The organism is Hydrogenophaga sp. L99 (assembly GCF_058731905.1).
Map to the genome: position 1 here is coordinate 1,165,925 of NZ_CM178972.1, position 896,658 is coordinate 2,062,582.

Here is an 896,658-nt window from a genome sequence, read left to right on the forward strand (position 1 = left end):
CGTCCACGCACTCGATGTTGATGAGCGTGGAGTCCATGTCAAACGCGATGAGCTTGAAGTCGCTCAATTTCAGTGGCGGGGTGAAGCCTTGCAGGACGAGGCCGGGGGCGAATTCGGTGGTGGTGGTCATGGTCGTTTGGCGCTCAGGCCATTTCGGGTTTTTTGATGGGTTGGCCCAGGCTGCGCAGCACATCGCGCACCAATTGCACGCGGTCTTTCACCTCGGGCAAGGCGCGCTCGATGCGCAGCTTTTCGTTGCCCGCCAGTTTGATATGGCGGTTCTTCTGGATCAGTTCGATGATGCGCATGGGCTCCACCGGCGGGTTGGCTTTGAAGGTGATGTTCGTCACGCCGGGCGCGGCGTCCACCTTGATCACGCCGTAGGGCGCGCTCAGCACGCGCAGGCGGTGCACGTCAATCAGCGTTTGCGCCTGCGGAGGTAGTTTGCCAAAGCGGTCCACGATTTCTTCCAGCAGCGCGTCCACCTGGTCGGCGGTTTTGGCGGTGGCCAGCTTTTTGTAAAAACTCAGGCGCAGGTGCACGTCGCCGCAGTAGTCGCTGGGCAGCAGGGCAGGGGCGTGCAGGTTGATGTCGGTGGTGACGCTGAGCGGGCTCAGCAGGTCGGGCTCGCGCCCGGCTTTGAGGCTGGCCACGGCCTCGTTCAGCATCTCGTTGTAGAGCTGAAAGCCCACCTCCAGCATGTTGCCGCTCTGGTTTTCGCCCAGCACCTCGCCGGCGCCGCGAATCTCCAGGTCGTGCATGGCCAGGTAGAAGCCGCTGCCGAGTTCTTCCATCTGCTGGATCGCATCCAACCGCTGCGCGGCCTGCTTGGTCAGGCCCTCAATGTCGGGCACCATGAGGTAGGCGTAGGCCTGGTGGTGGCTGCGGCCCACGCGGCCGCGCAGCTGGTGCAGCTGGGCCAGGCCAAACTTGTCGGCCCGGCTCATGACGATGGTGTTGGCCGTGGGCACGTCGATGCCGGTTTCGATGATGGTTGAACACAGCAGCAGGTTGTAGCGCTGCGCCACAAAGTCGCGCATCACGCGCTCCAGATCGCGCTCGGGCATCTGGCCGTGGGCGATGGCAATGCGCGCTTCCGGCAAGATTTCTTCCAGCTTCTGCTTGCGGTTCTCGATCGTGTCGACCTCGTTGTGCAAGAAGTACACCTGCCCGCCGCGCTTGAGCTCGCGCAGCACCGCTTCGCGGATCACGCCGTTGTTTTCGCTGCGCACAAAGGTCTTGATGGCCAAGCGGCGCTGCGGCGCAGTGGCGATGACCGACAGATCGCGCAGGCCTTCCAGCGCCATGCCCAGCGTGCGCGGGATGGGCGTGGCGGTGAGCGTGAGCACGTCCACCTCGGCGCGCAGGGCTTTCATCTGCTCCTTGTGGCGCACGCCAAAGCGGTGTTCTTCGTCAATGATGAGCAGGCCCAGATTGTGAAACTTGGTCGATTCGCTCAGCAGCTTGTGTGTGCCCACGACGATGTCCACCGTGCCGTCGGCAATGCCCTTGATGGCTGCGGTGATCTCTTTGCCCGAGCGAAAGCGCGACACCTCGGCCACCTTCACCGGCCATTTGGCGAAGCGGTCTACCAGCGTCTGGTAATGTTGCTCGGCCAAGAGCGTGGTGGGCGCCAGAAACGCCACCTGCCGCCCGCCGGTGACGGCCACAAATGCGGCGCGCAGCGCCACCTCGGTCTTGCCAAAGCCCACATCGCCACACACCAGCCGGTCCATGGGGCGCGGGCTGATCATGTCCTGTATGACGGCGTGGATCGCGCCGCGCTGGTCGGCGGTTTCTTCAAAGCCGAAGTCGTTGGCAAAAATTTCGTAGTCTTGTGCCGAGAAGCGGAACGCATGGCCCTGGCGCGCCGCGCGGCGGGCGTAAATGTTGAGCAGTTCGGCGGCGGCGTCGCGCACCTGCTCGGCGGCTTTGCGTTTGGCCTTGTCCCACTGGCCGCTGCCCAGGCGGTGCAGCGGTGCTTCGTCGGCGCTCACGCCGGTGTAGCGGCCAATCAGTTGCAGCTGGCTTACTGGCACATAGAGCACGGCTTTGTCGGCGTATTCCAGGTGCAAAAATTCCATCAGCGCGGGCGAGCCGTCGGGGTTTTTCTCGCCCATGTCCATCTCGACCAGGCCGCGGTAGCGGCCAATGCCGTGGGCGTTGTGCACCACCGGGTCGCCTACGTTGAGCTCGCTCAGGTCCTTGATGAGCGCGTCCACATCGCTGACCTGCTCCTGCTTTTTGCGCCGGCGCGTGGTGGGGCCGGCGGCAAACAGCTCGGTTTCAGTGACTAAGTCGATGCCTTGTTCGAGCGAGCAAAAGCCGACCGTGAGAGCCGCCGTGGCGATGCCCATCTTTTCGTCGCTGGCCTGAAATTCAGCGAGCGAGTCGAACCCGGGCGGGTTGACGCCGCTGGCGCGCAAAAAGTCCAGCAGGCTTTCGCGCCGGCCATCGCTCTCGGCCAGCAACAGCACGCGGTGCGCGGTGTTGCGGATGTGGCCTTGCAGCCGTGAGAGCGGGTCTTCGGCCCCGCGCACCACCGACAAGTCGCCCAGCTTCTGCGCGAAGGCGTTGTCGGCCACGTCTTGCAGCGCTGGCCGCAGGGCCAGTTGCGCGTGCGCGTTGGCCTCGGTATAGAACCGTTCGGCCGACAGAAACAGGCTCTCGGGCGGTAGCGCCGGGCGCTCGGGGTCGCCCTTGACGAGGCGGTAGCGGTCTTGCGTGTCTTGCCAGAAACGCTGGAACGCGGGCTCCAGGTCGCCGTGCAGCACCACGGTGGCCGCTTCACCCAGGTAATCGAACACGGTGGCTGTATCTTCAAAAAACAGCGGCAGGTAGTACTCAATACCGGCGGTGGCCACACCGTTGCCCATGTCTTTGTAGATGCGGCTCTTGGTCGGGTCGCCGTCCAGCAGCTCGCGCCAGCGGCTGCGAAATTTGGCGCGGGCCGCGTCGTCCATCGGAAATTCACGCCCGGGCAGCAGCCGCACCTCGGGCACCGGGTACAGGCTGCGCTGGCTGTCCGGGTCAAAAGTGCGGATGCTGTCGATCTCGTCGTCAAACAAGTCCACCCGGTACGGCACCAGCGAGCCCATGGGGAACAGGTCGATCAAGCCGCCGCGCACGGCATATTCGCCCGGGCTCACCACCTGCGTCACATGCTGGTAGCCCGCCAGCGTGAGCTGGCCTTTGAGCTTGGCTTCGTCCAGTTTTTGCCTGACCTTGAAGTGAAAGGTGTAGCCGGCCAGAAAAGCTGGCGGCGCCAGCCGGTACAGCGCGGTCGTGGCGGGCACCAGCACCACGTCGGCACCGGTTTCCTTGTCATGCTGTGAAATACGCCACAGCGTGGCCAGGCGCTCTGAAATCAGGTCCTGGTGCGGCGAAAAGCTGTCGTAGGGCAGCGTTTCCCAGTCGGGGAACAGCGCGCAGCGCAAGGCGGGCGCAAAAAACGCCATTTCCTCAATCAGCCGCTGGGCATCGGTGGCATCGGCGGTGACGATGGCGGTGAGCCGCCCGGCGGCTTTTTCGCGCGTGGCGATCTGGGCCAGCAACAAGGCGTCGGCCGAGCCGCTGGGGCGTGGCAGGGTGAAGCGTTTGCCGGGGTTGAGTTTGGGAAGATCCATGGGGGGCTCGGTGGCGGTGCCAGACATGACAAACACCCCCAGCCAGCGAAGGCGGGGGGTGAAGAGCACTTGATTTTAGAATGCACGCACCGCCATGCCCGACGCCAGCACCCAATCCCCCCAAACCAACGCGCCCCGCTGCTTTGCCTTGCTGCCCTGTGCCGGCTCAGGCGCGCGCGCGGGCACCGCCACGCCCAAGCAATACCAGCCGTTGGCAGGCTTGCCGCTGGTGCTGCACACGCTGGCAGCCTTGCAGGCGGTGCCTCGTGTGGCGGGCTGCATGGTGGTGGTGGCACCGGGCGACCGGTTTTTGAGCCTGGACCACCCCGACGTGCAGGTGCTGCCCTGCGGCGCCAGCAGCCGCGCGGGCAGTGTCTTCAACGGTTTGCAGGCGCTGCTGGCGCAGGGCGCAGCGCCCGACGACTGGGTGCTGGTGCACGACGCCGCGCGTTGCCTGGTGACACCGCAGCAAGTGAACGCCTTGCTCGACGCATGCTGGGACGACCCGGTGGGCGGCCTGCTGGCGCTCAAGTTGCCCGACACACTGAAGGTGGAGGCCAACGGGCGCGTGGCCGCTACGGTGGACCGTTCGGACAAATGGCTGGCCCAGACCCCGCAGATGTTCCGTGTGGGTGCCTTGCACGCAGCCTTGGCTGCCACCGAAGCGCAGGGCTTCGCGGGCGTGACTGACGAAGCCAGTGCCATGGAAATGGCCGGTCAACACCCCATGCTGGTAGCGGGCAGCGCCCAAAATTTCAAAGTCACTTACCCGGAAGACTTTGCCCTGGCCGAGGCCATTTTGAAAAGCCGCTCATGAACGCTCCAGCATTTCCTTTTCGTATCGGTGAGGGGTGGGACGTGCACGCCCTGGTGCCCGGGCGCCCACTCATCATCGGTGGCGTGCATATTGCGCACAGCATGGGTCTGCTCGGCCATTCCGATGCCGACGTGCTGCTGCATGCCATCACCGACGCACTGCTGGGCGCCGCAGGCCTGGGTGATATTGGGCGCCATTTTCCGGACACCGACGAGCGCTTCAAGGGCGCCGATTCGAGCGTGCTGCTCGCCGAGGCGGCACGGCGCGTTCGCGCGGTCGGGTTTGACATTGGCAACGTGGACAGCACCGTGATCGCCCAGGCGCCCAAGCTGGCGCCCCACATCGGCGCCATGTGTGAAAGCATTGCCCGCACGCTCGGTGTGGCGGTGGTGCAGGTCAATGTGAAGGCCAAAACCGCTGAAAAGCTCGGTCCGGTAGGGCAGGGCCTGTCCATTGAAGCCCGGGCGGCGGTGTTGCTCAGGGTAGTGGCTGGCGGCTGACGGCGGCGCGCACCGCTCAGGCAGCCGCTTTCACCAGTTTCATGTGAGCCGCCAGACCGCCGGTGCTGCTGTTGGCCAGCGCAAAACGCCCGCCCATGCGGGCAATGGCGCGGTCCACAATGGCCAGTCCAAGGCCCGTGCCCGTGGCCGATGTGCGCGACACGTCGCCGCGGAAGAAGGGTTGCGTCAGTTGTTCCAGCATCTCGGGCGCCACGCCCTGGCCGTGGTCGCGCAGCTTGACGAGCACAAAGTCGTCTTTCGCCTTGGCGGCGATTTCGACTCGGGCGATGCCGGTCTCCGGGTCTTTGCCGTAGCGCTGGGCGTTCTCCAGCAGGTTGGAAAACACGCGCTGCAGCTCCACTGCGTCGCCCATCACGATGGTGTCCGGTGGAATGTTCACGCTGACCCGTGTGTTGGCGTCCGAGCCCAGCGCAAACACCGCTGCGTCCACCACCTGGTTCAGGCTGACCTCCTGGGGCTGTAGGTGGTCGGGGCGGGCGTAGTCCAGAAACTTGTCGATGATGGCGTTGACCTGCTCAATGTCAGCGGCCATGTGCTCGCGTGCCTGCGGGTCGGCCACACTCAGCTCGGTTTCGAGCCGCAGGCGCGCCAAAGGGGTGCGCAAATCGTGCGAAATGCCGGCAAGCATGAGGGCGCGGTCTTGCTCGATCTTGCTCAGGCGCTGGGCCATGCGGTTGAAGCCGATGTTCACCTCGCGTATCTCGCTGGTTGCCACGGCCTCGTTGAGCTGGCTGGCGTTGAAGTCGCCTTCGCGCACACGGCTGGCCGCAAAGGAGAGCTTTTTCAGGGGGTGGTTGATCAGCCGCGCGATCAGTGCTGCACCGGCGAGCGACAGCAGCGCGGCCGTGCCCAGCCAGATCAGCCAGGTGGTGCCCGCCACCGGGCCAATGCGCGAGGGATCGGTCAACAGCCAGTAGGGGTCGCCGTCAATCGTGAAGCCAATCCAGAGACCCGGCGTGCCGTTCACTTCGCGGGCCACCACCGTGTCAGTGCCCAGCCGCAGCCTCAACCGCTCGCTCACGTTGCGGCTCAGTGAGTCCACGTCGTACAAGCGGTAGGTGTCGCTGGGTTCCCGCGGTGCAATGCGCAAACCCTCTTCGTCGGCCAGGGTCTTGACCAGCGAGACACGGGCAATCGAGTCAGAGTGCACCAGCGCCGCACGGCTCAGGTTGACCAACGAGGCCAGCTGCTGCGCGCTTTGCAATGCACGCGGTTCGTATTCGAGGGCACGAAACGTCTGAAGCCACGCGATGATGCAGCCAACCAGCAGCACGGCCAGAAAGAAAAAGGTTCGCCAGAAGAGGCTCATGCCCCGCCGTGGACGGATCTCCAGCGGCGCAGGCGCGGTTTCCAGCGCTGTGGGTTGGGTTTCAAACGGAACGCGCGATTCGTCGGACATCAGTTGTTTCCGTCCGGCACAAACACGTAACCCACACCCCAAACCGTTTGCAGGTAGCGCGGTGAGGCGGCGTCTTCCTCGATGAGTTTGCGCAGGCGCGACACCTGTACGTCCAGGCTGCGGTCAAACGGCTCGAATTCGCGTCCGCGCGCCAGTTGCGCCAGCTTCTCGCGCGAAAGCGGCTGGCGGGGGTGGCGCACCAGGGCCTTGAGCATGGCGAATTCGCCGGTGGTCAGGGGCAGGTCCACGCCGTCTTTGCGCAGGGTGCGCAGGCTCAGGTCAAATTCAAACGGGCCAAACTTCACCACCTCCTGGTCTTGCGACGGCGCGCCCGGCACCTCGGTGGGGGGGCGGCGGCGCAGCACCGCGTGGATGCGCGCCAGCAGCTCCCGCGGGTTGAAGGGTTTGCCCAGGTAGTCGTCGGCGCCCACTTCCAGGCCCACGATGCGGTCCACGTCCTCGCTCTTGGCGGTGAGCATGATGATGGGTGTGCGGTCCCCGTTGGCGCGCAGCCGCCGGCAGATGGACAGCCCGTCTTCGCCGGGCATCATCAGGTCGAGCACGATCAGGTCCACGGTGTCGCGTTGCAGCACCCGGTTCAGGGCCTTGCCGTCTTCCGCCAGCATCACCTCGAAACCTTCCTGCATCAGGTAACGGCGCAAGAGGTCGCGAATACGAACATCGTCATCGACGACCAGAACCTTGTTGGGACGGGCATTGGTTTGTGACATGGCAACAACTCCGAAAATGTAACAAACGCGATTGTGGCAGCGCCAAGTGCTTGTCAGCACACGTTTTTTATTTTCCTGACACGCTGTTACAGATGTTGCCACCTGGTGCCTGCCACTTCACAGAGCACACATCACACAATGGGTGAAACATGCATACTTGAGCACACCATGAAGCTGAACCTGACGGGCGGAATTTTGTTTTTGATGCTGGGAACAGCGGCTGCTGGCCCGACGGACGACCACAAGCTGCGCGATCCGCTGGAGGCGGCCGCAGTGGTGATGCCCATTTCCATTGACGGCAACGAGTCGCGCACCTTGCACCTGCGAGACGCGCTGCGTCAGCCCTTTGACAGCGTGGACGATCCCTTCAAGCCTTACCGGCTTTCCGCCGAAGAGCGCCAGCGCATGCGCGAACAACTCCGCAGCCAGTCCTCTCACGCCAACCACAAAAAATAGTCCATGACCCTGACACACCGTTCCATTGCTTTCTTTCCTGTCCAGCGTTCGTTGCTTGTGCTGACCTTGCTGGGCGCGTCAGCCTTGGCCCAGGCACAAACCAGCGCAGTGCCACCACCGGCCAATGTGGTGCAGCTCTCGGCCAGCGGTTTCAAGGAAGTTCAGCAGGACTGGCTTTCGATGAGCCTGAACACGACCAAAGAAGGCCCCGACGCAGGCACCGTGCAAAACCAGCTCAAGGTGGCACTGGATGCGGCACTGGCGGTGGCCAAGTCGGCGGCGGTGCCCCAGCAGCTGGAAGTGCGCACCGGGCAGTTCAGCTTGTATCCCCGCTACAGCAGCAGCGGCAAGATCAATGGCTGGCAAGGCAGCACCGAGTTGGTCCTGGAAGGCCGTGATTTCGCCCGCATCAGCGCCACCGCCGGCAAGATCCAGTCCCTGACCATGGGCAACGTGGGGTTCAGTTTGTCGCGCGAGGCGCAACAGGCGCTGGAATCCGACGTGCAGGCCATGGCCATCGAGCGTTTTCAGCGGCGTGCCACTGAGATTGCCAAAGGCTTTGGATTCACCGCTTACTCGCTGCGGGAAATCGCCGTCAGTTCAGCCGACCAGGGCGGCGGTTATGTGCGCCCGCGGGTGATGGCGATGGAGGCCAAGGCCGCCATGTCAGACGCTCCCATTGCGGTGGAAGCCGGCAAAAGCATGGTCAATGTGACCGTGTCCGGCAGCATCCAACTGCGCTGACCTGTCCAATGCCGCGCCTGCCAGCAGGGCGCCCGCGCAGGACAAAAGCAAAAGGCCCGCATTGCGGGCCTTTTGCATGGCGAACCCCAGCGCAGTCAATTACTGCGCGACCCAGCCGCCATCCATGTTCCAGGCCACGCCGCGCACATTGGCTGCGGCAGGTGAGCAGAAAAATACGGCCAGCTCGCCCAGTTCTTCCGGTGTGGTGAACTGCATGGAAGGCTCTTTTTCGCCCAGCAGCACCTTTTTGGCGTCGTCGTTCGACGCGCCCAGCGCGGCCGCTTTGGCGTCCACCTGTTTTTGAACCAGGGGCGTCAGCACCCAGCCAGGGCAAATGGCATTGCAGGTGACGCCCGAGGTGGCGTTTTCCAGCGCTGTGACTTTGGTCAGACCGACCACGCCGTGCTTGGCCGCCACGTAGGCCGATTTCTCCGCCGAGCCCACCAGTCCGTGCACCGAGGCCACATTGATGATGCGTCCCCAGTTGGCTGCCTGCATGGCGGGCAGTGCCAAGCGCGTGGCATGAAAGGCGCTGGTGAGGTTGATGGCGATGATGGCGTCCCAGCGCGCCACGGGAAAGTCTTCAATGCGCGCCACGTGTTGAATGCCGGCGTTGTTCACCAAGATGTCCACCTGGCCAAACTCGGCTGCGGCAAAGGCCATCATGGCCTCAATTTCCTCGGGCTTGCTCATGTCAGCACCGTGGTAAGCCACCTTGGCGCCCAGGGCGGCGATCTCGGACTTGGGGCCTTCCACGTCGCCAAAACCATTCAGAACAATGTTGGCACCCTGGCGCGCCAGCGCCTTGGCAATGCCCAGTCCAATTCCGCTGGTCGATCCGGTGACGAGGGCCGTTTTGTTCGAAAGCATGGCGGGAACTCCAGTTCAATTACGATAGGTTGAAAGACAGTCGAAGCATTATCACGGAGCCCGGGGAAGGATCGATCCATGCAGCAACCTACACGCCATTTTCTGCCCGTCAGCGGCCCCGCCGCGTGCAGCGGTGGCCCCCGCCGCATGGCCTATTGGGACTGGCCAGCGCTGCCTGCGGCAGACCGCCGCCGTGTGGTCATTTGTGTGCACGGGCTCTCGCGCCAGGGACGCGACTTCGACGCACTGGCGCAGGCGCTGCAGCCGCACACCCGGGTGCTGGCCGTGGACGTGGCCGGTCGGGGTGAAAGCGACTGGCTGGCCGATCCCATGGCCTACCAGGTGGGTACTTACGCCGCTGACCTGGCTGCCTTGGTGCTCAAGCTCCGGGCTGAGCAGCCTGAGACGGTGATTGACTGGGTGGGCACCAGCATGGGCGGGCTGATTGGCATGGCGTTGGCGGCGCAGCCAGCGCTGGGTTTGCGTCGGCTGGTGCTGAACGACGTGGGCCCCGTCATCCAGTGGGAAGCGCTGCAGCGCATCGGTGCTTACCTTGGGCTCAATCCATCGTTTGCAACCGAGCAGGAAGCGGTGGACTACTTGGCCTCCATTTCCCCCGGTTTTGGACCGCACACGCCGGCGCAGTGGCTGGCGCTATCGCGTCCCATGCTGCGCGAGCGACACAGCCGTTGGTGGCTGCATTACGACCCGGCCATCGCCGTGCCGTTCAAGGCGCTGGTGGGCATGGCCGATGAAGCCGCTGCTCGGCAAGCCGTGCGCGACGGCGAAGCCGCGCTTTGGGAGCTTTACGATGCCATCTCGGCACGCACCCTGTTGTTGCGTGGTGCCGAATCGGATCTGCTCACCCGGGATACCGCAGCCCAGATGGCCAGCCGGGGGCCGCGCGCACGCTGTATTGAATTCGCCCACGTGGGCCATGCCCCAACACTCGTGGCCCTCGACCAGATCGCCGCCGTTCAAGAATTTTTGGAGGCGCCCTGACCGGCTGCCTTGTGACCGTCCATGAAGCGTTCTTCTGCCTCTCCACCGCCTGACGCGGTGCCACTGCCCTCAGCGCCCTCGGGCCACGCCGTGATGCCCTCGGCCATCGTGGCCGCTACCTCGGACAGCTTGCCGCACCAGGCGCAAGCGTTGTCCCGTGCGCGGGCCTTTGCCGAGCCCTTGCTGGCTTCCGAGCAGCTCGATACGGGCGAAAACATCTTGGCGCACGCCGATGCCGTGGCCGCGATCCTGAATGACATTGGCGGTTCTGAAGCCATGCAGGCAGCTTCCTATCTGGTCTACGCCTGCCAGCACCTGAACCGCCCACAAGAAGTGATTGCCAAGGCCTTTGGTGACAACTTTGCGGCCCTGGCGGTTGAAACCACCAAGCTGGTCCAGTTGCAGCGCCAGGCCAGGGTGAAAACCGCCCAGGTGCAAGCCAAGAAAGAAGAGGAACGACAGGCGGCACAAGACCAGGCGCTGCCTCTCGTGTCGCCTGGCAAAACCCCGGTGTCCGAGCTGGCGGCCAGCCAGACGGAAAACGTGCGCAAGATGCTGCTGGCTTTCTCGCGCGACCTGCGCGTGGTCATGTTGCGCCTGGCCTCCCGGCTCCAAACGCTGCGTTACTTTGCCGCGAGCAAAGGCGACCCGGGCGAGGCCATGGCCAGCGAGTCGTTGCATGTGTTCGCGCCGCTGGCCAATCGACTGGGCATTTGGCAGATCAAGTGGGAAATGGAAGACCTGGCCTTCCGTTTTCTGGAACCCCAAACCTACAAGCAGGTTGCCCGCCTGCTGGACGAAAAGCGTGCCGAGCGCGAAACGCACGTCGAGCAGGTGCGCCTGCAACTGGAGCAAGACTTGCTGCAGCAAGGCGTCACAGCATCCGTGCAGGGGCGGCCCAAACACATTTACAGCATCGTGAAGAAGATGCGGGGCAAGTCGCTCGATTTTGACCAGGTGTTTGACATTCGCGCCCTGCGCGTGGTGGTGCCGCAGGTGGACGACTGCTACGCGGTACTGGCCTTGGTCCACGCCCAGTTCACGCCAGTTACGGAGGAGTTTGACGACTACATCGCCAAGCCGAAACCCAATGGCTACCAGTCGCTGCACACCGTGGTGCGCGACGACCAGGGCCGGGCGTTTGAGATCCAGATTCGCACCCAGGCCATGCACGACCATGCCGAACACGGTGTGGCCGCCCACTGGGCCTACAAAGAGGCGGGCTCCAAGGGCTACGCTGGCGTGTCGGCCAGCTCCGAATACGACGCCAAAATTGCGGTGCTGCGCCAGCTGCTGGCCTGGGAGCGCGACCTGAGCGGCACCGGGCAGGGTTTGTTTGATGACCGCATCTACGTCCTCACGCCCGACGCCGCGATCGTCGAGCTACCCCAGGGCGCCACCGCGGTGGACTTTGCTTACACCGTGCACACCAGCCTTGGCCACCGCTGCCGGGGCGCCCGGGTTGACGGCGCTATGGTCACGCTGAACACGCCGTTGCAAAACGGGCAGACCGTGGAGATCACGGCAGCGAAAGAGGGCGGCCCTTCGCGCGACTGGCTCAACGCCGATCTTGGCTACCTGGTCAGCCACAGGGCCAAAAGCAAGGTGCGTGCCTGGTTCAACGCGCAGGCCATGGAGGAAACCGTCGCCCGTGGACGCGAGGCCGTGGAAAAGCTGTTGCAGCGCGAGGGCAAAACCGCGCTGAAGCTGGACGATCTTGCCGTCTCCATGGGGCTCACATCGGCTCAGGAGCTGTTTGAGCAAGTCGGCAAAGACGAGCTGTCTGTGCGCGCCATCGAGACCCATCTGCGCCCAGCCGAACCCGCCGCGGCATTGGAAGAGGTGCCTCCCTGGCTGAAGAAGCCGCGCAAACAGCCCAGCCGCTCACCCGGTGGTGTGCTGGTGGTGGGGGTGGACTCGCTCATGACGCAATTGGCCAAGTGCTGCAAGCCGGCACCACCCGACGACATCGGCGGCTTCGTGACGCGAGGCAAAGGGGTCAGTATTCACCGCGCCGATTGCACCGATTTCGCGCACTTGCAGCGCAAATCGCCTGACCGAGTGATCGACGTGCAATGGGGCGGATCTGGCAGCACCAGCCGTGGTGAGGGCGCTTATTACCCGGTTGATGTCGCGGTAGAAGCGCTGGACCGTCAAGGCCTGCTGCGCGACATTTCCGATGTGTTTGCCCGCGAAAAAATGAACGTGATTGGTGTGCAGACCCAATCGGTCAAGGGGATCGCCTGGATGACCTTCACCATTGAAGTGGCAGACGCGCGCCAAGTGGCTCGGGCCATGTCGGTGGTGGGCGACGTGCCTGGCGTTCGGGTGGTTCGGCGCAAATGAAGTTGCCGTCTTGAGAAGACGATCGAAACACTGCTATAATTTGAGACTTCGAACGGTTTGTAGGCGCGTAGCTCAGCTGGTTAGAGCACCACCTTGACATGGTGGGGGTCGTTGGTTCGAGTCCAATCGCGCCTACCAAAATGCCCTTGTAATTCATTGAGTTACAAGGGCATTTTGCTTTCTGGGGTTTGGCTAAATCCCCGGTGCTGTTTTTTCACGCGCGATCTGACGTTGTACAGCGCTGAGTGCATGGCCAGCCGGCCCGTTCTCCGGCATCGGGAAAACCCATGAAGCGGTTGTCAGCTTCGGTTTTTAGAATGTGCCGTATCCTTTGCCCCGTCGACGGGCTCTGAACCGTCCCATTCTGAAAGATTTTTCGTGCAAAAAAACAAGGCCGAGGCCGGCTCTTCTCCTGCAGGCGTGGTGCGGGTGATCAAAAAATACCCGAACCGCCGTCTGTACGACACCGACACCTCGTCCTACATCACCTTGGCCGAGGTCAAGTCGTTGGTCATGGACAACGAGCTCTTTGTGGTGCGCGATGCCAAGACCAACGATGACCTGACGCGCAGCATCCTGTTGCAGATCATTCTGGAAGAGGAAACCGCAGGCGTGCCGATCTTTACCGAGCAGGTGTTGGCCAACATCATTCGCTTCTATGGTCATGCCATGCAAGACTTCATGGGGGCGTATCTGGAGAAAAACGTCCAGATATTCATGGACCTGCAGCACAAGATGACCGAGCAGTCCAGCGGCTTGAACCCGGAAGCCTGGAAGCAGTTCATGAATGTGCAGTCGCCCATGATGCAGGGGATGATGGGTACTTACATGGAGCAGTCGCGCACCGCTTTCACGCAAATGCAGGAGCAGATGCAAAAGAACAGCGAACAAATGATGGCTGCCCTGGGTTTGAAGCGGTAGATGGCCGCTGCGCCCTGGCGGCGTGTGCGGTTGCGGGCAGTCTGAGACAATTGGTCCATGAATGAAACTGTTGCCACACCGGGCGCTGCCGCGCCGAAAGTCGGTTTTGTCAGTCTGGGCTGCCCCAAAGCGCTGACCGACTCCGAACTCATCCTGACCCAGCTGAGCGCTGAGGGCTATCAAACCTCCAAAACGTTTGCCGGCGCCGATCTGGTGATCGTCAACACGTGTGGCTTCATTGACGATGCTGTCCGCGAAAGTCTGGACACCATTGGCGAGGCCCTGGCCGAAAATGGCAAGGTGATCGTGACGGGTTGTCTGGGTGCCCGCACCGGCGACGACGGCGATAACCTGGTGCGCAAAATGCACCCCAGTGTGTTGGCCGTCACGGGTCCGCACGCCACGCACGAGGTCATGACGGCGGTGCACCTGCACCTGCCCAAGCCGCATGATCCGTTTGTGGACCTGGTTCCGGCCCAGGGTATCAAGCTGACGCCGCGCCACTACGCCTATTTGAAGATCAGCGAGGGCTGTAACCACCGCTGCACTTTTTGCATCATCCCGTCCATGCGGGGTGATTTGGTGAGTCGGCCCGTTGGCGATGTGCTGACCGAGGCGCGCAAGCTCTTTGAAGCGGGCGTCAAAGAGTTGCTGGTGGTCAGTCAGGACACGTCTGCTTATGGCGTGGACATGCAATACCGCACCGGTTTTTGGGATGGAAAACCGGTCAAAACGCGCATGCTGGACTTGGTGCGTTCCCTGGGCGAGTTGGCCAAGGGCTATGGTGCCTGGGTGCGCTTGCATTACGTGTATCCCTACCCGCATGTGGACGAGATCATTCCGCTCATGGCGGAAGGTTTGTGCCTGCCGTATCTGGATGTGCCCTTGCAACACAGCCACCCCGATGTGCTCAAGCGCATGAAGCGGCCGGCCAGTGGCGAGAAGAACCTGGAGCGCATTGCACGTTGGCGGGAGTTGTGTCCTGAAATCGTGGTTCGCAGCACGTTCATCGCGGGTTTTCCCGGCGAGACCGAGGCGGAGTTTCAACACCTGCTTGATTTTGTGCAGGAGGCGCAGATTGACCGTGCAGGCTGCTTCGCTTTCTCTCCGGTACAGGGGGCTGCCGCCAATGCCTTGGACAACCCGGTTCCCAGCGAAGTCCGTGAAGAGCGCCGAGCACGTTTCATGGCGGTGGCAGAAGCGGTTTCGGCGGAAAAATTGCGTCAGCGCGTGGGCGCGACCATGCAAGTGCTGGTTGATTCGGCCCCAGGTCTGGGTAAAAAAGGTGGCGTGGGCCGCAGTTATGCCGATGCCCCTGAAATTGACGGCCTGGTGCGTTTGCTGCCGCCAGAGAAAATCAGCAAGACGCTGAAAGTAGGGGAGTTCACCAAGGCGCGCATCGTGGCTGCCGAGGGCCATGATCTGCTGGCGGTACCGTTCTGATTGGGGGCTTTGCGCGCTTCACCGGTGTTCTGATGGCTGGCCGTCAGGACACCGCCCTTTATGACGTTTTGCCTTCGACGAGGCAGCCTGATGTCAGGGTCGCTCAGGTTGCTTCATGCCGTTTTCCCAAAGAAAAAGGGCTTGCCAACACGTGTCAGCAAGCCCTCAAATCTTTGGTGCCCAAGAGAGGACTCGAACCTCCACGCCTCTCAGCGCTAGTACCTGAAACTAGTGCGTCTACCAATTCCGCCACCTGGGCATCTCAGGAAGTTTTGAATTATACGGTGATTTTTCCTGTTTTCGAAAGGGTGCTGCAGATTTGGGTGCTTGCACACGTCGCTACACGCTTATTGAGCATTCAGGTTGTTTCGCGAGTGCAAAAGAAAAAGGCTTGCCAACTTTTACGTCGGCAAGCCTTTATGATTGTGGTGCCCAAGAGAGGACTCGAACCTCCACGCCTCTCGGCGCTAGTACCTGAAACTAGTGCGTCTACCAATTTCGCCACCTGGGCATCTCAGGAAACCATTAGTATAGCATTTAAATATTTCCAAAAAAATAGTGAACGAAAAGAACAGCCTGTTGGCCGAATTTGAAGGTGTGGTTTCTGGGCATCGCGATGGACACGGTTTCGTTGTCCGAGACGATGGGCAGGCCGACATCTACCTTCCCTCCAACGAAATGCGTGCCGTCCTGCACAAGGACCGCGTCAAGGCGCGCATCGTGCGCCTTGATCGCAAGGGCCGCCCCGAGGGTCGAGTGACCGAGATTGTTGAACGCTCTAACTCTCCCATCATCGGCCGTCTGTTGCAAGAAAGCGGCGTCTGGCTGGTGGCGCCTGAAGACAAGCGTTACGGCCAGGACGTTTTGATCCCAAAAGGGGCGATTGGCTCTGCCCATGCTGGTCAGGTCGTCGTGGTCGAACTGACCGAACCACCCGCGCTCTATGGGCAGCCGGTGGGTCGCGTGAAAGAAGTGCTCGGTGACATCGACGACCCGGGCATGGAAATTGAAATCGCGGTGCGCAAATACGACGTGCCCCATGAGTTTTCCGACGCCGCGCTCGCCCAGGCGCGCAGCTTGCCCGACCACGTGCGTGCTGCGGATCACTTGCACCGTGTTGATTTGCGCGACGTGCCCCTGGTGACCATCGACGGCGAGGATGCGCGCGACTTTGACGATGCTGTGTACTGCGAACCGGCCAAAGTGGGGCGTGGCAAAGGATGGCGTTTGCTGGTGGCGATTGCGGATGTGAGCCATTACGTGGAAACCGGGTCGGCGATCGACGTGGACGCCTACGACCGTGCCACTTCCGTTTACTTCCCGCGCCGCGTGATTCCCATGCTGCCCGAGAAGCTGTCCAATGGTTTGTGTTCATTGAACCCGGGCGTTGAGCGGCTTTGCATGGTGTGCGACATGCTGGTGAACGCCAAAGGTGAAATCCACGCGTACCAGTTTTATCCGGCTGTGATGTTCAGTCATGCCCGGTTCACCTACACCGAGGTGGCCGCTATTTTGCAAAACACCCGGGGGCCGGAGGCGGCTCAGCGCAAGGCGCTGGTGCCGTACCTGGTGAATCTGCACGATGTCTACCGTGCCTTGTTGGTGGCGCGCCAGGTGCGTGGTGCGGTGGACTTCGAAACGGTGGAAACCCAGATCGTGTGTGACGATTCGGGCCGCATTGAAAAGATCATCCCGCGCACCCGCAACGATGCCCACAAGCTGATTGAAGAAGCCATGCTGGCGGCCAACGTGTGTTCGGCCGACTTCATTGGCGAGGGCAAGCACACCGGACTCTTCCGGGTGCACGAAGGTCCCACGCCCGAGAAGCAGGACATTCTGCGCAACTATCTCAAGGCGATGGGTGTAACGCAGACCATCAGCGACAACCCGCACCCGTCGGAGTTTCAGAAGATCGCGAGTGCCACCAAAGACCGCCCCGAGTCTCAGCAGATTCACACCATGTTGCTGCGTTCCATGCAGCAGGCCATCTACACGCCGCTCAACCAGGGCCACTTTGGCTTGGCCTTTGACGCCTACACCCACTTCACCAGCCCGATCCGGCGCTATCCTGACTTGTTGGTGCACCGCGTCATCAAGGCCATCTTGGCGGGCAAGCGCTACCAGTTGCCGGTGTTGCCGACCCCGGGTGAGGCGCATGCCAAATTGAGCAAGCGCCTGGCCAGCCGTGTCAAGCCGCCGGTGGCGGGCGAGCCGGTGAAAAAGCCTTCGGTCGATACGCTGGCGTGGCAAGCAGCCGGGTTGCATTGCAGCGCAAACGAACGCCGTGCAGACGAGGCCAGCCGTGATGTGGAAGCCTGGCTCAAGTGCAAATACATGCGCGAGCATCTGGGCGAAGAGTTCAGTGGCGTGGTGACGTCGGTGACGAGCTTCGGCCTGTTTGTCACGCTGGACGCGATGTATGTCGAAGGCTTGGTGCACATCACCGAGCTCGGTGGTGAGTACTTCCGGTTCGACGAAGCGCGCCAGGAGTTGCGTGGGGAACGCACCGGTATCCGCTATGCACTGGGTTCGCGGGTGCAGGTGCAGGTCAGCCGCGTGGATTTGGATGGGCGCCGTATCGACTTCAGATTGGTCACCGACAACGACGACGTGGTGTTGCGTGCCCTGCGCGACAAGACCGGACAGTCCGACGCGGGCGAGCCGGGTGCCGGCCGCTCAAGCAAGCCCCGCCGTGGTGGCAACAACGAATCTACTGCGCCAGGGCGAACAGGTGCCGCCAAATTGCCTCCCGCCTTGGAGGTGAAAGCTTCGGTGCGCAAAGCGGCAGGCAAAAAAGCGGAACGCAGCGGCTCCCGGTCGGCGTCTGGCAAGCCCCGCAAGAGCCGCCGCTAGATGTGCCCGGCGAGAAGCATGGAAAGCGTCACCATACCGCCTCGCAAGCGCCGCATTTCCAAGGACGACAAGGCGGCCGGAGCACCCAGCGCATCCGTGGGGCTTGATCCACCGGCTGCGGCACCGCGCCGCAAAAAGACCCAAGCGCTCACCGAGCGCCCGCTGCGCATAGGGGTGTCGGCACGCCTGCTGTATCAGGTGCCGTCGGAGCTCGGTTTTCGCAACAAAAGCTTGCAATACATCGAGCAATCCTTGGCCCACTGGATCATGGAACATGGCGCCGTCGCGTTCATGGTGCCCGCCGTCGCACACGACAGCAAACACGCGGCGCGACACCTCAAGGTAGACCATGTGGTGCAGGAGCTGGATGCACTGGTGCTTCAAGGCGGTGCGGATGTGGCGCCGCAGACCTACGGCGAGACGCCGATTGACCCGCGCTGGCAGGGCGACGTGGTGCGCGACCGATACGAACTGAGCCTGCTGCGCGCCTTTCTCGCGCAAAAAAAGCCCGTGCTGGGCGTGTGCCGTGGGGCGCAGTTGCTGAATGTGGCGTTTGGTGGCACCTTGTACCAGGACATCGCGACCCAGTGCCTCGCAGCGCATCCGCATGTGGACACCGAGCTGTACGATCAGTTGGAGCACGATGTGACGTTTCTGCAAGGCAGCGCACTGACGGCGTTGTACCCCACCTCGTCGCAGTTGCGCGTTACCAGCATCCACCACCAGGCGGTTGCTGTCTTGGGAAAAGGTGTGGAGGTAGAAGCCGTTTCCACGCTGGATGGGCTGGTGGAAGCCATACGCTGGACCGGTGATGCCTATGCACGGGGCGTGCAATGGCACCCGGAGTTTCACCACGACCGACATGCGCTGGCCGACAGTTCGCCCATCATGCTGGACTTTCTTCAGGCTTCGCGGGCCGCGGCCCTGGAGCGTTTGGCCGCAGGGCTGGAGCCCGATCCCCGGGTGCCCCGGGCACCCTTGCTGCTGGTGGGGGCCTAAATACCCGTTTTCTGCCCTGAAGCGCACCCTCTAAACTCGGGGTGGTCTGTTCGCTGGCGCGCTCAAGCGCCAGATGTCCTTTTTTGAATCCCCACAGGAACCTGCATGCGCGTTGTTTTTTTCCTGCTCGATACCTTCTTTTTTTTCCTGGTCGCGGCGGCGCTGTTGCGTGCCTGGATGAACCACCATCGCATCCACATGTCGGCCCAGCCGGGTCGTCTGGTGATTGCTGTGACCGATTGGCTGGTCGCGCCAGTGCGCCGTATTCTGCCGCGCAGCCTGGCACAAAGCCGCATGGACTGGGGCAGCCTGATGGCTGCGGTGCTGTTTGCCCTGGCTTACGGCGGCTTGTGGTTGATGCTGGCCGCCACACTCACGCCGGTAGAGGCTTCGCCAGCCGCGATGCTGCTGGCCATTCCCACCCTGGCGATCAAACTTCTGCTGCGCACCTTGCTGCAGGGTCTGATGATGCTCTTGCTGGCCTACGCCGTGTTGTCGTGGGTGCAGCCGCACTCGCCGGTGCTGGGCACTTTGGACCGTCTTTGTGCGCCCGTGCTGCGGCCGGTGCGCCGCATCGTGCCCACGGTGGGCGGGGTGGACCTGTCCGTGCTGGTGTTGATCATCGTCATGCAGGTCGGCTTGATGTTGCTCGGCTGAGCCAGATACCCAAGCCCATAAGGCTCGCAAACGCTTGCCCGGCCTGAGCGAACAGATGGCGGTTACCCGATCGGGTGCACCCGGTCAGCCAGCCGGCTGGCTGTGAGTGTCTTTATGACGCCCCCTTCAGCGCCCAAAAAATCTGTGGCCACAGGCCATTGGTCCGCCAGCCAGCCGTGCTGAAACACCGCGTGGGCCAGTCGCTCGTGCTGTTGCTCGGGTGTCAATCCGGGCTGTGCCAGGGCACTGCCCAGCATACCTGCGAGCACATCACCCGTGCCGGCAGTGGCCAGCCCTGCGTTGCCCGTGGGGTTGATCCGCGGAATCTGCTTCGGCGCGGTGATGACGGTGCCTGAGCCTTTGAGCACGCACACGGCGTTGAAGCGCTCGCTCAGGGTCTGGGCTGCAGTCAGGCGGTCCGCCATCACGTCCGCGGTGCTGCAGCACAGCAGCCGTGCAGCTTCCAGTGGGTGTGGTGTGAGGACGGTGGACCAGCCTCGATCACTGCGTTCGCTCAGCAGCGCCTGAAGCGTTGTGTCGTTGGCGACGGCATTCAATGCATCAGCATCGAGCACGAGGGTGTGGGCGCCAGAAAGAATATGGGGCAATACCGTGGCCACGGATGACCCACCGCCGCACCCGCAAACCACAGACGCATGGGTCAGCAAGGGGCTGTCCAGCAGCGTCTTGACGTTGCGAAACATCAACTCGGGACTCGAAGGGTCCCAACGCACGGCGTTTGTTGCCGCGGGCGGGTGGGCTTCCAGCAGTCCCACATACACGCGGCCGGCACCTGCGTGCAGGGCCGCGCGAGCAGCCAATACGGCGGCTCCGGTCATGCCCGATCCGTGGGCTGCAATGTCTTGTCCGCCCACGACCACCACGTCACCGAAGCTCCCTTTGTGGCTTGCGTGCGATCGTTTTGACTGGAGTCGCGCAGGGTCTGCCCAGCCGTTGAGACGTGCGCAAGGTGGGTGGTGATCCGATGACGTGACCTGCAAATCATCAAACCAGACCCGACCAGCAGCATCCCGTCCATCGGCGGTGAACAGGCCGGGTTTTAGCGCGAGCAGCGCCAGCGTGTGGCGGCTGCCAGCCGCTCCCAGGACTGCACGGCTCAATGGCATCCAGGTGCCGGTGTCGGCGTTCAGGCCGCTGGGGACATCCACGCAGAGCACTGTTTTTGGGGTGCCGCGCAAAAGCTCTACCCATCGCTCAGCCAGTCCCTCGGGCGCCCGTGAAAGACCGATGCCGAATACCGCGTCAATCGCGAGGTCGTAATCTTCGGGCGGATGCGCGGCAAAGCACACGCCAGCGGCTTGCGCCTGGCGCAGGGCTTGTGCGGCGTCTGGAGGTAGCGATCGGTCTTTGGAGGATGGGCCAGCCCAGTGGGTGACCACCACCCGTGTCGAGCTGCCGCTCGACCGCGCCCATTGGTGCAGGTGGGTTGCCGCAATCAAGCCGTCGCCACCGTTGTTGCCCGGTCCGCAGGCGACCCAGATGCAGCGGGCGTGGGGTTCCAGTGCGCACGCCAGCCGCGCCACGGCCAAGCCCGCGCGGGCCATCAACTGGTGCGGAGGCAGGCGCGCGGCTACCTGTAGCTCCATAGCCCGGGTGGCCTCAACGCTGTAAAGCGCGTCGGTGCAGGCCGCGTTAACCGGTCGCATGTGCGTAACTGAGCCTGTGATCAGGCCGCCGGAATACGCAGCACCTGGCCAGGGTAAATCTTGTCGGGGTGGGTCAACATGGGCTTGTTGGCCTCAAAAATCTGAGGGTATTTGTTGGGCGTGCCGTAAAAGGCTTTGCTGATCTTGGACAAGTTGTCGCCCTTGACCACGGTGTACATCTGCGACTCGGGTTCTGGGGTGGCCACGGTCATCAAGTCGTTGACCTGGGTGACGCTGGCGACGTTGCCGCAGCACAGCACCACTTTTTCACGCGTGGCCTGATCGGGCGCGATGCCGGCTACCGTGACCGTTGCGCTGGCGGGGTCAAAGCCAACGTCGAGCGCCTCGATCTTCAACCCCATGCTGTTGATGTACGTGGCGATGGCCTGGGCGGCCGTCTGGCCTAGCGCGGCAATCTGCTCTGGGCTGGGCGCCGTGGCGGCGGGTGCAGCGGCCTCCGCTTTGCCAATGCCGAAGAGTTTTTCGCCGGCTTCCTTGATAAAACTGAACATGCCCATGGTGTTGCTCCTTGTGTTGGCTGTGGAAATTGAAGAAACACATCGTGCTGCCTGACGCGACCCCGGTCAAGCCGGTGTGTGTCATTTCGCGCCCATCATGTGCCTTGTGTGTTCACTGCTGCGCAGTCCGCCATGCGCATGAGGGCATTTCACCACGGGCCAACACTCGCGCGTACCCTTTGCGGTGGGCTGGTTGCGTCAAAGCCCGAAGCGTGCGGGGCTGTAGTCCGCCCCATCTATGTCGGGCTTCGTGCCACGTATTTGGTCGGCCAAGATACGCGCGCTGCCGCAGGCCATGGACCATCCGCTGTTGCCGTGCCCCAGGTTGACCCATACGCCGGGCAGTTGGGTCGGCCCCAGCACGGGGAGTCCGTCGGGCACACAGGCTTGCGCGCCATGCCATTCTTGCGCGCTGCCGCGGGTGTCTGCCATGCGGGCGGCGCCTGGGTACCAATCGGACAGCACTTGGTAAAGGCGTTTCAATTCGCTGGCCGACTTGGCTCCAGCAGAACGCCCAAATTGTTGGCCACCACAAACCCGGACCCGTTGACCCAGTCTCGAAATGGATATCTGTTGGTGTGCATCCAGCACCGCTGACAGGGGCGCGTCCAAGGGTTCGCGAACCGCTGCACTGACCGAGTGTCCAAACACAGGCAGCATAGGCAGTCGCAGACCCAGTGGCCGCAACAGGGCAGCGCCCGCCGCGCCGGCGCACAAAACGGCTCCGTCGAAGTGCACGGTTTCGCTGTTGCCAGCCCCGGTCTGGGTCGGCGATAGGGTCAGCTTGACACCCATTGCCTGGCCGGGCTCCACAGCCACGCGGTCAAGAGTGGCTCCAAACTCAAACTCGCACCCCAGCTTTTGCGCTTCGGTCTTCAGCTGCAGCGCAAACTGGCGGCAATTGGCCGAAGCCTCTCCTGTGATCTCCAGCGCGGCATGCAGAGCGGTGCCGGCATTCAGTGCTGGCTCACGCAGGCGGGCTTCATCGGCAGAGAGCACCCGGCCTTTCCAGCCCATGTCGGCCATGACTCTCAGGGGTTCCTGTGCGTTTGCCTGGTCTTGTTCTGTGCGCCAGAGCACGAGCATGCCGTCGGTCCTGTCGTAATCCAGTTGCAAGGCGCCGGTCAAAGTTTGGAGGCGTTCGTGGCTGTAGTGGGTCAACCGAAGAACACCCTGCAGCAGCTTCGTGTGGCGCTCGGCTTTGCCGGCGCGCAGCCATTGCCAAAGCCAAGGCCATTCCTTGCCGCGCGGCCAACTGCCCAGCTGCAGGGCGCTGCCGGGGTTTGCCCAGGGCATCAGAGCGCCCAGACCGCGGCCATTTACTCCCCCAAACGCATTCCAGCCGGGCGCCAGCAGGCTGCCGCTGGCGAAACTGCTTTCTTCGGCGGCGGTGTTGCGCCGCTCAAACACGGTCACCTCGTGCCCGTCCAGCGCCAGTTCATAGGCTGTAGTGATGCCCACAATGCCCGATCCAACGACGGCGAGCTTCAAGAGGATCTCCCGCTGGCTTGGGCGCATGGCGCGGTGAAGGCTGAAATGGCGCTGTGGGTGCGCTGCGAGCAGTTGCGGGGCATGAAGGTCGCTGAAACGTCCTCCAGCGCACGGAAGCGGGCGCCGGAGTGGGTGTTGATGGGTAGTTTCCCGTGCGGCTGCTATAATCGATTGGCTGTGCGGCGGGCTGCCTCACCACGGATGTGGTCGGGGGCCTTAAAAGCAGCAAAGCCAATCGCAAACCAGCCCAACCGGGTGTTGCCTTGGAAGTGAAAGCGCACAAGCGCTGCGCAACCAGGTGATCGGGGCTGGATTTTAGTCTTAACCTCTGGAAAGAAATCTTATGTCTATCTCCATGCGCGAAATGCTGGAAGCCGGTGTCCACTTCGGTCACCAAACCCGCTTCTGGAACCCCAAGATGGCTCCGTACATCTTCGGTCACCGCAACAAAATCCACATCGTCAACCTCGAAAAGACGTTGCCGTTGTTTGAAGATGCCGCCAAGTTTGTGCGTCAGCTGACCGCCAACCGCGGCACCATCCTGATGGTGGGTACCAAGCGCCAGTCGCGCGACATCGTGGCGCAAGAAGCCCGTCGTGCTGGTGTGCCGTTTGTGGATCAGCGTTGGCTCGGCGGCATGCTGACCAACTTCAAGACGGTCAAGACCTCGATCAAGCGTCTGAAAGAGATGCAGGCTCAAAAAGAGGCCGGTCTGGACAGCATGTCCAAAAAAGAGCAGCTGACCTTCTCCCGTGAGATGGAAAAGCTGGAAAAAGACATCGGTGGCATTCAGGACATGGCTGCACTGCCCGATGCCATTTTTGTGATCGACGTTGGTTTCCACAAAATCGCCGTGCTCGAAGCCCAAAAGCTGGGTATCCCGCTGGTTGGCGTGGTGGACACCAACCACTCGCCCGTGGGCATCGACTACGTCATCCCTGGCAACGACGACTCGGCCCGTGCCGTGGCGCTCTACGCCCGTGGCATTGCTGACGCCATCCTTGAAGGTCGCAACAGCGCTGTGAATGACCTCGTGAAAACCGTGGTGGCTGAAGGCAACGACGAGTTCGTGGAAGTCAAGGAAGACGCAGCCGCCTGATTGCTGCTCTTTCGAGAAAGAGGGGCTCATGGGCCCCTTTTTCACAAGTCAACTGGATCAATTGAATGATGTGTGCCGCCTGCTGAGGCGGTGCGATCAACGGAGAACTGAAAAATGGCAATTACTGCAAGCATGGTCGCTGAACTGCGTGCCAAGACCGACGCGCCGATGATGGAGTGCAAAAAAGCGCTGACCGAAGCCGACGGCGACATGGCGAAGGCCGAAGAGTTGTTGCGTGTCAAGCTGGGCACCAAGGCTGGCAAGGCCGCTAGCCGCGTGACGGCTGAAGGTGTGGTCACCAGCTTCATCGAAGGCACCACGGGTGCCATGGTGGAAGTCAATTGCGAAACCGACTTTGTGACCAAGAACGACAGCTTCCTGGCATTGGCAAACGCTGCGGCAAAGCTGGTGGCTGAGCACAATCCTGCCGATCTGACCGCCTTGGGCGAACTGCCCTACAGCCAGGACGGTTTCGGCCCCACCCTGGAAGAAGTGCGCAAGGGCCTGATTGGCAAGATTGGCGAGAACATGAGCTTCCGCCGTTTCAAGCGCTACAGCGGTGCGGGCAAAGTGGCTGGCTACTTGCACGGCACCCGCATTGGCGTGCTGGTCGAGTTTGACGGCGAAGAAGTGCCTGCCAAAGATACGGCGATGCACATCGCCGCCATGAAGCCCGTGGCGCTGACCAGCGCAGACGTGCCTGCCGAGTACATCGAGCGCGAGCGCTCGGTGGCCACGGCCAAGGCCGACGAAGCCAACAAAGAGCTGGTGGCGGCGGGCAAGCCCGCCCAGAGCGACGAAATCGTGGCCAAGCGCATCGATGGCGCGGTACAAAAGTACCTCAAGGAAGTTTCCTTGTTCAACCAGCCTTTCGTGAAAAACGACAAGCAGACCGTTGAGCAGATGCTCAAGGCAGCCGGCACCACGGTGAAGGGTTTCACTCTGTATGTGGTGGGTGAGGGCATTGAGAAAAAAGTGGACGATTTCGCCGCTGAAGTTGCAGCCCAGGTGGCAGCAGCCAAAGGCGCCTGACTCCCGACGGGGCTTGCCCGTGCCCCTGCTGAGAAGATACAACGGGCCGCAAGGCCCGTTCTCTTGTGGGGTGCAGGCTTTCAGCCTTGGTCCACATGGCGCCAGTGCCGAACGGTGCTTGCTTCGCTACACTTATCGGCTGAACGTTTTATTTTTGCCTTCGAGAAAGTTGTTTCATGCCTGCCTATAAACGGATCCTGCTGAAGTTGTCGGGCGAAGCCCTGATGGGCGACGACGCCTTTGGTATCAACCGGGCCACCATCGTTCGCATGGTGGAAGAAATCGCTGAAGTCACCCGCCTCGGTGTTCAGGTGGCCATCGTGATCGGTGGCGGCAACATTTTTCGTGGTGTGGCGGGCGGCTCGGTCGGTATGGACCGTGCCACGGCCGATTACATGGGCATGTTGGCCACGGTGATGAACTCTCTGGCCTTGGCCGACACCATGGACAAAGCGGGTCTGGTGGCGCGTGTGATGTCCGCCATTTCTATTGAACAGGTGGTGGAGCCTTATGTCCGCCCCAAGGCCTTGCAGTATCTGGAAGAAGGCAAGGTTGTGGTGTTTGCGGCAGGGACCGGCAACCCGTTTTTCACCACCGACACGGCTGCCGCCCTGCGCGGTGCCGAAATTGGTGCGGAAATTGTGCTGAAGGCCACCAAGGTGGACGGTGTTTACAGCGCCGATCCCAACAAAGACCCGCTGGCGACACGCTACGCCAGCCTTTCTTTTGACGAAGCCATGTCCAAAAACTTGCAGGTGATGGACGCCACAGCGTTCGCGCTGTGCCGCGACCAGAAGCTGCCCGTGAAAGTGTTCTCGATCTTCAAGCCGGGCGCTTTGCGCAATGTGGTGCTGGGTGGGGACGAAGGCACGCTGGTTCACGTTTGATGCCCTGCAGGCATCGCCAATTCAAGACGCAGTGAGGAGTATTCATGAGTACCGCCGAAATTCGCCAGACCGCTGAGCACAAGATGCAGCAGTCGCTGGAAGCGCTGAAAAACAGCCTGTCCAGAGTCCGTACCGGACGACCCAACCCGCAGCTGCTCGACACGGTGCACGTCGACTACTACGGTTCCATGTTGCCGCTGTCCCAGGTGGCCAACTTGTCGCTGTTGGACGCGCGCACCATTGGCGTGGCCCCGTGGGAGAAGAGCATGGGCGCGAAGATTGAAAAGGCGATTCGGGAGTCTGACCTGGGTCTGAACCCCTCCAGCCAGGGAGACATGATTCGCGTACCTATGCCGCCCATGACCGAAGAGCGCCGCAAGGAATTGACCAAGGTGGTGCGTACCGACGGCGAAGCGGCCAAGATCGCCATTCGCAATTTGCGCCGCGACGCGAACGAGTCGGTCAAGAAGCTGGTCAAAGACAAGCTCGCATCGGAAGACGACGAGCGCCGTTCGCAGGACGATGTGCAGAAGCTCACCGACCGCATGATCAACGAGGTCGACCGGTTGGTGGCCGCCAAAGAGCAGGACATCATGGAGGTCTGAGACCCCCGGTTTTTTCCATCAACACCCGCACGTCGACCACACCATCCCTTCATGGCTGAACCCTTTTTGCCTCTTTGCCCGCCGCCCACCGGGATGCCGCACCATGTGGCGGTGGTCATGGACGGCAATGGGCGGTGGGCGCAAAAACGTTGGCTGCCCCGTGCCGCAGGCCACAAGCATGGCGTGGAGGCTTTGCGCAAGACGGTGCAGGCGTGTATCGAGCGCGGCATTCCCGTGCTGACGGTGTTCGCGTTTTCGTCGGAAAACTGGAAGCGACCTGCGGAAGAGGTGACCGGCCTGATGGAGCTGTTGGTCATGGCGCTCTCGCGCGAGGTACCCAGCTTGAAGAAGCACGGTGTCCGGCTGTATTTTCCCGGCGACCGCAGCCAGCTTTCCGTGCGTGTCGTGCAAGGTCTGGAAGCGGCCGAGGCTGACACGGCGGACAACAACCGTCTGGCGCTCAATGTGTGTTTCAACTACGGTGGCCGCTGGGACGTGGTGCAGGCTGCCCGCCGGCTGGCCCAAGCCGGGCGCGAAATTACCGAGCAGAGCATGTCTGAGGTCACTGCGCTGTCCCATGTGGGCGATCCTGACCTGTTGATCCGCACCGGGGGTGAGTTGCGCATCAGCAACTTCCTCCTCTGGCAGTCTGCGTACACCGAGCTGTATTTCACCGACTGCCTTTGGCCCGAATTTGATGCAGCCGAGCTGGACAAGGCATTGACCGATTTCGCAGGCCGCCAGCGCCGCTTTGGGCAGACGGCCGAACAAAGCGCCGCGGTGGCAGCACCGGAGCAGCGGCATGCTTAAGCAGCGCGTCATCACCGCGCTGCTGCTCCTGGCGGTCTTGCTGCCCGCTTTGTTTTATGACGCCATTGAGCCTTTTGCCCTGTTGGCTTTGCTGATGATCGTGGCCGCCGGCTGGGAATGGGCCCGGCTGAACGGTTGCCGCTCTGCCAAGGCTGTGTCGCTGGGGGTTGGATTGGGTCTCGCGCTGGCCGCTTTTTGGGTTGCCGGCGGGCTGGCCGTGTCGTGGCGCCCGTTGTGGTTGGCGGTAGGTGGGCTCTGGACCGTGCTGGCGTTGGTCATGCTGAGGCGTGGTGTGCCCGGCTGGGGGCGCTGGCCTGTTGCGCTGAGGCTCTGGATTGGTCTTTTCCTGCTGGCCTGTGCTTGGCTTGCGCTGGTGCAGGCGCGCCTGATCGGGCTCGAATTTTTGCTCTCCGTGCTCGTGCTGGTCTGGATGGCCGACATTGCCGCCTACTTCGGCGGCAAAGCGATGGGACGTCGCAAACTGGCGCCCACCATCAGCCCCGGCAAAAGCTGGGAGGGTGCGGTGAGCGGTGTGCTCGGTGTGTTTTTGCTGGCAGCTGGCTGGCTCTACGCCGATGCCCAGGGGCTGGGTGATAGCGGCAGTCTGTACGCGCTGCTCTGGGCCAATGGCACCTGGCTGGCGGCGCTCGCCTTGTTGTTTTTGGTGGCCATGGGTGTGGTGGGCGATCTGGTGGAGTCTTTGGTCAAGCGCAGTGCGGGGGTTAAAGACTCCAGTCAACTGCTGCCCGGCCATGGGGGCGTGCTGGACCGTGTGGATGCCTTGTTGCCCGTGTTGCCGCTGGCCATGATGCTGGCAACGCTCTGAGCGGCTGAGCGTCCTTCGCTCATGCCCGCTCGCCATTTCCAGACCCACTTGCTCGGCCTTGCCAATGCGCGCCTTGACCAGGTGTGCTTGGAGGCGTTGCTCAGGCCCGCCCGAAAATTTTTCTACCTCTGATGCCATGACCACCATGCAATTTGTCACCATTTTGGGCTCAACCGGTTCGATAGGAACCAGCACGCTCGACGTGCTGGCTCGCCACCCGGAACGCTACAAGGTGTTTGCGCTGACGGCGGCCACGCAGGTGGAGCTCTTGCTGGCGCAATGCCAGCAGTTTTCGCCCCGATTCGCTGTGATGACCAGCGCCGACCATGCCCAGCAACTTGAGCGCCGCGTGCGCGAGCTCGGCCTGGCCGTTGAGGTTTTGGCTGGGCCACAGGCGTTGTGCGACGTCAGCACCGATGCGGCGGTGGATGCCGTGATGGGTGCGATCGTGGGTGCTGCGGGCCTGGCGCCCTGCCTGGCTGCGGCCCGCGCGGGCAAAAAGCTGATGCTGGCCAACAAGGAGGCGCTGGTGGTGGGCGGCGATCTGTTCATGGACGCTGTTCGCACCGGCGGCGCCACCCTGCTGCCCATTGACAGCGAGCATTCGGCCATTTTCCAGTCGTTGCCGGAAGACCCGACGGCATGGGCTCGCCGTGTGCAGAAGATTGTGCTGACGGCCTCGGGCGGGCCGTTTCGCACACGCGATCCAGCCACGCTGGCCGCGGTGACCCCCGCGGAAGCCTGCGCCCACCCGAACTGGGTCATGGGCCGCAAAATTTCCGTGGACTCCGCGACCATGATGAACAAGGCGCTGGAGGTGATCGAGGCGCGTTACCTGTTCGGCCTGGCACCCGCACAAATTGAGGTGGTGATCCATCCGCAAAGCGTGATCCATTCGATGGTGCAGTACACCGATTCGTCCGTGGTCGCGCAACTGGGCACACCCGACATGCGCGTGCCCATTGCTTACGGGCTTTCATGGCCGGAACGCATGGCCTCGGGTGCGGCCTCCTTGGATTTTTCCAATCTGGCTGCGCTGACCTTCGAAAAACCCGATAAGGAGCGCTTCCCGGGTCTTCAACTCGCCTGGGATGCCTTGGCCGGGCCCACAGGCACCACGGCGGTGCTGAACGCAGCCAATGAAGTCGCGGTGGCGGCTTTTCTTGATGGTCGTTTGCGTTTCGACCAGATCCACACGGTTAACCATGCAACTTTGCAGGCCGTGGTGCCCTCCAAACCGCAGTCGCTGGACGACTTGCTGGCCATTGATGCCGAGGCCCGGTCGAGGGCCGGCTTGATGGTGCAGCAGCTTCCCGCTTGATTCGACGCAGGGCTTAACCCCACTGCGCTCGGTCTGTTCCCCGTTCATCTGGTCATTGAGGTCTCATGCTCACTCTGGTCGCTTTTGTTCTCGCCTTGGGTTTGCTGATCGCTGTTCACGAGTATGGCCATTACCGCGTGGCGGTGGCCTGCGGCGTCAAGGTCTTGCGCTTCTCCATCGGCTTTGGAAAGCCCTTGTTGACCTGGCGCCGCAAAGGCAGCCCCACCGAGTTTGTGTTGTGCGCGTTGCCCTTGGGCGGCTATGTGCGCATGCTGGACGAGCGCGAAGCCCCGGTGGACCCGGCTGAAAAGCACCTCGCGTTCAACACCCAGCCGCTGCGCTCCCGGGCGGCCATTGTGGCCGCTGGTCCGGCGGCTAATCTCTTGCTGGCGGTCGCTCTATACGCACTGGTGAACTGGACGGGTGTTGAAGAGCCCAAACCAGTGTTGGCCAGCCCCGCAGCGTCTTCTCTGGCCGAGCGCGCAGGCTTGGTGGGCGGCGAGTGGGTGTCGCAAGCGGCTGCGGCAGACGCCGAGCCCACGCCGGTTGCTTCTTTTGAAGACTTGCGCTGGCGCCTGACGCAGGCCGCACTGTCGGGTGACAACATGACCCTATGGGTGGCGGGCGAAGAGGGCGGTAGCGCCCGGCCCGTGACCCTGGCGCTGAGCGAGATGGATGTGCGTGAAGCCGATGCGAGTCTGTTCCAGCGCATTGGCATCCTCGGGCCGTGGACCGCCCCCGTGGTGGGCGACGTGATGGAGGGGGGGGCCGCTGCCGCCGCCGGGTTGCGATCGGGCGATGTTGTTCAAAGCGTTGATGGCCTGCCCGTCAGTGATGGTCAGCGCTTGCGCGGCCTCATCCGTGCGGCTGTAGGCCCTGCGGGCCAAGGCATTGAGCAGCAGTGGGTGGTGGATCGCAACGGCCAGCGTCAGGCGTTGTTGGTGAAACCCGTTCCCGAGCAACAGGCGGGCGCCTGGGTTGGGCGGGTGGGTGCGTACATCGGTGCAGCGCCCGCCATGACCACCGTGCGGTTTGGCGTGCTGGACGGGTTCACCCAGGGCGTGGTTCGCACGGCCGAGGTGTCATGGCTCACGCTCAAAATGATGGGGCGCATGGTGATTGGCGAAGCGTCGATCAAAAACCTCAGCGGTCCGTTGACGATTGCCGACTACGCGGGCAAATCGGCCAGCCTTGGTATCACTTCTTACCTGCTGTTTCTCGCGCTGATCAGCGTCAGTCTGGGGGTGCTCAACCTGCTGCCGCTACCGGTCTTGGACGGTGGACACCTGATGTATTATCTTTGGGAAGGTCTCACTGGCCGCAGCGTGTCCGACGTCTGGATGGAGCGGCTGCAGCGCGGGGGTGTCGTGATCCTGATGGCGATGATGGCCATTGCCTTGTTCAATGATGTGGCCCGTTTGGCTGGCTGAACTCTTCTTTTCATGAAAAATAAAATTTTCGGTCTGCGTGGCCTGACGCTCTCAGCGCTCGCGGCTTCGTTGTTGACGGCCTTGCCCGCTTGGGCCGTTGAGCCTTTCACGTTGCGCGACATCCGTGTGGAGGGGTTGCAGCGCGTGGAGCCTGGCACCGTGTTCGCTTCGCTGCCGTTTCGCATTGGTGAGCAGTACAACGACGACAAGGGTTCCACGGCGATCCGCTCGCTCTTCGGCCTCGGTTTGTTCAGCGACGTGCGGCTGCAGGTCAACGGCGACGTGTTGGTGGTGATCGTCGAAGAGCGCCCGACCGTGGCCGACGTGAGTTTCACCGGCATCAAAGAGTTTGATGCCGAGGTGCTGAAGAAAGCGCTGCGCGACGTCGGCCTGACCGAAGGGCGCCCATTTGACAAGGCATTGGCCGACCGCGCAGAGCAAGAACTCAAGCGGCAGTACATCAACCGCAGCATGTACGCCGCGCAGGTGGTCACCACCGTGACGCCGGGTGAGCGCAACCGCATCAACCTCAATTTCAACGTGATCGAAGGCGACGTGGCCAAGATCAAGGACATACGCATTGTGGGCAGCCAGGCGTTTCCAGAGTCCATGCTGCGTGGCCTGTTTGACCTGGATACCGGTGGCTGGTTGAGCTGGTACACCAAGTCCGACCGCTACTCGCGTGCCAAGCTCAACGCCGACTTGGAAAACCTGCGCTCTTATTACCTCACCCGCGGTTTTCTGGAATTCCGGATCGATTCCACCCAGGTAGCCATTGCGCCTGGCAAGGACGATATGGCCATCACCATCAACATCACAGAGGGCAACCGGTACGTGGTGTCTTCGGTGGAGCTGGAAGGTGAATACCTGGGCAAGGAAAACGAGTTCAAGACCCTGGTGAGACTGCGCGCGGGTGAGCCCTACAACGTGGAAGACGTGTCGCGCACGGTGAAAGCGTTCACCGATTATTTTGGTGCTTTTGGCTATGCTTTTGCCCAAGTGGAAGCCACGCCCGAGATTGACCGCGTCAACAACCGCGTGGCGTTTGTCTTGCGCGCACAGCCCGCGCGGCGTGTGTACGTGCGGCGCATCAACGTAGAAGGCAACAACCGCACCCGGGACGAAGTGATTCGTCGGGAGTTTCGCCAGCTGGAATCGGCTTGGTACGACAGCGACCGCATCCGCCTGTCGCGTGACCGGGTGGACCGCCTGGGCTACTTTACCGAAGTCGGCATCGACACGCAGCAGGTACCGGGTGTCCCTGATCAGGTGGACCTGACCATCTCGGTGGTTGAGAAGCCCACGGGTAACCTGACACTGGGTGCTGGTTATTCCCAGGCGGACAAGCTCTCCTTGGTGGCCGGTATCAAACAGGAAAACGTGTTTGGCACTGGTAACTACCTGGGCCTGGACCTGAACACCAGCGAGTTCAATCGCCAGTTCGTGCTGAGCACCACCAACCCGTATTTCACGCCCGACGGCATTTCACGCACCTTTGACCTGTACTACAAAACCACAACGCCGTACACCGAGCAGGGCGGTGACTACCGCCTCGTCACGCCCGGCGTGAGCGTGCGTTTTGGTGTGCCGTTCACCGAACAGGACACGGTGTTTTTTGGCGTAGGTGCCGAGCAGACGCGCATTGAGTCCGGTACCGGACTGCCAGAGGCCTACCAGGATTACGCCAATACATTCGGCTCAAGCAGTACGTCGGTGCCGCTAACCATCGGCTGGGCGCGTGACGGCCGAGACAGTGCCCTGGTACCCAGCGAAGGTCGGTTGCAGCGCCTGAACACCGAGCTGGGTGTGGCGGGTGATACCCGTTACATCAAGGCCAGTTACCAGTTTCAACAATACATTCCGCTGAGCAAGCAGTACACGCTGGCCTTCAACACCGAACTGGGCTATGGCAAGGGCCTGGGCGGTCGCGACTACCCGGTGTTCAAGAACTTCTTTGGTGGCGGCCTGGGTTCGGTGCGGGGCTTCGAGCAGGGCACGCTGGGTCCGACTTCCAAGATAATCGATTCGGATGAGCTGGTGAATATTGGTGGCAACCGCAATGTGGTGCTCAACGCCGAGTTCATTACGCCGTTCCCCGGGGCTGGCAACGACCGCACCCTGCGCCTGTTTGGCTTCATGGACGTGGGCAATGTGTATGGCCCTGGCGAAAAATTGTCGGCCTCCGACTTGCGGGCGTCCGTTGGCGTGGGTCTGAGCTGGATCTCGCCCATCGGTCCCCTGCGCTTCGCTTATGCGAGCCCTATTCGCAAGCAGCCACAAGATAAAATTCAAAAATTCCAGTTTCAAATCGGAACCTCCTTTTAATGAAGACCCTTTCTCGCATGTTCAACCGCCACGTCCTCCTCGCAGCCGCTTTTGGTCTGGCCACCGCGGCCGCTATGGCCCAGGATTTCAGGGTCGGTTTCGTGAACACCGACCGTATTTTTCGCGAAGCCAATTTGGCGAAAGCGGCGCAAACCAAGCTGGAACAAGAGTTCTCGCGCCGGGAGAAAGAAATCCAGACGCTGGCATCTCAGCTCAAGAGCGCTTCGGAAAAGTTTGAGCGGGAGGCACCGACGCTGGCTGAAGCCCAGCGCGTGATCCGCCAGCGCCAGTTGGTGGAACAAGACCGCGACTTCCAGCGCAAGCAGCGCGAGTTTCAGGAAGACCTGAACCTGCGCAAAAACGAAGAACTGCAAGGCGTTCTGGAGCGTGCCAACCGCGTGATCAAGCAAGTGGCCGAGGCCGAAAAATACGACCTGGTGATCCAGGAAGCGGTCTACATCAACCCCAAGCACGACATCACCGACAAGGTGCTGAGCGGCTTGAACGGCGCCAAGTAAAGAGCGGGGCTGGGCGTGTCCAGGCCATTGGGCGCCATTGTTGATGCCCTGGGCGGCACGCTGCATGGCCCACGCGACGCGGTGGTTGACCGGCTGGCGCCGCTCGCCACCGCGAGACCCACCGACCTGGCCTTCATTGCCCAGGCCCGCTACGCCAGCCAGTTGCAAACCACGCAGGCTGGGGCATTAATCGTGGCTGCCGACTTGCAGGACGCCGCCTTGCAGCGCGGCGCTTGCATCGTCACCGAAAACCCTTACCTGTATTTTGCCCGCCTCACCCAGTGGTGGCGCAGCGAACACGACGAGCGCGCGACGCCGGTGATCGACCCCTTGGCCAGCTTGCACCCCACGGCGCAGGTGGCCGACGGCGTGGACATAGGTCCTTTCGCGGTGGTGGCTGCTGGTGCGCGTATCGCCCGCGGTGCGCGCATTGGTGCCCATACGGTGGTGGCTGCTGGCGCTTCGATTGGTACCGATTCGCGCCTGTACCCGCGGGTCAGCGTGGGCGAACGGTGCGTGGTGGGCGCACGTTGTGTGTTGCATCCTGGCGTGGTGATCGGTGCCGACGGCTTTGGTTTTGCCCAGCATCAGGGCGAGTGGATCAAGATCGAACAGCTGGGTGCCGTGCGCATTGGAGACGATGTGGAGATCGGCGCCAACACGTGCATTGACCGCGGTGCGCTCGACGATACGGTGATCGAAAACGGTGTGAAGCTGGACAACCTGATTCAGATTGGACACAACGTACACATCGGTGCCCACACCGCCATGGCTGGCAATGCGGGCGTGGCCGGCAGCGCCACCATCGGCGCGCACTGCACCGTGGGCGGCGGTGCGGTGGTGCTGGGTCACCTGTCGCTGGTCGACGGCGTGCACGTGTCGGCTGCATCGGTGGTGACACGCTCAATCAACAAGCCTGGCCATTACACCGGCATGTTTCCCATCGACGACAATGCGGCCTGGGAAAAAAACGCCGCCTCACTCAAACAACTCAACCGCCTGCGCGAACGTCTCAAAGCCGTCGAGCAGGCTCTTGCACAAGCACAGAAAAGCACACCCACACCATGATGGACATTCACCAGATTCTCAAGCAACTGCCGCACCGCTACCCGTTTATCCTGGTGGACCGTGTGCTTGAACTCGACAAGGGTAAAAGCATCAAGGCCTTGAAGAATGTCACCATCAACGAGCCGTTTTTTGGTGGACATTTCCCGCACCGTCCGGTGATGCCTGGCGTGCTGATGCTGGAAGCCATGGCGCAAGCCGCTGCGCTGCTGGCCTTTGACACCGTGGGTGTGACGCCCGACGACAAGACGGTGTATTACTTTGCTGGCATCGATGGTGCGCGTTTCAAGCGTCCGGTCGAGCCAGGCGACCAGCTGGTCATGGACGTGACGCTGGACCGCATGAAAGCCGGCATCTTCAAGTTCAAAGGCATCACCCGCGTGGGCGCCGATGTGGCTTGCGAAGCCGAGCTGATGTGCACCATGCGCACCATCGCCTGAACCCGCGGATCAGCTGTTTATGGGAACGATTCACGCCACCGCCCTGGTGGACCCGGCCGCCGAACTGGACACGTCGGTGTCGGTGGGGCCGTACACGGTCATTGGCCCGCACGTGAAGGTGGGTGCGGGCACGACCATCGGCGCGCACTGCGTGATCGAGGGCCACACCACCATCGGGCGGGACAACCGCATTTTCCAGTTCAACTCGCTGGGCGCGATACCGCAAGACAAAAAGTACGCGGGTGAACCCTGTGAGCTGGTCATTGGCGACCGCAACACCATTCGCGAGTTTTGCACCTTCAACATTGGCTCGCCGAGCGACCGGGCGCTCACCCAGGTAGGCAACGACAACTGGATCATGGCTTACGTGCACTTGGCGCACGATTGCGTCGTGGGCAACCACACCATCTTTGCCAACAACTCACAGCTGGCCGGGCACGTGGTGGTGGACGACTGGGTGATTCTGGGCGGTTTCACGGTGGTGCATCAGTTTGTGCGTGTGGGTGCCCATGCCATGACCGCCATGTGTTCATTGCTGTTTGCCGACCTGCCGCCGTTTGTGATGTGCCAAGGCCAGCCCGCTCAGGCCCGTTCGATGAACTTTGAAGGTTTGCGCCGCCGCGGTTTTTCGCCCGAGCGCATTTCGGCCGTGAAAGCCATGCACAAGGCGCTGTACCGCGACGACCTCACGCTGGCGCTGGCGATGGAACGCATCGCAGGCCTGACCGACAAGAGCCCCGAGGCAGCCCCCGACGTGGCCATGATGCTCGACTTCTTGGGCCAGGTGGCTCCCCAGCGCGGCATTGTTCGTTGAACCCATGACACAACCCAGGCGTTTTGCGCTGGTCGCCGGCGAAACGTCTGGCGATCTGCTGGCGGGCTTGTTGCTCAATGGCTTGCGCCAGCGATGGCCCGATCTGCAGGCCGCAGGCATTGGCGGGTCGCGCATGATCGAGCAAGGCTTTGATGCGTGGTGGCCCAGTGAAAAACTCGCCGTGCGTGGTTACGTGGAGGTGCTGCGGCACTACCGCGAAATTGTTGGCATCCGCGAGCAGTTGAAGCAGCGCCTGCTGGGCGCCGACCGTCCCGATGTGTTCATCGGTGTCGATGCACCCGATTTCAACCTGGACCTGGAAGCAGCGCTCAAGGCCCGCGGCATTCTCACGGTGCATTTCGTGTGCCCGTCCGTCTGGGCCTGGCGGCCCGAGCGCATTGAAAAGATTCGCCGCAGCGCCGACCACGTGCTCTGCATTTTCCCTTTTGAACCCGAGTTGCTGGCGCGCCACGGCATAGACGCGACGTACGTGGGGCACCCGCTGGCCGATGTGATTCCCATGGCGCCCGATCGGGCGGCGGCGCGCGCCGCGCTCGGCCTGTCCGATGAAGACACCGTGGTGGCCATTCTTCCGGGCAGCCGCGCTTCCGAAGTTCAGTACCTGGTACAGGTGTTTTTTGCAGCGGCGGCCCAGATGCTTCGCCAGCGCCCCACGTTGCGGTTTGTGGTGCCAGCGGTGCCAGCCTTGCGCGAAAAAATTGAGGCGGCAGCGCGTTTGGCCGGGCTGGGGGCGCACCTTAGCGTGGTGCCTGGGCAGTCGCACACGGTGCTGGCGGCTAGTGATGTGACGCTGATTGCCAGTGGCACGGCCACGCTGGAAGCGGCGCTCTTCAAGCGCCCCATGGTGATTGCTTACAACATGAACTGGTTGAGCTGGCAAATCATGCGGCGCAAGCAGCTGCAGCCCTGGGTGGGCTTGCCCAATATCTTGTGCAACGACTTCGTGGTGCCTGAGTTCCTGCAGGACGCAGCCACGCCACAGGCGTTGGCGCAGGCGGTGCTGGCCTGGCTGGATGCGCCTGAGAGAATAGCGGCCTTGCAGCAGCGCTTTACCGCGCTTCACCAAACCCTGCGCCAAAACACTGCCCGACGGGCCACCGATGCGATCGAAAAAGTTCTTGAGGGCTGAGCAAGCCCCCCTGGCGTGGGATGTCCCGGGCTTGCTGGCTGGCGTAGATGAAGCTGGGCGGGGGCCACTGGCCGGCCCGGTGGTGGCCGCGGCGGTGATCCTCGACGACCTGGCGCCGATCAAAGGGCTGGCCGATTCCAAAAAGCTCACGCCGGCGCGGCGCGAACGGCTGTACGACGAAATCCGGGCCAAGGCCTTGTGCTGCAGCATTGCCCAGGCCTCGGTAGAAGAAATCGACCGCCTCAACATCTTGCAGGCCACCATGCTGGCCATGCAGCGCGCAGTGCAGGGCCTACGGCTGAAACCCCACAAGGTGCTGGTGGACGGCAACCGTCTGCCTGCTTTTGACATGCTGGCCGAGGCTATTGTGTCGGGTGACGCGCTGGTGCCTGCCATTTCAGCCGCGTCCATTCTCGCCAAAGTCACGCGCGACCGCCTGCTGGTCGAGCTGCACCAGCAGCATCCCGTCTATGGCTTTGACCGCCACAAAGGCTATGGCACGGCGCAACACATGCAAGCCTTGCAGGCCCACGGCGCGCTGGACATTCACCGCCGCTCTTTTGCACCTGTCGCGCGTGCGCTGGCCGCAGCCCGCCAGGCAGCGCCGGCGGTGGGCGAGACAACGGTGCCCGCAGAGCCCCCAAACCCATGAACACACCCAGCCCCATCACCTCCCGCGACAACCCGTTGCTCAAGCGTTTGCGTTTGCTGGCGCACGACTCCACGGCCTACCGCAAGCAGGGCCAGGTCTGGCTCGAAGGCGACCACCTGTGCCGCGCGCTGCTGGCGCGTGGGCAGCGCCCCGAGCTCGCGGTGTTCACCGAGGCATTTTGGTTGCAAGCCCCGCACGATCTGCGGGACGCAGCCGACAAAATTGTGACCATTCCAGCTGCTCTGATGGCCGGCATCAGTGCGCTGGAATCACCTGCGGGCGTGGGCTTTGTGTGGAATTTGCCAGCCAATGCGGGTCTGCTGCCAGGTGAGTCTGCCGTGGTGCTGGACCGTTTGCAGGACGCGGGCAACGTGGGATCCATCTTGCGCAGTGCCGCTGCGTTTGGCTTTCGGCAGGTGCTGGCTTTGAAGGGTACCGCCGCACTCTGGTCGCCCAAGGTGTTGCGTGCGGGCATGGGCGCGCACTTTGCCCTGGACCTGGTGGAAGGCCTGTCGGTCGCCGACCTCGCCGGTCTGGCTGTGCCATTGGTGGGCACCAGTTCGCACCAGGGCGACTGGCTGCACCAGGCCCGGCTGCCTTGGCCTTGTGGCTGGGTGTTGGGCCATGAAGGGCAGGGCGTCAGTGCGGAGCTGGCTGCCATGGCCAGCCAGTCGGTGCGTATCGCGCAGCCGGGTGGCGAAGAGTCGCTCAACGTGGCCGCCGCCGCTGCCATTTGCTTGCACGCCAGTGCGGTATCTTGCGCCGAGGCTGTAGGTTGATGTTGCTCGTGGGTTGCAGCGGCACAGACCGAAGTGCAAAACGCACCGAAACGGGGCCGATCGGCTAAAAATGACCGGAACGGCTCCTGTTCCCGGTAAGGCGGTCAAGCCCTTGCGGCTATAATCCCGGGGTTTACCCGCAAACGGCGCAGCCCCGCGTCCGCCCGGGCTTCCTGCCCAGGTTCACCGTCCCGTTCGATGCGTTTTGGCTTGCCTGAAACGCGGCGAAATGGCGCGATTCCTCCCCCGGTTGCGCGCCTTGAAAGGCGCGAGTGAGCCTCAAAAATCATTTGGAGAAAACCGTGCTTCCCGTCCACCCGAAAGCCCTTCTCGCGCTCGCCGACGGCACGGTCTTTACAGGCATTTCCATTGGCGCAACTGGTCAGACCACGGGCGAGGTGGTGTTCAACACCTCACTCACCGGCTACCAGGAAATCCTCACCGATCCCAGCTACTGCCAGCAGATCGTCACGCTCACGTACCCGCACATCGGCAACACCGGTGTCAACCGTGAAGACGTGGAGGCCAACCGCGTCCATGCAGCTGGCCTGATCATCAAAGACCTGCCCCTGCTGGCATCCAACTTCCGCAGCGTTGAGACCCTGTCCCAGTACCTGGAGCGTGAGGGCACCGTGGCCATCGCCGAACTGGACACCCGCGCCCTGACGCGCCGCTTGCGCACCCATGGCGCGCAAAACGGCTGCATCGTCGCTTTGCCGGCTGGTGTGGCCCTGACCGATGCCCACCGTGAGCAGGCCGTGGCAGCAGCCCGGGCTGCCTCCAGCATGGCCGGCAAAGACCTCGCCAAGGTGGTCTCAGTCACCGAGCCCTACGCCTGGACGCAGACCGAATGGCAGCTGGGCTTTGGCTATGGTGAACAAATCGCGCCGAAATTCCACGTCGTCGCCTACGACTTCGGCGTCAAGCACAACATCTTGCGCATGTTGGCCCAGCGCGGTTGCAAGATCACGGTGGTGCCCGCACAGACGCCTGCCGCCGACGTGTTCAAGCTCAAGCCCAATGGTGTTTTTCTGTCCAACGGCCCGGGCGACCCGGAGCCGTGCGACTACGCCATTGCCGCCGCGCGCGAGATCATTGAAAGCGGTGTGCCCACCTTTGGCATCTGCCTGGGTCACCAGATCATGGCTCTGGCCAGTGGCGCCAAAACCTTCAAAATGAAGTTTGGCCACCATGGCGCCAACCACCCGGTGAAAGACCTGGACAGTGGCCGCGTCAGCATCACCAGCCAAAACCACGGTTTTGCGGTGGACGAGAAGAACCTGCCCTCCAACCTGCGCGCCACCCACGTGAGCCTGTTTGACGGCACCTTGCAGGGCTTGGCCCGTACCGACAAACCGGCTTTTTGCTTCCAGGGCCACCCCGAAGCATCGCCCGGCCCACACGATATCGGTTACCTGTTCGACCGTTTCATCGGTTTGATGCAGGCACCCACCGCGGCCTGATGCCGCTCACCACTTTTTGACAGGCTGTTCATGAAGCTCTTCAGTTTTCCGGTCTTTGCTGTTGAGAAGGCGATTGCCAAACGCATGCTGACGCTGGAGACGCCGCACAAAGAGTGGTTTGCCCAGCGCTGGGCTCAAAAGCCTTACCGCAAAGCCTTTGTCGAAAACAAGGCCATGCCGCTGGTGACGATGCTGGCCAAAGGAAAAAGCTGGGACGACGCCACCTTCAACGAAGAGCTCAGCGCCTGGGATGCGTTGTTTTACCCCGCCGAAGTGGAAGTCTTGCGACCCATGATCGAAGGCGACGGCCTGCTGCAGCTGATGCAGAAAAACGTCCCAGCCGAGCGCATACAGGCGCTGCTGACCCAACTGGAAACCCAGCGGCAGGCCTGACCGGTCTGCGCGCAACGATAGAAGCGAAACATGCCCAAAAGAACAGACATCCAGACCGTCCTCATCATCGGTGCCGGCCCGATCATCATTGGCCAGGCCTGTGAGTTCGACTACTCCGGCGTGCAGGCCTGCAAGGCGCTGCGCGAAGAGGGCTACCGGGTGGTGCTGATCAACAGCAACCCGGCCACGATCATGACCGACCCGGCCACGGCCGATGTGACCTACATCGAGCCCATCACCTGGCAGACGGTGGAGAAGATCATCGCCAAGGAGCGTCCGCTCACCCCCGGCGGCTTTGCGATTTTGCCGACCATGGGCGGCCAGACCGCGCTGAACTGCGCGCTGGACCTGTGGCACAACGGCGTGCTGAAAAAGTACGACGTCGAGTTGATTGGCGCCACGCCAGAAGCCATCGACAAGGCCGAAGACCGCCTGAAGTTCAAGGACGCCATGACCAAGATCGGTCTGGGCTCAGCGCGTTCAGGCATCGCCCACACGCTGGAAGAAGCCTGGGGCGTGCAGAAGACGGTGGGCTTCCCGGTGGTGATTCGCCCCAGCTTCACGCTGGGCGGCACCGGAGGCGGCATCGCCTACAACCCGGAAGAGTTCGAGACCATCTGCAAGCGTGGCATCGAAGCCTCGCCCACCAACGAGCTGCTGATTGAGGAATCGCTGCTCGGTTGGAAAGAGTACGAGATGGAAGTGGTGCGCGACAAGGCGGACAACTGCATCATCATCTGCTCGATCGAAAACCTGGACCCGATGGGCGTGCACACCGGCGACTCGATCACCGTGGCCCCGGCCCAGACGCTGACCGACAAGGAATACCAGATCCTGCGCAACGCCTCGCTGGCCGTGCTGCGCGAGATCGGCGTGGACACCGGCGGCTCCAACGTGCAGTTCTCCATCAACCCGGCCGACGGCCGTATGGTGGTGATTGAGATGAACCCGCGCGTGTCGCGCTCAAGCGCGCTGGCCTCCAAGGCCACCGGCTTCCCCATCGCCAAGGTGGCGGCCAAACTGGCCGTGGGCTACACGCTAGACGAGCTGCGCAACGAGATCACCGGTGGCGCCACCCCGGCGTCGTTCGAGCCGAGCATCGACTACGTGGTGACCAAGATTCCGCGTTTTGCTTTTGAGAAGTTCCCCACCGCCGACAGCCGCCTGACCACGCAGATGAAGAGTGTGGGCGAGGTGATGGCGATGGGCCGCACGTTCCAGGAAAGCTTCCAGAAAGCCTTGCGTGGCCTGGAAGTGGGCGTAGACGGCATGAACGAAAAAACCCAGGACCGCGAAACCTTGGAGCGCGAGCTGGGTGAGCCCGGCCCCGAGCGCATCTGGTACGTGGGCGATGCTTTCGCGGCCGGCTGGTCCATGGAGGAGGTGCACCAGTTCACCAAGATCGACCCGTGGTTCCTGGTGCAGATCGAAGAGATCGTGAAGATCGAGCTGCAACTGGAGCAGACCAGCCTGGAGGCGCTGGACGCCGACACGCTGCGTGGCCTGAAGAAAAAAGGCTTCTCGGATCGCCGCCTCGCCAAGCTGCTCAAGACCACCGACGCCGCCGTGCGCGAGCGCCGCATCGCTCAAAACATCCGCCCGGTTTACAAGCGCGTGGACACCTGCGCGGCCGAGTTCGCCACCGACACCGCCTACCTGTATTCCACCTATGAAGGCCATGGCGACGGCGAGTGCGAGGCCGAGCCGACCAACAACAAGAAGATCATGGTGCTGGGTGGTGGCCCCAACCGCATCGGCCAGGGTATCGAGTTCGACTACTGCTGCGTGCACGCCGCACTGGCCATGCGCGAAGACGGGTACGAGACCATCATGGTCAACTGCAACCCGGAAACCGTGTCCACCGACTACGACACCAGCGACCGCCTGTATTTTGAGCCGCTGACGCTGGAAGACGTGCTGGAGATCGTGGACAAGGAAAAACCACTGGGCGTGATCGTCCAGTACGGTGGCCAGACGCCTCTGAAGCTTGCACTGGGCCTGGAGGCTGCGGGCGTGCCCATCATCGGCACCAGCCCTGACATGATCGACGCGGCCGAAGACCGTGAGCGCTTCCAGAAGCTGCTGCACGAACTGGGCCTGCGCCAACCGCCCAACGCCACCGCCCGCACCGAGCCCGAAGCGCTGGAAAAAGCCGCCGCGCTGGGATACCCGTTGGTGGTCCGCCCAAGCTATGTGCTGGGTGGCCGCGCCATGGAAATCGTGCACGAGCAGCGCGACCTGGAGCGCTACATGCGCGAAGCTGTGAAGGTGAGCCACGACTCGCCAGTGCTGCTGGACCGTTTTTTGAACGATGCGATCGAGTGCGATGTGGACGCCATCCGCGACCACACCGGCCGTGTGTTCATTGGCGGCGTCATGGAGCACATTGAGCAGGCAGGCGTACACAGCGGCGACTCGGCCTGTTCGCTGCCGCCTTATTATTTGTCCAAAGAGACGGTGGACGAACTCAAGCGCCAGACAGCGGCCATGGCCGAAGGCCTGAATGTGGTGGGCTTGATGAACGTGCAGTTCGCCATCCAGGAAACGGATGCCAACGGTGAAAAGAAAGACGTGATCTTTGTGCTGGAGGTGAACCCACGCGCTTCGCGCACGGTGCCTTTTGTTTCTAAAGCCACCGGTATTCAGCTGGCCAAGGTGGCCGCGCGCTGCATGGCGGGTCAGTCGCTGGACGACCAGGGCATTGGTGCCGAGGTCACGCCGCCTTATTTCAGCGTGAAAGAGGCCGTTTTCCCCTTCGTCAAGTTCCCGGGTGTGGACACCATCCTCGGCCCCGAGATGAAGTCGACCGGCGAGGTGATGGGCGTGGGCAAGACCTTTGGCGAAGCGTTCGTGAAGAGCCAGCTCGGCGCCGGCACCAAGCTGCCCACCAGCGGCAAGGTGTTCCTGACGGTGAAAAACAACGACAAGCCCCGTGCCGTGGAGATTGCGCGCGAACTGGTGGCCATGGGCTTTGACCTGGTGGCCACACGGGGCACGGCGGCTGCCATCAGCGCCGCTGGCGTGCCGGTGCAAACCGTGAACAAGGTGACCGAAGGCCGCCCGCACATCGTGGACATGATCAAGAACGGTGACATTGCGCTGGTGATCAACACGGTGGAAGAACGCCGCAACGCGATCGCCGATTCGCGCCAGATCCGCACCTCGTCGCTGCTGGCCCGAGTGACCACCTTCACCACCATCGCAGGCGCTGAAGCGGCGGTGGAAGGTATGAAGTACATCGACAGCCTTGGCGTTATTTCGGTGCAAGAAATGCACGCGCAACTGGCGGCCTGATTGCCGAGCGCGGTCCTGCTCGTGTCATGCGGGCACTGGCGCTTTACAGCGTTGGTGCCCGTTTTCATTTTTGACTTCAATTGCGCCGCCGCCCGGATAGACCCCATTTCTTTCGCGGCATAATCATGCGCACATGAACACCGCCGAGCGGCAACGCCCGGCGGTTTGCTTTTGGAGAATCACACACATGTCCACCATCCCCATCACCAAGCGCGGCGCCGAAAAACTCAAGGACGAGCTGCACCGCCTGAAAACCGTTGACCGCCCCTGGGTGATCAACGCGATTGCCGAGGCGCGTGCCCAGGGTGATCTGAGCGAAAACGCCGAATACGATGCGGCCAAAGACCGCCAGGGCTTTATTGAAGGCCGCATTGCCGAGATTGAGGGCAAGCTCTCGGCAGCCCAGATCATCGATCCACTGACGGTGGATGCGGGCGGGCGCATCGTGTTTGGCGCCACGGTGGAGCTGGAAGACGAAGACAGCGGTGCAGCGGTGACTTACCAGATCGTTGGCGAAGACGAGGCTGACCTGAAGCTGGGTCTGGTCAACATCAGCAGCCCCATTGCGCGTGCGCTGATCGGCAAAGAAGAGGGCGACACCGCCGAGGTGCAGGCCCCCGGTGGGACCCGACGCTACGAAATCGTGGCGGTGCGTTACGCGTGACGGGCCTGTGATGCAGCGACTGGCGGTGTTCTTGGCGGCCCTCTGGTGGGGCGGTATCTCAGGCCTGAGCTTTGTGGCCGTGCCCACGTTGTTTGCCAAGCTCGGTGCGCCGGTTGCGGGCCCTGTCGCGGCCCATCTGTTTTCGCTGCAGTGCTGGGCAGGGTTGGGCATCGGGCTGGCCTTGCTGCTGGTCTTGCGGCGCGCGCGGGCTGCGGGCCAGTTCCCCTTGGCGGGAGAGGTGGTGGACCCGGAGCGCCTGGCGCAAATGCAGCGCGTGCTGGGCACCATGGGCTTTGTGCTGGCCGCGATGCTGCTGGCCATGTTGCAGGAATTTGGCGTGGCGCAGAAAATCGTCACCGCTCGCGCCACCGGCGGCAACCTCCAGCTGTGGCACGGGGTGGGCACCTTGATGGTGCTTGGGCAATGGCTGTGTGCTGCGGCCGTGCTCTGGCGCTTGTCAAGATCACGCTAATCGACCGCGCGTCGGCGCGAAGTGTCGGGTCCAGGGCGGCCGTAGAACCGGCTTGTCGGGCCGCCAGCACCGCCCCCTGGGCGTCGACGCAGCAGGCGGCGCGCAGAGTTACACCCGCTCTGCCGATTCCAGCGTATTCACCATCAACATGGTGATGGTCATGGGCCCTACACCGCCGGGTACCGGGGTGATGTAGCCCGCCACTTCCTTGACGCCGGCAAAGTCCACGTCCCCGCAGAGCTTGCCCTCGTCGTTGCGGTTCATGCCGACATCGATCACCACCGCGCCGGGTTTGACCATGTCGGCGGTGAGCACGTTGCGCTTGCCCACCGCAGCCACGATCACATCGGCCTGCAACGTCATGGTCTTCAGGTCTTTGGTGGCGCTGTGGCAAACGGTGACCGTGGCGTTTTTTTGCAGCAGCATGAGTGCCATGGGTTTGCCCACGATGTTGCTGCGGCCGATCACCACCGCGTGTTTGCCCTTGAGGTCGTAGCCGATGCTTTCCAGCATCTTCATGCAGCCATAAGGCGTGCAGGGCCAGAAGCCGGGCAGGCCGGCCATGAGTGCGCCGGCGCTGGCGATGTGAAAGCCATCCACGTCCTTGGCTGGGTCAATGGCTTCGATCACTTTCTGCGCATCGATATGGGCTGGCAGCGGCAACTGCACCAGAATGCCGTGGATGGTGGCGTCTTGGTTCAAGGCGTCCACGCGACCGAGCAGTTCGGCCTCGGTCATGCTCGCGGGCCAGGTTTCCAGCACCGAGTGCATGCCCGTGTCTTCACAGGCTTTCACCTTGTTGCGCACATACACTTGGGAGGCTTGGTTGTCGCCGACCAGAATCACGGCCAGGCCGGGCGTGATGCCCTTGGCTTTGAGGGCGGTGACGCGTGCAGCGACATCTGCGCGGAGTTGGCGGGAGAGGGCGTTGCCGTCAATCAGTTGGGCGGTCATGGCACTTGTGTCGTGAGGTTGAAACGGAAACGCCCGCCGGGGTGGGCGGGCGTCGGTTTGGGGTCAGCGGGGTCAGGCCTTGGCAGGCGTTTGTCCGAGCGCGATCTTGAGCAGGTCGGCCACGGTGTTGGCCCCCAGCTTTTCCATGATGTTGGCGCGGTGCGCCTCGACCGTCTTGATGCTGATGCCGAGGTCGTCGGCGATCTGCTTATTCAGCCGGCCGGCAACGATGCGCTCCAGCACCTGGGCTTCGCGGCTGGTCAGTTTGGACAGCAGCGCGTCGCGGCTGGCAGCCTGCTGGTAAGTGGAGAACGCTTCTTTGGCGCGCTCCAGCATGCGCTCGACCAACGCCACCAATTGCTCTTCTTTGAAGGGTTTCTGGATAAAGTCCAGCGCACCTTTTTTCATGGATTCCACCGCCATGGGCACGTCGCCATGGCCGGTAATGAACACGATGGGCAGCGGGGACTGGCGCTCAATCAGACGGTCTTGCAACTCCATGCCGGTCATGCCGCCCATGCGGATATCGGCAATCAGGCAGGCCACTTCGCGAGCGTCGTATCGGCTCAGGAAGGCTTCCGCCGACTCGAAGCAACGCACCCGGTAGTCTTTGCCTTCCAGCAACCATTGCAAGGAATCGCGCACCGCTTCGTCGTCATCGACCACATAGACGGTGCCTTTTTTGGGGATCAAACTCATCTCGCTCTTTCTATGTCCGTCAACGACTGTGCGGTGGTGCTGTCTGTTGTGCCTTCGGCGCGCAGTCGGGAGACAACGGGGATCCAGAAGCTGAAGCAGCAGCCCACCACCTCGGCGCCATTGTAGATGTTCTGAACTTGTATCCTTCCATGGTGCGACTCCACGATGCTTCGGCACAGCTTGAGGCCGATGCCCATGCCCTCGCTCTTGGTGCTGTAGAACGCCTCGTAGATGCGTTCGATCATTTCGTCCGGCACGCCGCTGCCCGAGTCGCGGACCGCAAACTCCACCACATCCTGGTCCTCCTGGCGCTTGGGGCCAACGCGCAGTTCCACATGCCGCTGACCAGGCAGGCGGCCCGCTTGAGCGATGGCTTCGCCCGCGTTCTTCAGCAGGTTGATCAGCACCTGTTCAATCAGGATTGGGTCCACCAGCAGGCTGGGCAAGCGGGCTGCCACGTAGGGCGTCAGGCGCACTTGCTGGCGGCGCAGCTCGATGTCGGCCAGCTCAATGGCGTTGCTCACCATGAGCGACACGTCGGACAGCGTGGGGTTGGGTTCGCTGCGCTTCACGAACGCGCGGATGCGCTGGATGATCTGCCCGGCGCGCTGGGCCTGACGTGCGGTTTTTTCTAGCGCGCCAAGCAGTTCGTCTTGCGTGATGCGGTCTTCTTGCACGCGCGAAATCATGCCGTTGCAGTAGTTGCTGATGGCGGTCAGCGGTTGGTTGAGCTCGTGTGCCATGCTGGACGCCATTTCACCCATGGTGATGAGGCGGCTGGCGGTTTGTGCGCGTTCGGCCTGGCGCGACGCCTGCTCTTCGGCGTTGCGCCGCGGCGTGATGTCGCTGGCAATCACCATCTGGGCCAGCCGTCCGTCCACCCAGGTCAGATAACGGGTTCGCACTTCCAGCCAGCGGTCGAGTTCTTCCACAAAAACTTCGGCGTTTTCGGCCCCTGCTTCGGTCAGGGTATCGGTCGGCATGCCTGCAAACGCATCCACCGCATCGCCGTTGTCCGGGCTGGGCGTGGGCTGGTTGCCGGCCAGGTCCACCAGATGTCGGTGGCCCTGGCCCCGGGTGCCAAACCACAAGCGGTACATCTTGTTGGCAAACAGCATTTCGTCGCTGCCCAGCGGCGCTACTGACACCGCCGAATCCAGACTTTCCAGCACGGTGGTGAAGCGCTCGTAAGACGCCGACAGCTCTTCGCGGATGCGTTTGGGCTCGGTGATGTCCGTCATCGAGGTCATCCAGCCGGTCTGGTGTCCCTTGGGGTCGATCAGCGGTGACACATACATGCGGGCGTCAAAAATGCTGCCGTCTCGGCGCTGCACCCGGACCTCAAAACCACCCGGTGTTGAGCGCCCGCTGAGCTCGTCCTCCAGCCGGGCGGTGAGTTGGTCGTGGTCGTCGTCGGGCCAATAGGGGAAGGGTGCAGTGCGGCCCACCAGCTCGCCCTCGGTCCAGCCGGTCATGGAGCAAAAGGCCGGGTTCACGTAGGTGATGCGGCCCTGGATGTCCAGCGCGCGCATGCCGGTGAGCATGGAGTTTTCCATGGCGCGGCGGAAATTGGTTTCGGCCACCAGCGCTTGCTGTGCCTGCACGCGCCTGCGCGTGTGGCGCCAGGTTCCCAGCAACATCCAGACGGTGAGCGCACTCAGGGCGCCGATGACCCAGAAGAAACCGCTGCCCACAATGTCTTGCGAGGTCCGGTAGCCCTGGGCCTTCAAGATCAGGCCGTTGCCCACCGGAGACACGGCCACCTCATGTTCCAGCGGCTGTGCCGACCAGGGCAGCAAGCGCAGCACCGTGTTGGGTGATTGCAGGCTGCCCGCCAGCACGCGACCTCGGTCGTCGAGCAGGGCCACCGCGTAGCGCGCCATCACCTCGGGTGGAATGCCAAAGCGCATCAGACCGTCGACCGAATACTCGCCCATGACCGTGCCGGCAAACCGCCCTTGTTCGGACAGTGGGACCTGCAGCATCAGGGTGGCGTGGCGAGGGTCTTCGCCCAGCGGGCGCGAATAGATGGGCTGGCGCAGGTCGCGGGCCAGGTCAAACGAGCCATCGGTTTCGTTGGGTGCCAGGGTGCTGCCTGGCAAGCGCACCAGTTGGGGCGGTGCGCTGGGTGAAGCGTAGCTGGCCAGCACGTTGCGCCGGCCATCCACCCAGGTGATGGCCAACAGCTCAGGGAACTGGCTGATCAGCGACTCGACCTGGAATTCAAATTCTTCGTTCGCAATTTCCTTGTTGTCCACCTCGCGGGCCAGGCGCATCAGCTGTTCCTGGCGTTCCAGCAGGCGCAGGCGCAGGCGCTGCTGGGCGTACTCCACGTCGCGTGTCACCGCCTCCTGTTCGCGTTCCAGTTCTTCAAAGCGCAGGTAGGTGATGGCCACCACGATGGCGGAGAGAAACAGCAGCACCGACAGCAGCGGCGCCAGCGTGGCGAAACGGTCTTGCCGCGAGGGTGGGAGCTTGCGCCACCAGCGCTTCCACCAGTTGGTGGCAGGGCTCTGGGCTGGGGCAGTGGGTGGGGTGCTGGGCAATGGAATCATCTCGGTCGAAGTCTACGTGAGACCTCTCCTGTCACGGCCGCGGTTTGAAGAAATGCGGTCGATTCATGCGTTGTTTCGCGCTCACTTAAATTTCACTATATAGAAAATGAAAGCACATATTGAAATTTAAAAGAAGCTGTGGGAAAATTCGTGACACTGCGGAATGACCGCCGTAAGCTTTGTGCAAACCAACAGGAGACAAACATATGTCAGCGACCGACGCTCTCAATGGCCGTGGTGCCGGGGATGTGGATTCCCAGGAAACCCGTGAATGGATGGAGGCGCTGGCCGCCGTGATTGAGCGGGAGGGGCCGGAGCGGGCCCACTTCCTGCTGGAGCAACTGCTGGAAGAAGCGCGCCAGAACAGCATCGATTTGCCTTTCTCGGCCAACACCGGTTACGTCAACACGATCGAAACCAACGAAGAAGAGCGTTGCCCCGGCAACATTGAAATTGAAGAGCGTCTGCGCGCCTACATGCGCTGGAACGCCATGGCGATGGTCGTGAAGGCCAACCGCCACAACCCCGAAGACGGCGGCGATCTGGGCGGGCACATTGGTTCGTTTGCTTCCCTGGCCCACATGTTTGGTGCTGGTTTCAACCATTTCTGGCACGCTGAAAACGAAAACCACGGTGGCGACTGCCTCTACATCCAGGGCCACGTGTCGCCCGGCGTGTATGCCCGCGCTTACCTCGAAGGCCGCCTGACCGAAGAGCAGCTGCTCAACTTCCGCCAGGAAGTGGACGGCAAGGGCCTGTCGAGCTATCCGCATCCCAAGCTGATGCCTGAGTTCTGGCAGTTCCCCACGGTGTCCATGGGCCTGGGCCCGCTGATGGCGATCTACCAGGCGCGCTTCCTGAAATACCTGCACGCCCGGGGCATTGCCAACACCGAGAACCGCAAGGTCTGGGTGTTTTGCGGTGACGGCGAAATGGACGAGGTCGAGTCGCTGGGCGCCATCAGCCTGGCCGCTCGCGAAAACCTCGACAACCTGATCTTCGTGGTGAACTGCAACCTGCAGCGCCTGGACGGCCCAGTGCGCGGCAACGGCAAGATCATCCAGGAACTTGAAGGCGAGTTCCGTGGCTCCGGCTGGAACGTCATCAAGCTGCTGTGGGGCAGCGGCTGGGACCCGCTGCTGGCCCGCGACAAAGACGGCGCCCTGCGCAAGATCATGATGGAGACGCTGGACGGCGACTACCAGTCGTTCAAGGCCAATGATGGCGCCTATGTGCGCAAGCACTTCTTCGGCCGCGATCCCAAGGCGCTCGAGATGGTGGCGCACCTGAGTGACGACGACATCTGGAACCTCAAGCGCGGTGGTCACGATCCACAAAAGGTGTACGCCGCTTACCACAAGGCCGTGAACCACAAGGGCCAGCCCACCGTGCTGCTCATCAAGACCGTGAAGGGTTTTGGCATGGGCAAGTCGGGCGAGGGCAAGAACAACGTGCACCAGACCAAGAAGCTGACCGACGAAGACATCAAGATCTTCCGCGACCGCTTCAACCTGCCGATTCCGGACAGCGAGTTGCCCAACCTGCCGTTCTACAAACCGGCCGATGACACGCCCGAAATGCAGTACCTGCATGCGCGGCGCAAGGCACTGGGTGGCTACCTGCCGCACCGCCGCACCAAGGCCGATGAGAGTTTCACCGTGCCGTCGATCGATACCTTCAAGAGCGTGATGGAGCCCACCGCCGAAGGCCGCGAAATCAGCACCACCCAGGCCTATGTGCGCTTCCTCACCCAGCTGCTGCGCGACCAGGCCCTGGGCCCGCGCGTGGTGCCCATCCTGGTGGACGAGGCCCGCACCTTCGGCATGGAAGGCCTGTTCCGCCAGATCGGCATTTACAACCCCGCAGGCCAGCAGTACACCCCGGTCGACAAAGACCAGGTCATGTACTACAAGGAAGACAAGGCCGGTCAGATCCTGCAGGAAGGCATCAACGAAGCCGGCGGCATGAGCAGCTGGATTGCAGCAGCCACGAGCTACAGCACCAGCAACCGCATCATGGTGCCGTTCTACGTGTACTACTCGATGTTTGGTTTCCAGCGCATCGGCGACCTGGCCTGGGCTGCGGGCGACATGCAGGCTCGGGGCTTCCTGCTGGGCGGCACCTCCGGACGCACCACGCTCAACGGCGAAGGCCTGCAGCACGAAGACGGCCACAGCCACATCCTGGCCGGCACCATTCCGAACTGCATCAGCTACGACCCGACCTTCGCGCACGAAGTCGGCGTGATTCTGCACCACGGCTTGAAGCGCATGGTGGAGAAGCAAGACAACGTCTTCTACTACCTGACGCTGCTGAACGAAAACTACGCCATGCCCGGCCTCACGCCCGGCACCGAAGAGCAGATCATCAAAGGCATGTACCTTTGCAAGCCTGGTGCGGCTGGCGACACGCGTGTGCAACTGCTGGGCTCCGGCACCATCCTGCGCGAGTCGATCGCTGCCCAGGACTTGCTGGCGCAAGACTGGGGCGTGCAGGCTGACGTGTGGAGCTGCCCGAGCTTCAACGAGCTGACCCGCGACGGCCAGGACGCTGAGCGCTTCAACCTGCTGCACCCCACCGAAGCACCGCGTGTGCCCTTCGTGACGCAGCAACTGCAGCCGCACGCGGGCCCGGTCGTGGCCTCCACCGACTACATGAAGAACTACGCCGAGCAGATCCGTTCGTTCATTCCCAAGGGCCGCACCTACAAAGTGCTGGGCACCGACGGTTTTGGCCGCAGCGACTTCCGCAGCAAGCTGCGCGAGCACTTCGAGATCAACCGCCATTACATCGTGGTGGCGGCGCTCAAGGCGCTGAGCGAGGAGGGCACCGTGCCAGTGGCCAAGGTGGCTGAAGCGATTGCCAAGTACGGTATCAAGACCGACAAAGTGAATCCCTTGTACGCATGACGCTGGCCCAACCCCGCAGCGCCTGTGGCGCTACCCCCTCAAGGGGGCGAAACCAGCCGTCTGGCCAAGCCAGCCCGGCGGTTTCCCGGACGGTAGACAGCGGCTTCGGCGCATTGAACATCTGATTGGAGACAGATATGGCATTGATAGAAGTACAAGTCCCGGACATCGGCGACTTTGATGAGGTGGTGGTGATTGAACTGATGGTCAAGGTGGGCGACACGGTCAAGGCCGAGCAGTCCCTGATCACGGTCGAGTCCGACAAAGCCTCGATGGAAATTCCCTGCTCGACGGCAGGTGTGGTCAAAGAACTGCGCGTTGCCATTGGCGACAAGGTCAAGCAAGGCTCGGTGGTCCTGGTGGTGGAGGCTGCGGGTGACGCAGCCGCCCCGGCTCCAGCGCCAGCCCCTGCCCCGGCGGCTGCACCCGTGGCCGCTGCGGTGGCTCCGGTGGCTGTTGCCGCACCAGTTGCTTCGGGTCCTGTCCAGGTGATGGTGCCCGACATTGGCGACTTCAAGGACGTCGCTGTCATTGAGGTCATGGTCAAGCCGGGCGACACCATCAAGCTGGAGCAAAGCCTGATCACGGTCGAGTCCGACAAGGCGTCCATGGAGATCCCTTCATCGCACGCTGGTGTGTTGAAGGAGCTCAAAGTCAAGGTGGGTGACACCGTCAACATCGGCGATTTGCTGGCGATTTTGGAAGGTACCGTTGGTGCTGCGTCACCGGCGCCTGTGGCCGCCGCACCCGCAGCGTCCCCGGCTGCTTCGGCCGCCGCTGCCGTGGCTGCTCCTGCAGCGGCCACAGCGGCCACAGCGTCCGCAGTGGCTGCGCCAGCGCACAACCCCACGGCCACACCGGCACTGGGTCTGCCCCACGCCTCGCCGTCGGTGCGCAAGTTCGCCCGCGAACTCGGCGTGCCGCTGGCCGAAGTGCCTGGCAAAGGCCCCAAGGGTCGCATCACGCTGGACGACGTGCAGGGCTTCACCAAGTCGGTGATGGCGGGCGCGGTGCAAACCGCCGCCCAGAAGGCCAAGGCGCCAGCCGCAACTGGCGGTGGTGGTTCCGAGCTCGGCTTGATCCCCTGGCCCAAGGTGGACTTCGCGAAGTTCGGCCCCATCGAGCGCAAGGAGATGGGCCGCATCAAGAAGATCAGCGGCGCCAACCTGCTTCGCAACGCGGTCATGATCCCGGCCGTCACCAACTTTGATGACGCCGATATCACCGACCTCGAAGCCTTCCGCGTTTCCACCAACAAGGAGAACGAGAAGAGCGGCGTCAAGGTCACCATGCTGGCGTTCCTGATCAAGGCCTGCGTGGCCGCGCTCAAGAAGTTTCCTGAATTCAACAGCTCCATCGACGGCGACGCGCTGGTCTACAAGCAGTACTGGCACATTGGCTTTGCGGCCGACACACCCAACGGCCTGATGGTCCCAGTCATCAAGGACGCCGACAAAAAAGGCGTGCTACAGATCAGCCAGGAAATGGGCGAACTCGCCAAGAAGGCGCGCGACGGCAAGCTGAGCCCGGCCGAAATGAGCGGTGCCACCTTCACCATCTCTTCGCTCGGCGGCATCGGTGGCCGGTACTTCACGCCCATCATCAACGCACCCGAAGTCGCCATTCTCGGCGTCTGCAAGAGCAACATGGAACCGGTGTGGGACGGCAAGCAGTTCGTGCCGCGCCTGATGCTGCCTCTCAGCCTGACCTGGGACCACCGCGTGATTGACGGCGCCGCTGCGGCCCGCTTCAACGCCTATCTTGGCCAGATCCTCGGCGACTTCCGCCGGGTGCTGCTGTAAGGAGCCGACGATGGCAATGATTGACATTCAGGTTCCCGACATTGGCGACTTCGACGAGGTCGCGGTCATCGAGTTGCTGGTCAAGCCCGGCGACACCGTCAAGGTCGAGCAGTCGCTCATCACTGTGGAGTCTGACAAAGCCTCCATGGAGATTCCCTCGTCGCACGCCGGCGTGGTGAAAGAACTCAAGGTGGCCATGGGCGACAAAGTCAAGCAAGGCTCGGTGGTGCTGGTGCTGGAAGGCGAGGGCGCTGCCAGCGCTCCTGCCGCGCCAGCCGCAGCGCCAGCGGCCGCTTCACCTGCTCCCGTTGCTGCCCCTGCCGCAGCACCGGTCGTGGCTACTGCTGCTGCCAGCTTCGGTGGCAGCGTCGACATCGAATGCGACCTGCTCGTGCTCGGCGCCGGCCCCGGTGGCTATTCCGCCGCCTTCCGCGCGGCCGATCTCGGTCTCAAGGTCGTGTTGGTCGAGCGCTACGCCCAACTCGGCGGCGTGTGCCTGAACGTGGGTTGCATCCCGTCCAAGGCGCTGCTGCACGTGGCGGCCGTGATGGACGAAGTCACCCACATGGCCGACCTCGGTGTGGACTTCGGCGCTCCGGTGGTCAACATCGACAAGCTGCGTGGTCACAAGGAAAAGGTCATCAACAAGCTCACCGGCGGCCTGGCCGCCATGGCCAAGATGCGCAAGGTCACCACCGTGCGCGGTTACGGCGCGTTTGTCGGTGCGAACCATGTGGAAGTGGAAGAAACCACCGGCACGTCGCAAGAGAAGACCGGCAAAAAACAAGTGATCGCGTTCAAGAAATGCATCATCGCCGCCGGCTCGCAGGCGGTGCGCCTGCCCTTCATGCCCGATGATCCGCGCGTGGTCGACAGCACCGGCGCACTGGCGCTCAAGGAAGTGCCCAAGCGCATGCTGATCCTGGGTGGCGGCATCATCGGCCTGGAAATGGGCACGGTCTACAGCACGCTGGGCGCGCGCCTCGATGTGGTGGAAATGATGGACGGCCTGATGCAGGGCGCCGACCGCGATCTGGTCAAGATCTGGCAGAAGATGAACGCCAAGCGCTTCGACAACATTATGCTCAAGACCAAGACGGTGGGCGCTCGCGCCTTGCCGGAAGGCATTGAGGTGACGTTTGAAAGCGCCGAACCCGGCGGCACGGCGCCAGCGCCACAGGTGTACGACCTGGTGCTGCAGGCCGTGGGCCGCACGCCCAACGGCAAAAAGATCGCCGCCGACAAGGCGGGCGTGGCCGTGACCGACCGTGGCTTCATCAACGTCGACATCCAGATGCGCACCAACGTGCCGCACATCTTCGCCATCGGCGACATCGTGGGCCAGCCCATGCTGGCGCACAAGGCGGTGCACGAGGCGCACGTGGCGGCCGAGGTCATTGCCGGTGAACTGCAGGGCAACAAGGAGCTGGCCGCGGCCGCCTTCAACGCCCGCGTGATTCCCAGCGTGGCCTACACCGACCCCGAGGTGGCCTGGGTCGGCCTCACCGAAGACCAGGCCAAGGCCCAAGGCATCAAGGTCAAGAAGGGCCTGTTCCCTTGGACGGCCTCGGGCCGCGCCATTGCCAACGGCCGCGACGAAGGCGTGACCAAGCTGCTGTTCGACGATTCACCCGAGGCCCACGGCCACGGCAAGATCCTGGGCGGCGGCATGGTCGGCACCCACGCGGGCGACATGATAGGCGAGATCGCGCTGGCCATCGAGATGGGCGCCGACGCGGTGGACATCGGCAAGACCATCCACCCGCACCCCACGCTGGGCGAGAGCATCGGTATGGCGGCGGAGGTGGCTCACGGGACTTGTACCGACTTGCCGCCCGCGAAGAAGTAATCGGTTTCAGCACTATCGGAAAAAAAGGGCCCGAACCGTTGCCGGTTCGGGCCCTTTTTTGACGTTCACAGACGCTACACCAGCGGGCTCCTAGCCGTTTGTGCACCTCATTCAAATCACTCCTGGTGGATATGCGTCCATATCGACCTCACCCTGACTGAGTTGAGCCGTTTCTTTTGTGCGCGTGCTCTGACCTCTTGCCCTCAGCGGTGGCTGCATGTCAGGCAGGCAACAAAAAACCGGGCATGCCCGGTTGCTTGTGTGCCGTACTGCGATCCTTGGCGGGATCAGCGCCTTGTGGCTTGTGCGGTTTCCGCGTTCATGGGCAAGGGAACCCGGCGAGCACCGTTGAAACGGGTTTGCCAATAAGCAATGCGCATGTCTTCAACCCGCACATGTGAGCCCGCGCGCGGGGAATGAATGAATTTTCCGTCTCCCACATAGATGCCCACATGGCTGAAGGCCCGCTTCATGGTGTTGAAGAACACCAAGTCGCCCGGTTTCAGCTCGCTTCGGTCAATTTCCTGGGTGCTTGCGGCCTGCTCGGCAGCTCGGCGTGGCAGCACTTTGCCCACGGATTGCTCAAACACCGCCCGCACAAATCCGCTGCAATCAAAACCTGTTTCAGCGCTGTTGCCACCGTATTTGTAGGGTACGCCCAGGAACCCCATCGCGTTCACGACCAAACTGGAGGCACGCTCGCCAACCGATTCCCGAGCCTGCTGGATTTGACTACCCAGGCGGCTCATCAGACCTTTTTCAGCGAGCAAGGTATCCATGTCGTCAAACGCTGCATCGGCTGGCGCAGCATGGGATGCCGCGCTGCAACTCAGTAAAACTACAAGGATCCAACTTTTCATACTTTTAGGTTATCGGTGTTTTTCAGGCAAGTCAAGCGCGAAAAGGCTCGCAACATGTTGATTTGCATGACATTTGCCGCAAGTTACCTTGCGTTTTCACGGTCGAGCGTGCAGGGTAGCGGGGGTTGAGGGCTGTTCGCACTGTCTCAGCGCCGTGCTGGTTGGGTGTGGCCGGTTGCTTGTCTGTAGTTGGCCGCTGTCGGCACGCAGGTGTGGCGAACTGCGAAAATCAACGTTGTTTCGTTTGATTTGAAGAAAGACTGCCATGCTGCTCGATGTCACAGATTCCCAGCTCGTGCTGGTTGATTACCAGTCCCGCTTGATGCCCGCGATTTTCGAGGGGCCCCAAGTTCTGGCCAACGCGGTGCGACTTGCCCGCATGGCGCAGTTGCTGGACGTGCCGGTATGGGGCACCGAGCAAAACCCGGAGAAACTCGGTCCCAACCCGCCGGAGTTGCGCGGCCTGTGCCAGAGGACCTTGTCCAAAATGCACTTCAGCGCGGTGTCCGACGGTTTGGTCGACTGGCTTCGACCACCCGCGCGCCCAGCGGGCGGCAACGCACGCAGCTTGCCCAAGCATCTGCAAAAGCCCTCGGCACCCATGCCTGAGCGGGCGACCATTGTGTTGGCGGGTTGCGAAGCCCATGTCTGCCTGCTGCAAACGGCGCTCGAACTGATTGAGCAGGAACTCGATGTGTGGGTTGTCACCGACGCCTGCAGTTCCCGCACCGAGCGCAACCGCGATGCCGCGTTTGACCGCTTGGCCGGGGCGGGCGCCGAGCTGGTCACCACCGAAATGGTGGCTTTTGAATGGCTGCGGGCCGCGGACAACCCCGTGTTTCGAGACGTGCATGCGCTGATCAAGTAAGCCTGCCGTGAGGGAGGGCCAGCGGGACGTAGGGAGCGTGCCGCTGGGCGGCCTTGATGAAGCAAGTTGGTTTGTGCCACCTTGTTTGTTTTGGCGGCGCCGGCCCAGAGCGGTTCCATGTGTTTCGCGCAGACCGAAACAGTGGGCTGTCAGACTCTCGCAAGTCTGAACTCCATAATTATGAATTCAGTTTGAGCCGCCGGGGATCTTCCGGGTGGCCCACGTCAGCTGCCGCAAAAACCACCCCACGCAGGAGACTCCTATGAGCAATCCCCAAGGCTATGCCGAATTCCACCGCCGCTCGATTGAGGACCGCGACGCTTTTTGGGCCGAGCAGGCGCAGCTGGTGGACTGGCGCAAACCGTTTGACCGGGTTTGCAACTACGACAATCCGCCCTTCGCGCGCTGGTTTGAAGGCGGATTGACCAACCTGTGTCACAACGCCGTGGACCGGCACCTGAAAGACCGGGCCGACCAGAACGCGCTTATCTTTGTCTCCACCGAAACCGATGTGGAAAAGATCTACAGCTTCCGTGAACTGCACGCTGAGGTGCAGCGCATGGCGGCGATCCTTATGGACCAAGGCGTGAAGAAGGGCGACCGCGTCCTGATTTACATGCCCATGATTCCCGAAGCCGCTTTCGCCATGCTCGCCTGCGTGCGCATTGGCGCCATTCACTCGGTGGTGTTTGGTGGCTTCGCCAGCCATTCTCTGGCCAGCCGCATTGAAGATGCTTCGCCGGTTGCCATCGTCAGCGCTGACGCTGGCTCTCGCGGTGGCAAGGTGGTGGAATACAAACCGCTGCTGGACGAAGCCATCAAACTGTCTGCTCACAAGCCATCCAAGGTCGTGATGGTTAACCGCGGCCTGGCGGCATTCGCAGCGGTGGAGGGCCGTGATGTGGACTACAGCGCTGCGCGCGCCCAACACATGGACACCGTGGTGCCTTGCGAGTGGGTGGACGCCACGCACCCCAGCTACACGCTCTACACCAGCGGCACCACCGGCAAGCCCAAGGGCGTTCAGCGCGACACCGGTGGCTACACCGTGGCACTGGCCGCTTCCATGAAGCACATCTACATGGGCGAACCCGGTGAAACCTACTTTTCTACCAGCGACATTGGCTGGGTGGTGGGGCACAGCTACATCATCTACGGCCCGTTGATCGGTGGCATGGCCACCATCATGTACGAAGGTCTGCCCATTCGGCCAGATGCTGGCATCTGGTGGGAGCTGGTTGAAAAATACAAGGTCACGGTCATGTTCAGTGCACCCACAGCCGTGCGTGTGCTCAAGAAATACGATTCTTCGTTCATCAAAAAATACGATCTGTCCAGCCTCAAGGCATTGTTCCTGGCGGGCGAGCCGCTGGACGAAACCACCGCCAAGTGGATTTCTGACGAGCTGGGCAAGCCCATCGTCGACAACTACTGGCAGACCGAAACCGGCTGGCCCATCCTGGCTATCTGCAATGGCGTGGAGAAAGCCGACAGCAAGTTCGGCTCACCAGGCAAAGCGGTGTACGGCTACGACGTCAAGCTGCTGGACGACCAGACCGGCGAAGAGCTCAAGGGCGGCAACAAAAAAGGGGTGGTCGCCGTTGAAGGTCCATTGCCACCGGGCTGCATGCAGACCATCTGGGGCGACGATGCACGGTTCGTCAAGACCTACTGGTCTAGCGTGCCGGGGAAGGTGGTTTACAGCACCTTTGACTGGGGCATTCGCGACGAAGACGGTTATTACTTCATCTTGGGCCGCACCGACGACGTGATCAACGTGGCCGGTCACCGCTTGGGCACCCGGGAGATTGAGGAAAGCATTTCCAGCCACCCACGCATCGCCGAGGTGGCGGTGGTGGGCGTGGCTGACCAGCTCAAGGGCCAGGTTGCGATGGCTTTTGCCGTTGTGAAAGACGCCTCATCGTTGACCGACGAGGCTTCCCGCCTGAAGCTGGAGGGCGAGGTCATGAAGCTGGTGGACGAGCAACTGGGCGCTGTGGCGCGACCAGCTCGCGTGCGCTTCGTCAGCGTGTTGCCCAAGACCCGCAGCGGCAAACTGCTGCGCCGGGCCATTCAGGCCGTGTGCGAGGGCCGCGACGCAGGCGACCTGACCACCATGGACGACCCGGCCGCGCTGCAGCAAATCAAGGATTTGCTGGTCTGAAAGCGCTGGGAGGTTCGGCGGCGCCGCGCCCTTTGGTCGGGCGGTGACTGCCGAACCCCTTGCGGTTTGCGTTGGGTCAATAGTTGTGTGTTCGAGGCGTGGTTTGAAGCCCGACAAAAACCCGTGGGCATCGTCAGCTTTTGTAAGTATGATTCATGCTTATATAGACAAAAGTGATGCCCGCCATGGAACAAATGATCGAATCCGATGCAAACGTGGAAAAGGTTCGTGTGTTCGAGTTGGCCGCCGAGTTGTTCGGTGTGCTGGCTACGCCCATGCGCCTGCGCATCCTGAGCGCGTTGTGTGACAAGGAAAAATCGGTGTCGCAGCTGCTGCAAGAAATCGACACCACACAGCCGAACCTGTCGCAGCACCTGAACCTTTTGTACCGGGCGGGCGTGCTGGCCAAGCGCAAAGACGGCACCCAGGTGATTTACCGGGTTCAAAGCGAAAAGGCCGTGACGCTGTGCCGCACGGTGTGCACCCAGATCGCCATTGAGATGGACGAGCCCAGTACCGTGCCTGCCTCTGAGCGCTTGTCGCCCCGCGTCGTTTCCTGAGCAACTGAGCCGCTGCCGGCCCACCCGCGCAGTGGCGTCGCATTCTCGTCTGGCGCCCTGGTGATCGGGCGCTCCGGTCCTGCGCCTCGCAGCAATGGTTGTTGCCAGACCTGAAGGTCGCTGACACCAGGCTGTCGCTTGGCGACCGTGCAACACATTCCACCCGATTCACATCCCGCTTTGCGCACGGGGCTGGTTTTTTACATCAGACCCGGCCAAGGTGGCACAATCTTGGTTTGCAGTCAGGTCCTTCCACAGCCACTGTCGCATCCGCCAATCGGTTCAGCCGTGTCGCGGAAGGTTTTTTTTACCAGCTAATGTTTCCTGTAGGGAAACGGAGGTCAGCGGATTTATGAGCGATTCCCAAGCAAACGGGGGCAACGTCTATGTTGCCTACAAAGGCAACTCGTACCTTTTCGGCGGCAACGCGCCGTATGTGGAAGAGATGTACGAAAACTATCTGGACAACCCGGGTAGCGTGTCCGAAACCTGGCGGGCGTATTTCGACGCCTTGCAGCACGTGCCAGCCGTCGACGGCAGCGATGCCCGCGATGTGCCCCACCTGCCCGTCATCAATGCATTTGCCGAGCGTGCCAAACAAGGCGGTACCAAGGTTGTCATCGCCGCTGGTGCCGACTCCGATTTGGGTCGCAAGCGCGTGGCTGTACAGCAGCTCATTGCGGCTTACCGCAACGTCGGCGCCCGCTGGGCCGACCTGGATCCGCTCAAGCGCACCGAGCGCGACCACATTCCCGAACTCGATCCAGCGTTTTACGGTTTCACCGACGCCGATTTCGAAACCGTGTTCAACACCAGCAACACGTTTTTCGGCAAGGAAGTCATGTCCTTGCGGGACTTGCTGAATGCACTGCGCGAAACCTACTGCAGCAGCATTGGCGCCGAGTACATGTACATCAGCGACCAGGCGCAAAAACGCTGGTGGCAGGAAAAGCTGGAATCGATCCGCAGCAAGCCGGCCTTCAACGCCGACAAGAAAAAGCACATCCTCGACCGCCTGACCGCAGCCGAGGGGCTTGAGCGCTTCCTGCACACCAAATACGTGGGCCAGAAACGCTTTTCGCTGGAAGGTGGCGAGAGCTTCATTGCCGCCATGGACGAGCTGATTCAGCTCGCAGGCAGCCAGGGCGTTCAGGAAATCGTGATCGGCATGGCCCACCGTGGTCGCTTGAACGTGCTGGTCAACACCTTGGGCAAGATGCCCAAAGATTTGTTTGCTGAATTCGATCACACGGCGCCTGAAGACCTGCCGGCTGGTGATGTGAAGTACCACCAGGGTTTCAGCTCTGACGTGTCCACGCCTGGCGGCCCGGTGCATTTGTCGTTGGCATTCAACCCTTCGCACCTGGAAATTGTGAACCCGGTGGTGGAGGGTTCGGTGCGCGCGCGTATGGACCGCCGCGAAGACCCGCATGGCAAACAAGTGCTGCCCGTGCTGGTGCATGGCGACGCTGCTTTTGCCGGCCAGGGTGTCAACCAGGAAACGCTGGCGCTGGCCCAGACCCGCGGTTACTCCACCGGCGGCACGGTGCACCTGATCATCAACAACCAGATCGGTTTCACCACCTCCGACCCGCGCGACCTGCGTTCCACGCTGTATTGCACCGATATCGTCAAGGGTGTTGAGTCGCCCGTGCTGCACGTCAACGGTGACGACCCAGAGGCTGTGGTGCTGGCCACCCAGCTGGCTCTGGAATACCGCATGACGTTCCGCAAGGACGTGGTGCTCGACATCATCTGCTTCCGCAAACTCGGCCACAACGAGCAGGACACTCCGAGCCTGACCCAGCCGCTGATGTACCGCAAGATCGCGGCACATCCCGGTACCCGCAAGCTCTACGCCGACAAACTCTCTGCGCAGGGTCTGGGTGACACCTTGGGCGATGATATGTCCAAGTCGTACCGTGCTGCGCTGGATGCCGGTCGCCACACGGTAGACCCGGTGCTGACCAACTTCAAGAGCAAGTTTGCGGTCGACTGGTCGCCCTTCCTAGGCAAAAAGTGGACCGATGCGGGCGACACGGCCATTCCGATGGCGGAGTGGAAGCGTTTGGCCGACCGCCTGACCACCATCCCAGAAAGCGTGACCCCGCACCAGTTGGTGAAGAAGGTCTACGCCGACCGCGCGGCCATGGGCCGTGGCGACATTCCGGTGGACTGGGGCATGGGCGAACACATGGCGTTTGCTTCCCTGGTGGCCAGCGGCTTCCCGGTGCGCCTGTCGGGCGAAGACTGCGGCCGCGGTACCTTCACGCACCGCCATGCGGTGATTCACGACCAGAACCGTGAAAAGTGGGACACCGGCACCTACACGCCGCTAGAAAATGTGGCAGACAACCAGGCTCCCTTTGTCGTGATCGACTCCATCCTGTCTGAAGAGGCTGTGCTGGGTTTTGAATACGGCTATGCGTCGAACGACCCGAACACCCTGGTGATCTGGGAAGCGCAGTTCGGCGATTTCGCCAACGGCGCCCAGGTGGTGATCGACCAGTTCATTGCGTCTGGCGAAGTGAAGTGGGGCCGTGTGAACGGCATCACGCTGATGCTGCCGCACGGCTACGAAGGCCAGGGCCCAGAGCACAGCTCGGCGCGCCTGGAGCGCTTCATGCAGCTGGCGGCTGACACCAACATGCAGATCGTGCAGCCCACCACGGCCAGCCAGATCTTCCACATCTTGCGCCGCCAGATGGTGCGCAACCTGCGCAAGCCGTTGGTGATCTTCACGCCCAAGTCGCTGCTGCGCAACAAGGACGCGACCTCGCCTCTGAGCGAGTTCACCAAAGGCATTTTCCAGACGGTCATTCCGGAAAACAACGCTGCCGTGGTGAAGGGCGCCGACAAGGTCAAGCGCATCATCTGCTGCTCGGGCAAGGTGTACTACGACCTGGTGAAGAAGCGCGAAGAGAAGGGCGCTGACGATGTGGCCATCATCCGTGTCGAGCAGCTCTACCCGTTTCCGCACAAGGTGTTTGGTGCGGAGGTGCGCAAGTACCCGAACGCCACCGACATTGTCTGGTGCCAGGACGAGCCGCAAAACCAGGGTGCCTGGTTCTTTGTGCAGCACTACATCCACGAGAACATGCTGGACGGACAGAAGCTCGGTTACGCCGGTCGCGCTGCCTCCGCTTCGCCTGCCGTGGGCTATGCGCACCTGCACCAAGAGCAGCAAAAGACCCTGATTGAGGCCGCTTTCGCCAAGCTCAAGGGCTTCATCCTCACCAAGTAACCGACGGTGGTCGTTGAGACGCGGGCGCCTGGCCAATATGCCGGTGCCCAGCGCCTCTCAACGCCGAACACCCAACGCAAAGAACAGGTAATTCAAATGGCAATCGTAGAAGTCAAAGTTCCTCAGCTCTCTGAGTCCGTGGCCGAAGCCACCCTGCTGCAGTGGAAAAAGAAGGTGGGTGACGCTGTCACCGCCGATGAAACCCTGATTGAAATCGAGACCGACAAGGTCGTTCTGGAGTGTCCAGCACCTTCCAGCGGCGTGCTGGTCGAAATTTTGCAAGGCGACGGTGCCACCGTGGCCGCCGAGCAGCTGATCGCCCGTATCGACACCGCCGCCGTTGCTGGCGCTACAGCACCTGCGGCGGCTGCGCCCGCTGCCGTGGCTCCCGCCCCCGTGGCCGCTGCCCCTGCCGCGGCCGCTGTGGCTGCATCGCAGTCCAAAGCTGGCGTGGCCATGCCCGCCGCTGCCAAGCTGATGGCCGACGGTGGCATGGCCCCCGGCTCGGTGGCTGGCACCGGCAAAGACGGGCGCGTGACCAAGGGCGATGTGTTGGCCGCTGCGGCCGCACCCAAGCCCGCGGCAGCCGCTCCCGTTGCCATTCCCACCGGCGCCCCTACCAAGGTGCTGCCGCAGGTGGCGACCGTGGCCCCCGATCTGGGCGACCGCCCAGAAGAGCGCGTGCCGATGACGCGTCTGCGTGCCCGCGTAGCCGAGCGTTTGCTGCAGTCGCAGTCGACCAACGCCATCCTGACCACGTTCAACGAAATCAACATGGCGCCGGTCATGGAGATGCGCAAGCGCATGCAGGAGCGTTTCGAAAAGGAACACGGCGTGAAGCTGGGTTTCATGAGCTTTTTCGTGAAGGCGGCGGTGCATGCGCTGAAGAAGTTCCCGGTGCTCAACGCGTCGGTGGACGGCAACGACATCGTGTACCACGGCTATTTCGACATCGGCATTGCGGTGGGCTCGCCCCGCGGCTTGGTGGTGCCCATCTTGCGCAACGCCGACCAGATGAGCTTTGCCGACATTGAGAAGAAGATTGCCGAATTTGGCCAGAAAGCCAAAGAAGGCAAGCTGAGCATGGACGACATGACCGGTGGCACTTTCTCCATTTCCAACGGCGGCACCTTCGGCTCCATGATGTCGACCCCCATCATCAACCCGCCCCAGTCGGCCATTCTGGGCGTGCATGCCACGAAAGACCGCGCCATGGTGGAAAATGGCCAGGTCGTGGTGCGCCCCATGAACTACTTCGCCATGTCCTACGACCACCGCATCATCGATGGCCGCGAAGCCGTGCTGGGTCTGGTGGCGATGAAAGAAGCGCTGGAAGACCCTGCGCGCCTGTTGTTCGACATCTGAACGCACGGGGGCTCACACCATGTCACTGGCAGACGAACTGTTGAAGCTGGAGCAGCTGCGTGAGCGCGGCAGCTTGACGACAGAAGAGTTCGAACGGGCAAAGGCCCGGCTGCTGGGGACTGGTGTGGATCCCATGGTGTCGCCCAAGCTGGCGCAGTCGCTCAACAGCCTGCGTCGATCGAGCACGGACAAATGGATCGCTGGTGTGTGCGGTGGCGTGGCCGCCGCCACCGGTGTCGACGCCTGGATCTGGCGCCTGCTGCTGGCCGTGCTGTTTTTCGCGGGAGGTATGGGCCTGGTGCTCTACATCCTGCTCTGGATTTTTGTGCCCGCCGAGTAAGGCAGGCAGCAACCCGAGAGTTTCAACATGTCTCAATCTTTTGATGTGATCGTCATCGGTGGCGGTCCTGGCGGCTATATCGCCGCCATCCGCGCAGCCCAGCTGGGCTTCAAGGTCGCCTGTATCGACGAGTGGAAGAATGCCGCTGGCGGCCCCGCACTGGGTGGCACCTGCACCAACGTGGGTTGCATTCCTTCCAAGGCGCTGCTGCAGTCCAGCGAACACTTTGACCACGCCAACCACCACTTTGCCGAACACGGCATCAGCACCGGTACGGTGAAGATGGATGTGTCCAAAATGGTCGGCCGCAAAGACGCGGTGGTGAAACAGAACAACGACGGCATCCAGTACCTGTTGAAGAAGAACAAAGTGACGTTTTTCCACGGCCGCGGCTCGTTCGTGAAGGCGGTCGAAGGTGGCTACGAGATTCAGGTGACGGGCGCCAAAGAAGAGTTGCTGACCGGCAAGCAGATCGTTGTGGCCACAGGCTCCAACGCGCGTGCGCTGGCTGGCGTGCCGTTTGACGAGGAAACCGTGCTGTCCAACGACGGCGCTCTGCGCCTTGGCGCGGTGCCCAAAAAGCTGGTGCTCATTGGCTCCGGCGTCATCGGCCTTGAAATGGGTTCGGTCTGGCGCCGTCTGGGTTCGGACGTCACCATTCTTGAAGGCCTGCCCACGTTCCTGGGCGCGGTGGACGAGCAGATTGCCAAGGAGGCCAAGAAGGCGTTTGACAAGCAGGGCCTGAAGATCGAACTCGGCGCGAAAGTGGGCGACATCAAGACCACCAAGAAGGGCGTGAGCGTGGCCTATACCAACGCCAAGGGCGAAGCCCTGTCGCTGGATGCCGACAAGCTGATCGTGTCCATTGGCCGGGTGCCCAACACCATCGGTTTGAACGCTGAGGGCGTGGGCCTGCAACTGGACGAGCGCGGCGCGATCATGGTCGATGCCGACTGCAAAACCAGCTTGCCCGGCGTGTGGGCGGTGGGCGACGTGGTGCGTGGCCCCATGTTGGCGCACAAGGCAGAAGAAGAGGGCGTGGCGGTGGCTGAGCGCATCGCCGGCCAGCACGGGCACGTCAACTTCAACACCATTCCCTGGGTCATTTACACCAGCCCCGAAATTGCGTGGGTGGGCCGTACCGAGCAGCAACTCAAAGCCGATGGCGTGGCCTACAAGGCGGGCACCTTCCCGTTCCTCGCCAACGGCCGGGCGCGCGCGCTGGGCGACACGACTGGCATGGTCAAGTTCCTGGCCGATGCGACCACGGACGAAATTCTGGGTGTGCACATCGTCGGTCCCATGGCTTCTGAGCTGATTGCCGAGGCTGTGGTGGCGATGGAGTTCAAAGCCAGCGCCGAAGACATCGCCCGTATCTGCCACGCACACCCCTCGCTGTCGGAAGCGACCAAGGAAGCTGCGCTGGCGGTGGACAAGCGCACGCTGAATTTCTGATCCGTGCCGCGCTTCGGCGCGGCCAGCGGCCACCGCCTGCTTGGCGGCAAACCCTGCGGCCCGGTGAAACCGGTACCGCGGGGTTTTTGCTTGTGTGGCATGCTTCCCCGAAACACCATGTGAACAGGTTGATATGTCCGTCAAGGCCACTTATGAGGCCGCGCTCAAGGAGCGCGGATACGCCACCGATCCGGCCCAGCAGCGCGCCATTGATGCGCTGGAGCGGTGCGCCACCGAATGGACGAACTACAAGCAAAAGCGTTCGAATGCGCTGAAAAAAATGTTCGTCAAGCCTGAGATCCCGCGTGGGGTCTACATGTTTGGTGGGGTGGGGCGGGGCAAAAGCTTTTTGATGGATTGCTTTTTCAATGCGGTGCCCATCAAGCGCAAAACCCGGCTGCACTTTCACGAGTTCATGCGCGAAGTGCACCGCGAACTGCGCGAGCTGCAGGGCACGGTGAACCCGCTGGACGAGCTGGGCCTGCGCATGGCCAAGCGCTACAAGCTGATCTGCTTTGACGAATTTCACGTGGCGGACGTGACCGACGCCATGATCTTGCACCGCTTGTTGGACGCGCTGTTCAAGGCGGGAGTGGGTTTTGTGACCACCTCCAACTTTCATCCCGATGGGCTCTACCCCAACGGCCTGCACCGCGACCGGATCTTGCCTGCCATTGAACTGCTCAAGCAGAAGCTGGAGGTGATCAATGTCGACAACGGCACCGACTACCGCCAGCAAACGCTGGCCCTCATCGACCTCTATCACACCCCGCTCGGTCCGCAGGCCGATGCGGCCATGGAAAAGAGCTTTGTGCAGCTGGCGGAAATGGGTGACCAGGACCCGGTGATGCACATCGAGTCGCGGCAGATCCGTGCTGTGCGCCGCGCGGGTGGCGTGATCTGGTTTGACTTTCGCACGCTGTGCGGTGGGCCACGATCGCAAAACGATTACCTCGAAATCGCCACCCAGTTTCACACGGTGTTGCTGTCGAATGTGCCGCAAATGCAGGTGCGCCAGGCGTCCGAAGCGCGGCGTTTCACCTGGCTCATTGACGTGCTGTACGACCGCCGTGTGAAGCTGGTGATGTCGGCTGCTGTGGCGCCAGAGTTGCTTTACGTCGAGGGTCCCATGTCCCATGAGTTCCCACGCACGGTATCCCGATTGGGTGAGATGCAGTCTGCCGAATTTCTGGCCTTGGAACACCGCACGGTCGATACCGGGCTGACCTGAGCCGCGCGAGGCTGCTCGGCCACGACAGCTTCCAGGGTGGGTCAGGTCAAGTCAGGGGATCGACTTTGACGATGGTGAGCGACAGGTTGTCGCCCATGCCCTTGGAGCGTGAGCGCGCCTTTTGAATCAGGAACTCGCAGGCCTCTCGGGGCGACAACATGGCAATGGTGCTGGCGAGTTCTTCGGGTGTGAAGTAGTGCCACACGCCGTCGCTGCACGACATGATCGCGTCGCCCGGGATCAGTTGGGGCACCACATGGATGTCCACGGGCGGGTCGTTGTCGGTGCCCAGGCAGCCCATCAGAATGTTTGAATGGGGGTGGTCCAAGGCGTCCTCTTCGCTGATCTCACCTTGGTTGACCAGGGTTTGAACGTACGAATGGTCCATGGTGCGGAACACCATTTTCCCGTTGCGGAAGTGGTAGATGCGGGAGTCGCCTGCGTGCACCCAGTGGCTGTCACCGCCTGGGTTGATGAGAAAGGCCGCGATGGTGCTGTGTGGCTCTTGTTCGGCTGAAACCGCCGTGAGCTTGATCACCAGGTGCGACTCTTCAACGATTTGACGCAACAGCGCCGAGGCATCGTCGGTGTCAGGGTCGTACCGTTCAAACAACTGGCGGGCCGTGAGCATCACCTGGTCTGACGCTTTGCGCCCCCCGCTGCGCCCGCCCATGCCATCGGCCACCACCGCGAGCAGGCAGCCTGTGTGGCGCGGGTGGTGAAGCAAGCAGACCTGGTCTTGCTGGTAGTCGCGATCGCCGCGGTGAATGCCGGTCGATGCCTGGATGCGGTAGCCTTTTGACATAGCAGGGTTTTGCAGTAGTGAGGTGAGCGCCCCAACCCTGCCGGAGGCAAGGTGTGCCGTCGTTCTGGGGGAGTTCCGCCGAGCGACTTGAGCAGCGTGCAAACAATGAATCTGATGGTAACCACTAAAGCCTACAGGCCCCGCCATCTATGATCAAAACTTTCATGAACGCCCCACCGCGGCTCGTTCCTTGGTTGGGTGTGTCATATGGCCCGCTGAAGGGTGGTGTGGCAAGCGCTGCGGAGGTTGTTTGACGGCTCTGGAATTGGACGTGGTGGCCGCATTTGCCGAGGGTGGGCCGCTCGCGCGCAGCACGGATGGCCTGCGCCCGCGCCCGGCCCAGCTGGACATGGCCTCTGCCGTGGCCCGCACGGTGGATGCCAGGGACTGCCTGGTGGTGGAAGCGGGCACAGGGGTGGGCAAAACGTTTGCCTATCTGGTGCCGGTGTTGCTGAGTGGCCGGCGGGCGCTGTTGTCCACCGCCACCCAGGCGCTGCAAGACCAACTTTTTTCACGCGACATACCCGCCGTGAGTCGGGCGCTGGGCGTGCCGGTGCGGGCGGCCTTGCTCAAGGGCCGCTCCAGCTATGTGTGTGTGCAGCGCCTGGAGCAGGCGAGAAGCGGTGCGCGCGTGGGCTTGCGAGACCCGGCGCTGACCGCGGGCCTGGAGCAGGTGCAGCGTTGGGCCATGGCATCGGTCAGTGGTGATCTGGCCGAGCTTCCCGGCCTGGACGAGGCCTCGCCCCTACGCGGGCTGATCAGTTCCACCCGCGACAACTGTCTGGGCGGCGCGTGCCCCCGGCTGGCGCAATGCCATGTGAACCGGGCACGCCACGAAGCGCTGCAAGCCGACTGGGTGGTGATCAACCACCCCCTGTTTTTTGCCGATCAGGAGGTGCAAGAGGCGGGGCGGGACAGCTTGTTGCCCCGCGCCGAGGTGGTGGTTTTTGACGAGGCGCACCAGTTGAACGATGCCGGCGTTCAGTTTTTGGGTCAGTCTGTGGGCTCCAGCCTGCTGCGCGACCTCGCCCGCGAAGTGTCGAGCCTGGGGCAGCAATGGGCGCGCGGCATGCGTCCCTGGAGCCACCTGGCGTTTGAGCTGGAGCACGCAGCCCGGCAGGTGTCCCCGTTGCTGCACGCTGCGCCGGGCGGTGGGCGGCGCAGCCGGTGGCAGCAACAAGTGCCCGAGGGGCTGGACGCGAGCGGCTGGCGCCTGGCGGTGGCTGGCGTTGCCGGCTCCCTGTCCGCTGTGCAACACGCGCTGGCGCAAACCTGTGACGCCGCGGCCGAGTTGGTCCACCTGCACCAGCGGGTGTTGCGAACACAGGCCATGTGGGCCCGGCTCACGCAGTCCCCAGCCGCTGATGCGCCGCAAGACGGGCTGGTTCGCTGGCTGGAGTGGGGTGGCGGGCAGGCTCCTGCCGTGGCTTGGCGCTTGGTGGCGGCGCCGGTGGACAGCGCCGGGTTTTTTGGTGAGTTGCTCGGCGATGCGGCCGAGGGGCGCAGCTGGGTGTTCACCTCAGCCACGCTGGGGCACGACGACGCCCTGAGCTGGTTCACCCAACGCCTCGGCCTGGACGCACTCCCCCGTGTGCGCACCCTGCGCGTTCCCAGTCCCTTTGACCACTCAGCCCAGGCTGCGCTGTACATACCCCATGGGTTGCCCGAGCCAGCCGACGCCGCCCACACGCCGGTGCTGGCTCAGGCGGTGGCGCGCTGGGCTTCGGTATTGGGTGGGCGCACGCTGGTGCTGACCACCACCCTGAGAGCGGCCCACCGCATGACCGAGCATCTCCAAATGCTGGTGGCCGAGGGGCGGTGTGCGCCGATGTCGGTGTTGGGTCAGGGGCACATGTCCAAACGGACGCTGCTGGCCCGCTTTCGCGCCGCCGGAAACATCCAGACCGGGGCCCCCGGTTCGATCTTGGTGGCCTCGGCCTCGTTCTGGGAGGGCGTGGACCTGGCCGGCGATGTGTTGCAGTTGCTGGTGATCGACAAGCTGCCGTTTCCGCCGCCCGACGATCCCTTGATCGAAGCCCGCGCGCGCCAGCTGGAAGCGGTGGGGCAGCGTGCGTTTGCTGGCTGCTACTTGCCTGAAGCCGCCATGGCGCTCAAGCAGGGCGCTGGCCGGTTGATTCGTTCAGAGACCGACCGGGGCGTGCTGGTCATTGCAGACCGTCGCCTGGTCACGCGGTCTTACGGAAGCGCGCTGTTGGCCGCCTTGCCGCCCATGCTGCGGCTGGTGGACGAGGCCGACATGGTGTCGGCATTGAACACGCTGGCGCTGAAGGTGCAAGGTGTGCCGTCACAGGGCTGATTGCCCGTTGGGCCGTGCTTACCAGAGCTTCCACCAGGGATCGTTCGAGCCCTTGAAACCCTTGCTCAGGTATTCGCTGTTGGGGTAGCTGGCCAGCATGACCCGCCGGGCGTCGTCTCGCAGTTGTGTCATGCCAAGGGCGTCGTAAGACTGGACCAAGATGTACAGGGCCTCTTCAAGCGCCGGTGCGTCGGTGTAGTCCACCAGCGCGGTCTGGGCGCGGCCAATGGCGGCCAAGTGGGCGCCTCGGGTGTGGTAGTAACGGGCCACATGCACCTCGTACTGAGCCAGCGAGTTGACGATGTAGGTCATGCGCGAGCGCGCGTCAGGGGTGTAGCGCGAATCGGGGAAGCGTGTCACCAGGTCGCGGAAGGCTTCAAACGACTCTTTGGCCGCCTTCTGATCGCGTTCAGAAAGATCCTGGCGCGACAGCGATCCAAACAGACCCAGGTTGTCGTTGAAGCTGGCCAGCCCCTTCAAGTACAAAGCGTAGTCAAGTGCTGGGCTGGACGGGTGCAGCCGCATGAAGCGGTCGATGGCGGCAAGCGCCTGTGCGGGCTCGCCCGCTTTGTAGTGCGTGTGGGCTTTGTCCAGCTGTGCTTGCTGTGCCAAAGGCGTGCCGGCCGCACGGCCTTCCAGCTTTTCGTACAGCGTGATGGCTTTCTCAAAGTTGCCGGCATCCCGCTCGTCGCGCGCTTCGGTGTACAGCTTGTTGGGGCTCCAGCCGGCGGTTTCGTCCACCGTCTTGCCGCCGGCGCAGCCAGCGAGCACCAGGGCAGCGCCCATCCAACACAGTGACACAGCAGATAATCTGGACAGAAGCATCACTCGCATACCTTTACAACGGAACAACCAGGTTTTGGCCACTGAAATTATATCGACGGGGGTGTTACCGCCCACGCAGGCACCCGATGATGCGCTGGATGGCGCCTCTGCGGCCGAAGAAGGGCTGGCAGAAGCCGAAATTCGCCTGTGCGAGGTGCCCACCGACATGCACGGCTGGCGCATTGACCGTGCGTTGGCCCGCCTGATCCCCGAATTCTCGCGCTCTTACCTGCAGCAGCTCATGGCCGACGGCGCCGTGCAGCTGCGCGGCGCGGCGCTGCGCAAGCAGGCCGCCCGCATCGCAGCGGGTGACCAGCTGCAGGTGGAGTTGCGTCCCACGCAGCAGGCAATGGCGTTTGTCCCGCAGGCCATGGCGCTGGACGTGGTGTTTGAGGACGCTGATCTGCTGGTGATCAACAAACCGGCTGGGCTGGTGGTGCACCCCGCCGCAGGCAACTGGAGCGGCACACTGCTCAATGGCTTGCTCGCTCACCACGCTGGCGCAGCCAGCTTGCCGCGCGCTGGCATCGTCCACCGGCTGGACAAAGACACCTCGGGCCTGATGCTGGTGGGCAAAAGCCGCCAGGCGGTTGAAGCGCTGGTGCGGGCCATCGCCGCGCGCGAGGTCAACCGGCAATACCTGGCGATGGGGCACGGGCGTTGGACCGGGGCGGTGGAGCAGGGGGTCGATCAGCCCATCGGGCGCGACATCCGAAACCGCCTGCGCATGGCCGTGGTGTTGCAGGATGGCACCTCCGGCAAGCCAGCCCAGACCACGTTCACATGGCTGGAGGGTTCTGACCAGGTCTGCCTGGTGGCCTGCAAGCTGCACACCGGCCGCACCCACCAGATTCGCGTGCACATGGCTTGGCTGGGGCACCCCTTGGTTGGCGACACGCTGTATGGCGGCCGGGTCTTATGGGGCATGGGCCGTCAGGCGCTGCACGCCACCCGCTTGCGTCTGAAGCATCCCACAGGCGGGCAAGCGCTTGATTTTCAGTCCGCACCACCAGCCGATTTCATGGATGCACTGGAGCAAAGTGGCCTCCGGTACAATCTCGCATCGCTGGGTTGATACCAAATACACCTGTTTGCAGGTTTTGGTGAGGTGCATGACACTGCAGCACCTCCTTTCCCCAGCTTCCTGATGCTTTTCAGCGCTTTGGATGACACAAGCCTGCTGATCCTTGCTGCAGTCCGATGTTCGGATGCCTGTCCCGGCCTACCCCTCCTTGACGGGCTCGCCACGATGGGTTGTTGTTGCATGGTGTTTGACCCCGCCCCAGCCGCAAGCCGGCTTTAAACAGATACACACGATGAATACCGCGGATGCCAAGCGCGTCCTAGAGACCGCATTGATCTGCGCGCCCCAACCGCTGACGGTGCGGGAACTGGGCGTGCTGTTCGAGATGGAAGTGTCCTCCGACACGCTCAAATCCTTGTTGGCCGACCTTCAGCTTGAATGGACGGGGCGCGGTGTCGAGCTGGTGCAGGTGGCCAGTGGCTGGCGGTTTCAGAGCCGCCCCGAATTGCGCCCCTACCTTGACCGGTTGCACCCCGAAAAGCCACCCAAGTACACCCGGGCCACCATGGAAACGCTGGCCATCATTGCTTACCGTCAGCCGGTGACCCGTGGCGACATGGAAGACATTCGCGGTGTGACCATCAACTCGTTGATCCTCAAGCAGCTGGAAGACCGGGGCTGGGTCGAGGTGATCGGTCACCGCGAAACGGTGGGTCGCCCCGCCTTGTTCGCTACCACCCGCCAGTTTCTGGACGATCTGGGCCTGGCTTCCCTCGACCAACTGCCGCCCCTGGACGGCAGCGAAGTGCAGGAGTCGGCGCTTGACCGGCTGGACTTCGAATCGCTTGCCTCCAGCCTTCAGCCCGATGCAGCCGACCTCCCGGTTGATGCCTTGGCTGATGTGGGGCCCGCTGCGCCCACACCACCCGATGCAGGCGCTGCTGATGCGGCCCCTGGCAACCTTTTCTCCGCCCCCGTATCCGACCCACTGCTGTTGGAACCCTCCACACAGGAACACCATGAACCCGGCACAAAACTCCAACAATCCGCCTGACGCCACGCCAGATACCGCGCCCGAGGCTTCGGCTGTGGTGGGCGCGTCCGCTGCCGCTCCGCAACCGGATGCCTCCAAACCCGCAACCCCCCAGCGCTCTGCGCAGCCTGAGGCGCTGCAGTTCGACGACGTCGTGAGTGGTGCGTTTGATGCCGAGCAAGAGCTGGATCTACCCGTGCCCACCAAGCGGGTGCTTGCGCCGCAAGCCGAGTCGCCCAAGCTGCACAAGGTGTTGGCACAAGCTGGTATGGGGTCGCGTCTTGAAATGGAGCAGCTCATCCTGGAAGGCCGCATTTCGGTCAACGGCGAGCCTGCCCACGTAGGCCAGCGCATCCAGCTGGGCGATGTGATCCGTGTCAATGGCAAGCAGGTTCGGGTGCGCATGACGCCGCCGCCGCCGCGCGTGCTGGCCTACCACAAGCCCGCGGGTGAAGTGGTGTCGCATGACGACCCACAAAACCGCCCATCCGTGTTTCGCCGCCTGCCGCGGCTCTACCAGAGCAAGTGGCAGTCGGTGGGCCGGCTGGACCTGAACACCGAAGGCTTGCTGCTGTTGACCGACTCCGGCGAGTTGGCCAACCGCCTGATGCATCCGCGATTTGGTCTGCAGCGCGAATACGCCGTGCGCGTGCTGGGTGCTTTGTCCAACGAAGAAAAGCAGCGCCTGCTCGATGGCGTGCGGCTCGATGACGGCATGGCCCAGTTCGCCAGCATTGAAGACGGTGGTGGCGAAGGGGCCAATTGCTGGTACCGCGTGACCATTGGCGAAGGCCGCAACCGTGAGGTGCGCCGCATGTTTGAGGCGGTGGGCCATGCGGTCAGCCGCCTCATCCGCATCCGCTACGGCGCCATGATGCTGCCGCGCGGCCTCAAGCGTGGTGTGTGGGTGGAGCTGGACCAGCAAGATATTGACCGGCTCACGAAAGCCGCCGGCATGCCCGCCCCGGGTGCAGCTGCCGAGCGGCAAGCCCGCCCCGGCGGTCGCCAGCCGGCCGCTCGCGGCAAGCAGGCGCCCAAGACCGGTGGCCGCAACTACGGCAACCCGGCGGGCAGCCGTGGTGAAGCCCCCGCAGTGCGGCGCAGCAGCATGTTTGCCATGCCCACCAGCAACGCCAACGCACCCAAGGGCCGAGGCGGCAAGGGGCCAGGCGGCGGCTCATCGCAGCCTGATCCGATGAAAACGTCCTTTGGCTACATCGGTCAGGACGCGCTGCAGCGCCGGCGCGAGGAAGAGTCCAGCCGCCCAGCGGGTGGGCGCCGCCGGGGCGGTAGCGGTGGCGGTTCGGGTGGTGGGCGCTCTGGCAGCCGCTGACCCGGCCTCGGTGGGCACGGTATGCGGTGATTTGCGCAGCCCGTAGCCCAACCCTTGCCCCATGAATTTTATGTGGGCAATGTAGAATCATGGGCTTTGCGACTTAGCGCAAAACACCCTCATTTATTTGTCAATTCAAGGAAAAACATGGCCATCGAACGCACCCTCTCCATCATCAAGCCCGACGCTGTTGCCAAAAACGTCATTGGCCAGATCTACGCCCGCTTCGAAGCTGCTGGCCTGAAGGTTGTGGCTGCTCGCATGGCCCATCTGTCGCGCGGCGAAGCCGAAGCGTTCTACGGCGTGCACAAAGAGCGTCCTTTCTTCAAGGACCTGGTGGACTTCATGATCTCCGGTCCCGTGATGATCCAGGCCCTCGAAGGCGAAGGCGCCATTGCCAAAAACCGCGACCTGATGGGCGCTACCGACCCGAAGAAAGCCGCTGCCGGCACCATCCGCGCTGATTTCGCTGACAGCATCGATGCCAACGCCGTGCACGGTTCCGACGCGGCTGAGACGGCCGCTGCCGAAATCGCGTTCTTCTTCGCTGGCATGAACGTTTACTCGCGTTGAACATGGTCAGCACGCTCCACGTTGTGTCGCTGTCCGCCCAGCGGGTGTCGGCCAGCAGGGGGCGTGTGAGCGCCACGTTGCTCACATGACGGCCAATCTGCTCGATTTCGATCTGGAAGGCTTGGCCGTCTTTTGCGAACAGCTGGGCGAAAAGCGGTTTCGTGCCGTTCAGCTGTTTCGCTGGATTCATCAAAAGGGGGCGTCCCGTTTCGACGAGATGACCGACCTCGCGCGCAGCCTGCGCGAGAAGCTCCCCTCCGTGTGCCACATCACCGATCTGCCTGTGCTCTCACGGCAGGATTCCGCGGATGGCACCATCAAGTGGCTGTTTGACGTGGGCGGCGGTAACGCTGTTGAAACCGTCTTTATCCCCGAAGAAGACCGCGGCACCCTGTGCATTTCATCCCAGGCCGGCTGTGCTGTGGGATGCCGTTTTTGTTCCACGGGTCACCAAGGTTTTTCGCGCAACCTCACCACCGGTGAGATCGTGGCGCAACTGTGGCACGCTGAGCATTTTTTGCGCAAGCACCTGGGCAAAACCGAGCGTGTCATCACCAACGTGGTGATGATGGGTATGGGCGAGCCTTTACAAAACTACAGTGCCCTGGTGCCCGCTCTGCGCATGATGCTGGACGACCACGGCTACGGCTTGTCGCGCCGGCGCGTGACGGTGTCCACCTCGGGCGTTGTGCCCATGATGGACCGGCTGGCCAAAGATTGCCCGGTGGCTTTGGCTGTGTCTCTGCACGCGCCCAACGATGCACTGCGCGATTCTCTGGTGCCGCTGAACCGCAAATACCCCATTGCCGAATTGCTGGACGCCTGTTTGCGCTACCTGCCGGCCGCACCGCGCGATTTCATCACGTTCGAATACTGCATGCTCGATGGCGTCAACGACCAGCCCGAGCACGCGCAGCAGCTGTTGGCTCTTGTCAAAGGCCATGGTGTACGCGGTGTGCCTTGCAAAATCAACTTGATTCCCTTCAACCCGTTTCCGGATTCCGGTCTCAAGTGCTCACCTCGTGCCGTGGTGCTGCGATTTGGGCAGATCCTGAATGAAGGCGGTCTGGTGACGACGGTGCGCAAAACGCGCGGCGACGACATTGATGCCGCTTGCGGGCAGTTGGCGGGTGATGTCCTGGACCGCACCAACGCAGCGCAGCGACTGGCCCAGCGGCGCACAGCCGCCGAGCAGCCCATTCGGTTCCATCCTTCAGCACGAGAAAGACAGACATGACACAAGCGATTCGCCCTGGGTCACGGACGCCGAACGGCTTCAGGCTGGATGGCGCTTTGCGCCGCGCGCTGACCTGGCTGTTGCTTCTGATACCACTGGCATGGGTGCAGTTGTCGCTAACCGGTTGCGCGGGTGGCGTGGGTGCCGCGACCGCTACCGCTGAGCCGGTCACCGATTTTGACGAGCCCGATGCCCGCAAGCGGGCACGGCTGCGCCTGGAGTTGGCCTCGGGTTATTTTGAGCAGGGCCAGACCACCGTGGCCCTGGATGAAATCAAGCAGTCGCTGGCCGCCGATCCGACCTATGGACCAGCCTTTGTATTGCGTGGGCTGGTGTACATGCGCCTGAATGACAACCGCCTGGCCGAAGAGAGTTTTCAGCGGGCACTGCAAATCAACCCCCGCGACCCGGATGCCCTGCACAACTACGGCTGGTTCTCATGTCAGTTGGGTCGCAACGCGCAAGCGGTTGAGCTTTTCACGCGTGCGCTGGCCAGCCCGGTTTACGCCGGCCAAGCCAAAACGTACATGGCTAAAGGGATTTGCCAGACCCGCATGGGGCAATACCCAGAGGCCGAAGGCAGTTTTGCGCGCTCGTACGAGCTGGATGCCGGCAACCCGATCACCGGTTACAACCTGGCTTCCTTGTTGTTTCGCCGCGGTGACGACTCTCGGGCCCAGTTTTACATTCGGCGATTGAACAATTCTGATCTCGCCAATGCCGAAACGCTTTGGCTGGGTATCAAGGTGGAGCGCCGGCTCGGCAACACCGAAGCCATGCAGCAGTTGGCTCAGCAGTTGAGCCGCCGCTACCCGCAGTCGCGGGAGTGGACTTTTTACCAGCGTGGGGCGTTCGATGAGTGATTGGTCAGCACAAGGTGCGACGGTACCTGATACGGCGAACAGCGACGCGCCCCGTCCGGTGCTGCTGCGCCAGGCCAGGGAGGCCGCAGGGCTGCACATTGCGGCGCTGGCTGCCGCCTTGAAGGTTCCGGTCAAGAAACTGGAAGCGCTGGAAGCAGGGCGCTACGGTGAATTGCCGGACATGGTTTTTGCGCGCGCGTTGGCCTCCAGCGCCTGCCGACAACTCAAAGTGGACCCAGCGCCCATTCTTGAGCAAATTCCCGCTGGGGTGACTCCCCAGCTGGGTGACTCAGGCATGGCCATCAACACGCCTTTTAAGGCGGCTTCTGGTGGAGCACCAGCCAACCCGGTGGGGTGGCTTTCGCGCCCCGCGGTGCTGGCCGCCATTGCGCTGATGCTCGGCGCGCTCGTGTTGGTATTTTTGCCCGATATGGCCACGGTTTCGGAGCCTGAAGCGAGTGCTCCCTTGGGCGACGCGGCACCCAGCCCATCGATGGCGCCCGTTTTTTCTGAACCCGTACAGGGTGCAACCCCTGACACGGCTTCGCAGGACCAGCCTGCGGCGCCTGCCGAGGCAGGCGGTACCGGGGTTGCCCTGGCCCCTGCGCTGTTGTCAGGATTGCCCGCGGGTACGCCGTCGGTGGCGGCACAGACCACCCTTTCTGCAACTGCCGCAGCTGAAGCGGCCGACGCCAGCAAATTGCTGATGATTCGCGCCACCGGGGATTCCTGGGTGGAAGTGACAAACGGCACCGGCGTTGTCGTGATACAGCGCATGCTCAAGTCGGGCGACGTAGTGGATTTTTCCGCAGCGCCGCCTTACGCGGTGGTGGTTGGTCGGGTGGACAACGCCGAGGTGGTGGTGCGCGGACGCGCATTTGACACCACGTCTTTCTCCCGCAATGGCGTGGCCCGCTTTGAGGTGAAATGACCATGGAACCTGTCGAACGCCTAGGTCTGGCTACCGCAGCCCCGCTTGAAAGTGCGGAGGCGCGGCCCATTCCCCTGAGCCGTGTGCTGCAGCGCAACACCCGTCCGGGTGTGGTGTCCTGGGGCGACCGGCGCGTGACCGTGGGCGGTGGTGCCCCGGTGCGGGTGCAGTCCATGACCAACACCGACACCGCCGATGCGGTGGGTACCGCCATCCAGGTGAAAGAACTGGCCCTGGCCGGCTCTGAGCTGGTGCGGATCACGGTCAACAACGACGAAGCGGCCAAGGCCGTGCCTTATATCCGCGAGCAGCTCGACCGCATGGGTGTGGACGTGCCCCTGATCGGCGACTTCCATTACAACGGTCACCGCTTGCTGAGCGATCACCCGGCTTGTGCCGAGGCGCTGTCCAAGTACCGCATCAACCCGGGCAATGTCGGTCGCGGCGACAAGGGCGATCGCCAGTTTGGCCAGATGGTGGAAATTGCCGCACGGTACGACAAAGCGATTCGCATTGGGGTGAACTGGGGTAGCCTGGACCAAGACCTGCTCGCCCGCCTGATGGACGTGAACGCCAAACGCAGCCAGCCGTGGGATGCCCGTCAGGTGATGTACGAGGCCTTGATCACCTCGGCGCTCGATTCAGCGAAAAAGGCCGAAGCCATCGGCCTCAGCGGCAACAACATCACGCTGTCATGCAAGGTCAGCAGCGTGCAAGACCTGATTGCGGTTTACCAAGAGCTGGCGCAGCGCTGCGACTATCCGCTGCACCTCGGTCTGACCGAAGCTGGCATGGGCACCAAAGGGGCTGTGGCGTCGGCTGCCGCCTTGTCGGTGCTGCTGCAGCAGGGCATTGGCGACACCATTCGCGTGTCGCTCACGCCGCAGCCGGGCGAGTCGCGCACCCAAGAGGTGGTGATTGCGCTGGAAATTTTGCAGGCGCTCGGTATGCGTGCCTTTGTGCCCAGTGTGACGGCGTGCCCCGGTTGCGGTCGCACCACCAGCACCACCTTTCAGGAGTTGGCGAAGCAAATTGACGACTTTTTGCGCGGCTCCATGCCGGTCTGGCGCGCGCGCTACCCAGGCGTGGAAAATCTCAAGCTCGCGGTGATGGGATGCATCGTCAACGGACCCGGCGAGAGCAAGCACGCGGACATTGGCATCAGCCTGCCCGGCACCGGCGAGGCGCCCGCCGCCCCGGTCTATATTGACGGTGAAAAGGCGCTGACGCTGCGCGGTGACCGCATCGCGCACGAGTTTCAGCAAATTGTCGAAAACTACATTGAAAAACGGTACGGCTCCGCAGCCTGACTGAACGGACCTTGAAGGTCCAGCAAGCCGCTCAGCGGCCCGCGCCAGCAAGGCGCCGTGCCTCAAACGCAAGAATATCCATGGCAGAAAAACTGACCGCCGTCAAAGGCATGAACGACATTGCACCCCCGGCGTCCGCGCACTGGGAGTGGCTGGAAGACACGTTGCGCGCGCTGATGCGCCGCTATGGCTACCGCAACCTGCGCACACCGATCGTGGAGCCCACGGCGCTGTTTGTTCGCGGCTTGGGTGAGGTGACCGATATCGTCGAAAAGGAGATGTACTCCTTTGAGGATCGTCTGAACGGCGAACAACTCACCTTGCGGCCTGAAAACACCGCCGGCGTGGTGCGCGCTGTGGTGGAGGCGTCCATGCTGTACGACGGTGGCAAGCGCTTGTATTACATGGGCCCCATGTTTCGCCATGAGCGCCCGCAGCGGGGGCGCTACCGCCAGTTTCACCAGTTTGGCGCTGAGGCCCTCGGTTTTGCCGGGCCCGATGTGGACGCCGAGCTGATCGTGCTGGCCTGCGACCTTTGGGCCGAGCTGGGCTTGACCGGCATCGAGCTGGAAATCAACAGCCTGGGCCAGCCAGTTGAGCGCATGGCCCACCGCCAGGCGCTCATTGCCTACCTGGAAGGCCATGCCGACCAGTTGGATGAAGACGCCAAGCGCCGTCTGCACAGCAACCCCTTGCGCATCCTGGACACCAAAAATCCAGCCATGCAAGACTTGGTCAATGCCGCGCCACGGCTGATGGACCACCTGGGTGCCGAGTCGCTCGATCATTTCAACCGCCTGCGCGGTTTGCTGGATGCTCACGGCATTGCCTACTGCATCAATCCTCGCCTGGTGCGTGGCATGGATTACTACAACCTGTCAGTGTTCGAGTTCGTGACCACCCAGCTCGGTTCGCAGGGCACGGTGTGCGCGGGTGGGCGCTACGACGGCCTGTTTGAACAAATTGGTGGCAAAGCCGCGCCGGCGGTTGGCTGGGCACTGGGCATGGAGCGCATTCTGGAATTGCTCAAAGAGCAGGGCCTTTTGCCGGCACAACCCACGCCAGATGCCTACGCTGTGGTGCCCGATGCCGCCAGCGTGCCGCAGGTGATGCCGGTGCTGCGTGCGCTGCGCCAGGCTGGTGTGTCGGTGCAGATGCACGCTGGCGGTGCCGAGGGCATGGGGAGCATGAAATCGCAGTTCAAGAAGGCCGACGCCAGTGGCGCCCGCTTTGCCTTGATCTTTGGTGCGGACGAATTGCAGCAGGGCATGGTGGCCGTGAAACCGTTGCGGGGCCCTAGGCCCGGTGAGCCCGGTACCGATCTGCCAGCCCAGACCATGCAGCCACTGGCCGACGTGGCGCAGTGGGCAGACGGCCTGCGCGGCGCTTGACCGAAATCACCTGCTGCTGGCAGCCGCCTACAATCCCCTGTTATTCACCGACAAGCACCCATGGCCAAACACCTCGACCTCGAAGAGCAGGAACAACTCGACCAGATCAAACACTTCTGGGCACAGTACGGCAACCTCATCACCTGGGTGCTGATCGCCGTGTTTGGCTCGATGGCAGCCTGGAATGGTTGGAACTACTGGCAGCGCAGCCAGGCCACCAAGGCGGCCGCACTCTACGACGAAATAGAGCGCGCGGCACTGGCCAGCGATGCCGATCGCATGGAACGCGCGCTGTCTGACATGAAAGACAAGTTCGGCGGAACCACCTTCGCAGCACAGGGCGGGTTGCTGGCCGGCAAGACACTGTTTGACGCGGGCAAGACCGACGGCGCGCGCGCTGCGCTGTCCTGGGTGGCCGAGAGCGCTCCAGATGACGCTTACAAAGCCGTGGCCCGCTTGCGTCTGGTGGGGTTGGACATCGAGGCCAAATCTTTCGATCAGGCCCTGAAGACCCTGGAAGCACCGGTGCCGAAGTCGTTTGAGCCGTTGGTGGCCGACCGCCGGGGCGACGTGTTCATGGCCCAAGGCAAAACGGAAGAGGCCAAGACGCAGTACCAAGCGGCTTGGCGCGGTCTGAGCGATCGTGCGGAATACCGCCGGCTGGTGGAGGTCAAACTGGCCTCGCTGGGCGTACCTGTGACCAGCCTCGCCGACACGGCAGAGGTGGCACGGTGAGCGCGTTGCTTGGGGTGCGTGGGCGGCTGAGCCGTTCGGCATGGGTTGTTTCCGGTGCCGTGATCGCGTTGGCGCTCACGGCGTGCTCGTCCAGCCCAGAGAAACCCCAGCCTGCCCAGCTTGCGCCAGTCGCCGCTCTCATGGGCACCTCCTTGGCCTGGTCTTCCCAGGTGGGTGCGTCGCACGCCATGCTGGCGCCCAGCGCTGTGGCCGGACGGGTGTTCGCTGCGGGCGGTTCCGGCACGGTGGTGGCGTTGGACGCCGCGACTGGCCAGGACGTATGGCGTTTGAATCTGGCCCAGCCGATTGCTGCAGGCGTGGGTTCAGACGGTGATTTGGCCGCGGTGATCACGCAAGGCAACGACCTTGTGACCATCCGCGACGGTAAAGAAGTTTGGCGCGTGCGCCTGCCTGCACGCTCGTTTACAGCCCCGCTGGTGGCTGGTAAGCGCGTGTTCGTGTTGACCGCAGACCGCACGGTGCGGGCCTTTGACGGCGAAACGGGGGCCCGGCTGTGGGTTCAGTCGCGCCCTGCCGAGCCGCTGGTGCTGAGCCAGAGCGGAGCCCTGATTGCCGTGGGTGATACCTTGGTGGCTGGTTTGGCCGGCCGCCTGGCCGGATTGAATCCGCTCAACGGTTCGATCCGTTGGGACGTCCCGGTAGCCACGTCGCGCGGTACCAACGAGGTCGAGCGTCTGGTCGATGTGGTTGGCCCTGTCAGCCGGGTGGGCAACAGTGTTTGCGCCCGTGCCTATTCGGCCGCGGTCGCTTGTGTTGATGCAGGTCGTGGCACCGTAGCTTGGGCGCGGCCCGCACAAGGCACCACGGGCTTGCATGGAGACGACCGCTTGGTCTTCGGCACCGAGGCCGATGGACGTGTGCAAGCCTGGCAGCGCACCAGCGGCGGGAGCGGCTGGCTAGTGGACCGCCTGAAATACCGTGGCCTCACCGCACCGCTGGCGGTTGGCCGCGTGGTGGCAGTGGGGGACAGTCTGGGTCTGGTGCACTTGCTGTCGCGCGAAGACGGTTCCGAAATGACCCGCATGACCGCCGATGGCTCCGCCATTTTGGTGGCGCCAGTGCTCGCGGGTGACGCCTTGGTGGTGCAGACGCGCAATGGCGGTGTCTTCGCCTGGCGTCCCCAATAACGATTTGATGACCGTGTGCATGTTGCACATGGTGTCCTGAACGAAAGCTTTTTCCGTGAAACCCGTCATCGCTCTGGTGGGACGCCCCAATGTGGGCAAGTCCACCCTGTTTAACCGCCTGACGAGTTCACGCGACGCCATCGTGGCCGACTTTGCCGGCCTGACCCGTGACCGCCACTATGGCAACGGGCGCATGGGCGCGAGTGAGTACATCGTCATCGACACCGGTGGCTTTGAGCCCGACGCGAGCGAGGGCATCTACCGTGAAATGGCCAAGCAGACCCGGCAGGCTGTGGCCGAGTCGGATGTGGTCATTTTTGTGGTGGACGCACGGGCTGGCATCAGCGCTCAGGACCACGAGATTGCGCAGTACCTGCGTCGCCTCGGCAAGCCCACGGTGCTGGTGGCCAACAAAGCCGAAGGCATGACCCAGGGCCTGCAGCTCGTGGAGTTCTTTGAGCTGGGCCTGGGCGAAGTCATGCCCGTGTCGGGCGCGCATGGACAGGGCATCCGTTCCATGCTGGACAAAGCGCTGGAAAGTATCCCGGGGTTTTCGCTGGAAGGTGAAGACGAAGAACCTGTCGATCCGACCGTTATCCGTCTGGCGGTGGCAGGGCGCCCCAACGTGGGCAAGTCCACCCTCATCAATGCCTGGCTTGGGGAAGAGCGGCTGGTGGCGTTTGACATGCCGGGCACGACACGAGACGCCATCTCTGTGCCGTTTGAGCGCAATGGACAAAAGTTTGAGTTGATCGACACAGCGGGTATCCGCCGCAAGGGCCGGGTGTTCGAAGCCATCGAAAAGTTCTCCGTGGTCAAAACGCTCCAGGCGATCGAAAACGCCCACGTGGTTTTGCTGTTGCTGGATGCCACGCAGGGTGTGACCGACCAGGATGCCCACATCGCCGGTTTCATTCTGGAGAGCGGCCGAGCGGTGGTCATCGCCATCAACAAATGGGATGCGGTGGACGCTTACCAGCGCGAACAAGTCGAGCGCCAAATTGAAACCCGCCTGGCTTTTCTCAAGTTTGCCTCGCTGCACTTGATTTCGGCACAGAAGCGGCAAGGCCTTGCGCCGGTGTGGAAGTCGATTGGCCTGGCACACGCTTCAGCCATGCGCAAAATGTCCACGCCGGTGTTGACGCGCCTGTTGCTGGAAGCGGTGGCGTTTCAGGCGCCCCAGCGCGGCGGCATGTTCCGGCCCAAGCTGCGCTACGCGCACCAAGGCGGCATGAACCCACCGGTAATCGTGATTCATGGCAATTCCCTGGAGCATGTGCCCGAGTCCTACAAGCGGTTTCTCGAAGGGCGTTTTCGCAAAGCGTTCGACCTCGTGGGCACGCCGTTGCGCATCGAATTCAAAACCTCGACCAATCCCTTCAAGGACTGAGGTGTGAAAAGGGTTGTGGGTTCTGCTGTTGCCCAGTGTGGTAAGGTGGAACCCTTATCAACTTCATTTGAACACGGAACATATCGTGAGCAATAACAAAGGCCAACTCTTGCAAGATCCCTTCCTGAACCAGCTTCGCCGGGAACACGTTCCTGTTTCGATCTACCTGGTCAACGGCATCAAGCTTCAGGGTCAGATTGAATCTTTTGACCAGTACGTGGTGCTGTTGCGCAACACCGTGACCCAGATGGTGTACAAGCACGCCATCTCCACGATCGTGCCTGGCCGCCCTGTGCAGTTTTCTGCCGCCGCTCCGGACGAGCCTGCGGCCACCTGAATCGGTCCCTGATGTCGCCAGACCTCGTGCTGCGTACAGTGGCGGTCAAACGCCGCCACTGCATCCAGCTTGACTGATTTGAATTCCTCCCCCTCGAATTCTGCTGCGCCCTCGGTTATTTTGGTGGGCGTTGACTTCGGCCTTCCCCACTTTGACGGAGAGCTCGAAGAGCTGGGACTGTTGGCTCAAACGGCGGGTTACACCGTCGCCGATCGTGTCAGCTGCAAACGCCGGGCGCCCGATCCAGCGCTGTTCGTGGGTTCGGGCAAGGCCGATGAAATCAAATTGCTGGCGCAGGCCACGGGTGCATCCGAAGTCCTGTTCGACCAGGCGTTGAGCCCGGCGCAGCAACGCAACCTTGAGCGGCACTTGGGCATTCCGGTGAACGACCGCACGCTGCTCATTCTCGAGATTTTTGCCCAGCGTGCCCGCAGCCATGAAGGAAAACTGCAGGTTGAACTGGCCCGTTTGCAGTACCTCTCTACCCGTCTCGTGCGCCGCTGGTCTCACCTGGAGCGCCAGAGCGGTGGTATCGGTATGCGTGGTGGCCCAGGTGAAAAACAGATTGAGTTGGACCGCCGATTGATCAGTGAAGCCATCAAGCGCACCAAAGAGCGCTTGGGCAAGGTGAAAAAACAGCGCGCCACCCAGCGCCGACAACGCGAACGCCGTGACGCGTTCAACATCTCTCTGGTGGGCTACACCAACGCTGGAAAGTCGTCGCTCTTCAACGGGTTGGTGAAGGCGCGCGCCTATGCGGCAGACCAGTTGTTTGCCACGCTGGATACGACGACGCGCCAGCTCTACCTGGGCGAGGCGGAGCGCTCGGTGTCATTGTCTGACACGGTGGGTTTCATTCGCGACCTGCCACACGGGTTGGTGGATGCGTTTGCGGCCACGCTCCAAGAAGCCGTCGATGCCGACCTGTTGCTGCACGTGGTGGATGCGTCAAACCCTGCACATCCTGAGCAAATTGCCTCGGTGATGGGCGTGCTGAAAGACATCGGTGCAGACCACATCCCGCAAATTCTGGTGTTCAACAAACTGGATGCGATGGATCCTGCAACGATTCCGTCGGCTTTGGTGGATTTGATGGAACTGGACGGACAGTCGGTGCCTCGTATCTATGTGAGCGCTCGCAGTGGGCAGGGTCTCGCCGAATTGCGCGGCATGCTTGCCGAGCGGGTGCTGACCCAGGCCGTTGACATGTACCCGGATGTTCAAGGGTCGTTGGACGGTACCGAAAATACGCTGCCCTGATTGGGCACAATGTGGTGGTTTTGTTTCGTATAAAAGTTGGTAACACATGGACGTGAACCTGAATAATTCTTCTCGCGATTTGCGCAACACCGGTAGCCTGCTGGGTTCTGGTCGCGGGGCAGTGCGCGCGTTGCTCGGCATGTTCAATTTGAACGATCCTCGCTGGGGCCGTGGAGACGGTGACGGCGGTGCCCCAAAGGAGCCTGAAGCGGGTCGTGAAGACGAAGGGCGTCAACCGCCCCGCGAACAACGACCGCCCAAGGCACAGGGCCCCAACCAAGGGCCACCAGACCTGGACGAGCTGTGGCGTGACTTCAACCGCAAGCTCGGCGGCCTGCTGGGCGGCAAGGGCGGTGGCGGTGGCTCTGGTGGCGGCGGCATGCCCGGTTTTAACCCCAGCCCCAAGAGCACAGGCATCGGCGTTGGCTTGGTTGCAGGTGTTGCTGCGCTGGTGTGGTTGGGCACGGGTTTCTTCATCGTGCAAGAAGGTCAGCAGGCTGTCATCACCCAGTTCGGCAAGTACCACAGCTCGGTGGGTGCGGGTTTTAACTGGCGTTTGCCGTTTCCGATCCAGCGCCATGAGACGGTTTTTGTCACCCAGATCCGCTCGGTTGACGTTGGGCGGGACACGGTGTTGCCGGCGACGGGCCTGCGCGATTCGGCCATGCTGACGATTGATCAAAACATTGTCGAGATCAAGTTTGCCGTGCAATACCGATTGAACGATGCCCGTGCATTTCTGTTCGAGAGTCGTGACCCGGACGCGTCGGTGGTGAAAGCCGCCGAAACCGCGGTTCGCGAAGTGATCGGCAAGATGAAAATGGACGCGGCGCTGGCTGAGGAGCGCGACCAGATTGCGCCTCGCGTTCGGGTGTTGATGCAGACCATTCTTGACCGCTACAAGGTGGGTATTGAGGTGGTGGGTATCAACCTCCAGCAGGGCGGTGTGCGCCCACCCGAGCAAGTGCAGGCTTCGTTCGACGATGTACTCAAGGCCGGGCAAGAGCGCGAGCGAGCCAAGAATGAAGCCGAGGCCTACGCCAATGACGTGGTGCCACGGGCTCGTGGTGCTGCATCGCGATTGACGGAAGAAGCCGAAGGCTACCGTGCCCGCATCGTGGCGCAGGCAGAAGGTGATTCGCAACGTTTCCGCTCGGTGCTGGCCGAGTACCAGAAAGCACCACAGGTGACCCGCGAGCGCATGTACACGGACGCCATGCAGGAAATCTATTCCAACGTCACCAAGGTGTTGGTGGATACCAAGGCCGGCTCCAACTTGCTGTATTTGCCTTTGGACAAGATCATGCAAATGACCGCCCAGACGGCACAACCCGGCGCAGCCGCACCGACGTCGTCCGTTCCGCTGACGACCAGCCCGGCACCGGCTCCTAGCACCAACGCTGCGCGCTCGCGTGAGCGTGAAAGTCGCTGAGTCAAGACGTTAACCCAAGCGACAAGAGAGCAATCAACATGAATAAACTGGGTTTTTTCATCACGTCTGTGCTGGTGGCCTTGGCCATCGCCAGTTCCATGCTGTTTGTTGTGGATCAGCGCCAATTTGGCGTGGTCTTTCAACTCGGGCAAATCAAGCAGGTTGTGACCGAGCCAGGGCTCAACTTCAAGCTGCCGCCACCGTTTCAAAACGTGTCGTACATCGACAAGCGTCTGCTGACGCTGGAAAGCACCGACACCGAGCCATCCCTGACGGCCGAAAAGCAGCGCGTTGTGATCGACTGGTATGTGCGTTGGCGCATCAGCGACCCTCAGGCTTACATCCGCAACGTCGGTATCAACGAAAGTGCAGGCGCTTTGCAACTTAACCGGGTGGTGCGCAACTCGTTCCAGGAAGAAGTCAACAAGCGCACCTTGAACGAACTGCTTTCGACCCGTCGGGAGCAACTCATGGACGACGTGAAGCGAGAGGTGCTGAACGCCGTGAGTAGCCCGGACAAGCCTTGGGGCATGGACGTGGTCGATGTGCGCATCACGCGAGTCGATTACGCTGAAAGCATCACGGCATCCGTCTACCAGCGGATGGAAGCCGAGCGCAAGCGGGTGGCCAACGAACTGCGTTCGACCGGTTTTGCTGAAGGTGAAAAAATCCGTGCTGATGCCGACCGCCAGCGCGAAGTGATCGTGTCCGAGGCTTATCGTGCGGCCCAGCTCATCAAGGGTGAAGGCGACGCCAAAGCTGCGGCGTCTTTTTCGGATGCCTTTGGCCGCGACCCTGCGTTTGCCCAGTTTTACCGCAGTCTGGAAGCCTACAAGTCCAGCTTTGCCGGCAAGTCGGACGTGATGGTCATCGATCCGTCATCTGAATTCTTCAAGGGCATGCGCGGTAGCAACCTGGCCCGCTGATGACCTGGCCACCGTCAGAGACACTCTGGCTGGCGGTGGCGGTGGCGCTGGTGCTCATTTTTGAAGGGTTGCTTCCTTTGGTGGCTCCGTCGGTCTGGCGCCGCACGTTCAGTGAAATGCTGAAGCTGCGGGACGGGCAGCTTCGGTTTTTCGGCCTGATGACACTCGGCGGTGGCTTGCTGCTGTGGTGGTCGCTGGGCTGACCTGCTCCTCAAACACCGAGGCATTTCTGCCTCAATTTCGTGATTTGCCATCGTCCGCCCGAGCCGCGCGGGGAAGCGCCTTGCGGGGCCGGTAAAATCACGGTTTTAACAGCTCCTGAAAATGCCCATGTCTGCCTGGGTCCTCCCGGATCACATTGCCGATGTCTTGCCTTCCGAGGCCCGTCACATCGAAGAACTCCGCCGGGGTTTACTGGACACAGCGCGTGGCTACGGCTACGAGCTGGTCATGCCGCCCCTGCTTGAGCACCTCGAATCCCTGCTCACGGGGACCGGTGAAGCGCTCGATTTGCAAACCTTCAAACTGGTTGACCAGTTGTCGGGGCGCACCCTCGGTTTGCGCGCCGACAGTACGCCCCAGGTTGCTCGCATTGATGCGCACTTGCTCAACCGCCAAGGGGTTGCACGGTTGAGCTATTGCGGACCGGTGGTGCACACGCGCATTGAACGTCCGCTTGCCAGCCGCGAACCGTTGCAGTTTGGCGCCGAAATCTATGGCCACGCCGGTCTTGAGGCCGATCTCGAGATCATCGAATTGGCGCAGGCCTGCCTGAGCTCTGCTGGTGTAGGCCGTTTGCAGCTCGACATGGCGGATGTCCGGGTGATTGATGCCGTGTTGTCGCCGGTGCGGCTGAGTGCAGCCAAGGTGCTGCGCATACACGCCGCCCTGGCCGCCAAAGATGTGGCTGAACTGGACGCACTGGCCCGCGATTTGCCCACTGCTGTGCGCCACGATTTGTGCGCGTTGCCGCGTTTGTTTGGTGATTTGTCCGTGCTGGATGAGGCGCGGCAAGTGCTCCAGCCCACAGCCGAGCTGCATGCGGCACTCGACAACTTGCGTTGGCTCGCTTCGCATGCGCAAGGGCTTGACGTGTCCATTGACCTCGCCGATTTGCGGGGATACGCCTATTACACCGGCATGCGTTTCGCCTTGTTTGCCTCGGGCCAGCAAGGACGTGCGGGTCAATCGGTTGAACTCGCCCGTGGCGGGCGCTACGACGAAGTGGGTGCGGTTTTTGGCCGCAAGCGCCCCGCTGTGGGCTTCAGTCTGGACCTGAAAGAGTTGGTCTCGGCGGTGTCCCCCCGTGCCTTGGTCGCTGCAGTTCGCGCGCCTTGGGGTATGGACACCAGCTTGCGGGAGGCCGTTGCTGCCTTGCGCTCGCAGGGGCACACCGTGGTGTGCGTCCTGCCCGGCCACGAACAAGAAGTTGATGAATTTCACTGCGACCGCGAGTTGGTACAAGACCCCGCTCGTGCAAACGCATGGACCGTCCGGAACATTGAAATGGAAACCCGCAAATGATGAAAAGCAGCAACAGCGCCGCCGTACCTGGGCGCAACGTGGTCGTGGTTGGCACCCAATGGGGTGACGAGGGCAAGGGCAAGCTGGTTGACTGGCTGACCGAAACGGCACAAGGCGTTGTGCGCTTTCAAGGCGGGCACAACGCCGGCCACACATTGGTGATCAATGGTGTGAAGACCGCTCTGCACCTGATCCCCAGCGGCATCATGCGGGCTGGCGTCAAGTGCTACATCGGCAACGGTGTGGTGTTGTCGGTGGGCAAGTTGTTCGAAGAAATTGCTGGGCTTGAGAAAGCCGGCGTTGAAGTGCGTTCGCGTTTGCGCGTGAGCGAAGCTTGTCCGTTGATCTTGCCTTTCCACGCCGCCATTGACATCGCGCGCGAAGCGGCGAAAGAAAAGGCTGGAACGGCCAAGATCGGTACCACCGGCCGCGGCATTGGCCCGGCCTACGAAGACAAGATTGCCCGCCGTGCACTGCGTGTGCAAGACCTGAAATACCCTGAGCGTTTTGCCACCAAGTTGCGCGAGTTGCTTGACCTGCACAACCACCTGCTGACCACGCATCTGGGCTCGGCAGGCATGGCGTGGGACGAAAAAATTGCCGCCTACATGAAGGACGGCGAGATCCAGTTTGAGCCGGTTTACGCCGAAGCCATGGCACAGGCCGAGCTGCTCAAACCCATGATTGCTGACGTCTCGCGCGAACTCAATGCGGCTCACCAGGCCGGCGTCAATCTGTTGTTTGAAGGCGCGCAGGGTACCTTGCTCGATATCGACCATGGCACCTACCCGTTCGTCACATCCAGCAACTGTGTAGCGGGCAATGCGGCGGCGGGTGCCGGTGTAGGCCCGGGCCTGTTGCACTATGTCTTGGGCATCACCAAGGCCTATTGCACGCGCGTCGGCGGCGGTCCGTTCCCGACCGAGCTGGAATGGGACAAGGAAGGCACGCCGGGCTGGCACATGTCCACGGTGGGTGCCGAGCGGGGCACCACCACCGGGCGCGCGCGCCGTTGCGGGTGGTTTGACGCCGCTTTGCTCAAGCGCTCCGCGCAAGTCAACGGTCTCACGGGCTTGTGCATCACCAAGCTGGATGTGCTGGATGGCCTGACCGAACTGAAGCTGTGCACGGGTTATGAGCTGGATGGCGAGACCATCGATATCTTGCCCATGGGTGCCGACGACATTGCACGCTGTACCCCCATTTACGAGACCCTGCCGGGCTGGACGGATTCTTCGGTGGGGGTGACGCAGTACGACAAGCTGCCACTCAACGCCCAGCGCTACCTGGACCGCATTCAGGAAACCACGGGTGTGCCCATTCATGTGGTGTCCACCAGTCCCGATCGCGACCACACGATTCTGATTCGCCACCCGTACCACGCCTGATGACCGCTGGCAGCCGTTTCGTGCAGAATTCAAAAACACTATTCCACCCGGAGCTTGCATGCTGACCGAAGACGGAAAACACCTTTACGTTTCCTACGACGAGTACCACAACCTGATTGAGAAGCTGGCGCTGAAGGTGTACCAGTCGGGTTGGGAGTTCGACACCATCTTGTGCCTGGCACGCGGTGGTATGCGTCCAGGCGACATCCTGTCGCGCATTTTTGACAAGCCGCTGGCGATCATGTCCACCAGCTCTTACCGCGCCGAAGCCGGCAAGGTGCAGGGTGAGCTGGACATTGCGCGCTACATCACCACACCCAAGGGCGAAATCGCGGGCAAGGTGTTGCTGGTGGACGACCTCGCGGATTCTGGCCACACGCTCAAAGCGGTGATTGGCTTGTTGAAAAACAACTACGCGCCTATCACCGAGCTGCGCAGTGCCGTGATCTGGACCAAAGAGCTGTCCACCTTCACGCCCGATTATTCGGTCGAGTACCTGCCCACCAATCCGTGGATTCACCAGCCATTCGAGAGCTACGACGCAATGCGTCCAGCGCAATTGCTCGAAAAATGGAAGCTCTGAGCTGAATGAGCGACCTCGCTACGCGCCTGATCCACCATCCTTACCGGCCACCGGAAGGCTTTGAGGCGGTAGCGCCGGGTGTGCACAAGGCCTCCACGGTCATTTTTCCCAATGTGCAAGCGCTGCGCACGCAAGAGTGGAAAGACAAGAGCGGCTACACCTATGGGCTGCATGGCACGCCCACCTCGTTCATTCTCGAGGAACGCATTGCCACGGTGGAGGGGGGACTGTTTTGTGTGTTGGTGCCCAGCGGCCTTTCGGCGGTGGCGCTGGTTGACATGGCTTTTCTGCGTCAGGGTGACGAGCTGCTGATTCCTGACAATGCATACGGTCCCAACAAGGCATTTGCCACTGCGGAGCTGTCTGCCTGGGGCATCACGCACCGCTATTACGACCCGCAAAATCCGGCCGACCTAGCGGCCAAGATCAGCACTGCCACCCGGCTGGTGTGGCTGGAGGCTGCGGGGTCTATCACTCTCGAATACCCCGACCTGCCTGCGCTGGTGGCCGTGGTGAAACAAGCCAACGCAGCGCGTGAGCCCTCAGCCCGTGCTGTGTTGACCGCGCTGGACAACACATGGGGCGCTGGCATTGCGTTCAACGCGTTCGACATGGGTGTTGACGTGTCGATGCAGGCCCTGACCAAATACCCCAGCGGTGGTGCCGACGTGCTGATGGGCTCCGTCGTGACACGCGACGAAACTCTGCACCAGCAGGTACTGATGACGCACATGCGCCTGGGCCTGGGCGTGAGTGGCAACGATGTGGAACTGGTGCTGCGCGGCCTGAGCACCATGGCGCTGCGTTACGCCGCGCAAGATACCGCCACGCGTGAGCTGGCCAGCTGGATGCAGGGACAACCCGGCGTGGCGCAGGTGTTGCACCCGGCTTTGTCAGGTTCGCCCGGCCATGCGGTTTGGCAGCGTGACGCCGAGGCCGCCGCTTGCTTGTTCAGTGTGGTGTTTGAACCCGGCATTGCCCAGCGCCAGATTGACGCCTTTTGCGACAGCCTCAAGCTGTTCAAGCTCGGCTGGAGTTGGGCCGGCCCCATCAGCCTGTGTGCGCCTTATGATGTGCCAGCCATCCGCACCACGCGATGGCCGCATGCCGGCGGTCTGGTACGCTTTGCGGTCGGCCTGGAGGCTGTGGACGACTTGCGAGCCGATCTGGCCCAAGCCCTGCCGGCCCTGTTTGCCTGACCGGTTGCGCCATTTCGTTGCGCCATTTATTTCCTGACCCTCACCCCTTAACTACCGACCAGAAAGACTGCTTTGGCTACTCCCAATTACGGATACGAAAAACGCCAGCGTGAACTCGCGAAAAAGAAGAAGAAAGAAGAGAAGCTGAAGGCCAAGGCCGCTGGCAAGCCTTACATCGATCCCGATACGCCCGAAGGCCAGGGCGCAGATGACGCCGGTGCTGCAGATTCAACGCCGGCAGCCGGCGAGGGGTCTGCCAACCCTGCGTGACGCCAAGTGTGAGCGCCCCTGCTTCGGTACGGGCGCTCAGTGTTCAGCGGCTTCTGTTTCGCTGGCAATGAGTTGGCTAGCTGCGAAGGCCAGCGCAGCCGCAGAGCGATGGGGCAGCACACAGCGGCTCGCTTGAGCAAACTGGGCGAAATTGCGCGAAATCGACTGCGCGTACATCGGGTCGTAGTGTTGGGTCAGCAACGCCAGCACCACGGCGGGCGTCTGACCCGCTTGCACCTGTTCGATCCAGCCGCCCACCACCGCCTTGCCCCGCAACTCCGTCAGCGCCTCCAGGCGGCGGCAAAAGTGATCGCTGTCGGTCACGAAGAAATCGTAATCTTCCAGCAGCAGCGCCACCCGTTCTGCGTCTGACAGTTGCAGGTCAATGCAAGGGCTTTGGCGCATGGCGTCGATCAGGGCATCGGGTACGCGCACGTTACCCACCTTCTTGCTTTCACTTTCCACGAACACCGGGCGCCCCGGGTCCAACTGGCGCAGCGCGTCCCAGATCAGGCTGTCAAAGCGTTTCTGGCTGGGTTGCTCCACGCCGGGAATGTGGCCCAGCACCGAACTGCGGTGGTTGGCCAGGGCTTCCAGGTCGAGCACCTGAGCACCTTGAGCGGCCAGGGCGTGCAGAAGGCGCGTTTTGCCGCTGCCTGTGGGCCCGCACACCACGCGGTAATGCAGGCGCTGTGCCAGGCGGGGAATGTCGTCTACCAGCGCTGCGCGCCAGGCCTTGTAGCCCCCTTCAATCAGCGTCACCTGAAAGCCAATGGCGCCCAGAATGGTGGCCAGTGCGCCGCTGCGGTTGCCGCCGCGCCAGCAGTACACCAGGGGCTTCCACTGGCGGGGTTTGTCGAGCACATCGCGCTCGATGTGGCCTGCGATGTTGCGCGCCGAGAGCGCTGCGCCGCGTTTTTTGGCCTCAAACGCATTGACCTGCTTGTACATCGTTCCGATGGTGATGCGCTCGGCGTTGTTGAGCGTCGGCCAGTTGATGGCGCCGGGCACGTGGTCAAGGGCGTATTCGTCCTCGGTGCGGGCGTCAATGATGGTGTCGAAATCGGCGAGGCGGGTCAGGGCGTCGCAGGCAGGCAGGGTTTGAACAGGCATGCACGATTATCGTTTGGGCAGCAGCTTGCGCAGTTCGGGCCACACGTTGTCTCGCATGATGGGTTGTGCGGCTTCGTTGGGGTGGATGCGATCGGCCTGGAACAGCTGGGTCGGGTCTTTCAAGTCACCCACCCCTTTCAGAAAAAATGGCACCAAGGCCGCTTTTTCCGTTTGCGCTACGGTCGTGAAGATCTCACGGAATTCCCGGCCGTAGGTGGCCCCATAGTTGGGTGGCATTTCCATGCCCAGCAACAGCACGCGCGCACCCGACTCGCGCGCGATGCGGGCCATGTGGGCCAGGTTGTCGCGCGTCATGTTCAGCGGCAGGCCGCGCAAGGCGTCGTTGCCCCCCAGTTCAATCACCACCACCGCGGGTTTATGTTGTTTCAACAAGGCGGGCAAGCGGGAGCGCCCGCCCGACGTGGTGTCGCCACTGATGCTGGCGTTCACGATCTGGGCGCGCACTTTTTCTTGGCTCAGTTGTTGTTCTAGCAGGGCCACCCAGCCGGTGCCGCGCCTGAGGCCGTATTCGGCGCTGAGCGAATCACCGACCACCAGTACGAGGGGCGCAGTAGGCGTTTTGGCGCCAGCCGCATGTGCCGCTGACTGCGCCAGGGCTGTGCCTGAAAACCCCATTGAGCTGGCCAGCAGGGCCAGCGCGTTAAAGTGACGTCGATTCAACTTGAAAAGTCCTTCCATGCCCGATGTGATGATTGCTGTACAGCACGTGTTCAAGTCGGTGACCGACTCCACGGGATCTTTGACCATTTTGCGCGATATCGATTTCACCCTGAACAAAGGGGAAACCGCCGCCATCGTGGGCGCCTCCGGCTCGGGTAAGAGCACCTTGCTGTCCATCATTGCGGGGTTGGACACGCCCAGCAGCGGCACAGTTCACATCGATGGTGTTGATTTGTTTGCCATGAACGAGGACCAGCGTGCTGCACTGCGCGCCCAGAAGGTCGGGTTTGTGTTTCAGAGCTTTCAGCTGCTGGGCAATTTGACAGCGCTGGAAAATGTGATGCTGCCGCTGGAGCTGGCGGGCCGGCGCGATGCACGGGCTATGGCTGCCGCCATGCTGCAGCGCGTGGGCCTGGGCGAACGGCTGGGCAGCTACCCCAAAGTGCTTTCGGGCGGCGAGCAGCAGCGCGTGGCACTGGCCCGGGCTTTTGTGGTGAAGCCGGCCGTGTTGCTCGCCGACGAACCCACCGGCAGCCTGGACTTTGCCACCGGAGGCAAGATCATGGAGCTGATGTTTGAGCTCAACCGCGAACTGGGCACGACGCTGGTGCTGGTGACGCACGACCGCGCCATTGCGCAGCGCTGCGAGCACTGCATCACCATTGAAGCAGGGCAGGTGGTGGCCGAAGCCGCCATGGACTGAAGCCCGGAACCGGCGGCGTTGGCCGGGCGGCGATAATCTCGTCATGTCCTCACACAAAGTGCTCTTCGGCTTTCACGCCGTGGGCGTGCGTCTCAAAACCGCGCCGAAATCTGTCGTTGAAATTTATTACGAGCCAACGCGGCGCGACATGCGCATGCGCCAGTTTCTGGACCGCGCCCGTGAAGCCGGGGTGCGGCTGATCGAGGCCGACGGTCTGCGCCTCGCCAAACTTGCCGGCAGCCATGGGCACCAAGGCGTGGCCGCGCGTGTGGAAGCGCTGGCGCAGGTGCATTCTCTCGATGAGTTGCTGGAAAAGCTGGAAGCCGAGGGCACGGTGCCGCTGCTGCTGGTGCTGGACGGAATCACCGATCCGCACAACCTGGGTGCCTGTTTGCGCGTGGCCGATGGTGCCGGCGCGCACGCCGTGATTGCGCCCAAAGACCACGCGGCGGGCATCAACGCCACCGTGGCCAAAGTGGCCAGCGGCGCGGCCGAGACCATGCCGTATTTCATGGTGACCAACCTGGCTCGTACCCTGAACGAGCTCAAGGAGCGCAACATCTGGATCATTGGAACCAGCGACGACGCACCGAAGACGCTGTACCAGGTCGATTTGAAAGGCCCAACGGCGCTGGTGCTGGGCGCCGAAGGCGAGGGCATGCGCCAGCTCACCCGCAAGACCTGCGACGAGCTGGTGAGCATCCCCATGCATGGCGCGGTGGAGAGCCTCAACGTGTCGGTGGCCAGCGGGGTGTGCTTGTACGAAGCGCTCCGCCAGCGCACCTGAGCCTTGCATTTATTCCCAGATGACGACCATGAAACATGACCGGGTGCGCATGTTGGCGCTTGCGCTGGCCACCACGCTGCTGGCCGCTTGTACCCAAGAGCAGCAAAACAAGCTGGGCCGAGAAATTCAGAACTGGACTGGTGCGAACGGCGTGCTGGAGGTGTACGCCGGTGACAAACTGGTGCGCCGTTTTCTGAAGATTGACAAGATCAGCACCGCGCTGGGCACCGACGATGGCAAGCCCCGTGCTTACCGATTTGGCTACGGTGTGCTGGACGAAAACCTGAACATGCTGGCAGACCCCGGGGAAAAGAAGGTGTATTTCGAGATCAGCGATTACACCAACGCGGTGTTCTTCGAGAACCCGCGCTGAGCCACGAGCGCTGCACGTTGCAGGGTGTGGTGTGATACCGCCCAGAAACCCATCAAGTGTGGCTCAAACCCAGCCCAGGGCGCCCAGCAGGCCACCGGCACCAATCAGCCACAACAGGTGCATTTTGGTGCGCCACACCAGCAGCGTGACGACAGCGGTGAGCAGCCACAGCCGCCAGTCGCGTGTGGGGTGGTCGTGTGAGCCGGTCAGCAACCAGCCGGTGGCGATCAGCAGCGCAATGACGATAGGTGCCATGCCGGTCTTGAAGGCCCGCACGGCGCGCACCTCGCGGTTGCGGTGTGCCCAGCGTGTGGCGGTGTAGGTCAATACCGAAGACGGCAGCATGATGGCCACCATGGTTACCAGCACGCCCAACAGGGCCAGTGCCCAGGCCACTGCGCCACCGCCTGGGCCACCGCCCGCATTGAGCCCGACGTTCCACCCCAGCAGGGCCACAAACAGCACGTTGGGCCCTGGCGCAGCTTGCGACAAAGCGATGGACGAGCTGAACTGGGCGTCGCTCAGCCAGGCGTTTTGGTGCACCAGGTAGCGGTGCATGTCGGGTGCGGTGGTGATGGCGCCCCCCACAGCCAGCAGCGACAGCGAGGCGAAGTGGCCGAACAGGTCCACCCAGTTGGGCAGTGTGGGCGCCATGCTCATGGGCGGTTTGCCCTGTGGGCAGGCGCCGCGCCCACCACTCGGTAGGCCCACAGACAAGCCCCACCGCCAATGCCCAGCAGCACCCACAGCAAGGGCCAGCGGAGCAGCGCAATGGCCACAAACGTGAGCGCTGCCAACGCGATGCACAGTCCCATGCCCATGGCGTTTTTGTCCAGCGCCCCGATCAGCTTGATGCCGGTGGCGGTGATCAGACCCGCAGCGACGGCGCCCATGCCGCGCAGGGCGTTCTGCGCCACCGCGGTCTCGGCCACGCTGCCGTAAAGGGCAGCAAGCACGAGCACCACGACCAGCGGCGCCGCCAGCATGCCCGCCAGCGCAACCAGCGCGCCCGACAGCCCGAAATAGCGCCCGCCGATCATCAGCGAGAGGTTGACCACATTGGGCCCCGGCATGATCTGGGCCACGGCCCAGTCTTCAATGAACTGCTCGCGCGTCATCCAGCGCTTTTTTTCCACCAGTTCGCGCTGCACCACCGCCAGCACCCCACCAAACCCTTGCAGGGCCAGCCAGGTGAACGACAGGAAGAGGTCTGCCCGCGAAGCCGGTCGGTTTGGCGCTGCGGGTTCGGTGCTGGGCTCGGGTGGCATAGGCGTGGTTATCGGTGGCTGCCAAGCCACGGAGGTGAGCGGATCAGATGCCGGTGGCCAGGAGTTTCTGGACCATGGCTACGGCCAGAGGTTTGGTGACATAGCCCCGGATCACCGGCATCTCGTCAGCCCGCTGGCGGTCCAGCGGGGAGCCGGACGAGGTGAGCATGACCAGCAACACGGTGGGCTTGCCCGCGATCATCGGGGTCGCGCGTTCGGCCACCTCAAAGCCGTCCAGCATGGGCATGTTGATGTCCAGAAAAATGCAGGTGGCTTGATCCAGCGTGTCGGTTTGCAAAAACGTCAGCGCGTCGACCCCGGTTTCAAACACCAGCACCTCGCCTGCAAAGCCCGCCTTGCGGATCATGATCTCGTGGTAGACGTTGTCGGCCTCGTTGTCGTCCACCAGGATGAAGCGTTCAACGGTTTTCATAGGGCGTTCCTTCGGGTGGGGTCGGCTTGCGGGAAAGTGTGAGTGTGAAACAGCTTCCTGCGCCTGTTTCCGAACTGACGGTAACGCCGCCACCGTGCAGTTCGGCGATGCGGCGGCAGATGGACAGACCCAGTCCGGTGCCGGCGTATTGCTTGCGGGTGTGCAGTCTTTTGAACAGGTCGAAGATGCGTTCAAACTGCTCGGCGGGTATGCCAATGCCGTTGTCTGTCACACGCAACGCCAGGAAGCCAGCGGACTCCATGGCGCTGATGTGGACCGCTGGCGGCACGCCTTGGCGTGCGAACTTGAGTGCGTTGGTCACCAGGTTTTGCAGCGCTACGCGCAGCAGTGAGGCATCGCCTTGGACCGTGGGCAGTTCGGCGCAAGTGAGGGTGCCGCCTGAGCGCTCCAGGGCGGCAGACAAGTCGTCCTGCAGCTCGGCGAGCAGGTGGTTCAGATCGATACTGGCTGGGACGATGACCTGCTTTTCAAGCTGGACGAAGTGCAGCAGATCGTCGAGCAGGGTCCGCATGCGTTCCCCGCCGGCGTGCACGAAACCGAGGTGGCGCTGGGCATGGATGGGCAAGTCGCCGGTGTGGTCTTGCACCAGCAGCGATGTGAAGTTGTTGATGGAGTTGATGGGTTCGCGCAGGTCGTGCGAGATCATGTGGATGTAACGCTCTTGCTCCAGCGTTTTTTCCTTCAACATGCCCACCGTCTGTTGCAGTTGCACTTCTTGCTGTTTCAGCGCGTGTATGTCGTGGCCGCGCATCACCACCCCCAACACCTCGCCGGTGGCATTGCGCACAGGCAACAAAGACACCTCGAGGTGCCTGGCGCCGCGTGCGGTGAAGTGGGCGGTGTGCTCATAAAAGACCTCTGTTCCGGCAAATGCTTGCTGGAGCTTGTCCTCAATGAGCGTGCGGTACAGCGCTTCGCCCACCCGCTCGCGCACGGTCTGACCAATGACGGCTTCGCGCGCGCAACCCCAGTAGTCCAGGTAGGTCTGGTTGACGTCCTGGTACACGCCCTGATTGTCGATGTAGGCCATCAGGTCGAGTCCCGAGACGGCCATGGCCATCAGGGCCTGGTTGCGCAGCCGGTTTTCCTCTTCCTCGCGCAAGGCTTCCTGCTGGCGGGCCTTTTCGTGCTCCAGCAGCGTCACCACCAGTCTGGACAGCGCTCGGAGTGCGTCGGCTTGTGGCCCGCTGAGTTGGCGCGCCTGCTGGTCGATGACACACACGGTGCCGAGGGCGAAGCCGTCGTCGGTGACGATCGGTGCGCCGGCATAAAAGCGGATGTCCGGCGTGCCTTGCACCAGCGGGTTGTCGTGGAAGCGCACGTCGCAAGTCGCGTCCTCGACTACCAGCACCTCTTCGGGTGTGAGGATGGCATGCGAGCAAAAAGCCATTTCTCGACCGGTCTGTGTGGCACCCAGGCCGACCCTTGACTTGAACCACTGGCGGTCTTTGTCGATGAGTGAAATCAGTGCCACGGGTGTGCCGCAAATGGAAGAGGCCAGGGCCGTGATGTCGTCAAATGCCTTTTGCGGCAGCGTGTCAAGCACACCGAAACTCACCAGTTTGGCCAGGCGCTCGGTTTCGTTTTCAGGCTGGGGGGCAGATTGCATGGGGTGGCGGTGAGCGTAGGCGGCTGGCTGAAGCAGAGGCGGCCGCCGGCCTTTGCCGCACGGACGGTTGAACCCCCAAAAAGTACATTATCCCGCGCCCGGCTTCCCGGCATCGTTGCGTGCGCCCTGTGACGGTCAGACCGACATGCCGCCTGAGACCTCGATCACGGCGCCGTTGATGTAGCTGGCCTCGTCGCTGGCCAGAAAGGCGTAAACATTGGCGATTTCTTCGGGCTGGCCCAGGCGGCGCAGCGGCACGCGGTGTTCCATCTCGCTGATGACTTTTTCAGGAATGGTGCTGAGGATGGGCGTGGCGATAAAGCCTGGTGCCACCGCGTTCACGCGAACGCCTTTGGGCCCCAGTTCGCGGCTCCAGGTCTTGGTGAAACCAATCACGCCGAACTTCGCGGCGGCGTAGTTGGTCTGGCCAAAGTTGCCATAGATACCCACCACGGACGACGCATTGAGAATGACGCCGCTGCCTTGCGCGGTCATGCAGTCGGCCACGGCCTGAGCGCAGTGGAACACGCCGCGCAGGTTGACATCAATCACCCGGTCAAACTGCTCCAGTGTCATTTTTTGCAGGCGCGCATCTTGGGTAATGCCCGCGTTGTTGACCAGCACGTCCACGCGGTCAAAGCGCTCCAGCACCTGCGCCACCACCGCGTCCACCATGGTGCGCTGTGTCACGTCCATCACAAACCCAACGGCCTGGGCGCCGAGGGCCTCGCACTGCTTCACGGCGTCGTCCACGGCCGTTTGCTTCACGTCGCAGACGATGACGACGGCGCCTTCGCGCGCAAATTTGAGGGCGGTGGCCAGGCCAATGCCCTGTGCTGCGCCGGTGATGAGGCTGATCTTTCCGTCGAGTCGTTTCATGGTGGTTTCCAGTGGAGACAAACTGTTGAAGCCACAGATTGTGCTGGAAAGCCCAGGGGTATCTGGACGGTCGGCTGTCGCATCGGTTTAGTGCCGTGCCGCCCCGACCAGGTGCACCGGGCGCACGCGCACGCCGCGCCCGGTGCCCTAGTTCAAGGCCATGTCAGCGGCCCGGAATCTCGCCCAGCAGCTTTTCGACATGGTTTTTGGCCTGGGTCAGGGAGGCCATGCTGCCGCTCAGGTACATGCGGCCACTGGCGCCGATCATGCTGCACTCGACCAACGTCACGTCGGGTGCAATTTTCTCGGCTTCGTTGGCCATGTGGGCGCCAAACAAAGCCGGGGCCACTTCCATGAGCAAGAGGTTTTGTCCTGGCAGCACCATGCTGGCCTGGCGGGTGCGGTTCATCAGCACGGCGTGCTGATCGGTCACATTTTCCAGAATGTCGCTGTAAAGCAGTTGTGGGCGCAACTGGTCTTCGGCCTTGGCGCCCATCCAGTCAAGGATGACCTGGCCCGCACGCTCCAGGGCTGCGCTGTCGTTGCTGTGCAATTCCAGCACGCCAAACTGCCGCTCGACAGCGAGGATGCCGGGCTCCAGGCTGGGCTCTGCTTTCAGGGCGAGGTCAATCACCCGCTGGATGGACAGCCCGGGGGCAATTTCCACCAGTAGCGAATGGGTGCCTTGCATCGCCACGTAGCCTCGCGCGCCCAAGGGCGAACTCATCCACGACGAAAACTGGCGTTGCAGGTCGGTGAGCGTCAGGTAGACCCGAAGCTCGGCCGCCGGTTTGGCGGGTGCAGCGGCATTTTTGCTTGTGGCCATGCGGCCTCCTTGTGGACGTTCGCGGATCAGTTGCCGTCAAAGGCTTTTTGCACGTCGGCGTGTGGGCGCGGAATGACGTGGCAGGACACCACCTCACCAATGGCGCCAGCGGCTTCTGCACCGGCTTCGGTGGCGGCCTTCACAGCACCCACGTCACCCGAAACGATGATGGCGACCAGGCCGCCGCCGACTTCTTTTTTGCCAACGATGTTGACGTTGGCAGCTTTGACCATGGCGTCGGCCGCCGCGAAAGCAGCAACATAACCTTTGGTTTCGATCATTCCGATGGCTTGTGACATGTGAGTCTCCTTGATGGGTTGAAAAAAGAAAGGGTTAAGGGAAGGGGTGAGGGGAACATCTGCCGCTGCGTCAACGCATCGGCGTAGGGGTGTCGTAGCCGTCGAGCGAAGCGATGATCAGCGCGTCGGCCACCACGCGCGGGTGGGCCGGCGCGAACCACCAGGCCGCTGGTGCGCTGATGGTGATCATCACGCGCTCGCCAATGCCGCAGCCCATGGGGTCGTAGCACACGACGACATCTTTGGGGTAGTCGAGTTGCACCTCCAGCAGGGCGCCGGCGGGCAACTCGGGCAGGCGTTTGCTCGCCACAATGCGGCCAATCACGGTTCCGGTTTTCATGGTGCAGCTCCTCGGTCAATGGTGATGCCGCGCTTGCGCAAGGCTTCTTTGCCCAAGGGGGCCATCACCGCCTTCGGGTTCAATCGCACCTGCTTCACGCCAGGCGCCAGGGTCTTGACCAGCTTTTCGCCAATCACCCCCTTGAGTTCCGGCACGGTCTGGGCAGACTTGTGTACGGGCTCATCGCCATGCGCGTCTGGGCAATCGCAGGCCTTGCCGTCTTTGCACGAGGGGCAGCACGCGGCCGGATCGATGGCGGTGGTGGCGGCCATGGCCGATGCGCCTGTGGCGGCCACGGCCTTCACCGCCGCTTCGTCCACCCGCATGTCAAAGCGCAGCAAACCGGTTTGCGCCGCTTGCAGCAAGGCCGGGCTGGCGGCCAGGCGCTTGAACAGTTCGGTCAGCGCGGTGGCTTGTGCAGCCGTGCCCACACGCAAGGGCACCACCACGCCAGCCGGCGCTGAGGGGGCGTTCGAGGGGGCGTTCGAGGGGGCAGGGGCCGCTGGCGCAGCCGGCTTGGCCGCACCGACTTGTTTCCAGTAAGCGTCTTTGCGGGCAATCAGGCCGTCGCGGATCTGGTACACGTCGGTGCCGTCAAACGTGCCCATCTGACCACCGGGCAGCGGCACACTGACCTTGTAGTTTTGCACCACCGTCTGGCCCAGCACGTTCATGTGCGAATCCGAAAACTTCGGTCCAGCGGGGCTGGCAAAGCGCTCTTTCAAAAACGCGAGGCAGGCCGCGCGACCGCGCAGGACGCGAGCGTCGGGCAGACTCCACACCACGTCGGGCGCAAAGCAGGCCACGATGGCCTCGGCGCTCACGGCCTCATAACCGGCTTCGAAACGCCGCATCAGGGCGGCCACCGCATGGTCGGTAGCGGGCGTGCTCTGTGAAGCGCTCAACGCGGTGCGCAACTGCGCCCGGATCTGCGCACGCAGGGCCTCGGTGCTCATGCGGTACCTCCGGCATCGCGGATCACGGCCTCGGCCACGGCGGCGGCGGCGCGCACATCGGACGCATTGCCCGACAAATACAGGCGACCCGCAGGCCCCATAAAGCGGCAGTCGATCAGCTTCACGTTGGCCGACTTTTCGGCCTCGTTGGCCACCAGCAGCGCGTAGGACGAGGTCGTCATTTCCATGATGTAGAGCGACTCGCCGGGCAGCAGCATGCTGCCGGACTTGCTGCGGTTGATCAGAAACGCGTGGTAGCCGTCCACCCGATCGATCACCTTGGACGCGAGGATCTCAGGCTTGAGCACGTCTTTCTCGCTCACCCCCATGGCTTCGAGCACGGCCGCACCAGCCGACTTGACGGACGAGGAGGACTGGCCGTGGAACTCCAGGTAACCAAACTGGCGCTCGACCACCAGGTTGCCGGGCTTGACGTTGTCGTGCTTCAGCGCGATGTCGGTCAGCCATTCGATGTCCATGCCGGGCGCCACTTCGATCACCATGGCGGCATCGTTGTGGCGCGGCAGAAAACCGCGGGCGGTAGACCCCAGCAGACACATGAGTTGTGGCTGCAAGCGGTCCAGAAAAATGTAGCTGCGCAAAGTGGACATGGCGGTTTCTCAGCGAAGGTGTTCGAGTTCTTCCTGCACGATGCGCAGGACCATGGCCTGGAGCTCAGGCGTGAGGGTGTTGAGCTGGACGGTGGTGGCGGCGGCCGGGGCGGCCACCGGCGTCATGGCGCCGGCCCAGCCACCGGGCAGGGGAAACGCCACGCGTTTCCAGTTCACCAGCAGTTCGGGCCCAACGTTGCAGTCCACCGAGCTTTTGCCCGCGTAGCCGGTGCCGATGGTGAAGGTGTAGGGCAGGCCGGTGTTGGCGCCGGTGCTGTCGTGCACCGTGCTGCCGTTGACGACCACGCGGTAGTAGTCAAGCGCTGCACCCCAGTACACCGCTTGTTCGGGTGACGCCGTATGGATGCCCGAGGTATGACCCGAGCCGCTGTGCTGCAGCATCGACTGGGCGACGCCAATCGCCTGCTTGATGTCGTCCACGACCACGCAGGCCAGGATGGGGGAGAGTTTTTCCCGCAGCAGCGCGTGGCCGGCCTGTGGGTTGGTCACCAAGCACACCAGCGCTTCACAGCCAGTGGGCACCTGCACACCGGCGGCCTGCGCAATCTCGTGCGCGGGGCGGCCCACCACCTTGCCGTTGAACTTGCCGCCGGGAAAAGCGTATTGCTGGATCTGCAAGGCTTCTTGCTCGGTGCAGATGTGAGCGCCCTGGCGCGCCAGGGCTTGCTGCATCTGCGGCGCAATGCTGGCGTGCAGCATCAGCACCGACGGGGCCGAGCAGGGACTGCCGTGATCGAAGTTTTTGGCTGTGACGATGAGCGGTGCAGCGGCGTCCAGGTCGGCACTGGCATCCACATAAATGGGGACGTTGCCGGAACCCACGCCAATGGCGGGGTTGCCCGAGCTGTAGGCAGCGCGCACCATGGGTGTGCCGCCGGTGGCCAGAATCACGTCTGTGCGCGGGTCTCGCATGAGTGCGCTGGTGGCTTCCACCGTGGGGCGCGTCAAAATTTGCAGCGCGTGGGCGGGCCCGCCGGCTTGCTCAATCGCCGCCTGCAGTTCGCGCACCACTTCGGTACAGCAACCCAGCGCCACCGGGTGGGGCGAAATGACCAGTGCGTTGCGGGTCATCAGGCACATGATGGATTTGAAGATGATGGTGGCCACGGGCGAGGTGGAGTTGGACAACCCCACCACCACACCCGCAGGCCGTCCAATCTCGACCAGGCGCAGGGCGTCGTTGCGGCGCACACCGCCCAGGGCCACGTTGTCCCAGGCGCTGGGGGTGAGCGTGCAGGCGAGCTCGTTTTTGGCGATCTTGTCGGCCACTTTGCCGATGCGGCTTTCACGCACCGCCCACTCGGCATAAAACGCGGCACGCGGTAACAACGCGGCGGCCACGGTTTTGGCCACGTGCTTGGCCTCCTCGGGCGTCCAGCCTGCGAGCACGGTGGCGGCCTGGCGGGCACGGCCCAGCAAGTCCCGGGCCTCCTGCAAGGCGGCCAGGTCGTGGTCGGCCAGATCGGTAGAACGGATGGAGCTCATGTTGTGGGATGGCTCGGGTTCAACCGCGCTGGGCCGCTGTGAAAATCACCGGCACCGCGCCGGGCAGGGTCACCTGAAAGAAGGTGGTCACGGCGCTGGCGCCCAGCGTTTTGCACAGCGTCACGTGGTCCTGGCTGACGCCGCGGATGCCCGCCACGGTGCTGGAGAGCACGATGAAGAACGTCAGGCTGCACCCCACCGCGATCTTGGAACCCAGCCCGAGACCGAACCACAGGATGAACAGCGGCGCCAGCGCGATGCGGGGCATCACGTTCATGGCGTTCAGATACGGGTCGAGGAATTTTTCGACATGCGGGAACGCCACGAACAGCAGGCCCACCGCCATGGCTGCGCTGCTGCCCAGGACAAACGAGATCAGGGTGCCCGCCATGGTCCAGCCCATGTCGGTCCAGAGCTTGCCGGTGGCGATGTTGTCCCACAGGAACTTGAGCACCCCGCTCGGTTGGCCCACAAACGTGGGGTTGAGCCAGCCCTTGACGGTGAACCATTCGCCCAGCGCCAGCAGCGCGGCAATGAACACGATGTGGGCTGCGCCCCAGCGCATGGTTTCAGCCTTCATGTTTGCTCCAGCCAGATTCCAGGTGTGACCAGAGCTGTGCATACAGCTCATGGAAGTGCGGGTCTTTTTGCAGCTCGCGGATGGACCGCGGGCGGGGCAGGTCGATGGCGATATCGGCCACGATGCGGCCCGGGCGCGACGTCATGACGACCACCCGGTCGGACACGGCCACCGCTTCCGAGAGGTCGTGTGTGACGAACAGCACCGACTGCTGGTGTTGCTGACACAGCCTCAACAGAAGGTCTTCGAGCTGCAGCTTGGTTTGTGCATCCAGTGCCCCAAAGGGTTCGTCCATCAGCAGCAGCGGCGAGCCCATGGCAAAGGTGCGTGCCAGGGCCACACGCTGGCGCATGCCGTGCGACAGGGCCTTGGGCAAGGTTTTCTCGAACCCGGCCAGCCCCACTTCCTGCAGCATGCTGCGGGCGCGTTCCTCGGCTTGGGCACGCGGCACGCCGCGCACCTCCATGCCAAACATCGCGTTGCCCAGCGCCGTTTTCCAGGGCAGCAGGCTGTCGCGGGCCAGCATGTAGCCCACCTGCGGGTTGCCCTGGCGCGGCGCTTGTCCGCCCACCTGCAGGCCGCCCTTGCCGGTGTGCGGCACCAGGCCAGCAGCCAGGTTCAGCAGCGTGGTTTTGCCACAGCCGCTGGGACCCACCAGCGAAACAAACTCGCCTTGGCGGACGTGCAGCGAGACATCTGAAAGCACCTGGTTGGTGCCATCAAAGCTCAGGTGCACGCCGTCGGCGGCGATGGCCAGGGTCGTAGCGCTCAATTCGGTTGCTCCGCTCATGCAGTCGTTCGGTGGGGCTGTGGGTGGAGCGTTCAGCGCAGTTGCAAGACTTTGCTGGTGTCAAACTTCTTGTCGATCTGCTGGGTGTTGTGCAGGTAGTCAGCCGCGTGCTGCAGTGCCTTGCTGTCCAGCGAGAAGCGCACACCGCTGATCGAATTGCGCAAGGAGGCTTCAATCGCGGCCGCACCGGCGGGACCTTCGATCTTGAAGGTGTCGTTGATCACCTTGAGCACGGCAGCAAAGTTGGCTGGGTTCTGGGCGAAGGCTTCTGCCTCGCGCATGGCTTTGGCAAAGGCGTCGAGCGTGGCGCCTTTCTTTTGCGCAAACTCGCCGCGCACCGTCATTGGCCCTGAGGCGCCGTTGAGGTTGGTGATCGCGTCGGGGCCTTCGCCTTTGCGCGGATCCACGATCACGCGGCACACTTTCATGGCCGCACAAAAGCCGTCCATGGGGGCGAACAGCATGACCGCATCGACCTGTTTGTTGGCGATGGCGGGCAGGGCGGTGTTGGGTGCTCCGACGGGCACGATGGTCACGTCGCTGCCCGTCATGCCAGCGCCTTTGAGCAGGTCGAGCAACTGAAATTCAGCGCCGGAGCCACGGGCTGTCACGCCGATTTTCTTGCCCTTCAGGTCGGCCATCACAGCGGGGTAGCCCTTGGCCGCATTGGGTGTTTCGGTGTGGGCACCGGCCATCAAAAAGAAAATGTTGTCGCGCGCCGCGTTGCCAATGATCTTCAGGTCTGCGCCCTTGTTGGCCGCCTGGATCACCACCTCGGCCGGGCCGAACGCGATGTCGATGTCGCCCGCCATCAGGGTCTGAATGCCGAGTGGGCCCGAGGGAATGGTCTTGAGCTCGCACTTGAGACCGTTCTTCTCGCAATAGCCGTTGGCCGCTGCCACCCGAACAATCATGTTGCCCAGGCCGGGGTAGTCTTGAATGCGCAAGGTTTCGGTTTGCGCCATGGCGCTGGCGCCCAAGCTCAGCGCAACAGCGCCCAGGGTGGCGCGAAGGAATCCAGGTGTTGAAAGGGTCATGTCGTCTCCAATGGGGTGGTAGTGGCTTGATCTGCGTCAAGCTGTGTGAAATGGATTAAATTCCGCAACCTTCCGGCAAATTGTTTCTGATGTGACAATTTAAGGGAAAGCACTCAAAATTACTTTTTAGGCCCTCTGGACAAGCCATGCCCCTGCCGCCTTCCCGCCCTTTGAATTCAAGCCGCTCGCCGGTCGCTGCCCCGGCTTTCAAGGCTGTGGATGCGGATCTGTTCACGAAAGCGTGGGCCGAAAAGTCGGCGCTGACGCCGCGCTCCACCCAGGCTCTGAAAAGCGTGGGCGTGCTTCGGAATTGGACCGAAGGACAGGTGTTGCTGAGCCGGGGGCAATCGACCGCCACGGCGCTGCTGCTCATCAAGGGGCGCCTGCGCGTCAGCGTCACGACCCCTGAAGGTGAGGAGCAATTGCTGCGCTGGATGCTGCCGGGCGAGATATCGGGCTTGAGCTCGGTCTTTGCTGAAACCACCTACCCAGCCGATCTGGTTTCTGCAGGCCCCAGCCAGGTTCTGCATGTGGAGCGGGCGGGAATGGTCGACCTGATCAGCCGGGATGCCGCCGTGGCGGTCGACCTCTTGCGGATTCTGGGTTTGCGGATCAACCAGTTGTTTGACACCTTGGCCGATCAGGGCATGCACAGCCTGCGGCAACGTGTGTGGGCTGCGCTGGAGCGCATTGCCAAGTACAACAGTGTGGCGGTGGCCGATGGGCTGCAGCTGCGGGTGAGTCAGGCCGACTTGGCACAAGCGGCCAATGCGTCGCGCCAGCGCGTCAACCAGCAGCTGCAGCGCTTTCAGGACCAGGGGCTGATCCGCCTGGGCTACCGCAACATCGTTTTGTTGCGGTAATCGGGCCAGCGGCAAAGAGGCACGAGGCCAGTGCGCTGCCCCGCTGGGTTTCAGTCGGCGGGTTGGCTCCGGCGCTCAGCGATGCCCTTGACCAGGGCTCTCAACGGGCCAGCCTGGTTGATGACCAGACCCAGCAACACCGCCGCCGTGCCGGCCCACTGCCAGCGCTGCGGCAGTTCGCCCGAGAACATCCAGGCCGCCCAAAGGCCCACCACCGGGACCAGCAGGGAGAACGGCGTTACCCGGCCAGCCGGGTGCCGTTTCAGCAGCAGCGTCCACAGGCTGTAGGCCAGCAGTGTGGCCAGCCAGGCCAGAAACAGCACCGCCAGCCAGGCGCGTCCATCCATGCCCATGAGCTGGCGCCACACTGTCGACGGGCCGTCGGCCCACGCCGCCAGCGCCAGGAAGGGAACCACCGGGAACAGGCTGCTCCAGACGATAAAGGGAAACGGCTCGTAGTCGGCCACCCGGCTCGCCAGGCGCGCGATCAGGTTGGACACGGCCCACATAAAGGACGCTGAGAGCGTGAGCACGAAACCCGCCAGCGTCATCTGGCCCGCGCCTTCGCCGCTGGCGTTGGCGATCATCAGCAGGCCGGCCAGCGCCACCGCCAGGCCCCACCACTGCGATGGACGAGCGCGCTCGCCGAGCAGCGGCACCGCCAGCAGCAGGGTGAAGAACGCCTGGGTCTGCATCACCACTGAGGCCATGCCCACCGTCATGCCCATGTGGAGACCGAGAAAGAGGAAGCCAAACTGGCCCAGGCCCTGTGCCAGCCCGTAGCCGGCAACGTATTTCCATGGCAGCCGGGGAAACGGCACAAACAGCAAGAAAGGCACGGCGGCCACCGCGAAACGCAAGGCACCCAGCAGCATGGGCCCCACATCTTGCAGGCCGACCTTCATGACCACGAAGTTCAGTCCCCAGATGACCACCACCGCCAGCGCACCGAGCAGGTCGCCGGGCGACAGTTTGGAGGTGTTCAACGACGGGCCTTCACCGGCATCAGTACACAGGCTGGTGCTGTCGCAGGGTAGCCTTCACGTCGGCGCTCAACGCAAATCCTGGGCCGTGTTGGGCGGCCAGTTCACCGCAGCGCTGCTCAAAGGCTTCAATCCCCATGCCGTAGATAAACTGCAGGGCGCCACCGGTCCAGGCGGGGAAACCGATGCCGAAGATGGAGCCGATGTTGCCGTCGTGCACGCTGGTGAGCACGCCCTCAGCCAGGCAACGCGCGGTCTCCACCGCTTGGCGATACAGGAGGCGGTCTTTCACCGTCTGCAAGTCCCAGGCCGCGCCCGGTTGTTCAAACAGGGTTTTCAGCTCGGGCCACAGGTGCTTTTTTTGCCCTGCGGGGTAGTCGTAAAAGCCACCGCCGGCGGCGCGGCCTGCGCGGTTCAGCACTTTCACCATGCGCTCCACCAGCAACTCGCCCGGCGTGGCGGTGTAGGTCTTGCCCTCGGCAGCCAGGTCGGCGCGGGTCTGGTCGAGCACATGCACCGAGAGCGAGAGCGCGGTTTCGTCCAGCACCGCCAGCGGGCCCACCGGCATACCGGCCTGCATGGCGGCGTTTTCAATGACGGCGGCCGGGATGCCTTCGCCCAGCATGGCCGCGCCTTCCATCACAAAGGTGCCAAAGGTGCGGCTGGTGTAGAAGCCGCGCGAGTCGTTCACCACGATCGGCAGCTTGCCCAGCGCCTGCACGTAGTCGTAGGCGCGGGCGATGGTCTCGTCGTCGGTGTCTTTGCCTCGGATGATCTCCACCAGCTTCATCTTGTCCACCGGGCTGAAGAAGTGGATGCCGACGAACTTCTGTGGCTTGGCGCTGGCCTGGGCCAGGCCGGAGATGGGCAGGGTGGACGTGTTGCTGGCGAAGAAGCCACCGTCGGCCAGCATGGGCTCGGCCTCCTGGGTCACTTGGGCTTTCAGCGCGCGGTTTTCAAATACGGCCTCGATGATCAGGTCGCAGCCTGCCAGGTCTTGTGCGCTGTCGGTCGGCTTGATGAGGCTCAGGATGCCTTGCTGCTTCTCGGCGCTCATTTGGCCCTTGTCCACGCGCTTCTGCGTGAGCTTGGCCGTGTAGCCCTTGCCCTTTTCGGCGGCATCAAGGCTCACGTCCTTGAGCACGGTGGCGATGCCTCGGGTCGCTTGCGCATAGGCGATGCCCGAACCCATCATGCCGGCGCCGAGCACGCCCACTTTTTTCGGCTGGTATTTTTCCGTTCGTCCTGAGCCGGTCGAAGGGCCCGGCCTTGACTGTCCGCCCTTGATGGCGTTCAGGTTGAAGAAGAAGGTGTTGATCATGTTCTTGGCCACGGGGCTGACCATCAGCCCGGCCAGGTAGCGGCTCTCGATGCGCATGGCGGTGTCGAAGTCCACCATGGCGCCTTCGACCATGGCGGCCAGCGCCGCTTCGGGGGCGGGGTAGAGGCCCCGGGTCTTTTGCTTCAGCACGGCGGGCGCCACGCTCAACATGCCGGCGATCTTGGGGTTGCTCGGTGTGCCGCCGGGCATTTTGTAGTCCTTGCGGTCCCACACGTGTTGCGCGGCCTCGGGCTTGCCTTGCGCCGCTTCAATGAAGGCGAGCGCGCGCGGCATCAGCTCGTCGGGTGTGGCCACCAGCTCGTGCACCACGCCGATTTTCAAAGCTTCCTCGGGGCCAAACAGCTTGCTTTCCAGCACATAGGGCTGCGCGGCCATGAGGCCCAGCACCCGCGTCATCTTGGTGATGCCGCCGCCGCCGGGAATCAGGCCCAGCGTGATCTCGGGCAGGCCAAACTGCACCTTGGGGCTGTTGACGGCGATGCGGTGGTGGCCCACCAGCGCCACCTCCCAGCCGCCGCCGAGCGCTGCGCCGTTCAGGCAGCTCACCACGGGAACACCCAGGGTTTCAAGGGTCCGAAAGTTGCGTTTGATGCGCTCGATTTCGGTGAACACGCGCGGTCCGTCGGCAGCGGTGGAGCGCATCACGCCCTTCAAGTCGGCGCCAGCAAAAAAGGTGCTCTTGGCCGAGGCCAGCACGATGCCTCTGAGCTGGGCCTTGTCTTTCACCACCTGGGCCGCGACGGCGTCCAGGTCGTCTTGCCACTGCAGGCACATGGTGTTGACCGGCGAGCCCTGTTCATCGAAGGTGATGGTGGCAATGCCGTTGGTGAGTTCGTAGCGGATGGTTTTCGTGATCATGTCAGGGCTCCTGAGATGCCTTGCGAGCGAGGTGTCTGTGAGAGAACGCGGTGGAACCGGCTTTGCCGGGCCTCTGGCGTTGCCCCCTCACAGGGGGTGACACGCGAAGCGTGGCGCGGGGGTGGGTCGTCAGACCCTTTCGACGACTGTGGCGATGCCCATGCCACCGCCCACGCAGAGGGTGGCGAGGCCATAGCGCTTGCCCGTGCGGTGCAGCTCGTCGATCAGCGTGTTCAGGATCATCGCGCCCGTGGCGCCCAGCGGATGCCCCATGGCGATCGCGCCGCCGTTGACGTTGACCTTTTCATGCGACACACCCATCTCCTGCATGAACTTCATGGGCACGGCGGCAAAAGCTTCGTTGACCTCAAACAGGTCGATCTGGTCGATGGTGAGGCCCGCCTTGGCCAGTGCCTTGCGCGCCGCCGGCATGGGGCCGGTGAGCATGATGGTCGGGTCGGCGCCCGAGAGCGCCACGGCCACGATGCGTGCACGCGGCGTAAATCCGTGCGTCTTGCCGGCTGCTTCCGAGCCGATCAGGATGGCCGCTGCGCCGTCCACAATGCCCGACGAGTTGCCGGCATGGTGCACGTGGTGGATCCGCTCCACCTGCGGGTAGCGCTGCAGGGCCACGGCATCAAAACCCATGGCGCCGAGCTGCTCAAAAGCGGCCTTCAGCCCGCCCAGGCCTTCCAGCGTGGTGTGGGGTTTGATGAACTCGTCCTGCGCCAGAATGGTTTGACCCAGCGCGTCCTTCACCGCCACCACCGAGCGGTCAAAGTAACCGGCGGCGCGCGCGGCCGTGGCGCGTTTTTGCGATTCGAGTGCGAAGGCGTCCACATCGGCCCGGGTGAAGCCGCTCAGGGTGGCGATCAAATCCGCGCCAATGCCCTGCGGCACAAACAGCGTGGCGCTGTTGGTTTCGGGGTCTTGCGCCCAGGCGCCGCCGTCGGAGCCAATGGGCACGCGGCTCATGCTTTCCACGCCGCCAGCCACCACCAGGTCTTCCCAACCGCTTTTCACCTTCATGGCGGCCATGTTTACCGCTTCCAGGCCCGAGGCGCAGAACCGGTTGATCTGCACGCCCGAGCAGCGCCAGTCCCAGCCGGCTTTCAGCGCCGCCACCTTGGGCAGCACCGAGCCCTGCTCGCCGATGGGCGAGACCACGCCCATCACCACGTCGTCCACGGCGGCGGTATCCAGGTCGTTGCGGCGTTGCAGCTCGGTCAGCAGGCCGGCCAGCAGGTTGACCGGCTTCACCTCGTGCAGGCTGCCGTCCTTCTTGCCCTTGCCGCGCGGCGTGCGGATCGCATCAAAAACGTAGGCTTCAGTCATGCTGTCTCCTTGGGAACTGTCCCTGTGGCGTCCCTCTGGATGGAACGGACGGAACAGTATAGACTTTTGCCAAGCATTTGCTTTGTAAAAATAAACCCACCCAGTCTGATAGGTGACACCATGATCGACCGCACCCTTTTCAACGCCGACCACGAAGCCTTTCGCGACAGTTTTCGCCGCTTCATGGACAAGGAAATTGCGCCCTTTCACGAGGCTTGGGAAGAGCAGGGCTTTGTGGACCGCGCCGTGTGGAACAAGGCCGGCGAAAACGGCTTTTTGTGCATGACCATGCCCGAAGCCTACGGGGGCTCGGACGCCGACAAGCTGTATTCGGTGGTGCAGATGGAGGAGCTGGCGCGCGCGGGTTTCAGCGGTATCGGCTACGGGCTGCACAGCGAAATTGTGGCGCCGTACATCTTGCACTACGGCACCGAAGCGCAAAAGCAAAAGTACCTGCCGCTGCTGGCCAGCGGCGCCATGGTGGGCGCCATTGCCATGAGCGAGCCTGCCGCTGGCAGCGACCTGCAAGGCGTGAAGTCCACCGCCATCAAGCAGGCCGATGGCAGCTACCTGCTCAACGGCAGCAAAACCTTCATCACCAACGGCTGGCACGCCGACCTGGTGATCGTGGTGGCCAAGACCGACCCGGCTGCGGGCGCCAAGGGCACGAGCTTGTTGCTGATCGAACGCGGCATGCCGGGCTTTGAGAAGGGCAAGCGCCTGAAAAAGCTGGGCATGAAGGCGCAGGACACGTCCGAGCTATTTTTCGATAACGTGCGCGTGCCGGCCGAAAACCTGCTCGGCGCCGAAGGCAAGGGCTTCATTTGCCTTATGGAACAGCTGCCCTGGGAGCGGCTGCAGATCGCCATCGGTGCGGTGTCGGCCGCGCAGGCTGCGATTGACTGGACAGTGACCTATGTGAAAGACCGCAAGGTGTTTGGCCAGACTGTGGCCGCGTTTCAAAACACCCGCTACAAGCTGGCCGAGATGCAGACCGAGGTGCAGGTGGCCCGCGTGTTTGTGGACAAATGCTGCGAACTGGTGGCGGTGGACCAGCTCGACACCGCCACCGCCAGCATGGCCAAGTACTGGTGCAGCGACCTGCAATGCAAGGTGATGGACGAGTGCGTGCAGCTCTTTGGTGGCTACGGCTACATGTGGGAATACCCCATCACACGGGCCTACGCCGACGCGCGGGTGCAACGCATTTACGGCGGCACCAACGAGATCATGAAAGAAGTGATTTCGCGCGGCATGGGTCTGGGCGGCCGGTAACCACCCGCATGGCCCGGTCGCTCAGAGGTTGATGACGGAGGCCAGTGCGATGCCCGCTGGCGCCTCGTAATCCGCGATGACCCAGGCACGGCTCGGGTGGCTGGCGGCTTCTTGCAGCAGCGCGGTCAAAAACCGCATCGATGGTGCGTCGAGTGCGGCAAAGGGCTGGTCGATCAGGGTGAGTGGTGTGCCTGCGGCAAAGGCCGCACTCAGCCACACCTTGCGCTTGCTGCCCGCCGAGAGCATGTACATCGGCTTGTTCAGGTGCGGTTCGAGGGCGAACCCAGTCACCAGGTCTGCCAGTGCCTCGGTGTTGAAGCGGGGGTAGTGGTGGCTCAGGCTGTCCAGGTAGCCCGCAGCGCTGATGGCATCGTGCGCTTCGGTCTGGGGGTCGATCCAGAACACCTGTTGGCGGTAGGCACCGTGCTGCTCGTCCAGCCGGGTGCCGTGGATGCTCAAGGTGCCTGAATCGGGCACCAGATCACCGGCCATCAACCGGATCAGGCTGCTTTTGCCACAACCGTCGTCGCCCCGAACCAGGCTCAGGCCGGGCGGGATGCTGAAGCTGACCGCGTTGAACAGCGGGCGGTTGGGCCATGCAAAACACAGCTGTTCGGCTTTCAAAACGGGCTTGACCAAGGAGGGACGCTCGGTGTTCATGGGGTTGTTCCGTTGGGGTCTGGGGTTGCGCGGGTTCAATAACCAATGCGGTAGCGCAGGCCACGGTGGTTCAGCACCGCGCTGCGTGGCCCGATGGTTTCCAGCACCAGCCCCGGCGCAACTTCTTGCCCCTCTTGCACCACCTTGCCGTTGGCAATGAGCATGCGGTGCGCCGGATTTTGCGAGTAGGTGGAGCCACTCACATTGACCGCTGGCAACGCTGCGCGTGCTTCGGGTGACAGCTCGGCGAAGCTGCGCACCGGCGCAGGTGCTGCGGCGCCTGCTGCGGGAGGCTGCGTGCTGGGGCCGCTGCTGGCGGTTGCAGGGGCTTCGGGTGACGCGCTCGGGGTGCTGGTTGCCGCGCTTTTGGCCTCGGGCAGCGTGGTGAGCGGGGCAGGGGGTGGCGGAGCCAGCAGGGGCAGCACCGCCTCGGGTGGCGCCGCGAGCACGGGCGGTGGTGCGCTGGGTTCGGGGTTGACGGCCGGGGTGGGGTCTGGGGTGGTGGGTGCCTGCTGCTGCGAGGCCGTCGGCATGGCTGCGTGGCTTGCGGCGCCGGCCTCAGAGGGCTGGGCAGGTGCGGGTGGTTGCATCCACCAGGCGGCCAACGCCACAGCCATAGCCGCCAGCGCGAGGACGGCCGCGATGATCCACCCATTTTTGCGACCGCGTGGGGCTGCTTCAGGCGGCACGTTGTGCGTGTGCAGGCCGGGCACGTGGCCGCGCTCCCGTTCGGCGTCGGCGCGTTTGAGTGCGTCAAGAATGTAGGACATCGGCAGGTCTTGGGGATTGGGTCGGTTAGACGCGGGGTGCGAGCGCTCAGTCCAGGCCCAGACGGGGTTCATCGACACCGCTGGCCCGGTTGACCAGCATGAAGGTCATGGGGCCCGCCAGGCCATCGCCATCAACGCCCTGGCTGCGCTGAAACGCGCGGACGCGTGCCGAAAAATCGGTCGACTCAGCAGCGATCTGGCCGGTGGATTGCAGTTGCTCCAGTTGCTGTGCGAGCCAGTCGGCTGCCGGGCCGGTGTTGCCGTTGTTCAAACGGCCTTGCTGGCCCGGTGGTGTGCGCCACAGGGTTGCATAGTCACCGCGCCAGATGTCGGCCAGCGCGGTGAGCGGCACGAGCCAGCGTTCGTTTTCGGTGCGCAGCGTGGCCGTTTCGCTCGTCATGGCCGTCAGCACTGCCCAGCCGTTGCCTTGGCCTGGCAGTCGAAGCAAGAGCGCTGCGGGGCGGTCCATTTGCCGCAGGCCGTGCAGGGTCATGCGGCCGATACGAAAGCATTGCAGTTGTTCGCGTGGCGCGTCTGTGCAAGGCGCGGTTTGGCTGAGTGCCGCGCCCCACAAGGGGCCCATGGCATGCAGGGCGGCCGCTTCGTTGCGCCACAGGGCCGAAAAGGGTAGTGGCCCCGGTGTGGGTTCTGGCGTTGGCGGGGCCGCGACAGGTGGCTCGGGTGGCACGGCCGAGGCGGTGGCTGCAGCGGCCGCCGGTTCGGTCTGCGGTGGAGGGGGCAGCACGGGCGCCGTGGTGGTTGGCACGTTTTGGCTGTCCGGCGTGTGGGGTGCGGGCGCCAGGGTGCTTCCCGTCCACAGCCAGAACAGCGCGGCCGCCGAGGCAGCACCGCCCAAGGCGCCCAGGGCCAGCGTGCCCAGACGTTGGGCCAGCGCCTGGGCCGGTGCAGCTGCAGGCGCGGTTGCCAGCGCTTCGGACTCAAACACCTCGGCGGCGGCCTTGTCGACCACAGCGCGCTCTACCCGGGGCTGTCCGGTGGCGTAGGCGCCGAGCAGGGCGCGGTCGCACAGCAGGTTGATGCGGCGCGGCACGCCGCGCGTGAGCGCATGGATGCGGCGCAGCGCGTCGTCTGAAAACGGCAACGGGCCTTGCAGGCCCGCCACGCCCATGCGGTGCTGGATGTATTGGCGCGATTCGGTTTCGGTGAGCGTGCCCAGGTGAAAGCGGGCAATCACGCGCTGGGCGAGCTGTTCCAGGTCTGGGCGGGCCAGCATCTGGCGCAGCTCAGGCTGGCCAATCAGGATGATCTGCAGCAGCTTGCGTTCGCTGGTTTCCAGGTTGGTCAGCAGACGCAACTGTTCCAGCACGTGGGGGGTGAGGTTTTGCGCCTCGTCGATGATCAAGATGTTGTGCTGCCCGGCCGCGTGGCTGCGCAGCAGGTAGTCGTTCAAAGGGTCCAGGTAGTCTTTGATCGTGGCCGGTCCCACCCCTTCATGCTCCACCGCCACCTGAAACTCGTGGCAAATGGTTTTGAGCAGGTCGCCCACGGTGAGCTTGGGGTTGAAGATGTAGGCGACGTTGCAGTGCTTGGGGAGTTGTTCCAGGAAGCAGCGGCAAATGGTGGTCTTGCCCGCACCAATCTCGCCGCTGAGCAACACAAAGCCGCCGCCGCCTTCAATGCCGTAGAGCAGGTGCGCCAGTGCCTCCCGGTGGCGCTCGCTCATGAAGAGGTAGTGCGGGTCCGGGGCAATGGAGAAGGGGGCCTGCTTGAGGCCAAAATAACCGGCGTACATGCCCTTGAGGATAACGGCGGCGCCGGGGTCGGGCAAATGCGGGTCAAACCGCCCGCCCAACAGAAGATTCACAAAAGGCAGCGCCTGCGCGGCGCGGGCGGCTGCCTTGTAAACAGGTGGGTCAGGCTGCCAGCGCCATGGCTGGCTTGGTGGCGGTCTTTGCTGCTCCGTTCACGGTGCATTCAATGTCGCCGGACAGCTGGCCACCTTCTTCAATCACCACCTTGCCGTAGCGGATCTTGCCGGTCACCTTGCCCGTGGCGTAAATCACCAGTTTCTGGCGCACGGTCAGGTTGCCGTCGAACAAGCCACGAATCTCGGCAATGTCGATTTCGGCCGACCCCTTGAACTCGCCCTGCTGCGAAATCTGAATCACGCGCGAGTCCATGGTGGCCTCCACCATGCCTTCCACCACCAGGGTGTCGCAGTCGGTGATTTCAACGCCCTTGAGCTTGATGTTGGGCCCCACCGTGAGCTTGCTGCCGCCTTCGGGCATGGCGCCGGTGGCGGAGCTGTCTGGGGCCGAGGCCCGTTCGGGTTCGGCAGCCACCGGTGCGGTGGGTGCGACCGTGCCAGCGTTCAGGCCGCCATAACGCTGCGGCGTCACGCTGGCGTTAAGGGGTTTCAGGGATTCGGGTTCTCGTTTGCCAAAGTGCAGTGCCATGCCAGCTCCTTCAAAAAGTGAAGCAGTCATGCTAATGGCCACGTGGCTTACATTCTGGTCTGTACCGTAAGAGGGGTAACGAGATGCACGCTGCGTCTGGTCGCGGGTGTTGCCCTGGCGAGGCCAAAACGAAAAACGGCTGACCGCTTGCGGCCAGCCGTTGAGGGCCGTGGGCCCGTGGGTGCGCCCGTCGCTCAGTTGCGACCGCCGCCTCTGGGGCCGGGAATGATCACTGGCGACTTGCCGCCCATGCCGCCACCCGCACCGGCGCCCGCGCCACGGTTGCCCACCCCGTTCAAGGCACGCTTGCGCAAATCCATGCGCTCCCGGTGCTCGTTGCGAATGCGCTCCCGCTCTTGCTCGCTCGAGGCCAGTCGCAGTCGCTCCATGTACACATTGCTCTCTTCCTGGCTCATCAACTCATGGCCATAAATGCGGTTGTGCTCCTGCAGTTGCAATTGCATTTGCTGTTGGGTGCGCAACTGCTCCTCTGTGAGGTTGCGGTTCATGTCTTGTGCCAAGACGGTTCCCAGCGCGCTCAAGGCCAAAGCGGCCAGGGCGGTTTTGATCGAGGTTCGGTTTTTCATGAAAGTGTCCCTTTGTTTGTTGGAGACCGCGAGCGATGAGCCCATCTGAGCGTGTGCGTGTTGAGCCAAGACGCACTGAATCTGCCGGCGGCCATGGAATAGGTCGTCAGTTCCGTCCACCTGCGCCACCGCCGGAGCCACCAGCCGCGCCGCCGGGTGCGCCCGGGCCTCCGTGCATGATCACCACACCACGCTCTTTGGCGCGAGCGTCCATCTGAATCCGGTGCTCTTCCCGGATGCGTTCGCGCTCCTGGATCGTTTTGGCCAAGCGAATGCGCTCGCGGTAGGCCGCACGCTCAGCATCGGTCATCAGCTCGTGCGCGTAAATGCGGTCCTGATCGCGCATTTGGTCCTGGCCCTGTGTTTTTAGCTGGTCTTGCGTTCGTGTTTGATCTTGTGCGCCCACCATGCCGACACCTGCCAGCGAAACCGTGAGCGCCAGCGCCTTGATCCATACATGCTTTTTCATGACGACTCCTTGATGAGAAATAGAGGTTTTTCCGAGAACCATCCCACGCATTTACCAAGAGCATTGGATACCCCGTGCGGTATTTGCTGGTGACTTATTGTGGTTCGCTGCCTCTGACGAAGATTGATCAAACGCAAGATGCCGGGTAAAGCCTTGGTTGCTTGTGCATCCAGCTGTAACCGGCACCGCTCGCGATGCGCGAGCGCATCCGGACGGCAGGTTGCGGGGGCCTCCTTAACCCTTGGTTTCCTGTGCGGGGGCTAAAACCGTACACTTCCCGGTCACTTTTCACCCGTACCATGAACGCCCCCGTCGACGTCTCCTTTTTTGCGCGCGCTGCCAAGCCGATCACCAGCTACCGCCCTTACTGGGCCAAGCGGTTCGGCGTAGCGCCGTTTTTGCCCATGAGCCGCACCGAAATGGAGCGCCTGGGCTGGGACTCGTGCGACATCATTCTGGTCACCGGCGATGCCTATGTGGACCACCCCAGCTTCGGGATGGCCGTGATTGGCCGGGTGCTCGAAGCGCAAGGGTTCCGGGTCGGCATCATTGCCCAGCCCGACTGGCAAAGCGCCGAGCCCTTCAAGGCGCTGGGCAAGCCCAACCTGTTTTGGGGTGTGACCGCGGGCAACATGGATTCCATGATCAACCGCTACACGGCGGACCGCAAAATTCGCAGCGACGACGCCTACACGCCTGGCGACGTGGGCGGCAAGCGCCCCGACCGCGCGGCCATCGTCTACAGCCAGCGCTGCCGCGAAGCCTACAAGGACGTGCCCATCATTCTGGGCGGCATCGAAGGCAGCTTGCGCCGCATTGCCCACTACGACTACTGGAGCGACAAGGTGCGCCGCAGCATCGTGGTGGACGCGAAATGCGACCTGCTGCTTTACGGCAACGCCGAACGTGCATTGGTGGAAGTGGCGCACCGCATCGCGGCGCGCGAGCCCATTGCCCAGATCACCGACGTGCGCGGCACCGCGTTTGTGCGCCGCCCGAACGACCCCACCGCCGAAGGCTGGATCGAAATAGATTCGACCGACGTGGACATGCCGGGCCGGGTGGAAGACCACCTCAACCCCTATCTGACCACCAGCGAGCAGGCGCAGGCGCAAGGCCAGACGTGCAGTAAGGAAGAGGGCGGCTCAGCAGCAGCCGAAACCAACCCTGCGATCCAGCCGTTGAAATTCATGCCCAACCCGGCGCTGGTCAGCAAGCGCAAGGCACCCGCGCGTGACCGCAGCGTGATTCGTCTGCCCAGCTACGAGCAGGTGAAGAGCGACGCCGTGCTGTACGCCCACGCCAACCGCGTGCTGCACCTGGAAACCAACCCCGGCAATGCCCGCGCGCTGGTGCAGGCCCACGGCGACGGGGCCACGGCCCGTGACGTCTGGATCAACCCGCCCCCCATTCCGCTCACCACGGCGGAAATGGACTACGCGTTCGACCTGCCGTACGCCCGCAGCCCGCACCCCGACTACGCCGACGAGCACGGCAAACACGACGGTGCGACCAAGATCCCGGCCTGGGAAATGATCCGCTTCAGCGTGAACATCATGCGCGGCTGCTTCGGCGGCTGCACCTTCTGCTCCATCACCGAGCACGAAGGCCGCATCATCCAGAGCCGATCGGAAGAATCCATCATCAAAGAGGTGGAAGACATCCGCGACAAGGTTGCAGGCTTCACCGGCGTCATTTCAGATTTGGGCGGCCCCACCGCCAACATGTACCGCCTGGGCTGCAAGAGCCCCGAGATTGAAGCCGCCTGCCGCAAGCCCAGCTGCGTGTATCCCGGCATTTGCTCCAACCTCACGACCGACCACGGCCCGCTGATCAAAATTTACCGCCGCGCGCGGGAGCTGCGCGGCATCAAGAAGATTTTGATCGGTTCCGGCCTGCGCTACGACCTGGCGGTGAAGAGCCCCGAGTACGTGAAAGAGCTGGTGCAGCACCACGTGGGTGGCTACCTCAAGATCGCGCCCGAGCACACCGAAGGCGGGCCGCTGTCCAAGATGATGAAGCCCGGTATTGGCAGCTACGACAAGTTCAAGCAGCTGTTTGAAAAATACAGCGAAGAAGCCGGCAAGAAGCAGTTCCTCATTCCGTACTTCATTGCCGCCCACCCGGGCACCAGCGACGAGGACATGATGAACTTGGCCGTGTGGCTGAAGAAAAACGGTTTCCGTGCCGACCAGGTGCAGACCTTCTACCCCAGCCCCATGGCCACCGCCACCGCCATGTACCACAGCAGCATGAACCCGCTCAAGGGCATCAGCCGCGATCCCGAGCGTGCCGAGCGGGTGGACATTGTGCGTGGCGACAAGCGCCGGCGCCTGCACAAGGCGTTTTTGCGCTACCACGACGCCAACAACTGGCCGCTGCTGCGCGAAGCCCTCAAGGCCATGGGCCGTTCGGACCTGATCGGCAACGGCAAGCACCACCTGATCCCCACCTTCCAGCCACTCACAGACGGCAGCTACCAGAGCGCGCGCCGCAAAAACAGCACGCCGTTGGGCAAAGCCAGCGAGCGGGCTGCGGCGGTGGTCAAGCCCGGCGCAAAACCCGCTCAGCCCCGCAAAGGCCAGATGCTGACCCAGCACACGGGCTTGCCACCTCGGCAAACCGGTGGTGCCACGAAACGCAAACCCGGCTGACCCGGCCGGTCTATTTTCGCAGCCGGCGGCTCAGCGCTGAAACCAGGGCAGCGCCACCCAGGCCAGCAAGGCGGCGGTGTTAAAGATGGCCGTGGCCCAGTACACCGCCCGAAAAGCCTGCTTGCTCGATTTGTGGCGAAGAATCTGGTGGGCAAACCAGGCGCCTGGCCACCCACCTGCCAGTCCCAGCAGGTGCAGGGTGTCTTCCTTGATGCGCCAGGCCCCTTGGCGGGCGGCGTGTTTGTCTTGCCAGTAGGTGTAGAAAGTCATCAGGTTCAGCCCCAATGCCGCGGGCAATACAAACCAGGTGAAACGGCCGGTAAATGCGCCAGCCACCAGCAGCACCAACCACACCAGCATGAGCGCCAACACCGGGCCAACCGGCTGGGCATGGCTTGTCGTTGCTGGCGCGCGCCGGCTTGTGCCGGTCCGTGCTGGGGCGCGGCTGCCCGGTTGGTCTGCCTGTCGCGGCCGGCCGGGGGGGCGGGTGTGGCCCGGGCGCTCGTTGCCGGTCAGCGGACGGACCTGCATGGCCCGTGGGCCTTTGCCGCCCACCTGAATTTCTTCAAAGCCCACTTGCAACCCTTCTGTGGGTACCGGGGCCCCCGAAAAGTCGCGGATGTGGAAGAAGATGTCGGAGGGCGTCTGATCGCTTTTGATGAATCCGAAGCCTTTGGCACCGCTCCACCGAACCACGGTTCCCTGTTTTCTCATGCTGTTTTTCGGTGCTGTTGGCTGATTGGTTGCGAATTATGCCGTTGTTGCAGAAATGGGCAGAGTGGCGCAAAATGCGCCATAAAGGAGTCCATTATGGCCGCGTCATCCCGCCCGTTTGCTTCCGTGAAACTGTCCGTCTCCTTGGTCCAGCAGGCGCGCGAAGCCGCCCAACCACAACGCCGTTCGGTCGCTGGCCAGATCGAATACTGGGCCACGTTGGGGCGCATTGCCGACGAAACCGGGCTGACGGTGCAAGAGGCGCGCGAAGCGATTGCCCTGTACGACGCGCGCCAGCGCGAGGCTGGCACCGCAGACGAATCGCTGGACGCCATTGAGGCGCGCTTTCTGGCGGCCGAAACAAGCGGCCGCCTGGCGCAGGCGGTGCGTGAAACGGTGCTGGCCAACCGCCGCGCATTGCCCGATTCCCGCCGCGCAGCTTGACGCGTGCCAGCCCCGGTTTTCTACTTGCTGGCCGGGCCCAACGGCGCTGGCAAATCCACCCTTTACCGTGCGGCTGTGGCAGAGCGTCTGATCCCCGTTTCAGCGGAATTTGTGAACGCTGACCTGTACGAGGCGGCCCATTTGCAGCACCTGGCAGATCCGCAGGCGCGCTCGTTGCAGGCCCGCGCATGGGCTGACGCTCGGCGGGCCGAGTGTCTGGCCAAAGGGCTTTCGTTCGCCAGCGAAACCGTGTTTTCGCACACCTCCAAGCTCGATTTGATGGCTGCAGCCCGGCGAGCCGGTTTCTCTGTGGTGCTGCTGGTGGTGTGTGTTGACGACCCGCAGCAACTGCTGGGCCGCGTGAGCCGGCGCGTGGAGGAGGGCGGCCACCCGGTACCGCCCGAGCGCATTTTGGGGCGCTACCCGCGCACGGTGCGCCACCTGGGTGTGGCGGTGCGCCGGGCAGATCTGGCGTTGCTGTACGACACATCCCAACCCGCTGGCGATACGTTTCAGCCGCCTCGGCTGGTGGCGCGGTTGCGGGCGGGTGGGGTGGTCTGGCAGGCTGAGCCCCTGCCGGCTTGGGCTCAGCGGGTGCTGTCACCCGATCCCACCCAGCGCTGACGCGGCCCTCAGCCCGCCAAGGTGTGCAGCGGAATGTCTTTTGCTGCAGCCAGCTTGTCGAGCTGTTTGCGGGTTTGGCTGGCCAGGAACGCGGTAATGGCGGCGTGTGTGGCGGGCTGAAACAGCGTGGCCATACCTGTCATCGGTACGCTGGCCGCACTGCACAGTGCTGCTGCAAAGTGCGGTTCCAGTGCGGCCACAGCCACGCGGCCGTCTTTGCAGGGGTACACGCGGTAGCCTGCGTGCGCACCGCCCACGGCACCCTTGGGCTGCGTGAGACCCCAGTGTCGGGGCAGGGCGAGCCAGGCGGCGGCGTCTGACAGTGCCACTTCCTGAAACGAGCCTTTGCCGCTGGTCTTTTGCGCAAGCACGGCCTTGAGCGCGGCCTCGCTGGCCATCAACGCGCCGCCCATGTCGGCAAACAGTGTGGCGGGCAGTTCAAGCCCGGTCACCAGGCCGGCGTCGGCGAGGTAGGTGAGGTCGTGGCCTGGTTCTTCCGCGCGGACACCCGGTGCGCCCACAATGGCCACCACCGACAGCGGCGGGTAGGCCTTGTGCAGCGCCTTCCAGCCCAGACCGAGCTTGACCAAAGCCGAGGGGCGGAACGAGGTGATCAGCAGATCGGTGCGTGCCAGTTCCTTGTGCAGTGCCGCTTGCCCCTTGTCGGTTTTCAAATCGATGCTCAGCACCTTGATGCCACTGTGCATCGTGGCGTAGGCCTGCGGGTTGTATTGCCCCATCGGGTCGCCGCTGGTGCCAGCCGGTGCGCCCTTTGGCCCCGGCGGCTCAGCTTTGAGGCAGGTGGCACCCATGGCTTTGAGCCGCATGAGCGCGGCCGGCCCGGGCAGGTTCAGCGCCAGGCTGAGGACGCGCACGCCGCGCAGCGGTTTGAGGGTTTTGCTGGGAGATTCGACAGAGGATGCCATGGCGGTACCGGTTGACTTTTTCGTCAATGTACCGCCATGTCGTTCCGGTAACCGAACGCAGGCGACAGTTACCTTGCCTGGTCGCTCATTCCCCAAAGTTCAGGGGCAGTCCCACGTAGTTTTCAGCAATCGTGCGCAAGCCTGATTCGGAGTGCATCAGGTAGTCCAGCTCGGCCTGTTGCAGCTTGCCGTTGATGGCACCTTCGCCATCGAAGTTGTGCATGATCGACGTGAACCACCAGGAGAAGCGCTCAGCGCGCCAGATGCGCTTGAGACAGCGCTCGGAATAGTTGTCAATGCCGGCTTCGGTTTTGTCTTGGTAAAACTCGACGAAAGCGCTGGACAGGTACTTCACATCGGTGGCCGCGAGGTTCAGGCCCTTGGCGCCGGTGGGCGGCACGATGTGGCCGGCGTCTCCCGCCAGAAACATGCGGCCAAAGCGCAGCGGCTCGGTCACAAAGCTGCGCAGTGGTGCAATGCTTTTTTCGATGCTTGGGCCGGTCACCAGCTTGGCGGCGGCCTCCGGGTCCAGGCGCAATTTCAGTTCGTTCCAAAATGCCTCGTCGCTCCACTGTTCCACTTTGTCGGTTAGCGGTACCTGCAGGTAATAGCGGCTGCGGGTGGCGCTGCGCTGCGAACACAGGGCAAAGCCGCGCGGGTGGTTCACATAAATCAATTCGTGGTGCACAGGCGGTGTGTCCGACAGCAAGCCGAGCCAGCCAAACGGGTACACCTTTTCGTATTCCTTGATGGCGTTGCGCGGTGCGCTGGCCCGGCAAACGCCGTGAAAGCCATCGCAGCCAGCAATAAAGTCGCAATGCACGGTGTGCGTCTGGCCGTCTTTTTCGTACGTCACGCTCGGCGTTTGGGTGTCGAAATCGTGCACCTGCACATTCGAGGCTTCGTACACCGTGGGCTGGCCGGCGGCGGTGCGCGCGTCCATCAGGTCGCGCGTGACTTCGGTCTGGCCGTACACCATCACCTTTTTGCCGCCGGTGAGCTTTTCAAGATCGATCCGGTGGCGCTCACCGTTGAACAGCATGTCAAATCCGCTGTGTACCAACCCCTCGGTGTGCATGCGCTGGCCCACGCCAGCCTCGTCCAGCAGGTCGATGGCCACCTGTTCCAGCACGCCCGCGCGGATGCGTCCGAGCACGTAGTCGGGGCTCTGGCGCTCGACGATGATGGCGTCGATGCCGGCTTTGTGAAGCAACTGGCCGAGCAGCAGGCCGGAGGGGCCTGCGCCGATGATGGCAACTTGGGTACGCATGAAGAAGGTCTCCTGTGGGGGTGAGCGGTGACGGCTTGCGGCGGTTCAATGGCCACCGGCAGGACGTTGCTGAAATACAAGGTGAAGCTTAAAAACACAGCGGTGGCAACACAAGGCTGCATGTGCCCTATTGCGCGGTGATTGAATGTCTTGTGCGATCATCGCGCGGTATGAGCAATGAACCCAACCAAATCGCGAAGGCCGACTTCATTGAAGGCATGGCCAAAGGCATGGCGGTGCTGGAGAGCTTTGACACCGAACGCCAGCGCCTCAACGCCACCCAGGCGGCAGAGCGCGCCGGCCTGACGCGGGCGGCCGCGCGGCGCCACTTGCTGACGCTGGCCTATCTGGGCTACCTGGACACCGACGGCAGCCATTACTGGTTGTCGGCCAAGGTGTTGCGTTTTTCGGGCAGCTACCTGGCTTCCGCGCGCTTACCGCGGTTGTTGCAGCCCACCCTGAACCGGTTGGCAGCACAGACCCGCGAGTCCTTTTCTGCGGTGGTGCTGGACGGCGACGAGGTGGTGATCGTGGCGCGCAGTGCCTCCATTGGCGGCCAGCGGCTCATGGCCTACGGCCTGCACCTGGGTGCGCGCCTGCCGGTGCACGCCACGTCCACCGGGCGGGTGTTGCTGGCGGCCCAACCCCGGGCAGCGTTCACCGCTTGGCTCAAGGGCCGCGAGCTGCCGCGCCTAACGCCGCTGACCACGGTGGACCACAAGGCGTTCCGCGCCATCGTGGCGCAGGTGCGCACCGACGACTTTTCAATCGCGGGTGAAGAGCATGAGTTGGGCGTGCACGCGCTGGCGGTGCCGCTGCGCAACATGCAGGGCAAAACCGTGGCGGCGCTCAACGTGGTCGCCTCTCCCGAGCGGCTGGAGCCGGCGGTGATGCGCAACGATTTGTTGCCGCTGCTGCTGGACGCAGCACGAGAGCTCAGACCGCTGCTCTGAGGCTGCACATGCAGCGTGAGCTCAGACGCCCAGGTACTGCTCCAGCAGTTCGGGCTTGGCCAGAAGTTCTTCCGAGCTGCCTTCAAACGCCACTTCGCCTTTCACCAGAATCACGTTGCGGTCGGTGATCTGCGTGACGTGTTTCCAGTTTTTGTCCACGATCACACTGCTGATGCCGGACGCGCGGATGACGCCGCAAATGCGCCAGATTTCCCGGGCAATCAGGGGCGCCAGGCCCTCGGTGGCTTCGTCCAGAATGAGTACGTCGGGGTTGGTCATCAGCGCCCGGCCAATGGTGAGCATTTGCTGTTCACCACCGCTGAGTTGCTGGCCGCCGTGGTTCAGGCGCTCGGCCAGGCGCGGGAAGGTGTCCAGCACGCGCTCGTAGGTCCAGTCGCGTTGCCCCTGGGTGCCTGCGCGGGCGGCCATCACCAGGTTTTCACGCACGCTCAGGTTGCCAAAAATGCCACGGCCTTCGGGCACATAGGCCAGGCCCTGGCGGGCAATCTCGAAGGTTGAACCCCCGGTCATGTTCTTGCCCTTGATCTGTACGCTGCCGCCGCTGGGTTTGACGATACCCATGATGGATTTGAGCAGGGTCGTTTTGCCCATGCCGTTGCGGCCCATCAGGCCAATGGTTTGGCCCTGACCGACGGTGAAGTTCACGCCTCGCAAAATGTGGCTGGCGCCGTAGTGGGTGTTCAAGCCGGTGGCTTGAATCAATGCCGTGGTGCTCATGCGTGCTCCTCGCCCAAATAGGCGGCTTGCACAGCGGGGTCTGCACGGACCTGCGCAGGCGTGCCGCTGGCAATCACCTGGCCGTTGACCATCACGGTGAGCTGGTCGGCCAGCGCAAAGACAGCGTCCATGTCGTGTTCCACCAGCATCATGGCGTGGTCTTTTTTGAGTTTTTGCAACAGCGCCACCATGCTTTCGGCTTCGGCCTGGCCCATGCCGGCCAGCGGTTCGTCCAGCAGCAGCACGGTGGGTTCGGTGGCCAAGGTCATGGCAATTTCCAGCTGGCGCTGTTCGCCGTGGCTGATGGTGCCCGCCACCGTGGGGCCGCGGTGGGTGAGGCCGGCGAGCTCCAGGGCGCGTTCGCAGCGCTGGTTCACCGCGCGCAGCTGGTCGGCGCGGCCCAGCCAGCGCAGGGGGTTCCAGGGCGAGTGGCGTTCGCTGGACTGCGCGGCCAGGCGCACGTTGTCCCATACGGTGAAGGGCAGAAAAATGTTGGTCTTCTGGTAGCTGCGGCCCAGGCCAAGACGCGAAATGCGCTCAGGGCTTTGGCCTGCTGTTTCCACGCCATTGAGCGTGATGCGTCCCGACGTGGGGGGCAGGTCGCCCGAGAGCAGGTTGGTCAGGGTCGACTTGCCCGCGCCGTTGGGGCCAATCACCGCGTGGATGCGGTCGCGAAACAGATCTACCGACACGTCGTTGACCGCGGCCAGACCGCCGAAGCGCTTGGTGAGGTGATGGGCTGAGAGCAGCAGTTCGGACATGGCTTCAGTGTTCTTTCTTACCCAGCAGGCGCTCACCCAGACCCAGCAAGCCACGCGGCGCCAGCACCACCACCAGCACAATGAAACCACCCATGAGCAGTTGCCAATGTTTGGTCAGGTCTTTGAAGAAGTGCATGACGTATTCGAACGCAAAGGCGCCCACGATGGCGCCGGCAAAGTTGCCCATGCCGCCCAGAATCACCATCATGATGGCGTGCGCGCTCATGTGAAAACCCATCAGTTCGGGGTTCACGTAGCCCGTTTGTGCGGCCCACAAAAAACCTGCCACGCCGGCCAGCGAGCCCGCCAGCGTGAAGGCCGCCAGCTTGTAGCCAAAGGTGCCGTAGCCCACGGCGCGCATACGGTGTTCGTTCACCCGAATGCCCGAGAGCACCCGGCCAAAAGGCGAGAACAGCAGGCGCCGCAGAAACGCATACACCAGCACCAGCACGGCCAGCGTGAAGTAATAGAAGGTGGTCTTGTTTTCCAGATCGATGCCGGTCCAGCCAAACAGCGTTGCGTCGGGCCGGAAGTTCACGTACAGGCCGTCCGAGCCGCCCAGAGCCTTGTTGTCAAAAAACAGGAAGAACACCATTTGCGCGAACGCCATGGTGACCATGATGAAGTAGATGCCGTGGGTGCGGACCACGAAAAAACCAATGATCAGCGCGGCCAGGCCAGCGCCCAGCGCCGACACAGGCAGCGCCCACCACAGGCTGATGGGCGTGTCGGCAGGCGTCAAGAAGGCCAGTGCATAGCCTGCCAGGCCGAAGTAGGCCGCATGGCCGAGCGAGACCATGCCGGTGACGCCTTGCAGCAAATCGAGGCTCATGGCAAAGATGGCCAGGATCATCATTTGCGAAAGCATTTGCAGATAGAAGTCGCTGCCTTCCACCGGGACAAACGGAAAGGCGGCCAGGGCCAGGGCACCGGTACCCAGCAGCACCTGCACGCTCTTGGGCAGCAATTCGAGGGTGGCTTTGGGGGAGCTCATAGGGTCGTCATCATTGTTTGAACAAGCCTTCGGGCTTGTAGAGCAGCACACCGGCCATCAGCATGTAAACCGCCATGCCGGCAATCTGGGGCACCAGCACCTTGCCAAAGGTGTCCACCAGGCCCACCAGCAAGGCGGCCACCAGGGCGCCGCGCACGGAGCCGATGCCACCGATCACGACCACGACAAAGCACATGATCAGCACCGAGCTGCCCATGCCGGGGTACACGCTGGCGATGGGCGAGGCGATCATGCCGGCGATGGCGGCCAGCGCCACGCCCAGCGCAAACACCACGCCATGGATCAGCCGGATGTTGATGCCCAGCGCTTCGGTCATTTCCCGGTTGAAGGCGCCGGCGCGGATTTTCATGCCCAGGCGGGTTTTGGAAATCAGCAGGTACAGGCCCAGCGCCAAGCCCACGCACACCGCTGAAATCACCAGCCGGTAAATGGGATAAGAAAGGTTTTCGGTCAGAGGAATGGACCAGTTCACCAGCTCAGGCACCTGCACCGCGTGCACGTCGTCGCCCCACAAAATGGAACGCACTTCTTCAAAGATGTAGATCAGACCGAAGGTGAGCAGCACCTGGTCCAAGTGGTCGCGGTGGTAAAAATGTCGAAACAGCAGCCATTCCAGCACCCAGCCCAGCGCCACGGCGATCACCGTGCCCACCAGAATGGCCAGCACCAGGCTGTCAAACTGGGTGGCCAGAAACCAGGCCATGTAGGCGCCCAACATGTAGAAGCTGCCGTGGGCGAGGTTCACCACGCCCATGATCCCGAAAATCAGTGTGAGGCCAGCGGCCAGCATGAACAGCAACAAGCCATATTGCAGGCTGTTGAGCAACTGAATCAGGAAGTTGGCGAAATCCATAAGGGGGCAATGGGCTCGGAAATGGGCAAAACATTCCCGTCAAACAGGCCCTTGCGGGGCCTGTTTGTGGGTGGCTTCTGTGGGTGGGGTGGAGGTTCAGCCCATGCGGCAACCGGTGGCCGGGTCGGCCACGGCTTTGGCCGCAATGCCAAGCACTTTGTTTTCTTTGTTGGATACCTGGCGCAGGTACATGTCCTGAATCGGGTTGTGGGCCTTACTCATGGTCCATTTGCCGCGCGGGCTGTCAATCACCGCGCCTTCCATGGCGGCGTACAGCGCTTTCTTGTTGGACATGTCGCCTTTAACCGCGTTGGCGCCCCTGATCAGCAGCAGACCGGTGTCGTAACCTTGCACCGCGTACACATCGGGCTGCATGCGGAAAGCCTTGGCGTAATCCAGGCGGAACTGCTTGTTGCGCGGTGTGTCCAGCGAGTCGCTGTAGTGCATAGTGGTCAACACGCCGTCGGCGGCTGGGCCGGCGGCTTCCAGCACGCCTTCGGTCAGGAAGCCCGAGCCATACAGCTGAATGTTCTTGCTCAGGCCCGCGGCGTGGAAGTCGCGCATGAACTTGGCTGCGCCACCACCGGCGAAGAAGCAGGCCACGGCGTCGGGCTTGAGCGAGGCGATCTCGGTCAGCAGGGCCTGGAATTCCACGTTGGGGAAGGGCAGGCCGAGTTTCTTGATGATGGTGCCGCCCGCCTCGGTGTAGCTTTTCTCAAACCCCTCATAAGCCTCGTCGCCTGCCGCGTAGTTCCAGGTGATCCACACGGCCTTTTTGTGGCCGCGGTCCACCATGGCTTTGCCCAGGGCCAGCGTAGGCTGTGAGTTGGAGAACGAGGTACGGAACACGTTGGGCGAGCACTGGGCGCGCGTGGCCACATGCACGCCGGCGTTGGGAATCAGGTTGAGCACACCGGTGTCGCGTGCCACCTTGTGAATGCCCATTTGCACGCCCGAATGCACCGTGCCGACCAGCACGTCCACCTTGTCGCGCTGCACCAGTCGGGTGGCGTTTTCAATGCCCTTGGCCGGATTGGATTCATCATCTACCTTGAAGAACTCCACCTCGCGGCCACCCAGTTTGCCGCCTTGTTCGTTCAAGGCCATGCGAAACCCATTTTCAATGGCCACCCCCAGCTGAGCAAAGGTTCCGGTGTAGGGCAACATGAAGCCGACGCGCAGCTTGTCGGACTGTGCACGCACGATTTGGGGCAGCAGCAAGCCGGTGGATGCAGCGCCAATCACGGCGGCGCTGCGGGTAAGAACAAGTCGGCGGGTGGTCATGGTCAGTCTCCTGGTTGGGTTATGGTTCAGCGCATCAATGTAGGCGCGTCGGGCTGCTTTGGGGATAGTGAATTACCCGTACTTGAAGCCTAAAATATTGATGTGTAAATGGCTACTGGTGAGCACTGAATTGGATGGCGATCAGCTCGCAGCCAGTGCAATGGGCAACCACTCCCGGCACCAGGCCACACCCTCGGTCTCCGGTTCCGTGCCTGCCGAAGCATCGTGGAGAAAAATGTCGCCGATGCGAACTGCGCCCAGATCGGTCAAACGCTCGTCAAAACGGCGTCCACCATTGCAAAAGGTCTGGGGGTAAGCGCTGTCACCCAGCGCGATCACGCCATAGCGCACAGCGCCCAGAAAGCGAGGGTGGCTCTCCAGCGAGGCGTACAGCGCCTGGGCGTTGTCGGGCACGTCGCCGGCACCATAAGTGGATGTGCAGATGACATATAGTGCATCTTCGTCAAAGGCGCTGATGTCCAGTCCGTCCATCATCTGCACCTCAATGACATCAACCAGCTCGGCGCAGTCCATCTCAATGGCTTGCGCCACGTATTCGGCGGTGTTGGTCATGGTGCCAACAAGGATTTTGAGTTTGCGAACTTTTTTCATGGATTGACACGCAATATATTGCATGAAGCCATGAATGCCGATGGGTGAAAACCCTTGATTCCCGTTTTGGAGAGTGAACGCTGTACGTAGGTTTCCTCGAACGGAAAGCCACAGTCCTGTTCGGTCGATAGGGGTGTGAGGGGGGGCTTGCGGCCATGACCCGCCACCGAAGGAGATGTGGCGGTACGCCTCGGCGAACAATGGCCTGCCCGGAGGGACTCGAACCCCCGACCTGCTGCTTAGAAGGCAGCTGCTCTATCCGGTTGAGCTACGGGCAGACAAGAACGAAGATCGCGAAGAGACAATGAAAAAAGGCCCACAGAGTGGGCCTTTTTCGTTTTCTATGGTCGGAGCGGCGGGATTCGAACTCGCGACCCTCTGCTCCCAAAGCAGATGCGCTACCAGGCTGCGCTACGCTCCGACTAAGCTTCGAATTATAGACACTTTGGAGGGGTATTTTGTGCCGCTCCTGGTTTTATTCAACGTTTTTTGTATTGGCCCTGTCCGAACAGGGTGTCGCGGGCCTTGTCGTCGGTCAGTGGCTTGCGTGCGTCCGCCAGCACCGCCACGCCGCGCTGCACGGCGGGACGTTCAGCGATCTTGTCGAACCAGTCTTTCAGGTGCGGATAATCGGCCCAGTCGATGCCCTGATTTTGCCAACTGCGCAGCCAGGGAAAAATGGCGATGTCGGCCACAGTGTACTGATTGCCCGAGATAAATTTCTGGGTGATCAACTGCCGGTCCATCACACCGTACAGCCGCTTGGCTTCGTTGGTGTAGCGGTTCACGGCGTACTCAATTTTTTCGGGCGCGTAAATGCGGAAGTGGTGCGCTTGCCCCAGCATGGGACCCAGACCTCCCATCTGAAACATCAGCCATTCCAGGGTTTTAAATTTTGCGCGGTCGGATTTGGGCAGAAGCTTGCCCGTTTTGGATGCGAGGTAAAGCAGGATCGCGCCAGACTCAAACAGGCTGATGGGTTTTCCATCGGGCCCATGAGGGTCGACCAAGGCCGGTATTTTGTTGTTGGGGCTGATCTTCAAAAATTCCGGGCTGAACTGATCGCCCTGACCGATGTTGACGGGGTGAACCTGCCAGTCGCGCCCCAACCGAAAACCACACTCTTCCAGCATGATGTGGACCTTGTGTCCGTTCGGTGTGGGCCAAGAATAGACGTCGATCATGGTTGTACGGCCTTTCGCTGTTGCATCGGATGGATCATTTTCCCAAGATTCCCAGAGTAAAAATACGCCAATGTTTGAACGCCTGAAAGCCGCCATGGGCAACCGCACGAACGGACGTGAGCGCGACGCAGCGTTGGCGCAGTGGGCTCGCGATCGGTCTCTGGACTTTGGCTCGGTTTGGGGTGGCGGTTGGGCCATGTCCGGCCGCTTGCTTGATCGGCCGTTTCGTGCCGAGCGAGCAGCGTCTACGAGGGACTACATCGACGGCATGGCGGTGTTGGCTAAAGCCGATCTCGGGCTTCGCTTTGATGGTTCGGTGGTCGTGATGAACCGTGCGCTCAAACGCGCCCTGGAAGCCCAGGCCAACAGCCTGTATTCGGATGTGACCGATACGGTGCACACCACGGCCAAGGCTTTGCCTGAAGAACTGCGTTGGTTGTCCATGTTTCGCGATGCGGGATGGGCGGGCCCGGAGAACGATTTTTGGCGTCGCTACGCGGTGCTCACCGATGCGCCCGAAATGGCGCGGCATTGGCTTGCTGGCGAGGGTTTGGAGCAGCTGATGAACTGGCCTCCTGATGGTGATGAACACATGCCCGTTGTGTTGATGCTGATGCGCGGCAAAACGTACTTGCGCATGGGAAATGCCGGGCGGGGTCACCATGGCGCCGCCTTGAGCATGCTGACAAGCTTTGAACACCTCAGCCGCCGCGCAGTGGAACTGTTTGGCCGCTAAGGGGTGGGTGTGTTTCAGCAGCCGCGCGTGACCGGCACGTCCACATCGGTCTTCACCACCATGTGCTTGGCCAGTTCCAGTTTGGCTATGGATTGGCGGTGCACTTCGTCCGGGCCGTCTGCCAGGCGCAAGGTGCGCTGGCTCGCGTAGCTGTAGGCCAGCGGGAAGTCGTCGCTCACGCCGCCACCGCCGTGGGCCTGGATGGCCATGTCGATGATGTCGCAGGCCATGTTGGGTGCCACCACTTTGATCATGGCGATTTCCGCCTTGGCCACCTTGTTGCCCACGGTGTCCATCATGTAGGCGGCCTTGAGCGTGAGCAGGCGGGCCATTTCAATTCGGCAGCGTGCGTCGGCAATGCGTTCGTGCCAGACCGACTGGGCCGACACCGGTTTGCCAAAGGCAATGCGTGTGTTTAGGCGCTGGCACATCAGTTCAAGCGCACGCTCGGCAGCGCCGATGGAGCGCATGCAGTGGTGGATGCGTCCGGGGCCCAAGCGGCCTTGGGCAATTTCAAAGCCGCGGCCTTCGCCGAGCAGCAAGTTGCCCACGGGAACGCGCACGTTTTCCAGCAGCACTTCCATGTGGCCATGGGGCGCGTCGTCGTAGCCAAACACCGACAGCGGGCGCACGATGGTGATGCCTTTGCTGTTGGACGGCACGATGATCATGGACTGTTGTGAGTGCCGGGGCGCGTCGGGGTTGGTCTTGCCCATGACGATGTACACCGCGCAGCGTGGGTCGCCGGCGCCGGACGACCACCACTTGCGGCCGTTGATCACGTACTCGTCGCCGTCGCGCTCGATGCGGCACTGGATGTTGGTCGCGTCTGACGAGGCCACTTCGGGCTCGGTCATGAGGAAGGCTGATCGAAACTCACCCTTGAGCAAGGGTTCCAGCCATTGGTCTTTCAGTTCTTCGCTGGCGTAGCGCTCAAAGGTTTCCATATTGCCGGTGTCGGGCGCCGAGCAGTTGAACACCTCGGCAGCAAACGGTACCCGACCCATGATTTCGCACATGGGGGCGTATTCGAGGTTGGACAGTCCTTCGGGTGCGCGCGGGCTTTTGGGCAGGAACAGGTTCCACAAACCAGCGGCGCGGGCTTTGGGCTTGAGCTCTTCAATCAGGGTGGTGGGGATCCATGCATTGCCCTTGGCGCGGTTGGCCGCAATTTCGGCGAAGAAGCGGGCTTCATTCGGGTAGATGTGCTCGTCCATGAAGGCGAGCAGGCGAGCGCGCATGTCCTTGACTTTGTCTGTGTAATCGAAGTTCATCGTGGCTCCTTGGGGGTGGTGATGGGGGTGTGAGGTTTCAAGACGTTTGGGCAAAGCGCCAGGCCAGTTCGGCCATGGGTCGGGCGCCCGCGGCAGACTTCACCGCCTGTGCGCTGGACGCGGTGCCGGTTTCGACCCGCTTGGCAATGCCCTGCAAGATGGCCGCCAGGCGGAACATGTTGTAAGCGAGGTAAAAATTCCAGTCGGCCTTCAACTGCTCGGGCGTGGCGAAGCCGGTGCGCTCGCAATACAGGGCGATGTAGTCGGCCTCGGTGGGAATGCCCAGCGCCTGCACGTCGAGTCCGCCAATGCCGCGAAACAAACCCGGCGGTATGTGCCAGGCCATGCAGTGGTAACTGAAGTCGGCCAGCGGGTGGCCCAGGGTGGACAACTCCCAGTCCAGCACGGCCAGCACGCGCGGCTCGGTGGGGTGGAACATGAGGTTGTCGAGCCTGTAGTCGCCATGCACCACCGACACCAGGGACGCGTCGCGCGCCATGGCCGGAATGTTGTCTGGCAGCCAGGCCATGAGTCGGTCCATCTCGGCAATGGGTTGCGTGACGGACGCCTCGTACTGCTTGCTCCAGCGGCCGATCTGGCGCTCAAAGTAATTGCCCGGCTTGCCGTAGCTTTCCAGCCCGATGGCGATCGGATCCACCGTGTGCAGGGCGGCCATGACGCGGTTCATTTCGTTGTAAATCGCGCCGCGCTGCTCGCGGGTCATGTCGGGCAGGGCTTGGTCCCACATGACCCGGCCATCCACACACTCCATGACGTAAAAGGCGCGACCGATGACAGACTCGTCTTCGCACAGCACGTGCATTTGCGCCACCGGCACGCCCGTGCCGTGCAGTGCGCTCATCACCCGAAATTCCCGCTCGATGGCGTGGGCCGATGGCAAGAGCTTGGCCACCGGGCCAGGCTTGGCGCGCATCACGTAAGACCGCTCAGGCGTGATGAGTTTGTAGGTCGGGTTGGACTGGCCACCTTTGAACATTTCCACCATCAGCGGCCCACTGAAGCTGGGCAGGTGGACTTGCAACCACTGTTGCAGGGCGGCTGTGTCAAAGACGTGCTGGTCTGACACCGGGCGGGTGCCGGTGAAATTTTCCGTATCGCTCATGCGGGAAGCCTCGTGAGAGAAAAAATAGGAGCCCAGACTCCCCGCGCCTGTTCGGCTGCAGCGTTCAGGCGTCGGCTTCGGCGATGCGCATCAGCATCTCGCGGTTGCGCACCACCAGCCCGCCCTGCTCGATGCGGATCGCGTCCTCGCGCTCCATCGACTTGAGTTCCTGGTTGACGCGCTGGCGTGAAGCGCCCAGCAGTTGCGCCAGTTCTTCTTGCGCCAGCTGCAGGCCGATGCGCATTTCGTTGCCGTCCGACAGACACGGCACACCGTAGCTGCGCACCAGGTGCAGCAGCTGTTTGGCCAGCCGGGCGCGCAGGGGCAGGGTGTTCAGGTCTTCCACCAGACCAAACAGGGTGCGGATGCGCCGCGCCTGCAAACGCATCAGCGCTTCGTACAGCTCCACATGCACGCTCAGAATCTTTTGAAAATCGTTGCGGGCCACGCAGAGCAGGGTGGTGGGACCGTGGGCGTAGGCATCGTGCGTGCGCTGGTCGCCGTCGAACATGGCCACATCGCCAAACCACACACCGGGCTCCACATAGGTCAGCGTGATCTGTTTGCCCGAGAGCGAGGTCGAGCTCACGCGCACCGCACCCTTGGCCACTGCCGTCCACTCGGTGGGCGGGTCGCCGCGGGCAACGATCAGGTCGCTGTCTTTGAATCGCTTGACGTAGGCGCATCGGAGTATGTCGTGACGCAGGGAGGGTGAAAGGCTGCTGAACCAGCGACCACTGTTGATCGCCTCGCGTTCTTCCATTGTCAGAATCGGTTCGTCCATGGGCTGTCTTATGAGTGACTGAAAACGGGATGATTGTCGCCACAGAGACCGGGCGACTGCGTGGGTAAAGTAGCCAGGGCTGTCCCGCAAGCGTCCCGTGCGCTGGGCGGGGCGGCCTGTCGCAGCGCTTCAGCGGTAGTTCGCTGGGCGCTTTTCCATGAAGGCCGCAATGCCTTCGCCCGCATTGCCGTGGTGCAGGTTGCGCACGAAGTGGTCGCGCTCATGGCCCAGTTGGGTATGCAGGCTCACGGTGGGCGCGTCGTTCGCCAGCTCTTTGATGCTGGCCAGCGCATTCGGCGCGCGCGCGCTGAGCCGCTCGCACAAAGCCAGGGCATCGCCCAGCGCTTCACCGGTGCCGCTGACCGCATTGATCACGCCCAACTGCTGCAGGCGCTCGGCCGAGATGCGCTCGCCACCCATCAACAACTGCAGCGCGGTGGCCCTTGGCATGGCGCGCATAAGGCTCCAGGTGGCACCGCCGTCTGGGGACAAACCCACGTTGCTGTAGGCCATGACGAACACGCTGTTGTGCGCGGCCACCACCATGTCGCAGGCCAATGCCAGTGAAAAACCTGCCCCTGCGCAAGAGCCTTCCACCGCGGCCACCACCGGCTTGGGAAAGGCGCGGATGGTTTCGATCCAGTTGTGCAGGCCCTCAATGCTTTGCGCCTGCACCTCGGGAGGCTGTTGGCGGTTGGCCATCAGCCGCTGCAGGTTGCCGCCCGCGCAGAAGTGGTTGCCCTCGCCGGTGATGACGACGCTGCGGACCTCGGGGCTGCTCTCTGCCACGTTGAGGGCTTCCACGCCAGCGGCATACAGGTCAGGGCCCAGGGCGTTGCGGTGTTCGGGGTTGCTGATGGTCAACACCATGGTCTGACCATGGCTGTGGCTCTTGAGGCTGGCGGTCAAGGGATACCCTTTCAAAAATTTCGCAGAGGTTGGCTGGGCTCACACCGTGGAACGGGCTGTGCCGGCCGCCGGTGTGCTCCATCCTGGGGTGAAGGCGCGAAGCGCCGCAGGGATCGTTATTCCTCCTCGTGCGTCAGGCTCAAGCCCAGGGCGCCACGGCGGCGCAGCCAGGGCGAGGGGCGGTAGCGCGTGTCGCCGTACACCGTTTGCATATTGAACAGAACTTCCAGCACATTGGTGGGCCCGATGCGATCCCCCATGGCCAGCGGACCCATGGGGTAACCCAGGCCGAGTGTCACCGCCACGTCCAGGTCTGCGGGTGTGCAGATGCCTTGCTGGCACATGTCGGCGGCAATGTTGACGATGGTGGCCACCACGCGCTGCGTGACGAAACCGCCGCTGTCGCGGATCACGCTGACGGCCTTGCCGTCGCGGGCGAAGAGGGCGTGCGCCGCATCGCGCATGTCGGGGCGGGTGGCCGGGTTGGTCGCCAGCACGCGGCGCTTGGTGGCTGCGTCGTCCAGCATCATGTCAATGCCCATCGTGCGGGTCGCGTCCAGCCGCTCCACGGCGGCGAGCGTGGTCACATCCAGACCCAGGGGCGCCACCAAAATCAGCGCTTGGCTGGACGGCGCAGCGCCGGTTTCAATGCTGGCCCCCAGATTTTTCAGCAACTGGTACAGCTCGGCGCGCCGGGCGGCCTTGGGCGACACCCAGACCGGCGGCAGTTCGGCCACCACCGGCGCAGCAGGCTCAGGGGGCACTTGGGCCACACCCGCCTCGTATTTGTAAAAGCCTTCGCCCACCTTTTTGCCCACCACACCACCTGCCAGGCGCTGCGCCGTGATCACGCTGGGGCGGTAACGGGGTTCGTCGTAATACTGTCGGTAGATGGACTCCATCACCGGGTGCGAGACATCCAGCGCCGTCAGGTCCATCAGCTCAAATGGACCGAGCCGAAAGCCCATCTGGTCCTTCAATATGCGGTCAATGGTGGCGAAATCGGCCACGCGTTCGCCCGCGACACGCAAGGCCTCGGTGCCGTAACCGCGCCCCGCGTGATTGACGATAAAGCCCGGGGTGTCTTGTGCCGATACAGGGGTATGCCCAAATTGCCGGGTGTAGTCCGTAAGTTGCTGGCAGACCACATCGCTGGTTTTCAGGCCCGCAATCACCTCTACCACCCGCATCAGGGGAACCGGATTGAAAAAATGGTAACCAGCGAGCTGGCCCGGCCGCTTCAGGGCGGCAGCAATCGACGTCACCGACAGCGACGAGGTGTTGGTGGCGAGCACAGCCGTTGGGCTCACGATGTCTTCGAGTTCCGCAAACAGACGTTGTTTTACGTCAAGTCGCTCCACCACAGCTTCCACCACCAGGTCGCACGAAGCCAGCGCGGCCACCGATTCCGCGATCTGAAGCCTGGCGACATAGGTCCCCACTTGGCTTTCATCGAGCTTGCCTTTGGTCTGCAGCGTTTGCCAGGTGCTTTGCAGCGCCTTCATGGCCGCCTCGGCAGCGCCCGATTGCACATCGAACAACAGCACTTGGCTGCCAGCCTGCGCGGCCATTTGCGCGATGCCCCGGCCCATGGCACCGGTGCCAACTATTCCCACGGTTTTAAAGATGGATTGCATATGAAAGTGTTATTCGGGTTTCGGCCAGAGCAAGCCATGACAAAATGTTCCAACATTGAAAACAAGGATGTCTGACGTGCGCCAGATCTGGGTAGGCTGTATTTTGCTATCAACTGCGGTGAGCAGTGCCGCTGTGACGCTCGGAAGGCACAGTGGCGCGGCTGTCATCGGCCGCCCGTTGGACGTGAGGGTACAGGTCTTGCTGGCACCCGGCGAAGACATTGGCGGTTTGTGTATCGGGTCAGACGTGTTTTACGGCGACGCCCAGGTGCCGGGTAGCCAGGTGCGCAGCACGCCGCAAAAAACAACATCCGAAGCGGAAGGTTTTGTCCGGATCCAGTCTTTTCAGGCCGTGAACGAGCCCATCGTCACCGTGTATGTCAGGGCGGGGTGCAACACGCCATTTACTCGGCGATTCGTTTTGTTGGCGGACCCGATCACCGAACCGGCGGTACAGCCAGCGCCTACACCCGCAACAGACGGCCGGGTCGGAGCCGGTTCCCTCGCTTCACCTGAGCGTTTGCCCTCCGTAAACGCTGCGCTTGCAGGCGGCACTGCCGCAGGTGCTCGTGGTCTCTCAGACGCCGCCCCTGCCACCATTGTTGGCGATCAACAAGCCGTTCGTGCGCCAAGTGCCAGGCCATTGGCCGATGTCCAGTCTGCCCAGCCCGTGGCTCGTCCACCCAGGCCCAAAGCGCCCAGCGTGGTGCGTCGGCCCGTGGCACCCCCGGCAGAAAACACCCCGCGTTTGCAGCTGGAGGCGGTCGATCTGAGTTTGGCGATTGAGCGCGATCCCGTGCTCAAGATGTCCATTTCGCTGTTGAGCGAGCCCACGACATCCGACGAAACCCGAGCCGCTGCCGCGCTGCTCTGGAAGGCCATCAACGCGTCTCCCGAAGAAATCTTGAGCGATGCACAGAAGCTGTCTGTGCTTGAGACCGAGTCAAAAGGCTTGCGCGATGCGGAGAACCAAAGCAAGGCGGCCATTGCCGAGCTGAGCAGCAAACTGGAGGCTGCCAAAGCCGAGCGCTACATGAACTGGCTGGTCTACCTGCTGGGTGCTGCGCTGCTGTTGGCCTTGATGGCATTGGCCGCCCTGTGGCGCCGCCGCGATCAGGCTTCGGGGGCGGACGCTGTCAAGGCTTGGTGGGCTTCTGAAGGCGGAAACAAGGCTGAGAAAGCAGCGTCCAAAGCGGCGCCAGAAGACCTTGATGTTGATCTTGACTTGGATCTTGACCTCGGCCGGGAATCTTCGTTTGGTGCCTACAAGCGCGGAGCTGCTTCTGCCAAGGGTGCTCGCAAGGGGCAAGACAGCTTGTCGCCGCTCGATGAAAGCGCACCGGCACCCTTGAGGGAAGAAAAAGAGAAGCGAGATTTTGCGCCCAGCATGATTGGCGCCTCGCGCTCGGTTGCCACCGAAGAGTTGTTCGACGTCCAGCAGCAGGCTGACTTTTTCGTTTCGCTGGGTGAAGACGAACAGGCCATTCAAGTCTTGCGCAGCCATCTCATCGAGAGCCATGAGCCCAGTGCGTTGGCCTATCTGGATCTGCTCAAGATTTACCACCGTCTTGGACGCAAAGCCGACTACGAGCGTTCACGCGAGGAGTTCAACCACGTATTCAATGCGGGGGCTCCTCCTTTTGACCAGTATTCAGACGAGAGCCTTGGTCTTGAGGCTTACGAGACCGCATTTGGACGTATTCAGGCGCTGTGGCCACAGCCCCGGGTGCTGGATGTCATCGAGCAATCCATCTTCCGGGACCCTAACGATCCCGACTCTGAGGTATTTGACCTTGAGGCCTACCGCGAGCTGTTGCTGTTGCATGCGATGGCCAAGGACATGATCAAGCGCGATGTGGCGGCAGCCCATGCGCCCAACGACTTTCAGCACACGGCTGTTCAGCCGTTGAAGGCCGCTGGAAAACTCATTGCATCTGCTGAGGCCGCAGGGGGGCGCGATACCGAGCCCTTTGACACCGCACCGCCAGCTTCTCCGCGCCTGGGTCTCGATGTTGATTTGAACGATTTGTCAGAGTTTTCAGCATTCGAAGCCTCTTTGCCGGAGGTGTCCGTGCTGGTGGAGCCAACAGCCCAGCCAGAACCGCCACCACGAAGCGCGGGCCGTGAGCCGATGGACAATCTGATTGATTTCGAGATGCTTGACTTCATGACCGATGAGGATGTCAAGCCCGCTCCGAAGCCGTCTGACAAAGCTTGAGGTTGGTTGTGCTTTGACGTCTTGAGCTAACGGACTGATGGGAAAAAGCCGGGCTAGCCCGGCTTTTTTATGCGCGATTTCTGCCAGCTCGATGGCTTGGTATCAGCGTCGAACCTGTAGGGCGCCCGGGTTCACGATGTTGGTGGGTGTGCCCTTGATGTAATTGACCACATTGTCAAAGGCTGAGGCAAAGTAAGCCTCGTAGCTGTCTTGCTCGACATAGCCGATGTGCGGTGTGCAAATGCAGTTTTCCAGGCGCAGCAGCGCGTGCCCTTGAAGAATTGGTTCTGATTCAAATACGTCCACGGCTGCCATGCCGGGGCGCCCGCGGTTCAGCCCAGCCAGCAGCGCCTCGGGTGCAATGAGCTCAGCCCTGGATGTGTTCACCAGCAGCGAGGTGGGCTTCATGCGCGAAAGGTCTTCCAGCGTCACGCAACCAGCACTGCTGTCACCCAGGCGAAGGTGGAGCGAAAGCACATCGGCCGTTTCAAAGAAACCTTCTTTGCTGGTGGCCACATCGTAGCCGTCAGACAGCGCCCGAGCCCGCGATGTTTCGCTGCCCCAGACGATGACCCGCATGCCAAACGCCCGGCCGTAGCCCGCCACCAGAGAACCGATGCGTCCATAGCTCCAGATGCCCAGCGTTTTGCCTTTGAGTGCCATGCCCAGCCCGAAGTTGACGGGCATGGACGCGGCCTTGAGGCCCGACTGCTGCCAGGCACCGTGCTTGAGGTTGGCTGCGTACTGGGGAATGCGGCGCATGGACGCCATGATCAACGCCCAGGTCAGCTCAGCTGTGGACACCGGCGAGCCCACGCCCTCAGCCACCGCAATCCCCCGTTCGGTACAAGCCGCCACGTCCAGGTGCGAGCCGACGCGCCCAGTCTGAGCGATCAGCTTCAAGCGCGGCAATTTTTCAATCAGCTGCCGCGTGACTTGCGTTCTTTCCCGAACCAGCACCAAGACATCTGCATCACGCAAGCGCACAGCCAGTTGACCCACGCCCTTGACCGTGTTGGTGAAAACTTTGGCCGGGTAAGGTTCCAACTTTTCGGCACAACGCAGCTTGCGGACAGCGTCTTGATAATCATCAAGGATCACAATATTCATGGGCTCTATTGTGCCCGCATGCCCAAGTGCGATTGCTGTGCGGTACGCACCTGGTTACCTTGTGAAGTGCGCTCCAACCAGTGCGGCCCTCAGTGCGGTGCTCAAGAAATGTCTACACGGCGAGCGCATCTCCGTCTCGGTCAGTTTGCGGCGCTGTCAATACCCGCCATTGTCTCGGCTATGTCTGCGGTTCACGCCTTGCAACCCCTACTGATAAGGGGTGCATGCACCGGGGATGACTTGTTCAGCATCGCCGGGGTGGGCGTTGGCTTGTCGTTGCGCAGGGCCCTCAGGCGCGCTGACGGCGTGCTTGGTTTTCGAGTGCAGCGAGCCTGTCGAGTTCGGCGCACACATCGTTGATGCGACCGGAGATCACGAGGCGGGCGTCCATTCGGCAACTTGCGCCAGCGTCGGTGTTGCGCACCACACGCACCCGAGATGGCCGGTTCGCCGATGGCGCATGCGGGCTGGTCGGGTCATTTGCCGCTACGGCAGCGGCTGTGGTGGTGTTGCGACCGAGCCAGCCCGCGCGGGTGAACAGTTGCACAACTTTCGGGGCGGTCTTGGCTTGCTTAATCACAGTAGGTGCGGGCAGCCAGCTGTCGATGAGCTGCAGCGGCGCGCGCCAAGTGTTGGTCGTGAAACGGATTCCCATGCGAAACTCCAAAAGGGGTTGAACACAGGCAGGATTGCTAAAGGAATCGCCAACGCAGGGTTGTGCCGTTCAGGCAGTGCAAAAACCGCCTTCCGGACCAAACGCCCGCCACCTGCTGAGGCGACGTGAACCCCTGCGGGTCAGACTTGGAAGCTGTTTCGGATCAGGCCCACGGCCAGTCCTTCAATTTCAAAGGGCTCACCAGGCTCGACCACAATGGTCTTGTAGTCTGGATTTTCAGCGTGCAGCTCAATGAGGTGTTGCCGGCGCATGAAGCGTTTGACGGTTACGTCCTCACCCAGGCGAGCCACCACAATCTGGCCATTCTTGGCTTCTTTGGTGGCCTGTACGGCGAGCAAGTCACCGTCGATGATGCCAACATCGCGCATGGACATGCCCCGCACCTTGAGCAAGTAGTCGGGTGTGCGTTGAAACAGGCTGCGCTCAACGTGGTAGGTCTGGTCCACGTGCTCTTGAGCGAGGATGGGCGAGCCAGCCGCCACACGGCCAATGAGAGGCAGCATCAGCTGGGCGAGGCTGGGGAGCGGCAGTGTAAGCTGGCGTCCCCGTGAGTTGTTGATGGATTGAAGGTCTTCGCTGCGCAGGCGGATGCCGCGCGATGTGCCGCTGACGAGCTCAATCACGCCCTTGCGGGCAAGGGCCTGCAAATGCTCTTCTGCCGCATTGGCCGATTTGAAGCCCAGCTCTGTGGCAATTTCTGCGCGGGTGGGCGGCGCGCCGGTGCGTGCAATGGCTGTCTGGATGAGTTCCAGAATCTGCTGCTGGCGGGCCGTGAGTTTGGGCGGATAGGGCTGGGACTCAAGCATGGGTGACCTTTTGAAGAGCGCTCACGAGGAGGGCAGTCGGCATCTGGCAATGAAGGGATTCGGTACAGCCGCCAAGATCATTTTCAGAGCGACTGTGTTCTTATCCAGTACCTGTATTTTTAATCAGTTTTGGAGTCTTGGCAAGTGGCAATTCATGAAACGCAGGCGCAGGCTGAAAAACGCCTGGTGATTCTGGGCACGGGCGGAACCATTGCTGGGCAGTCTGCCCGGGCGGGGGACAACGTGGGTTACGTGGCCGGCCAGGTGTCAGTGGCCGATCTGGTGGGCGCTGTTCCGTTGTTGCAGGGCTTGCCGCTGGATGTGGAGCAGGTGGCTCAGCTCGACAGCAAGGATATGGGGTTTGCTGTGTGGAAGGCGCTTGCAGCGCGTGTGGCATTTCATCTGGAACGACCCGAGGTGGCGGGCATTGTCATTACCCACGGGACCGACACCATTGAGGAAACCGCCTTTTTTCTGCAGTCGGTCTTGCGGCCCGGCAAGCCGGTGGTGTTGACCTGCGCCATGCGTCCAGCCACGGCCCTGGTGCCCGACGGACCTCAGAATCTGAGCGATGCGGTGGCCGTGGCGCGCCAGGCGGGCGCGTTCGGCGTGGTGGTGGTGTGTGCCGGTCAGGTGCACAGCGCCGTGGACGTGGCCAAGGTCCACACCTACCGCGTGGACGCTTTTGATTCCGGTGACGCCGGCGCGCTGGGCTGCGTGGAAGAGGGCGTACTTAGGCAGTTTCGACCCTGGCCTGCAGCGTGTGAGGCGGGTTTCTTCGATGCATCAGCCCATGCCCGGGTGCAGGCTTGCTCTGCTTTGCCCCGCGTGGTCTTGGTGACGAGCCACGCCGATGACGACGGGCTATTGGTGAAGGCGTTGACCCAGGCTGGCTGCGATGCGGCACAGCCCCTGCGCGGCATCGTGGTCGCCGGCACAGGCAACGGCTCCGTTCATGCATGCCTGGAGTCCGCTTTGGTAGAGGCTGAGGCGCAAGGGGTGCGTGTGGTGCGAACCAGCCGCTGTGCGCGGGGCCGCGTGCTGGCGCACGCTGGACATCGGTTGGCAGCGGTGTCGGGTTTGTCCCCGGTCAAGGCGCGCATTGCCCTGGCTCTGGAACTTTTGGCCGGCGTTCAGGCATAAAAAAACCCGGTGCGAGACCGGGTTTTTCATTGAGGCAAGCGGGCTTATTTGGCCAAGGCCTCAAAGGCACGGGCGGTAATGTCGTCCACCGAACCCATGCCACTGATGGCGCGGTATTTTGGCGCAGCGGCTGCGTCGTTTTGTGCCCACTGGCTGTAGTAATCCACCAGAGGACGGGTTTGCGCACTGTAAACCTCCAGCCGCTTTTTGACCGTTTCTTCCTTGTCGTCTTCGCGCTGGATCAGGGGCTCACCCGTCACGTCGTCCTGGCCTTCCACTTTGGGTGGGTTGAACTTGACGTGGTAGGTGCGGCCGGAGGCTGGGTGCGAGCGGCGACCGCTCATGCGCTCAATGATGGCTTCAAAGGGTACGTCGATTTCCAGCACGTAGTCCAGCTTGACGCCGGCAGCCTTCATGGCGTCGGCCTGGGGAATGGTGCGGGGGAAACCGTCGAACAGGAACCCGTTGGCACAGTCGGCCTGGGCGATGCGCTCTTTGACCAGATTGATGATGAGATCGTCGCTGACCAGTCCACCGGATTCCATGACGCTCTTGGCTTCGAGGCCCAGCGGTGTGCCGGCCTTGACCGCTGCGCGGAGCATGTCGCCAGTGGAGATTTGGGGGATGCCGTATTTTTGGCAAATGAAGGTGGCTTGCGTACCCTTGCCCGCACCCGGAGCGCCCAACAAAATCAGTCTCATCGCATTCCTTTTAAGAGTTTCAATGGGGAGCCGCTTGTCTACTGCGGCAGCCCCCTGGACCGGGGGCCGGGGGCGACCGGGCGAGGATAGCACGGGCTTCCCCGACGCTGGCTTACACGCAATTCGTGCAAAAAATCGCACTTCATTGGTGCTACAACGCGCTTTTTCAGCCGCGCAAAAGCAGCGCGCGCACCCGTTCCAAGTCTTCTGGCGTGTCCACGCCGGGGCCGGGTGCGAGGGTGCTGACATGCACGGCAATGCGCTCGCCATGCCACAGCACGCGCAATTGTTCCAGCGATTCGAGGCTTTCCAATGGGGCCGTTTCGAGCGTTGGAAACTTCCGCAGAAAACCAGCCCGGTAGCCGTAAATACCAATATGCCGCAGTGGCGCCGGTGACGGCAGACCCGCCCCTGGGGCGCCGGCGAGCGAAGCCATGCCGTCGCGCCACCAGGGTATGGGCGCGCGGCTGAAGTAGAGCGCCGTTTGGGCTTTGTCCAGCAGCACTTTCACCACATTGGGGTTCAAAAAATCAGCCATGCTGTCGATGGCATGCGCTGCCGTGCTCATGACGCAGTCTGGCCGGCGCTGCAGCTCGGCCGCTACGGCATTGATCAGATCGGGCTCAATCAAGGGCTCATCGCCTTGCACATTGACCACAACAGCGTCGTCGGCGAGGCCCAGCAGTGCGCAGGCTTCGGCCAGGCGGTCGCTGCCTGACACATGGTCGGTGCGGGTCAGCAGCGCCGGGATGCCGTGCGCTTCGCACACTTGCACGATGCGCACGTCGTCTGCCGCCACGACGCAGTGGCTGGCTTGGCTCATGCGCGCGCGCTGGGCGACGCGCACCACCATGGGTACACCCGCCAGGTCGGCCAGGGGTTTGTTGGGCAGGCGGCTGGACGACATCCGCGCTGGAATCAGAACGGTGAAGCCGGCGCCCTGGGGCAAGGGCTTCATGGGCGCGGTGCGGGTGCCGGTGGCCGCGCAGCTTCTTCCTCGGTGAGCGTGCGGGCCACGTGTTCCAGCAAGATGGGAATGCCATCGCGCACGGGATAGGCGAGGCGGGCGCTGCGCGAGAGCAGTTCCTGTTTGTCGCGGTCGTAAATCAGCGGTCCTTTGGTGACCGGGCAGACCAGCAGTTCGAGCAGTTTGGTGTCCATGGCGGGATGATAGTCCGGCTGCGCACGGTGACGCGTCAGCGGTGGGTTTTGAGGGCGGCCAGGCGCTCGTCTATGGCGGCCAAAAAGGCGGCTTCCGGCGCCAGTTCCAACGGCACGGCCCATACGGCGGCGTGGTCGGTGCCGTTTTCAAGGGCTGCTTGCGCAAAGCACTTCACCGCGTCCTTTTCGGTACACACCATGGGGGTGTTTGGGCTTTTGCACCATGCTGTGTAGGCCGCGGGCTCGGCGTGGTCGGGCAGGGCCACTTCTCGTGCGAGGGTGAGGCCGCGGGTGCGCAGCATGTCAAAAAACACCGAGGGTCGCGCAATGCCCGCCACCGCGGTGATGGCTTGGCCTTGCAGTTGCGCCAGCGCGATGCGTTGTCCGCGAAGCCCCACCGCGTGGTGTGCCAGGCGGCGAACGGCGGTAAAGACCGGGATGCCTGGCACCGATGCGATGTTGGGTGGTGCTGCCCCTTCGCGGTGCTGAAGCAACACCACATCTGGCCGGTAGGCCGCACCGGGTGCTGGAGGCCAGGGCTCGCGCAGCAGTCCTGCGGGCAGCAGCCAGCCGTTGCCGCTGCCACGCTCGTCAAACACGGCAATGGCCATGTCTCGGTGCAAGGCCAGGTGCTGCAGGCCGTCGTCGCACAGCAGCACGTTGACCTGGGGGTGTGCTGCCAGCATTGCCCGCGCGGCGGCGGCCCGTTGGCGTGCCACAAACACCGGAACGCCTGTGGCCCGCTGGATCAGGGCGGGTTCGTCCCCGCTCTCGCTGGCTGGCATGGCCGCTGTCACTTCCAGCACGGCTTCGCTGCTGCGTCCGTAGCCACGTGAGACCACGCCAGGGTGCCAGCCTTGGGCGGTCAGGTGCTGCACCAAGGCGATCACCGTGGGGGTTTTGCCCGCGCCGCCCACCACCACGTTACCCACCACAATGACCGGCACGGGCAGACGCTGTGAAGTGAGGAGGCCCCACGCATAAAAGCGGCTGCGTAAGGCCATGAGCCAACCGTAGACCCAGGCAATAGGCCGCAGCAGCCAGGCTTGCAGCCCGCGCCGCTGGGCGCTGGCCTGCCATCGGGCCTGGCGGCCCGCGGAACCTTCAGGCGGTGTTGCCATGCCGGGCGGTGCCGCGCTCAGGGCTTGGTCCGAGGCGCCTTGCCACCAGACTGCTGGGTGGCAAAGGTGATTTGCACCAGACCGGCGCGCCGGGCCGCATCCATGACGTTGATGACCGATTGGTGGGTGGCTGCTGCGTCGGCGCTGATGATGACCACCACCTCGCGGTCATCCTGACTGGCCATTGCCAGCGCCCGGGTGAGCGTGTCCACACCGCTGCCTTCGAGCACCTCTTTGTTGATCGAGTAGCGGCCATCGCTGCTGATGGCCACGATCACTTCCTTCGGGTTTTCGCGCTGGGCCTGCGCGTCAGCCACGGGCAGGTTGACCTGCAGTTCGGTGAACTTGCTGTACGTGGTGGTGAGCATCAAAAAGATCAGCACCACCAGCAAAATGTCGATGAAGGGGATCAGGTTGATCTCGGGCTCGTCGCGGTTGCCGGGTCTGAAGTTCACCGTAGCACTCCCGAAAAGGCAGGCGAGGCGACCCCGAAAATTTGCCCGCTCATTTGCGCAAGCTCACCAGGTGCCGGGCGAAGCGCTCAGCGGCCAGCTCCATGGAGAGCAGGTAATCGTCAACCCGCGCCCTGAAATAGCGCCAAAAAATCAGGGCGGGAATGGCCACGATCAAACCGAACGCCGTGTTGTACAGCGCGATCGAAATGCCGTGCGCCAACTGCCCCGGGTTACCTCCACCCGGTACCGCACCCATGCCGCCATCACCAGCTTGCGATCCGAAAATTTCAATCATGCCGATGACCGTACCCAGCAGTCCCAGCAAGGGTGCTGCCGAAGCGATGGTGGCGATGGCCCCCAAATAGCGCTGCAACTTGGCGGCGGCTTTGCGGCCTGCGCCTTCCAGGCTGGAGCGCAGGTCGTCTTCGCTGGCGCGGGGGTTGTTGCTGAGCGCACGAAAGCCGCTTGCCAGCACTTCGCCAAGCACCGAGTTCTGCTCCAGCTGGGTGACCACGTCGGGCCCAGGTATGCCGTTGCGGGACACCATGATGGCTTCGTCCAGCAATTTGGGTGGCACGATCTTCGCGGTTTTCAGCGTGATGAAACGCTCAATCACCAGGGCCATTCCCAGCACGGAACAGATGATCAGTGGCCAGATGGGCCAGCCGGCGGCTTGTATGATGGAAAACAAATCGGGGCTCCAGGCAAATGCCGCCATGCGTTGGCGGCCCAAGTGCAATCTTTGGGATTATGGCTCAGTGCCCATCTACCGCAGCCTGCCCCGCGTGCCCTTGATGCACCTCATGCGCAGAACGATTGCCCCGCAGACCTGTGGCGCACAAACCCTTTCGTGCACAGATTCTGTGGATAACTTTGTGAAGAACTTGCCCCCGCTGGGGCGCGAACCCGCGCCCCGCTTCAATTTGGACAGAACGATGAGAAAACAGGCAGCACAAAACGCTGTGAAATCAACGGCTTGGGCACAAGCCAGCAGCCTGGCTCGGGTTGTCGAGCGCAGCCCTAGCGTGGGCGCGGGTTGTGGACAGTTTTCCCTTGGTATCGCCCATGGCTGAAGCATTTTTTGAATCCGAGACAGCGCCTGCAGGCCGGGTGTGGGCGGTTGGTCCGCTGATGCGGGCCATCGCTGACGCGCTGGCAGCCCGTTTCAACCCGGTGGCGGTGCGCGGCGAGATTTCGGGCTTTTCGCGCGCAGCCAGCGGTCATTGCTACTTTTCGCTTAAAGACGAAACTGGGCAGGTGCGTTGCGCCATGTTTCGCCGGGCGGCCGACCAGCTCAGCTTCAGTCCGCGCGACGGTCAGCGGGTGGAAGCCCGCGGCAAGCTGGACGTTTACGGCCCGCGGGGCGATTTGCAACTCATTGTGGACAGCCTGCAGCCGGCCGGGCAAGGTGCGCTGTTTGAGCAGTTTTTGCGCCTTAAGGCACAGCTGGAGAGCGAGGGCCTTTTTGAAGCGGCGCGCAAGCGTGCTTTGCCTGCGCAGCCACACAGCATTGGTGTGGTGACCTCGCTGGGTGCGGCAGCTTTGCGTGACGTGGTCACCGCCTTGCGTCGCAGGGTGCCGCATGTGCCGGTGGTCATTTATCCGGCGGCTGTGCAGGGGCTTCAAGCCCCGGGAGAGCTTTGCGCTGCCTTGAAAACGGCCTACCGCCGACACACCGAAACCGGTGAAAGCGAGGTGCTGTTGCTGGTGCGCGGCGGAGGCTCACTGGAAGACCTGTGGTCGTTCAACGACGAGTCGGTGGTGCGCACCGTGGCGCTGGCGCCCATGCCGGTGGTGTGCGGTGTGGGGCATGAAACCGACTTCACCCTGGCCGACTTTGTGGCCGACCTGCGAGCGCCCACGCCCACCGCGGCGGCCGAGTTGTGTGCGCCTGCGCGCGAACTGCGTCTGGGTGAACTGGCCTACCTGCAGGAGCGCATGAACGAAGCCAGTTATGGCGCCATAGACCAGCGCGCGCAGCAACTGGACCGCCTGGCTCAGCGCATGGGCCGTCCTTCGGCCCGCGTGCATGGCAGCCACCAGCGACTGAGCGCGCTGCAGCACCGTTTGCACAGCGCGCTGCTGCTGGCCAGCCAGCGCCAGCACAGCCGGCTTCAAGCGCTGGAAGGCCTGTTGCCGGTGGCGCTGCAACGCGCGGTGGACCAGCACAGCCGACGGTTGCAGCGCTGTGAAACGTCGCTGGGTCTTCTGGACCCGCGCCTGGTGCTGGAGCGAGGCTACGCCTTCTTGACCGATACCCAGGGCCTTGCCATCACGCGTGCCAGCCAGGCCCGGCCCGGGCAAGCGCTGCGCGCCACCCTGGCTGACGGTGAACTGGGGCTCACCGTTGACCGCTGAAGCGGCGGCTGCAGAAACCCTGATTGTCCAATTAGCTGCGGGCTTGCCTACAATGCGCGGTCGGCACAGTCCGCAGGCGCAGCGCCCGCTGGCTTGACTTCTCCAACACCCACCGAACGAGGAACCCCATGGAACATACCCTGCCCGCATTGCCCTACGCGATTGACGCCCTGGCGCCGCATTACTCCCAGGAAACGCTGGAGTTTCACCACGGCAAGCACCACAACGCCTACGTGGTCAACCTCAACAACCTGCAAAAGGGCACTGAGTTTGAAGGCATGGACCTGGAGTCCATCATCAAGAAGTCCAGCGGTGGCATCTACAACAACTCGGCCCAGATCTGGAACCACACCTTCTTCTGGAGCTGCATGAAGCCCAACGGCGGCGGCGAGCCTTCTGGCGCGCTGGCCGATGCCATCAACGCCAAATTTGGCAGCTACGCAGCGTTCAAAGAAGCCTTCGTCAAGAGCGCCGTGGGCAACTTCGGTTCGGGCTGGACCTGGCTGGTGAAGAAAGCCGACGGTTCGGTGGACATCGTCAACATGGGCGCCGCTGGCACCCCGCTGACCACCGGTGACAAGGCTCTGCTGACCGTGGACGTGTGGGAACACGCCTATTACATCGACTACCGCAACATGCGTCCCAAGTTTGTTGAAACTTTCCTCGACAAACTGGTGAACTGGTCGTTTGCAGAAGCCAACTTCGCCTGACCCCGGTTTTGCTTGCCCGAAAAAAAGGCCCGACGGCAATGCCGTCGGGCCTTTTTTTCGGGTGGATGTTGTCGGGTCGGTTGTCCAAGGTCTAAGCTTGCAGCCTGAATCACATAAAAATTGGATTATTTGCTTTCGCTTCCCGCATTGTGAGATAACGGTTCAAAAAGCGGGCTCAGGGTCAGAGCACTGAAAGCAAAATCTTGGACGATCCTTCGATTCGGCTGGTCCAGCATGCAGACCAGCGGGATGCCTACAACGATATCTGGAGAAACAACATGAGCACCCAGCAACCCACCATCATCTACACGCTGACCGACGAAGCGCCGCTGTTGGCGACCAGTGCCTTTTTGCCGATCATCCGCACGTTCACCGCGCCCGCTGGCATCAACGTCGAGTCCAGCGACATTTCGGTGGCCGCGCGCGTGCTGGCCTCGTTTCCCGAGTACCTGACCGAAGAGCAGCGGGTGCCGGACACCCTGGCCGAACTCGGCAAGCTCACGCTCAAGCCCGAAGCCAACATCATCAAGCTGCCCAACATCAGCGCCTCGGTGGGCCAGTTGGTGGCCGCCATCAAGGAACTGCAAGCCAAGGGTTATGCGCTGCCAGACTACCCAGAGGCGCCCAAGACCGAAGAAGAGAAGGCCATTCGTGCCCGCTACGCCAAGTGCATCGGCAGCTCGGTGAACCCGGTGCTGCGCGAAGGCAACTCTGACCGCCGTGCGCCACGCGCCGTGAAAGAGTTTGCGCGCAAGAACCCACACAGCATGGCCGAGTGGAGCCAGGCCTCGCGTTCACACGTTTCGCACATGCACCACGGCGACTTTTACCATGGCGAAAAGTCGATCACGCTGGACAAAGCCCGCGATGTGAAGATGGAACTGGTGACAAAGAGCGGCCAGACCATCGTGCTCAAACCCAAGGTGAGTCTGCTGGACCGCGAGGTCGTGGACAGCATGTTCATGAGCAAGAAGGCGCTGGAAGAGTTCTACGAAAAAGAGATCGAAGACGCCCGCAAGACCGGTGTCATGTTCTCGCTGCACGTCAAGGCCACGATGATGAAGGTGTCGCACCCCATCGTGTTCGGCCATTGCGTCAAGATCTTTTATAAAGACGCGTTTGCCAAACACGGTGACCTGTTCAAGGAACTGGGTGTCAACGTCAACAACGGCATGGCCGATCTGTACGCCAAGATCGCCACGCTGCCCCAGAGCAAGCAGGACGAGATCAAGCGCGACCTGCATGCCTGCCACGAGCACCGCCCCGAACTGGCTATGGTGGACTCGGCCAAAGGCATCACCAACTTCCATTCGCCCAACGATGTGATCGTGGACGCCTCCATGCCCGCCATGATCCGCAACGGCGGCAAGATGTGGGACGCCAACGGCCGCCTGAAAGACGTGAAGGCCGTGATGCCCGAGTCGACCTTTGCCCGGATTTACCAGGAGATGATCAACTTCTGCAAATGGCACGGCGCTTTCGACCCCAAGACCATGGGCACCGTGCCCAACGTCGGCCTGATGGCTCAGCAAGCCGAAGAATACGGCTCGCACGACAAGACTTTTGAAATCCAAGAAGACGGCGTCGCCAACATCACCGACCTCGCCACCGGCGAGGTGCTGCTGAGCCAGAACGTGGAGAAGGGCGACATCTGGCGCATGTGCCAGGTGAAAGACGCCGCCATCCGCGACTGGGTGAAGCTGGCCGTGAACCGCGCCCGCAACTCCGGTATGCCGGTGGTGTTCTGGCTCGACCAGTACCGCCCACACGAAGCCCAGCTGATCACCAAGGTCAAGATGTACCTGCACGAGCACAACACCGCGGGCCTGGACATCCAGATCATGAGCCAGGTGCGTGCCATGCGTTACACGCTGGAGCGCGTGGTGCGCGGGCTGGACACCATCAGCGCCACCGGCAATATCTTGCGTGACTACTTGACCGACTTGTTCCCCATCATGGAACTGGGTACCTCGGCCAAGATGCTGTCCATCGTGCCGCTGATGGCGGGCGGCGGTATGTACGAAACGGGTGCGGGTGGCTCGGCGCCCAAACACGTACAGCAACTGGTGGAAGAAAACCACCTGCGCTGGGATTCGCTCGGCGAGTTCCTCGCGCTGGCGGTGTCGCTGGAAGACCTCGGCATCAAGACCGGCAACAACTCGGCCAAGATACTGGCCAAGACGCTGGACGCCGCCACCGGGAAATTGTTGGACACCAACAAGAACCCGTCGCCCAAAACCGGGCAGCTGGACAACCGCGGTAGCCAGTTTTACCTGGCCATGTACTGGGCCCAGGCGCTGGCCGAGCAAACCGAAGATGCTGCCCTGGCCGCCAAGTTTGCCCCATTGGCCAAGCAGCTCACCGACAACGAGCAAACCATCGTGGCCGAACTGGCCGCTGTGCAGGGCAAGCCAGTGGACATTGGCGGTTACTACAAGCCCGATTTTGCGAAGCTGGAGGCTGTGATGCGCCCAAGCCCCACGCTGAACGCTGCGCTGCAGGCGCTGCCCGCGTAAAACGGCTCGTTTGTTTGGGCCGAAGCGCTGTCAAAGCACAGCGCCTCGCCCACAAAGGCGATTTGGACGACTTCGGCTGTCCAAATCGCCTTTTTTGCTTCAGGGCGACGGGCCGATCACTTGGGCCGGTTGAAGGGTGCGCCACCCAGCTTGCTGCCGGCCTGTATGCCGCGTTTGGCAAACCAGCCCTGGTTCATTTCCAGCACAAACCGAACCGGCTGGGCCGAGCAGTGCGAGTCCAGGGTCTGTGGTTTCATGTCGGCCAGGTTGACGATGGTGCCGTCGTCGGCCACGAAGGCGGCAGTCAGCGGCAGCAATGTGTTTTTCATCCAGAAACATTGCACGCCCGCTTGCTCAAAGGCAAACAGCATGCCTTCGTTGGTGGGCATCTCCCGGCGGTGCATCAGCCCGATGGCGCGCTGCTCGGGGGTGGCTGCCACCTGGGCGTTGATCAGGTGCATGCCGGCTGACAGCGCCACCCGCGGCAGCTGGGTTTGTGGTTTGTCTTGAGACCAGGCGGGCCAGGCGCTCAGCGCCAACAAGCAAAACAAAGAGGCTAAACGGCGGTTCATGGTGCAGGTGCGTGGGTCATGGGTGTTGCGCATTGTCCGGCATTTGCCGGGGTTCTGGGCAGCCGGGTCTGCACCCGCCGTGTCGTTGACAACAAGACCCAACCCGTTGCAGCGCAAGCACCCAAAAAGCCGCCAGGAAGCCCGCTTCCTCGGCGGTTTTGTTTTGGGTACGCACTTCACAATGGGGTATGAAAAAGGGTGTATCGCTGCGTCTTGAAAGGTGTGTCCAAGGTCGTGCCCCGGGCGGTGCAAGGGTTTCCCTATGCCCGTTGGCCATCGGGGGTGGTCGCACACCGCTAGAATCAATTTCATGGCAACCCAGAACCCCAAAAAACCCGACAACCCGGTGTCACCGCCCAGCGTGGGCAGCGACGATTCGGTGGTACTTGAGCGCCGTACCCAGCGCACCCAACCACCACAAATGTTTCAGGTGGTGCTGCTCAACGACGACTTCACCCCCATGGAGTTTGTTGTCCACGTCATTCAGGAGTTTTTCAGCAAAGACCGCGAAACCGCGACCCAGATCATGTTGAAGATCCACTTGGAAGGCAAAGGCATTTGCGGCGTTTATTCCCGCGATGTGGCCAGTACCAAGGTGGACCAGGTGCTCCAGGCCGCGCGCGGCGCGGGGCATCCGTTGCAGTGTGTGAGCGAGCCCGTTGAATAAAGGCGGAACCACCCCACTTGATGGCGATCCTCTCTGATATCCCGTTTCCCGAACGTCAGCTTTTCAAATCACCCATAGCCCAAAGGACGTGTCCATGATCGCCCAGGAACTTGAAGTCAGCTTGCACATGGCCTTTGTCGAGGCCCGTCAGCAACGACACGAATTCATCACCGTCGAGCACCTGCTGCTGGCCCTGCTCGACAACCCCAGCGCCGCCGAGGTGCTGCGCGCCTGTTCGGCCAATATCGATGACCTGCGCAAATCCCTGACGAATTTCATCAAGGACAACACGCCACAGGTCGCTGGCACGGACGAGGTGGACACCCAGCCCACGCTCGGTTTCCAGCGCGTCATTCAGCGCGCCATCATGCACGTGCAGAGCACGGGCAATGGCAAGAAAGAGGTCACCGGTGCCAACGTGCTGGTGGCAATTTTTGGTGAAAAAGACTCACACGCCGTTTACTACCTGCACCAGCAGGGCGTGACGCGTCTGGATGTGGTCAATTTCATTGCCCATGGCATTCGCAAGAGCGACCCGCCCGAGGCGGCCAAGCCCGGCGAGAGCGCTGCTGAAAACGAAGAGCAGGGCACTGAGGGCAAGTCCAACGAAAAAGCCTCACCGCTGGAGCAGTTCACGCAGAACCTGAACCAGATGGCCAAAGACGGCAAGATCGATCCGCTGATCGGGCGCGAGTACGAGGTCGAGCGCGTGATTCAAATTTTGTGCCGCCGCCGCAAGAACAACCCGCTGCTGGTGGGCGAAGCTGGCGTGGGCAAAACCGCGATTGCCGAGGGTCTGGCCTGGCGCATCACCCAGGGCGATGTGCCTGAGATCTTGGCCGAGTCGCTGGTGTATTCGCTGGACATGGGCGCGCTGCTGGCCGGCACCAAGTACCGCGGTGATTTCGAGCAGCGCCTCAAGGGTGTGCTCAAGTCGCTCAAGGACAAGCCCAATGCGATTTTGTTCATCGACGAGATTCACACCCTGATCGGCGCTGGCGCCGCATCGGGTGGCACGCTGGACGCGTCCAACCTGCTCAAGCCAGCTTTGTCCAGCGGCCAGATGAAGTGCATTGGCGCCACCACCTTCACCGAATACCGCGGTATTTTTGAAAAAGATGCTGCGCTCAGCCGCCGCTTCCAGAAGGTGGATGTGGTCGAGCCCACGGTGGAGCAGACTGTTGACATTCTCAAGGGCCTGAAGTCGCGCTTTGAGGAGCACCATGGCGTGAAGTACGCCCTGGCCGCCTTGCAGGCCGCGGCCGAGCTGAGTGCGAAATACATCAACGACCGCCACCTGCCTGACAAGGCGATTGACGTGATCGACGAGGCGGGCGCAGCCCAGCGCATCTTGCCAGCGTCCAAACGCAAGAAAACCATCAGCAAAACCGAGGTGGAAGAGATCGTGGCGAAAATCGCCCGCATCCCCCCAGCCAACGTGTCCAACGACGACCGCGGCAAGCTGCAGACGCTGGAGCGCGATCTCAAGAGCGTGGTGTTCGGCCAGGACAAAGCGCTGGAGGTGCTGGCGTCCAGCGTCAAGATGGCGCGTTCGGGCCTGGGCAAGAGCGACAAGCCGATCGGCGCCTTCCTGTTCAGCGGCCCCACCGGCGTCGGCAAGACCGAAGCCGCCAAGCAGCTGGCCTACATCATGGGCATCGACCTGATCCGTTTCGACATGTCGGAATACATGGAGCGCCACGCCGTGAGCCGCCTCATCGGTGCGCCTCCCGGCTACGTGGGGTTTGACCAGGGTGGTTTGCTCACCGAAGCCGTGACCAAGAAGCCGCACTGCGTGCTGCTGCTCGACGAGATTGAGAAGGCGCACCCGGACATCTTCAACGTACTGTTGCAAGTGATGGACCACGGCACGCTGACCGATAACAATGGGCGCAAGGCCGACTTCCGCAACGTGATCGTCATCATGACGACCAACGCGGGCGCCGAGACCATGAACAAGGCCACCATTGGCTTCACCAACCCGCGTGAAGCCGGCGACGAAATGGCCGACATCAAACGCCTGTTCACGCCCGAGTTCCGCAACCGCCTGGACGCCATCGTCGGCTTCAAGTCGCTGGACGAAAACGTCATCATGCGGGTGGTGGACAAGTTCTTGCTGCAGCTGGAAGGCCAGCTCACGGAGAAGAAGGTTGAAGTCACCTTCACCGACGCGCTGCGCAAGCACCTGGCCAAGAAGGGCTTCGATCCACTCATGGGCGCACGCCCGATGCAGCGCCTGATCCAGGACACCATTCGCCGGGCCCTGGCCGACGAGCTGCTGTTTGGCCGCCTCACCGACGGTGGCCGTCTCACGGTGGACCTGGAGACCAAGGTGGGCGAAGACGGCAAGGAGACGCAAGAGGTCAAGCTCGACATCCTGCCGCTGCCCAAGAAAGAGGGCAAGGCCAAGCCGGAAGAAGCCACCGCGGGCTGAGCGATGTTCTGACCCCTGGCGTCAAGGCGCCAAGAAAAAGGCCCGGGTGACCGGGCCTTTTTCGTTGCGGTCGCGTTGTTAGCGCTGCGCTCGGGGCTTGGGCGTGTCGCTCAGGGCTGCGCCAGGTAGGCGGCGCGTACCGCTTCAATGCGTTCTCGGTTGGCACCAAAGTCTTCTCGGCCCAGGCGGCTGGCGCTGCGCAACTCCACCATACCCGTGGCGGGGTTGGCCCAAAACTCCATGTCGTCCACAAACTTGAGCCAGCGGGTCTGGGCTTGTGCGTACACGTAGTCGGGCTGCTGGTCCACCACGGTCACGCCTGGTACCGACTGCAGCGCTTTTGACAACGCCGTCAGAGAGGCAACCGCATCGCGGTTTTTCAGCGGCAGCGGCTCAATGCTTGCATACCCTTTTTGCGGGTGTTCCGGATACAGCGCAGCCTGGCTGCTGACGCTGTTGCGGGTGGCAGAGGGCGCTTTCAGGCGGCCGTCCTTCACACCCAGATCGGTCGGCTGGGTACCGCGCAGGGCGCCTCCCTGCGCGGCCAGCAGGCCCACGCCGAGCAGCACAGGCAGGGCAATAGAAAAGAGTTTCATGGGGGTCATGCGCAGTTCAGCGCTTGCCGCCAAACAGGCCGCCCAGCACGCCGCGCACGATCTGGCGCCCAATGCCGCTGGCCACGCTGCGGGCCGCAGTTTTGGCCATGGTCTGCACCAGGCCATCGTATTGGCCACCGCGCGGCCCGGTACGGCCAAACAGGGCTTCGTTCACCATGCCACCGATACCGCCGCCAGTGGCTTCAGGGGCTTGCTGTGGTGCGCCCGGAATGCGGGGTGTCTTCGGGGTGCCGGGCGCCTGTGCCGGCTGCTCTGCGGTGCGCGCCACCACATGGGCCCGCAAGATTTCGTGGGCGCTTTCACGGTCCACAGTGGCTTCGTAGACGCCGGCCACCAGCGAGCCCTGCAGCAAGGCCTGGCGCTGCTGGGTGGTGATGGGGCCGAGCTGGCTGCCCGGTGGCACCACAAACACGCGCTCGGTCTCGCAGGGGCGGCCTTTGGCGTCCAGCAGGCTCACCAGCGCTTCGCCCACCGCCAGTTCGGTGATGGCGGCCTCAATGTCGAGCCCGGCCTTGGGGCGCATAGTCTGCGCGGTGGCTTTTACCGCTTTTTGGTCGCGCGGGGTGAAGGCGCGCAGCGCGTGCTGCACCCGGTTGCCCAGCTGGCCGAGCACGCTGTCGGGGATGTCCAGCGGGTTCTGGGTCACGAAATACACTCCCACGCCTTTGGAGCGCACCAGCCGCACCACCAGTTCGATGCGCTCCACCAGCACCTTGGGCGCTTCGTTGAACAGCAGGTGCGCCTCGTCAAAAAAGAACACCAGTTTGGGCTTCTCAGGGTCACCGATCTCGGGCAGGGTTTCAAACAGCTCCGACAGCATCCACAGCAGAAAGGTGGCGTACAAGCGCGGCGCGTTCAGCAGTTTGTCGGCCGCCAGGATGTTGATCACGCCTTTGCCGTCCACCGTTTGCATGAAGTCCTGGATGTCCAGCATGGGTTCGCCAAAAAACTGGTCGCCCCCTTGTTGCTCCACCTGCATCAGCCCACGCTGGATGGCGCCGATGCTGGCAGCGCTCACGTTGCCGTATTCGGTGGTGAACTGCTTGGCGTTGTCGCCCACATGCTGCAGCATGGCGCGCAGGTCTTTCATGTCCAGCAGCAGCAGGCCGTTGTCGTCGGCAATCTTGAACACCAGGTTGAGCACGCCGGCCTGGGTGTCGTTCAGGTTGAGCATGCGCGCCAGCAGCAGCGGGCCCATGTCGCTCACGGTGGCGCGCACCGGGTGGCCCTGCTCGCCAAACACGTCCCACAGCGTGGTGGGGCAGGCCTGCGAGGCGGGCAGGGTGATGCCGCGCTCTTTCAGCACGGCGCTGAGCTTTTCGCCAAAGCTGCCGCGCTGGCTGATGCCGGTCAGGTCGCCCTTCACGTCGGCCATGAACACCGGCACGCCAATGTTGGAGAACTGCTCAGCCAGCGTTTGCAGGGTGACGGTTTTGCCCGTTCCGGTGGCGCCGGTGATGAGACCGTGGCGGTTGGCCAAGCCGGGCAGCAGTTGGCAGGTGGTGTGGGCGTTCTGGGCAATCAGCATCGGTTCGGCCATGGGGTCAGCTTCTTTCGGGTGTTGACGTTTGGGGGTGGTTGGGTAAATCGTAAAATCGCTGGCTTATTAGATCAAACCCTCAGCAGGCATAAGGAATCTTTCGTGGCCGGACACAGCAAATGGGCAAATATTCAACACCGCAAGGGTCGTCAAGACGAAAAGCGGGGCAAGATCTGGACGCGTGCCATCCGTGAAATCACCGTGGCAGCACGCACCGGTGGCGGCGACCCGGCCATGAACCCCCGTTTGCGGCTGGCCATTGACAAAGCCAAGGCCGCCAACATGCCGGCTGACCGAATCAAGTACAACGTGGACAAGGCCTCGGGCAACCTCGAAGGCCAGGCGCTGGAAGAGATTCGTTACGAGGGTTACGGCATTGGTGGCGCGGCCATCATTGTGGACACCATGACCGACAACAAGGTGCGCACGGTGGCCGAAGTGCGCCACGCCTTCAGCAAATACGGCGGTAACCTGGGCACCGACGGCTCGGTGGCGTTTCAGTTCAAGCACTGCGGCCAGATCATTTTTGCCCCCGGCACTTCGGAAGACAAAGTGATGGAAGTGGCGCTGGAAGCGGGCGCCGAAGACGTGATCACCGACGACGATGGCGCCATCGAGGTGCTGACCGCGTACACCGATTTCGAGGCGGTGAAAAACGCACTGGAGGCGGCGGGCCTGGTGCCTGAGGTGGCTGAAGTGACCATGCGCGCAGAAAACACGATTGAGCTGACCGGCGAAGACGCGGTGCGCATGCAAAAGTTGCTGGACGTGCTGGAAGACCTGGACGATGTGCAGGAAGTTTTTCACAACGCGAGCATTTAATGGCGCTCCCCCCGCGCCGCGCTGCGCGCGTCACCCCCTCAAGGGGGCGCTGCTGGCAGCCCGGCAAAGCCGGTTCTGCGGCAGCCTGGGTGGGCATATTCGCTCCGGCAGGTCTGTTCGGTGCGCTGATTGAATTTGGAGATAGATTTGAAAGTTTTGGTCATTGGCGGCGGTGGTCGCGAGCACGCGCTGGCGTGGAAGCTCAAGCAGTCCGAGGGCGTGAGCCAGGTGTTTGTGGCACCGGGCAACGCCGGCACGGCCCGTGACGCGCAACTGGTCAACCTGCCGATCACCGACAAGGTGGCATTGCGCGAATGGGTTCAGGCCAACGGCGTTGGGTTGACGGTGGTGGGGCCCGAGGCGCCCTTGGCCGCTGGTGTGGTGGACGAGTTTCGCGCGCACGGTCTGGCCATTTTTGGCCCGACCCAACAAGCCGCACAGCTTGAAAGCTCCAAGGCTTTCAGCAAGGCCTTCATGCAGCGCCACGGCATCCCCACGGCCGAGTACCAGGCCTTTACCGACCCGCAGCAGGCGCACGCCTATGTGGACGCCAAGGGTGCGCCCATCGTGGTCAAGGCCGACGGCCTGGCCGCGGGCAAAGGCGTGGTGGTGGCGATGTCGCTGGCCGAGGCGCACGAAGCCATTGACTTCATGCTGCTGGACAACACCCTGGGTGTGGCCCACAACGAAGGCGGCGCGCGGGTGGTCATCGAAGAGTTCCTGGAAGGCGAAGAAGCCAGCTTCATCGTGTTGTGCGACGGCGAGCATGCGCTCGCACTGGCCACCAGCCAGGACCACAAGCGACTGCTGGATGCCGATCAAGGCCCCAACACCGGCGGCATGGGCGCGTATTCGCCGGCCCCGGTGGTCACGCCGGCGGTGCACCAGCGTGCGATGGACGAGGTGATTTTGCCCACGCTGCGCGGTATGGCCGCCGACGGTATTCCGTACACCGGCTTCTTGTACGCGGGCCTCATGATCACGCCCGACGGCCGCGTGAAGACGCTGGAATTCAACTGCCGCATGGGCGACCCCGAAACCCAGCCGATCATGATGCGGCTGCAAAGCAACCTGGCGCAGGTGCTGCTGGCTGCCACCCGCACCGAGCTGGACCGCGTGACCCTGGAATGGGACCCCCGTGTGGCACTGGGCGTGGTGCTGGCTGCGGCCGGTTACCCCATGAACCCCCGCAAGGGCGATGCCGTCACCGGCCTGCCGGCCGACGAAGCCGACCGCATGGTGTTCCATGCCGGCACCGCCGACGGCGCCGGGGCGGTGCTCACCGCCGGCGGCCGCGTGTTGTGCGCCACCGTGTTGGCGCCCACCGTGGCCGATGCGCAGCGCAGCGCGTATGCGCTGATCGACGGCATCCGGTTTGACGGCATGCAGTACCGCCGAGACATCGGTTACCGGGCGCTTTGATCGCTTGGCGCCAACCGCCGCTGCCGGCGCGGCGCCGCAGTACCCAGTACATTCCATTTTTATGAACAACCCGACCCAAGACGTTCGCGACTACCTGACCGATCTGCAGGAGCGCATTACCTCGACCGTGGCCTTGGTCGACGGCGGCCAGTTTCTGGTGGACAAATGGAAGAAACCAGCCGGTGAGACCCTTCAGGGCAGCGGCATCACGCAGATCCTCGAAGACGGTGTGGTGTTTGAGCGCGCTGGCTGCGGTTTTTCGCATGTGAGCGGGCCGCGCCTGCCGCCTTCCGCCACCCAACACCGCCCTGAACTCACCGGCGCACCTTTTGAGGCCATGGGCGTTTCGCTGGTATTTCACCCGCGCAACCCCTACGTGCCCACGGTGCACATGAACGTGCGCATGATCGCGGCCACCCCGGCCGATGGCAAGCCGGTGTGCTGGTTTGGAGGCGGCATGGACCTGACGCCCTATTACGGCTTTGAGGAAGATGCGGTGCACTTCCACACCACCTGCAAAAACGCCCTCGATCCGTTCGGCGTGGACAAATACCCCCGCTTCAAAACCTGGTGCGACGAGTATTTTTACCTCAAGCACCGGGACGAGCAGCGCGGCATTGGCGGCGTGTTTTTTGACGACTTTTCCGAACTGGGGTTTGACGGCAGCTTTGCCATGATGACCTCGGTGGGCGACGCCTTTCTGGATGCCTACCTGCCCATCGTGGATCGCCGCAAAAACATGCCCTACGGCGAGCGCGAGCGCAGCTTTCAGCTGTACCGGCGCGGCCGCTACGTGGAGTTCAACCTGGTCTGGGACCGTGGCACGCATTTCGGCTTGCAGTCCGGTGGGCGCAGCGAATCCATTTTGCTGTCCATGCCGCCCCTGGTGAGCTGGGCTTACAACCGCCAAAGCAAAAAGGGCACGCCCGAAGACCGCCTGTACAAAGAATTCCTGGTTCGCAAGGACTGGGTTTGAACCGCGTGCCAACGGACGCTCTTTCAACCGACGCGTCTTTTGCGGGCGCGCAGCCTGCGCGTGTGGGCGTGTTTGGCGGCGCGTTCGATCCGCCGCACTGGGCGCACCGTGCGCTGGCCGAAGCGGCGCTGAGCCAGCTGGGGCTGGACGTGCTGCATATCTTGCCCACCGGCCAGGCGTGGCACAAATCGCGCGTGCTGACGCCCGCCGAGCACCGGCTGGCCATGTGCGAGCTGGCGTTTGGTGACCTGCCGCGCACCCGCCTGGATGCGCGCGAAGTTCACCGCCGAGGCCCCAGCTACACGGCCGACACCTTGCGTGAGCTGGCGGGCGAATACCCCGGAGCCCAGCTCTTTCTGGTGCTGGGTGCCGACCAGTTGCTGGCCTTCAAAAGCTGGGTGCGTTGGCCCGAGGTGTTGTCCCAAGCCACCTTGGCGGTGGCCAACCGCGCCACCAATATTGGGGCAGACGGTGCGCTGGACCAGGTTCAGGAAATGGACCTCTCCGCCGTTGATTTGCCCTTTGAGCGGTTGCACATGCCGCTCAAAAACATCAGCGCCACAGCCGTGCGCGCCCACGTTGAGCGACCCGTGAGCCGCAGCGGCGCACTCGACGTTCTGGTGCCCGAGGCCGTCGCAGGCTATATTTCACACCATTCCCTTTATCAGAACCATTCATGACCAGCGAAACCACAGCCAAAAAAGACATCCAGAAACTTCAGCGGGCCATCGTCGATGGACTCGAGGACGTCAAGGCCCAGGACATCGTGGTCTTCAACACGGAACAACTCTCGCCCCTGTTTGAGCGCGTGATTGTGGCCAGCGGCACATCCAACCGCCAGACGAAAGCCCTCGCTGCCAGCGTGCGCGATGCGGTGCGCGAAGCCGGCTTTGACAAGCCGCGCATCGAAGGCGAAGAAAACGGCGAATGGATCATCGTGGACTGCGGCGCGGCCGTGGCCCACATCATGCAACCCGTCATCCGCCAGTATTACCGTCTGGAAGAAATTTGGGGCGCTACCCCTGTGCGCCTGAAGCACGGCGCGCCCAAGCCGGCAGTAGCCGAAAAGCCTGCCGCCAAAACCAGCAAGCGCAAAGCCGCCGCGCCGGTGAAAGCCGTTGCCGCCAAAACGGTCGCGCGCTCGGCGGCCAAGTCAGCAGCCAAAACCGCCGCCGCAGCGCCAGCCGCGAAAAACAGCCCGAAGGCAGCGGCCAAGCCAGCCAGCAAGACCGCGGTGAAAACCACGGCAGCCAAGAAAACCACCACCGCCCGCAAGACGGCCACTGGTACGACCGCTCAGCCCAAGGCCACGCTGCAAAAGCTGGTGGTGAACAAGCCCCGCGCCACGGCCAAGCCAGCTGCCAAGGCAGCCCCCAAAGCGGCACCTAAAGCTGCGCCCAAGGCGGCTGCAAAGCCTGCAGCCAAAAGCGCGCCCAAAGCCGCAGCCAAACCGGCCGCCAAGAAAAAGGCATGAAGCTGCTGATCGTCGCAGTCGGGCAACGGGTGCCCGACTGGGCCCAAACCGCCTACGACGATTACGCCAAGCGCTTTCCACCCGAGCTTCGGGTGGAGCTCAAAACGGTGAAGACCGAGCCGCGTGGCTCCAAAACGCTGGACACGCTGCTGGCCGCTGAGCGCGAACGCATTCAGGCGGTGCTGCCGCGTGGCTGCCGCGTGGTGGTGCTGGACGAGCGCGGCACCACGCTCACCACCAAAGCACTGGCGCAACAGCTGCAGCAGTGGCAACTGGACAGCGACGACGTGGCGCTGGTGATTGGCGGCCCCGACGGACTGGAACCCGCTTTCCGGGCGGCCGCACACCAGCGCATCCGCCTCTCAGACCTCACCCTGCCGCACGCCATGGTCCGCGTGCTGTTGATTGAGCAGCTCTACCGAGCCTGGTCGGTTAACGCGAACCACCCCTACCACCGGGAATGAAGCCGGCGAGGGCCTAGTCCCATCGGGCCTGCCGCAGCCGATGGGGCATGCGTTGTCGCCGCTTGCTCTGCTCCCTCCCAACCGAAACACCATGCCTGACTTCATCTACCTGGCTTCTCAAAGCCCGCGCCGCCTGCAGTTGCTGGAGCAATGGGGTGTGCGCTGCGAACTGCTGCTGCCCGACGCTGACGAAGACGTCGAAGCGCTCGAAGCCGTGGCGCCCGGCGAGGCTCCGGCCACCTACGTGCAGCGTGTGACCGGGTTGAAGCTGCAGGCGTCGTTGGCGCGGCTCAAACGCAGGGGGCTGCCGCCTGCGCCGGTGCTGTGTGCCGACACCACGGTGGCGCTGGGGCGGCGCATTTTGGGCAAACCGGCCGACGCCGCTGATGCGTGCCAGATGCTGGCCGACCTCGCCGGGCACCGCCACCGGGTGTTGACAGCGGTGGCCGTGGGCCGACCGGGCGCGCGCGGTGCCAAAAGCTGGGCGGCGCTGTCCACCTCGTGGGTCACTTTCGAGGCACTGAGCGCCGCGCAGATCCGGCGTTATGTGGACTCCGGTGAGCCCATGGGCAAGGCGGGCGCTTATGCCATTCAGGGCCGCGCTGCGCTGTGGGCTAGCCACATCAGCGGCAGTTATTCGGGCATCATGGGCCTGCCTGCACACGAAACCGCGCAGGTGCTGGGCGCTGCGGGCTTGCGCCTGATCTGACGCCGCGGCGCTCTAAAAAAACCAACTGGGACAAACCATTCACATGAGCCAGGACATCCTGATCAATTGGGCGCCACAGGAAACCCGCGTGGCGGTGGTGGAACAGGGGGCGGTGCAAGAAGTCCACCTGGAACGCACGCTGGAGCGAGGCTTGGTCGGCAACATCTACCTGGGCAAAATTTCCCGCGTGCTGCCGGGCATGCAGTCCGCTTTTATTGACATTGGTCTGGACCGCGCCGCCTTCTTGCATGTGGCCGATCTGATGCCCAACATAGCGGCCAAACACGCCGCACCGCGCGAGCGTGCGGCCGGCGGGTCCGTGGCTGAGCCTGCAGCGCCACCAGTTGAGTCTGGCAACGGCAATGCCCGCGTGCTCACGCCCAACCCGGTGCTGCCCATTGAGCGCCAGATCTTTGAAGGCCAGGCGCTGATGGTGCAGGTGCTCAAAGACCCGATCGGCACCAAAGGCGCACGCCTGACCGCACAGATTAGCATTGCCGGGCGCTTGCTGGTGTTTCTGCCGCAAGACACCCACATTGGCGTGTCCCAGAAAATACCGCCGGCCCAGCGCGAAGCGCTGCGCCAACGGCTGGTGCGGCTGACCGCCACGGCCGATGGCACGGCTGCCGGGGGTTTCATTTTGCGCACCAACGCCGAAGATGCCAGCGACGAAGAGCTCATTGAAGACACCGCCTACCTGCGCAAGACCTGGTTGCGCATCAAGGAGGCGGCCACGCGCCAACCGGCAGCCACCCTGCTGCACGAAGACCTCAATCTGATGCAGCGGGTGCTGCGCGATCTGGTGGGCACGCAAACGCAGTCCATTCGCATCGATTCGCGCGAGCAGCACGGTTTGTTGCAGGCTTTTGCCGCCGAATTCATGCCCGACACCGTGCGCAAGCTGCAGCATTACAGCGGCGAGCGCCCCATTTTTGATCTGTACAACGTCGATGAAGACATTGCCCGTGCGCTCAGCCGGCGGGTCGAGTTGAAGTCGGGCGGGTACCTGGTGATTGACCAGACCGAAGCGCTCACCACGGTGGACGTGAATACGGGTGGCTACGTGGGCGCCCGGAACTTCGACGACACCGTGTTTCGCACCAATCTGGAGGCAGCGCAGACGATTGCGCGGCAACTGCGCCTGCGCAACCTGGGCGGCATCGTCATTGTCGACTTTATCGACATGGTGCGCGAAGACCACCGGGACGCGGTGCTGACCGAATTTCGCAAGCAGCTGGCGCGCGACCGCGTCAAAACCATGACGGGTGGTTTCTCTCAGCTCGGCCTGGTGGAAATGACCCGCAAGCGTACCCGCGAGTCGCTGGCCCATATGTTGAGCGAGACATGCCCGGCGTGCAGCGGCAAGGGCGTGGTGAAAACAGCGCGCAGCGTGTGCTACGACGTGTTGCGGGAAATTTTGCGCGAAGCCCGGGCCTTCAATCCACGCGAATTTCGTGTGGTGGCTTCACCCAAAGTGGTGGAGCTGTTTCTGGACGAGGAAAGCCAGCACCTGGCGGGTCTGAGTGATTTCATCGGCAAGCCCATTTCCTTGCAGGCTGAAAGCTCGATGACGCAAGAGCAATACGACATCGTGCTGCTGTAGTGCCCCCCCTGCGCCGCTGCGCGGCTTCCCCCCAAGGGTGGACCACGCTGGTGGCCCGGCTGAGCCGGTTCCACGGCGAGTGCTGAGTGGAGATGCGCGCCGGATGCGTAGGTCCAAGCAGTGTGCTGGGCTGGGCCACGCGCTCCGCACAGCAAACGCGCTTGCGTCACTTATTCCGCAGGCTTTTCCGTGTCATTGGTCGAGAAGCCCTGCGCGTGCAGGCGTGCGTAAAGACCGTCGGCGCGCATCAGTTGCTGGTGGGTGCCTTGTTCGCTGATTTGGCCGTCGGCCAGCACGACCACGCGGTCGGCGTGCTCGATGGTGGACAAGCGGTGCGCAATGACCAGCGTGGTCCGGCCTTTCATCAAACGGGACAGTGCGTCTTGCACCAGACGCTCTGACTCGTTGTCCAGCGCCGAAGTGGCTTCGTCCAGGATCAGGATGGGCGCATCTTTGTAGATGGCCCGGGCAATGGCCAGCCGCTGCCGCTGGCCACCCGAGAGTTCGGCTGCGTTGTGTCCCACGGTGCTGTGTATGCCTTGGGGCAAACGGGCAATCAGGTCGCCCAGATTGGCCGACTGCAGGGCCGCGAGCACGCGGGCTTCGTCGATGGCGTTGTCGGTTGACCCCAGGGCTACGTTGGCGGCCAGGGTGTCGTTGAGCATCACCACGTCCTGGCTGACCATAGCGAACTGCTGGCGCAGGCTGGGCAGGCTCCAGTCGGGCAGGGGCACGCCATCAAGGCGCACCACACCGCTCTGCACTTCGACGAACCGGGGCAACAGGTTGGCCAGCGTGGTCTTGCCCGAACCTGAAGGCCCGACAAAGGCCAGCACCTCGCCCGGCGCAATGCGGAGGTGGATGCCGCGCAGGGCGGTGCGGCTGTCGTCGTCGTCGGCGCCCGGTGTTGCGCCGTCTTTTGCGGGGTAGCGCACCCACACGTCGTCGAGATCAATGGCGCCCAGCGCACGGCCCGCTGTGTGCGTGCCACCGGTTTGCACGGGGGTGTTTTCAATCAGGTCCAGCCCGCGTTCGAGCGCTGTCAGCCCCCGTGTGATGGGCCCGGCGATTTCGGCCAGGTGCCGAATGGGTGCGATCAGCATCAGCATGGCGGTGACAAACGCCACAAAGTTGCCCACCGTCACGCCGGTCTGGCTGCTTTGCCACAGGGCCACCGCGATCACGGCCGACAGCGCCGTGGCGGCCAGCATCTGCGTCAGCGGTGTCATGGCCGCCATGGCCACGGTCGACTTGAGCGCGAGGCGGCGCAGCGCCACGCTCAGGTTGTCAAAGCGCTGGGTCTGGCGTTGCTGGGCACCGTGCAAGCGCACCATGCGGTGGGCGAGTGCGTTTTCTTCGACCACGTAGGCCAGCTCGTCGGTGGCCTGCTGGCTGGCGCGGGTGAGTTTGTAGAGCCGCCGCGAGAGCACCCGCATGATCAAAATCAGACCCGGAAACAGCAGCAGCACGATCAACGTGAGCTTCCAGTTCAGGTACATCAGATACCCGAGCAGGGCGAGCAGTGTGAGGCTGTCCTTGGTCAGGGTCAGCATGGCAGCCACCAGCATGGTCGAACCGGTCTGCACCTCGTAAACCAAGGTGTTTGAAAGCTTGCTGGCACTCTGGCGGGCAAACAGCGTCATTTGCGCTTCATTGAGCTTCACAAACATGGCCCGGCGCATGTTCAGCATGCCCAGGCTGGCGGTGTACGACAGGGCGTACTGCGCCACGAAGCCGGCCAGCCCGCGCACGCCAAACAAACCCAGCAGCGCCACCGGCACCATCCAGAGGTCGATATTGCCCTGGGCAAAGCCGCGGTCCAGCAAGGTTTTGAGCAGGGCCGGGATGAGGGGTTCGGTGAGCGCGCCGATGAGCGTGGCCACCGCCGCCAAGACGATGCCGGTGCGTGCGGAGCGGAAATAGGGCCACAACCGTTTCAACCGCTGCAACACGGTATCGGTCGGGATGGACATGGGCGTGATGGGAATGGAAGTCAACGGATGGCGATCAAAAAATTCGGAGCTTGAGGAACGTTTCGGCCCATCGGGGAATCGGAAATCAGCAGGGTACTGTGGGTGTGGCGTGTCATGGGCAACCGTCTGGCGGTGCGCACATCTTGTCACGGGCCTCTTTTAGGTGTCCGTTATTATCGGTGGCAGTGGCCCAGCCGGTCCCTTATGGGATCTGCACAGGCTTGATCAATACCCCAAAAGGATGCTGGATTTGACCCGATTTGACCTCAGACTTTCGGCCCAACGGCGCACGGTGCTGGGCGCCATGGCGGCCTTGCCCTTGTTCACCTGGCCGCTTCGCGATGCCCGCGCACAGTTTCGAGTGGAAGTCTCTGGCGTGGGTTTGACCCAGTTCCCTTTCTCTGCTGTGAGCTTCCGTGGCAACGACGGAGCCGGCCAAGACATCGCCGCCATCGTGCGCGCCGACTTGGAGCGCAGCGGCCAATTCCGGTTTGTTCCGCCCATCACCGGCGGATTTGACGAGACCTCGCGTCCCGAACTCGCCCCTTGGCGCGACAAGGGCGCCGATTCCTTGCTCACGGGCAGCGTGACGCGACTGGCCGATGGCCGTTTTGATGTGCGCTTCAGGCTCTGGGACGTGGTGCGCGGTCAAGACCTGGGTGGCCTGAGCTACCCGGTGTCCGCGCAAGAGCTGCGGCTGGCCGCACACCGCATCGCCGACCATGTGTACGAAAAGATCACCGGCGAAAAGGGCGTGTTTTCCACCCGCATCGCCTATGTGACCAAAGCTGGGCCGCGCTACAACCTGTGGGTGGCCGATGCAGACGGCGAGAGCGCCCGTGCCGCGCTGACCAGCCCAGAACCCATCATCTCCCCCAGCTGGGCGCCGGGTGGTTCGCAGCTGGCCTATGTGTCGTTTGAAGCGCGCAAGCCCGTGATCTACGCGCACGACGTCGCCTCGGGCAAGCGCCGCCTTTTGGCCAATTTCAAAGGCTCTAACAGCGCGCCCGCCTGGTCACCGGACGGCCGCCAGCTGGTTGCCACCTTGTCGCTCTCGGGCAATGCGCAGGTGTATGCCATGGACGTCAACGGTGGTCAGCCACGCCGCCTGACCCAGACGGCCAGTATCGACACCGAGCCCGTGTTCAGTGCCGACGGAAAGAGCATCTATTTCGTCAGCGATCGCGGCGGCTCACCCCAGATCTACCGCATGGGTGCGCAGGGCGGCAACGCCGAGCGGGTGTCTTTTGCTGGCAACTACAACATCTCGCCCGCACCCAGCCCCGATGGCCGCTGGCTGGCGTTCATCTCCCGCGTCAATGGAGCCTTTCGCCTGCACGTGATGGAGCTCGCCAGCGGCACGGTGACGGCACTGACCGACAGCGCCGCGGACGAAAGCCCCAGCTTTGCGCCCAACAGCCGCATGGTCATTTATGCCACCCGGGACAAAGGCCAGGAGGCGCTGATGACCACCAGTGTCGACGGCCGCATCAAGACCCGGCTGGCCGGCGCGCAGGGGGATATTCGCGAACCTGAATGGGGTCCCTTCTTGCGTTAACCCATGCCGCCATGCGCTGCCGCGCGGCGGCGATCTCGCTTTTCTTTCAAACACCCCAACGACCACCCCAAGAGGACACCCCATGTTGAATGACACACGCACCCCAGCCGAGCCGATGCAGGCCTTTGACGGATCGTTTGCCCGCCCATCGTCCGGTCGCCGCTGGGCCGGTGTCCTGGCCACGGCTCTGGTGGCCACGACCCTGGTTGCCTGTGGCTCCAACGTGAAGCTGGATGACGTGCCGGTGGTTGACCGCAGCGGTACGGACGCCAGCACGTTGGCACAGGCTGGAGGCTCAGCCGGCACGGGTGCCGCCGATCAGCGCGGGGTTTCGGGCGTCGAGGTCGCCGGCGGTGATGTTGCTCAGCCCAACGCCATGGCGCGTACCGTGTATTTCGACTACGACAGCTTCGAGGTGCGCGCCGAATTTGCCGCCACGCTGGAAGCCCACGCCAAATACCTGGCGGCCAACAGCAGCCGCCGAGTGGCCCTGGAAGGGCACACCGACGAACGTGGTGGGCGCGAGTACAACCTCGCACTCGGCCAGAAGCGGGGCGAGGCGGTGCGCCGGGCGCTGTCGCTGCTGGGTGTGAGCGAAGCCCAGATGGAAGCGGTGAGCTTTGGTGAAGAAAAGCCCGCCGTGGTCGGGTTTGATGAAGCCGCCTTCGCCAAGAACCGCCGGGTTGAGCTGACCTACCGTTGAACACCATGCCGACTTCTCTTCGTTCCTTCTCTCCCGCGCTGTCGGCCTTGCTGCTGGGCGCTTCGGCGCTGTGGCCATTGCAGGCTCACGCTCTTTTTGGCGACGATGAAGCCCGCAAAGCCATCATCGATTTGCGTCAGAAGGTAGACGCCAACCGACAGGTGACGGACGCCGCCGCAGCCGAAGCTCGCGAGGGACAGGCGGTCACCCGCCGCAGCCTGCTCGATCTGGCCAACCAGCTCGAACAGTTGCGGGCCGAAATAGCGCGCTTGCGTGGTCAAAACGAACAACTCTCGCGTGAAGTGTCCGAGCTGCAGCGCCAGCAAAAAGACGCGCAGACGGGACTGGACGAACGGTTGCGCCAGGTCGAGCCCCTGCGCATCACCCACGACGGGTTGAGCTTCACCGCAGCCCCTGCCGAAAAGCGCGACTTCGACGCCGCCATGGAAGTGCTTCGCCGTTCCGAATTTGAAGCGGCGGCCACAGCCTACGCAGCATTTTTGCGCCGCTACCCAGACAGCGGCTACACCCCGTCCAGCCTCTACTGGTTGGGCAACGCGCAGTACGCCAGCCGCGCCTACAAAGAGGCCATGGAGAGCCACCGCCGGCTCGTTACCCAGTTTCCAGCCCATATGCGCACGCCAGAAGCCATGCTGGCCATGGCCAACAGCCAGATTGAGCTGAAGGACGTCCGCTCTGCGCGCCGTACCCTGGAAGACTTGGTCAAGACCCACCCCGACTCGGAAGCAGCGGCCGCTGGCCGGGAGCGTCTCGCCCGTCTGCGCTGAGGCCGTTTCAGCGTTTATTGAACGCCCCCGCGCGGGCGGAGCATGGCTGCGTGCTCCTACAATGGCGGCCATGGAAATCGCTGACCTTATAAAACTGCAAACCCTGGTGCTGTGGGCCGCTTTCGCGGTCGCGGTGGCGTTTGGCTTCATTGCGCAACGCACCCATTTCTGCACCATGGGCGCCCTCAGCGACATCGTGAACATGGGCGACTGGACGCGCATGCGCACCTGGGGCATGGCGGTAGGTGTGGCCATGATCGGGTTTCACGCCATGGCCTGGCTGGGCTGGATCGATGCCAAAAGTACCATTTACGCTTCGGGCCGCATCATCTGGCTTTCCGCCCTGGTGGGTGGTGGCCTGTTCGGTTTTGGCATGGTGCTGGCGTCGGGCTGTGGCAGCAAAACCCTGGCGCGCATCGGTGCCGGCAGCCTGAAGTCCCTGGTGGTCTTTTTCGTCATGGGTTTCGCCGCCTTCGCCACCTTGCGCGGCGTGCTGGCCGTGCTGCGCGTCAACACGGTTGACCGCGTGGCTTTTGAAATACCCGCCGGCAGCGCTGTGCCCGCCTGGGTGGCTTCCGGCTTCGGCCTTGACCCGGCCTCCACCGGCATGCTGGTGGCTTTGCTGGTAGGTGGTGCGCTGATCGTGTGGGCTCTGCTTGGCACCGACTTCCGCAATGCCAACAACCTGTTGGCTGGCGGTGGCCTGGGGTTGGTCATTGCGGCCATGTGGTGGGTCAGCGGTCACTTGGGTTTTGTGGCCGAGCACCCTGAAACCCTGGAGGCGGTGTACCTGGCCACCAACACCGGTCGCATGGAGTCGCTGACCTTTACCGCGCCTATGGCCTACACGCTGGACTGGGTGATCTTTTTCAGCGACACCTCCAAAGTCTTGACGTTGGGTGTGGTCACGGTGGTTGGTGTGGTCGTGGGTGCTTTCGTGCAGGCCCAACTGAGCCGCAGCTTTCGCTGGGAAGGCTTTCGCAGCACCGAAGACACCGCACTGCACCTGGTGGGTGCCGTGTGCATGGGCGTGGGTGGCGTCACCGCCATGGGTTGCACGGTGGGGCAGGGCTTGTCGGGTCTGTCCACACTCAGCCTCACCAGCATGATTGCGGTCGCGGGCATCTTTCTTGGGTCCATCGTTGGTTTTCGCTTTCAGATGTGGTTGCTGGAGCGCGAGTGAGCGCGATGCCACAAGCCGAACCGAATCAGCCAGACACCGCCGAGTCCTTTGAGCGCCGCTTCGGTGGCTTGCGTCGCCTGTATGGTGTTGAGGGTGCGCAGCGCATTTTCAATGCGCATGTGGTGGTGGTTGGCATTGGTGGTGTGGGTTCCTGGTCGGTCGAAGCGCTGGCGCGCAGCGGGGTGCGAAGGCTCACCCTGATCGACCTCGATCACGTGTCCGAATCCAACATCAACCGGCAAATTCATGCGCTGGAACCCACGCTGGGGCAATCCAAGGCCGAGGCCATGCGCGAGCGCATCGCGCTGTTTCACCCCACCTGCAGGGTTGACGTGATCGACGACTTCGTCACACCCGACAACTGGCCCGCTTTGCTCCATGCAGCCCTGGGCCCTGGTGTACCCATGCCCTGTGCGCTCATCGATGCCTGCGACCAGGTGCGCGCCAAGACCGCGCTGGCGGCCTGGGCTGCGTCCAATGGGGTGCACTTCGTCACGGTGGGCGCAGCCGGTGGCAAACGCCGGGCGCAGGCGGTGGAGGTGGATGACCTGGCCGACGTCACGCACGACCCTTTGCTGGCGCAGCTGCGCTACCGCTTGCGCAAACAGCACGGCGGCGCGCGCACAGGCCGCATGCGGGTGGCTTGTGTCTTCAGCCGCGAGGCCGTGGCACCACCCGACGCTTCTTGCGCCATTGACAACGTGGACGGCTCGCTCAACTGCCACGGATACGGTTCCGTGGTGAGCGTGACCGCGACCTTCGGCCTGTGCGCAGCGGGTTGGGTTTTGAACACCCTGGCTGCAAAATAAAAAAAGCGCCGATGCCTCTTAAAAGAGGGGTGAAAGTGACGCTATAATTTGAGGCTTCGCGGAACGGTGCAAACTGTTGTGCGGAGCGAAGTGGGACGTTAGCTCAGTTGGTAGAGCAGCGGACTTTTAATCCGTTTGTCGTGGGTTCGACCCCCGCACGTCCCACCAGTCTTTTAGGTTGCAACCACGCTCTGCTGGTTCTCCTACCCAGGTTTTGGGGTCATCCCTTCGGGTTGGCTCTGAAATTGTTGGGACGTTAGCTCAGTTGGTAGAGCAGCGGACTTTTAATCCGTTTGTCGTGGGTTCGACCCCCGCACGTCCCACCACCCAAACAAGCCTTACGGCATGAAAAGCCTGCTACACACCGTGGCAGGTTTTTTTCGCCTGCACGTGGTGAGCGCAGGCGAAAAAAAGCCCCCGGCGGTCGGGGGCTTCGTTGCTGCTGAATCAGCGCTGTGCAGCGCCGATCATGGCTTTGCAGCCATCAGACCACTTTGGCAATGGCCTGGCACACGTAGTCGATGTTCTTGCTGTTAAGCGCTGCCACGCACATGCGGCCGGTGTCTGTGCCATACACGCCGAACTCGCTGCGCAGGCGCACCATCTGGTCTTTGCTCAGGCCTGAGTAGCTGAACATGCCGATCTGGCTGGTGATAAAGCCCATGTCTTGCTTCACGCCGGCGGCCTTCAAGCCGTCCACCAGTTTCTGGCGCATGGCCTTGATGCGCACGCGCATTTCACCCAGTTCCTTTTCCCACAGGGCACGCAACTCCGGATTGTTCAGCACGGCGGCCACCACGGCACCGCCGTGAATGGGTGGGTTGGAGTAATTGGTGCGGATCACGATCTTGAGCTGCGACAGCACGCGCGAAGCTTCCTCTTTGCTTTCGCACAGCACCGACAGTGCGCCCACGCGCTCGCCATACAGGCTGAAGCTTTTGGAGAACGAGGTTGACACAAAGAAGGTGAGGCCAGCCGCCACGAACTTGCCGATCACGGCGCCGTCTTCGGCAATGCCATGGCCAAAGCCCTGGTAGGCCATGTCCAGGAAGGGTGTGAGGCCACGGGCCTTCACCACGGCAATCACCTGGTCCCATTGCTCCTGGGTGATGTCGTAGCCGGTCGGGTTGTGGCAGCAAGCATGCAGCACCACCACGGTACCGGCTTCGGCAGCGTTCAGGCTGGCCAGCATGCCTTCAAAGTTCACGCCGCGTTTTTCAGCGTCGTAATACGCGTAGGTGTCCACCACAAAGCCGGCGTTGATGAACAGCGCGCGGTGGTTTTCCCAGCTCGGATCGCTGATCAGCACCTTGGCATTCGGGCTCAGGCGTTTCAAAAAGTCCGCACCAATCTTCAAGCCGCCGGTGCCGCCAATGGCTTGCACCGTGGCCACCCGGCCCGACTGCACAGGCTCGCTGTCGGCGCCAAACACCAGGCTCTTCACGGCTGCGTCGTAGGCTGCAATGCCGTCAATGGGCAGGTAGCCGCGAGCGCTGGGCGTGGCCATCATGGTTTTTTCGGCAGCCTGCACGCACTGCAGCAAGGGCAGCTTGCCGTTGTCATCAAAATACACGCCCACGCCAAGGTTGACTTTGTTGGGGTTGGTGTCGGCGGCAAACTGTTCGTTCAGACCCAGAATCGGGTCGCGCGGAGCCATTTCAACGGCTGAAAAAAGAGACATGCTGGAAGTTCCTGGGGGGTTGACGTCAAAGACAGCTGCGATTTTACCGGCCGCGCCGTTGCGGTGGCCCGGCCGATGAATGCATTTTTTATGCTGGGAGGCAGCTGTCCGTGTACCGCCACTTCCAGCCCTGCCGGTTGGGGATGTAGGGATCACGTTCTGGCTTTTGGGGGGGCGCAAGGCCGCAATGCCTGGTGGAATGACTTGTAGTCTGCGAGGCGGGATCCCAATGTTCAATGACCAGAGGTCAGGCGCTATGCTTTCACGCTCAACGTTGAGCAGGAAATAGACATGGACCGGGTAGACGCGGTGGTGATTGGCGCTGGTGTGGTGGGGCTGGCAGTGGCCCGTGCGCTGGCGCTGGGCGGGCGCGAGGTGATGGTGCTGGAGCGCGAAGCAGCGGTGGGCACGGGCACGAGTTCGCGCAACAGCGAAGTCATTCACGCGGGCATTTACTACCCCGCCGGTTCGCTCAAGGCCGGGCTGTGTGTGCAGGGGCGCAGCCAGCTGTATGCCTATTGCGCCGAACGCGGTATTGGCCACCGGCGCTGCGGCAAGCTCATCGTGGCCTCCACGCCAAGCCAGCTGGCGGCTCTACCCGCCATCGTGGAAAAGGCCCGTGCCAACGGTGTGAACGACCTGCGCTTGTTGACCAGCGAGGAGGCGAGGGCGATGGAGCCGGCCTTGTCGTGTCTGGGTGCGGTGCATTCACCTTCCACAGGCATTGTGGATAGCCACGCGCTGATGCTGTCTTTGCAGGGCGACCTTGAAAATGCGGGAGGCTTGGTGGCCTTTCATGCGGGGGTTTCGCAGCTGCGCGCCGTGGACCAAGGCATGGAGTTGACCACCCAGGAGGGCACCCGTTTGCTGGCGCGCACGGTGGTGAATGCCGCCGGCTTGAGCGCATGCAACCTGGCGCAGCGCACCCAGGGGTTGGCTACCCGGTATGTGCCCGAGGCCCGTTTTGCCAAAGGCAACTACTTCACGCTCGCGGGACGCTCGCCATTTTCCCAATTGATTTACCCCGCGCCGGAGCCCGACCGGCACCTGGCAGGTTTGGGTGTGCACCTGACCCTTGACCTGGGCGGGCAGGCCAAGTTTGGCCCTGATGTGCAGTGGGTGGATTCACCCGACGACTTGCAGGTGGATCCGGCACGGGGTGAGGCTTTTTATGCCGAGGTGCGCCGGTATTGGCCAGCGCTGCCCGACGGCGCTTTGCAGGCGGGCTATGCCGGCATTCGGCCCAAGATCAGCGGGCCACAAGACCCAGCCGCCGATTTTTTGATTCAGGGACCCGAAACGCACGGCGTGCCGGGCTTGGTCAACCTGCTGGGCATCGAGTCACCCGGGCTGACCAGTTGCCTGGCCATTGCGGACCACGTCGTTGGCCTGTTGTGACCGGGCCCGCTGTGATCAGGCCCGCTGAGCGTGCGCCTTGATGGCCAAGGCCGATTCTTTCACCAGGGCCGGGCCCTTGTAGATGAGGCCGGTGTAGATTTGCACCACGTTGGCACCCGCCTGGATTTTGCTCACGGCGTCTTCCCCGCTCATGATGCCGCCCACCCCGATGATGGGAAAGCTCTTGCCGAGGCAGGCGCGCAAGCGGCGTATCACCTGGTTGCTGGCTTGCAGCACCGGCGCACCCGACAAGCCGCCGGCTTCTTCGGCGTGTGGCATGCCGGCCACGGCTTCGCGGCTCAGTGTGGTGTTGGTGGCAATGACGCCAAACGCGTTGTTCGCTGTGCCATCGCTGGCAGCGCCGTAGCGCATCAGCGTGGCGGCAATCACTTCAATCTGGGCGTCGTCGAGGTCGGGTGCAATTTTCAAGAAAACAGGAATGCGCCGCCCTGACTGTTGGGCCAGTTGCTCACGCCGTTCGGCCACGGCACCCAGCAGCGCGTCCAGTGCCGCGTCGCTTTGCAGGCTGCGCAGGTTTTGGGTGTTGGGGCTGGAAATGTTGACCGTCACATAGTCGGCATGCGGATACACCCCATTCAGACAGGTCAGGTAATCGTCGGTCGCGCGCTCGATGGGCGTGCTGGCGTTTTTGCCAATGTTGAGGCCGAGCAGCATGGCCGGCTTGCCGGACGATTGTGCGTTGCGAAACCGCGCGCGCTGCACGTTCGCCACAAAGGCGCCGAGGCCCTCGTTGTTGAAGCCCAGGCGGTTGATCAGGGCGTGGGCCTTGGGCAGCCGGAACATGCGCGGCTTGGGGTTGCCGGGCTGGCCCTTGGGGGTGACGGTGCCCACCTCGACAAAGCCAAAGCCCATGGCAGCCAGGCCGTCGATGCAGCGGGCGTTTTTGTCCAGACCGGCGGCCAGCCCCACGCGGTTGGGAAACTTCAGGCCCGCCAAGGTCACCGGGTCGTCAACCCGCGTTTCACCGTACAGGCAAGTCAGCGGCGAATGCTGCAGCTTGGCAATCGAATGCAGCGTCAGTTCGTGGGCCGCTTCGGGGTCCATGCCAAAGAGAAAGGGACGGGCGAAGGCGTAGGGCAGAAGGGACATTGGATAATCGACAGGTTATTGTTTACACCGATTGTCTCAAATGACCCAAGACGAACTTAAAACCCTGGTCGGCCAGGCCGCATTGCAGTACGTGACACCCGGCGACATCGTTGGCGTGGGCACGGGCTCCACCGTCAACAAGTTCATTGACGCGCTGGCGACCATGAAAGACCAGATACCGGGTGCGGTGTCCAGCTCGGTGGCGTCTACGGCACGCCTCAAGGCGCTGGGCATTCCGGTGTTTGAGGCCAATGAGGTGGGCGAGTTGTCGGTCTACATCGACGGCGCTGATGAAATTGATGCTCAAGGCTTCATGGTCAAAGGCGGTGGTGCCGCGCTCACCCGCGAAAAGATCGTGGCGGCGCAGTCGCGCCGTTTCGTGTGCATTGCCGACGAAACCAAAATGGTGAAGGCGCTGGGCGCGTTTCCGTTGCCGGTGGAGGTGATCCCCATGGCCACCGCACGGTTGGTGCGCCAGTTTGAAGCGCTGGGCGGCAAAGCCCAGATTCGCTTGAAAGACGGCGCGCCCCTGGTGACCGACAACGGTCAGCACATCTTGGACGTGACGGGTTTGCAGATCACCGACCCGCTGGGTTTTGAGAGCATGGTCAACCAGTGGCCAGGCGTTGTGACGGTGGGTGTGTTTGCCCACCAGCGCGCCCACGTGTGCCTGCTCGGCACGGCCAGCGGTGTGAAAACGCTGACCTTCTGAACCAGGTTCTGAACCAGGTTCTGAACCAGGTTCTGAACCAGGTTCTGAACCAGGTTAAAAACCAGATTTAGAACCGGATGCCTGCCGGGTTGTCGGCGGGTGGCGCCACGGGCACGGGTGCTTCTGATGGCGTTTGGCGGCGGTTGCCGACAGGCGCAGCAGGGGTAGCGCCCGCAGGCTCCGCAGCTTTCACAGCCACCAAGGGGCTGGGTGCTGGGCGGCGGTAGTTGGACGGCAGAACCGACTGCTTGGGGTAGCCCGCCGCGTCCATGAATTGCGTCCATTCGGCGTCTGAATAACCCTTGATCTGCTGGGTTCCGATGGTCAGAAACGGCAGCGATGTCTCGCCGCTGAGCCGCTTCAGGGCCTCGGTGTCTTGTGCGGTGTTGACGGTTTTTTCAACGTAAGGCACACCGCGGCTGTTGAGCAGGTTGCGCCCGCTGTTGCACGGTGCGCAGTCGGCGCTGGTGTACAGCGTGACCGGGTAGCGGCTGCTCACCTGCCGCAGTTCAAACGGCAGCTGTGCGTTGGCGCTGGCCGCTGAATTGGCGGTGGCGCTGCCCACCGGGCGGGCGTTCACATTGGCGGGGGGTGGCTGGTCCGAGTAGGTGATGCGGCCGTCGGGCCCGACGATGCGGTAGACCCCCTGGGCCAACACAGGCGCTGCGGCCAGGCCGATGACGAGTCCAACAACCGCCAGGCGCACCGGCACAGGCAGGCCTTTGGCGGTGGTTGTCGTAGCAAAAGCAACGGTGGTCTTGTTCATGCGGTTCCTATCGGCAGTGTGCGAAACAAATCAAGTCAGGCCATACCCTGGTGGCGCAGCAGCGCGTCGATGCTGGGCTCGCGGCCCCGGAAGGCCTTGAACGAGTCCATGGCCGGGCGGCTGCCACCCGCTTCCAGAATGGCCTGGCGGTAGCGGCGCCCGGTGGCCACGTCCAGCGTGCTGTGGCCATTTGCTTGGGCTGCTTCTTCAAACGCGGCGTAGGCGTCGGCGGACAGCACCTCGGCCCACTTGTAGCTGTAATAGCCGGCCGAATAACCACCTGCAAAGATGTGGCTGAAGGTGTGGGGCGTGCGGCTGTAAGCCGGTGGCTGCAGCACCGCCACTTCGTCGCGCACCTGCTGTTGCAGGGCCAAGATGGCTTCACCGCTGGTGACCGGCTCCGGCTGGCTGTGCAGCAGCATGTCAAACAACGAAAACTCCACCTGGCGCAGCGTTTGCAGGCCGCTCTGGTAATTCTTGGCCGCAAGCATCTTGTCAAACAGCGCACGCGGTAGCGGCTCGCCGGTGTCCACATGGGCGGTCATGTGTTTGAGCACGTCCCATTCCCAGCAAAAGTTTTCCATGAACTGGCTGGGCAGTTCCACCGCGTCCCATTCGACCCCGCTGATGCCCGACACGTCACGCTCGTTGACTTGCGTGAGCATGTGGTGCAGGCCATGGCCGAACTCGTGGAAGAGCGTGATCACGTCGTCGTGGGTGAGCAGTGGCGGCCTCTTGACGCCATCCACCTCGACGCCATCGGCGAAGTTGCATACCAGGTGCGCCACCGGCGTTTGCAATGCGCCGGTGTCCGGGCGCAACCAGCGGGCCCGCACATCGTCCATCCACGCGCCACCGCGCTTGCCGGTGCGTGCTGCGGGGTCCAAATAAAACTGGCCCACCAGCTGTGTGCCTTCGGGCGTGCTGCGTTCAATTCGGTAAAACTCAACGCCCGGGTGCCACACCGGCGCCGTGTCGCGCCGAATCGCCACTTCGAACAGGGTTTCAACAATCTGGAACAGGCCCGCCAGCACCTTGGGTGCAGTGAAATACGGTTTCACTTCCTGCTCGCTGAAAGCGTAGCGCGCTTCCTTCAGCTTTTCGCCAATGTAGGGCCAGTCCCAGGCCTGCGGGTCGGTCAGGCCGAGTTCGCTGGCGGCAAAAGCGCGCAGATCGGCCACGTCCTTGTCGGCATGCGGACGGGCTTTTTGGCCCAGGTCGCGCAAAAAGGCGATCACTTGCTCCGGCGTTTCGGCCATCTTGGGCACCAGCGAGACGTCGGCATAGTGGCGGTGACCGAGCAGCTGAGCTTCCTCAAAGCGCAGGGCGAGCAATTCGCCCATGATGGCGGCGTTGTCAAACTTAACCGCATCGCCTTCGGCCTGGTCGCTGGCACGGGTGGCGTAGGCGCGGTAGAGCTTTTCGCGCAGCGCGCTGCTGTGGGCAAACTGCATCACGGGCAGGTAGCAAGGCATCTTGAGCGTGAGCTTGTGGCCGGTTTTGCCGTCGGCCGTGGCGGCAGCGGCGGTGGCTTGGAGCACATCGTCGGGCACGCCAGCGAGTTCTTCGGTGGGGACGTAAAGGGCGAACGCGTCGGTCGCGTCGAGCGCGTTTTCGCTGAATTTCTGGCCCAGTTCGGCCTGGCGCTCTTGCAGCCAGGCAAAGCGGGCTTTGGCCTCGCCTTGCAGGTCGGCGCCCCCCAACACGAAACCGCGCATGGCATTTTTGTGGGCCTGCGCCTGCTCGGGTGTCAGGCTGGCGGGGTCCATGGCCTTGTATTTGGCGTAGAGGCGCTCATCGGCGCCCATGCGCGTCCCAAACTCGGTGATTCTGGGGAGCACCTCGTTGTAGGCGGCGCGCAGCTCGGGCGTGTCGGCCACGCTGTTGAGGTGGCTCACAGCGCCCCAGGCCCGCGACAGGCGCTCGGCAGGAACGTCCAGCGTCAACGACATTTTCGACCAGTCAGCGGGGAAATCGGCAGCGGTTACCGTTTCAAGCGCGTTGCTGGTGGCTTCCAGCAAGGCGTCGATGGCCGGCGCCACCAACGTGGGCGTGATGGCATCAAACAGCGGCAGATCGGAAAAATCCAGCAAAGGATTGAGCGTGGCGGGGGCGGTGCGGTCGTTCATAGCTGTTCAGATGTGGCGCTGGGCGCGAAGTTCAAGGCGGTGGGCGGCTGTTGCAGTCGGTACTGGGCAAAAAAAAGGACAACAAAGCATGTTAGCCACGCCCGATTGTCCTGTGTGCTGTCCGGAATGCGTTCCGGCCCGTGGTTATTGCGACTGGGCGCTTTTCTTGACGCTTTTTTGCATCGGTTTGGCGCGTTTGACCTGGCCACCGGTGGTCAGGCGCTGGTTGCCCAGCACGCGCACTACTTTCACCTCTGGCCGCTGGCCGCCGCGGCTGCTGAATTTCAGCACCTTCACGTCGCGTGGGCCCGGCATGCGGTCTTCGTCCACCGCCTTTTCTTTTTCGGGCATGGGGCGCCACAGCACCAGCAGTTTGCCAATGTGCTGAATGGGGGCGGCATCGAGCTCCTCGGCCAGCGTTTGCAGCATGGCTTCGCGCGCGGCGCGGTCGTCGTTGAAAACGCGGATCTTGATGAGCCCGTGCGCTTTGAGCGCCGCATCGGCTTCTTTTTTCACGGCGGGGCTCAATCCATCGCCGCCAATATGGACGACGGGATCAAGGTGATGGGCCTCGGCGCGATGGACTTTACGCTGGGCGGGGGTGAGTGTGATCTGAGGCATGGGACAATTATCGTTTAACGGCGGCCGTTGTGCGTTTTTCGTGCAGGCAGCCTGTCAGGGTCTCTGCGCAGCATGAAAGTAAAAACCAAGAGCAAGAAGGTCAACAAGGCCTGGCTCAACCAACACGTCAACGATACCTATGTGCTTCTGGCCAAGAAGGACGGGTACCGGGCGCGTGCTGCCTACAAGCTTAAAGAGCTCGACGAAACGCTGGGGCTGATCCGTCCGGGTCAGTGCGTGGTGGACCTGGGTTCCACACCCGGCGCCTGGAGCCAGTATGCCCGGCGGCGCCTGAGCCCACAGGGGGCGGCCGTGGGCGAACTGCACGGCACCATCATCGCGCTGGACATGTTGCCCATGGACCCGGTGGAGGGCGTCCATTTCATTCTGGGCGATTTCCGCGAGCCTGCCGTGCTGGCCCAACTGGAGCAGGCGCTGTTGGACCGCCATGTGAGTGCTGTGGATGTGGTGCTCTCGGACATGGCGCCCAATCTTTCGGGCATTGGCTCGACCGATGCGGCCCGCATTGCCGACCTGGTGGAGCTGGCGGTGGACTTTGCCGTGAACCACCTCAAACCCGACGGTGCGCTCGTGGTGAAGCTCTTTCATGGTGGCGCCTACGACCCCATGGTGGCCCTGTTTCGGCAGACGTTTCGCACCGTCAAGGCGATCAAGCCCAAGGCTTCGCGAGAAAAATCGTCTGAAACCTTTCTCGTCGGCATGGGTCTGAAAAAACAGGCGGTTGCCTGAGGGTTGTGGCAGCACACAAAAATGACTAACCCTTCGATTGATATTGCCTCAGTATTTATCAAAGGCACGCCCGCTTGAAAGTCCTAAAATGGGCTCAACATGCTTATGTCTATCAATATCCCCGCCAGGAGCAGCACTTGAACAACCAGTGGTTTTCGAAAATCGCCGTGTGGATGGTTATCGCCATGGTGCTTTTCACCGTCTTCAAGCAGTTTGACGGTCGCACCAGCGCGAGCGCCGGCACGGTCGGCTACTCCGAGTTTCTTGACCTCGTCAAATCTGGCGGTCTCAAGACGGCCACCATCCAGGAAGGCCCAGGCGGCACCGACATCGTGGCCATCACCACCGATGACCGCCGCGTGCGCACCACCGCCACTTACCTCGACCGCGGTCTGGTGGGGGACCTGATCAACAACAACGTCAAATTTGACGTGCGTCCCCGCGAAGAAGGTTCGCTGCTGATGACATTGCTGGTCAGCTGGGGTCCCATGCTGCTGCTGATTGGTGTGTGGATTTATTTCATGCGCCAGATGCAAGGTGGTGGCAAAGGCGGTGCTTTCAGCTTCGGCAAGAGCAAGGCACGCCTGCTCGACGAAAGCAGCAACACCGTGACGTTTGCGGACGTGGCCGGTTGCGATGAGGCCAAGGAAGAAGTGAAGGAAGTGGTCGACTTCCTGAAAGATCCAGCCAAGTTCCAAAAGCTGGGTGGCCGCATTCCCCGTGGTCTGCTGCTGGTTGGCCCACCCGGTACGGGTAAAACCTTGCTGGCCAAAGGCATTGCTGGCGAAGCCAAGGTCCCGTTTTTCAGCATCTCGGGCTCTGACTTCGTGGAAATGTTTGTCGGTGTGGGCGCATCCCGTGTGCGCGACATGTTCGACAACGCCAAGAAAAACGCACCCTGCATCATCTTTATCGACGAGATTGATGCTGTTGGCCGCCAGCGAGGCGCGGGTCTTGGCGGTGGTAACGACGAGCGCGAGCAGACGTTGAACCAGATGCTGGTGGAGATGGACGGCTTTGACACCAACGCCGGTGTGATCGTGGTGGCTGCCACCAACCGCCCCGACATTCTGGACGCTGCGTTGCTGCGCCCAGGCCGCTTTGACCGCCAAGTCTATGTGACGCTGCCCGACATCCGTGGTCGCGAGCAAATCTTGAACGTGCACATGCGCAAGGTGCCGTTGGGTACCGACGTGAACGCGAGCGTGATCGCCCGTGGCACGCCCGGCATGAGTGGTGCCGACCTGGCCAACCTCTGCAACGAAGCCGCCCTGATGGCCGCACGCCGTAATGCGCGTGTGGTGGAAATGCAGGACTTCGAGAAGGCCAAGGACAAAATCTTTATGGGTCCCGAGCGCAAGAGCATGGTGATGCCCGAGGAAGAGCGCCGCAACACGGCCTACCACGAGTCCGGTCATGCGCTCATCGGCAAGCTGCTGCCCAAGTGCGATCCGGTGCACAAGGTCACCATCATCCCGCGTGGCCGCGCGCTAGGCGTGACCATGAGCCTGCCAGCACAAGACCGGTACAGCTACGACAAGGACTACATGCTGAACCAGATCAGCATGCTGTTTGGCGGCCGTATTGCCGAAGAAGTGTTCATGAACCAGATGACCACCGGCGCCAGCAACGACTTTGAGCGCGCCACCTCCATTGCCCGTGACATGGTGATGCGTTACGGCATGACCGATGCGCTGGGCCCGATGGTGTATGCCGAAAACGAGGGTGAGGTGTTCTTGGGTCGCTCGGTGACCAAAACCACCAACATGAGCGAGCAGACCATGCAAAAGGTGGACAGCGAAGTGCGTCGCATCATCGATCAGCAATACAAACTCGCCCGTGATCTGATTGAAGAGCACAGCGACCAGATGCACGCCATGGCCAAGGCGCTGCTGGAATGGGAAACCATCGACGCTGAGCAGATTGAGGACATCATGACCGGCAAGCCACCACGTCCGCCGAAAGACTGGACACCACGCAACCCGTCTGTGGGTGGCGGTGACAGTGGCGGCACGCCAGCGGTGAACACCGACCCGGCGCCAACGGCTGCCTGATCGCGCGGTTTTCTGGCAATCAACACACGGGGCCTTGGGCCCCGTTGTTGTTTGTGGCGGGGTTTCTATTTCGGTCGTCTGTGTAAAGGTGCGTCATGCGTTGGGTTACTTCCCGTTTTGATGTGGATCTCGCTCTGCCCCAGGTTATGGGGATCGTTAACGTCACGCCCGATTCGTTTTCGGACGGCGGCCGCCATGCCACCACGGTGGCGGCCCTGCGCCACTGCGAGCAGTTGTTGAAAGACGGCGCACACATGCTGGACATTGGCGGCGAGTCGACCCGGCCCGGCAGTCCTGCGGTGGGGCTGGAGGAGGAGTTGGCGCGGGTGCTGCCGGTTGTGCAGGCAGCGGTGGCGCTGGGTGTGCCGGTGTCGGTGGACACCTACAAGCCCGAGGTGATGCAGGCCGTGCTCGACGCCGGTGCCGATGTGATCAACGACATCTGGGCGCTGCGTCAAGGCGGCGCGCTGTCTGTGGTGGCTGCGCACCCGCGCTGCGGTGTGTGCCTGATGCACATGCACCGCGACCCGCAGACCATGCAGGTGGCCCCCATGGCCGGTGATGTGGTGGGTCCAGTGGCCGGGTTCTTGGGCGAACGTGCCAGCGCGTTGACCACAAGCGGTGTGGCTGCCGAGCGCATCGTGCTGGACCCCGGTATCGGCTTTGGCAAGACCGTGGCGCAAAACTTCAGCCTGCTGGCCCAACAGCCGGCGTTGCTGGCGCTAGGTTATCCGTTACTGGCCGGTTGGTCGCGCAAGTCGTCACTGGGGCATGTGACCGGACGCGAGGTGCCCGCAGAGCGTGTGGCGGCCAGTGTGGCTGCGGCTTTGCTGGCGGTTGAGCGGGGCGCGCGCGTGGTGCGTGTGCACGATGTGCGCGAAACGGTGGACGCGCTGAAGGTATGGCGGGCAAGCCTGCCTGTGTAGTGCTTGAGCAGGGGCGCTGCCACGATAATGCTGGATGGTGAGGATGCGGCCCTGTCGGGGCCGTTTCAACGAAGCGCAACAGACCCAAAAACAGAAGGACGCAGGTATGACACGCAAGTATTTCGGCACCGACGGTATCCGTGGAACGGTGGGGCAACCGCCCATCACGCCCGACTTTGTGCTGCGCCTGGCGCACGCGGTGGGCCGCGTGCTCAAGCGTTCCGAGGCTCGCCCCACGGTGCTGATTGGCAAAGACACACGCATTTCTGGCTATATGCTGGAGAGTGCGCTGGAGAGTGGCTTCAACTCGGCGGGTGTGGATGTGCTACTGCTGGGGCCTGTGCCCACGCCGGCCGTGGCTTACCTGACGCGGGCGCAGCGGGCCAGCCTCGGCGTGGTGATTTCGGCCAGCCACAACCCGTTTGCCGACAACGGCATCAAGTTTTTCAGTGCCATGGGTACCAAACTGCCCGACGACTGGGAACTCGCGGTGGAAGCCGCTCTGGAAGAGGCGCCGGTGTGGGCTGACTCTGCCAACCTGGGTAAAACCCGGCGCATGGACGACGCTTCCGGGCGATATATTGAGTTTTGCAAAAGCACCTGCTCGCACCTGTTCACCCTGAAGGGCCTGAAGATTGTGGTGGACGGGGCCAACGGCGCCGCTTACCACATTGCTCCTGATGTGTTCCATGAACTCGGCGCTGAGGTGATCAAGATTGGTTGCGCGCCCGACGGCCTGAACATCAATCAGGGCGTGGGTGCCACCCACCCGCAGGCGCTGGTGGAGGCGGTGAAGGCCCACGGCGCCCATTACGGCATTGCGCTGGACGGCGACGCCGACCGCCTGCAAATGGTCGACGCCAGCGGGCGTCTGTTCAACGGTGACGAACTGCTGTACCTGATTGCCTCCGATCGCATTGCGCGCGACATCGACGTGCCCGGTGTGGTGGGCACGCTCATGACCAACAAGGCGGTGGAGGTGGCCTTCAAGCACAAAGGCGTGAAGTTTGTGCGCGCCAAGGTGGGTGACCGTTACGTGCTCGAAGAGCTGGAACGCCATGGCTGGGTCCTGGGTGGCGAAGGTTCCGGGCACATTCTGGTGCTGGACCGACACACCACGGGCGACGGCCTGGTGTCGGCCTTGCAGGTGCTGCATGCGTGCGTGGACAGCGGCAAAACCATGGCGCAGTTGCTGGCCGATGTGACGCTGTTCCCGCAGGTGCTCATCAATGTGCGCCTGCAGCCGGGCCAGGACTGGAAAGCCAACACCTTGTTGTCCGATGAAACCCGCGCGGTGGAAGCCGAGCTGGGTGATGCGGGGAGGGTGTTGATTCGTGCCAGCGGTACCGAGCCGCTGCTGCGGGTGATGGTGGAAGCCCGAGACGCGCAGCAGTCGCAGGCCTGTGCCGATCGCCTGGTCAATGCCGTGAGGGCGGGCTGATGGCGGCGGCATTTTCGGTGCGCCTTGCCGACTACGGCTGCGCCACCGACGCGGCGGCCTTGGTGGCGCTGCTTGACGCCTATGCCAGCGACCCGGCCGGTGGCGGTGAGCCCTTGAGCGACTACGCCAAGACCCACCTGGTGCGCGAGCTGGCGGCGCGGCCGCAGGCTTACAGCGTGCTGGCGTTTGACGGGCATCAGCCGGTCGGTCTGGTGAATTGCATTGAGGGTTTCTCCACCTTCGCTTGCAAGCCGCTGGTGAACGTCCACGATGTGGCGGTGCTGGCCAGCCACCGGGGACGCGGCGTTGCCGCGCAGATGCTGGCGCTGGCCGAGCGCCAAGCCTTGGCACGCGGCGCTGTGAAAATGACCTTGGAAGTGCTTTCCGGAAATGAACCCGCGGTGAATCTGTACCGGCGCATCGGCTATGAGGGCTACCAGCTTGACCCGGCGATGGGTACGGCGCAGTTCTTTCAGAAGTGGATTTAGAACCACCCCCGCGCCGCCTGCGGCGTCACCCCCTCCAGGGGGCGATGCGAGTGGCCCGGCGGAGCCGGTTCCACCGCATCCTGGCCTGAAGGCGTTCCCCTCGTTGCTCAGTAAAGTAGGAACGGTTGGCGGGCTTCTGACCAGGCCGCTTCGTCCGGCCTGGTGATCGCATCGAGGTCTTCGGGCGTTGCATCCGGGTGGTCTACCCACTCGCGCAGCGCCGGGCCGCCGTTGATGAGATCAATCGCCAGGCGATCGTGCTCGTATTCGTACGCAAAGTCGCGCCACAGTGGGTAGGCTGGCGCCTGTGAGCGCAGCGCCTTGAAGGCCAGTGCCTGCAGGCGCCAAGGCTTGAACGCGGCGTGGTCGTAATGCGTGGGGTCTTCCACATGAATCTGTACACCGGCGCACAGTTGGCCTTTGTGCTTGTGGAAAGTGGGTTCAAAAAAGCATTCACGCAACACGCAGCCTTGCAGCCATTGCGGAGCCAGGCGGCGCATGTCGTGCATGAGGCGGCGGGCGTCGATGTCGGGTGCGCCAAACAGCTCCAGCGGGCGCGTGGTGCCGCGGCCTTCGCTCAGCGTGGTGCCTTCCAGCATGACGGTGCCGGCGTAGGCGCGGGCCATGCTCAGGTTGGCTGCGTTCGGGCTGGGGTTCACCCAAGTGCGCTCCATGGGCCAGCCAAAGCCGGGCGCGGCGTCGGGTTGCCAGCCTTCCATGGTGATCACGCGGTAGTCCACCTGCAGGCCCAGCGTGGCGATGAACCAGTGGCCCAGCTCGCCCATGGTCATGCCGTGGCGCATGGGCATGGGGCCGGCGCCCACGAAACTTTCCCAGCCCTCGCGCAATGTCAGGCCTTCCACCGGTCGGCCCGCCGGGTTCGGGCGGTCCAGCACCCACACGCTTTTGCCTTGCTGTGCAGCGGCTTCCAGCACGTAGCGCAGCGTGGTGATGAAGGTGTAAATGCGGCAGCCCAGGTCTTGCAGATCGACCAGCAGCACGTCAAAGCTGTCCATCATGGCCGGCGTGGGGCGGCGCACCTCGCCGTACAGGCTGAACACCGGGATGCCCAGGCGCGGGTCCAGGTAGTCGGGCGACTCGATCATGTTGTCTTGCTTGTCGCCGCGCAGACCGTGCTGCGGGCCAAAGGCTGCGGTCAGTTGTATGTCGGGCAGCGCGGCAATGGCGTCCAGCGAATGGGTGAGGTCGCGGGTGACCGACGCGGGGTGCGCCAGCAAGGCCACACGACGCCCAGCCAGCGGCGCGCGCAGCGCCGGGTCTTGCAGAAAACGTTCAATGCCGAATTTCATGGGGTGTCTTGGAAAGCGGGAGGAGGGTCAAAAAACGGCAGCGCCAGGGACAGCGCCATGCCGCCCCGGTGGTGAAAGTCGGGCCGGGCGGCGGGGTGTTGCAGCGCCCAGTAGCTGAGCTGGCCGCCTTGGTCTTCTATTACGGCGCTCAGGCTCAGTTGCAAGGCACCACCGGCCTGGCACATGGGCAGAGCGCTGCGCGGCAGCCAGACCTGAAGCACCAGCGCATGGGCTTGCACGGTAAGGTCTATTTGCGGCTTAACTTGCGGCTGGGCCAGCTCGGCGGCGGTGTCGCGCACGCGTTCACCACGAAACCGGTAGGCGGCCCAATGGCCCGATGGAGAAAAGTTGAATTCGCGGTAGGCCGGCTCGCCTGGCACCGCCACGAAGGCTTCAAAACAGGTGTGTTGCCACAAGCCATCGGCCGCACCCGGCGTGGCAGATGCAGGTACGGACAAGGCGGCCACGTCGCCGGTCACTTCATAGCGAAGCAGCAGTCCGGCGCTGGGTTCCTTGCCCGTGAGGCCACCCGCCATGGCCAGGCTCACGGTCAGGCGCAGCTGGTGCGCACAGGGCGTGGCCGGGTGGCACACCAGGGACATGGCGTGGGCCGGGAGTGTGGAGGCGGGGGCGAAGCGGGTAGTCACAGACCCGTATTTTGGCAGGCCCGCAACACGGCCCCGGTGCTCAGGCCGGGTTGGGTGGAAACCAGTGGCGGGTGCGGTTGATCAGGGCCACCAGCGACAGCATCACCGGCACTTCCACCAGCACACCCACCACCGTGGCCAGCGCCGCGCCGGAATGCAGGCCGAAGAGCGAAATGGCCACCGCCACCGCCAGCTCAAAGAAGTTGGACGTGCCAATGAGGCAAGCCGGGGCCGCAATGTTGTGTGGCAACTTGAGCCAGCGCGCACCGGCATACCCCAGCGCAAAAATGCCGTAGGTCTGGATGGTGAGTGGAATGGCGATCATGGCAATGACCAGCGGTTTGGCGATGATGGTTTCGGCCTGAAATCCAAACAGCAACACCACGGTGGCGATCAGCCCCACCACCGACCAGGGCTTGAGCAGCGCGACAAACCGGCTCACCGCCGCTTCTCCACCTTTCGAGCGCAGCGCCTGGCGTGTCAAAACGCCGGCCACCAAGGGCAGCACAACATAGAGCAGGGTGGACAGCAGCAGCGTTTGCCACGGCACCGTGAGGTCGGTGATGCCCAGCAAAAACGCGGCGATGGGCGCAAACGCAAACACCATGATGATGTCGTTGACCGACACCTGCACCAGCGTGTAGTTGGGGTCGCCTTTGGTGAGCTGGCTCCACACAAACACCATGGCGGTGCAGGGCGCCACGCCCAGCAAGATCATGCCGGCGATGTATTCGTTGGCCGACTGTGGGTCCACAAACGGCGCAAACAAATACTTGAAGAACAGCACGCCCAGCGCCGCCATGGTGAAGGGCTTGATGAGCCAGTTGATCACCACCGTGAGCAGCAGGCCCTTGGGCTTTTTACCGACGTCGCGCACGGCCGCGAAGTCGATCTGGATCATCATGGGGTAAATCATGATCCAGATGAGCACGGCCACCACGAGGTTGACGTGGGCGTATTCGAGGGCCGCAATGGCGGCAAAAGCCGCAGGCGACAAGAGCCCCAAGCCGACCCCGGCCAGAATGCCCAGGCCGACCCAGACGGTGAGGTAGCGTTCAAAAAGTCCCATGCGGTGATTGTCGGTGATGCGTTGGTGCGTTCGGTGATGCGTTCGGTGGTGCGTTCAGCGGCGCGTGGGCAAACCAAGCGTCAGCAGCCAGCACACCAGCAGCATCAGCGCAGAGCCCACCAGTGCGTACAGCAGGCCGCCCCACTGGTAGAGCAGGCCCGACATCAGCGTGCCAAAAAACCGGCCCAGCGCGTTGGCGGCGTAGTAAAAGCCCACGTCCTCGGCCGCTTTCTCTGAGCCGGCGTAGGCCAGGATCAGGTACGAATGCACCGACGAGTTGACGGCAAACGCCACCCCAAACAGACCCAGGCCGCCCACCACCCACCACTCCAGGTTGGGCGCTTCCAGCACCACGGCCGCAGCAATGCCCACCGGAATGAGTGCCAGCCCCAGCGACCACCAGCGCGCGGCGGGTACCTCGCTGGTCAGGCCGTCGGCGCTGCGCTTGACGATGTTGGGCGCCAGCGCCTGCACCAGGCCGTAGCCAATGGTCCACGCCGCCAGAAAGCCGCCCACCATGGTGAAGGTCCAGCCCTGCGAATACAGAAACACCGGCACACCCACCACAAACCACACATCGCGCGCACCAAACAGCGCCACGCGGGCAGCGGCCAGGGTGTTGATACCGGCGTTTTTGGCAAACAGCTCTTTCGCCGACTTGGACGCCTTGCTCTTGCCCATGAGCGGCGGCACAAAGCCCACCACGCCCGCGAGCACCAGCAGCAGCAAAGCGGCCATGGCCCACAGCGCGTGCTGGAAACCCAGCGCGTCGAGCAACAGGCCGCCCAAGAAGAAGCCGAAACCCTTCATGGCGTTTTTGCTGCCGGTGAACCACGCCACCCATTTGAACAACTGGCCCGAGCCCTGGTTTTTGGCCTGGTCGGCGGTGATCTTGATGGCCGACTTGCTGGCGGTTTTGGTCAGGTCTTTGGCCACGCCGCAAATGCCTTGCGCCACCACCACCCAGGCCACCGACATCGCCGCCGTCCACGCCGGGTTGAGCAGCGAGAGCAGGGTGAAGCCGATGATCTGCGTGACCAGGCCCACGGTGAGCATGCGCTGGATGCCGTAGCGCGTGGCCAGCCAGCCCCCAATCAGGTTGGCCAGCACGCCAGCCGCTTCGTACAGCAGGAACAAAAACGCCAGCGTGAACGGCGAATAGCCCAGGCGGTAGAAGTGCAGCAGCACCAGCATGCGCAGTGCGCCGTCGGTGAGCGTGAAACCCCAGTAGGCGGCGGTGACGATGGCGTAGTTGCGGGTGGCGCTGCTGGCGCCGGGTGAGGTGGTGGTGCTCATGGCGAGGGCTTCGACGGGCTCAGCCCGAACGGTAGGGTGGGTTGGGCTGGCATGGCTCAGATGCCCTTGGCTTCCAGATGACAAGCCAGGTCCACCATGCGGCACGCGTAGCCCATCTCGTTGTCGTACCAGGCGTACACCTTCAGCAGCGTGCCGTCGGTCACCATGGTCGAGAGACCGTCCACGATGGAGCTGCGCGTGTCGCGGGCGTAATCGGCACTCACCAGCGGGCGGGCCTCGTAGCCCAGAATGCCGGCCAGCGGGCCGTTGGCGGCGGCTTCAAACAGCGCGTTCACCTCTTCGGCCGTGGTGCTGCGGTTGAGCTCAAACACGCAGTCGGTCAAAGAGGCGTTGAGCGCTGGCACGCGCACCGCGTGGCCGTTGAGCTTGCCCTTGAGCTCGGGGTAGATCAGCGCAATGGCGGTGGCGCTGCCCGTGGTGGTGGGTGCCAGGCTCATCATGGCGCTGCGGGCGCGGCGCAGGTCTTTGTGTGGCGCGTCCACCACCAGGTTGGTGTTGGTGGGGTTGTGCAGCGTGGTGATCTGGCCGTGCTTGATGCCGATGGCTTCGTGCACCACCTTCACCACCGGTGCCAGGCAGTTGGTGGTGCAGCTCGCAGCGGTCACGATGCGGTCGCGCTCGGGCTGGTACAGGTGCTCATTCACGCCCACCACGATGTTGAGCACACCTCCTACCTTCACCGGCGCGGCCACGATCACGCGCTTGGCGCCGCGGTCCAGGTGGCCCTGGATGGTCTCGGGCGTGAGAAATTTGCCGGTGCATTCCAGCACCAGGTCCACGCCCAAGTCACCCCAGGGAATCTCGGCGGCGGTGGCGTGTTCGCTGAACGTCAGACGTTGGTCGTTGATGCGAATCGCATCGCTGCCTTCGGCGGCGATGTGGGCGCGCCATTTGCCCTGCACACTGTCAAAGGCCAGCAGGTGGGCGGTGGCGGCCGCGCCGCCTTTGATCTCGTTCAGGTGCACCACCTCCAGGCGGTTGCCAGCGCGTGGGTCGGTGCTTTCGCGCTCGGCTGCGCCGAAGGCGGCGCGCAGGGCCAAGCGGCCAATGCGGCCCATGCCGTTGATACCTACTTTCATCGTTCGGTCCTCAAAAGGTGAAAGAAAACTGGGAAGACGCTTCAATAACCATTGAATTATTATTGGGCTGTGTGACAGCGGGGTGACATGTTGTGGCTACACGCTGGGTGGAGCCGTCCAGTGCGCGTTGAGGTCTGGCAATACCACCACCGGCGAAAAGCCACCGCCTTCGGTGCGGAAGTTGGTGGTCTGGCCGGCCCAGGTGCGGGCTGCCAGCAACTGGATGTGGCCGCCGTATGTGTAGGCGCGCAGATCGAGCTTGAGCCGGGTGGGTTGGCCGTCCACCATCACCAGGCGCTCGCTGGGCGGCACGGTGGTTTGCGCCACGTAGTCGCCCGCCAAAATCTCGGCCCACACCCGGCGGGTCAGCTTGTCGCCCCGGTAGGCGGCCCGGGCGCCAAACCCGGCGGCGGGTTTGAAAAACAGGCCGCGCCGCTGGGCCCACAGGGCGACTGCGTTTTCCTCGGTGACGGCCTGCGTGCTGGGCACCACCGCCTGCAAGGTGGCGCGGTCAGCGCTTGTCACGCTCCAGGCTTCCAGTTGCGCCGGGTCCGACAGGGCGATCAGGTTGCGCTTGTTCGCGTACAGCGCGTGCGCGCGGGGGTGCGGCGTGACCACCGCCGCGCCAGCCAGGTAGGCCCGTTGCAGGGCTTCGTGCTCGGCGTCTTGCAGGTAAAAGTCGGTCAGGCGGTTGTAGACCAGGTCCACCGGCATGCCGGGGGGCAGGGCGGGGTGCCAGAGCGCGCCACCTTGCCAGTGCAGTTCGCGCGGGTCGGCCACCACCGCCAGCAGCCCATGGGCCGCAAACAGCGCCTGGGCCATTTCAAACTCGGGCGCCAGGTACTGCTGGGCGGGCGCGTCGTCCACGATCACCACGTTGCGCAGCGGTGCGCTGCCCCGCTGGGCATGCCATTCCTGGCGGAACATGGCCACGAACGCCGCCTCGATCGGCGCTGGTACCCCTTCCGAGGCGGCTGGATGGACGCCACAGCACACGCGGTGCGCACGGGCCAGCGCTGCGTTGAGCAAGGCGCCGCCCGCGTTGCTGTTGATCTCGATCAGCTTGGGGCCATCGGCCGCCAGGTGAAAGTCGTAGCCCATGAAGACCCCCGCCGGCCCCCAGTTGAGCTGTGCAATAGGGTGGGCCCGGGCCAGGGCCTGTGTTTGCCAGGCCGGCAGGGCCATCACCCGTTCCAGCGCGTCCACCGCTTGCACCAGTTGGGCGTTGACGGCCTCGTCCAGAAACACGGCGGTGGCCGAAAACAGGTGGGGGTGGCTTTGGGTCAGCCGGTCCGTCATGCCCTGCAGCGCCGGGCTGGTTTCCAGCTGCTCGCGCAGGCGCTGGGGCTCCAACGTCTGGCAGGCGCAGGCCAGGTTGAGCGCGTCGGCGGCGCTCATGGCGCGGTGGCGCAGGTTTTGGGCCCGCAGCCGGTTGACACTTCGCAGGGCTCGCCGGCACAGCAGTGCTCGGTCAGGTAGCCCAACAAGGCGTTCATGCGGTCAAAGTTGGCGCGGTAGATGAGGTGGCGGCCCCGCGGCTCGGCGCTCACCAGATCGGCCTGGCTCAGTTCTTTCAGGTGAAAAGACAGGGCGCTGGGCGACACCCCCAGCCGCTCGGCCATGGTGCCGGGCGTGAGGCCTTCGGGTCCTGCCACCACCAGTTCTCGAAACGCCCGCAGGCGCTGCACCTGGGCCAGTGCGGCCAGGGCGCGCAAGGTGTTGTCTTCCTGGGGTGTGGCGGTGTGCATGTTTCAACTATACAAGAATGGTTGAAACATATCGACGACCCCCAGCGGTTCAGACCGATCCCCAAAGACGCTCAGTACCGCTCGGGCACGATCATCGAATCGGGCACGGGCTGGCGCAAATAGTCGGGGTTGCGCACCCGCCCAGGCAGCACCACCTCGGGCCGCGCCACTTCGGTGTAGGCAAACTGCTCCAGCAGGTGCTGGATGCAGTTCAGGCGGGCCTTCTTTTTGTCCACCGCCTGAACCACCCACCAGGGTGCTTCAGCAATGTGGGTGCGCTCAATCATGGTCTCTTTGGCCTTGGTGTATTCCTCCCAGCGCCGGCGCGACTCCAGGTCCATCGGGCTGAGCTTCCACTGCTTCAGCGGGTCGTGAATGCGCCCCAGAAAGCGCAGGTGTTGCTCGTCGTCGGTGATGGAAAACCAGTATTTGATGACCCGAATGCCCGAGCGCACCAGCATGCGTTCGAACTCGGGCACCGAGCGGAAGAACTCTTCGTACTCGTCGTCGGTGCAAAAGCCCATGACCTTCTCCACCCCGGCGCGGTTGTACCAGCTGCGGTCAAACAACACCATTTCGCCTGCGGCCGGCAGGTGGGCGGCATAGCGCTGAAAGTACCACTGGGTGCGCTCGCGGTCGTTGGGCGCCGGCAGCGCCACCACGCGGCACACCCGCGGGTTGAGCCGCTGGGTGATGCGCTTGATCACGCCGCCTTTGCCGGCTGCGTCCCTGCCTTCAAACAGGATCACCACCTTTTCTTTGGTGTTGGCCACCCAGTCCTGCAGCTTCACCAGCTCGCCCTGCAGCCGGAACAGCTCGCGAAAATAGGCCAGCCGTTGCGCTTTTTCGTCAGCCGTCTGTGTGGTGCTGGGGCTGTTTAACGCCTCACCGTCGAACCAATACCCATCCTCCATTTCCAGCTCCAGCGCTTCGTCGTAGCTGTCCAGCAGGTCGCGCTCCATGCGGCGACTCAGGGTTTCAGGTGGGTTGACATGCATGGCCGTGGCTCCGTTGATGAAGTTCAGCAACTTACGCCGCTTGTGTGACAGCGTCGTGACCCACGGGCTGCCGAGCGGCTGTCACGCGTTCGTCATGCGGTTGCCACGGGTGCGTCATGCCTGCTCTCAACAATCAGCTCTGTCACCACGTGGTGGCAGACCAGAGGAGCCTTCCTGATGAAAGAACTACCCACGCCCACGCTGGATTTGTCGCCCGCCTCGCGGGTGCAGGCGCTGCGACAGCCGCGCACCGATTTCAAGCCCCAGCCCCTGGTGGGCGCACCCGCTGCGGCTGGGCCGACCGCGGCAGGCATTGAGGTGTCCTGGGCTCGGCACCTGGACGAAGTCCGTGAGGCCCAAAGACTGCGGCACAGTGTGTTTGCCGGTGAAATGGGCGCCATCTTGTCCAACGCGGTGCCAGGGCACGATGTGGACCTGTTCGATGATTTTTGTGAACATCTGCTGGTGCGCGACACCACCACCCGTCAGGTGATTGGCACCTACCGGGTGCTGACGCCCGCTCAGGCCAAGCGGGTGGGCAGCACCTACAGCGACACCGAATTTGACCTGACCCGGCTGCGCAACGTGCGCGAGCGCATGGTGGAGCTGGGTCGGAGCTGCGTGCACCGCGACCACCGCCACGGCGGCGTGATCATGGCGCTGTGGGGTGCCCTCGCGGCGTTCATGGTGCGCAACCAGCTCGACACCATGATCGGCTGCGCCAGCATTCCCATGCAGCACCAGGGCCCGCACGGCATGGTGGGCGGGGGCCATGCGGCGGCCAGCATCTGGCGCCAGCTCAAAGCAACGCACCTTGCCCCCATCGACTGCCATGTGCGGCCGCGCCTGCCCCTGCCCATTGAGCAGCTGGACGACACGCTCGATGTGGACCCGCCTGCGCTCATCAAAGGCTACCTGCGCCTGGGCGCCAAGGTCATGGGCCCGCCGGCCTGGGACCCAGATTTCAATGCCGCCGATCTGCCCATGATCATGCGCATTTCGGATCTGCCCAGCCGTTACCGCAAACATTTTCTGGGCGCTTGAGACCCGAGGTGCTCGCGGCGCCAGCCACAAAAAAAGGGAGACAAAAACATGAAAATTTTGCTGATCACCGATGCCTGGAAACCACAGACCAACAGCGTGGTCACCACCCTGGTGGAGCTGGTGCGCGAACTGCAGACGCAAGGCCACGAAGTGGTGGTGGTTCACCCCGGGCAATTTCGCACCTGGTCGTGCCCCGGTTTGGCGGGGCTGGCTCTGGCCTTGTGGCCAGGGCACCGGCTGGGCCGCATGATGGACGCGGCCCAGGCAGACGCCATCCACATTGCCACCGAAGGCCCGTTGGGCTGGGCGGCACGGCGCCATTGCTTGCGCCACCAGCGGGCGTTCACCACCGCTTTTCACACCAAGTTTCCAGACATCTTGCGCACCACAATGGGTATGCCCCTGGCTTGGGGCTATGCCTTGCTGCGCCGCTTTCACCGCCCCAGCAGCGCCGTGATGGTGCCTACGCTCGGGGTGCTTCACATGCTGCAGGGCAAGGGGTTTCAGAATCTGCGTGAGTGGTCACATGGCGTGGACACGCGCTTGTTTGCATTCTCACGGGAGGCGTCCGAATACCCTTCGCTCGGGCACCTGGCCCGCCCGGTCAGCCTGTGTGTGGGGCGCGTGGCGGCTGACAAAAACATCGAAGCGTTTTTGAATCTGGATGTGCCTGGTAGCAAGGTGGTCTGCGGCGTGGGTCCGATGGAGGCGGTTTTGCGCGAGCGCTACCCCAACGTGCATTGGCTGGGCGCCTTGCCACGCCACGAACTGGCCCATGTGTACGCTGCGGCCGATGTGCTGGTGTTCCCCAGCCGCAGCGAAACCTTTGGCCTGGTGATGCTGGAGGCCATGGCCAGCGGCTTGCCCGTGGCCGCCTACCCGGTGGACGGCCCCTTGCAGGTGGTGGGTGACAGCGGTGCCGGTGCCCTGCGGGAAGACCTGCACGAAGCCTGGTCCGAGGCCCTGCGGATCAACCGCGAGCAGGCCCGTGCCCGCGCCAGGGTGTTTGGCTGGCGCCCCGCAGCCGAGAGGTTTGTGGCGTTGTTGGCCTGGCTGCCGCGCCAGGCACCGGCGCCCCAGCGGTTTCGCCCAGCGGGCGCGGTGCCCGCACCGGCACCAGAACCGTGTAAAACTGTCACACGCATGTCATCCGCCCGTTGAATAATTGTCAAATAGACGCACCAGCGCTGTTTGTCGGGGGGACGGGCAACGACTGGGCCATTCGACGGGAACCATGAGCGCCAACAGCCACAACCACCGCTTGCATTTTCTGGACAGGGACCACAGCATCCTGGCCTTCAACGAAAGGGTCATGGACTGGGCCCGGCGTGCAGACGTGCCACTGCTGGAGCGGCTGCGCTACCTGAGCATCGTGTCCAGCAATCTCGACGAATTTTTTGAGGTGCGCATGGCGCCCCACCTCGCTGCGCGAAAAGCCAACGAGCAGCGCGGGCTGTACACGGTGGAAACACACGACCGTGTGTCCGCCAAGGTGCATGCTCTGGTGGCCCAGCAATACGCCATCTACAACGACGAACTCTTGCCTTTGCTGGAAAAAAAGGGCATCAAACTGGTGGCGCACGGCGAGCGCAACCCGCGCCAGCGCCGCTGGGTGAAAGAGTTTTTTGTGCGCGAAGTGCAGCCGCTGCTGATGCCGGTGGGGCTGGACCCGGCGCATCCGTTTCCGCAGGTGGCCAACAAGTCGCTCAACTTCATCGTGCGCCTCACCGGCAAAGACGCGTTTGGGCGTGAAAACGAAATTGCCATCGTCAAGGTGCCGCGCATCTTGCCGCGTTTCTTTCGCATGCCGCCCATCAAGGGCTCCAAGCAGACGCACTTTGTCTCCATTTCCAGCCTGATCCGCTCGCACCTGGCCGACCTGTTCCCCGGTCGCCAGGTCACCGAGTTTTCGCAGTTCCGCGTCACCCGCCATTCCGATCTGGCGGTGGACGAAGAAGAGGTGAAAAACCTGCGCACGGCCTTGCGCAAGGGTTTGCAGCAGCGCCACTACGGCGAGGCGCTGCGGCTGGAGGTGTCGGCCGGCTGCTCCGAATACCTGTCGAGTTTCTTGCAGGCCCAGTTTGCGTTGCCCGCTGAAGCCTTGTACCGCGTGCCCGGCCCGGTCAATCTGGTGCGCTTGAACCAGCTGATTGACCAAGTGGACGCCCCAGCGCTGCGGTTTGAAGGCTTCCACGGCGGCTGGCCCGCACAGCTCACCCCCGGGCAGTCGTACTTTGAGCGGCTGCAGCAGGGTGACGTGCTGATCCACCAGCCTTACGAGAGCTTTGACGCTGTGCTGGCCTTTCTGCGCGAAGCGGTGGAAGACCCGAACGTGCTGGCGATCAAACAGACCATTTACCGCACCGGCGCCAAGTCCGAGCTGATGAACCTGCTGCGCGAAGCGGTGCGCCGGGGCAAAGAAGTGACGGCGGTGGTGGAGCTGAAGGCGCGCTTTGACGAAGAAGCCAACATCAATTACGCCGAGCGGCTGGAGTCGGTGGGTGCCCAGGTGGTGTACGGCGTGGTGGGCCTGAAAACCCACGCCAAGATGCTGCTGGTGACGCGGCGCGAAGAAGGCCGGCTGCGCCGCTACGGCCATATTTCCACGGGCAACTACAACCCTGGCACCGCGCGCCTCTACACCGACCTGAGCTACCTCACGGCAGACGATGCACTCACCGCCGACCTGGAGCAGATCTTTTTGCACCTGGCCAGCCAGAACCGCCTGCCCAAACTCAACAAAGCGCTGATTGCACCGTTTCACCTGCACAAGTCGATGCTGGAAAAAGTGGAAGCGGCAGGCGCTGCTGCGCGCGAGGGCAAAGACGCTCGCATCGTGCTGAAAATGAACGCGCTGACCGACGAGCCACTGTCCCGCGCGCTGGCCCATGCTTCGCAGCAGGGCGCCAAGATCGAACTCATCGTGCGCGGTGCCTGCATCTTGCCGGCCCAGGTGCCCGGCGTGACCGACAACGTGCGCATTCGCTCGGTGATTGGGCGTTTGCTGGAGCATTCCCGCGTGTGCTATTTCCGGGTGGATGGGGCCGAAGAGCTGTGGCTTTCCAGCGCCGACTGGATGAACCGCAACATGCTGCGCCGGGTAGAACTGGCGTGGCCGGTGACCGACCCGGTGTTGCGCCACCGCATCATGGACGAGTGCATCAACGCCTACCTGCACGACACCAAAGACGCCTGGCTGCTGCAGCCCGATGGCTCGTACGTGCCCGCAGGCCTGACCGGCACGGGCAAGTCACGGGTCGTGCTGCATTCGGCGCAGGCCATGTTGATGGCCCGTTATGGCAGCAAAGGCTGACCGCTTCAAAGGACCCCGATGGACCTGATTTTGTGGCGCCATGCCGAAGCCTACGAACACCCCGACCCGGTGCTGGGCCGTCAGGGCGACACGCTGGACCTGGCCCGGCGACTCACGCCCCGGGGTGAAAAACAGGCTGCGCGCATGGCCGCCTGGCTCGACCGCCAGTTGCCGGCAGCAGCTCGCGTGCTGACCAGCCCGGCGCAGCGCACCGAACAGACCGCGCTGGCGCTGGGCCGCAAATACAAAGTGCGTGCAGAACTGGCACCGGGTGCCGATCCGCTGACGTTGCTCGACATGGTGCAGTGGCCCAACAACAAAACGCCGGTGGTGGTGGTGGGGCACCAGCCGACCTTGGGGCAAGTGATTGCCCGTCTGCTGGGGCTGGCCGAAGAAGACTGTCCGGTGCGAAAAGGGGCCCTCTGGTGGCTGCGCCAGCGCGAGCGCGGTGGCGAACTGCAGACGGTGCTCTACACGGTACAAACACCCGAGCTGCTGTAGCGCACCGGCGATGCGCTGAGCGCTGTTTTACCAGCGCTGGCATGTACTCAAACCTGGGTTGGCGCTTCGGCTGCGGCTGCTAGCACCATTGGCTGGGCGGCAACAGGGGCAATGGGCTTTGCGGCCGGCTTTTTGCGCGGCACGGGCTGGGTTGCCTTGGCTGGGGCTGGCGCCGTGGTGCGGGCCTTCCGGGCCGGCACTGCGCGTTTGGCCGCAGCCTTCACGGCAGGCTTGGCCGCCGATTTCGCTGCTGGTCGCGTCACCACCTTGGCCGTGCTTTTGACGGCTGGTTTGACAGGCGCTTTGGCGGGCGCCTGGGCGGCAGCGGTTGCCGTGGCCTTGCGGGCAGCGGGCTTGCGAACCACTTTCAGGGCTTCAGCCGCGGGCAGTTCGGCAGCCGGGCGGCCGGTTTTCAGTGTCGGGATGGCGGCCAGCGCGGCTTTGTACGCCCTGTCGCTCAAGCTTTGCAGCAACTTGAGTCCGGCGCGCAGCAACTCGCTTTTCTTCACCGACGTGCCCAGCGCAATCGCACGCACCTTCATGTCTTCAATCACCACGTACTCGGCTTTGGGGATGGTGAAACTGTCGCGAACGAGCTTGGGTTTCTTGTTGGTGGTCTTGTTGGGTGTGTTGGCCATGGGGCGCTCCTTGGGTTAATACGCCACCAAGTATAAATGGTGTATACGGTTTATACCTTTATGTCAAAGGCACGACAAAGCCGTGACACAACGGGTTGGCGCCTTGGCCGAGCGGCCCCAGCGGTGGGGCGCCGGAGCGCGCTTCAAGACGCGTTGAATGCGCGCCGGGTGCCTTGCTCGCAGGCGGCAAGCCATGCCAGTTCGGCCGACACCACCACCTGGTGCCGGGCCGACGACTCCACCGCTTCGCACGCAGCCGCGAGCCGCATGGCTCCCACATTGGCCGCAGCGCCTTGTAAATGGTGCGCGGCTTGTTGCACTTCTTCAAAACGCTGCAGTGCAGCAGCGTGCTCAATGGCTTGTACCCGGCTGCCCAGCGTTTGCAAAAACTCGTCCATGATTTCTCGGCGCAGGCTGCCGTTGGCGTCGTCCAGGTCCCTGAAGCTGGCCCAGCGGGTTTCGTCCAGCCACGGCGGCTGTGCTTCGGTGTGCGGCGCTGGTTGGGGCTGTGGGCTGGAGGTTGTCCAGGGTTTCAGCGCCTGTGCCAGGGTTTGCAGGTCAAGGGGTTTGGCGAGGTAGTCCGACATACCGGCTTCCAGGCAGCGCTGCCGGTCTTCACCCAGCGTGGAGGCCGACACGCCGATGATCACCGGCGCCCGGGCGCCCAGCTTGTCGCCGATCTTGCGCGCCGTGGCCACGCCATCCAGTTCGGGCATGTGGCTGTCCATCAGCACGAAGGCATAGGGTTGCGCGTCGTGCTGAGCCCGCTCGATCGCGGCAAGGGCTTGAAAGCCGCTGGTCACGGTGTCGTGCGGGTAGCCCAGGCGCTGCAACATGGCCGAAGCCACCTTGAGGTTGACCCGGTTGTCGTCCACCACCAGCACGCGCTGCGGGTGCGATGGATGGGGCTGGGGCGGCAGGGGCGCTGCGGCCACCTGCTGCAGTTCAGCGGCCGCAGCTTGCAGGGTGAAACTGAAGGTCGAGCCCACGCCCGGCTGGCTGCTGACGCTGATCTGGCCACCCATCAGCTCCACCAGGTGCTTGCAGATCATGAGGCCCAGGCCGGTGCCGCCGTAGACCCGGGCGGTGGAGGTGTCGCCCTGGGCAAAGGGCTGAAACAGATCGCCCAGGCGCTCGGGGCTGATGCCCACCCCGGTGTCGGTGACGCTGAAGCCCAGCACCATGGGTTGTTCGTTTTTCGCCGGTTGCTCGATCCAGACCCGCAGCATCACCTCGCCCTGGTGGGTGAACTTGATGGCGTTGGACAGCAGGTTGAGCAGCACCTGGCGTAGCCGCGTGACATCGCCACACACCGCCTGAGGTACCTCGGGTGCGATCTGCACGGCCAGCCGCAAGCCTTTTTCGCTGGCCTTGAGCTGGATGATGTTGCAAGCGTCCTGTATGGCGCCGCGCAGGTCCAGTGGCAGGCGCTCCAGCCGCAACTTTCCGGACTCGATTTTGGAAAAATCCAGGATGTCGTCCACCACGTTCAGCAGCTGTTCGCTGGACACCCGGAGCACACCGAGCAGGTCTTTTTGGGCTGGCGTGAGGTCGGTTTCGGTCAGCAGTTCGCCCATGCCGACCACGCCGTTGAGCGGTGTGCGGATCTCATGGCTCATCACGGCCAGGAAGCCAGCCTTGGCTTTCACGGCGGCCAGGGCTTCCTCGCGCGAGGTGGCGAGTTCGGTGGTGCGCAGCTGCACCCGCTGTTCCAGCAGCTGGGCGGCTTCGCGCAAGGCTTCGTTTTTCTGCTGAACCTCGCCGTTGAAGGCCTGCAGCTTGAGCGCGCTGTCGTGCATGACCTTGGACAGGTGGTGCACCTCGCTGAAGGGCGCTCGCTCTTGCACCGGGGGCACCTGGCCCGCACCCACGGCGGTGGCCGAAGCGTTCAGGTGCCTGAACTGCCGCGACAGCCCACGCGCCACGGCAAACGCCAGCAGCCCGCTCAGCCCAATCAGGGCCGCCATGGCCAACAGCGCCCACTGTCTCGCCTGTGTGACCTGGCTGGTGAAATCGGCTTCGGGGGCCACGACGATGAGCTGCCAGTCGAGATCGTATTTCTTGCCAAAGGGCCGCTGCAGCGCAATCAGCCGGTTGGAGGACAAGCCGAGCCGCTGTTTCCAGTCGGGCTGGGTATCGAGCCGCACCAGCCCGGTGTCGCGCTGCACGCCCTCGCGAAACTGGGCGCGCAGCTGGGTGAACGATTCGCGGATCAACGGCTCGGTGCTTTGCAGGGGCGAAATGCGCTGGTATTTCTCGTTCACCTTGAAGCTCAGCTCTTCCAGCGCAGAGGACGCGACCATCAAGCCCTGGCTGTCGACCAGGTAGGTCACCGCGTTGTCGCTGATGCGCGTGCTGCGGATCAGCTCGGTCAGCCGGGCCAGGCTCATGTCCACGGCGATCACACCCAGCAGGGTGCTGCCGTCCACATCAAAGATGGGTTGCGCCAGCGTCAGGTCAAACTGGGCCTTGACGGCCGAGCGGTACACGTCGGTGAAGGTGCGTTTGCCGGTGGCGGTGGCCAGCTGGTACCAGGGCCGTTTGCGCGGGTCGTAAATGCTGGTTTCCACCCGAACCAGTTGGGTGCGGTCGCCGGACTGCGCCAGTTTGTAATGGCGCCGGCCGCTGTCGCCGGGCCGAATGTGCCGGGCGATGAAGCCGCCACCTTCGCGCTCAAGACCGAAAAATGTGCCGTCGGTGGTGCCGAAATACAGGTAAGGCACATTGGGCGACTGCTGGGTCAGGGCATAGGCCATGGACTCGAACTCGGCCGTGTTGGACAGCCACTTGCGGGTGCGGTCGGCCTCTGCGCCGGTGGTGACAAAAGGCGGTACCAGCGCGTTGACCACGGTGTGCGATTCGCCCAGGTGGGCAAGCGCGCCCACGTCTACGCGGTGCGCTGCCTGGCTCATGGCGTTTTCAGCCAGCGTGTTGATGGACTTGGAGCTGTTGGACGACAGCAGCCAGGCCACGAGCAAGGCAGGCACCAGGGCCGACAGGACAAAGGCGGTGACCAGTGTGGGGCCGAGCGACAGGCGGCGCGTGGTGCGTGGGCTCATGGCTGTGACGGCGTTGGGTTTGTGGTTCACGCGGGCAACGGACCCACGGCACACACGTCCATGGGCTCGGGCCGGTGCGGCAGGTGGGCCAGGTAGCGCTGCAGCGGGCGCACGGCACCCGTGACACTGCGCAGCACCGAAACCGACACCGTGATGGGGCCATGTTCCTGCAGGGCGTTGCGCTGCAGCGCAATGGTGTCCACCACCGTTTCGCCCACGGGCACAGTTTGTGTGGCGCCGCCCAGCAGCCCTTCAAGCCGCATCATGGCCACCGGGCCGTTGTGCAGGGCCATGCGCACTTCAAAGCGGGGCAGGGCGCGCTCGGGAAAGTGCTGGGCAATGAACCGGTCGACCGCCACGGTGGCGTTTTTCAGGCCCAGTGCCGCACGCACGGCGCGCAAGCTGTGCGGTGCCGAGTGTGTGGCGCCTTTTTCGGTGAACACCGCCACGACCCCGTCACCCACAAACTGCAGCGTGCTGGCGCCAAACAGGAACACCGTGTCACCGCTGTTTTCGTAAAAGCGTTTGAGCACCTGACCCAACTCGCCTGCGCTCAGCGCCTGCACCCATTGCGCGTGGTTGAGCACACCCACGCACAGCACGGTGGCGTGGTCGTGGCTGTCGGCTTGCTGGGCCGGACTGCCGGTGGGCCATTGTTCGTTCAGCGCCAGGGCCAGGCGGTCTTCAAAATCGTCGCCCAGCGCCTGGGCCTGTTGCGCCAGCGCGCCCGTGAGGGCGCTTTGCACCTGGAGCGCCTGCGCCGCTGCCCGCAAGCTGGACTTGTTGATCTGCGCGTGGACCGCTTCGCGCAGGTCGCGCGACTGGAACGGCTTGGTGAGGTAGTCGTCAGCCCCCATGCGCATGCCCTGGCGCATGTCTTTGCGCTCCTGCAGCGAGGTCAGCAAAATGAACGGCGTGAGCAGCAGGTCCGGGTCTTTGCGCACCGCGTCCAGCAGCTCAAAGCCGCTCATGCCGGGCATGTTCACATCGCTCACCACCAGGTCGGGCCGGTGCGTGCGCGTGAGCGCCCAGCCCGATTGCCCGTCGGCCGCAGCCAGCACCTCGTGGCCCATTTTTTCCAGCACCACGCTGAGCAGTTTGCGTGTGCCTGGATCGTCTTCTGCGACCACGATGCGTGCCATTGCCTGAACTCCCTGGGGGTTACGTTGAACGCATCCTAGGCTGCCTACTTGAGCGCCGCCTGACGGCGGCGCAGAGCCGCGCGCTTGAGCCACACCAACGTGATGAATTCACGTTGCCATGGCGCAGCGTCAACGGAGGTCGGCGGTGAACTTCCAGGCGGTTTTTTGCCAAGCCAGTACCTCTTCACCCAGCAGCCACGCCGACTGCGGGTAGCGCTTGGCCCAGCCGGGGTTGGTGGCCAGCTTGAAGGCCCCTGGCTTGAAGGTGAGCTTGACCGACTCGTGCTCGGGCATTTGCCGCGCATGGCACAGCAGCACCGCCAGGCGCAGGCTCATGAGCTGCTTGGCAAACAGCTCGTCGGTCAGCTCTTGTTCGAGCTTGCGCAGCTTGCCACGCTGCCCCAGCACCAGCTGGCTCATGCGGTGCAGCTCGGAAAACGAGAAGCCTGGCGCGTCCACGTTGTCCAAAATGTAGGCACCGTGGTGGTACGACCGGTCGTGGGAAATGTGCGTGCCGATCTCGTGCAACCGAGCCGCCCAGGCCAGCTTTTGCGAATAGCGCTCGTTTTGCGCGTCCAGCGCAGCAATTTGGGCAAACAGCGCCGTGCTCACAGTGCTGACGCGCTGGGCTTGCGCCTCGTCGGCTGAAAAGCGGGCCGCCAGCCAGCGCACGGTGCGCTCGCGCACGTCGCCGCCGTCGGTGTCGCGGTCGATCAGGTCGTACAGCGCGCCGTGGCGCAGGGCGCCTTGGGCGGGCACCATCTGCTGAATGTCAAACAAGTCGAAAATGGCGCGCAACACGCTCACGCCACCACCCAACACCGGGCGGCGGTCTTCTTTCAAACCTTCTACCTTGAACTGGTCGATATGGCCCGCCTTGATCAGGCGCTCCACCAGCCAGTCGAGCCCGGACCGTGTGATGACGCCCGAAGCCCAGCCGTTGGCGGCCAGCAGGTCGGCCACCGCGCTCACCGTGCCGGACGAGCCATAGGCCACGCTCCATTCGGAGGGGGGGAAGTTGTCCAGCGCTTGGTCCAGCACGGCTTTGGCGGCAATTTCGGCGGTTTTGAACGCTGCCGCGGTGAACTGCCCTTTGGCGAAATAGCGGGTGGACCAGGCCACGCTGCCCAGCCGGTACGATTCCATGTGGTTGGCCTGGTAGCCCTGACCCAGAATCATTTCGGTGGACCGACCGCCAATGTCCACGACCAGCCGTTTTTCGTCCGACTGGGGCAGCAGGCGCGACACGCCCTGGTAGATCAGGCGCGCTTCTTCGTGGCCCGACACCACCTCAATCGCAAAACCCAGAATCGTCTGGGCTTTTTGCAGGAATTGATCGCGGTTTTTGGCTTCGCGCAGGGTTTGTGTGGCCACGGCCCGCACCTGCTGCTTTTTGAAACCGTGCAGGCGCTCGCCAAAACGGGCCAGGCATTCCCAGCCCCGCTCCATGGCGGCCAGGCTCAGGTTTTTGTCTTCATCCAGGCCGTTGCCCTGGCGCACGGTTTCCTTGATGTATTCGATGCGCTCAATGTGGCCCGATTGAAAGCGCCCGATTTCAAGCCGGAAGCTGTTGGAGCCGAGGTCGATGGCGGCTAGTAAGGTACCGTTTTGCATGGAAAGTTGGAGTCAGCCCAAAATACCCGGGCCGGCGTTGTGCTTATCGTTGAATTGCCCGGATTGTGACGCATCGCACAAGCCCAAAGCTTGCAAAGCCGATCGAACGATGTGCCAAGGGCTGGCCGCGTTGTTGATCGGTCTACCGTTGTGCTGACAAAATGGTGCTCTGTGCGCACCGACACGGAAGAATTTGCCTTGAAAACCACAGAACACCCTGGTGAATCGCGGCCAGCGGCCAGCCAGCGCAGCGAGCGTCGCCAATGGCTGGCGCGAGCCGGCGCTGCCGCGTTGGCGTTGGGCAACCCTTGGCCCTTGGCCTGGGCACAGCCCGCTTCGGCCGCAGCTGAAGAGGCCGGGGCGCCAGCGCTGCCAGCGCTGGGCAGCGTGCTGGTGGTGCCGCCCATTCGGCTGCTGGACGGTGCCTTGTTTGATGCGGCGCAGCATGCGGGCCAGCGCTTGCTGGTGTACTGGTGGTCCAGTACCTGCCCGTTTTGCGCCTTGCAGAGCCCGAGCATGGAAAAACTGTGGCAAAGCCAGCGTGGCAAGGGTTTGCAGATGCTGGCGCTGTCCATTGACCGGCAACCGGAGGCTGCCAGCGTCTATTTGAAGCAAAAAGGGTACAGCTTTCCAGCGGCCTGGGCCAGTCCGGCGTGGCGCAAAACCTTCCCCAAGCCGCGCGGCCTGCCCATTACCCTGCTGCGGGGCACTGATGGCCGGCTTGTGCTGGCCGAGCGTGGGCAAATGTTTGCTGAAGACGTGGAGGCCATCGCCGCGCTGCTTTGACCGGTGCGCGGTACCTGCCAGGCAGGTGCCCTGAGGCCTTGGCGGCTGTTGGCGGGCGGGTGACCCAGCCCTTCAGGCGGGGTTTGACACGTGGCGGTCGCGAAAGGTTTTTGTGACTGTCACAGGGTTGTCACATTGGGTCCCTAGAGTCTGGGTTGTGGATTTGATTCAACAACCCAAAGGACTCACATGAACACCAAGCGTACCCTGCTCAAGACCGTGGCTGCTGCTGCGTTTGCTTCCATCGCCATGGGTTCTGCCCTGGCTGCCGACATCACCGGCGCTGGCGCCACGTTCCCATTCCCTATCTATGCCAAGTGGGCCGAAGCCTACAAAAAAGAAACTGGCATCGGTCTGAACTACCAGTCCATCGGTTCCTCGGGCGGTATCCGCCAGATCCGTGCCAAAACGGTGGCCTTTGGCGCGACCGATGCGCCGGTGAAGGGAGAAGAGCTCGACCGCGACGGAATGGTGCAATTCCCGGCCATTATTGGCGGTACCGTGCCTGTGTTCAACCTGGAAGGTTTCGGAAAGGGCGAGTTGCGCGTGACCGGCCCGGTGTTGGCTGAAATGTTCCTTGGCAAAATCAGCAAGTGGAACGATCCCAAGCTGACGGCCTTGAACCCTGGCAAGAAGTTGCCGGATGAAACCATCACCATCGTTCACCGCGCCGATGGCTCGGGCACCACCTTCAACTGGACGGACTACCTGGCCACCGTTAGCAAAGAATGGCTCGACACCGTGGGTCGTGGCGCTGCAGTGAAGTGGCCTGCGCCTACCTCCGTGGGCGGCAAGGGCAACGAAGGTGTGGCCGCCAACGTGAGCCGCACCAAGGGTTCGCTGGGTTACGTGGAGTACGCGTACGCCAAGAAAAACAACATCTCGGTGATGGCGCTGCAAAACAAAGACGGCAAGTTCGTCATGCCCGGTGACGACACATTCGGTGCGGCCGCCGCAGGCGCCGACTGGTTCAGCGTTCCCGGCATGGGCCTGTCCATCGTCAACCAGCCTGGTGCCAATGCGTATCCTGTGACCACCGCCTCGTTCATCTTGATGTACAAAGAGCCGGCCGACAAGGCGCAGTCGGTTGAAGTGTTGAAGTACTTTGACTGGGCGTTCAAGAACGGCAAGCAGCTGGCGCTGGACTTGGACTACGTGCCGTTGCCCGATGTGCTGACCAAGCAGATTCGCGAGCGCGTCTGGACGCAAATCAACACCAAGTAATGGTTTGTCGGGCCGGCTAGAGCCGGTCCTGAACCACCAGCTCCCCATGGGCGCTGGTGGTTTGTTGTTCCCCCGCGTCAGGAAGACCCTATGCCTGCAACAGCCACCATGAAACCGACCCTTACCACCGCATCTTCTAACGACTTGCCCAGCGCCTCCATGGTGTCTGTGGCCAAGAAGCAGCGTCTGCAAGACGCCATCTTCCACCGCCTGACGCAGTTCTTTTCGCTCATGGTGCTGGTCGCGCTGGTGGGCATCATTGTTTCGCTGTTCATCAACGCCTGGCCCACGTTTGCCAAGTTTGGCGCTCATTTCCTCTGGTATGTGGAATGGGACATCATCAACGAAGAATTTGGTGCCGCGATCTCCATCGTCGGTACCGTGATCAGCGCCGGTATTGCGCTGCTGTTGGCCGTTCCGCTGGCGTTCGGCATTGCGGTGTTTTTGACCGAAACCTGCCCGGTCTGGTTGCGTCGTCCGCTGGGCACCGCCATTGAGCTGCTGGCGGCTGTGCCCTCCATTATTTACGGCATGTTTGGCCTGTTTGTGTTCGCCCCGGTGTTTGCAGACTACCTGCAGGTGCCGCTGCAAAGTGTGCTCGGCGGCATGCCGCTGGTGGGTTGGCTGTTTGGTGGTGCCACCAACGGTCTGGGCATCATGGCTGCCGGCATCATCTTGGCCTTCATGGTGCTGCCATTTGTGGCCGCGGTGATGCGCGATGTGTTTGAGATCACCCCGCCCATCCTGCGCGAGTCGGCTTATGGCCTGGGTTGCACCACCTGGGAAGTGGTGCGCAAGGTGGTGCTGCCTTACACGCAAAAAGGCGTCATCGGCGGCATCATGCTCGGCCTGGGCCGGGCTCTGGGCGAAACCATGGCGGTCACTTTTGTGATCGGCAACGCCAACCGGTTGCCCACTTCCTTGTTTTCGCCCGGCACCTCCATTGCCTCGGTACTGGCCAACGAATTCGGCGAAGCCGAAGGCCTGCATTTCAACACCTTGTTTGCGCTGGGATTTTTGCTGTTCTGCATCACGTTTGTGGTGCTGGCCATGGCCAAGCTGTTGATCTTGCGCGCCGAGAAGGCCAAGGGTACCTAAGGCGACTTGTCTGCAGCACACAAGCAAAACAACACCACCATGCAATCCAACACCACCCCCCTGTACCGCCGCCGTCAGCGCACCAACCTGATTGGGCTGACGCTTTCGATGGGCGCCATGACCCTTGGCCTCATCGCGTTGCTCTGGATTCTCTTTGTGCTGTTTTCCAACGGCATCGCGGCGCTTGAAGTCAGCCTCTTTACGCAGGACACGCCTGCCCCAGGTTCCGAAGGTGGGGGTTTGCGCAATGCCATCGTGGGCAGCTTGATGATTGTGGGTCTGGCCGTGCTGGTGTCCACACCCATCGGCATCCTCGCTGGTATTTACCTCACCGAATACGGCGACACCAGCAAGACCGCCGAGTTCACCCGGTTTGTGACCGACATCATGCTGTCGGCACCCAGCATTGTCCTGGGCCTGTTCGTGTACGCCGTCGCAGTGGCCACCGTGGGCAACTTCTCGGGCTATGCGGGCAGCCTGGCGCTGTCGCTGATCGCGATTCCTGTGGTCATGCGAACCACCGAAAACATGCTGCGCCTGGTGCCCGGCAGCCTGCGCGAGGCAGCTTTTGCCCTCGGCGCGCCGCGTTGGAAAGTGTCCACCTTGGTTACCTTGCGCGCCGCCAAGAGCGGTGTCATCACCGGCTTGCTGCTGGCCGTGGCCCGCATCAGCGGTGAAACCGCGCCGCTGCTGTTCACCGCACTGAACAACCAGTTCTTCAGCACCAACATGGGCGCCCCCATGGCCAACTTACCTGTGGTGATCTTCCAATTCGCCATGAGCCCCTACGACAACTGGATTGACCTGGCCTGGGGCGGCGCCCTGCTGATCACCCTGGCTGTGCTGGCGCTCAATATTTTGGCCCGTGTCTTCTTCCGCGAAAAAGTTCGCGCCTGACATCCATTACCCGAATCTGGACACCACCATGAACGCTACTGCACTGGCACAAGCTCCCACCCAAGCGGCTGACACGTCGAAGAAAAACGCGCTCGAAGTGCGCAACCTTGATTTCTATTACGGCAAATTCCAGGGTCTGAAAAACGTCAACCTCGACATCGAAGAACGCAAGGTCACGGCCTTCATCGGCCCCTCGGGCTGTGGCAAGTCCACCCTGCTGCGCACGTTGAACCGCATGTACAGCCTGTACCCGGGTCAGCGGGCCGAGGGTGAAATCAACTTTTACGGACAAAACATCCTGGACCCCAAGCAAGACTTGAACCTGCTGCGCGCCCGCATTGGCATGGTGTTCCAGAAGCCCACGCCGTTTCCCATGACGATTTACGACAACATCGCCTTCGGCGTGAAGCTCTACGAAAACCTGAGCAAGGGCGATATGGACGACCGCGTGGAGTGGGCGCTGTCCAAGGCGGCGTTGTGGAATGAGGTGAAAGACAAGCTCGGCCAAAACGGCATGAGTCTTTCGGGCGGTCAGCAACAGCGCCTGTGCATCGCGCGCAGCGTGGCTGTGAAGCCTTCGGTGTTGCTGCTGGACGAGCCTACCTCGGCGCTCGACCCGATTTCTACCGGCAAAGTGGAAGAACTGGTGCATGAGCTCAAGAGCGACTACACCATTGCCATCGTCACGCACAACATGCAGCAGGCCGCCCGCTGCAGCGACTACACCGCCTACATGTACCTGGGTGAGCTGATCGAGTTCGGTGCCACCGAGCAGATCTTCTTCAAACCCCAGCGCACCGAGACCGAGGACTACATCACCGGTCGTTTCGGCTGATCTGCCTCACCTTGGACCGTTTGGTGTGCCCACCTTTTTGTATCGGGAGAGCCTTTATGAGCGACAAACACATTTCCAGCCAGTTCGACGCTGAGCTGAATTCCATTTCCACCCATGTGCTTGAAATGGGCGGGCTGGTCGAATCGCAACTGCACCAGGCGGTGTATGCACTGGTGCATCTGAGTCTGGAATCGGCGCAGCAGGTGCTGGAAAACGAGGCGAAAATCAACCTGATGGAAGTTCAGATTGACCACGAAATCATTTCAACCATCGGGCGGCGCCAGCCCACTGCGCGTGACCTGCGTTTTTTGATGGCGATTTCACGCACCACGCAAAACCTGGAGCGTGCCGGTGACGAGGTGGCGCGCATTGCCCGCATGGTCAAATCGATCATTGAAAGCGGCTCGCCGCGCAACCTGCCCAGCTCCGAGCTGCGCGTGGCCGCCGACCTGGCCGCTGCACTGCTGCGCAAAACCCTCGATTCGTTCGCCCGGCTTGACACCGTCATGGCGGTGGCCATCATCAAGGGCGACGACGAGATTGACCAGGAATACGACGGATTTCTCCGCAAACTCATCACCTACATGATGGAAGACCCGCGCACCATTTCACCCAGCCTGGACCTGCTGTTTCTGGCCAAATCGATCGAGCGTGTCGGCGACCATGCCAAAAACATTGCCGAGCAGATCATCTTCATCGTCAAAGGGGAAGACGTGCGCCACACCTCCATGGACAACGTGGAGTCGGTCGCCGGATGAACACGCAACACAGCCATTTGGCGGGTGCCGCATCACCCGCACGACAAGGCGCAGGGGCGCTGTCATGAGAAAGCTTCCCCGCGTTTTGGTGGTCGAGGACGAGCCGGCCATTGCCGAGTTGATCGCCGTGAACCTGCGCCACAACGGGTTTGCACCCACGGTGGTGTTTGACGGTGCCGCAGCCCAGCGCGAAGTGGATGCCGTGTTGCCCGACGTGATCTTGCTCGACTGGATGCTGCCCGGCGAAAGCGGCGCGTCGCTGGCGCGGCAGTGGCGCAAGCACGAGCGCACGAAGACCGTGCCCATCCTCATGCTGACCGCGCGCAGCGACGAGTCAGACAAGGTGCAGGGTCTTGATGCGGGTGCCGACGACTACATCACCAAACCGTTTTCCACCCAGGAACTGCTGGCACGCATCCGTGCCGTGCTGCGCCGGCGTGCGCCCGAGATCGTCAACGACTCGGTGCAGGTGGGCGAACTGACGCTGGACGCCGCGACCTACCGGGTGGGCTTTCGAGGGCAGGAACTGAAGGTCGGCCCGACCGAATTCAAGCTCTTGCACTACCTCATGAAGCATGCTGAACGGGTACATACCCGTGGTACGCTGCTCGACAAGATCTGGGGAGACCATGTCTTTATCGAGGAGAGAACCGTGGATGTGCATGTCAAACGCTTGAGGGAATCGCTGGGTGAAGCCGCCGCCATGGTGGAGACGGTGCGCGGTGCGGGCTACCGCATCACCGCCCTGAACACCGCCGGTCGGGCAGGGCAGGACGCCAGCACGCCTGCCGCATGACCCGTCGTGCGATTGAATTGCTGTTCCTCGTGGCGGTGGGGGCGGTGTGGGGTTGGGCGCAGGACGCGGCGGCCTGGACGTTTGCCGGCGCCTTGATGGGCGCTCTGGTCTGGAGCATCTTTGATGGCCTGCGGGCTCGCAATGTGCTGCTGTGGCTCAACAAGGCCGATGCCTCACGTTCGCCCCAAGTTTCAGGCACCTGGGGTGAGGTGGTGGAACGCATTCGCAAGCTCATCAAGAAGCTGGAGAAAAAAGCCCAAAACAGCGACGCCCGACTGGAAGACTTTCTGGCCGCGATCCAGGCATCACCCAATGGCGTGGTGCTGCTCGATTCGGCGGGTCGCATCGAATGGTCCAACCTGACCGCAGCCGGTCACCTGGGGTTTGATCCGCAGCGCGATCTGGGGCAGTACGTTCGCAACCTGGTGCGGGCTCCAGCCTTTGTGTCGTATTTGGCTGGGGGCGATTTTTTGGCCGAGATCCAGATTGATGGGCCCGGCGCCCGGCCATCGCAGCCTTCAAAAATTTCGCTGCAGATTCACCCATACGGGAAAAAACGCAAGCTGATGCTGACGCGCGACGTCACGGCCGTGCAATTGGCTGAAGCCATGCGCCGCGACTTCGTGGCCAACGTTTCACACGAAATTCGAACCCCGCTGACCGTGCTGAGCGGTTTCGTGGAAACCATGCAGACCATTCCACTGGAAGAATCTGACCGAGAACGTTACCTGGGCTTGATGAGCCAGCAAGCCCAGCGCATGCAGACGCTGGTGAGCGACTTGCTCACGCTCTCAAGGCTTGAAGGCAGTCCGGCGCCCGGGCCGGGGGAGTGGATCGCCAGCGACGAGTTGCTGGACCACGTCATCCAGGAAGCCCGCGGGCTTTCGCAGGCCATCGCCAAGCCCGCGCACGACATTCGGGCGACCGATGCGCCGCCGTTCTGGGTCTCGGGTGCCAAGACCGAACTGCTCAGCGCGATGTCCAATCTGCTGAGCAACGCCGTGCGTTACACGCCGGGCGGTGGGCGTGTCGAGGCCGGTTGGCGCTTGCGTGATGACGGCTATGGCGAGTTTTTTGTCAGTGACACCGGCCCGGGCATTTCGGCAGAGCATCTGCCCCGGTTGACCGAGCGTTTTTACCGCGTGGACCGCAGCCGTTCACGTGAAACCGGAGGCACTGGCCTGGGGCTGGCGATTGTGAAACACGTGGCGCAGCGCCATGGTGGGCAGGTGGATGTGCACAGCGTGCTGGGCGAAGGCGCCACGTTTGTGATGGCGCTGCCGCCGAACCGGGTGCGCGCTCGCGTGACGGGCTGATCCGATGCCCTGCGGTGGCTTTTAGTCTCCGACGCGCTGGTACACCAGCAAGCTTTCTTTGTTATCGCCCAAGCGGCGGACGGTGGCCTTGAAAGCCCATTGCGTGAGGTCGACGCGTTGGTCCAGCGTGCGCTGGCTGCCAGGCGTTGCCACCAGGGTGCGGCAAGCGGGCGCTGGGCCGGTGGTGCTGCGTTGAAGCGCCAGCCCTCCGTGGTATTGAAGCCCGGCAATTTGGGCTTGCGACAAGCCATCGGCCACCACGCAGGTTTGCGGTGGCACCATGCTCGCAATGCGGCGCGCGATGGGGCCGTAACTGCGCCCAAAGTCCAAGAGCGGGAGCCACAGTGTCATGAGCAACAGCCAGCACAAGGTGCTGCCCGCAGCGGGCAACACCAGGCTTTTCCAGATCGCTTCACGGTGCTTGCCCACGCGCCAGGCCACCAGCCAGATCCAGGCACCTGTAGCCAGCGCCGCCACCACAAACAAAAACAGCGAAAACTCGGGCACGTAGCCGGGCGCCAGTTTGGCCACGTTGGCGGCTGGCTTGGCGGGCACCCCGGTCATCATGGCAAACCAGATCACCCAGATCACCAGCCCGCAGCCGGTGAAGAAGAGCAGGGTGAACCAGTCGATCAACGCCGATACGCTGCGCCGCAGCGTGGGCAGCGCGAAGGCTGCCAGCGCGGCCAGCGCTGGCAGTGCCAGCAGCAGGGCGCGGTCCCGTTCAGGCGATAGCAGGCTGTCAACCACGCTGACCGCTGCAGCCCACAAGGGCAGGGCGACATGGGGTTGAAGCAGTTGCTGGCGCCACCGCCAAAGGGTCCACAACACCAGAGGCCAGGCCGGCCAGGTGAACCACAACAACAGCCGGCCCCAGCTGCTCCAGTTCACGGAGCGCAGTGAGGTTTGCAGTTCGGCCGCAGGCACCAGTCCGGCCAGGGCCGAACCGAGCAGCACCAGCGCCAGCAGCACTGCAGCCCACAAAACGGGGCTTCTCCACACCGGGGTTGCGTCGCCTTGCGGGTCATAGGCGGCGCTGTCGTTTGCGGCCCTCTGGGATCGCCGAGCCAGAAACACACCGAGCAAAAGGCCAGCACCGAGCCCGGCGGTGATCCAGGGCGCTCCGCTGAGCACCAGTGCCAGGGCCGACAGCGCCCACACCGCCAGCGTGCGTGCGGTGGCGCGCAGGTCGGTTTGCGCCAGCGTGGCCGCGGCATAGAGCATGGCCGAAACCATGGCGAGTCGTGCCAGGTCGGGTGTGGTTTCGTGCGACAACTGCGCCAAACCCAGGCAGGCCACCAGGGCCAGCAAGCCCGCGTCTGCCATGGCGCGGGCGTAATCGGTGGGTTGCGCCTCGCCGCCAAAGGCAAAGCTCACGGGCTGTGCAGCAGGTTGGCGCGCCAGCTGGTACACGGCGTACCAGGTGCAAACCAGGGTGAGCGCCAGCAACATGCCAAAGGGCAGCCTCGCCGCTATGTCGGCAGACAAGAACGGCAGCAGCTTGATGAACAGCGCACCCAGCCAGTAAGGCAGTGGGCCAGCTTCTTCAGCAGCGACACCCAGCACCTGCGGCTGCCACCAGCTGGAGTGGCCGGCCGCCATTTCCAGCATGACACCAAAGGCGGTGACGTCGGCGTTTTTCCAGGGCTCACGCCCGAGAAAGCCCGGCAGCACATAAGCGACACAAAAAAGAATGAGCGCAAGCCGCGGCAGGCGGCGCACAGCCGACTGGCTGACGATGGCAGGGGTGCTGGTGTTCACTGCGCAGAATATACAGGGCGTTTCACGTGGCATGGCCTTCGGCGCAGGGGCCGGGCTCGCTGCAGGCGTGCTGGCTGTTCAAGACGGAAAGGGCGAAAAAAAACAGCCGGCGAACCGGCTGTTTTTTTGCGGGAGCGTACCGAAACCGGGTGGGGTTCGGACGTTGACCGGCTTACTCGGCAGCAGGTGCCGGCGCAGCAGCGGCAGCGGTGCCCTTGCCGTAACGGTTGCGGAAACGCTCGACGCGGCCGCCCATGTTGTCCACGCTTTTCTGGGTGCCGGTATAGAAGGGGTGCGATTCGCTGGAGGTGTCCAGCTTGAACAGCGGCAATTCGCGGCCGTCTTCCATCTTCACGGTCTCTTTCGTGTTGGCGCAAGAGCGCGTCACGAATTTGAAGCCGTTGGACAGGTCAACGAAGCAGACTTCGCGGTAGTTGGGGTGAATGCCGTCTTTCATGACGTTTCCTTAGGGCAGGTGCGACAGCCGCAACGAAACCACTTCGTTGTACTTGCCGCGAGTTGTAAAGCTTTATATTATAGCCCGGGAATCAAGCTTGAGCCTCGGTGCGAAATGCCTTCAACCGGGATCATCGCGGAACCGGCTTGCCGGGCCGCTGGTGGTGCCCTTTAGGGGGCTGGGCTTGATCAACCGCCTCTTCGCATCATGTCGAAGAACTCGGAGTTGTTCTTGGTCGACTTCATGCTCTTGAGCACCATCTCCATGGCCTCAATTTCGTCCATGTTGTACATGAACTGGCGCAGGATGCGGGTCTTCTGAAGGATCTCGGGCTGCAGCAGCAACTCTTCGCGGCGGGTGCCGCTGCGGTTGAGCTGGATCGACGGGAAGACGCGCTTTTCGTACAGGCGACGGTCAAGGTGGATTTCGCAATTGCCGGTGCCTTTGAATTCTTCAAAAATTACCTCGTCCATGCGGCTGCCGGTGTCCACGAGTGCGGTGGCGATGATGGTGAGCGAGCCACCTTCTTCAATTTTGCGTGCCGCGCCAAAGAAGCGCTTGGGGCGCTGCAGGGCGTTGGAATCGACGCCGCCGCTCAGCACTTTGCCGGAAGAGGGTAGCACGTTGTTGTAGGCGCGGGCCAGGCGGGTGATCGAGTCCAGCAGGATCACCACGTCTTTTTTCAGCTCGACCAGACGCTTGGCGCGTTCGATCACCATTTCGGCCACGTGCACGTGGCGCGCTGCGGGCTCGTCAAAAGTGGAAGCGATCACGTCACCACGCACCGTGCGCTGCATTTCGGTCACTTCTTCGGGACGCTCGTCCACCAGCAGCACCAGCAATTCCACTTCGGGGTGGTTGGCGGTGATGGCGTGGCAGATGTGCTGCATCATGACCGTCTTGCCGCTCTTGGGCGGTGCCACGATCAGGGCGCGCTGACCACGGCCAATGGGCGCAATGATGTCAATGACGCGTCCGGTGATGTTCTCTTCCGACTTGATGTCGCGTTCCAGACGCATCTGTTCTTTGGGGAACAGTGGCGTCAGGTTTTCAAACATGATCTTGTGCTTGTTGTCCTCCGGGGGCAAGCCGTTGATCTTGTCAAGCTTGTTGAGCGCGAAGTAGCGCTCGCCGTCCTTGGGAATGCGCACTTCACCTTCGATCATGTCGCCGGTGTGCAGGTTGAAGCGGCGGATCTGGCTGGGCGAAATGTAGATGTCGTCGGTGGACGCGGTGAAGCTCGTGTCCATGTTGCGCAGAAAGCCGAAGCCGTCGGGCAGCACTTCGAGCACGCCGTCGGCGTTGACCAGTTCACCACCCTTGGCGCGCTTTTTGATGATGGCAAACATGAGTTCCTGTTTGCGCATGCGGCCGGTGTTTTCAATCTCAAGGGCTTCTGCCTGCTTGAGGACTTCAGACACGTGCAGTGCCTTGAGTTCGTTGAGGTGCATGGAATTCACTCCAAACAACGCCAGTGGAGGCGTTGCGTCAAAAAAGCGGGGGGAGGGTGCGCCGGCGTCCGGATGGCGGACGGTGCGCGAAATTTGAGAATTGGTCTCTGTCAGGCCAATGGTATGGCAAATTATGACAGGAAAAAATACCGCCTGAAAACAGGGCCCGGGCGTTGCACCCGGGCAGTCCTGGCAGGCTGGCGAGGGGCGTCTTAGGCCAGTTGTTGGTCGATGAAGGCGGTCAGTTGCGCTTTGCTCAGCGCGCCCACCTTGGTGGCTGCCAGCTGGCCGCCTTTAAACAACATCAACGTGGGGATGCCGCGGATGCCAAATTTGGCGGGCACTTCGCGGTTGTCGTCCACGTTCATCTTGGCGACTTGCAGTTTGCCGTCGTAAGAGCCGGCCACTTCGTCCAGGATCGGGGCGATCATTTTGCAGGGACCGCACCACTCGGCCCAGAAGTCGACCAGCACCGGCGCCTGTGCGTCGAGCACGTCGGCCTGGAAGCTTGCATCAGATACGTGTTTGATCAGGTCGCTGGCCATGATTCATCCTAAGAACGTTGAACGGGGAGGTTAAAGTTTGGGCACGCGCATCGCAGTCGGGTAGGTCGTTGGACATACCCCAAGGGGCGCGACTCGCTCCATTGTGACAGAAACGCCCGCCCCATGACGCCTCCCAGTCCCGCCTTCTCCCCTGTTGACCACCCTGCACCGCGAGCTTGGCACACCCTGGTGCAACGCATGGAGCAGGCCATGGCTGTCAGGCAGTCGGCTGCCGGTCGCACGGTGGTGCTGGTGCCCTACGCGCAGCTCATGGATGCCGGGCGCCGCGCCTGGGCGCGGGCACATCCCAGTGGGTTTTCGCCTCGTTTTGAGTCCACCCGCAATTGGGCCTCGTCGCTGCAGCCGTTTTTGCCGGGACCAACCGACCTGAGCATGGACACGGCACGCGACAGCCTGGTGGCTGCCGCCTTCATCGACCGCGTGGCGGCCGGACGGCTGGACGCTTCGCTGCGCTCGGTCATGGTGGCGCGCCTGGTGGAGGCTGCCCGCCAGCTCGCGCCGCTGGCCGCCGCGGTGCATCCCGACCAGCGACTGGCCTGGGCCGATGCTCGCCGCGACGCACTGGCGCAGGGCAGCGTGCAGGCGCTGCATTGGGAGGGCTTGCTGGCCTCGCTCGCGCTGGCGTGGGTGAGCACCTCGGCTTATGCCACCGATGTGCTGTGGGGTTCGTTGGCTCGGCCGGGAGATGTGGCAGACACTTTGTTGGTGTTGCAGGGGTTTCAACAGGACCCGCTGGCCAACGCGCTGGCGGCCCATTGGAGCGAGCGCGCGGCGTTGCTGGAGTGGCACGACAGCGACTCACCGCAAGCTGAACTTGGCACACCGCGTTTGCATGCGTGTGGCGATGCAGAAGACGAGGCCCAGCGTGCAGCCGCCTGCGTGCTGGGCCATGCGAATGCGGGGCGGTTGCCCGTGGCCCTGGTGGCCAACGACCGGCTGCTGACCCGGCGCGTCAGCGCCATGTTGCAGGGCGCAGGTTTGGCTGTGCGCGACGAAACCGGCTGGAAATTGTCCACCACACGCGCTGCAGCGCATCTCATGAGCCTGCTGCGCGCTGCGGATGGCCGCGCGCGCATGGACGATGTGCTGGACATGCTCAAGCAAGCCGGTGCCTGGCCCGAAGCGCAGGTGCTGGCGCTGGAACAGCTGGCGCGCGATGCCCAGGTGTCGCTGTGGCGTTCGGCGGTTGCGTCGCAGCGTCTTGCGCCTGCGCTGCCGCCAGGGTTGGTCACCGTGCTGTCGGGCCTGCAGCCCGCGCGCCCGCTGGTGCGCTGGTTGCAAGACTTGGCCGCCGCACTGGTGGCGGTGGGCCTTTGGGACACCCTGACCGAAGACCCCGCAGGGCAGCAATTGCTGGCGGCGCTGCGCTTGGGTGACGGTGCGGCGCACGAGCTGGAATCGGTCGCCGACGCGCTGCTCGGCCAAGAAGCCGAAACCCCGCGCGCTGCCCGTGCGGGCGCAAAACCCGGCGCTCGGTTGTCGTTGTCGGCGTTCACCGCCTGGGTGCGCGACGTGCTGGAGGGCGCGAGCTTCATGCCGTTCAGCCCTGGCCCGGCGGCGGTGGTGATCTTGCCCATGGCGCAGCTGCTGGGGCGCCAATTTGCCGCCACGGTGGTGCCGGGGTGTGACGAGGCCCACCTGAATCCGAGCCCGGAACCGCCCGGGCAATGGACCCCCGCGCAGCGCGAAGCCCTGGGCTTGCCGGCACGCGAGGTGCTGGCGCAATCGGCCGCGCAGGCCTGGCAGACTACCTTGACACTGCCGCAGCTCGATGTGTTGTGGCGCACGCAAGAGCGCGGCGAAGCGCTATTGCCCAGCGCATGGGTGCAGGCTTTGCTGCCGCTGGGTGCCGCCGCGCAAGCCTGCGCTGCAACCGACCCTCGACCCGAGCGCGTGCTGTATTCCCAGCCTCAGCACCCCCCAGAGCCGTCGGCGGGCGATGTGCTGCCCGAATCCCTTTCAGCCAGCGCCTACCAGGACTTGCGCGACTGCCCCTATCGGTTTTTTGCCTTGCGGCAGCTGCGTCTGGTGGACGCGGCCGAACTGGAGGCCGAGCCCGACCAGCGCGACATGGGCAACTGGCTGCACGCTGTGCTGCGGGCGTTTCACGAGGCGCGTGGCGACGCGCGGCCTGGCACCGCGGCTGACCGCGCCGAACTCGACCGCCTGGGCGAGACCATGGCCGATGCCATGGGCCTGAACGCGGGGGAGGGCGGCGCCGGGTTTTTGCCCTACCAGGCCGTGTGGCCTGCGATGCGCGACGGTTACCTGGACTGGCTGGCCGGCTTTGAAGCCACCGAAGGCCGCGCTGGCCCGCGGTTTGAGCAGGCCGAGGCCGCGCTCACCGCCCACGCGGGCGTCTGGAAGCTGTACGGCAAGCTCGACCGCATTGACCAGCAAGACAGCCCCGAAGGCGCGATTCCGTTTGTGATTGACTACAAAACCGAAGGCCGCCCCAAAACCCTGGAGCGTGTGAAAGAGCCCTTGGAAGACACCCAGCTGGCCTTTTACGCCGCGTTGCTGCCCAGCGAAAACGTGCGGGCAGCCTACCTCAGCATCACCGACAAACGCGGCGACAACGTCAAGGACGCCGCCACCGTGCTGGTGGAGCAACCCGACGTGCTGATGGCTCGTGAGGCGCTGGTGGCCGGCCTGGCGCACGACATGGCGCGCGTGGCCGCTGGCCAGGCCATGCCCGCGCTGGGCGAAGGCCGGGTGTGTGATTTTTGTGCAGCCCGCGGCCTGTGCCGCAAGGATTTTTGGAGCACCGGCCCATGACGCCAGCCGCTTACCGCATCAACGGCGCCCAGGTGCTGCGCGAAGCGTTTTACGCCGTGGCCTGCGACCCGGCGCGCAGCATTGCCGTGGAAGCGTGCGCGGGCGCGGGCAAAACCTGGATGCTGGTGTCCCGCATCTTGCGTGCTTTGCTCGACGGCTGTGCGCCGCAAGACATTCTGGCCATCACCTTCACCAAGAAAGCGTCAGGCGAGATGCGCGACCGGCTCAACGCCGAACTGCGCCGCTGGGCGGGTTTGTCGGACGAAGCGCTGGCCGGCGAGCTGCGCGCCCGAGGGCTCAGTGAGTCCGACGCGCTGCGCCGCACGCCAGAGGCCCGCAGCCTGCACCCGCGCCTGACCGCGCTCGGCCGCCCGGTGCAGGTGCGCACCTTTCACGGCTGGTTTGCTGCGCTGCTGCGCGGGGCGCCCCTGTCGGTGCTGCAAGAACTGCAGTTGCCGCCCCAATACGAGCTGCTGGAAGACGACGCACAGGCGGTGGCCTTGGTGTGGCCCCGGTTTTATGCCGCTCTGGCCGCCAGCCCGGACGACCGGCACGACTTTATGGACAGCGTGGCCCAGCACGGCCGCCACCAGACTCTGAAGGCGCTGGAGAAAGCGCTGCAAAAGCGGGTTGAGTTTGCGCTGGCCGACGCCGCCGGGGTGGTGGAAGCGTCGGTGCAGGCATTTGGTGCGCTGTTTCCGCGCTGGGCTGGTCTGGCCTCGCCCGAGCTCGCTTTGCTGGCGCCCGGTGCGCGTGAGCGCTGGCTGGCCTGGGCCAAGGCGCTGGGCGGCGAAACCAACAAGACGCCCAAGGTGGCTGCGGCAGGCGTGGTGGATGCGTTTGCGCTGGCCGACGAGCCCTCGCTGATGCCCCAGCGCCTGGCGCTGCTGCGCAAAGCTTTTTTTGTGGCCACGGAAGACCGGCTTACCGCCAACCTCACCAAGTTCGCGGCGGCGCAAGAAGCCGAGCCCGAGTTGCAAGACCTGTGCAGCGCCCGGCGCCAGCACCAGGCCTGGCAACACCACCAGCGCATGGCGCGGCTGTCGCGCGTGCTGCTGGCCGCTTTCGGCGCACTCAAGCGCGAGCGCGGCTGGGTCGACATGAACGATGTGGAGGGTGCGGCCTTGCGCTTGCTGGGCGATGCCGAGCTGTCCGGCTGGATGCAGCAGCGGCTGGATGCCCGGGTGCGCCATGTGTTGATCGACGAATTTCAGGACACCAACCCGCTGCAGTGGCAGGCGCTGTATGGCTGGCTGTCGGCCTACGCCGGTGCCGGCCCGGGTGAGGCGCCCTGTGTGTTTCTGGTGGGTGATCCCAAGCAATCCATCTACCGCTTTCGCCGCGCCGAGCCACAGGTGTTCAAGGCCGCGCAGGCGTTTGTGGTGGACGGCCTGGCGGGTGCGCTGCTCAGTTGCGACCACACCCGCCGCTGCGCGCAAGGCGTGGTGGGCGCCCTCAACACCGCCATGCTGACGGCGGTGCAAGCGGGCGAATACAGCAGCGACTACCGAGAGCACACCACCGAAAGCGCCGAGCCGGGCGCCGTCCTGGTGCTGCCCCAACTGGCCCGAAGCCTGCGCGAACGGCCCGGGCGCGGCGCGGCTGACGAACCCGTGTGGCGCGACAGCCTGACCATGCCGAGGGTGTTCCCGGAAGACACCATGTCGGCCCTGGAGGCGCGCCAAGCGGCCGACTGGGTCGCCAGCGAAATCGCGTCGGGCCGCGTCAAGGCCGACGACGTGATGGTGCTGTCGCGCCGGCGCGAGCGCCTAGGCTGGATGCACGCCGCACTGCTGGAGCGGGGCGTTGCCAGTGAACAACCCGAAAAACTCGACCTTTGCGAAGCGCCGGCGGTGCAAGACCTGGTGGCCTTGCTCGACGTGCTGGTGTCGCCCCGGCACGACCTGAGCCTGGCCCGTGCGCTCAAGTCGCCCCTGTTTGGCTGGGGCGACGACGCACTGGCTCAGCTGGCGCGTTTGCGCCTGCGCTGGACCGTGCGCGGTGATGCCCAGGGCGACGCGACCGATGTGCTGGATGCTGTCTCCGGGGCGATGGCCACGGTGTTCACAGTCGCCAAGCCCTCGTGGTGGGACGTGTTACAGCGCTTTGCTGCGCTGCCCGCCGAAGAGCAAGCGGCCTTGCTGCAGCGCCCTGCGCACAGCAGCGCCGTAGCGGCAGCGCAGAGCGCAGACTTTGTGGCCACGGCCCAGCGCCTGGCGCTGTACCGCGGCTGGGTGCAGCGCTTGCCGCCGCACGACGCGCTGTCGGCGCTGTACGACCACGGGGACGTGTTGGCACGGTTTGCGCAAACCGTGCCGGCCAGCCAGCGCGCTGCCGTGCTGGCCCAGTTGCGCGACCTGCTCGCCCACTCGCTGGCGCAAGACGGCGGGCGTTTTCTCACGCCTTACCGCCTGGTGCGCGCGCTCAAGGCCGGTGGTATCAAAGCCACGCCCACCCAGACGCCGGGCGCTGTGCGCCTGCTCACCATTCACGGAGCCAAGGGCCTGGAAGCGCACACCGTGCTCATGCTCGACACCGATTCCGGCTCCTCCAAGGGTGACAACATGGGCGTGCTGGTGGACTGGCCGGGCGAAGACGCTGCACCGCGCCGTTTTGTGTTTCTGGCCAGTGAAAAATCGCCTCCGGCCTGCGCTGCCGGCGTGTTGCTGGTGGAGCAGCAGGCGCGCGCGCTGGAGGAGCTCAACGCGCTGTACGTGGCACTCACCCGGGCCGAACACCGGCTGGTCATCTCCAGCTTCGAGCCGCACCAGCGCGGCAGCGCCGCCAGCTGGTACCAGCGCCTGCAGCCCCTGGCCCAGCCGCTGGATGCACCTGAAGCGGCCGATGGGCTGCCGACTACCCCCGCTGCACAGGGTGTTGCCACACAGTTCGCGCTGCCCAGCCTGCCGGCCTATGTGCCGCCAGCGGGCGGGGTGACGGAGCCCGACAGCGAACCGCCAGCCTCAGAGCTTGCTGACGAGCACACCCGCATCGGCCTGGCCTTGCACCGCTTGCTGCAGTGGTGTCCCACACCCGTCGCAGGCTTTGAATGGACGCTCACCCATGTGCAGGCCGCCGCTCGCGAATTTGGTCTGAGTCTGGCGCAGGCGCAAGACGCGTTGGCCATGGCACAGCGCATCGTGGCGGGCCCGGCCGCCTGGGCCTGGGACGCCGTCCAGCTCGACCACTGGGGCAACGAAGTGGAGCTGTTTCACCAAGGTGAGCTGCTGCGCCTGGACCGGCTGGTGCGCCGGCGCGGCACCCCCATGGCGCCGGGCGATTGGTGGGTGCTCGACTTCAAAACCGCCGAACACCCCGAACGCCAGCCCGCGCTGCTGGCGCAAATGCGCCGCTACCAACAGGCACTGGCCGACACCCGGCCTGGCGAGGCGGTGCGCCTGGCCTTCATCAACCCCCAGGGCCTGCTGCTGGAAATCACGCCCGAAATGCTTGCGACATGACCGATCGTCAACACCCGTTTTCACCTGAATCTGCCGCCCAAGAACCCGCCTGCTTGTCGGTCGACGTCGCCATCGTCGGCGGCGGCCCGGCCGGTCTGATGGCCGCCGAAGTGCTCAGCCGTGCCGGCCTGGCGGTGCATGTGTTTGACGCCATGCCGTCTGTGGGCCGCAAATTTTTGCTGGCTGGCAAAGGCGGCATGAACCTGACCCACGCCGAACCGCTGGAGCCTTTCATTGGCCGGTATGGCCCACGCGCAGAGGCCATTCGGCCGCTGCTGGAAGCCTTTGGCCCGCAGGCGGTGCGCGACTGGGCTTCTGGCCTGGGCATTGAAACCTTTGTGGGCAGCTCACAGCGGGTGTTTCCCACCGACATGAAAGCGGCGCCCCTCTTGCGCGCCTGGTTGCATCGGTTACGCCACCCACAAGGCGGCGGTGTGCCGGTGCAGTTTCATATGCGGCACCGCTGGCTGGGCTGGCACGGCGCGGACGCCAAGCAAGCCCGCTTTCAAACGCCGCAAGGCCCACTGACCGTGCAGGCGCGTGCCACCGTGCTCGCGCTGGGCGGTGCCAGTTGGGCGCGGCTGGGCTCGGACGGCGCCTGGGTGCCCTGGCTGCAGTCGGCAGGCATACCCGTGGCGCCCCTGCAGCCCAGCAACTGCGGCTTTGACGTGGCGGGCTCTCCGGTGCACGGCACGGCAGCGGGCTGGAGTCCTTTCTTTGCCACCCGCTTTGCAGGTCAGCCGTTCAAGTCGGTGGCGATCCGCTTTGCGGCGAGCGACGGGCAGATTTTTGAGCGCCGGGGCGAGTTTGTGGCCACCGCCACCGGCGTCGAGGGCAGCCTGGTGTACGCCGTGTCCAGCCTGCTGCGAGACGCCATTGCCCAACACGGCAGCGCCACGTTTGAGCTTGATTTGTTGCCCGACCGCCGCGCTGAATACGTGTTGGCGCAGGTGGCCCACCCGCGCGGATCGCGCAGCCTGTCGGCCCACCTCAAAAGCCGGCTGGGTCTGGACGGCATCAAGATGGCGCTGCTCAACGAGCTGCTGGACAAAGACACCTTGCACGACGCCCCGCGGCTGGCCGCCGCGATCAAGGCGCTGCCCGTTCGGGTGGTGGCGGCGCGGCCGATCGACGAAGCCATCAGCACCGCCGGCGGCGTGCAATGGCCCGCGCTGGACGCCGCGCTGATGGTGGCAGCGCGGCCCGGCGTGTTTTGTGCCGGCGAAATGCTCGACTGGGAAGCCCCCACCGGCGGCTATTTGCTCACCGCCTGCCTCGCTAGCGGCGTGGTGGCGGGGCAGGGCGCGGCGGCCTGGCTAAAAGGTGTGGCTGCATAGGTGGTTTGGCATGTCATCGGGGCGTCACCCTGACTGCATAAGCTCTGAAATATCGTCACGCGGTCTTTTTTTCAGGAGTTGGTGCATGTTTTTCAAACCCTCAGTGCGGCGCACATGGCTCCAGTGCATGGTCTTGGGTGCGATCGGCCTCGCCGGGCCGCCCGGCCTCGCTGCCGCTTTTCCAGAACGCCCCATCAAGATCGTTGTGCCGTTTGCCCCCGGCGCCGGTACCGACACCATGGGGCGGCTGGTGGCTGGCAAGCTCGCCGAGTTGCTCAAAACCCCGGTGGTGGTGGAAAACCGGGTGGGTGCCTCGGGCGCCCTGGGTGCGCAAGCCGTGGCCCAAAGCGCCCCCGATGGTCACACCTTGCTGCTGGCTGCTGCGCCGTTCACCACGGTGGCCGCGGCCCTGCCGGCGGCGGGGTACCACCCCCTGACCGGGTTTGTACCGGTCGGCATGATCGCGCAAGGGCCCCTGGTCTGGGTCGCCAACAACGCATTGCCTGCCAACACTTTGCCCGAGCTGCTGGCGTTGGCGCGCCAGCGCCCGGGTGCGCTCAACTACGGGTCTGCCGGTGTGGGCGGCGTGAACCACCTGGTGCTGGAGTCGCTCAAGGCACGCACTGGCACCTACATCACGCACATTCCCTACCGCGGCATCGCGCCCGCCACCGTGGACGCTCTGTCCGGTGAAATCCAACTGCTGACCGGAACCATTCCGGCGCTCGCACCTTACATCCGCGACGGGCGCCTGAAAGCGCTGGCGGTGACCAGCCAGCGCCGTTCCAGCGCGCTGCCCCAGGTTCCCAGCATGGAAGAAGCCGGCCTGCCAGGCTTCAACGTGTTGAACTACTTCGCACTGGTGGCGCCGCGTGGCACGCCCGCGTCGGTGGTGCAGACCCTCAACGCGGCCCTGGCGGTGGTGGTTGAACGGCCCGACGTGAAGGCCCGTCTGGCGCTGGATGCGCTGGAGCCTGCCACCGGTACACCCGCCGCACTGGAGGCGTTTTTGCTGAAAGACTTTGAAGGCTGGAAGCAGGTGGTCAAGCAGCAAAACCTGAAGATCGATGCGTTCTGATTGATACCGCTCAGCGCCAGGCTTGAAAGGTCCAGCGCTGACGGCTGCCGTTGGGCTCTTGGCGCCCTGGGCTGGGTAAGATGATTTCGGTGGTTTTTTACCGCCCGTTTCACTTGCCTTTACCCCGAGACAGGAGCCCAACCCATGCCAGCCGACCCCAAGACGCCTTTGAACGTGGGTTACTGGTTGCTGGCACTGTTGGCACTGGTGTGGATACAGTCCACCTGGCAGGCTGCGCGCACCGTGGAGCCCGTGCCCTACAGCCAGTTTGAGCAAGCGCTGAAAGAAGGGCGCGTGGCCGAAGTGACGGTGGGCGACACCACCATCACCGGCAAGCTCAAGTCGCCCGAGCCCGGCGGCAAAACCGTGATCGTGGCCAACCGGGTTGAAACCGACCTCGCCGCGCGCCTTGCGGCTTTTGATGTGCCCTACACCCGCGTCATTGAAAGTACCCTGCTGCGCGACCTGTTGTCTTGGGTGCTGCCCGCCCTGGTGTTTTTTGGTGTGTGGTTTTTCCTGATCCGGCGCCTGCTGGACAAACCCGGCGGCGGCATGGGCAGTTTCATGAGCATCGGCAAGAGCCACGCCAAGGTGTATGTGGAACGCGACACCGGCGTCACCTTTGCCGACGTGGCCGGCGTGGACGAAGCCAAGGCCGAGCTGCAGGAAATCGTGGCCTTTCTGAAAGACCCTCAGGGCCGTGGGCGTCTGGGTGCGCGTTTGCCCAAAGGCGTGTTGCTGGTCGGCCCGCCAGGCACGGGCAAAACCCTGCTGGCCAAGGCCGTGGCGGGCGAAGCGGGCGTGCCCTTCTTCAGCATTTCAGGCAGTGAATTTGTAGAGATGTTTGTGGGCGTGGGGGCGGCCCGGGTGCGCGACCTGTTTGAGCAGGCGCGGTCCAGGGCGCCGGCCATCATTTTCATTGACGAACTCGATGCCTTGGGCCGTGCACGGGGCGCCGTGTCGCCCATTGGCGGCCACGACGAGCGCGAGCAGACGCTGAACCAGCTGCTGGCCGAGCTGGATGGTTTTGACAGTTCTTCGGGCCTGGTTTTGCTGGCCGCAACCAACCGCCCTGAGGTGCTGGACCCGGCCCTGTTGCGCGCCGGTCGGTTTGACCGGCAGGTGCTGGTGGACCGACCGGACAAGCTTGGTCGTGTGCAAATTTTGAAAGTTCACATCAAGAAAATCCGGCTTGCCCCACAAGTGGACCTGGAGCAGGTGGCGCAACTCACCACCGGTTTTTCGGGTGCCGACCTGGCCAACCTGTGCAACGAAGCCGCCCTGGCTGCCACCCGGCGCAACGCACCCGAAGTGGCGCTGGTGGACTTCACCACCGCGGTGGAACGCATCGTGGCCGGGCTTGAGAAGAAAAACCGCGTGCTCAACCCGCGCGAACGAGAGGTGGTCGCCTACCACGAGATGGGCCATGCGCTGGTGGCCATGAGCCTGCCCGGCACCGACAGGGTGCACAAGGTGTCCATCATTCCGCGCGGCGTCGGTGCGCTGGGCTACACCATCCAGCGGCCCACCGAAGACCGCTTTCTCATGACCGCGCAAGAGCTGGAGCACAAAATCATGGTGCTGCTGGGTGGGCGCGCGGCTGAAAAGCTGGTGTTTGGCCAGCTGTCCACCGGGGCTGCAGACGACCTCGCCAAAGTCACCGACATTGCCCGCGACATGGCCACCCGCTACGGCATGGTCGAGTCGCTCGGCTACGTCACTTACGAGGCCCAGCGCCAACCCTTTCTGGACGTGCCTGGCCTCATGCCCAGCGGTTGGCAGCCCAGCCAGGACACGCAGCAACACATCGACGCGGCCGTGCGCCAGATCGTGATGACCGGGTTTGACCGCGCAACGGCCTTGCTGGAGGAAAAAAGGGATGTACTCGAACGCTGTGCGCGTGAGCTGCTGAGGCGTGAGACGCTGGACGAAAAAGCCCTGCGCACGCTCACCCAGAATGGTGTGGGTATTTCAGAGAAAGAATAAGGTGACGAGCCTTGACCCCGGCACTGGCTCCACAGTTAGGGCTGCTTGGTTCCCCACCTGACCCGGTTGGCCGCTTCACCATGCGGGAAGGCCCGTCAGGAACTATTGTAGGCGAAGCGGCGGCGCTTTGCCTCGAACGCGCGCTTGCGTGCGGTCGGTCGTCGACTCACCGGGGCGCACGCGGCGGCGCCTTAGAATGGCGGCCATGTCTTATGTCGTCCTGGCCCGCAAATACCGCCCGCGCAATTTCACCGAAATGGTGGGGCAGGGCCATGTGGTTCAGGCCTTGTCCAACGCACTGACCACCCAGCGCCTGCACCACGCTTACCTGTTCACCGGCACACGCGGCGTGGGCAAAACCACGGTGTCTCGCATTCTGGCGAAGTCGCTCAACTGCCTGGGCGCCGATGGCCAAGGCGGCATCACCGCCGAACCTTGTGGTGTGTGCCAGGCCTGCACCGACATCGACACCGGCCGATTCGTGGACTACACCGAGCTGGACGCAGCCTCCAACCGGGGTGTTGACGAGGTGCAGGCGCTGCTGGAGCAAGCGGTTTACAAGCCGGTGCAGGGCCGCTTCAAGGTTTTCATGATCGACGAGGTGCACATGCTGACCAACACGGCGTTCAACGCCATGTTGAAAACGCTGGAAGAGCCACCGGAATACCTGAAATTTGTGCTGGCCACGACCGACCCGCAGAAGGTGCCGGTCACGGTGTTGTCGCGCTGTCTGCAGTTCAATTTGCGGCCCATGGCGCCTGAGACGGTGCTGGAACACTTGCAGCAGGTGCTGCAGGCCGAAAACGTGGCCTCCGAAGTGCAGGCGCTGCGGCTGATTTCGTGCGCAGCGCGCGGCTCCATGCGCGACGCGTTGTCGCTCACCGACCAGGCCATTGCGTTTGGCGGCGGGCAACTGCAAGAAGCCACGGTGCGCCAGATGCTGGGTGCCGTGGACCGCTCGTATGTGTTGCGCCTGATCGACGCGCTGGCCAGGGGCGACGGCGCCACCGTGGTGGACACCATCGACACCCTGCGCCTGAACGGCTTGAACGCGGCTTCCACCCTGGAAGAAATGACCAGCGTGCTGCAGCGCATGGCGGTGCTGCAGGCGGTGCCGGGCCGTGCCGAAGCGTCTGAACTGGAAGACCCGGACGCGGCCGAGATCATGCGGCTGGCGCAAACGCTGCCCGCCGACGAAACCCAGTTGCTCTACAGCCTGTGTCTGCACGGCCGCGGTGAACTGGGACTGGCGCCCGACGAATACGCGGCGCTCACCATGGTGCTGTTGCGCCTGTTGGCTTTCAAGCCCTCGGCCGCTGCCTCAGGCGCCTTGGCTGAAAAAAAAACTCTGAATTTCCCAGCGCAGCCTCCGGCAGCGCCAGCCGCTAGCCAGCCAGCCACGGAACAGACCCAGCGCCCAGCCGCTGCGGCGCCTGCACCCTCAGAGCCAACTGTGGCGCCCAAGACGGCAGAACCGGTGGTTGTGGCTGCTGTGCCTATACCAACACCAACACCAACACCAACACCAACACCGACGCACCAGCGCGCTACCCCTCCGTTGGCCGCACCCCAGGTGCCAGAAGACGAAGGGCCGCCCTGGGAAGAAAGCGTGCAGACCTCACGCCGCGTGGTGGCCATCCCCGTGCGCGACGCGGGGGAGCCTGGCCGGCTGGACCAGCCGCGTGTGCGGGACGCCGCTGAGCCAACAGCGGTTCAGGCCGCACCGGTGACGACGGCCGAGGGCGATTTCTGGTTTGACGCCATCATGCAGCTGGTGCGCGCTGAGACCATTGGCGCCTTGGTGCGCGAATTGGCCTTGCAGTCGCAGCTGGTGGCACGCGATGCCGGCCAGTGGGTGCTGCGCGTCGAGCGCGAAACGCTCAACCAAGCCAACGCCCGAGAGCGCTTGTCCGTGGCCCTGCAAACAATTGGGCACGAGGTGCGCCTGGCGGTCGAAATCGGCACGGTGACCGACTCGCCTGCGCTGCGGGTGGCCGCCGAAGCGGCCCGGCGCCATCGTGAAGCCGAGGCCCACATTCTGGGTGATCCGTTCGTGCAAACCATGATGCGCGACTTTGGCGGCAAAATCGTGCCCGGTTCGATCAAGCCCCTGGCCGCCTGATCGCTTCAGATCCCATTTATTCGTCTCTTGAATTCAAACCCAAAGGAAAACCATGTTCAACAAAGGACAACTCGCCGGTCTCATGAAGCAGGCCCAGGCCATGCAGGACAACCTGAAGAAGGCCCAGGACGAACTTGCGTTCATTGAAGTGACCGGGGAATCGGGCGCTGGCCTGGTGAAAGTGCTGATGACTTGCAAGCACGACGTCAAGCGCGTCACCATCGACCCCAGCCTGCTGGCCGACGACAAAGACATGCTGGAAGACCTCGTCGCCGCAGCGTTCAACGCGGCTGTGCGCAAAGCCGAAGAAACGTCCAATGAAAAAATGGGCAAGTTGACGGCGGGTATGCCGGGCCTGCCTGGCGGCATGAAGTTTCCTTTCTAAACCAAGTTGTGCGGCTTCAAGTCGGGGCGGCGCGCCGCTTCTGGGCTGGCTGCAAGCCGTCGACACTCGCTTCGGTGGTCTGACCGAACCAGCTTGCTTCGTGCCATTTCCATTGACGGCTGGTGGCGCGACAACTTGGCGTGGCCACACACAAGAAAAATTTCATGGCCGAAATTCACTCGTTAGAACTGCTGGTCCAGGCCTTGCGCCGCTTGCCGGGGGTCGGTGTGAAATCGGCTCAGCGCATGGCCTTTCACATGTTGCAGCACGACCGCGAGGGTGCGTTGCAGCTCGCGCAGGCACTGCAGCACGCGGCGTCGAACGTGAAGCATTGTGCGTTGTGCCACACCTTTACCGAAGACGATGTCTGCCCTACCTGCCGTGATCCACGGCGGGACCGCAGCCTGCTCTGTGTGGTGGAAAGTCCCGCCGATCAGGCCGCCATGGAGCGTACCGGCGCGTACAAAGGGTTGTACTTCGTGCTCATGGGCAAGCTCAGCCCCTTGGATGGGGTGGGCCCGCGGGACATTGGTTTGCAAAAACTTTTTGACCGCATCGACGCGCTGGCTCCACAGGACGAGAGCGATGAACCAGAGGACGGCGCCTTGGCACAAGCCACCGCAGGCGACATACCTTGTGAGGTCCACGAAGTGATTTTGGCCACCAATTTCACCGCCGAAGGAGAGACCACAGCACATGTGATCGCGCAGGCGCTCAAGGGGCGCGCGGTGCAGGTGACCCGGTTGGCGCGGGGCGTGCCGGTGGGCAGCGAACTGGAGTATGTGGACCTGGGTACCATCGCCCATGCTTTGGTCGATCGCCGCTGAGAGACCCCTTTTTTCAGGAAAAACCCCGATGAAACTGGCTGGATTGACCGTCGCCTACTGGGCCGTTCTGGTGGCGGCTTTGCTGCCTATTTTTTGTGCAGGCTTGGCCAAATGGGGCACGTTTTCAAAGCCGCGCGGGGCGGGAGGTTTTGACAACAACAACCCGCGTGCCTGGCTGGCCAACCAGCAAAGCTGGCGTGCACGGGCCAACGCGGCACAGGCCAACAGCTTTGAGGCTCTGCCTTTTTTCATCGGCGCCGTGATCATTGCCCATCAGCTCGGTGCTTACCAGACGCGGTTGGACGTGCTGGCCTTTCTGTTTGTTGTGTTGCGTTTGCTTTACATCATGATGTACGTGGCCGACATGGCCACCGCACGCACCCTGGCCTGGGTGCTGGCGCTGGCGGTGAACATCGCCATTTTGTTCGCCTGAGGCGGTCCCGGGGTTGCAGCAGCCCCTGGCGGGCGCCTTGGGCTGCTGCTGCCTACCTGCGCGTAACGTCTGCTTGCATGTTCCCTCGGTGGAAACCCGCTCGGGATTCGTCCCGATGCGGCACGGCACCAGCTCGCTTAACCTTGTTCCAAGTCAAAAAACAAGTGAGCAAAGGGACATGCAATGTGGGATCGCCGTGGGTGGTGTCGGTTGTGCGCTTCTGCGCTGTTGAGCGGTGGTCTGTCCAGTGCCCGCGCGCAAATGAGCCCGGCGCCTGCACCGCGCCAGGGAGCGGCGCGCGTGGTGGTTGCGGTCGACAACAAGGCCGCTTTTTGCTTTCTTCCGCTCACCATTGCTGAGCGCCTGGGGTATTTCAGCGCTGAGGGACTCGACGTGCAGATACGAGAGTTCGCAGAAGCCAATCAGTCGGTGCAGGCGGTCTTGTCGGGTGCCGCGCACCTGTATTCGGGTGGGTACAGCAGCACCATCAGCTTGCAGGCGAGGGGGCAGTCGTTTCAATCGTTTGTGTTGCAGGGGCGCGCGCCGCAGATTGTTTTGGGCGTGTCGCAGAACACGATGGGTTACTACCGTCAGCTGCGAGACCTGCGCGGTAAAAAGATCGGCATCATGGGGCCAGGCTCGGCGTCGCACCGCGTGGCCCGCTTGCTGCTGGCCAGAGCGCGCTTGAGCGCTCAGGAGGTGCAGTACATCAGCCTGCCCAACGCAGTGTCAGCGGTCGAGGCGTTTCGTGGCGGAAAAATCGACGCTATCTGCTACAACGACCCGGTGATCACCGCGCTGGAGCAGGGGGGTGCGCTGCGCGTGGTGGCCGATACCCGCACCGTGCGGGGCAATGCCGAGGTGTTTGGTGGCCCCATGCCTGCGGGCAGCCTGATCGCATCGACCGAGTTCATTGGAAGCCATCCCCGGCTGTGCCAGGCCATGACCGATGCCATGGTGCATGCGCTCAAGTGGCTGCAGACCGCCGGTCCGTCGGACATCATCAAGGCCGTGCCCGAGCGTTATTTTCAGGGTGATCGCGCCTTGTACCTGGCCGCTTTCAGCCGGGCCCGTGAGGCCTGGGCGCCCGACGGCCTGATGCCTGAACAGGGACCGGCTACCGCGGCACGCATACTGGCCCAGTTTGACGACACCGGTCCGCCGAAGCGGGTGGACCTTGAGCGAACCTTCACCAACGAGTTTGCTCGGAAGGCCAAAGCGAAGTACCGGGCTTGAGTGCTGTAACGGGCCAGCGCTGGCCCGACGGAAACTCAGGGCCGTTTGGACGACTTGGTGCTCGCGGCGACCTTTGTCACAGCCTTTTTGCTGACCAGTTGTGTTTTTCCGGTGGGTGCGGGGGTTTTCCCGGCCGGTGCGACCTTGCTTCTGGCTGCGGTTTTTTTATCTTTCTGTGGTGCGGCTTGGCCGGTTTTTTTCGTGTCAGCGATTGTTTTTCGAGGTTTTTTATTCGTTTTTTCTTCGATGCCCTCCGCTTTCTTCACCGGGGCAGATGCCAGGATCATCGCGGCGCGCTGCGGCAGCATCAGGGTAATGCGCTGACCGGGCTTTAGCCGAGCGTTGACCGCGAGTTTGTTCCAGCCTGCCGCGCTGACCGGACTCACGCCATAGCGGTCGGCCAGTTGAGCCAGATTTTCACCCTTGCGAGCGCGCACCGAGGTGCGCTTCAAAATCACTTCGGGCTGCAGACTCAGGTGGCCGTTGTCGGCCACATGCATCGACACGTCGTTGTTGTGCTGGCCGGAGCGCTGCACGAGCAAGCTGGAGCCGGCACGAACGAGCATCCGTGGAGGAATGCTGTTGATGCTGCGCAACTCACTTTCGCTCATCCCCACGCGATCGGCCGCTTGTGCCGCCGTCATGGTGCTGGGGACCACCCAGGCGGTCCAGCTGGCCAGCTGGCCACCGTGGGTTTGAAGTTTGCTTTGAAACACCGCCGCGCTGTCCCACGGCAACAAAATATTGGGTGTGCCTGCCGCCATCACCACCGGGTGCTTCAATGACGGGTTGAGCGCGCGGAAGTCTTGTTCGCTGATCCCTGAGAGGCGGGCGATGACGGCCACGTCCATGTCGCGGTCCAGGGTCACGGTGTCAAAGAATGGATGGTTACCGATCAGAGGCAGCTGGGTGCGAAACGCTTCCGGTCTGGCAATGATGTTTTTCACCGCTTGCAACTTGGGTACGTACATGCGCGTTTCCATCGGCATGTTCAGGTCGGTGTAGCGGGTCGGCAGGCCTTCGCGCTGGTTGCGGGTGATGGCCCGACTGACGTTGCCTTGCCCCCAGTTGTAGGCCGCCAGTGCCAGATGCCAGTCACCAAAGCGGTTGTGCAGTTGCTGCAGGTAGTCCAGCGCGGCGCGGGTTGAGGCCAGTACGTCGCGCCGGTCATCACGAAAAATATTCTGCTTGAGGTCGAACGACTCACCGGTGGCTGGCATGAACTGCCACATGCCAGCGGCCCGCGCGCTGGAAACCGCCTGCGGGTTGAACGCACTCTCAATGAACGGCAGCAGCGCCAGTTCCATGGGCATGTTGCGCCGCTCGATTTCTTCAACGATGTGGAACAGGTACCGACTGGACCGCTCGGTCATGCGCTGGATGTAGTCGGGCCTGCTGGCGTACCACTGCTCACGGTCGCGCACCAGGTCGGTGTCCAGATCGGGCATGGACAATCCGCGACGTATCCGGTCCCATAAGTCGGAAGGTGCGGCCAGCGTGACCACCGATGGCAGGCTGGTGTTGGCGATACCGATGGCGCTGAGCGGGGCGCCTGGCTCGCTGGCCGCCAGCGACCGAGGTCTTTGCCGGTTGGCTTCGCTGGCGGCACGCACGCCATCGGTGGGCAGGCTGCCGACATCCTGGCCGACCGTGGCGCAACCACTCAATACCAGAATGGCCAGGCCCAGCAGGCCAGCTTTGGGGCCTCGCGCTGTGACCCGTGAAGATCGATCGGTTTGGGGTGTCGTACGCTCCAGGGGGGCGGTGGGTGTGAGCAAGGCAGGGCAGGAAAAAAGCAGGGTGTGGGTCATCTGAAATCGTTTTTCCAAGTCCGAAGCGTGGCGAATACGCCTGCGTCGTCGGTGGATGCAAGGGGCTCGTGGGTGGCTGCCGCTTGGCGAACGGTGGCCTCACGGCTGCGAAGGAAGGGGTTGATCTGCTTCTCGACCCTGATGGAGCTGGGAAGCGTTGGAAAGTTCTGTGCGCGCAGCTGCTGGCACCGGGCCAAGTAGGCCTTCAGCTCGGCGTTGAACGGCTCGACCGCTTGAGCAAACTTCAGGTTGGACAGCGTGTACTCGTGGGTGCAACAGACCTGGGTGGCGTCGGGCAGGCGGCTCAAGCGGTCCAGCGACGCCAGCATCTGTGCCGGGGTGCCCTCAAACAGGCGGCCGCAGCCCCCTGAGAAGAGCGTGTCGCCGCAAAACACCAGAGGCGCACCATCGACGTTCGGACAGAAAAATGCCACGTGTCCCGCCGTGTGACCAGGCACCTTGATCACATGAAACGGCAGGCCGAGGACCGTGACAACTTCGCCGTCGTCCACCCGTTGCAGGGGCTCAGGCATTTGCTCTGCCGTGGGGCCAATCACCCGCGCTCCCGTGGCTTGCCGCAATGCTGCCACGCCGCCGGTGTGGTCTGCATGGTGGTGGGTGATCAGGATGGTGTCGAGTTGCACACGCTGCTGCTTCAACCAATGCAGCACGCCTTCGGCCTCGCCGGGGTCCACGACCAGTGCGCGCTGCGCATCGTGCAACACCCAGATGTAGTTGTCGGTGAAGGCAGGTATGGGCAGCAGTTGCATGTAAATACGCGGTGTTTAGGATTAAAAAAACAGCCGTCACAGAAACGGAAAACTCACGGAAGCCGCAAAATACGGAGTATCGCAGACGGTATCTTGTGTGTGGAACACCGGAACCGTCCTGTGGACGGGTTTTTCCTCAGGCATATGTAGATCAACAAACCTGTGGCGGTTCAGGCCCGTTCTATCGAGCATGCACCGTATCTTTCGCGCAGAAAGCCGCAGGACTGTCTGTAGTCATGTCAGCGTGACGGCAACCACAGGAGAGTCAGCACCTTGAACCCCGAACACCCCGAAGGACTTGGCGACCTGTCACCCGGCGCGCTGGGCGGCTGGCTTCAAACCGCGCCGGGGCAGTACCTGCTGGGCTGGGAGCATGCACAGTTTGATCTGGCGGTGGCAGACCTGTTTGGTTACAACGCGCTGCAGCTCGGTTTGTGTGAGTTGGATGCATTGCGCGCGAACCGCATGCCCCACCGCTGGCTGGCGCTGCCCGAAGAAGGGGTTCCGCTGGGCCCGACGTTGAACGGAAGCCTGATCAGTGAGGAAGGTGCTCGCTTGGTGGACAGCGTAGAGCACGACAAGCCTGTGCGCCGCGTGGCCTTGATCACCGATGCCGCGGCGCTGCCATTTCCAGCGGCGAGCCTGGATCTGGTGGTGCTGCCCCACACGCTGGAACTCAGCGCCGATCCGCACCAGGTTTTGCGGGAGGTGGAACGTGTGCTGGTACCCGAGGGCAGGGTGGTGATCTCGGGGTTCAATCCAGCCAGCCTGTGGGGCCTGCGGCAAGGGCGGGGCCGGCTGGGCGCACGGCTGGGGCTGTCGGGGGCTGACGCCACACCGCTGTACCTGCCCGAGGCTGGGGATTTCATCGGCCCGTGGCGGTTGCGTGACTGGCTGAGCCTGCTCGGTTTTGAAGTAGAGTCTGACCGCTACGGCTGCTACCGACCTGCGGTGAAAACCGAAAAATGGCTGCAGCGCACCGCATGGATGGACACCGCAGGGCCCCGCTGGTGGCCCATTTTCGGTGCGGTGTATTTCGTTGTGGCGGTGAAGCGGGTGCGTGGCGTGCGCCTGCTCGGGCCTGCCTGGAAACCCCGGCGTGCGACGGCCTCGGCCACCGCCGTGGTCACCAACCGCCACTGATCAAACCCTGGCGCGGAGGTGCCTGGGGTCGGCTGCGGGTGGCCCATACCTTTTCTGTTTTTTTGGAGTTTTTGATTGAATCATGTGGTGATCTATACCGACGGGGCCTGCAAGGGCAACCCCGGTCCTGGTGGGTGGGGTGTGTTCCTGAAGGCGGGCGGTCATGAAAAAGAACTGTGGGGCGGTGAACGCGAAACCACCAACAACCGCATGGAACTGATGGCAGTGATCGAGGGCATCTCGGCCCTGAAGCGGCCCTGTACCGTAGCGGTGTACCTGGACAGTGAATACGTGCGCAAGGGCATCACCGAATGGATTCACGGCTGGAAAACCAAGGGCTGGAAAACGGCCGCCAAGCAGCCCGTGAAAAACGCGGACCTGTGGAAAAGACTGGACGCCCTGACGCACGACGGCATCCACCAAATCGAGTGGCACTGGGTGAAAGGCCATGCGGGGGACCCTGGCAACGAGCGGGCCGACGCCCTCGCCAACCGGGGGGTGCCGAGTTGAGACCCCAGCCCGGGAAGCAGCTGGGTGATTGAACTTCTGCCAGCGCCTCGGTCTCTTGACTGTTACATTGATTCTTTTAAAGCCTCCTGCGGTCGCTGTTGGTCTCTTTCCAGATGATTTGAAACATGTCAAACAAGACGCTTTACATGGTGGTAGCTGCCGCGGGTATTGGACTGGCTTCTGCCGGTGCCTGGTGGTTTCAAAACCGGGCTGCACCGGCGCCGGCTGAGACCTCGTCGGGAACGCCTTCAACAAAGGTGACCCCTGCAGCAGCCGGCCGCGCGGGCGGAGTTCCGGGCGTCGAGGTGACCCAAGTGAAGACACTTCGCATTCAGGACGACGCGCAGGCCGTGGGCACGCTGCGTTCGCGCCAGAGCGTGACGCTGCGACCCGAGGTCAGCGGTCGCATTGCCCAGATTGCCTTTGCCGATGGCGCGCGCGTTCGCCGCGGACAGTTGCTTGTGCAACTTGACGACGTGCTGCAGCGTGCGGAGCTCAGCCAGGCGCAGGCCCAGTTGTCCATTGCGCGGGCCAACCTCAAGCGCAACCAGGAGCTTGTGGCAGAGAATTTTGTGGCCCAGCGGGTGCTGGACGAAAGCCAGGCCAACTTGCAGGTGGCCGAGGCCCAGGTGGCGCTGGCGCAGGCGCGCCTGCAACGCATGCGCGTCACGGCTCCGTTTGACGGCACCGTGGGTCTTCGCAGCATCAACCTCGGCGAATACGTCAAAGACGGTGCGGATCTGGTGAACCTGGAAGACACCTCGGCCCTCACGGTGGACTTTCGTCTGCCCGAGCGCTACCAGACCCGCATAGCCGCTGGCCAGTCGGTGCAAGTGCAGCTGGACGCTTTGCCCGGTCAATCTTTCGTGGCCCGCGTGCAGGCAGTCGACCCGCTGCTGGACGCCAATGGCCGCTCGGTGGCGGTGCGCGCGGTGCTGCCACCGTCGCCCGCCGGAGATCTGCGTCCGGGCATGTTTGCGCGGGTGTTGACCGTCTTTTCGGTAGACGAAGCGGCGCTGGTGGTGCCGGAAGAGGCGCTGGTGCCCCAGGGCGGCAAACAGTTTGTGTTCAAGCTGGAAAAAGAAGGCGAGGGTGATGCCGCCAAGCTCGTTTCGCGCCGCACCGAAGTGCAGTTGGGCGTGCGCCAGGGCGCGCAGGTGCAGGTGCTGGTCGGGCTGGCCGAGGGCGATACGGTGGTGGTGGCTGGGCAGCAACGGCTGCAGCGCGATGGCACAGCCGTGCGGGTGGTCGACATGAGCAAACCTGGCGGTGCACCGCGCGCTGCAAGCGCCGGCCCTGCTGCCGCGCCGGCCAAATGACCCCATTTTTCTGTCCATGACCCCTTGATGGCCCTTTTGTTCGGGAGTCCGCTGCATGCAATTGCCTGAAATTTCGATTCGCCGCCCGGTGTTTGCCACCGTGCTGTCGCTGCTGATTCTGCTGGTGGGCTGGGTGTCGTTCACCGGTTTGACGGTGCGCGAGTACCCCAAGATCGACGAGCCCACGGTCACGGTCAGCACCAGTTTCACCGGTGCCTCCAGTGAAGTGGTCGAGTCGCAGGTGACGAAAACACTGGAAGATTCACTGGCAGGTATTGAGGGTGTCGACGTCATTACTTCCATCAGCCGCCAGGAGCGCAGCCAGATCACGGTGCGCTTCAAGCTGGAGCGCGACCCCGATTCCGCCGCTGCCGACGTGCGCGACAAAGTGAGCCGGGTGCGCCAGCGCCTGCCGCAAGGTATTGACGAGCCGGTGATTGCCAAGGTGGAGGCCGACGCCTTCCCCGTGATCTGGCTGGCGCTGAGCTCTGACACGCACGATGCGTTGCAACTCTCTGATTTTGCCAACCGCCTGGCCAAGCCGGTGCTGCAAACGGCACCCGGTGCAGCCGATGTGCGGGTGTATGGCGAGCGCAAATACGCCATGCGCATCTGGATCGACCCCGACCGCCTGGCCGCCTACCGGTTGACGGTGCAGGACGTGGAAGACGCGCTGCGACGCTCCAACCTGGAAGTGCCCGCGGGCCGCATCGAAAGCACGCTGCGCGAATTCAACGTGACCGCCGCCACCGACTTGCAAACGCCGGCGCAGTTTCGCGACGTGGCCATTCGCAACATCAATGGCCAGACCATCCGCCTGGGCGACGTGGCCCGCGTGCTGCAAGGTCCGCAGGATGAGCGCACTTCGGTGCGCCTGAACGGGCGCGACTCCATTTCGCTCGGCGTCATTCGCCAGGCCACGGCCAACCCGCTGGAACTCTCCGCCGGCGTGCGCCAGTTGCTGGAAAAGGTGAAGACCGACCTGCCACCCGGTGTCAACGTGGACATTGCCAACGACAATTCGGTCTTCATTGACCGGTCGATCAAGGCGGTCTACACCACCATTGCCGAAGCCGTGGTGCTGGTGGCGCTCGTCATCTTTGTGTTCTTGCGCACCTTGCGTGCGTCCATCATCCCGCTGGTGACCATTCCTGTGAGCCTGATCGGCACCTTTGCGCTGATGGCCCTGTTTGGTTTCTCCATCAACACGCTCACCCTGCTGGCACTGGTGTTGGCCATTGGCCTGGTGGTGGACGACGCCATTGTGGTGCTGGAGAACATTTACCGCCACATTGAAGAAGGTGTGAAACCGTTTGAAGCCGCCATTCAGGGCGCTCGTGAAGTGGGCTTTGCCGTGGTGGCGATGACGCTCACTCTGGCGGCGGTGTACGCGCCGCTGGCCTTCACACCCGGGCGCACGGGTCGCCTGTTTGCAGAGTTTGCGTTGGCGCTGGCCGGTGCAGTGGTGGTGTCGGGCTTTGTGGCACTCACGCTGTCGCCCATGCTGTGCTCCAAACTGCTGCGCCACAACCCCAAGCCGGGCCGTTTTGACCGCGGCATGGAACGCGTGCTGAACGCCGTAACGCGCGGCTACAGCCGCGCGCTGGCGCTTGCCTTGAGCCTGCGCTGGGCGGTCGTGCTGGTCATGGTGGCCAGCGCGGCGGGCAGCTGGTGGCTGCTGCAAACCACCAAGCAAGAACTGGCGCCCATTGAAGACCGTGGGGTGATTCTGGCCAGCATCAACGGCCCCGATGGCGCCACCCTGGCCTACACCCGCCGTTATGCCGAAGCCATTGAGCGCATTGGCCAGGACTACCCCGAGTTCGACCGTATTTTCAGCAACATCGGCAACCCTACCGTGGCTCAGGGCAACGTGTTTTTGCGCGCCAAACCCTGGGAGGAACGCACACGAACCACGCAAGAAATTGCCCGCGAAATTGCGCCGCGCATGGCGGCCTTGCCGGGCATCAGCGCTTTCCCCATCACGCCGCCCTCGCTGGGACAGGGATTTCGCGAGCGGCCGATCAACTACGTGATCGTCACCTCGGACAGCTACGACAACCTGGCCAGAGTGGTGCGTCAGTTTCAGGACGCCCTGGCCAAAAACCCTGGTTTTGTTCAGGTGGACACTGATCTGCGCCTGAACAAGCCCGAGATCCGCATGGACGTGGACCGTGAACGCGCCGCCGACATGGGTGTCAATGTGGACGCCATTGCCCGCACGGTGGAAACCATGTTGGGCGGCCGGATCGTGACCCGGTACAAGCGCGATGGCGAGCAATACGACGTGATCGTGCAGACCGACAGCGCCCAGCGCAGCACGCCCGACGACATCGACCGCCTGTTTGTGCGGGGTCGCAACGAGGCCATGATTCCGCTGGCCTCGCTGGTGAAAATCCGCGAGGTGGTGGTGCCGCGAGAACTCAACCACTTTGGGCAACGGCGCAGTGCCTCCATCACCGCCAACCTGGCGCCCGAGCTGGCGCTGGGGGATGCGCTCCAATTCATGGACGCCACGGCCGCTGAAATTTTGCCGCCGGGCTACACCACCGACCTCAACGGCCAGAGCCGCGAGTTCAGAAGCGCGTCAGGCTCGCTGGCCATTGTGTTTGCTCTGTCGCTGCTGTTCATCTACCTGGTATTGGCGGCGCAGTTTGAAAGCTTCGTTGACCCCTTGGTCATCATGCTGAGTGTGCCCTTGTCGATGCTGGGGGCGCTGCTGGCGCTGAAGTTTTCCGGGGGCACGCTCAACGTGTTCAGCCAGATCGGGCTGATCACCCTGGTGGGGCTGATCACCAAACACGGTATTTTGATCGTGGAGTTCGCCAACCAGTTGCGTGAACAGGGACTGACCACGCTGGAGGCGGTCAAACAGTCGGCTGCGCTGCGCCTGCGACCCATCCTGATGACCACCGGTGCCATGGTGCTTGGGGCCATTCCGCTGGCGCTGGCCAGTGGCGCGGGTGCTGAAAGCCGCCAGCAAATTGGCTGGGTGATTGTGGGTGGCATGAGCCTGGGCACCTTGCTCACCATCTTTGTGGTGCCCACCATGTACACCCTGCTGGCGCGCAAAAAAACCTCGGGCGAGGTGCGCCAGGCGGGTCTGAAAGCGGTGGCTTCGCCGCTGGAAACACCGGCGAGCTGAATCGGCAAGGGAAGCCTGGCCCCTTGACCCAGAGCAATCGGGGTGCGCCGCCGGCCGGTAGCATGGTGTGGCACCCGCTTGTTGTTGGTGCCGCGCTGGGGCTTGGGCCGTCGACCTGGCCGCGTGTGCTCCACCGGCCCCGGGGAGTCTCTGCGTGGGCACTGTTTTCGATCCTTTTTTGCTCGCCACCACCACCGCCCAGGTGCTGTCGCAGGCGCATGCCAGCGAAACGTCGGTGGCACGCTGGCAGCAGGAGCGCTTGGGCCAACTGCTGGCGGCGGCGCGGTGCGGCTCTGCCTTGTACCGCGAACGCCTGGCGAAGTTACCCGACCACGCCAGCGCTCTCGGGCACTTGGCCCCGGTCTGCCGCGACGAGCTCATGGGCCGTTTTTCGGATTGGGTGACCGACCCCGGCCTTGTGCTGAGCGAGTTGCAGGCTTTTACATCCGACCCCTTGCGCATGGGCGAGCCCTACCTGGGGCGCTACCTGGTGTGGGAGAGTTCGGGCACCAGTGGCCAACCCGGCATTTTTGTGCAGGACGCGCGTGCCATGGCGGTGTACGACGCACTGGAAGCCGTGCGTCGCAGCCCCGACCAGCGTACCCAGCGCTGGTTTGACCCGTTCTACCTGAGCGAGCGCATGGCGTTTGTGGGCGCCACCGGGGGGCATTTCGCGAGCTTTGTCAGCCTGGAACGGCTGCGCCAGCTGCAGCCCTGGCTGGCGCCCTCCATGCGTTCTTTCTCTATCTTGCAGCCCGTGGGTGCTCTGGTGGATGCGCTCAACGCCTTTGCCCCGACGGTGCTGGCGAGCTACCCGACAGCCGCACTCTTGCTGGCCGAGCAGGCCGACCTGGGTCGCTTGAAACCGGGCCTGCGCGAAGTCTGGACGGGTGGTGAAACGCTGAGCCCCGCGGTGCGCCAGCGCATTGAAACGGCGCTGGGTTGTCGCGTGCGCAACAGCTACGGCGCCTCTGAATTTCTTGCCATGGGGTGGGAGTGCGAGGCTGGCCAATTGCACCTGAACACCGACTGGCTGGTCCTGGAGCCGGTGGACGAACACAACCGCCCGGTGCCGCCCGGGCAGCCGTCGTGTGGCGTGTTGCTGACCAACCTGGCCAACACCGTGCAGCCGCTGATCCGCTATGCCATGGGGGACCAGGTGACCATTCACCCTGAGCGTTGCGGGTGCGGTTCACCGTTCCCGGTGGTTGACGTGCAGGGCCGGCGCGACGACATCCTGCGCATGCGCGGGCTTACCGGTGACGTTGCGTTGTTGCCTCTGGCCTTGTCCACCGTGCTGGAAGAGCAGGCCGGGGTGTTTGATTTTCAACTGCGCCAGCGCGACCACAGCACCCTGGTGCTGCGTCTGCCCCTGGCGGGTCAAGCCGGGCGCGAGGCCTTGAAGTGTTGCCGTCAGGCGCTGCAGTCTTTTGCGGTTTCGCAGGGGGCTTTGCCCATTCGAGTGCTGGGCGAGCTGGGCCAGGCGGTGCCACGGGGACGCAGTGGCAAGGCCTGCCGCATTGTGGCCAAGGGCGGTTAGCCGTTTGAGGGGCGGTGGCCTGCCGTCAGATCGCGCCGTCAAACATCATCACGTCGACCGCATCGCCCAAGGCCACGTTGCCCTGGCCGTGGTGCAGCACGATCAGGCCGTTGGCTTCCACCATGGAGCGCAAAACGCCCGAGCCCTGGTTGCCGGTGGTACGCACATGCAGCGCACCGTCGGCCTGGCGTGTGACGATGCCACGCTGGTATTCGGTGCGCCCGGGCTTCTTGCGCAAGGCTTCGCCGCTGTGTGCCCTGAGCAACACCGGCTCAGCCGCGGTGCAGCCCATGAGCCGCAACAGGGCAGGGCGCACAAAGGCCAGAAACGTCACCATCACGGCCACGGGGTTGCCCGGCAAGCCAAACAGGATGGCTGAGCGGCCTTGCTCGGTGCGACCGGCGCCGGGACGTCCCAAGCCGGGATCTGCCCCCTCGGGGGGCAGCGACCCGCACAGCGGTGGAGCGTGGGGGTGAACAATCCGCCCCACGGCCATCGGCCGCCCGGGGCGCATGGCGATGCGCCAAAACGCCACGTCGCCCAGCTGCTTCATCATGGCCTTGGTGTGGTCGGCCTCGCCCATGCTCACGCCGCCGCTGGTGATGATGGCGTCGGCCGTGGCCGCCGCTTGGCGGAAAGCGGCTTCAAGCAAGGCGGGCTCATCGCCCACCACACCCATATCGATCACCTCCACGCCCAGCCGGGTGAGCAGGCCAAACACGGTGTAGCGGTTGCTGTCGTACACAGCGCCTTCGCGTGGCGCCTCGCCCAGGCTCAAAATTTCGTCTCCGGTGGAGAAATATGCCACCTTGACACGCCGGAATACGGTCACGCTCGGCAGTCCCAGGCTGGCGATCAGGCCGAGTGCAGCCGGGCCCAGGGTTTGGCCTTTGCGCAACGCGGGTTGGCCCGCCATCAGGTCTTCGCCCAGCAGGCGCCGGTTGTCGCCAGCGCTCACCACACCAGCCGGCATCTCCACGCGGTCGCCTTGCACCTGCACAAATTCCAGCGGCACCACGGTGTCCAGCTCGGGCGGCATGATGGCGCCCGTCATGATCTTGAGGCACTCGCCTGCGGCCACACGGCCCGCCCAGGCTTTGCCGGCAAACGCGGTGCCCACCACCTGCAGCGCCAACGGTTGGCCGGGGCGCAACTGGGCGCTGTTGAAAGCAAAGCCGTCCATGGCCGAGTTGTCGTGTGGCGGCACGCTGATGGGTGAGATCACGTCTTGTGCGAGCACGCGGCCCAAAGCATCAAATACGGACAGCGTTTCGGTCTCGGTGACGGGTTCGATCAGCTCTGCAAGGAAGTCGTTGACGCGATCGGCGCTCAGGGCCTGCGGGTCGTAGCCCTGCAATTCAGCGGCTATCTGGGCAATGGTTTTCATGGCACAACTCAGGGCTTTTCAGGGGTTTTCCAGCGCGTGCAGTTCGGCCAGCGTGTTGGTGTTGCAAAACGCCCGGGCATCGTCGCCCGGCAAGTTGAACGGCACCAACACCGTCTTGTGCTGGTCGGTCCAGCGGTCAATCTTGCGCCCACCCGCCTGCGTGAACGCAACCAGGCTTTCCAGCAGCTCCACGCGCATCAGGCAAAACACGGGCTGCGCGCGCAACTGGCCGTCCTCTTCCAGCGCGGCGGCCATGGCGATTTCGGTGCTGTCATCTTCAAACGCCTGCGCCAGCCGCTGCGCCAGGTCGAATGGAAACAGCGGCGTGTCGCAAGGCACTGTGAGCAAATACGGCGTTTCACAGCGCTCCAGACCTGTCATGAAGCCCGCCAGTGGGCCCGCGTAGTCGCTCAGCGTGTCGGGCCATACGGGGGCGCCAAAAGCTTCATAGGCCGACAGGTTGCGGTTGGCGTTGATCATCAGCTCGCCCAACAGACCCCCTTCTTGCATTTGCAGCCGCAGCACGGTGTGCAGCGCCAACGGGGTGCCGTGAAAGTTTTGCAGCCCTTTGTCGACGCCGCCCATGCGGGAGCCTCGGCCACCCGCGAGCACGATGGCGGTGATTTCATGGGTGTGGATCATGTGAACTTTTGATGAGAAAAACGGTGTGCGGGGGGATGTCTTGTTCAGCGCACGCCGTGGAACCGGCTTTGCCGGGCCACCAGCGTGGTCCCCCTGGGGGGACGGCGCGAAGCGACGCAGGGGGGAGCTTTCTCTAGCCTCCGATGTAACTCATCTCGACGCGCCGGCCTCCGGTGGACGCGTCGGGCGGCAGGCTCGCCCGCAGCTCGGAATAGCGGTCGCTGCGGCCCTGCCATACGGCGGCAATGGCGCTGGCCAGCTGCTCGTCGGTGGAGTTGGCGCGCACCAAGGGTTTGAGGTCGTGGCCTTCGTTGGCAAACAGGCACAGGTAGAGCTTGCCTTCGGTGGACAGGCGGGCGCGGTTGCAGTCGCGGCAAAAGGCCTGTGTCACGCTGCTGATGACGCCAATCTCACCTGCTGATGTGTCGTGCTTTCCATGGGCGTTGGCGTAGCCCCAGCGCTCAGCGGTTTCGCCTGGCGCGGAAGGGTCAAGCTGCACCAGCGGCAGTTCGCTGTGGATGTGTTTCACCACCTCGGCGCTGGGCATCACCTCGTCCATGCGCCAGCCGTTGGTGGCGCCCACGTCCATGTATTCAATGAACCGCAGCACAATGCCCGTGCCTTTGAAGTGGCGCGCCATGGGCAATATTTCGTGGTCGTTGGTGCCTCGCTTGACTACCATGTTGACCTTGATCGGTCCTAGCCCCGCTGCTTGCGCGGCCTCAATGCCGCGCAACACGTCGGCCACGGGAAAGTCGACGTCGTTCATGGCCCGAAAGACCGTGTCGTCCAGCCCGTCCAGGCTGACCGTGACGCGCTGCAAACCAGCGGCCTTGAGCGACGCAGCTTTGCGTTCCAGCAAGGAGCCGTTGGTGGTCAGGGTGATGTCCAGCGGTTTGCCTTCGACCGTGCGCAAGGCCGCCAATTGCTCGATCAATATCTCAATGTTTTTGCGCAGCAGCGGCTCGCCACCCGTGAGGCGGATTTTTTGCACGCCGTGGGCCACAAACTGCCGCGCCAGGCGCGTGATTTCTTCGAAGCTGAGCAGCGCGCTGTGCGGCAGGTAAGGGTAGTCTTTGTCAAAGACTTCTTTGGGCATGCAGTAGCTGCAACGGAAGTTGCAGCGGTCGGTCACGCTGATGCGCAGGTCGCGCAGCGGGCGGCCAAGCTGGTCGCCTAACAGACCGGTGGCGGCAATGGGCACGGAAGGAATAGCGGCAGAGCGCGATGCGATGCGCTGGTCTACCAAGGGAATGACGCGTTCAGACATGGCTCGATTATGGGTGACACCCGCGCCGAATGCGGAGACGCACCCATAGGCCTTGGGGTTTCACCGGAGGGCTGCAGCCCGCTCAGGCAGCGCCAACCCGGGTGTAGAGGTGGGCGTTTTCTTGCAGCCAGTTTTCAGACAAGTTGCTGGACTGCTGGCTGGGGTGAAAGTCGGCACGAAAGTATGCCCGCCAGGGGCGGAAACTCTGGCGCAGCAGGCCTTGGCGGCCCAGCAGGTGTTTCCAACCGCTTTGCCAGGTGTTCCAGCGCCACAACGTGCCGTCTCGCTGCAGGTTGTTCAGCGTTTGGCGCAGCGTGTCGGTCAAAAAGATCAATGTGACGCGTCGCATCCACTTCACGCGCCAGGCGTGGCTGCCGTCCAGCGCCTGGTACAGGTCAAAAGCGGTGCATTTGTGTTCGGCTTCTTCAGCGCTGTGCCACAGCCAAAGCGCTTTCAGCCGGGGTTCGCACCCATCAAGCAGCTGCGGGTGCGACAGCATCCATTCGGCGAACAGCGCGGTGAAGTGCTCGTTGGCCGCGGTGATGGCCAAGCCGTGACGCGGATCGCTGCCATTCACCAAGCTCAAGCGCTCGCGGGCGCGTGGCTCCCAGTCGTTCACCAAGCCGTGTTTTTCGATTTGGGCGTTGAACAGCGCGTGGATGCGACGGTGAGTGGCTTCCTGGCCCACGAAGCCTTGCACTTCGGTTTTGAAAGCGCGCTGCTGGTCTTCAGGCAGTGCCTGGAGACCGGCCCGCACCGAGTCGATGAAAAACTGTTCTCCGACGGGGAAACTCATGGACAACGCGTTGAACCAAGCAGTCAGGAACGCGTCGCCATTGCACCAGTGCCGGTGCACCGGCTTTTCGAGGTCGATCAACAGGCGTCGGACAACAAGTGCGGTCATATCAGGTACTTTTTCAAGCTGGTACCTGTTGGTACCGAGTGGCGCAGTGTGTCACTTCGTGGGCCATCCTGTCAACGGGGAAAGCCCGCTGTGGCCTGTCAGCTTGGCGCTGGTGAGGCCGCCTAAGATCTGGCGCATGAACACCGTTGCAGCGCCCGAGCACGCCCATGAACTGGAGCATGAACACCGTACCCGCCTGCTTCAGGCCATGGCCACGGTGTCGGCTGAGAAGGGTTTGGCGGTGACCACCATCGCTGACATCGTGCGCGAAGCTGGCGTATCAAAGCGCACGTTTTATGAACACTTCGACGGCAAAGAGGCCTGTTTCCTGGCGCTGTACCGTGCAGCCAGCGGATCGGCCTTGCGCACCCTGCGCGAAGCGCTGAAGCCCGATCGGCCTTGGCAGACCCAGATTGAGCAGGCACTACGGGCCTATTTTGAGCACCTGGCGGCCGGCCCAGGCCTGGTTCGTGTGCTGTTTGTCGATATTCACCAACTTGGCTCCGAAGGCTTGCGCGCGCGTCGCGAGGTGATGCAGCAACTGGCAGACTTCATGGTGAGCACCGTGAACGGAGCAGCCTCGCCCGGCGCTGCGCCGTTGCGCGCGATATCACCAGCCATGGCCATGGCCGCGGTGGGGGGTATCAACGAACTGGTGCTGCAAGCCATCGAACAAGGGAATGCGGCGCTGTTGACAAATCTCACCGCAGGTGCCGGGGAAATTGTGCGGGTGTTGACCCACGCGGATCTGGCTGGGCTCTGATGCTTCTCCAAGCGGGGTCGTAAAAACGGCCCGCACAAGCGGGCCGTTTTTGTGTCAGCGCAGCGCTGTCAAGCCATGGGCAGCAAAGGCACGATCAGCAACGCCACGATGTTGATGATCTTGATCAGCGGATTCACAGCCGGGCCAGCGGTGTCCTTGTAGGGGTCGCCCACGGTGTCGCCGGTGACCGCGGCTTTGTGTGCTTCGCTGCCCTTGCCGCCGTGGTGGCCGTCTTCGATGTACTTCTTGGCGTTGTCCCAGGCGCCGCCACCGGTGCACATGGAGATGGCCACAAACAGGCCGGTCACGATGGTGCCCATGAGCAGACCACCCAGGGCCTTCGGCCCGAGGAAGATGCCCACCAAGATGGGCACCACCACGGGCAGCAACGAGGGAATCACCATTTCCTTGATGGCCGCGGTGGTCAGCATGTCGACCGCGCGGCCGTACTCGGGCTTGGCCGTGCCTTCCATGATGCCGGGGATTTCTTTGAACTGGCGGCGCACTTCCACCACCACCGCACCGGCCGCCCGGCCCACGGCTTCCATTGCCATGGCGCCAAACAGGTAAGGAATCATGCCGCCGATGAACAGGCCCACGATCACCATCGGGTCGCTCAGGTCAAACGTGATCTGGTGGCCGTAGGTTTCCAGCTTGTGGGTGTAGTCGGCAAACAGCACCAGCGCAGCCAAGCCGGCCGAGCCGATGGCGTAGCCCTTGGTAACGGCCTTGGTGGTGTTGCCCACGGCGTCCAGCGGGTCGGTCACGTCGCGCACGCTGCTGGGCAGTTCGGCCATTTCAGCGATGCCGCCGGCGTTGTCGGTGATGGGGCCGTAGGCGTCGAGCGCCACCACGATGCCGGCCATGCTGAGCATGGACGTGGCCGCGGTCGCAATGCCGTAAAGGCCTGCGAGCTGGTACGAAGCCAGGATGCCGACGCACACAAACAGCACAGGCCAGGCGGTGGAGCGCATGGAAACGCCTAGGCCGGCAATGATGTTGGTGCCGTGTCCGGTGGTGGATGCCTGGGCAATGTGCTTCACCGGCGAATACTGCGTGCCGGTGTAGAACTCGGTGATCCAGACCAGTGCAGCGGTCAGCAACAAGCCGACAGCACACGAGCCCCACAGCCGCCATTGGCTGCCTTCGGCGGTGATGGCGTTGTCCGGCATGATCCAGGCGGTGGCGAACCAGAACGCGATGAGCGACAGCACGCCCGCAATCGCCAGGCCCTTGTAGAGCGCCGGCATCACGTTTTTCATGCCGGGGCTGGCCTTCACAAAGAAGCAGCCAATGATGGACGCGATGATGGAAACACCGCCCAGTACCAGCGGGTACAACACGGCCTGCATGGGTGCGGCCGACACCATCAGCGCACCCAGCACCATGGTGGCGATCAGGGTGACCGCGTAGGTTTCAAACAGGTCGGCGGCCATGCCGGCGCAGTCCCCCACGTTGTCCCCCACGTTGTCGGCAATCACGGCCGGGTTGCGCGGGTCGTCTTCCGGAATGCCAGCTTCCACCTTGCCCACCAGGTCGGCACCCACGTCGGCGCCTTTGGTGAAAATGCCGCCGCCCAGGCGCGCAAAAATGGAGATGAGCGACGAGCCAAAGGCAAATCCGATCAGCGGGTTGAGCAGCTTGGCCAGGTCTTTGTCGGGTGTCAGGTTGCCATTGCCGACCAAAAACCAGAAGAAACCCGCCACGCCCAAAAGGCCCAAGCCCACCACCAGCATGCCGGTGATGGCGCCGCCGCGAAACGCCACGTCCAGCGCCGGGCCAATGCCGCGGGTGGCCGCTTGTGCGGTGCGCACGTTGGCCCGCACCGAAATGTTCATGCCGATGAAGCCACAAGCGCCCGAGAGCACCGCCCCCAGCACAAAGCCCACAGCGCTTTGAGCGTCCAGAAAGACACCGATGAGGACCGCGAGCACCACGCCGACGACAGCGATGGTTTTGTATTGCCGGGCCAGATAGGCCGCAGCGCCGGTCTGAATGGCACCGGCAATTTCTTGCATGCGGGCGTTGCCCGCGTCTTGCGAAAGAATCCAGCTGCGGGACCAGAAGCCGTAGGCCACCGCCACCAGTCCGCACACCAGCGCAAATATCAGCGCAGATTGTCCAACCATGTATTTCTCCTGCTCGTTTTTGACTTGGAGGGGGCAACGCCTTTGGGTCATCCCCGCTGCGTTGCTTCCTCGTGTCCTTGTTCGTTCGCGGCTGGGCGAGCGTGCAGGGCGATTGGCCAACGTGTCAAATTTAGCGGGTATTGCGTGCGCTGGGTACCGCCCGTGCGACGGAAGTAAGCCTGGAATCAGTAAAATCAGGGTAAATCCTAGGCGCTGCACGGTTCACACTGTCACGTGGCCCGCGCCCGGTGCCAAGGTGCCCCAAGGGCCGATCCGTTTTCAACCAACCTTCAGACTCACAACATGTCCCTCGACAACGTCACCCCTGGAAAAAATGTCCCTGACTCTTTCAACGTGATCATCGAGATCCCGATGAACGCCGACCCGATCAAGTACGAAGTGGACAAAGAAACCGGCGCGATTTTTGTCGATCGTTTCATGAGCACCGCCATGCACTACCCGACCAACTACGGTTACGTGCCCAAGACCTTGTCTGGCGACGGCGACCCGGTGGACGTGCTGGTGATCACGCCCGTGCCGCTGATCCCGGGCGTGGTGGTGCCTTGCCGCGCCATCGGCATTTTGAAGATGCAGGACGAAGCCGGCGAAGATGGCAAAGTGCTGGCGGTGCCGATCGACAAGATTTTGTCCATCTACACCCAGTGGCAAAAACCCGAAGATCTGAACCCCATGCGCCTGAACACGATTCAGCACTTCTTTGAACACTACAAAGACCTGGAGCCAGGCAAATGGGTGAAGGTGATCGGCTGGGAAGGCAAAGACGCCGCCCACAAGGAAATCACCGACGGCATTGAGGCTTACAACAAAGCCCAAGCCTGATTCTTCAGCGCTTCAAGCGTCAAAAAGCGCCTGTGCGGTCACCCGCACAGGCGCTTTTTCCTTGGCCAGACTTGGGGGTGAAACGGCGCGATCAGGACGCGGCTGCGTCAATGTCGCCGCGGTACTCGATCTTGCCGCGCACGCGAGCGCGTGGATGCATGTCGATCATTTCGTCGTAGCTGGCGTCGCCCAGCAAGGTGGCCGAGCCGGTGATTTCGAGCGCTTTGCGCGCAATCACCGTGCCAATGACCTTGCCCTCAATAAACACGTAGTCGGCCTCCAGCCGGGTGTTTTCAATCACCCCGGTGGCGCCCACGTGCAGCGTGCCGCCGCTCTCAAACGTGATGTTGCCTTTGAGCAGGCCATCCACCTTGATGCCCTGGTCTCGGGTGGTGTGGAAGTTGCCGTCAAACACGGCGCCCTCGGCGATCAGGCTGGTGATGGCGCTCAGGCGCTCCACGGGTACCAGGCGGGTGGTGGCGGGGTTTTGGCTCATGGGTCAGGGCTCCTTGCTGTGCAACCAGTTTTCGGGTTTGAGAGAGGGATCTTGGACGGCTTCGGTGGCAGGCGGCGAGGCGCTTGCAGCGGGTGGCGTGGTGCGGCTTGACGACCAACCCGGCTCCAGGCGGAGCGTGATGGCGTCGGCGGCTGTTTCGTGGGGCTCTGTTGGCGCGGGTACCTGCTGGGTGGCGGTGGGTGCGCGCTTTTCCTGTGTGGTCACCGCCAGCGCCTGGTGCAGGCCCGGCAGCAACCAGTGCCATACCGCTAGCGCAGCGCTGAGCACCAGCAACAAGGGCAGGCCATAGCGCCAGAAAGCCCACACCAGCCAGCGCAGCGCCAGCCGGCGCCTGCTCACCCACCGGTCGCGTTGCCAGCTGGCCTGGAGCGCGGTGCGCAGCAGAGCCTGGGCATCGGGCACATGGGCCGGTGCGGCAGGCAGGGCGGGTGGAGCCGGACGCGACCACAGCATGGGTATCCGTCAGGCCTGTCAGCGGTTTCAGCGGGCGCTGCCGCTGGGTGCCACACGCTCCAGCGTGGCGTTCAGGTCGGCGCCGTTCACCTGAATGCGGCCGTAGCGCACCAGGCCGTGCACACTGGCGGTGTCGTGCAAGGACACCTCTCCCTGGCCGGAGTCCAGGATGCCGTCGGTGTGCCCCATGACGGAAATTTTTTGCGCGGTGATGTCGCCTTTGACCCGTCCGGTTTCGGTGACGACCACCGACACCACGGCGCCAGGCGCCTGCGTGAGGTTGCCTTCAACCGTGCCCGCGATGCTGCAAGGGCCACGGAGTTCGGCATGGCCCACGAAGTGCAAGCCCTCGGCCAGCATGCTGCGCGCCTGGCCGCCGTCGCCACCCTCGTTGGGCATCACCGATTGCACCTGGGGGTGCAACATCGGCATGTGGGCCGCCTGGGTCGGCGGCATGGCGTTGCCCACATCCACTTCCATAAAGGGGTTGGCACCGCTTCCGTTGTTTGCCTCTGCATTCTGGGGGTCGGCAGCAAAAGCTTCTTCGTCGGGTTGCGTGGGGTTGTTGTCCATGTCCTGTTCCAGGTGGCGGTCGGGGTGGAGGTAGCGGTCGGCTTTCATGGCGGGTGTGTTCTTTCAGCTCACGGCGGGTCCGGCAGCACATCGTGCAACACCGGGAAGTTGTCGCCCTTTTTAAGCGTCTTGAACGGGCCTTGCAAGTCGGCACCCTCGTAAAGTTGCAGGCGCCTGGCCATCAGCGTGCCGGTGGACACGCCGGTTTTTGACACATAGGCCATACCCTGGCATTCCAGGCTAGTGTCGTGGGCGCTGGCACCGGCAGCGCCCAGCCGACCAAAAAGGTAGGTGTCGCCCGACACCCGGACACGACCGCGCACGACGCCGCCGGTCCACACGATCAAGCGTCCGTTGACGCGGATGTTGCCCGCAATTTCACCTTGCACCAGCAAGCCGCCTTCAAAGCTCAGGTCGCCGCTCAGCTGGCTACCCGCCGCGACCCGGTTCACCACGTTCATGGCGATGGGGTCGATGGTGAGCGTGTCTTGCGGTGTTTTCACATCCATTGCTGGAGCCCCCAGAAAACCGCCGTAGCCAGCAGGCTCGACACCCCAAGTGCGGCGAGCCACAAGGCGTGCCGCTCCAGCCAGCGGCGTACCCGGCCGGGGCGATGGCGGGGTTGGCCCATGCGGTCACAGGCATGGCTCATCACGATCCAGTCTTTCCAGACACGGCTCAAACGGGTGTCTGCGTTGATCAGATGGACTTCAATGCCGGCGACCGCAGCACGGCTTGGATCGAGCTGGCGCCCAAGCAGCACCGAAAAAGGTGCGCCCACAATGGTCTGGGTAAAGAAGGCGTCTGTCTCGTTCATGTTCGCGGTAGTTTAGCGACCGGCTTCTGTGATGCAGGGCGTGCGTCTCACACTTCGCGAGGAATGTTGCTGCCCTGAGCAGCCTGTCACGCTTCGGTGGGCGGCGCCAACGGTGTTCGCAACGCCGGCGAGCCCTTCATGGGGTTGCGCTGTGCCAGGTGGTCCAGGTATTGCTGGATGCCTTGGTCTTCCCGTTCCAGAAACCGCTCCACCGCGTCGGCGAACGATGGGTGCGCCAACCAGTGCGCGCTGGTGGTCTTGACGGGAAGCAGGGCGCGAGCCATTTTGTGCTCGCCCTGCGCGCCGCCTTCAAAGCGCGTATAGCCGTGGGCGATGCACCAGGCGAGTGGCTGGTAGTAGCACGCTTCAAAGTGCAGGCAGTCCACGCGTTCCAGCGCGCCCCAGTAGCGCCCATAGGCCACGCGCGCCTGCGGGTCGATGCCAATCAGGCTGCTGGCCATGGGGTTGCCGTCTCGCTCGGCAATGAACAGCAGCCAGTGCTCGGGCATGGTCTGCGCCATGCGCTGAAAAAAATCGCGGTTCAGGTAGGGTGCGTTGCCGTGCTCCCGGTAGGTGCGTTCGTAGCAGCGGTAAAAAAAGTCCCAGTCTGCGGCCGATATGTCTGCGCCCATGGACCATCGGAATACCACCCCCGCCTCAGCCACCTTGCGCCGCTCTTGCCGGATTTTTTTGCGCTTCTCCTGCTGCAGGCTGGAGAGGAAATGGTCGAAATTTGCAAAGTGTTGTGGCTCAGCGCTCACGAGGCCAGCCCCCTCGGGGGGCAGCGAACCACACGCAGTGGGGAGCGTGGGGGCTACAGGCCGCAGCGCCGGGCCGCCCCTAGCAAGGCCAGCCCCCTCGGGGGGCAGCGAACCACACGAAGTGGGTAGCGCGGGGGCCGCAGGCCGCAGCGCCGGGCCGCCCCCAGCAAGGCCAGCCCCCTCGGGGGGCAGCGAACCACACGAAGTGGGTAGCGTGGGGGCCACGTTGCGCCAGTGAAACTGCACCGTGTGGCGCAGCATCATCCCTGCGGCTTCGCAGGCCTCCACGTCTTGTGGCTGGGCAAACAACAGGTGCAAAGACGACAGGTCTTCCTCTCGGGCGTGGCTCAGCAGAGCCTGAACCAACGCTGTTCGTGCAGCCATGTTTCTGGCCAGCAGCCGCGCACCCGGCACGGGCGTGAACGGCACCGCTACAAGGGCTTTGGGGTAGTAATCCAGCCCGTGCTGGGCGTAGGCATTGGCCCAGGCCCAGTCAAACACGTATTCACCGTACGAATGGTTCTTCAAATACAGGGGGCAGGCCGCATGCAGATCGGCGCCTTGCCACAGGGTGACGAAACGGGCTTGCCAGCCTGCCGGGTGTTGCGCGGAGCCGCTGGCGTGCAGCGCCGCCAGGTAGGCGTGGGCCATGAAGGGGCTCGGGTCGGTCTCCAGCGCCAGCAGGTGGTTCCAGGCGTCGGCCGGAATGTCCAGCGGCGAGGAAAAGACCCGGGTGACATAATCGTGCGAACTCACGTTTCAGCCCTCACATGCCTGCCCGCAGGGCTGTTTGAAGGCGGGTGGCGCGCCGGTTCCGTCGCCTGTTCCATTGCCCGATTCCGTTCTACTTCCAGACTGCATGACACTTCCAATTTGCGTGGCCCAGCTCAACTTTGTGGTGGGCGACATGGCGGGCAATGCCCAAAAAATCATCGCCGCCGCGCATCAGGCCCACTCGCGCGGTGTGCGGGTGTTGCTCACGCCGGAACTGGCCCTCTGCGGTTACGCGGCTGAAGACCTGTTTTTGCGGCCAGCGTTCATTGACGCCTGTGATGATGCACTGAAAAGCATCGCCCTTCAGACCGCAGGACTCAAGGGGCTGCACATCGTGGTCGGACACCCGGCGCGCATCCCACAGCTGGGCGCTGAAGCCCGCCGCGAGCGCAGTGTGTCGGTGGCGCGCCTGCACAACGCCGCGAGCGTGTTGCTCGATGGCGCTGTGACGCATACCTACGCCAAGCGCGAGTTGCCCAACTACCAGGTGTTTGACGAGCGGCGCTACTTTGCACCAGGCCAGGGCACTTGCGTGTTTGATGTGACCACCGCTGAGGGTGCGCCGGTGCGCGTTGGGGTGCTCATTTGTGAAGACGCCTGGTTTGACGAGCCTGCCGCGGAGGCCCAGGCCGCTGGGGCAGAGGTGCTGATGGTCATCAACGCATCGCCGTTCCACACAGGCAAGGGCGGTGAGCGCGAGGCGGCCATGCGTGGACGTGCGCAAGCCACCGGCCTTCCCATGGTGTACGCGCACCTGGTGGGCGGGCAGGACGAGGTGGTTTTTGAAGGCCGCAGTTTCGTGTTGGCGGCAGACGGCTCGCTGGCCGGTCGCGCGGTGAGTTTTGAAGAAACGCTGTTTGACTGCACCTTTCACCGGCAAGGCGCTGGCTGGACAATTGACGCCAGCACCGATCGCGACCACAGCGCCGATGCCGACCTGTGGCACGCCTTGGTGCTGGGCGTGCGCGACTACATCGGAAAAAACGGCTTTCCTTCAGCGTTGCTGGGTCTGTCGGGCGGTATCGACTCGGCGCTGGTGCTGGCGATTGCGGTGGATGCGCTGGGCAAAGACCGGGTGCGCACGGTGATGATGCCGTCGCCTTACACGGCCGACATTTCCTGGATCGATGCGCGCGACATGGCTGAGCGCCTGGGCGTGCGTTACGACGAGATCGACATTGCGCCGCAATTTGAAGCCTTCAAGGCCAGCCTGGCCACCGAGTTTGCCGGCCTGCCCGAAGACACCACCGAAGAAAACCTGCAGGCCCGCATACGCGGCACCTTGCTCATGGCGTTGTCCAACAAGTTTGGCGGTATCGTGCTGACCACAGGCAACAAGAGCGAAATGGCCACCGGTTACTGCACGCTGTATGGCGACATGGCCGGCGGTTTCGCCGTGATCAAAGACGTGGCCAAGACAGCGGTGTTTCGCCTGGCGCGCTGGCGCAATGCGCACGACCCCTACGGCACCGGTGCCAACCCGATTCCCGAGCGCATCATTACCCGCCCACCCAGCGCGGAGCTGCGGGCTGACCAGAAAGATCAGGACAGCCTGCCCGAGTACGACGTGCTCGACGCGATCATTGAGCGCTACATGGAAAACGACCAGAGCCCGGCCCAGATCGTGGCTGAGGGCTACAGCGCGGCCGATGTGGACAAGGTGGTGCGGCTGATCCGCATCAACGAATACAAGCGCCGCCAAGCCCCGGTGGGCGTTCGTGTGACGCACCGCAGTTTTGGCAAAGACTGGCGCTACCCGATCACCAGCAAATACCGGGCTTGAAAACACGGCCTGGCGCTGCGCGTTGGGCCTCTCAGGGACGGTGCACCCTCGCGCCGTCGGCGAGCTCCCGTGGCGGGTGAATCACCACGCTGTCACCGGCTGACAAGCCCTCCAAAATCTGAACGTGGCCGTCGCCCTGCAAGCCTGAGGTCACGGCCGTGAGGCGGGCTTTGCCACCTTCTATGCGAAACACCTCAGACGCGCCGTTGTGGCGAAACACGGCGCTGCTGGGCGCGCGCAAGGTGTCGGCCACTTCATGCAGCACAAACCGCGCATGCACGCGGTAAGCCTCACCCAGACGCGCCCATTGGTCGTGCGGGCTGGTGATGTCGATCACCACCCACACCCGCTGCTCTTCAACACTCAATGCTGATGTTTTGGTAAAAGCGCCTGGGTCTACCCGGCGCACGGTGCCTTGCAGCGCGGGGCCATCGCCCCAGCGCAGCAGCGCCACGGCCATGCCGGGTTGAATTTGCACCGCGTCCGGCGACAGCACATCCACCACCACCTCCAGCGCTGCGGGGTCGCCAATTTCAATCAATGCATCGCCGGGCATGACAGGGCGGGCGCTTTCCACGGGCCGGCGCAGCACCACCCCGTTGACAGGGGATGTGATCTGCAGGGCGGACGCAGAGGGTGCGCCAGGGCCTCCCACGGCCAGTGCGGCGCGGGCAGCATCGAGCTGGTGGGCTGCGGTGGTTTGCCGAAACCGGGCACTCTGGGCCTCCAGCGTACTGCGTTGCCACGCGGTTTCAGCCGCCAGCAGGCCTTGGGCCGACACCATGCCCTGGGCTGCCAGTGGGCGCAGGCGCTCGGCTTCGACCTGGGCCTGCGCCGCGCTGGCCTGGGCCGAGCGGGCTTCGGCCTGCGCCGACTGCAGCTGTGCCTGCGCAGCCGCCAGCCGGGCGGTGGCCTCGGCGCGGCTGCGCGCGTCCAGCGTGGGCGCCGCCACCGGGTCCAGCGTGACCAGCACCTGCCCAGCGTGCACCGCATCTCCGGGCGCGAGTGCGATGCGGCGGGCTATGGCCGCCACCGGCGCGGTGATGGCATAGGGGTCGCGCAGGCGGGTGCGGCCTTCGGCTTCGAGCGTCTGGCGCACCGTGCCGCGCTGCACCGTGGCGCTGTCCACCTTCAGGCTGCTGGGCCACAAGGCCATCACGGCCAGCGCCAGCGCCACCAGCAACAGCAGCGCGTAACGGAACCATCGGGCAGTGGGTGTGTTCTTCATGTTCATTCCCGTGTTTTCAAAACGGCCACCAGGTCGAGCTGGTCCAGCCGACGCAGCACCAACCAGGCCGAAAAGCCTGCAGCCACCAGCAACACCGTTCCCGCCATGGCGAACCCGGACGGGAGCAACACCAGCGGAATGCGGTACAGGTCTGACCGCATGCCCCAGACCAGCAGGGCGCTCATGCCGTACCCCATAGCAAAACCGGGTACCAGCGTCAGCAGGGTGAGCGTGCCCAGCTCGCCCATCAGCAAGGCCCGCACCTCGCGCCGCGTGTAGCCCAAAATGCGCAAGCTGGCCAGGTCGCGCGAACGCTCGGCCAGGGTAATGCGGGCCGCGTTGTACACCACGCCAGCGGCCATGCTCGCGGCCATCAGGGTGGCGATGAGCGTGAAGGTCAAAATGTTTTCGGCCATGGTGTCGCGAAAACTGGCGATGCTGGCGTTGCGGTCGCTCACCGCCACGATTCGGGGGCGCTCTCGCAAAGCCGACACCACCGCCGGACGCGATTCAGGTGGCACCCTGAGCCAGGCGCCCGACACCAGGTCGCCGTCTTGGCGCAGCCGGTTGAGCCAACCTCGATCGGCGTAGGCGCCCACACCCAAGTATTCGGTGACGGTGGCCGCCAGGGGCAGTTGCAGCGTTTCGCGGCGGCCGTCCAGAAAGTCCACCTCCAGCAAGTCGCCTGGTCGAACCGCCAACAGCTCGGCCAGGTAGTCCGTCAGCAAAAGGCCTTCGGTGGGCATGGGTACGGGCTGCAGCGAAGCGTCGAGCACGCGCTTGAGATCGGCCGGTTCGCTCATGCCCTGCAAAGCGGTGGTGTAGCTGCGGTGCCCGTTGCGCAACTTCACGGCACTGGCCCGAAAGCCTTCCACCGATTGCACGCCTGCAATGGACCGCAGTTCTTCAATGGCGCGCGCGCTGGCGGGCTCGGCCAAGGTCACGGTGAGGTCATCGCGCTGGGCCAGGCCAAACTGCACGGCAATCATCTCTTCAATCGCGTCGCGCTGCAGGTTGGACATCACCAGAATGCCGCAGGCCATGCCCATGCCCACAATCGACATCAGCGAGCGCAGCGGGCGCCGCTCCAGGTTGCGCACCACCATGCGGGCGGCCGCGTCCAGCAACTGGCCCGCGCCCAACCGCTCGGTGAGCGTGCGGCGGTACACCGCAGGCGCTTCGGGGCGCATGGCCTCGGCCGGCGAGAGCCGAAACGCCCGCAGCAGGCCCTGCGCCGTGCCCAGCGCGGCCGCCGCCACAGCGAAGCCCACCGCCAAGGCCCACACCACCGGCTCTACCGACCATTCCAGAAAGGGAAATCTGTAAAAACGCATGTAAAGGTCGGCCATGCCGCGCCCCATCCAGGCGCCCAATGCCACGCCCGGCAACACCCCCGCGCCTACCATCAGCAGCACCAACTGTGCGTAGTGCCGTCCCACCTCCCAGCGGCTGTAGCCAAACGCTTTGAGCACCGCAATTTGCTCGCGCTGGGTGCCGATCAGGCGGCTGATCACCACGCTGAGCAGAAAGGCAGATACGCCCAGAAAGATACCGCTGAAAAGGCGGGTCATGGTGTTGAGCTGCTTGAGTTCCTCGTCCAGGAACCGGTGCGACATTTGCAGGTCGCGCCCATGGGCGCCCAGACCGCCATAAGGCTGTAGCAGCCGGTCCAGCGGGTCTATGACCTGGTGTGCGGTCGCTTCGGGCTGCAGGCGAATGCTCAGCTGGTTGAAGGCGCCGTTCAGATCGAACGCGCTGGCCAGTGCCTCGAGCCGCATCCACAAAATGGCGAAGCGCTCGAAGTCGGGGAACACGTCGCCGGCGCGTATCTGGTAAATGAATTCGGGCGACAAGCCCACCCCACTCAACGTGAGCCGCTGGCGGCGCCCGTTCACAATGGCGGTGAAGCCATCGCCGGGGTGCAGCCCGTGGGCTTGCGCAAAGGCTTCGCCGGCCACCACCTCCCAGGCGCGCTCGGGCAACCGGCCTTCGCGCAAATAAATCTGGTTCAAGTCGTCGTCACCCGGCTCCGGCAAGGACACCACCTGCGCAGTGACCGCCTGGTGGTAGCCATCTACTTCCAGGTTCACGCCCGCCACGATGCGGGCTTGCGCCTGCGCCACGCCGGGCAGGGCGCGCACCTCGTGCAACAGCGGCATCGGCGCGCGCTTGACCTGCGCAAACACGTCGGCAAAGCGGTAGGTTTCGTAAAACCGCGCACGGGTGTCAGACAGCGCCTGGTGGTTGGTCACTGCCATCACCATGGTGGCAATGCCGCCAATGACCACCAGCGCAATGGCCAGCGACTGGCCACGCAGTTGCCAAAAATCTCGCCAGAGTTTGTGGTGCAGCGCTTTCACCAGTGCAACTCCGCCGCTGGCCTGGGCTGCGCGTGGCGCTCTTCACGGGCGATTGCGCCGTCGCTCAGGTAAATCACCCGGTTGGCCATGGCCGCGATGCCCACGTTGTGGGTGATGATGACCGTGAGCGCCCCAGTTTCACGGTGAATATGCTCCAGCGCCTGCAATACCAGCACACCGGTGGCCGAGTCCAGGGCACCGGTGGGCTCGTCGCACAGCAGCACGGCCGGGCGCTTGGCAATGGCGCGTGCGATGGCCACGCGCTGCTGTTCACCGCCCGAGAGCTGGGCCGGAAAGTGGTGCCTGCGGTCGGCCAGCCCCACCAGCGCGAGCGCGTCCAGCGCGGGCATGGGGTCGTCGGCAATGTCGGTGACCAGCTCCACGTTTTCCAACGCAGTCAGGCTGGGTATGAGGTTGTAGAACTGAAAAACAAAGCCCACAGAGGCGCGGCGAAACCGGGTCAAGGCATCCTCGTTGGCGCCGGTCAGTTCGTGGCCCTGGCACACCACCCGGCCTTGGGTGGGCGCATCCAGACCACCCAGGATGTTGAGCAGGGTGGACTTGCCGCTGCCCGAAGCGCCCAGCAAGACCACAAATTCGCCCGCGTAAAGATCCAGGTCGACACCCCGCAGCGCCTGCACGGTGACCTCTCCCATGGTGTAGGTCTTGGTCAGCCCGCGCGCATGAAAGACGGGCTCAAGTTGGGTCTCAGGTATCGGCTGCATCCCCACAATCTACGCTGACAGGCGGGCGCTGCGGTTGATCGTGGACAAGCCGTGCGCACAGAGCCCGAGTCCGGCGCACCCGCTCGGTGCGCGTGATACATTTTTGGCTTCCCGTTACCGCACCCTGGAGCTGTTCGCATGAAGCAAATCACCGCCATCATCAAACCTTTCAAGCTGGAAGAGGTGCGCGAGGCGCTGGCCGAGCAGGGCGTGACCGGCCTCACCGTGACCGAGGTGAAAGGCTTTGGTCGTCAAAAAGGGCACACCGAGCTGTACCGCGGTGCCGAGTACGTGGTTGACTTTTTGCCGAAAGTGAAGCTTGAGGTGGTGGTCAAGTCGGACGACGTGGACCGCTGCGTTGACGCCATCATCCGCGCAGCGCACACCGGAAAAATTGGCGACGGCAAGATCTTCGTCACCTCGGTCGAGCGCGTGGTGCGCATTCGCACCGGGGAAGAGGACGAAACGGCGGTGTGATCGATCCCGCGCCGTTCAAATAGATTCCAGTCGGGCCTCGGGTGACAGGCCCGCAGCCTGCACCAGTTCGGGCAACAGCTGCTGTGCGCTGTTGCTCACCCGAATCAGATCCATCTGCCACGGGCTCATGAACGCCTGCTCGACCCCCGTGCGCAGGAAGGCGAGCAAGCCGTCGTAATACCCCGCTTCGTTGAGCAGGCCGATGGGCTTGTCGTGGTAGCCCAACTGGCGCCAGGTCCACACCTCAAAAAACTCTTCAAAGGTGCCGATCCCGCCTGGCAGCGCCAAGAACGCGTCCGCATGCTCGGCCATCAGGCGCTTGCGCTCGTGCATGGTGTCCACCACATGCAGTTCGGTGCAGTTGGTCTTGGCCCATTCTTTTTCCACCAGCGCTTTGGGAATGATGCCCACCACGCGGCCACCCGCGTCCAGGGTGGCCTGGGCGGTGATGCCCATCAGGCCGTTGCTGCCGCCGCCGTACACCAGCTGCCCACCATGGCTGCCGATCCATTGCCCCACAGCGCGAGCGGTGTCGGCAAACGCGGGCTCGACACCCGGACGGGAGCCGCAATAGACACAAATTGAGAAGTTCGGAGTGCTCATGGGGCGCTTATGGGGTGATGCGGTTGGTGGGGTAGGTCAAAAGAATCGGGTCCAGAGCGCCGCAGCCCAAACGCCTGCACACAAGACCAAGCTGAGCAATACGGCGGCACTGCCCATGTCCTTGGCCCGTTTTGACAGGCTGTGCCACTCGGGGCCGATGCGGTCGATGGCAGCCTCGACGCTGGAGTTGAGCAGCTCCACAATCATCACGATCAGCACCACACCCGCCAGCAGCACGACCTCGACCCAGCTTTGTCCAACCCAAAAGGCGAGTGGCAACATCACAGCCGACGCCGTGGCCTCTTGCCGGAAGGCGGTTTCCTTCCAGCCCGCGCGCAAGCCCGCCAACGAATAGCCGAAAGCATGCCACACACGACCGAACCCGCGGCGGTGTTTCTGCGCGTCGGTTGCCTCGTGAGCGGTGTCGTGGTTCATGGGTGAGGGGTTGTGCATGTCAGCGTTGCCAGAACTTGCGTTTCTTGGCCGGTTGGGCGGGCTTGTAGTGGACCAGGCGCGTGCCTGCCAGCGCGTCGTGCAGAAACTGGCGCTGCGGATGAAACCGCGCCAGCAGTGCCCAGACCGCGACCCAGCCCAGCACGATCACCGTCAGCTCGCCGCCCGGCAAGCTGAAGTAACCGCCAGCGGCCAGCGGCGGGAGGAACCACATCCACGACCACAGATAGCGCACCAAGGCTTTGGACCTGGTGAGCGCGTGTCCCTGCTGATCTACCATCCGAATGTTCCAGGTCTTCATGGCCAGCGTCTGGCCTTTGGACCAGAACCAGGTGAAGTAGAGCGCCAGCAGCAAAAAAACGTAGGCCTGCAGGGCGTAGCGGTTGTTGACGGCGTCCAGCATGGGCGCCATCGAAGGCACCAGGTAGCCGACGGCAAACACCAACCCGAAAACAAACAGCCCGGTGCCAAAGATGACCCCAAACAGGAGCGCGCCTTCGTACATCCAGCAGGCCATGCGGCGCATCAGCGGTGGCGCCATCGGCGGCCCCTGGATCGTCTCGTCTGGGGCAGATAAGGGCGCGTTTGGCGCAGCGGGGGAGGTGGTCATGGTTGCAATGGGGAAGCGTCAAGTTTGCCAGCTGCACCTGGAGCGATGCTGAAGCCAGAAGCCGGGTGGCGCTGCGAAAAATCAGGCTGAATTGTCGCATTGCAACAAAATCGGCGTTTTTTCAGGCCACGGTACTGGGCGCGCCAGGAAAACGACCGTGCTGCAGTGCGATAATGCGCGTTGCACTTCAAAACACGGCAAACGGGTCAGGGTCCGGCGGGGTATGTGTCCGCTCATGTCCATTGGCCTCAAGTCTCAACACCGCTTCACAAGAGCTGGCGTAGAGGCACCCAAGGTTTTTCGTCAGAGAAATTCTCGAAAGGTTCATCATGGAAATCAACAAGGCCGAACTGGCCTCAGCCGCTGCCGCCACCCCTTCTGGCGCAGCCACTCAAGAACTTCGCGGCGCAGAAATTCTCGTCAAGGCCCTCCAGGCCGAAGGCGTGAAGTACATCTGGGGTTACCCCGGTGGTGCTGTGCTGCACATCTACGACGCTTTTTACAAGCAAGACACCATCCAGCATGTGCTGGTGCGGCACGAGCAGGCTGCCGTGCACGCGGCCGACGGCTATGCGCGTGCCACGGGTGAGGTGGGCGTGTCACTGGTGACCTCAGGCCCCGGCCTGACCAATGCCGTCACTGGTATTGCCACGGCCTACATGGACAGCATTCCCATGGTCATCATCAGTGGCCAGGTGCCCACTGCTGCGATCGGCCTGGATGCCTTCCAGGAATGCGACACCGTCGGCATTACGCGCCCCATCGTCAAGCACAACTTTCTGGTGAAGGACGTGCGCGACATGGCCATGATCATGAAGAAGGCCTTTCACATTGCCCGCACCGGCCGCCCCGGCCCCGTGGTGGTTGATGTTCCAAAGGACGTGTCTTTCAACAAGACCGCCTACACCGGCTACCCTGAGTCGGTCGAAATGCGCTCGTACAACCCGGTGCGCAAGGGGCATGGCGGACAGATCCGCAAGGCTCTGCAACTGCTGCTTTCAGCCAAGCGGCCCTACATCTACACCGGTGGCGGTGTGCTGCTGGGCAATGCGGTGCAAGAGTTGCGCACCCTGGTTGACCTGCTGGGCTACCCCGTCACCAACACGCTGATGGGCTTGGGCGCATACCCCGCGTCTGACAAGAAGTTCCTGGGCATGCTGGGCATGCACGGCACCATTGAAGCCAACAACGCCATGCAAAATTGCGATGTGCTGCTGGCTGTCGGTGCGCGTTTCGACGACCGCGTGATTGGCAACCCCAAGCACTTTGCGTCGGTGGACCGCAAGATCATTCACATCGACATCGATCCGTCGAGCATCTCCAAGCGCGTCAAGGTGGACGTGCCGATTGTGGGCGACGTGAAAGACGTGTTGACCGAGCTGATCAACATGGTGCGCGAGACCACGACCCGTGTCGAGCCCGCAGCACTGGCTTCCTGGTGGGACACCATTGAAGGATGGCGTTCGAAGGATTGCCTGAAATACGACCGTGGTAACACCGAGGTGATCAAGCCGCAGTACGTGGTGGAAACGCTCTGGAACATGACCAAGGACGCCGACGCCTATGTCACGTCCGATGTGGGTCAGCACCAGATGTGGGCCGCGCAGTACTACCGCTTCGATGAGCCGCGCCGCTGGATCAACTCGGGCGGCCTGGGCACCATGGGCGTGGGCATTCCCTATGCCATGGGTATCAAGCTGGCGAAGCCCGAGAGCGAGGTGTTTTGCGTGACCGGTGAAGGTTCGGTGCAGATGTGCATCCAGGAACTCTCTACCTGCCTGCAATACAACACCCCGATCAAGATCATGGCGTTGAACAACCGCTACCTTGGCATGGTGCGCCAGTGGCAGGAAATTGACTACGAAGGCCGCTACAGCCACAGCTACATGGACGCGTTGCCCAACTTCGTGAAGCTGGCCGAGGCCTATGGCCATGTCGGCATGCTGATCGAACGCCCAGAAGACGTGGAGCCTGCGCTGCGCGAAGCCCGCAAGCTCAAGGACCGCACCGTGTTCATGGACTTCCGTACCGACCCCACCGAGAACGTGTTCCCGATGGTCAAGGCCGGCAAAGGCATCACGGAAATGCTGTTGGGCTCAGAGGACCTCTGAGCCACTTACCCTGTTGCGGGCCCTTGGGTCTGCGGCAGCCCCTGACGAATCTATTTGCAGCCAAGCCTGCGCATTACCGTGCGCAGGGGAGGGCTCAGAAAAGAGGAATCCCTTCATGAAACACATCATTGCTGTCTTGCTCGAAAACGAACCGGGCGCTCTGTCCCGCGTGGTCGGGCTGTTTTCTGCACGCGGTTACAACATCGAGTCGCTCACGGTGGCTCCCACCGAAGACCCCAGCCTCTCGCGCATGACGATCCAGACCACCGGATCGGACGACGTGATTGAGCAGATCACCAAGCACCTGAACCGCCTGATTGAGGTGGTCAAGGTGGTCGACCTGACCGAAGGCGCCTACACCGAGCGCGAGCTCATGATGGTGAAGGTTCGCGCGGTAGGCAAAGAGCGCGAAGAGATGAAACGCATGGCCGACATTTTCCGGGGTCGCATCATCGATGTGACCGAAAAAAGCTACACCATCGAACTCACCGGTGACTTGAGCAAAAACGACGCGTTCCTAGAGGCCATCGACCGATCGGCCATTCTGGAAACCGTGCGCACCGGTGCCAGCGGCATCGGCCGGGGTGAGAGAATCCTGCGCGTTTGAGTTTTTCAGGGCTCAGCCATTTGCCCGTTCGGGCTGAGCCTGTCGAAGCCTTGGTGTGTGCCTGGCATTCACCGGGGTCCCGAGAGCCCTTCGACAGGCTCGCGAAGAACGGCACAACCCCTAAACCACCTACTGGAGCAAAAGATGAAAGTTTTCTACGACAAAGACTGTGACCTGTCCCTGATCAAGGGCAAGACCGTCGCCATCCTCGGTTACGGCAGCCAGGGCCATGCCCACGCTCAAAACCTGAACGACAGCGGCGTGAAGGTCGTGGTTGGCCTGCGCAAGGGTGGCGCTTCTTGGGACAAGGTCGGCAAAGCCGGCCTGACCGTCATGGAAGTTGATGAAGCCGTCAAGGCAGCCGATGTGGTCATGATCCTCTTGCCCGACGAGATGATCGCCGAGGTCTACAACAACAACGTGGCCCCCAACATCAAGCAAGGCGCTTCGCTCGCCTTCGCCCACGGTTTCAACGTGCATTACAACCAGGTCGTGCCCCGTGCCGATCTGGACGTGTGGATGGTGGCGCCCAAGGCCCCCGGCCACACCGTGCGCAACACCTACACCCAGGGCGGCGGCGTGCCCCACCTGGTGGCCGTGCACCAGGACAAGAGCGGCAAAGCCCGCGAACTGGCTCTGAGCTACGCCATGGCCAACGGCGGCGGCAAGGCCGGCATCATTGAAACCAACTTCAAGGAAGAGACAGAGACCGACCTGTTCGGCGAGCAGGCCGTGCTGTGTGGCGGTGCTGTCGAGCTGATCAAGATGGGTTACGAGACCCTGGTTGAAGCCGGCTACGCGCCCGAAATGGCGTATTTCGAGTGCCTGCACGAGCTCAAGCTGATCGTTGACCTGATCTACGAAGGTGGCATCGCCAACATGAACTACTCGATCTCCAACAACGCGGAGTTCGGCGAGTACGTGACCGGCCCCGAGGTGATCAACGAAGAGTCGCGCAAAGCCATGCGCAACGCCCTGAAGCGCATCCAGAACGGCGACTACGCCAAGATGTTCATCCAGGAAGGCCGCCTGAACTACCCAAGTATGACCGCTCGCCGCCGCAACACCGCCGATCACCAGATCGAAGTGGTGGGTGCCCAGCTGCGCGCCATGATGCCCTGGATCGCCAAGAACAAGCTGGTTGACCAGACTCGCAACTGATTTTGTTGCGTGCATAGGCACCCGTGGCTCCCTGGAGCTGCGGGGGCCGCACACACAAGGCCACCTCGGTGGCCTTTTCTATTTGTAGCGTCAGCTTGTTGCTGGCTTACACTGGGGTTTTGCTTTTTGGGTGCAGGGCAGGTCAGCTGCCCGCTCATTTGCTTCGGCTTTTTCAGAGAAATACATGCACGACGGATCCGACCCACTCATGCCCCAGAACGAAGAGATGCGCAAACGGCGCAAGGGTATCTACATGGTGCCGAACATGATCACGTTGGCGGCGCTCTTCGGGGGGTTTTACGCCATCGTGATGGCCATGAATGGTCGCTACGACTTGGCCACCGTGGCCATCTTCGTGGCCATGGTGCTGGACAGTTTGGACGGCCGCGTGGCGCGCATGACAAACACCCAGAGTGCATTCGGCGAGCAGATGGACTCCTTGTCCGATATGGTGTCGTTCGGTGCTGCGCCCGCCCTGATCGCATACATCTGGGCTCTGAGCGGCCTGGGTCGTTGGGGTTGGATTGCGGCATTTGTCTACTGCGCCTGCGCTGCTTTGCGTTTGGCGCGTTTTAACGTCAACACCGGCGTGGTCGACAAGCGCTATTTCCAGGGGCTTCCGTCGCCCGCCGCCGCCGCGCTGGTGGCTGGCTTTATCTGGCTGGCCACCGAATACGGGTTCAAGGGGTCCGAGCTGGTGTGGCCCATGTTTGGTCTCACCCTTTACGCCGGCCTGACCATGGTCACCAATGTGCCGTTTTACAGTTTCAAAGACCTCAGCCTGAAGAAGAGTGTGCCGTTTGCGTCGATTGTGCTGGTGGCGCTGGGCATTGCGGTGATCAACATCGACCCGCCCACGGTTCTGTTTGCTCTGTTCGTGCTCTACGGTCTGTCGGGTTATGCGGTGTATTTCTGGCGCAAGGCCAAAGGGCGGCAAACCAGTGTCATCAGCACGTCGACCGACGAGCCCGACGAGCGCGGGCTGCACGAATAAGGTTTTGGGCATCGCGGCCATGGTTTTCCTTAATCAAGATGCAACTTTCTTTGTGATACATTGGCTCCTATGAAACGGATTTCTTTCGCTCTACTACTGGGTGTCCTTCACGGGCAGTCTTGGTAACGCGCGAGTGATTTCCAACAACGGCCCGTTTGCACCTGCAACGGGCCGTTTGTTTTTGGGTTGTGGGTTTTTTTCAAGAGTGGTCATTGGTGCCACGTACCGGAGATTTGAGATGAGCGACAAACTGATCATTTTTGACACCACCTTGCGCGATGGCGAGCAGTCACCCGGCGCTTCCATGACCAAAGATGAGAAGCTGCGCATTGCGCGCCAGCTTGAGCGCCTCCGAGTGGATGTGATCGAGGCCGGTTTTGCCGCCAGTTCCAACGGTGACTTCGAGTGCGTGCAGGCGATCGCCAACACCATCAAAGACTCCACGGTCTGCTCATTGGCACGTGCCAATGACCGCGATATTTCCCGAGCCGCCGAGGCGCTCAAAGGCGCACAGCGCGCCCGTATACACACCTTCATTGCCACCAGCCCGCTGCACATGGAGAAAAAGCTGCGCATGACGCCTGACGAGGTGTTTGAGCAGGCCAAGCAGTCGGTGCGCTTTGCACGCAACCTGGTTGAAGATGTCGAGTTCAGCCCGGAAGACGGCTACCGCAGCGACATGGACTTCCTGTGCCGGGTGCTCGAAGCCGTCATCAAAGAGGGCGCCACGACGCTGAATATTCCAGACACGGTGGGCTACGCGATTCCCGAGCTTTACGGCGAGTTCATCCGCACCCTGCGCGAGCGCATTCCGAATTCCGACAAGGCGATCTGGTCGGTTCATTGCCACAACGACTTGGGTATGGCGGTGGCCAACTCGCTCGCGGGCGTGAAGATCGGCGGCGCGCGCCAGGTCGAGTGCACCATCAACGGCTTGGGAGAGCGTGCCGGCAACTGTTCGCTGGAAGAAGTGGTGATGGCGGTGCGGACGCGCCGCGACTACTTCAACCTCGATGTGGGTGTGGACACGACCCAGATCGTGCCGGCCAGTCGCATGGTCAGCCAGACCACCGGTTTTGTGGTGCAGCCCAACAAGGCTGTCGTGGGCGCCAACGCGTTTGCCCATGCGAGCGGTATTCACCAGGACGGCGTGCTCAAGGCACGGGATACCTACGAGATCATGCGCGCGGAAGACGTGGGCTGGGCTGCCAACAAGATCGTGCTGGGCAAGCTCAGTGGCCGCAATGCGTTCAAGCAGCGCTTGCAGGACCTGGGCATCGAGATGGAGTCCGAGAGCGAGATCAACACCGCGTTTGCCGCGTTCAAAGAACTGGCCGACCGCAAGAGCGAAATCTTCGACGAGGACATCCTCGCGCTGTGCAGTGACGAAAGCGTGACCGCTGAGAAAGAGCAGTACGGTCTGGTCTCGTTGTCCCAGCACAGCGAAACCGGCGAGCGGCCACACGCGAACATTGTGTTCACCAACGGTGGCAAGGAAGTGGTCTGTGAGTCCGACGGCAACGGCCCTGTTGACGCGTCTTTGAAGGCGATTGAGAGCCAGCTCAACAGCGGTGCCGAGATGGTTCTTTACTCGGTCAACGCCATTACCAGCGGCTCCACCGAGAGCCAGGGTGAGGTCACGGTGCGTTTGCAGCATGGTGGTCGGGTCGTCAACGGTGTAGGCGCTGATCCAGACATCGTCGTTGCATCGGCCAAAGCCTACCTCAGTGCCTTGAACAAGCTGCAAAGCAAGGCCGACCGGGTTTCAGCACAAGGATAAAACCAAATAAAATCAATGACTTAGATGACTATTTTCAGTAAGGGTGAGAATTGACGGTAAAAGTAGTTCTTTCTCTCGCTTTTTCTGAGATAAGTTACACAAGTTTTTGATATTGCTAGTTTTTTTCAATGTGTCTATACTCCACTCCAGCACAATTCCGTTGGCTGGAGTGGACCCATGAACCCTTGCGTAAACCGCTTTCGAAAAGCCATCCACGGTACCGTCGCTCTCGCGCTTGCGGTCGTGCTTGCCGTTCCCCTATCTGTATCCGCTGCGGCTGAGAAAAAACAGACGCAGAAGGTCAAAAAGGCCACCGCCACCCAGCTTGCTGCCAAAAAGAAACCTCTGCAGACCAAAGCTGTTGCTCGGAAAAAAGCAAGCTCTGAAAAAGCGGCCGAACCCAAGGCGTTGGCCAAATCTAAGCTGGCCAAGGCGAAGCCTGACAAAAAAGCCAGGGTCTCAGACACCAAGCAAGCCAAAAGCGGGGCGCGCCATGTCCGCACCGTCGTGGCAGCGAAAAAGAGCGGCAACAAGACGGGTCTGTCCAAGCAGGCCAATGCCGAGCAGGCCCGTAAAAATACCGTCCTTGCGAAGAGCCGCAACGCTGCAGCCACCAGCAAGGTGGCGGTGCGCAACAGTTCGGCTTCCTCCGTGGTGCGTGTGGCCGCGGTGCCCAGTCTGTCCGCAGGCGAGCGTCTGGGTCTGAGAGGCAGCGAAGACGCTCTGGATCTCAGCTCCAGCGTGGCTCTGGTGGTGGATCAGGACACCAACGAGGTGCTCTTCAGCAAGAACGATTCCGCGGTGCTTCCCATTGCCTCGCTGACCAAACTGATGACGGGCCTGGTGATCGCCGACGCGAACTTGCCCATGGACGAGGCCATCACCATCACGCAAGATGATGTGGACATTTACAAAGGCAGCCGTTCGCGGCTGGCTGTGGGTTCTACTTTGAGTCGTGGTGAACTGATGCATCTGGCGCTGATGTCCAGCGAAAACCGCGCTGCTCACGCCTTGGGGCGCACCTATCCGGGCGGCCTGCGGCATTTTGTTTCGCTCATGAACAGCAAGGCCCGTGAACTGGGCATGCACGATACCCGCTATGTTGAACCCACCGGCCTGTTGAGCCAGAATCAGTCCAGCGCCAGGGACCTCGCCACCTTGGTTTCCGTGGCCTACGAGCGTCCCATCTTGCGCGACTTGTCGACTTCACCAAGCCACCAGTTGGAGCTGGGCCATCGCACGCTGCAGTTCAACAATTCCAACCGGCTGATTCGCAACCCCGAATGGGATATTGGTTTGCAGAAAACGGGTTATATCTCGGAGGCTGGCCGTTGTCTGGTGATGCAGGCCAAGGTGGCAGGGCGCAAAGTGATCATGGTGTTCCTCGATTCGGCCGGCAAGCTGAGCCGCGTCCAGGATGCCGAGCGGGTGCGGCGCTGGGTAGAGGCCCAGACCCGCGAACCGGTGTTCGTCAGACCCCAGGGCTGATGCTCCCAACAAAAAACGGTCCAGTTGGACCGTTTTTTGTTGGTGCTGCAGTTGCGCCCCGAGGCTCAGGGCCGTCCAGCGCCCAGCTGCGCTTTGGGGCACCCCAAGGCCGACGAAATTTCCGCCGCCGTGGCGCGGAGTTTGGGCACCCAGTTCTCGTCAATGCGATCGGCCGGTGCCGAGATGGACAGGCCGGCCACCAGCTTGCATTGGTCGTCGTAAATGCCTGCCGCCATGCAACGCACCCCCATCTCCAGCTCTTCGTTGTCCCGCGCCACCCCGGCCTGGCGGCATTGGGTCAGTTCACGCTCCAGCGTTGCCAGCTGGGTCAGGCTGTTGCGTGTGTTGCCCACGAGACCTGTGCGCGTAGCGTAGGCGCGCACGCGTTGCGGGTCGTCTGCCGCCAAAAATAATTTTCCGACCGAGGTGAGGTGCAGCGGTGCACGGCCGCCTATTGCCCTGACCACCTGCATGCCAGAGCGTTCGCTGTAGGCACGCTCAACGTACACAATTTCGTCGCCTTGGCGCATGCTCAGGTTGACCGGTTGCTGGATCAGTTTGTGCAGTTCGCGCATGGGAACCAGGGCCGCGTCGCGCACGCTCAGGCGTGCCTTCACCAGATTGCCCAGCTCCAGCAACCGCATGCCGAGGCGGTAACTGCCCGCTTCGGGACGGTCAACAAAGCGGCCAATGGTCAGATCGTTCAGGATGCGGTGCGCCGTCGATGGGTGCAGCCCGGTCTTTTCGCTGATTTCCTTCAGCGAAACCGGCTCTTCTCGTGAGGCCAGCACTTCCAGCAGATTGAACATGCGTTCAATCACCTGTACGGTGGGCGTGGTGGGCAGTTGGTCGGATCGTTTGGTCATGGGCTCTGCAGTGGTTGTTTTTATTTTACGAGATGAAATTGCACCCCGCCACATGGCCCGTAGCAGCGTGGCGCTTCGGTCTGGATCGGACGGTCCGGCTGCGATCCAGCCGCTGGGATCACACGCTGTCGCGGACCCAATCGCCGTCGATCAGCAGTTCGTGTGGCCGGTAGCCGGCCTTGTAGTTCATCTTGCTGCTCTGAGCAATCCAGTATCCCAGGTACACATAGGGCAGGCCCAGCGCGCGCGCCTGTTCAATCTGCCACAGCACGCCGTAGGTGCCATAACTGGACCGCCCGTCGGGTTCGTAGAAGGTGTAGACAGCGGACAAACCGTCGTTCAAGACGTCGACGATGGAAACCATTTTTAATGGACCGGGCTCGCCATCGGCCCCAGGCTCGTAAAACTCGACCAAACGGGAATTCACGCGGCTTTGCAGCAAAAACTGCGTGTACTGGTCGATGCTGTCGTGGTCCATGCCACCGCCCGCATGCCGGCTGTTTTGGTAGCGCAGGTAGAGCTGGTAGTGCTCGGGCACATAACAAAGCTTGAGCACCCGGGTTTGCAGCGCCGCGTGTTGCGCTAGGCTGCGCTTTTGGCTGCGGCTGGGGGTGAAGTCGGCAACGGGTATCCGCAACGGCACACAGGCTTTGCAGCCATCGCAATACGGCCGGTAGGTGAACATGCCGCTGCGGCGAAACCCGCGGGTCACAAGGTCCGAATAGGCGTCGTTGTGAATCAGGTGGCTGGGCGTGGCCACTTGCGAGCGGGCTTGGCGGCCCGGCAAGTAGCTGCAGGGGTAGGGCGCCGTGGCATAAAACTGCAGCGCTTGAAGCGGGAGTTCTTTGAGGTGCGTCACGCGGGTGGGCTGTGTTCGCTGAACAATTTTTGCCAGTATATCGGCTCAAATTCCCAGCGCGGCGCAGCGTGTTGCGTGGCCCTTTTGATGTGCTGGCTAAAGGTTTGGCGCGGCATGAGTTCACCACCCAATGCGGCCAGGTGCGGGGTGTCTTGCTGGCAGTCGATCAGCGGAATTTGCTGGGCTCGGCAAAACGCGACCAGCGCCGCCAGGGCGATTTTGGATGCGTTGCTTTGCCGGCTGAACATGGATTCACCGAACACCATGGCGCCGAGGTTGATGGCGTAGAGCCCGCCCACCAGCTCACCGTCTATCCAGGTCTCCACGCTGTGCGCTACGCCCGCCTGGTGCAGCCGAAGGTAGGCTTGCACCATGGCCGGCAGAATCCAGGTGCCATCTTGGCCTGCACGGGGCACCAAAGCACAGCTGCGTATCACCCGTTCAAAGTCGTGGTCAAAACGGATCTCCAGTCGGCCGGCGTGCAGCAGGCTCTGGATGGTCTTGCGCAACGAGCGGTGCAGACGAAACGCGTCGGTGCGCAGCACCATGCGGGGGTCGGTGCTCCACCACAAAATGGGCTGGCCTGCGCTGTACCAGGGAAATATGCCTTGCGAGTAGGCCGACACAAGTGTCGCAACGTCCAGCACGCCCCCAGCAGCCAGCAACCCCGGTGCGGGGTCGAGCGGGCCCCAGGCCATTTCCACCGGTGGAAATGCCTGGCCCGGTTCCAGCCAGGGCAGGGTGGGGGTTGCTGGGTTGTGGGACATGTTTCTATTGTGCCGTCAGGTACCTGTGCGCCAGCGTGAACCGAGCGGTTGCGCTTTGCGGGCTGCTCAGCTTCAGACACTGGCCAACCATTCGTACATCGTCAGGTGGCCGATTTGCCTCGCCATACGCGCTGTACACCAAGGGCTGCAGCAATACCCACCGCATCAGCCAGAAGATCGAGCCAGTCACCATAACGCCAGCCTGTGGCTGACTGGGCCAATTCAATGGCACCCCCGGCCAGCAGCAGGCCCGTGCCGATGTGATACGGCGACTTTTTGGGGTAGGCCGACAGGGCAAGCCAGGTCAAACCCAGGAAGCCCAGCGCATGCTGCGCCTTGTCCCAGAAATTGAACACCGGGGGCAACATGGCACCGGGCATGAGCGAAAGCGCAATGACCGTGACCAAGGCGCACCAGAAGGCGGTCTTTTTCATGCCGGCACAGGCTGCCGTTTTGCGTGGTCTGCGCCCATGCCTGTGGCCCGCTCGGTCGGCCAGCGGCGATTCATTTCTTTTTCACAAAACCATAGATCACCAGCAACAACACCGCGCCGATGACGGACGCGATGAAGCCGGCTGCCTGGCCGGGTGCATACAGACCCAGCGCCGCCCCGAGGTAGCTCGCGACAAATGAGCCCGCTACACCCAGTACGGCGGTCATGATCCAGCCCATGCCGTCTTCACCCGGTTTGATGGCCCGAGCGATGAAGCCTGCAATGAGGCCAATGAAAAGCGTGCCGAGTATGGACATCATGTGGAGACCCTGATTCGTTGAAAGGATGACGGGCTAGCACCCGCCGCAAACGCCGCTCAACTGTATCGAACATCGAGCGGTTGGTTCACCACCGACGGCAGTGAAGCACAAAGACGCCGATCCAGGCGTGTGCCCTGTCACTGTTCTGTGGTGATCAGGCGCCTGGAGGTCACCCGCTCAAGCGCTGGCGGCTTCAATGGCCTCGGTCAGTTCCAGCCAGCGCGCCTCCAGCGTGTCGTTTTCATCGTTCACCGCTTTGAGGCGCCGCCCGGAGTCTGCGATGTCGCTGCTGTTCATCGGCTGGCTCAAAGCGGTTTCCAGCTTGGTCTTTTCTTGCGCCAGCAAAGCCATGCGTTTTTCGGTTTGTTCCAGCTCTTTCTTCAATGGCCGGGTTTTTTCGGCCACCTGCTGGCGACGCAGGGCGTCTTGTCGGCGCTGCTCCGGGCTGCGGCTGGTGAGCGACTGAAGGTCCACCGCATTTGAAACTGGCACAGGTGCTGCTATCACCACCGCCGCCTTGTCGTTGGCTCTGGGCGCTGGGAGCGCTGCCACCACAGGCGCACTGCTGCGCTGTTGGTCGCGCTGCTCTTGGCGCTGGGCTTCGCGGGACTGCTTGGCCATGTCGAGCAGATAGCGCTGGTAGTCGTCCAGATCGCCGTCAAACGGCTCAATGCCGCCGCGGGAAACCAGCCAGAACTCGTCACACACGGCGCGCAGCAAGGCGCGGTCGTGGCTGACCAGCATGACGGTGCCTTCAAACTCGTTGAGCGCCATGGAAAGCGCTTCGCGCGTGGCCAGGTCCAGGTGGTTGGTGGGTTCGTCCAGCAGCAGCAGGTTGGGGCGCTGCCACACGATCATGCACAGCACCAGGCGGGCTTTTTCGCCGCCGCTCATGCTGCCCACCGCCTGTTTCACCTGGTCGCCTGTGAAGTTGAAGCTGCCCAGGAACCCGCGCAGGTCTTGCTCGCGCGTGGCCTGGCCGCTCAGGCGGCCTTCTGCGGTGCACTCACGCACCAGGCGAATCATGTGTTCCAGCGGCGTGTCGGCCGGGCGCAGCACGTCAAGCTCTTGCTGCGCAAAGTAGCCAATGTTGAGGCCTTTGCCTTCGGTGATGGTGCCGGCCAGCGCCTGCAGGTCGCGCGCAATGGTCTTCACCACGGTGGACTTGCCCTGGCCGTTGGCACCCAGAATGCCGATGCGTTGCCCTGCCAGCACCGATTTGCTGACGTTGCGCACGATCAGCGTGGGCTCGCAGCCTTCCACCGCTGGGGGGTAGCCAAAGCTCACGTCCTGCATGGCCAGCATGGGGTTGGGCAGGTTCTGCGGCTCGCTGAACTCGAAGGTGAATTCGGCGTCGGCCAGCACCGGGCCAATTTTCTCCATGCGCTCCAGCGCTTTCACGCGGCTTTGCGCCTGCTTGGCCTTGCTGGCCTTGGCCTTGAAGCGGTCAATGAACTTTTGCAGGTGCGCCATCTTGTCCTGCTGCTTGGAATAGGCGGTGGCCTGCAGCGCCATTTGCTCGGCGCGCATGTCTTCAAAGCGGCTGTAGTTGCCGCCATAGCGCGTGAGCTGGGCGCGCTCAATGTGGATGGTGACGTCGGTCACGGCGTCCAGAAATTCGCGGTCGTGGCTGATCACGAGCATGGTGCCTTCGTAGCGTTTGAGCCAGGCTTCGAGCCACACCAGAGCGTCCAGGTCCAAGTGGTTGGTGGGTTCGTCAAGCAGCAGCAAGTCGCTCGGGCACATCAGCGCGCGGGCGAGTTGCAGGCGCATGCGCCAGCCGCCCGAGAAGCTGTTGACCGGGTGCTCCAGCTCGTCGGTGCGAAAACCCAGGCCCAGAATGAGCGCTTGCGCGCGCGCCGGTGCGTCGTGGGCGCCAGCGTCGTGCAGCGCCATGTAGGCGTTGGCCATGCGCTCGCCGTCGCCACTTTCTTCGGCGGCGGCCACTTCGGTCTGGGCTGCCAGCAGCGTCACATCGCCTTCAATGACGAACTGGGTAGCGGGCATGTCGGTTTCAGGCATGTCCTGGGCCACCTGCGCCATGCGCCACTGGGCTGGCACGTAAAAGTCGCCTCTGTCTTCATGCAGTGTGTGGTTGAGCAGGCCAAACAGGCTGGACTTGCCTGCGCCGTTGCGGCCCACTAGGCCAACTTTTTCACCGGGGTTGATGGTGCAGGAGGCGCCGTCGAGCAGGACCTTCGTGCCGCGACGAAGGACAAGGTTTTTGAGCGTGATCATGGATGGGGCGAGGGCGATGCTGCCAGCGCCGAAAGAGAGTCAAAGGTGAGAAGGAGGACCTGGTCGTCGCCAGCGCTGGTGCTGAGCCAGACGGTTTCCAGTTGCGGGAAGGCCGCTTCGAAATGTTCGCGCTCGTTGCCAATTTCAAGCACCAGCACGCCCTGTGCGCTCAGCCGCGCGGGCAGGTCACGCAGCAAGGCGCGGATGAAATCCATGCCGTCAGCGCCACCGGCCAGCGCGAGTTCAGGCTCGGCCCGGTATTCGGCGGGCAGGGCGTCCATGCTGGCTGCGTTCACATAGGGCGGGTTGCACAGCACCAGGTCCCAGGGGCCAGGACAGGCCGCGAGGCCGTCGGACTCGATGAGGTTGATGCGGTCTCGCAGGCCGTGCTGGTCCACGTTGATGTGGGCCACGGCCAGTGCGTCGGTGGAAATGTCGGCGCCGGTGACCTGCACGTCAGGCCAGGCCAGGGCCGCCAGCACTGCCAGGCTGCCGTTGCCGGTGCACAGGTCCAGTACCGTGCGGGTATGTGCGCCCAGCCAGTGGTCAATGCTGCCTTCGGCAATCAGCTCGGCAATGAAACTGCGCGGGACGATGGCGCGGCGGTCCACATAAAACGGCACACCCTGCAACCAGGCTTCTTGCGTGAGGTAGGCCGCGGGTTCGCGGGTGTCGATGCGGCGCTGCACAAGCGCGCGCACAGCGACCTGCTGTTCGGGTGAAATGGGCTCGTCGGCCAGCGCGTCCAGGTCGCTGTCCAGCGGCAGGCCGAGTTGCCACAGCACCAGCCAGGCGGCCTCGTCCTGGGCGTTGGTGGTGCCGTGGCCGTAGGCCAGCTGGGCCGCATCGAGGCTGTGGGTGGCTTCGGTCAGAAGTTGTTGCAGTTTCAAAAGGATGTCCGGTGGAGCGTTCAGCGGCTGGCGCTGGCCTCTTGGGCCAGGTTGTCCAGGGTGCGCCGGTAAATGTTTTTCAAGGGTTCGATGTCGGCCACGGACACGCACTCGTCGATTTTGTGGATGGTGGCGTTGGGTGGGCCCAGTTCGATCACCTGCGGGCAGACCTGGGCGATGAAGCGCCCGTCGCTGGTGCCGCCGGTGGTTGACAGCTGGGTGTCCAGCCCGGTTTCGGCGTCAATGGCTGCCCGCACGGCGTCCACCAGGGTGCCGGGCGCGGTGAGGAACGGCAAGCCGCCCACGGTCCAGGCCAGGTCGTAGTCGGCACCCGCCTGCAGACTGTGGCGCCCAAGGATGTCGGCCACGCGCTGCTGCAGGCCCTCGGGGGTGGATTCGGTGGAAAAACGGAAATTGAAGTCCACCACCACGGTGCCCGGGATGACGTTGCTCGCTCCCGTGCCGCCGTGGATATTGCTGATCTGCCAGCTGGTGGGCGGGAAATAGGCATTACCGGCGTCCCAGGCCGTGGCGGCCAGCTCGGCCAGGGCCGGTGCCGCCATGTGGATGGGGTTTTTGGCCATGTGGGGGTAGGCAATGTGGCCCTGAATGCCCTTAACCGTGAGCTTGCCGCTCATGGTGCCGCGGCGGCCGTTCTTGATCATGTCGCCGGTGCGCTCCACCGACGTGGGCTCGCCCACAATGCACCAGTCCATGCGCTCGTTGCGGCGCTGCAGCTCGCGGCACACCACCACGGTGCCATCCAGCGCTGGGCCTTCTTCGTCGCTGGTGAGCAAAAAAGCGATGTCAATGGCCGGGTTGGGCTGGGCGGCCACGAATTCTTCACAAGCCACCACCATGGCCGCGAGTGAGGCTTTCATGTCGCTGGCGCCGCGGCCAAAGAGCTTGCCGTCGCGGTGCGTGGGCACAAACGGGTCGCTGGACCAGGCGGTGGTGGGGCCGGTGGGCACCACGTCGGTGTGGCCCGCGAAGATGAGGGTGGGTTGCTGGCCTTGCCCCAAGCGCGCCCAGAGGTTGATGACCCGGAAGTCGGCCGGGCCGCTTTCGATGGTCTCGCAAACGAAACCCAGCGCTGACAGGCGGCTGGCGATCACCGCCTGGCAACCCTCGTCCTTGGGGGTGACAGAGGGCCGTGCAATCAGTTCTTCGGTCAGGCGCAGGGTGGCATTCATAGGATCAGAATTTCACGTCGAGCGTGAACTCGGTAAAGGTGGCGTTGTCGCCATGGTCGTCTTCCGACGGCGTGGCCGTCTGGTTGGATTTCGACGCATTGAAGTCGTTTTGCAGCCGCCACAACAGGTTGCTGGGCGAGTCCGCGTGGGCCAGGCCCTCGTTGCGCGACACCAGACCGTCGTTGATGAGGCGGGCCAGATCTTGCTCGAAGCTTTGCGAGCCTTCAGCCATCGACTTTTCCATGGCTTCGCGCACGCCTGAAAAATCCGCTTTCTGAATCAGGTCGGAAATCAACGCGGTGTTCAGCATCACCTCCATGGCCGGCACGCGCCCGCCGGTGTGGGTGCGCATGAGCCGCTGCGAAACAATGGACCGCAGCGCAGAGGCCAGGTCACCCAGCATGGTGGGGCGCACCTCCACCGGGTAAAAACTCAAAATACGGTTGAGCGCCTGGTAGCTGTTGTTGGCGTGCATGGTGGCCAGGCACAAATGGCCCGACTGCGCGTACGCAATGGCCGCCGACATGGTTTCGCGGTCGCGAATCTCGCCGATCAGGATCACATCGGGCGCCTGACGCAAGGCGTTTTTCAGACCGACTTGCAGCGAAGCCGTGTCGGTGCCAATCTCGCGCTGGTTGACCACCGACTTTTTGTTGCGGTAGACGTATTCGATCGGGTCTTCAATGGTGAGGATGTGGCCCGTGGCGCGGTCGTTGCGGTGGTCGATCATGGCCGCCAACGTGGTCGTCTTGCCGGCACCGGTGGCGCCCACCATCAGCACCAGGCCGCGCTTTTCCATCACCAGATCACCCAGGATGGTCGGCACGTTGAGCGAGTCCAGCGCAGGCACTTCGCCAGGCACAAACCGGATCACCACCGCATAGTTGCCGCGCTGGCGAAAGGCGCTCACGCGGAAGTTGCCCACGCCCTCCAGCGGCACCGCCATGTTGAGCTCGCCGGTTTCCACCAACTCTTCCATGCGTGTGGCCGGCACAATTTCAGCCAGCAGGTTGCGCGGCGCATCGGGTGGCAGCACCTGGCTGTTCACCGCGATGGTCTGTCCGTTGATCTTGATCATGGCCGGCGCGTGCGCCGACAGGTACACGTCCGAAGCCTTCTTCTCAGCCATCAGGCGCAGGATGCGCTCCATCGTTCCGCTGCTCATGCCGTGTCCTTAACTGAAGAAAAAAACCATACGTGACCGGAGTACGTGCCTTCACCCAGAACATCGCGGATCTGGCTTGGCCAGTCCGCAGATGTTGCCCCTCGAGGGGCGGAGCGCAGCGACGGGGGTGGGCCAAATTCAGTCGCGAAGCAGGTCGTTCAGGCTGGTTTTGCTGCGCGTCTGCGCGTCCACGCGCTTGACGATGATGGCCGCGTACAGGCTGTACTTGCCGCCGTCTTTGGGCAGACTGCCGCTGATGACCACCGAACCCGACGGGATGCGGCCGTAGCTCACTTCGCCGGTGGCGCGGTCGTAAATGGGGGTGCTCTGGCCAATGTAGACGCCCATGGAGATCACCGAGTTTTCTTCCACCACCACGCCTTCAACCACCTCGGAGCGCGCGCCGATGAAGCAGTTGTCTTCAATGATGGTGGGGCCGGCCTGCAGCGGCTCCAGCACGCCGCCAATGCCGACGCCGCCTGAGAGGTGCACGTTTTTGCCGATCTGAGCGCAAGAGCCCACGGTGGCCCAGGTGTCCACCATGGTGTTTTCGTCCACGTAGGCGCCAATGTTCACGTAGCTGGGCATCAGGATCGCGCCCTTGGCTATGAAGCTGCCGCGGCGGGCCACGGCTGGGGGCACCACGCGCACGCCGGTCGCCTTCATTTCGGCCTCCGACAGGTGGGCAAACTTGGTCTGCACCTTGTCGTAAAACGCCAGGTCGCCGCTGCGCATCATTTCGTTGTCTTTCAGGCGGAACGACAGCAGCACGGCCTTTTTGATCCACTGGTGCACCGTCCACTGGCCCACGGCTTCGCGGGTGGCCACGCGCAGCTTGCCCACGTTGAGCTCTGCAATCACGTGTTCCACGGCGTCCAGCACCTCTTTGGGGGCCGAAGCGGGGGAGAGTTCGGCGCGGTTGTCCCAGGCGGTGTCGATCAGGGTTTGCAGTTGTTGGGTCATGGATTCAGGCTCTGTAGTAAAGATGCGGTGAAAAGAAAAGGGGTCAGGGGTCAGTCGTTGTGGAACACAAACGCGTTGATGCGCCCTGCGGCTTCCAGGCATTCGGCGGGCTCGGCCACCAGCGCCATACGGATGCGGGCCTTGCCCGGGTTGACGCCGGCCACTTCGCGGGCCAGGTAACTGCCCGGCAAAACCGTCACATTGTATTGAGCCAGCAATTCGCGGGCGAAGGCTTCGTCGGCCGTGAGCCCGGGTAGGCGGCCTTCAAACACCTCGGGCACCTCGGCCCACAGGTAAAAAGCGGCGTCGGGCAGGGCCACGTCCAGCACTTGCGCCATCACCGGCGTCACTTGGGCAAATTTTTCGCGGTACTGGCGGCGGTTGTCCACCACGTGGGCTTCGTCGTTCCAGGCCGCCACGCTGGCGGCTTGCACGGCTGGGCTCATGGCGCCGCCATGGTAAGTGCGGTAGAGCAAAAAAGGTTTGATGAGCGCTGCGTCGCCCGCCACAAAGCCACTGCGCAGGCCCGGCACGTTGCTGCGCTTGGACAGGCTGGTGAACATGACCAGGTTCTTGAAGTCGGTGCGCCCCAGTTTCAGCGCTGCTTCCAGCCCGCCCAGCGGCGGTTCGTCGCGGAAGTAAATTTCGCTGTAGCACTCGTCCGACGCAATCACGAAGCCAAAACGGTCGCTCAGGTCAAACAGCTTTTTCCACTCGTCCAGCGGCATCACGGCGCCGGTGGGGTTACCGGGCGAGCACACAAAGACCAGCTGCGTTTGTGCCCACACCGCTTCGGGCACGCTGTCCCAGTCCACCGCGAAATTGCGGGCCGGGTCGCTGGCCACGTAGTGCGGGCGGGCACCGCTCAGCAGCGCCGCCCCTTCGTAAATTTGGTAGAACGGGTTGGGAAACACCAGCGTGGCGCCTGGCTGGGTCGGGTCAATCACCGTCTGGGCAAAGGCAAACAGGGCTTCGCGCGAGCCGTTCACCGGCAGCACCTGGGTGGCCGGGTTCACGCTCACGCCATAACGGCGCTGCAACCAAGCGGCGCAGGCTTCGCGCAGCGCGGGTTCGCCTGCGGTGGCGGGGTAGGTGGTCAGGCCGGTGTCGAGCGCGGCGGCCAGGGCCTGCTTCAAAAAGTCGGGTGTGGCGTGTTTGGGTTCGCCAATGCCCAGGCTGATGGGGCGGTAGTCCGGGTTGGGGGTGACGTCGGCAAACAGCTTGCGCAGCCGCTCGAAGGGGTAGGGCTGCAATAGGGACAACTTGGGATTCATGGCGTGCATTATCCGAGATTGCCCATTGGGGTCGGGTGGGCTGGTGGATGCCGTTGCGAGTCAGTTGTGTCCCGGCTGAGAAGGCCATGGCTTGTGCCATGGCCGCCGAAGAGGGGCAAAAATGGCCGCAACGGCGCCGCCAGCACCCCAACAGCACCGAAGGTGCGCCCAATGGACAACCTCGGATTTTCCCAAGGCACGCAGGAGGGCCGCTGGCGCGGGGCGCCTTCGGGCTTTGGGGTGGGTGGACACGGTATCATGCGCGTTGCGGTCCGGCCCCTGTGTGGGGAGGATTTTCGTTACAAATCAAACAGTTAGCCTTCCGCGACCGAATCCCCGTGCGCCTCAATTCGATCAAGTTATCCGGGTTCAAGTCCTTCGCTGAGCCGACCAACTTCATGCTCCCCGGTCAGCTGGTGGGCGTGGTGGGGCCCAATGGTTGCGGCAAGTCCAACATCATGGACGCGGTGCGCTGGGTGCTGGGCGAGTCCAAAGCGTCCGAGCTGCGTGGCGAGTCCATGCAGGACGTGATCTTCAACGGCACCAACACCCGCAAGCCCGCCAGCCGTTCCAGCGTGGAGCTGGTGTTTGACAACGCCGACCACCGCGCTGGCGGCCAGTGGGGACAGTTTGGTGAAATTGCGGTCAAGCGCGTGCTCACGCGCGACGGCACCAGCAGCTACTACATCAACAACCAGCCCGTGCGCCGGCGCGACGTGCAAGACGTGTTTTTGGGCACCGGCCTGGGCCCGCGCGCCTACGCCATCATTGGCCAGGGCACCATCAGCCGCATCATTGAAAGCAAGCCTGAAGAGCTGCGCCTGTTTCTCGAAGAAGCCGCCGGCGTTTCAAAATACAAAGAGCGCCGCCGCGAAACCGCGCACCGCCTGGCCGACACGCGCGAAAACCTCACGCGGGTCGAAGACATCTTGCGCGAACTTAACGCCAACCTCGACAAGCTGGAAAAGCAGGCCGAGGTGGCGGCACGCTACAAAACCCTACAAGCCGGCGCCACGCTCAAACAGCACCAGCTGTGGTTTTTGAAGCGCAGCGAGGCCGACGCCGACCAGGCCAAGGTGAAAAACGACGCCGCGCAGGCGCTCAACGACCTGGAGTCGCGCACGGCCGACTTGCGCCGTGTGGAATCCGAGCTGGAAACCATCCGGCAGGCGCACTACGCCGCTGGCGACCAGGTGAACCAGGCGCAGGGCAAGCTCTACGAAGCCACTGCCGAGGTGGGCAAGCTGGAAGCGGAGATTCGCTTTGTGGTGGAAGGCCGCCAGCGGGTAGAGCAACGCTTGGTGCAGCTTAAAGAGCAGATCAGCGCCTGGAGCACGCGCAGCGAAGACGCCGGCGTGGAGCTGGAGCAACTGGCCGAAGCCATGCTGGACGCCGAGGACAAGTCGGTGGTGCTGGCAGCACAAGGCGAAGAGCAGGGCATGGCCCTGCCCGCGCTGGAAGACAACTTGCGCCAAACCCAGGCTCGCGCCAACGAACAGCGCGCCAGCGTGACGCAGGTGCAGCAGCAAATTCAGGTGCTGGCCGCCGAGCAGCGCAACATTGAAGAGCAAAGCCGCCAGCTCAACCAGCGCCGCGAGCGGTTGACCGCCGACCGGAACGCGCTGGCCGCGCCCGACGAAGGCCGTTTGCAGGAGGCACAGGCCCAGCTGGCCAGCGCGCAAGAGCTGACCGAACTGAACGACGCCGTGTTGCAGGAACTGCAAGACAGCGTGCCCCAGCTGGACGACGAGCGCCGCACCGCCCAGCAAGCGGTGAACCAGGAGTCGGCCCGGCAGTCCGAGCTGACCGCACGGCTGGAAGCGCTGAAGGCGCTGCAAGACAAGGTGCGTACCGACGGGAAGCTGCGGCCCTGGCTGGCCAAGCACGGGCTGGACGGCCTGCAAGCGCTCTGGAGCCGCCTGCACGTGGAGCCGGGCTGGGAAAACGCGCTGGAAGCCGCGCTGCGCGAGCGCCTCGGCGCGCTTGAGGTGTCGCGCCTGGACATGATGCGGGCCTTTGGCAACGACGCGCCGCCCGCCAAACTGGCTTTTTACAACCCGCCCGCCGGTGCTGCGCCCGTGCAGGCGGGTGCCAGCGCCACCGGCCTGAAGCCGCTGGCCAGCTGGCTGCGCCAGCAAGACGCGGCCCAGCAAGCCCTGCTGGGCGAGTGGCTGCACGGCTGCTTGACCGCCGCCACGCTGGAAGAAGCGCTGGCGCAGCGCAGCCATTTGCAGCCCGGTGAAGTCATTTTTGTGCCCGGTGGCCACGCCGTTACCGCCCACAGCCTGAGTTTTTACGCCCCCGACAGCGAGCAGGCCGGCCTGCTGGCCCGGGCGCAAGAAATTGAACACCTGGAAAAAGCCGTGCGCGCCCAGGTGCTCATGGCCGAGCAGGCCCGCACCGCGCTGGTGCGCGCCGAGGCCGCTTACGCCGACGCTTCGCAGCGCCTGGTGAGCGCCCGCCGCGATGCCGCCGAAGCTCGCACCCGCGCCCACGAACTGCAGGTGGAAGCCCTGCGCCTGGCCCAGCTGGCCGAGCAAACCCGCGCGCGCAGCCAGCAAATTGCCGGCGACATGGCCGAGGTGGATGCCCAGCTCGACGAGCTGCAAGAGCGCCGCGTGACCGCCGAAGCCCGCTTTGAAGAACTGGACATGCAGCTGGCCGACAGCCAGGAGCGCCACGCCCAGCTGGACGACAAAGTGATTGACGCCGAGCGCGCCCTGAACCAGGCCCGCGAGCAGCAACGCACGCTGGAGCGCACCGCCCAGGAAGCCACCTTTGCCCTGCGCAGCCTGCAAGCGCGCCAGGGCGAGCTGCAGCGTTCGCTGGAAACGGCCGCCAGCCAGGAAAAGTCGCTGGCCGACGAAGAGCAGCGCGCCCGCGACGAACTCGCCCGCCTGAACGACGCCGCCGCCCAAGGCGGGCTGCAAAGCGCGCTGGCCGTGAAGATGGAGCGCGAGCAGGCGCTGGGCACGCTGCGCAGCGACTACGACGGCCTCACCGCCAAACTGCGCGCCAGCGACGAACGCCGCCTGCAGCTGGAGCGCGAACTGGAGCCACTGCGCAACCGCATCACCGAATTCCAGCTCAAAGAGCAGGCTGCCCGCCTGGGCGTTGAGCAATACAGCCAGCTGCTGACCGAGGCCGAAGCCGACCTGGCCGCCGTGGCGCAAAGCGTGACCGAAGGCAACGTGCGCCTCACCGGGCTGCAAAGCGAGATTGACCGCATTCACCGCGAAATTCAGGCGCTGGGCGCGGTGAACCTGGCTGCGCTGGACGAACTGACCGCCGCCCGCGAGCGCAAAACCTTTTTGGACGCGCAGTCGGCCGACCTGGTGGAAGCCATGAACACGCTGGAAGACGCGATCAAGAAGATCGACGGCGAAACCCGCGAGCTGCTGGGCAGCACCTTTGAGACCGTCAACGGCCATTTCGGGCGCATGTTCCCCGAGCTGTTTGGTGGCGGCAACGCCCGCCTGGTGATGACCGGCGAAGAAATACTGGACGCCGGCGTGCAGGTGCTGGCGCAGCCACCCGGCAAGAAAAACCAGACCATTCACCTGCTTTCGGGCGGTGAAAAAGCGCTGACCGCCATTGCGCTGGTGTTTGCCATTTTTCAGCTCAACCCGGCGCCGTTTTGCTTGCTGGACGAGGTGGACGCGCCGCTGGACGACGCCAACACCGAACGCTACGCCAAGCTGGTGACCAGCATGAGCAAAAAAGGCACCCAGTTCCTGTTCATCAGCCACAACAAAATCGCCATGGAAATGGCCGAACAACTGATTGGCGTGACCATGCAAGAGCAGGGCGTTTCCCGTATCGTCGCGGTGGACATGGAGTCCGCCGCCGGCATGATTGAGTCCACCTAAAACCAAGTCCCAAGCACCATGAGCACACTGCAAATCAGTCTGGCCATCATCGGCGGTCTCGTGCTGGCGGGCGTGGTCGCCTACAACGCCTGGATCACACGCAAAAGCGCCCCGCGCACCGCCAGCGAGCGCGTGCAAGAAGGCCGTGGCGATGCCGCCGGTTTTGACGACACCGCCCCGGTGGCCGACAGCGGCGAAGCCCGCCCACGCGGCGACCACCGCATCGACCCGGTGCTGGGCGGCGAGTTTGAGAGCGACGGCAACGGCAGCGGCTCTGCCATGGCCGATGGCGAGCGCCTGCAGCCGCCGCCGGTGGTGCCGGTCACGCTCAACCATGTGGTCAACCCGCCCGAGAAAAAAGCCGGGCTTGACGCCCTGATCGACGTCATCACCCCGTTGTTGCTTGAAGGCGAGGTCTCGGGCGACGCCTTGCTGGCCGCGCTGCCCGGCACGCGCCGCGTGGGCAGCAAACCCTTTGCGGTGGAAGGGCTGAGCGAAGCCACGGGCGAGTGGGAAACGCCGCGCCTGGGCCAGCGCTACCGTGCTTTGCAGGCTGGTGTGCAGCTGGCCAACCGCTCGGGCGCACTCAACGACATTGAGTTTTCAGAGTTTGTGGTGAAGGCCCAGGCCTTTGCCGACGCGGTGGGCGCTGCGCCCGATTTCCCCGACATGCGCGCCGAAGTGGCCCGCGCCCGCGAGCTCGACGCCTTTGCCAGCGGCCACGACGCGCAACTGGGCTTCACCCTGCGCGCCCGCCGCGCCGCCTGGAGCCCCGGCTACGTGGCCCAGCACGCCGCCCGCCTGGGCTTTGTGGCGGGTGCCTTGCCCGGCCGCATGGTGCTGGCCGGCAGCCAGCACGGGCAAGCGCCCATTCTCAGCCTGGCGTTTGACCCCCAAGCCGCCATGGCCGACGACCCCGAACAAAGCGCTTTGCGCGACATTGCCCTGTCGCTGGAAGTGACCCACGTGCCGCGCAGCGAACAGCCGTTTGTGCGCATGCGCCAAGCCGCAGCCGCCTTGGCAGAAGCCATGGACGGTGTCATTACCGACGACGCCGGGCAGCTGCTGTCCACCGACACCATGGACCGCATCGGCGCCGACCTGGAAAGCCTGTACGACGCGCTGGACAGCCGCGACCTGGCGGCGGGTTCGGCGCAGGCTCGCCGATTGTTTAGTTAACCCCCCCGCGCCGCCTGCGGCGTCATCCCCCCCAGGGGGGGGGCAACGCTGGCGGCCCGGCGGAGCCGGTTCCGCAGCGTTCTGGGTCTGACTTCCCTTCAGATTCGAAGCATCTTGTTTATGACGACCCCTGACCTGTTTTCATTGCAGCCCACGCCGGCCGAGCGCGCGACCGAATTGCGCCAGCAGCTCAACCGCCACGCCCACCTGTACTACACGCTGGACGCGCCCGAGATTCCAGACGCCGAGTACGACCGGCTGTTTCGTGAGTTGCAGGCGCTGGAGGCTGCGCACCCCGAGCTGTTGACGCCGGATTCACCCACGCAGCGGGTGGGTGGCCGGGTGCTGGACGCCTTTACGCCGGTGCGCCACGCCGTACCCATGTTGTCCATCAACACCGAGACCGACACCGAACCCACCGGGGCGCAAAACTTCGACACCCGCGTGCGCCGCGCGCTCGGGCTGGGCGAGGCAGACGCGCCGCTGGAATATGTGGCCGAGCTGAAGTTTGACGGCCTGGCCATGAGCCTGTGGTATGAAAACGGCGTGCTGGTGCAGGCCGCCACCCGCGGCGACGGCGAGGTGGGCGAGGACGTCACGTCCAACATCCGCACCATCGGGCAGATTCCGCTGCGCTTGCCGGCCGATGCACCGCCCGTGCTGGAAGTGCGCGGCGAGGTTTACATGCGGCGCGACCACTTTGATGCCCTCAACGAAAAACAGCGCGCCAAGATCGCCGCTGGTGCCAAAGGCGAAAAAACCTTTGTGAACCCCCGCAACGCCGCCGCCGGCGCGGTGCGCCAGCTGGACTCGGGCATTGCAGCCCAGCGCCCACTGAGCTTTTTCGCCTACGGCCTGGGCGACATGACGCCGCCCGAGCAAGGCGGGCCGGTGTTTGACACCCACTTTCAACTGCTCATGCAGCTGAAAGCCTGGGGTTTCCCGGTGGCCGAGCAAACCACCATTGCCCACGGTGCCAGCGAGCTGGTGGCCTTTCACCAGCGTATCGGCGCAAGCCGCGACCAACTGCCCTACGACATCGACGGCGTCGTCTACAAGGTCAATTCGCTCGTGCTGCAGCGCCAGCTGGGCTTTGTCACCCGCGAACCGCGCTGGGCCGTGGCCCACAAATACCCGGCTCAAGAACAGCTCACCACCGTGCTCGCCATTGACGTGCAGGTGGGCCGCACCGGCAAGCTCACGCCCGTGGCCAAGCTCGCGCCCGTGTTTGTGGGCAACGTGACCGTGACCAACGCCACCCTGCACAACGAAGACGAAGCCCGCCGCAAAGACGTGCGCGTAGGCGATACCGTGATCGTGCGCCGCGCGGGCGACGTGATCCCCGAAGTGGTGGCCGTGTTGCCCGACAAACGCGTGGGCGACCCACCCCCGTTCACCATGCCGCACCAGTGCCCGGTGTGCGGCAGCGCCGCCGTGCGCGAAGAAGGCGAGGCCGACTACCGCTGCACCGGCGGCCTGTTCTGTGGCGCGCAGCGCAAAGAGGCCATTTTGCATTTCGCCCACCGCCGCGCCGTGGAAGTGGAAGGCCTGGGTGACAAACTGGTGGAGCAGCTGGTGGACGCGGGCGTGGTCAAAACCCTGCCCGACCTGTACCGCCTGGGCCTCACCGCCCTGGCCAGCCTCGACCGCATGGCCGACAAGTCGGCCCTGAACATACTGGCCGCGCTGGAAAAGTCCAAAACCACCACGCTGCCACGCTTTTTGTTCGGCCTGGGCATTCGCCACGTGGGCGAAGCCACCGCCAAAGAACTGGCCCGCCACTTCGGCCAGCTCGACCGCATCATGGACGCCACCGAAGAACAGCTGCTCGAAGTGAACGACGTGGGCCCCGTGGTGGCGCAAAGCATTCGCACCTTTTTTGACCAACCCCACAACCGCGAGGTGGTGGAGCAGCTGCGCGCCTGCGGCGTGCACTGGGAAGAGGGCGCCCCCGCCGAACGCGCCGCCCAGCCCCTAGCCGGCAAAACCTTCGTGCTCACCGGCACCTTCCCCACCCTAAGCCGCGACCAGGCCAAAGACCTGCTGGAAGCCGCAGGCGCCAAAGTGGCCGGCTCAGTCAGCAAAAAAACCGACTATGTGGTGGCAGGTGCAGAAGCTGGCAGCAAGCTGGACAAAGCGCAGGCGCTGGGAGTGGCTGTTATTGATGAGGTGGGGATGTTGGTGCTGCTGGGGCAGGGTTGACGCGATGAGGAAAAACCAACTTAACGAAATTGACAAACCTTTCTAGATAGTTCAAAATTTGGACGTCGCCACCGCTTGAGCACATGACCCATGTCCAGTCCCACGCAATCTTTCAATCTTTCACCCTCTATCGAAGAGCTCTACGCCAGAGTGCAACGAGAGCTGAAAAACGCCGATCCAGACATCAGAGCCCACGAAGTCTTCGATGATTTTTATCTTCAAGTGATTCGGAGCATCAGAAGCGCCGATGGGTCTCGTTTAAATAAAAGCTATTTGCAGTCGTTGCTTTTGCCTTTCGATCCAGCGCCGTGGAAAACTCAGCTTGATTCGTTATCTGCACTGATTACTTCAATACGTATTGCACTCCTTGCTCGATTGCTTGTGATGAAGCAGAACGCAGGGTTCACGCCGTTGACTCGGGCTATGCCTGTCCACGGTTTTTTTGAGAGCAGGGTCAACAAGCGCAACGCGCCATAACAGCGGGTATCAGTGAACTCAAATGAACACCTTGACTTTTCCCCTTTCTGTTGCTCTTGAACCCTCGACCCGCAATGCCGTCTCGTACGACCCTTACGCTAGCGAAGCGCAGACCGATGCGTTGTTGCGCTATGGTGCCGCCTACCGGCGCGATCGGATGCAGGCGGCCGACATGATCACCACCGATGAAGCTGCCGAACTGGTGGGTACCTCGCGCGTGACCATCAACGCTTGGATAAAGGCTGGCCGCTGCATCGGTGTGTCACACTTGCGGCGCGGCTTCAAGTTGCCCCGCTGGCAGTTCGAGCCGTTTGTGTTCCCGCACATCCAGCCGCTGTCGCAGGCACTGGGCACCGCCGATGGCTGGCCCTTGCTGGCCTTCCTGGAAAGCCCGCACCCGGCGCTGGACGGGCAGACGCCCCGTGTGGCCTTGGAGCAAGGTGTGGATGCGCAGCGCGTGCTGGGTCTCGCAACAGCAGAGGGACATTGATACCCCCTGCCCATGAATCTCAAAGAACTCAATCCTCCTCTTATTGAACTACCCTCCGGGCAGACATTTTTCCGGGTGCAGTTAATGCGCGCACGACCCGGCACGGTAAAAACGAATGGGCTGCTGCTACCGCCGGTAGGCGTGTTGTCCGGGCGTTTCTGCTTGCCCGATCAGCTCACGGCCTACCTGGCCGACAGTGCGGACACAGCACTGTTCGAGTCGCAGTTTCGTCGAGACACCAAGAGCCGAAGCCTTGTTGAACTGCGCAAACGCACCTTGCTCCAGCTCACTACAACGCAGCCCCTGCGGCTGGTGGATCTGCGTCCACTGGCTGAGCCCTATCCACTGCTGCTGAGTCTGCGTATCGAGCAGACCCAGGCGCTGGCGCTTGAATGCTTCAAAGCTGGACACCAAGGCTTGATTTATGCCTCCGCGCAGCACATGCAGCACGCTTGCGTCTGTCTGTTTCCTGGTGGTATCCCGGCCCTGAAACGTCGGCAGCAGTGGCCACTGGTTAAGCCGGGCACGCGACAGTTGCTGCATGTGGCGGTGAACGCTGCTCGCAGATCTGGGGTACCGCTGATGGAGGACGGTGCGTGACGTTGACGTTGTCCCTGCATGATCTCTCCGCCACCCCACGGCGCGCTTCGGACTTGGCGGTTCTGGTGCCCCCGATGGCCAGCCATTGCAGCGCGGTCACCTGATCGCCCCTGATCAGCAAGCCAAGCAGGGCGACCACGGCGGGTTCAGCATAGCGTAATGGGGTCAGGCACCGTATTTTGCCGTCGACCGATCGCCACGGGGTTGCAAACGCTTAACCAAAGGACGGCCAGTCGAGAGACGTTTTGAAACTCTGACAAACTGCTCCGCACGAAGACGGAATGGGCGAACGGACCGTTGGCGGTTGCATTGCATTCACTTGAACTTGTAATGGTCTCGGTTGAGCACCGCTGCCACGTCGCTCACTTCTTCGGGAAAAAGGCCCAGGTTCATGCTGGTGTTGCACATTTCCACCATGCCGCGCAACAGGCCGGCGGTGTTGATCTTGCCCAAGGGCTTGTACATGGCGCTGCCGTCGCCGCCCACTTTGCTGACGTGGCAGGCGACGCACTTGTGTTCGGCGATGAGTTTTTCACCGAGCGCCAGGTTGGCGTCTTTGAAGATTTCGGCGCCTTGGGCGCTGGCCTGGGTGCTGAAAAACACCAAGGAGCCGCCCAGCAGCACGGCGGTGGCGGCCCAGCGTAGCCGGTTGGAAACGGAGGGCAGAGAGTGAACGCGTGTTTGCATGGAAAATCCTCCGAAGCGGTTCAAAACTGCACTTTATAACGGCCCGGCCCAACACCCCACGGGGTAATCCATAACCCCAGAAACAGCAGCATGACCATTCACACCATCTTGAAAATGGGCGACCCGCGCCTGCTGCGCGTGGCGCAGCCTGTGGGCACTTTCAACACGCCCGAGCTGCACCGCCTGGTGGCCGACCTGCTGGACACCATGGCGGCGGCAAACGGCGCGGGCCTGGCGGCGCCGCAGATTGGGGTGGACTTGCAGGTGGTGATTTTTGGCACCGACGCGCCCAACCCGCGCTACCCCGACGCGCCGGTGGTGCCGCGCACGGTGTTGGTCAACCCGGTGATCACGCCGCTGGGCGACGAGGAGGAAGACGGGTGGGAGGGGTGTTTGTCGGTGCCGGGCCTGCGCGGCGTGGTGCCTCGCTTCAAGCGCATCCGTTACCAGGGGTTCGACGCGTTGGGCCAGGCGATTGACCGCGAGGCCGATGGCTTTCACGCCCGGGTGGTGCAGCACGAGTGCGACCACCTGTGGGGCAAGCTGTACCCGATGCGGGTGCGCGACTTCACGCGCTTTGGTTTTACCGAGGTGCTGTTTCCTGGGCTGGACGCGGGGGATGACGATTGAGGATCGATGCGGCCGGGAGTGGTATCCACCGTTCGCCCTGAGCTTGTCGAAGGGCTTAGACAAGCTCAGGGCGAACGGTGGGAAATTGGTCAACGAGCCGGCTTCATAGAACGCTGAAGACCCTCACCCCGGCCCTCTCACGCTACCGGGAGAGGGGGTGGGAGCGGGGAGTGCGGACGGCTCAGCCTTCCAGCGTTTCCAGCAACTCGGTTTCAATTTCAATTTGCCGCTTGTTCACCTGCAGCTGTGGTCCGCTGATGAGGAAGGTGTCTTCCACGCGCTCGCCCAGGGTGGTGATTTTGGCCAGTTGCACGCTGATTTCGTGGCGCGCCAGCACCCGTGAAATGCAATACAGCAGGCCGGCGCGGTCGCTGGCCGACACGCTGAGCAGCCAGCGCTGGGCTTTGTCGTCGGGGCGCAGGTCTACCCGGGGTGTCACGGGGAAGCTCTTGACGCGGCGCGACAGGCGGCCTTTCGTGGGGGTGGGCAGTGGCCCGCGCTCGTCAATGGTCTGGGCCAGGTTGTTTTCCACCATGGCGATGAGTTCGCGGTAGTGCTCTGACAGCGTGGGCGCCACCACCTGGAAGGTGTCGAGCGCGTGGCCGTTTTGCGTGGTGTGGATGCGCGCGTCCAGAATGCTGAAACCCGAGGTGTCAAAGTAACCGCAGATGCGGGCAAACAGGTCGTTTTGATCGGGTGCGTACACCAGCACCTGCAGGCCTTCGCCTTCGGGCGAGATGCGTGCGCGCACGATGCAGTGTTCGCCCGGCACGTTGTTGTCTGCGCTGGCTTCACCGTCGGGCGCAGCGGGGCGCTTGGCGGCGGCGCGGGCGTTTTGCGTGGCCTGCTGGTGGTTGGTTTGCGAGGCGGCTACGGCCAGCTGCTTGGTGAGTACCCGGGTGTGCCAGGCAATTTCGTCGGCCTGGTGGCGCATGAAGTAGCTCACGTCCAGCGTGTCCCACAGCGCTTTGTGCGCCAGGTGGGGCAGGGCGTGCAGCGCCAGCAGCGAAAGGGCTTCGCGTTTGCGGGCTTCCACCACGGCGCCGGGGTCGGGGGCGCGCCCGCCGAGCGCGCGCAGCGTGTAGCGGTACAGGTCTTCCAGCAGCTTGCCTTTCCAGGCGTTCCACACTTTGGGGCTTGTGCCTCGGATGTCGGCCACGGTGAGCAGGTACAGCGCGGTCAGGTAGCGCTCGTTGCCCACGCGCTTGGCAAAGGCGTTGATCACGTCCGGGTCGCTCAGGTCTTCCTTTTGCGCCATGCGGCTCATGGTCAGGTGTTCGGACACCAGAAACTCGATGAGCTGGCTGTCTTCGCGTGCTATGCCGTGCTGCCGGCAGAAGATGCGCACGTCTTTTGCGCCCAGGTCCGAGTGATCGCCGCCGCGGCCCTTGGCAATGTCGTGAAACAGCGCGGCAATGTAGAAGATCCACGGTTTGTCCCAGCCTGCGGCCAGCTGCGAGCAAAACGGGTATTCGTGCGAATGTTCGGCAATGAAGAAGCGGCGCACGTTGCGCAGCACCATCAAGATGTGCTGGTCCACGGTGTACACATGGAACAGGTCGTGCTGCATCTGCCCGACGATGTTGCGAAAAACCCAGAGGTAGCGCCCCAGCACCGAGGTCTGGTTCATCAGCCGCATGGCGTGGGTGATGCCTTCGGGCTGCTGCAGGATCTTCAGGAAGGTGGCACGGTTGACCGGGTCGGCGCGGAACTTCGCGTTCATCACCGGCCGCGCGTTGTAGAGCGCCCGCAGCGTGCGGGCCGACAAACCTTTGATGCCTACCGTGGTCTGGTAGATCAAAAAAGTTTCCAGAATGGCGTGGGGTTGCTGCACATACAGGTTGTCGTGCGCCACCTCCAGCATGCCGCCTTTGTCAAAAAAGCGTTCGTTCAGCGGGCGCCGGCGGTCCACGCCAGCGTCGTTGCTGCTCAGGCGCTCTTCAATGTTCAGCAGCAAAATCTGGTTGAGCTGGGTGACCGCTTTGGCCGCCCAGTAATAGCGCTTCATCAGCGCTTCGCTGGCGCGGCGCATGCCCCGGGCGTGCGGGGGCGTGTGCCCGCCCGGGCCGCTGGGGGTGATCACCGCCGGCACCTGCGCCTTGAAGCCAAACGACTCGGCCACGGCGGTTTGCAGGTCAAACACCAGCCGGTCTTCGCGGCGGTTGGCCAGCAGGTGCAGCCGGGCGCGAATGAGGCTGAGCAGGGCTTCGTTGGCCTTGATCTGGCGCGCTTCCAGCGGCGTGGCCAGGCCTTTGCGGGCCAGTTCGTCCCAGCTGCGGCCCAAGCCGGCCGCTTTGGCCACCCACAAGATGATCTGCAGGTCGCGCAGGCCGCCGGGCGACTCTTTGCAGTTGGGTTCCAGGGAATACGGCGTGTTTTCAAACTTGTTGTGGCGCTGGCGCATTTCCAGCGTTTTGGCCACAAAAAAGGCCTTGGGGTCCATCGCCTCGTTCAGCTGGCCCACCAGGGCATTGAACTGCGCTTTGCTGCCACAAAGCAGGCGGCATTCCAGTAGCGAGGTTTGCACCGTCACGTCTTTGGCGGCTTCTTCCACGCAGTCGGCGGCTGTTCGCACGCTGGAGCCAATTTCGAGGCCCACGTCCCAGCAAGACCCAATGAAACCTTCCAGCCGGGCCTTGAGCGTTTCGTCTTGCTCCGGCAGGCTGCCGTCGGGCAGCAGCACCAGCACGTCCACGTCAGAAAACGGAAACAGCTCACCACGGCCGTAGCCGCCCACCGCCATCAGGGTGAAACTGGGGCCAAAGCCGGCGTGGCTCCAGAGCGCGCTCAGGGTCTGGTCGGTCAGGCGTGTGAGGCGCTGCAAGGCGCTGCGTACGCCGCGCGAAGACGCGCCCTGCACACCCAGCCGCTCCAGAATGGCCGATTTTTCACTGCGGTAATGGAGGCGCAGCGCCCCAATGTCGCCTTTGGGGTCGCTCATGGCGTTCTCCTGGTGGCCGGTGGCCCGGTCAGACGGTGGCGGGAACTTGGTTCACAAAGGCGGGCACGGGCGGGCTGCCGGCCGAGAGCGTGAGCACCTCGTAGCCCGTGGGGGTGACCAAAATGGTGTGCTCCCATTGGGCCGAGAGCGAGCGGTCTTTGGTCACGATGGTCCAGCCGTCGCCCATTTCCTTGATGTCGCGCTTGCCCGCGTTGATCATGGGTTCGATGGTGAAGGTCATGCCGGCTTTCAGCTCTTCCAGCGTGCCGGGGCGGCCGTAGTGCAGCACCTGCGGGTCTTCGTGGAAGCGTTGCCCGATGCCGTGGCCGCAAAACTCGCGCACCACGGTGTAGCCGTTGCTTTCGGCAAAGGTTTGAATGGCGTGGCCAATGTCGCCCAAGCGCACGCCCGGTTTGACCATGGCAATGCCCTTCCACATGGCTTCAAAGGTGACGTGGCACAGGCGCTTTGCCTGGATGCTGCAGGCCGCTTCGCCGCCAATGAGGAACATGCGGCTGTTGTCGCCGTACCAGCCTTCGGGCGTGATCACGGTGACGTCGATGTTCAGGATGTCGCCTTTTTTCAACGGCTTTTCATTGGGAATGCCGTGGCACACCACCTGGTTGATGGACGTGCACAGGTGGCCGGGGTAGGGCGGGTAGCCGCTGGGCTGGTAGCCAATGGTGGCCGAGCGCGTGCCCTGCTGCTTCATGTATTCGGCCGCCAGGCGGTCGATTTCCAGCGTGGTCATGCCGGGCTGGATCAGCGGGGTCAGGTAGTCCAGCACTTCGGAGGCCAGTCGGCCGGCCACGCGCATGCCTGCGATGCCGGCTTCGTCTTTGTAGGTGATGCTCATGGGGCTGGATTATCCCACCGGGGCTGGGCGTGGTTGGCGGGGGTGGGCGGGTTGCCCGGGTAAAATCGCGGGTTTCCACCCACCCTCTGGGTTCACGCACCCCAGGCTCCCACCGTGTCCCTGCACCTGCGCTTTTTTGATGGCGGCAATGCCATCAGCGACTTCAAAGTCCAGCAAATTTTGCCCCGCCTCGTGGGCATTTCCGACAAGATCACCGGCCTCACGGCGCGCTTTGTGCACCTGGCGTCGTTTGACGCCGAGCCCGACGCCGCCACCGTGGAGCGCCTGGGCCAGCTGCTGGCCTACGGCGAGCCTTGCTCGCAAGCGCACCAGAAGCTGACCGAAAGCGGCGCCCCGGCGCTGCTGGTGATGCCGCGGCTGGGCACTGTGTCGCCCTGGGCGTCCAAAGCCACCGACATTGCCCACAACTGCGGCCTGGCACTGCACCGGGTGGAGCGGTTGGTGGAATTCCGGCTGCAGCTTAAAAGCGGCCTGCTGGGCAAAGCCAGCCTGAGCGCCGAGCAACTGCAAGCCGTGGCCGACAGCCTGCACGACCGCATGACCGAAAACGTGTCGCTAGACCGCAGCCAGGCCAGCGCCTTGTTCACCGAACTGCACGCGGCGCCCATGGCGCATGTGGATGTGCTGGCGGGTGGCCGCACGGCCCTGGTGCAAGCCAACACCACCTGGGGCCTGGCCCTGGCCGACGACGAGATTGATTACCTGGTGAACGCCTTCACCGGCTTGCAGCGCAACCCCACCGACGTGGAGCTGATGATGTTTGCGCAGGCCAACAGCGAGCACTGCCGCCACAAAATCTTCAACGCGCAGTTCACCATTGACGGCGTGGCGCAGGACAAAAGCCTGTTTGGCATGATCCGCCACACGCACCAGTTGGCACCGCAGCACACCGTGGTGGCGTACTCGGACAACGCGTCCATCATGGAAGGCAACCCGGTGGAGCGCTTTGTGGCGCGCGCCGGCGGCAACGCTTCGCCCGCCTACGTGGCCGAGCCGGCCACGCACCACATCTTGATGAAGGTGGAAACGCACAACCACCCCACCGCCATCTCGCCGTTTCCCGGCGCGTCCACCGGCGCAGGCGGCGAGATTCGCGACGAAGGCGCCACCGGGCGCGGTTCCAAGCCCAAGGCGGGCCTGACCGGCTTCACCGTGTCCAAGCTCTGGGGCGGCCTGAGCGACCAGCCGGGCGGCAAGCCCGAGCACATTGCCAGCCCGCTGCAGATCATGACCGAGGGCCCGCTGGGCGGCGCCGCTTTCAACAACGAGTTTGGCCGGCCCAACCTGCTGGGCTATTTCCGCGAATACGAGCAGGCCGTGGACGGCGTGCAGCGCGGCTACCACAAGCCCATCATGATCGCGGGCGGCCTGGGCGTGATCGACGCCGGGCAGACCCACAAGATCGAATTCCCCGCCGGCTCGCTGCTGATTCAGCTGGGTGGCCCGGGAATGAAGATCGGCATGGGCGGCAGCGCGGCCAGTTCCATGGCCAGCGGCACCAACGCCGCTTCGCTCGACTTTGACAGCGTGCAGCGCGGCAACCCCGAGATTGAGCGCCGCGCGCAAGAGGTCATCAACCACTGCTGGCAGCAGGGCGACAAGAACCCGATTTTGGCCATTCACGACGTGGGCGCGGGCGGTTTGTCCAACGCCTTCCCGGAGCTGACCAACGACGCCGGGCGCGGCGCCCGCTTTGACCTGCGCGCCGTGCCGCTGGAAGAAAGTGGCCTGGCGCCCAAAGAGATTTGGTGCAACGAAAGCCAGGAACGCTACGTGCTGGCCATCGCGCCCGAGTCGCTGGCGCAGTTTCAGGCGTTTTGCGAGCGCGAACGCTGCCCGTTTGCGGTGGTGGGCGTGGCCACCGAAGAGCGCCATCTGGTGGTGAGCGATGTGGATTTGCCCTTGGCAACGCCACGGCAGGGCAGTTCGGATTTGCCCCTTCCCCCCCTGGGGGAAGGCAGGGATGGGGGCCTGCGCGCCGACACCTCATCGGCAGGCGAGCCCCCACCCCAACCCTCCCCCAGCGGGGGAGGGAGCCAGAACCCCGTCAACATGCCCATGAACGTGCTGCTGGGCAAGCCGCCCAAGATGCACCGCGACGTGAAAAGCGTGGCGCGTGCGCCGCAGCCCATGGACCTCACCGGCGTCGACCTGCAAAAAGCGGTCATCGACGTGCTGAGCCACCCCACCGTGGCGTCCAAGCGCTTCCTTATCACCATTGGCGACCGCACCGTGGGTGGCCTGAGCCACCGCGACCAGATGGTCGGCCCCTGGCAGGTGCCGGTGGCCGACTGCGCCGTGACGCTGGCCGACTTTTCTGGCTTTGCGGGTGAAGCCATGGCCATGGGCGAGCGCACGCCGCTGGCCTCGCTCGACGCGGCTGCGTCGGGCCGCATGGCGGTGGCCGAAGCCATCACCAACCTGCTGGCCGCGCCCATTGAGCTGCCGCGCGTGAAGCTGTCCGCCAACTGGATGGCCGCCTGTGGCGAACCCGGCGAAGACGCCGCGCTGTTCGACACCGTGAAAGCCGTGGGCATGGAGCTGTGCCCGGCGTTGGGCATTTCCATTCCGGTGGGCAAAGACAGCCTGTCCATGCGCACCCAGTGGCAAGACGGGGTCGACAAGCAAAAAGTGACCTCGCCCGTGAGCCTGATCGTGACCGCCTTTGCCACGCTGGCTGACGTGCGCAGCACGCTCACCCCTCAACTCGACCGCACCACGGAAGACACGACCTTGGTGCTGGTGGACCTGGGCAAGGGCCAGCACCGCATGGGCGGCAGCATGCTGGCTCAGGCGCTGGGCCAGCCTGGCGGCGCCGTGCCCGATCTGGACGACCCGCAAGATCTCGTCAACCTGGTGAACGCCGTCAACGCGCTGCGCGCCGAAGGCAAGCTGCTGGCCTACCACGACCGCAGCGACGGTGGCCTGCTGGCTGCTGCCGCTGAAATGGCCTTTGCCGGCCATGTGGGCGTGGCGCTGAATGTGGACATGCTCGTGACCGAGGGCGACGGCATTGCCGACAGCCGCATGGACAGCGGCGACGCCAAAAACTGGGCCACCCAGGTCAGCGCCCGCCGCGAAGAACTCACGCTCAAGGCCTTGTTCAGTGAAGAGCTGGGCGTGCTGCTGCAGGTGCGCACGGCCGAGCGCAACGCTGTGATGCAAACCCTGCGCGAACACGGCCTGAGCAAGCACAGCCACTTTGTGGGCAAGACCCGCCCCGAGTCGTCCGGCATGGACGTGGGCAAGGGCAAGCTGCAGGTGTGGCGCGACACCAAGTCGGTGTTCAGTGCCGACCTGTTTGACCTGCACCAGGTGTGGGACAGCGTGAGCTGGCGCATCAACCAGCAGCGCGACAACCCGGCCTGTGCCGACAGCGAGCACGCAGCCGCCGGCCTGCCGTCCGATACGGGCATGCATGTGTCGCTCAGCTTCGACCCGCTGGACAACGTGGCCGCGCCGTTTCTGAACCTGAGCCGCCCGAAGGTCGCCATCTTGCGCGAGCAGGGCGTGAACTCGCATGTGGAAATGGCTTACGCCTTCACGCAAGCAGGCTTTGAGGCGTTTGACGTGCACATGACCGATCTGCAAAGCGGCCGCGCCAAGCTGGAAGACTTCCAGGGCGTGGTGGCTTGCGGCGGTTTCAGCTACGGCGACACGCTGGGCGCCGGCATTGGCTGGGCGCGCTCCATCACCTTCAACCCTTTGCTGTCCGAGCAGTTCCAGGGTTTCTTTGCCCGCCAAGACACCTTTGGCCTGGGCGTGTGCAACGGCTGCCAGATGTTTGCCGAGCTGGCCGACATCATCCCCGGCGCCCAGGCCTGGCCGCGTTTCACCACCAACCAGAGCGAGCGCTTTGAAGCCCGCTTGTCGATGGTCGAAGTGCTCGAATCGCCCAGCCTGTTCCTGCAAGGCATGGCCGGCAGCCGCCTGCCGATTGCCGTGGCGCACGGTGAAGGCTTTGCCAACTTCAAGTTCCGCGGCGACCCCGCGCAAGCCATTGCGGCCATGCGCTTTGTGGACAACACCGGTGCCGCCACCGAGCAGTACCCGTTCAATCCCAACGGCAGCCCCGCAGGCCTAACCGCCGTGACCACGGCAGACGGCCGCTTCACCGCCATGATGCCGCACCCCGAACGCGTGTTCCGCAACATCCAGATGAGCTGGATGGATGTGGAAAAAGCCGGTGGCCAGAGCGCCCACAGCCCGTGGATGCGCATCTGGCGCAACGCGCGCAAGTGGGTGGGCTAAGCCAGGTTCGTTTGTCTGAGATTGCTGTCGGTGCTAGCATTGACAGCAATTTTTACCATCTGTTGGAGCCCGCGATGAGCACGCTCACGATCCGCAACCTCGAACCGCACATCAAAGACAAGCTGCGCCAAACGGCTGCAGCCCATGGGCGATCCATGGAGGAAGAGGTGCGCACCATCTTGCGGCAAGTGCTGTCACAGCCCACCGCAGGACCAGGTTTGGGGAGCCGCGTTCACGCCCGCTTTGCTGCCTTGGGCGGGGCGGAAGATGTGAACATGCCGCCACGCACCGAATTGCCACGCGCCGCACACTTTGGTGACGCTGGAGCCAACACATGATTGTTCTGGACACCAATGTGGTGTCCGAGCTGATGCGGGCGCAGCCTGCGCCCAACGTGCTTGACTGGGTCAACGCGCAGCCATCCGAACAGCTCTGCTTGTGCAGCGTCGTCGTGGCCGAACTGCTTTACGGTGTGGGGCGCATGCCGGACGGCATTCGCAAAAGCGACCTGCTTTTTGCCGTGCGGGCCATGGTTTTTGAAGACTTTGCGGGCCGAGTTTTGCCGTTTGACCTGGATGCCGCCGTTGCGTGTGCACAGATGGTGGTGCAAAGGGAAAAGGCGGGGCGCACCATTTCAACCGCTGATGCTCAGATTGCTGCCATTTGCACGGCGCACGGTGCCCGCCTCGCCACGCGCAATACCCGTGACTTCGCATTGTTGGACCTTCAGCTCATCAACCCCTGGGACTGAAACGTTGCCCACGGGCTTCACCGCGTTCAAACCGAGCGCACCGCCCCTTTTTACCCAGATAGACGCACACCATGGCCACCAGTCTCCTCATGCTGCTCGACGACATCGCCACCGTGCTGGACGATGTGGCCGTGATGACCAAAGTGGCCGCCCGCCAGGGCATGGCCGCTGCCGATGACGTGGCGGCCATGACGCAGCTGGCTGCCAAGAAAACAGCTGGCGTGCTGGGTGACGACCTGGCGCTGAACGCGCAGCAGGTCACCGGCGTGAAAGCCGACCGGGAGTTGCCGGTGGTCTGGGCTGTGGCCAAGGGCTCGTTTCTGAACAAAGCCATTTTGGTGCCGGCGGCGCTGGCCATCAGCGCCATTGCGCCCTGGGCCATCACACCGTTGCTCATGCTGGGCGGCCTGTTTCTGTGCTTTGAGGGTGCCGAAAAACTGCTGCACGCGTTTTTGCACAAAAAGTCGGAGGAGGACGCCCGCCACGTGGAAATGGTGAAGGCCGTTGCCGACGAAACCGTGGACCTGGTGGCGTTTGAAAAAGACAAGATCAAAGGCGCGGTGCGCACCGATTTCATTCTGTCCGCCGAAATCATCGTCATCACCCTGGGCACGGTGGCCGCCGCCACGTTCGCCAAACAGCTGTCGGTGCTGGTGGGCATTTCCATCGTCATGACGGTGGGCGTTTACGGCCTGGTGGCCGGCATCGTCAAGCTCGACGACGCTGGCCTGCACCTGAGCCGCCAGAGCGCTGCGTGGAAGCAGTCGCTGGGCCGCGGCATCCTTACCGCCGCACCCTGGCTCATGAAAACCCTGTCTGTGGTGGGCACCGCGGCCATGTTTCTGGTGGGTGGCGGTATTTTGTTGCACGGCATTCCGGCCCTGGGCCATGCGGTAGAAGCCTTTGCCGGCAGCCTGGGCTGGCTGGGGGCGGTGGTGTCCAGCCTGGCGGGCGCAGTCGCGGGGCTGCTGGCCGGCGGGGCGGTGGTGCTGCTGCTCACCGGCTGGAAGCGGCTGCGCGGGCAGGGCGCTGCGGTTGCGCATTGACGCACAAAAGAGGCGGTCTTGACCTGCATCAAGGCCCACTCGCTGGCAATCTCTAGACTGGGCTCCATCAATCGTGAGTGTGCTGATGGTTCGTTCAGCCGCTCGGTTTGAACAACCACAACAGGAGCCACACCATGACCGCCACCCCCCATGCCGCAACGGTTGACGCAGATGCCCCGCTGACCAACTTCACCAACTGCCACAGCGGCATCATCAAGCGCCTGAACGCGCTGGACGAATTGCCCGCCTTGCTGGCTCCGGCCGCCCGGGCGCGGCAAATCGCAGAACAGTCGCTGGAGTTTTTCCGCGAAGCGATTTTTGAACACCACCTGGAAGAAGAGCGCGAGCTGTTCCCGGCCGTGATCGCCAGCGCCACGCCGGGCGAAGAGCTGCTGAAGGTGAAGACCATGACCACGCGCCTCACGCAAGAGCACCGCATGGTGGAAGCGCTGTGGAAGACGCTGGAAAGCGGCCTGAAACGCGTGGCCAAGGGCCAAAGCACCGACCTGGACGTGTCCGAGGTGCAGCGACTGGTGAGCGAATACACCGCCCACGCGGCTTATGAAGAGGCCGAATTTTTGCCGCTGTCTGAAAAAATATTGAGCCGCAACAGCAACCACATGGCTGCGCTCGGCCTGAGCCTGCACATGCGGCATGTGAAGCCGGTGAACGCGTATATCTGACGTGCAAGCGGCGCCAGCGCGCTGCTTCAGTGAAGGCCAGTCACCGGCCGCGTCCGGTAAAACTTCAGTGGGCTGCTCTGGCCAGCCTTCAGCACCGCCGGTTTCATCTTGCCGACCACATGCATCTCGCAGGGTTTGCAGTCAAAGCGCAGGGTGAGCTTTTCGTCGCCGTGCACGAGTGACATGGGCTCAGCGCGCACCGTGCCCTGCACGCCGGTGATGCCTTTGGCCTGCTTAGGACAGAGGCTGAGCGAAAAGCGCACGCAGTGCTTGGTGATCATCAGGCTCACTTCGCCGGGCTCTTCGTGGCTCTCGTAGGCGGCGGCGATCACTTTCACGCCGTGTTTGGCGTAAAAGTCCCGCGCTTTCTGGTTGAACACGTTGGCCAGGTAGGTGAGCGTGTCTTCGGGGTAGGGCACGGGTGGTTGCACCGGCGCGGCGCGGGGCAGGCGCTGCCAGGCGGCGGCGCGGGCGGCTTCCAGTTTTTCAATGGCTTCGCGGCGCAGCGGGTTGAGCAAGGAAGCCGGTACGAACCAAGCTTGCGTGAGATTCAGCGACACGTCGATGGGTTCAAAAATCGTGTCGCCCAGCCGGGCCAGGGCTTCGCGCAGTTTGCTCTGCGCCTGGGCGGCGTCTTTGGCGCGCTCCAGGGTGCAGGGCAGGGCGGCGGTGGCGCTGTGGCCATCTTCGTCGGTGGCGGTCAGGCTCAGGCCTTGGGGCGTTTCGTTCAGTTGCAGCCAGGCGCCTATGCGCCGTTCGGCCGACTTTTTCTCCAGACTGCGCACCCAGTCCATGTCGCGGTTGCGGTTCACCACGGTGTTTTTGCGCAGGTCTTTCAGCGTGTCGATGGCGTCTTTGGGGTACACGCGCCAGCGGCTGGGCGCGGGCAGGCGCTCGGCGCGGTTGATCTGCAGGCCGGTGAGTTCTTTTTGCAGGTCCAGGTAGCACAGGCCGTCGCCGTTGTGGATCACGGTGGCGGGGTCGTCGGTTTCCAGCTCCACAAAGTTGGGGCCCACCTGGGTCACGTAGCCCATGGGGCGGCCCGGGTTTTTGGGGGTGTCAAAGGCGCCGATGTCTTCTTTTCGGCCCTGCACAAAGTAGTCGGTGAATTCGCGGTTGAAGTTCTGGTCGGGGTCGGGCGTGAAGCCAAAGGTGCTGCGGCCGCTGGACGAGCGGGCCAGCGGGTTGGCCGACGATTGGCGGTCTTCCAGGATTTCGTCGAGCAGCACGCGGTAATGGGCGGTGATATTTTTCACATAGCCCATGTCTTTGTAGCGGCCTTCAATCTTGAAGCTGCGGGCGCCCGCGTCGATCAGGGCGCGCAGGTTGTCGCTCTGGTTGTTGTCTTTCATGCTCAGCACGTGTTTGCCGTGCGCCACGATGCGGCCCTGGCTGTCTTTCACCTCATAAGGCAGGCGGCAAGCTTGCGAGCAGTCGCCGCGGTTGGCGCTGCGCCCGGTGTGGGCGTGGCTGATGAAGCACTGGCCGCTGTAGGCCACGCACAGCGCGCCGTGCACAAAAAATTCGAGCGTGCAGCGCTCGGGGTCGGTGGCGGCGCGGATGGCGGCGATCTGCTGCAGCGTGAGTTCGCGCGCCAGCACGATCTGGCTCAGGCCCGCGTCTTGCAGAAACCGTGCTTTTTCGGGCGTGCGGATGTCGGTTTGCGTGCTGGCGTGCAGCTGAATGGGCGGCAAGTCGATCTCCAGCAAGCCCATGTCTTGAATGATGAGTGCGTCCGCGCCAGCGTCATACAGCTGCCAGGCCAGCTTGCGTGCGGGTTCCAGTTCATCGTCTCGCAAGATGGTGTTCATCGTCACAAAAATGCGGCTGCCAAAGCGGTGGGCGTATTTCGCCAGGCGGGCAATTTCTTTCACTGAGTTGTCGGCGCTGGTGCGGGCGCCAAACGATGGCCCGCCGATGTACACGGCGTCAGCCCCGTGGTTCACAGCCTCGATGCCAATGTCGGCGTCGCGGGCGGGGGAGAGCAGTTCCAGGTGGTGGGGCAGCATAGGTGTTGAGCGTGCAAAATCGGTGGACGGCGAAAAAAACCAACGCGATATTGTCCAGGAGAACACCGATGCATGCACCTGCCCCGTCCAATCAAAGCGCGCAACCCGCTGTGGTGCTGGTGCACGGCTCGTGGCACGGTGCCTGGTGCTGGCGCCGGGTGTTGCCGCTGCTGCGGGGCGCAGGGGTGGACGCGCACGCGGTCACGCTCACGGGTGTGGGCGAGCGGGCCCACCTGCTGAGCCCGGCCATTGACCTGCACACGCACATACAGGATGTGATCGGGCTCATCGACGCCGAAGAACTGCAGCGGGTGGTGCTGGTGGGCCACAGCTACGCGGGCATGGTGATCACCGGCGTGGCCGACCGGCTGCAGCGCGAGCGCCCGGGCTTGCTGGCGCATCTGGTGTACCTGGACGCGGCGCTGCCACACCCCGGCGACAGCTGGAGCAGTCACCACTCGCCCGAGACGAAGCAGGCGCGCATGGCCGCCGCCCAACCCAGCGGGGGCCTGAGCTTTCCACCGCCCGACGCCGCGCTGTTTGGCCTGGAAGGCGCCGACCGCGACTGGGTGAACCGCCGCCAGACGCCGCAGCCCTTCAAGCTGTACCAGCAGCCGCTGGACTTTGATGCCGAGCGCGTGGCCACCGTGCCGCGCACGTTCATTGACTGCACGATGCCCGCGCTGGCCACCATTGCGCCGTCGCGCTCGCGGGTGCGCAGCGAACCGGGCTGGCAAGTGCTGGAAATGGCCACCGGCCACGACCCGATGGTGAGCGAGCCGCAAGGGCTGGCCGACCTGTTGCTGCGCATCCAGCGCCACGCGGCATGAGCTTGCGGGTGCCTGCGCCAAGTCGCGCAACGGGGCGGCTGGACCGCATTGACCTGCTGCGCGCTGCCGCCATGCTGTGGATGACGGCCTTTCATTTCAGCTTTGACCTGAACCACTTTGGCCTGATTCAGCAAAATTTTTACAACGACCCGTTCTGGGCCTGGCAGCGCACCGCCATCGTGAGCGGTTTTCTGTTCACCGCCGGTTTGTCGCAGGCGGTGGCGCTGCACCGGGGGCAGAGCTGGCCGCGTTTCTGGCGCCGCTGGGCGCAGGTGGCGGGGGCCGCGTTGCTGGTCACGGTGGGGTCGGTGGTGGTGTTTCCCAACAGTTTTATTTACTTTGGTGTGCTGCACGGCATTGCGGCCATGCTGATCGTGGCCCGGCTCACCGCCGGCTGGGGCGCCTGGCTGTGGCTGCTGGGTGCGCTGGCGGTGGCGCTGAAATGGGCCGCTCCGTGGCTGATAGGCGCCATGCCGGCGCTGGAGGTGTTCAACACGCCGTGGCTGAACTGGCTGGGTTTCATCAGCCGCAAGCCCATCACCGAAGACTATGTGCCGCTGCTGCCGTGGCTGTGCGCGGTGTGGTGGGGCATGGCGGCCGGCCAGTGGGCACTGAAACACCGCCCCGCCTGGCTGGGCTCGGCCGACGCGCCTGCGGGCGGGGTTCGCCGCGCGCTGGTGGTGCTGGGGCAATGGAGCCTGAGCTACTACCTGCTGCACCAGCCGGTGCTGATGGGTGTGGTGGGTGCTTTCGTGTGGCTGCGCGGCAGCTGATCAGCCCACGCAAAACGGCCGCAGAAACTGCCCGGCCACGAACAAGTCGCGCTCGATCGCCCGCCGCACGCCGGCGCTGTCTTTGCGCTGCAGGGCCTGCATCGCGCCGCCATGCGCATCGTTGAGCACGGCGCTGGCGCCTTCGGCTTCAAACAGCCGGTTGGACAGCGGCCCCACCTTGAGCCACACGGTTTCAATCAGCGCCATCAGCGTGGGCGAGCCGGCGGCCTGGTAAAGGCGCAGGTGAAACGCCTCGTTGGCGTCGAGGTAGGCTTTCGCGTCACTGGCGGCCAGGGCTTCGCCCATGCGCTGCTCCAGCGCGGCCAGTTCGGCCACACCGGCGCTGTCGATGCGGTGGGCGCCGCGTTCGGCGGCTTCGCCTTCCAGCAGCAGGCGCATGTGCAACACGTCGTCAAATTCAGCCACCGAAAGCCGGGGCACCAGCATGCCGCTGTGCGGCACGTTTACCAGCGCGCCTTCGGCCGCCAGGCGCTGCAACGCGGCGCGTACCGGCATCACGCCGGCGCCCAGTTGCTGCGCAAGGGCGTGAATTTTCAGCCGCTCGCCGGGCAAAAAGCGGCCCACCGTGACCCACTGGCGCAGGCGCAGGTAGGTGCTGTCTTGCTGGGTGGGCGCGGGCGCGGCCTTCATGCAGGCGGCACCACGGCGGTAATCTCGCCCAGCACCGCGTCCAGCGCGTCTAAAAGCTGGGCCACGTGGGCCGGGGTGGTTTGCGGGCAGACCAGCATCATGTTGTGAAACGGCGTGATCAAAATGCCCCGGTTCAGCAGCCCGAGGTGGATCAGGTGTTCCAGCTCCCCGTCGAGCACGCGGTCGGCTTCGCTGCCGTTGGTGGGCGGCGTGGCGCAAAACTGAAACTCGGTGCGCGCGCCCACCTGGGTGACGCACCACGGCAGACCGTGCTTTCGCAAGACGTCTTGCAGCCCGCTGGCCAGCGCACTGGCCTGGGCGAGCATGTGGGCGTAAGCGCTGGGTGTCATTACCTCGGTGAGCGCCGCGCGCATGGCGGCCATGGCCAGCATGTTGCCGGTGAGCGTGGTGCCAATGCCGCTGTGGCCCGGCGGGGCGGCTTGCTTGGCGAGCACGGCGCGCTCGGCCAAGCTGGCGCTCATGCCATACACCGCGCAGGGCACGCCGCCGCCCACCGGCTTGCCCAGCACCAGCGCGTCTGCCTGTATGCCGTGGGCGCGCGCGTAGCCGCCGGGGCCGGTGCTGATGGTGTGGGTTTCGTCCATCACCAGCAGGGCGCCGTGGTGCCGGATGAGCGCCTGTGCAGCGGCCCAGAAGCCCGGTTCGGGCAGCACCATGCCGATGTTGGTCATCACCGGCTCGGCCAGCACGCAGGCCACATCGCCTTGTTTGAGTGCGGCTTCCAGCGCTGGCAGGTCGTTGAACTCGACCACCACCGTGTGCTCGGTGAGGTCGTGTACCTGGCCGAGCAGGCTGTTGCGCTGCACCGGCTGGCCGCCCACCAGATCGACAAACACGTCTTCAATGGTGCCGTGGTAGCAGCCGTTGAACACCAGCAGCTTTTTGCGCCCCGTGGCGGCCCTTATCCAGCGCAGGGTGTAGCGGTTGGCGTCGGTCGCGCTCATGGCGAACTGCCAGAAGGGCAGGCCAAAGCGCTCGCTCAGGGCTTGGCCCACGGCGGCGGCGTCTGCCGTGGCCAGCATGGTGGTGTAGCCGCGCGTGGCCTGCTGCACCAGCGCGGCGGCCACTGGCGCGGGCGCGTGGCCAAACATGGCGCCGGTGTCGCCCAGGCAAAAGTCCACCAGGCTGTGGCCGTCCACGTCGGTCACCACCGCGCCGCTGGCGCGGTCCACGTGCAGGGCAAAGGGCGTGCCCCAGTCGTTCATCCAGTGCAGCGGCACGCCAAACAACAGGTGCTGCTGCGCCTGCGCCGCCAGCTCGGCCGACTGCGGGTTGCGTGTCGCGTAGTGGGCCCGCTCACGGGCCAGAAAGGCCTGGGCGCGGGGCCAGTCAATGCCGGTGCGGGGATGGGTTTCGTTTTGCATGGGGCTTCAATCGTGGTTTCAAGCTGGCATACCGGTCGGTCTCAGGCGCGCGTGTCTTGCTGCCAGGGCACCCGTGGAACCGCCCTTCGTCAAGCTCAGGACGGGCCACCAGCTGCGTCCCCCTCCCGCCGCAGGCGAGAGAGGGGAAAGCCGCGCAGCGGCGCAGGGGGTGCTCCCCTAAACCAGCAGCAACAAATGCTCGCGTTCCCACGAACTGATGACCCGGTTGTAGGTGGCGTATTCCAGTTCTTTCACGGCCAGAAACGCGTCGACAAACGCGCCGCCCAGCACCTCGCGCAGCGGCTCGCAGGTGCGCATGCGGCGTATCGCATCTTCCAGGTGGTTGGGCAGTTCGTAGTCCATGTCCCAGGCGCTGCTGCGCATGGGCGCGGTGGGCTCCAGCGCCTGTTTCATGCCCAGGTAACCGCAGGCCAGCGTGGCGGCCATGGCCAGGTAAGGGTTCACGTCCACGCCGGGCACGCGGTTTTCCAGGCGGCGGTTGGCGGCGTCGGACTCGGGCACGCGAATGCCGCAGGTGCGGTTGTCAAAGCCCCACTGCACATTGATGGGTGCCGACATGTTGCGCGACAGCCGCCGGTACGAGTTCACATAGGGCGCCAGCATGGGCATGACCAAGGGCACATAGCGCTGCAGACCGGCGATGTAGTGGCCAAACGCCGGGCTCACCGAGCCGTCGGGCAGGCTGAAGATGTTGTGACCGGTCTGGCTGTCCAGAATGCTCTGGTGGATGTGCATGGCGCTGCCGGGCTCGGCTTCCATGGGCTTGGCCATGAAGGTGGCAAAAATGCCGTGGCGCAGGGCCGTTTCCCGCACCGTGCGCTTGAACAGAAACACCCGGTCTGCCAGGTCCATCGGGTCGCCGTGGGTGAAATTGATCTCCATCTGACCCGCGCCGGCCTCGTGAATGAGCGTTTCAACCCCCAGCCGGTGCACCTCACAAAAGCGCGACAGCTCCAGAAAGAAGGGGTCGAAGTCGTTCACCGCGTCGATGGAATACGACTGCCGCCCGGCCTCGGGCTTGCCGGTGCGCCCCAGGGGCGGCTGCAGCGGCTCGTGCGGGTTTTGGTGGCGAGCCACCAGGTAAAACTCCATCTCAGGTGCCACCACCGCTTGCCAGCCGCGCGCCGTGTAGCGGTCCAGCACACCGCGCAACACGCTGCGCGGTGACAGCGCCACAGGGCGGCCGTCAAATTCCTCGCAGTCGTGAATGATCACCGCCACCTGCTCGGCCGCCCAGGGCACCACGCGGGCGGTGCTCAGGTCGGGCACGCACACCATGTCTGGGTCGGTGTCGCCCACAAAGGCGGTGTTGTCGGGTTGCTGGCCGTTCACCGTGTTCAGCAGCACGCTTTTGGGTAGGCGCATGTGGCCGGACTTCAAAAACAGGTCTTTGGGCAAAATTTTGCCGCGCGCAATGCCGGTCATGTCCGGGATCACGCATTCCACTTCCTGGATGCGGTGCTGGGCGAAAAAGTCTTTGAGGGAATCGGTGTTCATCGGTCTGGCCTGGTGGTGCTTCACACCGCAGGTGCAATGCTGATTTGATCAAATAAAAGCCAAATTATGAACAATGATCGGGTTCAACTCAATATTTGATCAAATTTGAGTGGCGCCTGGATGTTGAGCGGACGAAAAAAACGCGGCCTAGGCCGCGTCTTTGGGGGTGAAAAACGCTGCTTCGCAGCGCCAAGCTCACTCCACCTTGGCTTTTTCGCGCAGCTTATTTTGAAACTCAGACAGCTTCTGCTGCTGCATCTGCTGGGCAATTTGCGGCTTGACCTCGTCAAACGCGGGCAGCTGGGCCTGGCGCACGTCGTCCACGCGGATGATGTGCCAGCCGAACTGGCTTTTCACCGGCGCAGCGGTCATCTGGCCTTTGTCCAGCTTCACCATGGCTTCGGAAAACTCCGTTACGTAGCTGCCGGCTGCAGCCCAGTCCAGGTCGCCACCGTTGGCACCGGAGCCTGGGTCTTTGGACTGCTTTTTGGCAATGTCTTCAAAGCTGGCACCGCCCTTGATGGACGCGATGATGGCCTTGGCTTCGTCTTCCTTTTCCACCAGGATGTGGCGGGCACGGAATTCCTTGCCGGCGTTGGCCGCGGCAAACTTGTCGTATTCGGCCTTGATGTCGGCGTCGGTCACCGGGTTTTTCTTCTGGAAGTCGGCAAACAGCGCACGGATCATGATGGTCTGGCGGGCCAGTTCCATCTGGGTTTTGTATTCGGCAGTGGCTCCAATACCGCGCTTCTGGGCTTCCTGCATGAAGATTTCACGCAGCACCACCTCTTCTTTCAACTGGGCGCGCACCGTGTCGTCCACCGGACGGCCCGAAGCGGCCACCTGCTGTGCCAGCGCTTCCACGCGCGCGGTAGGCACGGCCTTGCCATTCACGATGGCCACGTTTTGGGCCGCAGCCCAGGGAGCGGCTGCAATCAAAGCGGCCGCGGTCAGGGCCGTCAGGGAGAATTTCATGGTGTTCCTCGGGGTGAAAAAAGGTGGGAGCCGCCGCACAGGGCCGGGTTTCAGCAAACAGGTATCCAAACGTAGGCAGGTAGTTCAGGCCAGAGCACGCTTTTTAAAGCCCCGCTGTTCGTGGCCCAGCCAGGGCTCAAGCCTTGATTTCAATGGCCAGTGCGTGCATGCCTGCATCGGTGAATTTTTGCAGCGCATCATACACAAGGCGGTGCTGTGCCACGCGGCTGCGCCCGGCAAACGCGGGGCCGCCAATGCGCACCCGAAAGTGGGTGCCGTAGCCCATGCCGTTGGAGCCGGCATGGCCGGCGTGGTCGGCGCTTTCGTCCAGCACTTCCAGCAGCGTGGGCGACAGCGCTTCACGCAAGCGAGCTTCCAGCGCCGGAGCGGTGGGAATGAAGTCTTGATCGCTCATGATTTTTCAGCCTCGTTGCCGTCGTCTTTGATGTAACGCGCGATGTAAAGGCCTTGGCCAATGATGAACACGACCGGGAAGATGTAGCCCCAGAGCTTGAAGTTCACCCAGTCTTCGGTGGAATAGTAGGCCGCCACATAGCCGTTGATGGCCGCCATGAACAGGAAATAAGCCACCCAGATGACCGTTAACCGCCCCCAAACGGCAGTGGGCAGCGTGAGCTGGCTACCCAGCAAAATTTGCAGGAAGTTCTTCTTCCAGCCCCAGAGCGCCGCGCCCAGCACGATGGCCATGCTGGCATACAGCACGGTGGGCTTCCACTTGATGAAGCGCTCGTCTTGCAGCACCAGGGTGAGCACGCCAAACACCAGCACCAGTACCAGCGTCACCTTTTGCAGGGTCTGCAGTTTGCGGTCAATGCCGTAAATGATGCCGGTCTGCAACACCGTGGCGGCCATGAGAACGGCGGTGGCGGTGTAGATGTCGTGCAGCTTGTAGGCTGCGACAAAAAGGGCAATGGGGAAAAAGTCAATAAGAAAACGCATGGGCGGATTATCGGGCTTGCGCGGTTGACCGATGGTGCGGCCCAAGATGGGCCCACAGTTTGCCCAGCCGTTGCCGATAAGAAAACCATCAGAGCCTGCACCTGGCCGAACGCCGGTGCACCGCGCATTCTTTGTTTCCCTGTGTGAAGGTGGTTTATGAGCGACGACGACCAGTTTGAGAGTTTCAAGGTGTCCCTGGCGGGGTTTCTGGGGCAGACCAACGCCCTGGTGGACCGGGTGCTGTCAGACGAGGCGAGCAAGTCGCACCTGATGCCGCTGGTGCCCTGGGTCAGCGAAGTCATGTCGGCTTCGCTGGAGACCGATTTCATGGAAAAAGTGGCGCTGGCTTACTGGTCGCGCATGGGCATGACGTCGACGTCGACCCCGGCGCGGTTGAAAATTTTGGAGCTGGACGGTCTGGCGGTCGCCATCCGCCACAGCCTGGCGCCGGAGGGCGAGTCGAAGGACGGCACGTCCACCTTTGCGCAGATTCACCTGTTGAGCGTGTGCAGCCTCACGGTGGGCAGCCTGCTGGACGCCATTGGCGAGATGTTTCCCCTGGTGCGGGGTATTTTGCGGTCCACCCAGGACGCAATTGACGTGGCGCGCAGCTGAGGGGTAGGGCGTCTGCCCGTCCTGTGCCCGTGTGGAACTTGGTGCGGTAACTGGGCTCTATGCTTCAGTTCGTTAACCCAACACCGCTACACACATGGACACCCTGGAACAAAAGTCGATTCTCTCAGTGGCCTTGCTGGCCGCATTTGCCGACGGCCACAAGGCCGACACCGAGCGCGAAGCCATTCGCCGGCTGGCCGACACGCTGGGCCACGAATCCGGCGGGGCTGGGCTGGCCCAGCTTTACCAGGACGTGCTGCTGCAGCGCGTGTCGCTGGCCGACGCCGTGGCCGGCCTGAACGGGCCGGGGCAACGCCAGCTGGCCTATGAAATGGCCGTGTGCGTTTGCGACGCCGATGGGCGCCAGAGCCCGGCCGAGGCCAGCTTTCTCGCCGACCTGAAAGCCCGCCTGAACCTGGATGCGGGTGAGGCGCAGGCTTTTGAGGCGGACGAGCGTGCGTTGCTGAACGCGACCGACGCCGCTGTGCCCGTGGTGGTTCCAGCAGCACCGGCCACCACCAGCGCCCCAGTGGCACCGGCACCGGCACAGCAGGTGCAGGCCGCACTCAATGCCGATCTGGACAAATCCATCCTGAAATACGCCATGCTCAACGGGGCACTGGAGTTGCTGCCGCAGTCGTGGGCCTCCATGGCCATCATTCCGCTGCAGGTGAAGATGGTCTATGGCATTGGCAAAGCCCACGGGGTGGAGCTGGACCAGGGGCACATACGCGAGTTCATCGCAGCGGTGGGCGTGGGTCTCACGTCCCAATACCTGGAGCAGTTTGGCCGCAAGCTGCTGGGTGGGCTGCTGGGCAAAGCGGCCGGGCGCACGGTGGGCCGACTGGGCGGGGCGGCTACCGGCATGGCGTTTTCGTTTGCCACCACCTACGCGCTGGGCCAGGTGGCCAAGCGCTACTACGCGGGCGGGCGGGTTATGAGCACCGCCTTGCTGCGCGAAACGTTTCAAAACCTGCTGGGGCCAGCCAAACAGATGCAGGCGCAGTACCTGCCGCAGATCCAGCACCAGGCACAAACGCTGGACGCGGCCAAGGTGCTGGCCATGGTGCGGGGCGCCTGACAAAAAACGAAACGCTGGCGGTGCCAACCGCTGGCTTGGCGGTCAGGTGCTTCAGTGGGCCGCAGCCAAGGCCTCGCCAGCCATGGCCGCTGCCGCAATGCTCAGCGAGCGCAGCCGCAGCTCGGGTTCATACACATCGCTCACCAGCATGAACTCGTCGGCCTCGGTGGCTTGCGCCAGCGTGTTGAAGCCTTCGCGCACGGTTTCAGGCCCGCCAATGACGGCGGCGGCCAGAAAGTCGGCAATGCCGGCGCGCTCCTGGGGGTGCAGGTGCTGCATGAAACCGTGCACCGGCGGTGGCAGTTGGCCACGCCGCCCGGTCAGTATGCCCAGCACGCGCTGGTAGGTGCTGCTGGCCAGGTAGTCGGCTTCGTCGTCGGTGGGCGCGGCAATGAGGGGCACGCCGACCAAGGCGTAGGGCTTGTCCAGCGTGGCCGACGGCCGGAACTGGCTGCGGTACACGTCGAGCGCCTGCAGCAGCAAGCGCGGGGCAAAGTGCGAGGCAAAGGCGTAGGGCAGGCCGCGCTGGGCCGCCAGTTGTGCTGAAAACAGGCTGGAGCCCAGCAGCCAGATGGGCACGTTGGTGCCCGCGCCGGGCATGGCAATGAGGCGCTGGCCGGGCTGTGGCAGCCCCAGCAGCTGCTGCAGTTCGGCCACGTCTCGCGGAAAGTCGGCTTCGGTTTCCACCCGGTCGCGGCGCAGGGCGCGCATCGTCAGCGGGTCGGTGCCGGGGGCGCGGCCCAGGCCCAGGTCGATGCGGTTCGGGTACAGCTCGGCCAGCGTGCCAAAGGCCTCGGCCACCACCAGCGGCGCGTGGTTGGGCAGCATGACGCCACCCGAGCCGACGCGGATGCGCTGCGTGCCGCCCGCAATGTGGCCCACCAGCACCGCGGTGGCCGAGCTGGCAATGCCACTCATGTTGTGGTGCTCGGCCAGCCAGTAGCGCTTGAAACCCAGCGTTTCAGCGTGCTGCGCGGTGCGCAGCGCCACGGCCAACGCGTCGGCCACGCTGCGGCCTTCGCGCACGGCCACCAGGTCGAGCATGGACAGGGAAATGTCGGCCAGTTTTTTCATCTTCGAATCTCCATGGTGCCGGGGCGCCACCCGCCACGCACGAAAAAACGCCATCCCAGGGCACAGCCGGGCTGGCTCCGCCAGACGGCCAGTGCCGCCCCCCTTGAGGGGGGTGACGCGAAGCGGCGCGGGGGGTGCTTCTTCATGCCGGCAAAAAGCCATCCACCGACAGGTAGCGCTCGCCGGTGTCGTAGTTGAAGCCCAGCACCACGGCGTTGGCCGCCAGGTCGGGCAATTTTTGGGCAATGGCGGCCAGCGTGGCGCCGGACGAAATGCCCACCAGCATGCCTTCTTCGCGGGCGCAGCGGCGGGCCATTTCGCGGGCGGGCTCGGCATCCACCTGGATCACGCCGTCGAGCAAGGTGGTGTCGAGGTTGCCGGGAATGAAGCCGGCGCCAATGCCCTGGATGGGGTGCGGCGCCGGGCTGCCACCCGAAATGACGGGCGACGCCACCGGCTCCACCGCGTACACCTTGAGCTGTGGCCAGTGGGCTTTGAGCACCTGGGCGCAGCCGCTGAGGTGACCGCCCGTGCCCACACCGGTGATGAGGGCGTCGATGCCCTCGGGGAAGTCGGCCAGGATTTCCAGCGCGGTGGTGCGTGCATGCACGGCGGTGTTGGCCGGGTTGTTGAACTGCTGGGGCATCCAGGCGCCGGGTGTGGCGGCCACGATTTCTTCGGCACGGGCAATGGAGCCCTTCATGCCTTTTTCGCGCGGCGTGAGGTCAAACGATGCGCCGTAGGCCAGCATGAGGCGGCGGCGCTCAACCGACATGCTGTCGGGCATGACGAGGATGAGCTTGTAGCCCTTGACCGCAGCCACCATGGCCAGGCCAATGCCGGTGTTGCCCGAGGTGGGCTCGACGATGGTGCCGCCGGGCTGCAGGGCGCCGCTGGCCTCAGCGTCTTCCACCATGGCCAGGGCGATGCGGTCTTTGATGGAGCCACCGGGGTTGCTGCGCTCGGACTTGATCCACACCTGCTGGGTGGCGCCGGCAAACAGCCGCTGCAGGCGCACATGCGGCGTGTGGCCGATCGTTTCAAGGATGTTCTGGGCTTTCATGGGGTGTCCTGTTCGGGGCTTCAGCTTATTTGCCGCTTGGGGTCTGGTGGTCGAGCGAGGCCGAGTTCATGCAGTAGCGCAGGCCGGTGGGCGCCGGGCCGTCTTCAAACACGTGGCCCAGGTGCGCCCCGCACTGGCTGCACACCGTTTCCACGCGGGTCATGCCCAGGCTGCGGTCGGTGATTTCGGTGATGGCGCCCGGAATCGCCTGGGAGAAACTGGGCCAGCCGCAGCCGGCGTCAAACTTGGTGCCGGCGTCAAACAGGTGGTTGCCGCAGCAGATGCAGTGGTAGCTGCCGTCGGCCCAGACCTGTTCAAACTTGCCGGTGAACGGGCGCTCGGTGGCGGCGTGGCGGGTCACCTCAAACGCATGGCGCTCGGCGCCTTTGCTGGCTAGCAGGTCGCGCCATTCGGCTTCGGTTTTTTCAATCGGGTAGGTCATGTCAATCTCCTCAGGGGAATCGGTGCGCTCATGTGAAGGGCAGGGTACCGCACTCGCGGTTCAAGACGAGCAGCTGATTTCAATCTGTGCAGCCCACTCGGGCGGAAAGTCGGCCAGGTCGTCGCAGCCGGGCAGGGCGTCAAATGGTTGTTCCAGCGCCGCCTGCAAGCGCTGCAGACGAGAAAAATCGCCCTCGCGGGCACGCTGAATGGCGATTTCACCCAGGTGGTTGCGCAGCACCACCTGCGGGTTGGTGCGCAGCATGCGGGCCTGGGTGCCCAGCGGGTCAAAGCCGGGCTGGCTTTGCAGCCGGCTGCGCCAGTTTTGCGCCCAGACGTCAAACGCCTCGCGCTGCAAGAACAGGTCTCGCACGGGCTCCAGGGCGCGGCGGGCCTCGGCTTCTGCCGCGCCGGCTGCCGCAAAACCTGCCACGGCGTGGCTCAGGCGGCGCCAGGCGATCGTGAAGTCCACCGCGTCTTTGGCCATGAGTTGCATGAACTGCTCGGTCAGCGCTTCGTCACCGGGTTGCACGCTGTCCAGGCCCAGTTTGGCGCCCATGCGCTGTTGCAAGGCGGCCGGAAACACGGTTTTGAAGGGCTCCAGCGCGTCAAGTGCCTCTTGTTGCTCGTCCATCAGCGGCAGCAGGGCCTGGCCCAGACAAAACAGGTTCCAGTAGGCGATGTTGGGCTGGCGGTGGTAGGCGTAGCGGCCACCGCTGTCGGTGTGGTTGCAAATGTGGGCGGGGTTGAAGGCGTCCATGAACTGGAACGGACCGTAGTCGATGGTCATGCCCAGGATGCTCATGTTGTCGGTGTTCATGACCCCGTGGCAAAAGCCCACCGCCTGCCATTGCGCCACCGTGTGGGCGGTGCGCTCGCTCACGGCTTCTAGCAGATGCGCATAGGGATTGCCACTGCGTTCCAGGCAGTGCGGGTAGTGGTGGGCGATGACGAAATCGGCCAACTGGCGCAGCTGGGCGTGTTGCCCGCTGTGCGAGAAATGTTCGAAATGGCCGAACCGGATGAAGCTGGGTGCGGTGCGCGTCACCACGGCGGCGGTTTCGATCTCTTCGCGGCGCACCGGCGCGTCGGAGCCGGTGATGCACAGCGCCCGGCTGGTGGGAATGCCCAGCGCGTGCATGGCTTCGCTGCACAGAAACTCGCGGATGGAGCTGCGCAGCACGGCCCGGCCGTCGCCCATGCGCGAATACGGCGTGAGCCCGGCGCCCTTGAGCTGCACTTCTTGCGGGCCTTGTGGCGTGGCCAACTCGCCCAGCAAAATGGCCCGCCCGTCGCCCAGCTGGCCTGCCCAGTGGCCAAACTGGTGCCCGCTGTACACACTGGCCAGCGGGCGCATGCCGGGCAACAGCCGGTTGCCGGTGAAGGTGTGCAGGGCTTCGTCGCTCTGGAGCCAGGCGGGGTCCAGGCCCAGTTCACGCGCCAGGTTCAGGCTGGTGCCCACCCAGTAGGGTGCGGGCAAGGGGGTGGGGCGCAGTTCGGTGTGAAAGTCGGGGCCGAGTTCGGCGAACCGGTGAGACCAGTGGCTGGGGTGGTCAGCTAGGGGAGCAATCATGGGTTTCATTGTCTCCCAGACGACTTGAGCCCACACCTGAGCGGGCTTTCGGGGGCAACCCGGGGGCGGCCCGCAGGCCGGGTGCGGCATGATGACAGCTGTCGCTTTAAATTCGTTGTTGCTACCCAAGGAGATGCCCCATGCTGGGACAAATGCAAAGCCAACCGCTGCTGATTTCCTCGCTCATCACCCACGCTGAGCGCCACCACGCCACCGGCGAAATCGTGTCTTGCCGGGTCGAAGGCGACATCCACCGCACCACCTGGGGCCAGATCGCCAAGCGCTCGCGCCAGGTGGCCAACGCGCTGGACAGTCTGCACCTAGCCTTTGGCGACCGCGTGGCCACGCTGGCCTGGAACGGCTACCGCCACCTGGAGCTGTACTTTGGCGTCAGCGGCACCGGCCGCGTGCTGCACACGCTGAACCCGCGCCTGCACCCCGAGCAACTGGCCTGGATCATCAACCACGCCGACGACCGCGCCATCTGTTTCGACATGACCTTCCTGCCTTTGGTGCAGGCGGTGGCAGCCAAGTGCCCCGGCGTGAAACACTGGGTGGCCCTGTGCGACGCCGACAAACTGCCCGCTGACAGCGGCGTGCCCGGCCTGCTGAGCTACGAGGCCTGGATGGCCCACCAGAGCGACGCCTACCTGTGGCCCGATCTGGATGAAAACAGCGCATCAAGCATGTGCTACACCAGCGGAACCACCGGCAACCCCAAGGCCGCGCTGTATTCGCACCGCTCCACCATCCTGCACGCTTACAGCGCAGCGTTGCCCGATTCGCTCAACCTGAGCGCCCGCGACTGCGTGTTGCCCGTGGTGCCCATGTTCCACGTCAATGCCTGGGGCATCCCGTACTCGGCCGCGGCCACTGGCTGCAAACTGGTGTTTCCCGGCCCGGCGATGGACGGCAAGTCCATCTACGAACTGCTGGAAAGCGAGCAGGTGACCATGGCTGCTGGCGTGCCCACGGTGTGGCAGATGCTCCTGGGCCACATGCAGGCGGGCGGGCTGAAGTTCAGCACCATGAGGCGCACGGTGATCGGCGGCTCGGCCTGCCCGCCGGCCATGATCAACACTTTCAACAACACCTACGGCGTGGCGGTGCTGCACGCCTGGGGCATGACGGAAATGTCGCCCCTGGGCACGGTGTGCACGCTGAAAAATGCCCAGCTGGCGTTGTCGCCCGAAGCGCAGACCCAGGTGCTGCTCAAGCAGGGGCGCGCGGTGTACGGCGTGGACATGAAGATCGTGGACGAAGCCGGCGTGGAGCTGCCATGGGACGGCAAAACCTATGGCGACCTGCTCGTGCGCGGGCCGTGGATCATTGCCAGCTACTTCAAGGGGGAGGGCGGCGACCCGCTGCGCTACGACGCCGCGGGCAAAGGCTGGTTCCCCACCGGGGATGTGGCCACCATCGACGCCGACGGTTTCATGCAGATCACCGACCGCAGCAAAGACGTGATCAAGTCAGGCGGCGAGTGGATCAGCTCGATTGACGTGGAGAACATCGCCATGGCCCACCCGGCTGTGGCGATGGCGGCCTGCGTGGGCATGAAACACCCCAAATGGGACGAGCGCCCGATTGTGGTGGTGGTGAAAAAGCCGGGCACCGAGGTGTCGCGCGACGAACTGCTGGCGTTCTACGAAGGCAAGATCGCCAAATGGCAGGTGCCTGACGACGTGGTGTTTGTGGACGCGATTCCGCTGGGCGCGACCGGGAAAATGCAAAAAATGACGCTGCGCCAGCAGCTCAAGGACTACGTGTTGCCAGGGCTGTGAACAAGCTTGGGCCGACAATGCTCCTATGACGAACCCCCTGCAGATCAAGCGTCCATTGGCCCAATCAAGCTCCCACCCCAGAGCCGCGCGTTGGCGCGGTTGGGTTGGTGCTGTGTGGTCTGGGGCGTGTCTGGTGCTGGCTCCCTGGGGCGCGCAAGCGGCCAGCCCGTTGCCGCTGCAAGGCCAGACGGTGCGCATCGCCTTCATCGACCCGCTCTCAGGACCTGCAGCCGACATTGGCCGCAACAGCCTGCGCAGCTGGCAGTTCATGGCCGAGCACAAGGGCGGCGGCGCCAACCCGGCGGGCGTGCGCTTTGTGGTGGCGGGTTTTGACAACAAGGGTTCGCCGCAAGAAAGCCTGAACGCGCTCAAGGCGGCCATCGACCAAGGCTTTCGTTACATCGTTCAAGGCAACGGCTCGGGCGTGGCTGCGGCCTTGAGCAACGCCATTGCCCGGCACAACCTGCGCAGCCCCGAGCGTGCGGTGGTCTTTATCAACTACGCGGCCATGGACCCGGAACTGACGAACGAGAAATGCAATTTCTGGCATTTCCGCATCGACGCCGACACCGCCATGAAAATGCGCGCCATGACAGGCTTCATGGCAGCACAGCCCGATCTGCGCCGGGTGTATCTGCTCAACCAGAACTACGCACACGGTCAGCAGTTTTCCCGCTATTTCCGGGACACCATGGCGCAGCAGCGGCCCGACGTGCAGATCGTGGGCGATGAGCTGCACCCGCCCTTTCAGGGCCACGATTTCACTCCGCACGCGCGCAGCATCCAGGCCTCGGGCGCACAGGCGCTGGCCACCGGCAACTGGGGTGCCGACCTGCGTGACCTGGTGAAGGCCCTGCACAAGCAAGGCGTCTACCTGCCGATTTACGCCTATTACCCGGCGCTCAAAGGGGTGCCAGAGGCGCTGGCCGAAACCGGTGGGCGCCTGCCGGTGTATCAGGTGGCCTACAACCACAGCAACCAGGCCGGGCCCATTCAGGCGCTGGCCACCGCCTTTCGCAAGCAATACGGTGAAGACCTGACCATTTACGCCAGCTACGACGGCATCGAAATGCTGAGCCACGCCATGGCACACGTGGGCTCAACCGATCCCGCAAGGGTGGCGGGGCGCCTGAGCGGCATGATCTTCAAAGGCTTCAACGGGCCGGTGCACCTGCGGGCTGACGACCACCAGCTGCTCAAGGGGCTCTATGTGTCGCGCTGGCAAAAAGTGGACGCCACCCACCCCAGAAGCGCCGAAGAAACGGGCTACACCTTTGCCCCTGTGCAGTACATGGACGCGGCCCAGATCAGCGGCCCCACCAGCTGCCAGATGCAGCGGCCTTGAAGCGCCCCCACAGGCGCCAACTGAGCGCTTCGAATGTATGCAAATGCTACGGTTGTGCTAGCGCACAGTCACTTGCGCGATAGCGTCTAGGGGCAATCCCTGAGCGCTGGCTTACACCAAAAAGGTACGCTGGCGTTTTGCCACCCACCAGGAGACCGTCCATGAATTTCGCTCTCAAATCGATTGCTGTTGCTGCCATGTCTTTGTCGCTGGCGAGCGCCTTTGCCCAGAAGGGCGAGACGGTCAAGATCGCCTGGATTGACCCCCAGACCGGTCTGATGGGACCGGTGGGCAACAACCAGCTCAAGAGCTGGCAGTTTTTTGCTGAAAAGTACTCAAAGAGCAACCCCGCTGGCGTGAAATTTGAAGTGGTGGGCTTCGACAACAAGCTCAGTCCCGCCGAAAGCCTGACCGCCATGCAGGCGGCCATTGACCAGGGCGTGCGTTACCTGGCCCAGGGCAACGGCTCGTCGGTGGCTGGCGCGCTGATCGACGCGGTGAACCGCCACAACGCGCGCAACCCCGGCAAGGAAGTGATCTTCCTCAACTACGCGGCCGTGGACCCAGATTTCACCAACAGCAAGTGCAGCTACTGGCATTTCCGCTTCGACGCCGACACGTCGATGAAGATGGAAGCCATGACCACCTACATGAAGGACAAGACCGACGTCAAGAAGGTCTACCTGTTTAACCAGAACTACTCGCATGGCCACCAGGTGGCCAAGTTTGCCAAGGAAAACCTCAAGCGCAAGCGCCCAGACATCCAGATCGTGGGTGAAGAGTTGCACCCGCTGGCCCAGGTGCGCGACTTCGCGCCCTACATCGCCAAGATCAAGGCTTCCGGCGCCGACACCGTGATCACCGGCAACTGGGGTTCTGACCTGGCGCTGCTGGTCAAGGCCGCCAACGAAGGCGGTTTCGACGGCAAGTTCTACACCTACTACACGGGTGTCACCGGCACCCCCACGGCACTGGGCAAGGGCGGCGAAGGCCGCGTCTACCAGGTGGCTTACAACCACTACAACATGGGCGAACCCATGAAGGGCTGGATGGCCGAGTTCAACCAGCGCTTCAAGGATGACATGTACACCGCCGCCATCCCCAACATCTACGCCGCGCTGGGCGATGCCATGGCCAAGGCCAAGTCCACCGACCCGGTGAAGGTGGCGGCCACGCTGTCGGGCCTCAAGTTCAAGGGCTTCAACGGCGAGGTCGAGATCCGCAAGCTGGACCACCAGTTGCAGCAACCGCTGTACATCACGCGCTGGCAAAAGACTGATGCCAAGCACCCCTACAGCGCCGAAAACACCGGCATGACCCTGGTGCCTGTGCAGGAGTACCCGGCCTACGTGGCCAGCACGCCCACCAGCTGCCAGATGAAGCGCCCCTGAACGCTCGCTGGTGACGCACTGCTTTCGGGCCGCTTGCACCGGCGGCCCGAAGGTATGCTTTGCGCCTGTTCTTGACGCGTGACCCTTTGACGGGACACGCCCCATCTCCCTTTTTCTTTTGGACCCTGCACGAAGGTCCGGAAAGTCACACGCCGTGGAGTTCTTCATCATCTCCATGCTCAACGGGTTGAGCTATGGGCTCCTGCTGTTCATGTTGAGTTCGGGTCTGACCCTGATCTTCAGCATGATGGGGGTCCTGAACTTTGCCCACGCGAGCTTCTACATGCTGGGCGCCTACATCGGTTATTCGATTGGGCAGGTGGTGGGTTTCTGGCCAGCGCTGCTGCTCGCCCCGCTGGCCGTGGGCATGCTGGGCGCGTTGTTTGAACGGCTCAGCCTGCGCAAGGTGCACAAGTTTGGCCACGTGCCCGAGCTGCTCGTCACCTTTGGCCTGTCCTACATCATTCTGGAACTGGTGCAGCTGGTCTGGGGCCGCACGGCGGTGCAGTTCCGTCCGCCCGAGGTGCTGCAGGGCTCAGCGCTCACCCTGGTCAGCCATGCCACCGACGGGCTGAGCCTGGTCTGGGGCAGGGCGCCGGCCGAGATGTGCGGCGCCGTGGTTCAGACCATCTGCTCACCCTTTCCCGCCACCCGTGCCTTCATGATGCTGGTGGCCGTGGTGATGCTGGCCAGCGTGTGGCTGCTGCTCACCCGCACCCGCGTCGGGCTGGTGATTCAGGCCGCGCTCACCCACCCCGAGACGGTGGAAACCCTGGGCCACAACGTGCCGCGTGTCTTCATGCTGGTGTTTGGCGCCGGTACCGGCCTGGCCGGGCTGGCCGGCCTCATTGGCGGCAGCACCTTCGTGACCGAGCCGGCCATGGCCGCCACGCTGGGTTCACTCATTTTTGTGGTGGTGGTGGTGGGCGGGCTGGGTTCGCTCTCGGGTGCGTTCCTGGCGTCCATCATCATTGGCGTGGTGCAGACCTTTGCCGTGGCGCTGGACCACTCGCTCATCGGGCTGTTCCAGGGCATGGGACTGCCACTGTCCGAGGCCTGGCAAGACAACTCGGTGCTCAAACTCACCATCTCGCAGGTGGCGCCCATCCTGCCCTATCTGTTCCTTGTCCTGGTGCTGATCTTCCGGCCCAAGGGCTTGTTGGGCACCCGGGAGACCTGACACCATGGCATCCACTCACTACAGTTTCAAACCCTACAACGTCGGCCGTTGGGTGATCTGGTCGCTGTTTGCGCTCGTTCTCCTGTTTGCGCCCAAGGTGTTCACCAGCAACCTGTCGGTGTCCATGCTGGCGCAGATGGGCATCGCCATCATTGCCTGCCTGTCCTACAACATGCTGCTGGGACAGGGCGGCATGCTCAGTTTCGGGCACGCGGTCTACACCGGGCTGGGTTCGTACATGGCCATTCATGCCCTGCTCAGGGTGTCCGAAGGCGCGCTTTCACTGCCGGTGAGCATGGTGCCGCTGGTGGGTGGCCTGGCCGGTATGTTTTTTGCCGTGCTGTTTGGTTATGTCACCACCAAAAAAGCCGGCACCACCTTCGCCATGATCACGTTGGGCATGGGCGAGCTGGTGTTTGCCATGTCGCTCATGTTTTCCGAGTTTTTCGGCGGTGAAGCCGGTGTGACAGCCGACCGCGTGGTGGGCGATGCGGTCATGGGCATCACCTACGGCCCGGGTGTGCAGGTGTACTACCTGATCGCGGTCTACACCTTTGTCAGCGTGGCGCTCATGTTTGCCTTCACCCGCACACCGCTGGGCCGCATTCTCAATGCCGTGCGCGACAACCCGGAGCGCGTCGAGTTCATTGGTTACAACACGCAAATGGTGCGTTACCTGGCGTTCATCATTGCGGGGTTCTTTGCGGGCATTTCCGGTGGTCTGGCCGCCATCCAGTTTGAAATCGTCACCGCCGAGGTGGTGGGGCCGATCCGCTCCGGGGGCTACCTGCTGTTCACCTTCCTGGGCGGCGCCACCTTCTTCTTCGGGCCCATCATCGGCGGCATTTTGATGGTGCTGGCCTTTGTGCTGTTCTCGGAAATTACCAAGGCCTGGCTGCTCTACCTGGGACTCATCTTTTTGTTCATGGTGATGTATGCGCCGGGCGGCATTGCCAGCCTGATCATGATGAACCTGCGGGTGGCTGCCTTTGGCCGGCTGCGCGAGCTTTGGGTGAGTTACCTGGCTCTGGCACTGACCGCGCTGGTGGTGCTGGCCGGTGCGGGCGCGCTGATCGAGATGGTCTACCACCTTCAGCTGAGCACTGCCATGGGAGAGACCGTGAGGTTTCTGGGCGTGACCCTGAACACGCAGGCGGCCGACAGCTGGTTTGGTGGCGTGTTCGTCATGCTCACCGGCATGGGCCTTTTTGAGGTCACGCGGCGCATGTTCATGCAGCAGTGGTCGGCCATCCAGACCGACATTGAAAAAGAAATCAAGCGCCGGGAGACCCAATGAGCACCCAACACGCGACCCCTGCGGCGCCCGCTGCCGCGCCGTTTGACCAGTCCATGAGCCACATCCATGCCGGTGGCTACGCGCTGGAACTGCGCCAACTGCACAAGAACTTTGGCAAGACGGAGATCATCCGGGGCGTTGACCTGGCGGTGCGCAGCGGCGAGCGGGTGGCCATCATCGGCCCCAATGGCGCCGGCAAGTCCACCTTGTTCAACCTGATTTCGGGCCGCTTTGCCCCCACCAGCGGCGACATCTTGCTGGGCGGCCAGCGCATCAACGGCAAAAAGCCTTTTGAGATCAACCGCATGGGGCTGTCGCGCAGCTTCCAGATCACCAACATCTTCCCCAAGCTCAGCGTGTTTGAAAACCTGCGCTGCGGCGTGCTCTGGAGCCTGGGCTACAAATACACCCTGTTTCGCTTTCTGGCCGACATGGACGACGCCAACGACCGCGCCGAAGAGCTCATGCAGATGATCCGGCTGGACAAAAAGCGCGATGTGTTGGCCATGAACCTGACCTACGCCGAACAGCGTGCGCTGGAAATCGGCATCACCATCGCGGGCGGTGCCGGCGTGATCTTGCTGGACGAGCCGACCGCGGGCATGAGCAAGAGCGAAACCACCCGCTTCATTGACCTGATCCGCGAGGTGACGGTGGGCAAGACCCTGCTGACCGTGGAGCACGACATGGGCGTGGTGTTTGGCCTTGCCGACAAGATTGCGGTGGTGGTGTACGGCGAGGTGATTGCCTTCGACACCCCGGAAGCGGTGCGTGCCAACCCGAAGGTGCAAGAGGCTTATCTGGGTTCGGTGCTGGCCGACGAGCAGGCCGCATCGGTCGGACACTGAGGAAGACCGCACCATGCTGAAAATCGAAAACCTTCACGCTTACTACGGCAAGAGCCACGTGCTGCACGGCGTCTCGTTTGAAGTGGGCAAGGGCGAGATCGTGGCGCTGTTGGGGCGCAACGGCTCGGGACGCTCCACCACGGCCAAAGCCATCATGGGCCTGGTGGACTGCACCGGCACCATCACCTGGAAAGGCCAGTCCATTCAGGGCAAAAAGCCGTTTGAGATTGCGCACATGGGCCTGGGCTATGTGCCCGAAAACCGCGATATTTTTCCCAAGCTCACCGTGCACCAAAACCTGTTGCTGGGCCAGAAAGGCAAAGGCAAAGGCTCGCGCTGGAGCTTTGACGACATGTACGCCATATTTCCCCGCCTGAAAGAGCGCGAGCACACCGAAGCGGGTGTGCTTTCTGGCGGTGAGCAGCAAATGCTGACCCTGTGCCGCACGCTCATGGGCGACCCGGACCTGATCATCATCGACGAGCCCACCGAGGGCCTGGCACCCAAAATTGTCGAGCTGGTGGGGCAGTACCTGCAAACCCTGAAAGTGCGTGGCGTGTCGGTGCTGCTGATTGAGCAGAAGCTCACCATTGCCATGGCCATCTCAGACCGGGCGCTGGTTATGGGGCACGGCAGCATCGTGTTTCAGGGCACGCCAGACAGCCTGCGGGCCGACCCTTACACCCGAAAAGAGTGGCTGGAGGTTTGAACGCTGCCTGCGCCGCCTGCGGCGTCACCCCCCACTGGGGGGCGATGCCTCTGGCCTGGCAAAGCCAGTTCCACCGCATCTCTGAGCAAGACCCCCGCGCTGTTGACTCTCTTGCGACAAGTGGCGCTTGCCGCACCGGACAAATTCCCTAAAATCGCACGACCGTTCTTTTTTTGGACGTGCATCCCTTACCGATCCACACAGAGGAGATTCCATGACCGCTGAGTACCAGGTCCACGGCGACGTCGCCGTCATCACGCTGAACAACCCGCCGGTCAACGGTCTGGGGCTGTCCACCCGCCAGGCCATCGTGGAGGGCCTGGACAAGGCTCAGAACGATGCCGCGGTCAAAGCCATCGTGCTCACGGGCGCTGGCAAGGCGTTTTCGGGTGGCGCGGACATTCGCGAATTTGGTTCGCCCAAAGCGGTGCAAGAACCCAACCTGCTGAGCGTCATTCTTGCTGTTGAAAACACCAGCAAACCGGTCATTGCCGCCGTGCACAGTGTGTGCATGGGTGGCGGCTTGGAGCTGGCGCTGGGCGCGCATTACCGCATTGCAGCACCCGGCTGCAGCGTGGCCTTGCCGGAAGTGAAACTGGGCCTGATTCCCGGTGCCGGTGGCACGCAGCGCCTGCCGCGCGTGCTGGGTGTGGAAGCCGCTCTGAACATGATCGTCAGTGGCGAGCCGGTGAAGAGCGAGATGCTGGCGCAGTTGCCCGGCCAGAAGCTGTTTGACAAGATGGCTGGCTCCAGCGAGTCGCTGGCCGAAGAGGCCTTGGCCTTGGCCCGCGAGATGGCGGCCAAACACGCTGACGGCTCCCCCTTGCCGCTGGTGCGCAACCTGCCGTGCAAGCACAAAGACGGCGACGCCTATTTCCAGTTTGCGCGCAACATGGTCAAGGGCATGGCCAAGAATTTCCCGGCGCCCGCCAAGTGCGTGGACGCCGTTGAAGCCGCGACCAAAAAGAAATTCGTTGAGGGCATGGCGTTCGAGCGCGAGATCTTCATCGCTTTGATGTGGACGCCCGAGTGCAAGTCGCTGCGCCACCTGTTTGTGGCCGAGCGTGCTGCCAGCAAGATCCCCGACGTGCCGGAAGACACGCCCAAGCGCGCCATTGAGTCGGTGGCCGTGATCGGCGCCGGCACCATGGGCGGCGGCATTTCCATGAACTTCCTCAACGCCGGCATCCCGGTGAAGATGCTGGAAATGAAGCAGGAAGTGCTGGACCGCGGCGTGGCCACCATCCGCAAAAACTACGAAGCCCAGGTGAAAAAGGGCAAGCTCAAGCAAGACAAGTACGAGCAGCGCATGACCCTGCTGAGCACCACGCTGAGCTATAACGAGATTGGTTCGGCCGACCTGGTGATTGAGGCCGTGTTCGAAGAGATCGGCGTCAAGGAAGCGGTGTTCAAGGAACTCGACCGCGTGATGAAGCCCGGCGCTATCCTCGCGTCCAACACCTCCACGCTGGACGTGAACGCGATTGCGAACTTCACGAAGCGCCCGCAGGACGTGGTGGGCATGCACTTCTTCAGCCCGGCCAACGTGATGAAGCTGCTGGAAGTGGTGCGCGGCGAAGCGACCGCCAAAGACGTGCTGGCCACGGTGATGGCCATTTCTAAGAAGATCAAGAAGACGGCTGTGGTCTCCGGCGTCTGCGACGGTTTCATCGGCAACCGCATGATCGAGCAATACGGCCGCCAAGGCGGTTTCTTGCTTGACGAAGGCTGCACGCCCGAGCAGGTCGACAAAGCGATCGAGAAGTTCGGTTTCGCCATGGGTCCGTTCCGCATGGGCGACCTGGCCGGCAACGACATTGGCTGGGCCATTCGCAAGCGCCGCTACCAGGAAAAGCCGGACATGAAGTACAGCAAGACCGCTGACCTGCTGTGCGAGAAGGGTCGCTACGGTCAGAAGACCGGCGCCGGTTGGTACGACTACGTGCCGGGCAAGCGCGACGCCATCCCGAACGCCGACGTGGTGAAGATGATCGAGGACCACCGCGCCGCCCTGGGCATCACGCCGCGCAAAATCTCCGACGAAGAAATCGTGCAGCGCCTGGTGTTTTCGCTGGTGAACGAAGCCGCACACATCCTGGAAGAGGGCATTGCCAACAAGGCCAGCGACATCGACGTGGTCTACATCTTTGGTTACGGCTTCCCGGTGTACCGCGGTGGCCCGCTGAACTACGCCAACGAAGTGGGCTTGTTCAACGTGGTCCAGGCCATGAAGCGCTTTGCCAAGAACCCGCTGGACGACGCGAAGTTCTGGGAACCTGCGCCCTTGCTGGCCAAGCTGGCTGCCGAAGGCAAAACCTTCTGAAGATGAACGCCCCCCTGCGCCGCTTCGCGTCTTCCCCCCGAGGGGGACGCTCCCTGTGGCCCGTCCTGAGCTTGTCGAAGGGCGGTTCCACGGGAGCCTTGGACGGGGCGGTTTCGCTCAACTCTTGAATTTCACCTGGAATCCATCATGACCAACGCCGTCATCGTATCCACCGCCCGCACGCCCCTGGCCAAGAGCTGGAAGGGCGCCTTCAACATGACCCATGGCGCCACGCTCGGCGGCCACGCCGTGCAACACGCCGTGCAGCGCGCCGGCATCGACGCCGCTGAAGTTGAAGACGTGATCATGGGTTGCGCCAACCCCGAGGGCGCCACGGGCGCCAACATCGCGCGCCAGATTGCGCTCAAGGCCGGCCTACCCATCACGGCATCGGGCATGACGGTCAACCGTTTTTGCTCGTCGGGCCTGCAGACCATCGCCCTGGCCGCACAGCGCATCATCGCCGGCGAAGGCGATGTGTACGTGGCCGGCGGCGTGGAGAGCATTTCTTGCGTGCAGCAGGAAATGAACACCCACATGCTCAAAGACCTCGCGCTGGAAAAGATGAAGCCCGAGATCTACTGGAACATGCTGCAAACCGCCGAGCAAGTGGCCAAGCGCTACGGCATTGGTCGCGACGCCATGGACGAATACGGCGCAGCCAGCCAGCAGCGCGCTTCGGCCGCACTCGAAGCCGGCCTGTTCAAAGCCGAAATTGCGCCCATGACGGTGACCGCCGGCGTGGCAGACAAGGTGATGGGCCTCATGACCAAGCAGGTCACGATCGAGAACGACGAAGGCATCCGCGCCGGCACCACGTTTGAAGGCATCCACGGCCTGCGTTCGGCGCTGCCGGGGGGCCTCATTTCGGCCGGTAACGCCAGTCAGTTTTCAGACGGCGCGGGCGCCTGCGTGTTGATGAATGAAACCCTGGCCGAAAAGCGTGGCCTGCAGCCGCTGGGCCGCTTCCTGGGCTTTGCCGTGGCCGGTTGCGAGCCAGACGAAATGGGCATTGGACCCGTGTTCGCCATCCCCAAAGTGTTGGCCCGCCTGGGCCTGAGGATGGACGACATCGACCTGTGGGAACTGAATGAAGCGTTTGCGGTGCAGGTGCTGTATTGCCGCGACAAGCTGGGCATTCCACACGACCGGCTCAACGTGAACGGCGGCGCCATTGCGGTGGGCCACCCCTACGGCGTGTCGGGCCAGCGCCTGACCGGCCACGCGCTGATCGAAGGCAAGCGCCGCGGCGCCAAGCGCGTGTGCGTCACCATGTGCATTGGCGGCGGCATGGGTGCTGCTGGAATCTTCGAAGTGTTGTGACCCCGCGCGCTGCGCGGGGACAACACCCCCCGCGCCGCTTCGCGTCACCCCCTGTAGGGGGCAATGCCTGTAGCCCGGCAAAGCCGGTTCCACGGCATCCGGGTATCGGGCTCGCGCTCCGGATCCCCGACCGCATTCTTTCTGTCAGTGTGATGGAGAACCCATGAGCCTTCGCCCCACCATCGACTTTTTGCTTTACGACTGGCTGGCCACCGAGGGCCTGAACCAGCGCGAGCGCTTTGCCGACCACAGCCGCGAAACGTTTGACGCGGTGCTGGACACCTGTGAACGCATTGCGCGCGAAAAGTACGCGCCGTTCAACCGCCTGGTGGACACGCAAGAGCCGCACTTTGACGGCGAAAAGGTGACGCTGCCGCAAGCCACGCACGACGCTCACAAGGCCTTTGCCGAGAGCGGCATGCTCAGCGCGGCACAAGACTATGCCGTGGGGGGCATGCAGTTGCCCTACACGGTGGAGTCGGCGTCCAACGCGTTCTTTGCCATGGCTTCGGTCAGCATCGGCAGCGGCATGCTGACCACGGGCAACGCCAATTTGCTGATGAAACACGGCACCGAAGCGCAGCAACGCGTGTTTGCGCTCAACGAATTCAGCGGCCGCTTTTCCGGCACCATGTGCCTGAGCGAGCCGCAAGCCGGGTCGTCGCTCAGCGACGTGGTGACCCGCGCTGTGCCGGACGGCGAAGGCTTTGAGGCCGACCCGCTGGGGCCGCGCTACCGCCTCAAGGGCAACAAAATGTGGATTTCGGCGGGCGAACACGAGCTGACCGAAAACATCATCCATCTGGTGCTGGCCAAGATTCCGGACGAAAACGGCAAGCTGGTGCCCGGCACGCGCGGCATTTCGCTGTTCATCGTGCCCAAAAAGCTGGTGGACGCCGAAGGCCAGCTGACCGGCGAGCGCAACGACGTGGCGCTGGCCGGCCTGAACCACAAATGTGGCTGGCGCGGCACCACCAACACCCTGCTCAATTTTGGCGAAGGCAAATACCCCGTGAAGGGCGAAGCGGGCGCTGTGGGCTACCTGGTGGGCCAGCCCGGCAAGGGCTTGCACTGCATGTTTCACATGATGAACGAGGCCCGCATTGGCGTGGGCATGGCCGCCACCATGCTGGGTATGGCGGGCTTTCACGCCAGCCTGGACTACGCGAAGAACCGGCCCCAGGGGCGCCCCGTTTCAAGCGGTGGCAAAGACGCCGCCGCGCCGCAGGTTCGTATCATCGAACACGCCGATGTGAAACGCATGCTGCTGGCGCAAAAGAGCTATTGCGAAGGCGCGCTGGCGCTCGAGCTGTATTGCGCCCGACTGGTGGACGAGCAGCACACCGCAGCAGCGGATGTGGCCGACGATGCGCGTCTGTTGCTGGAGGTGCTTACACCCATCGCCAAAAGCTGGCCGAGTGAATGGTGTCTGGAGGCCAACAGCCTGGCCATTCAGGTGCACGGCGGCTATGGCTACACGCGCGATTTCCCGGTTGAGCAGTATTGGCGCGACAACCGGCTCAACATGATCCACGAAGGCACGCACGGCATCCAGGGCATGGACCTGCTGGGCCGCAAGGTGCTGATGGAAAACGGCAAGGGCCTGCAGTTGCTGGCCGGGCGCATCAACGCCACCATCGAACGCGCCATTCAGCAGCCTGAACTGGCTGCGCACGCCAACGCTCTGGGTGCCGCGCTGGCGCAGGTGGGCGCTGCCACCAAAGCTGCCTGGGCTACCGGCAACCCGCGAGACGCGCTGGCCAACGCAGTGCCCTATATGCAAGCTTTTGGCCACACGGTGCTGGCCTGGATCTGGCTTGACGTGACGCTGGCCGCCCTTGCGGCAGCAGACACGCCGGCCCGCACCGGGCGCCTGGCGGCCATGCGCTTTTTCTTCCATTTCGAGCTGCCCAAGATTGGCGCTTGGCTGCAGGTGGTGAGCACCCGCGACCAGACCTGCGCCAGCCTGCCCGAGGAGGCTTTCTGATGCTGCACCATGTGGTGATGTGGAAACTGAAAGACCACGCCGAAGCCGCAGACCGGGCGACCAATGTGCGCAAGGCGCAGGCGCTGCTGCAAGCGTGTGCCGCGCTGGTACCTGGTGTGGTGCGGTTCGAGGTGGGCACAGCGCAGCCCGGGCTGGAATGCACCTACGACCTGGTGCTCAACACCACCTTCACCGACCACGCCGCGCTGGCGGTTTACCAGAGCCACCCGGAGCATGTGGCCATCAAACCGTTCATGAAGGCGGTGGTGCAAGAGCGCCAGTGCATGGACTATGAGACTTGAGACCTATTGATTCGGCCCTATGAAGTATCAACCGTTCGCCCTGAGCCTGTCGAAGGGCTGGTGCAATGTCTGAGGAAGGTTTCGACAAGCTCAACCCGAACGGAATTTAAGACTTCACTGGGCCGGATCTATAGGAACGTGCCCCCACCCCAACCCTCCCCCAGCGGGGGAGGGAGCCCAACAAACCTGAAGGAGACAACATGACCCGAAACATCCAGCAACTCTTTGACCTCAAGGGCAAAACCGCCCTCATCACCGGCGGCTCGCGCGGGCTGGGCCTGCAAATGGCGCATGCACTGGGCGAGGCCGGTGCCCGTGTGGTGATCAGCTCGCGCAAAGCGTCTGACCTGGAAGAGGCGACCGCCGAACTGCAGGCTGCCGGCATTGACGCGCGCTGGATTGCCGCCGACTGCTCGCTGGAAGAAGACATTCGCCGCCTCACCAGCGAAACCCTGCAGCGTGTGGGCGACGTGGACATTTTGGTGAACAACGCCGGCGCCGCCTGGGGCGCACCGGCCGAAGACCACCCGCTGGAAGCCTGGGACAAAGTGATGAACCTCAACGTGCGCAGCTACTTTTTGCTGAGCCAGCTCATCGCCAAGGGCAGCATGATTCCGCGCCGGTCGGGCAGCATCATCAACACCGCGAGCATCGCCGGCCTGGGCGGCAACCCGTCGGGCATGAAGACGATTGCCTACAACACGTCCAAGGGCGCGGTGATCAACTTCACCCGCGCGCTGGCTGCCGAATGGGGCGCCCACGGCATCCGCGTCAACGCCATTTGTCCGGGCTTTTTCCCCAGCAAAATGACCCAGGGCACCTTGAAGGCCATGGGCGAAGAGAAACTGGCCGCTCATGCGCCACTGGGTCGTCTGGGCGACGACGAAGACCTGAAAGGCCTGACGGTGCTGTACGCGTCCGACGCTGGCAAACACATCACCGGGCAATGGCTGGCCGTCGATGGCGGTGTCTCAGTGATCACGGGAGGCTGAATGAATTCACCCCATACCGTTCGGGCTGAGCCTGTCGAAGCCTTCACACGAACACCGCGCAAGTCCTTCGACAGGCTCAGGACGAACGGTCATTTTTGACAAGTCTCCATGCAGTTTTCGGTCCACATTCCCTTTGTCGAGCTGCTCGGCTTCGAGCTCCAGAAATTCGAGGGCGGCGAGGCAGAGATCGCCTTTGCGCCGCAGCCCGAGCATGAAAACTCGTTCAACGTGGTGCATGGTGGCGCCAGCATGACGCTGCTCGACGTGGTGATGGCGCACGCCGCACGCACGGTTGAGCCGGCCATGGGTTGCGTCACGATTGAAATGAAAACCAGCTTCATGCGCGCCGCCAAAGGGCCGCTGCTGGCCAAAGGCCGCCTGCTGCACCGAACCGCCACCATGGCCTTCACCGAGGGCAGCATTTTTGACGCGGCCGGCAAACTCTGCGCCCACGCCACCGGCACCTTCAAATTTGTCGCCCGCCTGCCCGTGGGTGGCAAAAGCACCCAGGCTCTCAACACCATCAAGACCGACTGATCGGCCTCATACCTAACCCACCGGAGACCCACCCCATGCCCACCAACCACCAAATCGTGCTCGACAACCGCCCCCAAGGCGAAGCCACCGTGGACAACTTCAAGCTGGTCACCACCGAAACGCCGCTGCTGCAAGACGGGCAAGTGCTCGTGAAGCACCACTACCTGAGCCTGGACCCCTACATGCGCGGGCGCATGAACGACAGCAAGAGCTACGCCGCGTCGCAGCCGCTGGGCGAGGTGATGATTGGCGGCACCGTGGGCGAGGTGGTCGAATCGAAACACCCCAAGCTCAAGGCGGGCGACCAGGTGGTGGGCATGGGCGGCTGGCAGGAATACAGCGTGGTCGACGCCACCCAGCCCGGTGCGCTGCGCAAGGTGGACACCACCCACGTGCCGCTGTCGTATTACCTGGGTGCGGTGGGCATGCCCGGTGTGACCGCCTGGTACGGGCTCGTCAAGATCATCAACCCCAAAGCCGGTGAAACCGTGGTGGTGAGTGCCGCCACGGGCGCGGTGGGCAGCGCGTTTGCCGCGCTGGCCAAAGCGCGTGGTTGCCGTGTGGTGGGCATTGCGGGTGGGCCGGACAAATGCCAGTACGCGGTCGATGAATTGGGCTTTGACGCCTGCATCGACTACAAGCTGCACCAGGACATGTATTCACTGGCCAAAGCCCTGAAGCAGGAATGCCCGAACGGCATTGATGGCTACTTTGAAAACGTGGGCGGCATGGTGCTCGACGCGGTACTGCTGCGCATGAACGCCTTTGGCCGCATTGCGGTCTGCGGCATGATCGCCGGCTACGACGGCGCGCCACTGCCCCTGACCAACCCCGCGCTGATCCTGGTGAACCGTTTGAAGATCGAAGGCTTCATCGTCAGCGAACACATGGAAGTGTGGCCCGAGGCTTTGACCGAGCTGGGCACGCTGGTGGCCACCGGCAAACTGCGCCCCCGCGAAACCGTGGCGCAGGGTTTGGCCGCTGCACCGGAAGCTTTCATGGGCTTGCTCAAAGGCAAAAACTTTGGCAAACAGCTCGTCAGGCTGTAACACCCCCGCCGCGCTGCGCGCGACCCCCTCCAGGGGGCTCCGCAGGCGGCCCGGCAAAGCCGGTTCCGCGGCGGCCTGGGTTGAAGGCATTGCTGCTTTTTGAGGAGTCGTGATGAGCGCTACCCACGAAGTTTTCAACCAGGTTGAGCCGCTGGTGAATGTGAACCTGTTCGCTGGCAATCGGGCCATGCAGGATGCATTGCGATTCAACGCGCCCAAGTTGGACACAGCCCCCCTGCAGGCTTTGGGCCAGCAGGTGGGCAGCGCCGAGATGCAGACCCACGCCCGCCTGGCCAATGTGTTCACGCCGCAGCTCAAAACCCACAGCCGCTCGGGTCACCGTATCGACCAGGTGGAGTTCCACCCGAGCTACCACGCACTCATGTCGGCCGCCACGGCGGCGGGCTTGCACGGCACGCCGTTTGCCGATGCTGAACAGGCCACTGGAACGGCCCATGTGAACCGGGCTGCCGCCTTCATGCTCTTCACCGAGCTGGAACCGTCCATGCTCTGCCCCATTTCCATGACCTACGCGGTCACGCCTGCGCTGCGCGACAACGCCGCCATTTACCGCGACTGGTCCCCAGGCCTCACCAGCCGGGCCTACGACCCCGCGCTGAAGCCCTTCAACGAAAAAGCCGGCCTCACCATGGGCATGGGCATGACGGAGAAGCAGGGCGGTTCGGACGTTCGGGCCAACACCACGAAGGCCGCGCCTGCAGGCAGCGACGCTTGGGGCCAGCGCTTCACGGTCACCGGCCACAAATGGTTTTTCTCGGCGCCCATGTGCGACTCTTTTTTGATCTTGGCACAGACGCCCGCCGGGTTGAGCTGCCTGTTTCTGCCGCGCGTGCTGCCCGACGGAACGCTGAACAAGCTGTTCATCCAGCGCCTGAAAGACAAGCTGGGGAACAAGGCCAACGCCAGTTCCGAGGTGGAGTTTGCCAGCGCTACCGCCTGGCTGGTGGGGGAAGAAGGCCGCGGCGTGCCGCAAATTCTGGCCATGGGCACGATGACGCGGCTGGATTGCGCGCTCGGCACCGGCGGGCTCATGCGCCAGGCGTTGTCGATTGCCCTCAACCACACCACGCAGCGCAGCGCGTTTGGCAAAAAATTGATCGACCAGCCGCTGATGAAAAACGTGTTGGCCGACCTGGCGCTTGAATCAGAGGCTGCCACTGCGCTGTCGCTGCGCCTGGCCCGCAGTTTTGACCGCACCGGCGACGCTCACGAACAGGCCATGCAGCGCCTGCTCACGCCCGTGGCCAAGTTCTGGATCTGCAAACGCGGCAGCTATTTCGCCCAGGAAGCCATGGAATGCCTGGGCGGCAACGGCTATGTGGAAGAGGGCGGTGAAGGCATCATGGCGCGCATCTACCGCGAAATGCCGGTCAACAGCATCTGGGAAGGCGCTGGCAACATCATGGCGCTGGACCTGCTGCGTGCCCTGCGCAAGGCCGATGCCGCCGCCGCGCTGGCCCACGAGCTGGCGCCCGCCAAGGGCATGCACCCCGCGCTGGACCACCTGGCCGCCAGCCTGCCCACCCGTGTGGAGCTGATGGCCACCGAAATGGAAGCCCGCCGCCTGGCGCAAGACGTGGCGCTGGCCGTGCAGGCCGCGCTGCTGGCGCAAACCGCGCCCGGCGCTGTGTTCGGCGCCTTCTGCGACTCGCGCCTGGGCGGCGACTGGGGCCTGAGCTTTGGGTCTCTGGGCGCAGGCGTGGACTTTGACAGCATCATCCACCGGGCCCTGCCCACATGAGCCGCGAAATATCCGTTCGGGCTGAGCCTGTCGAAGCCCTCAACATGACCCGACCCAAACGCGAAACGCCATGACCGACCTCATTCTTCACCACTACCCCACATCGCCATTTTCTGAAAAGGTGCGACTGATCCTGGGCCACAAGCAGCTGGCCTGGCAGAGCGTGGTGATCCCGCGCATCATGCCCAAGCCCGACGTGCTGGCGCTCACCGGCGGCTACCGCCGCACCCCGTTTTTGCAGATCGGTGCCGACGTGTACTGCGACACCGCGCTGATTTGCGACGTGCTGGAACACCGCCAGCCCACGCCCACGCTCTACCCCGAACACCAAAAAGGCGTGGCCCGCGTGCTGGCGCAGTGGGCCGACAGCACCCTGTTTTGGGCCGCCATGGGCCACAACCTCAGCCCCCGTGGTGCGGCGGCCCTGTTTGCCGGGCAGCCACCCGAGGCCGCGGAAACCTTTGCCGCCGACCGCGGCGCCATGCGCGCCGGCATGACCAGCCTGCGCCCTGGTGACGCCACCGCCGCCTACAAAAGCTACCTGCGCCGCCTGGCCAACATGCTGGAAGACGCGCCATTTTTGCTGGGTGCAGCCCCCTGCGTGGCCGACTTTGCCGCCTACCACCCGCTGTGGTTCAGCCGCGTCATCAACCCGGCCATGGCCGGCGTTCTGGACGCCACCCCGGCCGTGCTCGCCTGGATGGACCGCATGGCCGCGCTTGGCCATGGCCACCTGAGCAAGCTCAGTTCGGCCGAAGCCATTGCCGTGGCCGCTGCCGCCCAGCCCGCACCCTTGGGTGACGAAGCATTTCAGGACGAACACGGCATACCGCTGGGCAGCCGCGTCACCGTGGCCGCCGAAGCCTTTGGCCAGGAGCCCACCGAAGGCATCTTGCGCGCCGCCACCCGCACCCGCTACACGCTGGAGCGCACCGACGAACGCGCGGGCACGTTGCATGTGCACTTTCCGCGCATCGGCTTTGTGCTGCGGGAAGTGCGCGCTTGAGCCCAACCGCTTTGCCCCCAGCCGTTGCACCCGTGGCCTGGCGCTGCCTGCCGTTTGGTGCCTTGTTGCCGCGCACGCTGTACGCCCTGCTGCAACTGCGCAGCGCGGTGTTTGTGGTGGAACAGGCCTGCGCCTTTCAAGACCTGGACGGTGCCGATCCGGCCTGCATGCACCTGCTGGGCGAACGCCTGAACCCCGCAGGCGAACCCGAGTTGCTGGCCTACACCCGCCTGGTGCCGGCGGGCCTCAAGTACACCGAGGCGAGCATTGGCCGGGTGGTGACGGCGCCCACCACGCGCGGCACCGGCCTGGGCCATGTGCTCATGGCCGAGTCGGTGCGCACCCTCTACAGCCTGTGGGGCGTGCAGCCCATCCGCATTGGCGCGCAGGCGCACCTGCAACACTTTTACCAGCAGCACGGCTTTGAAGCCGTGGGCGATTTGTATGACGAAGACGGCATTGCGCACACCGAAATGATCCGGCGCTGAACCACCCACAGGAGACCCCATGATTGAAGACTTCAAAGGCAAAACCGCGGTACTCACTGGCGCCGGCTCGGGCTTCGGGCTTGAATGTGCCCGCATCGGCGCCCGGCTGGGCATGAACCTGGTGCTGGTGGACGTGCAGCAAGACGCGCTGGACAAAGCCCAGGCCGAGATGGAAGCCGCGGGCGCGCAGGTGCTCGCGCGCCGGGTCGACGTGTCCAACGCCGAGCAAATGGATGCTCTGGCCACCGAGGTGCAACAGCGCTTTGGCGCGCCGCACTTCGTGTTCAACAACGCCGGCGTGGGCTCGGGCGGCCTGATCTGGGAAAACTCGGTGAAAGACTGGGAATGGGTGCTGGGCGTGAACCTGTGGGGCGTCATCCACGGCGTGCGCCTGTTCACCCCCATGATGCTGGCCGCTGCCAAGGCCGATCCGGCGTATCGGGGCCACATCGTCAACACCGCCAGCATGGCGGGCCTGCTGACACCGCCCAACATGGGCATTTACAACGTGAGCAAACACGCCGTGGTGAGCCTGACCGAAACGCTCTACCAAGACCTGAAACTGGTGAGCGACCAGGTGAGCGCCAGCGTGTTGTGCCCGTATTTCGTGCCCACCGGCATCAGCCAGAGCCACCGCAACAAACCCGCCGAGCTGGCCGATGAGCAAGCCACCCAGAGCCAACTGATCGGCCAGGCCATGAGCGACAAAGCCGTGAGCTCCGGCAAAATCACCGCCGCCCAGGTGGCCGACATGGTGTTTAGCGCCATGCGCGCCGACCAGTTTTACATCTACAGCCACCCCAAAGCACTGGGCAACGCCCGCCAGCGTTTCGACGCCATCGTGGCCGGCACCAACCCGGCCGATCCGTTTGCCGAACGGCCGGAGATTGGCGAAGGCTTGCGCCAGGCGCTGAGGGCTACCCCATGAACGCTCGCGCCCAATTCACCTGCATGGAAGAAAGCACAAGGGAAGACTGGCAAATCATCGTCCCTGAGGCCATGAAGATGGCCAAGTCGCTGCCTGACCGCATCCTCGACCACCTGCGTCTGCTCGACGGCGACTTTGGCGGATTTCCGGTCGATCGACTGACCCATTCCCGCCAGACCGCCACGCTGGCGCTGCAGGACGGACGGGACGAGGAATACGTGGTGTGCGCGCTGCTGCACGACATTGGCGACACGCTGGGCAGCTTCAACCACCCCGACATCGCCGCCGCCATCCTTAAACCCTTCGTCAGCGACGCAAACCTCTGGATGGTGCAGCACCACGGCGTGTTCCAGGGCTACAACTTCTTCCACCACATCGGGCTGGACCGCCACATGCGCGACCAGTTCAAGGCGCACCCACACTACGACCGCACGGCCGAATTCGTCGAGCTGTACGACAACCGGGCCTTCGACCCCGCCGTGGAAGCCCTGCCGCTCGACCACTTCGAGCCCATGCTGAGGCGCCTGATGGCAACACCCCGCAACAGCATCTACAAGGCCGCCATGGAACCGCCGGCTAAGGGGCGCTGAACGAACACCCGCGCTGCGGCGCATTCAAGGCGGTGATGGGGACTCCAAGTCGACCAATCCCTCTGCCAGCGCCAGCACCGACAGCGGTGCGCAGCCTTCTGCCTTGTTGCTGATTGTTACAAAGGCGTTCTGCCCCGCGCCCACCGGGCAACGCACGCAGTAAGGGCGCGCATCCCCGCAAGCGCCGGGACAATGAACTCCTGGATGGCGAGCATCGAGCAGATTGAACGCGAACCGAGGGGCTTCACCAAATGAGCCCAAGCCATTCCGAGCGAGCGGAACACCCATGTGATGGACGACGCTCCGCAATCAGCGTACCGAAATCGGTCACCGCCCATGTGGCAAACTCCCCCGCTTCGAATGACACCGGGCCGCTGGAGCCCCTAGGGACATGCAAAAAATCATCGCGCAGATCGCGCAGGAAATTCGGGTCGGCGTTCACCAGGTCAAGGCCGCTGTCGAGCTGCTGGACAGTGGCGCCACCGTGCCGTTCATTGCCCGTTACCGCAAAGAGGTCACCGACGGACTGGACGACATCCAGTTGCGGGAACTGGAACACCGGCTGGTTTACCTGCGCGAGCTGGAAGACCGCCGTGGCACGGTGCTGAAAAGCATCGACGAACAGGGCAAGCTGACCGACGCTTTGCGCGCCGCCATTGCGGCCGCGCCGACCAAGCAGGAACTGGAAGACCTGTATCTGCCGTTCAAGCAAAAGCGCCGCACCAAAGGGCAGATTGCGCGGGAATTTGGCATTGAGCCGCTGGCCGACAAGCTATTTGCCGACCCGACGCTGGACCCGCTGGCCGAAGCCGCTGCGTTCACCAGGCCCGCCGAAGTGCTGGACGACGGCAAGCCCGGCGCCGACTTTTCGACGCCGCAGGCGGTGCTGGACGGCGTGCGCGACATTTTGAGCGAGCGCTGGGCCGAAGACGCCGCGCTGCTGCAAAACCTGCGCGAATGGCTTTGGGCCGAAGGCCTGCTGAAAAGCACGCTGGTGGCCGGCAAGGATGAAAACCACCCCGATGTGGCGAAGTTTCGCGACTATTTTGACTACGACGAACCCATTGCCCGCGTGCCCTCGCACCGTGCGCTGGCGGTGTTTCGTGGGCGTTCGCTGGAAATGCTGGACGCCAAGCTGGTGTTGCCCGAGCCCGAGCCGGTGCTGACGGCAACCGGCCGGTCCGCGCCCACCGTGTCGCTGGCCGAAGGCCGCATTGCGCTGCACCTGGGCTGGAGCCACAAGGGCCGGGCGGCAGACGATTTGCTGCGCAAATGCGTGGCCTGGACCTGGCGCGTGAAGCTCAGCCTGTCCAGCGAGCGCGACCTGTTTGCCCGCCTGCGCGAAAGCGCCGAGGCGGTGGCGATCAAGGTGTTTGCCGACAACCTGCGCGACCTGCTGCTGGCCGCACCGGCCGGCCCGCGTGTGGTGATGGGGCTGGACCCGGGCATTCGCACCGGTGTGAAGGTGGCCGTGGTGGACGCCACCGGCAAGCTGGTGGACACATCGACCGTGTACCCCCACGAGCCCCGGCGCGATTGGGAGGGCTCGCTGCACACGCTGGCCAAGCTGTGTGAGAAGCACGGCGTGAACCTGATCGCCATTGGCAACGGCACGGCGAGCCGTGAAACCGACAAACTGGCCGCCGACCTGATCAAGCTGGTGCAAAAAGGCACCGAACCCGGTCACCCCTGCCACGGCATGCAAAAAGTGGTGGTGAGCGAGGCGGGCGCTTCGGTGTATTCGGCCAGCGAATTTGCTTCTCAAGAAATGCCCGACGTGGACGTGAGTCTGCGTGGTGCGGCCAGCATTGCCCGGCGGTTGCAAGACCCGTTGGCCGAGCTGGTGAAGATCGACCCCAAGAGCATTGGCGTGGGCCAGTACCAGCACGACGTGAACCAGAGCGACCTGGCCCGCACGCTGGACGCGGTGGTGGAAGACTGCGTGAACGGCGTGGGCGTGGACCTGAACACGGCCAGCGTGCCGCTGCTGTCCAAGGTGTCGGGCCTATCAAGCAGTGTGGCCAAGGCGGTGGTGCGCTGGCGCGAGGCCAACGGCGCCTTCAAAAGCCGCCAGCAGTTGCTGGACGTGGCGGGCCTGGGCGCCAAAACCTTTGAGCAGAGCGCGGGCTTTTTGCGCATTCGCGGTGGCGACAACCCGCTGGACATGACCGGCGTGCACCCGGAAACCTACCCGGTGGTCGAAAAAATCATGGCGCAGACCGGCCAGCCGGTGGCAGCGCTCATGGGCCGGGCCGACATGCTCAAAACGTTGCGCCCGGAGCTGTTTGCCAATGAAAAATTCGGCGTCATCACGGTCAAGGACATCCTGACCGAGCTGGAAAAACCCGGCCGCGACCCGCGCCCCGACTTCCAGGTGGCCCGCTTCAACGACGGCGTGGACGACATCAGCGATCTACGCGAGGGCATGATTCTGGAAGGAACGGTCAGCAACGTCGCGCAATTTGGTGCCTTCATTGACCTGGGTGTGCACCAGGACGGCCTGGTGCATGTGAGCCAGTTGGCGCACAAGTTCGTCAACGACGCCCGCGAAATCGTCAAGACCGGCGACATCGTCAAGGTCAAGGTGATGGAGGTGGACGTGGCGCGCAAGCGCATCGGGTTGTCGATGAAGCTGGGCGACGCACCGGCCTCGTCTGGCCGGGACGGCGGCGCCCGGGACAACCGGTTTGAGCCCGCGCGCCAGGGGCCTCGCTCGGGGCCCCGAGGTGCGCAAGCCCCCGCACAGGCCGCACCGTCGGCCATGGCGTCGGCATTTGCCAAGCTGCAGGGCAAGCGCTGAAGCTCGTCCTGCAGTTGGTATTCCCAGCAAACCCTGCTGCCATCATTAAGCGGCTTGATGACCCACTTTTTCGCAGTGCAGGAGGGTGGCTTGGGGGGCGACAGCAGGGGCTCAAGTTGCGGCGGTCTGGGTCGATACCAACAGGTAATACATCCGACCCACCTCTACGGACTTCAGCCCCATGCAACTCGAAGCCCTTCTGAACTATCCCCGGGCGCTGCCCACCATGCCGCGCAGCGTCTCCGACTTGCTGGGGGAAATGAACATGGAAGACCCCAGCCCGAAACGGGTGGGGGAGCTCATTGGCCGCGACCCGGCGCTCACCACCCGCGTGCTGCGGCTGTCGAATTCGGCTTTTTTCCGTGTCAGCCGCAAGATCGGCAGTGCTGATGAGGCGGTAGCGCTGCTGGGCATGACCCATGTGCGCTCGCTGGTCATGGCGGCTGCGCTGGGCGCGAGTTTCAAAAACGTCCCTGGCGTCGATCTGAAACAGTTTTGGCGCTACAGCCTGCGCGTGGCCGAAATCTCGCGCTCGCTGGCGGGCTTGCTGCGCCAGCACGAAGGCAACGCCTTCACCGCCGGCCTGATCCACGCCATTGGCGACCTGGTGATGCACATTGCCATGCCCGACGAAGTAGGGCCGATCGACATGCGCGTGCCGCCGCTCGACCTGCAGCGCGCCGCCGCTGAAAAAGCGGCTTTTGGCTACACCTATGCCGACGTGGGCGCCGGCATGATCGAAAAGTGGCAGTTTCCCACCACCATGGTGTCGGCACTGGCCAACCAGATTGAGCCTTTTGAAGGCGCCGCCTACGACCCATTGGGCGGTGTGTTGCACCTGGCTTCGTGGCGCGCTCGGGCCGAAGAAATCCAGCTCGACAACAACGGCCTGGTGGCCACGTTCCCCGACATGGTGGGCCTGACTCTCGGGCTCGATCTCGACAGCGTGCTGGGTAAAGATCCCTCCGAATGGTCGTTCAGCCAGGCGATCAGCGCGTTCACCGATTAGCTTCACCGACCAACGAGCTAAAAAGTCTCAAGTCTTGAGGCGCAGAGACGAAATAACACTTAGCGCATATCCGCTGAGACAGACCCCACCGATTGGCAGGCACACCATGCACCTCGACAAGCTCCTGAAACAGCCCAACGCACTCCCGACCGCACCCAAGGTGGTCCGCAAGCTGATCGAGACCTTTGAGCAGGAAGAGGTCGACATGCTGCAGGCGGCGGCCTACATCGAGTCCGATCCGGTGCTTACCGCCAAGCTCCTGAAGATGGCCAACTCGGCCTTCTTTGGTCTGAACCGCTCGGTGACCAACGCACGCGATGCCATGCAGGTGATGGGGCTCATCAAGGTGCGCGCGCTGGTGATTGGCGCCGCGCTGGGCGACAGCTTTCATTGCCTGGGCAGCGTCAACCTGAACCAGTTCTGGCGCTACAGCCTGAACTCGGCCAACCTTTCGCGCTACATCGCCTTGCCCATCAAGGTCGACGAAAACACCGCCTTTACCTCGGGCCTGGTTCATGGCATTGGCGAGCTCATGATGCACATGGCGATGCCCGAGGCCATGATCGACCTGGACCGCAGCATTCCCATGCTGGACCTGAAGCGCGCCCGCGCTGAAAAAGGCCTGTTTGGCTACAGCTACGCCGAGGTGGGTGCCGCGCTGGCACGGGAGTGGAGCTTCCCCAAGAAAATGATCAACGCCATCGAACACCAGACCGCGCCCTTTGAAAACGATGTGTACGAACCCGTCGCTGGCGTGGTCCACATCGCGTCTTGGCGTGCCCGTGCTGAAGAAATGTCGATAGGCAGCCAGGGTCTGATCAACACCTACCCAGACCCGATCGGCCTGGTGCTGGGCATTGACCCGGACACGGTGATTGGCGAAGAAATTCCGTCGCTGACCCGCCACAAAGAAACACCCGAGACGTCGGAAGCCGGCTAAACCGCGCCGGTCCCCCGGGCTGCGAGACAATCGCGGTCTTATGTCTCTCGCACACCCAGCGCTTCGCCTTTACGCAGGTCCCAAGGCCCGCCAACACATCGCCCAGCACGGTCTGCGCCCGCAAGACGTGGGCGTGATCCCCGCAGCCGCGGGCGGGCCCAAGGGGCTGATTCTGGGTCCGCTGGACCGCTTCATTTTTGGCCAGTGGCTGCCGCAAAGCCAGCAGCGGGTGCACCTGGTGGGTGCGTCCATCGGCGCCTGGCGCATGGCCACGGCTTGTCTGCACGAGTCGGTGGCGGCCTTTGAACGGCTGGAACGCGACTACATCGCCCAGCACTACGCGCTGCGCCCGGGCGAAAAACGGCCCAGCGCCCGGCAGGTGAGCGAGCAGTTTGGCCACAGCTTGCAGCAGTTTTATGGCGGGCGCATTGACGAGGTGCTGAACCACCCGCGTTTTCATCTGCACCTGGTCACTTCGCGCGGGCGCCATGTGTTGGCGCAAGAAGGCGCACTGCGCACGCCGCTGGGCTACCTGGGAGCCTTTGCCGCCAACGCGGTGAACCGCAAGGCGCTGGGGACCTGGCTGGAGCGGGTGGTGTTTTCATCCACCGCCGCCCCTGGCAAGCAAGCGGTGGCGTTGCCCTTTGGCACGGACGACTTTCGCACCCGCCAGGTGCCGCTGCGCAGCGACAACTTCATGGCCGCCTTGCAGGCAAGTTGCTCCATTCCGTTTGTGCTGCGCGCGGTTCAGGGCATTGCGGGCGCGCCACCCGGGGCTTATTGGGACGGCGGCATCACCGACTACCACCTGCACCTGCGTTACCAGCCGCCCACCACAGCACCCATCGTGCTGTATCCGCATTTTCAACAATCGGTGGTGCCCGGCTGGCTGGACAAGGTGTGGAAGCACCGCCATCCCGCCACCCCGGCGCTGGACCACATGCTGTTGCTGGCGCCCGACCCGGCCTGGGTCAAAACCCTGCCCAACGGCAAACTGCCCGACCGGAGCGACTTCACCCGATACGGGCAGGACCTGGCCGCGCGCATGCAGGTGTGGCAGGCCGCCACCGCTGCCAGCCAGCAGCTGGCCGATGAGTTTGCACAGTGGCTGGAGCGGCCCGACCTGTCCCGCATCGAGGCTTTGTGATGGATCAAACGGGCGCCCATGCATGCCGCCACAACGTGCCGACCGGAGGATAATTCCCCTATGACTTCTGTGACTAATTCCCTTTCTGCCGACACACCCATGGAGGCAACACTCCCGCGCTACCTGACGGCCGCGCTCTACAAGTTTGTGGACCTGCCCGACTACGTGGCCCTGCGCGAGCCCCTGCTGGCTTGCTGCGAGGCGCACCAGGTGAAGGGCACGCTGCTGCTGGCCAGCGAAGGCATCAACGGCACCATTGCCGGGCCCGAGGCCGGTGTGCGCGCCGTGCTGGCCCACCTGCACGCCGACCCGCGCCTGGCCAGCCTGCAGCACAAAGAAGCCTGGGCCGACAAGCCACCTTTTTTACGCATGAAGGTGCGGCTGAAAAAAGAAATCGTCACCCTGCGGGTGCCCGAACTGGACCCCAACAAAACGGTGGGCCAGTACGTGAAGCCACAAGACTGGAACGCCTTGCTGGCCGACCCGGACGTGGTGGTGATCGACACCCGCAACGACTACGAGGTGGTCATTGGCACGTTCAAGGGCGCCATCAATCCCAACATCAAAACCTTCACCGAGCTGCCGGCTTGGCTGGACGCCCAGCCTGCGCTGCAGGCCGGCGTTGGCAAAAAGACCAAGGTCGCCATGTTTTGCACCGGCGGCATCCGCTGCGAGAAGTCCACCGCGCTGATGAAAATGCGTGGTTTTGACGAGGTGTACCACCTGGAGGGCGGCATCCTGAAGTACCTCGAAGAAGTGCCGGCCGAAGAGAGCACCTGGGAAGGTGAGTGTTTTGTGTTTGACGAACGCGTGAGCGTGGGCCACGGCCTGCAGCCCGGTCCCTATGGCCTGTGCCGCTCGTGCCGCTGGCCGCTCAGCGCGCAAGACAAGGCGTCACCGCTTTACGTCAAAGGCGTGAGCTGCCCGCAATGCCACGACAAGCGCAGCCCGGAACAAAAAGCCCACCTGGCAGAACGCCAGCGCCAGGTGGAGCTGGCCGAAGCGCGTGGTGAAGTGCATGTGGGCGCACGCCTGCACAATCACGAGCACTGACCGAGCGCTGAACACGGCCTGAAGCCGCGCGCTCGGCTCACGCGCCCAGGGCCGCTTACATCGACGCTTCCAGCATCTCGCGGTAGTCGGCCACGCTGGCGGTGCGGGGGTTGGTCTTGTGGCAGTGATCGGCCAGCGCGCCGGTGATGATTTTTTCAAACCACGCCCGCTCCACGTGCAGCGCAGCCAAGCCGGTGGGCAAACCCAGGCGGGCATTCATGTCGCGAATGGCTTGCGGTATGTCGCGCCCACTGCGCAAGCCCATGGCATGTGCCATGCGGTCCAGGCGGCGCTCTTTCTGCATCGACTCCGCTTCGGCGTTGAACGCAATCACGGCCGGCAAAAACAGCGCGTTCAAGGTGCCGTGGTGCAAGCGCGGATTCACGCCGCCCAGGCTGTGGCTGAGCGAGTGCACGCAACCCAGCCCCTTTTGAAACGCCATGGCGCCTTGCATGCTGGCGCTCATCATGTTCAGGCGCGCTTCGCGGTCTTGCCCGTCGTGGGTGGCGCGCTCAATGTGCGCCCAGCCGCGCTCAAGGCCGTCCAGCGCAATGCCGTCTGCCGGCGGGTTGAAGGCGGGAGCCATGAAGGTTTCCATGCAGTGGGCAATGGCGTCCATGCCGGTGGCCGCGGTGAGCATGGGCGGCAGGCCCAAGGTGAGTTCCGGGTCGAGCAGGGCGGTTTTGGGCACCAGGTGCCAGCTGTGAAAGCCGAGCTTGCGGCCATCGTCCACGATCACAATGGCGCCGCGCGCCACTTCGCTGCCGGTGCCGGCGGTGGTGGGTACCGCAATCAGGGGGGGCACGCGGTCGGTGATTTTGGGCGAGCCGCCCTCAATGGTGGCGTAGGTCTTCAGCGGGCCTTCGTGGGTGGCGGCAATGGCCACGCCCTTGGCGCAGTCGATGGAGCTGCCGCCGCCCAGCGCTATCAAGCCGTCGCAGCCTTCTCGCTGGTACACCGCCACCGCCGCACGCACCGCCGCTTCGTTGGGGTTGGACGGTGTTTCATCAAACACCGCCAGTGGCACACCGGGCAAGGCAGCCCGCGCTTTTTCCAGCAAGCCCGCTACACGCACGCCAGCGTCGGTGACGATGAGCGGGCGGGTGATGCCCACCCGCTTGCATTCGGCCTGCAGTTGCGCCAGGGCGCCGAACTCGATCAGGATGTTGGTCACATACAGAATTTGGGCCATGCGCGTCTCGTGTGGTGATGGGATAAAACAAAGCAAAACTATACGGCTGCGCTCGCCCAATGCCAATGCCGCCCGCGCGACGGCCGGTCCCGCAAAAGACAGCCACAATGCGCACCCATGTCGCACCACAAGAACCCCCGCGCTCTGCTCACGCCGCTGATGCGTGGGCTGCTCGACCGCATGGCCCGCGCCGGACACCCACCCATGCATGCGCTCACGCCGGCGCAAGCCAAACTGTCGTACGAAGCGGGCGCCACCGTGCTCGACATAGCGCCCCACAAACTGGCTCGGGTGGAGGACCTGAAGCTTCCGGCCCGCGATGGTTTTGAGCTGCACGCGCGCCTGTTTGCGCCGCAAGCCGAGCACCCGCTGCCGGTGCTGCTTTACCTGCATGGCGGTGGTTTCACGGTGGGCAGTGTGGCCACCCACGAAAGGCTGTGCCGCCACTTGGCCCACCTGGGCCGCTGCGCGGTGGTGTCGCTGGACTACCGGCTGGCGCCCGAATGGAAATTTCCTACCGCCGTGGAAGACACCTGGGACAGCCTGGCCTGGTTGCGCGACAACGCCGCTGCACTGCAGCTGGACGGTTCGCGCATCGCCGTGGGTGGCGACAGCGCGGGCGGCACGTTGGCGGCGGTGACCGCCATTGCCGCGCGCGATGCCGGCTGGCCACTGGCGCTGCAGTTGCTGTATTACCCCGGCTGCGCCGGTCACCAGAACACGCCTTCGCACCACACCTTTGCCAAAGGCTTTTTGCTTGAAGAGCCGCACATCACCTACTTTTTTAACCATTACCTGCGCAGCCCGGCCGACCGCGACGACTGGCGCTTTGCCCCGCTGGACGGCGTGGACGGCACCGGCCAGGTGATCGATCTGGACGGCGTGGCACCCGCCTGGGTGGGCCTGGCCGAATGCGACCCGCTCACCGACGAGGGCCTGCTGTACGCCGACCGCCTGCGCATGGCCGGTGTGCCGGTGGACCTGGAGATTTACGCCGGCGTGGTGCATGGTTTCATCAATTTCGGCCGCGCCATCCCGCAGGCGCTGACCGCCCACAACGACGCTGCGCGCGCGCTGCGTCACGCCTTTGGAGACACCTGAATGACCACTTTGAAACGCTCTGACTTTCGTTTTTTTCACCGCATGCGCGTGCGCTGGGCCGAGGTGGACATGCAGAAGATCGTGTTCAACGCCCACTACCTGATGTATTTCGACACCGCCATATCCGATTACTGGCGAGCGCTGTGCCTGCCGTACCAGCCCACCATGGACGCGCTGGAAGGCGACTTGTATGTGGTGAAAGCCACGGTCGAATTCCACGCTTCGGCGCGGGTGGACGACCAGATTGAGGTGGCCATGCAATGCAGCCGCATCGGCACGTCGTCCTTGACCTTCACGGGCGCCATTTTCCGGGGTGACGAGCACCTGATCACGGGCGAAATTGTGTATGTATTTGCCGACCCGGCCACCCAGAAGTCGAAGCCGGTGCCGCCTGCCTTGCGCGAGATCATGCTGGGTTTCGAGGCCGGCGAAGCCATGAGCACGGTGCAGGTGGGGCCCTGGAGCACGCTGGGGCCCGACGCGCAGCGCATCCGCACAGAGGTGTTTGTGCACGAGCAACGCATTCCCAAAGAACTGGAATGGGACGCGGCCGACGCCACCGCGGTACACGCCGTGGCCTACAACCGCCTGGGTGTGCCGGTGGCCACCGGGCGCTACCTGGAGGGCCAGGCGGGCAAGGTGAAGGTGGGCCGGATGGCGGTGAACCGGGTGCTGCGCGGCGGCTACCTGGGGCGCGACGTGCTCCACGCACTGATGAACGCAGCCCGAGCGCAGGGCGCGGATGAGGTGGTGCTGCACGCCCAGCGCAGCGCCGAGGGTTTTTACAGCCGCCTGGGTTACCAGCAGCGGGGAGCGCCTTTTGTAGAGGCCGGGATCGACCATGTGGAGATGTTCACGAAACTCTGACTCCCCCTGGACCGCGTGAGCGGTGCCGCCCTCTGGGTCAAGCGACAATAGCGAACTTTGGTACTGACTCGGCCGCTCTGCAGGCGCCCATGAGCCGGTACCGCGTGCGCAGTGGATCGTCCACCCCGCCACACACCCAGACCGCAGCAGTTCCATGGCCAAGAAAAAGCGCAATGCGCCGCCCGTCCCGGGCGCCAGCACCTCCACCCACCGTCCAGCCAGTGCGCCAGCGCCCAGTGCAGCGCCCGCCGCACGCGTGCCCAGTCCGGTGGGTGCGCTAACCCTGCCTGGCGAGGCCTCCCAGGGCGACTGGACGGTGGCCATCCTGGCGCTCATGATGTTTTTGGCGCCGGCGTTGGGCGTGCCCAATGAGGAAATGATTCAGGACACGCTGAAATCCATCATCGTGTCGTTTGCTGCGCTGGGCGCGGCCCTGTTCTTTTTCTGGAACCAGCGCAACCGCAACCAGGCGCTGCGCTGGCACGCCGTGGTCTGGCTGCCGCTGTTGCTCATGGCCTATGCCCTGGGCAGCATGGCCTGGTCACACACCTACCTCGGCGGGGTCGAAGCCATCCGGTGGTTCATTTTTTCCATCCTGCTCTGGCTGGGCCTGAACACGCTGGACCGCGAGCGCCTGCCCACCCTGGCCTGGGGCATCCATGCGGGTGCTTTTTTTGCATCCCTCTGGACGGCCCTGCAGTTTTGGGTCGATTTCACGTTTTTCCCCCAAGGCCCCAATCCAGCCTCCACCTTTGTCAACCGCAACTTCTTTGCCGAATTTGTGGTGTGCACGCTGCCGTTTTCGGTCTATCTGCTGACCCGCGCACGCAACAGCGCCACGGTGGCGCTTTTGGCGTTTTCCCTGGGTTTCAACCTGGTTGCGATGTTCATGACGGGCACCCGCTCGGCCTTGCTGGCCTTCGTGGCTCTGCTGCTGGTGACCCCCGTGCTGCTGTGGCGCTACCGCCAGCACCTGGCCATGTCTAGCTGGGACGCAGGCCGGCGTATTCTGGCCGGTGGCGTGCTGGTTGCCACGGTGTTGGGTTTGGGGCTGATCAGCACCGGCAACCCCAAAATGGTGGCCGAAAACGTGGGGAACAACGCGTTGGAGCGCGCTTTCGCGCGGGCGCTGACGATGGCAGAGCAAAAAGAGTACGAATCCGGTTCGATCTCGATCCGCATGGTCATGTGGCAAGCCACGGGCCGCATCATTGCGCAGCGCCCCCTGAGCGGCGTGGGTGCTGGCGCCTGGGAAGTGGATCTGCCGCTCTACCAGAACGAAGGTGCACAGCTTGAAACCGACTACTACGTGCACAACGAGATACTGCAGTTGCTGGCCGAATACGGGCTGGCAGGCTGGTTGTTTTTGCTCGGCTTGCTGGGCTATCTGGCCCGCGCTGCCTGGCGCACCCTAACGCTCAAAGGCGAAGACGCTCAGACCGAGGGCATGTTGCGTGGCAGCACACTGGCCGCGCTGATGGCCTTTTTGATTGTCAGCAACGCGGGTTTCCCTTGGCGCATGGCCAGCACCGGCGCCTTGTTTGCCGTGTGCCTGGGTATTCTGGCGGCGTCTGACGCGCGCCTGGCGCAGCGTGGCTGGACGGCCGCCGCCCGACTGTCCTGGAAACCGGCTTTTTCTCAGGCGGGTGCCATCGCCACCCTGGGTTGCCTGGCTTTGGCGGCTTACATCACCCAGCAGGCGGTGGCCAGCGAGCGCCTGATCGTCAACGCCACCAAGATTGCGCTCTCGGTGAGCCGGTCGGGCGACTTCAACAACCCGAAATGGATCAAGCCCCGCGAAGACATGCTGCGCATGATCAAGGAAGGGATCGACATCAACCCCCACTACCGCAAGATCACCCCCATGGTGGCCGACGAGCTGGCCAAATGGGGCGACTGGAAAAATGCGGTGTGGATCTGGGAATCGGTGCTGGGCTCGCGCCCTTACGTCACCGCCATCATGAGCAACGTGGCGCGCGGCTACGCCCAGATGGGCCAGCCCGACCAAGCCATGGCCATGCTGGAGCGCGCCAAGGTGCTGCAGCCCAAGGCCTTGTCGGTGCGCTCGCTGGAGGTGATCTTGCTCAGCCGCAATGGCAACGAGCCCCAGGCGCTGGCGATGGCGCGTGAAGACATCACCGCAGGCAAGTTCGACTACGACATGGTCAACACCGGTTATGTGCTGGCCATGCGCGCGCAAGACTGGGACCTGGCCATCCGGGCGATCGAGCTGCGCAACCAAGGCTGGCCGGGCAGCAAGCTGGATGGTGATGCCAAGCTGGGCAACGCCTGGGTGGGCAAGGGCGACATTGGCAAGGCGATGGACTATTTCCGCTCAGCCATGGACGCCACGCCGCCCGGCCAGCAGCAAAACACGCTCAACATGATCCCGCAAGGCTTGTGGCCCCAATTGCAGCAAAAGCCTGCCGCCAGCCCATAAGTCAGGGGCCGGCGATGGGCGACGTGGTTACCACACCAGGGTTTCGCTGCGGTGCACCGGCGGCGCAGCGCCCGCGGTGTGGACCGCACCGGGCGCTGTCGGGGCCTGTGCGTGGGTCCATTCGTCCAGGCTGACCTGCCAGTATCCCAGCGGTTGCGCTTGCGCTTGCGGCTGGACGCGCACCACCAGGCTGCTGCGCGTGCCGTAGCCACGCTCGGGCATGCGCACAAACGGGCTGGACAACTGCCGCTCCAGGTCCACGTCTACTCCGGTGCGCGGCAAATCGCCATCTGCTGCCAGCTGGTCATCCAGCAAGGCCTGTTGCAGGTCAGCCCACCAAAGGGCGCCAGTCGAGGGCTGCGCTGCGTGGTCAAGCGACGCTTCGAGCGCCTGCGTGAGCCGCTGCGTCTTGGGCCAAGGGGTGCTCAGTGTGGCGTTGGACAAGCCGTAGACACCTGGTTGGAGGCGTTGGGTATACAGCTGGCTTGCATCGGGTTCATGCGGGCGTGCCGGGTGGCGGTTGCCCAGCCAGGCCCAATGGCCCTGGTGCAGATCGCCCACCACCAAGTTGAAGCCGCCATAGTCGGCGGGGGCTATGCCGGCTTGCAGTCCATGCAAGTCTAGGTCGCCAGCAAGCCAGCGCGTGGGCAGTTCACCCCGGCTGCGCCGGCCAGACCCAGGCTGGCCATCCCGCACATTGGTCAACATGGCCACACGCCCGCCGGTGCTCACACCCAACCAGGTTCCGCCGTCGCGAAGGTCGCGCCCAGCCACCACGTCGGTCCCCGAGGGCAGTGTCCAGCGGTGCAGGCCCGCAGTCGGACGATCGAAAAACTCGTCTCGGTTGGCCGCAATCAACAGCGGGCAGGCTGCGTGGGCATCAATCGCAAAGGCGATCAGGCACATGGGGGCGCTCGGTCAGGGGCGGGTCAAATGTCGTCGAGCAACGGGTAGGGCAGGGGCAGCACGGTCAGCGCAGGTCCTTGCGCGCTGCCCACATGCAGCGCGCCACCCTCTGCGGCACGGGTTTGCATCGACACCAGCGCGTGCCAGCCACCAGCCGGGCAGGGCGCTGCAGCTGCCACGGTGCCACAGGGTTGCTCGGCGTCGCTGTCGTGAAACACCTCTTGCCCCACTGCCAGGGGTGCATTGGCTTGCACCAGGTAGGCCCGGCGCTTCAGCGTGCCCCGGAACTGGCTGCGCGCCACCACCTCCTGGCCCGGGTAGCAGCCCTTCTTGAAGTTCACGCCGCCGACCGACTCGTAATTCAGCATCTGCGGCACAAAGGCTTCCACGATGGGTTGGGTGAGGGTGGCCACACCACCCATCACGTCCAGCCACGCCCAGTGCGCGGTGTCCAACAGGGGCGCTTCGGGCTGAGGCGCCACGCCGTCCACCACCGGCGCCACCCACAGGGCACGCGCCACACCAGCAGCCGGGTACAGGCGCACCCATTGGGCGCCATCGGCAGTTGCGGTGGTGCTCCATGGTTTTTCTGGAAGGTTTGAGGGCGCCGCTCCCGCCACACCCCACAGGGCAAAGGCGTCGCTGGCGTCGCTCAGCTTGACCTGGGCGCGCAGCACAAACATGGACAAACGTTTGAGTGTGGCGGGTAGCAGGTCGCGGCTGCACACCAGCAAGATGTCGTCATGGCTGCGTTTGAAGGCCACAAAACTGGCCTGCATGCGCCCTTTCGCTGAACAAAAAGCCGCAAAGCGGGCTTCGGACAGCCCCAGCAGCGAAAAGTCCTGGGTGAGCTGACCGTGTAAAAACTTGGCAGCATCGGCGCCCTGGGCACGAATCACACCCCAATGGGGCAGGGGAGCAGCGCCCTGAAGACGGGTGGGGTCAAACGCGGGGTCCAAGGCGGTGGCATGGCTCATGTCGGTGTCTGCTTTCGATGGATTCGGATCGCTCGATTATGATCACCCGCCCATGGAAGCGCGCCCACAGGCGCGCTTGTCCCCACTCTTTTTCCAGACGCCCAACCCGCTGTGATACGCCTGCTGAAACTGCTGCTTGCCCTGGTCATTCTGGGGCTGGGTGCGGCCGCAGCCGCAGCTTGGTGGCTGCAGCGCCCCTTGCAAATGCCCGATGCCGTGAGCGCCGAGGCACCGCTGGAAGTGACCATTGCACCCGGTACGTCGGCACGCGCTGTGGCCGACACCCTGGTGAAAGCGGGTGTGCAGACGCCTTCTGCGCTGTTGTACGCCTGGTTTCGGCTCTCGGGCGATTCGCGCAAGATCAAGGCAGGCAGCTACGAACTGGCCCCGGGCACCACGCCGGCCAGCCTGCTTTCCAAACTGGTGCGTGGTGAACAGGCCCTGCGCAGCCTCACCCTGCTAGAGGGGTGGAACATCCGCCAGGTGTTGCAAGCGGTGCGCAGCTCACCCGACCTGACGCAAGACATTGACGGGCTGAGCATGGCCGACCTGATGGCCCGCATTGGCTACCCTGGGCGCCACCCCGAAGGGCAGTTTTTCCCGGACACCTACCGCATGGTGAAGCACACGCCCGCTTCAGCCGTGCTTCGCCAGGCCGCCCAAGCCATGGAACAACAGGTGAACGCAGTCTGGGCCCAGCGCGCGCCCGACAGTCCACTGCGCTCGCCCTATGAGGCCCTGATTCTGGCCAGCATCGTTGAAAAAGAAACCGGTCTTGAAAGCGACCGCGCCATGGTGGCGGGCGTGTTCAGCAACCGGTTGCGCATCGGCATGCGGCTACAGACCGATCCCAGCGTGATCTACGGGTTGGGCGAGCGCTTCGACGGCAACATTCGGCGCTCAGACTTGCAAACCGATACCCCCTACAACACCTACACCCGCGCGGGCCTGCCGCCCACGCCCATTGCCATGCCCGGTCGCAACTCGCTGCTGGCCGCTGTGCAACCGGCGTCGACCAAGGCCATGTATTTTGTGGCCCGTGGCGATGGCGCCAGCTATTTCAGCGCCACGCTGGAAGAGCACAATGCGGCGGTGCGGCGCTACATCCTGGGTCGTTAAACGGCCCTTTTGCGGCCCCACATTCCATTCATCTCCATGGCACAGCCCGGTCTTTTCATCAGCTTTGAAGGTATTGACGGCGCGGGCAAATCCACCCACATCGCAGGCTTGGCGGACGCCTTTCGCGCACAGGGTCGCCAAGTCACGTTGACCCGGGAGCCCGGCGGCACGCCGCTGGCAGAAAAGCTTCGGGCCCTGGTGCTGAACGACGCCATGGACCCGCTGTGCGAAGCCTTGCTGATGTTTGCCGCCCGGCGCGACCACCTGCAACAAGTGATCGAACCCGCGCTGGCACGGGGGGACGTTGTCCTGTGTGACCGCTTTACCGATGCGACCTTTGCCTACCAGGGTTACGGCCGCGGTTTTGACGTGGGCGTGTTGCGCCAGCTGGAAACTTGGGTGCAAACCCGGCCCGAACAGCCCGGCCAGCTCCGACAGCCCGACCTGACCGTTTGGTTTGACCTGCCTCCCGATGTGGCGGCGCAGCGCCTGGCTTCAGCCCGGGTGCCAGACCGCTTTGAATCCCAACCCGTTGCCTTCTTCACCCGCGTGGCCGCGGGCTACGCCCAGCGCCTGGCCGAACAACCCAACCGCTTTGCCCGCATTGCAGCCAACCAGCCTGTTGACGCGGTCTGGCGCAACGTGCACCAGGCGGTGGTGCAGCGCGGCTGGCTCAGCCCACAGGTCCAGCCATGAGCACCAGTCTGCCTACCCCAACGCTGGCACCCTGGTTGCAGCAACAACTGCACAGCCTGCTCGCCCAACGCGGCCACGCCTTGTTGCTGTCTGGCCCCTCAGGGCTGGGCCAGTACGAACTGGCGCTGGCCCTGGCCCGCACCTGGCTGTGTGAGCAACCCACAGAGCAGGGCGCCTGTGGTCACTGTGGCAGCTGCCATGCCATTGATGTGCGCACCCACGCCGACCTGTGCGTGTTGATGCCCGAGACGCTGAGCCTGGAGCTCGGCTGGCCCCTGGACGAAGTCTCGCAAAAAGACATCGACGACAAGAAACGCAAAGCCAGCAAGCTGATCCGGGTGGAAGCGGCACGCGACGCCGTGAGCTTCACGCAGTTCACCCGCTCGCGTGGCAGCACCAAAGTGATCTTGGTGTACCCGGCTGAGCGCATGAATGTGGAGGCGGCCAACACCTTGCTCAAAACGCTTGAAGAGCCGGTGGGTGAAGTGCGTTTTGTGCTCGCCACCGAGGCCGCCCACCAGCTGCTGCCCACCATACGCAGCCGCTGCCAGGGGCATGCCATGGTGTGGCCTGCGCCCGAAGAAGCGTTGCACTGGCTCCAAGCGCAGGTGAGCACGCTGGGTAAGCCAGGCGCAGAAGCGCCCACGCTCGAACAGGCCCAGGTGTGGCTGCAAGCCGCGGGTGGGCGCCCCGCCGATGCGCTCGACTGGGCGCGCAGCGGCCTCAACGCGCAGGCGTGGACCCAGCTGCCACAAGCCTTGGCCCGTGGCGACTGGTCCTTGCTGGCCGACTGGCCCGCAGCCCGCCAGTTGGCCGTGTTGCAAAAGCTGTGTCACGACCTGATGGCCTCGGCCTCCGGCGCTACCCCCCGATTTTTCCCCGCCAGCACGCTGCCCAAAGCGCCGCGCTGGGCCCTGCTGGCCACATGGTCGCGCGAACTCATGGGCGCTGCGCGCACGGTAGAACACCCCTTCAACGCCGGCTTGATGCAAGAAGCCTGGGCCGCGCGCACCCGGCAAGTGCTCAGCCCAGGCGGCAGTGCAAGCTGAGGCGCCGCTGGGGCGTCAGGCCAAGGCTGCAAAAAGTCACACACGGTGCGGTGCTTTGGACACCAACACGCCAACCGAATGCCGCTAAACTAGCCGTTCATGAGCACCGCCCCATCGCCATCGGCCAACGCCGCACGTCCCAGCGTCATCCAGCTTTCCATCAAGGAAAAGGCGGCGCTGTACGCGGCTTACATCCCTCTGTTTGCCGACGGTGGCATTTTTATCCCGTCTTCCCGCGACTACCGCCTGGGCGACGACGTCTACGTTTTGCTCAGTCTGCCCGACGACCCGCAACGCTACCCAGTTGCCGGCAAGGTGGCGTGGATCACGCCAGCCAAAGCCTCTGGCTCCCGCACGCAAGGCGTGGGCATCCGCTTTCCTGCCGACGAAAAATCGCGCATGCTGAAAGTCAAAATCGAAGAAATTCTGGGCGCCAGCCTGGGTTCGGACCGTCCCACACAAACCATCTGAGCGCTCGGGGCAGGCTGCGTCACCCCAGGCCGAGCCTGAGCGTGCAACCCATTGATTGCCCCCTCGCATGTTTACCGACTCCCACTGCCACCTCAATTTCCCCGAGCTTCGGGAAGACCTTCCAGCCATCTTGACCGCCATGGCTCAAGCCCAGGTTGACCGGGCACTGTGCATTTGCACCACACTGGAAGAGTTTGAAGGCGTGCATGCTCTGGCCACAGAAAACGCCAACCTGTGGTCCACCGTGGGCGTGCACCCCGACAACGAAGGGGTCCAAGAGCCGACGCTGGACGACCTGCTGTCCCGCGCCAAGCGGCCCAAAGTGGTGGGTATCGGTGAAACCGGGCTGGACTACTACCGATTGAATGGCCGTACCGTGGCCGACATGGCCTGGCAACGCGAACGCTATCGAACCCACATTAGGGCCGGGCGCATCACCGATCTGCCGCTCGTCATCCACACCCGCAGTGCATCAGACGACACCTTGGCGATCTTGCGAGAAGAGGGCGGCTTCGGCATTGCCGCCGATCCGCAGGCAGGGCAGGCGCGTTCTCGTGGTGTCTTTCATTGCTTCACCGAAACTGAGGCCGTGGCGCGGGCAGCGCTGGACCTCGATTTCTATATTTCTTTCTCTGGCATTCTCACGTTCCGCAACGCTGCCGACTTGCGCGAAGTGGCGGCCTTTGTGCCCCTGGACCGCATCCTGATCGAAACCGACAGCCCTTATCTGGCGCCCGTTCCCTACCGCGGAAAAACCAACACACCCGCCTACGTGCCGTTCGTGGCCAAACAAATTGCTGAGATCAAAGGTCTTTCGGTTGAAGAGGTGGCCCACATCACCAGCCGCAACTTTGACGCCTTGTTCAACCGCAGCGTGGGTTGAATTCGATGACAAATTACTTTAAGAAATCGGCGAAGAGTATTGTTTTCGCTCTGTTAATGGTGGTTTCTGGCACGGTGCTCGCCAGCTCATTCAACGACTATTTCCGAGCGGTTCAACAAGACAACGAGTCCAAAGTCATTGAACTCACGCTTCGCGGTTTCGACCTGAACACGCGCAACGAGAAGAGCGAACATGCCTTGACGCTGGCCTTGCGCGAGGGCTCACTCAAGGTTGCGGACTTTCTGCTCACCCAGCCCAATGTGGATGTTGAGGCTCGCAATCCACAAGGCGAGAGCCCACTCATGATTGCAGCGTTGAAAGGTCACCTGGCCCAAGCCAAACGCTTGATCGAACGCCGCGCCGAGGTGAACAAGCCCGGCTGGACACCGCTGCATTACGCCGCGTCTAATGAAGCGACCGGCAGCATCGCCATGGTTCGGCTGCTGCTTGAACACCACGCGTACATAGATGCCGAGTCCCCAAACCGCACCACGCCCTTGATGATGGCTGCCCATTACGGCAATCCAGCGGTTGTCAAACTGCTCCTGGAAGAAGGCGCAGACAGCTCGGTGAAAAATGAAAAGGGTTTGACTGCCATCGACTTTGCACAGCGCGCCGGTCGCGCTGAGGCAGCGGGCATCATCGCTGCCTTTGTCCGCAGCCAACAACCCGCGGGTCGTTGGTAAAGCCGCCTGCCATCTTAGGCAAGCGTTCGCCAGCAAGTCTGGGTGTTAGCGGCGGTCTAAACCCGCGTAAATTTGGCGGCGGTAAGTGGTGGCGGAATTTGGTGACGTAATCCGGCGTTCATTTTTGGTGGCCGATTCTGGGTGCGGTTTTCGGTGCTGAGCGTGCCAACAACAAGGGCCCCGTCAGGGGCCCTTGTTGTTGGCGCGGGAGACTCGTTGGCGCTCAGAACGGCAAGTCCGTGTCAAAGTCTTCCAGTGAATCAGTGGTCACGCGCTGCGCACGCAGCAGATCCTGGATGACCCCTCCGTAATGGGTCCAGACGCGATCGCGCAGATCATCGAGCAACTCCATCACCGCCATGGCTTGTTCCGGTGTCCAGGTGTCGTCCACCGCGAATGGCAGCCCTTGGCGCAGTCCTGAAGGCGGATGCCACGGTTTCATACGGTCTCCTTTGAAGGCTTGCGCTTTACCGTGCGCGCCCGGGCATGTTCTTGCGCCTCCTTGTGCCGGTACGAGTTGCCCTTGATGCCAACAATTTCGGCGTGGTGAACTAGGCGGTCCACGAGGGCGACCACGCAGGCCGCGTTGGGGAACACTTCGCCCCACTCGGCAAAGGACTTGTTCGTGGTGATCAGCGTGCTCTTGTGCTCGTGGCGCCGGCTGATCAACTCGAACAGCAGATCGGCATACCGGCTGGAATACGACAGATACCCGACCTCATCAATGACCAGCAGCGCGGGTCTGGCGTAGTGGCGCAGTCTTGTACGCAGTGCCGAATCGCTGTCCAGGCTGGCCAACTCGCCCAGCAGCTTGCCGGCGGTGGTGAACATGACGGTGTGCCCTTGCAGCACCGCCTGATGTGCAATGTTCTGGGCAATGGTTGTCTTGCCCACGCCAGAAGGGCCCACCAGGATGGCATTGCTGGCACTGTGCAGAAACTGCAGCGTCATCAGCTCGCTCACGCTGGCCTGGTCAATCTGCTCGGGCCAGCTCCAGTCGTAATCCACCAGGGGTTTGAAGCGCCCGATGCGCGCACTGTGCAGCCGGCGCTCCATGGAGCGGCGACTTCTCTCGTGCTCCTCCCATTCCAGCAACGTGCCCACCCAGGGCTCTGTGCAGCAGGTATCCCAGTGGGACAGCACCCCGTGTAGTTGCAGCGCCTGGGCTCGGAGTTTGAGTGTGGCCGAATCAGTTGTTGGCATCGTCACCCTCCTGCGTGAGGCGGTCATAGCCGTCCAGGCTGTGGGGGCGCACGGCGATGTCGCGCGCGCGCACCTGCGCAGACAGGGCCACGCCCAGCGGGGGCGGGGTTTGCTGCTGGCTCTTGCTCTGACGCTGGCGCTCAAGCGCCAGACGAACCGCATGGGGGTGCGGCACACCGCGGCTCATGGCGTCCGTGACGGCGGCCATCATCTGCGTGCGTCCATGCACGTCCAGGAGCTCCTGCAACTCACGGGCGATCCGCCCCAACGGCTCACCCCGCTTGGCCGCCTCTGTCAGCAAATCCTGCACCTGAGGAAGCGCGTGTACCAGGCGGTCCGTGTCGCGGTGCGCTCGCGCGCCTCGCTTGTGCTGCACCAGGTCCTGCACATGGGCCTCGATCTCGATCTGCTGAGCCTTGTCCCAGCAACGCGGGTGCGAGGCCAGCGCCTGCTGGCCGTCCAGAATACGCACCTCACGCAAGCTGGCGTGCACGGTGAGGCTGCGCTGAACGTGGGTGTGGGGGATGGAATAGTCGTTCAGATCGAACCGAACGTAGGGTGTCTTGGCCGCTGTAACGCCGCGGATCTCATCGCAACAAAACGGTGTGGCCGGGATGTCCATCAGGTGCGAGCGCTCTTGGTCAAAGGCCTGCTGCACCGACAGCTGGGAGTCCTCGGGGCAGCGCCGAGCGCTGGCAGGACCAGCCACCCAGGCATCGGCCTGGGCATTGAGATCGTCGATATCGGTGAAGCTGCGTCCCTCAAAGAAGGCGGTGCGGATATAGCGGATGGCCCGCTCCACGCGCCCCTTCTCATTGCCCCGGGCCGGGGCCACGGGCCTGGCCTCGAAACGGTAGTGCGCCGAGAGTGCCAGCAGCGTGGGATTGAAGCGGATGGCCTGCCCCTTGCGTTCGAGCACCGCGCTCTTGAGGTTGTCGTACAAGACGACCCTGGGAACGCTGTGCCAGGATTCAAAGGCCTGGACGTGCCCGCGCAGGAAGCTCTCCATGTGCGCGCCCAGGAAGAAGCGCAGGAAGATGCGTCTGGACCAGGAAAGGACCATCACGAAGGCCATCAAGGGTCGGCGGGCTTGCCCGATCTGGATGTGGCCGAAGTGGCCCCAGTCGCATTGCCCCTGTTCACCGGGCAAGGTGCGCAGGCGCAAGTAGGCCTGTGCTGGGGGGCGCGGACGGTGGCGGGCGACGATGTGGCGAAAGTGGTCGGGGCGCCCCTCGTAACCGCGCTCGGCGGCCATGGTGTGCAGCCGGCTGGCCGTGAGGTTGGGGAACTGCTTCAAGGTCTCCTGGATAAAGGGCAGGTAGGGGGTCACGCCCGAAGTGCGTTGTGCGGGCACGATTGGGGCCGCGCCGGCCTGGGTGAGCACGCGCATGACGGTCTCGCGGTGCACGCCCAGCTGGGACGAGATGGTTCCCACCGGCCAGCGCTCGGCGTGGTGGTAGCGCAGGATCTGCGCCTTGAGTTCAGGTGAAATGGCCATGTGAGTCGGTACTCCATACGGAAGGTTGGGATGGATGGCGAAAGCGGCATCGCAGAAAGTCCTGACGCACAAAAGCCGAGACCGAACGGCCGCAAAACTGGCACTTGCAGCGCTGGCTTGCGTCTGGATTCAGAGCGGTTGCGTCGCTGGATGGGAGTACATCAGCGCAGGGCGGTGGTGGGCCACCCTGATGCGTCACTATTTGTTGGCGCGCGCGCCATTGCCCCTGGCGTGTGGCGTGAGCGTGGCGGCCCTTGCGGCTGTCCTGGTAGCGTTTGGCAGCGGCGCGCTGGGCGCAACTTCTGGCCTGGAGTGAGCAGACTGCGCTGCAGTAGCGCTGGCCGCGGTCGCAGTGGCTGCAGATGAGCACAGGGCTGCGACACAGGGCGCACAGAAAACGTCTGGGCGGTGGTGACGGCGGCTGTGGTGGTGCGTGTTGGGCAGTGGGCATGGGCGGTCCATTCCCATGCGTGGGCCCACGCTGCTGGACAGCCACGCCCGCTTCGTGAATACTGACAGCGGCAACGGCGCCCTCCAAAGCGGTGGGTCTCGGGGCGCGACAGTGGGTTTACCGGAAAGTGACTGTCACTGTCGCGCCTGCTTCTTACACAGGTAGGCGATATGTAACGCAAAACACCAGCGCTGCGCCATACCCCTGCGCTGGCTCAAGCCCGCTCGCCATGGCCAAAGCAGGCACGCTCAGGACACGTCTGTGCCCTGTGCAACGGGCACCCTTCGATTCAAAGGAAATTCAAAGCAGTCAGCTGACTGCCGCGGATGACCGCCACCGACTGCTTGCCGACACCAGATTTACGCGGGTTTAGAGCGCCGCTAACACTGGGTTCTCATCGGGATGAGCTTCTCAGTGATTTCCTTGGCAATATGGAACCAACAGCGCGGCCGCTTGGTATTACTCTTTAATTCTACGATGTATATTATGTATAGTTAAATATTCAGAAGCCTAGTGGGTGTGAATATTGCGTACCAGAGCGTTAGACCCACCACCCATGCGGGGAAACACCAGCAAGGTGCACGCCAGAAATTGGTCTGCCCCAGCCTACAATTACAAGCCTTGCCAACAACCAATTTGGCAGATCACACAATTCACACTTATTGAAGGACTCTCATGAAGAACCTGTTTTTGTCCCTAAGTCTTGTTGGTGCGGCAGTCTTGGTGGGCTGTGGAAAAACAGAAACTCCTGCACCGGCCGCCCCAGCGCCCGAGACAGCAGCCGCTCCAGCGGCAGCTCCGGCGCCTGCTGAGCTGCCCGAGTTGAAAGTCGCCATTGATCCCACCTATGAGCCCTTCACCTTCAAAACCGCTGACGGCAAACCCACTGGTTTTGACGTGGACATCGCAGAGGCACTTTGCAACGAAATCAAGCGCAAATGCGTGTACGTAGAACAGGTGTGGGACAGCATGATCCCTGGCCTGCAGGCCAAGAAATACGACGTGATCGTCAGTTCCATGTCGATCACCGACGACCGCAAAAAAGTGGTGGACTTTACCGACAAGTACTACAACACCCCCAGCCGTATCGTTGTCAAGGCAGACACACCGTTTACGGATCTGAGCTCCCTCAAGGGCAAGAACATTGGTGTGCTCAAGGGGTCCACCCAAGAGAAATACGCGATGGGTGACCTGAAGCCCGCCGGCGTTAAAGTGGTTCCTTATGAAGCCCAAGATCAGGTCTATCTGGATATCAAATCGGGCCGTCTGGACGGTACCGTGGCCGACTCTGTCGAGGTCACCGGCGGTTTCTTGAGCAAGCCTGAAGGTCAGGGTTACGGCTTTGTCGGCCCTGTGCTGAACGACGTGAAGTACTACGGTTACGGCGTGGGCATCGCTCTGCGCCAGGGTGAAACCGCGCTGCGTGATGAACTCAACGGCGCTATCAAGGCCATTCGTGCGAACGGTGTTTACGAAACCGTCAGCAAGAAGTATTTCGACTTCGACGTTTACGGCGAATAACGTTTGAGCGGCTACTACGCGTCCATCCTGCAGGGCGCCCTCCTCACGGTGGGCGTCTCGTTGGCCGCGCTGGTGTTTGCGGTCTTGCTGGGCCTGGTCGGGGCAGCTGCCAAGCTCTCGGGTCGTCCGGTGCTGGTGGCGCTGGCCACGCTTTACACCACACTGGTGCGCGGGGTGCCCGAGCTGGTGCTGATGCTGCTGATCTTTTACGGCGGCACCATTGGTCTCAACAACCTTTTGGAGGCTTTGGGGAGCAAGGCGACGGTGGACATCAATCCGTTCTTGGCCGGTGTACTGACCATTGGATTTATCTACGGCGCGTACATGACCGAAACCTTCCGCGGGGCCATCTTGTCAATACCCAAAGGACAAATGGAAGCCGCCTGGGCCTTTGGCATGGGCCCATTGCGCACGTTTTTGCGCATCACCGCACCCCAGATGGTGCGCTATGCCCTGCCCGGCTTCACCAACAATTGGCTGGTACTGATCAAGGCAACCGCCTTGATCAGCCTGATCGGTTTGCAGGAAATGACCTACCTTGCCAAGCAGGCCAGCTCGGCCACGCGCGAGCCGTTCACGTTTTTTCTTTTTGCCGCAGGTCTGTTTCTTGTTTACACATCGGTGTCCCTTTGGGCGCTGCGCAAGCTGGAGCGCCGCTTTAGCATGGGTGTGAAACGCGGCCATGTGTGAGGTGATGCGCACATGAAATGGCAAGTCATCTTTGAGCCCGATACCTTGGCCCTTTACGGCGAAGGGGTTGTGACCACGCTCACGCTGCTGCTGTCTTCCCTCGGTGTGGGCGCTGTGCTCGCGGTGTTTTTTGCCCTTGCGCTCACCAGTTCCATTGCACCGTTGCGGGCTTTAGTCGGTGTCTACACCTATGTGATTCGCGGCACGCCGCTGCTGATTCAGGTCTACCTGATCTACTACGGACTCGCCCAACTGGAGTGGATCCAGACCCGCTGGGACGACGTATGGCCGTGGACCCATTTCAAAGAACCCTTTTTCTGCGCCCTGCTGGCGTTCAGCCTCAACACGGCAGGCTACACCGCTGAAATGCTGGCGGGTGCCATTCGGGAAACGGCCGCTGGAGAGATCGAAGCGGCACAGGCCATGGGCATGAGTCGCGTGCAGGCCATGCGCCGCATTGTCTTGCCCAGCGCCCTGCGACGCACGTTGCCGGCTTACAGCAACGAAGTGGTGATGATGCTTCACAGCACAAGTTTGGCAAGCACGGTGCCGGCCATGCTGGACGTGACCGCCGCTGCCAGCCGCATTTACTCGGACTTTTATCTTCCCTTTGAAGCCTATTTGTTTGCGGCAGCGATTTACCTGTGCATCACGTTCAGCCTGGTAGGTCTGTTCAGGCTCGCAGAGCGCCGCTTTCTTGCCCACTTGGCCCCACGTCGTCATTGACGCCGCGGACCGATCGCCTTCCCTGACTCCATGCACCGCACCGAACACCCCCTGTTGAGTCCCAGCCTGGGTAGCCAGAAAACCCTGGTGAGCTTTCAGTTTGGGCCATCCAGAGCAAGACCCAAGGTGTACGTGCAGGCCAGCCTGCACGCAGAAGAGTTGCCAGGCATGCTGGTGGCGCATCACTTGCGCTGGCACCTCGAAGCAGCCGAACGCGAAGGCCTCTTGCTAGGTCAGGTGGTGCTGGTGCCGGCGGCCAACCCGATTGGTCTGGCTCAGAGACTCGATCACAAAGCGATGGGTCGGTTTGAACTGGACACGGCACAAAACTTCAACCGCCACTATCCCGATCTGGCCCTGGCCGTGCTCGATGACGTGAAAGACAAACTGGGTGCCGACGCCTCGGTCAACGTCAGCACGGTCCGCCAGAGCGTCGCCGCCTGGCTGAATGCATGGCAACCCCTGACCGAGCTGGACAGCTTGCGACGTCAATTGTTGTTGCTGTCTCATGATGCCGACGTGGTCATCGACCTGCATTGCGATTGGGAAGCGACCCTGCACCTGTACAGCGAAGAAGCTTGCTGGCCATCCCTGGAGCCACTGGCGCGCTTGCTGGGCTGTCAGGCCGTGTTGCTGGCGCGTGAATCGGGTGGCGGTCCGTTTGACGAGCGCCTGTCAGGGCTGTGGTGGCAACTGTCCGATCACTTGAAGGCCGCAGGCCTGTCCGTCCCGCTGCCACAGGGCTGCGCCAGCACCACGGTGGAACTGCGCGGCGAGTCCGACGTGAGCCATCCACACGCCATGCGGGATGCCGAAGCCCTGATGGCCTACCTTGGACACCTTGGTGTGTTGCAAACGTCGGATCGAAGAGCCTTACCTCCCCTGCCTTGTGTAGCCACACCCCTTGCAGGCTCCCAAACCCTGCGTTCCCCAGTGCCAGGTGTGCTGGTTTTCCTGGCGCAACCCGGGCAAATGATGGCAGTGGGCGACGTGGTGGCCGAAGTGATTGACCCGACGGCCCCTGACGCTTCCCGCGTCCATGCGGTGTGTGCGGATGTCGCTGGCGTGCTGTATGCCACGGTCAAAGAGCGGTACATCGTCGCCGGTGGAGAGGTGGGAAAAATCGCTGGCAGCACACCCTTCCGCTCCGGTGATTTGCTGGGTGCCTGACCGCTGCGAAGACCCTCCCCTATCTACGCGAGACCTTGTTGGATATGAATCCTGTTGACATTGCGCCCCCATCCGCCGCCAGTCCGCTCTTGGAGGTTGAGAATATTCACAAGCGGTTTGGATCGAACGAAGTGCTCAAAGGCGTGTCGCTCCAGGCGCGTGCGGGCGACGTGATCAGTCTGATTGGTAGCTCTGGATCGGGCAAAAGCACCCTGTTGCGCTGTATCAACCTGCTGGAAAAGCCCAACTCCGGGCGCATTGTGCTGGCCGGCGAAGAGCTGCGACTCAAAGCCGACCGCCTCGGTGAACTGCAAGCTGTGGATGCAGCCCAACTGCAGCGTCTGCGCACCAAGCTGGCCATGGTGTTCCAGCACTTCAACCTTTGGGCGCACATGACGGTGCTCGAGAACGTCATTGAAGCGCCGGTCAACGTGCTGGGAATCCCGCGCGACAAAGCCGTGGAAACCGCTCGGCGCTATCTGGATCGGGTAGGCCTTCGCGGCGTCGAAGACCGCTATCCAGCCCACATGAGCGGTGGGCAGCAGCAGCGCGTGGCCATCGCGCGCGCGCTGGCTGTCGAACCCGCGGTGATGCTGTTTGACGAACCGACCAGCGCCCTTGACCCCGAGTTGGTGGGCGAGGTCTTGCGTGTGATGAAGCTGCTGGCGGAGGAAGGGCGCACCATGGTGGTGGTGACGCACGAAATGGGCTTTGCGCGTGAGGTGTCTTCGCACCTCATCTTTCTGCACCAGGGCAAGATTGAAGAACAAGGTCGTCCTGCTGAAGTTTTGGCACGTCCCAAGAGTGAGCGCCTGGCGCAGTTCCTGTCGGGCAACCTCAAGTAGTCCCCCCGCTCCGTCAATTCACCGGTGCCGTTCAGGCCTGTATCAAACTTCGACCGAGCGTCAGACTGCCGTCGACCAGCTTGAAGCTCACGGTCGGCGCACTGAAGTCCGAGAACGGTGCGCCCATCGCGATTTCACCGTTGCTGTGCAGCAAACATTCCTGGCGTCTCAAGGCAATTGCATTTTCTGCACCCTCAAAGCGGACCCAGGTGCCGTAGCTGCTGATGTCTTCCAGCACGTAGTTTCCTGAGCGGATGTCGATACTGGCGTGCAGGCGCGAAACGCGGGGGTCGTTGATCACGAAGTCGGCTTCTGGAACTCGGCCGATCTTCAGTGGCAGATCGGTCAAGTTGAACGTGCGGCTGGCGTCCAGCCACTCCAGTTCAATGCCACCAAAGACCGATTCTGCGGTCACGCCCAGTTGATGAAGGTCGGAGGGCAAGGTCAAAAACTCCGACAGCATTTCAGGCTGCCATTCGATCCGAAACACCTCACAGGGCTCTGCCCTGCCCTTGATGCGCATGGGACCGAGGGTGCGGCTGCGCACACCATGGCGCACACCCAGTTTGCGAATCACCTGGTCGGTGACCAGAATCTGCTCGGGTCCGGCCAGATCGCTCAGACGGGAGGCCACATTCACCGCATCGCCAAAACAATCTCCGTCAATTTGCACCACCTGGCCGCGGGCCATGCCAATCTGCATCATGAGTTTCAGGCGGTTGGGCCACTGCGCCACCCGCTTCGAGTGCTCTTGCTGTATCTGAATGATGGTTTCGACCGCGTGGCGGTTGTTGCTGAATGACAGCAAGACGCCGTCACCCAGCATCTTGACGACTTTGCCGCCGTTTTCCAGACCCACGGAGCCAATCCACTGCGTCAGCTTCGTGACCGCTTTCGTCGCACGGTCGTTGCCCAGTGTTTCAAACACAGACACGCTACCGGTCAAATCTACGAAGGCAATTGTCAGTTCGGCCATATTTCAAAGGTGATGCGCTGTGGATTACAACACAGTGTTGCGAACCCAATCGACACATGGCTCGTCGCCATTTTCGCGCCGGCACCCGCGATGCAGAAACCAACGGCCCTTCCGCCAAAGCAAAGCACCCTTGCAACCAGCCATCCAAACCTTCACCCGCATCATTTTATGAAAGAGGGATTAACAATGCCAAGCCACTTTCTCAGGAGCTGCGCGTAAGCACATGATTTCAGTGTTGTTTTTTGGCTTTCCCAGTGGAACTCACTATTGCCGACCACCGATGTGTTGGCGTAATCTAGATTTACAAACATAAAGTCGTTGAGGTCGTTGCCATGCGCTGGTTCAAACCCGGTATTCGAAACAGCATTTCTGCCCTGCTGGGGTCTGAAGTGCGCAAAGACTCGCCAGAAGCCCTTGAGCCGATACGAAGGGCCATGCTGGCTGCTTTAGGCGAAGAAGGTGCCCTGATCAGCCCGCAGCTGACACGCCGCTTGAACTACCTGGGCGATGCACACGGGCTCTGGTTTGCGCGATCAGAAATGATGGCGGTGCTGAGCCAGTTGCATGGTGAAGCCAAAGCTGTCGACACGGTACAGAGCCTATCCCCTGTGTTTCGCGGCTTGCTTCCCAAAAGCCTGATCGATTCCTGCCGCCTGCGCCGCTGATCACGCATGCTGGCGCGTTGGCGGCCAACGTGACCAAGCGGTCACCCCCAATACAACAGGGCGTCACGCCCTTGAACCATCAGTTCCACCTGCTGCCCCACGGGCAGCATCACTTTGGTGGGCACATGCCCGAAAGGCAAGCCCGTGAACACGGGTGTCTTGGTTTTTGAGCGCAGCCAATTGACCACCGTCTGAAGCTTGAACCCTTTGTCATGAGGGCTCGGCTGGTAGCGGTTGAACGACCCCAACAACACCGCTTTTTGTTGCCCAATGATGCCCGCGTGCAGCAATTGGGTGAGCTGTCGCTCAATGCGGTAGGGGTGTTCGTTCACATCTTCCAGAAACAAAACCCCACCTTTGGTGGCAGGTAAAAACGGCGTGCCAACCAGTGAGCACAGCACGGTCAGGTTGCCGCCCCACAGCGTGGCTTTGCGCACACGCAATTCAGGTCCATCTTGGGCAACGGTTTTGCCCTGTTGTTGCTGCAGTGCTGCCAACGCTGGGACGTCGCTGCTGGGCAATCGCCAGCCAGAGCCCTCGCCGTGGCCGCACAACAGATCGTCAAAGCAGGCTTCCATGATGTCGTCCGTGCCCACCTCAGCGCCGAAGTCTTCCCCCAAGGCGGGGCCCGCCCAGGTAATGGCGCCAGTTTTCGCATACAGCGCGCATTGCAATGCCGTGAAATCACTCAAGCCCACAAATTGGGTGCCTCTTTCAATGGCCTTGGCCAGCGGCTTGTAGGGCAGCGCATCGAGCAGCCGCGTGAGGCCATAGCCGCCCCGTGAGATCAGCGCCACGTCAGCAGCGCTGGTCGCCGCACGGCCGATAGCGGCCAGGCGCGTCTCGTCGTCGCCAGCGAACCGCTGATGGCTGCTCAGCGCAGCTTCATCAATTTCAACATCGTGCCCGAGCGCTCGGAGCCGGGCCACCCCCCGGCGAAAAGCAGCCTTGTCTCGCACGGCACTGGAGGGTGAATAGATGTAGATGTGGCTCATGGGATCGGGCGGCAGGCAAAGACCGCCATTATCCCGGAAAGGCCAGCTTGGCCGGATGTCAGCGCTCGAAGTGGGCTGTGGCCATCTGGGCAATGGTTTCGCCGTGTTCTGGCACGAAATGTCCGGCCTGGGGCAGTAGCACGGGTTCTGGACAATGGCGAATGAGGCGATGCAGCTCGCGCATCACAGACTCGCCCAACACCGGGTCTTGCTGGCCAATCACCATGAGGCTTCGACCTTGCCAGTCGCTTTGCCAGAATGAACGGGCACGCCTTGACAGGCTGGCCCCGTCGTCTTGCGGGTGCTCAGGAACCAGACCCGGAAAAGCCCGCAAGGCGGCTCGGTGCCCCTGGTCCGGAAACGGTGCGCTGTAGGCGGCGCATTCTGCGGCGCTCAGGTGCGGGTTGCCACGTGCAAAAAGACTGGCGACATCAAAGGCGGGTTTGTCGTTGCACATCTTGCGCCACGCCAAGAATCCGGGCGACAAGAGCGTGTCACCCGTGGCCAGCATGGTGTTCATTACCAGCAAGCCAGTGAAACGCCCTGGCGCATCCATCGGCAACGTCAACCCCAGCAAGCCACCCCAATCTTGCGCCACCAGCACCCCGTTGCGCAGGTCCAGTCGTTCGATCAACTCCAGCAGCACCTGGCGGTGCCAACTGAAGCTGTGGTTGGCGGCCTTCTTGGGTTTGTCACTCTTGCCAAAGCCGATCAAATCGGGCGCGATCACCCGGTCACCTGCAGCTGTAAAAACCGGAAGCATCTTGCGGTACAGGTAGCTCCAGGCTGGGTTGCCGTGCAGGCAAAGCCAGGTGCGCGCGGCATCGCGCGGGCCTTCGTCCAGGTAGTGCAGCCGCAAGCCGGCGAGTGAAGGCAGATCGCTCAGGTAGTTTGGAGCCCACGGGTAGTCTGGCAACGCTGCAAATCGCTCATCCGGTGTGCGCAGTGCATCTTCACGCAGCGGGTGGCTTTCGCGCTTGCTGACTTCGCGCCGCGTCCTAAAAAAACCGCTCAACAACTCCCCGCACGCTCGCGCCAGAACACCGCCCTGCACCGCTGTCTGGTGATTGAGCCGACGCTCGCTAAACAGATTAAGCACCGAACCCGCTGCGCCGGTTTTGGGGTCGGCTGCACCAAACACCACCCGTCGCAACCGGGCATGCAACATCGCTCCGCTGCACATGGCGCAGGGTTCCAGCGTCACGTAAAGATCGCAATCGTCCAAGCGGTAGTTGCCCAGCGCTTGTGCCGCCATCCTCAGCGCCACAATTTCGGCGTGTGCGGTCGGGTCGTGGGTGGCCAGCGGGTTGTTGCGCCCGCGCGCGATGATTTCACCGGCTCGCACCACCACGGCGCCAACCGGCACTTCGCCGTTTTCGGCCGCTTCTCGCGCCTCCGCGAGCGCTGCGCGCATGAAAATTTCGTCGCTGGCACTCATGTCTCAGCGTCCGGACTCGACGTCGCCGTCCAGTTTGCGCTGGATCTGCTTCATCGCTTCATCCAGGGCATCTTGGTACCGCTGCTGGATCTGCTGTGGCGCCTGTGCTGGCGCTTTGGCAGGCCCTTCAGAAGTTGGCGTTACACCGCTCAACTGGCGCTGCACCAAGGTCATCACGAGCCACAAACTCAGCAACAACGCAAGGACGCTCAGCAAAGCTCGCACAATCAACAGCCTAGTTCTAGCCAACGGTAGCGGTCTGACTCATTCCCACTCAATTGTCAACAGCCGGTCGCGGCACAGAGGAAAAAGCGCCCTGTTTGCAGGGTGCGAACGGGCCCGATACCGACAGATTTACCGTCACCGTACGAGAGCCCGTCCCAGGGCTCTTTGCTTTCGATCTTGGTCATTGATGGTTTGCGGCAGCGATTGGAATGCGAAAGTGGCATGTTTGTAACGCAATGACGGTATCAGGAGCTCGCTCCCGAAGGCGATGACGGTATGCAAGAGTGACCTGACGGTATCACGATCTCTCTTGCCGTTTATTTGACTTTGTACGCCTGTTGTACTAACATAAAATGAACAATCCCTCCGAGGCCCTCACATGTCTACCGTTGCCTCCACGTCCAACAGCCGTTCGGCCAGACTCGGCTTTCGCGCCACACCTGAGCAAGAGGCGGTGATCCGTCGCGCTGCCGAGGTGGCCCACAAGTCGTTGACCGATTTCATCCTCCAGAGCGCCTATTCGGTCGCAGAACAGACGTTGCTCGATCAACGCCTGTTCGTCGCCTCGGGCTCGAAGTGCCAGGAGCTGCTGGAGCTGCTGGACCGTCCTGCTCAGCCCAATGAAGGTCTGCGCGACCTGTTCTCTCGTAGAGACCCCTGGGAAACCCGTTGATGCCGAGGGCGCCCGTCCCGCTCAACACATCGCACCGGCTCGCCGGTTTCGACTGTGGCAAGCCGGCGCTCAACGAATGGTTGGTGAAGCACGCGCTCCAGGCCGGCAGCAGCGGCTCAGCCCGGACGTTCGTCGCAGTGAATGGTCCCGACGATCGGGTAGTCGGGTATTTCAGCCTCACGGTGGGCCAAGTTGACACCACCGACGCACCCGACCGCATACGCAAAGGAATGGGACAGTTCCCGATTCCGGTGATCGTCCTGGCCAGGCTGGCCGTGTCCACGCAGGACCAGGGCAAAGGCATCGGCGTCGGCATGCTCAAGGAGGCCATTCGCCTCGCCTTGTTGATCGCAGAGCACGCCGGTATTCGCGCTTTGTTGACCCACCCGATCGATGAAGACGCCGCACGCTTCTACTCCCGGTTCGGCTTCATCGGGTCCCCTTTGCGTGAAGATCAGTTGTTGCTCCTCTTGAAAGATGCTCGCGCTCAGATTCGATGAGTCTGTCGATTTGGGAGGCACCAGGCAACTGCGCAAGGGACGTAGAAGCATCCATGCGAGCGCCCCGCTTCAGCCTGCAAGCGCCAGCAAGTAGTCGATCAGCGCGCGCGCCGAACGCGTCTGGTGCCGGTTCGGCATGTAGAGCATGAAGATCTGGTTGCCGAAGATGCTCAGTCGCAGATCGTCCAGCGCGGTCACGATGGCGCCACTGTCGACCGCGTCCTGCACCACGTAGTCGGGCACCAGCCCCACGCCCAACCCGGCCAGGACGGCCTCACGGAGAAACGGAAAATGCTCCGAGATCAGGGTGGGTTCCAGCGTCACCTCTTCGCGCTGTTCGCCCCGGTAGGCGGCCAGGCGCAGTTCACGCCCCACCACGCCCGAGGTGATCAGCGGCGTGTGGCGCAGCTGGGCCAGGCTCTGCGGCAGGCCATGCGCGGCCGCATAGCCTGCCGAGGCGCAGCACAGGTAACGCACCCGCCCCATGTCGCGCGCCACGAGCGTTGCGGGCGGCGCGGCCATGATGCGCACCGCCACGTCCACCTCGTCACGCATCAGGTCGTCCACCCGGTTCTCGAACAGCACGTCCAGCACCACACCCGGGTATTCGCGCTTGAAGGCGATCAGCCAGGGCGTCATGACCATCTGCCCGTAGCCGCTGGGCACGCTCAGCCGCACCCGGCCCTGCAGGCCCTGGCCCAGTGACGCCAGCGTTTCTTGCGCCGCCTGCAGTTCGTTGCGCACCGCCAGGCCGTGCTGGTAGAGGCGCAGTCCCAGCTCGGTGGCTTCCACATGGCGCGTGGTGCGGCGAAACAGCTGCGCGCCCACCGCGCGCTCCAACTGCGCGAGCCGGTAGCTGACGTTGGCGCGCGTCATCTTCAGGCGCCGCGCTGCCTGGCTTAGGTTGCCGGCGTCGTGGATTTCCACCAGCAGGGCAAGGTCGTTGAGGTCCATGATTGACAAGCTTGGTTTGACAGTGTGTCAACACAAAACCCTATTGTCCAATACAAACCCGCCATTGATAATCTGCATTGCAGAACGTTGAACCGTTTTCAACGAAGGAGACACGGCATGGATCTGAACTTCACCCCCGAGGAAGAGGCCTTTCGAACCGAGGTGCGCGGCTTCCTCCAGCAACACCTGCCCGAGCGGCTGTCGTCCCAGGTGCGCAACGGCCAGCACTTGAGCAAGGCCGACATGGAGCAATGGCACGGCATCCTCAACCAGCGCGGCTGGCTGGCCAACCACTGGCCCGAGCAGTACGGTGGCCCGGGCTGGACGGCGGTGCAGAAATTCATCTTCGAGCTCGAATGCGCGCTGGCCCACACGCCCCGCATCGTGCCTTTTGGTGTCGGCATGCTGGGCCCGGTGCTGATCAAGTACGGCAACGAGGCGCAGAAGCGCCATTGGCTGCCGCGCATCCTGAGCGGCGAAGACTGGTGGTGCCAGGGCTATTCGGAGCCGGGCGCGGGCTCCGACCTGGCGGGCGTGAAGACCACCGCCGTGCGCGAGGGCGACCACTACATCGTCAACGGGCAGAAGACCTGGACCACGCTGGGCCAGCACGCCAACATGATCTTCTGTCTGGTGCGCACCAACCGCGAAGCCAAGAAGCAAGAGGGCATCAGCTTCCTGCTGGTGGACATGAACAGCCCCGGCGTCGAGGTGCGGCCCATCATCACGCTGGACGGCGAGCACGAAGTCAACGAGGTGTTCTTCACCGACGTGAAGGTGCCGATCGAGAACCTGGTCGGCGAAGAAAACAAGGGCTGGACCTGCGCCAAGTACCTGCTGACCTACGAGCGCACAAACATTGCCGGCGTGGGTTTTTCGGTGGCGGGGCTGGAGAAGCTCAAGGCGGTGGCGTCTCGCGTGTTGCACAAGGGCATGCCGCTGCTGCAGGACCCGATGTTCGCCGCCCGGCTGGCCAAGGTGGAGATCGACCTGGAGAACATGAAGACCACCAACCTGCGCGTGATCGCCGCCGTGGCCGGCGGCGGTGTGCCGGGGGCGGAAAGCTCCATGCTCAAGATCCGCGGCACCGAGATCCGCCAGGAACTGCTCGCGCTGATGCGCCGCGCCATGGGGCCCTACGCCCTGCCCTTCGTTGAAGAAGCCCTGCACGTTGGCTACGACGGGCCCTGGTCGGGTCCCGACGAAGCCCGGGCCGCCGCGGCCCAGTACTTCAACTACCGCAAGCTGTCGATCTTCGGCGGCTCCAACGAAATCCAGAAAAACATCATCTCCAAGATGATCCTCGGACTGTGAGGCACGACCATGAACTTTGAACACACCGAAGACCGGCGCATGCTCGCCGACACCCTGGACCGCTTCCTGTCCGAGCAGTACCCCATCGAAGCGCGCCACGCCGCTGCGGCATCGGCCACCGGCTACAGCGCCGAGGTCTGGAACGGCCTGGCCGGGCTGGGCGCCATCGGCGCGCTGTTTCCTGAAGTCGTGGGTGGCTTCGGCGGCGAGGGCTTTGATGTCGCCGTTGTGTTCGAGAGCCTGGGCAAGGGCCTGGTGATCGAACCCTTTCTGGGCGCGCTGGTGGTGGGCCGCGCGATCGTGGCCGCCGGCACCGACGCCCAGAAGGCCCGGCTCGGCGGCATCCTGGACGGCAGCACGGTGGCGACCCTGGCGCACGACGAGGCCGGGGGCCACTACGAACTGGCGCACGTGGGCCTGCAGGCCACCCGGACCGCCGATGGCTACCGGCTCGATGGCCGCAAGGGCGTGGTGTTGCACGGCGACACCGCGGGCTTGTTGCTGGTCAGCGCCCGCAGCAGCGGCGCGGTGGACGACGAGGCCGGCATCTCCCTGTTCCTGGTGCCGGCCGACACTGCGGGCATCGCCCACCAGGGCTACGGCCGGGTTGACGGCGGCCGCGTGGCCGAGCTGGTGTTCAACCAGGTGCAGCTGCCCGCCACCGCCCGGCTGGGCGCCGAAGGTCAGGGTCTGGCCGTGCTGGAGCAGGCTGTGGGCTGGGGCCTGCTGGCGCTGTGCGCCGAAGCTGTGGGCGCGATGGACGTGACCCGGCAGCACACGCTGGACTACCTGCGCACACGCAAGCAGTTCGGCGTGCCCATCGGCAGCTTCCAGGCGCTGCAGCACCGCATGGCCGACGTGCTGCTGGAGATCGAGCAGGCCCGCTCTGCGGTGATCAACGCCGCAGCCGCCATGGGCGCCGATCGCGTCACGCGCGAACGCGCGCTGTCGGCCGCCAAGTACAGCATCGGCCGCATCGGCACCCTGGTGGCCGAAGAAAGCATCCAGCTGCACGGCGGCATCGGCATGACCTGGGAACTGCCCATGGCGCACTACGCCAAGCGCCTGGTGATGATCGACCACCAGCTCGGGGACGAAGACCACCACCTGGCGCGCTACATTGCGCTGGGTAGCCACTGACCGCGTGCCTCCATGCCCCGCCCCATCACCGACGAAACGCCCTTCCTCACCATCGCTGCGCTGGTGCGCGAACACGCGCAAGAACGACCCGGTGACGCCGCCCTGCGCGACGACGTGCAGACCCTGAACTGGCGCGAGCTCGACGCGCTGATGGACCGGGTGGCCGCGGCGCTGCAGCGCGACGGCGTGCGGCCGGGTGACGCCATTGGCATCTGCGCTGCCAGTTCGGTGCGTTATGCCGCGCTCTACCTGGGCGCGCTGCGCGCGGGCGTGGTGGTGGCGCCGCTGGCGCCGTCGGTCACACGCGAGAGCCTGGCGCAAATGCTCGACGACGCACAGGCGCAGCGCGTGTTTGCCGACACCGCCGCGCGCGAACTGTTGCCCGGTCAGGCTTCGGTGGTGTGGCTCGACGGCAGCGCGGCGCCAGGCTTCGACGACTGGCTGGCGCCCCCCGGCTATACGCCGCAGGCGGTGGACCTGCCACCCGAAGCGCCGTTCAACATCATCTATTCGTCGGGCACAACGGGCACGCCCAAAGGCATCGTGCAGTCGCACGGCATGCGCTGGCAACACGTGTGCCGCGGCGCACGCTACGGCTACAGCGCGCAGACGCAGACCTTGCTGTCCACGCCGCTGTACTCCAATACCACGCTGGTGGTGTTCTTCCCCACGCTGGCGTTTGGCGGCTGCGTGCACCTGATGCCGAAGTTCGACGCCACGCGCTACCTGGCCCTGGCCGAAGAACGGCGCATCACCCACACCATGCTGGTTCCGGTGCAGTACCAGCGCCTCATGGCCGTGCCGGACTTCGGACGCTTCGACCTGCGCGCCTTCCAGATGAAGTTCTGCACCAGCGCGCCGTTCCGTGCCGACCTCAAGGCCGACGTGCTGGCGCGCTGGCCCGGCGGCCTGGTCGAGTTCTACGGCATGACCGAAGGCGGCGGCACCTGCATCCTCAACGCGCACGAACACCCAGACAAACTGCACACCGTGGGCCAGCCCGCACCGGGCCACGACATCCGCCTGATCGACGAAGACGGGCGCGAACTGCCGCCAGGCAGCACCGGCGAGGTGGTCGGCCGTTCGGGCGCGATGATGGCCGGCTACCACCACCAGCCTGAGAAGACGCGCGAAGTCGAGTGGTTCGACGCCAGCGGCCAGCGCTTCATCCGCACCGGCGACGTCGGCCGCTTCGACGAAGACGGTTTCCTGGTGCTGATGGACCGCCGCAAGGACATGATCATCAGCGGCGGCTTCAACCTCTACCCGAGCGATCTCGAAGCCTTGCTGCGCCAGCACCCGGCCGTGGACGACGCAGCCGTGGTCGGCGTGGCGTCCGAACAGTGGGGCGAGACGCCGGTGGCCTTTGTGGTGCGCCGCGCTGGCGATGCAACCGACGAAGCCGCACTGATCGCTTGGCACAACGAGCGCTCGGGCAAGACCCAGCGCCTGGCCGCGTTGCAGTTCATCGACGAACTGCCGCGCAGCGCCATCGGCAAGGTGCTCAAGCGTGAACTGCGCGAGCGCCTCAACACACCCGTGCGCTGAAGCCGTTCGGCGCCGATTTCCTCACTTCCCACAGGAGCCCTCATGAAAATCCTCGTCCCCGTCAAACGCGTGGTGGACTACAACGTCAAGGTGCGCGTCAAGGCCGACCAGTCCGGCATGGACATGGCCAACGTCAAGATGAGCATGAACCCGTTTGACGAAATCGCGGTCGAAGAAGCCGTGCGCCTGAAGGAGAAGGGTGTCGTCACCGAGGTGATCGCCGTCTCCTGCGGCGTCACGCAGTGCCAGGAGACCCTGCGCACCGCCATGGCCATCGGCGCCGACCGCGCCATCCTGGTGGAAACGGCCGAAGAACTGCAGCCGCTGGCCGTGGCCAAGCTGCTCAAGGCGCTGATGGACAAGGAACAGCCCGGCCTCGTGATCCTGGGCAAGCAGGCGATTGACGACGACTGCAACCAGACCGGCCAGATGCTCGCTGCGCTGGCCGACCTGCCGCAAGGCACCTTCGCCTCCAAGGTCGAGGTGGTGGACGGCAAGGTCCAGGTGACCCGCGAAGTCGACGGTGGCCTGGAAACCCTGAGCCTCACCCTGCCGGCCATCGTCACCACCGACCTGCGCCTGAACGAGCCGCGCTATGTGACGCTGCCCAACATCATGAAGGCCAAGAAGAAGCAGCTCGACACCGTCAAGCCCGAAGACCTCGGGGTGGATGTGAGCCCGCGCATCAAGACGCTCAAGGTCAGCGAGCCCCCGAAGCGCGGCGCCGGCATCAAGGTGCCGGACGTCGCGGCGCTCGTCGAAAAACTCAAGCTCGAAGCCAAAGTGATCTGAGGAACAAGAACATGACCGCACTCGTCATTGCCGAACACGACAACGCCTCCATCAAGGGCGCCACGCTCAACACCGTCGCCGCCGCCGCCCAGTGCGGAGGTGAGGTGCATGTGCTGATCGCCGGCCACAACGCTGCCGGTGCCGCTGCTGCCGCTGCCCAGATCGCCGGTGTCTCCAAAGTCATCCACGCCGACGCCGAGTACCTGGCGCACGGCCTGGCCGAGAACATGGCCGCGCAGGTGCTGGCCATCGCTTCGAACTACAGCCACATCCTGTTCCCCGCCACCGCCAGCGGCAAGAACATCGCCCCGCGCGTCGCCGCCAAGCTCGACGTGGGCCAGATCAGCGACATCACCAAGGTGATCGCCGCCGACACCTTCGAGCGCCCGATCTACGCCGGCAATGCGATGGCCACCGTGCAGAGCATCGATGCCACCAAGGTCATCACCGTGCGCACCACGGGCTTTGATCCGGCCGCCGCCACCGGTGGCAGCGCCGCCGTGGAAACCCAGGCAGCGCAGGCCGACAGCGGCAAGAGCACATTCCTCGGCAGCGAGATCGCCAAGAGCGACCGCCCCGAACTCACCGCCGCCAAGATCATCGTCTCCGGTGGTCGCGCGCTGGGCAGCAGCGAGAAGTTCAACGAAGTCATGACGCCGCTGGCCGACAAGCTCGGTGCCGCGCTGGGCGCGAGTCGCGCCGCGGTCGATGCGGGCTACGCGCCGAACGACTGGCAGGTGGGCCAGACGGGCAAGATCGTGGCGCCGCAGCTGTATGTGGCCTGCGGCATCTCGGGCGCCATCCAGCACCTGGCCGGCATGAAGGATTCGAAGGTGATCGTGGCGATCAACAAGGACCCTGAGGCGCCGATCTTCTCGGTGGCCGACTACGGGCTGGAAGCCGATCTGTTCACGGCGGTGCCGGAGCTGATCAAGGCGCTGTGATGGACTCCGGCAAGCAGACCTTCGAGACCGAAAGCCTGGACGCGCTGACCGCGCGCGTGGGCGAGGAACTCGCCGTCAGCGACTGGCTGCCCGTCACCCAGGATCGGATCAACCGTTTTGCCGAGGTCACCGGCGACCTGCAGTGGATCCACATCGACGCCGAGCGCGCGCGCCGTGAATCGCCCTACGGCACGACCATCGCGCACGGCTACCTGACGCTGTCCCTGCTGCCGGGCCTCTCGCAAGGCTGCATCACGGTGCACGGCACCCGCATGGCGGTGAACTACGGGCTCAACCGGGTGCGATTCATGGCGCCGGTGCGGGTGGACGACCGCATCCGCGCGCGTTTCACGCTGCAGTCGGTCGAAGCGCTGCCCGACGGCGGTGCCCAGGTCATCTGGCAGGCGCTGGTGGAGGTCGAGGGCAGCAGCAAACCGGCCTGCGTGGCCGAGATGGTGTCGCGCCGCTACACCTGAGCGGCCGCACGCAGGGACGGAGCACCGGGTGCGCTCTGGTATACCCTGAAGAATACCCCCACGGGAACTCTCGACAATCCGGGTACAGTGATGTCTCGTTTTGCAGAACGGAGTTCCATTTTGAGCGCAGACCCCAGCAGCCCGCAAACGGCGGCGTCCGCGGCGGGCGACAGCAAGCCGGCAGAGCGCCCCAGGCGCCCCACCCCGGCGCGAAAGCCCAAGGAAGACCGCCACTTCGTGACCGCCCTGGCGCGCGGGCTGGAAGTGCTGGCCTGCTTTCGCACCGGCGAAGCCACGCTGAGCAACCAGGAGCTGGCGGTGCGCTGCAAGCTGCCCAAGTCCACGGTCTCGCGCCTGACCATGACGCTGACCAAGCTGGGCTACCTGATCCATGTCGAAGAAAGCGGGCGCTACCGCCTGGGCACCGCCTGCCTGGCGCTGGGCAGCGCGCTGCTCACGCGCCTGGACGTGCGCAAGATCGCGCGGCCCATGATGCAGGAGCTGGCCAATTTTTCCGGCGCCTCGGTCTCACTGGGCGTACGCGACAAGCTCTCGATGATTTATGTGGAGAACTGCCGCAGCAGCGCCGCACTCACGCTCACGCTGGATGTGGGTTCGCGCATGCCGCTGGCGGCCTCGGCCATGGGGCGTGCCTGGCTGGCCTCGGTGTCCGCCACCGAGCGCGAGGAGGCGTTGGAACAGATCCGCGAACTCGACCACCTGGCCTGGCCCGGGATCCAGGCCGGCGTGAACAAGGCGCTGGAGGACTACCGCACGCTGGGCGTGACCTGCTCCTTCGGCGACTGGAACAAGGAGGTCAACGGCATCGCCCGCGCCTTTGACCCGGGCAACGGCCTGCCGCTCATGGCGGTCAACGTGGGCGGCCCGTCGTACAACCTCTCGCCCGAATTCCTGTTGCAGGAAGTGCGGCCGCGCCTGCTGGAAGTGGTGCGCTCGATCGAAGACGCGCTGCCGCGCTGAAGCAGCGTACGGCGGTGCTCAGCCGTCCGTTTCGAGCACCGGGCGCACCCGCGCCACAGCGGAAAAAATGCCCGTGGCCCGCAACACCTCGCGCTCACCCACGCGCAGCACGCAGTCGCCAAACGCCAGCTGCTTGCCCAATCGGCGCGGCGTCACATGCGCTTCCAGCCATTCGCCCACCCGGGCGGCCGCGAGGTAGTCCAGGCTCAGGTTGACCGTCACCATGGTCGGGCTGTGGCGGCGCGCGCGGTGCAGGTTGATGCCCAGCGCACCGTCGGCCAGCGTGGCCAGCATGCCACCGTGGGGTATGCCGAGCCGGTTGCAGTGCTGCGGCAGCAGGCGCAGCCCCAGCACCAGCAGACCGTCGGGCCGCTCGCGCACGTACAGGTCGCCCAGGGTCTGAAAGTACGAGGCACCGCCGTAGACATGGGGCCGGAAGCCTTCGGGCACGCTGATGTCGTTCATGTCAGTTTTCCATGGTGTCGGAGCGCCACCCACGACGCAAAAAACCACGCCACCCAGAGGCACCGCCGGGCCGGCTTTGCCGGCCGGCCAGTGCCGCCCCCCTGGAGGGGGGTGACGCGAAGCGGCGCGGGGGGGTGTTTCACCATTTTCAAAACCATGCGTCCTGCATGGCGCGGTGGCTGTCGTCCAGCGTGCGCAGCAGCGCCAGCTGGGGCGCGACCTTGGGCAGTTCCCAGCGGAAGAACCACTGTGCGGCCTGAAGCTTGCCGCGGTAGAAGGACTCGTCAGCGTCGGTGTCGGTGCCACGCGACAGCGCCTGCTGCGCCACGGTGGCCTGGCGCAGCCAGGTCCAGGCCAGCAGCGTGTGGCCGAAGGCTTCGAGAAACAGGTGGGCATTGGCCAGCACGGCCTCGCCGTCGGTCTGCAGCGGCACGCGCAGGGCCTGTACCGAGTCGCTCACGTCCTGCCAGGCCGTCTGCAGCGCTTGGGCCAGCGGCACCAGCGGCGGCTGCTCCAGGGCCTCGGCGATGTTGGCAGTCACCACGCGGTGCATCGCCGCCAGCGCGGCGCCGTCTTTCATCACCACCTTGCGGCCCAGCAAGTCCAGCGCCTGGATGCCGTGCGTGCCTTCGTGGATCATGTTCAGCCGGTTGTCGCGCCAGTACTGCTCCACCGGGAATTCGCGCGTGTACCCGTAGCCGCCCAGAATCTGGATTGCCAGCGAGTTCGCTTCCAGGCACCACTGCGAGGGCCAGGACTTGACCACCGGCGTCAGCAGCTCCAGCAGCAGCGCCACTTCCTGCAGGCGCTGCGGATCGGATTCGGTGCGCTGTTCGTCCACCAGCCGGGCCGCGTACAGCGCCAGGCCGTAGGCGCCTTCGACATAACTTTTCTGCGCCAGCAGCATGCGCCGCACATCGGCGTGCGCCACCAGCGGCAGCGGCGGCGACAGCGGGTCCTTGTTCGACGGCGCCCGGCCCTGCACCCGCTCGCGCGCATAGCGCAGCGAGGCCAGGTAACCGCGGTAGCCCAGCATGATGGCGCCCATGCCGACGCCGATGCGGGCCTCGTTCATCATGTGGAACATGCAGGCCAGGCCTTCGTGGGGCCGGCCCACCAGCTCGCCCACGCAGGCGTCCTGTTCGCCGAAGGACAGCATGGTCGAGGTGGTGCCGCGCCAGCCGCATTTGTGGATCAGCCCGGCCAGCGCCACGTCGTTGCGTGCGCCCACGCGGCCTTGCTCGTCGGTGTGGAACTTGGGCACGGTGAACAGCGAGATGCCCTTGACGCCCGGTGGCGCGTCGGGCAGCCGGGCCAGCACCAGGTGCACGATGTTCTCGCTCAGCTCGTGGTCGCCACCGGAGATGAAGATCTTCTGGCCCTTGATGAGGTAGCTGCCATCGCTGCGCGGGGTGGCGCTGGTGCGCAGGTCGCTCAGGCTGGAGCCGGCCTGCGGCTCGGTCAGCGCCATGGTGCCAAAGAAGCGGCCGCTGCGCAGCGCCTGCAGGTAGCGCGCCCGCTGCACCGGGCTCCCGAATTTCTCGATCACGTTGGCGTTGGACGCCGTGAGACCCACATACGAGGTGGTGGCCACGTTGGCGCTGCGGAACACCGACAGGCAGGCCTGCGTCACCAGCACCGGCAGTTGCATGCCCCCGGCCGCCTCGTCGGCGCTGGCCGAAAGGAACCCCGCCTCGCAGTACGCGCGCACCGCGGCCTGCACGCCCTCGGGCAACACCACCTTGCCGTCCACCACCTGCGGTTCCTGCTCGTCACCCAGGCGGGCGTGGGGCGCGAACAGGTCGGCGGCGATGAGCGTGGCGGTGTCCAGCACGGCGTCGAAGGTCTCGCGGCTGTGTTCGGCGTAGCGTGGGCGTTGCAGCAGGCCTTGGGCATCCAGCACCTCGTAAAGCTGGAATTGGATGTCGCGTCGGGGAATCAGATCGTCGTGCATGGGATTGTTCAGGCCATCGTTTGTCGCTATTATCCGCTTCGTTTTGAAACTGTGTTCTGCACTGCAGATCATGGTAATCCCTAGGTCCGGGGCAATCCAGCCCCGGCGCCTTGCGCACTTTTTCTTTTTCTTTCCCACAACGGAGACATCCATGAACCCGGTGGACTACACCCAGCAAGGCACGGTGGCCGTGCTCACCCTGCAGAACCCGCCCGTCAACGGCCTGGGCCACGCGCTGCGCAGCGGCATCGTGGCCGGGCTCGACCGCGCCCTGGCCGACCCGGCCGTCACCGCCATCGTGCTGACTGGCGGCGAAAAGCTGTTTTCCGGCGGCGCCGACGTGCGCGAGTTCGGCACGGCCAAGTCGTCCATGTCGCCCCACCTGCCGGACGTGATCCGTGCGCTGGAAAACGCCGGCAAGCCGGTGGTGGCCGCCATCGCCGGCCACGCCCTGGGCGGCGGGCTGGAACTGGCGCTGGGCTGCCACTTCCGCGTGGCGCTCAAAAACGCCACCCTGGGCCTGCCCGAGGTCAAGCTGGGCCTCCTGCCCGGCGCCGGCGGCACACAGCGCCTGCCGCGCGCCGTCGGCCTGGAGGCCGCGTTGAACATGATCGTCTCGGGTGCACCGCAGAAGGCCGCCAGCTTCGAAGGCACAGCCCTGCTGGACCAGGTGGTGGATGCCGATGTGGTCGCCGCCGCCGTGGCATTCGCCCGGCAGGCCGTGACAGACGGCAAGCCGCTGCGCCGCCTGCGCGACCTGAAGTTGCCGACCGCCGGCACCGACGCTTTCCTGCAGTTCGCGCGCAACAGCGTGAAGGCCGCCGCCAAGGGTCTGCCCGCGCCGCTGGCCTGTGTGGAAGCCGTGGCGGACAGCGTGACCCAACCTTTTGACGAAGGTCTCAGGCGCGAGCGCGCCGCCTTCTTCGCGCTGATGAACACGCCCGAATCGCGCGCCGCGCGCCATGTGTTCGCCGCCGAACGCGCTGCCGGCAAGCTGCCCGACATCCCGGCCGACACGCCACTGCGCCCCATCGCCCGGGTGGGCGTCATCGGCGCAGGCACCATGGGGGGCGGCATCACCATGAACTTCCTCAACGCCGGCCTGCCGGTGGTGCTGCTGGAAACCAGCCAGGAAGCGCTGGACCGGGGCCTGGCCACCATCCGCCGCAACTACGACAACAGCGCCAAGCGCGGCAAGCTCACCGCCGAACAGGTGGAGCAGCGCATGGGCCTGATCACACCGACGCTGGACTACGCCGGGTTCAGCGACGTGGACCTCGTGATCGAGGCGGTGTTCGAGCAGATGGACGTGAAAGAGAAGGTCTTCCGCCAGCTCGATGCGGTGTGCAAGCCCGGTGCGATCCTGGCTTCCAACACCTCCTACCTGGACATCAACAGAATAGCCAGCTTCACCAGCCGCCCGCAGGACGTGCTGGGCCTGCACTTCTTCAGCCCGGCCAACGTGATGAAGCTGCTGGAGATCGTGCGCGGTGAAAAAACCGCCAAGGACGTGATGGCCACCGCGCTGGCCCTGGGCAAGCAGATCCGCAAGGTCTCGGTGGTCTCGGGCGTGTGCGACGGTTTCATCGGCAACCGCATGGTGGCGCGCTACGGCGCCGCAGCCAACGCGCTGATCGTGGCCGGCGCCTCGCCACAGCAGATCGACAAGGCTTTGGAGCGCTTTGGCTTCGCCATGGGGCCGTTCCGCATGGGCGACCTGGCGGGCCTGGACATTGGCTGGGCCACGCGCAAGCGCAAGGCGGCCGAAGCCGGCGTGCCGCACGAGCCCACCGTGGCCGACAAGCTGTGCGAACTCGGCCGCTTCGGCCAGAAGACCGGCGCCGGCTGGTACCGCTACGCGCCCGGTGTGCGCGACGCCCTGCCCGATCCGCTGGTCGAGGAACTGGTGGCCGAGTACCGCAAGACCAAGGGCGTGACCGCCCGCAAGGTCAGCGACGAGGAGATCGTTCAGCGCTGTGTGTTCGCCATGGTCAACGAGGCGGCGCGCATCCTGGACGAAGGCATCGCGGTGCGCGCCTCCGACGTGGACCTGGTTTACCTCAACGGCTACGGCTTCCCGGCGCACCGTGGTGGCCCCATGTGCTACGCCAACGAGGTGGGCCTGTTCAACGTGGAGCGCGCGCTGAATGGCTTTGCCGCCGAGCCCGGCGCCTTCGACTGGTGGCAACCTGCCCCGCTGCTGCGCCGGCTGGCCGAAGAAGGCCGAGCCTTCGCCTGATGAACCGAACCCCACAAGGAAGACCCACATGATCGACGCCGTGATCGTTTCCACCGCGCGCACCGGACTGGCCAAGAGCTGGAAGGGCGCTTTCAACATGACCTATGGCGCCACGCTGGGCGGCCACGCCGTGCAGCACGCGGTGCAGCGCGCGGGCATCGACCCGGGCGAAATCGAAGACTGCATCATGGGCGGCACCTTCGGTGAAGGCACCACCGGCGGCAACATCGCGCGTGCCGTTGCGCTGCGCGCCGGCCTGCCCGTCACCGTCGGCGGCATGACGGTCAACCGCTTCTGCTCGTCGGGCCTGCAGACCATCGCCATGGCCGCGCAGCGCGTGATGGTCGAAGGCTGCCCGGCCATCGTGGCCGGTGGCGTGGAGAGCATCAGCTGCGTGCAGAACGAGTCCAACGCCCACATGCGACGCGACCCCTGGCTGGTCGAACACAAGCCCGAGCTGTACTGGAGCATGCTGCAGACGGCCGAGACCGTGTCCCAGCGCTACGGCATCAGCAAGCTCGCGCAAGACGAATACGGTGTGCGCAGCCAGCAGCGCGCCGCCGCCGCGCAGGCGGCCGGCAAATTCAAGGACGAGATCGTGCCCATGACCACCGTCATGGGCGTGGTGGACAAGGCCAGTGGCCGCATCTCCACCAAAGAGGTGACCATCGACAGCGACGAAGGCATCCGCGCCGACACCACGCTGGAGGCGGTGCAGAAGATCCGCGCCGCCCTGCCCGGTGGTGTGGTCACGGCCGGCAACGCCAGCCAGTTCTCGGACGGGGCCTCGGCCTGCGTGGTCATGAACGGCAAGCGCGCGGAACAACTGGGCCTGCAGCCGCTGGGCATCTTCCGCGGCTTCGCGGTGGCCGGCTGCGAGCCCGACGAAATGGGCATTGGCCCGGTGTTCGCGGTGCCGCGCCTGCTGCAGCGCGCCGGCCTGAAGGTCGAGGACATTGGCCTATGGGAACTCAACGAGGCCTTTGCCTGCCAGGTGCTCTACAGCCGCGACAAGCTGGGCATTCCCGACGAACTGCTCAACGTCAACGGCGGCGCCATCGCGGTCGGCCACCCTTATGGCGTGAGCGGCGCGCGGCTGACCGGCCACGCGCTGATCGAAGGCAAGCGCCGCGGCGCGAAGTACGTGGTGGTGACCATGTGCATCGGCGGCGGTCAGGGTGCGGCCGGCCTGTTCGAGGTGTGCTGACCATGGGCGTCGAACAACTCTTCCGACTCGACGGCCAGGTCGCCCTGGTCACCGGTGGTTCGCGCGGCCTGGGCCTGCAGATGGCCCAGGCCCTGGGCGAGATGGGCTGCAAGGTCGCCATCAGCGCGCGCAAGGCCGACGAACTGGCCGAAGCGAAGGCGCATCTGGAGACGTTGGGCATCACGGTGCAGACCATGGTGAGCGACCTGCAGAAAACCGAGCGCATCCCGGCGCTGGTGGACGAGGTGATCCACGGCCTGGGGCCGATCGACATCCTGGTCAACAACGCCGGCGCCACCTGGGGCGCCCCGGCCGAAGACTACCCCGACGAGGCCTGGCACAAGGTGATGAACCTGAACATCAACGCGCCGTTTTTCCTCTCGCGCGAGGTGGGGCGGCGCTGCATGATCCCGCGACAAAGGGGCAAGATCATCACCATCGCCTCGGTCGCCGGCCTCAAGGGCATGGGGCCGGGCGTGCACACCGTGGCCTACAACACCTCCAAGGCGGCCGCCATCAACTTCACCCGCGCGCTGGCCAGCGAATGGGGCCGCTACAACATCAACGTCAACGCGATCTGCCCCGGCTTCTTCCCCACCAAGATGTCCGAAGGTCTGCTCGACACGATCGGCGAGGCCATGACCGCGCGCACGCCGCTCAGGCGCCTGGGCGGCGACGAGGACCTGATGGGCTCCGTCGTGTTCCTGGCCAGCGAGGCTTCGCGCCACATCACTGGCCAGTTCATCGCGGTGGACGGCGGCGCCTCGGCCATCTGACGATGAACGCACCCCAGACCCTCTTCACCGGCACCCAGCCGGTGAGCCCGGCCCATGCCTTCGACGAGGCGGCGCTGGCGCGCTGGATGCAGGCCCACGTGCCGGGCTTCAGCGGCCCGATGGCGGTGGCGCAGTTCAAGGGCGGGCAGTCCAACCCCACCTTCCTGCTCATGGCCGGCGGGCAGCGCTATGTGCTGCGCCGCAAGCCCATGGGCGAGCTGCTGCCCTCGGCCCACGCGGTGGACCGCGAGTTCCGCGTCATCCGGGCGCTGGCCGGCACCGACGTGCCCGTGGCGCGCGCCCACGCGCTGTGCGAAGACGACGCGGTCATCGGTTCGGCCTTCTACGTGATGGACCATGTGGAGGGCCGCATCTTCTGGGACCCGACCCTGCCGGGCATGACGCCGGCCGAGCGCGGCGCCATCTTCGACGAGCTCAACCGCGTGCTGGCCGCCCTGCACAAGGTGCAACCGGCCAGCGTCGGCCTGGCCGACTATGGCCGCCCCGGTGCCTACCTGGAGCGCCAGGTGGCGCGCTGGACGCGGCAGTACAAGGCCGCCGAGACAGAACCCATCGAAGCCGCCGACCGCCTGATCGAATGGCTGCCCCGGCACATGCCACCCGAGGGCGAAAGCCGCATCGTGCACGGCGACTACAGGATCGACAACGTGATCTTCCACCCCACCGAGCCGCGCATCCTGGCCGTGCTCGACTGGGAACTCTCCACCCTGGGCGATCCCCTGGTGGACTTTGCCTACCACTGCATGAGCTGGCGCATGCCACCGACCTCTCGCGGGTTGGCGGGCGTGAACATCGCGGCCCTGGGCATCCCGAGCGAGGCGCACTACCTGGCCAGCTACCTGATGCGCACCGGCCGCAGCGCCGCGGTCCCCGCGCGCGACTGGAACTACTACCTGGTGTTCAACATGTTCCGCCTGGTCGGCATCCTGCAGGGCATTGCCAAGCGCGCCCAGTTGGGCAACGCGTCCAACGCCAGCGCGGAGGAAACCGGCAAGCGCGCCCGTCCCCTGGCCGAACAGGCCTGGGCGCTGGCCCAGACCCTCTAGGGCCTGTTCACACTATTTTTCCAAGATGCGTTGCGGATCAAAAAGGCCATGCGCAAGGCGCGAAACGCAGCCGGGGTCGCCCCCGGCAAGGCTTCGCAACGCCGCGCATGGCCTTTTTGGCCGCAACCCGAAGGGAATGGGTTGAAAACAGCGCCACTCGTTGTTGCACTCCTAGGCCAGACACCCAGTCTGGCCGTCGTCTCGCGCCTAGATTGGCGCTGTTTTCAACCCATTCGCACTTGGAAAAATAGTGTGAGCAGGCCCTAGTCTCAAACCACCTTTCCCGAACGGAGCCCCCATGGATTTCGACCATTCCCCCAAGGTCCAGGACCTGCAAGCCCGCGTGCGCGCCTTCCTGGACGAACACATCATCCCGGCCGAACCGGTGTTCGAGGCCGAAATGAAAGCCTTCCGCGCCGCCGGCAACCCCTGGCAGGAGCCGCCGGTGATGGAGGAACTCAAACACAAGGCCAAGGCCGCCGAGCTGTGGAACCTGTTCCTGCCGGAGTCGCCGCTGGGCGCGGGCCTGAGCAACCTGGAGTACGCGCCGCTGGCCGAGATCATGGGCCGCTCGCCCATCGGCTCCGAACCCTTCAACTGCTCGGCGCCCGACACCGGCAACATGGAGACCATCGTGCGCTACGGCACCCCGGCGCAACAGGAACGCTGGCTGCAGCCACTGCTGGACGGCCATATCCGCTCGGCCTTTGCCATGACCGAACCGGCCGTGGCCTCCAGCGACGCCACCAACATCGAAGCGCGCATTCAGCGCGATGGCGACCACTACGTCATCAACGGCCGCAAGTGGTGGACCTCGGGCGCCAACGACCCGCGCTGCCAGGTGCTGATCTTCATGGGCAAGACCAACCCCGACGCGCCCAAGCACTCGCAGCAGTCGATGATCCTGGTGCCCATGGACGCCCCGGGCGTGCAGGTGCTGCGGTCGCTGCCCGTGTTCGGCTACGACGACGCGCCCCACGGCCACGCCGAGGTGCAATTCACCGACGTGCGCGTCCCGGTGGAGAACATCCTGCTGGGCGAGGGCCGCGGCTTCGAGATCGCCCAGGGCCGTCTGGGCCCGGGCCGCATCCACCACTGCATGCGGGTGATCGGCCGCGCCGAGCGCGCGCTGGAAGACATGTGCCGCCGCGCCACCCAGCGCACGGCTTTCGGCCGCACGCTGGCCGAACAGGGCGTGACGCGCGAACGCATCGCGCAGTCGCGCATCCTGATCGACCAGGCGCGTTTTCTGGTGCTGCACGCCGCCTGGAAGATGGACAAGGTCGGCAACAAGGCGGCCAAACAGGAGATCGCCATGATCAAGGTGGCCGCGCCGTCGATGGCCTTGCAGGTGATCGACTGGGCCATGCAGGTGCACGGCGGCGCCGGCGTGAGCGACGACTTCGGTCTGGCGCGCTCCTATGCGTCCACGCGCACGCTGCGTTTCGCCGACGGCCCGGACGAGGTGCACCGCAACGCCATCGCGAAGGAAGAGATCGGCCGTTTCCTGGCCCGCCAGACATGAATACCCTGCACCACGACCACTGGCCGCCCGGACTGCCCCGGCAGCTGACGCTGCCCGAGACCAGCCTGTGGTTCAACGCCGAGGTCTCGGCCCGGCGCTACCCCGACAAACCCTTTATCGTCTACTACGACTCGCCACTGGGCTTTGGCCGCTTCCGCGACGATGCCGAGCGCCTGGCGGGTCACCTGCAGCAGGTCTGCGGCGTGCAGGCCGGCGACCGCGTGCTGCTCTACCTGCAGAACAGCCCGCAGTGGGTGATCGGCTACTACGCCATCCTGCGCGCCAACGCGGTGGTGGTTCCGGTCAACCCGATGAACATGAGCGAGGAGCTGGCGCATTACGTGGCCGACAGCGGCGCGCGCGTGGCCATCACCGCCCAGGACCTGCTGGCGCAGCTGACGCCCCATCACAGCGCCCATGGCGCCGCGGGGGCCGATGCGCTGGACCATGTGGTGGTCGCCACCTACAGCGACTACCTGCACACCGCCACCGACCTGCGCCTGCCCGACTTCGTGACCGCGCCGCGCCAGCGCGTGGACGGTGCCGGCCTGCACGCCTGGGCCGACGCACTGGCCGCGAACCACGCGCCCGGCCCGCACACCGCCGGCCCCGACGACCTGTGCGTGATGCCCTACACCTCGGGCACCACCGGCCACCCCAAGGGCTGCATGCACACACACCGCAGCGCGCAATGCACCGCCATCGGCGGCATGCAGTGGTTCGCACGCAACCAGGACTCGGTCGCGCTGTCGGTGCTGCCCTTCTTCCACGTCACCGGCATGGCCGGCGGCATGAACGGCCCGCTGTTCCTGGGCGGGACCATCGTGGTCATGTCGCGCTGGGACCGCGAGGTGGCGGCCGAGCTGATGCAGCGCCACGGCATCACCGGCTGGCAGGCCATCAGCACCATGGTGGTGGATTTCCTGGCCAACCCGCGCATCGGCGAATACGACCTCTCGCGCCTGGTCGGCATCCGCGGCGGCGGCGCCGCCATGCCCGCCGCGGTGGCCCAGAAACTCAAGGACCTGCTGGGGCTGGACTATGTCGAGGGCTACGGCATGTCCGAGACCATGGCGGCCACCCACATCAACCCGCCGCAGCGCCCCAAGGCCCAGTGCCTGGGCATCCCGGTGTTCGACGTCGATGCCCGCATCATCGACCCCGCGACGCTGCAGGAGCTGCCCCCGGGCGAAACCGGCGAGATCGTGGTGCACGCGCCGCAGGTCATGCAGGGCTACTGGCGCAACGAGGCGGCCACGGCCGAGGCGTTCCTCACCATCGACGGCCGGCGCTTCCTGCGCACCGGCGACCTCGCCCGCATCGACGAAGACGGTTACTTCTTCATGATGGACCGCCTCAAACGCATGATCAACGCCAGCGGCTACAAGGTCTGGCCGGCCGAGGTGGAGGCGATGATGTACCACCACCCCGCCATCCTGGAGGTCTGCGTGATCGGCGCGCAGGACCCCAGACGCGGCGAGACCGTCAAGGCCGTGGTGGTGCTGAAACCGGAACACCGGGGACAGGTCGGCGAGGCCGACATCGTGCAATGGGCGCACGATCACATGGCCGCCTACAAGAGCCCGCGCATCGTCGAATTCACCGAGGCCCTGCCCAAGTCGGGCACCGGCAAGATCATGTGGCGCCAGTTGCAGGAGCGCCAAAACCAGCAGGACACATCAGGAGCCACACCATGAGCACCCGTCAGAAAGCCCGCGCCGTCATCGCCCGCGCACACGGCGCCCCCGTCACCGTCGAAGACATCTGGGTCGACCCGCCCCGGGCCGGCGAGGTCATGGTGAAGATCTCGGCCTGCGGCGTCTGCCACAGCGACCTGTCAGCCGCCAAAGGCGTGATCCCGCTGCCACCACCGGTGGTGCTGGGCCACGAAGGCGCGGGCACCGTGGTGGCGGTGGGCGACGGCGTCAAGGGTCTGGCGGTGGGCGACCGTGTGGTCTCGTCTTTCGTCAGCATGTGCGGCCACTGCCGCTACTGCACCACCGGCCGCCCCCAGCTGTGCGACCAGGCGGGCAAGGCCGCCTTCACCCTGCCCGACGGCAGCACGCGCCTGACCGACATGGCCGGCCAGCCGCTGAACATCTTCTCGGGCTGCGGCGTGATGGCCGACTACGCCACGCTGCACCAGGACAACGTGGTGAAGATCGGGCAGGACGTCTCCATGGAGTGCTGCGCGCTGGTCAGCTGCGGCGTCATGACCGGCGTGGGCGCGGTGGTCAACACCGCGCGCCTGACGGCGGGCTCGATCGCCGTGGTCTTCGGCGCGGGCGGCGTGGGCCTGAACGCCATCCAGGGCTGCCGCATCGCGGGCGCGGCCATGATCGTCGCGGTGGACCGCGCCGACAGCAAGCTCGAACTGGCCCGCCTGTTCGGCGCCACCCACACCGTCAACGCCAGCGGCGACGAGAACATCGTCAAGACACTGAAGAAGCTCACCGGCGGCGGCGCCGACTACGCGTTTGAATGCGTGGGCTACGGCGAGGTGGTGGCCCAGGCCTATGGCTGCCTGCGCAAGGGCGGCACCGCGGTGGCCGTGGGTGTGGCCGGCGTCAAGGACACGACCTCGATCAGGACGCTCACGTTGTCAATGGAGGAAAAGACGCTGACCGGCAGCTACTACGGCTCGGCCCGTCCGCGCGAAGACTTCCCGCGCCTGATCTCGCTCTACCAGGGCGGGCGCCTCAAGCTCGACGAGCTCATCACCCACCGCTATCGCATCGACGAAGCGCCGCAGGCCTTTGAAGATCTGGCCCAAGGCCGCAACGCCCGCGGCATGATCGTTTTCGACTGACCCGGACAACCCCAGGAGACCCCCATGAAAGCCCTGCGCTGCAACGCCTTCGGCCCCATCAACACCCTCGTGGTCGAAGACATTCCGAGCCCCTCGCCCGCTGCGGGCCAGGTGCTGGTGGACGTGCACGCCGCGTCCATCAACTTCCCCGACGCGCTGATGGTCCAGGGCCTCTACCAGGTCAAGCCGCCCCTGCCCTTCACGCCCGGCGCCGAGCTGGCCGGTGTGGTCAGCGCGGTGGGCGACGGGGTGAGCCACGTGAAGGTCGGCGACCGTGTGGTCTGCTCCACGGGCACCGGCGCCTTCGCCGAACAGGCGGTGGCCGATGCCGCCAAGGTGATCCCTCTGCCCGAGGGCATGGACTACGCGGCCGGCGCCTCCTTCGTGCTGGTCTATGGCACTTCGCTGCACGCGCTGCAGACCATCGGCAAGCTGCAGGCGGGCGAGACCCTGCTGGTGCTCGGCGCAGCCGGCGGCGTGGGCATCGCGGCCATCGAGATCGCCAAGGCCCTGGGCGCGCGCGTGATCGCCGCCGCGTCCAGCGATGAAAAACGCGCCCTGGCGAAACAGGCCGGCGCCGACGAGACGGTGGACTACACCCAGCCCGAGTGGCGACGCGAGGTCGAGCGCCTGACCAACGGCCAAGGGGCCAACGTGGTGTACGACGCCGTCGGCGGCCCCTATGCCGAACCGGCCCTGCGCGCCACCGCCTGGCGCGGGCGCTACCTGGTGGTGGGCTTCGCGGCGGGCGACATCCCCAAGCTGCCGCTGAACCTGACCCTGCTCAAGGAGCGCGCCATCCTCGGCGTGTTCTGGGGCGCGGCCATGGCCAAAGATCCGAAGCAGCTGCTGGCCGATCTGAAGCAACTGGCCGGCTGGTTCCAGGCGGGCAAGCTCAAGCCGCCGGTGACCGAACGCGTGACGCTGTCGCAGGCGGCCGACGCCATCGAGCGCCTGGCCAGCCGCAGGGCGATGGGCAAGCTGGTGGTGCTGCCGCGCGGCTGAGAAGCGTCAAGCGCGGGATCAGCGCGCTTCAGCCGCCCGAGAGGCTGCCCGCGCCCTCCTGCAGCCCGGCGGCCAGGTGCCGGGTGCAGTTGAACAGGCGCACGGTGTGCGGTGTCGTGGCGTCCACCTGCGTGACCGCGGTGTTGCCCAGCCGCTCCCCGCGTTGGCCGGTGCCCGGCGCCAGCGGCAGGCCGGCCAGCCACTGGCCGATGGTCAGGCCGTGCGACACCACCACCAGCGCGCCACCCAGGTGCGCCTGCAGGGACAGCAAGGCCGCCCAGGCCTGGCGGCAACGCGCCGCGAAATCCGCTGCGGACTCGCCACCGGGCGGTGCGGCTTCCGTGTGCAGCGCATCGGCGGGCAGGCTGTCGTAAGGCAACCCGCGCCAGTCGCCAAAGTCGCGCTCGCGGAACGCGGGCGACAGCGCCACCTTCAGGTTATGGCAGCGGCCCGCGATCGCTTCGGCGGTCTGCCGCGCGCGCGCCAGGTCGCTGCTGACGATGCCGGCCACACCGTCGCCGGCGAGCCGCCGCGCCACGGCACCCGCCTGCTGCAGGCCCAGCGCCGACAGCGGCGTGTCGGGTGGCTGCAGCACACGCGCCGCATTCAGCGCCGTTTCGCCATGACGCACCAGGATGATCTGCATCGGCGCATTCTGGTCCATGCCTTGCCCCCGGATCAAGGCCGACCGGCGTGGGGCACGGCGACCTGCGTGAACTCGATGCGGCCCTCGCGCCGCGCGCCCGCTTCCGGGCCGAAGGCCGGCGCGGTACAGATGAACAGGGTGCGGCCATCGGCCCCTCCGAGCATGCAGGCGAAGCTGCCGCGCTCCCCGGTGGGGATCGTTTGCACCACACCGCGCTGTTCCATCACGCGCAGCACCCGGTGGCCGCGCGCATCGGCCACCCAGATGGCACCTTCGGCGTCCAGGCACAGGCCATCGGGGAAGGCGCCGGTCAGATCGGCCCAGACACGCCGGCCCGAAAGCCCGCCCTGGTCGTCCACATCGAACGCGGTCAGCCGCTGCGCGTGCGTTTCGGCCACCACCAGCGTGCGGCCGTCCGGCGTCAGCGCCATGCCGTTGGGAAACGTCACCTCGGTGGCGGCGACGTGCAGGCTGCCGTCGGGATCGACCCGCATCAGCTGCGTGCTGCGCACCGGCGCTTTCGCGTAGAGATCAAATCCGAAGTTGCCGACATAGGCGCGCCCCGCGGCATCGACCAGCAGGTCGTTGCAGTGCCCACCCACCTGCGGCGACAGGTCGGCCACACACTGCAAGCCGCCGTCGCGCAGGGCCAGCAGGCGCCGGTCGTGCATGGACACCACCAGCAGGCTGCCATCCGGGCGCCAGCCCAGGCCGCTGGGACTGTGCGGCACGGTGCATTCGACGCGCACGTCGCCGGCCATGTCGACCGACATCACCTGCGCCTGGAAGAAATCAGAAAACCACAGCCGACCCTGGTGCCAGCGCGGCGCCTCGGCAAACCCCAGTCCGCCGACCAGGGTGGTCAGTGTCGCGGACGGGGTGAGCCAAGGCATCGCCGTTCACTGGAAGCTGGCGATGGCCATTTCCTTGATCTTGCCGTTCTCCACCACCGCCACACGGGTCTTGGCGGTCGATCCGCCCTTGGCGTCCACTCCGTCGAGGTTGTGCGGGTTCTGGCTCAGCTTGAGGGCCTTGAAGCCCTTGTCCAGGTTGGCGCGGATCGCGGCCGCGTCGCTGGTGGTGCCGGCCAGCTTCATGGCCTGCGCGGTGGCCAGCATGGCGGTGTAGTTCAGCGACATTTCCGAGGCAGGGTCGCGGCCGGGATAGGCCTTGAGCCAGCTGCCCACGAAGGCCTTGGCGCCCGGGGTGGCGTCATCGATCAGCGGCAGCACGCCAATGGCGCCTTCGAGCATGGCGTAGTTGCCGCCCAGGATGGGTTTCATCTGGTCCATCTTGGCCTGGTCGATGATGACAAAGCCGCCCTTGAAGCCCAGTTCGCGCGCCTGCTTGACCACCAGTGCGGTCGGCTCCGAAGCGCCGCCGATGAACAGCACGTCGGGCTTGGACGCCAGCACCTTGCTCACACCGCTGTAGAAGTCGGTGGCGCGGTTGTAGCTCATGGGGTTCTCGGCCACCACCTGGCCGCCGGCGGCCGTCCAGGCCGGCACAAAGGCCTTGGTCCAGGCCTTGGCGTAGTCGTGGTCGGCGTTGGCCACGGCCATTCTCTTGCCGAACTTGGTCTGTGCGTGTTTGACGAAGGCCGGGATGTAGGAGGTGAATTCCGGCGGGATACGCAGCGTCAGCGGGTTGCCGCGGGCGGTGATCTCCGGCACGCTGGTGTAGGACAGCAGCAGGGTCTTGGTGGCGACGTTCTTGGTCTGGATGGCAAAGCTGCCACCCGAATGCGGTGTCATCACGGCCGGGGTCTTGTGCTCCTGCACCAGGCGCTGGAAGTTGATGCCGGTCTCGGCCGGGTTGTACTTGTCGTCCAGCGCGACCACCTCGAACTTCACCTTCTTGCCCGCGACCTCGAAGCCCGAGGCATTGAGCTCGTCGATGGCGAACTTCATGCCGTCGAGCGTGTTCTTGCCGTACTGCGCGGCGCCGCCGCTGAGCGGGCCGGAGTAGCCGATCTTGACGATCTCCTGCGCGTGGGCCGGTGCCGAAGCGAGGAAGCCTGCCACGGCGATGGCGCCGGCGATCTGGGTGAATTGCCTTCTGATCATGAGTGTCTCCTGGGGGTGGGTGGAAAGAATCGAGCGGCGCTCGTGGGTGGCAAACGATGAAGCGGTTCCGACGTGGTCAGGCGCCGATGTAGGCCTTGCGCACGGCCTCGTTGTTCATCAGGCTGTCGCGGTCGCCTTCGAGCACGATGCGGCCGCGCTCGATGACGTAGGCGCGGCTGGCGATCTTCAGCGCCGCATAGGCGTTCTGTTCGGCCAGCAGCACCGTGGTGCCCGTCTGGTTGATGCCCTTGACGACCTCGAACACCTGCTTGACCACCAGCGGCGCGAGGCCGAGCGAGGGTTCATCAAGCAGCAGCACCTTGGGCCTGCCCATGAGCGCGCGACCGATCGCCACCATCTGCTGCTGGCCGCCGCTGAGCGAGCCGGCGGCATCGTGGCACTTCTCCGCCAGGATGGGGAACAGGGTCATCACCTCGTCCAGGCGGCGCTGGTTCTCGGCCTTGTCGCGGTGGTAGACGTAGGCGCCGAGCATCAGGTTCTTGAGCACCGACATCTGCAGGAACAGCTTGCGTCCTTCGGGGCACTGCACCACGCCCTGGCGCACCACCTGCGAGGGTTTCATGCCCTTGAGCGAGGCATCGCCCAGCGCGATGTCGCCGCCCGAGATCGGCGTGAGGCCCGAGAGCGCACGGAAGATCGAACTCTTGCCCGCGCCGTTGGCGCCCAGCAGCACCACCAGCTCACCGGAGTTGACGTGCAGGCTGACGTTTTCCAGCGCGCGGAAGGCGCCGTAGTGGAGCGAGACATCCTTAAATGTCAGCATGGTCGCTCCCCAGGTAGGCGTCGATCACGGCCGGGTTGGCCCTGACTTCGGCGGGTGTGCCTTCAGCGATCTTCTCGCCGTAGCTGAGCACCAGGATCTTGTCGGCCAGGCTCATGATCATGTCCATCTTGTGTTCGATCAGGCAGACCGTCAGGCCACTCTTGATCATCTTGCGGATCAGCTCGGCCAGGCCCACGGTTTCTTCCGGGTTCACGCCGCCGGCGGGCTCGTCCAGCAGCACCAGGCGCGGCTCGGTGGCCAGCGCCAGCGCAAAGGCCACGCGCTTGCGCTCTTCCTGCGAGATGTCGCCAGCGAGCCGGTTTTCCAGGTGCGCCAGGCCCACGAAGTCCAGCGCGTTGCGCGCCTTCTCGCGGCAGATGCGCTCTTCTTCGCGCAGGCGGCCGGAGCCGACCAGCACGTCCAGCAGGCCCGAGCGCGTGCGCAGGCGGTGGCCGACGATCAGGTTGTCGAGCACGCTGGCGTTGTCAAACAGCGTGGTGGACTGGAAGGTGCGCGCGACGCCCAGCCGGGCGACCGCGTCGGTGCGCAGCGAGGTGATGTCGCGCCCGTCGTAGGTGATGGTGCCCGAGGTGGGCCGGTGCACACCGCTGATGAGGTTGAAGAAGGTCGTCTTGCCGGCGCCGTTGGGACCGATGATGGCGTTGATCTTGCCCTCTTCGACCGTGGTCGAGACGTTGTTGACGGCCGCGTTGCCGCCGAATTTTTTGGTCAGGTGTTCGATCTTGAGCATGGCGTTCACTCCTGCCCGGCGCTGCTTTGCGCCGCGGCCTTGCGCGCGCGCCATCCCAGCCAGGTGCCCACCACGCCGTGCGGCAGGTAGATCACCAGCAGGATCAGGATGGGGCCGAAGATGACGAATCGGTATTCCTGCAGGAACTGCAGGTACTGCGTGATCCACGGCACCGAGAGGGAACCGAGCAGCGGACCGATCAGCGTGCCCAGGCCGCCGACGAGCATGTACATGGTCATGTCGAAGGTGTGGGCGACGCTGGCCAGGTCCGGCCCGAGGAAACGCACGAAGCCGGCGTACAGCGCACCCGCCCAGCCTGCGTACAACACTGAGATCAGGAAGGCCAGCAGCTTGTTGCGCATCAGGTTGATGCCCAGGGCCTCGGCCAGGTCGTCGCCGTTGCGGATGGCCATGAAGGTGCGGCCCAGCAGCGAATTGACGATGCGCCGCATGACCCACACGCCCAGCACCAGGAAGAAGTACATCAGGTAGTACTGCGCGATCGGGGACTCGAAGGCGAAGTCGCCGATCGGCTCGGGCGCCGGGATGCCGATGATGCCGACCGGGCCATGGGTGAGGTCGTCCCACTTCTCGATCACCAGGTAAATGATGTAGCCCACACACAGCGTGAAGATCGAGAAGTAGTGGCCCTTGAGCCGCAGCGAAACCCAGCCCAGCGGCAGGCCGATGGCCACGGTGATCACGCCGGACAGGAAGAACGACAGCCAGTAGGAATAGCCGTGGTCCACGGTGAGGATGCCCACGGCGTAGGCACCGATCGCCATGAAGCCGGCGTGCGCCAGGTTGAACTGCCCCGTGTAGCCGACGATGAGGTTCAGCCCCAGCGTGGCGATGGCGAACAGGTAGGCGGTGGACATCACCGTGAGGTGGTAGTCGTTGCCGGCGACGAAGGGAAACAGCAGGCCGGCGAGCAGCAGCAAGGCCCAGCCCAGGGGACCGTGAAGACGGTTGAGCATGTCAGTGGGCTCCCTTGAAGATGCCCTGCGGACGGAACGACAGGATCACCACCAGCGCGACGAAGGCGATGATGTCCTTGTAATGGTCGGACACATAAAAAGCGCCGAATGACTCGGCAAAACCGATGATCAGCCCGCCCAGGATGGCGCCGGGCACGCTGCCCATGCCGCCCAGGATGATGATCACGAACGCCTTGGTGATCACCAGGTGGCCCATGGCCGGGTAGACCAGGTTGATCGGCGCGTACAGCGTGGCAGCGAACGCCGCCAGCACGCCCGAAACCGCAAAGGTCAGCATGGCCACGCGGTTGGCGTCGATGCCCACCAGCGACGCACCTTCTCGGTTCTGCGCCATGGCGATGATGGTCGAGCCCATCACGGTGCGCGTCAGGAACAGGTGCAGCGCCAGCATCAGCGTGAAGGCCGCGGCAATGATGAGCAGCCGCTGCGCCGGGGCGGTGACGCCACCGATGTCGAAGATGCCGGTGTAGGGCGTGGGCATGCGCAGGAAATCTGGGCCCCAGACCACCTGCACGCCCGCCTCCAGGAACAGCAGCAAGCCGATGGCCGCGATCATCGGGTGCAGGCCGGTCTCGTTGCGCAGCGGGTGGAACACCAGCCGCTCGGCCAGCGCCGCCAGCACCGCCACCACCGCCGCCGCGCCCAGCATGGCCAGCCAGTAGTTGACCTCCAGCCGGGTCATCAGCGTGTAGGCGATGAAGGCACCGACCATGTAGAAGGCGCCGTGCGCGAAGTTCGGCACATGCAGGATGCCGTAGACCAGGGTCAGCCCCAGCGCCACCAGGCTGTAGATGCCACCGAGCGTCAGCCCGTTGAGCACCTGCTGAAAAAAGATGTCCACGTTGCGAGCACTTTCAGGAGTTGATGGGGTGCCTGGCTGTTCATGCCGAGCGCGTTTTTGGCACTATATCCTGCACGGTGGAACAACAAGCAAGGGGAAAACCCTGCCAACATCACCTGTGTGACAGCAAAAAAATCCCTTGTCACGCGCGTTCAAGACATGTTGGAAACCCCAGCCGATGATTCTTGGTTCTGCACAGCAAACCCGTTCCACCGCCCCAACCCACATCACCATGACAAGCTGCGCCTCGCCATACCTGCTCTACGGCTCCGAACTGAGCTACTTCACCGGCAAGGTGCGCGCGTACCTGCGCCGGGCCGGTCTGCACTTTGAAGAAGTGCTCTCGGACGCCGAGGTGTACCGGCAGGTCATCGTGCCGGACGTCGGAGCGGCCGTCGTTCCCGTCGTGCGAACGCCCGAAGGCACGCTGCTGCAGGACAGCACCGAGAGCATCGAAACGCTTGACGCCCGCCACGCGGGACGCGGCGGTGTGCCGTCGGTCCACCCCGCAGGGCCGGTACAGAAACTGGTGAGCCTGATGCTGGAGACCTATGGCGACGAGTGGCTGGTCATACCGGCCATGCACTACCGCTGGCACCACAACCGGGACTGGCGGTGGCGCAGTTTGGCGCACTCAATGCGCCACAAGCCACGCCAGAAGAGCAACTGCTCATCGGCGCCCGCCGCGCGGCACCCTTTGCTGCAGCAGCCGAGTTGCTGGGCGCCACGCCCGACATGCCGGCCGCCGTGGAGGCGAGCTATGAACAGCTGCTCAAGGAGCTGGATACCCACTTGGCGCAGCACCCTGCCCTGCTCGGCGCCGCCGCCACCCTGGGCGACTTCGGGCTCATCGGACCGCTGTACGCCCACCTCTGGCGCGACCCGGCGTCCGGCGAGCTGATGCGGCGCCTGGCGCCCCATGTGGCGCGCTGGGTCGAGCAACTGCAGTTCCGGCCAAGCGGTTTGCTCGGCCAACCGCTGCCCGACGACGCCATTCCCGAGACGCTCAAACCGGTGCTGCGACGCATGGCCCGCGAACAGTTGCCGGTCCTAGTGGACAGTGCACACCTGGTCCGGCAATGGATGACCGACCACCCCGGCCAGCCCCTGCCGCGCACGCTGGGGCAACACCGGTTCACGCTGGAGGGCTGCACCGGCGAGCGCATCGTGCGCCCCTACAGCCTGTGGATGCTGCAGCGCGTTCGAGACCATCTCGCCAGCCTGAGCAAGGCAGACCATCATCGCCTGACCTCATGATCAACAACCTCCCCCATTCGTGTCGGTTGTGTACGGTCTGGTGGCATCCTGGACAGCCCGACCGGAAGGGATGATCCCTGCAAGAACACCGCGATCGACCCGGCCAGCTTCACGTCTCTGGCATCAGGTGACTTGGCAAGGGCCTGGCCAATGTGCAACCAGGCACGCAACGCCTCGGTCCGGGTGGTCCGCGATTTCGGGCTGCTCTTGTCCTCTGGCCTGGCTTTCCTCAAGCGTCCGTCATCCCTGGCCTTCAGCCGCCACAGTGCTTCCGAGTTCCTGGTCTGAAACCGCGTGGCCTGCCGGGTGGCTTCGGCCTCCACCCCATAGCCGCGCAATTTGTCGGCAAAGGTCTCGCGCCACCGTTGCAGATCGGCCTTGCGCGGGTTGAGTCGTTTGCCGTAGATCGACTCAGCCCGTACGCTGAGGTGCACATGCGGGTTCGCCTGGTGATCGTGCAGCACCATCACGTACTTGTGGTTGGCCAGCTCGGTCTTTGCAAATTCGCTCGCCGCCTGCTGGACGATCCGTGGGTCCATGCCGCGTGGCATGGACAACATGATGTTGAAGGCCTCGCGCCTGTGTCCTTCGTCTGCGATCAGGCTGCCGCCGTAGCGCCACTCGTCGCTCAGCTCGTAGACAGCCGACCGTCCTTGCAGGATTTCGCCCTGTTCGTTTTCCATGCCAAGACGGCCGTTCTTGCTGATGAACCGGAAGTGGGCTGCAATGGCCAGCATGCCCCGCCCTCCCCCGGTGACCTTGACCATGACCTGGGGTGCTCGCTTCACCACGGTGGATTCAATGCGCTTGCGGATGGCGTCCGCGCGCTGGTGCATGCCCCCATCACCCAGCCTGGGTTGCGGCCTGACCTTGACCACCCGGTTGCCAGGGTAGAACAGGCGATCACCCCACTGGACGAGTAACCCGTCGATGTCCGGTGATTGGCTCATGGCGTTCTCCTTGAAGTCACCGGTTGGACCGGTGGATGGTCTGTGGATGACCCACGCGGGCGCAGATCGGCCATCAAGGTTGCCGCCTGGGCGAGGTGACGCCGGACGTCTCCGTCCAGCGTGTCGAGCATGTCGCGGTAGGCCACTGCTTTTTGCACGTTGCTCTGGGCGAGCAGGCGCGAGAGGGTGTGGATGTTCCGGCTGAGGCTGGAGAGCTTCGCGTTGGACTTGATGAGTTCAACGATTTCTACGGTGCGGCTGGCGCCTGTGGTCAGGGCAGGAACACCCATGATCAAACCCGCCAGGTAGGCATCACGCGACATCTGTGCGGTGTGCGCACCGACCACCAGTCGCCTGGCCTCGGGGGTTGTCAATCTGATTGACAACTTGACCCGGGGCTCGTGCGACGCGCCAAAGCGCCCGGTATCGACGACCAACTGAGAGACAGACTCGGACTGTCCGAGTTCGCGGACCACAGCGCGTCGAACCAGCACCGACACGCTCTCCCGGCGGGCCTGAGCGCAGCTCACCAGCGCGGCCTTGAGGCCGCGCATGTCGACTGTGATGAAGTCGGGGTTGCGAGTCTTCATGGGTCCCTCAAAGTTCAAACGAGAGCGAAGCGAGTGGTTTGTGAAATCGGCGGCGGGCCGCCTATCTCTGCACTCATCCATGCAGACAGTCTGTCCCTGGATCGAGCACCCTGACGTGCTGGATTCGGGCGCAAATCCAGCACGTGAAAGGGCTGTAGGAGGGTCGAAGATGGGTGTCAACGCAAGGCACCCATCACACGACTGAACAGAAAGTGCTCAGCAACTGCACAGGTTGAACAGCCAGCGCACAGGCACTGCACAAACTGAACAGCAACCGATCAACTGCTGCACGAAAAATGAATAGAAATGACGCGATAAAACTGGTCCCGAACGAAGCGCCCGGCCGGAGCTCGCGCAAAGCTCGGCGCTTTGCGCCCGAGATGCGAGCGCTGCGTGCCCAGGGCTACAACTTCGAGGCCATTCGTCTGGCGCTGGCTTCCTCTGGTGTGCACGTCAGCAATGCAACTGTGCAGCGCGAAGTGGCCAGCCGGATCTTGGCCTTCTTGTGGCTGGTGTTGCTGCGGTGGCACTCTTTATCTGGCCTCCTCGACATAGGCCGGTGGTCCTGTCGCAGTGAGCCTCCCTGCCCGCGTCCACCCACGGCTGTCGCTGCACAGCCGAACTTGAAAAATCGAAGGTCGCTTGAAGGCTGGGACCAGACTTTGAATTTGACAACTGCGCTTTTGTCCGATGCCATAACCGGTCATTCACCAGGCTGAAAATCAAACAGCCGATTGACCGCCCAAAACAGTCACTGGTCGGCGCGGATTCGAGCACGTTATAAAAACGGCAGCTGGACCTGCGTAGAAGCGATGTCCATCGCTCCAACTTCAATCCGACCTCCTTTGCGTCGGTAGCCTGAGCCGTATCGAACTTTAAATTCGTGCGTCGTTCATGTGGTGGGCCACCCGCTGTCCTATCCCTCGAGCTCAGAGGAAAGTCGTGAGTGGTGTTGTCTCGACTCGTCGATTGAGTATTTGAAAGACTGCTAAAAGGCGACAGTCTTGTGTTGGCACGCTCAACATAATTTCTCCAGACGGGGCGCAAAAGACGCCCGACCCATGGAGACAACACATGCAGGTGAACAGCGCGGTTTCGACTGACTCAGCGGCCATCGAGCGTTTTGATGTGGTGATCGTCGGAGCGGGCATCTCCGGCATCGGGTGCGCCCACATGCTGCGTCAGAGGTGCCCTGAACTGAGCTTTGTGATCCTGGACGCCATGGACTCCTATGGCGGCACCTGGCTCATCCACAAATACCCGGGTGCACGCTCCGACAGCGACCTCTTCACCTTTGGATACCAGTTCAAGCCGTGGACCAGCAAGCCCATCGCTTCACGAGAAGAAATACTCGACTACCTCGGCTCGGTGATTGAGGACGCCGAGTTGGCACCGCACATCCGCTTTCGCCACAAGGTTCGATCGGCGGCCTGGTCCAGTCAATCCCATTCCTGGCGACTTGACGTCACAGCGGACTCCGAGCATGGCGCCGAGCCAGAGTCCAAGCAGATTGAAGCGAGTTTTCTCTGGATGTGCCAGGGTTATTACAGACACGACAAGGGCTACACACCCAAGTGGCCAGGCTTGGAGCGCTTCAAAGGCGATGTGATCCACCCGCAGCATTGGCCAGACAACGTGGATCTGTCGGGAAAGCGTGTGGTCGTGATTGGCTCCGGCGCGACGGCTGCCACGCTGATCCCGTCGCTGGCCGATCAATGTGGGCACGTGACCATGCTGCAACGCACGCCCACCTTCTTCGCGACCGGGCGCAACGCGGATGCACTGGCAGAAGAACTGCGCAAGCTGGAAATCGATGAAGCCTGGATTCACGAAATCATGCGGCGCAAAGTGGTGCGCGACCGGGCCGACCTCATCGACCGGGCTCGTTCCAATCCGGATGGACTGAAGGCCCAGCTGATTGCCGGCGTGAAAGCCTGCTTGCCGGAAGGATTTGATGCGGAGCGGCACTTCACGCCCCCGTACAAACCGCTGCAACAGCGCGTGGCATTTGTGCCCGATGGCGACCTGTTCAAGGCGATCAGAGGCGGCAAAGCCTCGGTGGTGACTGATCACATTGCTGAAATCGACGAAACAGGCATCCGCCTCCAGTCGGGCGATCGTCTGGATTGCGACGTCATCGTGACCGCCACCGGCTTCGACCTGTCTGTCATGGGGGAGATTCCCTTCACTGTTGACGAACAGCTCGTGGATTTCGCCGAAAAAGTGAGCTACCGCGGGATCATGTTCACGGGCGTGCCGAACATGGCTTGGGTCTATGGCTACGGCCGCTACAGCTGGACGCTGCGTGCCGAGCTGATTGGCACCTTTGTCTGCAACTTGCTGGACCACATGCGGGCCAGCCAGGCCAGGAGTGTGGCCCCAAAGCTGCGGCCCTCGGATGCCGGTATGTCTATCCAGCCTTGGGTGGATACCGAGGACTTGAACGCAGGCTACCTGCTGCGCGGACTGGACCGCATGCCCAAGCGCGGAGACAAGCCCGAATGGCAGCACAGCCAGGACTACCGGTACGAAAGTCAGGTGCTGCCGACCATCGATCTGACCGATCCCGTTTTTTCCTACGGCTACTGAGCCCGTATCAACCTTGCTCGGCTCACGTCGGCAGTCTGGAGTGTTCACATGAGGCAATTCAAGGACAGCGTGGCTGTCATCACCGGGGCCGGCGCCGGCCTGGGCAAGGCGCTGGCAATTGCCGCTGCTCGGCGCGGCATGAGGCTTGTGCTGGCAGACATCGAAGCCGGTGTGCTCAACCAAACCGTGAACAGTCTGCGATCCGATGGTGCGGAGGTCATCGGCATTGTCATTGACGTGTCTGATGCATCGGCCGTCGATCAACTCGCACAAGCGGCCATGGATCGTTTTGGCAAGGTCCATCTCCTGTTCAACAACGCGGGTGTGACCGCGGGTGGATTGGTGTGGGAGAACACTGAAAAAGACTGGGACTGGCTGCTGGGCGTGAACCTCAAGGGTGTCATCAACGGCATTCGCAGCTTCACGCCCAGGATGGTCGCCTCGGCTGCCGCAGATCCCGGCTACGAGGGCTGCATTGTCAACACAGCGTCTATGGCAGGTCTGCTCACGGCCCCTGGGATGGGGATTTACAGCGTTTCCAAGCACGCGGTGGTGGCCCTTTCCGAATGCCTGCGGCACGACCTGCAGTTGGTGACGCCACAACTGCACGCGGCGGTGCTATGCCCATCTTATGTGTCGACGGAGATTGGCCACTCCGATCGAAACCGCCCAGCGCATCTGCTGGATGCGGCACCCTTGACCAAATCCCAGCTAGCCGCACGCGCCGCTGCCCAGCAGGCGGTGAAAAACGGCGCCATCTCGGCCGATGCAGTCGCCGAAATCACCTTTGAAGCGGTAGCAGATGACCGTTTCTACGTGTTTCCAAGTCCGGAAGCCCTTCCGCTCGTGAAGGCTCGAATCGATCACGTCTTGAACCAGACCAACCCGGACCTGCCTTACGACCTGGTCCCGGCGCTGAAACAACGGCGCGACCGCATCTTGTCTGCGCTTACGCAGTGAACGTCTTGTCCTTTTCCCCCTGCCCATCCTCGAAAACTGGAGACATCACCATGAAACTGAGCAAACGCGCATTTCAAGCGGCAGCGCTTTCGCTGCTCACATTGGGCCCCTGGGCCTTGTCGTCGGCCACGGCACAAGCGGCCTATCCGAGCCGCCCGATCAAATTTGTGGTGCCTTATCCCGCGGGTGGCGCATCGGATGCGGTGGCGCGCATGATTGGTGAGAAGCTGCAGCAGGCATGGGGCCAGCCGGTGATCATCGACAACCGGCCGGGCGCATCGGGAATCATCGGCGCACAAGCGGTGATCAAGGCGCCCGCAGATGGCTACACGGTGCTGGTCCACAACACGGTGTTGATCCAACTGCCCGCCGTTCTCGAGAAGCCCCCCTTCGACCCCCTCAAAGATTTGTCGCCAGTCGTAATGACGCTGCAGACGAACAACCTGTTTGTGGTGCCCACCACATCGCCAGCCAAGTCGTTCAAGGAGTACCTCGCCCTCGCCAAAGCCAGTCCTGCTCAATACAGCTTCGGCAGCTACGGCATCGGCAGTGGCGCCCATTTGCACGGTGAGTTGCTCAAGCAGCAAGCCGGGCTCGACATAGCGCACGTGCCTTTTATGGGATCGGCACCCATGGTGACCGATTTGTCCGGTGGGCATCTGCCCAGCGCCTTCATTGACATTCCGTCGGCGCTGCCCAACAGCAAGGCCATGCGACCTTTGGCGGTGGCCGGCCCCAAGCGCATCCCCGAATTGCCCGATGTGCCGACATTCACAGAAATGGGTTACCACTCGTTCGATACGGTCGGATGGCACGGCCTGTTCCTGCCTGCCGGCACGCCACCGGCCATTGCACAGAAGCTGGCCGCTGAGGTGAGCAGCATTCTGCGCATGCCGGACATCCTGGCGAAATTCAAGACCTTGGGTGTGTTGCCTGGCGGCGGTACGCCTGAGGAATTTCTGCAGCAGTTGAAGACGGACGCAGCGATTTACGCCAAGATCGCCAAGGCGGGCAATATCCGTGTAACCCAGTAGGCACGGTGTCATGCAACAGGCTGCTGTACCCTGCAGAACTCCGGCCGGAACACCTTTGAATGAAGATGGGGCTTCACAGCGTGCTGTTCTGGAACACGGCGGGCGTTTGCTGGCGATTCACTACACCGATTCAGCACCCGGCCTGACACAAGGCCCCGTCGTGGCGATGCTGCATGGGTCCGGCCCGGGCTCAACAGGATGGTCCAGCTTTGCCGCCAACCGCGATGCCTTGGTGGATGCAGGACACCGAGTGATCTGCCCGGATCTGCCAGGATGGGGGCGCAGTGCACCGGTCTTGTGTCTGGAGGACAGATCTTCGCTCAATGCGAGGGCACTCGCTGCGGTGCTCCAGACGGCAGGCGTCGAGCAGCCTGTCCACGTGATGGGCGCTTCCATGGGCGCCCACAGCGCAGTGGCTTTCGCCTTGCAGTGGCCCCGACGCGTAGCCAAGCTGGTGCTGGTGGCTGGAGGCACCGGCGGCCGAAGCAGCTTTCAGCCGGCGCAGCCCGAGGGCGTCCGGTTGATGCTGGCGTTCTATCGGTCGCCTACCGCCGAAAACATGCGAAGATTCATAGACGCGGTTGTCTGTGACCCGGCGCCATACACTGACGCGGTCATTCACAAAATGGTTGTCGCAGCACAATCGCGGCCAGAGCACTTGGACAACTTCAGCATGAGTCTTGCCCAGTATCCCCAACAGTTTGGCGACGTGGCACACAGGTTGTGTGACATCGCAGCGCCTGCGCTGGTGATCTGGGGCAGCGAAGACCGGGTGGTGCCATTGGACATCGGCATCCAGATGGCCGTGCGCATGCAGCAGGCAGATTTGCACGTCTTGGGGCGTTGCGGACACATACCCCATGTGGAGCAAGCCCACAAATTCAACCGGCTGGTGACCCAGTTCCTGTCGGTCTGAAGGCTGGGGCAGCGCAACACGCACCGTGGTCGGCCTACGCTCAACCGTGAAGCAAAGCGCCAACACCCCCCGCGACCATTTAACGGCCGGCTCGGTGGGTGCGTTGGACCCCGAGCTAGACGCCTTGCTGCGGCAGCACGCGCGGCGACAACGGCTGGCCAAGAAGGAACTGCTTTTTGCGCGCGGTTCGGCGCCTGATGCGATGTTCTGTATCGAACGCGGCCTGGTGCGCCTGTGCGTGACCAGCGTCAGCGGGCGGGAAGCGGTGTTGGGGTTGGTGACTCCTGGGCATTGGTTCGGCGAGGCGTCTGTTTTTTCAGGACAGGCGCGTGCACACGACGCGTTCGCCGTGGTGCAAAGCGATCTGTTGGTGCTGCCCGCCAAAACACTGCATCGCTTGGTGGACGATCGCCCGGATTTCCTGTTGCAGTTTCTGCGCCTAATGGGCCTGCGCTACAAGTCAACCTTGGACCGCATGGACGGCGCTGTGCTGGACCCCTTACCCGTGAGGCTGGCCCGCAAGTTGCTGGAGGCACACACTCTGGAGAACCCGCACGCTCGGCAGGGCGTAAGCGTTGCGCTCGATGTTTCTCAGGAGGGTCTCGGGCACATGCTGGGCGTGTCCAGGCAGAGCGTCAACAAAGTACTGAAGCAATGGGAGGGTCTTGGTGTGCTTCAGGTCAGCTATCGCGGCATTTTGCTGCTCGATCTGAAGGCGCTGAAGCGGCTGGCACTCCACGCCCTCTGAAAACTCACGACGAAATGCCCCACCTGTTTTGTACGACCAAGTGAGCGGTCGTTCGGCACAACGCGTGTAGCCGTACTCCAATGGCCGCTTGCATCAACTCAGCGCAAGCTTGTAGGTAGATTCTGAAGGACCGCAATCGCTGCAAAGCGGTATCTGGAGCGCAAAAGGCGCTTCATGCTGGGTCCAGACAGACGCGCCGAGCAACGAAAACTACACAGGGTGTTGCTTCAGCCTACAAGTTCATGCCTTCTGCGTCGTTCGCCGCCGCATCGATCTTCGCCTTCCCCCTGACGATGATCTCCCTCGCGGAATCACCACGCATCCAGCAGTCCACCATGTCCGCCCAGACTTGCATGAGGGCCCGCCGAGGCCCGGACAACCGAGCATGGTTGTAGGCGGCAGCGACTTGGTCCTTTCTCTGGTGGGCCAGGCAGGCTTCCACCAATGCTTCCGGGAAGAGCGCGTCGTTGAGGCGTGACGAGAACGTTCGGCGCAGGTCGTGCACGGAGACTGGCAGAAACAGCTCCTGACTGGGTGTTCGATCCTTGTTGATCCGGTCCACCGAAGCGGCGATCGTCCGGTTCAGCGTGGCTTGGCTGATCGGCTCGGCGGAGTCATACCGGCTTGGATGGAGAAAGTTGCTCGACGGAAAGCAGGTTCGAAGCGTTGTCAAAATGTCCAGGGCCTGCTCTGCCAGATACACCGTATGCGGCTTGCCTGCCTTCATCCTTGCGGCGGGGATCAGCCACTGGGCCCGTTCCCAGTCCACTTCCGCCCAGGTGGCCCCGATGAACTCACCTTTGCGCACACCCGTCAGCAGCAAGAACCTGACGGCCAGCCGCAGTGTCGGGGCAGTGCCCGTCATCTCCAGTCCGTCGAGCAAGGTCTTGATTTCGTGGCGGCTCAGGTTGCGCTCACGCGGGACAAACGTCGCGTAGGCCTTCCGAGCGAGCGCTTCCGCCGGATTGGCGATGTCGACGCCCTTGCCATTGGCGAACCGGTAGATCTGCAACACCAGTTCCCTGGCGTGCACGGCAGGACCTGGGCCTCGTTCAGTCTTGACGCGGTCGAGCAACTCACCCAGCGCGACCGGCTTGATTTCATCGAGGTTCAACTTCCCGAACGGGCCGGCCAGGATGCGGTCGTAGATCGAACGCCGCAAAGCCAGAGTGCTGTCGGCCAGGCGCTCGGCGCCGCTCTTGGTGTCGGACTTGAACTCAAAGTACCGCTTCGCCCAGCGCCCGAAATTCATGGCGTCGGCGACTTCGCTGCGCTGCTCGACCTTGGCCCGGGCGGGTGATCGCCCGGAACTGACATCGACACGCGCCCGAGCCAGCAGGAGGCGCGCCTCCTCCAGTGTCACATCCATGCCGTAGGCCAGGTGAGATCGCTGAGCATGGCGGGCCACCGGTTCATGGCGTCCGATGGTCAGCGTCTCGCGTCGGCCGCTCAATCGGTAGTCGTAGCGGAAGGACCTGCTGCCACTGGGCGAGACGACGACGTAGAGACCGTTGCCTCCGTCGCTGACCTTGTAGGCCCTCTCGCCCGGCAGTAGTTCTCGCAGTTTGATTTCCGTCAATCCGTGGCGCGTTCTCGCGCTTACCAGCCCAACCCGCGCCCGTTCCATCGAGGTGTTCATGAGGTCTCCGATCCGTTGCATTTCGCAGGACCGAAATACCGTCATGGGGTCTGACGGTATCGCTGCAGGCCTGCCAGCTTAGGTGTCCGGATACCGTCAAGTCAACCGTCAGAACGCCTGGGACGCCCTGGGATTCGATGGGACGTCGCGGGACGCTAAGTCCTTGTCCCTAAAGGGAAATCGGGTTTTCCTGGGATGTTCCGAAACACCTTGGGACGATCTTGGCTCATTCCCACTCAATGGTGGCCGGCGGTTTGCTGCTCACGTCGTAGGTCACGCGGTTGATGCCGCGTACCTCGTTGATGATGCGGCTGCTGACCTTTTTGAGCAACGCATAGGGCAGCTCGGCCCAGTCAGCGGTCATGAAGTCGCTGGTCTGCACCGCGCGCAGCGCCACCACATAGTCGTAGGTGCGGCCGTCGCCCATCACGCCCACGCTCTTGACCGGCAGGAACACGGTGAAGGCCTGGCTGGTCAGGTCGTACCAGCTCTTGCCGCTGTTATGGTCGATGGTGGAGCGCAGTTCTTCAATGAAGATCGCGTCGGCCCGGCGCAGCAGGTCGGCAAATTCTTTCTTCACCTCGCCCAGAATGCGCACACCCAGGCCTGGGCCCGGGAACGGGTGGCGGTACACCATGTCGTGCGGCAAACCCAGGGCCACGCCAAGCTCGCGCACCTCGTCTTTGAACAGATCGCGCAGCGGCTCTAGCAGCTTCAGGCCCAATTGCTCGGGCAGCCCGCCCACGTTGTGGTGGCTTTTGATGGTGACGGCCTTCTTGCTCTTGGCACCACCCGACTCGATCACATCAGGGTAAATAGTGCCTTGTGCCAACCACTTGGCACCTTTTGTTGATGCACCACTTGAAATCAGTTTGGCGGCTTCGGCCTTGAAAACCTCAACAAATTCGCGGCCGATGATCTTGCGTTTGGCCTCCGGCTCACTCACACCGGCCAGGTGGCCGAGGAACTGATCGGCCGCATCCACGCGGATCACCTTGGCGTGCAGCTTGCCGACAAACATGTCCATCACCATGTCGCCCTCGTTCAGGCGCAGCAGGCCGTGGTCGACAAAAACGCAGGTGAGCTGATCGCCGATGGCGCGGTGGATCAGCGCGGCGGCCACCGACGAATCTACGCCGCCGGACAGACCCAGGATGACCTCTTCGTCGCCGACTTGTTCGCGGATTTTTTGAACCGCTTCTTCAATGTGGTCGCGCATGACCCAGTCGGCCCGGGTACCGCAAATGTCGAGCACGAAGCGCTCCAGCAGCGCCCTACCCTGCACCGTGTGGGTCACTTCGGGGTGGAACTGCACCGCGTAATAGCCACGGTCCACATCGGCCATGCCAGCAATGGGGCAGCTCTCGGTGCTGGCCATGAGCTTGAAGCCCGCCGGCATTTCGGTGACCTTGTCGCCGTGGCTCATCCAGACCTTGAGCATGCCGTGGCCTTCTGGCGTGTGAAAGTCGGCGATATCTTTCAGCAACGGGGTATGGCCGCGGGCGCGCACTTCGGCGTAGCCAAACTCGCGTGTGGTGCCTGCCTCGACCTTGCCACCCAGCTGCTGCGCCATGGTCTGCATCCCATAGCAGATGCCCAGCACCGGCACGCCCAGTTCGAACACCGAGTCAGGCGCCTTGTCGTCCACCTCGTACACGCTGGCGTGGCTGCCGGAAAGAATCACGCCCTTGAGCTGGCCGTCGGCCGCAAACTCCCGCACCCATTCGCTGCTCACATCGCAGGGGTGCACTTCGCAATACACATTCGCTTCGCGTACGCGGCGGGCGATGAGCTGGGTGACCTGGGAACCGAAATCGAGTATGAGGATTTTCTGGTGTTGCATGGCGTTGTCTGGCTGGGCTGTTCAGAAAGCAAAAAGGCCGTCCATCAGGACGGCCACTGGCGCCTCGGCGCTTATTCTGCGCGGTAGTTGGGCGCTTCTTTGGTGATTTGGACGTCGTGCACGTGGCTTTCGCGAATGCCGGCCGACGTGATTTCGACAAACTCGGCCTTGTGGCGCATGTGCTCAATGCTGGGGCAACCGCAATAGCCCATGGAGGCGCGCAGACCGCCCGCCATCTGGAAGATGATGGAGACGACCGAGCCCTTGTACGGCACACGACCCTCAATACCTTCAGGCACCAGCTTGTCGGCATTCGGGTTGCCGGTGCTGGATTCCTGGAAGTAGCGGTCGGCACTGCCCTGTTGCATGGCACCAATGGAGCCCATACCGCGGTAGCTCTTGTAGCTGCGCCCTTGGTACAGCACGATTTCACCCGGCGCTTCTTCGGTGCCGGCAAACATGCCGCCCATCATCACCGTGTTGGCACCGGCTGCAATGGCTTTGGCAATGTCACCGCTGTAGCGGATACCGCCGTCGGCAATCATGGGCACGCCGGTGCCCTGCAAGGCGGTGGCAACACTGTCAATCGCCATGATCTGGGGCACACCCACCCCCGCCACGATGCGGGTGGTGCAAATGGAACCTGGGCCAATGCCCACCTTGACGGCGTCGGCACCCGCCTCGACCAGCGCCAGCGCAGCGCCACCCGTGGCGATATTGCCGCCAATGACCTCCACTTGCGGGTAGTTGTGCTTCACCCAGCGCACGCGGTCCAGTACACCTTTGCTGTGGCCGTGAGCGGTGTCCACCACGATGGCGTCTACACCGGCTTTGACCAGGGCTTCCACGCGCTCTTCGGTGCCCTCGCCCACGCCTACCGCCGCGCCCACGCGAAGCCGGCCGGCGGCATCGCGCGCAGCGTTGGGGAAATTGAGCTGCTTGGTGATGTCTTTCACCGTGATCAAGCCCTTGAGTTCGAAGGCGTCGTTGACCAACAGCAAGCGCTCCAGCTTGTGTTTGTTCAGCAGGGTCTTGGCCTCGGCCGGCGTAGTGCCGTCGGGCATGGTGATCAGGCGCTCGCGCGGCGTCATGATCTCGCTCACCGGGAGGTCGTAGCGCGTCTCAAAGCGCAAGTCGCGCCCGGTGACAATGCCAACCACTCGGCCAGCGTCCACCACTGGGAAGCCAGATACGCCCAAGTCGTCAGACAGCTTCATGACTTGGCGGATGGTGGTCTGCGGCGTGATGACGACAGGGTCGCGCAGCACGCCCGACTCGTAGCGCTTGACCTTGGCCACCTGGGCGGCCTGCTCTTGCGCCGTGAGGTTTTTGTGAACGATGCCAATACCGCCTTCCTGTGCAATGGCGATCGCCAGGCGGGCTTCGGTCACGGTGTCCATGGCCGCTGAAACCAGCGGGAGGTTCAGCTTGATGTTGCGTGAAAACTGGGTGGCGAGGGAAGTGTCCTTGGGAAGGACTTGGGAGTACGCTGGCACCAACAAGACATCGTCGAAGGTGAGCGCTTTGCCGAGTAGGCGCATGGGTAAAGCTCCAAAAACAATATTGTATCCGGCCACCATCAGGGCAAACCCGGGCGGCGCGAGCGCCCTGCGGCAAATGATCAAACGGCGAAGATGTGCAACTTCTTCACCGCTGCGACACAAACACAGCCTCGCCCGGCCTCCCCGGCGCTAAACTTCAAGCATGCTTGTCAAAAAGTCTTCTTTCCTGCCATGGCGCCAGTGGGCACTGGTTGTATTGGCCACACTTGCCAGCAGCGCCGCAGTGGCGCAGTGGCAATGGGTTGATGGCACCGGCCGCAAAGTCTTCAGTGACACGCCACCGCCCAGCACGGTGCCCGAGAAGAGCATTCTCAAACGCCCTGGGTTGCGCACACCCGCAGTATCCGCAGCCACAACGCCGACGGGCACCGAGGTGGCCGCCTCTACCAGCACAGTCGCTGCACCCAAATTGAGTGGGCGCGACGAACAGCTGGAAGCGCGCAAAAAACAAGCAGAAGAAGCCGAACAGGCCAAAAAGAAGGCCGAAGAAGAACGCCAGGCCAAGGCACGTGCTGACAACTGCGAAAGAGCCAAGCGAGCCAAAGCCACGCTGGACTCGGGTATCCGCATTGCCACCACCAATGCCAAAGGCGAGCGGGAGATCATGGATGACAGCGGCCGAGCCGCTGAGGTCAAACGCCTGGACGATCTCATCCGTTCCGATTGTGTTGCCGGCGTGAACTGATCGCGACGCGGCCGGTTTGGCGCCCTGCCCGCTGGTTTAGCGCAATGCAAACGCTGAGCGTTCGACAGCCTCAGTAACCCGCTTTAGAACCCGGTCGGCGGTGGGTAAAGAGGCCCGCGCCCCTTGCGCCCTGCCCCACAAACCGCTCCCTGCGTGCCACCTTGGGGTCGACCCGCAGCTCTCTGTAAACCTCGATCCGGTCACCGTCCCGTAGCGGTGTGTGGCCGCTGGCCTTTCGTCCCCACACGCCCAGTGGCAAGCTCTGCTCATTGATTTCTGGAAAACGGACCAACCAGCAGGACTGCAGCAGTGCCTGCAAAACGGTGGTGCCAGGCGCGACATCGAGCACGGCTTCCTGCACCGTGCGCGGTGCATTGGCGTAGACCAGCAAAATGCGCAGGTTGCTGCTCATGAAAACCGATCAAACGCTGCCATAGACCTGGTCTGCGCGCTTAACAAAAGCATCTACCAAGCTGCCCGCGATTTTTTCAAAGACGGGCCCAACCAGCTTGGCCAGGGTCGCGCTGTTGAATCCATAGCTCAAGGTGAATTCCACCTTGCATGCCCGCTGGCTACCGTCACCCAGCGGGGTGAACACCCAGCAACCGTCAAGGTGCGAAAACGGGCCGTCCACCAACTCCATGACCACCTTGCGGTCGGCCTCGTGCACATTGCGTGTGGTGAAACTGTGGCGCAGACCGCTGATGGCCATACCCACTTTGGCCACCATGGTGTGGTCTTCTTGCTCCAGCACCTCGCCGTGCTCGCACCAAGGCAAAAACTGGGGGTAATGTTCGATATCGGTCACCAGCGCAAACATTTCGTGTGCGCTGTGCCAAAGCAAAACAGATTTGTGAATGGTTTTCATACAATGGACCTGCGTGCAAGCGGGTGTGAAGCCCGCCGGTCAGCCGGTTGGTCTCAGGGCCGTCAATGCCATGTCGATGCGACATGCAACCAGCGCCTGAGCTCCGAACCCCATTGTATGGGCCTTGCATGTCCCACCATGCGGCCCCACCTGAACCCCCATGGCCACCAAATCCAGCAAATCAACCTCCGTCAAAGGCGCAGACAGCCGCATCGCTGACAACAAGAAAGCCTTTTTCAACTACGCCATTGAAGAGCGCTTTGAAGCGGGCATGGTGCTCGAAGGCTGGGAAGTCAAAGCCCTGCGCGAAGGCAAAGTCCAGCTTACCGATGGCTATGTGGTGATCCGGGAAGGCGAGTTGTTCTTGATCGGTTGCCAGATCAATCCGCTCAATACCGCATCCAGCCACATTTCGCCAGATGCCGTTCGCACCAAAAAACTGCTGCTGCACAAAGACCAGATCCGGCGGCTGATCGGAAAAATCGAGCAAAAAGGCTACACGCTGGTGCCGCTGAACCTGCACTGGAAAAATGGCAAGGTGAAATGCGACATGGCGCTGGCCAAAGGCAAGGCCGAGCACGACAAACGCGACACCATCAAGGACCGCGAAGGCAAGCGCGAGGTTGAGCGCGCCATGAAAAGCCGGCAGCGCTGAACCGCAGCCGCAGCGAAGCAGCCCAGCGGTGCGATCCGCTGGCGTTCGAACTCAGGCCAGTGTGCGCAGCGGGTGCGCGTGGTCTGGCCAGGGGCTTTCAAAGAATGCGCTCACCTGCTCCAGGGAGACATCCTCCACCCGAGCCGGGTTCCAGCGCGGCTGGTGATCTTTGTCCACTGCCAACGCGCGAATGCCCTCTACCGTTTCGCTGGCCGCGCCGGGGCGCAACTGAAAGCAGCGCCGAACAAGGCCTCGCTCCATGCGCAAATCGTCCGCCAGACCCATGCCGCGTGCACGCCGAATATGTTCCAGCACAACATGCAACATCAGTGGTGAGCGTTTGTTCAGCGTGGCCAGCGTGCTGCGCGCCCAGTCCGAATCGGTGGCCTCCAGCGCTGCCACGATCTCAGGCACGCTCGGAAGACTGAAAATGCGGTCAACCTCCGTGACGGGCCAGGTCCCGGGTGTCGTGGCGGTGTTCAGGTGGCTGGCGCACCAACGTTCAACCGATGCGCCGTTTTCAAACGGCGTCTGGGCCAGCGAACTCCACAAGCCAGGCAGTCGCCCCGAATCGATGAACCCGTCGGCAAGCCCTGCGGCCATCGCGTCGCGTCCACCCAGCACCACACCGGTGAGGGCCAGGTATTCGCCCAGGCGGCCGGCACAGCGGCTTAAAAAATATCCGCCACCCACGTCAGGAAACAAGCCGATGCCCGTTTCTGGCATGGCCAACTTGCTGCGCTCGGTCACAATGCGCAAGCTCGCGCCCTGACTGATGCCCATGCCTCCGCCCATGACGATGCCGTCCATCAACGCGATATAGGGCTTGGCGTAGGTGTGGATCAGATGGTTGAGCGCGTATTCCTCGGTGAAGAAGTCTTCCAGCTCGGGGTTCCCGCTCAAGGCCGCCTGATGAAAGAACCGAATGTCGCCGCCCGCGCAAAAAGCGCCAAACGGTCCGTCCTTGTTGACACCGCGCACCACCACCGCCAGCACCTGCTCGTCGTCGCGCCAGTCCAACAGGGCTTGCGTGAGGGTGCGAATCATCCCCAGCGACAGGGCATTGAGCGCCTGCGGGCGGTTCAGGGTGATGCAACCCACCCGGCCGCGCAGTTCAGCGACAACGTGATTTTCGGCAGAGAGCGTGGTCATGGTGAAGGTCCTATGTCTAGGGTGGACGAGGCCAGGTCATTGCCTGGGCTGATTAACGGTCTGAATGCGGGGTGTGCCGGTGCGTGAGCGCCAGCCCAACAACTCGTTGACGAGCAAGGCGCCAATGACCAGGCTTCCACCCAACAGCACCTCGGCTGCCGGCTTTTCGTGGGCCCATACCCACGCCAGCAAAATACCAAATACGACTTCCAGCAACGCCAGCAGCGAGATTTCGGGTGCTTTCAGAACCCGTGCACACACGACCGACAGCGTGCAGGGGATAGCCAACTGAAAAAGACCGAGCAAAGCCAGCCAGCCCACGTCCGATACCGTGGCCGCGAATGGCAATGCCAGAGGCAGGGTGAGCAGCGCCGAGATCAGCGCACCCAGCAAAACCGAAGGCACGAGGTCAATCTTTTCGCCCTGAGACTGGCTGCGCTGTACCACCGTCCAATTGATGGCACCCGCCACGGGAACACACAGCGCCACCAGGGAGCCCAGCACCAGGGCCGAAGCTTCTGTCGATTCCCCCTGGAAAGCCGCGAGCATCTGGCTGCCGTACATGTACACAATGCCAGCACCCGCGGCCACAATGGCCAGCCAGGTGCGCAGCGGCAGGCGTTGGCCAATGGTGAAACGGGCCACGAGGGCGGTAAACAAAGGCCCAGCAGCCAAAATGATCAGCACATTGGCCACGCTGGTGAAGGTCAAGGCCAACATGAAGGCCGTGAACATCACGCTCCAGCAAGCGCCTGACAGCCAAAACGCACGGGTTTCAGGCAGCACGCCCCAGTGGCGGTGCATGAATTGACCGACCACCGATCGTTCAGACAAAGGTTGAGCGAGGTGAGAGCCGCTGGCATGGCGCCAGATCGGGAGGATCACCACAAGCGACAGCGCTGTGAACGCGCTGCGCCAGAACGTGACTTCAAATCGGGCCGCAGACTCCAACTGGCGAGAGACCACACCAGCGATCGACCAGAGAAAGGCGACCAAAACCATCAACACCACGGCCTGCGTGTGGCTCAGCTGGCGAGAAGGGAACATGTCTTTGTTCTGGGAAAAACCGGCGCCTGCCAACAGGCGCCACTGGACACACCGCCCCAAGCAGGGCGGCGGTCCCCTGCGTTAATCACTTGTTGCGCTTGCGGTCGCCTTCTTTCAGGAAACGCTTGCGCAGACGGACCGACTTGGGCGTGATTTCCACCAGCTCGTCGTCTTCAATGAATTCCACACCGTATTCGAGGTTCAGGTCGATTGGCGGCGTGATCTTGATCGCGTCTTCCTTGCCCGATACGCGGAAGTTGGTCAGCTGCTTGGTGCGGGTGGCGTTCACGATCAGGTCGTTGTCGCGGCTGTGGATACCGACGATCATGCCCTCGTACACCGGATCACCAGCCTTCACAAACATGCGACCCCGGTCGTCCAGCTTGCCCAGTGCGTAAGTGAAAATTTCACCGTCGTCCATCGAAATCAGCACACCGTTCTTGCGACTGGCAATGTCACCTTTGTGCGGTTCGTAGCTGTCGAAGATGTTCGAGATCAGGCCGGAGCCGCGGGTCAAGTTCAGGAATTCGTTGGTAAAACCGATAAGACCGCGCGCTGGAATACGGTATTCCAGACGCACGCGGCCACGGCCGTCCGGCTCCATGTTGGCCAGCTCACCCTTGCGCTCGCCCAGGGCTTGCATCACGCCGCCTTGGTGCTGCTCTTCAATGTCGGCCGTCACCAGCTCGATGGGCTCGTGGCGCACGCCATCCACATCGCGGAACACCACGCGTGGCTTGGACACGGCCAGCTCGTAGCCTTCGCGGCGCATGTTTTCCAGCAAGATGGTCAGGTGCAATTCACCGCGGCCCATCACCTCGAAGATGCCCTCTTCGTCGGTTTCCTTGACGCGCAGCGCCACGTTGGACTGCAACTCTTTTTGCAGGCGGTCCCAGATTTGGCGGCTGGTGACAAACTTGCCCTCGCGGCCAGCCAGCGGGCTGGTGTTGACACAGAAGTTCATCGTCAGGGTGGGCTCATCCACCTTCAACATGGGCAGCGGTGCTGGCGTCAGCGGGTTGGTGATGGTCACACCGATGCCGATGTCAGCAATGCCGTTGATCAGCACGATTTCACCCGGTCCGGCTTCGGTGGCTTGCACGCGGTCCAGACCCTGGAACGTCAGGACCTGGTTGATGCGGCCTTTGATGGACTTGCCATCGGGGCCTTCCATCACCAGCACGTCCATGTTGGGCTTGATCGTGCCCTGGCTGATACGGCCCACGCCGATACGGCCCACGAAAGTCGAGAAGTCGAGCGCTGAAATTTGCAGCTGCAGGGGTGCTTCTGGATCGCCCGTCTGTGCAGGCACGTGGTTGAGCACCGTTTCAAACAGGGCGGACATGTCAGGCCCCCACTGTTCGCCAGGAGCGCCTTCCACCAGCGAAGACCAGCCATTGATGCCCGAGGCGTAAACGACCGGGAAGTCCAGCTGCTCGTCGGTTGCACCGAGCTTGTCGAACAGGTCGAAGGCAGCGTTGACCACCTTGTCGGGGTTCGCGCCGGGCTTGTCCACCTTGTTGACCACCACGATGGGCTTCAGACCCAAGGCCAGGGCCTTTTTGGTCACAAAGCGGGTCTGTGGCATGGGGCCTTCTTGCGCGTCGATCAGCAGCACCACACCGTCCACCATGGACAAAGCGCGCTCCACCTCGCCACCGAAGTCCGCGTGACCGGGGGTGTCCACGATGTTGATGTGGGTGCCCTTCCAGCTGACGGCACAGTTCTTGGCCAGAATCGTGATGCCGCGCTCTTTTTCAATGGCGTTGTTGTCCATCACCGTGTCCACGACTTTTTCGTGTTCGGCGAAGGTGCCCGACTGCCGAAGCAGCTGGTCCACCATGGTGGTTTTGCCATGGTCAACGTGGGCGATGATGGCGATGTTGCGGATTTGTTTGCTCATGATGTGAGTTCCGGTGAGGTTTCCAGGATTTGCTGTATTTCGATGGGGCTCAGCAGCCGCCCCGGGATCAATTCGCCGCCTTCGGTGTGGGCACTGCCCAGCAACACGCGGTCGGTTGTTGTTTCGTTAGAAGCGCCTGGGGCAGGTCCGAAAACCGCTACCCGCGCTTCGTTGGGCCAGGCGCCCCGGCGGCGCACACCGCTCAGAAAGCGCCCTGCACTTTCAGCTTCCAGCACAACCGGCGTGTAGCCTTCGAGCAAGGTCTTCACAGGCAGCAACCGGCCCAGACGTTGCTCTTCGGTGGCCGCTTCCAGCGCTTCGAGCGTGGTGCACTGGCTGGCGTCAAAGGGTCCGGTGGCTACCCGGCGCAGCATGGTCAGGTGACCGCCGCAGCCGAGGGCTTCGCCAATGTCTTCGCCCAGCGTGCGAATGTAAGTGCCTTTGCTGCAACGCACGAGCAAATGCAAACTGGGGTTGTCGCCCGTGAGCTGCATGTCCAGCAACTCCAGATCGTGAATGACCACCTGCCGGGCTTCGCGCTCCACCGTTTCACCGTCACGCGCGTACTCATAGAGCGCCTTGCCGTCTTTCTTGAGCGCACTGTACATCGGCGGCACTTGGGCAATGGGGCCCATGAAGCGGTCGAGCACTTCGACCACCTGGCCTGGCGAGCAGGTCACCGGGCGGGTTTCAATGACTTCGCCCTCGGCGTCGCCAGTGGCCGTTTTCTGCCCCAGGCGCACCGTGGTTTCGTAGGTTTTGTCGGCATCCAGATGGATTTGACTGAACTTGGTGGCCGCTCCAAAGCACAAGGGCAGCACGCCCGTGGCCAACGGATCGAGCGTTCCGGTATGGCCTGCTTTTTCAGCGCGCAGCAACCACTTGGCCTTTTGCAGAGCCTGGTTGCTGGAAAGACCCAGCGGTTTGTCGAGCAGCAACACCCCGTGCACAGGGCGCCGCTGCACCCGAGTGCGTGGCGCGTGCATGGTCAGTCCTCCTGGGCGCGAGAAGAAACGGCCTTGGCGATCAAGGCGTTCATGTCGGCCGCGCGCTCGGTGGTGCGATCAAACACAAAGTGCAAGGTCGGCACCGTGTGGATGTGCAAGCGCTTGAACAAGCCGCTGCGCAGAAAGCCCGCTGCGGTGTTCAATCCTTGCAAGGTCTCTTGTGGATCGCCTGTGAGCAGGCTGAAGAACACCTTGGCATGCGCGTAATCGGGCGTGACCTCGACCGCATTGATCGTGACCATGCCCACCCGCGGGTCTTTGAGTTCGCGCGCAATCAGCTCGGTCAGATCGCGCTGGATCTGATCGGCCACGCGAAAACCGCGGTTGGGGGTGGAAGATTTTTTGCGCGTTGCCATCGTGCTTGTGTTGCCGGTGCGCGCTTACAGCGTGCGGGCCACTTCCTTGACTTCGAAGAACTCCAGCTGATCACCTTCTTTGATGTCGTTGTAGTTCTTGAGCTTGATACCGCACTCGAAGCCTTCTTTGACTTCGCGCACATCGTCCTTCAAACGCTTGAGGGTGTCGATTTCGCCGGTGTAGATCACCACGTTGTCGCGCAGCAAGCGGAAGTGTGCGTTGCGGTTGACCTGGCCCGACGTGACCATACAGCCCGCCACGGTGCCAATCTTGGTGGCCACAAACACCGTGCGAATTTCGGCAGAACCGATGACTTCTTCGCGCTTTTCAGGTGCCAGCATGCCGGACATGGCCGCCTTCAACTCATCCACGGCGTCGTAAATGATGTTGTAGTAACGCAGATCCACGTCGTTGCCCTCAGCCAGCTTGCGTGCGCCCACATCGGCGCGCACGTTGAAGCCGATCACCACCGCCTTGGAGGCGATGGCCAGGTTGACGTCGCTCTCGCTGATGCCACCGACACCGGCAAACACCAGCTGAACCTTGACTTCGTCGGTCGACAGCTTGAGCAGCGAAGCGCCCAGCGCTTCTTGCGAACCCTGCACGTCGGCCTTGACGATGATGGGCAACACCTTGACTTCACCAGCAGAGATGTCGGTGAACATGTTTTCCAGCTTGGCGGCCTGTTGGCGCGCCAGCTTGGTGTTGCGGAATTTGCCTGCACGGTAGGTGGCAATTTCGCGAGCGCGGCGCTCGTCGGTCATTACCATGAAGTCGTCGCCAGCCTGAGGCACTTCAGACAGACCCTGGATTTCTACCGGGATCGAAGGACCAGCGGATTTGATGGGCTTGCCGTTCTCGTCCAGCATGGCGCGCACACGGCCCGAGGTCTGGCCAACCAGCACCACGTCACCGGTTTTGAGCGTACCGCTCTGCACCAGCACGGTGGCCACCGAGCCACGGCCTTTGTCCAGGCGCGCTTCAATCACCAGGCCCTTGGCCATGGCTTCCACAGGTGCCTTCAATTCCAGCACCTCAGCCTGGAGCAACACCTGCTCGAGCAGAGCGTCGATGCCTTCGCCGGTCTTGGCCGACACGCCCACAAAGGGCACGTCGCCGCCAAACTCCTCGGGTACCACTTCTTCGGCCACCAGCTCGGAACGCACGCGCTCCAGGTTGATGCCCGGCTTGTCGATCTTGGTCAGCGCGACCACGATCGGCACACCGGCCGCTTTCGCGTGCTTGATGGCCTCTTTGGTCTGGGGCATGACGCCGTCGTCTGCCGCACACACCAGAATGACGATGTCGGTGGCTTGCGCACCGCGGGCACGCATGGCGGTGAAGGCCTCGTGACCGGGGGTATCAAGGAACGACACCATGCCGCGCGGGGTTTCGACGTGGTAAGCGCCAATGTGCTGCGTGATACCGCCGGCTTCGCCCGCGGCCACTTTTGCTCGGCGGATGTAGTCCAGCAACGAGGTCTTGCCGTGGTCAACGTGACCCATCACGGTCACCACAGGCGCACGCGGCAGCAGTTCACCTTGCTGCTGGGTTGAATCGTCGTCGGTGAAGGCTTCTGGATCGTCCAGCGCCGCGACCAACGCCTTGTGACCCAACTCTTCCACCACGATCATGGCGGTGTCTTGGTCCAGCGGCTGGTTGATGGTGACCATCTGACCCAGCTTCATCAATTGCTTGATGACCTCGGACGACTTCAGGCTCATCTTGTGCGCAAGCTCGGCGACCGTGATGGTCTCGGGCACATGCACCTCGATGATCTTGACTTCGGTCGGAGCCACGAAATTGCCCTGACCATGGTCGCCGCGCGAATCGCGGTCGCCACGGCGGCCGCCGCCACCACGGGGGCCACCGCGCCAGTTGGAACGACCTGCGCTGGTGTCGCCGCGGGTCTTGATTTCCTTCTTCTTGGCAGCGTCGTCTTTCCAGGTGGAAGACAGGTTCTCAGACTTGACTTCCTTCTTGCCAGCGGTGGCTGGCGCAGCAGCACCCGCAGCGGCGGCCGGCTTGACAGGCGTGCCAGCAGGCTTGTGCAGCGTCCCTTTGATCCCGGCTTTGGGGTCTGGCGTGGGTTCTGGCTTTTTGGCCACCATCGTCTTGGCAGGAGCCGCCATCATGGCGCGAATATTCGCAGCTTCGGCCTCGGCTTTGCGGCGGCGCTCCACGAGATCTTGCGCACGCAGTTCTTCTGCACGCTTGACCTCGGCGTTCTTGTCTGCCAGCACACGCGCAGCGGACTCACGCTCAAGCGTGTCTGTTTTGACCTGAGCGCGCTTCGCGGCGTCAGCGGCCAGCGTTTCCTCAGTCGGGGCGCTCGGCGCTTCGGTGGCGGCTGCGACTTTCGCGGCAGCAGCGGCTTCGGCAGCAGCTGCCGCCTGTGCAGCTTCAGCGGCCGCGCGGGCTTTTTCAGCCTCGGCCTGCTTGCTTTCCTCAGCTTCACGGTCGCGCCGTTTTTGGGCCAACTCTTCTTCCTGGCGGCGCAGCAACTCGGCTTGACGGCGTGCGTCTTCCTCGCGCCGGGCCAGTTCAGCCGTGTCCACCACCGAGACGGGTTCCACCGCTTCGACGTGGTCCACAACCGCTTCAGGCACCACGACTTCGTCGTCCCGCTTGATGAACGTGCGCTTTTTGCGCACCTCCACCTGAATGGTGCGCGCACGTCCAGTGGCATCGGCCTGTTTGATCTCCGAGGTGGACTTCTTCACCAGGGTGATCTTTTTGCGCTCGGCACTGGCCGTGCCATGGCTGGCCTTGAGGTGACCCAGCAGCGTCTGCTTGTCCGCTTCCGAAAGCGGATCGGCTCCAGATGTCTTGGGTACCCCGGATGCGGAGAGTTGCTCCAGCAAAAGGGACGTGGGTTTGTTGAGCTCGGCAGCCAATTCGGCGACGGTGGTACTGGTCATAGGTTCTTTTCTCCGCTGGGGCCTCCGCTGGTCAGGTCGTGGGTTGCGCTTCGTCACCGGCGAACCAGTGAGCGCGGGCCAGCATGATCAGCGCGGTAGCCTCTTCAGGCGTTTGTCCGGTGATGTCGGTCAATTCGTCGGTGGCCAGGTCGGCCAACTCGTCGCGGGTGTGAATCCCGCCGTCAGCCAGTTTGGCCACCAGCTCCTGGGTGACGCCATCGAGATCGCGCAGGTCTTGCGAAACCTCTTCAACGCTTTCTTCCCGGACGAGTTCCATGGTGAGCAAGGCATCCTTTGCACGGGTGCGCAGTTCGTTGACGGTGTCCTCATCGAACGATTCAATTTCAAGCATTTCCTGGATCGGCACGTACGCCACCTCTTCGAGGCTGGTGAAACCTTCCTCGATCAGGATGTCGGCAATCTCTTGGTCCACATCCAGTTTGGCCATGAAAATCTTGCGAATGCCGTCGGCCTCTTCAGCCTGCTTTTGCGCCGACTCGTCGGCGGTCATGATGTTGATGCGCCAGCCAGTCAGCTCAGACGCCAGACGCACGTTTTGACCACCACGGCCAATGGCGATGGCCAGGTTTTCCTCGTCCACCACCACATCCATGGCGTGGCGCTCTTCGTCCACCACAATGGACTGGACGTTGGCTGGAGCCAAAGCACCAATCACAAACTGGGCGGGATCTTCGCTCCACAGCACGATGTCAACGCGCTCGCCAGCGAGCTCATTGGTGACACCGTTGACGCGCGAACCGCGGACACCCACACAGGTGCCAATCGGGTCAATGCGCTTGTCCAGGGTATGAACAGCGATCTTGGCGCGCGAACCAGGGTCGCGGGCACAGGTCTTGATCTCCAGCAGACCCTGCTCAATTTCAGGCACTTCCAGGCGGAACAGCTCGATCATGAACTCGGGGGCGGAACGCGACAGCAGGATGGGAGCGCCGCGCAGGGTCAGGTCCACTTCCATGATCATGGCGCGCACGCGGTCGCCCGTACGGAAGTTTTCCTTCGGGATCATTTCGCTGCGACGCAGGCGGCCTTCGACGCGACCGCTCTCGACAATGAGGTCGCCCTTGTCCATGCGCTTCACGGTGCCGACAAAAATCTTGTCGCCACGCGACATGAAATCGTTCAACAGCATTTCGCGCTCGGCATCGCGGATTTTTTGCAGGATCACCTGCTTGGCTGCCATGGCACCAATGCGGCCGATCGGCACGCTTTCCACGGGCTTCTCAATGAAATCACCCTCTTCGATGTCCGCGAGTTCGTCGCGGGCATCGGTCAGCAGCTCTTCAGCATCGGGGTTTTGCAGACCGGCTTCATCGGGCACGACCAACCAGCGGCGAAAGGTCTCGTAGGAGCCGTCGTCCGGGTTCATGGCCACGCGGATGTCCACGTCGCCTTTGTAGAGTTTCTTGGTGGCCGAGGCCAGCGCCAGCTCCACCGCACCGAGCACCACGTCGCGTTCGACGTTCTTCTCGCGGGAGATGGCATCAATCAGCATCAACATTTCGCGGTTCATTTACTCGCCCACCTTTCCGGATATCTTTTTCAGAATCAACACAATTATTCGCATTCGTTTGCGCGCGGCGCACCAGTCATTAGGCGCCAGCGACACCTGGAGCCTGTCGACCCTTGAAACTCACAATAGGCGCTAGCCGCGCCTGCTGGACATCGTCCAAGGTGAACACCAGCGCCTGCAGAGGTGGCGGTACACGCTTCTTGCTGACGCGCACACCCGGCTTCACCTCAGGGGCATCGCTCCAGACCACTTGCCACTGCACGCCGTCTTCAGCACGCTCGAGCGTGCCGCGAAATTTTTTCCGATTGGCCGACACATCGGAGGCGGTAACGCCAATCGGCGCCTTCAAGGTGAGGTCCACCACGTGACCTTCAAACCTGATGTAGTCGATTTCACGCTTGAGCGGTCGATCGATACCCGGCGAACCCACCTCAAGGCGGCGGTATTCCAGCCCCTCCACCTCCAGCAAGTACTGCAGCTGGCGGGTGATTTTTTCACAATCTTCCACGGTCACAAAGCGCTCCACCGGAGCGGCTTCACCAGCCTGCGGCGCTTGCCAAGGCCAATCAATGGTCACGCGCAATAAACCACTGCCAGAGCGATCAAGCTCCACCAGGTCAAAACCCAGTCCAGTGACGGTTTGCTCTACGGTTTCTTGCCAAGCCATTGTGTGTGGTGTCTGCCCTAAGGGTTTGCGTGGGGGTAAAAGCGTTCGGCCAAAAAAAATGGGCCGGTAGTAACCCGCCCATTTGGTCGTGAAGCTCGCATTATACCCCGGTTAAGGGGTGATTTGCAAGTTGCGCGGCGTTCAAACAGGGGGCACTTCGCTGAACCCTGAGGGACGCAGCAGCGAGGCATGTTCCGCTACATGCAACGGGCGGCGTCATGCAAGCCGGATAGGCAATCGGGCGCAGGCCAGCGCGAACCGATCAGATGCCCAAGACCCACTGAATGAGGTTCTTGGCCATGAATCCCAACATGCCAAACGAGAGCACCAGAAACAGAATGAAGGTGCCGAACTTGCCGGCTTTGGATTCCCGCGCCAGATTTAACACGATGAACAGCATGTACAAAATAAAGGCACCCACACCGAAGGTGAGGCCGAATTGGGCGATTTGCCCTTCCGTGTAACCAAACAGGGTCGTTTCCATGGCTCAGCCTCCGCCAATCGACTCGATTCCGCTGGGCAGAGAAACAGGTCTCATCGTGAGGTCGCAGTAAGCGTGCCAACTGGCATGGGCAATCAGCGGAATGACCACAACCAAGCCCAACAGCGCGGTGAACATGCCCACGCCCACCAACAGCCCGATCAGCACAGCCCAAAAGGCCATGGGTGCCGGGTGATTGGCCACGGCACGCCAGCTCTCGGCCACCGCCATGCTGACGGGGACCGATGTGTCAACCAGCATGGGGATGGCCACCACGCTGGATGCAAACACCGGTGCGGCCAGCAGGGCACCCAGTAGCAACCAGGCCTCAAACAGGCCGATGTCACGCACCAGCACCACATGTCGCAGGAAATCGATGGGTTTGTGGATGGGCTCGGGCGACCACAGCGTGATCAAACCCGCCGAGGTGAGCACCCAGCCGGTGCCGGCCAGCCCGAGCAACAAACCGAATCGAACCAGGCGACCGTCGCCGGAGCGCCAGAGGGCGATCACTTCGGGCATGCCCACGCAACGCCCGCTGTTGCACGCCCGGCTCACGTGGTAAAGGCCGGTGGCCAGAATCGGCGCCACGATCAAAAAGCCGGAGAAAGCGCCCGCCAACAACCAGAACTGGTCGCGCGCGCCCCACAACAGCAACCAGCCACCGGCCGCCAGCAGCAAACCGTGCCACAGCCCGGGCGCAGGGTTGCGGCGCAAATCGGCCCACCCCAGCGCCAGCCAGCGCAAGGGTGAGCCCAGGGAAACGGGGACGGGCATGTTGGGCGCAGAAGAGGGGTGGTCGTTCATTCGAATTTGCATGGGGCACGGCAGCCGGGCGGAACCCGCTTTTATAGTGGTTCGGCGCAGTCTGGGGGTTGATAAAAGTCAAGTATGACCGCAAGCCGACACAAGCCTTGCGCACGCGAGGCAGCGCCTGAAGGCGAGCAAGAACAACGCAGACCCAAACGATCGGATGCCAGCACGCGCACCCGGCAGCTCAGGCGGCGGCTTGAACCAGCGTACTTGTGTAGGGATGGGCGGGTCGCTCAAGCACCTGTTGCACCGCGCCGTGCTCCACCACCTGGCCATCTTTCATGACGAGCACGTCATGGGCCATGGCGCGAATCACGTCCACGTCGTGCGTGATCAGCAAATAGCTCAGCCCGCGCTCGCGCTGCAGGCGCTGCAGCAGGGCGAGCACCTGTTTTTGCACCGTCACGTCCAACGCGCTGGTGGGTTCGTCCAGCACCAGCACTTGCGGGCCCACGATCAGCGCTCGGGCAATGGCCAAGCGCTGGCGCTGCCCGCCTGAAAACTCGTGCGGGTAGCGCTGCAACCAGTCGCCGGCCTGGGTGGGGTCTTGCACCAGACCCACTTCGGCCAGTGCGGCCACCACGCGCTGGCGCCGCTGCTCTTGCCGCAGTTCCGGCTCGTGAACCAGCAGGCCTTCGCCCACGATCTGTTCGATGGTCATGCGGGGTGAGAGCGATGAAAACGGGTCTTGGAACACCACCTGGATGCGCTGGCGCAGCGACCGGCTTTGGCCTGTCCTCTGCGCCTCGGCCCAATCGGTACCCGTGACTTGCAGGCTGCCCTGGTGCGGCAGCAGGCCGAGTGCTGCCAGTGCCAGGGTGGATTTGCCCGAGCCAGACTCTCCCATGACGCCCAGCGTTTGACCCGGTGCCAAGTCCAGGTCAGCGCCCTGCACTGCCACATAGGCGCCTTTTTTGAACCAGCCTTTGATGCCCGGCAGCGGCACGGGATAGCTCACCCGCATCTGCCGGGCCTGCAACACCGGGGGTGCAGCAGATACGACGGCGGCTTCCACCACATCGCGTTCCGGCCTGCTGGCGAGCAACATCTGGGTGTAGGGGTGTTGCGGCGCGGCAAACACGTCGGCGACAGCGCCCTGCTCCACCAACAGCCCGCGCTCCATCACCGCCACCCGATCGGCAAAGCGCCGAACCAGGTTCAAGTCGTGCGTGATCAGCAGCACGGCCATGCCGTGCTGGCGCTGCAAGTCGGCCAACAGATCCAGAATCTGGCCGCGCAGGCTCACGTCGAGCGCCGTGGTGGGCTCGTCGGCCAGCAACAGCTTGGGTTGGCTCGCCAGCGCCATGGCGATCATGGCGCGCTGGCGCTGGCCGCCGCTGAGCTGGTGGGGATAAGCGCCAGCGCGGCGAGCCGGTTCGGGAATGCCGGTGGAAGCCAGCAGTTCCACCGTGCCGGCCAACGCCTGGCGCGGCGTAAAACCTTTTTTAAGTTGCAGCACCTCGCCGATCTGGTCGCCCACGGTGTAAAGCGGGTTGAGCGCCGTCATGGGTTCCTGGAAGATGATGGCCACCTCGTCGCCACGCACACCGCGCAACTGGTGTTCGCTCATCTGCAGCAGGTCGCGCCCCTGCAGCAAAGCAGAGCCGCTGACTTGCGCGTTGTGCACCAGGCGCAGAAGCGAAAGCGCCGACACGGTTTTGCCCGACCCAGACTCTCCCACCAAGGCCAGCTTTTCACCCGCCGCAATGGAAAAGTCGATGTTTCGCACCACCGCGTGTCCACCGAAGGCCACGCTCAAACCGGTGACCTGCAGCAGGGGCTCTTTGGCGGCCGGGCTTGAGCGCTCCGTCATTTATCGGCCTTTCGAGGGTCCAGTGCATCGCGCAGCGCATCGCCCATGAAGGTGAGCAGCAGCAGCGTGACCACCAACACGGCAAAGGTGGACATCGAAATCCACCAGGCATCGATGTTGTTTTTGCCTTGGCTCAACAGCTCGCCCAGGGAAGGCGTGCCCGGCGGCACGCCCAACCCCAGAAAGTCCAGCGAAGTGAGCGCCAGGATGGCCGCACTCATGCGAAACGGCAGAAACGTGACCACCGGCGTGAGGCTGTTGGGCAGCACATGGCGCCAGATGATCTGCCAGCTGGACAGACCCATGGCACGCGCTGCGCGCACGTAGTCCAGCTGGCGGTTGCGCAAAAATTCGGCGCGCACGTAGTCGCTCAGGCCCATCCAGCCAAACAGACTAAGCAAGATCAGCAGCAAGCTGATGCTGGGCGCAAACACGGCAGAAAAAATGATGAGCAGGTACAGCTCGGGCATGGAGCCCCAGATTTCAATGAAGCGCTGGAAAGCGAGGTCGGTCTTGCCCCCAAAAAAGCCCTGAATGGCGCCGGTGACCACGCCCAGCACCACGCCGATGAAGGTGAGCGCCAAGGCAAACAACACACTGACGCGAAAACCGTAGATCAGCTGCGCCAGCAGGTCGCGCCCCCGATCGTCGGTACCCAGCCAGTTGTCACTTGTGGGCGCTGACGGGTTGGGCTCTTTGGCAAAGTAATTGAGCGTCTTGGGGCCGTAGGGGTTGGGCGCGTACACGGCCCAGTTGTCACCCCGAGTGATTTGTTCACGGATATAGGGGTCCAGGTAGTCGGTGGCGGTTTCGAAATCGCCACCAAACGTGGTTTCCGGGTAACTCTGAGCGATGGGGAAATAGGTTTTTCCCTCGTAGCGCACCATCAGCGGCCGGTCGTTGGACAGCAGCTCGGCAAACAGGCTGGCGACCACCAGCACACAAAAGACCACCAAACTCCAATAGCCCAGGCGGTTGCGCTTGAAGCGCTGCCAGGCGCGACGAGAAGGCGATGCAGAACTTGTCGGGGCCATCAGTCGAACTTCACGCGGGGGTCGACCCAGACGTAGCAAAGGTCGGAGATCAGTTTCGTCACCAGCCCGATCAGTGTGAACAAAAACAGCGTGCCCAGCACCACGGGGTAATCGCGCCGTATCACGCTCTCAAAGCTCAACAGGCCCAGCCCGTCGAGCGAAAACAGGGTTTCGATCAGCAACGAGCCCGCAAAAAAAGCGCCGATGAACGCACTGGGAAAACCGGTGACGATGGGAATGAGCGCGTTGCGAAAAATGTGTTTCCACAGCACCTGGCGCTCGCTCAAGCCTTTGGCCCGCGCTGTCATCACGTATTGCTTGCGTATTTCTTCCAGAAAGGCATTTTTGGTCAGCATGGTGGTGACGGCAAAACTGCCCAGCACCATGGCGGTGATGGGCAGGGTGATGTGCCACAGGTAGTCCACAATGCGCGCCGCCCAGCTGAGCTCTTCCCAGTTGGACGAGGTGAGCCCGCGCAGCGGAAACCACTGCAGCTGGCCACCAAAAATCACCAGCAAAGCCACGCCAAGCACAAAGCCGGGAATGGCGTAACCAATCAGCACCAGCAGGGTGGTGACCAGATCAAACCGCGACCCCGCGCGCACCGCCTTGGCCACACCCAGGGGCACGGCAACCAGGTAACTGATAAAGAAAGTCCACAAGCCCAGGCTGATGGACACCGGGAGTTTTTCCACAATCAGCTCGGACACGGCCTTGTTTTGAAAAAAGCTGGTGCCCAGATCGAACCGCGCAAACTGGCCGACCATCTGGAAAAAACGCTCGTGCGCCGGTTTGTCAAAGCCATACAGGGCTTTGATCTGCTCCAGCCGCTGCGGGTCAACGCCTTGGGCGCCGCGGTACACCGACCCGCCTTCGGCAGAGCCGCCCTGTCCGGTTCGCGCTTCGGCCAGGTACTGCTCAACCGGGCCACCGGGCACAAACTGGATCACCACAAACGTGAGCAACAAAACCCCAAACAGCGTCGGGATCATGAGCAAAATGCGTTTGAGAATGTAGAACCACATAGAGGGGATGTTTTAACCGACAAGGCCAACAGCATGGAGAAGCCGTGGCCGACCCAGAACATCGCGCAACGGGCTTTGCCGGGCCGCAGATGTTGCCCCCTTGGAGATTGATGCGCGCAGCGCAGAGCGGGGCCTCATTTGGCCCACCACGTGTCGATGGCCCAGGTTTCACCGGCTGCGTAGGGCGGCATCTCAGCGGGTCGGGCGAGCCGCCAGGCGTTGTACACCATGCGGTGGGTGGTGGCCGACCACTGCGGCACCAGGTAATGGCTGTGGCTAATGACGCGGTCCAGCGCTCGGCAGGCGGCTAAAAACTCGGGTTTCGATGGCGCATTCGACATGCGGGCAATGAGCGCGTCCACCGCCGGGCTGGCCACACCGGCGAAGTTGCCAGAGTCTTCCGTTTTGGCCGCCTGGCTGCCAAACAGATCGGCGTATTCCGCGCCTGGGTTGTGGGTGCCGCCGTAAGCAATGGAGATGATGTCGAAGTCAAAGGTGCGCAAGCGTTGCTGGTACAGGGCAAAGTCGACCGGACGAAACTTGAGTTCAATGCCCAGCTTTTCCAGGTTGCGCGCCCAAGGCGTGACCACACGGGCGCCGGTTTCGTTGCTGTCCAGGTACTCAAGCACCATGGCCTCGCCCCGGGCGTTGCGCAGCTGACCGCCCTGCACCGTCCAGCCCGCTTCGCGCAGCAAGGCCTGCGCGCGCCGCAGATTGCCGCGCAGCGAGCTGGCGCCATCGGTGCGCGGCGGCACCAGCATGGGTCCAAAAGCGGCCGGCGGCAGTTGATTTCGCCAGGGCGCCATCAGCGCCAGTTCGTCCGTGCCGGGCGTGCCCGTAGGCGAGCAGTCGGTGTTACCAAACAAGCCCTGCACACGCTGGTAAGCGTTGTAGAACATCTGGCGGTTCATCCACTCGTAGTCCATAGCCAGACCCAGCGCCTCGCGCACGCGGACATCGGTCAGCGGGGCACGGCGCGTGTTCAGCACATAGCTTTGAAAACCCGTGGGCAGGCGGTGCTTGAGCTCGGCCTTCACCAGCTCACCGCTATCAAACCGTTTGCCGTTGACACGGCGCGCCCAGTCTCCGGCCGAAAAGAAACGCATCAAGTCAAACTCGCCCGCCTTCAGCGCTTCCAGTTTGGCGGTGTTGTCTTTGTAAATTTTGACCAGGATGCGGTCGAAATTGGCGCTGCCACGGCGCACCGGCAGGTCGCGTGCCCAGTAGGCCGGGTCGCGCACATAGGTGATGTCTTTGCCAAACTGCACCGGGCCTATTTTGTAGGGCCCGCTGCCAATGGGTGGGTCCATCACCACCTGGTCAAAGGTCTTGCGCTGGCCCGTTTTGGGGTCGATGGCATTGCCCCAGGCCCGACTGAACACCGGCAGGCCACCCACCGTCAGGGGCAGTTCGCGGTTGGGCTTTTTGAAACGGTAGCGCACCGTGCGCTCGTCGATCACGTCCAGCCCGGCCACGTCTTCCAGAATGGTTTTGAAAGCCGGCGACGTATGCGGGCCCATGAGGGTGTCGAAACTGTGTTTCACGTCTGCGGCCAGCACCGGATCGCCGTTGTGAAAGCGCGCAGCGCTACGCAACCGGAACGTGACCGACAAGCCGTCTGGGGCCGCCGCCACATCTTCGGCCAGCAAGCCGTAACCGGCACCGGTTTCGTCCAGCGCCCCCACCAGCAGGGTGTCAAACATCAGGTTGGACAGGTAGGCCGGCGCGCTGCCCCGCAGGGTAAACGGGTTGTATTTATCGAAGGTGGACACCCGCAGGTTGCTCACCAGCTTCAGGTCACCGCCTTTGGGCGCAGCGGGGTTTACATATTCAAAGTGGGAAAAACCGGCCGGGTACTTCAGGTCGCCCCACAGTGCGTAGCCGTGGGCTGCCCATGCCGCAGGGCATGCCATGACCAGCCACGCAGCGACCGCCAAGGTGGTCCGGTAGCGAAGGAAGTGGCGGGTAATGCGCATGCGACAATTCTGCTGGAATTTTCTTTGGAGATTGAACAATGGGTTTTCTCGCAGGCAAAAAATTGCTGATCACGGGCGTACTGTCCAACCGCTCGATCGCCTATGGCATCGCCAAGGCCTGCCACCAGCAGGGCGCCGAACTGGCGTTCAGCTATGTGGGTGAGCGTTTCAAGGACCGCATCACCGAATTCGCTGCCGACTTCGATTCGAAACTGATCTTTGATTGCGACGTGGGTTCTGACGAGCAGATCGAAAAAATGTTCGCTGACCTCTCGCTGGTCTGGCCACAATTTGACGGCTTTGTACACAGCATCGGTTTCGCACCGCGCGAAGCCATTGCCGGTGACTTCCTGGACGGTCTTTCGCGCGAGAGCTTTCGCATCGCCCACGACATCAGTGCCTACAGCTTCCCGGCCATGGCCAAGGCTGCGTTGCCCATGCTGAACAACAAGTCGGCCCTGCTGACCCTGACGTACCTAGGCGCCCTGCGCACGGTGCCCAACTACAACACCATGGGCCTGGCCAAAGCGAGTCTGGAAGCGTCGGTGCGTTACCTGGCTGAGTCGCTCGGCCCCAAGGGCATGCGCGTCAACGGTATCAGCGCCGGCCCCATCAAAACCCTGGCTGCAAGCGGCATCAAAGACTTTGGCAAGCTGCTCGGCATGGTGGCCAGCGCGTCGCCGCTGCGCCGCAACGTAACGATTGAAGACGTGGGCAACGTGGCCGCGTTCCTGATGTCCGACCTGGCTGGCGGTGTCACGGCAGAAATCACCTACGTGGACGGTGGCTTCAGCCACACCGCAGGCGTGAGCCGAGACAGCGACGCGGTCGCCTGAACCCCACGTTGAACGCAGCCATGAACGTTCTCGTGGCTGCGCCAATCTCTTCCAGCAGGCGCCGCCTGCTGATCGCTGGGTTGGCACTGGGGCTTGGCTGGCCCCTGGCTGCGGCGTGGGCCAACCCCAACCAGCCGCCAGCGCTCATGCTCTCGGACGTGTACCGGCTGGGCACCCCGCTTGAAGCCTACTGGCTCAGCGAAAAATACGACGGTCTTCGCGGCTACTGGGACGGCCAGCGCTTGCTGACCCGTGGCGGTCAGACCGTGCAGGCACCCAGCTGGTTCACCGCTGGGTGGCCCGCGGTTCCCATGGACGGCGAGCTGTGGGCTGGTCGCGGCCGGTTTGAACAAGCGCTGTCCACCGTGCGCCAGCAAACACCCAACGAAGAGGGTTGGCGCGGCATCCGATTCATGGTGTTTGACCTGCCTGCGCACACGGGCACCTTCACCCAGCGCATCAGCGCCTACCAGCAACTGGTGGGCCAGTTGTCACAGCCCTGGGTGCAAGCGGTGCAGCAAGAAAAAGTCAGCACCCACGCCGAGCTGATGAAACGGCTGGACCGCATGGTGCGCGACGGTGGCGAGGGCCTGATGCTTCACCGGGGCGACGCGCTGTACCGCGCGGTGCGCAGCGACGACTTGCTGAAAGTCAAGACCCACGAGGACGCAGAAGCGCGGGTGACGGGCCACCTGCCCGGCCAAGGCAAATACGCCAACAGCCTGGGTGCGCTGCAGGTGCAAACACCCGATGGCCGCCAGTTTCGGCTGGGGTCTGGCTTGACCGATGCACAGCGGCACAACCCGCCGGCAGTGGGTGCCTGGGTAACCTACCGTTTTCGCGGCCTGCACGCCAGCGGCCTGCCCCGTTTTGCCAGCTTCGTGCGCGTGCGCGACGACATGAACACGCTCACACCCGAAATCGTCCCAACACCCCGCCAGCCGTGACGGCTGACCGCCCTCGCCCGCCGGCGCTGAAGACGAAAAAAAGCCCCTGAAGCGACCGGTGGGTCACGTCAGGGGCCTCGGGATCACGTCAACCAGCGTCAGGCACTCGCTTTGCGCAAGATCTCGTACAACTCGTCTTTGAGCAGCAGCTTTTCCTTCTTCAACTGCTCAATTTGAAACTGTGAACCAGCTTCAATACCAGCTTCCATGTTTTTGATGGTCTGGTCCAGCGCGTTGTGCTTGTCAAACAGGCGGGTGAAGTGGTGGTCGTGGCCCTTGAGTTGGGTGATCAGGTCGCGGTATTCAGGAAACATTCAAACTCCTTTCAGTGCAGGTAAGAATCTGACAGGTTACCCCGCTTTCACGCAATCGGCAAAGTAGCGCTTGCGGCCTTCTTCGTCCTTCACCTCGACCAGGCCGTGGATGTCGGTCTCGAAGCCTGGGCACTGGGCGTTGAACTCCCGCGCAAACTTGAGGTAGTCCACGATCTTCTTGTTGAACACCTCACCGGGGATCAACAGTGGGATACCCGGCGGGTAAGGCGTGACCAGACTGGTGGTGATGCGACCCTCCAGTTCGTCGATCGGCACGCGCTCGGTGGTGCGCTGCGCAATGTGCGCAAACGCGTCGGTGGGCTTCATGGCTGGCGTCAGATCGCTCAGGTACATCTCGGTCGTGAGCCGCGCAATGTCGTACTTGGCGTACAGCGTGTGCACGTGCTGGCACAGATCGCGCAGACCCATCTGCTCGTAGCGCGGGTACTTCTGGCAGAACTCCGGCAGGATGCGCCACATGGGCTGGTTCTTGGCGTAGTCGTCCTTGAACTGCTGCAAGGCGGTCAGCAGCGTGTTCCAGCGGCCCTTGGTGATGCCGATGGTGAACAGGATGAAGAAGCTGTAGAGGCCTGTTTTCTCCACGACCACGCCGTGCTCGGCGAGAAATTTGGTCACGATGGAGGCCGGAATGCCGGTTTCAGCAAACTGGCCGTCCAGATTCAGACCTGGGGTAACGATGGTGGCCTTGATCGGGTCCAGCATGTTGAAGCCCGGCGCCATGTCGCCAAAACCGTGCCAGTCGTTGTCGGTCGGTTGCCAGTCGGGTTTGCGGTTGAGCACCCAGTCGCTGGCCTCGCCCATGCCCTCTTCTTCCAGCGTCTCAGGGCCCCACACCTGGAACCACCAGTCGTCTTCACCAAACTCGGCCTCCACTTTGCGCATGGCACGGCGAAAGTTCAGCGCTTCCATGATGCTTTCTTCCACCAGGGCGCGGCCACCGGGTGGCTCCATCATGGCGGCAGCCACGTCGCAGCTGGCGATGATGGCGTACTGCGGGCTGGTGCTGGTGTGCATCAGGTAAGCCTCGTTGAAGAGGTGGCGGTCCAGTTTCACGTTTTGTGAGTCTTGCACCAACACATGGCTGGCCTGGCTGATACCAGCCAGCAGTTTGTGAATGGACTGCGTGGCGTACACCACCGACTCCTTCGGACGCACCCGCTTTTTGCCCATGGCGTGGAAGTTGCCGTAAAACGGGTGAAACGCCGCGTGGGGCAGCCAGGCCTCATCAAAATGCAGGTTGGCCACATAGCCGTCCAGCATTTCCTTGATGGCCTCGGTGTTGTAAAGCACACCGTCGTAGGTGGACTGCGTCAGCGTGAGCACGCGCGGCTTGACCGCGTCGGCATCCACACCGGCCAACAGCGGGTTGGCCCGGATCTTGGCCTTGATGGACTCGATCTCGAACTCACTCTGCGGGATCGGCCCGATGATTCCGTAGTGGTTGCGCGTGGGCTTCAGAAAGACAGGGATGGCACCCGTCATGATGATGCTGTGCAGGATGGACTTGTGGCAATTTCGATCCACCACCACCACGTCACCTGGCGCCACGGTGTGGTGCCACACCATCTTGTTGCTGGTGCTGGTGCCGTTGGTCACGAAGAAGCAGTGGTCGGCATTGAAGATGCGCGCCGCATTGCGCTCGGAGGCGCCGATGGCGCCGTTGTGGTCGAGCAGCTGGCCGAGCTCTTCGACCGCGTTGCACACGTCGGCGCGCAACATGTTTTCACCAAAAAACTGGTGAAACATCTGGCCCACCGGGCTCTTCAAAAACGCGACGCCACCCGAGTGGCCAGGGCAGTGCCAGGAATACGAGCCGTCTTCGGCGTAGTCCAGCAGCGCTTTGAAGAACGGCGGCTGAATCCCTTCCAGGTAGCTCTTGGCTTCACGGATGATGTGGCGCGCCACAAACTCGGGCGTGTCCTCAAACATGTGGATGAAGCCATGCAGTTCGCGCAAGATGTCGTTGGGCAGGTGGCGGCTGGTTTTGGTTTCGCCGTAGATATAGATCGGCACGTCGGCGTTTTTCCAGCGCACCTCTTCAATAAACTTGCGCAAATTCAGCACCACCGGGTCCAGATCGGGGCCGTGGCTGAACTCCTCGTCGTCGATCGACAAAATAAACGCACTGGCGCGCGACTGCTGCTGGGCAAACTGGGAGAGGTCGCCGTAACTGGTGACGCCCACCACCTCAAAACCCTCGGTTTCAATGGCTTGCGCGAGCGCCCGAATGCCCAGACCCGAGGTATTTTCAGAGCGGAAGTCCTCGTCAATGATGACGATGGGGAAGCGAAATTTCATGGCAATCTCCAGCCTTGCTAGGGGCACTCAGGTGAGAAAAAAGGGCGGGCAAAAAACACAACGCAGCCAAAAGCGGCAAAGCAGGCGCGAAGTGTACGGAAATCAGCAGGCCACTCCCGGTGCGGGCAGGCTTTTGTCGCAGAATGTGGCGCAAGCCTGACATATCAACCCACGGGTTTTTTTCGTGGCGTCCGCTTATTTTCGTTCCATAGGAAGGCTGATGTATGTCTGATTCAACACTCTGGTGGCTGCTGGCTGGCTCGGCTGTGGCGCTGGAGCTTTTCACGGGCACGTTTTACCTGCTGATGCTGGCTGTGGGCATGGCCGCTGCCGCCCTGGCTGCCCATGCCGGCGCTGGCACGGCGGTGCAGCTGGTCTGCGCTGCTGTGGTGGGCTCAGCCGCGGTGGTCGGCTGGTACATCCGCAAAAAGCGCAACCCCGCAGACCCGTCGGTGCGCGCCATGCGCAGCGTCAACCTGGATGTGGGTGAAATCATTCAGATAGACGAATGGTTGGCCGATGGCACGGCCAGCGTGAAATACCGTGGCGCGCAGTGGAGCGTGGTCCAGCGCCCCGGCAACGCAAACGAGCCCGGCGCTCACCGCGTCATTGAACTGCTGGGGAACCGCCTGGTGGTCGAAAAGGTCTGACCCCCAACGCAGTTCCCACCCACAGTCACGAAACTCGACTACCCTGCCCTTTTACCAACCTCTAAAAAGAGCCCCCACACCATGGAACTTGCCGTTCTCCTGTTTGTTATTGCAGCGATCTTCATCACCCGATCCATCAAGGTCGTGCCCCAGCAAAACTCCTGGGTGATTGAGCGCCTGGGCAAGTACCACGGCTCACTGGCGCCCGGGCTCAATTTCCTCGTGCCCTTCATCGACAGGGTGGCCTACAAGCACAGCCTGAAGGAAATTCCGCTGGATGTGCCCAGTCAGGTTTGCATCACGCGCGACAACACCCAACTGCAGGTCGACGGCATTCTGTACTTTCAGGTCACGGACCCCATGCGCGCCAGCTACGGCTCGTCCAACTACATCATGGCGGTCACGCAACTGGCCCAAACGTCGCTGCGTTCCGTGATCGGCAAACTTGAACTCGACAAGACCTTCGAAGAGCGCGACATCATCAACGCACAAGTGGTGCAGGCGATTGACGAAGCCGCTCTGAACTGGGGTGTGAAGGTGCTCCGCTACGAAATCAAGGACCTAACCCCGCCCAAGGAAATCCTGCACGCCATGCAGGCCCAGATCACCGCCGAACGCGAAAAGCGCGCGCTGATCGCAGCGTCCGAAGGCCGCCGCCAAGAGCAGATCAACATCGCCACCGGCGAACGCGAGGCGTTCATTGCCCGATCTGAAGGTGAAAAACAAGCTGCCATCAACAACGCCCAAGGCGAAGCCGCCGCGATCACCGAAGTGGCCAATGCCACCGCCATGGCCATCGAACGGGTGGCGGCCGCCATTCGGCAACCGGGCGGCGAAATGGCCGTGCAACTGAAAGTGGCTGAACGCGCGGTGGACGCCTACGGCAAAGTGGCCGCAGATTCCAACACCACACTCATCGTGCCCAGCAACATGACCGAAGTCTCTGCCCTGATCACCTCGGCCATGAAGATGATTGGCACCGGAAAACCCAGCTGAATACCTGGCGCACAAGAACCATGAGCCGCAATGTTTTGGGCGAAGAGCTGCTGCCCTGCTCCTACGACCCCCTGACCGGGTATTTTCGCGATGGCTGCTGCCGCACCGACGAAAGCGACCTGGGCACACACGTGGTGTGCGCCCGTGTCACCCAAGCCTTTCTGGATTATTCGCTCAGCCGAGGCAACGACCTGATGACGCCCCGGCCCGAGTGGCGCTTTGCTGGACTGAAGCCCGGCGACCGATGGTGCCTGTGCGTGCTGCGCTGGCTCGAAGCCCTCCAGGCAGGTGTGGCACCGCCGGTGGTTCTGAACAGCACCCACGAAAAGGCGCTGGAACATGTTGCGCTGGACGTGCTGCGGCAGCACGCATGGCAGAAGGCAGCCGATGGCCCCTCTGTGCACTGAAAACGATCATTTCTGGGTGGCACACAACCGAGCGCCTTAAAAATCAGCCGCGGCGCCTGCTACAATGCAGGGCTGCCTGGAGAGGTGGATGAGTGGTTTAAGTCGCACGCCTGGAAAGCGTGTGTGGGTTTATCCCCACCGCGGGTTCGAATCCCGCCCTCTCCGCCAAAAATGACGTAAGCCCTTGAATCTAAACGGATAGTTGCGATTCAAGGGCTTTTTCGTTTCTGAGTGGTACACCAGCCTGGTACACCATCGATAGACTGTCTCTCACGAAAGACGATGAGATGTTCAGACACTCCCCTGCACAGGCGCAGCGACATCTACTACTTCAGAGCCAAAGTCCCCGTCGATTTATTGCCTTGCTACCAGGGCGAGACCAGCGAGAGCCTTTCTGGGGTGTTTCCTTCAAACAGGGAGATCAGCGCAGACAGTAAAGAGCAGAGGTGTACGAAGTAGCGTCCTCCTGAGCTGCACCAGGACGGTCTTGTGCTCTACGATTCACCAATCGAGCAGAAAAAGAAATGCGGTAAGTCTTTAATTTGTTTCGGTCTTGGTAATCAGCTTCACATCACCCGACTAAATGCAAAAAACCACCCGAAGGTGGTTCTTGGCTGGCTGTCAGACCTTGCGGGGCTGACAGCACAAGGGCGGCAATCAGCGAATGACGGCCAATGTGGTGCGTGCACCGGCCTTATAGGTCATCAGCGTCAGGGCGCCGTTTTTGATGTCGCCTTTTTCGTCAAAAGCGATGTTGCCGGTCACGCCTTTGTAGTCCGTGGCTTTCAGGGCTGGCAGGTACTTGGCTGGGTCGGCAGAGTTGGCGGTCACCATGGCGTTGGCCATGACTTTCACAGCGTCATAAACGTAGGGTGCGTACACCTGAACGTCAGCGCCAAACTTGGCTTTGAAGTCTTCACGGAACTTGTCCATGCCGGCTTTCTGCTCGCCTTCCACACCACCGGCTTCAGCGCAGTACACCTGGTCGTCGGCCATGCCGTCGCCAGCCAGCTTGGGCAGCTCGCTGGAGCAGATGCCGTCGCCACCCATGAACTTGGCGTTGATGCCGAGCGCTTTCATTTGCTTGAGCATGGGGCCGGCCACAGCGTCCATACCGCCGAAGAACACGACGTCAGGCTTCTTGGCCTTCAGGGTGGTCAGGATGGCGTTGAAGTCGGTGGCTTTGTCGTTGGTGAATTCACGACCCACCACGGTGCCGCCCGCTGCGATCACGCCTTTTTCGAACTCGTCAGCCACGCCCTGGCCGTACGCGGTGCGGTCGTCGATGACGGCCACGGTTTTGGCGGTCAGCGTTTCCACAGCGTATTTACCCAGCGTGCCGCCCAGGTGCACGTCGTCAGCCACCATGCGGAACACGCCCGCATAACCCTGGCGGGTGTACTTGGGGTTGGTGGCCGAGGGGGAAATCTGGGGAATGCCAGCGTCGTTGTAGATCTGCGAAGCGGGAATGGTGGTACCCGAGTTCAGGTGACCAATCACGCCTGCGACCTTGGCATCGACCAGCTTGGTGGCGGCAGCGGTGCCCTGCTTGGGGTCGCCAGCGTCGTCTTCAGCCAGCAGCTCAAACGTGGTGGGCTTGCCGTCGATCATCAGGCCCGCTGCGTTCAGCTCTTCGATGGCCATCTTGGCGCCGTTTTCGTTGTCCTTGCCGAGGTGAGCAATGCCACCGCTGGTGGGACCGACGTGACCAATCTTAATGACTTGGGCTTCAACAGCGGCGGGTGCCGCAGCTGGAGCAGCAGCAGGTGCAGCCTCTTCTTTTTTACCGCAAGCGGCCAAAGCGACAGCCGCTGCGATCACGGCCAGTTTCATGTTCAGGTGCATAGTTATCCTCGGGAAGGAATGAAAGTTGGAATGCGGAGGGAACTTTTTTCTCCACATTCATAAAGATACTCTAAAAAATCACTTTATTGCAGCAACGACCAGGAACTGCGGGGGTGTTCAAGGGTTTGCCCGCAGGTCGATCACACCAAAGAATGCCTCATTAGCGCCACGCATGCCGTGCGAGACCTGTTCGATGCGCTACACACGCAGGCCAAGCCCGGTCTCCATCAGTCCTGCGGGGCCAGTTGCAGATCGTGCCGAACCGGTTCAATACCGCTCTGTTTGTAAGCTCGCCAACGTTCGCGAGCCTGCAAGCGGTCGTCCTCGTCCTGTGTCACCACCTCAATCACCCGCCCAAAGCGCGCGTACCCAGGTGGCAAGCTGGTGCTCAGATTCACCAAGACAGCGGACTCGATGCCCTCCAGGCTTTCAGGGAGTTCGCTGTACAGCTGAACGGGCGAGCGCTGGAGCACCATCGGCGGATCGCCTTCACAGCCATGCGGAATGAACTCACCCTGGGCAAAGGTCCATAAGGCGGTGTCCAGTGCAGACAGCGCCTGGGCATCGGTACGCACCACCAACCGGGCACCTTTCAGGTAGCCCTTGCGCAACAAGCGGCAAGCGTAGCTTTGCTTGTCAGGCGCATTGAAATGAAAAGCCACCTCGGTCATGTTGGATGTATCCAATGTCCCAGCCGCTCAGGCCTTGCGTGCGCGCTTGGTGGCTTTTTTCTTGGGCTCGTGGCTGGCTTCTGGCGCTGGCCGCGCCGCTTCGTCCAGCAGGTATTGCAACAGCAGCGGCACAGGTCGACCGGTGGAGCCTTTGGCGGCGCCACTTTTCCAGGCCGTGCCGGCAATGTCCAGGTGTGCCCAGGGCAGATCGGCTGTGAACTTCTGCAAAAATTTGGCGGCAGTGATGGAGCCGCCGGCGCGCCCGGCCACGTTGCCCATGTCGGCAAAATTGGACTTGAGACCTTCGGCGTACTCATCGTCCAGGGGCATGCGCCAGCAAGGGTCCAGCGCACTTTCACCGGCTTGTTGCAGGGCTGCAGCGATGTCGTCGTGCGCTGAGAACAGACCTGAGCGCACGGCGCCCAGGGCAATCACACAGGCGCCAGTCAGGGTGGCGATGTCCACCACGCTGCGGGGCTTGAAACGGGCCGCGTAGGTGAGCGCATCACACAAGATCAGCCGACCTTCGGCGTCGGTGTTGAGAATTTCAATGGTCTGCCCGCTCATGCTGGTCACCACATCGCCGGGCTTCACGGCCTGGCCGTCGGGCATGTTTTCGCAGCTGGGGATCAGTCCCACCACGTTGATGGCTGGTTGCAGCTCGGCCAGCGCGGCAAAAGTGCCGAGCACACTGGCCGCACCACCCATGTCGAACTTCATTTCGTCCATTTCGGCAGCGGGTTTGATGGAAATTCCGCCCGTGTCAAACGTGATGCCCTTGCCCACCAGCACCACCGGCGCGCTGGACTTTGCCGCACCGGTGTAGTGCATGACGATGAAGCGCAGGGGCTCCACCGAACCCCGGGCCACCGACATGAACGCACCCATGCCCAAAGCGGCCACCTCTTTGGGGCCCAGCACCTCGGTCTTCATGCCCGGCTTGCGCCCGATCTTGCGAGCGGCGTCGGCCAGCATGCTGGGCGTGGCGTGGTTGGCCGGGCGGTTGGCCCATTCTTTGGCGAACTCAACGCCAGTCACCATGGCCTTGCCGGCATCAAAAGCCGCTTGAACCGCCGACGCATCGGCCACCGCCACCACCACCTGTTGCAGCGCGCGCGCCTTGGCTGATGGCTTGGTGGTGGTGTAGGTGTAGCTGGCGTCTGCACAAGCTTGCACCGCCGCACGCACCGCACCGTTGTCGTTGTCCAGCAGGCTCAGCACGAGACCGAGTTTCTTGATGTTGGGCTGTTTGAGCGAAGCCAAACCGGCCGCGACGGCCTTGAGCACCGCAGCGGCTGAGCCGTTGCCCGCACGCACCAGCACCACGCGGCTCGCCTTGATGCCTGGCACACGGTAACAAGACAGCGTTTTGCCCAGGCCGGCTTCCAGGTCCCCCTTGCTGGCCGCTTCCGACGTGAGGGTGGCCAGAGCACCCGCCAGCGGCGTGGCCGACAGGGCATCGGGCACCAGCACCAGCAAGGCATCGGCAGCCATGGCGGCGGCTTGTTCGGGCGAGAGGGATTTAAGTTCGAAGTCCATAATTGCGTTTTCCTGTTGTCATTCAATGTTATTCCATTCTTCCATTCGCAAAGAGCTGGCCCGCAGCTTCGGGGCCACGCTGGTGGTGCTGTTCACCATCGTGCTGACCATGCTGCTGATTCGCACGCTGGGTCTGGCCTCGCGTGGCAGCGTCAACCCCGAAGAAATCATGCTGGTGCTGGGTTACACCGTGCTCGGGCGCATGCCCACCATCCTGACGCTGGCGCTGTTCATTGCCATCGTGTTCACGCTCTCGCGTATGTACCGCGACAGCGAAATGATCATCTGGTTTGCCAGCGGGCGTTCGCTGGGGGGGTTTATGGCCCCTGTGATGCGCTTCGCCTGGCCGATCTTGCTGGTCATTTCCTTGATGGTGTTTTTTGTATGGCCCTGGGCCAATCAGCAAACCGAGGAACTGCGCAGCCGTTTCCAGAAACGTGGCGACCTGGAACGCATTGCGCCCGGGCAGTTCCAGGAATCGTCCAGCGGTCGCCGCGTGTTCTTTATTGACAAAGACACCGCCGACGGCACCGAGGGCCGCAACATCTTCATTTCCAGCAAGGAAGATGACGGCCGCGAAACCATCACCTCGGCGCGCTCGGGTCGCATCGAATGGATTGACGAACAGCAGGTGCTGATGCTCAACAACGGGCAGCGACTTGAAATTGCTGCTGACCAAAGCAGTCTGCGCGTGAGCGAGTTTGAAGAATATGGCACCCTCGTGGGTGAAGGCGAGACGGTGGTCGGCAGCGCGCAAGGGCTGAAGGCGCGCCCCAGCTGGGAGCTGATTCGCAACCCCAGCCAGGCCAATCTGGGTGAGTTGGGGTGGCGTGTTGGCATGGCCTTGACGGCCTTCAATTTTGTGCTGATTGCACTCGCGACCACGGCGGGTAACCCCCGCGCGGGGCGCGGTGGCAACCTGTTCTTCACCTTGTTTGCGTTCGTGTTTTATTACAACCTGCTCAATCTGGGCCAAAGCTGGGTGTCCAAAGGTTTTGTCGGTTTGGGCCTATTCATGGTCATGCTGCATGGCGCAGTGTTTGTGCTGGCCCTCTTGTGGCTGGCCAAGCGGCACAACAACCTGACCCTGCGAGACTGGCTCCTCACCTGGCGAGACAAGGGTCAGCGTGCCCAGGAGGCTCGCGCATGAAGACCATTCGCCGCCTGATCTACGGAGAAATTTTTGTGGCTGTGGGCTTTGTGCTCCTGGCGTTTCTGTCGCTGTTCTTTTTCTTCGACTTTGTCGAAGAATTGCCCGCGCTGGGTCGTGTGTCTCCGCTGGACGCCAACCTGGTCTACGAAATTCGCCACGCCTTGCTTTACGTGCTGCTGCTGATGCCGAGCCGGGTCTACGAACTCATGCCCATTGCCGTGCTGATTGGCTCGGTTTTTGTGCTGGCGCGGCTGGCGCAGGGTTCGGAATACACCATTCTGCGCACCAGTGGCCTAGGCCCCTGGCGGGCGCTGCGCACCTTGCTGGGTCTGGGCACCATCTTTGTCGCCTTGACGTTTGCCATTGGCGACTACGTGGCGCCGTTGGCCGACAAAACGGCCCAGTTGCTCAAGGCCTCTTACCAGGGCCGCATCAGCCTGGGCCAAACCGGCGCCTGGCTGAAAGAGCGGCAGGCCTACAGCAATTTTTCGGTCAATGTGGGCTCGCTTTCGCCGCAAGGTGAATTGGGCGATGTGCGTATTTTCGAGTTCGACAACCAGGGCTTTCTGGTGTCCACCGTGCAGGCCAAGGCGGGACAAATCGAAACCGACGAGTCGTGGACACTGATGCAGGTGGAGCGGCGCGAATTCGACACCGCCGGGCTGGCTTCGGCGCGCATCACCCGCAGCAAGCTGGACACCTTCCGTTGGCCCAGCAGCATCAGCACCGAAATGGTGTCGGTGGCGCTGCTCAAACCCGAGCGCATGCGCACCGCCGACCTGTTTGCCTACATTCGCCACCTGGAAGCCAACAACCAGACCGCCCAGCGCTACGAAATCGAGTTCTGGCGCAAAGTGTTTTATCCCCTGAGTTGCCTAGTCATGGTGGTGTTGGCCCTGCCCTTTGCCTACCTGCATTTCCGCTCGGGCAGCATCACCGGCTATGTGTTTGGCGGTGTTTTGATCGGCATCAGTTTTTTCCTGCTCAACAACGTGTTCGGCTACATCGGCAACCTCAACCAGTGGCAACCCTGGCTGGCTGCGGCGTCGCCGTCCCTCATTTATTCGGTTTTTTCACTGGGCGCCTTTGGCTGGCTGGTGCTTCGACGATAGGTTCAACATGCTTGGTGTGATTGTTTTTGCCCATGGTTCGCGCGACCCGCTGTGGCGCTTGCCGGTGGAGTCGGTGGCGCAGCAAATTGAGCGCAGCGACCCCGCTGCCCGGGTGTCGTGCGCCTACCTGGAACTGTGCGAGCCCGACATGGCCACCGCTGCGCGCCAGATGGTGGCGCAAGGCGTGAGCCGTGTGCGCGTGCTGCCGCTGTTTTTTGGCATGGGCAAGCACGCCCGCGAAGACCTGCCAGTGCTCATGGCCGAGTTGGCCCAGGCCCACCCCGGCGTGCGGTTTGAACAACTGCCTGCCGCCGGCGAAGACCCGCGCCTGACTGCGCTGCTGGCCACCATAGCCCTTGAAGAGGCCACATGAACCTGCACCAGTTCCGTTTTGTGCAGGAAGCGGTGCGCCGCAACCTGAACCTGACCGAAGCGGCCAAAGCCCTGCACACCTCGCAGCCCGGGGTGTCCAAGGCCATCATCGAGCTGGAAGACGAACTGGGCATCGAGATCTTTGCCCGCCACGGCAAGCGCATCAAACGCGTCACCGAGCCTGGCGCGCAGGTGCTCAAAAGCATTGAAATCATCTTGCGCGAGGTGAACAACCTCAAGCGCATTGGCGAGCAGTATTCGGCCCAAGACAGTGGCACGCTGTCGATTGCCACCACCCACACGCAGGCCCGCTATGTGCTGCCCGGACCAGTGGCCGCGCTGCGCCAGGCTTACCCCAAGGTCGGTATCAGCCTGCACCAGGGCTCGCCCGACCAGGTGGCCAAAATGCTGATGGAAGAAGTGGCAGAAATCGGCGTGGCCACCGAGTCGCTGGTGAACTACCCCGAACTCGTAACCCTGCCCTGCTACGAATGGCAACACGTGCTGGTGTTCCCGTTTGACCACCCGCTGCTGGCGCGTGAGCGCATCACGCTGGAAGACCTGGCCCAGGTGCCGCTCATCACCTACCACCCCAGCTTCACCGGCCGCACCCGCATTGACCAGGCCTTTGCCTTGCGCCACCTGCAGCCCAACGTGGTGCTGGAAGCCATCGACTCGGACGTGATCAAGACCTATGTGAAGCTCGGCATGGGCGTGGGCATCGTGGCCGAAATGGCCATGAGCGGCGACAACCAGACGCCCGACCTGGTGGCGCGCCCCGCCGCGCAGTTGTTTGGCCACAACCTGGCGCGCGTGGCCTTCAAGCGCGGCACCTATTTGCGCCATTTCGTGCTGCGCTTTGCCGAGTTGTTGAGCAACCGCCTGACGCGTGATTCGATCTTGCGCGCCATGAGCGGCACACCCGATGACTATGAACTGTGACTCCCCCCGCGCCGGCCTGACGGCCTTCACCCCCCAGGGGGCAACACCTGCGGCCTGGCGAAGCCCGTTCGGCGGTGTTCTGGCTGGGGCTACCTTGATCTCCGGACATTGATATGCCATCTCCATTGCCCCACACCCCCGCCCTCACCTCGCGGCTGCCCAAAGTAGGCACCACCATCTTCACCGTCATGTCGGCGCTGGCGGCCGAAACCGGTGCGGTCAACCTGGGGCAGGGTTTCCCTGACTTTGACTGCGACCCGGCGCTGGTGAATGCTGTGACGCAGGCCATGCAGGCCGGCCATAACCAGTATCCGCCCATGCCCGGCGTGCCCGCCCTGCGCCAGGCCATGGCCGCCAAAATGCAGGCGCTTTACGGCTTGGCCTGTGACCCGAACACGGAAATCACCGTGACCGCAGGTGCCACCCAGGCCATCCTCACCACCATCTTGGCGGTGGTGCACCCGGGCGACGAGGTGATCGTGCTGGAGCCTTGCTACGACAGCTATGTGCCCAACATCGAGCTGGCCGGCGGCGTGGTGGTGCGTGTGCCGCTCACACCCGGCAGCTTCCGGCCCGACTTTGAACGTATCAGCGCGGCCATCACGCCGCGCACCCGCGCCATCCTCATCAACAGCCCGCACAACCCCAGCGGCCAGGTGTGGAGCGAGGCCGACATGCTCCAGCTGCAAGACCTGCTGGCGCCCACCGACATTTTGCTGATCAGCGACGAGGTGTACGAGCACATGGTGTTCGACGGCCAGCAGCACCAAAGCGCGGCGCGATTCCCCGGCCTGGCTGCGCGCGCATTCATCATCAGCAGCTTTGGCAAAACCTACCATGTGACCGGCTGGAAGGTGGGCACCGTGGTGGCGCCGGCCACACTCACCACCGAGTTTCGCAAGGTGCACCAGTTCAATGTGTTTACCGTGAACACGCCCATGCAACACGCGCTGGCCGCCTACATGGCCGACCCGGCGCCGTATTTGAACCTGCCGGCTTTCTACCAGCGCAAACGCGACCTGTTTCGCAGCGGGCTGGCCAGCACCCGCTTCAAGTTGCTACCGGGCGCCGGCACCTATTTCCAGTGCGTGGACATCTCTGGCCTGGCGGTGCCCGAGCGCGACCTGCCCGAGGCCGAGTTTTGCCAGTGGCTTACGCGTGAAATGGGTGTGGCGGCCATTCCGCTGTCGGCGTTTTACGGCAACGGTTTTGATCAAAAAGTGGTGCGCTTTTGCTTCGCCAAGCAGGACGACACGCTGCGCGAGGCGCTCAAGCGGCTCGCCCGCTTGTGAGCCACTGAACCCGCAGCTCAGCAGCGCACGGCGTTGCGGCAAAAACTGTCCAGCTCACGCACCATGCTGCGGCCCACCACCGCTTGTTTGGCGCGTGGGCCCGCTTCCAGGCTCAGTTTCATTTCGTACTTTTTGAAAAAGTCGTCAAACAGCTCACCACCCAAGGTGCCCGTGGCTGTGAGGGTGTCGGCCTTGGGGTCGTGTTCCAGCAGCACCGCACAGAGCGGCTGTTCTGCCGGGCCACCCAGCACCTGCGCACCACGCGCCGGGTCGTACTGGCTGTGGTCGGCGCAGCAATGAATCAAGTCACTGCCTTTGCTGGGTGTCTGGGGGTTGACCGCAGCACCTTTGCGAAAGCTGATGAAACTCAGGTCTTTGGTGGGATACACCAGCTTGTGCGCGCAAATGGCCGAAAACGCCACCAGGCTGCGCGCCGGGCCCACCCCACCAGGCCACTGGTAAGCCTGCTGCTCCCGCGTGCGCAGGCTGGTGGCCAGCGCCGGCTTGCCCAGGTCGAGCAAAAACACCGGCGTGGCTTCAAACGGGTAATGGAAAACATAGTTGGTCTGCGCCCGCAGGCGCGAGGCCTTGATGGGCTGGCCCATCTCATCGGTGAGCAACACCCGGCCATACGCGCGAGGCTTGGCGTCCGCCGCCCAGGCCTGCCCTGCCAGGGTGGCCGCCAGCGCGCCAGCGCCCAAAGCACAACTCTCCACAAAGTCACGACGGTCCATGCGTTGCTCCTCATTGATCGACAGCGGCCAAACCCAATGGCCTCCACAGTGAAACGCAAGCACTGGCGTGCTGTCAACCCAACTCAAAAATAGGACAGCGGCACGGCGGGGTAACCCCTGCCCACAACACCCTTTCCAGCCGCCAAGTGAGCAGATTGGTGACTTACTTCACTACAAACGCGATGAAAGCGGAGGATTCACGCCATTTGCCGTCAACCGCTGAATCCAACGATTGTCTCGGTGCGTACCTTCAATGTGGCCACAGGCTGCCGATAAACCGCCTGTCACTCCGTTTTTATTGAGGTACCGCATGTTCATCAACCCAAACAACCGCGCTTCTGTCACCGTTCGCCCCACTGTCCAGAGCACGAATGGGCTTCGAAAAAGCTGGATCGCCCGCGGCGCGTCGACACTGATCCTGGCCGCCATCGCCTGGGGTCTGGGTCAACCCAGCCATGCAGCGGCTGCCAACACGGTGGTGGAAGCGGTGCAACTGCCCGCCTGGGTGGAGCGCCAGGGCCAGCGCCGCCCGGCCCAGCCAGGCCAGCTGCTGCGGGACAACGACAAGGCCGTGACCGCAGACGGCGCACGCATGCTGCTGCGCCTGCCCGACCGCTCGGTGATCAAGCTGGGCGAGCAAACCCAGTTTCACATTGAAACCATGGTGGCCAAGCAACAGGGCACCGCCGGTCCGTCTGAAATCAAGTCCAGCTTGCGCTTGATCACCGGCGTGTTTCGATACGCAACCGACTACACCAGCAAGGCGCTGGGCCACAAGCGCGAGCTGAACCTGCAACTGGCCACCGCTACCGTGGGCATTCGCGGCACCGACTTCTGGAGCATGACCGACGCCGAACACGATGCCGTGTGTGTGTTTGACGGCAGCGTGGCCGTGGAGCGCGAGGCGAAACCCGACATCACCCTGGACAAGCCCGGTGCTTTCTGGGTGGTCTTCACCGGTCAGCCCGAAAAGCCCGCCGGCCAGGCCACGCCCGATCAGCTGGCGAAGTTCATTGGCCAGGCCGAAATGCAACCGGGCAGCGGCATCTTGCTGCAGGGTGGGCGCTGGCGCACGGTGGCAGGCTTGTCGTCCAGCGTGGCAGAGGCTGCCGCTTTGCGCGTGCGCCTGCAAACCGCTGGTTACCCCGCCGAGATGGTGGCCAAAAATGGTCGCCATGAAGTGCGCATCAACCAGCTGGCCACCCGGGAAGACGCAGAAGCCGTGCTGGCACGGCTGCAGGCCAACACCGACCTGAAGGTGACCCAGGGCCGCGTCGCGCTGGCGGCCGACTGAGCGTACCGAGCACCCTGAGGCGGCCCGCGCCGCTTCGTGGTGCGGACAAGCTGCGGGTCTAGCTGTTGAGCTGAGACCAGGCCTTGTCCAGCCGCTTCACGCTCACCGGCTGGGGCGTGCGCAGCTCTTGTGCAAAAAAGCTCACCCGCAGCTCCTCCAGCAGCCAGCGCAGTTCTTGCAGGCGCGCGTCTTGCACGCCTTTGCGCTCGGCCACCAAGCGCCAGAAGCGTTGGTCTTGCGGGCGCAACTCAGTCAGCTTGGCGGCGTCGCGCGCCGGGTCGGCGCGCAGCTTGTCCAGCCGCAGCTGCACCGCTTTCAGATAACGGGGAAAGTGCTGCAATTGCGCATAGGGCGTGGTCAGCAAAAAGCGCTTGGGCACCAGGCGCTGCAGCTGCTGGGCCACATCGGTGGCCACGTCGGCGGGCGGGCGGCTGTCTTTGAGCTTGCGCGCGGCGGCGGCGTATTCGGTCAAGATCAGCCCGGCGTTGCGCGCAATCTCGGTTGAAATCAGCGTGAGCCGGCCGCGGCCCTCGTCCACCCGTTTCTTGAAAGCCGCTTCGTCGGTGGGCAGCGGTTCGGCCAAAAAGGCGCGGTCCAACGCGAGTTCAATGATCTGGCTGCGCAGCTCTTCCAGCGTGCCGCCGCCCGATCCGCTCTCGGTTTTTCCCACCTGCATGTAGGCCGTGGCCATGGTCATCAGGCCGGGCAGGTTCTTTTCCAGGTATTTCAGCGCGTCCTTGATCTGCAGCGCAAACAGGCGGCGCAGGCCTTCCCGGTGCCGCGCCATCGCCACTTCAGGCTCGTCAAACACCTCAATCGCCACGGCGTCGCCCAGGTCCATGAGCGCCGGGAATCCGATCAGCGTCTGCCCGCCTTTGCGGATCTCCATGAGCTCGGGCAATTCACCAAAACTCCAGCTGGTGTAGCGCTGAGCCGCACTGGCGGCGGGCACGGCGGGCGCCTCTGCGGCCACACGGCGGGCGCCGCTGGCAGCGGCGGGTGCCGGGGCGGCCTTGGGCTCGGGCGGAGCCGGGCGCAAGCTCTCCAGCTTCAGCGAAGCCAGCGCCTGAAACGCCCCACGCGCCTGCCCGCCCAGCTCGGCCTTCAGCGCAGCCAAGCTGCGGCCCTGGCCCAGCTGGCGGCCGTGTTCGTCCACCACGCGCAGGTGCATGAAGTGGTGGGGCGTGAGCATGTCCACCTTGATGTCGTTGCGCGCAATGTCCAGCTGGGTGGCTTCGCGCACCAGCTTCAGCAGCGCATCCATCAGGTTGCCGGCGCCAAACACCGCGGGCTCGGTGAGCGCGGTGGCAAAACGTTCGGCCGTGGCCGGCAGGGGCACCAGGCGCGAGCGCGGGCGCTGGTGCAGGGTTTTCAGCAGCGCCAGCAGCTTGTCTTTCAGCATGCCGGGCACCAGCCAATCGCAGCGGTCTTCGCTCACCTGGTTGAGCGCAAAAATCGGCACCGCCACGCTCAGACCATCGCGCGCATCACCCGGTTCGTGCAGGTAGGTGCAGGCGCAGTCCACCCCACCCAAGCGCAGCGTTTTGGGAAACGCCTGCGTGGTGATACCGGCTGCCTCGTGGCGCATCAGCTCTTCTTTGGTCAGCAGCAACAGCTTGGGGTTGAGCCGCTGCGCGTCTTTGTACCAGCGCTCAAAACTGGCGCCGCTGCACACCTCGGCGGGAATCTGCGCGTCGTAAAACGCAAAAATCAGCTCGTCGTCCACCAGCACGTCCTGACGACGCGACTTGTGTTCCAGCTCGGCCACCTGCTTCACCAGCTTCTGGTTGGCGGCCAGAAACGGCAGGCGCGTCTCCCATTCACCAGCCACCAGCGCTTCGCGGATGAAAATCTCGCGCGCGCCCGCCGGGTCGACCCGGCCGTAGTCGGTGCGGCGGTTGTGGTACACCACCAGGCCGTACAGCGTGGCGCGCTCCAGTGCCGTGACCTGTGCGGCCTTCTTCTCCCAATGCGGGTCGAGCAGCTGCTTTTTGATCAGGTGCGGGCCGACCTGCTCCAGCCACTGCGGCTCAATGGACGCGATGCCACGCCCAAACAGGCGCGTGGTTTCCACCAGCTCGGCGCACACGATCCAGCGCCCGGGCTTCTTGCTCAGGTTGGCGCCCGGGTGGCGGTAAAACTTGATGCCGCGTGCGCCCAGGTACCAGTCCTCAGCCTCGTTCTTCTGGCCAATGTTGCCCAGCAGGCCCGACAGCATGGCCAGGTGCAGCTGCTCGTAGCTGGCCGGCTGGGTATTGAGGGACCACTTGTGTTCGGCCACCACGGTGTGCAGTTGGGTGTGGATGTCGCGCCATTCGCGCACCCGCCGCACGTTGATGAAGTTTTCGCGCAGCAGGTTTTCGTATTGCCGGTGGCTGAGCTTGTGGTCTTTGCCGTGGCCGCCCTTGCTGTCGTCCAGCCACTTCCAGAGCTTGAGCGTGCCGGTGAATTCGCTCTTTTCGTCGTCGAACTTGGCGTGCGCCTGGTCGGCCTGGGCCTGTTTGTCCATGGGCCGGTCGCGCACGTCTTGCACGCTGAGCGCAGAGGCGATCACCATCACCTCGTCGAGCGCACCGCGCTGCTGCGCCTCCAGAATCATGCGGCCCACGCGCGGGTCCAGCGGCAGGCGCGAGAGCGTCTGGCCGATGGCTGTGAGTTCGTTGGCCTCGTCCACCGCGCCCAGCTCGGAGAGCAGTTGGTAGCCGTCCACAATGGCGCGCTTTTGTGGCGGTTCAATGAACGCAAACTCTTCTACGGCGCCCAGGCGCAGCGCCTTCATGCGCAGAATCACACCGGCCAGCGAGCTGCGCAAAATTTCAGGGTCGGTGAAGGCCGGTCGTCCGTTGAAGCCGGCTTCGTCGTAGAGCCGGATACAAATACCGTCGGCGACGCGGCCGCAACGCCCGGCGCGTTGGTTGGCCGCCGCGCGGCTGATGGGTTCCACCATCAGCTGCTCCACCTTCTGGCGAAAGCTGTAGCGCTTCACGCGCGCGGTGCCCGCGTCGATCACGTAGCGGATACCCGGCACGGTGAGCGAGGTTTCGGCCACGTTGGTGGACAGCACGATGCGCCGCCCACTGTGGTCCTGAAAAATGCGGTCCTGCTCGGCTTGCGACAGGCGCGCAAACAGCGGCAGCACCTCGGCGTTGCGCAGCGTGGGGATGTGGCTGAGGTGCTTGCGCAGGTGGTCCGTGGCTTCGCGGATTTCGCGCTCACCGGGCAAGAATATCAGGATGTCGCCACCCTGCGGCCCGCGCCAAAGCTCGTCCACGCCGTCGGCAATGGCGTTGTTCAAATCGTAGTCGCGGCTTTCTTCAAACGGCCGGTAACGCACTTCCACCGGGAAGGTGCGGCCAGACACCTGGATCACCGGGGCGGGACCGCGTTTGGACGCGAAGTACTGCGCAAAGCGGTCGGCGTCGATGGTGGCCGAGGTCACCACCACCTTCAGGTCGGGCCGGCGCGGCAGCAGCTGGCGCAGGTAGCCCAGCAAAAAGTCGATGTTGAGGGAGCGCTCGTGCGCCTCGTCAATGATGATGGTGTCGTAGGCGCGCAGGTCGGGGTCGGTCTGCGTCTCGGCCAGCAAAATGCCGTCGGTCATGAGCTTGACGGATGCGTCTTTGCTCAGCCGGTCTTGAAACCGCACCTTGAAACCCACCACCTCGCCCAGTGGCGTCTTCAGCTCTTCGGCGATGCGCTTGGCCACGCTGCTGGCGGCAATGCGGCGAGGCTGGGTGTGGCCAATCATTTGCGGGCGCTGGCCCGGCTTGGCGTTGAGTTTGCCGCGCCCCATCTGCAGCGCGATCTTGGGCAGCTGCGTGGTTTTGCCAGACCCGGTTTCCCCGCAGACGATGACCACCTGGTGCTCGCGCATGGCCGCCTCAATCTCAACGCGACGCGCAGAGACCGGCAAGGACTCGGGAAATTCGATAAACAAAGGCGTAGAGGACAAGGGCACAACTTCAGTCAAAATCAGGCAACCGGTGATTATCCGCGCCCGCCCCATTCCCTGCCCGACAGCCTGCCCGATCTGCCCGCCCACATGTCCAACGTCTTCAATTTCACCTTTGTGCCCTGGTTTCGCTCGGTGGCGCCCTACATCCACAAATTGCGCGGCAGCACGGTGGTGGTGGGCGTGTCGGGTGAAGCCATCGCAGCGGGCAAGCTGCCCCTGATTGCGCAAGACCTGGCGCTGATCCAGAGCATGGGTGTGGAAATCGTGCTGGTGCACGGCTTCAGGCCGCAAGTGAACGAACAACTGCACGCCAAGGGCCACACGCCCAAATACTCACACGGCATGCGCATCACCGACTCGGTGGCGCTGGACTGCGCCCAGGAAGCTGCGGGCCAGCTGCGCTATGAAATTGAAGCGGCGTTCAGCCAGGGCCTGCCCAACACACCCATGGCGGGCGCCACGGTGCGGGTGATTTCAGGCAACTTCGTGACTGCGCGCCCCGTGGGCCTGATGGACGGCGTGGACTTTCAGCACTCGGGCCTGGTGCGCAAGATCGACACCGAAGGCATTCAGCGCACGCTGGACATGGGCGCGCTGGTGCTGCTGTCGCCCTTCGGCTTCTCGCCCACGGGCGAGGCCTTCAACCTGACCATGGAAGACGTGGCCACCTCGGTGGCCATGGCGCTGCAGGCCGACAAGCTGATGTTTTTGACCGAGGTGCCCGGCATCCGGCTCGACGCCAACGACCCGACCAGCGAGATCGACACCGAACTGCCGCTGGCCGCCGCCAAAACCATGCTAGCCGCCCTGCCCGCTGCCACCCAGCCCACCGACACCGCTTTTTACCTGCAGCACTGCATCAGGGCCTGCGAAGGTGGCGTGGACCGCAGCCACATCTTGCCGTTTGCGGTGGACGGTGCGCTGCTGCTGGAGATTTACACCCACGACGGTATTGGCACCATGGTGGTGGACGAGAAGCTGGAAAGCGTGCGCGAAGCCACCATGGACGACGTGAGCGGCATCGTGGCGCTGATCGAGCCGTTTGAAAAAGACGGCACGCTGGTCAAGCGCGACCGCACCGAGATCGAGCGCGACGCGGGCTACTACACCATCATCGAACACGACGGCGTGATCTTTGGCTGCGCCGCGCTCTACCCGTACCCGGAAGCGCGCACCGGCGAAATGGCGGCACTCACGGTGTCGCCCGACACGCAGAGCCAGGGCGACGGCGAACGCCTGCTCAAACGCATCGAAACCCGCGCGAAGGCACAAGGCTTGCAAAGCATCTTCGTGCTGACCACCCGCACCATGCACTGGTTCATCAAGCGCGGTTTTGTGCAGGTCAACCCGGACTGGCTGCCCGAAGCGCGCAAGCGCAAGTACAACTGGGACCGCAAGAGCCAGGTGTTGGTGAAGAAGCTGTCGTAAACCACATCACGCCACAGGGCCTGCTGCAGGGAGCATTGCAGCGCCGACTTGATAAAAATCAAACCGGTGCAACGCCCATTGTTGATACTGGTGTGTTGTGTGACAGAAGGATGAACAAGCCATGACGGAACGAGCCACCCCCAACGCCCCCGCTGCCAACGCCGCCGCCCCAGCCACCAAGGCAGCGGCCAAACCGCGTGCGCAGCGTGCCGCCCAACCACCGGCGGCTACCCCGCGCCGGGCCGCTGCGGCGTCAAAGCCAAAAGCCCCGGTGGCTTCGGCCAACCTGCCAGCTGAAAAGCCACGCCGTGTGGCGCTGGGCGACACCAGTGGCAGCAGCCAGCCCAAAAAGATTCGGAAAAACACCGTTTCACGGGCCATGGCTTCGCGTCAGGCCGCCCAGTTGGCCGCCGTACAAGACATTTTGTCGCGCACGGAAAACAGCCAGCGAGAAAAAGCCGAATCGCTGCGCGCCATTTTGGAGGGTGCAGCGCCCGACGACGCCAAGGCCATCCGCCGCCTGCTCAAGCAAGAAACGCAGGTGGTACGCAGCGAAGCCAAGGCCATGGTCAACCCCGACGAGGCGCTGGCCGCTGACTGGCGCAGCGGCGCCTACCCCTACAAAAACCTGCTGTCGCGCCGAGTCTACGAGTCGCAAAAATACCTGTTGCAGGTGGAGCTGCTCAAGCTGCAAGCCTGGGCCAAAGAGACCGGCCAGCGCGTGGTGATCTTGTTTGAGGGACGCGACGCGGCTGGCAAGGGCGGCACCATCAAACGCATGATGGAGCACCTGAACCCTCGCGGTGCGCGTGTGGTGGCGCTGGAAAAACCGAGCGAGGTGGAGCGCGGCCAGTGGTACTTTCAGCGTTATGTGCAGCACCTGCCCACGGCCGGTGAAATCGTGCTGTTTGACCGCAGCTGGTACAACCGCGCGGGTGTGGAACGGGTCATGGGCTTTTGCAGCGACGACGAATACCAGGAGTTCATGCGCCAGGCGCCGCAGTTTGAACGCCAGCTGGTGCGCAGCGGCGTGCATCTCATCAAGTTCTGGTTTTCGGTCAGCCGCGAAGAACAGCGACGCCGCTTCAAAGAGCGCAAGGCCCACCCGCTCAAACAGTGGAAGCTCAGCCCCATCGACCTCGCTTCGCTGGACAAGTGGGACGACTACACCAAGGCCAAAGAAGCCATGTTTTTCGAGACCGACACGGCCGACTCGCCGTGGACGGTGATCAAAAGCGACTGCAAGAAGCGCGCACGCCTGAACGCCATGCGCTACCTGCTGCAAAAGCTACCTTACACCAACAAAGACCCGAAAAACATCGGCTCGCTGGACTCCCTCATTGTGGGCCGCGCCCACGTGGTTTACGAGCGTGGTGAGCGCCCAGGCAGCGCGATCCTCTGACGCAGCCCGCGCTGGGTTTCAGCGCAAAGGGCGCTGAGACCACAGCAAGGCGGCCAGCACCGCAATGGCGGTGAAATACAGGAACGACCAGTTCGCAATCGACAGGCCCAAGAAGGTCCAGTCGATTTCGGAACAGTCGCCACTGCCTTTGAAGATCATGGGAATGGCGCGCTTGAGCGGGAACGACTCGATCATCCCGAAAAAGTCGCGGCCGCAACTCAGCACCTCAGGCGGGTTCCACTGCAGCCAGCTCTGGCGCGCTGCCACAAAAGCGCCAAACACCGCCAAACCTGCCATGAGCCACAACCCGGTGTGCCTCGCACCGCGTTGGGGCAACACCGCAGCAATGCCCGCCACCACAGCCACCAGAATCAGCGCGTAGCGCTGCACGATGCACATGGGGCATGGCTCCAGCCCCACCGCATGCTGCAGGTACAGGCCAAAAGCCAGCATGGCGGCGCTGCCCGCAGCCACCAAGCCCAGAAACTGGCGGGGGAAACGCTCAAAAATAGACGGGGTAACGGTCGGAATGGTGGGGATCAAGTCAGTGTCCTTGCAGGAATACGCGGGCCGTGCGCGGCGAGACGGCAAGTGTCTCACCATATTTGAAACCCAGATTTTTATGCATTGTTGTTCGGCCCACCGGTTATCCAATGGCCAGCCAGCCAGGGCCATTGACCGAGCTCAAGCCCAAGAGTTCCAGACAAGGCCGGCCGGCGTATGCGGGACTGTGGAACATGGCAAGACGCAGTAGTCACGCACCGCTGGCATCTATTCATCACCGACGATCGCATCGGGTGAACCCCCGCCAGCTTCAGGGCAACAAAAGATTGATAAAGTCAACGCATGTGCGCAGCGCAGTTCCTGGGACACCCAACGAACCCATCACCGGAACTTGCGAGCGACGGGAAACTCGGGTGGACGCACACGAGCGCACCGATGCACACACCCATTCATTCAAACACCACTCCAAGGACATCCACATGGCACGCACCGTTAACTGCATCAAGCTGGGCAAAGAAGCCGAAGGCCTGGACTTTCCGCCCTACCCCGGCGAGCTGGGCAAGCGCATTTTTGAAGGCGTGAGCAAGGAAGCCTGGGCCGCCTGGCTCAAGCACCAGACCATGCTGCTGAATGAAAACCGCCTGAACCTGGCCGACGCCCGCGCCCGCCAGTACCTGGCCCGCCAGATGGAAAAACACTTTTTCGGTGAAGGCGCTGACGCAGCGGCCGGCTACGTGCCTCCCCCCGCAGAGAGCTGAAGCCTGCGGTTTCACCCTTGACTGCAGCCAAGCTCCACGCCCTGGTGATCGGTGCCGGCCTGGCCGGTGCTGCGGTGTGCGCTGCTTTGGCACGCCGCGGCTGGCACACCACGCTGATCGACGCCGCGAGCGGCCCGGCACAGGCCGCTTCGGCCTTGCCCGTGGGCATGCTGAGCCCCCACGTCACCAAGGCCCCCACACCGCTGTCTCGCCTGTCTGCGCTGGGCGTGGCTGACACCCGCGCTGAACTGGAGCGCCTGCTGCTGCCAGGGCATGGCTGGCAAGCCTGCGAGGTGGACAACCTGGGGCACGATCCCGGCCGCTGGCTCGCCGCCCTGGTGCGCCCTGGCGCCCTGGTGCAAGCCTGGCTGGACGAGGCCAGGCAAACCGCGGGTCTGACCACCGTGTGGAATGCGCCAGTGGCCCGCCTTCGCCAAGGCACCATCTGCTGCGCCCCCAACCATGGCAGCGCGGGCTGGCAGGCACTGGACGCACAAGGCCATGTGCTGGCAGAAGCGCCGGTGGTGGTGGTGGCGGCCGCTTTTGGCAGCCTGGCGCTGCTGCAGGCCAGTGCACCCGAGCTGGGTGCCACCGCCCTGCCGCTGCGTCCTGTCAAAGGGCAATTGAGCCTGGGTGCCCAACACGGCCCGGCGCTGGCCCCACGGCCCCAGCGCGACAACGGTGTTTTTGTGCCCCTTTACGAAGACGCCGGCCTTGCGCCCCAATGGCCGGCCCGAGTTTGGGCCATGGGCTCCACCTACCTGCGCGGCGACGCCAGCACCACGCTGAGTGATGCCGACCACGAACGCAACGCGCTGAGCCTGCATGCCATGGTCCCCGAAGCGGCGGCGCAGCTGCGCACCGCTGCCGCGCAGGGCACGCTGTTGGGTTGGGCGCAGGCGCGCTGCGCTTCGCTGGACCGCCTGCCGCTGGTGGGTGCGGTACCCGATGTGGCGGCGCTGCATAGCCGCATGGAACAAGCGGGACCGCGAAGGGGCCGCGTGGCGCTGGAAGACACGCCGCGCTGGCCGGGCCTTTTCATGCTGGGCGCACTGGGCTCGCGCGGGCTCACGCTATCGCATTGGTGCGCGCAGTTGCTGGCGGCCCAAATAGAGCGCGAGTCTTTGGACGGCGTAGCGCCCGACCTGGTCCAGGCGCTGGACCCCGCTCGGTTTGCGTGGCGCCAGGCGCGCAAGCAGCCCACACCCCACGCAGCGCAACCCCAGACCGCTTAAGCGCTGCCCCTTACAGCAGATCCATCCATTGAGACAGCTCGCGCGGCTGCAAAGGCCTCGCCAGCAGCACCGAAATGCCAGCCTCGCGTGTGTGGCGCCGCACCCGTCGGCGGTTCCACCAGTCTGCCAATGGGCCAGCCATTTCGCTGCTGGCCAGCGTGAGCGCCTGGGGGTAGCGCTGTGCAAACATCCGAGCCAATGACCAGACGTCCACCTGCTTGTCATCCAGATTGAACACACCGCAGCAGTAGTCGTTGCGGCCCATCAGGTCCACCGCGGTTTCAGTGGTGGTGGCCTCGTCCAGTTCCACCACGCCCACCAGGGCCAGACGCGAGCGCAGGTACATGCGCTCATGTTCGTCCGAACCCACCAACAGCGCGCGCTTGATGCGCACTTGCGAAGGATCGAGTTCCAGCGGTGCGGGGGCGGTGATGTCCAGGTCAATCAAGCCCGAATCCGTTTGCCGCGCGGCAAAAACGGCGTCCAGATCGTTGAGCACGTCGGCCCATTGAATAGGGCGCTGCAGCACGCGCCAAGCCTGTTCGGGAGCGCCCGGCCCGACCCAGATCAAGCGCTGCCCCGCAGGCAGCTCTTTGGCGTGCGACAAAACAGCCTCGGCGCTCTGCCCGTCCACCAGCGCCACTTCGGCGGGTGCCACGGTGCCAATGGCGCCCGGAGCTGTCATGGGCGACCAGGGCGCGTAACACAGGTCGCGGTCTTCAGACAGACGAAACACCGTGTTGAGCGCGTGCCGCTCCGTGTCGGAAAACCCAACCACGCTCACAAAAATGCGCTGTTTCTGCATGCCGCAGATATTAAGCCCCTCAGGCCCCGCAAGCGGTGATCGTTCTCAAAGCGTTGTCAAACACCCGAGGTGTGCACCGCTCACCGGGCGCGGCCTTCAGCCTCCTTATTCGTTCTGGCTATATGTGAATAAATAAAAAGTAGTTTGAAATATAAAGAGGTGAATTTACAGTCGCGCCCATGCCTGAATTCGCCATCCTCTTCGCCGGCTTTGCCGTGGGACTCATCGTCGGACTGACCGGCGTGGGCGGTGGCTCGCTCATGACGCCCATTTTGATTTTCTTCTTTGGTGTCAAGCCCTACATGGCGGTGGGTACCGACTTGCTGTTTGCCGCCTTCACCAAGCTCGGCGGTACCGTCAGCCTGGCGCGCCAGCGGTTGGTGCCCTGGCGGGTGGTGGGCCAACTCAGCGCGGGCAGCCTGCCAGCCGCAGTGATCACGCTGGGCGTGTTGCACCAGCTGGGCCCGGCCAGCGCGTCGGTGCAGTCGCTCATGACCAGTACCCTGGGCGTGGCCCTGCTGCTCACCGCGGCCGCCATGTTGTACAAGGCAGCGCGCGGCAAACAGCTGCCGCGCACCCTGGCCGACAACCAGCTGGAAGCCGCCAGCCGCGCCCGCCACTGGAGCCTGCCTGTCATTTTCGGCGCCGTGATTGGTACCTTGGTCACGATCACGTCGGTGGGCGCGGGCGCCATTGGCGTGTCGGTGCTGCTGCTGCTGTTTCCCTTGCTTCCGCTGCCGCGCATTGTGGCGGCAGACATCGCTTATGCCGTGCCCCTCACCCTGGTGGCGGGCATGGGCCACGCCAGCTTGGGCTCGGTGGACTGGCCTTTGCTGGGCCAGCTGCTGGCCGGCTCGCTGCCGGGCATCTGGCTGGGCACCCGGCTCATGCGCCACACACCCGAGCGCCTGGTGCGCTCGGCACTCTCCGTCTTGCTGGCCTACGCCGGCTTCAAGCTGATCGCTTTCTGACCTTTTTCACACCACGACGATGTACCAGTACTCCGACTTTGACCGCCAGTTTGTCCAGCTGCGGGCGTCCCAGTTCCGTGATCAGCTTGAGCGCTGGCAGGCGGGCACGTTGCGCGAAGACGAGTTCAAGCCGCTGCGACTGCAAAACGGCTGGTACGTGCAGCGCTTCGCGCCCATGCTGCGCGTGGCCGTGCCTTACGGCGAACTCTCCAGCCCGCAGCTGCGCGTGCTGGCCAAAATTGCGCGCGACTACGACCACAAGGAAGAACACGACACGTCCAAAGCCCAGGCAGCCCTGGCCGATGTGCCCACCTTGCCCGACCGCTGCGGCCACTTCACCACGCGCCAAAACGTGCAGTACAACTGGATTCCGCTCGCCCGCTCGGCCGACGTGATGGACCTGCTGGCCAGTGTGAACATGCACGGCATTCAGACCAGCGGCAACTGCATCCGCAACATCACCACCGACGCACTGGCCGGCATTGCGGTGGACGAGGTGGCCGACCCCCGCCCGTTCGCTGAAATCATGCGCCAGTGGAGCACGCTGCACCCGGAATTTGCGTTCCTGCCACGCAAGTTCAAGATCGCCATCACCGGCGCCCGCGAAGACCGCGCCGCCACACCTTGGCACGACGTAGGCCTGCGCTTGCTGCGCAATGTGAACGGGGAGTTGGGCTTTCAGGTGCGCGTGGGTGGCGGCATGGGCCGCACGCCGATCATTGGTGCGGTGATCCGCGAGTTTTTGCCGTGGAACCAGATCCTCAACTACCTCGAAGCCGTGGTGCGCGCCTACAACCGCTTCGGCCGCCGTGACAACATCTACAAGGCCCGCATCAAGATTCTGGTGAAGGCCGAAGGCCAGGCGTTTACCGACCAGGTGGAAGCCGAATACCGCGACATTCTGGACAAGGACGGCGCACCGCACACCATCACCCAGGCCGAGCTGGACCGCGTGAGCGCATTCTTTGCAGCGCCCCAGCTTCATTGCGACCGCAAAAGTGCCGACGCCAAGATCGCACACATCTTGAAGGCCGCCGCCGAAGACGACGTGGAATTCAGCCGCTGGCTGACGCAAAACGTGAAGCCGCACCAGAACCCCGACCTGCGTGCCGTCACGCTGTCGTTCAAACGCATCGGTGCCGCCCCCGGCGACGCCACCGCCGAACAGCTGGAACGCGCTGCGGACCTGGCCGACCGCTTCTCTGGCGGCGAAGCCCGCGTGACGCACGAACAAAACCTGCTGCTGCCTTGGGTGCGCTGCGACCAGCTGCCCGAGCTGTGGCGCGAGGCGCGCCGGCTGGGCCTGGCCAAGCCCAACATTGGCCTGCTGAGCGACATGATCGCCTGCCCCGGCGGTGATTTCTGCGACCTGGCCAACGCCCGCTCGCTGCCCATCGCCCAAACGCTGCTCAACCGCTACAAAGACCTGGACGAGCTGCACGACCTGGGCGAGATTGACCTGCACATCAGCGGTTGCATCAACAGCTGCGGCCACCACCACAGCGGCCACATCGGCATTCTGGGCGTCGACAAAGACGGCCAGGAGTGGTACCAGATCACGCTGGGCGGCTCGGACGGCTCGCGCCTGTCGGGCGAAGCCACGCCGGGCAAGGTCATTGGCCCATCGTTCGCCGCCAGCGAAGTGCCCGATGTGATTGAAGCCCTGCTGGACACCTACCGCAACCAGCGCACCACCGGTGAGACCTTTGTGAACACGCTGCGCCGCACCGGGCTGGACGCCTTCAAGACCGCCGCCAACGCCGTGCGCGTGAGCACCGCGCGCGCCTGAGCCCATAAGACAGGAACCCACCATGAGCACCGCCCCCCTTTTTAACCTTGCACAGGCTGACAACTTTGTGCCCGCCGAGCCCGAGCAACAACGCCTGGTGCTGACCAACGACAGCGACCCGCGCGAAGCCGACCTGAGCGGCATCACCGTCATCGAGCTGCAGTTCCCCAAGTTCAACGATGGCCGGGCCTTCAGCCAGGCGTTTTTGCTCCGACGTCGGCTCGGTTTCACCGGCGCCATCCGCGCCACCGGCGACGTGTTGATTGACCAGTTGCTGCAAATGCAGCGCAGCGGCTTCACACAAGCCGTGCTGCGCGCCGACCAGAACCTGGCGCATGGCCAGGCGCTGCTGGCCCACTTCCCGGCTTTCTACCAAGGCGACGCGGTCAACACCGCGCCGCATTTTGTGGCACCCGTGGCCGCCCACGCCTGAGCAGGACACCCCATGAGCGCCATCGACCTTTACAACGCACCGTCCCCCGCCTTTGCAGACAAGGTGGCGCACAGCCTGGCCTTGTTGCAACGCGCCGCCAGCGAATACCCCAAGCTCACCCAGGCCTCCAGCCTGGGCGCTGAAGACATGGTGGTCACGCACCTGATTCACCTGGCGGGCATCCCAAGCGGCATTTTTGTGCTCGACACCGGCAAGTTGCACGCCGAGACCCTGGCTTTGGTGGGCCAGATTGAGCAGCGCTACACCCGCAGCGTGGAGGTGTACCGTCCCAAAAACGAGTCGGTGGTGAAGTTTGTGCGCCACCACGGCGAAGAGGCCATGTACCAAAGCATCGACCTGCGCAAGCAGTGCTGCGACATCCGCAAAATGGAGCCGCTGGCCCGCGCCTTGGCCGGCAAAGACGGCTGGATCACCGGGCTGCGCCGCGAACAGTCCAACGCCCGCGCCGAGGTGGCCGACATCGTGCAAGAAGCCGGTGCGTTCGGTAGCCGCGTGAAGATCAGCCCACTGGTGGAATGGACCTGGGGTGACGTGTGGCATTTCATCGCCGAGCACCGGCTGGACTACAACGCCCTGCACGATCAGTTTTACCCCAGCATTGGCTGCGCCCCCTGCACCCGCGCCATCAGCGTGGGCGAAGACTTCCGCGCCGGCCGCTGGTGGTGGGAAGACGAAAAAGCCAAAGAGTGCGGCCTGCATGTGCAGTCCATCGAGTCCCAACGCCCCCAGGCCGCCTGAATTTTTTTGAGCCAAACAACATGAACGCCCGTACCGACAACGCCGTGCTCCAGTCCGCCCAGCCGACCACCGAACACCACCTGAGCAACGCCCACCTGGACGCGCTGGAGGAAGAAACCATCTTCATCCTGCGCGAGGTGGCGGCCGCGTTCGAGCGCCCTGCCCTGCTGTTCTCGGGCGGCAAAGACTCGCTGGTGATGCTCAAATGCGCCGAGAAGGCGTTTGGCGTTGGCCGAATTCCCTACCCGCTGCTGATGATCGACACCGGCCACAACTTTTCGGAAGTGACCGACTTCCGCGACAGCCGTGCCGCCGAGTTGCAGGCCGAGCTGATCGTGCGCAACGTCGAAGACTCGATGAAGCGCGGCACCGTGCGCCTGGCCCACCCGGGTGAGAGCCGCAATGTGCACCAGTCGGTCACGCTGCTCGAAGCGATCGAAGAGTTCCGTTTCGATGCCCTGATCGGCGGCGCCCGCCGCGACGAAGAAAAAGCCCGCGCCAAGGAGCGCATTTTTTCGCACCGCGACAGCTTCGGCCAGTGGCAACCCAAGGCCCAGCGCCCCGAGCTGTGGACGCTGTTCAACACCCGGCTGGCCCCGGGCGAACACTTCCGCGTGTTCCCCATCAGCAACTGGACCGAGCTGGACGTGTGGCAGTACATCGAGCGCGAGCACATCGCCCTGCCCTCGATCTACTACACGCACCCGCGCGAGGTGGTCGACCGCCGCGGCTTGCTGGTGCCGGTGACCGAATTGACCCCACCGAAAGACGGTGAGACCGTGCAGGTGCGCGACGTGCGTTTTCGCACCGTCGGCGACATCACCTGCACCTGCCCGGTGGAAAGCCTGGCCGCCACCGCCGCCGACATCGTGATCGAGACGCTGGCGGCTGACGTGAGCGAGCGCGGCGCGACCCGCATGGACGACAAGACCTCTGAAGCTTCGATGGAGAAGCGGAAGAAAGATGGGTACTTTTGACGCCCCCCGCGCCGCGCCTGCGGCGCGTCACCCCCCACTGGGGGGCAACACCTGTGGCCCGGCAAAGCCGGTTCCACGGTGTTCTGGGTTTCAGACATCTGCTCCGGCCACCTTTTTGATTTTGTGATTGACTGACATGAATACCACTTCCTCCGTTCGGGCTGAGCCTGTCGAAGCCCTCGCACCCACGCAGGCGCAAGACACCCGCCCCGCCCTGAAATTCATCACCTGCGGCTCGGTCGACGACGGCAAAAGCACGCTCATCGGCCGCCTGCTGGTGGACAGCAAAGCCGTGCTGCAAGACCACTTGGCTGGCGTCCAGCGCCAGGGTGAGACCGACCTGGCGCTGCTGACCGACGGCCTGTCGGCCGAGCGCGAGCAGGGCATCACCATTGACGTGGCCTACCGATACTTCAACACCGAAACCCGCAAGTTCATCATCGGCGACGCGCCGGGTCACGAGCAGTACACCCGCAACATGGTGACGGCCGCTTCCAGCGCCGACGCGGCGGTGGTGCTGGTGGACGCCACCAAGCTCGACTGGAATGACGCCGCACTCAAGCTGCTGGTGCAGACCCGCCGCCATTCGCTGCTGCTCAAGCTGCTGCGCGTGCCGTCCATCGTGTTCGCTGTGAACAAGCTGGACGCCGTGGCCGACAGCGCGCTCGCGTTCCAGCACATCAGCGCAGCGCTTGCCGCGTTTGCCGCCGAAGCCGGCATTGCCGTCACCGCCACCGTGCCGGTGTCGGCGCTGAAAGGCTGGAACGTGGTGGACGCTGCCGCCGACGCCACTTGGTGCGGCTACACAGGCCCGACGCTGCTGGACATCCTCGAACACCTGCCGGTCACGGCCGCCGACACGGCGCTGCCTTTCGCATTTCCCGTTCAATGGGTCGAAAAGTTCAGCAGCTCGTCCGACACCAGCCAAGGCCGGCGCGTGTTCTGGGGCCGTGTGGCCACCGGCGGCGTTCAGCCGGGTCAGCAAGTCAAGGTCATGCCCAGCGGCCAGGCCGCCACCGTGGCGCAAGTGCTCGACCATGCGCGCACACCCAAAGCGGTGCAGGCCGGTCACAGCGCGGGCATCGTGCTGGACCGTGAGGTCGATGTGTCGCGCGGGGACTGGCTGCTGGCGGCCGATAACAGCGGCGGTACAGCCCTGGAAGGCAGCCGCGAGATTTGCGCCACCGTGGCCTGGCTGGACGACGAAACCCTGGTCGCCGGGCGTGTGTACTGGGCGCTTCACGGTCACCGTTGGGTCAAGGCCAAGGTCAAGCGCATCGTGCACAAGCTTGACATCAACACCCTGGCCGAAGAAGACGCCACGCAGCTCGAACCCAACGCCATCGGTCATATTGAGCTCACGCTGCAAGAGCCGCTGGTCACCCTGCCGTTTGCGCAGTCGCGCGCGCTGGGCTCCCTGGTGCTGGTGGACACCGCCAGCCACAAGACCTCTGGCGCCCTGCTGGTCAGCTGAACCCGCGCCCAACAACCTTAACTTATGTCAACGCAAGGGGCTTGACCCCTCCCTACACTCTGGAAAACCCTAAAATCTGGGGTTTTACCGAACAGCCCACCACACCATGACCCACGTTGTCACCGAATCCTGCATCCGCTGCAAATACACCGATTGTGTGGACGTCTGCCCCGTCGACTGCTTCCGTGAAGGCCCCAACTTCCTGACCATCGACCCCGATGAGTGCATTGACTGCGCCGTCTGCATTCCCGAGTGCCCGGTCAGCGCGATCTACGCCGAAGAAGACCTGCCCAAAGACCAGCTGCACATGACCCAGCTCAACGCCGATCTGGCCGTGCTGCCAGGCTGGAAAAGCATCACCAAGCGCAAAGAGCCGCTGCCCGACGCCGACGACTGGAAAGACCGCAGCGGCAAGCTGTCCGAGCTGATCCGCTGAGCACCATGGACCCGCAACTGGCCCCTGCCGTGATGGACACAGCAGCCGCGCATGATGGTCCGATCGAAACCGATGCCGTCATCGTGGGTGCCGGCCCGGTGGGCCTATTTCAGGTGTTTGAGCTCGGGCTGCTGGAGATCAAGGCGCATGTGATCGACGCGCTGGCCTACCCTGGTGGCCAGCCTGTGGAGCTGTACCCAGACAAGCCGATTTACGACATACCGGCCATCCCAGTGTGTACCGGCCAGGAACTCACGGACAGCCTGCTCAAGCAGATTGCACCGTTTGGCGCCACGTTCCACCTGGGTCAAGAAGTGACCACAGTGGCGCAACAAGCTGACGGGCGCTTCTTCGTCGAAACGTCCAAAGGCACCCGCTTCCTCACCAAGACGCTGTTCATTGCCGCCGGGGTGGGCGCCTTTCAGCCGCGACTGCTCAAGGTGGACGGTCTGGAGCGTTTCGACGATTCACAGCTGTTTTACCGGGTCAAGAACCCGGCCGACTTCGCCGGCAAAAATCTGGTGATCGTGGGCGGTGGCGACTCGGCCATTGACTGGGCGCTCAACTTCGTGGCCGATGGCCCGAACAAAGCCGAAAGCGTGATCCTGATCCACCGCCGCGACGGCTTCAAGGCCGCGCCCGCCAACGTGGCCAAGATGCGCGACCTGTGTGACCAACTCGAGATGCAGTTCATCGTCGGCCAGATCACCGGCCATGAAGAACAAGACGGCCGCCTCAGCGGTGTCAAAGTCACCGGCTCTGACGCCGTGACCCGCGTGGTGCCGCTCGACGTGCTGCTGGTCTTTTTTGGCCTGTCGCCCAAGCTCGGCCCCATTGCCGACTGGGGCCTGGAGATTGAACGCAAGCAGCTGGTCGTGGACACCGAAAAGTTTTCCACCAGCATTCCCGGCATCTTCGCCGTGGGCGACATCAACACCTACCCAGGTAAAAAGAAGCTCATTTTGTGCGGCTTCCACGAATGCGCCCTGGCCGCTTTTGGTGCCATGCCCATCATCTTTCCGGACAAGAAGGTGTTTTTGCAATACACCACCACCAGCCCCAAACTGCACAAGGTGCTGGGTGTCGAGTCACCGGTGTTTGACTGAGCCGATCCCGTCAAAACCCATTGAGCCACCTGCGCTCACCCGCAAAGCCCTCCCACCGGAGGGCTTTGTTTTTGCACCTACAATCCAACCGCGCTTGAAAAAGTGCATTCGCTAGGGGTGTTGCGGTCTGACAAGGCTGCGACTGAGAAAGTCCCTTTGAACCTGATTGAGGTAATCCTCGCGCAGGGAAGCAGCCACGCAAAACCCAACGCACGCCCGACGTGCGCCAGCTCCGTTTTGCGTGCAGCCGACCTGCCATTGACGTCCCACGGACACAACACATGGCAACCACCAACCGAAACGCTTCCCCACTTTGCCTGCCCGCTGCGGCGGCAGGCCCTTTCAAACCCAGCAGCGCTGCCGTGGCCTGCCTGCTCGCTTGCGCGTCTGCAGCACAAGCGCAAAGCCCGGCGCCCACGGCCAGCCTGGCTGAGGTCGTCATTCAAAGTGACGCAGTCACCGCTGCGCCCGACGTCAGCGGGTTCGCAGACCAGCCCCTGGCCCATTCGCCGCTGAGCGCCACCGTCATCTCGTCGGACGAGATCATCAACACCGGGGCACGCCGGCTGAGCGACCTGTACCGTCTGGACGCGTCGGTTTCAGACGCCTACAACGCTGGCGGCTATTACGACTACGCGAGCGTGCGCGGCTTCGTCATCGACAACACCTACAACTACCGCCGCGAAGGCCTGCCCATCAGCGCCGAAACCGCGCTGCCGCTGGACCACTTGGAGCGCGTGGAGTTGCTCAAAGGGACCAGTGGCATCCAGGCCGGTACCAGCGCGCCCGGCGGCCTGTTCAACCTGGTGGTGAAGCGCCCCACCCAAAACAAGCTGCGCAGCCTGCGACTGGAAGCCAACAGCACCGGCAATGCGCTGGTGCATGCCGACCTGGGCGGGCGCCTGGGTGACAACCGCGACGTGGGCTACCGCCTCAACCTGCTCGGCGAGCGCCTGAACAGCCACGGACGCGGCACCGAAGGTCAGCGCGCCCTGATGGCGCTGGCAATGGACGCGCGTCTATCGCCCGACAGCCTGCTGGAAGGTGAATTCGAGGTTTCGCGCCGCAGCCAGGCCAGCGTGCCCGGCCTGAGCCTGCTGGGAAGCGCCCTGCCCCCGGCCGATGCCCGCATCAACATCAACACCCAGCCTTGGAGCCAGCCCGTGGTGTTCCAAAATTTCAGCGGCAGCGTGCGCTACACCCAAGCCATCAACAGCGACTGGAACTGGCAAGCGCAGCTGGGCACGCACCGGCTGAAGACCGATGACCGGTTGGCGTATCCCTATGGTTGCTACGACCCGGTTGCCGACGAATACCTCTTCAGCTATTGCCCCAATGGCGACTTCGACCTCTACGATTACCGCAGCGAAAACGAGCGCCGCAACACCACAGCCGCACAGTGGCGCATCAACGGCAAACTGACCACCGGCGCCCTTCAACACCAAGTGAGCGCCGGCGTGGTCACCAGCCGCTTCACCGACCGGGGTCAGCTGCAAGCCGACGATCCGTACAACCCGGTTGGCATTGGCAACATTTACACCCTGCCTACCTTCGCGCCCTTGGCCGAATACACCGACCCGTACACCAACCGCACCGAGCGCAGCACCGAGTTCTTCGCCACCGACGTGATCCGCTGGAACGAACAGCTTCAAACTTGGTTCGGCCTGCGCCACACGCTGCTCGACCGCGCCAGCGTGCGCACGGACGGAACGCGGGCCACCAACTATACCCAGAACGTCACCACGCCATGGCTGGCCGCCACCTGGCAGCTCAACGCGGCGCAGATGGCCTACGCCAGCTGGGGGCAAGGTGTCGAATCGGAAGTCGCGCCCGGCCGCGCACGCTACACCAACCAGGGCGAACCGCTGCCGGCGCTCAAAAGCCGCCAGTGGGAGCTGGGGCTGAAATCGGACACCGGTAGCCAGCGCTGGAATGCCACACTTTTCAACATGGTGCGCCCTGCGTCTGGTGATCTGCTGTTGGGTGGCGCACCGGCGTGCGAGGCGGATGACTCCTGCACCCGCATCATCGACGGCAATGCCCGCCACCGCGGGCTAGAGCTGGGTGGTGGCCGCACCAGCGGCGCATGGTCCTACGACGCCAGCGCCACCTGGATTCACGCCGAACGCCGCAGCTCGGTGATCGATCCCGCGCTGAACGGTCAACGCCCCACCAACGTACCCACCTGGGTGCTCAGAGCCAACATCAGCCACGCCCTGGCCACGGTGCCCGGCCTGCACCTGGGCGCCCACCTGTCACACGAAGGGCGCCGCGCCGTGCTGCCCGACGGTTCGTTGCAACTCCCTTCCTGGACACGAATCGACGCCTCACTGCGCTACGATACGCGGCTGCAAGGCCAGCCAGCCACCTGGACCCTGGCAGTCGACAACCTGCTGGATCGCCGTTTTTTCAAAGAGTCGCCGTATCAGTATGGTCACGTCTACTTGTTTCCAAGCGCACCACGCACCGTTCGCCTGTCTCTCCAGACAAATTTCTGAAAAATTACGGCCCACTTGAAAAAATGGCGAAAATGTCCCTATAATTCAAAGCTGTTCCCTGATAGCTCAGTCGGTAGAGCGACGGACTGTTAATCCGCAGGTCCCTGGTTCGAGTCCAGGTCGGGGAGCCAAGTAAATCAAGAGTCAGCAGGTTAGCGCCTGCTGACTTTTTTGCTTTCTGGGTCTCCCGTGTCCGACACGTGTCCGAAATTCTTAGCGGACACATGCATGTGTCCGGATCGCAACAGACCGGCCTTGCTCAGACGGCATCGAAAACGTTCAGAGGCTCGGTGACAGAACTCTATGGGCTAGATTTCTCAGCAAATCCAGCGAGACGTGGGTCCCAATCGGACCCTAAAGTAGCCGCATGCCTCCATCGGGAGAACGCCGTGCAACAGCCATCCAGCCCACCACCAGATTTTCACGATCAAGTGCCGACCGTGTTTCTGCGCATGCCATCCGTCATGCAGATGACGGGCTTGGGTCGATCCACAATCTACAGGCTCATGGCCCAACAACAGTTCCCCTGCCCGGTTCGACTCGGTGTGCGTGCCGTGGCCTGGCGCCGAAGCGAGCTGGATCTGTGGAGCCAGACACGCCCAGCTACGTCGCACTGATGAGGACAGGCTCACCGTTGGAATCCATCGGGTTTGCAGCGACCCAAACACCCACCCGGAGATGGCCAACTGCGGCAGGAGAAGCCGTATCCTGGGTGGCTCCAGTGCAGCGACTGCCGTCGGTCGCGGCACAGGGGTGGGTTCACGCAGCGTGGCGCAAAGCCGTCATCGGCTCACCCAGCAGCACGGCGGCATCAATGACAGGTATCGAAAGGGTTGCAGTCATCCAGCCAAGCAGTCCACAGGTTGCCCCGCCAACTCGCGGTCGAATGTCCGCTGCACGAAGGGTCGAACTCACGCTCAGTCTCAAGACACGGCGGTGGTGCAGTCTCAATGAAATCAACGTACGCTCTTTACGAGCGAGAGAACGCTGAATGACTTCTCACCATGCGTACATAGGCGTTTATTCAGAACGATTCCCAGGCTTCCCGATAATTCGTACATCAACCACCAGGGGTGTAAGCGGACGGCGATCCCACCCCGCCCGTACGACAAGGCCGTTCCCCACCTGAGAATGCGCTATCAGGTTGGCTGCCAGTGGTGCGGCAGCAACTCGCCGATCTGGCTGGCGCGCTGCATGGGCAGGCGTGCCATCACATCGCGCAGGTAGGCGTAGGGGTCGTGCCCGTTCATGCGCGCTGACTGGATCAGGCTCATGACGGCCGCTGCCCGCTGGCCCGCGCGCAGGCTGCCAGCGAAGAGCCAGTTGTTGCGGCCAATGGCAATCGGCCGGATCTGGTTCTCGATCCAGTTGTTGTCCACGGGCAATTGCCCATCCCCCACGAACCGGGTCAATGCATCCCAGCGCCGCAGGCTGTATTCCAGCGCCTTGGCGCTCGCTGAGCCCTCGGGCACCTTCTGACGTTGCAGCACCATCCACTGGTGCAAGGCATCGAGCAGCGGCTTCGTTTGCTGTTGCCGGATGGCTTGGCGCTGATCGGTCTGCAGCGCCTTGACCTCACGCTCGATCTCGTAGACCCGCGCGAACTGCTGCAGCGCGAACTCGGCGATCTGGCTCTGGTTCGCTGCGTGCAGGTCAAAGAACTTGCGCCGTGCGTGCGCCAGGCAGCCGACCTCGGTCACGCCACTGGCGATCAAGGCTTTGTAGCCGCTGAAGTCGTCACAGGTCAGGCTGCCTCTCCAGTCGCCCAGAAAGCGCCGGGCATGTTCGCCCGAGCGCGATTCGCAGAAGTCGTAGACGACCACCCTGGTGTTCTCGAAGGCGCCCGTGGCATAGGCCCAGAGGTAAGCCCGGTGCGTTTTGCCATTGCCGGGTTTGAGCATCGCCACCGGCGTCTCGTCGGCATGCAGCACGCTGTGCTGCAGCAGCTCGGCCTTCATCGCGTCCACCAGCGGCTGCAACTGCACGCCACAGGAGCCCACCCATTGCGCGAGCGTGGAACGCGGGATCGCCAAACCGGCGCGACCAAAGATCGCTTCCTGGCGGTACAGCGGCAGGTGGTCGGCGTACTTGGCCACCAGCACCTGCGCCAGCAGCCCGGTGGTGGGGATGCCCTTATCGATGACGTGAGGATCGACAGGGACTTGGGTGAGCGTCTCGCACTTCGAGCACGCCCACTTGCCCCGGATGTGGCGCTCCACGGTGAACACGCCGGGCACGTAGTCCAGCTTCTCGGCCACGTCCTCGCCCACGCGCAACATCCGGCAGCCGCAGGCGCAAGTGGTGGACTCGGGCTCATGGCGGATCTCGCGCCGCGGCAGGTTTGCCGGCAGCGGCGCGCGCTTCGGCGCCTTCTTATCTTCCAGCTTGGCGGGCGCCTGCGCTTCCTGCAGCGCATCGATCTCCGTGGCCACGGCCGCCAGGTCGGCCTCGATCTCGTCTTCGAGCAAGCTCTTCTGCTCGGGGTTGAAGCGCTCGGACTGAGCGGCGAACTTCATGCGCTTCAGAAGCGCGTTCTCGTGCGTGAGTTTGTCCAGCAGCGCGCTCTGGTGGCGCAGTTGCGTCATGAGGCGCGTGGTCAGCTCACGCAGCTCTTGTGCGCTCAGGCTCTGCAGGGATTGAGGCTCGACCACCATGGGTATTCACTGTGCCAGCACTGGCACGCGCGCACCATTGGCGCATGCCCCAATTGGCAAGCACCGGTCTGCGCTTCAGAGTCAGACCACGGTGATGACACCACCGTCGGCCAGGCGCTGCCAGGGCAGGCCCAGCACCAGCGCATCAAACTGCGCACGGGTCAGCGCGGCGGTGCTGGCCGTATCACGCGGCCAGACGAACTTGCCGCTGTTCAGGCGCCGCGCCGCCAGCCACACACCGATGCCGTCGTGCACCAGCACCTTCATGCGGTTGGCGCGCCGATTGGCGAACAGGTACGCGTGGTGCGGGTGCGCTGCGCCGAAGACCGACACCACACGGGCCAGCGCTGATTCGGTGCCCGCTCGCATGTCCAGCGGTTCGGTGGCCAACCACAAGGCATCCACACGTATCATTTGAGCAACTCTCGCATCCACACCGAGCAATGCTCGGCCGCGGCCAGCGGCCAGGTCACGCAGACGTTGGTAGCGCCACGGCGCACCTCGATTCGGATGTCTGGTGCGGGTGCGAACGCGAGAGGTGGCATCGGCACCGGAACGAATGCGGGAGCCTGCGGGGCAGGCAGCGCACCACCACTTTGGCTGCGCCACTTGTGAACAACATTGGCGTTGATGCCGTGGGACAGGGCAATGCGGGCCACCGAGGCACCCGGCTCGGCGCACTGAGCGAGGATCTGCTGTTTGAGCTCGGCGCCGTACCGCCGGCGGGTCTTCTTCTTGGCTTCATTCATGGTGTCCACCTATTTCGTTTGGTGGACACCATCGTTGCCGCTTAAGCCAAGATCTTCAAGGGTGGGATGACCGCGCGCTTACCCAGGGGTTTTGAATGGGAAAGAAATTTGTTGTGGCCGCCGGCCTGATGCTGCCTTTGATGGTCGCCGCTCAGGGCGTTCTCCCAAGCACTCAAATGAATATCGACCGTGCGGCTCCTGCACCTGTAGCAAAAGTGGTTCGAATTGGTCATGTGGCTCCCATCAGCGGCGAGCTTGCGCATCTTGGAAAGGACAACGAACTGGGCGCTAGGATGGCCATCAACGCGCTCAATTCCATGAATGTGACGATGCAAGGCATGCCGGTCGTCTGGGAGCTGCAGACCGAAGACGACCATGCCGATCCCAAGGAAGCCGTGGCTGCTGCTCGCCGCCTTGTTGGCGGTGGCGTGCACGGGGTGGTCGGGCATCTGAACTCTGGCGCATCCATCCCGGGCGCGGCAATCTACGATGCAGCCGGCATCCCCATGGTGACTCCATCGTCCACGAATCCCAAGCTCACCCGCCTGGGTTACCCTGGTGTTTTCAGGCTTGTCGGCGATGACATGCAGATGGGCGAACAACTCGGGCGCGTCGCCGTTGAAAAGTTTCGCGCCAAGAAGATTTTCGTTGTGGACGACAGGACCTTCTACGGTTCCTACTTGGCAGAAGGGTTCATCGAGGGCGTGCGAAAAGCAGGCTCGGACATTACCGAACAAGCCTTCCTGCGCGAGGGAAACAAGGACTACCGCGCAGTTGCCAAGCGGGCGCAAGCCATCGGTCCCGACATCGTTTTCTTTGCCGGCATGGACGCCGATGCAGCTCCATTGCTACAAGAGCTCGTGCGCGCGGGTGTTCGATCATTTCTCATAGGCGGAGATGGCATGTGCAGCTCGGATCTGCCCAGGCTTGCAGGCCCAGCGTTGGGCGAAGAGCGAGTCCTTTGTGCCGAAGCCGGTGGCGTCACCTCCAGTGAAGCAGATGCACTCAAGGCGTTCAAGGAGAACTTCCGTAAGCAGTATGGCCAGGACGTCCAGATCTACGCCCCGTACAGCTACGACGCCGTGATGGTGCTGGCCAATGCCATGATCGCTGCGAATTCAGCTGCACCGCAGGACTACCTCCCCAAGCTGAAATCGGCGCCCTATACCGGCGTCACCGGCTTGATCAGTTTTGATGGAAGGGGTGACCTACTCAAACCCGCGTTCACCATGATGACCTTCGGAAGTTGTCAAGCTAGTTGTCGCCTGAGGTTGTCAAATCAAGCTGCCTTCTGATCGGACTCCTTGGTTTGTGGGCTGTCTGGGTTTAGGTGAACCTCGTCGATGAAGGTCCAGTTGCGGGTGTTTCCTGACCAACGCGCTGGATGTTGTTGCCTGGCTTTTTCATAGACCGCAGCACGTGCGTGCAGCAAAGCTTCATCGGTCTGTGCATGGCGCTGCGCGGGGGTCACGAAGCTGATTGCACTGTGCCTGTGCTGCTCGTTGTACCAGTGCACCAGCTCGGTCACCCAGCGCCTGGCCTGCATCAGATCGGCAAACGGCTTGAGCGGCAGCTGCGGGCGGTACTTCAAGGTCTTGAACAGCGATTCGGCGTATGGGTTGTCGTTGCTCACCGCGGGGCGGCTGCGGCTGTGTGCCACGCCCAAGCGCTGCATGGTGGCCAGCATCGTTTCGCCCTTCATCGGACTGCCGTTGTCCGAATGCACTGTGACCTGATCCGCACCAACGCCCTGGCGCCGACAGATGTCCTCCAGCAGCGCTGCAGCCCGCTCGGCGCTCTCGCAATCGAAGACCTGCCAGCCCACCACCTTGCGGCTGAAGATGTCCACGAACAGGTACAGGTAGAAGAACAGGCCGCGCACCTGGGTGGGCAAGTAGGTGATGTCCCAACAGTAGATCTGGTCGGGCCTTCTCGCCACCAAGGCGCGGGGTTTGCTGCGCTTTTGCGGCACGCGTTCAAGGCGGCGGTGAGCCAGTTGCCCAGCCTGACGCAGCAGCCTGTACAGGGTTGACTCGCTCGCCACGTACATGCCCTTGTCAGCCAGACGGGGCACGATCTGGCTGGGTGGCAGGTCCTTGAACTCCTCACTGTTGAGCACAGCCAGAGCCGCCAGGCGTTCAGCGTCGCTCAGTTTGTTGGGCGGGCAGTTATGACTGCGTTGATCAGGGGTGCGCCTGTCGCCCACATACAGCGCATTTTTTCCAGCATCCACCCAGCGCTGCACAGTGCGTGCGGCCAGCCCGATGATCTCGCAGGCCCTGTGCAAGCGGGCGCCAGCGATGCAAGCTTCGGCGATCAGCTCCAGCACGGTGGCGCGTTGTGCGAGGGTGCTCATGTGTCCTCGCCCTGCGATTTCAGAACCAAGGCCTGGAACTTTTTTTGAAGGATCAGCAAAGCGGCGGCCTCGGCCAGCGCGCGGTCCTTGCGGCGCACCTCGCGCTCCAGCTGGTCGTGCCGGCCTTGCAACTCGCGCAGCGCAGTGTTGGCCAGGCGTTGCTCAGCGGCGCTGGCAGCAGCGGGTTGCGTCGATGCGCAAAAGGCTTCGCGCCACTGGATCAGCTGGTGCTCGAATAAGCCCTTCTCGCGGCACCAGGCGTGCAGCGCCGGCCCCACCAGGGTGTGGCTTTCGTTCAAGGCCAACAGCCGCTGAACAGGGCTCCACTGGGCTGCGGGCGTATCGCTGGGCAGCGTTGGCGCATGCGCCAACGCTGCCCCCACAGGGCGCGATCTCTTGAGCCAGCCCTTGAGCGTTCCCAGTGGCATGTTCAGCTCAGTGGCCACCGATTCCAAGGTGCGCGAGCCGCGCGTGCGGACCTTGCTCAATGCCTGCTCTATGAACTCTGGCGAATGTTGATTCTTTTGCATGTTGTGTCGCTTTGGCGCGGATCATCCGCGTGAAAAAGGAGGCGACAACTAGTCTGACGCAGGGGGCCTTCAAAGGGGGGCAGCGCGTGACGGCTGGCGTGGTCCGTTGAGGTCCATGACCGATACAGTCCTGCCCTCGCCTTACGATCCACACCTTAAGAGACAGCTTCAGGGCCCCATGCCGTCATTCGCTAGCGTGAATTGACCGCCGCGAAACGGTCGCTCGTACCAACAAGCCTTGGACGAGGATCAAGTAGTGTCGCGGACGAAGAGTGAGGCGCTTAACTTAGCTACCGCGCCAGCGAGTTTCACAGCGATCAGGGCGAGATCGTTGGCTTGTTGCGCAGTAACCGCTGCATCGCTGCTGCCAGCTCTTGAGGAGAGTCGGGTTTGAAGACGATTTCGGAGATTCCGACGCTCAACGCCTCGTCTCGCATGGCGTCGGTGATGTAGCCCGATATGAGAGCAACGGACACACCAGGTCTGAGCGCAACCACTTCTTTGAGCACTTCAATCCCGTTATCACCCGGCATGTTGTAGTCGGAGATGACCACGTCAAAATGTTGATCAGTTGTTCTCAGCAACTCCCGCGCATCATGAGAAGAGACAAACGCTTTCACTTCATGACCGCTGCGTTCAAGCAACCGCGTGATGAGGAATACCAGCGCATCGTCGTCGATGTACAGCACACGGCCTTTGGGTTCAAGTGACGAACCGGACGGCATTGACGCAAATGGGGCTGCTGCATCACTCTTCGCCGCAGCGACTGGGAAAAAGAGATCAAAACGAGTGCCCGCACCCGGCGCACTATCAACGACGATCTTGCCGCCATGGCGTGTGACGATTCCGTGCGCAACCGCCAGCCCCAACCCGGTACCTTCACCGTAAGCGGTCATCCAACTACGTCTTCCCACAGAGCGCTTGAGAGGAGAAGCTACGTGTCCATGTAGAACAAGGTGGACACGTATGTCAGAGATCGACGCAGAGGTGGTACGGCGCCTGGTCACGGGTCGCAAGAACGATGGACGGGCCGTGTACGACCCGCAGGCCAAGGCAGAGGTGGTGCGGGCGTGCCTGAAGCCGGGTGTGTCGGTGGCGCGCATGGCGCTGCAATGCGGCATCAACGCCAACTTGCTGCGCCGCTGGATCACCCAGAGCATGGGTGCAGACATGAAGGCAAGTCGGGCCAGCATGCCGACCGTGGCCATGGCCAGCACCAGTGCTTTTGTCCCGCTGCGGCTGGCGGCCCCCGAGGTGTCCTCCGTCACCGCTGCGCAGATCAAGGCACGCCTGCACGCCCGACTGCCCAATGGGGTGGAGATCGACCTCAGCGAAGCAGGCCCAGGCGAGTGGTTACCCGTCATTGAACTTCTGGGGCGCCTGCCATGTTCCGACTCGACGACACGCTGACGGTGTACCTGCACCGCCCGGCCATCGACTTCCGAACGGGCATCAACGGTCTGGCCATCCTGGTGGAGCAAGCCCTGGGCATGAACCCGTTCGCGGCGGCGGTGTACGTGTTCAGCAACCGCCAGCGCAACCGGGTGAAGATCCTGGTCTGGGAGCGCAACGGCTTCTGGTTGTTGATGAAGCGCCTGGAGCAAGACCGCTTCATCTGGCCGGACGAGGCGGTGGTGCCGACGCTGACGGTGGAGCAACTGCACTGGTTGCTTGATGGCATTGATCTGGCGGTCACACAGCGACATCCACAGCGGTTCTACGAGCGCGTTGCGTGAGGCTGGTGCTGCCGAAATGAGCAAGGCCACTGCTGAGAATATTTGCCGCAAAATCTCCAGCACAAGGAACCGCCTGAGCGACAAGCAGATCGAAGCAGGCGATGGTTCACATGCCCACCGCCGAAGAATTTGCAGCCTTGCAAAAGGCGCTGGCCCAAGCCACCCAGACCAGCGAATCGCTCGCTGGTGAGCTGCGCATCACGCGCGCCGAGCGCGACCTGCTCAAGGAGCAGCTCAACAAGTTCAAGCGCCAGTTGTTCGCCGCCAAGAGCGAGGCCAGCGCCGGCCACCAGAAGGACATGTTCTTCAACGAGGCCGAGGCGCTTGGATCGGCAACCCAGCCGGCCCAGGAAGAAACCGAGGCCGACGACAACACTGTCGAGGTCCCCGCTCACAAACGGACCAAGCGCGGGCGCAAGCCGCTGGACCCGGCGCTGCCGCGCGAGGTGGTGCGCCACGAACTGCCCGAGTCCGAGCGTGTCTGTCCTCACGACGGTGCCGTGCTGCGGGAGATTGGCGTGGAGGCCAGCGAGCAGCTCGACATCATTCCGCAACAAGTGCGCGTGATCCGCCACGAGCGGGTCAAGTACGCCTGCCCGTGCTGCGACGGCACGCTACGTCTGGCGGCCAAGCCCGAGCAAGTCATCCCCAAGGGGCTGTTCAGCGAAGGCCTGCTGGCCTGGGTGATCACCTCCAAGTACGTGGACGGCCTGCCGCTGTACCGCCAGGCGGCCTTGCTGGGGCGCTTTGGCGGCAGCGACCTCTCACGCAACACCATGGCCGCCAGCGTGGTGCGGGTGGGCCAGGCGGTGCAGCCCGTCATCAACCTGCTGCGCGACCGGGTGCTGGACGCCCCGCTGATCTTCGGTGACGAAACCGAGATCCAGGTGCTCAAGGAGGCTGGGCGCAGCGCCCAGTCCAAGAGCTACATGTGGGCGCAGATGACCGATGGCTCTGGCGCCAGCGGCACGGGTCCGCCCATACGCTTGTTCGCCTACTCACCCTCACGCAGCACCGAAGCGGCGCAGCGTCTGTACGTCGGCGTGCGCGAGGGCGGCGTGCTGATGAGCGACGGCTACGAGGTCTACAACAAAATCGCCTTGGCCAACAAGCTCGTGCACATCGGGTGTTGGGCTCATTGCAGGCGTTACTTCAATGACGCGCTGCAGGCGTGTCCCAAGAACAACCGGGGGCCAGAGCAGCTGGCGGCCAAGTTCATCGCGCTGATCGGCAAGCTCTACCGTGTGGAGGCACTGGCCAAAGAACAACGGCTGGATGCGGGCGCTTTGCTGCAAAGCCGCCAAGCCCACAGCGTGCCGGTGCTGCAAGAGATCCAGGCCCTGCTGCTGGCCAACGTTCATGCGGTGCTGCCGGGCAGCTTGCTGGGCAAGGCGCTGCACTACCTGTCCTCTCAATGGGTCAAGCTGGAGCGCTTCGTCACCAGTGGCCACTACCCCATAGACAACAACGGCTGTGAGAATTCGATCCGTCCGTTTGTCATCGGCAGACGCAACTGGCTCTTCGCCGACACCGTGGCAGGCGCCAACGCGAGCGCCAACCTGTACTCGTTGCTGGAGACCTGCAAGGTCAACGGCGTCGATGGGTACCAGTACCTGAGGGCGCTGCTGGTGGCACTTCCACGGGCCAGGACCGTTGAGGACTACGAGGCCTTGCTGCCCTGGCGACTGGTGCGGTGATCCACCGCCTGACAGTTCGAGGCGCGAGATGGCTCAGTGCAAATCGGCCGCAGCACCACAGCACTTCTTGAACTTCGCCCCGCTCCCACAAGGGCACGGATCATTGCGCCCCACCTTGGGCTGCATCGACTTGGCCACTTCCCGCTGATAGACAGCGAGCCGAAGTGGCAGCCAGTGAGCGTGCATGTCCAGAACAGCCGGCGGGATTTGTTGAGCCAGCTCCGATCGCATGGCCGGTGTTCGGGTGAGTTCGTCCTGATCCACGGAATAGTCGTCTTCGCCCAGCAGGGCAATGGGTCTGAACCAAGCTTGCCCTTGGGGAGTGGACAGCAACGGTTGCCAGTCCTTCCAGCAAAGCCTCATCCCCTGGACAAAGCCGTACGCCCACGATTCTGCGTCGTCGTACTCACGCTCGTCACCGTCGTAGGCCATCGTTGACCAGCACGGGCTGATCTCCCGGGGGTCATCCCCCAGGCCGGCAATGATGGTGTTGAAGTGGCGCATGACCAAGCCCAGCATGTGGTTCAGCTCTTCGACGGAACCCATCGGAGGCATCATCTCCTTGGTACCCCAGATCTTGGGCAGCCATTGCTTGGGATGCACGGTCGTCGGCCCGACCGCAATGGCGTGCAAGAACCCATCGACCATGTCCATGGTCATGCCTTCTTCCGTGTCAACGCCGAACAGCAGAAAGTGGTCGAGTTCTTCGAACTCTTCCTCGGACAAGGGAGCAAATGGGTCTGTCATCAACTGAATGTGAAATGCGGCGCTGACCCAGATTCTCGCGCGTCGCAGACCGCACCACGCCGAGAGAACATTCATTGCCGCAACGGGCATCCGAGTGCAAGGGCGTGGTCAATAGAGCGCTTACCCTTCACCTACCGGCTTGGTCGTGAAAAACGGCTCAAACAAGTGCTGTTTTGTTTCGTCGTCCATCCCCACGCCGTTATCAATCACCGAAATCAGTAGGCAAGGCACTTCTCTATGAATCTGCGGATCCGTAGCGAGACAGGAAGCAAGACAGCCTCGCGCCTCAATGCGAATTTCGCCAGGTCTCGACGCCATGGCATGCGCTGCATTGGTCACCAGATTCATCAGCACCTGATCGATTTGCACTCGATCTGCGTCGATGCAGGGCGTGTCATCGTACAAGTCGAGCACAAGTGAGACCTGAGCGGGTAAGAGCGGACGCAACAACCGCGTCATGTCCTCCAGCAGTTGCTTGGGGTTTACCGTCACACGATTGGTGGGTTGCTTACGACTGAACGCGAGGATCTGCTGGACCAAATCACGGCCCCGCAATCCCGCTTTCTCGATTTCGTTCAGCGACATTTGAATAGAAGGATTCGACAGCGCATCGCCCGCCGCGAGCTTGGTGTTGCCCAGGATGATTCCCAGGATGTTGTTGAAGTCGTGCGCGATTCCACCTGCGAGCGTGCCGATCGCTTCATGCTTTTGGGCTTCCCGCACCTGAGATTCGAGGGATGCCCGCTGCGCCTCGGCTTGCACGCGTGGTGTGACATCGACCAGAATCCCGGCGACGCGATAGGGCTGGCCTTGGTCATCGGCATAAAAGCGACCCTTAGTCCAAAGCCAATGCGTCGAGGTGTCGGGCCATACACATTTGAACTCGACGTTGTACGACCCGAAGCTTGTCATCGCTGTTTGAAAGTGCTGGTTGACGCGCTCGCGATCATCGACGTGGACGTGATTCAGGAAGGTGTCGTACCCCCACTCTGTATGACCTTGCCCTCGTTTGGTGTAGCTCTTAGCCCGACGATTACGCGGCCTTTTTGCGCTGTGCCTCGTACCAGCGTTGCTCGAACTGCATCGGGCTGAGGTAGCCCAGCGAGGAATGAAGCCGGCGGTGATTGTAGAAAGCCATCCAGTCCATCACAGCCTGTTTGGCCTGCTCTCGCGTGGCGAACTTGTGCCCATGCACGCTGGCCGTTTTCAGGCGGCCCCAGAAGCTCTCGGTCGGCGCGTTGTCCCAGCAGTTGCCCTTCCTGCTCATCGAGGAACGCATCTTCCAGTCTTTCAAAGCATCCTGGAATTCGCCGCTGCAATACTGGCTGCCCCTGTCGCTGTGGAATATCAGACCAGTCGGCGGGCGCCGCCGCCACCACGCCATGGCCAGCGCGTCCTTGACCAGGCCCGCCTGCATGTGCGGCTGCAGGCTCCAGCCCACCACCTGACGGCTGAACAGGTCGATGACCGCAGCCAGGTACAGCCAGCCCTCGTCGGTGGCGATGTAGGTGATGTCTCCACTCCACAGCTGGTTGGGTGCCTCGGGGGTAAAGCGCCGCTGCACCAGGTCTGGTGCCACCGGCAGACTGTGGCGGCTGTCGGTGGTGACCACAAACTTGCGCTTGGTTCTGGCACGGATACCGTGCTGCTGCATCAACTTGCGCACCCTGTCCTTGCCCACCCGGATGCCCCTGGCCAGCAGTTCCTTGTGCATCCGAGGCCAGCCGTATTCCCCCTTGACCTCGGCGTGGATGGCGCGGATGTGTGCCAGCAGTGCTTCGTCGCTGTGGCGCCCGCCGGGCCTGCCAGCGATGTCCTGTGGGCGGCGCAGCCAGTTGAAGTAGCCGCTGGCGCTGACCTCCAGCACGCCGCAGGAGACGCTCACCGGGTACTGCTGCCTCATTTGGTGAATCCAGGCGTACCTCGCAGCGTGTCCTGCGCGAAGTACGCCGCGGCTTTTTTTGCGATGTCGCGCTCCATCCTCAGGCGCGCAACTTCCGCTCGCAAACGCGCTATCTCCATCTGCTCGGGCGAGACCCCCACGGCCTTGTTATCGCCCCCAGCGCCGCTCAACGCGCCTTTGGCTGCCTGGCGAACCCAATTGCCCAGACTGGCCTTGGGGATCCCCAACACCTTGGCCACCACAGCAATGGCCTGACCGGCGCTCACCTGACGGACCGCCTCCAACTTGAACTCCTGCGTGTACTGCGCACGCACCTGCTTTGCTGCTGTCATTCCTTGACTCCTTGTCGGTATTTTCAACAAGGACTAAGAACTCCACTTTTCAGGGGCAAGGTCAGTAACGGCATCCGCGTAGCCAAAGCAACGGTCGTGCATCAAGGAGCGCCGCGCAACATTGGTCTGCAGGTTCATGTCCCAATCACCGATCCCTGCGGACTCCAGCGCAAAACGCAACCGCTCCTCGCTCTCGCAAGCTAGTTTCAACGCGCGATCGCGTTCCACTTCGATGAGGTGTGCTTCAAGCAATCGGCTGGCGCTGGCCGCCATGGACGTGAGAAACGATCTTTCTGAAGACGACATGCACCTTGACACGGTGTCCATGACGCACAAGGCGCCAATTCGATGCCCCCTGACCCAAAGCGGTGAAACTGCAAACGAGCGAACAAAGGGTGGCCCGGCTACAAACGGATGTTGACAGAAGCGTACATCCGAGCGAGCGTCGTCGACTTCAAACACCACGTCGTCGGAAAGGGTCCGGGCCGCGAAGCTGTAATCTCTAGACAAGCACACCGTACCCTCCAAGCCGACCGAGGCATGCAGCCATTCCTGATCAGGATCCTCCTGTGTCAGCGTCGAGATCGGCACGCCCAATGCGTTCGCCACGGCGTTGACGATGTGTCCGAGGACAGCGTCGGTCGCGGCTGAGGACACGTCCAGTTGTTGGAGGATCTCAAGGCGCCCTGCTTCTTCAGTGGAGCCGGCTGATGATTGCACTTTCTTTGCCGATCGACGAAATTGGTGGGAGTGCACTTGGCAGTACTGCACTTTGATTAAATGTTAATACGATTCAAAATCGCCTTGTTGACGAACATCAACGGATGGCCGAGCTACTGAGATGAAATGAAAAGCATTCGCACAGCTGTCGACTGCGAGATCTCCCGCTGAAACTACGCAGAGGCGTGTGTCCCGCTGGCATTGACATTCGATCAAAAATGCGTGGCCTGCGGCTAAAGCAGAAAGCCCTTGTCTGTACGAGTCCTGCTGAGTGTGGCTGGTCTAGCTGGAGTTTCCAAGCGCTATCGCTGAGTGTTTTTCTCGATTTCGCTTGGTTGGATGAGCCGTGGCAGGGCTCAAGGTGATCAGCGCGAACAATAGACTTTGCTTTTTTCCGATCTGATGAGAGACTGATTACCCAACTTGAAAGGAATCACACATGGCGGGCTACTTTGAACTCAAGCAAGCGGCAGGTGAACATTTCATGTTCAACCTCAAGGCGGGAAACCACCAGGTGATCCTGACAAGCGAGCGATACGCCACCAAGGAAAGCGCGGAAGCTGGTATCGCATCCGTCAAGGAGAACGCTCCTCTTGACGAGCGCTATCAACGCAAGGCTGCCAAAAGCAACGAACCGTATTTCGTCTTGGTTGCAAGCAATGGTCAGACCATTGGCAGGAGCGAAATGTATTCTTCCACTGAGGCCATGGAAGGCGGCATAGCGTCAGTCAAAACGAATGCACCAGGTGCACCGACCAAGACACTCTGAGGAAAGCGGCAAAGGCTAAAAGACGACAACCACACGCTTCAATCGGAACGGTACGAAGCACCCGTCTGGCGTAGCAGGTGACTCAGCGTTATCGCTTCGCCAGCGTCATCGACCCCCCAGAGTCTTATGGATCGCTGCAATTGGCGGCGCACTTTGGGCGTAGTGATGGGGGCCTAGCCTCTTGCTTTACTCGCCATGCGCAGGATGTCGTCCAAGGCATTGCCGTCGCCGTTCAAGTCCAGCATCCCGCTCAAACCGCCCAGTGCAGGAGGCCCGCCAGCGCCCGCCCCCGCACTGGCACCGCCAATCAAGCCACCAAGGCTGCCCATCAGACCTCCAAGCCCGCTCGACCCTTCTCCCATGGTAGGCTGTTGCCCGGGACTGCCAGCCTGCTTTGCCATGTATCCGGTGACCAGCATCGCCAGCAAGGGCAACATTTTTCGCAGCACGCCGGAGTCGAGGCCAGACTGAGAAGCTGCGTTGTCAGCCACTGCACGACTCACATCCTTTGAGCCAAAAATCTGGCCCAATACTTCGTTCCCTTGACTTGGGTCTGTGGGTTGTGCCCCGAGGACTTGATCGAGTAGACCTCCGCCTCCGAGCTGTCCCAGCAACCCACCCAATCCGTCAAGACCAGACGGCTGGGCCTGAGCCTGCTTTTTCATTCCGCCCAAGATGGCAGGCAACAATGCATCCGCACCAGCAGCAGCCTGATCTTCACTCAGGCCCAGGTCGCGCGCGACCGATTGCAAGCCGCCCGCTTGGGCAAGGATATCGGTGAGGTTCATGGTTTTCTCCGTGTTCAGATGAGCTGATTCATCATCACGTTAACCGCTCGTGGCGGCAAGCTTTGGCAATACGACCTCAGAAAGCGTCACGAGGGCAACTGGACCGAACTGCCATTTGCATTAAACGGTCAACCCAACTCGCAGGCAAGTGCCATGCGATGTCCGTACTCCGAAGTGGATCAGTCGCCCCATCACGTGCTGCGTCCATTTTTTCGAGACTGTCAGCGCCTCAGACCCGGGATGTCGGTTCTCGAAAAATACCCACCATCCTGTCTTGCGCGTGTGAGAATTGTTCACGCCTACAAGCTGCATGGTAAGCTGAGGCGGTCAGTTTTTTCACCATTCGATAAGGGGAGCGCCATGAGCATGATGCAAGAATTCAGGGAGTTTGCAGTCAAGGGCAACGTCATTGATCTGGCTGTGGGCGTGATCATTGGAGGAGCCTTCGGCAAGATCGTTACCTCGATGGTGGACGACATCATCATGCCCATCGTGGGCTCCATCTTTGGCAACCTGGACTTCACCAATCTGTACGTGGCACTGGGCAAGGTACCGGAGGGCACCGCTCCTACTTTGGCTGCACTCAAGACTGCTGGCGTGCCGACGCTGGCCTACGGTAACTTCATCACGGTGGCCATCAACTTCATCATCCTGGCATTCATCATTTTCCTGATGATCAAGCAGGTCAATCGGCTCAAGCGCGAGACGCCGGCTGCACCACCCACCCCCGTGGCCACGCCTGAAGATGTGGTGTTGTTGCGCGAGATCCGCGACAGCCTCAAGAGGTGATGTCTCGGGCCTCCAGTGGCCGCCACTCGTCTCGACAAACCTTTTCCGAGGATCCGAGCTTTTTGCTTCTCTCCCGTTTGATAAAGGGTTGCGACTGGTGACGGAGGTATTGCCGCCGTTCGAGGTGCTACGTACCCGACGACCGGTAATTTCACTTGAGACGATCTAAGGCAACGCTGATTAAGTACTGCTCGAGCGTGGTGTTTACCTGTACCGTTGCAGTACAGACGAACAGGCAGATGAAGATGAAACAGCAAACCCTTGCCATGGCCGCCGATCAAGCTGAAGGTTTTGAGCCTTACCGCAGGCCGACCAGGCGCGATACCTTCCTGGCCACGATGCAGCAGATCGTGCCCTGGCAGGCGTTGTGCGCGGTGATCGAGCCTCACTACCCCAAGGCCGGCAACGGGCGTCCACCGATCGGGCTCGAGCGTATGCTGCGCATGTACTTCGTGCAGCACTGGTTCAACCTGGCCGATGAGGCCTGCGAGGATGCGCTACTCGACAGCACCGCGCTGCGGCGCTTTGTCGGCATAGACCTCGGGCGCGAGCGCGTGCCCGATGCGACCACGCTGCTGAAGTTTCGCCGCTTGCTGGAGACGCACCAACTGGGCGAGGCCTTGTTTGCCAAAGTGGGAGAGGTGCTGCAGGCGCAGGGCATGAAGGTCGGTACCGGCACCATCGTGGACGCCACCATCATCGGCGCACCGAGCTCGACCAAAAACGCAGACAAGCAACGTGACCCCGAGATGCACCAGACCAAGAAGGGTCAGCAGTGGTATTTCGGGATGAAGATGCACATCGGCGTGGACAGTCGCAGCGGGCTGGCGCACAGCGCCGTGGTGACAGCGGCCAACATGCACGACAAACACCCGCTGCCCGATTTGCTGCACGGCAACGAGCAGCGCGTGTACGGCGACAGCGCCTACGCTAGCCAGAAGACGCTGATCGCTTCCAGGGCGCCCAAGGCCAAAGACTTCACCAACCAGCGCGTGCGCAAGGGCGGTGAAGTCGATGAAGCCGAACGCTCGAAGAACCGCAACAAGTCCAGAATCCGGGCGCGGGTCGAACACGTCTTTGCAGTGGTCAAGCGGCTGTGGGGCTTTGCCAAGGTGCGCTACCGGGGGCTGGCCAAGAACGCCACGCGCTCGTTCGTGGCGCTGGGATTGGCCAACATCTACCTGGCGCGTCAGCGCCTCATGGGATGAGTGCGTCTGCAGCGCACGCCAAACGCGTGCACAAGGTCGAAATGGCCCTGAAACGGTACGAAATCCACTTGATTTGACCTTGCTTCTCGCATGGCGCAATCAGGAGGCAACGGGTCGCTGGATCGACCGCTTGTTCAGCGTTGCCCTAAGCCCTTGAGCGCGACCGTCTGCAACCAGTCTTAAGCCGCCGGCCAGTGCGGTATGGGGTAAAGGTTCATGCCGACAACCGATTTTTTTGCTCCACGGGTACATCAGTGACACAGTTGACCTGCCTCGATCAGTGTCAAGCTCCCTGTCCCGTCGCGAGCTTCAGCACCATCCCTATCACGAACAGCGAGGCGGCAATGCGACCCCAGCGCCAAGTGGTGAACCAGTAGCGATGATTGACCCACACCGCGCGATGGATTCGCGCTGCTGAAACCAGAAGCGCAATCGCAACGACTATGGGGCCGACGATTCCGACGGGCGCATCGATCTGGCCCAGAAGGAATAACCAGAACAGCGGCCAAGCCACCGCATCGAAGACCGCCAACCATCGTCGACCAGTCCACTGCGGTGCATTGGCCCGGGGTTCACGCGCAACGAGCAGCCACATACCAACCTCCAGTCACTTCATGCTTCACAGACCCGATCCGCTGTTCTTCTCACCCATTCGGCCCCGGCACTGCCCAGAATCGAACGGCAATCGACAAACGTTCAAAGATTGACAGATCGCACCCGATGATTGAATCCACACGGCAAACAACCGTAAAAGATGTTTCATCGCTCGTGGGTCCATGGCCCGCCCAGTGATCCACCAAATCGTGTCGTCTGATCCCAAGGAACACTGCCCCAATTTCCGAGGGAGCTGGATTGGGAATCCGTCCCCCGGTCATCGAGCCTGCTCAGGTTTGCACCCTGCCCCGCATTCGTCGGTCGCCGTGCGACACCCAAAGCGCTGCGTCTAGGCGCGAGCGCCTGGGCACCGTGGAATAAATGGAAGGGGCCCACCAGAGTGAAACGGCGGTGGGAAGGCAGCTGTTTATGCCGCGAAAGGCCTTGGCGTCTGCGCCAGCAGCGCTATGGTTCGCAAGGCGGCGAGCGGCGAATTTTCAGGGGCGGCACCTTGTGGAGACTATCGAAAGGACCATCCACAAATCGGGAACGCAACTCCATGAGCCTCGGTTCGTGAAACGCCGCGTGCCAACCATTCGTTCCAAGAAGCTCAGACGGACGGAAACGACTGGAAACCATTGAGACGCGCACGATACCCGCGCCATCTAGACAGGATTTCGCAGCTCCCAGCTAAATGGATGCAGACAGCGATCTGCCGTCGCTGGCACTGCCGGAGCCGCCCTATATGCTGGATCGTGATCAGCTTGAAACGTTTGCCACTGTGGTCGAGCAGCAAAGCTTTGATCGTGCGGCCAGCGTGCTCAGCATCACGAGAGGCGCTGTCTCCCAGCGCATCAAAGCGCTGGAAGAATCACTTTCCACGGTACTGGTCAAGCGTGAACGGCCGGTGGCGGCAACGCATGCCGGTGAGGTGCTAATGCGCCATGTGAAGGCGCTGCGCATCCTTGAAGGATCGGCGCTCCAAGAACTCGCGCCTACCGCAAAACCACACGCACCCGTGTCCCTGGCCATTGCGGTGAATGCCGATTCCCTGGCCACCTGGTTTCCTGCAGTGCTCAAGGAGCTACTGATGGGTAAGCTGGTGGCCCTGGAGGTGATCGCAGACGATCAGGATCACACCTCTGCCCTGCTGGCTCGCGGTGATGTGATCGGCTGCATTTCGACATCTGCCAAACCCGCCGATGGCTTCTTAGCCGAATGCCTGGGCGCCATGGAATACCGCTGCTATGCGACGCCAGCCTTCGCCTCCACGCACTTTCCAAGCGGGCTCACAGTGCCCGCTGTGCTCTCAACGCCGGCGGTGTTGTTCAACCGCAAGGACTCGCTGCACGACGACTTCCTGAAAAGGCATTTTGGGTTCGCCGTTGAGCGATACGCCAGACACTACCTGCCCTCGCCCGTCGCCTTGCTCGAAGGGGTTGCCATGGGCGCTGGCTATGGCCTGATTCCCAGCTGGCAGGCGGCTCCCTTGGTGGAAGCGGGACAGCTCGTGGACGTCTGCCCCGATGAGCGAGAGATGGTGGACCTGTTCTGGCACCACTGGGACCTCGAACCACCAATGGCCAGTGACATCACTGCCCTGATCGTCAAGGTGGCCAGAAATAGCCTGGAGTCTTCGGTCGGGTTCGAGCCATCAACGGCGCAGACTGGACCATCCCCGAACCCACCCTCCAGCAACAAAGCGGAGCCACAGGGCGGTGCCAGCGGACAAGAAGCATCCGAGCAGCAGTGACACCACGTCGGTGTCTTCACCATACTGCCCCAGCCAGCCCGCCAGATGCACAGTGAATCGCCCCGGGTTTCGTGGAGGCCGGTTGGTTTAAGTCAGGCCGCCACCATGGAGGACTGACTGGCGAGTTGCCGGTAGTAGTTTGCCTCAGCCTCTGCAGGAGGGATGTATCCGATGGGTCCGAGCAGCCGGTGATGGTTGAACCAGGACACCCATTCCAGCGTTGCCAGCTCCACCGATTCACGGGTTGGCCATGACCGGCGATGAATCACCTCGGCCTTGTACAGACCGTTGATGGTCTCGGCTAAAGCGTTGTCGTAGCTGTCGCCCTTGCTGCCCACCGAGGGCTCGATGCCTGCCTCTGACAGCCGTTCGCTGTAGCGAATGCTGACGTATTGCGACCCCCTGTCGGAATGGTGAATCAATGCGCCATCACGCTCGGGCTGCCGGGCATACAGCGCCTGCTCCAGGGCATCCAGAACGAAGTCCGTGTGCATGGAGGTACTGACCCGCCAGCCCACGATGCGCCGGGCATACACATCGATCACGAAGGCCACGTACAGCCAGCCTTGCCAGGTTGAAACGTAGGTGAAGTCCGAGACCCACAGCTGGTTCGGCCGCTCGGCCTTGAACTGCCGATTGACCCGATCCAGCGGGCAAGGGGCCTTCATGTCGCTGAGGGTGGTGCGCACCACCTTGCCCCGGCGCACGCCCTGCAAGCCCAGTCGCTTCATCAACCGCTCAACCGTGCAGCGGGCAATGACAACTCCCTCCCGGTTCATCTGTTTCCAGACCTTGTCGGCGCCGTAGACCCGCATGTTGGCTTGCCAGACGCGCTCAACGTGCGGCACCAGGGTGTCGTCACGCTGGGCGCGCGGGCAGCGCAGCTGGGGATTTCGCTGATGAGCAGCATGGCGCCAATAGCCTGACGGGGCGATCTGCAGCACTTTGCAGATCGACTCGACCCCGTAGGCCTGTCGATGCTGATCGACGAAGTTGTTCAGGACTTCAGACGGCGGTCGAGCTCCGCCTGGGCGAAAAACGCGCTGGCCAGCTTCAGGATCTCGTTGGCTTTGCGCAGCTCTTTGACCTCGCGCTCCAGCGCCTTCATCTGTTCACGTTCGGATGTCGTGATGCCGTCGCGCACGCCGGAATCGATCTGGTCTCGCTTGACCCATTCGTTGAGGGTCTGGGGCACGCAGCCGATCTTGGGGGCGATGGACTCGATGGTGGCCCACAGCGAGGGGTACTCGCCTCTGTGCTCACGCACCATGCGAACAGCACGCTCGCGGACCTCAGGTGAAAACTGGTTCGACTTCTTGCTCATGGCTCAATCCTCTCAGAGAAAAGAGCCTCCTCAAAACCCGGGGCGATTCACCTTGTGCCTGGCCTCGAAGGCATCGGAGATGTACTTGAGGAAGATCAGCCCGAGCGCGACGTGTTTGTAGTCGGACGGCTCCATGTTGCCGCGCAGCTTATCGGCGGCCTTGAACATATCGGCCTCGAAGCCAAGAGTTCCTCCGTTGCCGTTCTTGTTGGTGTCGTTCTGTGCCATTGGGCCTCTTCCTATTTACGTGGTGCTTTCGCGGCCGGGGCTTGATACCCCGGCGCGAGCTTGGCGTTCTCTACTCCGTACAAGGCCAGCGGATCGCTGAGCCAGAGACGGTACTGTTCTTCTTTGAGGCGGTGGTCGGACGAGCAGTCCACACTCCAACGCAGCAACATGTAGCCCGCCACCGCTGCGCGCACGCGCATCCGGATCGCGCCGTCCTGCATCCCGTAGTCCCTCTTGATGATCTCGGGGCGTTCAAGACGCGGGTGCGGCACGAAGTCCAGCTCAACGATGCGCGTCCACTGGATGTCGTTGTCCGGGCGCTCGTTGGCCAGCGGCTCCTCGTCGAGCAGCGTTGGCGCTTCGATACGGGTGATGACGAAGTCGCGGAACTCGCCGCTCTTGCGGTCGAAGGCGCGGACGTGCCAACGCAGACCGGTGTCGACAAGGGCGAACGGGACGATGACCCGTTCTGACTCACCTCTGCTCATTGAGTGGTAGCGGATGGCAACTGGCCGCTTGGCGTAGATGGCCCGGCAGATCGGAGCCAACACGTCCATCTTAGGAATGCTCAAGACGGCTGGTGATTCGCAAGGCACCAGGGTGTGTGACTCTCCATTGACGCCATCCCCGAACCCCAAAGCGAGGGCTGACAGCACACGCTGTGAGGCGTGCTCAAACAGAGGAGCGAAATTTTTGCCGATGCGGTAGATCTTGTTACTACCGTCGAACTCGATGTTCTGAGGAGCGATCTCGCGGTACAGGGCGAGGTCTCGCGTTGCACCCGCTGGAGCCACTCCGAAACGGCCGCTTAAATCAGGACGACCAATCTCTCCGAAAAAGAAGAGCCGGAAGTCGACATAGGCCAAGCGATCGCGTTGACCGTGGCTTAGGTTTTCGACGTGGGTGGTGACCACTTTCAGTTGCCCTTCGTACCTGAGGTTCGAAGGTTTAGAACTGAAAAGCAAGGATTAGTCGGCTTCATGGACTATTTATATCATCAAAATGATTAGATTAATGGTCCAACTTGCACATAGATTCCTTTTCTAGCGAACTGGACCAATGTGGGGTAGTGGGGTTGTTGGCTGGAGGTGTCGATCGGGGTCGGGTTGAAGTGATGGACGCGGCACCTGCTGATCAATTTGCATTGGCTTTCGTTGCTGTTCATTTGTCTGGCTGGCAGTCATACCTTTGACAAAACTGGCGATGTGCCCTGCCAATTGCCGGTCTGTCGCTTCGCCCGATTGGGCCAACGCCAAGCCGATTTGCACCCAAGCATCGACAGCCGCCTTCTTCGCCGGATGATTCTGCGGTCCGCTTTGTTTGGTTGATGGCGCGCGGCGCAAGCGCCCATCTTCCTGGGCCTTCAAACGCCACAGCGGATCGGGCTGGCGATGCTGGCCGCGCGTGGATTGCCGTGTGGCTTCGGCCTCGACGCCATAGCCTCGCAACTTTTCAGCGAAGGTCTCGCGCCAGCGGTGCAGGTCGTTCTTGCGTGGATTGAGGCGCTTGCCCAGCCTGGACACGGCACGCACGCTGATGTGCACATGCGGGTTGGCCTGGTGGTCGTGCAGCACCATCACATATTTGTGGTCGGCCAGCTCGGCCCGCGCAAACTCCCGCGCGGCGCGCTGCACGATCAGCGGATCGGTGCCTCGCGGCATCGACAGCATGATGTTGAAGGCCTCGCGCCGCTGGCCTGGCTCGGCGTCCTCAGGGATACGGGCGCCGCCCATGCGCCACTCATCGGCCAGGTGGTGCAGGCTGTCTTTGCCTTTCAGGGTCTCCCCGCGCTGGTCTTCGATTTCCAGCCGCCCGTTTTTGCTGATGTAGCGAAAGTGCGCCGCAATGGCCGCCATGCTCCGCCCTCCCCCGGTGACTTTGACCATGACCTGAGGCGCGCGCCGCACGACGGTGGCTTCGATGCGTTTGCGGATGGCGTTGGCACGCTGTTGCGCGCCCGAAGCGCCCAGCTTGGGCTGGGGCCTAACCTGGACGATGCGGTTGCCCGGATAGAACAGGCGGTCGCCCCAGGTGATGAGGATGCCGTCGAGGTCAGGCGCATGGGGAGCGCTGGTCAGGGTCGAAGGCACGGACGAAGTGCCAGACGAAGCAACACGTCGGCCGCCGGTGGAGGTATTCATGGTCGGCTCCTTCGGGTGCCCGCATGGGTTCTTCTGGCAGGTGGTGAAACGCTGGGCCGACGTGGCTGCAGGTCGGCCAGGGCGCAAGAGACATGGTCAAGGTGGCGGCGCACGTCACGGGACAAAGCTTCGAGCACGCCAATGTAGGGACGGATGGGCTCCACATCTCCCCGGCGCAGCAACGCATTCAGCTGGTAGAGGCGGTGACCGAAGTGGGCCAGCTCGTCCGTGGATGCGGTGAGCGCCTGCAAGGTCTGCGCGTGCCCTCTTCCGTCCAGGACCACCGGCACACCCGCCACGAGAGCGGCCACGTAGTCACCGGTGGCCATGCCCGCTCGCTTCGCGGCCTGAAGCGTGGCTGCGGCGTCCTCAGACCGCATGCGCAGGCACAGGCGTGTGCGGGCGGCTGGATCGGTCTGGACAGGTGTGCGGCAGGCCTCGGCGTTCTGCAGCGCAGAACGCCCCAGCGCGTCGGCCAGCACCTGGCGCACCAGGTGGGAAGGCGAGAGGCCGACGGCCTGCGCTCGCTCCATCAGCGGGGCCTTGAGGCCATGCAGGTCCACGCTGATGCGGTCACGTGACGAGGGTTCCATACCGAGTCTCCTGACGACGATTCACCCCTGGGTGAGCGTGTCAGACAACCGGCGCCACCGCGCCTTTCCTGCACTCACCCATGAACCCAGTATTGGTCTGAATCGAGGCTCTGACGCAGCTGGATTTGAGCCCAAATCCAGCAGGCAAAAAGGCACCAGCGGGTTGAAGATGAGCACGTACCGAGCAGCACCGCTCAGAACCTGAACAGACAGAACGAGCAGTGAACAGCACGCAAACTGCCACTGCACAAACCGATCAGCAAGTGACGAACTGCCAACAAACGCCTGACCTGAAACCGAACGATGAAACTGGTTCCAACCGATCCACCGGGCAGAAGCTCCCGCAAGGCCAAGCGCTTTGCGCAGGACATGCGGGAGCTGCGCGCCCAGGGCTACACCTTCGAGGCGATCCGGACGGCCTTGGCGGCGGTCGGTGTACACGTGAGCAATGCGACCGTGCAGCGCGAAGTGGCCAGGGCCACCAAAGCCGCTTCCGTCGCGCAAGGCGCGGGCTTCGGTGTTCGCCCAGATAAATCGCCGCCCGCTCTCACCCAGCCGAAGGTGTCCACAACCCTTCCATCAAACACCACGCACCAATCTCCTCAGGCTGCATCCGTGGAAATCGACATGCGCAGCGGCAAAGAGATTGCCGAAGCGTTCGCCAGCAGCCGGATCACCAACCCCCTGGCCCGCGCCAGGCTTAGGGCAAAGGACTCGCCATGAAAATCGCCATCATCAATTTCTCGGGGAACGTGGGCAAAACCACCATCGCCAGGCACCTGCTGCTGCCGCGTATCGACGGCGCGGAGCTGTTTTCTGTTGAGAGCCTGAACGCGGCCGACGGCGAAGGCCATGCGATGCGTGGACGGCAGTTCGGCGAGCTGCAGGAACTCCTGCAAACCATCGACCACGCGGTAGTGGACATCGGGGCCAGCAACGTGGAGGAATTGCTGGACCTGATGCAGAAGTACCAAGGCAGTCACGAGGACTTCGATGCGTTTGTGGTTCCCACGGTGCCGGCTCTCAAGCAGCAGCAGGACACCATCGCCACACTGGTCGATCTGGCGCGGCTGGGGGTGTCCCGCTCAAAGGTTCGGCTGGTGTTCAACATGGTCAACAGCGCCGCAGATGTCCCCGCGCACTTCGATCTGTTGCGGGCCTTCCTCAAAGCGCAGCCCATCGCCACAGAGAACGCGGCCTGCTATATAGGCCCCAACGAGGTGTACGGGCGCATCCGGGGCAGCAACGCCGACCTTGCCACCCTGGCCCGTGACGACACCGACTACAAAGCCTTGATCGTCAAGGCCAGGGACACCGCAGAAAAGCTCGCACTGGCCCAGAAGCTGGCCACACGGCGGCTGGCGGTGGGGGTTTTGCCGCAGTTGGATGCCTGCTTTGCGGCGCTTGGGCTGGGCGAGAGCGCCGCGAGCAACGTGGTACCGCTGGCACGGCAGGCACAGTGAGCGACCTGGTCACGGCCCGCGAAGAGCTGATGGCCGTGGCCATCGGCGATCTGGGCACGTTGCTGGATCGGGTCGAGATCTTGACACCCCAACTGGAAGCGAGCCGCATGGAGTTGCTGCGAACCAGCACCGACCTGGCGGAAAAGGTCGAGGCGTATTCAAAGCGCATGGATGAAATCACCGAGAACGCGAAGCTGCAGACGGTGAAGCACATCGCCCGCCGCGCCGACGAAATAGCACGGGGGACTGTGGGCACACAGACCCGGGCCATGGAGGAAGCGGCGCGCACGGTGTTCAGAAATGAAGTCGGCCCGACCCTGCAGCGGGTGACGCTGCCGCTGCAGGACGTGGCAGAACTGGCCCGCAAGGGTGCACGGCCCTGGGAAGGCTGGCTGCTGCACGCTGCGACAGCAGTGCTTGCTTCGGTCATCAGCTGGGCGATGGCCGCCTGGCTGTGGCTTCGGTGAGAAGCCGCGGCCGGGATCACGCAAGCCGGCGACAGGCGGCGAGCGCGTTTCGGAATTTCTGGTGCACCACACCGCCCGGCGAGGGTGGTGTGGTGCCGGGCCTGATCAGGCCTTGAGCTTGCGCATCTCTTCAGCCAGCACCCACAGCGCCCGGTTCAGGCTCACGCTGCGGTCGATGCTGGCCACCGGGCGGGTGTGCAGGCGTCGGCCCTTGGCTCCGCGTCCGGGCTGGCCACCACGCAAGGCGTTCTCTTGCACCCGCTGAAACGTGGTCCACAGGCTGTTGCCGAAGTCCTCCGGCCGTCGGGCTTCGATCAACTGCTCAGCGGTCACCGGAGCCGGTTGTTCACCCTCCCCCCGTTCGCCGTAGCGCAGCGCCAGGGCGGCGGTGGCAAAGGCCTGCTGTTCCTCGCGCTGCAACGTCAGCGCCTTCATGCTGTTGGTGGAGACATCCACCACCTCGAAGTCCTCCAGCACCCGGAACGCGCCTTCGATCACCTCGTCCTGGATGCTGCCCTTGTGCGGGATTCGGATGTCGTTGGTGATGTCGCCCACCACCAGACCGTTGCAGCAGACGTATCTGAACAGACCCGCCAGCATCTGGTAGCTGCTGGCGCCGTCGTGGCTGTTGATCAGGATGATCTCGTTGGCCTCGGGGCGGGTGTTGACCTGCCCTGCGTGGCGCATACGGATCATGTGCTTGGTGAACTCGGTTTTACCTTCGATGCGGCTTTTGCTCTGGGCCACCATGAAGGGTTCGAACCCCTCATGCCGCAGGGCGCGCAGCACGTCGATGGTGGGGATGTAGGTGTAGCGCTCGGAACGGCTGCCGTGTTTGCCCTCGGCAAAGATGGAGGGGGCGGCCCGGCGCATCTGGTCTTCGGCCAGCGCAGTCTCGCTGCGGATCACGAAAGTGGTGTGACCGAAACGGGCGGCCAGGGGGCGGGAAGCTTGAACGGTGTTCATGATGAAGGCTCCAAAGAAGGAATAAAGGGATGTCTGGTTAAGGCGGAAATACCGGGTGGGTGGATACCGCCCGGCGTGGTTGTTCAGGCGTGCGCCGGCTGGCGTCCACTGCGGGCCTTGCTGTTGCTGGTGGATGTGTTGGAGGTGGCGGCAGGGGCATCACCTGCGCCATCGCGTGCGCGACGGGCCTCGGCCTCTGCGCGGCTGTCGAGGTAGTCGATCTCATCAACCGTGAAGGTCAGCGCGTAGACGTCACCGCCTTCGTTGTCCTGGTAGATGTTGTTGCGCAATCGCCCGACTATGTTCACGTGCGAGCCTTTGCCCAGGTACGCGGCCGCATGTTCGGCCTGCTTTGCCCACAACGTCCAATGGATCGCAGTGGCCATCTCCTCGCGGTCTTCACCGCTGCCCCGGTGTTGGTTGCTGATGGCGAGCAGGACCGCCTTGGCGACCTTGCCCTCTCTCCCTTTGACGAATTCGAGCTTGACGGCACCGGCCAGGTGCGCGTGGCGCTGGATGACTTGAACGTGGGCCATGTGGAATCTCCTTGCGTGAGAGACCAGCCGGACCCCAACCCGGGCTCCTCAAAACTGATCCTCTCGCTCGGACTCCCTCGCTCCCGCCCACGGGCGGGCGGGGGGTGGGCACGGCCCCTTCCCTCGGGAAGGGGTGGGGGATGGGGAAAACCATGCAGCCGAAGCAGTGAGCCAGTCACCTGGCCCACCGCTGAAAGATCGCCCCACAAGTCCCCCTCACCCGTGGATGGGGGCGCCGTGGGGGGATAACGGTGGGCTGCATGGCGCACGCGCTGCCCGAGCCTCTTCGGGCGCTCCAGCGAAGCGCAGGCGACCGGGAAAACTGAACAGTGGCGGCTCTGCGGACGGCGTGACACCAAGCGCAGCGACTGGCGCGGCGTTCGAGCCGCTGCGATCACTTCTGGGGTTCGCTTTCTCCGGTATTCCCAGCGGCCCGGCTTCGGGCATGGCGGGTGGACCGGGGCGACGATCTGGCGGGCGGGACGGGACCAGAGTGCAGCGCCGGGAGCGGACCGAGCGTCAGTTCGTCCAGCGGGCTTGTTCCCGCGCAGCGGTAAGGAAAAAAAGACCGCGATCCCGGGGCACGGGAGAGGGCCGCGTTCCTTGCTCAGCCGGCTACGCCGGCCAAATGCCGCCCTCCCCTGCGCTCGCACGCAGTGCGCTGTTCAACATGAAAAAAGAAGGGGGCAAATGGCCCCAGGGTTCAAACGAGGCCTCGCTCCGCCATGGATTGAACGGAGCTGCCTGCGACGATGAAGTAGTCCAGCACCCGCACATCCACTAGCGTTGCTGCCTGCTTGAGCGTCTGCGTCAGATACTCGTCGGCACGTGACGGATCGGTTGCGCCCGAAGGATGGTTGTGCACCAGCAGAAGAGCGCAGCTGTTGCGAAGAAGCGCATCGCGCACCACCTCTCGCGGGTAGACCGATGTCTGACTCACCGTGCCTCGAAACATCTCCACGTAGTCCACCACGCGGTTCTGCGCGTCCAGGTGCACCACCGCAAACACCTCATGCGGAAGATTGCCCAGCCGGGCGCGCAGGAAGTCCTTGACCACAGCGGGCGAGGACATCACGTCACTGCCGCGTACCTGCGCCGCCAGCAACTGCTGAGCAGCCATCAGAACTTCGTCGGCCTCGGCCGGACGGTACCGGCCCGCGACATCGCGCACCAGCAAAGCGGAAGCGGCAACCGAGAGTGCCTGGAAGGAATCGAGGGAAGAAAACAGATCGTGCTGCATGACCAACTCCAGTGATCGGGCGGGATTGCCCGAGACCGGAACCGGCACGCCGCAGCGCAGCGGTCATAGGTTCGAAGACGGCCGAACGGCCGCCAGCGCCCAAAGGGCGCGCAGACCTTGACGGCGAGAACGGTGTGCAAGGATGAAGGGAACAGCAAGCCAGCCCCACCACACCTGCAGGCGTGAGGAAGGCAAGCGCAGCGCGCAGGCCGGGGGTATGCCCGCGGCCGGAGGCGTCAGGGATCGAAGCCGCATGGCCGCGACCCGGCACGGGGCGCGGGGCGCAGCCCGCAGAGCCCGACGGCGGCACGCCGGGACGCTGTTTCAGAATCGATACTCGTCAACGGTGACACCCAACACCACCGAAGACAATTCATCAAAACCATCTCCTTGCGCCATGACCACCGCCGCCAAGACTGCAACCACTGCCTGGGCCTTCCGTACCCGGTTTCGCCGGGGCGCGTTTGGCTGGAAAGGCACTCAGCTGGCCATCGGCCGCATCAACGAAGCCCTGACCGAAATCCGCGCGGTCGCCCGCCACGACACCGCCTGTGCAGCCGAAGGTGCCGTGCTGCTGCTGGAAAAGCTCTCCCCTGCCCTGTGCCAGATCGACAGCTCATCGGGCGCCCTGGGCAACGCCACCTACGCCACGGTCCAGGAGCTGGCGCCCCTGATCAGACAAGCACCCGTGAGCACCAAGGTGCGGCAGAAATGGCTGGACCGCCTGTTCGAGGCCATTCAGGAAGACGATCCCCCCTACATCGAATCCCTTGGTGATCACTGGGGCGACCTCTGCGCCACAAAGGAACTCGCTTCCACCTGGGCCGACCAGCTCCTCCCAACCCTGAAGAATGCCTTGCGAGAGCGCAAGCGCGGAACCTACGCCTTCTTCTCCGGCACCACCCTCTGCTACAGCGCCCTGTTCAAGGCCAAGCGGCACGATCAGATCCTGGAGCTGCTGGACATGGACCCGCACCCGATCTGGCCCTACCTGGTCTGGGGTGCCAAGGTGCTGGCGACACGAGGCCAGATCGATGAAGCCATCGCCTACCTGCGCGAGCGCGCAGGCAGCACCACCAGCGAAACGTCCATCGCCCGCTTCGCCGAAGAAGAACTGCTCAAGGCCGGTCGCCGTGCCGAAGCCTTCAACCAGTACGCGCTGCTCGCCAATCAGGCCAACACCCACATCGCGACCTTCCGGGCCCTAGCCAAGAAGTACCCCGAGCTGGCCAAAGACAAGCTGCTCGACCACCTGATCGCATCCACACCCGGTGAGCGTGGCAAGTGGTTTGCCACCGCCAAAACCCTCAAGCTGTTCGAGCAGGCAACCCGCCTTGCCTGGGCCTCACCGTGTGACCCCAAGACCCTGAACCGGGCCGCACGCGACCATCTCAAGACCCAGCCGGACTTCGCCATGCAATGCGCGCTCGCCTCTTTGCACTGGATGTCGATGGGTCACGGCTACGAACTCACAGGCTTGGACGTGCTGGAGGCCCACCGATTCGCCATCGAGGCAGCAGCGGAGACCCAGCAAACTCAACAAGCCCGAGCGTCCATCGAACAAGTGCTCGCATCCGATAGACCCATGGTTGCCTGGATGCAACGATCGCTGGGTACCGTGCGATAGCCAGCCTCGTAAGGGACGGTTGGCTTCCCTTCAAGTAGCTTTCCAAGCAGGTGAGCGTTTCTACCCGAGCGGGAACACTTGCCAGTTCACTACCATTGACCGTTCAAGGCTGTCTGCAGCCGGCCAGGTTTTGCAGTCCAATGACAGCCGCCGCCGGAACCTGCCATTCGTCACTCTGCGAGGCGACCGACCGCTGCATCTTCAGCAGCGGCCACTCAACATCGATGGGCCGCACTAGTGGACTGTAACGTTTAAAAGGGAAGTATCATGGCAACCATTCCGCCGGAGGTTGCGATGAAACTCACGAAGAGCGAGCGCATGGAACTTCAACAGCAAGTAGCTGCGAGAAATGGCCGAGCCGATGCGGCGCGGCACGCGCGGTTGATCTTGCTGTTGGCCGACGGGCTTACCTGGTCGGAGATCCGATCCAAGCTCGACTGCAGCGACAGCTACATCGACCGGTGGAGCAAGCGGTTTGAAGCTGACCGTCTGGCCGGTCTGTTCTCTCGCCACGCTGGGCGCGAGCGCTACAAGGTGACCGATCGGCTGGAAGCTCGGGTGCTTGCACGCACCACCAAACACAAGCCGGCTGACGGCTCCACTCACTGGTCTACGCGCAAGCTGGCCGCTGAGCTGGGCGGGGACATCTCGCACATGACCGTGGCCCGCATCTGGGCCAAGCACGGTATCAAACCGCACTTGCTCGAAGGCTATCTGACATCCAACGACCCGGACTTCGAGACCAAGGCGGCTGACGTCATCGGGCTGTACCTGAACCCTCCGCAGAACGCCGTGGTGTTTAGCGTCGATGAGAAGACCGCGATTCAGGCGCTCAACCGGCTGGACCCTGTGCTGCCGCTTTCGCCGGGACGGGCCGAGCGCCATGGCTTCGAGTATTTCCGACACGGCACGCTGTCGTTGTATGCAGCCTTCAACACCAAGACCGGCGAGGTGCTGGGCAAGACTGCCACGCGCCACACCTCGGCGGAATTTGTGGCGTTTCTCACTGACATCGTGGCCAACCAGCCCAAGGGCAAAGAGATTCATGTCATCGCCGATAACCTCTCGGCCCACAAGACCAAGCAGGTTGCTGCGTTTCTCGAAATGCACAGCAACGTTCATATGCACTTCACGCCAACGTACTCGTCCTGGCTGAACCAAGTGGAGTTGTGGTTTGCCAAGATCGAACGTGATGTCATCGCACGCGGTGTCTTCACGTCCGTGCCTGACTTGAAGAGAAAGATCATGCGATACATCCGCAAGTACAACGAGCAGCCCAAGCCAGTGAAGTGGAAGTACTGTGATCTGTCACGACGCATTACTCCCGATTCAATCGTTACAGTCCACTAGGAGCCTGCGCGGCAGAAGCGCCATGAGGTCCGAATGCTTGGTAAATTGTGGGCATGGCCGCAAGTTACCTCCCCTACGAACCGCAACAGCAGCGACTGCTGCCTGACGCACTGCAAGACTGGCTGCCCGAAGGGCATCTGGCGTACTTCATCAGCGACAGCGTCGACAGCCTGGACCTGAGGGCGTTTCACGCCCGTTACGACAAGGGCGGCCCACGCAACCAACCGTTTCACCCGGCTATGATGATCAAGGTCTTGATCTATGGCTACGCCACGGGCACCTTCAGCTCGCGCAAGCTGGCGGCCAAACTGCATGAAGACGTGGCGCTGCGGGTGCTGGCCGCAGAGAACTACCCGGCGCACCGCACGCTCTCGGACTTTCGGGCACTGCACCTGCAAGAGCTCTCGGCCTTGTTCGTTCAGGTCGTTCGCCTGGCGCGCGAGTGCGGCCTGGTCAAACTGGGCACCGTGGCGGTGGACGGCACCAAGCTCAAGGCCAATGCGAGCCGTCACAAGGCCATGAGCTACGAGCGCATGCTCAAGGCCGAGGCCGAACTCAAAGCGCAGATTGACGGGCTGCTCAACAGAGCGAAGGCGGCCGACGACCTGGAAAAGAACGAACCCGACATCGACATCCCCAGCGAGATCAAACGCAGAGCCGATCGGCTGGCCGCGATCACGGCGGCCAAGCTGCGGCTGGAACAACGCCAGCGAGAAGCCGATGCAGCCCGTGGGCGCAGTCAGAACGATCAGCGCAAACCCCGGGACAAGGACGGCAAACCCAAGGGCGGGCGCTACAAGCTCGACTTCGGCGTGCCCAAAGACAGCGCCCAGGAGAGCTTCACCGACACGGACAGCCGGATCATGAAGCGTGCCGGTGGGGGCTATGACTACAGCTACAACGCGCACACGGCGGTGGACGAGAGCGCGCAGATCGTGGTGGCGGCCGAGCTGAGCAACAACGCCACCGATAGCGACCGCCTGCCCGTGTTGCTGGCGGCGGTGAAAGCCAACCTGTGCGAAGACGCCAGGCAGGTGCTGGCTGATGCGGGGTTCCGCTCGGAGTCGGTGTTCGAGCAGATCAAGGACAGCCCGAGCGAGTTGATCGTGGCGCTGGGGCGCGAGGGCAAGCAGGCGCTGGAGATTGACGCCCGGAAGTACCCGCGCAGCGCGGCGATGGATGCCAAGTTGAAGACACCCGAGGGCAAGGCGGCCTACCGCAAGAGGAAGTGGATCGTGGAGGCGCCCAACGGCTGGATCAAGAGCGTGCTGGGGTTCAGACAGTTCAGCTTGCGCGGACTGGACAAGGTCAAGGCCGAGTTCAAGCTCGTGTGTCTGGCGCTGAACTTGAGACGGATGTGCAGTTTGCGCGGCATTTGAGGGAAAACGGGGCATCTCGGGGCGCGAAACGGAGCGTTCAGACCTGACCAAGGCCGCCGTAAGGACCACGCCAAACAACGGAAGCGATCAAATCGCCCGAGGCACCGCGCAGCGGTCCTCAAATCAGTACGCGAAACGTTCTGCCGCGCAGGCTCCTAGGTGCCGAGCGACTCCTACCCGCTAGGCAGCCGGCTCTTTGCGACCCACTCCAGCCGGTCGAGGTCCTGGAGGCAGCGACCGGTCTAAAGCGCCATTAGTCAATTGCCGTCGGCTGCACGCTAAGAACCCAGACCCAATTGTTAGGCTCGCTCCAGCCGCGGGAGCATCAAGTCAGCCTATTTGTATGCGTTTGAGAACTTGCTCGATGGCAGGTCAGATCTGTTCAACGCAAGCCACCGCTCCGCATCGCGTCCTTCGCAAGCTGTTCACAACGCTGTGCGTCCAGTGGCTGCCCCGCCTGTCTGAAGCGTGCTGCCGCCGCTGAAAATTGGCTCACCACCTCATCGGTGCGTGGGTTCCGTGCGGCAGCGATGTGGCCCTTGACCTCTTCGTGCGCCGCGTACCACGCTGGCAGCCGCATGACCACATTGGCGAGGTAGGCACACTGTTCCTCATGCTTGTCGGCCAGGTCCAGTTCGCCTGCGCGTGCCGCCGCAATTGCTGCCGGCACGGCGAAGGTGATGCGGCAGCCGGGACAGGTTTCCAGCGGGCCGCGCACCGATTCGCTGGCATCTTCCAGCACATACAGCGCGGCGGCTGGATCGTCCTGGTGCAGGTTGATTCGGGTTCCGTAGATGCGGTCCATCAGATGAAAGCCGATGTCTGTCTGGCGCGCCACATCCAGCGCTTCATCGATGAGCGCGCGGGCTTCGTCGCGCCGGCCTTCGTGCAGCGACACTTCGGCCAAGCGCTGCAGCGACAAGGCTTCGCCCACCGGGCCTCCGATGGCCCGATGCAGACGCGCGCCTTCGCGCAAGTGCACGCGTGCCGCCACCAGATCGCCGGCCAGCCACTCGGCCTCTCCGCGCAAGGTGACTCCGAAAGCATGACCGCGCGCAGCGCCCAGGCGCTGGGCTTCCACGGCCAACGCATCGGCAAACTCGATGACCTGGGCATATGGCCGGGCACCGTAGAGAAAACGCTGCGTGATGCACAGGTGACCGTCGAACACACGCAGGGCCAAGTGCGGCACATGGCTGGTTTCCTGCAGATCGGCCCAAACGCTGCGGTGCAGTTCGCCGCGTGCATGGGCGGCGGCCGCCTGGGCCCAGGATGCAATCACCAGCGAGGCGGTGTCGCCCGACTCCAGCGCCAAGCGGCGCGCCACAGCGGCTTTGGCGGTGCCCATGGCAGGATCGGCGGCACCAAGCGCGGCAGCGCCTGCGTAGGCCAGGGCTTCGCTCAGGCGCCCATCCACGGATGTCGGCAACAAGCCTTGCAGTGCTTCAAGCGCTCCCTTGGGATCACCTTGTTTCACCTGGGCCAGTGCGGCCTTGGCGAGCAGGTTGTGGCTGTCCGGCGCGTTGGCGGCGTCAGCCGCCAGTCGGTAGGCCGCCATGGCGGCAGGGTCGCCCATGGCGTCCAGCGCTTCGGCACGCAGGCGGAGTGCTTCAGCATGCCCAGGTTCGAACGCCAGCACCGGGGCGAGGTGGCGCAGTGCATCGCTGAAGGCGGCGAGGCGCGCAGCATCGCGTGCGGCGGCCAGCAGCCAGGGCAAGGCGTCGCTCGGTCGACCGCCTTCCAACCAGTGGCGGGCCACGTTGGCAGGTGCCGCGTCCCTATTGGCCAACTGGGCCGCGATCTCACGGTGCATCTTCAGGCGGTGGTGGGGAGGCACTTGGTCGAGCAGCGCCTGGCGCACCAGTTCGTGTCTGAAACGGTAGCGGCCGCCCGCGAACACCAAGACCCCAGCTTCCAGCGCTCGGTCGAGAGCGGCATAGGTGGGCACCAGCGCCTGCGTGGCCAACGCCTCCACCGTGCGCACGCTCCAATCGCCGCCGCTCAATGCCAGCCAGCGCAGCAGGGCCAGCGCGTCCGACGGCACATCGCACATCCGCTCGGTGATGGCCTCGGCGGCATTACCGGGCAAGCGCTTGCCGTCGCCTCCCGAACAATGTGCCAGTTCGATGGCGGCAAACGGGTTGCCGTCGGCGGCCTGCACGATGCGATCCACTTCAGCATCGGACAGGGGCGCGGGCAGCGCGAGGGTCACCAGACGGCGGCTTTCTTCAGCATCCATGGGCTCCAGATCGATCGGGCGCAACACGCCAGCGCGATGCAGTCGCGCCACGCCACGCCCCAGCGCAGTGCTCGTGGCCACAGGCCGGGTGGCGATGAGCAGGCACAACGGACCACCCGCCATGGCCAACTGCATCAGCACCTCGACATCCGCGTCGTCGATCAGGTGGGCGTCATCTACCTGCAACAGGATATCGGTGTCGGGCGCGGCGGCCAGCAACAGCCGTCGAATAGCACCGACGACCTGATGCCGCCCCAGTGGTCCCGGCGCCTCGTTAGTGGGCGCAGCCAGCGGGCTCAGCATGGCCAACACAGCGCGGGCCGGTGCGCCAATGCGGTCGAGCACGCTGCGGTCTTCGAGCATCACGCGTTCGGCAATCGATGCCATGGCGCCATAGGCTTGGCCAGTGTCTGCGGCGGTTAGTTGCTGAACCGTCCATCCCCGGTGGCGCGCCTGGCTGCAGATCTCGGTACACAGCGCGCTCTTGCCGGCGCCGGCAGGTCCGCGCAGCACGACGCCGCCGGGTCGTTTGCCGATCGGCATGCCCAGCCAGGCCGTCACCTGGCCGAGCGCCTGCGAGCGTCCCACGAAGGCAGGCCCCACAGCCTGCAGACCAGCAACGCAGCGCTCGTACACCGCCTCGGTGCGCGCGTCGGGCGTGACGCCCAGAGACTGTTGCAGCGACTCGCGCAGGCGGCTGTACCAGCGCAATGCGGCGGCGCGGTTGCCGGCTTCCAATTCGCGCTGCATCAGCGCCCGATGCGCGGCCTCGTCGGTCGGCTCGTACTGGGCCAGACGCTCCCACTGGGCGCTGGTTCGAAGGAGATCCAGGTGGTGCGCGCGCAGACGTTCTCGGTGGGGTTCGGTCCATGCCTCGTATCGGGCGCCCGGCAACAAGTCGCCGCCGAAGTCGCTGGCCACGTCTGCGCATTCGGCTGGATCACGATGCCGCAAGGCGGCCAATGCGCGGGCCTCGAAGGTGTCGGCATCGACCAACACAGGGCGCTCAGACCAGAGCACCAGCTCGCCGGCTTGCAGGGTGATGGCGTCGTGCCGGCCCAGCGCCTGGCGGCTGTGGTGCATCGCTTTGCGCAGATTCGCCGCGCCAGCCTCTGGATCCAGCTGTGGCCACAGCGCGTCGATAGCGAGATCGCGCGACATGCGGTGACCCAGCTGCAGGCTGAGCAGTTGCACCAAGTGGGTGGCGCGCAAGCTGGGCCAGCGGTCTGCTGCGATGGCCTTGCCATCGACGGCCGCGTCGAATCGGCCCAGCAGGGCGATGTCGAGTGTTGCCGGTGGATCACCGGCATCGAACCTGGGCAAGGGCGTTTCCATGTTGACCAGTCTGAGGCTCCCGGCTGGTGCCCGCAAGTGCCTTGACGGCCAGGAACGCTTGAGGAACGGCGCGTCGCCAAGATGCATTCAGCGGGTCAATTCCGACTCGCCCAACGCACTAGGAGCACACCATGAACGCCAGACAAATGACTTTCCCCTTGCCGGGCAACCGGCCCGCCGTGCTGTCACTCCCGCAGACCTTGCCACCAGAGACCCTGTTGGAGCTGGAGCGCTCGCTCACGGCAGCGCTGCGCAATCTTCAGCGCGAAACGAGCGCAGACGCGGGCCAGCCAGGACAAACCGAATACGAGTCGTGGCTGCAGCGGCTTGCCGCGATGGCCCACTGACGTTGGCCGGCTCCAGCAACCATCTTTGACCCCCGATTGATTCATCCATCCAAGGAGAGCGACATGAGCGAAACCACCACATCCACCACGACCACCTTGTACGACCGCCTGGGTCGCCACGACGGCATTGCGCACATCACCCGAGAACTGATCAAGAACCACCTGGCGAATCCGCTCGTCAGCAACCGCTACAGCCAGATCAAGGACATGGACCGCGTCGAACGCAACGTGATCGACTTTTTCAGCGCCGGCACGGGCGGGCCCGAAACCTATGCCGGCAAGGACATGTTGAACACCCACCGAGGCATGAACGTCAGCGAACAGGAGTTTGTCAGCGTGATCGACGACGCCATGGCGGCGCTGGAGACCTGCGGCGTGGAGGCGCCGGTTCGCAACGAGGTGCTTGGCGTACTTTGGTCCATGAAGGCGGAAGTGGTCCGAGTCTGACTCCCGCAGCGGTGTGCCAGTTTTGGAAACGCATGCCGCTGGCTTCGGAGGAAGGAGGTTCGACCATGCGAAGCCAGGCGTTGAATCTCGAACGCACGTCAGCCACGCCACCGTCGATTTTGGAATCGGTTTCCTCGATATCCGCAGCTCGGCCACGGGTCTGAAGCGGTCATCGGCTTTGATCTCCCGAGAGACTGGTTCTGGCCGAGAGCACTGGTCCTGACCTACACCAAATAGCCGCCTCTGCAGCGACGCCTGGGCGGCCGTCTGACAGCCCCGGAGGCGGTTCACTATTTGGCTCGCGGAGAGCCTTTCACACGTTCAATGGTGCGGGCCACGTAGATCGCACAGAGCTTGGCCGGGTCTTCTTGGAACATCTTGATGCGCTTGGTGTTCTCAAGCACCAGCAGCCCGACGCATTGCGCAAAGAACGCTGTGACCTCCTCACGCGCTGTCTTAGCCGATGCGCCCAGAGCCTGGAGCGCAGACTCAAAGTGCGCCAATGAGTCGCGAAGACGGCCGTTGAGCGTCGCATTCAGCGCAGGTGTAAGCCCATGCGGGCGCATACCCCCAAAAAGATAAAAGCCCAGGTCAAGGTCGCGGGGGTTGAAAGCGTAAAACTCGTAGAACCCTAAGGCGGCACGCTCAGCCTTTTGCGATGGCGATCGGGTGCCTTCGATGCGCTGGCTTACAGCCGCATTCAGCCGCTCCAGAGACTCGGCCAGCAAGGCACCATAGATCTCTTCCTTGGCGGCAAAGTACGAGTAGATGGCGCCAGGTGTGTATCCAGCCTGCTTCGCGATTTCACGAACGCTGGCACCGTCCAGGCCGTGCTGTTCGAAAACCTCACGGGCAGCCGCAAGGATGTGGGTGCGCTTGGCATCACTCACCAAGTTCAAGCGGTCCCGGCGTTGTTGCTCACGATCGACTGCGGCTGCAGGCATGTGCTTCTCCTTGGTTGAGATCATCCCACGAAATTAAATCGTTGACAGTAGGTTAAACGCTGTTTAATCTAACGACAGATGTTTAGCACCTATTGAGGAGAGTGTCATGCTGATGTCCGCCCTTGAGTACGAAGAGTCCCTGCGCCAATACCGTCCCAAAGTCTTTGTTGATGGGCGTCGGGTGGAGTCAGTTGTGGATGAACCGGCATTTAGCCCTGGGGTCAACGCGATCGGTCTGACCTACGACTACGCGCTGCGCCCTGAATACGCGGCGATCATGACGGCCACTCAGGGCAGCAGCGGCAAGCTGGTGAACCGGCTGCTGCACATCAATACAAGTAGCGGTGACTTGCTCAACAAGCTCGAAGCCGTGCGTCTTGTATGTCAAGAAACAGGCTGCGCTCAGCGCTACCTGACCCACGACGCGCTCAATGCCATCCACCAGGTGTCCGCACGTATCGACGATGCAAAGGGCACGACGGAGCATCGGGAGAAATTCGCCGCCTATCTGCATGATGTGCAAGACCGCGATCTCACCCTGGGCATCGCCATGACCGATGCCAAAGGGGACCGTAGCAAGCGACCTCATCAACAGGGCAATGCCAACGCGTACGTCCACGTCACGCACCGTGATGGCAAGGGCATCCGCATCTCAGGCACCAAGGCGATCGTGACTGGCGCCCCCTACATGCACGAATTCCTGGTCATGCCGTGCCGCAATATGGGTCAGGAAGATGCCGACTTCGCAGTGTGCTGCGCAGTGCCTGTGGATGCAGAGGGCGTGACCATCATCGCCCGTCCTGCGGGTCGTCCCGGCGATAAGGCGGCGCTCTTCTCCAACAAGTACGGTCAGTCCACGGGCGTTGTGATGTTCGAGAACGTCTTTGTTCCTTGGGACAAGGTGTTCTACGCAGGTGAGTGGGAGCACAGCGGCTACATGACCTACAACTATGCGACGCACCATCGCCACAGTTGCATCGGCGCTCGCGCCGGTTTTGGTGACTTGCTGATCGGTGCGGGCGCCTGTTAGCGGCGCTCTAAACCCGCGTAAATCTGGTGTCGGCAAGCAGTCGGTGGCGGTCATCCGCGGCAGTCAGCTGACTGCTTTGAATTTCCTTTGAATCGAAGGGTGCCCGTTGCACAGGGCACAGACGTGTCCTGAGCGTGCCTGCTTTGGCCATGGCGAGCGGGCTTGAGCCAGCGCAGGGGTATGGCGCAGCGCTGGTGTTTTGCGTTACATATCGCCTACCTGTGTAAGAAGCAGGCGCGACAGTGACAGTCACTTTCCGGTAAACCCACTGTCGCGCCCCGAGACCCACCGCTTTGGAGGGCGCCGTTGCCGCTGTCAGTATTCACGAAGCGGGCGTGGCTGTCCAGCAGCGTGGGCCCACGCATGGGAATGGACCGCCCATGCCCACTGCCCAACACGCACCACCACAGCCGCCGTCACCACCGCCCAGACGTTTTCTGTGCGCCCTGTGTCGCAGCCCTGTGCTCATCTGCAGCCACTGCGACCGCGGCCAGCGCTACTGCAGCGCAGTCTGCTCACTCCAGGCCAGAAGTTGCGCCCAGCGCGCCGCTGCCAAACGCTACCAGGACAGCCGCAAGGGCCGCCACGCTCACGCCACACGCCAGGGGCAATGGCGCGCGCGCCAACAAATAGTGACGCATCAGGGTGGCCCACCACCGCCCTGCGCTGATGTACTCCCATCCAGCGACGCAACCGCTCTGAATCCAGACGCAAGCCAGCGCTGCAAGTGCCAGTTTTGCGGCCGTTCGGTCTCGGCTTTTGTGCGTCAGGACTTTCTGCGATGCCGCTTTCGCCATCCATCCCAACCTTCCGTATGGAGTACCGACTCACATGGCCATTTCACCTGAACTCAAGGCGCAGATCCTGCGCTACCACCACGCCGAGCGCTGGCCGGTGGGAACCATCTCGTCCCAGCTGGGCGTGCACCGCGAGACCGTCATGCGCGTGCTCACCCAGGCCGGCGCGGCCCCAATCGTGCCCGCACAACGCACTTCGGGCGTGACCCCCTACCTGCCCTTTATCCAGGAGACCTTGAAGCAGTTCCCCAACCTCACGGCCAGCCGGCTGCACACCATGGCCGCCGAGCGCGGTTACGAGGGGCGCCCCGACCACTTTCGCCACATCGTCGCCCGCCACCGTCCGCGCCCCCCAGCACAGGCCTACTTGCGCCTGCGCACCTTGCCCGGTGAACAGGGGCAATGCGACTGGGGCCACTTCGGCCACATCCAGATCGGGCAAGCCCGCCGACCCTTGATGGCCTTCGTGATGGTCCTTTCCTGGTCCAGACGCATCTTCCTGCGCTTCTTCCTGGGCGCGCACATGGAGAGCTTCCTGCGCGGGCACGTCCAGGCCTTTGAATCCTGGCACAGCGTTCCCAGGGTCGTCTTGTACGACAACCTCAAGAGCGCGGTGCTCGAACGCAAGGGGCAGGCCATCCGCTTCAATCCCACGCTGCTGGCACTCTCGGCGCACTACCGTTTCGAGGCCAGGCCCGTGGCCCCGGCCCGGGGCAATGAGAAGGGGCGCGTGGAGCGGGCCATCCGCTATATCCGCACCGCCTTCTTTGAGGGACGCAGCTTCACCGATATCGACGATCTCAATGCCCAGGCCGATGCCTGGGTGGCTGGTCCTGCCAGCGCTCGGCGCTGCCCCGAGGACTCCCAGCTGTCGGTGCAGCAGGCCTTTGACCAAGAGCGCTCGCACCTGATGGACATCCCGGCCACACCGTTTTGTTGCGATGAGATCCGCGGCGTTACAGCGGCCAAGACACCCTACGTTCGGTTCGATCTGAACGACTATTCCATCCCCCACACCCACGTTCAGCGCAGCCTCACCGTGCACGCCAGCTTGCGTGAGGTGCGTATTCTGGACGGCCAGCAGGCGCTGGCCTCGCACCCGCGTTGCTGGGACAAGGCTCAGCAGATCGAGATCGAGGCCCATGTGCAGGACCTGGTGCAGCACAAGCGAGGCGCGCGAGCGCACCGCGACACGGACCGCCTGGTACACGCGCTTCCTCAGGTGCAGGATTTGCTGACAGAGGCGGCCAAGCGGGGTGAGCCGTTGGGGCGGATCGCCCGTGAGTTGCAGGAGCTCCTGGACGTGCATGGACGCACGCAGATGATGGCCGCCGTCACGGACGCCATGAGCCGCGGTGTGCCGCACCCCCATGCGGTTCGTCTGGCGCTTGAGCGCCAGCGTCAGAGCAAGAGCCAGCAGCAAACCCCGCCCCCGCTGGGCGTGGCCCTGTCTGCGCAGGTGCGCGCGCGCGACATCGCCGTGCGCCCCCACAGCCTGGACGGCTATGACCGCCTCACGCAGGAGGGTGACGATGCCAACAACTGATTCGGCCACACTCAAACTCCGAGCCCAGGCGCTGCAACTACACGGGGTGCTGTCCCACTGGGATACCTGCTGCACAGAGCCCTGGGTGGGCACGTTGCTGGAATGGGAGGAGCACGAGAGAAGTCGCCGCTCCATGGAGCGCCGGCTGCACAGTGCGCGCATCGGGCGCTTCAAACCCCTGGTGGATTACGACTGGAGCTGGCCCGAGCAGATTGACCAGGCCAGCGTGAGCGAGCTGATGACGCTGCAGTTTCTGCACAGTGCCAGCAATGCCATCCTGGTGGGCCCTTCTGGCGTGGGCAAGACAACCATTGCCCAGAACATTGCACATCAGGCGGTGCTGCAAGGGCACACCGTCATGTTCACCACCGCCGGCAAGCTGCTGGGCGAGTTGGCCAGCCTGGACAGCGATTCGGCACTGCGTACAAGACTGCGCCACTACGCCAGACCCGCGCTGCTGGTCATTGATGAGGTCGGGTATCTGTCGTATTCCAGCCGGTATGCCGATCTGCTGTTCGAGTTGATCAGCCGGCGCCACGAGCACAAGAGCACGCTGATCACCACGAACAAGTCCTTTGCCGAGTGGGGCGAAGTGTTCCCCAACGCGGCCTGCGTGGTCGCCCTCGTGGACCGCCTAGTTCACCACGCCGAAATTGTTGGCATCAAGGGCAACTCGTACCGGCACAAGGAGGCGCAAGAACATGCCCGGGCGCGCACGGTAAAGCGCAAGCCTTCAAAGGAGACCGTATGAAACCGTGGCATCCGCCTTCAGGACTGCGCCAAGGGCTGCCATTCGCGGTGGACGACACCTGGACACCGGAACAAGCCATGGCGGTGATGGAGTTGCTCGATGATCTGCGCGATCGCGTCTGGACCCATTACGGAGGGGTCATCCAGGATCTGCTGCGTGCGCAGCGCGTGACCACTGATTCACTGGAAGACTTTGACACGGACTTGCCGTTCTGAGCGCCAACGAGTCTCCCGCGCCAACAACAAGGGCCCCTGACGGGGCCCTTGTTGTTGGCACGCTCAGCACCGAAAACCGCACCCAGAATCGGCCACCAAAAATGAACGCCGGATTACGTCACCAAATTCCGCCACCACTTACCGCCGCCAAATTTACGCGGGTTTAGACCGCCGCTAACAGCGCCTTGATGTGCGAGGCCAACGGCTTTGATCCGGCGGAGGAACACCATTTGCGCGACCAGATGGTGGACCTCATCAAGATAACGGAGGGCTTTTACGCATGCGGTGTCGCAGCGTCTGTCTATGCCTCAGAGGACAAAGCTGCCAAGAGCTTTGTCCCTGACCCTGTGTTCTCCAACATCGGCAAACTGCTGCTCGCGACCCAGATCTACGACATGCACAAGATCGCTCACTATGTTTCAGGCGGTCTGATCGTGGCGCTGCCTGGTCCTGACGAAGATCACAATCCCGAAACAGCAGCCAAGCTCAGCGACGTGCTTCGTGCGAATCCAGCCATTCCGTATGAAAAGCGCATCGAGACAGCTCGTTTCATCGAAGACCTGACGGCGTCGTATCAGGGCGGCTGGTACTCGGTCATCAGCTTGCACGGAGGTGGGTCACCGGAAGCCATGAAGCGCGAGATTTACCGCAACTATCCTCTCGGATCTAAAGTGGACCTCGTTGAGCGGCTGTTGGATCGCGGCGTCTTGCACGACGAGAAACGGTCGATCACCCAGAACCGCCAACCAGGCAAGTGCTGCGACACCGGGTGTACCGTACCGGGTCAGCCGGTCATGGTCTCGCTCCCAGCAACTACGAAAGCCAAATCAGGGGCTATGTGAATGAATGGGAGCACTGAAGCTCGCGCGCTCATGGATCAGTGGTGCAAGGCATTCGTCGCCGCTGACGTTGAAGGCGTTCTCAGCTTGTATGCGTCGGATGCCGTGTTTCTGGGAACTTCCAGCCCCAGGATGGTCAGCACATCACAGCAGGTTCGGACCTACTTTGTCGGCGCGATGCATGAGCGCAAACCCCAAAGCGCGCAGGTGCTGGAGCTTCAACATCAAGACTTTGGCAACATGGCAGTCATCACAGCACTTGATCGCATCGAGTGGTCTGCTGCTGCAGGACCTGCTGTATCAATGGGGCGTGTCACAGTTCTTCTTCAACGTGTGGCAGACGCTTGGCAGATCGTGAACTTTCACAGATCAGAAGTGCCAAGAGTATGAATTCCTTTGATGTTTCAGCGGGGCGCGGCATGGGAGCCAGGACTTTTGGGATAGTGGCTTGAGCCTGTCTGCATCTCGCCGACCGCATGAGTTCGTTCCTTCCGGCGGCTGATATTCGATCGCGGATTGGCGGTGCAGCTTTCGAGCTGCCAAGTTGAGTGACAGCATCCCCCTCAATACCGGTCATCGATGCTGCCGCGTTGCCAGATAAGCCTATGACGGCTTCGTGCCAGGCACCGTGAACTCAGCTCCCGGCCATGACCGACGGCAATCGCTGCACAACAGTCCTCCGATCGCGGACATCCGGCCAGATCCGTCAACCGACCTCTGTCGAGCCTGTCACCTGCGCCAGGGTCTCTTGCAGTACCTCCACCAGCGTCGTCAAGCCAGGCTCTTCCACAGGAAAGTGGCCGCAGCCTTGCAGTGGAACATAGCGTGTGGGTGCGGCAATGCGCTGCAGAAAGGCCAGACTCATGGCCGTCGGTGTCCAGTGGTCCTCTGTGGGGTGGACGAGGGTGACCGGGATGCGATGGAAGGCCTCTGGCGCCACCTCGGGCATGGAAAACAGAAAGCTGGCCAGAAAACCCAGTGGCACACGGCTGCCGCCACCGCGCACGTCGTTCATGCACAGGCGTGCCAGCGCCGGCTGGTTGGCGATGGCTTTCATCGGTGCGATCCAGCGAATCGGCACGCGACAGCGAGCCAGTGCATGGCCGTTTGCCCGGGCCAATGGGGCCAGCAGCGGGCGAAGTGCCCGCACGCTGAAGGCGCCACCCCACCGTGACAGGGCGGGCCAGCAGATGGGGTTGGATGGGTCCAGCAGACATGTGACCAGCAGGGGGTGACCTCATTTCCGGTTCAGAACGCCGGGTTAGCGCCCGAGGGTTAACCCGCATTCACTCAAACCTTCTGGAACCTGCGAGAACAATTCCGTAGACTTCCGCAAGGCTTGGACTGCGCAGGCCAGGGGGACCCAGCTTGCCAAGCTTCTATCTGCGTTTTGTCGGATCCGATACCCTTCCCAAGTCTCTGTCCAAGCGAGAGGTCGAAGAATGCTTCGGCCTGAGCGCTGAAGACATCCATGAGCTTCGCCCGCCCCGTTTCCGGGGTACTGCTCGCCTTGGCGCGGCCGTTCAACTGGTGATGCTGCGCGCCACCGGACGACACCCAGATGCTCTCTCGGGCCTGCCACCCGTGCTGCTGCGGCATCTGACTTCAACACTGGGCATGAGCGCGACGGACATCGCATCCGTCACGTCGCTGTACAAGGACAGGGACACCCGCTTCGGGCATCAGCTTTGGGCTCGACAACGCGTTGGCTTCGCGGTCTTGGACGACACCACCAAAGCGCTGCTTGCCGATGCCCTGCGCGAGCTTGCCACCACTGCGGTCTCGGTGAACGATCTTGTGCATCAGGCGGAGCACTGGCTCTTTGACCGCCGCCTCGTGCTGCCCGGCGATCGGACCCTCCGGGACATTGCCCGCGCAGCATTTGCCGACCAGGAGAATGCGGCGCTCGAAACGATTCGCGCAGGCGTGCCGCGCGAGCACATCCACAGGGCGCTTTTGCACGCGTTCTCAAAGCGATCAGGACCGGGCGGGCACACCGTTCTGGAGTGGCTGCGCACGCCGCCGGGCAAGCATGGCCAGCTCACCCTGAGCGAGGTGACCAAGAAAATCGAGTGCCTGAAGGCATTGCACGTCCACGAGTGGAAGCTGTCGGCGATTGCGCTGAATCGGTTGAAGGCCTACAGCCAGGAAGTGGTCAATCGACCACCGTCAGCAACGAAGAACCTGTCCCCTGATCAACGCGAGCTGGAGATGGTCTCATTCCTGCACGTGACATTGCTGGAACAGACCGACCTGGCCGCGGAGATGGGCGCGCGACGCCTCACCGACCTCTACCGCAAGGCCTCCGGCAAGGTGCTCAAGAAGCAAGCGGACAGCTCCGTCGATCTGCGCGCCGAGCGGGTGAGGCTCAAGGCGGTCCTCTACGACAAGAAGCTGACCGCTGCGCAAATCGTCGCGGCGATGCGCGAGCTGGTGCCTCAAGATGAGCCGGACTTCGCGGGCACGCGTGCCCAATTGGTCCGCGAAGCACTGGTGAAGGAAGAAGCGCCGCGTGTCTCAGCGCTGCTCAACTCGCTGGGCATCCTTGAGATCAGAGGCGAGGCGTCGGACAAGGCGCTGAGGCAGCTCAAGTTGCTGCGCGATCTGGCCAAACGGGGAGCAACCAGCCTGCCAGAGGGACTTGACGTATCCTTTGCCGATCCTGGCTGGCATCTGTTGTTGCAGGGCCCAGACCGCAAGCTCGCTCTTGCTGCACTGAAGGTCAGTGCCGCGACGGCACTGCGCAAGGCCATCAAGGGCGGAAAGCTCTGGCTGGCGCACAGCAGCCGACACCGCAGTCGCGCCGATCAACTGATGTCTGAACAGGAATGGACGGACAAGAACAAGTCGCTCATCCGGGCGCTGAGCCTCACCGATGATCCCGACAAGTTCCTGGAGCGGGTGTTGGAGCGCGTCGACGCCGGCCTGGCCCAACTTGCCAAAGCTGTCGAGGAAGGCGCGCTCACCATCGACAACCAGGGCCACATCAGCATCGCACCTATCCAGGCGCTTGAAGTCGAACCCCAGGTCACGAAAACCCGCGAGAGCATGTTCAACATGATCGGCAGCGCCCAGTTCGCCGACATGCTGGTCGAGGTGGATGCCAAAACCCGCTTCAGCCAGGCGCTGCTGGGCAGGATGGCCAAGGACATCGGTGAGCTGAAGGCGGTGTACGGCGCCCTGTACGCACATGGGACGGAGAACAACGCCAAGGGGGTCTGCGCCATGATCCCCGGCCTGCAAGTCTCACAAATCTCGATGGCCATGCGTGCGCTGGAGGCCACCGGGCGTTTGAGGGAGGCCAACACGCGCATCATCGATTTCCAGCAAAGCATGCCGATTGCGATGCTCTGGGGCCAGGGCGACAAGGCTTCCTCCGATTCGATGACGCTTGATACCTCGCGGCACCTGCACTCGGCGCGCATGGAGTACCGCCGCAAACAACATGGGGTGGGCATTTATGTGCACATGCTCGACACCTGGGCGCTGTTCCACGACCAGCCCATCGTCATCAACGATCGGCAGGCCGCGCCCGCGGTGCACGGCGTCGAAGCACACAATTGCACGCGGCGCGAGGATCAGATCCGCCTGTCCCTGCTGGCCGTCGACACCCATGGCTACACCAATGCGGCCATGGCGATCGCCAAGCTGCTGGGCTTCGACCTGTGTGTTCGCTTGCGCCAGCTGTCGGAGCGCAAGATGTTCATGGCATGGGGTGCTGCGCCGCCAGAATCACTGGAGCGGTTGGTCGTGGGCAAGGTCTCGCTGCGGAAGATCCGTGCCGGCTGGATGGAGCTGCTGCGCCTGATCGCCTCCATCCGCCAGGGCCGCCTCACGGCCGCAGAGGCCATCGCCCGCCTGGGCAGCGCAGCCCGGGGGGATCCTGTGCACGCGGCCGCAGACGAACTGGGAAAGCTCCTGCGCACCGTCTTTCTGTGCGACTACTTCACCATCCCTGAATTCCGCCGCGAAATGCATGCACTGCTGAACCGTGGCGAGTCCATCCATCAATTGCAGCGCGCCGTGTACCACGGGCGTGTGGGCGTCTCGCGCGGCCGACGGGTCGATGAACTGCGCGCCATCTCGACGTCGCACACCCTGCTGACCAACGTTGTGATCGCCTGGAACACCATGAAAATGCAAGATGTCGTGGACCGCTGGAAGGCGCTCAAGCACCCCATCGAGGACCACTGGATCCGGCGCATCGGGCCAGTGCACTTTGAGCACGTGAACTTCAAGGGCACCATCACCTTCGAGATCGATTCGTACGCAGACGCCCTCATTCAACGCCAGACGAAGTTGCGCGCGCGCCGGGTTTGATCAAGGTCGCCCGGGAATACGGGGAGGTCGAAGCTCGTGTCGCCGGTGTCCAGGGGCACATGTTCGGAAATCGTGGTTTTGAGGAACCGGCTCTTTTCTCGTGCAATTCACCCGGTTAGTGGTTTCCGTTGTTCAATGAAATCAATGACTTAGTGGACTTCCGCAAAGACAACCAGCTCGTTTTTCGTGCGATTCACCGGGTTAGGATTTGGGACTGACAATGGCTTGCTGCCCGAAGGTGGGTCATCACGGAGAAGAAATATGGGACAAGCGAAGCTCAAGCAGCGCACGGCCTTTGCGCCGGCCTTGGTCAATGAGTGGGAGGCGGAAGATGGTGTCAACTTCGCGGTGGCGCTCGCGCGTGTGACGGGCTGGCTGCTCCATGTGGACTGGTGGGTTCCGTCGCTTGATCCGGACAACAACATTGCGCTTGAGGATTGCAAACCGCTGCGCGTGTATGTGGCGGACAACGGAACCCGCATTTTTGATGTGCGAGGCAACCGGTCTCTCGGTGACTTCATGCACCGAACGATTCGGCCCATGGCCGTGCGGCACGGCATGGGCGGTGTCCGGACGCGCTACTACGCTGAGAGCGCGCTCGCAACGCTGCCTCTGCGCTGCGCACCTGATCCGGCCAAGATCAGCATGGCGGTCAAAGCGATCGAGGCCAACACCGCCTATCTGGCTTCGATCCCCAAAAGACCGGAGCCCTGCATTCCGGCCGCCGAGGCGGCCGAATACACATTCGGCAGGTGTGCGGCGTTTGCGGAAGCGCTGCGGGAGTTGGCAGGCTTGGACCCCGTAGGGCTGCTGGCCATCCGATTCGAGCAGGGCGCGGAAGGGACTGAGCGCGGTGCAGATGGCTATGTCCATAGCTTCGTTCTGCACCCAGACGGGATGGGAGAGGACAGTTGGGGCAAGGCGGATGTCAGGGAGATCGCCCAACGATTCGGAATCGTCGAGTTCCGGCTCACCCGCGAGGCGCACAGTCGTGTTGTGAACAACCTGCAGCGCAACTCGCCAGAACTCTACGACGCGGCATTCGTCAAGGCCAAGGAACTCATCCAGACCTATCGGCAACAGTGAGTTGCCCCCGACCAGTATCTCGCCACCAAGGTTCGGCCGTGACGCCTGACAATCTGCAGGCCCCAAGAAGCACCGAGATGATGTGCTCAAAACCCTCAATACGCTGCACAGCGTACAGTTGCCACGTTGTCTTGAACCAGGCCGGCGGTCCAGCTGCGACGCGTTCCAGATAGGTCCGAATGACATCGACCGCGTGATCCACCATTGCCCGACGAAGTCAAAATGAGGCTGCGCTCAACAACCTGGGGGCGATGACCGTGTGCAAGCGGCGTAACTTCATCGCGGACTTGTCCAGCCAGGCAGTTGGAACCATTTCAAGCAGCCTGACCGGGCGGAAATGATTCTGCGATGCCCACGAAACACTGCGCTATGACCGGAAAATGTCCAGCAGCCGCCCGTCGTCGTCCGTGAAAGTGATCTCGTCGAACCGTGCCGGCAAGGCCTGGCCACGCTTACACAGCGCCCGCAGAAGTGTCTGTTCGGATACCGGGGCGATCAGTTGTGCCAGTGTGCCCGCAGGGTTGTGGGTGGTCCAATCACGCGTCGTGAAAGCCACCATCCCTCTTTCAGCCAGGATCGGTGCCTGCTTTTCCTGGTCCATCTGATAGGGTTCATTCAGGATGAAGTGCAACCCTGTGGCCGGATCGCGCCACAGACTCTCATGATCCTGATCGGGGTATCGGCTGCTGAGCATGCGGTGCGGGTCGCCTCGGAAGGCCGCCACCGTCTTGGCCAGTGACACCGGCAAGACCCGCAAGGCGTCGACAAAAACCAGTTGCCGCGCGGCCTTGCTCAGGTGGTGGGCGCACGAGATGAATGACGCGTAGTCCTCGGGGGAGGCCAGGCGTGTTCGATCTCCACCAACGATGTGAAATCGTCCCAGCGAACCAATGCGACGCCGGACTGGCAAGGGCAAGAAGTTGGGCCAGGGCTCAGACAGCACCACGTTCGCGTGGATGCGGCCCCAGTCGCCACGGCTTCGATCACCCCACGAAGCGGTGAGCGTGACCGCGTGGTCGGAACTCGCCCGATCGCGCGAGCGCCACGCGCGCTCGACGACCTTGTACGAGGGCAAGCCGTGGGCGGTTGCAGCCAGGTTCAGTGCCGCACCTTGGCTCAACTGTGGGTCGCTTTGACGGATTTTCCTCGCCTCGTTCTTGAGGCGCTTGGGCGACGGGATCTGGTTACCCGCCGTGGATGTATGGGATGCGTGCATGGTCTTCCTATTGCCAGACCGTCATCCGCTACCGATCCATGGCGACAGGGGTCCATGGGGCAAGTGTGTTTGTCGACGCTGCAGCGCGAAGGGCTGCCTTCCAAGGCGGATGGGTGTGCCGCGTCCAAAGCGGAGGCAGTATCGCAGGTTGCTCTGCGATGTGCAATCCCTTGGCCTATAGGGTGACTGTAGATCGCGGGGAGCATTGAAGCACTGTTCCGATGTGGCTCAATATTCAGCGAGCCTCGCTACCGTGCCGTGCCACCGCCGGCCTATTGACATCCGGGTGATTGATTTCGAAGTGCGCCTTGCATGTGCACGTCCTCCCCGCGGTGTTGACGCGTTTGGAGGGTTGGCCGTGATGCCTGAAAGACTTGTTGGTTCGTACTGAACGCCTTGACTTTTAACGGGCTTGTTTCGCTGGCTTCGCGGTCACCGTCACTGCTCCGGATTCGCTCGATGTGGCCGTCAGTCTCTCCAGCAGGCTGGCGACGACCTGCTCCTGCGCCGTGACGGATGACCTGGCCGTGGCCAGCGCCAGTTCCAGCTGCTGCTTTGCGGAAAGCAGTTCATCGACCTTGGCCTGCAACTGCTCGTTCGAGGTGCCGAGCTGCTGAACGGCCGCATCCTGCTCTACCAGGCGCCGGCCCAACTCCTCGGTGCGCCGCTGCGCAAACCCCAGTTCTTCCTTGAGCGGCCGCAGGCGCCGCACCTCTTCCTGGGCCTGGTGCAGATCGCCTTGGGCGCGCGACAAGTCGCCCAGCAGGCGCGCGTTGTCCTGCAGGGCGTGCACGGCTTCCTGCTGCTTGACTGCCAAGGTCTCGTTCACGGAGCGCACCTCGGCTTGCAGGTACTGAACCTGCTGCTCCTGCTTGCGCTGGTCCTGGTCGCGCTGCTCCTTGCTGGACTGCCGGAAATGCTCCAGCGCCTGGCGGGCATGCTGGTGCTTTTCTTCCAGCGATTGGCGATGGCGTTCTTCGGCCGCGACGCGCTCCTGCAGGGCAACCACCTGCTGGGCAAGCTGCGTGCATTCCAGGGTCTTGCTGCGCAGCGTTTCATTGGTTTTGCCGTGAGCGGTTTTTTCATCGGCCAGCGAGCGCTGTGTGTGTTCCAGCTGCTGGCGGGTGGACTGGGCCTCGGTTTTCAGGGCCGCGGCGGCTTGCTGCTGCTGCGCGAGTTGCTCGGCGTGCTTGTTCTGCGCCGTGGTGACCCGTTCTTCCGCTTCCTCGTTGACGCGGGCGGCCAGGCGGCCGACCAGGTCCTGGATCGCCTCGCTGACGGCCACCCGGGTGCCGGCGGCCCCGCCTTCATCTTCCTCGATCTCCTTTAAATAGCGGTGGATCGTGCTCTTGGAGCCGGTGCCCAACTCTTCGCGCACCGCATCGATGGACGGATGGCGCCCCGTGGCCAGCAATTTATCGCGGGCCCGCAGCACCTCAGACTTGTAGATTCCGGCTCGGGCCATGGCTCGTCCTCTTATTTCGTACTATGGTATGTACCATGATATTACATACTATTTATGAGGTAAATGGCTTTTAATTTTCCATAAAATTCACATTGGGTAATGGCAGATTATCCAACGTGATGCTGCATTCTCATTCGGACTGTAGAGAAGCTTTGCGGGGGTACCAGCGACTCTGGGTCGCGAGGAAATATTTATCAATTTCGTTCAGCTTCGGTTCACCCACTTCTTCCTAAGCTCCGTCTCACATCAACCAAGGAGCTTTCCATGAAACGTACTTCCATTCTTTGTCTGACCACGTTGCTGGCGGCGGGCGTCCAAGCCCAGACCTTCAACGACACTGCCCGCGTGCGCAACGTCGAACCGCGGTACGAGAACATCTCCGTGCCGCGCAACGAGTGCACCAGCCAGTGGGTGACCGAGCAGCAACCCGTGGCGGCTTCGCGCAATTACGGGGGGCTGGCGGTTGGCGGTGTGGCCGGCGCCTTGCTCGGCAACCAGGTTGGCAAGGGCCGCGGCCGAGACGCCGCCACCGCGCTCGGTGCCGTGGTCGGCGCGCTGGCAGCCGAGCACTTTGCCAACCAGAACAACTGGGGTGGTGGCTACCAGCAGGCATCCCAGCCGCAGCAGCGCCAGGTGCAGAACTGCCGCACTGTCAACGACGTGCAGTCCCGCCTCACGGGTTACCAAGTCGAATACGAGTACCGCGGCCAGGTCTACAGCACGGTGACCCGCGAGAACCCAGGCCGCACCTTGCCGATTCGCGTTTCATTCACTCCGATTGAGAGCGAGTACCAGGGTGGACGCCAATACCAGGGCAGGCGTGATGAACGTGGCGGACGCGAATACCTTGATACTTACAACCGATGAACACATTTGCCAAACTACTCTGCGCCACCCTGCTGCTGGCATCCAACCTGGCCTGGGCCGATCTGAGCCGCGACGACGCGGCTGCAGTGGCCCAGCGGGCCAGTGGCGGCCGCGTGCTGTCCGTTGAGAAGCTCGAGTCTTCGGGCCAGCCGGTATGGCGCATCAAGGTGGTTACGCCGGCTGGTGAGGTCCGCGTGATCCAGATTGACGTCGTCACTGGCCAGACCCGCTAAGGCCAACCTGCTGCAGCTTCAGACCAATGCGCTTGTTACTGATCGAGGACGATGCCGCGCTACGGCTCACCTTGGCCCGCCAGCTGGAGGCCGATGACTACCGGGTCGACCAGGCCAAGGACGGCGAAGAGGGTCTGTTTCTGGCGCGCGAGTACCCGGTCGATCTTGTCATCGTTGACCTGGGGTTGCCCAAGCTGAACGGGCTGAGCATCGTGCAGCGCCTGCGGCAAGCCGGAAGCGCCCTGCCCATTCTGATCCTCACCGCGCGCGGCAGCTGGCAAGACAAAGTGGTGGGCCTGGAAGCCGGGGCCGACGACTACCTGGTCAAGCCTTTCGAATACCCGGAGCTGGCGGCGCGGCTCAAGGCCTTGCTGCGGCGCTCGCTGGGGGCCCCCACTGACATGCTGACGCTTGGCCCCCTCAGCATCGACCCGTCGGCGCAGGCGGTGCGGCTCAGCGGCGCGGTGCTGGAGCTCACAGCGTTCGAGTACCGCCTGCTCGAGCACCTGGTGCGCCAGCGCCCGGCCATCGTCACCAGGCAGGCGCTGTCGGACTACCTGTACCCGCACGGGGAAGACCGCGACAGCAACGTTCTGGAGGTGCTGGTGGGCCGCCTGCGGCGCAAGCTCGACCCCGACGGCAGCGTCGGCCCGATCGAGACCGTGCGGGGGCGGGGCTACCGGTTCACCCTCGAATGAAGGCCGGCTACTCCATTCGTACCCGCCTGCTTCTGGGTGCTGCGGTGGTACTGCTGGCATTTATGGCCGGCGCGGGGCTGGCGGTGCAGCGTGCGAATACCGAAAGCGTGCAGGCGGCCTATTTCGGCCGGCTGCAGAGCACCATCTACCTGCTGCTGGCCGCTGCCGAACTCGATGCTGGCGGAGCGCTGGTGATGCCGCCAGAGTTTGCGGAGCCGCGCCTGTCGCTTCCGGGTTCCGGCCTGTACGCGGGCATATACAACGTGCTGCGCAGGGATCAGTGGCAGTCGGCCTCGACCCTGGGCCTGCAGCCACCGTTCCGGCGCAGCCAGCAACCCGGTCAATGGCGCAACGAGACGGTGGATGGGGCCGGCAAGTCCTTCCTGTCGGTCAGCTATGCCGTCACCTGGAAGGCCTCCGAGCGTGAGGCACCGCTGGTGCTCACGGTGCTGGAGGACCGCGCGGCCTTCGACCGCGAAGTCGGTGCCTTCACCCGCACCCTTTGGCTCTGGCTGGGGGGTGCTGCCGTGCTGCTGTTGCTGGCGCAGCTGTGGCTGTTGCGGTGGGGCCTGGCGCCGCTGCGGCACGTGGCCAGCGAGATCCGGCGTATCGAAGATGGCGGGCAATCGCGCATCGAGGGCCGCTACCCTACCGAAATCTCCAGCCTCACGGACAACCTGAACAACCTGATTGAGCAGGAGCGCAAGCGTCAGGCCCGACATCGCGACGCGCTGAGCTTTCTCGCTCACAGCCTGAAGACTCCGCTTGCTGTTCTGCGCAGCGCCATGGCCGAGCCGGCGCAACTGCCAGCCACCGTAGCCCAGCAGGTGAGCCGCATGGATGACATCGTGCAGCACCAGCTGGGGCGCGCCATCGCCGGGGGCGCCGCGCGTTTTGCGCCGCCACTTCTGGTGGCGCCAATCCTGGAGCGCATTCGCGACGCGCTGGCCAAGGTGTATGCCGAAAGGGCATTGGACTTCAGCGTCGAGTGCCCAGCCGACCTGACCTGGCGCATCGACGAGGGCGACTTGTTCGAGATGCTTGGGAACCTGCTGGACAACGGGGCCAAGTGGGCGCGCACCCAGGTCCTGGTGCGGATATGGCGTGAGCCGGGATCCTTGTGCATTCGCATCGAGGACGACGGCCCTGGATTCAGCGACACCGAGTCCATCCTGCAGCTGCACGTGCGGGGGGACGAGCGAATGCCCGGGCACGGCGTTGGGCTGGCAGTGGTGAGCGACCTGGTGGCCAGCCACCATGGGGAGCTGAAGCTTTCAGGTGGCTCATTGGGCGGCGGGCGGGTTGACATCGTGTTGCCGGTGCCTTGAAGTGGCCTGCTCCTCAGAAAAAGGTCAATGCGGGCTGCTATAGATAGCGGAGCGTCGGCCGGTCAGGCTGACCACTGCCCTGCGTCAAATCTGGGCCGCATTCCATTACAGGCTAAGTCAGAAAGCCTGCTGTCCCAATGCTTGGAATCTTCTCGAAGGCGGACGCGCTGGTCTCCCCAACCTGTTCAATGGGCTTTGCAGAACAGTGGCAGCTGGCAACACGGTCAATCCGTACTCAGGGCACCCACTCCCTTGAGAGCAGATCAACGAACTGCAGGCCAAGCTCTCGGCCACACCGCAGATCGAATACGTGGCCGTTCTCAACGACGACCAGGCCAGCGCCTCCATGCTGGTGACCTTCGACCCGAAGAACGGCAAGCTCACGCTGCAGCGCGTGGGTAGCTTCCAGGAAGCGAGCGAGAAGTCGCTGCAGCTCAGGGCTCTGCCGCCTTCAAGCGGTCCGCGCTCGCTGTAGTCGGCAAAGCTATGTTGTTTGCAGCCCGTGGCAGGCGAAGCGGCCGTCTAAGATTTCGTGCGAGGGCTCGGCATTCAAAAACAGCGCCAACATCCACATCTAGGGCGCTAGCTAGCTTGGTGACTTCGATCCAAGAGGCTGCGCCCAAGTGTCTTCAAACAGCACATCGTCCAACGCGCAACGCGAGGCCCACCGCTGCCGTTGAAGCATCGGTTCCTCGTAAAAATCATGCACGGGACCGATGCACAACAAAGCGATCGGCTCGGCCCCGTCGGGCATTCCAAGCAGGCACGCCACAGCGATTGGGTCAAACAGCGAAACCCAACCCATTCCAAGCCCCTCGGCCCGGGCGGCCAGCCAGAGGTTCTGGATCGCGCAGGCGGTCGAGGCGAGGTCCATCTGTGGAAGTGTCCTGCGACCAAACACATGCTGCTCACGTCCATCTGCGAGCGCGACCACCCAGACCTCGGCCGCGTCATTGACACCCTCGACCTTGAGGCGCATGAAAGCCTCTTCCCGCTCACCCAACGCTCTCGCAGTCTGCACGCGTTCTTGCTCCACCAATGCCTGCAACTTGCACCGCAGCAACGGCGACGCCACCCGCAAAAAACGCCAGGGCTGCATGAAACCCACGCTGGGCGCATGGTGAGCGGCGGTGAGCAGCCGGCGCATCAGCTCCGGCGCAACCGTTCCCCCTGCGAAGTGACGCATATCGCGCCGTTCAAAAATGGCGCGGTAAACAGCGTCTCGCTCGGCCGGGGAGAAGGTCCGATCAAGGGCAGGTTTGTCGGGCATGGCGGGCTCAGTATTCGATGCCGCACGGCGACAGGATGTTCGCGTTGGATGCGTGCTTATTGTTGGTCAATTCGGTCAGCCCCTCGTTGATAGCTGCTGATCAGTTCGATCGTGCGATGCTCGCTGAAGCGCCGCACGAGAAGCTATCAGGCACCGCGATGTCGTGCAGTCTTCATTGCCTTTCTCGCTCAGGAACGATGATGCATATAATTTCGCGCCTACCGTCAAGGGCGTAGGTGATACCTTGGCACTCCCTCTCTCGGCCTTGTCGTAGGACTTCTCGGCCGTTGGCGTTTCACTCCGCATGGAAGTCTGGGCTCAGTTGCACTGTCTCGCCAATGATCAGCAAACCGGGATGGGGGCCGTAGGCCGGGGCCTGTTCAACCAGGCGGCGCAGGCTGCAGGCCACCACGGTTTGTGTGGAGCGCGTGCCGTCGCGTACGACGGCCGCTGGGGTGTTGGGGCTCAGGCCGTGGGCGATCAGCCGTTCCGCGATGTGGGCTAGACGTTGTATTCCCATGTAAAACACCCGCGTTTGTCCGGGGCGCGCCAGCGCCCGCCAATCGTGCGTGGCTTTGTCGTCGGCCAGATGTCCGGGCAGGAACACGCAGCTGGCCGCGAGGTCGCGGTGAGTGAGGGGGATGCCCGCTCCTGCCGAGCAACCGCTCGCGGCTGTAATGCCCGGTACGACCTCGAACGGTACACGTTGCGCTTGCATGGCTTGCACTTCCTCACCGCCACGTCCGAACACATAAGGATCTCCACCCTTGAGCCGCACCACTCGCCGGCCCGCCTTGGCGTGCTGCACCAGCAGGGCGTGGATTGCCTCTTGTGGAATGGCGTGATTTCCCAGGGCCTTGCCCGCGAACACGCGCTGCGCTCCTTGCGGAATCAGCGCCAGCACCTCGGGTGAGATCAGACGGTCGTACACAACCACGTCGGCCCTTTGCAAGCGATCAAGCGCGCGTTGAGTCATCAGGTCGGCCGGTCCGGGACCGGCGCCGACGATGGAGACAAAGCCCCTAATGTCCGACTCATTCGGCATCAACGCCTCCGGGGCCCTGATGAAACACCAGCTCTTGCACCACTTGTCCGCCGACCAAGTGCTGGTCGATGATGCGGTCCATGTTGGCTTCAGTGACGTTGTAGTACCAGGTGCCGTCGGGCTGCACGCACATCACCGGCCCGCCCTTGCAGGCGGCAAAGCAACTCACGCGGCTGCGCTTCACACGCAACTCGCCCTCGTGCAAACCAGCGGCCTTGAACTTGTTGCCAAGGCTATCGAACAGGGCCTGCGAGGCGCCATCCTGCGTACAACGTGGACCGGTGCAGACCAACAGGTGGCGCTTGTAGCCGCCGATGTGAGGCTTGATGGGTTCGTGCATATCAGACTTGGAAAGGAAGAGTGCGCGCGAAGCGCAAATCACAACGGTCCCCGATACCGTCGCGCCACACCGAAACACGGCTCAAGCGGAACTCCGTCAACCCCGCAAACTGGGCGATGAAAGCGCAGAGGTTTTCGAGGGTCGGAATGCCCAGGCCGGGTACCTCGTCCAGCAGCCGGTGGTCCAACTGCGCACGCACCTGCGTCACCAGCAAACGCAGCTGCCCCAAATCGACCACCATGCCCGTGTGGGGGTCAACCACACCCATCACCGCGACCTCGCCTCGGTAGGTGTGCCCATGTATACGCGTGCTGGCTTCGGTCTCGATCTCGCGCTGAAGGGTGTGCGCAGCGTCAAAGAAGAAACTTTGCGAAATTTCGTATGTCATCGGATTCCGACCATCTTGTGGGTTTGCAGGGTCAGGCGCCAGCGGGGGTCACGCAGACAGTAATCAATGGCCCAGAGGGTGTTTTCTTTCAACGCAGGGCCGTCCATGGGCTGCAGCAGATGGCGCTCGAAGTTCAGTTCGATCAACGCGTCCAGGTCGATGCCGGGCTGGGGAACAACAACTTTGAGCTCGTGGCCCGCACGTATCTTCAGGAATGTGCGTACCTTGGGACTGACGCACAGCCAGTCCACCCCTGCAGGCGCAGCGATCGTGCCATTGGTCTCCACCGCAATCTCAAACCCGCCGCGGTGCAATGCGTCGATCAACGCGGAATCGACCTGCAGCAACGGTTCACCGCCCGTCAGCACGACCAGCTTGCGCCCCGCCACCGATGCTGGCCATTGGACTGAAACCTGGTCCGCCAGTGCCTGGGCCGAATCGAACTTCCCCCCACCAGTGCCGTCCACGCCGACAAAATCGGTGTCACAGAACTGGCATTGAGCGCTCGCGCGATCGGCTTCCCGCCCGGACCAGAGATTGCAACCGGCGAACCGGCAGAACACTGCCGCACGGCCGACGTTGCCGCCTTCACCCTGCAGGGTATAAAAAACTTCTTTGACCATGTAGCTCATGGAACGGATCTCGTGGGTGGCATCAGGTGGTGGTTGGCATAGTCCGCTCAGGGGCGAAGTGCGCGCGCAGGAGCGCCTTATTCGGCCTGATCCTCTGCATCCGCCGAAGGGGCCACCCCTTCCTCGACGGGTGTGTTGAGCACGGCTTCAACGTAGTCCACCGGCAGCCGGTGCTGCTGCGCCAGTGCGGCCAGGCTCGCGCCATCGGCATGGTCGGCACGCAGGTTCTCCATCCAACCCAGCAAGCCGGTGGAAAGCGAGCGTCCTGCTTTCTCGCCCGTGCGGGTGCTGCCACCGTCGTCCAGGTCGTACTTGTTGGCGTAGCCGCGTGGCGTGACCATCAGGCCGTGCTGCACGAAGGTGTGGCTGTTGCCGATCAGTACCGTGGTCAGCATGCCGATGTCGCACTCGCTCATCTTGTCCAGCGTGGTGAACTCGATGCGCTCGCGCCGCCGGTAGGCCGACTTGACCACCGCCACCGGGGTGTCGGGCCGGCGATGGCGCAGCAACAGCGCCTGTGCCTGCACGATCTGCTGGGTGCGGCGGCCGCTCTTGGGGTTGTAGAGCGCCACCACGAAGTCCGAAGCCGCCACCGCGTCCAGCCGCCGCGCGATTACGGGCCAGGGTGTGAGCAGGTCGCTCAGCGAGATGGAGCAGAAGTCGTGCGTGAGGGGCGCACCCACCAGCGCCGCGCAGGCGTTGATGGCCGATGCACCCGGCACCACCTCAACCTGGACGCCCGACTCGGGCGTCCAGCCGGCCTGGAACAGCACCTCATAGGTCGGCCCGGCCATGCCATACACCCCGGCGTCTCCGCTGGAGATGAGGGCCACCTTCTTGCCCTCGCGGGCGCTGGCCAGGGCATGGACTGCGCGGTCCAACTCCTCGGTCATGCCCTTGCGGATGACCTCCTTGCCTTCCAGCAGATCGGCCACGAGCTTGATGTAGGTGACGTAGCCCACCACCACATCGGCCTCGGCGATCGCGTCTCGCGCGCGCTGGGTCATGTGATCGTGGCTGCCGGGGCCGATGCCCACCAGCATGATCTTGCCTTTGACGTCGCTCATTGCGGGGCTTTCATGGCTGGGGCACAGCCCGCATCCGAGCGCTCCAGCACGGCCGCCACGGCGGGGTGCAGCCAGCGCTGGAAGGCCAGGCCGGCCAACACGCCGATGCTCAGCCAGAACGACAGCGACAGCCAAGCGGTGGTCCAGATGAACTGGCTGCCCAGCTGGCGCAGCGCCACCTGGGCCTCACGCGTGAAACCGGCCAGCGGGTCGGCCATGATGTGCGGCGCTCCGACCACGAAGGGCAACGCCAGCCAGCCGGCTGCGACGGCCCAGCGCAGGGGGCTGCGCACCAGCGCCACCGCCGCACAGGCCAGCGCCGCACCACCCGCCGCGAGCACCCACCAGCCCTGGCGCGAACCCAGTCGGGCTGCGTCCATGCCGGGGATCTCGGCGTGCAGGCCCAGCGAAGGCCAGAAGTGAAAGCTCAACCAGCCGGCGGCGGCCACCCAGGCGGCCAAGGGCAAAGCGCGCAAGGCGCTGCCGCGCCACTGGCACACCGCCATCACGGCCAGCACGAGCAGCGCCATGCTGAACGCGTGCAGCACATTGGCCACCCAAGTCCAGATCTGGCGCTCCACCCCATCGGCGGGCGTCCATGTTTCTGCGTCGTCACCATGATCGTGCGCCGCACCGTCCCCGTGTGCGTGCGTGTCGGCAACCGCCAACGCAGTCTCCACCTTCTGGCTTTCGAGCCCTTCAGCCGCCAGGATGATCGGCATGGTTTGCCATTGCTGCAGGCCCGATTGCAAGCCCCCCACCAGCATGGCCACGGCCAGCGCCGCCCAGATCAATCGTCGAAAAATCATGAAACTCTCCATACACAGATAGGTGGCAACCCGTCGGCCGCGCGATCCGAAACGCCCTAAGTGCCCCAACCGGGAACGCGGTGGAGCCGGCTTTGCCGGGCCACACGCGTTGCCCCCTTGAGGGGGTCGCGCGAAGCGCGTCGGGGGTGACTCTCTTAATGACAAGGCTTGACCGTGACGTGGCGCACATCGTGCGCGGCGTTGTGCGCGATGGGGCTTTCAGCAAAAGCCACGCCGTACAGTACGACCAGGCCCAGCACGGCACCAGCGCACAGTTGCAGCAGCAGGCTACGCGTGGCGCTCACGCGCTGGTCGTCGGGGATGGGGGTGGTGGTGGATGAAGTCATGGCGTGCTCCGTTCAGGGGTGAGAAAAAGAAAACTGTCACAGCGGGCAATGGAAACCGTGGCGTTGCGCCCATCGGCGCCACGGTGTTTGAATTTTTCGACCAGCAAGGCGGTCATGGGCAAAGCCTGTTCGTGGCCGAAGACTCGGGCGCCTGCCAGCAGGGCCGCGGCCTCGCTGACCGATGGGGTGCCGGTGTACCGGCGCACGGTCTCCGACGGGTTGGGCACCGGCACCCCGGCGAGCTGGGCAGGGGTAAAGAAGGTCATGGCCCAGCCTTGTTTGGCGGCCAGGGCGAGGAGGCCTGCTTCGTCAGCCTTGAGCGTGATGCTGGCCGCTGCCACCACATCTGGGGCCAACGCCCCGGCCTGCGCGAGCGCCGCCCGCAACGCGTCCTGCAGCGTGGCCAGAGGCGTGCCGCGGTCGCAACCCAGGCCCACAGCCACGTTCACGCCTGCGTCTCCACCGGCGGGCGGTAAACGACCAGGCGCTCGTGCAGTTCGGCCCAGTGCGCGGCGGTCACTGGCGCGTGGGTGATCCACAGCACGGCCTTGAAACGCGCCAGGTCCACGTCGGCCAGGCGCTCGAAGCGGTGGATACTGGGCGGAAGCGGCGTGGGCCGGGTCCACCAGTGCGGGCTGCCCGCTTCCTGCACCACGGCCACCGGCTCGCCGTTGACCACGTGGGCCGACACACGCGTGATGTTGATCTTGGGTGCCTCAACCTTCCACCCCAACTCGCGACCCAGGATGTCCACCGGAATGGTCTTGCCCACGTCCGACGCCGTGGTCAGCACCGGCGTGGCGCCGAGCAGGGTGGCCACGGTTTCGGCCATGGCGTTGGCGCCGCCGACGTGACCGGACAGCACCGGGATCACGAACTGGGCCGCGTCGTCCACCACCAGCACGCCGGGGTCTTCGTCTTTGCTCTTGAGGTGCGGCGCGATCAGGCGAACCACGGCGCCCAGTGACACAAAAAACACCACCTGATCGAAGTCGGCGAACAGCGTGGCGATCTCGTCGCGAAAGGCTCCGCTGTATGAGCGCACCGAGTTGGGCAGACCCGCCATCAGCGGCGCGAACTTGGTCGCAACGCACACGTGGGCTCCGGGCATCTGGCGCGCGAGATCGGCAGTCTGCTCGGCGCCGTGTTTGGTGATCGCCACGAGGACGACGCGCACAGCAGTTTCTTGGGTGGTCATTCCTGGGTTTCCTCTTCTTCAATTTCGGTACTGGTCTTCTTGCGGCAGCCGCGTTGCATGTCGCCGCGCTCGCGCCCGGGGTTCTTAACCAGCAGCAGCGACAGGTAGTTGACCTTCGTGCCCTTGAGTTCGGCCACGTCGGTGACGATGCGCTCAACCGGTGAGCCGGCTTTTTCGATGAAGCGGCTGTGCGCCAGCAGGCCGCGCCGCTCCAGCAGGGTGATCAGATCGTCCAGCAGCGGCTTGACCTTCATCAGCACCAGGGTGTCGAAGTCGTCGAGCATCTTCTCCACCGCCGCGATGCCGTAGGCGGCGGGCACGATGGCGATGGTGTCGTCCTGCTCCGAGAGCGGCACCTGCAGCTGCGCGCAGGCAGCGTTGAACGAGGTCACGCCGGGCACGATCTCGATGCGGGCCCCCGGGTCCAGCTCGCGCAGCACGCGGGCCAGGTAACAGAAGCTGGCGTAGGTGGAGGCGTCACCCTCGACCAGGAACAGCACGTCCTGCCCGCTGGCCAGCATCTCGCGCACCGTCTCCGCCGCCTTCAACCAGTGGCGCGCCAACTTCTCGGCGTCGTGTGTCATCGGGAACAGCAGCGACTGGTGCTGCCCGGGCAGCGCCAGCCCGGCGCGCAGCGCGATGTCCAGCGCGTAGCTGTCCTTGCGCAGGCTGCGCACCGGGTAGGTCCAGATGGCGTCGCGCCGCTCCAGCAGTGCCCAGGCGCGGCGGGTGATCAGGCCCGGGTCGCCGGGACCGAGGGAGACGCCAAACAGCGTGCCAGTTTGCGTCATGCCACACCTCCGGTCTGCGCGCAGACGATCCACACCGGGTTCTCCGCCGCCATGCGGTGCATGTGCAGGATGGGCTTGCTGCGCGAGCCCTGTAACTGCAGCACGTCCCAGCTCGCACGCTGCTCCTTCAACGTGGCCACGGCCACCCCCAGGTTTTCAATCGTCACGAAGTTCATCACCAGCCAGCCCTGCGGTTGAAGTCGTTTCAAGATCAGCGCGATCAGCTCGGCCAACTCTCCGCCCGAGCCACCCACGAACACCGCGTCCGGGTCGGCCCAGGCTTGCAGGCCCTCGGGCGCCTTGCCGTGCAGCAGGGTGTGGTTGCTGATGCCCATGGCCAGGCGGTTGCGCTGCACTATGGCCGCGTCGTCCGCGTTCTTTTCGATCGCGTACACATGGCCGTTGCGGCACAGGCGCGCCGCCTCCAGGCCCACCGCGCCCGAACCCGCGCCGATGTCCCAGACCACGCTGTCGGCGCGCAACTGCAGACGCGCCAGCGACACCGCGCGCACCTCGTGCTTGGTGATCAGCCCCTTCTCGGGGTGGCGCTGCTCGAAGCTCGCGTCCGGCAGACCCAGCAGCACCTGCGGCGCGCGCAGGCGGGTGCGCCAGAGCAGCACGACGTTGGGGTCGGCAAAGGGCATCTGCGCGGCGGCGCTGAGGGACATGCCGCTGACGATGCGTTCTTCGGGCTGGCACAAGCGTTCGGCCACGGCCATCTCGACCTCGTCCGCCAGACCCTCGGCGATCAGCATGCGAGCGATCCGGTCGGGGGTGTTGTCCGGGCTGGTCAGCACAGCCAGGCGGTCGTGCTGGCGGATATCGCGCAGCAGCGCGTACAGCCCGTGATTGGGAGGTGAGCCCGGCACCCAGTCGCCCGCGTCCTTGCTGTGCACGGAGGAGAACTTCATGTCCTGCCAGGGCAGGCCCAGCCGGGCGCAGGCGAGCTGTAGCGTGGACACGTTCGGCATCACCTCGATGGCCTCGATGCACAGGCGTGACGCGAGGTAGGCTGCGATGCCGTGGCACAGCGGATCGCCGGTGGCCAGCACCACCACACGCCGGCCCTCGGCCTGCGCGGCGCGGATCCACTCGGGCACCTGCGACAGCGCGCCGCTCAGGTCGTGCTGCACCGCGTCGGGCGAGATGTGCGCAGCCAGGAGCTGCAGCGTGCGCGTGCCGCCGATCACAAGTTGGGCCGCCCGCAGGTGCTGCAGCGCCGTGGTACCGAGGCTGGCAACGCCATCGTCCAGCACTCCAACGATGCGGCATTTGTCGATCACGGGAGCCACTTCCATGTCAGCCTTCCGCCTGCGCAATCTTGCGACCGTCAAAGTCGCAGACCAGCACCTGCAATTCAAATTGATCGGGGTAGCGCGTGCGCAGGGTCTGGATGACCTTCTGCGCCAGCGCGGTGTGGAACGCGCTGCCAAGGCCCAGCGCGTCCATGCGCTCGCCAGCGTAGCGCGCCGTCTCGTTACCGCGAATGGCCTCGCACACCTCGGGAGGCGCTCCCACGCGAGCGGCCAGATCGGCCAGCAGGCCGGTGTCCACCTCGGCGCGGCCCGCGTGGGTGATGGTTTCACCCTGGGCGATCTTGGTCAGCTTGCCGACCATGCCACCTATGATTACCTTCTTTAGCCCGGCCTTCACCGCCGCGCCCATGGCGTAACGCAAGAAATCGCCCATCTGCACGAACGCCGGCTCGGGCAGTTCGGGCATTTCTTCCATCACAAATTTTTCGGTGCGCCCGCCGGTGGTCAGCACCACCACGCCGTGGCCCAGCGTGCCCGCCACCTGCACGCCCTGCACCACGCTGGCGCGGTAGGCGGCGGTGGAATACGGCTTGACGATGCCGGTGGTGCCCAGGATGGAGATGCCGCCCAGGATGCCCAGGCGCGCGTTCAGCGTCTTCTTGGCCATCTCTTCGCCCTGCGGCACCGAGATACGCACCTCCAGGCCCATCTCGTCCAGCAGGCCCTGCCCCACCAGGCGAACATTGGCCTCGATGTTGCGGCGCGGCACCGGGTTGATGGCCGGGCCGCCCACCGCCAAGCCGAGGCCGGGCATGGTGACCGTGCCGACGCCGACACCGCCCGCCAGCACGACCTGACCCGGCTGCCCGGGCAGCAGGTGCAGGTCGGCGGTGAGGTGGGCCTTGTCGGTGCAGTCCGGGTCGTCGCCCGCGTCCTTGATCACCATGGCGTGGGCGGTGCATTGGGTGCCGCTGCCGTCCACCCGGCCGTCCTGCACGGCGAAGCGCACCACGTCGCCGTTGGGCAGCAGGCACTCGACCTCGCCGGGCACCTCTCCCGTGATCAGGCCGATGGCGGCCGCGCGCGCCGCCGCAGCGGAACACGCACCGGTCGTGAAACCGGTGCGCGTGCCGCGGGGCGCGTCTTTTTTCATCATGTGGCCAGTTCCCTGGCTTCGGCCAGGCCCAGCAGCGCGTGGATCGCGGCAACCACCAGGGTGGAGCCGCCCTTGCGGCCACGGATCACGATCCATGGCACATCGGTCTCCAGCGCCATCAGATCCTTGGACTCTGCCGCCGACACGAAACCCACCGGCATGCCCACCACCAGAGCAGGGCGCGCACCCTCTTCATGGATCAGGCGCACGATCTCGATCAGCGCCGTGGGCGCGTTGCCGATGCCGACGATGGCACCGTCGATCAGGCCCAGTCGGTGTGCCTTGCGCATGGCTTGCACCGCGCGGGTGGTGCCTTCGGCCTTGGCCTGCTCGATCACGTCCGGGTCGGAGATGAACTGGTGCGTGCTCATGCCGAAGTGCCCCAGGCGCGGCGCCGACAGGCCGACACAGATCATCTCCACATCCGCCACCACACGGGTTGCGCGAGACAAGATCGAGGTCACCCCCCGCTCCACCGCCTGGGGATGGAAATCGGTCAGGCCGTTGAAGTCGAAATCGGCATTGGCGTGGATCATGCGGCGCACGATGGGCCACTGTTCGGGCATGTAGGGGTGAGAAAGCACCTCGCGGTCGATCACGGCAAACGAGTCGTGCTCGATGGCGCGACCCGCTGCAGTGAGCTGCTCGGTGATGACGTTGGCCGTCTCAGGCGTTGGCATGGTCATGGGGGCGCTTGTGGCCATGGGCATGGTCGTACTCATGCGCGTGTACAGGTGCGTGGGGGTGTTCATGCGTCAGCATGGTCGTGCGTGTGGTCGTGACTGTGCGGCAACGCGTCGTCGTGGTGGTGACCTCCCATGCCGTGTTCCTCGGCAAAGCTGCGGTATTTGCAGCCGTCGCAAGGCATCAGCGCAACCGGCGCGTTGCGCCGCATGTCGTTTACGCGCTGCTCCAACAACTCGACAATTTCCTTCTCGAACCCAAAGTATTTGGTGGAGGCGAAACGCAGCGTCGGGTACTGAGCCTTCAAGTGCTCGACCTGACGGGTGATGCGCTCCACCAGCGTGCCGTTGAACAGGTAGTACGGCAGCACCACCACCTGCTTCATGCCGAGCATGCTCTGGCGCTGAACCGTCTTTTCCAAGCGCGGGTGAGTGATGCCGGTGAAGGCGAGGTCCACCAGATCGTGGTCGGTTTCCTCCAGCAACCAGCGCGCCATCTTGGCCATGTCGCCGTTGGCCTGCCGGTCCGACGAACCGCGCCCCAGCAGCACCACGCCGGTGGTGCTGGGGTCGGGCATGTCGAGCGCCTGCATCGCGCCCTTGAGGCGGCGGCGCAGGATGGCCAGGATCGGGTCGCAGGCACTCAAGTGCGGCGCATACAGGAACTGCACCAACGGGAACTGGAGGCGGGCGCCATCGATGGCCTGCGGAATGTCCATCTTCACGTGGCCCGCCGCGTTCAAGATCAGTGGCACCACCATCACGCGGCTGGCGCCGGTGGCGGCGCGCTTCAGGCCCTCGCTCATGGTGATCTCGGAAAACTCGATGAAGCAGACCTCGATGCGCCAGCCCGGCTGGCGCTGGCGCCACTGTTCGGCGAAGGAAAAGATCTCGTCGTTGCCCGAGGCTTCGCGCGAGCCGTGGCCCACCAGCAGAATGGATTCGGTGTTCATGGAGCGTCCGATGTGAGGGTTGAAGCGGGCACGCTGGCGCGCCGGAAACGGTGGGTGAAACTGGCGTCGTACAGCTTGGATTTCGCCAGGGTGGTCCATTGGCGCGCGCCCAGCGTGGGGCTGGCGATCACCATGGACTGGCTGGCGATTCTGGCGTCGCGGCACAGGGCCTGAATAGTGGCGACCGTGCCGCGCACGATCTTTTCCTCGCCCGGCCAGCTGGCCTTGTGCACCACCACCACCGGCGCGTCGGGCGACCAGCCCGCCGCCAGCAACTCGGCCGACACCTTGCCCAGCAAGGTGATGCTCAGGAAGATGCACAGCGTGCTGTGGTGCGCAGCCAGCTCACGCAGCGACTCGCCCTCGGGCATGGGGGTTCGTCCCTCGACGCGGGTGAAGATCACGGTCTGCGTGACTTCGGGCAGGGTCAGGCTCTCCACTGCTGCTGCCGCGCTGGCCATTGCCGACGAAACACCCGGTACCACCTGGATGGCGACGTCCGCCGCGTCCAGCGGCTGCACCAGCTCAATCAGCGCGCCGTAAAGGCCAGGATCGCCGGTCTGTAGCCGCACCACCGTATCGCAGCGGGCGGCATGCTCGATGAGCCAAGCAGACATCTGCTCCAGGGTCATGTTCTTGCTGTCGGCAATCGCGCAGCCTGCTGAGGCCCAGCGCAGGGCGGCTTCGCTGACGAGCGAACCCGCAAACAAGATCGCGCCGGCTCGCTCAATCAAGCCACGACCCTTGACCGTGATCAACTCCGGATCGCCAGGACCAGCGCCAACGAACCAGACCGTGCCCGACGTCATGCTTCATCTCCTGTTTGAATCCTCGACGACTCTGTCAGGATCACAAATACGTGCTGCGTACGCACTTTGCGAACGCTTTGACAACCTGTGCGTGAGCCAGCCCCGTCCACGAAGAACCTCCTTATGTTCTGCGCGTCGTGCATCACAGGTATGTGACCGAGCTCTCGGAACGTGCTCCGCACGCGGACAGGCGACCTAAGCTCCGGGGCCACCACTTTGATGCCCAATGCGCACGGATACTCTATGGCCTCTTGCGGCAGACAGCGGGTGCTCAACTGGTCCTGGTTCATGCCAACACCTCCGGCAGAAAAAGCGCCGCTGCGGCCGTTGGACTGGACGCCATCCAGGCGTGGAAATAACTGGCTCGCAAGGCACCTCGTTGGTACACCGCCTCGCCAGCGCACTTTGCACCACCACGCGCGGAGGCCGTATGTAGCACCGGCTCCAGAGCTGTTTCGCAGACTGAATAGTGGAAGGTGTGTCCTCGCAGTTCGCCTGTCGCCAGTTCCAGCTTCTGTGGTCCCAGCGCGGCAAGTCGTGGCTGCATTCGCACCACACCCGGGAACAGACCCCACGACACATGGCTGCGCCCCTCCAAGTCCACTATTGCGTCGAACAGCACCATCATTCCGCCGCACTCGGCCCAGACCGGGCGTCCCGTGTTGACATGGACCACCAGACTGTCGCGGGTTGTGTCGCTGATCGACAAAGTTTCTGCGTGCAGCTCGGGGTAGCCACCGGGCAACCAGATTGCATCGCATGTGGGCACGGGATCGTTGGCCAGTGGCGAGAAAAACACCACCTGCGCACCCAACGCGCGCAAGGTGTCCAGGTTGGCAGCGTAGATGAAGCAGAACGCAGCATCACGCGCCACCGCCACCGTCTTTCCGGCCAACAGGGGCGCTATCGAAGGGCGCTCGGTAGGGGCGTCAAAGCTGACCGACCAACGCGCAAGATCGGCCGAGTCCAGCTTGCCCAGCGGCGTGCTAAGCAAGGCGTCGGCAGCGGCATCGAGCCGGGCCATTGCATCGAGCAACTCGCTCGCCACTGTCAGCCCCAGGTGGCGTTCGGGCAAGGCGAACGCAGGGTTGCGCATCACCGCACCCAACCAACGCGAAGCCGCCTCTCCGTCTTGCGAAGGCAGAGCATCTTGCAACATCTGTGCGTGCCGTCCGCTGGCCACGCGGTTAGCCAGAACTCCGGCCCAAGGCAGGCCCGGGCGGAAGTGCTGCAGACCAAAGGCCAGCGCTCCGAAGGTGCCCGCCATGGCCGATGCATCGATCACAGCCAGCACATGCAGGCCGAAGCGCCGCGCCAGATCCGCCGCACTCGGTTCGCCATCAAACAGGCCCATGCCCCCCTCAACGATGATCAAGTCGGCCTCTTGCGCAGCGACGTGTAGGCGCGCGCGGATGTCGAGCTCACCTGTCATCCACAGATCCAAGTTGTGCACCGGGTGGCCCGTTGCCAGCGCGAGCCACATCGGATCCAAGAAGTCAGGTCCGCATTTGAACGCCCGTACCTTTCGCCCAGCGCGCGCGTGAAGACGCGCCAACGCGGTGGTGACCGTGGTCTTGCCCTGACCGGACGCCGGGGCAGCCACGAGAATGGCGGGGCACATGGTGATCACTGTTGAGACTCTGCGTTGAGCGTCACGCAAGCCACTCGTCCCGGCAGGTTATGGCCGGTAGTGGTTTCGTCGAGCTTTCCACCCACACTGTTCAGGCACAGGCCCCTCGGCGTATCTCCTTCTACGGCGCGCCGGACGTATAACCGCCGACTCCAAAGACACGGCGGTGGATGCTCGTTAACTGAGTTGTCTAAGGCAACGGTCTCAAGACGCATGAAGGCGCCCCGGAGCACTTGTCCCATCGAACGCCCCGCAACGTCAGCGGCATTGGATACGGATGCCACAACGCCACTGGACAGGGCATTCGACCAGGGGTTCGCCATCGTGGCGGTCGCCGCAGTACCCGCCAGTGAGAAAAATTGCGGAGGCCGGGCGTGCGAAAGACAAGCCATCAAGCCAGTGGCGTCCCATCGGGGAACGCGCAGGTTGCGAAATTTCATGCGAAGGAAGCAGACCGGATCACGGGCTCTCACCGCCTTCCCCGACGGTGCTTGAGCGTCACGGCAGCACACCTGTTGCCAGACGCACCACCACCCTGTTGGCCGGTATCCGGGCTGACAGAACGACCTCCATCGCCTTCCCAGACGACTCGGTTGTCGTCCAGTGGCTGCGTGATGAAAGCTGAGTCGCCTGAACAATTCAGGCTTCTCGTCTGCTTACCGTTGCGGGGGCAGCGCAGGTTAGGTTCGTCCTTGTGGACTCGCCCTCCTGCTTCCCGTTGAACTGCGGCATGTGAACCACGCCGCGAGCACCAACGAAACAGAGTATAGCAGGCTGCCGAAATACCTGCGGGCCAATCTACCGCCACAACGTGAATCGCTCGGGGGCCAGTTTCGGCGTTTGCTCGGCGGCAACTGCACTTTGTCGGTACCGCCACTGGCAGTCCACTGCCCTTGATCAATTCGGCGCTCAAGACGGGATTTCTTGACGTGCCCTTGTGTTTTGGCAAGAAGGAATTCACTTGCGCTGCGTTACACGGCTCGGTGGAGCGCATGCGGGCTGGGACGGATTGCTGACTTGAGGGTGCCTTGGCGCATCAAGGCTCGCGTGGACAACCGCTCCCGGACCCTGCATCGAGGTGGTGCATCAACACAGGCGCCATGGAGCGCAAGATCTGCACCGGCAGGCCGGAGGTGAAGCGGTGGTCAGCCGCGTTCGGTCCCACCACGTAGGCGGTCACGCTGCCGAAGTGCCTTGGTCCCAGGTAAAAAACGAAGGTGGCCGTGCGGTTCAGGGCCAGGCCGCCGCGCCCTTTCACCACCACGCGGTTGTCGCCGGTGCCGGTCTTGCCACCGGGCGACAGGTCTGCTCCCGAGGCAGACTGGAAGCTGCCGGCGAGCCGCCGGGCCGTGCCCGCCTCCACCACTTCCGACAAAGCTTTTTTCAACGCCAGAGCCACCTCGGGCGCCATGACCCGCTCACCCACCACTGGTGTGGGCCGCAGTGCGGTCTCCCACGGCGTGCCCTGCGCAAAATGCAAGTCTGAAATGCGGTGCGTGGGACGGCGGATACCACCGTTGACGACGATGCCCATCAACTCGGCCAGCGCGGCGGGTCGGTCCCCGGAGCTGCCCAGGGCCGTGGCCAGCGAAGGCACCAGATGGCCGAAGGGGTAGCCAAGGCGAGCCCACCGCCGGTGGATATCTAGGAAAGCCTCCACCTCCATCATGGTGTAAATGCGTGCGTCCTGGGCGTCCTTGGCACGCGTGCGAAACAGCCAGCGGTAGACCGCTTGGCGCTCGGCGGCACTGGCGGCGATCGCCTCGCTTAGGGTAGCGTCGGGGTGTTGCAGGCGGAAGGCCACCAGCCAGAGTTCCAGCGGGTGCACCCGGGCCACATAACCGCGATCCGGTAGGTCCATGGTGTCGGGCGCGAAACGCTTGTACAGCACGGCCACACGGGGCGCAGTGGGGGCCTGGTCGCCCAGCTGCGCCGATAGATAAACACCCAGGGCGTCGGGCGATGCGGCGGGCTCCAAGTAACGGAACACTGCGGTCAGCCGGTCGGCGCCAGGGCGCAGCCCGTCGAGCAGCATGTCGCGCAGTTCGGCCGGGGTGCGGTTGTCGGTCTTGCGCCAGAAGCGGCGCAGGAAGGCCTGGCCTTCGCGGTCGGCAAGCAGTTCTGGCAGCAGTCGAGACTGCTCTGGAAGCCAGTGTGGCCACCAAAACCCACATATTGAATGTTTTGCATCGACTCATAGACGGAAAGACGGCTGTGGCGGAAGTCAAGGCGCCCCAGGCATTGAAGCTATCGACGGAGCCGCAGGCAAACGTCCTGCGATATGACACTTTGCGCACCGCACGAGTCAATGAGGAGGTCCGCCATGGCACATGATTTGGCAACGACCTCCATCGTCGCACTTCTTAAAAGCCTCAAGATGCATGGCATGGCCCACGCAGTTGCAGAGCTGGGTGAGCAAGGGGCGCCTGCATTCGAAGCGGCACAACCCATTCTTGCAAAACTGCTAAAGGCGGAAACGGCTGAGCGGGAAGTGCGTTCGATGGCTTATCAGATGAAGCTCGCTCGATTCCCTGCCTACCGAGATCTTGCCGGGTTTGACTTTGCACAGAGCGAGGTAAATGAGGCCATGGTCCGGCAACTGCACAGAGGTGACTTCCTTGACAAGGCATACAACGCTGTCCTGGTTGGAGGGCCTGGCACTGGGAAGACCCATCTGGCTACAGCTATCGGCGTCCAGGCCATCGAGAACCAACATCGCCGCGTTCGCTTCCTCTCGACCATTGAACTGGTCAATGCGTTGGAGGTCGAGAAGTCGAGTGGGAACGCGGGGCAGCTGGCAAATCGACTGATGCATGTCGACTTGGTCATTCTGGATGAGCTGGGCTACCTTCCCTTCAGCGAGTCAGGAGGGGCGCTGCTGTTTCACTTGCTGTCCAAGCTCTATGAGAGGACGAGCGTCGTGATCACCACGAACCTGAGCTTCGGTGAATGGTCCAGTGTCTTCGGTGATGCGAAGATGACGACGGCGCTTTTGGATCGACTGACGCACCGATGCCATATTCTGGAGACCGGAAACGACAGCTATCGGTTCAAAAATAGTTCAGCAGGCCCCAAGTCCGAAAAGGAGAAAACGAAGCACTTATCCACAACGTGAGCTGCTTTGCTCACACAAGCGGGTGGGTCAGCATTCGATGGAAATCTCGGGTCAGAGATCAGTGGAACTCAACAATCGATACTGTTCTTTAGTGCGTTTATCGGCTTTATTGGAGCAGATATGAAGCCGAAATATCTACTCACCCAAGACCGATGAGTTCAAAAACGTGACGCCTCCCCTGAATCCGGTCAGTTCAAAACTGGGATCGGGCAGGTCACGGCCTTGTTGACGGGCATCAGTTCAGTACCTGAGCGGTCCATGGCACTCTGAACCGCCCCGGGAATCGTGGAGGCCGTTTGGTTTAAGTCAGGCTGCCACCGTGGCGGTCTGACTGGCGAGTTGCCGGTAGTAGTTTGCCTCAGCTTCTGCCGGCGGTATGTAGCCGATGGGTCCGAGCAGCCTGTGATGGTTGAACCAGGACACCCATTCCAGCGTCGCCAGTTCCACCGATTCACGGGTTGGCCAGGACCGTCGGTGAATCACCTCGGCCTTGTACAGCCCGTTGATCGTCTCTGCCAAGGCGTTGTCGTAGCTGTCACCCTTGCTGCCCACCGAAGGCTCAATACCGGCCTCGGCTAGCCGCTCGCTGTAGCGGATAGAAACGTATTGCGACCCCCTATCGGAATGGTGAATTAAGGCGCCATCGCGCTCAGGCCGCCTGGCATAGAGCGCCTGCTCCAGGGCATCCAGAACGAATTCCGTATGCATGGAGGTGCTGACCCGCCAACCCACAATGCGCCGGGCGTACACGTCGATCACGAAGGCCACGTACAACCAGCCTTGCCAGGTTGAAACGTAGGTGAAGTCCGACACCCAAAGCTGGTTGGGGCGTTCGGCTTTGAAGACACGGTTGACCCTGTCCAGCGGGCACGGCGCCTTCATGTCGCTGATGGTGGTGCGCACCACCTTGCCGCGGCGCACGCCCTGCAAGCCCAGGCGCTTCATCAAACGCTCGACCGTGCAGCGGGCAATCTCGACCCCTTCCCGGTTCATCTGCTTCCAGACTTTGTCGGCGCCGTAGACCCGCATGTTGGCCTGCCAGACGCGCTCAATCTGAGGCACCAAGGTGTCCTCACGTTGGGCGCGTGCGCAGCGCAGCTCGGGATTGCGTTGTTGGGCAGCGTGGCGCCAGTAGCCTGACGGGGCGATCTGCAGAACTTTGCAGATCGACTCGACCCCATAGGCCTGTCGATGCTGATCGACGAAGTTGTTCAGGACTTCAAACGGCGGTCGAGCTCCGCCTGGGCGAAAAACGCGCTGGCCAGCTTCAATATCTCGTTGGCCTTGCGCAGCTCCTTGTTCTCGCGCTCAAGCTCCTTCAGGCGCTGCAACTCGGTCGTCGTGACGCCGGCCCTGGTGCCGTTGTCGATCTCATCGCGCTTGACCCATTCGTTGAGGGTCTGGGGCACGCAGCCGATCTTGGGTGCGAGGGATTCGATGGTTGCCCACAGCGAGGGGTAATCGCCGCGGTGCTCACGCACCATGCGTACAGCCCGCTCGCGGACCTCGGGTGAAAACTGGTTTGACTTCTTGCTCATGGCTCAATCCTCTCAGAGAAAAGAGCCTCCTCAAAACCCGGGGCGGTTCACTCGGTTCTGGCGCCGCAAATACTTACAGGTGCGAGCTTGACCAGACCGCTGGAGTCATTCAGGATTTTCTGTTGATACTTTGTGAGTATCTATTTGGCGGTGCCGGCGTCGATGCAGCGAGTTGAGAGGGGTTTCGAGGTCGTTCCCACAGTGACTGCAGCGAGCGTATGTGGCGGTGAGATATCCCCTGATTCAGGGGATATGTCTGTGGAAAACCATGCGCGCTTCGTCGCAGACCCTTATGCGGCGGGTGTATTAACGCAATGCCATCGAAATGTGCAATCGAGAGCTGCTGGAAGCACCTCAGGCATCCCGTTTAACCCGGCCGGCATGCCCCCCGCCCCGGGCAGACGCTTGAATAGGTCGCTATGCAAAACTGATCTCGTCAATGTGGAGATCGTCACGCGCAAGAAGGTCCACATGGTGCTCACGCAGCGCTTCGAGCGCGCGCCTCAGGATCTGGCCCACAACCTTGCCCACGAGTCTGAGCAGACTGAGATGGAGTTGGTCGAAAGAACATGTGATACGTTCCATAGCGGGCACCAAACCTCCTGCGCATGGCTCTGCCCCACATCTATCGCATGAGGTCTTATCTGGCCGAAGCGACATTGACATCGACGCCGGCGCCAGCCATCTTGTCACGTTGTACACATTGATCCATGGTCAGTAAGAAGCGAAACAAGCCATTTGTGCCACGGTGGAAACCCGCCACCAACACTTTCGAACTCGCCGCGACAAGAGCGGCCAAGATTGATCCAGCGACCCTCACCGGCTTGGCAGAGTCGCTGAAGCGGTCATGTGGCGACCTGACTGTCCCCGAGAAGTCAGCGATGTCGTGGCAGGATCTACGCTTGGCGGTGGTGGTCTCTCGACGGGTAGAGCGCATGGGCGTGGTGAAAGGGCTCACGTCCATATTGGATGCAGCCTTCGAGGCGTTGGAGTCGATTCGTGTGCGCTGCACGGTCACTGGCGCTTGGCGCTACTGCCAACCCAAGACTGAGGAGATCGCCGCGATCGTCGAGATGTGCGAAATTCATGCTTTTCAGCTGCGCCAGATCAGCAGCCGTGAGTTTGAACTGATCTTTCTGCAGTCACGAGAAGACTCCAAGCGGTTGCCCCAGATTCATTTCCTTGGTGAGCCCGCTGCGAAGGGGGGAGAAACGTCTAACAGCCCCTCAAGCCAAGACTAGAAATTCACATCCCCCTCTACATTCGCAGAGAGAGATTCTCGGTCGTTGACGGCTTGTGCATGCACGTTCCCACTTGCGGTTCCGCGCACTTGGGCAGTCCGATGCGGGCTACCAGGGTGTGGGCAAGCGTCGATGCGACAGATTGATTGACGTCGCGGGGCGCTCCAGGAGGAAAATCGTTAGCATGACCCAAAAAGCAAGTCGGCAGGAGGTGCCTCGCCCCGCTTCGCGGCTGCGGGATCGCGGCGTTTCATCCCGGGCACGCGCTGGAGAACCTGCTAAATCGGTTCGATCCAAAGCTGCACAGCGCAGAGTTGATGGCTTGGCGTCCTCTTGGGGTTGAGGAGTCGCCATGACCACGAAGGAGGAGCGCCGCGATGCGATGGCCCAGTCTCTTACGACACGTGGATTGCGGGCCATGAACCCACGCCACGATTTCTGGCGGACGCCGCGGCGGTGGTTGAGGGCACGATGACATATGACCAGGCCATTTGCGACAGCGCGGCAAGGGCGCGCTGTCGCAATGGATAGGAGCTGCCCCAAGTTTTCCAAGGCATAGAGAGCCGGTCGTGTGAGCTATCGGGAGGGGGCCGACTCCGCGTGGCCGACTGAATGCCCGCATAAAGTAAGCCATCCTTAGTGACTTTGACGCTTATGAGCTAAAACTGGCCGTATGCCGGCTTGACCTCCTATGGGGGTCATGTTTCTTGATCTGAGGCCTATAGTGGGTCATGGTTGCTTGCACGCGCCCCCTCATCCCCGTACTGACCGCCTGTGCACTGCTGCTGCCCCCCTCGACCAGCAGCAGCGAGAGCGTGCTGGTCAGCTTGGAAAAGTCCAGCACCGAGTTAGAACTCCGCATCATCATCCCTCAGTTCATACGCGTGCTGGAAAACAGCCACCCCGTGGTGCTGGACGCCGATGCCGATGGTGACTGGAGCGCCCAGCAGCGGCTGGTGGTGGTGTCCAACATGAAGCGCGGCTTCTGCGTCACCTTGCGCATGAGCGCTCCCGAGGTCGACGCCTGGCGCCTGCACACGCCGCAAAGCGGCGGCATCACGCTCGATGCGATGCACGACGGCTACCGCCTGTGCACGCCGCGCCCGGGTCGCTACACGCTGGTGCTGCAACACGAGTTCGAGGCGACGGCGCAAAGGTCCACCACCGGCGCGCTGCGTTGGCCGGTGCGGACCGACATCACGGCACTCTGAGCATCGAACTGTCGCGCGAGCTTCCGAGTTCCGAGTAGAAATTCATGATCGGAATGCGGCTCATGGATGGGGATGAAGCAGGAACGCCGAACCCCTCAGTACACAACGAGGCTTGAGGATGTGCCGGTGGCGAGGGCGTGATCAAGGACAATTCGCATACCCCCACCCGTATGACGCCCACCGTGAACTTTCCTCCAGGGCATCCGACGCTGCTACGACACCCAGTGCCGGATGGGATTCCATTCCCGGTGGAGACCGTGCTCGAACTGCCTGCGGTAGCCTATGAAGTGGAGCAGCGAGACGACTGGTGGATTGTGAGGGTCGTGGTCACCGGTGAAGCCGTTTACCAAGGTCCGGGTCCGGTTGATGTTTTCGTATCCGAAGCGCCATTTTGATGACTGAACATCCGACGTTACTGTGGCATCCCAAACCTGATGGCGTGAACAGCTACCGCGAGACGCCCCTACCGCTGGAGCCTCACGAATACCACGTCATCGAGGTGCACGACTGGTGGATTGTGATCGTGATTGTCAACGGTGAGATGGTGTACGAAGGCGCGGGTCCAGTGAAGGTTTATCGTTCACCAACGCCCTTTTAGAGCAGGGGCTAGAGGGATCATCCGTAGTTCGAACGCCCTTCACCTCTTGGCGGGGATGATGATGTCCTGCACGTTCTTCTCCACCACCGAGCACGCCGAGCAACCACCCCAAACTTTTGAGAATCAAACCAGTAACCGTCCACTGAAGTGGGTCAACTCCAATACACGTCAGGGACGGAGAATCGGCCTGGGGAAATGCTGATCATTCGGCGTCGGCGGGCACGGCCGGTGCATGCGTGAATTGCCCGAGGTTTGGCTTTCGGCGAGTTGACGGCGGTATGCCTAAACGGACATAATTGAGGCGATGTTGAAGCAAGCGCGCAAACCCATCAAATGGGTCAGCTCCGCCAAGCGCGATCTGGATGCCATGCCAGAGGATGTCAAAGACGTCTTCGGCCATGCCATCGACTTGGCGCAAGCCGGCGGCAAGCACCAGGATGCCAAGGCCATGACGGGTTTCGGCTCGGCCGGTGTGCTGGAGGTGGTCGAGGACCACCAGGGAGACACCTACCGGGCTGTCTACACCGTCAAGTTCGCCGGCTGGGTCTATGTTCTGCACTGCTTCCAGAAGAAATCCAAAAGCGGCATCGCAACGCCCAAGCCAGATATGGACCTGATCAATATCCGCCTGAAGGCCGCAAAGCAAGATTTCGAGGTATGGTTGGCACAGCAAGGAGTACGCAAATGAATGCACACAACGACATCACCATTGAAGAAGGTGGCACGAATGTCTACGCCGACCTGGGTTACACCGACGCGGCCGAGATGGCGCGCAAATCCCAGCTGGCCGGTGAGATCGCGCGCGCGATCAAGGCACGCCGCCTGACGCAAGAGGATGCTGCGACGCTGCTGGGCATCGATCAATCCAAGGTCTCGCGCATCACACGCGGCCAATTCCGCGGCGTCAGCGAAGCCAAGCTGCTGGAACTGGTGGCCAGGCTGGGTCACGATGTGAAGATCGTGGTCGGCCCGGTGCGCCGCCGCGCCGGCAAGATCGAGTTGCAGTTTGCCTGAGCTCGCCCCGCAGCATCAGGCTCAACCCAATTTGCGACACGCTTGCCTGTCAGCTGTTGCTCGCATGTGGACCGGTGAGCTGCTGTTGGCGTCGGCGGTGCCCGATGCGATGGCCGCTGCCGTCATAACATCGGTCGACGCCAATCCTCCTGACGGGAAAGCAGCCTGACGACCGTCACATGACCCGTGTTGCCCAATACATCGAGGCCGCCGAGCGCGACAACACGCGCAGGAGTTACGCCTCCGCAATTCGCCATTTCGAGATCGAGTGGAAGGGCCTACTGCCTTCCACGGCCGACGCCATCTCCCGCTACTTGGCCGACCATGCGGCGACCCTGGCCATCAACACGCTGCGCCAGCGGCTGGCCGCGCTGTCCCGCTGGCATACCGATCAAGGTTTCCCCGACCCCACGAAGTCGCCGCTGGTACGCCAGGTACTCAAAGGCATCCGCTCCGTCCACTCCGCGCCAGAAAAGCGCGCGCGCCCGCTGGAACTGGCGGTGCTCCAGCAGATCGATCAGTGGCTCGACGCTGCCATCAGCAATGCCCAGCGCTCCGGTGACCAGCCGGCTTTGCTTCGCCACGCGCGCAACCGCAGTCTGATGCTGCTGGGGTTCTGGCGCGGATTCCGCTCCGACGAACTGGTCAACCTGCGCGTTGAGAACACCGAGGTCACCCCCGGCCAGGGCATGGCCTGCTTCCTGGGCCGCAGCAAAGGCGACAGGCAGTTGCAGGGCCGCGTTTTCAGATGCCCGGCCTTGTCCCGCCTGTGTCCCGTGACCGCCTTCAATGTCTGGGTCGACTTGGCCGGTTTGACCGAGGGCCCGGTGTTCCGCAAGATCGACCGCTGGGGCCATGTCGCCGATGAAAGCCTGCATGCCAACAGCCTGATCCCCTTGCTGCGCAGCCTGTTCGCTGAAGCCGGCGTCGAGTCGCCCGAGGAATACAGCAGCCACTCCATGCGCCGCGGCTTTGCCGGCTGGGCACGTGCCAGCGGCTGGGACATCAAGGAGCTGATGGAATACGTCGGCTGGAAGGATGTCAAGTCGGCCATGCGCTACCTCGATGCGTCGGATTCCAGCCTGCAAGCCCGGTTCGAGCAAGGCCTGACAGCCCTGGCGCCGGCAACTCTGCAGCCAGCGCCGCCTTTGTTGTTGACAGAACAGGCCGACGCTCTGCGCCTGCCGGCCGCAGGAACGACGCCTGTGGCAGTCTTGCGTGTCACGATGGTGCTGACCCGCTTCAGCAAGCAGTCGCGCGGCTTGGCGCTGGGCCACCGGCTGATCGAGCAGACCTGCTTTGAGCGTTTCGCCATGCAGCGCCTGAACGCGAAGGGCACACGCTACGAACTGGCGATTCCCTACCTGTCCCGCGACGTGCTGGATGAGGTGATCGCCACGCTGCTGGATGATATGTACCGCATCGCCGAGGACAACCAGTGCCTGTTGGAGACCTCGTTTCACGAACCCGCCACCGATTCACACTGGGACTGAGGCGATGGGCAGACAGGCAGCCTGGCGGGGTAGTCCCCGCAAATGACAACACTCCATGAGACGGCCTATCCCAGCCTGAAACTCGATCCGACCGCCCGTGAGTTGGCGGAGCAAGATGGTCCGGGCTCAGTTGCTCAACTGCAACGGCATCGCGCCTCCCAAGGCTTGCAGCGAGGACCAGGTGGTGGAGCAGCTGATTGAAGCCCTTTACAAGCTGCGCGACAAGCGCACGGACAGCCTTGCTTCGCTGATGTCGCGGAATTGGCGTGCCCGGTGGTCGGTGGCAACGGCCTCTGAACGGTGAGAAGAGAAGTTTTCCTTGGCAACCATGGGGGAGATCATCGGACAAGATGGCGCTCGCTGCTTAGGAAGCCACGGGTTTACCCTCGCATCCTAACCGGGTCATTTGCACCGAATCTGAGATCACCCCAGCAGGTGGTCCACTGCATCTGGCACGCGGGCGCTGGCCGAGTAGCCGAGCAGGCCACCCATGCTGCCACCCAGCAGCACCAGAGGGCGGGCGTCTGCGGCGGTTTGTTCGCGCAGCAGGTCGGCCACGCAGTCCACCCAGTGGGGGTAGGTGATGGCACCCGGGTTGGGGACCTCGGTCAAGCCGTAGCCGGGCAGGTCCGGCGCCAGCACGTCAAAGCCCCTATCGGCGGCCAGTGCAGCCAGCGGCCACAAGGCACCCGAATGACCGCCAGCCCCATGAAGAAGCAGCAGGCGGGCGCCTGCATCGGGCCGAGGGATCCGCGCGAAGTGGACCCGCATGCCTCGCCAGGGCCACCAGTAGGATTCAGGCGCCTGGACGGTAGTGGCACGCTGGCGCCAAGGCTCGGGTAGGCAGGCCAGATATTCGGCAGGATTGATGGAGCGGGGCATCAGGGTGGGCAGCGTGGCGGCTCAGCGGCTTCACGGGTGGTTTCTGGGACGAGCGGGTGATGGCGTTTACACGACCAACGGCAATGGACATGAAGTGGCCTGGAACAATTGTCAGCGCCTGAAGGCCAACCACGTAAAAGCCAGCACCTCCGTCACTCAGCCCTCGACGCCGCCGCTCCTGAGTGGGAATCATCCGGCGTTGGCCGCCGAGCTGCAGCCTCTATAAAGTCAGCCACCGTCTGCCATCCAGCGCGCAGTTGCGCCTCACTCTTGCCCACGTAGTGTCCCAAGGTCACGTCACCTGCAACCGAATGGTTGAGCATTCGCTTCAGCAAACCACCTGAGACCAGCTCTTCTGCGATGCTGGCAAAGGTATCGCGCAACCCATGCCCTTGCACATGGGTTTTTGCCCTTGCATTGATCCACTTCAGCGTTTTTCGGGCATCGGTGATGGGGAACAACACTTCGTCGGGTTTTCGGCCTGCGCAGTGCTTTGATGCGATCTCAAGCGCCTGTCGGGCCAGCAACAGCTTGTGGTCACTACGGTTCTTTGTATCCCGCAACACGACCTTTCCAGCTTCACAGTCCACGTCACCCACCCTGATTGGCGGGTAGTTGTATCGCTTGTCGCCATGAATCTCTCCTCCGCGACACCCGGTGTTAGCGGCGCTCTAAACCCGCGTAAATCTGGTGTCGGCAAGCAGTCGGTGGCGGTCATCCGCGGCAGTCAGCTGACTGCTTTGAATTTCCTTTGAATCGAAGGGTGCCCGTTGCACAGGGCACAGACGTGTCCTGAGCGTGCCTGCTTTGGCCATGGCGAGCGGGCTTGAGCCAGCGCAGGGGTATGGCGCAGCGCTGGTGTTTTGCGTTACATATCGCCTACCTGTGTAAGAAGCAGGCGCGACAGTGACAGTCACTTTCCGGTAAACCCACTGTCGCGCCCCGAGACCCACCGCTTTGGAGGGCGCCGTTGCCGCTGTCAGTATTCACGAAGCGGGCGTGGCTGTCCAGCAGCGTGGGCCCACGCATGGGAATGGACCGCCCATGCCCACTGCCCAACACGCACCACCACAGCCGCCGTCACCACCGCCCAGACGTTTTCTGTGCGCCCTGTGTCGCAGCCCTGTGCTCATCTGCAGCCACTGCGACCGCGGCCAGCGCTACTGCAGCGCAGTCTGCTCACTCCAGGCCAGAAGTTGCGCCCAGCGCGCCGCTGCCAAACGCTACCAGGACAGCCGCAAGGGCCGCCACGCTCACGCCACACGCCAGGGGCAATGGCGCGCGCGCCAACAAATAGTGACGCATCAGGGTGGCCCACCACCGCCCTGCGCTGATGTACTCCCATCCAGCGACGCAACCGCTCTGAATCCAGACGCAAGCCAGCGCTGCAAGTGCCAGTTTTGCGGCCGTTCGGTCTCGGCTTTTGTGCGTCAGGACTTTCTGCGATGCCGCTTTCGCCATCCATCCCAACCTTCCGTATGGAGTACCGACTCACATGGCCATTTCACCTGAACTCAAGGCGCAGATCCTGCGCTACCACCACGCCGAGCGCTGGCCGGTGGGAACCATCTCGTCCCAGCTGGGCGTGCACCGCGAGACCGTCATGCGCGTGCTCACCCAGGCCGGCGCGGCCCCAATCGTGCCCGCACAACGCACTTCGGGCGTGACCCCCTACCTGCCCTTTATCCAGGAGACCTTGAAGCAGTTCCCCAACCTCACGGCCAGCCGGCTGCACACCATGGCCGCCGAGCGCGGTTACGAGGGGCGCCCCGACCACTTTCGCCACATCGTCGCCCGCCACCGTCCGCGCCCCCCAGCACAGGCCTACTTGCGCCTGCGCACCTTGCCCGGTGAACAGGGGCAATGCGACTGGGGCCACTTCGGCCACATCCAGATCGGGCAAGCCCGCCGACCCTTGATGGCCTTCGTGATGGTCCTTTCCTGGTCCAGACGCATCTTCCTGCGCTTCTTCCTGGGCGCGCACATGGAGAGCTTCCTGCGCGGGCACGTCCAGGCCTTTGAATCCTGGCACAGCGTTCCCAGGGTCGTCTTGTACGACAACCTCAAGAGCGCGGTGCTCGAACGCAAGGGGCAGGCCATCCGCTTCAATCCCACGCTGCTGGCACTCTCGGCGCACTACCGTTTCGAGGCCAGGCCCGTGGCCCCGGCCCGGGGCAATGAGAAGGGGCGCGTGGAGCGGGCCATCCGCTATATCCGCACCGCCTTCTTTGAGGGACGCAGCTTCACCGATATCGACGATCTCAATGCCCAGGCCGATGCCTGGGTGGCTGGTCCTGCCAGCGCTCGGCGCTGCCCCGAGGACTCCCAGCTGTCGGTGCAGCAGGCCTTTGACCAAGAGCGCTCGCACCTGATGGACATCCCGGCCACACCGTTTTGTTGCGATGAGATCCGCGGCGTTACAGCGGCCAAGACACCCTACGTTCGGTTCGATCTGAACGACTATTCCATCCCCCACACCCACGTTCAGCGCAGCCTCACCGTGCACGCCAGCTTGCGTGAGGTGCGTATTCTGGACGGCCAGCAGGCGCTGGCCTCGCACCCGCGTTGCTGGGACAAGGCTCAGCAGATCGAGATCGAGGCCCATGTGCAGGACCTGGTGCAGCACAAGCGAGGCGCGCGAGCGCACCGCGACACGGACCGCCTGGTACACGCGCTTCCTCAGGTGCAGGATTTGCTGACAGAGGCGGCCAAGCGGGGTGAGCCGTTGGGGCGGATCGCCCGTGAGTTGCAGGAGCTCCTGGACGTGCATGGACGCACGCAGATGATGGCCGCCGTCACGGACGCCATGAGCCGCGGTGTGCCGCACCCCCATGCGGTTCGTCTGGCGCTTGAGCGCCAGCGTCAGAGCAAGAGCCAGCAGCAAACCCCGCCCCCGCTGGGCGTGGCCCTGTCTGCGCAGGTGCGCGCGCGCGACATCGCCGTGCGCCCCCACAGCCTGGACGGCTATGACCGCCTCACGCAGGAGGGTGACGATGCCAACAACTGATTCGGCCACACTCAAACTCCGAGCCCAGGCGCTGCAACTACACGGGGTGCTGTCCCACTGGGATACCTGCTGCACAGAGCCCTGGGTGGGCACGTTGCTGGAATGGGAGGAGCACGAGAGAAGTCGCCGCTCCATGGAGCGCCGGCTGCACAGTGCGCGCATCGGGCGCTTCAAACCCCTGGTGGATTACGACTGGAGCTGGCCCGAGCAGATTGACCAGGCCAGCGTGAGCGAGCTGATGACGCTGCAGTTTCTGCACAGTGCCAGCAATGCCATCCTGGTGGGCCCTTCTGGCGTGGGCAAGACAACCATTGCCCAGAACATTGCACATCAGGCGGTGCTGCAAGGGCACACCGTCATGTTCACCACCGCCGGCAAGCTGCTGGGCGAGTTGGCCAGCCTGGACAGCGATTCGGCACTGCGTACAAGACTGCGCCACTACGCCAGACCCGCGCTGCTGGTCATTGATGAGGTCGGGTATCTGTCGTATTCCAGCCGGTATGCCGATCTGCTGTTCGAGTTGATCAGCCGGCGCCACGAGCACAAGAGCACGCTGATCACCACGAACAAGTCCTTTGCCGAGTGGGGCGAAGTGTTCCCCAACGCGGCCTGCGTGGTCGCCCTCGTGGACCGCCTAGTTCACCACGCCGAAATTGTTGGCATCAAGGGCAACTCGTACCGGCACAAGGAGGCGCAAGAACATGCCCGGGCGCGCACGGTAAAGCGCAAGCCTTCAAAGGAGACCGTATGAAACCGTGGCATCCGCCTTCAGGACTGCGCCAAGGGCTGCCATTCGCGGTGGACGACACCTGGACACCGGAACAAGCCATGGCGGTGATGGAGTTGCTCGATGATCTGCGCGATCGCGTCTGGACCCATTACGGAGGGGTCATCCAGGATCTGCTGCGTGCGCAGCGCGTGACCACTGATTCACTGGAAGACTTTGACACGGACTTGCCGTTCTGAGCGCCAACGAGTCTCCCGCGCCAACAACAAGGGCCCCTGACGGGGCCCTTGTTGTTGGCACGCTCAGCACCGAAAACCGCACCCAGAATCGGCCACCAAAAATGAACGCCGGATTACGTCACCAAATTCCGCCACCACTTACCGCCGCCAAATTTACGCGGGTTTAGACCGCCGCTAACACCCGGTCAGCAACTGGAAACGGTAGTAGTCGGCCGCGACTTGTGAGGGGGCTTTTCCGCTTGCCCGCCACCAGGCACCCAGTCGCTCCGGTGGGATTGGAGCTGGGTTCCCTTTCGCCGGTGCGAGCACGATCCGATCGCGCCCCGCCGTATCACGGCCCAGCGGATTGCCCGGCACCACGACCCCATGCCATCGCATCACCGCACGCAACACCTGCATCGCATAGTCGGCTTGCCGTTTTGAACGCTTGAGCAGCGACGAATACTGATCCCGAATGTCATCGGAAGTGAGCTTCACCAACAGCTTGTTGGCGAGCTGAAACAGCAACCCGTCTGCCAGTTTCTTGCCCGTCTTGGTTGTTTCCCCGGGTTCGACCATGGCCAGGTAGTCAGCCTTTGTGCGGGCCTTCAATGGCAGACCGTCCTTTGCCCGCCGCTTCTTGTCAACGTACTCGCGGAGTGCCTTGGCGACTGTCATGCCCTCTTGCCGGTCCATTTGCTCGCGCTCAGCTGCTTCGGCCCGCAACCGTGCCTCCTCTTGGGCTGGCCAGTCCACCCCGTCGCGAGCCAGCGCCCGGATGCGAGCGGCCTCGGCACAGGCCGTGGCGACCTTCATTTGGCCCGGACCTTCCCCATACTCCTGCGGCAATCGATATTGGCGCTCTACATCAGACCCCTTGACGGAGTAGCGGACCAGTAAGGTGCGAACGCCATCTGGCGCGATGCGCAGCTGCAAGCCTCGGTCGAGCGTCAGCTTGTAGGGCTTCGCTTTGGCTTTGTGGGTTTCAATCGCTCTGACCGTGAGGAGCGGCATTTGCGTGTTCCGTGTCCGACTGGTGTCCGAAAAATCCTGAGATCAGATGCTACCGAGCGGGACTGCATGAAACAACAAATTCTTGTAACCCATTGATTTAGAATGGTTTTATCTCGTCCCAGGACGTCCCATAGCGTCCCAGAAAATCTGGTTTATACTGACTGTTAATCCGCAGGTCCCTGGTTCGAGTCCAGGTCGGGGAGCCAAGTCAATCAAAAGCCAGCAGGTTAGCGCCTGCTGGCTTTTTTGCTTTCTGGGTTTGGCTGGTACCCGTCTGGTGCCAGTTTCTGGACTGATTGTTGATTCATCAGCACAACTGATGAAAGTGCTTCCCGAATGCGGAGGTGCAGCGGCTGAACCCGATCACCATACGCGAAAAAGCACGCTGGACCCCAAGCAACTTCAGCCTTCTCCAGCTGGCGCCATGAGATCGCTTCGTGCCGAAGATCATGCAGACGCAGATCAACGCAGCCGGCGCGCTCGAACGCCCGCTTGAAGCCGAGCTTGACGGTGTTCACGTTCGTGTCGAAGACGGTTTCGCTTGTTCTCGGCTGAGTAGCCAAGATTCGACGTGCGCGCAGCGACAGCGGCACCAAACAGGATTTTCGGTTCTTGGTGATGCTGCGAGGCAGATCGAGGTAACCATCGGCCAAATTTGTGTGCCACCACTGCAGCTTGAGCATCTCGCCCCGTCCCATGGCGGTCTCAATGGCGAAGCTGGCCAAGGACCAGATGAGCCGACCAGGCCGCAGTTTCGCTTTGATGGGCGCAGCCACGGCGCGCTGGGCCCGCGCTTTGAGGGTACGTTTGGAAAAACTGGCCATGAATGAACTCCAGGAACATGCCTTTCGGCGGTGATGGAGTTCATTGGCGCGAAATTGGCGCGAAACCTCAAGGGCTCGGTCCAAGCGGGTCGTCATGGGATTCGCCGGGAACCTGCGGGCAAGAAAAAACCCCGCAAAGTCAAGGACTTAGCGGGGTTTGGTCTTGGTGGGCGGTGCAGGGTTCGAACCTGCGACCCCTGCCGTGTGAATGACGGGAAATAGGACTTTCTGGGACGTTACGGGACATCGCTTTCATAGGTAAACCGTCCCAAACTGTCTCTATAATTCCATCGAAGTTTTTCCCACTTTTTCCCCACCAGATCTCGTCCATTGCGCTGTTGTCGTGAGACTTGATCGCACTTGAATGGAGACCCAGGATGCCGGCACTTGGCGTCGTTCAGGCAAGAGACAAACTGAAGCCTCAGCACGAGCCGCACTGGTTGAAGCTCAGCAATGGCTGCTACCTTGGTTTTCGCAAGATGACTCCGACATCGACCGGAACTTGGTTGGCTCGTTTTCGGGACGACAAGGGCAAGCAGCAGAAGCGCAGCTTCGGCGAGTACGCCGAGATGCCACCTTCGCAGCGTTATGACACTGCAAAGCGAGCGGCCGAGCAATGGTTTGCGCATCTCGGCAAGGGCGGAACTGCTGAGTCCGTGACCGTCCGAACGGCTTGTGAGCGCTACGTGAAGCACGTTCGCTCCACCCGCGGCGACAAGCCCGCCGACGACCTCGACATGCGCTTCAAAAGGTGGGTCTTCTGCAACAAGAATCTGGCTGCGCTTGATCTGGAAAAACTCAACAAAACCCGTATTGAGACTTGGCGCAATGAGATGGCGAAGACCCCCGTCGTCGTCAACCGTGACAAGCGCGATACCCCAATCACACGTCCCAGGTCCGCTGCCAGCGTTAACCGCGACATTGCGGCGCTACGCGCTGCGTTGAACTTCGCTCACGATGCAGGCAGCGTCACCACCGACATGGCGTGGCGGGTTGCACTCCGACCTAGCAAAAACGCAGATGGACGACGTGATGTTTTTCTGGACCGGGACCAACGCAGGTCGTTGATTAAACACGCCGCCCAAGACGTAGCCACTCTCTTGCGAGGCCTGTCGTCAGTCCCCTTGCGGCCTGGAGCCCTGGCGGCACTGACCGTCGAAAACTTCGATCTGCGCCTATCGGTTCTCACGATTGGAAAGGACAAGGCCGGGAGAGATCGAAAGATCAAGCTGCCCGAGGCCACCGCTGGCGAGTTCGCCGGTTTGTGCAGAGATCGGCCCGCACTGTCACCGATCTTCTGCCGCGCGGACAGCAAAGCGTGGAACAAGGACTCATGGAAATGGCCGATCAAGGAGGCAGCAGCTGCGGCCGATCTATCGTCCAACGTGACAGCCTACACCATCCGCCACAGCGTTATCACGGACCTCGTCACAGGCGGCCTTGACTTGCTCACCGTCGCTCAGCTTAGTGGGACCAGCGTCGCCATGATTGAACGCCACTACGGGCACTTGCGTGCCGACCACGCGGCAGCAGCTTTGGCGCGACTGACGCTCTGACCACTTGCCCGCTTGCCCGCTTGGCGCCAGTTCGGACTCCGTGTCCCGACTCGTGTCCGAAATTGCTCGGCATGCTTGGCTTGTGTCCCGGTTGCACCACCACTTGCAGCTCAGGGTGAGCGTGCTTGATCCTGTGGCAGCGTCACATAGCGTCAATGTTCTGCTGAATCCTTTCCAGAAGCGATTCGAAAGGCGGTTGACCCTGGTAATACAGGGCTGTGGTCTTGCGGTACTCCTGGGCAAAGCGCTGTCGCTGGGCAGGATCTGCGAGAACAAAGGCGGGGTTGCGGGCAATCACTTGCTCGTCACCGGCACGAAAGCGCTGCCCCTTGCGCACGCGATAGGCGGGCTCCCGCATGAAGTCCTGCACCTCCTCCAGACCCAGAAGGCAATAGACATCGTAGTAGTGGCGCAGGAAGTTGCCCGGGAAGGTTTGTGACTCGCCCAGCCGGCGGTACTTGGTCGAAATGGTCTGGAGTTTTTCGACGAAGGTGTGTGTGGGCGCATAACAAAGCACGCCGGCCGCCCGGTTGTCGAACGCAGACACCCCACGCTCTCTTGCGGTATCCCAGGCCCATGAGGAGATAGTGACCGGTCGATTGGGCGCCGTGTCATCGAATCCCAGTTCCAACAAAATACCGTCTTTGACCCCGGCCAGCGCGGCAGTGTGCGGCCCATAGACCAAACGGATGCCAGCGCTGCGCAGCTTCTCATCGTCAAACAGCGTGTCGCGCTGCACGGTGTCGATGCCCGGAATACGGATCCTTTCGGCCAGCGCGTCGTAGTAGTCGCGGCGCGATGCCACATGAGCCGGCTTGTCCTGATTGCGGCCCGTCTTCACGGCCATGTCTGCGGGTGGCTCGATTCGGATATCGATGTCCTCGGAAAAACGGTGGATGACGCCGAAGCCTTTGGATAAGGAGGTGCCGCCCTTCAGCTCGAACTGAAAGCCGTGCGCTTGCAGACCCCAGAGCACATGCATGATCCAGTAGTCCTTCTCCACCAGCGATGGGTCGAGTCCGCGGGCATCAGCCACCACTGCCAGAAGCTGGTCAAAGTCTCGCCGCTCGTGCAGAAACTCAGGCACCCTTCCACTCCCTGACGCGCTTGCGTGTGGCCATGCTGCCAAAACTGTCCACGGCACGTTGCAGGCGTGCCATGTCGTAAGACGGCAGCTTGCTGCGCGCCTGCTGCAGCACCGCATCGCGGTCTTCAGCCAGTTCGTCCAGGTTGTTTAACAAGTCCACGAACAGGAATTCCGGCGTCAACTTCTTGGGAAACCGCGGCTTTACACGGAAGTCGAACTGGCGATTGCCCAGTCTGAAAACGCCGTGGCGCTTGTGGTTGTAAACGAGGGTGCGGTTGTAAAGCTGCGTGGTGCCCAATCCCACGGTGTTGTAGGCCGATGGCGAAAAAACCAGAAAATCCTTGTCGCGCAGAAATCCGCCCACGACCTGCTCATCGGCCGGCGGGATCGGTCCAAAGCTCGAAGCCTTGGGTGCGTGATACAGCCCCTGCGCCAGCTTCTTGAGTGCACCGCTGGCCACCAACTTTCGCAGATGCCTGTCCACCGCCGTGGACAGGTGGGCAAGATCCTCCCGCCGATAAACCCGGCCAGCATGCAGCTCGCCCGCAAGCTGGGCGGCGGCACCACGAAGGGCTTCTGGAGAATGAGAAACGGTGGTCATAACAACTATAATTTCATTGAAATTTCATGCATTTTAGGTCAGTCGATGGGATTCCACAAGCGATGGACATGTGCCATCCCAAAGCATCGCAGGTTTCATCGGAGGCGATCACTTTGCATTGATGTGTGAACCCCTCAACGATGAAACTCCGGACCGGTTGAAGAACCTGCGCGCCATGTTTCCCTGCCGGCATCGGGTACGGACATCGAACGCTCCGGTGAAGCAGATGCTTGCCCAACAATGTCGTCAATCGACCTTGCAACAATCGGCGCTGAGCGCCCAGCCCCTCGACCCACTTCCTGACCAGCTCTGGTTGGTGCCCAGGTCGCCGAAGCATCCTGAATGAATGCTGCGATTGCGGCAGCCAGCTTCACATCTCTGGCATCCGGTGACTTGGCCAGGGCCTGGCCAATGTGCAACCAGGCACGCAACGCCTCAGTCCGGGTGGTCCGCGATTTCGGGCTGCTCTTGTCCTCTGGTCTGGCTTTCCTCAACCGCCCGTCCTCCCTGGCCTTCAGTCGCCAAAGATGTTCCGAGTTCCTGGTCTGAAACCGCGTGGCCTGCCGGGTGGCTTCGGCCTCCACCCCATAGCCGCGCAATTTGTCGGCAAAGGTCTCGCGCCACCGTTGCAGGTCGGCCTTGCGCGGGTTGAGTCGTTTACCGCAGATCGACTCTGCCCTCACGCTGAGGTGCACGTGCGGGTTCGCCTGGTGGTCGTGCAGCACCATCACATACTTGTGGTTGGCCAGCTCGGCCTTTGCAAACTCGCTCGCCGCCCGCTGGACGATCAGCGGGTCCGTGCCGCGTGGCATGGACAGCATGATGTTGAACGCCTCGCGCCGATGTCCTTCGTCTGCGATCAGGCTGCCGCCATAGCGCCACTCGTCGCTCAGCTCGTAGACAGCGGACCGTCCTTGCAGGACCTCGCCCTGTTCGTTCTCCATGCCGAGGAGGCCGTTCTTGCTGATGTACCGGAAGTGGGCCGCAATGGCCAGCATGCCCCGCCCTCCCCCTGTGACCTTGACCATGACCTGGGGTGCTCTCTTCACCACGGTGGATTCGATGCGCTTGCGGATGGCGTCTGCGCGCTGATGCATGCCTCCATCACCCAGCCTGGGCTGCGGCCTGACCTTGACAACCCGGTTGCCCGGGTAGAACAGGCGATCGCCCCACTGGACGAGTACCCCATCAATGTCTGGCGCTTGGCTCATGGTGTTCTCCTTGAAGTCACCGGTTGGACCGGTGGGTGGTCTCGGTGGATGACCCACGCGGGCGCAGATCGGCCATCAGGGCCGCCGCCAGCGCGAGGTGATGCCGGACGTCCCCGTCCAGCGTGTCGAGCATGTCGCGGTAGGCCACTGCTTTTTGCACGTTGCTCTGGGCCAGCAGACGCGAGAGGGTGTGGATGTTCCGGCTGAGGCTGGAGAGCTTTGCGTTGGACTTGATGAGTTCAACGATTTCCGCGGTGCGGCTCGCGCCTGTGGTCAAGGCAGGAACACCCGCGATCAAACCCGCCAGGTAGGCATCACGCGACATCTGTGCGGTGTGCGCACCGACAGCCAGCCGCCTGGCCTCGGCGGTTGTCAATCTGATTGACAACTTGACCCGAGGCACTTGCAACGCGCCATGGCACCCGGTATCGACGACCACCTGCGGGACGGACTCGGACTGTCCGAGTTCACGGGCCACAGCCCGACGAACCAGCACCGACACGCGCTCCCGGCGGGCTTGAGCGCGGCTCACCAGCGGCGCCTTGAGGCCGCGCAGATCGACCGTGATGAAGTCAGGGTGGCGGGTGTTCATGGGTCCCCCAAAGGTCAAACGTGAGCGAAGCGAGTCGTTTGTGAAACCGGCGGCGTGCCGCCTATCTCTGCACTCACCTTGAACCCAGTATTGGCCTGAATCGAGGCTCTTGAGCTGCTGGATTTGGGTCCAAATCCAGCGCGTGAAATGGCTATAGGAGGGTCGAAGATGGGTGTCAACGCAAGGCACCCATCACACGACTGAACAGAAAGTGCGCAGCAACTGCACAGGTTGAACAGCCAGCGCACAGGCAATGCACAAACTGAACAGCAACCGATCAACTGCTGCACAAAAAATGAATAGAAATGACGCGATAAAACTGGTCCCGAGCGAGCCGCCCGGCCGAAGCTCACGCAAAGCGCGGCGCTTTGCGCCCGAGATGCGAGCGCTGCGTGCCCAGGGCTACACCTTCGAGGCCATTCGTTTGGCGCTGGCGTCCTCTGGCGTGCACGTCAGCAACGCGACCGTGCAGCGCGAAGTGGCCAGGGCATCCAAAGCATCTTCCGTCGGCCAAGGCTTGGGCTCCGGTGCGCGGCCCGATGAATTGCCGCCCGCTCTGACCCACCTGCTGGGATCCGCGCCAACTTCACCAACTCACGCGCCCCAGTCACCTCAGGTCGCATCCGTGCAAACGGACATGCGCAGCGGCAAAGAGATCGCCGAAGCGTTCGCCAGCAGCCGAATCACCAACCCCCTGGCGCTCGCCAGGCTCAACGCAAAGGACCCGTCATGAAAATCGCCGTCATCAACTTCTCGGGGAACGTGGGCAAAACCACCATCGCCAGGCACCTCCTGCTGCCGCGCATCGACGGTGCGGAGCTGTTCTCCGTCGAGAGCCTGAACGCGGCCGATGGCGAAGGCCATGCGATGCGTGGCCGGCAGTTTGGCGAGCTGCAGGAGCTCCTGCAGACCATGGACAGCGCGGTGGTGGACATCGGGGCCAGCAACGTGGAGGAATTGCTGGACCTGATGCAGAAGTACCAAGGCAGTCACGAGGATTTCGATGCGTTCGTGGTTCCCACGGTGCCAGCCCTCAAGCAGCAGCAGGACACCATCGCCACCCTGGTCGAGCTGGCGCGGCTGGGCGTGCCCCGTTCAAGGGTGCGGCTGGTGTTCAACATGGTCAACAGCGCCGCAGATGTCCCGGCGCACTTTGACCTGCTGCGGGCCTTCCTCAAGGCGCAGCCCATCGCCACAGAGAACGCGGCCTGCCATCTGGGCCCCAACGAGGTGTATGGCCGCATCCGGGGCAGCAACGCCGACCTTGCCACCCTGGCCCGTGACGACACCGACTACAAGGCCCTGATTGTCAAGGCCTGCGACACAGCAGAAAAGCTCGCGCTGGCCCAGAAGCTGGCCACACGGCGGCTGGCGGTGGGTGTGTTGCCGCAGCTGGATACCTGCTTTGCGGCGCTCGGTCTGGCCGAGAGCGCCGCCAGCAACGTGGTGCCGCTGGCACGGCAGGCCCAGTGAGCGACCTGGTCACGGTCCGAGAAGAGCTGATGGCGGTGGCCATCGGCCAACTGGGGGAATTGCTGGACCGCATGGATACCCTGGCGCCCAACCTGGACGCAAGCCGCATGGAGTTGCTGATAACCAGTACCGATCTGGCAAAAAAAGTCGAGGCCTATTCAAAGCGCATGGATGAAATCACCGAGAACGCGAAGGTTCAGACTGTGAAACACATTGCCCGCCGCGCCGACGACATGGCCCGGGGGACTTTGGACTCACAGACCCGGGCCATGGAGGAAGCGGCGCGCGCGGTGTTCCGCAATGAAATCGGCCCGGTCCTGCAGCGGGTGACGCTGCCGCTGCAGGACGTGGCAGCCCTGGCCCGCAAGGGTGCACGCCCCTGGGAAGGGTGGCTGCTGCACGCTGCGAAAGCCGTGCTTGCTTCGGCCATCAGCTGGGCGATGGCCGCCTGGCTGTGGCTTCGGTGAGAAGCCCCAGCCGAAATCGCGCGAGCCGGCGACAGCCGGCGAGCGCGTTTCGGAATTTCCGATGAACCACACCCCCCAGCTCTAGGGCGGTGTGGTGTTGGACCTGATCAGGCCTTGAGCTTGCGCATTTCTTCGGCCAGCACCCACAGCGCGCGGTTCAGGCTCACGCTGCGGTCGATGCTGGCCACCGGGCGGGTGTGCAGGCGCTGGCCTTTGGCGCCTCGGACCGTCTGCCGTGTTTGCCCTCGTCCAAGATGGACGGCACGGCCCCGCGCATCTGGTCTTCTCTGGTCTTCGGCAGCGGGGTCTCGCTGCTAATGACGAAGGTGCTCTGGCCAATGCGGGCGGCCAGACGGGGGCATGGGCGGTAGAAATCATGGTGATGCTCCGGTGAATCAGGCATGCAAAGGGATGGGATGGGATGGGAAAGCCGGGCGGCTGGGTACCGCCCGGTGTGTTGCGTCAGGCGTATGCCGGTTGGCGTTCGTTGCGGGCCTTGCGGCTGGAGGTGGGCGCGCTCGGAGCGACTGCGGGGGGATCACCGGCACCCTCACGCGCCCGGCGGGCCTCGCCTTCGGCCTTGCTGTCGAGGTAATCGATTTCGTCCACGGTGAACGCCAGCCCGTAGACCTCGACGCCGTCGTTGTCCTGGTAGTTGTTGTTGCGCACCCGGCCGACGATGTTCACGTGCGAGCCCTTGCCCAGGTACTCGGCCGCGTGTTCGGCCTGCTTGGCCCACAGCGTCCACTGGATTGCGGTGGCTTCCTCGGAGCGATCTTCGCCGCTGCCCCGGCGGCTGTTGCTGATGGCGGTCAGCAACGCCTTGGCGACCTTGCCTTCGCGCCCGTTGACGAATTCGAGCTTGACGGCGGATGCCAGGTGCGCGTGACGCTGGATGACTTGAACGTTGGCCATGATGAAACTCCTTGCAAGAGCGACCAGCCGGACCCCGATCCGGGCTCCTCAAAACCGATCCTCTTGCTCGGACTCCTCGCTCCCGCCCACGGGCGGGCGGGGGGTGGGCAAGGCCCCTTCCCTCGGGAAGGGGTGGGGGATGGGGAAACCTTGCAGCACGAAACAGTGAGCCAGTCACCTGGCCCACCGCTGAAAGATCCCCCCACATACATGGACGCCCCCGGGATGCCAGGCGACCACTCCGTGAGGGCAGGAAGGAAGAGATTGCAGCCATACATCCGGCCTGTTGTGCGACCCGAAGTCGCTGGCCCTGATGGAATACGCTGACCGAGCCCTCAACAAGTCCGCGTGCTCGAAGCACTTCGTGGGGGCCAGGGTTACTCGGTCACGGTCTGACCTGTCTTGCCATCATTTCGTGATTGCCTGTGCAATCTGCGGTGGTAACTCCTATCTGTCGGTTGTCGAATTCAAGCAGCCGATTCGGCTATGCGGCTGCGCAAGTAGCCTGGTAATCGAATCGAAACTCACGGCCTCGTGCGAGCAATGCCCAAGCCCTTCGAGCGTTCTTGTTCGCCAGCGCGACGGTACAGACGTTGTGCGTCCGGCGATGCTGGAGCTGGATCAGCCAGCCGTCTTGACCTGTTCGGTTCTCGGCAGCCCGCACAACGGATCGGGCCCCGTGAATCATCAAGGTGCGCAAATAGGTGTCACCGCGTTTACTGATGCCAAGCAGCGTGGTCTTGCCGCCTGTGGAGCTCTGCCTTGGGACCAGACCCATCCAGGCGGCCATCTGGCGCGCACTCCCGAAACTCTTGGCATCGCCAACGGTGGCCACCAGTGCGCTGGCCGTGATCGGCCCGATACCCGGGATCTTCTCCAGTCTGCAACTCAGTTCGCTGGAGCGATGCCAAGATCGGATTTGGTCCTCGAGCTCGTCGACCTGCTGATCGAGTTCCTTGAGGTGCTCCATGAGTCGCAGCACAAGCTGTCGAAATGACCCAGGCAACTCACAGGCAGCATCCTCGACCAGCTCAGGTACACGGCGGGCAATGTGAGCGATTCCCTTGGGGATGATCAATCCAAATTCGGCCAGCAGACCTCGAATCTGATTGGCCTGGGCCGTGCGCGCCTTTACGAAGCCCTGACGCACTCGATGCAGGGCGAGTACCGACTGCTGTTCCACGTCCTTCATCGGCACAAAGCGCATGTTCGGACGACCCACTGCCTCGCAGATCGCCTCTGCATCAGCAGCATCATTCTTATTGGTCTTGACGTATGGCTTGACGAACTGAGGTGCCATGAGTTTCACGGAGTGGCCCAAACTTTGAAGCTTGCGGGCCCAGTGGTGGGCGCTGCCACAGGCCTCCATGCCGATGAGGCACGCTGGCAGGTTGGCGAAAAAGGCCGCAACTTGATCCCGGCGCAACTGCTTCTTGATCACAGTTTTTCCGTGTGCGTCGACACCGTGCACTTGGAACACGCTCTTTGCGATATCGATGCCAATTGTCGTGACGTTCATGATGGACTCTCCTATCGATTCAAGTGGTTGATGAGGCCAACAATGTGGCACTTCGGCGCCAGTTTGGGTGGGGGCGTCCATTCCATTAAGTCCCCCTCACCTGTGGATGGGGGCGCCGTGGGAGGATGACGGTGGGCCCATTTGCGCACGCGCTGCCCCAGCCTCTTCGGGCGACCAGCACAGCGCAGGCGACCGGGCTACTTGAGCAGCGGCGGCCCTGCGGACGGCGTGACACCAAGCGCAGCGACTGGCGCGGCGTTCGAGCCGATGCGATCACTTCAGGGGTTCCCTGTCTCCGGTACCCCCAGCGGCCCGGCTTCGGGCATGGCGAGTGACCGGGGGGACGATCTGGCGGGCGGGACGGAACCACAGCGCAGCGGCGGGAGCGAACCGAGCATCAGTTCGTCCAGCGGGCTCGTTCCCGCGCAGCGGGAAGGAAACCAGACCGCGATACCCGGGCACGGGAAAGGGCCGCTGCTCCCCGTGCTGCCGGTGAACACCGGCCGTACTCCGCCCTCCCCTGCGCTCGCGCACAGCGCGCTGATCGACAACAAAAAAAATTGGGGCCGAAGGGCCCAGGGGTTACACGAGGCCAAGCTCGGCCATTGAATTCACCGATTCGCCCGCCACGATGAAGTGGTCGAGCACCCGTACATCGACGAGAGCCGCTGCGGCCTTGATGGTCTGCGTCAGGACTTCGTCGGCACGCGATGGACGGGCCGCACCGCTGGGATGGTTGTGCACCAGGACCAGGGCGCAGCTGTTCCGAAGGAGCGCATCGCGTACCACCTCGCGCGGGTAGACCGATGTCTGGCTCACCGTGCCTCGGAACATCTCGACGTAGTCCAGCACGCGGTTCTGTGCATCCAGATGCACCACGGCAAACACCTCATGAGGCAGGTTGCCAAGCCGGGCGCGCAGGAAGTCCTTCACCACAGCGGGTGAGTCCATCAAGTCGCTGCCGCGCACCTGGGCGGCCAGCAACTGCTGCGCTGCCAGCAGCACCTCGTCGGCCTCTGCCGGACGGTACTGGCCCGCGACATCGCGCACCAGCAAAGCGGAAGCGGCAACCGAGAGTGCCAGGAAGGAATCGAGGGAAGAGAACAGATCGTGCTGCATGACCAACTCCAGTGATCGGGCGGGATTGCCCGAGACCGGAACCGGCACGCCGCAGCGCAGCGGTCACAGGTTCGAAGACGGCCGAACGGCCGCCAGCGCCCACAGGGCGCGCAGACCTTGACGGCGAGAACGGTGTGCAAGGATGAAGGGATCAGCAAGCCAGTCCCACCACACCTGTAAGCGCGAGACAGGCAAGCGCAGTGCGCAGGCCGGGGGCCTACCGACGGCCGGAGTGCGTCAGGGATCGAAGCCGCATGGCCGCGACCCGGCACGGGGCGCGGGGCGCAGCCCGCAGAGCACGACGGCGGTACGCCGGGAGGCATGTTTCTTTCGATTGCGCCGTGCGAACAATCGATCTGCTACGAGCCTCCAATCGCACGCGCAAGGCTGGTGAGTTCTGCCGCCACCTGTTTGGACAGCTCACCGAGCGGAATCGAAACATCAATGCCCAGCGAATAAAGAGTTGAGAGTGGCCCCAGTGGTTGATGTCCTTTACAGTGCAAGACAACCGCCGACACCCTGCCTGAGGGCCACTCCGAACAAAACACTTCAAAGAGTGCTTCGTCCATAACCTTGCCTGCTTCAGGAAATATGCACATAACAATGTGCGCCTTTGACGTCCACAAGGTGTCCAGTGCCTGCATTCCTGCAACGTCGCTGCTGACAACAATCCAATGAATCGCAACCAGATCCTGATCTGGAATCCATGGGAGGATGTGGTCGAGAACTGCGACGGGAATTCGATACGCGAGAACGCAAGTTCTTGTTTTCAAAGCCACAGAAACCTTGTTCGACACATCAACCCCGTCTTCAGGCGGCTTGTGACATGAGGCCACGCTCCCGGGCCATGGTCATGGCGGTGTCTTCGATCATGTCCTCCTGGCCGCCGACCATGCCGCGCCGGCCCATCTCGACCAGGATGTCGCGTGCCGGCACGCCGTACTTCTTCTCGGCGCGTTTGGCAAATAGCAGGAAACTGCCGTACACGCCGGCATAGCCCAAGGTGAGCGCGTCGCGGTCGATGCGGATCGGGAAGTCCATGATCGGTACCACCAGGTCCTCGGCCACGTCCTGGATCATGAACACGTCCACCCCGGTTTCGATGCCCATCAGGGTGCACACCGCGACCAGCACCTCCATGGGGGTGTTGCCCGCGCCGGCTCCGAGTCCTGCGGCCGCGGCATCGATGCGGTTGGCGCCGACTTCAATCGCCGCGATCGAGTTGGCCACGCCCATGGCCAGGTTGTGGTGGCCATGGAAACCCAGCTCGGTCTCGGGCTTCAAGGCATCGCGCACCGCCCCCAGTCGGGCCTTGACCGTCTCCGGCAGCAAGTGGCCGGCCGAGTCGGTGATGTAGATGCAGTTGGCGCCGTAGCCCTCCATCAGCTTGGCCTGCTTGACCAGACCCTCGGGGCTGTTCATGTGCGCCATCATCAGGAAGCCCACGGTGTCCATGTCAAGCTTGCGCGCGAACGTGATGTGCTGTTCGCTCACATCGGCCTCGGTGCAGTGTGTGGCCACACGGATGGTGTTCACACCCAGGCCGTGCGCCATCTTCAGGTGGTCGACGGTGCCAATGCCCGGCAGCAGCAGCGCCGAGACCTTGGCCTGCTTCATCAGCGGAATCACGGCGCCGAGGTATTCCTCGTCGGTGTGTGCGGGGAAGCCGTAGTTGACCGAGCTGCCACCCAGGCCGTCGCCGTGGGTGACCTCGATCAGCGGCACGCCAGCAGCGTCCAGGCCGCAGGCGATCGACTTCATCTGGTCCAGCGTCATCAGGTGGCGCTTGGGGTGCATGCCGTCGCGCAACGTCATGTCGTGGACGGTGATTTTTTTGCCTTGCAATGTCATGGTGTTGTCTTCGGGTTCAGGCGGGCACGGCTTCGAGCACGAGTTCGCCCTTGAGGATTTCTTCGGCAAACATCTCGGCCGTGCGCGCGGCGGCGGCCGTCATGATGTCCAGGTTGCCGGCGTACTTGGGCAGGTAGTCACCCAGGCCTTCGACCTCCATGAAGACCGAGACGCGCTGGCCGTCGAACACCGGGCCATTGACCAGCTTGTAGCCCGGCACGTACTTCTGCACTTCCTTGATCATGTCGTGGATGGACTTCGTGATCGCGGCCTGGTCGGGCGTGCCTTCCACGAGGCAATGCACCGTGTCGCGCATGATCAGCGGCGGCTCGGCCGGGTTGATCACGATGATGGCCTTGCCCTTCTTGGCGCCACCCACCTTCTCGACCGCTCCGGCCGTGGTGCGCGTGAACTCGTCGATGTTCTTGCGCGTGCCCGGGCCGACCGAGCGGCTGGAGACGGTGGCGACGATCTCGCCGTAGGCCACCGGCTGCACGCGCGAGACGGCGTAGACCATGGGGATCGTGGCCTGGCCACCGCAGGTGACCATGTTGACGTTCATCTCGCGCTGGCCCACGTGCTGTTTGAGGTTGACCGGCGGCACGCAGTAGGGGCCGATGGCCGCAGGCGTGAGGTCGATCATCATCGCGCCCTGTGCGTTGACCTTGCGCGAGTTCTCGGCGTGCACGTAGGCGCTGGTGGCGTCGAACACGATCTGTACGCCGTCGGCCTTCATGTGCGGAATCAGGCCGTCCACGCCGTCAGCGGTGGTCTTGATGCCCATCTCTTTGGCACGTTTCAGGCCGTCGGAGTTGGGGTCGATGCCCACCATCCACACCGGCTCCAGCACGGCACTGCGCTGCAGCTTGGCCAGCAGGTCGGTGCCGATGTTGCCCGGCCCGATCAAGGCACATTTGATTTTCTTCATGAAGTTTCCTTGGAACAATGTGGGCTCAGCGCCCGAGGTCTTTGGCGGTCTGGCCGGCGATGCCCCAGTTGGTCTTGGGCACTTCGGTGATCCACACGCGCACGCTTTCCTTGGGCGCGCTGGTGGCTTCGACCAGGGCGGCACTGACCTTCTCGATCACGGCGCGCTTCTGCTCTTCGGTGCGGCCTTCGATCATGTAAACCTGTGCGAACGGCATGGTGATGCTCCTTGTCGGGTCAGATGAAACGCAGGCCGGTGCTGCCCATGCCCTGCACGCGCAAGCTCACGTGATCGCCGGCGGTGACGGCCACCGCCTCGGTGATGCCACCGGACAGGATCAGCGTGCCCGCAGGGATTTCCTGGCCGCGTGCGCCCAGGTGGTTGGCCAACATGGCGATCGCCGTGGCCGGGTGGCCGAGCACGGCCGCACCGGCGCCGAAGGCCACGGGCACGCCGTTTTTCTCCATCACGATGCCGACCGTGCGCAGGTCCAGGCCGGCCAGGCGCGTGGGGCTGCCACCCACCACGAAGCGCGCGGCCGAGGTGTTGTCGGCGATCACGCTTTTCAGGTCGAACTTGAAGTCGCGGTAGCGGCTGTCGATCACCTCGATGCCGGGCAAGACGAAGTCGGTGGCGTCCAGCACCGTGCCGATATGGCAACCCGGGCCGCTCAGCGCCTTCTTCGTGACAAAGGCGATCTCGGGTTCCACCTTGGGGTGGATGAGCTCGGTGGTCTTGACCTCGCCGCCGTGCGGCACGGCGTAGTCGTCGGTCATGAAGCCGAACACGGGCGAGTTCACGCCCATCTGCTTCATCTTGGCGAACGAGGTCAGGCCGGCCTTCAGGCCGATCAGGCGCTGACCGCGCGCGAGCTTGCGCGCGAGGATCGCGGCCTGGATGGCGTAGGCGTCTTCCCAGTCCATGTCGGGGAAGTCGTCGGTGATCTTGTGCGTGTCCTGCACCTGCAGCTGGCAGTTCTCCAGCAAGTCGGCCAGGGTGTCGATGGTGGGTTTGTCGAAGGTCATGGTGGTATGCGCTCGGTGAAGGGCGGGGGTCAGTTGAAGCGCACCGAGCATTCGCCCAGGCCACCAATGGAGACGCGGAAGTGGTCGCCCTTCTGCGCCGGGAACATGGCCGCCAATGCGCCCGAGAGGATCACGTCGCCCGCTTTCAGGCCAATGCCCAGGCGTCCCATGGTGTTGGCCAGCCAGGCCACGGCGTTCAGCGGCGAGCCCAGTGCCGCAGCGCCCGCGCCGGTGGCCACGATCTCGCCGTTTTTCTCCAGCACCATGCCGCAGGTGTGCAGGTCCACATCGAGCGGGCTGACCGCGCGGTCGCCCAGCACGAAGACGCCGCACGAGGCGTTGTCGGCCACGGTGTCGGTGATCTTGATCTTCCAGTCGCGGATGCGCGAATCGACGATCTCGAAGCAGGGCATCACGCACTCGGTCGCCGCCAGCACGTCGGCCACACCCACGCCCGGGCCCATCAGGTCGCGCTTGAGCAGGAAGGCGATCTCGCCCTCGGCCTTGGGCTGGATCAGCGTGGAAGTGTCGATCGCCTCGCCCTGGTTGACGATCATGGCATCGGTCAGCCAGCCAAAGTCGGGCTGGTGAACGCCCAGCATGTTCATCACGGCGGCCGAGGTCACGCCGATCTTCTTGCCCACGATGCGTTCACCGTCCTGGCGGCGGCGCAGCATCATGCGTTCCTGGATGCGGTAGGCCTGCTCGATCGTCAGTTCCGGGTGCCGGTCTGAGAGGGGTTCGATGGTGTGCCGCCCGCGCAAGGCGGTGTACAGCTCGTCGCCGAGGGTGTCGATGGAAATCATGGTGTCAGTTTTGTGGAGGGTTGTTGTCGGCTTCAGCCAGGAAATTGGCGACCAGTTGTGCAAAGCGCACCGCGTGTTCGATCTGCGTCCAGTGGCCACAGTGGCCGAAGACATGCAGCTGGCTGTTGGGAATCCAGTCCGCCAGCGTGAGCGAGGTCTGCAGGGGAATCACCTTATCTTGACGGCCATGGATCACCAGCGTTTCGTGCGGCAGCGCGCGGATCGCGGACTCTGGGCTGGCCATCGCATCCACCCAGCGCTGGCGCGGAGCGGGGAACATGGCCGAGAACGATTCCTGAAAGCCCGGTCGGATGCTGGCCTGGTAGCGCAGCTGGGCCAGCTCGTCGGTGACGAGGGCACGGCTGTGCGCAAAGATGTCGAGCAGGCCTTTCATGGTCTCCAGCGAGGGTTGGTAGCCCCACACGGCGTCGAGTCCGGGCGTGATCGGGAACGGCACGCCAACGGAGCCCATCAGCACGAGGCGGCGCACACGCTGTGGCGCGCGGATGGCGAGCGCCAGCGAGAGCGCGCCGCCAAAGGAGTTGCCGACCACGTCGGCCTGCTCCACGCCCAGGGCGTCCATCACGTCCAGCGCCTGTTGGACCCAGGTGTCCATGCGGTAGTCGATGTTGGCGGGCCGGTCGGTGTAACCGAATCCCACCATGTCGGGCGCGATGACGCGGCGCTCCTGGGCGATCACGGGCATCGCCAGGCGCCAGTTGGCCCAGGCGCTGACGCCCGGGCCAGAGCCGTGGATGAACAGCACGGGCGGCTGGCCTGGCCGCGATGCGCCCAGGTCGTGGACGTTGCTGCTGAACGTGCCGGTGCGGACGCTGCGGGCGACTTCGGGGTTGTGAGGTGCGTTCATGGGTTTGCCTGTGTTTTGATGACGTGGTGGTGGGGCAGCGTCACAGCTTCACCATGACGTTGCGCAGTTCGGTGTAGAACTCCAGCGAGTGCACGCCGCCTTCGCGGCCGATACCCGAGGCTTTGGCGCCACCGAAAGCGGTGCGCAGGTCGCGGAGGAACCAGCTGTTGATCCAACACAGGCCCACCTCGATCGCCGCGGCCATGCGGTGTGCGGTGCCGAGGTTCTGCGTCCACACGGTGGTGGCCAGGCCGTAGTCGGTGGCGTTGGCCAGCGCAATCGCTTCCTCTTCCGTGTCGAAGGGGGCGATGTGGCAGCAAGGGCCGAAGATCTCTTCGCGGATCACACTGGCGCTCTCGGGCAGGCCGGTCCAGATGGTGGGCTGCACGAAGTGGCCCTGGGCCAGTTCACCGGCCATCTCGGGCGCGCCGCCGCCGGTGACCACGTTGGCACCTTCGGCCTGGGCCTTGGCGTAGTAGGACAGCACCTTGGCCTTGTGTTCGGCCGAGATCAGCGGACCGATGCCCACACCCGGGGTGTCGGGGCCGCCGAGCTTCAGGCCCATGGCCTTCTCCTTCAGCGCGGCGACAAACTTGTCGAAGATGGGGCGCTGCACGTACACGCGTTCGGTGCCCAGGCAGACCTGGCCACAGTTTTCGAACGCGCTGCGCGTGATGCCGGCGACCGCCTTGTCGAAGTCGGCGTCGGCGAACACGACGCCGGCGTTCTTGCCACCGAGTTCGAAGCTGACCGGTCGCACGCCCTTGGCAGCGGCGGCCATGATGGCCTCGCCGGTGCGGGTTTCGCCGGTGAAGGTGATGCCGTTGACGCGCGGGTGTTGGGTGATGAACTCGCCGGCCGAGCCGGGGCCGAAGCCGTGCAGCACCTGGTACACGCCCTTGGGCACGCCCACCGCGTTCATGACTTCGCCCAGCAGCGTGGCGGTGGCGGGGGTTTCTTCCGAGGGCTTGACGATCACGGTGTTGCCGCAGGCCAGCGCCGGGCCGACCTTCCAGGTCATGAGCAGCAGCGGCAGGTTCCAGGGACAGATCACGCCGACCACGCCCAGCGGCGAGCGGATCGCGTAGCTCACGGCGGTACCGCCGTCGGGCGTGGTCATCTGGAAGCTCTCGGTCGGCGCGTTCTTCACGATGTCGGCGAACACCTTGAAGTTGGCCGCGCCGCGCGGGATGTCGATGTGGCTGGCAAGCGAGCGCGGCTTGCCGGTGTCAGCCAGTTCGGCTTCGAGAAAATCGTCGAAGCGGCGGTTGATCTCGTCGGCCACGGCGTGCAGCAGCTCGGTGCGCTTGACCACGCTCATGCGGCCCCAGTCGCCCTTGAGCGCCGCGTGTGCGGCGGCGACGGCGGCGTCCACCTCGGCCTGGCCGGCTTCATGGACCATGCCAACCACGGCGTTGGTCGCCGGGTTGCGGTTCTCGAAGGTCTTGGCCGTTGCGACGAACTCGCCGTTGATGAAGTTGTGGAACTGTTTCATGGTGCGTGCGTGAAGTAGAAAATCAATCCAGGCCCAAGGCCTGCAAGCCGGCGCGGGCACAGGCCTCGTCCTGCTCGGCCGAGCCACCGGAGACACCGATGCCGCCCAGGCGGGCACCGTCCGCAGCGATGGGCAGGCCGCCGCCGAAGACCACCAGGCGCGGGCGCAGCGGGAGGCCCAGCTTCAGCGCCTCGTCGCCCGCCAGCAACTGCGGCCACTGGCTGGTGGGAAAGCCGAAACTCGAAGCCGTGTAGGCCTTGTCGATCGCGATGTCGATCGAATGCAGAAACGCATGGGGCATGCGCAAGAAGGCGGTGAGCGTGCCAGAGGCATCGGTCACCGCCACGTTGATGCGTATGCCCAAAACTTCTGCGTGCGCCACCGCCGCCTGGCAGGCCAGCGAGGCCGCCTGTGCGGTGATCACGGAAGAGGGAACTGAGAGTGGAGGCGTCATGAACTGAGGATCAAGACAACAGGGAAAGGGGGATGCTTCCGGCGCGAAGTGCCCGATCCCAGGATGCGGTGGAACCGGCTCCGCCGGGCCACTCGCATCGCCCCCCTGGGGGGTGACGCGAAGCGGCGCGGGGGGAGAACCGAATGCTTCAGGTGTACACGTCGGTGAAGGAGGCCACCAGGTCCCCCGTGTGATAGAAGATGCCGCTGCCCAGCATGTCTTCGGTCCAGGTGGTGACCGGCCGGTCGCGCTGGGCCAGGTAGCCCAGGCCCGCGAAGGTCTCGTTGCGGTTGCCACTCGGGTCGAAGAAGTAGATGGTCTCGCCGCGCGTGATGCCGTGGCGCGTGGGGGCGACGTCGATCTTGGTCTTGGTCTTGGCCATCACATCGGCGGCCTTGAGCACGTCGTGCCAGGAGTCAAGGAAGAAGGCGATGTGGTGCAGGCCGCTGCGCGGACCGCCCACGAACGCGATGTCGTGTGGCGTGGTGGTGCGGCTCATCCAGGTGGCGGCCTGCATGTTGCCTTCGGGGCCGACCAGCACCTGCTCGGTCAGGAAGAAGTCCAGCGCCTCGGTCATGAAGCGCGTGTTGTCGGCCACGGTGTTGATGCCTTCAGGCGGGTTCATCTCGCACATCAGCAACAGGTGGTCCAGCCAATGGGCGCCCGCGCCCTTGAGACCGTCCGGCCACGGGTCGGGGTTGGTGGTGCCGACTTCCGTGCCCACGTATTCCTTCATCGCGTACAGGCGCATCTCGTGGCCGCTGGGCAGATTGAACTGCAGCATGCGGCCGGTGGACGGCAGCGTTCCCTCAGGCAGCACCGTGGTCTTGATGCCCCAGGCCTCGATCTTTTTCTGCAGGTCGTCGAGGTCTGCGTCCTGCTCGACCTTGTAGGCCATGTGGTTCAAACCCGCCTGATCCGACGGCGTGAGGATCATGGAGTACTTGTCCCATTCGTCCCAGCACTTGAGATAGACGTTGCCTGCCTTGTCCTTCATGGTGGTCTTGAGGCCGAGCACGTTTTCGTAGTGCTTGATCGCAGCGTCCATGTCCATCACCTTCAGGCTGGCGTGCCCGAGTCGCATCACACCCATGATCTGTCTCCTTCGTTTTGACTACTGCTGTTGAGGAATCGGGCTGGCAGTCGCAGAATCTGCACGCCCTCTGGAAAACGGTTTGCTCAATTTGCCGGCCACTTCCAGGTGCACCGGCGTCGTGGGTGCCACGCGGCAGGCCAAGGTGTAGCCCTGGCACTCTTCTTCGAGCGTCACGTGAGCTCGACTGACCGGACCGAGTGCCCGGGTTTCGCCGTCGAGGATGCGCACCTTGCAGACGCCGCAGCCACCGTTGACACAGCCCACCGGAATGCCTTTGCGCCCGAGGCGCAACATGCCGGTGAGCAGGCTCTCGCTGCTGGCGCAGGGGTACTGTTCGCCGGTCTGTGCGACATGAACAGCCACCTTCGGTCTCGTGTCGAACAGGCTCATGTCATCAGACTTTGCGAAACAAGGGGCTGCGCGTCGCGTGAGCATCGGCTGCCGAAAGGAACTTCTCGGTGAAAATATCGCGCTCGAACAGCCGGCCCTGCATCAGCGTGCCGATGCAGGCTTCGATCATGGGCGGCGGTCCGCACAGGTAGGCCTTGAGGCCGGCGAAGTTGCCGCCGAAATGGGTCTTGGCCGCGTCGTGCACGAAGCCCCGCGCGCCGCCCCAGTCGGAGTCTTGCGCCTCGTTCGACAGCACCGGCACATAGCTGAAGTTCGGGTACCTGGCGGCCAGTGCAGTGAACTGGTCGTGGTGGTAGAGCTCCTCGCGCGATCGCTGGCCGTAGACCAAGGTGATCGGCAGCGAGCAGCCGTGTTCGAGCAGGTCCAGGATCATCGAACGCGGGCTCGACAAACCCGAGCCTCCAGCCATGAACACCATCGGCTGCTGCGCAGACTGGCGCACGAAAAAACGGCCGTAGGGTCCGGCCAAGCGAAGCCGGTCGCCCACCTTGAGCTGTTCGTGCAGCCATCCGGTGCCCACGCCACCGGGCACGCGGCGCACATGCAGTTCGATCGCACCGCCAGCCGTCACATCGGACGGGGCGTTGGCCACCGAGAAAGCGCGGCTCTCGCCCAGCCCGGGGATCTCCAACTGCACGTATTGCCCGGCCTGAAAGTGCAGGGGCTTGTCCAGCGCCAGGTGGATGGCCTTGATGGTCGGCGTCAGGTCCTCGATGCGGGTGACGGTGGCGGCGAAGTCCCTCACCGGGATGACCTCGGCGTCGGGCTCGTCGTCAATGTCGGCCTCGATGGTGGTGTCGCTCTGCAGCGTGCAGCAGCAGGCCAGCGTCTTGCCCTCGTCGCGCTCGAAGTCCATCAGTGCAAACGGGTTGGCCGCGCCGTGGTCCACCTCGCCGTCGCAGACCTGCACCTTGCAGGAACCGCACAGGCCGTGCCCGCAGGCGTGCGGCAGGTAGATGCCCTGCCGCAGCGCCGCGTCGAGCACGGTCTGCCCATCTTCGACATCGATGGTCGCGCCCAGGGGCTCGATGGTCAGTTGGTAGCTCATGGCCGCCTCAGCTGAAACTGCCCTTGATGCCGGTCAGCCCTGGCGTGCGGAAGCGGATCACGTCCTTGTGTCCCAGGCCGTTGTCGGCCAGCGACTTGGCCGGATCGGGCGTCAAGGGCTGACCCGACTTGAACCACTGCACCGTGCTCCAGTCGATCTTCGCGAAGTCCGGGTGGTAGCCGTAAACGCCCGGCAGCACGGCCGACGCCAGCGCACCGAAGGGTGTGTCTGCCGGCAGCGGCAGACACACCGGCGCACAGAACAGTTGGTGGTCTTCCCAGCCGATGAAGAGCAAGGGTGCCGGGAAGTTTTCACGCACGTCCAGGGGCGTGAATTCGTAGGGGGCCAGGGCGACGACGCTCATTTCGTGTCTCCTTTCCAGGCAGCAAAATTCTTCTGGTCCTCGGAGCCTTCGAAATCGAAGTTGTCGCGCCCGACGTTCATCTCGTAGTAGTCCAGCACGGCCATCAGCGGATCGAAGCCCTCGGTGGTCGGGTCGGTGCCGGGCTTGAAGCAGTGGCCCTGATAGACCTGGTGCACCGGCAGCCAGCTCTGCACGTATTTCTCCGGCTCGTGGTCGAAGATGCTTTTGCAGTGGTCGCTGCAGAAGTGGTACTTGTAGGCCTTGTAGTCGCTCTCGCGGTAGCAGATCTTGCTGGCGTCCCCCTCTTCGGTGAAGATCATGGGGATCTGGCAGGTGTTGCACAGCATCGGCAGGGTCTTGCTGTAGAAGCGGTTGCCGGCCTGCTGTTGCTCGCGGAAATACTCCAGCCGCGGGCGGTAGTACTGGTCGAAGCTCTCGGGGTATTTTTCCGACAACCAGTCCAGCTCTTCGTCCGTGGGAACCCAGGTGTGGATGGGTGCTGCGGCGTTGTAGTTGTAGAACGCGTGCCAAGTCTGGTGACTGATGTGGGCCTTGCCTTCGCAGGCCTGCTTCCAGCCCTCGGGCTCGCGGATGCCGTAGCGCGCGAGGTCCTTGAACAAGGCGCCGCCGTTCTCCTCGGCATACATCTCCCAGGCTTCCTTCCAGCTCATCACGCGCTTGGGCAGCATGTAGTCCTGCATCATGGCCACGATGGACAACAGGCGGTAGCCGCGCCAGAACCATTTGTCGATCCAGCGCTGAACGATGGGCACGTTGTCCGGGTCCTGCTCCAGCAGGAACTTGATGCACTCGATGCCCAGGGTCATGTGACGGCTCTCGTCGCTTTGCGCGCTGAAGCCGAAGGTCACGGTGGACATGTCGCCGTTGTTGGCCGCGCCGCTCATGAAAGGCACGAACAGCAGGTTGGTCAGCACGTATTCGAACGAGAAGCTCACGGCCGTGAGGAACTCGAAGGGGCCAGCGGTGCAGGCGTCTTCGAAGAAGGACTTCGGCACCGAGAGGTACCAGACGCGATCGAACCAGTGGCTCGAATGGTGCATGCCGTTGAAGTACTTGTTGTAGTGGCTGATCGCGTGGGTTTCGGTCTGGTAGTGGCGCAGCTCATCCACCGACTGCATCTGCGCCGCCACGCGTGCGCCCTCGCCGGTGAACTGGCGCCCCACATGGGCGAACCCGCGGTGGGCGTAGTACTCCAGCGGCGTCACGCCCTGGATGAAGATCTTGAGCGCGTTGATGTAGCGAGCGTCGGTCACGCCGAGCTGGCCGTTGTTCTGCGCGAAGGCCTCGATCACCGCGTAGAGCTTCTTCTCCTTCTCGCCCTGGTACTTCCAGTAGGCGTCCATGGTCAGGCGGAACGGGTCCTGCCATTTGTCCCAGTCGTGGATCTTGATCCCCTCGTACTTGTCGTAGGGAAAGACCTTGTCCATGGGCTGGTAGGTGGTTTCCCAGCCCAGGCCGCGGGTCATGGCGGCGTAACGCTCTTTCAAGCCCAGCTTCTTGCTCGCAACTCTCGTATCCATGTTTGTCTCCTTGTGGTTGTTGGCGTTCAGTGCTTCCAGCTCAGGGTGAACTGGTCGTCGTCTTCGTCGATGTAGCCCGAGATCGTCACGAGGTTGACGTGGATCTGCTGCAGGTCAAAGGAGCGGCCGATCAGGCCCTCAATCGTTTCGCGGCGGATCGTCAGGCTGTTGGGTGCGTTGACCTTCACCAAACCCGTGGGGTGGGTGAGCACCGCCTTGGGGTTGTCGGCCACGATGGCGTCGATCACGGGGCGGGACTCTTCGTTGGCCTGGAAAGCGATGAACACGTCGGACATGTGGTTTCTCCGTGAGAGGGGGTTTATGCCTTCAGGCCGGCCTTGTTCAGGCGGGTCTGCAGCTGTTCGCGGGCTTCGGTGAGCGCCGCTTCGCTGGGCTCGCCCAGGGCGAGGCGGGCGATCGGTGACAGAGCGGCCTGGGCGCGGTCCGCCCACTGGGTGGCCCAGCCGCGCAGCAGGTCGCGGTTGGTGTCGGACTCGGCGGCGGCGGCCTTGACCACGGCGTCGATCCAGCGCGCCGTCTCGGCGTGCCACTCGGGCATGAAGTTGGTCAACATGGCCACGGCCGTGCCGCCTTGCAGGGCAACGTGGTCGTCAACGAAGGCGCCGTAGACCAGCGGATACAGCAGGCCGTCGATGGCCAGGTTCTGGGCGACGAACAGCTCGAACGGGTCCTGGACCACCAGCGTGTCTTCGACCAGGCGGCGCAGGCCCTGCCATTCGGGGGCTTCCAGCCAGCGCTGCTTGCCGTCGTCCAGCGTCTGCGCATCGCCCATCGCGAGGCCCAGGCGGGTCAGGTACTGCGCCACGCCCAGGTTGTCCATCGCGTGGAACATGGCCGGGGCGGTGAAGGCCGTGCCGTAGCCGTAGGCACAGATGGACGCGTTGTTCATGTTGGCGCCCCAGGCCGCGTGGCGCAGCGGCATCAGGATCTCCAGCGCCTTCTCGCGCAGGGCGTCGGACATCATGGACAACATGCCACGCTGCTCGACGAACTGGAAGTTCGACTCCATCGCATCCTGCTGCTTGGCACGGGTCATGGTCCAGGTCGCGTAGTAGAACTGGCGCGGGTCTTTGAGCACGTACCAGTCGGCCAGAACGATCTTGGACCGGCTGGCGTCGAACAGCTCGTGGGCCGGGTCCCAGGTCGGGCGGTAATGAAAGTTCACCATCGGCTGCGCACCATAGGTGGCCTCCTGGTAGCGCGAGGCCACCTTGTCGCCGCCGATGTGGCGGGCAACGTGGTCGTAGGTGTTGCGCAGCGGGGTGATCTCGCGCGCCTGCAGGTCGATGTTCATTGGGGCTGGTCTCCGTTTGTTGTGGTGGCAAGGAAAGGCTCGTCGCGCCAGATCACTTCGTGCCGGACGCAGAACTCGTCGAACGCAGCGGCCGGCAGCATGAGCTCCACCGACAGCTCGGGCCAGCCGATGGAAAACTCGAAGCTCACCTGGCCGTCGGGACGGCGCTCGATCAGCCGCACGTACTTGGCGCGCAGGTTGACCGCGGCGGGTTGCTCGGGCTGGGGAGTGGGGGTTTCGGTTTTCATGCGAAGGGGTGGCGAAGTCCGGTACCTATTGCACGGCGCGTGCCCGGTCTGGCGTGGTGAGCGTGAAATATCGATATTCAAGGGAATACCCTTAAAAATCGGCTACAAAATCCGCATCGTTGATCGTGACTTCAGGGGAAACCCCAAGTTGAATCCCTGGCACCGGCCGCTCTGAATGCCCGATGGTTCACGAAATCATCGAGCCAAAAGTCCATGGTTTCATCATTTGATGAAATGCATCCCGAACCGCCGGGCTTGTCGGCTGAAGGTCTCTGCTTCAAAATATCGAGAATTAAGATATTGACACCCAGAACATGAGGAGACTTCGTGGAACCGCACCTGCATTACCCGCCCGACGCCGATCTGCGCCGACTGCTGCGCTTCGAACCCCACAGTGGGGCCATCTGGCTGGGTGAACGGCGCATGGTCTTGCTGCACACGGCGGCCCTCAGCGCTTTGCGCAGCGACCTGATCACCTCGGTGGGCACCGACCACACCCGACGCCTGCTCACGCGCATGGGCTACGCCAGCGGCCTGCACGACGCCGGTTTTGCCCGCAAGACGCGGGGCGACCGCAGTCTGGAAGAAATGTTCCTGGTCGGGCCACAGTTGCACATGCTCGAAGGAGCGGCGCGTGTGACGCCGCTGCACCTCAAGATGGACGCGGCCACCGGGCAGTTCGATGGTGAGTTCCGTTGGGACGACTCCTGGGAGGCCCATGCCCACCGGCTCGCCTACGGCGTGGTCGACGAGCCCGCCTGCTGGATCCTGCAGGGCTACGCCAGCGGCTACACCAGCGCCTTCATGGGCAAGCTGATCCTGTTCAAGGAAATCCGGTGCGGCGCCTGCGGCGATGACCATTGCCACATCGTCGGCAAGCCGATCGACGAATGGCCCGACGGTGACGCCCACCTCCAGTACTTCGAGGACGACTCGTTGCTGGACAAGATAGAAGCGCTGAGCCAGCAGGTCGAGGCGCTCAAGACCACGCTGGAACCCACCACCTCGGGCGGCATGCTGATCGGCAGCTCGCCCGCCTTCCAGCTGGCGCACGATCTCATGAAGCGCGCGGCGTGCACCCAGGTCACGGTGCTGTTGACCGGCGAAACCGGCGTGGGAAAGGAGCGATTTGCCCGCGCCCTGCACGCCCATTCAAACCGGGCCAATGAACCCTTCGTCGCCATCAACTGCGCCGCCCTACCGGCTGAATTGATCGAGTCCGAGCTGTTCGGCGTGGAAAAGGGGGCCTTCACCGGGGCCCATGCAGCCCGCGTCGGCCGATTTGAACGTGCCGATGGTGGCACGTTGTTTCTGGATGAAATTGGGGACTTGCCGATGGCTGCACAGGCCAAATTGCTGCGGGTTCTCCAGGAAGGGGAGATCGAGCGACTCGGGGCGGAGATGCCGCGCAAGGTCAACGTGCGCCTCGTCACTGCCACCAACGTCAACCTGGAAGAAGCCGTCAAGGACGGCCGTTTCCGGCGTGACTTGCTGTACCGGTTGAATGTCTACCCGATTGCCATTCCCGCGCTGCGCGAGCGCCTGTCGGACATTGAGCCCCTCGCCAACCACCTGCTGGCGCGCTTCACCGCATCGCATCAAAAACGCCTGTCGGGGTTCAGTGAGCGAGCGCTCCAGGCCCTGAAACACCATGACTGGCCCGGCAATGTGCGCGAGCTGGAAAACCTGGTCGAGCGCGGTGTGATCCTGGCTGAACAGGGGGGTGCGGTGGAACTTGAACACCTGTTCCCCAACCTGCCGAGCAGCGTGCGCGAAGCGGGTGTCGATCCCCTGGGGCGCCTGGCCCGTGTTGTGCCCTCTGATGAACTGGCGCTTTGTGATCGCATTTTTGACAGCGGTCTGTCGCTGTCTGCGTTGGAAGACCAGATGCTCCATCTGGCGGTCGAGCGAAGCCGTGGCAACCTCTCGGGTGCTGCCCGCCTGCTGGGTCTGACCCGGCCACAACTGGCGTACCGCCTCAAACGTCAGCAAGAGGGCCATCATGCCGAATGACTTTGCATTTTTCCCCGTGGAGACCCGTACCTTGCTCCCCAGCAACACGCGGGATGTGCACCCCCTGCGCCCCGACGAAGACGCGCCGCGCACCTTGACCGAAGGTGCCTATCTGGCCATGCGGCAGGACATCGTTCAGGGACGTTTGAGTCCCGGAGCAAGGCTGCGTGTGGAGCACCTCAAAGACCACTATTCGGTCGGAGCCGGCACCTTGCGCGAAGCCCTGGCCTTGCTGGTCTCGGACGCGCTGGTGACCGTTGAAGGCCAACGAGGCTACCGTGTGGCCGAAGTCTCGCTTGCCGAACTGCAAGACATCACCGATACGCGCGTCATGCTCGAAACCGAATCACTGCGGCGCTCCATCAGGCATGGCAACAGCCAGTGGGCCAATGAGCTCAAGGCGGCCTACGAAGTCCTCAGCCAGGCGGAGCTCGCCAGCGGTGGACTGGATCCCGTGCATTGGGAGCGGGCCAACAAGCGCTTCCATGATGCTTTGATTGCGGGCCATCGCTCCCCATGGAGCCAGTACCTGCTCACCCTGCTCTACCGCCATGGCGAGCGTTACCGCAACATTGCCATTCGCCTGGGAGCAGCCAACTCCATAGAGCGTGATGTGCATGCAGAGCATTCCGCCATCTATACAGCCGCCATGGCCGGACAGGAGGCTCGCGCTGCATTGGCTCTGGAGGCGCACATCCGCTTGACCTACGACCTGCTGGTCCGTCATGCCGAAGCGGCGAACGATCACGACGCAGAAACGCCAACGATGGACACATGAGCGTGTGTCTGCACCTCTCAGTACAACACCCTCTAAGCACGAGCACACCATGAAGATCTTGTTCTCCCCCTTTTCGCCCTTTGTCCGCAAATGCCTGGTGGCCGGCATGGAGCTGGGACTCAACGAACGCATCACCCTGCTGTCCTGCAGCGCCCATCCGATCAATCGCGACCGGGACATCGTCGCGTTCAACCCGCTGGGCAAGGTTCCCACCTTCTTCACCGACGATGGCCAGGTGCTGTACGACAGCCGCGTGATCTGCGAGTACCTCAACGATCTGGCACAGGGATCGCTCATTCCCGCCACAGGTCGTGCACGCTGGGAAGCGCTCACCCTTCAGTCGCTGGGCGACGGCATCCTGGACGCAGCCGTGCTGGCGCGTTACGAAGATGCGGCCCGCCCCGAAGCATTTCGCTGGAGCGAATGGAAAGTCGCTCAGATGGACAAGGTCGAGACCTCGCTGGCGGCGCTCAATGCCACACCAGAGCTGCTGGCCGACCGGGTGGACATCGGGTCCATCGCGGTGGGCTGCGCGCTGTGGTATCTGGACCTGCGTTTCGCCGATTGCGGTTGGCGTGATCGCCATGCCGAAGTGGCTGGGTGGTATGCCGCGTTCAGCCAGCGTCCGGCGATGGCCGCCAGCTGGTCGCTGGGCTGAAGCGCTTGCGAATCCCGCTTGATTCGCAGCGTCAGTCAACGTTGAGCGTGGACAACGAGCTTCTCGCTTCTTACAGCGCCTTGATCAGATCGGGCACGGCGGTGAACAGATCGGCCTCCAGGCCGTAGTCGGCCACCGAGAAGATCGGCGCCTCGGGGTCCTTGTTGATCGCCACGATCACCTTGCTGTCCTTCATGCCGGCCAAGTGCTGGATGGCGCCCGAGATGCCGCAGGCCACGTACAGCTGAGGTGCCGCGATCTTGCCGGTCTGGCCCACCTGCCAGTCGTTCGGCGCGTAGCCCGCGTCCACCGCCGCGCGGCTCGCGCCGAGTGCGGCGCCCAGCTTGTCGGCCAGCGGCGTCATGACTTCGTTGAACTTCTCGGCGCTGCCCAGCGCCCGGCCACCGCTGACGATGATCTTGGCGGCGGTCAGTTCGGGCCGGTCGCTCTTGGCGATTCCGCTGCCCAGGAACGTGCTCTTGCCGCTGTCGGCCTGCGCGGCCTGGGTCTCCACGGCGGCGCTGCTACCGGATGCTGCCGCCGGGTCGAAGCCGGTGGTGCGCACGGTGATCACCTTGGTGGCGTCTGTTAGCGGCGCTCTAAACCCGCGTAAATCTGGTGTCGGCAAGCAGTCGGTGGCGGTCATCCGCGGCAGTCAGCTGACTGCTTTGAATTTCCTTTGAATCGAAGGGTGCCCGTTGCACAGGGCACAGACGTGTCCTGAGCGTGCCTGCTTTGGCCATGGCGAGCGGGCTTGAGCCAGCGCAGGGGTATGGCGCAGCGCTGGTGTTTTGCGTTACATATCGCCTACCTGTGTAAGAAGCAGGCGCGACAGTGACAGTCACTTTCCGGTAAACCCACTGTCGCGCCCCGAGACCCACCGCTTTGGAGGGCGCCGTTGCCGCTGTCAGTATTCACGAAGCGGGCGTGGCTGTCCAGCAGCGTGGGCCCACGCATGGGAATGGACCGCCCATGCCCACTGCCCAACACGCACCACCACAGCCGCCGTCACCACCGCCCAGACGTTTTCTGTGCGCCCTGTGTCGCAGCCCTGTGCTCATCTGCAGCCACTGCGACCGCGGCCAGCGCTACTGCAGCGCAGTCTGCTCACTCCAGGCCAGAAGTTGCGCCCAGCGCGCCGCTGCCAAACGCTACCAGGACAGCCGCAAGGGCCGCCACGCTCACGCCACACGCCAGGGGCAATGGCGCGCGCGCCAACAAATAGTGACGCATCAGGGTGGCCCACCACCGCCCTGCGCTGATGTACTCCCATCCAGCGACGCAACCGCTCTGAATCCAGACGCAAGCCAGCGCTGCAAGTGCCAGTTTTGCGGCCGTTCGGTCTCGGCTTTTGTGCGTCAGGACTTTCTGCGATGCCGCTTTCGCCATCCATCCCAACCTTCCGTATGGAGTACCGACTCACATGGCCATTTCACCTGAACTCAAGGCGCAGATCCTGCGCTACCACCACGCCGAGCGCTGGCCGGTGGGAACCATCTCGTCCCAGCTGGGCGTGCACCGCGAGACCGTCATGCGCGTGCTCACCCAGGCCGGCGCGGCCCCAATCGTGCCCGCACAACGCACTTCGGGCGTGACCCCCTACCTGCCCTTTATCCAGGAGACCTTGAAGCAGTTCCCCAACCTCACGGCCAGCCGGCTGCACACCATGGCCGCCGAGCGCGGTTACGAGGGGCGCCCCGACCACTTTCGCCACATCGTCGCCCGCCACCGTCCGCGCCCCCCAGCACAGGCCTACTTGCGCCTGCGCACCTTGCCCGGTGAACAGGGGCAATGCGACTGGGGCCACTTCGGCCACATCCAGATCGGGCAAGCCCGCCGACCCTTGATGGCCTTCGTGATGGTCCTTTCCTGGTCCAGACGCATCTTCCTGCGCTTCTTCCTGGGCGCGCACATGGAGAGCTTCCTGCGCGGGCACGTCCAGGCCTTTGAATCCTGGCACAGCGTTCCCAGGGTCGTCTTGTACGACAACCTCAAGAGCGCGGTGCTCGAACGCAAGGGGCAGGCCATCCGCTTCAATCCCACGCTGCTGGCACTCTCGGCGCACTACCGTTTCGAGGCCAGGCCCGTGGCCCCGGCCCGGGGCAATGAGAAGGGGCGCGTGGAGCGGGCCATCCGCTATATCCGCACCGCCTTCTTTGAGGGACGCAGCTTCACCGATATCGACGATCTCAATGCCCAGGCCGATGCCTGGGTGGCTGGTCCTGCCAGCGCTCGGCGCTGCCCCGAGGACTCCCAGCTGTCGGTGCAGCAGGCCTTTGACCAAGAGCGCTCGCACCTGATGGACATCCCGGCCACACCGTTTTGTTGCGATGAGATCCGCGGCGTTACAGCGGCCAAGACACCCTACGTTCGGTTCGATCTGAACGACTATTCCATCCCCCACACCCACGTTCAGCGCAGCCTCACCGTGCACGCCAGCTTGCGTGAGGTGCGTATTCTGGACGGCCAGCAGGCGCTGGCCTCGCACCCGCGTTGCTGGGACAAGGCTCAGCAGATCGAGATCGAGGCCCATGTGCAGGACCTGGTGCAGCACAAGCGAGGCGCGCGAGCGCACCGCGACACGGACCGCCTGGTACACGCGCTTCCTCAGGTGCAGGATTTGCTGACAGAGGCGGCCAAGCGGGGTGAGCCGTTGGGGCGGATCGCCCGTGAGTTGCAGGAGCTCCTGGACGTGCATGGACGCACGCAGATGATGGCCGCCGTCACGGACGCCATGAGCCGCGGTGTGCCGCACCCCCATGCGGTTCGTCTGGCGCTTGAGCGCCAGCGTCAGAGCAAGAGCCAGCAGCAAACCCCGCCCCCGCTGGGCGTGGCCCTGTCTGCGCAGGTGCGCGCGCGCGACATCGCCGTGCGCCCCCACAGCCTGGACGGCTATGACCGCCTCACGCAGGAGGGTGACGATGCCAACAACTGATTCGGCCACACTCAAACTCCGAGCCCAGGCGCTGCAACTACACGGGGTGCTGTCCCACTGGGATACCTGCTGCACAGAGCCCTGGGTGGGCACGTTGCTGGAATGGGAGGAGCACGAGAGAAGTCGCCGCTCCATGGAGCGCCGGCTGCACAGTGCGCGCATCGGGCGCTTCAAACCCCTGGTGGATTACGACTGGAGCTGGCCCGAGCAGATTGACCAGGCCAGCGTGAGCGAGCTGATGACGCTGCAGTTTCTGCACAGTGCCAGCAATGCCATCCTGGTGGGCCCTTCTGGCGTGGGCAAGACAACCATTGCCCAGAACATTGCACATCAGGCGGTGCTGCAAGGGCACACCGTCATGTTCACCACCGCCGGCAAGCTGCTGGGCGAGTTGGCCAGCCTGGACAGCGATTCGGCACTGCGTACAAGACTGCGCCACTACGCCAGACCCGCGCTGCTGGTCATTGATGAGGTCGGGTATCTGTCGTATTCCAGCCGGTATGCCGATCTGCTGTTCGAGTTGATCAGCCGGCGCCACGAGCACAAGAGCACGCTGATCACCACGAACAAGTCCTTTGCCGAGTGGGGCGAAGTGTTCCCCAACGCGGCCTGCGTGGTCGCCCTCGTGGACCGCCTAGTTCACCACGCCGAAATTGTTGGCATCAAGGGCAACTCGTACCGGCACAAGGAGGCGCAAGAACATGCCCGGGCGCGCACGGTAAAGCGCAAGCCTTCAAAGGAGACCGTATGAAACCGTGGCATCCGCCTTCAGGACTGCGCCAAGGGCTGCCATTCGCGGTGGACGACACCTGGACACCGGAACAAGCCATGGCGGTGATGGAGTTGCTCGATGATCTGCGCGATCGCGTCTGGACCCATTACGGAGGGGTCATCCAGGATCTGCTGCGTGCGCAGCGCGTGACCACTGATTCACTGGAAGACTTTGACACGGACTTGCCGTTCTGAGCGCCAACGAGTCTCCCGCGCCAACAACAAGGGCCCCTGACGGGGCCCTTGTTGTTGGCACGCTCAGCACCGAAAACCGCACCCAGAATCGGCCACCAAAAATGAACGCCGGATTACGTCACCAAATTCCGCCACCACTTACCGCCGCCAAATTTACGCGGGTTTAGACCGCCGCTAACAGGCGTCCACGCTCAGCACCGTGGCGATGGCGTTGCCGGCGTAGATCGGGCGTTCAAACGTGTCGGCGGCGATCACTTTGGTGATGTCGCTGATCTGGCCCACGTCGAGCTGCGCGGCCACGCGCAGGGCGATGTTCTTGCCGCTGGCCGTGGCCGGGAACAGGATGTGGGTGGCCTGCAAAGCAGGTGTGCCCAGCCCTCGTGAGACGCAAGGGTCTTGAGGCAGGCGCTGGAGCGGCTCAGTTCGAACCGCACATGACGATCTTTGGAGAGACCCGCGGCTACAAGACTTGAAGTCTCTTGACTTGGCCGTGATGAGCCAGTTCACGCAGCATGGTCACATCTGCCACAAACACAGGCCATTCCAGCGCATCCTGGGGTGGCAATCGTCCCGTCGCCAGCTCCACGAGCTGCAGAAACAAGGCTTCGATTTCCATGGTGCTCCATGCGTCTGGAACGATGGGCCGTCGTGCTTTCAGAGCAGCATTCAGCCGCCTGGTCGGATCGCTCACTTCCAAGGTTTCACCGCGCAGGCGCGCTGCATGCGGCATCAGCCAGTCCTCTGCGATCTCGATGGCTCTTTCCAGGGCGCCCTCGTCCACAGGACGCGAGGCGGGCAGGAGCGCCCTCGCTCCGCCGGGAAGGGCCGCGATCTCGATCCATTGGCCGTCCCGTTCCATCAGCAAGGCATAGCCGTTTTCGGCGATCACAAAGCGCGCAGACATGGCCGCTCACTCCCCTTTACAACACACGACATTCCGGGTGTGACAAAGCGCATTTTTGCAAGCAACGACGACGCCCCCGCGTTCAGCCACACACTGGTGCGCGTACAAACCGGGGGAGTGATTGAATCGCACCGTCAGAGCATCGCTCCATCCACATACCCAATCACGAGCTGGAGCGCCCGGGCATCGATACCGTGCCCCAAACCTGGCAGCAAGTCCAGCGTGGCGTCACCGCCCATCGCCTGAAGAGCCTCAGCGGCTGCCATCGAAAACGTGTGCGCCACCACCGCATCTTGCTCCCCGTGGATCAGGTTGTAGCGAAGGCCTGGCGGCGCCTGGCGCGCAGGGACTGCAAATCGTCCCGCCAGCGCGATGACGCGGGCTGCGAGATTCGTCGCCATCACCGCCTGCGTGGATTCAAGGGAAAGAATGGCACCTTGCGAGAAACCCACCAGCACCGTACCGGCCGGTCCTACGCCACTGGTCCTCTGCCAATGCGAGATCACGTCCAGGAACAAGGGCATCACCTTGGCGATCCGCTCGGGCCGGTTTTGCTCCGTGATGCCCAGCACCGAAAACCACTCCCGGCCACTGCCAAGACCCGATGGGAAAGGTGCATCGATGCTGACCACCATTGCGTCAGGGCGCGCTCGTGCGATGGCCTCGCCGACGGGGGCCAGGTTCGCCGCGGAGGAGCCTACGCCGTGGAACAGCAGCACCAGCTGCGTCGCCCTTTCGGGCCGGGCGATCACGATAGCTGCTTCATGCATGAGCATGCTCCTCGAACCTCAGCGAAACCCGCTCGCCAAACACGTACGACTCCATCGCCAACACACCGTGGCGGATGCCGCCATCGAGCACCGTGGCGGGAACCGCTGTGGGGGCAGCGCCAGCAGCCACCAACAGGGGCAGGTAGTGTTCCGTCGTGGGGTGAGCGCGCGCTGCATGCGGCGCGCGCTGGAGCCCTTGGACCAGTTGCGCGGTGTCACCTGCCTGCACAGCTGCTCGGATCCACTCGGTGAATTCGCGGGCATAGGCGGCCTCTTGCACATCGCCCTGGCGGAACTCATAGAGGTTGTGCGTGAGGCTTCCAGAGCCAATGACCAGCACGCCTTCAGCCGTGAGCGGAGCGAGCGCCTGCCCCAATTCAAACGCCTGGGCTTCGTCCGTGTTGAACGGGATCGACACCTGAATCACGGGCACATCCGCATCCGGGTACAGGTGCAACAGCGGCACCCAGGCGCCATGGTCCAGGCCACGCTGCGCATCCAGAGTGGCTGCGATGTCGTTTGCGTTCAGCAGTTGCTGCACCCGCGCAGCGAGTTCCGGCGAACCGGGCGCCGGGTATTCGATGGCATAGAGCGCGTTCGGAAAGCCGCCGAAATCGTGGACCGTGGATGGGCGGGCCACGGCCGTGATCTCCACACCCCGCGTCATCCAGTGCGGGGAGACGACCAGGATCGCGCGGGGCTTGGCGAGCGCGCTCCCCAGCGCCCGAAGCTGCGCGCCGGCCAAGCCGGGTTCGATGGCGAAGGTGGGTGCACCATGCGAGATGAAGAGCGAAGGCAGTGGTTTCATGTGTGACTCCTGGTTGCCCGCGTTACGCGAGGCGTTCGTTGAGCACCCGGTCCAGCGAACCGCGCCCGGCACCCGAGAACACCAGTGCGACAGAGACCGACAGCAAGGCCAGTGCAAACTCGTATCCGTTGTTCGCCACGAAGAGGCCCTTGTCGAGGTGAACGGCAAAGATCGCCACGAGCATGGCCACGGCCAGTGAAGCCGCTGCGGGCCGAACCAGCAGACCGGCGATCAGCGCCAGGCCACCGAAAAATTCAGCAGAACCCGCCAGCAAGGCCATCAGCACGCCGGGAGCCAGGCCGATGGATTCCATCCACTGCCCGGTGCCCGTCAGCCCGTAGCCACCCCACCAGCCGAACAGTTTTTGCGCGCCGTGAGCGACGAAGATCATGCCCACCGGGAGGCGCAGTGCCAGGGCAGCCCAGCCGGCGTTGGTCGACAGCAGGCGCTTGAAAATGGAGGTATTTGAGTTCATGGTGGATGCCTTTCAGTTCTTGTGGATCCAGGTCGGTGCGATGCCCGTGCCCAGGCCGGCGCCGTAGCCGAAATAGATGTTCAGGCCCGCGAGGGGCTCCAGGTAGCGTGCGTTCTGGAGGCCACCGGCGTCCATCACTTGAAAACCCATGCTTTCTGCCAGGGCACGCGCGGTCTGCTTGGCTCGATCGCTGTCGCTGGCCAAGAACACCGTGACCTTCTGGCCACCACCGAATTCAGCGCCACCGGCCAGAGCCTGCGCAAACACGGTGTTGAAGCCCTTGACAACTTCGGCACCCGGCACGGCCTTCGCAATTTCTTCGGCTGCCGACGTGTTGTGGCCCAGGGTCAAAGCCATGTAGTCGGGCGTGAGCGGGTTCGTGATGTCGATGACGGTCTTGCCCGTCAGGTCGCCCACACCGCGCAACGCGGCGACGGCCTCGCCGTAGGGCGTGGCGAGGACGATGGCGTCCACTGCCGCAGCCGAGCCAGTCGATGCAACAGCCACCGCACCGAACTGCTGCGCCAGTGCATGGGCCTTGGTTTGATCACGGGCCGTGACGGAGACCTGGTGGCCTGCAGCGCTGAGCTGTTTGACGAAGCCGGCGCCCATGTTGCCGGTACCAATGACGAGAACTTTCATGACGTTTCCTTTGGAGGTTGATGAACCCGCTGTGCGGGCATGGACGTACTTTATTGAATTCAAGGAGTTTGATAAACTCTATATTTCTGCATATATAGTTCAGATAATCGGAACAATCGTGGACAAGTACCAAGAGATGCGCGTCTTTGCGGCTGTGGTGGACGCCGGCAGTTTTGTGGCCGCGGCGGACGCCCTGACCATGTCGAAGGCCGCCGTCTCGCGTTACGTGTCCGAGCTGGAACAGCGTCTGGGTGTGAGGCTCCTGCACCGGACCACGCGCAGGCTCTCCCTCACGCAGGAAGGCGAGGTGTTCCTGGCCCGTTGCCGCGACATCCTCGCCAGCATCGAGGCATCGGAGGCCGAGCTGTCCAGCCGAACCGACATCGCGACCGGCATGTTGAAGCTGAGCGTGCCGGTCAGCTTCGGCGTCCAGCACCTGGCCCCGTTGTGGAGCGAGTTCCTGGAGGCGCATCCCCGGGTGTCGCTGGACGTGCAGCTGGCCGATCGCGTGATCGATCTGGTTGATGAAGGCATCGACCTGGCCGTGCGGATTGCCCGACTGCCAGATTCCTCTCTGGTCTCGCGCAAGCTTGCATCTACAAGGCTGGTGCTGTGCGCTTCACCGGCTTATCTGAAGAGACGCGGCACACCGAAGCATCCGTCCGAACTGGTTGAGCACGAGGTGTTGGGCTACAGCCTGCTGTCCGCTGGCGACCAATGGCCATTCGTTGGTCCGGACGGGCCATTGACAGTGAAGGTTCACCCAAGAATCTGGACGAACAATGGCGACACCTGCGTCGCGGCGGCCCTTCGAGGGACGGGGATCCAGCTGCAACCCACTTTCCTGGTCGCGCGTGAACTGGCTTCCGGCGATCTGGTGGAGCTTTTGCCGCAGTACCGCTCCATTGAGCTCGGCATCTATGCCGTGTACCCCACCCGGAAATTCCTGTTGCCCAAGGTGCGCGCACTGGTGGAGTACCTGTCGGTGAGGCTCGCAGAGGCGGACTGGATCAACATCTAGAACCGCGGCAGGTCTTCCTCGGCGTGCGTATAGAGTTCGCAGATGTACAGCTTTTGCCGGTCGTCGTGAACGACTGAGACAACACCCGAAACGGTTTGAGAATCAAACCAGTACCCGTCTACCGAAGTGGGTCAACTCCACTACCCCGCCGCCGCGCCTAGCTGGCACCGACAAAGTGCTCAAAGACATGAGTAGCGATGTTGACAATCCAGCACCGCTGATTCAAATGCATTGATAGAGCCTCTTGGTGCTCTATGCGAGATCAGTGAAGGCATGTTTTCCCCACTTTTTCCCCACCAGAAACGACTACGCCACCCGAAGGTGGCGTAAAGCGTTGTCATGTATGACAATTTTTGGTGGGCGGTGCAGGGTTCGAACCTGCGACCCCTGCCGTGTGAAGGCAGTGCTCTACCACTGAGCTAACCGCCCGAATGATGAATCCGATCTCTCGGAAGCCTCAAATTATAGCGTGGTTTTTTGTCGATTCTGAAAGCTGGAAAACTTTTTAAGAAAAAGTTGGTCTCTATCGCGCAGGCTCAGGCGGCGTGCAACTGTCGCCACACCGTTTTCCCCTTGCATGCCTTGTCCAGATCAAGCAGCACCGCTTCATGCGCCTGCGCTTCTTGTTCGCTGGCCTGGATCACAGGCAACACAATGCAGCTCAGGTCGATCAGAACGATCTCACCACCCTCGGTGTCCGGCTTCTCCAGATCCATCAACAGGGCGTCCTGCCCGCGGGTCATGTTGATGTAGACATCCGCCAGCAGCTCGGCGTCCAGCAAGGCGCCGTGCAAAGTACGACCGGAGTTGTCCACCTCGAGGCGGTCACACAAGGCATCCAGTCCGTTGCGTTTGCCAGGGAACATTTCCTTGGCCATGACCAAGCTGTCGGTCACCTGGCCAATGACGGTTTTCAGCGGCGGTCGACCCAGTCGGTCCAGCTCTTTGTTCAAAAAGCTGATGTCGAACGGTGCGTTGTGGATGATCAGCTCTGCGTCGCGCAGGTACTCCAGCAACTCATCGACGATTTGTCCAAACTTGGGCTTGTCGCGCAAAAATTCGTTGCTGATGCCGTGCACCTTGAGCGCGTCTTCATGGCTGTCGCGCTCCGGGTTGACGTAAAAGTGCAAGTTGTTGCCGGTGAGCTTGCGGTTGAACAGCTCCACACAACCGATTTCAATGATCCGGTCGCCGTTTTCGGCAGACAGGCCCGTGGTTTCGGTGTCAAGGACGATTTGGCGCATGGGCTTTTCTCGTGTGAATCAGACCGAAAGCAGGTCAATGACCTTCTTTGGCGTGGTTGATTGAGTACTTGGGAATCTCAATCGTCACATCTTGCTGCGCCAGAATGGCTTGGCAAGACAGCCGGGACTGCGGCTCCAGACCCCAGGCGCGATCGAGCAAGTCTTCTTCGTTCTCATCCAGTTCGTTGAGGCTGTTGAAACCGTCGCGAACGATCACGTGGCAGGTGGTGCAAGCACACACCATGTCGCAGGCGTGTTCGATGTTGATGTGGTTGTCCAGCAGGGCTTCGCAAATGGAGGTGCCGGCTGGGGCGCTGACTTGCGCGCCCTGAGGACAGTATTCGGGATGGGGCAGTATTTTGATGATCGGCATGGGTTTTCCTGTGCGTCGGCGCTTGGGCGCGGTTCAGACTTCTTCGAGTTTTTTGCCGGCCAGGGCTTGCTGAATACCCCGGTTCATGCGCATGGCAGCAAAGGCCTCGGTGCCTTTGGCCAGCGTGTCGGTGGCGGCTTCAATCACGGCAGCCTCGGTGCTGGTCAGGCTCTGGGCGAGTTGATCCATGAGCGAATCGATGGCTTTGCGTTCGGAGGGTTCCAGCAGATCGGCGTCAGCCGCCAATGCGCTGCGGGTGGCGACGATCATGCGGTCGGCGTCCACACGGGCTTCGACCAGGGCACGCGCCGCAATGTCTTGCTTGGCGGTCGCAAAGCTGTCTTGCAACATGGCGGCGATCTGTTCGTCGGACAGGCCGTAGGCGGGCTTCACATCGACCCGCGCCTCCACGCCACTGCCCTGCTCTTTCGCAGCCACCGACAGCAAGCCGTCCGCATCGACGGTGAAACTGACGCGAACGCGGGCCGCACCAGCGGCCATGGGCGGAATACCGCGCAGGACAAAACGTGCCAGGCTGCGGCAGTCGGCCACCAGGTCGCGTTCGCCCTGCACCACGTGCAAGGCCAGTGCGGTCTGACCGTCCTGGTAGGTGGTGAAGTCTTGCGCCAGCGCGGTAGGAATGGGGCTGTTGCGCGGCACGATGCGCTCGACCAACCCGCCCATCGTCTCGATGCCGAGCGAGAGTGGGATCACGTCGAGTAACAGCAGGTCGCCATCGCGGCTGTTGCCGGCCAGCGCGTTGGCCTGTATGGCTGCACCCAGCGCCACCACCTCATCGGGATTCAGGTTGGTCAGCGGCTCTTGGCCAAAGAACGCCCCCACAGCGCTGCGAATCACCGGCATGCGGGTGGAACCACCCACCATGACGACGCCCTTGACGTCGTCTTTGGTGATACCCGCGTCGCGCAGCACCTTGCGCACCGCCGCCATGGTGCGGGCCGTAAGCGGTGCCGTGCAGGCCTCAAACTGCGCCTTCGTCACCGACTGGTGCAGCGGCTGGCCCGCAATGTGCGCGGTGAACGCCACACTGCCGGCGGGCTCCACCGCTGAAAGCGCTTCTTTGCATCGACGGGCCTCGGCATGCAGTGCAGCGCGTTCGGACGCTGTCAGCGCACCCTCCACGCCTTGCTGTTCCAGCACCCAGGTGGCCAGTGCCTGGTCGTAGTCGTCGCCACCCAGTGCCGAGTCACCGCCGGTGGCCATGACCTGAAACACCCCTTGCGTCAGCCGCAGAATGGAAATGTCGAAGGTGCCCCCGCCGAGATCGTAGATGGCGTAGATGCCTTCAGACGCGTTGTCCAGGCCGTACGCAATGGCGGCGGCCGTGGGTTCGTTGATGAGGCGCAGCACGTTGATGCCGGCGAGCTGGGCGGCGTCTTTCGTGGCCTGCCGCTGGGCGTCGTCAAAGTAGGCGGGCACGGTGATGACGGCGCCGTACAGCTCGTCATCAAAGCTGTCTTCGGCACGGAAGCGCAGCGTGGCCAAAATTTCGGCGCTGACTTCCATGGGCGTTTTGCGGCCTGCTGTGGTTTGCACAACCGCCATGCCCTGATCGTCCACCACGGTGTAGGGCAGTTTGTCTGCGTCCACCACCTGCGCGCGGGTGCGGCCCATAAGCCGTTTCACCGAACTGATGGTGTTGGCCGGGTCAGCCACCTGCGCGGCCAGGGCATCAAAACCAATTTGTCGGCCCGAGCCACCCTGGGCCGGGTCGAGGTAACGCACCACGCTGGGCAAAATGACCTGGCCCTGGGCGTCTGGCAAACACTCGGACACACCATGGCGCACCGCGGCCACCAGCGAATGCGTGGTGCCCAGGTCAATGCCCACCGCCACACGGCGCTGGTGCGGGTCGAGGGACTGGCCGGGTTCTGAAATCTGCAAAAGCGCCATGGGATCGTGTTCTTGTAGGTACTGAAAATCGGGACTGGCATGCTGGGCATAGCGCCAGCATCAGCGGGGTCTATTGTCCCAGTTGATCGAGCCGGTTCTCGACGTCGCGCGCAAAGCGCTCAACAAACATAAGGGCTCTGACCTGCTGGGTCAGTTCAAGAAAGTTGCGCTTTTCATCTGCGGTGCGCTGCAAACCCAGCAGCATCTCCCGGCGCGCCTGTGCCACGTCATCGGCCATGCGCTCCAGATCGTCAACGCCGCTCGCCTCGTCCAGGTCTTCGCGCCATTGCATTTGCTGCATCAAAAACGCAGCGGGCATGGCCGTGTTGTTTTCGGCCTGTATCGGCGCGCCATTCATTTCGCACAGATAGGCCGCTCGTTTGAGCGGATCCTTGAGCCGCTGGTAGGCCTCGTTGATACGCACCGACCACTGCATCGCCTGGCGCTGTGCCAGCGCATCGGCGGTGGTGAATCGGTCCGGATGTGCTTCGCGTTGCAGATCTTTCCAACGCGCATCCAGCGTAGCACTGTCCTGTGCAAACTGCACCGGCACGCCAAAAATCTCAAAATCGTTGGACAACAGGTTCATGGCATGGCGAAAAACGGGGTGGAACCGCTTCGCGGCGGGCCGCAAAGCGAAAAGCCGCCGGCGCACACGGCGCAGGCGGCTTGAGGGGGCTTGCGAAACGGATCAAATCCGGAAGCTCTCGCCGCAGCCGCAGCGGTCACGCTCATTGGGGTTGTTGAAACGGAAACCTTCATTCAAGCCTTCGCGCACAAAATCGAGCTGGGTGCCATCGATATAGGCCAGGCTTTTTGGATCCACCAACACCTTGACGCCGTTGTCCTCAAACACCACATCTTCCGGCGCGATTTCGTCGGCGTATTCCAGCTTGTAAGCCAAGCCAGAACAGCCGGTGGTTTTGACGCCCAGGCGCACGCCAACGCCTTTGCCGCGCTTGGTTATGTAGCGGGTGACGTGCCTTGCAGCAGCTTCAGAAATCGATATGGACATGTGGGTTGCGCCTTGGGTGGGCGTTCAGCGTTGTGCGTGACTGGAACGGTGGCGTTCGGGCGAGGTGGTGCGCGTCAACACGCCACACACCCGCCCGCGCGCCCGACCTCAAACGAGGTGCTTCTTGCGGTAGTCGTCCACCGCCGCCTTGATGGCGTCTTCGGCCAGGATCGAGCAGTGAATCTTGACAGGCGGCAGCGCCAGTTCTTCGGCGATTTCGCTGTTTTTCAGCGCAGCGGCCTGGTCCAGCGTTTTGCCTTTGACCCACTCGGTCACCAGCGACGAAGAGGCAATGGCTGAACCACAGCCGTAGGTTTTGAACCTGGCGTCCTCAATGACACCCGTGCTTGGGTTCACCTTGATCTGCAGCTTCATCACGTCGCCACAAGCTGGTGCGCCGACCATGCCCGTGCCCACCGATTCGTCGCCCTTGTCGAACGAGCCCACGTTGCGCGGGTTTTCGTAGTGGTCAACAACTTTTTCTGAATATGCCATGGTATTTCTCCTTCAATGTGCTGCCCACTGGATGGTGGACAAGTCAACGCCGTCTTTGAACATTTCCCACAGGGGGGACAACTCGCGAAGCTTGGCCACGTTTTCCTTGATGGTGGCGATCGCGTAGTCAATTTCTTCTTCGGTGGTCCAGCGACCAATCGTCATGCGCAAGCTGCTGTGGGCCAACTCGTCGCTGCGGCCCAGGGCACGCAGCACGTAGCTGGGCTCCAGACTGGCTGAGGTGCAGGCCGAACCCGACGACACAGCCAGACCCTTGATGCCCATGATCAGCGACTCGCCTTCGACATAGTTGAAGCTCATGTTCAGGTTGTGTGGCACGCGCTGGGTTTCGTGGCCGTTGATGAACACCTCTTCGATGTCCTTGAGCCCGGCCACCATGCGGTCGTGCAGAGCACGGATGCGCTGGTTTTCCGCATGCATTTCTTCCTTGGCGATGCGGTAGGCCTCGCCCATGCCCACACACTGGTGGGTTGGCAACGTACCCGAACGCATGCCGCGCTCGTGGCCACCGCCGTGCATTTGCGCCTCAATGCGCACGCGGGGTTTGCGGCGCACAAACAGCGCGCCAATGCCCTTGGGCCCGTAGGTTTTGTGGCTGGTCAAGCTCATCAAATCCACCGGCAGGTTCTTGATGTCAATGTCCACACGGCCCGTGGCCTGCGCGGCGTCGGTGTGAAAGATCACGCCTTTTTCGCGGCAAACAGCACCCAGCGCAGCGATGTCTTGAATCACGCCAATTTCGTTGTTCACGAACATGACGGAAGCGAGAATGGTGTCAGGGCGGATCGCGGCTTTGAACGTATCCATGTTCACCAGGCCATCGGCTTGCACGTCCAGATACGTCACCTCAAAACCCTGGCGCTCCAGCTCACGGCAGGTGTCGAGCACAGCCTTGTGCTCGGTTTTCACCGTGATGATGTGCTTGCCCTTGGTCTTGTAGAAGTGCGCTGCGCCCTTCAAAGCCAGGTTGTTGGACTCGGTGGCACCACTGGTCCAGACGATTTCGCGGGGATCGGCACCGATCAGGTCGGCGACCTGATCGCGGGCGGTTTCCACCGCCTTTTCAGCTTCCCAGCCCCAGGCGTGGCTGCGCGAAGCCGGGTTGCCGAAGTGCTCGCGCAACCAGGGAATCATGGCATCCACCACCCGCGGGTCGCAGGGGTTGGTCGCGCTGTAGTCCATGTAAATGGGAAAGTGTGGCGTGGTCATGGCTGGCTCTGTGAAATGGCTGGCGTTGTGAATAGGTCCGGCGCTTTGGCTTTGGCAATGTCGGGCACTCGGCTGACCGCTCGGGTCATCCGGTTGCCTGCCAACAGCCCAGGTGCTTACTTCGAAAAAGCTGCGCCGAGGGCAAACACGGAATTGGGTGCATTGACCCGGATCGGCTTGACCACCGACGGGCTGGAAATGGCCCGCTTGATCATGGGGATGTTTTCAACCACCAGACCCTTGGCCAGCTGATCGTCCACCAGGGATTGCAGCGACACCGAGTCGAGAAAGTCGACCATCTTCGAATTCAAAGCGGCCCACAGCTCGTGCGTCATGCAGCGGTTGCCTTCACCAAGGCAGTTTTCTTTGCCACCGCACTGGGTGGCGTCAATCGGCTCGTCCACCGACACAATGATGTCGGCCACGGTGATTTCGGCTGCCTTGCGGCCCAGTGTGTAGCCGCCGCCCGGACCACGCGTGGACTCGACCAGCTCGTGTCGGCGCAGTTTGCCGAACAGCTGCTCCAGGTAGGACAGCGAAATTTGCTGGCGCTGGCTGATAGCCGCCAGCGTGACAGGACCATTGTTCTGGCGCAGAGCCAGGTCAATCATCGCGGTGACCGCAAAGCGGCCTTTTGTCGTGAGGCGCATTTTCAAGCTCCTTAAATGTTGGCTTGACCGTCGTTGGTTGATTCACGGGAAGAACGCCCCGTGAACCTCTGCTCCGCCCACCCTGCCCATGCTCTGGGCCGATACATCGAAGGCTTTCCCGACTGTTTTCGTCGAGTATACAGTAAAGCCTAGTGATTTGATCGACATTGTAACGCACTGACGCAGTTTGTCCAAGACAAAATTGGTTTGTCTAGGCCAACTTGTCCAACCAGCGCGGAGCCCCACAGCCAGCGATTCAGCGGCTGGCCGATGGCTCGGGCTCTGTGCCGGCCGCGAAACTGAAGGCCACGCAGGTGCCCGGCCATGCCCATGAAAACGTCACGTCGGCGCCAATTTCGGAAGCACGCAACCGAATGTTGCTGATGCCCCGCCCACCCGATGAAAACGCGTGGTCGGGCGTATCCCCCAGGCCCACACCGTTGTCGGTCACGCTCAGGTGAACGCGCCCCCCAGCAGACCAGGTGCGCACGGTCACGCGGCTGGCACGGGCATGCTTCACCACGTTGGCAAACACCTCTTGCAGGCAGCGAAACAGATGCATCACGCCACGCGCCTCCAGCCCCGGTACGGCCGGCACTTCCTCCACCTGCCAGACCAGCTCGATGTGTGCGGCCTGCAGCGCGGGTCCGATGCGCTGGCGCAGCGTGCCCAGAATGGTGGGCAAATCACCGTCCATGGGCTCCAGGGAATCGAGGGTCATGCGCAGCTCTTCAAGGGCGTGGTTGAGCATGGCCGCCACCGACGCGCTGTCGATGTTTTCACCGCTGCTGCGCACCAGATTGAGTGTTTGAACGAGCTGGCTACCCAGGCCATCGTGCATGTCGCGCGTCAGGCGCCGGCGCTCGGCCTCCAGCACCCGCTGGTTTTCCACCGTACGCAGGCGCTCAAAAACCGCATGAAACTCTTGCTCCCGCTCGCCCACCTGCCGCGCCAGCTCTGCGTTCTGGCGCCCCACGTTTTCCATCGACAGCGCGGTGCGTTGCAACAAGACACTGCCCATGGCAAACATCATGACCAGGCTGCCGGGGGTCATCCAGCGAATGTCCACGTCCCCGGGCAGCCCCATCTGCACCACCAAAAAGTCGCGCAAGCCGGTCACCATGGTGGCCAGCCCCACCACCACCATCAGGCGCTGTTGCACGTCCATACCCCAGCGCGCGCGGTGTATCACCATGAGCAAAGACAACACGCAGACCAGCACAATCACGCCCGTCCAGAGCCGGTACAGCTGGTAGTTCTGCGTCCAGGCCAGCACACCCAGCCAGGCCGGGCCCAGCATCATCATCAGCACCACCAGCTTGCGCACCATGCTCTGGCGGAAATTGAACAACTCTGACATGAACAAATAGGTGAAGCCGCAATAGAGCGTGAAGGTCAGCTTGTGCGCATAGTCCCACCACAAAAAAGGACCCGGCAAAAACACCGGCGTGGACAGCCACAACCGAACCGCCAACACCAGCAGGCCGCCCGCCAGCAGGCCAAACAAGCGCTCTGCAGACTTGGTCCATATCAGCAACGACAGCAAGCCCAACATGAAGGCCGAAGCCGCCACCATCCAGGTCAGGCTCACCTGCCACCAGTGCAGCCATTGGTGGCGCTGCCACAGCGCGTCACGAGGCCCCACCCACACGGGCGACAGGCCACTGATGCGCAAGGCTTGCCCCTTCAACTGAATTTCCAGGCGGTTGTCCGCCCCATCGGCGGCCATCATGTTGGGCCGCAAGGCGATGAAATGGGCCTGGACGCCGGTGTCGACATAGCCTTCGCCACGGGTCCAGGCCTGGGAGGCCACCTCTTCCCCGTTGAACAACACCCGAAAGCGCACACCCACGCGCGGCAGCAGCAAGCCCAAGCCCTGGGTTTCAGCACCGGCCACGTTTTTGAGCGACTCGGGCAGCGCCAGTCGGTAGTGCGCTTCGCCTGCCCAGCGGCGCTGCGCGTCGTCCCACACATGGGGCAGCTGCACCGTTTTTGCGGTATCCCAGGCTTCTCCAGCCAGCACCACCTGCGCCTGCTTGATGGCTTGGGCACCGGGCACACCGCTCACACGCGTCACCAGGGCCAGTCCCACCAGCAAGAGGGTCATCAACACCGCCGCCCACCCATAAGGCGGAATACCCAGCACCAACTGCGCGAGCCAGCGCGGGGGCTTCACAGCAGGCCCCGCTCCTGCGCAATGCGCACCACTTGCACGCGGCTGTGGGCGGCCAGCTTGCGATACAGATTTTTAACGTGGGTGCCCACCGTGGCCGGGGCAATGGCCAATTTCGACGCAATTTCCTTGTTCACGTACCCCTGGGCCAGCAGCTTGAGCACGTCGCTCTCACGCTCGGACAGCAGCACGGCGTCAACCTGTAGCGCGGAAGGCGCCTCTGGCAACGCCGCCTGCACCGAGCGAAATTGCTTCAACAGCATGCGGGCCAGCAGCGGTGAAATGGGCGCACCCCCTTCACGGATTTGCTCAATCGCCAATACCAGTTCTTCAGGCGTGCAACCCTTGAGCACGTAGCCCGTCGCACCTGCCTCCAGCGCGCCCACCAACCGGGATTCTTCGCCAAACACAGTGAACACCAGCAACTCGGCATCGGGCTTGTAGCGTGCCAGCAGCCGCAGCACTTCTTCGCCGCGGCCATCGGGTAGACCCAGGTCGACCAAAAACACGTTGGCGCTGGACGAGAGCGCGTGCCCGCATGCGTGGGCCAGACTGGCCGAATGCCCCAACAGCCGCCACGATGGCCGCTGCAGCAACGTTTGACGCACAAACTGCAGGATCGTCGGGTCGTCTTCGATCAGGTAAATGCGCGTGTCGTCTGCCTGGCTCACACGCTGGGGCGGGGACGTGTCGGTTTCCATAGGATCAGGGCTTGATCGCTCAGACTTTTTGGGCGGGCTTGGGCAAAAGCCTCTCAAGCCACGTTGTCCATGCCTGCGGCGCCAAACAACTGCGTCTTCAGCCGGCTCAACTGGTCGCGCACGGTGGCAGCTTTTTCAAATTCGAGGTTGCGCGCATGCTCCAGCATGAGCTTTTCCAGCCGCTTGATTTCCCGCGCCACGTCTTTCTCGCTCATGTCTTCTATGCTGGCCCGGTGGGCGCTCTCGGCGGCCAGGCGGTCCGCTTCTTTGCCCGCCTTTTCGCTGTACACACCGTCAATCAGGTCTTTGATGCGCTTGTTGAGCGCCTTGGGTGTGATGCCCATGGCCAGGTTGTGCGCGATCTGTTTGGCACGGCGCCGGTTGGTTTCGTCCATCGCCTTGCGCATCGACTCGGTCACGCGGTCGGCGTAGAGAATCGCGCGCCCGTTGAGGTTGCGCGCGGCGCGGCCAATGGTCTGGATCAGGCTGCGCTCAGAGCGCAGAAAGCCTTCCTTGTCAGCGTCCAAAATGGCCACCAGCGACACCTCGGGAATGTCAATACCCTCACGCAGCAGGTTGATGCCCACCAACACGTCAAACGCGCCCAGGCGCAGGTCGCGCAAGATTTCCACCCGTTCCACCGTGTCCACATCGCTGTGCACATAGCGCACCTTGACGCCGTTTTCGGTCAGGTAGTCGGTCAGCTGCTCGGCCATGCGCTTGGTCAGCGTGGTGATGAGCACCCGCTCGTTTTTCTCCACCCGGATGCGGATTTCCTGCAACACATCGTCCACCTGGTGGGTGGCGGGTCGCACTTCCAGTTCGGGGTCTACCAGCCCGGTGGGGCGCACCAGCTGCTCCACCACCTGGCCGGCGTGGGTTTTTTCGTAGTCGGCCGGCGTGGCCGACACAAACACCACCTGGCGCATGCGCTGCTCGAACTCGTCAAATTTGAGCGGACGGTTGTCCAGCGCGCTGGGCAGACGAAAGCCGTATTCGACCAGCGTGGTCTTGCGGGCGCGGTCGCCGTTGTACATGCCGCCAAACTGGCCGATCAGCACATGGCTCTCGTCCAAGAACATCATGGCGTCTTTGGGCAGGTAGTCGGTGAGCGTGCTTGGGGGCTCGCCGGGCGCGCTGCCCGAGAGGTGGCGCGAGTAATTTTCAATGCCTTTGCAGTGGCCCACCTCGGCCAGCATTTCCAGGTCAAACCGGGTTCGCTGCTCCAGCCGCTGGGCTTCCACCAGCTTGCCCATGCCCACCAGCTCTTTCACCCGGTCGCGCAGCTCTTCCTTGATGGCCTCCACCGCGCTGAGCACCTGCTCGCGCGGCGTCACATAGTGGCTGCTCGGGTACACCGTGAAACGCGGGATTTTCTGCCGCACTTTGCCGGTGAGCGGATCGAATAACTGAAGGGTTTCGATCTCATCGTCAAAAAGCTCGATGCGGATCGCCATCTCAGAGTGTTCGGCCGGGAACACATCGATGGTGTCGCCACGCACGCGGAACTTGCCGCGCGAAAAATCGGCCTCGTTGCGGGCGTATTGCATGCGCACCAGTTGGGCGATCAGGTCGCGCTGGCCCATCTTGTCACCCACCCGCAGCAGCATCACCATCTGGTGGTAACTCTCGGGCTTGCCGATGCCGTAGATGGCCGACACCGTGGCCACCACGACCACGTCGCGCCGCTCCAGGATGCTCTTGGTGCAACTCAGCCGCATCTGCTCGATGTGCTCGTTGATCGCGCTGTCCTTTTCAATGAACAGGTCGCGCTGCGGCACGTAGGCCTCGGGCTGGTAGTAGTCGTAGTAACTGACGAAGTACTCCACCGCGTTTTTGGGAAAGAACTCGCGGAACTCGCTGTAGAGCTGCGCGGCCAGCGTCTTGTTGGGCGCAAACACAATGGCCGGGCGCCCCAGGCGGGCGATCACGTTGGCCATGGTGAAGGTCTTGCCCGAGCCGGTCACGCCCAGCAGGGTTTGAAACACCTCGCCGTCGTTCACGCCTTCCACCAGCTGGCGAATGGCCTCGGGCTGGTCGCCCGCGGGTGGGTACGGCGAAAACAGCTCAAAGGGCGAGCCAGGGAACCGCTGGAACTCACCCTCCAGCGGCGTTTCGGTCACAACCTCAAGCAGCGGCGTGGTCGGCGTCAGGGGCATGGGTGTCGGGTTCGTCGGCAGCGGGTGCCGGTTGTTGAGCCACATCGTTGGCAGGGCCCTGGCCGGCAGCGCGGCGCTCCCACACGGCGGGCTTGGCCAGCAATTCCACGTAGCACTGTTCGCCACCGGCCTGGGCGAGAGCATCCAGCGCGGCGGTGAGCGTGGCCGGCGCAAGGGTGGCCGCGGTGTCTTTGTCCGGGCCGAACTTGCAGTCAAAGTCCCAGAAATCGGCGCCTTCGGGCAAGTCGCGGCGACGCTCGCGCTTGATGTATTTGCGAATCTCGTGCTTGACGGCTTCGAGCACGCGGTCCGGGTGTTTGCCCTCGGCGCGCAAGGGGAATGTTTTTCTCATGGAAAGGTCCTTCAAAGGGAATGAGCGCCCTGGGAGGACGAAATCAACCTTCGATTATCGGTGAATCAAGGCCTTGCCAACATGCCGCCTACTCAGTCTGGCAGCACGATCTCGTAACTGCCTTCGTCCAGGCTGCGGTAAGGGCCCCAAACCGCCGCCAACGCGGCAGCCTCGGCCAGTTGCCAGTGCTCAAACAGCATGCGCTCGTCCACCGTGAGCGCCTCCACGTCGGGGGTTTCGCCGTACAAGGCTGCAATGCGCTGGTAGGCCGCATACACAGGCGCCACCAGGGCCGCGTCGCCCAGCGTGGTTTCCAGCGCTTGGCGAAACAGCCGCTCGGCCGCCTGGCGCTGCTGGGGCGAGGTGTCATCCGACACGAAGAGTTTGAGGGTGTAGGTCATGGAGCCCAAGGTGGCCCGGCGGGCGCGTTGCACAATGGGTTCATTATCGATGCCGCCCCAACCCATGAACACCACCCGCCCCACGCCCAGCAAAGACGAGATTGCCCTGTTGCCCGAATTTGGCCGCCTGGGCCTGGACCGCATCACACTGGTAGACACGGCTCGGCAGGCCGCAGAGGCCGCTGCTGCGCTGCGCGACCACCCGATCTGGGGTTTTGACACCGAGTCCAAACCGACTTTTTTGAAGGAACAGGTGTCTGATGGGCCGCACATCGTGCAGCTGTCCACGCTGCACCACGCCTGGGTGTTTCAGCTGACAGACCCCGGCTGCCGCGAGCAAGTGGCCAAACTGCTGGCGCACCCCGGCCACACCAAGGCGGGGTTTGGGCTGGGCGATGACACCAAGCGCATTGTGGCCAAGCTGGCCGTGGCACCCGCAGCGGTGCTGGAACTCAACCATGTGTTCCGCGAACGCGGCTATCGCAAAGACATGGGGGTCAAAGGCGCGGTGGCGGTGCTGTTCAACCAGCGCTTCATCAAGTCCAAAAAAGCCGCCACGTCCAACTGGGCCAACCCGCAACTGAGCGAAGGCCAGTTGATTTACGCCGCCAACGACGCCTACGCGGCCGCTCGGGTGTTCCAAGCGCTGGGTCTGCCGGGCTGAACAGAGCTTCAGCGCCGCCGCAGTGGCGTGAGCAGATCGCTCAAGCCGTTGTGGTCAATCTCGTGCATCAGTTGCAGCAGACGGCCCACCTCGCTTTTGGGAAAACCCTCGCGGGCAAACCAGTTCAGGTAGTTGCCGGGCAGGTCGGCAATGGGCGTGCCCTTGTGTTTTCCAAACGGCATTTCCACCGTCAGCAGCCGTTCTAGGTCTTCGGGTTTCATGGCGCGCCCTGCGCCTTGTGGGCCGTGGCCTGGTCCAGCCAGTTGCGCACACTGGCGTTGAACAGCGCGGGCTTCTGGCGCATCAGCCAGTGGCCTGCGTCAAAACCCTGCACACCACAGCCGGGCGTGGTGCCCAGGGCCGCCAGCCAGCGTGGTGAATGGAACATGAACGGCTTGCGTTTGCCAAAGAAAAACAGCGTGGGCAATTTCGGCCCCAGCACCTGCCCGACCCGCGCCACACCGCGCAAGCCGCCAAAAGAGCCAAACCACTGCATCGCATAAGGGTAGTTCATCTGCCAGCCCATGTGCTCGGGCGCTGTGCGGCAGCCGATGGTGCGCGCCATGAAGCGCGTCATGCGGTTGGCCAGGCCCGGCATCACATGGCCGAGTTTCCAAGCCAGCGCCAGCCACAGCTGGTAGCCCGCAATCATGAGTTTTTCTTTCCATTTGAGCGACTTCAAATAAGCGCCCGAATTGGTGTCGCCAATGTCCACCCCCACCACCCGCGCCACCCGGCTGGTGTGGCGCGAGGCGTATTCATAGCCAAAGAAACAGCCCCAGTCGTGCAGCAGCAGCGTCACCGGCTCGTTGGGGCTCACCGCATCCACCACAGCGCCCACCAGCGCACACATTTCGTCCTTCGACACCGGGCGCGGCGGCTGGCTCAGGTCGAACCCAGGCAGGGCAAAGCGCACGCAGCGGTAGCCGTCACGCAAACTGGCTACGGTGTCGTCCCACAGCGCCGGCGTGTCGGGCCAGCCGTGCAGCATCACCACCGTGGGGCCGGTGCCCTCAATGGTCACGTCCAGGCCTTGTATGGTGCGGCGGTCTTGCATGGTGGGGACTCCAGGTGTGCGGGGGTGCCGGCGATGGTAGCGCGCATGGGCACGGCGACGAGGTATTGGCAGTCACCTCGGGCGCTTCAGCGATACTCGCAAGCCATGCGCCGCACCATCTTCACCACACCAGTTGTCAACACATTGCTGCGCGGCTTCTCGGTCGCGTTTCTCAGGCTCACCGGGTGGAAAGTCGAGGGTGCCCTGCCCCCCGAGGCTGCCAAAAGCGTGTTCATTGCCGCACCGCACACCAGCAACTGGGACCTGCCCTACACGCTCATGGTGGCCTTTGCACTGCGCCTCAACCCGTATTGGATGGGCAAGCACAGCATTTTCAAGGCGCCCTTTGGCGGCATCATGCAATGGCTGGGCGGCATCCCGGTCAACCGGGAGCAGTCCAACAACCTGGTGGCTGCCTCGGCCGACGCCCTCCGCGCAGCGGACGGACCGGTGCAACTCATCGTGCCACCGGAGGGCACGCGCAGCAAAACCCGCTACTGGAAAACGGGCTTCTATTACATCGCCCTGGGCGCACAGGTGCCCATCGTGATGGCCTACATGGACTACAGCACCAAGCGCAGCGGCTTGGGCCCACTCTTCCAACCCACCGGCAACATGGAAGCCGACATGGCCGCCATCAAAGCCTTTTATGCGCCCTTCAAGGGCAAAAACGCTACCCAGTTCGAAGCCGGCTCAAACTGAGCCACTGACCTGCGCAGCAGCCTGTCCGCTTTATGCACCTGCCCGCCCGCCGCCGCCCCGAATTCGAACAAGCGCGAACCTACGAATACCCCGACCACCTGCGGGCAGCCATCAGCGACCTGCCCGCCGCCCCGGGTGTGTACGTATTTCACGGCCAAGAAAACGACCTGCCGCTTTACATCGGCAAGAGCGTCAACCTGCGCCAGCGCGTCCTGTCCCACTTGCGCAACCCCGACGAAGACCGTCTGCTGCGCCAGACACAGCGCATCAGCCACACACGCACGGCCGGCGAAATTGGCGCGCTGCTGCTGGAAGCGAGCCTCATCAAACAGCAGCAACCGCTGTTGAACCAGAAGCTACGACGAAACCGCCAGCTGTGCTCATTGCGCATCGTAGAAGGCAAGCCGGAGGTGGTTTACTCAAAAGATCTGAATTTCGCGACCGAGACCCAACTCTACGGCCTGTACGCCAGCCGCCACGCTGCACTGGAAGGCCTGCGAGCGTTGGCCGATCAGCACCAGCTGTGCTACGGCGCCCTCGGTCTGGAAAAGCTGGCGGCTGGCCGCGCCTGCTTCCGCGCCATGCTGCATCAGTGCGCGGGCGTCTGCCGAGGCGACGAAAGCCCCGAAGCACACCGTGCCCGTTTGTTCACCAGCCTGGACGGCCTGCGCGTGGCCTGCTGGCCTTACCCCGGCGCTATTGGCCTGGTGGAGCGCCATGAGGCAATGGTCCAGATCCACGTCATCCGAAACTGGTGCTACCTGGGCAGCGTGCCCGACGCAGGACAAGCCGCAGCCCTGGACCGTGTGGCCACCGCTTTTGATGCCGACGGCTACAAGATCCTGTGCAAACCCCTGCTGGGTGGAACAGCCGAGATCCTGCGGCTGTAAGCGGCAGCGCATGGCGGGGTGGAGTGCGGTTGCTCTGCAAAACGCTCAGAAACGAAAAAGCCCGGCATGAAACCGGGCTTTTTACTTGAATGATTTGGGGTGGCTGATGGGGCTCGAACCCACGACAACAGGAATCACAATCCTGGACTCTACCAACTGAGCTACAGCCACCGCAAGCCTTGAATTATAGCGTGAAGAAAACCGGATTTTGGGCTCTCCTCGCAGATTCCTTGCTCAACGGGCTGGCGCTTCTGCCGGTTTGGGTGCTGGCACCTTGATTTGCACCTTGAACCGCTCTTTCAACGTGTCGTAGTAAGCCAGGCTTTCAGCAGAAGACCACCACTGGCTGTATTGCTCCGTTTCTTGCACCAAGGCTTGTGCATCACGCGGTTGGCGCGGCAGCACTTTGTCCACCTTGACAACGGCATAGCCTTGCTCACCCAAGCCGACGCCAACCCAGGCGGGCAGCTGCTTGGGGTCGGCACTAAGGGCGGCGTTCAACACGGGGCCAGCAAGGCCTTGGGCGTTGTCGCGAGACACCACCAGGGCAGCGGACAGCCCTGCAGCGTCCGTACCGGTTTTCCAGGCTTCCAGCTGTTTTGCACCGGTTTCGCGGGCCAGTTCGGCTGAGCGCTGGGCCAGCAGGCGCTGGCGCACGCCTTCGCTCACTTCGGCCAGCGGCCGTGTGCGAGCGGGTGTGTAGTTAACCATGCGGGCCGAAACCAGCTGACCGGACGCCGTCTCGATGGCTTCGGTGTTGCGTTTTTTCTCGATCGAGTCGGCTGCAAACACGGCGTTGATCAAACGTTCGTTGGTCCACGGACCAGCGCCGCCTTGAGGCTGGCGGGTCAGACCCTTAACGGTTTGCAGGTCGAGCTTGAAACGCTCAGCCGCAGCGGTCAGGTTGTCGCCTTGCTCGTAAACGAAGTTGCTGAATGCTTCGGCGCTGTCGGCAAAGAGCTTCTGGGCCTGCTGCTTTTTCAAATCGGCTTCAATTTCAGCGCGCATGCTTTCAAAGCTGCGCTGCGGTGGCGCTTTGATGTCGGTCAGCTGGATGATGTGGAACCCGAACTCGGTTTCCACCAGGTCTGAAATGGCGCCTTTTTGTAGCGCAAAGGCAGCATCTTCAAAGGCCTTGACCATCGAACCGCGGGCAAAGAAATCCAGATCGCCACCGTTGACGGCAGAGCCTGGGTCTTGCGAGTTGGCCTTGGCCACGTCGGCGAAGGTTTGGGGTGCGGCCTTCACCTGTGCCAGCAGGGCTGCGGCTTTCTCACGCACGGCGGCTTTGTCCGCTGCAGAGGCGCCAGGCGCCAAGGTCAACAGAATGTGGCTGGCACGGCGCTCTTCGTTGCCCGACAACCGCGAGGCGTTTTGGTCGTAGTAGGCACGCACCTCCGCCTCGGCGAGCGTGACGTTCTTTTGCAGCGTGGCGGTGTCCAGCACGAGGTATTCCACATCGGCCTGCTCTTGTGACTGGAACAAGGCGGGGTTGGCGTTGTAGAAGGTCTCAATGTCGGCATCGGACAATTCGACACGTGCGGCAAAGTCGCTGGGGGCAAACCGCGCCACCTGGACCTCGCGCTGTTCGAAAAAGGCGTCTAGCGCCACTTTGGCCAGGCCCTGGGGGGCAAAGCCCGAGCCCTGAATGCCCTGGGCGACCTGGCGCTGGGAGAGGTCGGCACGCACCTGGGCTTCGAACATCTCGGGCGTCATGCCTTGGCGGCCCACCAGCTGCCGGTAGGCTTCAACATCGAGCGTACCGTCGGGACGGCGCAGGGATGCGATGACTTCGTTGTCCTGAAGGTCGCGGGCCAGGCGCTGGTCGCTGGTGTACAGGTTGAGCTTTTGCGCGGCCACAGCCAGAACGCGCTGGCGCACCAATCGCTCCAGCGTCGCGTAGCGCGCTTCCTCGCTGTCCAGCAGTTTGGCGTCCAGCGTGGGCATGGCTTCGCGCAGCCGCTGCGACTCGGCCTGGTGGGCCTGGTCCCACTCCAGCTGGGTGATTTCTTCACCATCCACCGTGGCCACCACGGCACCGCGTTGATCCGATTCGTTGAAGCCCTGGACACCGAACAAGATGAACGAAGGAATGATCAGAATCAACAAAAAGCCCATGAGGTACTTTTTGTGGGTGCGGATGGTATCGAACATGCCTTGAAACCCTGAAACAACAAACAGACGGCAGCCTTGGTGCGCTGAACCGCAAAAAAAAAGGCGAACCCGGGTTCGCCTTTTCGATGGTGTGGTGGGTGCTGACGGGGTCGAACCGCCGACCTACTCCGTGTAAAGGAGCCGCTCTGCCAACTGAGCTAAGCACCCCACCGAAAACGGGGGACGCGCTTCAGTTCAGCGCGTCCTTCAATGCCTTGCCCGGACGAAACTTCGGGACTTTGGCGGCCTTGATTTTAATCTCTTCGCCGGTGCGGGGATTGCGACCCTTGCGAGCGGGACGTTTTGTGACAGCAAAAGAACCAAAACCCACCAGAGAAACGGTACCGCCTTTTTTCAGCGTGGTACGGATTGCGGTGATGGTGGAGTCCAGTGCACGCGTGGCAGCCGCCTTGGATATATCGGCATGCTTGGCGATGTGCTCGACGAGTTCTGTTTTATTCACAAAAAGCCCCTCTTGAAATGAATGAAAAATCCGTGTGAACGGCTGGCTGGCGAAGAGCGGCGCGGTGGCCGAAGGCTCAAACCAGGTCGTTTCTGCCGCGTTGCTGCAGCACACCGACTGCAACAAACGTCTAGCGATTAGACCCATGGGCCAAGAGCCCTGTCAATATGCCTTGGGCAATGGAAACGGCTGTCAGCGCGGAAGGCGAGATTCTAGACGTATTTGAACCTCGGACCTGTCGCGCAGCGTGAAATATGCCGCGAAACCTGAGCAAGACCGGCGCCTGCGTGTGCGCCCAAGAGCGCACGCATCACGGTCAAGCCAGCAAGGCTTCGGCGATGGCGCGGCCAACGTCGGCGGTGCTGGCGGTGCCACCCAGGTCAGGCGTGCGTGGCCCACCCGAGGCGGGCTGCAAGACCGACTCAATCGCCTGCATCACCGCATCGTGCGCGCTGCGGTAGCCGAGGTAATCAAGCATCATGGCACCACACCAGATCTGGCCAATGGGGTTGGCAATGCCCTTGCCAGCAATGTCGGGCGCCGAGCCGTGCACCGGCTCAAACAGCGACGGGTACTTTCGCGTCGGGTTCAGGTTGGCGCTGGGCGCAATGCCAATGGTGCCAGTGCAGGCGGGGCCCAGGTCCGACAAGATGTCGCCAAACAGGTTGCTGCCCACCACCACGTCAAAGAAATCGGGGCGCTGCACAAAGTGGGCGGTCAGGATGTCGATGTGGAACTTGTCGACCGTTACGTCCGGGTACTGCTTCGCCATTTCGGCCACGCGCTCGTCCCAGTAGGGCATGGTGATGGCGATGCCGTTGCTCTTGGTCGCGCTGGTCAGGTGTTTTTTGGGCCGCGAGCGGGCCACTTCAAACGCGTAGCGCAGCACGCGGTCCACCCCAATGCGCGACATCACCGTTTCCTGCACCACGATCTCGCGTTCGGTGCCGGGGTACATGCGCCCGCCGATGCTGGAGTACTCGCCCTCGGTGTTTTCGCGCACGATCACCATGTCGATCTCGCCGGCCTGGCGAGGGCTGCCGTCGCGGCGCACCACCGGCGCGGTCACGCCGGGCATGAGCTTGGCGGGGCGGATGTTGACGTATTGGTCAAACTCGCGGCGAAACAGCAGCAGGGAGCCCCAAAGCGAAATGTGGTCGGGCACCTTGTCGGGCCAGCCCACGGCGCCGAAGTAAATGGCGTCGTGCCCGCCGATCTGGGCCTTCCAGTCGTCCGGCAGCATCTTGCCGTGCTTCTCGTAGTAGTCGCAGCTCGAAAAATCAAAATGATCGAACTGCAGTGCGATGTTGAATTTGGACGCGGCGGCCTCCAGCACACGAAGGCCCTCGGGCATGACTTCGGTGCCGATGCCGTCTCCTGCGATGACTGCGATGCGGTGGGGGGTGCTCATGGGGATGTCCTGTCAATCAAACGGGGAAGCCTGCACAAACCGGTGCGAAGCGGTGAACACGAGCTTAAGCCGCACTGAGGCAATAATCTGGCAATTGATTCATTCCAAAAAGAGAACAATTGGACCGCCCTGACCTCGAACTGGTGATCGCCGTGCGCCAGCATGGCAGCCTGGCCGCTGCGGCCAAGGTGTTGCAAGTGGCGCCCTCGGCCGTGACCAAACGCCTCGCCGCGCTGGAAACGCAACTCGGCCTGCGCCTGTTCCAGCGCACCACGCGCCGGGTGAGCCCGACCGCCGAAGGGGAAACGCTGTGTGAGCGCGCAGCCGATTTGCTGCGCGGCTTCGAAGCGGTGGAAGCCGAGTTGCGTGAACGACAGACCGAACCGGCCGGCCCGATTCGGCTCGCCGCCACGTTTGGCTTTGGCCGCTTGTGGTTGGGCCCTGCCCTGGCCAATTTTCAGGCCAGGTACCCGGCGGTGGACCTGCAGCTGCAACTGACCGAGCAATTGCCCGATCTCGCGGTGGAGGGTTTTGACGGTGCCATCTGGCTGTGGAACGCGCCGGGTGACCGGGCAGCCGAGTGGGTGTCGCGTCGGCTCGCCTTCAACCAGCGGGTGCTGGTGGCTGCGCCCCGCTACCTGAACGCCCACGGCACACCCCGATCGCTGCAAGACCTGAGCCGCCACGCTTGCTTGCTGGTGCGCGAAAACGGTGGTGCGCCGGGGCAGCGGTTTGACCACTGGCGGCTACAGCGCGAGGGCGAAACCGTGGTGCAGCACACGCTGGTGCGCGGGCCGCTGTCCAGCAATTCGGGTGAAATGGTGCGCGACTGGTGCCTGGCAGGCCACGGCATCATGCTGCGCAGCCTGTGGGACATTGCGCCCCAGCTGCAAAGCGGTGCGCTGGTCCGGGTGTTGCCCGCCTACGCCATGCCCGACGCCGACATCCACTGGCTCGCGCCTTACCGGGCGCAGGTGCCGCGGCGCATCCGGCTGCTGGTGGACTTTTTGGCAGACAACTTCAGCCGTGAGCCCTGGAAGCTCAAGCCGGCTTGGCCGGCCGCACCACCAGGCTGACGCCGAAGGCTGTGAGAGCGATGCCCGCCACCGTGACGGCGGTGATGGGTTCGTCAAACAGGCCCCAGGCGATCAACGCTGTGCAGGGCGGCACCAGATACATAAGGCTGGTGACCGAGGCTGCCGCACCGCGCTGGATCAGCGTGTAGAGCAACGAGCTGCCACCCACCGTGAGCCCCAGCACAGACCAGGCCATGGCGCCGGTGAGTTGCCAGTTCAACCCCGCAGAGGCATCCATCCAGCGCATGGCCTCCAGCTCCAGCAGCGCCAGCGGCAAGGTGACCAGCAGCGCGGCCAGCAGCTGCACGGCATTGGCGGTGCGCACGTCGCAGGTGGTCACAAAGCGCTTTTGGTACAGCGTGCCCACGGTGATGGCAAACAAAGCCATCACCGCGAAGGACAGATTGAGCCAGCTGGCCTGGTCACCCGGGCCACCTGCGCCAAACTTGCGGGAAACCACCAGCACAAGGCCCGCAAAGCCCAGCAACAGCCCCAGCCACTGCCGCCGCGACACCTTGGATCCGGTACCCGAGAGCCAGATGGCGGTGAGCACCGGCTGGATGCCAACAATGAGCGCCGACAGCCCAGAACCCATGCCCGCCTTGACTGCCGCCCAGACGCCACCCAGATAACCCGCGTGCATCAGCACACCGGTCACGGCCAGGTGCATCCACTGTGTGCGGTTCACGGGCCACTTCACGCCTGAAAACCAGATCCAGGGCAGGAAACACAGGATGGACAGCGCGTAGCGCACGGCCAGAAATTTCATGGGCGGTGCGTGCGGCATGCCGTAGCGGGCGACGATGAAACCGGTGCTCCAGATCAGCACGAACACCCAGGGCATGGCGCGCAGCCAGGCGTTGTCTTTGGCGGGAACGGTCATGTTTGGAGCGGTGAAGCGCAGCCGAGCCGGGTGCAGCGCATCAGCGCGACCGGGCGCGGATCTCGGGCAAGGCTTTTTGCAGGTAGTACACCATGGACCAGACGGTCAGCACGGCCGAAATCCAGATCAGCCAGGTGCCCCAGACATGGGTGTCGATGAAGCCCAGCAGATGGCCGTCAAACAGCAAAAAGGGAATCGCCGTCATCTGCACCGCGGTCTTGAGCTTGCCCACCATGTGCACAGCCACACTTTTGGTGGCGCCGATGATGGCCATCCATTCGCGCAGCGACGAAATGGCGATCTCGCGGCCGATGATGATAAGCGCCACAAACACGTCGGCGCGGTCCAGGTGCACCAGCACCAGCAGGCTGGCGCACACCAGAAACTTGTCGGCCACCGGGTCCAGAAACGCGCCAAAGGCAGAGGTCTGGTTGAGCTTGCGGGCCAGGTAACCGTCGGCCCAGTCGGTGGAGGCAAACACCACAAACAGCACCGTGGCGATCAGGTTTTGCTGCGCCGTGCTCACCCCTTCCAGGTAAAACACCCCGACGATGAGTGGAATGGCGACAATGCGCGCCCAGGTCAGCAGGGTGGGAAGGTTGAAAAACATGGCGTGATTATGGGGGAGCTTTGAATGCGCAAGCCTTGCAGCCGCTCAGTGCAGCGCCCGGTAAATCGTGTCGGCCAATTCACTGGAAATGCCTTCGACCGTGCACAGGTCTTCCACGCTGGCCGAGGCCACCCCGCGCACACCGCCAAAACGCTGCAACAGGCGGGCGCGTTTCCTGGGGCCCACACCGGGTATGTCTTCAAGCTTGCTGCCGCCGGTGCGCACCTTGGCGCGCTGGGCGCGCATGCCGGTGATGGCAAAACGGTGTGCTTCGTCGCGAATCTGCGCCACCAGCATGAGCGCGGCAGAGTCAAAGCCCAGATACACCTTGTCGCGGCCGTCGGCAAACACCAGTTCTTCGAGGCCCACCTTGCGGCCCTCGCCTTTTTCCACGCCGACGATGAGCGACAGGTCCAGGCCGAGCTGCTGGAACACCTCGCGCGCCATGCTCACCTGGCCTTTGCCGCCATCAATCAACACGAGGTCGGGCATGCGCGGGCCGGTGGGCAGGCCAGTCTGGGCATCGGGTGGCATTGCGGTTTCGTCGGCTTCGGCCACACCTTCGGCCAGCGCCGGGGCCTGGGCCGCGCCGCCTGCTGCGGCAGCTTCTTCGCGCAACGCCTCGGACATCTTGCCGTAGCGACGCAACAGCACCTGGCGCATGGCGGCGTAGTCGTCGCCACCGGTGATGCCTTCGATCTTGTAGCGCCGGTACTGGCTGTTCTGCATCTTGTGGTCTTCAAACACCACGCACGACGCCTGGGTGGACTCGCCGGCCGTGTGCGAGATGTCAAAACACTCGACGCGCAGTGCGCCCAGATCGTCGTCGGGCAAGCCCAGGGCCTCGGCCAGCGCACGGGTGCGGGCCTGCTGCGAACCCTCCTCGGCCAGCAAGCGCGCCAAAGCAATGTCGGCGTTGGTTTGTGCCATGTCGAGCCAGATGCGGCGGTGCTCACGCGGGTGGTGCACCGCGTTGATCTTGGCGCCGGTCTGTTCGGTCAGCGCGTCCAGCAGCGGCTTGCCCACCGGGTGGCTGGTCACCAGAATGTGCGGCATGGCCGTGCCCAGGTAATGCTGGGCAATGAAGGCTTCGAGCACCTGCACCGCCACGCGTTCGGCTGGGTCGGTTGCCGCGTCACTGGCCGGTGTGTCTTCGGACATCAGCCGCTCGATCTGGGTGGCGTCTTCCACATGGGCCGGGAAATACGGCCGGTCGCCCAGGTGGCGGCCGCCACGGATCATGGCCAGGTTCACACAGGCGCGCCCGCCCAGCACCTTGACCGCGAGCACATCCACGTCTTTGTCCGACACGTTGTCCACCGCCTGCTGGTGCAGCACTCGCGACAAAGCCGCCATCTGGTTGCGAATCTCGGCAGCCTGCTCAAATTCCAGCTTCTCGGCGTGCGCCATCATGCGCTGCTCCAGCGCGTCCAGCACGGCCTGGGTTTCGCCGCGCAAAAAGCGCTCGGCATCGGTCACGTCGCGGCCATAGGCTTCCATGTCGATCAGGTCCACACAAGGGCCGGTGCAGCGCTTGATCTGGTACAGCAAACACGGCCGCGTGCGGTTGGCAAACACGGTGTCTTCGCAGGTGCGCAAGCGAAACACCTTTTGCAACAGCGTGATGGACTCCTTCACCGCCCAGGCGCTGGGGTATGGGCCGTAATAGCTGTGGCGCTTGTCCACCACGCCGCGGTAATAGGCCATGCGCGGGAACGCCAGCGAGGGCACGGGCAAACGGCCTGCCGTGCGGAAGGTTTCGCGCGTGCCGGTGATCTTCAAATAAGGGTAGCTTTTGTCGTCACGAAACAAGATGTTGAACTTGGGGTTCAACGTCTTGATGAGGTTGTTTTCCAGCAGCAGCGCCTCGGCCTCGGAACGCACCACCGTGGTTTCCATGCGCACGATCTTGCCCACCATGTGGCCAATGCGCGTGCCGTCGTGGTTTTTCTGAAAGTAGCTGCTGACGCGCTTCTTCAGGTTGCGCGCCTTGCCCACATAGAGCAACTGGCCCTGCGCGTCGAAATAGCGGTACACGCCGGGCAAGCCGGGCAAGGCCGCCACTTCGGACAGCAGGGCGGCGCTGTGGGGCGATGGGGCGTGGCCCGGGGCCGCGTCGGGCGCGGCGGGCGTGTGGTCTTCGGTCATGCGGGGTTCAGGTTGGGCGCGGCTGCAGGCGTTCGCGCAGCCATTGGGCAAAGGCGTCTTCAGACATGTCGCCAGCGGCCAGGGCGAGCGTGGTCAACACGCAATCGGCGTCATCCGCCACGAGCTGGTGTCCGTTGAGCCAGAGAAACAACTCAACCGCCACGAACGCGGTGCGTTTGTTGCCATCCACAAACGGGTGGTTGCGGGCCAAACCGTAGCCATAAGACGCCGCCAGGGCCGCCACATCGGGCTCGCCATACAATGCCAGGTTGTGCGGTCGGCTCAGCGCTGAATCGAACAGGCCTTCGTCCCGGACGCCAGGGGCGCCACCGTGCTCGGCGAGCTGCTCCTCATGCACAGCCAGCATCGCCAGGCGATCCAGCCAGATCCAGTGCTCGGTCATTTGGCCAGCTCGCGCAATACTTGCCGACGCTCCTTCATGATTTTTCGCGCGGCATCCATCTGGGTTTCAAAATCGGCGTTGTACGGCGACAGGTTGACCCCGTGAGCCGCTTCGGTCACAAACACCGTGTCGCCCTTTTCCAGCTTGAGCCGCGCCAGCAGTTCCTTGGGCAAGATCAGGCCGACCGAGTTGCCGATCTGGGTGAGTTTGAGTGTGGTCATGGCGAAACCTCTGCGTTGTAACGGTTGTTATATTAACGGTTCCAGCACCACCGCACCATGCCCCTAACTATCAACTTGCCCACCAACGTTGTCACAGGCCAGCGCCCCAACAATACGCTGAACTGGGACGTGTTTTGCCACGTCGTGGACAACCTTGGTGACATCGGCGTGTGCTGGCGCTTGTGCGCCGACCTGGCCGCACGCGGGCAAACCGTGCGGCTGTGGATCGACGCGCCCGACGCCCTGCGCTGGATGGCCCCCGGCGCAATGCAGGGTCGCGTCCAGGGCGTGCGGGTACTGCACTGGACAGACCCACTGGCGCCGGAACTGCTGCCCGCTTTGCCGCTGGCAGACGTCTGGGTAGAAACCTTCGGCTGCCGCCCGCCACCCGAAGCCCAGGCGCACCGGGCTGCCGCCATGGCTGCCGGTGGCTGCGCGCCGGTGTGGATCAACCTCGAATACCTGAGTGCCGAGGCCTATGTGGAGCGCTCGCACCGCCTGCCGTCCATGGTCTCCAGCGGGCCGCTGCGTGGCGTGAGCCAGTGGTTTTTCTACCCCGGTTTCACGGCGGCCACCGGTGGCTTGCTGCGCGAGGCCGACCTGGCCACGCGGCAAACTGCTTTCAGCGCCCCTCAGTGGCTGGCGGCCCAGGGCCTGGCGCCTGGCAAGCAACGCCGCGCCAGCCTGTTTTGCTACGAACCCGCGGCCCTGCCCGTGCTGCTGCAACAAGCCGGCCAAGACACCGCCAGCGACTGGCTGGTGACCACCGGGCGCGCTACCGAAGCCGTGAGCGCCGCGCTGGCAACCGGCCTGGACACGGGGCACGCCGCCCTGCACCACTTGCCACGCCTGACCCAGCGCGACTTTGACCACCTGCTCTGGGCCTGCGATCTGAATTTCGTGCGCGGCGAAGACTCGCTGGTGCGCGCCCTGTGGGCTGGCCAGCCCTTTGTGTGGCACATCTACCCGCAACACGACGACGCCCACCACGCCAAGATGGAAGCGTTTTTGGACTGGCTGCAAGCACCCGATTCGCTGCGCGCCTTGCACCGCATCTGGAACGGCATGACCCCAGCGCACAGCGTGTGGCCGGGCTGGGACGTGGTGGACAGCTGGCGCCCCTGCGTGCTGGCTGCGCGCGCTCGGCTGCTGGCTCAGCCCGACCTCACCAGCCAGTTGCTCGAATTCGTGGCCGAAAAGCGATAAAATTCAAGGCTTTGCAGAAAACTGGAGCGCCAGACCCCGGCGCCCGCTTTCTGACTGCCATCTGCTTAGCCGCACAGATCGCCCCTATCAGCACAGTTCCCGGGTTTGAGCCCATACAAGGAACACGCGGCCCAACTGTTGGAAACCTTATGAAAATCGCTCAAGAACTCCGCGCCGGCAACGTCATCATGCACGGCAAGGACCCGATGATCGTTCTGAAAACCGAATACGCCCGCGGCGGCCGCGGTGCAGCCACCGTGCGCCTGAAGCTCAAGGCCTTGCTGAACAACATGGCCACCGAAGTGGTGTGCCGCGCCGACGACAAGATGGACCAGATCATTCTGGACAAGAAGGAGTGCACCTACTCTTACTTCGCCGACCCGATGTATGTGTGCATGGACGCCGACTACAACCAGTACGAAGTCGAAGCCGAAAACATGGGCGATGCGCTGAACTACCTGGAAGACGGCATGACCGTTGAAGTGGTTTTCTACGACGGCAAGGCCATCTCGGTCGAACTGCCCACCAGCGTCGAGCGCGTGGTCACCTGGACCGAACCCGCTGTCAAAGGCGACACGTCCGGCAAGGTGCTCAAGCCCGCCAAGATCGCTACCGGTTTTGAAGTGGCTGTGCCGCTGTTTGTGGCACAAGACGACAAAATCGAGATCGACACCCGCACCGGTGAATACCGCAAGCGCGTCTGATCCCATTGCGGTTTTCTACGATCCGTTAAAAAGGCTCCCTTGGGAGCCTTTTTGCATTTTTTCAACACCCATTCACCCGGCTTTGCTGCGTGAACCCACAAGGACCTCGCATGGAAAATACCCAAAACCTGACCGAACGCCGCCTGGCCGATGCCTGGGCCGAACTGCAAGCGCAGGCCAACAACGGCACGACTCTGCAAGCCGACGCCTACCGCCTGGCCTTTGCCGACCCCGAATTTTTGCTGCGCCGCGAAACACGCGGCCTGCGCTTTCAGCTGGAAATGCTTAAGCCCGACCTGGCGCAGCAAGAGCTGGGCATTGAAAACACGATCGTGGTGTTTGGCAGCGCCCGCTTTCGGGAAACCAGCGAAGCACAAGCCTTGCTGGACCAGGCTGAGGCTTCGGGCGATGCCCAGGCCATTGACCGCGCCAAGAAGTTGCTGCGCAATGCGCCTTACTACGACCAAGCCCGTGAATTCGCGCGTACCGTTGCGCGCTACAGCGCCCGCTGTGAAAAGGCGGGTGTGCCCGAAGACCGTCTGTTCATCTGCACCGGCGGCGGCCCGGGCATCATGGAAGCGGCCAACCGCGGGGCGCACGACGAGGGCGCGCTCAACGTGGGCCTGAACATCGCCCTGCCCCACGAGCAATCGGCCAACCCGTACATCTCACCCGAGCTGAGCTTCAAGTTTCACTACTTCGCGCTGCGCAAAATGCATTTCATGATGCGCGCCAAAGCGCTGGTGGCCTTCCCTGGCGGCTTTGGCACGCTGGACGAGCTGTTTGAGGTGATCACCCTGGTCCAGTGCAAAAAAGCCAAGCCAGTGCCCATCGTGCTGTTTGGCACCGACTACTGGAAGCGCCTGCTCAACCTCGATCTGCTGGTCGAGGAAGGCACGATTTCTGAAGAAGACCTGAAGCTGTTCGTGTTTCTGGACGACCCGCAATTGGCCTGGGAACACATCATGAAGTTCTACGATCTGCCCCAGGTCTGAAACCGCGACCCACCCCACCCAGCAGCCAGTCAGTCGCTCCAGCCGCCGCCCAGTGCCTTGTACAGCGCCACCTGGTTTTGCTGTTGGGCCAGGCGGGTCTGGGTCAGGCCTTGCTGGGTGACAAACAAAGACCGCTGGGCATCCAGCACGTCGAGAAAACTCGACACACCATTGCGGTAACGCAGCTCGGCCAGCCGGAAACGCTCGGCTTCGGCAGTGGCCTGGGCTTGCTGGGCGCGCAACTGCTCGCCCAGCGTGGCGCGGCCCGCCAGTGCGTCGGCCACTTCACGAAAGGCGCTCTGAATGGCTTTTTCGTACTGCGCCACGGCCACCGCACGGGCAGCATTGGCGCCGTCCAGACCCGCCTGGTTGCGCCCCGCATCAAAAATGGGCAGTAGCGCCTGCGGCGACAGCGTAAAACCCCAAGAGCCGTCTTTGAACAGGCCCGACAGATCGCTGCTGGCGGTGCCCACGCTGGCCGTGAGGGCGATGCGCGGGAAAAACGCAGCGCGCGCCGCGCCAATGCTGGCGTTGGCCGCCATCAGTTGCTGCTCGGCCTGGCGAATGTCGGCCCGGCGGGTGAGCAGGTCTGAAGGGAGGCCGGCGGGCACGTCGCGAAACAGCGGCCGGGTGGTCACTTCGCTGGCAGCGGGCGCAACCAGCGCCGTGGGCAGCGCTTGCCCCACCAGCAGCGTGAGGGCATTGAGGTCGAGCGCACGCTGGCGCGATTGCTGGGCCAGCGCGGCCTGCGCAGCGGCGGTCAGCGACTCGGCCTGGCGCAGGTCCAGCGCCGACGTGGCGCCGTTGTCAAACCGCAGCTGGGTGAGCCGCAACGAGTCGCTGCGCGTGGCCAGCGTGCGCTGTGTCAGCACCAGCAACTCGTCGTTGGCCTGCAGGCTGAGCCAGGTGCTGGCCACAGCGGCTACCAGGCTGGTTTGGGCCGCGTCGCGGGCGGCTTCGCTGGCTAGAAACTGCGCCAGCGCCGCTTCTTTCAGGCTGGCGATGCGCCCAAAAAAGTCAATCTCCCAGCTGCTCATGGCCAGGCCCACGCTGTAGCTGCTGCTGATGCCACCACCGCTGGCTGGCTGGCGGTTACCACCGGCGGCCAGGTTGAGGTTGGGCACCTGGTCGGCCTGGCGTATCTGGTACTGGGCGCGCACCTGGTCGATGTTCAGCGTGGCCACGCGCAGGTCGCGGTTGTTTTGCAAGGCCATCGCGATCAGCTCGCGCAGGCGCGGGTCGGTCACGAAGTCGGCCCACGAGAGCGGGGTGGCAGCCGCAGCCCCGGGGGCTGCGCCGGGCCAGTCGGTGGCGACCGGCGCAGCCGGTCGCTCGTAGACCGGCATCAGTGAGCAACCGGCCAGCACAGCGGCCGCAGCCAGCGCTGTCAGCAGGCTCGCCGGGCGGGTGCGACTCGGGGTTTTGTTATCGGTCATCGGTATGCACTCCCATGTGGGCCGCCTGTTCCGCGTGTATGCGGCGCTGCCGTTCACTGTCTTTGAAGATCGTTCGCACCACCACGAAGAAGATGGGCACAAACACCACCGCCAGCACCGTGCCGGTCAGCATGCCGCCGATCACCCCGGTGCCGATGGCACGCTGGCTGGCCGAACCAGCACCACTGGCCAGGGCCAGCGGCAGCACGCCCAGCGTGAACGCCATCGAGGTCATGACGATGGGGCGAAAACGCAGGTGGGCCGCAGCCAGCGCCGCTTCCACCACGCTCTTGCCCTGGGCTTGCAGGTCTTTGGCGAACTCGATGATCAGGATCGCGTTTTTCGCCGAGAGCCCGATGATCGTGATCAGCCCGACCTGGAAATACACGTCGTTCGAATACCCGCGCAGCAGCGTGGCCAGCAGCACACCCAGCACGCCCAGCGGCACCACCAGAATGACCGAGAGCGGTATCGTCCAGCTCTCGTAGAGCGCCGCGAGGCACAGGAACACCGCCAGGATGGCGAACGCGTACAGGATGATGGCCTGCGAACCCGCCAGCTTTTCTTCGCGCGACTGACCGGTCCACTCGTAGCCAAAGCCCTGGGGCAACTGGGCCGCCAGCTTTTCCATTTCGGCAATGGCCGCGCCGGTGCTGAAACCGGGGGCGGCGCTGCCGCTGATGCGCATGGACGGGTAGCCGTTGTAGCGCACGGTTTGCATGGGGCCGGTCACCCAGCGGGTGGTGGCAAAGGCCGACAGGGGAACGGCCTGTGCGCGGTTGTTCAGCACCGTCAGGCGCAGCAGGTCGTCGGGCTGCATGCGAGCGGGCGCGTCGGCCTGCACCACCACGCGCTGCAGGCGTCCAGCGTTGGGAAAGTCGTTCACATAGCTCGATCCCAGCGAGGTGCCAATGGCGCTGCTGATGGCGTCAAAGCCCACCCCCAGCGCGTTGGCCTTGTCGCGGTCAATGTCCAGCTTCAGCTGCGGCGCGTCTTCCAGCCCTTCCGGGCGCACCTGGGCCAGCACCTTGCTTTGCGAGGCCATACCCAGCAGCTGGCCGCGCGCGGCCACCAAGGCGTCACGGCCCAAACCGGCGCGGTCTTGCAGTCGGAAGCTGAAACCCGACGACGACCCCAGTTCGGGAATGGGCGGTGGACTGAGCGGGAAGATGAACGCGTCGCGGATACCGGCCAGGCCGCCAAAGGCGCGGCCCGCCAGGGCTTCGGCTGAACTGCCCGGGCCGGTGCGTTCGGACCAGTCTTTCAGCGTGACGAACGCCAGCGCGGCGTTTTGGCCTTGGCCCGAGAAGCTGAAGCCCAGCACGCTGACCATGCTCTGCACTTCGGGCTGCTTGAGCATGAAGCCTTCCACCTGCTGCATCACGTCGAGCGTGCGCTCGCGCGTGGCGCCGGGTGGCAACTGCACGTTCACCAGCATCGTGCCCTGGTCTTCACCGGGCAAAAAGGACGTGGGCAGGCGCATGTAGACCACCACAGCGGCGGCCACGATGGCCAGGTAAATGACCAGGGTGCGGCCAGCGCGCGGCAGCAGCTTGGCCACGCCACCCTCGTAGCCTTTGGCGGTGCGCGCAAAGAAGCGGTTGAACCAGCCAAAGAAACCCTTTTTCTCGTGGTGGTGGCCGGCTTGCACCGGCTTGAGCAAGGTGGCGCACAAGGCCGGCGTGAGCGACAGCGCCATGAAGGCCGAAAACGCAATCGACACGCCCATGACGGTGGCGAACTGGCGGTAGATGTTGCCCACCGAGCCGCTGAAAAACGCCAGTGGCACAAACACCGAAATCAGCACCACCGTCACGCCAATGATGGCGCCCGAGATCTGACCCATGGCCTTGCGCGTGGCCTCCAGTGGCGGCAAACCTTCTTCGCTCATGATGCGCTCGACGTTTTCCACCACCACAATGGCGTCGTCCACCACAATGCCGATCACCAGCACCATGCCGAACATGGTCAGCACGTTGATGGAAAAACCCAGCGCGAGCAGCACCGCGAACGTGCCCAACAGCGCCACCGGCACCACGATGGTGGGAATGATGGTGTAACGGAAGTTCTGCAAAAACAGGAACATCACCAGGAACACCAGCAGCACGGCTTCGGCCAGGGTGATGACCACCTTCTCGATGGAAATCTTGACGAAGCGCGAACTGTCGTAAGGAATGGCCCAGCTCATGCCTTGGGGAAAGAAGCGTTCCAGCTCGGTCATCTTGGCGCGCACCGCGTCGGCCGTGGCCAGCGCGTTGCCGCTGGGCGACAGCTGCACCCCGATACCCGTGGATGGCTGGCCGTTGAGCCGTGCCGAGGTGGCGTAGGCCTGTGCGCCCAGCTCGATGCGGGCCACGTCTTTCAGCCGCACCTGGGAACCGTCGGCATTGGCACGCAGCACCACGTTGCCAAACTGCTCCACCGTGCCCAGCTGGCCGTTGACCACCACGGTGGCCGCAATGCCCTGCCCCGCCACATTGGGCAGCGCCCCGATTTCACCGGCCGACACCTGCGCGTTTTGCGCGCGAATGGCCGCGGTCACGTCGGCCGCACTCAGGTTGAAACCGAGCAGCTTGTTGGGGTCGATCCAGACGCGCATGGCGCGCTCGGTGCCAAACAGCTGGGCCTGGCCCACGCCGGGCAGGCGCTGCAGCTCGGGCACCACGCTGCGAGAAGCGTAGTCGCCCAGGGCCACGGGGTCCCAGGCCGGGTCGTCGCTGGACAAAATGGCGAACAGCAAGAAGTTGCTGTTCGCCTTGTCCACCCGCACGCCCTGCTGCGTCACCGCCGAAGGCAGGCGCGGTGTGGCGCGCGAGAGCCGGTTTTGCACGTCCACCTGCGCCAGTTCGGCATTGGTGCCGGGCTCAAAACTCAGCGTGATCGCGCCAGTGCCATTGGCCTGGGCCACGGCTTCCATGTAGATCAGGCCGGGCGAGCCGTTCATTTCCTGTTCGATCACGCTCAGCACGCTGTCTTCCAGCGTCTTGGCCGATGCGCCGGGATAGGACGCATTGATCACAATCGCCGGGGGTGCCACCGGCGGGTACTGCGCAATGGGCAGCTGGGTGATGGACACGGCGCCCAGCACCATGATGAACAGCGCAATGACCCATGCAAAGATGGGTCGTTCAATAAAGAATTTGGCCATGTCAGTTTCCGCCGAACCGCCGCAAGGCCGCTGAAGCCCCCATGGGGGGCAGTGAACAAAGTGAACGTGGGGGCGCGATCATTGGGCACTCCTCACTTGGCTGGGGTGGCTGGCGCTGCCACGGCACTGCCGGGCGCGACCCACGGCACAGCCTTCACCGGCGCATCGCCGCGCAGCTTCTGGAAACCATCCACCATCACCTGCTCACCGGCTTGCAAACCGTCCAGCACGACCCACTGGCCGCCCTGCTGGCCGCCCACCTTGACCGGGCGCGGGCTCACCTTGCCATCGGCGCCCACCACCATCACCGAGTCGCCCTGGGCGGACCGCGTGACCGCTTGCTGCGGCAGGGTGAGTGCGTTGCCGGCCGTGGCCTGCTCCAGGCGCACGCGCACATACAAACCGGGCAACAGCATGCCGGTGGGGTTGGGCACCTCGGCGCGCAGCGTCACCTGGCCGGTGGTGGCGTCCACGGTCAGGTCGGAAAACAGCAGGCGGCCCGCGCGTGCGTATTCGCTGCCGTCGTCCAGCACCACCTTGACACTGGCTGCACCGGCGCCAGCGCCTTTGAGCTGACCGCTTTCCAGTGCGCGCTTGAGCTTCATGGCCTCGGCCGCCGACTGGGTGAAGTTCACGTACATCGGGTCCACCTGCTGGATCACCGCGAGCTGGGTGGCTTCGCCCTGCCCCACCAGTGCGCCCTCGGTCACCAGCGCCCGGCCAATGCGGCCTGAAATGGGCGCGGTCACGTTGGCGTAGTTCACGTTGATGCTGGCCGTCTGCACGGCGGCTTTGGCCACCGCCACATCGGCTTCAGCCGCTTTTTGGGCCGCCACCGCGTTGGCATATTCCTGCTGGCTGATGGCGTTTTCGGCCACCAGGGGCTTGTAGCGCTCGGCCAGCGCCGTGGCCTGGGCCAGGTTGGCCTGGGCCCGGGCCTGGCTGGCCTGGGCGCTTTGCAGCGTGGCCTGGTAGGGCGCGGCGTCAATGCGAAACAGCGACTGACCGGCCTTCACATCGCTGCCTTCGCGGAACAGGCGCTGCTGCAAAATGCCGGCCGCCCGTGCCCGCACCTGCGCCACACGCGAGGCCTCCAGTCGGCCGGGCAACTCGGTCACCAGGCCCACGTCGCCCGGTGCCACGGTGACCACCCCCACTTCGGCCGGCGGCATGCCGCCACCGGGGGCTCCCGGGCCTGCGGGCGGCGTGCTTTTGCCGCATGCGGCCAGCAGCGTTAGAGCCACCACCGCAACCGCAGAAAGACGCCACAGAGAATGTGCGCCTGCGCGCACGGTTGAAACGGAAGGTGCGTCGGCGGCCAACGCAATGGGGCTCAAGGCGGACATGGGATTCCTTGGACGGACAAAAATGGGGGGTGCACGCTGTGGGCAACGAGGGGAAACCATGTTTCACAAAACGCGAAGCTGCGCAGTATACATACATCCTTGAATGTATGTATAGTTCATGCTGTTGACCCGATGCCCACACAGGAGATAGACCATGGTTCGCCGCACCAAAGCCGACGCGCAGGCCACGCGCAGCAGCCTGCTGGATGCCGCCGAGCACCTGTTTCAGGCTCAGGGGGTTTCACGCACATCGCTCAACGACATCGCCACCGCCGCAGGCACCACGCGGGGCGCCATCTACTGGCACTTCAAGGACAAGGCCGATCTGTTCAACGCCATGATGGAACGCGTGTCACTGCCGATCGAAGAAACGCTGGCCTGCAGCGCACGGACCCACCAGGCACAACCCAACTCGCTGGGCGCTCTGCGCAATTCGCTGGTGAACGCACTCGAAAAAACCGCCCACGACGAACAAACACGCCGGGTGTTTGAAGTCGCCACGCACAAAGTGGAATACGTGGCCGAGATGCAAGCGGTGCGCAACCGCCACCTGCTGGTGCGCAACACCTGCATGGCCATGACCCAGCAAGCCCTGGAACAGGCCGGCCTGCAAGCCCGCCTAACTCTGGCCGTGCCGCTGCACAGCGCAGCGCTGGGGCTGCATGTGTTGGTAGACGGTCTGATCCAGAACTGGTTGCTGGACCCGCAGGCCTTTGACCTCGTGGTCTTTGGCCAGCAGGCCATCGATACCTACCTGCGGGGGCTGGGCTTCAGCCTGGACGGCGCTCTGGCACCGCGTCTTTCGGCACCGGCGCCCGCGATGCCAGCTTGAGGTGAAGCGCCGCCTGGGCCATGAGGTTGGCCGAAACGGGTGCCGTGACGAACACAAACAGCGTGATCAACAGCTCGGCGATGCCGGGCCGGCCCTGGCTGAAAGCCATGATCATGGACGCAATCAGCACACCGCCCACACCCAGCGTGGATGCTTTGGTGGGCGCATGCAAACGCATAAAAAAGTCGGGCAAGCGGGCCAGCCCGATGGAGCCCACCAACAGGAAGAACGCCGCGATCACAATCAGCACGGCCGCAGTCCATTCGATCAGGGGATGCATGTTCACTCCTTCATTCCACCACGTCGCCGCGGCTCAGGTAGCGCGCCAGCGCCACGGTAGAGGCAAAGCCCAACATGGCCACCAGCAAGGCCGCTTCAAACAGCAGCGCGGTGTTCCAGCGAATACCCAGCATCACAATCAGCGCCACCGCATTCATGTACAGCGTGTCCAGTGCCAGCAGGCGGTCGGTCATTTCGGGCCCGCGCAACAGGCGCCAGCCACACAACACCACGGCCACGGTCACCGCCGCCACGCCAATGTTCAGTGCAATGTCCAGTACGTTCATGCGGCTCTCCCGGCGTTGGTACCTGCGCCCTGCCCTGCGTCGCGGGGCTTCTGGCCAAATATTTGAAGCAAAGGCGCTTCGTAACGCGTTTTCATGTCGTCGATCATGGCCTGGGCGTCGTCACAGGTCAGTGCGTGCACCAGGATTTCCCGCCGCTGCTCGTCCACCACACACGACACGGTGCCGGGCGTGGTCGTGATGATGGTGGCCAACAGCGCATTCACGCGCGGGTGGTCGCAAGCCAGCGGCACCGGCAGCCAGGCGGGCTGCATGCGGGGCAAGGGGCCGAGCACCAGCTTGGCCACGGTGATGTTCGACAACACGATGTCCTTGAGCACCACTGCGGTGAGCCGCACCGCAGCCCACCAGTCGATCCGGGCGTGTTCACCCAGAAAAGGGTGCAACAGGCGCGGCACGATCAGGGCAATCAGCAAGGCCGACAGCAGGTGCACCGGCTCCAAGCTGTGCGAGAGCGCGAGCCAGCTGGCGCCCAGCAGCAACGAGAGCAAGGGATGGCTCAACCAGCCCGGCTTGCGCCGGGGTGCTTGGGATGGCGAGGGGTTCGGGTTCATCGGGTCTCCTCGGTGCCGGGGGTGATTTCAGCCGGCGCTGGCACGGCGGTGGGCGCGCGGGTGCCGTCGTAAGGCCGGGTGGTGGACGCGGGCGCGCCGTCGGTCACACCCAGCACAGCGCGGGCGTAAGCGGCCTGGTCGGCCAGCTGGCTGGCGGCTGCGTCGGTGTAGCGCTTCACGGGTGAAGCCAGCACCGCCATGGCCAGCGTCAGCGCCATGAAGGCCCACACGGCCGACAGCAGCTTCAGGCTGGAGCCAGAGCTGGGGTTGCCCGTGCCTTCGTCGGGCTGCACATGCCAGAACACAATGACCCCGGCGCGCGCCAAACCCACAATGGTGAAAAATCCAACCGTGAGCACCACCGTCCACACCCAAGCCTGCGCAGGCAGGCCCGAGGTGCTTTCCAGAATCATCAGCTTGCCCAGGAAGCCCGGCAACGGTGGCAGGCCAGCAGCCGACGCAGCGCCAAAAATCATCATCAGCCCCAGCAACACCGGCTCACGCACGGCGGCGGCGGGCCGCAACTTGTCCAGCGCGTCACCGCGCTGGGCAGCCATGAGCTCAACCAAGAGGAACAGGCCGGCGATCACCACCGTGCTGTGCAGCGTGTAGTACAGCGCAGCTGAGAGGGTTTCGGTCGAATACAAACCCACACCCGCCAGGATGGTGCCCACCGATGAAACGGTGAGGTAAGCCACCAGACGGCCCATGCTGTGCGCGGCCAGCGCGCCCAGCACACCCAGCACGCTGGTGGTCAGGGCCAGCGGCAGCAGCCAGGCTTCAGCGGCAAAGGCAGCCTCGCCGGCTTCGGCACCAAAAATACTCCAGTGCACGCGGATGATGCTGTACACCCCCACCTTGGTCATGATGGCAAACAACGCTGCCACCGGCGCGCTGGCCGACGCGTAGGTGCCAGGCAACCAGAAGTACAGCGGCACCAGCGCCGCTTTCAGGCCAAACACCACCAGCAGAATCAACGCTGCGGCCCGCGCCAGCACGGCGTTTTCGCCCGTGAGCTGGCCCACACGCAGTGCCACGTCGACCATGTTGAGCGTGCCGGTCACGGCGTACACCAGGGCCAGCCCGATCAAAAACAGCCCCGAAGCCGCCAGGTTGAGCACCACGTAGTGAATACCCATGCGAAACCGCTCGCGCCCCTGGCCGTGCACCAGCAACACATAAGAGGCGATCAGCAGCACCTCGAAAAACACAAACAGGTTGAACAGGTCACCCGTCAGGAAGGCGCCACACAGCCCCATCAGCTGGAACTGGAACAGCGCGTGAAAGTGCCGACCCCGGGTGTCCCAACCGCCCGTGGCGTACCAAAGCACCGGTACGGCCACCAGGTAGGTCAGCAGCACCATGAGCGCTGAGAGGCGGTCCAGTACAAGCACGATGCCAAACGGCGCCGGCCATTCGCCCAACTGGTACACCAGCAGCTCGCCGCCGCTGGCGTGGCGCACCAGGTTGATCGCCATGAACAGGCCCAGCAGCACGGACGCCATGGCCAGCCTGCGGCCCCAGCGTTGGCGGCTGTTCGCCTCGCTGCCGCCGGTGCCGGCCGGATCGCCGAGCAACAACAGGGCCACAGCCGTGAACACCGGCAGCAACACCGACAGCACGGGGGCGTGCTGCAGCCAGAAAGCAGAAATCACGTCAAACATCAGGACTGACCTCCGCGCTTGGAGGCCGGCACCGGCGTCGAACCACGGTAGCCCGGCGCGTGGCCAGGCTCGTGACCGTCCACATGGTCGCTGCCACTTTCATGGCGGCTGCGCAGGGCCAGCTCGATCACAAAACCGGTGGTGGCAAAGCCGATCACGATAGCGGTGAGCACCAGGGCTTGCGGCAACGGGTCGGCCACCGGCCCTTCGCCCACCAAGATGGGCTGCGCGTTGGACCACAGGCGGCCCATGGCGAAAATGAACACGTTCACCGCGTAGCCAAACAGCGACAAGCCCAGCACCACGGGAAAGGTGCGGCCGCGCAACATCAGGTAAATGGCACAGGCGGTGACAAAGCCAATGCCCGTGGCCAACAAAAATTCCATGCTCATGTGGGTTCCTCGGTGCGTCGCACGGCGGTGCAAGGGAATGGTGAATACCGTCGGATGGCGTCGTTCATGCGGCAGACTCCGGCTGGCGTGGGCTGGCGGGCTGAGCGCCTTCGCGGCTCACGGTGCCCAGCACCGAGATGGTCAGCAGCGTGGCGCCCACCACCACGAGGTAGACGCCCAAGTCAAACAGCGCGGCAGACGCCAGCGGCAGGTCGCCCAGCAAAGGCACATGCGGGTGGCCGTGGGCGCTGGTGAGGAACGGACGCCCCCACACAAACGCGCCCACACCGGTGAGCCCGGCAATGCCCAGGCCGGCACCGATCCATTTCACAAACCGGCGTCCGGCCTGGCCGCGCAGCAGCGACTCGGCCTTGGCCTGCCCCATGGACATGAACTGCAGCACCAGCGCCACGGCCGTGATCAGGCCGGCGATGAAACCACCGCCCGGCAGGTTGTGGCCACGCATGAAGATGTAGATGGTGAACACCAGCGCCACTGGCAGCACCACCGCGGCCGCCACGCGCAACAGCAGGGGCTGCTCGGCAAAGGTCCAGCTGCGGCCATCGGTGTCGGCCAGAGGGCGGCGCGTGCGCATGCCTTCCATGAGCGCCAGCACGCCAATGGCGGCAATGCCCAGCACGGTGATTTCACCGAACGTGTCGTAACCCCGGAAGTCCACCAGGATCACGTTGACGACGTTGGTGCCGCCGCCCACGGGCATCGACTTTTCCAGGAAATACCAGGAAATGGAGTCGTGGTCGCGGGTCAACAGCACCCAGGCCAGCCACGACATGCCCGCACCACCCGCCAGCGCCAGGGCGCCGTCGCGCACGCGGCGCAGGCTGCTGGACTCGCGCGGCGAGTGCTGGGGCAGCAAAGCCAGGCCCATCAGCAGCAGCACGGTGGACACCACCTCCACCGACAACTGGGTCAGCGCCAGATCGGGTGCCGACAGGCTCACAAAGGTCAGCGAGGTGACCAGACCCACCACGCCCACCAGCACCACCGACTGGAACCGCAGGTGGTGCGTCAGCACCAGGGCTACGGTGGTGGCCGCCAGCAGCAACCAGATGGCCATGGCAAGCGGCGAAGCCGGCAACAGCTCGCGCGGGCCGGTGCCCATGGCCGAGCCGCTGCCCATCACGGTGACGGCCACCACGGCGATGGCAGCACCCACCGTCCAGGCCAGGTAGTGCTGCAACGAGCCGCTTTCCAGCCGCAGCGAAATGCGCCCGGCCAGGGAAAACAGGCCATCGATCAAACCATCAAACATCTGCCGCCCGGTGGCGGGGCCAAACCAGGCTTCGGACTCGATGCGGTGCAGCCGCTTGCCCTTGGCGAGCAGCAGGTAAAGCCCCACGCCGGCCACGAGTGCAATGGCGCTCATGAGCAGCGGCAGGTTGAAACCGTGCCAGATGGACAGGTGGTATTCGGGCAGCGGTTTGCCGGCCAGGGCCGTGGCCGCCACGTCGACCAGCGGGCCAAAGGTGATGGCCGGGAGCAAGCCCACCACGATGCACATGGCCACCAGCAGCATGGCCGGCAGCTTCATGCCCAGCGGGGGCTCGTGCGGGTGTGTGTTGGGCACGTCACCCAAGGGGCCGTTGAAATACGTGTCGTGCACAAAGCGCAGCGAATACGCCACGCTGCAAATGCCGGCCAGCGTCACGGCAGCCGGCACCAGCCAGGCCCAGACGCCCGCTGTACCCACCACCGCCTCGGTGAAGAACATCTCTTTGGACAGGAAGCCGTTGGTCAGCGGCACACCGGCCATCGAAGCGGCCGCCACCATGGACAGGGTGGCCGTCCACGGCATCAGCGCCCACAAGCCACCGAGCTTGCGCATGTCGCGGCTGTGGGTTTCGTGGTCCACGATGCCGGCGATCATGAACAACGAGGCCTTGAAGGTGGCATGGTTCAGTACATGGAACACCGCCGCCACAGCGGCCAGCGGCGAGCCCAGACCCACCAGAAAGGTGATGAGGCCGAGGTGGCTCACGGTGGAGTACGCGAGCAGGCCTTTCAGGTCGTGTTTGAAGATGGCGATGAAGGCCGCGAACAGCACCGTGATCAGGCCCACGGTAGTCACGATCACCTCAAACCAGCCCGAACCCGCCAGCACCGGGTACATGCGCATGAGCAGGAAAACGCCCGCTTTCACCATGGTGGCCGAGTGCAGGTAGGCCGACACCGGCGTGGGTGCGGCCATGGCGTCGGGCAGCCAGAAATGGAACGGAAACTGCGCGCTCTTGGTGAAGGCGCCGATCAGAATCAGCAACAAGGCGGGCACAAACATCGGGTCGGCCTGGATGGCGGCCACGTTGCCCAGCATGGCGCTGAGTTCGTAGGTGCCCGCAATCTGCCCCAGCAGCACAAAGCCACCGAGCATGGCCAGGCCGCCGCCACCGGTCACGGCCAGCGCCTGGCGTGCGCCGGCGCGGGCATCGGGCCGATGGCTCCAGTAGCCCACCAGCAAGAAAGAGGAAAGGCTGGTGAGCTCCCAGAACACCACCAGCAGCAACAAGTTGTCGGACAGCACCACGCCCAGCATGGCGGCCATGAACAGCATCATCTCGCTGTAGAACTTGCCCACCGAGTCTTTGGGGCTCAGGTAGAAGTGCGCGTAGATGACGATCATCAACCCGATGAACAGGATCAGGCCGGCGAACATCATCGACAGGCCGTCCAACCTGAAGGTGAGGTTCAGTCCGATCTCGGGCACCCAGGCCCAGGCGTTCATGATGACGTCGCCCGCCATCACCGCTGGCGCCTGGCTCAGCAGCAGGCCCAGGCTCGTCGCGGTCACGGCGCCCGCCGCCAGGGCGGTGAGTAAACGCGATCTCGATCCGAGCCAGAAGGTGGCGGCGGTACCCAGCAAGAGCGGAAGTAAAACGATCAATAACAGCACGGCGCTTCCTTCAAGTTGGGCTGGATTCTAAAAGATGTGGGACGCCATTCGGTGCATACCCTGAAATGAGTGCCTGTTTATCGCTGAGCTACCGTCAGGGAGAACCTGCTGCTTCGGCACGCAGCGTCCAGGCCAGGCGTGAACCCAGTCCCACCACCGCGCCCACCACCCAAAACACACCGGCAACGCCCACCACCACCCCCGCCGAGCCAAACAGCAACGGCATGACGACGCTTGACCCGTTGATGGCCATGGCCCGCAAACCGAGCGCCTCGCCGTGCCGGTGCCGCGGTGTGATCTGGTGCAGCGTGCTCATGATCATGGGCTGCACCGAACCCAGCGCCAGCCCCAGCAGCACCGACAGCACCCCCATGGCCCAGGCCGCCTGCACCAGTGGGTACACCGCAAACAGCAGCGCGGTGCACACCATGGCCGTGCCGATCACCACCGACTCGCGCAGGTGCGCGGCCAGCCACGGCATGGCCAGCCGAATGGCGGTGGCCGCCAGCGCAAAGGCGCCCAGGATGGCGCCGATCACCGTGGCGCTCAGGTCGCGCTCGTGGCCGATCACCGGCACCAGAAAGGTGTGCACATCCCAGCACGACGACAGCATCCAGTTGATGAGCATGAGGCGGCGAAACCCGGCGTCGCGCAGCAGGTTCCACGACGAGCCGCTGGCGTTGCGGTGCTCGGGCGCCACCGGCTCCAGCTCGACCGTGCCACGCACCCAGAACCAGGCCAGCGAAGGCAACAGCGCCAGCAGCAGAAAAGCGGCCCGAAAGCCATAGGCGTCGATCAGCAAGCCCGCCGCAAAGGGGCCGATGAAATTGGAAATGGACGGCCCGATGGCCATCCAGCTGAACACTTGTTTGAGCTCGGTCGGGTTGCTGGCCAGGCGCCCCACATGGCGCTGCAGCGCAATCATGGCCAGGCCCGTGGCCGCGCCGCAGGTGAGCGCGGTGATGCACAGCACGCCAAACACTGGAAACGCCACCGCCAGCGCTGCACCGGCGGTGGCCACGCCCACGGCCAGCACCACCGGCTTTTTCAGCCCCCGGCGGTCGGCGTAGCGCCCGGCCGGCAGCGCCAAAAACACCTGCGCCAACGCAAACAGCGCCAGCAGCATGCCCACCGCTACCGGGCTGTGACCCTCGCGCAGCGCCATCAGCGGCGCGGCCATGCGAAAGCCGGTCATGCAGGCGTGCAGGCTGATCTGGGCCGCAATCAGCCGCGACAGGCCAGCGCGCAACGTGGGGTTCACACGTCGGCGGCGTCAGAAGGGTCGAGCGGCAGCAGCGCGCTGGCTTTGTCTTGCGGCAGCGCCTCCACCGCCTTCAGCGCGCGGCCCATGGCGCGGCTGCGGGTTTCGGCGCTGTCCAGCGTGTTCAGCACGGTCTGGGTCTGGCTCTTCACCTTGGCCAGCACATCGCCAAACTTGCCAAACTCGGTCTTCACCGCGCCCAGCACCTGCCACACCTCGCTGCTGCGCTTTTCCAGCGCCAGCGTGCGAAAGCCCATTTGCAACGAGTTGAGCATGGCCATGAGCGTGGTGGGCCCGGCCAGCGTGACGCGGTATTCGCGCTGCAACACCTCCATGAGCCCAGGCCGGCGCAGCACCTCGGCGTACAGGCCTTCGGTGGGCAGAAAGAGAATGGCGAAGTCGGTGGTGTGCGGCGGCTCCAGGTACTTGTCGGCCATGCTCTTGGCTTCGAGCTTGATCCGCTGTTCCAGCCCGCGCGCGGCCAGCTCGGCGCCCTCGGCGTCGGCCCGCTGCTGCGCATCCAGCAAGCGCTCGTAGTCTTCGTTGGGAAACTTCGCGTCAATGGGCAGCCAGCACGGCGCGCCGTCGTCGCCTCGGCCGGGCAGCTTGATGGCGAAGTCCACCACGTTGCGGCTGCCGGGCTTGGTGGTGACCTGGGTGGCGTACTGGTCGGGTGCAAACACCTGCTCCAGCAGCGCGGCCAGTTGCGCCTCGCCGAACATGCCACGGGTTTTGACGTTGGTCAGCAGGTGCTTGAGGTCGCCCACGCCCTGGGCCAAGGTTTGCATTTCTCCCAGGCCTTTGTGCACCTGCTCCAACCGGTCGGCCACTTGCTTGAAGCTCTCGCCCAGGCGGGCCTGCAGCGTGCTCTGCAGTTTTTCGTCCACGGTGGCGCGCATTTCGTCGAGCTTGGCCGCGTTGCTTTGCTGCAGCTGGGCCAGCTGGCCGTCGAGCGTGGTGCGAATCTCGGCGAGGCGGCGCGCGTTGCCCTCGCTCATGTCTTGCAGCTGGCGGGTCAGCGTGTCGCCCAGCGTGCCGCGCAGCTGCACCAGCTGCTGGGCAAAAGCGTCGATCTGGGCATTTTGCGTGCGGGTGGCCTCAGATGCCTGGCTGTTCATGGCCAGGCCCAGCGCCTGCAGCTGCGCCGTGAGCGTGTCGCCCAGCGTGCCCCGCAACTGCAGCAGTTGCTGGGCAAAGGCGTCAAGCTGGGTGTTTTGCGTGCGTGTGGCTTCGGCGTCTTGGCGCGTGAGCGTTTCTTGAAAAGTGGCCAGCGTCTGCTGGATTTCCTGGCGCCCGCCACGGGCATTCTCGGCAATTTCGCGGCGCAGTTCGCTCTCCACCCGCTCCACCCGCTGGCCCATTTGCAGGCTGTGCTGCTGCAGCAGACCCAGCAGCTGCTGGCGGTGGGCCACTTCGTCGGCATCCACCGGGCGGCGGCGCAGCAACATCCAGAAACCCAGCAACAGGTTCAACACCACCAGCACCAGCAGTGCCCACACCAACCAGTCGTTTGTCATGCGTTCAACACTTTCGGCAGCACTTCGGGGTTCAGAGGGGTCAGGGGCTGGCCTTGGGTCAGGAAGGCAATCACGTTGTCGGCGGCCAGGTTGGCCATGGCCTTGCGGGTGGCGATGGTGGCGCTGGCAATGTGCGGCGTGAGCACCACGTTGGGCACGGTGAGCAGATCGGGGTGCACCTTGGGCTCACCCTCAAACACGTCGAGCCCGGCCGCAGCAATGCGCCGCTCGCGCAGCGCAAGGGCCAGCGCCGCGTCGTCCACAATGCCGCCGCGGGCAATGTTGATCAGCGTGGCGGTGGGTTTCATCTGCGCCAACTCGGCCGCACCGATGGCGTGGTGCGACTCGGCGCTGTAAGGCAGCACCAGCACCAGGTGGTCCGCCCGCTGCAGCAGTTCGGCCTTGCTCACATACGTGGCCTGGCAGGCGGCCTCGCTGGCGGCATCGAGCTTTGAGCGGTTGTGGTAGATCACCTTCATGCCGAAGCCATGCGCCCCGCGCCGAGCAATGCCTTGGCCGATGCGGCCCATGCCCAGAATGCCCAGCGTGCTGCCGTGCACCTCGGCGCCGGCAAACATGTCCAGCGCCCATTTGGTCCACAAACCGGCGCGCAAAAAGTGTTCGCTCTCGGTCACGCGCCGCGCCGTGGCCATGAGCAAGGCAAAGCCAAAGTCGGCCGTGGTCTCGGTCAGCACATCGGGCGTGTTGGTGCCCAGCACGCCGGCCGCTGTCATGGCCGGCACGTCAAAATTGTTGTAACCCACCGCAATGTTGGCCACCACCTTGAGCTGCGGGCAAGCCGCCAGCAGCGCGGCGTCCACACGTTCGCTGCCGGTAGTCAGCACGCCCACCTTGCCCTGCAGACGCTCGGCCAGTTGCTGGGGCGTGAAGGGTACATCGGTGTCATTGGTTTCGACGTCAAAGTGCTCGCGAAGGCGAGCAACCACGTGGGGGAAGATGGCGCGGGCCACCAAAATGGAGGGGCGTTGGGTCATGTCATGTGCTCCGGTAGAACTGTTTCATCAGGAAGAAACCGCGAAGCGGCGCACGGGGGAATCTCAAGCAACCTCACACGGAGCGCGTGTCCCGGCCCAGCAACCACCGTGGAACCGGCTTGCCGGGCCACAGGTGGTGTCCCCCTTGGGGGGAAGCCGCAAAGCGGCTCAGGGGGAAACTTATACAGCCAGCAGGTCCACCTCAAACAGCAGCGTGGCGTTGGGCGGAATCACACCACCCGCGCCGCGGGCACCGTAGCCCAGCGCGGCCGGGATGACCAGGCGGCGTGTGCCACCCACGGCCATGCCCTGCACGCCCTCGTCCCAGCCCTTGATGACCTGGCCACCACCGAGGTGAAATTCAAACGGCTGGCCACGGTCTTTGCTCGAATCGAACTTGGCGCCCTGGGTGCCGTTGTTAAACAGCCAGCCGGTGTAGTGCACCTGCACGGGGCCGCCAGCCTGGGCGATCTCGCCGTTACCGACCACGGTGTCTTCGTATTGCAGGCCGCTGGGGGTGGTGATCATGGTGTTTCCTTGTGTTTGAAAAAGAGAAAGGGGCTCGATTATTCCAGCCAATGCGTGAAGCTCGCCACGGGCTCGCGCGGGGTGTGAAAACCGTTGACCGGATCGGCCGGGTCGGCATAGCCCAGGGCCATACCGCACACCAGCATTTCGCTCTCGCCAGCGCCAATGTGCGGCAGGATGATTTTGGCAAAGCCGTTCCAGGCCGCCTGCGGGCAGGTATGCAAACCTTGGCCGCGCGCGGCCACCATGATGTTTTGCAAAAACATGCCGTAGTCCACCAGCGAGCCCCGGCCCATCACCCGGTCCAGCGTGAACATGAGGCCCACCGGCGCGTCAAAAAACCGGTAGTTGCGCTGGTGCTGCGCGTGCATCTTGTCTTTGTCACCCTTGGTGATCCCCAGCAAGCCGTACAGGCTCCAACCGTTTTCACGCCGGCGGTCAATGTACGGGCTGACCCATTTTTCGGGATAGTAGTCGTATTCCTCGCGGTACTGCTCGGCCAGCGACGGGTCGGCGCGCATGGCGTCGTGGGCAGCGCAGACCTTGTCCACCAGCGTGTCGCGGCTCGCGCCCTGCATCACATACACCTTCCAGGGCTGGGTGTTGGTGCCGGATGGCGCGCGGCTGGCCACCTGCAAAATGTGCTCCAGCGTGGCGCGTGGCACGGGCTGCGGCAAAAATGCGCGCGCCGACATGCGGCTGGTGATGGCCGCGTCCACGCTGGTGGCGTCGATCACAGGGGTGGCTACGGGGTTTTGGGTCATCGCAGGGTCTCCAGGGTTTTTTTCAGTGGGTCGGGCAGTGGCACCGGGCGGCGCGTGTCGCGATCCACATACACATGCACAAAATGACCGCAGGCGGCGGCGGTGTCACTGTCTTCGGCAAACAGGCCCACCTCGTAACGCACGCTGGACGTGCCCAGGTGCGCCACACGCAGGCCGGCGTGCACCGTTTGGGGGAAAGCCAGCGGTGCAAAGTAGTTGCACTGCGTCTCGATCACCAACCCGATCACCGACCCGCCGTGGATGTCCAGCGCGCCCTGCTCGATCAGGTGGGCGTTGACCGCGGTGTCAAACCAGCTGTAGTACACCACGTTGTTCACGTGGCCATAGACGTCGTTGTCGGCCCAGCGGGTGCCGATGCTGCGGAACACGCGGTAGTGGCTGCGCGGGTGGGCTTGCGGGCGGGTGGTGGGTGCGGCGTGGCTCATGGCGCGGCATTGTGCCAGTGGGCGGCGCGGCGGGCTGTCGCCTGCGCGGGCGGCGGTGCCTGCCAGCGCTGGTGGTAGGCCAGCGCGGTGCGGTAGGTGTGCATTTGCACCTGTACGGTGGTTTCCATGTCGTGGCCGTAACCACCCGCCATGGTAAAGGCCAGCGGCACCCGGCGCTGCCAGGCCCAGTCCATCACGCGGCGGTCGCGCGCCTCCATGCCGTCGTAGCTGAGTTTCAGCCGCCCCAGGCGGTCCCCTTCGTGGGGATCAGCGCCGGCCAAGTAAATCACCAGGCCTGGCTCGAACCGCTGGGTCAGCTCGTCCAGCGCCCGTTCCAGCGCCTCCATATAAAAAGCATCGTCGCAGCCATCGGGCAACTCCACGTCAAGGTCGCTCGGCTCCTTGCGGAACGGAAAGTTCTTGGCGCCGTGCAGCGAGAGCGTGAAGACCGACGGGTCGTTGGCAAAAATGCGCGCCGTGCCGTTGCCCTGGTGCACGTCCAGATCCACGATGGCCACCTGCAACGGCCCACGCGCCCGGTGGCTGCGTGCGTGCTCGGCCTGCATGAGCCGGGCCGCCACGGCGGCGTCGTTGAACACACAAAAGCCGCTGCCTTTGTCGGCGTAGGCGTGGTGGGTGCCACCGGCCAGGTTGGCCGCCAGGCCCGCGCCACCCATGGCGCTGCGGCAGGCCTGCAGCGTGGCCCCCACGGAGCGGCGTGCCCGCTCGGCCATCGCCGGGCTCCACGGAAATCCAATCTCGCGCTGGGCAGCGGCACCCAGCGTGCCCTGCGCCACCGCTGCAATGTAGTCGGGCGTGTGCACCAGGGCCAGCTCGCCATCGCTGGCGGCCAAGGCCTCGTGCATATCTACCTGTGGCAGCTCGGCGCTCAGGCGCTCGCGCAGGCGGGCGTACTTGGCCATGGGAAAGCGGTGTCCGTCTGGCAACGGCAGGACAAAATGATCGGCGTAAAAAGCGTGCACTGGGTGTCAAACGGCGAGAAACAAGGCCCTCGATTGTGTCAACCCTTCGAAACCAGGGCGGAGAACCCCGGTTTTAGAAGGAAAGGCCTAATATGCTGCAGCGCAGCAAAAAATGCTTGCGTGGTTTGGGGTAATCCCTATAATCGAAACCATGTTGCAGCGCAGCAAAGCGAACAATAACAAAAGCGTACAGACAGCGCGAAGTTCCCAGCAGCCTTCAACTAAACCTTTTTTCAAAGTTTAGGAGTATGAATATGTTGACCGCAGAACAAATCGTTGCAGCCCAAAAAGCCAACATCGAGACCATTTTTGGTCTGACCCAAAAAGCATTCGAAGGCGTGGAAAAGCTGGTCGAACTCAACGTGCAAGCCACCAAGGCTGCTCTGTCTGAGTCCGCCAACAGCACCCAAGCCATGCTGAGCGTGAAAGACGCCCAAGAGCTGCTGACGCTGCAAGCCAGCCTGATGCAGCCTTTGGCTGAAAAGACCGTGGCCTACAGCCGCCACCTGTACGACATCGCTTCGGGCACCAGCGCCGAATTTGGCAAGGCTGCTGAAGCCCAGGCCACCGACGCACAGAAGAAATTCATGTCGGTTGTGGACAACGCTTCCAAGAACGCACCAGCCGGTTCCGAAACCGCTGTGGCCGTGATGAAGAGCGCCGTGTCTGCGGCCAACAACGCCATGGAATCGGTTCAAAAAGCTGTCAAGCAAGCCACCGAAATGGCCGAAGCCAACTTCAACTCCGTGACCTCTTCGGCTGTGAACGCATCGAAGACGGCCACCAAGAAGCGCTGAATTGAGCCGCCATGGTGTGGCTGATCCGGCCGCTTGACTTCGGTCAATGCGTTGATACTGGATCCACTGCACCATGCGCTTGACCTCAAAAGGCGGCGCTTGAACATCAAGACTGTTTTTTCTGGTTGTCTCCTCGGGTCCTTTTCGAAATTCGATTTCATCGGACCCCTTAAGCCCTCGCTGCAAAGCGGGGGCTTTTTTTTTGACCTGTCGCCTGCAGACTACTGCGGCCTCAGCTTGGCCAGCTCGGCCCTCAAACGGGGCATGGCAGCGAGCATGGCTGCGCGGCCCGCTTCGATGGAGCGCTGGCGCGCCGTGAAGTCGGCACTGCCCACACCCGACAACGCAGGCCGCAACACCACGTCGGCGCTGGCCAGTTCGTGCCGGTTGATCGTCTGACCCATGATGGCCGTGGTTTGCAGCAGCAATTTCAACAGCCCGTTGGCGTCGTTGCCTTGTGGGTCGCTTGAAATGTCCACCGCCAACACCACCTCGGCCCCCATGGCACGCGCCTGGCTCACCGGCACCGGTGCCACCAGCCCGCCGTCCACATAGTCGCGCCCTGAAATGTTGACCGGCGTAAACACCCCCGGCACAGCGCTGGAAGCCCGCACGGCCTGCGCCGCGTCACCGCGTCGAAACAGCACGCCCTGCCCCGTGCTCAGGTCGGTGGCCAGAATGCCCAGCGGCAGGCTCATGTTCTCAATCAGCCGGCCGTCCACCGCTTGCCGCACATAGCGCGCCAGCGCCTCGCCTCGCAGCATGCCGCGCCCCATGATGGGCAGCGACCAGTCGGTCAGGGTGGCTTCTTCCATCGTCATGGCCACCCGCTCCAGCTCGGCGGCATTTTTGCCACTGGCATACAGGGTGGCCACCAGGCTGCCCGCCGACGTGCCCACCACCACCTGCGGCCGAATGCCGTGCTGCTCCAACACCTGAATGACCCCCACATGCGCGAAACCCCGCGCAGCCCCACCGCCCAGGGCCAAACCCAGCCTAGGCGGCCTAAGGGCTGGCGCCACCACAGTCGGCGGGCTCACGGGGCCCGTGGCACCGGGCGGCAGTTCGGGCGGCGCTGTTGGCACGGCTGAACAGCCCGCCAAGGCCAGTACAAGCCAGGCGTTGATCCAGATCAACGTTTTCTTACTGAGAACCATTCGTGTTTGTGTTAGCATCAAGCTCAGTTTAGTCGGATCCGCTGAACCGGTCATCTCAACGGCTCAGTGGGTATTTGCCCATTCATCGAAGGCTTCAACATGCGCACCCTCTACAAGCTCCCTATTGTCATCGCCGCCACCGTTGCCGCACTGGGCGTCCAGTCGCAGGCCTTAGCACAAGAAAAAGTGCTCAATCTGTACTCGGCACGTCATTACCAGACCGACGAGGTGATGTACGACACCTTCACCAAAACCACCGGCATCAAGATCAACCGCGTGGATGCGGACGACGCTGGCATCGTGGCGCGCCTGCGCGCCGAAGGCGCCGCATCCCCGGCCGACGTGATCTTGCTGGTGGACGCGGCCCGCATGGCCTCGGCCGACAGCCTGGGCCTGTTCCAGCCGTTCAAATCGGCCAAGCTGGACGCCGCCATTCCGGCCAACCTGCGGGCCACCCCCACCGCTGAGGGCGTGACCTGGACCGGTTTCTCCACCCGTGCCCGCGTCATCATTTACGACCCGCTGCGCGTGAAAGCCGCTGACGTGGCCACCTACGACCAACTGGCCGACCCCAAGCTCAAGGGCTTGGTGTGCACCCGCTCGGGCTCGCATCCGTACAACCTCTCGCTGTTTGCGACCGTGGTCGAGCGCCTGGGCGATGCGCAAGGTGAGGCATGGCTCAAGGGCGTGGTGAGCAACATGGCCCGCGCTCCCAAAGGTGGCGACACGGATCAGATCAAGGCCGTGGCCTCTGGCGAATGCGGCGTGGCACTGAGCAACACCTATTACGTGGCCCGCCTGCTCAAATCCACCAAGCCCGAAGACCGCGCCGTGATGGAAAAAGTTCGGGTGGTGTTCCCCAACCAGGGCACCAGTGGCACCCACATCAACATAGCCGGTGCCGCCGTGGCCAAGCATGCCAAAAACCGCGACAACGCCATCCAGTTCATGGAATTTTTGGCCAGCCCGTTTGCTCAAGACTACTTTGCCAACGGCAACAACGAATTCCCTGCCGTGAAAGGTCTGAAGATCGCCAATCCCGCCATCAAGGCCATGGGCGGTGACAACTTCAAGGCTGAAACCATTCCATTGGGCGTGGTGGCGAAAAACATGACCAAGGTGCAGCAGATGCTGGACCGAGTGGGGTACAAGTAAGCCCACCCTGCGGCGGTTCAGCGCTGCCCCGGACCGAACGCCCCCTTGCACAACCAGCCCGCTGTCCGCGGGCTTTTTTGTGCCGCATAATTGACGTTTACGTCAACGTCAATCAACCCACAAAGGAGCAACACATGGACATCGCAGGCAAGGTATTTATCGTCACCGGCGGCGCATCGGGACTCGGTGAAGGCACGGCGCGCATGCTGGCGGCCAACGGCGCTACTGTGGTCATCGCCGACATGCAGGTCGAAAAAGGCGAAGCCGTGGCCAAGGACATTGGCGGCGCGTTTGTAAAGTGCGACGTGAGCAGCGAGGCCGACAGTCAGGCGGTGGTGGCCCAGGCCACGTCCATGGGCAAGCTCATGGGGCTGATCAACTGTGCCGGCATCGCGCCCGCTGAAAAGACCGTGGGCAAAAACGGACCACACAGCTTGGGTGTGTACACCAAAACGATCATGGTCAACCTGGTGGGCAGCTTCAACATGATCCGCCTGGCGGCCGATGCCATGTGCAAAAACGAGCCCGAGGCCACGGGTGAGCGCGGCGTGCTGATTTCCACAGCAAGCGTAGCCGCCTACGACGGCCAGATTGGCCAGGCCGCTTACGCCGCATCCAAAGGCGGCGTGGTGGGCATGACGCTGCCGATTGCCCGCGACCTGTCGCGCAACGGCATCCGCAACATGACCATCGCCCCCGGTATCTTCGGCACACCCATGCTGTTTGGCATGCCCCAAGAAGTGCAAGACGCCCTGGCCGCCAGCGTGCCGTTCCCCAGCCGCCTGGGCACTCCCGCCGACTACGCCAAACTCGCCAAGCACATCATTGAAAACGACATGCTCAATGGCGAAGTGATTCGCCTGGACGGAGCGATACGCCTGGCCCCGCGCTGAGTTTTAGGGTGGGTCGGGCCCCTCAGTCCGCCCGCTGCGCCGGTTCTAGGCACACAAGGCAATCGCAGGCTTGCCACCCACGACCACCGACCGCCCTCAAAACTTGTGTTCAGGCCGGTAGCCGGGTGAGACATCACCCGCACAAAGAAGTGTCCAACGAGAGGAAGATCGCGCGGGAGACCCCGGTGCTGCGACTACCTGGACGCCTTTCAGCCGATTTGCCCGCACGTTTGTCGCATAACGGGGACCACTGTGGGCACAGAAGTACTTTATCAACCCAGCGAATCGCGCCCCCTTTGGGGGAACGTTATTTCTGTAAGTCTATGGTTTACTTACAGTTATTTAAGATTTTGGCCGTAAAAAACAAAAAAGCCCGGAGTCGTGAAACTCCGGGCTTTCGTATAAATGGTCGGCGTGGCGGGATTCGAACTCGCGACCCCTTGCACCCCATGCAAGTGCGCTACCAGGCTGCGCTACACGCCGACAAGCCTCATATTATAGTCGGCAAATGATGCGTTTCAGGCCTGATGCAAAAGAAGCTCACGAATTTCTACCAACTCGCGTCGCATGTCGCGCAACAAGGCGCCGGAGCCCTGCCCTGCGGCATCCATCGATGACTCGCCCGTTATCGCGGATTCAGCTTGCGGCAAATCATCCAACTCAAGATCGATGACATCGATCGCCTCATCGCCATCGTTGCGGCGCTTCTCGCGCTCTGCCTGAACGATCTCCTGGAGCTTGTTGCGTGCGCCGCTGATCGTGAACCCCTGGTCGTAGAGCAGCTCACGTATGCGCCGGATCATGAGCACTTCGTGATGTTGGTAATAGCGGCGGTTGCCTCGGCGCTTCATGGGGCGCAGCTGGGTGAATTCCTGCTCCCAATAGCGCAGCACGTGAGGCTTGACTCCACACAACTCGCCGACTTCACCGATGGTGAAATAGCGTTTGGCCGGAATGGGGGGAAGTGTTTTTTCCATGAAAATCAAGGCGGTACAGACCGAAGCTTGAAATTTACTCTAACACAGCGCTCAGTGGTTGCGTTGATCGAAATTTCTACGCAAGGTCTTGAAACAACGAACACGGCCATGGGGCGACATTTGGCTAAACACCACAGACGAAAAAAAACCCAGGCATCTGTGACACCTGGGTTGCCGGTTTAGACAGCGAGGAAAGTCGCCGTGGTCAGTCGCCGATGATGGCCGTTTGCACCTGCTCTTTGAGCTTGGGGCTGGCGTGAAAAGTAACCACCCGGCGGGCCTGGATAGCCACTGGTTCCCCAGTGCGTGGATTGCGCCCGGGGCGCGGCGCTTTGGTACGGATCTGAAAGTTGCCAAAACCCGAAATTTTCACGTCGGTGCCTTCAACCAGGCTGTCGGTCACGAGATCGAAAAAGGCATCGATCATGTCTTTGGATTCGCGCTTGTTGAGCCCGATCTGGTCAAACAGCAACTCTGCGAGCTGGGCCTTGGTCAGGGCCGGGGTCTCCAGGCTCTCAACGGCGAGTTCCATGCAATGTTTCTCCAAACTTTTCGTATCAGCCGCGCAGACGTGCGTCAACGCTGTGGGCCAGTGAGTCGAGCACGGCTTTGACCGCCACGTCGATGTCTTCCTCGGTCAGTGTAGCGTCGTCGCGGTTCAGCAGGAGCCGCACCGCCAGGCTTTTTTCATCAGCGGCCAAGGATGTCGCCGAGGTTTCGGCCAAAGCCTGTTTCTTGGGGCGGTACACGTCAAACAACACCACATCGCGCAACCAGGGACTGGCGGGCGCGCGGATGGCTTCAACCACCGCAGCGTGGGTCACCGTCTCTTTGACGACAATCGCTAGGTCACGTTCGACCGCCTGGTGACGGCCGACGGCCTGAAAAACGGGCACAGGCCGCTCGAGCACGGCGTTCAGGTCCAGCTCAAACATGACCGGCGCCTGCGAAAGGTCGTAGGCCTGGCGCCATTTCGGGTGCAGTTCACCCACTTGGCCAATGCATTGCTCGCCAAGCCAGACACTGGCCGAACGGCCGGGGTGCATGGCTGGGTGCTCGGCCGCGCGAAACGTGGGCTGCCGCGGCGCCAACAAGGCCTGGACGTCGCCTTTGGCGTCAAAGAAGTCGACAACTCGCTCTGGTGAACTCCATTGCAAGGTGTCCACCGGCCCAAAACACAGGCCTGCCACGCGCATAGGCTGGTCAAACCCGGCCACGCTGGTGTCGCTGTCCTGCACGGCTGGGTCTTTCCGGAATACGCGGCCCAGTTCGAACAGCCGCACACGGTCGGCTCGCCGGTCGAGGTTGAATTTGAGCACCGCCACCAAGCTGCCCAGCAAGGATGAGCGCATCACGCTCATCTGGCTGGCGATGGGGTTGAGCAGTTTGATTGGGTTGGCGTTGCCAGCCAACTCCCGCTCCCAACGCTCTTCGACGAAGCTGAAGTTGATGGTTTCCTGGTAGCCCAGTTGCGCCAGTTGCCGGCGCACCGCAAAGTGTCCGCGCTGCGCCTCAGGCCGAATCTTGGCCGTGATGGGTGCCTGCGGTGGCGTGTGAGGCAACTGTTCGTAGCCGATGACGCGCGCGACCTCTTCGATCAGATCTTCTTCAATCTGCAGATCAAACCGGTAGGCCGGCGAGGTCACGGTCACGGTGCCCTCGCCTTCGCTAATGGTCAGACCCAACCGGCTCAGTGCGCCTGCGCACTGGGCTTGGGTCAGCGGCATACCAATGACCTTGACAGCCCGTGCAACGCGCAGCGTCACGGGCTGAGCCTGTGGCACGTTGACGGTCAGATCGTCCAGCACCGAGGCCTGTCCACCGCAGATATCCAACACCAACTGCGTGATGCGTTCAACGTGTTCAACCGTCGTGGACGGATCTACCCCACGCTCAAACCGGTGACCGGCATCGGTTGAGAAATTGAAACGGCGCGAACGGCCGGCAATGGCCTTGGGCCACCAGAAAGCAGCCTCGATAAAAATGTTTTCGGTCTCGTCAGTCACAGCGGTGGCATCGCCACCCATGATGCCGGCCAACGATTCGATCGCTTGATCATCAGCGATCACGCCCACCTGGGCGTCCACGGTCACGGTGTTCCCGTTGAGCAGCTTGAGCTGTTCGCCTTCGCGACCCCAGCGCACCTGCAAACCGCCATGAATCTTGTCGAGGTCAAAAATATGGGATGGACGGCCCAGCTCGAACATCACGTAGTTGGAAATATCCACCAGCGGTGACACGCTGCGCTGGCCGCAGCGGGCCAGCCGGTCCACCATCCAGGCCGGGGTGGTGGACCGGGTGTTGACGCCCCGCACGATGCGGCCGGTGAAACGCCCACACAAATCTGGGGCTTGCACGCTCACGTGCAGGCGGTCGTTGAGGCTGACCGGAACAGCCGGGAATACAGGCTCAACCAGCGGGGAGCCGGTGAGTACGGCCACCTCTCGAGCGATGCCATACACGCTCAGGCAATGCGCCAGGTTGGGCGTGAGCTTGAGGGTGAACAGCATGTCATCCAGCAACAGTTGCTCACGGATGTCACGTCCCACCACCGCATCAGGGGCCAGCTCCAGCAAGCCACCATGGTCATCCGCCAACTGCAGTTCTTTGGACGAGCACAGCATGCCCTGGCTCTCAACACCCCGCAGCTTGCCCAACTTGATCAAGAAAGGTTTGCCGTCTTCACCCGGCGGAAGCGCAGCACCCACCGTGGCGCAGGGCACCAGAATGCCAGCGCGTGCATTGGGGGCGCCGCACACGATATTGAGCGGCTGCCCCTGCCCCACATCAACCTGGCAAACGCGCAAGCGGTCGGCGTTGGGGTGCTGCACGGCCTCCAGAATACGGCCCACCACCACACCGCTAAACGGTGGCGCGACAGGCTCGAGTTCCTCGACCTCCAGACCAGCCATGGTCAAGGTGTCAGCCAGCTGCTGGCTGGTCAGGGGTGGATTGCAAAAGGCACGCAGCCAGGACTCGGGGAATTGCATGGAAAAGTCTCAACAAACTTGAACACAAGTAGGCACGGCAGGGCCTGCATCCGGAACACCGCAGACCAGCGCAGCTAGACCACGCGGTCGTGCGCACAGCGCCACCGGGGACTATCGGAACTGGGACAGGAAGCGGACGTCGCCGTCAAAAAACAGGCGCAAGTCGTTCACACCGTAGCGCAGCATGGTCAGGCGGTCGGGGCCCATGCCAAACGCGAACCCGATGTAGCGCTCTGGGTCGAGCCCCATGTTGCGCACCACATTAGGGTGTACCTGACCAGATCCGGCCACTTCGAGCCAGCGGCCAGCCAACGGGCCGCTTTGGAACTGGATGTCGATCTCGGCGCTGGGCTCGGTGAACGGGAAGAAACTGGGACGGAAGCGCAGCACCAGATCGTCCGATTCAAAGAATGTGCGGCAAAAGTCGGTGAAAACGTATTTCAGGTCCTTGAAACTCACGTTTTCGCCAATCCACAAGCCTTCGCACTGGTGAAACATGGGCGAATGGGTGGCGTCGCTGTCCACCCGGTAGGTGCGCCCGGGTGCAATCACGCGGATTTCCGGCATTCCGGTGCCGTTGTCGATCGCAGCACGGTGGCGTTTCACGTGCTGCACCGCGTGGCGAATCTGCATCGGGCTGGTGTGTGTGCGCAGCAAATTGGGCGCTTTTTCACTGCCGCCTTCGACGTAAAAGGTGTCGTGCATCGAGCGAGCGGGATGGTCTTCCGGCGTATTCAATGCCGTGAAGTTGAACCAGTCGGACTCAATTTCGGGGCCCTCGGCCACCTCAAAGCCCATGGAGCCAAAGATCGCCTCAATGCGCTCCAGCGTCAGACTCACAGGATGCAAACCTCCCTGACCGCGCTGACGACCCGGCAGCGTCACATCCAGCGCCTCGGCCTTCAGCTGGACTTCCAGCTCGGCGTCGGCAAGGGCCTGGCGCCGCGCTGTCAGCGCCGCCTCAATGGCCTGCTTCGCCTGGTTGATCGCCGCTCCACGGCTCTTTTTTTCATCCACAGACAAAGCCGCCATCCCCTTCATCAGCTCGGTGATGCGGCCAGATTTGCCCAGAAACTGGGCCTTGGCGTTTTCCAGATCGGCCGGGGTGGCGGCTTGCGCGAAGCCGGCGCGAGCGTTTTCGACCAGTGCGTCCAACTCGTTCATGTGTGTGCTTGTGCGTTGCGAAAACAAAAAAGGGGCTGAGCGCTGCGAGGGAAATCCCTCAAGCCTCAACCCCTTTGAGCGACTGGAAGACCCCAACGACCCTTTCAGGCCGCTGCGGTCTCCGTCGTGAATCAAGCGGCCAGCTTGGCTTTGACTTGCTCCACGATGCTGCCAAAGGCAGCCGGGTCGTTCACGGCCAGATCGGCCAGGACCTTGCGGTCAATCTCGATGCAGGCCTTCTTCAGACCATTGGCGAACTGGCTGTACGTCATACCGCAAGCACGTGCACCGGCGTTGATACGCGCGATCCAGAGCTGACGGAAGACGCGCTTCTTGTTGCGACGATCGCGGTAGGCATATTGCCCCGCCTTCATCACCGCCTGTTTGGCGATACGGAAGACGTTACCGCGGCGACCGCGAAAACCTTTTGCAAGGGCGAGAACTTTTTTGTGGCGGGCGCGTGCCGTTACACCACGTTTGACGCGAGGCATGAGTGACTCCTTGTTCGTCGTTGATCAAATACCCATGCCGGGCAGCATCTGCGCCATGTGACCCATATTGGTCTCATGAACAGTCACGGCGCCGCGCAGGTGGCGTTTGGTCTTGGTGGACTTCTTGGTCAGAATGTGACGTTTGAAGGCTTGACCGCGTTTCACGGTACCACCGGGACGAACGCGAAATCGCTTTTTCGCGCTGCTCTTGGTCTTCATTTTGGGCATGTACATGCTCCTTTTTGATTTGTGCTCGTGAGGCGCTGCGAACCTTCCGCAGACTTGTTGGCCCCGAGCCACTTCTATGAAAAGCCTTGCGGCTTTTCTTTCGGCGATCAGCCTTGCGGCCAGCGCCTCGGACCAGCAGGAGACTACCCTGCCCGTCCAATCTGTTTGCAGACCCGAGGTCTGCGCACCTTTTCAGAGGTGCAAATTAATCCGTGCTCTGCGCAGCAGGCTCAACCGCCTTGGGTGCTGCTTTCCTGCGTCCGGGCGCGATCATCATGATCATCTGGCGGCCTTCCAACTTGGGAAACTGCTCCACCACGATGATGTCTGCGAGCTCGTCGCGAATGCGGTTGAGCAAGGCCAGACCCAGTTCCTGGTGCGTGATCTCACGGCCGCGAAAACGCAACGTGATCTTGCACTTGTCGCCATCATCAAGAAAGCGACGGATGTTGCGCATCTTGATGTTGTAGTCACCGTCGTCGGTGCCTGGGCGGAACTTGACTTCCTTGATCTCGATAACCGTTTGCTTGGCCTTGGCTTCCGCCGCCTTTTTCTGCTCTTGGTACTTGAACTTGCCGTAGTCCATCAAGCGACACACTGGGGGAATGGCGGTGGCAGCAATTTCCACCAAGTCCACATCCAGCTCACCGGCCATGCGCAGCGCTTCTTGCAAACTGACAATGCCCAGCGGCTCGTTTTCTGGCCCATTGAGGCGGACCTCTGGAGCCATGATTTCACGGTTCAGTCGGTGTGCGCGCTCTTCGCGTTGGCGGCGGTCACGAAAATTGGTAGCTATGGTACGTTCCTTTGTGTGGGCTGATTAAACAGGTGGACCGCCCCGAAGGACGCCCCAATGCACAAGCGATGTGCGCAGCGGCCTCGGGGGTCAACCGGGTGTTTGAATTCAAACTTTGGATGAGACGTCTGCCGCAATCAGCCTGGAAAAGTCTTCCAGCGGCATAACACCGAGGTCTTTGTTACCTCGCGCCCGCACAGCCACGGCGCCAGCAGCCTTTTCTTTGTCGCCCACGACAATGATGTAAGGGAGCTTTTGCAACGCGTGCTCCCGTATTTTATACGTTATTTTCTCGTTGCGCAGATCGGTTATGACCCTAAGCCCTTGATTCTGCAGCGATTTGGCGATTTCACGACAGTAATCGCCCTGGGCGTCGGTGATATTGAGCACCGCAACCTGCACCGGCGCGAGCCACACCGGGAGTGCGCCTGCGTGCTGCTCGATCAGGATGCCAATGAAACGCTCCAGGCTGCCCACGATGGCGCGGTGCAACATGACAGGTCGGTGACGTGCGCCGTCTTCCCCCACGTACTCGGCGTCCAACCGCTCGGGCATGGAGAAATCGACCTGCATGGTGCCGCATTGCCACTGGCGCCCGATCGCGTCTTTCAACGTGTATTCAATTTTGGGGCCATAAAAAGCGCCGTCGCCGGGCGAAATCTCGAACTCGCAACCTGACGCGCGCAGGCTCTCCATCAGGGCGTGCTCAGCCTTGTCCCAGCTTTCGTCACTGCCAATGCGCGCTTCGGGACGGGTGGCCACCTTGTAAATGATGTTGCTGAAACCGAAGTCTGTGTACACCTTTTGCAGCAGCGCGGTGTAAGCCACGCACTCATCCAGGATCATGTCTTCGGTACAGAAGATATGGCCATCGTCCTGGGTGAAGGCACGCACCCGCATGATGCCGTGCAGACCACCCGTGGGCTCATTACGGTGGCATTGGCCAAACTCGCCGTAGCGCAAAGGCAAGTCGCGGTAGCTCTTGATGCCCTGCTTGAAGATCAGGATGTGACCGGGGCAGTTCATCGGCTTGAGCGCGTAATCGCGTTTCTCGCTTTCCGTGGTGAACATGTTGTCGCGGTATTTGTCCCAGTGGCCGGTCTTTTCCCACAGACCCTTGTCCAGAATCTGCGGCCCTTTGACCTCCTGGTAGCCGTTGTCCCGATAGACGCGGCGCATGTACTGCTCCACCTCTTGCCACAGCGTCCAGCCCTTGGGGTGCCAAAACACCGTGCCGGGCGAATGTTCGTCGATGTGGAACAGATCCAGTTCACGACCCAGCTTGCGGTGGTCTCGCTTCTCTGCCTCCTCGATCATGGTCAGGTGTTGCTGCAAGTCGTCCTTGCTGGCCCAGGCCGTGCCGTAAATGCGTTGCAGCATCTCGTTGCGGTGATCGCCGCGCCAGTAGGCGCCCGCCACCTTCATCAGCTTGAAGTGCTTGAGCTTGCCGGTGCTGGGCACGTGTGGGCCGCGGCACAGGTCTTCAAAATTGCCCTCGCGGTACAGAGACACGTCCTCGTTGCTGGGAATGCTGGCAATGATTTCTGCTTTGTAGTGCTCGCCCTGCCCTTTGAAATACGCCACGGCTTCGTCGCGTGGCAGCACACGGCGCACCACCGGCTCGTCTTTGCTCGCCAACTCCGCCATACGCTTTTCGATGGCCACCAGGTCTTCAGGCGTGAAGGGACGCTTGTACGAAAAATCGTAGAAGAAGCCGTTTTCAATCACCGGACCAATGGTCACCTGCGCATCGGGAAACAATTCTTTCACCGCGTAAGCCAGCAGGTGGGCGGTGGAATGGCGAATCACCTCCAGGCCGTCGGCATCTTTGGCGGTGATGATGGCCAGCGGGCTGTCCGCCGTGATCTGAAAGCTGGTGTCCACCACCTTGTCGCCAATTTTGCCGGCCAGCGCAGCTTTGGCCAGGCCGGCGCCGATCGATGCAGCAACTTCGGCTACGGTGACCGGACCAGGAAACTCGCGTTGTGAACCGTCGGGAAGCGTGATGTGAAGCATGGGTGTCCAGAAACAAAAAAGCGCGGCATGGAGCCGCGCTGGATGGAGTTGAAAAGGGGAATCGGGCAGGCGCGAACTGCGGACCTCAGGAGGCCAGAGGGAAACGCCTTGTAGTTCGCGGTGTCATAACCAGATTGCCTTTCTCGCTCTTGCTGTACTTTGAAGCTCTGAATTTTCCCACAAAAAAGCCCGGGGGTGGCCCGGGCTTTCTGTCCCAACAGCCCCTGGGGGCTTGTGAGGCTTCCGATCAGTGGAACTGCTCTTCTTCGGTCGAGCCGGTGAGGGCTTTCACGCTGGAAGAACCGCCCTGGATGACGGTGGTCACGTCGTCGAAGTAGCCTGCGCCCACTTCTTGCTGGTGCGACACGAAGGTGTAACCCTTGTCACGTGCAGCAAATTCCTGCTCCTGCACCATTTCGGTGTAGTGCTTCATGCCTTCGCCGCGGGCGTAGGCGTGGGCAAACTGGAACGTGTTGAACCAGTTGATGTGGATACCGGCCAGCGTGATGAACTGGTACTTGTAGCCCAGCGCGGCCAGGTCTTCCTGGAAGGATGCGATCTGGCTGTCGTTGAGGTTCTTCTTCCAGTTGAAGGAAGGCGAGCAGTTGTACGACAGCAGCTTGCCGGGGCACGAAGCGTGCACAGCCTGGGCAAATTCGCGGGCAAAACCGATGTCAGGCACACCGGTCTCGCACCACACCAGGTCGGCGTAGGGGGCGTAGGCCACGCCACGGCTGATGGACTGCTCCAGGCCGTTCTTGACGCGGTAGAAACCTTCTTGCGTGCGCTCGCCGGTCAGGAAGGGCTTGTCGTTGGCGTCGTGGTCGCTGGTGATCAGGTTGGCGGCTTCGGCGTCGGTACGGGCCAGCACGATGGTGGAGACACCCATGACGTCAGCGGCAAAACGGGCTGCGATCAGCTTTTCGCAAGCTTCTTGCGTGGGCACCAGCACCTTGCCACCCATGTGACCGCACTTCTTCACGGCGGCCAACTGGTCTTCAAAGTGAACGCCGGCGGCACCGGAAGCGATCATGTTCTTCATCAGTTCGAACGCGTTGAGCACGCCGCCGAAACCGGCTTCTGCATCGGCCACGATCGGCAGGAAGTAGTCCACAAACTCGGGCGAACCTGGCTCGATACCGCGGCCCCACTGAATTTCATCAGCGCGCTTAAAGGTGTTGTTGATGCGGCGCACCATGGTGGGCACCGAATCGTAGGCGTACAGCGACTGGTCGGGGTACATGGTCTCGGAAGTGTTGCCATCAGCGGCGACTTGCCAGCCCGACAGGTACACAGCCTCCAAGCCGGCCTTGGCCTGCTGCATGGCCTGACCGGCGGTGATGGCACCAAATGCGTTCACGTAGCCTTTTTTGGCGCCGCCGTTGACCTTGGCCCACAGCTTTTCAGCGCCGTTTTTGGCCAGCGTGTATTCAGGCTGCATGCTGCCGCGCAGACGCACCACGTCGGCGGCGGTGTAGCCGCGCTTGACGCCCTTCCAGCGGGGGTTGGTGGCCCAGTCTTTTTCGAGGGCTTCGATCTGTTGCTGGCGGGTCAGTGTTTGGGACATGAAACTACTCCGTGAGGTTGAGAAAACAGGTTCGGCCACTTGGCTTGCAAGGACAGTGCCGATGAACAGACTTTAAGTCTTATAGAAGAGTTTGAAAAGCTCTTATGTCTTATACAAGACAAATATTTTATCGTTTAAATTCAATGCACTTCCTATGATATTTCTCAATATGGGAATTTGTTTCCCGTAATGAGAAATATTCTTGCATTGCAGCATTTTTATTTTCCACATTATGAAGATCGATGCCCTCATCGTGGGAAACGGCTGTGGGGTGATCCCTACATGTCTGGGTCCGAACCACGCCAACGCACAACTTCGGTGCTTTGGATGAATCAGGCATGATCCGCAGCCATGCAAATCCAATCCATTCGAAAAGGTGCGCCATGAACCGATGGTGGGCGTACGCCAGCCTGGGCCTGAGCATGGCATTGGTGGGAAGTTATGTGGCGCTATCCAAGCCACTGGTGTTGGTGTTTCCCGTGTTTTTGCTGGCCTGGATGCGCTTTGGCATTGGTGGTCTGGCCATGTGGCGGTGGATGCGCAAGCCCGCCGACGAGGCCCCCATATCAAGCCACACACGCCGCCTGTTGTTTCTGGAGTCGTTCCTGGGCAACTTCCTGTTTTCGATCTGCATGCTGTTTGGGGTAAGCATGACCACCGCTGTGGCCGCGGGCGTGGTCATGTCGTCCATACCTGCCGTGGTGGCTGTGCTCAGCTGGTTGTTTCTGCGCGAGCGCATCGGCTGGCGCAGTGCGGCTGGCATTGCTTGTGCGGCCATCGGCATCGGGCTGTTTTCCTTGCAGAAAGCAGACCCGGCCATGCCGGTGCTGGCTGATACGAGTGGCCCCTTCGGCATCAGCCGCAGCCTGCTAGGCAATCTGCTGGTGTTTGCAGCGGTGGTTTGTGAGGCCGCCTACGTGGTCATTGGCAAGCGCTTGACCGATGGTCTGAGTCCCAAGCGCATTTCGGCCATCATCAACCTATGGGGCTTTGCCCTTGTCACGCCGTTTGGGGTGTGGGCTGCATGGCAGTTTGACTTTGGTGCGGTCCAGGCACCCGTTTGGGGCCTGCTGGTTTTTTACGGTTTGGCCGCCAGCATGTGGACCGTGTGGCTTTGGATGACCGGCCTGAAGACAGTGCCCGCATCACAAGCCGGCGTGTTCACGGTGATGCTGCCGGTGAGCGCTGCCGCCATTGGCGTGCTGTTCATGGGCGAACGGCTCACAGGCTTGCAAGTGGTGGCGTTTGGCATTGCGCTGCTGGGCCTGGTGCTGGCCACCCTGCCCGGCCGGCGTGCCCGTGCCGGCTGAGGCCCCATTCAGCGACAAAGATCAGGCACACCAGAGCCCGGTGGGGTTGGTGATGCCCATCCACAGGGCCCAGCCCGACGTGGCTGCCAGTGCCAGACCGGCAAGGCGAATGCCCCACGCACCTGAGCGGCCACCGCGCAACCGCAACAGCAGCCAAGGACCTGCGGTAAGCGATATGGATGTGCCGATGGAGAACAGCGCCATGATGGCAGCGCCCTCTGCTGCATTGGCCGACAGGGACGCCACCAACAAGGCCGAATACAGCAAGCCACAAGGCATGAGTGCCCATGCAGCACCCAACACCACAGGTGCGCGCTGTCCCAGTGAGGCCATCACAGGACGGGCCTTTCGCCAAATCGATTGACCGAGGTTTTCAATCCAGGCGGGCTGGCGGGCCTGCCAGATCAGCACGGCACCGAGCAAAAGAGCGGCCACATGGAACATTGTCCACACAGGGCGCAGCACCGCGGTGTTGGTGCCCAACCAGGCCAGGCCTTGCACCGAGCCGGCGGCAAAGGCGCCGAAGAGTGCGTAGCCCAGCATGCGGCTGAACTGGAAGGTCCACAGCGCGCGGGTGCTGCGCTCACCCGCCGCACGGCTGATGCCCGCGCAAGCCGCGCCGCACATAGCCACGCAGTGGGGCCCGCCCGCGAGGCCCATGAACAGGGCCGTGATCGCCATTGAAGTCTGCATAAGTCACTGTAGCGCAGGCCGGGCACGGGCAACGCCTGCGCCCGCGGTATCCCGCTGAACGCTCAGATGATTTTCGAAAAACGCGCCCGGTCCAGGTCAACCTGCAGGTTCTTGTCAAACACCATAGCGATGGCACGCACGAGAAACCAACCTGTAGCCGTGACCTCGACGCCCGTGTCATCCATGGTGACCAACCCGCTCTCTACAAAGCCGGACAGCACTTCCAGCTCACGCGCGAAGTAGGACTTGAAATCGATCAGGTGGCCGAGCTCGATGGATTCGTATTGCAACTGGCCTTGGCACATGAGCGACATGATGACGGAGCGTCGCAACAGGTCATCCCGCGTCAAAGCCAGGCCGCGCACGATAGGCAGACGCCCCTGGTCCAGCGCGTCGTAGTACTCGTCCAGCGTTTTGGCGTTCTGGCTGTAGGTGGCGCCAATGCGTCCGATGGCCGAAACGCCCAGAGCGATCAAATCGCAATCGGGCTGGGTGCTGTAGCCCTGAAAGTTGCGGTGCAGACGGCCTTGGCGCTTGGCCACGGCCAGCGCATCGGTGGGCAAAGCAAAGTGGTCCATGCCCACATACACATACCCCGCGTCCATGAACGCGTCCAGCGAGGCCGACAGCATGGCCAGCTTGTCGCCGCCGCTGGGCAGTTCGGCAGAGATGATGCGGCGCTGTGGCTTGAACCGCGAAGGCAGATGGGCGTAGGCATACAGCGCAATGCGGTCCGGACGCAACTCGTTGACCTGGGCCAAGGTGCGCGCAAAAGATTCCGGGGTTTGCAGGGGCAAACCGTAGATGAGGTCCACATTGACCGACTCAAACCCGATCTTGCGGGCGGTTTCTACCAAGGCAAAAACCTGTTCAGCGGGTTGTACCCGGTGCACCGCTTTTTGCACCGCCGGATCGAAATCCTGCACACCAAAGCTCAAGCGGTTGAAGCCCAGTCTGGCCAACGTCTGCAGCCGCTGGTCGGTCACCGTGCGAGGGTCCACTTCAATCGAATACTCACCACCCGGCACCAGCGTGAAATTGCGCCGGATCATCGACATCAGGTCTTCCAGCTCGGCATCGGACAGAAAAGTGGGGGTACCGCCGCCCAGGTGCAGCTGCGACACGCTGTGACCTTGCCCGAAGTGCTGCACCTGCAGCTCCACCTCACGAGACAGATAGCGCAGGTATTCGGCTGCACGTTCGTGGTGCTTCGTGATCACCTTGTTGCAGGCGCAGTAGTAGCAGACCGACTCACAAAACGGAATGTGCACATACAGCGACAGCGGCAGCGCCATGGAACCCACTCGGCGCTGCTCCAGCGCTTGTATATAGTCTTGCTCCGCGAAAGCTTCGACGAATCGGTCTGCCGTCGGGTACGAGGTGTAACGAGGCCCAGGAATGTCGAATCGCTTGAGCAACTCGTTGGAAATAGCATGACTCACAAACAGTTCTCCAGTTCTGAGGGCTGAATGTGCCGCATGAGCGCGCCAGCGCCTTTGATCTTGATCAAGGCCTCGGTCGGACCGGGGGTTGTCCCCAGGATTGCCCCCAGACTCCAAACCGGCCTTTTCTCGACAGTGCTCGGGCCGATGCGTTAAGCTAACCCCGCACTCCTGGAAAAATTATGGACATTCAAAGCATCAAAGTCGCCTGCTCAAGCTGCAACCTGCGGGAGTTGTGCCTGCCCATGGGTCTGAACAGTGAAGAGATAGACAAGCTCGACGCGGTGATTTCCACACGCCGCCGCATCAAGCGCGGCTCCGCGCTCTTCAACACGGGCGACAAGTTCACGTCGCTATTTGCCGTGCGTTCTGGTTTTTTTAAAACCTGCGTTACGACCGCAGACGGCCGTGACCAGGTGACCGGCTTTCAGATGACGGGAGAAATCATCGGTCTGGACGGCATCGTCAGCGACCACCACTCGTGCGACGCGATTGCACTGGAGGATGCCGAGGTGTGCGTGATGCCTTTTGACCAGGTGGAAGAGCTTTCACGCGAATTCACCACCCTGCAACACCACGTCCACAAGATCATGAGCCGCGAGATCGTGCGCGACCACTCGGTGATGCTGCTGCTGGGCAGCATGCGCGCCGAAGAACGGCTGGCGGCTTTCTTGCTCAATCTGGTCCAGCGGCTTCATGCCCGCGGGTTCTCACAGTCCGAGCTGATTTTGCGCATGACCCGCGAAGAGATCGGCAGCTACCTGGGTATGAAGCTCGAAACGGTGAGCCGCACTTTCTCCAAGTTCGTTGACGACGGCATTATCGAAGTGAAACAGCGCTATGTTCACATCAAGAGCACCGAAGGGCTCAAGCAGATCGTGAATCCGCAAACTTGCCGCTGAATCCACCGCGACACCCAACGAAAACCTGGGCGAATGCCCAACAAAAAAACCCCGGACAGGCGCATACGCCTCTCCGGGGTTTTTTGTTGGCGCTGAAGGCGCTAGCCGTTTCAGCCGCAGCGACCGTTCTTGGCGCAGTCGGTTGGTCGCTCGTCTGCGGGTATCGGGCAACGGTTCACCTCAAATGGCGACACGGCGAGCAAAGTTGTCAAGGCGCTGGAAACCATGGTTGCACCCCAGAACACAAAGAACGCGAGGGTGTAAACCGCTTCCCGCGACAGGGCCAGAGGAGAGCCAAACCAATGCAGATCGCTGGGATCGACAAAAGCAAACACCACCATTTCCAGCACCGCGGCCACCAAAAAAGCAGGCCATGCTATCCACATCAAACGCTGTGTCCACATCGGTGCGGCTCCTCTTCCATATCTGTTTTTGTTAAAGCGACAAGCACCCGGGTACAGCTGCACCGGTAGCCAGGCTGGCCATTATTTTTCAGAGGGCACCAAAGGTGAAGCCGCATGGTTTCGACCCTGATTGGCTGGCTGCACAGCCATCAGCGCATCGATCCTTGCTTGCCCCTCCAGTGCCAGTGCCGCCCTGCGCTCTCGCTCGTAGACCTCCTTGTCAAGCACCGGATCCTGGTCCATCGACGAAATGACCACCATGGTGCTGGTCGCTATCACCCCACACAACAGAAGAGCCGGCACGAACACCACATGTGGAATTCTCCACCAGGGGGTATTTTCATGGCTTGGGGGCTGGGTCAAGGGCGCGTTGCTCATGTTGTAGCTCCGAAATGGGAATGTCAAATGGCGCTGAATGTCGTCAGCGCGGGACCAGGAAGGCAGCTTTCTCGGAAACCTCGACTGGCTCGTCACCAACCGAGCGGATGCCGAACTGGATGGGGTGCGAGCCCGGGTTTGCAGCATCCGGCGGTATCTGAACCCGAATCACGGCCGAGCGGACCTCAGTGGGCAACACCTCGACTTCGTTTTCCGAAGCAATGGTGACACCCGGCAGGCCGGACACCGTGATGACGTAGCGCTGTGTGGATTCGGTGGCGTTCATGATTTGCAGCCGGAAGACGTTTTCAATGCGTCCTTGCTCCACCATGCGGGCCAATGCGCCCCGGTCGCGGATCACGTCCACCTTGAGCGGCTTGCGCATGAACAAGCTGACCATCACAGCCAGGGTGATGGCCACCAGGATACCGGTGTAAACCAGCACCCTGGGTCTGAACGCTCGCTTGATCATTTGAGCCGTGGTCCAGCCCTGAGCAACCCCGTTCTCGGTGGAGTACTTGATCAGGCCGCGCGGATAACCCACCTTGTCCATGACCTCGTCACACACGTCAATACAGGCACCGCAGCCGATGCATTCGTATTGCAGACCCTTGCGAATGTCGATACCGGTGGGGCAGACCTGGACGCAGAGCGTGCAGTCAACGCAAGAACCCAACCCCAGCGCCAAGGGATCGGCCTTTTTCGATCGCGGACCGCGGGGCTCACCACGCTTTTCGTCGTAGGTGACGATCATGGTGTCTTTGTCAAACATCGCGCTCTGGAAACGCGCGTAGGGGCACATGTACTTGCAGACCTGCTCGCGCATGAACCCTGCGTTGCCGTAGGTGGCAAAGCCGTAGAAAAATACCCAGAAGGTTTGCCAAGGGCCCAAAGACGCGGCCAGCGACAAGGCAGCCAGATCGCGGATGGGCGTGAAATAGCCTACGAAGGTGAAGCCTGTCCAGAGCGCAAAAGCAATCCACAAGGCGTGCTTAAGCCACTTTTTGCCCAGCTTTTGCGCGGAAAAATCAGCCTGATCCAAGCGCATACGGGCCGAGCGATCGCCCTCGACCTTTTTTTCGATCCAGAGAAAAATTTCGGTGTAGACCGTTTGTGGACACGCGTAACCACACCAGAGGCGACCCGCCACGGCCGTGAACAAGAACAGGGCCAGCGCAGAAATGACCAACAGCCCGGTCAGGTAAATGAAGTCCTGCGGGTACAGCACCAAGCTGAAGATGTAGAAGCGACGGGCTTCCAGGTCAAAAAGAACCGCTTGACGAGCGTTCCACTCCAGCCAGGGCAAGCCGTAAAACACAATTTGTGTGATCCAGACCGTGATCCAGCGCCAGTTTGAGAACATCCCCGATACAGAGCGCGGGTAGATCTTTTGCCTCGCGGCATACAAAGAAACCATCTCCTCATCGTCGTCTTTAGCGCCCCGAGGGGACACAGCAACGATGGGAATGATGGGCTTGCTGGCGTTGCTGTCTGGTGTGTCGGAACTCACGAGGAACCCGGAAAGGAAGGCAAAAAAGTAAGGGCGGCGGTCATCACAACCGCCGCGGTCTCAGGGGCACAGAGTGCTTAATTGGCCGGCTTGTTGGACATGCCCCAGACGTAGCCGCTGAGGACGTGGATCTGGGCCTCGTTGAGCAACACCGACTGTCCGGGCATCTGGTTATTGATACCGTTGTTGACGGCGCGAATGATGGCTTCTTCGCCCCAGCCGTGCAGCCATACACCGTCGGTCAGGTTGGGTGCACCCAGGGCGGTGTTGCCCTTGGCGTCCATGCCGTGGCAAGCGGCGCACGAACCAAAATTGCTCCTGCCCTGGGAGGCGCGCACGCTGTCGTGCGGACTGCCCGACAGGCTGAGCACATAGTGAGCCAGATTGCGGACGTCTTCAGGAGAGCCCACAGCAGCGCCCAAGGGCGGCATCACACCGTTGCGGCCTTGGGCAATTGAGACCTTGATCGCTTCTGGGTCGCCACCCCACAGCCAATCGCCGTCGGTGAGGTTGGGGAAGCTCCTGGCGCCACGGGCATCGGAGCCGTGGCACTGGGCACAGTAGTTCATGAACAGGCGCTCACCCACAGCCATCGCCTGTGCGTCACCAGCCAGTTGCTCGGGCTTCATTTCATTGAACCTGGCGTAGATGGGTGCAATGGCTTCCTGAACCTTCTTCACCTCAGCGGCGTGCTGTCCTTGTGACGACCATCCCAGCACCCCCTGGAACTTCCCAAACGTGGGGTAAAGCACGCCATATGCCAGCGCAAACACCACGGTGATGATGAAGAGATACACCCACCAGCGTGGCAAGGGGTTGTTCATCTCTGCCAAGTCACCGTCCCAAACGTGACCGGTGGTGTTGTCGGCATGTGTCGCCGCTTTGGTCGTGCCGCTGATCCACAGCAGGATCAGACAGGCGATGATGCTGACCAGCGTCAGCCCGGCCACGTAATAGTGCCAGAAATCACTTGTAAAGTCGCTCATGATATTTCTCTTGTTGGTGCCGCGGTTTAGTCTTCGTTGAAGGGTAGCCGGGCTGCCTCATCAAAGTTGGCCTTGTTGCGTTTGGACCAGGCCCAGACCAAGATGCCCATGAAGATCAGAAAACTGACCAGGGTGAAGGCGCTACGCAGATCGTTGATGTCCATGGCGAGCCTCTGACTTATTGGGTAGAGCCTGTTGCCTCAACAGGCTTGATTGCGGCCGCTGACACAGGTGATGCAACGTCGGCTGGCGCTGCTGCCGCAGGTGCTGGTGCTGCACGGATTTCACTGCGAGCGGTACCGAGCACCTGCAAGTAGGCAATCACCGCATCCATTTCTGTCTTGCCTTTCACATCAGCCACCGAAGCGGCGATTTCTTCATCGGTGTAAGGCGCGCCCAGAGTGCGCAACACTTCCATGCGCTTGGGCAGTTGGGTCTCATTGACCATTTTTTCAGCCAGCCAAGGGTAGGCCGGCATGTTGGACTCAGGCACCAGATCGCGCGGATTGATCAGGTGGATGCGGTGCCATTCATCGCTGTAACGGCCACCCACACGGTGCAGGTCAGGGCCGGTGCGCTTGGAGCCCCACTGGAAGGGACGGTCGTAAACGAATTCGCCAGCCACAGAATAAGGACCATAGCGCAGGGTTTCAGCCTGGAAGGGGCGAATCATCTGCGAGTGGCAGTTGTAGCAACCCTCGGCGACATACACATCCCGACCAGCCAATTGCAGCGCGCTGTAGGGCTTGAGACCCTCAATCGGCTGGGTGGTGGACTTCTGGAAGAACAGAGGAACAATTTCCACCAGACCGCCCACCGCCACCACAAGCGTGATCAACACGATCATGAGGAAATTGTTGGTCTCGATCCGAGCGTGACCCGTGAGTTTTTCGTTACTTGCCATGTTGTTTCTCCTCAGGCGTGTGCAGGGTTAACAGCCATCACTGGGACTGGCACAACGCGCCCCTGACGCACGGTCATGACGACGTTCCACAGCATGACGACCATGCCGCCGAAGTACAGCAGACCACCCACCAGCCGGATCACATAGAACGGGAAGGTGGCTTTCACCGACTCGACGAAGGTGTAGGTCAGGCTGCCGTCCGGGTTGACCGAGCGCCACATCAGGCCCTGCATCACACCGGCGATCCACATGGCGGCGATGTACAGCACGATACCGATGGTGGCCACCCAGAAGTGCAACTCAATGGCTGGCACCGAGTACATCTTTTTCTGACCCCACAGACGGGGAATCAGGTAGTAAAGCGAACCCATGGACACCAGACCCACCCAACCCAAGGCGCCTGAGTGCACGTGGCCGACGGTCCAGTCGGTGTAGTGGCTCAGCGCGTTGACGGTCTTGATCGACATCATCGGACCTTCGAAAGTGGACATGCCGTAGAACGACAGGGACACGATCAGGAAGCGCAGGATAGGGTCGTCTCGCAGCTTGTGCCAGGCACCCGACAGGGTCATGATGCCGTTGATCATGCCGCCCCAGCTGGGCGCCAGCAGAATCAGGGAGAAGACCATGCCAACCGATTGCGTCCAGTCAGGCAGCGCGGTGTAGTGCAGGTGGTGTGGGCCGGCCCACATGTAGGTAAAGATCAGCGCCCAGAAGTGGACGATGGACAAGCGGTAGGAATACACCGGACGCTCGGCCTGCTTGGGGATGAAGTAGTACATCATGCCCAGGAAGGCCGCGGTCAGGAAAAAGCCCACGGCGTTGTGGCCGTACCACCACTGCATCATGGCGTCCTGGACACCGGCATAGACCGAGTAGGAGTGCGTCGCGCTGGTGGGGATCTGAATGTTGTTGAAGATGTGCAGCAACGCCACCGCAATGATGTAGGCACCAAAAAACCAGTTCGCCACGTAAATGTGACGAACCTTGCGGATACCCACCGTGCCAAAGAAGACGACCGCGTAAGAGACCCAGACGACAGCGATCAACAGGTCGATCGGCCAGATCAGTTCGGCGTATTCCTTGCCCTGGGTCAAACCCATGGGCAGGGTGACGACGGCGGCGACGATGACCAGGTTCCAACCCCAAAACGTGAACCAGGCCAGCTTGTTGAGAAAGAGCTTGGTGTGGCAGGTTCGCTGCACCACGTAGTAGCTGCTCGCAAACAGGACGCAACCACCAAACGCAAAAATCACGGCATTGGTGTGCAATGGACGCAAGCGACCATAGCTCAGCCACTCAATACCCATATTGAGCTCGGGCCAGGTTAACTGGGCTGCAATGATCACACCCACCAACATACCCACCACACCATAGATCACGGACATGATGGCAAAACCACGGACAACACCGTCGTCGTAGACCGCCGACTGGCTGGCCTTTGTTATTACGGACATACAGAACTCCTCGTAAATGTCACTATGTGGAGTGTCCTCACGGACCCCCTCTTCTGCCTTGACTTATATCAATCGCCTCTGAGAATGCGATCGCCCTCCCGCTCGATGTTGTCAAACTGCCCCTTTTGAAGCGCCCACCAGAACACGCCGATGATGGCGAAGACCAGCAGGACGGAGATCGGGATCAACAAATACAAAACATCCATGGCGCACACCCAGAAAATTCAAACTTCAAACACCGGTTGGCTGACCGCTGCATGGTACGCCTTCAGGGTTTACCCGAGACAGTATCAGAGGACCCCGATGGGACTTTAGATGCCAGGCGCAAGGCATTGCCGATGACCAGCAACGAACTGCCAGCCATGCCCAGACCTGCGAGCCAGGGCGGCATGAAACCAAACAAGGCCAGAGGCACGCAGACGAGGTTGTAAGTCGCGGCCCACATGAGGTTTTGCCGCACGATGCGCAAAGTGCAACGCGCCTGCTGAAGCGTCCGGACCACATCCATGACCTCCCCACCCTGAATCACGTAATCGGATTGCGCTTGCGCCAGGGGCGCGGCATGGCCGAGCGCGAACGAGGTGTTGGCCCGGGCCAGCACCGGACCGTCGTTCAAACCGTCACCCACCATGGCCAGCTTGATGCCCTGTGCTTGCAGAGCGGTCACCTCGGCCAGCTTTTGCTCGGGTGAAGCGCCTGAGATCACATGATCGACGCCCACGGCCTGCCCCACTTGCTGGGCGGCGGCTTCGCGGTCACCCGACAGCAGCCAGGTACGCACCCCCATGGCCCGCAACGCACTCACGGCGGCTTGGGCGTCGTCTCGCAAGCCTTCTTGCAATTCAAAGGAGGCGAGCCAACCTTGCTCGTCTGATAGGTGTACGCGGGGGGACTCGCTCGCATCGGGGGAGCCGACGTCGTCAACACCACAAAACGCCGATGAACCCAAACGCACACGTGTGCCATCGGCGCGCAACGCTTGCATACCCTGGCCGGCCACCTCGGCGAGGTCGGTCAAACCGGTGGTCTGAGGTCTATCAAGGCTGCCCGCCGCCAACGCGATAGCTCGCGACACGGGGTGCAAAGAACCGGCTGCCATGGCGCCGCCAAGCAACAGCGCCTCATCGTGGCTGACGCCGGCACGGGTGCGCACATGGGCCAACACCAGGCGGTCGTGCGTCAAGGTACCGGTTTTGTCGAACACCACCGCGTTGATCTCAGCGAGTGACTCAAAAGCCTGCAAACGGCGCACCAGAATGCCACGCCGGGCCAAAGCACCGGCCGACGTGAGCATGGCCGCCGGCGTGGCCAGCGACAGGGCGCATGGGCAGGTCACGATCAACACCGCCACCGCCACGGCCAGCGCCTTGGAGTGATCGATCTGCCACCAGTACCAGCCAGCAAACGCTGCCGCCACCAGCACAGCCACCAGAAAAGGGGCGGCAATGCGGTCGGCCAAAATGGCCAAGCGGGGCTTTTCGGTGGAAGCTTTTTCCATCAGCGACACGATCTGGGCAAAGCGCGTGTCGCGCCCGAGTTTGTCCACCCGCATCAGCACCGGGCCACCCAGGTTGTAACTGCCGGCAACCACACCCTGCCCTTGGTGCCGCGTGACAGGACGCGACTCACCGGTCAGCAGCGCTTCGTCCACGGTGGCGCTTTCGCTGAGCACCGCGCCGTCGCCTGGAAACGCCTGACCGGCCTGCACGCGCACCACGTCGCCCAGCGCCAGCCGGCGAATAGACACCGCTTCAAAGCTGCCATCGGGTTTCTGCAGGTCGCACACCTCAGGCAGGCGGTTCATCAGGCTGTCGAGTGCGCCGGCGGTGCGGTCACGTGCTTTCAGCTCCAGGTAGCGCCCGCCCAGCAGGAAAAACACAAACATGGTGAGCGAGTCGTACCAGACCTCATAACCCCAAGGGCCCGAGGGATCAAAGGTGGCGCCCGAACTGGCCAGAAAGGTGACCAAGATACCGATGGAGACCGGCGTGTCCATGCCCACCCGGCCGTGTTTCAGGTCGCGCCACGCACTGCTGAAAAATGGGCCACTGGCAAAAAACACCACCGGCAGGCTGAGCACCCAGCTGGCCCAGCGCAGCAGCTGGTCGATGTCGGCGGGGATTTCGCCCGGCTCGGTCACGTAGGCTGGCCATGCGTACATCATGACCTGCATGGCGCAAAAGCCCGCGACGAACAGGCGCCAGAGGGCCTGGCGGGTTTCGCGCAGCCGCTCGCTGATGGACAGCGCCTGCTGCATGGGCAGCAAGCGGTAACCGGTGTCGCCCACGGCTCGCGCCAGGCTGGACATGGTGGTTTTTGCCGGGTCCCAGCGCAGCGTGAGCCGCCGGGTGGCTGCGTGCACATGGGCGCGCTCCACGCCCGGCAAATGCTGCAACGCGCTTTCCACGGTGTCCGCGCAGGCGGCGCAATACATGCCCTGCACCATCAGCACCGATTCGGCTTCGGTATGCCCGTCAACGTCGTTGAATTCGGTGAACTCGCGCTGCTCGATCGGGTCGTCGAGCACCGCGAAGTTGTCGGTGACGTCCAAGGGTCCGCGGTGCTCGCCGAGCCAGCTGGCAGGCGCCGACAGCGGCGCGTTGGCCTGCGCAGAGGGTGCGCCACCCAGGCGCGGGTCGGCAAGTGGCAGCCCTACCGGGGGCACGGTAGTGGCCTCGTTCATGCGGCGAGCGTAAGGGAAGTCAGGTTCCATGTGCTTGATTTAAGTCAACCGGAATAGGAGCGTGTTTGCTAGTCTATGGCTTCCCTACACACTATTGAGGAGATACCGCATGTACAAACGTATTCTGGTGGCCACCGACGGCTCCAAACTCTCGCAACAAGCGGTGGAGCACGCCATCAACCTGGCCGACCTGACGGGTGCAGAAGTGGTAGCGCTGAAAGTGGTGCCGCGTTACCCGCAAACCTACTTTGAAGGCGGCGTGGCCCTGGCGGCGGCCGAGGTGGCCCGCATTGAAAAACAATGGCAAGACGAGGCCATGGCTGCCGTGACGGCGGTGAAGTCGGCCGGTCAGCTGCGCGAAGTGAAGGTCAAGCCCATCACGGTGAAGTCGGACCTGATTGCCGAGGCGATCATTGCAGCGGCCAAGCGCAACAAGTGCGACCTGATCGTGATGGCTTCGCACGGTCGCCGTGGCCTCAAGCGCCTGTTGCTGGGCAGCGAAACACAGCAGGTGCTGACGCATTCGCACACGCCGGTGCTTGTTTTAAGGTAACCCCCCGCGCCGCCTGCGGCGTCACCCCCTCCAGGGGGCGATGCGTGTGGCCCGGCGGAGGTTCCGCCGCGTTCTGGGTTTGAGTCACGCGCTCCGGATCGTTGCCCGTAGCGCGTTTCGTTTTTTCAGGCGAACTCGTTTTTGTACTGCTCGCGCAGCAAGTTCTTTTGCACCTTGCCCATGGTGTTTCGGGGCAGTTCGCTGACCACGAAACAGCGCTTGGGGATCTTGAAATTGGCCAGATTGGACTTGAGCGCGGCAATGATCTGATCCGCGTTCAGCGTGGCGCCAGGCTTGGCAATGACCACGGCCACGCCCACTTCGCCAAAGTCGGGGTGGGGCACGCCCACCAGCGCACTTTCAGCCACACCGGCCAGCTCGTTGATGAAGCCTTCAATCTCGGCCGGGTAGACGTTGTAGCCACCGGAAATGATCAGGTCTTTGCTGCGCCCCACGATGCACACGTAGCCCCTGGCGTCCACGCGCCCCACATCGCCAGTTTTGAAAAATCCATCGGCGGTGAATTCTTCGGCGGTTTTTTCTGGCATGCGCCAGTAACCCTTGAAGACATTGGGGCCGCGCACCTGAATCCCACCGATCTCACCCGCGGTCAGCGGCAAGCCCGCGTCGTCCACCACACGCAGTTCCACGCCAGGCAGCGGGAAACCCACGGTGCTGCCGCGCCGCTCGCGCTCACCGGCGTAGCGGGCATCGGGGCCGCAGGGGTTGGACGTGAGCATCACGGTTTCGCTCATGCCGTAGCGCTCCAGGATGGTGTGGCCCGTGCGGGCCTGCCATTCGTTGAAGGTTTCGATCAACAAGGGCGCCGAGCCCGAAATGAACAGCCGCATGTGCGCCGCCTGCTGCCGCGTCAGGGTGGGCTCGGCCAGCATGCGCACGTACAGCGTGGGAACCCCCATGAACACCGTGGCGCGGGGAAAGAGCGAAACCGCCGTGGGCGCATCAAACTTGTTGAGCCACAGCATGGGGCTGCCGTTGATGAGCGCACCGTGAATGGCCACAAACAAACCGTGGACATGGAAGATCGGCAAGGCGTGGATCAGCACGTCGTCTGGCTGCCAGGCCCAGTAGCTGCGCAACACCTGGGCGTTGCTCAACACGTTGCCGTGCGACAGCATGGCCCCTTTGCTGCGCCCGGTGGTGCCGCTGGTGTAGATGATCACCGCCAGATCATCGGCGGCGCACACAGCGGGGGTGTGCACATCGCTGTGGTGGGCGGCGCGCTCCAGCAGGCTGCCGTTGCGCGCGTCGTCCAGGGTGAACACATGGCGCGTGCCGGCGTTGAAGGCAATCTTGGACACCCAGCCAAAGTTTTTCGGGCTGCACACCACCACGGCGGGTTCGGCGTTGCCTACGAAATATTCAATTTCGGCGCTTTGGTAGGCGGTGTTGAGCGGCAAAAACACATAGCCCGCTCGCAGCGTGGCCAAGTAAAGCACCAGCGCTTCCACCGATTTTTCAACCTGCACGGCCACGCGCGCGCCTGCGGGCAGGTCCAGCGAAGCCAGCAAGTTGGCCACCATGGCGGTGGCGCGGTCCAGGTCGCGCCAGCTGTAGCACAGGCTGGGGCCGTCCGGGTCCACAGTTTCCACCGCCACGCGGTCCAGGTCGTCGGGGAAAGCCGCGCGCAGCGCAGCGAACAGGTTGTGGTTGGTCATGGTTTGGCCACGGGTTTCAAGAAGGGTGGTTCAATAAATCAAAAAGCAGGTTTGCGCTTCGCCATAAAAGCGCCCACACCTTCGCGGTGTTCGGCGCTGTTGGCGTACTCATAGGCGCCAGCCATCAGCTCAGGTGGTACGGGTTGGGCCGACAGGCTGCGCAAGGTCTGTTTGTTCAGGCGGGCGGCTTGTGGCGCCAGTTGGGTGGCCCGCTGCGCTCGCAAAAGCGCTTGCCCGGCCACCTCAGCGTCGGGCCAGACCGCCTGCAAAAACCCGCGCTGCTTCATTTCGGCCGCGTCCAACACGGTGGCTTCCAGCAGCATCTCGCGGGCGGTGGCCAACCCGACTTCTCGGGCCACCAGCTGAGCCTCGCGCGGCGCCATGGGAAAACCCAGGCGGGCAATCGGGGCACCGAAGCGCGCGCCCTGCCCGGCCAGGCGCACGTCGCAGCAGCTGGCAATTTCGACCCCGGCGCCCATGCAGTTGCCTTCGATTTGCGCAAACAGCGGCAGGTCGCAGGCCAGCATGGCGCTCAGGCCGCCCCACACGTCGTTTTCGTGGAAGTCGCGCAAGCCCGCTTCGTCAAAACGAAACGACGGGTATTCGCTGATGTCACCACCGGCACAAAAATGCCCGCCCTCTCCGCCCACCAGCACGGCGCGCACATGGGTGCGGGTCTGCAAGTCTTCAAACACGACCTTCAAGGCGCGCCACATCGCACGGGACATGGCGTTGAAGCGGCCCGGATGGCTCAGCGTCACCCGGGCCAGCGCGCCATCACATTGCAGCAGAACAGCGCCCGACATACTCAGTCAAGCTTGGCGCCAGAGGCCTTGACGACCTGCGCCCACCGGCGGACTTCACCCTTCACAAAGGCGTCGAACTGGGGGCCACGCACGTTGGCAAACTCAGCGCCTTGCCCAGCCCAGATGGCGCGACTTTCGTCGGCGCTGACGGCGCGAGCAATCTCTTCGATCGCGCGAGCCTGCACATCGGCCGGTGTGCCCGCCGGCGCCCAGATGCCGTACCAGGTGGTCACCGTGTAGTCGGGCAGGCCCAGTTCGGCGGCGCAGGGCACGTCGGGGAACGCGGCGTTGCGCTTGCTGCCCGACACCATCAGCGCCTTGATGCGCCCACCCTTGATGTGGCCCGCCGAAGAGCCCAGGCCGTCAAACATCATGTCCACATTACCGGCAATCAGGTCGTTCAGCGCAGGGCCGGCGCCGCGGTAGGGAATGTGTGTGATGAAGGTCTTGGTCTGCTGCTTGAACAACTCGCCCGCCATGTGGTGTGAAGTGCCACTGCCCGCCGAGCCGTAGTTGAGCTTGCCCGGGTTGGATTTGACCCGCGCCAGAAACGCCTTGAAATCCATGCCTTCGTATTTCTTGCTGTTCACCACCAGCACCTGGGGCACGGTGGCCACCAGGATCAGTGGCACAAAGTCTTTTTCGATGTCGTAGTCCAGGCGGGGATACATGCTCGGCGCAATGGCGTGGTGCACAGCACCCATGAACAGCGTGTAGCCATCGGGTGCCGCTTTGGCCGCGACGCCCGCGCCCAGCGTGCCCCCGGCGCCACCCCGGTTGTCAATCACCAGTGACTTGCCCGTCAGGCGTGTGAACTGGGCACCCATCGGACGGGCGAAAGCATCGGTGCCGCCACCGGCGGGGAATGGCACCACCAGGTTCACCGGCCGGCTGGGCCAGGTTGCCTGCGCGTGGCCTGCGGTGCTGTAAACAGCGGCGCCTGCGATAGCGGCACACAAAATATCTCGTCGATTCAGGTCGTTGTTCATGCTTGTCTCCAGGGTTGTAATGTGCGCGTCACAGGTAGAGGTCCTTGATCGCGCGGGCTGTCGGGATCTTTGCTTGCGCCAGCATGGCGCGGTGTTTGTCGAGCCGCTTCAGGTCGTAAAGGTAGTTCACCATCAACCCGTACGACTGTTTCAGGCCCTTGGCTGAGGGATCGGCGGCCCAGTTCAGGCGCTCCACACATGCGCCATTGCCCAGGTGAAAGCGAGCCACCGGGTCCACCGGCTTGCCATCTTGCAGCTCGGCGCCCAGATAGCGCGCAGCCCAACCCAGCAAGGCCCGCCGTTCGGGTGCGTTTTCAGGCATTTCGGCAACACGCTCCCAGGCCTTGAGCAGGTCGGCCGGTGCGTTTTTCATCAGCCAGCCACGCAGGCCGGGAATGGGAGACAAGGTGGCGAATGTCTTGAGCCGGGGGAATTCCTGGTGCAGCGTTTCCACCACTTGCTTGATGAGCGAGTCACCAAAGCTCACGCCGCGCAGGCCGGGCTGGGTGTTGCTGATGGAATAAAAAATGGCGGTGGTGGCGCGCTCCAGATCGGCTGGGGCAGCGGCCTCGTCCAGCAGCGGGGTGATGCTGGTGGCGATCTCGTTGACCAGCGCCACTTCCACAAAAATAAGCGGTTCACCCGGCAGCCGCGGGTGGAAAAAGCCGTAGCACCGCCGGTCGCTGTCGAGCCGGTTCTTCACATCGGCCCAGCTGCGGATGTCGTGCACCGCCTCGTATTTGATGAGCTTTTCCACCAGCGAAGCCGGCGAGTCCCAGCTGATGCGGCGCAGCTCCAGAAAGCCCACGTCAAACCAGGTGGAGAACATGTATTCCATCTCCACGTCCAGGGCCAGCAGGCGCTTGTCGGTCTTCAGTGCGCCCTGCATTTCAGCGCGCAAATCGACCAGAAAGCGCACACCGTCCTGGTGGGCGCTGAAGCGCTGCAGCAACCTGCGCCGCGGCGAAACAGTTGCACGCCGGAAAATCACCTCGGCCGCCGCCTCGTCGGGGGTGCCAACCGCGGCTTCCAGTTGGGCCTGCGCCTGCTTGACCTGCACCGGGTCGGCCATGAAACGTTCGCTCATCAGCAGCCACAGGTCGCGCCGCTGCGGCGCGGGCGCGCTGGCGTACCAGTCCATCACCGCCTGGGCGCGGCGACCACCCTCCACCTCGCTCACCAGCGGGTCCACGATGGCCCGCAAGTCATCCAGCACATGGCGCAGCGCGCGCGGGGACAACGCTTCGGGTCCCTGGCGCAGCGTCGCCTTGAGGCGGTCCTGCGTCGAGCGCGGTGCCGTGCCCGACGCCGGCTTGAGCCGCGCCACGCGTTGAACGATCCAGTCGGTGGTGTTCATGCCGTGATCCGTGAGGTCTGGTTGCGCGCAAGTTCGCGCAGGGCCACGCGCTGGCGCGTCAGGTGGGTGCGCATGGCTGCCTCTGCGCCTTCGGCATCACGCGCCTTCAGCGCGGCAAACACCGCCATGTGCTCTGAAAGGCTCTGCTCCAGGCGGCCCGGTGCGTGCAACTGCTGCAGCCGCGCGAGCTTGACGAGCTTGCGCAAGTCACCAATCACCTGCGCCAGCCAGCGGTTGTTGAACGATCCAGTCGGTGGTGTTCATGCCGTGATCCGTGAGGTCTGGTTGCGCGCGAGTTCGCGCAGGGCCACGCGCTGGCGCGTCAGGTGGGTGCGCATGGCCGCCTCTGCGCCTTCGGCATCACGCGCCTTCAGAGCGCAAACACCGCCATGTGCTCTGAGAGGCTCTGCTCCAGGCGGCCCGGTGCGTGCAATTGCTGCAGCCGCGCGAGCTTGACGAGCTTGCGCAAGTCACCAATCACCTGCGCCAACCAGCGGTTGTTGGCCAGGGTGATGATGGCTTCGTGGATGGCGAAATTCGCTTCGTAGTAGTCGTTGATGCGGCGGGCCTGCGCATGGCGGTTGAGCCGCTCGTGCAACTGCTCCAACGCGTCGAGGTCGGCGTTGCTGGCGTTGTTGGCGGCCTCGTAGGCGCAGCGCCCTTCCAGCAAGGCGATCACCGGGAAGATTTCGTCCAGATCGCGCTCGGTGATCTCGCTCACGAAACAGCCGCGGCGCGGCTGGTGGTGCAACAAGCCTTCGGCCGTGAGCACCTTGAGCGCTTCACGCAGCGGTGTGCGCGAGATCGACAGTTCGCTGCACAAAGCCAGTTCGTCCACAAAACTGCCGGGCGCCATCACGCCCGAAAAGATGCGTTCCCGCAACTGGGCCGCCACTTCGTCATGCAGAGAATTGAGTACCACGCGCATTCGTAATCACCTGTAATTACGAATAATTTTAGAGCGTCAGCGCGATGCCTTGCCGTGGTGTTTACCCTCGAATCGGTCGGCAGCTGGCTGGCTTGGCCCAACCACCGAGCCCTGTGCCGCGCAAGCGGCGCCCTGTGAGCGCGCCTCAGCCTGCGTGAGGCTGTGAAGGCAAGACGTCAGACCTTGCGACCAAACCACCACCACAGGCCGGCACCACCCAGGATCATGGGAACGCACAACCACTGCCCCATGCTCATGCCAAGCGACAGCAGGCCCAGATGTGCGTCGGGCTCGCGGAAAAATTCAGCAATAAAACGGAACACACCGTAGCCCAGAAGAAACACCGCCGAAACCTGGCCTCTGGCCCTCGGTTTGCGCGCATAAAGCCACAACACCACAAACAGCAAGAGCCCTTCCAGCAAGAACTGGTAGGCCTGCGACGGGTGTCGGGGCAGGTCACCCGCGCCACGAAACACCATGCCCCAGGGCAGCGAAGGGTCGGCCACACGGCCCCAGAGTTCGCCGTTGATGAAATTGCCCAGGCGGCCGGCCGCCAGTCCCGTGGGCACACATGGCGCCACAAAGTCCATGACCTGCATGAACGGCCGTTGCCGGCTGCGCGCGTACCAGACCATGGCCAACATCACGCCCAGCAAACCGCCGTGAAAGCTCATGCCACCTTGCCAGACGGCAAAGATCTCCAGCGGGTTCGCCAGGTAATAAGCAGGCTTGTAAAACAGGCAGTAGCCCACGCGCCCACCCAGCACGACGCCCATGACGCCAAGAAAAAGGATGTCTTCCACATCGCGCCGCACCCAGGGAGCGGGCTGCTGTACGGCGGCAAACGGCAGATGCCGCAAGCGGGCATTGGCCAGCAGCATGAAGAGGCCAAAAGCGGCGAGGTAGGTCAGCCCGTACCAATGAATGGCCACGGGCCCGAGCTGCAGCGCGACAGGGTCAATTTGAGGATGGATCAGCATGGTCTGCGATTGTGCACGCAAGCGCCACCCGATGACCCGAGCGGCACCGGCTTGCCGGCCCGCACCGCTGGCGGAGGTTCAATCGCCAAGCAGCGACAGGTCGCGCACAGCGCCTTTGTCGGCCGAGGTGGCGAGAAACGCATAGGCCTTGAGCGCGGCCGACACCTTGCGCGGGCGCGGCAGGGTCGGTTTCCAGCCCTTGGCATCTTGTTCGGCACGGCGCTGGGCCAGCTCTTCGTCACTCACCAGCAGGTTGATGCTGCGGTTGGGAATATCGATGCGGATCTTGTCACCGTTGCGCACCAGGCCAATGGCGCCGCCCGCGGCCGCTTCGGGCGAGCAGTGGCCAATGGACAGGCCCGATGTACCGCCAGAAAAGCGCCCGTCGGTCAGCAGAGCGCAGGCTTTGCCCAGGCCTTTGGACTTGATGTAGCTGGTCGGGTACAGCATTTCCTGCATGCCGGGGCCACCCTTGGGGCCTTCGTAGCGCACGATCACCACGTCGCCGGCCTTCACGTTGTCGGCCAGGATCTGCGCCACCGCTTCGTCTTGCGACTCGGTCACAAAGGCCGAGCCTTCAAACACCAGAATCGATTCATCCACGCCCGCGGTTTTCACCACACAGCCGTCCAGCGCAATGTTGCCGCGCAGCACGGCCAGGCCGCCCTCTTGCGAGAAAGCGTGTTCGCCTGAGCGGATGCAGCCTTCGGCACGGTCCACGTCCAGGCTGGGCCAGCGCGTGGCCTGGCTGAATGCCACCTGGGTGGGGATACCGGCCGGGCCTGCCCGGTAAAAGGTCTTGACCTCTTCCGACGGGTTGCGCGCAATGTCCCAGGCGTCCAGTGCGTCCTTCATGGTCTTCGCGTGGATGGTGGGCACATCGGTGTGCAACTTGCCGGCACGGTCCAGCTCACCCAGGATGGCCATGATGCCGCCCGCGCGGTGCACGTCCTCAATGTGGTACTTGTTGGTGTTGGGCGCCACCTTGCACAGCTGCGGCACAACCCGCGACAGACGGTCGATGTCGGCCATGGTGAAGTCAATCTCGGCCTCTCGCGCAATGGCCAGGATGTGCAGGATGGTGTTGGTCGAGCCGCCCATGGCGATGTCGAGCGTGATCGCGTTCTCGAAGGCCTTGAAACCCATGGAGCGCGGCAGCACCGAGGCGTCTTCCTGCTCGTAGTAGCGGCGGCACAGGTCCACGGCCAGGCGCCCTGCCCGCTTGAACAGTTGCTCGCGGTCAGCGTGCGTGGCCAGCACGGTGCCGTTGCCCGGCAGCGCCAGACCCAGTGCTTCGGCCAGGCAGTTCATGGAATTGGCCGTGAACATGCCCGAGCAGGAACCGCAGGTTGGGCAAGCCGAGCGCTCCACTTCGGCCAGTTCGGCATCGCTCACCTTGTCGTCCACCGCCATCACCATGGCATCCACCAGGTCCAGCTTCTTGAACTCCACCACCTGCGATTGCGGGTTGGCCAGGCGCACCTTGCCGGCTTCCATGGGGCCACCCGACACGAACACCACCGGGATGTTCAGGCGCATCGCCGCCATCAACATGCCGGGGGTGATCTTGTCGCAGTTGGAAATGCACACCAGCGCGTCGGCGCAGTGGGCATTGACCATGTACTCCACCGAATCGGCGATCAGCTCTCGGCTGGGCAAGGAATACAGCATGCCGTCGTGGCCCATGGCAATGCCATCGTCCACGGCAATGGTGTTGAATTCTTTTGCCACACCGCCCACCGCCTCAATCTCTCGGGCCACCAGCTGGCCCAGGTCTTTCAAATGCACATGGCCGGGCACGAACTGGGTGAACGAGTTGGCGATGGCGATGATTGGCTTTTCAAAGTCGCCGTCTTTCATGCCGGTGGCACGCCACAGGGAACGGGCACCTGCCATGTTGCGGCCGGCGGTGGAAGTTTTGGAGCGGTAAGCGGGCATGGTGAGGCTTCGACTGGAAGGGTTCAGGGAAGGAAAAAGCGGCCTCAATTATCGCCCACCCCGCAGCGGGTTATGCCGCGTGGGCTATAAGGCGGGGTGACCGCCAAGCCCATGAACACGGCACACCAACGCCCACCCACCCGACCGAAGAGACCCACCATGGCCGAATCCAAAACCATCCCGATCCAGCCCATCAACAACCGCAGCGCGAACATCACCCAAGGCAAGTCGCGAGCGCCCAACCGATCCATGTACTACGCCATGGGCTACCAAGAAGGCGATTTCGTGAAACCCATGGTGGGCGTGGCCAACGGACACAGCACCATCACGCCGTGCAACTCGGGCCTGCAAAAACTGGCCGACGCAGCGATTGCGGGCATTGAGGAAGCCGGCGGCAACGCCCAGGTGTTTGGCACCCCGACCATTTCAGACGGCATGGCCATGGGCACCGAGGGTATGAAGTATTCGCTGGTTTCCCGCGAGGTGATTTCCGATTGCGTGGAAACCTGCGTGCAAGGCCAGTGGATGGACGGCGTAGTCGTCATTGGCGGGTGTGACAAGAATATGCCCGGCGGCCTCATGGGCATGCTGCGCGCCAACGTGCCGGCCATCTATGTGTACGGCGGCACCATCCTGCCGGGCAAGTACAAGGGCGAAGACCTCAACATCGTCAGCGTGTTCGAGGCTGTGGGCCAAAACGCCGCCGGCAACATGAGCGACGCCGACCTGCTGGAGATCGAGAAACGCGCCATCCCCGGCACCGGCTCCTGCGGCGGCATGTACACCGCCAACACCATGAGCTCGGCCTTCGAGGCCCTGGGCATCTCGCTGCCCTACTCCTCCACCATGGCCAACGTGCACGAAGAAAAGGTGGCCTCGGCCAAAGAGTCGGCCCGGGTGCTGATCGAAGCCATCCGCCAGGACATCAAGCCACGCGACATCGTCACGCGCAAATCCATTGAAAACGCGGTGGCCGTGATCATGGCCACCGGCGGGTCGACGAACGCAGTGCTGCACTTCCTGGCCATTGCGCATTGCGCGGGCGTGGAGTGGAGCATCGACGACTTCGAGCGCATCCGCCAGCGCACCCCGGTGCTGTGCGACCTGAAGCCCAGCGGCAAGGCGCTGGCCGTGGACTTGCACGTTGCAGGCGGCATTCCGCAGGTGATGAAAATGCTGCTGAACGCCGGCCTGTTGCACGGCGACTGCATCACCATCACCGGCCAGACCATTGCCGAGGTGCTGAAAGACGTGCCGGACGCGCCACCTGAGCAGAGCGTGATCCACACAATCGAGAACGCGATGTACAAGCAGGGCCACCTGGCCATCCTCAAGGGCAACCTGTCTCCCGAAGGCTGTGTGGCCAAGATCACGGGCCTGAAAAATCCAGTTATGACCGGACCCGCCCGCGTGTTTGAAGACGAACAGTCGGCTCTCAAGGCCATCCTGGACGGCAAGATAAAAGCCGGTGACGTGATGGTGCTGCGTTACCTCGGCCCCAAGGGCGGCCCGGGCATGCCCGAGATGCTGGCCCCCACGGGCGCCCTCATTGGCGCCGGCCTGGGGGAGAGTGTGGGCCTCATCACCGACGGCCGCTTCTCGGGTGGCACCTGGGGCATGGTGGTCGGGCATGTGGCGCCCGAGGCCGCCGCGGGCGGGACCATCGCCTTTGTCGAAGAAGGCGACAGCATCACCATCGACGCCCACGCCCTGAAACTGGAGCTCAACGTGCCTGAGAGCGAAATTGCACGGCGCAAGGCAGGCTGGACCGCTCCGGCTCCGCGCTACACGCGGGGCGTGCAAGCCAAGTTTGCCTTCAACGCGTCCAGCGCCAGCAAGGGCGCCGTGCTGGACAACTACTGACGCGTACGCCGTTTATTTGCGCCGCTTGCTCTTGATGCCCAGCGCCTCGCGCTGGCGGTCAATGCGATCCTGCTTTTTCTGGTCCATCCGCTCCATGGCCTTGCGTTTGGTGTAGCCGGTGGTGTCGGCCCAGGCCCACCAGGCCACCGCCATGGCAAAGGGCGACAAGACCCACCACCAGGAGAGATCAGCCACAAAACCGATCTCAAAATACTTCAGCAGCATCAGGCCCATGCCCGTGAACAGGAAAAACATCACACCCTCCAGTAAAGGCCCGATAAAGCCCGGCAAGAAACTGTAACCGACCGTATCTGAGCCGGGGGAACCGTTAAAATTGAGGCGTCTGCACCACTTCCCCATTGCACAAGGACAACACATGAAACGCGCTCTTCTGATTATGGCCGCCATGGCCGCCATCGCTGCACCGGCCATTGCTGACGAAGCGCTGGCCAAAAGCAAAAATTGCATGGCTTGCCATGCCGCTGACAAGAAGCTGGTGGGCCCGTCTTACAAGGACGTGGCCAAGAAATACGCTGGCGACGCGAAAGCGCTCGACATGCTGGCCACCAAGATCATCAAGGGTGGTTCGGGCGTGTGGGGTGCGATCCCTATGCCAGCCAATCCGCAGGTCAGCGAAGCTGACTCCAAGAAGCTGGCTGCCTGGGTGCTGAGCCAAAAGTAATTTCAGTTCCTTTGAAAACAAAAAACCCGCTGAATCTCAGCGGGTTTTTTGTTGCCTGAACGCCTTGCGGCGCTCAGGCATATTCACAGCATCAATTGTTTTCAGACAATTGATCCAGGATGGCCGGGTTCTCCAGGGTGGAGGTGTCCTGGGTGATAGCTTCACCTTTGGCGATCGAGCGCAGCAGGCGGCGCATGATCTTGCCCGAGCGGGTCTTGGGCAGGTTGTCACCGAAACGGATGTCTTTGGGCTTGGCGATCGGGCCGATCTCTTTGCCCACCCAGTCGCGCAGCACCTTGGCAATGGCTTTGGCTTCGTCGCCGGTGGGGCGCGAACGCTTGAGCACCACGAAGGCCACAATGGCTTCGCCGGTGAGGTCGTCCGGACGGCCCACCACAGCGGCTTCGGCCACCAGGTCGGTCTTGCCCACCAGCGCGGATTCGATTTCCATCGTACCCATGCGGTGGCCCGACACGTTCAGCACGTCGTCAATACGGCCCGTGATGCGGAAGTAGCCGCGGTCTAGGCTGCGCACGGCGCCGTCGCCGGCCAGGTAGTAGCCCTTGAGCTCTTCAGGGAAGTAGCTTTTCTTGAAGCGCTCGGGGTCACCCCAGATGGTGCGAATCATCGAAGGCCATGGGCGCTTGACCACCAGGATGCCGCCTGCGCCGTTGGGCACGTCGTTGCCCGTCTCGTCCACGATGGCGGTGGTAATGCCCGGCAGCGGCAGCGTGCACGAACCTGGCACCAGTGGCGTTGCGCCAGGCAGCGGCGTGATCATGTGACCACCGGTTTCGGTCTGCCAGAAGGTGTCCACAATGGGGCAGCGCTCGCCGCCCACGTGCTTGTAGTACCACATCCAGGCTTCTGGGTTGATGGGCTCGCCCACCGAACCCAGCAGACGCAAGCTGCTCAGATCGGAGCGCGCCGGATGCACTTTCTCGTCACCCTCAGCGGCCTTGATCAGCGAGCGGATGGCCGTGGGTGCGGTGTAGAAAATGGTGCACTTGTGCTTCTCGATCATCTGCCAGAAGCGGCCAGCGTTCGGGTAGGTGGGCACGCCTTCAAACACGATTTGCGTGGCGCCTGCGGCCAGCGGGCCATAGGCAACGTAGGTGTGGCCGGTGATCCAGCCGATGTCGGCGGTGCACCAGAACACGTCGCTGTCCTTCAGGTCGAAGGTCCAGTTCATGGTCAGGTTGGCCCACAGCAGGTAGCCACCGGTGCTGTGCTGCACGCCCTTGGGCGTGCCGGTGGAACCCGAGGTGTAAAGCACAAACAGCGGGTGCTCGGCGCTCACCATTTCCGCCGGGCAATCGGTCGACTCGGCAGCCATCACGTCGTGCATGAAACTGTCGCGACCGGCGACCATGTTGACCGCGGTGGGGGTGCGCTGGAACACGATCACGTCTTTCACGCAATCGCAGCCGCCCATGGCGATGCCTTCGTCCACGATGGACTTGAGCGGCAGCTCTTTGCCGCCGCGCAGCTGGTAATTGGCTGTGATCACGGCCACGGCGCTGGCGTTTTGGATGCGCTCTTGCAGGGCCTTGGCCGAGAAGCCACCGAACACCACGCTGTGGGTGGCGCCGATGCGGGCACATGCCTGCATGGCCACCACGCCTTCAATGGTCATGGGCATGTAAATGACGACGCGGTCGCCCTTCTTCACACCCTTGGCCTTGAGCGCGTTGGCGAACTGGGAGACCTTGGCCAGCAGTTCCTTGTAAGTCACCTTGGTCACTTCGCCGCCATCGGCTTCGAAGATGATGGCGGTCTTGTTTTCCACCGGGGTGCCCATGTGGCGGTCCAGGCAGTTGTACGAAGCGTTCAACTCGCCATCTTCGAACCACTTGTAGAAGGGAGCGTTCGACTCGTCCAGCGTTTTGGTGAAGGGCTTGTGCCAGGTCAAGGTTTCACGAGCGCGTTTGGCCCAGAAACCCTCGAAGTCGATTTCTGCCTCGGCACACAGCGCGTTGTAGGCATCCATGCCCGAAATGCGGGCGGCCTTCACCGTGGCCTCGGTGGGTTCAAAAACGCGGTTTTCGACCAGGGTGGATTGGATGGACGTCGACGGTGCGGACATGGGCAGTCTCCTCGGGTGTATGGGTAACAGATCAGCCATCGAATGTGCGCAAAGGCTCTTACGAGCCACTTACATGGCCGGCGGCTTGCATAGCCTGACGAACGGCAGAACATTGGGACGCGCCCTAAAATCAAGCCCCCCATCACCCAGGCCCTTCAGGCAACCATGCCCGACACACACTCCGTTCCCAACCCAAGCTTGCGCCTGCGACTTGGCGCATTCCTGGCCAGTGCTCGCGTTCAGCGGTTCATCATTGGCTTGATCGTGATCAATGCGGTGCTGATGGGACTGGAGACCTCACCAGCCCTGATGGCCCAATACGGCAACACCCTGCTCGCCTTCGACCGGGCCATCCTGGTGGTGTTCGTGCTGGAGATTGCCCTGCGCCTCTACGTCCACCGCGCAGCATTTTTCCGCGACCCGTGGAGCCTGTTTGATTTTGCGGTGGTGGGCATTGCACTCATTCCTGCCAGCGGGCCCTTCGCGGTGCTGCGTGCCCTGCGCGTGCTGCGGGTGCTGCGCATGCTCACCATGGTGCCCTCCATGCGCCGGGTGGTGGGGGCGCTGCTTTCTGCCATCCCGGGGCTTTCGTCGATTGCGCTGGTGCTGCTGCTGGTCTTTTATGTTTTCGCCGTCATCGCCACGCACCTGTTTGGCGTCGACTTCCCGGACTGGTTTGGACACCTCGGCCGGTCGCTGTACACACTGTTCCAGATCATGACGCTGGAGAGCTGGTCGATGGGCATCGCCCGGCCGGTGATGGAAGTGGCGCCTTTCGCCTGGATTTTCTTCATCATCTTCATCTTGTTCGCCACTTTCACGATGCTCAACCTGTTCATCGCGATCATCGTCAACGCGATGCAGACCTTCAACGAAGGCGAACACCAATCCACAGTGGAAGCGGTGGAGCAGGTCGGCCAGTCCATTGAGCATCAGTTGCATGCAGAGGTGCAACTGCTGCGCCAGGAAATCGGCGAACTCAAGGGCCTGCTGCGCGGCGCTGACGGCGTGCTCGGCGCGAACAGCGCGCCCCGCTGAAACAAAGCTCGGCTGAATGCGAAAGGTGCCTGTGGTGTGGCTCTTACCTAGCGCCCCACCATGGCGGCCGGGTCCACCCACAGGTCAAACTGATCCCCGGTCACATGGCCCAGAGCCAGCGCTGCAGCGCGCAAGGTCGAGCCGTCCCGATGGGCCTTTTTGGCGATCTCCGCCGCCTTGTCGTAGCCAATGTGCGCATTCAAGACGGTCACCAGCATCAGCGAGCGCTCCACCATCTCGGCCATGCGGCCCACATTCGGCTCGATGCCCTCTGCGCAATGCTCGCGAAAACTGCGCATCCCATCGCTCAGCAGCCGCACACTTTGCAGAAAATTGTGCGCAATCATGGGCCGGAACACGTTGAGTTCAAAATTGCCCGATGCGCCGCCCATGTTGATGGCCACGTCGTTGCCCATGACCTGACAACACAACATGGTGAGCGCCTCACACTGAGTCGGGTTGACCTTCCCCGGCATGATGGACGACCCGGGCTCGTTCTCGGGAATCGAAATTTCACCCAAGCCACAACGTGGCCCACTCGCCAGCCAACGCACGTCGTTGGCGATCTTCATCAGGCCAGCGGCCAGCGTTTTCAAAGCACCATGGGCGTGCACCAGCGCATCGCAACTGGCCAGCGCCTCAAACTTGTTGGGTGCTGTGACCAGTGGCATGTCCGTGTGGCGGGCCAGTTCGGCCGCCACGGACACATCGAAACCAGCCGGTGCATTGAGCCCGGTGCCCACCGCTGTGCCGCCAAGGGCCAGCTCACACAAATGAGGGAGCGCCGCACGCACATGCCGATCCGAGTGCGACAGTTGTGCCGCCCAGCCGGACATTTCCTGTCCCAGCGTCAGCGGGGTTGCGTCTTGCAAATGGGTTCTGCCAATTTTCACGATCGCGTCAAAAGCCGCCGCTTTGGCAGACAGCGTGGTGTGCAGGTCGGCCAGCGCCGGCAGCAAGCGCTGCATCAGGCCCAGCACGGCGGCCAGGTGCATGGCGGTGGGAAACACGTCGTTCGACGACTGGCTTCGGTTCACGTCGTCGTTCGGATGCACGAGGCGGCCGGCGCCCCGCGGCCCGCCCAGCAACTCGCTCGCCCGATTGGCCAGCACCTCGTTCAAATTCATGTTGGTTTGCGTCCCCGAGCCGGTCTGCCAGACCATCAACGGGAATTCAACCGCTTGCTGGCCGCCAATCACCTCGTCAGCCGCGGCCACGATGGCTTGCGACTTGTCCGCGTCTAGTCCGGCCAGGCGCGCGTTGACCACGGCGCAAGCCCGCTTCACCCTCGCCAGCGCATCAATCAGCTCGCTCGGCATGCGCTCGCCTGAAATGTTGAAATGCGCCAGCGAGCGCTGCGTCTGCGCACCCCACAAACGCTGAGCGGGCACCGCAATGGGGCCCATGCTATCCGACTCGTCGCGGGTCTCTGATTCAGCATTCATGGCGAAGCCTCTGGTCGTCAGCCAGCCCAAGGGCTGACCTGTCAAAATAACATGTTGCGCACACCGTAGCAGAGTCATCGCCGCGTATGCAACGCGGCCAGTGCCATCCAAGCCCATATCCAAGCCAACCCACTTGCACACAACACCCACGCCATGACCACGAGCATCCGCCAGAACGACCTGATCGAATCCGTCGCCGCCGCCCTGCAGTACATCAGCTACTACCACCCGGCCGACTACATCGCCCACCTGGCCCGCGCTTACGAGCGCGAGCAGAGCCCGGCCGCGAAAGACGCGATCGCTCAGATCCTGACCAACAGCAAGATGAGCGCCACCGGTCACCGCCCGATCTGCCAGGACACCGGCATCGTCAACGTGTTCCTGAAGGTGGGCATGGACGTGCGCTGGGACGGCTTCACCGGCAGCCTGGACGACGCCATCAACGAAGGCGTGCGCCAGGGCTACAACCACCCCGACAACACGCTGCGCGCCAGCGTGGTGGCCGACCCGCAGTTCGACCGCAAGAACACCAAGGACAACACCCCCGCCGTGATCTTTACCGAGATCGTGCCCGGCAACACGGTGGAAGTGACCGTGGCCGCCAAGGGCGGCGGCTCGGAAAACAAGTCCAAGATGGTCATGCTCAACCCCGGCGACAGCGTGGTGGACTGGGTGCTGAAAACCGTACCGACCATGGGCGCCGGCTGGTGCCCGCCGGGCATGTTGGGCATCGGTATCGGCGGCACCGCTGAAAAAGCGGTGCTCATGGCCAAGGAAAGCCTGATGGACGACCTGGACATGTACGAACTGCAGGCCAAGGCGTCCAAGGGCGAGAAGCTCAGCAAGGTCGATGAGATGCGCCTGGAGCTGTTTGAGAAAGTCAACGCGCTCGGCATTGGCGCGCAGGGCCTGGGCGGCCTGACCACCGTGCTCGATGTGAAGATCAAGATGTACCCCACCCACGCGGCCAGCAAGCCCGTGGCCATGATCCCCAACTGCGCGGCCACGCGCCACGCCCACTTTGTGCTCGACGGCAGCGGCCCGGTCTACCTGGACCCACCGAGCCTCGACCTGTGGCCCAACGTCGACTGGACGCCCGACACGCAGAAGAGCCAGCGCGTCAACCTTGACACGCTCACGCCCGCCGAGGTGGCCAGCTGGAAGCCGGGCCAGACCCTGCTGCTCAACGGCAAGATGCTCACCGGTCGCGACGCCGCGCACAAGCGCATCCAGGACATGCTGGCCAAGGGGGAGCCCCTGCCGGTGGACTTCACCAACCGCGTCATTTACTACGTGGGCCCGGTCGATCCGGTGCGCGACGAAGCCGTGGGTCCCGCTGGCCCCACCACCGCCACCCGCATGGACGGATTCACCGAAATGATGCTGGCCAAGACCGGATTGATCGCCATGATTGGTAAAGCCGAGCGTGGCCCGGTCGCTATTGAAGCCATCAAAAAACACCAGTCAGCCTACCTCATGGCCGTGGGCGGCGCTGCCTACCTGGTATCCAAGGCCATCAAGCATGCCAAAGTGGTGGGCTTTGCCGACATGGGCATGGAAGCCATCTACGAATTCGACGTGGTGGACATGCCCGTGACCGTGGCCGTGGATTCGGGTGGCACCAGCGCCCACATCACCGGCCCGGCCGAGTGGAGCAAGCGCATCGCCACTGGCGAGTTCAAAGGCATTGCCGTCGCCAGCGCTTGAAAACCATCGGAATTTTTGACAGCGGGGTGGGTGGCCTGAGCGTGCTGCGTGCCTTGCTGGCTGAAATTCCAGAAGCCCAGTTTGTTTATGTGGCCGACAGCGCCTTCGCCCCCTATGGCGAGCGCAGCGCCCAAGCTGTTGTCGACCGCTCCAGCCGCATCGCGGCCTACCTTTTGCAGCACCATGCTGTTGATGCGCTGGTGGTGGCCTGCAACACCGCCACAGCCATGGCGATTGACGACTTGCGCCTGGCCTACCCGCACCTGCCTATTGTGGGCGTGGAGCCGGCCCTGAAAACCGCAGCCCAAATGAGCCGCAGCGGGCACATTGGCGTGCTCGCCACACGCGGCACCCTGGACAGTGCGCGTTTTGCTCAACTGCGCTCCCGCGTCGAGGCATCCGCTCCCAGTGCTCAATTCAGCTGCCAACCTTGCGACGGACTGGCCGATGCCATTGAGCGCGGCGACGCCAACACCACCCAGCGGCTTTGCCAGCGCTATCTGCAGGCCGTGCAAACGCGGCAAGACCCCTCCCCGCCCATCGATACCCTGGTACTGGGATGCACCCACTACCCCTTCGCGGCAGATGTTCTGAGCCAGCTCTGTGGCCCTGGCATCATGTTGGTGGAAACCGGCCTGCCCGTGGCCCGCCGCACCAGGGCGGTTCTAGGACTCGACGCGGCAGACCATCGCGGTGATGTCGCACACCCCAGGCTACAACTGCTTTGCACAGGCGACCCAGCTGCGCTTACGCAGGCCGCACAGTGCTGGCTACCCACCTCAGCCACCGCAGCGCCACTGATCTGCTGAGCTTTTCGCTTGACCTGAGCGCCACACCGCCACACGCATCGTGTGATGCCTGACACACCCTGCGGACACCCCCTCTGGCCTAAACGACACCAATTCAGTACATTGGCAAGCGTGCACCTCAACGGTGTTCGTCTCAACCACCTCTGAAAGGAACGCAAGGCATGGCCAACAAAAAGATCAACGATGTTGAGGGTATCGGCCCAGTCATCGGCGAAAAATTGAATAACGCTGGCGTAGCAGACACGGACTCCCTGCTGAACCAGGCCAAAACACCGGCCCTGCGCAAGGCCCTTGCAGCCAAAGCCGGCCTGACGGAAAAGCAGCTGCTGAGATTTGCCAACATGGTCGACCTGTACCGCATCAGCGGTGTGGGCTCGGAGTACGCCGACTTGCTGGAAGCCGCCGGGGTGGACACGGTGCCCGAGTTGGCCCGCCGCCGGGCAGACAACCTGACGACGGCTATGGCCGAACTCAACGCCACGAAAAAACTGGTCCGCCGCGTCCCCACCGAAGCCGAAGTGACAAAGTGGGTCGAGCAGGCCAAAGGCCTGCCACGAATGCTTGAATACTGAAGGCTCTACCCCGGGCACGCGACAGTCACATGGCCCTGCGGGGCCATTTTTCTTGTCTGACGGGGCGCTGGTCCGGCCAGTGTGGCGGCATGGCCGCGCTGCATGTTCACCGGAATCAACAAGGCCAAACCCCCAAGAACAACGCACCAGTGAGGCCAATGGGCAGCTGCGCTGGTTGACGCCCCTCTCCTGTCGTCGAAGTGAGCCCACAACTCAAGGGCCCAAGGATAGTGGCCAGACGGGTTGCAAAAGTCCACAGACCATAAATCTCAACCCGCTGTTTTGGCGTGGCCAACCTACCCGCCATGGCACGGCCCGACGACTACATTGAGCCCGTGCAAAAGACAGCAGGGGGCTGCGGCGAACCAGAGAACCACTGCCAGGTTGTGGCCAGCAGGACACCACGCTTGATGATCAGTGCAAATGGCGAGGCTTGCGCGGTCCACCGTGCCCCGAAGGGCCACCGTGTCCACGGGGCGGACGGCCCAGCTGCATCGAGTTCACCAGGGCGTCAAAACGCTCAGTAAACAGCTTGTCAATGGCCACCACCACATCACCAAGCTCGGCCGCGTCAAAGTGGCGCTCCATGATGTGCACCACGTCCTGAACGAGCAAGTCGCGCTGTACCTGCATGATCGCTGCTGGCGTCGGACCGACAAAGCACATCATGAAGTCGTCGCGGGCTTCTTCTTCAGAAGACTCGTCTTCCTCGTCGTATTCGGTGTCGTAAAAAGACACCTCCAACGGCGCTCCGGCCGAGGCGATTTCGTTCAGGCCCATGCAAGCTTCCTCGATCACCTGCCGAAAGTCTTCGTCGCCGGGAACGGTCCAGCACATCTGCAGCACGTGCGCAGCCGCATCGAAACGGATGCCAGGCTCGTCTTCGTAGGCGCTCTCGGCGGCGGCGGCCAGAGAGCGTGCGCCGGCGTATTGCCACAGCGGCTTGAGCGCGTCTTGGATCTGGCTGAACACCACATCTTCGCGCAGCGGCACGTCTCCATGCACATGGATTTCGAAGGGTGCGTTGTATCGGGTCATGGGAAACTCACTGTACCGGCGAAACCGGAAAAAACCTAGCGGTGGTGCCTCGAACCGGAATCGAACCGGTACGGCCTGTTAAAGCCGGCGGATTTTAAGTCCGCTGTGTCTACCAATTTCACCATCGAGGCTGGCCGTCATTGTCGCAGGTTCGACATCTGGACTTTGGGGGGAGCCTGCGCGAAGACCATTGCGCGGTTCCGCCGTGGCCTGTAAAGGCTTGCCGTCAACACATTTGAGCCACCAACAAAAAAAGGAAGCAAAGCTTCCTTTTAGAGATTGGAGCGGGATAAGAGACTCGAACTCTCGACCTATACCTTGGCAAGGTATCGCTCTACCAACTGAGCTAATCCCGCATACGTGTGCCGCTTGCCAGCGACTGGAGGCGCGACCCGGAGTCGAACCGGGCTAGACGGATTTGCAATCCGTTGCATAACCGATTTGCTATCGCGCCAAATGCAACTGGCACCAAAGCCAACTGCAACATCACCGACAAAAAAGGGAAGCAGGGCTTCCCTTTTTAATTTGGAGCGGGATAAGAGACTCGAACTCTCGACCTATACCTTGGCAAGGTATCGCTCTACCAACTGAGCTAATCCCGCATGTTTCTAACGTCTGCCAGAAGCTGAAATTCTAGCGCAAAAAAACGCTGGTTTTCAAGCCCCTAGCAACTTTTTGCTCAGTGCTTGACAGCATCCGGCGCCGTTGCCGCAGGCCGGGCCGACGCTGCAGCCACCTGGGCGGCCACCTCTTCGTCGGTCAAAGGCACGGGCAAACGCTCCAGCGCGATCGCCAGCACCTTGTCGATCCACTTCACCGGAACGATCTCCAGACCTTCCTTCACGTTGTCCGGAATCTCCGCCAGATCCTTCACGTTCTCTTCCGGAATGATCACGGTCTTGATGCCGCCACGCAATGCGGCCAGCAACTTTTCTTTGAGACCGCCAATGGCCGTGACCTCACCGCGCAGGGTGATCTCCCCGGTCATGGCTACATCCGCACGCACGGGAATGCCCGTGAGCGATGAGACAAGGGCCGTGGTCATGGCTGCACCCGCGCTGGGGCCGTCTTTCGGTGTCGCGCCGTCGGGCACGTGAATGTGGATGTCTCGCTTGTCGAATTGCTCGTCTTTGATGCCCAGTGAACGGGAACGGCTGCGTACCACGGTGCGCGCTGCCTCAACCGACTCTTTCATCACATCGCCCAGCGATCCGGTGCGGGTGATCACGCCTTTGCCGGGCATGATCGCCACTTCGATGGTGAGCAAATCGCCGCCGACCTCGGTCCACGCCAGTCCCACCACCTGCCCCACCTGGTTTTGCGCTTCAGCACGGCCATAGCTGTATTTGCGCACACCCAGAAAATCGTTGAGGTTGTCTGAGTTGACCACCACGGTGGGGGTGTATTTTTTGAGCAGCAGGCCCTTCACCACCTTGCGGCAGATCTTGCCCAGCTCGCGCTCAAGCGAACGCACGCCGGCTTCTCGGGTGTAGTAGCGCACGATGTCACGCACCGCAGACTCCTGAACCTCCATCTCACCGTCTCGAATACCGTTGTTCTTCAGCTGCTTGGGCAGCAGGTAGCGCATGGCGATGTTGGTCTTTTCGTCTTCGGTGTAACCCGACAGGCGGATCACTTCCATCCGGTCCAGCAGCGCCGGCGGGATGTTCATCGAGTTCGACGTGGCCACAAACATGACATCGGACAGGTCAAAGTCCACTTCGACGTAGTGATCCCCGAAGGTGTGGTTCTGCTCGGGGTCAAGCACTTCCAGCAAAGCGCTGGAAGGGTCACCACGGAAATCGGTGCCCAGTTTGTCGATCTCGTCCAGCAAGAAAAGCGGGTTGCGTGTGCCCACTTTGCTCAGGCTTTGCAACACCTTGCCTGGCATCGCACCAATGTAGGTGCGGCGGTGGCCGCGAATCTCGGCCTCGTCGCGCATACCACCCAGCGCCATACGAACGTACTTGCGTCCGGTGGCCTTGGCAACTGACTGCCCCAGCGAGGTCTTGCCCACGCCGGGCGGACCCACCAAGCACAAGATGGGCGCCTTCACCTTGTCCACGCGCTGCTGAACCGCAAGGTATTCGAGGATGCGGTCCTTGACCTTGTCTAGACCGTAATGATCTTCGTTGAGCACGGCTTCAGCGTGCGCCAGGTCGTGCTTGATCTTGGTCTTCTTGCTCCATGGCAACGCCACCAGTGCATCGATGTAGTTGCGCACCACCGTGGCTTCGGCAGACATGGGCGACATCAGCTTGAGCTTTTTGAATTCGGCGTCGGCCTTTTTGCGCGCATCAGCGGGCATTTTGGCGGCCTTGATCTTCTTCTCGATCTCTTCAATATCGGCGCCCTCTTCGCCTTCGCCCAGTTCTTTCTGGATCGCCTTGACCTGCTCGTTCAGATAGAAGTCGCGTTGGTTCTTTTCCATTTGGCGCTTGACGCGACCGCGGATTTTTTTGTCGACGTTCAAGATGTCGACTTCGCGCTCGAGCTGTTCAAACAGGTTTTCCAGGCGCTTGTTGACCGGGTCGAGGTCCAGCACCACCTGCTTGGACTCCAGCTTGAGCGGCAGGTGGGCAGCGATGGTGTCGGCCAGGCGACCTGGGTCGTCGATGCTGGAGATCGACGTCAAGATCTCGGAGGGGATCTTTTTGTTGAGCTTGACGTACTGGTCAAACTGCTGCATCACCGCGCGGCGCAGCGCCTCAAGCTCGGTGGACTGCGTGTCGGCGCGCTCGGTCGACGGGTCAACGGGGGTCACATTGGCCACGAAATGGGTGTCACCGTCGCGAATGTCGAGCACCTTGGCCCGCTGAAGGCCTTCAACCAGCACCTTCACGGTACCGTCGGGCAGCTTGAGCATTTGCAAGATGGTGGCCACGCAGCCCATCTCAAACATGTCTTCCGTGGAAGGCTCGTCCTTGGCTGCGGCCTTTTGCGCCACCAGCATGATGCGGCGCTCGGCCTCCATGGCAGCTTCAAGTGCTTTGATACTTTTCGGGCGACCCACAAACAGCGGAATCACCATGTGCGGGAAGACCACCACATCGCGCAAGGGCAACAGGGGCAGGTCAACCGGCGAACTGGGCAAGGGGGTATGTCCGGACATTTCAACCTCAGCAAAATCAGCAGGTAGGGTTGATGCGGGCGATATCAACCGGACGCATCGATGACATTAAAAAGCAGGCTCCCATCCGCTGGGGATGGTGGTCAGGCCTGCTTGGCAGCTTCGCGGTACACCAGCAGCGGTGGTTTGTTTTCGTCAATGGTGGACTCGTCGACCACCACTTTCTCAACGTTGCTCATCCCTGGCAACTCAAACATGGTGTCGATCAGCGCATTTTCCAGGATGGAGCGCAAACCGCGGGCGCCCGTCTTGCGGGCCAGCGCCTTGCGGGCAATCGCCTTGAGCGCTGCAGGACGCACCTCCAACTCGGCACCTTCCATGGACAGCAGGCGGGAAAACTGTTTCACCACGGCGTTTTTGGGTTCGGTGAGGATTTCGACCAGTGCGTCCTCGCTGAGTTCAGACAGCGCGGCAATGACGGGCACACGGCCCACCAACTCGGGGATCAGACCGAACTTGATCAGGTCTTCTGGCTCGATTTCCTTGAAGGCTTCGGTCAGGCTGCGCTGCTGCTTGCTCTTGACCAGCGCACCAAAACCCATGCCCGAGGCTTCTGTGCGGTTTTCGATGATCTTTTCAAGGCCGGCAAACGCGCCGCCGCAGATGAACAGGATGTTGGTGGTGTCCACCTGCAGAAAATCCTGGTTCGGGTGTTTGCGACCACCTTGCGGAGGCACCGAGGCCATGGTGCCCTCGATGAGCTTCAGCAAGGCCTGCTGAACGCCCTCACCCGACACGTCACGGGTGATGGACGGGTTGTCCGACTTGCGGGTGATCTTGTCGATTTCGTCGATGTAAACGATGCCCTGCTGCGCGCGCTCGACATCGTAGTTGCAGCTCTGCAAGAGCTTGGCCACGATGTTTTCCACGTCTTCGCCCACATAACCGGCTTCGGTCAGGGTGGTCGCGTCGGCCATGACGAAGGGCACATTGAGCATGCGCGCCATGGTCTGAGCCAGCAGCGTTTTGCCAGAGCCTGTGGGGCCGATCAGCAAAATATTGCTTTTGGCCAGTTCCACGTCGTCCTTGCGGGCCGTGAGCTTGTGGCGTAGGCGCTTGTAGTGGTTGTACACCGCAACCGCCAGGGCACGCTTGGCCGGGTCTTGGCCAATCACGTAGTTGTCCAGGTTGGACTTCAGCTCGGCGGGCGTGGGTACGTCATCGCCAGCAGCCTTGACCGACTCCAGACCGGGCAACTCGTCACGGATGATGTCGTTGCAAAGATCAATGCACTCGTCGCAGATGAAGACCGAAGGGCCAGCGATCAGCTTCTTGACCTCGTGTTGGCTCTTGCCACAAAACGAGCAGTAGAGCGCTTTTTCACTGGAGGTGGCTTTTTTGTCGGCCATAAGTCTTTAGGGTCTTGGAAACGGAAAGTGCAAGCAGCAACGATGATAGTTCAAGGCTGCCAGGGGGCAAACGGGTGAAAAGCACCGGTTTCGGCGCTTTCCCCTTCGTGCGGCGCATGTCAGACAGAGCACAGCGCCGTGGAAACTCAGACGGCGCCGGGACGCTTGTCGATCACCTTGTCGATGAGGCCGTATTCGGCCGACTCGGCAGCCGAAAGGTAGTAATCGCGCTCGGTATCACGTTCAATTTTTTCCAGCGGCTGGCCAGTGCGCTCGGCCAGAATCTTGTTGAGCTGGTCACGCGTCTTCAAAATTTCACGGGCGTGAATCTCGATTTCGGTGGCCTGGCCCTGGGTTCCGCCCAGAGGCTGGTGAATCATGATCTTAGAGTTGGGCAACGCGAAACGCTTGCCCTTGGCGCCAGCCGACAGCAAGAAAGCACCCATGCTGGCCGCCATGCCGATGCACAGTGTAGACACGTCGGACTTGATGAAGTTCATGGTGTCAAAAATCGCCATACCGGCGCTCACCGACCCACCGGGGGAGTTGATGTAGAACGAAATGTCCTTGTCCGGATTTTCGCTTTCCAGAAACAACAACTGCGCCACCACCAGGTTGGCAGACTGATCGTTCACCGGGCCCACCAGAAAGATCACGCGTTCCTTGAGCAGGCGCGAATAGATGTCGTACGCGCGCTCGCCGCGGCCCGACTGCTCGATCACCATGGGCACCATGCCCAAGCCTTGAATATCCATTGCGCTCATGCGTTTCTCCGTGTATTGATTGGTCGCGATGCCACTACTGTAACCAACCTGGGAAGGCCGTTACCCGGTCACGGGCTTGACCAGACTGTCCATATGGCGTGCAGACCGCGAAAGGCAAGCCAAAGTCAAAAAAAAGGGCGGAATACTCCGCCCTGGGCATTGCTGCCACACTCGCCAAACCGTTCATCGGGCCCGTGCTCACGCACCGACCACGAAGCGGCCCAAGCCGATCAGGCCTGGCCCATCAGCTCTTCGAAGCTGACCGACTTGTCGGTGATCTTGGCTTTGGACAGAACGAATTCGGTCACGTTGTTTTCGATCACGATGGCTTCCACCTCGGCCATGCGGCGGTTGTCGCCGGTGTACCAGCGCACCACGTCGGCCGGCTTTTCGTACGAAGCGGCCAGCTCTTCGATGTGGGCCTTGATCTGCTCGGGCTTGGCGTGCAGTTCGTTGGCGCGCACCAATTCAGCCACCACCAGGCCCAGACGCACACGGCGCTCGGCTTGAGGGCGGAACAGGTCGTCAGGAATCGGCGCCTTGTCGGCGTCTTTCACACCGCGCTGCTTCAGGTCGGCGCGGGCGCCTTCCACCAGGCGGTCGAGTTCGGCTTGCACCACCGACTTCGGCAGGTCCAGCTCGGCTTTGGCGGCCAGGGCGTCCATGGCAGCCTGTTTGTTGCGCGCCTGCAAACGGAACTTCACTTCGCGTTCCAGGTTTTTCTTGATGTCAGCGCGCAAGCCGTCCACCGTGCCGTCGGCAATGCCCAGCGAGGCGGCCAGGGCATCGTCCACTTCGGGCAGATGAGCGGCTTCGATCTTGTTGACGGTGACCAGGAAGTCGGCCGTTTTGCCGGCGACGTCTTTGCCGTGGTAGTCCTCAGGGAAAGCCAGCGGGAAGGTCTTGGACTCACCCGACTTCATGCCGCGCACGGCGTCTTCAAATTCCTTGAGCATCTGGCCGTCGCCAACGATGAACTGGAAGGCTTCGGCCTTGCCGCCTTCAAACGGCTCGCCGTCGATCTTGCCAGCGAAGTCGATGGTGACGCGGTCGCCGTCTTGGGCGGCCTGGTCTTGCGCGCGCTGCGCAAAGGTGCGGCGCTGCTTGCGCAGGATGTCCAGGGTGCGGTCGATGGCGGCGTCGTTGACGTCGGCGCTGACTTTTTCCACTTCGGCGGTGGTCAGGTCGTCGATTTTGACTTCGGGGTACACCTCGAAAACCGCGTCAAAGGCCAGCTGGCCTTCGGGCGCCTCTTCTTTTTCGGTGATCTTGGGCTGGCCAGCCACGCGCAGCTGCGCTTCGTTGGCGGCAGTGGCGAAGGCTTCGCCCACTTTGTCGTTCATGACTTCGTAGTGCACGGAGTAGCCGTAACGCTGGGCCACCACGTTCATCGGCACTTTGCCGGGACGGAAACCGTCCATCTTGACGTCGCGAGCCAGGCGCTTGAGGCGCTTGGATACTTCGCTCTGGATCACTTCGGCCGGCAGCGTCAGCGTGATCTTGCGCTCGAGCTTCTCAAGGGTTTCAACGTTCACGGTCATGGTTTTCTCCAAAAGAGTGTCGGTCAACCAGCCTGCCTGGCCGACCCGGGATGTCTGTTCGTCTGTGAGGTGGTGCGCGGGGGGGGACTCGAACCCCCACATCCTTGCGGACGTCAGGACCTAAACCTGGTGCGTCTACCAATTTCGCCACCCGCGCGTCCTGTGAGCGGTATTTCTTGCATGGCGCCCCTAAGGCGCTGTCTGCAGTGTGCCCGCTTTGCGGCAACCCTAGATTGTAGCCGCTGTGGCCACCACCGCCCGGCTCACAAGGCCAGCCGCTGGCGCAAGGCACGCACCGCGCTGCCCGGCGTGGTGAGCACCGGCAGACCCACGGCCTGCTGAACGGCGGCCTGTGCACGCGCCATGCTGAACTGCGCCAACGCAATCACCTGACAACCCTGGCGGGCGAGCGCCTGGGCCGCCTCCACCACCAAGGCATCGTGCCGCGCGGTATCGCCTTCGTTCAGGGCCTGCAGCGCGCCTTCGGCCATGGCGGTGGCCAGCGCGGTGCCGGTTGGAAACTCGGGCGGCATGGAAGCCAGCGTGGGCGCAAAGGACGCGATCAAACCGATCCGTCCCCCGTGCGCAACCGCCTCGGCCACCATGGCCTCGTTAGGTTTGAGCACGGGCATGTGAGACCGGCGCGCGGCCACCGCTTCAATGCAAGGCCCAAAGGCCGAGCAAGTGAACAGAATGGCTTGTGCGCCTGTGCCCTCGGCGTAGGCGGCCAGGGCTTCAAAACGCTGGTGCATGGCTGCGTCCAGGCCTTGCGCTGATCTCGCCAAGTCGGCGGACAGGCTGTCGTCCAGCAGATTCATGCGCTGGGCCTGCGGCCATGTGCTCGCCAGCTCATCGTTGATGGGCGCCACCGAGTGCGCCAGCGCGTGTATGAGCGCGATGCGCGTCATGCCGCGGCGCCCTGTCGCTTCTGACGGCTGCGCTGCAGGCCCATCACCAGCAACAACAAGGCCAGGGCTGGCAGGTACAACCACTCCTTGGCAGGTCGATCGGACGGCACCTCCGCCGACACGATGCGGTAGCCCTGCTCGATGCCGAGTTTTTCAGCGGGACTGCCAAACTTCACAGCAGCGATCAGCAGCTCATCGCCTTGCGCCATCACGGTAAGGCCCGAACTGGCCAGGCGCTCGCGTGCCGCGCCGGGCTCGCCCAGGGGCAGCAACACGCCTTTGCGGATGTCATCGCCATTCATGTTCATGCCCTCGATCCAGACGCGCTTGCCCGAACCGGCCGGCGCTTGCTCGATCAGCCCTGTCATCTGGGCAGCGGGCACTTCGTCAAACGGCGGGTACAGCATGTCCCACCAGTAACCAGGACGGAACAGAGTGAAGGTGATCAGCAGCAGGGCAACGGTTTCGTACCAGCGCGACTTAACGAGGAAATAGCCCTGGGTGGCCGCCGCAAACACCAGCATGGCCACCGTGGCACTGACCACAGTGAGGATCAGGTGCAAGGGCCCGGTCAACCCCATCAACAGCAACTGGGTGTTGAAGATGAACAGAAACGGCAGGATGGCCGTGCGCATGCTGTAGTAAAAGGCGGTGATACCGGTCTTGATGGGGTCGGCGCGCGCAATGGCCGCCGCGGCAAACGAGGCCAGACCCACCGGCGGCGTCACGTCGGCCATGAGGCCGAAATAGAACACGAACAGGTGCACCGCAATCAGCGGCACGATCAGGCCGCTCTGGGCGCCCAGCTCCACCACCACCGGTGCCATGAGAGTGGACACCACGATGTAATTGGCGGTGGTGGGCAAGCCCATGCCCAGAATCAGGCTGATGACCGCCACCAGAATCAGCATGAGCATGAGGTTGCCACCCGACAACAGTTCCACCAGCTCGGTCATGACCAGACCGACACCAGTGAGCGACACGGTGCCGACGATGATGCCGGCCGCCGCCGTGGCCACGCCAATACCGATCATGTTGCGCGCACCGGTGGCCAGGCCATCGATCAGATCGGCAAAGCCTTGGCGGGTGGCAGCACCCAGCCTACCCTGGCCGCGAAACGCGGCGATGATGGGCTTTTGCGTGACCATGACAAAGATCATGAACAGGGTGGCCCAGAAGGCTGAGAGGCCTGGCGACATCTGCTCGACCATCAGGCACCAGATCAGCACCACCACGGCCAGCAGGTAATGCAGCCCCGACTTCACGGTAGGCCCGGTTTCGGGTAGTTCAAACACCGGCGCGTTGGGGTCGTCCAGCTCCAGGGCGGGCTGCTTGGCGCCAAACCACAGCAGGCCCACATAGGCAGCCAACAGGCCCGCACCCACGACCCAGACGGCGGCGTCGCCCATGACGGTCTTGATCCAGCCGATGCCCCAGTACACCGCGCCCGACAGCACGATGAAACCGGCCACGGTCATGGCAAACGACATGAGGCGCGAGCCGGCCGTGGCGTTGCCCCGGCGTGGCAGGCCCACCATGTTGGCCTTGAGCGCCTCCAGGTGGACGATGTAGAGCAAGGCAATGTAGGAAATGATGGCGGGCAAGAAGGCGTGCTTCATCACCTCGATGTAGGGGATGCCCACGTATTCCACCATCAGGAAGGCGGCAGCGCCCATGACCGGCGGCATGATCTGGCCGTTCACCGAGCTTGACACTTCCACCGCGCCGGCCTGGTCGGGCCGGTAGCCCACCCGCTTCATGAGCGGAATGGTGAAGGTGCCGGTGGTCACAACGTTGGCGATCGACGAACCGGAAATGATGCCGGTGGCCGCCGACGACAGCACCGCCGCCTTGGCCGGGCCGCCACGCATGTGGCCCAGCAAGGCAAAGGCCGACTTGATGAAGTAGTTGCCAGCACCGGCCTTGTCCAGCAGCGAGCCAAACAGCACGAACAGAAAGATGAAGCCACTGGACACGCCCAGCGCCACGCCAAACACGCCTTCGGTGGTGAGCCACTGGTGGCTCATGGCACGGTTGAGCGAGAAACCCCGGTGGGCAATCATGTCGGGCATGTAGGCCCCGCCAAAGGTGTAACCCAGGAACACCAGCGCCACGATCACCATGGGCAAGCCCAGCACGCGGCGTGTGGCTTCCAGCAGCAGCACGATACCGACCGCGCCGGTGTACACGTCCATGGGCGTGGGTTGGCCCGGGCGGGTGGCCAGTTCACTGTAAAAGATGAACAGGTAGGTGGCGCAGAAGGTGCCCACCAGCGCAAACACCCAGTCGGTGATGGGCACATAGGCGCGCGGCGATCGCTTGAACGCGGGGTACGCCATGTAAGAGAGGAACACCGCAAAGCCCAGGTGAATGGCGCGGGTTTCGGTGTCGTTGAACACCAGAATGCCGAGGCTGAACGGCAGCGGTGAGGCGATCCAGAGCTGGAACACGGACCAAGCCAGTGCCACGGCCAGCAGCATGCGGCTCATCCAGGGGCCGGGTGCGCGGCCGCCGGTGTCGTTGTCGGCAACCAGTTGGTTGACGTCAACCTCGGGTGCGGTTTGGGTTTTCATGCAGACCTATGCGTTGTGTTTTTTGTGAGGGGCCAACAAAAAAGCCCTGACGAGTCAGAGCTTTTTTGCGGCATCAGTCCGGTTGGACCTCAGCAATCGGCAGGCAATTACATCCAGCCTTTTTCCTTGTAGTACTTCACGGCACCAGGGTGCAGCGGAGCCGACAGGCCGTCCTTGATCATGTTCTTGGGATCGAGGCCGACAAACGCAGGGTGCAGCTTCTTGAACTCGTCGAAGTTTTCAAACACAGCCTTGACCAGCTCGTACACCGCCGCGTCGGACACCTTGGCCGACGTCACAAACGAGGCCAGCACGCCGTAGGTGGGCGTGGGGTTGGGGTGGCCGGCGTACAGGCCGCCAGGGATGTTGACCTTGGCGTAGTAGCTGTTGGCTTTCACCAGCTTGTCCACCGCTGGGCCGGTCATGGGCACCAGCTTGGCACCGCAGGTGGTGATCGGGTCCTGGATGTTGGCGCTGGGGTGACCCACGCCGTAGATGAAACCGTCGATCTTGTTGTCGCACAAAGCGGCACCGTGTTCGTCGGCCTTCAGCTCGGCAGCCAGACCGAAGTCGCTGATCTTGCCACCGCTGCTGGCCAGGTACTCGTCCATGGCGGCGCGGGTGCCGGAGCCAGGGTTGCCGACGTTGAAGCGCTTGCCCTTCAGGTCGTCAAACTTGGTGATGTTGGCTTCTTTGCGCGACAGCACGGTGAAGGGCTCGGGGTGGATGGAAAACACCGCGCGCAGGTCGGTGTGCTTGCCGTCTTTTTCGAACTGCTTGGCGCCGTTGAAGGCGTTGTATTGCACGTCCGACTGGGACACGCCGAAGTCGAGCTCACCGGCCTTGATGGTGTTGATGTTCACCACGGAACCGCCCGTGGATTCCACCGAACAACGGAAGCCGTGCTTGGCGCGGTCTTTGTTCACCAGACGGCAAATGGCGCCGCCGGCAGCGTAGTAAACGCCGGTCACGCCACCGGTGCCGATGGTCATGAACTTTTGCTGGGCCTGGGCCTGACCCACGGGTGCCAGCATGGCGGTAGCGGCGGCAACAGCGCTCAGATATGCGGTGATTTTCTTCATCTCGAACAACTCCTGCAGTGGACTGCGTGATTACGGAAATAAACGGGCTTGTGGCCCAAGACTGGTGATGGTATCGCAAGCTCCATGTAAGCCTGAACGATATCCCCTCGTGTTTACCCTGAAACTCTATGCATTATTTTTATGATCCCACACCCACAGCGGCCAACGAGCGGTTGAGCGCCCGTTTCAGCCGCTCAACGATCTGTGCCAGCTCATCGGGCGTGCTGATGAAAGGCGGCGCCAGCAAGATGTGGTCACCGCACCGGCCGTCCACCGTGCCGCCCATGGGGTAGACCATCAAGCCCTCGGCCATGGCCTCGCGCTTGATCCGAACATGGAGTTTGTGGGCCGGGTCGATCCACTGTTTGCTGGCCCGATCAGCCACCAGCTCAACGCCCCAGAACAGACCGCGCCCGCGGATATCGCCCACGTTGGGGTGGTCACCCAAAGCCTGTTGCAGCAGCCCCTGCAGTTGCTGCCCACGCTCGCGCACCTGGGCCAGCAGGCCATCGCGCTGGATCACGCGCTGCACCGCCAGCGCGGCCGCGCACGCCACCGCATGGCCCAGGTAGGTGTGGCCGTGTTGAAACAGGCCGCTGCCTTGGCGAAACGCATCCACCAGACGGCCCTGCGCCAGCACCGCGCCAATGGGCTGGTAGCCGCCGCCCAAGCCCTTGGCAATGGTGAGCAGGTCGGGCACCACGCCCTCTTGCTCGCACGCATGCAACGTGCCGGTGCGGCCCATGCCGCACATCACCTCGTCCAGGATCAACAAAATGCCGTGGCGGTCGCACAGCTCGCGCACGCCTTTGAAGTAGCCCGGCACCGGCGTGAGCACACCGGCCGTGGCGCCGCCCACCGTTTCGGCCACAAAGGCCATCACGTTCTCGCCGCCCAGCTCGTCAATGGCGGCCGACAACTCGGCCACCAGGCGCTGACCGTATTGCTCGCCGGTTTCGTCGTTGCGGCGGTCGCGGTATTCGTAACACGGCGCCACATGGGTCACGTCGATCAGGATCGACTTGAACTGCTCGCGCCGCCAGGCGTTGCCGCCCACGGCCAACGCCCCCAGGGTGTTGCCGTGGTAACTCTGGCGCCGAGCGATGAAATGGCGCCGCTGGGGTTGGCCGATTTCCACAAAGTATTGGCGCGCCATTTTCAGCGCCGCCTCCACCGCTTCAGAGCCGCCGCTGACGAAATAGACGTGACTCATGCCGGCGGGCGCAGTGTCGATCAGCAAGTCCGCCAGCTCTTCGGCCACGGCGGTGGTGAAAAAACTGGTGTGGGCGTAGGAGAGCTGGTCAATCTGGGCGTGCATGGCCGCGATCACGTCGGGATGGCCATGGCCCAGGCACGACACCGCAGCACCACCCGAAGCGTCCAGGTAGACCTTGCCGCTGGCGTCGGTGATGGCAATGCCCTGCCCGCTGACGGCCACGGGCAGGCCGTGGTGCAACTGGCGGTGAAACACATGGGTGGCGTCGGGCTGGACGGCGGCGAGGGGGGTGGGTGCGTTCATGGTTCGGCAAAAAAGTGGAAAAAAGCGGCGAGGTTGATCACGTCAGAGCCGACCGAGCGGGCCGGGCTTGTCCCAATACACGCGGGCTGTCTGCAGCTGTTTTTGGCGCTGGGCCAGCCGCTGCACGACCGCTTCACCGCCCTGCTCGGCCACGGCCTGCATCAGGGTTTCGGCCAGGGCCTGGGCGCCGGTCATGGAATGGAAGAAGGCGGGCGATGCGGCGTCAAACAACAGGCTTTGCGTGGCGGCGCGGGCCAGAGGCGAGAGTGCGCTGTCGGTCAGTGCCAGCACCGGCACACCGCGGGCAGCGGTTTGCTGCACCGCTTCCACCGTGTGCACGGTGTAGGGGGCTTGGCTCACCGCCACCAGCAGGTCGGCGGGTTCCAGCGCGGCCAGTCGGTCAGCCCAGGCGCCACCGGGGTCGGTCGCCAGGGCGGTGCCGGGGCGCAGCCAATCGCAGGTGTAGTGCAGGTGGTAGGCCGTGCCAAAGCTGGCACGCAGCCCCAGAAACAACACGCTGCGCGCCTGCAAGATGCGCTGCGCGGCGGCGGCCAGGCTGGGCGCAGGGTTGTGCACCGCCACCGAAGCCAGGTTACCCGCCTGGGCACGGGCCAGCGCGGGCTGCTCCCGAAAGGGCTCAAGCGCGTCCCCCGCGGTGCTCATGGGTTCGCTGCCCTGTTCGCCCACCGAGCGCGCAAACGCCGCCATGGCGGGGCGGCGCATGGCGTCAAACCCGCCCAGGCCCAGCGCCTGGGCCAGCCGCGTCATGGTGGCGGGCGCCACACCGGCGGCCCGCGCCGACTGCCGCATGGACTGCAAGCCCAGCTCGGCCGGGTGCGCCCGCACCCAGCGGGCCGCCCGCTGCAGTTCGGGGCTCAGGGCATCAAAGTGGCTGTCCAGATGCTGGATGAGTTGGCGGTAGGGCACGCGGTTGAAATCGAAACACTTGAATCAAGTAAATAATATTGATTCACTCGTTTCAAGTCAAGCTTTTTGAAACAGCGCCGCAGCCCCATACCGGCGCAAAAAAGCCCGCCCGATCCGTCACAACCGACAGATCGGGCGGGCTTCAGCGGCCGCAGCCCGCTCAGGCCGGTTGCGGCTCGCGTTTCACACGGAACCAGGCCGCGTACATGGCGGGCAGCGCCAGCAGCGTGAGCACGGTGGCCACGATCAGGCCGCCCATGATGGCCACGGCCATCGGGCCCCAAAACACGCTGCGCGACAGCGGGATCATGGCCAGCACCGCGGCGGCGGCGGTGAGCACGATCGGCCGCATGCGGCGCACGGCGGATTCCACCACCGCGTCCCAGGCCGGCACGCCACGGCTGCGGTCTTGCTCGATCTGGTCGATCAAAATCACCGAATTGCGCTGGATCATGCCCATGAGCGCAATGACGCCGAGCAGCGCCACAAAGCCAAACGGGCGGTTCAGCAACAACAGCGCGCCGGCCACACCGGCCAGGCCCAGTGGGCCGGTGATGAACACCAGCAGCGAACGGCTGAAGCTTTGCAACTGCAGCATGAGCAGCGTGAAGGTGATGAACAACATGATGGGAATGCCCGCCGCAATGGACGACGAGCCCTTGCTGCTTTCTTCCACCGCACCAGCCACCTGCACCCGGTAAGCACCCAGGCCCCGCTGTGCCCAACCGCTTTCAATGGCTTTGAGCGCTGGCAACAGCTCGGCGGTCACGGTCGCACCTTGTTTGCCTTCCACCACATCGCCTTGCACGGTGATGGCGTAGTCGCGGTTTTCGCGCCAGATCACGCCGGGTTCCCAGTCAAACACGGGGCGCGCAATCTGCAACAGTGGAATGCTCTGGCCGCTGGCGGTGGGCAGGTAGGCATTGGCCAGGCTGGAGATGGCGTCGCGCTCGTTCAAGGGTTGGCGCAACACGATGTCGATCAGCTTGTCGCCATCGCGGTATTGGCCCACATTGCTGCCGCTGAGCAAGGTGCGCCCGGCCTGCGCGATGGACTGGCTGCTCACGCCCAGCGCGCGCGCCTTGGCCTGGTCCACTTCCAGGCGCAGCACCTTCACCGACTCGTTCCAGTTGTCGTTCACGCCGCGCATGTTGGGGCTGGCGCGCACGGCGGCTTTCACCTCGTCGGCCAGGCCACGCAGCACGGTGGGGTCGGTGCCGACCACGCGAAACTGCACCGGGTACGGCACCGGCGGGCCGTTGGGCAGCAGCTTCACGCGCCCGCGCACCTCGGGGAATTCGGTGGCCAGCAGCTCGGGCAGGGCCTTGCGCAGGCGCTCACGGGTTTTCAGGTCTTGCGGCAACACGATCATCTGCGACACGTTGGTCTGCGGAAAAATCTGGTCCAGCGGCAAATAGAAACGCGGCACACCCGAACCCACCCAGGTGCTCACGCTCGTCACGCCCGGCTCTGCCGCCAGGCGGGCCTCCACCCGGCGCGTCACTTCGTCGTTGGCGGCCATGCTGCTGCCCTCGGGCAACCACACGTCCACCATGATCTCGGGACGGCTAGAGTCGGGGAAAAACTGTTGCTGCACCTGGCCCATGCCCACGATGCCCAGCACAAAGGTGCCGATCGTCAGACCAATGGTGATCCACCGGTGTTGCACGCACCAGTCCACCGTGGCCCGGAAGCGGTCGTAAAACGGACCGTCAAACACCTCGTCGGCAGCGCCCACGTGGGGCTTCACCTTGAGCAGTTTCACACCCAGGTAGGGCACAAAAAACACCGCCACGATCCAGGACAGGACCAACGCAATCACCGTCACCGCAAAAATGGCGAAGGTGTACTCACCCACGGTGGAATTGGCCATGCCGATGGGCAGAAAGCCCGCTGCGGTGATGAGCGTGCCCGTCAGCATGGGCATGGCCGTGGCCTCCCAGGTGAAGGTGGCGGCGCGCATCATGGTGTAGCCCTCTTCCAGCTTTCGCACCATCATTTCCACCGCAATGATGGCGTCGTCCACCAGCAAGCCCAGCGCAATGATGAGCGAGCCCAGCGAAATTTTGTGCAGCCCAATGCCCCAGTACTGCATGGCCAGAAAGGTAATGGCCAGCACCAGCGGAATGGTGATGAACACCACCAGACCGGGGCGCATGTCCAGCGTATAGCGGCGCAAGCCCCGCCCACCTTCGCGCTTGTGCAGGCCCAGCGCCAGAAAGCTCACCGCCAGCACAATCACCACCGCTTCAATCAGCACCTTGACGAACTCGTTGACCGAGCGCGTCACGGCGGCGGGCTGGTCTTGCACCTGCACCAGCGCCATACCGGCGGGCAAGGCGGCTTCGATCTCGGTCACCGTGGTTTTCAGGGCCTTGCCCAGCGCAATGATGTCGCCCCCCTTGGCCATGGAAATGCCCAGGGCAATGCTGTCTTGGCCGTTGTGGCGCACCATCACCTGTGGCGGATCGGCGTAGCCCAGCCCGATCTGCGCGATGTCGCCCAGGCGCAGCTGCCGGCCATTGGCCGCCCGGATGGGCATGGCGCGCAATTGCTCCACCGAGGTGAAGGCCCCCGCCACCCGCACCTGCACCACGTCTTGCGGTGCCTGCACCGCGCCAGCGGACTCCAACGTGTTTTGCTGCCCCAGCGCAGCCAGTACCTGCGGCAGGTCGAGCCCCAGGGTGGCCAGGCGTTTCATGGAGACTTCGACGTAAAGCTTTTCGGCTTGCACGCCAAACAACTCGACCTTGTTCACGTCTTTCACACGCAGCAGGCGCTGGCGCACATCGTCGGCCACCAGCTTTTTGTCGGCCGGCGAAAAGCCTTCGCCCTGCAAGGCGTAGATCACGCCATACACATCACCAAACTCGTCGTTGTAAAACGGCCCCACCACGCCCGGCGGCAGCGTGCCGCGCATGTCGCCGATTTTTTTGCGCACGGTGTACCAGGTCTGCGGCACGTTGCTGGCGGGCGCGTTGTCCTTCAATTGAAAGATGATGAGCGCTTCGCCGGGCTTGGAATAGCTGCGGATCTTGTCCGCATAAGGCACCTCTTGCAGCGTCTTTTCCACCCGGTCGGCCACCTGTTCGGCCATTTGCTGGGCGGTGGCGCCGGGCCAATAGGCCTGCACCACCATGGCGCGAAAGGTGAACGGCGGGTCTTCGTCCTGGCCGAGCTGAAAGTAGGCGGCCACGCCCAACAGCATCAGCACGATCATCAAATAGCGGGTCAGGGCCTGGTGGTCCAGCGCCCATTGCGAGAGGTTGAAGCGCGACACCCAGGTCGACGGGGCTGCGGTAGCCGGTGGCGTGGTCAGGTTCATTCCGGGCCTCACTGTGTGGCGGCGCCAGCAAAACGCGTCACCTTCTGGCCCGGCTGCAACACGTGCACGCCCGCGGCCACCACCTCTTCGCCCGGCTGCAGGCCGCTGGCAATCACCATCTCATTGCCGTCGGCCCCAGCCACCACCACCGGGCGTGGTTGCACCGTGCTGGTGGCCGCGTCAAACACCCACACCGAGGTGGTGGACGGAGCGCCCGCCTCCGAGCGCATCAGCGCGCTGGTGGGCAGCTTCACCACCGCTGGCGCCGAAGCCCCAGCCCATGCAAACGCCACGTAAGCCGTGGCACCCAGCGGCACCTGCGCGCCTTCGGGCAAAGCCAGCTTGACCTGGTAGGTGCGGGTCACCGGGTCGGCACTGGCCGCCACCTCACGCACGCTGGCCTGCAGCGGTGCAGCGGCCACGGGCACACCCGCGCCCGCCCACAGACGCACCTGCGCGGCCTGCCCGGTGCGCAGCTGTGCCAGCCGGTCTTCGGGAACCGCCACCACCACGTCGCGCGCACCGTCGCGCGCCAAGCGCACCACCGGCGTGCCCGCAGCCACCACCTGGCCCACCTCGGCCTCCACCGCCAGCACCACGCCCGCGGCGTCGGCCACCAAACGGGTGTAGCTGGCCTGGTTGCCCTGCACGGCGCCCTGGGCCTGCGCTTGCTTGAGCGTGGCGTTGGCCGCCTGCAGCGTGGCTTGGCGGCGTTCAATTTCAGCACCGCTCACAAAGCCCTGCGCCTTCAGGTCGGTGAAGCGCTTCAGGTCGGCCGCAGCCAGGTCGCGCTGGGTTTGTGCCGCGCTCACCTGCGCCTGGGCCGCCTGGTTGGCCAGGGCGAAATCTTGCGCGTCCAATTGGGCCAGCAACTGGCCCGCCACCACGCGCTGCCCCACCTCGGCGGGGCGCTGCACCAGCTTGCCACCCACCCGAAAGCCCAGCCGCGATTCGTTGCGGGCGCGCACCTCGCCGGCGTATTCACTCTGAGCACCCATCACCCCGGCGCTCACCGTGAGCAGTTTGACGGAGCGCACCGGCTCCTGCGGCGCTTCGGGGCGCGAGCAGGCCGCCAGAGCCAGTGCGGCGGTCATGATGAGGACAAAATGCAGTGTTTTCATGGCAACGGTGAACAGCGGTGGTGAAATGGAGGCTCGGCCAAGCCCCAAGCGCCGGCGTTTCGAGCCAACAGCTTGGTCATAAGCCGCTTCTTCTGGTCAGTTAAATTAATGACTGACTGGTTAGTAAGCAAAATTGTAGTGCAATCGTCGGCACTGGCGCCTGTCAAACTCTCATGCCCAGCCACCCCACTTGCAGCGCACGCCCCACATGTCCGAACCCTTACAGACCCCGACACCCGGCACGCAGGCAACCCACCACGTGGCCGGGGCCCCTTTATCGGCACAAGTGGCGCATTACGAAAATTTTCCGGTGGCGTCGGTGCTCTGCCCCAAGCATCTGCGCCCGGCCATCATGGCGATCTACCACTTTGCCCGCACGGCCGACGACTTGGCAGACGAAGGTGATGCGACCGCCGAGCAGCGCCTGACTGAGCTGGCCGCCTACCGCGACGCGCTGAATGCCTGCCTGGGTGGGGCGGCAGCGCCAGGGCGCTGGGCCGGCGTGTTTGGCCCACTTGCGCAAGCGGTGGCGCAACACGCCCTGCCTACCGCCCTGCTGCACGACCTGCTCAGTGCCTTTGAACAAGATGTGCGCTACACCGCCAGCGGCCACCGCTACGCCAGCACCGCCGAGCTGCTCGACTATTGCCGCCTGTCTGCCAACCCGGTGGGCCGCCTGCTGCTGCACCTGTATGGCGTGCAAGACGCGGTGTCGCTGCAGCAAAGCGACCAGATCTGCAGCGCCCTGCAACTCATCAATTTCTGGCAAGACATCAGCGTGGATCTGCCCCGGGGCCGGGTCTACCTGCCGACCGACGCTCTGCAACGCCAGGGCCTGCAGGTAGATGACTTTTTTCACCCCACGGCCAACGTACCCCAGAACCACCCCAGCGCCCAGCAGGCCGTGGTGACCGAGCTCTGCGCCCACGCCCGCGGCCTGATGCAGATGGGCGCACCACTGGCACGCCGCGTGCCCGGGCGCGCCGGCTGGGAACTGCGCCTGGTGGTGCAAGGCGGGCTGCGCATACTCGACGCCAGCGCCGCGGCCGAGCACCGCACCTGGCAAACCCGTCCCACGCTGAGCAAAACCGATGTGCCGCGCCTGCTCTGGCGCGCGCTGTGGATGTGACCCAGCTGCGCGCCCTGCCACCCGACGCCCCAAAAAAACCGCCTTCAGGAATGCCCCATGACAACACACCCAACCCGTCCTTTTAGCGCGCTTGTGCTTCGGTCCGCCTTGTGGAGCGCCCTCGCGCTCAGCCTGGCACTGGGCATGAACAGCGCCTGGGCCCAAACCACCACCGCCGCGCCAGTGGCCAGCAGCCCGGCCCGCGCCAGCGTGGGCGTGGCCCGGCTGGACAGCGTGTGGGTGCAGCCCGAGCGCGAGGCCCCAGCCAGCGTGGTGGCGCGCAACGTGTCGCGCTTGTCGGCCGAGACGGCGGGCACCCTGCTGCGCTGGACCGCCGATGTGGGCGCCGCCGTGAAGCGCGGCGAGGTGCTGGCCCAGATTGACCCGCGCGACGCCGAGCTGAGCGTGCAGCGCGCCCAGGCCGCGCTGGACGCGAGCAACGCCCGCCTGAAGCTGGCACAGGCGCAGTTGCAGCGCTCGCGCGAACTGGTGGCGCAGGGTTTTTACTCGCAAGAAGCGCTGGCCCAGCGCGAAACCGAGGTGGCGCTGCTGCAAACCGAAGCCAGCGCCAACCGGGCCCAGCTGGCCACCGCCCAGCGCCAGCTCGGCAAGACCACGCTGCGCGCCCCGTTTGACGCCAGCGTGACCGAGCGCCTGGCGCAAACCGGCGAAGCCGTGGCGCCCGGCAGCGTGTTGTATGTGCTCACCGACAGCGGCCCCGCTGAGCTGGCCACCACCCTGAGCCCGACGGACGTGGCCGGGCTGCGCGCCGCCCGCACCGCGCGCTTTGAAACCCCCAGCGCCAGCCACACCGTGCGCCTGCTGCGCGTGGCCCCCACCGTCACCGCGCCCGCCCGCACCCAGGCCGCACGCCTCGCGTTCACCGCACCCGCCAGCGCGCCCGCCGCCGGCACCAGCGGCACGCTGCGCTGGAAAGAAGCCGCTCCGCACCTGCCGCCGGGCCTCATGGTGCGTCGCCCCAACGGGCTGGGTGTGTTTGTGCAGCAAGGCAGCGGCGCCCAGGCGACGGCGCGCTTCGTGCCCCTGCCCGGCGCACAAGAAGGCCGCGCCAGCGCCGTGGCCTTGCCGGCCGACACACTGCTGATCGTGCGCGGCCAGGCGGCGCTGCAGCACGGCCAGGCCATCGACGCGCAGGCCGCCAGCCAATAAGCCGGAGCACTTATGAAATTCATGCGCGCCCTGCTCACCAACCACCCGCTGGCCAACATCGCTTTTGTGGTGGTGCTGCTGCTCGGTCTGGTGAGCTACAACACCATGCCCCGCGAGCAAGACCCGGAGATCAACTTCAACTGGGTCAGCGTCACCGCCGTGCTGCCCGGCGCCAGCGCCGAAGAGGTGGAACGCCTCATCACCAACCCGCTGGAAGACGGCATCAAGGGCGTGGCCGACGTGCGCTTTGTCATCAGCAATTCGCGCGAAAACGTGGCCAGCCTGTTGGTGCGGTTCCGCGAAATCAACGAGCGCACCTTTGACAAGCGCATGGCCGACCTGCGCCGCGAGATTCAAAACAAAGCCGCCAGCGAGCTGCCCCGCGAAGCGCGCGACCCGTTGATTTTGGAGATCACCACCAGCAACGGCTTCCCCACCGCCGCGCTGATGCTGCTGGGCCAGGCCGACGACGAAACCCTGCGCCTGAACGCGCGGCGCATCAAAGACGACCTGGAGCGCATGGGTGGCGTGGACCAGGTGTTTGCATCGGGCCTGCGCGAGCCCGAAATTTTGATCAGCCCCAACGCCCAGGCCCTGGCCGCGCGCGGGCTGCTGGCGTCTGACGTGGCCGACACGGTGTCGGCCTGGTGGCGCGACACCTCGGGCGGCACCCTGAAAACGCAAAACGGTGCCTGGTCCATCAGCGTCAAGGGCGTGCTCACCGACCCGCAGGCGCTGGAAGGCCTGCCCGTCGCATCCAGCATGCGCCCCGGCGTGTCGGCCCGGCTGGGCGAGGTGGCGCGCATCGAGCGCGCCCGCGCCCCGGCCTCGCAATACGCGGCCTCCAACGGCCAGCCGGCCGTGTCGCTGGCGGTCACAAAAAAGTCGGGCACCAACACCCTGGAACTGGTGGACCGGCTCAACGCCTACCTGGCCAGCCAGAACAGCGTGCTCGCCGCCTCTGGCTTGCAACTGGTGCTGACCGACGACCAGACCGTGCCCACCCGCGACGCCATCAACGTGATGCAAACCAACGCCCTGGTGGGCATGCTCATGGTGCTGGCGGTGTGCTGGGCTTTTCTGGGCTGGCGCATCGGGCTGCTGGTCACGCTGGGCATTCCGTTCTCTTTGCTCGGCACCTTCGCCGTGCTCTCGGCCATGGGCTACACGGTCAACGTGTCGGTGCTGCTGGGCGTGGTGATCGCGCTGGGCATGCTGGTGGACGACGCGGTGGTGGTCGTCGAATCCATTTACTACCGCATGCAGCGCGGACAAGAGTCGCTGGCCGCCAGCCTGGATGCGATTGGCGAGGTGTGGAAACCGGTGCTGGCCTCGGTAGCCACCACCATGGCCGCGTTTTTGCCGCTCATGCTGCTGCCCGGCATCATCGGCAAGTTCATGTTTGTCATTCCGTTTGTGGTCACGCTGGCGCTGGCCATTTCGCTCATCGAAGCGTTCTGGATGATGCCGGTGCACGTGAGCGCCATTGGCGTGCGCTTTGACCGGCCCTCGCGGGTGCAAGCCTGGCGCGAGCGCTTCAACCGGGGCATTCGCCTGCGCTACGGCCAGGCGCTGGGCTATGTGCTGCGCCGGCCCAAGCGCTCGGCGCTGGTGAGCAGCCTGGCGGTGGCGGCGGCGGTGGCGCTGCTGGCCACGGGCGTGATCCGGGTGCAGTTCTTTGCCTTCGACCCGATCCGGGCGTTCTACGTCAACGTGGACATGCCGCAAACCGCGTCGCTGGAAGACACGCTGACCGAAACCCAGCGCGTGGAAGCGGCCGTGCGCGAGCAGCTGCGCGGCGTGGGGCTGGACGGCGAAGCACGCGCTGTCACGTCCACCGCCGGCTTGAAGTTCACCGAGACCGAGCCGGTGTACGGCGATCTGTACGGCCAGGTGTTTGTGTCGCTCAACCCGCGCACCGACGACTCGCGCGACGTGCAGCAGGTGGTGGAAGACATGCGCCAGCGCATTGAAAGCCTGAGCGGCCCGGGCCGCAAGAGCTTCACCGTGCTCTCGGGTGGCCCGCCCGCGGGCAAGGCCATCAGCGTGAAGGTGCGCGGCGACGACTTCGACCAGATACAGGCCGCCGCCGACGCGCTGAAAACCATCGTGGCCGCGGTGCCCGGCGCCAAAGATGTGCAAGACGACAACCTGCCCGGGCGCGCCCAGCTGCAACTGCGGCTGGACCGCGACGCCCTGCGCGACGCTGGCCTGAGCGCCGCCCAGGTGGCGCGCCTGGTGCGCCTGGCGGTGGACGGCGAGGTGGTGGCCTTCACCCGCGACGAGGGCGACAAGATCGAGCTGCGCGTGCGCTCCGACCAGGCGCTGCGCGGCCAGGGCGATCTGCGCGTGGACCCGGCCAGCCTGCTGGACGAACCGATTGCCCTGCCCAACGGCCAGACCACCCGCCTGGGCGCCCTGGTGCAAGCCGAAGCCGCACCCGGGCGCGGCTTCATCCGCCACTACAACCTGCGCCGCACCACCACGGTGGAAGCCAATCTGGACAAAGAAATCACCGACACGAAAGTGGCCAACGACCAGATCAAGGCCGGCTGGGAAGGCATCCGCGCGCAGCACCCTGGCGTGGACCTGGACTTTTCGGGCGAGCTTGAAGATATTGAAGAAAGCCTGGCCGCCATGCAGCAGCTGTTTTTGCTGGGCGTGGGCATCATTTACCTGATCCTGGCAGCGCAGTTCAAGAGCTATTGGCAGCCCATGATGATCCTGGTCACCGTGCCGCTGGCCTTCACCGGTGTGGCCTTTGGTCTGGCCATTTCCAGCAACCCGCTGTCGCTCTACACGCTGTATGGCGTGATTGCGCTCACCGGCATTGCGGTCAACTCGGCCATCGTCCTCATTGACGCGGCCAACGACCGCATGCAGCGCGGCATGAGCACCATCCACGCCATCATCCAGGCATCGCGCCGGCGCGTGGTGCCCATTCTCATCACCACCACCACCACCATCGGCGGCCTGTTTTCGCTGGCCTTTGGCATCGGCGGCCAAAGCCTGCTGTGGGGGCCGGTGGCGGCCAGCATCGTCTGGGGCCTGGCGTTTTCCACCGTGCTCACCCTGTTTGTGGTGCCGCTGCTGTATCTGGCGTTCATGCGGCCGCGCAAGGCCGGCAAAGCATTGCGCGCGGAACCCGTTTGATCGGGCTGATTACACTCAGAGAGCCCATGAATCCACAAGACTACGTCCAGCAAAAAGCCGCGGCCTCGGGCAGCAGCTTTTATTACGCCTTCCTGTTTTTGCCACCCGAGCGGCGCGCGGCCATCACGGCGTTTTACGCCTTCTGCCGCGAGGTGGACGATGTGGTGGACGAAGTGAGCGACCCCGGCGTGGCGCAAACCACGCTGGCTTGGTGGCGCAGCGAAGTCGCCAAAGCCTTTGCCGGCGAGCCCAGCCACCCGGTGATGCAAGCCCTGATGCCGCACACCGTCCCGTTTGGCATCGAAGCGCGTCACCTGCTGGCCGTCATTGACGGTTGTCAGATGGACCTGGACCAGAACCGCTATTTCGACTTTCCCAACCTGCAGCAATATTGCCATCTGGTGGCCGGCGTGGTGGGTGAAGTGGCGGCCCGCATTTTCGGCCAGACCCAGCCCGAGACAACCGCGTTTGCCCACCGCCTGGGCCTGGCGTTTCAGCTCACCAACATCATCCGTGACGTGGGCGAAGACGCCACCCGCGGGCGTGTGTACCTGCCCGTGAACGAGCTGCAACGCTTTGACGTGAAAGCCCACGAACTGCTCAAGCGCGGCAAAGCGCCTGGCACCGACGCCGTCGACTTTCAGCGCCGCTTCACCGCGCTGATGCAGTTTCAGTGTGAGCGCGCCCTGCGCACCTACGAAGAAGCCCTGGCCATGCTGCCCGAAGCCGATCGCCGCAGCCAGAAACCCGGCCTGATGATGGCCAGCATCTACCGCACGCTGCTGCAGGAAATTGCCGCCGACCCCGCGCTGGTGCTGACCCAGCGGGTGAGCCTGACACCGCTGCGCAAGTTCTGGCTGGCCTGGAAGGTGCAGGCGCTGGGCCGGCTGTAGGACGGGCGCCCCCCGGTGGGGCTGGCCCGTCCGTGCGGCGGGGAATCAGCCCGGCTTTTTCACGTAAGCGCTGCACCAGCCGTTACCGGCCACGGCCTTGCCCGGGAAGATGCCGCAAGGACCGGAGGCGTCGCTGGCCTTGCCTGTGTACAGCATGCAGTTGCTGCACTTTTGGGCCGCAGCATGCTTGGGGTACTTTTTGCCGTCGACTTTGGTGGTGTCGGCCAAATAGCCCAGAGAAACCGCCTGCGCGTCTTTCTCATTCACGAGCGGAGCCCCCTGAGCCTGGGCGGTTGCGGCGGCCAGCAGAGCGCTGCCGGCAGCGACTTGCATCATGAACACACGACGGGTGGAACGCATCATTGAAAACCTTTGAAAGTGGTTGCGAAATTGCACAATGAATGATGCGTCCTGGACATTAACGCCTACTTAAGGCCGGCAACGGTCTGTTCGGTTCAGCGGGCGCCCCAGACGCGCGGGGGTGGGGGCTGCGTACACTTGCGCCAAAGCACCTCACTGCCATGAAGAACCCAGCCGACACCCTGTACCCGCTGTACCGAGCGGGGAATTCACGATGAAAGTGGCCATCGTCGGAGCCGGCTGGGCCGGTGTGGCGGCGGCCGTCGAGGCCGCAGCCGCAGGCTGGGACGTGACGCTGTTTGAAGCCACCCGCACACTGGGTGGGCGCGCCCGTGCGCTGCCCGCGCAGCGGCCCGACGGCGTGGCGCTCACGCTGGACAACGGCCAGCACATTTTGATTGGCGCCTACACAGAGACACTGGCGCTGATGCAGCGCGTGGGCATGGCGCCCGCCAGCGCGCTGCTGTGCCTGCCGCTGGCCCTGCCCTACCCCGATGGCACCGGCCTGCAAACACCCCGCTGGGCAGTGCGCTGGCCCGCGCCGCTGGACGCGGTGGCCGCCATTGCCACGGCGCGTGGCTGGCGCTGGCGCGAGCGCTGGGCGCTGGTTCGTGCTTCGCTGGGCTGGCAACGCACCGGGTTTGCCTGCGCGCCGCAGCTCACCGTGGCCCGCCTGTGTGCAGCGCTGCCCCAGCGCGTGATGGACGAGCTGATTGAGCCGCTGTGTGTGTCCGCGCTCAACCTGCCGGCCGCGCAGGCCAGCGCCCAGGTGTTTCTGCGCGTCATGCACGACGCGCTGTTTGGCGCCGGGTTTGGCGGCTGGGCTGCATCCAGCCTGCTGCTGCCGCGCACCGACCTGAGCACCTTGCTGCCCAACGCCGCCGCGCAGTGGCTGCAAGCGCAACATGGCGGCCGCGCCCGGCTGCGCCTGGGCACCCGGGTGCTGGGCCTGCAGCCACAGGCCGGCGGCTGGCAGCTGCAGGGCAGCGGCTGGCAAACGTGTTTTGACCGCGTGGTGTGGGCCACCGCCGCCAGCCCCGCTGCCCAGGCCCTGCGCGGCGCCGCCCACAGCGCGCAAGCCGAAGCACCCGACATGGCCGAGGCCTTGCACCGCTGGGCCAACACCGCCGACGCGCTCGCGTTCACCGCCATCACTACGGTCTATGCCTGGGCGCCCGGTGTGCGCCTGGCGTCCCCCATGCTGGCCTTGCGCGCCGAGCCCAATGCCCAGGCCGCGCCGGCCCAGTTTGTATTTGACCGCGGCCAGCTCAACTCACACGACACCAGCGCCCAGGGGGTGCTGGCGTTTGTCATCAGCGCCAGCGAAGCCGAGCGCGACGAGCTGCAAGCCCGTGTGCTGCAACAAGCGGCGCAACAGCTGGGTGTTTCCAACCTGCAAGCCCTGCAAACCGTGGTGGACAAACGCGCCACATTTGCCTGCACACCCGGCCTGCAGCGCCCGGCCCAGGCCATTGCGCCCGGTTTGTGGGCGGCGGGCGACTATGTGGACGGGCCCTACCCTGCCACGCTCGAAGGCGCGGTGCGCAGCGGCTTGGCCGCCGTGCGACAACTTTGATCGGCATCAACCGCGGAACCTGGGCACCGCGTTAGAAGGGTGGCTATGCCCACCACCCCGCTCCAACCCCAACAGCTTCGGCTGACCATCGACCCGGCCACGCTGGGTTTTCAAGACACCGCCGAACTGCTGGCACAACCGGTGCCCTGGATCGGCCAGGAGCGCGCCGAGAAGGCCGCCCGCTTTGGCATGGCCATGGACCAGCCCGACTACCACCTGTTTGTGCTTGGCGAGGTGGGCAGCGGCCGCTCCACTCTGCTGCGCGAACTGGCGCACAGTGTGGCCGCCAGCCGGCCAGTGCCGCCCGACCTGTGTTACCTGCACAACTTCGACGCACCCGAGCGCCCGCGCGCCCTGCGCATGCCGCCCGGCCAGGGGCGCCAGCTGCGCCAGCTGATGCAGCAGCTGTGCAAAACGCTGCAGCGCGACGTGCCGCTGCGCCTGGACAGCGAGGACTTCAAGGCCGAGAGCGACCGGATAGAAAACACCTACAAGAGCGAAGAATCGCGCGCCTTTGCGGCGCTGGAGGCATTTGCCGAGGCGCGCCACTTTCACCTGTTTCGCGAAGAAGGCCACCTGGTGTTCACCCTCATGGGCGACAGCGGCAACGCGCTCACCGCCGCAGAAGCCCACAGCCTGTCGCGCGAACGCCGCGCCGAAGTGGACCAGGCCGAAACCGAGTTGCGCGAACAGATCACGCAATTTCTGGACAAAACCCGCCCCATGGCCCGCGTGATGAACGAAGGCCTGGCCGCGCTGCGCCGCCAGGTGGCCAAGCCCTTGCTCGACCATGAGCTGCAGGAAATCCGGGTCAGCCTGAAAAAGCAGATCAAGGACTCGGTGAAGCTTGGTCACTACCTCGACCGCGTGCTGCACGACGTGCTGGAACACATCGAACTCTTCATCGTGCAAGAAGAGGACGACGAACAGCGCCTGGCCGCGCTGGAGCAACTGCTGATGCGCTACCAGGTCAATGTGGTGGTGGACAACAGTGGCCTGGGCGGCGCGCCGGTGATCGTGGAGGACAACCCGGTCACGCACGCGCTGTTTGGCAGCATCGAATACCAGGCCGAAGAAGATGTGTTGATGACCGACTTTTCGCGCGTGCGCGCCGGCAGCCTGCTGAAGGCCCACGGCGGCTTTTTGCTGCTGCACCTGCGCGACCTGCTCACCGACCCGCAAGCCTGGGAAAAGATGCGCCGCTACCTGCGCAGCGGGCGGGTGCAAATTGAAGAACCGGGCGCAGCGCTGATGCCCATGGCGGCCGTGTCGCTGCAGCCCGAGGCGGTGGACGCAGAAGTCAAACTCATCCTGATCGGGTCGGTGGAACACTACTACGCGCTGCAAGAAGGCGACCCGGAATTTGCCCGGCGCTTTCGCGTCAAGGTGGACTTTGCGGAAAGCTTCACCGCCACCGACGACACGCGCCAGGCCACCGCCGTGTTTGTGGCCCACACCTGCCGCAAACACGGCCTGCCGCCTTTGTCGGCAGCGGCCGTGGCCCGCTTGCTGGAAGACGCGCACCGCGAGGTGGACGACCAGGCCCGCCAGAGCGCCATCTTTGCACGCACCGAAGCGCTGGTGGCCGAAAGCGCCGCACTGTGCCGCGCCCGCGCCGCCAGCCGCGTGGAAGCCGCCGACGTGGAAGCCGCCCTGGCCGCGCGCCGCCTACGCCACGACTACCCCGAGCAGCGCCTGCGCGAGTCCATTGCCGACGGCGAGCAGCTCATTTCTTGCCAAGGCAGCGAAATCGGCCAGATCAATGGCCTGACGCAGATCGACCTGGGCGACTGGCGCTTTGGCCTGCCGGTGCGCGTGAGCGCGCGCACCCACGCCGGCAACCAGGGGCTGCTCAACATCGAGCGCGAAGTCGAGATGTCCGGCCCCATCCACGACAAAGGCGTGCTGATTTTGCACAGCTACCTGACCGCCCTGTTCGGTCACCTGGCGCCGCTGGCGCTCAACGCCTCCATCGTGTTCGAGCAGGAATACCACGGGGTGGAAGGCGACTCGGCCTCTTGCGCCGAGCTGTTTGCGGTGCTTTCTTCGCTGGCGGGTGTGCCGCTGCTGCAGGGCATTGCCGTCACCGGCGCGCTCAACCAGCACGGCGAGGTGCTGCCGGTGGGTGGCATCAACGAAAAAATAGAGGGCTGGTTTCGCGTGTGCGAGGCCGCCGGGCTGGACGGCCAGCAAGGCGTGCTGATTCCCGAGCGCAACCTGCGCCACCTGATGCTCGACCCCGCCGTGGTGGACGCCGTGGCACAGGGCCGCTTTCACATCCACACCGCGGCGCGGGTACAAGACGGCCTGGCGCTGATGACCGGCATGGCCGCCGGCCTGCCCACCGCACCGGGCGAGCCGGTGGTCTACGCGCCCGACAGCGTGCTGGGGCGCGCTGCCCACACCCTGCTGGCCTACCGCCGGGCCTGCCAGCGTGCCGGGGGCGGCACCCGCGCGCGCCGCACCCGCTACTAACGATTCGCCCTTATGAAGTGTCAACCGTTCGCCCTGAGCCTGTCGAAGGGCTCGTGCCATGTCTAAGGAAGGTTTCGACAAGCTCAACCCGAACGGACTTTAGACTTCACTGGGCCGGATCTATAAGGAGCTGCTGGGGGGAACCTCTGGGGCTCGGTGTGTTCCCACAGGCTTGATTTTTTCAACCGAGCGAAAAGGAGCCCCCACCGATGACCTGGACCACCCTCACCCGACAACGCCTGGCCGCCGCAGGCTTGTGCATCGCGGCCCTCAGCGCCAGCGCCCTGGCGCAGGCCCAGCCGGCTCAACAGATGGTCAGCGTGAGCGGTGCCACCCTCAACATGCGCAGCGGCCCGGGCACCAACGCGCCCGTTTTGTGGGAGTTGAAAAAAGGGTACCCGCTGCAGATCACCCAGCGCAAAGGCACCTGGGTGCAGGTGCGCGATTTCGAAGGCGACACGGGCTGGGTGGCGCGCTCGCTCACAGGCAACGCGCCGCACCACGTCGTGAAAGCCAAGGTGGCCAACATCCGCAGCGGACCGGGCACACAGCACCGCGTGGTTGGCAAGGCCGATTACGGTGAGCTGCTGCGGACCCGCGAAAAACGCGCCGACTGGGTGCGGGTGGAGCGCGCCGAGGGCCCAGGCGGCTGGATCGCCAAGACCCTGCTCTGGGGCTGGTAAGCCGCAGTCACGCCCAAAAAAACGGCGGGCATCAAAGGCCCGCCGTTTTTTTGAAACCCTGGCCTGTCAGGCCGACGTCGCCGCCTCCGGGTTGGGCGGCACGATGGCGCCAATGATGTCGCTCATGGTCAGCGTGCCCAGGTGCTTGCCCTTGCTGGTCACCACGTTGGCAGCTTCCTTGTTGTCGGCACTCAGCAGCCGGGCCACTTCTTCAATCACCAGGCTCGGGTCCACATCGGGCCCGTCCACGCGGGCGCCCGGCACCATCAGCGTGCGCGAGCGAATCACGCGGCCGCGGTTCACATCGCGCACAAAGCTCTCGATGTAGTCGTTGGCCGGCTTCAGCACAATCTGCTGCCCGGTGCCCTGCTGCACCACCTCGCCGTCGCGCAAGATCGCGATGCGGTCGCCCAGGCGCAAGGCCTCGTCCAGGTCGTGGGTAATAAACACCACCGTCTTGCCGATCTCTTGCTGCAGGTCGAGCAACACACTTTGCATGTCGCTGCGAATCAGCGGGTCGAGCGCCGAAAACGCCTCGTCCATCAGCAAAATGGGCACGTCGTTGGTGAGCGCCCGGGCCAGGCCCACCCGCTGCTGCATACCGCCCGAGAGCTGGTTGGGGTAGCTGTCTTCGTAGCCCTTGAGGCCCACACGCTCGATCCAGCGCATGGCGCTTTCACGCCGTTTCTTGTGCTTGATGCCCTGCACCTGCAAGCCGTATTCGGCGTTTTCCAGCACGGTGTAGTGCGGAAACAGCGCAAAGTTCTGGAACACCATGGCGGTCTGCTCGCGGCGAAACCGCAGCAACTCGCGCTGGTTCATCTTCACCACATCCACCTCGCGCCCACCCACCGGCACCAGCAGCTCGCCCGCTGTGGGGTCGATCAGGCGGTTGATGTGGCGGATCAGCGTGCTCTTGCCCGATCCCGACAAGCCCATCACCACCTGAATGCCGCCCGCCGGCATGTCGATGTTGATGTCGCGCAGGCCCAGCACATGGCCGTGCGCATCGCGCAGCTCCTGCTTGCTCATGCCCTGCTGCACGGCTCCCAGAAACTTGTCGGGGGTGGGGCCAAAAATCTTGTAGAGGTGGCGAATGGAAATACCTGCAGGCGCAGCTTGCGGGCTGGCAGACAGTCCAGCAATGGGTAGGGGGTTTTGCATCAGTGGCTCCTATTCAAAAACGTGGCGGTGGCCTGCCCGGGGTCACGCGAAGCGGACCCCGCCCAGGACACCGCCGGGCTGGCTCTGCCAGACGGCTGGTGTCGCCCCTTGGGGGGTGACGCGAAGCGGCGCGGGGGGCTCTCACTGGTGCACGACTTCCAGATGCCGCTGCAGCCGCTTGCCGTAAGCCTGCGACACGCGGTCAAAAATGATGGCGATGCCGACAATGGCCAGGCCGTTGAGCACACCCAGCGTGAAGTACTGGTTGGAAATGGCCCTGAGCACCGGCTGGCCCAGGCCCTGCACGCCGATCATCGAGGCGATCACCACCATGGCCAGCGACAGCATGATGGTCTGGTTGACGCCGGCCATGATGGTGGGCAATGCAAGCGGCAGCTGCACCTTGCTCATTTTTTGCCAGGTCGACGCACCAAACGCATCGGCCGCTTCCAGCAGGTCTTTGTTCACCAGGCGAATGCCCAGGTTGGTGAACCGGATCACCGGCGGAATGGCGTAGATCACCACCGCAATCAGGCCCGGCACGCGGCCAATGCCCAGCAGCATCACCACCGGAATCAGGTAAACAAAACTGGGCATGGTCTGCATCACGTCCAGCGACGGACTGATGAGCTTTTGCAAGCGGTCCCAGCGGCTCATGGCAATACCAATGGGCAAGCCCACCACCAGGGCCACCAAGGTGCACACGAAGATCATGGAAATGGTCTTCATGGTGTCGTCCCACATGCCAAAGAACCCGATCAACAGCAGGGTGACCACGGTGCCGACCACGATCTTCCAGGAGCGTGAGGCCAGCCAGGCTACGAGGGCGATCACGCCCACCACAGCGGGCCAGGGCGACTGGGTCAGCAGGCGTTCGGAGAACAGCAAAAAGTCGCGCAGGGGGTCAAACAAGCGCTCCAGCGGCTCACCATATTCGCGGGTGAAGTTGCGAAAGCTGCCGTCGATGGCGCGGCGCATGGCGCTGAGCGTCTCCGACCCCAGCGAGGGAAATTCATTGAGCCAGGACATGGTCTCTCCTTGGGCTGAAAAAAGGATCAGCGGCACGGCACCTTGAAGGGCGCCGGCCGCGGTGCGGCGGAGCCGGGCTTGCACCACCCGGCCCCGCCATCAGGCGGCGTTGCGGTTTACAGCGCGGCCTTGATCTTTTCAGCCGCTTCAGGCGACACCCAGGTGGTCCAGATTTCTGGCTGGGTCTTCAGGAAGTGGGTCGCACCGTCGGCACCCGTGGCCTGGTTGTCGCTCATCCAGGCCAGCAAACCGTTCACCGTGTCGTTGCCCCAGGCGCGCTGGTTCAGGTAAGTCACGGCCGGGCCGCCGGCTTTTTGAAAGCGGTCGGTCACCACGGTAAACACCTCGGCGCGGGCCCAGTCGGTCTTGGTCGGGTTGTCGCAATCGGCCTTGGTGTTGCAGGTCTCAAACGCTTCCTTGTCGTGCGGCACGCCGGCGTCGAGCTTCACCATCTCGTATTTGCCCAGAATCGAGGTGGGCGCCCAGTAGTAGCCCAGCCAGCCTTCTTTGCGCTCGTAGGCCTTGGCAATCGAGCCGTCCAGGCCAGCGGCCGAGCCGGTGTCGAGCAGCACGAAGCCTTTGGCGGTGCCACCCCAGGCCTTGAACGCGTTGTCCGTGGTGATCTGGCAGTTCCAGCCCGACGGGCAGTTGTGCACAGCACCCTTGCCCTTGTTTTCCACCGAGGGGAACAGATCGGGACGCATCAGCGCGTCGTCAATGGTCTTGATGGCGGGGTTGGCGTCGGCCACGTATTTGGGAATCCACCAGCCTTCGACGCCACCGTCGGTGAGCGACCTGGCCGCGTAATGCAGCTTGCCTTCGGCCACGGCGGCGTCCAGTGGCTGGCGCACGGCATTGATCCAGGCTTCGGGCGCCACGTCGGGCTGGCCCTTTTCCATCATGGCGGTCAGCGTGGGCATGGTGTCGCCGGGCACCAGTTCCACCTCGCAGCCGTAGCCCTTGGCCAAAATGATGCCGTCGATGTTGGCCAGCACTTCAGCCGACTGCCAATTCATGTTGGCCACCGTGACCTTGCCGCAAACGGCGGACTCGGCCGATGGCTCAGCCACGGCAGGCGCTTCGTCTTTTTTGCCGCAGGCAGCCAAAAGGGCTGCCGAGGCGATCAAGGCCAAAGCCAGTTGGGGGGTGGGTTTCATGGTTTTCTCCGGTGTCGCTGTGAGGAACCCACCGACGCGCGGCGCCGATGGATGCGATAAGCACACCCAACGACCTGGAGAAAACGAACGCTGCTGCAAACAAGGTGACCAGCCGCTCAACCAACAGGGCGTTGGATTGAACTTAGCCGCTTAATATAGCTTTTTATCTAATCCGCACGCAAATGCTGAGGCTTTTCATATAATGATATCCGAGCGTTTCACTCGACCACTCCCTGCCGGCAGCTGGACCACCGCCGCGCAAGCCCTGTTAATTCGGCCTTATGAAGTGTCAACCGTTCGCCCTGAGCCTGTCGAAGGGCTCGTGCGAAGTCTGAGGAAGGTTTCGACAAGCTCAACCCGAACGGACTTTAAGACTTCACTGGGCCGGATCTATAGCGTGGGCCCAGTTGATCCGTCAGCCGCGCCCCAGGGCCTTGACGGCCAACTGCGCGGGCCGCTCCATGCAACGCACGATCCACTGGTGGGTGAGCGGGTGCGCGGCCATGAGGCTGTGGGCTGGGCGGGCCCAGTTGAGCACGCTGGCCACACACAGGTCAGCCACCGTGAAGCGCTCAGCCGCCAGGTAGGCCGCGCCCATGGCCTGCTGGCGTTCCAGGTGTTGCTCCATCACCCGAAACGGCACGGTTAGCCGGCGCTCGGCGGCTTCGGCCAGCTCGGGTTTGCGCCGCTCGGCAGGCATGACCATGCGGTGCATGAGCACGGTGAGCGCGTCCGCCTCGGCCTCGTTCACCACCCAGAAGCTCCAACGCAGGGCCTCGGCGTCTTCGCGCGGGTTGGCCGGCGTGATGCCGACGCCGTCGGGCTGGCCGTGGTGGCGCGCAATGTAAAGCGCGCAGGCCATGCTTTCCCACACCACCACCTCGCCGCCCTCCTCCGCGGGCCGCTGGTCCACCACCACCGGAATGTGGCCATTGGGGTTGAGCGCCAGAAACTCGGGCGTGCGGGTGGCACCGCCCTGGTACGGCAGGTTGACGTGCTGAAAGCGCAGGCCGAGCTCGGTGGCGGCCCACAGCGGGCGCACGGCGCGGGAAGCGGGAATACCGTGAATGGTGAGGCTCATGGGGGTGTCCTGAAACAGGGGTCAAGCCAACTGGCGGCAGAGTGCGAGCAAGTCGGGCACGGTGGTGTGGGGTTGCTGAGGCCCATGGGCCCAGGCGTGGCCCTCGCGGTTGAGCCAGGCGGCCTGCATGCCCGCATTGAGCGCACCCACGCCGTCCAGGTGGGCATCGTCGCCAATGTGCAGCACCTGCGCGGGGTTCACGCCCGCAGCTTCGGCGGCGGCGTGAAAGATGCGCGGGTCGGGCTTGCCCACGCCAAATTCGCGCGCGCTGAGCGCCGCCCGAAAGTGCGCGCCCAGGCCCACGCGGTGCACGTCGGCATTGCCGTTGGACACCGCCACCACCGGAAAGCGGTTGCTCAAAAAAACCAGCGCCGGCAAGGCGTCGGCATACAGCTCCACCCGCTGGCGCTCGGCAAAAAACACCTCAAACGCCGCCTCGGCCAGCGCGGAGTCGTCGCCCGCGCGTTGCAGCACCAGCCGGATCGACTCGCGGCGCAGCGCGCTCATGTCGTGCGCCAAATCAGGCCGGGTGGTGTTCATGTGGTTGCGCACCTCGCGCAGCGCGCCGGGCGTGGCACACAGCGCGGCGGTGGCGGGCGCGTGGTCGGCCAGCCAGGCCTGCAACACGGTTTCGGCCCGCGTGATGGTGGGCCAGATGGGCCAGAGCGTGTCGTCCAGATCCAGCGTGATGGCGCGGATGCGCGACACGTCCAGACTGAACGTTGCGAGACCGGGGGCTTCAGAGGGCGTGGCGTCGGGGGTCTTCATGTCTGCGGGAGAATAGCGCATGGCATTTAACAAAGAACCTCCCTTCTCGCATGGTCAAGCCGCACGCACGGCCATTGTGTTGTGCAACCTGGGCACGCCCGACGAGCCCACCGCCCCGGCCGTGCGCCGCTACCTGGCCGAGTTTCTGGGCGACCACCGCGTCGTCGAGATTCCCAAGCCCATCTGGTGGCTCATCCTGCACGGCATCATCCTGCGCGTGCGGCCCAAAAAGTCGGCGGCCAAATACGCCACGGTGTGGACGCCCGAAGGCTCGCCCTTGAAGGTATGGACCGACAAACAAGCCACCCTGCTGCGCGGCTACCTGGGCGAGCGCGGCCACCAGGTCACGGTGCGCTACGCCATGCGCTACGGCAACCCGTCCATCCCTGCCGTGCTCGACGAGCTGAAGGCCCAGGGCATGACCCGCGTGCTGCTGGTGCCCGCCTACCCGCAATACAGCGGCACCACCACCGCCAGCGTGTTTGACGGCGTGGCCCTGTGGGGCCTGAAAGCGCGCCATCTGCCTGAAATGCGCTTCATCAACCGCTACCACGACGACCCAGGCTACATCGAAGCGCTGGCCAAAAAAGTGCAGCAGCACTGGATGCACCACGGCCAGAACGAACACCTGGTGATGAGCTTCCACGGCGTGCCCCAGCGCACCCTGGAGCTGGGCGACCCCTACCACTGCGAATGCCACAAAACCGGCCGCCTGCTGGCCGAAAAACTGGGCCTGGCCAAAGACCGCTACACCGTCACTTTTCAGTCGCGCTTTGGCAAGGCCAAGTGGCTGGAGCCCTACACCGAGCCCACACTCATCGCCATGGGGCAAAAGGGCGTGAAGAGCGTGGACGTGGTGTGCCCCGGCTTCACCAGCGACTGCCTGGAAACGTTGGAAGAAATCAGCATGGAAGCCCGCGAAGCGTTCCTGCACGCCGGCGGCCAGCAGTTCAGCTACATCGACTGCCTGAACGACAGCCCGGACTGGATACGCGCCCTGACCGACCTGGTAGAAAACCACCTGCAAGGCTGGCCCACGAAACAGGCGGATGACCCGATGGCGCTGAAGGCGAGCCGGGAGCGGGCGTTGGCGATGGGGTCGAAGGACTGAGGGGGTTGGGCGTGGCGGTTTGCACCCGCAAAACCACGCATCTCGGCGCCCTGCCGGTCCGCTCTACAGCGGTTGCGTTTGTTGACCTGAAGCAGTTGGCTGACTGCTGACGGCCAGGAACGGTAAATCCCCAGTTGCAGTGCCATACGAGGGCCACTAAACGGCTTGCGGATGTTTATCAAAGCGAATACGTAAAACATTCAAATTAAGAAGTCTGGGACTATCAATCGCATTTTTTCCCAAGGTGTAGTATTTGAAAAGATCTCTAAGCTAAAAGTGATTTACTCGCAGTGCCCGATTTTTCTTGGCTCAATGCCGATTTGCATGGAACTTGACCTTCAACACCTATGCGTGCTGAGTGCGTGAGGTTGCTGGATACTCTGGCCTGATTGCCGCCACCCTGACACCTTCGTAACCGACCATGAGCCTGAGCACCGAAGCCCTGTTCACCGCAGCCCTTGGGCTGCAAGCCCCCTGGCGTGTCGAGCGCGCCGAGTTGAGCACCGCCAAGAAACGCATTGACTTTGAAGTGGTCTGCACCGAGCGGCGTCTGACCTGCCCGCACTGCGGCGCACCCGATCAAGGCATCCACGAGAGCATTGAGCGATCTTGGCGCCATCTGGATTTTTTCCAGTTCGAAGCCTGGCTGCACGCGGCCATACCCCGCGTAGCTTGTACCGCCTGCGGCAAGACCAGCCAGGTGCCGGTGCCCTGGGCGCGCGAGGGCAGCGGCTTCACGCTGCTGTTTGAAGCGCTGGCGCTGAGCCTGTGCAAAGAACTGCCCGTGGCCCACGCGGCCCGTCACCTGCGTGCCGACGCCAAAGCCTTGTGGCGGCGCATTGAGCACTACGTCAAGCTTGCGCGTCAGAAGGACGACATGAGCGGCGTGCGCCACATCGGCATTGACGAGACCAGTCTGCGCAAGGGCCACGAATACGTCACGGCCGTGCACGATCTGCAGCAAAAGCGCCTGCTCTTTGTCACCGAGGGACGCGATCACCAGACGGTCAATGCCTTCACCCAAGACCTGTCCGAACATGGCGGGAGCGCCCAGGCGATCAGCCATGTGAGCATGGACATGAGTGCGGCCTACCTGAAAGGGGCACAGCAGCAACTGCCGCAGGCGGCCATCTGTTATGACCGCTTTCATGTGGCGGCCCTGGCGGGCAAGGCCATGGATGAGGTGCGCGCGGCCGAATTCAAAAGCCGGCCCACCGCCGTGGCGCAAGCGCTGGGCGAGCTGGACCGCGCCAGCAGGCGCAGCCTGAGCTGGGCGATGCGCACGCACCATGCGAGCTGGAATCAGCGGCACATACAGGCGATGTACACCCTGCAGCGCACGAACTTGCAAAGCGCACGGGCCTGGCGCATGAAGGGGGCGCTGCGCGAGGTGTATGAGGCAGCGGCGCAGGGTCACGGTGAAGAGGTCGCCCGCACGGGTCTGACCAAGTGGATCGGTTGGGCCATGCGCTCGCGCCTGGAGCCCTTCAAGCGGCTGGCGCGTACGCTCAAGACGCACTTCGAAGGTGTCATCACGGGCATGCAGCAAGGACGCAGCAACGCGTTTGTGGAGGCCATGAATGGGCTGATGCAAAACGCCAAGCGGGCCGCACGCGGATTCAGAACGAGCAGGAACTTCATCGCCATTGCGCACCTGCGCCTGTCCAAGCTCAAGCACCTTCCAGCCAACCCGTTCGAGTACGCAGCGCCGCGCTTCGCAGGCCTCAGCACGCATAGGTGTTGAAGGTCAAGTTCCATGCAGATCGGCATTGAGCCTTTTTTTTCTTTGCCTCAGTCTGCTGCCAAGTAATTACATCGAAAACATCGCGGCAAAGTATAGATCGAAGATATTTTGATATGCCTTGGTTGTGATTGCCGTACAATTCAGAATTTCGCCAAATTAAGCAAAACTCTAACTACCTACAGATCATTGCAGCAACCTACAAACCCCAGCACCAACAGCATATAAGGCACCTTCGGTAACTCGAGGATTTAGGCTTCCAGTTAAATAATGCACCAAAAAAACGCCATTAGGATCGAATTTGACAATGGGGTTATGGTCATTGCAGTAAACTCGAAAAATTCCAGATGCATTCCAGTGCTCAACGCACATCCCATAATCTAATTTCGACTCAGATAGCGCGGCATTTCTGACTCGATAGCAGGCCTTTTTCACCTTTGCCATAGATCCTTCTACCAGCGTTTCATCAGCAGAACACTGAGACATCCTATCCCGACTTACAGTATCCACTTTATTTATTAAGAAAGTGAATGGTTGGCGTTCAACCTGAAGCCACTCCCATTCTCCTTTTTCGCCGATTAGACCTGAAATCTTTTGGGTAGTGCAAAACACAGAATCGAACCCTGGGTCAGTTGGTATCTGGGCTAGGGCATGAATTCCTGTAAAAGGAATGATGAAAAGGCTAAAGTATTTAACCGGTGTGGAGTTCATTTTATCCTTTGGGTCTACCTAATTAGTCTTGGGTGCCAATAGAACTTACGCCAAATGTAAAGTTCACAGCACTCTTTAAGTGTGATATTCGGATGCTTGTTACGAAACGCTGAAAATTAGCTAGATTTTTGGGAAAGCTGGATTCAGCGAATACCTCATTCCTAGAGACGGTTTGGCACCACACATAGAGCTGGGCCTTCTCCAAAAACGTGTAGCGCGATCGAACCCGGTAAGTGAAGCCCTGATAGGTTCTAAATATAAATTCTGCACTGAGCGCGGGAAGCGATTGACTCAAGAAATCGACATTTGTATGAATCAAGCGAAAGTCTTACGCAGAGGTCAGATTGTCGTAAAGTGAGACTAGCAAAGTCTGATCTGTCGCGCCAGCAATGAACTCTGCCCGCTCCGTGTCACTCATCTTTGGTGACTTTGGTAAAAGGTTGGGATTAAGCGGCTACTGTGTCACATGGCAATACGGAAGCGCATCCTTTTCACCGGGCCCCACGAACATACGCAACCGGCTACCATCTAGTGCTGATTGGTGCTTGTAAGACCACGTCGCTGGATACTCGAGGGAATATGAGTCGATTCTGAATTAAAAGGTCTTGGTGTCCGGTGCCTGACTGTGTGCAAAACTGACCGCAACAATTAGAAAGGCAATATTGAATCGTGAGTTAATGCTTGAGGGTTGCGACATGGGTGTCTATGCATTTAACACTAGAATTACTTCAGTATGCGTTCGGATTGACAAATTAACATGCTAATAGATTTTTGGGGCAAATCAGCATTATGGTCGCCCTTGCAACTCTTCAAGCAAACTCAGTGCAGCCTCGGAAATGCCTTTCGTGGGATTGATTCTGCAATAGGAGCGCATCCATTCCAACTCCTCGCCACTGCGAAGTTTTATAAGGGGATTGGGGTCGTTCTCCGCAAATGTATATTGGGCTGCCATACCTTTAAGGTATCCTAGCGCCCAGGAATCCATATGCCGAGCCTGATCACTAAATACCGTGTCCGATTTCGCCTTGTCGATGACGGCAGTCCAAAGCGCGCACACTTTCTCTCCGAGATTTGGAATTTTCGGCTGAGCTGCGCCTCCTGATGAAGCTGACAGTAGCAACAGAGCTATATAGATTATTCTCATATCGAATCTTGGAAAAAAAGACATAGATCAGCGTAGTCCGTCGATTGCGTCTGCTGTGCCATGATTTGGCTTATTTTGCGAGACCTAAAGTAGGCGCTGTGCAGGCTAAAAAAATATTATAACTCCACCATCACTGAAATAAAAAGCAGATAAAAATACGGCGACTTTCTAAGGAAACTTTTGCGTAATTCTTAGGCCGGCTCGACAGAGCCAAGTATATTTTTACATATCAGATTACCCATTAAACATGCAAGCCCGTTTAAATAGACTGCCCTCCTGGGTTATCTTTAGGAAAATTTCCACTTCGTCTGTGTGCCAATCTTACTCTACACTGGGCCTTACAGCAGGCCAAAAAATTCAATACATGGCCTTGGTGGACTGAATTCTCGATTTTTATTGGATTGTTCGATTTGTTTAATACACAAAAACAGATCTCGCAAAGCTATCAGAGTGGTGACTGTTTGGATGGCGTATCTGTGTTAAGCATTATCGTGAAGATGATTCGACAGACTCACCACAAATTCCTTGAGTTCTGCCAGAGGAACATCTGCATGAAAACCATTTCGGTCACGGAATGTGAAAGCGGTGACTTTTCCGTCACGATGAATAGGATCGATCTTGAAGTGTGCAACTGCGTTCCGCAGTCTTCGGACTAACTGCTTAAGGTTGGGTTCGTGCTCGTGTCCTTGGTCGCACTTGCCAAAGCTCTTTATAGAATTCGGCGATATACCCCAATCTTCTATTGACACGAAAGCGGCGCTTGGAATTTTGTCTATGAGCAACGCCTCCTTTGGCACTATGAGAAGGCCGAGAAGGCAGTTGATCAGAAGAGTTGCATCAAGAGGGCCTTGATACTCGTTTGCGAGAGTGAGCGTTCGCCCCATGAAGCTGCGTGCGAAATCCGCGTCGTATTCCATAGCGTTGCTCCTAAATGTCTAGCGTTGGAGATGTCCGGCGAACAGCAAACAGGCAAGTTTTGCTGATAGGTCGTAAGTGCAGAGCGTTCTGTTGGGCCTCACCGGGACGGCACCACGCGTAGTGGCTGGCCATATGTATTTCCTGCGCCAAAGGGATTGTTGATACTGTCCGGAGAGTTTGGATTCCCGTACCTCCCGTATGGGTTGGACGTCGAATCGGCGTCATAGGGATTATTACTAAGTCGCCCGCGGTAGTTTCCCTGGCTGTCATACAGTTTCGGAGCGTCCGTCGCATACGGATTCGTGTGCGACTTGTTGCTGTAAGGATTGCCATTAGGACTGTACGCGTTGTTTAGCCCGTCCACCTTGTATGGACTTCCGGCACCATATGGGTTGTTCAAGCACTGCGGATCGTATGGGCAGTTTTGGGCCACGGCGGCTTCGGTTCCAATCAACAAAAGTGCTGTGAAAAATGTAAGCTTCGCTGTCATGCCACCCTTTCAGTGAGATCTGATTTGTAGTTTATTTGAACTATCGTAGGATACCCAAAATCACGGTCGTTAAACAAAGTCGTACGATATTTCAAAAATTCTTCCGAAGTCATCCGGTCTACTCAATCCACCGGGACTGTGCTCAGATATTAAAAAATCGACAAACTTGATCAGGGACGAAACACCGCACCGAGATGTCAGTTTAGCCCCGCCGATCCCTTCACCAAACCATTCTGGAGTTCATATTTCACTTCCCCCTACATCCGAGCACGGTACCTAGAATGGTGGCTTGAAACCCACTACAGTGTGGCCGCAATGGGTCGAAATGTACCCCTCAAATGCACCGCGACGATCAGCCCTCAAACCAACACTCAACGCCCCGCCAAAAACCGCCTAACCAACTCCAGCTGCTCTGGCACATTCAGGGCCGGCGCATGCCCACAGCCGGCAATGGTGACCACCCGCGCACGCGGGCCGCGGTCGCGCATGGCTTCTGCGGTGTCGGGCAGCAGCAGGTCGGAATCGGCGCCGCGCAGGCACAGCACGGGGGCCGTGATGCGCTCGTAGTCGGGCCACAGGTCGTAGTCGGCCGGGTGGTGCGTGAACTGCATCACCATGGCGGGGTCGTAGTGCGGGGTGACGCGGCCGTTGGGCAGGCGGCGCACCGAGCTTTCGGTGAGCAGGCGCCACTGCGCGTCGGTGAGGTAGCCGTAGGGTTTGTAGACGGTACGGAAGTACTGTTCCAGCTCACCCACGGTGTCGAACGAGGCTGGATTACCGGCGTAGCTGCGGATGCGGTCGATGGCCACGGGGTTGGGCTGGGGGCCGATGTCGTTGATGACCAGACGCTCGATGCGACCGTGCAGTGTGCCGCCCGCGCACACCATGCCGATGGCGCCGCCCATGGAGGTGCCGACCCAATGAAAACGGGCCAGGCCCAGCTGGTTGGCCAGCGACTCGGCCAGGCGGGCGTAAAAGGCCAGGCAGTATTCGACCTCGGGCACCGGGCTCCACTGCGAGAGGCCGCGGCCAATGGTGTCGGGGCAGATGACGCGGTAGCCGTGGCCCGCCAGGTGGGCGGCCAGTGCGTCCATGTCGCGGCCAGTGCGCGCCAGGCCGTGCCAGGCGATGACCAACGGGCAGGCTGGGGGTTGGTCCACCGGGGCGGGTGCCCAGTCCATGAAGTGGATTTCACGGCCTTCGCAGCTGAGGTAGCGCGACTGGGGAATGGCTGGGGTGTTCATGGTGTTCAGACCCGGTAGCGAAGAGGTAAGCCGCGTGTGAGTAAGTGGCTCAGGGGCGCCGCGCGGCGGGCTGCGCAGGGCCACCAGCCCCAGGCAGGGCACGCGGCGGGCGGGCGGCACGCTCCCTCAGCTTGCCCACCACACCGCTGGGAAAGTAATACACCGACAACACAAACAGCACGCCCAGCCAGAGCAGCCAGCGGTCGGGCGTGAGCAAGGCGGGCAACAGCGGCAGGCCTTCGGTGGCGCCGCCGGCCAGGCGCAGCAGGTCTTGCAGGTAGCTTTGCGCCAGCACAAACAGCACGCTGCCAATGACCGCGCCGTACACGGTGCCCATGCCGCCAATGACGACGATGAGCAAGATGTCGAGCATGATTTCAAACGAGAGCGAGGTGTCTGGCCCGTTGTAGCGCAGCCAGATGGCCAGCAAGCAGCCCGCCAGCGTGGCAAAGCTGGCCGACAACACATTGGACAGCGTGCGGTAGACCACGGTGCGGTAGCCCAGCGCCTCGGCGCGAAAGTCGTTTTCGCGAATGGCTTGCAGCACCCGGCCAAACGGCGAATTCACGATGCGCAGCAGGGTGAGAAAGATGGCGCAAACCATGCCGAAGATGAGGTAGTACGTGATGAAGCGCCCGTTGAGGTCAACCTCACCCAACGGCGTCTGCAAGGGCTCTTCCATGAGCGCAAAGCCGGGGGTCAGCAGCTCGGGCACCGAAAAGCTCAGGCCGTCTTCACCGCCGGTGAAGTCGGACAACTGCGAGGCCAGCGTGAGGAACGCGGTGGCCACCGCCAGCGTGATCATGGCGAAAAAGATGGCTTTGACCCGCAGCGAAAACAGCCCGATCACCAGCGACAACACCAGCGAAACCAGCAACGCCGCCAGCACGCCAGAGCCCAGCGCGGCCCAGCTCGGGCTCTCGGCCGCGTTGAGCGAAATGGCCACGCCATAAGCGCCGATGCCAAAAAACATGGTGTGGGCAAAACTGACGATGCCGGTGTAACCCAGCAGCAGGTCAAAGCTGGCCACCAGCGCGATGAAGATCAGCACCTTGGCGGCCACGTTGAGCGCCTTGACGCCGGGAAACAGAAACGGTGCGAAGGCCAGGCCCAGAAACAGGACCAGCAGCAGCGCCGCCAGCCAGCGGCTGCGCGGCAAATCGTTGGAAAGCAATCGGTTCAGCATGGTCAAACCTCGGAGATCGGGAGAGCGAAGGCCAGGGCAGCCGCAGAACCGGCCTTGCCGGGCCCAGGCTGCGCCCCCTGGGAAGTGACGCCGCAGGCGGCGCGGGGGGTGTCCATTACCGGCTCGTCACCGGGTACACGCCTTGCGGGCGCCACAGCAAAATCGCCACCATCAGCGCGATGTTGGAAAACAGCGCGACTTTGGGAAACAAGAAGCCGGTGTAGTTGGCCATCAGCCCCACCAGCAGCGCACCAATGAGGGCGCCCAGCGTGGAGCCGAGCCCGCCGATGATGATGACGATGAAGATGAGCACGTTGACCTGGTGCCCCATTTGCGGCGTCACGGTTTCCTGGTACAGCCCCCACATGACACCGCCCAGACCAGCCAGCGCGCTACCCACCACGAACACGCCCACAAACAGGCGCTTGATGCGGTAGCCCAGCGACTCCACCATTTCACGGTCTTGCACACCGGCGCGGATGAGCAGGCCCACCTTGGTGCGGTTGAGCGTCCACACCATGGCGGCGAACACGGTGCCACCCACCAGCACCGCGAGCAGGCGGTATTTCGCCACCGCCGCGTCGCCCAGCAAGATCGAGCCGCGCAGCGCCTCGGGCAACGGCAGCGGCACCTGCTCGGGGCCCCAGAACACCTTGATCAGCTCTTCGCCAATGATCATGCCGCCCATGGTGATGAGGATCTGCTTGAGGTGCATGCCGTACACCGGCCGAATGATCAGGCGTTCAAACGCCAGCCCAATGGCACCGGCCACCGCCATGGCCACCAGCATGGCCGGAAACAGCGCCATCAGGTTGAGCCACAGGCTGTCGGCCGTGGTGTAGCTGCCCATGCTGGCCAGCACGGTGGTGGCCACAAACGCGCCGAGCGCAATGAACACGCCATGGCCGAAGTTCAGCACGTCCATGAGGCCAAACACCAGCGTGAGGCCCGAGGCGATGATGAACACGATCATGCCCATGGCCAGGCCGGCCACGGTAAGCGTGAGCCAGGTGGACGCGCTGCCCGTGAGCGGCAGCGCAATCAGCGCCAGCGCCGGCACCAGAGCCATGGGCTTCCAGTCGAGGTCTTTGAGTTGGATCATGCGTGACTCCCGAGGGAAAGACCGAGCAACCGCGACTGCAGCGCTTCGTCGGCGGCCAGCTCGGCCATGCTGCCGCTGTGCACCACGCGCCCGTCGTCCATCACGGCCACCGAGTCGCCCAGCTGGCGCGCGAAATTGAAGTTTTGTTCCACCAGCAAGATCGTGGTTTGCGCCGCCTTGAGCTGGCGAAAGGCCTCGATCATGTTCTGGATGATGGCCGGCGCCAGGCCCTTGCTGGGCTCGTCAATCAGCAGCAGCTGGCGCGGCTCGATGATGGCGCGCGACACGGCCAGCATCTGCTTTTGACCGCCGCTGAGCTTGCCCGCCGGGTGCAGCCAAAACTTTTTCATGGCCGGAAACAAGCCAAAAATCCATTCCAGCCGGGTGGTGTCGATCTCGTTCAAGTTGCGGGCGCCGCGCGCCGCCAGCAGCATGTTTTCACGCACCGACAGGTCGGAAAAAATGCCCATGCTCTCGGGCACGTAGGCCACGCCGCTTTGCGCAATGTCGGGCGTGGGCGTCTGCGTGATGTCCTGGCCGTTCAGCACCACCTTGCCGTGGCTCGCGTGCCACAGGCCCATGATGGTGCGCAGCGTGGTGGTCTTGCCCGCGCCGTTGCGGCCCAGCAGCATGGTGAGCTGCCCGGTGGGCACTTGCAGGTCCACGCCGTGCAGGATGTGATACGCCCCGATGTGGGTGTGCACGCCTTGAAGCTTTAGAAGCACCCCCGCGCCGCTTGCGGCGTCAGCCCCCAAGGGGGGCGCCGACTGCGGCCCGGCAGAGCCGGCTGTGCGCTGGCCTTGGTCGTTCATGCCAACACCCCTTCTTCTTTTTCTTCCGGGTTGATGCCCAGGTAAGCCTGCTGCACCACCGGCGACGCGATCACGGTGGCCGGGTCGCCGTCGGCCACCAGCTCACCGTTGTGCAGCACGATGATGCGATCCGAGAGTTCGCGCACCACATCCATCTTGTGTTCCACCAGCAAAATGGTCTTGGTCTTGTCGGCCTTCAGGCGGCGGATCAGGTCCAGAATCACCGGCGCTTCGTCCACGCTCATGCCCGCCGTGGGCTCGTCAAACATGAACACCAGCGGTTCCAGCGCCATCAAAATGCCCACCTCCAGCTTGCGCTGGTCGCCGTGCGGCAGGCTGGACGCCAGGGCATCGCGCTTGTCTGCGAGCGCCACGGTTTCCAGCACCTGGTCTGCACGCTCCAGCAGGTCCTTGCGGTCGCTCCAGATGCGCCAGAGGTTGAGCCCGGCACCCGCCTTGGCCTGCACCGCCAGGCGCACGTTTTCGCGCACCGTGAGGTTGGGAAACAGGTTGGTGAGCTGGAACGCCCGGCCCAGCCCGGCTTGCGCCCGGGCCGGCGCACCCAGCCCAGACATGTCTTGGCCACCCAGCAGCACACGCCCTGCGCTGGCCTTGATCTGCCCCGAGATGAGGTTGAAGTAGGTCGTTTTGCCGGCACCGTTGGGGCCGACGATGGCGGTCAGCGTGCCGGGCTGGAAAGCGCAGGACACAGCGTTCACCGCCACGTGCCCGCCAAAGCGGACCGTGAGATCAAAGGTTTCGAGCATGGGATCTCCGACAGGGAGAGACAGTTCGGGCGCGGCACCTGCCGCGACCTCCGGGAACACCGCGGAACCGCCCTTCGTCAGGCTCAGGGCGGGCCGCAGGTGTTGCCCCCTGGAGGGGGTGACGCGCCCTTGGGCGCGGCGCGGGGGGTTACCTTTTATTCCGGATCGGAATGTTCATGTCTTCCGGCTTGATCTCGCGCACCAGCTCAGGCACGCCCCAGGCAAAGGCCGGGTCCACTTTGATCTTGAAGTGGTACATGCTCTGCAAGGCTTGGTGGTCTTCCTTGCGGAAGGTCATCTTGCCTTTGGGGGTGTCAAAGCTCATACCCTCCATGGTGCTGATGAGCTTGTTGGTGTTGGTGTCACCGCCGGTTTTCTTCAGCGCCGTCACCACCGCCATGGCGGCGGAGAAGCCGCCAGCGGTAAAGAAGTCAGGCGGCGTCTTGAACTGGCGGTAGTGCTCGGCCACCATTGCGTCGTTAACCGGGTTCTTGGGCAAACCGAAATAGTAGTAGCTGGCGCCTTCCATGCCGGGGAACTGCTTGTAGGCAGCCATGGCAGGCAAGATGTTGCCACCGGTCGCGATCTCGATGTTGTAGCGCTTCAGGTCCAGGTCGGCGATCTTGAACGGGTTGCCCGCACCCGCCCAGACGATCCAGATGATCTTGCGGCCCGGCTGGTCCTTGAGCTTGTCGATCAGGCGCTGGGCACCGGCCGTGAAGTCGGTGGTGTTGGTCGGCAGGTATTCCTCGTGCACGATCTTGGCGTTCTTCACGGCTTCTTTGAACGCCTTCACGCCGTCGCGGCCAAACGCGTAGTCTTGCGCCAGGGTGGCAATGGTGGTGCCGGCCTTGTCCAGCGCCACGGCGTTGGAAATCGCGTCTTGCGAGCTGTTGCGCCCGGTGCGGAAGATGTATTTGTTCCATTTGTCACCGGTGATCGAGTCGGCCACGGCGGGCTCCACCAGCAAGATCTTTTTGTATTCTTCTGCCACGGGCAGCATGGCCAGTGCCACACCCGAGCCGGTCGGGCCAATGGCAATGTCGGCCTTGTCGTCGGCGTAGGCGGCCGCCAGCTGGGCACGACCCACATCGGGCTTGAACTGGCTGTCCTTCTCGATCACCACCAGCTTCTTGCCGTTCACCTCCATCGTGCCGGCGGTGGCGTAGTTCAAACCCATCATCAAGCCGGTGTGGGTCTGCTTGGCATAAGCCTCCAGCGGGCCGGTTTTGTCGTACACATGGGCGATGCGGATTTCGCCCGACTTGGACTGGGCAAAGCCGAGCGTGGCCGTGCAAGCGAGCGCAATGACCGCGAGGCGGCGGGTGGTGTGTGTCATGTCTTGTCTCCTGGGTTTGAACGATCACAGCGCTGCGCGCCGCACTGGGCACTTTGCACGCTCCGTGCCAGCGCCCTAAGTCCTTGATTTGTATGAACAAGGGCCGTTGACCCGGTGAAGTTCGTCTGAATATCAGACAACAACACCCCAAACAACCGTTCATTATTTAGACATTTGTCTAGTTTTCAGACACTTCAAACACGTCAGGCATCCCGGCCAAGCGGTCGTAAAAGCTTGCCCTGGAAATGCCCAGCAGCTTGGCCGCTGCCGTGCGGTTGCCGCGGGTGTGGGCGAGCGCAGCCCGAATGGCCTGTTGCTCCAGTACCGCAATTTGCTCGGGCAAGGGCCTTGGTGCAAGCGCCGAGGCCGCCGGTGCTGAGACCCGGGCCAAGCCTGTTTCGGGCGCTGGCACCCAGGCCATGGCGGCGAGACCCGTCTCTTGCAGCACGGCGGCCACCTGAGCGACTTCGATGTGGTGCGAGTCGCTGCGCAGCGCCAGCTGCTCCAACACGTTGCGCAGTTCGCGAATGTTGCCGCGCCATGCCTGAGCGGCCAGCAGCGCCTGGGCATCGGGCTCCAGTTCCAGCTGCGGCCCGCCGCCGCGGGCAGCCATGTCTTCGCCCAGCGCTTCAATCAACAGGGCAATGTCGCCCCGGCGCTCGCGCAAGGGCGGCACCCGCACCGGCAACACGTTGAGCCGGTAATACAGGTCTTCGCGGAAGCTGCCTTCGCGCACCATCTGCTGCAAATCGCGCGAGGTGGCCGCCACCACCCGCACATCAAACCGCACCAGCTTGTTGGAACCGAGCGGCTCGATCTCGCCCTCTTGCAGCGCGCGCAACAGCTTCACCTGCACCGACATCGGCATGTCGCCGAGCTCATCCAGAAACAGCGTGCCACCGTCGGCGAGCTTGAATTTTCCGTCGCGGCCTTTTTTGTCGGCGCCGGTGTAGGCCCCGGGCGCCACACCAAAAAACTCGGCCTCCAGCAAGGTGTCGGGTACCGCGGCCATGTTCACGCTGACAAACGGCCGCCCTGCGCGGGGGGAGGCTGCGTGAATCGCGTGGGCCAGCAGTTCTTTGCCGGTGCCGGTTTCGCCCAGCAGCAGCACCGGGCTGGACGACTGGGCCGCGCGCCGCGCCTGGCGCTTCACCTCCAGCGCGGGAGGGCTGCTGCCCACAAAGCTGGCAAAGGTGTACTTGGTGCGGCGCTGGCTGGCGAGTTCGCGGCGGGCATCGTTCAAGTCTTGTTCGAGCCGGGCAAACTTGGTGATGAGCGGTTGCAACGTGGTTTCCGGGTGGTCAAACAGCACGATCCCCAGCACGCCAATGACCTCGCCAGCCTCGTCACGCAGGGGAATGCGGCTGACCCCAAACGTGCCCGCCTTGTTGTCCAGCAGGTCAATCAAGATGGGCTTCCCCGTGGCCAGCACCTGGTGCATCAGCGTGTTTTGAACCACGCTGGACACGGGGTGACCCACAAAATCTTCTTCGCGGTCAAAACCCAGCGCCGGCAGAAAACGGCGGTACTGGTCGTTGATCCAGACCACGCGGGCGTTGCGGTCCACCAGCATCATGCCCTCGCTGGCATTGGCAAAAAGGTCAAACATGGACCGCGCAGCCAGCTCCAGAATGCTCTGCGCGTCGCGGGGAAGTCGGTTGTCTGCGGTCATGGGCACATGGTATCGCCCATTTGCACGACGTGCCCCCACTTGGACTGCCTCAGAACCGACTCCACCGGGCCACACGCATCACCCCTTTGAGGGTGTCGCGCGCGACGCGGCGGGGGTGTTCGTCAAGCCTTCCTATGCCAGGCCAGCAAACGCGGCGTCACCAGCACCAGCACCACAATGGTCAGCAGCGTGGCCGACATGGGGCGTTCGAAGAACACCGCTGCACTGCCCTCCCCGATCGACATGGCGTTGCGGAACTGCGCCTCGGCCAATGGGCCAAGAATCAGGCCCACGATCACGGGTGCAGTCGGGAAATCAAACCGGCGCAGCGCCACACCCACCAGCGCCAGACCGAACATGATGAAAAGGTCAAACGAGCTCTGGCGCATGCCATACACGCCCACCGTGGCGAAGATCAGGATGCCGGCGTACAGCGGCGCCTTCGGGATTTTCAGCAGCTTGACCCACAGCCCCACCATGGGCAGGTTGAGCACCAGCAGCATGACGTTGCCAATGTAGAGCGAGGCGATCAGCGCCCACACCAGGGCGGACGAGGTCTGGAACAGCTGCGGCCCGGCGTTGATGCCGTAGTTTTGCAGCGCGCTCAGCAAAATGGCGGCGGTGACCGAAGTAGGAATGCCCAGCGTCAGCAGCGGCACCAGGGTGGCGGTCACGGCGGCATTGTTGGCGGCTTCCGGGCCGGCCACGCCCTCAATGGCGCCGGTGGTGCCAAATTCCTGCTTGTGCTCCGGGTCGGCCAGCTTGCGCTCGGTGGCGTAACTGAGAAACGTGGGAATCTCGGAGCCGCCCGCGGGGATGGTGCCGAAGGGAAAACCGATGAAGGTGCCACGCAGCCAGGCGGGCCACGAGCGCTTCCACTCGCTGCGCGTCATGTGCGCCTTGTTCATTTTGTTCATGCTGGCTGCGCTCTTGCCTTCGTACAGCGCGTTGTAGAGCGCCTCGGTCACGGCGAACAGGCCCACCGCCACCAGCACCACCTCCACGCCGTCCATGAATTCGATGACGCCGCCGGTGTAGCGCACTTGCCCGGTGATCTGGTCCATGCCCACGAGGCCCAGCGCCAGGCCGAAAAACAGCGCCGTGATGCCGCGCAGCGTGCTCTGCCCCAGCACCGCGCTCACGGTGGTGAAGGCCAGCAGCATCAGGCAAAAATACTCGGGCGGACCGAGCTTCACGGCGAACTCGGCCAGAAACGGTGCAAACAGCGTGACCAAAATGGTGGCGATGGTGCCCGCCACGAAGGAGCCGATGGCCGAGGTGGCCAGCGCGGCGCCGGCGCGCCCGTTCTTCGCCATCTTGAAGCCCTCCAGCGCGGTCACCATGGTGCCGGTTTCGCCTGGGGTGTTGAGCAAAATGGAAGTGGTCGAGCCGCCGTACATGGCACCGTAGTAGATGCCGGCAAAGAAGATCATGGAGGCGGTGGCTTCCACCTGCCCGGTGATGGGTAGCAGCATGGCCACCGTGACGGCCGGGCCCAGGCCGGGCAGCACGCCAATGGCGGTGCCCAGGGCACAGCCGGCCAGCGCCCACAGCAAATTGATGGGGGTACCCGCGGTGGCAAAGCCACCCAGCAGGTTGTTCCAGAGGTCGAGCATGGTGTTCTCCTGATGGTCCGTCGGGCAGATCAGAGCCAGCCTGTACCCGTGAGGCCCGGCAGGTTGACGGCGAGGAATTTGGTGAACAGCCAGAAGGTGGGCGCCGAGATCAGCATGCCGGTCACCACGTCTTTCACCGTCTGCATGGCATGGCCTGCGGGCTTGCCTTCGCTGATGCGCAGGCCGCGCACCGCCAGCGTGAAGCACAGCGCGCAGCTCAGCACAAAGCCGATGGTGGTGATGAGCGCCGCGTTGCCCAGAATGCCCGCCGACACCCATGCCATGGCGTGCCAGTCGCCACGGGCCGCGCCCGAGGGTTCGGGCATGTTGCGAAAGCCGCCGGTGCGCACTTCCCAGATCAGCAACACGCCGCACAACCCCATGGCAGCCGCCACCACCCAGGGCAAGAAATTCGGGCCCACGCCGGCGTAGCCCGCGTCCGACGGGATGTTGGCCGCGCCGTAGGCGAGCCCGGCAGCGAGCAACACGGCGGCGGTGCCCAGGGCCAGCTGGCCCAGGCGGTGGTCAGCGCCTGCGGATGGGTTGGGTGAATGGGTGGTGTTCATCTGTGTCTCCAAAAAACAAGGCCGCGACAACAGGTGCCGCGGCCGGTCAGCGGCAGGTCGGCAGCGTCAGGCCATGCCGGCGCGCACCATGGTGGCTCGCAGGCTGGAGAAATCGCGGTCCACGAACTCGTCAAACGCCTTGCCGGTCAGCAGCGCGGGCATCCAGTTGTTCTTGACCAGTGCGTCTTGCCAGGCTTTGCTCTTGGTGGCTTTGACCACGCGCGCGGTCAGCTCGTCGCGCTGGGATGGGGTGAGGCCGGCGGCGCCAAACACGCCGCGCCAGTTGCCAATCTCCACACCAATGCCCTGCTCCTTGAGCGTGGGCACGTTGATGCCCTTGACGCGCTCGCCCGAGGTGATGCCCACGGCTCGCATCTTGCCGGCCTCGATGTACTGCTGGAACTCACTGAAGCCGCTGCCGCCGATGGTCACGTTGCCACCCAGAATGGCCGCCACCGCCTCACCACCGCCCCGGAACGGCACGTAGTTGATCTTGGACGCTGGCACCCCCACCGACTGCGCAATCTGGGCCGCGGCGATGTGTTCGGTGGACCCACGCGAACCACCGCCCCACTTGACGCTGCCCGGGTCTTTTTTGAGCTGCTCCACCACATCCTTCATGGTCTTGAAGGGCGAGTTGGCCGGCAGCACAAACACGTTGTACTCGGTGGTCAGACGGGCAATGGGCGTGAGCTGCGTGATGGACACCGGCGGCTTGCCGGTGATGATGCCGCCCAGCATCACGGCACCCATCACCATCAGCGCGTTCGGGTCGCCCTTGTTGGCGTTGTAAAACTGGGCCAGGCCGATGGCGCCGGCAGCACCACCCTTGTTTTCAAACGTGACCGAGTCGGCCGCCTTCGATTCACGAAAGGCCTCGCCCAGCGCACGGCCGGTGCTGTCCCAGCCGCCACCCGGGTTGGCCGGAATCATCATTTTCAGATTGGCGTTGGCCCAGGCCACATTGGGCAGAGCCCCGGCAGCGGCCAGTGCGGCCAAAGATTTCAGAAAGGTATCGCGACGCATGCGTGTCTCCTGCTGTTGGTGATTTGAGGGTTTGATCTTGCGACCTGTGGCTGTCAACTTGCCGTCCACCGCCCTAGGAGCCTGCGCGGCAGAAGCGCCATGAGGTCCGAATGCTTGGTAAATTGTGGGCATGGCCGCAAGTTACCTCCCCTACGAACCGCAACAGCAGCGACTGCTGCCTGACGCACTGCAAGACTGGCTGCCCGAAGGGCATCTGGCGTACTTCATCAGCGACAGCGTCGACAGCCTGGACCTGAGGGCGTTTCACGCCCGTTACGACAAGGGCGGCCCACGCAACCAACCGTTTCACCCGGCTATGATGATCAAGGTCTTGATCTATGGCTACGCCACGGGCACCTTCAGCTCGCGCAAGCTGGCGGCCAAACTGCATGAAGACGTGGCGCTGCGGGTGCTGGCCGCAGAGAACTACCCGGCGCACCGCACGCTCTCGGACTTTCGGGCACTGCACCTGCAAGAGCTCTCGGCCTTGTTCGTTCAGGTCGTTCGCCTGGCGCGCGAGTGCGGCCTGGTCAAACTGGGCACCGTGGCGGTGGACGGCACCAAGCTCAAGGCCAATGCGAGCCGTCACAAGGCCATGAGCTACGAGCGCATGCTCAAGGCCGAGGCCGAACTCAAAGCGCAGATTGACGGGCTGCTCAACAGAGCGAAGGCGGCCGACGACCTGGAAAAGAACGAACCCGACATCGACATCCCCAGCGAGATCAAACGCAGAGCCGATCGGCTGGCCGCGATCACGGCGGCCAAGCTGCGGCTGGAACAACGCCAGCGAGAAGCCGATGCAGCCCGTGGGCGCAGTCAGAACGATCAGCGCAAACCCCGGGACAAGGACGGCAAACCCAAGGGCGGGCGCTACAAGCTCGACTTCGGCGTGCCCAAAGACAGCGCCCAGGAGAGCTTCACCGACACGGACAGCCGGATCATGAAGCGTGCCGGTGGGGGCTATGACTACAGCTACAACGCGCACACGGCGGTGGACGAGAGCGCGCAGATCGTGGTGGCGGCCGAGCTGAGCAACAACGCCACCGATAGCGACCGCCTGCCCGTGTTGCTGGCGGCGGTGAAAGCCAACCTGTGCGAAGACGCCAGGCAGGTGCTGGCTGATGCGGGGTTCCGCTCGGAGTCGGTGTTCGAGCAGATCAAGGACAGCCCGAGCGAGTTGATCGTGGCGCTGGGGCGCGAGGGCAAGCAGGCGCTGGAGATTGACGCCCGGAAGTACCCGCGCAGCGCGGCGATGGATGCCAAGTTGAAGACACCCGAGGGCAAGGCGGCCTACCGCAAGAGGAAGTGGATCGTGGAGGCGCCCAACGGCTGGATCAAGAGCGTGCTGGGGTTCAGACAGTTCAGCTTGCGCGGACTGGACAAGGTCAAGGCCGAGTTCAAGCTCGTGTGTCTGGCGCTGAACTTGAGACGGATGTGCAGTTTGCGCGGCATTTGAGGGAAAACGGGGCATCTCGGGGCGCGAAACGGAGCGTTCAGACCTGACCAAGGCCGCCGTAAGGACCACGCCAAACAACGGAAGCGATCAAATCGCCCGAGGCACCGCGCAGCGGTCCTCAAATCAGTACGCGAAACGTTCTGCCGCGCAGGCTCCTAGGACAAACCCTGAGGCGGTGGACACCCAGCCGTCAAAACCGGTGACGCACGCCGAACTGCACACCGTTAGAGCTGGAGCCGGCCACCGGGCTGTTGAAGCCGAGCGCCGAAGCTGCGTCATTGGACACCGCGGTGAGGTGGCCGTAGAGCGCCGTGCGCTTGGACAGGTTGTGGCTGGCCTGCAGGGTGTAGACCGTGGCGTCATCGCTGGCTGCCGCCGCCGAGCCGTTGACGTCCTTGGCCTGTGCAGCGCCCACCGAGACCGTGGTTTCGCCGAGCTTGAACGCTGCGGCCAAACCATAAACCTTGAGCTTCTTCGCCGCTTTGTCTTCGGCGTCGTAATACGCAGTGACCTTGACCGACCCGAAGTCGTAAGCCCCCGCGAGCAGCAGCGCGTCCTTGCCCTGCTTGCCAGCGGTCGTGCCATCGGCATCGGTCACCTTCATGAGCGAAACACCCGCGGTCAGAGGCCCGTTGGCATACAAGGCATGCGCGCTCACCTGTTTGGCAAAGTCCTGGCTCGTGTCGGTGCTGGGGCGCTCCTCGCCCAGGCTGTACTGCAACTGGAAGACGGTGCTGGCAATGGTTGGCGAAATGTAGGTGATGGCATTGTTCACGCGGTTGTAGTCACCGTTGCCGATGATGGGCACAACGCTCAGCACGTCATACGTTTTGGTGCCGACGATGCCCGCAATGTCGTCCATGGGCGAGTACTGACGGCCCACGCGCACGGCGCCCCAGTGGCCTCCCAGGCCCAGGTAGCTCTGACGGCCAAACATGCGGCCGCCCTGGCCCAAGGCACCGGTGTCGGCATTGATCCCGGACTCCAGAACAAACATGGCCTTGAGTCCGCCGCCCAGGTCTTCGGTGCCACGCAAACCCCAGCGTGAACCTTGTTGCTGCCCCGACGCCACACGGGTGATGGAGGTCTCGCCCTTGATGCGCTCAACGGCCAAGTCGACAACACCGTAAAGGGTGACGGACGATTGCGCAAAGGCCGTTGCACTGAAGAAACCCAGGATACCCAGAGTGATCGCGTTTCGTTTCATGTTTGACTTTCATGGCTATACAGACAACCCGCTACAGGCACCGTGCCCGATGTGTCCTGCGCGGTGAACGGACAGCTGTATGCTCCGGTCGCCGGCTGTCAGTCTGCTGTCCACCAGACCCGTGAAAACCCTGTGCGGGGCGCCCTCGAACGGACGGATGAACTGGGCGCCAGGTGCCCATAATCCGGACTATGAAACTGCTGCTGATTGAAGACAACGCCACCATGCAGACCACGCTGCGGCGCAGCCTGGAGCGGCGTGGCGTGCAGGTGCTGAGCTGCGACGACGGCGCCCGCGCACTGGCCCTGTGGCAGGCCAGCCTGCCCGACGCGGTGTTGCTGGACCTGAGCCTGCCCGGACGCGATGGCCTGCTGGTGCTGAGCGACGCGCGTGCAGCCGGCCTCACCACGCCCGTCATCATCCTGACCGCTCGCGGCACCGTCGGTGACCGCATCATTGGGCTCAACACAGGGGCCGACGACTACCTGCCCAAACCCTTTGACCTGGACGAGCTCGAAGCGCGTGTGCGCGCCCTCGTGCGCCGAGCCAGCGGCAACGCAGACGCACACAACACGGCACCGGGCAAACCGCTCACCTGGTGCGGCATGCACGTGGAAAAAGACAGTGGCGCTGCCTACTTCAACGGCACCCCTCTGGAGCTGGCCCCCCGTGAACTCGCCCTGCTGCGTGCGCTGCTGGGCAAGCCAGGCCACGCCATCGCCAAAGAGCGCCTGTTTGAATCGGTGTTTCCGGGCCAAAGCCAGGTGCAGCCCGAAGCGATTGAGGTGGTGGCCTACCGCCTGCGCAAAAAAATCGCCCACACAGGCGCCGAACTGGTCACGTTGCGTGGCCTGGGTTACCTGCTCAAGGCGGGAACCTGATGGGACCTGCGGGCGCCGCCGCCCCCCACCCAACCGCCAGCAGCCCCCGGCCCAGTTCGCTGCGGCGCACCTTGCTGCTGGGCATCTTGCTGCCCGTGTTCGGCTTTGTGCTGATCAACACCGTGGTGCTGTATCGCCAGGCGCTGGCCGCCGCTGACACAGCCTACGACCGCACCCTGCTGGCCACCGCCAAGTCGCTTGGCGAACAGCTGACGCTGGTGGGTGAAGGCCCAGGCGCACGGGTGACATCGTCCCTGCTCTACTCAGCGCTTGAAGCCTTTGAAGCGGACAACCGCAGCCGCCTGTTCTACCGCGTCAGTGGCTTCAAGGGCGAACTGGTGTCGGGCTTTGAAGACCTGCCTGTGTGGCGAGAAGCCTTGCCGACGCAAACCATTTATGCCGCCCTGGTGCATTTTTACGACGACGAGTACCGCGGTGTGCCGGTGCGCATGGCGGTGCTGCTGCAACCGGTCTCGGGGGTTTATGAACAAGGAATGGTCACCATTCAGGTCGCCGAAACACTGGAGCTGCGCGAGACGCTGGCACGGCAGATCCTGATCGACACGCTGTGGCGGCAGGCGGCACTGGTGCTCGTCATCGCGTTGATCGTCGTGTTCGTGGTGCAGCGCGCCACGCGCCCCGTACGTGAGCTCAGCCAGGCGCTAAGTGCGCGCACCGACAACGACCTGGCGCCGCTGCCCACCGCCGGCGCGCCCCGCGAATTGCTGCCCTTGCTGGACGCCACCAACCAGCACATGCAGCGCCTGGCCCATTTGCTCGAACACCAGAAACGCTTTGTGCGCGACACCTCGCACCAGCTGCGCACACCGCTGGCGGTGCTCAAGGTCCAGGTGCAGTCGGCATTGCGCGGCGACGTCGAGCCCAAGCAGGCCTTTGAAGAAATCGGACACACGGTCGAGCGCGCCAACGAACTGGCCAACCAGATGCTGGCGTTGGCCAAGGTGGAGCAACTGCACGACGACCAAAACACCCCCCGCACCGATTGGGCCGACGTGGTGCGCGATGTGGCGCTCGACCTGTCTGCCCTGATCGCTGAGCGCTCGCTGGACTTCTCGCTCGACACCACCCCGGCCCTGGTGCGTTCCCACGCCTGGGCGCTGCGCGAGCTCAGCCGCAACCTGCTGCACAACGCCATCAAAAACACCCCGGTAGGCTCGCGGCTGGCGGTGGCACTGGTCAGCGACGCACGGACCGCCGCACTCACCATCAGCGACAGCGGCCCCGGCATATCACCCGCCTTGCGTGAGCGCCTGTTCCAGCCGTTCTCGACCGAGACCGGAGCCGGCACGGCCAGCACCGGCTCGGGTTTGGGGCTGGCCATTTGCCTGGGCATCGTGCAATCCCTGGGTGGCAGCATCGAACTGATCAACCGCGGACCCAACGCCCAGGTGAAGGGCCTCGACGCCACCGTGCGCTTGCCCCTGTCTTCTGAATCCAACAACTGATCGAACACCCCACCCATGCACAGCGACAACACATCCGCCAAGGTTCGCCTCGACAAGTGGTTATGGGCGGCCCGCTTCTACAAAACCCGCAGCCTCAGCGCCGAAGAAATCGACAAAGGCCGGGTGAGGCTAAATGGCCAGCTCGCCAAACCCTCGCGCGATGTGAAACCCGGCGACGTGCTTGAAATTCGCAGCGGCCCGGTGCTGCGAACCGTGGTGGTACGGGCGCTCAGCGGTGTGCGCGGCCCAGCGCCGGTGGCGGCCTTGCTGTATGAAGAAACGGCTGAATCCATCGGCTTGCGGGCGGCCGCCGCCGAGCAGCGGCGACTGGCCCCCGAACCCGCGCAAAGCCTGAGCCAGGGCCGCCCCACCAAGCGCGACCGGCGCGACCTGGATCAGCTGAGCGATGGCAAGGTGCGCGGTGACTGGAACGCGCGCTGGAGCGCCTCGCTGGACGACTGAGCCACATCAGGCTCAGCGCATCAGGCTTTTCGCAGGCCCAGCCACATGACCGTGGCCACCACCAGCAAGCCACCGGCCACCTGCACCGGCGCAATGGTCTGCCCCAAAATGGCCCAAGCCAGCACCAGCGCAAAAATGGGCTCGATGTTCATGATCGCGGAATTGCCCACCACGCCCAGCCGAGGCAGCACGGTGAACATGATGGTGAAAGCGGTGCCGTACAACACCGTCAGCCCCAACAGCCCCCACCAGCCCGGCGCAGCCACCGGCAAATGAAAACCGCCCTGCACGCCCACGCCAGCCAGCGCCAGCACCGCCACAATGCCCATGGTGCTGGCGGTGCGCAGACGACCATCCAGATCTGCTGTTTCGTGCTGCGTCAGCACCAGCGCCAAGCCAAACGTGGCGGCGGCCGCCAAGGCAAACGCAACACCCGCGCCAATGTCGTGCCAATGGCCCGAAGCGCCCAGCCCCGATGAAGCACCCAGTACATCCAGCGCCAGCGCCAGGCCCAGCAGCATCACCGGCATGGCGCGCACCACAGCAGCCGGCGGCCGCTGGCCGTACACCAGCCGCGCCCACAAAGCGGCCCAGAGTGGGTAGGTGTTAAAGGCCAGCAGCGCCAGCGCCACCGGCAAACGCGCCACCGCCGAATACAGACACAAGCTCTGCACCCCCACCAGCAAGCCCATGGCAGGCAATGCTTTGCGGTGTCGGGCCGTGAGCCGCACCGTGACACGGTAGAAGCGCAACAACAGCGCCACCACCAGCGCCGTCACACCACTGCGAAACACCACCGCCGTGGACACGTCCACACCGTGGTCAAACGCCATACGCGCCGCCACATGGTTCGCGCCCATCATGAACGCAATCAACAACAAGGTGGCAAACGCCGTGCCCGAGAGGGCGGCAACAGGGGAAGGTGTACGCATCCGGGCATTGTCGAACAAGCTGCGCCAGCGCCTGTCGCGGGGGCAGCAAAGGTCACATTTCAGAACACATGTGCACAGCGGTGCCACACCGAAATAACGCCACCGGGTCGGCACCTCGCGCCCAAGAAAAAACCCGCCCACATCAAAAATGTGGGCGGGTTTTTCGTAAGTGGCGGAGCGAGAGGGATTCGAACCCTCGATGAGGCTCTACACCCCATACTCCCTTAGCAGGGGAGCACCTTCGGCCACTCGGTCATCGCTCCGAGCCCCGTATTATGCCTCAGTTTGCAGCCGCTTTAGCGCTGGCCGCGCACCGAAGCAACTCTGTTTTTAACCCGCAATCGTGTCGGCGGTCTGGTCCAGATCAAACTCGCGGTGCAAGGCGCGCACAGCCAGCTCCATGTACTTCTCATCGATCACCACCGAGGTCTTGATTTCCGACGTCGAGATCATCTGGATGTTGATGCCTTCGTCGCTCAGGCACTTGAACATGCGGCTGGCCACGCCCACATGGCTGCGCATGCCGATACCCACGATGCTGACCTTGCAGATGCGCGCGTCGCCCACGGCATCCGCGGCGCCAAGCTCGGGCACCACCTTGGACTTGAGCAAGTCCATGGTCTTCTGGAAATCGTTGCGGTGCACCGTGAAGCTGAAGTCGGTCTTGCCGTCTTTGCTCAGGTTTTGAATGATCACATCGACCTCGATGTTGGCTGCGGCCACGGCACCCAGGATCTGGTAAGCGATACCGGGCTTATCGGGCACGCCCAGCACAGAAATTTTGGCTTCATCGCGGTTGAAGGCAATGCCGGAAACGACGGCTTGTTCCATTTGTTCGTCTTCCTCAAAAGTGATCAGGGTGCCGGAGGCGGCTTCTTCAGTCAGGTCGATGTCCCAGGGCGTGAAGCTGGACAGCACACGCAGGGGCACTTTGTATTTGCCGGCGAATTCCACCGAGCGGATTTGCAGCACCTTGCTGCCCATGCTGGCCATTTCCAGCATTTCTTCAAAGCTCACGCGCAGCAGGCGGCGCGCTTCGGGCACCACGCGCGGGTCGGTGGTGTAAACGCCGTCCACGTCGGTGTAGATCAGGCATTCGGCTGCCTTCAGGGCAGCGGCCACGGCCACGGCCGACGTGTCGCTGCCGCCACGGCCCAGGGTGGTGATGTTGCCTTGGGGGTCCACACCCTGAAAACCAGTCACGATGACCACTTTGCCCGCGTCCAGGTCGGCGCGCACGCGGGCGTCGTCAATGGATTCGATGCGCGCTTTGGTAAACGCGCTGTTGGTTTTGATGGGCACTTGCCAGCCGGCATAGCTCACGGCCTGCATGCCTTCGGCCTGCAGAGCAATGGCCAGCAGCGCCGACGAAGCCTGTTCACCGGTCGAAGCCAGCATGTCGAGTTCGCGGTTGTAGGCGCTGTCGGTTTTGGCAGGTGCCAGCTCTTTGGCCAGGCCCAGCAGGCGGTTGGTTTCGCCGCTCATGGCGCTGGGCACCACCACCATCTGGTGGCCCGCCTTGTGCCATTTGGCGACGCGGCGTGCAACGTTGCGGATGCGCTCGGTCGACCCCATGGAGGTGCCGCCGTACTTGTGAACAATCAAAGCCATCGGGTTGGATTGGGTTGGGTAGGTCGTGGGAATCGGCTGGCCGCGCTGAAATCACGTAGCCTCCCGACGCTTGCCCGACTAGGGCAAAACCCTCGGATTATATCGGGGGGGTGTAGCGCAGCTGCTCGCCCGCGCGGACCACAAAGCCACTGGCGACTTTGAGGTGGATACGGTGCCCGCGCGTGCGGCAGTCCGCCACCTGGTTCAGCAGTTCGTCCAATTGTGCCGCGCTGGCCGCCACACCGTGGCAGGTGCGCAGCCAGTGGCGCAGCGCATTCGCCTGGCGCTCACGGCTGAGGGCTTGCAGCGCGGCCACGGCAGGCGGCTCACCGGTCTGGGCCAGGTCCAGCCGGGCCAGATCATCCAGCAGCGTTTGTGCCTGCGCGGCGTGGCGTGCACTGCGGGCCAGCATGGGGCGAAACCCGGGGAAGCAGGCGTCCCAGGCCGGCATCAACACCGCGCGAATGCGGTTGCGCGTGTAACGCACATCGGTGTTGGTCGGGTCGTCCACAAACGCATGGCCCGAAGCCTGCAACCAGCCGCGCAGTTCGGCAGCGGCCACCGCCAGCAACGGGCGGCCAAACGCCACGCCATGCCGTTCAAACCACTCAGCCATACCAGCCAAACCAGGCAGCCCAGAGCCCCGGCTGAGCGCCAGCAAAACGGTTTCAGCCTGGTCATCGGCGTGCTGCCCCAGCAACACCACGTGGGCACCCGCTTGCTGCGCCATGCTGGCGAGTGTGGTGTAACGCCTGTCTCGGGCCACGGCCTCGGGGCTTTCGCCGGGGCCGTGCGCCGCATCCACCCGACTCACATGAAAGTCGATGCCATGCAGTGTGCAAAACGCCCGGGCCTGGGCTTCAAAACCATCGGCAGCGGCCTGCAAACCGTGGTGTACGTGGAAGGCCGTGACCTGACCCGGCCAGCGGCGGTGTGCGGCCAGCAGCAACGCGGTGGAGTCGGCACCGGCGCTGTAGGCCACGGCCACGCGCATGTCACCTTGCACCGCTCTGCCCCCGAGCTGCCAGCGCTCGCACCAATGGGCCAACGCCTGTTCGCAGGGGTTGGCGGGTGGTGCGCTGGCGGTCACGTCAGCGCTTGTCCGCTTTGCTGTCGGCCTTGGTGTCGGTGAACCGGCCGTAGCTGTTGATGCGTGCGTAACGCCGCTCGACCAGCTCATTCACCTTGAGGTCGGCTACCTGGCGCCAGGCATCCGTCAACCCACGCTTGAGGAAGGCCGCCATTTGCTTGTGGTCGCGGTGAGCGCCGCCCACCGGTTCGTTGACGATCTTGTCCACCAGCCCCAGCGCCTTCAGGCGGTGCGCGGTGATGCCCAGCGCGTCGGCGGCGTCGCTGGCCCGGTCGCTGGTTTTCCAGAGGATGGAGGCGCAGCCTTCCGGGCTGATCACCGAGTACACCGAATACTGGAGCATCAGCACCTGGTCGGCCACCGAAATGGCTAGCGCGCCGCCCGAACCGCCTTCACCGATGATGGTGGAGATGATCGGCACTTCCAGCTGCGCCATTTCAAAAATGTTGCGGCCAATGGCTTCAGACTGCCCGCGCTCTTCGGCGTCAATACCGGGATAAGCGCCCGGCGTGTCCACAAAGGTGAACACCGGCAAGCCAAACTTTTCGGCCACTTTCATCAGGCGCAGCGCCTTGCGGTAGCCCTCGGGCTTGGTCATGCCGAAGTTGCGCAAACCACGCTCTTTGGTGTCGCGGCCTTTTTGGTGGCCCAACACCATGCAGGGCTGGCCATTGAAACGGGCCAGACCGCCCACGATGCTCAGGTCGTCCGAAAAATGGCGGTCGCCGTGCAGCTCCTGAAAGTGCGTGAAGATGTCACGCACATAGTCCAGCGTGTAGGGCCGGTCCGCGTGGCGCGCAATCTTGGTGATCTGCCAAGGTGTGAGGGTGCTGTAGATGTCTTTGGTCAGCTGCAGGCTTTTGCCGGCCAGCTGTTCAATTTCGGCCGAAATGTCCACCGCCGACTCGGTTTGCACATAACGCAGCTCTTCGATTTTGGATTCGAGTTCGGCAATGGGTTGCTCGAAGTCGAGAAAATTCTTTTTGGCCAAGGTGTAACTCCTGTGGTCTTGTAGGGTGGTAGCGGCTGCACCGCACTGTGGGCAGTGGGTCCTGCGGAGCAGGTCGCGGTAGGCGGCGAGCAAACGCCCAAGTTAAGCTTTTTTCAGTAGGCCACGGGGGCCGGGTCCAAAGATCGCCAAATATACCAAGTTGCCACGCTGCAATAAGGTGCCCAGCTGGCCGCCACTTCGCGTATCTCACTGCGGCTCACTGGCTCGCCAGAAAAGTAGCAGCGGCTGATGCCGTTCTGCAAGCCGACGTCGTCCAGCGGGAGCACATTGGGCCGCATCAGGTGAAAGATCAAAAACATCTCGGCGGTCCAGCGGCCAATACCGCGGATAGCGATCAGCTCGGCAATGATCGCCTCGTCGTCCATGCCAGCCCAGGCGTTCACATGGACCTGGTCGTTGGCAAAGTGCAATGCCAAATCAACCAGGTACTCCACCTTGCGGGCCGACAGACCTGCGCCGCGCATATCGTCCACCTTGAGCTTGAGCACCTGGGCCGGCACCATTTTTTTGGGCAGCAGGGCAAAGCGGTCCCAGACCGACTGTGCGGCCTTCACCGAAATCTGCTGGCCCACAATGCTGCGCGCCAGGGTCACAAACGCATCTCCGCGCGACTCCAGGCTGACGCCCGTGTGCTGCGGGATCAGCTTTCTCATCACGCGGTCGCGCTTCATCAAGTGGCGGCAGGCGTCTTGCCAATACACGGGAGCGCCTGGGCCCACGTCGGACAACGGAGCCACCGCCATCAGGTGCGCTCCCAGCTCGTGCCTGCGGGGCCGTCTTTGAGCACCAAGCCCTGAGCCAGCAGCAACTGCCGAATGCGGTCGGCCTCGGCGAAGTTCTTGCCTTGCTTGGCCGCTGCGCGCTCGGCAATCAGCGCCCGGATCTGGATTTCGTCCAGACCGCCCTCTGCGGCACCGCCCCCTTGCAGATAGGCCACCGGATCGGCCTGAAGCAAGCCCAGCGTACCGCCGAGCGCCCGCAACAGGCCAGCCAGTGCGGCATCTTTGCTGCGGTTGACTTCGCTCGCCAGGTCAAACAACACGGCCACCGCGTCGGGTGTGCCAAAGTCATCGTCCATCGCCGCGCGAAAGCGCTGGGCAAATGGCTGGCTCCAATCGATGGGCGCAGCAGGCACGGCGTCGAACAGGCTGAGCGCGGTGTAAAGGCGCTTGAGCGAAGCGCGGGCGTCGTCCAAGTGCACGTCGCTGTAGTTCAGCGGGCTGCGGTAATGCGCTCGCAAGATGAAAAAGCGCACCGTTTCGGCGTCGTACTTTTGCAGCACCTCGCGGATGGTGAAGAAGTTGCCCAAACTTTTGGACATTTTTTCGTTGTCCACACGCACAAACCCGTTGTGCATCCAGACATGGGCCAGCGGCTGACCGCTCGCGCCTTCGGACTGGGCAATCTCGTTTTCGTGGTGCGGAAACTGCAGGTCAGCGCCCCCGCCGTGGATGTCAAACGTCTCACCCAGCGTGGCGCAGCTCATGGCCGAGCACTCGATGTGCCAGCCCGGGCGCCCCGGTCCAAACGGGCTGTCCCATTTGGCTTCTGCGGGCTCGTCCGGCTTGGCCGACTTCCACAGCACAAAGTCCAGCGGATCGTTTTTGTCGCCCGCCACCGCCACACGCTCGCCGGCACGCAGGTCGTCCAGCGACTTGCCGGATAGCTTGCCGTAGCCGTCAAACTTGCGCACCGCAAAGTTCACGTCGCCGTTGTCGGCCTGATAGGCCAGGCCTTTGGTCTGCAACTGCCCGATCAACGACAGCATTTGCGGCACATAGGCCGTGGCACGCGGCTCCACGGTGGGCGGCTCGATCCCCAAAGCTCCCGTGTCCGCGTGCATGGCCGCGGTCATTTCGTCGGTCAGTGCGCGCAGCGTGATGCCGCGCTCCACCGCCCGTTTGATGATCTTGTCGTCAATGTCGGTGATGTTGCGCACATAAGTCACACGGAAGCCGCTGACCTTGAGCCAGCGCTGCACCACGTCAAACGCCATCATCATGCGGGCGTGCCCGATGTGGCACAGGTCGTAAATGGTCATGCCGCACACGTACATGCGCACATGGCCTTGCTCCATCGGCTGGAATGTTTCCAGGCGACGCGACAGCGTGTTGTAAATTCTTAAATTCATGGAGGTTTGGGCGGGATTCTGGGGGTGGTGTGGTGCGCAGACGGTGTGAAAACTGTTGCGGCCAACCCGTGTGTGACACGGTCCAGAAGTCAGGCAGCGCGACCGGTCAACCCGTTCGGCGGCTTCCTTTGGAGCGACACCCCCTCAGATACAATCTGCCAGTATAGCCAGCCAACGCCGTGCCAGTGAGCGATTTTCAGTCTTTGAACGGCCTTTAACGGACCCCTGCGCGCTGCAGATTGGAAGCTGTCTGCCTTCCGAGACCCCATGCCCCAACCTATGACGCTTCACTTCGCCTCGCCAGGCCACATGGGCCGCAACAGCCTGGTCATGAGGCACGGGCTTCTGACCCTGCTGGCGGCCGTGTGGGTGGCCTTGGTGAGCCCGCTGGCCTGGGCCCAGACAGACGAGTACGCCGATGTGGGCCGCCTGGTGCGTGCCGGCCAGTTCAATGAGGCCCTCGCCAGAGCCGATGCTTACTTGACCGCCAAACCCCGCGATCCCCAAATGCGCTTTCTCAAAGGTGTGATCCAAACCGAAAGCGGCAAGCCTGCCGAGGCGATCCTCACATTCAATGGCCTGACCGAGGACTTCCCGGAGCTGCCTGAGCCCTACAACAACCTAGCCGTGCTCTACGCCAGCCAGAGCCAGTTTGACCAGGCCCGTGCAGCGCTGGAAATGGCCATTCGCACCCACCCGAACTACGCCATCGCCCATGAAAATCTGGGCGATGTCTACGCCAAGCTGGCCAGCCAGTCTTACAGCAGGGCATTGCAGATCGAACCGGGCAACGCCACTGCGGGACGTAAACTTGTGCTGGTTCGCAGTCTGTTCACCGCCGAGACCCAGAGCCTGCGTCCCGTGAGTGGCGCTGTGGTCCTCAGCCCTGGTCCCCTCACCTCGGTCAAACCCGTGACCACGCCTGTGGCCGTGAACCGCTAATGTGGGCAGGAGATCAAGATCAAGGCAGGGCGTGACACTTGCAACCGGTTGTTTCGACCCTTGGCCACCGTCGCCTGTAACGGTACCTGCAGCATCAACCACCTTCCATGCCGGCTGAGCGAGCAAGGCCGGTGAAACTGTTTTTTGAAGGAACGCCCTGATGGATCGGAAGAGATTTTCCCTGCGCTGGATGCGCCCCGCGTTCGGTGTGCTGCTGGCCTCTGCCTCCTTGGCGATGGCATTGGCGCCGCCTATTGCATCGGCACAGAGCAACGTCCCCAACGCCGCACCCAAAGTTCGCCTCACCACCTCCATGGGCGACATCGTGCTGGAGCTGTATCCCGACAAAGCCCCCAAAACGGTCGACAACTTTCTGCAGTACGTGCGCGACAAGCACTACGACGGCACGGTATTTCACAGGGTGATCAGCAACTTCATGGTCCAAGGCGGTGGCTTTGACGCCGCCTACCAGCAAAAGCCCACCCGCGCGCCCGTTGCCCACGAAGGCCAGGCCGCCCTGGAGCGTGGCGGCCCACGCAATGTGGTGGGCACTGTCGCCATGGCGCGCACGAACGACCCCCATTCGGCTTCGTCCCAGTTTTTCATCAACGTGAAAGACAACGCCTTCCTGGACCCGACCCCCATTCCGCCGGGCGACCCGGTGCCCCGTTTTGAATACCGCGGTCGGGTCTACGAAAACGTGGCCCGCGCCAACCTGCTGGCGGCTGGCGAACTGTATGGCTACACCGTGTTCGGCAAGGTTGTGGCCGGCATGGACGTCGTGAACAAGATCAAAGAAACCCCCACCGGTGCGGGCGGTCCGTTTCCGACCGACGTGCCCAAAACCCCCATCACCATCCTCAAAGCCACTCTGGAGAAATGACCATGGCCAACCCCCAAGTCGAACTGCACATTGCCAACTTTGGCGTCGTCACCCTGGAACTCGATGCCGACAAAGCCCCTTTGTCGACCGCCAACTTCCTGTCCTATGTGAACAAAGGCCACTACAACAACACCGTGTTCCACCGTGTTATCCCCGGCTTCATGGTGCAAGGCGGCGGCTTCGAGCCCGGCATGAACCAGAAGCCCAGCGACGCACCCATCAACAACGAGGCCAACAACGGCCTGAAGAACGACCAGTACACCGTGGCCATGGCCCGCACCAGCGATCCCCACTCGGCCACCGCCCAGTTCTTCATCAACGTGTCGAACAACGGTTTCCTGAACCACACCGCGCCCAGCGCCCAGGGCTGGGGCTACGCTGTGTTCGGCAAGGTCGTGTCGGGTGCCGACATCGTGAAGAAAATTGAAGGCGTGGCCACCGGCCGCAAAGGTTTTCATGACGACGTGCCCAAAGAAGACGTTGTGATCGAAAAAGCGGTCGCCATCTGAAGACTGACGGACACCAGAGGGGGCTCACAGCCCCCTTTTTCTATGGACGAACCCCACACCGCCCCTTTTGCCGAATGGCACGCCCCGGCGCACTGGCGGGCGGTCGATTTCATTTCAGACCTGCACCTGCAAGCGGGTGACCTCGCCACCTTTGACGCGTGGCAGCAACTGCTGCAGGCGCAGGATAGCCAGCGGGCAGACGCCCTCTTCATCCTGGGTGACCTGTTTGAGGTGTGGGTGGGCGACGACGTGTTGCAGGCCACTGCCGCGGTGGGTCATCACGTTGACGCGGAGGACCACCGCTTCTGGCGCGACTGTGCCGCCACACTGCGGGCCTACAGCCAGCACACGCCGGTGTTCTTCATGCACGGCAACCGCGACTTCCTGTTCGGACCGGGAGCCCTCAGCGCCTGTGGCATGCATGGCCTTTCCGACCCCACGGTGCTTGTCTTCCAGAAACAGCGCTGGTTGCTCAGCCATGGCGACGCGCTGTGTCTCGACGACACGGACTACATGCAGTTTCGAGCCATGGTGCGCCAACCAGCATGGCAACACGGCTTTCTGGACAAACCGCTGGCTGAACGCGAAGCGATCGCACGCAAGCTGCGGCAGCAAAGCGAGGCCCGCAAAGCCGGCACCGCAGGCGACCCTGCCCTTTGGGCCGACGTCGACACACCCGCCGCATGCGCCTGGTTGCAACGCAGCGGCTGCACCACGCTGATTCACGGCCACACCCACCGCCCCGCGCAACACGACCTGGGCGATGGGCAGCAGCGTGTGGTGCTGAGCGATTGGGACCTGAACGCACAACCGCCGCGAGCCGAGGTGTTGCGGCTGGATGCCCAAGGCCTGCACCGCACACCGCGGGCACCGGCCCGCTAGCACCCATGCCAGCGCAACAGCTGACCGCCTTTTTGCCCGCCTTCGTCCAGCGCTGGCTACCGCGGCGGCTGCGAAGCCCACCCCCCGTGCCGGAGCCCCTGTGGCGCAGCACCTTGACACACCACCCGTTTCTGGCCGCACTCAACCCGGCCGAGCAACGGCATTTGCGCCAACTCTCTGCGCACTTTTTGATGGAAAAGGAATTTCACGGCGCAAACGGCCTGAACATTACCGACGCCATGGCACTCGCCATAGCCGCCCAGGCCTGCTTGCCCCTGCTGCACATGGGTGGCGTGGGCAGCCTTGGGCCAGACCCAGACCGCTTGAAAGCACTGGACTGGTATGGCGATTTTGTGGGCATTGTGGTGCAGCCAGGCGCCGCCGTGGCCCAGCGTGAAATCACCGACGGGAGCGGCGTGGTGCACCGCTACCGCGAAGTGCTCGCAGGCGAAGCCATGGACCGCGGCCCCATCATGCTCAGCTGGCAAGAGGTGGCTCAAGCCGCTCATGCAGCGCCCGGCGGCAGCAACGTGGTGATCCACGAGTTCGTCCACAAAATGGACATGCACCGCATGCGCCCCGGCGACAGCCCGGACGGGGCACCGCCCTTGCCACAAGGCTTTTTGGGCATGCAAAACCCCACCGAAGCGCGCGAACACTGGCGCAGCACCATGCAACACGCGTTCGACCGCTTTCGCGAGGCGGTGGCAATGGCCGAACGATTTGGTGGCGAGCGGCCCTGGCTGGATGACTACGCAGCCAAAGACCCTGCCGAGTTCTTTGCCGTGACCTGCGAGGCCTATTTCGTCAACCGCGAACGCTTCGCCCAGGAGTTCCACGAGCTGCTACCGCTGTACGACGGCTTCTTCAGACCCAAGTCACCGGGCCGCTGATCGAGACGGACGACCGCAAAGGCCAAGCCCAGCAGCCCCTGAACGCGGTACGGCACAGAAGCTGTGCAGCGGCCGAACGACCGCGCGCACCCCGACAGCGGCCACACGGCGTGCAGCCAGCGGAGCTTGCTGGGGCATCAGCGCTTGAGCAGCGCCTTCAAAACGTTTTGCAAGCGGCGAGCCACGGCCGCGTCAAACGGGCTGGCCAGCACCTTGGCCACGTCCTCAGCCCAGGTTTCGGTGGGGCTGGCGGCGTTGCGGCGCGTCAGCAACTGCAGCTGCAACATGCGTCGGTCGCTCAGGTGTTCGGCCGGGGTGGGCACTTCGGCGGCCATTTCCAGGCGCAACAAAGTCTCGCCAGCCAAGGCACCGGCGGCTTTGGAGACCGCCGCCACCCAAGCAGAGCGCATGGCGGGCGCCAGGCGCGGGCCCAGTGCTTGCGCCGTGGGCAATTGCTGAGCGTCGCGCTGCTCCCACGCCGCCATCAGCTGCGTCAGCACCTCGCCATGGGCCTGCGCGGCCAGCTTGCGCAAGCTGGCCTGCGCCGCTTCAATAGCCTGGCGCTGCGCGCGAAAAGCGGCGTCGCCCAGGCGCGGGCCGCGCGGCTCGCGCTCTTCGCGCCAGTCGCGCTGGTCGCGCATGGGTGCAGCCCCAGCACCGCGCGCATCGCGGCCACCGCGGGCATCGGGGCGGCCGGGTGGGCCGTCGCGACGGTCACCTGGGCGGTCGCTGCGGCGGCCATCGCGACCAGCGGGCTCGGCTTTCTTCATGCCGGGGCGGTCGTCGCCGCGCACGGCCACCACTTTTTTGGGTGGTGCAGCCGGCGTTGCTGCCACCACAGGCTCGGCAACTTGTTCTTCAACGGCGCCTTCCGCAGCAGCAGGCTTTGAATCGGATTCGGTTTCAGGCGCCGGCACAGCGACCTCAGCAGGCTCGGCCGCAGCGGCCACCTCGGGCTTGGCAACCACATCGGCAGGCTGGGCTGCAGGCGCTGCAGCTGCTGGCTGGCCGGCCATTGCGGCTTCCAGCTCGGCCATGGCCGAGCGGATCTGCTGCGCGTCGCCGCTGGCACTGGCCGCTTCCAGCGCACGGGAGGCGTCGAGCACCCGCTGATCGTGTTCGTTGAGCGCTGCCGACGCTTTTTCGCGCTCGGTGCTCTTGCGGGCAAAGGCATCGTCAATCGGCTGGCGGAAGGCTTCCCAGAGCTTTTGCTCGTGCTTGCGCTCCAGCGGTACCGCGTGGGCTTCGGCCTGCCAGCGCTGCTGCAGTGCTTTCACGGCGTCAATGCGCAACATGGGCGCGGCACCCAACACAGCGGCCTCCTCAATCAGGGCGCGGCGACGTGCCGTGCTTTCGGCCTGAGCAGCCTCCAGGCGGGCATGTGCGGTGTGCATCACGTCTTTCCAGACGGGCTGGATGTCGGCAAAGGCTTTTTCGCTCAAGTGACCGGCTTCGCGCCAGCGCTCGGAAAAAGCATGCAGTTCACGCACTTGGGCTTTCCAGTCGGTGCTCTCGGCGTGCGCTGCGGTCCAGGCCTTTAGCTCTTCGATGATCGCCTGGCGCTGGGCCTTGTGGGCATCGGCCTGCTGGCGCACCTGGGCCAGCCATGTTTCCACCACTTTGTGGGCTTCGGTGCAGGCTTCGTCAAACCGTTTCCACAGCGCGTGGTTGGGCTGACCGCCCTGGTCGGTGGTTTTCCATTGGTCGCGCAGGCTGCGCAGGGTTTCCTGCATCTTGCGCCCACCCATGCGCTGGCCCTCCGGGGCTTGCAACAACGACTCGGCCTTGGCCACCAGCTCTTCACGCAACTGGTCGGCACGCCAGCGCTGCCAACCTTCCAGCTCACCCGCTTGCGACAACGCAGCGTGTGCACGGGCTTCCTGCTCGGCGCTCACCAAACGGCCGTGGCTCTTGAGCACGGCGCGCACATCGGCGGCCGCTTTGGGTGTGGCCTTGCCGTGGCCTTCGGCCAACTCGCGTTCGAGCACGGTCAGTGCCTTGTCCAGATCGGCCGCCACGCGGGCCCGCTTCTCTTGGGCGGCCTGCGAGTCATGTGCAGCTTTTTCAGCGGGCACGGCAGCGTCCATGCCGCGGGCAGCACGCAGTTCGTCCGCCCACACGGGCACGGCGGGCAGCGGCGCCTGCGGGTTGGCGTCGGCGGCCACCGTCTGGGCCAGGGCAGCCTCAAAAGCGTCCCACACCAGCTGCAGCTGGTTGCGCGATGCTTCCAGCATGGGTGGAAACTTCACTTCCACGCTGGGCCACTGGGCGTCTTGCATCAGGGCGCTGGCTTGCTGCTGCCAGTGCGCCACGTCGCCGCGCAGGGTTTCGGTGCTGTGCTGGGCTTCGCGCCAGGGCTTGGTGGACAACACTTCAATGCGCTGCGCGATCAGCACAGCGGCTTCACGCTCTACCTGTACCCGGTGCTGCAGGTCTTCAATGGCCTTCACGCGCTCAGCCAGGGCCTGCTTCAAGGAGGCCAGCGGCTCGCGGGACAGCGGCGCGCCAGCGCGGGCAGCGTCGCGTTGCCAGGCCAGGGCATCGGCCAGGTTCAGGCGGGAATGGTCCAGCAAAGCCTGGGCTTTTTGCGCCCATTCCACACCGATCTGCTCTTGCGATTTCTGGCGCTTGAGTTCGTCGAGCTTTTCCTTCAACGGCTTGGCCGCACCGCGGTCGCGGTGGGACAATTCTTTGAACACCTCGTTCATGAGCTCCAGCGCAGGGTCGGTGGCCAGCCATTCGCGGATGCGTGCTGCGCGCTCGCCCGATGTGGGTGCGGTGAAGGCGCCACCCGTCACGGCGTCCAGCGGGTGGGATGCAGCGGCTTTGGGTTGAGCGGGTGTGTTCACGGCAGATTCGGGGGCGTTGGACTGTGGCGACGGCTTGCGCAGGGAGAACAGCGACATATATAAATAAGGACTTCAGAAGATTCAGCGGGCCGCACCCCAGCGGAGCGGCTCATGTGTGTATTGTCGCCGGTGTTGACGCGGCCCCGATGCTACGGCAAGACGCCCCGGTCTGGCCAGCCCGGCGCGCGGTGGCGGACATGCACCAGACGTCAGCGCGCGGCCAGCTTGAGCTCGGCCTGCGGCACCCACCGGTCGCCTTGCTGCGCGAGCTGTGGCGCCCCCAGAAACATGCGGTCTTCGGGCAGGTTGCGGCTGGCAAGGTAGTCCTTCACCGCCACCGCGCGCGCCACGGCCAGTTCGCGCAGGGCATCAGCGCTCACGGCCGTTGAAGCCAGCAACAGGGCTTCCATGTCGGCTTGCGGAATGTCTTTGGCCATACCCACCAGGTTGCGCGGCTTGGGGATGTCGGCCCGCTGGTAAACCGCTTTGAGCAGCGCGGGGTATTCAGCGGGTGAGACCACCAGCGTGCCCGTGAGTGAGCCGCCAGAACGGGCCAGGACACGGCGTTTTTCGGCCAGCACGCGCTCGTTCAGCCGGGCGCGCTGCACGCCGCTGCGTTCGGCTTCCAGGTCGCTGTGCCCCACCACCGTCAGTTGCAGCGCCGGGCGGTCTGCCAGCGCCTTGGCCACCGCGTTCAGCCGCTGGCGCGCATCGTCTGCCAACTCGGTGCTACCAGGGCTGAACACCACTTGGCTCATCTCGTCTCCACCGCCGCCCAAAGCCCCTGCCAGCAATGAAAAAGGCGACGTGATGGCTTTGCCGATGAGGTTGAGCACCAAGCGCACCACGATCGGGCCCAGCCGGAACTGCGGGTCGTTGATCGAACCACTCACGGGAAGGTTGATGTCAATCACCCCATTGCGATCGGCCAGCAGCGCCACCGCCAGCTTCACGGGCAGGTTCGGCGCTTCGCTGTCGGGTGCGCGGTCGCCAAAACTGAGCTGATTCAAAATCACCTGGTTGCTGGCGCTGAGCTGGCCATCCGGCGCCACGCGGTAGGCCACGTCCACACTGAGCTTGCCACGCTCAATGCCATGGCCCGCGTACTTGACCGCATAGGGCGACAGCGGGGGCAATTCCAGATCGCGCACGCGGCCCTCAATGTCCAGCGCCAGGGGCTGGGCCAGCGGGTTGAGCTTGCCGTCGATTTCCAGCGCCGCCGTGCCCTCAGCGCGCCCGCGCAGCGACAGGTCGGCCAGCGGCGGCGGGCCACCTTGCACAGCAACATTGTTGGCAAACGCGCTCAGCCCGCCGGTGAGCTCGGTGAGGTTGGCCGAGTAATTGGGTTGAATGAACCGGTCTGAGAAGAACACGCGGCCATTGACCAGACTCACCGGACCAAACCGGATGTCTGGACCGCCAGCAGGCGCAGCGGTGTCCAAGCTGGCGACTGTGCCGGCGGGCTGAACAGCCGTTGTGACCACGGTTGACGTCACAGCCTGGGCGGAAGAAGCGGTGACCGCCCCACCTTGCCCCGGCGCTGCGGCACCCTCAACGGCATCGGCCTTCACCAGGCCCTGCAAGTTGATGCGGCCGTCTTCGGCCACGATGATGCGAGCGAAATAGTCGCTCAGCACGGTTTCACCCACCACCAGGCTCGTGGTTTGCCCGGGTGCCAAGGCGAGCTTCAGGCCCCGCAAGTTGAGTGCTTTCCAGGCCAGCAGGTCTTCACTGGGCGACAGCGTGTTGGCGCGAAAGTCTTCCAGCGCGGCATCACCCGCCAAACCTAGCGACAAGCCTTGCGGCGGCAAACCCAGCTGCAAAGCGCCGCGGTAACTGGTGTCGGCGCGCAGCAGATCCAGGTTCAGCCGGTCGCCAAAATAGGGCTCGAGAGCGTGCACGGGCAGCCGCTCGGCGGTGACCTGGCCGCGCAACGCCAGACCCGCATCTTGGGGACCTGCGCCCGGCAAACGCAGGGAGCCGCTAAGCGCCAGTCGCCCGGGGTCGGCCTGAGCGGTGGCCTCGCCTGGTGCAAAGCCCATGCGCAGCTGCAACGACACCGGCATGGCGGCTTGCGTGCGCTCAAAAGGCTTCAGGTTTTTCACCTGCAGTTTGAGCCCCGCAAACTGCAGGGCCACCGGCCGCTCGGGCAAGCGGTCTTCAAACCCGACCAGTCCGTCGTTCACCGCCAGGCTGGCCAGCGCCAGCTTCCAGGGCTGCTCTGCTGCGGTGCCGGCTGCAACGCGGGAATCGGCTGTGCTGCCGGACTTCAACCACCGCTCGGCCATCCACTGCCCGTCAGACCCCCGCTCGACCTGCGCTTGGGGTCGCGTGAGCACCAGCGAAGCCGCGTCAAGAGAGCGGCCCACCAGGTCCACGTTCAACCCCTCCAGCAACAGGCGCCGCACGCCCACTTGAGGCGCCTTTGCCGGCCCCAGGCTGAGGTCATCGCCTTGAATTTTTGGCGCGCGCAACACCAGGGCCATCGGTTTGCCCCCACGCGCGGCCTGCCAATCCAGCGCCAGATCGGCCGACACGCGCCCACCCAGCGTCGGCTGCAACACGGGGGCCAGGTAAGGTGCGGCCAGGTTCAGCGGCAACTCGCCCACGGTCACCTGCACCTGAGCCGATGCATCGGTGGCAAGGCCCTGCAGGGTCAGCGGTGTCGCAGCCAAACGGGCAGAAGCCTGAAAAGGCACGTGTGCCTGCACCGGCCAGCGCAAGCTCTCGGCGGTCCAGCGCACATCCTCCAGCGCCATCTGCGCTGCGGGCCGCACAGCGGCATCGGCCCAAGCCAGCGTGCCCCGCTCCAGCACCGCCCGCCCGACGCGCACGTCCCAAGGCGCTGCGGCGGGAGGCGAAGACTCAGGCTGAGCAGAGGGCAGCGCCCCCCATGCCGAAGCCAACTGCCGCAGGTTGATACGCCCAGCCGCGTCGCGCACCACCGACAGCTGCGGCCCCAGCCATTCAACCGAAGCCACATCCGCACGCCGTGCCAAAGGCTCCACCCGATTGAGCACCAAAGCCAGCCGCTCAAACGCCAGCAGCGGCTGCGCGGCGCCCTGACCGCCCACGCCGCGTTGCACAGCGCGAAAACCCGACAGCGATGCCGAACCCGACAGTGCCACCCGAGGCACGTCGGCTTCCTGTTCAAAGTCGAGCGTGAGGGCCAGCTGCAAAATGCCGGCCTCAGGTTTCACGGGCCACTGCGCCGGCCAGTACGGCAGGTAAGGCGCCAAGTCCAGCGCAGGCAGCGTCAGGCTCGCCTGTGTGGCCCGGGACGGGGCAAACGGCTTGGTTTCGGCTCGGGAGTCAAAAGCATTGCCGTTGAGCACAAAGGCCAGCTCGGGTTGGGTCAGAACCTCTCGCTGGGAAGACAGGTTGCTCAGAAACGGCAGTTTCACAACCAAGTTGGTGAGCCGGTGGGTGGTCGCGACACTGTCGTCGTTGAACACCACCTCACCGCCTGTCAAAGCCATGTTGAAAAGGGCAAAGCGCGCAGGCTCTGACGGTTCGTCGGGCTTCGACCGGGTGAGCCGCTGCAACACGTCGTCGACGTCGTACCGGCCCTCACCCAGATGCCGCAGCGCCAGGCGCGGTTGTTCCAGCACCAGGGCGTCCACCACAGGCGCCAAGCGCAGCAAGGACTGCACTTCCGCGTCCATATAGATACGGTGCACCGACAGCTGTTCGGCTGCGCCGTCTGTGCTGGCCACGCGCAGGCCTTCAAGTGTCAGTTCCAGCGTCCATGGCCGAAAGTCCACACGGTCCACTGACACGGTGCGCCCCAGCAAGGCACTGGCCTGCTTTTGCAGCTGCCATTTCAATATCGGCGGCATGGCCAGCCAGGCCAGCAACCAAACCAGCAACAACACGCCCAGCCCGAGCCACAGGCGGCGCACCCAGACAGCACGCGAGGCCGTTGATGAAGAGGGGGACTCGGGGAGCTCTTTTTCCATGCGCCGAGTTTCGCCGAACTGCGGTGAAGGCCAAACCCCCAGGGGTGGACTGAGAAAAAAGAAACCCCGGCAGCGTGAGCCACCGGGGTTGACGGCGGGCAAAACGCTCTTGCCGTCGGTTTTGGTGGAGAGAGATTGGTGTCTCTCCAACCTGGGAGCAAGAGATTGCCCCCGTTGGGGGCTGGCATCGGGACGGGCCCTTGTGCCAGCCAATGCGAGTCGCGATGACACGCAACCGAAGATTACTCCCGTTGACCCTCCGCATCAAGAGGCCGCGCAGGCTAGGCCGATGGGGAATTTCAATCGCGCATTGACGTCCCATTCGGACGCACGGCAATGCGCCCAACCGACCTGAAAGGTGGTTTTTAGGCGACAAGCGGTCGCATGTGTTGCAGACGCCTGCAGCCCTTGATGGCGCTGGCGTTGACGCTACGGTTGTGCGAATCGAAGACCGGAAGCACCTTTCTATATATCCATTTGTTTCTATGAAACCACTTCATAACATTGACTTGATATTAATAAGCCCATAACATCCGGCCACTTTGCCCCTTCAGGGTAAACCCGAACCGCTGCCGAGACAGGCTAATTCGACCGCAAGACCCACAAGGTCGCGCCATCGATGGCGACCCAATCCAGCCGCCCTGACTCGAACAGCCAGGCCGGCGCAGAAAGGACCGACAACATGACCGCACCAACGCGAACGCCACACAAGAGCACCCCAGGTGCCGTGGCCGCCCTTAAAACCACCCTCGGCGACGTGTCCCGGGGTTTCTTTGACATCACCCACAGCGGTATTGCCCTGATGGGCACCACCTTGGCGGTGGCCCTGATCGTGCTGGGCATGCGGGCCGACCTGCGCTCCAGTGCCGAACAGCATCTGCTGGGCTGGCTGCTACAGCGCCAGGAAGCCGTGGCGATGGCAGACACCGACGCCATGGTCTACGCATCAGAACCCAGCGCCATTGACCGGGTCACTGCGGCCGAGCCCAAGGCGCTGCCCAAAGAGCAGGCCAATGTGGCCTTCTGGCTCAGCCGCAAATACCGTGTGGCCCCAGAGCCATTGAGCGTGCTGGTGGCTGAAGCCTTCGAAATCGGCCAAAAAGCCCGGCTCGATCCCACCCTGATCCTCGCGGTCATGGCCATTGAATCGCGCTTCAATCCCTTTGCCCAAAGCCCCGTGGGCGCACAAGGTCTGATGCAGGTCATGACCCGCGTACACACCGAAAAATACGACGATTTCGGCGGCCAACTGGCTGCGTTCGACCCCGTGTCGAATCTGCGGGTTGGCGTGCGGGTGCTGCAAGAGTGCATCAAACGGGCAGGTTCGGTTGAGGGCGGCTTGCGCCTCTATGTGGGCGCTGTCAGCACCGACGGCAGCTGGTACATCAACAAAGTGATGGCCGAGCACCTGCGCATTCAGAGCGTGGCGCTGGGCAAGCCCATGCCAATCTACACGCCGCCGGCCCGGACCATCCCTGTGGTCGCACCGGTGGAGCCCGCCGCTCAACCCATCACGCCACAAGATGAGCTTGAAGCGGAAGTCACCCCAGCGATCGGTACCACACCGACCGATGAGGCGCTCGCAAAGTCCTGACGCACCGCTGGCCACACGCGCCAAAACCCCGGCCAGTGCTACCCGAGCCCAGCGCCGGGATACAGTTGCTCGGCTAAACTACCCAAGTACGCAACTGGCGATAGGCGCAAAGCTCTGCTGAAATTCAGACGGGCTTGAAGCGCTGACGTGGCCCCCCTGCCCCATCACACTTTGGCGGCCGGGACAACCACTGGGAAGCGTACCGCCCCACGGCCAAACACCGCACGGGCGATCAGCCGTTCGCCTGGGCAGCCCCTGTCTTTGTCACCACCGCGCAGGGTTCCACGTCACTAGGACTGCCAATATGTACGACCGCAACATTCTGATTGAACAAACCGACCCCGAGCTGTTTGCCGCGATCCAGCAGGAAAATGCCCGCCAAGAGCACCACATTGAGCTGATTGCGAGTGAAAACTACGCCTCGCCCGCCGTGATGGCCGCGCAAGGCACCCAGCTCACCAACAAATACGCCGAAGGCTACCCTGGCAAGCGCTACTACGGCGGCTGCGAATACGTGGACATCGCCGAACAGCTGGCCATTGACCGCGTCAAGCAAATCTTTGGTGCCGATGCTGCCAACGTGCAGCCGCATTGCGGCGCCTCGGCCAACGAAGCGGTTTTTCTGGCATTCCTGAAGCCCGGCGACACGATCATGGGCATGAGCCTGGCCGAAGGCGGCCACCTCACCCACGGCATGCCACTGAACATGAGCGGCAAGTGGTTCAACGTGGTCAGCTACGGTCTGGACGCCTTTGAGGCCATCGACTACGACGCGATGGAGCGCAAGGCCCACGAGTCCAAGCCCAAGCTCATCATCGCCGGCGCATCGGCCTACAGCCTGCGCATCGATTTTGAACGCTTCGCCAAGGTGGCCAAAGACGTGGGCGCCATCTTTATGGTCGACATGGCCCACTACGCCGGGCTGATTGCGGCAGGCGTGTACCCCAACCCCGTGCCGTTTGCCGACGTGGTCACCTCCACCACCCACAAGAGCCTGCGCGGACCCCGCGGCGGCATCATCCTGATGAAGGCCCAGCACGAAAAAGCGATCAACAGCGCCATCTTCCCCGGCCTGCAAGGTGGCCCGCTGATGCATGTGATCGCCGCCAAGGCGGTGGCCTTCAAGGAAGCCCTTGCGCCTGAATTCAAGGCCTACCAGCAGCAAGTGCTGACAAACGCACGCATCGTCGCCGAAACCCTCACATCGCGCGGCCTGCGCATCGTGAGTGGGCGCACCGAAAGCCACGTCATGCTGGTCGACTTGCGCGCCAAAGGCATCACCGGCAAAGAAGCTGAAGCCGTGCTGGGCAGCGCCCACATGACCATCAACAAAAATGCCATCCCGAACGACCCGGAAAAACCCATGGTGACCAGCGGCGTGCGCATTGGCACACCCGCCATGACCACGCGCGGCTTCAAGGACGAGGAAGCGCGCCTGACCGCCCACCTGATTGCCGACGTGCTGGACAACCCACGCGACCCGGCCAACATCGACGCCGTGCGCGCCAAAGTGAACGCGCTGACCGCGCGCTTCCCGGTCTACAAGTGAAGAACGGCCGCCTAACGAAGGTATTCATCCGATGAAATGCCCGTTTTGCGGCCATCTTGAAACCCAGGTGGTGGAAACCCGCATCTCGGAAGATGCGGACTTCATCCGCCGCCGTCGCCAATGCGGCCATTGCGAAAAACGCTTCACCACCTACGAACGGCCCGAAGTCAGCTTCCCGGCCGTGGTGAAAAAAGACGGCCGGCGCGTCGACTACGTACCGGCCAAACTGCGCGCCTCCTTCTCCCTGGCCTTGCGCAAGCGCCCGGTCAGCACCGAGCAGGTGGACGCCGCCATCGAACGCATCGAAGAAAAACTGCTCAACCTGGGCGCCCGTGAAGTGCCCGCCACACGCTTGGGCGAAATGGTCATGCGCGAGCTGAAAAAGCTCGACAAAGTGGCTTACATCCGCTTTGCAAGCGTGTACCGAAGCTTCGAAGACATCGACGATTTTCGGGCGCTGGTGGACGAAGTCAGAAAGTAAGCACCCGCACGGTGCTCAACCACCGGAAGGCGATGGTGGCACGGGCAACCGGGGTCCAGGGGCGCCCCGCCGTCATGAGCAGGATGGCACCGTGACCCTGACCGTCCTCGGTCGCCCCACACTGTTGATGATGATCCTTGAAGACACGGACGCCACTTCCGTTTTGCGACAGATGGAGATGGTGCCCGCCTGAAAAGCGCCACTCACCAGATGAGTCGAGCCGGCGCCGGAGTAGGAAACAAACCTCGCCACCGGTGTATTGCCTGAAATCGACCAGTTGTCGGGCATGGCCGGCTCCATCAGCAACAACGCTTCACCCGCATCGCGTTGCACATTGTTGTTTCGATCCGCGAATACGATCCATCCTTGGGACCAATTGCCGACTGCAGCACACGTCACCCCATCCGACGATTTGCAGATAGCCACCCGGGAATTTCGCTTGATGGCCTCACTTCTGGCGAAAAACAAGGCCGCCAAAAATTTGTTGGAGTACGCCGAGAGACGGGTGCCATGGCCGAAACTGGCCATTCCAGGCATGGCCACGGCCACCAGGACAGCCAGTATGGCGATGACCACCATGGATTCAACCAAAGTGAATCCAGAGCACTTGCAGCTCTTCATCTCTCTCCCCTATGGCGCGTTTTTATCTGGACACGAGACCCCCTTCCTCAAAAACCAGTGCCAGAAAATAAAAGCCAGCAGGAGCACCTGCGCACTATTTGTGGCCAGCGCCTGTTGACACAACGGCGTATTGCAGAAGGGACGTGCAAGTATGCGATTCGCATGACCTGCCCGCGCGCTGGCCGCTGGCGGAACATCCCTCAGTGAAGGGATGCGCCGGTCAGCATTTAGGTGCCGGGGGTGCAATGGGTCACAATCCGCGGCAGCCTGAAACACAGGCAATTTGTCACACAGCGCACCGTCGGACCAGACGGCCAAGCCGCTCATCCGCAAAGGCACAAGCCCCTTCCCCTTCGCCCGCTACGATGCAGTTCAGTAAACCCACCGTCTTTCCATGAACATCCAGCGCATCAGCCTTTACCGCGGCTTCACCCTGATAGAGATGATGATCACGGTCGCGGTCATCGGTATCCTGGCCTCCATTGCGTTGCCCAGCTACCAGGATTACGTGCGCAAAGCCCGTCGCGCCGATGCACAGGCCTTCATGTACGAGGTGGCCTCACGCCAGCAACACTATCTGGTGGACCGGCGTCTGTACGCAGACGATCTGGTCACATTGGGTTTGGCAGTGCCTGCCTCCGTCAGCGTGCATTACGACATCACTTTGCCCACCGTGGTCAACAACATCCAGCCAATGGGGTTTGTGTTGCAGGCCGCCCCAAAGGCCGGACAAGCGAATGATCCATGTGGCACGCTGACCCTCAACGCACAGGGCACCAAAGGTGCCAGCAAAGGGGGTTGCTGGTGAACAAAGGGGCAGCTCTGGGCCATGTGGGCAGCCGTCGGCAACACGCCGGTTTCACCCTGATTGAAGCCCTGGTCGTGATTGCGATCGTCGGCATTTTCGCAGCGCTCGCAGCCCCCAGCTTCAGCAACACCATCGCCAACATGCGAATCAAGTCCACCTCATTTGACCTGGTCAATGATCTGAATGCGGCCCGATCGGAAGCCATCAAGCGAAATGCGGAGGTCGTGATCGTGGCGGAAGGCGGGGACTGGAACCAGGGATGGCGTCTGACCGCCGGGGGCACCACCCTGAAAGCCCATGAGGCCCCCACAGGTTCTGTTGCTATCGCATCTGCCGTCGACGCCATCAATTTCCAGGGCAACGGCAGGCCTGATGCTGCGGCCACCCTCAGCATCACCTCCAGCCTGTCCGGCGTGGCCGCCCGCTGCGTCGAGCTCCAGGCGACCGGATCGGCCCGTTCACTCAAGGAGGCTTGTCCGTCATGACCTCCTGCCCACGTCACCACAAGCAGCGCTCAGGGCAACGCGGTTTCCTACTGATCGAAGTCCTGGTGTCGCTGGTGATCATCGCCTTTGGCTTGCTGGCGCTCGCAGGCTTCGTCACCAAAGCCACCGCCATGGCAGTCGACACGACCCAGCGCACCCGGGCGTCCTCACTGCTCAGCGACATGGCGGGGCGCCTCGTCTCGAACAAACAACTGGCTTTGGGCGGAAGCTACGTGGCCGCGACCCAGCCCGCCACCGGCTATGGCACGCCCGGCGCAACCAGCACGGTGTGTCCCGGCGTCGGTGTGGCGGGCGCTGATCTATGCAATTGGCACAACCTGCTGCTGGGCGCCAACGACGCCCAGGCGGGCGGCAACGCTGTTGCGCTGGGATATCGCGGCTGCATCACCCGGGATGCGGTGGCGCCCATCTTCACCATCACGGTGGCCTGGGGCGGCACCACACCCGGCGAGGTTCCGAACGACGGCTGCGGTGCAGGGCAGTTTGGTACCGACACCTACCGTCGCGTCTTGCGCACCACGGTCAGAATTCCTTCCCTGTCCTGATGATGCGCGCCATGAGACCCAACCACCTTCCCCGGAAGGGGCGCCCCAACCGCATGCGGGGCTTCACGCTGATCGAGCTGATGATCGGCATGACCATCGGCCTGATTGTCCTGCTCGGTCTGACCGTCTTTTTTTCCTACAACTCGCGCAACCAGCAAGATCTGGAACGCAGCATCGTGCGTCTGGAAAACGCACGCTTTGCGCTCGACACCCTGACCGAAGACCTGATGCACGCGGGCTACTACGCCCGCCATGTGCCTGGCAGCGGCATTACCTACAGCGCCATCGCGCCCTGCCCCGGGACCACGGCTGGCCTGGGCTGGAACACGGCCGCCACAGCAATGCCCCCCCCCGTGGCGGGCTTGGCCGCCAACCCGAGCAGTGCCGCGCAGAACTGCCTCACAGGCCTGCGTGCGGGCACGGGCGTCATCACCGTGACCCACGCCGAGACCGGGAACGCGGTGACGCCTGCCAACACCGTGGTCACCAACCTGTACATCCAGACCACCAGTTGCGCCACCGACACGGCCCGGGTGACCGTCAACACAGGCCCAGCCGCCAACTTCACGCTGCAAAATCTGGCCTGCAACGCACCCAACAACGTTCACCGCCTGTCGCAGCGCACCTATTTCCTGTCCAACTGCAACAACTGCACCAGCAACGACGGAATACCGACCCTGAAGCGGGGTGAGCTCATTGGCAACAGTTTCGTGGTCAACACGGTGGCTGAAGGGGTCGAGCAGCTCCAGTTTGAGTACGGCGTGGACACCAGCAATGACGGGCAGGTGGACGAAGTGCTGGGTTTTGCGGGCATCACGGGCGTGGCACCCTACGTGTGGAGCAATGTGGTGGCGGTGCGGGTGCACATGCTGACGCGTTCCAGCCTGCCCGATCCGGGCACCGTTGAACAACGCACTTTCCAGATGGGTCCGCTCACCCTCGCGCCCGCCGATCTCCCGAACGGTTTCAAGCGCACCCTGCTCACCACCACCGTGCCACTGACCAATGTGGCGGGCCGCAGAGAATGATGAACCCTCGCTTCCAGATTCGACATTCCCGCCACGAGCAAGGCTCGGTGCTGCTGGTCACCATGGTTTTTCTGCTGCTGTTCGCCATTGTGGCCACGGCGGTGTTCCGCGGCTCCCAGACCAGCGTGCAGGCCGTGGGCAACATGCAGTGGCGCACCGAAGCCATCAACGCCACCAACGAAGCGGTGGCCAACATCCTCAGCGACTACAACGGGTTCATCCAGCCGGCCCTCACGGGTGGCGTGAACGCCCTGGGGGCCCAGAAAACTACGTTTTCACCCGATGTCAACGGCGATGGCAAGCCCGATATCGCGGTGAAGGTGGACGCCGTGGAATGCAGCTACGTGGCCGAGGTGAAGCAGGAAGACCTGGACCCCGAGAAGCCGGAAGACCTGGTTTGCATGAACAGCGCCAATATGGCGAGCACCACGTTTTGCTCGGAAGTCCAGTTTTCCGTGGAGCTGACCGCCACCGACCCGGTGAGCGAAGCCAACGTCCAGATCGAGCAGGGTGTGGGCGTGCGGGTAACCGGCGTTGAAGTCTGCAAGTTTTGACCCCTGGCCGCACCAGCCTGCCCCACGACACCTCCCTCCGTTGACCCGACCACGGGAAAGGAACCCGCCATGACCCCCCGCCAGACATTCCCCCAACGCAACCGGCGCCCGGTACGCATGATCCAAGGCGGCGCCGTGCTGTGCTCGCTCACCACCGTGGCGGCGGTCTGGGCAGCAGACATCGACATTTACGGCCCGTCAGCGACCGCATCCCTGGCTCCCAATGTGTTGATCCACTTCGACAACACGGCAAACTGGTCGGCCCAAAGCAATGCCTGGATGCCCGGCAGCGTGTACGCCAAATGCAAGGCGGCGGACACCAGTGGTAAGACTCCCTGCCGGGATGCCGTCACGTTTGTTTTCGGCCCCGAAAAGACCGACAAGCTCCTGTGGCCATGGGATGCAAGTTACACGGCTAAGAATGAGTGGGGTAGCAGCGTCGCACCCAGTCAAGGGCAGGTGCAGTTGCGGGCCCTGAAATACGTGCTGAGCGCCATGGTCTGCAACGATTCACCGAAGGTGAGTATCAACGTAGGCATTTCCCTTTTTAATGGCACGAAAGGTTCGGTGCTGAGCTCAGGCGACCCGGTGGCGGTGATCCACCATGCGGTTCAACCCCTGCACAAGACCCCCACCAACACCTGCGCACCGCTGTTGGCGAAAATCGACAATCTGGACAAAGAGATCAACAACCCGGACTACAAGGCTCCTCAGGACGCCAACTATTCCGCCGCGGTGTACGAAGCCTTCAAGTACTTCGGCGGCTACACCAACCCCGATCGGGTCGCCGACGACAAGCCGGGCAGCCCGGTGAGCCGGTCGGCGTATGGCACGGGCCGATTCGGCGCCGTGAAGACCCTGCTTGATGACCGGGCGGCGTTCACCGACGGCACCCATCTAAGCTACAACCCGCCCACAACCCAGTGCAGCGCCAACTACCTGTTGCTGGTCGGCAATGGCTACCCCAAGGCCGAGCCGAAGACCGGGCCCCTGAGTTTCAACAGACTGGGCTACACACCGCCCACGCTCTCGGCGACCAGTTCAGACACCAGCCGCCTGGCCGACGAATGGGCGTATTTTGCCGCCAACACGGACGTCAACGAGGCTTCGGGGGTGCAACCCTTGAACACCTACACCGTGAACGTGTTCAATGCAGCGATCGATGCCGACCAGACCAAACTGCTGAAGTCCATGGCCGCCGTGGGCAGCCCGGACAAGGTCTACGTCGAGGTGGGTGGCGACCTGCTGAAGCTCATTTCGGAGTTTGAGGACATGTTCCTGCGGGTGGCGACCAAGGACAGCGTGTTTGCGTCCACGGCGCTGCCGGTGGCCACCAACGCCCAGGGCACCTTCCTGAACCAGGCCTACGTGGGCATGTTCCGCCCGGACGGCAACTTCCGCCCCCGCTGGCTTGGCAACATGCGCCAGTACCAGATCGGCTTCAACGACAAGGCCCTCACCCTGTTGGACGCCGACGACAAGCCCGCCACCTCCGGCGGCTTCTTTGCCTCGACGGCCAGGAGCTTCTGGACCGAGGACAGCGTGTTCTTTGCCCAGAACCCCATGGGAACCCCCGCCAGCGCCAGCGACAGCCCCGACGGCGCGGTCACCGAAAAAGGTGGCGCTGCGCAGATGCTGCGCCAGGCCAACCTGAACGACGCGAGCGCCCGCAAGGTCTACACCTTGCCCGACAGCCCCCCGAGTGATACCCCCTTGGCCTCGTGGCCCTTCACCGCCGCCAACTCTGAGCTGGATACAACCCTGGTGGCCTGGGCCCGTGGTGAAAACAATGTGCCAATCCTCGACGATGAACTCCATGCCGAAACCTTCAACGGCTCCACCCTGACCGGCTCCACCGTCACAGAGTTGGGCAACCGGGGCGCGCGCCACAGCATGCACGGGGATGTGCTCCACTCCACCCCCACGGCCATCAACTACGGCGGCACCGACGTGGTGGTTTACTACGGCACCAACGACGGGCACTTTCACGCCATCGACGCCCGGAAGACCGGCACCGGTGCCGGCTCGGAACTGTGGTCCTTCCTTCCGCGAGAGCACTACGCACTGCAAACGCGTCTGCGCAGCGGGATGGACCTGCTGCAGATCCCGGAGAACGACGAAAACGGCAACCTCCTGACGCCACCAGACGGTAAAAAACCCCGCACCTATGGCATGGACGGGCCCATTGGCACCTACACCCGCTACAACAGCACCGGCGAACTGCAGGAAGCCCTGATTTACCCGACCATGCGCCGCGGTGGCCGAACCGTGTATGCGCTGGACGTCACCAACAAGACCGCCCCCATATTCAAGTGGAGGATCAGCGGGGGCGGCAGCGGCGACTTTGCCAAGCTGGCGCAAACCTGGTCCATGCCGCGCACCATCCCGCTGGACAAAACCGCCACGCCTGCGTTGCTCACCGTGATGGGGGGGGGCTACGACCCTGCCGAGGACGGCAATACCTCTACCGGCATCGGCAATGCGGTGTTCATCATCAACGGGCGCACGGGCGCGCTGGTCAAGCGCATTGACACCGACTTTTCAGTACCGAGCGACATCACGCTGGTCGACACCAACCGGGACGGCCGGCCCGACCGGCTGTATTTCGCCGACGTGCGCGGCAACCTGTACCGCATCACGGTGCCGGCCAGTGGCGACCTCGTGTCGTCCACCACGTGGAGCGCGGCGACGGCCACCAAGATCGCGGTGCTGGAAGGCCGGGTGTTCTACCGGCCCGACGTGGTGGTGACCAAAGGTTTCGCGGCCATCATGGTGGGCACGGGCGACCGGGAAAAACCCATGCTCAAGGTGACGAGCGACCGCTTCTTCCTGGTCAAAGACCCGTTGCTGACCCCGATCACCACAGCGCTGAGCCTCGCCGATCTCACCAAGATCGCCACGGTCAACAACTCCACCATGGTGCCGACGCCCACCGGCGAAACGGCTGGTGCGAATGGCTGCTACATCCAACTGGCCACCAACGGCGAAAAGGTCATCAACGCGCCCTTGACGGTGTCGGGCATCACCTACTTCGGCACCAACCGGCCGGCGCCGGACAACCGCAACGTCTGTGTGGGCAACCTCGGCCAGGGCTTTGCCTACCAGTTCCCGCTGTTCTGCGGTGTGCCACTGAAGCCCACCGAGATCCTGGGCGGTGGCATGATTCCCTCGCCGGTGGCCGGTGTGGTGTTGCTGGAGGGCAAGAACGCCAAAGGTGAAGCCACCGTCACCAAGCAGCCGTTCCTGATCGGTGGCGCTGGCCCGTCTCCCTTGACGGTGACCGACCCCAAGCCTTTTGTTCCGCCCAAGCGCCGGCCCATCTACTGGCGCATCAACAACAACAACCGCTGAGACCGCCTGCCGGTGGCTGGATCGCTGCAACAGGCCGGCGACGGCAGAAACCGGGAAATCATTGAACCCATGGAAAGCCTGAACCTGCTCGCGGAACATGCCATCGGCCTGTCTGAGCCGAACCCGCGTGTGGCGTGCCGCATCGAAACCACCAACGGCCAGGTGTTCAGTGGCCACACGCAGCAGGCGGGCGGTCCGCACGCCGAAGTGGTGGCCTTGCGGGCTGCACAGGCTGCCGGCATCAGCGTGCGCGGCGCCACGGTACACGTCACCCTGGAACCCTGCTCACACCACGGCCGAACGCCACCCTGTTGCGATGCGCTGGCCGCAGCCGGTGTGGGCCGCGTGGTGGTCGCGACCCTCGACCCCAATCCGCTGGTGAGCGGGCGCGGCGTGGAGCGCCTGCGTGCCGCCGGTGTGGCCGTCGAGGTACTGCCCACCGACAGCCCGCAGGCCCGCGCCTCGCGCGAGCTCAACATCGGCTTCTTCAGCCGCATGATCCGCAAAACGCCGTGGGTTCGCATGAAAATGGCCGCCTCGCTGGACGGCACCACGGCGCTGGAGAACGGGGTCAGCCAGTGGATCACGGGTGCGGCCGCGCGATCCGATGGCCATGCCTGGCGGGCCCGCGCCAGCGCGGTGCTGACCGGCATTGGTACGGTGCTGGAGGACGACCCGGTGCTGGATGTGCGGCTGGCGGCAACGCCCAGACAGCCCCATCTGGTGATCGTGGACAGCCGGCTGGAAACGCCGCTGGAGGCGCGCCTGTTCAACACGCCCGCCCACGGACAGCCGCGCCAGATCTGGATTTACTGCGCGGTGGAAAACCCCGAAAAACAGGCCGCACTGGAGGCCCGTGGCGCCCAGGTGAAGCAGCTCCCCGGCCCGTCGGGCAAGGTCGATCTGGCTGCGCTGTTGCGGGACCTGGCACAGCGCGAGGTGAATGAACTGCACCTGGAAGCCGGGCACAAGCTCAATGGCTCGTTCCTGCGCGAGGGGCTGGTGGACGAATGCCTGGTGTACCTGGCGCCCAAACTGCTGGGCCGGGGCGCGGGTTTGTCCAGTTTCGGCCCGCTGACCGCTTTGGAAGATGGCGTTTCGCTGGCCTTTCATACCGTCGACAGGGTGGGCGAAGACTTGCGTATCGTCGCCCGGGTGGCCGGCCACGACCGTTTCCTGCACCCATGAAGACGGACTTGGCGGCCTGATGCGCCCAAAAACCGCTGTTTTCCGAGAAAGAAGCACCGCACGCCACCCTGCAAGCCCGAAGGGCTCTGAAACCCTGCGAAAATACGCCCCTATGTTTACCGGCATCATCACCGGCGTGGGGCGCATCGCCGCCCTCCACGCTCTGGGCAGCTCATTGGACCATGGCAGGCGACTCACCCTAGAGGCGCCGCCAGGCTACCTCGACGACGTTGGCCTGGGCGACAGCATTGCGCTCAATGGCGCGTGCATGACGGTGACCTCGCTGGACCTGCCGCAGCGCCATTTCACCATCGACATATCAGCCGAATCCCTGGCCCGCACCACCGGCCTGGCTGACATCGGCCGCCGCATCAACCTGGAAAAAGCGCTGCGCGCGCACGACCGCCTGGGTGGACACATTGTGTCGGGCCATGTGGACGGTGTGGGCACGGTGACGCGTTTTGCCCAGGTGGGTGAAAGCTGGGAATTGTGCGTGATGGCGCCGCCCGAGCTGGGCAAATACCTGGCTTACAAAGGCTCGATCACGGTCAACGGCGTCAGTCTGACGGTGAACCGCGTGAGCGACAGTGCGCAGGGCTGCGAATTCAGCATCAACCTCATTCCACACACGGTTGAAAACACTGCGCTCGGCCAACTGGCTGCGAACAGCCCGGTCAACCTCGAAATCGACACCGTCGCGCGCTATGTGGAGCGCATGCTCAGCGCCGGCAACCTCACCCCCAAGGACAACAACGCATGAGCGACCAAACCACCCTGGCACCGGTGCCAATCTCCCCGGTTGAAGACATCGTGGCCGACATGCGCGCTGGGCGCATCGTGATCTTGGTGGACGAAGAAGACCGCGAAAACGAAGGCGATCTGGTGCTGGCGGCCGACCACGTGACGCCAGATGCCATCAACTTCATGGCCCGCTACGGTCGCGGCCTGATCTGCCTCACGCTGTCGCGCGAGCGCTGCGAACAGCTCAAGCTGCCGCCCATGGTGGCGCGCAATGGCGACAAAAAAGGCACGGCCTTCACCGTGTCGATTGAGGCCGCCGAGGGCGTGACCACCGGCATTTCGGCCGCCGACCGTTCGCGCACCGTGCAAGCCGCAGTCGACCCCAAAGCCGTGCCTGACGACCTGGTGCAACCCGGTCACATCTTCCCGTTACAAGCGGTGGACGGTGGCGTGCTCATGCGCGCCGGCCACACCGAAGCGGGCTGCGACCTGGCCGTCATGGCGGGCTGCTCGCCCGCGTCCGTGATCTGCGAGATCATGAAAGACGACGGCACCATGGCCCGCCTGCCGGACTTGCAACTGTTTGCAGCCGAACACGGCCTCAAGATTGGCACCATTGCCGACCTGATTGAACACCGCAGCCGCACCGAAAGCCTGGTGGAAAAGCTGGGTACGCGCAGTCTGAACACCGCTTTTGGCGAATTCAGCGCCACGGCCTTCCGCGACAAACCCAGCGGCGCCCTGCACCTGGCCTTGGTGAAGGGCAGCTGGGCACCCGAGCAGAGCGTGGATGTGCGCGTGCACGAACCCCTGTCGGTGCTGGACGCGCTGGAAGTGGGCCGCTCCATGCACAGCTGGAGCCTGGAAGCCAGCCTGCGCCACATTGCCGACGCGGGCGCGGGCGTGGCCGTGCTGCTGAACTGCGGCGAAACTGCCGGGCAGTTGCTGGCCCAGTTTGAGGGTACCGCCCGCTCTGCCCAAGCCCCCGAGCGCGGCCGCATGGACCTGCGCACCTACGGCGTGGGCGCGCAAATCTTGCGCGACTGCGGCGTGCAAAAAATGCGCCTCATGGGCAACCCGCGCCGCATGCCCAGCATGACGGGCTACGGCCTTGAAACCACGGGCTACCTCAGCCGCAACGCCTGAGCCTCGAACCACACCATTAAGAAACGGAATCAACCATGTTCGGCGCAGACAAAGGAACAGCCAACCTGCTGGATGGCAAAAAACTCAGCATCGGCATTGTTCAGGCACGCTTCAACGAAGGCATTACCAACGCGCTGTTTGCAGCCTGCCACGCTGAGCTGCTGGCGCTGGGCGTGCAAGAAAAGAACATCACCCACGTCACGGTGCCCGGCGCGCTGGAAGTGCCGGTGGCGCTGCAGGCCATGGCCGAGCGCGACGACTTTGACGCGCTGATTGCGCTCGGTTGCATCATCCGCGGTGAAACCTACCACTTTGAACTGGTGGCCAATGAGTCGGGCTCGTCGGTTTCGCGCTTGTCGCTGGACTACCAGATCCCGATTGCCAACGCCATTTTGACCACCGAAAACCTGGAACAAGCCGTGGCCCGCCAGACCGAAAAGGGGCAAGACGCCGCCCGGGTGGCCGTGGAAATGGCCCATGTGCTCGAACAGATCGGCTGACCCCCAACCGCACTTTCGCCAGCCCTTGGTTCGATCACATCCGCAACACCTACCCCATGACCAACTCTGTCCCCAAACCGCGAAAAGCCGCTGAAAAGTCGGCCCGCACCCGTGCACGCGAATTTGCGCTGCAAGCGCTCTACCAACACATGGTGGGCCGCAACGAGGCCGGCGACATTGACGCTTTCACACGCGATCTGGCCGGCTTTCACAAGGCCGACAGCGTGCACTTTGACGCCCTGCTGCACGGGTGCGTGGCCGAGGCCAACGCGCTGGACGCACTGATCACCCCCCTCCTTGACCGCCCTTTGGTGGAGCTTTCGCCGATTGAACGCGGCGTGCTCTGGATCGGTGTTTACGAGTTTCAGCACTGCCTGGACGTGCCCTGGCGCGTGGTGCTCAACGAGTGCATTGAGCTGGCCAAATCGTTTGGCGGCACCGACGGCCACAAATACGTGAACGGCGTGCTGCACCAGCTAGCCTCGCAGCTGCGCCCGGCCGAAGTGGCCGCCGCACCGGCCAAAACCACCACGCGCAAAGCCGCCGCCCCTGCTGTCGCCGTGCCGCCTGTGGCTGACGACGCCGCCTGACCGACAGGGCACACCCATGAGGATTGCCCAGCGGGCGCAGCGCGTCGAACCTTTTTACGTCATGGAGCTGGCCAAGGCCGCTTCTGCCATGGCAGCTGCCGCGCAGCCAGGCGACCGGCCCATGCTGTACCTGAACATCGGCGAGCCCGACTTCACGGCCCCGCCGCAGGTGCAGCAAGCCGCCGAACGCGCCATCCGCGACGGCCGCACCCAATACACGCCGGCCACCGGCCTGCCCGCTTTGCGTGAAGCCATCAGCGGCTGGTACGCCACCCGCTTCGGGCTGAGCATCGACCCGGCCCGCATTGTCGTCACGGCTGGTGCTTCGGCGGCCCTGCAGCTGGCTTGCCTGGCGCTCATTGAAGCTGGCGACGAGGTGCTGATGCCCGACCCCAGCTACCCCTGCAACCGCCAGTTTGTGCAGGCCGCCGAGGGCACGGCGGTGCTGCTGCCGTCGGGCCCGGCCGAGCGCTTTCAACTGAGTGCGGCGCAAGTGCAGGCGGCCTGGGGCCCGGCCACGCGCGGTGTGTTACTGGCCTCCCCGTCCAACCCCACCGGCACATCCATTGCCCGCGAAGAACTGGAGCGCATTGCGCGTTTTGTGCGCGAGCGCGGCGGTGTGACGCTGTTGGACGAGATTTACCTGGGCCTGAGCTTTGACGATGCCTATGGCCACAGTGCGCTGGGCCTGCCCGACGGCCTGGGTGACGAGGTCATCAGCATCAACAGCTTCAGCAAATACTTCAACATGACCGGCTGGCGCCTGGGCTGGCTGGTGCTGCCGCCTGCGCTCGTGCCTGCGGTAGAGCGGCTGGCGCAAAACCTGTTCATTTGCGCCAGCACCATCGCCCAGCATGCCGCACTCGCCTGCTTTGAGCCCGACACCCTGACCGAATACGAACGCCGCCGGGCCGAATTCAAGGCGCGGCGCGACTACTTCATTCCCGAACTCAACCGCCTGGGCATCACCGTGCCCGTGATGCCCGACGGCGCCTTTTACGCCTGGGCCGACGTGAGCGGCCTGTGCGCGCGCTGGGGCATACCGCCCCAGAGCAGCCCGGACGCGGGCGGCAGCTGGGCGCTGGCGTTTGAACTCATGCAGCGCTGCCAGCTGGCCACCACGCCAGGGCGCGATTTCGGCAGCGCCGACCCGGGGCGCTATTTGCGTTTCTCCACCGCCAACTCGATGGCACAGCTGCGCGAAGCTGTGGCGCGGCTGGAGCAGGCGCTGTGAACACACCACAAGACCAAGCACCGATGACCCCAGCGCCGGGCGGCCCCAAGCCGGGGTCAGCCCCCTCGGGGGGCAGCGACCCGCAAGGCGGCGGAGCCCCGGATTCGCCCCGCAGGGGAGAAGACGCTTGGGGGCCGCACTTCACCTGGCCCGTGCGGGTGTATTGGGAAGACACCGACGCGGGTGGCATCGTTTTTTACGCCAACTACCTGAAGTTCTTTGAACGTGCCCGCACCGAATGGCTGCGCGCGCTGGGTATTGAGCAGCAAAGCCTGCGCGAACAGGTGGGTGGCATGTTTGTCGTGACCGCCACGCAGGTGAAATACCACCGCCCTGCCCGGCTTGACGATTTGCTTTTGGTTACCGCCCGCGTGCAAGAAGCCGGCCGTGCCTCACTCACAATTGAGCAAACCGCACGCCTGCAAGCCGCAAACCCCGGCAAGGACGCACCCCTGCTCTGCGAAGGCATCATCCGCATTGGCTGGGTAGACGCCAGCACCCTGCGGCCGCAGCGCATTCCAGCCGCCATTCTTGACGCGCTCAACGCGCCAGCCTGAGTGCCGCGGCACAACCGGCCGCAACCTTTTCCGTTTCTCGAACTCCGACCGCCATGAACCACGATCTCTCCATTGTTCAATTGATGCTCAACGCGAGCTGGGTGGTGCAGGCGGTGGTCGTCTTGCTGGTCACGGTGTCCGTCATCAGCTGGGCGGCCATTTTCCGCAAGGTCTTCGCCATCAAGCGCGTGCGGGCGCACAACGAAGACTTTGAACGCGAGTTCTGGTCGGGCGGCAACCTGAATGAGCTGTATGCGGCAGCCGCGCAAAGTGCCCGGCACGGCGGGCCCATGGAACGCATTTTTGCCAGCGGCATGCGCGAATACCAGAAACTGCGCGAACGCCGCATCACCGACAACAGCGCTCTGCTGGACGGCGCCCGCCGCGCCATGCGCGCCAGCTTCCAGCGCGAAGTGGATGCGCTGGAGGTCAACCTGTCGTTCCTCGGCACGGTGGGTTCGGTGGCGCCTTATGTGGGCCTGTTTGGTACCGTGTGGGGCATCATGCACGCCTTCACCGGCCTGGCCTCGCTGGCTCAGGTCACGCTGGCTTCGGTGGCGCCGGGCATTGCCGAGGCGCTGGTGGCCACCGCGATTGGCCTGTTTGCAGCCATCCCGGCGGTGGTGGCGTACAACCGGTTTGCCCACGATATTGACCGCCTGGCCAACACCATGGAAACCTTCATGGAAGAGTTTTCCAACATCTTGCAGCGCAACCTGGGGGCGCAGGCCCCTGCCGGGCAATAAGCATGGCGGCCGCTTCCACCCGCCGAGCCCGGCGCACCAAAAATGAAATCAACATGGTGCCCTTCATCGACGTGATGCTGGTGCTGCTGATCATTTTCATGGTCACCGCGCCGCTGATCACGCCGAGCCAGATTGACCTGCCCAGCGCGGGCCAGGCCAACCGCCCGCCCGACGTCTATGTGGAAGTGATCATCGACAAAACCGAGCAGCTGCAGGTGCGCATGGGCAAAGACAGCCAGCCCCCCACCGACGTGGCGCTGGGCCAGCTGGTGGACCGGGTGCAGGCGCTGAGCACCGGTACCGACAACATGCCGGTGCTGGTGAGCGCTGACAAAAACGTGAAATACGACGCCGTGATGGAGGTGGTGCGCCGCCTGCGCGCCGCGGGTGTGCAGCGGGTGGCGTTGTCCACCCTCTGACGCTGCCAACACCCAACGCCATGCGAACCACCGCCGACCACCTGAACCTGGCCCCACCAGAGCCTGGCCGCTGGCTCGGGCCGCTGGGGTTGGCGCTGGTGGTGCACGGGCTGCTGGTGGCCGCGCTCACCTGGGGCGTGGGCTGGCAGCGCGAGGCGCCGCCGGTGGTGTTTGAAGCCGAGATCTGGTCGCGCATGCCGCAGGCGGCTGCGCCCCGGGCGGTGGAACCGCCGCCCCCACCGCCGCCACCCGTTACACAAGCCCCCAAACCCCAACCGGTTGCGCAGCCTGCCCCGCCCCCGCCGGGCCCCAGCCAAGCCGACATTGCCACCGCCCAGGCCAAGGAAAAAGCGCAAGCTGATCTGAAAAAAGCGCAGGCTGAGGCCAGCAAAAAGGCCGCTGCCGACAAGCTCGCGCAAGAGAAGCTCGCTGCCGCCAAAAAAGCCGAGGCGGACAAAGCCGCAGCAGAGAAAGAGCGCCAGCAGCAACTCGCGCAGCAAAAACGCGAGAAAGAACGCCAGCTGGCCGAAGAAAAGCGGCTGGAAGCGCTGGCCGCGAAAGAGCGCAATGCACAGTTGGCCCGCATCATGGGCCAGGCCGGCGCCAGTGGCGGGCCGCAGGCCACTGGCACGGCGCAGCAGTCCAGCGGGCCTTCGGCCGCTTACGGCGGGCGGGTGGCGGCGCGCATCAAGCCCAACGTGGTGTTCACCGAAACGGTAAGCGGCAACCCCCGCGCCGAGGTGGAGGTGCGCACCCTGCCCGACGGCACCATCACCGCGCGGCGCATCGTCAAGCCCAGTGGCAGCCCGGCCTGGGACGAAGCGGTGCTGCGCGCCATCGACCGCACGGGCACACTGCCCCGCGACACCGACGGCCGCGTGCCGCCGTCGCTCATCATTGGGCTGCGCCCGCTGGACTGAACTTGCTGCGCCTCACGTCGAGCGCAGGTCAGGCAACCGAGCCCCGGCGGGAGAGGCCAAAGTTCAGCGCAACAGCAGCGTCGGAATGCGCGCCGCGCGCAGCAGGTCGGTGGTTTTGCTGCCCATGAACAGACTGCGCAGCGGCGAGTGGGTGTAGGCCCCCATCACCAGCACATCGGTATTTTTCGCCTGAATGGCCTGGGCGATCACGCTCTCAGGCTCACCGGGCACGATGTCGCTGCTGACGCCCAAACCAGCCGCTTCCAGCTTGGCGGTGGCCCAGGCCATCTGCTTGGGGCCGTCGTGGCTGACTTTGCCCGCCATGAGCAGGTGCACCGCCAAGCCCCGAAAGAGCGGGCTGCCCGCCACCATTTCCACCCCCTTGCGGGTGATGCTGCTGCCGTCAAACGCAATCAGCACCCGCTCGGGCGCTCTGAAGCCTTCGGTCACGGTCAAGATGGGGCGGTCCAGCGCACGCACCACCCGCTCCACGTTGCGGCCCAGGTCGCGCTGGGTGGACGGGGCCGATTCGCCACGGCGGCCCAGCACAAACAGGCGCACGCCGTTCTGTTGCTCGTGCAGGGTTTCGTCCAAATGGCCCAAACGCTGGCGCACGTCCACCGTCTGCACACCGGCGGCCAGGGCGCGCTCGCGCAAGCGGTTCAAAAACAGGCGTCCCTGCTCGCGCGCGGCCTTGCTGCGCGCGGCATCGGCCTCGGCCAGCTCGCCCAGAAGGCTTTCTTGCGCGTTGGGCGTGAGCGAACCGCTGTGGTCTTGGCTGGCACTGGTTTCCGGGTGGCGGTCGATCACGTGCAGCAGTTCCAGTGGCGCGACCAAACGCTGCGCGGCCCAGGCGGCGTAGTCGGTCACGTGGTCGGCAAAAGCGGACTGGTCCACACAGGCGAGCACTTTGTTGTCGGTGTTCATATCGGTTCTCGCTTTCAGTGACCGGCCAGCAAGTCTTCGGCGCCGTCTTTGTCGTGCACGCCAAACTTGTCCACCAGGGTGGCGCTGGCCTCGTTCAAACCGATGATTTCAACGTCGGTGCCCTCGCGGCGGAATTTGAGCACCACCTTGTCGAGTGCACTCACGGCGGTGATGTCCCAGAAATGGGCGCGGCTCACGTCGATGCGCACGCGCTCAATGACTTCCTTGAAATCAAACGCGTCGTTGAAACGGTCGGCGGTGGCAAAAAACACCTGGCCGGTCACGGTGTAGGTGCGCAGGCGGCCTTCGTCTTCGGCCAGCGAACGGATGCGCAGAATCTGACCCACCTTGTGGGCAAAAAAGAAACCCGACAGCAGCACACCGGTGAGCACGCCCTTGGCCAGGTCGTGCGTGGCCACGGTCACCACCACGGTGGCCACCATCACGATGCTGGAGCTGGGCGGGTGCTCACGCAGGCTTTTGACCGACGCCCAGCTGAAGGTGCCGATGGACACCATGATCATCACGGCCACCAGCGCGGCCATGGGAATCTGCTTCACCCAGTCGCCCAGGAACACCACCAGAATCAACAGCACCACACCGGCCGTGAGCGTGGACAAGCGCCCGCGCCCGCCCGATTTCACGTTGATGACCGACTGGCCGATCATGGCGCAACCGGCCATGCCGCCCATGAAGCCGGTGGCGATGTTGGCCACACCCTGGCCCACGCACTCGCGGTTTTTGTCGCTCTTGGTGTCGGTCAGGTCGTCCACGATGGTGGCGGTCATGAGCGACTCCAGCAGGCCCACCACCATCAGCGTGAGCGAATACGGGAAGATGATCAGCAGCGTGTCCAGGTTGAGCGGAATGTCCGGGATCAGGAACATGGGCAGGCTGTCGGGCAGTTCGCCCATGTCGCCCACGGTGCGGATGTCCAAGCCCAGCGCCAGCGACACGGCTGTGAGCACCACGATGGTGACCAACGGCGAAGGCACCGCCTTGGTGATGTAGGGGAAACCGTAAATGATGGCCAGACCGGCAGCGGTCATGGCGTACACATGCCAGGTCACGCCCACGGTCTGCGGGTTCAGTTCGGGCAGCTGCGCCATGAAGATCAAAATAGCCAGCGCGTTCACAAAACCGGTCACCACCGAGCGCGATACAAAGCGCATCAGCACGCCCAGCTTGAACCAGCCCGCCAGCACTTGCAGCACCCCGGTGAGCACGGTGGCGGCGAGCAAATATTCCAGCCCATGGCTTTTCACCAGGGTCACCATCACCAGCGCCATGGCGCCCGTAGCGGCCGAGATCATGCCAGGACGACCGCCCATAAAGGCAATGATGGTGGCAATGGAGAACGACGCATAAAGACCCACCTTGGGGTCCACGCCCGCGATGATGGAAAACGCAATGGCCTCAGGGATCAGGGCCAGCGCCACCACCAGGCCGGCGAGCAGGTCGTTGCGGACGTTGGCAGTCCAGTCCTGTTGGAAATTTTTAAACAAAAGACACACTCCCGTGACAGCGCGGACCGGCCGCAGCCTCACAAAACGACAAAGAAAAAAGAGAAGTCAACGGGCCGCAAGACCCCGAAGTAAAGCGCAGGCCGAAGGCATTCGGGCCAAAAAGGCCCCAGCTTGCCTGCTCTCATGGACAACCCGTACCAAGCACAACCCCACCCCTGCGAGGGCATGGGCGCGACAGCGTTGAAACGAACGGGTGGTCTAGGACTTACAAGGGTGGCTCCGGAAGGGGGGACCGAGCCGGATTTGTGTCGCCGCAAGGCGCAACCCGGTGGTCATAACAGCCAACAATTCTAACGCGCTCGGTTGTTGGCAACCTACCCGCCGGCCAGGGCTTCCAGGTGGTCGGCCACAAAGGTCGCAATGCGCTGCTTGCCTTCGACCGGCGTGGTGCCGCTGGCCTGCACCATCAGGGCACGCTGCTCGCTGCCCCGCGTGTCTTCGCCCCGGGTGGCCACCACCAGGCTGGCACGCCCCAGGCGTTTTGCGGCCACGCGCACCAGCTCTTCTTCGCTCACGCCTTCGAGGTACTTGAAGGCCACGCAGGCCATGGCGGGCGCTGCAGCGCAAGCCAGATCGATCACCTTTTCCGTGGGCTCCAGTGCCAGCAGAAGCTCTGCCTGGCCCGACGGGATCTTGCCCTGCACCGCCTCACGCGGGCGGTAGTCGGCCACGCCGGCCGAAAACACGCCAGCAAACAAGCCGGCGCGCGCCCGCTCAACCACGCCGTCGCGGTACGCATCAAAGGTGCGCGCGATGCTCAGGCGCATCGGCGTGGTGGGCCGCCAGGCGCCGTCGCCCAGCAGCAGCTCGGCGTCGGCACCGCGCCACACCAGCTCTTCGGCGATGGCCGCACCCAGCCGGCCCCGGAAGCGGTTGACGATGCGGCGCACGCCATCAATCGGCACGGGTGTGGGGCCCGCGGTCACCAGAATGCGCTGACCCGCCAGCGGCGAGGTGCTCAGCACCTGCCCCACCGCCATACACAGCAGCTCGGTCCCGGGCAGGTTGTGTTTGCCATAAGCGTCGTGCGGGGCCACGAACTGCACGCCAAGGCCAGCGAGCTTGCGGGCGTTGTCCACCAGCAGGCTGTTGTGCAGGGTGCCGTGCATGGTGGGCGCCACCACAATGCGGGTGCGCCCCTGCTCCATGCGGCCGATGGCCGAAGCCAGCGCTGAGGTAACCACGGTATCGGCCACGCCACAGGCCATTTTGGCAATGGTGTTGTGGGTGGCCGGCGCCACCAGGTAAGCGTCGAAAGGCGCACCGTCGGACAGGTGTTCAGCGGCCCAGGTCAGGCTGCTCACCACCGGAGCGCAGGTGGCCCACTCCAGGGCTTCGCGGGCCACGTAGCGCAGCGCTTCGTCTGAAGCAAAGGCCACCACGGTCGCACCGTGGCGGCGCAGGCCGCGGGCCAGCTGTGGGGTTTTCATGGCCGCAATACCACCGGTGACCAGCAAGGCGATGCGCCGCCCGGCCAGGCGCTGCGACACCACAGGAACGTCGTGGTCGCCCAGGGTGCTGGGGGTGGGGGCAGAAAAATCCCAGTGGTACAGGCTCATTGGTGGCTTCCTTCGGTGCGGCGGGTGGCGTGTGTGGGGTGTGGCGCGGGCTGAGCGGGCGCGGTGCTGCGCCAGGTGTGGTCGAGCCGCGTGTTCATGGCTTCAAAGTGCCGGGGCAAAAAGCGGCTCGTCTTGCCCATTTCAGCATGGATGTGTGGCAGCACCTGGATGTCGAAGGGGTCGGTGCCCTGGATGTGGGCCACCGGGTGAAAAGGACGCCCTTCGTCGAACCAGGCCGGCACCATGGCACCCAGGTAGGGCGCCGCTTCGGTGAACAGCATGCAGCTGGGGTCGCAGAAGGAAGCGTCGGCCGGGTGCCAGCGCCCGGACAGCTTCACGGCCGCAAAGTAGTGCTTGACCTGGGTGCGCATGAGCGCACGCCACGCTTCGGGCATGAGCACCCCGAGCACGCCGATGTCCAGCGGCACCTCCACAAAACCCGCCTCGATGTCGAGCGCTCGGAGCAAGGCCACCTGCAGATTCGCTTTGGTGGTGCACATGCCACTGCCGCGCGCCAGGGTGCGCGACGCTGTTTCTTGCCAGAGCCCGAAGCGGTAGGGCATGCGCTGCATGGCATGGAAAATGGCTTGGGCCGAGGCTGCAGGGCTGTCGCGCCGCAGGCTGTGCGCCAAAGCCAAGACGGCCGGGTGGCCCTGGTCGCACAAGGTGGCGGGGTCGGGGAGCAACTTGGGTGGGCCGGCCGCAAGCTCATCGCCTGTGGCGGCCCGCACAGCGTCGGCCCAGGCTTCGCGCAGGCTTTTATTGGCCGGTGATCGCCAGGCGTACTGCCCGGTCTCCAGCGTCCAGACCGTGGTCGGGTCGTCCAGCGCCTGCAGCGGCTCACGGCTGGCGGCAAAGTGGTTGCCGGGCCCATGCCACAGGCCGCCGGGCGCAGCCAGCCGGCCTGCTAGCACGACGTGCACAGCACGCGGTGCGCGCGCGGCCAGCGCTTGACCGGGCAACAACTGCTGCACCGAACCGAAGCCAAAAACCTTGAGAACATGGCGCCCGAGGTGGAAACCCAGGCGCGTATCGCCAAAAGCGTTGAAAAGGCGGGTCCGCTGAGGCTCGCAAGACGGGTCAGACATGATGAAAAAGCTCCCTGAATGAAGCGTCTGGGCGCTGCTGAGCCGCTCGGAAAATGACAACACCGGCGGCGTTTTCGGGTGTTTTCCGACAGGCGTTTTTCAGGCGCGACAGATCGCCACACCATTATTCCCGGGGCATTTTGATCGGTTGAAAAACACCTGCCGATTGCGCGCAAGCCCTGTGCGCTTGTCGGACGCCCCACAGCCTCGCCGAATGGGCCTACGACCGAAGACCAGCAGTGCGCCGTTCAAACCTGGGCGCGCACGTCGGCATGGCGCCGAATCACATCCTTGAGCACCCGGTCAATTTCGCTGGTGTCGACCGGCTTGTGCAGCACGGCAACAAAGAGCGCTTCGAGCAACTCGGGTTGCACCTCGTGGGCGTGGCCACTGATCAGCACGACCGGGGGTGCATGCTCGCTGGCCACGATGCGGTGCGCCAGCCCCACCCCATCCAGTCGGGGCATGGACTGGTCGGTGAGCACCACATCAAAACGCTTGCCAGACTGTTTGAAATGGGTCCAGGCCTCCTCGCCGTCGCGGGCGCGGGTGACCAGCCAGCCCTTGCGCTCCAGCAAGGCGCTCCACGCGTGGCGCACCATCTGGTCGTCGTCCACAAAGAGAATGTGATGCCCTTCACCCGGCCCACCAGGCCCTGTGATGGGTGCCACATCCGAAGTACGCGGACTCACCGGCAAGTAAACGTGGAAACAGGCGCCCTGACCGGGCTCGCTCTGAACGCCCAGACCGCCCTGGTGGCGGGCCAGAATGCCCTGCGCGACCGACAGCCCCAGCCCGGTCCCTCGTCCCTTGGGCTTGGTGGTGAAAAAGGGTTCAAACACGCGGTCAAGCAAGGCTGGCTCAATGCCCGGGCCACGGTCGCACACCCTCAGCACAAGGTAGCGCCCGGGCGCCAGACCCGCCGTGCCGGGCAAAAGCGCCTGCCCGGGCGGCTGTGGCAGCTCGGCTTCTTCGAGTATGAGATCGATGCGCCCCTGGCCCTTCATCGCGTCCGACGCGTTGATCAACAAGTTGACCAGCACCTGCTGCAGCTGCGTGGCGTCGGCATCAACTTCGTCGTCGTCCACCCGGTAGTCGACCACGATGTCGCAATTCCGCGCCAGCCCCGAGGCCATCATCTGGCGGGTTTCCTCGATCAGGTTGGTCAGGTGCATGCGCCGCAATTTGGGTGCCGACTGGCGACCGAACGCGAGCAGTTGGCGCATCAGGCCGTCGGCATAGCGGGTCGCCTTGAGCGCCTGCTGAAGGGACTCCTGACTCGGATGGTCCGGATCGGGAAGGTCTTCTGCGGCCAGACGCACCCAGCCGGTGATGGCGGCCAACGAATTGTTGAAATCGTGGGCAATGCCACCGGTCAGCCGGCCCAAGGCCTCGGTTTTCTGGCTCTGCATGAGCTGCATTTGCAGCACTTCCTGCCGTTCGTGGGCCACCCGCTGGGCTTGCGCGTCATGCCGCACCCGCCCCAGCAGGCTGTTGACGCCTTGCGCCAGTCGGGTGAGCTCGTCGTTGCCGTCCTCGCGCAAGCGGCCCGACGTCAACGGCCCCGCCTGCGTCACCAGGCCCAGATCGTCGTGCAGATGCTGCAAGCGGCGCAGCAACAAGCGATTCAGCAGAAGGACGAGAAATAGGCTGCCAAAGAGACCCGCCAGCACCGCCAGACCCATGCCTTGCCAGGCGAGTGCCAGCCCCTGTTGCTGCAGCAGGCGGTCCAGTCGCAACACCAGTTCGGCCACCGGGTTGCCTTGGTGGTCCCGCAGCACGGCGTGGAGCACGTCGTGGGCGCCATCGGCCGCGAAAAGATGGAAGTCCTCGTCAACGTGATCGGGCGGTGCCAGCAGCAGGCTGGTCTGCGTCATCAGGATCTCGGAAAACTGCGCGAGTTCGGATGCGTCGAAATGTCGCACCATGACCAAAGCGCCCGTTGGGGCTTGGTCCAAGCGATCGGGGTAGTGGATCGCCGCCGCCACCACGAATTCCAGCCGCCCGTCGTGCACCCGCAGGGTCTGCAAAACGGCCATAGGATCTGCCCACGACACGAGCGGGCGCGCCAGCTGGCTCAGTGATTCAAGCCGCCGGGCAGGAACCTCCACCAGCGCTTCAGCCTCTTTGCGAGCGCTGGCAAGCAGCTGACCGGCAGGGTCAAAAACCAGCACCTCCGAAATGCGCAGGTAACCCATGTTGCTCGCATCGAAGTTGTCCGGCATGAACGTGGGATTTCTCCCCGCCGGAAAATCCGCCGCATCGGCCCAGTGGGCGTAATCGCGCGCGGTGGCCGCCAGCGCCACCAGTTGCTGGTTGAGCACGCGCCGTGCCCGCTCGCCCTCCCGGGCTGCGCGATCGAATTGCAATTGGTCGAAAGAGCCGCCCACGATATGGCGGACCCCCAGCATGGTGCCCGCCACCGTGATCAATACGATGGCAAACACCAGCACCCAAGCCTTGTGTTGGAGCTTCATGAATGCGTGGACTATGGGCACCGGGCGGGCGGCCCGGAACGACAAAACCGGCCGCAGCGTGAACAAGGCCGCAGCACGGCAGCTTTTGGTGGCTGCCAGCCGGCTTGATGTGGCGCGCCAGCGTCAGTCGAACACGATCTCGGCCCGCTGCCCGTGGGCCTGGGCCATCCAGCTGGCCAGCGCGGCGTCGGTGGGGAAAAACAGCGCGCGGTCATCCAGCTGCAGTTCGCACTGCGCACCGCTGCGCTGCAGCGCCAGGCGCACCGGCAGGCCGCGCACCAGTTCACCCTGCTCGGTCACTTCGCGCTTGGGTGGAAATTCGCGCACCAGGGTGTGCACCGCGGGCGCAGTGCCGTTCACCGCCACGCGCAGGTATTTGCCAAAACGGCAGCGGGCCGAAGCCAGGTCCCAGATATGCTGGATCTTCAGCCGCAGGCCGCCGGAGAAGCGGTCGGGCTGGGCCACGGCCTGCACGATGATGAGCTCGTCGTCTTTGAGCAAGTTGCGGTGCAGGTTGATGAGGTTTTCGTCGGCGCTGATCTCCAGCACCGCGGTTTTGTCGTCCAGCTTGAACAGCGCCAGCTTGCCGCGCTGCCCGTTGATGACGCGGAAGTCGGTCACGATGCCGGCCAGGATCACCGGGTCGCGGCTTTCCGTCACGTCTTCCAGCGCGGTGCGGGCAAAGCGGCGCACCTCGCGCTGCACCTCGTCAAACAGGTGGCCCGAAAAGTAGAAACCCATCGCCGTTTTTTCCAGCGTGAGGCGTTCTTTCACACCCCAGGGCGTGGTGGCCACCAGCTCGGGCTCTTGGGTGCTGGAGCCGTGGTCGTCACCGGCGCCCATCATGTCAAACAGGCCGCCCTGGTTGGCGTTGGCCACGCTGGCCGCAGCGAAGTCAAAGGCGCGCTCCACCGAGGCCAGCACCTCGGCCCGGTTCAGGTGCAGCGAGTCAAACGCGCCGGCCTTGATGAAGGCTTCCACCGTGCGCTTGTTCAGGCGCGAGCGGTCAACCCGGCGGCAGAAGTCAAACAGGCTCTTGAACGGACCAGCCTCGGCGCCGTTGGGGCCTTCGCCCCGGCCTTCGCGCGCCGCCACGATGGCTTCGATGGCCAGCTGCCCGGTGCCTTTGATGGCGCCCAGGCCGTAGCGGATCGACTTGTCGGTGATGGGCTCGAAGCGGTAAAAACCGCGGTTCACATCGGGCGCCTCAAAGGAGATGCCCATCTTGTGCGCGTCTTCCACCAGCACCTTGAGCTTGTCGGTGTCGTCCATCTCCACCGTCATGTTGGCGCAGAAGAACTCGGCGGTGTAGTGCACCTTGAGCCAGCCCGTGTGGTAGGCCAACAGGGAATACGCAGCGGCGTGCGACTTGTTGAAACCGTAGCCCGCGAACTTCTCCATCAAGTCAAAAATCTCGTCGGCCTTTTCCTGGCTGATGTCGTTTTTGGCTGCACCCGCGCGGAAGATGGCGCGGTGCTCGGCCATTTCTTCGGCCTTTTTCTTGCCCATGGCGCGGCGCAGCATGTCGGCACCGCCCAGCGAATAGCCGCCCAAAATCTGCGCTGTCTGCATCACCTGTTCCTGGTAGACCATGATGCCGTAGGTCTCGCTCAGCATGTCGGCCACCAGCGGGTGCGGGTACTCGATCACCTCGCGCCCGTGCTTGCGCGCCACGAAGCTGGGGATCAGGTCCATTGGGCCGGGGCGGTAGAGCGCGTTGAGCGCAATCAAGTCTTCCAGGCGGCTGGGCTTGGCGTCTTTCAGCATGCCCTGCATGCCGCGGCTTTCAAACTGGAACACGGCTTCGGTCTGGCCGCGCGAAAACAGCGCGTAAACGCGTGCATCGTCCAGCGGCACGTTTTCAAAGCAAAAATCTTCCTGGCCCTTGTGGCGCTTGGCGATGAACTCGCGAGCAATCTCCAGAATGGTCAGCGTGGCCAGGCCCAAGAAGTCGAACTTCACCAGGCCCACGGCCTCCACGTCGTCCTTGTCGTACTGGCTCACGGCCGAGTCACTGCCGGGCTGGGCATACAGCGGCGTGAAGTCGGTGAGCTTGCCCGGCGCAATCAATACACCGCCGGCGTGCATGCCGATGTTGCGCGTCATGCCTTCAAGCTTTTGCGCCAGCTCGATCAGCGTCTTCACGTCGTCTTCTTTGCTGATGCGCTCGGCCAGCACCGGCTCCATCTCGATCGCGTAGTTGTTCTTGTCGCCCTCTTTCTTCGGGTTGGGCGGGTACTGCAACGTGACCGACATGCCCGGCTTGTTCGGAATCAGCTTGGAAATGCCGTCGCAAAAACCGTAGGAAAAGTCCAGCACCCGGCCCACGTCGCGAATGGCGGCGCGCGCGGCCATGGTGCCGAAGGTGGCGATCTGGCTCACGGCATCTTTGCCGTATTTGTCCTTCACATAGTCGATCACCCGGTCGCGGTTGGTCTGGCAAAAGTCAATATCGAAGTCGGGCATGGACACCCGCTCGGGGTTCAAAAACCGCTCGAACAGCAGGTTGTATTGCAGCGGGTCCAGGTCGGTGATCTTCAGCGCGTAAGCCACCAGCGAGCCGGCACCCGAACCCCGGCCCGGGCCCACCGGGCAGCCGTTTTTCTTGGCCCAGTTGATGAAGTCGCCCACGATCAAAAAGTAACCGGGGAAGCCCATGTTCAAGATCGTATTGATCTCGAATTCGAGCCGCGCCACGTAGCGCGGGCGCTCGGCGTCGCGCTTGGCAGCGTCGGGGTACAGGTGCGCCAGGCGCTCTTCCAGGCCTTCAAACGACGACACCCGGAAGAACTCTTCCATCGGCATGGGCACGCCATCAATCAGCGGCGTGGGGAAGTTGGGCAGCTGCGGCTTGCCCAGCACCAGCGTGAGGTTGCAGCGCTTGGCAATTTCCAGCGTGTTGGCCACAGCCGATGGAATGTCGGCAAACAGCGCCACCATTTGCTCGGCGCTCTTGAAATACTGCTCGCGGGTGAAGCGGCGCACGCGCCGGTTGTTGCCCAAAATTTCGCCATCAGAAATGCACACCCGCGCTTCGTGCGACTCGTAGTCGTCCGGCTCGGTGAACTGCACCGGGTGCGTGGCCACCACCGGCAGGTGCAGTCGCGCGGCCAGTTGCACCGCGGCGGTCACGTGGCGCTCGTCGTCCACCCGGCCAGCGCGCTGCACTTCAATGTAGAAGCGGTGGGTGAACAACCCCGCCAGCTTCAGCGCCACATCGGCCGCGCGGTTGGCGTCGCCCTGAATCAGCGCCTGCCCCACCGGGCCGGCCTGCGCGCCCGAAAGCATGAGCAAGCCCCCGTTGAGCTCTTCGAGCCATTCGCGCTGCACCAGCGCACCGCCACGGCCGTCGTTGCGCGTCCAGGCGCGGGCCAGCAGCTCGCACAGGTTCAGGTAGCCCTGCTTGTCCTGCACCAGCAGCACCACGCGCGGGGCCGCCGGCTGGTGGCTGCCGGGCATGGCGTTGGGGGTTTCTTCGGTAAAGCCTTGCAGCATCACCTCGGCGCCCAGCAAGGGCTTCACCCCGGCGCCGCGCGCGGCCTTGTAAAACTTGACGGCGCCAAACAGGTTGTTCAGATCGGTGATGGCCAGCGCGGGCTGGCGGTCAGCGGCAGCGGCGGCCACCACATCGTCGATGCGGTTGGTGCCGTCAACGACGGAAAATTCGGTGTGCAGGCGCAGGTGTATGAACATGCGGCCATTTTAGAAGGCCGGGCCTGCCGGGCTGGGCCGCTGTGGTCCCGTTTTTGCCGCCAGGCGACCGGTGGAACCAACGCAAGCGCGGGAGGACGCTCGCAAGCAGCAGCCGGTGTCAGCCCTCGTCTTTCAAAATGTGCAACACCTCGGACCGAAACTCGCGGCTGTACAGAATGGCCACCACGATCAGCGTGGCCAGCACCATGGACAGGGGCGAAATGAACCAGGCCAGCGCAGCGAACGAAAAATAGTAGGCACGCAAGCCGTCGTTGAAGGTTTCGGCGGCTGCGCCCACCATGGCTGCGGCCCGGTCGGCGTAGTGTTTGCGGTCAAATTTGCCCGAATCGAAGTCTTCTGGCGACGGCATGGCGCCAATGACCAAGGCCACGAAGGTGTAGAGCCGCATGCACCAGGAAAAGCGGAAAAACGCGTACACAAAAATGGCCACCAGCACGAGGATCTTGAACTCGAAAACGATCAGCGTGGTGGTTTGTGCGAACGGAATCTCGCTCATCAGCTCGGTGGCTTTGTCGGTGGTGCCCAGCAGCGCAAACAAGCCACCAATGACCAGGATGGAGGTGGACGAAAAAAACGACGGCGTGTGCGACAGCGTTTGCGTGATGAGGCCGTCGAGCATGCGCGGGTCGCGCGAGGTGGCCTGCGCCATCCAGTAGCCGCGGTAGCGGTTGGTGGTCTGGATCAGCGAGCCCTTTTTGCGGCCCCACACCCGGGCAAACAGTGCGTAGCCGGTCCACAACGCGAAAAAGCAGACCAGCGCCAGCCAGTCTGCCCAGGGAATGAGGCTGAAAATGTTCATGCGGCGGATGTTACTGCGCCGCTGGCACATGGCGGGGGCCATGCGGGCCCCGCGCCACGGCCGGATCAGCCTTTGAACCGGGCTGCGGTGGCGGCCACGCGCTCGCCAAACAGGCGGGCGGTTTCCAGGTCGCCGGGCAGCATTTCGTTGGCGCCCGCGTCTGAGGGGCTTTGGGCCATGGCGCCGGTGAAGGAACCGACATAGTTCACATCGTTGCGCTGGGCAGCTTTGCTGTTGCTGGGCATCAGGCCGGTGCCCACCCAAATGCCGCTGTGCTGCATGGCCAGGGTAAACAGGTAGTGCAGCGTGGAGTGCTTATCGCCGTTCATGGTGGCGCTGTTGGTGAAGCCGGCAAACACCTTGTCTTTCCATTGCTGGCTGAACCAGGGCTTGCTGGACGCGTCGGCAAACTTTTTGAACTGCCAGCTCACGGTGCCCATGTAGGTGGGCGAGCCCATGATGATCGCGTCGGCCGCATTCAGCGCTTCCCAGCCGCCTTCGGGCAGGTTGCCGTCCGCGTCAATCGCCAGCAACTCGGCGTTGGCGCCGTCCGCCACCGACTGCGCCATGCGCTGGGTATGGCCATAGCCGGAATGAAAAACCACAACCACTTTTGTCATTGGGAAAACTCCTGGGTAAAGGCGCCGAGGCGCGGGAATGGACAGAGGAAAAGGGAAGAATCAGGCGGCCAGGTCAAACACCAGCACTTCGGCGTCGTCTCCCTGAGCCAGGGTGAGCACGCTTTCACCACCCAGCACTGCGGCGTCACCACCCTGCAGGCGCTCGCCGTTGACCAGCAGTGAGCCGCGCACCAGGTGCACGTAGGCCTTGCGCGTTGGATTCAGGCTCAGTTCTGCGGTCTCTGCACCGTCCAGCAGCCCAGCGTACAGCGACGCATCTGCGTTGATGTGCACAGAGCCCTGCGCCCCGCCGTTGGAGGCCACCAACCGGAGCTGGCCCCGTTTTTCGTCGTCGGCAAAGCTCTTTTGCTCGTAGCCGGGGTCGATACCGGTCACGTTGGGCTCGATCCAGATCTGCAAAAAGTGCGTTGTCTGGTCGGGCGCATGGTTGAACTCGCTGTGGCGCACACCGCTGCCCGCGCTCATGCGCTGCACATCGCCCGGCGGGATGCCTTTGACGTTGCCCATGCTGTCTTTGTGCGCCAAGTTGCCCTGCAGCACATAGCTGATGATTTCCATGTCGCGGTGGCCGTGGGTGCCGAAGCCGGTGCCTGGCGCAATGCGGTCCTCGTTGATCACGCGCAGGTTGCCCCAACCCATCCAGGCCGGGTCAAAGTACTCGGCAAAAGAAAAAGAGTGAAAGCTTTTGAGCCAACCGTGGTCGGCAAAGCCGCGGGCTTCAGAGCGTCGAATTTGCATCATCGGAGGGTCCTTTTCGTCGGGTTTGGGCCTCAACCGCGGGGGTTGTGCGCCGGAATGCCTTCATTGTCGGCAGCGCACACGGCGTTTGGTTTGCACGGTTTTGATGGCATCATTCAATTCAATTGAACACTTAACCGCTTTACACCATGGCCTCTCACACGCCGCGTGCCGCGCTGTCGCCCGAAAACCTGGGCTTGCTGGAGGCCGTGGCGCGGCTCGGCAGCATGGCCGCTGCCGCCCGCGAACTGGGCATGGTGCCCAGCGCCCTGACTTACCGCATCCGCCAGATTGAAGACGCGCTGGACGTGTTGCTGTTTGACCGCAGCGCGCGCCGCGCCCAGCTCACGCCCGCGGGGGCCGAGTTGCTGCGCTCGGGCCAGTACCTGCTGAACGAACTGGACGCCGTGGCCCAACGTGTCAAGCGCGTGGCCACCGGCTGGGAACCGCAAATCACCATTGCGGCCGACGCCATCATTGCCCGCGCCACGCTGTTTGAACTGTGTGAGGCTTTTTACGCCGAGGGGACGCCGACCCGCCTGAAACTGCGTGCCGAAACGCTTTCAGGCACCCTGGAAGCCTTGCAAAGCGGCCAGGCCGACCTGGCGCTGGGCGTGCCCGGCGAGCTGGCCCAGACCGACATTCAAACCGCCCCCCTGGGTTCGCTGGACTTTGTGTTTGCGGTGGCGCCCCACCACCCGCTGGCCAAGGCCAGCCACACCCTGTGCGACGAGGAGCTGCGCGGGCACCGCGCGGTGGCCGTGGCCGACAGCACGCAGCGGGGCAGCGGCATCACGCACAACCTGCAGCCCGGCCAGGACGTGCTCACCGTGCCCACCATGCAGCACAAACTGGAAGCGCAACTGCGCGGCCTGGGCGCGGGCTTTTTGCCGCTGCCGCTCGCGCTGCCGTTCATCAACGCCGGGCGGTTGGTGGTGAAAGCGGTGCAGCGGCCCAACCGCGTCATTCACCTGGCCTACGCCTGGCGCCAGCCCCGCACCGCAGGCGACACCGGCCGCGCGCTGCGCTGGTGGCTGGAGCGGCTGCAACATCCCACCACCCGGGCCGCCCTGCTCAACAACCACCACCAGATTTGATGCAACCCGGCTTCATGGCAGCAAACAGGCTGCTACAGTCAACTTCGAGACCACCCCAAAACCCAACGCGCCAAGAGACATGACCACAGCCAAAAAAACCCGCGCCCCAGCCTTGTCCAAAAGCAAACCCGCCAGCAAAACAGCGCCGAATAAGGCCACAAAATCCGCGCCAGCCCAGCTGCATTTCGCGGTGGTAGGTGCCGGCATGGCGGGTGTGGCCTGCGCCCGCACGCTGGTGCAGGCGGGTCACCGCGTCACCCTGTTTGAAAAGAGCCGCGGACTGGGCGGACGCATGTCCACCCGCCAAACCGAGTTTGGCGGTTTTGACCACGGTACCCAGTATTTCACCGTGCGCGACAAGCGCTTTGCCAAAGCCCTGCTCACCGCCCAAACGGTGGTGCGCCCCTGGAGCGCCAACACCGTGCGCGTGCTCGACGACAAAGGCCGGGTGCTGGCCAGCGCGCCCCCACCCACCGAACCCCACTTTGTGGCCAAGCCCGGCATGAACGCACTGGTGAAGTACTGGGCCGAGCCGCTGGTGCAACCCGAATTGCACGGCCACCTGGCCGCCAGCACCCTCACCGGCACGCGCGTGACCCACATCGAACGCGATGCCCTGCACCCCCAACAATGGCAGCTGCGCGTTGAAGACACCGACGGCGGGCTGCATGTGCACGGCGGTTTTGACCGCATCGTGCTGGCCATGCCGCACCTGCAAACGCACGACCTGCTGCTGGCCTCGGGCCACTCACCCGAGCTGCGCCACGAACTCGATGCCGTGCAGGTTGCCCCCTGCTGGACGCTGATGGTGGCCTACCCCAACGCCATGCAGCCGGGCCTGCCGCACCTGGGGCCGCAGTGGAATGCCGCCCGCAGCGTGCACCACCGCATCAGCTGGCTGGCGCGCGAGAGCAGCAAACCGGGCCGCGGCCCCATTGAGCGCTGGACCGTGCAGGCCAGCCCCGCCTGGTCCGTCAAACATCTGGAAGACGACGCCGAGCGCGTCAAGGCCAAGCTGCTCAAGGGCTTCGCCGAAATCACCGGCATTCGCGCCACACCCACCCATGCCGAGGTGCACCGCTGGCGCTTCGCCCAAACCCAGCAACCGCTGGGCCGCCCGTTCATCTACGACAAAGCGCTGGGCATAGGCCTGTGCGGCGACTGGTGCCTGGGCCACCGGGTGGAAGACGCGTTTGTGTCTGGCCTTGAGCTGGCGCTGGCGATGGTGTGAAGTAGCCCCCCTGCGTCGCTTCGCGCCTTCCCCCCAAGGGGACCACGCTGGCGACCGGGCGAAGCCCGATCCGCGGCGTGCGCTGACACAGACACGCGCTCCGGAGACCTGGTTTGTCGACATCAACTTGTTACCGGGGGCGCTTCGCCCCCTCCCCCACCGGCCCGCTGCACGCGGGCTCGCTGGTGGCGGCCCTCGCCAGCTGGCTGGATGCGCGAGCGCACGGCGGCACCTGGCTGGTGCGCATCGAAGACGTGGACACACCTCGCTGCGTGCCCGGCGCGAGCGAAAGCATCCTGCAGCAGCTCGCCACGTGCGGCCTGGTCAGCGACGAGCCTGTGGTGTGGCAGTCGCAACGCGGCGCACGCTACCAACAGGCGTTGGACCAACTCATCGCCAGCGGCCACGCCTACCCCTGCGGCTGTTCGCGCAAAGACATTCAGGCGGCCCTGCAAAACCAGGGCCTGAGCCGAGAGCGCCACCAGGCGGCGGTCTACCCCGGCACCTGCCGGCCCGAGCGCGGAGGCTTGCAGGGCAAACCAGCCCGTGCCTGGCGTTTTGCGCTGGCCCCGGCCCGCACCGACGTGCGCTGGGTCGATCGGCGACTGGGCCCGCAAACACAAAACGTGGCCACCGCTGTCGGCGACTTTGTGCTGAAACGCGCCGACGGCCTGTGGGCCTACCAGCTCGCCGTGGTGGTGGACGACGCCGCCCAGGGCATCACGCATGTGGTGCGCGGCGAAGACCTGGCCGACAACACGCCGCGCCAAATCTTGTTGCAGCGGGCGCTGCCCGTGCCCACGCCCGCCTACCTGCACACGCCCCTGGTGCTGGGCGCCAACGGCGAAAAGCTCAGCAAACAAAACGGCGCACAGGCGCTGGACCTGAGCGACCCGCTGGCCGCACTGAACCAGGCCGCAGCAAGCCTGGGCCTGCCTGTGGCCGCCCGGAGCCGGCCCGAAGCGCTCGCGCTGTGGACGCAGGCCTGGCCCTACCGCAGCGCTGCCAAGGGCTGATGGCTGGGCACCCGCCACCAAGCCGCCCCGCCCCGGCGCCTACAATCGGCCACCCCACCCAGCCCCGATTTTTCTGCCCAGTCATGACCTCAGAACCACAGCCCAGCCCAAGCGACACGGACACCCAAACCGCCGCACCCGACACCGCCACGGCAAAGGTGAAGAAGCCGTTGCCCGAAGGTGTGCCGTTCATGCGAGTCATCAAAAGCTACGTGTTGCGCGCTGGGCGCACCGGCCCGGGGCAGCAACGCGCCTACGAGCAGTTCGGCCCACGCTTTTTGCTGAACTACGCGCCTGCCCCGCTGGACGTGGCCGCGGCTTTTGGCCGCACCGCGCCCGTGGTGATGGAAATTGGCTTTGGCATGGGCGGCGCCACGGCGCAGATTGCCCAAGCCCGCCCGCAAGACAACTTCATTTGCTGCGAAGTACACGAACCCGGCGTGGGTGCGCTGCTCAAGCTCTGCGGTGAAGGCGGTATTGAAAACATCCGGATCTTCCGCCACGACGCGGTGGAAGTGCTCGACCACATGCTGCCCGAAGGCAGCCTGGACGGGGTGCATGTGTTCTTCCCCGACCCCTGGCACAAGACCAAACACAACAAGCGCCGGCTGATCCAGACGCCGTTTGTGAACCGCCTGGCGCGCCACCTCAAACCCGGCGGCTACATCCACCTGGCGACCGACTGGGAACCCTATGCCCAGCAAATGCTGGAGGTGCTGAGCGCCGAGCCGCTGTTGCAAAACACCGCCACCGACCCGGCGTTGGGTGGCTACGTGCCCAAGCCCGATTACCGCCCGCTCACGAAGTTTGAAAACCGCGGCCTGAAACTCGGCCACGGGGTGTGGGATCTGGTGTTCAAGCGGGTCTGAAGCTGCCCCCCGGGGGGCTGGCACTCATTCGGCGGGTGTGTCGCTGCCCAGCACCACATCGGCGGTCTTGCCAATGACCTTGCCGCCGATCTTGGCGGTGCCCACCGCAGCGTCCACCGCCAACCCACCCACACCGACCACGGCAGAGGCGGCCAGATCGGCCACAGCGATCACCGCACAGCCACTCAGGGCCAGACTGCTCAACACCAGTGCGGCAAGCGCCAAGGCCCGACGCGACTGAGCAGACAATCGGGTGCAGGGTGTGGCGGTTGGTTTCAAAGCGGCTTTCAAGGCGGGTCCAGTCGGCATGTCAACGCGGCGCCAGCCCAATTGCCGGCGCGAAGCGGCCGAGAATACCCGTTTTGTCCCGCCACGGCGTCACCACACGTTTCACACGCTCTCAACGGTTACCGGCTTCGTTCTAATGTCACGCTCCACCCGCCACCCGCAGATTCCCGCACGACAGGGCGTGTCGGCCAGTTGCGTGGCGCTGCCCGCCATGCCACCGGGGGCAATGCCCTGGGCCAACACGCTGGACTTTCTGGACCAGCGGCTGCCCAAGGTGGGGCGAGCCGTGTGGGCCGCCCGACTGGCCAACGGCGATGTGCTGGATGAAAGCGCCCACCCCATCGCGCCCGATGCGCCCTACCGGGGCGGCACGCGGCTTTTTTACTACCGCGACGTGCCCGACGAGGTGGTCGTGCCATTTGAAGCGTCGGTGATTTACCAGGACGCGCATCTGGTGGTGGCCGACAAGCCGCACTTCTTGCCCGTGACACCAGGCGGGCACTTTGTGCAGCAAACCCTGCTGGTGCGCCTGCAACGCAAGCTGGGGCTGCCACAGTTGGCACCGCTGCACCGCATCGACCGCGAAACCGCTGGGCTGGTGCTGTTTGCGGTGAACCCGGAAGAACGCGGCGCCTACCACGCGCTCTTCAGCGGGCGAACCATGCACAAAACCTATGAAGCCATTGCACGGGCCACCGACGTCCTGACATGGCCGCACACGCGCTGCAGCCGCATCGTGGAGCATCCGACCGATTTTTTTCGCATGAACGAGGTGGCTGGCGAACCGAACAGCGAGACGGTCATCGATGTGCTGGAGCGGTGCGGTGACTGGGCGCGCTATGCGCTGAAACCCGTGAGCGGCAAGCGCCACCAGTTGCGGGTGCACATGAACGCGCTCGGTCTGCCCATCGTGGGCGACCAGCTGTACCCGGACGTGCTGCACGGGCCAGACGACGTGGAAGATTTTTCAGTGCCACTGCGCCTGCTGGCCAAGGGCATGGCTTTTACCGACCCGGTGACTGGCGAGGCGCGGCGGTTTGAAAGCGGGCTGAGCCTGCACTGGCCCAGCCCGTAGCCGAGCCAACGCATATGCCAGGTGCCCGCGGATCCGGCACCGCCGGTCCGCCAGGCACGCCCCCCTGGGGAGGTAACGCCGCAGGCGGCGCGGGGAGGTTACAGCCTCTCAGCCACCCAGGACTGCACAGAAGCCAGCGCCTTGGGCAGATTGGCTGCATCGGTGCCGCCGGCCATGGCCATGTCGGGCTTGCCGCCACCTTTGCCGCCCACCTGTTGGGCCACAAAGTTCACCAGCTCGCCGGCTTTCACCTTGGCCATCACGTCGGCCGTCACACCCGCTGCGATCTGCACTTTGGCACCGTCCACCGCAGCCAGCACGATGGCTGCCGACTTGAGCTTGTCTTTCAGCTTGTCCATAGTTTCGCGCAGGGCCTTGGCGTCGGCCCCGGCCAGCACCGCCGCCAGCACCTTGATGCCATGGACGTCCACGGCCTGGTTCACCAGCTCATCGCCCTGGGCAGAAGCCAGACGGCTCTTGAGCGCGTTCATTTCTTTTTCCAGATCGCGCATCTGGTCCAGCAGCGCACCCACGCGCGCCGGCACTTCGCCTGGCGTGACCTTGAGCGTGCCGGCCACACCGCCCAGCGTCGCTTCCATGCCTTGCACATAGTTCAGCGCGTTCAGGCCCGTCACCGCCTCCACGCGCCGCACGCCAGCGGCCACACCACCTTCGGCGGTGATGGTGAAGAAGCCGATGTCACCCGTGGCACTCACGTGCGTGCCGCCGCACAGTTCGCGGCTGGAGCCGATGTCAAGCACGCGAACGGTTTCGCCGTACTTCTCGCCAAACAGCATCATGGCGCCGGTTTTTTGCGCTGACTCGATGTCCATCACACGCGCCTGCGTGGCCGCGTTGGCCACGATCTCGGCGTTCACGCGCTGCTCGATGTCGCGAATCTGCGCGTCCGTCACCGGGGCGTTGTGGGTGAAGTCAAAACGCGTCTTGTCGGCATCCACCAAACTGCCCTTTTGCTGCACATGGGTGCCCAGCACCTCGCGCAGCGCCTTGTGCATCAGGTGCGTCACCGAGTGGTTGCGCATGGTGGCTGCGCGCTGCGCCAGGTTGACGCTGGCGTTCACCGTGTCGCCCACGGCGAGCGTGCCCTGTGCCATCTCTCCGTGGTGACCAAACACATCCGACTTGATCTTCTGCGTGTCGCCCACGGCAAACGTGGCCGAGCCGCTGGTGATCACACCCTCGTCGCCCACCTGGCCGCCGCTCTCGGCGTAAAACGGCGTGGTGTCCAGCACCACAACGCCCTGCTGACCGGCCTTGAGTTCGGCCACGGGCGTGCCGTCCAGGTACAGCGCCACCACCTTGGCCGGGGCTTCGAGCTTCTCGTAGCCCACAAACGTGTTGCCCGCACCGGTGTACTCCAGCGCCTTGTCCATCTTGAACTTGCCCGCCGCACGGCCCTTGGCCTTCTGCGCTTCCATGGCGGCATGGAAGCCGGCTTCGTCCACCGTCAGACCGCGCTCGCGGCACACGTCGCCCGACAAATCGAGTGGAAAGCCGTAGGTGTCGTGCAGCTTGAAAGCCACGTCGCCCGGCAGCACTTTGGCGTCGCCCGCCAGAGCCGCATCCAGAATTTCCATGCCGTTGGCCAGCGTTTCGTAAAAGCGCTCTTCTTCAGCTTTCAGCACCTCGGTGATGCGCTGCGCCTGATTCGCCATGTTCGGGTAGGCCTCGCCCATCACCGCCACCAGATCGGGCACCAGCTTGTGGAAAAACGGCGTCTTCTGGCCCAGCTTGTAGCCGTGGCGGATGGCGCGGCGCACGATGCGGCGCTGCACATAGCCGCGGCCTTCGTTCGACGGAATCACGCCGTCGCTGATCAGGAACGACGTGGCGCGGACGTGGTCAGCGATCACCTTGAGAGACGGGTTCGAGAGGTCGGCGGTGCCGGTCTCACGGCCGGCGGCCTTGATCAGCGCTTCAAAGATGTCGATCTCGTAGTTGCTGTGCACGTGCTGAAGGATGGCAGCCAGGCGCTCCAGGCCCATGCCGGTGTCCACGCAAGGTGCGGGCAGCGGCGTCACGGCGCCGGTTTCGTCCATGTTGAACTGCATGAACACGTTGTTCCAGATCTCGATGAAACGGTCGCCGTCTTCGTCCGGGCTGCCCGGAGGGCCGCCGGGGATGTGGTCGCCGTGGTCGTAAAAGATCTCGCTGCACGGGCCGCACGGGCCGGTGTCGGCCATCATCCAGAAGTTGTCGCTCTTGTAGCGGCCACCCTTGTTGTCACCAATGCGGATCACACGCTCGGGTGGCAGGCCAATTTCCTTGGTCCAGATGTCGTAGGCCTCGTCGTCCTCTTCGTACACCGTGGCCAGCAGTTTTTCCTTGGGCAGCTTGTACACCTCGGTCAGCAGCTCCCAGGCCCACTTCAGCGATTCGCGCTTGAAATAGTCGCCAAACGACCAGTTGCCCAGCATTTCAAAGAAGGTGTGGTGGCGCGCGGTGTAGCCCACGTTTTCCAGGTCGTTGTGTTTGCCGCCAGCGCGCAGGCAGGCCTGGACGGACGCGGCGCGCACGTAATTGCGCTTGTCGGTGCCCAGGAACACGTCCTTGAACTGGACCATGCCCGAGTTGGTGAACATGAGCGTGGGGTCGTTGCCCGGCACCAGCGGGCTGGACGCCACCACGGTGTGGCCCTTGGAGGCGAAGAAGTCCAGAAAGGTCTTGCGGATGTCGGCGACGGAGGCTGGGCTGTTCATGGTGGCCTTGTGGGGTTTCAGTTGCGACGGATGGCGTGGCGCTCACTGCGCCAAACCTTGTATTTTCCAACACTTCTGAGGCACGGCTCTGGCGACCTCCATTTGGCTTGCATCGGCCACTTTGGTACCCACGGACAAGTCACCGGCGGCACTGGCGGGCGGGCGTCAAAAGACTATGCTTGTGGGTTACTGAAAGGCCAACCGCCCGCCACCCTTTGCCGAACAATCGGAGACACCCCATGGACATGAAGACCTCCCCCCTGGCCCTGCTGAAGGACCCGACCCTGCTGAAGACCGACGCGCTGATCAACGGCGAGTGGGTGAAGGGCAGCAGCCGTTTTGACGTGATCGACCCCGCCACCGGCCAAAAACTGGCCGACGTGGCCAACCTCGGCCCTGCCGAAGCCGAAAAGGCGATTGCCGCGGCCAACGCCGCCTGGGCCGGCTGGAAGGGCAAAACCGCCAAAGAGCGCAGCATCATCCTGCGCAAGTGGTACGACCTGCTGATGGCCAACCAGGACGACCTCGGCCGCATCATGACCGCCGAGCAGGGCAAGCCGCTGCCCGAGGCCAAGGGCGAAGTGGCCTACGGCGCCAGCTTCGTCGAGTGGTTTGCCGAAGAAGCCAAGCGCGTCAACGGTGAGACGCTGCCGCAGTTCGACAACAACCGCCGCCTGATGGTGCTCAAGCAGCCCATCGGCGTGTGCGCCGCCATCACGCCCTGGAACTTCCCGCTCGCCATGATCACGCGCAAGGTCGCACCCGCGCTGGCCGCCGGCTGCCCGGTCATCATCAAGCCGGCCGAGCTGACACCGCTGACGGCGCTGGCCGCTGCCGAGCTGGCTATTCGCGCCGGCATTCCGGCCGGTGTACTCAACATAATCACGGCCGACGCCGACAACTCCATTGCCGTGGGCAAGGTGATTTGCGCCAGCGACGTGGTGCGCCACATCAGCTTCACCGGCTCCACCGAAGTCGGCCGCATTTTGATGGCACAAAGCGCGCCCACGGTCAAAAAAATGTCGCTGGAACTCGGCGGCAACGCGCCCTTCATCGTGTTCAACGACGCCGATGTTGACTCCGCGGTGGAAGGCGCTTTTGCCAGCAAATACCGCAACGCCGGCCAAACCTGCGTGTGCTCCAACCGCCTGTATGTGCAGAGCGGCGTGTACGACGAGTTCGTCACCAAGTTCGCCGCCAAGGTCAAAACGGCCAAGGTCGGCAACGGCTTTGAAGACGGTGTGAACCAGGGCCCGCTGATTGAAGAAGCCGCGCTGGTGAAGGTGCAGCGCCATGTGGACGACGCCGTGGCCAAGGGCGCTCGCGTGGTGGCTGGCGGCAAGCGCCTGGCGGGCCAGTTTTTTGAGCCCACCGTGGTGGCCGACGCCACCGCCGACATGCTGTGCGCCAAAGAAGAAACCTTTGGTCCGTTCGCCCCCATCTTCAAGTTTGAAACCGAGCAAGAAGCCGTGGACGCTGCCAACAACACCCAGTTTGGCCTGGCCAGCTACTTTTACAGCCGAGACATCGGCCGCATCTACCGCGTGGCCGAAGCACTGGAATACGGCATGGTCGGCATCAACGTGGGTATTTTGGCCACCGAACACGTGCCGTTTGGCGGCGTGAAGCAGTCGGGCCTGGGCCGCGAAGGTTCGCACCACGGCATGGACGACTATGTGGAGATCAAGTACCTCTGCCTCGGCGACATCTTGAAATGAACAGCTTGCCCAGCGCAACCCACAGCCGGCGCTCGTGGCTGGTGCTCGCACTGGCCGCTAGCCTGAGCGCCTGCGCCAGCCTGGCCCCTGGCGACCCACCGCGTGTCGATGTGGTGGGCGTCGAGCCCCTGGCGGGACAAGGCATGGAAGTACGCCTGCTGGTGAAGCTGCGCGTGATCAACCCCAACGACAGCGCCATCGACTACGACGGCCTGTTTGTGGAAATGGACGTGCGCGGCAAGTCGTTTGCCAGCGGCGTGAGCAACGCACGCGGCACCGTGCCGCGCTTTGGTGAAGCCCTGTTGACCGTGCCCGTCACCGTGCCCGCTCTGGCCATGCTGCGCCAAGCCCTGGGCATGGCGCAAGGCGACCGCTCGCCCATCACCTACGCCATCAACGGCAAGCTGTCTGGGCCGCAGTGGCGCAGCCTGCGTTTCAGCTCATCGGGCGAGTTCAAACTGCCCGAATAAGCCGCCTGAGCGAGCCGCCCGGCCAACCCGGGCCAAGCGCCATCAATTCACCGCTTTCCAGCTGCCATCGGGCTGGCGGCAGGCGGTGCCGTACACCGTCTCGGTCTTGCCGCCAATCACCGCCCGCACCGTGTATTCGCGGCAAGGGCCGGTGGCGGTGTCGTAGGTGCGCGTGGGCACCACCACATACTGATTGCGCGTGTCCGGGTTCACCCAGCTCGACGGCACATCGGTGCGCACCGTCTCCAGCGCGTGTGCGGTCTTGAGGCGATCGGTAGCGTCCATCGACCGCCCGATGTTGCCGCCAATGCTGGCACCAATCACCGTGCCCACAATCGTGGCCGCCGTGCGGCCCGAGCCCTGCCCCACCTGCGCCCCCAGCAGGCCGCCCAAAATGCCGCCCACCACCATGCCGCTCTGCTCCTGGGTGGCCGGCGCCGCGCAACCCGCCAGCAACACCACCACCAACGAACCTGCACACACCTTTTTAAAGCCTTGCATCTGAAGCTCCCGAAATTGAAAAAAGCCACCATTCGGCGGGAAAGCCAACGGGGATGCGGGTGTGCAGCCACCTCAACAGCAGCCCACAGCCCAACCCCGTCACCAGCACCCACCAGCCTCTTAAAAAGTGTAGGCAGCCTGCGCCGGCAGCCATTGAGCGCACGCAACGCGCAACCGCATGCAACCCACAGAGGCCGGTAGCGCGCTCGGGTATGATTCGGCCCACTGCGGGTGTAGCTCAATGGCAGAGCTGTTGCTTCCCAAGCAACTGACGAGGGTTCGATTCCCTTCACCCGCTCCAAAAATACAAGCTCCTTGTGGGCGCCAAAAGCCGTCAAGCACCCGCTGCTGACGGCTTTTTTTTTGGCCTGAAACCGAGTGCCCTGGCGCACCATGCCAGTGTTGCAGGGCACCGCTGTTACTCGTGTAACCTTCTGGCAGGGAGTGCCTTCGCACCTCAACAAGAATTTCCGGGCATGTTTGAGCAAACCTTCAAAAATATCGACGACATCCTGCACAAAGACGCGGGCTGCACCAGTGAGCTGGACTACACCGAGCAATCGAGCTGGCTGCTGTTTCTGAAATACCTGGACGCGCTGGAGGCCGACAAGGCCATGGAAGCCGAGCTGGAGGGCCGGCCCTACCAGTACCTGCTGGCCGAGCCCTTTCGCTGGAGCCAGTGGGCCGCGCCCAAGGGGCCAGACGGCAAGATTGACCACAACGCTGCGTCCACCGGCGACGACCTGCGCGAAATGGTCAACAAGCGGCTGTTTCCTTACCTGGCCGGCTTCAAGCAGCGCGCCAGCGGCCCGCAGACCATCGAATACAAAATTGGCGAGGTCTTCAGCGAAATTCAAAACAAGGTGCAGAGCGGCTACAACCTGCGCGACGTGATCGACCTGGTGGACGAATTGCGCTTTCGCTCGCAGGCTGAAAAACACGAGCTTTCGCACCTGTACGAAGCCAAGATCAAAAACATGGGCAACGCCGGGCGCAACGGCGGCGAGTACTACACGCCGCGCCCGCTCATCCGCGCCATGATCCAGGTGCTCAACCCGAAAATTGGCGAGCGCATTTACGACGGCGCCTGTGGATCGGCAGGTTTCTTGTGCGAAGCCTACGACCACATGGCACCGCAAGCCACCAAGGCCGACGACCTGGAAACCCTGCAAAAGCGCACGTTTTACGGCAAGGAAAAGAAGAGCCTGGCCTACGTCATCGGGATCATGAACATGATCTTGCACGGCATCGAGGCGCCCAACATCGTGCACACCAACACGCTGGGCGAAAACATCAACGACATCCAGGAACGTGACCGCTACGACGTGATCCTGGCCAACCCGCCCTTTGGTGGCAAAGAGCGCAAAGAGGTGCAGCAGAACTTCCCCATCAAAACCGGGGAAACCGCCTTCCTGTTCATGCAGCACTTCATCAAGAGCTTGAAGGCGGGTGGCCGCGCGGCCATCGTCATCAAAAACACGTTTTTAAGCAACACCGACAACGCCAGCGTGAGCCTGCGCAAGCTGCTGCTGGAAAGCTGCAACCTGCACACCGTGCTGGACTGCCCGGGCGGCACCTTCCAGGGCGCAGGCGTGAAAACCGTGGTGCTGTTTTTCAGCAAGGGCGAGGCCACGCAACAGGTTTGGTACTACCAGCTCGACCCGGGCCGCAACATGGGCAAAACCAACCCGCTGAACGACGCGGACCTGGCCGAGTTTGTGACGCTGCAGGCCACCGCCGCCACCTCGCCCAAGAGCTGGCGCGTGGACGTGGCGGGGCTAGACGCCAGCACCTGGGATTTGTCGGTGAAGAACCCCGACGGCGGCGAGGTGGTGGCGCTGCGCACACCGGCCGAGATACTGGATGAGATCGCGGCTCTGGATGCGGAGAGCGCTGAGGTGCTTGCGGTGATTCGGGGGTTGGTGGCGTGATGGCTGGGTGGCAGACCAAGAAGATTGGGGAAGTGTTTCGTATCGTCAACGGCGGGACACCTAAGACCGGCGTAGCGTCTTACTGGGGAGGTTCGCACCTCTGGATTACGCCGGCAGAAATGGGTGGACTGGATTCACCGTTCATCTCTGAAAGCCGGAGGAGTCTGAGTGACGATGGTCTTCGCGTCGGCGCGGAGTTGATTCCTGAAAACTCGCTGATTCTTTCCACTCGTGCGCCAATTGGTCACCTGGTTATCAATGCAGTGCCAATGGCATTCAACCAAGGCTGCAAGGGCCTCGTACCACCGTCCAAGGAAGTTGAGACCAAGTTCGCGTACTACTACTTGCTGGCGAACGTACCGCTTCTGGAGAGTCTCGGGACCGGCGCGACTTTCAAGGAGCTTTCGAGCGGGAAGCTGAAAGAGGTTTTGTTCTGCTATCCGACGATTGAGGAGCAGCGCCGCATCGTCGCCATCCTCGACGAAGCCTTCGAGGGCATCGCCACCGCCAAGGCCAACGCCGAGAAGAACCTGCAGAACGCCCGGGAGTTGTTTGATGGGTACTTGCAAACAGTATTCACTGAGCGCGGATCGACCTGGGTTGACTCGAAGGTGGGGGAATGCATTCGGTTCATCGATTACCGAGGAAAGACACCTGAGAAGACCAGCAGTGGTTTGCGCCTGATCACTGCCAAGAACGTCAAGATGGGTTTTCTCCAGAAGGCGCCCGAGGAGTTCGTTGCACCTGACTCCTACGATGGTTGGATGACCCGAGGCATCCCGAAGTCGGGCGATGTTCTGTTCACGACCGAAGCACCGCTGGCAAACGTCGCGCAGCTCGACACCTCAGATAAGGTCGTGTTTGCCCAACGAATCATCATCATGCAACCCGATCCAGAATGTTTGGACAGTACGTTCTTGAAGTACTTGCTGTTGTCGCCTCCCATACAAAGGCGCATTCGAGAAAAGGGTACCGGCGCGACCGTTCAAGGCATCAAAGCGAGCTTGTTAAAGGGAATCGAAATTTCTTTTCCGGGTTCACTTTCAGAGCAGTCCCGAATTGTTGCCAGGCTCGATGCACTATCCGAAGAAACCGAGAATCTTGCTGCCACCTACGAACGCAAGGGCTCAATGCCGATCTGCATGGAACTTGACCTTCAACACCTATGCGTGCTGAGGCCTGCGAAGCGCGGCGCTGCGTACTCGAACGGGTTGGCTGGAAGGTGCTTGAGCTTGGACAGGCGCAGGTGCGCAATGGCGATGAAGTTCCTGCTCGTTCTGAATCCGCGTGCGGCCCGCTTGGCGTTTTGCATCAGCCCATTCATGGCCTCCACAAACGCGTTGCTGCGTCCTTGCTGCATGCCCGTGATGACACCTTCGAAGTGCGTCTTGAGCGTACGCGCCAGCCGCTTGAAGGGCTCCAGGCGCGAGCGCATGGCCCAACCGATCCACTTGGTCAGACCCGTGCGGGCGACCTCTTCACCGTGACCCTGCGCCGCTGCCTCATACACCTCGCGCAGCGCCCCCTTCATGCGCCAGGCCCGTGCGCTTTGCAAGTTCGTGCGCTGCAGGGTGTACATCGCCTGTATGTGCCGCTGATTCCAGCTCGCATGGTGCGTGCGCATCGCCCAGCTCAGGCTGCGCCTGCTGGCGCGGTCCAGCTCGCCCAGCGCTTGCGCCACGGCGGTGGGCCGGCTTTTGAATTCGGCCGCGCGCACCTCATCCATGGCCTTGCCCGCCAGGGCCGCCACATGAAAGCGGTCATAACAGATGGCCGCCTGCGGCAGTTGCTGCTGTGCCCCTTTCAGGTAGGCCGCACTCATGTCCATGCTCACATGGCTGATCGCCTGGGCGCTCCCGCCATGTTCGGACAGGTCTTGGGTGAAGGCATTGACCGTCTGGTGATCGCGTCCCTCGGTGACAAAGAGCAGGCGCTTTTGCTGCAGATCGTGCACGGCCGTGACGTATTCGTGGCCCTTGCGCAGACTGGTCTCGTCAATGCCGATGTGGCGCACGCCGCTCATGTCGTCCTTCTGACGCGCAAGCTTGACGTAGTGCTCAATGCGCCGCCACAAGGCTTTGGCGTCGGCACGCAGGTGACGGGCCGCGTGGGCCACGGGCAGTTCTTTGCACAGGCTCAGCGCCAGCGCTTCAAACAGCAGCGTGAAGCCGCTGCCCTCGCGCGCCCAGGGCACCGGCACCTGGCTGGTCTTGCCGCAGGCGGTACAAGCTACGCGGGGTATGGCCGCGTGCAGCCAGGCTTCGAACTGGAAAAAATCCAGATGGCGCCAAGATCGCTCAATGCTCTCGTGGATGCCTTGATCGGGTGCGCCGCAGTGCGGGCAGGTCAGACGCCGCTCGGTGCAGACCACTTCAAAGTCAATGCGTTTCTTGGCGGTGCTCAACTCGGCGCGCTCGACACGCCAGGGGGCTTGCAGCCCAAGGGCTGCGGTGAACAGGGCTTCGGTGCTCAGGCTCATGGTCGGTTACGAAGGTGTCAGGGTGGCGGCAATCAGGCCAGAGTATCCAGCAACCTCACGCACTCAGCACGCATAGGTGTTGAAGGTCAAGTTCCATGCAAATCGGCATTGAGCCAACGCAAGCTCTTCGCCCTCGACGAACTCAAAAAATCCCTGCTGCACCAGGCCTTCAGTGGGCAACTGTGAGCCGCTCGCTGGGCAGGTGGCTCCGTCTATAGAATGACCTCATGAACCGCATTCACGCCATCAACCGCGAACGCATCGAATGGTGCTGTGCCGAACAGGGCATGGCGCCAAGCGAACTGGCGGGCGTGCTGGACATGTCGGCCGACCGTTGGGCAGCGTTCTGGTCTGACGATGCGGGGTTGACCTTCAACCAGTTGCGCAAGCTGGCCGAGCATTTCGGTCGGGGCATGCTGTTCTTCCTTGAAGCCGGTCCGGTGGTGGCGGAGCAGGTGCACACACCACAGTTTCGTACCCTGGCCCAGCAAAAGCCCGAGCTGTCTCAGCGGCTTCGCCTACTGATCGAGCGGGTTGAGCGACAGCGGGCCTTGTTCCTCAGCCTGCGCGAGGACTCGGACGATGCGCTGTGGGCACCGTTCGAGGCGCCTGTATTGCCGACGGGCAATGTGGCGGCGGCTGCCAAAGCCACCCGGCAATGGCTGGGCCTGGGTGAAGGCAAGAACGACTTTGAGAGCTACCGCAAAGCAGTGGAGGCCAAAGGCATTCTGGTGTTTCGCACCAATGGTTACAACGGCCCCTGGCAGATTGCCAAGGACAGCCCGGTGGCGGGTTTCGCGCTGTACGACGCGCAGTGCCCGGTCATCGTGGTGAAGAAGATGGCCACGGACGCACCGCAGGCCTTTACCCTGATGCACGAGTTGGCCCATGTGCTGCTGCACCAGGCGAGCTGGATCGACGACGAGGCCGACCTGCGCTCTATCCAAGGGCGCGAGCAGGAGGCCAACCTGTTTGCCGGGCTGGTGTTGGTGCCAGACCATTTCCTGGCCAGCATCAGCGATGCCGAGCGCCCCGGCGATGTGGCGGGGTTCAACGAATGGCTGAAACCCCAGCGCAAGGCCTGGGGCGTGAGCGCAGAAGTGATCTTGCGCCGCCTGCTGGCGGTGGGACGTTTGCCGCAGGCAACCTACCAGGCCTACAGAGCCTGGAGCCTGGAAACCGGCAACAACATGAAAAACGAGGGAGGCACGCGCATGTACCGACATCGCGAGCCAAAACACATTTTTGGTGATCGGTATGTGCGCACGGTGCTGAACTCCCTCAGCGCTCGGCGTATCACGCTGTCCAAGGCCAGTGGCTATCTGGACGGTTTGAAGATTGCCGACGTGCATGAGCTGGAGCGGCACTATGCGGGTGCTTGACGCCTCAGCCATCATCTACGCCTGGGACAACTACCCACCGGCCCAGTTTCCGGGGCTGTGGGGCTGGCTGGCCAACGAGCTGAAGACGCATGAGCTGGCCATACCAGTGGTGGCGCTCGAAGAGGTCGGACACAAATTGCCCGAATGTGCACAGTGGCTGAAGAACGCCGAGGTGCTGAGGCTGCCCATCAGCGAGGCCGTATTGATGACCGCCATGGTGATCAAGGATGCGATTGGAGTGGTTAACGACAAGTACCACCCGAACGGGGTGGACGAAAACGACCTGTTCATCATCGCGGCAGCCAAAGTTCATGGAGCCGAACTGATAACCAATGAGGCGAGGCAGTTCGGCGCTCAGAAAATGCCTAGTAAGCGCAGGATTCCAGCGGTCTGTGACATGGCGGATGTGAAAGTACCTAACTTGAATTTTCTGGAGTACATCCAGAAGTCACAGCAGGTCTTTTGAACGCAGCGGCTATGGACACGGCGCAGAGCGAAATACCACCAGACGGATCCATCGCAACATGGTCAGCGTTGCAGACGTTTGGGTTTCAGCCAGACGACAGCGTTTTCCCGAACGACGGCACGGCCATGTCCATCGAACTCGGTGGCTTCAAGCTTTCTGCAGCCAGAATGTCTAGCTTCATGCTGGTCGATGTGGTTGCCTTCACCGGCCTGTACCGGGCGCCACGAACGATGGCCTCCATCGAGTTTGAGATGCCTCTCACCGTTACATCGTTTGAACAGGCAGCGGCATGGATTGCATGGCATCTGCAAGAGCAACTCCCGAGTCGCGGAACGGCGTTCTCGCTGAAGCAAGCCGCGTTTGTGCTGCTGGGGCTCAAGCATCTGGACACCTTGCCTTGGGTGCAGCGGGCTGCCAGCTACGAGAAACGCCCTCGGTGCATGGTTGAACGCTCCTGGATGCGTCAGGCCTTGCGGCAGCTCGGCATCAATCTAGATGGTGCCGTTTCAGCAGACACGGTCAAGATCGCATTTGACGGCAGGATTTTGATCTTCAGCGGTGGAAACTGGGTTGTCCCCGTGCCCGCCAAGGGTGAAGCCTGGGTTTCTGAAATTCAAATCCCGGCACTGAACCTCACAGCGCTTCCCGCCAGGCTGAACGACAAAGACGTTTTGGTATCGATCTGGGACGATGGCCTTTGTATCGGCAGTCGGCTTTTTTTAGGAGCCATTTGCGGTGGCAAGAACACCCAGAGTCAAGTTCAACAACCTCCTATCATTGCCGACGGTCCGCCATGAACGAGGCTGAAACCCGCGCCGAACACATCGACCCCGCCCTGAAGGCCGCCGGCTGGGGCCTGGTGGAAGGCAGCCGCGTGCTGCGCGAACACGGCATCACTGCGGGGCGGCTGCAGGGCGCTGGCCAGCGGGCGCGGGCCGAGGTGGCCGACTACGTGCTGGTTTACCGCAACACCAAGCTGGCCGTGGTGGAGGCCAAGGCCTGGGACAAGCCCTGTGGCGAGGGTGTGGCGCAGGCCAAGCGCTATGCGTTGAAGCTGGCGTTGCGCTTTGGTTTTGCCACCAATGGGCAAAGCATCTACCGCATGGACATGGCGGCGGGTGTGGAAGGCAACGTGCCCAGCTTCCCGAGCCCGGACGAACTGTGGACGCAGACCTATGCGGAGCAGAACGCCACAGCCGATGCCTGGCGCGAGCGGTTTGCAGCGGTGCCGTTTGAAGACAAGGGCGGCACATGGCAGGGCCGTTACTACCAGGACATTGCGATTGCGCGCGTGCTGGAAGCCATAGGCGAAGGGCGCGACCGCGTGCTGCTGACGCTGGCCACCGGCACGGGCAAAACCTTCATTGCGTTTCAACTGGCGTGGAAGCTGTACCAGGCGCGCTGGAACTTGACCGACTGGCGCAAGGCTGACGCAAAGCCTGACGAGCTGGGCACGCGCCGCCCGCGCATCCTGTTTCTGGCCGACCGCAACATCTTGGCCGACCAGGCCTTCAACGCGTTCTCGGCGTTCGAGGACAGGTCACCGGGTACGCTGGTACGCATTGCCCCGGACGAGATCAAGCGCAAAGGCCGGGTGCCCAAGAACGGCAGCGTCTTTTTCACCATCTTCCAGACCTTCATGAGTGGGCCGGGGGACACGCCGTATTTCGGTGACTACCCGCCCGACTTCTTCGACCTGATCATCATCGACGAATGCCACCGGGGCGGAGCGAACGACGAAAGCAGTTGGCGCGACATCCTCGACTACTTCAGCCCGGCGGTTCAACTGGGGCTGACGGCCACGCCCAAACGCACCCTGAACACCGACACCTACGCCTACTTCGGTGAGCCGGTGTATGTGTACTCGCTTAAGGAAGGTATCAACGACGGCTTTTTGACGCCGTTTCGCGTCAAGCAGATTGCCACCACGCTGGACGAATACGTGTACACCGCTGACGACGAGGTGGTGCTGGGGCAGGTGGAACAAGGCAAGCGGTATGAAGAAAAAGACTTCAACCGCGTGATTGAGATCAAGGACCGAGAGGTTCACCGCGTGAAGCTGCTGCTGGAAATGATCGACCAGCGCGACAAGACGATTGTGTTTTGCGCCAGCCAGGCCCATGCGGCCCTGGTGCGCGACCTGATCAACCAGCGGGCTGCCAGCACCAACCCGCTTTACTGCGCCCGCGTAACAGCCAACGACGGCGCGCTGGGTGAACAGCACCTGCGCGACTTCCAAGACAACGAAAAGACCATTCCGACGGTGCTGACCACGTCGCAAAAGCTTTCAACCGGTGTGGACGCTCGCAACGTGCGCAACATCGTGCTGATGCGGCCGGTGAATTCGATGATCGAGTTCAAGCAGATCATTGGCCGGGGCACGCGCCTGTATGACGGCAAAGACTACTTCACGATCCTCGACTTTGTGAAGGCCCACCACTTGTTCAGCGATCCAGAGTGGGACGGCGAGCCGATTGAGCCAGAGGCGCCCGAACCCCGGCTAGAGCGACCCGATGTGGGACCGCAAGGCGAACCCCTGCCCAACGGGCCAGGGCCAGGGCCACTGCCCGAGCCCCGGCCTGAAAAGCTGGTGATCAAGCTGGCCGACGGCAAGGCGCGCCAGATACAGCACATGGCGGTCACCACGTTTTGGGGGCCAGACGGCAAGCCGCTGTCGCCCGCCCAGTTTGTGGAAAGCCTGTTTGGCGCCCTGCCCGAATTCTTCAAAAACGAGGATGAACTGCGCGCGATCTGGGCCGACCCGAGCACGCGCAAGGGCTTGCTCCATGCGCTGGCTGAAAAGGGCTTTGGGCGGGAACCGCTGGCGGAAATGCAGCGCGTGATCAATGCCGAAAACAGCGACCTCTACGACGTGTTGACCTACGTGGCATTTGCGCGGCCCACGCAGACGCGCGCCTACAGAGCCGCCACAGCGAAGGCCCAGGCCAGCGGGTTGTATGGCTATAAGCAACAGGCGTTCATTGAGTTCGTGCTGGCGCAATACGTGAGCCAGGGGGTGGATGAGCTGGCGCCCGAAAAGCTCACGCCTTTGCTGCGCCTGCGCTACAACAACGCCTTGGCAGACGCGGCCACAGACCTGGGGCCACCCGATCAGATACGCAGCACGTTCGTTGGCTTTCAGCGGCTCTTGTACCAAGAGGGCGGAGCACCAGCGGCGCCATGAGCATCGGGCACGATGTCAGGTTCAAAGCAGTCACTATGAAATTTCGAGGTTCACTTGGCCCATAAGCCCACCACACCGAAAAGCGAACAACTCACCCGGCCGGCAGACTTGCCGAAGGATGAGGAAGAAGCGGCGGACCCCACACGAATCTGTTGGACTCAGCTGCTTCGTGAAGAGCCCGACGATGAACTGCCGCCTGGTTCAGACAACCTTGATCAGGACGATCGGTTGGCCTGACGCTCATGGGACCAAAAAGCAATGCGTCTGGCGTGTTTTTTAGTCACCCTTCACGTTCATACAGAAAAAGGCCCCTTCAGGCCTTTTTTTTGCTTTCCAAGCGCCCGCGGATTCCCTGCGTTCAAGCCTCAGGGTCGAGCGACGCCACCGACAACCAGCTCACCACCACCAGCGGCAAGCACCGGCCAGACGCTTAGCCCACACGCTCGGTCAGGGCGTGGCCCCAGGTGAGCGACAGCATGGTGCCGCAGGCCGTGCCAACGAGCGCCAGGCCCAGCCCGCCCTCGCCCACACCCATGCGCTGCTGGATCTCGCCCATGCGCGGAAACAGGCCACCCAGGCTGAAGGCGTAAAGAAAAAACGCCGCATACACCCGCCGCGCAGGCTCCTATAGATCAGGCCCAGTGAAGTCTAAAGTCCGTTCGGGTTGAGCTTGTCGAAACCTTCCTCAGACATGGCACGAGCCCTTCGACAGGCTCAGGGCGAACGGTTGATACTTCATAGGGCCGAATCAATAGGCCCACCCGATGCGGTGGACCCAGCTGGCGCTATGGCCGGTGGGGCTCATGCACCGCTCAGCAACACACCCACGCCCAATGCCAGGAAGATCAGCGCAGCGACCACATGCACCGCTTTGATGGGCACGCGCCGCGTGATGGCGTCGCCAAAGAACACCACCGGGGCGTTGGCCAGCATCATGCCCAGCGTGGTGCCGGCCACCACGGCCACCAGCGGCTCGTATTGCGCGCCCAGCGCCACGGTGGCGATTTGGGTTTTGTCGCCCATTTCAGCCAGAAAAAACGCCCAGGTGGTTGTGAGAAACACCCCAAACTGGCGCTTGGGCACCGCGTCTTCGTCGTCCAGTTTGTCGGGAATCAGCATCCAGCCCGCCATGGCGATGAAGGACACGCCGAGCACCCAGCGCATCACGTCGGGCCCCGCAGCAGCCATGACCCAGGAACCCACCGCCCCAGCCAGCGCGTGGTTGAGCAGCGTGGCCGCCAAAATGCCCCAAATGATGGGCCAGGGTTTTTTGAAACGGGCGGCCAGCACCAGCGACAACAGCTGCGTCTTGTCGCCCATTTCGGCAAGAGCCACGATGCCCGTGGACAGTAAAAATGCTTCCAAACCCATTCCCCAAAACGCACATGAAAACGCAAATGAAAAAGCCCGCACCTTGAGCGGGTGCGGGCGATGGACAAGCGAGCAGTGTAGCCACTGCGGCTGTCAAAGTGCTATCAACTGGCCATCAATACGCTGTCAACCCATCAGATCAGCGGCACGCCGGTCTTGCTCTGGATGAACTCGCGGGTCACGCCGTCGGCCAGCTCCACCAGCTTCAAGCCTTCGGGTGTCACGTCCATCACGCCCAGGTCGGTGATGATGCGGTCCACCACGCCTTTGCCGGTCAGCGGCAAGGTGCAGGCAGACAAGATTTTCAGGTCTTCGGTGCCGTCTTTCTTTTTTGCCACGTGCTCCATGAGCACAATGACGCGCTTGACGCCCGCCACCAGGTCCATGGCACCGCCCATGCCCTTGACCATCTTGCCGGGAATCATCCAGTTGGCCAGATCGCCCTCGGCGGTGACTTGCATGGCGCCCAGAATGGACAGGTTGATCTTGCCGCCGCGGATCATGGCAAACGACTGGTCGCTGCCGAAAATGGCCGAGCCCTTCATGGTGGTCACGGTCTGCTTGCCGGCGTTGATCAGGTCGGGGTCCACCTCGTCTTCGTAGGGGAACGGGCCGATGCCGAGCATGCCGTTTTCGCTCTGCAGCCACACTTCTACATGGTCGGGCACGTGGTTGGCCACCAGCGTCGGGATGCCGATACCGAGGTTCACATAAAAGCCGTCCTGCAGTTCCTGCGCCGCACGCGCGGCCATTTGGTCTTGGGTCCAAGGCATGGTGATCTCCTTACTTGCGGTCGCGGGTGGTGCGCTTCTCGATGCGCTTTTCCGGGGTGGGGTTGAGCACGATGCGGTGCACGTAAATGCCGGGCAGGTGCACGTCGTCCGGTGCAATGTCGCCGGTGGCCACAATGCGCTCGACTTCCACAATGCAAATCTTGCCGGCCGTGGCCACGGCGGGGTTGAAGTTGCGAGCCGTCTTGTTGAAGCGCAGGTTGCCCGACATGTCGGCCACGTCGGCTTTCACCAGGGAAATTTCGGGCACCAGCGAGCGCTCCATCACGTAGGTCTCGCCGTCGAACTCGCGCAGTTCCTTGCCTTCGGCCACCAGGGTGCCCACACCAGTTTTGGTGAAAAAGGCCGGAATACCGGCACCGCCAGCGCGCAGCTTTTCAGCCAGCGTGCCCTGTGGCGTGAATTCGAGTTCGAGTTCGCCCGCCAGGTACTGGCGCTCGAATTCTTTGTTTTCGCCCACGTAGGACGAGATCATCTTTTTGATCTGGCGCGTCTGCAGCAGCTTGCCCAGACCAAAGTCGTCCACGCCGGCGTTGTTGGAAATGGCGGTGAGGTTCTTCACGCCAGAATCGCGCAAGGCGTCGATCAGGGCTTCGGGAATGCCGCAAAGGCCAAAACCGCCCACGGCGATCAGTTGGCCGTCAGCGACCACGCCTTTCAGGGCTTCGGCTGCGCTCGGGTAAATCTTGTTCACGTCGGTTGCTCCAGTGGTTGAACAGGGATAAGGAGACGATACTACGTAAAGACATACGTAGTTTGACCTAATGACTAACCCGAACCCCACCGAATTGAGCAGCCCCAGCGGCATTGACTATCGGCTCGCCTTTGACCTGGCCCCCGTGGGGCTGGCCCTGTCGCGCCAGCGCACCATGGTGGACTGCAACCAGGCGCTGTGCGACATGTTTGGCGCCAGCCGCGAGCAGCTGGTGGGCCAGAGCTTTCAAATTTTGTACCCCAGCGCCGACGAGTACGAGCGCACCGGCGCCCGCATTGCGCCCATTCTGGGCAAGAGTGGGACGTATGCCGACGACCGCATCATGAAGCGGGTGGACGGCCGACTGAAGGGCGAGCCGTTTTGGTGCCACGTGACCGGGCGGGCGCTGCGCCGCGAGGCGCCGCACGAGGCCGGTATCTGGAGCTTTGAAGACCTGAGCTCACGCCGCGCCGTGCGCGCCGAGCTGACGCCGCGCGAGCGCGAAGTGGCCGCCTTTTTGATGGACGGCCTGACCAGCAAGGAAATCGGCAAGCTGCTGGCCATCAGCCACCGAACGGTAGAAATTTACCGCGCGCGGCTGATGCGCAAATACCAGGCCGGCAGCTCGGTGGACCTGGTCCACAAACTCATTGCGGGTTGACCGGCCGGGCGCTCGCACAGCCGGACGCGCAGACTTTACTGGGGCTGGAACCCGCTGTCCTTGATGATCTTGGCCCACACCTTGGCGTAGCTGCGCTCGCGTGCGGCCAGCTGCTCAGACGTCATGTAACCCACGGTCAAACCCATGGCGGTGAGCTTGGCCTGCACATCGGGCTGGGCAATGGTTTTTTGGATGGCCGCGCCCAGCTTGTCCAGCGTGGCCTTGGGCGTGCCTGCGGGGGCAAAGATGCCGTAAAAAGGAATATCTTCAAAACCTGCCAGGCCCAGTTCGGCAAAGGTGGGCACCTCGGGCATGGCCGCCTGGCGCTGGGTGCCCATGACGGCCACCACGCGCAGCTTGCCGGCCTTGTGGTTTTCAATGAAGTCGGGAATGGACGCCACGCCGGCCGAAATCTGGTTGCCCAGCATGTCGCCCATCATGGGCGCGCTGCCGCGGTAGGGTGCTGCCACCAGGTCCAGCTGGTTTTGTTTGGCGATCACCTGCACCAGAAACTGCGGCACCGAGCCCGGCGCCGGAATGCCCACAGCGCCCTTGCCACCGCCTTGCTGGCGCACCCAGTCGGCATAGCCCTTGAGCGAGGTGGCGGGCGTGCCGCCAGACAAGGCAAAGGCGTTCACGAACGTCGCAAAGCCGGCCACCGGCACGAAATCTTTGGCCGAGTCGTAGCCGGGGTTTTTGGTGACCATGGGCAAGATGGTGATGCTGTGGTCGTGGCTCAAAAACAGCGTGTGGCCATCGGGCGCGGCGGCTTTGAGCGTTTGTGCCGCAATCTGACCGCCAGCACCGGGCTTGTTGTCCACCAGCACTGTGGTGCCCAGTTCGGTTTGCAGGCGCTCAGCCAGGATGCGGGCAATGGCGTCGGTGCCACCGCCGGCCGGAAAGCCCACCATGAGCTTGGTCACCGGCGACTGGGCCGCAGCCATGCCAAAGCTCAGCGTGGCGCCAACCGAAAGTGCCGTGCGCAGACAGCGGGAAAGAAAAGATCGACGGGGACGTGTCATGGAAAAACTCCGTTCTGAAGGGAAGAAAAGGAAAACGCCTGACCTCTCAGGCCGCCGGCGGCTCGCACACTTCGGCAGCGGTGCGAAACGCCTCCACCGAAGTCGGCACGCCGCAATACACCGCGGCGTGCAGCAGCACTTCTTGAATTTCCTGCACGCTGGCGCCATTGTTGAGCGCGCCGCGCACATGGCCCTTCAGCTCGTGCTGCTTGCCCAGTGCGGTGAGCATGGCCACCGTGACCAGGCTGCGGGTCTTGCGGTCCAGGCCGTCGCGCTGCCACACGTCACCCCAGGCAGCGCGTGAAATGTGGTCTTGAATGGGCTGGGTAAACGGGGTGGTGCCGGCCAGCGCGCGGTCCACAAATGCGTCGCCCATGACCTCGCGGCGGGTGGCCAGGCCGGTGCGGTATTGCTCGTCTTGCATGCTGTACTCCAGGTGTCTTGGGTGAGAATGACCCAAGGATAAACTGGCAAACGCCCCCTTTTTTTGACAGGAGACAAGAACATGAGCAACACCCCCCGATACCCCCTGCCCGACCTGAACAGCCTGCCTGAGGACCTGAAGGCCAAAATCCTGGAAGTGCAGGAAAAAGCCGGCTTTGTGCCCAATGTGTTCCTGGGTCTGGCGCGCCGCCCGGCCGAATGGCGCGCCTTCTTCGCCTACCACGACGCCCTGATGACGCCGGAGACGGCGGGGCGCACGTCGGGCCTGAGCAAGGGCGACCGGGAAATGATCGTCACCACCACCAGCGCGGCCAACCACTGCCTGTATTGCGTGGTGGCGCACGGCGCCATTTTGCGCATTTACGAGAAGAAACCGCTGGTGGCCGACCAGGTGGCGGTGAACCACCGCAAGGCCGACATTTCACCGCGCCAGCGCGCCATGCTCGACTTTGCCATGAAGGTGTGCCTGGCCTCGCACGAGATCGAGGACGCCGACTTTGCCGCCCTGCACGCACACGGTTTCAGCGATGAAGACGCTTGGGACATCGCCGCCATCACCGCGTTTTTTGGCCTCTCCAACCGCATCGCCAGCTTCAGCGGCATGATGCCCAACCCCGAGTTTTACCTGATGGGTCGGGTGCCGAAGCAAAAGTAGTTTGCCCCCCACGCTCCGCCGCTGCGCGGGTCGCTGCCCCCCGAGGGGGCGCGAATTCGCTTGGGGCGGCCCGGCGCTGAATTCCCTTGCTCAGCGCCCCAGCAAGGGCGGGCCGCCTGCGCACTCAATGAGGGCGCGGGCGTGGTCCGACATGGGCACCGACTTTTGCTGCGGAAAGTCGACCCAGACCACGGTGGCGCCGCCGTTGGCGTAGACCGTGCTGGGGTCGTCGGTGCGCAGCATCTCGTGGTAGGTGTCAAACGAGGTGCGGCCCATGGTGCCCAGGTAGGTGCGCACCAGCACATCGCCCGGAAACTCCAGCTGCCGGATGAAATTGCAAAACGCGTTGACGATCACCGGGCCTTCACCCTTGGGGTCGGCCGGCAGGCCCATGCCAAAAAACCAGTCCAGCCGCGCAATTTCCATGTAGCGGAAATACAGGGTGTTGTTGACGTGGCCCATGGCGTCCATGTCGCCCCAGCGGATGGGGACCACCACGCTGTGCACCAGTTTTTTGTCTTCAGGAAGTTCGAGTTTCATCGGTGTGCCTTGATAGAAGCCAGGATGCCCAGCACGAACAGCACGCAGGCCGCCCACTGTATGGCGGCCGGCCATTGGGCGCTCCAGGCAAAGGTGTAAATCAGTCCAAAAACGGTTTCACTGACGATGAGTTGCCCGGCCAGACTCGGGCTCAGGCGGCGGCTGGCCATGTTCCACAGCACCGCCGCCACCCAGGCCGAACCGATGCCGGTGACGGTGCAGACCAGCACAAAGGTGGCAAAGCCATCACGGGCCCGCAGGCTGGCCCATTCAGTCCCCCACAGGCCCCACAGCAGCAGCGCCCCCACGCCCGCTGCCATGCCGAGCCAGTTGGCCCAGTCGGTCGAATTCACCTCGGGGTGGCGCCTTAGCCAGGCGGCGTTGAGCAGGCCAAACGCGGTCCAGCTCGCCATGGCCGCCACCGCATACAAAACGCCGCGCCACACCGGCCCGGCGGGCGCGTCTGCGCTGCCGTGGCTGGTGGCCTCGCCCGTGGCTTGCATCATCAGCACCATGCCCAGCGCGGTGAGCAACACGCCCGGCACCAGGGCACCCCAGCGCAAAGCGTGCGGCTTGCCGAGCACCATCACCCAGAGCGGTATGGTGCCAATGATCAGCACCGGCAAAGCGGCGCCCGCGTCTTGAATGGCCAGCACCAGCAGCAGGTAATAACCGGTGTAGCCCAACACGCTCAGGCCCAATGCCGCCAGGGCCTGGCGCGGCGTGGGCCCGTGCCAGGCACCCAGCTGCACAGGCTGGTGGGCGCGGCGACGAAACAAGCCGGCCAGCGGCCTGGCGGCAAACAGCAGCAGCGCAAACAGACCACAGGCCACAAAACGGCCCACGGTGACGTCCACCGAGCTGAAGCCCGGCAGCATCAAGGGCGTCACGAAGGTCATGCCCCAGAACGCGCCGGCACCCAAGCCGGCCAGGATGCCGGTGAGCATGCCTGCCGGCCAGACGCTGGTGCGTGCGGCGTCGGTTGCAATCAAGAATCAGACCCCAAAACCATCGTCGGCCGCGATCACCGCGCCGTTGATGAAATGGCTTTCGCTGGCGCACAGCATGACCAGCAAAGCGTCCAGGTCGGCGGGATGGCCCACGCGCTTGCGCGGCAGCATGTTCACCAGCTTTTGCCCCTGTTCGGTGGCCCAGTGGTGGTGGTTGATTTCGGTGTCGATGTAGCCCGGGCAAATGGCGTTGACGTTGATGCCGTACTTGCCCCACTCCACCGCCATCGCCTTGGTCATGTGCACCACAGCGGCTTTGCTCATGCAGTACACGCCAATTTGCGGCAGCACTTTCAGACCCGCCATGGACGCGATGTTGATGATGCGCCCGCCCACGTAGGTGCCGGGTGCAGCGCCCTTGGCACGGGCCAGCATGCGCTTGGCCACCTCTTGCGCCACAAAAAACGCGCCTTTGGTGTTGGTATTGAGCACGAAGTCGTAGTCGTCTTCGGTCACATCCTGCAGGCGCTGCGTGGTGCTCACGCCCGAGTTGTTCACCAAAATGTCGATCGGGCCGACCTCGGTTTCTGCGTGGGCGATGGCCGCTTTGATGGACGCGATATCGGTCACGTCCAGCGCCACCACGTGGGCGTCGCCGCCTTCGGCCTCGATGTGGGCGCGCAAGGCCATCAGCCGGTCGGTGCGCCGGCTGGCCAGCACCACCGCCGCGCCGGCGCGGGCCAGCGTTTTGGCAAACTGCTCACCCAAGCCGCCCGAAGCGCCCGTGACCAGGGCCACACGGCCCGACAAATCCAGTGTGTAAGCCATTTAGAGTTGCTCCTCGAATGAGCCCGCCGCAAAGGTGTTCGCGTCGGGCGTGACACCGATTGTGCGACATCGCCCACTAGAATCCGTCTCCACGACGACAAGATCTGCACCCCCATTTCTGACGGACGGCTTGCGCCGCCGGACTGACATTCAACAGAGACTGCACACCATGAGCCCACAAGAGATCCTCAGCACCTACGGCCCACGCGAAGCGATGGAATACGACGTGGTGATCGTCGGCGGCGGCCCCGCCGGCCTGTCAACGGCCATCCGCCTCAAGCAACTGGCCACCAAGAAGGGCAGCGAGATCAACGTCTGCGTGCTGGAAAAAGGCTCTGAGCCCGGCGCCCACATCCTCAGTGGCGCCGTGATGGACCCCAAAGCCATCACCGAGCTGTTCCCGAACTGGAAAGAACTCGGCGCCCCGCTGAACCAGCCCGTGACCGGTGACGACCTGCTGGTGCTCAGCGAAACCGGCGCCCAGCGCACGCCCGACTGGCTGATGCCGCGCAACTTTGACAACCACGGCTGCTACGTCATCAGCCTGGGTGCGGTGACCAAGTGGCTCGGCGAACAGGCCGAAGCCTTGGGTGTGGAAATTTTCCCTGGCTTCTCGGCCGCCGAAGTGCTCTACAACGACGATGGTTCGGTCAAGGGTGTGGCCACCGGCAACCAGGGCGTGGGCAAAGACGGCGAGCCGATGGACAGCTTCCAGATCGGTATGGAGCTGCACGCCAAGTACACCGTGTTCGCCGAAGGCGCCCGCGGTCACCTGGGCAAGCAGCTGATCGCCAAATTCAAACTGGACGAAGGCAAAGACGCGCAGACCTTCGCCATCGGCATCAAGGAACTGTGGGAAGTGCCGGCCGACAAGGCCAAGCCCGGTCTGGTGGTGCACACCGCCGGCTGGCCGCTGAACGACGACGCATTTGGTGGCGGGTTCCTCTACCACCTCGAAGGCAACAAGGTCACGCTGGGCTACGTCATCGGCCTCGATTATCAGAACCCCTGGATGAGCCCGTTTGAGGAAATGCAGCGCTGGAAAACCCACCCCAGCATCAAGGCCCACATTGAAGGTGGCAAGCGCCTGGGCTATGGTGCGCGCGCACTCAACAACGGCACGCCCCAGGCCCTGCCCAAGCTGGTGTTCCCGGGCGGCGCCATGGTGGGCTGCAACGCCGGCTTCCTGAATGCGGCGCGTATCAAGGGCAGCCATGCGGCCATCAAGAGCGGCATGCTGTGCGCCGAAGCGGCGTTTGAAGCGGTGAGCGCAGGCCGCCAGAGCGATGAGCTGAGCGCCTTCGAGACCGGCTACAAGGCCAGCTGGCTGCATGAAGAACTGTGGACCTACCGCAACTTCAAGAACTGGTTCAAGAAGAGCCCGCTCATGGGCAAGCTCATGACCGGCGTGGAGCACTGGTTGCTGCCCAAGGTGGGCGTGAGCAACCCGCCCTGGACGCTGCACAACACGACCAAAGACCACACCAAGCTCAAGCCAGCGGCCGACATGCCGCAGATCACCTACCCGAAACCGGACGGCGTGATCACGTTTGACCGGCTTTCCAGCGTGTTTGTGAGCAACACCAACCACGAAGAGCAGCAGCCCGCGCACCTGACGCTGAAAGACGCGAGCGTGCCGGTGCAGATCAACCTGGCGAAGTACGCCGGACCCGAGAGCCGCTACTGCCCGGCCGGGGTGTACGAGTTCGTGAACAAGGACGGCGCGGACCAGCTGGTGATCAACGCGCAGAACTGCGTGCACTGCAAGACCTGCGACATCAAGGACCCGACGCAGAACATTGTGTGGGTCACGCCGGAAGGCGGCGGCGGGCCGAACTACGCCGGCATGTGACGGCACCCAGCCTGCATCCGGCGCTGGTCGAGCGCCTGCAGCAGTTGGCCAGCGGGCCGCGCCGTTTGCTCGGCGTGGTGGGCCCACCCGGCGCGGGCAAATCCACGCTGGCCAGCCTCATGGCACAGAGCTTGGGCGCGCAAGCCCAAGCCGTGCCCATGGACGGCTTTCACCTGGCCCAAGTGGAGCTGGAGCGCCTGGGCCGTGCCCAACGCAAGGGCGCACCCGACACCTTTGACGCCGCCGGCTACGCGGCGCTGCTGCGCCGCCTGCGTACGCAAACCGGCGACGAAGTGGTGTATGCGCCCGACTTTCGCCGCGAAATCGAAGAGCCGGTGGCCGGCGCCCTGCCCGTCTTCGCACACACCCCGCTGGTGATCACCGAAGGCAATTACCTGCTGCTGCAAGACGACGGCTGGTCGCCCGTGGCAGACCTGCTGGACGAGGTGTGGTACCTGCAAGTCGACCCCGCCCTGCGGCTGCAACGGCTGGCCGTTCGCCACGAGCAATTTGGCCGCAGCCGCGAGCAGGCACTGGCCTGGATAGCCACCACCGACGAACCCAACGCGCGACGCATTGAGGCTTGCATGCACCGCGCCCACCGCCGGGTGGCCTGGAACGGCGCAACGGCGTGTTTTGAATTCGAGCCGGGTTGAAAACACGCGCTGTGCTTTAGAATGCGCGTCTGTCAGGAGAGAGCCGCCCCACGGGTGGCCGCCGAAGGCGCAGGCGGTTTGCTGAACCAGCAAGCCCTGAACGCTCAGGCAAAAGGACTGGCAAGCAGCGGCTGAAAAGCCGCTGTACCCCACTGGAGAGAGGCCGTTGTTCAGACGGCCCACCGAAGGAGCAAACGCGGCATCGCCCGCGTGAATCTCTCAGGTAAAGCGGACAGTGGGGCAGCGCACGGATGAACCGTGTAAGCCCTTCAGTGGGCCTGCCCCATTGAGTCCCGGTACAACCCTCCAGAAAGCCCGCCGTGTCTGACGCCCCCACCGCTTCCGAACTGCTGAACACACCGCTGCACGCCCTGCACCTCGAACTGGGTGCCCGCATGGTCCCCTTTGCAGGCTACAGCATGCCGGTGCAATACCCCGCCGGCCTGATGGCCGAACACCACCACACGCGCACCGCGGCAGGCCTGTTTGACGTGTCTCACATGGGCCAGCTGCGCCTGGTGGGGCCAGACGCCGCTGCCGCCTTTGAAACCCTGATGCCGGTAGACGTGGTGGGCCTGGGCGTGAACAAACAGCGCTACGGCCTGCTGCTCACGGAAGCCGGCGGCATCATCGACGACCTGATGTTCGTCAACCGGGGCCATGACATTTTTGTGATCGTCAACGGCGCCTGCAAACACGGCGACCTGGCCCACATCCAGTCCAGCATCGGCAAGCTGTGCCATGTGGACGCGCAGTTCGACCGCGCCCTGCTGGCCCTGCAAGGCCCGCAAGCCGTGACGGCCCTGAAACGCCTGCTGCCTGGCGTGGAAACACTGGTGTTCATGACCGGCGCGCCCTTCACCTGGGCCGGCGCTGACTTGTACATCACCCGCAGCGGCTACACCGGTGAAGACGGGTTCGAAATTTCACTGCCTGCTCCGGTGGCCGCCGACTTTGCCCGCGCCCTGCTGGCACAGCCCGAGGTGAAGCCCGTGGGCCTGGGTGCCCGCAATTCGCTGCGGCTGGAAGCGGGCCTGTGCCTGTATGGGCAAGACATCGACACCACCACCACACCGGTGGAAGCCGCGCTGAACTGGGCCATCCAGAAAGTGCGCCGCACCGGTGGCGCCCGTGCTGGCGGCTTTCCCGGCGCGGCCCGCGTGCTGGCTCAACTGGACGGCACCGAGCCACTGCTCCGCAAACGCGTGGGCCTGATCGCGCTGGAGCGTGTGCCCGTGCGCGAGCACACCGAACTGCAAAGCACCGCGGGCGAAACCATCGGTGAAGTCACCAGCGGCCTGCTGGGCCCCACCGCTGAAAAGCCTGTGGCCATTGGCTATGTGAACCCAGCACAGGCCGCCCTGGGCACCCGCGTGAACGCCATCGTGCGCGGCAAAACCGTGCCCATGGAAGTGGCGGCCATGCCTTTCGTTCCCAACCGCTACTACCGCGGATAAAGTCAATCCCGTTCGGGCTGAGCCTGTCGAAGCCCTCACACAACCGTCACGCTGCCCTTCGACAGGCTCAGGGCGAACGGAACCGATCGCATTTCTCAAAGGACCACCATGACCACCAAATACACCGAAGACCACGAATGGATCAGCGTTGACGGCGACATCGCCACCGTCGGCATCACCCCCCATGCGCAAGACGCGCTGGGCGACGTGGTGTTTGTGGACCTGCCCGAAGTGGGCAAGACCTTTGCCCAGAAAGAAGTGGCCGGCGTGGTCGAGTCGGTGAAAGCCGCTGCCGACGTGTACATGCCCATCAGCGGCGAGGTGGTGGAAGTGAACGAAGCCCTGCGCGCCGACCCCTCGCTGGCCAACAGCGATCCGCTGAACACCGGCTGGTTCTTCAAAGTGAAGCTGTCCGACGCCTCGCAAGTGGACGCGCTGCTGGACGAAACCGCTTACGCCGCTTTCGCTGCTTGATGTTTTTGCTCCCTCCCCCTCTGGGGGAGGGTTGGGGTGGGGACTGGCGGAGCCAAGAAGCCTGCTCGCCACGTTCGATCGTCGCGGCACGAGCCCCTATCCCGGCCTTCCCCCCGAGGGGGAAGGAGCAAGACAAGCCCTCTGATATTTAACCATCGCAACAAGGTCGTCCCATGCTGATGCCGTCTGTCAAACCCCTCGATCAACTCGAAAACGCCAGCGAGTTCATTGCCCGCCACATCGGCATCAGCGAAGCCGACGAGGCCCACATGTTGTCGGTCATTGGCGAGGCTTCGCGCCGCGCGCTGATCGACTCCATCGTGCCGCGCAGCATTGCGCGCAGCGTGGGCATGCAACTGCCGCCCGCCATCACCGAGGCCGCGGCACTGGCCGAACTGAAAGCGCTGGCGCAGCAAAACCAGTTGCTCAAGAGCTTCATCGGGCAAGGTTATTACGGCACGCACACGCCGGGCGTGATTCTGCGCAACATCCTGGAAAACCCGGCCTGGTACACCGCCTACACGCCCTACCAGGCCGAGATTTCGCAGGGCCGCATGGAAGCGCTGGTGAACTTCCAGACCATGGTGACCGACCTGACCGGTATGGCCATTGCCAACGCCTCGATGCTCGACGAAGCCACCGCCGCGGCCGAAGCCATGACGCTGGCGATGCGCACCGTGAAGAGCAAAAGCAAGGTGTTTGTGGTGTCGCGCGCCTGCCACCCGCAAACCATTGAAGTGATTCAGACACGCGCCAAGCCGCTGGGGATTGAAGTGCTGGTGCCGCCCAGCGCGGACGCCTGGGCTGCTGCGTTGAACGGCGAGCATTTCGCCGCGCTGGCGCAGTACCCCAACAGCACCGGCCTGGTGGAAGACCTCACCGCCTACGCCGCCCGCAGCCATGCGCAGTCCGCCGCTTTCATTGTGGCTGCCGACCTGCTGGCCCTGACGCTGTTGAAAGCCCCTGGCGAGATGGGCGCCGACATTGTGGTGGGCACCACCCAGCGCTTTGGCATGCCCATGGGCGCCGGTGGCCCGCACGCCGCCTACATGGCCTGCCGCGACGAGTACAAGCGTTCGCTACCCGGCCGCCTGGTGGGCGTGAGCGTGGACGTGCACGGCAACCCGGCTTACCGCCTGGCGCTGCAAACGCGCGAGCAACACATTCGCCGCGAAAAAGCCACGTCCAACATCTGCACCGCGCAGGTGCTGCCGGCCGTGGTGGCCAGCATGTACGCCGTGTACCACGGCCCGCAAGGCTTGAAACGCATTGCCCAGCGCGTGGCCGCCTACACCGCCGTGCTGGCCCGCGGTCTGCAGGGCATGGGCTACACGCTGCGCAAGGAAACCGCGTTTGACACCATCTGGGTGCTGGCCAAAGACGCCACCGCCTCGCTGATGCAGCGCGCCCGCGACGCCGGCTTGAACCTGCGCCAGGCCTGTGACCAGAGCATCACCATGTCGATCGACGAAACCACCACGCGCGAAGACATTGCCGCGCTGTGGCGCGTGTTCGCCACCAGCGGCCAGACCCTGCCCAGCTTCGACGCGTTCGAAAAAGGCATCGAGCCGCTGATTCCCGCCGAGCTGCGCCGCACCAGTGAGTTCATGACGCACCCGGTGTTCAACAGCCACCACAGCGAAACCGGCATGCTGCGCTACATCCGCAGCCTGTCAGACAAAGACCTGGCGCTGGACCGCAGCATGATCCCGCTGGGCAGCTGCACCATGAAGCTCAACGCCACCAGCGAGATGATTCCCATCACCTGGCCCGAGTTTGCCAACGTGCATCCGTTTGCCCCTGCCGACCAGTTGCAGGGCTACAAAGCGCTGGACGAGCAACTGCGCGCCTGGCTCTGCCAAGCCACGGGCTACGCCGGCATCAGCCTGCAGCCCAACGCAGGCTCGCAGGGTGAATACGCGGGCCTGCTGGCCATTCAGGGCTACCACGCCTCGCGCGGTGACAGCCACCGCAACATCTGCTTGATTCCCAGTAGCGCCCACGGCACCAACCCGGCCAGTGCCCAGATGGTGGGCATGACAGTGGTGGTGACCAAGTGCGATGAAAACGGCAACGTCGACATGGCCGATCTGAAAGCCAAGTGCGAGCAGCACAGCGCCAACCTCGCCGCCGCGATGATCACCTACCCCAGCACGCACGGCGTGTTTGAAACCACCGTGAAAGAGCTGTGCGCTCTGGTGCACCAGCACGGCGGGCGCGTGTATGTGGACGGCGCCAACATGAACGCGCTGGTGGGTGTGGCCGCGCCGGGTGAATTTGGCGGCGACGTGAGCCACCTGAACCTGCACAAGACCTTCTGCATTCCGCACGGCGGCGGCGGCCCTGGCGTCGGCCCGGTGTGCGTGGTGGAAGACCTGGTGCCTTTCCTGCCGGGTCATGCCACCGGTGGCGTCAAGGGCAGCGTGGGCGCTGTGTCCGCAGCACCTTTGGGCAACGCAGCGGTGTTGCCGATCAGCTGGATGTACATCCGCATGATGGGCGCCGATGGGCTCAAGCACGCCACCGAAGCAGCCATTTTGAGCGCGAACTACATCAGCAAGCGCTTGGCCGACCACTACCCCACGCTGTACGCATCGGCCAACGGCCATGTGGCGCACGAGTGCATTCTGGACCTGCGGCAGCTGAAAGAAACCAGCGGCGTGATGGCCGAAGACGTGGCCAAGCGGCTGATGGACTACGGCTTTCACGCGCCCACGCTGAGCTTCCCTGTGGTCAACACACTGATGGTGGAACCGACCGAGAGCGAAACGCTGGGAGAGCTGGACCGCTTCATCGACGCGATGATCGCGATTCGCAACGAGATTCGCCAGATCGAGGCAGGCACCTGGCCTCAGGACGACAACCCGTTGAAAAACGCGCCGCACACCGCCGCCAGCGTGCTCACGAGCGAGTGGGCCCACCCCTACCCGCGCGAAACGGCGGTTGCCGCCGCGGGCCGTGCCGTCAACACCAAGTTCTGGCCGTCGGTGGGCCGGGTGGACAACGTCTACGGCGACCGCAACCTGTTTTGCAGCTGCGTGCCGATCAGCGAACTGGCTTGAAGCCACACTGAACGACAGAGGGCGCCGACGGCGCCCTTTTTCATGGCGCGCTGGCCATGCGCTCAAAGCCTTTGATCCACACGGGCAACTGCTCGCGCAAAAGCCGCAGGGCCGGCGCTTCCTGGCGCTGCGCCAGCGTGACCAGGCCGAAGCGTGCCGTGGCGTTCAGGGGCGGGCTCATGTCGAGCGGCACCAGCCCGGGCGCTGCGGCCTCGGCGGTCAGCACAATGGCCAGGCTGCGCCGCGCCACCTCGACGATGCTCTGGGTTTCGTCGCAGCGCAGGGTCACCATGTCGTCGGGGTTGGCCTGCGGGCCGTAGCGCCCAATCATCACGCGCGCCACCTCGTCGCTCAGCGGGGTGGACGCCACCGGGTAAGCCAGCAGCTCGTCCAGGGTCACGGGCCGGCCCAGCTGGGTCAGCGGGTGGTCGGGGCGCACCAGAAAGCCTGCGGGCAATTCGAATGCCTGGGCCACCTGCAGGTCGGCCGAGGGGCGCACCGAGCGCACATCGACCACGGCCGCATCCAGCAGCTGTTCGCGCAGGGCATCGATCAGCACCGCCGTGTTGCCGCGCGAGATTTGCAACTGCAGCTTCGGGTGGTGCTCGGCCATGTGCAGCATGAGCGGCAGGGACAGCAGCGCACCGGGGCCCGAACTCAGCCCCACGCGCAGGCTGCCGGTCAGGCCCGCATGCAGTCCTTTGCCGGTTTGCTTGAGCGCCTCGGCGTCGGCCACCAGGCGGCGTGCGCGCTGCAGCGCCTCTTGGCCGAAGGGCGTGAGCGCGATGCGGCGGCCCAAGCGGTCAAACAGCTGCCCGCCCAGTTCGTCCTCCAGCGCCTGGATGCTGCGCGTGAGCGCGGGCTGCGTGAGGAACAGCGCCTTGCACGCCTGCACAAAACTGCCGACTTCGGCCAGCACCACGAAGTGCCTGAGTTGCACGAGGGTCATCCCTAATCTCCTGTCGAATTCATGGGTTATTGCCGATCAATGCATTGGACTTTAAATCAGCCCCTCCCTAACATGCAACAAAGTTCATGTTTCAGGAGACACCCGGATGGATCGACTCAGCGAATCGGCGGTACAGGCATTCACCCTGCTGCGCCGCGACATTCACCAGCACCCCGAGCTGGCTTTCAGCGAACGCCGCACCGCCGCGCTGGTGGCGGCCCAGCTGGGCGCCTGGGGCTATGCCGTCAGCACGGGCTTGGGCGGCACGGGCGTGGTGGGGCAACTGAAGCGCGGTACCTCCGGGCGCAGCATCGGCCTGCGTGCCGACATGGACGCGCTGCCGATTGCCGAGGCCACGGGCGCGGCGTGGGCCAGTTGCCACCACGGCGTGATGCACGCCTGCGGCCACGACGGCCACACCGCCATGCTGCTGGCCGCCGCCCAGCACCTGGCCCAGCAGGGCCGCTTTGACGGCACGCTGAACCTGATCTTCCAACCCGCCGAAGAAGGCGGCGGCGGTGCGCTGAAGATGATGGAAGACGGCCTGTTTGAGCGCTTCCCCTGCGACGCCATTTTTGCCATGCACAACATGCCGGGCTACCCGCAGGGCCAGTTGGTGTTTCGCAGCGGGCCGACCATGGCCTCGTCGGACTACGTCACCGTGACGCTGCACGGCCATGGCGGGCACGGCGCCATGCCGCACAAAGCCACCGACGTGGTGGTGGCTGCGGCCTCCATCGTGATGGCGCTGCAGACCCTGGTGTCGCGCAACGTGGACCCGCAGGCCGCAGCGGTCGTCACCGTGGGCGCCATCCACGCCGGGCAGGCCAACAACGTGATTCCGGCCGAGGCCCGGCTGGAGATCAGCGTGCGCGCGCTCGATCCGCAGGTGCGCCGCGACCTGGAGCGCCGTCTGCACGAGGTGATTCGCCTGCAGGCACAGAGCTTCGGTGTGCACGCCGAGATCGACTGGCGCCCCGGCTACGCGGTGTTGGTGAACGACGCCGAGCAAACCCAGCGCGCGCTGCAGGTGGCCGTGAAGCATTTCCCGGCGCACCAGGTGAACCCACAGGGCGCCCAGCTCACCGGCAGCGAAGACTTCGCCTTCATGCTGGAAAAAGTACCCGGTAGCTACCTGTTCATCGGCAACGGCGCCGATGGCGAACCCGGCGCCTGCATGGTGCACAACCCGGCCTACGACTTCAACGACAACAACATCGGCCCCGGCGCGAGCTACTGGATCGCGCTGGTGCAAGAGCTGCTTTCCCCTGCCCCCTGACCTTCCCACCACCACCTCACTTTCACCCGAGGAGACAAACCATGAAAAACCGCCAACGCATCCACGCCCTGATCGCCAGCGCCGCCCTGCTCACGCTGGGCAGCGCCGCCACCGCCCAGGCCCAGACCACGCTCACCATGTCAAGCTGGGTGCCACCCACGCACTACGTGGTCAAGGACATCCTGCAGCCCTGGATGGCCGAGGTGGAGAAAGCCACCGAAGGCCGCGTGAAGATCAACCTGCTGCCCAAGGCCGTGGGCGCACCCGCCCAGCACTGGGAACTGGCGCGCAAAGGCGTGGCCGACATCACCTGGGGCAACTTCACCTACGAGCCCGAGCGCTTCAAGCACGTCTGGTTCTCCGAGCTGCCCCTGATGGGCGCAAGCAGCGAAGCCTCTTCGGTGGCGCTGTGGCGCACCTACACCCAGTTCCTGGCCAGCAACGAAGCCTTCAAGGGCGTGACCCTACTGGGCACCGGCATGCTGGGTGGCGGCCAGTTCCACCACCCCAGCAAAGTCATTGACACACCCGATGACCTGAAGGGCCAGAAGGTGCGCATGGGTGGCCCGATCCAGAAACGCCTGCTGGAAGACCTGGGCGCCATTCCGGTGGCCGGCCCCGGCACCAAGGCCTACGAACTGCTCGAAGGCGGCGTGATCGACGCGTCGCTTCACGCGCTGGAATCGGTGGTCAATTTCCGTCTGGACGGCAAGCTGAAGAACCACACCATCATCCCTGGTGGCCTGTACGAAGCTTCCTTCTTCATCGGCATCAATGAGGGCAAGTTCAAGAGCCTGTCCGCTGCTGACCAGCAGGCGATCCTGAAGGTGTCGGGCGAGGCCCTGTCGCGCCGCTGGGGCCAGGAATTCGACAAGCAAAACAAGTCGGCCGAAACCACGCTGCGTGCCAACGGCCACAAGTTCGCCCAGCCCAGCCCCGCGCTGCTGGACAACATTCGCAAGGTGCGCACCGCCATGCTCAGCGAGCTGCATAAAGACGGCGCCAGCTTTGGTGTGAAGGACCACAACGCCATGGTCGCCTTCTACGAGCAGCAATACAAAACGCTGGCCAAGTAAGCCGCGACTGAACGGAGAACACGGCCATGAAACCCTTTGAACAAGGCATCCAGCGGGCGGTGAGCCTGTTGCTGGTGCTCATGCTGTCGGCCATGGTGGCGCTGACCTTCACCGACGTGGTGGGGCGGCGCCTCTTCAACACCCCGGTGTTTGGCGCCAACGACATCACCGAGCACCTCATGGCCGTCATCATTTTTGCGGGTCTGCCACTGCTCACGGCCCGCCGCGGCCACCTGAGCATCGACCTGTTTGACCACTGGTTGCTGCAGCCGCGCTGGCGCCTGTGGCACAAGGCGGTGGACCTGCTGATCGCCGCCGTGCTGGGCCTGATTGCCTGGGAGTACTACCTGGCCATCGAAGAGGCGCGGCAGATCAACGAGATCAGCCCGGCGCTGATGATTCCCCGCGCCTGGATGTACACCTTCATCGCCATCACCACCGCGCTGGCATCCATGCTGGCGCTGTTCACGGCAGCACCGCACGCCGAATCCCATACCGAGGAGCTTCCATCATGACCATCGGACTGATCTGTCTCGGCCTGGTGCTGCTACTGGCTTTCCTGCGCGTGCCGCTGGGCATTGCGCTGCTGACCGTTTCCATCGGTGGCATCACCGCCATCAACAGCTTCGGCGTGGCCGCCACCCTGCTACCGATGACGCTGAGCGAAGCCGCTTTCTCATATGAACTGGCCGTGGTGCCGTTGTTCATCCTGATGGGCAACGTGTTGTCGCGCACCGGTATTTCGGCGGATTTGTTCCGCGCCGCCAACGCCTTTCTGGGCAGTGTGCGCGGCGGCCTGGCGCTGGCCACCATGGTCACCTGCGCGGGCTTCAGCGCGGTTTGCGGATCGAGCTTTGCCACCGCCGCCACCATGTCCAAGGTGGCGTACCCGAGCATGCAGAAATACGGCTACTCGGACCGGCTGGCCACCGCCACCATTGCGGCCGGGGGCACGCTGGGCATCCTGATTCCACCCTCGATCATCCTGATGATCTACGGCATCCTGACGCAGCAAAACATCGGCGAGCTGTTCATCGCCGGCGTGCTGCCGGGCCTGCTGGGCCTGGCCATGTACATGGGCGTGATCTACGCCATCGCCGTGATCAAACCCGAGCACGCACCGCGCGGTGCACGCGTCTCGGCCGCCGAACGCTGGGCGTCGCTGGCTGGCGTGTGGCCCTTTGTGGCGCTGTTTCTGCTCATCATCGGCGGCCTGTACATAGGCTGGTTCACCGCCACCGAAGCCGGCGGCATCGGTGCCGGCATGGCGCTGCTCATTGCGCTGGCACAGCGGCGCATGGGCTGGAGCCGATTCATGGAGGTGATGAAGGAAACCGCCATGACCTCGGTCATGCTGTATGTGGTGCTGTTCGGCGCCATGATGTTTGCGCAGTTCATCAGCTTCTCGGGCCTGGCCGACGAACTGCTGTCCCTCATCAACGACTCGGGCCTCTCCAAGCTGGGCATTCTGCTGGCCATCCTGGCGGTGTTTTTGCTGCTGGGCTGCGTCATGGACGCGATGGCCATCATCCTGATTTTTGTACCGCTGTTCCTGCCCACGCTGGTGGCCCAGGGCTATGACCTGATCTGGTTCGGCATCATCGTGGTCGTGCTCACCGAAATCGGGCTCATCACACCGCCCGTGGGCATGAATGTGTTTGTGCTCAAAGCCAACCTGCCCAAGGTGCCGGTGGGCACCATCTTCCGCGGCCTGCTGCCCTTTGTGGGCGTCGACGTACTGCGCCTGGCGCTGCTGGTGGCATTCCCTTCCATCAGCCTGGTTTTGGTGCAATGGATGCGGTAAGTTAAGCGACAATCACGCAGTCGATCGGGAGAGACTGACCTGCCACGCAGGCCAGCGCCGAAGGAGCAACCGCCCCGGAAACTCTCAGGCAAAAGGACCGTTCGACACGCATCAAAACTCTGAAGAGTGGTCGGGATTCGTCTCCCGGCCCACCGCAGGAGCAAGCCATTTCCCCAGCGGGGTGGTGAATCTCTCAGGTCCCAAACAGAGGGGGTCGTGGTCCGCACACCGTGTGCAGGCCATGTACCCCTTTGTTTGACGGCTTTGAAAGCGAGATTCCCATGGTTCAACAACACCTCATCGTCATCGGTGGCGGCATCACCGGCGTGACCAGCGCTTACACCCTGGCCAAACAAGGCCACCGCGTCACGCTGATTGAAAAAAATCGCTACGCCGGCATGGAAACCAGCTACGCCAACGGCGGCCAGCTTTCGGCCTCCAACGCGGAGGTGTGGACCCACCCGTCCACCCTGGTCAAAGGCATCAAGTGGATGCTGAAAAACGACGCGCCGCTGCTCATGAACCCCAAGCCCAGCTGGCACAAACTGAGCTGGATGGCCGAGTTCGTGGCCAACATCCCCAAGTACCGCGACAACACCATAGCCACCACCCGCCTGGCCATCGAAGCCCGCCAGCACCTGTTTGCCTGGGCCCAGGACGAAGGTATCGACTTCGACCTCAAGCGCGAAGGCATCTTGCACATTTACCGCGACAAGGCCGGCTTTGACCACGCGGGCGAAGTGTCCAAACTGCTGGCTGCGGGCGGGCTGCCGCGCCGCGCCGTGACACCCGACGAGATGCGCGCCATTGAGCCCACGCTGCACGGCGATTTTTATGGCGGCTACTTCACCGAGAGCGACAGCACCGGCGACATCCACAAATTCACCCACGGACTGGCCCAGGCCTGCGAGCGCCTGGGTGTGCGCTTCCTCACCGGTGAGGCCGTGCAGTCGGTCAGCAGCAACGGGCAAGTGGCGCGCGTGGTGCTGGCCAGCGGCGACACCGTGCAAGCCGACGCTGTGGTGGTCTGCGCCGGTGTGCGCAGCCGCGCTCTGGCCGCGCAACTGGGCGACCGGCTCAACGTGTACCCGGTCAAGGGCTATTCCATCACCGTGCACCTGAACGACGCAGCCAGCCAGGCCGCCGCACCCACGGTGAGCCTGCTCGACGACGCCACCAAACTCGTGACCAGCCGCCTGGGCGCTGACCGCTTCCGCGTGGCCGGCACAGCCGAGTTCAACGGCTACAACCTGGACATCCGGGCCGACCGCATCCGCCCGCTGACCGACTGGGTGAACCAGTGTTTCCCCGGCGTGAGCACCCGCCGCGCCGAGCCCTGGGCCGGCCTGCGCCCCATGATGCCGGACATGCTGCCGCGCGTGGGCGCTGGCAAAAAAGCCAACGTGTTCTACAACACCGGCCACGGCCACCTGGGCTGGACGCTCTCGGCCATCACAGCGCACCAGCTCGCAGGGCATGTGGCGCAGTGGCAGGCGCAGCAGCGCCACACGCGCCTGGTGGTGCCGGCCCCTGCCCTTTGATGCCGCGCGCGCAACCCGCGTAAGCCTCCACCGGCAGCGGGCATGGCACGCCCAAGCCCGCTGCGGTGGTGGGCTTGGGCTAAGCTCCCGGTATTGCCCCCAAGCCCAACCGCCCATGCCCACCGACTTCCGCGTGCTGAGCCTCATCCCCCCGATGACGCAGCTCAACACGCCCTACCCGTCCACCGCTTACCTCACCGGCTTTCTGCGCTCGCGCGGTTTTGACGCCGTGCAGGAAGACCTGGCGCTCGCCCTCGTGCTCCAGCTGTTCACACCCGCCGGGCTGGACGCTGTGCGCGACCGCGCCAACGCCTTGCCCGAGGCCGAGCGCAGCGCCAGCGTGCACGCCTTCCTGGACCAGTTCGCCACCTACCGCAGCACCATCGGCCCCGTCATGGCCTACCTGCAGGGCCGCGACTCGACCCTGGCCCACCGCATCGCCGCGCGCGGCCTGCTGCCCGAAGGCCCTCGCTTTGCCGCGCTCGATGCGTACGCAGACGACGGCAGCGGCGACCCGCTGGCCTGGGCCTTTGGCGCGCTCGGCGTGCAAGACAAAGCGCGCCACCTGTGCACGCTGTATCTGAACGACCTGGCCGACGTGCTGCGCGACGCGGTGGACGAGCGCTTTGAATTTGTGCGCTACGCCGAGTCGTTGGCCAGCAGCCAGCCCACGTTTGACCCGCTGGCCCAGGCGCTGGCCGCGCCGCCCACGCTGGTGGACGACCTGCTGGGCGACCTGACCCTGGCCGCCATCGCGCGGCACCAGCCGCAACTGGTGCTGTTGTCGGTGCCCTTTCCCGGCTCGGTGTACGCCGCCTTTCGCATCGCCCAGACCATCAAGGCCCACCACCCGGGTGTCACCGTGGCGCTGGGCGGCGGTTTTGTGAACACCGAACTGCGTGAGCTGAGCGACCCGCGCGTGTTTGACTTCGTGGACTACGTGACGCTCGATTCGGGCGAGCGCCCACTGCTGTCGCTGATCGAGCACCTGCAAGGCCAGCGTGGGCGCCAGCGCCTGCAGCGCACCTTTGTGCGGGACAACGGCGCGGTGAAATACACCAACCTGGCCGAGCCCGACATTCCCTTTGAAGACGTGGGCACGCCCACCTGGGACGGTCTGCCGCTGGACAAATACCTGAGCCTGCTCGACATGCTCAACCCCATGCACCGCCTGTGGAGCGACGGCCGCTGGAACAAGCTCACCGTGGCGCACGGCTGCTACTGGAAAAAATGCAGCTTCTGCGACGTGAGCCTGGATTACATCGGCCGCTATGAAACCGCCACCGCCGAAAAGCTGGCCGATCGCATCCAGCAGATCGTGGAAGAAACCGGCCAGACCGGCTTCCATTTCGTGGACGAGGCCGCGCCCCCCAAAGCCCTGAAAGCACTGGCCGAAGAACTCATCCGGCGCCAACTCAACATCTCGTGGTGGGGCAACATCCGGTTTGAAAAAACCTTCACACCCGAGCTGGCCGATCTGCTCGCGCAAAGCGGCTGCATCGCCATGAGCGGCGGCCTGGAAGTGGCCAGCGACCGACTGCTCACGCTCATGAAAAAAGGTGTCAGCGTGGAGCAAGTGGCGCGCGTCACCAAAGGCTTTTCAGACGCGGGCATTCTGGTGCACGCCTACCTCATGTACGGCTTCCCCACGCAGACGCTGCAAGACACGGTGGACGCGCTGGAATACGTGCGCCAGCTGTTTGAAGCCGGCTGCATCCAGAGCGGCTTCTTCCACCGCTTCAGCTGCACCGTGCACTCCCCCGTGGGCATGGACCCGACCGCCTACGGCATCAAGCTGATCCCGCTGCCGCCGGTGAGTTTTGCCAAGAACGACATCGGCTTCATCGACCCCACCGGCACCGACCACGACGCGCTGGGCCAGGGCCTGCGCAAAGCCATTTACAACTACATGCACGGCCTGTGCGTGGAAGACGATGTGCGGCGGTGGTTTGAACACCTGCCGCACAAAGTGCCCAAGCCCACGGTGAGCCGGCACAAGATCAGCAAGGCGCTGGCGCTGCGGGTCTGAGGGGTTCAGCCGCCCGCGGCAATCTGCCGCAGCGCCTGTTCAAACACCGCCGCAGGCTGGCCACCTGAAATGAGGTGGCGGTCGTTGATGATGACGGCGGGCACCGAGTGGATGCCCTGGCTGGTGTAAAACGCCTCGCGCTCGCGTACGGCCTGCGCATATTCGCCGCTCTCCAGCACCGCGCGGGCGCGGGTGCCGTCCAGACCCGCCTGCTCGGCGCAGGCCAGCAGCACGGAGTGGTCGGCCATGGCTTCCGAGCGGGTGTGGCAGGCGCCCAGCAAGGCTTTTTTCAGCGCAGCCTGTTGGCCGGGGGCACCTTCCAGCTCGGCCCAGTGCAGCAGGCGGTGGGCGTCAAAGGTGTTCCAGATGCGGCCCCGGCCGTCGGGGTTGAAGGCAAAGCCTACCTCGGCGCCGCGCTGGCGAATGGTGTCGCGAATCTGCACCTGCTGCGCGGCGGTGCTGCCGTACTTTTGCGTCAGGTGCTCGGTGATGTCCTGGCCTTCGGGTCCCATCTGCGGGTTCAGCTCGAAAGGCTGGAAATGCAGCTCGGCGCTGATGCTGCCCTGCACGGCGGCAAGGGCTTGCTCCAGCGCGCCCAGGCCCACAGCGCACCAGGGGCAAGACACATCAGAGACGAAATCGATTTTCAGTGGGGTGGTCATGTTGGGCTGTCCTTCAGTGGGGGAGATTCAGTTCGCGCCCAGGGGCTTGAGCAACTCGGTCAGATCGCTCTCACCAAACAGGGGCTCGCGCCGGGCGGTGGCGCCCCGGTACACGTCGTTGGCCAGGGCGGCTTTGCGCTCTTGCAGCGCGAGTATGCGTTCTTCAATGGTGCCCTGCGCCACCAGCTTGATTACCCACACGCTTTGCGTCTGTCCGATGCGGTGGGCGCGGTCGGTTGCCTGGTTTTCGACCGCGGGGTTCCACCAGGGGTCGTAGTGGATCACGGTATCGGCCTGGGGCAGGTTCAGGCCCACGCCGCCTGCCTTGAGGCTGATGAGGAACAGCGGCACCTGGCCGCTGGTGAAACGGTCGATGATCTCGTCGCGTTTCTGGCTCTGGCCGGTGAGCTTCACCCATTTCAGATCGCGCTTCTTCAGCTCGGCTTCAATCAGGGTGAGCATGCTGGTGAACTGCGAAAACAGCAGCACGCGCCGGCCCTCGGCCAGCATCTCGGGCAGCAGCTCCATCAGGTGTTCGAGCTTGGCCGACTGTTTGACTTTTTTGGCCGCGTCGAGCTTGAGCAATTGCGGGTCGCAACACACCTGGCGCAACTTGAGCAGCGCATCCAGGATGGTGATTTGCGACTTGGCCAGGCCTTTGGTGTCGAGGGCCTCGCGCACGGTTTTCTCCATGGTGAGGCGAATGGTTTCGTACAAATCGGCTTGCTTGCCGGCCAGCTCCACCCGCGCCACGGTTTCCACCTTGGGCGGCAGTTCGTGGGCCACCAGTGCCTTGGTACGGCGCAGCATGAACGGGGTGATGCGGGCGCGCAACTGCGCCAGCCGCTCGGTGTTGCCCTGGCGTTCAATGGGGTTGCAAAACCGCTCTTTGAAGCGCTGCTGCCCGCCCAGAAACCCGGGCATGAGGAAGTGAAACAGGCTCCAGATTTCGCCCAGGTGGTTTTCCATGGGTGTGCCCGACAGGCACAGCCGGTGGCGGGTGACGAGTTCACAAGCGACCTGGGCCGCGTGGGTGCTGGCGTTTTTGATGTTCTGCGCTTCGTCCAGCACCACCAGGTGCCAGGGCGTTTGCAACCACAGTTCGCGGTCGCGCTGCAGCAGGGAATACGGCGCAATCACCACGTCAACGGCCTGCAGATCGGCGGCTTTGGCGTGGCGGTCTTGCCCGTGCAGGACGAGGCAGCGCAGGTCGGGGCAAAAGCGTTCAGCCTCGCGCTGCCAGTTGCCCAGCAGGCTGACCGGCGCAATGATGAGCGCGGGCCGGTCCAGGCGGCCGGCGTCTTTTTCCACCTGGATGTGGGCCAGCGTTTGTAGTGTTTTGCCCAGGCCCATGTCGTCGGCCAAGATGCCGGCCAGCGCGTTTTCACGCAAGAACTGCAGCCAGTTCAAGCCCTGCTGCTGGTAAGGGCGCAGACTGGCCCGCACGCTCGCGGGCAGCGCCACCGCCGGCAGGCTTTGCTGCCCGTGCATGCGCTGCACCAGCCCTTGCAGGCTCTGCGCGCCGGCCCAGGCCACACCTTCGCCCAGGGCGGCGCTGGTGCGCAGAGCCTCCATGCGCGAGAGCTGGATTTTTTCAGCCCCAAAGTCCACCGCGCGGTCACCCACAAGCTCCAGCAAGGCACCGAGCCAGGGGCGCAAGGACGCGCTGGGCAGCCGCACAAAACCGGGCTGGTTGTCGGCGCGCACATACAAAAACTCAGGCAGTTCGGGCTGGCCGGTTTCGGGGTTGAGCGGCCCATGCGCCGCGGCGGCCAGCATCTCGGGCAGCCAGGGCAACACGTTGTGGCGCTCGCCGTTGATCTCGATGCCCAGCGACAGGTCAAACCAGGGTGAAGCGCCCTCGTCACCGGGCTCACCGCCCTGCGCGTCCAGCGCCAAGTGCAGGCCGTCGGCATGTTGCACCCAGTGGTTCATGCCTGCGTCCAGCACGACCTCAAAACCCGCCTCACGCAACTCGGCCCAACCGCTATCGGCCCAGCGCAACCAACTCAGCGGGGAGGTGGTGGGCAACAGGGTCAGCCTCCCGTCGCTGGCCAGTTGCAAACCGAGCGCGTGCAAGCGCTCCAGGGCTTGCCGCTCGGTGGCCAGGTCACGGTGCAGCAGTTGGCGGGGGCTGTCAGCGCCTGGGGCGGGCAGCATCACCATGGGTTGGTGGTGCTGCCAAAAGCCTTGGTGGCCCGCGTAATTGAAACGCAGCTGGCCACGCACCAGCCCCAGGGCCGGTGCATCTTGGGCAGGCACTGGGCTCAGATGAAGGCAAGGCACAGGCACCACGCCCGCCAGGGATTCGACGCGGGGCAACACCGGCGGCAGCGGCAAGGCGCCCAGCAGCAAAACCAATTGTTCGGCGTGTTTTTGCAAAGCTGAGGCGGCCAGCACCGGCGCGTCCAGCAGCGCAGCCAGGCGCTCGGGCGCCACGCCATCGGCCACCACGGCGCCCACCAGGCCGCGCTCAGCGTCCAGGTACAGCGGCGGCTCGTTGGCACACAGCAGCAGGTTGTCGCGGGCCAAAGCGCCTTGCAGGCGCCAGCCGGGCTGGGCGTCGCGGCTTACCGTCACTTCCACCCAGCGCCATTGCAGGGGTTCGGGCTCACCCCAGCGCAGCGCACGCTCGGGGTAGCCGGTGCTGGAGCGGGTAAACAGCCGGCCTGTGCTGGCGGCCTGGCGCAGCATGAGCGAACCGGCTTCGCCGCCAGGCCACACGGTGTCGGTGTAACCGTAGCCAAAACTGTAGCCAGCGCGCGCACCCTTGCAGGCGCGCATGAGCTGCAAAACCTGGCGGTCGGTGGAGCTGGCCTGGTCGTACAGGGCGTAGCCCGCGCTGGGCTCGTAGCGCACCACGCTGGGTTTGGACCAGCCGCCGTTCACCTTGGCATAGGCGCTGGTCAGCGTCATCTGCAAACGGGAGCCGCCCGGTGCCGCCAGGGTCGACACCAGGTAGAGCAACTGGTCTACCCGGGGCTCGCCGCTGCGCGCGTCGGCTCGCAGGCTGATCGCGCGGGTCTGGGCGGCATCCACTTTTTGCAGCCAGCCGATCAACTGCCGCTCGGCCATGGCCTCGGCGGCGGTCTGGGCCTGTTTCTCCAGGCGCGCCTTGGCGGCTTGCAACACGCCATCGGTATGGGCCCGCAACGCCACATCGTCGCCGTTGACCAAAGCCGCCGGCACCACCGCGTCACCCACCCGCAGGCCGTTGAACCCGGCCTTGATGGTCATGGCCACGGCGTGTTTGCAGGCTTCGCCCACCGGGCAGCTGCAGGTGCCAAACCAGTCCACCAGACGGTTTTGCGGGTCGAGCGTGATCTCGGCTTGCACCTCATAGGGGTCGACCTGGGTGCCCTGCACCTCTCCCGAAATGACCCAGGACACACCGTCGGGGGTCACGTCATAGGACAACACCTTGCCGTGCAGAAACAGCGACTGGCCACGCGCCCACGTCTGATAATCCACATGCTCTTGCAAGCCCTGGGTGTCAAACCAAGCGCTGCGCGTTGAATTGCTTTTTGCCACGTTTGCTTACCGCTGAAAATACGGGAACTCTGCCTGAAAAGGCCTGTATCAAACCACATTTGCCACGCCACCTTTGAACCCGCCCCATGAGTGAACCCCGCGCCACCGACCGCTACGCCGTGATCGGCCACCCCATTGCCCACAGCAAGTCACCGCTGATCCACGGCCTGTTTGCGCAGGCCACCGGCCAGCGGATGGAATACACCGCCATTGAAGCGCCGCTGGACGGTTTTCAAGCGGTGGTGCAAGCCTTTCGCGCCCAGGGCGGGCGCGGGTTGAACGTGACCCTGCCGTTCAAGCTGCAGGCTTTTGAGCTCGCCACCGACCCGATGGAGTCGGCCCGCCTGGCCGGTGCGGTGAATGCACTCAGGTTTGAGCACGACCGCATTTATGCCCAGAACTTTGACGGCCTGGGCCTGGTGAACGACATCCAGCGCAACCTGGGCGTGTCGCTCGCTGGCAAACGCGTGCTGCTGTGCGGGGCTGGTGGCGCCACGCGCGGCGCCATCGTACCCATAGCCCTGCAAAAACCCGCGCTCCTGGCCGTGGCCAACCGCAGCGCCGACAAAGCCCACCAGCTCCAGCGCGACTTTGCGGCCCATGTGAGCCTGCAAACGGGTAGCTACGAAGACCTGGCGGGCGAATGTTTTGACGTGGTGCTCAACGCCACCTCCACCGGCCTTTCGCAAGCCGCGCTGCCCTTGCCCGCCGGGGTGTTTGCCGCCGGCGCGCTGGCTTACGAGCTGGTGTACGGCAAGGGGCTCACGCCCTTTTTGAAACAGGCGCAGGCCGCTGGCGTGACCCACATCGCCGATGGCGTGGGCATGCTGGTGGAGCAGGCGGCTGAGGCGTTTGAATGGTGGCGCGGTGTGCGGCCCGACACCCGCCCGGTCATTGACCGCCTGACCGTGCCGCTGGTCTGACCCGCTGCACGCCCGACACTTTTTGCCTGGCACCGCCTGAAAAGGCGTGGCGCCGCCATTCACATGACTTCTCCCCGCTGGGCGCAGGCCCTGCCCTTGCTCGCCGTGCTCGGCTCCGTCACGGCGCTGGGTATTGGCACATCGTTTGCCAAGCAGCTGTTTCCCCAGGTGGGCTCGCTGGGCACCAGTGCGCTGCGGGTGGGCTTCTCGGCCTTGTTGCTGCTGCTGTTGTGGCGGCCCTGGCGCTGGCCGCTGTCAGGGGCCGACGCCAAAAGCCTGCTGCGCTACGGCGTGGCGCTGGGCTGCATGAACCTGATGTTTTACCAGTCGCTGCAAACCATTCCGTTTGGCGTGGCGGTGGCCATTGAGTTCAGCGGGCCGCTGGTTGTGGCCATGTGGTCGTCGCGCAAACCCATTGACTTCGTGTGGGTGGCCCTGGCGGTCGTGGGCCTCGGGCTGTTGCTGCCGCTAGGGCACGATGTGACCCAGCTCGACCCCACCGGCGTGGCCTTTGCGCTGGGTGCCGCGGTGTGCTGGGCCGCCTACATTGTCTTTGGCAAGCGCCTGGGGCATTTGCACGCCGGGCATTCGGTGGCGCTGGGCCTGAGCGTGGCCGCGCTCACCGTGGTGCCGTTTGGCGTGTGGCACGCTGGCAGCGCCTTGCTCGACCCGAACATTGTGTTGTTCGGGCTGGGCGTGGCGGCGGTGTCCAGCGCCATTCCCATATCGCTCGAAATGGTGGCCCTGAAACGCTTGCCGCAAGAAGCGTTTGGCATCATGACCAGCCTGGAGCCCGCTGTGGCCGCGCTGCTGGGTTTGCTGATACTGGGCGAGCACCTGAGCGCCTTGCAGTGGCTGGCCATTGTGCTGGTGATGTGCGCTGCGGCGGGCAGCTCGGTCACGGCCAGTCGGGGCAAGCCCAAAGTGGTGGCGGAAGAAATTGTGATGTGAGATTCAGGACTGCAACAAGGCGCTGCGCGCGGCTGCTGCCACCTGTCGCGTCAGCCCATCCAGCAAGCCCGATGCTGCCCTGGCCGTCTGCCAGTGCAGCGGCACGTCCAGCGGGCTGTCAGGCACCAGCTCCACCAGCGAGCCGTCTGCCAGGTGGGGCGCTATCAGCGCCCCGGGGTGCAGCCCCCAGCCCATGCCGGCCAGCGCAGCGGTCACGAACGCCTGCGACGACGGCAGGCTGTGCCTGGGCAGCTCCACATGCCGGTGGCACAGGCGCCGCACCCACCGCGCCTGCAGCTCGTCCTTGGTGTTGAACACCAGACTGGGCGCTTGCCCAAGGCTGCCCGCGCCCACCCCGCTCGCAAAATACCGCGCCACAAACGCCGGGCTGGCCGCCGCCACATAGCGCATGGCGCCCAGCAGCTGGCTGTTGCAGCCGCTGGCTGGCCGGGCGGTACCCGTCACAGCGGCCAGCACGGCGCCGGTGCGCAGCCATTCGGCAGTATGGTCCTGGTCGTCCACGCTCACGCTCATCAGCACATGCGCCTGCGAAGCAAACGCGGCCAGCGCAGGCGCGAACCAGGTGGCCAGGCTGTCGGCGTTCACGGCCACCGGCAGGTTCACGCGCGCCGCGCCTTCGGTTGCGAGCGCTGGCAAGGCATCGTTCAGGTCCTGTTCCAGCAGGCGCACGCGGTCCATGTGCTGGCACATGCGCCGGCCGGTGTCGGTGGGCATACACGGCTGGCCGCGCACCACCAGCGCGCAGCCCACGCGCTCTTCCAGCAGGCGCACGCGCTGCGACACGGCCGAGGGCGTCACATGCAGCGCGCGGGCTGCACGTTCGAAGCTGCCTTCGCGCACCACGGCGGCCAGGGCATGAAGAGCGGCGTAATCCAGCATGAATGCAGTTCTTCTTAATCGAGTGAAGTAAAGACAGTTTGCCTTCATTAAACAACGCAGGCAATCTCGCCACATGACTTTTGATTCCGTCTCCGCTTCGCTAGTGTTCCCAATCTTCCTGCAGGGCCTGGTGCTGAGCCTGGGGCTCATTGTGGCCATCGGCGCGCAAAACGCCTTTGTGCTGCGACAGGGGCTACGGCGCGAGCACGTGGCCAGCGTGGTGCTGTTCTGTGCACTCGCCGACGCTTTGCTCATCACCGCCGGTGTACTGGGCATGGCGCAGGCGCTCGGCAACAGCCCCGGCGTAGCCCGAGCCATGGCGCTGGCCGGAGCGGCTTTCCTGGCCTGGTACGGCTGGCAGGCGCTGCAGCGCGCGCGCCGGGCAAGCCAGCTGAGGGCGGCCGAGGGTGGCGCGGGCCTGAGCCACGGCGCCGCGCTGGCGCAGGCCGCCGCCTTCACCCTGCTCAACCCCCATGTGTACCTGGACACCGTGCTGCTGGTGGGCAGCATCGGCGCCCAACAACCGGCAGGGCTGCGGGGCTGGTTTGTGGCGGGTGCCAGCATCGCCAGCCTGAGCTGGTTCACGGCGCTCGGTTTCGGGGCGCGCTGGCTGGCACCGCTGTTCGCCAGGCCCCGCGCCTGGCAGGTGCTGGACGGCCTGATCGGCATGACCATGTGGCTGCTGGCGGCGCTGCTGCTGCGCCATGCGCTTCAGGGCGCCTGAGGCACCGGTATGTACTTGCCGCCTTACCACCAGTTCACCGACCGCGACGGATTGTTCGCGCTGATCAATGCCCACCGTCTGGGTACCTGGGTGTGCCAGGGCGCGAACGGGCTCACCGCCAACCACTTGCCTTTTGTGCTGGACCTCCAACAAGGCCCGCACGGAACCCTGCTGGGGCACGTGGCCAGGGGCAACGGGGTCTGGCGCGAACTGCACCCTCACACACCGTCGGTGGTGACCTTCCAAGGCCCGCAGGCCTACATCACGCCCGGCTGGTACCCGGGCAAGGACATGCATGGACGGGTCGTACCCACCTGGAATTACGCCGTCGCCCATGCGCACGGCGTGGCCCGCGTTGTCGAGGATCGCGAAGGCCTGCTGGACCTGTTGACCCGGCTGACCGACGCCCAGGAGGCCGGGCGCTCGGTACCCTGGCGCATGGCTGACGCGCCGGCCGATTTTCTGGACCAGCTGATGCGCGCCATCGTCGGTATTCAAATGCCCATTGACCGGCTCGAAGGCAAGCTCAAGGCCAGCCAGGACGAAGCCTGGGCCGACCGGGAAGGAACCGTCCGTGGCTTGCGCGCGTCCACGAGCCACGGATCGCACGCCATGGCCGACCTCGTCCAGCAGGCCATGGACCGCGACACCACGCGCTGACGCAGGCAGGGTCCACCCCTTTCGGACCCGGTCGCGATATAAAAGCAGCTTCTTGAACCTGCGCCCGTCAATACCCGCCATGTACCTCCCCACCCACTTTGAAGAACACCGCCCCGACGAACTGCAGCGCGTGATGCGCGAACACCCGTTGGGTACGCTGATCACCCAGGGGCCAGGCGGGCTGGACGCCAACCACCTTCCGTTTGAACTGATTGAAGAAGCAGGCCCACAGGGCACGCTGCGCGCCCATGTGGCGCGCGCCAACCCGGTGTGGCGCGAGGTGCCAGCCGATGGCGCCGACGTGCTCGTGGTCTTTCAGGCCAGCGACGCTTACATATCGCCCAACTGGTACCCCAGCAAGCCCGAACACCACCGCCACGTGCCCACCTGGAACTACCAGGTGGTGCACGCCCACGGCCGCCTGCGCGTGATGGACGACGAGCGCTTTGTGCGCGGGCTGGTGGCGCGCCTCACGCGCGAGCACGAGCAGCGATCGCAGCAGCCCAAGCCCTGGAAAATGGGCGACTCGGCGCCCGAGTTCATCACCGGGTTGCTGCAAGCCATAGTCGGGATAGAGATTGAAATCACCCGTCTGGTGGGCAAGTCCAAGCTCGGCCAAAACCGCGAGGACCGCGACCGGCTGGGCGCAGCGGCGGGGGTTGAGGGCCTGGGGAACACCCCGGCGGCTGAAGCGATGCGGCGCGCGGGTTGACACAACGCGGCCCTTAGCACCTACCGGACAGACCGCAGCACGAAAGCCCCGCACAATCGCGCGGTGAAAAACAAACATTTCGCGCAGCTCATCGGCCTCTCAGCTTTGTGGGGGGCCTCGTTTTTGTTTTTGCGCATCGCCAGCCCGCTGCTGGGGCCCATGGTGCTGGCCGGTGGCCGGGTGGGCCTGGCCGCCGTCACCCTGGCCATCGTCATGCGCGCGCTGAACCACCGCTGGCCCTGGCAACACTGGCGCGAGCTGCTGGGGTTGGGCGTGCTGTCGGTGGCCGCGCCTTTTTTGCTGTATTCGTGGGCTGCGCTGCGCCTGCCGGCGGGCTACAGCGCCTTGCTCAACACCACCGCGGTGCTGTTTGGCACGCTGGCCGCGGCCTGGCTCAAGGAAGACACCTTGTCTGCGCGCAAGCTGCTGGGTTGCCTATGCGGTTTTCTGGGGGTCGGCCTGATCGTGCGGCTGGGTCCGGTGCAGCCCGATGCAGCCACGCTGGCCGCCGCGCTGGCCTGCATCACGGCGGCCGCTTGTTACGGCTTTTCCACATCGCTCATGAAACGCGCCACCACCCGCATGCAGCCGCTGGCCATTGCAGCGGGCATCCACGCCATGTCGCTGGTACTCTTGCTGCCCGGCGCGGTGTGGGGGCTGCCGCAAGCGCAGTTCACACCGGCGGCGCTGGGCGTGCTGCTGATGCTCGGCGTGGTCACATCGGGCCTGGCCTATTGGGCGCACCTGCGCATCATTCGCCACGTGTCGCCCGTGGCGGCCATGAGCCCGGCTTTTTTGATTCCGGTGTTTGGCGTCACCTGGGGCCACATTTTTCTGGGCGAAGCGCTGTCGCCGGGCATTTTTGCCGGCGGCGCGCTGGTGCTGCTGGCCACCGCGCTGGTGACCGGCTTCAACCCGCTGCGGCGCACAGGGGTGGAAGACCCGGTGCCGTGACCACACGCCTCCCCAGGGGTGTTTAGGGCAACGCTGATTAAGTACTGCTCGAGCGTGGTGTTTACCTGTACCGTTGCAGTACAGACGAACAGGCAGATGAAGATGAAACAGCAAACCCTTGCCATGGCCGCCGATCAAGCTGAAGGTTTTGAGCCTTACCGCAGGCCGACCAGGCGCGATACCTTCCTGGCCACGATGCAGCAGATCGTGCCCTGGCAGGCGTTGTGCGCGGTGATCGAGCCTCACTACCCCAAGGCCGGCAACGGGCGTCCACCGATCGGGCTCGAGCGTATGCTGCGCATGTACTTCGTGCAGCACTGGTTCAACCTGGCCGATGAGGCCTGCGAGGATGCGCTACTCGACAGCACCGCGCTGCGGCGCTTTGTCGGCATAGACCTCGGGCGCGAGCGCGTGCCCGATGCGACCACGCTGCTGAAGTTTCGCCGCTTGCTGGAGACGCACCAACTGGGCGAGGCCTTGTTTGCCAAAGTGGGAGAGGTGCTGCAGGCGCAGGGCATGAAGGTCGGTACCGGCACCATCGTGGACGCCACCATCATCGGCGCACCGAGCTCGACCAAAAACGCAGACAAGCAACGTGACCCCGAGATGCACCAGACCAAGAAGGGTCAGCAGTGGTATTTCGGGATGAAGATGCACATCGGCGTGGACAGTCGCAGCGGGCTGGCGCACAGCGCCGTGGTGACAGCGGCCAACATGCACGACAAACACCCGCTGCCCGATTTGCTGCACGGCAACGAGCAGCGCGTGTACGGCGACAGCGCCTACGCTAGCCAGAAGACGCTGATCGCTTCCAGGGCGCCCAAGGCCAAAGACTTCACCAACCAGCGCGTGCGCAAGGGCGGTGAAGTCGATGAAGCCGAACGCTCGAAGAACCGCAACAAGTCCAGAATCCGGGCGCGGGTCGAACACGTCTTTGCAGTGGTCAAGCGGCTGTGGGGCTTTGCCAAGGTGCGCTACCGGGGGCTGGCCAAGAACGCCACGCGCTCGTTCGTGGCGCTGGGATTGGCCAACATCTACCTGGCGCGTCAGCGCCTCATGGGATGAGTGCGTCTGCAGCGCACGCCAAACGCGTGCACAAGGTCGAAATGGCCCTGAAACGGTACGAAATCCACTTGATTTGACCTTGCTTCTCGCATGGCGCAATCAGGAGGCAACGGGTCGCTGGATCGACCGCTTGTTCAGCGTTGCCTTAGCGCTGCGCCTTCAGCGCGTCGTAGGCATCGTTCACCCGCTTGAACGCGTCTTCGGCCAACTTGTGCACCAGCGGCGGCACATGGCCCAGGCGGTCTGGGTGGTATTGCTGCAGCAGCATGCGCCGCGCGCGCTCCACCTCGGCCCACGGGCTGCCCTGGGCCACCCCCAATACCGCCCAAGGGTTGGCCGGTGGCGTGTGCGACAAGTCGGGTTGTGGGTCTGCACCTTCTTCAAAACTTGCTTCGTCCTGTGGCGGCTCATGGCGCTGCACCACACACACCGAAGCCTGCCAATCGACGGCGTACTCGGTTTGACACGCGGGGCAACGGATGTCGCTGGGGCTGTCCATCTGCGGAATGCGCAGGCGCTTCTGGCAACAGGTGCAGCGAATGATGGCAGTGGCCGGCTGGGCTGGTGGCGGCTCATCGTCAAGCGCGGGCTGTGGCGCTGAGCCTGTGGGCGCCTGCGTGCCCACCGCCGCACGCAACAGCTCGGTTTTGGACATGGGCCGCTGGCGCAGCTCGGCGCGCAAGGCTTCACACACTGCCGGGTTGCTGCCATAGGCGCGCTGCAGTTCGGCGAGCTCGTCCACCGACAAGACCTGCAACGGGCGCGCACGGTTCAGCTGCACGTCCAACGCCACATCGGGCGCATCGCGAGCCTGCAAATGGCGCGCATGCACGATGTCTTCACCCGTGAGCGCTGCAGTGGCCAGTGCGTCCTGCGGGTCCAGCAGGCCAGCAAGCATCTCAATGGTCAGTCGCGGCACACCCAGAAACACGGCGCAGGCATCGGCCAGCTCGTCTTTGATGGACTCAATAGGCCGAAACCCAATCCGCAACTGACTCACATCCCAATACGACACACCCATCGCGCTGGCCAAGTCGCTTTGCGACAGGTCGCGCTCGCTGGCGCATTGCATCAGCGCAGCGGTCAGCAAGCCGCCCGGGCGGTGGCATTCGTCCGGGTCCACCCGCCCGCTCCAGGGCACGGGGGCGAATTGAACCGGTTTTTTGCGAAAGGCCGAAGCGGTGTCGCGGGCAGTGGCTTGGGGCATGGCGCAGGGCGGTGTTTCGCGAGAAACAGGGGGGACAGCAAACAAGGAATCCGACCTTAGATGGTAGCGGCTACAGGCGGCGACTTTTGTACGGGGCACGCGCGCCAGAACCTATACTAGCGAAATGAACGAACCAGTACATTTCGACAACCGCAGCGTCCGCGCCAAACCGCTGGCGGTGCGGGAAACTACGCGTACCAACGACCCCGAGCGCACCATGGCCAACATCATGGAGGTGGCGATGGCCGAGTTTGCTGAAAAGGGTTTGGCCGGCGCGCGCATCGACGAGATAGCAGCCGCCACAAAAACCAGCAAGCGCATGATTTACTACTATTTCGAGAGCAAAGAAGGCTTGTATCTTAGGGCCCTCGAAGAGTCGTACCGCCGCATGCGGGAGATCGAAAGCCAGCAGCACCTGGAAAACCTGGAGCCGTTGGCCGCCTTGCGCCGGCTGGTCGAATTCACCTTCGATCACCACGCCAGCAACGAAAACTACATCCGGCTGGTGATCGCGGAAAACATGAACAGAGGCCAGTACCTGGCCCAGAGCAAGAGCATACAGGCGCTGAACGTGCCGGCCATTTCCGCCATTCATGGTCTGTACGCGCGGGGTGTGGCCGCCCGCGTCTTCCGTCCGGGGCTGGACCCGATCGACATTCACGCCTCGATTTCGGCACTGACGTTTTTCAACGTCTCCAACCGCCACACCTTCGGCCTGATTTTCAAGCGCGACCTCACCGCGCCCGACGTGGTGGCGCAGCGGCGCGCCAGCATTGTGGACATGGTCGAACGCTTCTTGCGCCTTCCCTGAAAACCCGCAGCCCGGTAACCACCGGCCACGCAACGCTGTAGTGGTTTACCCCTATAAATAAAACTAACCAGTTCGTACAAAATACGCCCACTGTTGGAGATACCCATGTCCGAAAAAATGATCGACCACTACTGCAAGCTGCTGTCGGCGCTGATGGTTCTTTGCCTGGCGCTGATGGTCGTCATGGTGTTTGGCAACGTGGTGGCGCGCTACGGCTTCAACTCGGGCATCACCGAGTCGGAAGAGCTTTCGCGCTGGCTGTTCATCTGGGTCATCTTCATGGGTGCCACGGTGGCGGTGCGCGAGCGCACGCACATGGGCACCGACATGCTGCTCACCAAGTTGCCCGCCGCGCTGCAACAAGTGGCGCTAGCGCTGGGCTATGGCCTGATGCTGTTCGTCACCTGGCTGATGTTTGAAGGCAGCCTGGCCCAGACCCGTATCAACTGGGACGCTGAAGCCCCGGTTACGGGCCTGTCCATGGCCTGGATCTACAGCGCGGGGGTTGTGTTTTCGGTGGCCAGCGGCGCCATGCTGGCGCTGGACCTGTGGAAGGTGCTGACCGGGCGCCTAACCCTGGTACAGCTGCACATGCCCCAGGGCCTAGAGCCCACCGAAGCCGACCTTGCGGCGCACCCCAACAAAAACTGATTCGGACACGCCGGAACCACCATGACCATTGCCATCTTTTTGGGTGCCCTGATTGGCGCCATTGCCCTGGGCATCCCGATCGCTTACTCGCTGCTCATTTCGGGTGTGGCGCTGATGCTGCATCTGGACATGTTTGACGCCCAGATCCTGGCGCAAAACGTGCTGGAAGGCGCCAACAGCTTCCCGCTGCTGGCGGTGCCCTTCTTCATGTTGGCCGGTGAAATCATGAACGTGGGCGGCCTGTCCAAACGCATCGTCAACCTGGCGCTCACGCTGGTGGGCCATGTGCAAGGCGGCCTGGGTTTCGTCACCATTCTGGCCGCGGTGATGATGGCCTCACTGTCGGGCTCTGCCGTGGCCGACACCGCCGCCCTGGCCGCTTTGCTGCTGCCCATGATGGTCAAGGCCGGCCACGACAAAGGGCGCTCGGGCGGCCTGATCGCGTCGGCCGGCATCATCGCGCCAGTCATCCCGCCGTCGATTCCATTTGTGATCTTTGGCGTGGCCGCCAACGTGTCCATTGGCAAGCTGTTCCTGGCCGGTATCGTGCCTGGCGTGCTCATGGGCGCGGCCATTGCCATCACCTGGTGGCTGGTGGCGCGCAGCGAAGGCGCCAAGACGCCGCCCAAGGCCACCCGTGCCGAGCAGCTCAAGGCTTTTCGGGAGTCCACCTGGGCGCTGGTTCTGCCGGTGATCGTGCTGGTGGGCTTGAAGATGGGCGTGTTCACGCCCACCGAAGCCGCCGTGGTGGCGGCGGTCTACGCCTTGTTTGTGTCCACCGTGGTCTACCGCGAGCTCAAATTGACGCAGCTGTACGCGGTGTTTCTGGGTGCCGCCAAAACCACCGCCATCATCATGTTCCTGGTTGCGGCCGCAGCGGTAAGCGCTTGGCTGATCACGGTGGCGCAGTTGCCGGACCAGCTCATTGAGCTGCTGCAGCCCTTCCTGGACCGCCCCACCCTGCTGCTGTGCATCATCATGGTCTTGATCCTGCTGATCGGCATGGCCATGGACCTCACGCCCACCATCCTTATCCTGGCGCCTGTGTTGATGCCGGTGGTGAAGGCGGCGGGTATCGACCCGGTGTATTTCGGCGTGTTGTTCGTCATGAACGGCGCCATTGGCCTGACCACCCCACCCGTGGGCACGGTGCTCAACGTGGTGGCCGGTGTGGGCAAGATGCGCATTGACGAGGTGGCCAAAGGTGTTCTGCCGTTCATGTTTGCGCAGATCTGCGTGCTGTTTCTGCTGGTGATCTTCCCCGAGATCGTGATGGCGCCGCTGCGCTGGTTCTATTCCTGACCATTTTTACCCCCCTCTGCGTTGTGATGGGTACGCCCTCGCAGGGGTTCTGATTGCCGGCGTCCCGAGACCGATACTGGAGACAACCTCATGAAACGTGTGTTCATCAAAACCGTTCTGGCCACGGTGGCCCTGGCCGCCATGGGCGTGGCTTCTGCTCAGACCAAGACCATCAAGTTTGCCAACCAAAACGCCAAGGGCCACCCCATCGTCATGGGCATGGAGAAGTTTGCGGAAATCGTGGCGACCAAGTCGGGCGGCGCACTGAAGGTCAACGTGTTCGCGGGCGGCGCTCTGGGCAGTGACCAAGCCAACGTCTCGGCCCTGCAGGGCGGAACGCTGGAAATGGCGTCCATGAACTCGGGCATCTTTGCCAGCTTGGCCAAAGAGTTCGCCATTTACGACTTCCCATTCATGTTCGCCAACATCAAAGAAGCCGACGCGGTGGTCGACGGACCCTTTGGCAAAAACCTGCACGCCAAGCTGAACGACAAAGGCATTGTGGGTCTGGCCTACTACGAGCTGGGCTTTCGCAACATCACCAACGGCAAGCGCCCCGTCAACAAGGTGGAAGACCTGGAAGGCCTGAAACTGCGCGTGATCCCCAACCCGATCAACGTGGACTGGGTCAAGGCCCTTGGCGCCAACCCCACGCCCCTGCCGTGGCCCGAGGTGTACGCAGCGCTGGAGCAGCGCGCCGTGGACGGCCAGGAAAACCCGGTGGCCACCATCAATTCGGCCAAGCTGTACGAAGTGCAAAAGCACCTGACGCTGACCAATCACCAGTACAACCCGCAGTCGGTAGTAATCAGCAAGAAGTTCTGGGAAAAGCTCACACCGGCCGAGCAAAAAATCATCCAGGACGCCGCCACCGAGTCGGCTAAATACCAGCGCGCGCAGTCGCGTAGCCAGGCCGCCAGCATTCTTGAAAACCTCAAGAAAAATGGCATGCAGGTGACCGAGTTGCCTCCGGCCGAAATGGCCAAACTGCGCAACAAGATGACCCCGGTGATCGCCAAGTACTCGGTATCGGTCGGCCAAGAGGCTGTGAAAGAAGTGCAAGCCGAACTGGCCAAAGTGCGCAAGTAAGCCTTGCCCTGCGCAGCACGAGCGGGCCAGCCACCTCGGCAACGGGGTGGCACCCCTTGCAGGCTGCGCAACCCGCAATAATCAGGGCGATCACCGAACCGACCGAACCCACACCATGAAAAAAATCCTCATCCTCAACGGACCCAACCTCAACCTGCTGGGCACCCGCGAGCCAGCGCAATATGGGTACACCACGCTGGCCGATGTAGAAGCTTTTTGCAAAGCCCACGGTGACCAGTTGGGCTACGAGGTGGAATGCTTTCAGAGCAACTGGGAAGGTGCCTTGCTCGACAAGCTGCACGAGTACGGCCGGCTCCATAAGGAAGGCCTCGTCCTGGGCGTGGTGTTCAACCCGGGCGCTTTCACCCACACCTCGATTGCGCTGCACGACGCCATCAAGGGCGTGGAACCGCTGCCGGTGATCGAATGCCACGTGTCCAACGTGCACGCCCGCGAAGCCTTCCGCCACCACTCCTGGGTGTCGCCGGCTGCGGCGGGCATTGTGGTGGGCTTCGGGGTGGACGGCTACCTCATCGCCATGGACGGCCTGGTGCGCAAGTGTGTGAATTCGGCCGCCACACAAAAGCCCTGAGGGGCTGAGCGCTGGTTGCGGCAGCGCACCAACGCCAAACAGCCGGCGAAACCGTTACACGACACCAGCAAACCAGGGGTCGCACGCTCCCGTTTTTGCGCGATAAACGAACGGCTTAAATCGACTAACGAACATCGAGCTTAAAAAAAGCGACCGAAACGCCGGCTGCCGACAAACGCCCCCACCTATACACTCGACCCGCCAACATGATCACCGGCAACACCGAACTCATCGCCCACATTGGCTACCCGACGCACACCTTCAAGTCGCCCATGATCTACAACCCCTACTTCGAGCAGGTGGGTGTGAACGCCGTGGTGGTGCCCATGGGCTGCAAGCCCGTCGACTACCCGGCGTTTCTCAAAGCGGTGTTCAGTCTGACCAACGTCCGGGGCGCACTCATCACCATGCCGCACAAGGTGGTGACGGTAGGTTTGCTGGATGAGGTCACGCCAACCGTGAAAGTGGCCGGCGCCTGCAACGCCGTCAAGCGTTTGCCCGACGGGCGCCTGGTGGGTGACATGTTTGACGGTGCGGGTTTCGTGCGCGGCGTCATGCGAAAAGGCCTGGCGCTCGGCGGCGCGCGGGCGCTGGTGGTGGGCAGCGGCGGCGTGGGCTGTGCCATTGCGGCCTCGCTGGCGGGCGCGGGCGTCGGTGCCATCAGCCTCTTTGACGTCAACACCGCGTCGGCCGAGGCGCTGGGCCAGCGTATCCGAGACCACTACCCGGCCATCGACGTGAAGACCGGCAGCAACGACCCGGCGGGCCACGACCTGGTCGTCAACGCCACGCCACTGGGCATGAACGAAGGCGATCCGCTGCCGCTGGACGCAACGCGCCTGGACGCAAGCACTTTTGTGGGCGAGGTGGTGATGCGCACCGAAATGACCGCTTTCTTGCGCGCCGCCCAGGACCGCGGCTGCCGCGTTCAGGTTGGTTCCGACATGCTGTTCGAGCAGATCCCGGCCTATCTGGAATACTTCGGCTTTCCCACCACCACCGCCGAGGTGTTGCGCTCGGTGGCTCGCTTGAGCTATTGAGCCCCAACCGGCGGCGCTTACAGCCCACCACACAGGCCACCTTGACCGACGCCAGACACCACCACCCCACGCTGGGCATTTTGCTGACCGTTTGCGCCACCCTGTGTTTTGCGTTGCTCGACACCGTGTCGCAATACGTGGGGCCCCTGGTGCCCGTGGTCATGGCGGTGTGGTTGCGCTACGTCACGCAAACCCTCATGACCACCGCCCTGCTCTGGCCCAGCCAGGGGCGTGCGTTGCTGCGCATGCGGGCGCCCGCCTGGCACCTGGGCCGGGGCGCGCTCATGGTGGGCTCCAGCGTGGTGGCTTTCCTAAGCCTGCGCCACATCCCGGTGGGCGAGTTCACCGCCATCATGATGCTGGTGCCGCTGGTCGTCACGCTGCTGGCCGCGCTGATGCTGCGCGAACAGGTGCCCACGCTCACCTGGTGGCTGGTGGCGGGCGGGTTTGCGGGTGCGCTGATCGTCATCAGACCCAAGGGCAGTGACTTCAGTGGCGCCATGCTGCTGCCGTTGTTGCTGGTGCTCGTCAATGCCAGCTACCAGATCGTCACCAGCCGCATGGTGAAAACCGAAGACCCCGGCTGCATGCATTTCTATACCGGTCTGCTGGGCCTGGTGTGTTGCTCGCTGGTGTTGCCCTGGGCCTGGGCGCCCATGGCCGACTGGCGGCTGTGGGCGCTGGCGGGTCTGCTGGGCGTGTTCGGGTCCACCGGCCACTACCTGCTGATTCAGGCCTACCACCGCGCCCCTGCCTCGCGGCTCACCCCCTACATGTACGCCCAAATTGGTTTCGCCACGCTCGCGGGCTGGCTGGTCTTTGGGCACACCCCCGACGCCTGGACGGTCGCCGGCGTGGCCCTGATTGCGCTGTGTGGCGGCCTGGGTGTGCGCGTGCGCCACGGCTGACCCGCAGCAACGTGACGGAGCGCCAGACGCCTACTGGTCGTGCAGCGGCAGCGGGAAGTCGTAATCTTCGTCCAGCGCGCGCCCGGCCATGTAAGGGAGCATGCGGGCCACGAAGACCTCACCGATCCACTGCCGTGTGGAACCGTCAACCTGGGCCGGGTCGGCTTGCAAGGTGAGGCTGCTGAACGCGGCAATGCCCACGTCGATGGACACATGCACGGGCACTGGATGGGCACCCACCTCGCTGTCGGCCGGGGTATCGCATTCGATCCGCCAGGCCTCCAGAAAGCGCTCAAAAAACCCCACTGTGCCACGGCGCCACACCTCGGCCACGTACACATTCCAGACGCTCGACGCTTCGGTCACGAAGCCCCAGGAAAACTCGTACACGCGCTCTGGTGCGTCGTCAAAAATCCCGATGCCCCGCACATCTTCTCGCGCCAGAAACTCGGCGAACAACGGCCCTGGGCCAGAGGGTTCTCCCCGCACAAAGCGCTGCACTTCATCCAGCTGCACGTGAAAAAACGGCCTTGGGTCAGACCACGAACGCTTGGCGCGGTTGATGAGCCTGGAGGTGGCATCCACGCTTTTTTGCGCGGTGATGCAGCGGTCCATAAAGGTTCTCCGGCCTTCGGGCGTCGAGATCAGCGCCACGGTTTCGTCAAACGCCGCATCGTCTCGCAGTTGCCCCTCTTCACGCATGCGCAGCACGATGTCGAGCATGGAATTGCGGGTGATGTGCTCGATGGTGTAAGCCATCTCACCGCCCTCGAAGTCTTTCATGGACTGCTGGATCCAGGCCATGGTTTCCAAGTGAGAAAGGCCTTCGGGTGCCCGCGGCATGTCGTTGAACAGTGCCCTGAGCACCCTGACCGTATCCAAATCGCTGGCCATGTTGGCTCCCGTGGTAACTGGTGACGTCTGTCGGAGCGTCGTTTGCTTACTTGTAAAACACCTCGACCTTGCCCTTGATCTTCATCAGCAGCGGCTGGCCCTTGCGGTCCACCGTTTTGCCTGCGGGCACTTTCACCCAGCCTTCGCTGATGCAGTATTCGGCCACATCAAAACGCTCGCGGTCGTTCAGGCGAATGCCAATGTCGTGCTCAAACACAGCGGCCACATGGTGCGGGCTGCGCGGGTCGATAGAAAGGCGGTCGGGCAGCGCTGGGGCTTGGGTCGCGTCGGTCATGAAAAAGCATTCACAGAATAGGAAGGAGCGGTGATTTTCCCGGATTTGGCCGGGCCTGCACGGCGCTGGGGCGACAAAGCGTGAAGCAGCCCGCTTATCACCCTCGCAGAAGCACCCGGTAAGGCTCAGCCACCCAGGCCAGCAAACACGTTTTGCACGTCTTCGTTCGCGTCGAGCGCCGCCAGAAAGCTTTCCACCTCGTCCAGCTGTTCGGGGCTCAGGCTGCCGGGGTCGATCGGGTTCTTGGGCTTGTAGCCCAGCTTGGCCGACAGCACGGTAAAGCCCTGCGCAGGCAGCGCGCGGCTGACCAGGTCCAGATCGGTCGGGTCGGTCATGAACACGGTCACGCCGTCTTCATCGCCCACGTCGAAGTCTTGTGCCCCGGCTTCAATGGCGGCCATTTCGGGGTCGGCGCCCGGTTGGGCGGGTTCGGCCTCGATGATGCCCACATGGTCAAAGTCCCAAGACACCGAGCCGCTGGTGCCCTGCTGACCCTTGCGAAACAGCACGCGCATGTCCGACGCGGCGCGGTTCACGTTGTCGGTCAGGCACTCGATCATCACCGGCACGCGGTGCGGTGCGAAACCTTCGTAAATGACGTGTTCAAAATGCACCGCCTCGCCAGTGAGCCCGGCGCCCTTCTTGATGGCCCGGTCCAGCGTTTCTTTGGGCATGGACACCTTGCGCGCCTGTTCCACCACCAGACGCAAGCGCGAGTTGGCGGCCGGGTCAGCGCCGTGGCGCGCAGCGATCATGATGTCTTTGGCCAGCTTGCCAAACAGCCGCCCTTTGGCGTTGGCCGCCAGATCTTTGTGTTTTGCTTTCCACTGCGCGCCCATGGGTGTTCCTTGTGTTGTGGCTGACCAGAGCCCACAAGTTTAGTGGACCCCGGCCTGCCACCCGGGGCCGGCACGCGCGCTCAGGCTTTCCTCAGCAGCTCAGCGTCAAACGGCAGGCTGCGCAGGCGCTTGCCGGTGGCGGCAAAGAGCGCATTGGCCACCGCCGGGGCAATGGGCGGCGTACCCGGCTCACCAATGCCGCCCGGTTTCTCGGTGCTGGCCACGATGTGCACCTCCACCTTGGGCATCTCGGTGCTGCGCAGCAGCGGATAGTCGTGAAAATTGCCCTGCTCCACCCGCCCGCCTTTCAGGGTGATCTTGCCGTACAGCGCTGCACTCAGACCAAACACAATGCCGCCCTCGATCTGGCGCTCGATGATGGTGGGGTTCACCGTCATGCCGCAGTCCACGGCCGCCACCACGCGGTGCACCCGGGGAGTGCCGTCGGGGTTCACCGACACCTCGGCCACTTCGGCCACGTAGCTGCCAAAGCTCTGCGCCACCGCGATGCCGCGAAACACACCCGCGGGCAGCGGCGTGCCCCAGCCGGCCTTTTGTGCCGCCACGTCCAACACCTGCCGGTAGCGTGGCTGCTTGTCCAGCAGGGTTCGACGAAACGCATAAGGGTCTTGGCCCGCGGCCGCCGCCATTTCGTCGATGAAACTCTCCATGAAAAAGATGTTTTGCGAATGGCCCACCGAGCGCCAGAACCACACACTCGGGCCCGGCTCCTGGCGGCTGTAGGCCAGCCGCTGGTTCGGGATGTCGTAAGGGTGATCGGCAATACCTTCCATGGCAAAGGTGTCCACGCCGTTGTCAGGAATCTTCATAAAGCCCGACGCCGCCATGATGGAAGGCGAGGCCACCCCCGCTTTCAGCACCGAGGCCTTGCCGTCGGCGCTCAGGGCGCCGGTGAACCTGGCCACGGCCGCGGGCCGGTAGAAGCCTGCAGCCATGTCATCTTCGCGGGTGTAAACCAGCTTCACCGGCGTGCCGCTGAGCTTGGACAGCAGCGTGGCGTCCACCACAAAGTCGGGCGCAAAACGGCGGCCAAAGCCCCCGCCCAGCATCAGGGTGTTGACCTTCACATTACCGGCGTCCACCTGCGCCACCTGGCTCAAAATGCCTTGCAAGGGGCCCTGGCTCTGCGTACCGGCCCAAATTTCAACGCCTTCGGGCCTGACCCAGGCGGTGCAGTTCATCGGCTCCATGCAGGCGTGCGCCAGGTAGGGCGCTTCGTAGGTGGCCTCCAGCATGCGTGCGCCCTGGGCGTCGGCGGTCCCGGTTTGCAGTGCCACCGCGCCAGGTGTCGAAGCGCCTTCGGTCAACATGGCCGTGACCTTGGCCGAAGACAGGCCGGTGTGCGCACCCAGGTCCCAGTCCACCCTCAGGGCGTCGCGCCCCTTCTTGGCGGCCCAGTATCCGGTGGCCAGCACGGCCACACCGCTGGGCAGGCTGATCACCTGCTTCACACCCTTCACGGCTTTGGCCTGGCTGTCGTCGAGCTTGGCCACCTTGGCGCCAGGCAGCGGCGCGCGCGCCATCACCGCCACCAGCATGCCCGGCAGGGTCACGTCGATGCCATACAGCGTGCTGCCATTGGTCTTGCCCACGGTGTCCAGGCGCGCCTTGCGCTGGCCTACGATCTTGAAGTCCTTCGGTTCTTTCAGCACCACCTGCTTGGGCGCTTGTTGCTTCGATGCAGCTTCGGCAAGCACGCCATAGGTCAGCTGCTTGCTGCCGTGGATCACCTGGCCCGCTTCGGTGCGGCATTCGCTGGGGGGCACCCTCCACTGTTCGGCGGCGGCTGCCACCAGCATGGCGCGGGCGGTGGCGCCGGCGTTGCGCATCACGTCCCAATGGCCCCGCACAGTGGTGGAGCCGCCGGTGGCCTGCATACCAAAGGCCGGGTTGTTGAAGGCGGTATGGGCTGGTGCCTGCTACACGCGCACGCTGGCCCAATCGGCGTCCAGCTCTTCGGCCATCAGCTGCGGAATAGCCGTCAGCACGCCCTGCCCCATTTCGGACGAACCGCAGATAACGGTGATGCGGTTGTCGGGCGTGATCCGCAGCCAGGCGTTGGGTGCAAAGCCCACCTCGCCCGCCGCGAGCGCGCGCCCGGCGAGCGGCACGGTGAAACCGACCACGAGCGCAGCGCCCGCGCCAGCCAGAAAGCCACGGCGGGTGGTGCCCACAGGGCCATCCATCTCGGGGGTGTTGGGTTGTTTCATGATCAGGCCGCCTTGCTCAATGCGACCGCGGCGTCCTTGATGGCGGCCTTGATCTGGTTGTAGGTACCGCAACGGCAAAGGTTGCCGCTCATGGCTTCGTCAATCTGGCTGTCGCTGGGGCGGGTGTTGCGGGCCAACAGTGCACAGGCACTCATGATCTGACCCGACTGACAGTAGCCGCACTGCGGCACATCGTGCTTGACCCACGCCGCCTGCACCGCCTGGCCCGCCTTGGTGGCACCCATGAACTCGATGGTGGTCACCTGCTTGCCAGCTGCCGTCGAGATGGGCGTGGAACACGAACGCACGGCCACACCATCCAGGTGCACCGTACAGGCACCGCACAGCGCCATGCCACAACCAAACTTGGTTCCGGTAAGTTGCAGGTCTTCGCGCAGCGCCCACAGCAAGGGCATGTCGGGCTCGGCGTCAACCGCCGCCGTTTTTCCGTTGACATTCAAACTGACCATGTTGTCTCCTGGGGGTTGCCTGCGGCCTTTGGCGGGCCGTTCGATCCGGCATTGTTCAGGTTTGGCCAGCAACGCACAACAGCGCGGTTTGAATGGCCCCTTCAAGCGGTCGCGAAAGGGACAAGGGTTGTGGCCTGCTCAGCCGCTTGCGCCACGGTTTACGGGGCTGCGTCAGGGCTGCAGCCGCCCAGCGCCACCTGCAACATGTCAACAAAGGCGCGCGTCTTGGCCGGCATGAGCTTGCGCCCCGGGTACACCGCCCAGGCGGTGCTGGTGGGCAGCGTCCAGCCGGGCAACACACGGCGCAGCGCGCCGCTGCGCACATCGGCCTGGGCAAAACCGTCGGGCACGGCGGCCACGCCGGCACCGGCCCGCGCCAGCCGAATCAGCATCTCGGGTGAGTTGGCACTGGCGCGCCCGGCGGGCACACCGCTCCAGCGCTGGTCGCCTTGTATCAGCGTCCAGGCCGCTGGCTCGCCGCTGCCACGCATCAGGCGCACGGCCGCGTGGCGCGCCAGGTCGTCGGGGCTCTGCGGGTCGCCGTGTTCGGCCAGGTAGTCAGGCGAGGCATACAAGCCGTGGGTAAACACCGCCAGCTTGCTGGCCACCAGCAGCGCGTCGTCAGGCAGATCGCCCATGCGGATGGCCACATCAAAGCCTTCGCCCAGCAAGTCCACCCGCCGGGGCGACAGATCCAGCTCCAGCGAAATGGCGGGGTGCAGCGCCATGAAGGCGGCCAGGCTGTCCACCAGCAGCAGGTTGGCAAAGTCGCTGGGCATGGACACGCGCAGCCGCCCGCTCGGCGCCGCCTGGCGCTGCTCGCGCAGCACGGCCACGGCGTCCATTTCGGCCACCACCTGGCGCGCATGCTCCAGCAGTTGCAGACCAAATTCGGTGACGGTTTGGCGCCGCGTGGTGCGCAGCAGCAGGCGCTCGCCCATGCGCTGTTCCAGCGCTGCCAAGCGGCGCGATACGGTGGATTTGGGCAAGCCCAGGCGCTCGGCCGCGCGGCTGAAGCTGCCCAGCTCGGCCACGCGGGCAAAGATCAGCAAATCGTTGGGGTCCACCCCGTATTCAGCGCTTGATTGTTCCACCATAGCAACAATCATATCCATTTCAAGGGATTTTCAAGACGATTGATCCACCTTAAAGTCAACGCATCGAACAACGCTTTTCAAGGAAAACACCATGAACATCCTGCAAATCAACGCCAGTGCCCGCCGCGAAGGCGCCAACTCCACCAAAGTGGCCAACAGCGTGGTCGAGCGCCTGAAAGCGGCCAACCCCGCCGCCACGCTCACCCTGCGCGACCTGGCCGTGACGCCACACCCGGTGCTGGACGAAGCCGCCCTGGGCGCCCTGTTCACTCCGGCCGATCAGCGCAGCCCCGAGCAAGCTGCCCGCGTGGCGCTGGACGACGCGCTGATTGCCGAAATCCAGTCGCACGACACGATCGTGCTGGGCGTGCCCATGTACAACTTTGGCGTGCCGGTGCAGTTCAAGGCCTGGATCGACGCCATTGCCCGCGCCGGCACCACCTTCCGCTACACCGCCACCGGCCCCGAAGGCCTGCTGACGGGCAAGACGGTGTACGTGGCCCTGGCCCGGGGCGGCCTGTACCGCGACACGCCCAACGATTCGCAGGTGCCTTACCTCAAGGCTGTGTTGGGCTTCCTGGGCATGACCGACGTGCGCTTCATCTACGCCGAAGGCCTGGCCATGGGCCCGGAAGCGGCGGCCAAGGGCTTTGCCCAGGCCGAAGCCGACCTGGAAGCGGCCCTCACTTGATTTGACACGCCCCGCCCCGTTTCACCAGGAGACTGCCATGACCACCACCCTCACCGCACCCAGCGTCCAGCAACCACGCCGCGTGGAGCGCCTGATCGCGGGTCAAGCCACGTCGGACGGCGCGGGCGTGAAGCTCACCCGCGTGCTCACGCAAGACTTGCAGCGCCGGCTCGACCCATTTTTGATGCTCGACGCCTTTGGCAGCGACAACCCGGACGACTACATCGCCGGGTTCCCGGACCACCCGCACCGCGGCTTTGAGACCATCACCTACATGATCGCGGGCCGCATGTTGCACCGCGACAGCGCGGGCAACGAGGGTCTGCTGGAAAACGGTGGTGTGCAGTGGATGACCGCCGGCAAAGGTGTGATCCATTCAGAGATACCGCAGCAGGAAGAAGGCGTGATGGAAGGCTTTCAGCTCTGGCTGAACCTGCCCGGGCGCGACAAGATGAACGCGCCCTGGTACCGCGATTTCAAGAACGCCGAGCTGCCGCAGTTCACCACGCCCGAGGGCGTGGCCGTGACCGTGATCGCCGGTGAGAGCCACGGTGTGGGCGGTGCCGTGACCCGTGACGCCACCGCGCCGGTTTACCTGGACCTGCACCTGCCGGCAGGCACTGCGTTCGCCCAATCTTTGCCGGCCGGGCACAACGCTTTTGTGTATGTGTACCGGGGTGAAGTCACCATCGGTGGCCAGCGCGTGCCGGCGCAGCGCATGGCCCTGCTGGCCAACGAGCCCGGTGCCGATGGCGTGGTAATGGAAGGCACCAGCGACGCCAAGGCGCTGCTGATCGCCGGTTGCCCGTTGAACGAACCGATCGCGCAATACGGCCCGTTCGTGATGAACACCAAAGACGAGATTTACCAGGCGCTGAACGACTTCCGCGATGGGCGCCTGGGTGAGGAAAGCCAGCGCGCTTGAGCGCGACAGCCCACCCAGCTGCCATAAAAAACCCCGCCTAAGAAACCCGGGCGGGGTTTTTCACTTCGTTCACCCTTAATCAACCACCCACGGCCTTCAGGCGCATCTGGTTGGGCAGCGGCACCGAGCGCCGCAACACGTCTTCGGCCAGCCACAACGCCGAACGGCGGCCGCGTTCGGCCACCATGGGCAGCGGCATTTGCTGGTAGTCGTCGTTGAAGACCTCAAAGCTGTAGTCGCCCGCATAGCCCAGCCGGTCGAGCTTTTGCACCAGCTCCACCAGCTGCTCGCTGTGCACGCCTTCGCCAGGGAACACGCGAAAGGTGCGCGCGGTGGTCATGCGCTCTTCGAAGGTCTTGGTTTCCTGCCACATGAAGTCGGCCAGCTGCACCAAGAAGATCTTGCTCGGGTCGAGGTAGTCGATCTCTTCCAAACTGGTCTTGGCTGCGAAGATGTGAAAGGAATCAATGCCCAAGCCCAGGTTGGGGCAGTCGGCGCGGCAGACCACGTCCCACGCGGTGGTGAACTCGTTGATGGTGCGGCCCCACGAAAGGCCTTCGTAGGCTATTTTGATGCCCAGCGGCAGCGCCAGCATGGCGAGCTTGCGCAGGTCGCGCGCGAGGTGGTCAAGGTCCTGGCTGGCGTGGGCTGACGTGGACGAGCACGCGAGCAGCACCTTGCAGCCCAGCGCAGCACACATTTCCAGCATGGCCTTGGCGATGTCCACTTTGTAGTGGTGCAGGTGTCCGCTGAGGCCTTCAAAGTCGCGCAGCACCTGAAAGCCGGTGCCGCGCATCCCGCTGGCTTTCACAGCCGCCACCGCAGCTTCAATGCCGCCGGGGTGGCCATTGAGATCGTTGGCCTTGAGCATGACCTGCGAAAAGCCCGCAGCCTTCATGGCGCCGAGCTTGGCTTCGAGCGGGCCGGCCAGGGTGATGGTGTCCATACCGAAACCCTGGATGGCCTCGACAATGGCGGCTTGTGTGGGCTTCATGGGCTTAGGCTCCCAGGTGCGGTTCGTTGTGCACCAGCTCAAACACCACCGAGCCCAGGTAGGTCTTGGTGATGGCGCCGCGCTGTTCGGTGTGGGCCGCAGGCGTTTCCACGAACTCCACGCCCAGCGCTCGCAGGGCTTGCACCGCGGCCAGCACGTCGGGCACACCCAGGCCGATGCGCTGAAGTTTTTCGTCGGAGTCGTGCACGTTCACCTCGGGCTCCACCAGCTGGAGCATGAAGCGTTTGGCCGGATCCAGCGCGGGCGTGCGCAGCAGCGTGCCCTTGGGCATGATGCCGAAGCGCTGCTCGTCGGGAATGAGTTCGGTGCCAAAAAGCTCGCTGTAAAACGCGATCCAATCGTTGCTGCGCTCGGAACCGATGTACTGCACCACGCCAAAGAAGCCGATGCCTGCGGTGGCAGGCGGGCGCTGGTCCACGGTGGGGATGGGCACAAAGTCCACGTCGTAGATCGAGAACTCTTTGTAGCGGTCCACGAAGTAGATGCGGCTGCCGCCCGCGCCGTGGACGGCGGGGATGTTGAGTTCCATCACCTCGGCGTGCGTGGTCACGGCCCAGGCGCCGCGCTCCAGCACGCAGTGGTAGGCGGCGCGGGCGTCGCGCACGCGCAGCGCGATCGCCGAAATGGCAGGCACGTCACTGCCATGGCTGGCGCCTTTGGCGTCGCTGGGGTGGGCGTTCACCACAATGTTGAGCTCGCCCTGGCGGTACAGCAGCACCTCGCGCGAGCGGTGGCGCGCCACCGGGCGGAAGCCCATCATCTCCAGCACCTGGCCGAGGGCCTGGGGCTTGGTGGTGGCGTATTCGATGAACTCGATGCCGTCCAGGCCCAGCGGGTTGGCGGCGTCGCTGAACGAGGCTTGCAGGGGCTCGCGGGAAGCCGCGGTGTTGAGCAACAGATCACTCATGCATGTGTCTCCGGAATGAGAAGGGCGCTGGCGGCGGGCGGGCCCACGGACGCGGGCCCGCCCATTTTGCGCCCATCGAATGTAGGGGCTGGCCCACCAGGCTGACCAGCCGGTGGCGCGTCGCCCGGTCGATAATCGCACATCATCAGCCACTCATCGAACGATGCAAGGGTTTTTCCTCACCCGACCTCCCTCCCAGGAACAGCTGCCCGTGAACGACGCCACCCCCGGCCCCTCGCCCGCCCTCGAAAAACGCGACTGGATCGCCGGCCTTGAAAAAGGCCTGGCGGTGATCGAAGCCTTTGACGACCAGCACCCGCGCCTGACCGCCAGCCAGGCCGGCGCGCGCTGCGGACTCACCCGCACCGCCGCGCGGCGCTACCTGCTGACGCTGGCGCACCTGGGCTACGTGGGCAGCGATGGCAAGCTGTTCTGGCTGACGCCGCGCATCTTGCGGCTGGGCCATGCCTACCTCGAATCGGCGCGGCTGCCGCGGCTGGTGCAGCCGTTTCTGCAGCGCATCGCCGGTGGCACGCAGGAAGTGGCGTATCTGGGCGTGCTCGACGGCGACGACACGGTCTACATCGCGCGCAGCGGCGCGCACCGCCTCATGAACACCGGCTACATGCTGGGCTCGCGCGTGCAGGCGCAGGTGACGGCGGCGGGCATGGCCATCCTCGCGGCCCTGGGCGAAACCGCGGCCAATGCCTGGCTGTCGCAGCACACGCTGCGCACCTACACGCCCTACACACTCTCCCGCCCGGAAGACCTGCAGACCGAGCTGGCCCGCGTGCGCCGCCAGGGCTGGGCGCTGTCAGAGCAGCAGATGGAACTGAACTACCGCGGCATCGCCGTGCCGCTGCTGGACCGCAACAACGTGGTGCACGGCGCGGTCAGCATCACCATGCCGATCAACCAGGAAAGTAGCGAAGACGCCACCAAGCGCGTGCTGCCGGTGCTGCAGGAAGCGGCCCGTGGCCTCAGGCCGCTGATCTAACCGTGTGTTCGAGCGTGCGCAGGCGCAACGCGCAGCCGGTGGCCACCAGCGCGCAAGCGGCCGAGAGCCAGAACACGCTGGCCAGGCCGAATGCGGAACTGAGCACACCGCCGCCGAGCCCGCCGATCACCCCCGGGATGCCGTAACCCACCACGGTGTAGAGCGCCTGCCCGCGCCCGCGCAAGCGGCCCGGGAAGTGGTGCGACAGCAGCGCAATGCACACAGTGTGGTGCGCCGCAAAGGTGATGGCGTGCAGCGCCTGCGCCAGCAGCAACAGCGGCAACACCATGGGCAAAGCGGCGGTCAGCCCCATGCGCAGCGCCATGAGCGCAGCGGCCAGCACCAGCCAGCCGGTGAGCGAGAGCAAGGGCAGCCAGCGCCCCTGAAAGAAAAACCAGCCAATCTCGATCACCACCGACAAAGCCCACAGCAGGCCAATCACCGTCTTGCTGTAGCCCAGGCTGTCCAGATACAGCGAGAAAAACACGTAAATGAAGATGTGCGCCAGCACATGAAAAAACACGGCGGCGAAAAACCAGCGCACGGCGGGCAGACGCAACACCGGCCACATGTCAGGGTGCTGGTCTTCGTGGTGAGCGGTTTCTTTGAAGTCGGGCAGCAGCCACACGCTGACCACCACCGCCGCCAGCGTCACCAGCGTCCAGGCGGGGAAATGCCCCATGCCAAAGCGCTCAAACCACCAGCCGGCGCTGACCACCGTGATCAGAAAACCCAGCGAACCCCAGAGCCGCACGCGGCCATAGCGTTTGGCGTCAAACGCGCCACCCTGGCTCACCAGGTGCGCCAACGCGGCTTCGCTCATGGGCATCATGGCGCTGGTGTGGGTGAACATGAGCAGCAACACCACAAACAGCGCCACGCCGCCGAGCGGAAACCACAGGCCCATGGACAGAAGCAGCGCCACCGTAGCCCCAAAACGCAACAGCTTCACGCGCTCGCCGGTGCGGTCGCTCAGCATGCCCCAACCGTAGGGCGCAAACAGGCGGGTGGCCGACTGCACCGACGTGAGGACCGCAATGGCGATCAGGCTGAATCCCAGCTCTTTCAGCCACAGCGGCAGGTAGGGGTTGAAAAACCCGATGTGCGCGAAATAGCTGGCTGAGAGCGCCGCAAACGGGAACAGTTGTCTGCGCTGGCTCACCGCGCGCCCCGTTCGGGCTGAGCCTGATTTCCCGATCGTCCTGAACCTGTCGAAGAAAGCCCTCGCAAGCCCTTCGACAGGCTCAGGGCGAACGGGAGTGACGGGTGCACGAAAGACTTGAAATCAACGGCGAGAAGCTGCGGCGATGTCAGGCGTCTCGACCTTGACATCACCACACTGCGCGCGGTGGCGCAGCGCGTGGTCCATCACCACCAGCGCCAGCAGCGCTTCCATGATGGGCGCGGCGCGAATGCCCACACACGGGTCGTGCCGGCCCTTGGTGATCACTTCGGTGGGTTGTCCGTCCACGTCGATGCTGTCGCGTGGCACCAAAATGGAGCTGGTGGGTTTGATGGCAATGGACACGTCCAGGTCTTGCCCGGTGCTGATGCCGCCTAGCACACCCCCGGCGTTGTTGCCCACAAAGCCTTCGGGCGTGAGCGAATCACCGTGCGTGCTGCCGCGCTGCGCCACACTGGCGAAACCGGCGCCAATTTCCACACCCTTCACCGCGTTCAATCCCATCATGGCGTAGGCAATGTCGGCATCGAGCTTGTCGTACAGCGGCTGACCCAGGCCCACCGGCATGTTTTTGGCCACCACGCGCAGGCGAGCACCACACGAGTCACCGCTCTTGCGCAGCGCACCCATGAAGTCTTCCAGCGCTGAAACGTCGGCCACTGGCGCAAAAAACGGGTTGTTGGGCACATGGTCCCAGCTCTCAAAGCCAATGGCCACGTCACCAATTTGCGTCATGCAGGCGTGAAAGGTGGTGCCGTAGTGCTCTTTCAGCCACTTCTTGGCCACCGCGCCGGCCGCCACGGTGGGCGCCGTGAGGCGGGCCGAGCTGCGACCACCGCCGCGCGGGTCGCGGATGCCAAACTTCTGCCAGTAGGTGTAGTCGGCATGGCCGGGCCGGAAAGTCTGCAGGATGTTGCCGTAGTCCTTGCTGCGCTGGTCGGTGTTGCGAATCAGCAGCGCAATAGGCGTGCCGGTCGTCTGGCCTTGGTACACACCGCTCAAAATTTCCACCGCATCGGGCTCGTTGCGCTGGGTGACGAATTTGCTGGTGCCGGGACGGCGGCGGTCCAGGTCCAGCTGGATGTCGGCCTCGGTCAGCGCCATGCCGGGCGGACAGCCGTCGATCACGCAGCCAATGGCCGGGCCGTGGGATTCACCAAAGTTGGTGACGCAAAACAGGGTGCCGAAGGTGTTGCCGCTCATAGTGGGCTGGATTATCCCAGAGGGCCGACGTGGTGCTGCACCGCCCAGTCTGGTGCGTCCCAGCGCAGCTTTCGGTGCATGCGGGCGCTCGAACAGCTGCAAAGGCCAATGGAACGCTTCATGCTTTGTGCTGCATTGCAACAAGTTGATTGCATCCACCGCCCAAGGAGCGCCCCATGCTGGACCGAACCACCACCCTGTTCTCCCATGTCAAACCCGGTGAAACCGAATTTGTGCGCGGCGGCCTGCGCGACTTTTTTCTCTACCGCGACCTGGGCGTGGCGGCAGCCACGCACGGCAAGGTGGTGGCGCACCTGGTGAAGGCCAACCTGCCGCCCGACGGTGGCACGGGCTGGCACATCCACGAGGCCGACTTCCAGATCGTGATCATGACCAAAGGCTGGGCCAAGTTCATGTACGAAGACCAGGTGACGCTGGTAGAAGCCGGCGACGTGGTGCACCAGCGCCCGGGCATTCGCCACTACCTGTTTGACTACTCGCCCGACATGGAATACCTGGAAATCGTGTCGCCGGCAGACTTCAAATCGGTGCCGGTGGAGCCGGTTTGCGAAATCCCGAAGCCCATACCCTGGACCGAGCCGTGATAGGGACCAAGACCTGGCGCCTTTCCGGCGCGAAGTACCCCAGTCCAGAGGTGCCGCGGAACTGGCTCTGCCAGGCCGCAGGCACCGCCCCCTTGAGGGGGTCACGCGCAGCGCGGTAGGGGGTGGGTCAAAATTCTGCCTCAAGCTCGTCAATTTCGTCGGGTTCCGCCTGTGCCGCCGCCACCCATTCTTTCATCGCAGGCAGGGCCATGATGGCGTCGCAGTAGGCCACGCATTCGGCATCCAGCGGTACGTCGTAGGTGATGAAGCGGGTGACCACCGGCGCAAACATCGCGTCGGCGATGCAGGGCTTGGCGCCGAACAGGAACGGGCCGCCGTACTTGGCCAGACACTCCTGCCAGATGATTTCAACCCGGTCGATGTCGGTGCGTGCCCGCGACCAGAGTTTGAAGCCGGGAAAGTGGGCCTTGATATTCATGGGCAGCGACGAGCGCATGGCGCTGAAGCCCGAATGCATTTCGCCGCAAATGGCGCGGCAGTGGGCACGGGCAGCGCGGTCGGCCGGCAGCAGCCCGGCTTTGGGCTTGATCTCGTTCAAATACTCGCCGATGGCCAGCGTGTCCCACACGTGCACGCCGTCGTGCTCCAGCGAGGGCACGCGCATGGAGGCCGACAGCAGCAGCATTTCGGCCTTCATGGCCGGGTCGTCGGGCGAAATGGTGTTTTCGGTGAACTCCAGCTTGGCCAGTTTGGCCATGAGCCAGCCGCGCAGAGCCCACGCGCCATAATTTTTGCTGCTGATCGTGAGAACCGCCTTGGCCATTAACATGCTCCTTTTGAAGCGGTACCACGAGCAATCCCTGTGCCACCTTTGTGCATGCCGAACGCACCAGCCGGGTGCAACCCGCGCTGGCCCATTACTTGCCTGCACAACAGCATCCCAACAGAGGAAAGAGCGCAATGCTGTACCAGGCCTACCAACTTCAGTCCGACCTGGCCTCGCCGCTGCGGCTGGCGGCCCAGCACCTCAGCGCCTCGCTCTGGCTCCAGCAAACCGAGCGCACCCTGCTGCGCAAAGTGGCGGCTGCGTGCGATGTGCTGTCGCGCCTGCACCTCACCCATTCGCGCCCGCCTTACAACATCCATTCGGCCACGGTGGACGGCCGCGAAGTCCCGGTGGTGGAAGAAACCGTGCTCACGCTGCCGTTTGGCACCCTGCTGCGCTTTCGCAAAACCGATACCGACCTGCCGCCCCAACCCAAGGTGCTGTTGGTGGCGCCGCTTTCAGGCCACTTTGCCACCCTGCTGCGCGAAACCGCGCGCACGCTGTTGCAAGACCACGAGGTGTTCATCACCGATTGGCACAACGCGCGCGATGTGTCGCTGCTGCACGGCGGGTTCAGCCTGGACGACTACATCAGCTACATGATCGCGTTCACCGAAGCGGTGGGCGAAGGCAGCCACCTGGTGGCGGTGTGCCAGCCTTGCGTGGCCGCGCTCGCCGCCACGGCCATCATGGCCGAAGACGACAACCCGGCCCAACCGCGCAGCCTCACACTGATGGCCGGCCCGGTGGACTGCCGCGTGAACCCCACGGAAGTGAACCGGCTGGCGGTGAGCAAGCCCATCGCGTGGTTTGAGAAGAACCTCATCAGCCATGTGCCGCTGCCCCACACCGGGTTCATGCGCCGGGTGTACCCCGGTTTTGTGCAGCTCTCGGCCTTCATCAGCATGAACCCGGAGCGGCACAAGCAGTCGTTTCGGCACATCTACGACCACCTGGACCACGGCCGGGTGGAGGAAGCCGCCACCATTCAGGACTTTTACGAGGAATACCTGGCGGTCAACGATTTGCCGGCCGAGTTCTACCTGGAAACGGTGGAAAAAGTGTTTCAAACCTACGACCTGCCCCGCGGCGTGCTGCAGTACAAAGGCCGCACCGTCAACCCCGCAGCCATCCGCCGCACAGCGCTCATGACGGTGGAGGGCGAGCGCGACGACATTTGCGCCGTGGGCCAGACGGTAGCTGCGCAGGACCTGTGCCCCAGCGTGCGGCCCTATCTGAAAACACACCATGTGCAAACCGGCGTGGGGCATTACGGCGTGTTCAGCGGGCGTCGCTGGAACCAGCAGATTTACCCGCGGGTGCGGGACATGATCCACAGCTCGATGTAACCCCCCGCGCCGCGCTGCGCGCGTCACTCCCCTGCTGGGGGCAACACCAGCGGTTTGGCAGAGCCAGCCCCGCGGTTTCCGGGGTTGTGGACGTTTCACGCAAACGGCGCTGCCATGCAAAACACCCCGGCTGGCGGGGCGTTTTGCGTGGCGCCGGTGGGTTTACTTGGCGGCTTCGACGGGGGCAGCGCCCTCTTCCTCGGGCCAATCGCGGATGTAGGCTTTGAGCATCTTGTTTTCAAAGTTCTGGCTGTCCACCACGGCTTTGGCAACGTCGTAAAAGCTGATCACACCCATGAGCATGCGGTTGTCCATGACGGGCATGTAGCGGGTGTGGCGCTCCAGCATCATGGGGCGCACCTCGTCCAGCTCGGTCTCTGGTGTGCAGCTCATGGGGTGGTCGTCCATCACGGTGCGCACCGTCTTGCCATTGAGCACACCGCCGTTTTTCGCCAGCGTGTGGATCACCTCGCGAAAGGTCAACATGCCCACCAGTTCCCCGCGGTCCATCACGGCCAGCGAACCAATGTCGTATTCCGACATGGTTTGCACCGCACGGTCCAGCGATTCTTCGGGCTGGCAGGTGTAGAGCGTTCCGCCCTTGACGCGCAAGATGTCACTGACTTTCATGGCTGTTCTCCTCGGAGTTTCGCTGTCTCCAGCTGGGCTGTTGTGGGTGGGAATATAGCCCACAATAAACGGTAAAACCACTGCGCACAACCGGTTTCGGGTGTGACGCTTCAACTCTGGAGACCCTGCATGTCCGATTATTCCGACCCTGGCTTTGACACCCTGGCGCTGCACGCCGGTGCCACGCCCGACGCCACGGGCGCGCGCGCCGTGCCGATCCACCTCACCACATCGTTCGTGTTCGAGTCCAGCGACCACGCCGCCGCCCTGTTCAACCTGGAGCGCGCAGGCCATGTGTACAGCCGCATCAGCAACCCGACCAACGCGGTTTTTGAGCAGCGCATGGCCGCGCTGGAGGGCGGCATTGGCGCCATTTCGGTGGCCAGCGGCCAGGCCGCGCTGCACCTGAGCGTGGCCACGCTCATGGGCGCGGGTTCGCACATCGTCGCCAGCACGGCGCTGTACGGCGGCAGCCAGAACCTGCTGCACTACACGCTGCGCCGCTTCGGCATCGAAACCACGTTTGTGAAGCCGGGCGACATCGATGGCTGGCGTGCCGCCGTGCGGCCCAACACCAAACTGTTTTTCGGCGAAACCGTGGGCAACCCGGGCCTGGACGTGCTGGACATACCAACCGTGGCGCAAATCGCCCACGAGGCCGGCGTGCCCCTACTGGTGGACAGCACGCTGACCACGCCCTACCTGATCAAACCTTTTGAGCACGGCGCCGACCTCGTTTACCACTCGGCCACCAAGTTTCTAAGCGGCCACGGCACCGTGATTGGCGGCGTGGTGGTGGACGGTGGCAGTTTCGACTGGGACAAATCGGGCAAATTCCCCGAGCTGACCGAGCCCTACGACGGTTTCCACGGCATGACCTTCAGCGAAGAAAGCACCGTGGGCGCGTTCCTGCTGCGCGCGCGGCGCGAAGGCCTGCGCGACTTTGGCGCCTGCCTGTCGCCACACAGCGCCTGGCTGATATTGCAAGGCATTGAAACGCTGTCGCTGCGCATGGACCGGCACATGGCCAACACCGAGCGCGTGGTGCAGTTTCTGGCCAGCCACCCGCTGGTGGGACGCGTGGGCCACCCGCTGCTGGACAGCCACCCGAGCCACGCCCTGGCTGAAAAGCTGTTGCGCTTTGGCGCCAAGGGCGCGGGCTCGGTGTTCAGCTTCGACATCAAAGGCTCGCGCGAACAGGGCAAAGCCTTCATTGAAGCGCTGAAAATTTTCAGCCACCTGGCCAACGTGGGCGACTGCCGCTCGCTGGTGATCCACCCGGCCAGCACCACCCATTTCCGCATGGCGGACGAAGCTCTGGCCGGTGCCGGCATTGGCCCGGGCACGATCCGCCTGTCCATCGGGCTGGAGGATGCGGACGATTTGATCGACGACTTGAAGCGCGCGCTGAAAGCGGCGGAAAAAGCGGCCTGATACACAAACACCGTTCGGGCTGAGCCTGTCGAAGCCCTTCGACAAGCTCAGGGCGAACGGAATGGAGACCCAACATGTACCTCACCGTCAACGGCGCAAAAACCTATTGCTACACCGGCGGCAAAGCCTTCGATGCCGCCAAACCCACCGTGGTCTTCATCCACGGCGTGCTGAACGACCACAGCGTCTGGATTTTGCAAAGCCGCTACCTGGCCCACCACGGTTTCAACGTGCTGGCGGTCGACCTGCCAGGCCACTGCAAGAGTGGCGGCGACGCGCCGTCGTCTGTCGAGGAAGCCGCCGATTTCATTGCCGCCATGCTGCACGCCGCGGGTGTGCAAAAGGCCGCACTGGTGGGCCACAGCTGGGGCTCGCTGATCGCGCTGGAAGCGGCGGCGCGCCTGCAAGACCGCGTGAGCCGCCTGGTGCTGGTGGGTACCGCTTACCCCATGAAGGTGTCGCCCGCGCTCATTGAAGCTTCGCTGAACGAGCCCATGAAAGCGCTGAACATGGTGAACGTGTTTTCGCGCAGCACGCTGGCCGCACCGCCCTCGGCGCTGGGGCCGGGCACCTGGGTGTTTGGCGCCGGCATGGCGCTGGGGCGACGGGTGCTGGCGAGCAACACCGCCGTGAACGTGTTCCACCGCGGCTTTGTGGCCTGCGACCGCTACGCGGGCGGTGAAGCCGCCATGGCCAAGCTGCCTTGCCCGGTGCTGTTTTTGCTGGGCGCGCAAGACCAGATGACGCAACCCAAGGCCGCAAAAACCTTGATCACAGCCGCGCAGGCCAGCGGCCAACGGGTGCAAGTGGCGCAGCTGCCGGTGGGCCACCACCAGATGACGGAAGCGCCCGACGCCACCCTGTTTGCCATTCGGGACTTTTTGACGCCATGAGCCACCCGCCGCATGGCCCGCTGAGCCCCGCCGATGTGTCTCGGGTGATTGAAATGGCCTGGGAAGACCGCACCCCGTTTGAAGCCATCGAGCGGCAGTTTGGGCTCAACGAGCCGGCCGTGGTGGCGCTGATGCGGCGCGAGCTGAAGTTGCGCTCGTTCAAAATGTGGCGCGAACGCATGGCCGGCCGCGCCACCAAACACGACAGCCTGCGTCAGCCAGGCGCCCCGCGGCACCGGGCCAGCCACACACGGCAAGCCTGAATCAGGACCCTGAGCGGAGGGAGCGCTGACCGGGCATTTCCGACTGGCGCGATGCGTGTGCCCGGGTGTGCTGCGTGCCTTTGTGCGAGGCGTGCACCACGCCCAGGCTCTGGGTTTCAAACTGCGAAGCTTGCGGAAACAGGCTCTGCAGTGTGGCCTTCACCTGGGCCAGCCTTGGGTCGTGGCCGTGCGCATCGTCCGTGGTGTCGTTGACGCAGAAAAAGTCCAGCTGCCCGCTGGCTTTCACCAAGGCTGCCAGCTGCCCTGCCTGATCGGCATCGCCCGTGGCCACGTACAGGTGGGCGTAGTCCCGAATTTTGGCCACACCATGCGCCAGGGCCCAGCGCAGCACGAAGTCGGACACCAGGGTCGGGTTGTCCCAGGTGCGAAACACGCCGGAACGCACCCGCTCGAACAGCTCAGGCGCCTCGTCTTCCAGCCGAAACAGCAGCGACTTCAACATAGGCCGCGGCGAGTGCGCAAAGGTGCGGGGCGTGTGGCAGTAGTCGGCTCCGCTGAGCGAAGGCAGCGCGTTGAGCCACTGGTCCGACAAGCGGCTGGCGTTTTCCAGCGAATTGTCATCCGGCCGCATGGGGCCTTCCCGCACGTCCGGGTCGTCAGACCAGGCGGCATAAAAACCACCCGGCCAAAACCAGTGATCCAGCCGAACCGGCGCGCCAAAAAACACGTCGTCGTTGAGATAAAAATAGCGCTCGGACAGCCCGGTAATGCGGTGGATGTAGGACTCGATGTTGCCGGAATCGAAAGTGGGCAGGCGGTCGGCGGGTAGCAAATCGCGGTGGCTCACCACGGTGAGGCGGCTGGTATCGCGCAGCCAGGGCGGCGTCTGCTCGTCGGTCACCAGGTACACATGGCCGTGATCGGGGAAAAACCGCTCCAGCGCACGCAAACTGTAGCGCAGCTCCTCGTTGTCCCGAAAACGCCCCTCCACATTGCCGAAGGGTGCCAGCGCCTCGGTTTGGGCGGCGTCCATGCCGAGAGCGGCCCGGTGCCTTTTGGCACGCCAGACAGGGTCGTTGCCGTCTACCCAGAGGTAAACGATATCGATGGAGGGCTCGGCAACTGGGGGAAGCATGACTAGAAAAAACGAAGCGCAAAAGCGAAAAAATGGCAATCGCCATGAAAGGGGCCGGCTTGAGCGAAGCCAAAGCCGGCGCAACGGTTCCCTGGCATTCACAACCGGGGACAAATGGTACGGTGGTTTGGCTGCTTGAGCGTGGCCACGGGTTATCGGCATGGCGCGGTCAAGCCCGCACCCAAGCGGCCAGCGCTGCCAGAATGGCGCCATGCACACAACCATTTCCCCCGAAGCCATCACGCCCGCCATGACCCCGGCACGCGCCCAGGCCATTGCCGCCAACTTTGACCTGCGCGCCCTGCCCGCCGACTTTCTGGCCAACCCCTACCCGGTGTACGCCGCGCTGCGCGCAAGCGAGCCGGTGCGGCGCATGCCCGACGGCTCGTATTTTCTGACCCGCTACACCGACCTGGTGACCGTGTACCGCGACGCAGCCACCTTCAGTTCGGACAAACACGTGGAATTTGCGCCCAAATACGGGGCGGGTTCACCGCTGTTTGAGCACCACACCACCAGCCTGGTGTTCAACGACCCGCCGCTGCACACCCGCGTGCGCAAGCTCATCATGGGCGCGCTCACCCGGCGCGCCATTGCCGACATGGAACCCGGCCTGGTGCAGTTGGTGGACGGTCTGCTCGACCGATTGGCCGAACAAGGCGGTGGCGATCTGATCGAAGACTTTGCCTCGGCCATTCCGGTGGACATCATCGGCAACCTGCTGGGTGTGCCCCACCCCGACCGCGGGCCGCTGCGGGCCTGGTCGCTGGCCATTTTGGGCGCGCTGGAACCGGTGGTGTCGCCCGAGCAGCAAGCGCTGGGCAACCAGAGCGTGACCGACATGCTGGACTACCTGCGCACCCTGGTGGCGGCGCGCCGCCGGCAACCCGGCGACCCCGAGCGCGACGTGTTGACCCGGCTGATTCAGGGCGAGGCCGGCGGTGAACAGCTCAGCGAAGTGGAGCTGCTGCAAAACTGCATTTTTCTGCTGAACGCCGGGCACGAAACCACCACCAACCTGATTGGCAATGGCCTCCTGGCGCTGCAGGAACACCCAGAGGCCCACGCGCAGTTGCAGCAAGCGCTAAAACAGACCGGCGGCGATGCGCTGGCACAAGAGGCCGTGCTGACACGCGCGGTGGACGAGTTTCTGCGCTTCGAGTCGTCCAACCAGCTGGGCAACCGCCGCGCGCTGTGCGCCACCACGGTGGGTGGGGTGGACCTGCCGGCGGGCGCGCTCGTCACCTTGTGTATTGGCGCAGCCAACCGAGACCCGGCGCAATGCCCAAACCCCGAGGCGCTGGACCTCACCCGCGAACCCAACAAACACCTGGCGTTTGGCTTTGGCATTCACCAGTGCGCGGGGTTGAGCCTGGCGCGGCTGGAGGGTCGCGTTGCCATTGGCCGCTTTTTGCAGCGTTTTCCGAACTACCGGCTTACGCAGGCACCGCTGCGGGGTGGCAGGGCCCGGTTTCGCGGGTTTCTGCAGGCGCCGTTCAGCGTCGCCTGAGCCCGCTCAACCCGAGCTGACCGACGGCCCCACCACCTCGGTTGGCACGGCTGTGTCGGCAGGCGGCTCGGCCAGGGCCTGCGCCACGGTGAGCTGGGCGCACCGGCTCTCAAACCAAAAGCGGGCGGTGCTGGCCTGGCGCGCAATCAACAGGCGTTCTACCAGCGGCGCCAGTGGCGTCTGCACCGGATCGATCAGCAGCACATAGCGCTCACCATCTTCATCCAGGCGTCCCAACCAATCCAGTTGCACCAGGGCCGCCACGGGCGCTTCCAGCTGCAAGGCTTCCACCCGCAGCACCTGGGCCAGCGTCTCCAGGCTCATGCCGCGCTGCGCGTCACCCCGCACCCGGCGCAGTTGCTCCAGCACCTCCAGCGCGAGCTGAAAGTTCCAGCCCGGCTGGTCGCCCCGGCGCGCAATGCCCGACAACAGGCTGGGCAAGTAGGCCGCCACCACCGCGCCCAGCAGCACGATCACCCAGGCCACATAAATCCAGACCAGCAAGATCGGCACGGTGGCGAAGGTGCCGTACACGACCGAATACGTGGGCACCTGCGCCAGGTACCAGGCCAGCACCTTTTTGGCCAGCTCCAGGCCGGTGGCCACAAACAAGCCCCCCAGCAGGGCATGGGCCCAGCGCACATGGGTGTTGGGCACGTAGCGGTACAGCGCAGCAATGCCCCCGGTCACCAGCGCCAGCTGCACCGACTCAAGCAAAAAGCGCACGCCACCAGGCAGGTTGGACACCACACCACGCGAAGCCGTGAGCGCATAGGACGTAACGGTGAGGCTACCCGCCAGCAGCAAAGGCCCCAGCGTGAGCAAGGCCCAATACACCAGCACGCGCTGAGTGAGCGAGCGCGATTGGCGCACGCGCCAGATGTCGTTGAGTTTGCGGTCGATGGTCAGGATCAGCGCCAGCGCCGTCACCAGCAGCACCAGGGCACCGGCCCAGCCCATTTGCCCCGCCTTGCCGGCAAACTCGTTCAGGTAACTCAACACCTGTTTGGCAATGTTTTCGGGCACCAGGCTCTGGATCAGCCAGCGCTGCAGCGTGTCTTGCAGGCGCGCAAACATGGGGAATGCGCTGAACACCGCCAGCGCCACCGTGAACAGCGGCACCAGTGAAATGGTGGTGGTAAAGGTGAGGCTGCTGGCGGTGATGCCCAGGCGGTCTTCGCGGAAGCGCTCGCGCAGCGTGAGAGCGGTGTTTTGCCAGGGGAAATTCAGCGTGTCGCGCCACAAAGCCCGCAGAAAGGTCTCCATGGCCCGCAGGCGGTCGTTCAGGGTCATCCCGGTATCATGCCAGTTGCCCATTTCGGGCTGACTATGCACCCGCCATGACCGACGTATCCCCCAACACCACGACGACAGCCCTCCCCGCCAGCCCTCGACCATCGGATGCGGTGAACGGCACCCGTTGGCTGGCCGTGGGCAGCGTTTTGGGACTGATCGTGCTCGGTCTGGCCTGGGAACTCTGGCTGGCGCCGCTGCGCCCGGGTGGCTCGTGGTGGGCCATCAAGGTCCTGCCGCTGGCGCTGCCACTGGCCGGTCTGCTGAAAAACCGCATGTACACCTACCGCTGGGTGAGCTTGCTGGTGTGGCTGTATTTCACCGAGGGCGCGGTGCGCGCCTGGAGCGACAACGGCCTGTCGGCCTGGCTGGCCGGGGTGCAGGTGCTGCTGTGCGTAGCCCTTTTTGTGGCCTGCGCCCTGCACGTGCGCATCCGTTTGCGCGCAGCGGGCACCGAAGCCGTGGCAGCCGACAAGGCCCGACATGCTGCCGAAACCAACGCCGCAGCCGACCCGGTGGCGCCCCAGCCGCCCGCACAAGCATGAACGCCTTGATCAACACCTTGCGCGACACGGTGGGCGCAGCCCATGTGCTCACGCACGAAGACCCCACCAGCGACCTGAGCGCCTGGGAACAAGACTGGCGCAAACGCAGCCAGGGCCGGGCCCTGGCGGTAGTGCGCCCCGGCAACACCGCCGAGGTGGCCGCTGTGGTGCGGGCCTGTGCGGCTGCGGGTACCAGCATCGTGCCGCAAGGGGGCAACACCGGCTTGGTGGTGGGCTCAGTGCCCGACGGCAGCGGCACCCAGGTGGTGCTGAGCCTCACGCGTCTGAATGCCGTCCGCAGCCTTGACGCCGCCAACCTCACCATGACGGTGGAAGCCGGCTGTATTTTGCAAAGCCTGCAGGAAACCGCCGAAAAGGCCGGTTTTTTGTTTCCGCTGTCGCTGGCGGCCGAAGGCAGTTGCACCATTGGCGGCAACCTGGGCACCAACGCGGGCGGCACCCAGGTGGTGCGCTACGGCAATACCCGAGACCTCTGCCTGGGCCTGGAAGTGGTGACGGCGCAGGGCGAGGTGTGGCACGGGCTGAGCGGCCTGCGCAAAGACAACACCGGCTACGACTTGCGCGACCTGTTCATTGGCAGCGAGGGCACGCTGGGCGTCATCACCGCGGCCACCATGAAGCTGTACCCCCTTCCGGCCGCCCAGTTGACCGCGTGGGCTGCCGTCCCGTCGCTGGAAGCCGCGGTGGCCCTGCTCGGCCTGGCGCACCAGCACCTGGGCGCCGGCCTCACAGGCTTTGAAGTCATGGGCCAGTTTGCACTCAGCCTGGTGGACCGCCATTTCAAACAGCTGCGGGTGCCCCTGTGGGACACAACACCCTACTGCGTGCTCCTGGAAAACAGCGACAGCGAGTCCGAAGCGCACGCCCGCGCGCAGTTTGAACGGCTGCTGGAAGCGGCCCTGGAACAAGGCGTGGTGACCGACGCCGTGGTGGCCGAAAGCCTGGCCCAGGCCCACCAGCTCTGGCACATCCGCGAAAGCATCCCCCTGGCCCAGTCTGAAGAGGGCCTGAACATCAAGCACGACATCAGCATCCCGGTGTCGCGGATACCGGCCTTTTGCGCCGAGACCGACGCCCTGCTGCAACGCGAAATTCCCGGCGTGCGGCTGGTCAACTTCGGCCATCTGGGCGATGGCAACCTGCACTACAACGTGCAAGCGCCGGTCGATGGCGACCCAAAGATGTTCCTCCAGACCATGGAAGAACGCGTCAACACCCTGGTGTTTGACGCCGTGGCGCGCTACCATGGATCCATCAGCGCCGAACACGGCGTGGGCAGCCTCAAGGTGGACAAGCTGCCCGACTACAAGGACCCCGTGGCCTTGGGTTTGATGCGGGCCATCAAGATGGCCCTAGACCCCCAAAACACCCTGAACCCAGGACGCGTCATTCAGCCGTTATGAACTCTCTGCACCGCTCCCTGTACTGCGTTGCCACGCTGCTGGGCTTGGCACTGCCCACTGCGGCCAGCGCTGACGAGCAGGTGCAAGCCTGGCGCGAGCAAGCGCGGGCTTACGAACACGGCAGTGGCGTGCAGCGCGACATGGGTACCGCGCTAGACCTCTATTGCAAGGCCGCGCTGGCGGGTGACGTGCTGGCGCTCTACCGCATGGGCTGGATCTACACCAATGGGCGCGGCGTGGAGCGCAACGACGCGTTTGCCGCCCACCTCTTTCAGCAGGCCGCCGCGCTGGGCGACGAGGTTTCGCGCAATATGCTGAGCCTGGTCGGCAGCCACACCGCCAAACCGCCCTGCACTGTGCAGGCCGAGGCCGAAGAAGCCCGGCGCCAAGCCGAGGTGCAGGCCGCGGCCGAACTGGCGGCCACCCAAGCCGCTCAGGAAGCAGCGACCAACCGCTACAAGACCCTGATCGACAGTGCGCAGAAAAAGGACATCATGGCCATCGTGCGGCGGCTGGCACCCCAGTACGGCATCCACCCAGGCTTGGCGTTTGCTGTGATCCGGGCCGAATCCAACTTCGACCCGCTGGCGATTTCCGACAAAAACGCCCAGGGCCTCATGCAGCTGATCCCGGAAACCGCCGCTCGTTTTAACGTGCGCCAGCCGCTCGACCCGGAGCAAAACATCCGCGGCGGCCTGGCTTACCTGCGCTGGCTGCTGGCCTACTTCAAAGGCGATGTGCCGCTGGCCGTGGCTGCCTACAACGCCGGGGAAGGTGCGGTCAACCGCTATGGCGGTGTGCCCCCCTTCAAAGAAACCCTAGGCTACCTGCGCCGTATTCAAGAGGTGTTCAGCCTGCCCAAGCACCCGTTTGACCCGCGCATCACGGCACCGTCACCCATGCTGAGCAAGCCGCTCACGCCACCGCGGCTCTGAAGGGCTGTTGGCGCTGCCTTCACCCGGTACCACCGGCGCCGATTGCGTCACAATCGGTGCCTCGTTAGCCTCGCCTGCAAGCCCCATGACCGACCGCAACACACCGCGCCCCGTTCGCTCCCAATACGAAGATTTCATGCGCCATGTGTTCACCCAGGGCGTGGACAAAGGCGACCGCACCGGCACCGGAACCAAGAGCGTTTTTGGCCACCAGATGCGCTTTGACCTGAACGAAGGTTTCCCGCTGGTGACCACCAAGAAGGTGTTCCTCAAAGCCATCATCGTTGAGCTGCTGTGGTTTTTGCGCGGCGACAGCAACGTGAAATGGCTGCAGGAACGCGGCTGCACCATCTGGGACGAATGGGCGCGCGCTGACGGCAGCCTGGGCCCCGTGTACGGCGTGCAATGGCGCAGCTGGCCTACACCCGACGGCGGCCACATCGACCAGATCGCCGAGGTCATCCAGACCCTCAAGACCAATCCCGATTCGCGCCGCATCATCGTGAGCGCGTGGAACGTGGCCGAGCTGAGCCAGATGGCGCTGATGCCCTGCCATGCGTTCTTCCAGTTCTATGTGGCTCCGGCCACCGAGCCGGGCGGACGCGGCAAGCTCAGCTGCCAGCTTTACCAGCGCAGCGCGGACATTTTTTTGGGCGTTCCTTTCAACATCGCCAGCTACGCCCTGCTCACCCACATGGTGGCCCAGCAGTGCGATCTGGATGTGGGCGACTTCATCTGGACCGGTGGCGACTGCCACATTTACAGCAACCACCACGAGCAGGTGGCGCTGCAGCTGAGCCGCGAGCCCTTCGCCTACCCGACGCTCAACATCAAGCGCAGGCCCGATTCGATTTTTGATTACGCGTACGAAGACTTTGAGGTGGTCGGCTACGAGCACCACCCGGCGATCAAGGCACCCGTTGCGATTTAATTTCCTGGTGCGTTGCACCCACCCGGAACGCATGAAGTGTCGCCATCCAGAGGCAACGCCGAGCTGGCTTTGCCAGACGGCCAGTGCGCCTTGCAGGCCGCAGCCTCGCCAGAGTCGAGGCTTCTTCGGGCTGTCCCAGCCTGCGCAGGCAGGCTGGGAGCCGCGGCCCTCAGCCCCCTGGGGGGTGACGCGAAGCGGCGCAGGGGGATCACTTCCGTGATCTCCCGCCGCCAGCTCTGGGCGCTGCTCGCCCTCACGCTCATGTGGGGCGTTAACTGGCCCATGATGAAGCTCTCGCTGCAAGAGCTGTCACCGCTGTATTTCCGCGCCAGCACCATGCTGCTGGGGGCGGCTTGGCTGTTTGTGTACGTGGCTGCCAAGGGCGAGCGCATGTGGCCGGTGGGCCGCGAATGGAAGACCATCGCGTGGCTCGGCCTGCCCAATGTGCTGGGCTGGCACACACTGTCCATCTTCGGCGTGCAAGAACTGGCCTCGGGCCGGGCCGCCATCCTGGGCTTCACCATGCCCATCTTTACGGTGCTGCTGGGCGCTGCTTTTTTTGGCGAGCGCATCACGCCGCGCGTGCGGCTGGCCGTGATCAGTGTCAGCGTGGCCATTGCGCTGCTGCTGTGGCATGAGCTCTGGAGCCTCACCGGGCGGCCCGCCGGCATTGCCTGGATGCTGGGGGCAGCGGTTTCGTGGGCGCTGGGCACGCTCATGTTTCGCCGCGCTCACCTCACGCTTTCGCCGCTGGTGGTCACGGTCTGGATGCTGTTGCTCGGCAGCGCGGTGGTGTGGGTGCTTGCGCTGTCGCTGGAACCCCTGCCCCAGCCCAGCCGCTTTTCGCTGCCCATGTGGCTGAGCCTGGCTTATGGCGTGGTCATCAACTACGGCTTTGCCCAGCTGATCTGGTTTGGCATGGCGCGCAACCTGCCGCCGGCCACCAGCGCCATGAGCGTCATGGCCATACCGCTGGTGGGTACGCTGAGCGCCACCCTGATCGTGGGCGAAGTACCGCACTGGCAAGACTGGCTGGCCATGGGCTTCGTGATGGTGGCCATTGCCAGCGTGCTGCTGCCACCCCGCCAGCGGGCGGCACAATAGGCCCATGACCGCCGACACCCCCCGCCTGCACCTCATTTACGCCCGCGCCGCCAATGGCGTGATCGGCAAAGACAACGCCCTGCCCTGGTACCTGCCGGAAGACCTGGCGCACTTCAAACGCACCACGCTGGGCTGCCCGGTCATCATGGGACGCAAAACCTGGGATTCGCTGCCGCCCAAATTTCGCCCATTGCCGGGCCGGCTCAACATCGTGGTGTCGCGCGACCCGGCCTGGCAAGCGGCCGGCGCGCTGCACGCCACATCCATTGACGCAGCACGGGCACTTTGCCCACCCGGAAGCGACGCCTGGGTGATTGGCGGCGCGCAGATCTACGCCCAAGCCCTGCCGCTGGCCAGCAGTGTCGTGATCACAGAGATTGACCAGGCCTTTGAGGGCGATGCCTTTGCACCCACCCTGGACGCGGCCTGGCAGGAGCAAGCGAGAGAAACCCACGTGGCGGCCAATGGCCTGTCGTTTGCCTTTGTCACCTACACCCGCACAGACTGAAACCACACGAACCCATGCAACTCGCCACCTGGAACATCAATTCACTCACCGTGCGCCTGCCCCAGGTGCTCGACTGGCTCGCCGCACACCCGGTGGACGTGCTCGCACTGCAGGAACTCAAACTCACCGACGACAAGTTTCCCGCACAGGCGTTTGCCGAGGCGGGTTACCAGGCTCAGTGGTTCGGCCAAAAAACCTACAACGGCGTGGCGCTGATCAGCAAACTGCCGGCGCAGGATGTGGTTAAAAACATCCCGGGGTTTGACGACGAGCAATCGCGTGTGCTGTGTGCGACCTTCGGCGGCGTGCGCGTGATCGGCGCCTATTTTCCGAATGGCCAGGCACCTGGCAGCGACAAGTTTGCCTACAAAATGCGCTGGCTCGACGCGCTGCGCGAGTGGGTGCGCGCCGAGATGGCGGCCCACCCGCAACTGGTGTTGATGGGCGACTACAACATCACGTTTGACGACGCCGATGTGTGGGACCCCGAGGGCATGCGCGAGACCATCCACTGCACCACCGAGGAGCGCACGCACCTGCAGGCCTTGGTTGGACTGGGGCTGACCGATGCGGTGCGCCTGTTTCCACAGCCGGAGAAAAACTACAGCTGGTGGGACTACCGCGAATTCGCGTTTCGGCGCAACCGAGGCATGCGCATCGACCACATCCTGATCAGCGAAGCGATGAAGGCGCGCGCCACCGCCTGCGCCGTTGACAAGCTGCCTCGCAAAAACGAGCGCCCCAGCGACCATGCGCCGGTCGTGCTCACACTCGAATAGCGCGGATAGCCACTCATGGCACCGTCGAACTGCCGGTGCCAGGCCACAGGTGCCGCCCTTCGGGGTGACGCGAAGTGGCGCGGTGGGAACCTGCTACTCCAGGTTCAGTTCCTGAATCTTGCGGGTGATGGTGTTGCGCCCAATGCCCAGCTTCTGGGCCGCCTCAATGCGCCGCCCGCGGGTGTTGCCTAGGGCGGTCTGAATGAGCCGGGTCTCGAAGCGGCGTGTCAGCACATCCCAGACATCGGGACGGCCCTCCTCCAACAAGGCAAGGGCCTCGGCCTGCAGGCCCGATTCCCAAGCCGTCGCCGCAGCATCCCGTGGTGGCACAACCAGCCCTGCGGCGGCCAGAGCCGGCTCTTCCGAGACCAGTGAAGCCACTGGAACGGGCGCTGCCGCGGCGAATGCCACGGCGGCAGGCTCTGGCCGTGCAGGCGCTGCGGGCACAGCAGGCGGCAACGCAGTCGTACCGGCGGGAGCGGCTTCAACGGCGGACATGGCCAGCACCTCAGGCGGCAGGTCTTTGAGTTCAATGACTTGCGCGGGCGCCATCACGGTGAGCCAGTGGCACACGTTTTCCAGCTGGCGCACGTTGCCCGGAAAGTCAAACGTACCCAGCAGACGCAAAGCCGCTTCAGAAATACGCTTGGGCTCCACGCCCAGCTGCTTGGCGCTTTGCTGCAAAAAGAAGCGCGTGAGCATGGGAATGTCTTCGCGCCGCTCACGCAGCGCGGGCAAACGCAATCGGATCACATTGAGGCGGTGAAACAAGTCTTCGCGAAACACACCTTCCTTGACGCGCTGCTCCAAATTTTGGTGGGTGGCAGCAATGACGCGCACCTGCGCCTTGACAGCGCTGTGCCCGCCCACGCGGTAGAAATGCCCGTCCGACAGCACCCGCAGCAGTCGGGTCTGCAGATCAAACGGCATGTCACCAATTTCGTCCAGAAACAACGTGCCGCCGTCGGCCTGCTCAAAGCGGCCGCGGCGCATGGTCTGGGCGCCGGTGAAGGCGCCGCGCTCATGACCAAACAGTTCCGACTCCAGCAAGTCTTTGGGAATGGCCGCGGTGTTGATGGCCACGAAAGGCCCGCCTGCGCGCGGCGAATGCTTGTGCAGCGCCCGTGCCACCAGCTCTTTGCCCGAGCCCGACTCCCCCGTGATGAGCACCGTGACCTGGCTCTGACTGAGCCGCCCGATGGCACGAAACACATCTTGCATGGCCGGCGCCTGGCCCAGCATTTCAGGCGCTGCGCTCATGCGTTCTTCGGCCACCTCTTCGCGCTGGCTTTCTTCCACCGCACGCCGGATCAGCTCCACCGCCTTGGGCAAGTCAAACGGCTTGGGCAGGTACTCAAACGCGCCGCCCTGGAACGCCGAGACCGCGCTGTCCAGGTCGGAAAACGCGGTCATGATGATGACCGGCAGACCCGGCAACTTTTCCTTGACCTTCTCCAGCAGGTCCAGACCCGAGCCTCCTGGCATGCGGATGTCGCTCACCAGAATCTGCGGCCCCTCGTGCTCGGGCGTGTCGGCCAGCGCCGTCAGCACGTCTTGCGGGTTGGTGAAACTGCGGGTGGGCAGGTTTTCGCGCAACAGGGCTTTCTCCAGCACGAAGCGTATCGATTGGTCGTCGTCCACTATCCAGATCGGCTTCATGTCTATGTCTTCCCTTCGTCAGTCGATGCGTGTGGTTGTCGGCGTCAAGGCAACGGAATCAACAATTTGAAATCCGTGCGACCTGGCACGCTCTCACACTCGATCAGGCCATGGTGTTGCTGCACAAAGGTTTGCGCCAGCGTGAGTCCAAGTCCCGAACCGCCATCGCGTCCCGACACCAGCGGGTAAAAAATGCGGTCCTTGATCGAGTCTGGAACACCAGGCCCGTTGTCGATCACATGCAATTCCAGTGCCAGGCGATAGCGCTGCTTACCAAACGTCACTTGTCGGCCCACGCGGGTCTTGAAAATGATCTGGCCTTCGCCAGCTGCGATGCTGGCTGAGAGCGCCTGCGCCGCGTTGTGCGCGATGTTCAGCACCGCCTGAATGAGTTGCTCGCGGTCGCCGCGAAATTCGGGGATCGAGGTGTCGTAATCACGCACCACGCGCAGACCCTTGGGAAACTCGGCCAGGATGAGCGATCGCACCCGCTCGCACACCTCGTGAATGTTCACGTCGCCAACCACATGCGGGCGCCGGTGCGGTGCCAGCAGGCGGTCCACCAGCGACTGCAGTCGGTCGGCCTCATGAATGATGACCTGCGTGTACTCGATCAACTCTTTGGACTCCAGCTCCATCTGCAGCAACTGCGCAGCCCCGCGAATGCCACCCAGCGGGTTCTTGATCTCGTGCGCCAGGTTGCGAATGAGCTCTTTGTTGGCCTGGGCCTGGTCGATCAGCCGTTCCTCGCGCTCTTGCCGGGTCTGCTGCTCCAGCGGCAGCAGTTCCACAATGACCTCGCCAGCGGTTTCGGTCTGCGCCACCACCACGTGCACCGGCAACGGATCGTGGGCCAGGCGCTTGAGCCAGGCGTCGTAACGCAGCGCGGCAAACTCGTTGCCCCGCGCGCCGGAGAGGGCGTTGTGCAGCAGCAGGGGGTCGGTAAAACAGTCTTGAAGGCGCGCACCCGTGATGCTGCGCCGCGACATGCCCAGCGCGTCTTCCAGCGCGGCGTTGGCGTACAGCACGGAGCCGTCGGACGCCACCACCGCCACCAGGGTGGCCAAGAGGTCAAGCGACTGGAAACGCTGCGCCGCAGGGATGGAGGGGATGTCCGTTGGGTTGGCCGCGGGTGCGGGCGCCAAAGAAGGGGCGACTGGGGTGGGGGTGGGGGGGGTGGTCTTTTTCAAGACACCTATTTTGCGGCAGAACCGCGGGGGTTTGCGCCGCCGCTGAGTCGGCCCAATTCGCGGCGAATACCCTCCACATCGCTCTGTGCGCGGGCCACAGCGGCTTTGAGTTCGGCCACGCGGTCCAGGTAGCGCTGGTGGTTGCGCCCCTCGATACCCTGCTTTTCAGGCTCACCGTTGGCGTAATCCTTCTGCGCTTGGGCGAGCCGCTCCTCGGCCTTGCGCAACTCGGCTTCCAGAATGGCCCGGGCATCGCTGTCGCGGGCGCGCTGGGCCGCTGAGTCCACACGCTCGGTGCTCGTACGACCAGGCGAGGTGGACGGAGTGCTGCGTGGCGTGCTGTTGGCGCTGGGTGGGCGGGTTTCCGTGCTTCGCTGGGGGGTGGTGCCCTGCACGATGGTGATGTTGCCGCCCTCCATCAGGGTGCAGCCCCGGCTCTTGGCCACCTCGGCGTTGTTGGTGTATTCGTTGCCACAACGGTAAATGCGCTCTTGGGCCTGAGCCTGCACAAGGCACAACGCGGCTGCGCTGGCAGCCAGCCATCGGATAGCGGGGGTCGGTTTCATGGTGAACAACAAGAAAACTCCAGATGCACGTTGCTTTGAAATCAGGCGCGCACTCAGGCACGCATTTCGTTTCAGTATGACCGAAAACACCCTAAAAAGTGCCCTAGCAGGCGAAGCCTAGGGCAATTTGGCCCACGGCATGAAAAAAGGGACGGCAAGTGCCGTCCCTTTTGTATTTGACCCACAGCGCGACAAGCGCGCTGCAAGGCGGTGGTGCGGTCCCGGCGCAGGCCGGGCCCACGCTCACAGGCTGAAGTACATGTCGTATTCGACAGGCGCCACTTCAACACGGGTGCGGTTGACCTCCGTGGTCTTGAGCTCGATGTAGGCGTCCAGCATGGCGTCGGTGAACACGCCGCCTTTGGTCAGGAATGCGCGGTCCTGGTTCAGGCATTCCAGGGCCTGGT

Annotated in this window: 820 protein-coding genes, 20 tRNA genes, 1 other RNA gene, 12 pseudogenes, 5 riboswitches and 2 other annotated features (2 of these 860 only partly in view); of the genes and pseudogenes, 419 read left to right on the forward strand and 434 right to left on the reverse strand. The window is 63.4% G+C overall.

What is annotated here, in order from left to right; genetic code table 11:
- Positions 1–130: the start of a phosphoserine phosphatase SerB gene (serB, locus tag AC4QBL_RS05555; protein WP_472906436.1), read on the reverse strand. The gene continues 596 nt to the left of window position 1, outside the view; only the first 130 of its 726 coding nucleotides appear in the window; the start codon lies at positions 128–130; the stop codon falls past the left edge of the window.
- A gap of 13 nt (positions 131–143) precedes the next feature.
- Positions 144–3,626 carry a transcription-repair coupling factor gene (gene mfd / locus AC4QBL_RS05560; protein ID WP_472906435.1) on the reverse strand — a complete coding sequence of 1,161 codons (3,483 nt, stop codon included), beginning with the start codon at positions 3,624–3,626 and terminating at the stop codon, positions 144–146.
- A 94-nt stretch (positions 3,627–3,720) separates the two neighbouring features.
- Between mfd and ispD the strand changes: the two genes are divergently transcribed.
- On the forward strand, positions 3,721–4,443 hold the full coding sequence (gene ispD, locus AC4QBL_RS05565) for a 2-C-methyl-D-erythritol 4-phosphate cytidylyltransferase (RefSeq protein ID WP_472906434.1): 723 nt from the start codon (positions 3,721–3,723) through the stop codon (positions 4,441–4,443).
- Positions 4,440–4,943: a 2-C-methyl-D-erythritol 2,4-cyclodiphosphate synthase gene (gene ispF, locus AC4QBL_RS05570; RefSeq protein WP_472906433.1), complete on the forward strand. Its 504-nt coding sequence runs from the start codon at positions 4,440–4,442 to the stop codon at positions 4,941–4,943. Before ispD ends, ispF begins: the two co-directional genes overlap by 4 nt.
- A 16-nt stretch (positions 4,944–4,959) precedes the next feature.
- Here the strand turns inward: ispF and AC4QBL_RS05575 are convergent, their stop codons facing one another.
- Positions 4,960–6,363: a sensor histidine kinase gene (locus AC4QBL_RS05575; protein WP_472906432.1), complete on the reverse strand. Its 1,404-nt coding sequence runs from the start codon at positions 6,361–6,363 to the stop codon at positions 4,960–4,962.
- On the reverse strand, positions 6,363–7,094 hold the full coding sequence (ompR, locus tag AC4QBL_RS05580) for an osmolarity response regulator transcription factor OmpR (protein WP_472899060.1): 732 nt from the start codon (positions 7,092–7,094) through the stop codon (positions 6,363–6,365). Before ompR ends, AC4QBL_RS05575 begins: the two co-directional genes overlap by 1 nt.
- A gap of 168 nt (positions 7,095–7,262) precedes the next feature.
- On the opposite strand from ompR, the gene AC4QBL_RS05585 reads away from it, so the two are divergent.
- Together AC4QBL_RS05585 and AC4QBL_RS05590 are read left to right on the forward strand one after the other, a co-directional pair.
- Entirely contained in the window at positions 7,263–7,550 is a 288-nt protein-coding gene (locus tag AC4QBL_RS05585; protein ID WP_472906431.1) for a hypothetical protein, read from the forward strand.
- Positions 7,551–7,553: 3 nt separating this feature from the next.
- On the forward strand, positions 7,554–8,294 hold the full coding sequence (locus AC4QBL_RS05590; RefSeq protein WP_472906430.1) for an SIMPL domain-containing protein: 741 nt from the start codon (positions 7,554–7,556) through the stop codon (positions 8,292–8,294).
- Between the two features lie 99 nt (positions 8,295–8,393).
- On the opposite strand, the gene AC4QBL_RS05595 is transcribed toward AC4QBL_RS05590, so the two are convergent.
- The gene (locus AC4QBL_RS05595) at positions 8,394–9,164 is read right to left on the reverse strand and encodes a 3-hydroxybutyrate dehydrogenase (RefSeq protein ID WP_472906429.1); all 771 of its coding nucleotides are present in this window, start codon (positions 9,162–9,164) and stop codon (positions 8,394–8,396) included.
- Positions 9,165–9,242: 78 nt separating this feature from the next.
- On the opposite strand from AC4QBL_RS05595, the gene AC4QBL_RS05600 reads away from it, so the two are divergent.
- The 5 genes from AC4QBL_RS05600 (at position 9,243) to rimO (ending at position 14,876) form a co-directional block, all read left to right on the forward strand.
- The gene (locus AC4QBL_RS05600) at positions 9,243–10,166 is read left to right on the forward strand and encodes an alpha/beta fold hydrolase (RefSeq protein ID WP_472906428.1); all 924 of its coding nucleotides are present in this window, start codon (positions 9,243–9,245) and stop codon (positions 10,164–10,166) included.
- 21 nt (positions 10,167–10,187) lie between these two features.
- Positions 10,188–12,512: a RelA/SpoT family protein gene (locus AC4QBL_RS05605; protein WP_472906427.1), complete on the forward strand. Its 2,325-nt coding sequence runs from the start codon at positions 10,188–10,190 to the stop codon at positions 12,510–12,512.
- A 61-nt stretch (positions 12,513–12,573) separates the two neighbouring features.
- A tRNA-Val gene (locus tag AC4QBL_RS05610) sits at positions 12,574–12,650 on the forward strand.
- Between the two features lie 240 nt (positions 12,651–12,890).
- Positions 12,891–13,433, forward strand: coding sequence for a polyhydroxyalkanoate synthesis repressor PhaR (phaR, locus tag AC4QBL_RS05615; protein WP_472899066.1), 543 nt, complete (start codon positions 12,891–12,893; stop codon positions 13,431–13,433).
- A 57-nt stretch (positions 13,434–13,490) separates the two neighbouring features.
- Positions 13,491–14,876, forward strand: a complete 1,386-nt coding sequence (gene rimO, locus AC4QBL_RS05620) for a 30S ribosomal protein S12 methylthiotransferase RimO (protein WP_472899067.1) — start codon at positions 13,491–13,493, stop codon at positions 14,874–14,876.
- A 174-nt stretch (positions 14,877–15,050) separates the two neighbouring features.
- Here rimO and AC4QBL_RS05625 read toward each other — a convergent pair.
- A tRNA-Leu gene (locus tag AC4QBL_RS05625) sits at positions 15,051–15,135 on the reverse strand.
- 167 nt (positions 15,136–15,302) lie between these two features.
- Positions 15,303–15,387 (reverse strand) — tRNA-Leu (locus AC4QBL_RS05630).
- 47 nt (positions 15,388–15,434) lie between these two features.
- Between AC4QBL_RS05630 and rnr the strand changes: the two genes are divergently transcribed.
- From rnr to AC4QBL_RS05645, 3 genes are all read left to right on the forward strand, one after another.
- Complete coding sequence (gene rnr / locus AC4QBL_RS05635) at positions 15,435–17,729, forward strand: ribonuclease R (protein ID WP_472906426.1); 2,295 nt, start codon at positions 15,435–15,437, stop codon at positions 17,727–17,729.
- 18 nt (positions 17,730–17,747) lie between these two features.
- Complete coding sequence (locus AC4QBL_RS05640) at positions 17,748–18,728, forward strand: gamma-glutamyl-gamma-aminobutyrate hydrolase family protein (protein ID WP_472906425.1); 981 nt, start codon at positions 17,748–17,750, stop codon at positions 18,726–18,728.
- A 105-nt stretch (positions 18,729–18,833) separates the two neighbouring features.
- Positions 18,834–19,385, forward strand: coding sequence for a YggT family protein (locus tag AC4QBL_RS05645; protein WP_472899070.1), 552 nt, complete (start codon positions 18,834–18,836; stop codon positions 19,383–19,385).
- 62 nt (positions 19,386–19,447) lie between these two features.
- Here AC4QBL_RS05645 and AC4QBL_RS05650 read toward each other — a convergent pair whose 3' ends face one another.
- From AC4QBL_RS05650 to AC4QBL_RS05660, 3 genes are all read right to left on the reverse strand, one after another.
- Entirely contained in the window at positions 19,448–21,052 is a 1,605-nt protein-coding gene (locus tag AC4QBL_RS05650; RefSeq protein WP_472899071.1) for an NAD(P)H-hydrate dehydratase, read from the reverse strand.
- A gap of 20 nt (positions 21,053–21,072) precedes the next feature.
- A complete protein-coding gene (lysM, locus tag AC4QBL_RS05655) occupies positions 21,073–21,570 on the reverse strand; it encodes a peptidoglycan-binding protein LysM (RefSeq protein WP_472899072.1) in 498 nt (165 codons plus the stop codon).
- A 198-nt stretch (positions 21,571–21,768) separates the two neighbouring features.
- Positions 21,769–23,061: an FAD-dependent oxidoreductase gene (locus tag AC4QBL_RS05660; protein WP_472899073.1), complete on the reverse strand. Its 1,293-nt coding sequence runs from the start codon at positions 23,059–23,061 to the stop codon at positions 21,769–21,771.
- A 343-nt stretch (positions 23,062–23,404) separates the two neighbouring features.
- Between AC4QBL_RS05660 and rpsB the strand changes: the two genes are divergently transcribed.
- The 21 genes from rpsB (at position 23,405) to AC4QBL_RS05765 (ending at position 45,100) form a co-directional block, all read left to right on the forward strand.
- Positions 23,405–24,160, forward strand: coding sequence for a 30S ribosomal protein S2 (gene rpsB, locus AC4QBL_RS05665; RefSeq protein ID WP_472899074.1), 756 nt, complete (start codon positions 23,405–23,407; stop codon positions 24,158–24,160).
- A gap of 114 nt (positions 24,161–24,274) precedes the next feature.
- Positions 24,275–25,192 (forward strand): translation elongation factor Ts, encoded by a 918-nt coding sequence (gene tsf, locus AC4QBL_RS05670; protein WP_472899075.1) that lies wholly within the window; start codon positions 24,275–24,277, stop codon positions 25,190–25,192.
- 176 nt (positions 25,193–25,368) lie between these two features.
- Complete coding sequence (pyrH, locus tag AC4QBL_RS05675) at positions 25,369–26,079, forward strand: UMP kinase (RefSeq protein WP_472899076.1); 711 nt, start codon at positions 25,369–25,371, stop codon at positions 26,077–26,079.
- A 44-nt stretch (positions 26,080–26,123) separates the two neighbouring features.
- Positions 26,124–26,684 (forward strand): ribosome recycling factor, encoded by a 561-nt coding sequence (gene frr, locus AC4QBL_RS05680; RefSeq protein WP_472899077.1) that lies wholly within the window; start codon positions 26,124–26,126, stop codon positions 26,682–26,684.
- 51 nt (positions 26,685–26,735) lie between these two features.
- The gene (uppS, locus tag AC4QBL_RS05685) at positions 26,736–27,494 is read left to right on the forward strand and encodes a polyprenyl diphosphate synthase (RefSeq protein ID WP_472899078.1); all 759 of its coding nucleotides are present in this window, start codon (positions 26,736–26,738) and stop codon (positions 27,492–27,494) included.
- The gene (locus tag AC4QBL_RS05690; RefSeq protein WP_472899079.1) at positions 27,487–28,320 is read left to right on the forward strand and encodes a phosphatidate cytidylyltransferase; all 834 of its coding nucleotides are present in this window, start codon (positions 27,487–27,489) and stop codon (positions 28,318–28,320) included. Before uppS ends, AC4QBL_RS05690 begins: the two co-directional genes overlap by 8 nt.
- Before the next feature lie 136 nt (positions 28,321–28,456).
- On the forward strand, positions 28,457–29,641 hold the full coding sequence (ispC, locus tag AC4QBL_RS05695; RefSeq protein WP_472899080.1) for a 1-deoxy-D-xylulose-5-phosphate reductoisomerase: 1,185 nt from the start codon (positions 28,457–28,459) through the stop codon (positions 29,639–29,641).
- 65 nt (positions 29,642–29,706) lie between these two features.
- Positions 29,707–31,071 carry an RIP metalloprotease RseP gene (gene rseP, locus AC4QBL_RS05700; protein ID WP_472899081.1) on the forward strand — a complete coding sequence of 455 codons (1,365 nt, stop codon included), beginning with the start codon at positions 29,707–29,709 and terminating at the stop codon, positions 31,069–31,071.
- A 12-nt stretch (positions 31,072–31,083) separates the two neighbouring features.
- Positions 31,084–33,396 carry an outer membrane protein assembly factor BamA gene (gene bamA, locus AC4QBL_RS05705; protein ID WP_472899082.1) on the forward strand — a complete coding sequence of 771 codons (2,313 nt, stop codon included), beginning with the start codon at positions 31,084–31,086 and terminating at the stop codon, positions 33,394–33,396.
- On the forward strand, positions 33,396–33,914 hold the full coding sequence (locus tag AC4QBL_RS05710; protein ID WP_472899083.1) for an OmpH/Skp family outer membrane protein: 519 nt from the start codon (positions 33,396–33,398) through the stop codon (positions 33,912–33,914). The genes bamA and AC4QBL_RS05710 overlap by 1 nt, the downstream gene beginning before the upstream one ends.
- 15 nt (positions 33,915–33,929) lie before the next feature.
- Positions 33,930–34,982 carry a UDP-3-O-(3-hydroxymyristoyl)glucosamine N-acyltransferase gene (gene lpxD, locus AC4QBL_RS05715; RefSeq protein WP_472899084.1) on the forward strand — a complete coding sequence of 351 codons (1,053 nt, stop codon included), beginning with the start codon at positions 33,930–33,932 and terminating at the stop codon, positions 34,980–34,982.
- Positions 34,979–35,419, forward strand: coding sequence for a 3-hydroxyacyl-ACP dehydratase FabZ (fabZ, locus tag AC4QBL_RS05720; RefSeq protein WP_439115147.1), 441 nt, complete (start codon positions 34,979–34,981; stop codon positions 35,417–35,419). The genes lpxD and fabZ overlap by 4 nt, the downstream gene beginning before the upstream one ends.
- A gap of 19 nt (positions 35,420–35,438) precedes the next feature.
- A complete protein-coding gene (lpxA, locus tag AC4QBL_RS05725; RefSeq protein WP_472899085.1) occupies positions 35,439–36,233 on the forward strand; it encodes an acyl-ACP--UDP-N-acetylglucosamine O-acyltransferase in 795 nt (264 codons plus the stop codon).
- A gap of 4 nt (positions 36,234–36,237) precedes the next feature.
- Complete coding sequence (gene lpxB, locus AC4QBL_RS05730) at positions 36,238–37,383, forward strand: lipid-A-disaccharide synthase (RefSeq protein ID WP_472906424.1); 1,146 nt, start codon at positions 36,238–36,240, stop codon at positions 37,381–37,383.
- Entirely contained in the window at positions 37,355–38,035 is a 681-nt protein-coding gene (gene rnhB / locus AC4QBL_RS05735; protein ID WP_472899087.1) for a ribonuclease HII, read from the forward strand. The genes lpxB and rnhB overlap by 29 nt, the downstream gene beginning before the upstream one ends.
- Positions 38,032–38,814, forward strand: a complete 783-nt coding sequence (locus AC4QBL_RS05740) for a TrmH family RNA methyltransferase (protein WP_472899088.1) — start codon at positions 38,032–38,034, stop codon at positions 38,812–38,814. The genes rnhB and AC4QBL_RS05740 overlap by 4 nt, the downstream gene beginning before the upstream one ends.
- A gap of 302 nt (positions 38,815–39,116) precedes the next feature.
- Complete coding sequence (carA, locus tag AC4QBL_RS05745) at positions 39,117–40,277, forward strand: glutamine-hydrolyzing carbamoyl-phosphate synthase small subunit (protein WP_472899089.1); 1,161 nt, start codon at positions 39,117–39,119, stop codon at positions 40,275–40,277.
- 30 nt (positions 40,278–40,307) lie between these two features.
- Positions 40,308–40,670 carry a hypothetical protein gene (locus AC4QBL_RS05750; RefSeq protein WP_286818424.1) on the forward strand — a complete coding sequence of 121 codons (363 nt, stop codon included), beginning with the start codon at positions 40,308–40,310 and terminating at the stop codon, positions 40,668–40,670.
- 30 nt (positions 40,671–40,700) lie between these two features.
- Positions 40,701–43,964 (forward strand): carbamoyl-phosphate synthase large subunit, encoded by a 3,264-nt coding sequence (gene carB / locus AC4QBL_RS05755; RefSeq protein WP_472899090.1) that lies wholly within the window; start codon positions 40,701–40,703, stop codon positions 43,962–43,964.
- 187 nt (positions 43,965–44,151) lie between these two features.
- Entirely contained in the window at positions 44,152–44,628 is a 477-nt protein-coding gene (gene greA / locus AC4QBL_RS05760) for a transcription elongation factor GreA (RefSeq protein ID WP_472899091.1), read from the forward strand.
- 10 nt (positions 44,629–44,638) lie between these two features.
- Complete coding sequence (locus AC4QBL_RS05765; protein WP_472899092.1) at positions 44,639–45,100, forward strand: DUF4149 domain-containing protein; 462 nt, start codon at positions 44,639–44,641, stop codon at positions 45,098–45,100.
- A 108-nt stretch (positions 45,101–45,208) separates the two neighbouring features.
- Here AC4QBL_RS05765 and folD read toward each other — a convergent pair whose 3' ends face one another.
- The 3 genes from folD to AC4QBL_RS05780 all read right to left on the reverse strand — a co-directional run bounded on the left by folD (position 45,209) and on the right by AC4QBL_RS05780 (position 49,308).
- Positions 45,209–46,054 carry a bifunctional methylenetetrahydrofolate dehydrogenase/methenyltetrahydrofolate cyclohydrolase FolD gene (gene folD, locus AC4QBL_RS05770; RefSeq protein WP_472906423.1) on the reverse strand — a complete coding sequence of 282 codons (846 nt, stop codon included), beginning with the start codon at positions 46,052–46,054 and terminating at the stop codon, positions 45,209–45,211.
- Between the two features lie 72 nt (positions 46,055–46,126).
- The gene (locus AC4QBL_RS05775) at positions 46,127–46,753 is read right to left on the reverse strand and encodes a response regulator transcription factor (protein WP_472906422.1); all 627 of its coding nucleotides are present in this window, start codon (positions 46,751–46,753) and stop codon (positions 46,127–46,129) included.
- Positions 46,750–49,308 (reverse strand): PAS domain-containing sensor histidine kinase, encoded by a 2,559-nt coding sequence (locus AC4QBL_RS05780; protein WP_472906421.1) that lies wholly within the window; start codon positions 49,306–49,308, stop codon positions 46,750–46,752. The genes AC4QBL_RS05775 and AC4QBL_RS05780 overlap by 4 nt, the downstream gene beginning before the upstream one ends.
- Before the next feature lie 206 nt (positions 49,309–49,514).
- Here AC4QBL_RS05780 and aceE point away from each other — a divergent pair, with 206 nt between their 5' ends.
- The 3 genes from aceE to lpdA (AC4QBL_RS05795) all read left to right on the forward strand — a co-directional run bounded on the left by aceE (position 49,515) and on the right by lpdA (AC4QBL_RS05795) (position 55,868).
- Complete coding sequence (aceE, locus tag AC4QBL_RS05785) at positions 49,515–52,217, forward strand: pyruvate dehydrogenase (acetyl-transferring), homodimeric type (RefSeq protein ID WP_472899096.1); 2,703 nt, start codon at positions 49,515–49,517, stop codon at positions 52,215–52,217.
- Positions 52,218–52,354: 137 nt separating this feature from the next.
- Positions 52,355–54,019, forward strand: a complete 1,665-nt coding sequence (gene aceF / locus AC4QBL_RS05790; protein ID WP_472906420.1) for a dihydrolipoyllysine-residue acetyltransferase — start codon at positions 52,355–52,357, stop codon at positions 54,017–54,019.
- A 10-nt stretch (positions 54,020–54,029) separates the two neighbouring features.
- A complete protein-coding gene (gene lpdA, locus AC4QBL_RS05795) occupies positions 54,030–55,868 on the forward strand; it encodes a dihydrolipoyl dehydrogenase (RefSeq protein WP_472906419.1) in 1,839 nt (612 codons plus the stop codon).
- 287 nt (positions 55,869–56,155) lie between these two features.
- Here the strand turns inward: lpdA (AC4QBL_RS05795) and AC4QBL_RS05800 are convergent, their stop codons facing one another.
- Entirely contained in the window at positions 56,156–56,728 is a 573-nt protein-coding gene (locus AC4QBL_RS05800; RefSeq protein ID WP_472899099.1) for a C40 family peptidase, read from the reverse strand.
- A gap of 265 nt (positions 56,729–56,993) precedes the next feature.
- Between AC4QBL_RS05800 and AC4QBL_RS05805 the strand changes: the two genes are divergently transcribed.
- The 8 genes from AC4QBL_RS05805 to zapE all read left to right on the forward strand — a co-directional run bounded on the left by AC4QBL_RS05805 (position 56,994) and on the right by zapE (position 67,955).
- Positions 56,994–57,596 carry an isochorismatase family protein gene (locus AC4QBL_RS05805; protein ID WP_472906418.1) on the forward strand — a complete coding sequence of 201 codons (603 nt, stop codon included), beginning with the start codon at positions 56,994–56,996 and terminating at the stop codon, positions 57,594–57,596.
- A 262-nt stretch (positions 57,597–57,858) separates the two neighbouring features.
- Entirely contained in the window at positions 57,859–59,760 is a 1,902-nt protein-coding gene (locus tag AC4QBL_RS05810) for a propionate--CoA ligase (RefSeq protein WP_492131637.1), read from the forward strand.
- 185 nt (positions 59,761–59,945) lie between these two features.
- On the forward strand, positions 59,946–60,320 hold the full coding sequence (locus AC4QBL_RS05815; RefSeq protein WP_472899102.1) for an ArsR/SmtB family transcription factor: 375 nt from the start codon (positions 59,946–59,948) through the stop codon (positions 60,318–60,320).
- A gap of 352 nt (positions 60,321–60,672) precedes the next feature.
- On the forward strand, positions 60,673–63,564 hold the full coding sequence (locus AC4QBL_RS05820; protein ID WP_472899103.1) for a 2-oxoglutarate dehydrogenase E1 component: 2,892 nt from the start codon (positions 60,673–60,675) through the stop codon (positions 63,562–63,564).
- A 96-nt stretch (positions 63,565–63,660) separates the two neighbouring features.
- On the forward strand, positions 63,661–64,929 hold the full coding sequence (odhB, locus tag AC4QBL_RS05825; protein ID WP_472906417.1) for a 2-oxoglutarate dehydrogenase complex dihydrolipoyllysine-residue succinyltransferase: 1,269 nt from the start codon (positions 63,661–63,663) through the stop codon (positions 64,927–64,929).
- A gap of 19 nt (positions 64,930–64,948) precedes the next feature.
- Positions 64,949–65,269 carry a PspC domain-containing protein gene (locus AC4QBL_RS05830; protein WP_472906416.1) on the forward strand — a complete coding sequence of 107 codons (321 nt, stop codon included), beginning with the start codon at positions 64,949–64,951 and terminating at the stop codon, positions 65,267–65,269.
- Between the two features lie 27 nt (positions 65,270–65,296).
- Positions 65,297–66,724 (forward strand): dihydrolipoyl dehydrogenase, encoded by a 1,428-nt coding sequence (gene lpdA, locus AC4QBL_RS05835; protein WP_472906415.1) that lies wholly within the window; start codon positions 65,297–65,299, stop codon positions 66,722–66,724.
- Positions 66,725–66,857: 133 nt separating this feature from the next.
- On the forward strand, positions 66,858–67,955 hold the full coding sequence (zapE, locus tag AC4QBL_RS05840) for a cell division protein ZapE (RefSeq protein ID WP_472899107.1): 1,098 nt from the start codon (positions 66,858–66,860) through the stop codon (positions 67,953–67,955).
- Positions 67,956–68,001: 46 nt separating this feature from the next.
- On the opposite strand, the gene AC4QBL_RS05845 is transcribed toward zapE, so the two are convergent.
- Positions 68,002–68,760 carry a PP2C family protein-serine/threonine phosphatase gene (locus tag AC4QBL_RS05845; RefSeq protein WP_472899108.1) on the reverse strand — a complete coding sequence of 253 codons (759 nt, stop codon included), beginning with the start codon at positions 68,758–68,760 and terminating at the stop codon, positions 68,002–68,004.
- Positions 68,761–69,010: 250 nt separating this feature from the next.
- Here AC4QBL_RS05845 and AC4QBL_RS05850 point away from each other — a divergent pair, with 250 nt between their 5' ends.
- Positions 69,011–71,077 (forward strand): ATP-dependent DNA helicase, encoded by a 2,067-nt coding sequence (locus AC4QBL_RS05850; protein ID WP_472906414.1) that lies wholly within the window; start codon positions 69,011–69,013, stop codon positions 71,075–71,077.
- A gap of 18 nt (positions 71,078–71,095) precedes the next feature.
- Here AC4QBL_RS05850 and AC4QBL_RS05855 read toward each other — a convergent pair whose 3' ends face one another.
- Positions 71,096–71,902 (reverse strand): outer membrane protein assembly factor BamD, encoded by an 807-nt coding sequence (locus AC4QBL_RS05855; RefSeq protein WP_472906413.1) that lies wholly within the window; start codon positions 71,900–71,902, stop codon positions 71,096–71,098.
- 61 nt (positions 71,903–71,963) lie between these two features.
- Here AC4QBL_RS05855 and AC4QBL_RS05860 point away from each other — a divergent pair, with 61 nt between their 5' ends.
- The 22 genes from AC4QBL_RS05860 to AC4QBL_RS05965 all read left to right on the forward strand — a co-directional run bounded on the left by AC4QBL_RS05860 (position 71,964) and on the right by AC4QBL_RS05965 (position 93,789).
- On the forward strand, positions 71,964–72,977 hold the full coding sequence (locus AC4QBL_RS05860; RefSeq protein WP_492131638.1) for an RluA family pseudouridine synthase: 1,014 nt from the start codon (positions 71,964–71,966) through the stop codon (positions 72,975–72,977).
- Positions 72,978–73,218: 241 nt separating this feature from the next.
- Positions 73,219–73,980, forward strand: a complete 762-nt coding sequence (gene scpB, locus AC4QBL_RS05865; RefSeq protein ID WP_472906411.1) for an SMC-Scp complex subunit ScpB — start codon at positions 73,219–73,221, stop codon at positions 73,978–73,980.
- Positions 73,946–75,292 (forward strand): pseudouridine synthase, encoded by a 1,347-nt coding sequence (locus tag AC4QBL_RS05870; RefSeq protein WP_472906410.1) that lies wholly within the window; start codon positions 73,946–73,948, stop codon positions 75,290–75,292. The genes scpB and AC4QBL_RS05870 overlap by 35 nt, the downstream gene beginning before the upstream one ends.
- Positions 75,293–75,439: 147 nt before the next feature.
- A complete protein-coding gene (gene ndk, locus AC4QBL_RS05875; protein ID WP_472899114.1) occupies positions 75,440–75,865 on the forward strand; it encodes a nucleoside-diphosphate kinase in 426 nt (141 codons plus the stop codon).
- Between the two features lie 85 nt (positions 75,866–75,950).
- Positions 75,951–77,102: a dual-specificity RNA methyltransferase RlmN gene (rlmN, locus tag AC4QBL_RS05880; protein ID WP_472906409.1), complete on the forward strand. Its 1,152-nt coding sequence runs from the start codon at positions 75,951–75,953 to the stop codon at positions 77,100–77,102.
- Positions 77,099–77,965: a type IV pilus biogenesis/stability protein PilW gene (gene pilW / locus AC4QBL_RS05885; protein WP_472906408.1), complete on the forward strand. Its 867-nt coding sequence runs from the start codon at positions 77,099–77,101 to the stop codon at positions 77,963–77,965. The genes rlmN and pilW overlap by 4 nt, the downstream gene beginning before the upstream one ends.
- Positions 77,958–78,896, forward strand: coding sequence for a RodZ domain-containing protein (locus tag AC4QBL_RS05890; RefSeq protein ID WP_472906407.1), 939 nt, complete (start codon positions 77,958–77,960; stop codon positions 78,894–78,896). The genes pilW and AC4QBL_RS05890 overlap by 8 nt, the downstream gene beginning before the upstream one ends.
- A gap of 2 nt (positions 78,897–78,898) precedes the next feature.
- Positions 78,899–80,206, forward strand: a complete 1,308-nt coding sequence (ispG, locus tag AC4QBL_RS05895; protein ID WP_472899118.1) for a flavodoxin-dependent (E)-4-hydroxy-3-methylbut-2-enyl-diphosphate synthase — start codon at positions 78,899–78,901, stop codon at positions 80,204–80,206.
- Positions 80,207–80,286: 80 nt separating this feature from the next.
- Positions 80,287–81,597: a histidine--tRNA ligase gene (gene hisS, locus AC4QBL_RS05900; protein WP_472906406.1), complete on the forward strand. Its 1,311-nt coding sequence runs from the start codon at positions 80,287–80,289 to the stop codon at positions 81,595–81,597.
- Positions 81,598–81,657: 60 nt separating this feature from the next.
- Complete coding sequence (locus AC4QBL_RS05905; protein ID WP_472906405.1) at positions 81,658–82,332, forward strand: YfgM family protein; 675 nt, start codon at positions 81,658–81,660, stop codon at positions 82,330–82,332.
- Between the two features lie 59 nt (positions 82,333–82,391).
- Positions 82,392–83,480 carry an outer membrane protein assembly factor BamB gene (gene bamB, locus AC4QBL_RS05910; protein WP_492131654.1) on the forward strand — a complete coding sequence of 363 codons (1,089 nt, stop codon included), beginning with the start codon at positions 82,392–82,394 and terminating at the stop codon, positions 83,478–83,480.
- A 55-nt stretch (positions 83,481–83,535) separates the two neighbouring features.
- Complete coding sequence (der, locus tag AC4QBL_RS05915) at positions 83,536–84,870, forward strand: ribosome biogenesis GTPase Der (RefSeq protein ID WP_472899122.1); 1,335 nt, start codon at positions 83,536–83,538, stop codon at positions 84,868–84,870.
- Between the two features lie 67 nt (positions 84,871–84,937).
- Positions 84,938–85,207 (forward strand): RNA chaperone Hfq, encoded by a 270-nt coding sequence (gene hfq / locus AC4QBL_RS05920; protein WP_472899123.1) that lies wholly within the window; start codon positions 84,938–84,940, stop codon positions 85,205–85,207.
- A 69-nt stretch (positions 85,208–85,276) separates the two neighbouring features.
- Positions 85,277–86,467, forward strand: coding sequence for a GTPase HflX (gene hflX / locus AC4QBL_RS05925; RefSeq protein ID WP_472906403.1), 1,191 nt, complete (start codon positions 85,277–85,279; stop codon positions 86,465–86,467).
- A 139-nt stretch (positions 86,468–86,606) separates the two neighbouring features.
- Positions 86,607–87,899 carry an FtsH protease activity modulator HflK gene (gene hflK / locus AC4QBL_RS05930; RefSeq protein WP_472899298.1) on the forward strand — a complete coding sequence of 431 codons (1,293 nt, stop codon included), beginning with the start codon at positions 86,607–86,609 and terminating at the stop codon, positions 87,897–87,899.
- Positions 87,900–87,937: 38 nt separating this feature from the next.
- On the forward strand, positions 87,938–88,825 hold the full coding sequence (hflC, locus tag AC4QBL_RS05935; protein WP_472906402.1) for a protease modulator HflC: 888 nt from the start codon (positions 87,938–87,940) through the stop codon (positions 88,823–88,825).
- Positions 88,825–89,028 carry a DUF2065 domain-containing protein gene (locus tag AC4QBL_RS05940; protein ID WP_472906401.1) on the forward strand — a complete coding sequence of 68 codons (204 nt, stop codon included), beginning with the start codon at positions 88,825–88,827 and terminating at the stop codon, positions 89,026–89,028. The genes hflC and AC4QBL_RS05940 overlap by 1 nt, the downstream gene beginning before the upstream one ends.
- A 127-nt stretch (positions 89,029–89,155) precedes the next feature.
- Positions 89,156–90,349: an ATP phosphoribosyltransferase regulatory subunit gene (locus AC4QBL_RS05945; RefSeq protein WP_472906400.1), complete on the forward strand. Its 1,194-nt coding sequence runs from the start codon at positions 89,156–89,158 to the stop codon at positions 90,347–90,349.
- On the forward strand, positions 90,349–91,737 hold the full coding sequence (locus AC4QBL_RS05950; protein ID WP_472899299.1) for an adenylosuccinate synthase: 1,389 nt from the start codon (positions 90,349–90,351) through the stop codon (positions 91,735–91,737). Before AC4QBL_RS05945 ends, AC4QBL_RS05950 begins: the two co-directional genes overlap by 1 nt.
- A 58-nt stretch (positions 91,738–91,795) precedes the next feature.
- Positions 91,796–92,320 carry a phosphoribosyltransferase gene (locus tag AC4QBL_RS05955; protein WP_472899127.1) on the forward strand — a complete coding sequence of 175 codons (525 nt, stop codon included), beginning with the start codon at positions 91,796–91,798 and terminating at the stop codon, positions 92,318–92,320.
- A gap of 5 nt (positions 92,321–92,325) precedes the next feature.
- A complete protein-coding gene (locus AC4QBL_RS05960) occupies positions 92,326–93,519 on the forward strand; it encodes a PLP-dependent transferase (RefSeq protein ID WP_472906399.1) in 1,194 nt (397 codons plus the stop codon).
- A gap of 72 nt (positions 93,520–93,591) precedes the next feature.
- Positions 93,592–93,789, forward strand: coding sequence for a hypothetical protein (locus AC4QBL_RS05965; RefSeq protein WP_472906398.1), 198 nt, complete (start codon positions 93,592–93,594; stop codon positions 93,787–93,789).
- A gap of 36 nt (positions 93,790–93,825) precedes the next feature.
- Here the strand turns inward: AC4QBL_RS05965 and mnmH are convergent, their stop codons facing one another.
- Together mnmH and AC4QBL_RS05975 are read right to left on the reverse strand one after the other, a co-directional pair.
- Positions 93,826–94,902, reverse strand: a complete 1,077-nt coding sequence (mnmH, locus tag AC4QBL_RS05970) for a tRNA 2-selenouridine(34) synthase MnmH (RefSeq protein ID WP_472899130.1) — start codon at positions 94,900–94,902, stop codon at positions 93,826–93,828.
- A 6-nt stretch (positions 94,903–94,908) separates the two neighbouring features.
- A complete protein-coding gene (locus AC4QBL_RS05975) occupies positions 94,909–95,601 on the reverse strand; it encodes an arylesterase (RefSeq protein ID WP_472906397.1) in 693 nt (230 codons plus the stop codon).
- On the opposite strand from AC4QBL_RS05975, the gene AC4QBL_RS05980 reads away from it, so the two are divergent.
- The 3 genes from AC4QBL_RS05980 to AC4QBL_RS05990 are packed head-to-tail and all read left to right on the forward strand — an operon-like array spanning position 95,600 to position 97,446.
- Positions 95,600–96,286: an ABC transporter ATP-binding protein gene (locus AC4QBL_RS05980; protein ID WP_472906396.1), complete on the forward strand. Its 687-nt coding sequence runs from the start codon at positions 95,600–95,602 to the stop codon at positions 96,284–96,286. The genes AC4QBL_RS05975 and AC4QBL_RS05980 overlap by 2 nt on opposite strands.
- A gap of 43 nt (positions 96,287–96,329) precedes the next feature.
- Entirely contained in the window at positions 96,330–97,073 is a 744-nt protein-coding gene (gene rlmB, locus AC4QBL_RS05985; RefSeq protein ID WP_472899133.1) for a 23S rRNA (guanosine(2251)-2'-O)-methyltransferase RlmB, read from the forward strand.
- A 28-nt stretch (positions 97,074–97,101) separates the two neighbouring features.
- A complete protein-coding gene (locus AC4QBL_RS05990) occupies positions 97,102–97,446 on the forward strand; it encodes a hypothetical protein (protein WP_472899134.1) in 345 nt (114 codons plus the stop codon).
- A 63-nt stretch (positions 97,447–97,509) separates the two neighbouring features.
- Here AC4QBL_RS05990 and AC4QBL_RS05995 read toward each other — a convergent pair whose 3' ends face one another.
- From AC4QBL_RS05995 to AC4QBL_RS06060, 14 genes are all read right to left on the reverse strand, one after another.
- A complete protein-coding gene (locus tag AC4QBL_RS05995; RefSeq protein ID WP_472899135.1) occupies positions 97,510–98,106 on the reverse strand; it encodes a chromate transporter in 597 nt (198 codons plus the stop codon).
- Complete coding sequence (locus AC4QBL_RS06000; RefSeq protein ID WP_472899136.1) at positions 98,103–98,714, reverse strand: chromate transporter; 612 nt, start codon at positions 98,712–98,714, stop codon at positions 98,103–98,105. The genes AC4QBL_RS05995 and AC4QBL_RS06000 overlap by 4 nt, the downstream gene beginning before the upstream one ends.
- A gap of 43 nt (positions 98,715–98,757) precedes the next feature.
- Positions 98,758–99,147, reverse strand: coding sequence for a response regulator (locus tag AC4QBL_RS06005; RefSeq protein WP_472906395.1), 390 nt, complete (start codon positions 99,145–99,147; stop codon positions 98,758–98,760).
- Complete coding sequence (locus tag AC4QBL_RS06010; protein WP_472906394.1) at positions 99,134–100,777, reverse strand: sensor histidine kinase; 1,644 nt, start codon at positions 100,775–100,777, stop codon at positions 99,134–99,136. Before AC4QBL_RS06010 ends, AC4QBL_RS06005 begins: the two co-directional genes overlap by 14 nt.
- 135 nt (positions 100,778–100,912) lie before the next feature.
- Positions 100,913–101,656, reverse strand: coding sequence for a 3-oxoacyl-ACP reductase FabG (gene fabG / locus AC4QBL_RS06015; protein WP_472899139.1), 744 nt, complete (start codon positions 101,654–101,656; stop codon positions 100,913–100,915).
- A 163-nt stretch (positions 101,657–101,819) separates the two neighbouring features.
- A complete protein-coding gene (locus tag AC4QBL_RS06020; protein ID WP_472906393.1) occupies positions 101,820–102,482 on the reverse strand; it encodes a microcompartment protein in 663 nt (220 codons plus the stop codon).
- A 26-nt stretch (positions 102,483–102,508) separates the two neighbouring features.
- Positions 102,509–102,781 (reverse strand): BMC domain-containing protein, encoded by a 273-nt coding sequence (locus tag AC4QBL_RS06025; RefSeq protein WP_053168996.1) that lies wholly within the window; start codon positions 102,779–102,781, stop codon positions 102,509–102,511.
- A 70-nt stretch (positions 102,782–102,851) separates the two neighbouring features.
- A complete protein-coding gene (locus AC4QBL_RS06030) occupies positions 102,852–103,121 on the reverse strand; it encodes a EutN/CcmL family microcompartment protein (protein ID WP_472906392.1) in 270 nt (89 codons plus the stop codon).
- A complete protein-coding gene (locus AC4QBL_RS06035) occupies positions 103,118–104,077 on the reverse strand; it encodes a nuclear transport factor 2 family protein (RefSeq protein WP_472906391.1) in 960 nt (319 codons plus the stop codon). Before AC4QBL_RS06035 ends, AC4QBL_RS06030 begins: the two co-directional genes overlap by 4 nt.
- A complete protein-coding gene (locus AC4QBL_RS06040) occupies positions 104,074–104,688 on the reverse strand; it encodes a BMC domain-containing protein (RefSeq protein WP_472899142.1) in 615 nt (204 codons plus the stop codon). The genes AC4QBL_RS06035 and AC4QBL_RS06040 overlap by 4 nt, the downstream gene beginning before the upstream one ends.
- Positions 104,689–104,697: 9 nt before the next feature.
- Entirely contained in the window at positions 104,698–106,194 is a 1,497-nt protein-coding gene (locus AC4QBL_RS06045; protein WP_472906390.1) for an aldehyde dehydrogenase family protein, read from the reverse strand.
- Positions 106,195–106,213: 19 nt separating this feature from the next.
- A complete protein-coding gene (locus tag AC4QBL_RS06050) occupies positions 106,214–106,774 on the reverse strand; it encodes an ABC transporter permease (RefSeq protein ID WP_492131639.1) in 561 nt (186 codons plus the stop codon).
- The gene (locus AC4QBL_RS06055) at positions 106,764–107,564 is read right to left on the reverse strand and encodes an ABC transporter ATP-binding protein (protein ID WP_472899146.1); all 801 of its coding nucleotides are present in this window, start codon (positions 107,562–107,564) and stop codon (positions 106,764–106,766) included. Before AC4QBL_RS06055 ends, AC4QBL_RS06050 begins: the two co-directional genes overlap by 11 nt.
- A gap of 32 nt (positions 107,565–107,596) precedes the next feature.
- The gene (locus AC4QBL_RS06060; protein WP_472899147.1) at positions 107,597–108,601 is read right to left on the reverse strand and encodes an ABC transporter substrate-binding protein; all 1,005 of its coding nucleotides are present in this window, start codon (positions 108,599–108,601) and stop codon (positions 107,597–107,599) included.
- A gap of 146 nt (positions 108,602–108,747) precedes the next feature.
- On the opposite strand from AC4QBL_RS06060, the gene AC4QBL_RS06065 reads away from it, so the two are divergent.
- Complete coding sequence (locus tag AC4QBL_RS06065; protein WP_472906388.1) at positions 108,748–109,464, forward strand: Crp/Fnr family transcriptional regulator; 717 nt, start codon at positions 108,748–108,750, stop codon at positions 109,462–109,464.
- A gap of 50 nt (positions 109,465–109,514) precedes the next feature.
- Here the strand turns inward: AC4QBL_RS06065 and AC4QBL_RS06070 are convergent, their stop codons facing one another.
- The 3 genes from AC4QBL_RS06070 to AC4QBL_RS06080 form a co-directional block, all read right to left on the reverse strand.
- Positions 109,515–110,450 carry an EamA family transporter gene (locus tag AC4QBL_RS06070; protein WP_472906387.1) on the reverse strand — a complete coding sequence of 312 codons (936 nt, stop codon included), beginning with the start codon at positions 110,448–110,450 and terminating at the stop codon, positions 109,515–109,517.
- Positions 110,451–110,469: 19 nt separating this feature from the next.
- Positions 110,470–112,647 carry a 3-hydroxyacyl-CoA dehydrogenase NAD-binding domain-containing protein gene (locus AC4QBL_RS06075; protein ID WP_472906386.1) on the reverse strand — a complete coding sequence of 726 codons (2,178 nt, stop codon included), beginning with the start codon at positions 112,645–112,647 and terminating at the stop codon, positions 110,470–110,472.
- Between the two features lie 129 nt (positions 112,648–112,776).
- Positions 112,777–113,982 (reverse strand): acetyl-CoA C-acetyltransferase, encoded by a 1,206-nt coding sequence (locus AC4QBL_RS06080; protein ID WP_472906385.1) that lies wholly within the window; start codon positions 113,980–113,982, stop codon positions 112,777–112,779.
- A 120-nt stretch (positions 113,983–114,102) separates the two neighbouring features.
- Here AC4QBL_RS06080 and AC4QBL_RS06085 point away from each other — a divergent pair, with 120 nt between their 5' ends.
- Positions 114,103–115,257, forward strand: coding sequence for an acyl-CoA dehydrogenase family protein (locus AC4QBL_RS06085; RefSeq protein ID WP_472906384.1), 1,155 nt, complete (start codon positions 114,103–114,105; stop codon positions 115,255–115,257).
- 21 nt (positions 115,258–115,278) lie between these two features.
- Here AC4QBL_RS06085 and AC4QBL_RS06090 read toward each other — a convergent pair whose 3' ends face one another.
- From AC4QBL_RS06090 to AC4QBL_RS06115, 6 genes are all read right to left on the reverse strand, one after another.
- Entirely contained in the window at positions 115,279–115,917 is a 639-nt protein-coding gene (locus AC4QBL_RS06090; RefSeq protein WP_472906383.1) for an ABC transporter ATP-binding protein, read from the reverse strand.
- 35 nt (positions 115,918–115,952) lie between these two features.
- The gene (locus tag AC4QBL_RS06095; protein ID WP_472906382.1) at positions 115,953–116,687 is read right to left on the reverse strand and encodes a general secretion pathway protein GspB; all 735 of its coding nucleotides are present in this window, start codon (positions 116,685–116,687) and stop codon (positions 115,953–115,955) included.
- Positions 116,688–116,733: 46 nt separating this feature from the next.
- The gene (locus AC4QBL_RS06100) at positions 116,734–118,440 is read right to left on the reverse strand and encodes an ExeA family protein (RefSeq protein ID WP_492131655.1); all 1,707 of its coding nucleotides are present in this window, start codon (positions 118,438–118,440) and stop codon (positions 116,734–116,736) included.
- Positions 118,441–118,561: 121 nt separating this feature from the next.
- The gene (locus tag AC4QBL_RS06105) at positions 118,562–119,104 is read right to left on the reverse strand and encodes a bactofilin family protein (protein WP_472899155.1); all 543 of its coding nucleotides are present in this window, start codon (positions 119,102–119,104) and stop codon (positions 118,562–118,564) included.
- 194 nt (positions 119,105–119,298) lie between these two features.
- A complete protein-coding gene (locus AC4QBL_RS06110; RefSeq protein WP_472906380.1) occupies positions 119,299–119,691 on the reverse strand; it encodes a hypothetical protein in 393 nt (130 codons plus the stop codon).
- Positions 119,692–119,797: 106 nt separating this feature from the next.
- Positions 119,798–120,160: a hypothetical protein gene (locus AC4QBL_RS06115; RefSeq protein ID WP_472899157.1), complete on the reverse strand. Its 363-nt coding sequence runs from the start codon at positions 120,158–120,160 to the stop codon at positions 119,798–119,800.
- 299 nt (positions 120,161–120,459) lie between these two features.
- Here AC4QBL_RS06115 and AC4QBL_RS06120 point away from each other — a divergent pair, with 299 nt between their 5' ends.
- On the forward strand, positions 120,460–122,814 hold the full coding sequence (locus AC4QBL_RS06120) for a YgiQ family radical SAM protein (RefSeq protein ID WP_472906379.1): 2,355 nt from the start codon (positions 120,460–120,462) through the stop codon (positions 122,812–122,814).
- A 30-nt stretch (positions 122,815–122,844) separates the two neighbouring features.
- Here AC4QBL_RS06120 and AC4QBL_RS06125 read toward each other — a convergent pair whose 3' ends face one another.
- A complete protein-coding gene (locus AC4QBL_RS06125; RefSeq protein WP_472906378.1) occupies positions 122,845–123,528 on the reverse strand; it encodes a DUF1294 domain-containing protein in 684 nt (227 codons plus the stop codon).
- A 96-nt stretch (positions 123,529–123,624) separates the two neighbouring features.
- Here AC4QBL_RS06125 and AC4QBL_RS06130 point away from each other — a divergent pair, with 96 nt between their 5' ends.
- Together AC4QBL_RS06130 and AC4QBL_RS06135 are read left to right on the forward strand one after the other, a co-directional pair.
- A complete protein-coding gene (locus tag AC4QBL_RS06130) occupies positions 123,625–123,972 on the forward strand; it encodes a TA system antitoxin ParD family protein (RefSeq protein ID WP_472906377.1) in 348 nt (115 codons plus the stop codon).
- A gap of 3 nt (positions 123,973–123,975) precedes the next feature.
- Entirely contained in the window at positions 123,976–124,596 is a 621-nt protein-coding gene (locus AC4QBL_RS06135; RefSeq protein ID WP_472906376.1) for an ATPase, read from the forward strand.
- 8 nt (positions 124,597–124,604) lie between these two features.
- Here the strand turns inward: AC4QBL_RS06135 and AC4QBL_RS06140 are convergent, their stop codons facing one another.
- A complete protein-coding gene (locus tag AC4QBL_RS06140; protein ID WP_472906375.1) occupies positions 124,605–125,522 on the reverse strand; it encodes a CoA transferase in 918 nt (305 codons plus the stop codon).
- Between the two features lie 85 nt (positions 125,523–125,607).
- Positions 125,608–126,792 carry a 4-hydroxybenzoate 3-monooxygenase gene (gene pobA / locus AC4QBL_RS06145; protein ID WP_472906374.1) on the reverse strand — a complete coding sequence of 395 codons (1,185 nt, stop codon included), beginning with the start codon at positions 126,790–126,792 and terminating at the stop codon, positions 125,608–125,610.
- Positions 126,793–126,962: 170 nt separating this feature from the next.
- Between pobA and AC4QBL_RS06150 the strand changes: the two genes are divergently transcribed.
- A complete protein-coding gene (locus AC4QBL_RS06150) occupies positions 126,963–127,745 on the forward strand; it encodes an IclR family transcriptional regulator domain-containing protein (protein WP_472906373.1) in 783 nt (260 codons plus the stop codon).
- A 21-nt stretch (positions 127,746–127,766) separates the two neighbouring features.
- Here the strand turns inward: AC4QBL_RS06150 and AC4QBL_RS06155 are convergent, their stop codons facing one another.
- The 9 genes from AC4QBL_RS06155 to AC4QBL_RS06195 form a co-directional block, all read right to left on the reverse strand.
- Positions 127,767–128,483, reverse strand: a complete 717-nt coding sequence (locus tag AC4QBL_RS06155) for an ABC transporter ATP-binding protein (RefSeq protein WP_472906372.1) — start codon at positions 128,481–128,483, stop codon at positions 127,767–127,769.
- Positions 128,480–129,244 carry an ABC transporter ATP-binding protein gene (locus AC4QBL_RS06160; RefSeq protein ID WP_472906371.1) on the reverse strand — a complete coding sequence of 255 codons (765 nt, stop codon included), beginning with the start codon at positions 129,242–129,244 and terminating at the stop codon, positions 128,480–128,482. The genes AC4QBL_RS06155 and AC4QBL_RS06160 overlap by 4 nt, the downstream gene beginning before the upstream one ends.
- 4 nt (positions 129,245–129,248) lie before the next feature.
- Positions 129,249–130,238 (reverse strand): branched-chain amino acid ABC transporter permease, encoded by a 990-nt coding sequence (locus AC4QBL_RS06165; RefSeq protein WP_472899167.1) that lies wholly within the window; start codon positions 130,236–130,238, stop codon positions 129,249–129,251.
- A gap of 10 nt (positions 130,239–130,248) precedes the next feature.
- Complete coding sequence (locus AC4QBL_RS06170) at positions 130,249–131,112, reverse strand: branched-chain amino acid ABC transporter permease (RefSeq protein WP_472899168.1); 864 nt, start codon at positions 131,110–131,112, stop codon at positions 130,249–130,251.
- A 96-nt stretch (positions 131,113–131,208) separates the two neighbouring features.
- Positions 131,209–132,396 carry an ABC transporter substrate-binding protein gene (locus tag AC4QBL_RS06175; RefSeq protein WP_472899169.1) on the reverse strand — a complete coding sequence of 396 codons (1,188 nt, stop codon included), beginning with the start codon at positions 132,394–132,396 and terminating at the stop codon, positions 131,209–131,211.
- Between the two features lie 141 nt (positions 132,397–132,537).
- Positions 132,538–132,969 (reverse strand): flavodoxin domain-containing protein, encoded by a 432-nt coding sequence (locus AC4QBL_RS06180; protein WP_492131640.1) that lies wholly within the window; start codon positions 132,967–132,969, stop codon positions 132,538–132,540.
- A gap of 240 nt (positions 132,970–133,209) precedes the next feature.
- Positions 133,210–133,286 (reverse strand) — tRNA-Arg (locus tag AC4QBL_RS06185).
- Between the two features lie 66 nt (positions 133,287–133,352).
- Positions 133,353–133,429: transfer RNA gene (locus AC4QBL_RS06190), tRNA-Pro, on the reverse strand.
- A gap of 58 nt (positions 133,430–133,487) precedes the next feature.
- Positions 133,488–134,192, reverse strand: coding sequence for a glutathione binding-like protein (locus AC4QBL_RS06195; protein WP_472906482.1), 705 nt, complete (start codon positions 134,190–134,192; stop codon positions 133,488–133,490).
- 196 nt (positions 134,193–134,388) lie between these two features.
- On the opposite strand from AC4QBL_RS06195, the gene AC4QBL_RS06200 reads away from it, so the two are divergent.
- Positions 134,389–134,928: a hypothetical protein gene (locus AC4QBL_RS06200; protein ID WP_472899171.1), complete on the forward strand. Its 540-nt coding sequence runs from the start codon at positions 134,389–134,391 to the stop codon at positions 134,926–134,928.
- 14 nt (positions 134,929–134,942) lie between these two features.
- On the opposite strand, the gene AC4QBL_RS06205 is transcribed toward AC4QBL_RS06200, so the two are convergent.
- The 5 genes from AC4QBL_RS06205 to AC4QBL_RS06225 all read right to left on the reverse strand — a co-directional run bounded on the left by AC4QBL_RS06205 (position 134,943) and on the right by AC4QBL_RS06225 (position 140,655).
- On the reverse strand, positions 134,943–136,202 hold the full coding sequence (locus AC4QBL_RS06205) for an acyl-CoA dehydrogenase family protein (protein ID WP_472899172.1): 1,260 nt from the start codon (positions 136,200–136,202) through the stop codon (positions 134,943–134,945).
- A 37-nt stretch (positions 136,203–136,239) separates the two neighbouring features.
- Positions 136,240–137,325: a phosphotransferase family protein gene (locus AC4QBL_RS06210; RefSeq protein WP_472899173.1), complete on the reverse strand. Its 1,086-nt coding sequence runs from the start codon at positions 137,323–137,325 to the stop codon at positions 136,240–136,242.
- A 64-nt stretch (positions 137,326–137,389) separates the two neighbouring features.
- The gene (locus tag AC4QBL_RS06215) at positions 137,390–138,109 is read right to left on the reverse strand and encodes a Crp/Fnr family transcriptional regulator (protein WP_472899174.1); all 720 of its coding nucleotides are present in this window, start codon (positions 138,107–138,109) and stop codon (positions 137,390–137,392) included.
- A 129-nt stretch (positions 138,110–138,238) separates the two neighbouring features.
- Complete coding sequence (locus AC4QBL_RS06220) at positions 138,239–139,018, reverse strand: oxepin-CoA hydrolase, alternative type (protein WP_472899175.1); 780 nt, start codon at positions 139,016–139,018, stop codon at positions 138,239–138,241.
- 116 nt (positions 139,019–139,134) lie between these two features.
- Complete coding sequence (locus AC4QBL_RS06225; RefSeq protein WP_472899176.1) at positions 139,135–140,655, reverse strand: 3-hydroxyacyl-CoA dehydrogenase; 1,521 nt, start codon at positions 140,653–140,655, stop codon at positions 139,135–139,137.
- A gap of 67 nt (positions 140,656–140,722) precedes the next feature.
- Between AC4QBL_RS06225 and AC4QBL_RS06230 the strand changes: the two genes are divergently transcribed.
- Positions 140,723–142,873 (forward strand): hypothetical protein, encoded by a 2,151-nt coding sequence (locus tag AC4QBL_RS06230; RefSeq protein ID WP_472899177.1) that lies wholly within the window; start codon positions 140,723–140,725, stop codon positions 142,871–142,873.
- 102 nt (positions 142,874–142,975) lie between these two features.
- Here the strand turns inward: AC4QBL_RS06230 and AC4QBL_RS06235 are convergent, their stop codons facing one another.
- From AC4QBL_RS06235 to lexA, 3 genes are all read right to left on the reverse strand, one after another.
- Complete coding sequence (locus AC4QBL_RS06235) at positions 142,976–143,983, reverse strand: D-2-hydroxyacid dehydrogenase family protein (protein ID WP_472899178.1); 1,008 nt, start codon at positions 143,981–143,983, stop codon at positions 142,976–142,978.
- A 289-nt stretch (positions 143,984–144,272) separates the two neighbouring features.
- Positions 144,273–144,638 (reverse strand): hypothetical protein, encoded by a 366-nt coding sequence (locus tag AC4QBL_RS06240; protein ID WP_472906368.1) that lies wholly within the window; start codon positions 144,636–144,638, stop codon positions 144,273–144,275.
- A 140-nt stretch (positions 144,639–144,778) separates the two neighbouring features.
- On the reverse strand, positions 144,779–145,465 hold the full coding sequence (gene lexA / locus AC4QBL_RS06245; RefSeq protein ID WP_472899180.1) for a transcriptional repressor LexA: 687 nt from the start codon (positions 145,463–145,465) through the stop codon (positions 144,779–144,781).
- 144 nt (positions 145,466–145,609) lie between these two features.
- Between lexA and AC4QBL_RS06250 the strand changes: the two genes are divergently transcribed.
- Entirely contained in the window at positions 145,610–146,608 is a 999-nt protein-coding gene (locus tag AC4QBL_RS06250; protein WP_472899181.1) for an asparaginase, read from the forward strand.
- Between the two features lie 44 nt (positions 146,609–146,652).
- On the opposite strand, the gene adk is transcribed toward AC4QBL_RS06250, so the two are convergent.
- From adk to AC4QBL_RS06280, 6 genes are all read right to left on the reverse strand, one after another.
- Positions 146,653–147,309, reverse strand: coding sequence for an adenylate kinase (adk, locus tag AC4QBL_RS06255; RefSeq protein WP_472899182.1), 657 nt, complete (start codon positions 147,307–147,309; stop codon positions 146,653–146,655).
- Positions 147,310–147,475: 166 nt separating this feature from the next.
- A complete protein-coding gene (gene kdsB / locus AC4QBL_RS06260) occupies positions 147,476–148,267 on the reverse strand; it encodes a 3-deoxy-manno-octulosonate cytidylyltransferase (RefSeq protein WP_472906367.1) in 792 nt (263 codons plus the stop codon).
- Entirely contained in the window at positions 148,264–148,470 is a 207-nt protein-coding gene (locus AC4QBL_RS06265; protein ID WP_472899184.1) for a Trm112 family protein, read from the reverse strand. Before AC4QBL_RS06265 ends, kdsB begins: the two co-directional genes overlap by 4 nt.
- Before the next feature lie 35 nt (positions 148,471–148,505).
- Entirely contained in the window at positions 148,506–149,591 is a 1,086-nt protein-coding gene (gene lpxK, locus AC4QBL_RS06270) for a tetraacyldisaccharide 4'-kinase (RefSeq protein WP_472906366.1), read from the reverse strand.
- A 17-nt stretch (positions 149,592–149,608) separates the two neighbouring features.
- A complete protein-coding gene (locus tag AC4QBL_RS06275; RefSeq protein WP_472906365.1) occupies positions 149,609–150,046 on the reverse strand; it encodes an ExbD/TolR family protein in 438 nt (145 codons plus the stop codon).
- 49 nt (positions 150,047–150,095) lie between these two features.
- Positions 150,096–150,737, reverse strand: a complete 642-nt coding sequence (locus AC4QBL_RS06280; protein ID WP_472906364.1) for a MotA/TolQ/ExbB proton channel family protein — start codon at positions 150,735–150,737, stop codon at positions 150,096–150,098.
- A gap of 374 nt (positions 150,738–151,111) precedes the next feature.
- On the opposite strand from AC4QBL_RS06280, the gene xseA reads away from it, so the two are divergent.
- The 3 genes from xseA (at position 151,112) to AC4QBL_RS06295 (ending at position 155,630) form a co-directional block, all read left to right on the forward strand.
- On the forward strand, positions 151,112–152,404 hold the full coding sequence (xseA, locus tag AC4QBL_RS06285; protein ID WP_472899188.1) for an exodeoxyribonuclease VII large subunit: 1,293 nt from the start codon (positions 151,112–151,114) through the stop codon (positions 152,402–152,404).
- 128 nt (positions 152,405–152,532) lie between these two features.
- Positions 152,533–153,114, forward strand: a complete 582-nt coding sequence (locus AC4QBL_RS06290; protein ID WP_472899189.1) for a superoxide dismutase — start codon at positions 152,533–152,535, stop codon at positions 153,112–153,114.
- 278 nt (positions 153,115–153,392) lie between these two features.
- The gene (locus tag AC4QBL_RS06295) at positions 153,393–155,630 is read left to right on the forward strand and encodes an NADP-dependent isocitrate dehydrogenase (RefSeq protein WP_472906363.1); all 2,238 of its coding nucleotides are present in this window, start codon (positions 153,393–153,395) and stop codon (positions 155,628–155,630) included.
- A gap of 116 nt (positions 155,631–155,746) precedes the next feature.
- On the opposite strand, the gene AC4QBL_RS06300 is transcribed toward AC4QBL_RS06295, so the two are convergent.
- Positions 155,747–156,202, reverse strand: a complete 456-nt coding sequence (locus tag AC4QBL_RS06300) for a DUF192 domain-containing protein (RefSeq protein WP_472899191.1) — start codon at positions 156,200–156,202, stop codon at positions 155,747–155,749.
- A gap of 301 nt (positions 156,203–156,503) precedes the next feature.
- On the opposite strand from AC4QBL_RS06300, the gene clpS reads away from it, so the two are divergent.
- Positions 156,504–156,869, forward strand: coding sequence for an ATP-dependent Clp protease adapter ClpS (clpS, locus tag AC4QBL_RS06305; protein ID WP_472906481.1), 366 nt, complete (start codon positions 156,504–156,506; stop codon positions 156,867–156,869).
- A gap of 94 nt (positions 156,870–156,963) precedes the next feature.
- Positions 156,964–159,303, forward strand: coding sequence for an ATP-dependent Clp protease ATP-binding subunit ClpA (clpA, locus tag AC4QBL_RS06310; RefSeq protein ID WP_472906362.1), 2,340 nt, complete (start codon positions 156,964–156,966; stop codon positions 159,301–159,303).
- 110 nt (positions 159,304–159,413) lie between these two features.
- Here the strand turns inward: clpA and AC4QBL_RS06315 are convergent, their stop codons facing one another.
- Positions 159,414–159,899, reverse strand: a complete 486-nt coding sequence (locus AC4QBL_RS06315; protein WP_472899193.1) for a DUF1499 domain-containing protein — start codon at positions 159,897–159,899, stop codon at positions 159,414–159,416.
- Between the two features lie 16 nt (positions 159,900–159,915).
- Positions 159,916–161,460, reverse strand: coding sequence for a helicase HerA-like C-terminal domain-containing protein (locus tag AC4QBL_RS06320; protein ID WP_472899194.1), 1,545 nt, complete (start codon positions 161,458–161,460; stop codon positions 159,916–159,918).
- A gap of 102 nt (positions 161,461–161,562) precedes the next feature.
- On the opposite strand from AC4QBL_RS06320, the gene AC4QBL_RS06325 reads away from it, so the two are divergent.
- The 8 genes from AC4QBL_RS06325 to AC4QBL_RS06360 all read left to right on the forward strand — a co-directional run bounded on the left by AC4QBL_RS06325 (position 161,563) and on the right by AC4QBL_RS06360 (position 168,930).
- Complete coding sequence (locus AC4QBL_RS06325) at positions 161,563–162,282, forward strand: YebC/PmpR family DNA-binding transcriptional regulator (protein ID WP_472899195.1); 720 nt, start codon at positions 161,563–161,565, stop codon at positions 162,280–162,282.
- A gap of 147 nt (positions 162,283–162,429) precedes the next feature.
- Entirely contained in the window at positions 162,430–163,704 is a 1,275-nt protein-coding gene (gene purD / locus AC4QBL_RS06330) for a phosphoribosylamine--glycine ligase (RefSeq protein ID WP_472899196.1), read from the forward strand.
- A 61-nt stretch (positions 163,705–163,765) separates the two neighbouring features.
- Positions 163,766–164,680 carry an oxygen-dependent coproporphyrinogen oxidase gene (gene hemF / locus AC4QBL_RS06335; RefSeq protein WP_472899197.1) on the forward strand — a complete coding sequence of 305 codons (915 nt, stop codon included), beginning with the start codon at positions 163,766–163,768 and terminating at the stop codon, positions 164,678–164,680.
- A gap of 5 nt (positions 164,681–164,685) precedes the next feature.
- A complete protein-coding gene (gene nadD, locus AC4QBL_RS06340) occupies positions 164,686–165,360 on the forward strand; it encodes a nicotinate (nicotinamide) nucleotide adenylyltransferase (RefSeq protein WP_472899302.1) in 675 nt (224 codons plus the stop codon).
- Positions 165,357–166,154 carry a ribosome silencing factor gene (gene rsfS, locus AC4QBL_RS06345; protein WP_472906361.1) on the forward strand — a complete coding sequence of 266 codons (798 nt, stop codon included), beginning with the start codon at positions 165,357–165,359 and terminating at the stop codon, positions 166,152–166,154. Before nadD ends, rsfS begins: the two co-directional genes overlap by 4 nt.
- A complete protein-coding gene (gene rlmH / locus AC4QBL_RS06350; protein ID WP_304830895.1) occupies positions 166,151–166,618 on the forward strand; it encodes a 23S rRNA (pseudouridine(1915)-N(3))-methyltransferase RlmH in 468 nt (155 codons plus the stop codon). Before rsfS ends, rlmH begins: the two co-directional genes overlap by 4 nt.
- 91 nt (positions 166,619–166,709) lie before the next feature.
- Positions 166,710–167,327 carry a Maf family protein gene (locus tag AC4QBL_RS06355; protein ID WP_472906360.1) on the forward strand — a complete coding sequence of 206 codons (618 nt, stop codon included), beginning with the start codon at positions 166,710–166,712 and terminating at the stop codon, positions 167,325–167,327.
- Between the two features lie 43 nt (positions 167,328–167,370).
- Positions 167,371–168,930 (forward strand): Rne/Rng family ribonuclease, encoded by a 1,560-nt coding sequence (locus tag AC4QBL_RS06360; RefSeq protein ID WP_472906359.1) that lies wholly within the window; start codon positions 167,371–167,373, stop codon positions 168,928–168,930.
- Between the two features lie 170 nt (positions 168,931–169,100).
- Here AC4QBL_RS06360 and msbA read toward each other — a convergent pair whose 3' ends face one another.
- The gene (gene msbA, locus AC4QBL_RS06365; protein ID WP_472899201.1) at positions 169,101–170,903 is read right to left on the reverse strand and encodes a lipid A export permease/ATP-binding protein MsbA; all 1,803 of its coding nucleotides are present in this window, start codon (positions 170,901–170,903) and stop codon (positions 169,101–169,103) included.
- Positions 170,904–171,207: 304 nt separating this feature from the next.
- On the opposite strand from msbA, the gene tolB reads away from it, so the two are divergent.
- The 7 genes from tolB (at position 171,208) to AC4QBL_RS06400 (ending at position 176,270) form a co-directional block, all read left to right on the forward strand.
- Complete coding sequence (gene tolB / locus AC4QBL_RS06370) at positions 171,208–172,461, forward strand: Tol-Pal system beta propeller repeat protein TolB (RefSeq protein WP_472899303.1); 1,254 nt, start codon at positions 171,208–171,210, stop codon at positions 172,459–172,461.
- Between the two features lie 115 nt (positions 172,462–172,576).
- A complete protein-coding gene (pal, locus tag AC4QBL_RS06375; protein ID WP_472899304.1) occupies positions 172,577–173,164 on the forward strand; it encodes a peptidoglycan-associated lipoprotein Pal in 588 nt (195 codons plus the stop codon).
- 5 nt (positions 173,165–173,169) lie between these two features.
- Positions 173,170–173,952 carry a tol-pal system protein YbgF gene (gene ybgF, locus AC4QBL_RS06380; RefSeq protein ID WP_472899202.1) on the forward strand — a complete coding sequence of 261 codons (783 nt, stop codon included), beginning with the start codon at positions 173,170–173,172 and terminating at the stop codon, positions 173,950–173,952.
- Between the two features lie 70 nt (positions 173,953–174,022).
- Entirely contained in the window at positions 174,023–175,135 is a 1,113-nt protein-coding gene (locus AC4QBL_RS06385) for a YeeE/YedE family protein (protein ID WP_472899203.1), read from the forward strand.
- Positions 175,136–175,140: 5 nt separating this feature from the next.
- Positions 175,141–175,944, forward strand: coding sequence for a tRNA threonylcarbamoyladenosine dehydratase (locus AC4QBL_RS06390; protein ID WP_472899204.1), 804 nt, complete (start codon positions 175,141–175,143; stop codon positions 175,942–175,944).
- Between the two features lie 92 nt (positions 175,945–176,036).
- Positions 176,037–176,112: transfer RNA gene (locus tag AC4QBL_RS06395), tRNA-Lys, on the forward strand.
- 82 nt (positions 176,113–176,194) lie between these two features.
- Positions 176,195–176,270 (forward strand) — tRNA-Lys (locus AC4QBL_RS06400).
- Positions 176,271–176,428: 158 nt separating this feature from the next.
- Here the strand turns inward: AC4QBL_RS06400 and AC4QBL_RS06405 are convergent.
- A complete protein-coding gene (locus tag AC4QBL_RS06405; RefSeq protein ID WP_472899205.1) occupies positions 176,429–177,625 on the reverse strand; it encodes an amino acid aminotransferase in 1,197 nt (398 codons plus the stop codon).
- Between the two features lie 291 nt (positions 177,626–177,916).
- Here AC4QBL_RS06405 and AC4QBL_RS06410 point away from each other — a divergent pair, with 291 nt between their 5' ends.
- Entirely contained in the window at positions 177,917–179,023 is a 1,107-nt protein-coding gene (locus AC4QBL_RS06410; protein WP_472899206.1) for an NAD(P)/FAD-dependent oxidoreductase, read from the forward strand.
- A 15-nt stretch (positions 179,024–179,038) separates the two neighbouring features.
- Here the strand turns inward: AC4QBL_RS06410 and AC4QBL_RS06415 are convergent, their stop codons facing one another.
- Positions 179,039–180,133 (reverse strand): quinone-dependent dihydroorotate dehydrogenase, encoded by a 1,095-nt coding sequence (locus AC4QBL_RS06415; RefSeq protein ID WP_472899207.1) that lies wholly within the window; start codon positions 180,131–180,133, stop codon positions 179,039–179,041.
- A 40-nt stretch (positions 180,134–180,173) separates the two neighbouring features.
- Between AC4QBL_RS06415 and rpiA the strand changes: the two genes are divergently transcribed.
- Positions 180,174–180,845 (forward strand): ribose-5-phosphate isomerase RpiA, encoded by a 672-nt coding sequence (gene rpiA / locus AC4QBL_RS06420; protein ID WP_472906358.1) that lies wholly within the window; start codon positions 180,174–180,176, stop codon positions 180,843–180,845.
- Between the two features lie 67 nt (positions 180,846–180,912).
- Here rpiA and AC4QBL_RS06425 read toward each other — a convergent pair whose 3' ends face one another.
- From AC4QBL_RS06425 to AC4QBL_RS06435, 3 genes are all read right to left on the reverse strand, one after another.
- Complete coding sequence (locus AC4QBL_RS06425; protein WP_472906357.1) at positions 180,913–181,611, reverse strand: glutaredoxin family protein; 699 nt, start codon at positions 181,609–181,611, stop codon at positions 180,913–180,915.
- A 35-nt stretch (positions 181,612–181,646) separates the two neighbouring features.
- On the reverse strand, positions 181,647–183,740 hold the full coding sequence (locus AC4QBL_RS06430; RefSeq protein ID WP_472906356.1) for a M3 family metallopeptidase: 2,094 nt from the start codon (positions 183,738–183,740) through the stop codon (positions 181,647–181,649).
- A 144-nt stretch (positions 183,741–183,884) separates the two neighbouring features.
- The gene (locus AC4QBL_RS06435; protein WP_472906355.1) at positions 183,885–184,361 is read right to left on the reverse strand and encodes a YhbY family RNA-binding protein; all 477 of its coding nucleotides are present in this window, start codon (positions 184,359–184,361) and stop codon (positions 183,885–183,887) included.
- 72 nt (positions 184,362–184,433) lie between these two features.
- On the opposite strand from AC4QBL_RS06435, the gene AC4QBL_RS06440 reads away from it, so the two are divergent.
- From AC4QBL_RS06440 to AC4QBL_RS06460, 5 genes are all read left to right on the forward strand, one after another.
- Positions 184,434–185,111, forward strand: coding sequence for an RlmE family RNA methyltransferase (locus AC4QBL_RS06440; RefSeq protein ID WP_472899211.1), 678 nt, complete (start codon positions 184,434–184,436; stop codon positions 185,109–185,111).
- 137 nt (positions 185,112–185,248) lie between these two features.
- Entirely contained in the window at positions 185,249–187,165 is a 1,917-nt protein-coding gene (gene ftsH, locus AC4QBL_RS06445) for an ATP-dependent zinc metalloprotease FtsH (protein ID WP_472906354.1), read from the forward strand.
- A gap of 95 nt (positions 187,166–187,260) precedes the next feature.
- A complete protein-coding gene (gene folP / locus AC4QBL_RS06450) occupies positions 187,261–188,091 on the forward strand; it encodes a dihydropteroate synthase (RefSeq protein WP_472906353.1) in 831 nt (276 codons plus the stop codon).
- Between the two features lie 106 nt (positions 188,092–188,197).
- Positions 188,198–189,532: a phosphoglucosamine mutase gene (glmM, locus tag AC4QBL_RS06455; RefSeq protein ID WP_472906352.1), complete on the forward strand. Its 1,335-nt coding sequence runs from the start codon at positions 188,198–188,200 to the stop codon at positions 189,530–189,532.
- A complete protein-coding gene (locus AC4QBL_RS06460) occupies positions 189,532–190,020 on the forward strand; it encodes a GNAT family N-acetyltransferase (RefSeq protein ID WP_472906351.1) in 489 nt (162 codons plus the stop codon). Before glmM ends, AC4QBL_RS06460 begins: the two co-directional genes overlap by 1 nt.
- A gap of 107 nt (positions 190,021–190,127) precedes the next feature.
- Here the strand turns inward: AC4QBL_RS06460 and AC4QBL_RS06465 are convergent, their stop codons facing one another.
- The 8 genes from AC4QBL_RS06465 to ppk2 (AC4QBL_RS06500) form a co-directional block, all read right to left on the reverse strand.
- Positions 190,128–191,330 carry an exo-beta-N-acetylmuramidase NamZ family protein gene (locus tag AC4QBL_RS06465; protein WP_472906350.1) on the reverse strand — a complete coding sequence of 401 codons (1,203 nt, stop codon included), beginning with the start codon at positions 191,328–191,330 and terminating at the stop codon, positions 190,128–190,130.
- Entirely contained in the window at positions 191,327–191,932 is a 606-nt protein-coding gene (locus AC4QBL_RS06470; RefSeq protein ID WP_472906349.1) for a DOMON-like domain-containing protein, read from the reverse strand. The genes AC4QBL_RS06465 and AC4QBL_RS06470 overlap by 4 nt, the downstream gene beginning before the upstream one ends.
- Before the next feature lie 85 nt (positions 191,933–192,017).
- Positions 192,018–193,046, reverse strand: a complete 1,029-nt coding sequence (gene arsB / locus AC4QBL_RS06475; protein WP_472906348.1) for an ACR3 family arsenite efflux transporter — start codon at positions 193,044–193,046, stop codon at positions 192,018–192,020.
- Positions 193,047–193,100: 54 nt separating this feature from the next.
- Positions 193,101–194,342 carry an organoarsenical effux MFS transporter ArsJ gene (gene arsJ, locus AC4QBL_RS06480; RefSeq protein WP_472906347.1) on the reverse strand — a complete coding sequence of 414 codons (1,242 nt, stop codon included), beginning with the start codon at positions 194,340–194,342 and terminating at the stop codon, positions 193,101–193,103.
- 56 nt (positions 194,343–194,398) lie between these two features.
- Entirely contained in the window at positions 194,399–195,442 is a 1,044-nt protein-coding gene (locus tag AC4QBL_RS06485; protein WP_472906346.1) for an ArsJ-associated glyceraldehyde-3-phosphate dehydrogenase, read from the reverse strand.
- A 96-nt stretch (positions 195,443–195,538) separates the two neighbouring features.
- Entirely contained in the window at positions 195,539–196,840 is a 1,302-nt protein-coding gene (locus tag AC4QBL_RS06490) for a hypothetical protein (protein ID WP_472906345.1), read from the reverse strand.
- Positions 196,837–197,190, reverse strand: a complete 354-nt coding sequence (locus AC4QBL_RS06495; protein WP_472899222.1) for an ArsR/SmtB family transcription factor — start codon at positions 197,188–197,190, stop codon at positions 196,837–196,839. The genes AC4QBL_RS06490 and AC4QBL_RS06495 overlap by 4 nt, the downstream gene beginning before the upstream one ends.
- A gap of 71 nt (positions 197,191–197,261) precedes the next feature.
- Positions 197,262–198,188, reverse strand: a complete 927-nt coding sequence (gene ppk2, locus AC4QBL_RS06500) for a polyphosphate kinase 2 (RefSeq protein WP_472906344.1) — start codon at positions 198,186–198,188, stop codon at positions 197,262–197,264.
- A gap of 177 nt (positions 198,189–198,365) precedes the next feature.
- Between ppk2 (AC4QBL_RS06500) and AC4QBL_RS06505 the strand changes: the two genes are divergently transcribed.
- From AC4QBL_RS06505 to AC4QBL_RS06520, 4 genes are all read left to right on the forward strand, one after another.
- The gene (locus tag AC4QBL_RS06505; protein WP_472906343.1) at positions 198,366–199,232 is read left to right on the forward strand and encodes a GNAT family N-acetyltransferase; all 867 of its coding nucleotides are present in this window, start codon (positions 198,366–198,368) and stop codon (positions 199,230–199,232) included.
- A 48-nt stretch (positions 199,233–199,280) separates the two neighbouring features.
- Positions 199,281–200,393, forward strand: a complete 1,113-nt coding sequence (locus AC4QBL_RS06510) for a glycosyltransferase family 4 protein (RefSeq protein ID WP_472906342.1) — start codon at positions 199,281–199,283, stop codon at positions 200,391–200,393.
- A gap of 73 nt (positions 200,394–200,466) precedes the next feature.
- Positions 200,467–202,545: a polyphosphate kinase 1 gene (gene ppk1 / locus AC4QBL_RS06515; protein ID WP_472906341.1), complete on the forward strand. Its 2,079-nt coding sequence runs from the start codon at positions 200,467–200,469 to the stop codon at positions 202,543–202,545.
- 18 nt (positions 202,546–202,563) lie between these two features.
- Positions 202,564–203,046, forward strand: coding sequence for a SixA phosphatase family protein (locus AC4QBL_RS06520; protein ID WP_472906340.1), 483 nt, complete (start codon positions 202,564–202,566; stop codon positions 203,044–203,046).
- Positions 203,047–203,093: 47 nt separating this feature from the next.
- Here AC4QBL_RS06520 and AC4QBL_RS06525 read toward each other — a convergent pair whose 3' ends face one another.
- The 4 genes from AC4QBL_RS06525 to ppx form a co-directional block, all read right to left on the reverse strand.
- Entirely contained in the window at positions 203,094–203,684 is a 591-nt protein-coding gene (locus AC4QBL_RS06525) for a hypothetical protein (RefSeq protein ID WP_472906339.1), read from the reverse strand.
- Positions 203,685–203,827: 143 nt separating this feature from the next.
- Entirely contained in the window at positions 203,828–206,743 is a 2,916-nt protein-coding gene (locus tag AC4QBL_RS06530) for a hybrid sensor histidine kinase/response regulator (RefSeq protein WP_472906338.1), read from the reverse strand.
- Between the two features lie 26 nt (positions 206,744–206,769).
- Positions 206,770–207,885, reverse strand: a complete 1,116-nt coding sequence (locus tag AC4QBL_RS06535) for a response regulator (protein WP_472899230.1) — start codon at positions 207,883–207,885, stop codon at positions 206,770–206,772.
- A gap of 129 nt (positions 207,886–208,014) precedes the next feature.
- A complete protein-coding gene (gene ppx, locus AC4QBL_RS06540) occupies positions 208,015–209,499 on the reverse strand; it encodes an exopolyphosphatase (protein ID WP_472899231.1) in 1,485 nt (494 codons plus the stop codon).
- Between the two features lie 198 nt (positions 209,500–209,697).
- On the opposite strand from ppx, the gene AC4QBL_RS06545 reads away from it, so the two are divergent.
- The 8 genes from AC4QBL_RS06545 to phoR all read left to right on the forward strand — a co-directional run bounded on the left by AC4QBL_RS06545 (position 209,698) and on the right by phoR (position 217,209).
- Positions 209,698–210,285, forward strand: a complete 588-nt coding sequence (locus AC4QBL_RS06545; protein WP_472906337.1) for a TlpA family protein disulfide reductase — start codon at positions 209,698–209,700, stop codon at positions 210,283–210,285.
- A gap of 189 nt (positions 210,286–210,474) precedes the next feature.
- Complete coding sequence (pstS, locus tag AC4QBL_RS06550) at positions 210,475–211,509, forward strand: phosphate ABC transporter substrate-binding protein PstS (RefSeq protein WP_472899233.1); 1,035 nt, start codon at positions 210,475–210,477, stop codon at positions 211,507–211,509.
- A 108-nt stretch (positions 211,510–211,617) separates the two neighbouring features.
- Positions 211,618–212,607 carry a phosphate ABC transporter permease subunit PstC gene (gene pstC, locus AC4QBL_RS06555; protein WP_472899234.1) on the forward strand — a complete coding sequence of 330 codons (990 nt, stop codon included), beginning with the start codon at positions 211,618–211,620 and terminating at the stop codon, positions 212,605–212,607.
- A gap of 39 nt (positions 212,608–212,646) precedes the next feature.
- Positions 212,647–213,504: a phosphate ABC transporter permease PstA gene (gene pstA / locus AC4QBL_RS06560; protein WP_472899235.1), complete on the forward strand. Its 858-nt coding sequence runs from the start codon at positions 212,647–212,649 to the stop codon at positions 213,502–213,504.
- Between the two features lie 28 nt (positions 213,505–213,532).
- Positions 213,533–214,339 carry a phosphate ABC transporter ATP-binding protein PstB gene (gene pstB, locus AC4QBL_RS06565; protein WP_472899236.1) on the forward strand — a complete coding sequence of 269 codons (807 nt, stop codon included), beginning with the start codon at positions 213,533–213,535 and terminating at the stop codon, positions 214,337–214,339.
- Between the two features lie 56 nt (positions 214,340–214,395).
- On the forward strand, positions 214,396–215,097 hold the full coding sequence (phoU, locus tag AC4QBL_RS06570; protein ID WP_472899237.1) for a phosphate signaling complex protein PhoU: 702 nt from the start codon (positions 214,396–214,398) through the stop codon (positions 215,095–215,097).
- 64 nt (positions 215,098–215,161) lie between these two features.
- Complete coding sequence (gene phoB / locus AC4QBL_RS06575; protein WP_472899238.1) at positions 215,162–215,893, forward strand: phosphate regulon transcriptional regulator PhoB; 732 nt, start codon at positions 215,162–215,164, stop codon at positions 215,891–215,893.
- On the forward strand, positions 215,890–217,209 hold the full coding sequence (gene phoR, locus AC4QBL_RS06580; protein WP_472899239.1) for a phosphate regulon sensor histidine kinase PhoR: 1,320 nt from the start codon (positions 215,890–215,892) through the stop codon (positions 217,207–217,209). The genes phoB and phoR overlap by 4 nt, the downstream gene beginning before the upstream one ends.
- A gap of 21 nt (positions 217,210–217,230) precedes the next feature.
- Here the strand turns inward: phoR and AC4QBL_RS06585 are convergent, their stop codons facing one another.
- The 4 genes from AC4QBL_RS06585 to trxA form a co-directional block, all read right to left on the reverse strand.
- Positions 217,231–218,970, reverse strand: coding sequence for a hypothetical protein (locus AC4QBL_RS06585; RefSeq protein ID WP_472899240.1), 1,740 nt, complete (start codon positions 218,968–218,970; stop codon positions 217,231–217,233).
- Between the two features lie 172 nt (positions 218,971–219,142).
- Entirely contained in the window at positions 219,143–219,427 is a 285-nt protein-coding gene (locus AC4QBL_RS06590) for a type B 50S ribosomal protein L31 (RefSeq protein ID WP_304834566.1), read from the reverse strand.
- A 188-nt stretch (positions 219,428–219,615) separates the two neighbouring features.
- Positions 219,616–220,878: a transcription termination factor Rho gene (gene rho / locus AC4QBL_RS06595; RefSeq protein WP_304834567.1), complete on the reverse strand. Its 1,263-nt coding sequence runs from the start codon at positions 220,876–220,878 to the stop codon at positions 219,616–219,618.
- Between the two features lie 212 nt (positions 220,879–221,090).
- The gene (gene trxA / locus AC4QBL_RS06600; protein WP_472899241.1) at positions 221,091–221,423 is read right to left on the reverse strand and encodes a thioredoxin TrxA; all 333 of its coding nucleotides are present in this window, start codon (positions 221,421–221,423) and stop codon (positions 221,091–221,093) included.
- Positions 221,424–221,546: 123 nt separating this feature from the next.
- Here trxA and AC4QBL_RS06605 point away from each other — a divergent pair, with 123 nt between their 5' ends.
- The 5 genes from AC4QBL_RS06605 to ftsH (AC4QBL_RS06625) all read left to right on the forward strand — a co-directional run bounded on the left by AC4QBL_RS06605 (position 221,547) and on the right by ftsH (AC4QBL_RS06625) (position 232,084).
- Entirely contained in the window at positions 221,547–224,222 is a 2,676-nt protein-coding gene (locus AC4QBL_RS06605; protein WP_472899242.1) for a PD-(D/E)XK nuclease family protein, read from the forward strand.
- The gene (locus AC4QBL_RS06610) at positions 224,219–227,683 is read left to right on the forward strand and encodes a UvrD-helicase domain-containing protein (protein ID WP_472899243.1); all 3,465 of its coding nucleotides are present in this window, start codon (positions 224,219–224,221) and stop codon (positions 227,681–227,683) included. The genes AC4QBL_RS06605 and AC4QBL_RS06610 overlap by 4 nt, the downstream gene beginning before the upstream one ends.
- Entirely contained in the window at positions 227,680–229,020 is a 1,341-nt protein-coding gene (locus AC4QBL_RS06615) for a TIGR03862 family flavoprotein (RefSeq protein ID WP_472899244.1), read from the forward strand. Before AC4QBL_RS06610 ends, AC4QBL_RS06615 begins: the two co-directional genes overlap by 4 nt.
- An 85-nt stretch (positions 229,021–229,105) precedes the next feature.
- Positions 229,106–230,098 (forward strand): Bug family tripartite tricarboxylate transporter substrate binding protein, encoded by a 993-nt coding sequence (locus tag AC4QBL_RS06620; protein ID WP_472899245.1) that lies wholly within the window; start codon positions 229,106–229,108, stop codon positions 230,096–230,098.
- Positions 230,099–230,242: 144 nt separating this feature from the next.
- Entirely contained in the window at positions 230,243–232,084 is a 1,842-nt protein-coding gene (gene ftsH / locus AC4QBL_RS06625; RefSeq protein WP_472899246.1) for an ATP-dependent zinc metalloprotease FtsH, read from the forward strand.
- Here the strand turns inward: ftsH (AC4QBL_RS06625) and ffs are convergent.
- Positions 232,085–232,181, reverse strand: an RNA gene (gene ffs, locus AC4QBL_RS06630) — signal recognition particle sRNA small type.
- Positions 232,182–232,289: 108 nt separating this feature from the next.
- Here ffs and dnaX point away from each other — a divergent pair.
- The 5 genes from dnaX to AC4QBL_RS06655 all read left to right on the forward strand — a co-directional run bounded on the left by dnaX (position 232,290) and on the right by AC4QBL_RS06655 (position 237,087).
- Positions 232,290–234,206, forward strand: coding sequence for a DNA polymerase III subunit gamma/tau (gene dnaX, locus AC4QBL_RS06635; RefSeq protein WP_472899247.1), 1,917 nt, complete (start codon positions 232,290–232,292; stop codon positions 234,204–234,206).
- A gap of 52 nt (positions 234,207–234,258) precedes the next feature.
- A complete protein-coding gene (locus AC4QBL_RS06640) occupies positions 234,259–234,591 on the forward strand; it encodes a YbaB/EbfC family nucleoid-associated protein (RefSeq protein WP_236965158.1) in 333 nt (110 codons plus the stop codon).
- Positions 234,592–234,755: 164 nt separating this feature from the next.
- Positions 234,756–235,418: a recombination mediator RecR gene (locus AC4QBL_RS06645; RefSeq protein ID WP_472899248.1), complete on the forward strand. Its 663-nt coding sequence runs from the start codon at positions 234,756–234,758 to the stop codon at positions 235,416–235,418.
- A gap of 28 nt (positions 235,419–235,446) precedes the next feature.
- A complete protein-coding gene (locus AC4QBL_RS06650; RefSeq protein ID WP_472899249.1) occupies positions 235,447–235,851 on the forward strand; it encodes an MAPEG family protein in 405 nt (134 codons plus the stop codon).
- A 261-nt stretch (positions 235,852–236,112) separates the two neighbouring features.
- Complete coding sequence (locus AC4QBL_RS06655; RefSeq protein ID WP_472899250.1) at positions 236,113–237,087, forward strand: ABC transporter substrate-binding protein; 975 nt, start codon at positions 236,113–236,115, stop codon at positions 237,085–237,087.
- Between the two features lie 35 nt (positions 237,088–237,122).
- Here the strand turns inward: AC4QBL_RS06655 and AC4QBL_RS06660 are convergent, their stop codons facing one another.
- Together AC4QBL_RS06660 and gloB are read right to left on the reverse strand one after the other, a co-directional pair.
- Positions 237,123–238,898: a transglycosylase SLT domain-containing protein gene (locus AC4QBL_RS06660; protein WP_472899251.1), complete on the reverse strand. Its 1,776-nt coding sequence runs from the start codon at positions 238,896–238,898 to the stop codon at positions 237,123–237,125.
- Positions 238,895–239,668 (reverse strand): hydroxyacylglutathione hydrolase, encoded by a 774-nt coding sequence (gene gloB / locus AC4QBL_RS06665; protein ID WP_472899252.1) that lies wholly within the window; start codon positions 239,666–239,668, stop codon positions 238,895–238,897. Before gloB ends, AC4QBL_RS06660 begins: the two co-directional genes overlap by 4 nt.
- Before the next feature lie 321 nt (positions 239,669–239,989).
- Between gloB and AC4QBL_RS06670 the strand changes: the two genes are divergently transcribed.
- From AC4QBL_RS06670 to AC4QBL_RS06690, 5 genes are all read left to right on the forward strand, one after another.
- Positions 239,990–240,811, forward strand: coding sequence for a class I SAM-dependent methyltransferase (locus AC4QBL_RS06670; RefSeq protein WP_472899305.1), 822 nt, complete (start codon positions 239,990–239,992; stop codon positions 240,809–240,811).
- A gap of 75 nt (positions 240,812–240,886) precedes the next feature.
- Positions 240,887–241,321 (forward strand): ribonuclease HI, encoded by a 435-nt coding sequence (gene rnhA / locus AC4QBL_RS06675; protein ID WP_472899253.1) that lies wholly within the window; start codon positions 240,887–240,889, stop codon positions 241,319–241,321.
- 314 nt (positions 241,322–241,635) lie between these two features.
- The gene (locus tag AC4QBL_RS06680; protein ID WP_492131641.1) at positions 241,636–242,640 is read left to right on the forward strand and encodes an efflux RND transporter periplasmic adaptor subunit; all 1,005 of its coding nucleotides are present in this window, start codon (positions 241,636–241,638) and stop codon (positions 242,638–242,640) included.
- Positions 242,641–242,695: 55 nt separating this feature from the next.
- Entirely contained in the window at positions 242,696–245,785 is a 3,090-nt protein-coding gene (locus AC4QBL_RS06685) for an efflux RND transporter permease subunit (protein ID WP_472899254.1), read from the forward strand.
- 154 nt (positions 245,786–245,939) lie between these two features.
- A complete protein-coding gene (locus AC4QBL_RS06690) occupies positions 245,940–247,325 on the forward strand; it encodes a phenylacetate--CoA ligase family protein (RefSeq protein WP_472906335.1) in 1,386 nt (461 codons plus the stop codon).
- A gap of 25 nt (positions 247,326–247,350) precedes the next feature.
- On the opposite strand, the gene moeA is transcribed toward AC4QBL_RS06690, so the two are convergent.
- The 4 genes from moeA to AC4QBL_RS06710 form a co-directional block, all read right to left on the reverse strand.
- Positions 247,351–248,712 carry a molybdopterin molybdotransferase MoeA gene (moeA, locus tag AC4QBL_RS06695; protein WP_472906334.1) on the reverse strand — a complete coding sequence of 454 codons (1,362 nt, stop codon included), beginning with the start codon at positions 248,710–248,712 and terminating at the stop codon, positions 247,351–247,353.
- Positions 248,713–248,730: 18 nt separating this feature from the next.
- On the reverse strand, positions 248,731–249,354 hold the full coding sequence (gene mobA / locus AC4QBL_RS06700; protein WP_472906333.1) for a molybdenum cofactor guanylyltransferase MobA: 624 nt from the start codon (positions 249,352–249,354) through the stop codon (positions 248,731–248,733).
- Positions 249,355–249,487: 133 nt separating this feature from the next.
- The gene (gene moaA, locus AC4QBL_RS06705; protein WP_472906332.1) at positions 249,488–250,624 is read right to left on the reverse strand and encodes a GTP 3',8-cyclase MoaA; all 1,137 of its coding nucleotides are present in this window, start codon (positions 250,622–250,624) and stop codon (positions 249,488–249,490) included.
- Positions 250,625–250,706: 82 nt separating this feature from the next.
- On the reverse strand, positions 250,707–251,528 hold the full coding sequence (locus AC4QBL_RS06710; RefSeq protein ID WP_472906331.1) for a metal-dependent hydrolase: 822 nt from the start codon (positions 251,526–251,528) through the stop codon (positions 250,707–250,709).
- A gap of 136 nt (positions 251,529–251,664) precedes the next feature.
- Here AC4QBL_RS06710 and AC4QBL_RS06715 point away from each other — a divergent pair, with 136 nt between their 5' ends.
- Positions 251,665–252,291, forward strand: coding sequence for a TetR/AcrR family transcriptional regulator (locus tag AC4QBL_RS06715; protein WP_472906330.1), 627 nt, complete (start codon positions 251,665–251,667; stop codon positions 252,289–252,291).
- Positions 252,292–252,359: 68 nt separating this feature from the next.
- On the opposite strand, the gene AC4QBL_RS06720 is transcribed toward AC4QBL_RS06715, so the two are convergent.
- Positions 252,360–254,420, reverse strand: coding sequence for a sodium-translocating pyrophosphatase (locus tag AC4QBL_RS06720; protein WP_472899261.1), 2,061 nt, complete (start codon positions 254,418–254,420; stop codon positions 252,360–252,362).
- 303 nt (positions 254,421–254,723) lie between these two features.
- Between AC4QBL_RS06720 and ppa the strand changes: the two genes are divergently transcribed.
- Positions 254,724–255,260: an inorganic diphosphatase gene (ppa, locus tag AC4QBL_RS06725; RefSeq protein ID WP_472899262.1), complete on the forward strand. Its 537-nt coding sequence runs from the start codon at positions 254,724–254,726 to the stop codon at positions 255,258–255,260.
- A 91-nt stretch (positions 255,261–255,351) separates the two neighbouring features.
- Here the strand turns inward: ppa and AC4QBL_RS06730 are convergent, their stop codons facing one another.
- The 6 genes from AC4QBL_RS06730 to AC4QBL_RS06755 form a co-directional block, all read right to left on the reverse strand.
- A complete protein-coding gene (locus tag AC4QBL_RS06730; RefSeq protein WP_305334347.1) occupies positions 255,352–255,756 on the reverse strand; it encodes a bactofilin family protein in 405 nt (134 codons plus the stop codon).
- Positions 255,757–255,759: 3 nt separating this feature from the next.
- Complete coding sequence (locus tag AC4QBL_RS06735) at positions 255,760–256,230, reverse strand: hypothetical protein (RefSeq protein ID WP_472906329.1); 471 nt, start codon at positions 256,228–256,230, stop codon at positions 255,760–255,762.
- Positions 256,231–256,257: 27 nt separating this feature from the next.
- A complete protein-coding gene (locus tag AC4QBL_RS06740) occupies positions 256,258–256,851 on the reverse strand; it encodes a bactofilin family protein (RefSeq protein WP_472899264.1) in 594 nt (197 codons plus the stop codon).
- Positions 256,852–256,871: 20 nt separating this feature from the next.
- Positions 256,872–257,312 carry a polymer-forming cytoskeletal protein gene (locus AC4QBL_RS06745; RefSeq protein WP_472899265.1) on the reverse strand — a complete coding sequence of 147 codons (441 nt, stop codon included), beginning with the start codon at positions 257,310–257,312 and terminating at the stop codon, positions 256,872–256,874.
- Entirely contained in the window at positions 257,303–257,620 is a 318-nt protein-coding gene (locus tag AC4QBL_RS06750; RefSeq protein WP_472899266.1) for a hypothetical protein, read from the reverse strand. The genes AC4QBL_RS06745 and AC4QBL_RS06750 overlap by 10 nt, the downstream gene beginning before the upstream one ends.
- Positions 257,621–257,706: 86 nt before the next feature.
- Positions 257,707–259,137: a GNAT family N-acetyltransferase gene (locus AC4QBL_RS06755; RefSeq protein ID WP_472906328.1), complete on the reverse strand. Its 1,431-nt coding sequence runs from the start codon at positions 259,135–259,137 to the stop codon at positions 257,707–257,709.
- Positions 259,138–259,240: 103 nt separating this feature from the next.
- Between AC4QBL_RS06755 and AC4QBL_RS06760 the strand changes: the two genes are divergently transcribed.
- Positions 259,241–260,938, forward strand: a complete 1,698-nt coding sequence (locus AC4QBL_RS06760; protein ID WP_472906327.1) for an NAD+ synthase — start codon at positions 259,241–259,243, stop codon at positions 260,936–260,938.
- A 31-nt stretch (positions 260,939–260,969) separates the two neighbouring features.
- Here the strand turns inward: AC4QBL_RS06760 and AC4QBL_RS06765 are convergent, their stop codons facing one another.
- From AC4QBL_RS06765 to AC4QBL_RS06775, 3 genes are read right to left on the reverse strand one after another with little or no spacing between them, the layout of a single operon-like run.
- Positions 260,970–262,166 (reverse strand): efflux RND transporter periplasmic adaptor subunit, encoded by a 1,197-nt coding sequence (locus tag AC4QBL_RS06765; RefSeq protein WP_472906326.1) that lies wholly within the window; start codon positions 262,164–262,166, stop codon positions 260,970–260,972.
- 2 nt (positions 262,167–262,168) lie between these two features.
- Positions 262,169–264,526, reverse strand: a complete 2,358-nt coding sequence (locus AC4QBL_RS06770; protein WP_472906325.1) for an ABC transporter permease — start codon at positions 264,524–264,526, stop codon at positions 262,169–262,171.
- Complete coding sequence (locus tag AC4QBL_RS06775) at positions 264,523–265,251, reverse strand: ABC transporter ATP-binding protein (protein ID WP_472906324.1); 729 nt, start codon at positions 265,249–265,251, stop codon at positions 264,523–264,525. Before AC4QBL_RS06775 ends, AC4QBL_RS06770 begins: the two co-directional genes overlap by 4 nt.
- 138 nt (positions 265,252–265,389) lie before the next feature.
- Between AC4QBL_RS06775 and AC4QBL_RS06780 the strand changes: the two genes are divergently transcribed.
- Complete coding sequence (locus AC4QBL_RS06780) at positions 265,390–265,728, forward strand: P-II family nitrogen regulator (protein ID WP_304840000.1); 339 nt, start codon at positions 265,390–265,392, stop codon at positions 265,726–265,728.
- A gap of 15 nt (positions 265,729–265,743) precedes the next feature.
- Here the strand turns inward: AC4QBL_RS06780 and AC4QBL_RS06785 are convergent, their stop codons facing one another.
- From AC4QBL_RS06785 to AC4QBL_RS06795, 3 genes are read right to left on the reverse strand one after another with little or no spacing between them, the layout of a single operon-like run.
- Complete coding sequence (locus AC4QBL_RS06785) at positions 265,744–266,331, reverse strand: LOG family protein (RefSeq protein ID WP_472899272.1); 588 nt, start codon at positions 266,329–266,331, stop codon at positions 265,744–265,746.
- A 36-nt stretch (positions 266,332–266,367) separates the two neighbouring features.
- Positions 266,368–266,766, reverse strand: a complete 399-nt coding sequence (locus AC4QBL_RS06790; protein WP_472899273.1) for a diacylglycerol kinase — start codon at positions 266,764–266,766, stop codon at positions 266,368–266,370.
- 19 nt (positions 266,767–266,785) lie between these two features.
- On the reverse strand, positions 266,786–267,394 hold the full coding sequence (locus AC4QBL_RS06795; protein ID WP_472899274.1) for an RDD family protein: 609 nt from the start codon (positions 267,392–267,394) through the stop codon (positions 266,786–266,788).
- A gap of 329 nt (positions 267,395–267,723) precedes the next feature.
- Here AC4QBL_RS06795 and AC4QBL_RS06800 point away from each other — a divergent pair, with 329 nt between their 5' ends.
- From AC4QBL_RS06800 to pbpG, 6 genes are all read left to right on the forward strand, one after another.
- Positions 267,724–269,505 carry an acetolactate synthase 3 catalytic subunit gene (locus AC4QBL_RS06800; protein ID WP_472899275.1) on the forward strand — a complete coding sequence of 594 codons (1,782 nt, stop codon included), beginning with the start codon at positions 267,724–267,726 and terminating at the stop codon, positions 269,503–269,505.
- 115 nt (positions 269,506–269,620) lie between these two features.
- Positions 269,621–270,112: an acetolactate synthase small subunit gene (gene ilvN, locus AC4QBL_RS06805; protein WP_439114320.1), complete on the forward strand. Its 492-nt coding sequence runs from the start codon at positions 269,621–269,623 to the stop codon at positions 270,110–270,112.
- 144 nt (positions 270,113–270,256) lie between these two features.
- Entirely contained in the window at positions 270,257–271,273 is a 1,017-nt protein-coding gene (gene ilvC, locus AC4QBL_RS06810; protein ID WP_304840010.1) for a ketol-acid reductoisomerase, read from the forward strand.
- Between the two features lie 184 nt (positions 271,274–271,457).
- Positions 271,458–272,267: a CDP-diacylglycerol--serine O-phosphatidyltransferase gene (pssA, locus tag AC4QBL_RS06815; RefSeq protein ID WP_472899276.1), complete on the forward strand. Its 810-nt coding sequence runs from the start codon at positions 271,458–271,460 to the stop codon at positions 272,265–272,267.
- A 238-nt stretch (positions 272,268–272,505) separates the two neighbouring features.
- Positions 272,506–274,047 carry a 2-isopropylmalate synthase gene (locus AC4QBL_RS06820; protein WP_472899277.1) on the forward strand — a complete coding sequence of 514 codons (1,542 nt, stop codon included), beginning with the start codon at positions 272,506–272,508 and terminating at the stop codon, positions 274,045–274,047.
- 177 nt (positions 274,048–274,224) lie between these two features.
- On the forward strand, positions 274,225–275,535 hold the full coding sequence (gene pbpG / locus AC4QBL_RS06825) for a D-alanyl-D-alanine endopeptidase (protein ID WP_472906323.1): 1,311 nt from the start codon (positions 274,225–274,227) through the stop codon (positions 275,533–275,535).
- A 65-nt stretch (positions 275,536–275,600) separates the two neighbouring features.
- Here pbpG and AC4QBL_RS06830 read toward each other — a convergent pair whose 3' ends face one another.
- The 11 genes from AC4QBL_RS06830 to dapC form a co-directional block, all read right to left on the reverse strand.
- Positions 275,601–276,401 carry an IclR family transcriptional regulator gene (locus tag AC4QBL_RS06830; protein WP_472899279.1) on the reverse strand — a complete coding sequence of 267 codons (801 nt, stop codon included), beginning with the start codon at positions 276,399–276,401 and terminating at the stop codon, positions 275,601–275,603.
- Positions 276,402–276,519: 118 nt separating this feature from the next.
- Positions 276,520–277,260 (reverse strand): arginyltransferase, encoded by a 741-nt coding sequence (locus AC4QBL_RS06835; protein ID WP_472899280.1) that lies wholly within the window; start codon positions 277,258–277,260, stop codon positions 276,520–276,522.
- Complete coding sequence (aat, locus tag AC4QBL_RS06840) at positions 277,257–278,027, reverse strand: leucyl/phenylalanyl-tRNA--protein transferase (protein WP_472899281.1); 771 nt, start codon at positions 278,025–278,027, stop codon at positions 277,257–277,259. Before aat ends, AC4QBL_RS06835 begins: the two co-directional genes overlap by 4 nt.
- Positions 278,028–278,128: 101 nt before the next feature.
- Entirely contained in the window at positions 278,129–278,461 is a 333-nt protein-coding gene (locus AC4QBL_RS06845) for a VanZ family protein (RefSeq protein WP_472899282.1), read from the reverse strand.
- Between the two features lie 70 nt (positions 278,462–278,531).
- Positions 278,532–278,780 carry a GlsB/YeaQ/YmgE family stress response membrane protein gene (locus tag AC4QBL_RS06850; RefSeq protein ID WP_472899283.1) on the reverse strand — a complete coding sequence of 83 codons (249 nt, stop codon included), beginning with the start codon at positions 278,778–278,780 and terminating at the stop codon, positions 278,532–278,534.
- A 177-nt stretch (positions 278,781–278,957) separates the two neighbouring features.
- Positions 278,958–281,018, reverse strand: coding sequence for an ABC-F family ATP-binding cassette domain-containing protein (locus AC4QBL_RS06855; protein ID WP_472906322.1), 2,061 nt, complete (start codon positions 281,016–281,018; stop codon positions 278,958–278,960).
- On the reverse strand, positions 281,015–281,908 hold the full coding sequence (gene prmB / locus AC4QBL_RS06860; protein ID WP_472906321.1) for a 50S ribosomal protein L3 N(5)-glutamine methyltransferase: 894 nt from the start codon (positions 281,906–281,908) through the stop codon (positions 281,015–281,017). The genes AC4QBL_RS06855 and prmB overlap by 4 nt, the downstream gene beginning before the upstream one ends.
- Positions 281,909–281,928: 20 nt before the next feature.
- Positions 281,929–283,101 (reverse strand): succinyl-diaminopimelate desuccinylase, encoded by a 1,173-nt coding sequence (dapE, locus tag AC4QBL_RS06865; protein WP_472906320.1) that lies wholly within the window; start codon positions 283,099–283,101, stop codon positions 281,929–281,931.
- Between the two features lie 4 nt (positions 283,102–283,105).
- A complete protein-coding gene (locus AC4QBL_RS06870; RefSeq protein WP_472899287.1) occupies positions 283,106–284,266 on the reverse strand; it encodes a PilT/PilU family type 4a pilus ATPase in 1,161 nt (386 codons plus the stop codon).
- 138 nt (positions 284,267–284,404) lie between these two features.
- Complete coding sequence (dapD, locus tag AC4QBL_RS06875) at positions 284,405–285,229, reverse strand: 2,3,4,5-tetrahydropyridine-2,6-dicarboxylate N-succinyltransferase (protein ID WP_472906319.1); 825 nt, start codon at positions 285,227–285,229, stop codon at positions 284,405–284,407.
- Between the two features lie 50 nt (positions 285,230–285,279).
- Entirely contained in the window at positions 285,280–286,503 is a 1,224-nt protein-coding gene (gene dapC / locus AC4QBL_RS06880; protein WP_472899289.1) for a succinyldiaminopimelate transaminase, read from the reverse strand.
- Between the two features lie 338 nt (positions 286,504–286,841).
- Here dapC and smc point away from each other — a divergent pair, with 338 nt between their 5' ends.
- The 6 genes from smc to AC4QBL_RS06910 all read left to right on the forward strand — a co-directional run bounded on the left by smc (position 286,842) and on the right by AC4QBL_RS06910 (position 295,320).
- The gene (gene smc, locus AC4QBL_RS06885; RefSeq protein WP_472906318.1) at positions 286,842–290,372 is read left to right on the forward strand and encodes a chromosome segregation protein SMC; all 3,531 of its coding nucleotides are present in this window, start codon (positions 286,842–286,844) and stop codon (positions 290,370–290,372) included.
- Between the two features lie 18 nt (positions 290,373–290,390).
- On the forward strand, positions 290,391–291,551 hold the full coding sequence (locus AC4QBL_RS06890; RefSeq protein WP_472906317.1) for a cell division protein ZipA C-terminal FtsZ-binding domain-containing protein: 1,161 nt from the start codon (positions 290,391–290,393) through the stop codon (positions 291,549–291,551).
- A 120-nt stretch (positions 291,552–291,671) separates the two neighbouring features.
- The gene (gene ligA, locus AC4QBL_RS06895; protein WP_472906316.1) at positions 291,672–293,753 is read left to right on the forward strand and encodes an NAD-dependent DNA ligase LigA; all 2,082 of its coding nucleotides are present in this window, start codon (positions 291,672–291,674) and stop codon (positions 293,751–293,753) included.
- Positions 293,754–293,843: 90 nt separating this feature from the next.
- Positions 293,844–294,230, forward strand: a complete 387-nt coding sequence (locus AC4QBL_RS06900; protein ID WP_472906315.1) for a hypothetical protein — start codon at positions 293,844–293,846, stop codon at positions 294,228–294,230.
- A gap of 22 nt (positions 294,231–294,252) precedes the next feature.
- Complete coding sequence (locus tag AC4QBL_RS06905) at positions 294,253–294,720, forward strand: MerR family transcriptional regulator (protein ID WP_472906314.1); 468 nt, start codon at positions 294,253–294,255, stop codon at positions 294,718–294,720.
- Positions 294,721–294,732: 12 nt separating this feature from the next.
- Positions 294,733–295,320, forward strand: a complete 588-nt coding sequence (locus AC4QBL_RS06910) for an RES family NAD+ phosphorylase (RefSeq protein ID WP_472906313.1) — start codon at positions 294,733–294,735, stop codon at positions 295,318–295,320.
- A gap of 315 nt (positions 295,321–295,635) precedes the next feature.
- Here the strand turns inward: AC4QBL_RS06910 and AC4QBL_RS06915 are convergent, their stop codons facing one another.
- A complete protein-coding gene (locus AC4QBL_RS06915; protein WP_472901230.1) occupies positions 295,636–296,007 on the reverse strand; it encodes a hypothetical protein in 372 nt (123 codons plus the stop codon).
- Between the two features lie 90 nt (positions 296,008–296,097).
- On the opposite strand from AC4QBL_RS06915, the gene def reads away from it, so the two are divergent.
- Positions 296,098–296,637, forward strand: a complete 540-nt coding sequence (gene def / locus AC4QBL_RS06920; RefSeq protein WP_472901231.1) for a peptide deformylase — start codon at positions 296,098–296,100, stop codon at positions 296,635–296,637.
- Positions 296,638–296,818: 181 nt separating this feature from the next.
- Here the strand turns inward: def and AC4QBL_RS06925 are convergent, their stop codons facing one another.
- The gene (locus AC4QBL_RS06925; protein WP_472906312.1) at positions 296,819–299,578 is read right to left on the reverse strand and encodes a [protein-PII] uridylyltransferase; all 2,760 of its coding nucleotides are present in this window, start codon (positions 299,576–299,578) and stop codon (positions 296,819–296,821) included.
- A gap of 28 nt (positions 299,579–299,606) precedes the next feature.
- Positions 299,607–300,434: a type I methionyl aminopeptidase gene (map, locus tag AC4QBL_RS06930; protein ID WP_472901233.1), complete on the reverse strand. Its 828-nt coding sequence runs from the start codon at positions 300,432–300,434 to the stop codon at positions 299,607–299,609.
- Between the two features lie 114 nt (positions 300,435–300,548).
- Here map and purL point away from each other — a divergent pair, with 114 nt between their 5' ends.
- From purL to AC4QBL_RS06955, 5 genes are all read left to right on the forward strand, one after another.
- Positions 300,549–304,706 (forward strand): phosphoribosylformylglycinamidine synthase, encoded by a 4,158-nt coding sequence (gene purL / locus AC4QBL_RS06935; protein ID WP_472901234.1) that lies wholly within the window; start codon positions 300,549–300,551, stop codon positions 304,704–304,706.
- 74 nt (positions 304,707–304,780) lie between these two features.
- Positions 304,781–305,044, forward strand: coding sequence for a FitA-like ribbon-helix-helix domain-containing protein (locus tag AC4QBL_RS06940; RefSeq protein WP_472901235.1), 264 nt, complete (start codon positions 304,781–304,783; stop codon positions 305,042–305,044).
- The gene (locus AC4QBL_RS06945) at positions 305,041–305,457 is read left to right on the forward strand and encodes a type II toxin-antitoxin system VapC family toxin (RefSeq protein WP_472906311.1); all 417 of its coding nucleotides are present in this window, start codon (positions 305,041–305,043) and stop codon (positions 305,455–305,457) included. Before AC4QBL_RS06940 ends, AC4QBL_RS06945 begins: the two co-directional genes overlap by 4 nt.
- 71 nt (positions 305,458–305,528) lie before the next feature.
- Positions 305,529–306,503, forward strand: a complete 975-nt coding sequence (locus AC4QBL_RS06950) for a DUF808 domain-containing protein (RefSeq protein WP_472906310.1) — start codon at positions 305,529–305,531, stop codon at positions 306,501–306,503.
- Positions 306,504–306,637: 134 nt separating this feature from the next.
- The gene (locus AC4QBL_RS06955; RefSeq protein WP_472906309.1) at positions 306,638–307,186 is read left to right on the forward strand and encodes a hemerythrin domain-containing protein; all 549 of its coding nucleotides are present in this window, start codon (positions 306,638–306,640) and stop codon (positions 307,184–307,186) included.
- A gap of 26 nt (positions 307,187–307,212) precedes the next feature.
- Here the strand turns inward: AC4QBL_RS06955 and AC4QBL_RS06960 are convergent, their stop codons facing one another.
- Positions 307,213–309,195 (reverse strand): peptidase U32 family protein, encoded by a 1,983-nt coding sequence (locus AC4QBL_RS06960; RefSeq protein ID WP_472906308.1) that lies wholly within the window; start codon positions 309,193–309,195, stop codon positions 307,213–307,215.
- Between the two features lie 68 nt (positions 309,196–309,263).
- On the opposite strand from AC4QBL_RS06960, the gene AC4QBL_RS06965 reads away from it, so the two are divergent.
- Together AC4QBL_RS06965 and AC4QBL_RS06970 are read left to right on the forward strand one after the other, a co-directional pair.
- Positions 309,264–310,025 (forward strand): alpha/beta fold hydrolase, encoded by a 762-nt coding sequence (locus tag AC4QBL_RS06965; protein WP_472906307.1) that lies wholly within the window; start codon positions 309,264–309,266, stop codon positions 310,023–310,025.
- Positions 310,022–310,798 (forward strand): heparan-alpha-glucosaminide N-acetyltransferase, encoded by a 777-nt coding sequence (locus AC4QBL_RS06970; RefSeq protein ID WP_472906306.1) that lies wholly within the window; start codon positions 310,022–310,024, stop codon positions 310,796–310,798. Before AC4QBL_RS06965 ends, AC4QBL_RS06970 begins: the two co-directional genes overlap by 4 nt.
- On the opposite strand, the gene AC4QBL_RS06975 is transcribed toward AC4QBL_RS06970, so the two are convergent.
- From AC4QBL_RS06975 to AC4QBL_RS07000, 6 genes are all read right to left on the reverse strand, one after another.
- On the reverse strand, positions 310,799–311,449 hold the full coding sequence (locus tag AC4QBL_RS06975) for a GntR family transcriptional regulator (RefSeq protein WP_472906305.1): 651 nt from the start codon (positions 311,447–311,449) through the stop codon (positions 310,799–310,801).
- A complete protein-coding gene (locus tag AC4QBL_RS06980; RefSeq protein ID WP_472906304.1) occupies positions 311,446–312,834 on the reverse strand; it encodes an aspartate aminotransferase family protein in 1,389 nt (462 codons plus the stop codon). Before AC4QBL_RS06980 ends, AC4QBL_RS06975 begins: the two co-directional genes overlap by 4 nt.
- A gap of 177 nt (positions 312,835–313,011) precedes the next feature.
- Positions 313,012–314,352 (reverse strand): glutamine synthetase family protein, encoded by a 1,341-nt coding sequence (locus tag AC4QBL_RS06985; RefSeq protein ID WP_472906303.1) that lies wholly within the window; start codon positions 314,350–314,352, stop codon positions 313,012–313,014.
- Between the two features lie 195 nt (positions 314,353–314,547).
- Positions 314,548–315,327, reverse strand: coding sequence for a peptidylprolyl isomerase (locus AC4QBL_RS06990; protein ID WP_472901245.1), 780 nt, complete (start codon positions 315,325–315,327; stop codon positions 314,548–314,550).
- Between the two features lie 136 nt (positions 315,328–315,463).
- Positions 315,464–315,742: a BolA family protein gene (locus AC4QBL_RS06995; protein ID WP_472901246.1), complete on the reverse strand. Its 279-nt coding sequence runs from the start codon at positions 315,740–315,742 to the stop codon at positions 315,464–315,466.
- A complete protein-coding gene (locus AC4QBL_RS07000) occupies positions 315,739–316,287 on the reverse strand; it encodes a septation protein A (RefSeq protein ID WP_472901247.1) in 549 nt (182 codons plus the stop codon). The genes AC4QBL_RS06995 and AC4QBL_RS07000 overlap by 4 nt, the downstream gene beginning before the upstream one ends.
- Before the next feature lie 156 nt (positions 316,288–316,443).
- Here AC4QBL_RS07000 and AC4QBL_RS07005 point away from each other — a divergent pair, with 156 nt between their 5' ends.
- The gene (locus tag AC4QBL_RS07005; protein ID WP_472901248.1) at positions 316,444–316,902 is read left to right on the forward strand and encodes a hypothetical protein; all 459 of its coding nucleotides are present in this window, start codon (positions 316,444–316,446) and stop codon (positions 316,900–316,902) included.
- A 94-nt stretch (positions 316,903–316,996) separates the two neighbouring features.
- Entirely contained in the window at positions 316,997–317,983 is a 987-nt protein-coding gene (locus AC4QBL_RS07010; RefSeq protein ID WP_472906302.1) for a YcjF family protein, read from the forward strand.
- Positions 317,984–318,034: 51 nt separating this feature from the next.
- Here the strand turns inward: AC4QBL_RS07010 and AC4QBL_RS07015 are convergent, their stop codons facing one another.
- The 4 genes from AC4QBL_RS07015 to AC4QBL_RS07030 all read right to left on the reverse strand — a co-directional run bounded on the left by AC4QBL_RS07015 (position 318,035) and on the right by AC4QBL_RS07030 (position 322,143).
- Complete coding sequence (locus tag AC4QBL_RS07015) at positions 318,035–319,057, reverse strand: LLM class flavin-dependent oxidoreductase (protein ID WP_472906301.1); 1,023 nt, start codon at positions 319,055–319,057, stop codon at positions 318,035–318,037.
- 142 nt (positions 319,058–319,199) lie between these two features.
- Positions 319,200–320,120, reverse strand: coding sequence for a cysteine synthase A (gene cysK / locus AC4QBL_RS07020; protein WP_472906300.1), 921 nt, complete (start codon positions 320,118–320,120; stop codon positions 319,200–319,202).
- 25 nt (positions 320,121–320,145) lie between these two features.
- The gene (msrB, locus tag AC4QBL_RS07025) at positions 320,146–320,562 is read right to left on the reverse strand and encodes a peptide-methionine (R)-S-oxide reductase MsrB (protein WP_472906299.1); all 417 of its coding nucleotides are present in this window, start codon (positions 320,560–320,562) and stop codon (positions 320,146–320,148) included.
- A gap of 60 nt (positions 320,563–320,622) precedes the next feature.
- Positions 320,623–322,143, reverse strand: a complete 1,521-nt coding sequence (locus tag AC4QBL_RS07030) for a protein adenylyltransferase SelO (RefSeq protein ID WP_472901253.1) — start codon at positions 322,141–322,143, stop codon at positions 320,623–320,625.
- Positions 322,144–322,274: 131 nt separating this feature from the next.
- Here AC4QBL_RS07030 and AC4QBL_RS07035 point away from each other — a divergent pair, with 131 nt between their 5' ends.
- The 24 genes from AC4QBL_RS07035 to trhO all read left to right on the forward strand — a co-directional run bounded on the left by AC4QBL_RS07035 (position 322,275) and on the right by trhO (position 350,924).
- Positions 322,275–323,918, forward strand: coding sequence for a 3-(methylthio)propionyl-CoA ligase (locus AC4QBL_RS07035; protein WP_472906298.1), 1,644 nt, complete (start codon positions 322,275–322,277; stop codon positions 323,916–323,918).
- 133 nt (positions 323,919–324,051) lie between these two features.
- Positions 324,052–325,263 carry a branched-chain amino acid ABC transporter substrate-binding protein gene (locus tag AC4QBL_RS07040; RefSeq protein WP_472906297.1) on the forward strand — a complete coding sequence of 404 codons (1,212 nt, stop codon included), beginning with the start codon at positions 324,052–324,054 and terminating at the stop codon, positions 325,261–325,263.
- 161 nt (positions 325,264–325,424) lie between these two features.
- Complete coding sequence (locus AC4QBL_RS07045) at positions 325,425–326,654, forward strand: branched-chain amino acid ABC transporter substrate-binding protein (protein ID WP_472901256.1); 1,230 nt, start codon at positions 325,425–325,427, stop codon at positions 326,652–326,654.
- A gap of 154 nt (positions 326,655–326,808) precedes the next feature.
- Positions 326,809–327,834 carry a branched-chain amino acid ABC transporter permease gene (locus tag AC4QBL_RS07050; protein WP_472901257.1) on the forward strand — a complete coding sequence of 342 codons (1,026 nt, stop codon included), beginning with the start codon at positions 326,809–326,811 and terminating at the stop codon, positions 327,832–327,834.
- A gap of 4 nt (positions 327,835–327,838) precedes the next feature.
- Positions 327,839–329,131 (forward strand): branched-chain amino acid ABC transporter permease, encoded by a 1,293-nt coding sequence (locus tag AC4QBL_RS07055; protein ID WP_472901258.1) that lies wholly within the window; start codon positions 327,839–327,841, stop codon positions 329,129–329,131.
- A 53-nt stretch (positions 329,132–329,184) separates the two neighbouring features.
- The gene (locus AC4QBL_RS07060; RefSeq protein ID WP_472906479.1) at positions 329,185–329,979 is read left to right on the forward strand and encodes an ABC transporter ATP-binding protein; all 795 of its coding nucleotides are present in this window, start codon (positions 329,185–329,187) and stop codon (positions 329,977–329,979) included.
- Between the two features lie 13 nt (positions 329,980–329,992).
- On the forward strand, positions 329,993–330,688 hold the full coding sequence (locus AC4QBL_RS07065) for an ABC transporter ATP-binding protein (RefSeq protein WP_472906296.1): 696 nt from the start codon (positions 329,993–329,995) through the stop codon (positions 330,686–330,688).
- A 214-nt stretch (positions 330,689–330,902) separates the two neighbouring features.
- Complete coding sequence (locus AC4QBL_RS07070) at positions 330,903–333,011, forward strand: 3-hydroxyacyl-CoA dehydrogenase NAD-binding domain-containing protein (RefSeq protein WP_472906295.1); 2,109 nt, start codon at positions 330,903–330,905, stop codon at positions 333,009–333,011.
- Between the two features lie 147 nt (positions 333,012–333,158).
- Positions 333,159–334,334, forward strand: coding sequence for an acetyl-CoA C-acyltransferase (locus AC4QBL_RS07075; RefSeq protein ID WP_472906294.1), 1,176 nt, complete (start codon positions 333,159–333,161; stop codon positions 334,332–334,334).
- 163 nt (positions 334,335–334,497) lie between these two features.
- Positions 334,498–336,321 (forward strand): acyl-CoA dehydrogenase, encoded by a 1,824-nt coding sequence (locus tag AC4QBL_RS07080; RefSeq protein ID WP_472906293.1) that lies wholly within the window; start codon positions 334,498–334,500, stop codon positions 336,319–336,321.
- Entirely contained in the window at positions 336,321–336,623 is a 303-nt protein-coding gene (locus AC4QBL_RS07085) for a Dabb family protein (RefSeq protein ID WP_472906292.1), read from the forward strand. Before AC4QBL_RS07080 ends, AC4QBL_RS07085 begins: the two co-directional genes overlap by 1 nt.
- Positions 336,624–336,823: 200 nt before the next feature.
- The gene (locus AC4QBL_RS07090; protein ID WP_472906291.1) at positions 336,824–337,615 is read left to right on the forward strand and encodes an SDR family oxidoreductase; all 792 of its coding nucleotides are present in this window, start codon (positions 336,824–336,826) and stop codon (positions 337,613–337,615) included.
- A 108-nt stretch (positions 337,616–337,723) separates the two neighbouring features.
- The gene (locus AC4QBL_RS07095; protein ID WP_472901268.1) at positions 337,724–338,152 is read left to right on the forward strand and encodes a PaaI family thioesterase; all 429 of its coding nucleotides are present in this window, start codon (positions 337,724–337,726) and stop codon (positions 338,150–338,152) included.
- Positions 338,153–338,187: 35 nt separating this feature from the next.
- A complete protein-coding gene (locus AC4QBL_RS07100) occupies positions 338,188–339,201 on the forward strand; it encodes an NADP-dependent oxidoreductase (protein WP_472906290.1) in 1,014 nt (337 codons plus the stop codon).
- Between the two features lie 112 nt (positions 339,202–339,313).
- Positions 339,314–340,963, forward strand: a complete 1,650-nt coding sequence (locus tag AC4QBL_RS07105; protein ID WP_472906289.1) for an isovaleryl-CoA dehydrogenase — start codon at positions 339,314–339,316, stop codon at positions 340,961–340,963.
- Positions 340,964–341,033: 70 nt separating this feature from the next.
- Positions 341,034–341,969 (forward strand): glutathione S-transferase family protein, encoded by a 936-nt coding sequence (locus AC4QBL_RS07110; RefSeq protein ID WP_472906288.1) that lies wholly within the window; start codon positions 341,034–341,036, stop codon positions 341,967–341,969.
- Positions 341,966–342,457 carry a GNAT family N-acetyltransferase gene (locus AC4QBL_RS07115; RefSeq protein WP_472901273.1) on the forward strand — a complete coding sequence of 164 codons (492 nt, stop codon included), beginning with the start codon at positions 341,966–341,968 and terminating at the stop codon, positions 342,455–342,457. Before AC4QBL_RS07110 ends, AC4QBL_RS07115 begins: the two co-directional genes overlap by 4 nt.
- Before the next feature lie 19 nt (positions 342,458–342,476).
- Positions 342,477–343,385, forward strand: a complete 909-nt coding sequence (locus AC4QBL_RS07120) for an SDR family oxidoreductase (RefSeq protein ID WP_472901274.1) — start codon at positions 342,477–342,479, stop codon at positions 343,383–343,385.
- Positions 343,382–343,975, forward strand: a complete 594-nt coding sequence (locus AC4QBL_RS07125) for an HD domain-containing protein (protein WP_472901275.1) — start codon at positions 343,382–343,384, stop codon at positions 343,973–343,975. The genes AC4QBL_RS07120 and AC4QBL_RS07125 overlap by 4 nt, the downstream gene beginning before the upstream one ends.
- 391 nt (positions 343,976–344,366) lie before the next feature.
- Entirely contained in the window at positions 344,367–346,775 is a 2,409-nt protein-coding gene (locus AC4QBL_RS07130; RefSeq protein ID WP_472906286.1) for a Tex family protein, read from the forward strand.
- Positions 346,776–346,956: 181 nt separating this feature from the next.
- Positions 346,957–347,784, forward strand: coding sequence for an HDOD domain-containing protein (locus tag AC4QBL_RS07135; protein ID WP_472906285.1), 828 nt, complete (start codon positions 346,957–346,959; stop codon positions 347,782–347,784).
- A 106-nt stretch (positions 347,785–347,890) separates the two neighbouring features.
- Positions 347,891–348,724 carry an HDOD domain-containing protein gene (locus AC4QBL_RS07140; protein WP_472901278.1) on the forward strand — a complete coding sequence of 278 codons (834 nt, stop codon included), beginning with the start codon at positions 347,891–347,893 and terminating at the stop codon, positions 348,722–348,724.
- A 40-nt stretch (positions 348,725–348,764) separates the two neighbouring features.
- The gene (locus tag AC4QBL_RS07145; RefSeq protein ID WP_472906284.1) at positions 348,765–349,871 is read left to right on the forward strand and encodes a patatin-like phospholipase family protein; all 1,107 of its coding nucleotides are present in this window, start codon (positions 348,765–348,767) and stop codon (positions 349,869–349,871) included.
- A gap of 99 nt (positions 349,872–349,970) precedes the next feature.
- Positions 349,971–350,924, forward strand: coding sequence for an oxygen-dependent tRNA uridine(34) hydroxylase TrhO (trhO, locus tag AC4QBL_RS07150; RefSeq protein WP_472906283.1), 954 nt, complete (start codon positions 349,971–349,973; stop codon positions 350,922–350,924).
- A 55-nt stretch (positions 350,925–350,979) separates the two neighbouring features.
- Here the strand turns inward: trhO and gbd are convergent, their stop codons facing one another.
- Entirely contained in the window at positions 350,980–352,116 is a 1,137-nt protein-coding gene (gene gbd, locus AC4QBL_RS07155) for a 4-hydroxybutyrate dehydrogenase (RefSeq protein ID WP_472901281.1), read from the reverse strand.
- Positions 352,117–352,233: 117 nt separating this feature from the next.
- On the opposite strand from gbd, the gene AC4QBL_RS07160 reads away from it, so the two are divergent.
- From AC4QBL_RS07160 to AC4QBL_RS07170, 3 genes are all read left to right on the forward strand, one after another.
- A complete protein-coding gene (locus AC4QBL_RS07160; protein WP_472901282.1) occupies positions 352,234–353,217 on the forward strand; it encodes an alpha/beta hydrolase in 984 nt (327 codons plus the stop codon).
- Positions 353,218–354,084 carry a YbgC/FadM family acyl-CoA thioesterase gene (locus AC4QBL_RS07165; RefSeq protein ID WP_472901283.1) on the forward strand — a complete coding sequence of 289 codons (867 nt, stop codon included), beginning with the start codon at positions 353,218–353,220 and terminating at the stop codon, positions 354,082–354,084.
- Between the two features lie 154 nt (positions 354,085–354,238).
- Positions 354,239–356,524 carry an O-antigen ligase family protein gene (locus tag AC4QBL_RS07170; protein WP_472901284.1) on the forward strand — a complete coding sequence of 762 codons (2,286 nt, stop codon included), beginning with the start codon at positions 354,239–354,241 and terminating at the stop codon, positions 356,522–356,524.
- Between the two features lie 27 nt (positions 356,525–356,551).
- Here AC4QBL_RS07170 and AC4QBL_RS07175 read toward each other — a convergent pair whose 3' ends face one another.
- Positions 356,552–357,430 (reverse strand): NRDE family protein, encoded by an 879-nt coding sequence (locus AC4QBL_RS07175; RefSeq protein WP_472901285.1) that lies wholly within the window; start codon positions 357,428–357,430, stop codon positions 356,552–356,554.
- 23 nt (positions 357,431–357,453) lie between these two features.
- Positions 357,454–358,407: a CAF17-like 4Fe-4S cluster assembly/insertion protein YgfZ gene (ygfZ, locus tag AC4QBL_RS07180; protein WP_472901286.1), complete on the reverse strand. Its 954-nt coding sequence runs from the start codon at positions 358,405–358,407 to the stop codon at positions 357,454–357,456.
- 114 nt (positions 358,408–358,521) lie between these two features.
- Between ygfZ and mltG the strand changes: the two genes are divergently transcribed.
- From mltG to AC4QBL_RS07210, 6 genes are all read left to right on the forward strand, one after another.
- A complete protein-coding gene (mltG, locus tag AC4QBL_RS07185; protein WP_472901299.1) occupies positions 358,522–359,526 on the forward strand; it encodes an endolytic transglycosylase MltG in 1,005 nt (334 codons plus the stop codon).
- Positions 359,527–359,562: 36 nt separating this feature from the next.
- On the forward strand, positions 359,563–360,222 hold the full coding sequence (gene tmk, locus AC4QBL_RS07190; protein WP_472901287.1) for a dTMP kinase: 660 nt from the start codon (positions 359,563–359,565) through the stop codon (positions 360,220–360,222).
- Entirely contained in the window at positions 360,219–361,271 is a 1,053-nt protein-coding gene (locus AC4QBL_RS07195) for a DNA polymerase III delta subunit-related protein (protein ID WP_472906282.1), read from the forward strand. Before tmk ends, AC4QBL_RS07195 begins: the two co-directional genes overlap by 4 nt.
- A gap of 99 nt (positions 361,272–361,370) precedes the next feature.
- Entirely contained in the window at positions 361,371–361,742 is a 372-nt protein-coding gene (locus tag AC4QBL_RS07200; protein WP_472901289.1) for a PilZ domain-containing protein, read from the forward strand.
- 67 nt (positions 361,743–361,809) lie between these two features.
- On the forward strand, positions 361,810–362,625 hold the full coding sequence (locus AC4QBL_RS07205; protein WP_472906281.1) for a TatD family hydrolase: 816 nt from the start codon (positions 361,810–361,812) through the stop codon (positions 362,623–362,625).
- 5 nt (positions 362,626–362,630) lie between these two features.
- Positions 362,631–363,311, forward strand: coding sequence for an ankyrin repeat domain-containing protein (locus AC4QBL_RS07210; RefSeq protein ID WP_472901291.1), 681 nt, complete (start codon positions 362,631–362,633; stop codon positions 363,309–363,311).
- A 223-nt stretch (positions 363,312–363,534) separates the two neighbouring features.
- On the opposite strand, the gene AC4QBL_RS07215 is transcribed toward AC4QBL_RS07210, so the two are convergent.
- From AC4QBL_RS07215 to istA (AC4QBL_RS07225), 3 genes are read right to left on the reverse strand one after another with little or no spacing between them, the layout of a single operon-like run.
- The gene (locus AC4QBL_RS07215) at positions 363,535–363,753 is read right to left on the reverse strand and encodes a hypothetical protein (protein WP_472901141.1); all 219 of its coding nucleotides are present in this window, start codon (positions 363,751–363,753) and stop codon (positions 363,535–363,537) included.
- Positions 363,750–364,514, reverse strand: a complete 765-nt coding sequence (gene istB / locus AC4QBL_RS07220; protein WP_472906280.1) for an IS21-like element helper ATPase IstB — start codon at positions 364,512–364,514, stop codon at positions 363,750–363,752. The genes AC4QBL_RS07215 and istB (AC4QBL_RS07220) overlap by 4 nt, the downstream gene beginning before the upstream one ends.
- Complete coding sequence (istA, locus tag AC4QBL_RS07225) at positions 364,501–366,012, reverse strand: IS21 family transposase (protein ID WP_472906279.1); 1,512 nt, start codon at positions 366,010–366,012, stop codon at positions 364,501–364,503. Before istA (AC4QBL_RS07225) ends, istB (AC4QBL_RS07220) begins: the two co-directional genes overlap by 14 nt.
- A gap of 1,126 nt (positions 366,013–367,138) precedes the next feature.
- On the opposite strand from istA (AC4QBL_RS07225), the gene AC4QBL_RS07230 reads away from it, so the two are divergent.
- Genes AC4QBL_RS07230 through AC4QBL_RS07250 form a run of 5 tightly spaced genes read left to right on the forward strand, consistent with a single transcriptional unit; the run spans position 367,139 to position 371,415 of the window.
- Complete coding sequence (locus tag AC4QBL_RS07230; RefSeq protein ID WP_472901292.1) at positions 367,139–367,984, forward strand: ABC transporter substrate-binding protein; 846 nt, start codon at positions 367,139–367,141, stop codon at positions 367,982–367,984.
- A gap of 3 nt (positions 367,985–367,987) precedes the next feature.
- Positions 367,988–368,674: an ABC transporter permease gene (locus AC4QBL_RS07235; RefSeq protein WP_472901293.1), complete on the forward strand. Its 687-nt coding sequence runs from the start codon at positions 367,988–367,990 to the stop codon at positions 368,672–368,674.
- Positions 368,675–368,686: 12 nt separating this feature from the next.
- Positions 368,687–369,400, forward strand: coding sequence for an ABC transporter permease (locus AC4QBL_RS07240; protein ID WP_472901294.1), 714 nt, complete (start codon positions 368,687–368,689; stop codon positions 369,398–369,400).
- Between the two features lie 30 nt (positions 369,401–369,430).
- Positions 369,431–370,570 carry a M14 family metallopeptidase gene (locus AC4QBL_RS07245; protein ID WP_472907446.1) on the forward strand — a complete coding sequence of 380 codons (1,140 nt, stop codon included), beginning with the start codon at positions 369,431–369,433 and terminating at the stop codon, positions 370,568–370,570.
- A 44-nt stretch (positions 370,571–370,614) separates the two neighbouring features.
- Positions 370,615–371,415 (forward strand): ABC transporter ATP-binding protein, encoded by an 801-nt coding sequence (locus AC4QBL_RS07250; RefSeq protein WP_472907447.1) that lies wholly within the window; start codon positions 370,615–370,617, stop codon positions 371,413–371,415.
- Positions 371,416–371,446: 31 nt separating this feature from the next.
- On the opposite strand, the gene AC4QBL_RS07255 is transcribed toward AC4QBL_RS07250, so the two are convergent.
- Positions 371,447–372,391: an FHA domain-containing protein gene (locus AC4QBL_RS07255; RefSeq protein ID WP_472901297.1), complete on the reverse strand. Its 945-nt coding sequence runs from the start codon at positions 372,389–372,391 to the stop codon at positions 371,447–371,449.
- Between the two features lie 332 nt (positions 372,392–372,723).
- Here AC4QBL_RS07255 and AC4QBL_RS07260 point away from each other — a divergent pair, with 332 nt between their 5' ends.
- Positions 372,724–373,056 (forward strand): hypothetical protein, encoded by a 333-nt coding sequence (locus tag AC4QBL_RS07260; RefSeq protein ID WP_472901538.1) that lies wholly within the window; start codon positions 372,724–372,726, stop codon positions 373,054–373,056.
- 41 nt (positions 373,057–373,097) lie between these two features.
- Here AC4QBL_RS07260 and AC4QBL_RS07265 read toward each other — a convergent pair whose 3' ends face one another.
- The 3 genes from AC4QBL_RS07265 to AC4QBL_RS07275 are packed head-to-tail and all read right to left on the reverse strand — an operon-like array spanning position 373,098 to position 375,714.
- On the reverse strand, positions 373,098–374,051 hold the full coding sequence (locus AC4QBL_RS07265) for an LD-carboxypeptidase (RefSeq protein WP_472907448.1): 954 nt from the start codon (positions 374,049–374,051) through the stop codon (positions 373,098–373,100).
- Positions 374,052–374,109: 58 nt separating this feature from the next.
- On the reverse strand, positions 374,110–375,489 hold the full coding sequence (gene tadA / locus AC4QBL_RS07270) for a tRNA adenosine(34) deaminase TadA (protein WP_472901536.1): 1,380 nt from the start codon (positions 375,487–375,489) through the stop codon (positions 374,110–374,112).
- A gap of 3 nt (positions 375,490–375,492) precedes the next feature.
- Positions 375,493–375,714 (reverse strand): hypothetical protein, encoded by a 222-nt coding sequence (locus AC4QBL_RS07275; RefSeq protein WP_472907449.1) that lies wholly within the window; start codon positions 375,712–375,714, stop codon positions 375,493–375,495.
- Positions 375,715–376,093: 379 nt separating this feature from the next.
- On the opposite strand from AC4QBL_RS07275, the gene AC4QBL_RS07280 reads away from it, so the two are divergent.
- Together AC4QBL_RS07280 and AC4QBL_RS07285 are read left to right on the forward strand one after the other, a co-directional pair.
- A complete protein-coding gene (locus tag AC4QBL_RS07280; protein WP_472887880.1) occupies positions 376,094–376,387 on the forward strand; it encodes a type II toxin-antitoxin system TacA family antitoxin in 294 nt (97 codons plus the stop codon).
- Positions 376,387–376,887 (forward strand): GNAT family N-acetyltransferase, encoded by a 501-nt coding sequence (locus AC4QBL_RS07285; protein ID WP_472887881.1) that lies wholly within the window; start codon positions 376,387–376,389, stop codon positions 376,885–376,887. Before AC4QBL_RS07280 ends, AC4QBL_RS07285 begins: the two co-directional genes overlap by 1 nt.
- Positions 376,888–376,956: 69 nt before the next feature.
- Here AC4QBL_RS07285 and AC4QBL_RS07290 read toward each other — a convergent pair whose 3' ends face one another.
- Positions 376,957–377,841: a LysR family transcriptional regulator gene (locus AC4QBL_RS07290; RefSeq protein ID WP_472887882.1), complete on the reverse strand. Its 885-nt coding sequence runs from the start codon at positions 377,839–377,841 to the stop codon at positions 376,957–376,959.
- 117 nt (positions 377,842–377,958) lie between these two features.
- Between AC4QBL_RS07290 and AC4QBL_RS07295 the strand changes: the two genes are divergently transcribed.
- The 7 genes from AC4QBL_RS07295 to AC4QBL_RS07325 all read left to right on the forward strand — a co-directional run bounded on the left by AC4QBL_RS07295 (position 377,959) and on the right by AC4QBL_RS07325 (position 385,036).
- Positions 377,959–379,155: an acyl-CoA dehydrogenase family protein gene (locus AC4QBL_RS07295; RefSeq protein WP_472887883.1), complete on the forward strand. Its 1,197-nt coding sequence runs from the start codon at positions 377,959–377,961 to the stop codon at positions 379,153–379,155.
- Positions 379,156–379,164: 9 nt separating this feature from the next.
- A complete protein-coding gene (locus tag AC4QBL_RS07300) occupies positions 379,165–380,295 on the forward strand; it encodes an acyl-CoA dehydrogenase family protein (RefSeq protein WP_472887884.1) in 1,131 nt (376 codons plus the stop codon).
- A 12-nt stretch (positions 380,296–380,307) separates the two neighbouring features.
- Complete coding sequence (locus AC4QBL_RS07305) at positions 380,308–381,843, forward strand: class I adenylate-forming enzyme family protein (protein ID WP_472887885.1); 1,536 nt, start codon at positions 380,308–380,310, stop codon at positions 381,841–381,843.
- A 42-nt stretch (positions 381,844–381,885) separates the two neighbouring features.
- A complete protein-coding gene (locus AC4QBL_RS07310) occupies positions 381,886–382,635 on the forward strand; it encodes an electron transfer flavoprotein subunit beta/FixA family protein (RefSeq protein ID WP_472887886.1) in 750 nt (249 codons plus the stop codon).
- A gap of 11 nt (positions 382,636–382,646) precedes the next feature.
- Positions 382,647–383,579 carry an electron transfer flavoprotein subunit alpha/FixB family protein gene (locus AC4QBL_RS07315; protein WP_472887887.1) on the forward strand — a complete coding sequence of 311 codons (933 nt, stop codon included), beginning with the start codon at positions 382,647–382,649 and terminating at the stop codon, positions 383,577–383,579.
- On the forward strand, positions 383,579–384,055 hold the full coding sequence (locus tag AC4QBL_RS07320; RefSeq protein WP_472887888.1) for a MaoC family dehydratase: 477 nt from the start codon (positions 383,579–383,581) through the stop codon (positions 384,053–384,055). Before AC4QBL_RS07315 ends, AC4QBL_RS07320 begins: the two co-directional genes overlap by 1 nt.
- A gap of 237 nt (positions 384,056–384,292) precedes the next feature.
- Complete coding sequence (locus tag AC4QBL_RS07325; RefSeq protein WP_472888003.1) at positions 384,293–385,036, forward strand: IclR family transcriptional regulator; 744 nt, start codon at positions 384,293–384,295, stop codon at positions 385,034–385,036.
- An 18-nt stretch (positions 385,037–385,054) separates the two neighbouring features.
- Here the strand turns inward: AC4QBL_RS07325 and AC4QBL_RS07330 are convergent, their stop codons facing one another.
- Entirely contained in the window at positions 385,055–385,501 is a 447-nt protein-coding gene (locus tag AC4QBL_RS07330; RefSeq protein WP_472887889.1) for a PaaI family thioesterase, read from the reverse strand.
- A gap of 148 nt (positions 385,502–385,649) precedes the next feature.
- On the reverse strand, positions 385,650–387,455 hold the full coding sequence (locus tag AC4QBL_RS07335; protein WP_472887890.1) for an acyl-CoA dehydrogenase: 1,806 nt from the start codon (positions 387,453–387,455) through the stop codon (positions 385,650–385,652).
- Positions 387,456–387,606: 151 nt separating this feature from the next.
- Here AC4QBL_RS07335 and AC4QBL_RS07340 point away from each other — a divergent pair, with 151 nt between their 5' ends.
- The 8 genes from AC4QBL_RS07340 to AC4QBL_RS07375 all read left to right on the forward strand — a co-directional run bounded on the left by AC4QBL_RS07340 (position 387,607) and on the right by AC4QBL_RS07375 (position 398,083).
- On the forward strand, positions 387,607–389,694 hold the full coding sequence (locus AC4QBL_RS07340) for a 3-hydroxyacyl-CoA dehydrogenase NAD-binding domain-containing protein (RefSeq protein WP_472907450.1): 2,088 nt from the start codon (positions 387,607–387,609) through the stop codon (positions 389,692–389,694).
- 28 nt (positions 389,695–389,722) lie between these two features.
- Positions 389,723–390,901, forward strand: coding sequence for an acetyl-CoA C-acyltransferase (locus AC4QBL_RS07345; protein WP_472887892.1), 1,179 nt, complete (start codon positions 389,723–389,725; stop codon positions 390,899–390,901).
- A gap of 2 nt (positions 390,902–390,903) precedes the next feature.
- Positions 390,904–391,677: an SDR family oxidoreductase gene (locus AC4QBL_RS07350; protein WP_472887893.1), complete on the forward strand. Its 774-nt coding sequence runs from the start codon at positions 390,904–390,906 to the stop codon at positions 391,675–391,677.
- A gap of 2 nt (positions 391,678–391,679) precedes the next feature.
- Positions 391,680–392,744, forward strand: a complete 1,065-nt coding sequence (locus AC4QBL_RS07355; RefSeq protein WP_472887894.1) for a phosphotransferase — start codon at positions 391,680–391,682, stop codon at positions 392,742–392,744.
- 298 nt (positions 392,745–393,042) lie between these two features.
- A complete protein-coding gene (locus AC4QBL_RS07360; protein ID WP_472887895.1) occupies positions 393,043–394,269 on the forward strand; it encodes an acyl-CoA dehydrogenase family protein in 1,227 nt (408 codons plus the stop codon).
- Positions 394,266–395,966: a long-chain fatty acid--CoA ligase gene (locus AC4QBL_RS07365; protein WP_472887896.1), complete on the forward strand. Its 1,701-nt coding sequence runs from the start codon at positions 394,266–394,268 to the stop codon at positions 395,964–395,966. Before AC4QBL_RS07360 ends, AC4QBL_RS07365 begins: the two co-directional genes overlap by 4 nt.
- Entirely contained in the window at positions 395,963–397,078 is a 1,116-nt protein-coding gene (locus AC4QBL_RS07370) for a zinc-binding dehydrogenase (RefSeq protein ID WP_472887897.1), read from the forward strand. The genes AC4QBL_RS07365 and AC4QBL_RS07370 overlap by 4 nt, the downstream gene beginning before the upstream one ends.
- Positions 397,079–397,102: 24 nt before the next feature.
- Positions 397,103–398,083, forward strand: coding sequence for an NADPH:quinone oxidoreductase family protein (locus AC4QBL_RS07375; protein ID WP_310567272.1), 981 nt, complete (start codon positions 397,103–397,105; stop codon positions 398,081–398,083).
- Positions 398,084–398,111: 28 nt separating this feature from the next.
- On the opposite strand, the gene AC4QBL_RS07380 is transcribed toward AC4QBL_RS07375, so the two are convergent.
- From AC4QBL_RS07380 to AC4QBL_RS07410, 7 genes are all read right to left on the reverse strand, one after another.
- On the reverse strand, positions 398,112–398,729 hold the full coding sequence (locus AC4QBL_RS07380; RefSeq protein ID WP_472887898.1) for a histidine phosphatase family protein: 618 nt from the start codon (positions 398,727–398,729) through the stop codon (positions 398,112–398,114).
- A 32-nt stretch (positions 398,730–398,761) separates the two neighbouring features.
- Positions 398,762–399,622 (reverse strand): SMP-30/gluconolactonase/LRE family protein, encoded by an 861-nt coding sequence (locus tag AC4QBL_RS07385; RefSeq protein WP_472887899.1) that lies wholly within the window; start codon positions 399,620–399,622, stop codon positions 398,762–398,764.
- Positions 399,623–399,628: 6 nt separating this feature from the next.
- Complete coding sequence (locus tag AC4QBL_RS07390) at positions 399,629–400,795, reverse strand: ABC transporter substrate-binding protein (protein ID WP_310567275.1); 1,167 nt, start codon at positions 400,793–400,795, stop codon at positions 399,629–399,631.
- Between the two features lie 76 nt (positions 400,796–400,871).
- On the reverse strand, positions 400,872–401,579 hold the full coding sequence (locus tag AC4QBL_RS07395; RefSeq protein WP_472887900.1) for an ABC transporter ATP-binding protein: 708 nt from the start codon (positions 401,577–401,579) through the stop codon (positions 400,872–400,874).
- Positions 401,566–402,330: an ABC transporter ATP-binding protein gene (locus AC4QBL_RS07400; protein WP_310567277.1), complete on the reverse strand. Its 765-nt coding sequence runs from the start codon at positions 402,328–402,330 to the stop codon at positions 401,566–401,568. The genes AC4QBL_RS07395 and AC4QBL_RS07400 overlap by 14 nt, the downstream gene beginning before the upstream one ends.
- 5 nt (positions 402,331–402,335) lie before the next feature.
- Entirely contained in the window at positions 402,336–403,307 is a 972-nt protein-coding gene (locus tag AC4QBL_RS07405; protein ID WP_310567278.1) for a branched-chain amino acid ABC transporter permease, read from the reverse strand.
- A 1-nt stretch (position 403,308) separates the two neighbouring features.
- Positions 403,309–404,169, reverse strand: a complete 861-nt coding sequence (locus tag AC4QBL_RS07410) for a branched-chain amino acid ABC transporter permease (RefSeq protein ID WP_472887901.1) — start codon at positions 404,167–404,169, stop codon at positions 403,309–403,311.
- A 232-nt stretch (positions 404,170–404,401) separates the two neighbouring features.
- Here AC4QBL_RS07410 and AC4QBL_RS07415 point away from each other — a divergent pair.
- Positions 404,402–404,593 (forward strand): annotated as a pseudogene (locus AC4QBL_RS07415) (glutathione S-transferase N-terminal domain-containing protein); the annotation flags it as partial.
- A 137-nt stretch (positions 404,594–404,730) separates the two neighbouring features.
- Complete coding sequence (locus AC4QBL_RS07420; RefSeq protein ID WP_472888011.1) at positions 404,731–405,426, forward strand: glutathione S-transferase family protein; 696 nt, start codon at positions 404,731–404,733, stop codon at positions 405,424–405,426.
- Here the strand turns inward: AC4QBL_RS07420 and AC4QBL_RS07425 are convergent.
- Positions 405,408–406,376 (reverse strand): relaxase/mobilization nuclease domain-containing protein, encoded by a 969-nt coding sequence (locus AC4QBL_RS07425; protein ID WP_472907451.1) that lies wholly within the window; start codon positions 406,374–406,376, stop codon positions 405,408–405,410. The two genes, AC4QBL_RS07420 and AC4QBL_RS07425, sit on opposite strands and share 19 nt — an antisense overlap.
- Positions 406,373–406,966, reverse strand: coding sequence for a hypothetical protein (locus AC4QBL_RS07430; RefSeq protein WP_472887903.1), 594 nt, complete (start codon positions 406,964–406,966; stop codon positions 406,373–406,375). The genes AC4QBL_RS07425 and AC4QBL_RS07430 overlap by 4 nt, the downstream gene beginning before the upstream one ends.
- Before the next feature lie 1,074 nt (positions 406,967–408,040).
- On the opposite strand from AC4QBL_RS07430, the gene AC4QBL_RS07435 reads away from it, so the two are divergent.
- Genes AC4QBL_RS07435 through AC4QBL_RS07455 form a run of 5 tightly spaced genes read left to right on the forward strand, consistent with a single transcriptional unit; the run spans position 408,041 to position 413,213 of the window.
- The gene (locus tag AC4QBL_RS07435) at positions 408,041–409,555 is read left to right on the forward strand and encodes a flavin-containing monooxygenase (RefSeq protein WP_472907452.1); all 1,515 of its coding nucleotides are present in this window, start codon (positions 408,041–408,043) and stop codon (positions 409,553–409,555) included.
- Positions 409,556–409,603: 48 nt separating this feature from the next.
- Positions 409,604–410,515, forward strand: coding sequence for an SDR family oxidoreductase (locus AC4QBL_RS07440; RefSeq protein WP_472907453.1), 912 nt, complete (start codon positions 409,604–409,606; stop codon positions 410,513–410,515).
- A gap of 50 nt (positions 410,516–410,565) precedes the next feature.
- Positions 410,566–411,549: a Bug family tripartite tricarboxylate transporter substrate binding protein gene (locus tag AC4QBL_RS07445; protein ID WP_472907454.1), complete on the forward strand. Its 984-nt coding sequence runs from the start codon at positions 410,566–410,568 to the stop codon at positions 411,547–411,549.
- Positions 411,550–411,559: 10 nt separating this feature from the next.
- Positions 411,560–412,465: an alpha/beta fold hydrolase gene (locus tag AC4QBL_RS07450; protein ID WP_472907455.1), complete on the forward strand. Its 906-nt coding sequence runs from the start codon at positions 411,560–411,562 to the stop codon at positions 412,463–412,465.
- 46 nt (positions 412,466–412,511) lie between these two features.
- The gene (locus AC4QBL_RS07455; RefSeq protein ID WP_472907456.1) at positions 412,512–413,213 is read left to right on the forward strand and encodes a Crp/Fnr family transcriptional regulator; all 702 of its coding nucleotides are present in this window, start codon (positions 412,512–412,514) and stop codon (positions 413,211–413,213) included.
- Between the two features lie 232 nt (positions 413,214–413,445).
- Here AC4QBL_RS07455 and AC4QBL_RS07460 read toward each other — a convergent pair whose 3' ends face one another.
- The 3 genes from AC4QBL_RS07460 to guaB all read right to left on the reverse strand — a co-directional run bounded on the left by AC4QBL_RS07460 (position 413,446) and on the right by guaB (position 418,236).
- Positions 413,446–414,852, reverse strand: a complete 1,407-nt coding sequence (locus AC4QBL_RS07460; protein WP_472887905.1) for a tyrosine-type recombinase/integrase — start codon at positions 414,850–414,852, stop codon at positions 413,446–413,448.
- A gap of 226 nt (positions 414,853–415,078) precedes the next feature.
- Positions 415,079–416,695, reverse strand: coding sequence for a glutamine-hydrolyzing GMP synthase (gene guaA / locus AC4QBL_RS07465; protein ID WP_472907457.1), 1,617 nt, complete (start codon positions 416,693–416,695; stop codon positions 415,079–415,081).
- 71 nt (positions 416,696–416,766) lie between these two features.
- Entirely contained in the window at positions 416,767–418,236 is a 1,470-nt protein-coding gene (gene guaB / locus AC4QBL_RS07470; protein WP_472901533.1) for an IMP dehydrogenase, read from the reverse strand.
- A 163-nt stretch (positions 418,237–418,399) separates the two neighbouring features.
- Between guaB and AC4QBL_RS07475 the strand changes: the two genes are divergently transcribed.
- On the forward strand, positions 418,400–418,942 hold the full coding sequence (locus AC4QBL_RS07475; RefSeq protein ID WP_472907458.1) for a DUF4124 domain-containing protein: 543 nt from the start codon (positions 418,400–418,402) through the stop codon (positions 418,940–418,942).
- Between the two features lie 70 nt (positions 418,943–419,012).
- On the opposite strand, the gene AC4QBL_RS07480 is transcribed toward AC4QBL_RS07475, so the two are convergent.
- Together AC4QBL_RS07480 and AC4QBL_RS07485 are read right to left on the reverse strand one after the other, a co-directional pair.
- The gene (locus AC4QBL_RS07480) at positions 419,013–419,354 is read right to left on the reverse strand and encodes an RnfH family protein (RefSeq protein ID WP_472907459.1); all 342 of its coding nucleotides are present in this window, start codon (positions 419,352–419,354) and stop codon (positions 419,013–419,015) included.
- 9 nt (positions 419,355–419,363) lie between these two features.
- Entirely contained in the window at positions 419,364–419,810 is a 447-nt protein-coding gene (locus AC4QBL_RS07485; RefSeq protein WP_472901530.1) for a type II toxin-antitoxin system RatA family toxin, read from the reverse strand.
- 160 nt (positions 419,811–419,970) lie between these two features.
- On the opposite strand from AC4QBL_RS07485, the gene smpB reads away from it, so the two are divergent.
- Positions 419,971–420,465 carry an SsrA-binding protein SmpB gene (gene smpB, locus AC4QBL_RS07490; RefSeq protein ID WP_472901529.1) on the forward strand — a complete coding sequence of 165 codons (495 nt, stop codon included), beginning with the start codon at positions 419,971–419,973 and terminating at the stop codon, positions 420,463–420,465.
- Between the two features lie 51 nt (positions 420,466–420,516).
- Here smpB and AC4QBL_RS07495 read toward each other — a convergent pair whose 3' ends face one another.
- The 14 genes from AC4QBL_RS07495 to AC4QBL_RS07560 form a co-directional block, all read right to left on the reverse strand.
- Positions 420,517–421,617, reverse strand: coding sequence for an enoyl-CoA hydratase/isomerase family protein (locus tag AC4QBL_RS07495; RefSeq protein ID WP_472907460.1), 1,101 nt, complete (start codon positions 421,615–421,617; stop codon positions 420,517–420,519).
- A 36-nt stretch (positions 421,618–421,653) separates the two neighbouring features.
- Positions 421,654–422,664 carry a DMT family transporter gene (locus AC4QBL_RS07500; RefSeq protein WP_472901527.1) on the reverse strand — a complete coding sequence of 337 codons (1,011 nt, stop codon included), beginning with the start codon at positions 422,662–422,664 and terminating at the stop codon, positions 421,654–421,656.
- 85 nt (positions 422,665–422,749) lie between these two features.
- Positions 422,750–424,567 carry a translational GTPase TypA gene (gene typA, locus AC4QBL_RS07505; RefSeq protein WP_472901526.1) on the reverse strand — a complete coding sequence of 606 codons (1,818 nt, stop codon included), beginning with the start codon at positions 424,565–424,567 and terminating at the stop codon, positions 422,750–422,752.
- Positions 424,564–425,553 (reverse strand): tRNA pseudouridine(55) synthase TruB, encoded by a 990-nt coding sequence (gene truB, locus AC4QBL_RS07510; protein ID WP_472901525.1) that lies wholly within the window; start codon positions 425,551–425,553, stop codon positions 424,564–424,566. The genes typA and truB overlap by 4 nt, the downstream gene beginning before the upstream one ends.
- A gap of 2 nt (positions 425,554–425,555) precedes the next feature.
- Positions 425,556–425,930, reverse strand: a complete 375-nt coding sequence (gene rbfA / locus AC4QBL_RS07515; RefSeq protein WP_304834246.1) for a 30S ribosome-binding factor RbfA — start codon at positions 425,928–425,930, stop codon at positions 425,556–425,558.
- Positions 425,931–425,954: 24 nt separating this feature from the next.
- Positions 425,955–428,852, reverse strand: coding sequence for a translation initiation factor IF-2 (infB, locus tag AC4QBL_RS07520; protein WP_472907461.1), 2,898 nt, complete (start codon positions 428,850–428,852; stop codon positions 425,955–425,957).
- Between the two features lie 31 nt (positions 428,853–428,883).
- Positions 428,884–430,383, reverse strand: coding sequence for a transcription termination factor NusA (nusA, locus tag AC4QBL_RS07525; protein ID WP_472901523.1), 1,500 nt, complete (start codon positions 430,381–430,383; stop codon positions 428,884–428,886).
- Between the two features lie 79 nt (positions 430,384–430,462).
- The gene (gene rimP / locus AC4QBL_RS07530) at positions 430,463–431,050 is read right to left on the reverse strand and encodes a ribosome maturation factor RimP (protein ID WP_472907462.1); all 588 of its coding nucleotides are present in this window, start codon (positions 431,048–431,050) and stop codon (positions 430,463–430,465) included.
- A 262-nt stretch (positions 431,051–431,312) separates the two neighbouring features.
- The gene (locus AC4QBL_RS07535) at positions 431,313–431,534 is read right to left on the reverse strand and encodes a DUF2788 domain-containing protein (protein WP_472901521.1); all 222 of its coding nucleotides are present in this window, start codon (positions 431,532–431,534) and stop codon (positions 431,313–431,315) included.
- Positions 431,535–431,537: 3 nt separating this feature from the next.
- On the reverse strand, positions 431,538–432,338 hold the full coding sequence (locus AC4QBL_RS07540) for a DUF2189 domain-containing protein (protein ID WP_492131642.1): 801 nt from the start codon (positions 432,336–432,338) through the stop codon (positions 431,538–431,540).
- Between the two features lie 190 nt (positions 432,339–432,528).
- Positions 432,529–434,157: an ABC transporter ATP-binding protein gene (locus AC4QBL_RS07545; RefSeq protein WP_472907464.1), complete on the reverse strand. Its 1,629-nt coding sequence runs from the start codon at positions 434,155–434,157 to the stop codon at positions 432,529–432,531.
- Positions 434,154–435,191 carry an ABC transporter permease gene (locus AC4QBL_RS07550; protein ID WP_472901518.1) on the reverse strand — a complete coding sequence of 346 codons (1,038 nt, stop codon included), beginning with the start codon at positions 435,189–435,191 and terminating at the stop codon, positions 434,154–434,156. Before AC4QBL_RS07550 ends, AC4QBL_RS07545 begins: the two co-directional genes overlap by 4 nt.
- Positions 435,191–436,216: a microcin C ABC transporter permease YejB gene (locus AC4QBL_RS07555; protein WP_472907465.1), complete on the reverse strand. Its 1,026-nt coding sequence runs from the start codon at positions 436,214–436,216 to the stop codon at positions 435,191–435,193. The genes AC4QBL_RS07550 and AC4QBL_RS07555 overlap by 1 nt, the downstream gene beginning before the upstream one ends.
- A gap of 134 nt (positions 436,217–436,350) precedes the next feature.
- Positions 436,351–438,192: an extracellular solute-binding protein gene (locus AC4QBL_RS07560; protein WP_472907466.1), complete on the reverse strand. Its 1,842-nt coding sequence runs from the start codon at positions 438,190–438,192 to the stop codon at positions 436,351–436,353.
- 38 nt (positions 438,193–438,230) lie between these two features.
- On the opposite strand from AC4QBL_RS07560, the gene fabI reads away from it, so the two are divergent.
- Positions 438,231–439,028, forward strand: a complete 798-nt coding sequence (gene fabI, locus AC4QBL_RS07565) for an enoyl-ACP reductase FabI (protein ID WP_472907467.1) — start codon at positions 438,231–438,233, stop codon at positions 439,026–439,028.
- Positions 439,029–439,048: 20 nt separating this feature from the next.
- The gene (locus AC4QBL_RS07570; RefSeq protein ID WP_472907468.1) at positions 439,049–439,975 is read left to right on the forward strand and encodes a DNA ligase; all 927 of its coding nucleotides are present in this window, start codon (positions 439,049–439,051) and stop codon (positions 439,973–439,975) included.
- Between the two features lie 98 nt (positions 439,976–440,073).
- Here the strand turns inward: AC4QBL_RS07570 and AC4QBL_RS07575 are convergent, their stop codons facing one another.
- Positions 440,074–440,289 (reverse strand): HP1242/YdcH family protein, encoded by a 216-nt coding sequence (locus AC4QBL_RS07575; RefSeq protein WP_472901513.1) that lies wholly within the window; start codon positions 440,287–440,289, stop codon positions 440,074–440,076.
- Positions 440,290–440,325: 36 nt separating this feature from the next.
- Positions 440,326–442,608, reverse strand: a complete 2,283-nt coding sequence (locus AC4QBL_RS07580; RefSeq protein WP_472907469.1) for an Orn/Lys/Arg family decarboxylase — start codon at positions 442,606–442,608, stop codon at positions 440,326–440,328.
- Between the two features lie 224 nt (positions 442,609–442,832).
- On the opposite strand from AC4QBL_RS07580, the gene AC4QBL_RS07585 reads away from it, so the two are divergent.
- The 4 genes from AC4QBL_RS07585 to AC4QBL_RS07600 all read left to right on the forward strand — a co-directional run bounded on the left by AC4QBL_RS07585 (position 442,833) and on the right by AC4QBL_RS07600 (position 444,829).
- On the forward strand, positions 442,833–443,258 hold the full coding sequence (locus AC4QBL_RS07585) for an NfeD family protein (protein WP_472907470.1): 426 nt from the start codon (positions 442,833–442,835) through the stop codon (positions 443,256–443,258).
- An 81-nt stretch (positions 443,259–443,339) separates the two neighbouring features.
- The gene (locus AC4QBL_RS07590) at positions 443,340–444,254 is read left to right on the forward strand and encodes an SPFH domain-containing protein (RefSeq protein ID WP_472901510.1); all 915 of its coding nucleotides are present in this window, start codon (positions 443,340–443,342) and stop codon (positions 444,252–444,254) included.
- 20 nt (positions 444,255–444,274) lie between these two features.
- Positions 444,275–444,661, forward strand: coding sequence for a DUF2237 family protein (locus AC4QBL_RS07595; RefSeq protein WP_472907471.1), 387 nt, complete (start codon positions 444,275–444,277; stop codon positions 444,659–444,661).
- Positions 444,662–444,739: 78 nt separating this feature from the next.
- Positions 444,740–444,829: transfer RNA gene (locus AC4QBL_RS07600), tRNA-Ser, on the forward strand.
- Between the two features lie 489 nt (positions 444,830–445,318).
- Here AC4QBL_RS07600 and AC4QBL_RS07605 read toward each other — a convergent pair.
- The 3 genes from AC4QBL_RS07605 to AC4QBL_RS07615 form a co-directional block, all read right to left on the reverse strand.
- Positions 445,319–446,506 carry a branched-chain amino acid ABC transporter substrate-binding protein gene (locus tag AC4QBL_RS07605; RefSeq protein ID WP_472907472.1) on the reverse strand — a complete coding sequence of 396 codons (1,188 nt, stop codon included), beginning with the start codon at positions 446,504–446,506 and terminating at the stop codon, positions 445,319–445,321.
- A gap of 227 nt (positions 446,507–446,733) precedes the next feature.
- Positions 446,734–447,177 (reverse strand): DNA polymerase III subunit chi, encoded by a 444-nt coding sequence (locus AC4QBL_RS07610; RefSeq protein WP_472901507.1) that lies wholly within the window; start codon positions 447,175–447,177, stop codon positions 446,734–446,736.
- 27 nt (positions 447,178–447,204) lie between these two features.
- On the reverse strand, positions 447,205–448,716 hold the full coding sequence (locus AC4QBL_RS07615) for a leucyl aminopeptidase (RefSeq protein ID WP_472901506.1): 1,512 nt from the start codon (positions 448,714–448,716) through the stop codon (positions 447,205–447,207).
- Positions 448,717–448,741: 25 nt separating this feature from the next.
- Here AC4QBL_RS07615 and lptF point away from each other — a divergent pair, with 25 nt between their 5' ends.
- The 5 genes from lptF to AC4QBL_RS07640 all read left to right on the forward strand — a co-directional run bounded on the left by lptF (position 448,742) and on the right by AC4QBL_RS07640 (position 453,587).
- Positions 448,742–449,866, forward strand: a complete 1,125-nt coding sequence (gene lptF, locus AC4QBL_RS07620) for an LPS export ABC transporter permease LptF (RefSeq protein ID WP_472901505.1) — start codon at positions 448,742–448,744, stop codon at positions 449,864–449,866.
- Entirely contained in the window at positions 449,863–450,981 is a 1,119-nt protein-coding gene (lptG, locus tag AC4QBL_RS07625) for an LPS export ABC transporter permease LptG (RefSeq protein WP_472901504.1), read from the forward strand. Before lptF ends, lptG begins: the two co-directional genes overlap by 4 nt.
- Before the next feature lie 7 nt (positions 450,982–450,988).
- Positions 450,989–451,354, forward strand: coding sequence for a sirohydrochlorin chelatase (locus AC4QBL_RS07630; RefSeq protein WP_472901503.1), 366 nt, complete (start codon positions 450,989–450,991; stop codon positions 451,352–451,354).
- Positions 451,351–452,295, forward strand: coding sequence for a CysB family HTH-type transcriptional regulator (locus AC4QBL_RS07635; protein ID WP_472901502.1), 945 nt, complete (start codon positions 451,351–451,353; stop codon positions 452,293–452,295). The genes AC4QBL_RS07630 and AC4QBL_RS07635 overlap by 4 nt, the downstream gene beginning before the upstream one ends.
- Before the next feature lie 113 nt (positions 452,296–452,408).
- Complete coding sequence (locus tag AC4QBL_RS07640) at positions 452,409–453,587, forward strand: pyridoxal phosphate-dependent aminotransferase (protein ID WP_472901501.1); 1,179 nt, start codon at positions 452,409–452,411, stop codon at positions 453,585–453,587.
- A 17-nt stretch (positions 453,588–453,604) separates the two neighbouring features.
- Here AC4QBL_RS07640 and AC4QBL_RS07645 read toward each other — a convergent pair whose 3' ends face one another.
- A complete protein-coding gene (locus AC4QBL_RS07645; RefSeq protein ID WP_472901500.1) occupies positions 453,605–454,321 on the reverse strand; it encodes a twin-arginine translocation signal domain-containing protein in 717 nt (238 codons plus the stop codon).
- Positions 454,322–454,631: 310 nt separating this feature from the next.
- On the opposite strand from AC4QBL_RS07645, the gene AC4QBL_RS07650 reads away from it, so the two are divergent.
- Complete coding sequence (locus AC4QBL_RS07650) at positions 454,632–455,615, forward strand: FecR domain-containing protein (protein WP_472901499.1); 984 nt, start codon at positions 454,632–454,634, stop codon at positions 455,613–455,615.
- A 58-nt stretch (positions 455,616–455,673) separates the two neighbouring features.
- On the opposite strand, the gene hrpA is transcribed toward AC4QBL_RS07650, so the two are convergent.
- Positions 455,674–459,567, reverse strand: a complete 3,894-nt coding sequence (hrpA, locus tag AC4QBL_RS07655) for an ATP-dependent RNA helicase HrpA (protein ID WP_472907473.1) — start codon at positions 459,565–459,567, stop codon at positions 455,674–455,676.
- Positions 459,568–459,657: 90 nt separating this feature from the next.
- On the opposite strand from hrpA, the gene argA reads away from it, so the two are divergent.
- Together argA and ppk2 (AC4QBL_RS07665) are read left to right on the forward strand one after the other, a co-directional pair.
- Entirely contained in the window at positions 459,658–460,998 is a 1,341-nt protein-coding gene (argA, locus tag AC4QBL_RS07660; RefSeq protein WP_472901498.1) for an amino-acid N-acetyltransferase, read from the forward strand.
- 121 nt (positions 460,999–461,119) lie between these two features.
- Positions 461,120–462,400 (forward strand): polyphosphate kinase 2, encoded by a 1,281-nt coding sequence (gene ppk2, locus AC4QBL_RS07665; protein WP_472907474.1) that lies wholly within the window; start codon positions 461,120–461,122, stop codon positions 462,398–462,400.
- A gap of 18 nt (positions 462,401–462,418) precedes the next feature.
- On the opposite strand, the gene AC4QBL_RS07670 is transcribed toward ppk2 (AC4QBL_RS07665), so the two are convergent.
- Positions 462,419–462,940, reverse strand: coding sequence for a disulfide bond formation protein B (locus AC4QBL_RS07670; RefSeq protein WP_472901540.1), 522 nt, complete (start codon positions 462,938–462,940; stop codon positions 462,419–462,421).
- Between the two features lie 443 nt (positions 462,941–463,383).
- Between AC4QBL_RS07670 and AC4QBL_RS07675 the strand changes: the two genes are divergently transcribed.
- Together AC4QBL_RS07675 and AC4QBL_RS07680 are read left to right on the forward strand one after the other, a co-directional pair.
- Entirely contained in the window at positions 463,384–463,662 is a 279-nt protein-coding gene (locus AC4QBL_RS07675; protein WP_472901496.1) for an oxidative damage protection protein, read from the forward strand.
- 17 nt (positions 463,663–463,679) lie between these two features.
- Complete coding sequence (locus AC4QBL_RS07680) at positions 463,680–464,897, forward strand: FAD-dependent oxidoreductase (RefSeq protein ID WP_472907475.1); 1,218 nt, start codon at positions 463,680–463,682, stop codon at positions 464,895–464,897.
- A 10-nt stretch (positions 464,898–464,907) separates the two neighbouring features.
- Here the strand turns inward: AC4QBL_RS07680 and AC4QBL_RS07685 are convergent, their stop codons facing one another.
- Positions 464,908–465,702 carry a hypothetical protein gene (locus tag AC4QBL_RS07685; protein ID WP_472901494.1) on the reverse strand — a complete coding sequence of 265 codons (795 nt, stop codon included), beginning with the start codon at positions 465,700–465,702 and terminating at the stop codon, positions 464,908–464,910.
- Between the two features lie 179 nt (positions 465,703–465,881).
- Here AC4QBL_RS07685 and AC4QBL_RS07690 point away from each other — a divergent pair, with 179 nt between their 5' ends.
- The 11 genes from AC4QBL_RS07690 (at position 465,882) to AC4QBL_RS07740 (ending at position 476,762) form a co-directional block, all read left to right on the forward strand.
- Complete coding sequence (locus AC4QBL_RS07690) at positions 465,882–466,673, forward strand: sulfite exporter TauE/SafE family protein (protein ID WP_472907476.1); 792 nt, start codon at positions 465,882–465,884, stop codon at positions 466,671–466,673.
- Positions 466,674–466,692: 19 nt separating this feature from the next.
- Positions 466,693–468,462, forward strand: a complete 1,770-nt coding sequence (locus AC4QBL_RS07695) for a nitrite/sulfite reductase (RefSeq protein ID WP_472901492.1) — start codon at positions 466,693–466,695, stop codon at positions 468,460–468,462.
- A 22-nt stretch (positions 468,463–468,484) separates the two neighbouring features.
- A complete protein-coding gene (locus AC4QBL_RS07700) occupies positions 468,485–468,895 on the forward strand; it encodes a DUF934 domain-containing protein (RefSeq protein WP_472901491.1) in 411 nt (136 codons plus the stop codon).
- Positions 468,896–468,907: 12 nt separating this feature from the next.
- Positions 468,908–469,654, forward strand: coding sequence for a phosphoadenylyl-sulfate reductase (locus tag AC4QBL_RS07705; protein WP_472901490.1), 747 nt, complete (start codon positions 468,908–468,910; stop codon positions 469,652–469,654).
- Between the two features lie 20 nt (positions 469,655–469,674).
- Positions 469,675–470,631, forward strand: coding sequence for a sulfate adenylyltransferase subunit CysD (gene cysD, locus AC4QBL_RS07710; RefSeq protein ID WP_472901489.1), 957 nt, complete (start codon positions 469,675–469,677; stop codon positions 470,629–470,631).
- A gap of 136 nt (positions 470,632–470,767) precedes the next feature.
- A complete protein-coding gene (locus AC4QBL_RS07715; protein ID WP_472907477.1) occupies positions 470,768–472,105 on the forward strand; it encodes a sulfate adenylyltransferase subunit 1 in 1,338 nt (445 codons plus the stop codon).
- Between the two features lie 106 nt (positions 472,106–472,211).
- Complete coding sequence (gene fdxA / locus AC4QBL_RS07720; RefSeq protein WP_472901487.1) at positions 472,212–472,541, forward strand: ferredoxin FdxA; 330 nt, start codon at positions 472,212–472,214, stop codon at positions 472,539–472,541.
- A 5-nt stretch (positions 472,542–472,546) separates the two neighbouring features.
- Complete coding sequence (locus AC4QBL_RS07725; RefSeq protein WP_472907478.1) at positions 472,547–473,647, forward strand: NAD(P)/FAD-dependent oxidoreductase; 1,101 nt, start codon at positions 472,547–472,549, stop codon at positions 473,645–473,647.
- A 103-nt stretch (positions 473,648–473,750) separates the two neighbouring features.
- Positions 473,751–473,853, forward strand: a riboswitch (TPP riboswitch).
- A 75-nt stretch (positions 473,854–473,928) separates the two neighbouring features.
- Entirely contained in the window at positions 473,929–476,145 is a 2,217-nt protein-coding gene (locus AC4QBL_RS07730; protein WP_472907479.1) for a TonB-dependent siderophore receptor, read from the forward strand.
- A gap of 55 nt (positions 476,146–476,200) precedes the next feature.
- Positions 476,201–476,276 (forward strand) — tRNA-Asn (locus AC4QBL_RS07735).
- Positions 476,277–476,615: 339 nt separating this feature from the next.
- Positions 476,616–476,762, forward strand: coding sequence for a helix-turn-helix transcriptional regulator (locus AC4QBL_RS07740; protein WP_492131656.1), 147 nt, complete (start codon positions 476,616–476,618; stop codon positions 476,760–476,762).
- A 522-nt stretch (positions 476,763–477,284) separates the two neighbouring features.
- On the opposite strand, the gene tnpC (AC4QBL_RS07745) is transcribed toward AC4QBL_RS07740, so the two are convergent.
- The 3 genes from tnpC (AC4QBL_RS07745) to tnpA (AC4QBL_RS07755) form a co-directional block, all read right to left on the reverse strand.
- Complete coding sequence (gene tnpC, locus AC4QBL_RS07745; RefSeq protein WP_472908506.1) at positions 477,285–478,799, reverse strand: IS66 family transposase; 1,515 nt, start codon at positions 478,797–478,799, stop codon at positions 477,285–477,287.
- Between the two features lie 81 nt (positions 478,800–478,880).
- Positions 478,881–479,213, reverse strand: a complete 333-nt coding sequence (gene tnpB / locus AC4QBL_RS07750; protein ID WP_472908505.1) for an IS66 family insertion sequence element accessory protein TnpB — start codon at positions 479,211–479,213, stop codon at positions 478,881–478,883.
- Entirely contained in the window at positions 479,210–479,548 is a 339-nt protein-coding gene (gene tnpA, locus AC4QBL_RS07755; RefSeq protein WP_472900638.1) for an IS66-like element accessory protein TnpA, read from the reverse strand. Before tnpA (AC4QBL_RS07755) ends, tnpB (AC4QBL_RS07750) begins: the two co-directional genes overlap by 4 nt.
- 95 nt (positions 479,549–479,643) lie before the next feature.
- On the opposite strand from tnpA (AC4QBL_RS07755), the gene AC4QBL_RS07760 reads away from it, so the two are divergent.
- Positions 479,644–480,843 (forward strand): branched-chain amino acid ABC transporter substrate-binding protein, encoded by a 1,200-nt coding sequence (locus tag AC4QBL_RS07760; RefSeq protein ID WP_472908503.1) that lies wholly within the window; start codon positions 479,644–479,646, stop codon positions 480,841–480,843.
- Here the strand turns inward: AC4QBL_RS07760 and AC4QBL_RS07765 are convergent.
- The 3 genes from AC4QBL_RS07765 to AC4QBL_RS07775 all read right to left on the reverse strand — a co-directional run bounded on the left by AC4QBL_RS07765 (position 480,828) and on the right by AC4QBL_RS07775 (position 483,330).
- A complete protein-coding gene (locus tag AC4QBL_RS07765; protein WP_472900372.1) occupies positions 480,828–481,904 on the reverse strand; it encodes an IS3 family transposase in 1,077 nt (358 codons plus the stop codon). The two genes, AC4QBL_RS07760 and AC4QBL_RS07765, sit on opposite strands and share 16 nt — an antisense overlap.
- On the reverse strand, positions 481,901–482,434 hold the full coding sequence (locus tag AC4QBL_RS07770) for a transposase (RefSeq protein WP_472900371.1): 534 nt from the start codon (positions 482,432–482,434) through the stop codon (positions 481,901–481,903). The genes AC4QBL_RS07765 and AC4QBL_RS07770 overlap by 4 nt, the downstream gene beginning before the upstream one ends.
- A gap of 317 nt (positions 482,435–482,751) precedes the next feature.
- A complete protein-coding gene (locus AC4QBL_RS07775) occupies positions 482,752–483,330 on the reverse strand; it encodes a response regulator (protein ID WP_472908458.1) in 579 nt (192 codons plus the stop codon).
- Positions 483,331–483,400: 70 nt separating this feature from the next.
- On the opposite strand from AC4QBL_RS07775, the gene tnpA (AC4QBL_RS07780) reads away from it, so the two are divergent.
- From tnpA (AC4QBL_RS07780) to tnpC (AC4QBL_RS07790), 3 genes are all read left to right on the forward strand, one after another.
- The gene (tnpA, locus tag AC4QBL_RS07780; RefSeq protein ID WP_322226610.1) at positions 483,401–483,844 is read left to right on the forward strand and encodes an IS66-like element accessory protein TnpA; all 444 of its coding nucleotides are present in this window, start codon (positions 483,401–483,403) and stop codon (positions 483,842–483,844) included.
- Positions 483,820–484,170: an IS66 family insertion sequence element accessory protein TnpB gene (gene tnpB / locus AC4QBL_RS07785; RefSeq protein WP_012203341.1), complete on the forward strand. Its 351-nt coding sequence runs from the start codon at positions 483,820–483,822 to the stop codon at positions 484,168–484,170. The genes tnpA (AC4QBL_RS07780) and tnpB (AC4QBL_RS07785) overlap by 25 nt, the downstream gene beginning before the upstream one ends.
- A gap of 101 nt (positions 484,171–484,271) precedes the next feature.
- A complete protein-coding gene (gene tnpC / locus AC4QBL_RS07790) occupies positions 484,272–485,867 on the forward strand; it encodes an IS66 family transposase (RefSeq protein WP_472908459.1) in 1,596 nt (531 codons plus the stop codon).
- Between the two features lie 33 nt (positions 485,868–485,900).
- On the opposite strand, the gene AC4QBL_RS07795 is transcribed toward tnpC (AC4QBL_RS07790), so the two are convergent.
- The 4 genes from AC4QBL_RS07795 to AC4QBL_RS07810 all read right to left on the reverse strand — a co-directional run bounded on the left by AC4QBL_RS07795 (position 485,901) and on the right by AC4QBL_RS07810 (position 489,605).
- On the reverse strand, positions 485,901–486,614 hold the full coding sequence (locus AC4QBL_RS07795) for a UPF0149 family protein (RefSeq protein WP_492131643.1): 714 nt from the start codon (positions 486,612–486,614) through the stop codon (positions 485,901–485,903).
- Between the two features lie 120 nt (positions 486,615–486,734).
- The gene (locus AC4QBL_RS07800; RefSeq protein WP_472908465.1) at positions 486,735–487,739 is read right to left on the reverse strand and encodes a PAS domain-containing protein; all 1,005 of its coding nucleotides are present in this window, start codon (positions 487,737–487,739) and stop codon (positions 486,735–486,737) included.
- Positions 487,648–488,849, reverse strand: a protein-coding gene (locus AC4QBL_RS07805; protein ID WP_472903721.1) for an IS3 family transposase whose coding sequence is annotated in 2 segments (ribosomal slippage) — positions 487,648–488,579 and positions 488,579–488,849 — 1,203 coding nt in all. Because the reading frame shifts where the segments join, the coding sequence is not laid out codon by codon here. Before AC4QBL_RS07805 ends, AC4QBL_RS07800 begins: the two co-directional genes overlap by 92 nt.
- Positions 488,850–488,882: 33 nt before the next feature.
- Complete coding sequence (locus AC4QBL_RS07810) at positions 488,883–489,605, reverse strand: GAF domain-containing protein (protein WP_472908461.1); 723 nt, start codon at positions 489,603–489,605, stop codon at positions 488,883–488,885.
- A gap of 403 nt (positions 489,606–490,008) precedes the next feature.
- Between AC4QBL_RS07810 and AC4QBL_RS07815 the strand changes: the two genes are divergently transcribed.
- Positions 490,009–490,338, forward strand: a complete 330-nt coding sequence (locus AC4QBL_RS07815; RefSeq protein WP_472908462.1) for a YegP family protein — start codon at positions 490,009–490,011, stop codon at positions 490,336–490,338.
- Between the two features lie 173 nt (positions 490,339–490,511).
- Here the strand turns inward: AC4QBL_RS07815 and AC4QBL_RS07820 are convergent, their stop codons facing one another.
- Positions 490,512–491,126, reverse strand: coding sequence for a DUF937 domain-containing protein (locus AC4QBL_RS07820; protein WP_472908463.1), 615 nt, complete (start codon positions 491,124–491,126; stop codon positions 490,512–490,514).
- Positions 491,127–491,486: 360 nt separating this feature from the next.
- Between AC4QBL_RS07820 and mscL the strand changes: the two genes are divergently transcribed.
- Both mscL and AC4QBL_RS07830 read left to right on the forward strand, forming a co-directional pair.
- Entirely contained in the window at positions 491,487–491,915 is a 429-nt protein-coding gene (gene mscL / locus AC4QBL_RS07825) for a large conductance mechanosensitive channel protein MscL (RefSeq protein ID WP_472908464.1), read from the forward strand.
- 245 nt (positions 491,916–492,160) lie between these two features.
- Positions 492,161–493,123, forward strand: a complete 963-nt coding sequence (locus AC4QBL_RS07830) for an IS5 family transposase (RefSeq protein WP_472900628.1) — start codon at positions 492,161–492,163, stop codon at positions 493,121–493,123.
- Between the two features lie 283 nt (positions 493,124–493,406).
- Here AC4QBL_RS07830 and AC4QBL_RS07835 read toward each other — a convergent pair whose 3' ends face one another.
- Positions 493,407–493,718, reverse strand: coding sequence for a hypothetical protein (locus tag AC4QBL_RS07835; protein WP_472908418.1), 312 nt, complete (start codon positions 493,716–493,718; stop codon positions 493,407–493,409).
- A 693-nt stretch (positions 493,719–494,411) separates the two neighbouring features.
- Between AC4QBL_RS07835 and AC4QBL_RS07840 the strand changes: the two genes are divergently transcribed.
- Positions 494,412–495,470: an HTH-type transcriptional regulator ArgP gene (locus AC4QBL_RS07840; protein ID WP_472908419.1), complete on the forward strand. Its 1,059-nt coding sequence runs from the start codon at positions 494,412–494,414 to the stop codon at positions 495,468–495,470.
- A 92-nt stretch (positions 495,471–495,562) separates the two neighbouring features.
- Here the strand turns inward: AC4QBL_RS07840 and AC4QBL_RS07845 are convergent.
- From AC4QBL_RS07845 to AC4QBL_RS07865, 5 genes and pseudogenes are all read right to left on the reverse strand, one after another.
- Positions 495,563–496,794, reverse strand: a protein-coding gene (locus AC4QBL_RS07845; RefSeq protein WP_290729592.1) for an IS3 family transposase whose coding sequence is annotated in 2 segments (ribosomal slippage) — positions 495,563–496,509 and positions 496,509–496,794 — 1,233 coding nt in all. Because the reading frame shifts where the segments join, the coding sequence is not laid out codon by codon here.
- Positions 496,397–496,513: a sequence feature (AL1L pseudoknot), on the reverse strand. It overlaps the preceding gene by 117 nt.
- Before the next feature lie 51 nt (positions 496,795–496,845).
- Positions 496,846–497,022: pseudogene (locus tag AC4QBL_RS07850) on the reverse strand (type I restriction-modification system subunit M N-terminal domain-containing protein); the annotation flags it as partial.
- A gap of 11 nt (positions 497,023–497,033) precedes the next feature.
- Positions 497,034–497,936, reverse strand: coding sequence for a WYL domain-containing protein (locus tag AC4QBL_RS07855; RefSeq protein WP_472908428.1), 903 nt, complete (start codon positions 497,934–497,936; stop codon positions 497,034–497,036).
- 129 nt (positions 497,937–498,065) lie between these two features.
- A complete protein-coding gene (locus tag AC4QBL_RS07860; protein WP_472908420.1) occupies positions 498,066–499,163 on the reverse strand; it encodes a relaxase/mobilization nuclease domain-containing protein in 1,098 nt (365 codons plus the stop codon).
- Positions 499,160–499,756 (reverse strand): hypothetical protein, encoded by a 597-nt coding sequence (locus AC4QBL_RS07865; RefSeq protein ID WP_472908421.1) that lies wholly within the window; start codon positions 499,754–499,756, stop codon positions 499,160–499,162. The genes AC4QBL_RS07860 and AC4QBL_RS07865 overlap by 4 nt, the downstream gene beginning before the upstream one ends.
- Before the next feature lie 303 nt (positions 499,757–500,059).
- Between AC4QBL_RS07865 and AC4QBL_RS07870 the strand changes: the two genes are divergently transcribed.
- Genes AC4QBL_RS07870 through AC4QBL_RS07880 form a run of 3 tightly spaced genes read left to right on the forward strand, consistent with a single transcriptional unit; the run spans position 500,060 to position 501,686 of the window.
- Positions 500,060–500,479, forward strand: a complete 420-nt coding sequence (locus AC4QBL_RS07870) for a hypothetical protein (RefSeq protein WP_472908422.1) — start codon at positions 500,060–500,062, stop codon at positions 500,477–500,479.
- A complete protein-coding gene (gene stbB, locus AC4QBL_RS07875; RefSeq protein WP_472908423.1) occupies positions 500,476–501,219 on the forward strand; it encodes a StbB family protein in 744 nt (247 codons plus the stop codon). Before AC4QBL_RS07870 ends, stbB (AC4QBL_RS07875) begins: the two co-directional genes overlap by 4 nt.
- The gene (locus AC4QBL_RS07880; protein WP_472908424.1) at positions 501,216–501,686 is read left to right on the forward strand and encodes a hypothetical protein; all 471 of its coding nucleotides are present in this window, start codon (positions 501,216–501,218) and stop codon (positions 501,684–501,686) included. Before stbB (AC4QBL_RS07875) ends, AC4QBL_RS07880 begins: the two co-directional genes overlap by 4 nt.
- A gap of 105 nt (positions 501,687–501,791) precedes the next feature.
- Here the strand turns inward: AC4QBL_RS07880 and AC4QBL_RS07885 are convergent, their stop codons facing one another.
- The 3 genes from AC4QBL_RS07885 to AC4QBL_RS07895 all read right to left on the reverse strand — a co-directional run bounded on the left by AC4QBL_RS07885 (position 501,792) and on the right by AC4QBL_RS07895 (position 504,428).
- On the reverse strand, positions 501,792–502,652 hold the full coding sequence (locus AC4QBL_RS07885) for a DUF932 domain-containing protein (protein ID WP_472908425.1): 861 nt from the start codon (positions 502,650–502,652) through the stop codon (positions 501,792–501,794).
- An 83-nt stretch (positions 502,653–502,735) separates the two neighbouring features.
- A complete protein-coding gene (locus AC4QBL_RS07890; protein ID WP_472908426.1) occupies positions 502,736–503,188 on the reverse strand; it encodes a single-stranded DNA-binding protein in 453 nt (150 codons plus the stop codon).
- A 703-nt stretch (positions 503,189–503,891) separates the two neighbouring features.
- Positions 503,892–504,428 (reverse strand): JAB domain-containing protein, encoded by a 537-nt coding sequence (locus AC4QBL_RS07895; protein WP_472908427.1) that lies wholly within the window; start codon positions 504,426–504,428, stop codon positions 503,892–503,894.
- A gap of 397 nt (positions 504,429–504,825) precedes the next feature.
- On the opposite strand from AC4QBL_RS07895, the gene AC4QBL_RS07900 reads away from it, so the two are divergent.
- The 3 genes from AC4QBL_RS07900 to AC4QBL_RS07910 all read left to right on the forward strand — a co-directional run bounded on the left by AC4QBL_RS07900 (position 504,826) and on the right by AC4QBL_RS07910 (position 508,784).
- Complete coding sequence (locus AC4QBL_RS07900) at positions 504,826–506,055, forward strand: hypothetical protein (protein ID WP_304835617.1); 1,230 nt, start codon at positions 504,826–504,828, stop codon at positions 506,053–506,055.
- Between the two features lie 294 nt (positions 506,056–506,349).
- Positions 506,350–507,405, forward strand: coding sequence for an IS630 family transposase (locus tag AC4QBL_RS07905; protein ID WP_305334305.1), 1,056 nt, complete (start codon positions 506,350–506,352; stop codon positions 507,403–507,405).
- Positions 507,406–507,458: 53 nt separating this feature from the next.
- Positions 507,459–508,784, forward strand: a complete 1,326-nt coding sequence (locus AC4QBL_RS07910; RefSeq protein WP_472907858.1) for an IS1182 family transposase — start codon at positions 507,459–507,461, stop codon at positions 508,782–508,784.
- 382 nt (positions 508,785–509,166) lie between these two features.
- Here the strand turns inward: AC4QBL_RS07910 and AC4QBL_RS07915 are convergent, their stop codons facing one another.
- Positions 509,167–512,358, reverse strand: coding sequence for an ATP-binding protein (locus AC4QBL_RS07915; protein ID WP_492131644.1), 3,192 nt, complete (start codon positions 512,356–512,358; stop codon positions 509,167–509,169).
- Positions 512,359–512,489: 131 nt separating this feature from the next.
- Between AC4QBL_RS07915 and AC4QBL_RS07920 the strand changes: the two genes are divergently transcribed.
- Positions 512,490–512,705 carry a hypothetical protein gene (locus AC4QBL_RS07920; RefSeq protein ID WP_472908477.1) on the forward strand — a complete coding sequence of 72 codons (216 nt, stop codon included), beginning with the start codon at positions 512,490–512,492 and terminating at the stop codon, positions 512,703–512,705.
- 63 nt (positions 512,706–512,768) lie between these two features.
- On the forward strand, positions 512,769–513,152 hold the full coding sequence (locus AC4QBL_RS07925; RefSeq protein WP_472908476.1) for a group I truncated hemoglobin: 384 nt from the start codon (positions 512,769–512,771) through the stop codon (positions 513,150–513,152).
- Between the two features lie 290 nt (positions 513,153–513,442).
- On the opposite strand, the gene AC4QBL_RS07930 is transcribed toward AC4QBL_RS07925, so the two are convergent.
- Entirely contained in the window at positions 513,443–514,096 is a 654-nt protein-coding gene (locus tag AC4QBL_RS07930; RefSeq protein WP_291210956.1) for a TetR/AcrR family transcriptional regulator, read from the reverse strand.
- A gap of 106 nt (positions 514,097–514,202) precedes the next feature.
- On the opposite strand from AC4QBL_RS07930, the pseudogene AC4QBL_RS07935 reads away from it, so the two are divergent.
- The 6 genes and pseudogenes from AC4QBL_RS07935 to AC4QBL_RS07960 form a co-directional block, all read left to right on the forward strand.
- A pseudogene (locus tag AC4QBL_RS07935) lies at positions 514,203–515,120 on the forward strand (4-hydroxyphenylacetate 3-hydroxylase N-terminal domain-containing protein); the annotation flags it as partial.
- Between the two features lie 837 nt (positions 515,121–515,957).
- Positions 515,958–517,469, forward strand: a complete 1,512-nt coding sequence (istA, locus tag AC4QBL_RS07940; protein WP_472906279.1) for an IS21 family transposase — start codon at positions 515,958–515,960, stop codon at positions 517,467–517,469.
- Positions 517,456–518,220 (forward strand): IS21-like element helper ATPase IstB, encoded by a 765-nt coding sequence (gene istB, locus AC4QBL_RS07945; protein WP_472906280.1) that lies wholly within the window; start codon positions 517,456–517,458, stop codon positions 518,218–518,220. Before istA (AC4QBL_RS07940) ends, istB (AC4QBL_RS07945) begins: the two co-directional genes overlap by 14 nt.
- A complete protein-coding gene (locus tag AC4QBL_RS07950; protein WP_472901141.1) occupies positions 518,217–518,435 on the forward strand; it encodes a hypothetical protein in 219 nt (72 codons plus the stop codon). Before istB (AC4QBL_RS07945) ends, AC4QBL_RS07950 begins: the two co-directional genes overlap by 4 nt.
- Before the next feature lie 182 nt (positions 518,436–518,617).
- A pseudogene (locus tag AC4QBL_RS07955) lies at positions 518,618–519,277 on the forward strand (4-hydroxyphenylacetate 3-hydroxylase C-terminal domain-containing protein); the annotation flags it as partial.
- Positions 519,278–519,307: 30 nt separating this feature from the next.
- On the forward strand, positions 519,308–519,664 hold the full coding sequence (locus AC4QBL_RS07960; protein ID WP_492131645.1) for a YybH family protein: 357 nt from the start codon (positions 519,308–519,310) through the stop codon (positions 519,662–519,664).
- A gap of 316 nt (positions 519,665–519,980) precedes the next feature.
- Here AC4QBL_RS07960 and AC4QBL_RS07965 read toward each other — a convergent pair whose 3' ends face one another.
- Positions 519,981–520,331, reverse strand: coding sequence for an alpha/beta fold hydrolase (locus tag AC4QBL_RS07965; protein WP_472908253.1), 351 nt, complete (start codon positions 520,329–520,331; stop codon positions 519,981–519,983).
- Positions 520,332–520,642: 311 nt separating this feature from the next.
- On the opposite strand from AC4QBL_RS07965, the gene AC4QBL_RS07970 reads away from it, so the two are divergent.
- Positions 520,643–523,594 (forward strand): Tn3 family transposase, encoded by a 2,952-nt coding sequence (locus AC4QBL_RS07970; RefSeq protein WP_304838064.1) that lies wholly within the window; start codon positions 520,643–520,645, stop codon positions 523,592–523,594.
- 261 nt (positions 523,595–523,855) lie between these two features.
- Positions 523,856–524,680 carry a hypothetical protein gene (locus tag AC4QBL_RS07975; RefSeq protein ID WP_304838062.1) on the forward strand — a complete coding sequence of 275 codons (825 nt, stop codon included), beginning with the start codon at positions 523,856–523,858 and terminating at the stop codon, positions 524,678–524,680.
- Positions 524,681–525,047: 367 nt separating this feature from the next.
- On the opposite strand, the gene AC4QBL_RS07980 is transcribed toward AC4QBL_RS07975, so the two are convergent.
- On the reverse strand, positions 525,048–525,896 hold the full coding sequence (locus AC4QBL_RS07980; protein WP_304838059.1) for a hypothetical protein: 849 nt from the start codon (positions 525,894–525,896) through the stop codon (positions 525,048–525,050).
- 403 nt (positions 525,897–526,299) lie between these two features.
- On the reverse strand, positions 526,300–527,361 hold the full coding sequence (locus tag AC4QBL_RS07985) for a DNA-binding protein (RefSeq protein WP_472908252.1): 1,062 nt from the start codon (positions 527,359–527,361) through the stop codon (positions 526,300–526,302).
- A gap of 264 nt (positions 527,362–527,625) precedes the next feature.
- Here AC4QBL_RS07985 and AC4QBL_RS07990 point away from each other — a divergent pair, with 264 nt between their 5' ends.
- The 5 genes and pseudogenes from AC4QBL_RS07990 to AC4QBL_RS08010 all read left to right on the forward strand — a co-directional run.
- Positions 527,626–528,228: a glycine zipper 2TM domain-containing protein gene (locus AC4QBL_RS07990; RefSeq protein WP_300651069.1), complete on the forward strand. Its 603-nt coding sequence runs from the start codon at positions 527,626–527,628 to the stop codon at positions 528,226–528,228.
- Positions 528,225–528,461: a PepSY domain-containing protein gene (locus AC4QBL_RS07995; RefSeq protein WP_300651067.1), complete on the forward strand. Its 237-nt coding sequence runs from the start codon at positions 528,225–528,227 to the stop codon at positions 528,459–528,461. Before AC4QBL_RS07990 ends, AC4QBL_RS07995 begins: the two co-directional genes overlap by 4 nt.
- A gap of 26 nt (positions 528,462–528,487) precedes the next feature.
- Positions 528,488–529,159 carry a response regulator transcription factor gene (locus AC4QBL_RS08000; protein ID WP_300651065.1) on the forward strand — a complete coding sequence of 224 codons (672 nt, stop codon included), beginning with the start codon at positions 528,488–528,490 and terminating at the stop codon, positions 529,157–529,159.
- Positions 529,156–530,487 carry an ATP-binding protein gene (locus tag AC4QBL_RS08005; protein WP_300651063.1) on the forward strand — a complete coding sequence of 444 codons (1,332 nt, stop codon included), beginning with the start codon at positions 529,156–529,158 and terminating at the stop codon, positions 530,485–530,487. The genes AC4QBL_RS08000 and AC4QBL_RS08005 overlap by 4 nt, the downstream gene beginning before the upstream one ends.
- A 280-nt stretch (positions 530,488–530,767) precedes the next feature.
- Positions 530,768–530,959, forward strand: a pseudogene (locus AC4QBL_RS08010) (anti-sigma factor); the annotation flags it as partial.
- Positions 530,960–531,073: 114 nt separating this feature from the next.
- On the opposite strand, the gene bluB reads toward AC4QBL_RS08010, so the two are convergent.
- From bluB to AC4QBL_RS08100, 18 genes are all read right to left on the reverse strand, one after another.
- Positions 531,074–531,757, reverse strand: a complete 684-nt coding sequence (gene bluB, locus AC4QBL_RS08015; protein ID WP_300651061.1) for a 5,6-dimethylbenzimidazole synthase — start codon at positions 531,755–531,757, stop codon at positions 531,074–531,076.
- 295 nt (positions 531,758–532,052) lie between these two features.
- Positions 532,053–532,802 (reverse strand): uroporphyrinogen-III C-methyltransferase, encoded by a 750-nt coding sequence (cobA, locus tag AC4QBL_RS08020; RefSeq protein ID WP_300651059.1) that lies wholly within the window; start codon positions 532,800–532,802, stop codon positions 532,053–532,055.
- The gene (locus tag AC4QBL_RS08025) at positions 532,792–533,142 is read right to left on the reverse strand and encodes a (2Fe-2S) ferredoxin domain-containing protein (RefSeq protein ID WP_300651058.1); all 351 of its coding nucleotides are present in this window, start codon (positions 533,140–533,142) and stop codon (positions 532,792–532,794) included. The genes cobA and AC4QBL_RS08025 overlap by 11 nt, the downstream gene beginning before the upstream one ends.
- Before the next feature lies 1 nt (position 533,143).
- Complete coding sequence (locus tag AC4QBL_RS08030) at positions 533,144–533,530, reverse strand: 6-carboxytetrahydropterin synthase (RefSeq protein ID WP_300651055.1); 387 nt, start codon at positions 533,528–533,530, stop codon at positions 533,144–533,146.
- On the reverse strand, positions 533,527–534,162 hold the full coding sequence (gene queE / locus AC4QBL_RS08035) for a 7-carboxy-7-deazaguanine synthase (RefSeq protein WP_304784281.1): 636 nt from the start codon (positions 534,160–534,162) through the stop codon (positions 533,527–533,529). Before queE ends, AC4QBL_RS08030 begins: the two co-directional genes overlap by 4 nt.
- A 77-nt stretch (positions 534,163–534,239) precedes the next feature.
- Positions 534,240–535,229, reverse strand: coding sequence for a precorrin-3B C(17)-methyltransferase (gene cobJ, locus AC4QBL_RS08040; protein ID WP_300651050.1), 990 nt, complete (start codon positions 535,227–535,229; stop codon positions 534,240–534,242).
- Positions 535,226–536,038, reverse strand: coding sequence for a CbtA family protein (locus AC4QBL_RS08045; protein ID WP_300651048.1), 813 nt, complete (start codon positions 536,036–536,038; stop codon positions 535,226–535,228). Before AC4QBL_RS08045 ends, cobJ begins: the two co-directional genes overlap by 4 nt.
- Positions 536,039–536,193: 155 nt before the next feature.
- Positions 536,194–536,385: a CbtB domain-containing protein gene (locus AC4QBL_RS08050; RefSeq protein WP_300651045.1), complete on the reverse strand. Its 192-nt coding sequence runs from the start codon at positions 536,383–536,385 to the stop codon at positions 536,194–536,196.
- Positions 536,382–536,834: a cobalamin biosynthesis protein gene (locus tag AC4QBL_RS08055; RefSeq protein WP_300651043.1), complete on the reverse strand. Its 453-nt coding sequence runs from the start codon at positions 536,832–536,834 to the stop codon at positions 536,382–536,384. The genes AC4QBL_RS08050 and AC4QBL_RS08055 overlap by 4 nt, the downstream gene beginning before the upstream one ends.
- Entirely contained in the window at positions 536,831–537,583 is a 753-nt protein-coding gene (locus AC4QBL_RS08060; RefSeq protein WP_300651041.1) for a cobalamin biosynthesis central domain-containing protein, read from the reverse strand. Before AC4QBL_RS08060 ends, AC4QBL_RS08055 begins: the two co-directional genes overlap by 4 nt.
- Positions 537,580–538,374 (reverse strand): precorrin-2 C(20)-methyltransferase, encoded by a 795-nt coding sequence (cobI, locus tag AC4QBL_RS08065; protein WP_300651038.1) that lies wholly within the window; start codon positions 538,372–538,374, stop codon positions 537,580–537,582. The genes AC4QBL_RS08060 and cobI overlap by 4 nt, the downstream gene beginning before the upstream one ends.
- Positions 538,371–539,672, reverse strand: coding sequence for a precorrin-6y C5,15-methyltransferase (decarboxylating) subunit CbiE (cbiE, locus tag AC4QBL_RS08070; protein ID WP_300651037.1), 1,302 nt, complete (start codon positions 539,670–539,672; stop codon positions 538,371–538,373). Before cbiE ends, cobI begins: the two co-directional genes overlap by 4 nt.
- Position 539,673: 1 nt before the next feature.
- The gene (locus AC4QBL_RS08075) at positions 539,674–540,786 is read right to left on the reverse strand and encodes a cobalt-precorrin-5B (C(1))-methyltransferase (protein WP_300651034.1); all 1,113 of its coding nucleotides are present in this window, start codon (positions 540,784–540,786) and stop codon (positions 539,674–539,676) included.
- Positions 540,783–541,496, reverse strand: a complete 714-nt coding sequence (locus tag AC4QBL_RS08080; RefSeq protein WP_487623706.1) for a precorrin-8X methylmutase — start codon at positions 541,494–541,496, stop codon at positions 540,783–540,785. The genes AC4QBL_RS08075 and AC4QBL_RS08080 overlap by 4 nt, the downstream gene beginning before the upstream one ends.
- Positions 541,497–541,534: 38 nt before the next feature.
- Complete coding sequence (locus AC4QBL_RS08085; RefSeq protein ID WP_370654588.1) at positions 541,535–542,422, reverse strand: sirohydrochlorin chelatase; 888 nt, start codon at positions 542,420–542,422, stop codon at positions 541,535–541,537.
- On the reverse strand, positions 542,419–543,231 hold the full coding sequence (gene cobM / locus AC4QBL_RS08090) for a precorrin-4 C(11)-methyltransferase (RefSeq protein WP_300651031.1): 813 nt from the start codon (positions 543,229–543,231) through the stop codon (positions 542,419–542,421). The genes AC4QBL_RS08085 and cobM overlap by 4 nt, the downstream gene beginning before the upstream one ends.
- A 286-nt stretch (positions 543,232–543,517) precedes the next feature.
- Positions 543,518–544,852, reverse strand: coding sequence for a cobyrinic acid a,c-diamide synthase CobB (locus AC4QBL_RS08095; RefSeq protein ID WP_300651028.1), 1,335 nt, complete (start codon positions 544,850–544,852; stop codon positions 543,518–543,520).
- Between the two features lie 532 nt (positions 544,853–545,384).
- Positions 545,385–545,632, reverse strand: a riboswitch (cobalamin riboswitch).
- A 265-nt stretch (positions 545,633–545,897) separates the two neighbouring features.
- Positions 545,898–546,896: a hypothetical protein gene (locus tag AC4QBL_RS08100; RefSeq protein ID WP_472890443.1), complete on the reverse strand. Its 999-nt coding sequence runs from the start codon at positions 546,894–546,896 to the stop codon at positions 545,898–545,900.
- A gap of 77 nt (positions 546,897–546,973) precedes the next feature.
- On the opposite strand from AC4QBL_RS08100, the pseudogene AC4QBL_RS08105 reads away from it, so the two are divergent.
- A pseudogene (locus AC4QBL_RS08105) lies at positions 546,974–547,195 on the forward strand (IS21 family transposase); the annotation flags it as partial.
- Positions 547,185–547,976 (forward strand): IS21-like element helper ATPase IstB, encoded by a 792-nt coding sequence (istB, locus tag AC4QBL_RS08110; RefSeq protein ID WP_300651026.1) that lies wholly within the window; start codon positions 547,185–547,187, stop codon positions 547,974–547,976. The pseudogene AC4QBL_RS08105 and the gene istB (AC4QBL_RS08110), both read left to right, overlap by 11 nt.
- Positions 547,977–548,282: 306 nt before the next feature.
- On the opposite strand, the gene AC4QBL_RS08115 is transcribed toward istB (AC4QBL_RS08110), so the two are convergent.
- A protein-coding gene (locus AC4QBL_RS08115; RefSeq protein ID WP_472908251.1) for an IS3 family transposase occupies positions 548,283–549,514 on the reverse strand; the annotation gives its coding sequence in 2 pieces (ribosomal slippage) (positions 548,283–549,223 and positions 549,223–549,514; 1,233 coding nt in all).
- Positions 549,117–549,233, reverse strand: a sequence feature (AL1L pseudoknot). It overlaps the preceding gene by 117 nt.
- Before the next feature lie 710 nt (positions 549,515–550,224).
- Between AC4QBL_RS08115 and AC4QBL_RS08120 the strand changes: the two genes are divergently transcribed.
- The 8 genes from AC4QBL_RS08120 (at position 550,225) to AC4QBL_RS08155 (ending at position 555,071) form a co-directional block, all read left to right on the forward strand.
- On the forward strand, positions 550,225–550,755 hold the full coding sequence (locus AC4QBL_RS08120; protein WP_300651523.1) for a hypothetical protein: 531 nt from the start codon (positions 550,225–550,227) through the stop codon (positions 550,753–550,755).
- 731 nt (positions 550,756–551,486) lie between these two features.
- On the forward strand, positions 551,487–551,966 hold the full coding sequence (locus tag AC4QBL_RS08125; RefSeq protein ID WP_439609129.1) for a hypothetical protein: 480 nt from the start codon (positions 551,487–551,489) through the stop codon (positions 551,964–551,966).
- A gap of 72 nt (positions 551,967–552,038) precedes the next feature.
- On the forward strand, positions 552,039–552,107 hold the full coding sequence (locus AC4QBL_RS08130; protein ID WP_300651537.1) for a DUF4113 domain-containing protein: 69 nt from the start codon (positions 552,039–552,041) through the stop codon (positions 552,105–552,107).
- A gap of 29 nt (positions 552,108–552,136) precedes the next feature.
- Entirely contained in the window at positions 552,137–552,361 is a 225-nt protein-coding gene (locus AC4QBL_RS08135; protein WP_472908250.1) for a hypothetical protein, read from the forward strand.
- On the forward strand, positions 552,361–552,564 hold the full coding sequence (locus AC4QBL_RS08140) for a hypothetical protein (RefSeq protein WP_472901542.1): 204 nt from the start codon (positions 552,361–552,363) through the stop codon (positions 552,562–552,564). Before AC4QBL_RS08135 ends, AC4QBL_RS08140 begins: the two co-directional genes overlap by 1 nt.
- Positions 552,565–552,868: 304 nt before the next feature.
- On the forward strand, positions 552,869–553,252 hold the full coding sequence (locus tag AC4QBL_RS08145; protein WP_300651532.1) for a type II toxin-antitoxin system RelE/ParE family toxin: 384 nt from the start codon (positions 552,869–552,871) through the stop codon (positions 553,250–553,252).
- Entirely contained in the window at positions 553,249–553,578 is a 330-nt protein-coding gene (locus tag AC4QBL_RS08150) for a helix-turn-helix domain-containing protein (RefSeq protein WP_300651534.1), read from the forward strand. Before AC4QBL_RS08145 ends, AC4QBL_RS08150 begins: the two co-directional genes overlap by 4 nt.
- A gap of 179 nt (positions 553,579–553,757) precedes the next feature.
- Entirely contained in the window at positions 553,758–555,071 is a 1,314-nt protein-coding gene (locus AC4QBL_RS08155) for a site-specific integrase (protein ID WP_439609131.1), read from the forward strand.
- A 423-nt stretch (positions 555,072–555,494) separates the two neighbouring features.
- Here AC4QBL_RS08155 and AC4QBL_RS08160 read toward each other — a convergent pair whose 3' ends face one another.
- Positions 555,495–555,842 (reverse strand): alpha/beta hydrolase, encoded by a 348-nt coding sequence (locus tag AC4QBL_RS08160; protein ID WP_492131646.1) that lies wholly within the window; start codon positions 555,840–555,842, stop codon positions 555,495–555,497.
- Between the two features lie 263 nt (positions 555,843–556,105).
- Complete coding sequence (locus tag AC4QBL_RS08165; RefSeq protein ID WP_472908248.1) at positions 556,106–556,519, reverse strand: site-specific integrase; 414 nt, start codon at positions 556,517–556,519, stop codon at positions 556,106–556,108.
- A 929-nt stretch (positions 556,520–557,448) separates the two neighbouring features.
- Between AC4QBL_RS08165 and istA (AC4QBL_RS08170) the strand changes: the two genes are divergently transcribed.
- The 3 genes from istA (AC4QBL_RS08170) to AC4QBL_RS08180 are packed head-to-tail and all read left to right on the forward strand — an operon-like array spanning position 557,449 to position 559,926.
- A complete protein-coding gene (gene istA / locus AC4QBL_RS08170) occupies positions 557,449–558,960 on the forward strand; it encodes an IS21 family transposase (protein WP_472906279.1) in 1,512 nt (503 codons plus the stop codon).
- A complete protein-coding gene (istB, locus tag AC4QBL_RS08175; protein WP_472906280.1) occupies positions 558,947–559,711 on the forward strand; it encodes an IS21-like element helper ATPase IstB in 765 nt (254 codons plus the stop codon). Before istA (AC4QBL_RS08170) ends, istB (AC4QBL_RS08175) begins: the two co-directional genes overlap by 14 nt.
- The gene (locus AC4QBL_RS08180) at positions 559,708–559,926 is read left to right on the forward strand and encodes a hypothetical protein (protein WP_472901141.1); all 219 of its coding nucleotides are present in this window, start codon (positions 559,708–559,710) and stop codon (positions 559,924–559,926) included. The genes istB (AC4QBL_RS08175) and AC4QBL_RS08180 overlap by 4 nt, the downstream gene beginning before the upstream one ends.
- Positions 559,927–560,100: 174 nt before the next feature.
- Here the strand turns inward: AC4QBL_RS08180 and AC4QBL_RS08185 are convergent, their stop codons facing one another.
- Positions 560,101–560,919 carry an Arm DNA-binding domain-containing protein gene (locus AC4QBL_RS08185; RefSeq protein ID WP_472908310.1) on the reverse strand — a complete coding sequence of 273 codons (819 nt, stop codon included), beginning with the start codon at positions 560,917–560,919 and terminating at the stop codon, positions 560,101–560,103.
- A 227-nt stretch (positions 560,920–561,146) separates the two neighbouring features.
- The gene (locus tag AC4QBL_RS08190; protein ID WP_472908309.1) at positions 561,147–561,743 is read right to left on the reverse strand and encodes a tyrosine-type recombinase/integrase; all 597 of its coding nucleotides are present in this window, start codon (positions 561,741–561,743) and stop codon (positions 561,147–561,149) included.
- Positions 561,744–562,120: 377 nt separating this feature from the next.
- On the opposite strand from AC4QBL_RS08190, the gene AC4QBL_RS08195 reads away from it, so the two are divergent.
- Positions 562,121–563,299 carry a site-specific integrase gene (locus AC4QBL_RS08195; protein ID WP_472908308.1) on the forward strand — a complete coding sequence of 393 codons (1,179 nt, stop codon included), beginning with the start codon at positions 562,121–562,123 and terminating at the stop codon, positions 563,297–563,299.
- Positions 563,300–563,441: 142 nt separating this feature from the next.
- On the opposite strand, the gene AC4QBL_RS08200 is transcribed toward AC4QBL_RS08195, so the two are convergent.
- The 4 genes from AC4QBL_RS08200 to AC4QBL_RS08215 form a co-directional block, all read right to left on the reverse strand.
- Entirely contained in the window at positions 563,442–564,386 is a 945-nt protein-coding gene (locus tag AC4QBL_RS08200) for a nucleotidyl transferase AbiEii/AbiGii toxin family protein (RefSeq protein WP_472908307.1), read from the reverse strand.
- The gene (locus AC4QBL_RS08205) at positions 564,379–564,987 is read right to left on the reverse strand and encodes a hypothetical protein (protein ID WP_472908306.1); all 609 of its coding nucleotides are present in this window, start codon (positions 564,985–564,987) and stop codon (positions 564,379–564,381) included. Before AC4QBL_RS08205 ends, AC4QBL_RS08200 begins: the two co-directional genes overlap by 8 nt.
- Positions 564,988–565,121: 134 nt before the next feature.
- Positions 565,122–566,198, reverse strand: a complete 1,077-nt coding sequence (locus AC4QBL_RS08210) for a relaxase/mobilization nuclease domain-containing protein (protein WP_472908305.1) — start codon at positions 566,196–566,198, stop codon at positions 565,122–565,124.
- Positions 566,199–566,214: 16 nt separating this feature from the next.
- Positions 566,215–566,790 carry a hypothetical protein gene (locus AC4QBL_RS08215; RefSeq protein WP_472908304.1) on the reverse strand — a complete coding sequence of 192 codons (576 nt, stop codon included), beginning with the start codon at positions 566,788–566,790 and terminating at the stop codon, positions 566,215–566,217.
- Positions 566,791–567,043: 253 nt separating this feature from the next.
- On the opposite strand from AC4QBL_RS08215, the gene AC4QBL_RS08220 reads away from it, so the two are divergent.
- The 3 genes from AC4QBL_RS08220 to AC4QBL_RS08230 are packed head-to-tail and all read left to right on the forward strand — an operon-like array spanning position 567,044 to position 568,730.
- On the forward strand, positions 567,044–567,523 hold the full coding sequence (locus tag AC4QBL_RS08220; protein WP_472908303.1) for a hypothetical protein: 480 nt from the start codon (positions 567,044–567,046) through the stop codon (positions 567,521–567,523).
- The gene (stbB, locus tag AC4QBL_RS08225) at positions 567,520–568,263 is read left to right on the forward strand and encodes a StbB family protein (protein ID WP_472908302.1); all 744 of its coding nucleotides are present in this window, start codon (positions 567,520–567,522) and stop codon (positions 568,261–568,263) included. Before AC4QBL_RS08220 ends, stbB (AC4QBL_RS08225) begins: the two co-directional genes overlap by 4 nt.
- A complete protein-coding gene (locus AC4QBL_RS08230; RefSeq protein WP_472908301.1) occupies positions 568,260–568,730 on the forward strand; it encodes a hypothetical protein in 471 nt (156 codons plus the stop codon). The genes stbB (AC4QBL_RS08225) and AC4QBL_RS08230 overlap by 4 nt, the downstream gene beginning before the upstream one ends.
- A gap of 107 nt (positions 568,731–568,837) precedes the next feature.
- Here the strand turns inward: AC4QBL_RS08230 and AC4QBL_RS08235 are convergent.
- The 21 genes and pseudogenes from AC4QBL_RS08235 to AC4QBL_RS08335 all read right to left on the reverse strand — a co-directional run.
- Positions 568,838–568,954, reverse strand: a pseudogene (locus AC4QBL_RS08235) (DUF932 domain-containing protein); the annotation flags it as partial.
- A gap of 238 nt (positions 568,955–569,192) precedes the next feature.
- A complete protein-coding gene (locus AC4QBL_RS08240) occupies positions 569,193–569,645 on the reverse strand; it encodes a single-stranded DNA-binding protein (protein WP_472908300.1) in 453 nt (150 codons plus the stop codon).
- A 484-nt stretch (positions 569,646–570,129) separates the two neighbouring features.
- The gene (locus AC4QBL_RS08245; protein WP_472908299.1) at positions 570,130–571,164 is read right to left on the reverse strand and encodes an IS110 family RNA-guided transposase; all 1,035 of its coding nucleotides are present in this window, start codon (positions 571,162–571,164) and stop codon (positions 570,130–570,132) included.
- Between the two features lie 582 nt (positions 571,165–571,746).
- On the reverse strand, positions 571,747–572,283 hold the full coding sequence (locus tag AC4QBL_RS08250) for a JAB domain-containing protein (protein ID WP_472908298.1): 537 nt from the start codon (positions 572,281–572,283) through the stop codon (positions 571,747–571,749).
- Between the two features lie 359 nt (positions 572,284–572,642).
- Positions 572,643–573,080, reverse strand: coding sequence for a hypothetical protein (locus AC4QBL_RS08255; protein ID WP_472908297.1), 438 nt, complete (start codon positions 573,078–573,080; stop codon positions 572,643–572,645).
- 13 nt (positions 573,081–573,093) lie between these two features.
- Positions 573,094–574,134, reverse strand: coding sequence for a 4-hydroxy-2-oxovalerate aldolase (dmpG, locus tag AC4QBL_RS08260; RefSeq protein WP_472908296.1), 1,041 nt, complete (start codon positions 574,132–574,134; stop codon positions 573,094–573,096).
- A 16-nt stretch (positions 574,135–574,150) separates the two neighbouring features.
- Entirely contained in the window at positions 574,151–575,062 is a 912-nt protein-coding gene (locus AC4QBL_RS08265) for an acetaldehyde dehydrogenase (acetylating) (RefSeq protein ID WP_472908295.1), read from the reverse strand.
- Between the two features lie 25 nt (positions 575,063–575,087).
- Positions 575,088–575,279 carry a 2-hydroxymuconate tautomerase gene (thmT, locus tag AC4QBL_RS08270; RefSeq protein ID WP_492131647.1) on the reverse strand — a complete coding sequence of 64 codons (192 nt, stop codon included), beginning with the start codon at positions 575,277–575,279 and terminating at the stop codon, positions 575,088–575,090.
- Positions 575,280–575,298: 19 nt separating this feature from the next.
- A complete protein-coding gene (gene dmpH / locus AC4QBL_RS08275; protein ID WP_472908294.1) occupies positions 575,299–576,087 on the reverse strand; it encodes a 2-oxo-3-hexenedioate decarboxylase in 789 nt (262 codons plus the stop codon).
- A gap of 29 nt (positions 576,088–576,116) precedes the next feature.
- On the reverse strand, positions 576,117–576,893 hold the full coding sequence (gene dmpE / locus AC4QBL_RS08280; RefSeq protein ID WP_472908293.1) for a 2-oxopent-4-enoate hydratase: 777 nt from the start codon (positions 576,891–576,893) through the stop codon (positions 576,117–576,119).
- A gap of 4 nt (positions 576,894–576,897) precedes the next feature.
- On the reverse strand, positions 576,898–577,761 hold the full coding sequence (locus AC4QBL_RS08285; protein ID WP_472908292.1) for an alpha/beta fold hydrolase: 864 nt from the start codon (positions 577,759–577,761) through the stop codon (positions 576,898–576,900).
- A 40-nt stretch (positions 577,762–577,801) separates the two neighbouring features.
- Positions 577,802–579,256, reverse strand: coding sequence for a 2-hydroxymuconic semialdehyde dehydrogenase (locus AC4QBL_RS08290; protein WP_472908291.1), 1,455 nt, complete (start codon positions 579,254–579,256; stop codon positions 577,802–577,804).
- A gap of 22 nt (positions 579,257–579,278) precedes the next feature.
- The gene (locus tag AC4QBL_RS08295) at positions 579,279–579,710 is read right to left on the reverse strand and encodes a GlcG/HbpS family heme-binding protein (protein WP_472908290.1); all 432 of its coding nucleotides are present in this window, start codon (positions 579,708–579,710) and stop codon (positions 579,279–579,281) included.
- Between the two features lie 148 nt (positions 579,711–579,858).
- On the reverse strand, positions 579,859–580,803 hold the full coding sequence (locus AC4QBL_RS08300; protein ID WP_472908289.1) for a catechol 2,3-dioxygenase: 945 nt from the start codon (positions 580,801–580,803) through the stop codon (positions 579,859–579,861).
- A 21-nt stretch (positions 580,804–580,824) separates the two neighbouring features.
- Positions 580,825–581,196 carry a 2Fe-2S iron-sulfur cluster binding domain-containing protein gene (locus tag AC4QBL_RS08305; protein WP_472908288.1) on the reverse strand — a complete coding sequence of 124 codons (372 nt, stop codon included), beginning with the start codon at positions 581,194–581,196 and terminating at the stop codon, positions 580,825–580,827.
- 4 nt (positions 581,197–581,200) lie between these two features.
- Positions 581,201–582,265, reverse strand: a complete 1,065-nt coding sequence (locus tag AC4QBL_RS08310) for an NADH:ubiquinone reductase (Na(+)-transporting) subunit F (RefSeq protein WP_472908287.1) — start codon at positions 582,263–582,265, stop codon at positions 581,201–581,203.
- 7 nt (positions 582,266–582,272) lie between these two features.
- Positions 582,273–582,629: a phenol hydroxylase subunit P4 gene (locus AC4QBL_RS08315; protein WP_472908286.1), complete on the reverse strand. Its 357-nt coding sequence runs from the start codon at positions 582,627–582,629 to the stop codon at positions 582,273–582,275.
- Complete coding sequence (locus AC4QBL_RS08320) at positions 582,626–584,170, reverse strand: aromatic/alkene/methane monooxygenase hydroxylase/oxygenase subunit alpha (protein WP_472908285.1); 1,545 nt, start codon at positions 584,168–584,170, stop codon at positions 582,626–582,628. The genes AC4QBL_RS08315 and AC4QBL_RS08320 overlap by 4 nt, the downstream gene beginning before the upstream one ends.
- 26 nt (positions 584,171–584,196) lie before the next feature.
- Positions 584,197–584,466: an MmoB/DmpM family protein gene (locus AC4QBL_RS08325; RefSeq protein ID WP_472908284.1), complete on the reverse strand. Its 270-nt coding sequence runs from the start codon at positions 584,464–584,466 to the stop codon at positions 584,197–584,199.
- 23 nt (positions 584,467–584,489) lie between these two features.
- Positions 584,490–585,485, reverse strand: a complete 996-nt coding sequence (locus tag AC4QBL_RS08330) for an aromatic/alkene monooxygenase hydroxylase subunit beta (protein ID WP_472908283.1) — start codon at positions 585,483–585,485, stop codon at positions 584,490–584,492.
- The gene (locus AC4QBL_RS08335) at positions 585,482–585,733 is read right to left on the reverse strand and encodes a phenol hydroxylase subunit (RefSeq protein ID WP_472908282.1); all 252 of its coding nucleotides are present in this window, start codon (positions 585,731–585,733) and stop codon (positions 585,482–585,484) included. The genes AC4QBL_RS08330 and AC4QBL_RS08335 overlap by 4 nt, the downstream gene beginning before the upstream one ends.
- 327 nt (positions 585,734–586,060) lie before the next feature.
- On the opposite strand from AC4QBL_RS08335, the gene AC4QBL_RS08340 reads away from it, so the two are divergent.
- The 3 genes from AC4QBL_RS08340 to AC4QBL_RS08350 are packed head-to-tail and all read left to right on the forward strand — an operon-like array spanning position 586,061 to position 589,182.
- A complete protein-coding gene (locus AC4QBL_RS08340) occupies positions 586,061–587,746 on the forward strand; it encodes a sigma 54-interacting transcriptional regulator (RefSeq protein WP_472908281.1) in 1,686 nt (561 codons plus the stop codon).
- Positions 587,736–588,524 carry a GntR family transcriptional regulator gene (locus AC4QBL_RS08345; RefSeq protein WP_472908280.1) on the forward strand — a complete coding sequence of 263 codons (789 nt, stop codon included), beginning with the start codon at positions 587,736–587,738 and terminating at the stop codon, positions 588,522–588,524. The genes AC4QBL_RS08340 and AC4QBL_RS08345 overlap by 11 nt, the downstream gene beginning before the upstream one ends.
- Positions 588,525–588,573: 49 nt before the next feature.
- The gene (locus tag AC4QBL_RS08350; RefSeq protein WP_472908279.1) at positions 588,574–589,182 is read left to right on the forward strand and encodes a glutathione S-transferase; all 609 of its coding nucleotides are present in this window, start codon (positions 588,574–588,576) and stop codon (positions 589,180–589,182) included.
- 70 nt (positions 589,183–589,252) lie between these two features.
- Here AC4QBL_RS08350 and AC4QBL_RS08355 read toward each other — a convergent pair.
- A pseudogene (locus AC4QBL_RS08355) lies at positions 589,253–589,771 on the reverse strand (electron transfer flavoprotein subunit alpha/FixB family protein); the annotation flags it as partial.
- Positions 589,772–590,605: 834 nt separating this feature from the next.
- Here AC4QBL_RS08355 and istA (AC4QBL_RS08360) point away from each other — a divergent pair.
- From istA (AC4QBL_RS08360) to AC4QBL_RS08370, 3 genes are read left to right on the forward strand one after another with little or no spacing between them, the layout of a single operon-like run.
- Positions 590,606–592,117, forward strand: coding sequence for an IS21 family transposase (gene istA / locus AC4QBL_RS08360; RefSeq protein ID WP_472906279.1), 1,512 nt, complete (start codon positions 590,606–590,608; stop codon positions 592,115–592,117).
- Positions 592,104–592,868, forward strand: a complete 765-nt coding sequence (gene istB, locus AC4QBL_RS08365; RefSeq protein WP_472906280.1) for an IS21-like element helper ATPase IstB — start codon at positions 592,104–592,106, stop codon at positions 592,866–592,868. The genes istA (AC4QBL_RS08360) and istB (AC4QBL_RS08365) overlap by 14 nt, the downstream gene beginning before the upstream one ends.
- Entirely contained in the window at positions 592,865–593,083 is a 219-nt protein-coding gene (locus AC4QBL_RS08370) for a hypothetical protein (RefSeq protein WP_472901141.1), read from the forward strand. The genes istB (AC4QBL_RS08365) and AC4QBL_RS08370 overlap by 4 nt, the downstream gene beginning before the upstream one ends.
- 180 nt (positions 593,084–593,263) lie before the next feature.
- Here the strand turns inward: AC4QBL_RS08370 and AC4QBL_RS08375 are convergent.
- From AC4QBL_RS08375 to AC4QBL_RS08400, 6 genes and pseudogenes are all read right to left on the reverse strand, one after another.
- A pseudogene (locus AC4QBL_RS08375) lies at positions 593,264–593,434 on the reverse strand (electron transfer flavoprotein subunit alpha/FixB family protein); the annotation flags it as partial.
- A 109-nt stretch (positions 593,435–593,543) separates the two neighbouring features.
- Positions 593,544–593,987: a hypothetical protein gene (locus AC4QBL_RS08380; protein WP_472907247.1), complete on the reverse strand. Its 444-nt coding sequence runs from the start codon at positions 593,985–593,987 to the stop codon at positions 593,544–593,546.
- Positions 593,988–594,121: 134 nt separating this feature from the next.
- A complete protein-coding gene (ypfH, locus tag AC4QBL_RS08385) occupies positions 594,122–594,757 on the reverse strand; it encodes an esterase (RefSeq protein ID WP_472907248.1) in 636 nt (211 codons plus the stop codon).
- Positions 594,750–595,565 carry a DODA-type extradiol aromatic ring-opening family dioxygenase gene (locus tag AC4QBL_RS08390; protein WP_472907249.1) on the reverse strand — a complete coding sequence of 272 codons (816 nt, stop codon included), beginning with the start codon at positions 595,563–595,565 and terminating at the stop codon, positions 594,750–594,752. Before AC4QBL_RS08390 ends, ypfH begins: the two co-directional genes overlap by 8 nt.
- A 22-nt stretch (positions 595,566–595,587) precedes the next feature.
- Positions 595,588–596,040: a DoxX family protein gene (locus tag AC4QBL_RS08395; protein WP_472907250.1), complete on the reverse strand. Its 453-nt coding sequence runs from the start codon at positions 596,038–596,040 to the stop codon at positions 595,588–595,590.
- Between the two features lie 12 nt (positions 596,041–596,052).
- On the reverse strand, positions 596,053–596,682 hold the full coding sequence (locus AC4QBL_RS08400) for an NADPH-dependent F420 reductase (RefSeq protein WP_472907251.1): 630 nt from the start codon (positions 596,680–596,682) through the stop codon (positions 596,053–596,055).
- Between AC4QBL_RS08400 and AC4QBL_RS08405 the strand changes: the two genes are divergently transcribed.
- Positions 596,681–597,703, forward strand: coding sequence for a LysR family transcriptional regulator (locus AC4QBL_RS08405; protein WP_472907252.1), 1,023 nt, complete (start codon positions 596,681–596,683; stop codon positions 597,701–597,703). The genes AC4QBL_RS08400 and AC4QBL_RS08405 overlap by 2 nt on opposite strands.
- 354 nt (positions 597,704–598,057) lie before the next feature.
- On the opposite strand, the gene AC4QBL_RS08410 is transcribed toward AC4QBL_RS08405, so the two are convergent.
- The 14 genes from AC4QBL_RS08410 to AC4QBL_RS08475 form a co-directional block, all read right to left on the reverse strand.
- Positions 598,058–598,132: transfer RNA gene (locus AC4QBL_RS08410), tRNA-Val, on the reverse strand.
- Positions 598,133–598,239: 107 nt separating this feature from the next.
- Positions 598,240–598,947 carry a DNA polymerase III subunit epsilon gene (gene dnaQ, locus AC4QBL_RS08415; protein WP_472907253.1) on the reverse strand — a complete coding sequence of 236 codons (708 nt, stop codon included), beginning with the start codon at positions 598,945–598,947 and terminating at the stop codon, positions 598,240–598,242.
- Between the two features lie 34 nt (positions 598,948–598,981).
- Positions 598,982–599,320 (reverse strand): ISC system 2Fe-2S type ferredoxin, encoded by a 339-nt coding sequence (fdx, locus tag AC4QBL_RS08420; protein ID WP_472901545.1) that lies wholly within the window; start codon positions 599,318–599,320, stop codon positions 598,982–598,984.
- Between the two features lie 33 nt (positions 599,321–599,353).
- A complete protein-coding gene (hscA, locus tag AC4QBL_RS08425) occupies positions 599,354–601,234 on the reverse strand; it encodes a Fe-S protein assembly chaperone HscA (protein ID WP_472907254.1) in 1,881 nt (626 codons plus the stop codon).
- 70 nt (positions 601,235–601,304) lie between these two features.
- Positions 601,305–601,823 (reverse strand): Fe-S protein assembly co-chaperone HscB, encoded by a 519-nt coding sequence (hscB, locus tag AC4QBL_RS08430; protein ID WP_472907255.1) that lies wholly within the window; start codon positions 601,821–601,823, stop codon positions 601,305–601,307.
- A gap of 102 nt (positions 601,824–601,925) precedes the next feature.
- Positions 601,926–602,249: an iron-sulfur cluster assembly protein IscA gene (iscA, locus tag AC4QBL_RS08435; RefSeq protein WP_066090558.1), complete on the reverse strand. Its 324-nt coding sequence runs from the start codon at positions 602,247–602,249 to the stop codon at positions 601,926–601,928.
- Positions 602,250–602,357: 108 nt separating this feature from the next.
- Complete coding sequence (iscU, locus tag AC4QBL_RS08440) at positions 602,358–602,744, reverse strand: Fe-S cluster assembly scaffold IscU (RefSeq protein WP_304834529.1); 387 nt, start codon at positions 602,742–602,744, stop codon at positions 602,358–602,360.
- A gap of 12 nt (positions 602,745–602,756) precedes the next feature.
- Entirely contained in the window at positions 602,757–603,974 is a 1,218-nt protein-coding gene (locus AC4QBL_RS08445; RefSeq protein ID WP_472901548.1) for an IscS subfamily cysteine desulfurase, read from the reverse strand.
- Positions 603,975–604,090: 116 nt separating this feature from the next.
- On the reverse strand, positions 604,091–604,624 hold the full coding sequence (iscR, locus tag AC4QBL_RS08450; RefSeq protein ID WP_472901549.1) for a Fe-S cluster assembly transcriptional regulator IscR: 534 nt from the start codon (positions 604,622–604,624) through the stop codon (positions 604,091–604,093).
- A 256-nt stretch (positions 604,625–604,880) separates the two neighbouring features.
- A complete protein-coding gene (locus tag AC4QBL_RS08455) occupies positions 604,881–606,800 on the reverse strand; it encodes a sensor histidine kinase (protein WP_472901550.1) in 1,920 nt (639 codons plus the stop codon).
- Positions 606,797–607,498: a LuxR C-terminal-related transcriptional regulator gene (locus tag AC4QBL_RS08460; protein WP_472901551.1), complete on the reverse strand. Its 702-nt coding sequence runs from the start codon at positions 607,496–607,498 to the stop codon at positions 606,797–606,799. The genes AC4QBL_RS08455 and AC4QBL_RS08460 overlap by 4 nt, the downstream gene beginning before the upstream one ends.
- 53 nt (positions 607,499–607,551) lie before the next feature.
- Positions 607,552–609,657, reverse strand: coding sequence for an excinuclease ABC subunit UvrB (gene uvrB, locus AC4QBL_RS08465; protein ID WP_472907256.1), 2,106 nt, complete (start codon positions 609,655–609,657; stop codon positions 607,552–607,554).
- Complete coding sequence (locus AC4QBL_RS08470) at positions 609,626–610,009, reverse strand: DUF6172 family protein (protein ID WP_472907257.1); 384 nt, start codon at positions 610,007–610,009, stop codon at positions 609,626–609,628. The genes uvrB and AC4QBL_RS08470 overlap by 32 nt, the downstream gene beginning before the upstream one ends.
- A gap of 92 nt (positions 610,010–610,101) precedes the next feature.
- Positions 610,102–610,443, reverse strand: coding sequence for a hypothetical protein (locus AC4QBL_RS08475; protein ID WP_472907258.1), 342 nt, complete (start codon positions 610,441–610,443; stop codon positions 610,102–610,104).
- Between the two features lie 31 nt (positions 610,444–610,474).
- Here AC4QBL_RS08475 and AC4QBL_RS08480 point away from each other — a divergent pair, with 31 nt between their 5' ends.
- A complete protein-coding gene (locus AC4QBL_RS08480; protein ID WP_472901555.1) occupies positions 610,475–611,074 on the forward strand; it encodes a 3'-5' exonuclease in 600 nt (199 codons plus the stop codon).
- 8 nt (positions 611,075–611,082) lie between these two features.
- On the opposite strand, the gene AC4QBL_RS08485 is transcribed toward AC4QBL_RS08480, so the two are convergent.
- Together AC4QBL_RS08485 and AC4QBL_RS08490 are read right to left on the reverse strand one after the other, a co-directional pair.
- Positions 611,083–611,295, reverse strand: coding sequence for a DUF3820 family protein (locus AC4QBL_RS08485; protein WP_439113367.1), 213 nt, complete (start codon positions 611,293–611,295; stop codon positions 611,083–611,085).
- Positions 611,292–612,131: an alpha/beta fold hydrolase gene (locus AC4QBL_RS08490; RefSeq protein WP_472907259.1), complete on the reverse strand. Its 840-nt coding sequence runs from the start codon at positions 612,129–612,131 to the stop codon at positions 611,292–611,294. Before AC4QBL_RS08490 ends, AC4QBL_RS08485 begins: the two co-directional genes overlap by 4 nt.
- 105 nt (positions 612,132–612,236) lie before the next feature.
- Here AC4QBL_RS08490 and AC4QBL_RS08495 point away from each other — a divergent pair, with 105 nt between their 5' ends.
- Positions 612,237–612,833 (forward strand): lysophospholipid acyltransferase family protein, encoded by a 597-nt coding sequence (locus AC4QBL_RS08495; RefSeq protein WP_472907260.1) that lies wholly within the window; start codon positions 612,237–612,239, stop codon positions 612,831–612,833.
- A 32-nt stretch (positions 612,834–612,865) separates the two neighbouring features.
- Positions 612,866–613,723, forward strand: coding sequence for an excinuclease Cho (cho, locus tag AC4QBL_RS08500; protein ID WP_472907261.1), 858 nt, complete (start codon positions 612,866–612,868; stop codon positions 613,721–613,723).
- Positions 613,724–613,818: 95 nt separating this feature from the next.
- Here cho and AC4QBL_RS08505 read toward each other — a convergent pair.
- From AC4QBL_RS08505 to AC4QBL_RS08525, 5 genes are all read right to left on the reverse strand, one after another.
- Positions 613,819–613,894 (reverse strand) — tRNA-His (locus tag AC4QBL_RS08505).
- A gap of 63 nt (positions 613,895–613,957) precedes the next feature.
- Positions 613,958–615,877, reverse strand: coding sequence for a SurA N-terminal domain-containing protein (locus AC4QBL_RS08510; RefSeq protein WP_472907262.1), 1,920 nt, complete (start codon positions 615,875–615,877; stop codon positions 613,958–613,960).
- Between the two features lie 92 nt (positions 615,878–615,969).
- A tRNA-Val gene (locus AC4QBL_RS08515) sits at positions 615,970–616,045 on the reverse strand.
- Positions 616,046–616,067: 22 nt separating this feature from the next.
- Positions 616,068–616,340 (reverse strand): HU family DNA-binding protein, encoded by a 273-nt coding sequence (locus tag AC4QBL_RS08520; protein WP_077330314.1) that lies wholly within the window; start codon positions 616,338–616,340, stop codon positions 616,068–616,070.
- Between the two features lie 316 nt (positions 616,341–616,656).
- Complete coding sequence (locus tag AC4QBL_RS08525) at positions 616,657–617,751, reverse strand: tartrate dehydrogenase (protein ID WP_472907263.1); 1,095 nt, start codon at positions 617,749–617,751, stop codon at positions 616,657–616,659.
- A gap of 119 nt (positions 617,752–617,870) precedes the next feature.
- On the opposite strand from AC4QBL_RS08525, the gene AC4QBL_RS08530 reads away from it, so the two are divergent.
- Positions 617,871–618,827, forward strand: a complete 957-nt coding sequence (locus AC4QBL_RS08530; protein ID WP_472907264.1) for a LysR family transcriptional regulator — start codon at positions 617,871–617,873, stop codon at positions 618,825–618,827.
- Here the strand turns inward: AC4QBL_RS08530 and AC4QBL_RS08535 are convergent.
- Genes AC4QBL_RS08535 through AC4QBL_RS08555 form a run of 5 tightly spaced genes read right to left on the reverse strand, consistent with a single transcriptional unit; the run spans position 618,793 to position 623,092 of the window.
- Positions 618,793–619,710, reverse strand: coding sequence for a DMT family transporter (locus AC4QBL_RS08535; protein WP_472907265.1), 918 nt, complete (start codon positions 619,708–619,710; stop codon positions 618,793–618,795). The two genes, AC4QBL_RS08530 and AC4QBL_RS08535, sit on opposite strands and share 35 nt — an antisense overlap.
- Before the next feature lie 40 nt (positions 619,711–619,750).
- Positions 619,751–620,320 carry a CDP-diacylglycerol--glycerol-3-phosphate 3-phosphatidyltransferase gene (gene pgsA, locus AC4QBL_RS08540; RefSeq protein WP_472907266.1) on the reverse strand — a complete coding sequence of 190 codons (570 nt, stop codon included), beginning with the start codon at positions 620,318–620,320 and terminating at the stop codon, positions 619,751–619,753.
- A gap of 45 nt (positions 620,321–620,365) precedes the next feature.
- Complete coding sequence (gene uvrC, locus AC4QBL_RS08545; protein ID WP_472907267.1) at positions 620,366–622,468, reverse strand: excinuclease ABC subunit UvrC; 2,103 nt, start codon at positions 622,466–622,468, stop codon at positions 620,366–620,368.
- Positions 622,469–622,475: 7 nt separating this feature from the next.
- Positions 622,476–622,871: a type II toxin-antitoxin system death-on-curing family toxin gene (locus tag AC4QBL_RS08550; RefSeq protein ID WP_472907268.1), complete on the reverse strand. Its 396-nt coding sequence runs from the start codon at positions 622,869–622,871 to the stop codon at positions 622,476–622,478.
- Positions 622,868–623,092 (reverse strand): AbrB/MazE/SpoVT family DNA-binding domain-containing protein, encoded by a 225-nt coding sequence (locus AC4QBL_RS08555; protein ID WP_291067047.1) that lies wholly within the window; start codon positions 623,090–623,092, stop codon positions 622,868–622,870. Before AC4QBL_RS08555 ends, AC4QBL_RS08550 begins: the two co-directional genes overlap by 4 nt.
- 57 nt (positions 623,093–623,149) lie before the next feature.
- Here AC4QBL_RS08555 and earP point away from each other — a divergent pair, with 57 nt between their 5' ends.
- The 3 genes from earP (at position 623,150) to AC4QBL_RS08570 (ending at position 625,997) form a co-directional block, all read left to right on the forward strand.
- Complete coding sequence (gene earP / locus AC4QBL_RS08560; RefSeq protein ID WP_472907269.1) at positions 623,150–624,298, forward strand: elongation factor P maturation arginine rhamnosyltransferase EarP; 1,149 nt, start codon at positions 623,150–623,152, stop codon at positions 624,296–624,298.
- A 149-nt stretch (positions 624,299–624,447) separates the two neighbouring features.
- Positions 624,448–625,002, forward strand: coding sequence for an elongation factor P (efp, locus tag AC4QBL_RS08565; protein ID WP_304830694.1), 555 nt, complete (start codon positions 624,448–624,450; stop codon positions 625,000–625,002).
- Positions 625,003–625,112: 110 nt separating this feature from the next.
- Positions 625,113–625,997 (forward strand): LOG family protein, encoded by an 885-nt coding sequence (locus tag AC4QBL_RS08570; protein WP_472907270.1) that lies wholly within the window; start codon positions 625,113–625,115, stop codon positions 625,995–625,997.
- A gap of 29 nt (positions 625,998–626,026) precedes the next feature.
- Here the strand turns inward: AC4QBL_RS08570 and AC4QBL_RS08575 are convergent, their stop codons facing one another.
- From AC4QBL_RS08575 to AC4QBL_RS08585, 3 genes are all read right to left on the reverse strand, one after another.
- Complete coding sequence (locus AC4QBL_RS08575; RefSeq protein WP_472907271.1) at positions 626,027–627,433, reverse strand: efflux transporter outer membrane subunit; 1,407 nt, start codon at positions 627,431–627,433, stop codon at positions 626,027–626,029.
- Positions 627,423–630,581, reverse strand: coding sequence for an efflux RND transporter permease subunit (locus AC4QBL_RS08580; RefSeq protein WP_472907272.1), 3,159 nt, complete (start codon positions 630,579–630,581; stop codon positions 627,423–627,425). Before AC4QBL_RS08580 ends, AC4QBL_RS08575 begins: the two co-directional genes overlap by 11 nt.
- A 92-nt stretch (positions 630,582–630,673) precedes the next feature.
- Positions 630,674–631,927, reverse strand: a complete 1,254-nt coding sequence (locus AC4QBL_RS08585; protein ID WP_472907273.1) for an efflux RND transporter periplasmic adaptor subunit — start codon at positions 631,925–631,927, stop codon at positions 630,674–630,676.
- Positions 631,928–632,081: 154 nt separating this feature from the next.
- Between AC4QBL_RS08585 and AC4QBL_RS08590 the strand changes: the two genes are divergently transcribed.
- Positions 632,082–632,759 carry a TetR family transcriptional regulator gene (locus AC4QBL_RS08590; RefSeq protein WP_472901571.1) on the forward strand — a complete coding sequence of 226 codons (678 nt, stop codon included), beginning with the start codon at positions 632,082–632,084 and terminating at the stop codon, positions 632,757–632,759.
- On the opposite strand, the gene AC4QBL_RS08595 is transcribed toward AC4QBL_RS08590, so the two are convergent.
- From AC4QBL_RS08595 to AC4QBL_RS08655, 13 genes are all read right to left on the reverse strand, one after another.
- The gene (locus tag AC4QBL_RS08595) at positions 632,698–633,039 is read right to left on the reverse strand and encodes a Na+/H+ antiporter subunit G (RefSeq protein WP_472901572.1); all 342 of its coding nucleotides are present in this window, start codon (positions 633,037–633,039) and stop codon (positions 632,698–632,700) included. The genes AC4QBL_RS08590 and AC4QBL_RS08595 overlap by 62 nt on opposite strands.
- A 10-nt stretch (positions 633,040–633,049) precedes the next feature.
- Entirely contained in the window at positions 633,050–633,325 is a 276-nt protein-coding gene (locus AC4QBL_RS08600) for a K+/H+ antiporter subunit F (RefSeq protein ID WP_472901573.1), read from the reverse strand.
- Positions 633,322–633,897: a Na+/H+ antiporter subunit E gene (locus tag AC4QBL_RS08605; RefSeq protein WP_472907274.1), complete on the reverse strand. Its 576-nt coding sequence runs from the start codon at positions 633,895–633,897 to the stop codon at positions 633,322–633,324. Before AC4QBL_RS08605 ends, AC4QBL_RS08600 begins: the two co-directional genes overlap by 4 nt.
- Positions 633,894–635,561: a monovalent cation/H+ antiporter subunit D gene (locus tag AC4QBL_RS08610; RefSeq protein WP_472907275.1), complete on the reverse strand. Its 1,668-nt coding sequence runs from the start codon at positions 635,559–635,561 to the stop codon at positions 633,894–633,896. The genes AC4QBL_RS08605 and AC4QBL_RS08610 overlap by 4 nt, the downstream gene beginning before the upstream one ends.
- Positions 635,561–635,947 carry a Na+/H+ antiporter subunit C gene (locus AC4QBL_RS08615; protein ID WP_472907316.1) on the reverse strand — a complete coding sequence of 129 codons (387 nt, stop codon included), beginning with the start codon at positions 635,945–635,947 and terminating at the stop codon, positions 635,561–635,563. Before AC4QBL_RS08615 ends, AC4QBL_RS08610 begins: the two co-directional genes overlap by 1 nt.
- Before the next feature lie 70 nt (positions 635,948–636,017).
- Complete coding sequence (locus AC4QBL_RS08620; RefSeq protein ID WP_472907276.1) at positions 636,018–638,861, reverse strand: monovalent cation/H+ antiporter subunit A; 2,844 nt, start codon at positions 638,859–638,861, stop codon at positions 636,018–636,020.
- 94 nt (positions 638,862–638,955) lie between these two features.
- Complete coding sequence (locus tag AC4QBL_RS08625) at positions 638,956–640,110, reverse strand: MFS transporter (protein ID WP_472907317.1); 1,155 nt, start codon at positions 640,108–640,110, stop codon at positions 638,956–638,958.
- An 8-nt stretch (positions 640,111–640,118) separates the two neighbouring features.
- Complete coding sequence (locus AC4QBL_RS08630) at positions 640,119–641,639, reverse strand: DNA recombination protein RmuC (protein ID WP_472901577.1); 1,521 nt, start codon at positions 641,637–641,639, stop codon at positions 640,119–640,121.
- Complete coding sequence (locus AC4QBL_RS08635; RefSeq protein WP_472907277.1) at positions 641,636–642,634, reverse strand: 2-hydroxyacid dehydrogenase; 999 nt, start codon at positions 642,632–642,634, stop codon at positions 641,636–641,638. The genes AC4QBL_RS08630 and AC4QBL_RS08635 overlap by 4 nt, the downstream gene beginning before the upstream one ends.
- A 180-nt stretch (positions 642,635–642,814) precedes the next feature.
- A complete protein-coding gene (locus tag AC4QBL_RS08640; protein WP_439113391.1) occupies positions 642,815–643,162 on the reverse strand; it encodes an FKBP-type peptidyl-prolyl cis-trans isomerase in 348 nt (115 codons plus the stop codon).
- Positions 643,163–643,200: 38 nt separating this feature from the next.
- Entirely contained in the window at positions 643,201–643,926 is a 726-nt protein-coding gene (locus AC4QBL_RS08645) for a nitroreductase (protein WP_472901579.1), read from the reverse strand.
- Positions 643,923–644,372, reverse strand: a complete 450-nt coding sequence (locus tag AC4QBL_RS08650) for an acyl-CoA thioesterase (protein ID WP_472907278.1) — start codon at positions 644,370–644,372, stop codon at positions 643,923–643,925. Before AC4QBL_RS08650 ends, AC4QBL_RS08645 begins: the two co-directional genes overlap by 4 nt.
- A complete protein-coding gene (locus AC4QBL_RS08655) occupies positions 644,369–645,355 on the reverse strand; it encodes a histone deacetylase family protein (protein ID WP_472907279.1) in 987 nt (328 codons plus the stop codon). Before AC4QBL_RS08655 ends, AC4QBL_RS08650 begins: the two co-directional genes overlap by 4 nt.
- A gap of 254 nt (positions 645,356–645,609) precedes the next feature.
- Here AC4QBL_RS08655 and phaP point away from each other — a divergent pair, with 254 nt between their 5' ends.
- The gene (gene phaP, locus AC4QBL_RS08660; RefSeq protein ID WP_472901582.1) at positions 645,610–646,152 is read left to right on the forward strand and encodes a TIGR01841 family phasin; all 543 of its coding nucleotides are present in this window, start codon (positions 645,610–645,612) and stop codon (positions 646,150–646,152) included.
- Between the two features lie 221 nt (positions 646,153–646,373).
- Here phaP and AC4QBL_RS08665 read toward each other — a convergent pair whose 3' ends face one another.
- On the reverse strand, positions 646,374–647,309 hold the full coding sequence (locus AC4QBL_RS08665) for a patatin-like phospholipase family protein (protein ID WP_472901583.1): 936 nt from the start codon (positions 647,307–647,309) through the stop codon (positions 646,374–646,376).
- A 99-nt stretch (positions 647,310–647,408) separates the two neighbouring features.
- Between AC4QBL_RS08665 and AC4QBL_RS08670 the strand changes: the two genes are divergently transcribed.
- On the forward strand, positions 647,409–648,464 hold the full coding sequence (locus tag AC4QBL_RS08670; RefSeq protein WP_472907280.1) for an extracellular solute-binding protein: 1,056 nt from the start codon (positions 647,409–647,411) through the stop codon (positions 648,462–648,464).
- A gap of 134 nt (positions 648,465–648,598) precedes the next feature.
- Positions 648,599–649,357 carry a 3-hydroxyacyl-CoA dehydrogenase gene (locus AC4QBL_RS08675; RefSeq protein ID WP_472901585.1) on the forward strand — a complete coding sequence of 253 codons (759 nt, stop codon included), beginning with the start codon at positions 648,599–648,601 and terminating at the stop codon, positions 649,355–649,357.
- Positions 649,358–649,763: 406 nt separating this feature from the next.
- On the opposite strand, the gene AC4QBL_RS08680 is transcribed toward AC4QBL_RS08675, so the two are convergent.
- The 10 genes from AC4QBL_RS08680 to aceA form a co-directional block, all read right to left on the reverse strand.
- Positions 649,764–649,840, reverse strand: a tRNA-Pro gene (locus tag AC4QBL_RS08680).
- Between the two features lie 35 nt (positions 649,841–649,875).
- On the reverse strand, positions 649,876–650,334 hold the full coding sequence (locus AC4QBL_RS08685; RefSeq protein WP_472902225.1) for a MerR family transcriptional regulator: 459 nt from the start codon (positions 650,332–650,334) through the stop codon (positions 649,876–649,878).
- A 205-nt stretch (positions 650,335–650,539) separates the two neighbouring features.
- Complete coding sequence (locus AC4QBL_RS08690; protein WP_322306576.1) at positions 650,540–650,866, reverse strand: integration host factor subunit alpha; 327 nt, start codon at positions 650,864–650,866, stop codon at positions 650,540–650,542.
- Positions 650,867–650,891: 25 nt separating this feature from the next.
- Positions 650,892–653,324, reverse strand: coding sequence for a phenylalanine--tRNA ligase subunit beta (pheT, locus tag AC4QBL_RS08695; protein ID WP_472907281.1), 2,433 nt, complete (start codon positions 653,322–653,324; stop codon positions 650,892–650,894).
- 111 nt (positions 653,325–653,435) lie between these two features.
- The gene (pheS, locus tag AC4QBL_RS08700; protein WP_472907282.1) at positions 653,436–654,488 is read right to left on the reverse strand and encodes a phenylalanine--tRNA ligase subunit alpha; all 1,053 of its coding nucleotides are present in this window, start codon (positions 654,486–654,488) and stop codon (positions 653,436–653,438) included.
- 131 nt (positions 654,489–654,619) lie between these two features.
- Positions 654,620–654,979 carry a 50S ribosomal protein L20 gene (gene rplT, locus AC4QBL_RS08705; protein WP_322305953.1) on the reverse strand — a complete coding sequence of 120 codons (360 nt, stop codon included), beginning with the start codon at positions 654,977–654,979 and terminating at the stop codon, positions 654,620–654,622.
- 24 nt (positions 654,980–655,003) lie between these two features.
- Positions 655,004–655,207: a 50S ribosomal protein L35 gene (rpmI, locus tag AC4QBL_RS08710; RefSeq protein ID WP_069048846.1), complete on the reverse strand. Its 204-nt coding sequence runs from the start codon at positions 655,205–655,207 to the stop codon at positions 655,004–655,006.
- 205 nt (positions 655,208–655,412) lie between these two features.
- Positions 655,413–655,937: a translation initiation factor IF-3 gene (gene infC, locus AC4QBL_RS08715; RefSeq protein WP_492131648.1), complete on the reverse strand. Its 525-nt coding sequence runs from the start codon at positions 655,935–655,937 to the stop codon at positions 655,413–655,415.
- A gap of 174 nt (positions 655,938–656,111) precedes the next feature.
- A complete protein-coding gene (gene thrS / locus AC4QBL_RS08720) occupies positions 656,112–658,019 on the reverse strand; it encodes a threonine--tRNA ligase (RefSeq protein WP_472907283.1) in 1,908 nt (635 codons plus the stop codon).
- A gap of 247 nt (positions 658,020–658,266) precedes the next feature.
- Positions 658,267–659,586, reverse strand: coding sequence for an isocitrate lyase (aceA, locus tag AC4QBL_RS08725; RefSeq protein WP_472901479.1), 1,320 nt, complete (start codon positions 659,584–659,586; stop codon positions 658,267–658,269).
- Positions 659,587–659,969: 383 nt separating this feature from the next.
- Here aceA and AC4QBL_RS08730 point away from each other — a divergent pair, with 383 nt between their 5' ends.
- The gene (locus tag AC4QBL_RS08730) at positions 659,970–660,896 is read left to right on the forward strand and encodes a DMT family transporter (protein WP_472907284.1); all 927 of its coding nucleotides are present in this window, start codon (positions 659,970–659,972) and stop codon (positions 660,894–660,896) included.
- A gap of 21 nt (positions 660,897–660,917) precedes the next feature.
- On the opposite strand, the gene AC4QBL_RS08735 is transcribed toward AC4QBL_RS08730, so the two are convergent.
- The gene (locus AC4QBL_RS08735) at positions 660,918–661,577 is read right to left on the reverse strand and encodes a sulfite exporter TauE/SafE family protein (protein ID WP_472907285.1); all 660 of its coding nucleotides are present in this window, start codon (positions 661,575–661,577) and stop codon (positions 660,918–660,920) included.
- Positions 661,578–661,651: 74 nt separating this feature from the next.
- Positions 661,652–663,031 (reverse strand): oxygen-independent coproporphyrinogen III oxidase, encoded by a 1,380-nt coding sequence (hemN, locus tag AC4QBL_RS08740; protein ID WP_472907286.1) that lies wholly within the window; start codon positions 663,029–663,031, stop codon positions 661,652–661,654.
- 182 nt (positions 663,032–663,213) lie between these two features.
- On the opposite strand from hemN, the gene fnr reads away from it, so the two are divergent.
- Positions 663,214–663,933 carry a fumarate/nitrate reduction transcriptional regulator Fnr gene (gene fnr / locus AC4QBL_RS08745; RefSeq protein WP_472901475.1) on the forward strand — a complete coding sequence of 240 codons (720 nt, stop codon included), beginning with the start codon at positions 663,214–663,216 and terminating at the stop codon, positions 663,931–663,933.
- A gap of 110 nt (positions 663,934–664,043) precedes the next feature.
- On the opposite strand, the gene AC4QBL_RS08750 is transcribed toward fnr, so the two are convergent.
- The 9 genes from AC4QBL_RS08750 to AC4QBL_RS08790 all read right to left on the reverse strand — a co-directional run bounded on the left by AC4QBL_RS08750 (position 664,044) and on the right by AC4QBL_RS08790 (position 672,285).
- Positions 664,044–664,337 carry a hypothetical protein gene (locus AC4QBL_RS08750; protein WP_472907287.1) on the reverse strand — a complete coding sequence of 98 codons (294 nt, stop codon included), beginning with the start codon at positions 664,335–664,337 and terminating at the stop codon, positions 664,044–664,046.
- Positions 664,338–664,418: 81 nt separating this feature from the next.
- Complete coding sequence (locus AC4QBL_RS08755) at positions 664,419–664,715, reverse strand: hypothetical protein (protein WP_472901473.1); 297 nt, start codon at positions 664,713–664,715, stop codon at positions 664,419–664,421.
- Between the two features lie 43 nt (positions 664,716–664,758).
- Positions 664,759–666,132, reverse strand: a complete 1,374-nt coding sequence (gene ccoG / locus AC4QBL_RS08760) for a cytochrome c oxidase accessory protein CcoG (RefSeq protein ID WP_472907318.1) — start codon at positions 666,130–666,132, stop codon at positions 664,759–664,761.
- 170 nt (positions 666,133–666,302) lie between these two features.
- A complete protein-coding gene (ccoP, locus tag AC4QBL_RS08765; RefSeq protein ID WP_304838716.1) occupies positions 666,303–667,211 on the reverse strand; it encodes a cytochrome-c oxidase, cbb3-type subunit III in 909 nt (302 codons plus the stop codon).
- 26 nt (positions 667,212–667,237) lie between these two features.
- Positions 667,238–667,375, reverse strand: coding sequence for a cbb3-type cytochrome oxidase subunit 3 (locus tag AC4QBL_RS08770; protein WP_304838713.1), 138 nt, complete (start codon positions 667,373–667,375; stop codon positions 667,238–667,240).
- Between the two features lie 14 nt (positions 667,376–667,389).
- Positions 667,390–668,115 carry a cytochrome-c oxidase, cbb3-type subunit II gene (gene ccoO, locus AC4QBL_RS08775; protein WP_304838712.1) on the reverse strand — a complete coding sequence of 242 codons (726 nt, stop codon included), beginning with the start codon at positions 668,113–668,115 and terminating at the stop codon, positions 667,390–667,392.
- 11 nt (positions 668,116–668,126) lie between these two features.
- Entirely contained in the window at positions 668,127–669,572 is a 1,446-nt protein-coding gene (gene ccoN / locus AC4QBL_RS08780) for a cytochrome-c oxidase, cbb3-type subunit I (protein WP_304838709.1), read from the reverse strand.
- Positions 669,573–669,640: 68 nt separating this feature from the next.
- A complete protein-coding gene (ccoS, locus tag AC4QBL_RS08785) occupies positions 669,641–669,778 on the reverse strand; it encodes a cbb3-type cytochrome oxidase assembly protein CcoS (RefSeq protein WP_304838706.1) in 138 nt (45 codons plus the stop codon).
- Between the two features lie 62 nt (positions 669,779–669,840).
- Entirely contained in the window at positions 669,841–672,285 is a 2,445-nt protein-coding gene (locus AC4QBL_RS08790) for a heavy metal translocating P-type ATPase (protein WP_472907288.1), read from the reverse strand.
- A 79-nt stretch (positions 672,286–672,364) separates the two neighbouring features.
- Here AC4QBL_RS08790 and AC4QBL_RS08795 point away from each other — a divergent pair, with 79 nt between their 5' ends.
- Entirely contained in the window at positions 672,365–672,808 is a 444-nt protein-coding gene (locus AC4QBL_RS08795) for a universal stress protein (protein ID WP_304838702.1), read from the forward strand.
- A 125-nt stretch (positions 672,809–672,933) separates the two neighbouring features.
- Here AC4QBL_RS08795 and AC4QBL_RS08800 read toward each other — a convergent pair whose 3' ends face one another.
- The 8 genes and pseudogenes from AC4QBL_RS08800 to ilvD (AC4QBL_RS08835) form a co-directional block, all read right to left on the reverse strand.
- Positions 672,934–674,487: a malonate--CoA ligase gene (locus tag AC4QBL_RS08800; protein WP_472901466.1), complete on the reverse strand. Its 1,554-nt coding sequence runs from the start codon at positions 674,485–674,487 to the stop codon at positions 672,934–672,936.
- A 38-nt stretch (positions 674,488–674,525) separates the two neighbouring features.
- Positions 674,526–675,293 carry an enoyl-CoA hydratase/isomerase family protein gene (locus AC4QBL_RS08805; RefSeq protein WP_472907289.1) on the reverse strand — a complete coding sequence of 256 codons (768 nt, stop codon included), beginning with the start codon at positions 675,291–675,293 and terminating at the stop codon, positions 674,526–674,528.
- Between the two features lie 2 nt (positions 675,294–675,295).
- Entirely contained in the window at positions 675,296–676,282 is a 987-nt protein-coding gene (locus AC4QBL_RS08810; protein ID WP_472907290.1) for a Bug family tripartite tricarboxylate transporter substrate binding protein, read from the reverse strand.
- A gap of 28 nt (positions 676,283–676,310) precedes the next feature.
- The gene (locus tag AC4QBL_RS08815; RefSeq protein ID WP_472907291.1) at positions 676,311–677,639 is read right to left on the reverse strand and encodes a malonyl-CoA decarboxylase domain-containing protein; all 1,329 of its coding nucleotides are present in this window, start codon (positions 677,637–677,639) and stop codon (positions 676,311–676,313) included.
- The gene (locus tag AC4QBL_RS08820; RefSeq protein ID WP_472907292.1) at positions 677,636–677,845 is read right to left on the reverse strand and encodes an FCD domain-containing protein; all 210 of its coding nucleotides are present in this window, start codon (positions 677,843–677,845) and stop codon (positions 677,636–677,638) included. Before AC4QBL_RS08820 ends, AC4QBL_RS08815 begins: the two co-directional genes overlap by 4 nt.
- Positions 677,846–677,899: 54 nt before the next feature.
- Positions 677,900–678,567 (reverse strand): annotated as a pseudogene (locus AC4QBL_RS08825) (GntR family transcriptional regulator).
- 176 nt (positions 678,568–678,743) lie between these two features.
- Positions 678,744–679,547, reverse strand: a complete 804-nt coding sequence (gene lgt / locus AC4QBL_RS08830; protein ID WP_472907293.1) for a prolipoprotein diacylglyceryl transferase — start codon at positions 679,545–679,547, stop codon at positions 678,744–678,746.
- A gap of 78 nt (positions 679,548–679,625) precedes the next feature.
- A complete protein-coding gene (gene ilvD / locus AC4QBL_RS08835; protein WP_472901460.1) occupies positions 679,626–681,485 on the reverse strand; it encodes a dihydroxy-acid dehydratase in 1,860 nt (619 codons plus the stop codon).
- Positions 681,486–681,644: 159 nt separating this feature from the next.
- Here ilvD (AC4QBL_RS08835) and ilvD (AC4QBL_RS08840) point away from each other — a divergent pair, with 159 nt between their 5' ends.
- Positions 681,645–683,348: a dihydroxy-acid dehydratase gene (gene ilvD / locus AC4QBL_RS08840; RefSeq protein WP_472901459.1), complete on the forward strand. Its 1,704-nt coding sequence runs from the start codon at positions 681,645–681,647 to the stop codon at positions 683,346–683,348.
- A 12-nt stretch (positions 683,349–683,360) separates the two neighbouring features.
- Here the strand turns inward: ilvD (AC4QBL_RS08840) and AC4QBL_RS08845 are convergent, their stop codons facing one another.
- Positions 683,361–683,603: a TIGR04438 family Trp-rich protein gene (locus AC4QBL_RS08845; protein WP_472901458.1), complete on the reverse strand. Its 243-nt coding sequence runs from the start codon at positions 683,601–683,603 to the stop codon at positions 683,361–683,363.
- Between the two features lie 121 nt (positions 683,604–683,724).
- On the opposite strand from AC4QBL_RS08845, the gene AC4QBL_RS08850 reads away from it, so the two are divergent.
- The gene (locus AC4QBL_RS08850; RefSeq protein ID WP_472901457.1) at positions 683,725–684,030 is read left to right on the forward strand and encodes a c-type cytochrome; all 306 of its coding nucleotides are present in this window, start codon (positions 683,725–683,727) and stop codon (positions 684,028–684,030) included.
- Between the two features lie 91 nt (positions 684,031–684,121).
- Here AC4QBL_RS08850 and acs read toward each other — a convergent pair whose 3' ends face one another.
- Entirely contained in the window at positions 684,122–686,116 is a 1,995-nt protein-coding gene (gene acs / locus AC4QBL_RS08855; protein ID WP_472907294.1) for an acetate--CoA ligase, read from the reverse strand.
- 165 nt (positions 686,117–686,281) lie between these two features.
- Here acs and AC4QBL_RS08860 point away from each other — a divergent pair, with 165 nt between their 5' ends.
- On the forward strand, positions 686,282–687,154 hold the full coding sequence (locus AC4QBL_RS08860) for an ion transporter (protein WP_472901455.1): 873 nt from the start codon (positions 686,282–686,284) through the stop codon (positions 687,152–687,154).
- A gap of 47 nt (positions 687,155–687,201) precedes the next feature.
- Here AC4QBL_RS08860 and fumC read toward each other — a convergent pair whose 3' ends face one another.
- Positions 687,202–688,599, reverse strand: coding sequence for a class II fumarate hydratase (fumC, locus tag AC4QBL_RS08865; protein ID WP_472907295.1), 1,398 nt, complete (start codon positions 688,597–688,599; stop codon positions 687,202–687,204).
- 153 nt (positions 688,600–688,752) lie between these two features.
- On the opposite strand from fumC, the gene AC4QBL_RS08870 reads away from it, so the two are divergent.
- The 3 genes from AC4QBL_RS08870 to AC4QBL_RS08880 all read left to right on the forward strand — a co-directional run bounded on the left by AC4QBL_RS08870 (position 688,753) and on the right by AC4QBL_RS08880 (position 691,687).
- Positions 688,753–690,306 carry a fumarate hydratase gene (locus tag AC4QBL_RS08870; RefSeq protein ID WP_472907296.1) on the forward strand — a complete coding sequence of 518 codons (1,554 nt, stop codon included), beginning with the start codon at positions 688,753–688,755 and terminating at the stop codon, positions 690,304–690,306.
- On the forward strand, positions 690,303–691,115 hold the full coding sequence (gene murI / locus AC4QBL_RS08875) for a glutamate racemase (protein ID WP_472901452.1): 813 nt from the start codon (positions 690,303–690,305) through the stop codon (positions 691,113–691,115). The genes AC4QBL_RS08870 and murI overlap by 4 nt, the downstream gene beginning before the upstream one ends.
- Before the next feature lie 161 nt (positions 691,116–691,276).
- A complete protein-coding gene (locus AC4QBL_RS08880) occupies positions 691,277–691,687 on the forward strand; it encodes a DUF4332 domain-containing protein (RefSeq protein WP_472901451.1) in 411 nt (136 codons plus the stop codon).
- A gap of 414 nt (positions 691,688–692,101) precedes the next feature.
- Here the strand turns inward: AC4QBL_RS08880 and AC4QBL_RS08885 are convergent, their stop codons facing one another.
- From AC4QBL_RS08885 to AC4QBL_RS08965, 17 genes are all read right to left on the reverse strand, one after another.
- Entirely contained in the window at positions 692,102–692,725 is a 624-nt protein-coding gene (locus AC4QBL_RS08885; RefSeq protein WP_472901450.1) for a DUF6806 family protein, read from the reverse strand.
- Positions 692,726–692,767: 42 nt separating this feature from the next.
- Positions 692,768–692,856, reverse strand: a tRNA-Leu gene (locus AC4QBL_RS08890).
- Between the two features lie 149 nt (positions 692,857–693,005).
- Positions 693,006–693,081 (reverse strand) — tRNA-Gly (locus tag AC4QBL_RS08895).
- A gap of 24 nt (positions 693,082–693,105) precedes the next feature.
- Positions 693,106–693,179, reverse strand: a tRNA-Cys gene (locus tag AC4QBL_RS08900).
- 72 nt (positions 693,180–693,251) lie between these two features.
- Positions 693,252–693,327: transfer RNA gene (locus tag AC4QBL_RS08905), tRNA-Gly, on the reverse strand.
- A gap of 77 nt (positions 693,328–693,404) precedes the next feature.
- Positions 693,405–695,837: an endopeptidase La gene (gene lon / locus AC4QBL_RS08910; RefSeq protein ID WP_472901449.1), complete on the reverse strand. Its 2,433-nt coding sequence runs from the start codon at positions 695,835–695,837 to the stop codon at positions 693,405–693,407.
- 101 nt (positions 695,838–695,938) lie between these two features.
- Positions 695,939–697,204, reverse strand: coding sequence for an ATP-dependent Clp protease ATP-binding subunit ClpX (clpX, locus tag AC4QBL_RS08915; RefSeq protein WP_472901448.1), 1,266 nt, complete (start codon positions 697,202–697,204; stop codon positions 695,939–695,941).
- Between the two features lie 146 nt (positions 697,205–697,350).
- Positions 697,351–697,968 carry an ATP-dependent Clp endopeptidase proteolytic subunit ClpP gene (gene clpP / locus AC4QBL_RS08920; RefSeq protein ID WP_304840021.1) on the reverse strand — a complete coding sequence of 206 codons (618 nt, stop codon included), beginning with the start codon at positions 697,966–697,968 and terminating at the stop codon, positions 697,351–697,353.
- A gap of 230 nt (positions 697,969–698,198) precedes the next feature.
- On the reverse strand, positions 698,199–699,509 hold the full coding sequence (gene tig / locus AC4QBL_RS08925) for a trigger factor (RefSeq protein ID WP_472907297.1): 1,311 nt from the start codon (positions 699,507–699,509) through the stop codon (positions 698,199–698,201).
- Positions 699,510–699,579: 70 nt separating this feature from the next.
- Positions 699,580–699,666: transfer RNA gene (locus tag AC4QBL_RS08930), tRNA-Leu, on the reverse strand.
- A gap of 106 nt (positions 699,667–699,772) precedes the next feature.
- Entirely contained in the window at positions 699,773–700,417 is a 645-nt protein-coding gene (locus AC4QBL_RS08935) for an aspartate/glutamate racemase family protein (protein ID WP_472907298.1), read from the reverse strand.
- A complete protein-coding gene (locus AC4QBL_RS08940; RefSeq protein WP_472907299.1) occupies positions 700,414–702,990 on the reverse strand; it encodes a TRAP transporter permease in 2,577 nt (858 codons plus the stop codon). Before AC4QBL_RS08940 ends, AC4QBL_RS08935 begins: the two co-directional genes overlap by 4 nt.
- Before the next feature lie 107 nt (positions 702,991–703,097).
- Entirely contained in the window at positions 703,098–704,072 is a 975-nt protein-coding gene (locus tag AC4QBL_RS08945; protein ID WP_472901444.1) for a TAXI family TRAP transporter solute-binding subunit, read from the reverse strand.
- A 139-nt stretch (positions 704,073–704,211) separates the two neighbouring features.
- On the reverse strand, positions 704,212–705,591 hold the full coding sequence (locus AC4QBL_RS08950) for an aspartate aminotransferase family protein (RefSeq protein WP_472901443.1): 1,380 nt from the start codon (positions 705,589–705,591) through the stop codon (positions 704,212–704,214).
- Between the two features lie 42 nt (positions 705,592–705,633).
- Complete coding sequence (locus tag AC4QBL_RS08955) at positions 705,634–706,518, reverse strand: MurR/RpiR family transcriptional regulator (protein ID WP_472907300.1); 885 nt, start codon at positions 706,516–706,518, stop codon at positions 705,634–705,636.
- 160 nt (positions 706,519–706,678) lie between these two features.
- On the reverse strand, positions 706,679–709,843 hold the full coding sequence (locus AC4QBL_RS08960; RefSeq protein ID WP_472907301.1) for an efflux RND transporter permease subunit: 3,165 nt from the start codon (positions 709,841–709,843) through the stop codon (positions 706,679–706,681).
- A gap of 8 nt (positions 709,844–709,851) precedes the next feature.
- Positions 709,852–710,964, reverse strand: a complete 1,113-nt coding sequence (locus tag AC4QBL_RS08965) for an efflux RND transporter periplasmic adaptor subunit (protein ID WP_472907302.1) — start codon at positions 710,962–710,964, stop codon at positions 709,852–709,854.
- Positions 710,965–711,172: 208 nt separating this feature from the next.
- Between AC4QBL_RS08965 and hpnC the strand changes: the two genes are divergently transcribed.
- Genes hpnC through hpnD form a run of 4 tightly spaced genes read left to right on the forward strand, consistent with a single transcriptional unit; the run spans position 711,173 to position 717,309 of the window.
- Entirely contained in the window at positions 711,173–712,093 is a 921-nt protein-coding gene (gene hpnC, locus AC4QBL_RS08970; RefSeq protein ID WP_472907303.1) for a squalene synthase HpnC, read from the forward strand.
- Positions 712,094–712,150: 57 nt separating this feature from the next.
- On the forward strand, positions 712,151–713,263 hold the full coding sequence (locus tag AC4QBL_RS08975) for an efflux RND transporter periplasmic adaptor subunit (protein ID WP_472907304.1): 1,113 nt from the start codon (positions 712,151–712,153) through the stop codon (positions 713,261–713,263).
- Between the two features lie 12 nt (positions 713,264–713,275).
- Positions 713,276–716,416: an efflux RND transporter permease subunit gene (locus AC4QBL_RS08980; RefSeq protein ID WP_472907305.1), complete on the forward strand. Its 3,141-nt coding sequence runs from the start codon at positions 713,276–713,278 to the stop codon at positions 716,414–716,416.
- A gap of 26 nt (positions 716,417–716,442) precedes the next feature.
- Positions 716,443–717,309: a presqualene diphosphate synthase HpnD gene (gene hpnD, locus AC4QBL_RS08985; protein WP_472907306.1), complete on the forward strand. Its 867-nt coding sequence runs from the start codon at positions 716,443–716,445 to the stop codon at positions 717,307–717,309.
- 45 nt (positions 717,310–717,354) lie between these two features.
- On the opposite strand, the gene AC4QBL_RS08990 is transcribed toward hpnD, so the two are convergent.
- Complete coding sequence (locus tag AC4QBL_RS08990; RefSeq protein WP_472907307.1) at positions 717,355–717,672, reverse strand: high-potential iron-sulfur protein; 318 nt, start codon at positions 717,670–717,672, stop codon at positions 717,355–717,357.
- Positions 717,673–717,883: 211 nt separating this feature from the next.
- On the opposite strand from AC4QBL_RS08990, the gene hpnE reads away from it, so the two are divergent.
- The 3 genes from hpnE (at position 717,884) to AC4QBL_RS09005 (ending at position 722,403) form a co-directional block, all read left to right on the forward strand.
- Positions 717,884–719,245 carry a hydroxysqualene dehydroxylase HpnE gene (hpnE, locus tag AC4QBL_RS08995; protein ID WP_472907308.1) on the forward strand — a complete coding sequence of 454 codons (1,362 nt, stop codon included), beginning with the start codon at positions 717,884–717,886 and terminating at the stop codon, positions 719,243–719,245.
- A 45-nt stretch (positions 719,246–719,290) separates the two neighbouring features.
- A complete protein-coding gene (locus tag AC4QBL_RS09000; RefSeq protein ID WP_472907309.1) occupies positions 719,291–721,720 on the forward strand; it encodes a Lon protease family protein in 2,430 nt (809 codons plus the stop codon).
- 209 nt (positions 721,721–721,929) lie between these two features.
- Complete coding sequence (locus AC4QBL_RS09005; protein WP_472902277.1) at positions 721,930–722,403, forward strand: SH3 domain-containing protein; 474 nt, start codon at positions 721,930–721,932, stop codon at positions 722,401–722,403.
- A gap of 66 nt (positions 722,404–722,469) precedes the next feature.
- On the opposite strand, the gene AC4QBL_RS09010 is transcribed toward AC4QBL_RS09005, so the two are convergent.
- From AC4QBL_RS09010 to AC4QBL_RS09030, 5 genes are all read right to left on the reverse strand, one after another.
- The gene (locus AC4QBL_RS09010; RefSeq protein WP_472902276.1) at positions 722,470–723,567 is read right to left on the reverse strand and encodes a quaternary amine ABC transporter ATP-binding protein; all 1,098 of its coding nucleotides are present in this window, start codon (positions 723,565–723,567) and stop codon (positions 722,470–722,472) included.
- A 141-nt stretch (positions 723,568–723,708) separates the two neighbouring features.
- Positions 723,709–724,596 (reverse strand): ABC transporter permease, encoded by an 888-nt coding sequence (locus tag AC4QBL_RS09015; RefSeq protein ID WP_472907310.1) that lies wholly within the window; start codon positions 724,594–724,596, stop codon positions 723,709–723,711.
- Positions 724,597–724,712: 116 nt separating this feature from the next.
- On the reverse strand, positions 724,713–725,753 hold the full coding sequence (locus AC4QBL_RS09020; RefSeq protein WP_472907311.1) for an ABC transporter substrate-binding protein: 1,041 nt from the start codon (positions 725,751–725,753) through the stop codon (positions 724,713–724,715).
- 415 nt (positions 725,754–726,168) lie between these two features.
- Entirely contained in the window at positions 726,169–726,834 is a 666-nt protein-coding gene (locus tag AC4QBL_RS09025; protein ID WP_472907312.1) for a glutathione S-transferase family protein, read from the reverse strand.
- A 21-nt stretch (positions 726,835–726,855) separates the two neighbouring features.
- Positions 726,856–727,602, reverse strand: coding sequence for an HAD family hydrolase (locus AC4QBL_RS09030; protein ID WP_472907313.1), 747 nt, complete (start codon positions 727,600–727,602; stop codon positions 726,856–726,858).
- Between the two features lie 19 nt (positions 727,603–727,621).
- Between AC4QBL_RS09030 and hemH the strand changes: the two genes are divergently transcribed.
- Positions 727,622–728,713 (forward strand): ferrochelatase, encoded by a 1,092-nt coding sequence (gene hemH / locus AC4QBL_RS09035; protein WP_472907314.1) that lies wholly within the window; start codon positions 727,622–727,624, stop codon positions 728,711–728,713.
- A 421-nt stretch (positions 728,714–729,134) separates the two neighbouring features.
- Positions 729,135–730,457 (forward strand): ISL3 family transposase, encoded by a 1,323-nt coding sequence (locus tag AC4QBL_RS09040; RefSeq protein WP_472907315.1) that lies wholly within the window; start codon positions 729,135–729,137, stop codon positions 730,455–730,457.
- Between the two features lie 183 nt (positions 730,458–730,640).
- Here AC4QBL_RS09040 and AC4QBL_RS09045 read toward each other — a convergent pair whose 3' ends face one another.
- The 13 genes from AC4QBL_RS09045 to AC4QBL_RS09105 all read right to left on the reverse strand — a co-directional run bounded on the left by AC4QBL_RS09045 (position 730,641) and on the right by AC4QBL_RS09105 (position 745,047).
- On the reverse strand, positions 730,641–731,165 hold the full coding sequence (locus AC4QBL_RS09045; RefSeq protein ID WP_472908413.1) for a hypothetical protein: 525 nt from the start codon (positions 731,163–731,165) through the stop codon (positions 730,641–730,643).
- A gap of 787 nt (positions 731,166–731,952) precedes the next feature.
- The gene (locus AC4QBL_RS09050) at positions 731,953–732,333 is read right to left on the reverse strand and encodes a hypothetical protein (protein WP_492131649.1); all 381 of its coding nucleotides are present in this window, start codon (positions 732,331–732,333) and stop codon (positions 731,953–731,955) included.
- 455 nt (positions 732,334–732,788) lie between these two features.
- Positions 732,789–733,226 (reverse strand): HEPN family nuclease, encoded by a 438-nt coding sequence (locus AC4QBL_RS09055; protein ID WP_472908411.1) that lies wholly within the window; start codon positions 733,224–733,226, stop codon positions 732,789–732,791.
- 862 nt (positions 733,227–734,088) lie between these two features.
- Positions 734,089–734,961, reverse strand: a complete 873-nt coding sequence (locus AC4QBL_RS09060) for an alpha/beta fold hydrolase (protein ID WP_472908410.1) — start codon at positions 734,959–734,961, stop codon at positions 734,089–734,091.
- 49 nt (positions 734,962–735,010) lie between these two features.
- Positions 735,011–736,147, reverse strand: a complete 1,137-nt coding sequence (locus AC4QBL_RS09065) for a branched-chain amino acid ABC transporter permease (protein ID WP_472908409.1) — start codon at positions 736,145–736,147, stop codon at positions 735,011–735,013.
- A 115-nt stretch (positions 736,148–736,262) separates the two neighbouring features.
- Entirely contained in the window at positions 736,263–737,249 is a 987-nt protein-coding gene (locus AC4QBL_RS09070) for a branched-chain amino acid ABC transporter permease (protein ID WP_472899634.1), read from the reverse strand.
- The gene (locus AC4QBL_RS09075; protein ID WP_472908408.1) at positions 737,246–738,061 is read right to left on the reverse strand and encodes an ABC transporter ATP-binding protein; all 816 of its coding nucleotides are present in this window, start codon (positions 738,059–738,061) and stop codon (positions 737,246–737,248) included. Before AC4QBL_RS09075 ends, AC4QBL_RS09070 begins: the two co-directional genes overlap by 4 nt.
- Complete coding sequence (locus AC4QBL_RS09080; protein ID WP_472899636.1) at positions 738,058–738,828, reverse strand: ABC transporter ATP-binding protein; 771 nt, start codon at positions 738,826–738,828, stop codon at positions 738,058–738,060. Before AC4QBL_RS09080 ends, AC4QBL_RS09075 begins: the two co-directional genes overlap by 4 nt.
- A 148-nt stretch (positions 738,829–738,976) precedes the next feature.
- The gene (locus tag AC4QBL_RS09085) at positions 738,977–740,167 is read right to left on the reverse strand and encodes a substrate-binding domain-containing protein (protein ID WP_472899637.1); all 1,191 of its coding nucleotides are present in this window, start codon (positions 740,165–740,167) and stop codon (positions 738,977–738,979) included.
- A gap of 178 nt (positions 740,168–740,345) precedes the next feature.
- Entirely contained in the window at positions 740,346–741,839 is a 1,494-nt protein-coding gene (locus AC4QBL_RS09090; protein ID WP_472908407.1) for a sigma-54 interaction domain-containing protein, read from the reverse strand.
- A 122-nt stretch (positions 741,840–741,961) separates the two neighbouring features.
- Positions 741,962–743,455: a tripartite tricarboxylate transporter permease gene (locus AC4QBL_RS09095; protein ID WP_472908406.1), complete on the reverse strand. Its 1,494-nt coding sequence runs from the start codon at positions 743,453–743,455 to the stop codon at positions 741,962–741,964.
- A 29-nt stretch (positions 743,456–743,484) separates the two neighbouring features.
- Positions 743,485–744,021, reverse strand: a complete 537-nt coding sequence (locus AC4QBL_RS09100; protein ID WP_472899640.1) for a tripartite tricarboxylate transporter TctB family protein — start codon at positions 744,019–744,021, stop codon at positions 743,485–743,487.
- 66 nt (positions 744,022–744,087) lie between these two features.
- A complete protein-coding gene (locus AC4QBL_RS09105) occupies positions 744,088–745,047 on the reverse strand; it encodes a tripartite tricarboxylate transporter substrate binding protein (RefSeq protein ID WP_472908405.1) in 960 nt (319 codons plus the stop codon).
- Positions 745,048–745,177: 130 nt separating this feature from the next.
- On the opposite strand from AC4QBL_RS09105, the gene AC4QBL_RS09110 reads away from it, so the two are divergent.
- On the forward strand, positions 745,178–746,503 hold the full coding sequence (locus AC4QBL_RS09110; RefSeq protein WP_472907858.1) for an IS1182 family transposase: 1,326 nt from the start codon (positions 745,178–745,180) through the stop codon (positions 746,501–746,503).
- 190 nt (positions 746,504–746,693) lie between these two features.
- On the opposite strand, the gene AC4QBL_RS09115 is transcribed toward AC4QBL_RS09110, so the two are convergent.
- Positions 746,694–747,710 (reverse strand): porin, encoded by a 1,017-nt coding sequence (locus tag AC4QBL_RS09115; protein ID WP_472907859.1) that lies wholly within the window; start codon positions 747,708–747,710, stop codon positions 746,694–746,696.
- A 191-nt stretch (positions 747,711–747,901) separates the two neighbouring features.
- Here AC4QBL_RS09115 and AC4QBL_RS09120 point away from each other — a divergent pair, with 191 nt between their 5' ends.
- Genes AC4QBL_RS09120 through AC4QBL_RS09130 form a run of 3 tightly spaced genes read left to right on the forward strand, consistent with a single transcriptional unit; the run spans position 747,902 to position 750,519 of the window.
- The gene (locus tag AC4QBL_RS09120) at positions 747,902–748,591 is read left to right on the forward strand and encodes a response regulator transcription factor (RefSeq protein ID WP_472899643.1); all 690 of its coding nucleotides are present in this window, start codon (positions 747,902–747,904) and stop codon (positions 748,589–748,591) included.
- Positions 748,591–750,057 carry a sensor histidine kinase gene (locus AC4QBL_RS09125; protein ID WP_472907860.1) on the forward strand — a complete coding sequence of 489 codons (1,467 nt, stop codon included), beginning with the start codon at positions 748,591–748,593 and terminating at the stop codon, positions 750,055–750,057. The genes AC4QBL_RS09120 and AC4QBL_RS09125 overlap by 1 nt, the downstream gene beginning before the upstream one ends.
- 15 nt (positions 750,058–750,072) lie before the next feature.
- The gene (locus tag AC4QBL_RS09130; RefSeq protein ID WP_472907861.1) at positions 750,073–750,519 is read left to right on the forward strand and encodes an RNA-binding S4 domain-containing protein; all 447 of its coding nucleotides are present in this window, start codon (positions 750,073–750,075) and stop codon (positions 750,517–750,519) included.
- A 20-nt stretch (positions 750,520–750,539) separates the two neighbouring features.
- Here AC4QBL_RS09130 and AC4QBL_RS09135 read toward each other — a convergent pair whose 3' ends face one another.
- The 7 genes from AC4QBL_RS09135 to cysS form a co-directional block, all read right to left on the reverse strand.
- Entirely contained in the window at positions 750,540–751,451 is a 912-nt protein-coding gene (locus AC4QBL_RS09135) for a DMT family transporter (RefSeq protein WP_472907862.1), read from the reverse strand.
- A 170-nt stretch (positions 751,452–751,621) separates the two neighbouring features.
- Positions 751,622–751,714, reverse strand: a tRNA-Ser gene (locus AC4QBL_RS09140).
- Between the two features lie 67 nt (positions 751,715–751,781).
- Complete coding sequence (locus AC4QBL_RS09145) at positions 751,782–753,062, reverse strand: aspartate kinase (protein WP_472907863.1); 1,281 nt, start codon at positions 753,060–753,062, stop codon at positions 751,782–751,784.
- Positions 753,063–753,159: 97 nt separating this feature from the next.
- Entirely contained in the window at positions 753,160–754,056 is an 897-nt protein-coding gene (tilS, locus tag AC4QBL_RS09150) for a tRNA lysidine(34) synthetase TilS (protein WP_472907897.1), read from the reverse strand.
- Between the two features lie 97 nt (positions 754,057–754,153).
- Positions 754,154–755,143: an acetyl-CoA carboxylase carboxyltransferase subunit alpha gene (locus AC4QBL_RS09155; protein WP_472899648.1), complete on the reverse strand. Its 990-nt coding sequence runs from the start codon at positions 755,141–755,143 to the stop codon at positions 754,154–754,156.
- Between the two features lie 113 nt (positions 755,144–755,256).
- Positions 755,257–755,907 (reverse strand): DNA-3-methyladenine glycosylase family protein, encoded by a 651-nt coding sequence (locus tag AC4QBL_RS09160; RefSeq protein WP_472907864.1) that lies wholly within the window; start codon positions 755,905–755,907, stop codon positions 755,257–755,259.
- Positions 755,907–757,295 carry a cysteine--tRNA ligase gene (gene cysS / locus AC4QBL_RS09165; RefSeq protein WP_472907865.1) on the reverse strand — a complete coding sequence of 463 codons (1,389 nt, stop codon included), beginning with the start codon at positions 757,293–757,295 and terminating at the stop codon, positions 755,907–755,909. The genes AC4QBL_RS09160 and cysS overlap by 1 nt, the downstream gene beginning before the upstream one ends.
- A 267-nt stretch (positions 757,296–757,562) precedes the next feature.
- Here cysS and AC4QBL_RS09170 point away from each other — a divergent pair, with 267 nt between their 5' ends.
- The 5 genes from AC4QBL_RS09170 to AC4QBL_RS09190 all read left to right on the forward strand — a co-directional run bounded on the left by AC4QBL_RS09170 (position 757,563) and on the right by AC4QBL_RS09190 (position 761,404).
- Positions 757,563–758,237 carry a tetratricopeptide repeat protein gene (locus AC4QBL_RS09170; RefSeq protein WP_492131650.1) on the forward strand — a complete coding sequence of 225 codons (675 nt, stop codon included), beginning with the start codon at positions 757,563–757,565 and terminating at the stop codon, positions 758,235–758,237.
- Positions 758,238–758,397: 160 nt separating this feature from the next.
- Entirely contained in the window at positions 758,398–759,120 is a 723-nt protein-coding gene (locus AC4QBL_RS09175; RefSeq protein WP_472907867.1) for a peptidylprolyl isomerase, read from the forward strand.
- A gap of 2 nt (positions 759,121–759,122) precedes the next feature.
- Complete coding sequence (locus AC4QBL_RS09180; RefSeq protein ID WP_472907868.1) at positions 759,123–759,629, forward strand: peptidylprolyl isomerase; 507 nt, start codon at positions 759,123–759,125, stop codon at positions 759,627–759,629.
- 42 nt (positions 759,630–759,671) lie between these two features.
- Positions 759,672–760,511, forward strand: coding sequence for a UDP-2,3-diacylglucosamine diphosphatase (locus AC4QBL_RS09185; RefSeq protein ID WP_472907869.1), 840 nt, complete (start codon positions 759,672–759,674; stop codon positions 760,509–760,511).
- Between the two features lie 32 nt (positions 760,512–760,543).
- Positions 760,544–761,404, forward strand: a complete 861-nt coding sequence (locus AC4QBL_RS09190) for a M90 family metallopeptidase (protein ID WP_472907898.1) — start codon at positions 760,544–760,546, stop codon at positions 761,402–761,404.
- Positions 761,405–761,541: 137 nt separating this feature from the next.
- Here the strand turns inward: AC4QBL_RS09190 and AC4QBL_RS09195 are convergent, their stop codons facing one another.
- Complete coding sequence (locus tag AC4QBL_RS09195; RefSeq protein WP_472907870.1) at positions 761,542–764,310, reverse strand: DUF349 domain-containing protein; 2,769 nt, start codon at positions 764,308–764,310, stop codon at positions 761,542–761,544.
- Between the two features lie 152 nt (positions 764,311–764,462).
- Positions 764,463–768,212 carry a DUF748 domain-containing protein gene (locus tag AC4QBL_RS09200; protein WP_472907871.1) on the reverse strand — a complete coding sequence of 1,250 codons (3,750 nt, stop codon included), beginning with the start codon at positions 768,210–768,212 and terminating at the stop codon, positions 764,463–764,465.
- Between the two features lie 682 nt (positions 768,213–768,894).
- On the opposite strand from AC4QBL_RS09200, the gene AC4QBL_RS09205 reads away from it, so the two are divergent.
- The 3 genes from AC4QBL_RS09205 (at position 768,895) to nrdR (ending at position 771,836) form a co-directional block, all read left to right on the forward strand.
- A complete protein-coding gene (locus tag AC4QBL_RS09205) occupies positions 768,895–769,806 on the forward strand; it encodes a lytic transglycosylase domain-containing protein (protein ID WP_472899659.1) in 912 nt (303 codons plus the stop codon).
- Positions 769,807–770,110: 304 nt separating this feature from the next.
- Positions 770,111–771,355, forward strand: a complete 1,245-nt coding sequence (gene glyA, locus AC4QBL_RS09210) for a serine hydroxymethyltransferase (RefSeq protein ID WP_304838416.1) — start codon at positions 770,111–770,113, stop codon at positions 771,353–771,355.
- Between the two features lie 31 nt (positions 771,356–771,386).
- Entirely contained in the window at positions 771,387–771,836 is a 450-nt protein-coding gene (nrdR, locus tag AC4QBL_RS09215) for a transcriptional regulator NrdR (protein WP_304838413.1), read from the forward strand.
- Positions 771,837–771,908: 72 nt separating this feature from the next.
- On the opposite strand, the gene AC4QBL_RS09220 is transcribed toward nrdR, so the two are convergent.
- A complete protein-coding gene (locus AC4QBL_RS09220; RefSeq protein WP_304838410.1) occupies positions 771,909–772,415 on the reverse strand; it encodes a GspH/FimT family pseudopilin in 507 nt (168 codons plus the stop codon).
- Between AC4QBL_RS09220 and AC4QBL_RS09225 the strand changes: the two genes are divergently transcribed.
- The 17 genes from AC4QBL_RS09225 to tolA all read left to right on the forward strand — a co-directional run bounded on the left by AC4QBL_RS09225 (position 772,399) and on the right by tolA (position 787,290).
- On the forward strand, positions 772,399–772,575 hold the full coding sequence (locus AC4QBL_RS09225; RefSeq protein WP_472899662.1) for a hypothetical protein: 177 nt from the start codon (positions 772,399–772,401) through the stop codon (positions 772,573–772,575). The two genes, AC4QBL_RS09220 and AC4QBL_RS09225, sit on opposite strands and share 17 nt — an antisense overlap.
- 276 nt (positions 772,576–772,851) lie before the next feature.
- Positions 772,852–773,265: a type IV pilin protein gene (locus tag AC4QBL_RS09230; protein WP_472899663.1), complete on the forward strand. Its 414-nt coding sequence runs from the start codon at positions 772,852–772,854 to the stop codon at positions 773,263–773,265.
- Complete coding sequence (locus tag AC4QBL_RS09235; protein WP_472899884.1) at positions 773,262–773,750, forward strand: GspH/FimT family pseudopilin; 489 nt, start codon at positions 773,262–773,264, stop codon at positions 773,748–773,750. Before AC4QBL_RS09230 ends, AC4QBL_RS09235 begins: the two co-directional genes overlap by 4 nt.
- On the forward strand, positions 773,747–774,316 hold the full coding sequence (locus AC4QBL_RS09240) for a prepilin-type N-terminal cleavage/methylation domain-containing protein (RefSeq protein ID WP_472899664.1): 570 nt from the start codon (positions 773,747–773,749) through the stop codon (positions 774,314–774,316). Before AC4QBL_RS09235 ends, AC4QBL_RS09240 begins: the two co-directional genes overlap by 4 nt.
- Before the next feature lie 11 nt (positions 774,317–774,327).
- Positions 774,328–775,344, forward strand: coding sequence for a PilW family protein (locus AC4QBL_RS09245; RefSeq protein WP_472899665.1), 1,017 nt, complete (start codon positions 774,328–774,330; stop codon positions 775,342–775,344).
- Positions 775,344–775,898: a pilus assembly PilX family protein gene (locus AC4QBL_RS09250; protein ID WP_472899666.1), complete on the forward strand. Its 555-nt coding sequence runs from the start codon at positions 775,344–775,346 to the stop codon at positions 775,896–775,898. Before AC4QBL_RS09245 ends, AC4QBL_RS09250 begins: the two co-directional genes overlap by 1 nt.
- A gap of 69 nt (positions 775,899–775,967) precedes the next feature.
- A complete protein-coding gene (locus AC4QBL_RS09255) occupies positions 775,968–779,249 on the forward strand; it encodes a pilus assembly protein (RefSeq protein WP_472899667.1) in 3,282 nt (1,093 codons plus the stop codon).
- A gap of 69 nt (positions 779,250–779,318) precedes the next feature.
- Positions 779,319–780,437, forward strand: a complete 1,119-nt coding sequence (ribD, locus tag AC4QBL_RS09260) for a bifunctional diaminohydroxyphosphoribosylaminopyrimidine deaminase/5-amino-6-(5-phosphoribosylamino)uracil reductase RibD (RefSeq protein WP_472899668.1) — start codon at positions 779,319–779,321, stop codon at positions 780,435–780,437.
- A 112-nt stretch (positions 780,438–780,549) separates the two neighbouring features.
- Positions 780,550–781,197: a riboflavin synthase gene (locus AC4QBL_RS09265; protein ID WP_472907872.1), complete on the forward strand. Its 648-nt coding sequence runs from the start codon at positions 780,550–780,552 to the stop codon at positions 781,195–781,197.
- On the forward strand, positions 781,194–782,324 hold the full coding sequence (gene ribBA, locus AC4QBL_RS09270) for a bifunctional 3,4-dihydroxy-2-butanone-4-phosphate synthase/GTP cyclohydrolase II (RefSeq protein WP_472907873.1): 1,131 nt from the start codon (positions 781,194–781,196) through the stop codon (positions 782,322–782,324). The genes AC4QBL_RS09265 and ribBA overlap by 4 nt, the downstream gene beginning before the upstream one ends.
- Before the next feature lie 35 nt (positions 782,325–782,359).
- Positions 782,360–782,824, forward strand: coding sequence for a 6,7-dimethyl-8-ribityllumazine synthase (gene ribH / locus AC4QBL_RS09275; protein ID WP_472907874.1), 465 nt, complete (start codon positions 782,360–782,362; stop codon positions 782,822–782,824).
- Between the two features lie 56 nt (positions 782,825–782,880).
- Complete coding sequence (gene nusB / locus AC4QBL_RS09280; RefSeq protein ID WP_472907875.1) at positions 782,881–783,414, forward strand: transcription antitermination factor NusB; 534 nt, start codon at positions 782,881–782,883, stop codon at positions 783,412–783,414.
- 16 nt (positions 783,415–783,430) lie between these two features.
- Complete coding sequence (locus AC4QBL_RS09285) at positions 783,431–784,648, forward strand: pyridoxal phosphate-dependent aminotransferase (protein WP_472907876.1); 1,218 nt, start codon at positions 783,431–783,433, stop codon at positions 784,646–784,648.
- A 152-nt stretch (positions 784,649–784,800) separates the two neighbouring features.
- Complete coding sequence (ybgC, locus tag AC4QBL_RS09290) at positions 784,801–785,205, forward strand: tol-pal system-associated acyl-CoA thioesterase (RefSeq protein ID WP_472907899.1); 405 nt, start codon at positions 784,801–784,803, stop codon at positions 785,203–785,205.
- A gap of 53 nt (positions 785,206–785,258) precedes the next feature.
- Positions 785,259–785,951, forward strand: a complete 693-nt coding sequence (gene tolQ, locus AC4QBL_RS09295) for a protein TolQ (RefSeq protein WP_472899673.1) — start codon at positions 785,259–785,261, stop codon at positions 785,949–785,951.
- 2 nt (positions 785,952–785,953) lie between these two features.
- On the forward strand, positions 785,954–786,370 hold the full coding sequence (locus tag AC4QBL_RS09300) for a biopolymer transporter ExbD (RefSeq protein ID WP_472907877.1): 417 nt from the start codon (positions 785,954–785,956) through the stop codon (positions 786,368–786,370).
- 20 nt (positions 786,371–786,390) lie between these two features.
- A complete protein-coding gene (gene tolA, locus AC4QBL_RS09305; protein ID WP_472907878.1) occupies positions 786,391–787,290 on the forward strand; it encodes a cell envelope integrity protein TolA in 900 nt (299 codons plus the stop codon).
- Between the two features lie 63 nt (positions 787,291–787,353).
- On the opposite strand, the gene AC4QBL_RS09310 is transcribed toward tolA, so the two are convergent.
- The 9 genes from AC4QBL_RS09310 to AC4QBL_RS09350 form a co-directional block, all read right to left on the reverse strand.
- Entirely contained in the window at positions 787,354–788,217 is an 864-nt protein-coding gene (locus AC4QBL_RS09310) for a universal stress protein (protein WP_472907879.1), read from the reverse strand.
- 14 nt (positions 788,218–788,231) lie between these two features.
- Positions 788,232–789,722 (reverse strand): SulP family inorganic anion transporter, encoded by a 1,491-nt coding sequence (locus tag AC4QBL_RS09315; RefSeq protein WP_472907880.1) that lies wholly within the window; start codon positions 789,720–789,722, stop codon positions 788,232–788,234.
- A gap of 335 nt (positions 789,723–790,057) precedes the next feature.
- On the reverse strand, positions 790,058–791,302 hold the full coding sequence (locus AC4QBL_RS09320; protein WP_472907881.1) for a flavoprotein: 1,245 nt from the start codon (positions 791,300–791,302) through the stop codon (positions 790,058–790,060).
- A complete protein-coding gene (locus AC4QBL_RS09325) occupies positions 791,299–792,390 on the reverse strand; it encodes a transglutaminase-like domain-containing protein (protein WP_472907882.1) in 1,092 nt (363 codons plus the stop codon). The genes AC4QBL_RS09320 and AC4QBL_RS09325 overlap by 4 nt, the downstream gene beginning before the upstream one ends.
- A gap of 248 nt (positions 792,391–792,638) precedes the next feature.
- Positions 792,639–794,867 (reverse strand): ATP-binding protein, encoded by a 2,229-nt coding sequence (locus AC4QBL_RS09330; RefSeq protein ID WP_472907883.1) that lies wholly within the window; start codon positions 794,865–794,867, stop codon positions 792,639–792,641.
- Between the two features lie 123 nt (positions 794,868–794,990).
- Positions 794,991–798,560 (reverse strand): DNA polymerase III subunit alpha, encoded by a 3,570-nt coding sequence (dnaE, locus tag AC4QBL_RS09335; protein ID WP_472907884.1) that lies wholly within the window; start codon positions 798,558–798,560, stop codon positions 794,991–794,993.
- 118 nt (positions 798,561–798,678) lie between these two features.
- Positions 798,679–799,380, reverse strand: coding sequence for a DUF599 domain-containing protein (locus AC4QBL_RS09340; protein ID WP_472907885.1), 702 nt, complete (start codon positions 799,378–799,380; stop codon positions 798,679–798,681).
- A 65-nt stretch (positions 799,381–799,445) separates the two neighbouring features.
- Positions 799,446–800,000: a flavodoxin family protein gene (locus AC4QBL_RS09345; RefSeq protein ID WP_472907886.1), complete on the reverse strand. Its 555-nt coding sequence runs from the start codon at positions 799,998–800,000 to the stop codon at positions 799,446–799,448.
- 60 nt (positions 800,001–800,060) lie between these two features.
- Positions 800,061–800,762, reverse strand: a complete 702-nt coding sequence (locus AC4QBL_RS09350; RefSeq protein ID WP_472899684.1) for a pirin family protein — start codon at positions 800,760–800,762, stop codon at positions 800,061–800,063.
- Between the two features lie 146 nt (positions 800,763–800,908).
- Between AC4QBL_RS09350 and AC4QBL_RS09355 the strand changes: the two genes are divergently transcribed.
- The 4 genes from AC4QBL_RS09355 (at position 800,909) to trmB (ending at position 804,972) form a co-directional block, all read left to right on the forward strand.
- Complete coding sequence (locus tag AC4QBL_RS09355; RefSeq protein WP_472907887.1) at positions 800,909–801,856, forward strand: LysR family transcriptional regulator; 948 nt, start codon at positions 800,909–800,911, stop codon at positions 801,854–801,856.
- A gap of 79 nt (positions 801,857–801,935) precedes the next feature.
- Positions 801,936–803,087 carry an NAD(P)/FAD-dependent oxidoreductase gene (locus AC4QBL_RS09360; RefSeq protein ID WP_472899686.1) on the forward strand — a complete coding sequence of 384 codons (1,152 nt, stop codon included), beginning with the start codon at positions 801,936–801,938 and terminating at the stop codon, positions 803,085–803,087.
- Positions 803,088–803,200: 113 nt separating this feature from the next.
- Positions 803,201–804,103, forward strand: coding sequence for a tRNA glutamyl-Q(34) synthetase GluQRS (gene gluQRS / locus AC4QBL_RS09365; RefSeq protein WP_472907888.1), 903 nt, complete (start codon positions 803,201–803,203; stop codon positions 804,101–804,103).
- 83 nt (positions 804,104–804,186) lie between these two features.
- Complete coding sequence (gene trmB, locus AC4QBL_RS09370) at positions 804,187–804,972, forward strand: tRNA (guanosine(46)-N7)-methyltransferase TrmB (RefSeq protein WP_472907889.1); 786 nt, start codon at positions 804,187–804,189, stop codon at positions 804,970–804,972.
- A gap of 24 nt (positions 804,973–804,996) precedes the next feature.
- Here trmB and AC4QBL_RS09375 read toward each other — a convergent pair whose 3' ends face one another.
- Positions 804,997–805,263, reverse strand: a complete 267-nt coding sequence (locus tag AC4QBL_RS09375; RefSeq protein ID WP_472907890.1) for a hypothetical protein — start codon at positions 805,261–805,263, stop codon at positions 804,997–804,999.
- Between the two features lie 133 nt (positions 805,264–805,396).
- Here AC4QBL_RS09375 and AC4QBL_RS09380 point away from each other — a divergent pair, with 133 nt between their 5' ends.
- On the forward strand, positions 805,397–806,335 hold the full coding sequence (locus AC4QBL_RS09380; protein WP_472907891.1) for a pseudouridine synthase: 939 nt from the start codon (positions 805,397–805,399) through the stop codon (positions 806,333–806,335).
- Positions 806,336–806,433: 98 nt separating this feature from the next.
- Here the strand turns inward: AC4QBL_RS09380 and alaS are convergent, their stop codons facing one another.
- Positions 806,434–809,055 carry an alanine--tRNA ligase gene (gene alaS / locus AC4QBL_RS09385; protein WP_472907892.1) on the reverse strand — a complete coding sequence of 874 codons (2,622 nt, stop codon included), beginning with the start codon at positions 809,053–809,055 and terminating at the stop codon, positions 806,434–806,436.
- Positions 809,056–809,294: 239 nt separating this feature from the next.
- On the opposite strand from alaS, the gene AC4QBL_RS09390 reads away from it, so the two are divergent.
- Together AC4QBL_RS09390 and AC4QBL_RS09395 are read left to right on the forward strand one after the other, a co-directional pair.
- Complete coding sequence (locus tag AC4QBL_RS09390; RefSeq protein WP_472907893.1) at positions 809,295–810,773, forward strand: NAD-dependent succinate-semialdehyde dehydrogenase; 1,479 nt, start codon at positions 809,295–809,297, stop codon at positions 810,771–810,773.
- Positions 810,770–811,243, forward strand: a complete 474-nt coding sequence (locus AC4QBL_RS09395) for an LEA/WHy family protein (RefSeq protein WP_492131651.1) — start codon at positions 810,770–810,772, stop codon at positions 811,241–811,243. The genes AC4QBL_RS09390 and AC4QBL_RS09395 overlap by 4 nt, the downstream gene beginning before the upstream one ends.
- Before the next feature lie 42 nt (positions 811,244–811,285).
- On the opposite strand, the gene AC4QBL_RS09400 is transcribed toward AC4QBL_RS09395, so the two are convergent.
- Positions 811,286–811,744: an RT0821/Lpp0805 family surface protein gene (locus AC4QBL_RS09400; protein WP_472907895.1), complete on the reverse strand. Its 459-nt coding sequence runs from the start codon at positions 811,742–811,744 to the stop codon at positions 811,286–811,288.
- Between the two features lie 227 nt (positions 811,745–811,971).
- Between AC4QBL_RS09400 and AC4QBL_RS09405 the strand changes: the two genes are divergently transcribed.
- The 3 genes and pseudogenes from AC4QBL_RS09405 to AC4QBL_RS09415 form a co-directional block, all read left to right on the forward strand.
- Positions 811,972–812,045: transfer RNA gene (locus tag AC4QBL_RS09405), tRNA-Gly, on the forward strand.
- A 175-nt stretch (positions 812,046–812,220) separates the two neighbouring features.
- Positions 812,221–813,675 (forward strand): class I SAM-dependent DNA methyltransferase, encoded by a 1,455-nt coding sequence (locus AC4QBL_RS09410; RefSeq protein WP_472907896.1) that lies wholly within the window; start codon positions 812,221–812,223, stop codon positions 813,673–813,675.
- A pseudogene (locus tag AC4QBL_RS09415) lies at positions 813,675–814,712 on the forward strand (restriction endonuclease subunit S); the annotation flags it as partial. The gene AC4QBL_RS09410 and the pseudogene AC4QBL_RS09415, both read left to right, overlap by 1 nt.
- A gap of 119 nt (positions 814,713–814,831) precedes the next feature.
- Here AC4QBL_RS09415 and AC4QBL_RS09420 read toward each other — a convergent pair.
- On the reverse strand, positions 814,832–816,154 hold the full coding sequence (locus AC4QBL_RS09420; RefSeq protein WP_472907315.1) for an ISL3 family transposase: 1,323 nt from the start codon (positions 816,152–816,154) through the stop codon (positions 814,832–814,834).
- Between the two features lie 227 nt (positions 816,155–816,381).
- On the opposite strand from AC4QBL_RS09420, the gene AC4QBL_RS09425 reads away from it, so the two are divergent.
- The 4 genes from AC4QBL_RS09425 (at position 816,382) to hsdR (ending at position 821,186) form a co-directional block, all read left to right on the forward strand.
- Positions 816,382–817,536, forward strand: coding sequence for an ImmA/IrrE family metallo-endopeptidase (locus AC4QBL_RS09425; protein WP_472908203.1), 1,155 nt, complete (start codon positions 816,382–816,384; stop codon positions 817,534–817,536).
- Positions 817,505–818,002, forward strand: a complete 498-nt coding sequence (locus tag AC4QBL_RS09430; protein ID WP_472908204.1) for a DUF4411 family protein — start codon at positions 817,505–817,507, stop codon at positions 818,000–818,002. Before AC4QBL_RS09425 ends, AC4QBL_RS09430 begins: the two co-directional genes overlap by 32 nt.
- A gap of 125 nt (positions 818,003–818,127) precedes the next feature.
- Positions 818,128–818,799, forward strand: a complete 672-nt coding sequence (locus AC4QBL_RS09435; RefSeq protein WP_472908205.1) for a hypothetical protein — start codon at positions 818,128–818,130, stop codon at positions 818,797–818,799.
- Positions 818,796–821,186, forward strand: coding sequence for an EcoAI/FtnUII family type I restriction enzme subunit R (gene hsdR, locus AC4QBL_RS09440; protein WP_472908206.1), 2,391 nt, complete (start codon positions 818,796–818,798; stop codon positions 821,184–821,186). Before AC4QBL_RS09435 ends, hsdR begins: the two co-directional genes overlap by 4 nt.
- A gap of 430 nt (positions 821,187–821,616) precedes the next feature.
- Here the strand turns inward: hsdR and AC4QBL_RS09445 are convergent, their stop codons facing one another.
- The 4 genes from AC4QBL_RS09445 to AC4QBL_RS09460 all read right to left on the reverse strand — a co-directional run bounded on the left by AC4QBL_RS09445 (position 821,617) and on the right by AC4QBL_RS09460 (position 824,042).
- Complete coding sequence (locus AC4QBL_RS09445) at positions 821,617–821,796, reverse strand: hypothetical protein (protein WP_472908207.1); 180 nt, start codon at positions 821,794–821,796, stop codon at positions 821,617–821,619.
- A 191-nt stretch (positions 821,797–821,987) separates the two neighbouring features.
- Complete coding sequence (locus tag AC4QBL_RS09450) at positions 821,988–822,551, reverse strand: TMEM165/GDT1 family protein (RefSeq protein WP_472899705.1); 564 nt, start codon at positions 822,549–822,551, stop codon at positions 821,988–821,990.
- Between the two features lie 140 nt (positions 822,552–822,691).
- Positions 822,692–823,330 (reverse strand): CoA transferase subunit B, encoded by a 639-nt coding sequence (locus AC4QBL_RS09455; RefSeq protein ID WP_472899706.1) that lies wholly within the window; start codon positions 823,328–823,330, stop codon positions 822,692–822,694.
- A 10-nt stretch (positions 823,331–823,340) separates the two neighbouring features.
- Complete coding sequence (locus tag AC4QBL_RS09460; protein ID WP_472899707.1) at positions 823,341–824,042, reverse strand: CoA transferase subunit A; 702 nt, start codon at positions 824,040–824,042, stop codon at positions 823,341–823,343.
- A gap of 70 nt (positions 824,043–824,112) precedes the next feature.
- Here AC4QBL_RS09460 and AC4QBL_RS09465 point away from each other — a divergent pair, with 70 nt between their 5' ends.
- On the forward strand, positions 824,113–824,703 hold the full coding sequence (locus AC4QBL_RS09465) for a LuxR C-terminal-related transcriptional regulator (RefSeq protein WP_472908208.1): 591 nt from the start codon (positions 824,113–824,115) through the stop codon (positions 824,701–824,703).
- A 35-nt stretch (positions 824,704–824,738) separates the two neighbouring features.
- Here AC4QBL_RS09465 and AC4QBL_RS09470 read toward each other — a convergent pair whose 3' ends face one another.
- Positions 824,739–825,725: a Bug family tripartite tricarboxylate transporter substrate binding protein gene (locus AC4QBL_RS09470; protein WP_472899709.1), complete on the reverse strand. Its 987-nt coding sequence runs from the start codon at positions 825,723–825,725 to the stop codon at positions 824,739–824,741.
- A 46-nt stretch (positions 825,726–825,771) separates the two neighbouring features.
- Positions 825,772–826,149, reverse strand: a complete 378-nt coding sequence (gene pcaC, locus AC4QBL_RS09475) for a 4-carboxymuconolactone decarboxylase (protein WP_472899710.1) — start codon at positions 826,147–826,149, stop codon at positions 825,772–825,774.
- 81 nt (positions 826,150–826,230) lie between these two features.
- On the opposite strand from pcaC, the gene AC4QBL_RS09480 reads away from it, so the two are divergent.
- Entirely contained in the window at positions 826,231–826,824 is a 594-nt protein-coding gene (locus tag AC4QBL_RS09480) for a peroxidase-related enzyme (RefSeq protein ID WP_472899711.1), read from the forward strand.
- Positions 826,825–826,914: 90 nt separating this feature from the next.
- Here AC4QBL_RS09480 and AC4QBL_RS09485 read toward each other — a convergent pair whose 3' ends face one another.
- From AC4QBL_RS09485 to AC4QBL_RS09495, 3 genes are read right to left on the reverse strand one after another with little or no spacing between them, the layout of a single operon-like run.
- Complete coding sequence (locus AC4QBL_RS09485; RefSeq protein ID WP_472899712.1) at positions 826,915–827,364, reverse strand: acyl-CoA thioesterase; 450 nt, start codon at positions 827,362–827,364, stop codon at positions 826,915–826,917.
- Positions 827,361–828,356 carry a DMT family transporter gene (locus AC4QBL_RS09490; protein ID WP_472908209.1) on the reverse strand — a complete coding sequence of 332 codons (996 nt, stop codon included), beginning with the start codon at positions 828,354–828,356 and terminating at the stop codon, positions 827,361–827,363. Before AC4QBL_RS09490 ends, AC4QBL_RS09485 begins: the two co-directional genes overlap by 4 nt.
- Positions 828,357–828,359: 3 nt before the next feature.
- Positions 828,360–829,142, reverse strand: a complete 783-nt coding sequence (locus tag AC4QBL_RS09495) for an SDR family oxidoreductase (protein ID WP_472908210.1) — start codon at positions 829,140–829,142, stop codon at positions 828,360–828,362.
- A 169-nt stretch (positions 829,143–829,311) separates the two neighbouring features.
- Here AC4QBL_RS09495 and AC4QBL_RS09500 point away from each other — a divergent pair, with 169 nt between their 5' ends.
- The 5 genes from AC4QBL_RS09500 (at position 829,312) to gcvP (ending at position 836,643) form a co-directional block, all read left to right on the forward strand.
- The gene (locus tag AC4QBL_RS09500; protein WP_472908211.1) at positions 829,312–830,994 is read left to right on the forward strand and encodes an electron transfer flavoprotein-ubiquinone oxidoreductase; all 1,683 of its coding nucleotides are present in this window, start codon (positions 829,312–829,314) and stop codon (positions 830,992–830,994) included.
- Positions 830,991–831,650 (forward strand): nucleoside/nucleotide kinase family protein, encoded by a 660-nt coding sequence (locus AC4QBL_RS09505; RefSeq protein WP_472908212.1) that lies wholly within the window; start codon positions 830,991–830,993, stop codon positions 831,648–831,650. The genes AC4QBL_RS09500 and AC4QBL_RS09505 overlap by 4 nt, the downstream gene beginning before the upstream one ends.
- A gap of 23 nt (positions 831,651–831,673) precedes the next feature.
- Positions 831,674–831,780, forward strand: a riboswitch (glycine riboswitch).
- A 12-nt stretch (positions 831,781–831,792) separates the two neighbouring features.
- Positions 831,793–831,896, forward strand: a riboswitch (glycine riboswitch).
- A 149-nt stretch (positions 831,897–832,045) separates the two neighbouring features.
- On the forward strand, positions 832,046–833,107 hold the full coding sequence (gcvT, locus tag AC4QBL_RS09510) for a glycine cleavage system aminomethyltransferase GcvT (protein ID WP_492131657.1): 1,062 nt from the start codon (positions 832,046–832,048) through the stop codon (positions 833,105–833,107).
- Positions 833,108–833,215: 108 nt separating this feature from the next.
- A complete protein-coding gene (gcvH, locus tag AC4QBL_RS09515; protein WP_472899717.1) occupies positions 833,216–833,581 on the forward strand; it encodes a glycine cleavage system protein GcvH in 366 nt (121 codons plus the stop codon).
- A 173-nt stretch (positions 833,582–833,754) separates the two neighbouring features.
- The gene (gcvP, locus tag AC4QBL_RS09520) at positions 833,755–836,643 is read left to right on the forward strand and encodes an aminomethyl-transferring glycine dehydrogenase (protein ID WP_472908214.1); all 2,889 of its coding nucleotides are present in this window, start codon (positions 833,755–833,757) and stop codon (positions 836,641–836,643) included.
- Between the two features lie 40 nt (positions 836,644–836,683).
- Here gcvP and AC4QBL_RS09525 read toward each other — a convergent pair whose 3' ends face one another.
- Positions 836,684–837,592: a LysR family transcriptional regulator gene (locus AC4QBL_RS09525; protein WP_472908215.1), complete on the reverse strand. Its 909-nt coding sequence runs from the start codon at positions 837,590–837,592 to the stop codon at positions 836,684–836,686.
- A 106-nt stretch (positions 837,593–837,698) separates the two neighbouring features.
- Here AC4QBL_RS09525 and AC4QBL_RS09530 point away from each other — a divergent pair, with 106 nt between their 5' ends.
- The 6 genes from AC4QBL_RS09530 (at position 837,699) to AC4QBL_RS09555 (ending at position 845,321) form a co-directional block, all read left to right on the forward strand.
- Positions 837,699–838,871 (forward strand): M20 aminoacylase family protein, encoded by a 1,173-nt coding sequence (locus tag AC4QBL_RS09530; RefSeq protein ID WP_472899720.1) that lies wholly within the window; start codon positions 837,699–837,701, stop codon positions 838,869–838,871.
- Between the two features lie 41 nt (positions 838,872–838,912).
- Positions 838,913–839,947, forward strand: coding sequence for a TRAP transporter substrate-binding protein (locus AC4QBL_RS09535; RefSeq protein ID WP_472908216.1), 1,035 nt, complete (start codon positions 838,913–838,915; stop codon positions 839,945–839,947).
- A 26-nt stretch (positions 839,948–839,973) separates the two neighbouring features.
- On the forward strand, positions 839,974–840,462 hold the full coding sequence (locus tag AC4QBL_RS09540; RefSeq protein ID WP_472908217.1) for a TRAP transporter small permease: 489 nt from the start codon (positions 839,974–839,976) through the stop codon (positions 840,460–840,462).
- The gene (locus tag AC4QBL_RS09545; RefSeq protein WP_472908218.1) at positions 840,459–841,751 is read left to right on the forward strand and encodes a TRAP transporter large permease; all 1,293 of its coding nucleotides are present in this window, start codon (positions 840,459–840,461) and stop codon (positions 841,749–841,751) included. The genes AC4QBL_RS09540 and AC4QBL_RS09545 overlap by 4 nt, the downstream gene beginning before the upstream one ends.
- A 15-nt stretch (positions 841,752–841,766) precedes the next feature.
- A riboswitch (glycine riboswitch) is annotated at positions 841,767–841,861 on the forward strand.
- Between the two features lie 171 nt (positions 841,862–842,032).
- The gene (locus tag AC4QBL_RS09550; RefSeq protein ID WP_472899723.1) at positions 842,033–843,292 is read left to right on the forward strand and encodes a D-amino acid dehydrogenase; all 1,260 of its coding nucleotides are present in this window, start codon (positions 842,033–842,035) and stop codon (positions 843,290–843,292) included.
- 115 nt (positions 843,293–843,407) lie between these two features.
- On the forward strand, positions 843,408–845,321 hold the full coding sequence (locus AC4QBL_RS09555; protein ID WP_472899724.1) for a B12-binding domain-containing radical SAM protein: 1,914 nt from the start codon (positions 843,408–843,410) through the stop codon (positions 845,319–845,321).
- Between the two features lie 5 nt (positions 845,322–845,326).
- Here AC4QBL_RS09555 and AC4QBL_RS09560 read toward each other — a convergent pair whose 3' ends face one another.
- Both AC4QBL_RS09560 and AC4QBL_RS09565 read right to left on the reverse strand, forming a co-directional pair.
- Complete coding sequence (locus tag AC4QBL_RS09560; RefSeq protein ID WP_472908219.1) at positions 845,327–845,983, reverse strand: DsbA family oxidoreductase; 657 nt, start codon at positions 845,981–845,983, stop codon at positions 845,327–845,329.
- 27 nt (positions 845,984–846,010) lie between these two features.
- Entirely contained in the window at positions 846,011–849,514 is a 3,504-nt protein-coding gene (locus tag AC4QBL_RS09565) for a DEAD/DEAH box helicase (protein ID WP_472908220.1), read from the reverse strand.
- 86 nt (positions 849,515–849,600) lie between these two features.
- Here AC4QBL_RS09565 and aroE point away from each other — a divergent pair, with 86 nt between their 5' ends.
- On the forward strand, positions 849,601–850,437 hold the full coding sequence (gene aroE, locus AC4QBL_RS09570) for a shikimate dehydrogenase (RefSeq protein WP_472908221.1): 837 nt from the start codon (positions 849,601–849,603) through the stop codon (positions 850,435–850,437).
- 63 nt (positions 850,438–850,500) lie between these two features.
- Positions 850,501–851,388, forward strand: coding sequence for an EamA family transporter (locus AC4QBL_RS09575; RefSeq protein ID WP_472908222.1), 888 nt, complete (start codon positions 850,501–850,503; stop codon positions 851,386–851,388).
- Positions 851,389–851,391: 3 nt separating this feature from the next.
- Here AC4QBL_RS09575 and AC4QBL_RS09580 read toward each other — a convergent pair whose 3' ends face one another.
- Positions 851,392–852,288: a LysR family transcriptional regulator ArgP gene (locus AC4QBL_RS09580; protein WP_472908223.1), complete on the reverse strand. Its 897-nt coding sequence runs from the start codon at positions 852,286–852,288 to the stop codon at positions 851,392–851,394.
- A 73-nt stretch (positions 852,289–852,361) separates the two neighbouring features.
- Between AC4QBL_RS09580 and AC4QBL_RS09585 the strand changes: the two genes are divergently transcribed.
- The 5 genes from AC4QBL_RS09585 to AC4QBL_RS09605 all read left to right on the forward strand — a co-directional run bounded on the left by AC4QBL_RS09585 (position 852,362) and on the right by AC4QBL_RS09605 (position 856,403).
- Positions 852,362–853,012: a LysE/ArgO family amino acid transporter gene (locus tag AC4QBL_RS09585; RefSeq protein ID WP_472899730.1), complete on the forward strand. Its 651-nt coding sequence runs from the start codon at positions 852,362–852,364 to the stop codon at positions 853,010–853,012.
- Between the two features lie 9 nt (positions 853,013–853,021).
- On the forward strand, positions 853,022–853,672 hold the full coding sequence (locus tag AC4QBL_RS09590; RefSeq protein WP_472908224.1) for an FMN-binding negative transcriptional regulator: 651 nt from the start codon (positions 853,022–853,024) through the stop codon (positions 853,670–853,672).
- Positions 853,673–853,751: 79 nt separating this feature from the next.
- The gene (locus tag AC4QBL_RS09595; RefSeq protein ID WP_472908225.1) at positions 853,752–854,384 is read left to right on the forward strand and encodes an FMN-binding negative transcriptional regulator; all 633 of its coding nucleotides are present in this window, start codon (positions 853,752–853,754) and stop codon (positions 854,382–854,384) included.
- Positions 854,385–854,447: 63 nt separating this feature from the next.
- Positions 854,448–855,338: a DMT family transporter gene (locus tag AC4QBL_RS09600; protein ID WP_472908226.1), complete on the forward strand. Its 891-nt coding sequence runs from the start codon at positions 854,448–854,450 to the stop codon at positions 855,336–855,338.
- 102 nt (positions 855,339–855,440) lie between these two features.
- Positions 855,441–856,403 carry an IS5 family transposase gene (locus tag AC4QBL_RS09605; RefSeq protein ID WP_472900628.1) on the forward strand — a complete coding sequence of 321 codons (963 nt, stop codon included), beginning with the start codon at positions 855,441–855,443 and terminating at the stop codon, positions 856,401–856,403.
- A 145-nt stretch (positions 856,404–856,548) separates the two neighbouring features.
- On the opposite strand, the gene AC4QBL_RS09610 is transcribed toward AC4QBL_RS09605, so the two are convergent.
- Positions 856,549–857,610 (reverse strand): DnaJ domain-containing protein, encoded by a 1,062-nt coding sequence (locus AC4QBL_RS09610; RefSeq protein WP_472907170.1) that lies wholly within the window; start codon positions 857,608–857,610, stop codon positions 856,549–856,551.
- 124 nt (positions 857,611–857,734) lie between these two features.
- On the opposite strand from AC4QBL_RS09610, the gene AC4QBL_RS09615 reads away from it, so the two are divergent.
- From AC4QBL_RS09615 to AC4QBL_RS09645, 7 genes are all read left to right on the forward strand, one after another.
- Positions 857,735–858,421 carry a TetR/AcrR family transcriptional regulator gene (locus AC4QBL_RS09615; protein WP_472907169.1) on the forward strand — a complete coding sequence of 229 codons (687 nt, stop codon included), beginning with the start codon at positions 857,735–857,737 and terminating at the stop codon, positions 858,419–858,421.
- A gap of 105 nt (positions 858,422–858,526) precedes the next feature.
- Positions 858,527–859,072 carry a TRAP transporter small permease gene (locus AC4QBL_RS09620; protein ID WP_472907168.1) on the forward strand — a complete coding sequence of 182 codons (546 nt, stop codon included), beginning with the start codon at positions 858,527–858,529 and terminating at the stop codon, positions 859,070–859,072.
- A gap of 21 nt (positions 859,073–859,093) precedes the next feature.
- Positions 859,094–860,374 carry a TRAP transporter large permease subunit gene (locus tag AC4QBL_RS09625; RefSeq protein WP_472907167.1) on the forward strand — a complete coding sequence of 427 codons (1,281 nt, stop codon included), beginning with the start codon at positions 859,094–859,096 and terminating at the stop codon, positions 860,372–860,374.
- A 90-nt stretch (positions 860,375–860,464) separates the two neighbouring features.
- Positions 860,465–861,463, forward strand: a complete 999-nt coding sequence (locus tag AC4QBL_RS09630) for a TRAP transporter substrate-binding protein (protein WP_472907166.1) — start codon at positions 860,465–860,467, stop codon at positions 861,461–861,463.
- Positions 861,464–861,578: 115 nt separating this feature from the next.
- The gene (aroQ, locus tag AC4QBL_RS09635; protein ID WP_472907165.1) at positions 861,579–862,055 is read left to right on the forward strand and encodes a type II 3-dehydroquinate dehydratase; all 477 of its coding nucleotides are present in this window, start codon (positions 861,579–861,581) and stop codon (positions 862,053–862,055) included.
- A 206-nt stretch (positions 862,056–862,261) separates the two neighbouring features.
- Complete coding sequence (locus AC4QBL_RS09640) at positions 862,262–863,095, forward strand: shikimate dehydrogenase family protein (RefSeq protein ID WP_472907164.1); 834 nt, start codon at positions 862,262–862,264, stop codon at positions 863,093–863,095.
- A gap of 41 nt (positions 863,096–863,136) precedes the next feature.
- Positions 863,137–864,003 (forward strand): DMT family transporter, encoded by an 867-nt coding sequence (locus AC4QBL_RS09645; RefSeq protein WP_472907163.1) that lies wholly within the window; start codon positions 863,137–863,139, stop codon positions 864,001–864,003.
- A gap of 30 nt (positions 864,004–864,033) precedes the next feature.
- Here the strand turns inward: AC4QBL_RS09645 and AC4QBL_RS09650 are convergent, their stop codons facing one another.
- From AC4QBL_RS09650 to AC4QBL_RS09675, 6 genes and pseudogenes are all read right to left on the reverse strand, one after another.
- Positions 864,034–864,897, reverse strand: coding sequence for a hypothetical protein (locus tag AC4QBL_RS09650; RefSeq protein ID WP_472907162.1), 864 nt, complete (start codon positions 864,895–864,897; stop codon positions 864,034–864,036).
- Between the two features lie 46 nt (positions 864,898–864,943).
- The gene (locus AC4QBL_RS09655) at positions 864,944–865,192 is read right to left on the reverse strand and encodes a DUF3297 family protein (RefSeq protein WP_472907161.1); all 249 of its coding nucleotides are present in this window, start codon (positions 865,190–865,192) and stop codon (positions 864,944–864,946) included.
- Between the two features lie 125 nt (positions 865,193–865,317).
- Positions 865,318–866,031 carry a YebC/PmpR family DNA-binding transcriptional regulator gene (locus tag AC4QBL_RS09660; RefSeq protein ID WP_472899737.1) on the reverse strand — a complete coding sequence of 238 codons (714 nt, stop codon included), beginning with the start codon at positions 866,029–866,031 and terminating at the stop codon, positions 865,318–865,320.
- Positions 866,032–866,111: 80 nt separating this feature from the next.
- Positions 866,112–868,262, reverse strand: a pseudogene (locus AC4QBL_RS09665) (xanthine dehydrogenase family protein molybdopterin-binding subunit).
- A 2-nt stretch (positions 868,263–868,264) separates the two neighbouring features.
- A complete protein-coding gene (locus AC4QBL_RS09670) occupies positions 868,265–868,732 on the reverse strand; it encodes a (2Fe-2S)-binding protein (protein WP_472907160.1) in 468 nt (155 codons plus the stop codon).
- Between the two features lie 158 nt (positions 868,733–868,890).
- Entirely contained in the window at positions 868,891–869,847 is a 957-nt protein-coding gene (locus tag AC4QBL_RS09675) for a LysR family transcriptional regulator (RefSeq protein ID WP_472907159.1), read from the reverse strand.
- 73 nt (positions 869,848–869,920) lie between these two features.
- On the opposite strand from AC4QBL_RS09675, the gene AC4QBL_RS09680 reads away from it, so the two are divergent.
- A complete protein-coding gene (locus AC4QBL_RS09680) occupies positions 869,921–870,520 on the forward strand; it encodes an FMN-dependent NADH-azoreductase (protein ID WP_472907158.1) in 600 nt (199 codons plus the stop codon).
- Positions 870,521–870,557: 37 nt separating this feature from the next.
- Entirely contained in the window at positions 870,558–871,445 is an 888-nt protein-coding gene (locus tag AC4QBL_RS09685) for a pirin family protein (RefSeq protein ID WP_472907157.1), read from the forward strand.
- Between the two features lie 79 nt (positions 871,446–871,524).
- Here AC4QBL_RS09685 and AC4QBL_RS09690 read toward each other — a convergent pair whose 3' ends face one another.
- Complete coding sequence (locus AC4QBL_RS09690; protein WP_472907156.1) at positions 871,525–872,439, reverse strand: sugar phosphate isomerase/epimerase family protein; 915 nt, start codon at positions 872,437–872,439, stop codon at positions 871,525–871,527.
- Positions 872,440–872,443: 4 nt separating this feature from the next.
- Entirely contained in the window at positions 872,444–873,367 is a 924-nt protein-coding gene (locus AC4QBL_RS09695; RefSeq protein WP_472907155.1) for a VOC family protein, read from the reverse strand.
- A 163-nt stretch (positions 873,368–873,530) separates the two neighbouring features.
- On the opposite strand from AC4QBL_RS09695, the gene AC4QBL_RS09700 reads away from it, so the two are divergent.
- Positions 873,531–874,364, forward strand: a complete 834-nt coding sequence (locus AC4QBL_RS09700; protein ID WP_472907154.1) for an IclR family transcriptional regulator domain-containing protein — start codon at positions 873,531–873,533, stop codon at positions 874,362–874,364.
- On the opposite strand, the gene AC4QBL_RS09705 is transcribed toward AC4QBL_RS09700, so the two are convergent.
- Together AC4QBL_RS09705 and aroC are read right to left on the reverse strand one after the other, a co-directional pair.
- Positions 874,348–875,526 carry an MFS transporter gene (locus AC4QBL_RS09705; protein WP_472907153.1) on the reverse strand — a complete coding sequence of 393 codons (1,179 nt, stop codon included), beginning with the start codon at positions 875,524–875,526 and terminating at the stop codon, positions 874,348–874,350. The genes AC4QBL_RS09700 and AC4QBL_RS09705 overlap by 17 nt on opposite strands.
- A gap of 123 nt (positions 875,527–875,649) precedes the next feature.
- Positions 875,650–876,750: a chorismate synthase gene (aroC, locus tag AC4QBL_RS09710; protein ID WP_472907152.1), complete on the reverse strand. Its 1,101-nt coding sequence runs from the start codon at positions 876,748–876,750 to the stop codon at positions 875,650–875,652.
- 176 nt (positions 876,751–876,926) lie between these two features.
- On the opposite strand from aroC, the gene AC4QBL_RS09715 reads away from it, so the two are divergent.
- Positions 876,927–877,355 carry a cupin domain-containing protein gene (locus tag AC4QBL_RS09715; RefSeq protein ID WP_472907151.1) on the forward strand — a complete coding sequence of 143 codons (429 nt, stop codon included), beginning with the start codon at positions 876,927–876,929 and terminating at the stop codon, positions 877,353–877,355.
- Between the two features lie 127 nt (positions 877,356–877,482).
- Here the strand turns inward: AC4QBL_RS09715 and AC4QBL_RS09720 are convergent, their stop codons facing one another.
- Positions 877,483–878,139 carry a glutathione S-transferase gene (locus AC4QBL_RS09720; protein WP_472899744.1) on the reverse strand — a complete coding sequence of 219 codons (657 nt, stop codon included), beginning with the start codon at positions 878,137–878,139 and terminating at the stop codon, positions 877,483–877,485.
- 137 nt (positions 878,140–878,276) lie between these two features.
- Between AC4QBL_RS09720 and AC4QBL_RS09725 the strand changes: the two genes are divergently transcribed.
- Entirely contained in the window at positions 878,277–879,491 is a 1,215-nt protein-coding gene (locus AC4QBL_RS09725; protein ID WP_472899745.1) for a polyhydroxyalkanoate depolymerase, read from the forward strand.
- A gap of 162 nt (positions 879,492–879,653) precedes the next feature.
- Here the strand turns inward: AC4QBL_RS09725 and AC4QBL_RS09730 are convergent, their stop codons facing one another.
- Positions 879,654–880,121: a CBS domain-containing protein gene (locus AC4QBL_RS09730; protein ID WP_472899746.1), complete on the reverse strand. Its 468-nt coding sequence runs from the start codon at positions 880,119–880,121 to the stop codon at positions 879,654–879,656.
- A gap of 129 nt (positions 880,122–880,250) precedes the next feature.
- Between AC4QBL_RS09730 and AC4QBL_RS09735 the strand changes: the two genes are divergently transcribed.
- The 3 genes from AC4QBL_RS09735 (at position 880,251) to AC4QBL_RS09745 (ending at position 882,711) form a co-directional block, all read left to right on the forward strand.
- Positions 880,251–881,555, forward strand: coding sequence for an O-acetylhomoserine aminocarboxypropyltransferase (locus AC4QBL_RS09735; RefSeq protein ID WP_472899747.1), 1,305 nt, complete (start codon positions 880,251–880,253; stop codon positions 881,553–881,555).
- A gap of 74 nt (positions 881,556–881,629) precedes the next feature.
- A complete protein-coding gene (locus AC4QBL_RS09740) occupies positions 881,630–882,448 on the forward strand; it encodes an alpha/beta fold hydrolase (protein WP_472899748.1) in 819 nt (272 codons plus the stop codon).
- The gene (locus AC4QBL_RS09745) at positions 882,445–882,711 is read left to right on the forward strand and encodes a TIGR03643 family protein (protein WP_472899749.1); all 267 of its coding nucleotides are present in this window, start codon (positions 882,445–882,447) and stop codon (positions 882,709–882,711) included. The genes AC4QBL_RS09740 and AC4QBL_RS09745 overlap by 4 nt, the downstream gene beginning before the upstream one ends.
- 1 nt (position 882,712) lies before the next feature.
- Here the strand turns inward: AC4QBL_RS09745 and AC4QBL_RS09750 are convergent, their stop codons facing one another.
- On the reverse strand, positions 882,713–883,807 hold the full coding sequence (locus tag AC4QBL_RS09750) for a Stealth CR1 domain-containing protein (RefSeq protein WP_472899750.1): 1,095 nt from the start codon (positions 883,805–883,807) through the stop codon (positions 882,713–882,715).
- A gap of 211 nt (positions 883,808–884,018) precedes the next feature.
- Between AC4QBL_RS09750 and AC4QBL_RS09755 the strand changes: the two genes are divergently transcribed.
- Positions 884,019–885,317, forward strand: coding sequence for a cytochrome P450 (locus AC4QBL_RS09755; protein WP_472899751.1), 1,299 nt, complete (start codon positions 884,019–884,021; stop codon positions 885,315–885,317).
- Between the two features lie 6 nt (positions 885,318–885,323).
- Here the strand turns inward: AC4QBL_RS09755 and AC4QBL_RS09760 are convergent, their stop codons facing one another.
- A complete protein-coding gene (locus AC4QBL_RS09760; RefSeq protein ID WP_472899752.1) occupies positions 885,324–886,610 on the reverse strand; it encodes a YihY family inner membrane protein in 1,287 nt (428 codons plus the stop codon).
- A 47-nt stretch (positions 886,611–886,657) separates the two neighbouring features.
- Here AC4QBL_RS09760 and AC4QBL_RS09765 point away from each other — a divergent pair, with 47 nt between their 5' ends.
- The 7 genes from AC4QBL_RS09765 to AC4QBL_RS09795 all read left to right on the forward strand — a co-directional run bounded on the left by AC4QBL_RS09765 (position 886,658) and on the right by AC4QBL_RS09795 (position 892,836).
- On the forward strand, positions 886,658–887,155 hold the full coding sequence (locus tag AC4QBL_RS09765) for a DUF2069 domain-containing protein (protein ID WP_472899753.1): 498 nt from the start codon (positions 886,658–886,660) through the stop codon (positions 887,153–887,155).
- Positions 887,152–888,579 carry an FAD-binding oxidoreductase gene (locus AC4QBL_RS09770; RefSeq protein ID WP_472907150.1) on the forward strand — a complete coding sequence of 476 codons (1,428 nt, stop codon included), beginning with the start codon at positions 887,152–887,154 and terminating at the stop codon, positions 888,577–888,579. The genes AC4QBL_RS09765 and AC4QBL_RS09770 overlap by 4 nt, the downstream gene beginning before the upstream one ends.
- Positions 888,576–889,514, forward strand: a complete 939-nt coding sequence (locus tag AC4QBL_RS09775) for a transglycosylase SLT domain-containing protein (protein WP_472907149.1) — start codon at positions 888,576–888,578, stop codon at positions 889,512–889,514. Before AC4QBL_RS09770 ends, AC4QBL_RS09775 begins: the two co-directional genes overlap by 4 nt.
- An 85-nt stretch (positions 889,515–889,599) precedes the next feature.
- Positions 889,600–890,445 carry a thymidylate synthase gene (locus tag AC4QBL_RS09780; protein WP_472907148.1) on the forward strand — a complete coding sequence of 282 codons (846 nt, stop codon included), beginning with the start codon at positions 889,600–889,602 and terminating at the stop codon, positions 890,443–890,445.
- 216 nt (positions 890,446–890,661) lie between these two features.
- On the forward strand, positions 890,662–891,549 hold the full coding sequence (locus AC4QBL_RS09785) for a DMT family transporter (protein ID WP_472907147.1): 888 nt from the start codon (positions 890,662–890,664) through the stop codon (positions 891,547–891,549).
- A gap of 4 nt (positions 891,550–891,553) precedes the next feature.
- Positions 891,554–892,057 (forward strand): dihydrofolate reductase, encoded by a 504-nt coding sequence (locus AC4QBL_RS09790; RefSeq protein WP_472907146.1) that lies wholly within the window; start codon positions 891,554–891,556, stop codon positions 892,055–892,057.
- Between the two features lie 14 nt (positions 892,058–892,071).
- Positions 892,072–892,836 carry an exodeoxyribonuclease III gene (locus AC4QBL_RS09795; RefSeq protein WP_472907145.1) on the forward strand — a complete coding sequence of 255 codons (765 nt, stop codon included), beginning with the start codon at positions 892,072–892,074 and terminating at the stop codon, positions 892,834–892,836.
- Between the two features lie 93 nt (positions 892,837–892,929).
- Here the strand turns inward: AC4QBL_RS09795 and ntrC are convergent, their stop codons facing one another.
- The 4 genes from ntrC to glnA all read right to left on the reverse strand — a co-directional run.
- On the reverse strand, positions 892,930–894,495 hold the full coding sequence (gene ntrC, locus AC4QBL_RS09800; protein ID WP_472907144.1) for a nitrogen regulation protein NR(I): 1,566 nt from the start codon (positions 894,493–894,495) through the stop codon (positions 892,930–892,932).
- 44 nt (positions 894,496–894,539) lie between these two features.
- Positions 894,540–895,640, reverse strand: coding sequence for a nitrogen regulation protein NR(II) (gene glnL, locus AC4QBL_RS09805; RefSeq protein WP_472907143.1), 1,101 nt, complete (start codon positions 895,638–895,640; stop codon positions 894,540–894,542).
- A 50-nt stretch (positions 895,641–895,690) separates the two neighbouring features.
- On the reverse strand, positions 895,691–896,251 hold the full coding sequence (locus AC4QBL_RS09810) for an efflux RND transporter periplasmic adaptor subunit (protein ID WP_472907142.1): 561 nt from the start codon (positions 896,249–896,251) through the stop codon (positions 895,691–895,693).
- Positions 896,252–896,494: 243 nt separating this feature from the next.
- Positions 896,495–896,658, reverse strand: partial view of a type I glutamate--ammonia ligase gene (glnA, locus tag AC4QBL_RS09815; RefSeq protein ID WP_472899762.1) — the end only. 1,252 nt of this gene lie beyond the right edge of the window; 164 of the gene's 1,416 nt are visible here — the last part of the coding sequence; its start codon lies off the right edge, out of view; its stop codon occupies positions 896,495–896,497.

Excerpts from the sequence above, each read along its gene's own strand:
- AC4QBL_RS07125 (WP_472901275.1), top strand. The coding sequence starts at position 343,382 with ATGAACGCTCGCGCCCAATTCACCTGCATGGAAGAAAGCACAAGGGAA.
- AC4QBL_RS07130 (WP_472906286.1), top strand. The coding sequence starts at position 344,367 with ATGCAAAAAATCATCGCGCAGATCGCGCAGGAAATTCGGGTCGGCGTT.
- AC4QBL_RS09050 (WP_492131649.1), bottom strand. The coding sequence starts at position 732,333 with ATGTCTTTTTTTCCAAGATTCGATATGAGAATAATCTATATAGCTCTG.
- AC4QBL_RS05940 (WP_472906401.1), top strand. The coding sequence starts at position 88,825 with ATGACCTGGCCACCGTCAGAGACACTCTGGCTGGCGGTGGCGGTGGCG.
- AC4QBL_RS08335 (WP_472908282.1), bottom strand. The coding sequence starts at position 585,733 with ATGAAAACCGAAACCCCCACTCCCCAGCCCGAGCAACCCGCCGCGGTC.
- AC4QBL_RS06205 (WP_472899172.1), bottom strand. The coding sequence starts at position 136,202 with ATGAACTTCGATTACACAGACAAAGTCAAGGACATGCGCGCTCGCCTG.
- AC4QBL_RS06640 (WP_236965158.1), top strand. The coding sequence starts at position 234,259 with ATGTTCAACAAAGGACAACTCGCCGGTCTCATGAAGCAGGCCCAGGCC.
- AC4QBL_RS09550 (WP_472899723.1), top strand. The coding sequence starts at position 842,033 with ATGGTTCAACAACACCTCATCGTCATCGGTGGCGGCATCACCGGCGTG.
- AC4QBL_RS08205 (WP_472908306.1), bottom strand. The coding sequence starts at position 564,987 with ATGACCACCGTTTCTCATTCTCCAGAAGCCCTTCGTGGTGCCGCCGCC.
- mnmH (WP_472899130.1), bottom strand. The coding sequence starts at position 94,902 with ATGCCTGTTCAAACCCTGCCTGCCTGCGACGCCCTGACCCGCCTCGCC.
- AC4QBL_RS09330 (WP_472907883.1), bottom strand. The coding sequence starts at position 794,867 with ATGAAGCTCCAACACAAGGCTTGGGTGCTGGTGTTTGCCATCGTATTG.
- AC4QBL_RS07300 (WP_472887884.1), top strand. The coding sequence starts at position 379,165 with ATGAACTTTGAACACACCGAAGACCGGCGCATGCTCGCCGACACCCTG.
- AC4QBL_RS06060 (WP_472899147.1), bottom strand. The coding sequence starts at position 108,601 with ATGACCCTTTCAACACCTGGATTCCTTCGCGCCACCCTGGGCGCTGTT.
- AC4QBL_RS05710 (WP_472899083.1), top strand. The coding sequence starts at position 33,396 with ATGAAGACCCTTTCTCGCATGTTCAACCGCCACGTCCTCCTCGCAGCC.
- AC4QBL_RS06605 (WP_472899242.1), top strand. The coding sequence starts at position 221,547 with ATGACGCCTCCCAGTCCCGCCTTCTCCCCTGTTGACCACCCTGCACCG.
- AC4QBL_RS08630 (WP_472901577.1), bottom strand. The coding sequence starts at position 641,639 with ATGACAAACGACTGGTTGGTGTGGGCACTGCTGGTGCTGGTGGTGTTG.
- AC4QBL_RS06715 (WP_472906330.1), top strand. The coding sequence starts at position 251,665 with ATGAACACCGTTGCAGCGCCCGAGCACGCCCATGAACTGGAGCATGAA.
- rlmB (WP_472899133.1), top strand. The coding sequence starts at position 96,330 with ATGTCCTCACACAAAGTGCTCTTCGGCTTTCACGCCGTGGGCGTGCGT.
- ribBA (WP_472907873.1), top strand. The coding sequence starts at position 781,194 with ATGAGCGACCAAACCACCCTGGCACCGGTGCCAATCTCCCCGGTTGAA.
- AC4QBL_RS07320 (WP_472887888.1), top strand. The coding sequence starts at position 383,579 with ATGGACTCCGGCAAGCAGACCTTCGAGACCGAAAGCCTGGACGCGCTG.
- AC4QBL_RS09575 (WP_472908222.1), top strand. The coding sequence starts at position 850,501 with ATGACTTCTCCCCGCTGGGCGCAGGCCCTGCCCTTGCTCGCCGTGCTC.
- AC4QBL_RS07360 (WP_472887895.1), top strand. The coding sequence starts at position 393,043 with ATGGATTTCGACCATTCCCCCAAGGTCCAGGACCTGCAAGCCCGCGTG.
- AC4QBL_RS06900 (WP_472906315.1), top strand. The coding sequence starts at position 293,844 with ATGTCCAGTCCCACGCAATCTTTCAATCTTTCACCCTCTATCGAAGAG.
- pcaC (WP_472899710.1), bottom strand. The coding sequence starts at position 826,149 with ATGCAAGACGAGCAATACCGCACCGGCCTGGCCACCCGCCGCGAGGTC.
- phoU (WP_472899237.1), top strand. The coding sequence starts at position 214,396 with ATGAGCGACAAACACATTTCCAGCCAGTTCGACGCTGAGCTGAATTCC.
- AC4QBL_RS08645 (WP_472901579.1), bottom strand. The coding sequence starts at position 643,926 with ATGACCCAAAACCCCGTAGCCACCCCTGTGATCGACGCCACCAGCGTG.
- arsJ (WP_472906347.1), bottom strand. The coding sequence starts at position 194,342 with ATGAGCACCACCACCTCACCCGGCGCCAGCAGCGCCACCCGCAACTAC.
- pstA (WP_472899235.1), top strand. The coding sequence starts at position 212,647 with ATGCAATCCAACACCACCCCCCTGTACCGCCGCCGTCAGCGCACCAAC.
- AC4QBL_RS08485 (WP_439113367.1), bottom strand. The coding sequence starts at position 611,295 with ATGAAACCCGAAGACCTAGAACGGCTGCTGACGGTGGAAATGCCGTTT.
- istB (WP_472906280.1), top strand. The coding sequence starts at position 558,947 with ATGCCAACAACTGATTCGGCCACACTCAAACTCCGAGCCCAGGCGCTG.
- AC4QBL_RS09120 (WP_472899643.1), top strand. The coding sequence starts at position 747,902 with ATGAAACTGCTGCTGATTGAAGACAACGCCACCATGCAGACCACGCTG.
- AC4QBL_RS08345 (WP_472908280.1), top strand. The coding sequence starts at position 587,736 with ATGCCGAATGACTTTGCATTTTTCCCCGTGGAGACCCGTACCTTGCTC.
- AC4QBL_RS09540 (WP_472908217.1), top strand. The coding sequence starts at position 839,974 with ATGAAACCCTTTGAACAAGGCATCCAGCGGGCGGTGAGCCTGTTGCTG.
- AC4QBL_RS07210 (WP_472901291.1), top strand. The coding sequence starts at position 362,631 with ATGACAAATTACTTTAAGAAATCGGCGAAGAGTATTGTTTTCGCTCTG.
- AC4QBL_RS08060 (WP_300651041.1), bottom strand. The coding sequence starts at position 537,583 with ATGACCACCCAAGAAACTGCTGTGCGCGTCGTCCTCGTGGCGATCACC.
- AC4QBL_RS09735 (WP_472899747.1), top strand. The coding sequence starts at position 880,251 with ATGTCCGATTATTCCGACCCTGGCTTTGACACCCTGGCGCTGCACGCC.
- lpdA (WP_472906415.1), top strand. The coding sequence starts at position 65,297 with ATGTCTCAATCTTTTGATGTGATCGTCATCGGTGGCGGTCCTGGCGGC.
- AC4QBL_RS08880 (WP_472901451.1), top strand. The coding sequence starts at position 691,277 with ATGGCCAACAAAAAGATCAACGATGTTGAGGGTATCGGCCCAGTCATC.
- AC4QBL_RS09025 (WP_472907312.1), bottom strand. The coding sequence starts at position 726,834 with ATGAGCCTCACCATTCACGGTATTCCCGCTTCCCGCGCCGTGCGCCCG.
- rlmH (WP_304830895.1), top strand. The coding sequence starts at position 166,151 with ATGAAGCTGCTGATCGTCGCAGTCGGGCAACGGGTGCCCGACTGGGCC.
- AC4QBL_RS09760 (WP_472899752.1), bottom strand. The coding sequence starts at position 886,610 with ATGACCCTGAACGACCGCCTGCGGGCCATGGAGACCTTTCTGCGGGCT.
- AC4QBL_RS07575 (WP_472901513.1), bottom strand. The coding sequence starts at position 440,289 with ATGTTTCCTGAATACCGCGACCTGATCACCCAACTCAAGGGCCACGAC.
- AC4QBL_RS08150 (WP_300651534.1), top strand. The coding sequence starts at position 553,249 with ATGAATGCACACAACGACATCACCATTGAAGAAGGTGGCACGAATGTC.
- AC4QBL_RS05650 (WP_472899071.1), bottom strand. The coding sequence starts at position 21,052 with ATGCGACCGGTTAACGCGGCCTGCACCGACGCGCTTTACAGCGTTGAG.
- AC4QBL_RS09685 (WP_472907157.1), top strand. The coding sequence starts at position 870,558 with ATGACCACCACCCTCACCGCACCCAGCGTCCAGCAACCACGCCGCGTG.
- AC4QBL_RS07615 (WP_472901506.1), bottom strand. The coding sequence starts at position 448,716 with ATGGACTTCGAACTTAAATCCCTCTCGCCCGAACAAGCCGCCGCCATG.
- AC4QBL_RS06105 (WP_472899155.1), bottom strand. The coding sequence starts at position 119,104 with ATGGCACTGCACTTTGGCAAACGAGAACCCGAATCCCTGAAACCCCTT.
- lpxA (WP_472899085.1), top strand. The coding sequence starts at position 35,439 with ATGGGAACGATTCACGCCACCGCCCTGGTGGACCCGGCCGCCGAACTG.
- AC4QBL_RS08960 (WP_472907301.1), bottom strand. The coding sequence starts at position 709,843 with ATGAACCTGACCACGCCACCGGCTACCGCAGCCCCGTCGACCTGGGTG.
- AC4QBL_RS06915 (WP_472901230.1), bottom strand. The coding sequence starts at position 296,007 with ATGCAAACACGCGTTCACTCTCTGCCCTCCGTTTCCAACCGGCTACGC.
- AC4QBL_RS09740 (WP_472899748.1), top strand. The coding sequence starts at position 881,630 with ATGTACCTCACCGTCAACGGCGCAAAAACCTATTGCTACACCGGCGGC.
- AC4QBL_RS06990 (WP_472901245.1), bottom strand. The coding sequence starts at position 315,327 with ATGAAATTCTCCCTGACGGCCCTGACCGCGGCCGCTTTGATTGCAGCC.
- tilS (WP_472907897.1), bottom strand. The coding sequence starts at position 754,056 with ATGCGCGTGGCCGTGGCCTACAGCGCCGGTGCCGACTCCACCGCGTTG.
- AC4QBL_RS07915 (WP_492131644.1), bottom strand. The coding sequence starts at position 512,358 with ATGGAAACGCCCTTGCCCAGGTTCGATGCCGGTGATCCACCGGCAACA.
- AC4QBL_RS07090 (WP_472906291.1), top strand. The coding sequence starts at position 336,824 with ATGACCCGAAACATCCAGCAACTCTTTGACCTCAAGGGCAAAACCGCC.
- AC4QBL_RS09465 (WP_472908208.1), top strand. The coding sequence starts at position 824,113 with ATGACTAACCCGAACCCCACCGAATTGAGCAGCCCCAGCGGCATTGAC.
- AC4QBL_RS08675 (WP_472901585.1), top strand. The coding sequence starts at position 648,599 with ATGGACATCGCAGGCAAGGTATTTATCGTCACCGGCGGCGCATCGGGA.
- AC4QBL_RS08265 (WP_472908295.1), bottom strand. The coding sequence starts at position 575,062 with ATGAAGAAAATCAAATGTGCCTTGATCGGGCCGGGCAACATCGGCACC.
- AC4QBL_RS07865 (WP_472908421.1), bottom strand. The coding sequence starts at position 499,756 with ATGGAACCCTCGTCACGTGACCGCATCAGCGTGGACCTGCATGGCCTC.
- AC4QBL_RS08470 (WP_472907257.1), bottom strand. The coding sequence starts at position 610,009 with ATGAGAAAAACATTCCCCTTGCGCGCCGAGGGCAAACACCCGGACCGC.
- AC4QBL_RS07885 (WP_472908425.1), bottom strand. The coding sequence starts at position 502,652 with ATGAACACCGTTCAAGCTTCCCGCCCCCTGGCCGCCCGTTTCGGTCAC.
- AC4QBL_RS09425 (WP_472908203.1), top strand. The coding sequence starts at position 816,382 with ATGAACCGCATTCACGCCATCAACCGCGAACGCATCGAATGGTGCTGT.
- AC4QBL_RS05855 (WP_472906413.1), bottom strand. The coding sequence starts at position 71,902 with ATGCTTCTGTCCAGATTATCTGCTGTGTCACTGTGTTGGATGGGCGCT.
- AC4QBL_RS08370 (WP_472901141.1), top strand. The coding sequence starts at position 592,865 with ATGAAACCGTGGCATCCGCCTTCAGGACTGCGCCAAGGGCTGCCATTC.
- AC4QBL_RS06620 (WP_472899245.1), top strand. The coding sequence starts at position 229,106 with ATGTTTTTCAAACCCTCAGTGCGGCGCACATGGCTCCAGTGCATGGTC.
- AC4QBL_RS09700 (WP_472907154.1), top strand. The coding sequence starts at position 873,531 with ATGCAAGGGTTTTTCCTCACCCGACCTCCCTCCCAGGAACAGCTGCCC.
- AC4QBL_RS08790 (WP_472907288.1), bottom strand. The coding sequence starts at position 672,285 with ATGGAACCTGACTTCCCTTACGCTCGCCGCATGAACGAGGCCACTACC.
- AC4QBL_RS06360 (WP_472906359.1), top strand. The coding sequence starts at position 167,371 with ATGAGCCAGGACATCCTGATCAATTGGGCGCCACAGGAAACCCGCGTG.
- AC4QBL_RS08220 (WP_472908303.1), top strand. The coding sequence starts at position 567,044 with ATGCACAAACTGAACAGCAACCGATCAACTGCTGCACAAAAAATGAAT.
- AC4QBL_RS06265 (WP_472899184.1), bottom strand. The coding sequence starts at position 148,470 with ATGGACACCAAACTGCTCGAACTGCTGGTCTGCCCGGTCACCAAAGGA.
- dnaE (WP_472907884.1), bottom strand. The coding sequence starts at position 798,560 with ATGTTCATACACCTGCGCCTGCACACCGAATTTTCCGTCGTTGACGGC.
- AC4QBL_RS09070 (WP_472899634.1), bottom strand. The coding sequence starts at position 737,249 with ATGATCCAACTCAAAGACCTCGACTGGAAGCCCATGGCTCTGGTGCCG.
- AC4QBL_RS07605 (WP_472907472.1), bottom strand. The coding sequence starts at position 446,506 with ATGCACCTGAACATGAAACTGGCCGTGATCGCAGCGGCTGTCGCTTTG.
- AC4QBL_RS05810 (WP_492131637.1), top strand. The coding sequence starts at position 57,859 with ATGAGCAATCCCCAAGGCTATGCCGAATTCCACCGCCGCTCGATTGAG.
- AC4QBL_RS09030 (WP_472907313.1), bottom strand. The coding sequence starts at position 727,602 with ATGAAGACCCCCGACGCCACGCCCTCTGAAGCCCCCGGTCTCGCAACG.
- AC4QBL_RS08490 (WP_472907259.1), bottom strand. The coding sequence starts at position 612,131 with ATGCAAGACCGCCGCACCATACAAGGCCTGGACGTGACCATTGAGGGC.
- AC4QBL_RS06850 (WP_472899283.1), bottom strand. The coding sequence starts at position 278,780 with ATGATGTCCATACTCGGCACGCTTTTCATTGGCCTCATTGCAGGCTTC.
- AC4QBL_RS06615 (WP_472899244.1), top strand. The coding sequence starts at position 227,680 with ATGACCGATCGTCAACACCCGTTTTCACCTGAATCTGCCGCCCAAGAA.
- AC4QBL_RS09230 (WP_472899663.1), top strand. The coding sequence starts at position 772,852 with ATGAACATCCAGCGCATCAGCCTTTACCGCGGCTTCACCCTGATAGAG.
- AC4QBL_RS09595 (WP_472908225.1), top strand. The coding sequence starts at position 853,752 with ATGTACCTCCCCACCCACTTTGAAGAACACCGCCCCGACGAACTGCAG.
- AC4QBL_RS06150 (WP_472906373.1), top strand. The coding sequence starts at position 126,963 with ATGAGCAATGAACCCAACCAAATCGCGAAGGCCGACTTCATTGAAGGC.
- argA (WP_472901498.1), top strand. The coding sequence starts at position 459,658 with ATGTCCAACGTCTTCAATTTCACCTTTGTGCCCTGGTTTCGCTCGGTG.
- AC4QBL_RS08330 (WP_472908283.1), bottom strand. The coding sequence starts at position 585,485 with ATGAACATCGACCTGCAGGCGCGCGAGATCACCCCGCTGCGCAACACC.
- AC4QBL_RS06000 (WP_472899136.1), bottom strand. The coding sequence starts at position 98,714 with ATGCCACCCGAGCCCAGCACCGAACCCGCAGCGCCAAACCGACCGGCT.
- AC4QBL_RS07290 (WP_472887882.1), bottom strand. The coding sequence starts at position 377,841 with ATGGACCTCAACGACCTTGCCCTGCTGGTGGAAATCCACGACGCCGGC.
- fabG (WP_472899139.1), bottom strand. The coding sequence starts at position 101,656 with ATGAAACGACTCGACGGAAAGATCAGCCTCATCACCGGCGCAGCACAG.
- queE (WP_304784281.1), bottom strand. The coding sequence starts at position 534,162 with ATGAGCTACATGGTCAAAGAAGTTTTTTATACCCTGCAGGGTGAAGGC.
- arsB (WP_472906348.1), bottom strand. The coding sequence starts at position 193,046 with ATGGGACTTTTTGAACGCTACCTCACCGTCTGGGTCGGCCTGGGCATT.
- cysK (WP_472906300.1), bottom strand. The coding sequence starts at position 320,120 with ATGAAAGCCCAGAACATCCTTGAAACGATCGGCCACACGCCGCATGTG.
- AC4QBL_RS09005 (WP_472902277.1), top strand. The coding sequence starts at position 721,930 with ATGACCTGGACCACCCTCACCCGACAACGCCTGGCCGCCGCAGGCTTG.
- ypfH (WP_472907248.1), bottom strand. The coding sequence starts at position 594,757 with ATGCATGAAGCAGCTATCGTGATCGCCCGGCCCGAAAGGGCGACGCAG.
- AC4QBL_RS07095 (WP_472901268.1), top strand. The coding sequence starts at position 337,724 with ATGCAGTTTTCGGTCCACATTCCCTTTGTCGAGCTGCTCGGCTTCGAG.
- AC4QBL_RS07045 (WP_472901256.1), top strand. The coding sequence starts at position 325,425 with ATGAATTTCGCTCTCAAATCGATTGCTGTTGCTGCCATGTCTTTGTCG.
- moeA (WP_472906334.1), bottom strand. The coding sequence starts at position 248,712 with ATGAAAACCATTGCCCAGATAGCCGCTGAATTGCAGGGCTACGACCCG.
- earP (WP_472907269.1), top strand. The coding sequence starts at position 623,150 with ATGCCCCTAACTATCAACTTGCCCACCAACGTTGTCACAGGCCAGCGC.
- AC4QBL_RS05805 (WP_472906418.1), top strand. The coding sequence starts at position 56,994 with ATGCTGCTCGATGTCACAGATTCCCAGCTCGTGCTGGTTGATTACCAG.
- AC4QBL_RS07495 (WP_472907460.1), bottom strand. The coding sequence starts at position 421,617 with ATGACCACGCTCTCTGCCGAAAATCACGTTGTCGCTGAACTGCGCGGC.
- AC4QBL_RS06460 (WP_472906351.1), top strand. The coding sequence starts at position 189,532 with ATGGCGGCGGCATTTTCGGTGCGCCTTGCCGACTACGGCTGCGCCACC.
- AC4QBL_RS07105 (WP_472906289.1), top strand. The coding sequence starts at position 339,314 with ATGAGCGCTACCCACGAAGTTTTCAACCAGGTTGAGCCGCTGGTGAAT.
- lpxB (WP_472906424.1), top strand. The coding sequence starts at position 36,238 with ATGACACAACCCAGGCGTTTTGCGCTGGTCGCCGGCGAAACGTCTGGC.
- gbd (WP_472901281.1), bottom strand. The coding sequence starts at position 352,116 with ATGGCCCAAATTCTGTATGTGACCAACATCCTGATCGAGTTCGGCGCC.
- AC4QBL_RS07950 (WP_472901141.1), top strand. The coding sequence starts at position 518,217 with ATGAAACCGTGGCATCCGCCTTCAGGACTGCGCCAAGGGCTGCCATTC.
- rho (WP_304834567.1), bottom strand. The coding sequence starts at position 220,878 with ATGCACCTCAACGAACTCAAGGCACTGCACGTGTCTGAAGTCCTCAAG.
- AC4QBL_RS09220 (WP_304838410.1), bottom strand. The coding sequence starts at position 772,415 with ATGGTGGTCATCGCCATACTGGCTGTCCTGGTGGCCGTGGCCATGCCT.
- AC4QBL_RS05600 (WP_472906428.1), top strand. The coding sequence starts at position 9,243 with ATGCAGCAACCTACACGCCATTTTCTGCCCGTCAGCGGCCCCGCCGCG.
- AC4QBL_RS06175 (WP_472899169.1), bottom strand. The coding sequence starts at position 132,396 with ATGACCACCCGCCGACTTGTTCTTACCCGCAGCGCCGCCGTGATTGGC.
- AC4QBL_RS07350 (WP_472887893.1), top strand. The coding sequence starts at position 390,904 with ATGGGCGTCGAACAACTCTTCCGACTCGACGGCCAGGTCGCCCTGGTC.
- AC4QBL_RS06650 (WP_472899249.1), top strand. The coding sequence starts at position 235,447 with ATGAAACTGGCTGGATTGACCGTCGCCTACTGGGCCGTTCTGGTGGCG.
- istA (WP_472906279.1), bottom strand. The coding sequence starts at position 366,012 with ATGGCCATTTCACCTGAACTCAAGGCGCAGATCCTGCGCTACCACCAC.
- AC4QBL_RS09770 (WP_472907150.1), top strand. The coding sequence starts at position 887,152 with ATGAACGCCTTGATCAACACCTTGCGCGACACGGTGGGCGCAGCCCAT.
- AC4QBL_RS07250 (WP_472907447.1), top strand. The coding sequence starts at position 370,615 with ATGAATCCTGTTGACATTGCGCCCCCATCCGCCGCCAGTCCGCTCTTG.
- AC4QBL_RS06120 (WP_472906379.1), top strand. The coding sequence starts at position 120,460 with ATGAACGCCCCCGTCGACGTCTCCTTTTTTGCGCGCGCTGCCAAGCCG.
- tmk (WP_472901287.1), top strand. The coding sequence starts at position 359,563 with ATGGCACAGCCCGGTCTTTTCATCAGCTTTGAAGGTATTGACGGCGCG.
- aat (WP_472899281.1), bottom strand. The coding sequence starts at position 278,027 with ATGTCCCACAACCCAGCAACCCCCACCCTGCCCTGGCTGGAACCGGGC.
- AC4QBL_RS09065 (WP_472908409.1), bottom strand. The coding sequence starts at position 736,147 with ATGCTGAACCGATTGCTTTCCAACGATTTGCCGCGCAGCCGCTGGCTG.
- ppx (WP_472899231.1), bottom strand. The coding sequence starts at position 209,499 with ATGCAAAACGGTACCTTACTAGCCGCCATCGACCTCGGCTCCAACAGC.
- AC4QBL_RS06845 (WP_472899282.1), bottom strand. The coding sequence starts at position 278,461 with ATGAAAAAGACCGCCTTCTGGTGCGCCTTGGTCACGGTCATTGCGCTT.
- AC4QBL_RS06525 (WP_472906339.1), bottom strand. The coding sequence starts at position 203,684 with ATGGCCAACACACCCAACAAGACCACCAACAAGAAACCCAAGCTCGTT.
- AC4QBL_RS06750 (WP_472899266.1), bottom strand. The coding sequence starts at position 257,620 with ATGAACGAGACAGACGCCTTCTTTACCCAGACCATTGTGGGCGCACCT.
- AC4QBL_RS06025 (WP_053168996.1), bottom strand. The coding sequence starts at position 102,781 with ATGTCACAAGCCATCGGAATGATCGAAACCAAAGGTTATGTTGCTGCT.
- AC4QBL_RS06970 (WP_472906306.1), top strand. The coding sequence starts at position 310,022 with ATGAGCTTGCGGGTGCCTGCGCCAAGTCGCGCAACGGGGCGGCTGGAC.
- AC4QBL_RS07065 (WP_472906296.1), top strand. The coding sequence starts at position 329,993 with ATGCTGAAAATCGAAAACCTTCACGCTTACTACGGCAAGAGCCACGTG.
- ygfZ (WP_472901286.1), bottom strand. The coding sequence starts at position 358,407 with ATGAGCCATGCCACCGCCTTGGACCCCGCGTTTGACCCCACCCGTCTT.
- AC4QBL_RS08945 (WP_472901444.1), bottom strand. The coding sequence starts at position 704,072 with ATGAAGAAAATCACCGCATATCTGAGCGCTGTTGCCGCCGCTACCGCC.
- AC4QBL_RS09020 (WP_472907311.1), bottom strand. The coding sequence starts at position 725,753 with ATGAAACCCACCCCCCAACTGGCTTTGGCCTTGATCGCCTCGGCAGCC.
- AC4QBL_RS06180 (WP_492131640.1), bottom strand. The coding sequence starts at position 132,969 with ATGACCAACACCGCCGAATACGTGGCGCAAGCCATTGAGATGGACTGC.
- AC4QBL_RS07200 (WP_472901289.1), top strand. The coding sequence starts at position 361,371 with ATGAGCACCGCCCCATCGCCATCGGCCAACGCCGCACGTCCCAGCGTC.
- ybgF (WP_472899202.1), top strand. The coding sequence starts at position 173,170 with ATGCCGACTTCTCTTCGTTCCTTCTCTCCCGCGCTGTCGGCCTTGCTG.
- phoR (WP_472899239.1), top strand. The coding sequence starts at position 215,890 with ATGACCCGTCGTGCGATTGAATTGCTGTTCCTCGTGGCGGTGGGGGCG.
- AC4QBL_RS06315 (WP_472899193.1), bottom strand. The coding sequence starts at position 159,899 with ATGAAACTCTTTTCTATTGCCCTGCCTGTGCTGCTCGGCGTGGGCCTG.
- ribD (WP_472899668.1), top strand. The coding sequence starts at position 779,319 with ATGGAAAGCCTGAACCTGCTCGCGGAACATGCCATCGGCCTGTCTGAG.
- AC4QBL_RS05800 (WP_472899099.1), bottom strand. The coding sequence starts at position 56,728 with ATGAAAAGTTGGATCCTTGTAGTTTTACTGAGTTGCAGCGCGGCATCC.
- AC4QBL_RS08665 (WP_472901583.1), bottom strand. The coding sequence starts at position 647,309 with ATGGTTCTCAGTAAGAAAACGTTGATCTGGATCAACGCCTGGCTTGTA.
- AC4QBL_RS06235 (WP_472899178.1), bottom strand. The coding sequence starts at position 143,983 with ATGAATATTGTGATCCTTGATGATTATCAAGACGCTGTCCGCAAGCTG.
- AC4QBL_RS08025 (WP_300651058.1), bottom strand. The coding sequence starts at position 533,142 with ATGCACGAACCCATCAAGCCTCACATCGGCGGCTACAAGCGCCACCTG.
- hscB (WP_472907255.1), bottom strand. The coding sequence starts at position 601,823 with ATGAACCTGTTGTCCAACGATTTTGAGATTTTTGGCGTGCCGGTGCAG.
- AC4QBL_RS08810 (WP_472907290.1), bottom strand. The coding sequence starts at position 676,282 with ATGAACAACGACCTGAATCGACGAGATATTTTGTGTGCCGCTATCGCA.
- ribH (WP_472907874.1), top strand. The coding sequence starts at position 782,360 with ATGTTCGGCGCAGACAAAGGAACAGCCAACCTGCTGGATGGCAAAAAA.
- AC4QBL_RS08075 (WP_300651034.1), bottom strand. The coding sequence starts at position 540,786 with ATGATGAAAAAAGACGCGCCCCGCGGCACGCGCACCGGTTTCACGACC.
- istA (WP_472906279.1), top strand. The coding sequence starts at position 590,606 with ATGGCCATTTCACCTGAACTCAAGGCGCAGATCCTGCGCTACCACCAC.
- AC4QBL_RS08160 (WP_492131646.1), bottom strand. The coding sequence starts at position 555,842 with ATGCGGGTCCACTTCGCGCGGATCCCTCGGCCCGATGCAGGCGCCCGC.
- AC4QBL_RS06115 (WP_472899157.1), bottom strand. The coding sequence starts at position 120,160 with ATGAAAAAGCATGTATGGATCAAGGCGCTGGCGCTCACGGTTTCGCTG.
- AC4QBL_RS06510 (WP_472906342.1), top strand. The coding sequence starts at position 199,281 with ATGAAAATTTTGCTGATCACCGATGCCTGGAAACCACAGACCAACAGC.
- tnpA (WP_472900638.1), bottom strand. The coding sequence starts at position 479,548 with ATGAATGAAGCCAAGAAGAAGACCCGCCGGCGGTACGGCGCCGAGCTC.
- tnpC (WP_472908506.1), bottom strand. The coding sequence starts at position 478,799 with ATGGTGGTCGAGCCTCAATCCCTGCAGAGCCTGAGCGCACAAGAGCTG.
- AC4QBL_RS05815 (WP_472899102.1), top strand. The coding sequence starts at position 59,946 with ATGGAACAAATGATCGAATCCGATGCAAACGTGGAAAAGGTTCGTGTG.
- AC4QBL_RS05750 (WP_286818424.1), top strand. The coding sequence starts at position 40,308 with ATGAAGCTCTTCAGTTTTCCGGTCTTTGCTGTTGAGAAGGCGATTGCC.
- cho (WP_472907261.1), top strand. The coding sequence starts at position 612,866 with ATGCACCTGCCCGCCCGCCGCCGCCCCGAATTCGAACAAGCGCGAACC.
- AC4QBL_RS06780 (WP_304840000.1), top strand. The coding sequence starts at position 265,390 with ATGAAGCAAATCACCGCCATCATCAAACCTTTCAAGCTGGAAGAGGTG.
- trhO (WP_472906283.1), top strand. The coding sequence starts at position 349,971 with ATGGAGGCAACACTCCCGCGCTACCTGACGGCCGCGCTCTACAAGTTT.
- AC4QBL_RS09195 (WP_472907870.1), bottom strand. The coding sequence starts at position 764,310 with ATGTCGCTGTTCTCCCTGCGCAAGCCGTCGCCACAGTCCAACGCCCCC.
- AC4QBL_RS07010 (WP_472906302.1), top strand. The coding sequence starts at position 316,997 with ATGGACACCCTGGAACAAAAGTCGATTCTCTCAGTGGCCTTGCTGGCC.
- cobM (WP_300651031.1), bottom strand. The coding sequence starts at position 543,231 with ATGACGTCGGGCACGGTCTGGTTCGTTGGCGCTGGTCCTGGCGATCCG.
- AC4QBL_RS07715 (WP_472907477.1), top strand. The coding sequence starts at position 470,768 with ATGAATACCACTTCCTCCGTTCGGGCTGAGCCTGTCGAAGCCCTCGCA.
- ilvC (WP_304840010.1), top strand. The coding sequence starts at position 270,257 with ATGAAAGTTTTCTACGACAAAGACTGTGACCTGTCCCTGATCAAGGGC.
- AC4QBL_RS08950 (WP_472901443.1), bottom strand. The coding sequence starts at position 705,591 with ATGAACGCACCCACCCCCCTCGCCGCCGTCCAGCCCGACGCCACCCAT.
- AC4QBL_RS07695 (WP_472901492.1), top strand. The coding sequence starts at position 466,693 with ATGTACCAGTACTCCGACTTTGACCGCCAGTTTGTCCAGCTGCGGGCG.
- AC4QBL_RS09060 (WP_472908410.1), bottom strand. The coding sequence starts at position 734,961 with ATGAACACCCCAGCCATTCCCCAGTCGCGCTACCTCAGCTGCGAAGGC.
- hpnD (WP_472907306.1), top strand. The coding sequence starts at position 716,443 with ATGAATCCACAAGACTACGTCCAGCAAAAAGCCGCGGCCTCGGGCAGC.
- AC4QBL_RS09345 (WP_472907886.1), bottom strand. The coding sequence starts at position 800,000 with ATGACAAAAGTGGTTGTGGTTTTTCATTCCGGCTATGGCCATACCCAG.
- AC4QBL_RS09420 (WP_472907315.1), bottom strand. The coding sequence starts at position 816,154 with ATGAGCCTGAGCACCGAAGCCCTGTTCACCGCAGCCCTTGGGCTGCAA.
- AC4QBL_RS06355 (WP_472906360.1), top strand. The coding sequence starts at position 166,710 with ATGCCTGACTTCATCTACCTGGCTTCTCAAAGCCCGCGCCGCCTGCAG.
- AC4QBL_RS07195 (WP_472906282.1), top strand. The coding sequence starts at position 360,219 with ATGAGCACCAGTCTGCCTACCCCAACGCTGGCACCCTGGTTGCAGCAA.
- AC4QBL_RS06405 (WP_472899205.1), bottom strand. The coding sequence starts at position 177,625 with ATGTCTCTTTTTTCAGCCGTTGAAATGGCTCCGCGCGACCCGATTCTG.
- AC4QBL_RS08585 (WP_472907273.1), bottom strand. The coding sequence starts at position 631,927 with ATGTCCGCCTTGAGCCCCATTGCGTTGGCCGCCGACGCACCTTCCGTT.
- AC4QBL_RS09125 (WP_472907860.1), top strand. The coding sequence starts at position 748,591 with ATGGGACCTGCGGGCGCCGCCGCCCCCCACCCAACCGCCAGCAGCCCC.
- phaP (WP_472901582.1), top strand. The coding sequence starts at position 645,610 with ATGTTGACCGCAGAACAAATCGTTGCAGCCCAAAAAGCCAACATCGAG.
- AC4QBL_RS08850 (WP_472901457.1), top strand. The coding sequence starts at position 683,725 with ATGAAACGCGCTCTTCTGATTATGGCCGCCATGGCCGCCATCGCTGCA.
- AC4QBL_RS09790 (WP_472907146.1), top strand. The coding sequence starts at position 891,554 with ATGACCGCCGACACCCCCCGCCTGCACCTCATTTACGCCCGCGCCGCC.
- AC4QBL_RS08350 (WP_472908279.1), top strand. The coding sequence starts at position 588,574 with ATGAAGATCTTGTTCTCCCCCTTTTCGCCCTTTGTCCGCAAATGCCTG.
- xseA (WP_472899188.1), top strand. The coding sequence starts at position 151,112 with ATGGCTGAAGCATTTTTTGAATCCGAGACAGCGCCTGCAGGCCGGGTG.
- pobA (WP_472906374.1), bottom strand. The coding sequence starts at position 126,792 with ATGCGTACCCAAGTTGCCATCATCGGCGCAGGCCCCTCCGGCCTGCTG.
- AC4QBL_RS06960 (WP_472906308.1), bottom strand. The coding sequence starts at position 309,195 with ATGCTGCCCCACCACCTGGAACTGCTCTCCCCCGCCCGCGACGCCGAC.
- mobA (WP_472906333.1), bottom strand. The coding sequence starts at position 249,354 with ATGATCCACACCCATGAAATCACCGCCATCGTGCTCGCGGGTGGCCGA.
- hflC (WP_472906402.1), top strand. The coding sequence starts at position 87,938 with ATGAATAAACTGGGTTTTTTCATCACGTCTGTGCTGGTGGCCTTGGCC.
- AC4QBL_RS09105 (WP_472908405.1), bottom strand. The coding sequence starts at position 745,047 with ATGCGTCGCGATACCTTTCTGAAATCTTTGGCCGCACTGGCCGCTGCC.
- AC4QBL_RS06505 (WP_472906343.1), top strand. The coding sequence starts at position 198,366 with ATGAAAGAACTACCCACGCCCACGCTGGATTTGTCGCCCGCCTCGCGG.
- AC4QBL_RS06975 (WP_472906305.1), bottom strand. The coding sequence starts at position 311,449 with ATGAAGGCCGCGCCCGCGCCCACCCAGCAAGACAGCACCTACCTGCGC.
- AC4QBL_RS06200 (WP_472899171.1), top strand. The coding sequence starts at position 134,389 with ATGTCCGGCCGCTTGCTTGATCGGCCGTTTCGTGCCGAGCGAGCAGCG.
- AC4QBL_RS07650 (WP_472901499.1), top strand. The coding sequence starts at position 454,632 with ATGTTCATCAACCCAAACAACCGCGCTTCTGTCACCGTTCGCCCCACT.
- AC4QBL_RS06530 (WP_472906338.1), bottom strand. The coding sequence starts at position 206,743 with ATGAGCCCACGCACCACGCGCCGCCTGTCGCTCGGCCCCACACTGGTC.
- AC4QBL_RS09085 (WP_472899637.1), bottom strand. The coding sequence starts at position 740,167 with ATGACACACACCACCCGCCGCCTCGCGGTCATTGCGCTCGCTTGCACG.
- AC4QBL_RS08030 (WP_300651055.1), bottom strand. The coding sequence starts at position 533,530 with ATGACATACGAAATTTCGCAAAGTTTCTTCTTTGACGCTGCGCACACC.
- AC4QBL_RS05780 (WP_472906421.1), bottom strand. The coding sequence starts at position 49,308 with ATGATTCCATTGCCCAGCACCCCACCCACTGCCCCAGCCCAGAGCCCT.
- AC4QBL_RS06800 (WP_472899275.1), top strand. The coding sequence starts at position 267,724 with ATGGAAATCAACAAGGCCGAACTGGCCTCAGCCGCTGCCGCCACCCCT.
- AC4QBL_RS07005 (WP_472901248.1), top strand. The coding sequence starts at position 316,444 with ATGAGCGACGACGACCAGTTTGAGAGTTTCAAGGTGTCCCTGGCGGGG.
- AC4QBL_RS09410 (WP_472907896.1), top strand. The coding sequence starts at position 812,221 with ATGTTTGAGCAAACCTTCAAAAATATCGACGACATCCTGCACAAAGAC.
- ompR (WP_472899060.1), bottom strand. The coding sequence starts at position 7,094 with ATGTCACAAACCAATGCCCGTCCCAACAAGGTTCTGGTCGTCGATGAC.
- AC4QBL_RS08300 (WP_472908289.1), bottom strand. The coding sequence starts at position 580,803 with ATGGGTGTGATGCGACTCGGGCACGCCAGCCTGAAGGTGATGGACATG.
- AC4QBL_RS07960 (WP_492131645.1), top strand. The coding sequence starts at position 519,308 with ATGGATCAGTGGTGCAAGGCATTCGTCGCCGCTGACGTTGAAGGCGTT.
- AC4QBL_RS09200 (WP_472907871.1), bottom strand. The coding sequence starts at position 768,212 with ATGGAAAAAGAGCTCCCCGAGTCCCCCTCTTCATCAACGGCCTCGCGT.
- AC4QBL_RS08525 (WP_472907263.1), bottom strand. The coding sequence starts at position 617,751 with ATGAGCACCCCCCACCGCATCGCAGTCATCGCAGGAGACGGCATCGGC.
- AC4QBL_RS06075 (WP_472906386.1), bottom strand. The coding sequence starts at position 112,647 with ATGATCACGAAAACCATCCGCTACGAACTCACCAACGGCATTGCCACC.
- AC4QBL_RS09750 (WP_472899750.1), bottom strand. The coding sequence starts at position 883,807 with ATGCTTCCCCCAGTTGCCGAGCCCTCCATCGATATCGTTTACCTCTGG.
- nrdR (WP_304838413.1), top strand. The coding sequence starts at position 771,387 with ATGAAATGCCCGTTTTGCGGCCATCTTGAAACCCAGGTGGTGGAAACC.
- AC4QBL_RS09640 (WP_472907164.1), top strand. The coding sequence starts at position 862,262 with ATGATCACCGGCAACACCGAACTCATCGCCCACATTGGCTACCCGACG.
- AC4QBL_RS06660 (WP_472899251.1), bottom strand. The coding sequence starts at position 238,898 with ATGACCCACACCCTGCTTTTTTCCTGCCCTGCCTTGCTCACACCCACC.
- AC4QBL_RS07580 (WP_472907469.1), bottom strand. The coding sequence starts at position 442,608 with ATGAAATTTCGCTTCCCCATCGTCATCATTGACGAGGACTTCCGCTCT.
- AC4QBL_RS08045 (WP_300651048.1), bottom strand. The coding sequence starts at position 536,038 with ATGATTTTTCGACGATTGATCTGGGCGGCGCTGGCCGTGGCCATGCTG.
- AC4QBL_RS08750 (WP_472907287.1), bottom strand. The coding sequence starts at position 664,337 with ATGTGGACACAGCGTTTGATGTGGATAGCATGGCCTGCTTTTTTGGTG.
- AC4QBL_RS09585 (WP_472899730.1), top strand. The coding sequence starts at position 852,362 with ATGACTTTTGATTCCGTCTCCGCTTCGCTAGTGTTCCCAATCTTCCTG.
- AC4QBL_RS08590 (WP_472901571.1), top strand. The coding sequence starts at position 632,082 with ATGGTTCGCCGCACCAAAGCCGACGCGCAGGCCACGCGCAGCAGCCTG.
- ccoG (WP_472907318.1), bottom strand. The coding sequence starts at position 666,132 with ATGGTTTCTTTGTATGCCGCGAGGCAAAAGATCTACCCGCGCTCTGTA.
- AC4QBL_RS07535 (WP_472901521.1), bottom strand. The coding sequence starts at position 431,534 with ATGGAAACGACCCTGTTTGGTTACACGGAAGGGCAAATCGCCCAATTC.
- tolB (WP_472899303.1), top strand. The coding sequence starts at position 171,208 with ATGGCGGCCTTGCCCTTGTTCACCTGGCCGCTTCGCGATGCCCGCGCA.
- AC4QBL_RS07165 (WP_472901283.1), top strand. The coding sequence starts at position 353,218 with ATGACCACTTTGAAACGCTCTGACTTTCGTTTTTTTCACCGCATGCGC.
- rimP (WP_472907462.1), bottom strand. The coding sequence starts at position 431,050 with ATGGCTTGGCAAGAAACCGTAGAGCAAACCGTCACTGGACTGGGTTTT.
- AC4QBL_RS09765 (WP_472899753.1), top strand. The coding sequence starts at position 886,658 with ATGACCGACGTATCCCCCAACACCACGACGACAGCCCTCCCCGCCAGC.
- AC4QBL_RS06215 (WP_472899174.1), bottom strand. The coding sequence starts at position 138,109 with ATGGACGAACCGATTCTGACAATGGAAGAACGCGAGGCGATCAACAGT.
- AC4QBL_RS09430 (WP_472908204.1), top strand. The coding sequence starts at position 817,505 with ATGAGCTGGAGCGGCACTATGCGGGTGCTTGACGCCTCAGCCATCATC.
- AC4QBL_RS09240 (WP_472899664.1), top strand. The coding sequence starts at position 773,747 with ATGACCTCCTGCCCACGTCACCACAAGCAGCGCTCAGGGCAACGCGGT.
- AC4QBL_RS09380 (WP_472907891.1), top strand. The coding sequence starts at position 805,397 with ATGTCACGCTCCACCCGCCACCCGCAGATTCCCGCACGACAGGGCGTG.
- AC4QBL_RS06425 (WP_472906357.1), bottom strand. The coding sequence starts at position 181,611 with ATGAACAAGACCACCGTTGCTTTTGCTACGACAACCACCGCCAAAGGC.
- AC4QBL_RS07260 (WP_472901538.1), top strand. The coding sequence starts at position 372,724 with ATGCGCTGGTTCAAACCCGGTATTCGAAACAGCATTTCTGCCCTGCTG.
- AC4QBL_RS09360 (WP_472899686.1), top strand. The coding sequence starts at position 801,936 with ATGACCACAGCCAAAAAAACCCGCGCCCCAGCCTTGTCCAAAAGCAAA.
- zapE (WP_472899107.1), top strand. The coding sequence starts at position 66,858 with ATGTCCGTCAAGGCCACTTATGAGGCCGCGCTCAAGGAGCGCGGATAC.
- AC4QBL_RS09185 (WP_472907869.1), top strand. The coding sequence starts at position 759,672 with ATGGACGAACCCCACACCGCCCCTTTTGCCGAATGGCACGCCCCGGCG.
- AC4QBL_RS09015 (WP_472907310.1), bottom strand. The coding sequence starts at position 724,596 with ATGTCCTGGCTCAATGAATTTCCCTCGCTGGGGTCGGAGACGCTCAGC.
- AC4QBL_RS06290 (WP_472899189.1), top strand. The coding sequence starts at position 152,533 with ATGGAACATACCCTGCCCGCATTGCCCTACGCGATTGACGCCCTGGCG.
- AC4QBL_RS09075 (WP_472908408.1), bottom strand. The coding sequence starts at position 738,061 with ATGAACGACCAAGGCCAGCGCACAGCCGGCTCTGCCGGGCCGCAGTCG.
- AC4QBL_RS07330 (WP_472887889.1), bottom strand. The coding sequence starts at position 385,501 with ATGAACGACATCAGCGTGCCCGAAGGCTTCCGGCCCCATGTCTACGGC.
- cobI (WP_300651038.1), bottom strand. The coding sequence starts at position 538,374 with ATGACGCAAACTGGCACGCTGTTTGGCGTCTCCCTCGGTCCCGGCGAC.
- AC4QBL_RS09560 (WP_472908219.1), bottom strand. The coding sequence starts at position 845,983 with ATGACCACCCCACTGAAAATCGATTTCGTCTCTGATGTGTCTTGCCCC.
- AC4QBL_RS08935 (WP_472907298.1), bottom strand. The coding sequence starts at position 700,417 with ATGACGCGCATCGCGCTCATACACGCGCTGGCGCACTCGGTGGCGCCC.
- AC4QBL_RS06985 (WP_472906303.1), bottom strand. The coding sequence starts at position 314,352 with ATGAACACCGATTCCCTCAAAGACTTTTTCGCCCAGCACCGCATCCAG.
- AC4QBL_RS06645 (WP_472899248.1), top strand. The coding sequence starts at position 234,756 with ATGGCCGAAATTCACTCGTTAGAACTGCTGGTCCAGGCCTTGCGCCGC.
- AC4QBL_RS07740 (WP_492131656.1), top strand. The coding sequence starts at position 476,616 with ATGACGGGCTTGGGTCGATCCACAATCTACAGGCTCATGGCCCAACAA.
- AC4QBL_RS08285 (WP_472908292.1), bottom strand. The coding sequence starts at position 577,761 with ATGAACGCACCTCACAACCCCGAAGTCGCCCGCAGCGTCCGCACCGGC.
- AC4QBL_RS09225 (WP_472899662.1), top strand. The coding sequence starts at position 772,399 with ATGGCGATGACCACCATGGATTCAACCAAAGTGAATCCAGAGCACTTG.
- AC4QBL_RS05605 (WP_472906427.1), top strand. The coding sequence starts at position 10,188 with ATGAAGCGTTCTTCTGCCTCTCCACCGCCTGACGCGGTGCCACTGCCC.
- map (WP_472901233.1), bottom strand. The coding sequence starts at position 300,434 with ATGAGCATCACCTACAAAGACGAAGCCGGCATCGCAGGCATGCGCGTG.
- AC4QBL_RS06730 (WP_305334347.1), bottom strand. The coding sequence starts at position 255,756 with ATGAGCCAAAACCCCGCCACCACCCGCCTGGTACCCGTGGAGCGCCTG.
- AC4QBL_RS08600 (WP_472901573.1), bottom strand. The coding sequence starts at position 633,325 with ATGAACGTACTGGACATTGCACTGAACATTGGCGTGGCGGCGGTGACC.
- AC4QBL_RS05845 (WP_472899108.1), bottom strand. The coding sequence starts at position 68,760 with ATGTCAAAAGGCTACCGCATCCAGGCATCGACCGGCATTCACCGCGGC.
- AC4QBL_RS06095 (WP_472906382.1), bottom strand. The coding sequence starts at position 116,687 with ATGTCCTACATTCTTGACGCACTCAAACGCGCCGACGCCGAACGGGAG.
- AC4QBL_RS05645 (WP_472899070.1), top strand. The coding sequence starts at position 18,834 with ATGCGCGTTGTTTTTTTCCTGCTCGATACCTTCTTTTTTTTCCTGGTC.
- AC4QBL_RS08400 (WP_472907251.1), bottom strand. The coding sequence starts at position 596,682 with ATGAAAGTTCTCGTCATTGGTACCGGCAACATGGGCGCCGGCTTCGTC.
- AC4QBL_RS09660 (WP_472899737.1), bottom strand. The coding sequence starts at position 866,031 with ATGGGCGCGCAGTGGAAAGCAAAACACAAAGATCTGGCGGCCAACGCC.
- ntrC (WP_472907144.1), bottom strand. The coding sequence starts at position 894,495 with ATGAAGCCGATCTGGATAGTGGACGACGACCAATCGATACGCTTCGTG.
- lptF (WP_472901505.1), top strand. The coding sequence starts at position 448,742 with ATGTTATTCCATTCTTCCATTCGCAAAGAGCTGGCCCGCAGCTTCGGG.
- uppS (WP_472899078.1), top strand. The coding sequence starts at position 26,736 with ATGGCTGAACCCTTTTTGCCTCTTTGCCCGCCGCCCACCGGGATGCCG.
- AC4QBL_RS06295 (WP_472906363.1), top strand. The coding sequence starts at position 153,393 with ATGAGCACCCAGCAACCCACCATCATCTACACGCTGACCGACGAAGCG.
- cbiE (WP_300651037.1), bottom strand. The coding sequence starts at position 539,672 with ATGGAAGTGGCTCCCGTGATCGACAAATGCCGCATCGTTGGAGTGCTG.
- AC4QBL_RS09810 (WP_472907142.1), bottom strand. The coding sequence starts at position 896,251 with ATGAAACCGACCCCCGCTATCCGATGGCTGGCTGCCAGCGCAGCCGCG.
- scpB (WP_472906411.1), top strand. The coding sequence starts at position 73,219 with ATGAATACCGCGGATGCCAAGCGCGTCCTAGAGACCGCATTGATCTGC.
- AC4QBL_RS07255 (WP_472901297.1), bottom strand. The coding sequence starts at position 372,391 with ATGGCCGAACTGACAATTGCCTTCGTAGATTTGACCGGTAGCGTGTCT.
- AC4QBL_RS09145 (WP_472907863.1), bottom strand. The coding sequence starts at position 753,062 with ATGGCTTTGATTGTTCACAAGTACGGCGGCACCTCCATGGGGTCGACC.
- AC4QBL_RS06165 (WP_472899167.1), bottom strand. The coding sequence starts at position 130,238 with ATGAGCTCCCCCAAAGCCACCCTCGAATTGCTGCCCAAGAGCGTGCAG.
- AC4QBL_RS08535 (WP_472907265.1), bottom strand. The coding sequence starts at position 619,710 with ATGACCGTTCCCGCCAAAGACAACGCCTGGCTGCGCGCCATGCCCTGG.
- AC4QBL_RS07910 (WP_472907858.1), top strand. The coding sequence starts at position 507,459 with ATGGCCGCAAGTTACCTCCCCTACGAACCGCAACAGCAGCGACTGCTG.
- acs (WP_472907294.1), bottom strand. The coding sequence starts at position 686,116 with ATGTCCGCACCGTCGACGTCCATCCAATCCACCCTGGTCGAAAACCGC.
- AC4QBL_RS08605 (WP_472907274.1), bottom strand. The coding sequence starts at position 633,897 with ATGAACCCGAACCCCTCGCCATCCCAAGCACCCCGGCGCAAGCCGGGC.
- AC4QBL_RS06440 (WP_472899211.1), top strand. The coding sequence starts at position 184,434 with ATGAAAGTAAAAACCAAGAGCAAGAAGGTCAACAAGGCCTGGCTCAAC.
- AC4QBL_RS06870 (WP_472899287.1), bottom strand. The coding sequence starts at position 284,266 with ATGAGCAGCGGAACGATGGAGCGCATCCTGCGCCTGATGGCTGAGAAG.
- AC4QBL_RS05575 (WP_472906432.1), bottom strand. The coding sequence starts at position 6,363 with ATGTCCGACGAATCGCGCGTTCCGTTTGAAACCCAACCCACAGCGCTG.
- ilvN (WP_439114320.1), top strand. The coding sequence starts at position 269,621 with ATGAAACACATCATTGCTGTCTTGCTCGAAAACGAACCGGGCGCTCTG.
- AC4QBL_RS08320 (WP_472908285.1), bottom strand. The coding sequence starts at position 584,170 with ATGGATACGAGAGTTGCGAGCAAGAAGCTGGGCTTGAAAGAGCGTTAC.
- AC4QBL_RS06785 (WP_472899272.1), bottom strand. The coding sequence starts at position 266,331 with ATGAGCACTCCGAACTTCTCAATTTGTGTCTATTGCGGCTCCCGTCCG.
- AC4QBL_RS06155 (WP_472906372.1), bottom strand. The coding sequence starts at position 128,483 with ATGAGCACCACGGCATTGATTCAAGCCACCGGCTTGAACACCCACTAC.
- AC4QBL_RS09055 (WP_472908411.1), bottom strand. The coding sequence starts at position 733,226 with ATGGAATACGACGCGGATTTCGCACGCAGCTTCATGGGGCGAACGCTC.
- AC4QBL_RS09080 (WP_472899636.1), bottom strand. The coding sequence starts at position 738,828 with ATGCTCGAAACCTTTGATCTCACGGTCCGCTTTGGCGGGCACGTGGCG.
- AC4QBL_RS06080 (WP_472906385.1), bottom strand. The coding sequence starts at position 113,982 with ATGACTGAAGCCTACGTTTTTGATGCGATCCGCACGCCGCGCGGCAAG.
- AC4QBL_RS07555 (WP_472907465.1), bottom strand. The coding sequence starts at position 436,216 with ATGTGGTTCTACATTCTCAAACGCATTTTGCTCATGATCCCGACGCTG.
- pstC (WP_472899234.1), top strand. The coding sequence starts at position 211,618 with ATGAAACCGACCCTTACCACCGCATCTTCTAACGACTTGCCCAGCGCC.
- AC4QBL_RS06430 (WP_472906356.1), bottom strand. The coding sequence starts at position 183,740 with ATGAACGACCGCACCGCCCCCGCCACGCTCAATCCTTTGCTGGATTTT.
- gcvP (WP_472908214.1), top strand. The coding sequence starts at position 833,755 with ATGCTGATGCCGTCTGTCAAACCCCTCGATCAACTCGAAAACGCCAGC.
- AC4QBL_RS09340 (WP_472907885.1), bottom strand. The coding sequence starts at position 799,380 with ATGAACATTTTCAGCCTCATTCCCTGGGCAGACTGGCTGGCGCTGGTC.
- rbfA (WP_304834246.1), bottom strand. The coding sequence starts at position 425,930 with ATGGCAACGCGCAAAAAATCTTCCACCCCCAACCGCGGTTTTCGCGTG.
- AC4QBL_RS06890 (WP_472906317.1), top strand. The coding sequence starts at position 290,391 with ATGAGCACACTGCAAATCAGTCTGGCCATCATCGGCGGTCTCGTGCTG.
- AC4QBL_RS09670 (WP_472907160.1), bottom strand. The coding sequence starts at position 868,732 with ATGGTCAGTTTGAATGTCAACGGAAAAACGGCGGCGGTTGACGCCGAG.
- AC4QBL_RS06855 (WP_472906322.1), bottom strand. The coding sequence starts at position 281,018 with ATGATCACGCTCAAAAACCTTGTCCTTCGTCGCGGCACGAAGGTCCTG.
- AC4QBL_RS06710 (WP_472906331.1), bottom strand. The coding sequence starts at position 251,528 with ATGACCGCACTTGTTGTCCGACGCCTGTTGATCGACCTCGAAAAGCCG.
- AC4QBL_RS06140 (WP_472906375.1), bottom strand. The coding sequence starts at position 125,522 with ATGGCATCCTCTGTCGAATCTCCCAGCAAAACCCTCAAACCGCTGCGC.
- AC4QBL_RS08755 (WP_472901473.1), bottom strand. The coding sequence starts at position 664,715 with ATGAGCAACGCGCCCTTGACCCAGCCCCCAAGCCATGAAAATACCCCC.
- AC4QBL_RS06320 (WP_472899194.1), bottom strand. The coding sequence starts at position 161,460 with ATGGCCGAACCGATGCTGATTGCCCAGAACGCCCACACCACCTGCCAA.
- AC4QBL_RS07965 (WP_472908253.1), bottom strand. The coding sequence starts at position 520,331 with ATGAAAGCCATCGCCAACCAGCCGGCGCTGGCACGCCTGTGCATGAAC.
- AC4QBL_RS09175 (WP_472907867.1), top strand. The coding sequence starts at position 758,398 with ATGGATCGGAAGAGATTTTCCCTGCGCTGGATGCGCCCCGCGTTCGGT.
- AC4QBL_RS07500 (WP_472901527.1), bottom strand. The coding sequence starts at position 422,664 with ATGTTCCCTTCTCGCCAGCTGAGCCACACGCAGGCCGTGGTGTTGATG.
- ppk2 (WP_472907474.1), top strand. The coding sequence starts at position 461,120 with ATGACGGAACGAGCCACCCCCAACGCCCCCGCTGCCAACGCCGCCGCC.
- AC4QBL_RS06775 (WP_472906324.1), bottom strand. The coding sequence starts at position 265,251 with ATGCAGCCGATACCTGAGACCCAACTTGAGCCCGTCTTTCATGCGCGC.
- AC4QBL_RS08495 (WP_472907260.1), top strand. The coding sequence starts at position 612,237 with ATGCGCCGCACCATCTTCACCACACCAGTTGTCAACACATTGCTGCGC.
- ligA (WP_472906316.1), top strand. The coding sequence starts at position 291,672 with ATGACGACCCCTGACCTGTTTTCATTGCAGCCCACGCCGGCCGAGCGC.
- gcvT (WP_492131657.1), top strand. The coding sequence starts at position 832,046 with ATGGTCCCCTTTGCAGGCTACAGCATGCCGGTGCAATACCCCGCCGGC.
- AC4QBL_RS07175 (WP_472901285.1), bottom strand. The coding sequence starts at position 357,430 with ATGTGCCTGATCGCCTTTGCGATTGATGCCCACGCAGCCTGCCCGCTG.
- AC4QBL_RS09615 (WP_472907169.1), top strand. The coding sequence starts at position 857,735 with ATGAACGAACCAGTACATTTCGACAACCGCAGCGTCCGCGCCAAACCG.
- AC4QBL_RS09775 (WP_472907149.1), top strand. The coding sequence starts at position 888,576 with ATGAACTCTCTGCACCGCTCCCTGTACTGCGTTGCCACGCTGCTGGGC.
- stbB (WP_472908423.1), top strand. The coding sequence starts at position 500,476 with ATGAAAATCGCCATCATCAATTTCTCGGGGAACGTGGGCAAAACCACC.
- AC4QBL_RS07390 (WP_310567275.1), bottom strand. The coding sequence starts at position 400,795 with ATGATCAGAAGGCAATTCACCCAGATCGCCGGCGCCATCGCCGTGGCA.
- lgt (WP_472907293.1), bottom strand. The coding sequence starts at position 679,547 with ATGCTGATCCATCCTCAAATTGACCCTGTCGCGCTGCAGCTCGGGCCC.
- truB (WP_472901525.1), bottom strand. The coding sequence starts at position 425,553 with ATGCACGCGCCACGCACTCGGGTGCAGCGGCGCCCTGTGCACGGGGTG.
- AC4QBL_RS06435 (WP_472906355.1), bottom strand. The coding sequence starts at position 184,361 with ATGCCTCAGATCACACTCACCCCCGCCCAGCGTAAAGTCCATCGCGCC.
- AC4QBL_RS08480 (WP_472901555.1), top strand. The coding sequence starts at position 610,475 with ATGAACACCACCCGCCCCACGCCCAGCAAAGACGAGATTGCCCTGTTG.
- iscA (WP_066090558.1), bottom strand. The coding sequence starts at position 602,249 with ATGTCCATATCGATTTCTGAAGCTGCTGCAAGGCACGTCACCCGCTAC.
- cysS (WP_472907865.1), bottom strand. The coding sequence starts at position 757,295 with ATGAATTTAAGAATTTACAACACGCTGTCGCGTCGCCTGGAAACATTC.
- AC4QBL_RS07375 (WP_310567272.1), top strand. The coding sequence starts at position 397,103 with ATGAAAGCCCTGCGCTGCAACGCCTTCGGCCCCATCAACACCCTCGTG.
- AC4QBL_RS09715 (WP_472907151.1), top strand. The coding sequence starts at position 876,927 with ATGCTGGACCGAACCACCACCCTGTTCTCCCATGTCAAACCCGGTGAA.
- AC4QBL_RS08550 (WP_472907268.1), bottom strand. The coding sequence starts at position 622,871 with ATGACCGAGCACTGGATCTGGCTGGATCGCCTGGCGATGCTGGCTGTG.
- AC4QBL_RS08155 (WP_439609131.1), top strand. The coding sequence starts at position 553,758 with ATGACCCGTGTTGCCCAATACATCGAGGCCGCCGAGCGCGACAACACG.
- AC4QBL_RS08800 (WP_472901466.1), bottom strand. The coding sequence starts at position 674,487 with ATGACCAACCACAACCTGTTCGCTGCGCTGCGCGCGGCTTTCCCCGAC.
- AC4QBL_RS07645 (WP_472901500.1), bottom strand. The coding sequence starts at position 454,321 with ATGGACCGTCGTGACTTTGTGGAGAGTTGTGCTTTGGGCGCTGGCGCG.
- AC4QBL_RS09310 (WP_472907879.1), bottom strand. The coding sequence starts at position 788,217 with ATGAACACCGACAACAAAGTGCTCGCCTGTGTGGACCAGTCCGCTTTT.
- aroE (WP_472908221.1), top strand. The coding sequence starts at position 849,601 with ATGAGTGAACCCCGCGCCACCGACCGCTACGCCGTGATCGGCCACCCC.
- AC4QBL_RS06005 (WP_472906395.1), bottom strand. The coding sequence starts at position 99,147 with ATGAAAACCGTTGAACGCTTCATCCTGGTGGACGACAACGAGGCCGAC.
- AC4QBL_RS09725 (WP_472899745.1), top strand. The coding sequence starts at position 878,277 with ATGCTGTACCAGGCCTACCAACTTCAGTCCGACCTGGCCTCGCCGCTG.
- ccoS (WP_304838706.1), bottom strand. The coding sequence starts at position 669,778 with ATGGATGTTTTGTATTTGTTGATCCCGATCTCCGTCCTGCTGGTCTTC.
- moaA (WP_472906332.1), bottom strand. The coding sequence starts at position 250,624 with ATGTCTGAACGCGTCATTCCCTTGGTAGACCAGCGCATCGCATCGCGC.
- ispF (WP_472906433.1), top strand. The coding sequence starts at position 4,440 with ATGAACGCTCCAGCATTTCCTTTTCGTATCGGTGAGGGGTGGGACGTG.
- AC4QBL_RS08990 (WP_472907307.1), bottom strand. The coding sequence starts at position 717,672 with ATGATGCGTTCCACCCGTCGTGTGTTCATGATGCAAGTCGCTGCCGGC.
- pbpG (WP_472906323.1), top strand. The coding sequence starts at position 274,225 with ATGAACCCTTGCGTAAACCGCTTTCGAAAAGCCATCCACGGTACCGTC.
- AC4QBL_RS07295 (WP_472887883.1), top strand. The coding sequence starts at position 377,959 with ATGGATCTGAACTTCACCCCCGAGGAAGAGGCCTTTCGAACCGAGGTG.
- AC4QBL_RS06745 (WP_472899265.1), bottom strand. The coding sequence starts at position 257,312 with ATGGATGTGAAAACACCGCAAGACACGCTCACCATCGACCCCATCGCC.
- AC4QBL_RS06035 (WP_472906391.1), bottom strand. The coding sequence starts at position 104,077 with ATGAGCACCGAGGCCCTGCGTGCGCAGATCCGGGCGCAGTTGCGCACC.
- AC4QBL_RS06030 (WP_472906392.1), bottom strand. The coding sequence starts at position 103,121 with ATGAAAACCGGAACCGTGATTGGCCGCATTGTGGCGAGCAAACGCCTG.
- AC4QBL_RS05585 (WP_472906431.1), top strand. The coding sequence starts at position 7,263 with ATGAAGCTGAACCTGACGGGCGGAATTTTGTTTTTGATGCTGGGAACA.
- AC4QBL_RS08390 (WP_472907249.1), bottom strand. The coding sequence starts at position 595,565 with ATGAAACCACTGCCTTCGCTCTTCATCTCGCATGGTGCACCCACCTTC.
- hsdR (WP_472908206.1), top strand. The coding sequence starts at position 818,796 with ATGAACGAGGCTGAAACCCGCGCCGAACACATCGACCCCGCCCTGAAG.
- AC4QBL_RS06090 (WP_472906383.1), bottom strand. The coding sequence starts at position 115,917 with ATGAACACCGAGCGTCCCTCCTTGGTCAAGCCCGTTTTGAAAGCCGAA.
- AC4QBL_RS07070 (WP_472906295.1), top strand. The coding sequence starts at position 330,903 with ATGACCGCTGAGTACCAGGTCCACGGCGACGTCGCCGTCATCACGCTG.
- AC4QBL_RS08250 (WP_472908298.1), bottom strand. The coding sequence starts at position 572,283 with ATGCAGCACGATCTGTTCTCTTCCCTCGATTCCTTCCTGGCACTCTCG.
- AC4QBL_RS07690 (WP_472907476.1), top strand. The coding sequence starts at position 465,882 with ATGCCTGAATTCGCCATCCTCTTCGCCGGCTTTGCCGTGGGACTCATC.
- AC4QBL_RS06795 (WP_472899274.1), bottom strand. The coding sequence starts at position 267,394 with ATGACCACCTCCCCCGCTGCGCCAAACGCGCCCTTATCTGCCCCAGAC.
- AC4QBL_RS08305 (WP_472908288.1), bottom strand. The coding sequence starts at position 581,196 with ATGAGCCTGTTCGACACGAGACCGAAGGTGGCTGTTCATGTCGCACAG.
- AC4QBL_RS06965 (WP_472906307.1), top strand. The coding sequence starts at position 309,264 with ATGCATGCACCTGCCCCGTCCAATCAAAGCGCGCAACCCGCTGTGGTG.
- AC4QBL_RS06740 (WP_472899264.1), bottom strand. The coding sequence starts at position 256,851 with ATGAAAGCCGACCGCTACCTCCACCCCGACCGCCACCTGGAACAGGAC.
- AC4QBL_RS06055 (WP_472899146.1), bottom strand. The coding sequence starts at position 107,564 with ATGAGCGGAGCAACCGAATTGAGCGCTACGACCCTGGCCATCGCCGCC.
- AC4QBL_RS05950 (WP_472899299.1), top strand. The coding sequence starts at position 90,349 with ATGAAAAGCAGCAACAGCGCCGCCGTACCTGGGCGCAACGTGGTCGTG.
- AC4QBL_RS06830 (WP_472899279.1), bottom strand. The coding sequence starts at position 276,401 with ATGACCAAACGATCCGACCAACTGCCCACCACGCCCACCGTACAGGTG.
- AC4QBL_RS07475 (WP_472907458.1), top strand. The coding sequence starts at position 418,400 with ATGCTTGTCAAAAAGTCTTCTTTCCTGCCATGGCGCCAGTGGGCACTG.
- AC4QBL_RS06230 (WP_472899177.1), top strand. The coding sequence starts at position 140,723 with ATGTCTGACGTGCGCCAGATCTGGGTAGGCTGTATTTTGCTATCAACT.
- pal (WP_472899304.1), top strand. The coding sequence starts at position 172,577 with ATGCAGGCCTTTGACGGATCGTTTGCCCGCCCATCGTCCGGTCGCCGC.
- AC4QBL_RS07315 (WP_472887887.1), top strand. The coding sequence starts at position 382,647 with ATGACCGCACTCGTCATTGCCGAACACGACAACGCCTCCATCAAGGGC.
- AC4QBL_RS07900 (WP_304835617.1), top strand. The coding sequence starts at position 504,826 with ATGACCACCGCCGCCAAGACTGCAACCACTGCCTGGGCCTTCCGTACC.
- istA (WP_472906279.1), top strand. The coding sequence starts at position 557,449 with ATGGCCATTTCACCTGAACTCAAGGCGCAGATCCTGCGCTACCACCAC.
- AC4QBL_RS06790 (WP_472899273.1), bottom strand. The coding sequence starts at position 266,766 with ATGAACCACGACACCGCTCACGAGGCAACCGACGCGCAGAAACACCGC.
- ispC (WP_472899080.1), top strand. The coding sequence starts at position 28,457 with ATGACCACCATGCAATTTGTCACCATTTTGGGCTCAACCGGTTCGATA.
- AC4QBL_RS07640 (WP_472901501.1), top strand. The coding sequence starts at position 452,409 with ATGCCATCTCCATTGCCCCACACCCCCGCCCTCACCTCGCGGCTGCCC.
- AC4QBL_RS07335 (WP_472887890.1), bottom strand. The coding sequence starts at position 387,455 with ATGCACGACGATCTGATTCCCCGACGCGACATCCAATTCCAGCTTTAC.
- AC4QBL_RS07550 (WP_472901518.1), bottom strand. The coding sequence starts at position 435,191 with ATGGCCCCGACAAGTTCTGCATCGCCTTCTCGTCGCGCCTGGCAGCGC.
- AC4QBL_RS06765 (WP_472906326.1), bottom strand. The coding sequence starts at position 262,166 with ATGAAGAACACACCCACTGCCCGATGGTTCCGTTACGCGCTGCTGTTG.
- AC4QBL_RS07985 (WP_472908252.1), bottom strand. The coding sequence starts at position 527,361 with ATGGCCCGAGCCGGAATCTACAAGTCTGAGGTGCTGCGGGCCCGCGAT.
- AC4QBL_RS06415 (WP_472899207.1), bottom strand. The coding sequence starts at position 180,133 with ATGTCCCTTCTGCCCTACGCCTTCGCCCGTCCCTTTCTCTTTGGCATG.
- AC4QBL_RS08460 (WP_472901551.1), bottom strand. The coding sequence starts at position 607,498 with ATGGAAACCGACACGTCCCCGCCCCAGCGTGTGAGCCAGGCAGACGAC.
- AC4QBL_RS07395 (WP_472887900.1), bottom strand. The coding sequence starts at position 401,579 with ATGCTGACATTTAAGGATGTCTCGCTCCACTACGGCGCCTTCCGCGCG.
- AC4QBL_RS06955 (WP_472906309.1), top strand. The coding sequence starts at position 306,638 with ATGACCGCCACCCCCCATGCCGCAACGGTTGACGCAGATGCCCCGCTG.
- AC4QBL_RS07055 (WP_472901258.1), top strand. The coding sequence starts at position 327,839 with ATGGCATCCACTCACTACAGTTTCAAACCCTACAACGTCGGCCGTTGG.
- ppk1 (WP_472906341.1), top strand. The coding sequence starts at position 200,467 with ATGAGCGCCAACAGCCACAACCACCGCTTGCATTTTCTGGACAGGGAC.
- AC4QBL_RS07830 (WP_472900628.1), top strand. The coding sequence starts at position 492,161 with ATGAAACAGCAAACCCTTGCCATGGCCGCCGATCAAGCTGAAGGTTTT.
- AC4QBL_RS07100 (WP_472906290.1), top strand. The coding sequence starts at position 338,188 with ATGCCCACCAACCACCAAATCGTGCTCGACAACCGCCCCCAAGGCGAA.
- pstS (WP_472899233.1), top strand. The coding sequence starts at position 210,475 with ATGAACACCAAGCGTACCCTGCTCAAGACCGTGGCTGCTGCTGCGTTT.
- AC4QBL_RS08860 (WP_472901455.1), top strand. The coding sequence starts at position 686,282 with ATGCCCGACACACACTCCGTTCCCAACCCAAGCTTGCGCCTGCGACTT.
- AC4QBL_RS07975 (WP_304838062.1), top strand. The coding sequence starts at position 523,856 with ATGGGACAAGCGAAGCTCAAGCAGCGCACGGCCTTTGCGCCGGCCTTG.
- AC4QBL_RS08635 (WP_472907277.1), bottom strand. The coding sequence starts at position 642,634 with ATGACCCAACGCCCCTCCATTTTGGTGGCCCGCGCCATCTTCCCCCAC.
- AC4QBL_RS05955 (WP_472899127.1), top strand. The coding sequence starts at position 91,796 with ATGCTGACCGAAGACGGAAAACACCTTTACGTTTCCTACGACGAGTAC.
- AC4QBL_RS09695 (WP_472907155.1), bottom strand. The coding sequence starts at position 873,367 with ATGAGTGATCTGTTGCTCAACACCGCGGCTTCCCGCGAGCCCCTGCAA.
- tadA (WP_472901536.1), bottom strand. The coding sequence starts at position 375,489 with ATGAGTGCCAGCGACGAAATTTTCATGCGCGCAGCGCTCGCGGAGGCG.
- AC4QBL_RS06045 (WP_472906390.1), bottom strand. The coding sequence starts at position 106,194 with ATGAGCTCCATCCGTTCTACCGATCTGGCCGACCACGACCTGGCCGCC.
- AC4QBL_RS06655 (WP_472899250.1), top strand. The coding sequence starts at position 236,113 with ATGAGCCCGGCGCCTGCACCGCGCCAGGGAGCGGCGCGCGTGGTGGTT.
- thrS (WP_472907283.1), bottom strand. The coding sequence starts at position 658,019 with ATGCTTCACATCACGCTTCCCGACGGTTCACAACGCGAGTTTCCTGGT.
- glmM (WP_472906352.1), top strand. The coding sequence starts at position 188,198 with ATGACACGCAAGTATTTCGGCACCGACGGTATCCGTGGAACGGTGGGG.
- AC4QBL_RS08120 (WP_300651523.1), top strand. The coding sequence starts at position 550,225 with ATGGTCAGTAAGAAGCGAAACAAGCCATTTGTGCCACGGTGGAAACCC.
- lpdA (WP_472906419.1), top strand. The coding sequence starts at position 54,030 with ATGGCAATGATTGACATTCAGGTTCCCGACATTGGCGACTTCGACGAG.
- AC4QBL_RS07905 (WP_305334305.1), top strand. The coding sequence starts at position 506,350 with ATGAAACTCACGAAGAGCGAGCGCATGGAACTTCAACAGCAAGTAGCT.
- hemF (WP_472899197.1), top strand. The coding sequence starts at position 163,766 with ATGAACAACCCGACCCAAGACGTTCGCGACTACCTGACCGATCTGCAG.
- AC4QBL_RS06490 (WP_472906345.1), bottom strand. The coding sequence starts at position 196,840 with ATGAGCGCCGCCGACGCGCTCAACCTGGCCTGCGCCTGCCAGACGTTG.
- def (WP_472901231.1), top strand. The coding sequence starts at position 296,098 with ATGACCATTCACACCATCTTGAAAATGGGCGACCCGCGCCTGCTGCGC.
- dapC (WP_472899289.1), bottom strand. The coding sequence starts at position 286,503 with ATGAATCCCAAGTTGTCCCTATTGCAGCCCTACCCCTTCGAGCGGCTG.
- hpnE (WP_472907308.1), top strand. The coding sequence starts at position 717,884 with ATGAAAGTGGCCATCGTCGGAGCCGGCTGGGCCGGTGTGGCGGCGGCC.
- ppa (WP_472899262.1), top strand. The coding sequence starts at position 254,724 with ATGTCCCTCGACAACGTCACCCCTGGAAAAAATGTCCCTGACTCTTTC.
- AC4QBL_RS07460 (WP_472887905.1), bottom strand. The coding sequence starts at position 414,852 with ATGAACACCTCGATGGAACGGGCGCGGGTTGGGCTGGTAAGCGCGAGA.
- ispG (WP_472899118.1), top strand. The coding sequence starts at position 78,899 with ATGGAACCTGTCGAACGCCTAGGTCTGGCTACCGCAGCCCCGCTTGAA.
- rpmI (WP_069048846.1), bottom strand. The coding sequence starts at position 655,207 with ATGCCCAAAATGAAGACCAAGAGCAGCGCGAAAAAGCGATTTCGCGTT.
- AC4QBL_RS07085 (WP_472906292.1), top strand. The coding sequence starts at position 336,321 with ATGCTGCACCATGTGGTGATGTGGAAACTGAAAGACCACGCCGAAGCC.
- AC4QBL_RS07435 (WP_472907452.1), top strand. The coding sequence starts at position 408,041 with ATGCAGGTGAACAGCGCGGTTTCGACTGACTCAGCGGCCATCGAGCGT.
- AC4QBL_RS09265 (WP_472907872.1), top strand. The coding sequence starts at position 780,550 with ATGTTTACCGGCATCATCACCGGCGTGGGGCGCATCGCCGCCCTCCAC.
- AC4QBL_RS08650 (WP_472907278.1), bottom strand. The coding sequence starts at position 644,372 with ATGAGCCACGCCGCACCCACCACCCGCCCGCAAGCCCACCCGCGCAGC.
- AC4QBL_RS06470 (WP_472906349.1), bottom strand. The coding sequence starts at position 191,932 with ATGTCCCTGGTGTGCCACCCGGCCACGCCCTGTGCGCACCAGCTGCGC.
- AC4QBL_RS07445 (WP_472907454.1), top strand. The coding sequence starts at position 410,566 with ATGAAACTGAGCAAACGCGCATTTCAAGCGGCAGCGCTTTCGCTGCTC.
- aroQ (WP_472907165.1), top strand. The coding sequence starts at position 861,579 with ATGAAAAAAATCCTCATCCTCAACGGACCCAACCTCAACCTGCTGGGC.
- AC4QBL_RS06385 (WP_472899203.1), top strand. The coding sequence starts at position 174,023 with ATGGAAATCGCTGACCTTATAAAACTGCAAACCCTGGTGCTGTGGGCC.
- AC4QBL_RS06590 (WP_304834566.1), bottom strand. The coding sequence starts at position 219,427 with ATGAAAGACGGCATTCACCCCAACTACCGCGAAGTCTGCTTCGTTGAC.
- AC4QBL_RS09255 (WP_472899667.1), top strand. The coding sequence starts at position 775,968 with ATGACCCCCCGCCAGACATTCCCCCAACGCAACCGGCGCCCGGTACGC.
- AC4QBL_RS06050 (WP_492131639.1), bottom strand. The coding sequence starts at position 106,774 with ATGAAGGCTGAAACCATGCGCTGGGGCGCAGCCCACATCGTGTTCATT.
- AC4QBL_RS07230 (WP_472901292.1), top strand. The coding sequence starts at position 367,139 with ATGAAGAACCTGTTTTTGTCCCTAAGTCTTGTTGGTGCGGCAGTCTTG.
- AC4QBL_RS08395 (WP_472907250.1), bottom strand. The coding sequence starts at position 596,040 with ATGAACTCAAATACCTCCATTTTCAAGCGCCTGCTGTCGACCAACGCC.
- stbB (WP_472908302.1), top strand. The coding sequence starts at position 567,520 with ATGAAAATCGCCGTCATCAACTTCTCGGGGAACGTGGGCAAAACCACC.
- AC4QBL_RS08290 (WP_472908291.1), bottom strand. The coding sequence starts at position 579,256 with ATGAAACAGTTCCACAACTTCATCAACGGCGAGTTCGTCGCAACGGCC.
- AC4QBL_RS06225 (WP_472899176.1), bottom strand. The coding sequence starts at position 140,655 with ATGCAATCCATCTTTAAAACCGTGGGAATAGTTGGCACCGGTGCCATG.
- AC4QBL_RS07610 (WP_472901507.1), bottom strand. The coding sequence starts at position 447,177 with ATGACCGAGGTGGCTTTTCATTTCAATGCGCCTGACAAGCAAAGCTAC.
- AC4QBL_RS05990 (WP_472899134.1), top strand. The coding sequence starts at position 97,102 with ATGAAACATGACCGGGTGCGCATGTTGGCGCTTGCGCTGGCCACCACG.
- guaA (WP_472907457.1), bottom strand. The coding sequence starts at position 416,695 with ATGCAACACCAGAAAATCCTCATACTCGATTTCGGTTCCCAGGTCACC.
- AC4QBL_RS06210 (WP_472899173.1), bottom strand. The coding sequence starts at position 137,325 with ATGAGCGATACGGAAAATTTCACCGGCACCCGCCCGGTGTCAGACCAG.
- AC4QBL_RS07380 (WP_472887898.1), bottom strand. The coding sequence starts at position 398,729 with ATGCAGATCATCCTGGTGCGTCATGGCGAAACGGCGCTGAATGCGGCG.
- AC4QBL_RS07140 (WP_472901278.1), top strand. The coding sequence starts at position 347,891 with ATGCACCTCGACAAGCTCCTGAAACAGCCCAACGCACTCCCGACCGCA.
- infB (WP_472907461.1), bottom strand. The coding sequence starts at position 428,852 with ATGACCAGTACCACCGTCGCCGAATTGGCTGCCGAGCTCAACAAACCC.
- AC4QBL_RS07305 (WP_472887885.1), top strand. The coding sequence starts at position 380,308 with ATGCCCCGCCCCATCACCGACGAAACGCCCTTCCTCACCATCGCTGCG.
- AC4QBL_RS09000 (WP_472907309.1), top strand. The coding sequence starts at position 719,291 with ATGCCCACCACCCCGCTCCAACCCCAACAGCTTCGGCTGACCATCGAC.
- AC4QBL_RS06535 (WP_472899230.1), bottom strand. The coding sequence starts at position 207,885 with ATGGCACGCATCGTGGTCGCAGAAGACGATCCAGGCACACGCAAACTG.
- AC4QBL_RS08555 (WP_291067047.1), bottom strand. The coding sequence starts at position 623,092 with ATGACCACACTCAAACTCACCCAGATCGGCAACTCGGTCGGCCTGATC.
- AC4QBL_RS07595 (WP_472907471.1), top strand. The coding sequence starts at position 444,275 with ATGAGCCGCAATGTTTTGGGCGAAGAGCTGCTGCCCTGCTCCTACGAC.
- AC4QBL_RS08380 (WP_472907247.1), bottom strand. The coding sequence starts at position 593,987 with ATGTCTGCGCGCTTTGTGATCGCCGAAAACGGCTATGCCTTGCTGATG.
- AC4QBL_RS08215 (WP_472908304.1), bottom strand. The coding sequence starts at position 566,790 with ATGAACACCCGCCACCCTGACTTCATCACGGTCGATCTGCGCGGCCTC.
- hpnC (WP_472907303.1), top strand. The coding sequence starts at position 711,173 with ATGTCCGAACCCTTACAGACCCCGACACCCGGCACGCAGGCAACCCAC.
- AC4QBL_RS09170 (WP_492131650.1), top strand. The coding sequence starts at position 757,563 with ATGCCCCAACCTATGACGCTTCACTTCGCCTCGCCAGGCCACATGGGC.
- AC4QBL_RS09590 (WP_472908224.1), top strand. The coding sequence starts at position 853,022 with ATGTACTTGCCGCCTTACCACCAGTTCACCGACCGCGACGGATTGTTC.
- fdxA (WP_472901487.1), top strand. The coding sequence starts at position 472,212 with ATGACCCACGTTGTCACCGAATCCTGCATCCGCTGCAAATACACCGAT.
- fumC (WP_472907295.1), bottom strand. The coding sequence starts at position 688,599 with ATGAATGCTGAATCAGAGACCCGCGACGAGTCGGATAGCATGGGCCCC.
- AC4QBL_RS06170 (WP_472899168.1), bottom strand. The coding sequence starts at position 131,112 with ATGGATTTCGCCAACTTCCTGATTCAGTTGCTCAACAGCCTGCAATAT.
- AC4QBL_RS07560 (WP_472907466.1), bottom strand. The coding sequence starts at position 438,192 with ATGCGCATTACCCGCCACTTCCTTCGCTACCGGACCACCTTGGCGGTC.
- AC4QBL_RS06495 (WP_472899222.1), bottom strand. The coding sequence starts at position 197,190 with ATGCACACCGCCACACCCCAGGAAGACAACACCTTGCGCGCCCTGGCC.
- AC4QBL_RS08190 (WP_472908309.1), bottom strand. The coding sequence starts at position 561,743 with ATGGCCAGTTTTTCCAAACGTACCCTCAAAGCGCGGGCCCAGCGCGCC.
- AC4QBL_RS08445 (WP_472901548.1), bottom strand. The coding sequence starts at position 603,974 with ATGACCACGCCACACTTTCCCATTTACATGGACTACAGCGCGACCAAC.
- AC4QBL_RS06390 (WP_472899204.1), top strand. The coding sequence starts at position 175,141 with ATGCCACAAGCCGAACCGAATCAGCCAGACACCGCCGAGTCCTTTGAG.
- AC4QBL_RS07730 (WP_472907479.1), top strand. The coding sequence starts at position 473,929 with ATGGCAACCACCAACCGAAACGCTTCCCCACTTTGCCTGCCCGCTGCG.
- efp (WP_304830694.1), top strand. The coding sequence starts at position 624,448 with ATGAAAATCGCTCAAGAACTCCGCGCCGGCAACGTCATCATGCACGGC.
- AC4QBL_RS07990 (WP_300651069.1), top strand. The coding sequence starts at position 527,626 with ATGAAACGTACTTCCATTCTTTGTCTGACCACGTTGCTGGCGGCGGGC.
- AC4QBL_RS05960 (WP_472906399.1), top strand. The coding sequence starts at position 92,326 with ATGAGCGACCTCGCTACGCGCCTGATCCACCATCCTTACCGGCCACCG.
- clpA (WP_472906362.1), top strand. The coding sequence starts at position 156,964 with ATGATCGCCCAGGAACTTGAAGTCAGCTTGCACATGGCCTTTGTCGAG.
- thmT (WP_492131647.1), bottom strand. The coding sequence starts at position 575,279 with ATGCCGTTCGCACAGGTTTACATGATCGAAGGCCGCACCGAAGAGCAG.
- AC4QBL_RS08595 (WP_472901572.1), bottom strand. The coding sequence starts at position 633,039 with ATGCATCCCCTGATCGAATGGACTGCGGCCGTGCTGATTGTGATCGCG.
- AC4QBL_RS06010 (WP_472906394.1), bottom strand. The coding sequence starts at position 100,777 with ATGCAATCTGCCCCCCAGCCTGAAAACGAAACCGAGCGCCTGGCCAAA.
- AC4QBL_RS08615 (WP_472907316.1), bottom strand. The coding sequence starts at position 635,947 with ATGGAATTTTTGTTGGCCACGGGCATTGGCTTTGTCACCGCCTGTGCC.
- AC4QBL_RS07685 (WP_472901494.1), bottom strand. The coding sequence starts at position 465,702 with ATGCAGAAACAGCGCATTTTTGTGAGCGTGGTTGGGTTTTCCGACACG.
- AC4QBL_RS07820 (WP_472908463.1), bottom strand. The coding sequence starts at position 491,126 with ATGAACCTCACCGATATCCTTGCCCAAGCGGGCGGCTTGCAATCGGTC.
- pgsA (WP_472907266.1), bottom strand. The coding sequence starts at position 620,320 with ATGTTTTTCAACCTTCCCACCCTGCTGACCTGGGCGCGCATTGTCGCC.
- lpxK (WP_472906366.1), bottom strand. The coding sequence starts at position 149,591 with ATGGCAACACCGCCTGAAGGTTCCGCGGGCCGCCAGGCCCGATGGCAG.
- AC4QBL_RS07760 (WP_472908503.1), top strand. The coding sequence starts at position 479,644 with ATGGGAAAGAAATTTGTTGTGGCCGCCGGCCTGATGCTGCCTTTGATG.
- AC4QBL_RS07545 (WP_472907464.1), bottom strand. The coding sequence starts at position 434,157 with ATGACGGAGCGCTCAAGCCCGGCCGCCAAAGAGCCCCTGCTGCAGGTC.
- AC4QBL_RS08735 (WP_472907285.1), bottom strand. The coding sequence starts at position 661,577 with ATGGCGATCACGGCCCTGTTCATGGGCCTCGCGGGCGGGCCCCACTGC.
- aceF (WP_472906420.1), top strand. The coding sequence starts at position 52,355 with ATGGCATTGATAGAAGTACAAGTCCCGGACATCGGCGACTTTGATGAG.
- AC4QBL_RS05820 (WP_472899103.1), top strand. The coding sequence starts at position 60,673 with ATGAGCGATTCCCAAGCAAACGGGGGCAACGTCTATGTTGCCTACAAA.
- msrB (WP_472906299.1), bottom strand. The coding sequence starts at position 320,562 with ATGACCTACCCGATTGAAAAAACCGAAGCCGAATGGCGCGACCTGCTA.
- dmpG (WP_472908296.1), bottom strand. The coding sequence starts at position 574,134 with ATGACATTGCAAGGCAAAAAAATCACCGTCCACGACATGACGTTGCGC.
- AC4QBL_RS07930 (WP_291210956.1), bottom strand. The coding sequence starts at position 514,096 with ATGCCTGCAGCCGCAGTCGATCGTGAGCAACAACGCCGGGACCGCTTG.
- pheS (WP_472907282.1), bottom strand. The coding sequence starts at position 654,488 with ATGAACGAGTTGGACGCACTGGTCGAAAACGCTCGCGCCGGCTTCGCG.
- AC4QBL_RS05995 (WP_472899135.1), bottom strand. The coding sequence starts at position 98,106 with ATGAGCATGGCGCCCACACTGCCCAACTGGGTGGACCTGTTCGGCCAC.
- AC4QBL_RS07120 (WP_472901274.1), top strand. The coding sequence starts at position 342,477 with ATGATTGAAGACTTCAAAGGCAAAACCGCGGTACTCACTGGCGCCGGC.
- fnr (WP_472901475.1), top strand. The coding sequence starts at position 663,214 with ATGGACATTCAAAGCATCAAAGTCGCCTGCTCAAGCTGCAACCTGCGG.
- lexA (WP_472899180.1), bottom strand. The coding sequence starts at position 145,465 with ATGCTTGAGTCCCAGCCCTATCCGCCCAAACTCACGGCCCGCCAGCAG.
- AC4QBL_RS05980 (WP_472906396.1), top strand. The coding sequence starts at position 95,600 with ATGCCCGATGTGATGATTGCTGTACAGCACGTGTTCAAGTCGGTGACC.
- istB (WP_472906280.1), top strand. The coding sequence starts at position 517,456 with ATGCCAACAACTGATTCGGCCACACTCAAACTCCGAGCCCAGGCGCTG.
- aroC (WP_472907152.1), bottom strand. The coding sequence starts at position 876,750 with ATGAGCGGCAACACCTTCGGCACCCTGTTTTGCGTCACCAACTTTGGT.
- AC4QBL_RS08000 (WP_300651065.1), top strand. The coding sequence starts at position 528,488 with ATGCGCTTGTTACTGATCGAGGACGATGCCGCGCTACGGCTCACCTTG.
- AC4QBL_RS09110 (WP_472907858.1), top strand. The coding sequence starts at position 745,178 with ATGGCCGCAAGTTACCTCCCCTACGAACCGCAACAGCAGCGACTGCTG.
- AC4QBL_RS07775 (WP_472908458.1), bottom strand. The coding sequence starts at position 483,330 with ATGACCGCTTACGGTGAAGGTACCGGGTTGGGGCTGGCGGTTGCGCAC.
- AC4QBL_RS08575 (WP_472907271.1), bottom strand. The coding sequence starts at position 627,433 with ATGACCGATAACAAAACCCCGAGTCGCACCCGCCCGGCGAGCCTGCTG.
- AC4QBL_RS08135 (WP_472908250.1), top strand. The coding sequence starts at position 552,137 with ATGACGCCCACCGTGAACTTTCCTCCAGGGCATCCGACGCTGCTACGA.
- clpX (WP_472901448.1), bottom strand. The coding sequence starts at position 697,204 with ATGGCCGACAAAAAAGCCACCTCCAGTGAAAAAGCGCTCTACTGCTCG.
- AC4QBL_RS06130 (WP_472906377.1), top strand. The coding sequence starts at position 123,625 with ATGGCCGCGTCATCCCGCCCGTTTGCTTCCGTGAAACTGTCCGTCTCC.
- odhB (WP_472906417.1), top strand. The coding sequence starts at position 63,661 with ATGGCAATCGTAGAAGTCAAAGTTCCTCAGCTCTCTGAGTCCGTGGCC.
- aceA (WP_472901479.1), bottom strand. The coding sequence starts at position 659,586 with ATGTCCCAAACACTGACCCGCCAGCAACAGATCGAAGCCCTCGAAAAA.
- AC4QBL_RS06980 (WP_472906304.1), bottom strand. The coding sequence starts at position 312,834 with ATGCAAAACGAAACCCATCCCCGCACCGGCATTGACTGGCCCCGCGCC.
- tsf (WP_472899075.1), top strand. The coding sequence starts at position 24,275 with ATGGCAATTACTGCAAGCATGGTCGCTGAACTGCGTGCCAAGACCGAC.
- uvrB (WP_472907256.1), bottom strand. The coding sequence starts at position 609,657 with ATGCCCCTGACGCCGACCACGCCGCTGCTTGAGGTTGTGACCGAAACG.
- AC4QBL_RS07135 (WP_472906285.1), top strand. The coding sequence starts at position 346,957 with ATGCAACTCGAAGCCCTTCTGAACTATCCCCGGGCGCTGCCCACCATG.
- rplT (WP_322305953.1), bottom strand. The coding sequence starts at position 654,979 with ATGCCTCGCGTCAAACGTGGTGTAACGGCACGCGCCCGCCACAAAAAA.
- AC4QBL_RS09495 (WP_472908210.1), bottom strand. The coding sequence starts at position 829,142 with ATGGCTTACACACTGGATTTGTCGGGCCGTGTGGCCCTGGTCACGGGC.
- pstB (WP_472899236.1), top strand. The coding sequence starts at position 213,533 with ATGAACGCTACTGCACTGGCACAAGCTCCCACCCAAGCGGCTGACACG.
- AC4QBL_RS09755 (WP_472899751.1), top strand. The coding sequence starts at position 884,019 with ATGCACACAACCATTTCCCCCGAAGCCATCACGCCCGCCATGACCCCG.
- folD (WP_472906423.1), bottom strand. The coding sequence starts at position 46,054 with ATGACCGCCCAACTGATTGACGGCAACGCCCTCTCCCGCCAACTCCGC.
- AC4QBL_RS09100 (WP_472899640.1), bottom strand. The coding sequence starts at position 744,021 with ATGAACACCACCCATTCACCCAACCCATCCGCAGGCGCTGACCACCGC.
- AC4QBL_RS07425 (WP_472907451.1), bottom strand. The coding sequence starts at position 406,376 with ATGAGCCAATCACCGGACATCGACGGGTTACTCGTCCAGTGGGGTGAT.
- AC4QBL_RS09395 (WP_492131651.1), top strand. The coding sequence starts at position 810,770 with ATGAACAGCTTGCCCAGCGCAACCCACAGCCGGCGCTCGTGGCTGGTG.
- fabI (WP_472907467.1), top strand. The coding sequence starts at position 438,231 with ATGGGTTTTCTCGCAGGCAAAAAATTGCTGATCACGGGCGTACTGTCC.
- AC4QBL_RS06085 (WP_472906384.1), top strand. The coding sequence starts at position 114,103 with ATGATCGACCGCACCCTTTTCAACGCCGACCACGAAGCCTTTCGCGAC.
- ccoO (WP_304838712.1), bottom strand. The coding sequence starts at position 668,115 with ATGGCAAGTAACGAAAAACTCACGGGTCACGCTCGGATCGAGACCAAC.
- AC4QBL_RS07400 (WP_310567277.1), bottom strand. The coding sequence starts at position 402,330 with ATGCTCAAGATCGAACACCTGACCAAAAAATTCGGCGGCAACGCGGCC.
- bamA (WP_472899082.1), top strand. The coding sequence starts at position 31,084 with ATGAAAAATAAAATTTTCGGTCTGCGTGGCCTGACGCTCTCAGCGCTC.
- AC4QBL_RS08125 (WP_439609129.1), top strand. The coding sequence starts at position 551,487 with ATGGTTGCTTGCACGCGCCCCCTCATCCCCGTACTGACCGCCTGTGCA.
- AC4QBL_RS07205 (WP_472906281.1), top strand. The coding sequence starts at position 361,810 with ATGTTTACCGACTCCCACTGCCACCTCAATTTCCCCGAGCTTCGGGAA.
- AC4QBL_RS08295 (WP_472908290.1), bottom strand. The coding sequence starts at position 579,710 with ATGACGCCTCCACTCTCAGTTCCCTCTTCCGTGATCACCGCACAGGCG.
- hisS (WP_472906406.1), top strand. The coding sequence starts at position 80,287 with ATGGCAGAAAAACTGACCGCCGTCAAAGGCATGAACGACATTGCACCC.
- AC4QBL_RS07405 (WP_310567278.1), bottom strand. The coding sequence starts at position 403,307 with ATGCTCAACCGTCTTCACGGTCCCCTGGGCTGGGCCTTGCTGCTGCTC.
- AC4QBL_RS06995 (WP_472901246.1), bottom strand. The coding sequence starts at position 315,742 with ATGAGCGATCAAGACTTCATTCCCACCGCTCCGGCGCTGGAAGCTCGC.
- ccoN (WP_304838709.1), bottom strand. The coding sequence starts at position 669,572 with ATGTCCGTAATAACAAAGGCCAGCCAGTCGGCGGTCTACGACGACGGT.
- AC4QBL_RS08770 (WP_304838713.1), bottom strand. The coding sequence starts at position 667,375 with ATGGACATCAACGATCTGCGTAGCGCCTTCACCCTGGTCAGTTTTCTG.
- cobA (WP_300651059.1), bottom strand. The coding sequence starts at position 532,802 with ATGCCGAATGAGTCGGACATTAGGGGCTTTGTCTCCATCGTCGGCGCC.
- mscL (WP_472908464.1), top strand. The coding sequence starts at position 491,487 with ATGAGCATGATGCAAGAATTCAGGGAGTTTGCAGTCAAGGGCAACGTC.
- AC4QBL_RS09485 (WP_472899712.1), bottom strand. The coding sequence starts at position 827,364 with ATGAAACTCGAACTTCCTGAAGACAAAAAACTGGTGCACAGCGTGGTG.
- tolQ (WP_472899673.1), top strand. The coding sequence starts at position 785,259 with ATGAACCACGATCTCTCCATTGTTCAATTGATGCTCAACGCGAGCTGG.
- ispD (WP_472906434.1), top strand. The coding sequence starts at position 3,721 with ATGCCCGACGCCAGCACCCAATCCCCCCAAACCAACGCGCCCCGCTGC.
- AC4QBL_RS08100 (WP_472890443.1), bottom strand. The coding sequence starts at position 546,896 with ATGCTGCTCGACGGGCTGCGCCCTGGCGCCGACCGGCTGACCGCAGTG.
- AC4QBL_RS06820 (WP_472899277.1), top strand. The coding sequence starts at position 272,506 with ATGAGCGACAAACTGATCATTTTTGACACCACCTTGCGCGATGGCGAG.
- AC4QBL_RS07365 (WP_472887896.1), top strand. The coding sequence starts at position 394,266 with ATGAATACCCTGCACCACGACCACTGGCCGCCCGGACTGCCCCGGCAG.
- AC4QBL_RS08965 (WP_472907302.1), bottom strand. The coding sequence starts at position 710,964 with ATGAAAACACTGCATTTTGTCCTCATCATGACCGCCGCACTGGCTCTG.
- AC4QBL_RS07370 (WP_472887897.1), top strand. The coding sequence starts at position 395,963 with ATGAGCACCCGTCAGAAAGCCCGCGCCGTCATCGCCCGCGCACACGGC.
- AC4QBL_RS07770 (WP_472900371.1), bottom strand. The coding sequence starts at position 482,434 with ATGCAAAAGAATCAACATTCGCCAGAGTTCATAGAGCAGGCATTGAGC.
- AC4QBL_RS07265 (WP_472907448.1), bottom strand. The coding sequence starts at position 374,051 with ATGAGCCACATCTACATCTATTCACCCTCCAGTGCCGTGCGAGACAAG.
- AC4QBL_RS09530 (WP_472899720.1), top strand. The coding sequence starts at position 837,699 with ATGGATCGACTCAGCGAATCGGCGGTACAGGCATTCACCCTGCTGCGC.
- AC4QBL_RS05890 (WP_472906407.1), top strand. The coding sequence starts at position 77,958 with ATGAGTGATTGGTCAGCACAAGGTGCGACGGTACCTGATACGGCGAAC.
- AC4QBL_RS06940 (WP_472901235.1), top strand. The coding sequence starts at position 304,781 with ATGAGCACGCTCACGATCCGCAACCTCGAACCGCACATCAAAGACAAG.
- AC4QBL_RS07630 (WP_472901503.1), top strand. The coding sequence starts at position 450,989 with ATGCTTGGTGTGATTGTTTTTGCCCATGGTTCGCGCGACCCGCTGTGG.
- dnaX (WP_472899247.1), top strand. The coding sequence starts at position 232,290 with ATGTCTTATGTCGTCCTGGCCCGCAAATACCGCCCGCGCAATTTCACC.
- AC4QBL_RS08050 (WP_300651045.1), bottom strand. The coding sequence starts at position 536,385 with ATGACTTCATCCACCACCACCCCCATCCCCGACGACCAGCGCGTGAGC.
- rpiA (WP_472906358.1), top strand. The coding sequence starts at position 180,174 with ATGACCCAAGACGAACTTAAAACCCTGGTCGGCCAGGCCGCATTGCAG.
- rsfS (WP_472906361.1), top strand. The coding sequence starts at position 165,357 with ATGACCAGCGAAACCACAGCCAAAAAAGACATCCAGAAACTTCAGCGG.
- istA (WP_472906279.1), top strand. The coding sequence starts at position 515,958 with ATGGCCATTTCACCTGAACTCAAGGCGCAGATCCTGCGCTACCACCAC.
- AC4QBL_RS06950 (WP_472906310.1), top strand. The coding sequence starts at position 305,529 with ATGGCCACCAGTCTCCTCATGCTGCTCGACGACATCGCCACCGTGCTG.
- AC4QBL_RS07725 (WP_472907478.1), top strand. The coding sequence starts at position 472,547 with ATGGACCCGCAACTGGCCCCTGCCGTGATGGACACAGCAGCCGCGCAT.
- AC4QBL_RS08095 (WP_300651028.1), bottom strand. The coding sequence starts at position 544,852 with ATGTGCCCCGCCATTCTCGTGGCTGCCCCGGCGTCCGGTCAGGGCAAG.
- ppk2 (WP_472906344.1), bottom strand. The coding sequence starts at position 198,188 with ATGCATGTCAACCCACCTGAAACCCTGAGTCGCCGCATGGAGCGCGAC.
- AC4QBL_RS08240 (WP_472908300.1), bottom strand. The coding sequence starts at position 569,645 with ATGGCCAACGTTCAAGTCATCCAGCGTCACGCGCACCTGGCATCCGCC.
- frr (WP_472899077.1), top strand. The coding sequence starts at position 26,124 with ATGAGTACCGCCGAAATTCGCCAGACCGCTGAGCACAAGATGCAGCAG.
- rlmN (WP_472906409.1), top strand. The coding sequence starts at position 75,951 with ATGACGGCCAATCTGCTCGATTTCGATCTGGAAGGCTTGGCCGTCTTT.
- AC4QBL_RS06465 (WP_472906350.1), bottom strand. The coding sequence starts at position 191,330 with ATGAAATTCGGCATTGAACGTTTTCTGCAAGACCCGGCGCTGCGCGCG.
- AC4QBL_RS09300 (WP_472907877.1), top strand. The coding sequence starts at position 785,954 with ATGGCGGCCGCTTCCACCCGCCGAGCCCGGCGCACCAAAAATGAAATC.
- AC4QBL_RS07110 (WP_472906288.1), top strand. The coding sequence starts at position 341,034 with ATGACCGACCTCATTCTTCACCACTACCCCACATCGCCATTTTCTGAA.
- AC4QBL_RS07345 (WP_472887892.1), top strand. The coding sequence starts at position 389,723 with ATGATCGACGCCGTGATCGTTTCCACCGCGCGCACCGGACTGGCCAAG.
- AC4QBL_RS06240 (WP_472906368.1), bottom strand. The coding sequence starts at position 144,638 with ATGGGAATCCGTTTCACGACCAACACTTGGCGCGCGCCGCTGCAGCTC.
- AC4QBL_RS05765 (WP_472899092.1), top strand. The coding sequence starts at position 44,639 with ATGCAGCGACTGGCGGTGTTCTTGGCGGCCCTCTGGTGGGGCGGTATC.
- AC4QBL_RS09160 (WP_472907864.1), bottom strand. The coding sequence starts at position 755,907 with ATGGCGGTGGCTCCGTTGTCCGACGTGGGCCCAGGCGCTCCCGTGTAT.
- mfd (WP_472906435.1), bottom strand. The coding sequence starts at position 3,626 with ATGGATCTTCCCAAACTCAACCCCGGCAAACGCTTCACCCTGCCACGC.
- AC4QBL_RS09320 (WP_472907881.1), bottom strand. The coding sequence starts at position 791,302 with ATGAGCCTGTACCACTGGGATTTTTCTGCCCCCACCCCCAGCACCCTG.
- AC4QBL_RS07355 (WP_472887894.1), top strand. The coding sequence starts at position 391,680 with ATGAACGCACCCCAGACCCTCTTCACCGGCACCCAGCCGGTGAGCCCG.
- AC4QBL_RS09630 (WP_472907166.1), top strand. The coding sequence starts at position 860,465 with ATGAAACGTGTGTTCATCAAAACCGTTCTGGCCACGGTGGCCCTGGCC.
- AC4QBL_RS07635 (WP_472901502.1), top strand. The coding sequence starts at position 451,351 with ATGAACCTGCACCAGTTCCGTTTTGTGCAGGAAGCGGTGCGCCGCAAC.
- AC4QBL_RS09730 (WP_472899746.1), bottom strand. The coding sequence starts at position 880,121 with ATGAAAGTCAGTGACATCTTGCGCGTCAAGGGCGGAACGCTCTACACC.
- dapE (WP_472906320.1), bottom strand. The coding sequence starts at position 283,101 with ATGAATGCCACCCTGCGCCTGACCGAAGAACTGATTGCACGGCCCTCT.
- AC4QBL_RS08580 (WP_472907272.1), bottom strand. The coding sequence starts at position 630,581 with ATGGCCAAATTCTTTATTGAACGACCCATCTTTGCATGGGTCATTGCG.
- AC4QBL_RS06925 (WP_472906312.1), bottom strand. The coding sequence starts at position 299,578 with ATGAGCGACCCCAAAGGCGACATTGGGGCGCTGCGCCTCCATTACCGC.
- AC4QBL_RS09535 (WP_472908216.1), top strand. The coding sequence starts at position 838,913 with ATGAAAAACCGCCAACGCATCCACGCCCTGATCGCCAGCGCCGCCCTG.
- AC4QBL_RS07340 (WP_472907450.1), top strand. The coding sequence starts at position 387,607 with ATGAACCCGGTGGACTACACCCAGCAAGGCACGGTGGCCGTGCTCACC.
- AC4QBL_RS07440 (WP_472907453.1), top strand. The coding sequence starts at position 409,604 with ATGAGGCAATTCAAGGACAGCGTGGCTGTCATCACCGGGGCCGGCGCC.
- adk (WP_472899182.1), bottom strand. The coding sequence starts at position 147,309 with ATGAGACTGATTTTGTTGGGCGCTCCGGGTGCGGGCAAGGGTACGCAA.
- AC4QBL_RS08730 (WP_472907284.1), top strand. The coding sequence starts at position 659,970 with ATGAACCGATGGTGGGCGTACGCCAGCCTGGGCCTGAGCATGGCATTG.
- tnpB (WP_012203341.1), top strand. The coding sequence starts at position 483,820 with ATGTTCCGACTCGACGACACGCTGACGGTGTACCTGCACCGCCCGGCC.
- AC4QBL_RS09045 (WP_472908413.1), bottom strand. The coding sequence starts at position 731,165 with ATGAACTCCACACCGGTTAAATACTTTAGCCTTTTCATCATTCCTTTT.
- fabZ (WP_439115147.1), top strand. The coding sequence starts at position 34,979 with ATGATGGACATTCACCAGATTCTCAAGCAACTGCCGCACCGCTACCCG.
- AC4QBL_RS06110 (WP_472906380.1), bottom strand. The coding sequence starts at position 119,691 with ATGAAAAACCGAACCTCGATCAAAACCGCCCTGGCCGCTTTGGCCTTG.
- AC4QBL_RS07215 (WP_472901141.1), bottom strand. The coding sequence starts at position 363,753 with ATGAAACCGTGGCATCCGCCTTCAGGACTGCGCCAAGGGCTGCCATTC.
- smpB (WP_472901529.1), top strand. The coding sequence starts at position 419,971 with ATGGCCACCAAATCCAGCAAATCAACCTCCGTCAAAGGCGCAGACAGC.
- AC4QBL_RS08570 (WP_472907270.1), top strand. The coding sequence starts at position 625,113 with ATGGAAAATACCCAAAACCTGACCGAACGCCGCCTGGCCGATGCCTGG.
- gcvH (WP_472899717.1), top strand. The coding sequence starts at position 833,216 with ATGACCACCAAATACACCGAAGACCACGAATGGATCAGCGTTGACGGC.
- AC4QBL_RS09745 (WP_472899749.1), top strand. The coding sequence starts at position 882,445 with ATGAGCCACCCGCCGCATGGCCCGCTGAGCCCCGCCGATGTGTCTCGG.
- AC4QBL_RS05870 (WP_472906410.1), top strand. The coding sequence starts at position 73,946 with ATGAACCCGGCACAAAACTCCAACAATCCGCCTGACGCCACGCCAGAT.
- AC4QBL_RS07280 (WP_472887880.1), top strand. The coding sequence starts at position 376,094 with ATGTCTACCGTTGCCTCCACGTCCAACAGCCGTTCGGCCAGACTCGGC.
- greA (WP_472899091.1), top strand. The coding sequence starts at position 44,152 with ATGTCCACCATCCCCATCACCAAGCGCGGCGCCGAAAAACTCAAGGAC.
- AC4QBL_RS08210 (WP_472908305.1), bottom strand. The coding sequence starts at position 566,198 with ATGAGCCAAGCGCCAGACATTGATGGGGTACTCGTCCAGTGGGGCGAT.
- AC4QBL_RS08085 (WP_370654588.1), bottom strand. The coding sequence starts at position 542,422 with ATGAACACCGAATCCATTCTGCTGGTGGGCCACGGCTCGCGCGAAGCC.
- gloB (WP_472899252.1), bottom strand. The coding sequence starts at position 239,668 with ATGCAACTGCTGCCCATACCTGCCTTCACCGACAACTACATCTGGGTG.
- AC4QBL_RS06735 (WP_472906329.1), bottom strand. The coding sequence starts at position 256,230 with ATGCTGTGGTCGCGTCCGGCTCCACCCGCCCTGCCTGCCGCACCGGCC.
- AC4QBL_RS07700 (WP_472901491.1), top strand. The coding sequence starts at position 468,485 with ATGAGCACCGCCCCCCTTTTTAACCTTGCACAGGCTGACAACTTTGTG.
- uvrC (WP_472907267.1), bottom strand. The coding sequence starts at position 622,468 with ATGACCGAAGACCACACGCCCGCCGCGCCCGACGCGGCCCCGGGCCAC.
- AC4QBL_RS08940 (WP_472907299.1), bottom strand. The coding sequence starts at position 702,990 with ATGAAAACCCAAACCGCACCCGAGGTTGACGTCAACCAACTGGTTGCC.
- AC4QBL_RS09355 (WP_472907887.1), top strand. The coding sequence starts at position 800,909 with ATGGCCTCTCACACGCCGCGTGCCGCGCTGTCGCCCGAAAACCTGGGC.
- rseP (WP_472899081.1), top strand. The coding sequence starts at position 29,707 with ATGCTCACTCTGGTCGCTTTTGTTCTCGCCTTGGGTTTGCTGATCGCT.
- AC4QBL_RS08795 (WP_304838702.1), top strand. The coding sequence starts at position 672,365 with ATGTACAAACGTATTCTGGTGGCCACCGACGGCTCCAAACTCTCGCAA.
- phoB (WP_472899238.1), top strand. The coding sequence starts at position 215,162 with ATGAGAAAGCTTCCCCGCGTTTTGGTGGTCGAGGACGAGCCGGCCATT.
- AC4QBL_RS09455 (WP_472899706.1), bottom strand. The coding sequence starts at position 823,330 with ATGCCTTGGACCCAAGACCAAATGGCCGCGCGTGCGGCGCAGGAACTG.
- ftsH (WP_472899246.1), top strand. The coding sequence starts at position 230,243 with ATGCCAGCCGACCCCAAGACGCCTTTGAACGTGGGTTACTGGTTGCTG.
- AC4QBL_RS09795 (WP_472907145.1), top strand. The coding sequence starts at position 892,072 with ATGCAACTCGCCACCTGGAACATCAATTCACTCACCGTGCGCCTGCCC.
- AC4QBL_RS07240 (WP_472901294.1), top strand. The coding sequence starts at position 368,687 with ATGAAATGGCAAGTCATCTTTGAGCCCGATACCTTGGCCCTTTACGGC.
- AC4QBL_RS05945 (WP_472906400.1), top strand. The coding sequence starts at position 89,156 with ATGTCTGCCTGGGTCCTCCCGGATCACATTGCCGATGTCTTGCCTTCC.
- iscU (WP_304834529.1), bottom strand. The coding sequence starts at position 602,744 with ATGGCATATTCAGAAAAAGTTGTTGACCACTACGAAAACCCGCGCAAC.
- AC4QBL_RS09135 (WP_472907862.1), bottom strand. The coding sequence starts at position 751,451 with ATGCGTACACCTTCCCCTGTTGCCGCCCTCTCGGGCACGGCGTTTGCC.
- dmpH (WP_472908294.1), bottom strand. The coding sequence starts at position 576,087 with ATGACCTTCGACAAACCCACCATCGACACCCTGGCCGACTTGCTGGAG.
- AC4QBL_RS09115 (WP_472907859.1), bottom strand. The coding sequence starts at position 747,710 with ATGAAACGAAACGCGATCACTCTGGGTATCCTGGGTTTCTTCAGTGCA.
- istB (WP_472906280.1), bottom strand. The coding sequence starts at position 364,514 with ATGCCAACAACTGATTCGGCCACACTCAAACTCCGAGCCCAGGCGCTG.
- AC4QBL_RS07075 (WP_472906294.1), top strand. The coding sequence starts at position 333,159 with ATGACCAACGCCGTCATCGTATCCACCGCCCGCACGCCCCTGGCCAAG.
- rnhB (WP_472899087.1), top strand. The coding sequence starts at position 37,355 with ATGCGATCGAAAAAGTTCTTGAGGGCTGAGCAAGCCCCCCTGGCGTGG.
- ndk (WP_472899114.1), top strand. The coding sequence starts at position 75,440 with ATGGCCATCGAACGCACCCTCTCCATCATCAAGCCCGACGCTGTTGCC.
- AC4QBL_RS08980 (WP_472907305.1), top strand. The coding sequence starts at position 713,276 with ATGAAATTCATGCGCGCCCTGCTCACCAACCACCCGCTGGCCAACATC.
- folP (WP_472906353.1), top strand. The coding sequence starts at position 187,261 with ATGCGTTGGGTTACTTCCCGTTTTGATGTGGATCTCGCTCTGCCCCAG.
- AC4QBL_RS06065 (WP_472906388.1), top strand. The coding sequence starts at position 108,748 with ATGCCCCTGCCGCCTTCCCGCCCTTTGAATTCAAGCCGCTCGCCGGTC.
- pheT (WP_472907281.1), bottom strand. The coding sequence starts at position 653,324 with ATGCAATTCCCCGAGTCCTGGCTGCGTGCCTTTTGCAATCCACCCCTG.
- AC4QBL_RS07160 (WP_472901282.1), top strand. The coding sequence starts at position 352,234 with ATGTCGCACCACAAGAACCCCCGCGCTCTGCTCACGCCGCTGATGCGT.
- AC4QBL_RS08245 (WP_472908299.1), bottom strand. The coding sequence starts at position 571,164 with ATGAACGTCACGACAATTGGCATCGATATCGCAAAGAGCGTGTTCCAA.
- AC4QBL_RS09480 (WP_472899711.1), top strand. The coding sequence starts at position 826,231 with ATGAGCAACACCCCCCGATACCCCCTGCCCGACCTGAACAGCCTGCCT.
- ilvD (WP_472901460.1), bottom strand. The coding sequence starts at position 681,485 with ATGCCCGCTTACCGCTCCAAAACTTCCACCGCCGGCCGCAACATGGCA.
- AC4QBL_RS06100 (WP_492131655.1), bottom strand. The coding sequence starts at position 118,440 with ATGTACGCCGGTTATTTTGGCCTCAAGCAGGCCCCCTTCTCCATTGCC.
- AC4QBL_RS07385 (WP_472887899.1), bottom strand. The coding sequence starts at position 399,622 with ATGCCTTGGCTCACCCCGTCCGCGACACTGACCACCCTGGTCGGCGGA.
- AC4QBL_RS07765 (WP_472900372.1), bottom strand. The coding sequence starts at position 481,904 with ATGAGCACCCTCGCACAACGCGCCACCGTGCTGGAGCTGATCGCCGAA.
- AC4QBL_RS08640 (WP_439113391.1), bottom strand. The coding sequence starts at position 643,162 with ATGATCACCACCCCCAGCGGCCTGCAATACGAAGACACCGTGGTCGGT.
- AC4QBL_RS07870 (WP_472908422.1), top strand. The coding sequence starts at position 500,060 with ATGAAACTGGTTCCAACCGATCCACCGGGCAGAAGCTCCCGCAAGGCC.
- AC4QBL_RS07980 (WP_304838059.1), bottom strand. The coding sequence starts at position 525,896 with ATGCACGCATCCCATACATCCACGGCGGGTAACCAGATCCCGTCGCCC.
- aceE (WP_472899096.1), top strand. The coding sequence starts at position 49,515 with ATGTCAGCGACCGACGCTCTCAATGGCCGTGGTGCCGGGGATGTGGAT.
- typA (WP_472901526.1), bottom strand. The coding sequence starts at position 424,567 with ATGAGCAAACAAATCCGCAACATCGCCATCATCGCCCACGTTGACCAT.
- nusB (WP_472907875.1), top strand. The coding sequence starts at position 782,881 with ATGACCAACTCTGTCCCCAAACCGCGAAAAGCCGCTGAAAAGTCGGCC.
- AC4QBL_RS08145 (WP_300651532.1), top strand. The coding sequence starts at position 552,869 with ATGTTGAAGCAAGCGCGCAAACCCATCAAATGGGTCAGCTCCGCCAAG.
- AC4QBL_RS06945 (WP_472906311.1), top strand. The coding sequence starts at position 305,041 with ATGATTGTTCTGGACACCAATGTGGTGTCCGAGCTGATGCGGGCGCAG.
- AC4QBL_RS08140 (WP_472901542.1), top strand. The coding sequence starts at position 552,361 with ATGACTGAACATCCGACGTTACTGTGGCATCCCAAACCTGATGGCGTG.
- AC4QBL_RS08080 (WP_487623706.1), bottom strand. The coding sequence starts at position 541,496 with ATGCCCATGGCCACAAGCGCCCCCATGACCATGCCAACGCCTGAGACG.
- AC4QBL_RS07480 (WP_472907459.1), bottom strand. The coding sequence starts at position 419,354 with ATGAGCAGCAACCTGCGCATTTTGCTGGTCTACGCCAATGCACCGCGC.
- AC4QBL_RS07485 (WP_472901530.1), bottom strand. The coding sequence starts at position 419,810 with ATGAAAACCATTCACAAATCTGTTTTGCTTTGGCACAGCGCACACGAA.
- lon (WP_472901449.1), bottom strand. The coding sequence starts at position 695,837 with ATGTCCGGACATACCCCCTTGCCCAGTTCGCCGGTTGACCTGCCCCTG.
- AC4QBL_RS07570 (WP_472907468.1), top strand. The coding sequence starts at position 439,049 with ATGAACGTTCTCGTGGCTGCGCCAATCTCTTCCAGCAGGCGCCGCCTG.
- AC4QBL_RS09470 (WP_472899709.1), bottom strand. The coding sequence starts at position 825,725 with ATGACACGTCCCCGTCGATCTTTTCTTTCCCGCTGTCTGCGCACGGCA.
- AC4QBL_RS07000 (WP_472901247.1), bottom strand. The coding sequence starts at position 316,287 with ATGCGTTTTCTTATTGACTTTTTCCCCATTGCCCTTTTTGTCGCAGCC.
- AC4QBL_RS06020 (WP_472906393.1), bottom strand. The coding sequence starts at position 102,482 with ATGGCCACAAGCAAAAATGCCGCTGCACCCGCCAAACCGGCGGCCGAG.
- tolA (WP_472907878.1), top strand. The coding sequence starts at position 786,391 with ATGCGAACCACCGCCGACCACCTGAACCTGGCCCCACCAGAGCCTGGC.
- hflK (WP_472899298.1), top strand. The coding sequence starts at position 86,607 with ATGTTCAATTTGAACGATCCTCGCTGGGGCCGTGGAGACGGTGACGGC.
- AC4QBL_RS06125 (WP_472906378.1), bottom strand. The coding sequence starts at position 123,528 with ATGAGAAAACAGGGAACCGTGGTTCGGTGGAGCGGTGCCAAAGGCTTC.
- AC4QBL_RS08975 (WP_472907304.1), top strand. The coding sequence starts at position 712,151 with ATGACAACACACCCAACCCGTCCTTTTAGCGCGCTTGTGCTTCGGTCC.
- AC4QBL_RS07995 (WP_300651067.1), top strand. The coding sequence starts at position 528,225 with ATGAACACATTTGCCAAACTACTCTGCGCCACCCTGCTGCTGGCATCC.
- AC4QBL_RS09350 (WP_472899684.1), bottom strand. The coding sequence starts at position 800,762 with ATGATGCAAATTCGACGCTCTGAAGCCCGCGGCTTTGCCGACCACGGT.
- AC4QBL_RS08005 (WP_300651063.1), top strand. The coding sequence starts at position 529,156 with ATGAAGGCCGGCTACTCCATTCGTACCCGCCTGCTTCTGGGTGCTGCG.
- AC4QBL_RS07860 (WP_472908420.1), bottom strand. The coding sequence starts at position 499,163 with ATGAATACCTCCACCGGCGGCCGACGTGTTGCTTCGTCTGGCACTTCG.
- AC4QBL_RS08845 (WP_472901458.1), bottom strand. The coding sequence starts at position 683,603 with ATGTTTTTCCTGTTCACGGGCATGGGCCTGATGCTGCTGAAGTATTTT.
- AC4QBL_RS05740 (WP_472899088.1), top strand. The coding sequence starts at position 38,032 with ATGAACACACCCAGCCCCATCACCTCCCGCGACAACCCGTTGCTCAAG.
- dapD (WP_472906319.1), bottom strand. The coding sequence starts at position 285,229 with ATGACCCAACAACTGCAAACCCTGATCGACACCGCCTGGGACAACCGC.
- AC4QBL_RS08310 (WP_472908287.1), bottom strand. The coding sequence starts at position 582,265 with ATGAGCTACCAACTGACCATCGAGCCCCTGGGCGCGACCATCGATGTC.
- AC4QBL_RS09325 (WP_472907882.1), bottom strand. The coding sequence starts at position 792,390 with ATGTCTGACCCGTCTTGCGAGCCTCAGCGGACCCGCCTTTTCAACGCT.
- AC4QBL_RS08195 (WP_472908308.1), top strand. The coding sequence starts at position 562,121 with ATGCCGGCACTTGGCGTCGTTCAGGCAAGAGACAAACTGAAGCCTCAG.
- AC4QBL_RS09285 (WP_472907876.1), top strand. The coding sequence starts at position 783,431 with ATGAGGATTGCCCAGCGGGCGCAGCGCGTCGAACCTTTTTACGTCATG.
- AC4QBL_RS08315 (WP_472908286.1), bottom strand. The coding sequence starts at position 582,629 with ATGAGCGTCGTCGCCCTGGCCCCCTACGAATTCACGCCCCTGGACGTG.
- AC4QBL_RS09610 (WP_472907170.1), bottom strand. The coding sequence starts at position 857,610 with ATGCCCCAAGCCACTGCCCGCGACACCGCTTCGGCCTTTCGCAAAAAA.
- AC4QBL_RS09205 (WP_472899659.1), top strand. The coding sequence starts at position 768,895 with ATGACCGCACCAACGCGAACGCCACACAAGAGCACCCCAGGTGCCGTG.
- AC4QBL_RS08815 (WP_472907291.1), bottom strand. The coding sequence starts at position 677,639 with ATGAACACCACCGACTGGATCGTTCAACGCGTGGCGCGGCTCAAGCCG.
- AC4QBL_RS09500 (WP_472908211.1), top strand. The coding sequence starts at position 829,312 with ATGAGCCCACAAGAGATCCTCAGCACCTACGGCCCACGCGAAGCGATG.
- AC4QBL_RS08325 (WP_472908284.1), bottom strand. The coding sequence starts at position 584,466 with ATGTCCGACGTGTTCATCGCTTTCCAGGCCAACGAAGAGTCCCGCCCC.
- AC4QBL_RS07170 (WP_472901284.1), top strand. The coding sequence starts at position 354,239 with ATGGCCAAGAAAAAGCGCAATGCGCCGCCCGTCCCGGGCGCCAGCACC.
- AC4QBL_RS07540 (WP_492131642.1), bottom strand. The coding sequence starts at position 432,338 with ATGAACGACCACCCCTCTTCTGCGCCCAACATGCCCGTCCCCGTTTCC.
- AC4QBL_RS05905 (WP_472906405.1), top strand. The coding sequence starts at position 81,658 with ATGGCCAAACACCTCGACCTCGAAGAGCAGGAACAACTCGACCAGATC.
- AC4QBL_RS09720 (WP_472899744.1), bottom strand. The coding sequence starts at position 878,139 with ATGGCCAAGGCGGTTCTCACGATCAGCAGCAAAAATTATGGCGCGTGG.
- AC4QBL_RS09605 (WP_472900628.1), top strand. The coding sequence starts at position 855,441 with ATGAAACAGCAAACCCTTGCCATGGCCGCCGATCAAGCTGAAGGTTTT.
- AC4QBL_RS07585 (WP_472907470.1), top strand. The coding sequence starts at position 442,833 with ATGTCTGATTCAACACTCTGGTGGCTGCTGGCTGGCTCGGCTGTGGCG.
- infC (WP_492131648.1), bottom strand. The coding sequence starts at position 655,937 with ATGGCTCCAGAGGTCCGCCTCAATGGGCCAGAAAACGAGCCGCTGGGC.
- AC4QBL_RS08670 (WP_472907280.1), top strand. The coding sequence starts at position 647,409 with ATGCGCACCCTCTACAAGCTCCCTATTGTCATCGCCGCCACCGTTGCC.
- AC4QBL_RS07795 (WP_492131643.1), bottom strand. The coding sequence starts at position 486,614 with ATGACAGACCCATTTGCTCCCTTGTCCGAGGAAGAGTTCGAAGAACTC.
- AC4QBL_RS05975 (WP_472906397.1), bottom strand. The coding sequence starts at position 95,601 with ATGGAAGGACTTTTCAAGTTGAATCGACGTCACTTTAACGCGCTGGCC.
- AC4QBL_RS08405 (WP_472907252.1), top strand. The coding sequence starts at position 596,681 with ATGACGTTTCCTTTGGAGGTTGATGAACCCGCTGTGCGGGCATGGACG.
- AC4QBL_RS09555 (WP_472899724.1), top strand. The coding sequence starts at position 843,408 with ATGCCCACCGACTTCCGCGTGCTGAGCCTCATCCCCCCGATGACGCAG.
- AC4QBL_RS07245 (WP_472907446.1), top strand. The coding sequence starts at position 369,431 with ATGCACCGCACCGAACACCCCCTGTTGAGTCCCAGCCTGGGTAGCCAG.
- carB (WP_472899090.1), top strand. The coding sequence starts at position 40,701 with ATGCCCAAAAGAACAGACATCCAGACCGTCCTCATCATCGGTGCCGGC.
- AC4QBL_RS07925 (WP_472908476.1), top strand. The coding sequence starts at position 512,769 with ATGAGCGAAACCACCACATCCACCACGACCACCTTGTACGACCGCCTG.
- AC4QBL_RS07450 (WP_472907455.1), top strand. The coding sequence starts at position 411,560 with ATGCAACAGGCTGCTGTACCCTGCAGAACTCCGGCCGGAACACCTTTG.
- AC4QBL_RS05775 (WP_472906422.1), bottom strand. The coding sequence starts at position 46,753 with ATGAGTTTGATCCCCAAAAAAGGCACCGTCTATGTGGTCGATGACGAC.
- AC4QBL_RS06905 (WP_472906314.1), top strand. The coding sequence starts at position 294,253 with ATGAACACCTTGACTTTTCCCCTTTCTGTTGCTCTTGAACCCTCGACC.
- AC4QBL_RS05595 (WP_472906429.1), bottom strand. The coding sequence starts at position 9,164 with ATGCTTTCGAACAAAACGGCCCTCGTCACCGGATCGACCAGCGGAATT.
- nusA (WP_472901523.1), bottom strand. The coding sequence starts at position 430,383 with ATGAACCGCGAAATGTTGATGCTGATTGATGCCATCTCCCGCGAGAAG.
- AC4QBL_RS07015 (WP_472906301.1), bottom strand. The coding sequence starts at position 319,057 with ATGAAAAAACTGGCCGACATTTCCCTGTCCATGCTCGACCTGGTGGCC.
- AC4QBL_RS06040 (WP_472899142.1), bottom strand. The coding sequence starts at position 104,688 with ATGTCCACTTTGCGCAGCTACATTTTTCTGGACCGCTTGCAGCCACAA.
- AC4QBL_RS05590 (WP_472906430.1), top strand. The coding sequence starts at position 7,554 with ATGACCCTGACACACCGTTCCATTGCTTTCTTTCCTGTCCAGCGTTCG.
- pilW (WP_472906408.1), top strand. The coding sequence starts at position 77,099 with ATGACACAAGCGATTCGCCCTGGGTCACGGACGCCGAACGGCTTCAGG.
- dnaQ (WP_472907253.1), bottom strand. The coding sequence starts at position 598,947 with ATGCGCCAAATCGTCCTTGACACCGAAACCACGGGCCTGTCTGCCGAA.
- AC4QBL_RS09780 (WP_472907148.1), top strand. The coding sequence starts at position 889,600 with ATGACCGACCGCAACACACCGCGCCCCGTTCGCTCCCAATACGAAGAT.
- tnpC (WP_472908459.1), top strand. The coding sequence starts at position 484,272 with ATGGTTCACATGCCCACCGCCGAAGAATTTGCAGCCTTGCAAAAGGCG.
- AC4QBL_RS06610 (WP_472899243.1), top strand. The coding sequence starts at position 224,219 with ATGACGCCAGCCGCTTACCGCATCAACGGCGCCCAGGTGCTGCGCGAA.
- hscA (WP_472907254.1), bottom strand. The coding sequence starts at position 601,234 with ATGGCGCTTTTGCAGATTTCAGAACCCGGCCAGTCCCTCGACCCGCAC.
- AC4QBL_RS06300 (WP_472899191.1), bottom strand. The coding sequence starts at position 156,202 with ATGAACCGCCGTTTAGCCTCTTTGTTTTGCTTGTTGGCGCTGAGCGCC.
- AC4QBL_RS07590 (WP_472901510.1), top strand. The coding sequence starts at position 443,340 with ATGGAACTTGCCGTTCTCCTGTTTGTTATTGCAGCGATCTTCATCACC.
- AC4QBL_RS08180 (WP_472901141.1), top strand. The coding sequence starts at position 559,708 with ATGAAACCGTGGCATCCGCCTTCAGGACTGCGCCAAGGGCTGCCATTC.
- AC4QBL_RS08510 (WP_472907262.1), bottom strand. The coding sequence starts at position 615,877 with ATGTTCGATACCATCCGCACCCACAAAAAGTACCTCATGGGCTTTTTG.
- AC4QBL_RS07890 (WP_472908426.1), bottom strand. The coding sequence starts at position 503,188 with ATGGCCCACGTTCAAGTCATCCAGCGCCACGCGCACCTGGCCGGTGCC.
- iscR (WP_472901549.1), bottom strand. The coding sequence starts at position 604,624 with ATGCGCCTCACGACAAAAGGCCGCTTTGCGGTCACCGCGATGATTGAC.
- cobJ (WP_300651050.1), bottom strand. The coding sequence starts at position 535,229 with ATGAGCGACGTCAAAGGCAAGATCATGCTGGTGGGCATCGGCCCCGGC.
- AC4QBL_RS07835 (WP_472908418.1), bottom strand. The coding sequence starts at position 493,718 with ATGTGGCTGCTCGTTGCGCGTGAACCCCGGGCCAATGCACCGCAGTGG.
- tnpB (WP_472908505.1), bottom strand. The coding sequence starts at position 479,213 with ATGATACGTGTGGATGCCTTGTGGTTGGCCACCGAACCGCTGGACATG.
- lysM (WP_472899072.1), bottom strand. The coding sequence starts at position 21,570 with ATGGGCATGTTCAGTTTTATCAAGGAAGCCGGCGAAAAACTCTTCGGC.
- fdx (WP_472901545.1), bottom strand. The coding sequence starts at position 599,320 with ATGCCGATCATCAAAATACTGCCCCATCCCGAATACTGTCCTCAGGGC.
- AC4QBL_RS09090 (WP_472908407.1), bottom strand. The coding sequence starts at position 741,839 with ATGACCGCAGACAACCGACTTCCCCGCGACGCGCAGAGCATTCTGGAG.
- rimO (WP_472899067.1), top strand. The coding sequence starts at position 13,491 with ATGAATGAAACTGTTGCCACACCGGGCGCTGCCGCGCCGAAAGTCGGT.
- rpsB (WP_472899074.1), top strand. The coding sequence starts at position 23,405 with ATGTCTATCTCCATGCGCGAAATGCTGGAAGCCGGTGTCCACTTCGGT.
- clpP (WP_304840021.1), bottom strand. The coding sequence starts at position 697,968 with ATGAGCGCAATGGATATTCAAGGCTTGGGCATGGTGCCCATGGTGATC.
- AC4QBL_RS09525 (WP_472908215.1), bottom strand. The coding sequence starts at position 837,592 with ATGACCCTCGTGCAACTCAGGCACTTCGTGGTGCTGGCCGAAGTCGGC.
- AC4QBL_RS06685 (WP_472899254.1), top strand. The coding sequence starts at position 242,696 with ATGCAATTGCCTGAAATTTCGATTCGCCGCCCGGTGTTTGCCACCGTG.
- trmB (WP_472907889.1), top strand. The coding sequence starts at position 804,187 with ATGACCTCAGAACCACAGCCCAGCCCAAGCGACACGGACACCCAAACC.
- ccoP (WP_304838716.1), bottom strand. The coding sequence starts at position 667,211 with ATGAGCGACTTTACAAGTGATTTCTGGCACTATTACGTGGCCGGGCTG.
- AC4QBL_RS09655 (WP_472907161.1), bottom strand. The coding sequence starts at position 865,192 with ATGACCGACGCGACCCAAGCCCCAGCGCTGCCCGACCGCCTTTCTATC.
- ilvD (WP_472901459.1), top strand. The coding sequence starts at position 681,645 with ATGGCCGAATCCAAAACCATCCCGATCCAGCCCATCAACAACCGCAGC.
- AC4QBL_RS09040 (WP_472907315.1), top strand. The coding sequence starts at position 729,135 with ATGAGCCTGAGCACCGAAGCCCTGTTCACCGCAGCCCTTGGGCTGCAA.
- AC4QBL_RS07895 (WP_472908427.1), bottom strand. The coding sequence starts at position 504,428 with ATGCAGCACGATCTGTTTTCTTCCCTCGATTCCTTCCAGGCACTCTCG.
- AC4QBL_RS08690 (WP_322306576.1), bottom strand. The coding sequence starts at position 650,866 with ATGGAACTCGCCGTTGAGAGCCTGGAGACCCCGGCCCTGACCAAGGCC.
- istB (WP_300651026.1), top strand. The coding sequence starts at position 547,185 with ATGGCACATGATTTGGCAACGACCTCCATCGTCGCACTTCTTAAAAGC.
- AC4QBL_RS09650 (WP_472907162.1), bottom strand. The coding sequence starts at position 864,897 with ATGGCCAGCGATTTGGATACGGTCAGGGTGCTCAGGGCACTGTTCAAC.
- pssA (WP_472899276.1), top strand. The coding sequence starts at position 271,458 with ATGCACGACGGATCCGACCCACTCATGCCCCAGAACGAAGAGATGCGC.
- AC4QBL_RS09245 (WP_472899665.1), top strand. The coding sequence starts at position 774,328 with ATGAGACCCAACCACCTTCCCCGGAAGGGGCGCCCCAACCGCATGCGG.
- AC4QBL_RS07285 (WP_472887881.1), top strand. The coding sequence starts at position 376,387 with ATGCCGAGGGCGCCCGTCCCGCTCAACACATCGCACCGGCTCGCCGGT.
- tnpA (WP_322226610.1), top strand. The coding sequence starts at position 483,401 with ATGTCAGAGATCGACGCAGAGGTGGTACGGCGCCTGGTCACGGGTCGC.
- tig (WP_472907297.1), bottom strand. The coding sequence starts at position 699,509 with ATGACCGTGAACGTTGAAACCCTTGAGAAGCTCGAGCGCAAGATCACG.
- AC4QBL_RS09680 (WP_472907158.1), top strand. The coding sequence starts at position 869,921 with ATGAACATCCTGCAAATCAACGCCAGTGCCCGCCGCGAAGGCGCCAAC.
- AC4QBL_RS08885 (WP_472901450.1), bottom strand. The coding sequence starts at position 692,725 with ATGACCCGATACAACGCACCCTTCGAAATCCATGTGCATGGAGACGTG.
- AC4QBL_RS06910 (WP_472906313.1), top strand. The coding sequence starts at position 294,733 with ATGAATCTCAAAGAACTCAATCCTCCTCTTATTGAACTACCCTCCGGG.
- AC4QBL_RS09095 (WP_472908406.1), bottom strand. The coding sequence starts at position 743,455 with ATGCTCGACCTCTGGAACAACCTGCTGGGTGGCTTTGCCACCGCGGGT.
- AC4QBL_RS09545 (WP_472908218.1), top strand. The coding sequence starts at position 840,459 with ATGACCATCGGACTGATCTGTCTCGGCCTGGTGCTGCTACTGGCTTTC.
- AC4QBL_RS06195 (WP_472906482.1), bottom strand. The coding sequence starts at position 134,192 with ATGATCGACGTCTATTCTTGGCCCACACCGAACGGACACAAGGTCCAC.
- AC4QBL_RS07035 (WP_472906298.1), top strand. The coding sequence starts at position 322,275 with ATGCTGGGACAAATGCAAAGCCAACCGCTGCTGATTTCCTCGCTCATC.
- AC4QBL_RS09010 (WP_472902276.1), bottom strand. The coding sequence starts at position 723,567 with ATGCAAAACCCCCTACCCATTGCTGGACTGTCTGCCAGCCCGCAAGCT.
- AC4QBL_RS07310 (WP_472887886.1), top strand. The coding sequence starts at position 381,886 with ATGAAAATCCTCGTCCCCGTCAAACGCGTGGTGGACTACAACGTCAAG.
- AC4QBL_RS07815 (WP_472908462.1), top strand. The coding sequence starts at position 490,009 with ATGGCGGGCTACTTTGAACTCAAGCAAGCGGCAGGTGAACATTTCATG.
- AC4QBL_RS07145 (WP_472906284.1), top strand. The coding sequence starts at position 348,765 with ATGTCTCTCGCACACCCAGCGCTTCGCCTTTACGCAGGTCCCAAGGCC.
- alaS (WP_472907892.1), bottom strand. The coding sequence starts at position 809,055 with ATGAACAGCCCAGCCTCCGTCGCCGACATCCGCAAGACCTTTCTGGAC.
- AC4QBL_RS07060 (WP_472906479.1), top strand. The coding sequence starts at position 329,185 with ATGAGCCACATCCATGCCGGTGGCTACGCGCTGGAACTGCGCCAACTG.
- AC4QBL_RS09250 (WP_472899666.1), top strand. The coding sequence starts at position 775,344 with ATGAACCCTCGCTTCCAGATTCGACATTCCCGCCACGAGCAAGGCTCG.
- AC4QBL_RS07920 (WP_472908477.1), top strand. The coding sequence starts at position 512,490 with ATGAACGCCAGACAAATGACTTTCCCCTTGCCGGGCAACCGGCCCGCC.
- dmpE (WP_472908293.1), bottom strand. The coding sequence starts at position 576,893 with ATGATTTCCATCGACACCCTCGGCGACGAGCTGTACACCGCCTTGCGC.
- AC4QBL_RS06520 (WP_472906340.1), top strand. The coding sequence starts at position 202,564 with ATGGACCTGATTTTGTGGCGCCATGCCGAAGCCTACGAACACCCCGAC.
- AC4QBL_RS06720 (WP_472899261.1), bottom strand. The coding sequence starts at position 254,420 with ATGGTTGGACAATCTGCGCTGATATTTGCGCTGGTGTGCGGACTGGTG.
- AC4QBL_RS06410 (WP_472899206.1), top strand. The coding sequence starts at position 177,917 with ATGGACCGGGTAGACGCGGTGGTGATTGGCGCTGGTGTGGTGGGGCTG.
- trxA (WP_472899241.1), bottom strand. The coding sequence starts at position 221,423 with ATGGCCAGCGACCTGATCAAACACGTATCTGATGCAAGCTTCCAGGCC.
- AC4QBL_RS09130 (WP_472907861.1), top strand. The coding sequence starts at position 750,073 with ATGCACAGCGACAACACATCCGCCAAGGTTCGCCTCGACAAGTGGTTA.
- AC4QBL_RS08805 (WP_472907289.1), bottom strand. The coding sequence starts at position 675,293 with ATGTCGGGCGCTGTTCTGCTGCAATGTGATGGCGCGCTGGCCCGGGTG.
- AC4QBL_RS07080 (WP_472906293.1), top strand. The coding sequence starts at position 334,498 with ATGAGCCTTCGCCCCACCATCGACTTTTTGCTTTACGACTGGCTGGCC.
- AC4QBL_RS09180 (WP_472907868.1), top strand. The coding sequence starts at position 759,123 with ATGGCCAACCCCCAAGTCGAACTGCACATTGCCAACTTTGGCGTCGTC.
- hemH (WP_472907314.1), top strand. The coding sequence starts at position 727,622 with ATGGCATTTAACAAAGAACCTCCCTTCTCGCATGGTCAAGCCGCACGC.
- AC4QBL_RS08685 (WP_472902225.1), bottom strand. The coding sequence starts at position 650,334 with ATGGAAAAAACACTTCCCCCCATTCCGGCCAAACGCTATTTCACCATC.
- glyA (WP_304838416.1), top strand. The coding sequence starts at position 770,111 with ATGTACGACCGCAACATTCTGATTGAACAAACCGACCCCGAGCTGTTT.
- AC4QBL_RS08185 (WP_472908310.1), bottom strand. The coding sequence starts at position 560,919 with ATGCCGCTCCTCACGGTCAGAGCGATTGAAACCCACAAAGCCAAAGCG.
- cysD (WP_472901489.1), top strand. The coding sequence starts at position 469,675 with ATGAACGCCCGTACCGACAACGCCGTGCTCCAGTCCGCCCAGCCGACC.
- AC4QBL_RS06485 (WP_472906346.1), bottom strand. The coding sequence starts at position 195,442 with ATGAAAGTAGGTATCAACGGCATGGGCCGCATTGGCCGCTTGGCCCTG.
- AC4QBL_RS05640 (WP_472906425.1), top strand. The coding sequence starts at position 17,748 with ATGGAAAGCGTCACCATACCGCCTCGCAAGCGCCGCATTTCCAAGGAC.
- kdsB (WP_472906367.1), bottom strand. The coding sequence starts at position 148,267 with ATGAAGCCCTTGCCCCAGGGCGCCGGCTTCACCGTTCTGATTCCAGCG.
- AC4QBL_RS07840 (WP_472908419.1), top strand. The coding sequence starts at position 494,412 with ATGGATGCAGACAGCGATCTGCCGTCGCTGGCACTGCCGGAGCCGCCC.
- msbA (WP_472899201.1), bottom strand. The coding sequence starts at position 170,903 with ATGTCCATCCCGACCGATACCGTGTTGCAGCGGTTGAAACGGTTGTGG.
- lptG (WP_472901504.1), top strand. The coding sequence starts at position 449,863 with ATGAAGACCATTCGCCGCCTGATCTACGGAGAAATTTTTGTGGCTGTG.
- istB (WP_472906280.1), top strand. The coding sequence starts at position 592,104 with ATGCCAACAACTGATTCGGCCACACTCAAACTCCGAGCCCAGGCGCTG.
- guaB (WP_472901533.1), bottom strand. The coding sequence starts at position 418,236 with ATGCGCCTACTCGGCAAAGCGCTCACCTTCGACGATGTCTTGTTGGTG.
- AC4QBL_RS09390 (WP_472907893.1), top strand. The coding sequence starts at position 809,295 with ATGGACATGAAGACCTCCCCCCTGGCCCTGCTGAAGGACCCGACCCTG.
- AC4QBL_RS05690 (WP_472899079.1), top strand. The coding sequence starts at position 27,487 with ATGCTTAAGCAGCGCGTCATCACCGCGCTGCTGCTCCTGGCGGTCTTG.
- AC4QBL_RS09690 (WP_472907156.1), bottom strand. The coding sequence starts at position 872,439 with ATGAAGCCCACACAAGCCGCCATTGTCGAGGCCATCCAGGGTTTCGGT.
- AC4QBL_RS09675 (WP_472907159.1), bottom strand. The coding sequence starts at position 869,847 with ATGGATATGATTGTTGCTATGGTGGAACAATCAAGCGCTGAATACGGG.
- AC4QBL_RS09620 (WP_472907168.1), top strand. The coding sequence starts at position 858,527 with ATGTCCGAAAAAATGATCGACCACTACTGCAAGCTGCTGTCGGCGCTG.
- AC4QBL_RS08610 (WP_472907275.1), bottom strand. The coding sequence starts at position 635,561 with ATGTTTGACGTGATTTCTGCTTTCTGGCTGCAGCACGCCCCCGTGCTG.
- AC4QBL_RS06760 (WP_472906327.1), top strand. The coding sequence starts at position 259,241 with ATGACACTTCCAATTTGCGTGGCCCAGCTCAACTTTGTGGTGGGCGAC.
- AC4QBL_RS07675 (WP_472901496.1), top strand. The coding sequence starts at position 463,384 with ATGGCACGCACCGTTAACTGCATCAAGCTGGGCAAAGAAGCCGAAGGC.
- bluB (WP_300651061.1), bottom strand. The coding sequence starts at position 531,757 with ATGCCCGACAAACCTGCCCTTGATCGGACCTTCTCCCCGGCCGAGCGA.
- pyrH (WP_472899076.1), top strand. The coding sequence starts at position 25,369 with ATGCCTGCCTATAAACGGATCCTGCTGAAGTTGTCGGGCGAAGCCCTG.
- AC4QBL_RS07705 (WP_472901490.1), top strand. The coding sequence starts at position 468,908 with ATGAGCGCCATCGACCTTTACAACGCACCGTCCCCCGCCTTTGCAGAC.
- AC4QBL_RS09400 (WP_472907895.1), bottom strand. The coding sequence starts at position 811,744 with ATGCAAGGCTTTAAAAAGGTGTGTGCAGGTTCGTTGGTGGTGGTGTTG.
- AC4QBL_RS06160 (WP_472906371.1), bottom strand. The coding sequence starts at position 129,244 with ATGTCCGAACTGCTGCTCTCAGCCCATCACCTCACCAAGCGCTTCGGC.
- AC4QBL_RS08870 (WP_472907296.1), top strand. The coding sequence starts at position 688,753 with ATGACCACGAGCATCCGCCAGAACGACCTGATCGAATCCGTCGCCGCC.
- AC4QBL_RS09580 (WP_472908223.1), bottom strand. The coding sequence starts at position 852,288 with ATGCTGGATTACGCCGCTCTTCATGCCCTGGCCGCCGTGGTGCGCGAA.
- AC4QBL_RS05830 (WP_472906416.1), top strand. The coding sequence starts at position 64,949 with ATGTCACTGGCAGACGAACTGTTGAAGCTGGAGCAGCTGCGTGAGCGC.
- AC4QBL_RS07030 (WP_472901253.1), bottom strand. The coding sequence starts at position 322,143 with ATGAAACCCATGATTGCTCCCCTAGCTGACCACCCCAGCCACTGGTCT.
- AC4QBL_RS09625 (WP_472907167.1), top strand. The coding sequence starts at position 859,094 with ATGACCATTGCCATCTTTTTGGGTGCCCTGATTGGCGCCATTGCCCTG.
- AC4QBL_RS09435 (WP_472908205.1), top strand. The coding sequence starts at position 818,128 with ATGTCCATCGAACTCGGTGGCTTCAAGCTTTCTGCAGCCAGAATGTCT.
- AC4QBL_RS07430 (WP_472887903.1), bottom strand. The coding sequence starts at position 406,966 with ATGAAGACTCGCAACCCCGACTTCATCACAGTCGACATGCGCGGCCTC.